Source organism: Leucobacter triazinivorans (assembly GCF_004208635.1).
In the GTDB taxonomy this organism is placed as follows: Bacteria; Actinomycetota; Actinomycetes; order Actinomycetales; family Microbacteriaceae; genus Leucobacter; species Leucobacter triazinivorans.
The window spans coordinates 857,142-1,779,887 of the sequence record NZ_CP035806.1; the positions used below are offsets into that span (position 1 = coordinate 857,142).

General features: G+C 69.3%; 814 protein-coding genes, 5 tRNA genes, 3 rRNA genes, 1 other RNA gene, 7 pseudogenes and 4 riboswitches (2 of these 834 running past the window's edge). Of the genes and pseudogenes, 340 read left to right on the forward strand and 490 right to left on the reverse strand.

Annotated elements, in window-relative coordinates; all coding sequences use genetic code 11:
* The 4 genes in view from dctP to EVS81_RS03935 are tightly spaced (at most 23 nt apart) and all read left to right on the forward strand, a layout consistent with a single transcriptional unit that may run on beyond the window.
* Positions 1 to 14, forward strand: partial view of a TRAP transporter substrate-binding protein DctP gene (gene dctP / locus EVS81_RS03920; RefSeq protein WP_130109229.1) — the end only. Its footprint begins 1,018 nt before the window's first position; the window shows 14 of its 1,032 coding nt (coding positions 1,019-1,032); the start codon falls outside the window, past its left edge; its stop codon occupies positions 12 to 14.
* An 8-nt stretch (positions 15 to 22) separates the two neighbouring features.
* A complete protein-coding gene (locus tag EVS81_RS03925; protein WP_165384177.1) occupies positions 23 to 529 on the forward strand; it encodes a TRAP transporter small permease in 507 nt (168 codons plus the stop codon).
* Positions 526 to 1,815, forward strand: a complete 1,290-nt coding sequence (locus EVS81_RS03930) for a TRAP transporter large permease (protein ID WP_130109231.1) — start codon at positions 526 to 528, stop codon at positions 1,813 to 1,815. The genes EVS81_RS03925 and EVS81_RS03930 overlap by 4 nt, the downstream gene beginning before the upstream one ends.
* A 23-nt stretch (positions 1,816 to 1,838) precedes the next feature.
* Positions 1,839 to 3,500 (forward strand): thiamine pyrophosphate-binding protein, encoded by a 1,662-nt coding sequence (locus tag EVS81_RS03935; RefSeq protein WP_165384178.1) that lies wholly within the window; start codon positions 1,839 to 1,841, stop codon positions 3,498 to 3,500.
* Between the two features lie 23 nt (positions 3,501 to 3,523).
* Here EVS81_RS03935 and EVS81_RS03940 read toward each other — a convergent pair whose 3' ends face one another.
* From EVS81_RS03940 to truA, 8 genes are all read right to left on the reverse strand, one after another.
* Positions 3,524 to 4,306, reverse strand: a complete 783-nt coding sequence (locus EVS81_RS03940; RefSeq protein ID WP_130109233.1) for an ABC transporter permease — start codon at positions 4,304 to 4,306, stop codon at positions 3,524 to 3,526.
* Positions 4,303 to 5,067: an ABC transporter permease gene (locus EVS81_RS03945; RefSeq protein WP_165384179.1), complete on the reverse strand. Its 765-nt coding sequence runs from the start codon at positions 5,065 to 5,067 to the stop codon at positions 4,303 to 4,305. The genes EVS81_RS03940 and EVS81_RS03945 overlap by 4 nt, the downstream gene beginning before the upstream one ends.
* Positions 5,064 to 5,909 carry an ABC transporter ATP-binding protein gene (locus tag EVS81_RS03950; RefSeq protein ID WP_165384180.1) on the reverse strand — a complete coding sequence of 282 codons (846 nt, stop codon included), beginning with the start codon at positions 5,907 to 5,909 and terminating at the stop codon, positions 5,064 to 5,066. Before EVS81_RS03950 ends, EVS81_RS03945 begins: the two co-directional genes overlap by 4 nt.
* 4 nt (positions 5,910 to 5,913) lie before the next feature.
* A complete protein-coding gene (locus EVS81_RS03955; RefSeq protein WP_165384181.1) occupies positions 5,914 to 6,894 on the reverse strand; it encodes an ABC transporter substrate-binding protein in 981 nt (326 codons plus the stop codon).
* 276 nt (positions 6,895 to 7,170) lie between these two features.
* Complete coding sequence (gene glmM, locus EVS81_RS03960; protein WP_130109236.1) at positions 7,171 to 8,520, reverse strand: phosphoglucosamine mutase; 1,350 nt, start codon at positions 8,518 to 8,520, stop codon at positions 7,171 to 7,173.
* 17 nt (positions 8,521 to 8,537) lie between these two features.
* Complete coding sequence (gene rpsI / locus EVS81_RS03965) at positions 8,538 to 9,017, reverse strand: 30S ribosomal protein S9 (RefSeq protein WP_130109237.1); 480 nt, start codon at positions 9,015 to 9,017, stop codon at positions 8,538 to 8,540.
* A 38-nt stretch (positions 9,018 to 9,055) separates the two neighbouring features.
* Positions 9,056 to 9,502, reverse strand: coding sequence for a 50S ribosomal protein L13 (gene rplM / locus EVS81_RS03970; protein ID WP_130109238.1), 447 nt, complete (start codon positions 9,500 to 9,502; stop codon positions 9,056 to 9,058).
* A 224-nt stretch (positions 9,503 to 9,726) separates the two neighbouring features.
* Positions 9,727 to 10,632 carry a tRNA pseudouridine(38-40) synthase TruA gene (truA, locus tag EVS81_RS03975; protein ID WP_240739955.1) on the reverse strand — a complete coding sequence of 302 codons (906 nt, stop codon included), beginning with the start codon at positions 10,630 to 10,632 and terminating at the stop codon, positions 9,727 to 9,729.
* A 190-nt stretch (positions 10,633 to 10,822) separates the two neighbouring features.
* On the opposite strand from truA, the gene EVS81_RS03980 reads away from it, so the two are divergent.
* A complete protein-coding gene (locus EVS81_RS03980) occupies positions 10,823 to 12,790 on the forward strand; it encodes an acyltransferase family protein (RefSeq protein WP_130109239.1) in 1,968 nt (655 codons plus the stop codon).
* Positions 12,791 to 13,420: 630 nt separating this feature from the next.
* Here EVS81_RS03980 and rplQ read toward each other — a convergent pair.
* From rplQ to rpoB, 40 genes are all read right to left on the reverse strand, one after another.
* Entirely contained in the window at positions 13,421 to 13,936 is a 516-nt protein-coding gene (gene rplQ / locus EVS81_RS03985) for a 50S ribosomal protein L17 (RefSeq protein ID WP_130109240.1), read from the reverse strand.
* Between the two features lie 46 nt (positions 13,937 to 13,982).
* Entirely contained in the window at positions 13,983 to 14,969 is a 987-nt protein-coding gene (locus EVS81_RS03990; protein ID WP_130109241.1) for a DNA-directed RNA polymerase subunit alpha, read from the reverse strand.
* A 178-nt stretch (positions 14,970 to 15,147) separates the two neighbouring features.
* Complete coding sequence (gene rpsK, locus EVS81_RS03995) at positions 15,148 to 15,546, reverse strand: 30S ribosomal protein S11 (protein WP_017885301.1); 399 nt, start codon at positions 15,544 to 15,546, stop codon at positions 15,148 to 15,150.
* A gap of 47 nt (positions 15,547 to 15,593) precedes the next feature.
* The gene (gene rpsM, locus EVS81_RS04000; RefSeq protein ID WP_017885302.1) at positions 15,594 to 15,962 is read right to left on the reverse strand and encodes a 30S ribosomal protein S13; all 369 of its coding nucleotides are present in this window, start codon (positions 15,960 to 15,962) and stop codon (positions 15,594 to 15,596) included.
* A 279-nt stretch (positions 15,963 to 16,241) separates the two neighbouring features.
* On the reverse strand, positions 16,242 to 16,358 hold the full coding sequence (rpmJ, locus tag EVS81_RS04005) for a 50S ribosomal protein L36 (RefSeq protein ID WP_017885303.1): 117 nt from the start codon (positions 16,356 to 16,358) through the stop codon (positions 16,242 to 16,244).
* 67 nt (positions 16,359 to 16,425) lie between these two features.
* Positions 16,426 to 16,647 carry a translation initiation factor IF-1 gene (gene infA / locus EVS81_RS04010; RefSeq protein WP_017885304.1) on the reverse strand — a complete coding sequence of 74 codons (222 nt, stop codon included), beginning with the start codon at positions 16,645 to 16,647 and terminating at the stop codon, positions 16,426 to 16,428.
* Positions 16,648 to 16,799: 152 nt separating this feature from the next.
* Entirely contained in the window at positions 16,800 to 17,582 is a 783-nt protein-coding gene (gene map, locus EVS81_RS04015; protein ID WP_240740046.1) for a type I methionyl aminopeptidase, read from the reverse strand.
* Between the two features lie 63 nt (positions 17,583 to 17,645).
* The gene (locus EVS81_RS04020) at positions 17,646 to 18,257 is read right to left on the reverse strand and encodes an adenylate kinase (protein WP_130109243.1); all 612 of its coding nucleotides are present in this window, start codon (positions 18,255 to 18,257) and stop codon (positions 17,646 to 17,648) included.
* Positions 18,254 to 19,579 carry a preprotein translocase subunit SecY gene (gene secY / locus EVS81_RS04025; protein WP_130109244.1) on the reverse strand — a complete coding sequence of 442 codons (1,326 nt, stop codon included), beginning with the start codon at positions 19,577 to 19,579 and terminating at the stop codon, positions 18,254 to 18,256. The genes EVS81_RS04020 and secY overlap by 4 nt, the downstream gene beginning before the upstream one ends.
* A gap of 327 nt (positions 19,580 to 19,906) precedes the next feature.
* A complete protein-coding gene (gene rplO / locus EVS81_RS04030; RefSeq protein ID WP_130109245.1) occupies positions 19,907 to 20,368 on the reverse strand; it encodes a 50S ribosomal protein L15 in 462 nt (153 codons plus the stop codon).
* On the reverse strand, positions 20,365 to 20,553 hold the full coding sequence (gene rpmD / locus EVS81_RS04035; protein ID WP_130109246.1) for a 50S ribosomal protein L30: 189 nt from the start codon (positions 20,551 to 20,553) through the stop codon (positions 20,365 to 20,367). The genes rplO and rpmD overlap by 4 nt, the downstream gene beginning before the upstream one ends.
* Entirely contained in the window at positions 20,553 to 21,257 is a 705-nt protein-coding gene (gene rpsE / locus EVS81_RS04040; protein WP_130109247.1) for a 30S ribosomal protein S5, read from the reverse strand. The genes rpmD and rpsE overlap by 1 nt, the downstream gene beginning before the upstream one ends.
* Positions 21,254 to 21,628, reverse strand: coding sequence for a 50S ribosomal protein L18 (rplR, locus tag EVS81_RS04045; protein ID WP_130109248.1), 375 nt, complete (start codon positions 21,626 to 21,628; stop codon positions 21,254 to 21,256). The genes rpsE and rplR overlap by 4 nt, the downstream gene beginning before the upstream one ends.
* Positions 21,629 to 21,631: 3 nt before the next feature.
* The gene (rplF, locus tag EVS81_RS04050; RefSeq protein ID WP_130109249.1) at positions 21,632 to 22,168 is read right to left on the reverse strand and encodes a 50S ribosomal protein L6; all 537 of its coding nucleotides are present in this window, start codon (positions 22,166 to 22,168) and stop codon (positions 21,632 to 21,634) included.
* Between the two features lie 6 nt (positions 22,169 to 22,174).
* Positions 22,175 to 22,573 (reverse strand): 30S ribosomal protein S8, encoded by a 399-nt coding sequence (gene rpsH, locus EVS81_RS04055; protein WP_130109250.1) that lies wholly within the window; start codon positions 22,571 to 22,573, stop codon positions 22,175 to 22,177.
* A 117-nt stretch (positions 22,574 to 22,690) separates the two neighbouring features.
* A complete protein-coding gene (gene rplE / locus EVS81_RS04060) occupies positions 22,691 to 23,251 on the reverse strand; it encodes a 50S ribosomal protein L5 (protein WP_130109251.1) in 561 nt (186 codons plus the stop codon).
* Complete coding sequence (gene rplX, locus EVS81_RS04065; protein WP_130109252.1) at positions 23,248 to 23,613, reverse strand: 50S ribosomal protein L24; 366 nt, start codon at positions 23,611 to 23,613, stop codon at positions 23,248 to 23,250. Before rplX ends, rplE begins: the two co-directional genes overlap by 4 nt.
* Positions 23,614 to 23,617: 4 nt before the next feature.
* Positions 23,618 to 23,986 (reverse strand): 50S ribosomal protein L14, encoded by a 369-nt coding sequence (gene rplN / locus EVS81_RS04070; protein ID WP_130109253.1) that lies wholly within the window; start codon positions 23,984 to 23,986, stop codon positions 23,618 to 23,620.
* 31 nt (positions 23,987 to 24,017) lie between these two features.
* Positions 24,018 to 24,293 carry a 30S ribosomal protein S17 gene (gene rpsQ / locus EVS81_RS04075; RefSeq protein WP_130109254.1) on the reverse strand — a complete coding sequence of 92 codons (276 nt, stop codon included), beginning with the start codon at positions 24,291 to 24,293 and terminating at the stop codon, positions 24,018 to 24,020.
* Between the two features lie 2 nt (positions 24,294 to 24,295).
* Positions 24,296 to 24,610 carry a 50S ribosomal protein L29 gene (gene rpmC, locus EVS81_RS04080; RefSeq protein WP_130109255.1) on the reverse strand — a complete coding sequence of 105 codons (315 nt, stop codon included), beginning with the start codon at positions 24,608 to 24,610 and terminating at the stop codon, positions 24,296 to 24,298.
* Complete coding sequence (gene rplP, locus EVS81_RS04085) at positions 24,610 to 25,029, reverse strand: 50S ribosomal protein L16 (RefSeq protein WP_130109256.1); 420 nt, start codon at positions 25,027 to 25,029, stop codon at positions 24,610 to 24,612. The genes rpmC and rplP overlap by 1 nt, the downstream gene beginning before the upstream one ends.
* Before the next feature lie 2 nt (positions 25,030 to 25,031).
* Entirely contained in the window at positions 25,032 to 25,790 is a 759-nt protein-coding gene (rpsC, locus tag EVS81_RS04090) for a 30S ribosomal protein S3 (protein WP_024356779.1), read from the reverse strand.
* 3 nt (positions 25,791 to 25,793) lie between these two features.
* Positions 25,794 to 26,174, reverse strand: coding sequence for a 50S ribosomal protein L22 (rplV, locus tag EVS81_RS04095; RefSeq protein ID WP_130109257.1), 381 nt, complete (start codon positions 26,172 to 26,174; stop codon positions 25,794 to 25,796).
* Between the two features lie 25 nt (positions 26,175 to 26,199).
* Entirely contained in the window at positions 26,200 to 26,481 is a 282-nt protein-coding gene (gene rpsS, locus EVS81_RS04100) for a 30S ribosomal protein S19 (RefSeq protein ID WP_105804995.1), read from the reverse strand.
* A gap of 24 nt (positions 26,482 to 26,505) precedes the next feature.
* Complete coding sequence (rplB, locus tag EVS81_RS04105) at positions 26,506 to 27,342, reverse strand: 50S ribosomal protein L2 (RefSeq protein ID WP_130109258.1); 837 nt, start codon at positions 27,340 to 27,342, stop codon at positions 26,506 to 26,508.
* A gap of 22 nt (positions 27,343 to 27,364) precedes the next feature.
* Positions 27,365 to 27,664 (reverse strand): 50S ribosomal protein L23, encoded by a 300-nt coding sequence (rplW, locus tag EVS81_RS04110; RefSeq protein WP_130109259.1) that lies wholly within the window; start codon positions 27,662 to 27,664, stop codon positions 27,365 to 27,367.
* Complete coding sequence (gene rplD / locus EVS81_RS04115; RefSeq protein WP_130109260.1) at positions 27,661 to 28,329, reverse strand: 50S ribosomal protein L4; 669 nt, start codon at positions 28,327 to 28,329, stop codon at positions 27,661 to 27,663. The genes rplW and rplD overlap by 4 nt, the downstream gene beginning before the upstream one ends.
* A 3-nt stretch (positions 28,330 to 28,332) precedes the next feature.
* Complete coding sequence (rplC, locus tag EVS81_RS04120; RefSeq protein WP_130109261.1) at positions 28,333 to 28,986, reverse strand: 50S ribosomal protein L3; 654 nt, start codon at positions 28,984 to 28,986, stop codon at positions 28,333 to 28,335.
* 14 nt (positions 28,987 to 29,000) lie between these two features.
* Positions 29,001 to 29,309: a 30S ribosomal protein S10 gene (gene rpsJ, locus EVS81_RS04125; protein ID WP_010156393.1), complete on the reverse strand. Its 309-nt coding sequence runs from the start codon at positions 29,307 to 29,309 to the stop codon at positions 29,001 to 29,003.
* A 370-nt stretch (positions 29,310 to 29,679) separates the two neighbouring features.
* A complete protein-coding gene (locus tag EVS81_RS04130; protein ID WP_240739956.1) occupies positions 29,680 to 30,759 on the reverse strand; it encodes an MraY family glycosyltransferase in 1,080 nt (359 codons plus the stop codon).
* Positions 30,756 to 32,555: a polysaccharide biosynthesis protein gene (locus EVS81_RS04135; protein WP_130109262.1), complete on the reverse strand. Its 1,800-nt coding sequence runs from the start codon at positions 32,553 to 32,555 to the stop codon at positions 30,756 to 30,758. The genes EVS81_RS04130 and EVS81_RS04135 overlap by 4 nt, the downstream gene beginning before the upstream one ends.
* A gap of 472 nt (positions 32,556 to 33,027) precedes the next feature.
* Positions 33,028 to 34,221, reverse strand: a complete 1,194-nt coding sequence (tuf, locus tag EVS81_RS04140) for an elongation factor Tu (protein ID WP_130109263.1) — start codon at positions 34,219 to 34,221, stop codon at positions 33,028 to 33,030.
* Positions 34,222 to 34,379: 158 nt separating this feature from the next.
* Complete coding sequence (fusA, locus tag EVS81_RS04145) at positions 34,380 to 36,500, reverse strand: elongation factor G (RefSeq protein ID WP_130109264.1); 2,121 nt, start codon at positions 36,498 to 36,500, stop codon at positions 34,380 to 34,382.
* A gap of 132 nt (positions 36,501 to 36,632) precedes the next feature.
* A complete protein-coding gene (gene rpsG / locus EVS81_RS04150) occupies positions 36,633 to 37,103 on the reverse strand; it encodes a 30S ribosomal protein S7 (RefSeq protein WP_017885334.1) in 471 nt (156 codons plus the stop codon).
* Positions 37,103 to 37,474 (reverse strand): 30S ribosomal protein S12, encoded by a 372-nt coding sequence (gene rpsL, locus EVS81_RS04155; RefSeq protein ID WP_025134286.1) that lies wholly within the window; start codon positions 37,472 to 37,474, stop codon positions 37,103 to 37,105. The genes rpsG and rpsL overlap by 1 nt, the downstream gene beginning before the upstream one ends.
* A gap of 857 nt (positions 37,475 to 38,331) precedes the next feature.
* Complete coding sequence (locus EVS81_RS04160; protein ID WP_130109265.1) at positions 38,332 to 38,967, reverse strand: spermidine/putrescine ABC transporter substrate-binding protein; 636 nt, start codon at positions 38,965 to 38,967, stop codon at positions 38,332 to 38,334.
* A 2-nt stretch (positions 38,968 to 38,969) separates the two neighbouring features.
* Positions 38,970 to 39,566, reverse strand: coding sequence for a hypothetical protein (locus EVS81_RS04165; RefSeq protein ID WP_240739958.1), 597 nt, complete (start codon positions 39,564 to 39,566; stop codon positions 38,970 to 38,972).
* Positions 39,563 to 40,573 (reverse strand): hypothetical protein, encoded by a 1,011-nt coding sequence (locus EVS81_RS04170; protein ID WP_130109266.1) that lies wholly within the window; start codon positions 40,571 to 40,573, stop codon positions 39,563 to 39,565. The genes EVS81_RS04165 and EVS81_RS04170 overlap by 4 nt, the downstream gene beginning before the upstream one ends.
* A 245-nt stretch (positions 40,574 to 40,818) precedes the next feature.
* Positions 40,819 to 44,712, reverse strand: a complete 3,894-nt coding sequence (locus tag EVS81_RS04175; RefSeq protein ID WP_130109267.1) for a DNA-directed RNA polymerase subunit beta' — start codon at positions 44,710 to 44,712, stop codon at positions 40,819 to 40,821.
* 118 nt (positions 44,713 to 44,830) lie between these two features.
* The gene (gene rpoB / locus EVS81_RS04180) at positions 44,831 to 48,328 is read right to left on the reverse strand and encodes a DNA-directed RNA polymerase subunit beta (protein ID WP_130109268.1); all 3,498 of its coding nucleotides are present in this window, start codon (positions 48,326 to 48,328) and stop codon (positions 44,831 to 44,833) included.
* Positions 48,329 to 48,602: 274 nt separating this feature from the next.
* Between rpoB and EVS81_RS04185 the strand changes: the two genes are divergently transcribed.
* From EVS81_RS04185 to EVS81_RS04200, 4 genes are all read left to right on the forward strand, one after another.
* Positions 48,603 to 49,280, forward strand: coding sequence for a phosphatase PAP2 family protein (locus EVS81_RS04185; RefSeq protein WP_130109269.1), 678 nt, complete (start codon positions 48,603 to 48,605; stop codon positions 49,278 to 49,280).
* 12 nt (positions 49,281 to 49,292) lie between these two features.
* Positions 49,293 to 49,805: a MarR family winged helix-turn-helix transcriptional regulator gene (locus tag EVS81_RS04190; RefSeq protein ID WP_240739959.1), complete on the forward strand. Its 513-nt coding sequence runs from the start codon at positions 49,293 to 49,295 to the stop codon at positions 49,803 to 49,805.
* 120 nt (positions 49,806 to 49,925) lie between these two features.
* Entirely contained in the window at positions 49,926 to 50,600 is a 675-nt protein-coding gene (locus tag EVS81_RS04195) for a DUF3105 domain-containing protein (RefSeq protein ID WP_130109270.1), read from the forward strand.
* Entirely contained in the window at positions 50,590 to 51,246 is a 657-nt protein-coding gene (locus tag EVS81_RS04200) for a DUF305 domain-containing protein (protein ID WP_130109271.1), read from the forward strand. The genes EVS81_RS04195 and EVS81_RS04200 overlap by 11 nt, the downstream gene beginning before the upstream one ends.
* 91 nt (positions 51,247 to 51,337) lie before the next feature.
* On the opposite strand, the gene EVS81_RS04205 is transcribed toward EVS81_RS04200, so the two are convergent.
* Positions 51,338 to 52,261, reverse strand: a complete 924-nt coding sequence (locus tag EVS81_RS04205) for a VOC family protein (protein ID WP_130109272.1) — start codon at positions 52,259 to 52,261, stop codon at positions 51,338 to 51,340.
* A 37-nt stretch (positions 52,262 to 52,298) separates the two neighbouring features.
* Entirely contained in the window at positions 52,299 to 52,877 is a 579-nt protein-coding gene (locus tag EVS81_RS04210; RefSeq protein WP_130109273.1) for an NADPH-dependent F420 reductase, read from the reverse strand.
* 138 nt (positions 52,878 to 53,015) lie between these two features.
* Here EVS81_RS04210 and EVS81_RS16240 point away from each other — a divergent pair, with 138 nt between their 5' ends.
* From EVS81_RS16240 to EVS81_RS04230, 3 genes are all read left to right on the forward strand, one after another.
* Positions 53,016 to 54,017: a glutaredoxin domain-containing protein gene (locus tag EVS81_RS16240; RefSeq protein ID WP_420813253.1), complete on the forward strand. Its 1,002-nt coding sequence runs from the start codon at positions 53,016 to 53,018 to the stop codon at positions 54,015 to 54,017.
* Positions 54,014 to 54,868 carry a spermidine synthase gene (locus EVS81_RS04225; RefSeq protein ID WP_420813254.1) on the forward strand — a complete coding sequence of 285 codons (855 nt, stop codon included), beginning with the start codon at positions 54,014 to 54,016 and terminating at the stop codon, positions 54,866 to 54,868. The genes EVS81_RS16240 and EVS81_RS04225 overlap by 4 nt, the downstream gene beginning before the upstream one ends.
* Positions 54,869 to 54,972: 104 nt before the next feature.
* On the forward strand, positions 54,973 to 55,431 hold the full coding sequence (locus EVS81_RS04230; RefSeq protein WP_130109274.1) for a SprT-like domain-containing protein: 459 nt from the start codon (positions 54,973 to 54,975) through the stop codon (positions 55,429 to 55,431).
* A gap of 118 nt (positions 55,432 to 55,549) precedes the next feature.
* On the opposite strand, the gene EVS81_RS04235 is transcribed toward EVS81_RS04230, so the two are convergent.
* Positions 55,550 to 56,125 (reverse strand): DUF4916 domain-containing protein, encoded by a 576-nt coding sequence (locus EVS81_RS04235; RefSeq protein ID WP_130109275.1) that lies wholly within the window; start codon positions 56,123 to 56,125, stop codon positions 55,550 to 55,552.
* A gap of 128 nt (positions 56,126 to 56,253) precedes the next feature.
* Here EVS81_RS04235 and EVS81_RS04240 point away from each other — a divergent pair, with 128 nt between their 5' ends.
* A complete protein-coding gene (locus tag EVS81_RS04240; protein ID WP_130109276.1) occupies positions 56,254 to 57,132 on the forward strand; it encodes a carbon-nitrogen family hydrolase in 879 nt (292 codons plus the stop codon).
* Positions 57,133 to 57,136: 4 nt separating this feature from the next.
* Here EVS81_RS04240 and EVS81_RS04245 read toward each other — a convergent pair whose 3' ends face one another.
* Positions 57,137 to 58,381 carry a CapA family protein gene (locus tag EVS81_RS04245; protein ID WP_130109277.1) on the reverse strand — a complete coding sequence of 415 codons (1,245 nt, stop codon included), beginning with the start codon at positions 58,379 to 58,381 and terminating at the stop codon, positions 57,137 to 57,139.
* A gap of 219 nt (positions 58,382 to 58,600) precedes the next feature.
* Between EVS81_RS04245 and EVS81_RS04250 the strand changes: the two genes are divergently transcribed.
* The gene (locus tag EVS81_RS04250) at positions 58,601 to 59,374 is read left to right on the forward strand and encodes a M15 family metallopeptidase (RefSeq protein ID WP_130109278.1); all 774 of its coding nucleotides are present in this window, start codon (positions 58,601 to 58,603) and stop codon (positions 59,372 to 59,374) included.
* Between the two features lie 9 nt (positions 59,375 to 59,383).
* Positions 59,384 to 59,809 carry an NUDIX hydrolase gene (locus EVS81_RS04255; RefSeq protein WP_240739960.1) on the forward strand — a complete coding sequence of 142 codons (426 nt, stop codon included), beginning with the start codon at positions 59,384 to 59,386 and terminating at the stop codon, positions 59,807 to 59,809.
* 118 nt (positions 59,810 to 59,927) lie between these two features.
* Here the strand turns inward: EVS81_RS04255 and EVS81_RS04260 are convergent, their stop codons facing one another.
* Genes EVS81_RS04260 through EVS81_RS04280 form a run of 5 tightly spaced genes read right to left on the reverse strand, consistent with a single transcriptional unit; the run spans position 59,928 to position 64,749 of the window.
* Complete coding sequence (locus EVS81_RS04260) at positions 59,928 to 61,400, reverse strand: mycothione reductase (protein WP_130109279.1); 1,473 nt, start codon at positions 61,398 to 61,400, stop codon at positions 59,928 to 59,930.
* 13 nt (positions 61,401 to 61,413) lie between these two features.
* Entirely contained in the window at positions 61,414 to 62,379 is a 966-nt protein-coding gene (locus tag EVS81_RS04265) for an ABC transporter substrate-binding protein (RefSeq protein ID WP_130109280.1), read from the reverse strand.
* A 2-nt stretch (positions 62,380 to 62,381) separates the two neighbouring features.
* Complete coding sequence (locus EVS81_RS04270; protein WP_130109281.1) at positions 62,382 to 63,137, reverse strand: ABC transporter permease; 756 nt, start codon at positions 63,135 to 63,137, stop codon at positions 62,382 to 62,384.
* Positions 63,134 to 63,940 (reverse strand): ABC transporter permease, encoded by an 807-nt coding sequence (locus EVS81_RS04275; protein ID WP_130109282.1) that lies wholly within the window; start codon positions 63,938 to 63,940, stop codon positions 63,134 to 63,136. Before EVS81_RS04275 ends, EVS81_RS04270 begins: the two co-directional genes overlap by 4 nt.
* Entirely contained in the window at positions 63,937 to 64,749 is an 813-nt protein-coding gene (locus EVS81_RS04280) for an ABC transporter ATP-binding protein (RefSeq protein ID WP_130111283.1), read from the reverse strand. Before EVS81_RS04280 ends, EVS81_RS04275 begins: the two co-directional genes overlap by 4 nt.
* 246 nt (positions 64,750 to 64,995) lie before the next feature.
* On the opposite strand from EVS81_RS04280, the gene mvk reads away from it, so the two are divergent.
* The 6 genes from mvk to EVS81_RS04310 all read left to right on the forward strand — a co-directional run bounded on the left by mvk (position 64,996) and on the right by EVS81_RS04310 (position 71,610).
* Positions 64,996 to 65,994 (forward strand): mevalonate kinase, encoded by a 999-nt coding sequence (gene mvk / locus EVS81_RS04285; RefSeq protein WP_130109283.1) that lies wholly within the window; start codon positions 64,996 to 64,998, stop codon positions 65,992 to 65,994.
* Positions 65,991 to 67,055 (forward strand): diphosphomevalonate decarboxylase, encoded by a 1,065-nt coding sequence (gene mvaD / locus EVS81_RS04290; protein ID WP_130109284.1) that lies wholly within the window; start codon positions 65,991 to 65,993, stop codon positions 67,053 to 67,055. Before mvk ends, mvaD begins: the two co-directional genes overlap by 4 nt.
* Complete coding sequence (locus tag EVS81_RS04295; RefSeq protein ID WP_130109285.1) at positions 67,052 to 68,200, forward strand: phosphomevalonate kinase; 1,149 nt, start codon at positions 67,052 to 67,054, stop codon at positions 68,198 to 68,200. Before mvaD ends, EVS81_RS04295 begins: the two co-directional genes overlap by 4 nt.
* A complete protein-coding gene (gene fni, locus EVS81_RS04300) occupies positions 68,190 to 69,272 on the forward strand; it encodes a type 2 isopentenyl-diphosphate Delta-isomerase (RefSeq protein ID WP_240739961.1) in 1,083 nt (360 codons plus the stop codon). Before EVS81_RS04295 ends, fni begins: the two co-directional genes overlap by 11 nt.
* A gap of 68 nt (positions 69,273 to 69,340) precedes the next feature.
* Complete coding sequence (locus EVS81_RS04305) at positions 69,341 to 70,411, forward strand: hydroxymethylglutaryl-CoA reductase (protein ID WP_130109287.1); 1,071 nt, start codon at positions 69,341 to 69,343, stop codon at positions 70,409 to 70,411.
* On the forward strand, positions 70,408 to 71,610 hold the full coding sequence (locus tag EVS81_RS04310; protein ID WP_130109288.1) for a hydroxymethylglutaryl-CoA synthase: 1,203 nt from the start codon (positions 70,408 to 70,410) through the stop codon (positions 71,608 to 71,610). Before EVS81_RS04305 ends, EVS81_RS04310 begins: the two co-directional genes overlap by 4 nt.
* 128 nt (positions 71,611 to 71,738) lie before the next feature.
* On the opposite strand, the gene EVS81_RS04315 is transcribed toward EVS81_RS04310, so the two are convergent.
* The 3 genes from EVS81_RS04315 to EVS81_RS04325 all read right to left on the reverse strand — a co-directional run bounded on the left by EVS81_RS04315 (position 71,739) and on the right by EVS81_RS04325 (position 74,009).
* A complete protein-coding gene (locus EVS81_RS04315; protein WP_205879384.1) occupies positions 71,739 to 72,035 on the reverse strand; it encodes a hypothetical protein in 297 nt (98 codons plus the stop codon).
* A 30-nt stretch (positions 72,036 to 72,065) separates the two neighbouring features.
* Positions 72,066 to 73,520: a catalase gene (locus tag EVS81_RS04320; protein WP_130109289.1), complete on the reverse strand. Its 1,455-nt coding sequence runs from the start codon at positions 73,518 to 73,520 to the stop codon at positions 72,066 to 72,068.
* 66 nt (positions 73,521 to 73,586) lie between these two features.
* Positions 73,587 to 74,009: a Fur family transcriptional regulator gene (locus EVS81_RS04325; protein WP_130109290.1), complete on the reverse strand. Its 423-nt coding sequence runs from the start codon at positions 74,007 to 74,009 to the stop codon at positions 73,587 to 73,589.
* A gap of 288 nt (positions 74,010 to 74,297) precedes the next feature.
* Here EVS81_RS04325 and EVS81_RS04330 point away from each other — a divergent pair, with 288 nt between their 5' ends.
* Together EVS81_RS04330 and EVS81_RS04335 are read left to right on the forward strand one after the other, a co-directional pair.
* A complete protein-coding gene (locus EVS81_RS04330; RefSeq protein WP_130109291.1) occupies positions 74,298 to 74,978 on the forward strand; it encodes a lysophospholipid acyltransferase family protein in 681 nt (226 codons plus the stop codon).
* A 70-nt stretch (positions 74,979 to 75,048) separates the two neighbouring features.
* On the forward strand, positions 75,049 to 76,731 hold the full coding sequence (locus EVS81_RS04335; RefSeq protein ID WP_130109292.1) for an FAD-binding dehydrogenase: 1,683 nt from the start codon (positions 75,049 to 75,051) through the stop codon (positions 76,729 to 76,731).
* Between the two features lie 189 nt (positions 76,732 to 76,920).
* Here EVS81_RS04335 and EVS81_RS04340 read toward each other — a convergent pair whose 3' ends face one another.
* A complete protein-coding gene (locus tag EVS81_RS04340; RefSeq protein ID WP_130111284.1) occupies positions 76,921 to 77,478 on the reverse strand; it encodes a dihydrofolate reductase family protein in 558 nt (185 codons plus the stop codon).
* A 495-nt stretch (positions 77,479 to 77,973) separates the two neighbouring features.
* The gene (locus EVS81_RS04345) at positions 77,974 to 78,897 is read right to left on the reverse strand and encodes an Lrp/AsnC family transcriptional regulator (protein ID WP_165384182.1); all 924 of its coding nucleotides are present in this window, start codon (positions 78,895 to 78,897) and stop codon (positions 77,974 to 77,976) included.
* 198 nt (positions 78,898 to 79,095) lie between these two features.
* Between EVS81_RS04345 and EVS81_RS04350 the strand changes: the two genes are divergently transcribed.
* The 6 genes from EVS81_RS04350 (at position 79,096) to EVS81_RS04375 (ending at position 86,696) form a co-directional block, all read left to right on the forward strand.
* Positions 79,096 to 80,766: an amidohydrolase gene (locus tag EVS81_RS04350; protein WP_130109294.1), complete on the forward strand. Its 1,671-nt coding sequence runs from the start codon at positions 79,096 to 79,098 to the stop codon at positions 80,764 to 80,766.
* Positions 80,767 to 80,868: 102 nt separating this feature from the next.
* A complete protein-coding gene (locus tag EVS81_RS04355; protein WP_165384183.1) occupies positions 80,869 to 82,236 on the forward strand; it encodes an MFS transporter in 1,368 nt (455 codons plus the stop codon).
* A gap of 92 nt (positions 82,237 to 82,328) precedes the next feature.
* Positions 82,329 to 83,951: a thiamine pyrophosphate-binding protein gene (locus EVS81_RS04360; RefSeq protein WP_130109295.1), complete on the forward strand. Its 1,623-nt coding sequence runs from the start codon at positions 82,329 to 82,331 to the stop codon at positions 83,949 to 83,951.
* A gap of 4 nt (positions 83,952 to 83,955) precedes the next feature.
* A complete protein-coding gene (locus EVS81_RS04365) occupies positions 83,956 to 84,948 on the forward strand; it encodes a C-terminal binding protein (protein ID WP_130109296.1) in 993 nt (330 codons plus the stop codon).
* 207 nt (positions 84,949 to 85,155) lie between these two features.
* Positions 85,156 to 86,283, forward strand: coding sequence for a pirin family protein (locus EVS81_RS04370; RefSeq protein WP_130109297.1), 1,128 nt, complete (start codon positions 85,156 to 85,158; stop codon positions 86,281 to 86,283).
* Between the two features lie 74 nt (positions 86,284 to 86,357).
* Entirely contained in the window at positions 86,358 to 86,696 is a 339-nt protein-coding gene (locus EVS81_RS04375; protein ID WP_130109298.1) for a GNAT family N-acetyltransferase, read from the forward strand.
* On the opposite strand, the gene EVS81_RS04380 is transcribed toward EVS81_RS04375, so the two are convergent.
* On the reverse strand, positions 86,624 to 87,421 hold the full coding sequence (locus EVS81_RS04380) for an HNH endonuclease family protein (protein ID WP_130109299.1): 798 nt from the start codon (positions 87,419 to 87,421) through the stop codon (positions 86,624 to 86,626). The two genes, EVS81_RS04375 and EVS81_RS04380, sit on opposite strands and share 73 nt — an antisense overlap.
* Positions 87,422 to 87,637: 216 nt before the next feature.
* Between EVS81_RS04380 and EVS81_RS04385 the strand changes: the two genes are divergently transcribed.
* Complete coding sequence (locus tag EVS81_RS04385) at positions 87,638 to 88,186, forward strand: type 1 glutamine amidotransferase domain-containing protein (RefSeq protein ID WP_130109300.1); 549 nt, start codon at positions 87,638 to 87,640, stop codon at positions 88,184 to 88,186.
* Between the two features lie 21 nt (positions 88,187 to 88,207).
* On the opposite strand, the gene EVS81_RS04390 is transcribed toward EVS81_RS04385, so the two are convergent.
* From EVS81_RS04390 to EVS81_RS04400, 3 genes are all read right to left on the reverse strand, one after another.
* A complete protein-coding gene (locus tag EVS81_RS04390; protein WP_130109301.1) occupies positions 88,208 to 88,996 on the reverse strand; it encodes an SDR family oxidoreductase in 789 nt (262 codons plus the stop codon).
* The gene (locus EVS81_RS04395) at positions 88,993 to 89,637 is read right to left on the reverse strand and encodes an SDR family oxidoreductase (protein ID WP_130109302.1); all 645 of its coding nucleotides are present in this window, start codon (positions 89,635 to 89,637) and stop codon (positions 88,993 to 88,995) included. The genes EVS81_RS04390 and EVS81_RS04395 overlap by 4 nt, the downstream gene beginning before the upstream one ends.
* 153 nt (positions 89,638 to 89,790) lie before the next feature.
* Positions 89,791 to 91,326: a protein adenylyltransferase SelO gene (locus tag EVS81_RS04400; RefSeq protein WP_130109303.1), complete on the reverse strand. Its 1,536-nt coding sequence runs from the start codon at positions 91,324 to 91,326 to the stop codon at positions 89,791 to 89,793.
* A 486-nt stretch (positions 91,327 to 91,812) separates the two neighbouring features.
* On the opposite strand from EVS81_RS04400, the gene EVS81_RS04405 reads away from it, so the two are divergent.
* Both EVS81_RS04405 and EVS81_RS04410 read left to right on the forward strand, forming a co-directional pair.
* On the forward strand, positions 91,813 to 92,406 hold the full coding sequence (locus tag EVS81_RS04405; RefSeq protein ID WP_130109304.1) for a pyrimidine dimer DNA glycosylase/endonuclease V: 594 nt from the start codon (positions 91,813 to 91,815) through the stop codon (positions 92,404 to 92,406).
* A gap of 34 nt (positions 92,407 to 92,440) precedes the next feature.
* A complete protein-coding gene (locus EVS81_RS04410; protein WP_130109305.1) occupies positions 92,441 to 93,340 on the forward strand; it encodes a TIGR01777 family oxidoreductase in 900 nt (299 codons plus the stop codon).
* Between the two features lie 169 nt (positions 93,341 to 93,509).
* Here EVS81_RS04410 and EVS81_RS04415 read toward each other — a convergent pair whose 3' ends face one another.
* Together EVS81_RS04415 and EVS81_RS04420 are read right to left on the reverse strand one after the other, a co-directional pair.
* The gene (locus tag EVS81_RS04415; protein WP_130109306.1) at positions 93,510 to 93,776 is read right to left on the reverse strand and encodes a hypothetical protein; all 267 of its coding nucleotides are present in this window, start codon (positions 93,774 to 93,776) and stop codon (positions 93,510 to 93,512) included.
* Positions 93,777 to 94,281: 505 nt separating this feature from the next.
* On the reverse strand, positions 94,282 to 95,433 hold the full coding sequence (locus tag EVS81_RS04420; protein WP_130109307.1) for a sensor histidine kinase: 1,152 nt from the start codon (positions 95,431 to 95,433) through the stop codon (positions 94,282 to 94,284).
* Between the two features lie 258 nt (positions 95,434 to 95,691).
* Here EVS81_RS04420 and EVS81_RS04425 point away from each other — a divergent pair, with 258 nt between their 5' ends.
* Positions 95,692 to 96,345: a response regulator gene (locus tag EVS81_RS04425; protein WP_130109308.1), complete on the forward strand. Its 654-nt coding sequence runs from the start codon at positions 95,692 to 95,694 to the stop codon at positions 96,343 to 96,345.
* On the opposite strand, the gene EVS81_RS04430 is transcribed toward EVS81_RS04425, so the two are convergent.
* From EVS81_RS04430 to EVS81_RS04465, 8 genes are all read right to left on the reverse strand, one after another.
* Positions 96,338 to 96,961, reverse strand: a complete 624-nt coding sequence (locus tag EVS81_RS04430; RefSeq protein ID WP_130109309.1) for an MBL fold metallo-hydrolase — start codon at positions 96,959 to 96,961, stop codon at positions 96,338 to 96,340. The genes EVS81_RS04425 and EVS81_RS04430 overlap by 8 nt on opposite strands.
* Positions 96,962 to 97,057: 96 nt before the next feature.
* A complete protein-coding gene (gene prfA, locus EVS81_RS04435) occupies positions 97,058 to 98,125 on the reverse strand; it encodes a peptide chain release factor 1 (protein WP_130109310.1) in 1,068 nt (355 codons plus the stop codon).
* Complete coding sequence (gene rho, locus EVS81_RS04440) at positions 98,125 to 100,263, reverse strand: transcription termination factor Rho (protein WP_130109311.1); 2,139 nt, start codon at positions 100,261 to 100,263, stop codon at positions 98,125 to 98,127. Before rho ends, prfA begins: the two co-directional genes overlap by 1 nt.
* A gap of 225 nt (positions 100,264 to 100,488) precedes the next feature.
* Entirely contained in the window at positions 100,489 to 101,436 is a 948-nt protein-coding gene (gene thrB, locus EVS81_RS04445) for a homoserine kinase (protein ID WP_130109312.1), read from the reverse strand.
* A complete protein-coding gene (locus tag EVS81_RS04450; protein ID WP_130109313.1) occupies positions 101,433 to 102,743 on the reverse strand; it encodes a homoserine dehydrogenase in 1,311 nt (436 codons plus the stop codon). Before EVS81_RS04450 ends, thrB begins: the two co-directional genes overlap by 4 nt.
* Positions 102,740 to 104,176 carry a diaminopimelate decarboxylase gene (gene lysA / locus EVS81_RS04455; RefSeq protein ID WP_130109314.1) on the reverse strand — a complete coding sequence of 479 codons (1,437 nt, stop codon included), beginning with the start codon at positions 104,174 to 104,176 and terminating at the stop codon, positions 102,740 to 102,742. The genes EVS81_RS04450 and lysA (EVS81_RS04455) overlap by 4 nt, the downstream gene beginning before the upstream one ends.
* A 309-nt stretch (positions 104,177 to 104,485) precedes the next feature.
* The gene (locus EVS81_RS04460) at positions 104,486 to 105,910 is read right to left on the reverse strand and encodes an APC family permease (RefSeq protein WP_130109315.1); all 1,425 of its coding nucleotides are present in this window, start codon (positions 105,908 to 105,910) and stop codon (positions 104,486 to 104,488) included.
* A 34-nt stretch (positions 105,911 to 105,944) separates the two neighbouring features.
* Positions 105,945 to 107,042 carry an alcohol dehydrogenase catalytic domain-containing protein gene (locus tag EVS81_RS04465; RefSeq protein ID WP_130109316.1) on the reverse strand — a complete coding sequence of 366 codons (1,098 nt, stop codon included), beginning with the start codon at positions 107,040 to 107,042 and terminating at the stop codon, positions 105,945 to 105,947.
* Between the two features lie 160 nt (positions 107,043 to 107,202).
* On the opposite strand from EVS81_RS04465, the gene EVS81_RS04470 reads away from it, so the two are divergent.
* Positions 107,203 to 108,720, forward strand: coding sequence for a PucR family transcriptional regulator (locus EVS81_RS04470; RefSeq protein ID WP_130109317.1), 1,518 nt, complete (start codon positions 107,203 to 107,205; stop codon positions 108,718 to 108,720).
* 85 nt (positions 108,721 to 108,805) lie between these two features.
* Here the strand turns inward: EVS81_RS04470 and EVS81_RS04475 are convergent, their stop codons facing one another.
* The gene (locus tag EVS81_RS04475) at positions 108,806 to 109,567 is read right to left on the reverse strand and encodes an LmeA family phospholipid-binding protein (protein WP_130109318.1); all 762 of its coding nucleotides are present in this window, start codon (positions 109,565 to 109,567) and stop codon (positions 108,806 to 108,808) included.
* A gap of 7 nt (positions 109,568 to 109,574) precedes the next feature.
* Positions 109,575 to 111,245, reverse strand: coding sequence for an arginine--tRNA ligase (gene argS / locus EVS81_RS04480; protein WP_165384184.1), 1,671 nt, complete (start codon positions 111,243 to 111,245; stop codon positions 109,575 to 109,577).
* Between the two features lie 177 nt (positions 111,246 to 111,422).
* Between argS and EVS81_RS04485 the strand changes: the two genes are divergently transcribed.
* A complete protein-coding gene (locus EVS81_RS04485; protein ID WP_130109320.1) occupies positions 111,423 to 111,995 on the forward strand; it encodes a dihydrofolate reductase family protein in 573 nt (190 codons plus the stop codon).
* A 97-nt stretch (positions 111,996 to 112,092) separates the two neighbouring features.
* Here EVS81_RS04485 and EVS81_RS04490 read toward each other — a convergent pair.
* A tRNA-Arg gene (locus tag EVS81_RS04490) sits at positions 112,093 to 112,165 on the reverse strand.
* 112 nt (positions 112,166 to 112,277) lie between these two features.
* On the opposite strand from EVS81_RS04490, the gene EVS81_RS04495 reads away from it, so the two are divergent.
* Positions 112,278 to 112,814, forward strand: a complete 537-nt coding sequence (locus EVS81_RS04495) for a YbaK/EbsC family protein (RefSeq protein WP_130111286.1) — start codon at positions 112,278 to 112,280, stop codon at positions 112,812 to 112,814.
* Positions 112,815 to 112,862: 48 nt separating this feature from the next.
* Here the strand turns inward: EVS81_RS04495 and EVS81_RS04500 are convergent, their stop codons facing one another.
* The 8 genes from EVS81_RS04500 to trmB all read right to left on the reverse strand — a co-directional run bounded on the left by EVS81_RS04500 (position 112,863) and on the right by trmB (position 121,996).
* Entirely contained in the window at positions 112,863 to 113,156 is a 294-nt protein-coding gene (locus EVS81_RS04500) for a metal-sensitive transcriptional regulator (RefSeq protein WP_130109321.1), read from the reverse strand.
* Positions 113,157 to 113,325: 169 nt separating this feature from the next.
* Entirely contained in the window at positions 113,326 to 114,720 is a 1,395-nt protein-coding gene (locus EVS81_RS04505; RefSeq protein WP_130109322.1) for an MFS transporter, read from the reverse strand.
* A 58-nt stretch (positions 114,721 to 114,778) separates the two neighbouring features.
* Positions 114,779 to 115,156 (reverse strand): glycine cleavage system protein GcvH, encoded by a 378-nt coding sequence (gene gcvH / locus EVS81_RS04510; protein WP_130109323.1) that lies wholly within the window; start codon positions 115,154 to 115,156, stop codon positions 114,779 to 114,781.
* 164 nt (positions 115,157 to 115,320) lie between these two features.
* A complete protein-coding gene (locus EVS81_RS04515; RefSeq protein WP_130109324.1) occupies positions 115,321 to 116,535 on the reverse strand; it encodes a glycine cleavage system aminomethyltransferase GcvT in 1,215 nt (404 codons plus the stop codon).
* Between the two features lie 170 nt (positions 116,536 to 116,705).
* Positions 116,706 to 119,600, reverse strand: coding sequence for an aminomethyl-transferring glycine dehydrogenase (gcvP, locus tag EVS81_RS04520; protein WP_205879385.1), 2,895 nt, complete (start codon positions 119,598 to 119,600; stop codon positions 116,706 to 116,708).
* A 36-nt stretch (positions 119,601 to 119,636) separates the two neighbouring features.
* A riboswitch (glycine riboswitch) is annotated at positions 119,637 to 119,754 on the reverse strand.
* Positions 119,755 to 119,857, reverse strand: a riboswitch (glycine riboswitch). It abuts the riboswitch before it with no gap.
* A 54-nt stretch (positions 119,858 to 119,911) separates the two neighbouring features.
* Positions 119,912 to 120,865 carry an NAD(P)H-dependent flavin oxidoreductase gene (locus EVS81_RS04525; RefSeq protein ID WP_130109326.1) on the reverse strand — a complete coding sequence of 318 codons (954 nt, stop codon included), beginning with the start codon at positions 120,863 to 120,865 and terminating at the stop codon, positions 119,912 to 119,914.
* A gap of 76 nt (positions 120,866 to 120,941) precedes the next feature.
* The gene (locus tag EVS81_RS04530; RefSeq protein WP_130109327.1) at positions 120,942 to 121,208 is read right to left on the reverse strand and encodes a hypothetical protein; all 267 of its coding nucleotides are present in this window, start codon (positions 121,206 to 121,208) and stop codon (positions 120,942 to 120,944) included.
* Between the two features lie 38 nt (positions 121,209 to 121,246).
* On the reverse strand, positions 121,247 to 121,996 hold the full coding sequence (gene trmB, locus EVS81_RS04535) for a tRNA (guanosine(46)-N7)-methyltransferase TrmB (RefSeq protein ID WP_205879386.1): 750 nt from the start codon (positions 121,994 to 121,996) through the stop codon (positions 121,247 to 121,249).
* A 216-nt stretch (positions 121,997 to 122,212) separates the two neighbouring features.
* Between trmB and aroQ the strand changes: the two genes are divergently transcribed.
* Positions 122,213 to 122,653 (forward strand): type II 3-dehydroquinate dehydratase, encoded by a 441-nt coding sequence (aroQ, locus tag EVS81_RS04540; RefSeq protein WP_130109328.1) that lies wholly within the window; start codon positions 122,213 to 122,215, stop codon positions 122,651 to 122,653.
* A gap of 169 nt (positions 122,654 to 122,822) precedes the next feature.
* Here the strand turns inward: aroQ and EVS81_RS04545 are convergent, their stop codons facing one another.
* Positions 122,823 to 123,665, reverse strand: coding sequence for a CPBP family intramembrane glutamic endopeptidase (locus EVS81_RS04545; RefSeq protein ID WP_130109329.1), 843 nt, complete (start codon positions 123,663 to 123,665; stop codon positions 122,823 to 122,825).
* 117 nt (positions 123,666 to 123,782) lie between these two features.
* Between EVS81_RS04545 and EVS81_RS04550 the strand changes: the two genes are divergently transcribed.
* The 5 genes from EVS81_RS04550 (at position 123,783) to EVS81_RS04570 (ending at position 131,667) form a co-directional block, all read left to right on the forward strand.
* On the forward strand, positions 123,783 to 126,179 hold the full coding sequence (locus tag EVS81_RS04550) for an ATP-binding cassette domain-containing protein (protein WP_130109330.1): 2,397 nt from the start codon (positions 123,783 to 123,785) through the stop codon (positions 126,177 to 126,179).
* Between the two features lie 54 nt (positions 126,180 to 126,233).
* Entirely contained in the window at positions 126,234 to 127,178 is a 945-nt protein-coding gene (locus EVS81_RS04555; protein WP_130109331.1) for a LysR family transcriptional regulator, read from the forward strand.
* A gap of 239 nt (positions 127,179 to 127,417) precedes the next feature.
* Entirely contained in the window at positions 127,418 to 128,779 is a 1,362-nt protein-coding gene (locus tag EVS81_RS04560) for an MFS transporter (RefSeq protein WP_130109332.1), read from the forward strand.
* 65 nt (positions 128,780 to 128,844) lie between these two features.
* Positions 128,845 to 130,152 carry a M20 family metallo-hydrolase gene (locus EVS81_RS04565; protein ID WP_130109333.1) on the forward strand — a complete coding sequence of 436 codons (1,308 nt, stop codon included), beginning with the start codon at positions 128,845 to 128,847 and terminating at the stop codon, positions 130,150 to 130,152.
* Between the two features lie 3 nt (positions 130,153 to 130,155).
* Positions 130,156 to 131,667 (forward strand): amidase, encoded by a 1,512-nt coding sequence (locus EVS81_RS04570; protein ID WP_130109334.1) that lies wholly within the window; start codon positions 130,156 to 130,158, stop codon positions 131,665 to 131,667.
* A 33-nt stretch (positions 131,668 to 131,700) separates the two neighbouring features.
* Here EVS81_RS04570 and EVS81_RS04575 read toward each other — a convergent pair whose 3' ends face one another.
* The 8 genes from EVS81_RS04575 to rsmI form a co-directional block, all read right to left on the reverse strand.
* The gene (locus EVS81_RS04575) at positions 131,701 to 132,696 is read right to left on the reverse strand and encodes an LOG family protein (RefSeq protein WP_130111288.1); all 996 of its coding nucleotides are present in this window, start codon (positions 132,694 to 132,696) and stop codon (positions 131,701 to 131,703) included.
* Between the two features lie 237 nt (positions 132,697 to 132,933).
* Entirely contained in the window at positions 132,934 to 133,395 is a 462-nt protein-coding gene (locus EVS81_RS04580) for an SRPBCC domain-containing protein (RefSeq protein WP_130109335.1), read from the reverse strand.
* A gap of 98 nt (positions 133,396 to 133,493) precedes the next feature.
* On the reverse strand, positions 133,494 to 134,645 hold the full coding sequence (gene ispG, locus EVS81_RS04585) for a flavodoxin-dependent (E)-4-hydroxy-3-methylbut-2-enyl-diphosphate synthase (RefSeq protein WP_205879387.1): 1,152 nt from the start codon (positions 134,643 to 134,645) through the stop codon (positions 133,494 to 133,496).
* 91 nt (positions 134,646 to 134,736) lie between these two features.
* Positions 134,737 to 136,242, reverse strand: a complete 1,506-nt coding sequence (locus tag EVS81_RS04590; RefSeq protein WP_130109336.1) for a M50 family metallopeptidase — start codon at positions 136,240 to 136,242, stop codon at positions 134,737 to 134,739.
* 152 nt (positions 136,243 to 136,394) lie between these two features.
* Positions 136,395 to 137,486 carry a 1-deoxy-D-xylulose-5-phosphate reductoisomerase gene (gene dxr, locus EVS81_RS04595; protein WP_130109337.1) on the reverse strand — a complete coding sequence of 364 codons (1,092 nt, stop codon included), beginning with the start codon at positions 137,484 to 137,486 and terminating at the stop codon, positions 136,395 to 136,397.
* A 129-nt stretch (positions 137,487 to 137,615) separates the two neighbouring features.
* Positions 137,616 to 138,635 (reverse strand): FKBP-type peptidyl-prolyl cis-trans isomerase, encoded by a 1,020-nt coding sequence (locus EVS81_RS04600; RefSeq protein ID WP_130109338.1) that lies wholly within the window; start codon positions 138,633 to 138,635, stop codon positions 137,616 to 137,618.
* Between the two features lie 155 nt (positions 138,636 to 138,790).
* Entirely contained in the window at positions 138,791 to 139,273 is a 483-nt protein-coding gene (locus tag EVS81_RS04605; RefSeq protein WP_130109339.1) for a hypothetical protein, read from the reverse strand.
* Positions 139,274 to 139,355: 82 nt separating this feature from the next.
* Positions 139,356 to 140,177, reverse strand: coding sequence for a 16S rRNA (cytidine(1402)-2'-O)-methyltransferase (gene rsmI / locus EVS81_RS04610; protein WP_130109340.1), 822 nt, complete (start codon positions 140,175 to 140,177; stop codon positions 139,356 to 139,358).
* 85 nt (positions 140,178 to 140,262) lie between these two features.
* On the opposite strand from rsmI, the gene EVS81_RS04615 reads away from it, so the two are divergent.
* The 5 genes from EVS81_RS04615 to EVS81_RS04635 all read left to right on the forward strand — a co-directional run bounded on the left by EVS81_RS04615 (position 140,263) and on the right by EVS81_RS04635 (position 145,664).
* On the forward strand, positions 140,263 to 141,375 hold the full coding sequence (locus EVS81_RS04615) for a DsbA family protein (RefSeq protein WP_130109341.1): 1,113 nt from the start codon (positions 140,263 to 140,265) through the stop codon (positions 141,373 to 141,375).
* 135 nt (positions 141,376 to 141,510) lie between these two features.
* A complete protein-coding gene (locus tag EVS81_RS04620; protein WP_130109342.1) occupies positions 141,511 to 142,761 on the forward strand; it encodes an MFS transporter in 1,251 nt (416 codons plus the stop codon).
* A 356-nt stretch (positions 142,762 to 143,117) separates the two neighbouring features.
* On the forward strand, positions 143,118 to 144,440 hold the full coding sequence (locus EVS81_RS04625) for an aminotransferase class V-fold PLP-dependent enzyme (protein ID WP_130109343.1): 1,323 nt from the start codon (positions 143,118 to 143,120) through the stop codon (positions 144,438 to 144,440).
* On the forward strand, positions 144,437 to 144,907 hold the full coding sequence (gene sufU / locus EVS81_RS04630) for a Fe-S cluster assembly sulfur transfer protein SufU (RefSeq protein ID WP_130109344.1): 471 nt from the start codon (positions 144,437 to 144,439) through the stop codon (positions 144,905 to 144,907). Before EVS81_RS04625 ends, sufU begins: the two co-directional genes overlap by 4 nt.
* Positions 144,908 to 144,983: 76 nt before the next feature.
* The gene (locus tag EVS81_RS04635; protein ID WP_130109345.1) at positions 144,984 to 145,664 is read left to right on the forward strand and encodes a DNA alkylation repair protein; all 681 of its coding nucleotides are present in this window, start codon (positions 144,984 to 144,986) and stop codon (positions 145,662 to 145,664) included.
* Positions 145,665 to 145,955: 291 nt separating this feature from the next.
* On the opposite strand, the gene EVS81_RS04640 is transcribed toward EVS81_RS04635, so the two are convergent.
* Positions 145,956 to 146,909 carry a LysR family transcriptional regulator gene (locus tag EVS81_RS04640; protein ID WP_130109346.1) on the reverse strand — a complete coding sequence of 318 codons (954 nt, stop codon included), beginning with the start codon at positions 146,907 to 146,909 and terminating at the stop codon, positions 145,956 to 145,958.
* A 77-nt stretch (positions 146,910 to 146,986) separates the two neighbouring features.
* On the opposite strand from EVS81_RS04640, the gene EVS81_RS04645 reads away from it, so the two are divergent.
* Positions 146,987 to 148,753: an FAD-binding protein gene (locus EVS81_RS04645; RefSeq protein WP_130109347.1), complete on the forward strand. Its 1,767-nt coding sequence runs from the start codon at positions 146,987 to 146,989 to the stop codon at positions 148,751 to 148,753.
* Positions 148,754 to 148,967: 214 nt separating this feature from the next.
* Positions 148,968 to 150,260 carry a DUF4192 family protein gene (locus EVS81_RS04650; protein WP_130109348.1) on the forward strand — a complete coding sequence of 431 codons (1,293 nt, stop codon included), beginning with the start codon at positions 148,968 to 148,970 and terminating at the stop codon, positions 150,258 to 150,260.
* A 31-nt stretch (positions 150,261 to 150,291) separates the two neighbouring features.
* On the opposite strand, the gene EVS81_RS04655 is transcribed toward EVS81_RS04650, so the two are convergent.
* The 5 genes from EVS81_RS04655 to EVS81_RS04675 form a co-directional block, all read right to left on the reverse strand.
* The gene (locus tag EVS81_RS04655; protein WP_130109349.1) at positions 150,292 to 151,533 is read right to left on the reverse strand and encodes a cysteine desulfurase family protein; all 1,242 of its coding nucleotides are present in this window, start codon (positions 151,531 to 151,533) and stop codon (positions 150,292 to 150,294) included.
* Positions 151,534 to 151,624: 91 nt separating this feature from the next.
* The gene (gene nadC, locus EVS81_RS04660; protein WP_130109350.1) at positions 151,625 to 152,473 is read right to left on the reverse strand and encodes a carboxylating nicotinate-nucleotide diphosphorylase; all 849 of its coding nucleotides are present in this window, start codon (positions 152,471 to 152,473) and stop codon (positions 151,625 to 151,627) included.
* Positions 152,467 to 154,227 carry an L-aspartate oxidase gene (locus tag EVS81_RS04665; RefSeq protein WP_130109351.1) on the reverse strand — a complete coding sequence of 587 codons (1,761 nt, stop codon included), beginning with the start codon at positions 154,225 to 154,227 and terminating at the stop codon, positions 152,467 to 152,469. The genes nadC and EVS81_RS04665 overlap by 7 nt, the downstream gene beginning before the upstream one ends.
* Positions 154,224 to 155,555: a quinolinate synthase NadA gene (gene nadA, locus EVS81_RS04670; protein ID WP_130109352.1), complete on the reverse strand. Its 1,332-nt coding sequence runs from the start codon at positions 155,553 to 155,555 to the stop codon at positions 154,224 to 154,226. The genes EVS81_RS04665 and nadA overlap by 4 nt, the downstream gene beginning before the upstream one ends.
* Positions 155,552 to 156,520 carry an NUDIX hydrolase gene (locus tag EVS81_RS04675; protein ID WP_205879388.1) on the reverse strand — a complete coding sequence of 323 codons (969 nt, stop codon included), beginning with the start codon at positions 156,518 to 156,520 and terminating at the stop codon, positions 155,552 to 155,554. Before EVS81_RS04675 ends, nadA begins: the two co-directional genes overlap by 4 nt.
* A 301-nt stretch (positions 156,521 to 156,821) precedes the next feature.
* Between EVS81_RS04675 and EVS81_RS04680 the strand changes: the two genes are divergently transcribed.
* The 4 genes from EVS81_RS04680 (at position 156,822) to EVS81_RS04695 (ending at position 162,642) form a co-directional block, all read left to right on the forward strand.
* Positions 156,822 to 157,025, forward strand: a complete 204-nt coding sequence (locus EVS81_RS04680) for a cold-shock protein (RefSeq protein ID WP_105806241.1) — start codon at positions 156,822 to 156,824, stop codon at positions 157,023 to 157,025.
* Between the two features lie 511 nt (positions 157,026 to 157,536).
* Positions 157,537 to 159,570, forward strand: a complete 2,034-nt coding sequence (locus EVS81_RS04685) for an NADPH-dependent 2,4-dienoyl-CoA reductase (protein ID WP_130109353.1) — start codon at positions 157,537 to 157,539, stop codon at positions 159,568 to 159,570.
* 64 nt (positions 159,571 to 159,634) lie between these two features.
* Positions 159,635 to 160,969: a M20/M25/M40 family metallo-hydrolase gene (locus EVS81_RS04690; RefSeq protein ID WP_130109354.1), complete on the forward strand. Its 1,335-nt coding sequence runs from the start codon at positions 159,635 to 159,637 to the stop codon at positions 160,967 to 160,969.
* Positions 160,970 to 161,199: 230 nt separating this feature from the next.
* Positions 161,200 to 162,642, forward strand: a complete 1,443-nt coding sequence (locus EVS81_RS04695; RefSeq protein WP_130109355.1) for an MFS transporter — start codon at positions 161,200 to 161,202, stop codon at positions 162,640 to 162,642.
* A gap of 51 nt (positions 162,643 to 162,693) precedes the next feature.
* On the opposite strand, the gene EVS81_RS04700 is transcribed toward EVS81_RS04695, so the two are convergent.
* Positions 162,694 to 163,257, reverse strand: coding sequence for a TetR/AcrR family transcriptional regulator (locus EVS81_RS04700; protein ID WP_130109356.1), 564 nt, complete (start codon positions 163,255 to 163,257; stop codon positions 162,694 to 162,696).
* A 115-nt stretch (positions 163,258 to 163,372) separates the two neighbouring features.
* Between EVS81_RS04700 and EVS81_RS04705 the strand changes: the two genes are divergently transcribed.
* From EVS81_RS04705 to EVS81_RS04725, 5 genes are all read left to right on the forward strand, one after another.
* Positions 163,373 to 165,037: an ABC transporter substrate-binding protein gene (locus EVS81_RS04705; RefSeq protein ID WP_130109357.1), complete on the forward strand. Its 1,665-nt coding sequence runs from the start codon at positions 163,373 to 163,375 to the stop codon at positions 165,035 to 165,037.
* Positions 165,038 to 165,047: 10 nt separating this feature from the next.
* Positions 165,048 to 166,091 (forward strand): ABC transporter permease, encoded by a 1,044-nt coding sequence (locus EVS81_RS04710; RefSeq protein ID WP_130109358.1) that lies wholly within the window; start codon positions 165,048 to 165,050, stop codon positions 166,089 to 166,091.
* The gene (locus EVS81_RS04715; RefSeq protein ID WP_240739962.1) at positions 166,088 to 166,909 is read left to right on the forward strand and encodes an ABC transporter permease; all 822 of its coding nucleotides are present in this window, start codon (positions 166,088 to 166,090) and stop codon (positions 166,907 to 166,909) included. The genes EVS81_RS04710 and EVS81_RS04715 overlap by 4 nt, the downstream gene beginning before the upstream one ends.
* Positions 166,902 to 168,491 carry an ABC transporter ATP-binding protein gene (locus tag EVS81_RS04720; protein ID WP_130109359.1) on the forward strand — a complete coding sequence of 530 codons (1,590 nt, stop codon included), beginning with the start codon at positions 166,902 to 166,904 and terminating at the stop codon, positions 168,489 to 168,491. Before EVS81_RS04715 ends, EVS81_RS04720 begins: the two co-directional genes overlap by 8 nt.
* A gap of 116 nt (positions 168,492 to 168,607) precedes the next feature.
* Positions 168,608 to 169,237 (forward strand): hypothetical protein, encoded by a 630-nt coding sequence (locus EVS81_RS04725; protein WP_130109360.1) that lies wholly within the window; start codon positions 168,608 to 168,610, stop codon positions 169,235 to 169,237.
* A gap of 108 nt (positions 169,238 to 169,345) precedes the next feature.
* Here the strand turns inward: EVS81_RS04725 and EVS81_RS04730 are convergent, their stop codons facing one another.
* The gene (locus EVS81_RS04730) at positions 169,346 to 169,612 is read right to left on the reverse strand and encodes a Rho termination factor N-terminal domain-containing protein (RefSeq protein ID WP_130109361.1); all 267 of its coding nucleotides are present in this window, start codon (positions 169,610 to 169,612) and stop codon (positions 169,346 to 169,348) included.
* 338 nt (positions 169,613 to 169,950) lie between these two features.
* Between EVS81_RS04730 and EVS81_RS04735 the strand changes: the two genes are divergently transcribed.
* Together EVS81_RS04735 and EVS81_RS04740 are read left to right on the forward strand one after the other, a co-directional pair.
* Complete coding sequence (locus EVS81_RS04735) at positions 169,951 to 170,400, forward strand: DUF6098 family protein (protein WP_130109362.1); 450 nt, start codon at positions 169,951 to 169,953, stop codon at positions 170,398 to 170,400.
* Positions 170,401 to 170,429: 29 nt separating this feature from the next.
* Positions 170,430 to 171,236 carry a hypothetical protein gene (locus EVS81_RS04740; protein ID WP_130109363.1) on the forward strand — a complete coding sequence of 269 codons (807 nt, stop codon included), beginning with the start codon at positions 170,430 to 170,432 and terminating at the stop codon, positions 171,234 to 171,236.
* 65 nt (positions 171,237 to 171,301) lie between these two features.
* Here EVS81_RS04740 and EVS81_RS04745 read toward each other — a convergent pair whose 3' ends face one another.
* From EVS81_RS04745 to EVS81_RS04770, 6 genes are all read right to left on the reverse strand, one after another.
* Complete coding sequence (locus tag EVS81_RS04745) at positions 171,302 to 172,309, reverse strand: DNA topoisomerase IB (RefSeq protein ID WP_130109364.1); 1,008 nt, start codon at positions 172,307 to 172,309, stop codon at positions 171,302 to 171,304.
* A complete protein-coding gene (locus EVS81_RS04750; RefSeq protein WP_130109365.1) occupies positions 172,272 to 173,432 on the reverse strand; it encodes a carboxylate-amine ligase in 1,161 nt (386 codons plus the stop codon). The genes EVS81_RS04745 and EVS81_RS04750 overlap by 38 nt, the downstream gene beginning before the upstream one ends.
* Before the next feature lie 100 nt (positions 173,433 to 173,532).
* Positions 173,533 to 174,006 carry an SRPBCC family protein gene (locus EVS81_RS04755; protein ID WP_130109366.1) on the reverse strand — a complete coding sequence of 158 codons (474 nt, stop codon included), beginning with the start codon at positions 174,004 to 174,006 and terminating at the stop codon, positions 173,533 to 173,535.
* Between the two features lie 106 nt (positions 174,007 to 174,112).
* Positions 174,113 to 175,096: a cation efflux transmembrane domain-containing protein gene (locus EVS81_RS04760; protein ID WP_130109367.1), complete on the reverse strand. Its 984-nt coding sequence runs from the start codon at positions 175,094 to 175,096 to the stop codon at positions 174,113 to 174,115.
* Entirely contained in the window at positions 175,093 to 175,578 is a 486-nt protein-coding gene (locus EVS81_RS04765; protein WP_240739963.1) for a transporter substrate-binding domain-containing protein, read from the reverse strand. The genes EVS81_RS04760 and EVS81_RS04765 overlap by 4 nt, the downstream gene beginning before the upstream one ends.
* 98 nt (positions 175,579 to 175,676) lie before the next feature.
* The gene (locus tag EVS81_RS04770; protein ID WP_205879389.1) at positions 175,677 to 177,971 is read right to left on the reverse strand and encodes a bifunctional alpha,alpha-trehalose-phosphate synthase (UDP-forming)/trehalose-phosphatase; all 2,295 of its coding nucleotides are present in this window, start codon (positions 177,969 to 177,971) and stop codon (positions 175,677 to 175,679) included.
* A gap of 177 nt (positions 177,972 to 178,148) precedes the next feature.
* Here EVS81_RS04770 and EVS81_RS04775 point away from each other — a divergent pair, with 177 nt between their 5' ends.
* Positions 178,149 to 178,736, forward strand: coding sequence for a DapH/DapD/GlmU-related protein (locus EVS81_RS04775; RefSeq protein WP_130109368.1), 588 nt, complete (start codon positions 178,149 to 178,151; stop codon positions 178,734 to 178,736).
* On the opposite strand, the gene EVS81_RS04780 is transcribed toward EVS81_RS04775, so the two are convergent.
* Positions 178,733 to 179,758 (reverse strand): CNNM domain-containing protein, encoded by a 1,026-nt coding sequence (locus tag EVS81_RS04780; RefSeq protein WP_130109369.1) that lies wholly within the window; start codon positions 179,756 to 179,758, stop codon positions 178,733 to 178,735. The two genes, EVS81_RS04775 and EVS81_RS04780, sit on opposite strands and share 4 nt — an antisense overlap.
* Entirely contained in the window at positions 179,755 to 181,140 is a 1,386-nt protein-coding gene (locus tag EVS81_RS04785) for a hemolysin family protein (RefSeq protein ID WP_130109370.1), read from the reverse strand. The genes EVS81_RS04780 and EVS81_RS04785 overlap by 4 nt, the downstream gene beginning before the upstream one ends.
* Positions 181,141 to 181,446: 306 nt before the next feature.
* Here EVS81_RS04785 and EVS81_RS04790 point away from each other — a divergent pair, with 306 nt between their 5' ends.
* The 4 genes from EVS81_RS04790 (at position 181,447) to EVS81_RS04805 (ending at position 185,148) form a co-directional block, all read left to right on the forward strand.
* Positions 181,447 to 183,636 (forward strand): heavy metal translocating P-type ATPase, encoded by a 2,190-nt coding sequence (locus EVS81_RS04790; protein ID WP_130109371.1) that lies wholly within the window; start codon positions 181,447 to 181,449, stop codon positions 183,634 to 183,636.
* A gap of 14 nt (positions 183,637 to 183,650) precedes the next feature.
* Positions 183,651 to 183,992 carry a metal-sensitive transcriptional regulator gene (locus EVS81_RS04795; protein ID WP_130109372.1) on the forward strand — a complete coding sequence of 114 codons (342 nt, stop codon included), beginning with the start codon at positions 183,651 to 183,653 and terminating at the stop codon, positions 183,990 to 183,992.
* Positions 183,993 to 184,037: 45 nt separating this feature from the next.
* Positions 184,038 to 184,424: a DoxX family protein gene (locus EVS81_RS04800; RefSeq protein WP_130109373.1), complete on the forward strand. Its 387-nt coding sequence runs from the start codon at positions 184,038 to 184,040 to the stop codon at positions 184,422 to 184,424.
* Between the two features lie 205 nt (positions 184,425 to 184,629).
* Positions 184,630 to 185,148 (forward strand): TspO/MBR family protein, encoded by a 519-nt coding sequence (locus EVS81_RS04805; RefSeq protein WP_130109374.1) that lies wholly within the window; start codon positions 184,630 to 184,632, stop codon positions 185,146 to 185,148.
* A gap of 12 nt (positions 185,149 to 185,160) precedes the next feature.
* Here the strand turns inward: EVS81_RS04805 and EVS81_RS04810 are convergent, their stop codons facing one another.
* Positions 185,161 to 185,535, reverse strand: a complete 375-nt coding sequence (locus EVS81_RS04810) for a nuclear transport factor 2 family protein (protein WP_130109375.1) — start codon at positions 185,533 to 185,535, stop codon at positions 185,161 to 185,163.
* Positions 185,536 to 186,284: 749 nt separating this feature from the next.
* Between EVS81_RS04810 and EVS81_RS04815 the strand changes: the two genes are divergently transcribed.
* The 3 genes from EVS81_RS04815 to EVS81_RS04825 are packed head-to-tail and all read left to right on the forward strand — an operon-like array spanning position 186,285 to position 189,181.
* Entirely contained in the window at positions 186,285 to 187,172 is an 888-nt protein-coding gene (locus tag EVS81_RS04815; RefSeq protein ID WP_205879390.1) for a sce7726 family protein, read from the forward strand.
* Positions 187,173 to 187,179: 7 nt separating this feature from the next.
* Positions 187,180 to 188,130 carry a sce7725 family protein gene (locus EVS81_RS04820; RefSeq protein WP_130109376.1) on the forward strand — a complete coding sequence of 317 codons (951 nt, stop codon included), beginning with the start codon at positions 187,180 to 187,182 and terminating at the stop codon, positions 188,128 to 188,130.
* Complete coding sequence (locus tag EVS81_RS04825; RefSeq protein ID WP_130109377.1) at positions 188,123 to 189,181, forward strand: RES family NAD+ phosphorylase; 1,059 nt, start codon at positions 188,123 to 188,125, stop codon at positions 189,179 to 189,181. The genes EVS81_RS04820 and EVS81_RS04825 overlap by 8 nt, the downstream gene beginning before the upstream one ends.
* A gap of 296 nt (positions 189,182 to 189,477) precedes the next feature.
* On the opposite strand, the gene EVS81_RS04830 is transcribed toward EVS81_RS04825, so the two are convergent.
* A complete protein-coding gene (locus EVS81_RS04830) occupies positions 189,478 to 189,759 on the reverse strand; it encodes a DUF3892 domain-containing protein (protein WP_130109378.1) in 282 nt (93 codons plus the stop codon).
* Between the two features lie 327 nt (positions 189,760 to 190,086).
* Between EVS81_RS04830 and EVS81_RS04835 the strand changes: the two genes are divergently transcribed.
* Together EVS81_RS04835 and EVS81_RS04840 are read left to right on the forward strand one after the other, a co-directional pair.
* Positions 190,087 to 190,683: a TetR/AcrR family transcriptional regulator gene (locus EVS81_RS04835; RefSeq protein ID WP_130109379.1), complete on the forward strand. Its 597-nt coding sequence runs from the start codon at positions 190,087 to 190,089 to the stop codon at positions 190,681 to 190,683.
* A 4-nt stretch (positions 190,684 to 190,687) separates the two neighbouring features.
* Complete coding sequence (locus EVS81_RS04840; protein WP_130109380.1) at positions 190,688 to 191,047, forward strand: DoxX family protein; 360 nt, start codon at positions 190,688 to 190,690, stop codon at positions 191,045 to 191,047.
* A gap of 481 nt (positions 191,048 to 191,528) precedes the next feature.
* Here the strand turns inward: EVS81_RS04840 and EVS81_RS16020 are convergent, their stop codons facing one another.
* From EVS81_RS16020 to EVS81_RS04860, 5 genes are all read right to left on the reverse strand, one after another.
* On the reverse strand, positions 191,529 to 192,161 hold the full coding sequence (locus EVS81_RS16020) for a tyrosine-type recombinase/integrase (protein ID WP_240739964.1): 633 nt from the start codon (positions 192,159 to 192,161) through the stop codon (positions 191,529 to 191,531).
* Entirely contained in the window at positions 192,158 to 192,706 is a 549-nt protein-coding gene (locus EVS81_RS16025) for a hypothetical protein (RefSeq protein WP_240739966.1), read from the reverse strand. The genes EVS81_RS16020 and EVS81_RS16025 overlap by 4 nt, the downstream gene beginning before the upstream one ends.
* Positions 192,707 to 192,710: 4 nt before the next feature.
* Positions 192,711 to 192,944, reverse strand: a complete 234-nt coding sequence (locus EVS81_RS04850) for a helix-turn-helix transcriptional regulator (protein WP_130109381.1) — start codon at positions 192,942 to 192,944, stop codon at positions 192,711 to 192,713.
* Positions 192,945 to 193,331: 387 nt separating this feature from the next.
* The gene (locus tag EVS81_RS04855; protein ID WP_130109382.1) at positions 193,332 to 194,315 is read right to left on the reverse strand and encodes a hypothetical protein; all 984 of its coding nucleotides are present in this window, start codon (positions 194,313 to 194,315) and stop codon (positions 193,332 to 193,334) included.
* The gene (locus tag EVS81_RS04860; RefSeq protein WP_130109383.1) at positions 194,312 to 194,851 is read right to left on the reverse strand and encodes a DUF6932 family protein; all 540 of its coding nucleotides are present in this window, start codon (positions 194,849 to 194,851) and stop codon (positions 194,312 to 194,314) included. Before EVS81_RS04860 ends, EVS81_RS04855 begins: the two co-directional genes overlap by 4 nt.
* 182 nt (positions 194,852 to 195,033) lie before the next feature.
* Between EVS81_RS04860 and EVS81_RS04865 the strand changes: the two genes are divergently transcribed.
* The 5 genes and pseudogenes from EVS81_RS04865 (at position 195,034) to EVS81_RS04885 (ending at position 199,409) form a co-directional block, all read left to right on the forward strand.
* On the forward strand, positions 195,034 to 195,366 hold the full coding sequence (locus EVS81_RS04865; RefSeq protein ID WP_130109384.1) for a sulfate permease: 333 nt from the start codon (positions 195,034 to 195,036) through the stop codon (positions 195,364 to 195,366).
* Between the two features lie 57 nt (positions 195,367 to 195,423).
* Positions 195,424 to 196,410 carry a DNA-processing protein DprA gene (locus EVS81_RS04870; RefSeq protein WP_130109385.1) on the forward strand — a complete coding sequence of 329 codons (987 nt, stop codon included), beginning with the start codon at positions 195,424 to 195,426 and terminating at the stop codon, positions 196,408 to 196,410.
* A 9-nt stretch (positions 196,411 to 196,419) separates the two neighbouring features.
* Positions 196,420 to 197,508: a DNA-processing protein DprA gene (locus EVS81_RS04875; RefSeq protein ID WP_130109386.1), complete on the forward strand. Its 1,089-nt coding sequence runs from the start codon at positions 196,420 to 196,422 to the stop codon at positions 197,506 to 197,508.
* Positions 197,509 to 197,547: 39 nt separating this feature from the next.
* Positions 197,548 to 198,289: pseudogene (locus EVS81_RS04880) on the forward strand (DUF6349 family protein).
* A gap of 73 nt (positions 198,290 to 198,362) precedes the next feature.
* Positions 198,363 to 199,409, forward strand: coding sequence for a DNA-processing protein DprA (locus EVS81_RS04885; RefSeq protein WP_130109388.1), 1,047 nt, complete (start codon positions 198,363 to 198,365; stop codon positions 199,407 to 199,409).
* An 18-nt stretch (positions 199,410 to 199,427) separates the two neighbouring features.
* Here EVS81_RS04885 and EVS81_RS04890 read toward each other — a convergent pair whose 3' ends face one another.
* Complete coding sequence (locus EVS81_RS04890) at positions 199,428 to 199,859, reverse strand: hypothetical protein (protein WP_130109389.1); 432 nt, start codon at positions 199,857 to 199,859, stop codon at positions 199,428 to 199,430.
* A 118-nt stretch (positions 199,860 to 199,977) separates the two neighbouring features.
* Entirely contained in the window at positions 199,978 to 203,538 is a 3,561-nt protein-coding gene (gene mobF, locus EVS81_RS04895; RefSeq protein WP_240740048.1) for a MobF family relaxase, read from the reverse strand.
* Between the two features lie 602 nt (positions 203,539 to 204,140).
* Between mobF (EVS81_RS04895) and EVS81_RS04900 the strand changes: the two genes are divergently transcribed.
* Genes EVS81_RS04900 through EVS81_RS04910 form a run of 3 tightly spaced genes read left to right on the forward strand, consistent with a single transcriptional unit; the run spans position 204,141 to position 208,206 of the window.
* Positions 204,141 to 205,241 carry a Zn-dependent alcohol dehydrogenase gene (locus EVS81_RS04900; RefSeq protein ID WP_130109390.1) on the forward strand — a complete coding sequence of 367 codons (1,101 nt, stop codon included), beginning with the start codon at positions 204,141 to 204,143 and terminating at the stop codon, positions 205,239 to 205,241.
* Between the two features lie 42 nt (positions 205,242 to 205,283).
* The gene (locus tag EVS81_RS04905) at positions 205,284 to 206,759 is read left to right on the forward strand and encodes an aldehyde dehydrogenase family protein (protein ID WP_130109391.1); all 1,476 of its coding nucleotides are present in this window, start codon (positions 205,284 to 205,286) and stop codon (positions 206,757 to 206,759) included.
* Positions 206,760 to 206,808: 49 nt separating this feature from the next.
* Positions 206,809 to 208,206 (forward strand): aminotransferase family protein, encoded by a 1,398-nt coding sequence (locus tag EVS81_RS04910; protein ID WP_130109392.1) that lies wholly within the window; start codon positions 206,809 to 206,811, stop codon positions 208,204 to 208,206.
* On the opposite strand, the gene EVS81_RS04915 is transcribed toward EVS81_RS04910, so the two are convergent.
* On the reverse strand, positions 208,179 to 208,673 hold the full coding sequence (locus tag EVS81_RS04915) for an Lrp/AsnC family transcriptional regulator (protein WP_130109393.1): 495 nt from the start codon (positions 208,671 to 208,673) through the stop codon (positions 208,179 to 208,181). The two genes, EVS81_RS04910 and EVS81_RS04915, sit on opposite strands and share 28 nt — an antisense overlap.
* A 132-nt stretch (positions 208,674 to 208,805) precedes the next feature.
* On the opposite strand from EVS81_RS04915, the gene EVS81_RS04920 reads away from it, so the two are divergent.
* Both EVS81_RS04920 and EVS81_RS04925 read left to right on the forward strand, forming a co-directional pair.
* The gene (locus EVS81_RS04920; protein WP_130109394.1) at positions 208,806 to 211,148 is read left to right on the forward strand and encodes a transketolase-like TK C-terminal-containing protein; all 2,343 of its coding nucleotides are present in this window, start codon (positions 208,806 to 208,808) and stop codon (positions 211,146 to 211,148) included.
* 143 nt (positions 211,149 to 211,291) lie between these two features.
* Positions 211,292 to 212,413 (forward strand): pyridoxal phosphate-dependent aminotransferase, encoded by a 1,122-nt coding sequence (locus tag EVS81_RS04925; RefSeq protein WP_240740049.1) that lies wholly within the window; start codon positions 211,292 to 211,294, stop codon positions 212,411 to 212,413.
* Positions 212,414 to 212,466: 53 nt separating this feature from the next.
* On the opposite strand, the gene EVS81_RS04930 is transcribed toward EVS81_RS04925, so the two are convergent.
* The 4 genes from EVS81_RS04930 to EVS81_RS04945 all read right to left on the reverse strand — a co-directional run bounded on the left by EVS81_RS04930 (position 212,467) and on the right by EVS81_RS04945 (position 218,768).
* Positions 212,467 to 214,272 carry a helix-turn-helix domain-containing protein gene (locus tag EVS81_RS04930; RefSeq protein WP_130109396.1) on the reverse strand — a complete coding sequence of 602 codons (1,806 nt, stop codon included), beginning with the start codon at positions 214,270 to 214,272 and terminating at the stop codon, positions 212,467 to 212,469.
* A 194-nt stretch (positions 214,273 to 214,466) separates the two neighbouring features.
* Entirely contained in the window at positions 214,467 to 215,594 is a 1,128-nt protein-coding gene (gene ald / locus EVS81_RS04935) for an alanine dehydrogenase (protein ID WP_130109397.1), read from the reverse strand.
* A gap of 119 nt (positions 215,595 to 215,713) precedes the next feature.
* Complete coding sequence (locus tag EVS81_RS04940; protein ID WP_130109398.1) at positions 215,714 to 217,345, reverse strand: diflavin oxidoreductase; 1,632 nt, start codon at positions 217,343 to 217,345, stop codon at positions 215,714 to 215,716.
* A gap of 52 nt (positions 217,346 to 217,397) precedes the next feature.
* A complete protein-coding gene (locus tag EVS81_RS04945) occupies positions 217,398 to 218,768 on the reverse strand; it encodes an aldehyde dehydrogenase family protein (RefSeq protein ID WP_130109399.1) in 1,371 nt (456 codons plus the stop codon).
* A 421-nt stretch (positions 218,769 to 219,189) separates the two neighbouring features.
* Here EVS81_RS04945 and EVS81_RS04950 point away from each other — a divergent pair, with 421 nt between their 5' ends.
* The 25 genes from EVS81_RS04950 (at position 219,190) to EVS81_RS05070 (ending at position 246,467) form a co-directional block, all read left to right on the forward strand.
* The gene (locus EVS81_RS04950) at positions 219,190 to 220,692 is read left to right on the forward strand and encodes an APC family permease (protein WP_130109400.1); all 1,503 of its coding nucleotides are present in this window, start codon (positions 219,190 to 219,192) and stop codon (positions 220,690 to 220,692) included.
* A gap of 110 nt (positions 220,693 to 220,802) precedes the next feature.
* On the forward strand, positions 220,803 to 221,588 hold the full coding sequence (locus EVS81_RS04955) for a type 1 glutamine amidotransferase (protein WP_240739968.1): 786 nt from the start codon (positions 220,803 to 220,805) through the stop codon (positions 221,586 to 221,588).
* A 110-nt stretch (positions 221,589 to 221,698) separates the two neighbouring features.
* Positions 221,699 to 223,087: a glutamine synthetase family protein gene (locus EVS81_RS04960; RefSeq protein ID WP_130109402.1), complete on the forward strand. Its 1,389-nt coding sequence runs from the start codon at positions 221,699 to 221,701 to the stop codon at positions 223,085 to 223,087.
* A gap of 57 nt (positions 223,088 to 223,144) precedes the next feature.
* A complete protein-coding gene (locus tag EVS81_RS04965; RefSeq protein ID WP_130109403.1) occupies positions 223,145 to 223,906 on the forward strand; it encodes an SDR family NAD(P)-dependent oxidoreductase in 762 nt (253 codons plus the stop codon).
* Between the two features lies 1 nt (position 223,907).
* Entirely contained in the window at positions 223,908 to 224,615 is a 708-nt protein-coding gene (locus EVS81_RS04970) for a gamma-glutamyl-gamma-aminobutyrate hydrolase family protein (RefSeq protein WP_130109404.1), read from the forward strand.
* A 2-nt stretch (positions 224,616 to 224,617) separates the two neighbouring features.
* On the forward strand, positions 224,618 to 225,799 hold the full coding sequence (locus EVS81_RS04975; protein WP_130109405.1) for a cytochrome P450: 1,182 nt from the start codon (positions 224,618 to 224,620) through the stop codon (positions 225,797 to 225,799).
* Positions 225,800 to 225,806: 7 nt separating this feature from the next.
* Positions 225,807 to 226,019, forward strand: a complete 213-nt coding sequence (locus tag EVS81_RS04980; RefSeq protein WP_130109406.1) for a ferredoxin — start codon at positions 225,807 to 225,809, stop codon at positions 226,017 to 226,019.
* A complete protein-coding gene (locus tag EVS81_RS04985; protein WP_165384185.1) occupies positions 226,016 to 227,176 on the forward strand; it encodes an NAD(P)/FAD-dependent oxidoreductase in 1,161 nt (386 codons plus the stop codon). Before EVS81_RS04980 ends, EVS81_RS04985 begins: the two co-directional genes overlap by 4 nt.
* A gap of 321 nt (positions 227,177 to 227,497) precedes the next feature.
* Positions 227,498 to 230,902: a pyruvate carboxylase gene (locus EVS81_RS04990; protein WP_130109408.1), complete on the forward strand. Its 3,405-nt coding sequence runs from the start codon at positions 227,498 to 227,500 to the stop codon at positions 230,900 to 230,902.
* Between the two features lie 702 nt (positions 230,903 to 231,604).
* Positions 231,605 to 232,165 (forward strand): helix-turn-helix transcriptional regulator, encoded by a 561-nt coding sequence (locus tag EVS81_RS16245; protein ID WP_420813277.1) that lies wholly within the window; start codon positions 231,605 to 231,607, stop codon positions 232,163 to 232,165.
* Positions 232,166 to 232,354: 189 nt separating this feature from the next.
* Positions 232,355 to 233,086: a DUF2637 domain-containing protein gene (locus tag EVS81_RS05000; RefSeq protein ID WP_130109410.1), complete on the forward strand. Its 732-nt coding sequence runs from the start codon at positions 232,355 to 232,357 to the stop codon at positions 233,084 to 233,086.
* Positions 233,083 to 233,601: a hypothetical protein gene (locus tag EVS81_RS05005; protein WP_130109411.1), complete on the forward strand. Its 519-nt coding sequence runs from the start codon at positions 233,083 to 233,085 to the stop codon at positions 233,599 to 233,601. The genes EVS81_RS05000 and EVS81_RS05005 overlap by 4 nt, the downstream gene beginning before the upstream one ends.
* Positions 233,602 to 233,656: 55 nt before the next feature.
* Positions 233,657 to 234,544, forward strand: a complete 888-nt coding sequence (locus tag EVS81_RS05010; RefSeq protein ID WP_130109412.1) for a hypothetical protein — start codon at positions 233,657 to 233,659, stop codon at positions 234,542 to 234,544.
* Positions 234,541 to 235,608, forward strand: coding sequence for a ParB/RepB/Spo0J family partition protein (locus EVS81_RS05015; protein WP_130109413.1), 1,068 nt, complete (start codon positions 234,541 to 234,543; stop codon positions 235,606 to 235,608). Before EVS81_RS05010 ends, EVS81_RS05015 begins: the two co-directional genes overlap by 4 nt.
* Positions 235,609 to 235,727: 119 nt before the next feature.
* Entirely contained in the window at positions 235,728 to 236,366 is a 639-nt protein-coding gene (locus tag EVS81_RS05020; protein ID WP_205879391.1) for a hypothetical protein, read from the forward strand.
* A 7-nt stretch (positions 236,367 to 236,373) separates the two neighbouring features.
* Positions 236,374 to 237,108 carry a M23 family metallopeptidase gene (locus tag EVS81_RS16215; protein ID WP_130109415.1) on the forward strand — a complete coding sequence of 245 codons (735 nt, stop codon included), beginning with the start codon at positions 236,374 to 236,376 and terminating at the stop codon, positions 237,106 to 237,108.
* Positions 237,105 to 237,371: a DUF6112 family protein gene (locus EVS81_RS05030; protein ID WP_130109416.1), complete on the forward strand. Its 267-nt coding sequence runs from the start codon at positions 237,105 to 237,107 to the stop codon at positions 237,369 to 237,371. Before EVS81_RS16215 ends, EVS81_RS05030 begins: the two co-directional genes overlap by 4 nt.
* An 84-nt stretch (positions 237,372 to 237,455) precedes the next feature.
* Positions 237,456 to 237,725 carry a DUF6112 family protein gene (locus tag EVS81_RS05035; protein WP_130109417.1) on the forward strand — a complete coding sequence of 90 codons (270 nt, stop codon included), beginning with the start codon at positions 237,456 to 237,458 and terminating at the stop codon, positions 237,723 to 237,725.
* 62 nt (positions 237,726 to 237,787) lie between these two features.
* Complete coding sequence (locus EVS81_RS15755; protein ID WP_165384186.1) at positions 237,788 to 239,086, forward strand: conjugal transfer protein TrbL; 1,299 nt, start codon at positions 237,788 to 237,790, stop codon at positions 239,084 to 239,086.
* A gap of 9 nt (positions 239,087 to 239,095) precedes the next feature.
* Positions 239,096 to 240,547 carry an SCO6880 family protein gene (locus tag EVS81_RS05045; RefSeq protein ID WP_130109418.1) on the forward strand — a complete coding sequence of 484 codons (1,452 nt, stop codon included), beginning with the start codon at positions 239,096 to 239,098 and terminating at the stop codon, positions 240,545 to 240,547.
* Between the two features lie 31 nt (positions 240,548 to 240,578).
* Positions 240,579 to 241,085, forward strand: coding sequence for a hypothetical protein (locus EVS81_RS05050; protein ID WP_130109419.1), 507 nt, complete (start codon positions 240,579 to 240,581; stop codon positions 241,083 to 241,085).
* Positions 241,082 to 242,563 carry an ATP-binding protein gene (locus EVS81_RS05055; RefSeq protein ID WP_130109420.1) on the forward strand — a complete coding sequence of 494 codons (1,482 nt, stop codon included), beginning with the start codon at positions 241,082 to 241,084 and terminating at the stop codon, positions 242,561 to 242,563. Before EVS81_RS05050 ends, EVS81_RS05055 begins: the two co-directional genes overlap by 4 nt.
* A 280-nt stretch (positions 242,564 to 242,843) precedes the next feature.
* Positions 242,844 to 245,744: a hypothetical protein gene (locus tag EVS81_RS05060; RefSeq protein ID WP_240739970.1), complete on the forward strand. Its 2,901-nt coding sequence runs from the start codon at positions 242,844 to 242,846 to the stop codon at positions 245,742 to 245,744.
* A 167-nt stretch (positions 245,745 to 245,911) separates the two neighbouring features.
* Positions 245,912 to 246,166, forward strand: coding sequence for a hypothetical protein (locus tag EVS81_RS05065; RefSeq protein WP_130109421.1), 255 nt, complete (start codon positions 245,912 to 245,914; stop codon positions 246,164 to 246,166).
* Positions 246,153 to 246,467, forward strand: a complete 315-nt coding sequence (locus tag EVS81_RS05070; RefSeq protein WP_130109422.1) for a hypothetical protein — start codon at positions 246,153 to 246,155, stop codon at positions 246,465 to 246,467. Before EVS81_RS05065 ends, EVS81_RS05070 begins: the two co-directional genes overlap by 14 nt.
* Here the strand turns inward: EVS81_RS05070 and EVS81_RS15760 are convergent.
* Positions 246,464 to 246,607, reverse strand: a complete 144-nt coding sequence (locus EVS81_RS15760; protein WP_165384187.1) for an SOS response-associated peptidase — start codon at positions 246,605 to 246,607, stop codon at positions 246,464 to 246,466. The two genes, EVS81_RS05070 and EVS81_RS15760, sit on opposite strands and share 4 nt — an antisense overlap.
* Positions 246,608 to 247,435: 828 nt before the next feature.
* Here EVS81_RS15760 and EVS81_RS05075 point away from each other — a divergent pair.
* From EVS81_RS05075 to EVS81_RS05100, 6 genes are all read left to right on the forward strand, one after another.
* Entirely contained in the window at positions 247,436 to 247,810 is a 375-nt protein-coding gene (locus tag EVS81_RS05075; RefSeq protein WP_130109423.1) for a hypothetical protein, read from the forward strand.
* Positions 247,807 to 249,597 (forward strand): type IV secretory system conjugative DNA transfer family protein, encoded by a 1,791-nt coding sequence (locus EVS81_RS05080; RefSeq protein WP_130109424.1) that lies wholly within the window; start codon positions 247,807 to 247,809, stop codon positions 249,595 to 249,597. Before EVS81_RS05075 ends, EVS81_RS05080 begins: the two co-directional genes overlap by 4 nt.
* 113 nt (positions 249,598 to 249,710) lie before the next feature.
* Positions 249,711 to 250,265 carry a hypothetical protein gene (locus EVS81_RS16035; protein WP_130109425.1) on the forward strand — a complete coding sequence of 185 codons (555 nt, stop codon included), beginning with the start codon at positions 249,711 to 249,713 and terminating at the stop codon, positions 250,263 to 250,265.
* A gap of 113 nt (positions 250,266 to 250,378) precedes the next feature.
* Positions 250,379 to 255,340 carry a helicase-related protein gene (locus EVS81_RS05090; RefSeq protein ID WP_240740050.1) on the forward strand — a complete coding sequence of 1,654 codons (4,962 nt, stop codon included), beginning with the start codon at positions 250,379 to 250,381 and terminating at the stop codon, positions 255,338 to 255,340.
* 74 nt (positions 255,341 to 255,414) lie between these two features.
* The gene (locus EVS81_RS05095) at positions 255,415 to 255,888 is read left to right on the forward strand and encodes a single-stranded DNA-binding protein (protein WP_165384188.1); all 474 of its coding nucleotides are present in this window, start codon (positions 255,415 to 255,417) and stop codon (positions 255,886 to 255,888) included.
* A gap of 13 nt (positions 255,889 to 255,901) precedes the next feature.
* Positions 255,902 to 256,522: a DUF4913 domain-containing protein gene (locus EVS81_RS05100; protein WP_240739971.1), complete on the forward strand. Its 621-nt coding sequence runs from the start codon at positions 255,902 to 255,904 to the stop codon at positions 256,520 to 256,522.
* Positions 256,523 to 256,599: 77 nt separating this feature from the next.
* Here the strand turns inward: EVS81_RS05100 and EVS81_RS05105 are convergent, their stop codons facing one another.
* The 4 genes from EVS81_RS05105 to EVS81_RS05120 all read right to left on the reverse strand — a co-directional run bounded on the left by EVS81_RS05105 (position 256,600) and on the right by EVS81_RS05120 (position 258,706).
* Entirely contained in the window at positions 256,600 to 257,787 is a 1,188-nt protein-coding gene (locus EVS81_RS05105; RefSeq protein ID WP_130109427.1) for a tyrosine-type recombinase/integrase, read from the reverse strand.
* A complete protein-coding gene (locus EVS81_RS05110; RefSeq protein WP_130109428.1) occupies positions 257,784 to 258,023 on the reverse strand; it encodes a helix-turn-helix transcriptional regulator in 240 nt (79 codons plus the stop codon). The genes EVS81_RS05105 and EVS81_RS05110 overlap by 4 nt, the downstream gene beginning before the upstream one ends.
* Positions 258,024 to 258,201: 178 nt before the next feature.
* Positions 258,202 to 258,278, reverse strand: a tRNA-Pro gene (locus tag EVS81_RS05115).
* A 62-nt stretch (positions 258,279 to 258,340) separates the two neighbouring features.
* On the reverse strand, positions 258,341 to 258,706 hold the full coding sequence (locus tag EVS81_RS05120) for a GntR family transcriptional regulator (RefSeq protein WP_130109429.1): 366 nt from the start codon (positions 258,704 to 258,706) through the stop codon (positions 258,341 to 258,343).
* 143 nt (positions 258,707 to 258,849) lie between these two features.
* On the opposite strand from EVS81_RS05120, the gene EVS81_RS05125 reads away from it, so the two are divergent.
* Complete coding sequence (locus EVS81_RS05125; protein ID WP_130109430.1) at positions 258,850 to 259,992, forward strand: LLM class flavin-dependent oxidoreductase; 1,143 nt, start codon at positions 258,850 to 258,852, stop codon at positions 259,990 to 259,992.
* Positions 259,993 to 260,240: 248 nt separating this feature from the next.
* Here the strand turns inward: EVS81_RS05125 and EVS81_RS05130 are convergent, their stop codons facing one another.
* The 7 genes from EVS81_RS05130 to EVS81_RS05160 all read right to left on the reverse strand — a co-directional run bounded on the left by EVS81_RS05130 (position 260,241) and on the right by EVS81_RS05160 (position 267,654).
* Complete coding sequence (locus EVS81_RS05130; RefSeq protein WP_130109431.1) at positions 260,241 to 261,356, reverse strand: C45 family autoproteolytic acyltransferase/hydrolase; 1,116 nt, start codon at positions 261,354 to 261,356, stop codon at positions 260,241 to 260,243.
* Between the two features lie 134 nt (positions 261,357 to 261,490).
* On the reverse strand, positions 261,491 to 262,558 hold the full coding sequence (locus EVS81_RS05135) for an endo-type 6-aminohexanoate oligomer hydrolase (protein WP_130109432.1): 1,068 nt from the start codon (positions 262,556 to 262,558) through the stop codon (positions 261,491 to 261,493).
* Positions 262,555 to 263,328, reverse strand: coding sequence for an ABC transporter ATP-binding protein (locus EVS81_RS05140; protein ID WP_130109433.1), 774 nt, complete (start codon positions 263,326 to 263,328; stop codon positions 262,555 to 262,557). Before EVS81_RS05140 ends, EVS81_RS05135 begins: the two co-directional genes overlap by 4 nt.
* A complete protein-coding gene (locus EVS81_RS05145; protein WP_130109434.1) occupies positions 263,325 to 264,167 on the reverse strand; it encodes an ABC transporter ATP-binding protein in 843 nt (280 codons plus the stop codon). Before EVS81_RS05145 ends, EVS81_RS05140 begins: the two co-directional genes overlap by 4 nt.
* Complete coding sequence (locus tag EVS81_RS05150; protein ID WP_130109435.1) at positions 264,164 to 265,036, reverse strand: ABC transporter permease; 873 nt, start codon at positions 265,034 to 265,036, stop codon at positions 264,164 to 264,166. Before EVS81_RS05150 ends, EVS81_RS05145 begins: the two co-directional genes overlap by 4 nt.
* Positions 265,033 to 266,004, reverse strand: a complete 972-nt coding sequence (locus EVS81_RS05155; protein ID WP_130109436.1) for an ABC transporter permease — start codon at positions 266,002 to 266,004, stop codon at positions 265,033 to 265,035. Before EVS81_RS05155 ends, EVS81_RS05150 begins: the two co-directional genes overlap by 4 nt.
* A gap of 6 nt (positions 266,005 to 266,010) precedes the next feature.
* Positions 266,011 to 267,654 carry an ABC transporter substrate-binding protein gene (locus EVS81_RS05160; RefSeq protein ID WP_130111296.1) on the reverse strand — a complete coding sequence of 548 codons (1,644 nt, stop codon included), beginning with the start codon at positions 267,652 to 267,654 and terminating at the stop codon, positions 266,011 to 266,013.
* 196 nt (positions 267,655 to 267,850) lie between these two features.
* Between EVS81_RS05160 and EVS81_RS05165 the strand changes: the two genes are divergently transcribed.
* Positions 267,851 to 268,870 carry a LacI family DNA-binding transcriptional regulator gene (locus tag EVS81_RS05165; RefSeq protein WP_130109437.1) on the forward strand — a complete coding sequence of 340 codons (1,020 nt, stop codon included), beginning with the start codon at positions 267,851 to 267,853 and terminating at the stop codon, positions 268,868 to 268,870.
* A 157-nt stretch (positions 268,871 to 269,027) separates the two neighbouring features.
* Here EVS81_RS05165 and EVS81_RS05170 read toward each other — a convergent pair whose 3' ends face one another.
* The 7 genes from EVS81_RS05170 to EVS81_RS05200 all read right to left on the reverse strand — a co-directional run bounded on the left by EVS81_RS05170 (position 269,028) and on the right by EVS81_RS05200 (position 277,079).
* Complete coding sequence (locus tag EVS81_RS05170; protein WP_130109438.1) at positions 269,028 to 269,750, reverse strand: FMN-binding negative transcriptional regulator; 723 nt, start codon at positions 269,748 to 269,750, stop codon at positions 269,028 to 269,030.
* Positions 269,751 to 270,319: 569 nt separating this feature from the next.
* Positions 270,320 to 271,384 carry a C45 family autoproteolytic acyltransferase/hydrolase gene (locus EVS81_RS05175; RefSeq protein WP_130109439.1) on the reverse strand — a complete coding sequence of 355 codons (1,065 nt, stop codon included), beginning with the start codon at positions 271,382 to 271,384 and terminating at the stop codon, positions 270,320 to 270,322.
* A 346-nt stretch (positions 271,385 to 271,730) separates the two neighbouring features.
* A complete protein-coding gene (locus EVS81_RS05180) occupies positions 271,731 to 272,561 on the reverse strand; it encodes an ABC transporter ATP-binding protein (protein ID WP_130109440.1) in 831 nt (276 codons plus the stop codon).
* Positions 272,558 to 273,508, reverse strand: a complete 951-nt coding sequence (locus tag EVS81_RS05185; RefSeq protein WP_130109441.1) for an ABC transporter ATP-binding protein — start codon at positions 273,506 to 273,508, stop codon at positions 272,558 to 272,560. The genes EVS81_RS05180 and EVS81_RS05185 overlap by 4 nt, the downstream gene beginning before the upstream one ends.
* Positions 273,508 to 274,443, reverse strand: a complete 936-nt coding sequence (locus tag EVS81_RS05190; RefSeq protein ID WP_130109442.1) for an ABC transporter permease — start codon at positions 274,441 to 274,443, stop codon at positions 273,508 to 273,510. The genes EVS81_RS05185 and EVS81_RS05190 overlap by 1 nt, the downstream gene beginning before the upstream one ends.
* The gene (locus EVS81_RS05195) at positions 274,440 to 275,390 is read right to left on the reverse strand and encodes an ABC transporter permease (RefSeq protein WP_130109443.1); all 951 of its coding nucleotides are present in this window, start codon (positions 275,388 to 275,390) and stop codon (positions 274,440 to 274,442) included. Before EVS81_RS05195 ends, EVS81_RS05190 begins: the two co-directional genes overlap by 4 nt.
* A gap of 30 nt (positions 275,391 to 275,420) precedes the next feature.
* Complete coding sequence (locus EVS81_RS05200) at positions 275,421 to 277,079, reverse strand: ABC transporter substrate-binding protein (protein ID WP_130109444.1); 1,659 nt, start codon at positions 277,077 to 277,079, stop codon at positions 275,421 to 275,423.
* Between the two features lie 242 nt (positions 277,080 to 277,321).
* On the opposite strand from EVS81_RS05200, the gene EVS81_RS05205 reads away from it, so the two are divergent.
* Positions 277,322 to 278,350 carry a LacI family DNA-binding transcriptional regulator gene (locus tag EVS81_RS05205; protein ID WP_240739972.1) on the forward strand — a complete coding sequence of 343 codons (1,029 nt, stop codon included), beginning with the start codon at positions 277,322 to 277,324 and terminating at the stop codon, positions 278,348 to 278,350.
* A gap of 254 nt (positions 278,351 to 278,604) precedes the next feature.
* On the opposite strand, the gene typA is transcribed toward EVS81_RS05205, so the two are convergent.
* Positions 278,605 to 280,509 (reverse strand): translational GTPase TypA, encoded by a 1,905-nt coding sequence (typA, locus tag EVS81_RS05210; protein WP_130109445.1) that lies wholly within the window; start codon positions 280,507 to 280,509, stop codon positions 278,605 to 278,607.
* Positions 280,510 to 280,678: 169 nt separating this feature from the next.
* Between typA and EVS81_RS05215 the strand changes: the two genes are divergently transcribed.
* Positions 280,679 to 281,869 (forward strand): multidrug effflux MFS transporter, encoded by a 1,191-nt coding sequence (locus tag EVS81_RS05215; protein ID WP_130109446.1) that lies wholly within the window; start codon positions 280,679 to 280,681, stop codon positions 281,867 to 281,869.
* A 67-nt stretch (positions 281,870 to 281,936) separates the two neighbouring features.
* On the opposite strand, the gene EVS81_RS05220 is transcribed toward EVS81_RS05215, so the two are convergent.
* The 4 genes from EVS81_RS05220 to EVS81_RS05235 form a co-directional block, all read right to left on the reverse strand.
* Positions 281,937 to 283,661: a dipeptide ABC transporter ATP-binding protein gene (locus tag EVS81_RS05220; protein WP_130109447.1), complete on the reverse strand. Its 1,725-nt coding sequence runs from the start codon at positions 283,659 to 283,661 to the stop codon at positions 281,937 to 281,939.
* Positions 283,658 to 284,641: an ABC transporter permease gene (locus EVS81_RS05225; RefSeq protein ID WP_130109448.1), complete on the reverse strand. Its 984-nt coding sequence runs from the start codon at positions 284,639 to 284,641 to the stop codon at positions 283,658 to 283,660. The genes EVS81_RS05220 and EVS81_RS05225 overlap by 4 nt, the downstream gene beginning before the upstream one ends.
* Entirely contained in the window at positions 284,634 to 285,560 is a 927-nt protein-coding gene (locus EVS81_RS05230; protein ID WP_130109449.1) for an ABC transporter permease, read from the reverse strand. The genes EVS81_RS05225 and EVS81_RS05230 overlap by 8 nt, the downstream gene beginning before the upstream one ends.
* A 185-nt stretch (positions 285,561 to 285,745) precedes the next feature.
* Positions 285,746 to 287,365 carry a peptide ABC transporter substrate-binding protein gene (locus EVS81_RS05235; RefSeq protein ID WP_130109450.1) on the reverse strand — a complete coding sequence of 540 codons (1,620 nt, stop codon included), beginning with the start codon at positions 287,363 to 287,365 and terminating at the stop codon, positions 285,746 to 285,748.
* 270 nt (positions 287,366 to 287,635) lie between these two features.
* On the opposite strand from EVS81_RS05235, the gene EVS81_RS05240 reads away from it, so the two are divergent.
* Positions 287,636 to 288,451 carry a CPBP family intramembrane glutamic endopeptidase gene (locus EVS81_RS05240; RefSeq protein ID WP_130109451.1) on the forward strand — a complete coding sequence of 272 codons (816 nt, stop codon included), beginning with the start codon at positions 287,636 to 287,638 and terminating at the stop codon, positions 288,449 to 288,451.
* 53 nt (positions 288,452 to 288,504) lie between these two features.
* Here EVS81_RS05240 and EVS81_RS05245 read toward each other — a convergent pair whose 3' ends face one another.
* The 5 genes from EVS81_RS05245 to EVS81_RS05265 form a co-directional block, all read right to left on the reverse strand.
* On the reverse strand, positions 288,505 to 289,194 hold the full coding sequence (locus EVS81_RS05245; protein WP_130109452.1) for a hypothetical protein: 690 nt from the start codon (positions 289,192 to 289,194) through the stop codon (positions 288,505 to 288,507).
* A 51-nt stretch (positions 289,195 to 289,245) separates the two neighbouring features.
* Entirely contained in the window at positions 289,246 to 290,169 is a 924-nt protein-coding gene (locus EVS81_RS05250; RefSeq protein WP_130109453.1) for a homocysteine S-methyltransferase family protein, read from the reverse strand.
* On the reverse strand, positions 290,166 to 290,951 hold the full coding sequence (locus EVS81_RS05255; RefSeq protein ID WP_130109454.1) for a phosphotransferase: 786 nt from the start codon (positions 290,949 to 290,951) through the stop codon (positions 290,166 to 290,168). The genes EVS81_RS05250 and EVS81_RS05255 overlap by 4 nt, the downstream gene beginning before the upstream one ends.
* 195 nt (positions 290,952 to 291,146) lie before the next feature.
* Entirely contained in the window at positions 291,147 to 291,794 is a 648-nt protein-coding gene (locus tag EVS81_RS05260) for a GTP pyrophosphokinase (RefSeq protein WP_240740051.1), read from the reverse strand.
* A 198-nt stretch (positions 291,795 to 291,992) separates the two neighbouring features.
* Complete coding sequence (locus EVS81_RS05265) at positions 291,993 to 293,285, reverse strand: condensation domain-containing protein (protein ID WP_130109456.1); 1,293 nt, start codon at positions 293,283 to 293,285, stop codon at positions 291,993 to 291,995.
* Between the two features lie 47 nt (positions 293,286 to 293,332).
* Here EVS81_RS05265 and EVS81_RS05270 point away from each other — a divergent pair, with 47 nt between their 5' ends.
* Positions 293,333 to 294,124 (forward strand): alpha/beta fold hydrolase, encoded by a 792-nt coding sequence (locus tag EVS81_RS05270; protein WP_130109457.1) that lies wholly within the window; start codon positions 293,333 to 293,335, stop codon positions 294,122 to 294,124.
* A gap of 37 nt (positions 294,125 to 294,161) precedes the next feature.
* Here the strand turns inward: EVS81_RS05270 and EVS81_RS05275 are convergent, their stop codons facing one another.
* From EVS81_RS05275 to EVS81_RS05315, 8 genes are all read right to left on the reverse strand, one after another.
* Positions 294,162 to 294,371: a DUF4287 domain-containing protein gene (locus tag EVS81_RS05275; RefSeq protein ID WP_130109458.1), complete on the reverse strand. Its 210-nt coding sequence runs from the start codon at positions 294,369 to 294,371 to the stop codon at positions 294,162 to 294,164.
* Positions 294,372 to 294,454: 83 nt separating this feature from the next.
* Complete coding sequence (locus EVS81_RS05280) at positions 294,455 to 295,057, reverse strand: DinB family protein (RefSeq protein WP_130109459.1); 603 nt, start codon at positions 295,055 to 295,057, stop codon at positions 294,455 to 294,457.
* A 196-nt stretch (positions 295,058 to 295,253) separates the two neighbouring features.
* Positions 295,254 to 296,174 (reverse strand): alpha/beta fold hydrolase, encoded by a 921-nt coding sequence (locus EVS81_RS05285; RefSeq protein ID WP_420813256.1) that lies wholly within the window; start codon positions 296,172 to 296,174, stop codon positions 295,254 to 295,256.
* A gap of 142 nt (positions 296,175 to 296,316) precedes the next feature.
* Entirely contained in the window at positions 296,317 to 296,742 is a 426-nt protein-coding gene (locus EVS81_RS05290; protein WP_130109460.1) for a VOC family protein, read from the reverse strand.
* Between the two features lie 225 nt (positions 296,743 to 296,967).
* Positions 296,968 to 297,213 carry a toxin-antitoxin system YwqK family antitoxin gene (locus tag EVS81_RS05300; RefSeq protein ID WP_130109462.1) on the reverse strand — a complete coding sequence of 82 codons (246 nt, stop codon included), beginning with the start codon at positions 297,211 to 297,213 and terminating at the stop codon, positions 296,968 to 296,970.
* A 160-nt stretch (positions 297,214 to 297,373) separates the two neighbouring features.
* Positions 297,374 to 298,447: a redox-regulated ATPase YchF gene (gene ychF, locus EVS81_RS05305; RefSeq protein ID WP_130109463.1), complete on the reverse strand. Its 1,074-nt coding sequence runs from the start codon at positions 298,445 to 298,447 to the stop codon at positions 297,374 to 297,376.
* A 297-nt stretch (positions 298,448 to 298,744) separates the two neighbouring features.
* A complete protein-coding gene (locus EVS81_RS05310; protein WP_130109464.1) occupies positions 298,745 to 299,065 on the reverse strand; it encodes an antibiotic biosynthesis monooxygenase family protein in 321 nt (106 codons plus the stop codon).
* Between the two features lie 147 nt (positions 299,066 to 299,212).
* Positions 299,213 to 299,779, reverse strand: a complete 567-nt coding sequence (locus EVS81_RS05315; protein WP_130109465.1) for a TetR/AcrR family transcriptional regulator — start codon at positions 299,777 to 299,779, stop codon at positions 299,213 to 299,215.
* A 64-nt stretch (positions 299,780 to 299,843) separates the two neighbouring features.
* On the opposite strand from EVS81_RS05315, the gene EVS81_RS05320 reads away from it, so the two are divergent.
* From EVS81_RS05320 to EVS81_RS05330, 3 genes are all read left to right on the forward strand, one after another.
* Positions 299,844 to 300,497: an NAD(P)H-dependent oxidoreductase gene (locus EVS81_RS05320; protein WP_130109466.1), complete on the forward strand. Its 654-nt coding sequence runs from the start codon at positions 299,844 to 299,846 to the stop codon at positions 300,495 to 300,497.
* A 169-nt stretch (positions 300,498 to 300,666) separates the two neighbouring features.
* Positions 300,667 to 301,251, forward strand: coding sequence for a 3'-5' exonuclease (locus EVS81_RS05325; RefSeq protein ID WP_130109467.1), 585 nt, complete (start codon positions 300,667 to 300,669; stop codon positions 301,249 to 301,251).
* A gap of 83 nt (positions 301,252 to 301,334) precedes the next feature.
* Positions 301,335 to 302,909, forward strand: coding sequence for a DNA recombination protein RmuC (locus tag EVS81_RS05330; RefSeq protein ID WP_130109468.1), 1,575 nt, complete (start codon positions 301,335 to 301,337; stop codon positions 302,907 to 302,909).
* Positions 302,910 to 303,237: 328 nt separating this feature from the next.
* Here EVS81_RS05330 and glpX read toward each other — a convergent pair whose 3' ends face one another.
* Positions 303,238 to 304,221, reverse strand: a complete 984-nt coding sequence (gene glpX / locus EVS81_RS05335; RefSeq protein WP_130109469.1) for a class II fructose-bisphosphatase — start codon at positions 304,219 to 304,221, stop codon at positions 303,238 to 303,240.
* Positions 304,222 to 304,300: 79 nt separating this feature from the next.
* Between glpX and fbaA the strand changes: the two genes are divergently transcribed.
* Genes fbaA through EVS81_RS05355 form a run of 4 tightly spaced genes read left to right on the forward strand, consistent with a single transcriptional unit; the run spans position 304,301 to position 309,226 of the window.
* A complete protein-coding gene (gene fbaA / locus EVS81_RS05340) occupies positions 304,301 to 305,329 on the forward strand; it encodes a class II fructose-bisphosphate aldolase (protein WP_130109470.1) in 1,029 nt (342 codons plus the stop codon).
* Positions 305,329 to 306,120: a DUF6264 family protein gene (locus EVS81_RS05345; protein WP_130109471.1), complete on the forward strand. Its 792-nt coding sequence runs from the start codon at positions 305,329 to 305,331 to the stop codon at positions 306,118 to 306,120. Before fbaA ends, EVS81_RS05345 begins: the two co-directional genes overlap by 1 nt.
* A 2-nt stretch (positions 306,121 to 306,122) precedes the next feature.
* Positions 306,123 to 307,730, forward strand: a complete 1,608-nt coding sequence (locus EVS81_RS05350; RefSeq protein WP_130109472.1) for an MFS transporter — start codon at positions 306,123 to 306,125, stop codon at positions 307,728 to 307,730.
* Positions 307,727 to 309,226 (forward strand): pyridoxal phosphate-dependent decarboxylase family protein, encoded by a 1,500-nt coding sequence (locus tag EVS81_RS05355; protein WP_130109473.1) that lies wholly within the window; start codon positions 307,727 to 307,729, stop codon positions 309,224 to 309,226. Before EVS81_RS05350 ends, EVS81_RS05355 begins: the two co-directional genes overlap by 4 nt.
* Before the next feature lie 41 nt (positions 309,227 to 309,267).
* Here the strand turns inward: EVS81_RS05355 and EVS81_RS05360 are convergent, their stop codons facing one another.
* Positions 309,268 to 310,302 (reverse strand): 4-hydroxy-3-methylbut-2-enyl diphosphate reductase, encoded by a 1,035-nt coding sequence (locus EVS81_RS05360; protein WP_130111299.1) that lies wholly within the window; start codon positions 310,300 to 310,302, stop codon positions 309,268 to 309,270.
* A gap of 420 nt (positions 310,303 to 310,722) precedes the next feature.
* On the opposite strand from EVS81_RS05360, the gene xseA reads away from it, so the two are divergent.
* The 5 genes from xseA to EVS81_RS05385 all read left to right on the forward strand — a co-directional run bounded on the left by xseA (position 310,723) and on the right by EVS81_RS05385 (position 315,211).
* A complete protein-coding gene (gene xseA, locus EVS81_RS05365; RefSeq protein WP_130109474.1) occupies positions 310,723 to 311,946 on the forward strand; it encodes an exodeoxyribonuclease VII large subunit in 1,224 nt (407 codons plus the stop codon).
* 48 nt (positions 311,947 to 311,994) lie between these two features.
* Positions 311,995 to 312,240, forward strand: a complete 246-nt coding sequence (locus EVS81_RS05370) for an exodeoxyribonuclease VII small subunit (RefSeq protein ID WP_130109475.1) — start codon at positions 311,995 to 311,997, stop codon at positions 312,238 to 312,240.
* 3 nt (positions 312,241 to 312,243) lie between these two features.
* Entirely contained in the window at positions 312,244 to 312,924 is a 681-nt protein-coding gene (locus EVS81_RS05375) for a DUF4245 family protein (protein WP_130109476.1), read from the forward strand.
* Positions 312,925 to 313,599 (forward strand): carbonic anhydrase, encoded by a 675-nt coding sequence (locus EVS81_RS05380; protein ID WP_130109477.1) that lies wholly within the window; start codon positions 312,925 to 312,927, stop codon positions 313,597 to 313,599. It begins immediately after the preceding gene.
* Positions 313,600 to 313,783: 184 nt separating this feature from the next.
* Positions 313,784 to 315,211 carry a class II fumarate hydratase gene (locus tag EVS81_RS05385; RefSeq protein WP_130109478.1) on the forward strand — a complete coding sequence of 476 codons (1,428 nt, stop codon included), beginning with the start codon at positions 313,784 to 313,786 and terminating at the stop codon, positions 315,209 to 315,211.
* A gap of 191 nt (positions 315,212 to 315,402) precedes the next feature.
* Here EVS81_RS05385 and EVS81_RS05390 read toward each other — a convergent pair whose 3' ends face one another.
* Positions 315,403 to 316,806, reverse strand: a complete 1,404-nt coding sequence (locus EVS81_RS05390) for a PhoH family protein (RefSeq protein ID WP_205879395.1) — start codon at positions 316,804 to 316,806, stop codon at positions 315,403 to 315,405.
* 256 nt (positions 316,807 to 317,062) lie between these two features.
* Here EVS81_RS05390 and mtnA point away from each other — a divergent pair, with 256 nt between their 5' ends.
* From mtnA to EVS81_RS05425, 7 genes are all read left to right on the forward strand, one after another.
* Entirely contained in the window at positions 317,063 to 318,106 is a 1,044-nt protein-coding gene (gene mtnA, locus EVS81_RS05395) for an S-methyl-5-thioribose-1-phosphate isomerase (RefSeq protein WP_130109479.1), read from the forward strand.
* Positions 318,107 to 318,146: 40 nt separating this feature from the next.
* On the forward strand, positions 318,147 to 319,214 hold the full coding sequence (locus tag EVS81_RS05400) for a BMP family ABC transporter substrate-binding protein (protein WP_130109480.1): 1,068 nt from the start codon (positions 318,147 to 318,149) through the stop codon (positions 319,212 to 319,214).
* Positions 319,215 to 319,450: 236 nt separating this feature from the next.
* A complete protein-coding gene (locus EVS81_RS05405; RefSeq protein ID WP_130109481.1) occupies positions 319,451 to 321,058 on the forward strand; it encodes an ABC transporter ATP-binding protein in 1,608 nt (535 codons plus the stop codon).
* The gene (locus EVS81_RS05410; RefSeq protein WP_130109482.1) at positions 321,055 to 322,287 is read left to right on the forward strand and encodes an ABC transporter permease; all 1,233 of its coding nucleotides are present in this window, start codon (positions 321,055 to 321,057) and stop codon (positions 322,285 to 322,287) included. The genes EVS81_RS05405 and EVS81_RS05410 overlap by 4 nt, the downstream gene beginning before the upstream one ends.
* On the forward strand, positions 322,284 to 323,198 hold the full coding sequence (locus EVS81_RS05415; protein ID WP_130109483.1) for an ABC transporter permease: 915 nt from the start codon (positions 322,284 to 322,286) through the stop codon (positions 323,196 to 323,198). The genes EVS81_RS05410 and EVS81_RS05415 overlap by 4 nt, the downstream gene beginning before the upstream one ends.
* Positions 323,195 to 323,713 (forward strand): cupin domain-containing protein, encoded by a 519-nt coding sequence (locus EVS81_RS05420; protein WP_130109484.1) that lies wholly within the window; start codon positions 323,195 to 323,197, stop codon positions 323,711 to 323,713. The genes EVS81_RS05415 and EVS81_RS05420 overlap by 4 nt, the downstream gene beginning before the upstream one ends.
* A 28-nt stretch (positions 323,714 to 323,741) precedes the next feature.
* The gene (locus EVS81_RS05425; protein WP_130109485.1) at positions 323,742 to 324,323 is read left to right on the forward strand and encodes a TetR/AcrR family transcriptional regulator; all 582 of its coding nucleotides are present in this window, start codon (positions 323,742 to 323,744) and stop codon (positions 324,321 to 324,323) included.
* On the opposite strand, the gene EVS81_RS05430 is transcribed toward EVS81_RS05425, so the two are convergent.
* The 5 genes from EVS81_RS05430 to EVS81_RS05450 all read right to left on the reverse strand — a co-directional run bounded on the left by EVS81_RS05430 (position 324,320) and on the right by EVS81_RS05450 (position 329,939).
* Complete coding sequence (locus EVS81_RS05430) at positions 324,320 to 325,384, reverse strand: CPBP family intramembrane glutamic endopeptidase (RefSeq protein WP_240739973.1); 1,065 nt, start codon at positions 325,382 to 325,384, stop codon at positions 324,320 to 324,322. The genes EVS81_RS05425 and EVS81_RS05430 overlap by 4 nt on opposite strands.
* Positions 325,374 to 326,531 (reverse strand): DUF1648 domain-containing protein, encoded by a 1,158-nt coding sequence (locus EVS81_RS05435; RefSeq protein WP_165384190.1) that lies wholly within the window; start codon positions 326,529 to 326,531, stop codon positions 325,374 to 325,376. The genes EVS81_RS05430 and EVS81_RS05435 overlap by 11 nt, the downstream gene beginning before the upstream one ends.
* A complete protein-coding gene (locus EVS81_RS05440; RefSeq protein WP_130109488.1) occupies positions 326,528 to 327,025 on the reverse strand; it encodes a GntR family transcriptional regulator in 498 nt (165 codons plus the stop codon). Before EVS81_RS05440 ends, EVS81_RS05435 begins: the two co-directional genes overlap by 4 nt.
* A 348-nt stretch (positions 327,026 to 327,373) precedes the next feature.
* Complete coding sequence (locus EVS81_RS05445; RefSeq protein WP_130109489.1) at positions 327,374 to 328,537, reverse strand: acyl-CoA dehydrogenase family protein; 1,164 nt, start codon at positions 328,535 to 328,537, stop codon at positions 327,374 to 327,376.
* 130 nt (positions 328,538 to 328,667) lie between these two features.
* Positions 328,668 to 329,939, reverse strand: coding sequence for a CaiB/BaiF CoA transferase family protein (locus EVS81_RS05450; RefSeq protein ID WP_240739975.1), 1,272 nt, complete (start codon positions 329,937 to 329,939; stop codon positions 328,668 to 328,670).
* Positions 329,940 to 330,099: 160 nt separating this feature from the next.
* On the opposite strand from EVS81_RS05450, the gene EVS81_RS05455 reads away from it, so the two are divergent.
* A complete protein-coding gene (locus EVS81_RS05455; RefSeq protein WP_130109491.1) occupies positions 330,100 to 331,653 on the forward strand; it encodes a PucR family transcriptional regulator in 1,554 nt (517 codons plus the stop codon).
* Positions 331,654 to 331,683: 30 nt separating this feature from the next.
* On the opposite strand, the gene EVS81_RS05460 is transcribed toward EVS81_RS05455, so the two are convergent.
* The 5 genes from EVS81_RS05460 to EVS81_RS05480 form a co-directional block, all read right to left on the reverse strand.
* Complete coding sequence (locus EVS81_RS05460; protein WP_130109492.1) at positions 331,684 to 331,866, reverse strand: hypothetical protein; 183 nt, start codon at positions 331,864 to 331,866, stop codon at positions 331,684 to 331,686.
* 131 nt (positions 331,867 to 331,997) lie between these two features.
* A complete protein-coding gene (locus EVS81_RS05465) occupies positions 331,998 to 332,453 on the reverse strand; it encodes a DUF3817 domain-containing protein (RefSeq protein ID WP_130109493.1) in 456 nt (151 codons plus the stop codon).
* 97 nt (positions 332,454 to 332,550) lie between these two features.
* On the reverse strand, positions 332,551 to 333,504 hold the full coding sequence (locus tag EVS81_RS05470) for a LysR family transcriptional regulator (protein ID WP_130109494.1): 954 nt from the start codon (positions 333,502 to 333,504) through the stop codon (positions 332,551 to 332,553).
* 59 nt (positions 333,505 to 333,563) lie between these two features.
* Complete coding sequence (locus tag EVS81_RS05475) at positions 333,564 to 333,884, reverse strand: glutaredoxin domain-containing protein (RefSeq protein WP_240739977.1); 321 nt, start codon at positions 333,882 to 333,884, stop codon at positions 333,564 to 333,566.
* 10 nt (positions 333,885 to 333,894) lie between these two features.
* A complete protein-coding gene (locus EVS81_RS05480; RefSeq protein ID WP_165384191.1) occupies positions 333,895 to 335,037 on the reverse strand; it encodes a MalY/PatB family protein in 1,143 nt (380 codons plus the stop codon).
* Between the two features lie 428 nt (positions 335,038 to 335,465).
* Between EVS81_RS05480 and EVS81_RS05485 the strand changes: the two genes are divergently transcribed.
* From EVS81_RS05485 to EVS81_RS05505, 5 genes are all read left to right on the forward strand, one after another.
* Positions 335,466 to 337,088, forward strand: a complete 1,623-nt coding sequence (locus EVS81_RS05485; protein WP_130109496.1) for an ABC transporter substrate-binding protein — start codon at positions 335,466 to 335,468, stop codon at positions 337,086 to 337,088.
* A gap of 61 nt (positions 337,089 to 337,149) precedes the next feature.
* Positions 337,150 to 338,136, forward strand: coding sequence for an ABC transporter permease (locus EVS81_RS05490; protein WP_130109497.1), 987 nt, complete (start codon positions 337,150 to 337,152; stop codon positions 338,134 to 338,136).
* Positions 338,133 to 338,999 (forward strand): ABC transporter permease, encoded by an 867-nt coding sequence (locus EVS81_RS05495; protein WP_130109498.1) that lies wholly within the window; start codon positions 338,133 to 338,135, stop codon positions 338,997 to 338,999. The genes EVS81_RS05490 and EVS81_RS05495 overlap by 4 nt, the downstream gene beginning before the upstream one ends.
* Positions 338,996 to 340,711, forward strand: coding sequence for an ATP-binding cassette domain-containing protein (locus EVS81_RS05500; RefSeq protein WP_240739979.1), 1,716 nt, complete (start codon positions 338,996 to 338,998; stop codon positions 340,709 to 340,711). Before EVS81_RS05495 ends, EVS81_RS05500 begins: the two co-directional genes overlap by 4 nt.
* Positions 340,708 to 341,862, forward strand: coding sequence for a peptidase C39 family protein (locus EVS81_RS05505; RefSeq protein WP_130109499.1), 1,155 nt, complete (start codon positions 340,708 to 340,710; stop codon positions 341,860 to 341,862). The genes EVS81_RS05500 and EVS81_RS05505 overlap by 4 nt, the downstream gene beginning before the upstream one ends.
* A gap of 256 nt (positions 341,863 to 342,118) precedes the next feature.
* On the opposite strand, the gene EVS81_RS05510 is transcribed toward EVS81_RS05505, so the two are convergent.
* The 3 genes from EVS81_RS05510 to EVS81_RS05520 all read right to left on the reverse strand — a co-directional run bounded on the left by EVS81_RS05510 (position 342,119) and on the right by EVS81_RS05520 (position 345,947).
* On the reverse strand, positions 342,119 to 342,748 hold the full coding sequence (locus EVS81_RS05510; RefSeq protein WP_130109500.1) for a hypothetical protein: 630 nt from the start codon (positions 342,746 to 342,748) through the stop codon (positions 342,119 to 342,121).
* A gap of 26 nt (positions 342,749 to 342,774) precedes the next feature.
* On the reverse strand, positions 342,775 to 343,293 hold the full coding sequence (locus EVS81_RS05515) for an amino-acid N-acetyltransferase (protein ID WP_130109501.1): 519 nt from the start codon (positions 343,291 to 343,293) through the stop codon (positions 342,775 to 342,777).
* 128 nt (positions 343,294 to 343,421) lie between these two features.
* Entirely contained in the window at positions 343,422 to 345,947 is a 2,526-nt protein-coding gene (locus EVS81_RS05520) for an ATP-dependent Clp protease ATP-binding subunit (protein ID WP_130109502.1), read from the reverse strand.
* Positions 345,948 to 346,153: 206 nt separating this feature from the next.
* On the opposite strand from EVS81_RS05520, the gene EVS81_RS05525 reads away from it, so the two are divergent.
* From EVS81_RS05525 to EVS81_RS05570, 10 genes are all read left to right on the forward strand, one after another.
* On the forward strand, positions 346,154 to 346,780 hold the full coding sequence (locus tag EVS81_RS05525; RefSeq protein WP_130109503.1) for a hypothetical protein: 627 nt from the start codon (positions 346,154 to 346,156) through the stop codon (positions 346,778 to 346,780).
* The gene (locus EVS81_RS05530; RefSeq protein ID WP_130109504.1) at positions 346,780 to 347,457 is read left to right on the forward strand and encodes a hypothetical protein; all 678 of its coding nucleotides are present in this window, start codon (positions 346,780 to 346,782) and stop codon (positions 347,455 to 347,457) included. The genes EVS81_RS05525 and EVS81_RS05530 overlap by 1 nt, the downstream gene beginning before the upstream one ends.
* Entirely contained in the window at positions 347,454 to 347,687 is a 234-nt protein-coding gene (locus EVS81_RS05535) for a helix-turn-helix domain-containing protein (protein ID WP_130109505.1), read from the forward strand. Before EVS81_RS05530 ends, EVS81_RS05535 begins: the two co-directional genes overlap by 4 nt.
* 176 nt (positions 347,688 to 347,863) lie before the next feature.
* Entirely contained in the window at positions 347,864 to 348,739 is an 876-nt protein-coding gene (locus EVS81_RS05540; RefSeq protein ID WP_130109506.1) for a MurR/RpiR family transcriptional regulator, read from the forward strand.
* Positions 348,740 to 349,059: 320 nt separating this feature from the next.
* Entirely contained in the window at positions 349,060 to 349,923 is an 864-nt protein-coding gene (locus EVS81_RS05545) for a tyrosine-protein phosphatase (RefSeq protein WP_205879396.1), read from the forward strand.
* Positions 349,920 to 350,735 (forward strand): metallophosphoesterase, encoded by an 816-nt coding sequence (locus EVS81_RS05550; RefSeq protein WP_130109507.1) that lies wholly within the window; start codon positions 349,920 to 349,922, stop codon positions 350,733 to 350,735. The genes EVS81_RS05545 and EVS81_RS05550 overlap by 4 nt, the downstream gene beginning before the upstream one ends.
* Positions 350,725 to 351,762 carry an ABC transporter substrate-binding protein gene (locus EVS81_RS05555; RefSeq protein ID WP_130109508.1) on the forward strand — a complete coding sequence of 346 codons (1,038 nt, stop codon included), beginning with the start codon at positions 350,725 to 350,727 and terminating at the stop codon, positions 351,760 to 351,762. The genes EVS81_RS05550 and EVS81_RS05555 overlap by 11 nt, the downstream gene beginning before the upstream one ends.
* Complete coding sequence (locus EVS81_RS05560) at positions 351,746 to 353,503, forward strand: ABC transporter permease (protein WP_130109509.1); 1,758 nt, start codon at positions 351,746 to 351,748, stop codon at positions 353,501 to 353,503. The genes EVS81_RS05555 and EVS81_RS05560 overlap by 17 nt, the downstream gene beginning before the upstream one ends.
* 9 nt (positions 353,504 to 353,512) lie before the next feature.
* The gene (locus EVS81_RS05565) at positions 353,513 to 354,787 is read left to right on the forward strand and encodes an ABC transporter ATP-binding protein (protein WP_130109510.1); all 1,275 of its coding nucleotides are present in this window, start codon (positions 353,513 to 353,515) and stop codon (positions 354,785 to 354,787) included.
* Positions 354,784 to 355,422, forward strand: a complete 639-nt coding sequence (locus tag EVS81_RS05570) for a histidine phosphatase family protein (protein ID WP_130109511.1) — start codon at positions 354,784 to 354,786, stop codon at positions 355,420 to 355,422. The genes EVS81_RS05565 and EVS81_RS05570 overlap by 4 nt, the downstream gene beginning before the upstream one ends.
* A gap of 175 nt (positions 355,423 to 355,597) precedes the next feature.
* Here the strand turns inward: EVS81_RS05570 and EVS81_RS05575 are convergent, their stop codons facing one another.
* Complete coding sequence (locus tag EVS81_RS05575; RefSeq protein WP_130109512.1) at positions 355,598 to 356,818, reverse strand: serine hydrolase domain-containing protein; 1,221 nt, start codon at positions 356,816 to 356,818, stop codon at positions 355,598 to 355,600.
* 22 nt (positions 356,819 to 356,840) lie between these two features.
* Entirely contained in the window at positions 356,841 to 358,328 is a 1,488-nt protein-coding gene (locus tag EVS81_RS05580) for a biotin carboxylase (RefSeq protein WP_240739980.1), read from the reverse strand.
* Between EVS81_RS05580 and EVS81_RS16040 the strand changes: the two genes are divergently transcribed.
* Positions 358,282 to 358,734 (forward strand): hypothetical protein, encoded by a 453-nt coding sequence (locus EVS81_RS16040; protein ID WP_240739982.1) that lies wholly within the window; start codon positions 358,282 to 358,284, stop codon positions 358,732 to 358,734. The genes EVS81_RS05580 and EVS81_RS16040 overlap by 47 nt on opposite strands.
* 194 nt (positions 358,735 to 358,928) lie before the next feature.
* Here the strand turns inward: EVS81_RS16040 and cls are convergent, their stop codons facing one another.
* The 13 genes from cls to EVS81_RS05645 all read right to left on the reverse strand — a co-directional run bounded on the left by cls (position 358,929) and on the right by EVS81_RS05645 (position 374,162).
* Positions 358,929 to 360,416, reverse strand: coding sequence for a cardiolipin synthase (gene cls, locus EVS81_RS05585; RefSeq protein WP_130109514.1), 1,488 nt, complete (start codon positions 360,414 to 360,416; stop codon positions 358,929 to 358,931).
* 76 nt (positions 360,417 to 360,492) lie between these two features.
* A complete protein-coding gene (locus EVS81_RS05590) occupies positions 360,493 to 360,672 on the reverse strand; it encodes a hypothetical protein (RefSeq protein WP_130109515.1) in 180 nt (59 codons plus the stop codon).
* Positions 360,673 to 360,910: 238 nt separating this feature from the next.
* Positions 360,911 to 362,449, reverse strand: a complete 1,539-nt coding sequence (gene lysS / locus EVS81_RS05595) for a lysine--tRNA ligase (RefSeq protein WP_130109516.1) — start codon at positions 362,447 to 362,449, stop codon at positions 360,911 to 360,913.
* A 386-nt stretch (positions 362,450 to 362,835) separates the two neighbouring features.
* Positions 362,836 to 363,561: a Rossmann-like and DUF2520 domain-containing protein gene (locus EVS81_RS05600; protein ID WP_130109517.1), complete on the reverse strand. Its 726-nt coding sequence runs from the start codon at positions 363,559 to 363,561 to the stop codon at positions 362,836 to 362,838.
* Positions 363,558 to 365,471, reverse strand: a complete 1,914-nt coding sequence (locus EVS81_RS05605; protein ID WP_240739984.1) for a PH domain-containing protein — start codon at positions 365,469 to 365,471, stop codon at positions 363,558 to 363,560. The genes EVS81_RS05600 and EVS81_RS05605 overlap by 4 nt, the downstream gene beginning before the upstream one ends.
* Complete coding sequence (locus EVS81_RS05610; protein WP_240739986.1) at positions 365,468 to 366,019, reverse strand: PH domain-containing protein; 552 nt, start codon at positions 366,017 to 366,019, stop codon at positions 365,468 to 365,470. Before EVS81_RS05610 ends, EVS81_RS05605 begins: the two co-directional genes overlap by 4 nt.
* A gap of 102 nt (positions 366,020 to 366,121) precedes the next feature.
* Positions 366,122 to 366,634, reverse strand: coding sequence for a DUF3180 family protein (locus tag EVS81_RS05615; RefSeq protein WP_130109518.1), 513 nt, complete (start codon positions 366,632 to 366,634; stop codon positions 366,122 to 366,124).
* Complete coding sequence (gene folK / locus EVS81_RS05620) at positions 366,621 to 367,142, reverse strand: 2-amino-4-hydroxy-6-hydroxymethyldihydropteridine diphosphokinase (RefSeq protein WP_130109519.1); 522 nt, start codon at positions 367,140 to 367,142, stop codon at positions 366,621 to 366,623. The genes EVS81_RS05615 and folK overlap by 14 nt, the downstream gene beginning before the upstream one ends.
* Entirely contained in the window at positions 367,139 to 368,896 is a 1,758-nt protein-coding gene (gene folP / locus EVS81_RS05625; RefSeq protein ID WP_130111305.1) for a dihydropteroate synthase, read from the reverse strand. The genes folK and folP overlap by 4 nt, the downstream gene beginning before the upstream one ends.
* A gap of 55 nt (positions 368,897 to 368,951) precedes the next feature.
* Positions 368,952 to 369,548 (reverse strand): GTP cyclohydrolase I FolE, encoded by a 597-nt coding sequence (gene folE, locus EVS81_RS05630; protein ID WP_130109520.1) that lies wholly within the window; start codon positions 369,546 to 369,548, stop codon positions 368,952 to 368,954.
* Positions 369,549 to 369,552: 4 nt separating this feature from the next.
* Positions 369,553 to 371,724 (reverse strand): ATP-dependent zinc metalloprotease FtsH, encoded by a 2,172-nt coding sequence (gene ftsH, locus EVS81_RS05635; RefSeq protein ID WP_205879418.1) that lies wholly within the window; start codon positions 371,722 to 371,724, stop codon positions 369,553 to 369,555.
* Between the two features lie 378 nt (positions 371,725 to 372,102).
* Positions 372,103 to 372,663 (reverse strand): hypoxanthine phosphoribosyltransferase, encoded by a 561-nt coding sequence (gene hpt, locus EVS81_RS05640; RefSeq protein WP_130109522.1) that lies wholly within the window; start codon positions 372,661 to 372,663, stop codon positions 372,103 to 372,105.
* A gap of 305 nt (positions 372,664 to 372,968) precedes the next feature.
* Positions 372,969 to 374,162, reverse strand: a complete 1,194-nt coding sequence (locus EVS81_RS05645; protein ID WP_240740053.1) for a tRNA lysidine(34) synthetase — start codon at positions 374,160 to 374,162, stop codon at positions 372,969 to 372,971.
* Between the two features lie 387 nt (positions 374,163 to 374,549).
* On the opposite strand from EVS81_RS05645, the gene EVS81_RS05650 reads away from it, so the two are divergent.
* The gene (locus EVS81_RS05650; RefSeq protein ID WP_130109523.1) at positions 374,550 to 375,041 is read left to right on the forward strand and encodes an inorganic diphosphatase; all 492 of its coding nucleotides are present in this window, start codon (positions 374,550 to 374,552) and stop codon (positions 375,039 to 375,041) included.
* Between the two features lie 60 nt (positions 375,042 to 375,101).
* Here EVS81_RS05650 and EVS81_RS05655 read toward each other — a convergent pair whose 3' ends face one another.
* Positions 375,102 to 376,412 carry a M23 family metallopeptidase gene (locus EVS81_RS05655; RefSeq protein ID WP_240739987.1) on the reverse strand — a complete coding sequence of 437 codons (1,311 nt, stop codon included), beginning with the start codon at positions 376,410 to 376,412 and terminating at the stop codon, positions 375,102 to 375,104.
* 257 nt (positions 376,413 to 376,669) lie between these two features.
* Here EVS81_RS05655 and EVS81_RS05660 point away from each other — a divergent pair, with 257 nt between their 5' ends.
* The gene (locus EVS81_RS05660; protein ID WP_130109525.1) at positions 376,670 to 376,954 is read left to right on the forward strand and encodes a hypothetical protein; all 285 of its coding nucleotides are present in this window, start codon (positions 376,670 to 376,672) and stop codon (positions 376,952 to 376,954) included.
* Positions 376,955 to 377,048: 94 nt separating this feature from the next.
* Here the strand turns inward: EVS81_RS05660 and EVS81_RS05665 are convergent, their stop codons facing one another.
* Positions 377,049 to 378,224: an acyl-CoA dehydrogenase family protein gene (locus tag EVS81_RS05665; RefSeq protein WP_130109526.1), complete on the reverse strand. Its 1,176-nt coding sequence runs from the start codon at positions 378,222 to 378,224 to the stop codon at positions 377,049 to 377,051.
* 40 nt (positions 378,225 to 378,264) lie between these two features.
* Positions 378,265 to 378,774, reverse strand: a complete 510-nt coding sequence (locus tag EVS81_RS05670; RefSeq protein WP_130109527.1) for an Lrp/AsnC family transcriptional regulator — start codon at positions 378,772 to 378,774, stop codon at positions 378,265 to 378,267.
* Between the two features lie 205 nt (positions 378,775 to 378,979).
* Between EVS81_RS05670 and EVS81_RS05675 the strand changes: the two genes are divergently transcribed.
* Positions 378,980 to 380,308, forward strand: coding sequence for an MFS transporter (locus EVS81_RS05675; protein WP_130109528.1), 1,329 nt, complete (start codon positions 378,980 to 378,982; stop codon positions 380,306 to 380,308).
* Here the strand turns inward: EVS81_RS05675 and EVS81_RS05680 are convergent.
* A complete protein-coding gene (locus EVS81_RS05680; RefSeq protein ID WP_130109529.1) occupies positions 380,259 to 381,017 on the reverse strand; it encodes a FadR/GntR family transcriptional regulator in 759 nt (252 codons plus the stop codon). The genes EVS81_RS05675 and EVS81_RS05680 overlap by 50 nt on opposite strands.
* A gap of 242 nt (positions 381,018 to 381,259) precedes the next feature.
* Here EVS81_RS05680 and EVS81_RS05685 point away from each other — a divergent pair, with 242 nt between their 5' ends.
* The 7 genes from EVS81_RS05685 (at position 381,260) to EVS81_RS05715 (ending at position 389,624) form a co-directional block, all read left to right on the forward strand.
* On the forward strand, positions 381,260 to 382,780 hold the full coding sequence (locus EVS81_RS05685; protein WP_130109530.1) for an ABC transporter substrate-binding protein: 1,521 nt from the start codon (positions 381,260 to 381,262) through the stop codon (positions 382,778 to 382,780).
* Between the two features lie 244 nt (positions 382,781 to 383,024).
* Positions 383,025 to 383,972, forward strand: a complete 948-nt coding sequence (locus EVS81_RS05690) for an ABC transporter permease (RefSeq protein WP_130109531.1) — start codon at positions 383,025 to 383,027, stop codon at positions 383,970 to 383,972.
* A gap of 2 nt (positions 383,973 to 383,974) precedes the next feature.
* A complete protein-coding gene (locus EVS81_RS05695; RefSeq protein WP_205879397.1) occupies positions 383,975 to 384,886 on the forward strand; it encodes an ABC transporter permease in 912 nt (303 codons plus the stop codon).
* Positions 384,886 to 386,688 (forward strand): ABC transporter ATP-binding protein, encoded by a 1,803-nt coding sequence (locus EVS81_RS05700; RefSeq protein WP_130109532.1) that lies wholly within the window; start codon positions 384,886 to 384,888, stop codon positions 386,686 to 386,688. The genes EVS81_RS05695 and EVS81_RS05700 overlap by 1 nt, the downstream gene beginning before the upstream one ends.
* Positions 386,689 to 386,797: 109 nt before the next feature.
* A complete protein-coding gene (locus tag EVS81_RS05705) occupies positions 386,798 to 388,201 on the forward strand; it encodes an amidase (RefSeq protein WP_130109533.1) in 1,404 nt (467 codons plus the stop codon).
* Positions 388,202 to 388,538: 337 nt separating this feature from the next.
* Entirely contained in the window at positions 388,539 to 388,973 is a 435-nt protein-coding gene (locus tag EVS81_RS05710) for an excisionase family DNA-binding protein (RefSeq protein ID WP_130109534.1), read from the forward strand.
* A 135-nt stretch (positions 388,974 to 389,108) separates the two neighbouring features.
* Entirely contained in the window at positions 389,109 to 389,624 is a 516-nt protein-coding gene (locus EVS81_RS05715; RefSeq protein WP_130109535.1) for a PIN domain-containing protein, read from the forward strand.
* 53 nt (positions 389,625 to 389,677) lie between these two features.
* Here the strand turns inward: EVS81_RS05715 and EVS81_RS05720 are convergent, their stop codons facing one another.
* Both EVS81_RS05720 and EVS81_RS05725 read right to left on the reverse strand, forming a co-directional pair.
* Positions 389,678 to 390,478 (reverse strand): SDR family NAD(P)-dependent oxidoreductase, encoded by an 801-nt coding sequence (locus EVS81_RS05720; protein WP_130109536.1) that lies wholly within the window; start codon positions 390,476 to 390,478, stop codon positions 389,678 to 389,680.
* 245 nt (positions 390,479 to 390,723) lie between these two features.
* Positions 390,724 to 392,214, reverse strand: coding sequence for an aldehyde dehydrogenase family protein (locus tag EVS81_RS05725; protein WP_130109537.1), 1,491 nt, complete (start codon positions 392,212 to 392,214; stop codon positions 390,724 to 390,726).
* Between the two features lie 182 nt (positions 392,215 to 392,396).
* Between EVS81_RS05725 and EVS81_RS05730 the strand changes: the two genes are divergently transcribed.
* Positions 392,397 to 393,530, forward strand: coding sequence for a 3-isopropylmalate dehydrogenase (locus EVS81_RS05730; protein ID WP_130109538.1), 1,134 nt, complete (start codon positions 392,397 to 392,399; stop codon positions 393,528 to 393,530).
* Between the two features lie 139 nt (positions 393,531 to 393,669).
* Positions 393,670 to 395,010, forward strand: coding sequence for an MFS transporter (locus EVS81_RS05735; protein ID WP_240740054.1), 1,341 nt, complete (start codon positions 393,670 to 393,672; stop codon positions 395,008 to 395,010).
* Between the two features lie 212 nt (positions 395,011 to 395,222).
* On the opposite strand, the gene EVS81_RS05740 is transcribed toward EVS81_RS05735, so the two are convergent.
* The 3 genes from EVS81_RS05740 to EVS81_RS15765 form a co-directional block, all read right to left on the reverse strand.
* The gene (locus EVS81_RS05740; RefSeq protein ID WP_130109540.1) at positions 395,223 to 395,849 is read right to left on the reverse strand and encodes a 1-acyl-sn-glycerol-3-phosphate acyltransferase; all 627 of its coding nucleotides are present in this window, start codon (positions 395,847 to 395,849) and stop codon (positions 395,223 to 395,225) included.
* A 149-nt stretch (positions 395,850 to 395,998) separates the two neighbouring features.
* Positions 395,999 to 396,682, reverse strand: a complete 684-nt coding sequence (locus tag EVS81_RS05745; RefSeq protein WP_130109541.1) for a cyclase family protein — start codon at positions 396,680 to 396,682, stop codon at positions 395,999 to 396,001.
* Between the two features lie 9 nt (positions 396,683 to 396,691).
* On the reverse strand, positions 396,692 to 398,482 hold the full coding sequence (locus EVS81_RS15765; RefSeq protein WP_165384192.1) for a YibE/F family protein: 1,791 nt from the start codon (positions 398,480 to 398,482) through the stop codon (positions 396,692 to 396,694).
* A 288-nt stretch (positions 398,483 to 398,770) separates the two neighbouring features.
* On the opposite strand from EVS81_RS15765, the gene EVS81_RS05760 reads away from it, so the two are divergent.
* Complete coding sequence (locus tag EVS81_RS05760; RefSeq protein WP_130109543.1) at positions 398,771 to 399,250, forward strand: Hsp20/alpha crystallin family protein; 480 nt, start codon at positions 398,771 to 398,773, stop codon at positions 399,248 to 399,250.
* Positions 399,251 to 399,469: 219 nt separating this feature from the next.
* On the opposite strand, the gene EVS81_RS05765 is transcribed toward EVS81_RS05760, so the two are convergent.
* From EVS81_RS05765 to EVS81_RS05820, 12 genes are all read right to left on the reverse strand, one after another.
* The gene (locus EVS81_RS05765; RefSeq protein WP_130109544.1) at positions 399,470 to 401,968 is read right to left on the reverse strand and encodes a signal peptidase I; all 2,499 of its coding nucleotides are present in this window, start codon (positions 401,966 to 401,968) and stop codon (positions 399,470 to 399,472) included.
* Positions 401,965 to 403,647: a class C sortase gene (locus EVS81_RS05770; RefSeq protein ID WP_130109545.1), complete on the reverse strand. Its 1,683-nt coding sequence runs from the start codon at positions 403,645 to 403,647 to the stop codon at positions 401,965 to 401,967. The genes EVS81_RS05765 and EVS81_RS05770 overlap by 4 nt, the downstream gene beginning before the upstream one ends.
* Positions 403,648 to 403,747: 100 nt before the next feature.
* Positions 403,748 to 405,433 (reverse strand): SpaH/EbpB family LPXTG-anchored major pilin, encoded by a 1,686-nt coding sequence (locus tag EVS81_RS05775; RefSeq protein ID WP_165384193.1) that lies wholly within the window; start codon positions 405,431 to 405,433, stop codon positions 403,748 to 403,750.
* 65 nt (positions 405,434 to 405,498) lie between these two features.
* On the reverse strand, positions 405,499 to 410,310 hold the full coding sequence (locus tag EVS81_RS05780; protein WP_130109547.1) for a DUF11 domain-containing protein: 4,812 nt from the start codon (positions 410,308 to 410,310) through the stop codon (positions 405,499 to 405,501).
* A gap of 199 nt (positions 410,311 to 410,509) precedes the next feature.
* Positions 410,510 to 411,532 carry a LacI family DNA-binding transcriptional regulator gene (locus EVS81_RS05785; RefSeq protein ID WP_130109548.1) on the reverse strand — a complete coding sequence of 341 codons (1,023 nt, stop codon included), beginning with the start codon at positions 411,530 to 411,532 and terminating at the stop codon, positions 410,510 to 410,512.
* 49 nt (positions 411,533 to 411,581) lie between these two features.
* Entirely contained in the window at positions 411,582 to 411,911 is a 330-nt protein-coding gene (locus EVS81_RS05790) for a muconolactone Delta-isomerase (protein ID WP_130109549.1), read from the reverse strand.
* Positions 411,908 to 413,485: a phytoene desaturase family protein gene (locus EVS81_RS05795; RefSeq protein ID WP_130109550.1), complete on the reverse strand. Its 1,578-nt coding sequence runs from the start codon at positions 413,483 to 413,485 to the stop codon at positions 411,908 to 411,910. The genes EVS81_RS05790 and EVS81_RS05795 overlap by 4 nt, the downstream gene beginning before the upstream one ends.
* Before the next feature lie 2 nt (positions 413,486 to 413,487).
* Positions 413,488 to 414,498: a membrane dipeptidase gene (locus EVS81_RS05800; protein WP_130109551.1), complete on the reverse strand. Its 1,011-nt coding sequence runs from the start codon at positions 414,496 to 414,498 to the stop codon at positions 413,488 to 413,490.
* A gap of 41 nt (positions 414,499 to 414,539) precedes the next feature.
* On the reverse strand, positions 414,540 to 415,982 hold the full coding sequence (locus EVS81_RS05805) for an aldehyde dehydrogenase family protein (protein ID WP_240739988.1): 1,443 nt from the start codon (positions 415,980 to 415,982) through the stop codon (positions 414,540 to 414,542).
* A gap of 108 nt (positions 415,983 to 416,090) precedes the next feature.
* A complete protein-coding gene (locus EVS81_RS05810; RefSeq protein ID WP_130109553.1) occupies positions 416,091 to 416,915 on the reverse strand; it encodes an ABC transporter permease in 825 nt (274 codons plus the stop codon).
* Positions 416,912 to 417,718, reverse strand: coding sequence for an ABC transporter ATP-binding protein (locus tag EVS81_RS05815; protein ID WP_130109554.1), 807 nt, complete (start codon positions 417,716 to 417,718; stop codon positions 416,912 to 416,914). The genes EVS81_RS05810 and EVS81_RS05815 overlap by 4 nt, the downstream gene beginning before the upstream one ends.
* A 36-nt stretch (positions 417,719 to 417,754) precedes the next feature.
* Positions 417,755 to 418,786, reverse strand: a complete 1,032-nt coding sequence (locus EVS81_RS05820) for an ABC transporter substrate-binding protein (RefSeq protein WP_130109555.1) — start codon at positions 418,784 to 418,786, stop codon at positions 417,755 to 417,757.
* 512 nt (positions 418,787 to 419,298) lie between these two features.
* Between EVS81_RS05820 and EVS81_RS05825 the strand changes: the two genes are divergently transcribed.
* Both EVS81_RS05825 and EVS81_RS05830 read left to right on the forward strand, forming a co-directional pair.
* Positions 419,299 to 419,694 carry a hypothetical protein gene (locus EVS81_RS05825; RefSeq protein ID WP_130109556.1) on the forward strand — a complete coding sequence of 132 codons (396 nt, stop codon included), beginning with the start codon at positions 419,299 to 419,301 and terminating at the stop codon, positions 419,692 to 419,694.
* A gap of 263 nt (positions 419,695 to 419,957) precedes the next feature.
* Complete coding sequence (locus EVS81_RS05830; protein WP_130109557.1) at positions 419,958 to 420,950, forward strand: VOC family protein; 993 nt, start codon at positions 419,958 to 419,960, stop codon at positions 420,948 to 420,950.
* A 90-nt stretch (positions 420,951 to 421,040) separates the two neighbouring features.
* On the opposite strand, the gene EVS81_RS05835 is transcribed toward EVS81_RS05830, so the two are convergent.
* Complete coding sequence (locus EVS81_RS05835; RefSeq protein WP_130109558.1) at positions 421,041 to 423,404, reverse strand: hypothetical protein; 2,364 nt, start codon at positions 423,402 to 423,404, stop codon at positions 421,041 to 421,043.
* 661 nt (positions 423,405 to 424,065) lie between these two features.
* On the opposite strand from EVS81_RS05835, the gene soxR reads away from it, so the two are divergent.
* Positions 424,066 to 424,521, forward strand: a complete 456-nt coding sequence (gene soxR / locus EVS81_RS05840; RefSeq protein WP_130109559.1) for a redox-sensitive transcriptional activator SoxR — start codon at positions 424,066 to 424,068, stop codon at positions 424,519 to 424,521.
* 183 nt (positions 424,522 to 424,704) lie between these two features.
* Here soxR and EVS81_RS05845 read toward each other — a convergent pair whose 3' ends face one another.
* Genes EVS81_RS05845 through fdxA form a run of 4 tightly spaced genes read right to left on the reverse strand, consistent with a single transcriptional unit; the run spans position 424,705 to position 427,635 of the window.
* Positions 424,705 to 425,307, reverse strand: a complete 603-nt coding sequence (locus tag EVS81_RS05845; RefSeq protein ID WP_130109560.1) for a superoxide dismutase — start codon at positions 425,305 to 425,307, stop codon at positions 424,705 to 424,707.
* Positions 425,308 to 425,354: 47 nt separating this feature from the next.
* Positions 425,355 to 425,852 carry a flavin reductase family protein gene (locus tag EVS81_RS05850; protein WP_130109561.1) on the reverse strand — a complete coding sequence of 166 codons (498 nt, stop codon included), beginning with the start codon at positions 425,850 to 425,852 and terminating at the stop codon, positions 425,355 to 425,357.
* Positions 425,849 to 427,315, reverse strand: a complete 1,467-nt coding sequence (locus tag EVS81_RS05855; RefSeq protein ID WP_130109562.1) for an FAD-dependent oxidoreductase — start codon at positions 427,313 to 427,315, stop codon at positions 425,849 to 425,851. Before EVS81_RS05855 ends, EVS81_RS05850 begins: the two co-directional genes overlap by 4 nt.
* Positions 427,312 to 427,635, reverse strand: coding sequence for a ferredoxin (fdxA, locus tag EVS81_RS05860; protein ID WP_130109563.1), 324 nt, complete (start codon positions 427,633 to 427,635; stop codon positions 427,312 to 427,314). Before fdxA ends, EVS81_RS05855 begins: the two co-directional genes overlap by 4 nt.
* Before the next feature lie 371 nt (positions 427,636 to 428,006).
* Here fdxA and EVS81_RS05865 point away from each other — a divergent pair, with 371 nt between their 5' ends.
* Positions 428,007 to 428,909, forward strand: coding sequence for an AraC family transcriptional regulator (locus EVS81_RS05865; protein WP_130109564.1), 903 nt, complete (start codon positions 428,007 to 428,009; stop codon positions 428,907 to 428,909).
* An 84-nt stretch (positions 428,910 to 428,993) separates the two neighbouring features.
* Here EVS81_RS05865 and EVS81_RS05870 read toward each other — a convergent pair whose 3' ends face one another.
* Entirely contained in the window at positions 428,994 to 430,316 is a 1,323-nt protein-coding gene (locus EVS81_RS05870) for an MFS transporter (RefSeq protein ID WP_130109565.1), read from the reverse strand.
* Positions 430,317 to 430,598: 282 nt separating this feature from the next.
* On the opposite strand from EVS81_RS05870, the gene EVS81_RS05875 reads away from it, so the two are divergent.
* The gene (locus EVS81_RS05875) at positions 430,599 to 431,699 is read left to right on the forward strand and encodes a Zn-dependent alcohol dehydrogenase (RefSeq protein ID WP_130109566.1); all 1,101 of its coding nucleotides are present in this window, start codon (positions 430,599 to 430,601) and stop codon (positions 431,697 to 431,699) included.
* On the opposite strand, the gene EVS81_RS05880 is transcribed toward EVS81_RS05875, so the two are convergent.
* Positions 431,696 to 433,021, reverse strand: coding sequence for a ferric reductase-like transmembrane domain-containing protein (locus EVS81_RS05880; protein ID WP_130109567.1), 1,326 nt, complete (start codon positions 433,019 to 433,021; stop codon positions 431,696 to 431,698). The genes EVS81_RS05875 and EVS81_RS05880 overlap by 4 nt on opposite strands.
* 113 nt (positions 433,022 to 433,134) lie before the next feature.
* Here EVS81_RS05880 and EVS81_RS05885 point away from each other — a divergent pair, with 113 nt between their 5' ends.
* The 14 genes from EVS81_RS05885 (at position 433,135) to EVS81_RS05950 (ending at position 447,029) form a co-directional block, all read left to right on the forward strand.
* Entirely contained in the window at positions 433,135 to 434,895 is a 1,761-nt protein-coding gene (locus tag EVS81_RS05885) for a sensor histidine kinase (RefSeq protein ID WP_165384194.1), read from the forward strand.
* Complete coding sequence (locus tag EVS81_RS05890; protein WP_276319087.1) at positions 434,888 to 435,592, forward strand: response regulator transcription factor; 705 nt, start codon at positions 434,888 to 434,890, stop codon at positions 435,590 to 435,592. Before EVS81_RS05885 ends, EVS81_RS05890 begins: the two co-directional genes overlap by 8 nt.
* Positions 435,593 to 435,707: 115 nt before the next feature.
* Positions 435,708 to 437,336: a serine hydrolase domain-containing protein gene (locus EVS81_RS05895; protein ID WP_130109569.1), complete on the forward strand. Its 1,629-nt coding sequence runs from the start codon at positions 435,708 to 435,710 to the stop codon at positions 437,334 to 437,336.
* Between the two features lie 44 nt (positions 437,337 to 437,380).
* Entirely contained in the window at positions 437,381 to 437,953 is a 573-nt protein-coding gene (locus tag EVS81_RS05900; RefSeq protein ID WP_130109570.1) for a DUF421 domain-containing protein, read from the forward strand.
* 118 nt (positions 437,954 to 438,071) lie between these two features.
* Positions 438,072 to 439,106 (forward strand): ABC transporter substrate-binding protein, encoded by a 1,035-nt coding sequence (locus EVS81_RS05905; RefSeq protein ID WP_205879398.1) that lies wholly within the window; start codon positions 438,072 to 438,074, stop codon positions 439,104 to 439,106.
* Complete coding sequence (locus EVS81_RS05910) at positions 439,103 to 439,888, forward strand: class I SAM-dependent methyltransferase (RefSeq protein ID WP_130109571.1); 786 nt, start codon at positions 439,103 to 439,105, stop codon at positions 439,886 to 439,888. The genes EVS81_RS05905 and EVS81_RS05910 overlap by 4 nt, the downstream gene beginning before the upstream one ends.
* Positions 439,885 to 441,084 (forward strand): FecCD family ABC transporter permease, encoded by a 1,200-nt coding sequence (locus EVS81_RS05915; RefSeq protein WP_205879399.1) that lies wholly within the window; start codon positions 439,885 to 439,887, stop codon positions 441,082 to 441,084. Before EVS81_RS05910 ends, EVS81_RS05915 begins: the two co-directional genes overlap by 4 nt.
* The gene (locus EVS81_RS05920; protein WP_130109572.1) at positions 441,081 to 441,863 is read left to right on the forward strand and encodes an ABC transporter ATP-binding protein; all 783 of its coding nucleotides are present in this window, start codon (positions 441,081 to 441,083) and stop codon (positions 441,861 to 441,863) included. The genes EVS81_RS05915 and EVS81_RS05920 overlap by 4 nt, the downstream gene beginning before the upstream one ends.
* A gap of 350 nt (positions 441,864 to 442,213) precedes the next feature.
* Positions 442,214 to 442,507, forward strand: a complete 294-nt coding sequence (locus EVS81_RS05925; RefSeq protein ID WP_130109573.1) for a chorismate mutase — start codon at positions 442,214 to 442,216, stop codon at positions 442,505 to 442,507.
* Between the two features lie 352 nt (positions 442,508 to 442,859).
* Positions 442,860 to 443,711 carry a transporter substrate-binding domain-containing protein gene (locus EVS81_RS05930; RefSeq protein ID WP_165384195.1) on the forward strand — a complete coding sequence of 284 codons (852 nt, stop codon included), beginning with the start codon at positions 442,860 to 442,862 and terminating at the stop codon, positions 443,709 to 443,711.
* 20 nt (positions 443,712 to 443,731) lie between these two features.
* Complete coding sequence (locus tag EVS81_RS05935; RefSeq protein WP_205879400.1) at positions 443,732 to 444,661, forward strand: amino acid ABC transporter permease; 930 nt, start codon at positions 443,732 to 443,734, stop codon at positions 444,659 to 444,661.
* Positions 444,658 to 445,419, forward strand: coding sequence for an amino acid ABC transporter ATP-binding protein (locus EVS81_RS05940; protein WP_130109575.1), 762 nt, complete (start codon positions 444,658 to 444,660; stop codon positions 445,417 to 445,419). Before EVS81_RS05935 ends, EVS81_RS05940 begins: the two co-directional genes overlap by 4 nt.
* A 27-nt stretch (positions 445,420 to 445,446) precedes the next feature.
* Positions 445,447 to 446,493, forward strand: a complete 1,047-nt coding sequence (locus tag EVS81_RS05945) for an LLM class flavin-dependent oxidoreductase (RefSeq protein ID WP_130109576.1) — start codon at positions 445,447 to 445,449, stop codon at positions 446,491 to 446,493.
* The gene (locus EVS81_RS05950; protein ID WP_130109577.1) at positions 446,490 to 447,029 is read left to right on the forward strand and encodes a GNAT family N-acetyltransferase; all 540 of its coding nucleotides are present in this window, start codon (positions 446,490 to 446,492) and stop codon (positions 447,027 to 447,029) included. The genes EVS81_RS05945 and EVS81_RS05950 overlap by 4 nt, the downstream gene beginning before the upstream one ends.
* 138 nt (positions 447,030 to 447,167) lie before the next feature.
* Here the strand turns inward: EVS81_RS05950 and EVS81_RS05955 are convergent, their stop codons facing one another.
* Together EVS81_RS05955 and EVS81_RS05960 are read right to left on the reverse strand one after the other, a co-directional pair.
* Positions 447,168 to 448,415: an IS256 family transposase gene (locus EVS81_RS05955; RefSeq protein WP_130111311.1), complete on the reverse strand. Its 1,248-nt coding sequence runs from the start codon at positions 448,413 to 448,415 to the stop codon at positions 447,168 to 447,170.
* A gap of 93 nt (positions 448,416 to 448,508) precedes the next feature.
* Positions 448,509 to 448,829: a hypothetical protein gene (locus EVS81_RS05960; RefSeq protein WP_130109578.1), complete on the reverse strand. Its 321-nt coding sequence runs from the start codon at positions 448,827 to 448,829 to the stop codon at positions 448,509 to 448,511.
* Between the two features lie 150 nt (positions 448,830 to 448,979).
* Here EVS81_RS05960 and EVS81_RS05965 point away from each other — a divergent pair, with 150 nt between their 5' ends.
* From EVS81_RS05965 to EVS81_RS05985, 5 genes are all read left to right on the forward strand, one after another.
* Positions 448,980 to 449,183, forward strand: coding sequence for a hypothetical protein (locus tag EVS81_RS05965; RefSeq protein WP_130109579.1), 204 nt, complete (start codon positions 448,980 to 448,982; stop codon positions 449,181 to 449,183).
* A 5-nt stretch (positions 449,184 to 449,188) separates the two neighbouring features.
* Positions 449,189 to 450,517 carry a hypothetical protein gene (locus EVS81_RS05970; RefSeq protein ID WP_130109580.1) on the forward strand — a complete coding sequence of 443 codons (1,329 nt, stop codon included), beginning with the start codon at positions 449,189 to 449,191 and terminating at the stop codon, positions 450,515 to 450,517.
* A 297-nt stretch (positions 450,518 to 450,814) separates the two neighbouring features.
* Positions 450,815 to 451,609, forward strand: coding sequence for a DUF6414 family protein (locus EVS81_RS05975; RefSeq protein ID WP_130109581.1), 795 nt, complete (start codon positions 450,815 to 450,817; stop codon positions 451,607 to 451,609).
* A gap of 114 nt (positions 451,610 to 451,723) precedes the next feature.
* Positions 451,724 to 452,272 (forward strand): hypothetical protein, encoded by a 549-nt coding sequence (locus tag EVS81_RS05980; protein ID WP_130109582.1) that lies wholly within the window; start codon positions 451,724 to 451,726, stop codon positions 452,270 to 452,272.
* 197 nt (positions 452,273 to 452,469) lie between these two features.
* Positions 452,470 to 453,579: an IS1249 family transposase gene (locus EVS81_RS05985; protein WP_165384196.1), complete on the forward strand. Its 1,110-nt coding sequence runs from the start codon at positions 452,470 to 452,472 to the stop codon at positions 453,577 to 453,579.
* On the opposite strand, the gene EVS81_RS05990 is transcribed toward EVS81_RS05985, so the two are convergent.
* Together EVS81_RS05990 and EVS81_RS05995 are read right to left on the reverse strand one after the other, a co-directional pair.
* Positions 453,550 to 454,233, reverse strand: coding sequence for a hypothetical protein (locus tag EVS81_RS05990; RefSeq protein WP_130109584.1), 684 nt, complete (start codon positions 454,231 to 454,233; stop codon positions 453,550 to 453,552). The genes EVS81_RS05985 and EVS81_RS05990 overlap by 30 nt on opposite strands.
* A 304-nt stretch (positions 454,234 to 454,537) precedes the next feature.
* Complete coding sequence (locus tag EVS81_RS05995; protein ID WP_130111311.1) at positions 454,538 to 455,785, reverse strand: IS256 family transposase; 1,248 nt, start codon at positions 455,783 to 455,785, stop codon at positions 454,538 to 454,540.
* A 609-nt stretch (positions 455,786 to 456,394) separates the two neighbouring features.
* On the opposite strand from EVS81_RS05995, the gene EVS81_RS06000 reads away from it, so the two are divergent.
* Positions 456,395 to 458,107, forward strand: a complete 1,713-nt coding sequence (locus tag EVS81_RS06000; protein ID WP_130109585.1) for a binary toxin-like calcium binding domain-containing protein — start codon at positions 456,395 to 456,397, stop codon at positions 458,105 to 458,107.
* 68 nt (positions 458,108 to 458,175) lie between these two features.
* On the opposite strand, the gene EVS81_RS06005 is transcribed toward EVS81_RS06000, so the two are convergent.
* From EVS81_RS06005 to EVS81_RS06020, 4 genes are all read right to left on the reverse strand, one after another.
* Positions 458,176 to 459,855: a GmrSD restriction endonuclease domain-containing protein gene (locus EVS81_RS06005; RefSeq protein ID WP_130109586.1), complete on the reverse strand. Its 1,680-nt coding sequence runs from the start codon at positions 459,853 to 459,855 to the stop codon at positions 458,176 to 458,178.
* 128 nt (positions 459,856 to 459,983) lie between these two features.
* Positions 459,984 to 460,580 carry a hypothetical protein gene (locus EVS81_RS06010; protein ID WP_130109587.1) on the reverse strand — a complete coding sequence of 199 codons (597 nt, stop codon included), beginning with the start codon at positions 460,578 to 460,580 and terminating at the stop codon, positions 459,984 to 459,986.
* Positions 460,581 to 461,500: 920 nt separating this feature from the next.
* Positions 461,501 to 461,845 (reverse strand): hypothetical protein, encoded by a 345-nt coding sequence (locus EVS81_RS06015; protein ID WP_130109588.1) that lies wholly within the window; start codon positions 461,843 to 461,845, stop codon positions 461,501 to 461,503.
* Positions 461,842 to 462,519, reverse strand: coding sequence for a hypothetical protein (locus EVS81_RS06020; RefSeq protein ID WP_130109589.1), 678 nt, complete (start codon positions 462,517 to 462,519; stop codon positions 461,842 to 461,844). The genes EVS81_RS06015 and EVS81_RS06020 overlap by 4 nt, the downstream gene beginning before the upstream one ends.
* A gap of 264 nt (positions 462,520 to 462,783) precedes the next feature.
* Between EVS81_RS06020 and EVS81_RS06025 the strand changes: the two genes are divergently transcribed.
* Both EVS81_RS06025 and EVS81_RS06030 read left to right on the forward strand, forming a co-directional pair.
* Positions 462,784 to 463,395 (forward strand): TetR/AcrR family transcriptional regulator, encoded by a 612-nt coding sequence (locus tag EVS81_RS06025; RefSeq protein WP_130109590.1) that lies wholly within the window; start codon positions 462,784 to 462,786, stop codon positions 463,393 to 463,395.
* A gap of 396 nt (positions 463,396 to 463,791) precedes the next feature.
* Positions 463,792 to 465,717: a recombinase family protein gene (locus EVS81_RS06030; RefSeq protein ID WP_240739993.1), complete on the forward strand. Its 1,926-nt coding sequence runs from the start codon at positions 463,792 to 463,794 to the stop codon at positions 465,715 to 465,717.
* A 100-nt stretch (positions 465,718 to 465,817) separates the two neighbouring features.
* On the opposite strand, the gene EVS81_RS06035 is transcribed toward EVS81_RS06030, so the two are convergent.
* From EVS81_RS06035 to mobF (EVS81_RS06095), 13 genes are all read right to left on the reverse strand, one after another.
* Positions 465,818 to 466,573: a hypothetical protein gene (locus EVS81_RS06035; RefSeq protein ID WP_130109591.1), complete on the reverse strand. Its 756-nt coding sequence runs from the start codon at positions 466,571 to 466,573 to the stop codon at positions 465,818 to 465,820.
* Positions 466,555 to 467,235, reverse strand: coding sequence for a hypothetical protein (locus tag EVS81_RS06040; RefSeq protein WP_130109592.1), 681 nt, complete (start codon positions 467,233 to 467,235; stop codon positions 466,555 to 466,557). Before EVS81_RS06040 ends, EVS81_RS06035 begins: the two co-directional genes overlap by 19 nt.
* A gap of 68 nt (positions 467,236 to 467,303) precedes the next feature.
* Positions 467,304 to 468,485 carry a tyrosine-type recombinase/integrase gene (locus tag EVS81_RS06045; protein WP_130109593.1) on the reverse strand — a complete coding sequence of 394 codons (1,182 nt, stop codon included), beginning with the start codon at positions 468,483 to 468,485 and terminating at the stop codon, positions 467,304 to 467,306.
* Positions 468,486 to 468,489: 4 nt separating this feature from the next.
* Positions 468,490 to 468,816: a helix-turn-helix domain-containing protein gene (locus EVS81_RS16045; RefSeq protein WP_240739994.1), complete on the reverse strand. Its 327-nt coding sequence runs from the start codon at positions 468,814 to 468,816 to the stop codon at positions 468,490 to 468,492.
* A 309-nt stretch (positions 468,817 to 469,125) separates the two neighbouring features.
* Complete coding sequence (locus tag EVS81_RS06055) at positions 469,126 to 470,406, reverse strand: hypothetical protein (protein ID WP_130109594.1); 1,281 nt, start codon at positions 470,404 to 470,406, stop codon at positions 469,126 to 469,128.
* Positions 470,407 to 470,417: 11 nt separating this feature from the next.
* Positions 470,418 to 471,297, reverse strand: a protein-coding gene (locus EVS81_RS06060) for an IS5 family transposase (protein WP_130109595.1) whose coding sequence is annotated in 2 segments (ribosomal slippage) — positions 470,418 to 470,939 and positions 470,941 to 471,297 — 879 coding nt in all. Because the reading frame shifts where the segments join, the coding sequence is not laid out codon by codon here.
* Positions 471,298 to 471,328: 31 nt separating this feature from the next.
* On the reverse strand, positions 471,329 to 474,028 hold the full coding sequence (locus tag EVS81_RS06065; RefSeq protein WP_130109596.1) for a dsDNA nuclease domain-containing protein: 2,700 nt from the start codon (positions 474,026 to 474,028) through the stop codon (positions 471,329 to 471,331).
* 248 nt (positions 474,029 to 474,276) lie between these two features.
* Complete coding sequence (locus EVS81_RS06070; RefSeq protein WP_130109597.1) at positions 474,277 to 476,835, reverse strand: S8 family peptidase; 2,559 nt, start codon at positions 476,833 to 476,835, stop codon at positions 474,277 to 474,279.
* Positions 476,828 to 477,796, reverse strand: coding sequence for an AAA family ATPase (locus tag EVS81_RS06075; protein ID WP_130111313.1), 969 nt, complete (start codon positions 477,794 to 477,796; stop codon positions 476,828 to 476,830). The genes EVS81_RS06070 and EVS81_RS06075 overlap by 8 nt, the downstream gene beginning before the upstream one ends.
* A 177-nt stretch (positions 477,797 to 477,973) precedes the next feature.
* Entirely contained in the window at positions 477,974 to 479,083 is a 1,110-nt protein-coding gene (locus tag EVS81_RS06080) for a tyrosine-type recombinase/integrase (RefSeq protein ID WP_240739996.1), read from the reverse strand.
* Between the two features lie 64 nt (positions 479,084 to 479,147).
* On the reverse strand, positions 479,148 to 479,408 hold the full coding sequence (locus EVS81_RS06085) for a helix-turn-helix domain-containing protein (protein WP_130109599.1): 261 nt from the start codon (positions 479,406 to 479,408) through the stop codon (positions 479,148 to 479,150).
* Positions 479,409 to 479,504: 96 nt separating this feature from the next.
* Positions 479,505 to 479,852: a sulfate permease gene (locus EVS81_RS06090; RefSeq protein WP_130109600.1), complete on the reverse strand. Its 348-nt coding sequence runs from the start codon at positions 479,850 to 479,852 to the stop codon at positions 479,505 to 479,507.
* 172 nt (positions 479,853 to 480,024) lie between these two features.
* Entirely contained in the window at positions 480,025 to 483,561 is a 3,537-nt protein-coding gene (gene mobF, locus EVS81_RS06095) for a MobF family relaxase (RefSeq protein WP_130111314.1), read from the reverse strand.
* 377 nt (positions 483,562 to 483,938) lie between these two features.
* On the opposite strand from mobF (EVS81_RS06095), the pseudogene EVS81_RS16050 reads away from it, so the two are divergent.
* A pseudogene (locus EVS81_RS16050) lies at positions 483,939 to 484,187 on the forward strand (DNA cytosine methyltransferase); the annotation flags it as partial.
* 94 nt (positions 484,188 to 484,281) lie between these two features.
* Positions 484,282 to 484,770 (forward strand): hypothetical protein, encoded by a 489-nt coding sequence (locus tag EVS81_RS16055; protein ID WP_240740093.1) that lies wholly within the window; start codon positions 484,282 to 484,284, stop codon positions 484,768 to 484,770.
* A gap of 254 nt (positions 484,771 to 485,024) precedes the next feature.
* Here the strand turns inward: EVS81_RS16055 and EVS81_RS06105 are convergent, their stop codons facing one another.
* From EVS81_RS06105 to EVS81_RS06115, 3 genes are read right to left on the reverse strand one after another with little or no spacing between them, the layout of a single operon-like run.
* Positions 485,025 to 485,387 carry a DUF3817 domain-containing protein gene (locus EVS81_RS06105; RefSeq protein ID WP_130109602.1) on the reverse strand — a complete coding sequence of 121 codons (363 nt, stop codon included), beginning with the start codon at positions 485,385 to 485,387 and terminating at the stop codon, positions 485,025 to 485,027.
* Positions 485,384 to 485,938, reverse strand: a complete 555-nt coding sequence (locus EVS81_RS06110) for a TetR/AcrR family transcriptional regulator (protein ID WP_130109603.1) — start codon at positions 485,936 to 485,938, stop codon at positions 485,384 to 485,386. The genes EVS81_RS06105 and EVS81_RS06110 overlap by 4 nt, the downstream gene beginning before the upstream one ends.
* On the reverse strand, positions 485,925 to 487,400 hold the full coding sequence (locus EVS81_RS06115) for an MFS transporter (protein WP_240740055.1): 1,476 nt from the start codon (positions 487,398 to 487,400) through the stop codon (positions 485,925 to 485,927). Before EVS81_RS06115 ends, EVS81_RS06110 begins: the two co-directional genes overlap by 14 nt.
* Before the next feature lie 226 nt (positions 487,401 to 487,626).
* On the opposite strand from EVS81_RS06115, the gene EVS81_RS06120 reads away from it, so the two are divergent.
* From EVS81_RS06120 to EVS81_RS06170, 11 genes are all read left to right on the forward strand, one after another.
* On the forward strand, positions 487,627 to 488,058 hold the full coding sequence (locus EVS81_RS06120; RefSeq protein ID WP_240739997.1) for a hypothetical protein: 432 nt from the start codon (positions 487,627 to 487,629) through the stop codon (positions 488,056 to 488,058).
* A 399-nt stretch (positions 488,059 to 488,457) separates the two neighbouring features.
* Positions 488,458 to 489,300, forward strand: coding sequence for a helix-turn-helix transcriptional regulator (locus tag EVS81_RS06125; protein WP_165384197.1), 843 nt, complete (start codon positions 488,458 to 488,460; stop codon positions 489,298 to 489,300).
* Positions 489,301 to 489,580: 280 nt separating this feature from the next.
* Positions 489,581 to 490,663 carry an ArdC-like ssDNA-binding domain-containing protein gene (locus EVS81_RS06130; RefSeq protein WP_130111316.1) on the forward strand — a complete coding sequence of 361 codons (1,083 nt, stop codon included), beginning with the start codon at positions 489,581 to 489,583 and terminating at the stop codon, positions 490,661 to 490,663.
* A gap of 35 nt (positions 490,664 to 490,698) precedes the next feature.
* Entirely contained in the window at positions 490,699 to 491,571 is an 873-nt protein-coding gene (locus EVS81_RS06135; protein ID WP_240740056.1) for a bifunctional DNA primase/polymerase, read from the forward strand.
* Positions 491,568 to 492,254 carry a DUF2637 domain-containing protein gene (locus EVS81_RS06140; protein ID WP_130109607.1) on the forward strand — a complete coding sequence of 229 codons (687 nt, stop codon included), beginning with the start codon at positions 491,568 to 491,570 and terminating at the stop codon, positions 492,252 to 492,254. Before EVS81_RS06135 ends, EVS81_RS06140 begins: the two co-directional genes overlap by 4 nt.
* Positions 492,251 to 492,679 carry a hypothetical protein gene (locus EVS81_RS06145; protein WP_130109608.1) on the forward strand — a complete coding sequence of 143 codons (429 nt, stop codon included), beginning with the start codon at positions 492,251 to 492,253 and terminating at the stop codon, positions 492,677 to 492,679. Before EVS81_RS06140 ends, EVS81_RS06145 begins: the two co-directional genes overlap by 4 nt.
* Before the next feature lie 75 nt (positions 492,680 to 492,754).
* Entirely contained in the window at positions 492,755 to 493,621 is an 867-nt protein-coding gene (locus tag EVS81_RS06150) for a hypothetical protein (protein WP_130109609.1), read from the forward strand.
* Positions 493,618 to 494,685: a ParB N-terminal domain-containing protein gene (locus tag EVS81_RS06155; protein WP_130109610.1), complete on the forward strand. Its 1,068-nt coding sequence runs from the start codon at positions 493,618 to 493,620 to the stop codon at positions 494,683 to 494,685. Before EVS81_RS06150 ends, EVS81_RS06155 begins: the two co-directional genes overlap by 4 nt.
* 79 nt (positions 494,686 to 494,764) lie before the next feature.
* Complete coding sequence (locus tag EVS81_RS06160) at positions 494,765 to 495,460, forward strand: hypothetical protein (protein WP_130109611.1); 696 nt, start codon at positions 494,765 to 494,767, stop codon at positions 495,458 to 495,460.
* Between the two features lie 6 nt (positions 495,461 to 495,466).
* Positions 495,467 to 496,639: a M23 family metallopeptidase gene (locus EVS81_RS06165; protein ID WP_130109612.1), complete on the forward strand. Its 1,173-nt coding sequence runs from the start codon at positions 495,467 to 495,469 to the stop codon at positions 496,637 to 496,639.
* On the forward strand, positions 496,639 to 496,905 hold the full coding sequence (locus EVS81_RS06170) for a DUF6112 family protein (protein ID WP_130109613.1): 267 nt from the start codon (positions 496,639 to 496,641) through the stop codon (positions 496,903 to 496,905). The genes EVS81_RS06165 and EVS81_RS06170 overlap by 1 nt, the downstream gene beginning before the upstream one ends.
* 39 nt (positions 496,906 to 496,944) lie before the next feature.
* Here the strand turns inward: EVS81_RS06170 and EVS81_RS06175 are convergent, their stop codons facing one another.
* Positions 496,945 to 498,054 (reverse strand): hypothetical protein, encoded by a 1,110-nt coding sequence (locus tag EVS81_RS06175; protein ID WP_130109614.1) that lies wholly within the window; start codon positions 498,052 to 498,054, stop codon positions 496,945 to 496,947.
* A gap of 83 nt (positions 498,055 to 498,137) precedes the next feature.
* Here EVS81_RS06175 and EVS81_RS06180 point away from each other — a divergent pair, with 83 nt between their 5' ends.
* The 5 genes from EVS81_RS06180 to EVS81_RS06200 are packed head-to-tail and all read left to right on the forward strand — an operon-like array spanning position 498,138 to position 503,630.
* The gene (locus EVS81_RS06180) at positions 498,138 to 498,407 is read left to right on the forward strand and encodes a DUF6112 family protein (RefSeq protein ID WP_024355940.1); all 270 of its coding nucleotides are present in this window, start codon (positions 498,138 to 498,140) and stop codon (positions 498,405 to 498,407) included.
* 31 nt (positions 498,408 to 498,438) lie between these two features.
* A complete protein-coding gene (locus tag EVS81_RS06185) occupies positions 498,439 to 499,854 on the forward strand; it encodes a conjugal transfer protein TrbL (RefSeq protein WP_130109615.1) in 1,416 nt (471 codons plus the stop codon).
* Between the two features lie 3 nt (positions 499,855 to 499,857).
* Positions 499,858 to 501,327, forward strand: coding sequence for an SCO6880 family protein (locus EVS81_RS06190; RefSeq protein ID WP_130109616.1), 1,470 nt, complete (start codon positions 499,858 to 499,860; stop codon positions 501,325 to 501,327).
* A 12-nt stretch (positions 501,328 to 501,339) separates the two neighbouring features.
* Positions 501,340 to 502,116 carry a hypothetical protein gene (locus tag EVS81_RS06195; RefSeq protein ID WP_130109617.1) on the forward strand — a complete coding sequence of 259 codons (777 nt, stop codon included), beginning with the start codon at positions 501,340 to 501,342 and terminating at the stop codon, positions 502,114 to 502,116.
* Positions 502,113 to 503,630, forward strand: a complete 1,518-nt coding sequence (locus EVS81_RS06200; RefSeq protein ID WP_130109618.1) for an ATP-binding protein — start codon at positions 502,113 to 502,115, stop codon at positions 503,628 to 503,630. Before EVS81_RS06195 ends, EVS81_RS06200 begins: the two co-directional genes overlap by 4 nt.
* Here EVS81_RS06200 and EVS81_RS06205 read toward each other — a convergent pair.
* Positions 503,602 to 504,198: a GNAT family N-acetyltransferase gene (locus tag EVS81_RS06205; RefSeq protein ID WP_338034666.1), complete on the reverse strand. Its 597-nt coding sequence runs from the start codon at positions 504,196 to 504,198 to the stop codon at positions 503,602 to 503,604. The genes EVS81_RS06200 and EVS81_RS06205 overlap by 29 nt on opposite strands.
* Before the next feature lie 23 nt (positions 504,199 to 504,221).
* Positions 504,222 to 504,575: an ArsR/SmtB family transcription factor gene (locus EVS81_RS06210; RefSeq protein WP_130109620.1), complete on the reverse strand. Its 354-nt coding sequence runs from the start codon at positions 504,573 to 504,575 to the stop codon at positions 504,222 to 504,224.
* Positions 504,576 to 504,661: 86 nt separating this feature from the next.
* Between EVS81_RS06210 and EVS81_RS06215 the strand changes: the two genes are divergently transcribed.
* The 4 genes and pseudogenes from EVS81_RS06215 to EVS81_RS06230 all read left to right on the forward strand — a co-directional run bounded on the left by EVS81_RS06215 (position 504,662) and on the right by EVS81_RS06230 (position 508,601).
* Positions 504,662 to 505,984, forward strand: coding sequence for an NAD(P)-binding domain-containing protein (locus EVS81_RS06215; RefSeq protein WP_416447048.1), 1,323 nt, complete (start codon positions 504,662 to 504,664; stop codon positions 505,982 to 505,984).
* Between the two features lie 36 nt (positions 505,985 to 506,020).
* The gene (gene cmtR / locus EVS81_RS06220; RefSeq protein WP_130109622.1) at positions 506,021 to 506,380 is read left to right on the forward strand and encodes a Cd(II)/Pb(II)-sensing metalloregulatory transcriptional regulator CmtR; all 360 of its coding nucleotides are present in this window, start codon (positions 506,021 to 506,023) and stop codon (positions 506,378 to 506,380) included.
* Positions 506,377 to 508,296, forward strand: a pseudogene (locus EVS81_RS06225) (heavy metal translocating P-type ATPase). Before cmtR ends, EVS81_RS06225 begins: the two are co-directional and overlap by 4 nt.
* On the forward strand, positions 508,293 to 508,601 hold the full coding sequence (locus tag EVS81_RS06230) for a hypothetical protein (protein WP_130109623.1): 309 nt from the start codon (positions 508,293 to 508,295) through the stop codon (positions 508,599 to 508,601). The pseudogene EVS81_RS06225 and the gene EVS81_RS06230 overlap by 4 nt, the downstream one beginning before the upstream one ends.
* Positions 508,602 to 508,738: 137 nt before the next feature.
* Here EVS81_RS06230 and EVS81_RS06235 read toward each other — a convergent pair whose 3' ends face one another.
* The 10 genes from EVS81_RS06235 to EVS81_RS06280 all read right to left on the reverse strand — a co-directional run bounded on the left by EVS81_RS06235 (position 508,739) and on the right by EVS81_RS06280 (position 518,021).
* On the reverse strand, positions 508,739 to 509,143 hold the full coding sequence (locus EVS81_RS06235) for an arsenate reductase ArsC (RefSeq protein ID WP_130109624.1): 405 nt from the start codon (positions 509,141 to 509,143) through the stop codon (positions 508,739 to 508,741).
* Between the two features lie 14 nt (positions 509,144 to 509,157).
* Complete coding sequence (locus EVS81_RS06240) at positions 509,158 to 510,162, reverse strand: metalloregulator ArsR/SmtB family transcription factor (protein ID WP_130109625.1); 1,005 nt, start codon at positions 510,160 to 510,162, stop codon at positions 509,158 to 509,160.
* Between the two features lie 85 nt (positions 510,163 to 510,247).
* A protein-coding gene (locus EVS81_RS06245) for an IS3 family transposase (RefSeq protein WP_130109015.1) occupies positions 510,248 to 511,422 on the reverse strand; the annotation gives its coding sequence in 2 pieces (ribosomal slippage) (positions 510,248 to 511,143 and positions 511,143 to 511,422; 1,176 coding nt in all).
* 60 nt (positions 511,423 to 511,482) lie between these two features.
* Entirely contained in the window at positions 511,483 to 512,529 is a 1,047-nt protein-coding gene (gene arsB, locus EVS81_RS06250) for an ACR3 family arsenite efflux transporter (protein WP_130109626.1), read from the reverse strand.
* Entirely contained in the window at positions 512,526 to 512,852 is a 327-nt protein-coding gene (gene trxA / locus EVS81_RS06255; RefSeq protein WP_130109627.1) for a thioredoxin, read from the reverse strand. Before trxA ends, arsB begins: the two co-directional genes overlap by 4 nt.
* Positions 512,849 to 513,823, reverse strand: coding sequence for a thioredoxin-disulfide reductase (gene trxB, locus EVS81_RS06260; protein ID WP_130109628.1), 975 nt, complete (start codon positions 513,821 to 513,823; stop codon positions 512,849 to 512,851). Before trxB ends, trxA begins: the two co-directional genes overlap by 4 nt.
* Before the next feature lie 89 nt (positions 513,824 to 513,912).
* The gene (locus tag EVS81_RS06265) at positions 513,913 to 515,667 is read right to left on the reverse strand and encodes a hypothetical protein (RefSeq protein ID WP_130109629.1); all 1,755 of its coding nucleotides are present in this window, start codon (positions 515,665 to 515,667) and stop codon (positions 513,913 to 513,915) included.
* Entirely contained in the window at positions 515,664 to 515,993 is a 330-nt protein-coding gene (locus tag EVS81_RS06270; protein WP_130109630.1) for a helix-turn-helix domain-containing protein, read from the reverse strand. The genes EVS81_RS06265 and EVS81_RS06270 overlap by 4 nt, the downstream gene beginning before the upstream one ends.
* Entirely contained in the window at positions 515,990 to 517,078 is a 1,089-nt protein-coding gene (locus tag EVS81_RS06275) for a tyrosine-type recombinase/integrase (protein ID WP_130109631.1), read from the reverse strand. The genes EVS81_RS06270 and EVS81_RS06275 overlap by 4 nt, the downstream gene beginning before the upstream one ends.
* 190 nt (positions 517,079 to 517,268) lie before the next feature.
* Positions 517,269 to 518,021, reverse strand: a complete 753-nt coding sequence (locus EVS81_RS06280; RefSeq protein ID WP_130109632.1) for a hypothetical protein — start codon at positions 518,019 to 518,021, stop codon at positions 517,269 to 517,271.
* A 111-nt stretch (positions 518,022 to 518,132) separates the two neighbouring features.
* Here EVS81_RS06280 and dprA point away from each other — a divergent pair, with 111 nt between their 5' ends.
* The 8 genes from dprA to EVS81_RS06320 all read left to right on the forward strand — a co-directional run bounded on the left by dprA (position 518,133) and on the right by EVS81_RS06320 (position 527,308).
* Entirely contained in the window at positions 518,133 to 519,146 is a 1,014-nt protein-coding gene (gene dprA / locus EVS81_RS06285; protein WP_130109633.1) for a DNA-processing protein DprA, read from the forward strand.
* A 153-nt stretch (positions 519,147 to 519,299) separates the two neighbouring features.
* Positions 519,300 to 522,230, forward strand: a complete 2,931-nt coding sequence (locus EVS81_RS06290) for a hypothetical protein (protein WP_130109634.1) — start codon at positions 519,300 to 519,302, stop codon at positions 522,228 to 522,230.
* Positions 522,231 to 522,403: 173 nt separating this feature from the next.
* Positions 522,404 to 522,988: a hypothetical protein gene (locus tag EVS81_RS06295; RefSeq protein WP_240740000.1), complete on the forward strand. Its 585-nt coding sequence runs from the start codon at positions 522,404 to 522,406 to the stop codon at positions 522,986 to 522,988.
* Positions 522,985 to 524,760: a type IV secretory system conjugative DNA transfer family protein gene (locus tag EVS81_RS06300; protein ID WP_130109635.1), complete on the forward strand. Its 1,776-nt coding sequence runs from the start codon at positions 522,985 to 522,987 to the stop codon at positions 524,758 to 524,760. Before EVS81_RS06295 ends, EVS81_RS06300 begins: the two co-directional genes overlap by 4 nt.
* Positions 524,761 to 524,844: 84 nt before the next feature.
* The gene (locus EVS81_RS06305) at positions 524,845 to 525,303 is read left to right on the forward strand and encodes a single-stranded DNA-binding protein (protein WP_130109636.1); all 459 of its coding nucleotides are present in this window, start codon (positions 524,845 to 524,847) and stop codon (positions 525,301 to 525,303) included.
* 13 nt (positions 525,304 to 525,316) lie between these two features.
* A complete protein-coding gene (locus EVS81_RS06310; protein ID WP_130109637.1) occupies positions 525,317 to 525,883 on the forward strand; it encodes a hypothetical protein in 567 nt (188 codons plus the stop codon).
* The gene (locus tag EVS81_RS06315; protein ID WP_130109638.1) at positions 525,880 to 526,095 is read left to right on the forward strand and encodes a helix-turn-helix transcriptional regulator; all 216 of its coding nucleotides are present in this window, start codon (positions 525,880 to 525,882) and stop codon (positions 526,093 to 526,095) included. The genes EVS81_RS06310 and EVS81_RS06315 overlap by 4 nt, the downstream gene beginning before the upstream one ends.
* Positions 526,096 to 526,156: 61 nt before the next feature.
* On the forward strand, positions 526,157 to 527,308 hold the full coding sequence (locus tag EVS81_RS06320) for a tyrosine-type recombinase/integrase (protein ID WP_240740002.1): 1,152 nt from the start codon (positions 526,157 to 526,159) through the stop codon (positions 527,306 to 527,308).
* 209 nt (positions 527,309 to 527,517) lie between these two features.
* Here the strand turns inward: EVS81_RS06320 and EVS81_RS06325 are convergent.
* The 4 genes from EVS81_RS06325 to EVS81_RS06340 form a co-directional block, all read right to left on the reverse strand.
* Positions 527,518 to 527,591, reverse strand: a tRNA-Pro gene (locus tag EVS81_RS06325).
* 223 nt (positions 527,592 to 527,814) lie between these two features.
* Positions 527,815 to 529,107, reverse strand: a complete 1,293-nt coding sequence (locus EVS81_RS06330; RefSeq protein ID WP_130109640.1) for an RNA polymerase sigma factor — start codon at positions 529,105 to 529,107, stop codon at positions 527,815 to 527,817.
* A gap of 40 nt (positions 529,108 to 529,147) precedes the next feature.
* The gene (locus tag EVS81_RS06335) at positions 529,148 to 529,495 is read right to left on the reverse strand and encodes a YciI family protein (protein ID WP_130109641.1); all 348 of its coding nucleotides are present in this window, start codon (positions 529,493 to 529,495) and stop codon (positions 529,148 to 529,150) included.
* A 274-nt stretch (positions 529,496 to 529,769) separates the two neighbouring features.
* Entirely contained in the window at positions 529,770 to 530,207 is a 438-nt protein-coding gene (locus EVS81_RS06340; RefSeq protein ID WP_130109642.1) for a pyridoxamine 5'-phosphate oxidase family protein, read from the reverse strand.
* 161 nt (positions 530,208 to 530,368) lie between these two features.
* On the opposite strand from EVS81_RS06340, the gene EVS81_RS06345 reads away from it, so the two are divergent.
* Entirely contained in the window at positions 530,369 to 531,259 is an 891-nt protein-coding gene (locus tag EVS81_RS06345) for an NUDIX domain-containing protein (protein ID WP_130109643.1), read from the forward strand.
* On the opposite strand, the gene EVS81_RS06350 is transcribed toward EVS81_RS06345, so the two are convergent.
* Together EVS81_RS06350 and rraA are read right to left on the reverse strand one after the other, a co-directional pair.
* Positions 531,228 to 531,974: a lysoplasmalogenase family protein gene (locus EVS81_RS06350; RefSeq protein WP_130109644.1), complete on the reverse strand. Its 747-nt coding sequence runs from the start codon at positions 531,972 to 531,974 to the stop codon at positions 531,228 to 531,230. The genes EVS81_RS06345 and EVS81_RS06350 overlap by 32 nt on opposite strands.
* 10 nt (positions 531,975 to 531,984) lie before the next feature.
* Positions 531,985 to 532,455, reverse strand: coding sequence for a ribonuclease E activity regulator RraA (rraA, locus tag EVS81_RS06355; protein WP_130109645.1), 471 nt, complete (start codon positions 532,453 to 532,455; stop codon positions 531,985 to 531,987).
* A gap of 178 nt (positions 532,456 to 532,633) precedes the next feature.
* Between rraA and EVS81_RS06360 the strand changes: the two genes are divergently transcribed.
* From EVS81_RS06360 to EVS81_RS06370, 3 genes are all read left to right on the forward strand, one after another.
* Positions 532,634 to 533,389: a TetR/AcrR family transcriptional regulator gene (locus EVS81_RS06360; protein ID WP_130109646.1), complete on the forward strand. Its 756-nt coding sequence runs from the start codon at positions 532,634 to 532,636 to the stop codon at positions 533,387 to 533,389.
* A complete protein-coding gene (locus EVS81_RS06365) occupies positions 533,386 to 534,939 on the forward strand; it encodes an MFS transporter (protein ID WP_130109647.1) in 1,554 nt (517 codons plus the stop codon). The genes EVS81_RS06360 and EVS81_RS06365 overlap by 4 nt, the downstream gene beginning before the upstream one ends.
* 272 nt (positions 534,940 to 535,211) lie before the next feature.
* Complete coding sequence (locus EVS81_RS06370; protein ID WP_205879401.1) at positions 535,212 to 535,532, forward strand: DUF4190 domain-containing protein; 321 nt, start codon at positions 535,212 to 535,214, stop codon at positions 535,530 to 535,532.
* A gap of 179 nt (positions 535,533 to 535,711) precedes the next feature.
* Here the strand turns inward: EVS81_RS06370 and EVS81_RS06375 are convergent, their stop codons facing one another.
* The 11 genes and pseudogenes from EVS81_RS06375 to EVS81_RS06425 all read right to left on the reverse strand — a co-directional run bounded on the left by EVS81_RS06375 (position 535,712) and on the right by EVS81_RS06425 (position 548,104).
* Positions 535,712 to 536,623: a DUF817 domain-containing protein gene (locus tag EVS81_RS06375; RefSeq protein ID WP_240740004.1), complete on the reverse strand. Its 912-nt coding sequence runs from the start codon at positions 536,621 to 536,623 to the stop codon at positions 535,712 to 535,714.
* A 236-nt stretch (positions 536,624 to 536,859) separates the two neighbouring features.
* Positions 536,860 to 538,488, reverse strand: coding sequence for a ribosome biogenesis GTPase Der (der, locus tag EVS81_RS06380; RefSeq protein ID WP_130109648.1), 1,629 nt, complete (start codon positions 538,486 to 538,488; stop codon positions 536,860 to 536,862).
* On the reverse strand, positions 538,488 to 539,213 hold the full coding sequence (gene cmk, locus EVS81_RS06385; protein WP_130111319.1) for a (d)CMP kinase: 726 nt from the start codon (positions 539,211 to 539,213) through the stop codon (positions 538,488 to 538,490). Before cmk ends, der begins: the two co-directional genes overlap by 1 nt.
* Positions 539,214 to 539,410: 197 nt before the next feature.
* The gene (locus tag EVS81_RS06390) at positions 539,411 to 540,553 is read right to left on the reverse strand and encodes a prephenate dehydrogenase (protein WP_130109649.1); all 1,143 of its coding nucleotides are present in this window, start codon (positions 540,551 to 540,553) and stop codon (positions 539,411 to 539,413) included.
* Positions 540,554 to 540,990: 437 nt separating this feature from the next.
* Positions 540,991 to 541,704: pseudogene (locus EVS81_RS16060) on the reverse strand (pseudouridine synthase); the annotation flags it as partial.
* 229 nt (positions 541,705 to 541,933) lie between these two features.
* Entirely contained in the window at positions 541,934 to 542,602 is a 669-nt protein-coding gene (scpB, locus tag EVS81_RS06400; protein WP_420813260.1) for an SMC-Scp complex subunit ScpB, read from the reverse strand.
* Positions 542,595 to 543,527 carry a segregation and condensation protein A gene (locus tag EVS81_RS06405; protein WP_240740006.1) on the reverse strand — a complete coding sequence of 311 codons (933 nt, stop codon included), beginning with the start codon at positions 543,525 to 543,527 and terminating at the stop codon, positions 542,595 to 542,597. Before EVS81_RS06405 ends, scpB begins: the two co-directional genes overlap by 8 nt.
* A gap of 14 nt (positions 543,528 to 543,541) precedes the next feature.
* Positions 543,542 to 544,396: a ParA family protein gene (locus EVS81_RS06410; protein ID WP_130109651.1), complete on the reverse strand. Its 855-nt coding sequence runs from the start codon at positions 544,394 to 544,396 to the stop codon at positions 543,542 to 543,544.
* Between the two features lie 173 nt (positions 544,397 to 544,569).
* The gene (locus EVS81_RS06415) at positions 544,570 to 545,607 is read right to left on the reverse strand and encodes a site-specific tyrosine recombinase XerD (RefSeq protein ID WP_130109652.1); all 1,038 of its coding nucleotides are present in this window, start codon (positions 545,605 to 545,607) and stop codon (positions 544,570 to 544,572) included.
* A gap of 73 nt (positions 545,608 to 545,680) precedes the next feature.
* Complete coding sequence (locus EVS81_RS06420) at positions 545,681 to 546,328, reverse strand: NUDIX domain-containing protein (RefSeq protein ID WP_130109653.1); 648 nt, start codon at positions 546,326 to 546,328, stop codon at positions 545,681 to 545,683.
* A gap of 9 nt (positions 546,329 to 546,337) precedes the next feature.
* Positions 546,338 to 548,104: a CTP synthase gene (locus tag EVS81_RS06425; protein ID WP_276319091.1), complete on the reverse strand. Its 1,767-nt coding sequence runs from the start codon at positions 548,102 to 548,104 to the stop codon at positions 546,338 to 546,340.
* Positions 548,105 to 548,649: 545 nt separating this feature from the next.
* Between EVS81_RS06425 and zapE the strand changes: the two genes are divergently transcribed.
* A complete protein-coding gene (gene zapE, locus EVS81_RS06430) occupies positions 548,650 to 549,477 on the forward strand; it encodes a cell division protein ZapE (protein ID WP_240740008.1) in 828 nt (275 codons plus the stop codon).
* Here the strand turns inward: zapE and EVS81_RS06435 are convergent.
* The 7 genes from EVS81_RS06435 to EVS81_RS06470 all read right to left on the reverse strand — a co-directional run bounded on the left by EVS81_RS06435 (position 549,440) and on the right by EVS81_RS06470 (position 556,599).
* Entirely contained in the window at positions 549,440 to 550,699 is a 1,260-nt protein-coding gene (locus EVS81_RS06435; protein WP_130109654.1) for an AI-2E family transporter, read from the reverse strand. The genes zapE and EVS81_RS06435 overlap by 38 nt on opposite strands.
* A 30-nt stretch (positions 550,700 to 550,729) precedes the next feature.
* Positions 550,730 to 552,418, reverse strand: coding sequence for a DNA repair protein RecN (gene recN, locus EVS81_RS06440; protein WP_130109655.1), 1,689 nt, complete (start codon positions 552,416 to 552,418; stop codon positions 550,730 to 550,732).
* Entirely contained in the window at positions 552,415 to 553,347 is a 933-nt protein-coding gene (locus tag EVS81_RS06445) for an NAD kinase (RefSeq protein WP_130109656.1), read from the reverse strand. The genes recN and EVS81_RS06445 overlap by 4 nt, the downstream gene beginning before the upstream one ends.
* A complete protein-coding gene (locus EVS81_RS06450; RefSeq protein WP_420813278.1) occupies positions 553,344 to 554,156 on the reverse strand; it encodes a TlyA family RNA methyltransferase in 813 nt (270 codons plus the stop codon). The genes EVS81_RS06445 and EVS81_RS06450 overlap by 4 nt, the downstream gene beginning before the upstream one ends.
* A 103-nt stretch (positions 554,157 to 554,259) precedes the next feature.
* On the reverse strand, positions 554,260 to 554,586 hold the full coding sequence (locus EVS81_RS16065; RefSeq protein WP_240740009.1) for a hypothetical protein: 327 nt from the start codon (positions 554,584 to 554,586) through the stop codon (positions 554,260 to 554,262).
* Positions 554,587 to 554,623: 37 nt separating this feature from the next.
* Positions 554,624 to 555,667, reverse strand: coding sequence for an HAD-IIA family hydrolase (locus EVS81_RS06465; RefSeq protein ID WP_130109659.1), 1,044 nt, complete (start codon positions 555,665 to 555,667; stop codon positions 554,624 to 554,626).
* Entirely contained in the window at positions 555,667 to 556,599 is a 933-nt protein-coding gene (locus EVS81_RS06470) for a tetratricopeptide repeat protein (protein WP_240740010.1), read from the reverse strand. Before EVS81_RS06470 ends, EVS81_RS06465 begins: the two co-directional genes overlap by 1 nt.
* 9 nt (positions 556,600 to 556,608) lie before the next feature.
* On the opposite strand from EVS81_RS06470, the gene EVS81_RS06475 reads away from it, so the two are divergent.
* Entirely contained in the window at positions 556,609 to 557,199 is a 591-nt protein-coding gene (locus tag EVS81_RS06475; RefSeq protein ID WP_130109660.1) for a hypothetical protein, read from the forward strand.
* Between the two features lie 187 nt (positions 557,200 to 557,386).
* On the opposite strand, the gene rrf is transcribed toward EVS81_RS06475, so the two are convergent.
* The 6 genes from rrf to speB form a co-directional block, all read right to left on the reverse strand.
* Positions 557,387 to 557,503: ribosomal RNA gene (gene rrf / locus EVS81_RS06480) — 5S ribosomal RNA — on the reverse strand.
* Positions 557,504 to 557,670: 167 nt separating this feature from the next.
* Positions 557,671 to 560,775 (reverse strand): 23S ribosomal RNA (locus EVS81_RS06485).
* 472 nt (positions 560,776 to 561,247) lie between these two features.
* A 16S ribosomal RNA gene (locus EVS81_RS06490) occupies positions 561,248 to 562,774 on the reverse strand.
* Together the 16S, 23S and 5S rRNA genes form the textbook arrangement of a ribosomal RNA operon.
* A 1,074-nt stretch (positions 562,775 to 563,848) precedes the next feature.
* Positions 563,849 to 565,273, reverse strand: a complete 1,425-nt coding sequence (locus EVS81_RS06495; protein ID WP_130109661.1) for a purine-cytosine permease family protein — start codon at positions 565,271 to 565,273, stop codon at positions 563,849 to 563,851.
* Positions 565,270 to 565,779 (reverse strand): YybH family protein, encoded by a 510-nt coding sequence (locus EVS81_RS06500; RefSeq protein WP_130109662.1) that lies wholly within the window; start codon positions 565,777 to 565,779, stop codon positions 565,270 to 565,272. The genes EVS81_RS06495 and EVS81_RS06500 overlap by 4 nt, the downstream gene beginning before the upstream one ends.
* Positions 565,780 to 565,906: 127 nt before the next feature.
* Positions 565,907 to 566,854 (reverse strand): agmatinase, encoded by a 948-nt coding sequence (gene speB / locus EVS81_RS06505; RefSeq protein WP_130109663.1) that lies wholly within the window; start codon positions 566,852 to 566,854, stop codon positions 565,907 to 565,909.
* Between the two features lie 149 nt (positions 566,855 to 567,003).
* On the opposite strand from speB, the gene EVS81_RS06510 reads away from it, so the two are divergent.
* Positions 567,004 to 567,585 carry a helix-turn-helix domain-containing protein gene (locus EVS81_RS06510; protein ID WP_130109664.1) on the forward strand — a complete coding sequence of 194 codons (582 nt, stop codon included), beginning with the start codon at positions 567,004 to 567,006 and terminating at the stop codon, positions 567,583 to 567,585.
* A gap of 144 nt (positions 567,586 to 567,729) precedes the next feature.
* Here EVS81_RS06510 and EVS81_RS06515 read toward each other — a convergent pair whose 3' ends face one another.
* The 3 genes from EVS81_RS06515 to EVS81_RS15770 are packed head-to-tail and all read right to left on the reverse strand — an operon-like array spanning position 567,730 to position 570,538.
* Positions 567,730 to 568,884 carry an alcohol dehydrogenase catalytic domain-containing protein gene (locus EVS81_RS06515; RefSeq protein ID WP_130109665.1) on the reverse strand — a complete coding sequence of 385 codons (1,155 nt, stop codon included), beginning with the start codon at positions 568,882 to 568,884 and terminating at the stop codon, positions 567,730 to 567,732.
* Positions 568,885 to 568,886: 2 nt separating this feature from the next.
* Positions 568,887 to 570,371 carry a purine-cytosine permease family protein gene (locus EVS81_RS06520; protein ID WP_240740011.1) on the reverse strand — a complete coding sequence of 495 codons (1,485 nt, stop codon included), beginning with the start codon at positions 570,369 to 570,371 and terminating at the stop codon, positions 568,887 to 568,889.
* Entirely contained in the window at positions 570,368 to 570,538 is a 171-nt protein-coding gene (locus EVS81_RS15770; protein ID WP_165384198.1) for a hypothetical protein, read from the reverse strand. Before EVS81_RS15770 ends, EVS81_RS06520 begins: the two co-directional genes overlap by 4 nt.
* A 217-nt stretch (positions 570,539 to 570,755) precedes the next feature.
* Here EVS81_RS15770 and EVS81_RS06525 point away from each other — a divergent pair, with 217 nt between their 5' ends.
* The gene (locus EVS81_RS06525; RefSeq protein WP_165384199.1) at positions 570,756 to 571,736 is read left to right on the forward strand and encodes an Lrp/AsnC family transcriptional regulator; all 981 of its coding nucleotides are present in this window, start codon (positions 570,756 to 570,758) and stop codon (positions 571,734 to 571,736) included.
* 9 nt (positions 571,737 to 571,745) lie between these two features.
* On the opposite strand, the gene hpf is transcribed toward EVS81_RS06525, so the two are convergent.
* From hpf to truB, 11 genes are all read right to left on the reverse strand, one after another.
* Positions 571,746 to 572,378: a ribosome hibernation-promoting factor, HPF/YfiA family gene (hpf, locus tag EVS81_RS06530; RefSeq protein WP_130109668.1), complete on the reverse strand. Its 633-nt coding sequence runs from the start codon at positions 572,376 to 572,378 to the stop codon at positions 571,746 to 571,748.
* 18 nt (positions 572,379 to 572,396) lie between these two features.
* Entirely contained in the window at positions 572,397 to 573,227 is an 831-nt protein-coding gene (locus tag EVS81_RS06535) for a ComF family protein (protein WP_130109669.1), read from the reverse strand.
* Positions 573,228 to 573,359: 132 nt separating this feature from the next.
* Entirely contained in the window at positions 573,360 to 575,093 is a 1,734-nt protein-coding gene (locus tag EVS81_RS06540) for an LpqB family beta-propeller domain-containing protein (protein ID WP_240740012.1), read from the reverse strand.
* Positions 575,090 to 576,778 carry an MtrAB system histidine kinase MtrB gene (mtrB, locus tag EVS81_RS06545; RefSeq protein ID WP_130111324.1) on the reverse strand — a complete coding sequence of 563 codons (1,689 nt, stop codon included), beginning with the start codon at positions 576,776 to 576,778 and terminating at the stop codon, positions 575,090 to 575,092. The genes EVS81_RS06540 and mtrB overlap by 4 nt, the downstream gene beginning before the upstream one ends.
* A gap of 12 nt (positions 576,779 to 576,790) precedes the next feature.
* A complete protein-coding gene (gene mtrA / locus EVS81_RS06550; RefSeq protein ID WP_130109670.1) occupies positions 576,791 to 577,474 on the reverse strand; it encodes an MtrAB system response regulator MtrA in 684 nt (227 codons plus the stop codon).
* Positions 577,475 to 577,530: 56 nt separating this feature from the next.
* The gene (locus EVS81_RS06555) at positions 577,531 to 577,968 is read right to left on the reverse strand and encodes a metallopeptidase family protein (RefSeq protein ID WP_165384200.1); all 438 of its coding nucleotides are present in this window, start codon (positions 577,966 to 577,968) and stop codon (positions 577,531 to 577,533) included.
* Between the two features lie 51 nt (positions 577,969 to 578,019).
* Complete coding sequence (locus EVS81_RS06560; protein WP_130109671.1) at positions 578,020 to 579,417, reverse strand: DUF5719 family protein; 1,398 nt, start codon at positions 579,415 to 579,417, stop codon at positions 578,020 to 578,022.
* The gene (locus EVS81_RS06565; RefSeq protein WP_130109672.1) at positions 579,414 to 582,248 is read right to left on the reverse strand and encodes a glycosyltransferase family 2 protein; all 2,835 of its coding nucleotides are present in this window, start codon (positions 582,246 to 582,248) and stop codon (positions 579,414 to 579,416) included. Before EVS81_RS06565 ends, EVS81_RS06560 begins: the two co-directional genes overlap by 4 nt.
* Positions 582,249 to 582,475: 227 nt before the next feature.
* Positions 582,476 to 582,784: a WhiB family transcriptional regulator gene (locus tag EVS81_RS06570; protein ID WP_130109673.1), complete on the reverse strand. Its 309-nt coding sequence runs from the start codon at positions 582,782 to 582,784 to the stop codon at positions 582,476 to 582,478.
* A 187-nt stretch (positions 582,785 to 582,971) separates the two neighbouring features.
* Positions 582,972 to 583,328 (reverse strand): hypothetical protein, encoded by a 357-nt coding sequence (locus EVS81_RS06575; protein WP_130109674.1) that lies wholly within the window; start codon positions 583,326 to 583,328, stop codon positions 582,972 to 582,974.
* On the reverse strand, positions 583,325 to 584,323 hold the full coding sequence (gene truB / locus EVS81_RS06580) for a tRNA pseudouridine(55) synthase TruB (RefSeq protein WP_130109675.1): 999 nt from the start codon (positions 584,321 to 584,323) through the stop codon (positions 583,325 to 583,327). The genes EVS81_RS06575 and truB overlap by 4 nt, the downstream gene beginning before the upstream one ends.
* Before the next feature lie 78 nt (positions 584,324 to 584,401).
* Between truB and EVS81_RS06585 the strand changes: the two genes are divergently transcribed.
* Positions 584,402 to 585,271, forward strand: coding sequence for an HhH-GPD family protein (locus EVS81_RS06585; RefSeq protein ID WP_130111326.1), 870 nt, complete (start codon positions 584,402 to 584,404; stop codon positions 585,269 to 585,271).
* Here EVS81_RS06585 and EVS81_RS06590 read toward each other — a convergent pair.
* Together EVS81_RS06590 and EVS81_RS06595 are read right to left on the reverse strand one after the other, a co-directional pair.
* A complete protein-coding gene (locus tag EVS81_RS06590) occupies positions 585,208 to 585,879 on the reverse strand; it encodes a response regulator transcription factor (protein ID WP_130109676.1) in 672 nt (223 codons plus the stop codon). The genes EVS81_RS06585 and EVS81_RS06590 overlap by 64 nt on opposite strands.
* Positions 585,876 to 587,165 carry a sensor histidine kinase gene (locus EVS81_RS06595; protein ID WP_240740013.1) on the reverse strand — a complete coding sequence of 430 codons (1,290 nt, stop codon included), beginning with the start codon at positions 587,163 to 587,165 and terminating at the stop codon, positions 585,876 to 585,878. Before EVS81_RS06595 ends, EVS81_RS06590 begins: the two co-directional genes overlap by 4 nt.
* A gap of 184 nt (positions 587,166 to 587,349) precedes the next feature.
* Here EVS81_RS06595 and EVS81_RS06600 point away from each other — a divergent pair, with 184 nt between their 5' ends.
* Positions 587,350 to 588,018, forward strand: a complete 669-nt coding sequence (locus EVS81_RS06600; protein WP_130109677.1) for a small multidrug efflux protein — start codon at positions 587,350 to 587,352, stop codon at positions 588,016 to 588,018.
* A gap of 175 nt (positions 588,019 to 588,193) precedes the next feature.
* Here EVS81_RS06600 and rbfA read toward each other — a convergent pair whose 3' ends face one another.
* Entirely contained in the window at positions 588,194 to 588,682 is a 489-nt protein-coding gene (gene rbfA, locus EVS81_RS06605; RefSeq protein WP_130109678.1) for a 30S ribosome-binding factor RbfA, read from the reverse strand.
* Positions 588,683 to 588,994: 312 nt separating this feature from the next.
* Here rbfA and EVS81_RS06610 point away from each other — a divergent pair, with 312 nt between their 5' ends.
* Positions 588,995 to 589,444 carry a helix-turn-helix transcriptional regulator gene (locus EVS81_RS06610; RefSeq protein WP_420813261.1) on the forward strand — a complete coding sequence of 150 codons (450 nt, stop codon included), beginning with the start codon at positions 588,995 to 588,997 and terminating at the stop codon, positions 589,442 to 589,444.
* A 10-nt stretch (positions 589,445 to 589,454) separates the two neighbouring features.
* A complete protein-coding gene (locus EVS81_RS06615; protein ID WP_130109680.1) occupies positions 589,455 to 589,865 on the forward strand; it encodes a VOC family protein in 411 nt (136 codons plus the stop codon).
* Positions 589,866 to 590,217: 352 nt separating this feature from the next.
* Here EVS81_RS06615 and infB read toward each other — a convergent pair whose 3' ends face one another.
* From infB to EVS81_RS06660, 9 genes are all read right to left on the reverse strand, one after another.
* The gene (gene infB, locus EVS81_RS06620) at positions 590,218 to 592,905 is read right to left on the reverse strand and encodes a translation initiation factor IF-2 (RefSeq protein ID WP_130109681.1); all 2,688 of its coding nucleotides are present in this window, start codon (positions 592,903 to 592,905) and stop codon (positions 590,218 to 590,220) included.
* A 74-nt stretch (positions 592,906 to 592,979) separates the two neighbouring features.
* Complete coding sequence (locus EVS81_RS06625) at positions 592,980 to 593,237, reverse strand: YlxR family protein (protein WP_130109682.1); 258 nt, start codon at positions 593,235 to 593,237, stop codon at positions 592,980 to 592,982.
* A gap of 473 nt (positions 593,238 to 593,710) precedes the next feature.
* Positions 593,711 to 594,706, reverse strand: a complete 996-nt coding sequence (gene nusA / locus EVS81_RS06630; RefSeq protein ID WP_130109683.1) for a transcription termination factor NusA — start codon at positions 594,704 to 594,706, stop codon at positions 593,711 to 593,713.
* 74 nt (positions 594,707 to 594,780) lie between these two features.
* A complete protein-coding gene (locus EVS81_RS06635) occupies positions 594,781 to 599,478 on the reverse strand; it encodes an FtsK/SpoIIIE domain-containing protein (RefSeq protein WP_130109684.1) in 4,698 nt (1,565 codons plus the stop codon).
* Positions 599,479 to 599,499: 21 nt separating this feature from the next.
* The gene (locus tag EVS81_RS06640) at positions 599,500 to 600,150 is read right to left on the reverse strand and encodes a hypothetical protein (protein ID WP_130109685.1); all 651 of its coding nucleotides are present in this window, start codon (positions 600,148 to 600,150) and stop codon (positions 599,500 to 599,502) included.
* Positions 600,150 to 602,210, reverse strand: coding sequence for an alpha/beta hydrolase (locus EVS81_RS06645; RefSeq protein ID WP_130109686.1), 2,061 nt, complete (start codon positions 602,208 to 602,210; stop codon positions 600,150 to 600,152). Before EVS81_RS06645 ends, EVS81_RS06640 begins: the two co-directional genes overlap by 1 nt.
* Positions 602,207 to 602,515, reverse strand: a complete 309-nt coding sequence (locus tag EVS81_RS06650) for a hypothetical protein (RefSeq protein WP_130109687.1) — start codon at positions 602,513 to 602,515, stop codon at positions 602,207 to 602,209. Before EVS81_RS06650 ends, EVS81_RS06645 begins: the two co-directional genes overlap by 4 nt.
* A gap of 184 nt (positions 602,516 to 602,699) precedes the next feature.
* Positions 602,700 to 602,993, reverse strand: a complete 294-nt coding sequence (locus EVS81_RS06655; protein ID WP_130109688.1) for a WXG100 family type VII secretion target — start codon at positions 602,991 to 602,993, stop codon at positions 602,700 to 602,702.
* A gap of 232 nt (positions 602,994 to 603,225) precedes the next feature.
* Entirely contained in the window at positions 603,226 to 604,992 is a 1,767-nt protein-coding gene (locus EVS81_RS06660) for a proline--tRNA ligase (protein ID WP_130109689.1), read from the reverse strand.
* Between the two features lie 199 nt (positions 604,993 to 605,191).
* On the opposite strand from EVS81_RS06660, the gene EVS81_RS06665 reads away from it, so the two are divergent.
* Positions 605,192 to 606,841 carry a phospholipid carrier-dependent glycosyltransferase gene (locus EVS81_RS06665; RefSeq protein WP_240740014.1) on the forward strand — a complete coding sequence of 550 codons (1,650 nt, stop codon included), beginning with the start codon at positions 605,192 to 605,194 and terminating at the stop codon, positions 606,839 to 606,841.
* Between the two features lie 111 nt (positions 606,842 to 606,952).
* Here the strand turns inward: EVS81_RS06665 and EVS81_RS06670 are convergent, their stop codons facing one another.
* Positions 606,953 to 607,633: a LuxR C-terminal-related transcriptional regulator gene (locus tag EVS81_RS06670; RefSeq protein ID WP_130109690.1), complete on the reverse strand. Its 681-nt coding sequence runs from the start codon at positions 607,631 to 607,633 to the stop codon at positions 606,953 to 606,955.
* Positions 607,630 to 609,009 (reverse strand): ATP-binding protein, encoded by a 1,380-nt coding sequence (locus tag EVS81_RS06675; protein WP_130109691.1) that lies wholly within the window; start codon positions 609,007 to 609,009, stop codon positions 607,630 to 607,632. The genes EVS81_RS06670 and EVS81_RS06675 overlap by 4 nt, the downstream gene beginning before the upstream one ends.
* 113 nt (positions 609,010 to 609,122) lie before the next feature.
* On the opposite strand from EVS81_RS06675, the gene EVS81_RS06680 reads away from it, so the two are divergent.
* Positions 609,123 to 610,928 (forward strand): PspC domain-containing protein, encoded by a 1,806-nt coding sequence (locus tag EVS81_RS06680; protein WP_165384201.1) that lies wholly within the window; start codon positions 609,123 to 609,125, stop codon positions 610,926 to 610,928.
* Positions 610,925 to 611,230: a hypothetical protein gene (locus EVS81_RS06685; protein ID WP_130109693.1), complete on the forward strand. Its 306-nt coding sequence runs from the start codon at positions 610,925 to 610,927 to the stop codon at positions 611,228 to 611,230. The genes EVS81_RS06680 and EVS81_RS06685 overlap by 4 nt, the downstream gene beginning before the upstream one ends.
* Before the next feature lie 85 nt (positions 611,231 to 611,315).
* Here EVS81_RS06685 and EVS81_RS06690 read toward each other — a convergent pair whose 3' ends face one another.
* On the reverse strand, positions 611,316 to 612,827 hold the full coding sequence (locus EVS81_RS06690; protein WP_240740015.1) for a sensor histidine kinase: 1,512 nt from the start codon (positions 612,825 to 612,827) through the stop codon (positions 611,316 to 611,318).
* A 233-nt stretch (positions 612,828 to 613,060) separates the two neighbouring features.
* On the opposite strand from EVS81_RS06690, the gene EVS81_RS06695 reads away from it, so the two are divergent.
* Positions 613,061 to 613,534 (forward strand): Rv3235 family protein, encoded by a 474-nt coding sequence (locus EVS81_RS06695; RefSeq protein WP_130109694.1) that lies wholly within the window; start codon positions 613,061 to 613,063, stop codon positions 613,532 to 613,534.
* Between the two features lie 6 nt (positions 613,535 to 613,540).
* Here the strand turns inward: EVS81_RS06695 and rlmB are convergent, their stop codons facing one another.
* From rlmB to phoU, 3 genes are all read right to left on the reverse strand, one after another.
* Positions 613,541 to 614,542: a 23S rRNA (guanosine(2251)-2'-O)-methyltransferase RlmB gene (gene rlmB, locus EVS81_RS06700; protein ID WP_130109695.1), complete on the reverse strand. Its 1,002-nt coding sequence runs from the start codon at positions 614,540 to 614,542 to the stop codon at positions 613,541 to 613,543.
* Positions 614,539 to 616,047, reverse strand: coding sequence for a cysteine--tRNA ligase (gene cysS / locus EVS81_RS06705; protein WP_130109696.1), 1,509 nt, complete (start codon positions 616,045 to 616,047; stop codon positions 614,539 to 614,541). The genes rlmB and cysS overlap by 4 nt, the downstream gene beginning before the upstream one ends.
* Before the next feature lie 205 nt (positions 616,048 to 616,252).
* Positions 616,253 to 616,894 (reverse strand): phosphate signaling complex protein PhoU, encoded by a 642-nt coding sequence (phoU, locus tag EVS81_RS06710; protein WP_130109697.1) that lies wholly within the window; start codon positions 616,892 to 616,894, stop codon positions 616,253 to 616,255.
* Between the two features lie 158 nt (positions 616,895 to 617,052).
* Here phoU and EVS81_RS06715 point away from each other — a divergent pair, with 158 nt between their 5' ends.
* Entirely contained in the window at positions 617,053 to 618,306 is a 1,254-nt protein-coding gene (locus EVS81_RS06715; RefSeq protein WP_130109698.1) for a sensor histidine kinase, read from the forward strand.
* Positions 618,306 to 619,001, forward strand: coding sequence for a response regulator transcription factor (locus EVS81_RS06720; RefSeq protein WP_130109699.1), 696 nt, complete (start codon positions 618,306 to 618,308; stop codon positions 618,999 to 619,001). Before EVS81_RS06715 ends, EVS81_RS06720 begins: the two co-directional genes overlap by 1 nt.
* A gap of 524 nt (positions 619,002 to 619,525) precedes the next feature.
* Here the strand turns inward: EVS81_RS06720 and EVS81_RS06725 are convergent.
* Complete coding sequence (locus tag EVS81_RS06725; protein ID WP_130109700.1) at positions 619,526 to 620,119, reverse strand: DNA modification methylase; 594 nt, start codon at positions 620,117 to 620,119, stop codon at positions 619,526 to 619,528.
* Positions 620,120 to 620,288: 169 nt separating this feature from the next.
* On the opposite strand from EVS81_RS06725, the gene EVS81_RS06730 reads away from it, so the two are divergent.
* The 3 genes from EVS81_RS06730 (at position 620,289) to ispF (ending at position 622,425) form a co-directional block, all read left to right on the forward strand.
* A complete protein-coding gene (locus EVS81_RS06730; RefSeq protein ID WP_087013543.1) occupies positions 620,289 to 620,774 on the forward strand; it encodes a CarD family transcriptional regulator in 486 nt (161 codons plus the stop codon).
* 377 nt (positions 620,775 to 621,151) lie between these two features.
* Positions 621,152 to 621,943 carry a 2-C-methyl-D-erythritol 4-phosphate cytidylyltransferase gene (gene ispD, locus EVS81_RS15885; protein ID WP_130109701.1) on the forward strand — a complete coding sequence of 264 codons (792 nt, stop codon included), beginning with the start codon at positions 621,152 to 621,154 and terminating at the stop codon, positions 621,941 to 621,943.
* Complete coding sequence (gene ispF / locus EVS81_RS15890; RefSeq protein WP_240740016.1) at positions 621,940 to 622,425, forward strand: 2-C-methyl-D-erythritol 2,4-cyclodiphosphate synthase; 486 nt, start codon at positions 621,940 to 621,942, stop codon at positions 622,423 to 622,425. The genes ispD and ispF overlap by 4 nt, the downstream gene beginning before the upstream one ends.
* A 155-nt stretch (positions 622,426 to 622,580) precedes the next feature.
* Here the strand turns inward: ispF and purM are convergent, their stop codons facing one another.
* Positions 622,581 to 623,705 carry a phosphoribosylformylglycinamidine cyclo-ligase gene (gene purM / locus EVS81_RS06745; protein ID WP_130109703.1) on the reverse strand — a complete coding sequence of 375 codons (1,125 nt, stop codon included), beginning with the start codon at positions 623,703 to 623,705 and terminating at the stop codon, positions 622,581 to 622,583.
* A gap of 315 nt (positions 623,706 to 624,020) precedes the next feature.
* On the opposite strand from purM, the gene purF reads away from it, so the two are divergent.
* Positions 624,021 to 625,487 carry an amidophosphoribosyltransferase gene (purF, locus tag EVS81_RS06750; RefSeq protein ID WP_130109704.1) on the forward strand — a complete coding sequence of 489 codons (1,467 nt, stop codon included), beginning with the start codon at positions 624,021 to 624,023 and terminating at the stop codon, positions 625,485 to 625,487.
* A 293-nt stretch (positions 625,488 to 625,780) separates the two neighbouring features.
* Here purF and EVS81_RS16170 read toward each other — a convergent pair whose 3' ends face one another.
* The 4 genes from EVS81_RS16170 to EVS81_RS06770 all read right to left on the reverse strand — a co-directional run bounded on the left by EVS81_RS16170 (position 625,781) and on the right by EVS81_RS06770 (position 627,428).
* Entirely contained in the window at positions 625,781 to 626,164 is a 384-nt protein-coding gene (locus EVS81_RS16170; protein WP_130109705.1) for a twin-arginine translocase TatA/TatE family subunit, read from the reverse strand.
* A 32-nt stretch (positions 626,165 to 626,196) separates the two neighbouring features.
* Positions 626,197 to 626,391 carry a twin-arginine translocase TatA/TatE family subunit gene (locus EVS81_RS06760; RefSeq protein ID WP_130109706.1) on the reverse strand — a complete coding sequence of 65 codons (195 nt, stop codon included), beginning with the start codon at positions 626,389 to 626,391 and terminating at the stop codon, positions 626,197 to 626,199.
* Between the two features lie 33 nt (positions 626,392 to 626,424).
* Positions 626,425 to 626,877, reverse strand: a complete 453-nt coding sequence (locus EVS81_RS06765; protein WP_240740017.1) for a hypothetical protein — start codon at positions 626,875 to 626,877, stop codon at positions 626,425 to 626,427.
* Positions 626,878 to 627,065: 188 nt separating this feature from the next.
* Positions 627,066 to 627,428, reverse strand: coding sequence for a sterol carrier family protein (locus EVS81_RS06770; protein WP_130109707.1), 363 nt, complete (start codon positions 627,426 to 627,428; stop codon positions 627,066 to 627,068).
* Positions 627,429 to 627,642: 214 nt separating this feature from the next.
* Between EVS81_RS06770 and purD the strand changes: the two genes are divergently transcribed.
* Positions 627,643 to 628,896, forward strand: coding sequence for a phosphoribosylamine--glycine ligase (gene purD, locus EVS81_RS06775; RefSeq protein ID WP_130109708.1), 1,254 nt, complete (start codon positions 627,643 to 627,645; stop codon positions 628,894 to 628,896).
* A gap of 21 nt (positions 628,897 to 628,917) precedes the next feature.
* Here the strand turns inward: purD and EVS81_RS06780 are convergent, their stop codons facing one another.
* On the reverse strand, positions 628,918 to 629,871 hold the full coding sequence (locus EVS81_RS06780; protein ID WP_130109709.1) for an SRPBCC family protein: 954 nt from the start codon (positions 629,869 to 629,871) through the stop codon (positions 628,918 to 628,920).
* Between the two features lie 404 nt (positions 629,872 to 630,275).
* Here EVS81_RS06780 and EVS81_RS06785 point away from each other — a divergent pair, with 404 nt between their 5' ends.
* The 3 genes from EVS81_RS06785 to purQ all read left to right on the forward strand — a co-directional run bounded on the left by EVS81_RS06785 (position 630,276) and on the right by purQ (position 632,416).
* Positions 630,276 to 631,187, forward strand: a complete 912-nt coding sequence (locus EVS81_RS06785; protein WP_130109710.1) for a phosphoribosylaminoimidazolesuccinocarboxamide synthase — start codon at positions 630,276 to 630,278, stop codon at positions 631,185 to 631,187.
* A gap of 237 nt (positions 631,188 to 631,424) precedes the next feature.
* Positions 631,425 to 631,712: a phosphoribosylformylglycinamidine synthase subunit PurS gene (gene purS, locus EVS81_RS06790; protein WP_130109711.1), complete on the forward strand. Its 288-nt coding sequence runs from the start codon at positions 631,425 to 631,427 to the stop codon at positions 631,710 to 631,712.
* The gene (gene purQ / locus EVS81_RS06795) at positions 631,712 to 632,416 is read left to right on the forward strand and encodes a phosphoribosylformylglycinamidine synthase subunit PurQ (RefSeq protein ID WP_130109712.1); all 705 of its coding nucleotides are present in this window, start codon (positions 631,712 to 631,714) and stop codon (positions 632,414 to 632,416) included. The genes purS and purQ overlap by 1 nt, the downstream gene beginning before the upstream one ends.
* 184 nt (positions 632,417 to 632,600) lie before the next feature.
* Here purQ and EVS81_RS06800 read toward each other — a convergent pair whose 3' ends face one another.
* The 6 genes and pseudogenes from EVS81_RS06800 to hemE all read right to left on the reverse strand — a co-directional run bounded on the left by EVS81_RS06800 (position 632,601) and on the right by hemE (position 639,771).
* Positions 632,601 to 633,947, reverse strand: coding sequence for a glutamate-1-semialdehyde 2,1-aminomutase (locus tag EVS81_RS06800; RefSeq protein WP_130109713.1), 1,347 nt, complete (start codon positions 633,945 to 633,947; stop codon positions 632,601 to 632,603).
* On the reverse strand, positions 633,944 to 634,918 hold the full coding sequence (gene hemB, locus EVS81_RS16075; RefSeq protein ID WP_420813279.1) for a porphobilinogen synthase: 975 nt from the start codon (positions 634,916 to 634,918) through the stop codon (positions 633,944 to 633,946). The genes EVS81_RS06800 and hemB overlap by 4 nt, the downstream gene beginning before the upstream one ends.
* 273 nt (positions 634,919 to 635,191) lie before the next feature.
* Positions 635,192 to 635,920, reverse strand: a pseudogene (locus EVS81_RS16080) (uroporphyrinogen-III synthase); the annotation flags it as partial.
* Entirely contained in the window at positions 635,917 to 637,023 is a 1,107-nt protein-coding gene (hemC, locus tag EVS81_RS06810; protein WP_130109715.1) for a hydroxymethylbilane synthase, read from the reverse strand. The gene hemC and the pseudogene EVS81_RS16080, both read right to left, overlap by 4 nt.
* On the reverse strand, positions 637,020 to 638,663 hold the full coding sequence (locus tag EVS81_RS06815) for a protoporphyrinogen/coproporphyrinogen oxidase (RefSeq protein ID WP_130109716.1): 1,644 nt from the start codon (positions 638,661 to 638,663) through the stop codon (positions 637,020 to 637,022). The genes hemC and EVS81_RS06815 overlap by 4 nt, the downstream gene beginning before the upstream one ends.
* A complete protein-coding gene (hemE, locus tag EVS81_RS06820; RefSeq protein ID WP_130109717.1) occupies positions 638,653 to 639,771 on the reverse strand; it encodes a uroporphyrinogen decarboxylase in 1,119 nt (372 codons plus the stop codon). The genes EVS81_RS06815 and hemE overlap by 11 nt, the downstream gene beginning before the upstream one ends.
* Positions 639,772 to 639,888: 117 nt before the next feature.
* Here hemE and EVS81_RS06825 point away from each other — a divergent pair, with 117 nt between their 5' ends.
* The gene (locus EVS81_RS06825; RefSeq protein ID WP_130109718.1) at positions 639,889 to 641,178 is read left to right on the forward strand and encodes a glutamyl-tRNA reductase; all 1,290 of its coding nucleotides are present in this window, start codon (positions 639,889 to 639,891) and stop codon (positions 641,176 to 641,178) included.
* Positions 641,179 to 641,502: 324 nt separating this feature from the next.
* Here EVS81_RS06825 and EVS81_RS06835 read toward each other — a convergent pair whose 3' ends face one another.
* From EVS81_RS06835 to EVS81_RS06865, 6 genes are all read right to left on the reverse strand, one after another.
* Positions 641,503 to 642,261: an ATP-binding cassette domain-containing protein gene (locus EVS81_RS06835; protein WP_165384301.1), complete on the reverse strand. Its 759-nt coding sequence runs from the start codon at positions 642,259 to 642,261 to the stop codon at positions 641,503 to 641,505.
* Positions 642,262 to 642,407: 146 nt separating this feature from the next.
* Positions 642,408 to 643,436 (reverse strand): iron chelate uptake ABC transporter family permease subunit, encoded by a 1,029-nt coding sequence (locus EVS81_RS06845; RefSeq protein WP_130111332.1) that lies wholly within the window; start codon positions 643,434 to 643,436, stop codon positions 642,408 to 642,410.
* Positions 643,436 to 644,611, reverse strand: coding sequence for an ABC transporter permease (locus EVS81_RS06850; RefSeq protein WP_240740018.1), 1,176 nt, complete (start codon positions 644,609 to 644,611; stop codon positions 643,436 to 643,438). The genes EVS81_RS06845 and EVS81_RS06850 overlap by 1 nt, the downstream gene beginning before the upstream one ends.
* Positions 644,608 to 645,618, reverse strand: a complete 1,011-nt coding sequence (locus EVS81_RS06855; RefSeq protein WP_130109719.1) for a siderophore ABC transporter substrate-binding protein — start codon at positions 645,616 to 645,618, stop codon at positions 644,608 to 644,610. Before EVS81_RS06855 ends, EVS81_RS06850 begins: the two co-directional genes overlap by 4 nt.
* Before the next feature lie 179 nt (positions 645,619 to 645,797).
* Positions 645,798 to 646,334 (reverse strand): GNAT family N-acetyltransferase, encoded by a 537-nt coding sequence (locus tag EVS81_RS06860; RefSeq protein ID WP_130109720.1) that lies wholly within the window; start codon positions 646,332 to 646,334, stop codon positions 645,798 to 645,800.
* Between the two features lie 86 nt (positions 646,335 to 646,420).
* A complete protein-coding gene (locus EVS81_RS06865; protein ID WP_130109721.1) occupies positions 646,421 to 647,512 on the reverse strand; it encodes a hypothetical protein in 1,092 nt (363 codons plus the stop codon).
* Between the two features lie 365 nt (positions 647,513 to 647,877).
* Here EVS81_RS06865 and purL point away from each other — a divergent pair, with 365 nt between their 5' ends.
* Positions 647,878 to 650,208: a phosphoribosylformylglycinamidine synthase subunit PurL gene (gene purL / locus EVS81_RS06875; RefSeq protein WP_130109722.1), complete on the forward strand. Its 2,331-nt coding sequence runs from the start codon at positions 647,878 to 647,880 to the stop codon at positions 650,206 to 650,208.
* Between the two features lie 25 nt (positions 650,209 to 650,233).
* Here the strand turns inward: purL and EVS81_RS06880 are convergent, their stop codons facing one another.
* The 8 genes from EVS81_RS06880 to EVS81_RS06915 form a co-directional block, all read right to left on the reverse strand.
* Positions 650,234 to 650,563 carry a hypothetical protein gene (locus EVS81_RS06880; RefSeq protein ID WP_130109723.1) on the reverse strand — a complete coding sequence of 110 codons (330 nt, stop codon included), beginning with the start codon at positions 650,561 to 650,563 and terminating at the stop codon, positions 650,234 to 650,236.
* 18 nt (positions 650,564 to 650,581) lie between these two features.
* Positions 650,582 to 651,214: a dTMP kinase gene (tmk, locus tag EVS81_RS06885; protein WP_130109724.1), complete on the reverse strand. Its 633-nt coding sequence runs from the start codon at positions 651,212 to 651,214 to the stop codon at positions 650,582 to 650,584.
* Positions 651,215 to 651,340: 126 nt separating this feature from the next.
* Positions 651,341 to 654,184, reverse strand: coding sequence for a type I DNA topoisomerase (gene topA / locus EVS81_RS06890; protein WP_130109725.1), 2,844 nt, complete (start codon positions 654,182 to 654,184; stop codon positions 651,341 to 651,343).
* A gap of 172 nt (positions 654,185 to 654,356) precedes the next feature.
* The gene (locus EVS81_RS06895; protein WP_130109726.1) at positions 654,357 to 655,154 is read right to left on the reverse strand and encodes an Rv3654c family TadE-like protein; all 798 of its coding nucleotides are present in this window, start codon (positions 655,152 to 655,154) and stop codon (positions 654,357 to 654,359) included.
* Entirely contained in the window at positions 655,151 to 655,642 is a 492-nt protein-coding gene (locus tag EVS81_RS15895; RefSeq protein ID WP_205879402.1) for a TadE family protein, read from the reverse strand. The genes EVS81_RS06895 and EVS81_RS15895 overlap by 4 nt, the downstream gene beginning before the upstream one ends.
* On the reverse strand, positions 655,639 to 656,055 hold the full coding sequence (locus tag EVS81_RS16085) for a DUF4244 domain-containing protein (protein ID WP_240740019.1): 417 nt from the start codon (positions 656,053 to 656,055) through the stop codon (positions 655,639 to 655,641). Before EVS81_RS16085 ends, EVS81_RS15895 begins: the two co-directional genes overlap by 4 nt.
* Before the next feature lie 166 nt (positions 656,056 to 656,221).
* On the reverse strand, positions 656,222 to 657,025 hold the full coding sequence (locus EVS81_RS06910) for a type II secretion system F family protein (protein ID WP_240740020.1): 804 nt from the start codon (positions 657,023 to 657,025) through the stop codon (positions 656,222 to 656,224).
* Positions 657,026 to 657,198: 173 nt separating this feature from the next.
* A complete protein-coding gene (locus EVS81_RS06915) occupies positions 657,199 to 658,203 on the reverse strand; it encodes a TadA family conjugal transfer-associated ATPase (RefSeq protein ID WP_130109728.1) in 1,005 nt (334 codons plus the stop codon).
* Between the two features lie 219 nt (positions 658,204 to 658,422).
* Here EVS81_RS06915 and acs point away from each other — a divergent pair, with 219 nt between their 5' ends.
* Positions 658,423 to 660,411: an acetate--CoA ligase gene (gene acs / locus EVS81_RS06920; RefSeq protein ID WP_130109729.1), complete on the forward strand. Its 1,989-nt coding sequence runs from the start codon at positions 658,423 to 658,425 to the stop codon at positions 660,409 to 660,411.
* A gap of 173 nt (positions 660,412 to 660,584) precedes the next feature.
* On the opposite strand, the gene EVS81_RS06925 is transcribed toward acs, so the two are convergent.
* Complete coding sequence (locus EVS81_RS06925) at positions 660,585 to 661,061, reverse strand: RidA family protein (RefSeq protein ID WP_130109730.1); 477 nt, start codon at positions 661,059 to 661,061, stop codon at positions 660,585 to 660,587.
* A 1-nt stretch (position 661,062) separates the two neighbouring features.
* Positions 661,063 to 661,230, reverse strand: coding sequence for a Sp36 family protein (locus tag EVS81_RS06930; RefSeq protein ID WP_130109731.1), 168 nt, complete (start codon positions 661,228 to 661,230; stop codon positions 661,063 to 661,065).
* A gap of 101 nt (positions 661,231 to 661,331) precedes the next feature.
* Here EVS81_RS06930 and EVS81_RS06935 point away from each other — a divergent pair, with 101 nt between their 5' ends.
* Positions 661,332 to 664,001: a transglycosylase domain-containing protein gene (locus tag EVS81_RS06935; RefSeq protein ID WP_240740021.1), complete on the forward strand. Its 2,670-nt coding sequence runs from the start codon at positions 661,332 to 661,334 to the stop codon at positions 663,999 to 664,001.
* Between the two features lie 5 nt (positions 664,002 to 664,006).
* Positions 664,007 to 664,945 carry a metallophosphoesterase gene (locus EVS81_RS06940; protein ID WP_130109732.1) on the forward strand — a complete coding sequence of 313 codons (939 nt, stop codon included), beginning with the start codon at positions 664,007 to 664,009 and terminating at the stop codon, positions 664,943 to 664,945.
* A gap of 110 nt (positions 664,946 to 665,055) precedes the next feature.
* Here EVS81_RS06940 and EVS81_RS06945 read toward each other — a convergent pair whose 3' ends face one another.
* From EVS81_RS06945 to EVS81_RS16175, 6 genes are all read right to left on the reverse strand, one after another.
* Positions 665,056 to 666,123, reverse strand: coding sequence for an aspartate-semialdehyde dehydrogenase (locus EVS81_RS06945; protein WP_130109733.1), 1,068 nt, complete (start codon positions 666,121 to 666,123; stop codon positions 665,056 to 665,058).
* Positions 666,124 to 666,257: 134 nt separating this feature from the next.
* Positions 666,258 to 667,535, reverse strand: a complete 1,278-nt coding sequence (locus tag EVS81_RS06950) for an aspartate kinase (RefSeq protein ID WP_130109734.1) — start codon at positions 667,533 to 667,535, stop codon at positions 666,258 to 666,260.
* A 77-nt stretch (positions 667,536 to 667,612) separates the two neighbouring features.
* Positions 667,613 to 667,966, reverse strand: a complete 354-nt coding sequence (locus EVS81_RS06955) for a hypothetical protein (protein WP_130109735.1) — start codon at positions 667,964 to 667,966, stop codon at positions 667,613 to 667,615.
* Complete coding sequence (locus tag EVS81_RS06960; protein ID WP_130109736.1) at positions 667,963 to 668,196, reverse strand: hypothetical protein; 234 nt, start codon at positions 668,194 to 668,196, stop codon at positions 667,963 to 667,965. Before EVS81_RS06960 ends, EVS81_RS06955 begins: the two co-directional genes overlap by 4 nt.
* A gap of 142 nt (positions 668,197 to 668,338) precedes the next feature.
* Positions 668,339 to 668,947 carry a recombination mediator RecR gene (gene recR / locus EVS81_RS06965; protein ID WP_130109737.1) on the reverse strand — a complete coding sequence of 203 codons (609 nt, stop codon included), beginning with the start codon at positions 668,945 to 668,947 and terminating at the stop codon, positions 668,339 to 668,341.
* A gap of 69 nt (positions 668,948 to 669,016) precedes the next feature.
* Positions 669,017 to 672,124 (reverse strand): DNA polymerase III subunit gamma and tau, encoded by a 3,108-nt coding sequence (locus tag EVS81_RS16175; RefSeq protein WP_130109738.1) that lies wholly within the window; start codon positions 672,122 to 672,124, stop codon positions 669,017 to 669,019.
* 289 nt (positions 672,125 to 672,413) lie between these two features.
* Here EVS81_RS16175 and EVS81_RS06975 point away from each other — a divergent pair, with 289 nt between their 5' ends.
* Complete coding sequence (locus EVS81_RS06975) at positions 672,414 to 672,941, forward strand: Lrp/AsnC family transcriptional regulator (protein WP_130109739.1); 528 nt, start codon at positions 672,414 to 672,416, stop codon at positions 672,939 to 672,941.
* On the opposite strand, the gene EVS81_RS06980 is transcribed toward EVS81_RS06975, so the two are convergent.
* From EVS81_RS06980 to EVS81_RS07060, 17 genes are all read right to left on the reverse strand, one after another.
* On the reverse strand, positions 672,922 to 673,398 hold the full coding sequence (locus EVS81_RS06980; protein WP_130109740.1) for an Lrp/AsnC family transcriptional regulator: 477 nt from the start codon (positions 673,396 to 673,398) through the stop codon (positions 672,922 to 672,924). The genes EVS81_RS06975 and EVS81_RS06980 overlap by 20 nt on opposite strands.
* 77 nt (positions 673,399 to 673,475) lie before the next feature.
* Positions 673,476 to 674,201, reverse strand: a complete 726-nt coding sequence (locus EVS81_RS06985) for a 3-keto-5-aminohexanoate cleavage protein (RefSeq protein WP_130109741.1) — start codon at positions 674,199 to 674,201, stop codon at positions 673,476 to 673,478.
* Between the two features lie 84 nt (positions 674,202 to 674,285).
* Positions 674,286 to 674,972, reverse strand: a complete 687-nt coding sequence (locus tag EVS81_RS06990) for an RraA family protein (RefSeq protein ID WP_130109742.1) — start codon at positions 674,970 to 674,972, stop codon at positions 674,286 to 674,288.
* Positions 674,973 to 674,997: 25 nt separating this feature from the next.
* Positions 674,998 to 675,798, reverse strand: a complete 801-nt coding sequence (locus EVS81_RS06995; RefSeq protein WP_130109743.1) for a carbon-nitrogen hydrolase family protein — start codon at positions 675,796 to 675,798, stop codon at positions 674,998 to 675,000.
* 39 nt (positions 675,799 to 675,837) lie between these two features.
* A complete protein-coding gene (locus EVS81_RS07000; protein WP_130109744.1) occupies positions 675,838 to 676,938 on the reverse strand; it encodes an ABC transporter ATP-binding protein in 1,101 nt (366 codons plus the stop codon).
* A 38-nt stretch (positions 676,939 to 676,976) separates the two neighbouring features.
* On the reverse strand, positions 676,977 to 678,029 hold the full coding sequence (locus tag EVS81_RS07005) for an ABC transporter substrate-binding protein (RefSeq protein WP_130109745.1): 1,053 nt from the start codon (positions 678,027 to 678,029) through the stop codon (positions 676,977 to 676,979).
* A gap of 46 nt (positions 678,030 to 678,075) precedes the next feature.
* Positions 678,076 to 678,858, reverse strand: a complete 783-nt coding sequence (locus EVS81_RS07010; RefSeq protein ID WP_130109746.1) for an ABC transporter permease — start codon at positions 678,856 to 678,858, stop codon at positions 678,076 to 678,078.
* A 3-nt stretch (positions 678,859 to 678,861) separates the two neighbouring features.
* Positions 678,862 to 679,743, reverse strand: a complete 882-nt coding sequence (locus EVS81_RS07015; RefSeq protein WP_240740022.1) for an ABC transporter permease — start codon at positions 679,741 to 679,743, stop codon at positions 678,862 to 678,864.
* A gap of 150 nt (positions 679,744 to 679,893) precedes the next feature.
* Positions 679,894 to 681,075: an acetate/propionate family kinase gene (locus EVS81_RS07020; protein WP_130109747.1), complete on the reverse strand. Its 1,182-nt coding sequence runs from the start codon at positions 681,073 to 681,075 to the stop codon at positions 679,894 to 679,896.
* A 153-nt stretch (positions 681,076 to 681,228) separates the two neighbouring features.
* Positions 681,229 to 683,346 (reverse strand): phosphate acetyltransferase, encoded by a 2,118-nt coding sequence (pta, locus tag EVS81_RS07025; RefSeq protein WP_130109748.1) that lies wholly within the window; start codon positions 683,344 to 683,346, stop codon positions 681,229 to 681,231.
* A 9-nt stretch (positions 683,347 to 683,355) separates the two neighbouring features.
* Entirely contained in the window at positions 683,356 to 684,831 is a 1,476-nt protein-coding gene (locus tag EVS81_RS07030; RefSeq protein WP_130109749.1) for a phytoene desaturase family protein, read from the reverse strand.
* Between the two features lie 153 nt (positions 684,832 to 684,984).
* An RNA gene (gene ffs, locus EVS81_RS07035) (signal recognition particle sRNA small type) lies at positions 684,985 to 685,081 on the reverse strand.
* Between the two features lie 103 nt (positions 685,082 to 685,184).
* Positions 685,185 to 687,251: an ABC transporter ATP-binding protein gene (locus tag EVS81_RS07040; protein ID WP_130109750.1), complete on the reverse strand. Its 2,067-nt coding sequence runs from the start codon at positions 687,249 to 687,251 to the stop codon at positions 685,185 to 685,187.
* Complete coding sequence (locus tag EVS81_RS07045) at positions 687,251 to 688,987, reverse strand: ABC transporter ATP-binding protein (protein ID WP_130109751.1); 1,737 nt, start codon at positions 688,985 to 688,987, stop codon at positions 687,251 to 687,253. Before EVS81_RS07045 ends, EVS81_RS07040 begins: the two co-directional genes overlap by 1 nt.
* A gap of 310 nt (positions 688,988 to 689,297) precedes the next feature.
* A complete protein-coding gene (rplL, locus tag EVS81_RS07050) occupies positions 689,298 to 689,681 on the reverse strand; it encodes a 50S ribosomal protein L7/L12 (RefSeq protein WP_130109752.1) in 384 nt (127 codons plus the stop codon).
* Positions 689,682 to 689,761: 80 nt separating this feature from the next.
* Positions 689,762 to 690,271 carry a 50S ribosomal protein L10 gene (gene rplJ, locus EVS81_RS07055; protein ID WP_130109753.1) on the reverse strand — a complete coding sequence of 170 codons (510 nt, stop codon included), beginning with the start codon at positions 690,269 to 690,271 and terminating at the stop codon, positions 689,762 to 689,764.
* 331 nt (positions 690,272 to 690,602) lie between these two features.
* The gene (locus tag EVS81_RS07060; RefSeq protein WP_130109754.1) at positions 690,603 to 691,325 is read right to left on the reverse strand and encodes a response regulator transcription factor; all 723 of its coding nucleotides are present in this window, start codon (positions 691,323 to 691,325) and stop codon (positions 690,603 to 690,605) included.
* A 490-nt stretch (positions 691,326 to 691,815) separates the two neighbouring features.
* On the opposite strand from EVS81_RS07060, the gene EVS81_RS07065 reads away from it, so the two are divergent.
* The gene (locus tag EVS81_RS07065) at positions 691,816 to 692,391 is read left to right on the forward strand and encodes a YqaJ viral recombinase family protein (RefSeq protein ID WP_130111337.1); all 576 of its coding nucleotides are present in this window, start codon (positions 691,816 to 691,818) and stop codon (positions 692,389 to 692,391) included.
* 45 nt (positions 692,392 to 692,436) lie between these two features.
* On the opposite strand, the gene EVS81_RS07070 is transcribed toward EVS81_RS07065, so the two are convergent.
* The 7 genes from EVS81_RS07070 to EVS81_RS07100 form a co-directional block, all read right to left on the reverse strand.
* Positions 692,437 to 693,075 carry a PH domain-containing protein gene (locus EVS81_RS07070; protein WP_130109755.1) on the reverse strand — a complete coding sequence of 213 codons (639 nt, stop codon included), beginning with the start codon at positions 693,073 to 693,075 and terminating at the stop codon, positions 692,437 to 692,439.
* Between the two features lie 4 nt (positions 693,076 to 693,079).
* Positions 693,080 to 694,771: a flotillin family protein gene (locus EVS81_RS07075; RefSeq protein WP_130109756.1), complete on the reverse strand. Its 1,692-nt coding sequence runs from the start codon at positions 694,769 to 694,771 to the stop codon at positions 693,080 to 693,082.
* 11 nt (positions 694,772 to 694,782) lie between these two features.
* A complete protein-coding gene (locus tag EVS81_RS07080; RefSeq protein WP_130109757.1) occupies positions 694,783 to 695,382 on the reverse strand; it encodes an NfeD family protein in 600 nt (199 codons plus the stop codon).
* Between the two features lie 58 nt (positions 695,383 to 695,440).
* Positions 695,441 to 698,038: an ABC transporter ATP-binding protein/permease gene (locus EVS81_RS07085; RefSeq protein ID WP_130109758.1), complete on the reverse strand. Its 2,598-nt coding sequence runs from the start codon at positions 698,036 to 698,038 to the stop codon at positions 695,441 to 695,443.
* Positions 698,035 to 699,015: an ABC transporter permease gene (locus EVS81_RS07090; protein WP_240740023.1), complete on the reverse strand. Its 981-nt coding sequence runs from the start codon at positions 699,013 to 699,015 to the stop codon at positions 698,035 to 698,037. The genes EVS81_RS07085 and EVS81_RS07090 overlap by 4 nt, the downstream gene beginning before the upstream one ends.
* A gap of 150 nt (positions 699,016 to 699,165) precedes the next feature.
* On the reverse strand, positions 699,166 to 700,740 hold the full coding sequence (locus tag EVS81_RS07095) for an ABC transporter substrate-binding protein (protein ID WP_130109759.1): 1,575 nt from the start codon (positions 700,738 to 700,740) through the stop codon (positions 699,166 to 699,168).
* Between the two features lie 287 nt (positions 700,741 to 701,027).
* Positions 701,028 to 702,182 (reverse strand): amidohydrolase family protein, encoded by a 1,155-nt coding sequence (locus EVS81_RS07100; protein ID WP_130109760.1) that lies wholly within the window; start codon positions 702,180 to 702,182, stop codon positions 701,028 to 701,030.
* A gap of 169 nt (positions 702,183 to 702,351) precedes the next feature.
* Between EVS81_RS07100 and EVS81_RS07110 the strand changes: the two genes are divergently transcribed.
* Positions 702,352 to 702,717 (forward strand): DUF2568 domain-containing protein, encoded by a 366-nt coding sequence (locus EVS81_RS07110; RefSeq protein WP_130109762.1) that lies wholly within the window; start codon positions 702,352 to 702,354, stop codon positions 702,715 to 702,717.
* Between the two features lie 263 nt (positions 702,718 to 702,980).
* Here EVS81_RS07110 and EVS81_RS07115 read toward each other — a convergent pair whose 3' ends face one another.
* On the reverse strand, positions 702,981 to 704,195 hold the full coding sequence (locus EVS81_RS07115; protein ID WP_130109763.1) for an NADP-dependent isocitrate dehydrogenase: 1,215 nt from the start codon (positions 704,193 to 704,195) through the stop codon (positions 702,981 to 702,983).
* Positions 704,196 to 704,432: 237 nt separating this feature from the next.
* A complete protein-coding gene (gene nagB / locus EVS81_RS07120) occupies positions 704,433 to 705,218 on the reverse strand; it encodes a glucosamine-6-phosphate deaminase (RefSeq protein ID WP_130109764.1) in 786 nt (261 codons plus the stop codon).
* Positions 705,219 to 705,562: 344 nt separating this feature from the next.
* On the opposite strand from nagB, the gene EVS81_RS07125 reads away from it, so the two are divergent.
* From EVS81_RS07125 to EVS81_RS07175, 10 genes are all read left to right on the forward strand, one after another.
* Complete coding sequence (locus tag EVS81_RS07125) at positions 705,563 to 706,630, forward strand: ABC transporter ATP-binding protein (protein ID WP_130109765.1); 1,068 nt, start codon at positions 705,563 to 705,565, stop codon at positions 706,628 to 706,630.
* A 383-nt stretch (positions 706,631 to 707,013) separates the two neighbouring features.
* Positions 707,014 to 708,195 (forward strand): ROK family protein, encoded by a 1,182-nt coding sequence (locus tag EVS81_RS07135; RefSeq protein ID WP_130109766.1) that lies wholly within the window; start codon positions 707,014 to 707,016, stop codon positions 708,193 to 708,195.
* A gap of 98 nt (positions 708,196 to 708,293) precedes the next feature.
* Positions 708,294 to 709,625 carry an extracellular solute-binding protein gene (locus EVS81_RS07140; RefSeq protein ID WP_130109767.1) on the forward strand — a complete coding sequence of 444 codons (1,332 nt, stop codon included), beginning with the start codon at positions 708,294 to 708,296 and terminating at the stop codon, positions 709,623 to 709,625.
* Between the two features lie 162 nt (positions 709,626 to 709,787).
* A complete protein-coding gene (locus EVS81_RS07145; protein ID WP_130109768.1) occupies positions 709,788 to 710,771 on the forward strand; it encodes a carbohydrate ABC transporter permease in 984 nt (327 codons plus the stop codon).
* Positions 710,768 to 711,667, forward strand: a complete 900-nt coding sequence (locus tag EVS81_RS07150) for a carbohydrate ABC transporter permease (protein ID WP_130109769.1) — start codon at positions 710,768 to 710,770, stop codon at positions 711,665 to 711,667. The genes EVS81_RS07145 and EVS81_RS07150 overlap by 4 nt, the downstream gene beginning before the upstream one ends.
* Positions 711,664 to 713,283 (forward strand): glycoside hydrolase family 3 protein, encoded by a 1,620-nt coding sequence (locus EVS81_RS07155; RefSeq protein WP_130109770.1) that lies wholly within the window; start codon positions 711,664 to 711,666, stop codon positions 713,281 to 713,283. Before EVS81_RS07150 ends, EVS81_RS07155 begins: the two co-directional genes overlap by 4 nt.
* The gene (locus EVS81_RS07160) at positions 713,280 to 714,260 is read left to right on the forward strand and encodes an ROK family protein (protein ID WP_240740024.1); all 981 of its coding nucleotides are present in this window, start codon (positions 713,280 to 713,282) and stop codon (positions 714,258 to 714,260) included. The genes EVS81_RS07155 and EVS81_RS07160 overlap by 4 nt, the downstream gene beginning before the upstream one ends.
* A gap of 224 nt (positions 714,261 to 714,484) precedes the next feature.
* Positions 714,485 to 714,937: a GNAT family N-acetyltransferase gene (locus EVS81_RS07165; protein ID WP_130109771.1), complete on the forward strand. Its 453-nt coding sequence runs from the start codon at positions 714,485 to 714,487 to the stop codon at positions 714,935 to 714,937.
* Positions 714,938 to 714,939: 2 nt separating this feature from the next.
* On the forward strand, positions 714,940 to 715,863 hold the full coding sequence (gene rarD, locus EVS81_RS07170; RefSeq protein WP_130109772.1) for an EamA family transporter RarD: 924 nt from the start codon (positions 714,940 to 714,942) through the stop codon (positions 715,861 to 715,863).
* Between the two features lie 9 nt (positions 715,864 to 715,872).
* Positions 715,873 to 716,187: a metal-sensitive transcriptional regulator gene (locus EVS81_RS07175; protein WP_240740025.1), complete on the forward strand. Its 315-nt coding sequence runs from the start codon at positions 715,873 to 715,875 to the stop codon at positions 716,185 to 716,187.
* A gap of 79 nt (positions 716,188 to 716,266) precedes the next feature.
* Here EVS81_RS07175 and EVS81_RS07180 read toward each other — a convergent pair whose 3' ends face one another.
* Positions 716,267 to 717,526, reverse strand: coding sequence for a hypothetical protein (locus EVS81_RS07180; protein WP_130109773.1), 1,260 nt, complete (start codon positions 717,524 to 717,526; stop codon positions 716,267 to 716,269).
* Between the two features lie 187 nt (positions 717,527 to 717,713).
* On the opposite strand from EVS81_RS07180, the gene EVS81_RS07185 reads away from it, so the two are divergent.
* The 8 genes from EVS81_RS07185 (at position 717,714) to EVS81_RS07220 (ending at position 726,588) form a co-directional block, all read left to right on the forward strand.
* Positions 717,714 to 719,141: a sugar transferase gene (locus tag EVS81_RS07185; protein ID WP_130109774.1), complete on the forward strand. Its 1,428-nt coding sequence runs from the start codon at positions 717,714 to 717,716 to the stop codon at positions 719,139 to 719,141.
* Position 719,142: 1 nt separating this feature from the next.
* Positions 719,143 to 720,126 (forward strand): glycosyltransferase, encoded by a 984-nt coding sequence (locus tag EVS81_RS07190; RefSeq protein WP_130109775.1) that lies wholly within the window; start codon positions 719,143 to 719,145, stop codon positions 720,124 to 720,126.
* Positions 720,123 to 721,094 (forward strand): glycosyltransferase, encoded by a 972-nt coding sequence (locus EVS81_RS07195; protein ID WP_130109776.1) that lies wholly within the window; start codon positions 720,123 to 720,125, stop codon positions 721,092 to 721,094. The genes EVS81_RS07190 and EVS81_RS07195 overlap by 4 nt, the downstream gene beginning before the upstream one ends.
* Before the next feature lie 4 nt (positions 721,095 to 721,098).
* The gene (locus EVS81_RS07200) at positions 721,099 to 722,433 is read left to right on the forward strand and encodes a UDP-glucose dehydrogenase family protein (protein ID WP_130109777.1); all 1,335 of its coding nucleotides are present in this window, start codon (positions 721,099 to 721,101) and stop codon (positions 722,431 to 722,433) included.
* 11 nt (positions 722,434 to 722,444) lie between these two features.
* Positions 722,445 to 723,314 carry an ABC transporter permease gene (locus EVS81_RS07205; protein WP_130109778.1) on the forward strand — a complete coding sequence of 290 codons (870 nt, stop codon included), beginning with the start codon at positions 722,445 to 722,447 and terminating at the stop codon, positions 723,312 to 723,314.
* On the forward strand, positions 723,298 to 724,053 hold the full coding sequence (locus EVS81_RS07210) for an ABC transporter ATP-binding protein (protein ID WP_130109779.1): 756 nt from the start codon (positions 723,298 to 723,300) through the stop codon (positions 724,051 to 724,053). Before EVS81_RS07205 ends, EVS81_RS07210 begins: the two co-directional genes overlap by 17 nt.
* 91 nt (positions 724,054 to 724,144) lie before the next feature.
* The gene (locus EVS81_RS07215; protein WP_165384204.1) at positions 724,145 to 725,404 is read left to right on the forward strand and encodes a CDP-glycerol glycerophosphotransferase family protein; all 1,260 of its coding nucleotides are present in this window, start codon (positions 724,145 to 724,147) and stop codon (positions 725,402 to 725,404) included.
* A gap of 86 nt (positions 725,405 to 725,490) precedes the next feature.
* On the forward strand, positions 725,491 to 726,588 hold the full coding sequence (locus EVS81_RS07220; RefSeq protein WP_130109781.1) for a hypothetical protein: 1,098 nt from the start codon (positions 725,491 to 725,493) through the stop codon (positions 726,586 to 726,588).
* A 200-nt stretch (positions 726,589 to 726,788) separates the two neighbouring features.
* On the opposite strand, the gene EVS81_RS07225 is transcribed toward EVS81_RS07220, so the two are convergent.
* The 3 genes from EVS81_RS07225 to EVS81_RS07235 all read right to left on the reverse strand — a co-directional run bounded on the left by EVS81_RS07225 (position 726,789) and on the right by EVS81_RS07235 (position 734,222).
* Entirely contained in the window at positions 726,789 to 728,033 is a 1,245-nt protein-coding gene (locus EVS81_RS07225; RefSeq protein WP_130109782.1) for a polysaccharide pyruvyl transferase family protein, read from the reverse strand.
* 166 nt (positions 728,034 to 728,199) lie between these two features.
* A complete protein-coding gene (locus EVS81_RS07230; RefSeq protein WP_130109783.1) occupies positions 728,200 to 732,039 on the reverse strand; it encodes a CDP-glycerol glycerophosphotransferase family protein in 3,840 nt (1,279 codons plus the stop codon).
* A complete protein-coding gene (locus EVS81_RS07235) occupies positions 732,036 to 734,222 on the reverse strand; it encodes a CDP-glycerol glycerophosphotransferase family protein (protein WP_165384205.1) in 2,187 nt (728 codons plus the stop codon). Before EVS81_RS07235 ends, EVS81_RS07230 begins: the two co-directional genes overlap by 4 nt.
* 450 nt (positions 734,223 to 734,672) lie before the next feature.
* Between EVS81_RS07235 and EVS81_RS07240 the strand changes: the two genes are divergently transcribed.
* Positions 734,673 to 735,755, forward strand: a complete 1,083-nt coding sequence (locus tag EVS81_RS07240; protein WP_240740026.1) for an LCP family protein — start codon at positions 734,673 to 734,675, stop codon at positions 735,753 to 735,755.
* 64 nt (positions 735,756 to 735,819) lie between these two features.
* Here EVS81_RS07240 and EVS81_RS07245 read toward each other — a convergent pair whose 3' ends face one another.
* The 3 genes from EVS81_RS07245 to EVS81_RS07255 form a co-directional block, all read right to left on the reverse strand.
* Positions 735,820 to 736,272: an FAD synthase family protein gene (locus EVS81_RS07245; RefSeq protein ID WP_130109785.1), complete on the reverse strand. Its 453-nt coding sequence runs from the start codon at positions 736,270 to 736,272 to the stop codon at positions 735,820 to 735,822.
* Between the two features lie 326 nt (positions 736,273 to 736,598).
* Entirely contained in the window at positions 736,599 to 738,068 is a 1,470-nt protein-coding gene (locus EVS81_RS07250; protein WP_240740027.1) for a sugar transferase, read from the reverse strand.
* 191 nt (positions 738,069 to 738,259) lie between these two features.
* Complete coding sequence (locus EVS81_RS07255; protein ID WP_130109787.1) at positions 738,260 to 740,899, reverse strand: LuxR family transcriptional regulator; 2,640 nt, start codon at positions 740,897 to 740,899, stop codon at positions 738,260 to 738,262.
* A gap of 203 nt (positions 740,900 to 741,102) precedes the next feature.
* Here EVS81_RS07255 and hemQ point away from each other — a divergent pair, with 203 nt between their 5' ends.
* The gene (gene hemQ / locus EVS81_RS07260; protein ID WP_130109788.1) at positions 741,103 to 741,933 is read left to right on the forward strand and encodes a hydrogen peroxide-dependent heme synthase; all 831 of its coding nucleotides are present in this window, start codon (positions 741,103 to 741,105) and stop codon (positions 741,931 to 741,933) included.
* Between the two features lie 2 nt (positions 741,934 to 741,935).
* On the opposite strand, the gene EVS81_RS07265 is transcribed toward hemQ, so the two are convergent.
* The 3 genes from EVS81_RS07265 to EVS81_RS07275 all read right to left on the reverse strand — a co-directional run bounded on the left by EVS81_RS07265 (position 741,936) and on the right by EVS81_RS07275 (position 744,213).
* The gene (locus EVS81_RS07265; RefSeq protein ID WP_130109789.1) at positions 741,936 to 742,421 is read right to left on the reverse strand and encodes a cupin domain-containing protein; all 486 of its coding nucleotides are present in this window, start codon (positions 742,419 to 742,421) and stop codon (positions 741,936 to 741,938) included.
* 261 nt (positions 742,422 to 742,682) lie between these two features.
* The gene (ccsB, locus tag EVS81_RS07270; protein ID WP_130111342.1) at positions 742,683 to 743,663 is read right to left on the reverse strand and encodes a c-type cytochrome biogenesis protein CcsB; all 981 of its coding nucleotides are present in this window, start codon (positions 743,661 to 743,663) and stop codon (positions 742,683 to 742,685) included.
* Positions 743,664 to 743,814: 151 nt separating this feature from the next.
* Entirely contained in the window at positions 743,815 to 744,213 is a 399-nt protein-coding gene (locus EVS81_RS07275; RefSeq protein ID WP_240740028.1) for a hypothetical protein, read from the reverse strand.
* A gap of 210 nt (positions 744,214 to 744,423) precedes the next feature.
* On the opposite strand from EVS81_RS07275, the gene EVS81_RS07280 reads away from it, so the two are divergent.
* The 4 genes from EVS81_RS07280 to EVS81_RS07300 all read left to right on the forward strand — a co-directional run bounded on the left by EVS81_RS07280 (position 744,424) and on the right by EVS81_RS07300 (position 751,104).
* Positions 744,424 to 746,079, forward strand: coding sequence for an HNH endonuclease signature motif containing protein (locus tag EVS81_RS07280; protein ID WP_130109790.1), 1,656 nt, complete (start codon positions 744,424 to 744,426; stop codon positions 746,077 to 746,079).
* Positions 746,080 to 746,601: 522 nt separating this feature from the next.
* Positions 746,602 to 747,804: a cation:proton antiporter gene (locus EVS81_RS07285; RefSeq protein WP_130109791.1), complete on the forward strand. Its 1,203-nt coding sequence runs from the start codon at positions 746,602 to 746,604 to the stop codon at positions 747,802 to 747,804.
* Between the two features lie 317 nt (positions 747,805 to 748,121).
* Positions 748,122 to 749,075, forward strand: coding sequence for an oxygenase MpaB family protein (locus EVS81_RS07295; RefSeq protein ID WP_130109792.1), 954 nt, complete (start codon positions 748,122 to 748,124; stop codon positions 749,073 to 749,075).
* A gap of 148 nt (positions 749,076 to 749,223) precedes the next feature.
* Positions 749,224 to 751,104: a glycerophosphodiester phosphodiesterase family protein gene (locus EVS81_RS07300; protein ID WP_130109793.1), complete on the forward strand. Its 1,881-nt coding sequence runs from the start codon at positions 749,224 to 749,226 to the stop codon at positions 751,102 to 751,104.
* Here EVS81_RS07300 and EVS81_RS07305 read toward each other — a convergent pair.
* Genes EVS81_RS07305 through EVS81_RS07320 form a run of 4 tightly spaced genes read right to left on the reverse strand, consistent with a single transcriptional unit; the run spans position 751,091 to position 754,482 of the window.
* A complete protein-coding gene (locus tag EVS81_RS07305; RefSeq protein WP_130109794.1) occupies positions 751,091 to 752,062 on the reverse strand; it encodes a ribokinase in 972 nt (323 codons plus the stop codon). The genes EVS81_RS07300 and EVS81_RS07305 overlap by 14 nt on opposite strands.
* Complete coding sequence (locus EVS81_RS07310) at positions 752,059 to 753,042, reverse strand: nucleoside hydrolase (protein ID WP_130109795.1); 984 nt, start codon at positions 753,040 to 753,042, stop codon at positions 752,059 to 752,061. The genes EVS81_RS07305 and EVS81_RS07310 overlap by 4 nt, the downstream gene beginning before the upstream one ends.
* Before the next feature lie 45 nt (positions 753,043 to 753,087).
* A complete protein-coding gene (locus EVS81_RS07315) occupies positions 753,088 to 754,080 on the reverse strand; it encodes an SRPBCC family protein (protein WP_130109796.1) in 993 nt (330 codons plus the stop codon).
* 51 nt (positions 754,081 to 754,131) lie between these two features.
* Positions 754,132 to 754,482, reverse strand: coding sequence for an ArsR/SmtB family transcription factor (locus EVS81_RS07320; RefSeq protein ID WP_130109797.1), 351 nt, complete (start codon positions 754,480 to 754,482; stop codon positions 754,132 to 754,134).
* A 253-nt stretch (positions 754,483 to 754,735) separates the two neighbouring features.
* Here EVS81_RS07320 and nagA point away from each other — a divergent pair, with 253 nt between their 5' ends.
* Positions 754,736 to 755,914 (forward strand): N-acetylglucosamine-6-phosphate deacetylase, encoded by a 1,179-nt coding sequence (gene nagA, locus EVS81_RS07330; RefSeq protein ID WP_130109799.1) that lies wholly within the window; start codon positions 754,736 to 754,738, stop codon positions 755,912 to 755,914.
* 24 nt (positions 755,915 to 755,938) lie between these two features.
* On the opposite strand, the gene EVS81_RS07335 is transcribed toward nagA, so the two are convergent.
* Complete coding sequence (locus EVS81_RS07335) at positions 755,939 to 756,619, reverse strand: DedA family protein (RefSeq protein ID WP_130109800.1); 681 nt, start codon at positions 756,617 to 756,619, stop codon at positions 755,939 to 755,941.
* Positions 756,620 to 756,886: 267 nt separating this feature from the next.
* Here EVS81_RS07335 and EVS81_RS07340 point away from each other — a divergent pair, with 267 nt between their 5' ends.
* Entirely contained in the window at positions 756,887 to 759,673 is a 2,787-nt protein-coding gene (locus tag EVS81_RS07340) for a MalT transcriptional regulator family protein (protein ID WP_130109801.1), read from the forward strand.
* A gap of 71 nt (positions 759,674 to 759,744) precedes the next feature.
* Here the strand turns inward: EVS81_RS07340 and EVS81_RS07345 are convergent, their stop codons facing one another.
* From EVS81_RS07345 to glyA, 3 genes are all read right to left on the reverse strand, one after another.
* Positions 759,745 to 761,922: a hypothetical protein gene (locus EVS81_RS07345; RefSeq protein ID WP_165384206.1), complete on the reverse strand. Its 2,178-nt coding sequence runs from the start codon at positions 761,920 to 761,922 to the stop codon at positions 759,745 to 759,747.
* A 370-nt stretch (positions 761,923 to 762,292) separates the two neighbouring features.
* A complete protein-coding gene (locus EVS81_RS07350) occupies positions 762,293 to 763,186 on the reverse strand; it encodes a bifunctional methylenetetrahydrofolate dehydrogenase/methenyltetrahydrofolate cyclohydrolase (RefSeq protein WP_130109803.1) in 894 nt (297 codons plus the stop codon).
* 168 nt (positions 763,187 to 763,354) lie between these two features.
* Positions 763,355 to 764,644, reverse strand: a complete 1,290-nt coding sequence (glyA, locus tag EVS81_RS07355) for a serine hydroxymethyltransferase (RefSeq protein ID WP_130109804.1) — start codon at positions 764,642 to 764,644, stop codon at positions 763,355 to 763,357.
* A gap of 50 nt (positions 764,645 to 764,694) precedes the next feature.
* Positions 764,695 to 764,776, reverse strand: a riboswitch (ZMP/ZTP riboswitch).
* Between the two features lie 117 nt (positions 764,777 to 764,893).
* On the opposite strand from glyA, the gene purU reads away from it, so the two are divergent.
* Positions 764,894 to 765,775 carry a formyltetrahydrofolate deformylase gene (gene purU / locus EVS81_RS07360; RefSeq protein WP_240740029.1) on the forward strand — a complete coding sequence of 294 codons (882 nt, stop codon included), beginning with the start codon at positions 764,894 to 764,896 and terminating at the stop codon, positions 765,773 to 765,775.
* On the opposite strand, the gene EVS81_RS07365 is transcribed toward purU, so the two are convergent.
* Complete coding sequence (locus tag EVS81_RS07365) at positions 765,765 to 766,592, reverse strand: TetR/AcrR family transcriptional regulator (protein ID WP_240740030.1); 828 nt, start codon at positions 766,590 to 766,592, stop codon at positions 765,765 to 765,767. The genes purU and EVS81_RS07365 overlap by 11 nt on opposite strands.
* Positions 766,593 to 766,733: 141 nt before the next feature.
* Between EVS81_RS07365 and EVS81_RS07370 the strand changes: the two genes are divergently transcribed.
* Both EVS81_RS07370 and EVS81_RS07375 read left to right on the forward strand, forming a co-directional pair.
* Positions 766,734 to 768,359 (forward strand): amidohydrolase, encoded by a 1,626-nt coding sequence (locus EVS81_RS07370; protein WP_130109805.1) that lies wholly within the window; start codon positions 766,734 to 766,736, stop codon positions 768,357 to 768,359.
* Between the two features lie 43 nt (positions 768,360 to 768,402).
* Positions 768,403 to 769,818, forward strand: coding sequence for an APC family permease (locus EVS81_RS07375; RefSeq protein ID WP_130109806.1), 1,416 nt, complete (start codon positions 768,403 to 768,405; stop codon positions 769,816 to 769,818).
* A gap of 91 nt (positions 769,819 to 769,909) precedes the next feature.
* On the opposite strand, the gene EVS81_RS07380 is transcribed toward EVS81_RS07375, so the two are convergent.
* Complete coding sequence (locus EVS81_RS07380) at positions 769,910 to 770,647, reverse strand: TetR/AcrR family transcriptional regulator (RefSeq protein ID WP_130109807.1); 738 nt, start codon at positions 770,645 to 770,647, stop codon at positions 769,910 to 769,912.
* A 256-nt stretch (positions 770,648 to 770,903) separates the two neighbouring features.
* On the opposite strand from EVS81_RS07380, the gene EVS81_RS07385 reads away from it, so the two are divergent.
* The gene (locus EVS81_RS07385) at positions 770,904 to 772,325 is read left to right on the forward strand and encodes an APC family permease (RefSeq protein WP_130109808.1); all 1,422 of its coding nucleotides are present in this window, start codon (positions 770,904 to 770,906) and stop codon (positions 772,323 to 772,325) included.
* A 35-nt stretch (positions 772,326 to 772,360) separates the two neighbouring features.
* On the forward strand, positions 772,361 to 774,004 hold the full coding sequence (locus tag EVS81_RS07390; protein WP_130109809.1) for an amidohydrolase: 1,644 nt from the start codon (positions 772,361 to 772,363) through the stop codon (positions 774,002 to 774,004).
* Between the two features lie 43 nt (positions 774,005 to 774,047).
* Here the strand turns inward: EVS81_RS07390 and EVS81_RS07395 are convergent, their stop codons facing one another.
* A complete protein-coding gene (locus tag EVS81_RS07395) occupies positions 774,048 to 775,112 on the reverse strand; it encodes a biotin--[acetyl-CoA-carboxylase] ligase (RefSeq protein ID WP_240740031.1) in 1,065 nt (354 codons plus the stop codon).
* 261 nt (positions 775,113 to 775,373) lie between these two features.
* Here EVS81_RS07395 and EVS81_RS07405 point away from each other — a divergent pair, with 261 nt between their 5' ends.
* From EVS81_RS07405 to EVS81_RS07415, 3 genes are all read left to right on the forward strand, one after another.
* Entirely contained in the window at positions 775,374 to 776,984 is a 1,611-nt protein-coding gene (locus EVS81_RS07405; protein WP_130109810.1) for an acyl-CoA carboxylase subunit beta, read from the forward strand.
* Positions 776,985 to 777,061: 77 nt separating this feature from the next.
* A complete protein-coding gene (locus EVS81_RS07410) occupies positions 777,062 to 777,343 on the forward strand; it encodes a hypothetical protein (protein ID WP_130109811.1) in 282 nt (93 codons plus the stop codon).
* A gap of 133 nt (positions 777,344 to 777,476) precedes the next feature.
* Positions 777,477 to 778,157, forward strand: a complete 681-nt coding sequence (locus EVS81_RS07415; protein WP_130109812.1) for an NUDIX hydrolase — start codon at positions 777,477 to 777,479, stop codon at positions 778,155 to 778,157.
* A gap of 213 nt (positions 778,158 to 778,370) precedes the next feature.
* On the opposite strand, the gene EVS81_RS07420 is transcribed toward EVS81_RS07415, so the two are convergent.
* Together EVS81_RS07420 and EVS81_RS07425 are read right to left on the reverse strand one after the other, a co-directional pair.
* The gene (locus EVS81_RS07420) at positions 778,371 to 779,024 is read right to left on the reverse strand and encodes a class II aldolase/adducin family protein (RefSeq protein ID WP_240740032.1); all 654 of its coding nucleotides are present in this window, start codon (positions 779,022 to 779,024) and stop codon (positions 778,371 to 778,373) included.
* Between the two features lie 134 nt (positions 779,025 to 779,158).
* Positions 779,159 to 780,835, reverse strand: coding sequence for a deoxyguanosinetriphosphate triphosphohydrolase family protein (locus EVS81_RS07425; RefSeq protein ID WP_130109813.1), 1,677 nt, complete (start codon positions 780,833 to 780,835; stop codon positions 779,159 to 779,161).
* A gap of 76 nt (positions 780,836 to 780,911) precedes the next feature.
* Here EVS81_RS07425 and EVS81_RS07430 point away from each other — a divergent pair, with 76 nt between their 5' ends.
* The 3 genes from EVS81_RS07430 (at position 780,912) to EVS81_RS07440 (ending at position 783,623) form a co-directional block, all read left to right on the forward strand.
* Positions 780,912 to 781,619 (forward strand): hypothetical protein, encoded by a 708-nt coding sequence (locus tag EVS81_RS07430; RefSeq protein ID WP_240740033.1) that lies wholly within the window; start codon positions 780,912 to 780,914, stop codon positions 781,617 to 781,619.
* Between the two features lie 137 nt (positions 781,620 to 781,756).
* Positions 781,757 to 782,803, forward strand: coding sequence for a diacylglycerol/lipid kinase family protein (locus tag EVS81_RS07435; protein ID WP_130109814.1), 1,047 nt, complete (start codon positions 781,757 to 781,759; stop codon positions 782,801 to 782,803).
* 103 nt (positions 782,804 to 782,906) lie between these two features.
* Complete coding sequence (locus tag EVS81_RS07440) at positions 782,907 to 783,623, forward strand: YceI family protein (RefSeq protein ID WP_130109815.1); 717 nt, start codon at positions 782,907 to 782,909, stop codon at positions 783,621 to 783,623.
* A gap of 113 nt (positions 783,624 to 783,736) precedes the next feature.
* Here the strand turns inward: EVS81_RS07440 and EVS81_RS07445 are convergent, their stop codons facing one another.
* Positions 783,737 to 784,741 carry an SDR family NAD(P)-dependent oxidoreductase gene (locus tag EVS81_RS07445; protein ID WP_130109816.1) on the reverse strand — a complete coding sequence of 335 codons (1,005 nt, stop codon included), beginning with the start codon at positions 784,739 to 784,741 and terminating at the stop codon, positions 783,737 to 783,739.
* Between the two features lie 171 nt (positions 784,742 to 784,912).
* Between EVS81_RS07445 and EVS81_RS07450 the strand changes: the two genes are divergently transcribed.
* Positions 784,913 to 785,515, forward strand: coding sequence for a TetR/AcrR family transcriptional regulator (locus EVS81_RS07450; RefSeq protein WP_130109817.1), 603 nt, complete (start codon positions 784,913 to 784,915; stop codon positions 785,513 to 785,515).
* Here EVS81_RS07450 and EVS81_RS07455 read toward each other — a convergent pair.
* Positions 785,512 to 786,711 (reverse strand): RimK family alpha-L-glutamate ligase, encoded by a 1,200-nt coding sequence (locus tag EVS81_RS07455; RefSeq protein WP_130109818.1) that lies wholly within the window; start codon positions 786,709 to 786,711, stop codon positions 785,512 to 785,514. The genes EVS81_RS07450 and EVS81_RS07455 overlap by 4 nt on opposite strands.
* Before the next feature lie 25 nt (positions 786,712 to 786,736).
* Here EVS81_RS07455 and EVS81_RS07460 point away from each other — a divergent pair, with 25 nt between their 5' ends.
* Together EVS81_RS07460 and EVS81_RS07465 are read left to right on the forward strand one after the other, a co-directional pair.
* Entirely contained in the window at positions 786,737 to 787,213 is a 477-nt protein-coding gene (locus EVS81_RS07460; protein ID WP_165384207.1) for an ATP-dependent zinc protease family protein, read from the forward strand.
* A 168-nt stretch (positions 787,214 to 787,381) separates the two neighbouring features.
* Positions 787,382 to 788,482 carry an N-formylglutamate amidohydrolase gene (locus EVS81_RS07465; RefSeq protein WP_130109819.1) on the forward strand — a complete coding sequence of 367 codons (1,101 nt, stop codon included), beginning with the start codon at positions 787,382 to 787,384 and terminating at the stop codon, positions 788,480 to 788,482.
* Positions 788,483 to 788,558: 76 nt separating this feature from the next.
* Here the strand turns inward: EVS81_RS07465 and EVS81_RS07470 are convergent, their stop codons facing one another.
* Positions 788,559 to 789,902, reverse strand: coding sequence for an anaerobic C4-dicarboxylate transporter (locus tag EVS81_RS07470; RefSeq protein ID WP_130109820.1), 1,344 nt, complete (start codon positions 789,900 to 789,902; stop codon positions 788,559 to 788,561).
* A 308-nt stretch (positions 789,903 to 790,210) separates the two neighbouring features.
* On the opposite strand from EVS81_RS07470, the gene EVS81_RS07475 reads away from it, so the two are divergent.
* The 4 genes from EVS81_RS07475 (at position 790,211) to EVS81_RS07490 (ending at position 795,167) form a co-directional block, all read left to right on the forward strand.
* A complete protein-coding gene (locus EVS81_RS07475) occupies positions 790,211 to 790,594 on the forward strand; it encodes an ArsR/SmtB family transcription factor (protein ID WP_130109821.1) in 384 nt (127 codons plus the stop codon).
* Complete coding sequence (locus EVS81_RS07480) at positions 790,591 to 792,243, forward strand: SulP family inorganic anion transporter (protein ID WP_130109822.1); 1,653 nt, start codon at positions 790,591 to 790,593, stop codon at positions 792,241 to 792,243. The genes EVS81_RS07475 and EVS81_RS07480 overlap by 4 nt, the downstream gene beginning before the upstream one ends.
* 258 nt (positions 792,244 to 792,501) lie before the next feature.
* Positions 792,502 to 793,734, forward strand: coding sequence for a MalY/PatB family protein (locus tag EVS81_RS07485; RefSeq protein WP_130109823.1), 1,233 nt, complete (start codon positions 792,502 to 792,504; stop codon positions 793,732 to 793,734).
* Positions 793,731 to 795,167, forward strand: coding sequence for an O-acetylhomoserine aminocarboxypropyltransferase/cysteine synthase family protein (locus tag EVS81_RS07490; RefSeq protein WP_130109824.1), 1,437 nt, complete (start codon positions 793,731 to 793,733; stop codon positions 795,165 to 795,167). The genes EVS81_RS07485 and EVS81_RS07490 overlap by 4 nt, the downstream gene beginning before the upstream one ends.
* Here EVS81_RS07490 and panB read toward each other — a convergent pair.
* The 6 genes from panB to EVS81_RS07520 all read right to left on the reverse strand — a co-directional run bounded on the left by panB (position 795,164) and on the right by EVS81_RS07520 (position 799,864).
* Positions 795,164 to 796,006: a 3-methyl-2-oxobutanoate hydroxymethyltransferase gene (gene panB / locus EVS81_RS07495; RefSeq protein WP_130109825.1), complete on the reverse strand. Its 843-nt coding sequence runs from the start codon at positions 796,004 to 796,006 to the stop codon at positions 795,164 to 795,166. The two genes, EVS81_RS07490 and panB, sit on opposite strands and share 4 nt — an antisense overlap.
* Before the next feature lies 1 nt (position 796,007).
* Positions 796,008 to 796,997 carry a pantoate--beta-alanine ligase gene (gene panC, locus EVS81_RS07500; protein WP_130109826.1) on the reverse strand — a complete coding sequence of 330 codons (990 nt, stop codon included), beginning with the start codon at positions 796,995 to 796,997 and terminating at the stop codon, positions 796,008 to 796,010.
* Complete coding sequence (locus tag EVS81_RS07505; RefSeq protein ID WP_130109827.1) at positions 796,994 to 797,743, reverse strand: DUF2520 domain-containing protein; 750 nt, start codon at positions 797,741 to 797,743, stop codon at positions 796,994 to 796,996. Before EVS81_RS07505 ends, panC begins: the two co-directional genes overlap by 4 nt.
* 5 nt (positions 797,744 to 797,748) lie before the next feature.
* Positions 797,749 to 798,924: an FAD-binding protein gene (locus EVS81_RS07510; RefSeq protein WP_130111350.1), complete on the reverse strand. Its 1,176-nt coding sequence runs from the start codon at positions 798,922 to 798,924 to the stop codon at positions 797,749 to 797,751.
* A gap of 62 nt (positions 798,925 to 798,986) precedes the next feature.
* Positions 798,987 to 799,412 (reverse strand): MaoC/PaaZ C-terminal domain-containing protein, encoded by a 426-nt coding sequence (locus EVS81_RS07515; RefSeq protein ID WP_130109828.1) that lies wholly within the window; start codon positions 799,410 to 799,412, stop codon positions 798,987 to 798,989.
* A complete protein-coding gene (locus tag EVS81_RS07520) occupies positions 799,409 to 799,864 on the reverse strand; it encodes a MaoC family dehydratase N-terminal domain-containing protein (RefSeq protein WP_130109829.1) in 456 nt (151 codons plus the stop codon). The genes EVS81_RS07515 and EVS81_RS07520 overlap by 4 nt, the downstream gene beginning before the upstream one ends.
* 220 nt (positions 799,865 to 800,084) lie before the next feature.
* Between EVS81_RS07520 and EVS81_RS07525 the strand changes: the two genes are divergently transcribed.
* Complete coding sequence (locus EVS81_RS07525) at positions 800,085 to 801,851, forward strand: acetyl/propionyl/methylcrotonyl-CoA carboxylase subunit alpha (RefSeq protein ID WP_130109830.1); 1,767 nt, start codon at positions 800,085 to 800,087, stop codon at positions 801,849 to 801,851.
* Positions 801,852 to 801,879: 28 nt separating this feature from the next.
* On the opposite strand, the gene EVS81_RS07530 is transcribed toward EVS81_RS07525, so the two are convergent.
* On the reverse strand, positions 801,880 to 803,160 hold the full coding sequence (locus EVS81_RS07530) for a GNAT family N-acetyltransferase (RefSeq protein WP_130109831.1): 1,281 nt from the start codon (positions 803,158 to 803,160) through the stop codon (positions 801,880 to 801,882).
* Between the two features lie 136 nt (positions 803,161 to 803,296).
* Here EVS81_RS07530 and EVS81_RS07535 point away from each other — a divergent pair, with 136 nt between their 5' ends.
* Positions 803,297 to 804,664: an MFS transporter gene (locus tag EVS81_RS07535; RefSeq protein ID WP_130109832.1), complete on the forward strand. Its 1,368-nt coding sequence runs from the start codon at positions 803,297 to 803,299 to the stop codon at positions 804,662 to 804,664.
* A gap of 114 nt (positions 804,665 to 804,778) precedes the next feature.
* Here EVS81_RS07535 and EVS81_RS07540 read toward each other — a convergent pair whose 3' ends face one another.
* Positions 804,779 to 805,471: a TrmH family RNA methyltransferase gene (locus EVS81_RS07540; RefSeq protein WP_240740034.1), complete on the reverse strand. Its 693-nt coding sequence runs from the start codon at positions 805,469 to 805,471 to the stop codon at positions 804,779 to 804,781.
* A gap of 75 nt (positions 805,472 to 805,546) precedes the next feature.
* On the opposite strand from EVS81_RS07540, the gene aspS reads away from it, so the two are divergent.
* Positions 805,547 to 806,890 (forward strand): aspartate--tRNA(Asn) ligase, encoded by a 1,344-nt coding sequence (gene aspS, locus EVS81_RS07545; protein ID WP_240740035.1) that lies wholly within the window; start codon positions 805,547 to 805,549, stop codon positions 806,888 to 806,890.
* Positions 806,891 to 807,004: 114 nt separating this feature from the next.
* Here aspS and EVS81_RS07550 read toward each other — a convergent pair whose 3' ends face one another.
* On the reverse strand, positions 807,005 to 807,730 hold the full coding sequence (locus EVS81_RS07550; protein ID WP_130109834.1) for a class I SAM-dependent methyltransferase: 726 nt from the start codon (positions 807,728 to 807,730) through the stop codon (positions 807,005 to 807,007).
* A complete protein-coding gene (locus EVS81_RS07555; protein WP_130109835.1) occupies positions 807,727 to 808,779 on the reverse strand; it encodes an NAD(P)/FAD-dependent oxidoreductase in 1,053 nt (350 codons plus the stop codon). The genes EVS81_RS07550 and EVS81_RS07555 overlap by 4 nt, the downstream gene beginning before the upstream one ends.
* Positions 808,780 to 808,865: 86 nt before the next feature.
* On the opposite strand from EVS81_RS07555, the gene EVS81_RS07560 reads away from it, so the two are divergent.
* Positions 808,866 to 809,417, forward strand: coding sequence for a helix-turn-helix domain-containing protein (locus EVS81_RS07560; RefSeq protein WP_130109836.1), 552 nt, complete (start codon positions 808,866 to 808,868; stop codon positions 809,415 to 809,417).
* A gap of 210 nt (positions 809,418 to 809,627) precedes the next feature.
* On the opposite strand, the gene EVS81_RS07565 is transcribed toward EVS81_RS07560, so the two are convergent.
* Positions 809,628 to 810,131, reverse strand: coding sequence for a VOC family protein (locus EVS81_RS07565; RefSeq protein ID WP_130109837.1), 504 nt, complete (start codon positions 810,129 to 810,131; stop codon positions 809,628 to 809,630).
* Positions 810,132 to 810,237: 106 nt separating this feature from the next.
* On the opposite strand from EVS81_RS07565, the gene EVS81_RS07570 reads away from it, so the two are divergent.
* Complete coding sequence (locus tag EVS81_RS07570) at positions 810,238 to 811,098, forward strand: AraC family transcriptional regulator (protein WP_130109838.1); 861 nt, start codon at positions 810,238 to 810,240, stop codon at positions 811,096 to 811,098.
* Between the two features lie 240 nt (positions 811,099 to 811,338).
* Here EVS81_RS07570 and EVS81_RS07575 read toward each other — a convergent pair whose 3' ends face one another.
* The 5 genes from EVS81_RS07575 to EVS81_RS07595 all read right to left on the reverse strand — a co-directional run bounded on the left by EVS81_RS07575 (position 811,339) and on the right by EVS81_RS07595 (position 818,280).
* Entirely contained in the window at positions 811,339 to 812,700 is a 1,362-nt protein-coding gene (locus tag EVS81_RS07575) for an alkylhydroperoxidase domain protein (RefSeq protein WP_130109839.1), read from the reverse strand.
* A 288-nt stretch (positions 812,701 to 812,988) separates the two neighbouring features.
* Entirely contained in the window at positions 812,989 to 814,686 is a 1,698-nt protein-coding gene (locus tag EVS81_RS07580) for a dipeptide ABC transporter ATP-binding protein (protein ID WP_130109840.1), read from the reverse strand.
* The gene (locus EVS81_RS07585; RefSeq protein WP_130109841.1) at positions 814,683 to 815,558 is read right to left on the reverse strand and encodes an ABC transporter permease; all 876 of its coding nucleotides are present in this window, start codon (positions 815,556 to 815,558) and stop codon (positions 814,683 to 814,685) included. The genes EVS81_RS07580 and EVS81_RS07585 overlap by 4 nt, the downstream gene beginning before the upstream one ends.
* Positions 815,555 to 816,637 (reverse strand): ABC transporter permease, encoded by a 1,083-nt coding sequence (locus EVS81_RS07590; protein WP_130109842.1) that lies wholly within the window; start codon positions 816,635 to 816,637, stop codon positions 815,555 to 815,557. Before EVS81_RS07590 ends, EVS81_RS07585 begins: the two co-directional genes overlap by 4 nt.
* Complete coding sequence (locus tag EVS81_RS07595) at positions 816,634 to 818,280, reverse strand: TIGR04028 family ABC transporter substrate-binding protein (protein ID WP_130109843.1); 1,647 nt, start codon at positions 818,278 to 818,280, stop codon at positions 816,634 to 816,636. Before EVS81_RS07595 ends, EVS81_RS07590 begins: the two co-directional genes overlap by 4 nt.
* Before the next feature lie 209 nt (positions 818,281 to 818,489).
* Here EVS81_RS07595 and EVS81_RS07600 point away from each other — a divergent pair, with 209 nt between their 5' ends.
* Positions 818,490 to 820,589, forward strand: coding sequence for an FAD/NAD(P)-binding protein (locus EVS81_RS07600; protein WP_130109844.1), 2,100 nt, complete (start codon positions 818,490 to 818,492; stop codon positions 820,587 to 820,589).
* Positions 820,568 to 821,263, forward strand: a complete 696-nt coding sequence (locus EVS81_RS07605) for an SDR family oxidoreductase (RefSeq protein ID WP_130109845.1) — start codon at positions 820,568 to 820,570, stop codon at positions 821,261 to 821,263. Before EVS81_RS07600 ends, EVS81_RS07605 begins: the two co-directional genes overlap by 22 nt.
* On the opposite strand, the gene EVS81_RS07610 is transcribed toward EVS81_RS07605, so the two are convergent.
* The 6 genes from EVS81_RS07610 to EVS81_RS07635 are packed head-to-tail and all read right to left on the reverse strand — an operon-like array spanning position 821,260 to position 828,739.
* Complete coding sequence (locus EVS81_RS07610) at positions 821,260 to 823,458, reverse strand: MMPL family transporter (RefSeq protein ID WP_130111352.1); 2,199 nt, start codon at positions 823,456 to 823,458, stop codon at positions 821,260 to 821,262. The genes EVS81_RS07605 and EVS81_RS07610 overlap by 4 nt on opposite strands.
* A gap of 29 nt (positions 823,459 to 823,487) precedes the next feature.
* A complete protein-coding gene (locus EVS81_RS07615) occupies positions 823,488 to 824,663 on the reverse strand; it encodes a prenyltransferase (protein ID WP_130109846.1) in 1,176 nt (391 codons plus the stop codon).
* Positions 824,660 to 824,962, reverse strand: a complete 303-nt coding sequence (locus EVS81_RS07620) for a lycopene cyclase domain-containing protein (protein ID WP_240740063.1) — start codon at positions 824,960 to 824,962, stop codon at positions 824,660 to 824,662. The genes EVS81_RS07615 and EVS81_RS07620 overlap by 4 nt, the downstream gene beginning before the upstream one ends.
* A 44-nt stretch (positions 824,963 to 825,006) precedes the next feature.
* The gene (crtI, locus tag EVS81_RS07625; protein ID WP_130109848.1) at positions 825,007 to 826,602 is read right to left on the reverse strand and encodes a phytoene desaturase family protein; all 1,596 of its coding nucleotides are present in this window, start codon (positions 826,600 to 826,602) and stop codon (positions 825,007 to 825,009) included.
* Positions 826,599 to 827,576: a phytoene/squalene synthase family protein gene (locus tag EVS81_RS07630; protein ID WP_130109849.1), complete on the reverse strand. Its 978-nt coding sequence runs from the start codon at positions 827,574 to 827,576 to the stop codon at positions 826,599 to 826,601. Before EVS81_RS07630 ends, crtI begins: the two co-directional genes overlap by 4 nt.
* Positions 827,576 to 828,739 carry a polyprenyl synthetase family protein gene (locus tag EVS81_RS07635; RefSeq protein WP_130109850.1) on the reverse strand — a complete coding sequence of 388 codons (1,164 nt, stop codon included), beginning with the start codon at positions 828,737 to 828,739 and terminating at the stop codon, positions 827,576 to 827,578. The genes EVS81_RS07630 and EVS81_RS07635 overlap by 1 nt, the downstream gene beginning before the upstream one ends.
* A gap of 111 nt (positions 828,740 to 828,850) precedes the next feature.
* Here EVS81_RS07635 and EVS81_RS07640 point away from each other — a divergent pair, with 111 nt between their 5' ends.
* Complete coding sequence (locus EVS81_RS07640; RefSeq protein ID WP_240740036.1) at positions 828,851 to 829,438, forward strand: MarR family winged helix-turn-helix transcriptional regulator; 588 nt, start codon at positions 828,851 to 828,853, stop codon at positions 829,436 to 829,438.
* A gap of 104 nt (positions 829,439 to 829,542) precedes the next feature.
* On the opposite strand, the gene EVS81_RS07645 is transcribed toward EVS81_RS07640, so the two are convergent.
* The 4 genes from EVS81_RS07645 to EVS81_RS07660 all read right to left on the reverse strand — a co-directional run bounded on the left by EVS81_RS07645 (position 829,543) and on the right by EVS81_RS07660 (position 835,169).
* Positions 829,543 to 830,655, reverse strand: a complete 1,113-nt coding sequence (locus EVS81_RS07645; protein ID WP_130109851.1) for a fatty acid desaturase family protein — start codon at positions 830,653 to 830,655, stop codon at positions 829,543 to 829,545.
* Between the two features lie 281 nt (positions 830,656 to 830,936).
* A tRNA-Ser gene (locus EVS81_RS07650) sits at positions 830,937 to 831,027 on the reverse strand.
* Between the two features lie 98 nt (positions 831,028 to 831,125).
* The gene (locus tag EVS81_RS07655; protein WP_130109852.1) at positions 831,126 to 832,400 is read right to left on the reverse strand and encodes an LCP family protein; all 1,275 of its coding nucleotides are present in this window, start codon (positions 832,398 to 832,400) and stop codon (positions 831,126 to 831,128) included.
* Between the two features lie 129 nt (positions 832,401 to 832,529).
* Positions 832,530 to 835,169 (reverse strand): helix-turn-helix transcriptional regulator, encoded by a 2,640-nt coding sequence (locus EVS81_RS07660; protein WP_130109853.1) that lies wholly within the window; start codon positions 835,167 to 835,169, stop codon positions 832,530 to 832,532.
* A gap of 192 nt (positions 835,170 to 835,361) precedes the next feature.
* Here EVS81_RS07660 and EVS81_RS07665 point away from each other — a divergent pair, with 192 nt between their 5' ends.
* Positions 835,362 to 836,240 carry an exodeoxyribonuclease III gene (locus EVS81_RS07665; protein WP_130109854.1) on the forward strand — a complete coding sequence of 293 codons (879 nt, stop codon included), beginning with the start codon at positions 835,362 to 835,364 and terminating at the stop codon, positions 836,238 to 836,240.
* A 65-nt stretch (positions 836,241 to 836,305) separates the two neighbouring features.
* Here EVS81_RS07665 and EVS81_RS07670 read toward each other — a convergent pair whose 3' ends face one another.
* Positions 836,306 to 837,910 (reverse strand): PucR family transcriptional regulator, encoded by a 1,605-nt coding sequence (locus tag EVS81_RS07670; RefSeq protein ID WP_130109855.1) that lies wholly within the window; start codon positions 837,908 to 837,910, stop codon positions 836,306 to 836,308.
* 82 nt (positions 837,911 to 837,992) lie between these two features.
* Here EVS81_RS07670 and lysA (EVS81_RS07675) point away from each other — a divergent pair, with 82 nt between their 5' ends.
* The 6 genes from lysA (EVS81_RS07675) (at position 837,993) to trpS (ending at position 844,215) form a co-directional block, all read left to right on the forward strand.
* Positions 837,993 to 839,291, forward strand: coding sequence for a diaminopimelate decarboxylase (lysA, locus tag EVS81_RS07675; RefSeq protein ID WP_130109856.1), 1,299 nt, complete (start codon positions 837,993 to 837,995; stop codon positions 839,289 to 839,291).
* 61 nt (positions 839,292 to 839,352) lie between these two features.
* On the forward strand, positions 839,353 to 840,288 hold the full coding sequence (locus EVS81_RS07680; protein ID WP_130109857.1) for an ABC transporter substrate-binding protein: 936 nt from the start codon (positions 839,353 to 839,355) through the stop codon (positions 840,286 to 840,288).
* A 5-nt stretch (positions 840,289 to 840,293) separates the two neighbouring features.
* Positions 840,294 to 841,256 (forward strand): amino acid ABC transporter permease, encoded by a 963-nt coding sequence (locus tag EVS81_RS07685; RefSeq protein WP_130109858.1) that lies wholly within the window; start codon positions 840,294 to 840,296, stop codon positions 841,254 to 841,256.
* Positions 841,249 to 842,025: an amino acid ABC transporter ATP-binding protein gene (locus EVS81_RS07690; RefSeq protein WP_130109859.1), complete on the forward strand. Its 777-nt coding sequence runs from the start codon at positions 841,249 to 841,251 to the stop codon at positions 842,023 to 842,025. Before EVS81_RS07685 ends, EVS81_RS07690 begins: the two co-directional genes overlap by 8 nt.
* Before the next feature lie 84 nt (positions 842,026 to 842,109).
* Positions 842,110 to 842,973 carry an exodeoxyribonuclease III gene (locus tag EVS81_RS07695; RefSeq protein WP_130109860.1) on the forward strand — a complete coding sequence of 288 codons (864 nt, stop codon included), beginning with the start codon at positions 842,110 to 842,112 and terminating at the stop codon, positions 842,971 to 842,973.
* A gap of 219 nt (positions 842,974 to 843,192) precedes the next feature.
* Positions 843,193 to 844,215: a tryptophan--tRNA ligase gene (gene trpS, locus EVS81_RS07700; protein ID WP_130109861.1), complete on the forward strand. Its 1,023-nt coding sequence runs from the start codon at positions 843,193 to 843,195 to the stop codon at positions 844,213 to 844,215.
* 33 nt (positions 844,216 to 844,248) lie between these two features.
* Here trpS and EVS81_RS07705 read toward each other — a convergent pair whose 3' ends face one another.
* Entirely contained in the window at positions 844,249 to 845,286 is a 1,038-nt protein-coding gene (locus EVS81_RS07705) for an alcohol dehydrogenase catalytic domain-containing protein (RefSeq protein WP_130109862.1), read from the reverse strand.
* Between the two features lie 179 nt (positions 845,287 to 845,465).
* On the opposite strand from EVS81_RS07705, the gene EVS81_RS07710 reads away from it, so the two are divergent.
* The 7 genes from EVS81_RS07710 (at position 845,466) to EVS81_RS07740 (ending at position 854,915) form a co-directional block, all read left to right on the forward strand.
* The gene (locus tag EVS81_RS07710) at positions 845,466 to 847,697 is read left to right on the forward strand and encodes a bifunctional lysylphosphatidylglycerol flippase/synthetase MprF (RefSeq protein ID WP_130109863.1); all 2,232 of its coding nucleotides are present in this window, start codon (positions 845,466 to 845,468) and stop codon (positions 847,695 to 847,697) included.
* Between the two features lie 34 nt (positions 847,698 to 847,731).
* Positions 847,732 to 848,445: a DUF1345 domain-containing protein gene (locus EVS81_RS07715; protein ID WP_130109864.1), complete on the forward strand. Its 714-nt coding sequence runs from the start codon at positions 847,732 to 847,734 to the stop codon at positions 848,443 to 848,445.
* Between the two features lie 81 nt (positions 848,446 to 848,526).
* A riboswitch (FMN riboswitch) is annotated at positions 848,527 to 848,671 on the forward strand.
* A gap of 64 nt (positions 848,672 to 848,735) precedes the next feature.
* Positions 848,736 to 849,914 carry a bifunctional diaminohydroxyphosphoribosylaminopyrimidine deaminase/5-amino-6-(5-phosphoribosylamino)uracil reductase RibD gene (locus EVS81_RS07720; RefSeq protein ID WP_130109865.1) on the forward strand — a complete coding sequence of 393 codons (1,179 nt, stop codon included), beginning with the start codon at positions 848,736 to 848,738 and terminating at the stop codon, positions 849,912 to 849,914.
* A gap of 3 nt (positions 849,915 to 849,917) precedes the next feature.
* Positions 849,918 to 850,583: a riboflavin synthase gene (locus tag EVS81_RS07725; RefSeq protein WP_130109866.1), complete on the forward strand. Its 666-nt coding sequence runs from the start codon at positions 849,918 to 849,920 to the stop codon at positions 850,581 to 850,583.
* Positions 850,580 to 851,878, forward strand: coding sequence for a 3,4-dihydroxy-2-butanone-4-phosphate synthase (ribB, locus tag EVS81_RS07730; RefSeq protein WP_130109867.1), 1,299 nt, complete (start codon positions 850,580 to 850,582; stop codon positions 851,876 to 851,878). The genes EVS81_RS07725 and ribB overlap by 4 nt, the downstream gene beginning before the upstream one ends.
* Positions 851,879 to 852,105: 227 nt before the next feature.
* Positions 852,106 to 852,606 carry a 6,7-dimethyl-8-ribityllumazine synthase gene (gene ribH, locus EVS81_RS07735; RefSeq protein WP_130109868.1) on the forward strand — a complete coding sequence of 167 codons (501 nt, stop codon included), beginning with the start codon at positions 852,106 to 852,108 and terminating at the stop codon, positions 852,604 to 852,606.
* Positions 852,607 to 852,875: 269 nt separating this feature from the next.
* A complete protein-coding gene (locus EVS81_RS07740) occupies positions 852,876 to 854,915 on the forward strand; it encodes an ABC transporter ATP-binding protein (RefSeq protein ID WP_420813268.1) in 2,040 nt (679 codons plus the stop codon).
* 151 nt (positions 854,916 to 855,066) lie between these two features.
* On the opposite strand, the gene EVS81_RS07745 is transcribed toward EVS81_RS07740, so the two are convergent.
* The 3 genes from EVS81_RS07745 to EVS81_RS07755 form a co-directional block, all read right to left on the reverse strand.
* The gene (locus EVS81_RS07745) at positions 855,067 to 855,771 is read right to left on the reverse strand and encodes a hypothetical protein (protein WP_130109869.1); all 705 of its coding nucleotides are present in this window, start codon (positions 855,769 to 855,771) and stop codon (positions 855,067 to 855,069) included.
* Positions 855,768 to 857,501: a polysaccharide deacetylase family protein gene (locus EVS81_RS07750; RefSeq protein ID WP_130109870.1), complete on the reverse strand. Its 1,734-nt coding sequence runs from the start codon at positions 857,499 to 857,501 to the stop codon at positions 855,768 to 855,770. The genes EVS81_RS07745 and EVS81_RS07750 overlap by 4 nt, the downstream gene beginning before the upstream one ends.
* Positions 857,502 to 857,651: 150 nt before the next feature.
* Positions 857,652 to 858,752, reverse strand: a complete 1,101-nt coding sequence (locus EVS81_RS07755; RefSeq protein WP_420813269.1) for an acyltransferase family protein — start codon at positions 858,750 to 858,752, stop codon at positions 857,652 to 857,654.
* Positions 858,753 to 859,420: 668 nt separating this feature from the next.
* Between EVS81_RS07755 and EVS81_RS07760 the strand changes: the two genes are divergently transcribed.
* The 5 genes from EVS81_RS07760 to EVS81_RS07780 all read left to right on the forward strand — a co-directional run bounded on the left by EVS81_RS07760 (position 859,421) and on the right by EVS81_RS07780 (position 861,416).
* On the forward strand, positions 859,421 to 859,675 hold the full coding sequence (locus EVS81_RS07760) for a hypothetical protein (RefSeq protein ID WP_205879403.1): 255 nt from the start codon (positions 859,421 to 859,423) through the stop codon (positions 859,673 to 859,675).
* The gene (locus tag EVS81_RS07765; protein WP_130109873.1) at positions 859,672 to 860,517 is read left to right on the forward strand and encodes a tyrosine-type recombinase/integrase; all 846 of its coding nucleotides are present in this window, start codon (positions 859,672 to 859,674) and stop codon (positions 860,515 to 860,517) included. The genes EVS81_RS07760 and EVS81_RS07765 overlap by 4 nt, the downstream gene beginning before the upstream one ends.
* A gap of 15 nt (positions 860,518 to 860,532) precedes the next feature.
* Positions 860,533 to 860,820, forward strand: coding sequence for a hypothetical protein (locus EVS81_RS07770; RefSeq protein ID WP_130109874.1), 288 nt, complete (start codon positions 860,533 to 860,535; stop codon positions 860,818 to 860,820).
* A 78-nt stretch (positions 860,821 to 860,898) separates the two neighbouring features.
* Positions 860,899 to 861,213: a hypothetical protein gene (locus tag EVS81_RS07775; protein WP_130109875.1), complete on the forward strand. Its 315-nt coding sequence runs from the start codon at positions 860,899 to 860,901 to the stop codon at positions 861,211 to 861,213.
* The gene (locus EVS81_RS07780) at positions 861,210 to 861,416 is read left to right on the forward strand and encodes a hypothetical protein (RefSeq protein WP_130109876.1); all 207 of its coding nucleotides are present in this window, start codon (positions 861,210 to 861,212) and stop codon (positions 861,414 to 861,416) included. The genes EVS81_RS07775 and EVS81_RS07780 overlap by 4 nt, the downstream gene beginning before the upstream one ends.
* A 1-nt stretch (position 861,417) precedes the next feature.
* On the opposite strand, the gene EVS81_RS07785 is transcribed toward EVS81_RS07780, so the two are convergent.
* From EVS81_RS07785 to EVS81_RS07895, 23 genes are all read right to left on the reverse strand, one after another.
* Positions 861,418 to 861,612 carry a hypothetical protein gene (locus tag EVS81_RS07785; RefSeq protein WP_130109877.1) on the reverse strand — a complete coding sequence of 65 codons (195 nt, stop codon included), beginning with the start codon at positions 861,610 to 861,612 and terminating at the stop codon, positions 861,418 to 861,420.
* Positions 861,613 to 861,614: 2 nt separating this feature from the next.
* The gene (locus EVS81_RS07790) at positions 861,615 to 861,854 is read right to left on the reverse strand and encodes a hypothetical protein (RefSeq protein WP_130109878.1); all 240 of its coding nucleotides are present in this window, start codon (positions 861,852 to 861,854) and stop codon (positions 861,615 to 861,617) included.
* Positions 861,851 to 862,507 carry a M23 family metallopeptidase gene (locus EVS81_RS07795; RefSeq protein WP_130109879.1) on the reverse strand — a complete coding sequence of 219 codons (657 nt, stop codon included), beginning with the start codon at positions 862,505 to 862,507 and terminating at the stop codon, positions 861,851 to 861,853. Before EVS81_RS07795 ends, EVS81_RS07790 begins: the two co-directional genes overlap by 4 nt.
* Positions 862,507 to 863,028: a hypothetical protein gene (locus tag EVS81_RS07800; protein WP_130109880.1), complete on the reverse strand. Its 522-nt coding sequence runs from the start codon at positions 863,026 to 863,028 to the stop codon at positions 862,507 to 862,509. The genes EVS81_RS07795 and EVS81_RS07800 overlap by 1 nt, the downstream gene beginning before the upstream one ends.
* Positions 863,029 to 863,043: 15 nt before the next feature.
* Entirely contained in the window at positions 863,044 to 864,324 is a 1,281-nt protein-coding gene (locus EVS81_RS07805) for a hypothetical protein (protein WP_130109881.1), read from the reverse strand.
* Positions 864,321 to 864,677: a hypothetical protein gene (locus EVS81_RS07810; RefSeq protein WP_130109882.1), complete on the reverse strand. Its 357-nt coding sequence runs from the start codon at positions 864,675 to 864,677 to the stop codon at positions 864,321 to 864,323. Before EVS81_RS07810 ends, EVS81_RS07805 begins: the two co-directional genes overlap by 4 nt.
* On the reverse strand, positions 864,674 to 866,362 hold the full coding sequence (locus EVS81_RS07815) for a hypothetical protein (RefSeq protein ID WP_130109883.1): 1,689 nt from the start codon (positions 866,360 to 866,362) through the stop codon (positions 864,674 to 864,676). Before EVS81_RS07815 ends, EVS81_RS07810 begins: the two co-directional genes overlap by 4 nt.
* A complete protein-coding gene (locus EVS81_RS07820; protein WP_165384209.1) occupies positions 866,362 to 866,817 on the reverse strand; it encodes a hypothetical protein in 456 nt (151 codons plus the stop codon). Before EVS81_RS07820 ends, EVS81_RS07815 begins: the two co-directional genes overlap by 1 nt.
* A gap of 40 nt (positions 866,818 to 866,857) precedes the next feature.
* On the reverse strand, positions 866,858 to 867,277 hold the full coding sequence (locus EVS81_RS07825) for a hypothetical protein (RefSeq protein ID WP_130109885.1): 420 nt from the start codon (positions 867,275 to 867,277) through the stop codon (positions 866,858 to 866,860).
* A 13-nt stretch (positions 867,278 to 867,290) separates the two neighbouring features.
* Positions 867,291 to 867,665 (reverse strand): hypothetical protein, encoded by a 375-nt coding sequence (locus tag EVS81_RS07830; protein WP_130109886.1) that lies wholly within the window; start codon positions 867,663 to 867,665, stop codon positions 867,291 to 867,293.
* Positions 867,662 to 867,994 (reverse strand): hypothetical protein, encoded by a 333-nt coding sequence (locus EVS81_RS07835; RefSeq protein WP_130109887.1) that lies wholly within the window; start codon positions 867,992 to 867,994, stop codon positions 867,662 to 867,664. Before EVS81_RS07835 ends, EVS81_RS07830 begins: the two co-directional genes overlap by 4 nt.
* Before the next feature lie 3 nt (positions 867,995 to 867,997).
* Positions 867,998 to 869,608: an HK97 family phage prohead protease gene (locus tag EVS81_RS07840; RefSeq protein WP_130109888.1), complete on the reverse strand. Its 1,611-nt coding sequence runs from the start codon at positions 869,606 to 869,608 to the stop codon at positions 867,998 to 868,000.
* Complete coding sequence (locus EVS81_RS07845) at positions 869,601 to 870,776, reverse strand: phage portal protein (RefSeq protein WP_130109889.1); 1,176 nt, start codon at positions 870,774 to 870,776, stop codon at positions 869,601 to 869,603. The genes EVS81_RS07840 and EVS81_RS07845 overlap by 8 nt, the downstream gene beginning before the upstream one ends.
* Before the next feature lie 98 nt (positions 870,777 to 870,874).
* The gene (locus EVS81_RS07850; RefSeq protein WP_130109890.1) at positions 870,875 to 872,218 is read right to left on the reverse strand and encodes a hypothetical protein; all 1,344 of its coding nucleotides are present in this window, start codon (positions 872,216 to 872,218) and stop codon (positions 870,875 to 870,877) included.
* Between the two features lie 31 nt (positions 872,219 to 872,249).
* On the reverse strand, positions 872,250 to 872,642 hold the full coding sequence (locus EVS81_RS07855) for a hypothetical protein (protein ID WP_130109891.1): 393 nt from the start codon (positions 872,640 to 872,642) through the stop codon (positions 872,250 to 872,252).
* A 100-nt stretch (positions 872,643 to 872,742) separates the two neighbouring features.
* The gene (locus EVS81_RS07860) at positions 872,743 to 873,435 is read right to left on the reverse strand and encodes an HNH endonuclease (protein WP_165384210.1); all 693 of its coding nucleotides are present in this window, start codon (positions 873,433 to 873,435) and stop codon (positions 872,743 to 872,745) included.
* Positions 873,436 to 873,478: 43 nt separating this feature from the next.
* On the reverse strand, positions 873,479 to 873,652 hold the full coding sequence (locus EVS81_RS16100) for a helix-turn-helix domain-containing protein (RefSeq protein WP_165384211.1): 174 nt from the start codon (positions 873,650 to 873,652) through the stop codon (positions 873,479 to 873,481).
* Positions 873,653 to 873,785: 133 nt separating this feature from the next.
* Positions 873,786 to 874,016 carry a hypothetical protein gene (locus EVS81_RS07870; RefSeq protein ID WP_130109894.1) on the reverse strand — a complete coding sequence of 77 codons (231 nt, stop codon included), beginning with the start codon at positions 874,014 to 874,016 and terminating at the stop codon, positions 873,786 to 873,788.
* Positions 874,013 to 874,276, reverse strand: coding sequence for a hypothetical protein (locus EVS81_RS07875; protein ID WP_130109895.1), 264 nt, complete (start codon positions 874,274 to 874,276; stop codon positions 874,013 to 874,015). Before EVS81_RS07875 ends, EVS81_RS07870 begins: the two co-directional genes overlap by 4 nt.
* Complete coding sequence (locus EVS81_RS07880) at positions 874,273 to 874,527, reverse strand: hypothetical protein (RefSeq protein ID WP_130109896.1); 255 nt, start codon at positions 874,525 to 874,527, stop codon at positions 874,273 to 874,275. The genes EVS81_RS07875 and EVS81_RS07880 overlap by 4 nt, the downstream gene beginning before the upstream one ends.
* The gene (locus EVS81_RS07885) at positions 874,527 to 874,844 is read right to left on the reverse strand and encodes a hypothetical protein (protein ID WP_130109897.1); all 318 of its coding nucleotides are present in this window, start codon (positions 874,842 to 874,844) and stop codon (positions 874,527 to 874,529) included. Before EVS81_RS07885 ends, EVS81_RS07880 begins: the two co-directional genes overlap by 1 nt.
* On the reverse strand, positions 874,841 to 875,773 hold the full coding sequence (locus EVS81_RS07890) for a hypothetical protein (RefSeq protein ID WP_130109898.1): 933 nt from the start codon (positions 875,771 to 875,773) through the stop codon (positions 874,841 to 874,843). Before EVS81_RS07890 ends, EVS81_RS07885 begins: the two co-directional genes overlap by 4 nt.
* The gene (locus tag EVS81_RS07895) at positions 875,770 to 875,910 is read right to left on the reverse strand and encodes a hypothetical protein (RefSeq protein WP_165384212.1); all 141 of its coding nucleotides are present in this window, start codon (positions 875,908 to 875,910) and stop codon (positions 875,770 to 875,772) included. Before EVS81_RS07895 ends, EVS81_RS07890 begins: the two co-directional genes overlap by 4 nt.
* 224 nt (positions 875,911 to 876,134) lie before the next feature.
* Here EVS81_RS07895 and EVS81_RS16250 point away from each other — a divergent pair.
* Positions 876,135 to 876,224 (forward strand): annotated as a pseudogene (locus tag EVS81_RS16250) (helix-turn-helix domain-containing protein); the annotation flags it as partial.
* A gap of 90 nt (positions 876,225 to 876,314) precedes the next feature.
* Here EVS81_RS16250 and EVS81_RS07905 read toward each other — a convergent pair.
* The 4 genes from EVS81_RS07905 to EVS81_RS07920 form a co-directional block, all read right to left on the reverse strand.
* Positions 876,315 to 876,386 (reverse strand) — tRNA-Thr (locus EVS81_RS07905).
* Between the two features lie 100 nt (positions 876,387 to 876,486).
* A complete protein-coding gene (locus EVS81_RS07910; RefSeq protein ID WP_130109900.1) occupies positions 876,487 to 878,085 on the reverse strand; it encodes an alpha/beta hydrolase in 1,599 nt (532 codons plus the stop codon).
* A complete protein-coding gene (locus EVS81_RS07915; protein WP_130109901.1) occupies positions 878,082 to 879,320 on the reverse strand; it encodes a DNA polymerase III subunit delta' in 1,239 nt (412 codons plus the stop codon). Before EVS81_RS07915 ends, EVS81_RS07910 begins: the two co-directional genes overlap by 4 nt.
* 250 nt (positions 879,321 to 879,570) lie before the next feature.
* Positions 879,571 to 880,218, reverse strand: a complete 648-nt coding sequence (locus EVS81_RS07920; RefSeq protein ID WP_130109902.1) for a YigZ family protein — start codon at positions 880,216 to 880,218, stop codon at positions 879,571 to 879,573.
* A gap of 140 nt (positions 880,219 to 880,358) precedes the next feature.
* Here EVS81_RS07920 and EVS81_RS07925 point away from each other — a divergent pair, with 140 nt between their 5' ends.
* Positions 880,359 to 880,736: an RNA-binding S4 domain-containing protein gene (locus tag EVS81_RS07925; RefSeq protein ID WP_130109903.1), complete on the forward strand. Its 378-nt coding sequence runs from the start codon at positions 880,359 to 880,361 to the stop codon at positions 880,734 to 880,736.
* Here the strand turns inward: EVS81_RS07925 and EVS81_RS07930 are convergent.
* The 7 genes and pseudogenes from EVS81_RS07930 to EVS81_RS16255 all read right to left on the reverse strand — a co-directional run.
* Positions 880,733 to 881,530 (reverse strand): ABC transporter ATP-binding protein, encoded by a 798-nt coding sequence (locus EVS81_RS07930; protein ID WP_205879404.1) that lies wholly within the window; start codon positions 881,528 to 881,530, stop codon positions 880,733 to 880,735. The genes EVS81_RS07925 and EVS81_RS07930 overlap by 4 nt on opposite strands.
* Complete coding sequence (locus EVS81_RS07935; protein WP_130109904.1) at positions 881,527 to 883,275, reverse strand: dipeptide/oligopeptide/nickel ABC transporter permease/ATP-binding protein; 1,749 nt, start codon at positions 883,273 to 883,275, stop codon at positions 881,527 to 881,529. Before EVS81_RS07935 ends, EVS81_RS07930 begins: the two co-directional genes overlap by 4 nt.
* Positions 883,268 to 884,302: an ABC transporter permease gene (locus EVS81_RS07940; protein ID WP_130109905.1), complete on the reverse strand. Its 1,035-nt coding sequence runs from the start codon at positions 884,300 to 884,302 to the stop codon at positions 883,268 to 883,270. The genes EVS81_RS07935 and EVS81_RS07940 overlap by 8 nt, the downstream gene beginning before the upstream one ends.
* A 2-nt stretch (positions 884,303 to 884,304) precedes the next feature.
* Positions 884,305 to 885,681: an ABC transporter substrate-binding protein gene (locus tag EVS81_RS07945; RefSeq protein ID WP_165384213.1), complete on the reverse strand. Its 1,377-nt coding sequence runs from the start codon at positions 885,679 to 885,681 to the stop codon at positions 884,305 to 884,307.
* Between the two features lie 240 nt (positions 885,682 to 885,921).
* On the reverse strand, positions 885,922 to 887,127 hold the full coding sequence (locus EVS81_RS07950; protein ID WP_130109907.1) for a M20 metallopeptidase family protein: 1,206 nt from the start codon (positions 887,125 to 887,127) through the stop codon (positions 885,922 to 885,924).
* 145 nt (positions 887,128 to 887,272) lie between these two features.
* Positions 887,273 to 887,545, reverse strand: coding sequence for an Lrp/AsnC ligand binding domain-containing protein (locus EVS81_RS16105; protein WP_240739775.1), 273 nt, complete (start codon positions 887,543 to 887,545; stop codon positions 887,273 to 887,275).
* A 90-nt stretch (positions 887,546 to 887,635) separates the two neighbouring features.
* A pseudogene (locus tag EVS81_RS16255) lies at positions 887,636 to 887,974 on the reverse strand (winged helix-turn-helix transcriptional regulator); the annotation flags it as partial.
* Positions 887,975 to 888,031: 57 nt separating this feature from the next.
* On the opposite strand from EVS81_RS16255, the gene kynU reads away from it, so the two are divergent.
* On the forward strand, positions 888,032 to 889,291 hold the full coding sequence (gene kynU, locus EVS81_RS07960; protein WP_130109909.1) for a kynureninase: 1,260 nt from the start codon (positions 888,032 to 888,034) through the stop codon (positions 889,289 to 889,291).
* 210 nt (positions 889,292 to 889,501) lie between these two features.
* On the opposite strand, the gene EVS81_RS07965 is transcribed toward kynU, so the two are convergent.
* The gene (locus EVS81_RS07965) at positions 889,502 to 898,969 is read right to left on the reverse strand and encodes an isopeptide-forming domain-containing fimbrial protein (RefSeq protein WP_130109910.1); all 9,468 of its coding nucleotides are present in this window, start codon (positions 898,967 to 898,969) and stop codon (positions 889,502 to 889,504) included.
* A gap of 337 nt (positions 898,970 to 899,306) precedes the next feature.
* Here EVS81_RS07965 and EVS81_RS07970 point away from each other — a divergent pair, with 337 nt between their 5' ends.
* Positions 899,307 to 900,371, forward strand: coding sequence for a 3-methyladenine DNA glycosylase (locus EVS81_RS07970; protein ID WP_420813280.1), 1,065 nt, complete (start codon positions 899,307 to 899,309; stop codon positions 900,369 to 900,371).
* On the opposite strand, the gene EVS81_RS07975 is transcribed toward EVS81_RS07970, so the two are convergent.
* The 5 genes from EVS81_RS07975 to EVS81_RS07995 all read right to left on the reverse strand — a co-directional run bounded on the left by EVS81_RS07975 (position 900,257) and on the right by EVS81_RS07995 (position 904,442).
* The gene (locus EVS81_RS07975; protein ID WP_130109911.1) at positions 900,257 to 901,318 is read right to left on the reverse strand and encodes an Rv2578c family radical SAM protein; all 1,062 of its coding nucleotides are present in this window, start codon (positions 901,316 to 901,318) and stop codon (positions 900,257 to 900,259) included. The two genes, EVS81_RS07970 and EVS81_RS07975, sit on opposite strands and share 115 nt — an antisense overlap.
* 202 nt (positions 901,319 to 901,520) lie before the next feature.
* The gene (locus EVS81_RS07980) at positions 901,521 to 901,823 is read right to left on the reverse strand and encodes a chorismate mutase (protein WP_130109912.1); all 303 of its coding nucleotides are present in this window, start codon (positions 901,821 to 901,823) and stop codon (positions 901,521 to 901,523) included.
* A 118-nt stretch (positions 901,824 to 901,941) separates the two neighbouring features.
* A complete protein-coding gene (locus EVS81_RS07985; RefSeq protein WP_130109913.1) occupies positions 901,942 to 903,228 on the reverse strand; it encodes an adenylosuccinate synthase in 1,287 nt (428 codons plus the stop codon).
* Positions 903,229 to 903,363: 135 nt separating this feature from the next.
* Entirely contained in the window at positions 903,364 to 903,807 is a 444-nt protein-coding gene (locus EVS81_RS07990) for a DUF3151 domain-containing protein (protein ID WP_130109914.1), read from the reverse strand.
* A gap of 146 nt (positions 903,808 to 903,953) precedes the next feature.
* Positions 903,954 to 904,442 carry a YajQ family cyclic di-GMP-binding protein gene (locus EVS81_RS07995; protein WP_130109915.1) on the reverse strand — a complete coding sequence of 163 codons (489 nt, stop codon included), beginning with the start codon at positions 904,440 to 904,442 and terminating at the stop codon, positions 903,954 to 903,956.
* 251 nt (positions 904,443 to 904,693) lie between these two features.
* Between EVS81_RS07995 and EVS81_RS08000 the strand changes: the two genes are divergently transcribed.
* Together EVS81_RS08000 and EVS81_RS08005 are read left to right on the forward strand one after the other, a co-directional pair.
* Positions 904,694 to 906,133: a dicarboxylate/amino acid:cation symporter gene (locus tag EVS81_RS08000; protein ID WP_240739776.1), complete on the forward strand. Its 1,440-nt coding sequence runs from the start codon at positions 904,694 to 904,696 to the stop codon at positions 906,131 to 906,133.
* Between the two features lie 283 nt (positions 906,134 to 906,416).
* Positions 906,417 to 906,842, forward strand: a complete 426-nt coding sequence (locus EVS81_RS08005; RefSeq protein WP_130109916.1) for a YciI family protein — start codon at positions 906,417 to 906,419, stop codon at positions 906,840 to 906,842.
* A 137-nt stretch (positions 906,843 to 906,979) separates the two neighbouring features.
* Here EVS81_RS08005 and EVS81_RS08010 read toward each other — a convergent pair whose 3' ends face one another.
* From EVS81_RS08010 to EVS81_RS08020, 3 genes are read right to left on the reverse strand one after another with little or no spacing between them, the layout of a single operon-like run.
* The gene (locus tag EVS81_RS08010) at positions 906,980 to 907,693 is read right to left on the reverse strand and encodes a hypothetical protein (protein ID WP_130109917.1); all 714 of its coding nucleotides are present in this window, start codon (positions 907,691 to 907,693) and stop codon (positions 906,980 to 906,982) included.
* 13 nt (positions 907,694 to 907,706) lie between these two features.
* Positions 907,707 to 908,645, reverse strand: a complete 939-nt coding sequence (locus EVS81_RS08015) for an ABC transporter ATP-binding protein (protein WP_130109918.1) — start codon at positions 908,643 to 908,645, stop codon at positions 907,707 to 907,709.
* Positions 908,642 to 909,010, reverse strand: coding sequence for a GntR family transcriptional regulator (locus EVS81_RS08020; protein WP_130109919.1), 369 nt, complete (start codon positions 909,008 to 909,010; stop codon positions 908,642 to 908,644). The genes EVS81_RS08015 and EVS81_RS08020 overlap by 4 nt, the downstream gene beginning before the upstream one ends.
* 304 nt (positions 909,011 to 909,314) lie before the next feature.
* Between EVS81_RS08020 and EVS81_RS08025 the strand changes: the two genes are divergently transcribed.
* Positions 909,315 to 910,121, forward strand: coding sequence for a siderophore-interacting protein (locus EVS81_RS08025; protein WP_130109920.1), 807 nt, complete (start codon positions 909,315 to 909,317; stop codon positions 910,119 to 910,121).
* Between the two features lie 541 nt (positions 910,122 to 910,662).
* Here the strand turns inward: EVS81_RS08025 and EVS81_RS08030 are convergent.
* The 4 genes from EVS81_RS08030 to EVS81_RS08045 form a co-directional block, all read right to left on the reverse strand.
* Positions 910,663 to 911,352, reverse strand: coding sequence for a response regulator (locus EVS81_RS08030; protein ID WP_130109921.1), 690 nt, complete (start codon positions 911,350 to 911,352; stop codon positions 910,663 to 910,665).
* On the reverse strand, positions 911,349 to 912,821 hold the full coding sequence (locus EVS81_RS08035; RefSeq protein ID WP_240739777.1) for a sensor histidine kinase: 1,473 nt from the start codon (positions 912,819 to 912,821) through the stop codon (positions 911,349 to 911,351). The genes EVS81_RS08030 and EVS81_RS08035 overlap by 4 nt, the downstream gene beginning before the upstream one ends.
* Positions 912,822 to 912,885: 64 nt before the next feature.
* A complete protein-coding gene (locus EVS81_RS08040) occupies positions 912,886 to 913,815 on the reverse strand; it encodes an ABC transporter permease (protein ID WP_130109922.1) in 930 nt (309 codons plus the stop codon).
* Entirely contained in the window at positions 913,812 to 914,684 is an 873-nt protein-coding gene (locus tag EVS81_RS08045) for an ABC transporter ATP-binding protein (RefSeq protein WP_130109923.1), read from the reverse strand. The genes EVS81_RS08040 and EVS81_RS08045 overlap by 4 nt, the downstream gene beginning before the upstream one ends.
* A 504-nt stretch (positions 914,685 to 915,188) precedes the next feature.
* Between EVS81_RS08045 and EVS81_RS08050 the strand changes: the two genes are divergently transcribed.
* Entirely contained in the window at positions 915,189 to 916,235 is a 1,047-nt protein-coding gene (locus tag EVS81_RS08050) for a threonine aldolase family protein (RefSeq protein WP_420813281.1), read from the forward strand.
* A gap of 133 nt (positions 916,236 to 916,368) precedes the next feature.
* Here EVS81_RS08050 and EVS81_RS08055 read toward each other — a convergent pair whose 3' ends face one another.
* Positions 916,369 to 917,019 carry a TetR/AcrR family transcriptional regulator C-terminal domain-containing protein gene (locus tag EVS81_RS08055; RefSeq protein ID WP_205879300.1) on the reverse strand — a complete coding sequence of 217 codons (651 nt, stop codon included), beginning with the start codon at positions 917,017 to 917,019 and terminating at the stop codon, positions 916,369 to 916,371.
* Positions 917,020 to 917,116: 97 nt separating this feature from the next.
* On the opposite strand from EVS81_RS08055, the gene EVS81_RS08060 reads away from it, so the two are divergent.
* Entirely contained in the window at positions 917,117 to 918,070 is a 954-nt protein-coding gene (locus EVS81_RS08060) for an NAD(P)-dependent alcohol dehydrogenase (RefSeq protein WP_130109925.1), read from the forward strand.
* Between the two features lie 9 nt (positions 918,071 to 918,079).
* On the opposite strand, the gene EVS81_RS08065 is transcribed toward EVS81_RS08060, so the two are convergent.
* Entirely contained in the window at positions 918,080 to 918,694 is a 615-nt protein-coding gene (locus EVS81_RS08065) for a LysE/ArgO family amino acid transporter (protein WP_130109926.1), read from the reverse strand.
* 113 nt (positions 918,695 to 918,807) lie between these two features.
* Here EVS81_RS08065 and EVS81_RS08070 point away from each other — a divergent pair, with 113 nt between their 5' ends.
* The 3 genes from EVS81_RS08070 (at position 918,808) to EVS81_RS08080 (ending at position 921,514) form a co-directional block, all read left to right on the forward strand.
* Positions 918,808 to 919,692, forward strand: coding sequence for a LysR family transcriptional regulator ArgP (locus tag EVS81_RS08070; RefSeq protein ID WP_130109927.1), 885 nt, complete (start codon positions 918,808 to 918,810; stop codon positions 919,690 to 919,692).
* A 136-nt stretch (positions 919,693 to 919,828) separates the two neighbouring features.
* Positions 919,829 to 920,746, forward strand: a complete 918-nt coding sequence (locus EVS81_RS08075) for an AEC family transporter (RefSeq protein ID WP_130109928.1) — start codon at positions 919,829 to 919,831, stop codon at positions 920,744 to 920,746.
* A gap of 192 nt (positions 920,747 to 920,938) precedes the next feature.
* Positions 920,939 to 921,514 (forward strand): nitroreductase family protein, encoded by a 576-nt coding sequence (locus EVS81_RS08080; protein ID WP_240739778.1) that lies wholly within the window; start codon positions 920,939 to 920,941, stop codon positions 921,512 to 921,514.
* Positions 921,515 to 921,571: 57 nt separating this feature from the next.
* Here the strand turns inward: EVS81_RS08080 and EVS81_RS08085 are convergent, their stop codons facing one another.
* The gene (locus tag EVS81_RS08085; RefSeq protein WP_240739779.1) at positions 921,572 to 922,321 is read right to left on the reverse strand and encodes a uroporphyrinogen-III synthase; all 750 of its coding nucleotides are present in this window, start codon (positions 922,319 to 922,321) and stop codon (positions 921,572 to 921,574) included.
* Between the two features lie 227 nt (positions 922,322 to 922,548).
* Positions 922,549 to 922,746, reverse strand: partial view of a DUF3618 domain-containing protein gene (locus tag EVS81_RS08090; RefSeq protein WP_130109931.1) — the 3' portion only. It continues 63 nt past the right edge of the window; the window shows 198 of its 261 coding nt (coding positions 64-261); its start codon lies beyond the right edge, outside the window; its stop codon occupies positions 922,549 to 922,551.

Below are 922,746 nucleotides of genomic sequence, written 5' to 3' on the forward strand. Positions count from 1 at the left end.
CCGAGAACGGTTGATCCTTCTGATGAACACCGTCACTCGCGTGATTCGCGGGGCGACGCTGGCGGCGTTGGCGCTCTCGGGCTCCATCCTCACCCTGCTCGTCCTCCTCCTCGTCTCCAACGTCGTGCTGCGCTTCTTCGGCATTCAGATCCTCGGACTCTACGAGATCCTGACCGCTCTCACCGTCGTGATGCTCGGTATGAGCCTCGGCGATTCCCAGCGGGAGAAGCAGCACGTCGCGATCGATCTCCTCACGTCGAAGTTTTCGCAGCGCGTGCAAGATGCACTCGCCGTCATAATGACTCTGCTCTCGATCGTCGTGGTCGCGGTCGTTGCGGTGGCCCTCGCACGATATGCACGATTCCAGATCACGGCGGCGGCTGCCTCCGAGATCCTGAGAGTCCCCACCTGGCCCGCGCTGAGCGCCCTCATCCTCGGGTTCGCGCTGCTCGCGATCGTGCTCCTCATCGACGGCACCCGCCGAGCCACCTCGCTGCTCACCGGGGTCAGGACGAAGGAGATCTGGTGAACCCCGAGACCATCGCCCTCATCGGAATCCTTCTGCTGTTCCTCCTGATCGCTCTCCGAATGCCGATCGCGTTCGCGATGGCGGGAATCGGGCTCCTGGGCATGTTCATGCTCACCGGCGCAGAGGCGTCGATGCAGCTCATCGCCGGCGACGTCTTCCGGCAGTTCGGCACGCTCAGCATGGCGGTCGTCCCGCTCTTCATCTTCATGGGGCAGATCGTCTACCACACGGGGATGAGCTCCAAGCTGTTCGACGCGTCCTACAAGTGGTTCGGCGCTCTCCCGGGCGGGCTCGCCGCGACCACGCTCGTGTCGAGCGCGATGTTCTCTGCAGTATCGGGTTCGAACTCCGCAGGAACGGCGACGATCGGCGCCATCGCGATGCCCGAGATGAAGAAGTACCGCTACGACCGGCGCTTCGCGAGCGGCACCGTCGCCATCGGAGGCACCCTCGGCATCCTGATCCCGCCGTCGACCGCGCTCATCATCGTCGCGGTGCAGGCGGAGCAGTCGATCGCGACGCTGTTCCGTGCCTCGCTCTTCCCGGCCTTCGTCGTCACCGCCCTACTCGTCGCCACGGCATTTCTGCGGGCGGGCTTGACGCCCTCGCTCGCGCCACGCGGGCCGAAGTACGGCTGGGGCGAGCGCTTCCGCTCTCTGAACGGGACCGTCGAGATCGTGATCCTCTTCGGTGTCTCCGTCATCGGCATGCTCGTCGGTTGGTTCACACCGACCGAGGCCGCGGGTGTGGGCGCCTTCGGCGCAGTCGCCATCGGACTCATCACCCGGCAGCTCACGTGGGAGAAGTTTCGGATCGCAACCGTCGAGACACTGCGCATCACCGCGTTCGTGGTCATGCTCATCGTGTCAGCGGTGATCTTCGGACGATTCCTGACGCTGACGAGGCTGCCCTTCGAACTCGCCGGCTGGGCGGCCGACCTCCCCGTGGCGCCCGTCGTGGTGCTCCTGCTCGTGCTCGGAATCTATCTCGTCGGCGGCGCGCTCATGGACGGGCTCGGATTCCTCGTACTCAGCATTCCGCTGTTCTACCCGCTGCTCGAGACTCTGGGCTACAACCTGATCTGGGCGACCATCGTCGTCGTCCTCGTGACCACCTTCGGGGCGGTGACCCCACCCGTCGGCGTGAACGCGTTCATCGTCGCGGGCATCGACCGGGAGCTGAGCATCCTCGACGTGTTCCGGGGATGCCTCTCCTACTATCTGCCATACGCGCTCGCCATCGCCGCGTTCATCATCTGGCCATCGCTCATCTTGTTCGCGGTCTAGCGCCGAACTCGGAGAGGAATCCCATGCACGCCGAGATCCCCGTAGCTCACATCGTCGGGCGCACCCTCGCGGTGCGCGGCGTCGATACCGTATATGGCGTCGTCGGCAGCGGCAACTACGAGGCGACCTCGGCGCTTCGAGGCGGTGGCGCCCGATTCATCGCGGCCCGCCACGAGGGCGCCGCAGTGTCGATGGCAGATGCGCATCACCGAGCCTCGGGGCGAATCGCAGCAGTGACCGTGCACCAGGGTCCCGGTCTGACGAACGCACTGACCGCCCTCGGCGAGGCCGCCAAGTCCGGCGTTCCTCTCGTGGTTCTCGCCGGCGCGGCGGCAGCCTCGGCGCGACGCTCCAATTTCCTCGTGAACCAGGAGGCGCTCGCCGTGTCGGTCGGAGCCGGCGTCGAGACGCTGACCAGCCCGGAAACGGCCGCCGCCGACACCGCCAGGGCGCATCAGCGCGCACGCGAGGAGATGCGCCCGATCGTCCTGAACATGCCGATCGATCTGCAGGAAGTAGGCGTGGCCTTCGATCCCGCGGGCATCCCCGCACCGCGCGAACGGACGCACGCGCTGCCGGCGACGGACGCTCTCGACCGGGCGGTCGCCGAACTGCGGCACGCAACTCGCCCGGTCATCGTGGCGGGCCGAGGAGCCTGGCTCTCCGGTGCGGGGGCGACGCTGTCCCGGCTCGCCGAGAGGCTTAATGCACCGCTGATGACGAGCGCGATGGCGCTGGGCATGTTCGCCGGCGACCCCCGCGACCGCGGGATCTGCGGTGGGTTCTCGGATCCGCAGGGCGTCGAGACGTTGGAGTCCGCGGACCTGCTGCTCGCAGTGGGGGCATCGCTCACCTCCTGGACCACTCGCGGCGGATCGGTGTTCGCCGCTCACCAGCGCATCATCCGTGTGGACTCCTCCCCGACCTCGATCGATGCCGGAGTGTCGCACGAGACGCTGCTGCACGGAGACGCTGACGCGACCGCGCGCGCACTGCTGGATCGACTCGGAGGCGAAACGCCGAGATCCACCGCGCTCCGTCTTCGTGCGGAGTCCCGCGACCCCGAACCTCGGACCGGCGCGCCGACTACGCGGACGACCCGGGCTGTGAGCGGTTGGGTGGATGCCGATGCGGCTACGGTCCTGCTCGATACCATGCTGCCCGAACAGCGCACCCTCGTCGTCGACGGCGGACACTTCATCGGCTGGCCCGTGCGCGGCATCCGGGTCCCGGATCCGTCCGGATTCATCTTCTCGAGCGCCGGATTCCAGTCGATCGGACTCGGCATGGGCAGCGCGGTAGGGGCAGCGATCGCACGGCCCGACCGACTCACGGTCCTGGCGACGGGCGACGGCGGATATCAGATGGCCATCTCGGAGCTGGAGACGATGATTCGTCTCCAGCTGCCGATCCTGGTCGCGGTATACAACGACGCCGCCTATGGGGCCGAAGTGCATCACTTCGGCCCCGACGAACCGTTCGTCGATCAGGTGCGCTTTCCTGCCGTCGACATCGCAGCCGCGGCCGCAGGAGCAGGCGCGACCGGCCTCACCGTGACGACGCTCGAGGCGCTCGAGCGAGTGAAGCCGTGGATGGAGGATCCCCGCGGCCCGCTCGTGCTCGACATGCGCATCGATCCCTCCGTGTCGGGCCCCTGGGCCGAACAGGATTTCCTGCGCCACTGAGGCACCGCCTGCGAGATCAGCGGTCAGCCCCGCGCTTCCGGGGGCCAGCGCAGCAGAGCCCGATTCGCGAGCCTCTGCGCAAGCAGTGTGAGTGCGTATCCGAGTACGCCGGCGACGAGAAGCAGCCCGAACGACTGCGCGGACTGATACGAACGCTGCGCGGTCAGCAGCAAGGTGCCGACCCCGTGCGCCGAGGTGAGCATCTCGACCAGGATCGTCACGATGAGCGCGAGCGGAACAGCCACCCGATATCCGATGAGCATGCCGGGCACGGCGGCCGGGAGCAGCATCTTCGCCATCTCCTGCGTCTTCGTCAGCTGCAGCGTCCGTGCCACGCTCGAGTACTGCGCCGGCCGTGCCTGCACCGCTTGCAGGGTGTTCATGAGTACCGGCCAGCTCGCGGCGAACGCCACCGCGACCAGACTCGTCGTGAGCCCGCTTCCCCAGGCGAGCACGGCGATCGGCACGATGACCGGGGCCGGCAACGCGCGCAAGAACTCGAGCAGCGGGGTCAGCGCTCGCTCGAGCCGCGGCGATGCGCCGATGAGCACCCCGAGCACAGCCCCCACCGCCATCGCGATCAGCAGGCCGAGGGCGAATGTGAGAAGCGTGGACCCGGCCCCCAGAGCGAGCGGACCCGGGCCGAGAGCGGCCAGAGCGACGAACCAGGAGGACGGCGGCGGCAGCTGCGGACTCGGCGCGATCGCACCGACGGCCTCCCACAGCAGCAGGATCGCGATCAGCGGGGTGAAGCCGATCAGTGCCAGCCGCAGCGGGGAACGGGGATCGCGCGCGACTCCGGTCATGCCGTCCTCCTTCGAATGGGCCGCAGTCTCCCCGCGAGCGCGACCAGCAGCGCGTTCAGTGCGAGCGCGAGCAATCCGGCCACCACGATGTACAGGTAGAGCGCTCCGGGCTTGAGCGCCTGCTGGGAGAACACGATCTGGTACCCGAGCCCCTCCGGGTTGCCGACCATCTCCGAGACTACGGCGAGGATGACAGCGAGTGACAGCGCGAGCCTGGCACCGACGAGGATCACCGGTGCCGCCCAAGGCAGCGTCACCCTGAAGAGCGTGTGCGCCCGCTTCAGCCTGAGCGTGGCGCATACCTCGTGCGTCTGCCGCGGCACCTGCCGTACGCCGAGAGCGGTGTTCACGAGTATCGGCCAGAGACAGCCGTAGAAGATCACTGCGACCTCCATCGAAATGCTGAAGCCGAAGATGAGCACCAGAGGCGCGATGAGCGCCACCGGCGGAAGCGCCCGCAGCACGTCGATGGACGATGCGGACGCAATCCAGGCCGCCTTCGAGTATCCGATCCAAGCGCCGACACCCACGCCGAACACGAGCGCGAGCGTCCACCCGAGGAGTGCGGCGAGAGAAGTGTGCGCGGTCGCGACGAGCAGGTCGTGCACCACGCGGTCATCGCCCAGAGCGGCGACGACATCGATCGGTCCCGCCACCGTGCTCTGCCCGGGGGCGAGCAGCGACACGGTCAGCTGCCATGCGACCGCGAATCCGACGATGACCAGGACGCCGCTCGGGTTGATCCGGCGCCAGACACTCACGTCGATCCCTCTGACTCGCTCGGATGGCCGAGGGCACGGTGCACCTCATGGCGCAACCTGACGAATTCTTCGTCCTCTCGTGTCGCGATCTGATCACGCGGGCGAGCGAAGCGCACCTCGTACTCGGCCTCGACCTTCGCGGGCGACCCTCCGAGCACGAGCACGCGATCACCGAGGTAGATCGCTTCTTCGACGTCGTGCGTGATGAACACGGTGCTCGTTCCCTGCACGGACTGGATGCGGGCGATCTCGTCCTGGAGCTCCGCCCTCGTGATCGCGTCGAGCGCACCGAACGGCTCGTCCATGAGCAGCACGTCCGGTTCGAGCGCCATGGCCCGGGCGATCTGCACACGCTGCTGCATGCCCCCGGAGAGCTGCCAGGGAAAGCGATCGGCGGCGTGCGAGAGCTTCACCAGGTCGACCATCCGCTCGACCCGCTCGCGCCGTTGCTCCTTGGTGAGCGACTGAGACAGCAATCCGAGTTCGATGTTCTCGCGAACGGTCCGCCACGGCATCAGACTGCTGACGTAGTCCTGAAATACCATCACGACGCCCTCGGGCGCCCCCGACACCTCGGTTCCGCGGTACCGTACCAGACCGCCCGTGGGGGCGGCCAGTCCACCGAGCAGACGCAGCAACGTGGATTTGCCGGTGCCGGATCCGCCCACGATCGTCAGGATCTCCCCCGCGTCGACGCGCAAGCGCACGCCCTCGAGCACGGTCGTGCTACCGGCCTTCGCGGGGTACGAGACGCTGACGTCTTCCACGGAGAACAGGGTCGCCCCCGTGACCTCCGCAGGAGCCTCATCGTACGCGTCGAGAGTATCGGCTTCAGCGGTCAACGGATCAGCCCTGCTTCCCGGCAGGATAGATCTTCGCCGGGTCGACGTCCGAGGCCGAGCCCTGGAGTTGTCCGTTCTCCTCGAGCACCTTGGCCCAGAGCGCCACCTCGTCCGGATCGATGCTCGTCGTGTAGGTCGGCAGGGTGACCGATTTCACGACCTCCTCGGGCAGCTGAGTGCTGTCGGAGAGCACGGCGCGCGCTGCGACTTCGTCCTCGGCGATGAACTCGGCGGCCCGCTCGAGCGCGCTGGTGAACTTCGCGAGTGCGTCCGGGTTGTTCTCGACGAACTCCCCCGTGGCCATGAGACTGACGAATGCCACCGGGTCCGAGATCCTCGTGAGCGGGTTCACGAGCTCACGAGCACCGCTCGCGAGGAGTTGACCGCGGAAGGGCTCGAGGGATTCGACGGCGTCTACGCGCCCGTTCGCGAGCTGATCCGCCATGTTCGGAAACGGGATCTCGGTGATCGTCACCGAATCGGCGCTGACCCCGCCGCCGATGAGCCAATTCACGACGGACGGGTGGAGATTGCCTCCGAGGGTGGCCGCCGCGATGGTCTTGCCTTCGAGGTCCTCGACCGATTCGATCGGGCTGTCGCCCGGCACGAGAACGCCGACCGTCGGATTGTCCGCACTCTCCTCGGCGACGCCGGTCGCGATCACCAGGTCGAGGCCCTGCTGCTGCTGCAGGATCACGTCTGCGATCGTCGACGAGCCCAGGTCGTACTGCTTGCCCATCGCTCCCGCAAGCGCTCCGAGGTTCTGCACCGGCTCGAGCGTCACCTCGAGCCCCTCGTCGACGAAGTAGCCGTTCGCGTCCGCGACGAGCAGCGGAAGGTTGTTCGCGTTCGCGATGAGCGCGACGCGCACCTCGGACGTCTGCTCGCCCGCTTCCGGGCCATCTCCCCCGCCCCCGCACCCCGTCAGGGCGAGGGCAGCGGCGGTCCCGGCCGCGGCGAATACATAGCGGAATCGGTGATTCACAGTGGATCTCCTCATCGAGCGGTATATCAAACCGTGCGCTCGACCGAGCGCATCCACAGTGTTTCATGTGCGAAACTTCAGAACCAGGCCGGCGCGGGTTGAAATTCCGGCGTCGTACGCAGCATTTTCCGTCCCACCGGACCTGCGACGAACTCCCGTGCCGGGGCGAGACCGGCGATCATCGCGAACAAGCGCCCGGAATGGGCCCCGCGATCGCGACGTCGCCCGAGCATGCGGGACTCCCCCGCAGCCATGACCCGAGCGCGCGGAGCGGCGCTAGACCGCGAGGCGCTCCTGCACCACCGCGGCGAGATCGTCGGCGAGCCCCTGCGCCTGCTCGACGGCTTCGGCCTCGACCATCACGCGCACGACGGGCTCCGTTCCCGACGGTCGCAGCAGGACACGACCCTTGCCGCCCAGCGCCACCTCGGCCTGGTGCACCGCCTGCTGCAGCACCGCATCGCCGCTGACGCCGGCGCGGTCGACGCCGCGCACGTTCACCAGCACCTGCGGATAGACCGTCATGCAGCGCGCCAGCTCGGCGAGGCTCTTCCCGCTGCGCTTCACCTCGGCGGCGATGTGCAGCCCGGTGAGGATCCCGTCGCCCGTGGTCGCGTAGTCGCTCATGATCACGTGCCCCGACTGCTCGCCTCCGAGGGAGTAGCCCTGCGCGTTGATCGCCTCCAGCACGTAACGATCCCCGACGGCGGTCTCGACCACGTCGATCCCATTGTCGGCCATCGCGAGCTTCAGCCCGAGATTGGACATCACAGTCGCCACGAGCGTGTTCTGCTCGAGCTTGCCGCGGGCCGCCATCGAGAGCGCCAGTATCGCCATGATCCGATCGCCGTCGACCACGTTGCCCTCGGCGTCCACGGCGAGGCAGCGGTCCGCATCGCCGTCGTGCGCGATGCCGAGGTCGGCGCGGTGCGCCGTCACTGCGGCGATGAGCGGCTCGAGGTGGGTGGATCCCACGCCGTCGTTGATGTTGAAGCCGTCGGGATCGTTGCCGATCACCGTCACCCTGGCTCCGGCGTCCGAGAAGACGTCGGGCGAGATGCCGGCCGCTGCGCCGTGGGCGCAGTCGAGCACCACGTGCAAGCCGTCGAGCCGCGCACCGTCGAGCGTGCCGAGCAGGTGCACGAGGTAGCGATCCTCCGCATCCGCGAAGCGGCGGATCCTGCCCACCTCGCGGCCGGTGACCGCGATCGCCGGCCCCTCCATGGCCGCCTCGATCTCGTCCTCGATCTCGTCGGCGAGCTTGCGCCCGCCCTCGGCGAAGAACTTGATCCCGTTATCCGGTGCGGGGTTGTGCGACGCGGAGACCATCACGCCGAAGTCGGCCCCGGTGTCGGCGACGAGATACGCCGCAGCGGGGGTCGGGATCACCCCGGCGTCGAGTACGTCGACTCCGACCGACGCCAGACCGGCGGCCACGGCCGATGAGATGAACTCGCCGGACACGCGCGGGTCGCGCGCGACCACGGCGGTAGCGCGACGGCTCTCGCTCCGGGCTGAACGCCCGAGAACGAGAGCCGCTGCGTGCGCGAGGTGCAGGGCCAAATCGGCGGTCACATCGACCCCCGCCAGGCCCCGCACCCCATCGGTGCCGAACAGGCGTCCCATGGAACGGTTGGCTCCGATTAGCGCTTCGAGTACTGAGGCGCCTTGCGGGCCTTCTTGAGACCGGCCTTCTTGCGCTCCTTGATTCGGGCGTCGCGGCTGAGGAAGCCGGCCTTCTTCAGGGTGGGGCGGTTGTGCTCGGCGTCGATCTCGTTGAGTGCGCGAGCGATCGCGAGGCGCAGCGCACCGGCCTGGCCCGAGGGGCCGCCGCCGACGATGCGGGCGATCACGTCGTACGAGCCGTTCAGCTCGAGCACCGTGAACGGGTCGGTGATGAGCTGCTGGTGCAGCTTGTTCGGGAAGTACTCGTCGAGCTCACGACCGTTGACGGTCATCTTGCCCGAGCCGGGGACCAGGCGCACGCGGGCGATGGCCTGCTTGCGGCGGCCGACGGCGGCACCGGGAACGGTGAGCGCGGGGCGCGGGGTGGAAACGGCGGCCTGCGAGGCGGGCGTCTCGGTGGTGTAGCTCTCGGGGGCCACGGTCTGCTCTTCAGTCACTGTGCAGTCTCTCTCTGAATGTCTCGTCGTCGCCGCGATTACTGCGCGACCTGGCCGAAGGTGTAGGGGGTGGGCTGCTGAGCCGCGTGCGGGTGCTCGGCACCGCGGTAGACCTTCAGCTTGCGGAAGAGATCGGCTCCGAGCGAGTTCTTCGGCAGCATGCCGCGGATCGCCTTCTCGACGGCGCGCTCGGGGTTCTTCTCGAGCAGCTCGGTGTAGCTGACCGAGCGCAGGCCGCCCGGGTAGCCCGAGTGGCGGTAGGCCAGCTTCTTGGCCGCCTTGTTCGCCGTCAGCACGACCTTGTCGGCGTTGACGATGATGACGTAGTCGCCCATGTCCATGTGGGGGGCGAAAGTGGGCTTGTGCTTGCCGCGGAGCAGGGCCGCGGCGTGCGAGGCGAGGCGGCCGAGCACGACGTCGGTGGCGTCGATGACGAGCCAGTCGTGCTTCTGGTCGGCGGCCTTCGGCGAGTATGTGCGAGTCACTGGAGTGCTGCTTTCTGTCGAATTGGAGGTGTTCGTGAATCCCACTCCGGTGCCCGGTCCCCTGGGGGTGCTCGAACGCTTGGAGGGCTCAACAAATCGGGTGCTTGCGCACCAAAGGTCGAGTTTAGCACAGGATCACCGCGGACTCGCGCGCCGGATCCGCGCCTTCCCGCGCCCTTCCCGCGGTGTGCTCGAGCACCGGAGCACCCGAGCACCGGAGCCCGCTATGCGAGAGGATCCCGCCGCGCCCGCGTCCGCTCCGCGCGCGCCGCCAGCTGATCCTCAGGCGGGTACGCGATCTCCTCGAGCGAGAGCCCGTGCGCGGGCATCACTGTGAACCGGCTCGTGCGCTCCCGCGCGTCGCGCAGTGCGGACAGCTCGGCCTCGCCGATCCTGCCGCTGCCGACCGCCACGACGGCGCCGACGAGCGCGCGCACCATCGAGTGGCAGAACGCATCGGCCTCGATCCGTGCGGCGTAGGCGCCGTCCTCGGTCTCGCGCCACTCGAAGCAGCGGAGATCCCGCACCGCCGTCGCCCCCTCGCGCGCCTTGCAGAAGCTGGTGAAGTCGTTGAGCCCCAGCAGCTCATCGCTGGCGCGCTGCATCGCGCCGAGATCGAGCGCGCTGGGCACCTCTGCGGTGAAGCGCGCGGTGAGCGGATCCCGGCGCATCCCTCCTCCCCGCAGGCGGTACTCGTACCGCCTGCGCAGGGCGGAGAAGCGGGCGTCGAACTCGGCGGGAACCTCGCTCGCGGCGTGCACCACGATGTCCGGTGCGCTGCGCTTCAGCACGCCGTTGACCTTGCGGGCGCGGATCCGCGCCTCCGCCGTCGCGTCCGATCCGGCATTGCCCGCGCGCCGAGAACTCCACTTCGCCAGCTGTCCCGCGGTCACGTCGAGATGGGCCACCTGGCCCCGCGCGTGCACCCCCGCATCGGTGCGCCCCCCGACGGTGAGGCGCACCGGCTCGGTCGCGCGCAGCAGTACGGCGAGGGCGGCCTCCAGCTCCCCCTGCACCGTCCGCAGGCCGGGCTGCGTCGCCCACCCGGAGAAGTCGGTGCCGTCGTAGGCGAGATCCAGGCGCATCCGAACACGGGGCGCCGCCTCGGCCGGATCCGGATCAGCGTTCACCCTTCGATCCTGCCAGATCGATCCTCCGAGCGGCTGCGAGCGGTCCACGACGCGGCTCGCGGAACGGGCATTCGGTTTCAGGCCCCTCTCCAACCCGGCAGCCCGGCAGCCTTCTCGCCGCGCGCGGCGTACACTGGATTGCGGCGCCCGGCATCGCTGTCCCCCGACTCCGCGCCGACGAAAGACTTACATGGCCTCCTCCTCGACCGATCAGACCCCCGCGCGCTCGCGGCGGTTCGGCGGCCTCGACGGACTTCGCGCCATCGCGGTGGGCCTGGTCGTCTGGTACCACCTGTTCCCTGCGGCACTGCCCGGCGGATTCCTCGGCGTCGACGTCTTCTTCGTGATCAGCGGGTTCCTCATCACCTCGCTGCTGCTGCGCGAGATCCAGCAGCACGGTCGCATCCGGCTGGGTGCGTTCTGGCGGCGGCGCGCCCGCCGACTGCTCCCCGCGCTCGCGCTGGTGCTGCTCGTGAGCACCGGAGCCGCGCTGCTTGTCGGCGGTGATCTGCTCGTCGGCATCGCCGGGCAGCTCGGCGGCGCGGCCTTCTTCGTGAGCAACTGGGTCTACATCGCGACCGGAGCCGACTACTTCGCGCGCGACACCCCTGAGCTGTTCCGCAACACCTGGTCGCTGTCGATCGAAGAGCAGTTCTACATCGTCCTCCCGCTGCTCCTGCTCGTCCTCGTGCGGGCGCGCGGCCGCGGTGCACGCGCGCTCTCGCTCGTGATCCTGGGCCTGCTCTCCGCAGCGCTCATGTGGGGCTTGTCGCTCGCCGGCGTCGATCCCACGCGAATCTACTTCGGATCGGACAGCCACACCTTCGGCCTCTTCCTCGGTGCCGCAATGGCCGTGCTGCTGCACCGCGGGGCGCAGTCGCCGGCCCCGGACCAGATGAGCCGCTCCCGTCAACTGATCACCGGCGGCACGGCTCTCGTCGGCATGGGCGTGCTCGGGTGGCTCGCGTGGACGCTGCCGGAGGCCGGCCCGGCGAGCTTCGAAGGGGGCTTCCAACTCGCGACTGCGGCCGCGCTCGCCATCGTCTGGGGTGTCACCCGGCCGGGGGCCTGGGCCGGCCGGGCACTCGATGCGGCGCCGCTGCGGTGGATCGGTGAGCGCTCGTACGGGATCTACCTCTGGCACTGGCCCCTGCTCATCATCTTCGGCGCCGCGTTCGGATCGGGCGCCGGGTGGATCGTGCCCGCCCTCACGCTGCTCGTCACGCTGCTCTTCGCGTCGGCGTCGTACCGCTTCGTGGAGCAGCCGGTGCGACGCTTCGGTCTGCGCCGCTCCCTGCGACTGCTGGTGCGCACCGGGGATCATTCGCGCCGTCAGCGCCTCGTCGCGATCGGTCTCGGCGCCCTGCTCGCCGCGACTGTCCCGGCGACCGCGTACGCCGTGGTCACGGCGCCGCAGCAGAGCTCCGCGGCAGCGGCCGTGGCTCGCGGGCAGGCGGCGCTCGAGCGGAGCGGGACCGACGCGGCGGAGACACCCGGACCGACCGACGCCGAACGCGACGCAGGCTCCGCACCGGAGAAGCCCGCCACTGCGACGGCACCCGGGAGCGACGAACCCGAAGCCCACCGCGGCCCCGCCTCCCCGCCGGCGGCGGGCGAGGACGCCGCCGCTGCAATCCCGATCTCACCGGATGGACGCGACATCAGCGCCGTCGGCGACTCGGTCATGCTCGCGAGCCTCCCCGAACTGGAGCAGGCCCTCCCCGGCATCGCCGTCGATGCCGCGGTCTCGCGCGGCATGGGGGCCGGTGTGGGGATCGTGTCCGAGTTGTCGTCTCAGGGGACGCTGAGATCGGTGCTCGTGGTCGGGCTCGGGACGAACGGGCCGGTACAGCCGGAGGACCTCGAGGCCATTCGGCAGACGGCGGGAGTTCGACCGGTGGTGCTCGTCAACGCGCACGCGGATCGGGACTGGATCCCCGGCGTCAACCAGACGCTCGCCGACTTCGCCGCAGCGCATCGCGGCATCGTGCTCGCGGACTGGGACGGGGCGGTCAGCGGCGTGCCGGACGCGCTCGCGGGCGACGACATCCACCCGAATCCGAGCGGAGGCGAGATCTACGCCGCATCGGTGCAGCGGGCACTCGACGAGCTGCAGCAGCCCGGCGAGGCTCTCGGCTTCGCCCTGCCCCGTCGCTGAGTCCTCCGCCCGGTCCCGTGTCTCGTTCACAAGGCCGCGCGCTCGGACCCGGACCGGACGGTCCGCGCCGGCCCGTCAGCGCAGTCCCGCGCGCTCGGAGCCGCTGACCCAGGCCCGCCCTACTTCTCCACAGACGCCGCACACGTATCTCCGAGCATTCGCGCGCCAGAAGTTGTCACCAAAACAGCCGGGAGGCCGCACCTAGTGACGCGCGAAAGAGGGGCTGACCCGCGAACCGTGGGCTGACCCGCGAACCGTGGGCTGACCCGCGAACCGTGGGCTGACCCGCGACGAGGGACTGACCCGCGAGCCAGACACCACGGGACCGCGCCCGGCGGGATCGCGCGCCGCAGGGCCGCGCGCGGCGGGGCAGGCAGACCGGGCCAGACATCCACCGGGCGCCGATGCGGATCGCCCGCGCGGCCCCGCGCACCACCCCACCCCACGACGACGGTGACGAGTGCGAATACGGCGCCGTTGCCGAGGCCGAAGCGAGGGAGGAAGCCGAAGACCCGCAGACACGCAGACACGCAGACCCGCAGACCCGCAGATACGCAGACGCGCAGACGCGAAGCGCCCCGTGATCCAGCTCGGATCACGGGGCGCTTCGCATATGCGCGGGTGCGGGCCCTACTCGGCCTTCTCCTCGGCGGGGGCCTCAGCGGCCTCGGCGGCCTCCTCGGCGGGAGCCTCCGCGGCCTCCACAGCCGCCTCGGTCTCCTCAGCCTGGGGCTCGTCGGCGGGCGCCTCGGCAGCAGCAGCCTTCTGAGCCTTCGGCTTCGGGTTGACCGGCTCCAGAACCAACTCGATCACGGCCAGCGGGGCGTTGTCACCCTTGCGGAAGCCGGTCTTGATGATGCGGGTGTAGCCGCCCTCGCGGTTCTCGACCAGCGGCGCGATCTCGGTGAAGAGCTCGTGCACGACCGACTTGTCGAGGATCTGACGCATCACGCGGCGACGGGCGTGCAGGTCGCCGCGCTTCGCGAAGGTCACGAGACGCTCGGCCACGGGCTGCAGGCGCTTGGCCTTGGTCTCCGTGGTCTGGATGCGCTTGTGCTCGAACAGCTGCGACGCCATCTGGTTCAGCATCAGGCGCTGGTGTGCGGGGCCGCCGCCGAGGCGGGCGCCCTTCGTGGGCTTGGGCATTGTTTACTCCAGTAAGTGTGCGATCGGGCGGGACGATGCCGGATCGTTAGTTGTTGTCGTCTTCGTAGCTGTAGAACTGCGCGCCGTCGAAGCCGGGCACGGCGTCCTTCAGCGACAGGCCCATCTCGGTGAGCTTGTCGCGCACCTCGAAAACGGACTTCTGACCGAAGTTGCGGATGTTCATGAGCTGCGCCTCGGAGAGCGCCACCAGCTCGCTCACCGTGTTGATGCCCTCGCGCTTCAGGCAGTTGTAGCTGCGCACCGAGAGATCGAGATCCTCGATCGGGATCGAGAGCTCACCCTCGGTCACGACCTCGACGGGCGCGGGCCCGATCTCGACGCCCTCGGCAGCCGTGTTGAGCTCGCGGGCGAGGCCGAACAGCTCCACCAGAGTCGAGCCGGCCGACGCGATCGCGTCGCGCGGGCTGATCGCGGGCTTGGTCTCGACGTCGACCACCAGACGGTCGAAGTCGGTGCGCTCACCCGCACGCGTGGCCTCCACGCGGTAGGTGACCTTGAGCACCGGTGAGTAGATCGAGTCGACCGGAATGCGGCCGACCTCGGCGTCCTCGTTGCGGTTCTGCACGGCCGAGACGTACCCGCGACCGCGCTCGATCGTCAGCTCGAGCTCGAACTGCGCCGAATCGCCGAGGGTGGCGATCACGAGCTCGGGGTTGTGCACCTCGACCCCCGCGGGAGCGGAGATGTCGGCAGCGGTCACCTCGCCCGCACCGGTCTTGCGCAGGTACGCGGTGATCGGCTCGTCATGCTCGCTCGAGACGACGAGATCCTTGATGTTGAGGATGATCTCGGTGACGTCCTCGGTCACGCCGGGAATGGTCGTGAACTCGTGGGCGACGCCCTCGAAGCGCACGCTCGTCACCGCGGCGCCCGGGATCGACGAGAGCAGGGTGCGACGCAGCGAGTTGCCGAGCGTGTAGCCGAAGCCGGGCTCGAGCGGCTCGATGGCGAAGCGCGAACGGTACTCGGAGATCGATTCTTCAGTCAGAGTGGGTCGCTGTGCAATGAGCACTGTGTGTGGTCCTTTCGCTGGAGTCCGCTATATGACTCATGCGTTGTGTGGAAAGGGGCCCAGGGATGGCGAGAAGCGTCCTGAGCGATCGGCCCCGGCCGCGCAAGGTGAGGAGCTCAGCCCTGGCGCGGCCGGAGGCCGCCGGCGTTCGCCGCGCACACGCGGCGAAGCCATCAGCTCAGACGCGGCGACGCTTCGGCGGGCGGCAGCCGTTGTGCGTCTGCGGGGTGACGTCGGTGATCGACCCGACCTCGAGGCCGGCGGCCTGCAGCGAGCGGATCGCCGTCTCGCGACCCGAACCCGGGCCCTTCACGAAGACGTCGACCTTCTTCATGCCGTGCTCCTGCGCCTTGCGCGCTGCGGACTCGGCCGCGAGCTGCGCGGCGAAGGGGGTGGACTTGCGCGAGCCCTTGAAGCCGACCCCGCCGGAGGAGGCCCAGCTGATCACGGCGCCGGTGGTGTCGGTGATCGAAACGATCGTGTTGTTGAACGTCGACTTGATGTGGGCCTGGCCCACGACCACGTTCTTCTTGTCCTTGCGACGCGGCTTGCGAGCCGCCGTCTTTGGTGCAGCCATTGAGTGTTCTCCTGAAAGCTCTGTGTGATGGTCGAGAGGACCGGCAGTTACTTCTTCTTGCCGGCGACGGTGCGCTTCGGACCCTTGCGGGTGCGGGCGTTCGTCTTGGTGCGCTGACCATGCACGGGCAGGCCCTTGCGGTGGCGGAGACCCTGGTAGCTGCCGATCTCGACCTTGCGGCGGATGTCGGCTGCGACCTCGCGGCGGAGGTCGCCCTCAACCTTGAAGTTGCCTTCGATGTAGTCGCGGAGCGCGACGAGCTGGTCGTCGGTGAGATCCTTGACGCGGATGTTGCCGTCGATCCCGGTGTCGGCGAGGGTCTTCAGCGCGCTGGTGCGGCCGACCCCGTAGATGTACGTGAGTGCGATCTCGACGCGCTTGTCGCGCGGGATGTCGACTCCTGCAAGACGTGCCATTCTGGCTCTCCTTGGCGGTAGTGGAGGTGTGGTGCGCATCGGGGGTTCGGGCCTCCGACCCGAGGTGTCCCCCGGAGTGAGCCTGTGGGCTCACCGCAGATTTCGGTTGAACGCGATGCGTTCGCCCTTGAGAATTCTGCTCGGGTTCTTCGATGCGCTGGATGGGTGTTCAGTTGTGTCGTGCTCTGCAGCGAAGCTCGACCGTTCGTGCCGGGCACTGACCGGTCGGTCCCGCTTCGTCGCGCATCGGACGGACTCGCCGTCGCGGTGCGCTCCGGATCAGCCCTGACGCTGCTTGTGGCGCGGGTTGCTCTTGCAGATCACCATGACGCGGCCGTGGCGACGGATGACCTTGCAGTGATCGCAGATCGGCTTGACGCTGGGCTTGACCTTCATGATGTTTCCTTCGTTGTTCGCTGTCCTCGTACTCACGGGATGCCGCGAGCCGTTACTTTCCAGCGACCTACTTGTAGCGGTAGACGATGCGGCCGCGGGTCAGATCGTAGGGCGTCAGCTCGACGATCACGCGGTCCTCGGGAAGGATGCGGATGTAGTGCTGACGCATCTTGCCCGAGATATGAGCGAGTACCTTGTGTCCATTGGTCAGCTCGACGCGGAACATCGCGTTCGGCAGAGCCTCGACAACCTGTCCCTCGATCTCGATGACGCCGTCTTTCTTCGCCATAGCCTCACTATCGCTTGCGTAGGTGTGTGCTGGTCTTGCGAATGCCCGGCGTCCGATTTCGCGAACGCGAAAACAGGCGCAAAGCACCAAAGATCAAGAGTACACTCGAATCCCAGATCGCGCAACACTCCCGGATGCGCGCACTGAATGGGCTACGGGATCGGGACCGGGGTCACGCCGAGCGGCGCGAGGCCCGCGGCCCCACCGTCCTCGGCGGTCAGCACCCAGATCCCGTCGCGGTGCACCGCGACGGAGTGCTCCCACTGCGCGCTCATCGACCCGTCGGCCATGGTGACCGTCCAGTCGTCGTCCTCGACGTAGCTGTCGATGCCGCCGGCCGAGATGATCGGCTCGATAGCCACCACCAGTCCGGGCTTCACCTCGGGACCGCGGCGCCGAACCGGCACGTTGAAGACCGGCGGATCCTCGTGCATGCTGCGCCCGATCCCGTGGCCGATGTAGTCCTCGAGAACGCCGAAGTCGCTGTTGGCGCGCACATAGCCGGAGACCGCCTCACCCACCTCGCCCAGGTGGGAGGCCGACGCCAGCCGCGCGATCCCTCGCCACATCGCCTGCTCGGTGACGTCGCTGAGCTTCTGCATCGCGGCCGTGTGCTCGGGACGCGCGGGATCGGGCAGAACAGCGGAGAACGCCGCGTCGCCGTGCCAGCCGCCGATGACCGCTCCCGCGTCGAGCGCCACGATATCGCCCGGCTCGAGCGGGCGCGCCGTCGGGATCGCGTGCACCACGTGCTGGTTGACATTGGCGCAAATGGTGTGCCGGTAGCCCGGCTCGAGCATGAAGTTGGGCTCGCCGCCGCGAGAACGGATCGCGTCCTCGGCGATGGAGTCGAGCTCGAGGGTGCTGATGCCCGGGCGCACCGCCGCGCGCATCGCCTGCAGCGCGGCACAGGTCGCCAGACCCGGTTCGACCATCAGCCTGAGCTGCGCCGCAGACTTGTAGATCGATCGACGCAGCACGCCCCTCCGAGCCACGCGCTAGCGCCCCGCCGTCGCGGCGAGCCGCGCGTCCAGACCGGCCGAGATCCGTTCCGCGACCTCCTCGACAGTGCCGAGACCGTCGACGGAGACGAGGATGCCGCGCTTCGAGAACAGCTCGATGAGCGGAGCCGTCTGCTCCGAGTAGACCTCCTGCCGGTGCCGGATCACCGCCTCGGTGTCATCAGCGCGACCCTCGAGCTCGGCCCGCTTGAGCAGCCGGGCGACGACCTCGTCGGTATCGGCCTCGAGCAGCACGACGGCGTCGAGGGAGGCGCCGTCGAGCATGCCGTCCAGAGCGTGCACCTGATCCACGGTGCGGGGGTAGCCGTCGAGCAGGAAGCCGTGCGCCGCGTCGTCCTGCGCGAGGCGATCCTGGACGATCTCGTTGGTGAGCGAGTCCGGTACGAGCTCGCCGGCCTCGATGATCTGCTGCACCCGCGTGCCGAGCTCGGTGCCGCCCGTGATGTTGGCGCGGAAGATGTCACCCGTCGAGATCGCCGGCACACCGTAGCGCTCGGCGATCCGCGATGCCTGGGTGCCCTTGCCCGCGCCGGGCGGGCCGATGATGAGCAGCCGAGCGGACGTCCGCTCCGATGATGATTCGGTCACTTGAGAAGCCCTTCGTAGTGGCGCTGCTGCAGCTGGGCGTCGATCTGCTTCACGGTCTCGAGGCCGACGCCCACGATGATGAGGATCGAGGCTCCGCCGAACGGGAAGTTCTGATTGGCGCCGAAGAACGACAGCGCGATGAGCGGGATGAGCGCGATGACACCCAGATAGAGGGAGCCGGCGCTGGTGATGCGGGTGAGCACGTAGTTGAGGTACTCGGCGGTGGGTCGGCCCGCGCGGATGCCCGGGATGAACCCGCCGTACTGCTTCATGTTGTCGGCGACCTCTTCTGGGTTGAACGTGATCTGCACGTAGAAGAAGGTGAAGCCGATGGTGAGCAGGAAGAAGACCAGCATGTACACGGGCTGATCGCCGTAGACGAGGTTGTTCTGCACCCAGACCACCCACTCCTTCGGCTCCTCGCCGATCTGGGGCTGGTTGAACTGGGTGATGAGCATCGGGAGGTAGAGGATCGCCGAAGCGAAAATCACCGGAATGACACCCGCCATGTTCACCTTGATGGGGATGTAGGTGCTGCTGCCACCGTAGGTGCGGCGGCCGACCACGCGCTTCGCGTACTGCACGGGGATGCGGCGCTGCGACTGCTCGACGAACACCACGGCCGCCACGACCACGAGCCCGACGGCGATGACGAGGAAGAAGGTCTCCCAGCCCTGCGCCTCCTGGATGACCCAGAGACCGCTGGGGAAGGTCGCCGCGATCGAGGTGAAGATCAGCAGCGACATGCCGTTGCCGATGCCGCGCTCGGTGATGAGCTCGCCGAACCACATGATGAGGCCGGTGCCGGCGGTCATCGTGATGATCATGATGAGGATCGCCCACCACTCCTGGGAGACCAGGTTCTGGCACGCCTGATTCGCGGCGGCGCCGAACAGCTGTCCCGAGCGGGCAACGGTGATCAGCGTGGTCGACTGCAGCACGGCGAGTGCGATGGTGAGGTAGCGCGTGTACTGCGTCAGCTTCGCCTGGCCCGCCTGGCCCTCCTTGTGCAGGGCCTCGAAGTGCGGGATCACCACGCGCAGCAACTGGGTGATGATCGACGCCGTGATGTAGGGCATGATGCCCAGCGCGAAGATCGACAGCTGCAGCAGGGCGCCGCCGCTGAACAGATTGATCATGTCGTAGAGCCCGGAAGTGCCCGCGGACTGGTTCGCCACCAGACAGGCCTGCACGTTGTCGAACTGGACGAACGGTGCCGGAATGAAGGATCCGAGCCGGAACAGCGAGACGATCGCGAGCGTGAAGACGATCTTCCGCCGCAGATCGGGGGTCCGGAAGATCCGTCCGATGGCACTGAACAAAATCTGCCTCCTGGGAAACGTCGTGAGGGGCCTTCGCCTGACGACGAGAAACCGATTGCACCAGCCTACACGGACGAAGCTGGCTGGGAGTGGACGCGAAGCGTTCACCGCGCTTCGTCCTCGCGCCACTGCGCGAGCAGAACGAAGCCGGCTGGGAGTGGACGCGAAGCGTTCACCGCGCTTCGTCCTCGCGCCACTGCGCGAGCTCAGCTCGAAGTAGACCTGGTGTGAAGAAAAAAGCGGGGGCGGGCGGAGCGGCACGTATGCCGGCTCCTCCCCACCCCCGCTGCTCGAGTCATCCTCGAGATATTCGGACCTTGACGGTCCTTACTTGATCTCTCCGCCGGCGGCGACGATCTTCTGCTCGGCAGAGCCGGAGACCTTGTCGACCTGCACGACGAGCTTGACCTGCAGATCGCCGTCGCCCAGCACCTTGACGGGCTGGTTCTTGCGCACGGCGCCCTTGGCCACCAGATCTTCGACGGTCACGTCGCCGCCCTGCGGGTACAGCTCCGCGAGCTTCGCGACATTCACGACCTGGTACTCGGTGCGGAACGGATTCTTGAATCCGCGCAGCTTCGGGGTGCGCATGTGCAGCGGCATTTGCCCACCTTCGAAGCCGGCCTTGACCTGGTACCGGGCCTTGGTGCCCTTGGTACCACGGCCGGCGGTCTTGCCCTTCGAGGCCTCGCCGCGACCCACGCGGGTCTTGGCCTTCTTGGCGCCCGGAGCCGGACGCAGGTGGTGCGCCTTGAGCACCGGCTCGCGCTCCTCGTTCTTCTCGCTCATGCGTCGATCTCCTCAACCTCTACAAGGTGGGCGACAGCGCGCACATACCCGCGGTTGGCCTGGGTGTCCTCACGGACGACCGTCTGACCGATCTTCTTGAGACCGAGGCTGCGCAGGGTATCGCGCTGATTCTGCTTCTCACTGATAACGGACTTCGTCTGCGTAATCTTCAGAGCTCTGGTCATTACGCACCTGCCTTTGCCTTCGCGGCAGCGTCGGCCGCGGCCTTCGCCTCGGCGCGCACGATGCGGGCCGGAGCGACGCGGTCGAAGTCGAGCCCGCGGCGAGCAGCGACGGAGCGGGGCTCCTCGAGCTGCTGCAGCGCCTCAACGGTCGCGTGCACGATGTTCAGGGTGTTCGACGAGCCGAGCGACTTGCTCAGCACATCGTGGATACCGGCGCACTCGAGCACAGCGCGCACCGGGCCACCGGCGATCACGCCGGTACCGGCGGCAGCCGGACGCAGGAGAACGACGCCGGCCGCGGCCTCGCCCTGCACCGGATGCGGGATCGTGCTGCCGACGCGGGGCACGCGGAAGAAGTTCTTCTTGGCCTCCTCGACACCCTTGGAGATGGCGAGGGGCACCTCCTTCGCCTTGCCGTAGCCGACGCCGACCGTACCGTTGCCGTCGCCGACGACCACGAGCGCGGTGAAGCTGAAGCGACGACCGCCCTTGACGACCTTCGAGACGCGGTTGATGGTGACGACGCGCTCGAGGAACTGGCTCTCGCTGCGGTCGCGGCCGCCGCGCTCGCCACGGGTGCCGCGGTCGCGGCTGCCGCGACGCTGCTCGCGCGGCTCGTTGCGGTGATCCTGAGCCGGTGCCGAAGCCTCCCGGGTCTCAGTCGCCTCTGCAGACACTTGCTGCTCCTTCGTTTCGTTGCTCACAGGGTCAGCCCCCCTTCGCGAGCGCCGTCGGCGATCGCCGCGACACGGCCCGCGTACTTGCTGCCGCCGCGGTCGAAGACCACGGCCTCGACACCGGCGCTCTTCGCGCGCTCGGCGACGAGCTCGCCGACCTTGCGGGCCTTCGCCGTCTTGTCGCCCTCGAAGGCGCGCAGGTCGGCCTCCATCGTGGACGCCGAGGCGACGGTGATGCCCTTGGAGTCATCGACGACCTGGACGAATACGTGACGAGCCGAGCGGTTCACCACGAGACGGGGGCGAGCCTCCGTACCGACAATCTTCTTACGCAGGCGGACGTGGCGGCGCACACGCGCAGCCGAACGGCCCTGAGCCCGAGACACTGAAGCGGCCATGGGTTACTTACCTGCCTTTCCTGCCTTGCGACGGACGTTCTCGCCCGCGTAGCGAATGCCCTTGCCCTTGTAGGGCTCCGGCTTCTTCAGCTTGCGGATGTTCGCAGCGGCCTCGCCGACCGCCTGCTTCGAGATCCCGCTCACGGTGATCTTGGTGTTGCCCTCGACCGCGAGGGTGATGCCCTCGGGAGCCTCGACGCTGACCGGGTGCGAGAAGCCCAGCGCGAGCTCGAGGCCCGCGCCCTTCTGCTGCACGCGGTAACCCGTGCCGACGACCTCGAGCTGCTTCGAGTAGCCCTCGGTGACACCGATGATGTTGTTGTTGATGAGCGTGCGGGTGAGACCGTGCAGCGCTCGGGAGTCGCGCTCGTCATCGGGACGGGTGACGAGCACCTGTCCGTCCTCGAGGGCGACGCGGATGGGCTCGGCGACGACGAGCTCCAGCTCGCCCTTCGAACCCTTGACCGTGACCTTCTGGCCATCGATCTTGACGTCTACACCACCGGGAACGGTGATGGGAAGCTTACCAATACGTGACATGACGGCTTACCACACGTAGGCGAGGACTTCCCCGCCGACGCCCTTCTGCTCGGCCTCGCGGTCGGTGAGGAGCCCCGAGGAGGTGGACAGGATCGCGATGCCGAGGCCGCCGAGCACGCTCGGGATCTCGGTGGAGCGCGCGTAGACCCGAAGGCCGGGCTTGGACACGCGCTTGATGCCCTCGATGGAGCGCTCGCGGTTGGGGCCGTACTTCAGCGACATGGTGAGGGTCGTGCCGACGCGAGCGGCCTCGACCTTCCAGTCCTTGATGTAGCCCTCGCGCTTGAGGATCTCAGCGATCCGCTCCTTCAGCTTCGAGCCGGGAAGCGAAACGTCGTCATGATGCGCAGAGTTTGCATTGCGCAGCCGGGTCAGCATATCTGCGACCGGATCAGTCATCGTCATGAGTGACTCTTCTTTCTCGCCTGGTATCACACCCCGTTACACGGAGTGCGACCTGGGTGACACACGGATCGGGTGCCCGGGAAACTCCCGGGCACCCGCACCGCTTGGACTATTCAGTTATTCCGACTTGAAGGGGAAGCCGAGCGCGCGGAGCAGCGCACGACCCTCGTCGTCGGTCTTCGCGGTGGTCACGACGGTGATGTCGAAACCACGCACCCGATCAATCTTATCCTGATCGATCTCGTGGAACACACTCTGCTCGGTCAAGCCGAAGGTGTAGTTGCCGTTTCCGTCGAACTGCTTCGCCGAGAGTCCGCGGAAATCGCGGATACGGGGCAGCGCGAGGTTGATGAGACGGTCGAGGAACTCCCAGGCGCGGTCACCGCGCAGCGTGACGTGCGCCCCGATGGCCTGCCCCTCGCGCAGCTTGAACTGCGCGATGGACTTGCGGGCCTTCGTGACCATCGGCTTCTGGCCGGTGATCTTGATGAGATCCGCGATCGCGCCCTCGATCACCTTGCTGTCGCGAGCGGCGTCGCCCACACCGGTGTTCACGACGACCTTGACGACGCCGGGAACCTCCATGATGTTGGCGTAGCTGAACTCCTCGCGCAGCTGCGGAACGATGTCGTTCCGGTACTTCTGCTTGAGACGGGGCTGAACCTTCGTGTCGGTCATGAGAGATCCTTCCCAGACTTCTTGGCGTAGCGCACGCGAACGGTCTTCTTCTTGCCGTCCTTCTCGACCTCCTCGACGCGGAAGCCGACGCGGGTCGGCTTCTTGGTCTCGGGGTCGACGATGGCGACGTTCGAGACGTGGATCGGGGCCTCGACGGTCTCGATCCCGCCCTCGCGGGTGCCGCGCTCCGACTGGCCGACGCGCACGTGCTTGGTGACGAAGTTCACGCCCTCCACCACGATGCGATCGGTCTCGGACAGCACGTCGATGACGCGTCCCTGCTTGCCCTTGTAGCCGCCGCGCTCCTGCGACGGGCCCGAGATGACCTCGACGAGGTCACCCTTCTTGATCTTTGCGCCCATAGGACTAGATCACCTCCGGTGCGAGCGAGACGATCTTCATGAACCGCTTGTCGCGCAGCTCACGGCCGACCGGCCCGAAGATACGGGTGCCGCGGGGCTCCCCGTCGGACTTGAGGATGACGGCTGCGTTCTCGTCGAAGCTGATGTACGAACCATCGGCACGACGAGTCGACTTGCGCGTGCGAACGACGACGGCCTTGACGACGTCGCCCTTCTTCACGTTGCCGCCGGGGATCGCGTCCTTGACGGTCGCGACGATCGTGTCGCCGAGACCTGCGTAGCGACGCTTCGAGCCCCCGAGCACACGGATCGTGAGCAACTCCTTGGCGCCGGAGTTATCGGCAACCTTGAGTCGGGATTCCTGCTGAATCACTTGTTACTCCTTCACTCAGTAAGCGCGGGGCTTACTTCGCCTTCTCGAGGATCTCGACCAGACGCCAGCGCTTGCTGGCGCTCAGCGGGCGGGTCTCATGGATGAGCACGAGATCGCCGATGCCGGCGGTGTTCTGCTCGTCGTGGGCCTTCACCTTCGACGAACGGCGCATGACCTTGCCGTAGAGCGGGTGCTTCACGCGATCCTCGACCTCGACGACGATGGTCTTGTCCATCTTGTCGCTGACGACGTAGCCGCGGCGAGCCTTACGGTAGCCGCGCTGTTCCTTCTGGACCTCAGCAGCCATATTCAGGCCTCCTTCGTCTCATCAGCGGCGGCGTCCGCCTGCTCGGTCTTCTTGCTGCTCTTCTTCGCCTTCGCGGGAGCAGGGGCGGCGGCCGGGGTGACCCGGATGCCGAGCTCACGCTCGCGCAGCACCGTGTAGATACGGGCGATATCCCGCTTCACCTGGCGCACGCGGCCGTGGCTCTCCAGCTGGCCGGTGGCCGACTGGAAGCGAAGGTTGAAGAGCTCGGCCTTGGCCTTCTTGAGCTCTTCGGCCAGACGCTCGTCCTCGAAGGAATCGAGCTCGGTGATGGCCAGTTCTTTGGTACCGATCGCCATTACGCGTCGCCCTCCTCGCGCTTGATAATGCGGGCCTTCAGGGGCAGCTTGTGGATGGCGCGGGTGAGCGCCTCACGAGCGAGCTCCTCGTTGACACCGGCGACCTCGAAGAGGACGCGGCCCGGCTTGACATTGGCCACCCACCACTCGGGCGAGCCCTTACCGGAGCCCATGCGGGTTTCCGCGGGCTTCTTGGTGAGGGGACGATCCGGGTAGATGTTGATCCACACCTTGCCGCCGCGCTTGATGTGACGGGTCATCGCGATACGAGCGGACTCGATCTGACGGTTGGTCACGTATGCGGGGGTGAGTGCCTGGATACCGAACTCTCCGAAGGCGACCTTGTTGCCGCCCTTCGACTGACCGCTGCGGCTGGGGTGGTGCTGCTTGCGGTACTTGACTCGACGGGGAATCAGCATGCTTACTTCTCCGCTCCTGCTGCAGCGGGTGCAGCCTCTGCCTGAGCGCCACGGGGCGCACGGCGACGATCGCCGCGGTCGCGCGACGGCTTCTGAGCCGCCTGCTCGCGAGCGAGTTCCTTGTTGGTGAGATCGCCCTTGTAGATCCACACCTTCACGCCGATGCGGCCGAAGGTGGTCTTCGCCTCGTAGAAGCCGTAGTCGATGTTCGCGCGAAGCGTGTGCAGCGGCACACGACCCTCGCGGTAGAACTCCGACCGGCTCATCTCGGCGCCGCCGAGACGGCCGGAGACCTGGATACGGATGCCCTTGGCTCCGGCGCGCTGCGCGCCCTGCAGGCCCTTGCGCATGGCGCGGCGGAATGCCACGCGAGCGGCGAGCTGCTCGGCGATGCCCTGCGCGACGAGCTGGGCGTCGGCCTCGGGGTTCTTCACCTCGAGGATGTTGAGCTGGATCTGCTTGCCGGTCAGCTTCTCGAGGTCGGCGCGGATGCGCTCGGCCTCGGCGCCACGACGGCCGATGACGATGCCGGGACGCGCCGAGTGGATGTCCACGCGAACGCGATCACGGGTGCGCTCGATCTCGACGCGCGAGACGCCCGCGCGATCGAGCTGCTTCGTCAGGTGCTGGCGGATCTTGATGTCCTCGGCAAGGTAGTCGGCGTAGCGCTGACCCTTCTTGGTCGAGTCCGAGAACCAGCGCGACACGTGGTCGGTGGTGATCCCGAGGCGGAAGCCGTAGGGATGAATCTTCTGGCCCATACCTTAGGCTCCCTTCTTGGCGGCGGCGAGCTCATCGGCCGTCTGCAGGACGACGGTGATGTGGCTGGTGCGCTTGTTGATACGGAATGCGCGGCCCTGTGCACGGGGGCGGAAGCGCTTGAGCGTCGCACCCTCGTCGACGAAGGCGCGAGCGATGACCAGCTCGTCCTCGTTGAGACGCAGATTCTCCTTGTCGGCCTTGACACGCGCGTTCGCGATGCCCGAGGCGACGAGCTTGAAAATCGGCTCCGACGCGGCCTGCGGGGCGAACTTCAGGATGGCCAGGGCCTCCTGGGCGTTCTTACCGCGGATCAGGTCAACGACGCGGCGGGCCTTCTGGGGGGTGATGCGGATATGACGCACGCGTGCGATCGACTCCACCATTTCTCTTCCTCCTTCACGTCCCCGCTTAGCGGCGACGGCCCTTCTTGTCGTCCTTCACGTGACCACGGAAGGTGCGCGTGGGCGCGAACTCGCCCAGCTTGTGACCGACCATGGTCTCGGTGACGAACACCGGGATGTGCTTGCGACCATCGTGCACCGCGATCGTGTGGCCGAGCATGGCCGGGATGATCATCGAGCGGCGCGACCAGGTCTTGATCACGTTCTTGGTGCCGGCTTCGTTCTGGGCAACCACCTTGTTCAGCAGGTGGTTGTCGACGAAGGGGCCCTTCTTGAGACTACGAGGCATCTTCTACTCTCTCCTACCTGCCGATTAACGCTTCTTGCCGGTGGTGCGGCGACGCACGATGAGCTTGTCGCTTTCCTTGTTCGGATGACGCGTGCGGCCTTCCTTCTGGCCCCAGGGGCTGACCGGATGACGACCGCCCGAGGTGCGACCCTCGCCACCGCCGTGCGGGTGATCCACGGGGTTCATGACGACACCGCGCACGGTCGGGCGCACGCCCTTCCAGCGCATACGTCCGGCCTTGCCCCAGTTGATGTTCGACTGCTCGGCGTTGCCCACCTCGCCGACGGTCGCGCGGCAGCGCGCGTCGACGTTGCGGATCTCACCCGAGGGCAGGCGCAGCTGGGCGTAGGGGCCGTCCTTCGCCACGAGACGCACCGACGCCCCGGCGGAACGAGCGAGCTTCGCTCCCCCGCCCGGCTTCAGCTCGATCGCGTGGATCACGGTACCGGTGGGGATGTTCTTCAGCGGCAGGTTGTTGCCGGGCTTGATGTCGGCGCCGGCACCCGACTCGACGATGTCGCCCTGCTTCAACTTGTTCGGCGCGATGATGTAGCGCTTCGCGCCGTCCTCGAAGTGCAGCAGCGCGATGCGCGCCGTGCGGTTCGGGTCGTACTCGATGTGCGCGACCTTGGCGTTCACGCCGTCCTTGTCGTTGCGACGGAAGTCGATGACGCGGTACTGACGCTTGTGGCCACCGCCGATGTGGCGAGTGGTGATGCGGCCCTGGTTGTTGCGGCCACCCGTCTTGGGGAGCGGGCGGAGCAGCGACTTCTCGGGCGTGGAGCGCGTGATCTCTGCGAAATCAGCGACGCTCGACCCGCGACGACCCGGGGTCGTCGGCTTGTACTTGCGAATAGCCATGTTGTGTTCCTCTTCGCCCCTTCTACAGCGCAGCCGTGAAGATGTCGATGGAGCCCGACTTCAGCGTGACGATGGCGCGCTTGATGTCCTTGCGCTTGCCCATGCCAAACTTCGTGCGGCGGGTCTTGCCCTTGCGGTTCAGCGTGTTGATCTTGGCGACCTTCACGTTGAACACCTGCTCGATCGCGAGCTTGATCTCGGTCTTCGAAGCGGTCGGCTGCACCTCGAAGGTGTACTGGCCGTTCGCATCGATGAGCCCGTAGCTCTTCTCGGAGACGACGGGACGGATGATGACGTCGTGTGCGGACTTCGGCAGGCTCACTTCGTGTCCTCCTGAGCGGTGTTGGCCTCACCCGTGCGGCCGCCGACGAATGCGTCGAAGGCTGCCTTGGTGAAGACGAGATCGTCGCTGACGACCACGTCGTAGGCGTTGAGCTGATCCTGGAACAGCACGTGCACGTGCTGCAGGTTGCGCACGCTGAGCGTGGTGAGCTCGTCCTCGCGGTCGACGACCACGAGCACGCGGCGACCCGGTGCGACCGAGGCGAGGAACTCGCGTGCGGTCTTGGTGCTGGGCTTGTCACCGATGCCGAACGACTCGACGATGTGCAGACGATTCGCGCGGGCGCGATCCGAGAGCAGGCCGCGGAGAGCCGCAGCGATCATCTTCTTCGGGGTGCGCTGAGCGTAGTCGCGCGGCACAGGGCCGTGCACGACGCCGCCGCCGCGGTGCTCAGGAGCACGCACAGAACCCTGACGGGAGCGGCCGGTGCCCTTCTGCTTGAACGGCTTGACACCCGAACCGGAGACCTCGCCGCGGTTCTTGGTCTTGTGCGTTCCCTGACGCGCAGCTGCGAGCTGAGCGGTGACCACCTGGTGGATCAGCGGGACGTTGGTCTCGACGGCGAAGATCGACTCGGGAAGGTCGACCGACCCGGCCTTCTTGCCCTTGGCGTCGAGCACCTCGAGCTTGGTAGCGGTAGCCATGAACTACGCCCCCTTCACTGCGTTGCGAACGAAAACGAGACGACCGCGCGCACCGGGAACCGCACCCTTGACCAGGATGAGGCCCTTCTCGGCGTCGATCGCCTGCACGGTGAGGTTCTGCACGGTGACGCGCTCGCCACCCATGCGGCCCGCCATGCGCTGCCCCTTGAACACGCGACCGGGGGTCGCGGCGCCGCCGATCGAACCCGGCTTGCGGTGGTTGCGGTGAGCGCCGTGCGACGCGGACACGCCCTTGAAGTTGTGGCGCTTCATGGTGCCGGCGAAGCCCTTGCCCTTCGAGGTGCCGACGACGTCGATCTTCTGACCGGCCTCGAAGGTGCCGTCGACGGTGAGCTCCTGGCCCAGCGCGTACTCGGCGGCGTCCGACGTGCGCACCTCGGTGAGGTGACGGCGCGGCGTGACTCCGGCCTTCTCGAAGTGACCCGCGGTCGGCTTGTTGACCTTGCGGGGGTCGATCTGGCCCGCGGCGATCTGCACGGCGCTGTAGCCGTCGACCTCGGGGGTGCGGATCTGGGTGACCACGTTGGGAGCCACCTCGATGACCGTCACGGGAACGACCTTGCCGTTCTCGTCCCACACCTGCGTCATGCCGAGCTTGGTGCCCAGAAGACCCTTCACGTTGCGTACTGCAGACATTTGCGGATCCCCCCTTAGAGCTTGATCTCGATGTTGACGTCGGCAGGCAGATCGAGACGCATGAGCGAATCGACGGCCTTCGGGGTGGGATCGACGATGTCGATCAGGCGCTTGTGCGTGCGCTTCTCGAAGTGCTCGCGGCTGTCCTTGTACTTGTGGGGCGAACGGATCACTGCGATCACGTTCTTCTCCGTGGGGAGCGGCACGGGGCCGATCACCGTGGCGCCCGCGCGGGTCACCGTGTCGACGATCTTGCGTGCGGAGCTGTCGATGACCTCGTGGTCATACGACTTCAGTCGGATGCGGATCTTCTGTCCCGCCATGTGACTCTCTACTTTCTACTTGCGTCGTACCGCGAGCTCGTGGCCCGCGGCATTGGACGTCTTGCGTATCAGCGCCCTGGCAGTGAGATGCCGGAAGGGCATCACGTGCTGGGTCTCTGTTCACCTGTCAAACGCGCATTCGCGCGGCCCCGCACACACGAAGACGGCCGGACTCGCGTCTGGCCGCCGACTGGCGTGCAGGTATTGTTCGCTACCCGCGGCCTAGCCCGAACCCCGGGTGGCCCGGGGCGGCTATGCACTGCCTGGCAGTGACCGCGCCGAAGCGCGGAGTACTGAACCTGTATATTCTCGCACGCCCACCCGCTTCGATGCAACCCGGGCGTGTCGCGGTTCGCATTCGTTCGTTTGCTCAGGCGCGGGTCGGCAGGATGCGCGGGAGGAGCAGATACAGTCCGAGGACGGCGATGCCGCCCGCGAGGAGGGCGAGCGTGCCGAGCAGACCGGTGAAGAGCGAAGCGAGCCCGAGCACCGAGGCGAGCAGCGTAGCGCACGCCGCCATCCCCGAAGCCTGCACGTGCGAGTACCCCATCTGCTGGATCCGCTGGTACGTGTGCTCCTTATGCGGTTCGTCCCAGCGCCGGCCTGCCCGCACGCGCTTCACCAGGGTCACGCCGACGTCGCCGAACGGGATCACCATGGGTCCGATCGCCGCGAGCAACGGCACGCCGTCCGCGAACGCCGCGAAACTGATGATGGCGGTCGCGCCCCCGAGCAGGTAGCTCCCCACGTCTCCGAGGAATGCTCCCGGCCGGCTGAGGTTCCAAGGCAAGAAGCCGGCGAAGCCGGCCGCGAGCACGACGCCCGCCACGAACAGCCAACTGGCTCCGAACAGCCAGCCCGCCGCGGCGAAGGTCCCCCCGGCGATCACGCCGTGCAGGCCGCTGATGCCGTTGAGACCGTCCATGAAGTTGGCGACGTTGATGTAGCTCGAGATGAAGAGGATGCCGTACAGGGCGAGCAGGATCAGCGCCCACCAGGGGGCACCCGTCACATCGATGCCGAGTTGCCACGCGAGCCCCGCGCCGCCGGAGCCGCTCCGGGCGATCCACAGCAGCGCGATCGACGACAGGGCGGCGATCCCCAGCAGGATCCCGCTGCGCACCGGCACGCTGAGGCCTTTCAGATCCTCGCGCAGACCCAGCAGCCCCGCGGCGAGGGATCCCGCCCCGATCGTGAGCAAGAAGGGCCAGCCCGGCTGCGCGGGGCTGCTCACGATTGTCAGCACGGTCGCGAGGCCTCCCCCGCACGCCATCGCGATCAGCACGGCGAGACCGAGGCCCCGCAGCACCGGCTGGGCGTGCGAGGAGCGCTCGTTCGGTACGTCCATGATGCCCAGACGGGTGAGGAGCGGCTTGACCGCGAACGGCAGCGCGAGGCTGAGGCTGAGCGTGAGCGCGCCCCCGACGAACCCGAGCGCCCAGGGGCTCACTGGACCCGCTCCTCGGCGGCTTCCGTCAGATCCATCCGGGCGACCCACCCCTCGTGATCCAGCACCTCCGGCGAGATCGTGTCGACGTGCGCGTGCGAGATCTTCGGGTGGAACGGACGCTCGTCGCCCTCGCCCTCGCCCACCAGCTCCTCGTGCAGCTTCTCACCGTGCCGCAACCCCGTGAACACGATCTCCACGTCCTTGCCCGACTGCGCGATCATGCGCTTCGCGACATCGAGGATCAGCACCGGCTCCCCCATGTCGAGGATCAGCACCTCGCCGCGGCGGCCGATCCCGCCGGCCTGCACGACGAGCTGGCAGGCCTCGGGAATCGTCATGAAGTAGCGCGTCACGTCCGGGTGGGTGACGGTGATCGGCCCGCCGGCGTCGATGAGCTTGCGGAAGGTCGGCAGCATCGAACCGCGGCTGCCGATGACGTTGCCGAAGCGCACCGACAGGTACCGCTGCCCGGTGCGCTCCGCCATCCAAGCGGTGAGCTTCTCCGCCACACGCTTGGAATGACCCAGCACGCTCGTAGGGTTCGCCGCCTTATCCGTCGAGATGTTCACGAACGTTCCGACCTCTGCCGCCTCAGCGGCGCGCAGCACGTTGAGGGTGCCGAGCACATTGGTCTTCCAGGCCTCATCGGGGTACTGCTCGAGCATGGGCAGATGCTTCAGCGCCGCAGCGTGGAACACCACCTCGGGCCGGCGCTCGGTGAAGATCCGCGTCACGGTCGCCTCGTCGCGGATGTCCGCGAGCACCACGTCATTCGTATCGAGCAGGCCGTGCCCGCTGATGGAGAGCTGGCTCTCCTGCAGCGCGGTCTCATCGCGATCCAGCATGATGAGCTCGCGCGGGGCGAATCTCGCCAGTTGCCGGCACAGCTCGGAACCGATCGACCCGCCGGCGCCCGTGACGAGGACGCGCTTGTCCTGCAGGTACTCCGCGATCGATTCGGTCTCGAGCCGCACCGGATGCCGCCCGATCAGATCCTCGATCGAGAGCTCGCGGACATTCGAGATGACCGAGGCGTTCTGCAGGATCTGCTCGAGCGGCGGCAGCACCATCGCGGTCATCCCCGCGTGATCGGCCGCGTCGTCGACCCTGCGCATGAGCGCCGTGTCGGCATCGCCGATGCACACGATCAGTCTGGTGGCCCGGGTATCGCGCGCGATCCTCGAGAGATCGTCGAGAGAGCCGAGCACGCGCACCCCGCGCACTTCCTGGTGCCGCTTCGCCGGATCGTCATCGACGAACCCCACCGGGAGCGCAGAACCCTTCGCATCGGTGAGCAGTCGTTTCGCGGTCTGCACGCCGAGGTACCCCGCGCCGTACAGGAGCGTGCGCTCAGCCTCGTCACCGGGTTTGAGCAGACGCTCGTTGTAGAGGCGGACGAGGTAGCGCGCAACGCCCATGAGGCTGAAGGTGATGGGAGCCGCGATGATGAGGGTGCTCCTGGGGATGCCGTTGCCGTATCCGACCAGGAACGCGAACACCCACGCCACCACCATCACCGCGGTGATGTCGAGCACGAGCGCCCGAACCTCGTCGAAGCTGCCGACCTCGTATCGGTTGCGGTACAGCCAGAACACCCAGCCGGCGATGAGCTGCAGCACGATCGTGACGCCGATCACCGCGAGGGTCCACCCGGGGTGGATGCGAGCGAGGTTGAAGTCGAACCGGAGTACCAGGGCGGCGAGAATGCCGATCGCCCATGCCGTGGCGTCGAGCAGAAACAGCAGACCGTACTGGCGCACGAAGTGCGCGATACGCGCTCCGGACGTCTGCGGCACTCGGCCTCCCTTGCTCACTGAACTCGGACTTGCGGCGACCCCGGCGGGATCCCCCTCCGAGAATACCGCTCCACGGGCACGGGATGCCCGCCCCGCGCCGTGCGCACCGCCTGCACGCCCGCGCCCGCACCCCGGACCCGCACCCCGACCCGCTCCCCGGACCCGCGCCCCGACCCGCGCCCCGACCCGCATCCCCGACCCGCCCCCCGACCCGTCGACGCGCGCCATAAGACGCGGCCTCGCGCAAGTTTTGACCGCAACTACTGACGCGCGTCGGAACGGCGCTCCGGGGTGTGCGAAGCGGTCGTGCGCAGAGCGGCGGTGCTGCGCGAGGCCGAGCGGAGCCGGGCGGTGCCGCGCGAGGCGGCCCGGAGCGGAGCGGTCGGCCGGAGACGCGAAGAACCCCCGGGATCGCTCCCGGGGGTTCTTCAGCGCGTCACTGCGGGCGATGCCGCGGGACTGCGTCGGAGACTTACTCGATGACCTTGGTCACGGTGCCGGCGCCGACGGTGCGGCCGCCCTCGCGGATCGCGAAGCCGAGGCCCTCCTCCATGGCGATCGGCTGGATCAGCTCGACCGTCATGTCGGTGGTGTCGCCGGGCATGACCATCGGCTTGTCCTCGGGCAGGGTGATGACACCGGTCACGTCAGTCGTACGGAAGTAGAACTGCGGACGGTAGTTCGTCTCGAACGGGTTGTGGCGGCCGCCCTCTTCCTTCTTCAGGATGTAGGCGGTGCCCTCGAACTTGGTGTGCGGGGTGATCGAACCGGGCTGAACCACGACCTGGCCGCGCTCCACGTCCTCGCGCTTGGTGCCGCGGAGGAGGAGGCCGCAGTTCTCGCCGGCCCAGGCCTCGTCGAGCTGCTTGTGGAACATCTCGATGCCGGTGACGGTGGTCTTCTGCGTCGGACGCAGGCCCACGATCTCGACCTCGGAGTTGATCTTCAGCGTGCCACGCTCGGCGCGACCGGTGACCACGGTGCCGCGGCCGGTGATGGTGAAGACATCCTCGACGGGCATGAGGAACGGCTTGTCCTTGTCACGCACGGGATCCGGGATCGAGGCGTCGACGGCCTCCATGAGCTCGAGAACGGCGTTGACCCACTTCTCGTTGCCCTGCAGCGCCTCGTAGCCCGAGACGCGCACCACGGGGACGTCATCGCCCGGGTAGCCGTGCTTGGAGAGCTCCTCGCGGACCTCCATCTCGACGAGCTCGAGGATCTCCTCGTCGTCGACCATGTCGCTCTTGTTGAGGGCGACGAGCAGGTAGGGCACGCCGACCTGCTTGGCGAGCAGGATGTGCTCCTTCGTCTGCGCCATCATGCCATCGGTGGCGGCGACCACGAGGATCGCGCCGTCCATCTGGGCGGCACCGGTGATCATGTTCTTGATGTAGTCGGCGTGACCGGGGGCATCAACGTGAGCGTAGTGACGCTTCGGGGTCTCGTACTCGACGTGCGAGATGTTGATGGTGATGCCGCGCTGGCGCTCCTCCGGAGCCGAGTCGATCGTGTCGAAGTCGCGCTGGACGTTGGTATCCGACGGGTACTTGTCGGCAAGCGTCTTCGAGATCGCCGCGGTAAGGGTGGTCTTACCGTGGTCGACGTGACCGATCGTTCCGATGTTCACGTGCGGCTTGGTCCGCTCGAACTTGGCCTTCGCCACTATGGTCCTCCTCAGGACGTCGAGTACCCTCCCCCTTCGACGGTTTCGAAGGGCACGAGTACGGGGTGTGTACTTATGTTACAAGCTCCGGTCGGTGATCGCGACCTGAGCCATGCGGTCGGCGGCGGAGCGCGCCCGCCGCCGACCTCCGGGCGGGATTACTCGCCCTTGGCCTTCTGCACGATCTCGTCGGCCACGGCCTTCGGGACCTCGGCATAGGAGTCGAAGGTCATCGAGAACACCGCGCGGCCGCTGGTCTTCGACCGCAGATCGCCGATGTATCCGAACATCTCCGAAAGCGGCACGAGTGCGCGCACGACCTTGACGCCGCTGGCGTCCTCCATCGACTGGATCTGGCCGCGACGCGAGTTCAGATCGCCGATGACGTCGCCCATGTACTCCTCGGGAGTACGCACCTCGACCGCCATGAGCGGCTCCAGGAGCACGGGCTGCGCCAGGCGCGCGGCCTCCTTGAAGGCCATCGAACCGGCGATCTTGAACGCCATCTCCGAGGAGTCGACGTCGTGGTACTGGCCGTCGAGCAGCGTCGCCTTGACGTTGACGACGGGGAACCCGGCGAGGATGCCGTACTGCATGGCGTCCTGGATACCCGCGTCGACCGAGGGGATGTACTCGCGCGGCACGCGACCGCCGGTCACCTTGTCCTCGAACTCGTACGTCTTGTCCGAGCCCTCTTCGGTCTCGAGCGGTGCGAGTGCGATCTGCACCTTCGCGAACTGACCGGAGCCACCGGTCTGCTTCTTGTGGGTGTAGTCGTACTTGTCGACCGCGCGACGGATGGTCTCGCGGTAGGCCACCTGGGGCTTGCCGACGTTGGCCTCGACCTTGAACTCCCGCTTCATGCGGTCGACGAGGATGTCGAGGTGCAGCTCGCCCATGCCGGCGATCACCGTCTGGCCCGTCTCGGCGTTGAGGCTCACGCGGAACGTGGGATCCTCTTCGGCGAGCTTCTGGATCGCGACACCGAGCTTCTCCTGGTCGCCCTTGGTCTTGGGCTCGATGGCCACCTCGATCACGGGCTCCGGGAAGGTCATCGACTCGAGCACGACCTGATTGGCCGAATCGCTGAGCGTATCGCCGGTCGTCGTGTCCTTCAGTCCGATCACCGCGTAGATGTTGCCCGCGGTGAGCTCGTCGACCGGGTTCTCCTTGTTGGCGTGCATCTGGAAGATCTTTCCGATGCGCTCCTTCTTGCCCTTGGTCGAGTTGACCACCTGGGCGCCCGACTCGACCCGGCCCGAGTAGACGCGCACGTAGGTCAGACGGCCGAAGAAGGGGTGCACCGCGATCTTGAACGCGAGCGCCGAGAACGGATCCTCGGACGTGGGCCGGCGCTCGATGACCACCGACTCGTCGCGCGGGTCGTGCGCCTCGATGGCCCCGACGTCGAGCGGGTTCGGCAGGAAGTCGACGACAGCGTCGAGCATGGGCTGGATGCCGCGGTTCTTGAACGCGGAGCCGCAGTAGACCGGGTAGATCTCGTTGTTCACGACCAGCTTGCGGATGCCCGTCTTGAGCTCGTCGATCGAGAGCTCCTCGCCGCCGAAGTACTTCTCGAGCAGCTCGTCATCGGTCTCGGCGACGGTCTCGACCAGCTTGGCGCGGTATTCCTCGGCCTTCGCCTGGAGATCGGCCGGGATTTCCTGGGTCTCGTAGGCGGCACCCAGGGTCACGTCGCCCTTCGAGTCGCCCTCCCACACGAACGCCTGCATCGACAGCAGGTCGACGACGCCGATGAAGTCGGACTCGGAGCCGATCGGCAGCTGCATCACGAGCGGCTTGGCGCCGAGACGGCTGACGATGGTGTCGACCGTGAAGTAGAAGTCGGCGCCCATCTTGTCCATCTTGTTGACGAAGCAGATGCGCGGCACGCCGTACTTGTCGGCCTGACGCCACACGGTCTCCGACTGGGGCTCCACGCCCTCCTTGCCGTCGAACACGGCGACCGCGCCGTCGAGCACGCGGAGCGAGCGCTCCACCTCGACGGTGAAGTCGACGTGGCCGGGCGTATCGATGATGTTGATCTGGTTCTTGTTCCAGAAGCAGGTCACCGCGGCGCTGGTGATGGTGATGCCGCGTTCCTTCTCCTGCTCCATCCAGTCGGTGGTCGAAGCGCCGTCGTGGGTCTCGCCCAGCTTGTGGTTGACACCCGTGTAGAACAGGATGCGCTCGGTGGTGGTGGTCTTGCCGGCATCGATGTGCGCCATGATGCCGATGTTGCGGACCTTGCTCAGGTCGGTGAGCACGTCTTGTGCCACAGGGGTCTCCTCCGTAGTGGGGGTGGAAGTGTCGGGTTGCGGGGCATCCCCCGCAGGTCGAGCGGGCGGCGGCGGATCGGCGCCCTCGGAGAGCGCGTCGATCCGCTCCGCCCGCTCGACGAGCGGCGGCTGCTACCAGCGGTAGTGAGCGAACGCGCGGTTCGACTCGGCCATCTTGTGCGTGTCCTCACGACGCTTCACGGCGGCGCCGAGGCCGTTGGATGCGTCGAGGATCTCGTTGGTGAGACGGTCGGTCATCGAGTTCTCGCGACGGGCCTTCGCGTAGCTGGTCAGCCAGCGCAGCGCGAGCGTGTTCGCGCGGTGCGGCTTGACCTCGACGGGCACCTGGTAGGTGCTGCCGCCGACGCGACGCGAACGGACCTCGAGGGTGGGGCGCACGTTGTCGAGCGCCTTCTTGAGCACCGTCACGGCATCCTGGCCGGACTTCTCGGCCACGTTCTCGAGCGCACCGTAGACGATGCGCTCGGCGAGACCCTTCTTGCCGTCGAGCAGGATCTTGTTGACCAGCTGGCTCACCACGGGAGAGCCGTAGACGGGATCGGCGACGACGGGGCGCTTCGGGGCAGGACCTTTACGGGGCATTACTTCACCTTCTTCGCACCGTAGCGGCTGCGAGCCTGCTGACGGTCCTTGACCGCCTGCGTGTCGAGCGCGCCGCGCACGATCTTGTAGCGGACACCGGGGAGGTCCTTGACACGACCACCGCGCACGAGCACCAGCGAGTGCTCCTGCAGGTTGTGGCCCTCGCCCGGGATGTAGGCGGTGACCTCGGTGCCGTTGCGGAGCTTCACACGAGCGACCTTCCGCATCGCCGAGTTCGGCTTCTTGGGCGTGGTGGTGTAGACACGGGTGCAGACCCCGGCCTGCTGCGGGTTCGCCTTCAGTGCGGGCGCCTTGGTCTTGGAGACCTTCGGCGACCGGCCCTTGCGAACCAGCTGCTGAATAGTAGGCACTGATTCTCCTCATTCGTCCTGCACGGTGACAGGAATGCTTTCATGGTCAAGCATGTGCGACCGCTTGCGCGGCCGCTGAGCTGCTGTCGCCCGCCCCGCGCGAACGAGGTGCGGAGGACCGAGTGCAGCTATGCCGTGGGGGTATCGCCCTGGGGGCGAGTGACCCTCGGCGGACTCCCCCGATCGGTGCCGTGCGGGCACGACTCAATCGCTGGAGCACACCAAGCAACAACTTTACGCGCTGACGTAACAATCTGCAAGGCTGCAGTGGTGCTCGCCGTCGGCTCCGCTGCCCCGCTCCGGGCGACGCCCCTCAGGCAGCTCCCACTCAGACGTCTCCTCCTCGAGCTTCGCCCGATGCTCAGCACCGGACTCCGGAGGAAGCGGCTGATCGTCCCCATGGACTCCCATTCCGCTTCGTCCACCGGGCCGTCCGCACTCCAGGCGCCCATGCCCAGCTCGTGCACCGTCTCCGCGCTCACGCCGCGGAGCCCCGCGACACGCCGCCCCGCGGACATCGGCTTCGAGTGCTCACCGGAGACCCTGACCTTCTCGAGCATCCGCAGCGCGTGGTCGTTTCGGGATGCGGTAGCTGCACAGGGTCTGTCGCAGAAATCGGGCGTGTGGATCCTGCGACTCGCAAGCTCGCGCAGGATGACGGGGAACACCCCCGCACAGGATAACCGGGAACCGCCTCGCGCAGGATGACCGGGAACACCCCCGCGCAGGATGACGGGGAACCGCCTCGCGCAGGATGACGGGGAACCGCCTCGCGCAGGATGACCAGGAACACCGCCGCGCAGGATGACCGGTGTGCCGGCGCGGTGGCGGCGCCGCACAGGCAGCGCTTCCTCCGCCTACTGCGGCGGTTCGAGATTGCGGCTGAGGTCGTCGAGCATCGCGCGGATCTGCGGCTCGACGAAGCGCTGGATCGCGGCCTGGATCCGGGGCCGGTGCGTCACGAGCGCGAAGCAGACCTCCCGCCCCGCTTCCTCCGCGCAGCGATCCGCCAGCTCGATCTCCCGCCGCAGCCGCTGCTTCTCCTCCGCACTGAGCGGCGGACGCGGGAGCGGGGGTTCGGGCCGGGTCTCCTCCGCCAGCCCCGCGAGCGTGAAGAGGAACGGCTGTTCACCGTCCGCAGGCTCGGGATCCGGATCCAGCCCCTCGTACTCGGGCGCCAGCCCGGCAGCGGGGTCGTATCCCCCGCTCTGCCACAGCTCGGCTCCCGTCAGCTCGGCGTGCAGCGCCGGCAGCTCCTGCTCGGTGAACTCATCGACGCGGCGATCGATGATCCGCTGCATGCGAGACACGAGCGCGTGGGTGACCTGGTGGGGAACGTCGTTGCTCACCCCCGCGGCAGCGAGGATCGGCGAGCCCGTGCACCTGCGGCAGAGCCTGGCACGCCCGCGATGCGTGCCGGGAGACCACCCCGGCACCCACCGCAACCACGCGTCGACTGCGGCGTCGACGCGCTTCTCGATCGCACCCGCCACGGTCAGCGACCTCCGCGGTCCGAGGTGCCGAGATCATCGGGGGAATCCGGATCGTCGGCACCCCCGGGTTCATCGGACCCGTCACTCCAGGGATCATCGCCCCTGATCGCCCAATCGGGGCCGGGCTCGTCGCGGCCCTCCCAGGGCCAACGCGGTGCGGGGCGATCGGTGTACACGCGACGCGCGAGCACCGCCCAGAACAGCAGCGACGCAACCGCGCAGATCGGCGCGAGCGCCGCTGCGAACGGGCTCGTCCAGGTCTCGTCGATCGAGAGCCCGGCGAGCACGCCCCCGAGACACCACAGGAGATAGGAGCCACCCGAGATGACCACGAGGAGCCCCCAGGCGGGGGAACGTCTGCCGCGCAGCAGCACGAGGGCCTGTTGCCAGAGCACCACGCCGAGCGCGGCGAGCACGGCGAGCAGCAGGAGCGGCGCGATCCACCTCGGCACGCCGGCGCTGGAGATCGGATCGCGCTGCAGCGCGAGCGCGAGCAGGCCCCAGGTCGCGACGAGCAGGGCGGCCGCCACGATGACGGCGGCCAGGAGCAGGCCCCCGACGTACCCGCGAGTCACCTCGCGACGGGAGCCGGAGTTCATGGCCTCTTCGCCTGCACCTCGGCGAGCGCCGCCTCGTACTCGGCGAGCGCCTCCGCATTGCGGCGCTTGATGCGTCGGCCACGGGCTCCGATCCAGGCGCCGAACCAGACCGTGGCTTCGCGCGCCACGATGCCGGCGCCGATCGCGGGAGCCGCGAGCCCGAAGGACTCCGCGAGAGAGAGCGGCGATCGCTCGAAGAGCGCCCGCACACCCTCAGCCGACGCCGCGTACCCGGCGGTCGCCGCGAGCCAGACGAGCACGCCGACCAGGAAGCCGCCGAGCACGTACGCCCACCAGCCGGCCCTCCCGACGATCAGCACGAGCACAATGAGGCCGAGGAGGAACGCGGCGACCGCTGCGATGTATCCCCAGGAGAGCACGTACTCGAGCAACCCGTCCATGAACTGGGACGGGGCGAGCACCGGGGCCAGCCACAGCGCGATGACGCCGGCGTAGATTCCGGCGAAGCCGAGCGTGCCGAGGAGAGCGATGAGCACGCCGGCACCGCGGTTCCCCTTGATCTCAGGGGGCATCGGCGTCTGCATGTACAGGGCCGCCATCGGGTGCTCGGAGCTGATCCGGATCTCGCCGTCCCGCACCGGCGACTCCGCTGCGGCAGCGCTCGGGAGCTCATCGAGCATAGGGGCACGAGCGGAGTCGCTCGCGGCGTCAGCGGACACGTCGACGTCGAGCTGGGTGTCGATCTCGGAGACGGCCCGGCGCCGCGCCAACTCCGCGTCGTCGGGCACGGCCGGAGACGACGTCGCGGTCGACGACGTCGGGGCGACCCGCGGCGCTTCTCCGGGCCTCGGAGTCTCTTCGGCGGCGGGTTCGGCGAGCTGCTGTTGCACGGGCTCGGCATCCACGGCGGCGCCCCTCGAGCGCTCGACGGCTTCGAGGATCTCGGTGCGGCTGGCCTCCGTCTCCTCGACGGGGGCGCCCGGATTGCCCGGGGTCTCCGGAGTCTCCGAGGCTCTCGACGCGGGGGTCTCGCGGTCCTCGCTCATGGCTTCACCTCTCGTAGCGACGCGGCGTGCTCCCTGCAGAGCACCATAGTTCATCGTCACACTACAAGCCGCGGCCCCGATTCCGCGCGTCCCGCGCGCGGCACGGCGCAAAAAAGGGCGCCCGTGCCGAAGCACGGGCGCCCGTTCTCTGCCTGCCTGGATCCTGCGTACTGCGACTCGCTTCGCTCGCGCAGCATGGCCGGCTTCGCCGCGCGCAGGATGATGCTGAGGCTATCGCCTCGGCATCAGCTGTAGTTGCCCGGGTTGAACTCGTCGGCAGTGAAGCTGTCGAAGTCGACGAACGAGAGATCGTTCTCGTCGAAGGTGCCCTCGGTCGCGAACAGGCGGTTCGGGTAGCGCTCCGCCTTCGCCTCCTCGGTCGCTTCGACGTCGACATCGCGGTAGGTACTCAGGCCCGTACCGGCCGGGATGAGCTTACCGATGATGACGTTCTCCTTGAGGCCGATGAGCGGATCCTTCGATCCCTCCATCGCCGCCTGGGTCAGCACGCGCGTGGTCTCCTGGAAGGATGCCGCCGACAGCCACGACTCGGTCGCGAGCGAGGCCTTGGTGATGCCCATGACCTCGGGACGCGCGGTCGCGGCACGCTTGCTCTCGAGCAGCGCTTCGCGGTTGATGCGCTGGTAGCGCGAGCGATCCACCAGCTCACCGGGCAGCAGCTCGGTCTCGCCGTGATCCACCACGGTCACCTTGCGCAGCATCTGGCGCACGATCACCTCGATGTGCTTGTCGTGGATCGGAACGCCCTGCGAACGGTAGACGCCCTGCACGCCCTCGACGAGGTACTTCTGCACCGCGCGCTCGCCCGGGATGTGCTTGCCGTTCTCGGTGGAACCGACCTGGAGGATGTCCTTCGGATCGAGCGTTCCCGCCAGGAACGGCTGGCCGAGCTCGACGTGGTCGCCGTCCTCCACCAGCAGCGTGGCGCGCTTCAGCACCGGGTAGGCCTTCTCCTCGGTGCCGTCGTCAGGCGTGAGCAGGATGCGGCGGCTCTTCTCCGTGTCCTCGATCGTGATGCGACCGGCGGCCTCGGCGATGGGCGACGCACCCTTGGGCGTACGCGCCTCGAAGAGCTCCTGCACGCGAGGCAGACCCTGCGTGATGTCATCGGCCGAAGCCGATCCGCCGGTGTGGAAGGTGCGCATCGTGAGCTGCGTGCCCGGCTCGCCGATCGACTGCGCGGCGATGATGCCCACGGCTTCGCCGATGTCGACGCGCTGGCCCGTGGCGAGCGAACGGCCGTAGCAGGTGGCGCAGACGCCGACCGCCGACTCGCAGGTGAGCACGGAGCGCACCTTGATCTCGGTGACCCCGGCCGCCACGAGACGGTCGATGAGCACGTCACCCACGTCTTCCCCCGCGGCGGCGACGACCGCGCCGTCGGGCGAGGTGGCCTCGGCGGCGAGCGTACGCGCGTAGACCGAGTTCTCGACGTTCTCGTCGCGCACCAGCACACCGTTGACGTCGGCCTCGGCGATCACCAGATCGAGACCGCGGCGGGTGCCGCAGTCATCCTCGCGGATGATCACGTCCTGCGAGACGTCGACAAGACGACGCGTCAGGTAGCCCGAGTCCGCCGTGCGCAGCGCGGTGTCGGCGAGCCCCTTGCGCGCACCGTGGGTGGCGATGAAGTACTCGGCCACCGACAGGCCCTCGCGGTACGAGTTGATGATCGGACGCGGGATGATCTCGCCCTTCGGGTTCGACACGAGGCCGCGCATGCCGGCGATGTTGCGGATCTGCAGCCAGTTGCCTCGAGCGCCCGACGACACCATGCGGAAGATGGTGTTGTCGGCCGGGAACGACTCGCGCATGGCGGTCGCGACCTCGTCGGTGGCCTCCGTCCAGATCTCGGTGAGCGCCTTGTGACGGTCCACGTCGCTGATCATGCCGCGGTCGTAGTCGCGCTGCACCTTGGCCGCGCGCTTCTCGTGCTCGGCGATGATCTCGCCCTTGCTGGCGGGGGTCACCACGTCCGAGAGCGCAACCGTCACCCCCGAGCGCGAGGCCCAGTAGAAGCCGGCGTCCTTGATGCGGTCGAGCGTCGCCGCGACCTCGGTCTTCGGGTAGCGCTCGGCCAGGTCGTTGACCAGCCCGGAGAGGCTGCCCTTGTCGGCCACGCGCTCGAAGTACGAGTAGTCGGCCGGCAGCGCCTCGTTGAAGATGGCGCGACCGAGCGAGGTCTCCACGAGCACGGGCTTCTCGTGCGTGACGCCGTCTGCGCCGGTGTACCCGGTCAGACGGATCTTCACCTGAGCGCCCAGATCGAGCGACCCCTCGTCCATCGCCAGGATCGCCTCGGCCACCGAGCCGAACGCGCGGCCGGTTCCGGTGGCGTCGGGCTTGATGGTGGTGAGGTGGTGCAGACCGATGATCATGTCCTGCGAGGGCAGGGTCACCGGGCGGCCGTCCGACGGCTTCAGGATGTTGTTCGAGGCGAGCATGAGCACACGGGCCTCGGCCTGGGCCTCGACCGAGAGCGGCAGGTGCACAGCCATCTGGTCGCCGTCGAAGTCGGCGTTGAAGGCCGCGCAGACGAGCGGGTGCAGCTGGATCGCCTTGCCCTCGACGAGCTGCGGCTCGAACGCCTGGATGCCGAGACGGTGCAGGGTCGGTGCTCGGTTCAGCAGCACGGGGCGCTCGCGGATGATCTCCTCGAGCACGTCCCACACCTCGGAGCGGGCGCGCTCGACCATGCGCTTCGCCGCCTTCACGTTCTGCGCGTGCGACAGATCCATGAGTCGCTTGATCACGAACGGCTTGAACAGCTCGAGCGCCATCTGCTTGGGCAGACCGCACTGGTGCAGCTTGAGCTGCGGGCCGACGACGATGACCGAGCGGCCCGAGTAGTCGACGCGCTTGCCGAGCAGGTTCTGACGGAATCGACCCTGCTTGCCCTTGAGCATGTCGCTGAGCGACTTGAGCGCGCGGTTACCGGTGCCGGTGACGGGACGCCCGCGGCGGCCGTTGTCGAACAGCGCGTCGACGGCCTCCTGCAGCATGCGCTTCTCGTTGTTCACGATAATCTCGGGCGCGCCGAGATCGAGCAGACGGCGCAAGCGGTTGTTGCGGTTGATCACCCGGCGGTAGAGGTCGTTGAGGTCGGAGGTCGCGAAGCGGCCACCGTCGAGCTGCACCATGGGACGCAGCTCCGGCGGGATCACCGGCACCACGTCGAGCACCATCGCGGCCGGGCTCGCACCCGTCTGCAGGAAGGAGTTGACCACCTTCAGGCGCTTGATCGCGCGGATCTTCTTCTGGCCCTTGCCCTCGGCGATCTGCAGGTGCAGCGTGTCGCTCTCGGCGGCCAGGTCGAAGTTCTCGAGGCGCTTCTTGATGGCCTCGGCGCCCATGTAGGCCTCGAAGTAGTCGCCGTAACGGTCCATGAGGTCGGCGAACACCGCGTCTTCGGGCCGGAGATCGCCCACCTTGAGCGTGCGGAAGTCCTCCCACACGCGCTGCAGACGAGCGATGTCGTCGTCGAAGCCCTTGCGGATCGCCGCCATCTCCTTCTCGGCCGAGGCCTCGGCTCGGCGGCGCTGGTCCGCCTTCGCACCCTCGGACTCGAGCGCGGCGAGGTCCGACTCGGCCTGCTGCTGACGCTGCGCGATCGAGATGTCGCGCTGATCCTCGAGCGCCTTCAGCTCAAGACGCAGCTCGGCCTCGAGTTCGGCCAGATCCTCGTGACGGCCCTCCTCATCGATGTCGATGATCATGTACGCCGCGAAGTAGATGACCTTCTCGAGGTCCTTCGGCGCCATGTCGAGCAGGTAGCCGAGGCGCGACGGCACACCCTTGAAGTACCAGATGTGCGTGACGGGGGCGGCCAGCTCGATGTGGCCCATGCGCTCGCGGCGCACGCTGGACTTGGTGACCTCCACGCCGCATCGCTCGCAGACGATGCCCTTGTAGCGCACGCGCTTGTACTTGCCGCACGCGCACTCCCAGTCGCGGCTGGGACCGAAGATCTGCTCGCCGAAGAGCCCGTCCTTCTCGGGCTTCAGCGTGCGGTAGTTGATGGTCTCCGGCTTCTTGACCTCGCCGAACGACCAGCTGCGGATGTCCTCGGCGGTCGCCAGACGGATCTGCAGCTCGTTGAAACTCGTACCCTCGAGCAATGTGTCTCCTTAGGTTCTACCCCGCGTCATCCTGCGCGACGTCGCAGGATCTCGTGATCCGGATGGATCCCGCGATTCGATTCGCGCAGGATGACGGGTGGTGAAATTCGTGTTGAGCTCAGATCTCGTCGACGGACGAGGTCTCGAAGCGGGTGGACAGGTTGATGCCGAGCTCTTCCGCAGTGCGGTGGGCCTCGTCGTCGTTGTCGCGCAGGTTGACGACGGATCCGTCGGCCCCCAGCACCTCGACGTTCAGGCAGAGCGACTGCATCTCCTTCATGAGCACGCGGAACGACTCCGGCACGCCCGGCTCGGGGATGTTCTCGCCGCGCACGATCGCCTCGTACACCTTGACTCGGCCGAGGATGTCGTCCGACTTCACGGTCAGCAGCTCCTGCAGCGCGTACGCAGCGCCGTACGCCTCGAGCGCCCACACCTCCATCTCACCGAAGCGCTGGCCGCCGAACTGCGCCTTGCCGCCCAGCGGCTGCTGGGTGATCATCGAGTACGGTCCCGTCGAGCGCGCGTGGATCTTGTCGTCGACGAGGTGGTGCAGCTTGAGGATGTACATGTAGCCGACCGAGATCGGGTAGGGGTACGGCTCGCCCGAGCGTCCGTCGAAGAGACGGGTCTTGCCGCTCGAATCGATCAGTCGCTCGCCGTCGCGGGTGACGAGCGTCGAGTCGAGCAGACCCGCGATCTCCGCCTCCGACGCGCCGTCGAACACCGGGGTCGCCACCTTGGTGCCGGGGGCGGCCTCGAGCGCTTCGGGCTTCAGCTTGGCGGCCCACTCGGGGGCGCCTTCGATCTTCCAGCCCTGCTTCGCGATCCAGCCGAGGTGCACCTCGAGCACCTGCCCGAAGTTCATGCGACCGGGAATGCCGAGCGGGTTGAGGATGACGTCGACGGGGGTGCCGTCGGCGAGGAAGGGCATGTCCTCCACCGGCAGGATCTTCGAGATGACGCCCTTGTTGCCGTGGCGGCCGGCGAGCTTGTCGCCCTCGGTGATCTTGCGCTTCTGCGCGATGTACACGACCACGCGCTGGTTGACGCCCGAGCCCAGCTCGTCGTCGTTGTCGTTCTCGGCGTCGAACACCTTCACCGCGGTGACCGTGCCGGAGACGCCGTGGGGCACCTTCAGGGACGTGTCGCGCACCTCGCGGCTCTTCTCGTTGAAGATCGCGCGGAGCAGTCGCTCCTCGGCCGAGAGCTCGGTCTCGCCCTTCGGCGTCACCTTGCCGACGAGGATGTCGCCCTGCTTGACCTCTGCGCCGATGCGGATGATGCCGCGCTCGTCGAGATCCTTCAGCGCCTCCATGCTGGCGTTCGGGAGATCGCGCGTGATCTCCTCCTTGCCGAGCTTGGTGTCGCGGGCGTCGATGTCGTACTCCTCGATGTGGATCGAGGAGAGGGTGTCGTCCTTCACCAGGTTCTGGCTGAGGATGATCGCATCCTCGAAGTTGTGGCCCTCCCACGACATGAACGCGACGAGCAGGTTCTTGCCGAGCGCGAGCTCGCCGTTCTCGGTGGCGGGGCCGTCTGCGATGACCTCGCCGGCCTCGATGCGCTCCCCCGCCTTCACGATGACGCGGTGATTGTAGTTCGTGCCCTGGTTGGAGCGGTCGAACTTGCGCATGAAGTAGCTCTTCGTGCCGCCCTCGTCCTGCTGCACGGTGACGAAGTCGGCCGACACCTCGGCGATGACGCCCGACTTCTGGGCGGTGATCACGTCACCCGCGTCGACCGCGGCGTAGCCCTCCATGCCGGTGCCGACGACCGGCGACTCGCTCATGACGAGCGGCACGGCCTGACGCTGCATGTTGGCGCCCATGAGCGCGCGGTTCGCATCGTCGTGCTCGAGGAAGGGGATGAGCGACGTGGCCACGGAGACCATCTGACGGGGCGAGACGTCCATGTACTGGACGCGCTCGGAGTCGACGAGCACCACCTCGGAGCCGCGGGGGCGGGCGAGCACCTGCTGCTCGGCGAAGCGGCCGTCCGCGGTGAGCGGGGCGCCGGCCTGAGCGATGAGGTACTCGTCCTCCTCGTGCGCGGTCAGGTAGTCGACCTGATCGGTGACCTTGCCGTCGACGATGCGACGGTACGGGGTCTCGATGAAGCCGAAGGCGTTGATGCGGGCGAAGGTCGCGAGCGCGCCGATCAGGCCGATGTTCGGACCTTCGGGCGTCTCGATCGGGCACATGCGGCCGTAGTGCGAGGGGTGCACGTCGCGCACCTCGACGCCCGCGCGGTCGCGCGAGAGGCCGCCGGGGCCGAGCGCCGACAGACGGCGCTTGTTGGTCAGGCCCGCGAGCGGGTTGTTCTGATCCATGAACTGCGACAGCTGCGAGGTGCCGAAGAACTCCTTGATCGCCGCCAGCACGGGGCGGGTGTTGATCAGGGTGTTCGGCGTGATCGCCTCGATGTCCTGCGTGGTCATGCGCTCCCGGACCACGCGCTCCATACGGCTGAGGCCGGTGCGCACCTGGTTCTGGATGAGCTCGCCCACGGCGCGGATGCGACGGTTGCCGAAGTGGTCGATGTCGTCGGTGTCGAGGCGGACCTCGATCTCCTTGCCGTCGCGCAGGCCCGGGAGGGTCTCGGTGCCCGCGTGCAGGCCGACGAGGTACTTGATGGTCGCCACGATGTCCTCGAGCGACAGCACCGACTCGGTGATGGGGGCGTCGACGCCGAGCTTGCGGTTGATCTTGTAGCGACCGACCTTGGCCAGATCGTAGCGCTTCGGGTTGAAGTAGCTGTTGTCGAGGAGCGCGCGCGCCGCCTCGATGGCCACCTGCTCGCCCGGCCGCTGCTTGCGGTAGATGTCCTTGAGCGCATCCTCCTGCGTGAGGATGCCGTCCTTCTCGAGGGTGAGCGCGATCGACTCGTAGCCGGCGAACTCCTCGAGGATCTCCTCGCTCGTCATGCCGAGCGCCTTGAGGAACACCGTGACCGACTGCTTGCGCTTGCGGTCGATGCGCACGCCGACCTGGTCGCGCTTGTCGACCTCGAACTCGAGCCACGCGCCGCGGCTCGGGATCACTCGCGCGGTGAAGACGTCCTTATCGCTCGTCTTCTCCTGCGCTCGCTCGAAGTATACGCCGGGGCTGCGGACGAGCTGCGACACGATGACGCGCTCGGTGCCGTTGATGATGAACGTGCCCTTGTCGGTCATGATGGGGAAATCGCCCATGTAGACCGTCTGGCTCTTCAGCACCTGGGTCTCGGTGTTGTAGAACGCCGCCTCGACGTACAGCGGAGCGGCGTACGTCTTGCCGCGCTCCTTGCACTCTTCGATGGTGAACTTCTGCTCGTCGAGGATCGGGTTCTCGAACGACAGCTGCATCGTGCCGGCGTTGTCCTCGATCGGCGAGATCTCGTCGAAGATCTCCTCGAGGCCGCTCTTCAGCGCGATGTCGTCGCGCCCTTCGGCCTGCGCCTCGACGACGCGTTCCTTCCACGCCTCGTTGCCGACGAGCCAGTCGAAGCTCTCGAGCTGGAGCGCCAGCAGGTTCGGCACCGACAGCGTGTCGGAAATCTTGGCGAAGGAGAGGCGCGAGTGGTTGCGACCGTTCTTCGATTGGGTGGTTGACGATGCGTTGCGCGCAGCAGCCAAGGAAACTACCTCCGTGGGCCCCGTCGGGCCGGTTGACCTGGTCTTGCGAGAATTGCATCGGATCACGCGCGCGAGGCTCATCTGCGCTTTCGCGCCAGCTCCCGGGGCCTACCGCTATATGAAGGCACACTGGTGTCCGTAGTGCAACTATCAACTGTAACACCATTGTTATCGGCTGTCCAGCCCGGATCGCGGTGCCGGGTGCTCGCGAGGGTCGCTCCGGCCGCCCCGCACGCTCCGCCCCCGCCCAGCGGGACTGGGTAGCGTGGTCGACATGTCGATGACCCCGGCTGCGACCGGATCGCCCACCCGCCTGCGCAGGGCGCTGCCGTGGGCGGTGCTCGGGATGCTCGGGGTGCTCGCCTTCGGCGCCTACCTGCGCTTCGCCGAGCGCGGGCCGCTCGGCATCGACGCGTGGTGGCACGGGGTCGCGACCGCCACCCGCGGGTCGGCGGCCTACGCGATCGCGGTGTTCATGGCCGAGGCAGGAGACGGGATCGGCGCCGCGGCGTGCACCGCGATCGCCGTCGCACTCCTGATCGCCGTGCGCCGGCCGCGCGACGCGGTCGCCGTGGCGTCCGCCCTGCTGCTCGGAGTGCTCGCCTCGGAGACGATCAAGGCGCTCGTGCTGCGACCGCGCCCCTGGGACCAGCTCTACACCGCGCACGGCGGATCCTACCCCTCCGGCCACTCGATGGGAGCGGCGGCGCTGGCAGTATCGCTCGCGCTCGTCGTCGCCGGAGTCCGGGCGCTGCCGCGGGCGGCGGCCCGGTGGGCGGCCGCCGCCGCGACGTGCTGGATCGCGCTGATGATGTGGAGCCGCACGGCGCTGCACGTGCACTGGTTGACCGACACGCTCGCCGGCGCCGTGCTGGGCGCCGGCATCGCCGTCGTCGTGCGGTACGCCTGGTTCGCGCCGCATCGCCGTGTCGCCGGACGTCGCCGAGGGTGATGGAATGGGGGGATGCAGACCACTGTCCCCCGGATGGACGAGCGCGAGGCCCGGGCCTGGCTCGGCCTCATCACCGTGCTCCAGCTCCTCCCCAACGCCCTCAACGCCCAGCTGCTGCGCGACTCCGGCGTGACCCATTTCGAGTTCTCCGTGCTGTCGACGCTGTACACGGCGCCCGAACCCGTCACGGGGATGACCGAGCTGGCGCGGCGCACGGATTCCACCCTCCCCCGACTCTCTCACGTCTGCTCCCGGCTCGAGCAGCGGGGCTTCGTCGAGCGGACACCGCGACCCACGGATCGACGGGCGACAGACGTGCGGCTGACCACCCAGGGCCGCCAGAAGCTCATCCACGCGATTCCGAAGCACATCGAGCTGGTGCGCAGTCTCGTCATCGACGCGCTCTCGCCCGAGCAGCTCGACGCGCTGATCGGCATCACCGGCGCCATCGAGCCGCGCCTCACCGCAGATGCGGCTCGGCGCGGCGCGGACCCGACGCCGGGACGATCCTCCACCGCGGGCTGAGCGCCTTCGGCGCCCGCCGATCCCCGCGCCGCGGGTCGCGCCCCTCCGATCGAGCGATTTCCCAGCCGAGACCCGAATGATTGTTGCGACAAGTTATTTCGGGAGCGGGCAGGAGCACTCATGACGAACACACCCGACGGGGCGCACTCGCGCAAGGCGCAGCGCGAACGACGACGCGCCGAGCAGGTGGCCGCCTACCAGCGCGAGCAGGCCGCCCAGCGGCGCAATCGGCGCATCGGGATCGCGAGCACGGTGGTCGGCGGCGCGGCAGTGCTCGGCCTGATCACGACGTTCATCGTCACCGGCGCGCGTTCGGGGCAACCCGAGGACCTCGCGATCCGGGGACTGCAGGAGTTCCCGGGCATCACCGCGAATCACATCGACCCCAACCCCGTCGACTACGAGGCCGCGTACGGCATGCACCCGCCCGCGGGCGGCGATCACTCGCAGTTCTGGCTGAACTGCGGGGTCTACACGGAGCCGCAGCCCGACGAGAACGCCGTCCACTCGCTCGAGCACGGCGCCGTCTGGGTGACGTACGATCCGGACTCGACGAGCGAAGCGGACGTGGCCGCGCTCCGCAGCTCGATCCCGAACACCTACACGATCCTGTCGCCCTATCCCGGCCTTCCGGCGCCGGTCGTCGCGTCGGCGTGGGGCGCCCAGGTCGCCCTGGACGGTGCGGACGACGAGCGACTCGGACAGTTCATCGACGCGTACTGGAAGTCGCCCTCGGCCCCCGAGCCCGGCGCGTCCTGCACGGGCGCCCTCGAGGGATCCGGACGTGTCGCCTAGCAGACGCTCGCCCGGTGTGGCCGCGCTCGTCGCCACCACCACCGCCCTGGTGCTCGTGGCGGTGTCGCTGATCGCGGGGCGGGTCTCGGCGCCCGTCGACGCCGCCCCCGGATCCCGCAGCGCCGAGGCCGGGTTCGCCCGCGACATGCAGGTGCACCACGACCAGGCGGTGGAGATGTCGATGATCATCCGCGATCGCACGGAGGACGAGGAGATCCGCCTGCTCGCCTACGACATCGCCACCGCGCAGGCCAGGCAGAGCGGGCAGATGTTCGGCTGGCTCGCGGTCTGGGGGCTGCCCCAGGCGTCGCCCGAGCCCGCGATGACCTGGATGCACCGTCCCGCCCCGGGGGGCGGGGACGGCCACCGGCACGCGGAGCCCGTGGACGACCCGGAAGGGGCGCCCGCGGTCATGCCGGGCATGGCCACCCGGGAACAGCTCGACGAGCTGCGCGCCGACTCGGGGATCGCGGCCGAGCGCAGGTTCCTCGAGCTGATGATCGCGCATCACGCGGGCGGCGTGGACATGGCGGAGGCCGTGCTGGATCGCAGCACGACCCGGGCGGTGGACGATCTCGCCCGCAGTGTGATCGCCTCCCAGGAGAGCGAGATCCGGCTCATGGAGCGTCTGCTCTCGGAGCGTTGACCCCGCACCGCGGGGTCAACGCTCGCCGGTCACGAGACCGGGCGGCGGAGATCACTCGCGGTGGCGATACGCCCACCCGAGCACACGGCCGTCAACCCGCGAGCAGCTCCTGCGTCGTCGCGCCGGCCAGCGACAGCGTGACCTGCGTTCCCCAGGGGTCGTCCACGACGATCGAGCGGCCCGTATCCGCGAACGCCACTCCCCGACCGCGCAGTCGTGCGGCGAGCGCGTCGAGATCTTCGCGCGCGGGCAGCGCGATCGCCACGTCTCCGAGCCCGAGGCGGGCACCGCGCGGGCCGGCGCCCAGACTGTTCCAGGTGTTCATCGCCACGTGGTGGTGGTAGCCGCCCGCCGAGGCGAACAGCGCGCCGGGGTATCCCGTGACGGTGGCCTCGAAGCCGAGCACGCCCACGTAGAAGTCGCGGGCGCGGGCGAGGTCGCCCACCTGCAGGTGGACGTGCCCCACCCCGCCGGACTGCCGTTCCGCGTGCGCCAGTACGGCCTCGTCGAGGTGAGCGGAGAGGTAGGCGTTGGGGTCGAGGGGCAGCGTATCCATACGGAGCTCGCCATTCTCATAGCTCCACGCGTTTCTGGGCCGGTCGACGTAGAGCTCGATCCCGTTGCCCTCGGGATCCGTGAAGTAGAACGCCTCGCTCACGAGGTGGTCGCTGGATCCGGCGAAGGTGCTGCGAGGATCCCTGGCGGCGCGGTACACCGTCGCCGCCAGGCTCGCAGCATCGTCGAAGAGGAACGCCGTGTGGAAGAGGCCGGCGTCGCGAGGATTCGTCGCGGGCAGGTCCGGCGTGTGCACGAGGCGCACCATCGGGGTGGTCCCCCGGCCGAGCACCCGGTGCACCTCGCGGCCGAGCGAGCGCTCCTCGATCGGCACGAGCGCGAGCGCGTGCTCATAGTAGGAGCTCATCCGCTCGAGATCGCCGACGCGCAGACTGACGGCGTCCATGGCGAGGTCGGCCGAAAGCGTGCGCTCGGAGACCGACGCGTTGTCCGGTGACATGGGTTCCCCTCCGTTCCGTGGTTTCGGGCGTTCGCGCTCAGGCCTCGACCGCGAATCCGCCGGTCCAGGAGATCGTCTCCCCGACCGCGAGCGTGAGCTGCAGGAAGCCGATCGCCTCGAGCTCGTGCGCGCGGGCGAGCGAACCGGCATCGATCGCACGGAGCCCGCCCGACACGACGTCGGCCATGAGCGTCGACTTCGCCTCGGCCGCATCGCCCGCGACCAGCACGGTGGTCGCACTGTCGCCCACCGTCCCCGAGGCGAGCGTCGCGGCGAAGTTCGTGTTGAAGGCCTTCAGCACCCGCGCGTCGGGCAGGGCCCGCTGGATCTCGGCGGCGGCCGAACTGCCGTCGGGCACGACCAGGCCGTCGAACGTCTCGAAGTCGAGCGGGTTGGTGATGTCCACGACGATCCTGCCCGCGAGCTGGTCGCCGTAGGCGCCGAGGATCTCGGCGACCGCCGGATAGGGCACGGCGAGCACGACGACGTCGCCGGTCACGGTCGCGCCGACACCCTGCTCGTGCGAGATGTGCTCGACGGATGCGCCGCCCTTCGCGAGGACGCCCCCGATCGCCTGGGCCATGTTGCCGGTGCCGAAGATGGTGTATGCGGTCATTGCGCTGCTCTCCTTGAGTGTCGTGCGCCCCGGAAGGATCGTGTGATCGAACGGTGGGGCATCGGTATTACTTGTAGGTACAACCAAATCATAGCCGCTATTTACTTGCGGGTGCAACTATTTCGATACGATGGCGGCATGGCCCCGTCGCTCACCCACCCCGAACGCACCGCCGTCGCGCGACTGCAGGCGCTGCTCGAGCTGCTGCCCGCGGCCCTCGACAAGCGGCTCGCACCAGCCGGAATCACAGCGTTCGAGTACACTCTGCTCGAGCGGCTCGCCGAGCAGGATCGGCGACGCATGCGCCTGAGCACCCTGGCATCGCGCACGAACGCCTCTCTCCCGCGCATCTCACGGGTCGCGTCGTCGCTCGAGCGCCGCGGCCTGATCGAGCGCGCATCGTGCTCGGAGGACGGTCGAGCGACGAACGCGGTGCTCACCGCGCACGGGGCCGAGACCTTCGAGCGTGCGCACGACGTCCATGCCGAGGCCGTGCGCGCGCTGATCCTCGACGGCCTCGCCGCGCTCCCCGGCGACGGCGTCGACACGCTCTCCGAGCTCGCCTATGCGGTGCTCGGCAGTCTCGATCCCGACCGCGTGGGCGGCACCGGGGGCGCCGACGATGCTCACCCGAGCGTCCCGTGCGCGGCGGATCCGGCGGGTGGGGGTGCGAGTGCGGCAGGTGCGGACGCGGGTGCGGCGGATCCGGGTGCGCCGGGTGCGGACGCAGGTGCGGCGGGTGCGGCGGATCCGGAACGCCCCGCGTGCCCCGCCGATCCCGGTTCCGATGGCGTAGAGTCGGGTGCCATGGAATCCGAGGCGACGCACGACCGGGCCCCTGAGGCCGGCACCTCTGCCGCCGGTGCCCCCGCCGGCAGCACGATCATCTTCGGCGCCGACTGGTGCGGCGACTGCCGCCGGGCGAAGCTCGTCTTCGATCGCGCGGGCGCGCCATACACCTATGTCGATCTGGTCCGGGATCCCGCGGCGGCGGAGGTCGCCCGCGACATCAGCGGCCGCACCAACATCCCGGTGATCCTCTACCCCGACCGCAGCCATCAGGTCGAACCCTCAAACGCCGACATGCTGCGAAAGATCGACGAGCTGCGACTCGCCTCCCCGGCGGAGCCCCGGGCGTGAAACTGCCCGAGCCGATCACGCTGGGCTCGGGCCTCACCGCCGAGATCGAGGAGGACCGCTGGGTGCCCGGCGCCGTGCAGCTGCTCGTCGACGGCACCCCCCAGTCGCACGTGAACCTGCGCGACCCCTCGGAGCTCTTCTTCGAGTACATCCGCCGCATCGGGCACGTCATCGACCTCTTCCGCCCCGCGGCGCAGCCCGTCTCGGCGCTGCACCTCGGCGGGGGCGCCTTCACCCTGCCTCGCTACATCGAGGCCACCCGGCCGGGCAGTCGGCAGCAGGTCGTGGAGATCGAAGGCGCGCTCGTCGACCTCGTCCGCGAGGCCGCTCCGCTGCCGAAGCGTGCGAGCATCCGAGTACGGCGCGGCGATGCGCGCGAGGTGCTCGCACGCCTGCCGGAGGGCATGCGAGGCGCGATGGACCTCGTGGTCGTCGACATCTTCGCGGGGGCGCGCACTCCCGCGCACGTCTCGAGCGTCGAATTCTATGAGCTGGTGCGGCCGCTGCTCTCCCCCGACGGCCTCGTCGTCGTCAACGCCGCCGACGGTCAGGGACTGCCGTTCGTGCGCGGACAGGCCGCGACGCTCGCCAGCCTGTTCCCCGAGGTGGTCGCGATCGCCGAGCCGCAGGTGCTGAAGGGCCGCCGCTTCGGCAACGTCGTGTTCGTCGCCGCTGCCGGCCGCGGCGCCCCGCTCGACTGGCTGCCGCGCCTGCTCGCGGGGGGTCCGCACCCGGCGCGCATGCTCGCGGGGCGCGAGTTCGACGAGCTGCTGCGCGGTGCGGCACCCGTGACGGACGCGACCGCCGCGGATTCGCCCGCGCCGGCGCGCGAACTGTTCGAGCGGAACTGAGGTGCGCGTCGTCGCAGCGCGCGCCGGCCGCGCCGAGCGCCGGAAGCACCGGGAGCGCGTGACGCACGTGACGCAGGGAATCCCCGCCGTGCACGGGGCGCCCCGTGGCTGAGCTCGCCCGCGTGCGGATCTGGGCCGAGGCCCTGATCCGCCTGCACCTCGATCCGCAGACGTGGAGCTTCGGCTTCGACCACGCCAAGCGCCGCGCGGGGCTCTGCAACTACACCGAGCGCCGCATCACCGTATCGCGCTATCTGGCCGAGAAATTCGACGACGACGAGATCCACCAGGTGCTGCTGCACGAGGTCGCGCATGCCATGGCCGGCGCTGCGGCCGGGCACGGGCCGCGCTGGAAGCGGATCGCGGCGCAGATCGGATACGTCGGCGGACGCACGCACGACGGCGAGATCGCCCACGAGCGCGCCCCGTGGATCGGCGCGTGCCCCGCGGGGCACGCGCACTACCGCTTCCGGCGTCCCACCCGCGCTGCCTCATGCGGACGGTGCGCTCGCGGCTTTTCGGACGCCCACCTCATCGAGTGGCGCAAGCGCCCGGAGCTCTGATTCCCCGGGCGGCGGCCCATAGGGCAGGATCCGGCGCCGCACGGTGCGCTCCCGGGGCGACGGGCGAGATCCGACGCACGACGTTCCGGACGCGCGTCGTCGCGATCCCGCGGCCCGGTCAGTAGCCGACCGTCGACAGCGCCTGCCGCAGCAGAGCGCCCCGCCCACCGGGCAGCTCATCGAGGGTGTCCGGCGCGAGCGCCTCTTCCGGCGACATCCAGCTGACCTCGAGCGCGTCCTGCCGCGGGTTGCACGTGCCGGTCACCGGAACGACGTAGACGAGAGACACCGCGTGCTGCCGCTCGTCGACGAACGACGAGATCCCCGGCATGGGGAAGTACTCGGCGATCTGAGCCGGCACGAGAGCGGTGGGCATCTGCGGGAACGCCATCGGCCCGAGATCGTTCTCGAGGTGCCGGAACAGCGCCTCGCGCAGCGTCTCCCCGTAGCGCACCCGCCCCGAGATGAGCGCGCGCGTCATCACCCCGTCCGGCGTGCTGCGCAGCAGCAGCCCCACCTCGATCACCTGGCCGAGCCCGTCGAGGCGCACCGGAACCGCCTCGACGTAGACCACGGGGAGCCGCCCGCGCACGAAGCTCAACTCGTCGTCGCTCAACCACCCCGGGTTCCCCGCGGGTGCGGGGCGATCCTCGGGCCCTTCGGGATCGGGAAGCTCGGCCGTGTCGATGCTCATGCTGCCATTCTTGCACCCGCCGGGATTCCCCGGTCTCCCGGAGGCCCGCGGCGAGTCGGCGGCACACGCCGCACGTTCGGCGAGGGCGCGCTCCGGCGCCGTCCGCAGCACGTGGGTAGGCTGAACGCATGAATGCGAGCACCGACACCCCCACTCGCCGCGTCGCTCTCGTGCAGGTCGCGAGCCCCTCGGACGAGTCGCGCGAAGCCCGCATCGAGCGGGTCGAGCAGGTGCTGCGACGGCACCCCGACGTCGATCTCTTCGTGCTCCCCGAGCTGTGGAGCGCCGGGTACTTCTCCTTCGAGCGCTACGAGGAGCTGGCCGAAACCCTCGACGGCCCCACGGTCGCGATGGCCCGCCGCGTGGCCCGCGACCTCGGGGCCTCGATCCACCTGGGCAGCATCGTCGAGCACGGCAGCGACGGGGCGCTCCACAACACCGCCGTGCTCATCGACGGGACGGGCCGGATCGCGCAGACCTACCGCAAGATCCACGTCTTCGGCTATCAGTCGCTCGAGTCCGAGCTGCTCACCCCGGGAACCTCGCTCAGCGTGGTCGCCGGCCCGCTCGGTCCCACCGCGGGCACCACCTGCTACGACCTGCGCTTCCCCGGCCTCTGGCAGGAGCTGAGCGCCCGCGGCGCGGAAGCCGTCATCGTGCCGGCGGCGTGGCCCGCGGCGCGCCGCGAGCACTGGTGCCTGCTCACCCAGGCCCGGGCCGTCGAGCACCAGCTGTGGGTGCTCGCCTGCAACGCCTGCGGCAGCCAGGGCGACCCGGACGCGCCGGTGCAGTTGGGCGGATTCAGCCGCGTCGTCGACCCGTCGGGCCGCGTGGTGGCGGAGTGCGGCGACGGCGAGGAGGTGCTCGTGGTCGACCTCGACCCGGCGCGCGTCGCCGAGGTGCGCGCCGAGTTCCCGGTCATCGCCGACCGTCTGAGCACCGCGGACTACGCGGCGCTCGGCTCGGATCCGGGCGAGGGCACCGCGGTGCACGCGGCTGCCACCTGAAGCTCTAGCGCTCGACGATTGTGACGTCGGGCCCGAGGATCGCGGCAGACGCTGCGATCTGCTGCTCGGGCGTCACGCCGAAGCGCGTGCGCTGCAGCAGCTCGGCCGAGTCGGCGAGCGGGGTGATCGACAGGCCGTGCCTCGCCGGCAGATCACCCGCGGCCTCCTCCTCGGCCGTCCAGTCGTAGTGCATGTAGGTGAGGATCGCGCTGGGGCGCTCCACCCGCACCTCCCCCGCGTCGTCGCGCGCCAGCTCGAAGCCGGCGATGACGCCGGTGCGCTGGTCGAGTGTGAGCTGGGTGCTGAGCATGTTGCCGATCGAGTACCACACGAGCGTGCGGCCGCCGTCGGCGCGGTCGAGCCAGGCCACCGGCTGCAGCACGTGCGGCCCCGTGCCGATGATCACATCGGCGCCGAGATCGGCGACCCGCTGCGCGAAGGCCTGCTGCTGGCCGTTCACGTCGTGCGAGTCCTCGGTGCCCCAGTGCGCCGAGACGATCACCACGTCGGCCTGATCCCGCGCCTGCGCCATGAGGTCATTCACCAGCGCGTCGTCGCCCATCATGTTGAGCGTGACGCCGTCGATGGGCGCGTTCGAGTACTCCGCGAACGAGACGAGCGCGATCCGCACCCCGTCCCGTTCGAGCACGGTCGGCGCCCGCTGCTCCTCCGCGCTGCGGTTGGCGCCGGCGACCACCGCGGGTGCGAGGCCGTCCCAGGCGGCGCGGGTGGCGGCGACCCCGGCCGTCCCCTTGTCGGCGGTGTGGTTGGTGGCGAGGTTGACGAGATCGCAGCCGGCCGCGCCCTGCAGATCGCGCGCGAACTCGACCGGCGCGTTGAACGTGGGGTAGCCGCTGATGCCGAACTCCACCCCGGCGCTCGGCACCTCCTGGTTGCAGAACGTGACGTCCGCAGCGTCGAGCTGCGTGCGGATGCCGTCGAAGAAGGGGGCGTAGTCGTAGCCGCCGTCGCGCTCAGCGTTCGCATTGACCGAATCGTGCGGCAGCATGTCGCCCATTGCGATGACCTGCAGCGGTTGCGGATCCTCGGGCTCGGCGATGGCGGGTTCGTCGGCGCCCTCCTCGGCGGGCGGCTCGGGGCTCGGTGTCGCGGTGGGTGCGGGATCCGGGCCCCCGCCCAGCAGCATCGCCGTGGCGACCCCGGCACCCGCGAGCACGAGCGCCGCCGCCGTGATCGTGATGAAGAGCCGCGTCCTGCGCGGAAGCCGTGGGCGGGGTTCGTCGCTCATGGAGTCCAGCCTACGCACTCCCGCGCCCGGTCGAGGCGGATCGGGATCTGCGCCATTCGTGCAGGAGATCACCGCTCGTGCGGGCCGACACGCCGTGATCCCGCCCGAATAGGCGAGGATCTCCTGCACGACGGGCGAGCTCTCGGTGCGCGTGCGACCGGGCACCGACGGGGCGCCGACCGGCAGTCGGCGGGTGCGAGGAGGATTAGGCTGAGGGGCATGATCCGCCCTCGCACTCGCGCCGCGGCCCTGCTGCTCTGCGCCTGCCTGCCGCTGCTCGCCGCATGCGCTCCCGAGCCCGCCCCGTCCCCGGCGCAGGAGACGCCCGCTCCGGAGCCGACCACCGAGCCGAGCGCCGCTCCGGACGAGCCCGAGGAACCCGCCTTCGATCGGCAGGCGCACTCGATCGACGATCCCGCCTCGATCTGGGTCGTCAGCAACAAGCTGCGCCCGCTCTCCCCCGCCGACTTCGCTCCCGCCGACCTCTCGATGCCGGAGGGCGTCGAGAACGAGTTCTCCCAGCCGCTGCGCGAACCGGCCGCGCGCGCGGTCGAGTCGCTCGTCGCCGCGGCCGCGGCAGAGGGCCTGACCGTGCGCATCATCAGCGCCTACCGCGACTACGCCACGCAAGTCGGGCTGTACGACGGGTATGTGGCGCGCGACGGGCAGGCGGCCGCCGACACGTATTCGGCCCGGCCCGGGCACTCCGAGCACCAGACGGGCCTGGCCGTCGACTTCGACGACCACGGCGCCTGCTACCTCGCCTCTTGCTTCGGCGAGACGCCGGCCGGCGCCTGGCTGGCCGAGAACGCGGCCGAGCACGGCTTCGTGCTGCGCTACCCGGAGGGCAAGCAGGAGATCACCGGCTTCATGCCCGAACCGTGGCACTTCCGCTACGTCGGCACCGAACTCGCCCAGGAGATGCGGGCGACCGGGGTGACCACCCTCGAGGAGTTCTTCGGCCTCCCCGCGGCGCCCGGGTACGCGGAGTAGGCTCGTGGCGTGACACGCACCCCCGAGACCCAGCCCGTCATCCGCGTCAGCGCGGTCGTCATGCGCGACCCGCGCGGGCACGTGCTCACCGTGCGCAAACGGGGAACCGCGGCGCTGATGCTGCCGGGCGGGAAGCACGAGCAGGGCGAGGATCCGCGCGACACCGCGGTGCGGGAATTCGAGGAGGAGCTCGGGATCGCGCTCGACCGCGAACGGCTCGACGCCCTGGGCGTGTTCCGCGCCGCGGCCGCCAACGAGCCCGGGCACGCCGTGGAGGCGTCGGTATTCGAGCATCCGTACCTCGCTGCCGCCGTGTCGGCGCGGGCGCGCGCGGAGATCGAGCACCTCGAATGGGTCGACCCCGCGGTGGCGCGGGCCGACATGGCGCCGTTGAACACCGAGCTCGTGTTCCCCCTGCTGCGCGCCGCTCGCTGAGCGGGCACTTCCGCCGAACCCGAGCTCATTCTCCGAAACCGAGCGAATTCTCGGCGCTGGAAGGGTCGGTTTCGACGAACGGGCTCGGGTTCGGCGGGGCTCGCCTCCCTCGCCGCCCCTAGAGCTCGGGCCCCCGCGGCACGTCGAGACCGAGCAGCGCGTTCTCGACCACCTCCATGAGAGCCGGGTGGATCCAGTACTGGCCCCTGGCGGCCGCGTGGGCGTCGATGCCGAAGCTCATCGCCATCACCACGACCTGAATGAGATTGGAGGCCTGATACCCCATCGCGTGCGCGCCGAGAATGCGACCGTCACGGCGATCCGCCACTATCGTGAAGACGCCCGTCGAGTCCTCCATCGCCCAGCCGTACGCGGTATCGCCGGTGCGCTGCGTCGCAACGGTGACGTGCTCGGCGCCGATCCGGGCGCCCGCCTCGCGCTCTGTGAGGCCCACCTGGGCGAGTTCGGGGTCGCTGAAGACGGCCGCCGGAACCACCTCCTGCCGCGAGCGACGCAGATCGTCGGGATGCTCGAGGTTGTGCGCCACCACGCGCGCCTCGTGATTGGCGACGTGCTTCAGCTGGTGCGGCGAGGAGACGTCGCCGAGCGCGTAGAGCCCGGTGACGGGTGCGCCGCCCGACCGCACGCGCTGGAACTCGTCGACCACGATGCGCCCGTCCGCGTGCAGATCGAGCCCGGCCGCCGCGGCGCCGACCAGATCGGAGTTGGGAATCCGCCCGATGGCGACGAGCACGACATCGGCCGGGATCCGGTCAGCCGCCCCGGCACGATCGGCCGCCTCGGCAGGGTCGCCCGCCCCGCGCGCGGTAGGCCCCACCTCGACGGTGACGCCCCCGCGCGCGACGCCCCCGCGCGCCGCCTCGATCCCACGCACCTCGCACCCGAGCCGCACGTCCCAGCGCCGCCCGGCCTCGGCGGTGAAGCGCGCCGAGATCTCGGCGTCGAGCCCGCGCAGCAGGCGCTCGCCGCGCACCACCTGCACGACCTCCGAGCCGAGCCCCGCGAAGATCCCGGCGAACTCGCTCGCGACGTACCCGCCGCCGATGATGAGCACCCGCCCGGGCTGCTCGGCGAGGCGCATCACGGTGTCGGAGGTGTGCACCTGCGGCAGCCCGATGCCGGGGATGTCCGGGATCACCGGGCGCGATCCCGCTGCGATGACCAGCTGCTCGGCCTCGACCCGCGTGCCGTCCGCCGCGACGAACGAGCGCGCACCGGTCAGCCGCACCTCCTGGGAGATGAGCTCGACGTTATCGAGATCCTCGGCCCGATAGCGCTCCCCCGCGGCGGAGATCGCGTCGATGCGCGAGAAGATGCGGTCCCGGATGCCCGGCCAGTCGACGGCCTCGGTGCGCATGGCGACGCCGAGGCGCGCGGCCTCCTCGGGCGAGCGGGCGAGCGCCGCCGGGCGCACGTACATCTTGGTGGGGATGCAGCCCGCATTGAGGCAGGTGCCCCCGAAGACGCCGCGCTCGGCGATCACCACCCGCCGGTCGTCCCAGAAGGGCGTGATGAGGGAGTTCCCCGAGCCCGAACCGATGATCGCGAGGTCGGCGGTGATGGTGCGCATGCGGCCCATGCTGTCAGACGAGCCCCGCTTCGGCGAGCCAGTCGCTCGCGATCCGGTCTGCGGGGAGCTCCTCGCCGACGCTGCGGGCGTTGAGCGCGACGAGATCCTCGGCGCTCATGGCGGCGCTGACCTCGTCGATGATCTCGGCGGCGCCCTCGTCGACGCGGTCGCTCGCGAGCGGCACGACGTGCGAGGCGAGAAAGATGCCGCGCGTGTCCTCGAGCGCGACGAGGTCGTTCTCGGCCACGGTCGGATCGGCGGTGTAGATGATGGCGAGCTGGATCGCGCCGTCGCGCAGCGCCTTCACCGTGAGGGGCCCGCCGCCGTCCTCGATCGGGGTGAACGCGACGCCCTCGATGCCGTAGACCTCCGCGAGCCCCTCCGGCCCGTACGGACGGGTCTCGGCCTCGGAGTTCGACCCCAGGGTGAGCGGCTCCTCGACCTCGGCGAGATCGTCGATGCTCGTGAGGTCCCAGGTCTCGGCGAACTCGCGGGTCACCGTGTACGAGTCCTGGTCGGTGGCGGGCGATTGCTCGAGCACGCGGAGTCCCTCCGGGGTCGCGTCCTGCAGCTCGGCGTAGACGTCATCGGAGAGTCTGGCCTCGGTCTCGGGATCCCAGAACTGCAGCAGATTGCCGCTGTACTCGGGGAAGAGGTCGATCGACCCCGCCTCGATCTCGGGCAGGTAGACCTCGCGCTGGCCGATGCGGAACTGGCGGTCGACCTCGTACCCGCCGGCCTCGAGGGCCTGCGCGTAGATCTCGGCGATGATCTCGTTGGAGTAGTAGTCCTGCGAGCCGATGACGATCGTGTCTGTGGACCCGCCTCCGGAGGCGTCCGGGGCGTCCAGCGGGTCCGCGCTCGAGCAGCCGGCGAGGAGCGCGGCGCTGAGCGCGAGCGCGCCGGCGGCGAGCGCACCCGCGCGCAGGCGCGAGGCGGGGGCGGAGGGCGCGGGGGGTGCGGGAGTGCGACGGAGCATGATCAGGGTTCCTCTCGGTCGATGGTCTGGGGTCTGGGGTCGGTGCGGCGGGGTGGCCCGGCGCTGCTCGCGCGGGCGGCACGGCGCCTCGGCTCGCCGCTCGGGCGCGCGTAGCGCACGGCGGCGCGCTGGCACGCCGCGAGCAGCAGCTCGAGCACCAGGGTCAGTGCGATCACGAGCAGCGCGCCTCCGAGCATCTGGGCGTAGTCGCGGGACTTCAGCCCCGCGAAGAGGTAGCGCCCGAGTCCGAGGTCGGCCGTGTAGGCCGCGAGGGTCGCCGTCGAAACGACCTGCAGCGCCGCGGCGCGCACCCCGCCGATCATCACGGGGAGGGAGAGGGGCAGTTCGACGCCCAGGATCACCTGCGCGGGGGTGAATCCGATCGCCTTCGCCGCCGCGGGCACCGAGGGATCGACGGCCTGCACGCCCGCGTAGGCGCCTGCCAGCAGCGACGGGATAGCGAGCACGATGAGCGCGAGCAGGGGCGCCGCCAGGCCGATGCCCAGTGCGAGGCCGAAGAGCGTCAGGAGGCCGAGCGTGGGCAGCGCCCGCGCCGCACCCGTGAACCCGCCGACGAGGGCGGCGCCGCGGCGGGTGTGCCCGATCAGCACCCCGGCGGGAATCGCGATGGCGGCCGCCACCAGCAGCGCGAGCGCGGTCACCCCGAGATGCTGCAGCGTGCGCGTGGGGATGCCCCCGGGCCCCGCCCAATTGGCGGGGTCGGCGAGCCAGGCCAGTGCCTCGGCGAAGAGGTTCACGACGCCTCCCCCGTCGCTCCCTGCGCCCCCGTCGCTCCCTGCGCCCCCGTCGCTCCCCTCGCCCGCGGAGCACCGCTCCGCGCACCCGACACGGCCCGTGCGGCCCGTGCGGCCCGTGCGCGCTGCGACCGCCTCGAACCCTGCGACCGCCGCGAACGGCGGGATCCGCGTGCCGGCCGGTTCCACGGAGTCAGCGCGCGCCCCACGCCGAGCACCACGGCGTCGAGCAGCAGCGCCAGCACCACCGTGGCGAGCACCCCGGTCCAGACCTCCGCGGCGATCCCTCGCTGGAATCCGTCGGTGAGCAACGTGCCGAGGCTCGGGACGCCGATGAGCGCACCGAGCGTCACGAGACTGATCGTCGACACCGTGACCACGCGCACGCCCGAGACGAGCACCGGGACCGCGAGCGGCAGGTCGACCCGCCAGAACAGCCCCCGGGGCGCGTACCCGGTGGCCACCGCGGCATCGCGCACCCGCCGGTCGACGGCGGCGAACGCGTCGGCGGCGGTGCGCACGAGCAGCGCCACGCCGTAGACCGTCAGAGCCGCGACCATCGTCTGCCACGACCGCAGCGCGGTGCCGAGCACAGCCGGGATGATGATCAGGAGCGGCAGGGCCGGGATCGCGTAGGCGAGCGTGGCCGCGGAGAGGAGGGGCCCGCCGAGGCGCGGCCTGCGGAACGCGAGCCGCCCCAGCGGCACCGCCACGAGCACGCTGATGAGGATCGCCGGAACGCTGAGGAGCAGGTGGTCGATCGCGAGACCCGCCACCGTCTCCCAGTTGGCGATCGCCCAGTTCACGGCTCCAACACCCCGACGGTTCGGCCCTCGCCGTCGACGGCGACGGTGCGGCCGTCCATGTCCACGGCGTGGAGGCGGCGCTCGGCGCGATCGGCACCGACGAAGTCGCGCACGAATTCGTTCGCCGGGTGGGCGAGGATCTCGGCCGGAGCGCCCCGCTGCGCGATCCCCGCGCCCGCCTCGAGCACCACGACCTCGTCGCCCACGAGGAACGCCTCCTCGACGTCGTGGGTGACGAAGACGATCGTCTTGCCGAGGTCGGACTGCAGCTGCAGCAGCTCGCGCTGCAGCTCCCGCCGCACGATGGGATCGACCGCGCCGAACGGCTCATCCATCAGCAGGATGTTCGGATCGGCGGCGAGCGCCCGGGCGACGCCGACCCTCTGCTGCTGGCCGCCCGAGAGCTGGCTCGGGTAGCGCCGGCCGAGGGCGGGGTCGAGCCCGACCCGCTCGAGCAGACCGGCCGCGGCCGAACGCGCCGCGCGCCGCGGCGCACCCGTGAGCAGCGGCACGGCGGCCACATTGTCGAGCACTGTGCGATGCGGCAGCAGACCGCCGTGCTGCATGACGTAGCCGATCGAGCGGCGCAGCTCGACGGGGTCGCGCTCGCGCACGTCCTCGCCGTCGATGAGCACGCGTCCCGACGTGGGATCGACCATGCGGTTGACCATCCGGAGCAGGGTGGTCTTCCCGGATCCGGACGAGCCGACCAGCACCACCGTGCGGTGGGAGGGGACGACGCACGAGAACTCCGCGACGGCGATCGCGCCTCCCGGGTACTCCTTCGACACATGCTCGAACTCGATCATGTCGACGACGTCCTCCCGTTCTGCCGGCACCGATGCTCCATGCACCACCCTAACGAGGCACGGAGCGCTGCGGGGACGGGCTTGTCCGCTCGCAGCGTCATGGTGTACGGGGAATATGTGGCGACCCGCAGACGGCCTGGCGTAAACTGGACCTTTGAACTGGCGGAAGAGGGACGGCGATGTCCGTCCCTCTTCTTGCGTGCCCGCCGCCGCGAGCCGTGGCGGAAACGATCGAAACGGACCCGCATGAACTCCTCCCTCCCGACGCGCCCCCGGCCGTCCGAAGCCGGGCCGGCGGGCGAGCGCGCCGTCGGAACCGGCACCGCGCACGCGAAGGCGATCCTGTTCGGCGAGCACGCGGTCGTGTACGGTGCGCCCGCGATCGCCGTGCCGCTGCATCAGCTCGAGGTCGAGACCATGATCCGCCCGACGCCGGGCTCCGAGCTGCGCATCGAGAGCGAGCTCTTCGCGGGAACAGCCTCGTCGGCGCCCGAGGTGCTGCGCCCCGTCATCACCGCCGTGCGGGCGGCGCTCGGCGCAGTCGGCGCGGTCGGCGCAGAAGAGATGCAGGCGCAGCTGCGGGTGCGCAGCGCCATCCCCCACGGGCGCGGGCTCGGGTCGAGCGCGGCGGTGGCAGCGGCGATCGCCCGGGCGGCGGCCGATCTCTTCGGAACCGAGCTGGACGCCGATGCGTTCCACGAGATCGTGCAGCGCGCTGAGCGCGTGGCGCACGGCAACCCGAGCGGGATCGACGCCCGCGCCGTCTCCGCGGCCGGGCCGATCCGCTTCCACGGCGGCAGCGCCCGGCCCACGGGCGTGGGCGCCCCGCTCACCTTCGTGCTCGCCGACTCCGGAGTGCCCGGGTCGACCGCGGCAGCCGTGGCAGGCGTGCGCGAGCGCCGCGCGGCCGATCCGGTGCGCATGGATCGGGCCATCTCGCAGCTCGCCGATATCGCCGAGGGCTCGGTGCTCGATCTCGAACTCGGTGACCGCTCGGCGCTCGGCTCGCGCATGCTCGAGGCACACGCACTGCTCGGCCGCATCGGCGTGAGCACCGTGCAGCTCGACGCGCTGGTCGAGGCCGCGCGCGCGGCGGGCGCGCACGGGGCGAAGCTCACGGGCGGCGGCCTGGGCGGCTGCGTGCTCGCGCTGGCGGAGTCCGAGGCGCAGGCCGAGCACATCGCGCTCGCGCTGCGCTCCACGGGCGCGCCCCGCACCTGGACGACCACAGTGGCCGCCGCATGACCCGGGCCGGCACCGCGGCGAATGGGACCGCCGGCGGCACTGCGACCGCACGGGCGTTCCCGAACATCGCACTGGTGAAATACTGGGGCAAGCGCGACGAGGCCGTCATGCTGCCGGCGGCCGGCAGCCTCTCGCTGACGCTCGACGCATACGCAACGACCACCGCCGTGACGCTCGACGCGAGCGCCGCGAGCGACCGCTTCGAGCTGAACGGAGAAGCGCAGGCGGGCGATCGTCTGCGCCGCGTCACCCGCTTCCTCGACCTCGTGCGCGAGCGCTCGGGGTCCACCGCCCGCGCGCTCGTGCGCTCGCACAATGAGGCGCCCACGGGCGCGGGCCTCGCCTCCTCGGCGTCGGGCTTCGCCGCGCTCGCCACCGCCGCCTCCGCGGCCTACGGCCTGCCGGGCGACCCCGCTTCGCTCAGCAGGCTCGCGCGCCGCGGATCCGGATCGGCCGCCCGCTCGATCATTCCCGGCGTCTCCGTCTGGCACGCCGGCGACGGCGACGAGACCTCCTTCGCCGAGCCCGTCCCGGCTCCCGAGATGCGCATGGTGATCGTCACGGTCGACGAGCGGCAGAAGGCTATCTCGAGCCGTGAGGCGATGCGTCTCACCGCGCTCACCTCGCCGTTCTACCCGGCCTGGGTCGCGAGCACGGAGCAGAGCCTCGAGGCGATGCTCGAGGCCTGCCGCGACGGCGACTTCACCCGCATCGGCCGCATCACCGAATCGCACGCTCTGCGCATGCACGCGGTGATCCAGTCGGCCGACCCGCCCGTGCGCTATCTGGCTCCCACGAGCATCGCGGTCTTCGACGCCGTCTCGGCGCTGCGGGATCGCGGCGTCGAGGCGTACGCGACCGCCGATGCCGGCCCCAACGTCTGCGTCGTCGTGCGGCCCGCCGAGGCCGAGGCGGTCGCCGACGAGCTGCGCGGGTTCGGGCGCGTGCGCGTGGTCGGGCCCGGTGCCGGCGCCGAGCTGATCGACGCGGATCCCCGTCTCTCGGCTCCGCTCGACGCATCCCCAGGCGGGGATCCCGCCGCGACCGGAGCCGGCGCGTGATCGAGACCCGCGCTCCGGGCAAGCTCTACATCGCCGGCGAGTACGCGGTGGTCGAGCCGGGCGAACCCGCCGTGCTCGTGGCGGTCGACCGCTACCTCTCGGTGCGCCTGACGGCGGCGAGCGGCGAGGGCCGCGTGCGGTCGAGCGCCTACGAGCGATCGCCGCTGGTGTGGGTGCGCGACCGCGACAGCGGGCGCATCGTGCCGACGCATGATCCGCGCGACTACGTCTTCTCGGCGATCGCCGCGGTCGAGGAGCTGCGCGCCGAGCGCGGGCTCCCTCCGCACTACTTCGACCTCGACATCGACAGCGAGCTCGACGACGAGCACGGCCGCAAGTTCGGACTGGGATCGTCTGCGGCCGTCACGGTGGCGGTGATCGCGGCGATCGATGAGTTCACCGGACTGGGCCTCAGCCCCACCGAGAGGTTCAAGCTCGCGCTGCTCGCCACGATCGAGGTGGCTCCCCGCGCATCGGGAGGCGACCTCGCGGCGAGCACCTTCGGCGGTTGGATCCGCTACACGTCGCCCGATCGCGACCTGCTGCGCGCGACGCGTGCCCGGCACGGCGTCGCGGCGGCGCTGCAGTCGGAGGAGGCGTGGCAGGGCTTCGGCGTGACCCGCCTGCCGCGGCCCGCCGGACTGCAACTGCTGGTGGGCTGGACGGGATCGCCCGCCTCGACCGAGCGGCTCGTTGCGGAGGTGGGGCGCCCGACGCGCGTCGGCGCGGAGACGGCTGGAGACGGCGACGGGCAGGCGGACCGTGCCTCGTTCTTGGATGCGAGCCGCTCCTGCGTGGACGAGCTCGTGCGCGGCCTCGCCGAGAGCGACGCCCTGGCGCTCGACTCCGTACGCCGGGCACGCGGGCTGCTGCAGGATCTCGGCGCGACGTCCGGCATCCGCATCGAGACCGAGCAGTTGCGGGCGCTCTGCGAGAGCGCCGAGCGGCACGGTGCCGCCGCCAAGCCCTCGGGCGCCGGCGGCGGCGACTGCGGCATCGTGCTCGCCCCCGCCCGTCTCGACACGAGCGCGCTCCTGCGGGAGTGGGAGGCGCACGGCATTCTGAGGCTGCCGCTGTCGGTGCACCCCTCGGAGCGCATTCCGCTGGATCGACCCACGATCGTTGGAGGCCCCGGTGAACTCTGAACGCGCATCGCGCAAGGACGACCACGTGCGTCTCGCCCACGAGCAGCGCGGCGACGCCCCCGGCGCCAACGCATTCGACGACGTCGAGTTCGTGCACCACGCGCTCGCGGGGGTCGACGCGAGCCGGGTCGACCTCGCGGTGCGGGTCGGCGAATGGCGCTGGAGCACCCCGTTCTATGCCAACGGTATGACGGGCGGCACCGAGTGGACTACCCGCATCAATCGCGAGCTCGCCATCGCCGCCCGCGAGACCGGCATGCCGATGGCGTGCGGCTCCGTGTCGGTCGCGCTCGATCACCCCGAGGCAGCGCGCGGCTTCGCGGTGATCCGCGAGGAGAACCCGACCGGCTTCGTGATGGCGAACCTGGGCGTCGGGCGCAGCGCCGACGACGCCGTGCGCGCCGTCGAGCTGCTGCACGCCGACGCACTGCAGCTGCACCTCAACGCCGTGCAGGAGACCGCGATGCCCGAGGGCACGCGCGACTTCTCCTGCTGGGAGGCTTCGGTTGAGCGGGTCGTCGCCGCGTCACCCGTGCCGGTGATCGTGAAAGAGGTGGGCTTCGGTCTCAGCCGCCGCACGCTGCTGCGTCTCTCCGAACTCGGCGTCCGCATCGCCGACGTGAGCGGCGCCGGGGGCACCGACTTCCTGCGCATCGAGAACGCCCGGCACGACTCCGACGCCCGTCGCAGCGGCCACGACTTCTCGATGCTGTCGGGCTTCGGCCAGTCGGCGCTCGCCTGTCTGCTCGACGCGCCCGAAGGCGGCCCGGCTCTGCTGGCATCCGGCGGCGTGCGCAACCCCTTCGACGTGGTGAAGGCCCTCGCCGCGGGTGCCGGCGCCGTCGGCGTGGCGGGCAGCTTCCTCGAGGCCCTGCTCGACGGCGGCGCCGAGACGCTCGTCCCGCTGATCGAGCGCTGGGTCGCCCAGACCACGGCGATCCTCGCGCTCCTCGGGGCGGCCGCACCGGCCGAACTCACCTCGACCGACCTGCTCGTGCGCGGCCGGCTGGCCGAGTTCTGCCGCCTGCGCGGGATCGACCTCACCGCGCTCGCGACGCGATCGGGGCCCTGACCCGCAGGCGCCTTCCCCGCGCCCCGCCCTCCCGGACCCTGCAGACCCCCTTCCAGAAGAGAGACGCCGTGAACGATTCCGACACCATCGTCACCGAGATCCCGACCCGCTGGGTCGGCCCGCTGCGCGTGAGCGGCGACGCGATCACGACCGAAGCGCCCCACAGCGAGATCGCGGTCCCCCTCGCCACCTACGAGACGCCGCTGTGGCCATCCGTGGGGCGCGGCGCCAGCATTTCCCGCGAGATCCCCGGCGGGATCCGCACCGTGGTCATCGGCGAGCGCATGACCCGCTCCGTGCTCTTCGTCGCGGAAGGAGCCGTCGGCGCGGACGCCGCCGCGCGCGCCGTCCAGCAGCGCTTGCCCGAACTGCAGGAGGTCGTCTCGGCGGGCAGCCGCCACGCGCAACTGCTCGAGGCACACCCCGAGGTCGTGGGGAATCTGCTCTTCGTGCGCTTCGCCTTCCTCACGGGCGACGCCTCGGGGCACAACATGGTCACCAATGCTTCAGACGCGCTCATGCAGCGCATCCTCTCGTGGGGCCTCGGGATCGACTACGGCTCGATCTCGGGCAACTTCTGCTCCGACAAGAAGGCCACCGCGGTGAACGGGATCCTGGGTCGCGGCCGCAACGTCGTGGCCGAGATCCTGCTCCCCCACGAGGTCGTCGAGCGCCGGCTGCGCACCACCGCCCGCAGGGTCGCCGACCTCTCGGTGCGCAAGAACCTCGTCGGCAGCACGATCGCCGGCGCGATCCGCTCGGCCAACGCGCACTACGCCAACATGCTGCTGGCCTTCTACCTCGCCACGGGTCAGGACGCCGCCAACATCGTCGAGGGATCGCAGGGCATCACCTACGCGGAGGAGCGCGAGGACGGCCTGTACTTCTCGTGCACGCTGCCCCACCTCATCGTCGGCACCGTCGGCAACGGCAAGCACCTCGCGCACGTGAACGCGAACCTCGAGCGGCTCGGCTGCCGGGACGAGCGTGAGCCCGGCGCGAACGCGCGCCGCCTCGCCGCACTCATGGCGGCGACCGTTCTCTGCGGGGAGCTCTCGCTCCTCGCGGCCCAGACTAACCCCGGTGAGCTCATGGCAGCGCACCTGCTCATGGAGCGGAAGGAGACGCCGAGCGCATGACCTCGATCGGCATTCACGATCTCGAACTCGCGACCGCGCACCACGTGGTCGACCTGACCCGGCTCGCCGAGGCGGGCGGAACCGACCCGGCCAAGTACCACCTCGGCCTCGGCCAGGATCAGATGAGCTTTCCCGCGCCCGACGAGGACATCATCACGATGGGCGCCTCCGCCGCCCTGCCGCTCCTCGAGCGCAACGGCATCGAGGGGCTGCGCACCATCCTGTTCGCCACCGAGTCGGGCGTCGACCAGTCGAAGGCCGCGGGCGTCTCGGTGCACCACCTGCTCGGCCTGCCGCGGCAGGTGCGCGTCACCGAGTTCAAACAGGCCTGCTACGGCGGCACCGCGGCGCTCCAGGCGGCGATCGGCATCGTCAGCCGCTTCCCGCACGAGCGCGTGCTCGTCATCGCCAGCGACGTGGCGCGCTACGAGCTCGACTCCCCCGGCGAGCCCACGCAGGGCGCCGGCGCCGTGGCGATGCTTGTGAGCGCCGATCCCGCGCTCGTCGAGATCGAGCCGGCCACGGGTCTCTTCACCGACGACGTCGACGACTTCTGGCGGCCCAACGATTCATCGACCGCGGTGGTCGACGGCGCCCTCTCGGTGTCCGCGTACCTCGACGCGCTCACCGGATCGTGGGACGACCTGCAGGCCCGGGGCGGCCCCGGCATCGACGACGTCGACCGCATTCTCTACCACCAGCCCTTCACCAAAATGGCGAAGAAGGGGCAGCAGCGCCTCGTCGAGCACACCGGGGCCTCACTGAGCACCGCGCTCACCGCGGCCGAGCAGGCCGCGGCAGGCGCCGCGCGAGACACCGGCCTCGTCACGGGCTCGATCTACAACCGACGCCTCGGCAACAGCTACACCGCATCGCTCTACGCGGCCCTCGCCGCACTGATCGACCACGACGCCGATCTCGCGGGGCGGCGCATCGGCATGTTCAGCTACGGTTCGGGCAGCGTCAGCGAGTTCATCACCGGCATCGTCCAGCCCGGGTACGCGTCGCGGAGAGGCGCCGAGCGCGTGGCCGCGGCGCTCGAGGCTCGCGTGCCGCTCGAGGTGGCGGAGTACCGCGAGCTGCACGCCCGCGCATACCCGAGCGCAGCGGATGTCGAGACGCCGCGGATCACGCGCGCGCCGTTCCGCTTCGCCGGCCTGCAGGGGCGCGCGCGACGGTACGAGCGCACCGCCGGTTGAGCAGATGGATCCTGCGACTCGCCTGGCGCGGTAGCGCCACCGCGGAATGCGCGGAATGCTGACGCATCCCGCCTCGGCATTCCGCGCACGCAGGATGACGGGGGATCCGCTGGCGGATCCCCCGTCCCTCAGCGTGCGTCCACGGCCCTGTTCGACTCCCCCTGAGTCCGCTCGGCGACGCGCTGCGCCCACGCCCGCGTGTCGTGGAGGCGGTGCTCGTCGAGGTAGGAGCGGATCACCGCGTGAGCGGATCGCACGCGGGACTCCCGCCCCATACTGGCCTGCATCGCACCCATCGCCGGAGTGGGGGCGCCGTCGACGCGCGAGAGCGCTTCCCGGAGGATGTCTTCGTGCGCACCCCCGCCCATCGCCCGCTGCATCGGACCGGGTCGGCGATGGCCGTATCGTTGCTGTTCGCTCTTCATGGGTGTCTCCCTTCCTTCGTCGTGCACGGGTTACCGCGCACCCGCGAGACTGGTGCGCAGCGCGCTGCCGAGACCGGCGTCGACGCTCGTCCAGTACTGGATCGCGCGCTCCCGGATCTCGTCGCTCTGCACGGCACCGACGGCCCCGGTGATCGTCGCGAGGAACCGCTCCTTCGCCGCGTCGTCGAAAACCTCCCGATAGAGGGTGCCTGCCTGGCCGAAGTCGTCATCCTCGGCGTGCAGAGTGACCGCGGATCGGATCAGCTCGCCGTCCGATTCCCACGAGCCGGCACCCGCCAGCTGCGCGTCGGCCACCGGCCCGCCCGTCGAGTTCGGCGCGTAGACCGGGGCATCGGCCGGCGTGAAGCCGTGCCGGCCCGCACCGTCTTGCGAGTAGTTGTGCACCGGGGCGACCGGGGCATTGACGGGCAGCTCGTTGTAGTTGGTGCCGACCCGGTAGCGCTGCGCGTCAGGGTACGAGAACACGCGCGCCTGCAGCATCTTGTCGGGGCTGATGTCGATCCCGGGCACGGTATTGGCCGGAGAGAATGCGGCCTGCTCGATCTGCGCGAAGAAGTTCTCGGGGTTGCGGTTCAAGGTGTGCACGCCCACCTCGATCAGCGGATAGTCGGCGTGCGGCCAGACCTTCGTGAGGTCGAAGGGGTTGAAGCGGTACGTCTTGGCGTCGTCGTAGGGCATGACCTGCACCTGCAGCTTCCATGCGGGGTGGTCGCCGCGCTCGATGGCCTCGAAGAGATCGCGCCGGTAGTAGTCGGCGTCGGCTCCGGCGATCGCCTCGGCCTCCGCACCGTCGATCTCCTCGTTGCCCTGCAGCGCCGTGAAGTGGTACTTCACCCAGAAGCGCTCGCCGTCGGCGTTGATCCACTGGTAGGTGTGCGAGCCGAAGCCGGGCATGTGCCGCCAGGAACGCGGCAGCCCGCGGTCGCCCATGAGATAGGTGACCTGGTGCGCGGACTCGGGTGAGAGGGTCCAGAAGTCCCACTGCATGTCGGCGTCGCGCAGGCCCGATCCCGGAAGGCGCTTCTGGGAGTGGATGAAGTCGGGGAACTTGATGCCGTCGCGGATGAAGAAGACCGGGGTGTTGTTGCCCACGATGTCGTAGTTGCCCTCGGCGGTGTAGAACTTCACCGAGAAGCCGCGCACGTCGCGCCAGGTGTCGGGCGATCCCTGCTCGCCAGCGACGGACGAGAAGCGCTGCAGCGTGCCGGTGACGGCACCGGGCTGGAATACGGCAGCCCGCGTGTACGCGGAGACGTCACCGGTGACGACGAACTCGCCGAACGCCCCGCCGCCCTTCGCGTGCACGATGCGCTCGGGAATGCGCTCGCGGTTGAACTGCGCGAGCTTCTCGACCAGATAGCGGTCGTGCAGCCCGATGCTGCCGTCGGGGCCGGCGCTGAGCGAGTGGGCATCGCTCGCGACCGGTGCTCCGGTCTGAGTGGTAGTGGGAGGGGTGCTGGACATGGTTCTCCTTCGGTTTTCGGGTACGACGAATCACGCCCCCATTCGGCGGCGTTGCGGCGGCGTCGTCTACGCGGCCGGCTCCTGGCAGTCGGAGCAGAGGCCCCAGAACGTGACCTCGGCCGTCTGAATGGTGAAGCCCGTCGTCGAGGACGGATCGAGACACGGCGCGTGTCCGACGACGCAGTCCACGTCGGCCACTGCCCCGCACCCGGAGCAGACGACGTGGTGGTGGTTGTCTTCGATGCGCCGCTCGTAGAGCGCCGCGGATCCGGCCGGTTCGATCCGGCGGATGAGCCCCGCCGCCGTCAGATCCGCGAGGATGTTGTGCACCGACTGGATCGACGTCGTCGGCAGCTCGCGAGCGACCACTCGGAACACCCGTTCGGCGTCCGAGTGGGGCATGGAGGCCAGTGCCTCGAGCACGGCGACGCGACCCGCAGTGGCCCGCAGGCCGGCAGTGCGCAGCGTCGTATCGATTCCGGCTTCCATACCTGCAACCCTACCTTCTGTTTTGAGGAATTCAAAATACTGTTTTGAGGCGTTCACCGAATCGGCTCACGAGCACCCCCGCCGTCATCCTGCGCGAGGAACGAGTCGCAGGATCCACCTCGCGGCACCCCACTTGATCCACCAGGCCAGTGGATGCTGCGACTGCGCGCAGAATGACGGGGTGGTGCGCACAGGATAACGGGTGCAGAAAGGACGATGGACGGTCGCAGGACGACGGACGAGTCCTTCATCCCCGGGTCGCACGACCTCGGGGTTAGGCTCGGAGTCGTGAGCTCCGCACCCCTGCCCCTCGCGCGTCCCGGGCCCGTCTTCACGATCGGGCGCGCCGTGCTGCGACCGCTGCTGAGACTACGGTTCCGACCCCGCGTCTCCGGGGGCGAGCACCTCCCGCGGACCGGCCCCGTGCTCCTCGTCAGCAACCACCTCTCGGGGCTCGACACGATCCTCATCCCCTCGTTCTCTCCGCGCAAGGTGCAGTTCCTCGCGAAGGCCTCGCTGTTCCGCACGCGGATCGGGGGCTGGTTCTTCCGGCGGATCGGCGCGGTCCCAGTGCACCGCGGGGCCTCGTCGGCGGCACAGGCCGCGCTCGAGGCCGGCCGGGAGGTGCTCGCGGCGGGGAGCGTGTTCGCGGTGTTCCCCGAGGGCAGCCGCTCCCGCGACGGCCGCCTCTACCGCGGGCGAGGCGGAGCGGCATGGTTGGCGCTCGAAACCGGGGCCGCCGTGGTGCCCGTCGGCCTCATCGGCACGAACCGTGCGCTGCGCAACCCGAGAACCGGACGCCGCGATCGCGTCGAGGTGCGATTCGGGGCGCCCATCCCGCTCGACGATCTCGCGGGCATCCCGGGCGGGCGGGCTCGGCACGCGGCGACCGAGCGGATCATGGCCGCGATCCAGGCGCTCACGGGCCAGGAACTGGCCGACGGGCACGCCGCGGCGTCGGGCGCCTGACCCGGCGCCGGCTTCCGCCGCTCACGCTGATCCGGCGAGGAAGCGGGATGCCGACCCTACACTGGTGGGCATGGACGCCGACGTCATCATCGTGGGTGCCGGGCTTTCCGGGCTCGCCGCCGCACGCGAAGCGCACCGCGCGGGGCTGCGCACCGTGATCATCGACCAGGAGGGACCGCAGGATCTGGGCGGCCAGGCCTGGTGGTCGTTCGGCGGGCTCTTCCTGGTCGACTCCCCCGAGCAGCGGCGCCTGGGCGTGCGCGACTCCTTCGATCTCGCCTGGCAGGACTGGCGCGGCAGCGCGCAGTGGGATCGCCTCGACGGCGAGCACCCCGACGACGGCTGGGCGAAGCGCTGGGGACGGGCCTACGTCGAGTTCGCCGCCGGGGAGAAGCGCGCGTGGATCCGGGCGGTCGGCATCGATCTCACCCCGGTGGTCGGCTGGGCCGAGCGCGGCGACCTCACCGCGGGCGGCCACGGCAACTCGGTGCCGCGGTTCCACGTGCCCTGGGGCACCGGCACCGGTGTCGTCGATCCGTTCATCGCCGCCGCGCGGAACGCCGTCGACGACGGGCGCACGAGGATCCTGCACCGGCACCGCTGCGACGCGATCGTGTTCGAGAACGGGCGCGTCACCGGTGTGAGCGGCAGCATCCTCGCGGATGACACGAACGCACGCGGGGCGGTCTCGTCGCGCGAGATCGTCGGCGACTTCGAATTGCGCGCGGGCGCCGTCGTCGTGGCGAGCGGCGGCATCGGCGGCGACCACGAGCTGGTGCGCCGGTTCTGGCCCGATCGCCTCGGCGCTCCGCCGCAACGGATGGTGACCGGCGTACCCGCCTACGTCGACGGGCGCATGCTCGGGATCGCAGAGGCCGCGGGAGCGCGGCTCGTCAACCGCGATCGCATGTGGCACTACACGGAGGGCGTGCGCAACTGGAATCCCGTGTGGCCGGGGCACGCGATCCGGATCCTGCCGGGCCCCTCCCCGCTCTGGCTCGATGCGCTCGGCCGGCGCCTGCCGCCGCCCGGCCTGCCGGGACACGACACGCTCGCAACGCTGCGGATGCTGCGCACGCGCGACGGGCTCGCGGAGCATGACCACTCGTGGTTCATCGTGACGAGCCGCATCGCCGCCAAAGAGTTCGCGCTCTCCGGCTCCGAGCAGAACCCCGACGTCACCGGCCGCGACCGCACGCTGCTGCTCAAGACCCGGCTCGGCCGAGGCGCGCCCGGCCCCGTGCAGGCGTTCGTCGACCGCGGCGCCGACTTCGTCGTCGCCGATGGCGTGCCCGAGCTCGTGGCCAAGATGAACGATCTCACCGACGAGCCCCTGCTGAGTGCCGACGGCGTCGAACGCGTGATCCGGGATCGCGACGCCGAGATCCGCAACCCGTTCTCGAAGGACGCCCAGGTGATGAGCATCCGCAACTCGCGGCGATATCTCGGCGATCGCCTCACGCGCACCACCGCCCCGCACCGGCTCCTCGATCCCGCGGCGGGACCGCTCATCGCGGTGCAACTGCACGTGCTCACCCGCAAGACGCTGGGCGGCATCCAGACGGACCTCGGCTCGCGCGCGCTCGGTGCGGGCGGCGATCCGATCCCCGGTCTCTACGCGGTGGGCGAAGCCGCCGGCTTCGGCGGGGGCGGCGTGCACGGCTACAACGCGCTCGAGGGCACGTTTCTAGGGGGCTGCCTGTTCTCCGGCCGCGCCGCGGGGCGCGCCATCGCCGCGGACATCGGCGGATAGGTCGCGCGCACCCCCGGCCTCATCGAGCGCGAGATCCCGATTCTGGTCGCTCCCAGGCTCAGGCACGGGCAGAAATCGGGATCTCGCGCGCGCCCGCCGGGAGATCCGTCCGTTCGGGCCGGCAGCACGAAGCTGGGCCGGCAGCACGAAGCTGGGCCGGCAGCACGAAGCTGGGCCGGCAGCATGAAGCTACGCCGGCAGCACGTCGTAGACGAGGCGCGCGAACTGGCCGACCGCTCGCGCGGACACCAGCCGCAGGCGATCCGGGCCGACGCGACGCGGGAAGAGCGGCGCGCCGGCGGACAGCGCGGCCGGCGCGACCGAGAGCTCGACGCGATCCAGCGCGCCGGCGTCGAGGAACTGCCCCGCGAGATCACCACCGCCGACCACCCAGATGTCGCCGTCGCCGGCGGCGGCCCGAATCTCGGGCAGTGCACTCGACACGTCACCGGACACCAGGCGCACGTCGGCCCCCGCCGGCACCGGGAGGCGGCGAGACGTGAACACGAACGTGGGCGTCTCGCCGTACAGCTCTCGCCAGCGCTCGGGCCGCTCGAGCAGCTGCTCGTGCCGCAGCACCCACTCGTAGGTCGAGGATCCCTCGACCAGCACGGCGGCGTCGGCGGGATACAAGCCCTCTGCCGGATCGTCGCCGTTCTCGACCGCGAAGAGCCAGTCGAGGGAGTGGTGCTCGTCGGCCAGGAAGCCGTTGATCGTGGTGGCGGTGTCGAAGATGATGCGTCCCATGCCGGTGACAGTACCCTGCGCCACTGACACTCGCGCCTCGCCCGCCTGACCCACCTGCGCCGCGCCCGTCCCCGCCCACGCGCCCGCGACGCGCCCCACCTCGACCCCGCCGGTCCGACGCGCGCCAGGAGATGTCGCCAAACCTCCAGAATGGCAGCAACTCCTGGCGCGCGAAGGAGCACGCTGAGGAGTTCGAGGGCGCGCGGCACGGACGCGGGAGAGGCGAGCGAGAGGCGAGCGAGTTGCGCGGGGCGGGCGCGGGATCGGGCGAGGGCCGGCGCGGGATCGGGCGAGGTCGAGGCGAGGGATCGGGCGAGGTCGGGCGCGGGATCGGGCGAGGTCGGGCGCGGGATCGGGCGAGGTCGAGGCGAGGCGAGGCGAGGCGAGGCGAGGGAAGCGTGCGGGACGGGGCACGGGACGGGATCGCGCGCGGGATGGAGCACGGGCTCGGGTCGGAGCACGGGCCGGGAACGCGCGGGACGGGATCGGACGCGCTCACACCGTGCGGCTGCGGGCCAGACGGTCGAGACTCCACTCGTAGCGCTCGAGCCAGACGAAGGCGTGCACCCAGGTCTCGACGCGGTACACGCCCGGGTGCGAGCGGATCCTCCGCACGATGTCCGTGTAGTCGGCCAGAGAGCGTGCGGCGATCGTCGCGATCAGGCCGTAGCGGCCGAGCGTGCGCGCCGCGAACTCGATGGTGGGAATGCCGAGCAGCACCTCCTCCGCGGCCGCCGCCTGCTCGGGATCGGCGTGCAGCACCACGCCCACTCCCGACAGCACCGAACTCGTCGTGCTGCGCCGGCTGCGCACCGCGCCGATGCGCATGACCCCCGAGCCGAGCAGCCGCATCACGCGAGCGCGGCAGGCGGAGGCTGAGCACCCCGTGCGCCGTGCGAGCTCGCCGAACGTCAAGCGGCCGTCGAGCTGCAGCTCTGCGATGAGCGCGATGTCAAAGTCGTCGAACACCAGGTCGGTGAGTTCTGGATCCTCGCCGAGCCGCAGGCGGCGGAGCACGCGGTCGTAGAGCGAGAACTGCATCTCCTCGACCCCCTCGATCGCCTGAATCGCCCGGACGGAGCGGGCCACGTCCTCGCGATCCGCCGCCCACACCTCGACCACGGCCTGGTTCTGGCCGCTGATCTCGGATAGGAAGACGACGTTGGTGAAGGTGCTCAGCCGCTCGAACACGGGAGAGGTCGGCCCGCTGATGCGCAGCTGCAGATTCGCCTGGATCGGAAGCCCCACCGCGCTGGGGTGCACCGCCGCGTGAATGCGGATCTCGCCAGAATCGAGCAGCTCGCGCACCCGTTGCGCGACGAGCGTGCGGTGCACGCCGAGTTCGGCGGCGAGCGCCGAGAACTGCGCCCGACCGTCGAGCTGCAGGGCCCGGATCAGATCCTCATCGAATTCATCCATGCCACGATCATGCCAGAACGGCACTCGCAACGATTGACAAAAACACTGCAGAATACGAATACTCGGCTCATCCGGGGCCATATCTGCCCGCTCACGCCGACATATCCGCGTTTGGATCGAATCCTACGCACATTCTGCTTCGCGCCGCGGGAAATGTCGGCGTACCCTCGTATCGATTCGAGACGAAGGAGTTCCCCCGTGCGCAAGCTCGCGTTCACCCAGGCGCCCACCCCGACCGCGCCGAAGATCATCACCGCCGCCCAGATCCATGCCCTCGACGCGTCGGGGAGCGCCCCCGAGGCGTTCCTCGTGATCGGCGACCGGATCCGGCACGTCGGCACGATCGACGCGTGCCTCGCCGCCGCCGCCGAGGTGAGCGCCCTCGCCCCCGAGATCCTGGATCTCGGGGACTCCGTCGTGCTCCCCGGGTTCATCGACGCCCACGCGCACCCCCTCATGCTCGGTCAGATGATGAGCTGGGTCGACTGCGGCCCCGAGCGGGCCGGCTCGATCCCCGAGATCATCGAGCTGCTGCGCGACGCGGCCTCGTCCCTGCCCGCGGGCCGCCCCATTCGCGGGTACGGCTACGAGCAGCGCAACCTCGCCGAGCAGCGCCACCCCACCCGCTTCGAGCTCGATCAGGTCGCGACCGACCGCGAGGTCTACCTGATGAACGCCTCGGGTCACGGCGGCGTCGTCAACTCCTACACCTTCGAACTGCACGGGGTCACGAGAGACACGCCCAACCCGAAGGGCGGCGAGTTCTTCCGCGACGATCAGGGAGAGCTCACTGGCGAGCTCTCCGACGCGGCCTGCAACGTGCTCACCGGGCTCGAGGGGGTGAAGATCGGGCACCACGGCCCGAACTTCCACCTCGCCGATGAGCCGGAGGAGCACAAGCGGCAACTCGCCGCGGCGCAGGAGAACTTCCTCGCGGGAGGTGTCACCACGATCGGCGACGCCCAGGTCAGCCGCCGAGAGTTCGACATGTACCTCCGCCTCGCAGAATCCGGCGACCTCAAGGTGCGTGTGAGCATGTATCTGCTCTCACACCTGCTCGACGAGGCCATCGAGATGGGGCTGCACGGTCAGTTCGGCAACGAGCACCTGAGCTTCGCGGGCATCAAGTTCTACTCCGACGGCACCCTCGGCGGCTGGACGGCCTACTTCCCCGACGGCTACGTCGGGGATCCCTGCCGCACCGGGCAGCTCTACCACGAGCCCCGCGACTACGCCGAGCTGATCCGCAGGGCCCACAGCGTCGGCCTGCAGACCGCCACGCACTCCCAGTCGCCCACCGCCCTGGAGATGGTGATCGGCGCGATCGAGGCGGCCCTCGCCGACCGCCCCGACGCCGACGCCCGGCATCGCATCGAGCACTGCGGCCTGCCCACCCCCGAGCAGATCGCGCGCATGGCCGCCGCGGGCATCTACCCGGTCAACCAGCCGCAGCACCACTACAACTGGGGCGAGGGCGTCGAGCAGGCCGTCGGCACCCCCGGCGAGCGCTTCAACCCGCTCGGCGAATTCGAGCGGGCCGGCGTGCCGGTCACGATCTCCTCGGACGCGCCGGTCGCCGATCCGCGCCCGATGGAGGCCGTCCAGGCCGCCGTCTCGCGCATCACCCGACGCGGCACCCAGCTCGGATCCGACGATCTCGCCGTGTCGGTCGACACCGCCCTGCGCGCCCACACCATCTCGGCGGCCCGCGCGCTCGGGCGAGAGGACGAGCTGGGCAGCATCGAGACCGGGAAGCGCGCCGACTTCGCGGTGCTGGATCGCGACCCCTACACCACCCCGACGAGCGGCCTCTCCGGCATCGACGTCGTCTCGACCTGGGTCGGCGGCGAGCGCGTCTACGCGCGCTGACCCTCCCGCACCCCCATCCGCCGCGCTGCCGGGGGCCGATCCTCTCGATCCCCGGCAGCGCCCGCAGACACCCCCACCAGTCACCGAGCAAAGGAGCTTTGCATGTCCACCCCCGCACCGAGCGGCACCGCGCCGCGCGCGAACTCGCACCGGCGAGCGCTGAAGGGCGGCATGGCCGCCCTCGTCGGCACCTCCATCGAGTGGTACGACTTCTACGTCTACGCCACTGCCGCGGCCATCATCTTCCCGCACGTCTTCTTCCCCGAGGATCTCGATCCCGCACTCGCCACGCTCGCCTCGTTCGGCACCTACGCGGTCGCGTTCTTCATGCGCCCGCTCGGCGGCATCATCTTCGGGCACGTCGGCGACAAGCTCGGCCGCAAGCCCGCGCTCACCATCACGCTCGTGCTGATGGGCGTCGCCACGACGCTCGTCGGCGTGCTGCCGGGATACGCGACCATCGGCATCTGGGGTCCGATCCTGCTGATCCTGTGCCGCATGGCGCAGGGCCTCGCGGTCGGCGGCGAGTGGGGCGGCGCGAGCCTCATGGCCGTCGAGAGCGCCCCGCAGAAGTGGAAGACCTTCTACGGCGGCTTCACCCAGGTCGGCAACCCGCTCGGCGCGCTGATGGCCACCGGCGCCTTCTGGGCGCTCTCCGCGCTCGGGCAGGATGCCCTGCTGAGCTGGGGATGGCGCGTGCCCTTCCTGTTCAGCATCGTGCTGATCGGCGTGGGCTTCTGGGTGCGCTACCGCGTCGAGGAGACCCCCGTTTTCGCCGAGAAGGTCGAGGGCCACGAGCAGTCCACCCCGCTCCTGTTCGCGCTCAAGAACAACTGGGGCCCCATCCTGCTCGGTTTCTGCATCATCGCAATGTCCTCGGGCGGCTACGTCATCGCGACGACCTTCGTGCAGAACTACGCGGATTCCCCCGAGATCGGCCTCGATCCGACCATCATCCTGGGCGCGCTGACCATCGCCTCGCTCGTCGAGATGCTCGTGACCCTGCCGATCGCGGCGCTCGGCGACAAGATCGGGCCGAAGATGGTCATGTATCTCGGGATCATCCCGTCGTTCCTCGTGATCATCCCGCTGGTCCTCTCGATCCAGGCGAAGAACGTCGCCCTCATCTGGGTCTTCGTGATCCTCATCCGCGTCACGCTGAGCGGCGCCTGGGCACCGCTCTCCACCCTCATGGCGCAGATGTTCCGCCCGCAGTCCCGGTACACGTCGATGTCGCTCTCCTACGGCATCGGAGCAGCGGTCTGGGGCGGCCTCTCCCCCGCCATCGCCTCCCTGCTGCTCGTCGTCACCGACGGCAACTTCTGGTCGGTGGTCGCGTTCTTCGGCCTGCTCACCGTCGTGGCCTGGATCGGCGTGCGCTTCGCACCGCAGCACTCCGACGCGGCGCCGGTGACCGGCTCGTTCACGCCTCGGCTCGACACCACGGCGATCGACAACCCCGGGAAGTAGTCCCCGCTCCGGGCCCGCGCGGGCACGACCGCACGCGCGGGCCCGGGTCCGACCCCGCGGTGCCGCACCGCTGAATCACTCCGAGAGGAATCATGGAAACCGTCCACAAGCGCACCATCGGCTGGGTGATGATCGAGGCCCTGCACCGCTACGGTATCGATACCGTGTTCGGGATCCCCGGCACGCACAACCTCGAGTTCTACCGTCCGCTCGGCGCGCTCGGCATCCGCGCCATCACTTCGCGCCACGAGCAGGGCGCCGGGTACGCGGCCGACGGCTGGTCGCTGCAGTCGGGCAAGCCCGGCGTGGTCATCACGACGAGCGGCCCCGGCCTGCTGAACGCGCTCTCGGCGGCGGGCACCGCGTACTGCGAGTCGCGCCCGATGATCATCCTCTCCCCCGGCCCGGCCCGTGGCGCGGAGTTCGCCGATGTGGGCACCCTGCACGAGACGAAGGACCAGCTGGGCGCCGCCTCGGCCATCGTGGAGTGGGGCCGCCGCGTGCAGACCGCAGAGGAGGCCGTCGAGGCCGTCCACGACGCGTTCGAGCTCTTCGCGACGACGCGGCCGCGACCCGTCTACATCGAGGTCCCCCTCGATCTGCTGGAGGAGACTACCGAGATCTCGGCCACCGCCCTCGAGGCGCGCGAGTTCTCACGGTCTGCGAAGCCGGATCCCGCGGCCGTCGTCGAAGCGGCCGCGCTGCTCGCCGCCGCCGAGGATCCCGTGATCCTCGCGGGCGGCGGATCCCGCGGCGCGGCCGCGGAGCTTCGAGCCCTCGCCGAGCGGCTCGGTGCGCCGGTCGTGACCACCGGCAACGCGAAGGGCGTGCTCGACGAGCACCACCCGCTCGCCCTCGGCGCGAATCTGCGCCTCGCCGCCGCCCGCAACCGCGCCCGCGACGCCGATGTGCTGCTCGTCGTCGGCTCGAAGCTGGGCGAGGCCGAACTCTGGGTGGAGCGTCTGGAGGCACGGGGCACGGTGATCCGCATCGATGTGCTCGCCTCCCAGATCGACAAGAACCAGCCGGCGACGATCGGCATCGTGAGCGACGCGACGACGGCGCTGAGCGCCATCCTGAACGAGCTGGGCGAGGGCGCGCCGCGCGACGGCGCTCCCGGGGTGGCGCGGACGCTCGCCGCTGCGCGCGCCGAGTGCGCCGAGCTCTCCCCCGAGAACACCGCACTCGCGGAGGTCATCGCCGCGGCGCTGCCCGAGAACGCGATCGTGTCGACCGATTCGTCCCAGATCGCGTACTGGGGGCTGCTCAACGTGCTGCGCGTCTCCGAGCCGAATTCCACGCCCTACATGACCACGTACGCCACCCTCGGGTACGGCCTGCCGGCCGCCCTCGGGTCGCGCATCGCCCGCCCCGAGCGCCCCTCCTTCGTGGTGATCGGCGACGGTGCGCTCATGTTCTCGATGAACGAGTTCATCACCGTGGTCGAGCAGCGCGAGGACGTCACCGTGATCGTGGTCGACAACGGCGGCTACGCCGAGATCAAGCAGAACGAGGCCGACGCCGGGATCGCCCCGATCGGCGTCGACCTGGCGCAGCCCGACTGGGTCGCGGTCGCCGCGGCGTTCGGCGGCACCGGGCATCGCGCCGCCACCCCCGGCGAACTGTCCGCGGCCGTCGAGACCGCCGTCCGCGACGGCGGCCTGCAGCTCATCCACATCGACCAGGCGGGCTTCGCGCTCGCGGAAGGAGCGTGACCGCGTGAACGCCGCCGCCCCACGACCGCTCGCGGTCTACACCGACGTCGACGACACCGACCCCGCGATCGGGATCCGCCTCCTGGAGGAGCACGGGTTCGAGGTGCGGGTGCTCGGCACTCGCGACGCCGACGAGATCATCGCCGGTGCGCGCGACGCCGTCGTGCTGCTCCCCGGGTACGCGTCCGTGACCCGCGAGATCATCGAGGCACTGCCGCATCTGCGGCTCGTGTCGCTCATGTCGATGGGCTTCGACTACGTCGACGTCGCGGCGGCGAGCGAGCGCGGGATCTGGGTGACCAACGTGCCGGGCGCCGCGACCGAGGAGGTGGCGACGCACGCGCTCGCGATCCTGCTCAGCAGCGTGCGCCAGCTGGCGTTCTACACCGGATCGGCCACCCCCGCGCACTGGAACGACCGGGCCCCGGTCGCGCCGCCGCGGCTGAGCGAGACCGCACTCGGCATCGTCGGCCTCGGCAAGATCGGGCGCGAGCTGGCCCGAGTCGCCGGGCCCCTGTTCGGTTCGATCGTGGGCTACGATCCTCTGCTGCCGGATACTCCCGAGGTGCGCGCCGAACTCGATGCGCTCGGGATCACCCGCACGAGCCTCGAGGACGTGCGCCGAAGTGCCGACGTGCTCTCGCTGCACCTGCCGCTCACCCCGGAGACCTCGGGCATGATCGACGCCGCGTTCCTGGCCGAGATGCCCCGCGGCTCGGTGCTCGTGAACGTCTCGCGCGGCGGGCTGATCGACGCCGAGGCGCTCGCCGCGGCCCTCGACGCCGGGCAGCTCTCGGGCGCGGCGCTCGACGTGCTCGACCAGGAGCCCCCGTCGCCGGAGCATCCCCTGCTCGGACGGGACGACGTGGTGCTCACGCCGCATATCGCCTACTTCTCGGGTCGCACGGAGATCGAGTACGTGCGCATCCAGGCGCAGAACGCGGTCTCGCTCGTCGAGTCGGGCGCGCCCGACTCGCCGGTCAACCGCCCGGCGTAGCGCGCAACACCGTGTGCGCTGCGGTGCGGCGCGGCGCCGCGCCGCGCCGCGCCGCGAACGGGAGTCCCGATGTGCCGCTTCTCCTCGGGCGAAGCGGCACATCGGGACTCCCACTTCCGGGCGCACGACGGCAGGCGTCCGCCCGGGCGTGCGAGACTGGGATGACGCTCCCGTGAGGGGCGGGCGTCCGCAGGCGAGGAGGCACCGATGAGCAACCCCGAACGCGCCCCCGAGGAGACCGTTTGCGTCTCCCCCGGCCCCGGTCCCGGGCCCGGCCCCGCCGCCGCTCTCACACCCGATCGCGCACTCGAAATCCTCGAGCCTCGCGAGGTGCCGCTCGGCGGATTGCGCGCCATGGGCGTGCGCCGCACGCTGCCTCAGCGCGAACGCTCGCTCATCGGCGCCTGGTGCTTCCTCGACCACTACGGCCCCGACGACGTCGCGACCACCGGCGGCATGGACGTGGCGGCGCATCCGCATATCGGCCTGCAGACGGTGAGCTGGCTGTTCTCGGGCGAGATCGAGCACCGCGACAGCGCAGGCTTCCACGCGATCGTGCGGCCCGGCGAGCTGAACCTCATGACCGCGGGTCGGGGCATCAGCCACTCGGAGCGCTCGACACCGGCCACGACGACGCTGCACGGCGCACAGCTGTGGATCGCGCTGCCGGAGCGCCGGCGCGGCATCGCCGCGGGGTTCGAGCACTACGGCCCACCGGAGCTGAAGGGCTCCGGGTGGCGCGCACAGGTATTCCTGGGATCGCTGCTCGGCGACCGCTCACCCATTCGCACGCACACGCCGCTGCTCGGTGCCGAGATCGGGCTCGATCCAGGCGCCGTGCTCGACCTGGGGCTCGACACCGTCTTCGAGCACGGCGTGCTCGTCGATCTCGGCACCGTCGCCGTCGAGTCGCCGGGCGGGACGGTCGCGGGCGCGGGCCGCACCGTCGAGAAGGATCGCCTGGCGTTCCTGCCCGCGGGGATCGCGCGGCTGCGCCTCACCGCCGGGGCCGAAGGCGCGCGCCTGCTGCTGCTCGGCGGCGAGCCGCTCGGCGAGCGGATCGTGATGTGGTGGAACTTCATCGGCCGGGACCACGACGAGATCGCGCAGGCGCGGATCGACTGGCAGGCGCGACTCGCGGCCATCGGAGTGCCGGAACCCGCGGAGCGGGGCGTGGCGGGCGGCCCGAGCCGGGCGCCCGCGCCGGCCGCGCGCCCCGGCGGCGACGCGCCGCCGCCCGACCCGGACCGCTTCGACCTCCCCCGCGACGAACCGGAACCGCCGCTTTCTGCTCCCGCGTTGCCCGTCGCACGGCTGCTTCCCCGGAAGCAATGAGAGAGTGGGGCTCCCGGCGCCGCGGCCGCGCCGGCCCAGCGCCCATCACCGCACCCGACTCGGAGGAGGCCCCCATGAACGACCAGGAGAACGTGACGGTTCGCGAGGACGCCGACGCCCATCGCTTCGTGATCGAGGTCGACGGCGCAGTCGCCGGATTCGCCCGGTACCGGCGGCTCGACAACGGCTCGACGTACGACTTCGTCCACACCGAGATCGACCCCGCGTTCGAGGGCCGCGGCCTCGGCAGCACGCTCGTCTCGCGGGCGCTGGAGCACACGCGGGAACTCGGGCACACGATCGTGCCCCATTGCCCGTTCGTCGCCGCGTGGCTGCGGCGTCACCCGGAGTTCGTCGCCGCGGTGGAGTGGCCGGACGGCGAGAGCCCGATGGGCGAGCCGTCGGGCGCATAAGCCGGCTGTTCGGGGCATCCCGCGAGCACACGCCGCATCGCCTCCCGCTCGGGGCCGGTGATCCAAAGCCCGTAGGCCGCCTTCACCGAGACCTGGCGCGCCACGTAGGCGCAGCGAACGCCCCGCTGCGGTGGCAACCAGCTGGCGGCATCGGCGTCGCCCTTCCGGCTGTTGGTGGGCCCATCGACCGCGAGGAGGTTGAGCGGGTCGTTGGCGAAGTCCACGCGACGCTCGTCCGAGAGCGTCTGCGCGCCCTTCTGCCACGCATCCGAGAGCGCGACGACGTGGTCGATCTGCACCGCCTGCGAGCTGGACGGCCCGCGCACGAACTCGATGCGCGCGCCGGTGTACGGGTCGGACAGCACACCGGAGAGCACCGTGCACGGCCCGTCGAGCACGGCCCCGTCGAGATCCCGCTGCAGGGTGTCGTTGCGCGCATCGCAACCGTTGCGGTCCGGATCCTTCCAGCCCGCGCCGAACTGCTCGCGATCGTACCCGGTGCGCGGCGCGCGCCCCTTCACGGGCAGCTCTTCGAGCAACGCGGCCGCGGTGCCGGCTTCGACGCCCTCGTGCGGCTCAGCGCCTCCCGCACGACCGGATTCGGGTGCTGAACCGGGAGCGGACTCCAGACCGATCGCGGCGACCGCCCAGATCACCGTCACCAGCAGCGCCGTGCCGAGCGCGGCACCGAGCCTCCTTCGCGCCTTGCTCGCCTGTGTGTTCATCGCGTTCTACGGTATCGGCCCCCACCGACATCGACGGAGCGACTTGCGGCTGGACCGCCGGCCGGGGCCCCCACGGCTGCATGCACCTCGGACCGCGTAGCGGCTCCCCCGTGTTCGTGCAACGGGGTGACGCAACCCTTCCGAGCGCGCTTGGCTGGACATGTTCGAAACGACCGGCTGTTTCGCAACGACCGACCAGACAGGCAGGAGAGCAAGATGACCCATCTGACAGGCAAGCGCGTGGCGATCCTCGCGACCAACGGGTTCGAGGACTCGGAGCTGACCGAGCCCCTTGCGGCGCTCCGCGAGCACGGCGCCGAGATCGAGATCGTCTCGACCAACACCGGCACCATCCGCGGCAAGAACGGGCACGAGGCGCACGTCGCGCGCGCCAGCTCCGCGGTGCGCGCCGAGGACTACGACGCACTCGTGCTCCCCGGCGGCGTCGTGAACGGCGACCACATCCGGCTCGATCAGCACGCGGTGGACTTCACCCGCGGCTTCTTCGAGCAGCACAAACCGGTCGCGGCGATCTGCCACGGCGGCTGGATCCTCACCGACGCCGACGTGCTGCGCGGGCGCACCGTGACCTCCTACCCGAGCCTGCGCACCGATCTGAAGAATGCCGGCGCGACCTGGGTCGATGAAGAGGTGGTGGTGGATCAGGGGCTCGTGACGAGCCGCACGCCCGACGATCTCCCGGCGTTCAACGCGAAGCTCGTCGAGGAGATCGCCGAGGGGAAGCACTCGGGGCAGACGGTCTGAACCGGGCCGCCGAGGGACCGCTCAGCCGCGCGGTCCTCCGGCGACGTACAGCACCTGTCCCGAGACGAATCCGCTCGCCTCGGACGCGAAGAACGCGACCGCGTTCGCGATGTCCTCGGGCGCGCCGACCCGTCGCACCGCCGTCGCCGCGGCCTCGCGCGCGACGAGCTCGTCGAACCCGATCCCCAGTCGCTCGGCCACCGATCGGGTCATGTCGGTGACGGTGAACCCGGGGGCGACGGCGTTCGCCGTGATCCCGAACCGGCCCAGTTCGAGGGCAAGAGTCTTCGTGAAGCCCTGGATCCCAGCCTTCGCGGTGGCGTAGTTCGCCTGACCGGCATTGCCGAGCGCCGAGGTGCTCGAGAGGTTGACGATCCTCCCCCAGCCGCTCTCGACCATGTGCGACTGCACCTCGCGCGTCATGAGGAAGGCGCCCTTGAGATGCACGTCCATGATCGTGTCCCAGCTCTGCTCGCTCATCTTGAACAGCAGGTCGTCGCGCAGCACCCCCGCGTTGTTGACGAGGATCAGCGGCGGTCCGAGCCGCGCGGCCGCGGCGGCGACACCGGCGCGCACGCTCGTCTCGTCGCTCACGTCGACTGAGAAGGCCGCTGCCATCCGTTCGGCTTCCCCGGCCGCCCCGTCGCTTCGTCCGGCTCCCCCGGCGTCGCGCACGAGCCGCGCGGTCTCCTCCGCGCCCGCGAGGTCGAGGTCGAAGAGGGCCACCCGCTCGCCGCGGCGCGCCAGTTCGAGCGCGATGGCCCTGCCGAGGCCCCGGGCCGCCCCGGTGACGATCGCCGCGCGGTTCACGAGGCCAGTGCCTGCGCGATGGGCTGCTCGCCGTCGTTGAAGCGGATGGTGCGGTGGATCGTGCCGTCGTCGGCGAGGGCCGCGACGATCACCCGCGCCACATTGCCGCGGGAGACCCGGCTCGACGCCGCGGCCCCGGTGTCGACGCGCCCGGTCGGCGGGTCGGAGGTCAGCGTGCTCGGGCCGAGCACCGTCCAGTCGAGACGGGTCGCGCGCAGATGCTCGTCGGCCGCCGCCTTCGCCTCGGCGTAGGAGAAGAAGGGCTGCTGCGGATCCACTCCGTGCTCGGGAGACGAGCCGAAGTACGACACCATCACGTAGCGCGAGACTCCCGCGAGAAGCGATGCGTCCATCGATCGGATCGCCGCGTCGCGGTCGACGGCCATCGTGCGGGCGGGATCGCCGCCGCCGGCGCCCGCCGACCACACGACGGCATCGTGCCCTCGGACGAGGTCCGCGATCCCCGTCGTGTCGAGCCGCTCGACGTCGGCGACGAGCGGGCGCGCGCCGGCCGCCCGCACGTCCGCCTCATGATCCGGGTTGCGGATCACCGCCGTCACCTCGTCGCCGCGTTCCGCGAGCAGCGCCTCCGCGAGCAGTGCGATCTTGCCGTGTCCACCGAAGATGATGATGCGTGCCATACCCCCACCCTACGCGCGCGACGCGCGGACGTCGCGGGGTGCGGCCGTGCGTGCTCGATGCGGCCGCGGTGCAGGGCCCTCCGAGAGGCGGATATCTCGGGCGATTCCCGTGAATCAGCCGGGTTCTCCGCCGGCCGCCCGGTCGCCCCAGACCTAGGTGCCGCAGAAGGTGACGTGCCGGCTGGATCCGGGCGGGGCCGGCTGCTCGTAGCGTTCGAAGCCGGGGCGTGCCTCGAACGGGCGGGTCACCGCGTCGAGCATGCGTGCGAACGGCCCGAGGTCCCCGGCCGTCGCGGCTTCGAGCGCCTCGTCGACGAGGTGATTGCGCGGGATGTAGCGGGGGTTCGCGGCGTCCATGGCCGAGGCATCGGGATCCAGCGTCCGCCACTCGGCGAACCAGGCGCCGGGCTCGCCGCCCACCAGGGCGCGGTAGGGCGCCTCGTCGCCCCTCGCCGCCGCGCCGAGCGCGCGGAAGGCGGAGGTGTAGTCGATCCCGTGGTCGTGCAGCTCCTGGAGCAGCCCCGAGGTCACCCGCGCCAGCGTCTCGTCGCCGACCGGCCGGCGCGCGTCGGCGGTCCCCGCGATCCCGAGCTTCGCCCGCATGCCGTCGCTCCACGCGGCGCTGTAGATCTCCGCGAAACGATCGAGCGCCCCGAGGGCGAGCTGCTTCGCAGGCTCCGGATCGACGGGCCCGGATCCCGACTCCCCGGCTCCCGGCTCCCCGGGCCCGCGGCTCGCCAGCAGCGGCAGCAGGGACTCCGCGAAGCGAGTCAGATTCCAGAGCACGACGCCGGGCTGGTTGCCGTACGCGTATCGTCCGCGATGATCGATCGAGCTGAAGACCGCGGCCGGATCGTAGGCGTCCACGAACGCGCACGGACCGTAGTCGATGGTCTCGCCCGAGATCGTCGTGTTGTCGGTATTGATGACGCCGTGCACGAAGCCGACGAGCATCCACGCGGCGACGAGGCGAGCCTGCGCGGCGATCACCGCCTCGAGCAGCCCGAGGTACGGCGACTCGCTCTGGGCGAGCTCCGGGAAGTGCCGCTCGATGGCGTGATCCGCGAGGCGGCGCAGCACGTCGATCTCGCCGAGCGATCGCGCGAACTGGAAGCTGCCGACGCGCAGATGGCTGCTCGCCGTGCGCACGAGCACGGCGCCGGGCAGGGCGTCGAGGGCGTCGTCGCGCAGCACGCGCTGCCCCGTCGCCACGACGGCGAGCGCACGAGTGGTGGGGATCCCGAGAGCGTGCATCGCCTCGCCCATCAGGTACTCGCGCAGCATGGGTCCCACCGCAGCGAAACCGTCGGCCCCGCGGGCGAAGGGTGTGCGCCCCGATCCCTTCAGGTGCAGATCGCGCCGCCGTCCGCCGGCGTCGACGAGCTCGCCGAGCAGGAGCGCCCGCCCGTCCCCGAGGCGAGGCGCATAGGCGCCGAACTGGTGTCCCGCGTACGCCTGGGCGACGGGCGCCGCCCCCTCCGGCAGCTCGTTCCCCAGCAGGAAGCGCACCCCTGCCGCGTCGCGCAGCCACAGGGGATCCAGGCCGAGCTCGCGCGCCAGCGGCTCGTTCAGCGCGAGGAGCTCGGGCGCCTCGGGGCGCACCGCACGCCAGGGCACGGCCAGCTCGGGCACGGCGCGCGCGAATGCGTCGCCGAGCTGCGCACCGGTCTGGAGTCCACGGGAGGTCATGCCCCGAGGGTACGCCGCGCGCCTCAGCGGGCGTTCAGCTTCGCGGCGGCCGGGGCCGGCCGGAGCCGAGCCCGGCCGTGCCCGGCCCCGAACCCGGCCGTCCCGAGCCCGAACCTGAGCCGTTTGTTCGAATCCGACTCGACCAGCGCCGCTGAACGGCTCGGTCTCGCACAACGGGATCGGTCTCGGCGCCCTGCTCGGCGCCCTGCTCGGCGCCCTGCGCGAAGCGCAGCTCGGCAGCCCGCTCGCGGCACCCCGCTCGCCGGCCCCGGTCTCCCGCCCGGTCGAGATACACTGGGCAGGACGATCGGGGGGGCCGATGGGCCTCGACGGCCGCCCGCTGCCGACGGGCCGCCCGCTCCCGGGAGCGGGCACCGAACGCCGGATCGGGTACCGCTCCGGCGACAGCGCCGGGTCCCGCGACGCCGCACACCGCTCTGCCGCAGACCGGCTGCCGAGCTCCCCGCCGAACGAGAAGGACCGCGCATGAGGATCTGGTCGCTGCACCCATCGCACCTCGACCGGATGGGACTGGTGGCCTGCTGGCGCGAGACGCTGCTCGCGCAAGCCGTACTCGCCGGGCGCACGAAGGGCTACCGCAACCACCCCCAGCTCGATCGGTTCCGCGCGCAGCCCGAGCCGCTCGACGCGGTCGGCGCCTACCTGAGCGCGGTGGCCAACGAGGCGCGGGCGCGCGGTTACCGGTTCGACGCCTCGCGCATCCTGCGAGCGCCGGGCACGGCGGCCGTCGCAGACGACAGCCCGGCGGCGGGCACGCCCGCAGGCGCAGCGCAGGGCGCGGTGACTCGCGCCAGGGTCGCCGACCCCGGGGAATCAGCGCACGCATCAGGAGATGGCGCCGGGGCGGCACCCGTGTCGGGACGAGGAGCATCGCACCCGAGCGCTGCGGCAACCATCCCGGTGACCCGCGGGCAGCTCGACTTCGAGTGGGCGCACCTGGGACGCAAGCTGCGGGAGCGGAGTCCGGAGCAGGCGGTCCGCTGGGAGGCGGAGACCCCGACGGCGCATCCGCTCTTCCGGGTCGTCCCGGGAGACATCGAATCGTGGGAGCGGCCGTAGGCGGCGGCGATCCCGAGACCCAGGAGGCAGCACGATGAGCAGCAGACGAGTGGTGATCGCCGGAGCATCCGGCCTGATCGGCGGGGCGCTCACGTGGTCCCTGCAGTCCGACGGATTCGATGTCGTGCACCTCGTGCGGCGGCGTCCGCGCACAGCACACGAGGTGGAGTGGCTCACCGGATCCCGCCCGCTCGACCCGGTGGTGCTGGCGGGCGCAGATGCCGTGGTCTGCCTCAACGGAGCGAGTATCGGCCGGCTCCCCTGGACCCGCGGCTACCGCGCCGAGCTGCGCGAGTCGCGGCTCGTGCCGACCCGCGCGATCGCCGCCGCGCTGCACGAACTCGGTACCGACGCCCCTGCGTTCCTCTGCGCCTCGGCCGTGGGCTACTACGGCGACCGCCCGGGCGAGGATCTCGACGAGCGGAGCGGTCCGGGACGCACGTTCCTCGCCGGCCTCTGCGAGGAGTGGGAGCAGGCAGCAGCGGGCGCGGGTCCCGGGTGCCGGATCGTGCACCTGCGCACGGCCCCGCTCCTGCACCGGCGCGCCGTGCTGAAGCCCCTGATCGCCCTCACCGGACTCGGTCTGGGCGGGCCGCTCGGCCGGGGCACGCAGATCTGGCCGTGGATCTCGCTCGACGACGAGATTCGGGCCATCAGGCATCTCATCGACTCGGAGATAGCCGGACCCGTGAATCTCGCGGGTCCCGCAGTCGCATCGGCCGCCGACATCGGCCGGGAGCTTGCACACCAGATGCGCCGCCCCTTCCTGCTCCCCGCGCCTGCGCCTGCGCTGCGCCTCGGTCTCGGCAGGGACGCGGCCGATGCGCTGCTGCTGGCGGACGCCCGGGTGCGGCCCGGAGTGCTCGAACGGTCGGGCTTCGAGTTCGTGCACCGCACGCCCCGGCAGGCCATCGCCTCGGCGCTCGCCGAGTAGGCGCAGCCCGCTCGCGCCGCGGCCTTCCGCGACCCCGCTGCGCGGATCGGCGGCTCGTGTCACTCGCTTGGTATGCGCGATTCTCCCGATTCACCCGGGAATTCAGACGAGTTGCGCATACCGGGCACCGGACGGAGCTGCGGCCCGCCGGGCCCGGCCGACCTCCGCCTCAGTAGTGCGCGGGCGGATCGCTGACGGGAAACGATTCCTCGCCCCACTCATCGGCCAGAGCGTCCGCGTGCTCGTGAGGCACCGCGTCCGAGCCGGGCGTCTCGGCGATGTCCTGCTCGCGCGTGCCAGAGTCCGGGCGCTCGGCCGACGTCTCTTCTCGCTCGCCCTGAGCCCCGTCTTCTCCCTGTTCCGACCCCGACGGGACGGATACCTGCAATCGGTCCTTCGGGTTCGAATCCCTCGGCGTGCCGTGCGATGCGCTCATCGGTCTCCCTTTCCGCAGCTGCGTTTCCCGGCCGATCGCCGAGACCCGTCCACCGTTTCGCAATCGAGACCGCACCGTCAACGGGTTGCGGGCCGCGCGAATCCGTGCTCACGCGCGAGGTGCGCAGTGTGTCGGCGACGAGCCACCCCGCATGAGGGATTCGTGAGACCACTCACGATGAGCAGCGCATCGATGGTGGTCGCTTCGGGTGCCGCAACGGACTGTGTGAGCACCGCATTCAGATCTGCGGCGCATCCCCCATCCCCCAGAACACAGTCCGTTGCGAGGCTTCGGCCGGATATGAACCTGGCGGGGTTCCCGGTCCGTGTGTGTTGGGCGGAGACGGCCCACTCCTCAAGGTACCCCGGTCCACCGCTCATGAAGACCCCCGAAGGTCTAGGAAATCGATGGACTCCCGTCCAGTTCGCACCCGGTGCCTCCGCACACGCGCTCCTCTGCACACGCGCTCCTCCGCACACGCGCTCCGCCAGTCGCGCTCCGCCCGTCACGCCACCGGCAGCCGGGCCGAGACGAGCCACGCCGCCCCGCTGGGGCCGGCACTGAACTCGCCGCTGACTCCGAGTACCCGCTCGGCCATGCGGTTGAGGCCCGTTCCGGTCGACGGGAGGTCTCGGCGCGGCGCGGTCGGCAGCGGGCTCAGGATCCGCAGCGAGATCGACTCGGGATCGAGTTCCAGCACGAACCGCACGTCACCCGGCCCCGCGTACTTGAGGATGTTCGTCGCGGATTCGCGCACGACCCTGGCGAGGATGAGATCGGCCCCGCGGGGGATCCCCTCGTCGCTCGGATCACCGTCGCACACCACCGGGTGACCCGTCGCCTCGAACTCCTCTCGGGCCTCTTCGATCGCCGCGGCGAGATCTCCGGAGGGCACAGTGGTGCCCCGCGGCGCCTCCTCGGCGAGTTCGATGACGAATCTGAGGTCGCTCAGCGCCTTCCGGGCGGCGACCCGAATGGCCTCCTGCGACCCCGGTCGCGCGTCGTCATCGTCGAGGAGCTGCACGTGCATGGCGACGACGGTCAGATGATGGGCGATGCTGTCGTGCAGCTCCCCCGCGATCCAACGCCGCTCGGCCAGCACGGCCTGGCGCTCGAGTTCGGCGCGCTCCGCGAGCTGGTGCTCGAGCCGCCGTCCACGGGTGTAGGCCAGGCGCAGCGCGAGCCCGACGGCGCCCGCGACCGTGGCGAGGATGAGGAACAGCGCGACATTGGTGGGTGCAGCCTCGCCGTCGCCGTATCTGAAAACGTAGAGGGCGTTGCAGAGCAGGAATCCTCCGGCGTAGCCGATGACCAGCGGTGTGGTCGCCAACCGCAGCACGAGACCGGCCGCGATAGCACCGGCCATGAGGCCTGCCGTAGGATCGCCGATCACGAACGCCAGCGCGACGGCGAGGCCGAGGGCCGAGGTTGCCATGAGGGGCGAGCGGAGGTACAGGGCGAAGGCGAGCGTGGTGGCGATGCTGATCGCGCTCAGCACCGGATCTGCGTCGGGCGCGGAGATGAGCCCGAGAAGGTCGAGCGCGACACTGCCCGCGACGACGATCAGCAGCGCGATCCGCTCCGCGCGGTTCAACCGTTCGGCACGTCCGAGATGGAAGCGGCGAGTCTCATCTTTCGCTTCCGCGCGCCTCGACATGCTTCCAGTATCCCCCATTTCGCGGGTATATTAGCGAATGCCGAAGAGCTTGGCGAGCTGACTCCAGAATGTCACGATCGCACCTCCGTTTCTAGCTAAACGTCTTACCTGAGCACCATCCTTTCGGGCCATGCATTTACGCACATCCCACGAAGGGCCAGACATCCCTGGCTAAAGGTCCAGGATGATGGATCGAACCGTAGCGACCGGACCGGGCGTCGAGCGGTCGGCGAGCTCTGCCGCAGTAGGATCGGTTCCATGGACGCGATCCGGGTGCTCATCACCGACGACGACCCGTTGGTGCGGGTAGCGCTCGCCCACTTCGTGTCGCGGGCTCCGGAGATCACCGTGGTTGCGGAGGCCGAGAACGGTGTCGAGGCCATCGACGCGGTCGAGCGGCACCAGCCGGACATCGTCATGATGGATGTGCAGATGCCCGTCATGGGCGGCATCGAAGCGACGGGAGCGATCACCGCTCGCTGGCCGGACACCTGCGTCCTCGCCGTCACCACTCTCGACGGTCGGGAGACGGTGATCCCGATGCTGAGCGCGGGGGCCTCGGGCTACATGCTCAAGGATTCGAGCGCAGATGAGATCGTCGCGGCGCTGCGACAGGCTCGTCAGGGAACGAGCTCGCTGTCGCCGCGGATCGCGGCAATGCTCGTGCAGCACGTGCGCGAAGCGCACCCCACGGCATCGAGCGACGCGCTCGCCGGGCTCAGCGAGCGCGAGCACGAGGTGCTGGAGCGTCTCGCCCGCGGCATGTCGAATGCCGAGATCGCTGAATCGCTGCACGTCTCCGAGGGAACCGTCAAGTCGCACCTCGGCAGCATCATGTCGAAGTGGCACGTGCGGGACCGGGTGCAGGTGCTCGTCGCGGCGGCACGCGCCGGGCTCGTGACCTTCAGCTGACCGGTTCGGGCACTCCCGGAGCGAGCCGGCGGTACCTCTGCGGCCCCAGAGTCGCGTTCAGCACGCCGTCGAAGATGTGCTGCCCCGCCTCGCTGAGCACACCGTCGTGCATCGGATGCGCCACCGCTGAGCCGAAGCCGCGCGCGTAGGCGATCGCGTCGGCCAGCCGCAGCCAGGGGGCGGCGATCGGGAGCAGCAGCGCGCGCACCTCCTCGGGAGCCTCGACCTCGGGGAGCGCATCGCCCGTGTGCAGAATGCGCCCCGCGATCAGGTGGGCGTTGTTGCGCGCCCGAGGCAGCTCGGGGTGCACCTCGGCGTGCTCGCCGCCGAACACCCGCACGTCGATCCCCGCAGCGCGGAATGCTGCTCCCGGCCCGACGACATGGATGCGCGCCTGGTCGATTCCCGAGTCGCGAAGCATCGGAGCGACGTCCTCGGGCGCCCAGACCTCGGCGTCGATACCGGCCAACGCCTCGGCCTCGAGATGGTCCGGGTGCCCGTGCGAGACGAGCACGGCCTCGGCCGCCGCCAGCGGCCCGTGGTCGCTCAGTATTCCGGGATCGATCACGAGCGTCCGCCCCTCGTGCGCGACCGCGACCGAGGAGTGCCCGAGCATCGTGATGGTGGTCAGGGGAGGACCTTTCGCCGAGTGTGACTCCTACGCTAGGTCCCCGACGGCGCCAAGGCAAGACCAGCGACGCCGAGGCGCCCGCTACATCGCGGCGAGCCGGGCCTCCTCGTCCATGCGGACACAGGACTCGATCACGGGATCCAACGCGCCGTTCATCACGGCGTCGAGGTTGTAGGCCTTGTACCCCGTGCGGTGATCCGCGATGCGGTTCTCCGGGAAATTGTAGGTGCGGATGCGCTCCGAACGATCCATGGTGCGGATCTGGCTCGACCGGTGCGCTGAGGCCTCGGCTGCTGCCTCCTCCTGCTGCCGGGCGAGAAGCCGGGCGCGCAGCACGCGCATCGCGGCTTCACGGTTCTGCAGCTGCGACTTCTCGTTCTGCATGGCGACCACGATGCCGGTGGGAAGGTGGGTGATACGCACGGCCGAGTCGGTGGTGTTGACCGACTGCCCGCCGGGGCCACTCGAGCGGTAGACGTCGATCTTGAGATCGTTCTGGCTGATATCCACCTCTTCCGGCGCGTCCACTTCCGGGTAGACGAGCACGCCGGTGGTGGACGTGTGAATGCGCCCCTGCGACTCGGTGACGGGCACACGCTGCACGCGGTGCACGCCGCCCTCGTACTTCAGGTGCGCCCAGACACCCTGCGACGGGTCGTTCGCGTTCGACTTGATCGCCACCTGCACGTTCTTGTAGCCGCCCAGATCGCTCTCGTCCTTCTCGAGGATCTCGGTCTTCCACCCCTTCGCCTCGGCGAAGTGCAGGTACATGCGCAGCAGGTCGGCCCCGAAGAGGGCCGACTCGGCACCGCCCTCGCCGCCCTTGATCTCGAGGATCACGTCGCGTGCGTCATCGGGATCGCGCGGGATCAAGAGCCGCCGCACCTTCTCCTGCGCCTCTGCCAACGCCGATTCGAGCAGCGGGATCTCCTCGGCGAAGCCCTCGTCCTCCCTGGCCAGCTCGCGCGCCGCGTCGAGGTCGTCGCCCAGCTGCTGCCACTGCTCGTAGGCCGCCTTGATCTTGCTGAGCTCGGCGTAGCGCCGGTTCACCTTCTTCGCGCGCGCCGCGTCGGCGTGGAGCGCCGGATCGGCGAGTTCCTCCTGCAGCTGCCCGTGCTCGACGAGCAGCTGCTCGACCTGCTCGAACATCAGAACGTGCCGGTGCGCTGGACCTCGGCGAGCAGCGCCGCGTTCGACGCCGAGCCGCGGAGACGCTGGAGCACCTTGTCGGAGGCGTCGTCCTCGCTCAGCGATTCGCGGATCGTCGCGTGCGCCGCGAGCTCGGCGCTGCCGAGCATCGCCTCGGCGTTGCGGGTCAGCGAGGCGGAGGGGTCGACGACCGGGGCCAGGCCGGGGAGCGACTTCTCGAAGCGGACCTCGCTGTTGGCGACGGCGCGCACCTCGCGCAGCAGCGTCTTGTCAGCCGCGATGCCGGTCTTGGCGTGGACCGTCGCGAGCACGGTGAGCGAGCCGCCGTTCTCGACGTTGCGAGCCGCAGCGAGCAGACGCTTGATCTGGCCGAGAGCGAACTCGTCGATCTCGTCGAGGCCGAGTCGGGCGGGCGTGTGCTGCACCTGCGCGTAGGCCCGCGCCAGACGGTTCAGAGAGTCGACGAGAACGACGACGTCGTGTCCGAGCTCCACGAGGCGCTTGGCGCGCTCGATCGCAAGCTCCACAACAGTGGCCTGATCCTCCGCCGGACGGTCGAAGGTGGCGGCCACGACCTCACCCGCGATCGTGCGCTCGAGCTGCGTGGCCTCCTCCGGCTGCGCGTCGGTCAGCACGAGCATGAGGTGCGCCTCCGGCGCGTTCGTGCTCACGGCTCGGGCCAGCTCGGCGAGTACGGGCGCACCGGCCTGGCGGGCGGGCAGCACGAGCAGTCCCCGCTGGCCGAGGCCCACGGGAGCGAGAAGGTCGATCGCACGGCCCAGCACGCGGTCGGCCGTGGTCTCGAGGCGCAGGCGATCCTGCGGGAAGAGGGGCGTCAGCTCGGCGATATCGGTGCGCTTCTCGTTCTCCTCGACGGGTCGTGCGTTGACGCTGTCGATCTTGACGATCGCGTTGTACTTCTGGCGCCCGCCGCTCTCGCCCTCTCGCGGCTGACGGATCGCACCGACCACGGCGTCGCCTCGACGCAGGCCGTACTTCTTGACCTGGCCGAGCGAGACGTACACGTCGCTCGTCCCCGGCAGATAGCCGCTCGTGCGCACGAAGGCGTAGTTGTCGAGGACGTCGAGGATGCCCGCGATCGGCAGCAGCACGTCGTCCTCAGTGATCTCGGGCTCGAGATCGTCGTTCTGGCCGCGGCGCTTGCGATCGCGCTGCCGCGTGCGACTGGAGCGCGACGAGGCGTCGCCGTTCTTGTCGTTCCTGTCGCCGTTCTTGTCGCCGTTCTGCGACTGACCGCGGTTCTTGCCGTCATCGCCCCCGGCGCTCTGCTCTGCGGCCTCGGTCGTATCGGCACCGTCGCTCTTCTGCCCGCGGCCGCGCCCACGACGGTTGCGGCCGGGCTTGTCGCCGTCGCCGGAGGCCTGCTCGCCCTCGGACTTGGTCGCCGAGGCCTTCGCCTCGGCGGGCTTCTGGTTCTCCGACTTCTGGCCCTCGGAGTTCTGGCGCTCGGGCTTCTCCGCCTGCGTCTTCGCCGCCTGGTTCTTCGATCCTTCGGAACCACCGACCTCGGTTTTCTGGCCCTCTGCATCACCGGCGTCGGCCGCGGTCTCCACGGTCTGGGCGCGGCGACTGCGGCCGCGCTTCGTCGGAGCAGTGCCGGTCGACTCGGTGGCAGACGCGGCTTCGCCGGACTCCGCCGCCGGAGCCTCAGCGGCCGAAGTCTGCGCGGCCGGAGACTCAGCCGCCGAAGTCTTCGCGGCCGGAGCCTCGTCGGCCGGTGCCTCGACGGGCTTCTTGCGGCTGCGCGTGGCGCGCTTCTTCGGCGCCTCCACCGGGGCATCCTCGCTCGCGGCAGCGGCGGGCGCGGGCGCGGTCGACGCCGCCTCGGGCGCGGTCGACGCCGCCTCGGGCGCGGTCGACGCCGCCTCGGCCGCAGGCTCTTCGACCTTCTTGCGACTGCGCGTGGCGCGCTTCTTCGGCGCCTCCTCGGCAGCCGGAGCAGCCTCAGCGGCCGGAGCCGTGTCGGCAGCAGGAGCAGCGTCAGCAGCCGGAGCCGCCTCGGCCCCCACGGTCTCGCTGGTCGCGCCGGCTGCGGCGGTCGCACGTCGCGAGGCGCGTCGGCGCACCGGCGCGGTCTCCTCGGCGGGCGTGCTGGTGGTCTCTTCGTTCGTTTCCACGTTCTTCCTCTCGGAACGGCGCCGGAACAGCGGGCGCATTCGGCCTCGCCTTCCCGCGCTCATGCACAGATGTGCGTATCGGGATCACCGGACGAAATGGTCGCGGTGAGGAAATCGACCCACATCCCACGCTGGTCGGGCGAGCGGCGACTGCTCACTGCCCGAACCCTTCGCTCGCGATTCGCTCGGCAACCGTCTGGGTCTCGGCGACGCGAACTGACGCGGTTATGACGGGATCGGCTCCACTGTAGCACCCTTCGTGTCGACCGCCAGGATCAGCGACCGCCAATCAGCGTGACGCTCGGCCACGAGATCCGCTGCGCCGAGCCGCTCAGCCGGGCTGTTCGCCAGCACGAGGATCGACGGACCCGCGCCGGACACCACGGCGGGGTGACCGGCCGCGCGCAGCTCGCCGATCAGGTCGCGCGTGGCGGGCATGGCGTCGCCGCGGTAGTCCTGGTGCAGACGGTCCTCGGTGGCCTCGAGCAGCAGCTCGGGGCTCTGCGTGAGCGCCGCCACGAGCAGCGCCGACCGCGACACGTTGAACACCGCGTCCTCGTGCGGCACGTGCTTCGGCTGCAGACTGCGCGCGAGCTCGGTCGACATGGTGAAGTCGGGCACGAGCACCAGCGGTGCGACGCCGCGGTGCACCATCAGCTTCTTGAACCGCGGACCCGCGGGCGTCGTCCACGCGATCGTGAGTCCGCCGAAGAGCGCCGGTGCGACATTGTCGGGATGCCCCTCGAGCTCGGTCGCGAAGGCCAGCAGTTCGTCCTCGCTCACCTCGATCGGGTCGGCGGGATCGCTCTGCAGCAGCCCCGCGGCGATCATCACCCCCGCGACGATGGCCGAGCCCGAGGATCCCATCCCCCGCCCGTGCGGGATGCGGTTGTGCGCCGTGATCTCGAGCCCGGGAACGGCACGGCCGAGACGCTCGAATACGTGGGCGGCCGACCGCACCACCAGGTTCGACTCGTCAGTGGGCACCTCGCCCGCGCCGACCCCGGTGACCCGCACGATCGCGCCGGGCTTCTCACGGGTCGTCGCCACGAGCTCGTCGCCGTACGCGAGCGCAATTCCAAGCGTGTCGAAGCCGGGGCCCAGGTTGGCGCTGGTCGCGGGCACTCGAACGCGCACGGAGCGAACCGGCTGCGCGGAGGGCTCCGCGCTCACTCGGCACCCTCCAGCCGCAGCACGCTGGTCACGCTCAGCACGCGGTCGGCCGTGCGCAACGCGTCGACGGTCGCCGCGAGGTCGGCCTCGCGCGCGACATGCGTGCCGATGACCAGCGACGCTCGTGCGCCACCTCCCTGCGCCACCGATTGCTCGACGCTCGCCGCGGAGACCCCGTGCTCGGCCAGGACACCGGCGATGGCGGCCAGCACCCCCGGCTCGTCGCGCACGTCGAGCATGATCTGATAGGCCGTATTGACCTCGCCCACCGGCAGGATCGGCAGCTCGGCGTGCAGGGAGCCGGCGATGCCCGGGCCGCCGACCACGTGCCGGCGCGCGGCTGAGACGAGGTCGCCGAGCACGGCCGATGCCGTCTCCGCACCGCCCGCACCGGCGCCGTAGAACATCAGCTCACCGGCCGCCTCGGCCTCGACGAAGACGGCGTTCTTGCCCTCGTGCACCGCCGCGAGAGGGTGATCGCGACGGATGAGCGCCGGGTAGACCCGGGCCGAGACGCCGTCCACGCCGTCGCTCGAGGTGATGCGCTCGGCGATCGCGAGGAGCTTGATCACGTAGCCGGCGCTCTTCGCCGCCTCGACCTGCGCGGCGGTGATGCCGGTGATGCCCTCGCGATGCACCGCGTCGACGGGAACCTCGGTGTGGAAGGCGATGCTCGCAAGGATCGTGGCCTTCTGCGCTGCGTCGTAGCCCTCGACGTCGAGGGTCGGATCGGCCTCGAGGAAACCGAGCTCGCTCGCCACTCGCGCCGCGTCCTCCGCGCTGTCGCCGAAGCGGTCCATGCGGTCGAGGATGTAGTTCGTCGAGCCGTTCACGATGCCCATCACCCGGGTGATGTGATCACCCGCGAGGCTCTCCCGCAGCGGGCGCAGAATCGGGATCGCCGCCGCGACGGCCGCCTCGTAGGAGAGCTGCGCGCCCACCTGTTCGGCGGCCTCGAACAGTTCGGGGCCGTGCTCCGCGAGCAGAGCCTTGTTGGCGGTCACGACGTCGGCGCCCCCCTGCAGCGCCTGAGTGATGAGCGCGCGGGCGGGCTCGATGCCGCCCATGAGCTCGATCACGATGTCGGCGCCCTGCACGAGCCGCTCGGCATCGGTGGTGAAGAGCTCGCGCGGCAACTCGACATCGCGGGGGGAATCGAGATTGCGCACGGCGATGCCGGAAAGCGTCAGACGCGCGCCGATCCGCGCGGCGAGCTCGTCGCCGTGCTCGAGGATCAGCCTGGCCACCTGTGCTCCGACCGAGCCGCAGCCCAGCAGTGCGACACGCAGGTCACGGTACCCGTTCACTTGGTTGCTCCGTTCGTGTGTTCGTCCTGTCCGAAGATGCTCTTCGCCAGCAGCTCGTCCTCGGTCTCACCGCGCACGATGAGCCGCGCGCCGCCGTCGCGCACCGCCACGACCGGCGGTCGCGGCACGTAGTTGTAGTTGCTCGAGAGCGACCAGCAGTAGGCGCCGGTGGCGGCTACGGCGAGCGTATCCCCCGGGCGCACGTCGCCGGGAAGCAGGTCGCGCTGCACCACGATGTCGCCGGCCTCGCAGTGCTTGCCGACCACGCGCACGAGCGCCGCCACGGCGTCGCTTTCTCGATTCGCGATGCGCACCTGGTAGTCGGCGCCGTAGAGCGCGGGCCGGGCGTTGTCGCTCATGCCGCCGTCCACGCTCACGTAGAGCCGCTCGGCGTAGCCGAGATCGTCGGGATCGGCATCGGCATCCGAGCCGGCCAGGTGCACGGCCTTCGTCGTCCCCACCGTGTACAGGGTCACCCCGGCCTGGCCGATCACGGCGCGCCCCGGCTCGAAGACGAGCCGGGGCAGCGCGATCCCGAACTCCTCCGCGCTCGCGGCGACGATGTCGGCGAGCTCGCGCGCGACGTCTGCGATCGCCGGAACCGCATCGGCCTCGGAGCTCGTGTAGGCGATGCCGAACCCTCCCCCGAGGTTGAGCTCGGGGATCGGCCGGCCGGCGATGCGCTCGAGTTCGGGGTAGCTGCTCAGCAGCCGCCTGGCGGACTCGCGGAAGCCGTCGGTGGCGAAGATCTGGGAGCCGATGTGGCAGTGCAGGCCGACGAAGTCGAGGCTGTCGTGGGCGAGGATCGCCGCGACGAGGCGCGGAGCCTCCGCGAGCGGCTGACCGAACTTCTGATCCTCGTGCGATGTCGCGAGGAAGTCGTGGGTGGAGGCGTGCACGCCGCTGTTGACGCGCAGGCGCACGCGCTGGCGCACCCCCGCAGCCGCCGCAGCGGCCGCGACGCGCTCGGTCTCGATCTCGCTGTCGATGATGATCGTGCCGACGCCGGCCTCCACGGCGCGGGCGATCTCGCGCTCCGACTTGTTGTTGCCGTGGAAGCCGATGCGCGCGGGATCCACCCCGGCTGCGAGGGCCACGGCGAGCTCCCCGCCGCTGGCCACGTCGATGGCGAGTCCCTCCTCCGCCATCCAGCGCGCGACTTCCACGCACAGGAAGGCCTTGCCGGCGTAGTACACGGTGGCGGAGGTGCCGATCCGCTCGGCCTCGCGCTGCAGCGCAGTGCGCACCTCGCGGGCGCGATCCCGAGCCGCCTGCTCGTCGATCACCCAGAGCGGCGATCCGAACTCCGCAGTGAGATCGGTGGCGCGCACGCCCCCCACCTTCAGCTGACGGCACTCGCTCCCCCGGCGCGCCGTCGGCGGGAAGACGCGCGAGTCGATGGCATTGGGATCTGCGGGGTGCGCACGCGTCATCGGTCGCTCCTGTTCGGGTACTTGGCCGCGCCGCGACGGCCGGTGGGTGCGGCCGCGGATCCGGTCCACGATCTGATGGTGTTCGTGCGCGCCCGCAGCGCCGCCACCGGGGCGGTCCTGGCGAGCGGACCCGGATTGGTCCCTGAAGCCGTGCGAACGGGGCCGAGGCCCGGTACGAACCAGATCAGTGTAGCGTGCCGCATATGCGCGAGGTCTGCGCACGGCCGCGGACGCACGCGATCGACGGACCGACACGCAGCACGGGCCGGCCGCGACTCACGCGACCGGCCCGTGCGAGCGGCGCACCGGTCAGCCGACGCCCTCGAGCATCTCGGTGTGGGTGTTGCCGACGTTCTGCAGCACGTCCGGCCGCTTGGCCCGGATCCACCAGAACCGCGAGAACGCAATCAGCATGGTCGCGATGAAGAGGTAGGGGATCACGTTGAGCGGGAAGGCCGGAACGGGCCACACGTTGGCGAAGAAGACGTACGCCATCGCGACGACCGCGACCAGGGCGCAGATGCGCACCAGGGTGCTCGGCATCCCCATTCGGCGGGTGTAGACGACACCGGCGATCGCCACGAGCGCGTAGGCCACCATGTAGCCGTAGGTGCCGTAGGTGTCGACCCAGACCACGATGTCCATCGGGTGCGTGCCGAGCAGCAGCAGGATGATGTCGAGCACGATCGCCGCGGGACCCGCGATGAGCAGGACCCGGTGGGGGGTGAGGTGGGTCTCGTGGGTGCGGCCGAAGCGCTCGGGGGCGATCCCCTCCTTGCCCATCACGTAGATGATGCGCCCGACCACGTTGAGCGGGGCGACGACGACCGCGAAGAACGATGCGGCCACGCCGAACACGAGGATCGGGGCGAACCAGACCGGCATGCCGATGCGGTCGTTGATGGCCTGCAGCGGGCTGGCCACCTCGCCCAGCTCATCGCCGAGCACGGCGATCTGCGTGTAGGCGGCGAAGACGTACAGCACGCCCACCACGACGGCGCTCCACATGATTGCGCGAGGGATCGCGGTGTGCGGGTTGCGTGCCTCGCGCCCGAGGGCGTCGGCCGACGAGAACCCGACGAAGCCGAGGATGCCGAGCACCATGCCCGCGGCGACGCCCTGGAACGGGACGCCCTCGAACGAGAACTGCGAGGGATCCCACGCGTCCGGACCGAGCCAGACGAGTGCGGCGACGAGCAGCACGACGATGATGAACACCGACACCAGCTCGAGCACCAGGGAGACGCGTGCCGAGACGCGGATCCCGCGGATGGTGAAGAAGGTGGCGAGGCCGCCGATGACCACCGTGAGCACGATCAGCCAGACCGTACCCGTGGCCGGGATCCCGAACAGCTGCAAGAGGTCGGAGGCGTACGACACCGCGCCGCCGAGCGACCCCGCCGCGATGCCCCAGGAGCCGATCAGCAGTGCGACGCCGGCGGCGAAGGCGCCCGTAGGCCCGAGGCCCTTCGCGACATAGGTGTAGAGCGAGCCGGCCGATGCGTGTCTGCGGGCGAACACCGAGACGATGTAGCCGACGCAGAGGATCACGACCGTGGCGAGCCCGAAGGCCATCATGGTGCCGTTGCCGGCGCCGAGGAAGATGGCGGCGGCGGTGAAGGCGATGACCGCGCTCGGCGCGATGCTGGCGATGGCCTGGGCCGCGAGTTCGGGGCCCGACATCACCCCCTCGCGCAGGCCGGCGTCGACCTTCCGTTCCGTGGTCTGAGTCATGTTCTCTCCTTCGAGTGGAAGCGTGGTGGTGCGGTTACGGGATGAGCAGGGTGCGCAGCACGCCCCCGGCCTCGAGATCGTCGAGGGCCTCGGCCGCGTCGTCCAGCGGACGGCGGCCCGAGATGAGCGGATCGAGCTTCAGCTGGCCGTCCATGTACCGGTCCACGAGCGCGGGGATGTCGATCGAGGGACGCACCGATCCGTAGTTGGAGCCGAGGATGCGCTGATCCGCCTCGGCGAGCACCAGCGGCTCGAACGATGCCTTGGCCCCGGTCGGCGGCAGGCCGACGACGACAGCGGCGCCGCCGAGGCCGAGCATGCGGATCGACTGCTCGGTGGTGGCGGTGCGCCCGATCGCGTCGAAGGCGTAGTCGACCCCGTCGGGGATGAGCTCGAACAGCTGCTCGACGGCGTCGCGCTCGGAGGCGTCGATGCGATCCGTCGCGCCGAACTGCAGCGCCATGCGTGTCTTCTCGGGGACCACGTCGATCGCCACGATGCGCTCGGCGCCCGCGAGCTTGGCGCCCTGCACCACGTTCAGGCCGACACCGCCGCAGCCGATGACCGCGACCGTCGCGCCGGGCTCGACCGCGGCCGTGTTCAGCACGGCGCCCACGCCGGTCGCCACCGCGCAGCCCACCACGGCGATCACATCGAGCGGTGCGTCGTCGCGCACTTTGATGGCACCGGACGCGGGGACGACGACCTCCTCCGCGAACGAGGAGACGCCGAGGTAGTGGTGCAGCTCCTCGCCGTCGCGGCTGAGGCGCGACGTGCCGTCGAAGAGCACCCCCTGCGGCGCGACGACCGTGGCCACCTTCTGGCAGCGCGCCTCATGCCCCTGCAGGCAGTAGCGGCACTCGCCGCACGGCGGCACCCAGCTCAGCACCACGTGGTCGCCCACCGCGAGCGACGTGACCCCCGCTCCGAGCTCGACGACCACGCCGGAGCCCTCGTGCCCCATGATCATCGGAGCGGGCGCGACCCACTCCCCTCGCTTGACGTGCAGATCCGAGTGGCAGACGCCGGCGGCCGCGATCTTCACGCGCACCTCGCCGGCCTTCGGAGCCGCGAGATCGACCTCCGCAACCTCTACCCGCGTCCCCGGATCGCGAAACACCACGGCCTTCATGTGCACTCCCTCGTTGCTCGATTCGCATTGCCGTCGCCCCGTGCCCGACCGGCGCCGGAGAGTGGCGACTCAGGAGATGCTACGGACCCGCGGCCGCGCCTGTCACTGCGCCAGATGATGATTACGATTGAACAGCTTCACCACTTGGTACACTCGGCGCATGTCTCTCGACCTCGCCGCGATCGCCCGCGCGGTCGGCGGCACCTGCATCTCCCACCGGCTCTCCGAGCGCACTCCCGTCGACGGCGTCTCTCGCCTGCACGACTTCGTCGTCATCGGCAATCCCGCCTACGCGACGCTCGTCACGGGCGACCCCGAGGCGCTGCTCGAGGCGCTGGGCGCCGGCGCATCCGGCGGCCCGGTCGCCGCAGCCGCACCCGGATCGTCGGGACGGGGGTCGCCCCGCGACGCGCGTCGCACGGACCGCGCCCACGGCGATCCGGAGCTCACGGGTGCCGTCTACGTGGGCCCGAGCGACGAGCCCGAGCTGCGCGAGGCCCTCGCCCGCCACGGGATGACCGCGATTCTCGGCACCCGCCTCGGCGGTACCGCGCTGCACGCCACCCTGACGACGCTGATCGCCGACGACCGCGCCGCAGCCGACCGCCTGGTCACCGCGGGCATGAACGTACTGACCCAGGTCGCCCGGCGGGGCGGGGCGACCGCGGTGATCGCCGAGCTCGCCCACCGCATCGACGGCTGGGCGGTGCTGCTCGACGCGCAGGGCCAGCTGGTGGCGAGCGCCGGCGCCGGGCGGCTGCACATCTCGGACGCCGCGGCGCTCGCGCTCGGCCGCCCCGTCCGCGTGCGCCATGACGGGCTGCAGCTGCACCAGGTGGGATCGGATCGCGACCTGGCCGGGTATCTCGTCATCGCCACGCGATCGAGTCGCACCAGCCACTCGCGCGACCTGGCCTCGCTGGCGGCCGCGCTGTTCGATCTGCTGCTCCGCACCCACAATCCCTCGCTCACCGAGCACCTCGGGCGCGAAGCCCTGCTCGCGACCCTGCTCGCGGGCGGCAGCGGCGCCCGCGAGCTGCTGCGCCGCTGGGGCGTGCACGAGCCGAGCCTGACGGGCTTCGAGCTCGGGGCGAAGACCCGCACGATCGACCTCGAGCGCCTGCTGCGGCGCTGGTGCGACGAGCTCGGCGCCGAGCACGTCTTCGCCGAGGCGCACGACCGCGTGCGCGGTTTCGTGCGCGACGACCTGGCGGCAGAACTGGCCGCGCGCGTCGAGGCCTTCGCCCCGGTCGCGGGACGCAGCGTGCACCTGGGACTCGGGGCGCCGGCTCCGGTCGAGACCCTTTCGCGCAGCGCGGTGCAGGCGCGGCAGGCCCTCGGCACCGCGCTCGACGACGGGCAGCAGGTGGTCTCCTACGCCGCGCTCCCCACCGTCGACCTCGTGCTGTCGACGCTCGGCGACGCGTCCGGCAAAGAGCTCGCGACCGTGCTCGATCCCCTGCGCGACCCCTCAGGGGCGCACGGCGACCTCACCCGCACCCTGCGGGTCTACCTCTCCGAGCACGGCGCCCATCGCGCGAGCTCGGCTCGGCTCGGGATCCACCGCCAAACGCTCGTCAGCCGCATTCGACGCGTCGAGGACCTGACGGGCCTGTCCCTCGACCGCGCCGATGATCGTGCGGCCGCGTGGCTGGCGCTGCGGGCCGCCGGCTTCTGAGGACTCCTGCGCTGCCGACCGAGCGTGGCCTGCCGACCGCCCGCGGGAGAACGGCCCCGCGGGCGGCGCTGCCCGCTCGCCGGGATCAGCCGCAGACGCCGGGCTCGAGCTGAGCGGGGTCGGAGAGGATCCGCGGGTCGAGATCCGCCTCGATCCGCACCGATCCGGTGCTCGACAGCACGATGCCGGTCAGCACCACGCCCGCCGGAATGCGGTCGCGCACGCAGACGGTCTGCGGCTGCAGGATCGGATCGAGCAGCGAGCCCGTGGCCTGCGAGAGCTGCTCGGCGCTGAGCTCGAGGCCCGCGGCCTCGACCCCGCGCGGCTCGATCTCGACATCTCCCCCGTGCACGTCGAGAGCGATCCGGGCCGTGATGGTCAGCTGCTGACCGAACGCCTCCACCGTTCGCCCGACCGCGAGCTCGTCGCCGCGCACCTCGCCCGTCTGCGCGACGCCGGAGGTGAGCAGGGCGATGACCGGGCCGAGCTGATCCTTCGGCACCGTCAGCGAGGCGGTGCCGCCGCTGATCTCGCCCGTCTGGGGGTCGAACGGGGAGAAGTCGGCGTGCACCCTCGCGTCGAGCACGACGCCCTCGATGAGCGGTGCGTTCGGGATCTCGACGCTCACATCGCCGATGCCGCCGCGCAGGGCGTGCAGCAGCGCCGATCCGCCGAGACTCACGTCGACCGGATGATCCTCCGTGAGGTGCAGCTCGTCGCGCACGATGCCGCCGATCACCCCCGGGATGATCAGCCGCAGCGCGAACTCGGCCGCGCCCGCGAGCAGCGCGATGCCGAGCAGCACCGCCAGCAGGCGGCGCCACCGGCGCGTCGTACGGACCGCCACGCGGCCCCTACAGTCGCTCGGGGGCCGAGACCCCCAGCAGGTCGAGGCCGTTGCGCAGCACCTGACCCGCGGCGTCGTTGAGCCACAGGCGCGTGCGGTGCAGATCGCCGATCTGCTCGCCGGCCAGAGGCAGCACCCGGCAGTTGTCGTACCAGCGGTGGTACGCCGCGGCCAGCTCCTCGAGGAATCGCGCGATGCGGTGCGGCTCGCGCAGCTCGGCGGCCCCCGCGACGATCCCCGGGTACTGCTGCAGCTTGCCCAGCAGCTCGGTCTCGGTCTCGTGGGTGAGCAGCTCGGGGGCGAAGGCGCTGCGGTCCAGACCGGCGTCCGCGGCGTTGCGGTCCACCGCGCAGGTGCGCGCGTGCGCGTACTGCACGTAGAAGACCGGGTTGTCGTTGGACCGGCTGCGCAGCTTCTCGCCGTCGAGCGCGAGCGGCGAGTCGGCCGGGTAGCGGGCCAGCCAGTAGCGGAGCGCGTCCGAGCCCAGCCACTCGAGCAGGTCGTCGAGCTCGACGATGTTGCCCGCGCGCTTCGAGAGCCGCGCGCCGTCGAGGTTAACGAGCTGGCCGATCAGCACGGTGATGTCGGTCTCCGTGTCGTCGCCCGCGGCCCCCGCGATCGCGGTCAGACGGCCGATGTAGCCGTGATGATCGGCGCCCAGCAGGTAGATCTTCTCGCCGAAGCCGCGATCCTTCTTCGAGAGGTAGTAGGCGGCGTCTGCGGCGAAGTAGGTGTAGACGCCGTTGCCGCGCGTGAATACGCGATCCTTGTCGTCGCCGAAGTCGGTGGTGCGCACCCAGATCGCGCCGTCCTCCTCGAAGACGTGTCCCTGCTCCCGCAGACGATCCACAGCGGCCGCGATGGGGCTCGGGGCCCCGCCGTCGCCGGCGGCGTGCAGGCTGCGCTCCGAGAAGAAGACGTCGAAGTGCACGTTGAAGCGCTCGAGCGAGTCCTTGATCTCGGCGAGCTGCAGCTGGTAGCCGAGCTCCTGGGCCTGTTCGAGCGCCGCCTCGCGATCGGTCCCGGCCAGCTCGGCGAGGTCGGGGAGCTGTTCGCGCACGCGGCGGCCGAGCGCCTGGATGTACTCGCCGGGATAGGCGTCCTCGGGCGCGTCCTCGCCGAGTGCGGCGGCGAGGACCGAGCGCCCGAACTTGTTCATCTGCGCGCCCGCGTCGTTGATGTAGTACTCGCTCGTCACCTCGGCGCCGGCGGCGCGCAGCACGCGGGCCGTGGAGTCTCCGAGCGCGGCCCAGCGGGTGTGCCCCATGTGCAGCGGGCCCGTGGGATTGGCGCTCACGAACTCGAGGTTGATCCGCTGGCCGGCGAGCGCGTCGCCCCTCCCGTAGGCCTCCCCCTGCTCCACGACGCGGCGCGCGGTCTCGCCTGCGCTGGCCGCGTCGAGGGTGAGATTGATGAAGCCCGGGCCCGCGATCTCGGCCTGGGCGACGCCGTCGATCGCGGCGGCCCGCTCTGCGATCTCCTGCGCCAGCTCGCGCGGGTTCGTGCCGAGGCGCTTCGCGAACTTCATCGCCGCGTTCGACGACCAGTCGCCGTGCTCCCGGTTCTTGGGTCGCTCCAGCTGCGTGTCCTGCTCGGTGATCGCGATGTCGGCGCCGCGCTCGGCGACGAGTTCGGTCAGGATACGGGCGAGGGCGCTGGCGAGTTCTTGAGGCGTCACGAGGACCCAGTCTACTCGCGCTCGACGGCGCCCCTCGCCGCCCCCTCGGGGCGGGATCGCACCACGGGGGCGCCGCGGCTCGTCGGCGGGGCGCGGGTGCTCGATCCCCGCGCCGCTGTCGCAGTAGTGTGGGTCTCGCCGGGCCATCCCCCGCGCACCTCGAGGGAGAGGACCGCGATGAGACCGCTGCGATACTCGATCAACGTGACGCTCGACGGATGCTGCCATCACGAGGCAGGCATCGCCCCCGACGAGGAGTCGATGGCCTACTGGACCGCGCAGATGCGGCGGGCCGACGCACTGCTGTTCGGACGGGCGACCTACGAGATGATGGCCTCGGCCTGGCGGCGGCCGGCCTCCGGCGCGTGGCCGGATCGGATGGAGACGTGGGAGACGCCGTTCGCCGACGCGATCGACCGCGCGCGGAAGCACGTGGTGTCGCGCACGCTGAGCGACCCGGACTGGAATGCCGAGCCGATCCGGGGAGACCTGGAGACGGCGGTGCGGCGGTTGAAGCGGCAACCGGGCGAGGGCCTCTGGGTCGGTGGCGTGACGTTGCCGCTGGCGCTGGCCGACCTGGGACTGATCGACGAGTACGAGTTCCTGGTGCAGCCGGTCCTCGCGGGGCACGGACCGACCCTGCTGGCCGGTCTGCACCGGCGCATCCGCCTCGAACTCGTGGGCCGGAGGGAGTTCAGGTCCGGCGCGATGCTGCTGCGCTACCGCCCCGTCGACGCAGTGACCGGTTGACGGCCCTCCGGCCGGCCTCGCCGGATCCGCCGTGCGCCTCGGCGCATGCGCAGAGGCCCCCACCGCCGACGCGGTGGGGGCCTCTGCGTGTTGTCCGTGCCCCCGGAGGGATTCGAACCCCCGACCTACGGTACCGGAAACCGGCGCTCTATCCCCTGAGCTACGGAGGCGAGCACGTCGACAACAGCGACTAGCCTAGCGCACATTCGGAGTCGCATCGCGCAGCACCGCACCTCGAGTAGGCTCGAACCGTCCCCGAGCCGCCGAACCCGGAGTGTGACCATGCCGCTGGACCTGCTTCCCGCCGCCGATGCGCCCGAGCTGCTCGCCGCCCCGGTGCGCAACGCGGTCGCGGAGCTCGATCCGCAGCTCTCGGCGAGCATCAGGGTGGCCGGGATCGATGCGGCTCTGGCGGACACCGCAGCATTCTGCGCGGCCTACGGCGTGGATCCCGCAGCCTCGGCGAACTGCATCGTCGTGGCGGGCCGCCGCGGCGAGGAGATCACCTACGCCGCGTGCGTGGTCCTCGCCACCACGCGGGCCGACGTCAACAAGACCGTGCGCAAGCTGCTCGGTGCGCGCAAGGCGAGCTTTGCTCCGATGGATGAGGCGGTCGCGCTCACCGGCATGGAGTACGGCGGCATCACCCCGCTCGGCCTGCCCGCGGCCTGGCGCGTGCTCGTCGACTCGCGCGTGCGGGAAGTGCCCGAGGCGGTCATCGGTGCCGGGATCCGGGCGGCGAAGATCGCACTGCCCGGGGAGACCCTGTGCGCACTCCCCGGCGTCGAGGTGATCGACGGGCTCGCCGCGGAGCTCTGATCCGCGCGCGGCCCGCCTCATCGGCGCGCGCCGCCGCCGGGGACACGGCTAGGCGAGTGAGAGGAAGAGCTTTTCCAGCTCCTCGGGCTGCGGGTTGCCCTCCGCCTCGGGGTCCGTCAGGCACTCCTTGAGCGCCGTCGAGATGACGAGAAACCCGGCGCGGTCGAGTGCCTTCGACACCGCGGCGAGCTGCTGCACCACGTCGCGGCAGTGCGCCTCGCCTTCCACGGCGTCGATCACCGCCGCGAGCTGGCCCTGAGCGCGCTTCAGGCGGTTGACCACCTTCCGCTTCGCCTCGGGATCGTGCGCCGCGACGGCGAGGTCGGCTGCTCCCTCGGTCATGTCGTCGCCCCTTCCTCGGCCGAGCCGCTGGTTCCGGATACTCCTGGGAGTATGATACTCCCACCTGACGCGCGGGGCCAGCGAAGCCAGCGGGGCGCGGCGGGGCCAGCGGGGCCAGCGAAGCCAGCGGGGCCAGCGGGGCCAGCGGAGCGCGGCGGAGCCCCGCGGCTCAGCGGTCGTCGAGCGCCTTTCCGCGGCGATCGACGAGACCCCAGGCGGCAGCCGCGGCGACGATGAAGAACACCGAGAACACCGCGAAGGTGAGTCCGGCTCCCCCGGCGGTCAGCAGCACCGGCACCACGAGCGGCGCCACGATCGACGCGATGCGCCCGACCCCGGCCGCCCACCCGGCCCCCGTGGCCCGCAACGAAGTCGGATAGATCTCGGGAGTCACCGCGTACAGGGCGCCCCATGCGCCGAGATTGAAGAACGACAGCGCCATCCCGGCGCCGATGATCGCGGCTTCGGCGTGCACGGTGCCGAACACGATCGCAGAAACCGCGGATCCGGCCAGGAACACCGAGAGGGTGAGGCGCCGGCCCCACACCTCGATCAGCCAGGCCGCCACGGCGTAGCCCGGAAGCTGCGCGAGCGTGATGATGAGCGTGAAGCCGAAGGAGCGCACGAGGCTGAACCCGGCCTCGACGAGAATGCTCGGGATCCAGATGAACGCGCCGTAGTACGCGAAATTGACGCAGAACCACACGACCCAGATCGAGACCGTGCGCCCGCGGAACTCGCCCGACCAGAGTGCGGCGAGGCGCCCGCCGGCCGAGGAGGCGAACCCGGCCCGACCCGCGGCGTCGGGCCGGGTCGCCGGGGTGCGCGCGGGGGTGCGCGCGGCGTCGCCCGTCGGTTCTGCGGCAACCGGGCCGCGGGCCGACCGCTCGAACTCGGCGACGATGCGCGCGGCCTCGGCGCCGCGCCCCCGGCTCACGAGCCACCGCGGCGACTCGGGCAGGCCCCAACGCACCACGAGCGCATAGACGGCGGGGACGGCGCCGAGCGCGAAGGCCCAGCGCCAGCCGTTCTCGTCGACCGGCACGACGAAGTAGCCGATCACCGCCGCCGCGGTCCACCCCACGGCCCAGAACGCCTCGAGGATCACGATCAGGCGGCCGCGGATGCGGGCCGGCGCGAACTCGCTGACGTAGGTCGAAGCGACGGGCAGCTCGGCCCCGAGACCGAGACCGACGAAGAAGCGCAGCACGAGCAGCAGGGCCACGCCGCCCACGAGGGCGCTCGCTCCCGTCGCGATCCCGTAGACCAGCAGGGTGAGCGCGAACACCTGGCGGCGCCCGAAGCGGTCGGCCAGCAGGCCGCCGAGGCTCGCGCCCACCGCCATGCCCGCGAAGCCGATCGACGCGATGAGGCCGCTCTCGGCCCGGCCGATGCCCCAGTGCTGCGTGAGCGCCGCGATGATGAAGGAGATGAGTCCGACGTCCATGGCGTCGAGGGCCCAGCCGATCCCCGATCCGGTGAGCACGCGACCGTGCTTGCGCGTGAAGGGCAGGGCATCGAGGCGCTGGGAGAGCGAGTTCTGGCTCGCCGGTGTTCCGCTCATGGAATCATCGTAGAGCCCTGCGGGTGCGCCCCTCGTGGATCCGGATCTCGCGGCGCGGCTAGATCTCGGCCCCGTTGTCTGCGGCGTACTGCTCGGCGCTCAGGAGCGGGCCCTCCTCGGAGACCGCCACGCGGAACAGCCAGCCTTCGCCGTAGGGATCGGAGTTGATGAGCGCGGGATCCCCCACCGCGGCCTCGTTGACCGCGACGACCTCGCCGGCGACGGGCGAGAAGAGCTCCGAGACCGACTTCGTCGACTCGACCTCCCCCACGACCTGTCCGACGGCGATGCTCGCTCCGACCTCGGGCAGATCGACGTAGACGATCTCTCCGAGGGCGTCGGCGGCGACCTCGCTGATACCGATCGTCGCGGGAGTGCCGCCGTCGATCCACTCGTGCTCGGCGGAGTAGCGCAGTCCGGTCTGTACCTTGCTCATGATGTGTATTCCTTGTCTGGAGGTGTCATCCTGCGCGAAGTCGCAGGATCTCGGTTCTTCTGGGTGAGGGTTTCGCCGGTCGAGCGAGCACCGGCGAGCCGAACCCGAGGAGCCGAAGGTGTCGACTCGTCGCTTCGCTCCTCGCTCAGCCGGCGCGGGCTCGCTCAACCCGTGGCGGGTCGGCGGTAGAACGGCAGGGGCACGACCTCGAAGGGCTCCGGCCTGCCGCGCAGGTCGACCTCCAGCCGGGTGCCGATCTCCGCATGCTCGGGCGAGACGTAGGCGAGCGCGACGGGGTACCCCAGCGTGGGGCTGGGCTGACCGCTCGTGATGCGGCCGACCACCTCGCCGCCCGAGAGCACCGAGTAGCCGGCCCGGCCCGCACGCCGACCGGAGCCCCTGAGGCCGACGAGGCGCATGCCGGGACCCGCCTCTCGGCGGGCCTCCAGCGCATCGCGCCCCGCGAAGCGCTCCTCCTTCGCGAACGAGACGACCGGGCCCAGGCCCGCCTCGAAGGGCGTGACTTCGCGGCTCAGCTCGTTGCCGTAGAGCGGCATTCCCGCCTCGAGGCGCAGCGAGTCGCGCGACGCGAGGCCTGCCGGGATCAGCCCGTGGGGCGCCCCCGCCGCGAGCAGCAGCCTCCAGAGCTCGGCGGCGCGGTCGTTCGGAACGAACAGCTCGAAGCCGTCCTCGCCGGTGTAGCCGGTGCGGGCGAGCAGCACGTCGATGGGCGCGCCGGCTGCGATGCCGGATCCCGTGTCAGCTCCGGATCCCCTATCGGGCATGGATCCGGTGTCGGGCCCTGATGCGGTCGCCGATCCGGATCCGCCGATCGATGCCGCGGCCCACGCGTAGTACCGCAGGCCGGTCACGGCCTCGTGCTGCCGCTCGTCGAGCAGGTCGAGCAGGATGCGCTCGGCGGCGGGCCCCTGCACCGCCACGAGGCTCGTCTCGGCCGAGGCATTGGAGACCTCCGCGTGGAAGCCCTCGGCACGTTCCGCGAGCAGCCCCGCGACCGTCTCGGCGTTGCCCGCGTTCGGCACCACCAGGTAGCGGGTGTCGGTGATGCGGTACACGATGAGGTCGTCGACGATCCCGCCGCCCGCGTCGCAGATGAGCGAGTACTTGGCCCGCCCCACCGCGACCGCCGCGAGGTTGCCCACGAGGGCCGTGTTGAGGAAGGCCGCGGCGTCGGGGCCGCTCACCCAGACCTCGCCCATGTGGGAGAGATCGAAGAGGCCGGCGGCCTCGCGCACCGCCCGGTGCTCGGCCAGCTCGGAGCCGTACTTCAGCGGCATGTCCCAGCCGCCGAAGTCGGTGAACGAGGCGCCGAGCGCGGTGTGCTCCTCGTGCAGCGCGGTGCGCTTGGGGTCAGTCATCATGTCTCGTTTCTCGTCTGCAACTCAGCTACGCAGCTGCGCGGCTCTCTCCGGGTCATTCTGCGCGAGCCTGCGAGTCGCAGAATCCAGCTCATGAGATCCTGCGTACTTCGACTCGCTCCGCTCGCGCAGCATGACGGGCCTCTCTCCTTCGTCGCGCAGCATGACCATCACCCCTCGAACGCCTCGGGGGCCGGGCAGGAGCAGACCAGGTTGCGGTCGCCGTGCGCGCCGTCGATCCGGCCCACCGGCGGGAAGTATTTGTCGACGCGCAGGGAGGGGACGGGGAACGCGGCCTGCTCGACGGGGTACGGCCGATCCCAGTCGCTCGACACGACGGCGGCGGCCGTGTGGGGCGCGCGGCGCAGCGGAGACTCCAGGAGCGGGAAGTCGCCTGCGGCGACCTGGTCGATCTCGCGGCGGATCGCGATCATCGCCTCGATGAATCGCTCGAGCTCGCCGAGATCCTCCGACTCGGTCGGCTCGACCATCAGTGTGCCGGCCACGGGGAACGCGAGGGTCGGCGCGTGGAAGCCGAAGTCGATGAGGCGCTTGGCCACGTCCTCGGCGGTGACGCCCGTCTTCGCGGTGAGCTCGCGCAGGTCGAGGATGCACTCGTGCGCCACGAGACCGCTCTCGCCCGTGAACAGCACCGGGAAGTGATCCCGCAGCCGGGAGGCGATGTAGTTGGCGCCCAGCAGCGCGTGCCGGGTGGCCCGGGTGAGCCCGTCGGCGCCGAGCATCGCGATGTACGCCCACGAGATCGGCAGCACGCCCGCCGAGCCGAAGAGCGTCGCGACCACGGGGATCCCGTCGCGCACCGCGACCGTGTCTCCGGTGCCGCTGCTCGCGGCGACGGCACTGCCGGTCGGGTCGCCCGGCAGATGCGGCAGCAGGTGCTCGGCGACCGCCACCGGGCCGACACCGGGGCCGCCGCCCCCGTGCGGGATCGCGAAGGTCTTGTGCAGGTTGAGGTGCGACACATCGCCGCCGAACTCGCCCGGCTTCGCGAGCCCGACGAGCGCGTTCATGTTCGCGCCGTCGATGTACACCTGCCCTCCGGCCGCGTGGACCCGATCGCACACCTCACGCACGTCGACGTCGTAGAGGCCGTAGGTGGACGGGTAGGTGATCATGATGGCGGCGAGCGCGTCTCGGTGCTCGGCGATCTTCGCATCCAGGTCGTCGAGGTCGATCGCGCCGGCGTCGGTGTTCTTCACGACCACCACGCGCATGCCCGCGAGCACCGCCGAGGCAGCGTTGGTGCCGTGCGCCGAGGCCGGAATGAGGCAGACGTCGCGCTGCGCGTCGCCGTTCCCCCGGTGGTAGCCGCGGATGGCGAGCAGGCCCGCGTACTCTCCCTGCGATCCCGCGTTCGGCTGCAGCGAGATGCCGGCGTACCCGGTGATCTCGACGAGGCGGCCCTCGAGGTCGGCGATGAGCTCGCGCCAGCCCGCGGTCTGGTGTTCGGGCGCGTAGGGGTGGATCCCGGCGAACTCGGGCCAGGAGATCGCCTCCATCTCGGCCGTCGAGTTGAGCTTCATGGTGCAGGATCCGAGCGGGATCATAGTGCGGTCGAGCGCGAGATCGCGGCCCGAGAGGCGGCGCAGGTAGCGCAGCATCTGGGTCTCGGAGCGCACCGAGTGGAAGATCGGGTGGGTGAGGTAGTCGCTCTCCCGCACGAGTCCCGGGGCGAAGCCGTAGTCGCCCTCCGCGACCGTCTCGGCGACCGACGCCCCGAAGACGCCGGCGACGGTCGCGATGATCTCGGCCGTCGTGGTCTCGTCGGTGGAGACGCCGACGGTGTCGGCGTCGATGCGGCGCAGGTTGATGCCGGCCGCCTCGGCGTCGGCGATGACCCGCTCGGCACGGCCCGGCACCCTCGCGACGACGGTGTCGAAGAACTCGCTGCGCGCGAGCTCGATGCCGGCCGCGGTCAGCGCCGCGGCGAGGGTGCGCGCGTGCGCGTGCGTGCGCTCGGCGATCGCTTTCAGCCCCTCCGGGCCGTGGTAGACGGCGTACATCGAGGCGGTGATCGCGAGCAGCGCCTGAGCGGTGCAGATGTTGCTCGTGGCCTTCTCACGGCGGATGTGCTGCTCGCGGGTCTGCAGGGCGAGGCGGTAGGCGGGGGTGCCCGCGTCGTCCTTCGAGACGCCCACGAGGCGGCCGGGCATGGAGCGCTCGAGGCCGGCGCGGATCGCCATGTAGGCGGCGTGCGGGCCGCCGAAGAAGAGGGGCACCCCGAAGCGCTGGGTGTTGCCCACGGCGATGTCGGCGCCCTGCTCGCCGGGAGGGGTGATGAGCGTGAGCGCGAGCAGATCGGCGACGACCGTGACCATCGCCCCGCGCTCCTTCGCCGCGGCGATGATGGCGGTGTGGTCGACGACCGCCCCGTCATCGCCCGGCTGCTGCAGCACGATGCCCGACATGTCGCCCTCGGGCAGCCCCCGCGAGAGATCCGCGACCTCGACCTCGAAGCCGAGCGCCTCGGCGCGGCCGCGGATCACCGCGATCGTCTGCGGGAACAGGTTCGCGTCGACGACGGTCTTCGCCGATCCCTGGGCCCGATTGGCGCGGCGCATGAGCAGCACGGCCTCTGCCGCGGCCGACGACTCGTCGAGCAGCGACGCATTGGCGATGGGCAGCGCGGTGAGGTCGGAGACCATCGTCTGGAAGTTCAGCAGCGCCTCGAGCCGGCCCTGCGAGATCTCGGGCTGGTAGGGCGTGTAGGCGGTGTACCAGGCGGGGTTCTCGAGCACCTTGCGCAGCACGATCGGCGGGGTGATCGTCCCGGAGAAGCCCTGGCCGATCATCTGCGTCTTCAGCACGTTGCGGTCCGCCATCTCCCGCAGTCGCGCGAGCGCTCCCTGCTCGGAGAGCGGAGCCGGGAGGTCGAGCGGCCGGTCGACGCGGATGTCGGCCGGGACCGCGGCATCGACGAGCGCCTCGACGCTGGGGAATCCGAGCTGCGCCAGCATCCGCTCGATATCGGCGCTCGCGGTCACCCCGATGTGTCGGTCGGCGAAGTCGGCTGCGTAGGGGGCAATGCTCACGAGGATCTCCATCTGGTGAACGCGCGGGAGCGCGTAGTGACGTGGGATCCTCCCCGCTCTGTTGCGAAACCTGAGAGATTCAGGCGCTCTGCGTGTTGCACGCGGGGCGCCCTTGCACCGTCGGTGAGCGCGGATCCGCGGGATCCGCGCTGCTTTCCAGAGTTGCCGCGCTGCAGCGGTACGGGGGCCTGAGAGATTCCCGGGGAGGGTTTGCTCCTACGGCGCCGGGTCGCAGTCACGCGGATCCCGAGCTCTCCCGCCACAGCTTGATGGCCGATATTCACGAGTGCGCTCAGTGTACCAGCCCCGGCGGCCCGCGGACCTCAGCGGTGCGCCAGGGCCGCCACCACCTCCGCCGCCGGGCGCACCGCGGTCACCGATCCCACGCCCTGGCCGGCGTCGAGCGGCACGACGGAGTAGTCGGCCGCCGCCACCGCCGCGCGAAACGCGGCGCGGGCCTCGGCGTCGGCGGCGAGCTCGTCCTCGCGCCCCTGCCAGCGGTCGACGAACGGCGTGCGCAGCAGGCGCTCCGGAAAGCGGCTCGGCCAGGGCCGCTCGAGCGCCACGTCGAGTACCCGCGAGACCCGGGTGTCGGCGCCGTCGGCCGCGACCAGCACGGCGCGGGCGGCGTCACCGGTCAGCGCCTCCTCGCAGGCCGCGAACGCGGTGCCGACCCAGGCCGCAGCCGCTCCCGCGGCGAGCACGCCCGCCAGGTCCTCGGCCGTGCTCACCGCGCCGGCGGCCAGCACCGGCACGTCGACCGCGTCCACCACGGCGGCCAGCAGCTCGTCCCGCGGCTCGCGATGATCGCCGTGTCCGCCGCCCTCCAGGCCGCGGGCCACGACGGCGTCGACGCCCGCGTCGACCGCGCGGCGGGCCTCGGCGACCGTGGCGACCTGGGTCACGGCCAGGGCGCCCGAGGCGCGCACCGCCTCGATCCACGCGGGCCGCGGATCCTCCCCCTCCCAGTCGCCGAAACTCACCGAGACCAGCGCGGGCCCGGCGGCAAGGGCACGCTCGAGCATCGCGGGATCGCGTTCGATCCCCCAGGCGACGAGCCCGATCCCGAACGGCCGGCCGCCGGTGTCGAGCAGGGCGAGCTCCCGCTCGAGCGCCGCGACCGATCCCGCGCTGCCCATGCCGATCATGCCGAGCGCGCCCGCGCGCGACACCGCGCTCGCGAGCGCCCCGCCGGCCGCACCGCCCATCGGGGCGCACACCACCGGCACCGCGAGCCCGAGCCCCGCAGCCCACTCCGCCTGCGATCCGTTCGTCATCGTCGTTCCCTTCGTCGTGCGCGATCCCGGATCCGGCGGTTTCCCCGCGGATTCCGAGCCGCCACCGGTTTCGGGTTCAGTCCCGCCGCCGACCATCGGCCGCCAGCCGATCCCGCGCCCACCGCACCTCGCGCGGGTCGTGGAGCTCGAGCAGTTCCACCACCTCGCCGCCGTCGCAGCGCAGCAGCTCGACCACGGCGCCGCGGTCGCCGACGCGGGCGACGCGGATCGCTCCGCCCGACAATTCCCACCGCTCCACGGCCGCGGGCGGCGCGGACGATGAGCTGTGGCCGGCCCGCTTCGCGTCAGCGCCCCGGTCGGCGGCCTCGGGATCCTCGCTCATGCCCCGACTCTACTCCCGCGGCGCGGGGAGGCCGGCGATCACGACGCGCGGCGGTAGGCGAGATCGCGGATCGCGCGGCCCTTCTCGGCGCCCTTCTTCTCGAAGGCGGTGAGCACGCGTCCCTCGAAGCGCTCCGCCCAGTCCCCCGCGAAGTCGCGCTCGAAGCCGGGGGCGGCGTCGAGCACCTCGCGCATCCACTCGGCGTAGTCCTCCCAGTCGGTGGCGAGCCGCAGCACTCCTCCCGGGCGCAGCGAGAGCCGGGCGATGCGCGCGAAGTCGGCGCTGACCAGGCGACGCTTGTGGTGTCGCGCCTTGGCCCACGGGTCGGGGAAGAACACCCAGACCTCGTCGACCGATCCGGCGGGCAGGAACTTCTCGAGCAGCTCGGGAGCGTTGACCTCGGCGAGGCGCAGGTTCTCGAGCCCGGCGAGCTCGGCCCGGATGATGGTGCGCGCCAGCCCCGCGCGGAACACCTCGACGCCCAAGAAGTTCGTCTCGGGATGCGCCTCCGCCGCGTGCAGGATCGCGTGCCCCTGCCCCGTGCCGACCTCGACGACGAGGGGCGCGCGGCGACCGAAGATGCGCTCGGGGTCGCCGGTCGCGTCGTCGGCGACGCTCGTCGCCGCCCGGCCGTGCGGGATGTCGAGCACGTACTCGGTGTGGTGCTGCTCCCACGCGCGCTCCTGCGAGGGGGTCATGCGTCCGCTGCGGCGCACGAACGACACCGGCTTGTCTCTGAAGGTGCTGGGATCGAAGCTCTTGTGCGGCAGGGGCTGCTGGTCGTTCACCCGTCTACGGTAGCCGATCCCACCCCCTCCTTCCCGACCCTCGCGGGCCGGAAGCCTCCCACCGGGCGCCGCGCTCCTCGCGCCAGGCAGGCGATCGCGGCTCAGGGGTGTTCACACGACCCTCTGTACCGCCGAGGGAAAGCGTCATCCTGAGTCGCGATCCACCCCTCGAGCCGCGACGATACGATAGACGGCAACGGACGGAGGGAACGCACCATGACCAGACGGATCCTGCTGGTGAACGGCCCCAATCTCAACCTGCTGGGCACCCGCGAGCCCGAGATCTACGGCGACGACACCCTCGCCGACGTCGAGGCGCTGGTCGTGCGCGTGGCCGGAGACTTCGGCCTCGACGTGCGCGCGGTGCAGAGCAACCACGAGGGCGTGCTCATCGACGTGATCCACGCCGCGCGCGAGGACTGCGCGGCAATCGTCATCAACCCGGGCGCTTTCACGCACACCTCGATCGCGCTGCGCGACGCGCTCACGGGTGTTGCGCTGCCCGTCGCCGAGGTGCACATCTCCAACGTGCACGCGCGCGAGCCGTTCCGCCACCACTCCTACATCTCGGACATCGCCGACTGCGTGGTCGTGGGCTGCGGCGTGCAGGGCTACGAGTTCGCGGTGCGCCGCCTCGCGGCGATCATCGCGGGCTGATCCCACCCCGCAATTCCTCCGCTACGCGCGTCAGTAGGTGCTGCCATTTCTCCGCTGTGGCGACATCTCCTGACGCGCGAATGGTGGTCCGGGGGTATCGGGCCGGGCCTCGACCGTCGAGTTCGATGCGCCCCCACGGCGGCGAGCGCGGCAGCCCGCGCGCGATCCGCTACGGCACCGTGATGAAGACGTCGAAGAGGCGGGGGTTGTGCGCGTGCACGAGCACCGCGAACACCACCGCGTCGAAGAGCAGGTGCACCGTCACGACGTAGGCCAGGGAGTGCGTGCGCAGGTAGATGTAGCCCTGCATCAGCGCGAACGGGATCGTCAGCAGCGGCCCCCAGGACCGGTATCCGAGCTCCCACAGGAACGAGACGAACACGATCGTCTGCAGCGCATTGGCGACCCACGGCGGGAAGTGCCGCAGCAGCACGGTGAAGACGGTGCAGATGAAGAAGAGCTCGTCCCAGATCCCGACCGCGCCGACCCCGACGAACAGCCGCGCGATGAGATCGGGGTCGTCGACGACGGGCCAGTTGCGGTACACGCCCGAAGAGATGAAGTACCAGGGCAGGATCAGCCACCCCAGCACCAGCACCGCGATCAGCCAACTCCAGTGCAGCCGGCCCCAGCGGCCGGAACCGAACCATGGGAAGGCGGTGGCCCGATCGCGGTAGAGGAACCGCGACACGAGGTAGGGCACCGCGACCGCGCCGCCCAGCGCCAGGGTGAAAGCGAGCATCGACCGGTTGTCGAGATGGGCGGCGAGCGGGATCGCGCGCACGATCGCCAGACCGATCGCGATGAGGGAGAGGTCGCGCAGCAGAGACGGTGTTCTGGGGATCTCGCGCCCGCCGCTGTGCTCGGCGCCCCAGGCGAGGATGAGGCCGGCGACCAGCATGCCGAAGCCGAGCACCGGTTGCTCGAGCACGAAGAATGCGGGGGCCGCGAGGCAGACGAGCAGCGCCGCGGTCAGGTGCAGCGGCCGCACGTGCCCGGGTGCTTCCCTCATGCCCCCAGCGTAGCGATGGACGGGCGTCGGGCGCGTGCGACTGGGCTCGGACAGCGGCCGATCATCGGATCACGAATCGAGAAGTGCGATGTCCGACCCCCGCGCTACCCTGGCTCCATGACCGACGCACACGCCGCCGCTGCCGGCGCCGCCTCCTCCGAACGACACCCGGCCGACCGCCACGATCGCATCAGCGTGCGGGGCGCGCGCGAGCACAATCTCAAGGACATCAGCGTCGACCTGCCGAAGCGGCGGCTCACCGTGTTCACGGGGGTCTCCGGATCCGGCAAGAGCTCGCTCGTCTTCAGCACCATCGCCGCAGAGTCGCAGCGCCTCATCAACGAGACCTACAGCGCGTTCGTGCAGGGTTTCATGCCCTCGCAGGCGCGACCGGACGTCGACGTGCTCGAGGGTTTGACGACCGCCATCCTCGTCGACCAGGAGCGCATGGGGGCCAACCCGCGATCCACCGTCGGCACGGCGACCGACGTCAACGCGATGCTGCGGATCGTCTTCTCCCGGCTCGGCCGGCCGCGCATCGGCTCGCCCAACGCGTTCTCGTTCAACGTGGCCTCCATCAGCGGCGCGGGCGCCGTGACGCTCGAGAAGGGCGGCAAGAAGGTCAAGGAGCGCCGCAGCTTCGAGATCCTCGGCGGGATGTGCGCCACCTGCGAGGGCCGGGGCAGCGTGAGCGACTTCGATCTCGACGAGCTCTACGACGCCGAGCTGACGCTGAGCGGGGGCGCGCTGAAGGTGCCGGGGTACAGCATGGACGGCTGGTACGGGCGCCTCTTCTCGGCGCTGCTGCCGATGGACACGCCGATCCGCGAGTTCACGGCGCAGCAGATGGACGACCTGCTGCACAAGGAACCCACCAAGATCAAGGTCGAGGGCACCAATCTCACCTACGAGGGACTGATCCCGCGCATCCAGAAGTCGATCCTGTCGAAGGATCGCGAGGCCATGCAGCCCCATATCCGGGCGTTCGTGGATCGCGCGATCGTGTTCCACGCCTGCCCCGACTGCGGCGGCACGCGGCTCAACGAGACGGCGCGATCCTCGAGGATCGACGGACGCTCCATCGCCGACGTCTGCGCCATGCAGATCACCGACCTCGCCGAGTGGGTGCGCGGCATCGAGGACCCCGGCATGGCGCCCCTCATCGACAAGCTCGTCGACACGCTCGACTCGTTCGTGCAGATCGGGCTCGGGTACCTCTCGCTCGATCGCCCGACGGGCACGCTGTCCGGCGGCGAGTCGCAGCGCACCAAGATGATCCGCCACCTCGGATCCGCCATCACCGACGCGACCTACGTGTTCGACGAGCCGTCGATCGGGCTGCACCCCCACGACATCCAGCGCATGAACCAGCTGCTGCTCAGGCTGCGCGACAAGGGCAACACGGTGCTGGTGGTCGAGCACAAACCCGAGATGATCGCGATCGCCGACCACGTGGTCGACCTCGGACCCCGGGCGGGCGCCGACGGCGGCGAGATCTGCTTCGAGGGCACGGTCGAGGGGCTGCGGGCCTCGGGCACGCTCACGGGCAGGCACCTCGACGATCGCGCGCGCCTCAAGGACTCCGTGCGCAGCGCGACGGGCACGATCGAGGTGCGGGGCGCGGATCTCCATAACCTCCGCGACGTCGACGTCGACGTGCCGCTCGGCGTGCTGTGCGCCGTCACCGGAGTCGCGGGCTCGGGCAAGAGCTCGCTGATCCACGGCTACGTCTCGAAGCGCGAGGGCGTCGTGGCGGTGGATCAGGGCGCGATCAAGGGGTCGCGCCGATCCAACCCCGCCACCTACACCGGCCTCCTCGACCCCGTGCGCACCGCGTTCGCGAAGGCCAACGGCGTGAAGCCGGCGCTCTTCAGCGCGAACTCGGAGGGCGCGTGCCCCGAGTGCGCGGGCGCCGGCATCATCTACACCGACCTCGGCATGATGGCCACCATGGAGAGCGTGTGCCAGGTCTGCGAGGGCAAGCGCTTCGACGCGGCGGTGCTCGACTACACCCTCGGCGGCAAGAACATCGCCGAGGTGCTCGATCTGTCGATGGCGGAGGCGCTCGAGTTCTTCTCTGGGGGCGACTCGCGGATCCCGAAGGCGGTCAAGATTCTCGAGCGCCTCGTCGACGTGGGCATCGGGTACATCAAGCTCGGGCAGGCGCTCTCCACGCTCTCCGGCGGCGAGCGCCAGCGCCTGAAGCTCGCCATCCACATGATCGAGGACGCCGACGTCTACGTGCTCGACGAGCCCACGACCGGCCTGCACCTGGCCGACGTCGAGCAGCTGCTCGGGGTGCTCGACCGGCTGGTCGACGCAGGCAAGAGCGTCATCGTGATCGAGCATCACCAGGCCGTGATGGCGCACGCCGACTGGATCATCGACATCGGGCCCGGCGCCGGGCAGCAGGGCGGCACGATCGCATTCGCGGGCACCCCGCACGATCTGATCGCGGCGGGATCCACGCTCACCGGTCAGCATCTCGCGGAGTACACGGCCGCGGGCTCCTGAGCTCGAGTCCGATCCCGAGCCCGATCCCGCGGAGCCGATGGAGGTGCACGAACGATGGTCGATCCCGGCTTCACGCTGACGCAGCTGCGGTACTTCGCCGAGGCCGCCCGCGCGGGCAGCATGACGGAGGCCGCCCGCAGGCTGCACGTCTCCCAGCCCGCGCTCTCGTCGGCGATCACGCAACTCGAGCGCGACCTGGGGGTGCAGCTCTTCGAGCGAGTGCCACGCCGAGGGATCCGCCTGACCTCGGCGGGGCGCCAGTTCCACGTCGACGCCGAAGGCCTGCTCTCGCACGCCGAAGGAGTGCGCGAGCGCGCGGGGAGCTTCTCGCAGACCCTCAGCGGCACGCTGCGCGTCGGCATGTATCTGCCGCTCGCACCGTTCCGGGCCCCATCGCTGCTCCAGGCCTTCGTGCGGCGCCACCCGAACATCGCGGTAGAGCTCTGGGAGGCCGACCACGATCAGCTGGTAGACCTGCTCGACAATCGCGAGATCGACCTCGCGATCGCCTACGACATGGCACCGTTCGAGCAGCACCACACCGAGGCGCTCGAGACCATCGCCCCGCACATGATCGTGGCCCCCGAGCACCCGCTGGCGGGCTCGGACGCGCCGGTCAGCCTCACCCGATTCGCCGCCGACCCGCTCGTGCTGCTCGACCTGCCGCACACGGCCCACTACTACCTCACCCTCTATCGGTCGCTGGGCCTCACTCCGGAGGTGCGCTATCGCATCCAGGGCTTCGAGACGGTGCGCGGCCTGGTGGGCCGGGGCTTCGGCGTGGCTCTGCTGAACCAGCGCATCGGGCACGACGTCACGTACGGCGGCGCGCAGGTCAGCACCATCGAGCTCGCCGAGGATCTCCCCGGCCTCACGCTGCTGCTCGTGCGTCGCCGAGAGGAGGAGTCGCAGCGCATGCGAGCCTTCATCGATGTCTGCCGCCGCTTGTTCTCCGGCTCCGACACCGCGCTCGAACCGGGCCGCGGAGCACGGGAATAAGTTGGTCATTCACATAATCAGAATCTATCGAAACAATCTTCCGGAGCCTCGGTCATCCCTCGACAGCGCCGCGCGAATCGGCACGATCACGGCGATCTCAGGCCCGCTTCTACGCGATAGCTCGGGGCCTCGTTCGGCCGCGTCACCGCGACACACGCCATCAGCATCGGCCCTGCCGCGCCTCCACGGCAGACCCTGTCATTGACAGAAACTATGCGAACTCCTTAGATTCTGGATCCATGACTCCTAGCAATGAAGCTCAGTCTCCACTCCTGACCGCCGACACGGCTGAGCGCCCGGGCGCCGGCATCACACCCATGCAGCGCCGGGTGCTCGCGGGGGCGAGCGTCGGCCAGTTCATCGAGTTCTACGACTTCGCGCTCTACGGCGTCTCCGCGGTCGTGCTCGCCCAGCTCTTCTTCCCCTCCGACAATCCGCTCACCGGACTGCTCGTGCTCTTCGCGACGTTCGGGGTCGCGTTCTTCATCCGCCCGCTGGGCGGGCTCTTCTTCGGCTCGCTCGCCGATCGGATCGGGCGCCGCAACGTGCTCGTGATCACGCTGCTCACGATCGGCGTCGCCACCACGGGCATCGGCCTCCTCCCCTCGTTCGAGACGATCGGCATGGCGGCACCGATCCTGCTCGTGCTCCTGCGCCTGCTGCAAGGGCTCTCCGCGGGCGGCGAATCGGCCGGCGCACCCTCGTTCGTGTTCGAGCACGCCCCCGTCCGCCGCCGCGGGCTGTTCGTCAACATCACACTCGCCGCGACCGCGCTGCCCTCCGTCTGCGCCGCGTTCTTCGTACTCTTCCTCTCCACCTCCATGAGCGATGAGGCGTTCATGTCCTGGGGCTGGCGGATCCCGTTCATCATCGCGCTGCCGCTCGCACTCGTCGGGCTCTGGATCCGCGCGAAGACCGAGGAGTCGCCCGCATTCACAGAGATGATGCGGGAGCAGGTCGAGCGCGCCGAGCGGGCCGAACGCAGCGGGGACGCCGAGCTCGCCGCGCACACCACGATCCGCGAGGCCTTCCGCAAGAACTGGCTGCAGATGATCCAGGTGGTCTTCGTGATGGGCCTCACCGCGATGGGGTTCTACTTCCTCTCCGGCTACTTCATCTCGTACGTCTCGACCACGGGCAATCTGAGCCGGGATCAGTCGCTGCTCCTCAACGGCGCAGCCATGCTCGCCTACACGGTGCTGCTGCCGGTCGCCGGCGCGATCGGCGACCGCGTCGGTCGCAGGCCGATGCTCATCGGCGGGGCGATCGCCATCGCAGTGCTCGCGATCCCCGCATTCTCGCTCGTGACCAGCGGCAGCGTCGGCCTCGCGCTCCTGGGCCAGCTGATCTTCGTCGTCGCGATCTGCTTCTACGGAGGCGGGTGCTACACCTTCTTCATCGAGGTCTTCGACACCAGGAACCGCTTCACCTCGGCAGCGTTCAGCTACAACCTCGGCTACGCGATCCTCGGCGGCACCGCACTCGTCGAATCGACCGCGGTGCCCTACTCCCCTGCCTACTACGTCATCGGGGTCGCCGTGCTCACCCTCATCGTGATGGCCATCACGCGAGTGCCCGAGACGCGCGGCTGGACCAAGTAGCCGCGTCCTCGGCAACCCCCGACGCATCGATCCCACCATCCACTCACCGGAGAATACGTACGAACATGAACGAACAGGCCTCGCCCTTCCACCAAACGTCCGCGGAGGCGTTCCTGCAGGATTTCCATCACGTCGCGTCGATCGGCGCCACCGATCGCGGCGGCGTGGAGCGCCAGGCCGCGACGGACGCGGATCGCCGCACCCGCGACTGGTTCTCCGAGTTCGCCCGCTCCCGCGGCTGGTCCGTCGAGGTCGACGGCATCGGCAACGTGTTCGCCACCGTGGAGTTCGTGCCCGGCGCGCCGGCGATCCTCAGCGGATCGCACCTCGACTCGCAACCGCGCGGGGGCCGCTTCGACGGCGCCTACGGCGTGCTCGCCTCCCTGCACGCCGCGGCGGAGATCCAGCGACGAGTCGAGGCCGGCGAGCTCGCGCCGAAGTACAATCTCATCGTCGTCGACTGGTTCAACGAGGAGGGCAGCCGATTCGCGCCGTCGATCATGGGCAGTTCGGTGTTCTCGGGGCTCATGGACCGCGACGAGATCCTCGCCGTGCGCGACTCGGGCGGCACCACGGTGCGCGAGGCGCTCGAGGGGATCGGATACCTGGGCGCCGCGCGGGGCCCGCAGCAGCTCGCGGGCTACGCGGAGGTGCACATCGAGCAGGGGCGCATCCTCGAGCGCGAGGGGGTCGCGCTCGGCGCGGTCGACTCGAGCTGGTACACCCAGAAGCTCGACATCGAGATCCTCGGCGAGCAGTCGCACACGGGCGCCACCGCCATGGCGGACCGTCGCGACGCGCTCGTGGGCGCGTCGCGCGTGACGCTGCTGGTGCGCGACATCTGCTCCGAATACCCCGCCGAGGCGCTCGTCTCCTCCGTCGGGCAGATCACAGTGGAGCCGAACTCCCCGATCGTGGTCAACAGCCGCGTGCACCTGGTCGCCGACCTGCGCGCGAACGACCCGGAGATCGTCAGGGGGGCGCGCGACGCCCTCCTGGAGCGGTTCCGCACCGTCGCCGAGGAGGAGCGCCTCGAGATCGTCGCGAAGGACTTCGACGTCCGCCCGAATCGGTACTACCCGCGGGAGGGCGTCGAACTGCAGGAGCGCGTCGCGGACTCCCTCGGCCTCGGCATCCGCCGCATCCAGACGATGGCGGGTCACGACTCGGTGGCGCTGAACACCGTCACCCCCTCCGTGATGATGTTCGTGCCCTCCGTCGACGGCGTCTCCCACTGCGAGCGCGAGCTCACGAGGGACGAAGACCTGGTGAACGGCCTGGCCGCACTCACCAGGGTGGTCTCTGAGATGCTGACCGGCGCGCTCGACGGGGTGCCGTACCCGGGCCGTCCGGCCGTCGCAGTGGGGGCGTGATCCATGACCGGGCCGCAGCCGTACTCGCTCGGCGCCCTCGAGGCGCTGCGCGCCTTCCGCTCCGGAGCGCTGTCGCCGGTCGACCTCTTCGACTCCGTCGTGGAGCGGATCGAGACCGTGGATCGCGCCGACCCCGACGGATCGGGGGCGATCAACGCCGTGATGCAGACCCTGCCCGGGGGGCGCGAAGCCGCGGTGCGGGCCGAACGCCGCTACCGCTCGGGGGTCGACGAGCCGATCGGCACCGGATCGACGGCCCTGCTCGGGCTGCCCATCGCGACCAAGGAGAAGCACGGGATCGCGGGCGAGCCCCTCAGCCAGGGCCTCGTCGCGCTGCGCGAGGAGCTCGTCGGCGTCGATCATCCGGTGGTCGAGCGGATCGGCGGCGCAGGCGGGATCGTGCACGCCCGCACCACGTCGCCCGAGTTCAGCTGCGCCACGGTCACCCACTCCCGCCTCTGGGGGGTGACGCGCAACCCCTGGAATCGGGCCTTCTCCCCCGGGGGCTCCTCCGGGGGCGCGGGCGCAGCGCTCGCCGCCGGGTACGCACCGCTCGCCACCGCCTCCGACATCGCGGGATCCACCCGCATCCCCGCGGGCTTCAGCGGGGTGGTCGGGTACAAGGCCCCTTACGGCAGGATCCCGGGGCTGCCGCCCCTGTCGGCCGACTGGTACCGCGGCGACGGTCCCATGGCCCGCTCGGTCGCCGATGCGGCGCTGCTGACGAACGTGCTCTCGGGGATCCACCCGGCAGACCACGGCACCGTTCCCGGCGAGGGCCCGCTCCCGCTCGAGTATCCCGATGCACCGGAGCGGCTCGCGGGGAAGCGGGTCGCCGTCTCGATGCGCCTCGGGGACTACCCCGTGCACCCCGAGGTGCAGGGGGCGGTCCTGCGGCTCGCGGCACTCCTCGCCGACGCCGGCGCCATCGTCGAGGAGGTGGAGCTGCCATGGACGAGCTCCGGGATCCGTGACATCACCATGGGCCACTTCGGACACATCCTCGGCCCGGCCATGTCCCGCTTGACCGCGGGGATGCCGGCGCTCGCCGACTACACCGAGCGGTTCATCGCGGACACCCGCGCGGCCGGCGCGCGGATGAGCCTCGTCGAGACCCTCGAGGGCGAGGCCCGCATGCAGGCGGAGCTCGCCGCGGCGATGGCGGGTTTCGATGTGCTGCTCACCCCCGTCAGCGCGGTCGACGGCCTCGTCGCCGACGCCAGCTACCTCGACGGGATCACGGTGCCGGATCCCGACGCCGCGGATGGCGGCGGTGAGGGCGGCGGCGGTGATGGTGGCGTGCACCTCGAGCACTACTGGCAGGCGCACATGACGGTGCCCTTCAACGTCGGCAACCGCTGCCCGGTGCTCGCGGTACCGGCGGGCATCGCGAGCACCGGGGTGCCGATCGGCGTGCAGATCGTCGGCCACCCCTACGCGGAGGAGTCGGTGTTCCGCGTCGGAGCGGCCATCGAGCAGTTGCAGCCCTGGCCGCTGCTGGCACCGCTGGCGTGAGAGGCGGTACACCCGGCCGATCCCGCGGATCCGCTACGGGGCGCTCGGCAACTCGTTGATCGCGCGGATCAGCCGGTAGAGGTCGCCGACAGCGCGCTGCCGCGGGGTGAGCACGATCCGCGGCAGCTCGGGACGGTCCTGCTCGGCGATCTCGGCCCTGCGGGCCTCGGTCCGCTCGATGCGGCCGCGCAGGCACAGACCCGAGAAGCGCTCGTCGAGCTCCGCGAGCTCCGCGTCGCTCGGCTCCGAGCGCAGCCGCAGCACGAGCTCCTCGTCGAACCACCGCAACGAGTCGTAGTTGCGCCAGAAGCCGGCGATCTCGGCGATCGCCTCTTCGACGGAGTCGGTGACGAGCACCCGGTCGAGGTCGTTCACCGCGATGAGGCCCGATCCCGCGAGCTCCTCGGTCACGAACCGCGCGAAGCCCCGCCAGAACGTGCCGCCGGGGCGATCGAGCAGCACGATCGGCATCGGCACCATCTTGCCCGTCTGCTGCAGCGTGAGCAGTTCGAAGGTCTCGTCCATCGTGCCGAAGCCGCCGGGCAGGCAGATGAAGCCGCTCGACTCCTTCACGAGCATCAGCTTCCTGGTGAAGAAGTACTTCATCGCCACCCGGCGGTCGTCGTCGGCCACGACCGCGTTCGGCCGCTCCTCGAACGGCAGCCGGATCGACACGCCGAGCGATCGCTGCGGCCCTGCGCCCGTCGCGGCGGCCTCCATGATGCCCGGGCCCGCCCCGGTCACCACCATCCAGCCCTGCTCGGCGAGGCCGCGGGCCGCCGCCTCGGCCGCGCGCCACAGCGGGTCCCCCGCGCTCGTGCGCGCCGAGCCGAAGATCGACACCTTGGGAGTGTCGACGTAGGGGGCGAACAGGCGAAATGCGGTGCGCATCTCCTCCACGGCCGCTGCCGTGATCTTGAGGTTGAGGCGGCTCGTGCCGTCCTGCCCGAGCCCGATCCCGGTCGCGAGGATGCGCCGGATCAGGCCGCGCTGCCCCGAGACGCCCGCTTCGACGACGAGCTCGGCGATCCTCGCGTCGAGATCCGCGGCCGGCGTCGGCGCGTCTGACGGCTCCGCACCGCCCGCCGTATCGAGCAGGTCGGTGCTCGCGAGCAGATCGGTGTTCGGCTGTTCGGCGTTCGGCGAGGGCTTCACGTTCCCCAGTCTAGGACGGGCACCCGCGGCATCCCGGGCGTGTCGTGCGGGGCCCTCGACCCTCCCCGTTCCACGTGCCCCGCTCCCCGCTCAGCGCTCATCGCTCATCGCTCACTGCTCCAGGTGCGCCGCCAGATTCTGCAGCGACGACGCGAGCCCCACGGCGTGATCCGCCGCCGAGATGCCGGGAGGGACGTTCTCGGCGCGGATCTCGACCCGGCTCCCCGTCGCGCTCGGCGCGACGCTCCACGTCATCCGCATGGGGCCGCGAACGGCCGGGTCGTCCGACACGAAGTCGATCTCCTGCACCACGCGCGTCCCGGGAACGAGCTCGACGAACCTCGCTTCCACGACGTCGGAGCCGTCGCCGGCCTTCCCCGGGGAGGCCGCCGGGTCGGCGTATCGCAGCACCATCCGGTACGAGCCGCCGGGTCGGGCATCGAAGTGCTCGAGGCTTGCGCGCATCCCCTCCGGCGGCAGCCAGGCGAGCAGCGCATCGGGGTCGATGAACGCGGCGTAGACGCGGTCCGGAGCAGCGGCGATCTCGCGGGCGGCGGTATCTGTTCTCGGCATCCCCGCACGCTAGCACGCCGGCATCCGAGTCGCCGGAGCACCCGTCGGAGCAGTCGCCTGCCGTCCCGCCGCAGAGCGACTCCGCGACCGGCGCCCCGCTAGGCGGTGACGACCTCGGGCGCTCCCGTTCCCGCAGACGCGGGCATCTCGGCGGCGATCCGATTCGCCTCCTCGATGAGCGTCGCCACGATCTCGCTCTCGGGAACGGTCTTGATGACCTCGCCCTTCACGAAGATCTGACCTTTGCCATTGCCCGAGGCGACCCCGAGGTCGGCCTCGCGCGCCTCGCCGGGACCGTTCACCACGCAGCCCATCACGGCGACGCGCAACGGCACGCTCATGCCCTCGAGTCCGGCGGTCACCTGATCCGCCAGCGTGTAGACGTCGACCTGGGCGCGCCCGCACGAGGGGCAGGAGACGATCTCGAGCTTGCGCTCGCGCAGGTTGAGCGACTGGAGAATCTGCAGTCCCACCTTCACCTCCTCGACCGGCGGGGCCGAGAGGGAGACCCGGATGGTGTCGCCGATGCCCTCCGAGAGCAGGATGCCGAACGCGGTCGCGCTCTTGATCGTGCCCTGGAACGCAGGCCCGGCCTCGGTCACGCCGAGGTGCAGCGGCCAGTCCCCGCGCTCGGCGAGCAGCCGGTACGCCTTGACCATGACGATGGGATCGTTGTGCTTGACCGAGATCTTGAAGTCGTGGAACCCGTGCTCCTCGAAGAGGGACGCCTCCCAGACGGCGCTCTCGACGAGGGCCTCCGGGGTGGCCTTGCCGTACTTCTCGAGCAGGCGCCGGTCGAGCGACCCGGCGTTCACGCCGATGCGCAGCGACACGCCGGCCGCCTGCGCGCGCCGGGCGATCTCGCCGACCTGGTCGTCGAACTTGCGGATGTTGCCGGGGTTGACGCGCACGGCGGCGCAGCCGGCGTCGATCGCCGCGAACACGTAGTTCGGCTGGAAGTGGATATCGGCGATGACCGGGATCTGGCTCTTCTTCGCGATGATCGGCAGCGCTTCGGCGTCGTCCCGGCTCGGGCACGCGACGCGCACGATGTCGCAGCCGGAAGCCGTGAGCTCGGCGATCTGCTGCAGCGTCGCGTTGATGTCGGTGGTGGGCGTGGTGGTCATCGACTGCACGGAGATCGGCGCACTGCCGCCCACCCGCACCGAACCGACCGATATCTCGCGGGTCTTGCGCCTCGGGGCGAGCACTTCGGGCACCGACGGCATACCTAGATTGACTGCTGCCACGCGCACGAGTCTACCCGCACGTACTGGGAGTCGATCGCCCGGGGCCCGGGGCCCGGCGCCGGGCCCCCGCGCAGCACGGCACCCGGAACCCCTACCCGAACAACTGCACCGGCTTCACGATGTCCGCGTACATCAGCAGCGCGCTCATGCCTCCGAGCACGATGATCACCACGAAGGTCACCGGAACCATTCGCGCGGTGTCGATCGGACCGGGATCCGGCTTGCGACGCAGCCGCGCGATCCCGCGCTTCGCCCCCTCGTAGAGGGCGCCGGCGATGTGCCCGCCGTCGAGCGGCATGAGCGGCACCAGGTTGAACACGAAGAGCGCGACATTGAGGGATCCCAGCAGCCCGAACATCGTCTGCGCGCGAGCGGCGACCGGTGCCTCGTCGAGGCTGACGATCTCTCCCGCGAGCCGGCCGACGCCCACGACGCTGATGGGCCCGTTCGGATCGCGCTCCTCGGCGCCGAATGCGGCGTTCCAGATGTCGACCATGCGTTCGGGCAGGCGCGCGATCACCCCGACGACCTGCCGCACGTTCTCACCGACGAATGCGGGCACCTCCGTGATGGGCTGCGAGACCGTCTCGGACGCCGGGGTCGCGCCGATCATGCCGACCGTCTCCGTGAGCGGCGCCCCGCTCGCATCGGTGACGAGCCGCCCGTCGGCATCGGCCACGGCCCGCTCGTTGGCGACCGGGGTGAGCCGCAGCGTCTGCTGCGCGCCGTCCCGTTCGATCTCGACCTCCAGCGCGCGGCCGGGCGCGGAGCCCACGATCCCGCGGAACTGGTCCCAGGTCTCGATGGGGGCGCCGTCCACCGCGACGATGCGGTCGCCGGGGAGGAGGCCCGCCTCGGCCGCGGGCGCGGCCGGATCCTCGCTGCCGCACGCCGTCACGGTGCTCGAGGCGGGCACAAGGCACTCGCTGACGCCGCCGATAGTGGTGCTGCTCTGCGGCAGGCCGAAACCGACGAGCACGATCCCGAAGAAGACGAATGCGAGCACCAGGTTCATGAACGGCCCGCCGAGCATGATGACGATCTTCTTCCACATCGGCAGGCGGTAGAACGTGCGGTGCTCCTCGCCCGCCTCGATCGTCTCGGCGCTCGCCTGGCGGGCGTCGTCGACCATTCCGGCGATGCCGCGGCGCGGCTCGTCGGCGCCGGCGGTGTCCTCCGGGCCGACGGCATCGATGCCGGCGTCGTCGACGCCAGCCGGCGAGTCGGGATCGCCGATGCGCTCGAGCTCGGCGACCACGTCGCCGCGGGGGGGCCGCTTCGCAGTGCCCGCCCCCTCCTCGACCACCGAGTTGAGGAAACCCGTGGTGGACGCGCGCGGGGCCTCACCCGGTTTGCTCGGCGGGTACATGCCCGTCATCGCCACATAGCCGCCGAGGGGGATCGCCTTGACGCCGTACTCGGTCTCGCCCTTCTTGCGCGACCAGAGCGTCTTGCCGAAGCCCACCATGTACTGCGTCACCTTGACGCCGAAGAGCTTCGCGGGCACGAGGTGGCCGATCTCGTGCAGCGCGATGGACAGCGCGAGACCCGCCAGAATGATGACGATCCCGAGCACGTAGAGCAGCACCTCAGTCACGCACTCAGGCTAGTGCGCCGCGCTGGGGAGTTTCGGGGAGCCGCACCCGCCGGTCGAACGAGCGAGTCGACACCCGGGGCTCACAAGCAGGCGGCCTCCGAACGTTCGGTTTCGACTCGCCCCGCACGCTCCACCGGCGGGGCGCAACTCGCTCACCCGGCGGAGCGCGCGGCGATCACCCGCTCGGCGCGCTCCCGAGCCCAGCGCTCGGCCTCGGCCAGAGACTCGAGCGTCAGCCTCTCGGGGGCGGCGTGCGCCTCGAGCACCTCCCGCACGGTGTCGACGATGTCGAGGAATCCGATGCGGCCCGCGTGGAACGCCTCGACCGCCTCCTCGTTCGCAGCATTGAACACGGCCGGATACGTGCGCCGGGCGCGCCCCACCTCTTTCGCGAGGTCCACCGCGGGAAACGTCGCCGTATCGAGCGGCTCGAACTCCCACGTCGACGCGCTCGTCCAGTCGAGCGGTGCGCCGACGTTGGCGAGCCGATCCGGCCAGCCGAGCCCGAGCGAGATGGGCAGTCGCATGTCGGGCGGCGACGCCTGCGCGATCGTGGACCCGTCGACGAACTCCACCATCGAGTGCACGATCGACTGCGGGTGCACCACGACGTCGATGTCGCTGTAGGAGACGCCGAAGAGCAGGTGCGCCTCGATGATCTCGAGCCCCTTGTTCACGAGCGTGGCCGAGTTCGTGGTGACCACCCGGCCCATGTTCCAGGTGGGGTGCGCGAGCGCCTGATCCGGCGTGACGTCGCGCAGCGACTCCCGGCTCCGGCCTCGGAACGGGCCGCCCGAGGCCGTGAGCACGATCCGGCGCACCTCGTCGCCGCTGCCCGAGCGCAGCGCCTGCGCGATCGCCGAGTGCTCCGAGTCCACCGGCACGATCTGGCCGGGTCGCGCGAGCCCCGTGACGAGGTCGCCGCCCACGATCAGCGACTCCTTGTTCGCGAGCGCCAGGGTGCGGCCGGCCTCGAGCGCGGCGATGGTCGGCCCGAGCCCGACCGACCCGGTGATGCCGTTCAGGACGACGTCGGCCGGGACGTCGCGGATCAGCCGTGCCGCCGCATCCGCGCCGAGCGCCGTGTGCTCGACGTTGAACTCGTCGGCCTGCTGCTGCATCCGCTCGGCCTGCGACCCCGCGACGAGGCCCACCACCTGGAACTTCGACGGGCGCTTGCGGATCACGTCGAGCGCTTGCTCTCCGATGGAACCGGTGGACCCGAGGATGACGACGCGCTTCATGCCCTCCATTCTGACGGGTCCCCGGAAACGACGCAGCCCCGCCGCTCAGAGGAGCGCCGGGGCTGCGTCGGCCGCGGATCCCGCGTCGTCGAGGAGTGCTCGGCCTGCACCGCTCCTCGGCCCGCTCCGCTATTCGGCGTGCACCGTGCCGAGGATGTCGAGTACGAACACCATCACGTCGTCCGGCTGGTGTCCCTGCTGCTCGAGGCCGGCGGCGCCGTAGCCGCCGTCCTCGGCCGGCACCACGGAGATGATCTGCGATCCCACCTTCTGGCCCTCGAGCGCCTCCTGGAAACCGCCGATCACCTGCGTGGTGAGGAAGTCGGTCGGAGCGCCGCGGCTCCAGCTCGAGTCGAACTCCTCACCCGTGCGCCAGATCACACCGCGGTAGTTCACGTACACGCGGTCGCCGGGCTGCACCTCCTCACCGTCGCCCTCGATGAGCGTGGCGATCGAGAGCTCGGTGGGCGCCTCCACCCCCTCCGGCATCGTGATGGTGGGCGAGCCGTCCTCGGCGAGCTCGACAGTGGGGAACCCGGCAGGCGCCTCCACCGCGGTGCCCTCGGCCTTCTTGAGGAGCTCATCCTCGCCCAGGGTGCCGGGCTCTGCGCTCTGCTCGGGCGCGTCGGTGATCTCGCCGATCTGCATGACGATGACGAGGGAGTCCTCCGCCGACACGTCGGTGAAACCGAGCTGCTCCGGCGTGTAGTCGCCGAACGCGTCTGCGAACGGCGTCACGAGCGCCACCTGCTGTCCGGAAACACCGCAGCGCAGGCCCTCGTAGGCCCACCCGAACAGCGACTCCTCCGCGAACGGCGTCGGACTCTCGGGAGCCTCCTGGATGATCTCGCCGCTGGTGCCGTTGAACATGGTCATGGCCACCGCGACCTGCTGACCCTGCTTCGGAGTCGTACCGTCGCCCTCCTCCAGGACGGTGCGCTGCAGTTCGTCGGTCTCGAGCGGCGTCTCCGAGGTGAGCTCGAGCCCCGCTCCGACCTCGCCCGACACCTGAACGGCGTCGCTCGCGTCGCCGCCGGCCACGCAGTCGACTCCTGAGGCGTCCGCGGTCGGCGCACCGCCGTTCGAGCACGCGGTCATCAGCAGCGCCCCCGCAAGGGCGGCGGGCAGCAGAGTGCGGGAGAGTTTCACGATGGTCTGGGTCCTTACGAGAGGGGAAGAGGGGGCGATGCGGCCGATCCGAGTATTCCGCACTCGACTGCCCGTCTCCTGGGAGCCGACCGGGGGCCGGGCCGCGGTGGCCGACCCGGGGCGCCCGGGCATCGCGGGATCCGGTGCCGTGATCCTCAGCGCTTCGCCGGGAGCAGCGCCCGGGCCGAGCTCACCGCGAGCACCACCAGCAGCAGCATCGTGACGAGATCGCACGCGATGTAGACGTAGTGCCAGACGGACTGCCCCGGATCCGCGCCCTGCAGCACCAGATCGGTGCGCGCGTTGAGCGGCGGCCGCACGGCCGCGACCTTGAACGTGAACACGAGCAGCAGGCCGAGCCACAGCCACAGCCGCCGGCCGCTGATGCGGATTGCGAGTGGCCAGAAGCTGAGAATGGTGTAGGCGAGCAGGATCGCGGCCTCGACGAGGTTGAGCACCGCGAACACCAGTCGACCGATCCCGAGCCCCAGAGGAATCGTGATGCCGGGCGCCTGGAACTTGAGCGGAGCCTCGATGAAGGAGATCGCCGCGATCATGCCGAACCACAGAACCGGCAGCGCGAACCGCCAGAGTTCGATCGCGATTCTGCGGCGCTGGGCCGACCTCTGCTCGGGCATGCGTCCTCCTCGGTGTGTCGTGGACTGGGTATGGTGAGCAGCCGCGGGCCTTGGCTCGCGCGGACAGCGCTCACCGAGATGATTACGGGGTGCGCGCGGCGAGCGCGGCGGCGTAGAGCTCGCGAGCCGACAGCCCGGTCGCCTCGGCGACCGCCCGGGTGGCGTCCTTGAGCCGTTCGCCCTCGGCGACGCGCTGCTGCACCTCCTCGAGCGCGGCGTCCGGCGAGGCGTCCACCTGCGGCGCGCCGCCGACCACGAGCACGACCTCGCCGCGCACTCCCGAGTCGGCCCACGCGGCGAGCTCGCCCAGGGACCCCCGCCGCACCTCCTCGTGCAGTTTCGTGAGCTCACGGCAGACCGCCGCGGGCCGGCCCTCGCCGAACGCCCCGGCGAGCTCCCGCAGCGTCGCGGCCACCCGGGTCGGAGCCTCGAAGAACACGAGCGTGCGGCGCTCGGCGGCGAGCTGGCCGAGGGTACGGGATCGCTCGCCGGACTTGCGCGGCAGGAAGCCCTCGAAGGCGAAACGGTCGGTGGGCAGGCCCGCGACTGCGAGCGCGGTGATCACGGCGCTCGGCCCCGGAACGGCGCTCACCTCGATGCCTCGCTCCGCGGCCAGCTGCACCACCCGGAAGCCGGGATCCGACACCGTGGGCATCCCGGCGTCGCTGACGAGCACGACATCTTCGCTCGCCGCCCGTTCCACCAGGGACGCGGCGCGCTCGTGCTCGTTGTGATCGTGGAGCGCGACGAGCTCAGGCCGGTTCTCGATCCCGAGCAGGCGCAGCAGCTGCGCGGTGTGCCGCGTGTCCTCGGCCGCGATCACCGTGGCCGCCTCGAACGTCTCGCGCAGTCTGAGCGAGGCGTCCCCGAGGTTGCCGATGGGCGTCGCCGCGAGGAGGATCATGCCTCCCATGCTACGCCCGCCGCCGCCGACGCCGAGCCGGGCACCGCCCACGCGAAGCCGGGCACGATCTGCGAGGATGGTCCGCATGACCGATCCGCAGCTGACCCCGTCCGCACCGCCACCCCACCCCTACGCCCAGCCCGCAGGCCGGCGCGGCAAAGGCTGGGCCATCGCGGCGATGGCTCTGGGCCTCATCGCGCTGCTCACCGCCGTGGTAGGCGCGTTCTCCGTGAACGCCTTCGTGCTCGTGGGCGCGATCCTCGGCCTCGTCGCCGTGGTCCTCGGCGTCGTCGCTCTCGCCCTGCGGCAGCTGCGGGCGCCCGGCATCGTCGGCGTGGCAAGCGGCGCGCTCGCGATCCTCACGGCCGTCGCGGTGGGCGGTTTGGCGCTCGGCACACTCATCGCCGCCGAGGAGCCGAGCACGGAGATCGGGGTCGAGTCGGAGGAGGGCGCGCCGACCGCACCGGCGGATCCCTCGGATCCCGGTGAGAGCACGGCGGTGCAGTGGCCGGCCAATATGGCGACGGGCGGCCTCGCCTTCGTGAACGACGGCTCGGGCGACATCGATCTCTTCCGCTCCGAGGCGCCGCAGGACAACGCCCTTCCCGAGCCGCGCGACGCCGCAGCACTCGAGCAGCCGGCGCACATCCAGGTCTACATCGACTACCGCTGCCCCTACTGCGCGGAGTTCGAGGCGGCCAACGCCGACACCCTGGAGTCCGTGATCTCGAACGGATCGGCCGCCGTAGAGATGATCCCGCTCACCTTCCTCGACCGCATCTCGCCCGACGCCTACTCCTCGCGCGTCGCGGGGGCCATGGCCTGCATGGCGGATCAGCAGCCGGAGGCCGCCTGGGACGCCCACACGGCGCTGCTCGATCCGTCGTTCCAGCCGTCGGAGAGCGAGCCGGGCAAGGATGACGCGACGATCCTCGCCGAGCTGGACCGCGCGACGGGCGGACTCGACCGCGCCGCCCGATCCTGCATCGAGGAGCAGCGGTTCACCTCGTTCGCCCTCGCGCTGAACGACTGGGTCTTCGCCAACCCCGTGCCGTTCGCGGCCGACCCTGCGCTCATGGTCACCGGCACGCCGCTCGTCGTGGTCGACGGGGTGCCCTACCCCGGCGCCCCCGCCGACGGCGATGCGTTCCGCGCCTTCCTGGTCGAGCAGGGCATCGAGGTTCCCGACCGCTCCTAGCCGGCTGGGCGCGGCGCGCCACGCGGGATCCGGGGGCGCTGCAGCCCGATCCGGCACGGCCCGATCCGGCACGGCCCGATCCGGCACAGCCCGATCCGGCACAGCCCGATCCGGCACTGCTAGGCTTGGTCGGCTATGCACTCATCGAGCAGCACCCCGGCGCATCGCGACACCCTCGTCTCGCGCACCGGCTTCGTCTACTTCCCGCTCGCGCTCGTCGCCCGGCTTCCCTTCGCCATGGGCGTCGTCGGGGTGCTCACCCTGCTCGTCTCGGTGCGCGGATCGGTCGAGATCGCCGGTCTCGGGTCGGCCATGGTCGGCATCGCTTCGGCGGTCTTCGGCCCGCTCATCGGCGCGGCGGCGGATCGCTACGGGCAGCGCCCCACCCTCCTCGCGACTGCGTGCGTCAACAGTGCGGCGATGGGGCTGCTGGCCTGGATCGCCTACAGCCCGCTTCCGTCGTTCGCGGTCTTCGCCGCCGCGTTCCTCGTCGGCGCCTCGATACCGCAGACGTCGCCGATGTCGCGGTCGCGGCTCGTCACGATCATCAAGACCGAACTGCCGACCGAGCGCCGCCCCCGCACCATCTCGACCGTGCTCGCGTACGAGTCGGCGGCCGACGAGGTCGTCTTCGTGTTCGGCCCGGTCATCGTGGGCCTGCTGGCGACGACCCTGGGCGCCTGGGCGCCGATCGCGGGGGCGGCCGCCCTGACGCTCGTGTTCGTGACCGCCTTCGCGCTGCACCCCACGAGCTCCTCGGCAACCACCCCCGAGGAGCGCGCCGCCACGGTTGCCCCGGCTGCGGAACTCGCTCGGCCCTCGCTGCTCATCGTGGTGCTGGGCATCTTCGCGGTCGGCATGGTCTTCGGCACCACCCTCACCTCGCTCACCGCGTTCATGCAGGCGCGCGGCGCCGCCGAGGCGGCCGGGCTCTTCTACGGCGTGATGGGCGTTGGGTCGGCGATCCTCGCGATCAGCGTGGCGCTCTTCTCACCGCGCTTCACGCTGCGCTATCGGTGGCTGGTCTTCGCCGTGTTCATCGTGGCAGGCGAGGCGATCCTCGCCGCTGCCGGCGCCGCAGATCCGGGGAGCGGGATCGGTCTGGTGGCACTGGGCCTCGCGGTGACCGGCATCGGGATCGGGCCACTCCTGGTGACGCTCTACGGGTTCGGGGCGGCGCGCAGCCCCGAGGGGCGCTCCGCGACGGTGATGACGATGCTGGGCTCGGCGATCATGCTGGGGCAGTCGCTCGCCGCAGCCGCCGCCGGCGCCGTGGCCGAGAACCTCGGTGTGCCCGCCGCCATGATCCTCCCGCTGTGCGCCGGCCTGGTGGCGGTGCTCGCGGGTCTCGTGAACTGGCTGCTTACGCCGCCCACCGCCCGTTGAGCCGCCGCACTGCCGCCCTCACGCGCTTCCCGCTCGTCCTGCTCCGCGCACCCCGCCGGGTCACGATCCGGCACCCGCGCCCGCGATCCCGACCCGGCCCAGCCTGATCCCGACCCGGCCCAGCCTGATCCCGACCCGGCCCAGCCTGATCCCGACCCGGCCCACGCCCCATTCCTCGCGCGCCAGTTGTTGTCATCAAAACCGAGATGAGGCAGCAACTACTGACGCGCGAAGGTACCTCTCTCTCGCATTCCCCGGCGAAGCCGAGCCTGCATGCGGAATATCGCCGCCCGGGAGGATGTTGCACGGGGTGGACGCACGACCCGCACACCCGGCGCACCGCTTCGGGTGGAAGAATGGAGACCATGCCTGCTCTCGCGCTCACCCCCGCGGAGGTCGCCGAACTCCGCGCGGCCTTCCCCTACTTCGCCGCCCACGATGCGTCCGCCGCGCGCACCGGCGCACCCACGCCGGCCTATCTCGATGCAGCAGCCACGTCCCAGCGCCCGGCCGAGGTGCTCGACGCCGAGCGCCGATTCCTCGAGACGGCGAACGCCGCAGTGCATCGCGGCACGAGCGGAGCCGTCGGCACGGCCACCGAGGCCTTCGAGGGCGCCCGCGCCGCAGTGGCCCGTTTCGTCGGCGCAGCCGCGCCCGAGCAGATCGTCTGGGCCGAGAACGCCACGGACGCGCTCAACATCGTGGCGCTCGGGATCGCGGAGGCGAACGCCGGTCTGGGCCTCGCGGGCAGCGAGCGCTTCGCCCTCGGGCCGGGCGACGAGATCCTCGTCACCGAGGCCGAGCACCACGCCAACCTCATCCCCTGGCAGCGGCTCGCGGCGAAGACGGGCGCCTCGTTCCGCTACATCCCGGCGCGCGAGGACGGCACGTGGAGCCTCGACGACGCGCGGGCGGCCCTGAACGAGCGCACGCGCATCTTCGCGTTCGCGCACGTCTCGAACGCCACGGGGTACGTGGCGCCCGTCGCCGAGCTCGCGGAACTGGCGCGCAGCGTCGGCGCGCTCACCGTGCTCGACGCCTGCCAGTCGGTGCCGCACATCCCCGTCGACTTCGCGGCGCTCGGCGTCGACTTCGCCGCGTTCTCCGGCCACAAGATGCTCGGCCCCAACGGCATCGGCGTGCTCTACGGTCGCCCGGAGCTGCTCGCGGCGCTGCCGCCCTCGCGCACCGGAGGGTCGGCGATCACGAAGGTGACCATGGAGCGCGCCGACTTCATGCCCCCGCCCATGCGCTTCGAGCCCGGGACGCAGCCGGTCTCGCAGGTCGTCGGGCTCGGCGCCGCCGTCTCCTTCCTGGAGGCCGTCGGCATGGAGCGCGCCGCCGCCCGCGAGCACGAGCTCGTGGAGCGCCTGGTCGCGGGCATAGCGGCAACCCCGGGCGTGCGGCTGCTCGGGCCCTCGGATCCGGCCCATCGCATCGCGCTCGCGGCCGTCTCGATCGAGGGTCTGCACGCGCACGACGTCGGCCAGTTCCTCGACGAGCAAGGGGTGCTCGTGCGGGTGGGGCACCACTGCGCGCAGCCGCTGCACCGCGCCCTCGGGATCACCTCGAGCACACGCGCGAGCGTGCACCTGACGACGACGGAGGACGAGGTCGACCGGTTCCTCGACGCGATCCGCGGCGCCCAGCGGTACTTCGGCGTGGAGGTGGCCGCATGAGCGCGCTCGACAGCATGTACCAGGAGCTGATCCTCGACCACTCCAAGCGTCCGGTGGGCAAGGGCTCCCTGGAGGCGCCCGCCGGCGCGCTCACCGCGTCGCATCACGAGTTCAATCCCAGCTGCGGCGACGAGATCGACCTGTCGATCGCCGTCGACGCCGCGACGGGCCGCATTGAGCGGCTCGCCTGGGAGGGGCAGGGCTGCTCGATCTCGATGGCCTCGGCCTCGATCCTCGCGCAGCTCGTGCGCGACGAGCAGCTCACCGTCGACGAGGCGCGCACCCGCATCGGCGCCTTCCGCGAGATGATCCACGCACGAGGCGAGGGCGAGCCCGACGAGGATCTGCTGGGCGACGCCGTTGCGCTGCAGGGCGTCTCGAAGTTCGTGATGCGCGTGAAGTGCGCCATGCTGGGGTGGGTGGCTCTGGAGGCCGACCTGGCGCAGGTGGAGGCGCAGCGCGGCTGAGCCCGCGTCGTCGATCCAGACCGCGCGGATCGGCCCCGTCCGAACGATCCCCCGCAGACCCGGCAAGGAGGCCGCAATGTCCAGTGAAATCACCCTGGAGAGCAGCGCGGCCGACGTGGTCGCGGCGCTCGAGGCGCTCGAGGATCCGCAGGCCCGCACCGTCAACGAGAAGCACGGCGACGATCACGGGGTCAATCTGACGAAGCTGCGGGCGATCGCCAAGGCACTGAAGTCGAATCAGGATCTCGCGCTCGAGCTGTGGGCGACCGGATACACTCCTGCGCGACTCGTGACCCTGCTCATCTGCAAGCCCCGCGCCTTCGAGGAGGCGCAGCTCGACTCGATGCTGCGCGAGGCGCGCATCCCGAAGGTGCACGACTGGCTCGTGAACTACGTGGTGAAGAAGAGCCCCCACGCCGAGGCGCTGAGGCGCGTGTGGTTCTCGGATCCGGATCCGGTGGTCGCGAGCGCGGGGTGGGCGCTGACGACCGAGCGGGTGGCGAAGTCCCCCGACGGGCTGGATCTGTCCGGGCTGCTCGACACGATCGAGGCCGAGATGCGCGACGCTCCGGATCGCCTGCAGTGGGCCATGAACTGGTGCCTCACGCAGATCGGCGTCTGCCACCCGGAGCACCGGGCCCGCGCGCTCGAGATCGGAGAGCGGCTGCGCGTGCTCGAGGACTACCCGACCTCGCCCGGCTGCACGTCGCCCTACGCGCCGATCGCCATCGCGGAGCTCGTGTCCCGGCGGGCCTGACCCCTCTTCATCCTGCGCGAGCTCGCGAGTCGCAGGATCCCCTCCTCGTCATCCTGCGCGAGCTCGCGAGTCGCAGGATCCCCTCCTCGTCATCCTGCGCGAGCGAAGCGAGTCGCAGGATCCTCCCCCTCCTCGTCATCCTGCGCGAGCGAAGCGAGTCGCAGGATCCAGGCGCTGGATTCTGCGACGGAGCCTGTGCTGCGCGAGCTTGCGAGTCGCAGTGCGCAGAATGACGAACACGCGGCCCGCGCACCTCGACGCGCAGAATGGCGAGCATCGGCCAGGGCGAGGCTACGCCCGCTCCACGAGACGCGCCATCGCGCTGCCCGGCTCCGTGAGCCGGTCCGCGGTCTCGCGCACGAGCGCCTGCAGGGCCGCGCTCGCGTGCGTCGGCGCCATGTCCGAGCGTCGGGCGACGCTGATCGTGCGGATCATCGAGCCGCCCGCGAGCGGCGCCGCGCGCAGCTGCGGTCGGTCGACGGCCACCATCGCGGGCACGACCGCGACGCCGATCCCCCGCTCCGCGAAGCTCAGCGCGGCGTCCATCTCTGCGCCCTCCACAGCCACCGCGGGAGCGAGCCCTTCTGCAGCGAACGCCGCGTCGACCGCAACCCGAAGGTCGTAGTTCTCCGGGAACAGCACCTGCGGCACCTCGGCCAGCTCGCGCAGTTCGACGGCCGCGGATCCCGATCCCTCGCGCGCGAACGGATCCGGCGCCGCTGCCGACGAGACCACCACGAGCCGCTCGCTGAGAATCGGCTCGCGCTCGAGCACCGCGCGGGCCGCGCCCGACGACACGCTCGTCACGATGAGCGCCAGGTCGAGCGACCCCTCCATGAGCGCGGCGATGAGACTGCGCGACCCGCGCTCGAGGATCTCGACGTCGATCCCCGGATGGCGCGCTCGGAACTCGGCCAGCACTTCGGCCACCAGGCTCGTGCACAGCGTCGGCGTCGCTCCCAGCCGCACCCTGCCGCGACGCAGCCCCGCCAGTTCGGCCATCTCTCCGCGCGCCGTCTCGGCGTCGGAGAGCATGCGCCGTGCGATGGGCAGCAGCCGCTCCCCCGCCGCGGTCAGCGTGACGTTGCCGCGTGCGCGATGGAAGAGCTCGACCCCGAGCTCGTGTTCGAGACTCGAGATCTGCCGGCTCAGCGAGGGCTGCGCGAGATGCAAGCGCTCAGCGGCGCGGGTGAAGTGCCCGGTGTGGGCGATCTCGGCGAAACCCCGGAGCTGCTCAAGATTCATATGCATAGCGTAGTCGCATCATCACCATCCAGACTATTCATTGGAGTAATCGAACGCGGATGCCTAGCGTGGTCCGCATGAACACCATCGCAGCAACCACCGACACCGCCACTCGCGAACGCCTGCTCTCCACCTCGGTCCTCGTCATCGGCACCGGAGGCGCGGGCCTCCGAGCCTCCATCGAGCTCGCCGAGCGCGGGGTGCAGGTGCTCACGGTCGGCAAGCGCCGCAAGCACGACGCCCACACCACGCTCGCCGCCGGCGGCATCAACGCGGCGCTCGGCACGATCGATCCAGAGGACAGTTGGCAGCAGCACGCCGCCGACACGCTGCGCGAGTCGTACTTCCTCGGCGATCCCGCGATCATCGAGGTCGTCGCCCGGAACGCCGCCCGCGGAATCGAGGATCTCGAGCGCTGGGGCATGCCCTTCGCGCGCGAGGCGGACGGGCGGATCAGCCAGCGCTTCTTCGGCGCCCACAAGTACCGCCGCACCTGCTACGCGGGCGACTACACCGGTCTCGAGATCCAGCGCACCCTGCTGCGCCGCGCTCGCGAGCTCGACGTGCCCATCGTCGACACCATCTACATCACCCGACTGCTCGCCGCCGACGGCAGGATCTTCGGCGCCTACGGCTTCGACATCGTCGACGGCACGCCGGTGCTCATCCACGCCGACGCCGTGATCCTCGCAGCCGGCGGCCACAACCGCATCTGGCGCAACACCTCCTCACGCCGCGACGAGAACACCGGCGATTCGTTCCGCCTCGCGGCGCTGGCGGGCGGCAGGATCCGCGACGCCGAGCTCGTCCAGTTCCACCCGTCGGGCATCCTGGAGCCGGCCGACGCCGCCGGAACGCTGGTGTCGGAGGCGGCGCGCGGCGAGGGCGGGATCCTGCGCAACGCGCTCGGCGAGCGGTACATGGAGCGCTACGATCCCGAGCGCATGGAGCTCTCGACCCGAGATCGCGTCGCCCTCGCCAGCTACACCGAGATCGTCGAGGGTCGCGGCACCACGAACGGCGGCGTGTTCCTCGACGTCTCCCACCTGCCGCGCGAGACGATCTTCGAGAAGCTCCCCCGGGTGTACCGCACGCTCATCGATCTGCAGATGCTCGACATCACCGAGCAGCCGATCGAGATCGCTCCCACCGCTCACTACTCCATGGGCGGCGTCTGGGTGGACGCCGAGCGCCACAGCACGGGCGTAGACGGGTTCTACGCGATCGGCGAGGCGTCCTCCGGCCTGCACGGCGCCAACCGCCTCGGCGGCAACTCCCTCATCGAGCTGCTGGTGTACGGCCGCATCACGGGCGCCGACGCCGCCGAGTACGTATCGGGGCTGACGCAGGTGACCCGCTCGACCGACGCGGTCGGCGAGGCCCGCGCAGAGATGCGCCGGCTGCTCTCGAGCACGGGCACGGAGACGCCGCGCCTGCTGCAGCGCGAGGTGCGCAACCTCATGACCGAGCACGCGGGCGTGGTGCGCAGCGAGGCGGGCCTGCGCGAGGGCCTCGAGAAGCTCGGAGCGATCGAGGATCGCGCCGGCGATCTCGGTGTGCACCCGGACATCGCCGGCTTCGACGACCTCGCCCACGCCTTCGACCTCTACGGCTCGCTGCTGGCCGCGCGCGCGACGCTGGAGTGCGCCGTCGAGCGCCGCGAGACCCGCGGCTGCCACAACCGCTCCGACTTCCCCGAGCAGAACGACGAGCTGCGCGGCAGCTTCGTGTGGACGCCAGAGGGCGGCGTGACCTTCGAGCGGGTGGCCGAGGCGCCGGACTCGTTCCGCGACCTCGCCCGAGACGCCATCGACACCTCGGTCGAGGGCAAGCTCGTGGAGTAGTGGGCTGGGCCCCGACGCCCCAGGCAGGCGATCGACGCCCAGAAGGACGTTCCCCGAAAATCGTCCTCCTGGGCGTCGATCCACGTATTGCAGCAAGCCGTCGCGTGCGCGAAGCTTCGCTCACAGCAGGGTGATCTCGGCGATTCGGCGCGAAGATTCGTCGCCGCATGTGAGCAACCCCGATTCAGTCTTCGTGACAACGCAGGATCGAGGCATGAACGATTCCACCCGAGACACGCCCGAAGTGATCCGTTGCCGCAGCACGGCCGACTTCCTCGCCGCGCTCCCCCAGCTCGTCGGGTTCACCGCGGTGAACAGCATCTTCGTGGTGTTCTTCTCGGGGAGCCGAGCGGGGCGTGCGATGCGCATCGATCTCCCGGCATCCGACGACCCCGGCGACTCGGTCGGGCTCATCGAGCTGATCTGCGATGCGGTCCGCGATCTCGGCGCAACCGAAGGGACCCCGTCGGCACCGGCCATCGTGGTGTCGAGCGAACAGACCTTCGCCGAGACCGGCGGGCCGCCCTGGCGCGGACTCGCCGAGCGCCTCGAGCGGCGTCTGCGCGGCGTCGGGCTCGCACCGCGCGAACTGTGCTGCATCGCCCCCGATGGCTGGGTCAGCTATCTCGACCCCGCGCCCCCGAGGCGTGGACGCCCGCTGGGCGAGATCGCCGAGAGCCCGATCGCGCTCGAGGCGCGACTGCGCGGCGATACCCAGCCGGCGCTGTCAGATCTCGGGGCGATCCCCGAGCCCGATCCCGTGAGGCGTGCAGAGGTTGCGACCGCGCTCGCACGGATCGCTCCGTTCGGCTCCGCAGAGGGACGGCTGGAGGGTGCGGACGGCGGCGATGCCGTGCCCCGTTCCGGCGTCGACGCCCGAGACGCGATCGGCGGCGGCTGCAACGACGACGCGATCGGCGGCGCCGACCGGCAGCGGCCCTTCCCAGCCAGCGTGGCGTTCGAATGGATGGCCGACACCGCCGATGTGGTGCGTGCGCTCAGAAACACGGAGCATCCAGTAGATCCGCCGATGACCGCTCGACTGATCCGCTGCGCTCAGCATTCCGACCGCTGGTTGCTGCTCGCACTCGGAATCCTCACGAGACCGGATTTCGCCGAGGAGCTGGCTCGCGAACTGGGGTCGGCGCGCTTCGAGGGGATCCCCGTCGGCCTCGAGGATGACCCGCCGCGGAGCGCTGACACAGGCTGGTCGATCCGCGGGGTGCTCGCCGGGATCAGTCCCGACTTCATCGAGTTCGAGCGTCTCCCCGGGCTCCGCCGAAAACTCCTGACCGCGGTCTCGGAGAGCCCCGAGGAGCTGCGTTCGGGTCTGCTCGCGCTGAGCGCGTGGGTGTGGTGGCTGGGCGGCACGCAGTCGGTCGCTCAGCGGCAGGCACGACACGCCGCCGCCCTCGATCCCGCCTGCGAGATCGCACGCATGGTCGAACGTCTGGTCTCGTTCCCGCGCTACGTGCCACGACCGCGGTTCGAGAACCGTGCGGCATAGTGCCCGGTGCCGATTGGCCGCACTGCGCAGCTCACATGCGCCGTGGACGCGCAGCCCCGGCGGCCGATGCCTCGAGGCGCAGTACCGCGACGACGCGTGCCAGATCCGTCTCCGAGAGCGGCGCCGGAAACGTGAATCGGATCGCCGTCTGCGCGATCTCGGGCGACAGACCGAGTGCGAGCAGCGTGGGCGACGGCTCATCCTTGCCGGCGGCGCAGGCCGAGCCGGAGGAGACCGCGAAACCGGCGGCGTCGAGCGCGACCAGCAGGGATTCTCCGCTGACCCCCTCGATCACGAACGACGCGTGCCCCGGCAGTCGTTCGCTCGGGTGTCCCGTCAGACGCGCTCCGGGCACCTCCGCGAGCACGAGTTCGACGAACGCGTCTCGGCTGCGCATGAGCTCGAGCGCTCGAGAGCCGACATCGGCCGCGCACGCGCGCACCGCGGCTCCGAATCCCGCGATCGCGGCCACGTTCTCGGTGCCGGATCGTGCGCCGCGCTCCTGCCCGCCGCCGTGCAGCAGCGGTTCGAGCCGCAGGTGCCCGCGCAGCAGCAGCGCCCCCGCGCCCTGCGGGCCCCCGAACTTGTGGGACGCCACAGTCATGGCGTCGACGCCCGGGCCCGGCCACCCATCCCCGGCGATCGTCGCATCAGGCCCGGACGCGCGGTCGGCGGAGCCGAAGGAGACCGGCAGCGAGGGCGCCGCCTGGACGGCGTCGGTGTGCACCAGCGCCCCGCGGAGTCTCGCGACCGCCGCGAGCTCGGGAACGGGCTGCACGGTTCCCACCTCGCCGTTCGCAAGGCCGATCGACACGAGCGTCGTGTCGGGCCGCAGCACCGCGGCGAGCGCCTCGGCCGAGACGCGGCCGGTCCCGTCGACGTCGAGCACGGTCAGTTCGAACCCGAAAACCCGCTCGAGATACCGGCAGCTCTCGAGCACGGAGGGGTGCTCGACCGCGGTGGTGACCACGTGCCGCCCGCGCGGATTCGCGAGCGCGAGGCCGATGACGGCGAGGTTGTTCGCCTCCGTGCCACCGGAGGTGAAGATGAGCTCTCCAGCGCGGGCGCCGAGACCCGCCGCCACACGCGCCCTCGCTTCGTCCACGATCATTCGTGCGCGATGCCCGGCGGAGTGCACGCTCGACGGGTTCGCCGCTCCAGCATCGAGCGCGTCGATGAGCGCCGCACGAGCCTCCGCGCGCAACGGCGCGGTCGCGGCGGCATCGAGGTATCGTGGCGCGTGCGGGGCCCGTGTCGGCTCGGTGGTGCTCACGACCCGGCCACACTCGCGCCGCAAAGCCGCGCGTCTCGAATCTCACGCACGTCGCGCACGTCCTGCACGTCTTGCATGTGGCGCACCGCCGTCACGCCGCGTCGAGCCCGAGGTCGAGTGCTCGCGCCCCGTGGGTCAGTTGCCCGACCGAGATCACGTCCACCCCCGTCTCAGCTATCGCCGCCACCGTGTCGAGCGTCACCCCACCACTCGCCTCCGCGACCGCACGACCGTCGATCCAGCGCACACCGGTCGCGAGGTCCTCGAGCGAGAAGTTGTCGAGCAGGATCCCCGTGACCTCCGCCGCCAGCACGGAATCGAGCTGGTCCAGACGATCGATCTCCACGATGATCGAGGTGGTGTGCCCCGCGCGCTCGCGCAACTCGCGCAGCGCCGCTGTGGTCGTGGCGTCATCGACGGCCCCCAGCGCAGCGAGGTGGTTGTCCTTCACCATGATGGCGTCCGAGAGCCCGAAGCGGTGATTGGAGCCGCCGCCGACGCGCACGGCGTGCTTCTCCAGCGCCCGCAGCCCGGGGGTGGTCTTGCGCGTATCCGCGATCCGCGCCCGCGTGTGCGCAACGGTGGCCACGTAGCGAGCCGTGAGGGTGGCGACTCCGCTCATCCGCTGGCTCAGGTTGAGGGCGACCCGTTCGGCGGTGAGCACCCCTCTGGCCGGCCCCGACACGCTGGCGAGGATGTCGCCGGCCTCGAACGCCGCACCATCGGCGATCAGTCGGGTCACCTCGATGCTCGGCTCCGTCTGCCGGAAGGCCTCGACGACGAGTCGGCCACCGGCGAACACCCCCGGTTCTCGCGCGACGAGGCGAGTGTCGACACGCGCTCGCTCCGGAATCGCGAGCTCGGCCGTCAGGTCGCCCCAGGGTGCGTCCTCGTCGAGCGCGTTGCGCACGACGGTCTCGATGATGCGGCGGGTCAGCACGATGTGAGGCTCCTCTGCTCGGAGATCGAGGTGGAAACGGGGGCGTGGATGGAGCCGGCTTCGGGGAGGGATCTTCCGTCCGAGGGCAGCACGAAGCGGTACGCGCGCCGCACCGCTTGCGCGGGATCGGTGTCCGGATGATCGAACCGCTGGTGGGCGCCGCGCGACTCCGTGCGTTCGGATGCCGCGACCCGAATCATCTCCACGAGTTCGACATCGTCGCCGCCCACGCCGCGGAGCGCCGCGACGGCCGGGCTCACCGCAGCTGCATCCTGCCGAATCGAAGATGCCGATTCGGCGTGCGAGGTCATCGCACGCGAGGCCGTTCCGGGGCGCGCGATCATCTCGGCGCGCGATTCTCCGGCCGATGCGGGGACCGCGGCAGAGACTCTCGTCGCGGACGGAGCCGCGATGCCCACGACGGACGAATCGCGCTCGAGCGCGTGGAATCCTGTGCCGCGCGGCTCCCATCGACCCGTTTCCCCGGGCCCGCCCGCAACGAAGGACCGGGCGGCGCGCCCCGCTCGTTCCCCGAAGACGAGGCCTTCGAGCAGCGAGTTCGACGCGAGGCGGTTGGCGCCGTGCACCCCGGTGCACGCCGCCTCGCCCGCGACAAACAGCCCGGGCACGCTGCTGCGGCCGTCGAGGTCGCTGACCACTCCGCCCATCGTGTAGTGCGCAGCCGGCGACACCGGGATCGGCTCACGTCTCCAGTCGTAGCCGAGTGCGGCGGTGGCGGCGGAGATCCCCGGGAATCGCCGCGCCAGCGCTCCAGCCCCTTCCGCTCGCTCGATCACAGTCGCATCGAGCCGCACGGCATCCTCGCCGCGCTGCCGCAACAGCCGGTCGATCTCCCGCGATACGACGTCGCGGGGCGCGAGTTCCGCGAGCGGATGACGCTCAACCATGAAGCGGGATCCCGATCCGTCGAGCAGCACCGCCCCGGCGCCGCGCACCGCTTCCGAGATCAGCGCACCGCTGCCGTGCAGCACGGTGGGGTGGAACTGCACGAACTCCAGGTCCGCCACGAGGGCTCCCGCGCGCGCCGCGAGCACCACGCCGCTTCCACGCGACGATGCGGAATTCGAGCTGCGCGGAAAGAGGCCGGCATAGCCGCCCGTCGCCAGCACGATGGCCTCCGCACGAATGGTCTCTATACCGTCGGGGCCGCGCAGCACGGCGCCGACCACGGCTCCCGACTCGGTGCGCAGCGACATCGCAGTGCAGCGCTCGCGCACCAGGATCCGACGCGCCGCGGACAACGCGCGCAACCGCTCGACGAAGAACGCGTGCAGCACTGCCCCGGTGCGGTCGCCTCCCGCGTGCACGATGCGGTGCCGCCCGTGCGCCGCCTCGAGGCCGAGCGCGGGGCCGCCATCGCCTCCGCGATCCGCGGCGAACCCCTCGGCGATCAACCGGCGCACCACGCGGGCGCCGGACGTCGTGAGCACCTCGGCCGCCTCGGCGTCGACGAGCCCGACTCCGGCCGCCACCGTGTCAGCGAGGTGCTGCGCGGGGGTGTCCCCCGCGCCGAGCGCGGCCGCGATCCCGCCCTGCGCCAGAGCGGTGCTGCCGCCGGCGAGCGCGTCGGCGGCACGACCACCACTGACGCGATCATCTGCGCGATCGCCCGCATCGCCCGCGTCCCCCGCCCAGAGCGCACCGGGGGTGGCCAGGGTGACGTCCGCTCCGCCGGTCGCCGCGGCGACCGCGCAGGCGAGGCCGGCGACGCCGGAGCCGATGACGAGGATCACGGTCGGGCCGCGAGCATCCGCTCGAGAGCGATGCGCGAGTCGCCCGCCACCTCCTCGGAGACCGCGATGCGGTTGGGGGTTTCCCCGGCCACGAGCGATTCGAGCGTCCAGGCGAGGTAGGCCGGGTGGATCCGGTACATCGTCGAGCAGGGGCAGACGACGGGGTCGAGGCAGAATATCGTGAGGTCGGGACGCTGCTGCTGGAGCCGGTTGACGAGGTTGATCTCCGTGCCCACGGCGATCACGGCGCCTGGCTCGGCGGCCTCGATCTCCTTGCGGATGTACTCGGTGGAACCCGCACCATCGGCGGCCTCCACGACTGCCGCGGGGCACTCGGGATGCACGATGACCTTCACGCCGGGGTAGTCGGCGCGCGCCTGTTCGATCTGGGCGACGGTGAAGCGCTTGTGCACGGAGCAGAAGCCGTTCCACAGGATCACTCGGGCGTCGCGCAGCTGCTCCTCGGTGTTGCCGCCGAGTGGCAGGTGCGGGCGCCACAGCGGCATCCGATCCTCTGCGATCCCCATCGCCTTCGCCGTGTTGCGACCGAGGTGCTGATCCGGGAAGAAGACGACGCGCTGCCCGCGCTCGAACGCCCACTCGAGCACGGTGCGGGCGTTCGAGGAGGTGCAGACGATGCCTCCATTGCGACCGCAGAATGCCTTGATCGCCGCGGAGGAATTCATGTAGGTGACGGGGATCACGGGCTGCAGTCCGTCCTCCGTGGGACCCAGTGATGTCGTCAGTTCTCGCCAGCACGCCTCGACCTGGTCGATCGTGGCCATGTCGGCCATCGAGCAGCCCGCGGCGAGATTCGGCAGGATCACCGCCTGCTCGGGCCCCGACAGGATGTCGGCCGTCTCGGCCATGAAGTGCACGCCGCAGAACACGAAGGCCTCGGCCTCCGGGTGCTGCTTCGCGGCCTGCGCCAGCATGAAGGAGTCGCCCACGAAGTCGGCGTGCTGCACGATCTCGTCGCGCTGGTAGAAGTGCCCGAGGATCTGCACCCGCTGCCCGAGCTCGGCCTTCGCAGCGACGATCCAGTCGTGCAGCTGCTCCTCGGAGGCATCGGTGTACCGGGCAGGCAGAGGCCCCTGCCGCGGGGCATCGCCCGGGATCGCATCGGCCACAGAGGCCCCCGGGCCGTACCCGGGCGCGCGGTCGATCGCCCACGGATCGTTCACCAGGCCGGAGTCGCAGCTCGAGGCGCCGGTCGCGCGCAGGGCGATGGGCCGGCGGTGCGACCTACCCGCCGGCCGTCCGCGCGGCGCCCGCGCGGCGGCCTCGCGCTCGGCGGCGGCCCGGATGAGTTCGTGCACGCTCGTCATGATGCGCTCCTCGATGGGGTGTGATGGGGACGACGGGGGATGTCCGGGCGATCGGGATCCCCGGTGCCTGTGGGATCGCCTCGGAAGCGGTAGAGCCGAGCAGGTCGGTGAGGAGTGCCGGTCTCGACCTCGCCGGTATCGATGAGATTGCCCTGCGCGAGCGCCTGCCTGCGGAAGTTCGCCGGGTCGACGGACTCGCCGAGCACGGCTTCGTAGACGGCTCTCAGGCGGGCGAGGGTGAAGACCGGCCCCAGGAAACGATGCGCCACCGCGGCGTACTCGGTCTTGGAGCGGAGACGCGCGAGCCCGTAGGCCACGATCTCGGCGTGGTCGAACGCGAGCTCGGGAAGCCAGTCCGCCGAGAACCAGGCGACGTTCGCGTCGCGCTGGGAGCCGGTATCGAGCGGATGCCGGCCGGCATCGAAGCGCGCCGGCGGAAGTTCGATCGCATCATCCCAGCGCCGCGCCGGTCGCGGCCGCCGCACCCCGGAAGCGGGCGGACCGGCATCTCGCGGAAGCTGCGCCGGGTGGTCGGAGTGCACGGGCCGGTCAGCGCGCACCGTCGGCGGCGCGGCTTCGAGCTCGTACTCGCCGTAGAGCGCCCAGTAGGCGATCGTCACGAGGCGTTGCGCCTCGGCCGAACGCTCGACGCCGCCGAAGGAATAGAGCTGCTCCAGGTACCCCGGACCGCACTGCACGGCGTCTCGAAGCGTGCGAAGCGCCGTGTCGCTGAGAGTCTCATCCCACTGGGTGGGCCCGCCGGGCAGCGCCCACCGCCCCTGGAACGGTGCCCTGGTGCGTCGCACAAGCGGGATCCAGAGCGTCGTGCCATCAGCAGGTTCCGCCCGCTCTCCGAGCACGGCGCCGCCCGGCGGGCGCAGCGCGAAGGCGACGACCGAGACGGCCACCGCAGGAGGCAGGTAGCGCCGCTCGCTCGCGCTGATGCTGTCGTACTGCACGTCCACCGCCTCTCCGTCGGGTGCGCCTTATGGTCAGAATGACCATAAGTAAGAATACGCCGGATCCCGACCCTGTCAAGCCGCACCCGAGGCCGGAAAGACACAAGACGGTCACGATCGTCGGCATATCTCGGGCAAGTGGGCTAGGCTCGAGCGTAAGACCAGTAATGCCGAACGTAGGAACACTCCAGCACGTTTTATTCGCCGAGCTCCCCCGGGATCCCGGCACGCTACCAGTCTCCACGTCGGCGCCGTCGCCGTGGTACCCCGGTCGCAGCAGCGGCCAGCAACACGAAGGAAACACAGCATGACCACTGGCACCGTGAAATGGTTCAACTCCGAAAAGGGCTTCGGCTTCATCACCCCTGACGACGGAGCATCCGACGTCTTCGCGCACTTCAGCGCGATCCAGGGCAGCGGCCGTCGCGATCTCTTCGAGAACCAGCGTGTAGAGTTCGACGTCGAGCAGGGCCCCAAGGGCCTGCAGGCGAGCAACATCCGCGCGCTCTAAGTCGCACGCGACACCGAGGGGGTGCGGGGCTTCGGCCCCGCACCCCCTCGTTTGTGCGCGCCGAAGCTCGTACTCTCCCGCGCCCCACACCCCGCAACGCGCGTCACTTGTTGCTGCCATTCCCGTCGGGAGGCGACAACAACTGGCGCGCGAGCATCCGGGCGGGAGCACGAGAACACGCACGGACGACGGGCGTCACTTGTTGCTGCCATTCCCGTCGGGAGGCGACAACAACTGGCGCGCGAGCATCCGGGCGGGAGCACGAGAACACGCACGGACGACGCGCGCACACACACGCACTCGCGCACACACACGCACTCGCGCACACACGCGCACACACACGCACACACACGCATTTGTATCTTCACCACAGCCAACTCGACACGCGTTTAGAGGTCGCACTACATTCGTGACATCCACGAACGGCGCCGCGGCGCTGCGGCCCCGCGGCCCGGTACCGACGGCAGCCCGATCCGCCCCCCCACACCCCCAGATCCCGAACGGTGAAGGCATGTCAGCGCAGACCTATCCGCATCTCCTCGAACCCCTCGACCTCGGATTCGCCACCCTTCCCAACCGGGTAATCATGGGCTCCATGCACCTCGGGCTCGAAGAGGTACCCGGCGGCTTCGACCGCCTCGCCGCGTTCTACCGCGAGCGCGCCGACGCGGCTCTGATCGTCACGGGGGGCATCGCACCCAACGCGGAGGGGCGGCTGAAGCCCGGCGCCGCGACGCTCGCGAGCGAGGCCGACGCCGAGCCCCACCGCACCGTCACCGACGCGGTGCACGCGGCGGGCGGGCGCATCGCACTCCAGATCCTGCACGCCGGAAGATACGGGGCGCACCCGCACATCGTCGTCCCCAGCCCGGTCCAGGCCCCCATCTCCCCCTTCGTCCCGCGCGAGCTCACGGACGCCGAGATCGAGCGCACGATCGACGACTACGTGCGCACGGCCGTGCTCGCGCAGGGCGCCGGCTACGACGGCGTCGAGATCATGGGCTCCGAGGGCTACCTCATCAACGAGTTCACCGCGCGGCGTACGAATCACCGCGTCGACCGCTGGGGCGGATCCTTCGGGCACCGCGCCCGCTTCCCGGTTGAGATCGTGCGGCGGGTGCGGGCGGCCGTGGGCGAGCGCTTCATCATCGTCTACCGTCTATCCATGCTGGATCTGGTGCCCGACGGGGCCACGCTCGACGAGGTCATCGAACTGGCGCGACTCATCGAGACCGCGGGAGCCACCCTGCTCAACACGGGGATCGGCTGGCACGAGGCGCGGATCCCGACCATCGCGAGCTCGGTGCCGCGCGGAGCGTTCGCGTGGGTCACGAAGCAGCTCATGGGCGAGGTGTCGATCCCGCTCATCACCACCAACCGCATCAACACGCCCGAGACGGCCGAGCGCCTGCTCGCCGAGGGATGCGCCGATCTGGTCTCGCTCGCCCGCCCGTTCCTCGCCGACCCGGAGTTCGTCGGCAAGTCGGCGCGGGGAGAGGCCGCACGGATCAACACGTGCATCGGCTGCAACCAGGCCTGCCTCGACCACACCTTCGCGGGCAAGCTCACGTCGTGCCTGGTCAACCCGCGAGCCGGCCACGAGACCGAGCTGATCATCGCGCCGACCGTCGCGCGCAAGCGCGTCGCGGTGGTCGGGTCGGGGCCGGCGGGTCTCGCCTGCGCCACCACGGCGGCGTCCCGCGGGCACGAGGTGACGCTCTACGAGGCATCGGATCGGGTGGGCGGTCAGATCAACGTCGCCATGCGGGTGCCGGGCAAGAGCGAGTTCGGCGAGACGCTGCGCTACTTCGGCGGCCGACTCGGGGAGACCGGGGTCGAGGTGCGTCTGGGGCACCGCGTCACGGCCGACGAGCTCGCGGGAGCGGGCTTCGACGAGATCGTGCTCGCGACGGGCGTCCATCCGCGTCGTCCCGAGATCCCCGGGCTCGACCATCCCAGCGTGGTCGGCTATCTCGACGTGCTGCGCGACGGCGCCCCGGTGGGCGATCGCGTCGCGATCCTCGGCGCGGGCGGCATCGGCTTCGACGTGGCCGAGTTCCTCACGAGCGGGCCGGAGCAGGATGAGACGGAGGATCCCGCCGACATCGCGGGATTCCTGGCGCACTGGGGCGTCGATCCCGACTACGCCCGGGCGGGCGGACTCGCCGAGCCGGCCGAGGAGCGCCCGCGGCGCGCGGTCACGCTGCTGCAGCGCAAGGCGAGCAAGGTGGGCGCCGGCCTCGGCAAGACGACGGGCTGGATCCACCGCACCGAGCTCGCCCGCCGCGGCGTGCGCATGGTGCCGGGCGCCGAGTACCGGCGCATCGACGACGACGGGCTGCACCTGAGCCTCGCAGGCGAGGAGCACACCCTCGAGGTCGACACGATCGTGGTCTGCACGGGGCAGGATCCCGCGCGCGAACTGCACGAGGAGCTCGCGGAGCTCGGGATCGCGGCGCACCTCATCGGCGGGGCCGACGTCGCGGCCGAGCTCGACGCGAAGCGCGCCATCGACCAGGGCACGAGGCTCGCGGCGGCGCTGTGACAGGCTGGAACTCCCGCCGCATCGCCCCTGCCGCCGCCGCCCCACCGCGCGGTACGGTGGGGGCATGAGCGACACCGCCCCCGGCACCGGAGCCGCCGAACGGCTCTCGCGCATGATCCAGCTGCCCACCGTCTCTGCGGAGATCGCGGAGCGCGGGCACGACCCCTTCGAGCGTTTCATCGAGCTGCTCGAAGAGCTCTACCCCCTGGTGCACGAGCGGCTGGAGCGCGAGCGGATCACCGATCTCGGGCTGCTCTTCCACTGGCGGGGCGAGGATCCGGATCTGGAGCCGGCCGTGCTCATGGCCCACTTCGACGTGGTGCCCGTCGATGAGAGCGACGACTGGACCCACCCGCCGTTCGCGGGCGTCATCGAGGGCGGCTTCGTCTACGGCCGCGGCGCCCTCGACGACAAGGGGCCCCTGCTCGTGATCCTCGAGGCGGTGGAGGGGCTGCTCGCCGAGGGGTACACCCCCGCCCGGGACGTCTCCCTCTCCTTCGGCGGCAACGAGGAGACCTTCGGCGACGCCGCACAGGCGATCGCGGAGCGCTTCCGGGAGCGCGGGATCACCCCGTGGCTCGTGCTCGACGAGGGCGGCGCCGTGGTCGACGCACCGCTCCCCCTCGTGCGCGGACGGGCCGCGATGGTGGGCGTGGGCGAGAAAGGGATCGCCACCCTGCGGCTCAGCGTTCGCGGCGACGGCGGGCACGCCTCCGCCCCGCCCTCGCTCACCGCGGTCGGGAGGATCTCTCGCGCGGTCGGGCGGCTCTCGCCGGGCATGTTCCCCGCGCGCACGCCAGACGGCGTCACCCGCATGCTGGAGCTCTTCGCGCAGCGCGGGCGGGGGCCGGGGCGCGCGCTCTACCGCCTGCTCGCGGCGGCTCCCCGGCTCGCGGCGCGCGTCTTCAGTCTGCTCGGCGGCGAACCGGCGGCACTGGTGCGCACTACCGTGGCGCCGACCATGCTCTCCGGCGGAACCGCCGCGAACGTGCTCCCCTCTCAGGCCGAGGCGATCGTCAACCTGAGGATCGCGCTCGGCGAGACCGTCGCGAGCGCGACGCGCCGGGTGCGGCGCCGCATCGCCGACCGGCGGGTGACCGTCGAGGTGGTCGACGGCGACGATCCCACGCCGGAGTCCGCGACCGACAACGCGCAGTTCGCCCTCATCGCCGAGGCGGTCGGGCGGTCCCACCCGGATGCCCAGACGGTACCGTACGTGATGCTGGCGGCGACGGACGCCCGCCACTTCCACGCGTTCGCGCCGGCCTGCTACCGCTTCGCTCCGCTCGCGATGTCGGCGGAGCTTCGCGCCACCATCCACGGCGTGGACGAGCGCGTGGCGGTCTCGGAACTGGCGCGGGGAGCGCGCTTCCACCGGGCGCTCCTGCAGGGGCTCTGAACCCCGCTGCGGGCGCAACCACCTCGTGGCTCGAGCGCCGCAGCGCGCTCGTCGCACCGCAGCATGCTCGTCGCACCGCCGCGCGCTCGTCATCCTGCGCGAAGTCGCAGGATCCCACGCAGAACACACCGCGACTCGCTCCGTTCGCGCGGCACGACGAGCCAGGGCCGGTAGGCTCTGCTCCAGGAGCGCTCCGCACCGACGCGGGCGCGAGGAGAAACGGGGCGCGAATGGCACGCCGATCGCTCGGAGCCCTCACCGGCGTGGTCGCATTCCTCGCCTTCGTCGAGTTCACCAGCGGGTTCATCCAGGGCTACTACACGCCGATGCTCTCGGATATCGCACGCCATCTCGGGGTCACGGACGCCGACGTGAACTGGCTCGAGGGGTCCCAGCTCATGCTCTCGGCGCTCGTCGTCCCCGCGCTCGCCAAGCTCGGCGATATGGTCGGCCACCGGCGGATCCTGCTCTGGTCGACCGCGATCACGGCCGTCGCCACGCTCGCACTGCCCTTCGCGCACACCTTCCCCCTGTTCCTCGCGGCATGGACGCTGCAGGGCGTCTACGTCGTGTGGCTGCCGCTGGAGATCGCGCTCATCTGGTCGCGCACCGCCGACCAGGAGAACCGGGCCGCGGTGACGGCGAAGGCGGCGGGGCTGCTCGTCGCAGCGCTCGAGACCGGCGCGATCAGCGGGGCCCTGCTCGGCGGACTGCTCATCGACGCGCTCCCGATCCTCCCTGTGCTGCTCGTGCCGGGGCTGCTCGTCGCAGCCTGCTACGCGGTGATCGCGATCGGCGTGACCGAGTCGCCCGTGCAGCTGGGCGGCCGACTCGACTTCGTCGGGCTCGTGCTCGTCTCCTTCGCCATCATCGCCTTCACCGGCGGTCTCAGCCTGCTGCGCCTGGGCGGCACCGCGGATCCGCTGGCCTGGGGAGTCGTGCTGCTCGGCCTGCTGCTGCTCGTGCCGTTCGTGCTCTGGGAACTGCGCCACGCGGATCCGCTCATCGATGTGCGGCTCTTCCGCTCCCCAGCGCTCGCGCCGGTGTTCCTCACCGCTACGCTCTTCGGCATGAGCGTGCTCGGCGCTCAGGCCCCGCTCTCCACGTTCATGCGCACCGATCCCGAGGTCTACGGCTATGGGCTCGGGACCCGCGGCTTCGTCACCTCGCTCGCCATCGGCGTGTACCTCATCGCCATGGTGATCGGCGCGCTCGCGCTCCCGCGCTGCGCCCGCCTGCTGACACCGCGGCTCACGCTCGCGGGTGCGGCGATCCTCATCGGCGTCGGATACCTGATGTTCCTCCCGTTGCACCACAGCTATCTGCAGGTGGTCGGCAACATGGTCGTCGTGGGTCTCGGCTCCGGAGCGCTCGTGGCCGCACTGCCGGCCGCGGCCGCGGCCGCGGCGCCGGCCGACCGCACGGGGGTGGCGACCGGGCTCACGAACTCGACGAAGACGCTCGGCGGGGCGGTCGCGTCGGCGATCTTCGGGATCGCGCTGATGCAGGGCACGACCGGCGCAGCCGACGGCGGCACGGCGGGATCCTTCGAGGGCTACGTCACGGTCTGGCTGGTGTGCGGCGGATCGGCGCTCGTCGCCGCGGCGACCCTGCTCTTCATCGTGCCCAAGCACGCGTTCCAGGACCGCGCCGCGGTCTCGATCCCGCACTGACGGCCGGCGTCGCCGCGCAGGGCGCGGGCGGGCCGGGGCGCGCGGGCGCGATCAGGCCAACAGTTCGCGGGCGATCCCGATCGCCTCGCCGAGGAGCTCGTCGAGGCGATGCCGGCCAGCTCCGAGATCGGCCCAGCGCCACACCGTTGCGACGAGCGCGGCGGCATAGCCTGCGGCGAGGATCTCGGCCCGGATCCGTTGCGATCCCCCGCGCACCAGACGCTCTGCGATCGCGTCGGCGATACGGGCCTGACGCGCCGCTCGTCCGGCGGCGAGCTCCTCCTCGACGCCCATCGTGCGGGCGTCGACGATCGCGAGGGCGAGAGTGTCGGGACTGTCTCCCGCGGCGAAACTCGCGAGGGCGTCACCCAGTTCGACGGCCGCGTCGGCGAGGGCCTCGAGCAGCGCGTCGACGCGGCGGTCGAGCACGTACCAGAGGATCTCCGACTTGCCCGAGAAGTAGTTGAAGAAGCTCGACCGGCTCACGCCGGCGCGGCGCGTGATCTCGGTCACCGAGGTGGACTCGTAGCCCTGCTCGAGGAACAGCTCGCACGCCGCGTCGGCGAGCACCTCGCGCGAGGACGCGTGCGGCCGGCCGCGGGCGGGAGACGACATACCCCCACCCTACCGCCGCACGCAGATGCTGCCCGCGCTCGCGCCCATCACCCGCGATACAGTAGACTCTCGTTGTTTGACTCGATCTAATAAATGGCAGGAGCCCCGCGCACCCATGATCCGGCAGTCGTCCCTCGACAGATCCACCCGCGGCCTGGGCCTCGTCGCCCTCTCGGCAGCCGCCGCACTCGCGCTCAGCTCGTGCGCCGGGCCCGGCCCCAACGGCGGCGACGCGGGATCGGCCGCGGCGCAGGAGGGCGGCACGCTCGTCTACGCGACCGGCGACGCCGAGCCCACCTGCCTCGATCCGCACGTCGGCGGCAACTACCCTCAGGCGCTCATCTCGACGCAGTACCTCGAGCCGCTGGTCGGCCGCGACGCGAGCGGTGCGATCACCCCCTGGCTCGCGAGCGGGTGGGAGACCAGCGAAGACGGACTCACCTGGGACTTCACCCTCGAGGAGGGCGTGACCTTCACCGACGGCACCCCGCTCGATGCCGAAGCCGTCAAGGCCAACATCGAGCACCTGCAGGATCCCGAGACGCAGTCGTCCACCGGGTACCTCGCGGTGCAGAAGATCGCCGAGATCGAGACCGTCGACGAGACGCACGTTCGCTTCCGGCTCTCGGAGCCCGACTCGGCACTGCTCGAGTCGCTGAGCCAGCAGTGGACCGCGATCCAGTCGCCCGCCGGCATCGCGCGCGGCATGGAGGAGAACTGCCAGGCACCCATCGGCACCGGCCCCTTCGTCGTCGAAAGCTGGACGCCGCAGCAGCAGATCGACCTCGCGCGCAACGACGACTACCGCACCCCCGGCCCCGAGGCCGATCACGACGGCCCCGCGCACCTCGAGCGCATCGAGTGGCGCTTCATCCCCGATGCCGCCACCCGCAACGCCGCGCTCGCCTCGGGCGAGGTGCACGTGATCGACAACCCGCTGCCCAGCGACATCGTCGCCGCAGAGGGTACGGACATCGAGCACGTCGACGCGCCCCGCCCCGGCGCCTCCAACCGCATCGAGCTGAACTCGGGCCAGGCCCCCTTCGACGACGCCCGCGTGCGCGAGGCCTTCATCCGCACCGCCGATCCCGGCCCCGGCATCGACGCGCTCTTCCAAGGGACCGCGCTGCGCTCGTACTCGGTACTGTCGAGCGTCGAGCCCACCGCGGTGAGCGACCAGTCGCTGTTCGCGACGGATCCCGACGCCGCGAACGAGCTGCTCGACGAGGCCGGCTGGACCGAGCAGAACGCCGACGGCGTGCGGATCAAGGACGGCGAGGCCCTCACCGTGCGCTTCCCCGTCAGCACCAATCAGTCCACGGCGGCGGAGCAGTCGCTCTTCGAGCAGATCCAGGCCAACGCGGCGGCGGTCGGCTTCGACGTGGTCCTGACGCCCGTCGATCTGAGCAGCTGGTACGGCGCCCTCGCCGCGCACGAGTACGAGGCCGTGAGCGCCCCCTACACGAAGGTCGGCCCGGCCGTGCTGCGCACGGTCTACCACTCCGACAGCATCGTCCCGGCGCCCTCCGGCTACTTCGCCAACAACGCGCAGCTGTCCGATCCCGAGCTCGACGCGATCCTCGACGAGGCCGCCGCCACGCTCGACGAGCAGCAGCGCACCGAGCTCTACGCCGACGCGCAGCAGCGCATCCTCGAGAGCTTCACGGTGCTGCCGCTCTACGACCAGCAGAACCACTTCCTGGTGCGGGGCGCGACCGGCGTCACCACGCTCGGCACGGTGGCCACGCCGACCTTCGTCAACGCGCAGCTGACGCAGTAGACTCCCTCCGATGGGCGGGCGGAGCAGAGGCGCGAGGATCGCGCGCGCCGTCGCGGGGAGGATCGGCGCGGCGCTGCTCGTGGTGTGGATCACCGCCACGGTGGTGTTCTTCGCACTGCGCATCTCGGGCGACCCGCTCGAGGCGATCATGGGCGGTCCAGGATCGCAGGCCGGCCCCGAGGCCGTCGCCCGGGCGGAGGCGGCCTACGGGCTGGATCAGCCGCTCGCGGTGCAGTATCTGGCGCAGCTCTGGCGCACGGCGACGCTGCAGTTCGGCGACTCCTACGCCCGCAAGCAGCCCGTGGCCGAACTGCTGGCGGCGAATCTGCCTCCGACCCTGCTCATCGCGACCCTCGCACTGCTGCTCGCCTGGGCGCTCGCGGTGGTCGGCGCTCTCATCGCCGCGGTGAGCCGCGGCCGGCCCGGGCGCGTCGTTCGCGCGACGCTCTCCGGGATCGAGACCGTCGCCTCGGTCACCCCGCAGTTCTTCGTCGGCGCGGTGCTCATCCTGGTGTTCGCCGGCGGGCTCGGGATCCTGCCGGCCACGAGCTCGGGCGCAGAGCCGGCCGGCCTGGTGCTGCCCGTTATCACTCTCGCCGTGCCCATCGCCGGATACCTCGCGCACGTGCTCCAGGGCGCGCTGGCCGAGGCCGACGACGCGCCCTTCGCCACGACCGCTCGATCCCGCGGGGCGTCGGAGACGCGAGTGCTGCTGCGCCACACCCTGCGGCATGCCGCGCTGCCCGGGATCGCCCTTTCGGGGTGGGCCTACGGGTCGCTGCTCAGCGGCGCAGTGGTGGTGGAGGCGTTGTTCGCCCGGCAAGGGCTCGGACGGCTGCTGCTCGAGGCCGCGACCGTGCGCGACGTGCCCGTGGTGATCGGCGCGGTCGTGGTGATCGCGCTGCTGTACGTGCTCATCATGCTGCTCTCCGACCTGCTCGAGACCGTGATCGACCCGCGGTTGCGACGCGGGAGCGCGCAGCACGCGCCCTCCCGCGACCCGGTGTCGGAGCGCTCGGCGCGCTCCGCCTCGACCGAGGTGGCGGGATCGTGACGGCGATCGCGCGCGCCGGTCGCTCGCTCGGCTGGGCCGGCGCGGCGAGCGCCGCCGTGCTGCTGCTCGCCCTGCTCGCCGTCGCGGCACCGCAGCTGCTCGCCCCGGGCGACCCGCTGGCGGTGCACCCGACCAAGGCCTTCACTCCCCCATCGCTCGCGCACCCGTTCGGCACCGACGAATCGGGACGCGATCTCTACACGCGCGTCGTGCACGGGGCAGCAGCCTCGGTGGGGATCGGGATCGCCGCGACGGGCATCGGTATCGGGATCGGCGCCGCGCTCGGCTTCGCCGCCGGCCTGGGGCCGCGACTGCTCGACGCCGCGCTGGGCCGGGTGTTCGAGGTGCTGTTCGCGCTGCCCACACTGGTGATGGCGCTGCTCTTCATCGCCGTCATGGGTCCCGGCCCGACGGCGTCGATCATCGCGATCGGCCTCGCGACCATCCCCGGGTACGCCCGGATGCTGCGTGCGCGGGTGCGCGGGATCGCCGCGAGCGGCTACGTGGAGTGGGCCCGGCTCGACGGCGCGGGGCCGCTGCGCGTCTTCGGCAGGCACATCGCGCCGAATGCGCTGTGGCCGCTGGTCGCAGCGGCGACGCTCGGGATCGGCCAGGCGATCGTCTGGGTGTCGGCCCTCGGCTTCCTCGGGCTCGGCGCCCTGCCGCCCTCGCCCGAGTGGGGTGCGATGCTGAACGCGGGACGGGTGTACCTGACGACAGCGTGGTGGATGACCGTGTGCCCCGGTCTCGCGATCGTCGTGACCGCCGCCGCGCTGACCGTGATCGGGCGGCGGATCGGAGGGGTGTCGCATGAGTGATCGTTCCTCGGAGCGGGATCGCCGGGCGGCGGTGCTGGAGGTCGAGGGGGTGACGGTTTCCCTCACGAGCTCGGGGGCGGGGCGTGGGAAGCGGGTCGCACGGGCGGTGCTCGAGGGGGTGTCGCTGCGGGTGGAGGCCGGCGAGTGCCTCGCGGTGGTCGGGGAATCGGGTGCCGGCAAATCGGTGCTCGCCCGCACGCTGCTCGGACTCATCCAGGCGGACCCCCGCTGGCGGGTGGCGGCCGAGCGCTTCACGGTGGCGGATCGCGATGCGCGCCGGCTCTCCCAGCGCCGGTGGCGCCGACTCCGGGGCCGCACGGTCTCGCTCGTGCTGCAGGACGCGCTGCAGTCGCTGGACCCGCTGCGCACCATCGAGGCGGAGGTCGGCGAGACGCTGGCCCTCCGCGGCGTGCGCGGCCGCAAGCGCCGAGCCGCCGTCATCGACGCGCTCGATGCCGCGGGGCTCCCCGACGCGGCCCGCCGGCTGCGCCAGCGCTCCACGGAGCTCTCCGGCGGCATGCGGCAGCGCGCGCTCATCGCCTCGGCGCTCGTCGACTCGCCCCAGCTGCTCGTCGCCGACGAACCGACCACCGCGCTCGATCCCACGACCGCGGCACGGGTGCTGCGGCTCTTCGGCGAGGTGAAGGATCGGGGCACCGCGCTCGTGCTCATCAGCCACGACCTAGCGAGCGTCGCACGGATCGCGGACCGCATCGCCGTGCTCGACCGCGGACGCATCGTCGAAACGGGCACCGCGGAACAGGTGTTGGGACGTCCGAGGCACCCCGCGACCCGAGCCCTCGTCGAGGCGATCCCGCGCGGTCCGAAGCCCGCCGCGCCGAGCGCGCGGCCACTCGGCCCGGAGCTCCTCGCGCTGCGGGGAGCCGCGCGCACGTTCCCCGCGCCGGACGGCGGCACGACCGGGGTCCAGGGTGTCGATCTCGCGCTGCGCCGGGGCGAGGCGGTCGGCGTCGTCGGCGAGTCGGGGGCGGGCAAGAGCACCCTGGCCCGACTGCTCGTGGGTGCCGAGCGACCCGACGCCGGAAGCGTCGAGCTCGCCGATCCCGGTTGCCGCGTCCGGCTGATCCCGCAGGATCCGATCGCCACCTTCGACCCGCGGTGGCGCGTGGAGCGCATCATCGGCGCCTCGATCCGGCCCTCCCCGGGTGCTTCTGCGCCGACCACCCCGGCGGCGCTGCTCGAGCAGGTGGGGCTCAGCCCCGAGCTGCTGCGGCGGCACCCGGCCACGCTCTCGGGCGGGCAGCGGCAGCGGGTCGCGATCGCCCGCGCGCTCGCGGCCGAGCCCGACGTGCTGGTGTGCGATGAGCCGGTTTCTGCGCTCGACGTGTCCACCCAGGCGGGGATCCTCGACCTGCTGCGCGAGTTGCAGCATCGGCGCGGAGTCGCGATCGTCTTCGTGTCGCACGACCTCGCCGCGGTGCGCACGGTCTGCGACCGCGTGCTGATCATGCGCGACGGCGGGATCGTCGAGGAGGGCGGCACCGAAGATGTGCTCGGGGCGCCGAAGGATCCCTTCACGCGCGAACTCGTCGCGAGCTCGGGGGTGCTCGGCCCGGAATGATACGCGCCGCCCGATGCGGTGTCCACCCTCTGCGGGCGCACGCCGGTGCAGGGATACGGTCGAGGTGTCAGCGGGGCGCGCACCGCCCCGGGAGCACGTGCGCGAGGGAGGTTCCGATGCGGCACGAGGATCACAACGCTCGGCGGCGACCGGGCGGCGCCGAGCAGCACAGCGTCTCGGACGACGCGGAGCGCGCCGCCGCGGACGCAGGCGAGGAACTGGAGCCGACGGTGGACCCCGACGGCCAGGAGCGTCTGGCCGAGGAGCACCCCGATGCGCCGCACCCCGCGACGCGATTCGACGCCGGAACCGGCCAGGGCACGGTCAGCGGACCGCCGCACGACATCGACGAGCTGGAGCGGCCGATCCTCGACGGCTCCACCATGAGCGCCGAGGCCGAGGCATCGGTGCCGAACCCGCATCGCGGGAAGATCGACCCTGCGCTGGAGCATCGACAGCCGGCGCTCACGAGCACGAGCACCACCCGTTGGCTGGTCGCGGCGATCATCGCCGCGGTGCTCATGTCGGCGGCTCTGTTCGCGCTCTACCCCTGGAATCCGCTCTGGTGCAGCATCGGGATCGGCTTCGCCCTCGTGGCGCTGCTCGCGATGCTCGCGGTGCGGGCGACCGGGCTCTCGCGCCCCGCGCGCCTGCGCGTCGAAGCCGCGCTGCTCGGTGCGATCTGGGTCGTGCCGCTCGCGATCTTCATCACGGTGCTCGCCACGTCGGCTGACGAGATCTGGTAGCGGGGTCCTCCAGACGCGCAACGCGGTGACGGGTGCCGTCGCGATGACGCCGGCATCCGACTGCGAATCGGCGGGCGCCTCCTGCAGGGGTCGGTCTCGAGAATCGGGTCAGTGGTTGCGCAGCTCGTCGATGAGCTCGCTCTTCCTGAGCTTCGAGTACCCGGTGAGCCCGAGCTCCTTCGCCCGTTCGCGCAGCTCCGGCACGGTGCGATCCTCGTAGTCCTCGGCGTCGCCTCCGCGACGCCCCACCTCGGAGCGCCCCTCCTTCGCCGCGGCATTCGAGATCCTGGCGGCCTTCTCCTCGGATGCGCCGTCGTCTCGGAGTCGGTCGTAGAGTTCGGGATCCTTCAACTGGGGTCGTTGTTCTCTGGGCATCGTGAGGCACTCCCCTCGGGTCCGCGCGTGCGCGCATGAACGGTGAACGGTTCCCACCGTACGCCCCCGCAGCGGGGAGGATGAGCCCCTCGACAGCCGCCGAACGAGCGGGTACGCTGCGCGCGGCGCGGCATCCGACCCGAGTGCGCGGCCGCCGATCGCGGCTCTGCCACAGGCGATCCGCTCTCGCAAGGCCCTGTCGTGGTCCGCGGCCCCGACTCTACGCTGTTCTCAGAACAGTCGCCCCGACGGATCGCCCCGACGGACGTCGTCCGGCGAATCGATTCGGGAATGTGCCGCGCCGCTCGGACGAGTGAGAGAGCAGAGGGAGAATCGCCGTGTCCGCACCATTCGATACCGCAAGCAGCGACTTCGAGCTGCAGCCGCTCGCGACGCTCGACCAGCTCGAGGGGACGCTGCGTCGCTACCCCGCGCTCCACCTGCGAACCTCAGACGGACCGGTCGCGGACGCGCTGCACCCGCCGGTGGATCCGGAGACCGGCCTCGGCCTCCCCGGTCTGCCCGGGCGTCCGCTGGCTCCGGAGGACTGGTGGTACCGACCCGTCGCCGACTGGATCGCCCGGCAACTCCGCCGTGCCCGGCCGACGCCGCGAGATCCGGTTCGCTTCGCCTGGGTGCTCACCGGATCGGTGACCGCGCGGGGTCCCGAGGGCGAACCGCTGCTGGCCGACGTGGTGCCGGTGGCGCGACTCTCCGAAGCGGTGCTGGACGAGGCCGAGGAGCGCTACCGGAACCGCTTCCCGCCCGTGGGGCACCCGGCGGCCTGATCCCGGACGCTCGGGGTCAGGAGGGGGCCATGCGATTCGCCGTGATCGGAGATGTGCCGCTCGAGGAGGGTCGCCGGGCACCCGGTGACCCGCTCGCGGGCGGCGCGGCTCGGGTCGCGACCCTGCTGCGCGACGACGGGCACGAGGTCGAGCTGCTCACCGCTGTCACCGCCGATGGCGATGCGCGGCGCCTGCTGCAGCTGCTCGCCGGGATCACCGTCATCGCCTGTTCCTCCGGGATCCCGATCTCCCGCGAGGCCGCTGTGCCGCGGCGCCCGGACAGCACCGGGGCGTGCGCGACGGATCCCTCGACGCGACCGCCGCTGCCTCGCGTGACCGCGCGCATGGTCCGGGCCGTCGCTCTCGCGGAGGCCCTCGTCGTCGTGGATCGCGGCCACCGCCTCGCCGATCACCCGGAGCTGCGGGTGGCCGTGCACCGGAGAGGCCTCGACGTCCCCCTCGTGTGGCTCCCGCACCCGGAGGGCTCCGATCCGGTGCCCTCCTGCCGCCTCGTCGTCCCCGCGCCCGGGGCCGCGATCGCGGCCGCCGCGATCTCCGAGCGCCCCGCGGTCGCCGTCGAGGCCGCGGAGCAGCTCCAGCGCCGCTCCGGCTGCCGCGCCATCGCGATCCCCCTCGGCGACGGGAGCGCGATGCTCGCAGAGCTCGACCGCGCGCCGCTGCGCGTGCACGGGGCCGGGGCCTCCGCGGGCGGCCTCGGCGATGAGCGTTGCCGGTTCGCCGCGGCGGCCGCCACCGTGCTCGCGCGGGGCGGAGAGCTCCGCGAGGCCGTGCGCGTCGCTGCCGCGTCGACGTGGGGTGCACCGCCCGCGGCGTGACCCCCGCGTTCGCCTCACGGGGTCCCGACGGAGCCCGGCGATCGCGGAGGCGTCCGCGTTCCGGCTCAGCCGCGCCGCTTGCTCCCGCTCAACAGGAGCAGGGCGCACCGCTCATCGGCGCTGAGGGAGCGGCGCGCGCGCAGCCGCGCCCGCGCCCGCTGCAGACGCCTCACGAGCTCCGGATCCTCGAATGCCGCGAGCGCCCGCGGGTCGATGTACGAGGATCTGGTCACCGCCGCGGTGTTCCCGAGGAGCTCGGCCGCCTCTTGCACTGCAGCCCTCGCCGCGGCTGCGGAGCCACGCGGATCCGACAGCTCCTCCGCATCCGCCGCCAGCAGCGCACGCACCACGATGAGGGTGCCGCCCCAGGTGCGGAAGTCCTTCGCCGAGAACTCGGCACCCGCATGCCGCTTCACGTATGCGTTGACGTGGCTCGCCCGCAGCGTGTGCACCGCCTCGTCGTCGTCGAGGAAGTGGAAGACCTCGTGCCCCGGCAGCTCACCCAACCGGGCCAGCAGCCGGGCGACGCGCGGATCCCGCACGCTCCTGCGATGCCGTCGACCGCTCTTGCCCGTGAAGTCGAACTCGACCGAGCCGTTCGATACCCGCACGTGCCGCGTGCGCAGGGTCGTGACCCCGTAGCTGCGGTGCCGCTGCGCGTACTCGGCGTTGCCGACGCGGAACAGCTCGCGATCGATGAGCCGGATGACGCACGCCGTCACCCGATCCCGGCTCAGCCGCCGCCGTCGGAGATCCCGGTCCACCCGGGCGCGCAGTCTCGGAAGCGCCTCGCCGAAGCGCGCGATCCGGTCGAACTTGCGCCGCTCCATGCGCCGTCGGAAGGCCGGATGATAGATCGTCTGCGTGCGCCCCGCCGCGTCGTGCCCGCGGGCGAGCACCTTCGCCGACGGAGATCGTGCGATCTCGACATCGGTCCAGGCGGGCGGGATCGCGAGCGCGTCCAGTCGCTCGATCTCGCGGCGCGCACGGATGCGGCGCCCGCCCAGCCGATAGACGAAGGCGCCGTGCTCGACCTCACGCGTGATCGGCAGTCTGCGGCGCCGGCTCGGCATCGACCCTCGCCTCCACGCCGAGGCCCTGGCTGCACGAACGGTAGAGGTCGAGCAGGCCGGGAATGCCCGCCGCGCGGAACCGGTCGAGCTGGAGGCGCGCCGGGGCTCCGTCGCGCCTCCGCTCGACATACGCGTGCACCCGCTCGAGATCGCCGAAGCGCCGCAGTTCGGGCTCCACCGTCTCGACGGTGCGCTCGACGAACTCCAGGGCGGGGACCGACGACCCGGAGAGCGGATCGACCAGCTCGGTCGACAGCCCGTTGCGCGCCGCGATCCAGATCGCGCCGTCGACGAGCCCCGGCGCGATCCGCGGCCGCGGCTCACCGGCCTCCGCGTCGCGCAGGCAGCGTGCGACGAGCGCGCGCACCAGGGCGGCGAAGGCGACCGCGTCGGCCACCTCGAGTTGGGCATCGGCGATGCGCAGCTCGAGCGTCGGGTAGTTCTGCGAGAGGCGCGCCTCCCAGGTCACGATGCCGGGATCGAGCAGCACGCCGCTGCTCACGAGCTGCTCGACCGACGCCGCGTACTCCTCCCCGTCGGCGAAGGGCGGCGGATACCCGGTCACGGGCCAGGAGCGGTTCATGATCTGCCGCCAGCACGCGAAGCCCGTCTCCGCTCCCAGCCAGACGGGCGAGTTGGCGGTGAGGGCGAGCAGCATCGGTGCCCAGCGCGCGAGCCGCGCCAGAGCCTCGACCCCGGCATCCGGCGACGGGATCTCCACGTGCACGTGCGTCCCCGTGACGTACTGGTGCGCCGACGCGCTGCGCAGCTCCGCGTCGATCGCGCGGTAGCGTGCACGGGGCGTAACGGTGCCCGCCTCCTCCCCGCCCACCGGCGGGAGGCCGGTGCCGGCGAGCACGATGCCGCGGTTCGCGGCCTCTCTCGATACGGCGGATCGGAAGCCCGCGAGCGACTGCTCGGCCTCTTCGGCCTCCCGGCACACGGGTGTCGCGGTCTCGAGCTGGCTCGAGAAGAACTCCCGCTCGGCCCGGGCTCCGAGTTGCGGAACCGCGAGGATCAGCTCCGCGGCGCGGTCGCTCGGCAGCCCCGTTTCCGCGTCCAGCAGCAGGTACTCCTCCTCGACTCCGAAGGTGGGCGCATCGTGCGCGTTCCCGTTCACCATCTCTCCCCCTCTCCTCCCCGGACCGGACCTGGTCGCCCGATCACGATCCTTCACACGGGCCCGCGCCCCCGGCCCTGCGCTGTCAGCGGGGCACCGGCCCTCAACCGCCGACCGTTCCCCCCGGCCGATCCACGGTGCCGCGCCACGCCCCCGTCTCGAAGCCGTTCGTCTCCAGCAGCCGGGTGAACTCGCGCAGGTCCGCTCCGACCTGCGCGTCGTCGAGCTGCAGGGCCGCGCCCGCGTGCTCGACGAGCCCCTCGGGCTCCCAGTCCAGCTGCAGCCGCACCCGGGTCTCGTCGTCGTCGAGACGGTGGAACGTCACGACTCCGGCGTGCCGCGGCCCCTCCACGCTCTTCCACGCGATCCGCTCATCGGGGATCTGCTCGGTGATCTCGGCGATGAATCTCCGTTCGACGCCCGCCACCCGCACCCGCCAGGCGAGCCGGGTGTCGTCGACCTGGCGCACCTCCTCCACGCCCCACATGAAGGCCGGGAAGTCCTCGAACTGGGTCCACTGGTTGTACACGGTGCGCACGGGGAGCCCGATATCGATGTCGCTCGTCACGGTGTGCATGTCGTCTCCTTCGCATCTGCCTGCAGGGTCGGTTCCGAGCGTATGGGCCTGGCGTCCGGGTGTCTGCGGGGTTGATTTCCCAGGCGCGCGCAGGGTAGCGCAGCGATCAGTCGCCGCGGTCCGCGTACTCCGGCAGAGGGTCGCTCGGCACCACCACCACGTCGTGCACCTTCCAGTCGAGACTCGAGATCAGCTCGGCCGCCGCCGCCAGCCCCTCGAGCCGCACGGACGCCTCGCGCGGCTGCACGAAAGCCTCGACGTGCAGCACCTGCCCCTCGTCCCGGATCCTGACCGCGGCATCGGCCACCCACTCCAGCTCTCGGAGGCGCGTCACGATCTCCGCGCCCAGCGGATGCGGCTCCGCTCCGTCGACCGTCCGGGCTCGCTGATCCATGAGGTCCGAGATGGCGGCGCCCGTGTTGTGCAGACCGTCGCGCACGATGCCGAGAGCGATGAAGAGCGCTGCCGCCCCGTCGAGCCACCACAGGCCGAGACCCACCCCCAGCACGCCGACGATTGAGGCGGCGTTGGTGTGCCAGTCCGCCTGCGCCATATCGGCGTCGGCGAGGAGCAGCTTGTTGTGGAGCACCGGCGCGATGCGGGCCTTCGCGGGGCCGTAGAGCAGCACCGGCCCCACCACGATCACCGCCATCACTCCGATCATGATCCATCCGAGCCAGACGGTGTGCCCCAGCACGCGAAGCGTGCCGATCGTCGGATGCTCCGCGGCCACGAGCCCGGTAGCGGCCTCGATCGCGAGCTGCGTGCCGACGACGAGCAGCGCGACGCCCGCGACGAGGTGACCGACGCCCATGGCGCGGTGCCAGCCGTACGGATGCTTCAGCGAGGGCTTGCGCCGCACGAGCAGCAGCGCCGCGAAGAATGCGAGCTGCGGCAGGAGCGAGAGCATGTCTTCGATCCAGGCCGTCCGCATCGCCTGCGAATTGCCGAGCACGAACGCGATCACGACGATGGTGCAGACGGTGTATCCGATGGTGAACAGCTGCCAACGGATCGCGCTGCGCAGGGCCCGCTGCTGCGCCGCCGGAAAATGCTCGCGGTCGCCTTGCCGGAAGGCTGCGCGAGTCATGAACCGACCTCCCGGTCGAGAAAGCGCTCGAGTTCGGAGAGGAGGGCGTTCTCGCCCAGCGGCACGAGCACGACGAGCGGCCGGCCGTCCGACCCCGGCACCCCCGGATAGGGGCGGCTCACACCGACGCGGTCGGCCCAGGGGGTGCGCTCGGTGAAGCCGCCGATGGCGACGTCGAGCCGCCCGTCCTCGAGCATGGCGACCAGGCTTTCCTCTCCGCGCACCGTCCAGCGCGGGTCGGCGTCGATGCTCCGGGCGAAATCCTCGGCGATATCGACGAGCGCACCCGACGCCTCGTCGTCATCGATCTCGACGAGCCCGGGCTCCGGCGAGAGCCCGACGCGCAGCTCGCCTCCGCGCACGCGGTCGAGGGTGCCGTCGGGATCCGCGGGGACCACGAGGCCGCACCCGGCGAGCGCGCCGCCCAGCAGCAGCGTCAGCACGGCGGCGATCGCCGCGTTCCTCCGACGTCGGCCCCGCACCGGTCCCCCCTCCCGCCGCGGCTGCGCGCACGGCGCTCAGCTTCGAGTGTGCCGCGCCGCACGCGCGAACGCACCGGGCTTGACACGGCCGCGAACGGCTACTCGGAACCGACGACGATCCCCGTGCGCAGCTCGGCGAGGAGTGCCAGCACCGCTGCTGCGGTCTCAGGATCGGGCACTCGTTCGCTCGCGGCGGTCCCGCCCGGCCCCACCTTGATCCCGAGGTCGTCGGGGCCGAGGGTGGTGAAGACGTCCTCATCGGTGACGTCATCGCCCAGGAAGAGCACGGGCCCCGGCGGGAGGACGTCGCGGATCCGTCGCAGCACCGAGCCCTTGTCGGCGGCCCGCACCGAGAACTCCCGCACCTCCTTGCCCTCGCGCACGTGCATGCCCGCCGTCGCGCCCAGCTCGACCGCGGCGGCGAGCAGCTCGACGGCCTGCTCCCGATCGGGCACCTCGCGCGTGTGCACCGCCAGGCCGAAGGGCTTGTGCTCGAGGCGCACCCCCGCCTCGTCTCCCAGCACGCGCGCGAAGCGCCGCGCCAGCCAGTCGAGCCGCCGCTCCTCGTCCTCCGTGAGCCCGCCGCCCTCGGCGCCGGATCCGCCCGGGGCCCCGGATCCCGCGTCGATCCCCACCAGCTCGGAGCCGTGCGAACCCGACACGATCCAGGCGTCGATGCTCAGGCCGGTCTCGGCGAGTCCCTCGAGGGACCGGCCCGTGAGCAGCGCGACACTCGTGCCCTGCGAGGCCGCCAGCACGTCGAGCGCCTGCTGCGCGCGCGGCAGGATCCTCGCGTCCTGCGGCCGCGGCACGATGGGGGCCAGCGTGCCGTCGAAGTCGGTCGCGACGATCAGCCCGGGCAAGGCCGCGAGCCTGCGCACACGGTCGTCGATGCTGCGCGGCACGAAGGAGGCCCCCACCTGGATCGGCTCGGTGCGCTCACCGCTCGGCCCGACCTGCCGCGACTCCGCGGCGGCCTGCACTGCGCCGAGATACCCCGCCGCCCAGTGCGACACGTCGTTGTGGTGCACCGCGCGGCGCAACGAGTGCATGCGCCGCCGCTGCTCCTCCTTCGGCATGTGGGCTGCGCGCACGATCGCGGCCTTGAGCCCCTCGATGTCGTGCGGGTTGACGAGCAGCGCGTCGCGCAGTTCGTCGGCCGCCCCGGCGAACTCGCTGAGCACCAGCACGCCCTGCTCGTCGACCCGGCACGCCGCGTACTCCTTGGCGACGAGGTTCATCCCGTCGCGCAGCGGCGTCACCAGCAGCACGTCGGCCGCCAGATAGAGCGCCACCATCTCGTCGCGCTGATAGCCGCGGTGCAGATACACGAGCGGTGCGCGGCCGATCGCCCCGTGCTCTCCGTTGATGCGGCCCACCGTCACCTCGACCTCGTCGCGCAGCTGCCGGTAGGCCTCCACACGCTCGCGGCTCGGGGTGGCGACCTGCACGAACACGATGTCGGCGGCGTCGATCTCGCCGTCGGCGAGCAGCTCGTTGTACGCCTTGAGCCGGTGCCTGATCCCCTTCGTGTAGTCGAGCCGGTCGATGCCGAGCATGAGGGTCTTCGGGTTGCCGAGCTCCTCTCGGATCTCCTGCGCGCGACGGCGCACCTCGGGGCGCTCGGCCACGGCCGCGAATGCGGCGGCATCGATCGAGATGGGGAACTCCTGCGCGAGCACCGTGCGGGACGGGCGGTCGGCGGTGGCCGGCACGACGACGGTGTTGCCGAGCGCGGGCGCCCGCGTGAAGCGCTCGGCCGTCATGCGGAAGGCAACCGCGTCGGTGACTTGCTGGAAGCCGATGACATCGGCCCCGAGGAGCCCCTCGACGATGCGCTTGCGCCAGGGCAGCTGCGCGAACAGACGACTCGGGGGGAAGGGGATGTGCAGGAAGAACGCGATGGTGAGGTCGGGCCTCAGCTGCCGCAGCAGCGCGGGCACGAGCTGCAGCTGATAGTCGTGCACCCACACGATCGCGTCCTCCGCGGCTTCCTGCGCCACGCGCTCGGCGAAGCGCCGGTTCACCTGCCGGTAGCGGTCCCACCATTCGCGGTGATACTCGGGTTGTGCGATGACGTCGTGGTACAGCGGCCAGAGCGTGCCGTTGGAGAACCCCTCGTAGTAGAGCTCGACGTCTTCCTCGCTCAGCTCGACCGGCGCCAGCCGCATCGATCCGATCTCGAACGGATCGACGCGCTCGTCGGCGCTGCCGGCCCAGCCGACCCAGAGGCAGCCGAGCTGCTCGACGATGGGCTCCACCGCCGTCACGAGCCCGCCGGGCGACGTGCGCCAGGACGTGCTGCCGTCCTCGTTGACGACGCGATCGACCGGCAGACGGTTCGAGACCATCACGAGCTCGCGCCCCCCGGTCATGTTCCTCAAATCGGTCATGGCACCTCCTGCGGCTCTCCCCCGCAGTCTATCGATCCCGTGTTTCGCTGCGGTGACCCCGTGACACGAGCCGCAACTCGCCGCCGCCTCACCGCGGATCCACAGCGCGCACTCGCGTACGATCGCCATTCGGGATCGACCCGCGATCCTCGATTCACCAGCGCGTTGGAGGGCACGATGCACACCGAGGAATTCCTGCAGCGGATGGACGCCGGGGAGCCCGCGCGTCCGGGCACCGAACTCGCCGCGAAGATGCACGAACTCGCGGAGGAGGCGATCCGCCTGTGCATGGCTCTGAACTCCCGCTACGCGACGCCGGAAGAACGGGTCGGGATCATGCGCCGGATCACGGGGCGGAGCGTTCCGGATTCGTTCGCCGTATTCCCGCCCTTCACCACGGACTGCGGCAAGAACCTCCGCATCGGTGAACGGGTGTTCGTCAACAGCGGCTGCCGCTTCCAGGATCAGGGCGGGATCACGATCGGCGACGACGCGCTCATCGGGCACAACGTGGTGCTCGCCACGCTCGACCACGCGCTGCCCCCGGAGGATCGCGCGACGACGGTGCCGCAGCCCATCGTGATCGGCTCGCGCGCATGGATCGGAGCGAACGCGACGGTGCTCGCGGGCGTCACCATCGGCGACGGCGCGGTCGTGGCCGCGGGCGCGGTGGTCACCCGCGATGTCGCGGCCCGCACCGTGGTCGGCGGGGTGCCGGCCCGGGTGATCCGCACGCTCGACGACCCCGATCCGCACCCGGCCTAGAGCCTGAGCCCGGCTCCGCCGGGCAGCACCCGTCTGAGCACGTCTGACATGGTGATCGCTCCGACGAACTCGCCGTCGCGGGCGACCACGGCGAACTGCTCGCCCGCGGCGCGCATCCGGCCGAGCGCCTCGTACACGGGGGTCGCGACGTCGAGCACGAAGCAGTCGCGCGCGGCGGCTGCGATCCCGCGATCGCCGGGCTCCAGCAGCACGTCGCGCACATGGACGACCCCGGGCGCCACGCCGGGCCGGTCCACCAGGATGCGGAGATGGCCCGAGCCGGCGGCGGCGGCGCGCACGTCGGCGACGGTCGACGCCTCGTCGACCGCGGTGGGATGCCAGCCGCCCCCGGGCAGCAGGTCGGCCACCCGCAGCCGTTCGAGCTCGAAGACGTGCGCCAGCTGCGTGCGGAAGGAGTCGTCCAGCGTGCCCACGGCGGCGGAGTGCTCCACGAGCTGCCGGATCGTATCGATGTCCTGCCCGCCCGGCCCGCGGGAGTCGGCGGGAACGAACCCGCTCGCGGCGACGAGTCGGTTCGCGATGCGGTTGACCCACACCAGCAGGGGCCGGAGCACCCAGGCCAGGGCGCGCGCGGGGATGCCGATGATGTTCGCCGCCAGCTCGGGGTGGGCGATGGCCCACGACTTCGGCGCCATCTCGCCGATCACGAGGTGCAGGAAGGTGACGAACAGCAGCGACAGCAGGAATGCGCCGGTGTCGGCGAGCCACGCCGGGGCGCCCCACCCCGCGAGAACGGGGCCCAGCCACGCGTCCACCGCCGGTTTGGTGACCGCGCCGAGGGCGAACGTGCAGATCGTGATGCCGAACTGAGCCACGGCGAGCATGATCGTCAGCTCGTTCATGCCCCGGAGCGCCGCACGTGCGCTGCGCCGTGTGCGGGCCTGCTCTTCGAGACGGTGACGACGGGCCGCGAGCAGCGCGAACTCGATCACCACGAAGAAGGCGCTGAGCACGATCAGCAGCGCGGTCGCGACGGCGACGAAGACGGGTGAGTCGGTCATCGCTCCCCCTCCGCTTCTTCGCGCTCGGCGGCGGGCGACTCGACGAGCTCCACGCGCACGGTCCCGGGGACGAATCTGACGACCGAGCGCACCTCGATCGCGAGCTCCCGGCGCACGGGCTCGTCGCGCACGAGGTCGGCGGGATCCCCGGGAAGCGGTACCACGACGGTCTCCCCCACCGCGGGGAACTCGCCGGCAGCCGCGATCACGAGACCGGCGAGGGTCTCGTAGTCGCCGCCGGGCAGGTCGTACCCGATCACCCGGCTCACCTCGTCGAGGGGCATGCCGCCATCGGCGAGCCAGACGCTCGGCGCCTCGGCCGCCATGCCGGACGGGCTCGCCGCGTCGTGCTCGTCCGTGATCTCGCCGACGAGCTCCTCGGCGACGTCCTCGGTGGTGAGCACCCCGGCGAAGCCGCCGTACTCGTCGATCGCGCAGGCCAGCTGCGCTCTCGCGCGCTGCATCTCCCGCAGCGCGTCGGGCAGCGCCATCAGCGTCGGCACCACGAGCGGCGGCCGCATGATCCGCGTCACCCCGGCCTCGTCCGGCTCGTCCGTGCGCAGCAGATCGATCAGCTCGACCACGCCGACGGGCTCGCCGGACTCCCCGACGACCGGGTAGCGGCTGTGGGCGTGCGCCATCAGCTCGCGCAGCTCGCCGAGCGTCGCGCTCCGCGGAACCGTCGCCACGCGCGCACTGGGCGTCATCGCGTGATCCACGTCGTCGTCGGGGAAGTCGAGCACGCGATCGATGAGGATCGACAGCTCGTCGGGCAGATCGCCGCTCTCGCGCGAGTCGGCGACCGCCCGCTTGAGATCCTGCGGCGAAGCGCTGGAGTCGACGTCGTGCACCGGTTCGACGCGCAACAGCTTCAAGAAGAGATTCGCTGCGACGTCGAAGACCGCGATGAGCCAGCCGAACACCGTGAGGTAGGCCTGGGTCGAGCGCGCGAGACGGAGCGCGAGCGGCTCCGGCGCCGAGATGGCGAGGTTCTTCGGATACAGCTCGCCGAGGATCATCTGCACGATCGTGGCCGCGACGAGCACGCCCACCGTGGTGATGGAGACGGTGATCGCGGGCGGGATGTCGAGGCCGCCGAGGAGCACGCCGAGGGACTCGCCGACCATGGGCTGGGCGACGTACCCCACCATCAGGCCGGTGACGGTGATGCCGAGCTGCGCGCCCGAGAGCATGAACGACGTGCGCCGCGTCACCGCGAGCGCGCGTTTCGCCGCGGCGTCGCCGGCGTCGGCGCGCGCTGCGAGCCGGGAGCGATCGACCGACATGTAGGCGAACTCCTGCGCGACGAAGTACCCGTTCGCAGCGATGATCACGAGGATCAGGACGATGCCGAGCAGCAGCATCAGCACTGCGGAGACCACGCCGGGGTCACCCCCTCGAGGGTGCGGGGCCGTTCACGACCCGGATGCGGACTGTCGACTGCGCTGCAACTGTCACCGGGGCCGTCTGACGACGACCCCTGAACCGCGGTGCTCCCCACGTGCTGATGCTCTCCCTGTACGTTCGTTCCGAATGGACGTGCCCACATCCTAGCGATCCCGCCTGCTCGACGGCAGGGAGCCGGCCGCCGCGCTCGGGGATGCGGAATACCCCAGAGGGGTATATCGTTGCAGGATCCAGCACCTCTCGCGGGCGGATCGGCCGCGAGACGGACTGAGGAGAGGAATATGACCCACCCCCACGACTCGGCGCACCCCCAGAGCCACGACGCCCCCGCCTCCGGAGGCGAGCCCGACGGCACCGGCGGGCACGCGGGGAATGGCGGGCACGACGGGCACGCGGAGCACAGCGAGCACGACGGGCACGCGGACCACAGCGAGCACGCGGACCGCAGCGAGCACGGCGGGCACGACGGGCACGACGGGCACGGCGATCACGCGGGCGAGTTCCGCCGCATGTTCTGGATCATGCTGGCGCTCGCGGTGCCGACGGTGGCGCTGTCCGACATGTTCGCGACGCTGCTCGGCTATCCCCTCCCCGATATTCCGGGCCTCGACTGGATCTCCCCCGCACTGGGCACGGTGATGTACTTCTGGGGCGGCCGCCCCTTCCTCACCGGCGCGGTGAGCGAGATCCGAGCCCGCCGGCCGGGCATGATGCTGCTGATCGCACTCGCGATCACCGTGGCGTTCCTCGCGTCCTGGGCCGCGAGCCTCGGGCTCATCCACCACGAGCTCGACTTCTGGTGGGAGCTCGCGCTGCTCATCGTGATCATGCTGCTCGGGCACTGGATCGAGATGCGCTCGCTCGCGCAGACGACCTCGGCGCTCGACTCTCTCGCCGCGCTGCTGCCCGATGCCGCCGAGCGGCTCGAGCAGGATCGGGTGGTGACGGTGTCGCCGTCGGACCTCGTGGTCGGCGACACCGTCATCGTGCGCCCCGGAGGCAGCGTGCCCGCCGACGGCCGCATCGTCGACGGCCGCGCCGCCATGGACGAGTCGATGATCACCGGCGAGTCCCGAACGGTCTCGCGCGGCACCGGCGACCGTGTCACGGCGGGCACCGTGGCCACCGACTCCGGCCTGCGCGTCGAGGTGACCGAGATCGGCGACGACACCGCACTGGCGGGGATCCAGCGTCTCGTCACCGAGGCGCAGCAGTCCTCCTCGCGCGCCCAGAGGCTCGCCGACACCGCGGCCGGGTGGCTGTTCTGGTTCGCGCTCGGCGCCGCCGTGGTGACCGCTGCCGCGTGGTCGCTCTTCGGGCAGCCCGACACAGCCGTGGTGCGCACCATCACCGTGCTCGTGATCGCCTGCCCCCACGCGCTCGGCCTCGCGATCCCGCTCGTGGTGTCGATCGCGACGGAGCGGGCCGCGCGCGGAGGCGTGCTCGTGAAGGACCGTCTGGCGCTCGAGAGCATGCGCACCGTTGACACCGTGCTGTTCGACAAGACCGGCACGCTCACGAAGGGCGAACCGACGGTCACCGAGGTGTCGACCGCGCCGGAGATCGACTCCGATCGCGTGCTCGCACTGGCGGCCGCGGCGGAGTCGGACAGCGAGCACCCGCTCGCACGGGCGATCGTGCGAGCGGCGAAGGAGCGGCGGCTGAGCCTTCCGGAGAGCCGGGACTTCTCCTCATCGCCGGCCGTCGGCGTGACCGCGCGCGTCGACGGCACGACGGTGCGGGTCGGAGGGCCCCATCTCCTTGCCGAGGCGCGCGTCGACGAGCTGCCGGCGGCGGAGCGGTGGCGGGCGGATGGGGCGATCATTCTGCACGTGCTGCAGGATGGACGGGTGATCGGCGCCCTGCGACTCGCCGACGAGGTGCGCCCCGAATCCCGCGAGGCGGTCGCAGCGCTGCACGCGCTCGACGCCCAGGTCGTCATGATCACGGGCGACGCGGAAGCCGTCGCCCGCTCGGTCGCGCGCGAGCTCGGGATCGACCGCTGCTTCGCGGGGGTGCGCCCGGAGGACAAGGCCGCGAAGGTGCGCGATCTGCAGGCCGAGGGCCGCCGGGTCGCGATGGTGGGGGACGGCGTGAACGACGCGCCCGCGCTCGCGCAGGCCGACGTGGGTCTGGCGATCGGCGCGGGCACCGACGTGGCCATCGCCTCCGCGGGGGTCATCCTCGCGGGGGACGATCCCCGCTCGGTGCTGTCGGTGATCGAGCTCTCGCGCGCCGCGTACCGCAAGATGCGCCAGAACCTCTGGTGGGCGGCCGGCTACAACCTCGTCTCGGTACCCCTGGCCGCCGGCGTGCTCGCGCCGATCGGCTTCGTGCTGCCGATGTCGGTGGGAGCGATCCTGATGTCCCTGTCCACGCTCATCGTCGCCCTCAACGCGCAACTGCTGCGCCGCCTCGATCTGCGCCCCGAGACCAGTACGCGGACGATCCTCGCCCGCTCTCAGCAGTGAAGGAAGCCGGAGTCATGACCCCCATCTCGACCACGCCCCCTGCGGACACTCAGGATGCGACCGCCTGCGATCACAGCGAGCACGGCTACATCTCCGACAAGGCCCGCTACCTGGCGCGACTCAAGCGCATCGAGGGGCAGGCGCGGGGCATCCACCGCATGGTCGACGACGAGCAGTACTGCATCGACATCCTCACGCAGATCTCCGCGCTGACCAGCTCCCTGCAGGGCGTCGCGGTGGGTCTGCTCGAGGATCACCTGCGGCACTGCGTCGTCGACGCCGCTCGCGTCGGCGGGGACGTCGCGGAGGAGAAGCTGCGAGAGGCCTCGCAGGCCATCGGCCGCCTCGTGCGCTGAGCAGCGCCCCTGGTGCCGCGACGCGCACCGCTGCATACTGGGGGCATGAGCTCCCATCGCGGCAGACACGTCACCCGCACTCTGCTCGGCGCCGCTCTGGTGTTCGCCGGCGTCGCGCACCTCACGTTCGCGCGCACTGAGTTCCGAGCGCAGGTCCCCGAGTTCGTGCCGCTCGATCCCGACACCACCGTGGTGGCCTCCGGTATCGCAGAGGTGGCGCTCGGCACCGCGGTGGCCGTCGCTCAGGGGCCGCGCGCCCGCCGCGTCGGCGCCCTCGCGGCCGGGTTCTTCATCGCGGTGTTCCCGGGCAACGTCTCCCAGTACGTGCACCGCCGCACGGCGTTCGGCCTCGACACCGATGACAAGCGGCTGGCGCGTCTGTTCTTCCAACCGGCTCTCGTCGCCCTCGCCTGGTGGTCCACGCGCCGCTGACGCCGGCGCCCCCTCCGGACCGCGGCATCGCCGGTCGCCCGGCCGCCCGGCCGCCCGGCCGCTCCGCGGTAGGAGCCGACCGGTCGACCGCACACGGTTCGAGCCGGCCGGTCGACGCGCAAGCCCCTGACGGGCCGGGATCCGGATTGATACGGTGGCAGGCCACCGTGAACCGGTGGCAGGCCACGACGAAGGGACGAGACCCATGGACACCCGCCCGAGCATCGCCCGTCAGATCCTCGCATTGATCGCGTTCGTCGCGATCGTGGCGATCGTCGCCGCGCTCGGCTCACTCGCATCGGCGTCCAACGTCGACGGCTGGTACGCCGGAGTGGAGAAGGCGCCGTGGGATCCGCCCAATTCCGTGTTCGGCCCCGTGTGGTCGGCGCTGTACCTGGTGATCGCGCTCGCGGGGTGGCTGGTCTGGCGCGCCGGCTACCGGGCTGGTCGCCCCAATGCCGCGCGCGGCGCGCTCGCGCTGTTCGTCGCTCAGCTCGTGCTGAACGGGCTCTGGGCCCCGGCCTTCTTCACCGCGTATCCGATCCTCGGCCCGCCCGCCTGGTGGATCGCGCTCGCCGTGATCATCGCGCTCATCGCCGCGGTGGGGGCGTTCGCGCTCGCGGCGCGCGCGAGGTCGCGGGCCGCGGCCTGGCTGATGCTCCCCTACCTCGCCTGGCTGCTCTTCGCCACGACGCTGAACATCGGCATCATCGCGCTCAACTGAGGCCGCATCGCCTCAGTGCGTGATGGTGGTCTGCTGATAGAGCGCGAGCCTGGGCCTGCCGTCGATGCGGCGGTAGACGCTCGACATGAGCGCCACGAACGGCTCCGGCAAGTCTGCGCGCGTCGCTTCGGCTCGATAGACGAGGGCGGCCCCATCGTCTCCGACCGGGATCAGCCGCGCATCGGCGATCGCATACGAGTCCCAGCCGGGTGCTCCATCCAGCGAACTCGCGACATCGTCACGGGTCATCACCGCACCGTTCACGAGAATGAAGACGGCCTCCGCGGTCATGAGCGGCCCGTAGAAGGTCCCGCCCCGGGATTCGCTGAGCGCACGCCACCCGGCGTTCTCGACCGCGAGGAGCTCGTCCACCGTGAAGCCGCTCATGCGCCCATCGTACCCGGCAGGTGCAGAACGCCGTCGACGTCTGCTCGCGGACCGCGCCCGCGAGCCCGCCACGGTCTCCCCAACAAGAACGCCCGGATCCACTCGCTGTGGATCCGGGCGTTCGCGATGTGCGGAGACATCACAGTGGTCGGGATGACAGGATTTGAACCTGCGACCCCGTCCGTAAAAAGTCCTGATCACGATTAATTTCGAGACCATGCGGATGACTACGGTTCCCTATTGTTGGTTAGGGGTGTGGCGTTACGCCAGTTCCGAGTGTAGCCGGTCGATTCGGGGTGGTCACGGTTGATTTCCATGGCTTTTGTGTGGCCCGTAGCCGAGCGAGCACCCGTTGCGCCGGGTATCCCGACTACGCTTCGGCATCCAAGAATCAAGCTCGCGGCTTCTTGCCACCGTGGGCGGTGGCGGGGACTTCAAGACGGAGTCGATCTCCTCTGACGCCTAGCCAGGCAGGCGCTATTCATGCGATCAGTGACAGAGGGTAAGAGCGTGATGTTAGTCGCCAGGCGGTTCGATGCGTGCCGGATGACAGCCCGGAAGGAGACGTGAGCTTCAGGGAGATGGCTGCTCCCTGAGGTGCGTTCAGCGTCGATACGGCCCACCACCTGCGCCGTGTCCGACAACCGGCTTCAGAAGAGACTAGCCGTCAAGATAAGGACTGTCGTAGCACGATACCCTTGGAAGGGTCAGAAGATTGGCACATCGTCGTAGCAAAGGAGGAACAGCACATGAGTCTTGACAAGAGTGAAGCGGCGGCGCTGAGCCGCCTTTTCTCCGCAACGGTCCTCCGAGATCTTGGTAAGCAGGCCCGTTCTCCGCTATTCACGCGACTGCTCGATCACACCCGCTTCGCCACCTACATGTCACCCGAGGCGACGGTCGGAACCGTATTCGACGAGGCATTCGAACTGCTGAGCAAGTCCAGGTTTCGTGATGACTATGTCTATCGCGCCGCGATCACAGAGAAGATTCTTCTGGGCAGGCACAGCCTAAATACCGCAACGTTACTGAACGAAGTTCGCGCGGGATCGTGCAAAGCCGATGTTGTCGTTCTCAACGGAACTGCGACAGCATACGAAATAAAGTCTGAGCGAGACTCTCTAGCCCGGCTACGAAACCAAGTATTCAACTACCGGCAGGTTTTCGCGACCGTGAACGTGGTGGTCAGCACGTCGCACCTTTCCGAAGTTCTCAAGGCCACACCCGAGGATGTTGGAGTTATCACGCTATCCGAGCGTTTCAGGTTCCAAACGTCACGCGAAGCGCAGAATCGCCCTGAGCGTATTGTCCCCAGCATGGTCCTTGAAGTCCTACGTGTTGATGAAGCTGCTGCGGTCCTGACGGGTCTCGGGCAGGAGATTCCTGCCGTGCCGAACACTCAGATTCGCTCCGAACTTGACCGGATCTTTGCAGAGCTAGATCCGGCTGCCGTCCACGAGGAAATGGTCAAGATCCTCAGAGCAAGTCGCTCCCAGGCCAATCTAGCAACCTTCATCGGTTCCATACCCGCTTCGATTCGCGCGGCCTCCCTGGCCGCAAAACCAACCCCTAAAAGCAGAGCTCGCATCAAGGAAGCCGTTGATACTCCGCTAACTGAGGCTCTTGCCTGGAAGTGAGGACCAGATGTACTACCCGTATTTCCGAGGTAAGCAGTTCGAGCTGATAGCCATTCGTGAGTCGGCGAATCTGATCGCCGACTCGGGTTTTGTTCCGATCATCGAGCCGGTGCGCGAGTCGCTGGGAGGCCTGGAAAAGGCTCTTAAGGCTTTGGCTGATGTCGGTGCTGAGGCGGTCGTGGTGGTTAACCCACGCCACGGTGACCATCGCGAGAACGGTGAGAACATTGCGGGTCTTCTTGAACAGGAATATCGAGGGAACGATGCGATAAGCGCCGGGATCCTCCTCACGAGTGAAACAAACGCGAGTCGCGCGTTGAGCTTGACCAGAAACTTCAGCGCGGCTGGAACCACCTTGATACATGCAGGATTTACCGAATCTCGGGCATTGTCTGATCAGCTTGCAAGTGATGCAACACGCTTCCGCAACATCTTCTTAGAAGACCAAGCGAATCGCCTCTACAGGAGACACTTCGTCGGAAAACCAAGGGTTCTGGTTGGCGATGGATTCGTTCAGATGAAGAACGCAGACTACCCACCAGTCGAGACCTTCTCAGACCTACACATCACGTACCCAGAGCAAGGTATGGACGGATATGGCGATTTTCTCACGGTCGGTGATAACTACAGTGAGGGCGGCGGCCCCGCTTATGCGGTTGCCATCCACCTGACTTTCATTGACCCGGATCAGGATGACGCAATGTTCGTCTATCACTTCAAGTCCGACACAAACGATACCCCAACCGATCCCGCGGGAAAGTTCGCTCAGGCCCTGGGCAAGCTGGTCGCGAAACTCGATTCCGGCAATTCAAACTTGCTCGAAACTAGCGCGGTTCTTGAGTTCCGAGACCTGCATGAGAGAGGTCATTTCCCAGGATTGGGATATGTCAAGAAGCTCTCTATTAAGCACCACCTAGAGACACTTGCCGAGTTTCACTCTGCCAACAGCAATGGTTAAGAAGTACTGTTGTGCAGAATGTTTCGGGGATCCAGGCCTGACCCGGAGCATCATCCCCAAGGTTATCGCTGACGGTACGGGTCAGCCCCGTCAAGGCGACTGCGGTTACTGCGGAACAAAGAACACCACTACTATCGACCCTTCCGCGTTGAGTCAGTGGTTTGAGATGGTTCTCGATTGCTATGTTCCTGACGACGGAGGTAGGTCTCTGGCGGCTCTGCTCGCAGACGACTGGCGACTTTTTGATCACCCTGCAATGGATGAGGCGCACGCCAAGGAGCTTCTCGCGGAGATCCTCAATGATGGTGAGATCGTTCGGAAGCCCTTCGTCCCCATCGACTTACTGTTCAATGAGACGCCTCAACGCTGGGATGACCTCCGTGACGAGATGATGCACCGTAACCGTTGGTTCCTTGATGAGCCAATTGATCTCGACCGCCTGGCTGAACTACTGGAACAGTTAATCGCGCCACCAGATGCGCTCACGGAGATCACCAATTCGTGGCATCGCTCGCGCTTACTCTCTGACGACGAGCCTTTTCCTCTCGACAAGATGGGCGCCCCGCCTCCTCACCTCGCAGGACACGGACGCGCGAATCCAGCAGGAATCCGGTATCTGTATCTCGGCTCGACCGCTAAGACGGCAGTTGCCGAAGTACGTCCCCACACCGGAGAGAAGGCGTGCGTCGCGATCTTCAAGGTGCCTTCCATCCTCGCTGTCGACCTCCGAGACCCTCGACGAAGCGCCTCCCCTTTCATACTCGAGAACGCAGAGCAGATCGCAGCACTCCGCTCTGGTCTGCCGTTGCTGGAACGACTTGGCGAAGAACTTACGAAGCCGGTGCAACCCAGCAGCGCTGCGTTTGAGTACATACCAAGCCAGTACTTGTGCGAGTTCATCAAGAAGCGTGGATATCAAGGCGTTATCTACCGGAGCTCCGTTAGCGAGGGGGTCAACTTGGCTCTCTTCTTTCCCGAACTCGCTTCTCCGGTAGAAATAAACGTCCTCCATGTAGACCGCGTGACGGTCGACATTGCAAGTGCCTACTGAACTGGATCAGAATCGCATCACCTGTGCTCTCTGAGCGACCACACGTCTTTCAATAGATGCGCGCGAACCTACCGGCCCCCGAATCGCCCCGCAACAGTCTGTCGGATACTGCCGCACCGGGCACCTAAAGCGGAGGCTCCGAGTGCATTTCTCGCAAACCTCGTTTTGAGACGCCACCCTTCTTGCAAGTCGAGGCTGATGGTAATGCCTAAGGCGCTCGACAACTCAGGGATGACCGCGCCAGCGATACGAGAGATTCAGAAGAAAACTGGCCGCTCTGGAGCCAGAGCAGGGGCCTAGAAGATCGGAAGATTCAGCAAGTTGTTCGTCCACTTGCCATCCGCATAGGTCCGCAAATGCGGCTGCCCAGACTGCGGACGGACAGCCCCAACATTCACGCGGCTGGGCCCGCTGCCAACGTAGGCAGTTCCGTTCTTGTTATCGATCCAGTCGACCAATGTCGGCTTGTCACTATCCCCGGTGTTGCCATCGCTTACGTTCTTCCATTTGTACCGGACGAACTGATCTTCTGTCCTAGACGTACTTCCGAACCGAACGTGTGTGATCTCAATAGCCATGATTTTCACCCTTCCTGCGACGCCACAGTGGTGCCGCTGAGTTGATGATGGCAGTGACCACCGACATTCCTCAGAGCTGCGGACCCCCAACCTCCACGAGCCTGACTCTCAAACCTCGTTTGCAAGACGCGTGGTAGCTCTGGGAAGTGGTTGGCGAGCGGCTTGGGTGGGGTGATCGCAGAGCTGTGGTCCGGTCAAGATTTGATGTAGACCGAGGGCGTGCTCGAGGCGACGAGAGAGGCTGGGTATCCGGACCGCTTAGGTCTACAGTGATCAATGATAGAGTGAACATGTTCACTGAACATATTCACTTAAGGGTCACTTCAAATGATGTCGAAACGCGAGCAACTCAAACAAGCGACACAGCAACGAATCATCGACGCTGCGGGGCAGCTATTCCGAGAGTATGGCTTTGCCGAAACAACGATCCGAGAAATCGCGGAAACCAGCGGTGTCAGCGTCGGCAGGGTGATGGTGGTCGGAGATAAGAATGACCTGCTGATCCATGTCTTTGACGAAATGATTGCGACAGAGCATGCGAAACGGGCGGACTCTATTGTTCAGGCAAATGCCGCTGCACGCAGTACTTGCAGCGATCGCTTACTCGTCTTAGTTGGACCATTCGTCACGCTGTTCACAGCTAACCCCGTCTTGGCTCGTTGTTACGCGTCGATCCTGGTTTCCGGAACTCACGAATCAATCCTGTTCACTGAACTCGCCGCTCGACTCAACGAGGAGTTTCATGCAGCAATAACACTTCACGGATGTACCACGCCTGTTGCTGCTGCACCGAAAGCCCGTGCACTGTACTTTGCCTACATCGGCACGCTATTCACCTGGTCGGCCAAGAACTCGTCTGAAGCTGCGGAACTTCTCTCAAGTCTCGGGGCAACGTTCGCCACAATCTGCAATTGCAAGGAGTAACCCAATGATCCTCATGCCCGACCAGTGGTGGCCTCCGGCTGTTCTTGCGCTCGTGCTGCTCAGCGATGCGGCGATGTCGGTGCGTCCGCCCAAGTTCATTCGCGACTGCCTCGACGGAGTAGGGTTCCCACGCGAGTGGTGGTGGACTCTCATCGTAATCAAGACGCTCGCCGTGATCGGGCTCATCTTGGGGATCTGGGTTCCGGGCGTCGCTTTCGCCGCAAATATCGGTGTGATCACGTACTTCGCATGTGCCGCCGTCGCTCACATTCGTGCTCGCTTCATGGGGTCGGCGTTCTGGCTGAACTGCCTCGGCTTCCTGGCGCTCTCTATCGCGATGCTTGTGTTCTCACTCGTGCTTTGACAGACGAGCGGGCACCCATTCTGGCTTGGGCACCGCCGCAATCTACGGTGATGGACTGGCCTGCGCACCTATCTGCTGGCGCCAATAGCGACCACGCCGAGTAGGGAGCCACGATGACACTTTTGCAAGCGACGGCTTCTGGCCGCGCTGTTCCAACGATGCGTGTGAATCGGGAAATCTCTGGTGCCGTCGAATCGACGGCACCAGAGATTGGGTCATATCGCTTCAGCGGGTCACGACAGCTGATCGCCCGGCAATGCGGTCGAGTCGGATCGACTCCACCGTGTGCCCCAGAATACGGTGGTGCCGATTCGGCACCACCGTGGAATCCTGGCAAAGGTCCCATTTTCCCGCGGCCACTGCTATCGACATGATTCGACACTCTAACCCCGATTGACGAGGGTTGCTAGAGCAAAAGCCCACCGAGCACCACCCGCCTAAGACTGCTCCGGTCAGCAGACTTGAACCGTGACGCTGACTTCTACGGTTTCGCAAACGCCCGCTCGAGAATCCGCGCTGTGGCAGGGTCGACCATTTCGTTTCGCCGGATGTAGTGCTGGATCGTGATGCGCGGGTCAGCGTGACCGAGCAGCTCAGCTGCGAGTTCGGTGCTCGCCTCGTCATTGATCGCAGTGGCGACGGTGCGCCGGAAGGTGTGCGGGGTGATCCCGCTCAGTCCCGCGAGTGAGAGCGCTTGCCGAAGCTGGCGTCGCACATTCGCAGACGTGAGTGGGGTGCCCTCCCTGCTGCAGAAGAGCAGCGCTTCTGGAGATGGATCGGTGAGCTTGCTCAAGCGGCTGCGCACCGCTTCGGCGGTGAATGAGGGCACCGCGGTGGTGCGCTGGGACTTCGAGGTCTTCGGGTGATCTTGCCGTTGAACGGGTTCGCCTTTGGGTGTGATGATCGTGCCGGTGATCGACATCAACGGCTCTGTGGCGGTCATGTCGATGTCCATGCGGCGGAACGCGAGTGCCTCACCAATACGTGCTGAGGTTCCGAGAAGTACCTCGACGATCTGCCCCAGCTGTCCGTCCGGTTTCGGCCCGGAAAAGGAAAGGTCCGTCTCCCAGTGTGCGATGGCCGCGCGGCAGGCGTTCACCTCGGTCGGCGTCATTGCGTCGGGGGTGCCTGCGGTCGGCGCAATCGTGCAATGCTATCCATGGGGTTGCGCGGCAGCACCTCGTGCCGGACAGCCAGCCCGAACGCGAGCCGGAGTACGTTGCGGGCCTGCTTCGCCCGGTTATGGCTTTTGCGTGCAAGCTCCTTGATGAGGCGGTCGCAGCGGGCGACCCCGATCTCGCGGAGCGTGAAGTCCTTGAATGCCGGCGTCACGAGCGTGCGCATGTTGCGTTCGTAGAGATCCTTCGTGCCCCTCGACAGGTGGTCGTCGAGTGCGAGGTCATCGAGCCAGTACGTCACAAGCGCCGGGAACGGGCTGTCCGGGGTAAGGAGCGTCGATGTGGGCTGGAATTCGCTTCGGGCAGCGAGCTTCGTCTTGAGCGCGGTTTCGGCAGCCTTCTGCGTGGCGGCCGTGGCCTGGACGAGGCGCGTGGCGCCGTCCCAGTCGCGGAAGTTCGCGCGAGCCTGCACGTTCCCGCGTTTGCCGACGACGAACCAGATGTCCCCGAAGGTGCCGATGGGAAGACGGGGGCGGCTCATCGCGCTACCTCCGATCCTGACTCGGAGTACCTGACGTGGCTTCGCGCTGTTCCTCCATCCAGGAGCGCACGTCGCAGAGCGCGAACTTCAGGTGCTTCCCGAAGCGATAGGCGCGGGGCCCGAGCCCGCGAGTGCGCCAGTCGTAGATCGTGGAGAGCGGCACGCCGAGATAGTCGGCAAGCTCCGTGATGTCGAGGAGCGGTTCGAGACGGGGGTGCGGGGGCGGTGTGGCTGCCATGAAGATCAGGTGCACTGCGTCGGCACCGACGACGATCAACGAGCAGCAACCGCAGACAGCCAGAAGGCTGACCTGCCGATAGGTCTACGAGGAGCAGTTCTACATGGGTTTTACGTGGCCGGTTCAAGTTCTACAACCTAAAAAGTCGCGGAAACCGTGAGGTTTCCGCGACTTTCCTGGTCGGGATGACAGGATTTGAACCTGCGACCCCGTCTTGCATCAAAGCTACGATGCCCGACCCAGCAAACCGGCTCTATTCCGACCGATTCCTAGACGATATAAGGCATCGGGTGATACCTCTGCCTCCGAGTATAGCCGGTCAGTTCCGGTCGCTCACGGGTCATTGAGATGGGTAAAACGTGGTCGGACAAGAAGCCTGCCACAGCCTTATCCAACGGTGTCTGCCGTTATTTTCTCGTCGCTCTGGTCTTGGTCGTTCTCGCGAAGGCCGATCAACGTGTAGGTGCGCGTCACCTTCCCCGTCGCAAGCTTGACTGCTGTCTTCTCGGACAGATGCAGCTCAACTCGAGAAAGGGTATGAGGGGCGAGTTCACGCAGTTGGTCATCAGTGGCTTTGAAGCGCAAGCGGGTGTCGTCGGCTTGGGTCAGCTCCTGCTGATGATCCTGGCTCACGGTCGACAGCGTTCCAGACACGGTGATGTCCTTGATTTGAACGCTTGATTCTTTTGCAAGACCTCGGAGGAACCGTGCCGCGCTTGACGAGATCTGAGCCGAACGCTGCCCTCCATTGCCGTTCAGCCATTCCAGCCCCAGACCAACGCCTTCGGACAAGAGTGTCTCCGTGAGGTTGAACAGATGACTTGCCGTGCGGGGACCGACCTGTTGCAGCATCTCTGAGAGCTTCTCGGGGTCGTCTTCAGAGGACTGAGCTGAGTTCAGAATCTCGATGAGGCGAGTTACTGAGCTATCCAGCAGCGAGCCTTCATGCGCCATTTCAGGAAACGCGCCTTCTGAGGGCGGAGGTGACTGCAAAGTGAAGACCACTGAGCCTGGCGCAACAGCCGGAGACAGCGTGAGCCGTGTGGACTGGATGATGTGTGCAGGAAGCTGACCCACCAGGCCTTGATGATCGCTCAGCGTTGCCCCGATAGTGCTCAACGCATCTTGGATCGCAATCAGAGCCTTTGCCGCAGGTTTTACATCCATTGAGTGATGATCGGTTGCGGCACCAAAAAACCGTGCGCGAAGCTTCTTCCGGGCAGGGCTGAGCATCGGGTCAACGGCCGCACCCAGAGCATTGAATGACTCAGCGGTGATGTCCTGACCTTCGAGGGCGGACTCCAGTTCCGGATCCTCCAGGGCATTGAGCATGTCTTCTACAGACATGCGCTTCTTTTCTGAAGTCGTCAAAGAGTCACCTCCAAGTAGCCTCTCACCGGCTTGCTGCTCAAGCCGCCGTTATTGTTTCGAATCCTCTGCCACCAATCATCCCACGCACCTCGTGCAGCAAGATAGTGGACGGCTTTATCTGCAACCCAATCTTTCTCCCACGGATTCTCGAACTCTTCGCGGACGAGGATGAACGGTTCGACCTTCAACCCAAACTTCTCACGCACATAGTCTTTGCGCTTCAGTTTGAGCAGTTTGGCCTGCTGAGTCTTGCTCAGTCCGTTGAACACTGTCTGGTCAAGAACGAAAAGACAGTCGATGTCACCCGGATCAGTCTTGCTGGAAGTGAAGCTGCCACCGATCCAGACAACCTCGATCAGATCGTTCGCGAACGACCTGAACAGCTCGACTACCTGGGTGAGATCGTCGTAGATCTCTTGACGCACGGCAGACGTCTTGAATGCGGCATCTGCGACAAAGGACTGTTGAAACTCTGTGAGATCACAGCGATGTCTCCCCAAGGGAAGGTGCCCGTCAGTCGTCAACGAGGGGATCATGATCCCCAAATCTACCAGCGTCTCGGGTATCTTCTGTCGAGACCACCGCGCGGCGGTATACTAATGCAGTACAAGATGTTTTCATCTTGGCTTATTTGCCCCGTAGAGGGTGTGGCTGATCGGTTTCAAGTCGAGAAGTTCTTACTCAAACTCACATCGCCGCGAGTGAACAAGGATTTCTCATGCTGCTCAACCTTACTGCCGCTACCTCGATCGGCACCCACAATCTTCTCAAGAAGTACGCGCCGTCGAACCGGCTCCTGTTCGACCTCCTGCAGCGCACCGACCGCTACTGGAGTCTCAGGGTCTCGCTGTACTCGCTGCCCTACTTCTTCGGCGCGTGGATCGTTCGTCTCGCTATCGAAGCGGGCGGGCCGGGATGGTTCCACCTGCTGTTCCTTCTCCTGTTCTGGAACGGGATGAAGTTCATCTCATACTGGCCCCTCGACTTGGTGCGACGTCTGATCGTCCGCGCTCGTCGGGTGATGCGCAAGGTAGCTCCTGAGCATCGCTGAATCTAGTTCTCGGTTCTCCACCCTCACCTCTGTTCCACACGCGATTGGAGCAGCACGATGGAGAACCGCGAGTTCTACGAGAGCATCACAAGCGAGCGCATGGCCCGTGCCGTCATCGCTTCAGTGGTACCGTCCGAGGACAGCACCACCGCCACCGCGCTCCACCATGCCGGGAACGGACTGGAGGCACTGCGCCTCGCGGTCGGTGATGATCCGATTCCCTCGGTTGGCGCACCGCATGCGCTCCTCTGGCGTCGACGCTTTGACATCGCAGACATCGACACGATCCGCACCAACCTCGATCACGGAGAAGCAGAGGGCCAACAGGTTCTGATTCCTGGCGACCCGGACTGGCCCGCATCGCTCGCCGTCCTGGGCCGCTTGGCCCCGATTGCGCTCTGGGCACAGGGCGATACGAGCCTGCTTGCAGATCCTCCTGCGAGTCGTGCCGCGTTCGTCGGCGGTTCCGAATGTTCTCCGTATGGGTTCGAGGTCGCATCCGATCTGGCCGAGTGGATCGGGGCCGATGGCCGTGCCGTGGTCGCCATGCACGAGACCGGGATCGCAGAAGCCGTCACGCTCGGCGGGCTTCGTAACACCAACAAGGTGATTACGGTGCTGCCGCACGGGCTAGATCAGGAGACGGACGGCCTTGACTACCTCCGCAATAAGGTCGCAGGCGTCGGGCTGTTGGTCACCGACCGTCCTCCCGGTGCGCCGTTGTCGACGCGGAGCCACCGGATTCTCGCGGCACTCGCAGGGGTGACCACCGTGGTCGAAGCACAGCCCCGATCCGATGCGATGATGGCCGCGTCGATCGCGCGCGACTGCGGCCGCGAAGTCGGCGCAGTCCCCGGCAGAGTCACCGACAAAGCCAGCGCGGGTAACAACGAGCTTCTCCGTCAAGGCGGGGCGCGTCTGGTCGCTGACGGCTCGGACATCGCCGACCTCCTCGACAGGAACTCCTACCGGATTGACATGTACGCACTCATGAGCGGAGCACCGCACCGCGAAGTATCGGCAGCATCCGGGCCGAGGCGCTGAGGAGCCCAAATGATCGAGAACCGACGGAGCCACGTTAAGTACGAGCTCAAGAACATCACTGATGAACGTCTCGCGCGGATCGCCCTGTGTCACCTCATGCCCAGCGGCAATGAAATGACCGGCGCACTCCTTGAGGGGTACGGAGCGGTGCAGACGCTGCGGTTCGGTCTGGGTGAGCGGCCACCTGGATACGATCAGACGACGCTTCGTGTCTGGCGACACCATTTCGCCCATTACGATCCTGCTGAACTGGGGCAGGGCATCGAACTCGCACAGAGGCACAATCTTCGTGTATTGATTCCCGGCGACTCAGAATGGCCGTCGGGTCTGAACGACCTTGATCGGCAAGCGCCCTACGCACTCTGGGCTCGAGGCGGCAATCCAGAGATGCTCACGCGGGCGCTCCCGGAACGAGCTACGTTTACCGGTTGGCGAGCTGCGTCAAGCCACAGTCTCTTCAACACTGATCGCCTCGCTACAGGTATGTCACAAGAAGGAGTGACCGTTGTGGCGACCTCATTGCCTGGAATCGGGCGCATGGCACTTGCAAGCACGCTCGGACAACCAGGTGGAGCGATAGCGACTTTCGCCAAAGGTCTTGATATGCGCAATGAGCGCCTCCCGGATCGCTTCTTTGATCGGGTTGCGGCGAACGGCATGCTACTGAGCGAAACCCCGCCTGGCCGCACCGCTTCAAGAGACACACTTCGCGGACAACTTCGCCTACTGGCCGCGCTCTCCGCGATGACAACGGTGGTCGAGACAGCACCCCGGAGCGAAGTCATGAAAGTCGCTGCAATCGCGCTGAATCTCCGCCGGGTAGTCGGGGCCGTACCCGGCAAAGAAGGCTCGATCGGTGCAGACGCTTCAAACGAACTCCTGAGTGGAGGTCTGGTGCGGGATGTCACGACACCAGCCGACATCCTGCGCGGCCTCGAAGCATTCGGCAGGAAGCAAGCCTTCATCACCGCGGTTCTTGCAGGGCCGAGCACATCGGTGCAGACAGCCACGACTGCCCGGTCAGATCAGCTCCAACACCGATCAAGTCCCGCCGAGATTGCTCGCGGCCCGTCTCGTACTGCCCTAGAACCACGTTGAAATGGGCAGCAACGCGACCAGCAGCAGAACGGAGAGGTGATGGAGCTCAACGGCCAGCTCGCATTCGACTTCGAAGAGTTCGAGCGCGAAGACGCACGCAACAACCTCGCCTCATGGCAGGGCGCACCCCTGCACTTCACCACGGACTACTATCCTCCGGCAGAGCTAGACCGTGCCTTCCAGCACTGGCAGTTTCTCTACGGCAACTTCGCCTCCATCCCGCACAGTCATATGTCATCGAGCCGCGGCAGTCGGGAACGCTACCAGCTTCGGAGACCACTCCATCGCGACGTTCTCGGCCGAGCTCCGACCCGATCACGGCCAGCTGGGGCCTGGAGATCTGCTCTATCAAGCGAACTGCGAGCCCTGCGGGTGGCATTCCGTGAGCAATACGGAGAACGATGTCGTCGAGGCTTGGCACGATCATGGCGTACCGGGCTGGCGAGAACTCCCCATCATCCCAGCGCAAATCCGGGTGAGCGACGGGAGCGGTGGCCTCACCAAGATTGCGAGGGCCTGGATCGCCAAGCACTACCCGACACACATGCAGATTCCTGGCGCTCCGATCATCACTGAACGAGCCCGATATGCGACTCGGCATGTCAATGGGCGCTCCCCCTGGGGCGGCTACGACATCGCCTCGGTTGCCCTCGACCGCTCCGACCCCGAACTCGAGCGCCTTGAGCCTCCACCCCACCGCGCGGGCGCGACCGCGCTCGAAGCAGCACCGCCACGGAGACCGGCCGGCACGCATAAGTCGCCTGCCGTGCTGAGCCGCTGAACCGCGTGAGTTCCTGCGGATCAGTTGCCCGAACCATACCTCTGGGGTGTATCGAGCACCCTTGGAGGCCACCATGTCTGAACGGTTTGCCCTTGCCCGCATCGACGACGAGCGTACGGCACGGGTCGCGCTGAGCTACATCATTCCGCTCGGACACGAGATCACCGGCGGCCTGCTCCAGGCTCACGGGGCCGTGCAGACGCTGCGATTTGCACTCGGCGAGCAGCCGAGGGGTCTCGATGCGGCGGCACTGGCGTACTGGCGCAACTACTTCTCCGCCTACAATCCTGCGCATGTCGACCGGAGTGTGCAGTTCGCCAGAGAGCAAGGGCTCACGCTCGTCACTCCCGATGATGCCGACTGGCCGACCGCGCTCGACGCGCTCGGGTCACGGGCGCCTTACGCGCTCTGGATCAAGGGCTCCCGGCCCGAACTGCTGACGCGTCCACTCTCTGAGCGGGTCTCGATCATCGGGGTACGTTCCGCGTCGGGCCGTGGCATGTACGACGCCGATCGGCTTGCGGTCGGGCTCAGCTTGCAGGACGTTACGATCGTCTCGACCGCTTCTCCTGGGATCGCTCGCGCTGCGCTTTCTGGCCCGCAGCGTGGGCCTGGCGGCGCGATCACGGTATTGACCCATGCGCTAGAAGACCCGGACGCGATCACGCCGAACGGGTTTCTCGCGTCTATCGGGGAGAACGGGCTGCTCGTGAGCGAGTGCCCGCCGGGGAGAGCGCCCGGCCGAGACTCGTTACAGAGTCAGCGGCGGATCGTTGCGGCGCTCTCGGCGGTCACGACGGTGATCGAGTCGGGGCCGCAGGGTGAGGCAGTGCAGACCGCACGCATCGCGAGCGCACTGCACCGGCAGGTCGCCGTGGTCGAAGGTGAGCCCGGTTCGATCGGCAATCTCGGCCCCCGGCTGCTGCTCGAGGAGTACGGAGCGACCCCGGTGCGGAACCGGGATGATGTGGCGACGCTCCTGACCGTCAAGCCGCTTGCCGCGCTTTCTGATCTGATGCCGCAGGCGAATCGTGCGACCTCACCGAACCCGAGCCCCGAGGCACCAGCAGGGCGGCCACAGCATACGCCTACGAGTGGAGTCCTCACGCTCTCGCGTTGAGCGTGTACATTCAACGCCTTAGAAGAGGGTCGGCCCGTCGTATTTGGGGGCGGCCCGTCGCGCGCTCGTGGCGGTGCGAGCCCGAGTAGCGGTTCGGGGTTCCCGGGGGCTGAGGCGTTCTGCGAGCACGGCTTTCACGTCGCTCCAGAGGTCTGGCCGGTCGAGGTGGCTGTGCTGTTCGCAGCCGCGTCGAAGTTCGGCAATGAACAGAGATCGTCGCTCGGGTGTCGAGAGTTGTTCGTCGTAGAAACCGTGGATGTCGTAGTGCGCGATGAACCCGAAGTGGCCATCGTTGTAGAGGCCGTCGTAGAGCTGCTTTATGAACTTCTCGCGGGGGCAGTCATCTTTGATGAAACGCAGCAGAGTGTTGACGAACCTGGACTTACGTTCAGCAGTGTGCCACTCGGTTGTCTCGAACTGCTCTGGCTGCACCCGTTTCGTGCTGACCACGACGCCCTCCGCTCACGTTGCCTCGGCTGATGGTGACGAGGTGCGCTCTCCGAACCGATCTGCGCTTCGGAGCACCAACGGATTGCAGTAGCCCGGCGCAGGCCTCGTCCGAGTTCCATCACCGGATCGGCCCCCGCCGCTCCCGCGCAGGTGCAGGACGTGACGAGCCGGGCTGCGGCGCTCGGGCGGCCACTTGTCGCGCCCTGGTGAGCGCGGCGGCGGCACGTTCGTGGTCAATCTTCTGCGAGACCTGCTCAGGCTTGGCACCGAGCGGGTCAGGGGCGTCGATACCGTGGCGGTCGCGATACGCCGCGACGGTGATGAGATGGTTTCGCCAGTCAGAGGCCGCGCCCAATTGCGTCGGGGGTGCGCCGACCCCGGCAGCCCAACTCGCAGGATCGGCGAGCGCAGTATCGAGCAGCGCGGCCGCGCGTGCTTCGATGAGGTCGCGGCGTTCGTCGAGTGCGGCCCGCATCTCAGCATCGGTGACGCCGCTCGCTTCGGGGATCAGGCCGACGATCAGGCGGGGGCGCTGGCCGGTTCTGGCTCCGAGTCCGGCAACAGCGCGTTCGAGCCGGTAGTGGAGCACGGAGGCGATGTCGTCAGCATCGGAGAAGCCGCGAGCCGCGATCAGTCGAGGCATGAGCCTGTCGAGCTGATGCCCGTCCGCCTCGGCACGGCGAAGCTCGACCGCCAACGCGCCGAAGGTCTCCGCACCAACGGCTTCAGCAGCTTGCGCGTCTGTGAGGCCCGAGGCTGCGAGGAGTCGCGCCCACCTGTCTTGCTGCGCGGCGGCGGCGATGCTCTCGTACTCTGCCGAGAGCTGCCAGATGCCGCCCCAGCGTTCCTGCTCGGCGGAAATGGTCTCGTGCGCAGAGAGTTCGGCACCGACGTGCCTGAGTACGCCCTCGAGCACGGTGCGGGCAGTAACGTCCGGGTCGGTGCCGGGCAGGTCAACGGTATGCGCCGGGTCGAGCTTGTCCGTGGCGACGTAAGCGATGTTTGAGTAGCGGCCTCGGGTCATGGAGACGTAGAGCACCTCGCGGGTCGTGGTCGCTTCGACGAGCGTGTGCGCAGTATCGACGGTGACTCCCTGAGCACGGTGAGCGGTGACAGCGTAGCCGAGTTCGACGTTTTCTGCGACGTAGGAGGCGGGGAGCATGATGCCGCCTCCGTGTCGCATGGTCGGGGGTCGCACGAACACGGCTCCGTCGTCGCGCACGTTCGTGACGATCCAGCGTTCGCCGTTGCGCACCCAGCTGTGAGCGGAGCGCAGGCGGCGATCGTTCTTGCGCGTGATGATCGTGTCTCCGACGCTTGCACGGGTGCCGTCTGCGAGCGCGACTTCGCGTTCGGCGTCGACGTAGCCTACGGCGATGAGGTCGCGGCGGGCGCGCTCGTTCAGGTCGGTGACGTTCTCGGTCGTCGCGGCGATGAGGATCGTGCCGCGCCCGGCACGCCGGTCAGCCCACCATGCCCGATACGCGGCCTCCGCCATTTCTTCGGTGGTGCCGCCACGGAGGCGCCCGTGCTGTGCGTAGCTGTCGATGACTTTGGGGCGTCCATGACGGAGTTCGAGCGAGGCGAGCTTCTCCCAGTCGGCGGCGAACCGCCACACCTCGGTCAGTTCCGGGGCCTCGGCCGCGCGGTCGCCCACGAGGAGGGAGAACGCTCCACCGACGTCAACGGATTGGAGTTGCCAGGCGTCTCCGACGAGCAGCACTTTCGCACCCGCGAGCTCGGCTTGCCGGGTGAGGAAGTCGAGCGAGTGGGTGCCCGCGAGCGACGCTTCATCGAGGATCACCAACTGGTTCTTCGTGAACCCCTGCCCGGTGCGCTCGAAGACCTCCCGCCATTTCGCGGTGTTCTCGGTCGAGATACTGAGATCAGCCGCGAGCACGTCGGCGGCGACTGAGGACGGGGCAAGCCCGACGACCGAGCCCTCACCGTGCTTCCACTCCCACGCCCGCCTGAGCGTGCCGAGAGCGGTCGTCTTGCCGGTTCCTGCAGGGCCGACGAGCACATCGAGCGTGCGGCCTGAGACAGCGATCCGGGTGAGTGCGTCGAACTGGTCTGGGCCAAGCATGCGGCCCCCAGCATCGGGTTGCGCGGCGATCCGCTCGATCGTGGCGAGCGCGAGCCGGGGGCCGGCCATGTGCCGGGAGCGTGCGAGTAGCCGGTCTTCGGCGGCGAGGAGTTCCGTTGAGGAGTACAGGGTCGAGTGCTTCGGCCGGAATCTTGTGCTGCCGTCTTCGCGCAGGAACTGGGCGGGCGTGAGAGCGAGTTCTGGTGGGGTGAGGCGCAGCGACTGCTGCTCGGCGGCGTCGGCAATCATGCCGACGATGGCTTCCCGATCCTGGGTCGACGCGAGCCTGAGCCACATCGACTGTCGTGCGGCTTCAGCTACGAGGTTCCAGCGCCGCCAGGTCGAGCGCTTCTCACCAATCGTCTCAATCACGGTCGCGGCGATTTCTCTGATGAGGTCGAGCGGAATGTCATCGGCGCGCAACACCGTGGTGCTGCGCCCCGCAACAGGGGCGTGTTGCCACGCAACACGGGTCGCCCACGCTGTTGCGTCTTCTCCGAGGAGCCCGGTTGCACGGTTGCGCCATTCGGTCGTGAGGTCGTCGAGCGATCGCACGTCCTTCTCCGGCCTGGTGCTCAGGGTTGCTTCTTGGAGCATCTTGATCACGGTCGCGGGCTTCGGGCGACGCCCGTGCCGTTCGACGTACTCGGCAATGAGTCGCTCTTTCTCCAATTCGATGTGCCGGGCACGGTTCGAGAACTCCTTGATGAGTTCCTCGGGCACCCCTGTGATCGCCCAGGATGCGTTTCGGCCCGCCCCCTGATCACGCATCTCCCAGTCCACTCCGAGCAGCCTAGTGAGGGTGTCGGCGAACACAGCTTCGTGCAGTTCGCTCAGTGCGACGGTCGCCGCGTGTAAGGGCCTGCCGTCGAGCGCGAGCCATCGCCCGGTCTGCGCCTCCTGCACCTTGTTCGAGACGACGACGTGCGTGTGCAGATACGGGTCGTGGAGGCGGGAGTCGTAGTGGTCATACGCGGTAGCGACGAGACCAGCAACGTCGAGTTGCACGGTGGCCCCGTCCGGGCCGAGCGCACCGCCGCGTGTTGCGGCAACTTCTCGCTCCATGAACTTCAACATCTCCGCAACAGCGGCCTGGTGCGCCTCCCAGATGAGTTGTTGCGTACCCGCATCCGCAACAGCCCACAACACCGACGCGCTTTTCGGGATCGAGAACGTAAAGTCATACGCGGCAACGGCCTTGCGCGGCTTCTTCCCCGCTTCTTCCCCTTCGATCAGCGCGACGGCCTCGGCCAGCGCGGTCGGCGTCAGCGAGCGGTCGAGTTTGCGGACGCGTGCCGCGACCCGCTGGTCGAGCGTCTGAAACTGGCTGTATGGCCTCCCCAATGCCTCGCCGGTGATCGGGTTCCGGCCCATCCCGACGAGGAGTTGGAGCTGCGTCTCGGTCACTTGATCCCCTGCAGCGATCAGGCCGTCGGCGAGGCCCGCCAGACCGGAGCCGAGCCACCGACCGGGTGGCGATCCCTCTTCGCTGTAGTAGCGGGTGAGCGGGGTGGACATGGCGCGGTCGCCATCGCCGTAGACGACAGATTTCAGCAAGTATTTGTAGCCGTCGCCCGCACTCATGGGCCGCATCGAAACCGTCACGCTGTCCGCCTCCCTCTGAAAGAAGGTGCGCCTTTCGACCCACAGTGGCTTGACTTGCGTAGGCGAAATCGGCGTTCAAGTCAGGCTTGACTCGTGGCTGAGAATCCATGTTTGCAAGATATGTGGGCATTGTTCGGGAGAGGTCAGATGGATCTCCGCGTACTAGAAAAGTCATAGGTGACCTCGCTTCTGTAATCGGAGGTGCTGTGACTGGTGAAGACTGGACTCCGGCACTCCGTAGAAGGCGATGAGACTGTCACATCGTTCGCTGAATGAGGTGGCGAGCTCCCGACTTACGAGCTCGCTGGTGTCGGGAAGTCGGGCGATCGCTTCGTAGAAGCAGCTCAGAGTACCCTACGAGTCCACGGCAGCAACGGCCATACTCCTCGCAGTGCGAAGCTCACACCATCACGCTTGATTATGGTCAAAATGCACCGCCTCAAAGCCCTCCAGGAAGTTTGACTGATATCAGCTAAAGCGTTCCCTGATTCATGAACGACGCTGAATAGCCAAGGGTCTACATCTGTAGGAACTCTCGGAAATCGACTTCGGGCTGACTTCATACGATTCAATCAAGAGAGAGAACGACAATGACGTTGACTCGCACTCCAATCCGTGCCGCCGTGTTGACCCGGGCTGGCAGTGGGCTCGAGATTCAAGACCTTCACATCGATGAGCCTCTGCCAGGCGAGGTTCGCGTGCGCACGCTCGCGGCCGGTCTGTGCCACAGTGATTTGCACTACATCGATGGAACTTTGGCTATCGAGTTGCCCGCCGTATTGGGGCATGAGGTAGTTGGAGAGATCGTCGCTGTCGGCGAAGCGAAAGCGCGGCACCGCATCGGTGAACGTGTCGTGATCACCATCTCCCCCTCATGCGGGCTGTGCTCAAGCTGCGTGGCCGGAAGAGCAACGCAATGCGAGAGATCTGGTGAACTCCGACAGCGTGAGAGACCGAAACTGACTGATGCTCGAGGTGCCCCAGTGAATCTTCTCGGCTCTATCGGGGGCTTTGCCGAAGAGCTGATAGTTCGGGAGTCTGCGGTCGTTCCTATAGATCCCGCTATCCCCGCAAGAGAAGCATGTCTGATCGGATGCTGCATAGCCACCGGCTTCGGTGCCGTTGTACATGCGGCCGGGGTATCTCCACTCGATGCCGTGGCAGTGATCGGGTGTGGGGGCGTCGGAGTTGCAGCGATTCAGGCAGCAAAGATCGCGGGCGCGCGCATCATCGTAGCTATTGATGTACATCAGGCGAAGCTTGATCGTGCACGTTCCTTCGGCGCGAGCCACACGCTTCTCTCAACAGACGGGCTGCGCGATGAACTGGAGCTCATCTGCCCTGGAGGCGTCGACAAAAGTTTCGAGGCGGTTGGTTCACCGCACACTGCCGCTCAAGCGTTCGAAATCCTCGCCAGGAACGGCACCGCGACAATACTCGGTCTCGAGAAACCGGGCAGCCGCATCTCTGTTGATGCTGAGCTTCTGATCGAGGGCGATAGAAAGATTCGCGGTGCCTACATGGGAACGAACCAGCTGCCGAGAGACATCCCCGCCCTCATAAGCCACCATCGTTCGGGTGCCCTGCTATTGGATCGCATGGTGACCTCACGGTGGCGTTTCGAGGAGATCAACGAGGGCTTCGAGGCGATGAAGCAGGCCGATTCTATTCGCGCTGTCATCGAATGGTGACAATCGGCTCCTCAACCTAACCATGCGGAAAGAAGCAAAGATATGACGAGAATCACGGTTCCGATCGTTCCCCTCCGATCCTATGTCGATGGGGCTTGGGTCGACGAGATGGACGACACTCGAAGAACGTTGCACGACCCCAATACTGGGGCGTACCGTCAATCGAAACTCGCGACACGCCCCGTCGATGTCGAGAGGGCGCTCAGAGCGGCCAGAGCCCTGTATGACACGCAACAGCTCGAAGAACTCGGCCTGCGTGCTCGAACGGAATTGATTCTGGCGGTGGCTGACGAGCTCGAACGCCGGCAGGATGAGATTGCGTTGCAGGATTCGATCAACACTGGCGCGCCGCTGACGACCACGAGGATCATCGCATCCTCTCTTGGCGATCGAACACGTGGAGCAGTGCGGGAAGCAGCAGAGCTCGGCGAGTCTGCGGAACTCGGGGAAGCGGGACGACGGGTAGTTTTGCTCCGTCGTGCAATAGGTCCTGCGGTGATCGTCGCGCCTTGGAATGCTCCCACGTTCACGACTGTCGGCAAAGTTGCTGCGGCAATTCTCGGGGGATGTCCGGTCCTGCTGAAGCCCTCTGAAAATGCGCCGAACGGGTGTCAGCTATTCTCTGAAATCCTGGTGCACGAGCTAGAACGACGAGGTTTTCCCGAGGCTTCCTTCCAGCTGATTCAAGGAGGATCACAAGTTGGATCACTGCTTACTGAGGATGATCGGATCGAGGCGCTGTCGTTTACCGGTGGCCTTGGAGCTGGGCGCACTGTCGCCGTAGCGGCAGCTTCGAATCTCAACGTCATGCAAATGGAGCTCGGCTCGAACAATCCGGCGATTGTGCGAGCGGATGCCGATGTTCAACAGACCGCGATCCAGATCGTTCAGGGCATGACACGTCTCAATGGTCAGTGGTGTGAGGCCCCAGGCAAGGTTCTTGTGCACAAATCGATTCACGACAGCCTTGTCGAGGCGATCGGCGTGGAACTCGACAGGCTCGCAGTGGGAGATGCGCTGGATGCCAAGACCCAGGTTGGCCCGATGGCTTTCGAACGGCATCGTCAGGCCTTGCTGCAGGCCGTATCCCGGCTCGAGTCGCTGGGCGGCGAACTCATCGCTACCCAGCGCATGCCCGATCTCGATGGATGGTTTCTCGCCCCCGGCATGATCGTGGGCACCCGACCGGAGGATGCGAATGAGGAGCTGTTCGGCCCGCTGATCACGGTGCACTCGGTCGATAGCGACGAAGACGCCCTTGCACACGCCAATGCCCCTGGCGGGGGACTTGACGGCTTCGTCTTTAGCACCAACACCGAAGCTGCAGTGCGACTCGGATCACGCATTCGTGCAGGCGAGGTGCGGGTGAACGGCACCTTCATGTCCGATCTCGCGGGACATTCTCGCCAGACCTTCTGGGGCACCAGCGGAATTGGTGGACACAGTCCACAGTACGGGGTTCGGTTTTTTGTCGGCGATCGGGTCGTCGGAATTGACCGGACGGATCTTGCACTGTAACGAACGCTCAGATTTCCCCTCGATCGCAGAGTCGATGAGAAAGGTCGCCATGGCGCAAAGCTCACTGCTCAAGTCAGTGATAGACCAGAACTATCCTGTTGTCGCGTATGGAAAGGGAGTGTTTCTCTACGACATCGATGGAAACAAGTATCTGGACGGGTCGAGTGGTGCTATGACGGCAAGCATCGGCCATGGTGTCGAAGAAGTGGCGCAGGCGATGAAAGTCCAGGCCGAGCGCATCGCCTTCAGCTACCGTGCTCAGTTCACCAATCAGCCTGCCGAAGATTTAGCCAGAGAATTGGCTGCCCTCGCACCGGACCATATTAGTTGGGTCTACTTCGTCAACAGTGGCTCAGAGGCCTCGGAGTTCGCCATTCGTGCCGCTCTAGGCTACTGGCGTGACCGCGGCTTGCCAGAGAAGACGAAAGTTCTCGGGCGTCACACGAGTTACCACGGCATGACCATGGGTGCGCTCTCAATGTCAGGACATCCAGCCAGAAGACCTGACTATGGTCCTCTGCTCCATGCTTTCCCTGTTGCGCCACCCGTCCACTCATATCGGTACGCAAGGCCCGGCGAGAGCGAACTCGAGTACGCGGAACGTGCAGCTGCTGACTTTGAGCAGGCTATTCGCGCCGAGGATCCGCAGACAGTAGCTGCGATGATAGTGGAGCCGATAGTGGGAGCTGCGGGAGGAGTTCTCGTCCCTCCCGTCGGATATCTCCAAAAGTTGCGGGAAGTATGTGATCGCCTGAATGTCTTGTTGATTGTCGACGAGGTCATCACTGGAATGGGGCGGACAGGAGATTGGTTTGCCTGTGAGCATGAGGGCGTGGTTCCCGATATGCTCTTGGTCGGGAAGGGACTCAGTGGTGGATATGCGCCCGTAGGTGCAGTGCTCATGCATGAACACCTCATCGAGACAATGCGGGCGCACAGCGGCATCGCGCCTTTCGGTCACACTTTCTCAGCGAATCCACTGAGCATGGCAACATGTCTGGCGGTACTCCGGCTGCTCCAGCGAGAGAGAGTGCTTGACAATGTGCGCCAACGGGGAGCACAACTGGCGCGTGGACTGCGCTCACTTGCCGAGCGCTATCACTTTGTCGACGACGTTCGCGGTAGAGGGCTGCTCTGGGGCTTTGAGTTCGTCACCGACCGGCAGAAGAGAGAAACACCAGATCCCGAGCAGCAGATCTCGTCGGCCTTCGTCGATGTTTGCTTTCGGGAAGGTCTTCTCGTCTATCCGGCTGGGATTGCTCCGTTCAATAATGCCGCGATCATCAGTCCACCGCTTCGGATCACGGAGTGCGAGATCGAGATACTGCTCGAGAAGTTGGATCTCGCGCTCGCACACATGAGTGGCTGCTTCTCGACAAGAGGAGCAAAAGAAAACCCGCCGCGATCTGCCACTTTAGCCTATTCCGAACCGGGTTCAGGCTTATGAGTATCGTCCACGAGCGTTTCCGCGGCATCGAAGCTGCGATTCCAACCATGCATCACAATGAGAGTTTTGGTGCCTGCGACCTTGCCGGTGCGGCGGATCGAGTTGACCACTCGCTGCAGATGGTCGACATCCTCGACTCTGAGACGGATCAAGACGTCCGGGTCGCCGGAGAGGGTGTGAAACTCCTCAGCTCCGGCAATCCGCCTGACGATGTCGGCGACCTCTCCCGTTTCCGTGGAACCACCGAGTCGCACTTCCACGAATGCCTCGAGAGCGCCGCTTCGATGCTCATCGATCACGGCACTATACCCGCGAATGATTCCAAGCCTATGGAGTCGATCAATGCGTCGCTGCACCGGGGCAGCTGTCAAATTGATCATACGTGCTATATCACTCACGGGCAGTCGCCCCCAGCGGCGCAGGATCTCGAGGATCTTGCGATCTGCCCCATCGACTACGACTTCCATTGGTTAAGGATATCATGCGCATCTAGCATGAAAAAGCCGAATAAGGCTTCATTCAAAGCGCAAATACCTTGATCTAGAGAGCTTTCCTGCTGATATCCATCCTTTTAGAACATAGGTGAGTGTAATAGGAGAATGAAACTCCTCCCTCGGAATCTTGAGTCACAGGCGCCATCAGTGCGTGTCGATATCGATGCTCTGCGACGTATCGCGGATCGCGTCCGATGGATCTCCACAGCGATAGTCGATCATGCGAATCGCGTGCGCCCGAATCCATCCGGCGTAAAGGTCGGTGGACATCAAGCATCGTCAGCATCAATGGTCGAAATCATGGTTGCCCTATGGTTCCATGCGTTGCATCGTGACGATCGGATCTCCGTGAAGCCTCATGCCTCGCCGGTGTTACACGCAATCAATTACCTGCTCGGCGATCTCGATGAGCAGTATTTGACAACGTTGAGAGAGATGGGTGGTCTTCAGAGCTATCCGAGTCGCGTCAAGGATCCTGGAACCGTTGATTTCTCAACTGGTTCAGTCGGGATCGGGGCGACGGCACCGATTTGGGCTGCACTCACGCATAGGTATCTGGCGTCGCATGACCGGCGGATGCCATCGGCGAACCGCTTTATCAGTTTGGTGGGCGATGCGGAACTCGATGAAGGGGCGGTCTGGGAGGCGCTGGGTGACCCAATGGTTTCAAATCTTGGCGAGGTGCTTTGGGTTGTCGATCTCAATCGTCAATCACTCGACCGGGTGGTACCCGACATTCAGATCGAGCGCCTGCAGTCCATGTTTGAGGCGCTTGGGTGGGAAACGATCACGCTGAAGTGGGGCAAAACAGTCGCTGAAGTGTATGAGCGTGCCGGCGGACAGGCTCTCCGTGAACGCCTCGAGTCAATGAGTAACGAAGAATATCAGCGCATGCTCCGAGCTGAGCCAAGTGATGTGCGTACGCGCCTGCTCGGCGTTTCCCCTTCAAGTGATCTCCGCACGCTTCTTGAAGCGATCTCCGATTCCGAACTCGCGGCGCTGATTCGAGATCTTGGCGGTCATGACCTCGAGCTGCTGTTGGAGACCTTTGATGGGATAGCTACTGACAGGCCGACCGTCGTCTTCGCCTACACGGTGAAGGGACGAGCCCTGCCCATCGAGGGCCACCCGGCGAATCACTCCGCTCTGCTCACCGAGATGCAGATGCAGCAACTCGCTGAGTTGCACGGTATGTCGCTGGAGCATCCCTGGCAGAGATTCGAGCCAGAGAGTCCGGAGGGTGCAGTGTGCGCGCGACGCGCCCGCGAACTTCGTCGTGAGACCGTGCTGCCAAGTACACCATTCCCAGAGGTGCAACTGCCTCTGCGTGTCCCCGCGGCACCGGTCTCGACTCAAGCCGCACTCGGACGATTGCTCAGCGCACTACGTCACGACGCACCCGAGATTGCCGAGCGCATCGTGACGTGCAGCCCTGATGTGGCCTCGAGCACCAATCTGGGTGGCTGGATCAACAAAGCAGGGGTGTGGTCTGCTCACCAGCGACCCGATTGGTTCGCAGACGATCCTGGACGCGTTCTCCGTTGGCGCGAAATTGAGCAGGGCCAGCATATCGAGCTCGGCATTGCAGAGGTCAATCTCGTCAGTCTTCTCGGCGAACTCGGCACCGCCTGGAGCCGCTGGGGCACCCCGCTGATCCCGATCGGAGTGCTCTACGACCCATTCGTCTCACGCGCCCTTGAACCCTGGTCTTATGGCATCTATGCGGGTGGACACTCGATCCTTGTGGGTACTCCTTCGGGCGTGACGCTCGCGCCGGAGGGTGGTGCTCATCAATCGATCTCCACTCCCTCCATCGGGCTCGAACAACCCGATTGCATTGCGTGGGAGCCGGCATTTGCGGTTGATCTCGAATGGTGCATGCTGCATGCCATGTCGAGGGTTGGTGTGCCAGGCGGCACCTCCTCCTACTTCCGTCTCTCGACACGCCCTATCGACCAACAGCTCGCACGGATCCCAACAGAGAAGTTGTTCCTGGAACGCCGTCGGAAACATGCCATCGCAGGAGGGTATCGGATCACGGATCACGATCCAGCACACGATGACCTCACGCTCGTCGGCGTCGGCGCTCTCATGCCCGAGGTACTCGCTGCAGCGGAGACGCTCGCAGAGGCTGGAATACAGGCCGGAGTGGTGTGCCTGACGAGCCCGGACCTTCTGTTCCGCTCAATGCAGCACCGGAGAAGCACGGAAGCGACGCATGGCTCCGATATCGCTTCACTACTCTTCCCCAAGCACGCACCCGCGCCGATTGTCACTGTGCACGATGGCCACCCTCACACGCTCGCGTTCCTCGCAGGTATTCGAGGCGACCGCATCCGGTGCCTTGGCGTGACGAGTTTCGGTCAATCGTCGAGTCTTCCCGATGCATACCAGCTCCATGGTATTGATGCTGCATCGATCGTCACGGCAGCCTTGGATCTCATCTAGATTGACGTGAGGGAAGAATGAATCAGAAACTACATCACGATCCCTTGGACTGCCCGAACAACAGCAACGACACAAGCCAATTCGAGTCACGATTGGCCCCCTTCAGTTCATCTACGCGGTCAAGGATCCCGGCGTTCGAAGTCATGCGGATTACCGAGGACATTGGAAGTCGTCGTCTCGCGGGGCAGGACATCGTGTCGCTTTGTGCGGGTGAGCCCAAACCGCGACCTGCACCTTCGCGGCTGAAGGCCGCCGGTTACACGGGGCCCCTTGGTTTGATGTCCCTACGTGAAGCAATCTGCGAGCACTACCGCGACTGGTACGACATTGAACTAGAGCCTCGCACTGTCGCGCTCACGACAGGATCATCGGGTGCGTTCTTGCTCGCCTTCCTTGCAGCATTTGACGCAGGTCATCGTGTGGCTCTTGCGGTCCCCGGGTATCCGGCTTACCGGAATATCCTCCGGACGCTCGGCGTAGAGGTGGTGGAGATCACGACCGGTCCGAGCACCCGCTATCAACCGACCCCAGAAATGCTCGAAAAGGCGGTCTCCGAGGGCGGCCATATCGATGGATTGATCCTGGCGTCACCCGCGAATCCGACTGGCACCATGTTGAGTCGAGTAGAATTGAGCGCGCTCGTTGAGTGGTGCAGAAAGCGCGGCACACGTGTCATTAGCGACGAGCTTTATCACGGGATTACTTTTCCAGAATCTGAGGATGCCGATTCGCGCGGTGTCACAGCCAGAGAGCTGGATGCCGATGCAATAGTGATTAATTCTTTCTCGAAATACTGGGGAATGACCGGCTGGCGACTCGGATGGGCGATCCTGCCGGAGGATCTCCTTGGGAGCTTTGAAGCCCTTGCATCAAACTTCGCGCTCTCGCCCCCGACGCCGGCTCAAGAGTTCGCACTTTCTGCATTCACGCCGGAATGCTACGCGGAGCGGGATGCGATACTCGCTGAGTTCGCCCGTGCACGGCGCTTGCTGCTTGATGAGGAGGCCCAGCTGAACTGGGGACCTTCGGCACCATCCGAGGGAGCCTTCTACTACTACTCAGACCTCGGCTCACAATGTGAACGTTTCGGAGACTCCGTCAGCTACTCTCGTGCTCTTTTGGATAAGACTGGGGTGGCCGTAGTTCCAGGGATTGACTTCGACCCTCAAGCTGGTGGGCGCAGTGTGCGGCTATCGTATGCGGCAGGAGTAGACGCGGTGGCAGACGCACTCGAACGTATTGTCCGGTTTCAAAACCGAGGATGACGTGCAGGAACGCGCCTTTTGAAGTATCAAACCGTGGACCTTCTGGATGAGCCTCAGTATTGGGATTCTGGTGACTCCACCTCCAAGTTTCTCGGGGTTGTTGTTCTGAACGAGCCTTGGAGAAGGTCCAGCTTCAGTAAGCGGACTGCAAGCAACATTTCTGGCCAGTGACTCGACTGGTCGAATTCCCGACCGGATAGTGCATGGATTCGCCCCAGACGTTGCCTGAGCGTATTCCGATGAATGAATAGAGCGTCGGCGGTGCTAGCTGCGGATCCGCCATGCAGTGCGTAAGCTTCAAGGGTCTCAAGTAGATGGGTGCCAAATTGTGCATCGTGCAGAGCTACTGGTGTGAGTTCGCCGTGTAGCCCCTGTATTTCTGGCGCAAGGTCATTGATGAGACGCGGGAGCTCAAAGACGAGCCGGATGGAGTCGTAGTCGACGACTTGAGGCGCTCTTCTGGTCGATGAGAAACTCGCCCATGCCAATGCTGTACGTGCCTGATAGAGGGACGTCCTGACACTTATGGTCTCGTTTGTAGCTTGCCCTATCCCTACATCCGCACTGAGCCCAACTCTCGCCTCCAGATCACTGATCCAATCTGTAACTCGGGAGGTGATTTCATGGGATCTTATGAGCTTTTCGTTCTGCACAAGTAATACGACAAGTGTCCCTGATTGAGTGATCAGCGTGTCAGGACCAAGATCCAAGTAAGCACTCTCTTGAATGAGACGTCCAAATGTTTCAAGATCAGACCCTATGCGCTTCACTTGAACAAGAATGGGTGCGAACACCCCGCCCCTCCAGCCGAGGAACTTCAAGCTCTCTTGAATTTGCTCCTCTCGATCGGAGGCCAAGAGCGCCACCAACTGTGCGGCACCACTCGGAACGCTGCCCATATTGCCGACAAGGACACCCACTTGGGTAGCAAGAATGCCGAGACGAGTGATATCTTCCTGGGTGAACTTTCTTCGGGAGTAGCAGGTCAACGCACCACGTGCGATGCCAAATCCGAGCGACGAAGATATGTGGTCGTAGCCCGCATGCTCGTAGCGCTGTTCCGTTTCTCGCGCGACCTGTTTCGAGTGGGTGAGCCAAACCCTGGGCTCCTCGACTGCTTCAGCTGTTCTTTCGGCTACAGCGATAGGTTCCGACGTCGGAGCAATCCAACTCGTGTAGTCGATGATGCAAGCGTCTGCATCGAGAAGAGTAAGGATTCGTTTTGCTGACTCTCGAATAGCCGCAGGAAGGGAGGAACTGGAGGCAGGTGGAAGATCGGAGAGAAACCGTGCCGTAGCAGACTGCAGTTCCAGCTCTCGGACGGTTTCGGCGCGCTTGAGGCCGCTGCCGAGCAACAGCCCAACCTCTTCAGAGATTGCGAGTTCCTCCTGCCCGAACGTTCGATCATCGGAAGAGTACATCGCGAACACTCCGTACAGCAGGGCGTCGTCGAAGATCGGCACAACCAGCACTGATGAATAATCATTCTCATCAACACCGTCAACGGCCATGAACCTTGGGTCCGTCATCGGGCTTTCATTGATGAGTACCGGCTTTCGGTGGAGCGCGCTCCAGCCAGTAATCCCTTCTCCTAGACGGATCTGGATGCTTCCCAGAGTCAGCGCCAAATCAATGCGGGTAACTGTACGAAGGACAAGGCGCTCCGTATCGGGATCCCAAAAGTATACGAACACACTTTTCGCCCCTGTAGCATCGGCCACCAGCTCGACTGCTGCTTCCGCGAGTCCGACGGGATCCTTTCCTGATGAGAAAAGTCGGACGAGCTCTGCAAGCACCTCGCCTCGAAGCTGCGGAAAATCGGCTCGAAATAGAGAGCGGGATTGGTCGGATTCTCCCATGCTTCCGCCTTTCTCGTCGTTGAGTGAGGACTTCACACCGAGCCAAGAGCTGCTCGCTGCCTCCAGACGGCACGATTCTTCACTCGGGTTCTATCCCCATTGCCACCACAATCGTCTCATGGTTCCAGGCGATCAAACGACTAAGCGAAAGTCACCGCCGCCCAGGCAACGAGACGTAATTCAGGACCTTCACGTCACGACAATGCGCTTTCGATGATCGCTGTGTATGGCGCATGCTTCAGTCCCGGGAAAGCATCATGCACACCCTGGTTGGTGATGACGCCCTCGTGCGCGTTCAGGCCTTTAGCCAGCGCCTCGTCACCGGCCAGCGCCTGAGCCCACCCCTTGTCGGCGAGCGCCACCACGTAGGGCAGGGTCGCGTTCGTGAGCGCGGCCGTCGAAGTCTCGGGCACGGCGCCCGGCATGTTCGCGACGCAGTAGTAGATCGAGTTGTGCACCTGGAAGGTGGGGTCGTCGTGCGTGGTGGGGCGCGAGTTCTCGAAGCAGCCGCCCTGGTCGATGGCGATGTCGACGAGCACCGAGCCCGGCTTCATCTGCGCGACCATCTCGTCGGTGACGAGCTTGGGGGCCTTCTCACCCGGGATCAGCACGGAGCCGATGACGAGATCCGCGTCGCGCAGCGCCTCGGTGATGTTGTGCGCGTTCGAGGTGCGGGTCTGGATGCGGCCGTTGAACTCGTCCTCGAGCTGCTTGAGGCGGGGGATGAAGATGTCGATGACGGTGACCTCGGCGCCCATGCCGTAGGCGATGCGCGCGGCCTGCTCGCCGGCCGCGCCGCCTCCGATGACCACGACCTTGCCGCGACGGGTCGCGGTGACGCCGCCGAGCAGCACGCCGCGGCCGCCGTTGGCCTTCATCAGCGAGTAGGCGCCGACCTGCACCGAGAGGCGCCCGGCGACCTCGCTCATGGGGGCGAGCAGCGGCAGCGCGCGACCGACCTGTACGGTCTCGTAGGCGATGGCGGTGGTGCCCGAAGCGAGCACGGCCTCGGTGAGGGTCTTGTCGGCGGCGAGGTGCAGGTAGGTGAAGAGCACCTGGCCCTTGCGCATCTTCGCGTACTCGGCCACGATGGGTTCCTTGACCTTGAGGATCATGTCGGCCTGCGCCCACACGTCGTCGGCACCATCGATGATCTTCGCGCCGGCGGCCGCGTAGTCGGCGTCGGTGATCGCCGAGCCGAGGCCGGCGCCGGCCTGCACGAGCACGTCGTGGCCGCGGCGCTTGAGCTCGTAGACGCCGGCTTCGGTGATGGCGACGCGGTTCTCGTTGTTCTTAATCTCGGTGGGAATACCGACACGCATGATTTGCTTCCTATATCTCTATGTCTGTGAGGAATGTGAAATGGTGAAGTGAAAAGGCTGCTGAGAAATCGTAAGAGATCCTGGTTACAGCCAGGGGGCGGGAAAACCTGAAGTAATTCTTAGTACACGTCTTTGGCGTATCGGCCTGATTGCTTCAACTTTTCGAGCGCAGCGACCCCAGCGTCACGGGACTCTCCGGGAGGTGCGAGAACTTCGAGTAGTGCATTCTCGACATCGCGTGCCATCCGGTTCTTATCCCCACATATGTAAATATGCGCTCCGCGATCAATCCATTTGCGCAGTTCCGCAGCTTCGGACAAGATTTCGTGCTGAACGTAATGCTTATGCATCTGGTCGCGGGAGAAGGCGAGGCTGAGTTTCGTTAGAACCCCGGAGGCCTGCCATTCGCTCAGCCGATCACCGTAGAGCCAATCCGATTCGCGGTGCTGATCACCGAAGAACAACCACGCCTCGTTAGCCTTGTCCCGGGTGGAAAGCTCCTGAAGGAATCCGATAAACGGCGCTACTCCAACCCCTGGACCGATCATGATAACCGGCGATTCATCGGTAGGAAGTCGAAAATCGTGGGCCACGACTCGCCGAATAGAGATCTCTGATCCATCTGGCAGACCCTCGAGAAACGAGGTCCCGGCTCCGACATGTACCCGGCCCTCACGTGTGTAGCTGATTGAGGAGACCGTGAGACTCAGCCGAGACGTATTGATTGCAGGGCTAGACGCAATAGAGTAAGAACGGCTTTGCAGGGGCCGCAAGGTATCAACGATCTTCTGCGCCGCTGTTCCTCCAAAACCAAGTTCGTTCACCACGTCAAGGACATCACGCCCCCAGAGCCAGGCATCAATCTCGTGACGATCCCCTGCGTCGAGGAGGTTTCGGATCTGATCTGCTGCTTCAGAAGAGGTGATACTGGTGATCAGCGTATTGATCATGCCGATATGAGGCAGTCGAAGCTCAAGACGTTCCCGTAGAGCGGTCGAGAAGGGCAATTCTTCGTCCCCGATACGAACGGTTTCTGCAGCGGGAAAGGCTCGAAGCCACTCCTCGACAAGTTGTTCGCTGTTCCGAGGGCGGATATCGATCGAGTCTCCCGCCGAATACGCGAACCCGTCGGGAAGGTCGATGTCGAAGTGAAGCACTCGTTTCTGCGAACCGGCTCCGGTCAAGAGCCGTCGACCCGCGAGCTTCGCGTGATGCCATTCTTCGGGCGCGCTGGTGAAGAGCGAAGCGACCTCGGAGTCGACCTCTACGGAGTTCAAAGGAGACCAGGCAGTGATTTCAGGAATTGAAGCAAGCAGTTTCTTTACCCACGCACCTGACGTCATGTCATAGTCGACATCGCAGTCGATTCGTTCCTGCATCCGAACGCCGCCGAGGGCACTGAGACGCGCGTCGAAATCCTGCCCAGCCTTGCAGAAATCGTCATACATCGAATCACCGATTGACAGAACCGCGTATGGTAGATCCGCGTATTGGCTCTCCCCGCAGGACTGTAACCATTGCCAAAACGCATCGGCATTGTCAGGCATGTGCCCGTTGTCATGCGTAGAGGTCACGATCAGTAGTCGCTGCCAGGAAAGGTTGCCACCTTCGAGCGCATCGTTCAGCGTCAGCAACTCGGTTTGGAGGCCGGCTTTCTTTGCCGACTCATGAATGTTGTAAGCGAGGAACTCGGCGTTTCCGGTTTGGCTGCCGTAGAGAATCGTGAGATCTGCTTGAGAAAGTTCTGTCATCGTTATCCGCGTATCGGTCGTGGTCAAATGAATGAGGTGCTCCCGAGACTGGTCATGCGCCGGTCTTCACGAACACGGTTTTCAGCTCCGTGTAGCCGATAAGCCCCTCCAGGCCGAGTTCACGCCCGATACCTGACTGCTTGAAGCCCCCGAAGGGGGTTTGGACACGGATCGAGGAGTTTGAATTCACGGAGAGAGTTCCACTCTCGAGCTGACGAGCCACTCGAAGCGAACGGGCCACATCGCGAGTCCAGATCGATCCGCTCAGCCCATAGATCGACTGATTGGAAAGAGCAATTGCTTCATCTTCGGTATCGAATGGGATAACAACTGCAACCGGCCCGAAGATCTCATCTACTGCGGCACGGGAACGGGCGCTGGGATCGAGCACGATTTGGGGCGCCATCCAGTGACCCGGGCCTTCGAGAGATTCACCGCGATACAGGTAGTCAAGTTGAGGCTCGAGGAAGCCTTCAACAGTTTCCTTATGATCAGCAGAAACCAAGGGTCCGAGATCTGTGGTTTCTTGGCTCGGATCGCCTACCCGAAGAGTGCGTGTGGCAGCCACAAATCCATCGATGAAGTCATCGAGTACGGACCGCTCCACAAGGATTCGACTGCGTGCGCAGCAGTCTTGCCCTGAGTTATCGAACACCGCCCACGGTGCTGCCGCAGCTGCAGCTTGGACGTCCGAATCTGCAAATACCAGATTTGCTGATTTCCCACCAAGCTCCAGGGTCACTCGCTTCAGAGTGGTTGCACTCGCCCGGAGAATGGATTGGCCGACTTCGGTTGAACCAGTGAAACATACCTTGCCGACCCGCGGATCATTAATCAGAGCAGCCCCGACCGAAGAGCCGCCGCCAGTGACAACCTGGAAGAGGCCATCGATAGGGGAGATTTCATCGATGAGTTCTCCGAGGCGACGGGTGGACAAAGGGGTAAGCGATGCAGGTTTCACGATTACAGAGTTCCCGGCCGCTAGTGCCGGCGCGATGTTCCACGACGCGATCGGAAGTGGAAAGTTCCAAGGTGTGATGACTCCGACGACGCCAATGGGCTCGTGGAAGGTGAAACTCATACCGTCGTCAAGGCTGATGGTGTCACCATGAACTTTGTCGATCGCGCCTGAATAGTAGCGGAAACAGGAGGCAACTCCTGCAACCTCGGCACGTGCGGCCCGGATTGGCTTGCCCACATCCGTTGATTCGAGCAGTGCCAGTTCTTCGAGATTTGCCTCCACCGTGTCAGCAATCCGGGAAAGGAATCCTTGACGTTCAGCAAGGCCGAGAGCACGCCACTTTCGCTGCGCTGACTCTGCTCTGGAGATCACCTCCGCTACCTCTTCAGAGCTAAAAGAACGTACCTCTGCTACCAACTGCTCAGTGGCCGGATTCCAAACGTCGATGGTTGGGGAAGTCATCCAGGTTTCTCCTATGAATTGGGACATGAAAAGCGAGAGGGCCACGACAAGTGGGGTCCGGCCGAGCGAGATGCCCAGACCTCACGAAGGTGAACTCCTACCGGAACTATTCCCTAGCCGATACAGCGCAAGTGAGTGCGAAAGGCACTATGCATCTGGTCGAGATGTGCGGTATGCACATTGGGGTCGAGATGGCCTGGAGGACAATCAACTCGATCCAGTACTCAAGGGAATCGGCCGACGCAGATATGCGAAGTGAACATCGTCATCGACGATTGTGTTCACATTGCACGCCCCAGGTCGCGCAGGCTGAGATTTGCTGATTCCGCATCCTTGAGTTTCCGAGTCGGGGTGTCGAAGGAGCGAACCCCATGGAGGGACTCGTGTCGAATTCGTCAGTTTCAAAGGAGAGACACACACAATGACCACAGTCGAAACAGCAGATCGGGGCGCTACACCGCAAGCTTCGACCAAACTGCTGAAGAACTCCATCAGGTTCTTCACCATCGTGCTTATGGTGACAGCCGCAGCGGCTCCGCTTGTCGTGGTGTCAACATACATCCCGCTTTCGCTGGCCTTCGGAGCTGGGATGACTATCCCGCTAACGTATCTCACTGCGACACTGATTCTGCTCGTCTTCACGGTTGGCTTTGCGCAGATGGCGAAGCGGATCACCGCAAGTGGCGCCTTCTACAATTTCATCACCCAGGGTCTGGGAAAGCCGGTGGGCCTCGGTGCGGGAATGACCGTGATGATCGGCTACAGCATGATCGCTGCTGCGATTCAAGGCGGCTTCGGCTTCTTCGCAGCACAAATGCTGGAAAACTACCTCGGTGTCGTCATTCCCTGGTGGGTCTGTAGCGTGGTGTCGCTACTCCTGATGTTCGTTCTCGCGTACTTCAAGGTCACGCTAACGGGCAAGATTCTGGGCATTGCGCTCGGGCTTGAAGTCCTTATCGTGTTCATTGTTGCTACGATGACCATTCTGCTCGGTGGAGCGGAAGGGCAACAGCTGCAGACATTCAATCCTCTGGGTTGGGCCGCTGCGCCGGCCGTAGGCATCGGATTCTTCTTCGCTTTCTGGTCATGGATCGGATTTGAGACCACCGCAATCTACGGGGAGGAAACCACTGATCCGAAGAAAAGCGTTCCGAGAGCTACTTACATCGCGGTAATCACCCTCGGGCTTTTCTACACTTTCGCAGCCTATGCCGCAGTCGTCGGTTTCGGTAGCGCATCAGTCGATGAGGCAAACACGCTCCTTGACCAGTACTTCTTCGTACTTGCCGATATGTACACCTGGCCCTTCATCCACGTACTCATGGACTTCCTCGTGGTCACAGGCTTCTTTGCTTGCTCGTTTGCGTTCTTCAACAATGCCGCAAGGTATCTCTTCTCCATGGGACGAGATAGGATCCTGCCGTCACGCCTTGGCCATACGCACCCAGTCCACAAATCGCCCTACATCGCAAACGGCCTTCAGGCCGTGATTGCCATCACGGTCGTATTGATCTTCGCTGTGATCGGGGCGGACCCGCTGCTGCACCTCGGCGGTTGGCTACCAATCTTCTCCACGTTGAGCATCGTCTTTGTACAGGCTCTGGTGTCGGTTGCCGTCATTCGATACTTCAATCGGGAAGGCCGCCGAACAGCAGGCGACTGGTGGAAGACCTTCGTCGCGCCCCTCATCGGAGCAATTGCGCAGGGAATCGTCATGATTCTCTTGGTGAGCAATCTCCCCTTCTTGGCAGGCTCGGAAGAGGCCGTTGTCACGCTGATCCCGCTGTACGTGGCCATCGTGTTCTTCGGCGGTCTGGCCTACGCTCTCTATCTCAGGCGTTCGCATCAGAACCGATATGCGCGTATCGGAACCGTGTACGACGAAGAGGAAATCGAAGAGATTGCTGAGCAGCAGTCCGCCTAGCCTCTTGAGCTGCTGCAGGGGTGTACCACGTTCGGTTGTACGTGGTACACCCCGTTCCGCGTAGTCAGCGTCTGAAATAAATGAGTGCACCAGGGAGGAAAGAGAGCAAATTGAATCAACAGCGCCAACCAAACGAAGCGCCCAGGGTGCTTGTTGCCCAGCCCGATCCACAGGGCGGCCCTGATCGGCTGCGAGGCTGGGCCTTACGGCACAAGATTGAACTCGATGTTCGTCCCGGAGATCATCCGGACTTGCCGTCCAACTTGGACGGCTATGCAGGTCTGATTGTTCTCGGTGGGCATATGGGAGATCGTGATACCGCCAAGTATCCCTGGCTGCAGCGACTCCGCGAACTCCTTCACGATGCTCGTTCACGTGAGCTTCCAGCCCTCGGGATCTGCCTGGGTGCTCAACTCATGGCTTCGGCATTCGGCGGACGAGTGGAACGGGGAGACCTGGGGTTCGAAGCCGGAGTGGTAATGATTCGACGCGAGGAAGAGGCTGAGTTCGATCCGATTTTCGGGCGGCTGCCGGAATTGATGTATTCCGGGGCCATGCATGGTGACGCCATTACCACTCTTCCTAAAGATGCCGTACTCCTGGCGACCGGTGAACAGTACCCCCACCAGGCGTTCAGGGTCGGCAGCTGTTGGGGAGTGCAATTTCACCCTGAAGTCAGCCCTGCACAATACGAGAAATGGGTGGAATCGCTATGTGCAGAAGATCCAGCCAACGCAGAGAGCTATCGGGAATCAATCCCAGAATTTCAGCTGCTTGACGACAAGATCGCTCGGGGATGCGCGGAGCTTGCAGGGAACTTTTTCCAGCTCTTGGGTCAGCACGATATAGCCAAGGTTGGGTTGCCGTCTCGATGCAGGGCACCCGGCCCAGAGTGACAGTATTCGTCCTGCACGGCGCGCAGCACGGTTGTGTGCGGAAAGCACACTCAACAAGTCGTCCCCTCCAATATCTTGAATCTTGTAACCACTGAATTGAAAGGTCATTCATGAACAACGGTGTTCGAAACTTCGATACGTCAACCGATCTCGAGAGGTTCTTCGAGGAAAACCAGGTACGTGTCGTCAAGCTTGGCGCTCCAGACATCGACGGAGTCTGGCGTGGGAAGCGGATCATGGCCAACTACTTTGTCGAAGCAGTAGCGCATTCCGGAACGAATATCTGCAACATCCTGTTCGGGTGGGACATTCAGGACGTTACCATTCCCGATCTCACTTACACGGGATGGCACACGGGCTATCCGGACGTGAATCTCAGGCCAGACCTCTCGACCCTGCACCTGGTTCCGAGCGAGCCAGGTACAGCGGCTGTCATCTGTGACATCCTCACAACCGACGGTGACCCCCTGCAGATTTCTCCCCGTGGTGTTCTGCGCAGAGTGATCGAACGAGCGCACCGGCACGGGTACGAGCCGATCTGCGCCTATGAGTTCGAGTTCTATCTCTTCGAAGGCACTCCACGAGAACTTGCGCGGAACGCCTATCGGGATCTTGAGCCGATCTCGGACGGCAGTCATACCTACAGTGTGTATCGGGATACCGGAACCGAACCGATCATTGGTGAGATTCGTGAACGGCTCGCTCAGGTGGGGGTCTTCATCGAAGCCAGCAACAGCGAACACGGCCCTGGCCAGTTCGAGGTGAACATCCACTACGGCACGGCGCTCGAGGCCGCCGACAGTGCATTGATCCTCAAGCACACCGTAAAGGAAGTTGCAGCCAAACACGGTTACACTGCCTCGTTCATGGCGAAGATCAAGGTCGATACCGCCGGCAGTTCTGGTCACGTTCATCAGAGTCTGGTCGCGATCGAAGATGGAAAGCCACTTTTCGCCAACCCTGAGAACGGCCTTGAGCTCAGCCCGCTCGGTGCCAGCTATCTTGCCGGTATCGTCAACCACGCTCGTGAATTGACTGCCCTCTATCTTCCTACGCCGAACTCCTACAAACGAGTTGAAGGGGGGCAGTGGGCAGGTTCAAGTGCCACCTGGGGACTCGATAACCGCACCGTGGCCATCCGATCGATTCCATCTACTGGTGCCGCTGCACGAGTCGAGAACAGGATTCCTGGCGCTGACGCGAACCCCTACCTCGTTCTCGCAGCATGCATCGCTAGCGGCATCGACGGAATCGAGAAGAAGCTGACTCCGTCAGCACCGATCGTCGGCAACGCATACGAACTCGACAGCGACGAGTCTCTCAGGCTACCCAACACACTCGAGAAGGCCATCGATGTCTTCTCCCAAAGCGAATTCGCAAAGGAGTACTTCGGAGAAGACTTCGTGCGGCACTTCTCAGAAGTCAGGCGCTGGGAGAACCACCAGGAACGAATCTCGATCACCCATTGGGAAATTGCTCGCTACCTCGAGCACATCTAAGCGGCAACGCTCGACTCGGTTTCTTTACCAAAGTTCAACCTAATAGGAGTATCTACAATGGCCCGATTTGATGGTCGATTCGCCGCCGTGACCGGTGCGGCATCCGGCAATGGACGTGCGATCGCAGAAAAGCTGCTCGCTGACGGCGCTAAGGTCGCAGCACTTGATCTCAACACTGATGCCCTCACAAACGTGTTTGGCGACAACCCGAACGTCTTGAACGTCGAGTGCAACGTCGCCGACGAGCATTCATCTCGAGCGGCAATGGAAGCGGTTTCGAAAGAGTTTCCGCGCCTGGACGTGCTCGTTAACAACGCCGGCATCGTCAAATTCGGTACGTTCGAAGAGCTTTCGGTTTCCGAATGGGATCAGGTCTTCGCAGTAAACTCAACCGGGCCCTTCATCGTGACTCAGGCTGCCTCCAAGCTGCTGCGCTCGGAGGAGGTGTCGCACACGCGAGCCGTGGTGAACATCACGTCTGTCGAAGCCCACATCGTGATTTCGAGTAGCGGGCACCCGCAAATCCACTACAACGCCTCGAAGGGCGCGCTGCTTCAACTCACCCGCGCGCTTTCGGTCGAACTGGCTCCCGCCGGGATCCGGGTGAATGCGGTGGCCCCCGGCTACATCAGAACTCCGTTCACCGCCGAAGCCCTGGAGCGGGAGGAAGTCCGTAAGTTCCTGCTCGACCGTACCCCCTTGGGCCGCATCGGTGAACCCGAGGATGTCGCGAACGGCGTCGCATTCCTCGCTTCCGATGAGGCGAGTTGGGTGACGGGTTCGACGCTCTTCGTTGACGGTGGATGGACAGTGTACTGAAATGACCGCTCCACTCATCGGGATTTCCGCTCCACGCAGTGCGGAGGAATCGGCATTCGGAATAAAAGACTCGACCTTGCAGGTGATGGAGTATGCGGATGCTGTGGTTTCCGCTGGCGGTCGTGCTGTTCTCCTGCCGTCCACGGCGCAGATCCCCGAGGATCTACTCGCAGGCATCGACGGTCTGGTGCTGAGTGGCGGCGGCGACCTGTCACCCTCTCTATTCGGTGAGGAACCGGTCGAGGCATCTTACGGTATCAGCGAGATTCGGGACGCTTATGAGACAGCGTTGGTTCTCGATGCACAGAAGCGGAAGATCCCGGTTCTTGCGATCTGCCGCGGTCTGCAACTCATCAATGTGCTGCGAGGCGGGAGCCTCCACATGCATATCGACGGACATTGGCAGACAGAGTCGGCCGATCAAGCAACGCATCGCGTCATGCCTGTGGCTGGGTCGTTCTTCTCCACCATCGTCGGCAGCGAGGCGGTCGATGTCAACAGCTACCATCACCAGGCGATCGACGTACTTGGCTCCGGGCTTACGCCAGCAGCACACGACGGATCTCTGATTGAAGCGTTCGAAGACCTGGAGAACGACATCCTGGCGGTGCAGTGGCACCCCGAGCACATGTTCGCGGTATCAGAGTCTCAACTCGCGCTATTCCGGAACCTGGTCGAACGGGCTTCCCGCAACGAAGAAAGGAAATGACCATGTCAGAGCAGAAAGAGGTTGTCGAGGATTTCGACTTCCATGGTGAAGCACTCGATGAGATATTCGAGGATTATGATGTGATGCTGAACAAGTGCCCGGTGGGCCACAGCTCCAAGTACGGCGGATTCACCTACATCGCGAAAAGCGAAGATATCTTCGCAGCAGAGCAGGATCCGGATACCTTTGCAGTGGCACCCTCGATGCTGCTGCCGTCGTTCGGCACCGATGACCCGCTCATCCCGATCGATATCGACCCCCCGACGCACGCGGGCTATCGGAAGATCCTCCTGCCGCTCTTCACCCCGATGAACATCGCCTCGCTCGAGCCCGGCATGGTTGAGACGGCGAAGCAGCTCGCTGAAGATGTCATCTCGGCGGCGGCGGACAACGACGGCGTCGCGGACGTCTCCAAGCTATTCGCCCGGCCGATGCCCACTATCGTGTTCAGCCGCCTCGCCGGCTACCCCGAAGAGGATTGGCCGAAGTTTGACCAGTGGGTCGATGACATCATTTACCGTCGCACGAAAGAGCCTGAAGTGGCCTATGCTGCCGGTGGCAAGATCACCGAGTACTTCGACGCCATGATTAAGAAGCGTGAGGCCGAAGGCGGAGAGTACAACGATCTCCTCGACAAGGTGCTGAACTCTCAGGTAGACGGGCGTGAACTCACTCATGAGGAGAAAATCTCTTACAGTTTCCTGCTCTTCCTCGCCGGACTAGACACCACCGCCTGGGCGCTGCGATCCTCGCTCTGGTACCTCGCCGGCAACCCGAAGGCGCAGCAGCAGCTCCGCGATAACCCTGATGAGATCCCGACTGCAGTCGAAGAGTTCCTCCGCACACTCTCCCCGGTACAGGCGATGGCTCGGACCTGCCTCAAGGACACGGTCGTGCAAGGCAAGGAGATCAAGGCGGGCGAACGAGTGGTGCTCGTCTTCGGAGCGGGCAACCGCGACCCGGAGGTGTACGAGGATCCGCACGACATCAAGATCGATCGTGAGGATAACCGCCACCTTGCATTCGGAGGTGGAATTCACCGCTGCCTCGGCTCGAACCTCGCCCGCAAAGAAATGGTCATTGGTCTCGAGGAATTCCTCAAGCGCGTCCCGAGCTTCGAGCACGCAGGCGGGGAAGTCTGGCACGGCGTCGGCCCTCTCACTCTCCGAATCGGAAAGGAGTAGGTGCACCATGGCGAAGGAACTGTACATCGATCTCTCGCGATGCCAAGGTCACGCTCGATGCTGGGCAATAGCCCCAGAGACCTTCGGCATCGACGATGAGGGCTATGCGTACGTCATCGAGGGGCGGGAGGGATCCTACGATGAAGAGAATGTGCGCAAGGCGATCCGAAACTGTCCGGAACGCTCGATCCTTATCCGCGAGACCGAGGAAAGCCAGTGACTGCGAGCCGCTACGAAATCGTGGTGGTGGGTGCATCGGTTGCTGCCGAGGCACTCGCCACACGACTTCGTGAACTCGGGTACGATCGCGAACTCCTAGTCATTGATCGAGACGCCCGCATGCCCTACGAGAGGCCTCCGCTTTCAAAGCTATATCTCACCGAACCGGACAGCACGGAAATCGGTGTGGAATGGGATGAAGGAACACCGGTGACCATAGCCGAGGCGCTGGCAGTAGACCCCGAAGCGAAAACCTTGACGCTGAGTGTTGCCGCTACGGGTTCGACGCGTGTCGTAACTTACGACACATTGGTGATCGCTACGGGTGCATCCCCGATTATGCTTCCGTTCGCACCGTCTGGAATGATGCAGTTGCGAACGGTCCAGGACGCTGATCGACTGCGGCGCGCGGTTCACGCAGGAGCGCGGGTGGGAATCATCGGCGCCGGTGCCATCGGTGCTGAGCTGGCGACTTCGCTCCGCAAGCTCGGAGCAGAGGTTGTGTTGCTCGACAAGGCCGATCGTCCGCTCGAACGGCTGCTTGCCGGTCACCTTGGGAACGAGGTCACGTCATGGCTCGAGGAGTTGGGGGTCGATTGTCGTTGGGAGGCCGATATTCGAGGTATCGAGGGCGGCCCCGGTGATTGGAGCGTTACGCTCGGCGACGAAGCTGAGGCGCTGAATTTCGAACTATTACTCTGCGCCGTCGGAGCCCGTCCCGCAGTCGATTGGTTGGCTTCGAGCGGTTTGCTCAGCGAAGGGCAACTGCTCTGCAACGAATCGGGACAGGTCGTCGCGCCAGATACTGTGCACGAGAACATCTATGGCATAGGCGATGTTGTCACGCGCCTACTTAGCGACGACGTGAGAGTACGCACCGAAAGCTGGAGTGCGGCCGCGGAACACGGAGTTCACCTTGCGGAACGGCTCATGGGTGAAGGACCCGCAACCCCAGAGACCCCGTACTTCTGGACCGATGTCGCCGGGCGCAAAGTACAGGTGCTCGGTGTGATTAACCGCGACGGAGATGCTTCCGTAGAGTTCGAGAACCCGGCCCGAGGTACTGTGCTGCACAAGGTGGTCGGCGAAGACGCCACCGAGGGATGGATCGGTGTGAATGCTCAGCCAAAGATCGCGATGTTGCGAATGTCATCCTAACCTTCTGTAGTGATAGGAGCTACGTTCTGCTCCACCATGCCCAGTGCCCAAGCTGTTTCCGCCTAGGTGCGGCGGCTGGGCACTGGGCGTCTTAGATCACGGGGATCTCAGCTTCTGTGGTGTCGATCTTCGGCGAGAGGCTCAGCATTGCGCAGAGACCCCTCTTCATGCATGCGAGCATCGAGACGCTTGAGCTCGACGGCAGGTATCACCCACATGACTTCTCGCAAGTGAGACCAATGAAGAATGGCAGTTTTTGACAGCCTTACTGGTCGAAAGGCTTGATGAAGCAGCAGCATCTTATATCGGAGAAAGCAGATTATGTTTACCAAGGTATTGGTCGCGAACCGGGGCGAGATCGCCATCCGCGCTTTCCGCGCGGCCCACGAGTTGGGGGCGTCCACCGTCGCGGTGTTTCCGTATGAGGATCGCAATTCACTGCATCGTCTGAAGGCGGACGAGGCGTATCTCATCGGCGAGGTCGGCCATCCGGTGCGCGCCTACCTCGACGTCGCCGAGATCGTGCGCGTCGCGGTCGAGTCGGGCACCGACGCCATCTACCCGGGCTACGGTTTCCTGTCTGAGAACCCGGAGCTCGCCGCGGCGGCCGAGGCCGCCGGGATCCGCTTCATCGGTCCCGGCCGCGAGGCGCTGGAGATGGCCGGCAACAAGGTCGCGGCGAAGGAGCACGCGATCGCGGCGGGCGTGCCGGTGCTGCGGTCGACGCCGCCGTCGACCGATGTGGATGCGCTGATCGCTGGAGCGCGCGAGATCGGGTTCCCGGTGTTCGCGAAGGCGGTCGCGGGGGGCGGCGGTCGCGGCATGCGCCGTGTCGAGCGCGAGGAGGATCTGCGCGACGCCCTGGAATCCGCGATGCGTGAGGCGGAGTCGGCGTTCGGCGATCCGACGATGTTCATCGAGCAGGCGGTGCTGCGGCCGCGCCACATCGAGGTGCAGGTGCTCGCGGACAAGACGGGGGCGACGGTGCACCTGTTCGAGCGCGACTGCTCGGTGCAGCGACGGCACCAGAAGGTCGTCGAGATCGCGCCGGCCCCGAATCTGTCGCAGGAGAAGCGGGATGAGCTCACACGGGACGCGATCGCGTTCGCGAAGTCGATCGGCTACGAGAACGCCGGCACCGTGGAGTTCCTGCTCGACACCGAGGGCGAGCGCGCCGGGGAGCACGTGTTCATCGAGATGAACCCGCGCATCCAGGTCGAGCACACGGTGACCGAGGAGGTCACCGACATCGATCTCGTGCGCTCGCAGATGCTGATCGCGGCCGGCCAGACGCTGGAGGAGCTCGAGCTGACGCAGGATCAGATCCACCTGCGGGGAGCCGCGCTTCAGTGCCGCATCACGACCGAGGATCCCGCGAACGGATTCCGCCCCGATCTCGGCCGCATCACCGCCTACCGCTCGCCGGGCGGCGGAGGGGTGCGCCTCGACGGCGGGACGATCAACGCGGGCGCTCAGATCAGCCCGCACTTCGACTCGATGCTGGCGAAGCTCACCTGCCGCGGCCGCACCTTCGAGGACGCGGTGGTGCGCGCCCGCCGTGCTCTCGCCGAGTTCCGCATCCGCGGCGTCGCGACCAACATCCCCTTCCTGCAGGCGGTGCTCGCCGATCCCGACTTCCAGGCGGGCGACGTGGCGACCTCCTTCATCGAGGAGCGGCCCGAGCTGCTCGAGATGAACAAGCCGAAGGATCGCGCCACCCGGTTGCTGCAGCACGTGGCGAACGTCACGGTGAACCAGCCGAACGGCGTGCGACCTGGCGCCGTCGACCCGGCGTCGAAGCTGCCCCCCGTCGACCTGTCGCAGCCCGCCCCCGCCGGTCACCGGCAGCAGCTGCTCGAGCTCGGCCCCGAGGGATACGCGCGGGCGCTGCGCGAGCAGACGGCGCTCGCTGTGACCGAGACGACGTTCCGCGATGCGCACCAGTCGCTGCTCGCGACGCGCGTGCGCACGAAGGACCTGGTGCGGGTCGCCCCCTATGTCGCGCGCCTCACCCCCGAGCTGTGGTCGGTGGAGGCCTGGGGCGGCGCCACCTACGACGTCGCCCTGCGCTTTCTCGGAGAGGATCCCTGGGAGCGCCTGGCCGCTCTGCGCGAGGCGATGCCGAACGTACCGATCCAGATGCTGCTGCGCGGCCAGAACACGGTCGGCTACACGCCGTACCCGGCGCAGGTCGCGCAGGCCTTCGTGCGGGAGGCCGCCGAGACGGGCGTCGACGTATTCCGCATCTTCGACGCACTCAACGACGTGAACCAGATGCGGGTGGCCATCGACGCCGTGCGCGAGACCGGCACGGCCGTCGCCGAGGTCGCGATGGCCTACACCGGCAACCTGCTCTCTCCCGCGGAGGACAAGTACACGCTCGACTACTACCTGAGCCTGGCCGACGAGATCGTCGCCGCGGGCGCGCACGTGCTCGCAGTCAAGGACATGGCGGGGCTGCTCCGACCGGCGGCCGCGGCGAAGCTCGTGACCGCGCTGCGGGAACGCTTCGACCTGCCCGTGCACCTGCACACGCACGACACCCCCGGCGGTCAGCTCGCGACGCTCCTGGCCGCCTCCGCGGCCGGCGTCGACGCGGTCGACGTCGCGTCGGCGCCCATGTCGGGCACCACGTCGCAGCCGTCTCTCTCGGCGCTCGTCGCGGCGCTCGCCGACACCGAGCGCGACACGGGCCTCGACGCCGAGGCGGTGTACGCCCTCGAGCCCTACTGGGACGCGGTCCGCACGCTCTACAAGCCGTTCGAGTCGGGGCTGCCGTCTCCCACCGGCCGCGTGTACTCCCACGAGATCCCCGGCGGTCAGCTGTCGAACCTGCGCCAGCAGGCCATCGCGCTCGGCCTGGCCTCGAACTTCGAGAAGATCGAGGACATGTATGCGGCGGCGGATCGCATCCTCGGCCGGATCCCGAAGGTCACGCCGTCGTCGAAGGTCGTCGGCGACCTCGCTCTGCACCTGGCGGCGGTCGACGCCGACCCCGCCGACTTCGAGGCGAACCCGGGGAACTACGACGTGCCGGACTCGGTGGTCGGGTTCCTCGCGGGCGAGCTGGGGGAGATCCCCGGCGGCTGGCCCGAGCCGTTCCGCTCGAAGGTGCTCGCGGGGCGCGACGTGAACATCGCGGTCGCTCCGATCGGCGAGGACGACGCGGCGCAGCTCGCAGGCACGAGCGACGAGCGCCGGCGCACCCTGAACCGCCTACTGTTCCCGGCCCCGACCCGCCAGTACGAGGCCTCTCGCGAGCAGTTCGGCGATCTCTCGGTACTCGATACCTCCGACTACCTCTACGGGCTCGATCCGGGCTCGGAGCACGCGATCGATCTCGCGCGCGGCGTGCGCCTGTACGTGGGGCTCGAGGCGATCGGCGAGGCGGACGACAAGGGCGTGCGCACGGTGATGGTGCGCGTGAACGGCCAGCTGCGGCAGGTGTTCGTGAAGGACGAGTCGGTCTCGGTCGACACGCCGATCGCCGAGAAGGCCGACCGCACGCTGCCCGGCCACGTGGCCGCCCCGTTCTCGGGGACCGTCACGGTGAAGGTCGCCGTCGGCGCCCGGGTCGAGGCGGGTCAGCCGGTCGCGACGATCGAGGCGATGAAGATGGAGGCCGCGATCACCGCGCCGGTATCCGGCAAGGTGCAGCGGACCGTCTTCAACGGTGTTCGCTCGGTCGATTCTGGCGACCTGATCGCAGTCATTGGGGCTTCCTGACGGACCTGGGGGCGTCGAGCTAGTAACAAGCTATGAGTGGACACTTTCAGTAGCAGCCGTCGAGTATGCTCGGCCCCTCCCAACCCGGCCGTTTTCCGTCAACCTGTCGGTGGTAGTTCCTGCCCCAGAGGAATCAATCGAGCTTCGAACTAAATGCGATGGATGGCTACCCCACCCAGGGCTAGTGTCAGCATCGTTCCGGGAGGGGCTTCTCTTCAGCACCCTTCGACAGCTTGTTATTTGCTTCGATGAGCGAGGCCTCTTGGAACCCAACGACATCTCCCGGGCTTCGGCTGGCTGATCGGGGCGTGGGCCATAGTAGCTGTCACTCCGTTGTTCGCAAAGGACGACTATCTCACTGAACCAACTTCACCTGCCGCTTACCAGCAGGTGAAGATTGTTGTTGCCAGGAAAGGGCGCGTTCGTCTGATCTCCCAACATGACGAGTTGATTGTCTGCGGTGGGGATGCTGTGACTATTCCTGCGCAGACCGAGTTTCAAATCATCCCTGTTAGCAGCTCGCATCTAACTTGCATATTCATAGACCCTGAGTACGCCGTTGACCTCGTCTATTGGCAGTACCGTTCCTACTTGACGGACCGCACCGACGCTCGCGTACTCGCTGAACGTCTATATTCCGGCATACACCTATTGATTCCTCTAGGACACCATCTTCGCCTGCTGGAACCCGCGTTGAACCGGATGATTGCTCTGAGTAGATTGCATGATTTCTCCTCCCACTCTAACCAGATCCAGGGGCTCTGGTTTACGGTTGCCCACACCTTGTCGCTCTGTGGTGGTCGGCTCTGGCCGACCCCGACGAACCTCCAGCAGGCCCCCACCCCACTGGCTGAGCCAACTCTGCTCAGATCTGAGGTGCTGCAGGTTACACAGTTACTCGAGCAACAGCCTGAGCGGCGATGGACTCTCCAAGAACTTGCCGAGGTTGTCCATCTATCGCCGAACCACTTAGCTGCGATCTGCTCTCGGGCATGGGGACATACGCCGCGAGTACGACTAACACTGATACGTATCGAGAGGCTCGCGCACTATCTTCGCGAAACCTCCATCCCGGTGAAGCAATGTGTCCGCCTTGTCGGATGGCAGAACCACGCACATGCGGTCCGGATCTTTCGCTCGAGAATGGGTCTTGCTCCAAGTGAATACCGTCTGGCGTGCATTAGTTATGGTTCTGAAACCTCCGGGTACCAATCTCATGGAGATGGGCTCCGTTCTACTGACAAGCAAGCAAGTGAGCTTTAGATCGGATAGCCGAAGCCGGTAATACAGATAGTCCGATGTCGGGATCAAGGACGCTCTTGATAGCTGCCTGTCACCCTAGCGACCGTGGCTGTATTTGTTCTTCCTGACATACCTCGTCGTCGGAAATGTAGGGAGAGCAATCGTGATGGAACTGCCAGGAAGAAACCGTGTACTGGGACGGGCGATCGTATGAGCGCACGGCATGTGCCCCTGCGCGGTGTGCGCGTGGCCGTTTTCGCCGCCGAAACGGGGACGGTCTTACTTGCGACTGCTGCATTCGTACTGAGCTTCACCGCGCTCCGCGACCTCGCACAACGATCAGGGATCGACCCTGAGCTTGCGTGGCTGTGGCCGTTTATCGTGGACGGCATTATCGTCGTGGCAACGGTTAGTGTGTTCGCTCTCGCGGGCACACGGGTGGTCTGGTACCCGTGGATGCTGCTGATTCTCGGTGCAGCGGTGTCGGTCGTGGCGAACGCGATCCATGCTGTCGTTGCGGCAGAACCTGGTGCGCCCCCGATACTTGCGGCATCGGTCGCGTCCGTTCCGCCGATTGTGCTGGTTGCTTCGACTCATCTCACCGCCGTCCTGATCCGCCACAACCGCACCATCTATGCCGTCGCGACCGCGGCGAGCGACGTGCCAGAACCTATTGTGCCCACGACCGTATCTCGTACAGGTGACTCTCCTTCTAGCGTCACTGCTGAAGGTGGCGATGCGGGTGCCGCGAGCAGCGAGCCGTCTATGACGCAGCATACGCCTGTGCAGGAGACGGGGTCCGACTCACGCCGCGAACTGGGATCCCAGCTTTGGGCGGAGGGGCTGCGCAAAGCCGAGATTGCTCGCTTGCTGGGAGTGAACCGCAGCACCGTAACTAGATGGAATCTGCCCGACTTGCCTGAACAGGAGAACGCAGCATGACTACTGACCTCTCGTCCTACGATCCTGCTCGCTCCGACGTCCTCACCTCGTGGCGTTTCAACCCTTACCGCTTCCCGCCGCGTCTTGTGCTCTCCTATTTCGAGGTCGTCGAGGGCGAGTTCGTCTATGACGTGGAGCGCTGGGCAGGGCGCCGAGAAGGGCCCTACCTGGATGCGACGGCCGTTGAAGACCCTAGAGAACTCGTTACTGAGACCTCGATGGCCGAGGACGCTCCAGAGTCGGAGGAAGTGGCGGGGCCGAAGCCGGAGAAGCCTGTCGGGGTGCGGGTGCAGTGGAAGCGCGCGAGTGACTTGATGGCGGATGCCGGGGCGAAGGTCTCTGGGTGGGGGCTCGACTTCACGACTGCGCTCGCTGAACGAGCTACCGGCCGTGCTGCTCAACCAGTTGAAGAGTCGAGCAGCCCGGCATCTGTTCGACTTGCGCCCGCGAACCGCTACGCGAGCCCTGATTACCGGGCGAAGACACCCGTGCCTCCCGAGACGATTGCACGCTAACCGCGGCGCTTTTCAGTTCGGAGACCATACACCATACACAGGAGGTATCGAGATCATGACCAAGCAACTTCGCAAGCCTGATGATTCCGGCGGGCCTGCGTTTGAGTCTCCCGAGGGGCTGCGGGCCCTGCTTATCCGTCTGCACAAGGCCGGCCCCGGCTCCTGGCGGCACGACAAGGAGGCGCACGAGCTGTCGAGCTACATCGCACGCAAATACTCGCGGCTCGCCAGGAAACACGGTCTGAACCCGTGGGAGGCTGTGACGCTCGCGTTCGAGGCGATGCTGCAGGACTCGGTCAGGACGGCGAAGAACCCGTGGGCCGCAATCACCACGATCGTGAAGCTCAAGTGCTATTACGAGGAGCGCGCGCAAGGGCTCCTGTGCTCGGTAGACGATGCCAGCGTTGGGGCAGCGACATTCCATGATGCCGAGCGGTTTGCCGACCGTGACCAATCCCTCCTTGAGTATCGTGCAGAGCTTCGGGCGGCGGAGTCGCCGCTCCTGGCCTCATCCGAGGCCGGCGGCCCCGACTCCGAGGATATTGAGACCGCGCAGATGCCGAGCCCGGTCAAGGAGGCGATCTCGAACGCCGTCACGACGTTCGTGCTGCTTGGTTGGCCCCTCTCTCGAGCCGAGGATGTCATCGAGTACATCTGCCTCACGCTCGGGAGGATGGGGAACCGCGCCTCAGCGATCGAAGCACTGCGCCGCGACACCCACGCGAGAGCCATTCTCGATGTCGGGCGCAAGCCTTGGAATGCGGCAGTCTGGGTGATGCTCGGCACCCCGAACGAGGCATACAGTGCGACCAAACGCGGACGCGGCCTGCTTATGCGCCTCGTGCTTGGGGAACCGCTCGAGGACGTGTTTGCCGATGACGCTCTGGTGCGGAGGATCGTAAAGACCGCCCCCGCACCCCCACCGCTGTCGGGTTTGCCATGAGCGGCGAATACGGCCTCCAACTCGAACGGTCGCTCGACTCGATGCGGATCGTGGACTCGTACCGGGTCGACACCGGCGATATCGACGAGCTCGCCCGCTCGATGGACGAGCACGGAATCTTGCAGTTGCCGACCATCACCCCCGACGGGATGATCCTCCTCGGCGAGCGCCGCTACCTCGCAGCCCGACGACTCAGCTGGCGCACCATGCCAGTGTATGTGCGTGCCGGGCTCTCGGATCGGCTCGGGATGCTGCTCTCCCGCCAAGCCGACCACCTGCACCAGAAGCCGCTCAACCCGGTCGAAGCAGCACGCCTCTACCGTGAGCTGAAGCTCGTGCTCGAGGAAGAAGCCGCCAAACGGAAAGCGGCAACCCAGTTCGGGGCAGGCACCGAAAATGGCGGATTCTCCGGTGGTCGTGATTCACGACCACCGGAGACGACCCCAACTCAGGCCGGGAAGTCTGCGCGGAAGGCAGCGCAGTTGATCACCGGGAGAGACTCGTCGCAGATGCTCGAGCGAGTGTGCCGTATAGAGGATCTCGCAGAAGACGCTACCGCCTCTGCCCAGGTGCGCGAGCAGGCAGCAGCGGAGCTCGAACTCATCAGGGGTGGGGCCGGGGTGAACGCCTCGCATCTGCGTATGAACACGGCGCTCACGCTCGATCAACTCGACCAGCTGGCCGCTGACCCGGCAGAGCCTGAACATCTGCGGGAGCAGGCCCGCGCAGAGGCCGAACGGGTGCGGGAGTCTGACAGAAAGGCGGCGGAGATGGAGCGCCTCGCGCAGGAGGCCCTCGCCCGCGTGAAACGAGGCGGTTCCAGTCGCAAGCCGCAGAGCCTCGCCCTTGCCTCGGTGCCAGATCCGGCGGCGTCCAGGCAGTACAGTTCGCGCTCGTTTCTCGTGGTCTGGGGCGATCTCGATCAGTGGTGGTTGAACTACGACCCGAAGCAGATGGCGCACGAACTCAACGATGAGGACGTCGCCATGTTCATCCGCGTGGTCGAGGGCAGCATTCGTTTCATGGAGCAGCTGAACACCGCACGGAGCACGCTCGCGGCATAGACTTGCGGCGGCCGGGGTTTTCGGTTCTGGGGCCTTACGTCGTTGGCATGACACGACGGAGCCCTCTCGACCCAGTCTCATCCTCTCCGACGGGTAACGGCCCCAGGTTGATGCTGCTGGTGAGCATCATCGTCGCCTGCCTCGCGCTTCTGGTGGTCGCGACGATCGGCCTGCTGATGGGGCCACCCACCCAGGAACCCGCTCCGATTGTCGGTCAGCGCGAGGGCGCGGCGGAGTCGCGCGATCCTTCCTCGCAGACGCGGCCGGCACCGGAACTCCCGAAAGTGCCACGCACCGATGATGCGGAACTGTTCGCCCGCGCTGCGGCGGAGGCGATCTTCGTATGGGAGACGAGGGCCGGGTTTCAGCCTCGGGAGTATGTGGAGGCGCTGCTCGAGGCCGGAGATGCTGACAGCGGGGCGATGAACGGGCTGGTGCAGGATCTCACCGCCTATCTGCCGACGCCGGAGGCGTGGGTGGAGTTGCAGAAGTACGAGACCTCGCAGTCGCTCACCATCGACCGGCTCTGGGTGCCGGATCGGTGGCAGGACGTGCTCGATCAGGCCCGCGAGGGTACGATCCTGCCCGGTACCGTCGCCTACACCGTCGAGGGCACCCGGCACCGCTCCGGTGTGTGGGTGGGCGAAGTCGTCACGACAGAGCACCCGGTCTCGTTCACGTTGTTCGTCACCTGCGCGCCGACATATGAGTCGTGTCGCCTGGAACGCCTGACCGCGCTCGATCAGCCGCTGCGATAAGGCAGTCATGGGGATGATGAAGGTTGGGGCCGGCGTCGCGCTCATGCTCGTCGCGGTCGGCCCCGGAATCGGCCTGGTGGGGCTCACCGTGCTCGCCTCGCCGGGCTCCGAAGCATTCTGCATCATCTCGGGGCCGAGCACGAGCACCGGGGGCGGTGAGCCGATCGCGCCGGAGACGCCACCGGAAACCGCGTCGGTCGTGTTCCCACTCCCTGCTGGCACTTGGTATCGCACCGACCAGTTCGGGTGGCGCGATTTTCCTCCGAGCCCGTGGCATACCGGGGTCGACTACGCTGCCGCCGACGGCACCCCGATCATGGCCGTCGCCGATGGGATCGTCACCGTCGCTGAGTTCTCCGCAGGTTGGGGTGGGCTCATCGTGATCGAGCACACGGTCGGCGGGCAGACAGTCGCGACCGCCTATGCCCATATGTGGCAGCACGGCATCTATGTGTCGCCGAGGCAGAAGGTGAAGGCCGGGCATCACATCGGCGATGTCGGGAGCTCGGGTCTGAGCACTGGGGCGCATTTGCACTTCGAGGTTCGGTCGGGCGGATCCTATGCGGAGGCGATCGACCCGGAGCCGTGGCTCGCCGCTCAGGGAGCCATCGACCTGGGCGGGCCGGATGGAGTCAACACGCCCGCTGGCTGCACCCCAGAGGAAGACGAGGCCGGGGCCGACGATCCCGCGTCTGCGCCCGAAGCTGATGAGGTCGTTGCGGCGCGGGAGGAGAGCCCATGATCGTGTTCCCCGACTTTAGCGGCCTCACAGGGATCAGCACCTTGCAGGAGGTCGTCGGTGCTGCGCTCATGTTCGTGCTCATCGTGAGCGTACTCATGCTCGTCGTCTCGGCCGTCGCGTGGGGTGTGGCGTCGTCTGCTGGGAACCCGCAGACCGCTGCGCGCGGGCGGGTTGGGGTGCTCGTGTCGCTCGGCGGGGCTCTCATGTCGGGCGCGGCCATGACCATCGTGAACACCCTCATCTCCTACGGCCAAACCCTCTAACCGCCCCTCCCTGTCTCTCCCTTTTCGGGCTGCTTCCCGAACGTCATTGGCAGCACAGCCCAATTACCTGACAGGAGTCCCACCGTGATTGACATCGACCCGAATTCGAGCGGATTGCCCGGCCTCGACGCTCTGCGAACAATCGTGGGCGCGGTGATGATGTTCGGCCTCGTGCTCGCCGCGCTCGGTTTGATTGTCAGCGCCGTGGTCTGGGCGTTCGGGGCGAACTCATCGAACCCGCACCTGAGTGGGCGCGGGAAGACCGGCGTGCTGATCTGCTGCGGGGCTGCGGTCTTGTGTGGCGGCGCGGTGACGCTGATCAATTTCTTCTGGGATGTCGGGCAGTCGATCTGATGGATCTCTGCGAACTGCCGATCCTTTCGGCCCTCTGTATCGCCCGAGACGAGGCCACTGCGATGATCGCCGCAGCCCCGTTCCTGTTCATCGCACACGCCGTGGGTGAAGCGGCGGGCTGGTTCATCCAGGCCCTGTGGATCGTGTTCGATCAGACCACCCTCGTCGACGTCACAAGCACCGGCTACATTCAGGTGTACAACCTGCTCTTTGGCATCGGGATCACCGTCGCCCTGCTGCTGTTCTGCTTCCAACTCATCACCTCGGTCGTGCGGCGCGAGCCGGGCGGCCTGACCCGCGCAGGTATCGGGCTTGCAAAAAGCGTGCTCGGCAGCTTCGTCGCGGTGTCGCTCGTCGCGTTGGCGCTCGAGATCACCGACCAGCTGTGCATCGGGATCGTTCAGGCCACTGGGAACTCGATGGCCTCCATGGGCGACAAGATCCTCATCCTCGTCACCGCGCTTACCACACTGAACGCGGGGAGCCCGGCAGTCGGTGCGATCGTGACGATCTTCCTCGGTGGTCTCGTCATCGCGGCAGGTGCGATCGTGTGGTTCTCCCTACTCGTGAGGAAGAGCCTGATTCTCCTCGCCGTAGCACTCGCACCGCTCGCACTCGCCGGTTCCTCCTGGGAAGCAACGAAAGGGTGGGCGTCGAAATGGGTCATGTTCGTGGTCGCGCTCGTGGTGTCGAAGCTCGTGTTGACGGTGATTCTGTTGGTTGCGATTTCGCAGATTTCGGTGCCGATCGCGCTCGATATTCAGGCGATCACCGATCCGCTTGCGGGCATCGTTTTGCTCGCAGTGGCGGCGTTCGCTCCGTACATCACCTATAAGGCGATCTCGTGGCTCGGCGTCGACTACTACCATGCGATGTCGACCGAGTCCGAGGCGAAGCAGGCCATGAACCGGCCGGTGCCGGTGCCGAACCGGATGCCCGGCAATGGTGGTTCGTTGTTCGGCGAGCGCGGCGGCTCCGACAGTGGTGGCGGTAAGCCTCCCCCACAAACGCCTCCGAGCAGTGCTCCGACTGCAACCGGCGCCGGCACAGGCGCAGGGGCTGCGAGCGGCGGCGCGACTGCGGGCACCGGGGTCACGGCCGGCGCTGCGGGGGCGGCGGGGCCGATCGGTCTCGGCGTCGCGGCGGGGGTCGAGATCGTGAAGACCGCCGCGACCGCTGGCCCGAAAGCAGGGTCTGCGGTCGGTGGGCAGGCCGACGGGCACATGGACGCTGCTTCCACGTCGGGGCAGTCTTCCGCTCCGCCGCCGCAAGCGCCTGGGCGGGTGCCGCCGCCGCGTGCGCTCCCGCCCGGCCCTTCCCAGTCCTCGGGCACTCCGCCCGTTACTCCGCCGCAGAAGTAAGGAGAGATGATGTCGACGCACGAGTTCGAGCTCGCCAAGGTGCAGTTCTCAAGGCTCACCCGGCGCGGGATACTGCTTGGGCTCTCCCTGCCTCAACTCGTCATCCTCGGGGTCGGGCTCGCCGTCGCGGTCATCGCGCTCTACACGGTCGGCGGTACTGGACTTGTCGTGACTTCCCCGATCTGGAGCATGTGCGCCTTCGTTGCCACAGTGCCGATCGGCGGTCGGCAGGCGACGGAGTGGGTGCCGATCGTCGGGCGCTGGTTGCAGCGCCGCGCGGCCGGGCAAACCGAGTACCGTCGCACCCTCATGAGTGCCCGGCCCGAGGGCACGCTCGCGCTCCCCGGTGACGCTGCATCGCTGCGCGAATGGGTGGACGAGGAGACCGGGGCGGCGATGATCCACGACCCGCACCAGCACCTTCTCACCGCGATCCTCGCCGTGAACCATCCCGCGTTTGTGCTGCTCGACCCCGGCGACCAGCTGCGCCGCGTCGAAGGCTGGGGCAGGGTGCTCGCCTCCGCGTGCCGCTCGGGGAGGATCGCCCGCGTCCAGGTGAGCGAACGCACCATGCCCGACTCTGGCACCGGGCTCGCACAGTGGTGGAAAGACCACGGCCGTGCCGATGGCTCCTGGGCGGCAACCACCTACGCCGAACTCATCGAACGCGCAGGCCCCACCGGGGAGCGGCACGCCACCACCGTCTCCCTCTCGCTCGACCTGCGAGCTGCGGCGCGCGCGATCCGAACCTCCGGGGGCGGCATCCGAGGGGCGGCGCGAGTGCTGCGGCAGGAAATGGCGACCTTCACGACGGCGATGCGCTCCGCAGACCTCACCGTTGACGGCTGGCTCACCCCCGGCGACGTCGCCCTCGTGCTGCGTGCGGCCTACGATCCCGCGACTGCTGCCGCGCTCGAACGCCACGGGGATGTCGGCCGCGAGCTTGCCACCGCCGGGCCGGTCGCCGTCACCGAGAAATGGGATCAGATGCGTTCGGATTCCGCGTTCCACACAGTGCTGTGGATCAGCGAATGGCCCAGGAGCCAGGTATATCCGGGTTTCCTCGCCCCGCTGGTGCTCTCCACCGGGATCCTCCGAACCATCTCGCTGCACTATATGCCCGTGCGCGCCGATCAAGCCGCACGCGACATTCGCCGAAAGCGCACGGAACTGATTTCTGACAAGGCGCAGCGGCAGAAGCTCGGCCAGATCGAGGACGCGGCGACGGCTGCGGAGTATGGCGATGTCGTGCAGCAAGAAGCCGACCTCTCCGCCGGGCACGGTCTCGTGCGGGTCGTCGGCCTCCTCTCCATCACCGCGCCCAGCGCCGACGAACTCGAATCCGCTGTCGCCGCAGTCGAACAGATGGCTATCCAATCCTCGTGCGAGACGCGGCGGCTCGTCGGTCAGCAAGCCCGCGCGTTCGCCGCGTGCGCGCTCCCGCTCGCCCGACCTGTATAGACCCCTACCCCTGTTCAAGAAGGAGTATCCGATGCCCGATTCCCGCCCGCAGGTCGACCGCGCAGAGGCAGCCTACAACGCGCTCCGAGACCTTGCGCACACCGTCAGAGATACCCCGCCAACGCAGTTGTATGAACTCAACCGTGAGCTATTGGGGATAGCCCGCCTGGTCCCGGACGTACTCAGGAAGGTCAGTGCGCTCGCGCTCGCCCGGAGCGACGAGGCCGTCCTCGACTCGTCCACGCCTGGCGGGTCTGGCAAGGGCGAAGTCGAACGGGCGGCCCGTCGCCTGCTCGCCGCGTCGGAACTCATCGATGCCGCCGAGTCGAACCTCGACCGTGCATCGCAGGCGCTCTCCGTGCTCGTCTGGCACCCCGAGAAGACAGACTCCGCTCCGACGCTCAGGGAACCTCAGATGACCGCTGCGCGACATGGGCAAGGGACGTCACCGTCGACGCCCGTGTCTTCGCCTGTACTGGCCGGGCCTCCTCGTCCGCTTCGCAGTCCGTCGCAGGGTGTTCCGGGGCTGAGTAGATGAGTGATGAGCGCTTGCACGCGAGCGTGCTCGTCACCCCCGATGCCGAACGCAGACGGCTCAGGAAGGAGCGGCGTCAAGCGGCCGAGCAACTCCGGTATCAAGCCCGCGCCCGCGAGCACGCCGAGAAGAAAGCCCGGCTCGACGCCGAACGGCAGGAGCGGCTGAGCACCGTCTACCTCCCCAGGGCGGGCGAGGCAGGCGCTGAGATGCTGCGCACCCCCGGCAGGTTCCGGCTCCCGAAGCATCAGGACACGAGCGCCGTCGTGAGCGGTCAGTATCCGTTTCTTGCGGAAGCCGGCCTCGGCTCTGACGGCTGCTACATCGGGCAGGATCTCTACTCCGGTGCCAGCTTCGTCTACGACCCGTGGACGCTGTACGCGAGAGGCGCAATCACTGCGCCGAACATCGTCATTGCGGGCATCGTCGGCTCCGGGAAGTCCGCGCTCGTGAAATCGCTCTACACTCGTAGCCTCTCGTTCGGAAGGCGCGTCTACATCCCCGGCGACCCAAAAGGCGAGCACACCCCGGTCGCGGAACTCGTAGGCGGGAAGGCGATCATTCTCGGGCGCGGCCAGAGCCAACGCTTGAACCCACTCGACGAGGGCTACCGGGCGGCAGGGATCAGCGACCACGATTGGGCGGTGCAGGTCACGGGGCGTCGACGCGAGTTGGTGGGAAGTCTCGCCGAGACCATGCTCGACCGGCCGCTCACCCCGCTCGAGCACACCTGCATCGACCACGCCCTCACCACCGTGATGCGAGCGAGCAAGACCCCGATCCTCCCGCAGGTCGTCTCCGAGATCCTCGACCCCTCACCCGGCACCGGTTCCTCGACGGATGCGAGGATGCGGGAGGACGGCAGGCAACTCGGGCACGCACTCAGGAGACTCGTCTCCGGCGACCTGCAGGGTGTGTTCGACGGGCCGAGCACAGTGAAGTTCGACCCGTCGCTTCCGATGATCAGCCTCGACCTCTCCCGCATGGTAGACAACGCCGCACTCACCTCCGTGCTCATGACCTGTTCCTCCGCATGGATGGAGGGTGCCCTGCTCGATCCTGCAGGCGGGCAGAGGTATCTCATCTACGATGAAGCTTGGCGGCTGATGGCCTACCCGAGCCTGCTGCGACGCATGGATCAGCAATGGCGGCTCGCCAGGCACTACGGGATCGCGAACTGCTTAGTTTTTCACAAGCTATCCGACCTAGACAATGTAGGCGATGCAGGGTCGGCGAATCGTGCCCTGGCGAACAGTCTGCTCGCAAACGCCGAAACCAGAATCATCTACAGGCAAGAGACCGACCAACTCGGCACCACGGCGCAGGCGCTCGGGCTCACCGGCACCGAGCAGTCGCTGCTCCCTGGTCTCGGTATCGGGCAGGGGCTCTGGAAGATCAAGGGCAGAAGCTTCTTGACCCAGCACATGCTGCATCCAGCAGAGCTCGAAGCCTTCGACACTCGCTCCAAAATGCTTGGCTGAGACCGGGCGGCGTCCTATCCCGCTGCCGACAAATCGACTTCTTGCTGTACCGCGACACCGCGCTCCGTCGCCGTGCTGTGTCCTTGCGATGCCTGATCCTCGGCTGCTTACTGTTTTAGATTCTGCTCCTACACCTGGCCTGTAGGCCGTTGTCACCCCGATAGCGGTCTTCGATTCAGCAGATCAGGAGCATCGCATGTCTCTTCCGTCCACTCGTCCACCGGATGATCGGCAAGCTGTCGATCCGCAAGAGCGAAAGTTTCGAGCGCAGTTCGTAACGATGCTCCTGGCGCTGCTCATGCTCGTGTCCAGTCTGGTCATGATGCCGAGCCCGCCCGCGCAAGCCGCGACGCTCGGCGTCGGCTACGGCAACGAATCCCTCTGGCTCGGCAGCTTCTCAAGTCACGGGCGGCAGGCGTACTGTATGGATCTGTACGCGCTCCCGCCCTATGGCACGACGCAGCATCCGGAATTGAGGACCACGCTCGATAGTCTCTCCGAGACCGATCTAGCGCGGTTGAACTACGTCATGGGCCGTTGGGGTGAGTCGCAAGATCCGAACGTGACTTCGGCGGTGCAGATGTACGTCTGGGATGTCGCAGACCATGCCCACTACATCGCTGAGGGCGGGGATGCCCACTTCCTCACCCGAGTACCAGCAGGCGTGCAGGGCACAGTGCTCGCGAATCTCAATGCCATGCGGGACGCGGCAGCAGCGAACGCGGTTCCGAACCCCTCGGTGTCGATGTCGATCAGCATGGACGACCAGTACAACGGTGCGCTTTCGATCAGCGCGAACCCGGCCACGGCGATCGGCACAGTCACCCTCACGAACGCACAGTTCGCGAACGGCGCTTCAACAGCGACGCTCGGAGCGGGCACGCATCAGATCGTCGGCACCCCGGCAGAGGGCGCGCCCGAGTACCAGATCAGTGCCGCGATGTCGGCTCCCGCGCTCGGTTACGGGGCCGGCGTCGATCTGTTCTACACGCCGGGCGAGCAGCGCATTCTCGCCGCAGCGAGCTTCGAGCCCCTCAAAGCGACGGCTTCGAGTCCGACGATTCCGCTCGATTTCCAGCCGGAGATCACGACCCAGGTGTCCTCGAAGTTCGTGCAAGCGGGCGACAAGTTCGTCGATGGGCTCACGGTGCGGGTGACGAAGCACTCGTGGATCAGGCTCAATGGCTCGCCGATCCCGGTGGAGGCGGTCGGCACCCTGTACGGCCCGTTCGATGAGCAGCCCGCTGAAGCGAACGCACCCCCGACCGGTGCGCCTATCGCAGGGACCGAGACGATGACGCTCACCGGCCCCGGCAGCTTCAAGTCGCCTGGCACCATCGTCGCGCCCGAGAGCGGTTTCTACACCTGGGTGTGGTCGATCGACAAGGAGGCCCAGGGGCAGTACGCGAAGTACCTCACCGACTCGTTCAGCGACCGGTTCGGCATCGTCGCCGAAACGTCAATCACGCCGTTCCAGCCGGAGGCAGTCTCGAAAGCGGATCAGCGGCTCACGGTGCCGGGCGGGAAAGTGACCGACACGATCACCGTGTCCTCGACCAACGGGGTCTGGCTCAAGCACAACGGCGCGCACATTCCCATCGTGTTCGAGGGCGTCGCCTATCAGGTCGACGGCACCCTACCCCCGGTACAGGCAGGTGCGGTGCCCGAGAGCGCGCGTCCGGTCACGTCGGCGACGATCACTGCGACCGGCCCCGGCACCTACACCAGCAGCGAAGTCGTGCTCCCGAACGGGGGGTTCGTGACCTGGGTATGGAAGGTGTCGAAGAGCAGCCAGCCCGAATGGGTGCGCCCATACATCGCCTCGGATTGGGCTGACGATTTCGGCATCAACATTGAGACCCACTCGGTGCGGTGGCCGATCGAGATCGTGTCGGAGATCAAGGAGTACAACGTGCACCTCAAGGGCGGTCGTGCGTTCGACCGGATCGAGATGAGCGGGTTCCCCGAGAACCACGGCGAGTTCGAGGGCGACGGCTACTGGCAGGCCGACGTCGACGAAGTGGTGCACACGGTCTACGGCCCGTTCAAGACCGAGGAGGAACTGGCCGACGACCTCGACCTCGAGGACGCCCCGGTGCTCACCTCGATCATCACCCCGGCACGGAACGGCACCTACCATCTCGGGTACACCGACGGGGACGCGATCAAGCCGACAAAGCCCGGCTACTACGTCGTCGTGAGCTCGTTCGCCGGAGATGATCGGGTACAGCCGATCACCACCTCGCCCGGCGATATTCGGGAGCGGTTCTTCGTGCCGGACGACCGGCAGCCGGTCACCGTGATCACGCAGGCGCAGCCCGAAGCGCGCGTGGGTGAACCATTCGAGGATCTCGCGCTCGTGCAGGGCACCGATATTCCCGAAGACGCATACCTGGTCTTCCGGGCGTATGGGCCGCACGATCCCGAGGCCGAGCCGGTCTGTGAAGTGCCGTTCTTTACGAGCGAGCGGGTTCCCGTCACCCAGGCAGGCGTCTACCGCTCAGGCAGTACGTCTGTCACTGAGCCGGGTCACGTCTATTGGGTCGAGACCCTGTACGACGGCGACGACGAAGTGATCGCGGAGGGCCGTTGCGGGGCTCCCGGCGAGACCACCGTCGTCACCGGCCAGCCGGAGGAGGTCTCCGTGGTGACGAACGCGGTGCCCGAGGTACTGCTGGGCGATCCAGCGCACGATGTCGCGACCGTCTCCGGCAAGGTGCCCGACGGTGCGACCCTCGGATTCGAGGCGTACCGGCAGGACGGGAGCGAAGCGGTCTGCACCGACGCGGAACTCGTGTTCACCTCGGAGACGATCAAGGTCGATGGCCCCGGCGACTACCGTTCCTCCGACGTGGTATTCGATCGCGTTGGCACCTACTACTGGATCGAGACGCTCTACGGGCCAGAGGGTGACGTGCTGCATCGCGGCCAGTGCGGTGCCCCGAACGAGACCACCAAGGTCGTCACCGAGCTGGAGGCCCCGCCGGAGCTGGCGGTCACGGGCGGTGCTGATCTCTTGCAGCCGATCCTCATCGGGGCCGGTCTCGCCGGCGCCGCTGCCGCAGTCGCACTCTTCTTCGGGCGTCGCCTCGCGCAGCGCCGCGAGGAAGAAGAGGCCGCCGGTGAGGACTGGAACGATGGAGAGGATGGTGATGCGATCGACGAGCTGATGAAGATGTAAGACCTCGAACAGACCCCCGAGGGGCGCAGACCGCTGTACGGTCTGCGCCCCTTCCCGCGTCTCGGTTCGGATCGGGTATTGCCACCTCATCTGAGTCGACGTAGCATTTACTCGAAAGTTTGTTCGAGTAAATGGGGGTCGAGGTGAGAGTGGAAGTGGATGCCCCGGTGACACTCATCTTCGACGGCGGCTCCCCATCGAGGCTCGAGTGGGAGGGTATCGCCTGGTGGGTGATCGACCAGCCGACTCAGTTGACGCGCGAGGTCGACTGGCTGCATCCGATCATCACGCACCCGCCCGAGGGCACCGTGCGCCACTCTGGGTGGCGATTCATCGCCAAGCCGTCGAACGGTCAAGACGCTCAGCTGTTCGACGTGTTCGACTCCGTGCTGGGGTGGCAGGTGTGCTGTGTCTGGAACTGAGCCGCCCAATATTCCGCTCGATCCTGGGTTCGAGCTGCGGCCGCGTCAGCGCATCTTCAAGCGTGATCCGGTGCTCTGGGAAGTGTGCTTCGAGGGTGAAGCGATCGGGTTGATCCGGCCGACTTGGATCGGACGCACGAGCTATCCGTTCTACGAGGCGATCGGCTTCTTCGCCGGCACGGGTGAGCCTGTCAGCCTTGAACTCTCCCCGTACTTGGATGAGCGTTGTCGTGTGCTGCTCGAGTTTCAGCGTTCCCCGCAGTCGAGTGTGCATCTGCCTCGGTACCTCAAGTCGACTTAGAAGAGCGTCGCCGTCTCAGTGGTCATGGCATACGAGATGTCTTCGGTGCCGGTCGTTACTCGCTTCACCAGGGCTGCGTCTCCGGGCTGTCCTGGGTCGAGCCAGCGATCGTGTAGCTCGTGAGGGAGCACCAACGGCATGCGTGATTCTCCTCGCGCGGAAACCACGGTGGACGCTTCGCCGAGACCCGGCCTCGTGACCAGCGAGTAGCCGAGATACGTCACTCCGTCGATCTCGATCTGCGCGGTGATCGCGGCGATGGCGAACGTGGAGCGGTCTGGGAGCTTCCATCGCTTCTTGCCCTCGTCGTACCAAGTGGCGGGCAGGAGGGCTCGCTGCTGGAATGCTTCACGTCAGGTACGGGTCAGACTCTCGACTCTCGAGTTGAATGCTCTACCGTCGGTCGGGCGCGGGAGTGACCACCACGCGAACTCGATACTCGGGGCGTCATCCTCGGATCGGATGATCGGGTTGAGGTTTCTAGCTTTCGTCCCGGTGATCTTGGCTTGGCCGCCGTATCTGCCGATCCATTCGTTGATGCGGGCGCGCCCCTCTCTGGTGTCGAGGGGCTCGATGCCGAACGCCTCGGCCTCTTCTTCTTCGGTTCGTGCCCCGCCCCCGAGCCCGTAGCTTGCGCACATGATCCCAGAATACGAAGCAGGTTCCTGAACCGTCTATGCCGCGGGCAGTTCTTTTTCGGCTTGCGCCCTCGACCTTGTGGGCATGGTTCTGACTCACCCCTCCCGCATGCTCACTTTCGTCCTCGCACTGCTGGTGGTGCTCCGGTGATGGCGCGGCATCCGAAGCCTGCCGCGCAGCCGTCGGCACAGTCGGCTGTCGAAGTGCCGGTGGAGTGGCCGCTCGTGCAGATGCAAGTGCATGACGACGGCGCAATGGCGGTACTCGCGAATGGCGAAGCGTATGCGCCGCCGCCGCACGCTCCGGCGTGGCGGCGCGAGTCTTACTCGATGATCCTCGACGCGATCACCGCACAACTCGGGCAGCCGGTGAAAGTCGTCGTCACCGAGTGCGACGGCACCGTCTACACCGACATCGTGTTCCCCAGACGCAGGACGACGGCTCCGGCCGAGGTACCGGCACAGCCGACGCTCCCGTCGCGGCGGCAGCGCGCCGCGACCGCGCTGCCGCCGGTGTCGGTAACCGGGAGCGGGTTCCTTGCGGGAGAGGAAGTGGCGGTCGCTCCGATCGTCGCTCACTGCGGTGCAGCCCCGGACGGGCAGGTCAACGCCCTCATCCCGCAGGGGCACGTCTCGGGCGTGCAGGAGCTTGCACTGATCGGGCGCATCTCGGGCACGATCCAGTTGGTGAGGGCCGTCCGATGAGCCAGGGGCGACAGGTCGGCGGCTACGGTCACGAACTCACCAATCTGGCACTGATCGGCCTCGCCGCCCTGCTCTTCATCGCTGGGATACTGCGGCTCTCGGGTACCCTGGCGGCCTGGCTGACCGGCATTCCCGGCCCGAGAGCGGGCCTCGCAGCCGGTGCTGGGGTGCTGTTCTCGCCGGGAGATCCAGCGACCGCGCTCAATGCGCCGGGCCTGAACGTCGTGGTCTATTGGATCATCGCCGGAGTGCAGCTCGCGGGAGTCGCGACGCTCGGCGTCTGGGTGTGGATGCTCACCCGACGGTTCACCGAGCGGCGGGAGAAAGACCCTCGGAAGATCGTCGGGATCGCGACCCGTGCCGAGGTCAAAGCACAGGCGTCAGACACGGCGCTGCTGCGCCGGGCCGCGAACCTGCGCCCCTCGATCCCGCAACCTGCACCCGCCGATGTCGGCTTCACCCTCGGGGCCTCGCAGGGGGTGCCGGTGTGGGCGTCAGTGGAAGACTCGATCCTCGCCCTCGGAGCGCCCCGCTCGGGCAAAGGCCTCCATGTCGCCATCAACCTGATCTTGGATGCGCCCGGCGCGGTCGTCACGACCTCGACGAGGCCGGACAACGTCGCGGCCACGTTCCATGCCCGTGGGCGCGGGGATCGCCCGGTCGCGGTGTTCGACCCGCAACGTCTCGCGGCGGGCATCCCCGCAGGGCTCAGATGGAGCCCGATCCGGGGATGCGACGACCCCCTCACCGCGATGATCCGTGCCGCCGGCCTCGCCTCCGCCACCGGCCTCTCCGCAGGGGACGTGGAAGGAGGCGGGTTCTGGGAAGCGAAGACCAAGGTGGCACTGCAGGCGCTCCTCCACGCGGCAGCACTCGACGGGCGCACGCCTGCCGAGTTGTTCCGGTGGACGCTCGATCCCGCCGCCGCTGCCGAGGCGGTCTCGATCCTCGACACGAATGCTGGGGCGGCGTCTGGGTGGGGTGACGCGCTTGGCGGAGTGATCGACTCTGATCCGCGCTCGCGCGACAGCGTGTGGCAGGGCGTTTCGTTGAGTCTTGCCGCGCTCGCCGACCCGAGGGTGCTCGATGCGGTCTCGCCCGGCCCAGGCGAGGTCTTCGACCCCGGCGCGTTCTTGGATGAGCACGGCACCCTCTACCTCCTCGCCACAGGCGCAGGAGCCGGTGCATCGGCGGCGCTCGTCGCGGCGCTCGTGGAGGACATCGTGGAGGTGGCGAGGCGCAAGGCGGCGGTCTCGCCGGGGGCGCGGCTTGATCCGCCGCTTGCGCTTGTGCTCGATGAGATTGCGAACATCGCGCCCCTGCCGTCTTTGCCGACGCTCATGGCTGAGGGCGGCGGCACTGGGATTACGACCGTGCCGATTCTGCAATCGCTCGCGCAGGCCCGCGAGAAATGGGGCGACGACGCTGCCGCCGCGATCTGGGATGCGTCCATCGTGAAGATCATCCTCGGCGGCGCATCGAACACGCGCGACCTCCAAGACCTCTCCGCGCTGCTCGGTGAGCGGGATGAGTTCACGGACTCGATCACGATGGGTGCTTACGGCGATCGCTCCTCGCAACGATCGGTGCGGCGGGTACCGATCATGCCTCCCGAGCGGCTGCGCATGTTGCCGTTCGGCACCGGGGTGACGCTGCTGCGCTCGGCCCCTCCGATCATCACCGATCTGCGGGCGTGGACGGCCAGGCGCGATGCCGGGCAGTTGCGGGCCGACCGTCGCAAGGTCGAAGCGTTCTTGAAGGGTGGTGGTGCGCGTGGCGAGGCGTAGGCGTACCCCGCCACCGGATCAGGTCGAGCTCGACCTCTGGGGGCTTGACGAACCATCGGCTGACGCGAAGATTGCGGCCGATACGTCGACCGAGACAAGCGTAGGAGTGCACGTTGACGAAATACACGAACCGACTCAGGGAGCACTGGGAGAAGTACGTCCCGAACCGCATGAAGATACTCCTCGACTTGGGGCCGGAGACGGAGACCTTCTTTTCGGAGATTGGGGCGCAGATACAGGAAGAAGTCAGTTCGCTGACGGAGGACATCACGGCGGTGCTGCTGGCGGAAATGCCCGAAGCGAGGGAGGATTATCTCAGGACGGTCGCGACGATGACGACCGCACGGAAGATCGCGGAGGAGATCGCCATGACGCACCAGCTCGCATGGGTGAAAGATCCCGCGCTGACGCTCTCAGAAGCGCGCGAGGAGTGGGAGCTGGATCGCCCGATGGACGAGAGCCTCGTGGACGTCGCCGTGAGAGTGCAGAACTCGGACTACCCGATCTTCTCGACGGAGGAGATGGAAGAGATGGCGAAGGAGTGGGCGGTGCCGCTCGATTTCCTGAACCAGATGTTCGAGTCGGAGAACCCCTGCAGGTTCATGTACGACCATCAGGCGGTGATGGACGAAGCGGCGACGATCCGGTTCCTCCGCGAAGTCGGGTAACCAACGAGACACCTGCAGCGCCGCCTCTTGAGGCGGCGCGTTTCGTTCCCGGCGCACCGCACACCCTCGCCCCATCTGGCGGCAAGGCCCGCTTCGAGGCCAACATCGCGGCGATTCGTCTCGCCCAGCAACTCGCCGCCGAAGATCGTGCCGCGACAGTGCCTGGGCAAGAGGTACTGGCGCGCTGGTCGAGTTGGGGTGCGATCCCGGAGGTCTTCGATGAGGCGAAGCCGGAGTGGGCGTCCGAGCGAGGCGAGCTGCGCGGGCTGCTGAGCGAGGAGGAGTGGCACGCGGCGGCGCGCACGACGATCAACGCGCACTACACCGACCCGATGCTCGTGAAGCGCATCTGGCGGGCACTCGAATCGCTCGGATTCTCAGGCGGGCCGGTGCTCGAACCTGGCAGCGGTCTCGGTACCTTCATCGGGCTCGCACCCGATGATGCGCAGGTGACCGGGGTCGAGCTCGATCCGGTCACGGCGCTCATCAGCCAGACCCTCTACCCTCATGCGACGATCCGCAACCAGTCGTTCGCGGATACCCGCATCGCCGAGGGTACATTCGAGGCTGCGGTAGGCAATGTGCCGTTCGGAAGAGTAACGCTGCACGATCCGGTGCATAACGCGACCAAGCAGTCGTTGCACAATCACTTCATCATCAAGGCGCTGCACCTGACCCGGCCTGGCGGTCTGGTTGCGGTACTGACGTCGCACTACACGATGGATGCCCAGAACCCCGGTGCGCGCAGGGAGATGAACGCACTCGCCGATCTCGTGGGCGCGATCCGGCTCCCCAACCGCACCCACTCTCGCACGGCGGGCACTACCGTCGTCACCGACCTGCTGGTGCTGCGCCGCCGAGAGAACGGTGAACCACCACGCGACGTGTCCTGGGAGACGGTGACGCGCATCGTGCTCGACGGCGAAGATGTGTTGCTCAATCCGTTCTTCGACGAGCACCCTGAGATGGTGCTCGGTACGCTCAAGGCTGGGCATGGCCCTTATGGGCCGACGCTCGAGGTCGCGGGCGATCTTGAACGGCTCGATGCCGACTTCGAGAACGCGCTCGATCAGCTGACCTTTACCGCCCGGCGGGAGGGTCTCACCCTGACGCCACCAAGCGCCGAGCACACTGTGCGGCAGGTCGCATCGGTGCCAGCGGCAACATCTCACTTCGACGGCACGATCATCGCGCATGAGGACGGCAGTTTCGGGGTGGTGTCGGCAGGGGCGATCCTCCCGTTCACGGTGCCGAAGTCTGGGGCAGTGGAGATGCGGGCGTTGCTGCGGATGCGCGACGCCGCGTCCGCCCTGCTGTCAATGGAGGCCGCGTCCGCCGACGACACGGCCGAACTCGAGCAAGCGCGAGAGAGCCTGCGACGCGGCTACCAGAAGTACCTCGGCAAGTACGGACCGCTGAATCGCTTCACCCGGTATGGAACCGGTCGCGTGAACGAGGAAGGGGAGGAGACGATTGCTCGGAAGGTGCCGACTCCGATCCGGCTGTTGCGCTCCGACCCGTTCGGGCCGCTCGTGCTCGCCCTCGAAGTCTACGACGACGTGGAGGAGACGGCGACCCCGGCGGCGCTCCTCAGCCGCCGCGTGGTTGCACCACGCCCTGAGATTCAGGGCGTCGAGACGGCAGCAGACGCAGTCGCGGTGAGTCTCGACCGGAGGGGCGGAATCGACCTTACACTGATCGCTGACCTGCTCGGCATCAGCGAGGCCGATGCACGGTCGGCGCTTGGCGACATGGTGTTCACCGACCCAGTTTCGGATGAACTGGTGCATACTCCCGCGTATCTCTCGGGCGACATCTACCGAAAGCTCGACGCGGCAACGGCACGAGCTGAGGCTGATCCCGCGTTCCGGGAGAATGTTGAGGCGCTGCGGCAGGTGCTTCCGAAGCCACTCGATGCCTCCGAGGTGACAGCGAAGGTGGGAGCGGTGTGGATCAGCGACACGATCCACCAGCAGTTCCTGCGCGAACTGCTGGGCACGAACGAGGTGCGGGTCGAGAGCCCGATGCCAGGCATGTGGGATGTGAAAGGCGGCAGGCAGGGTCTCCGCGCGACCTCGGAGTGGGGAACGAAGCGCAGACCTGCGCCCGAGCTCCTGAAATCGTTGGCGGAGCAGAAGCCGGTGCTCGTCTATGACGAGATCGAGGAGCCCGATGGGTCGAAGCATCGGGAACTCAACACCGTGCAGACTGCTGCCGCGCAGGAGAAAGCTGATGCAATCGCCGAGCGATTCTCGATGTGGGTGTGGGAAGATCCAACCCGCGCACAGGAACTGCTCGCTCTCTACAACCGCACCTTCAACGGGATCGTGTTGCGCGACTACGACGGCGCAGGCGACTACCTGACATTCCCAGGGATGGCGTCGAACTTCGTGATGCGTCCGCATCAGCGAGCAGCGGTCGCCCGCATGATCACTGAGCCCAGCGCCGGACTCTTTCACGAGGTTGGGGCCGGGAAAACCGCTGAAATGATTGCCGGGGTCATGGAAATGCGACGCATGGGCCTCATTCAGAAACCGATCATCTCGATCCCGAACCACATGCTCGAACAGTTCGGCAGGGAATGGCTGCAGCTCTACCCACAAGCGAAGATCCTTGCGGCATCCAGCGCCGACCTGACGGCAGATCGCAGACGGCAGTTCGTGGCTCGCGCGGCAGCGAACGAGTGGGATGGGATACTCATCACCCACTCCGCATTCGCACGGATCGGGCTCAAGCTTGAGAACGAGGTGACCTACCGGCGCACACAGATCGACGAGATGCGCAACGCCCTGGAACGCATGGACGGTGAAGACCGGCTCAGCGTGAAGAAGCTCCAGAACAAGCTCATCGCAGCCGAGGAGAAGCTGAAGAAGCTCACCAGCAAACCGCGCGATCCCGGCGTGAGCTTCGAGGACACCGGCATCGACTACATCGTCGTGGACGAGATACACCTCTTCAAGAACCTCGCCACAGAATCAAACATCCCCGACGCGAACATTCGAGGATCGGAGCGCGCCTCCGACCTGCACATGAAGACAGAGTACCTCCGCTCGCAGGGCAAGCAGCGGATCATCACGGGCGCAACGGCGACACCGATCTCAAACTCGATTACCGAAGCTTACACAATGCAGCGGTACCTGCGCCCCGATCTGCTCGAGGCGGCGGGCATCGGCAGCTCCTTCGACGCGTGGGCAGCGACCTTCGGAGAGACCGTCACCCAGATGGAAATGTCACCCACCGGAGCATCGTTCCGGATGAAGACCCGCTTCGCCAAGTTCAAGAACGTGCCCGAGATGCTGCGCATGTGGTCGACGTTCGCCGACGTGAAGACTGCCGAGGACCTGAAACTCCCTGTACCTGAGATGGCAGAGCGCCCAGACGGGAGCCGGTCCCCGGAAGCACGCGCGGTGCCGCCTACCGTCGAGTTAGAGGCGTTTGTGCAGAAGCTCGGCGAGCGTGCCGAGAAGATCATGGCCGGCCGGGTCGATCCGCGCGACGACAACATGCTGTCGATCACGAACGATGGGCGCAAGGCCGCACTCGACATGCGAATGATCATTCCGCGAGACCCCTCGGGGCCGACCAAGGTCGAAGTCGCCGCTGACATGATCCACCACCTCTGGCAGCAAACCGCTAACACCGAGTATCTCGATGCCGCGACTGGAGAACCGTCGGACACTCGCGGTGCACTGCAACTCGTGTTCGCTGACCTCTCGACCCCGAACCCCGACAAATGGAACATCTACGAGGAACTGAAGCAGCAACTCGTGATGCGCGGAATGCCAACACAGTCAGTGCGGTTCATTCACGAAGCCCGCAACGACATCGAGAAGGCGCAGGTGTTCGCGGCGGCGCGCGCCGGGCACATCGCAGTGCTCGTGGGCTCCACCGAACGCATGGGAGTCGGTACCAACGTGCAAGCCCGTGCGGTCGCGCTCTACCACCTGGATTGCCCCTGGCGGCCATCGGACATTGCCCAGCGCGAGGGCCGCATCATGCGGCAGGGCAACCAGAACGATGTCGTCGGGATCATCCGCCTCATCACCGAGCGCTCCTTCGACTCGTATATGTGGCAGGGCGTCGAACGTAAGGCGCGGTTCATTGCGCAGGTCATGCGGGGCAAACTCGATGTGCGTGAGATCGAGGAGATTGACCCCTCCGCGCTCTCCGCTGCAGAAGCGAAGGCACTCGCTACCGGCAACCCGCTCATGCTCGAACACGCCACGATCCAGTCCGAAGTGCATCGGCTCAGGAAGCTCGAACAAGCGCATCATAGCAATGAGCGGGTACTCGAACACACCCGTGACCTGGCAGGGGATGATGTGACCCGGATCACTCGGGAGATCACCGGGTTCGAGGCCGTGCTTCCACAGACGATCGACACCGGTGGTGACCGGTTCCGCATCGTGTTGAACGACCGTCTCTATGATTCCCGCACCGATGCCTCGCATGCGCTCATGAGCTGGGCTGCGCAGAGTGGCATCAAGTACCTATCGCACTACTCGGCACGTGAGTTCGGGGTGATCGGAAAGCTCGGAAACTTCGACATCGGCTGCGAGGTCACCCCTGAGATGGGCGGAGACCTGCTCGTCAGGCTGGAACTCCGGGGCGTGCCGCGTGGCAGCTTCTCCGTCACCCGTGAGACGTTCCTGTCGGGTGGAACCGGGCTGATCCAGCGGATCGAGAATCGCATGTCCGAGATCCCCTCCCAGCTTGAGAGAGCACGCACCGAACTCGCCGAGGCTATGCAGACACGGGATGATGCCGACTCGAGGCTCGGGCAACCGTTCAAGCACGCACTCGCACTGTCGGCAGCCGAGGCCGACTTCGAGCGCGTCTCGGCCGAGCTTCTGGCGATGCAACGCCGTAAGGACAAGGAGCCCAGTCCAGCACCCCAGGCAGAGCGGGGAGGCGAGTCTGAGCGATGGTCGCGCACCAAGTTAACGGTCGAAGCGGTGCGAGCGTATCAACCCGTTAGCGGATTGCAGGCAGGCCCCGAACGTGAACAGTCCCCTGCTGCTCCGGCTAGGGCTTCGCGTGCGGTCGAGCCGAGCGGGCACTCTCTCAGAAGATGAGGTTTGGGCGGGTTCTCCTTACCTCCTTGGTAGTCGCGTCGGTGCTCGGCGCCAGCCGGTAGGAGGCGAGATTGATGGACACGGATACTCCAGTTGATACGGTCGATTCGATCGCGCTCGGCGTCAGCATGAAAGGGTTCTTCGCAACGATGCCGGAGTTGACGTATTCCGAGGAAGGCCGTCCTGTCTTCTTCGCCCGGTTCGGGATCGAGTGTCACCGCACCGCCCCAGATGGCACAAGGATCAGGTTGGAGCCCCGCTTCGGCAGCGTCTTCGCCTACGGGGAGACCGCCGAGATTGCCCACCGGCAGTTCCGCAAGTACGACGTGTTCATCGCACACGGCCAGATCGAGACCAACAAGAACTCTGGCAAGCAACAGTTCGTCGCCGAGGACTTCGGCCACAGTATCCTCCGCACCCGTTACGAGGTCGACCGCTCGCCTCGGCACACCGTCGGTGAATCGCAACGACAAGCGATCACTCCCGACTCCCTCAACCGGTCGCGGCGTCGACGCGAGCAACCTCAACCGACTGGAATCAGCAGATAGAAAGGCGACTACCTTGCACGATGAAGCAGCAGAGCTGACCCCCGTTCCCGATGCCGAGCCTGATCCTACCGAGTCTGAGGGTGAGGGCACGAAGTACGATGGCCCGGAGCTTCCCAGGCTCGGCAATACTGCCAGTGCAGGTGGTCGGGTTTCCGGGCCTGCGCGCCCGTTGAATTGGAATCTGCTCAGCAGCGAGCAGGCGGAGGTCGAATGGCTGGAACTCAACTCGTGGGTATCGTGGCTTCGGTTGACCTACGGGCTCACGCCTGCGGTGCTCCCTCCGTTCTGGCATCGGCACCCGGAGCTCGTCTGGGAGCTTTCGGCGCTGCACCGTGCCTGGCTCGGAGCCTACGACCCTGAGCAGCACGTCAGCGGCCCGATGATCTGGCACCACGACTTCACCGAGGCACAGGCCCGGCTGCGCGTCTGGGTACAAGCCTGCGGAACCCGACTCGACCGCGACCGCCCAACACGGCAGATCCCCTGGCCGGGAGAGCCCCCATTCCCACAGATCGCCGAAGCGGTGATCCCCGACCGAGACCTCGACTTCGTTCAGTTCGTGATCGAGGATGTCGCTTCGCGGCGAGCCGATGAGGATGCCTACTATGCGAAGGCCGCAGAAACGTCTGCTTGAATAGCCGGACATAGTGAGGCGGGGGTGCGCATCTGCGCACCCCCGCCTCACTATGTACCTCAGTCGTGAACTAGCCGCTATTCATCTCGTGCGAATACTCTGTCGAGGAGCTTCGCTGTTTCCGGGTTCACCATTTCGTTGCGGCGGATGTAGTGCTGGACGGTGATCCTTGTGTCGGTATGACCGAGAAGCTCCGCAGCCAACTCGATATTGGCTTCTTCGTTCACTGCCGTTGCGACTGTCCTTCTGAACATATGTGGTGAGACTCCGGTGATGCCGGCCAAACCAAGTACATGCCTGAGTTGACGGCGCACGTTTGCCGTAGTCAGGGGCGCACCTCCTCGATTTGAGAACAGCAGTGCCTCTGGCGATGTGTCTTTCATCCGCGCAAGCCGCTTCCGTACCGCTTCGGTCGTGAACGAAGGAATCGCGACGGTGCGGCATGACTTGGCGGTCTTCGGATGATCCTGTCTCGCAGTCGGTTCTCCCTTGAGACTGACGATTGTGCCGCAGATGCGGATCGACGGCACACTGCTCGTCACGTCGACATCGCATCGACGGATTGCGAGCACTTCTCCGATGCGGGCCGAGGTGCCGAGCATGACCTCGACGATGCCACCTAACTGACCATCCGGCTTCGGCCCTGACGGAGACTGGCCGCTTTCCCAATGCAGAATCGCGGCTCGAACTCCATTCACCTGGGCAGGAGTCAGAGCGTTTGGGGTGTGCGCCGGACGCTTGAGCCGAGCGATATTATCCATTGGATTTCGTGGCAGCACCTCGTGACGTACCGCAAGGCCGAACGCAAGTTTCATTACCACCCTGGCCTGCTTCGCTCGGTTGTAACTCAGCTTTGCGAGCTGCTTGATGAACTGGTCGCAGCGAGCGACGCCTACCTCGCGGAGCGTCAGGCCTTGGAATACCGGCATGACGAGCTTGCGCATGTTCCGCTCGTAAAGTTGCCGAGTGGTTTTCGAGATCCTTCCTTCCAGGTCGAGATCGTTCAACCAGTAATCGACCAACTCGCTGAACGAGCTGTCCGCAGTCAGGAGCGTGTGTGCCGGGCTGACGTTGAAGAGGCTTCGGTCGAGCAGCTTCTGCTTCAACCTCCGTTCCGCGCTAGCTTGGGTGTCGGCGCGCGCTTGCACGAGTCGGTTCTTTCCATCCCAGTCGCGGTAGTGTGCGCGTGCTTCGATCTTTCCGCTATCGGTCGACAGGAACCAGATCTCGCCGTAGGTGCCGATAGTGAGTCGAGGGCGGCTCATTTTGCTGCCTCCGTCTGATTCGCAGCAGGTTCGATGTCGCGCTGCTCGGCGATCCAACTCTGTACATCAGAGAGCGTGAACTTGAGATGCTTCCCGAAGCGGTGCGCTCGCGGCCCCTGCCCTCTGGTGCGCCAGTCGTAGATCGTCGAGACGGGTACTCCGAGGTAGGAGGCGAGTTCGCTGATGTCGAGAAGGGGTTCGAGCCCGAGGCGGTGCAGTTCGTTGTTTGTGTCCATGCCGAGGACGTAGGAGAGCAATGCCTGAAGAATCGGAGTCGTTCGTAGACAACGAACTCGTGCCGAGTCAGGATGCGGGCGAAGCCGCCAGAACGGGAGTTTGACGTGGGTTTGACGTGCAAGGGTCATGTTTCACCAACTAGAAAGCCGCGGAATCCGTTGGAATTCCGCGGCTAACTGGTCGGGATGACAGGATTTGAACCTGCGACCCCGTCGTCCCGAACGACGTGCGCTACCAAGCTGCGCCACATCCCGATCGCGTTTTCACGCAGGGATCACTCTATCGCGTTTCCCCCGAACGCAAAAATCGTGCGGGATCAGAGCGCGCGGCGCACCTCGCCCACGATGGTTTCGGGCCCGAACCCCAGGGCGCGCATGCCGGAGACGTACTCCTGCACCAGCTCCGACGCCCGCAGGCGGGTCCCTTCGTCGACGGCCGCGACCGGCGCGACCGTGGTGCCGCCCCGGCCTCGGGTGATGAGGTACCCCTCGGCCTCGAGCTCCCGGTATGCGCGCGCGACCGTATTCGGCGCGAGGCCCAGTTCGGCCGCGAGCGCGCGCACCGAGGGCAGCTTCGTGCCGCTGGGCAGACGGCGCTCCATGATCTGCTCGATCAACCGACGGCGCAGCTGGTCGAAGGGCGGATGCGGATCCTGCGGATCGATCCTCACGTCGAGCGTCACTGCCGGCCTCCTCGCGTCGATGGGAACAATGTACTGACACGATCGCGGACGGTCAACCTCGATCACGACCGCCGCGATCCGTTCCGGCCCGAACACTCCCGAACCCGCGGAATACGCCGACCGCCCGCGCTGTTGAGGCGCACATGAGCGATCCCCGGACCGATCCCGCGCGCACGTCCGAGCCCGACGGCCCCGCGGGCACGACGCCTCCCGCCGCCCCGGCGCCCCTGCGGGCCGTTGCGAGCGCGACGCCCGAGCAGCTCATCCTCGGCCTCGACACCTTCGGCGATGTGACGCACACAGCCGCGGGCGAGCCCGTGCACCACGCGCAGGTCATCCGGGACGTCGTGGAGCAGGCCGTGCTCGCCGACCGGCTCGGCGTCGACGCGATCACGCTCGGCGAGCACCACCGCGACGACTTCGCGCTGAGCAGCCCCGAGATCGCGCTCGCAGCCATCGCGGGGCGCACCGAGCGGATCCTGCTCGGCACCGGTGTCACGGTGCTCTCGAGCGACGACCCCGTGCGGGTGTACGAGCGCTTCGCCACGCTCGACGCCGTGAGCTCGGGGCGCGCCGAGGTGGTGCTGGGGCGCGGATCCTTCACCGAGTCCTTCCCGCTCTTCGGGTACCGGCTCGAGGACTACGACACGCTCTTCTCCGAGAAGCTCGACCTCTTCACCAGGCTGCGGGCCGAGGGTCCGGTCACCTGGTCGGGCACCCTCCGCAGCCCGCTGGCGGGCCAGGAGGTGTTCCCCAAGACGCAGCAGGAGGACGGCGTGCGCGCGTGGATCGGCGTGGGCGGCAGTCCGCAGTCGGTGCTGCGCACCGTGCAGGTCGGGATCCCGATGATGCTCGCGATCATCGGCGGCGATCCCTCTCGCTTCCTGCCCTTCGCGAACCTCTATCGGCAGGCCCAGAGGGAACTGGGGCGGGAGCCCATGCCGCTCGGCGTGCACTCCCCCGGCCACGTCGCGGCGAGCGACGCCGAGGCCCGGGAGCAGCTCTGGCCGCACTTCGAGGCCAACCGCAACCGCATCGGCGGCGAGCGCGGCTGGCCGCGCACCACGCGCGCCGAGTTCGAGCACGAGGCCGACGCGGGATCGCTCTACGTGGGCTCGGCCGAGACGGTGGCGCAGCGGATCGCAGCGACCGTGCGCACCCTGGGCGCCGACCGCTTCGACCTCAAGTACGCCAACGGCACGATGCCCCACGAGCAGCTGCTGGCGAGCATCGAGCTCTACGGCCGCGAGGTGATCCCGCGCGTGCGTGAGCTGCTGTCCCGGTAGCGCGCTCCGCCCGGGGCCCGGCACGCGGCGCCTGGCGCTGCACCCGCCCAGGCGCTGCACCCGCCCAGGCGCACCGCTCGTGCAGGAGATCCGCGCTCGCGCAGGAGGCCTCGGCCGAGACCGTCCTGTGTGAGTGCGGATCTCCTGTGTGAGCGGCGGGCTGCCACACCCGGCGGGCTGCCACACCCGGCGGGCTGCCACACCCGGCGGGCTGCCACACCCGGCGGGCTGCCACACCCGGCGGGCACTCACACCCGGCGGGCGCCCCGCTCGGCGAGCTCGGCCGGGGAACCGGGGAAGAACTCCAGCGCCCCCGCTCGCGTGTCGAGGCCCACGGTCAGCAGGGTCGTCCACTGCTCGTGCAGCGGCTCGCTCGGATCCGGCCGGAAGCAGATCGGCGCGAGCGCCCCGGACGCTCCGCACATCGCGGAGGCGCGCTGCTCGATCGGCAGACCCGGCATGCGGTTGCGCTGCTCGCCGAGGTGCGCGAGCCGCGCATAGGTCGTCGACCGGTCTCGCGTCGCCTCCCCCGGCAGCTGGGACTCGGCGATGAAGTTGTTCGTGTGGATCAGCCAGCCGTCGGCATCGGCCCGCACGACGCTGACCCGCTCGGGCGAGATCTCGAAGCACGCCGCGCGGTGCGCCGCCGCGTCCCGGGAGACCACGGTGAGCACCGTCGACGCGCTCGCGCGGGCCGAGCGGATGATGGCCTCGGCCTCGTCGACGCTCGTCGCCTCGTCGAGCACCCGGCGCGCGATCGCGTGCACGGGCACGCCGTCGACTCCGCGGTCGCTCGCGTGGTGCAGGATGTTGAAGTGCACGCCGACGCCCGCGTCGTTGACGCCGATCTTGCCGAGCACGCCGAGCTCGGTGAACATCGTCACCCGGCCGACGCGGCGCGCGGCGGACGCGGGATCCTCGGCGCCTCCCGGAGCATCGGGAACGTACGAGAAGACCAGGCCGGCGCGGCACAGGTGCGCGTGCCAGTCCCAGGTCTGGATCGTCTCGGGGGCGGCCGGCCCAGGCGGCGCGAACACCGCGGTCGAGCACTCGCCCTCGACGTCGGGCGGGATGACGGCGAGCACCTCGGTGCGGGCGTTGAGCGCTGCCAGCTGCCACCGGGGCACCCCGGCGGCCTCGGCGGTCGCGGTCAGCTCGGCCGCGAGGTTCGGCGCCCAGGCCTCGAGCGCCGCGAAGCAGCTCTCCGCGATCGCCCGCACGCGATCCTCCGTGAGTCCGCGGATCGCGAAGAACTCGAGATATCCGGCGACCGCGCCCCGGATCTCCTCCCCGTACCGGCCGCCGATCTCGCTGCCGCGGCTCACCGGATCCTGCCCGGTCACCGTCGCGGTGATGATGTCCACTTTCGTCCTCTCAGTCTGCGGGCGGCCGCCCCGGGCCGGAACCCGGGCAGCAGCCCCGACGGCACCCCCGGGCCGCGGCCCGGGCGACCGCCCCCATGTATCGATTCGGCGCCGCGCGGCTCGCGCGGCGCCCCTTAGCGACCCGCCTCGAGCAGCGCGTCCCACATCACCTCGGACGCGATCGCCCCGAGCGCGGTGGCGTTCACCGACAGTCGCCCGCGCGATGACGCGGGAGTCGCGGGGAGATCGATCTCGTCAGTCGTGACCGCGAAGAGCGTGTCGCCGTCCATGTCCGTGTGGAACGGCTGGATCCCGCGGTGCATCGAGCTGTGCACCTGCTTGGCGAACTGATTCAGCTCGACGGTGTTCATGCGCACGTTCGTGATCACGGCGCTGATCGTCGTGTTGCCGGACTGCGTCACGGGAGGCATCTGCTCGGCGAACGCCTCTTGATAGTCGAACACCGGGTGCCGCCGGGCCCCGGTCTCGGCGTCGTAATTGCCGCGCACGATGCGCCCGGCGCGATCCATGATCACGCCGACCGGGTTCGGCACGACGACGGCGAGGATGCGCACGTCGCCGAGTCGGCGGAATGCCGCTCCCTGCCCCGTGATCTCGGTGCGGTCCCAGTCGACCTTGCCGGCGGAAGCGCTCATGCCCGCGCCCGCTCGGCCCTGCGCGAACTCGCCCGGCACCGCGAAGTCGAGCGCTGCGCGCCCGAGCGCCTTGTCGGGGTAGACCGCGGTCGAGCGCGCCGAGAAGTCGTAGATGATCGCCGAGGAGACGAGCTGCAGCTCGGCGAAGCCGGTGCGGTGCTCGAAGCGCTCGAGGAGCGCGTCGCTCACCCCGGCGCCCGCCTCGAGTCCGTACACCGATCCCCCGGCCAGGCAGATGGCGTGGTTGAAGTCGTATCCGCCGGAGAGGCCCACCGCCCCGCCGCGCGCATCGACCGCGGTGCGCGCGCCCGCCGGAATGTGGATGACGGTGGCTCCGGTGGGGCCCTCCTCGTAGTGGGCCGACCCGATGCTCACGCCGGGGAAGTCGAACCGCAGGGTGTCGCGGCCAGTGCTCTTCACGGGCGCCAGGTCGAAGGCATCGTTGCCCGGTCCGCCGAATACGGGAGGTCCTGCCAGGCGCGGCGCGGGATCCGCGGCGATCGCGCCGTCGATGTCGGTGAGGGCGTGTGCCGGTGTCGTGTTCATAGGGACTCCAAGAGTGTCTGCGAGTAGGAATGCTGCGGGTTCCGGAAGAATTCGTCGGTCGGGGCGGTCTCGACGAGGTCCCCCCTGAACAGCACGGCGACGCGATCGGCCACGCGCTGCACCGCCCCGAGGTCGTGCGAGATGAAGAGCGCTCCGAAGCGGTGCTGCGCCTGCAGCTCGCGGATGAGCGCGAGGATCTGCATCTGAACGGCGACGTCGAGCGCGCTCACGGCCTCGTCGAAGACGATGAAGCGAGGCTCGGTCACGAGGGCGCGCGCCACCGACACGCGCTGGCGCTGACCGCCGGAGAGCTCGTGCGGATAGCGCTCGGCGAACGCGGGGTTGAGCCCGACCTGTTCGAGCATCTCCATGACCCGCTGCCGCTGTGCCGACCGGCCGAGGTCGCGCCGCGCCACGGTCAGGGGCTCGCGCACCGACTCGCCCACCTTGCGCCGCGGGTTGAGCGACCAGTGCGGGTGCTGGAGCACCGCCTGCAGTGTGCCGGCGGTGGCCCTGCGCGACCGGCCGAAGGGGCGGCCGAGCAGCAGCACGTCGCCCGAGTCGGGTCGCCTGAGCCCCAGCGCGACGGAGGCGGTCGTGGTCTTGCCCGATCCCGACTCGCCCACGAGCCCGAGGGTCTCCCCCGCGGCCACCTCGAGCGTCACCGAGTTCATCGCGCGCACGACGCGCCGCTTCGCCCCCGCTCCGCTCGTGAAGGCGACGCTGACGTCGCGCAGTTCGAGCACCGGGCCCGGTTCAGCTGCGGTCATCGTTCCGCCTCCTTCGCTGCGAGGTCGGCGCGGCCGGGCATGGCGGCGACGAGGGTTCTCGTGTATTCGGCGCGCGGGTCGTCGAGCACCCGCGCGGTCGGCCCCTCCTCGACGATACGCCCCTGGTGCATCACGACCACGCGGTCGCACCAGCGGCGCACGGCTCCGAGGTCGTGGCTGATCCAGATGAGACTGGTGCCGGAGCGCTGCACGAGATCGACGATGAGGGTGAGGATCTCGTCGCGCACCTGAGAGTCGAGCGACGCAGTCGGCTCGTCGGCGATCAGGATCTCGGGTTCGCGGGCCATGGTGAGCGCGATCGCGATGCGCTGGGCCATGCCGCCGGACACCTCGTGCGGGTAGAGCTTCAGCACCCGCTCCGGTTCGAGAATCTTGACCCTCGCGAGCAGCTCGGCGAGCGACGCTCGGTCGGTCGGTCGCCCGAGCGGCCGCAGCGCCAGCTCGAGCTGGCGGCGGATCCGCATCGTCGGATCGAGCGAGGCGATCGGATCCTGCGGGATGAAGCCGAGCGACTCGCGGCGCAGGGCGCGGATCGCCTCCGGGCCGAGGCCCGCGAGATCCTTGCCGAGCACGCGCACGGATCCGGAGGTGATGTGGCAGGCTCTCGGCAGCATGCGGCCCATGGCCGCCGACACGGTCGACTTGCCGGATCCCGACTCGCCCACGATCGCGAGCAGCTCGCCCGGAGCGACGTCGAGATCGATCCCGTCGAGGGCCCGGGTCACGCCGAGTCGCGTGCGGTATTCGGCGCTGAGGCCGGAGAGCGAGACCGCCGCAGCGGCGGGGGCTGCGGGGACAGCGGGGGCGTTCGCGGTCATACGAGGCTCCTTGTCTCGCGCGGATCGAGGCGATCGCGCATCGTATCGCCGATGAGATTGATGGCGAGGATCGCGACGACGAGCACGGCGGCCGGGATGAACAGCAGCCACGGCGCCTGCAGCATGTAACTGCCGCCCTCCTGGATCAGCAGGCCCAGGGAGGATCGCGGCGGCTGCACGCCGTAGCCGAGGAAGCTCAGCCCGCCCTCCACGAGGATGCCGACCGACAGCGCGTACGTGCCCTGCACGGCGATGGTGCCGCTGACGTTCGGCAGCAGGTGCCGGAAGAGGATCACGGGGGCCGACACCCCGCTGATCTTCGCGGTCGTGACGAAGTCGCGCTGGGCGACCGACATCGCGGCCGCGCTCACCATGCGCGTCATGAGGGGAACGGTGACGAGCACGATGCTCGAGAGCACCGCGACCTGGCCGGGGCCCACGACCGCGGCGATGAGGATCGCGAGCACGATCGAGGGGAAGGAGTACAGCACGTCGCTCAATCGCATGATGATCTCGCGCGCCCAGCCGCCGGCGTAGCCGGCGACGAGCCCGAGGATCACGCTGATCACGGCGGTGCACGCCACCGCGAGCGTGGAGAGCACCAGGGTGGTGCGCGTGCCCTCGAGCAGTCGGGCCAGCACGGAGCGCCCCAGGGCGTCGGTGCCGAAGGGGTAGGCGGCCGACGGCGGGCTGAGCCGCGGACCGACGATCCTCGCGGGATCGCCCGCGAACGGGATGACCGCGGCCGCGACGGCGACGGCGACGATGAGACCGAGCGCGCAGGCGGCGGCGATGAAGAGGGGGTCGCGCGGCGCCCGGGTGCGGGCCGCGCGCTTCTTCCTGGTGAGCGGAAGCGAGTAGGTGGTCATGATCCTGCCTTCCCCGTGACGGCGACGCGCGGGTCGAGCGCGCTCGTGATGAGGTCGAGCACCAGGCTCAGGGTGACGAAGACGGCGGCGGCGAAGAGCACGGTCGCCTGCACCACCGCGAAGTCCCGCCTGCCGAGACCGGTCACCATGAACGAGCCGAGCCCCGGGAGGTTGAACAGGGTCTCGATGATCACGGCGCCGCCGAGGAGATAGGCCGTGATGGTGCCGAGCAGCGTGAGGATCGGGATCCCGGCGTTGCGCACCACGTGGTGGCGCACGATGTGCCAGGCGGTCTCCCCGCGCGCCACCGCCGCGGTGATATGGGGTTCGACGAGCACCCCCATGACCGCGTCTCGCGTGGTGCGCGCGGTCGCGGCGACGCAGAAGACGGAGAGCACGAGCGCCGGGAGCAGGAGCGCCTGGAACGTCGGCCAGAAACCGGTGCCGATGCTGGCGAACCCCCCGACCTTGAGACCGAGCGAGAACTGCGAGAAGAGGAAGATGACGATGCTGCCGAGCACGAACTCCGGCACGCTGATGCCGATGCTCGAGACCACGCGGCCGAGGGCTCCGCCGCGCTTGGCGCCGGATCGCACGCCCGTCCAGATTCCGAGCGGCACGCCGATCAGCAGCGTCACCGCCATCGCCATGATCGTGAGCATCGCGGTCACGGGAATGCGGGCGAGCATCTCGCCCGACACCGAGGTCTGCGTGACGTAGGAGGTGCCGAGCTCACCCGTGAGCACCTGCCCGATCCAGGCGAAGTACTGCACGAAGATCGGCTGATTGAGCCCGTAGGCCTCGGCGAGCATCTCCCGCTCCTCAGCCGAGGCGAGCGGGCCGAGGACGATGTCCTCGTAGCCGCCCGGCATGAGCCGGATCGCGACGAAGATGAGCACCGAGACCCCGAGCAGGGTGATGAGCGCACTCACCACCCGCCCGGCGGACCAGCGAAGGATCTGCAGCATTCCCGGCTACTCCCCGGCGATCCGGTAGTCGACGATGTTGCGGAGGATGTCGCCGTAGCCCTCGTTGCTCTGGATGGTCGGGCTCACCGCCGCGGTGTCGAATCCGATGATGGACGGACGGTGCACGAGCGGCACGATCTCGGAGTACTCGTCGGCGGACGCGCACAGCTCGGTCAGCACCTCTGCGCGCGCAGAGGGATCCGACTCGCTCGCGCCCTCGGCGATGAGCGCGTTGAGATCCTCGTGCACCCCGGTGAAGCCGACGTTGAAGAACGCCTGCTCGGGGTTCCACCACTTGGTCACCATCGAGGGGTCGGTGTACCCGGCGAACCACCCGATCGACAGGTCGAACTCGCCGGGCTGGGCGGTGAAGACGCGCTCGTTGTAGGTCGCGGTGTCGAACTGCTCGATCTCGACGGTCACGCCGATCTCGGCGAGCTGCTGCTGCACGAGCTGGGCGATCTGCGCCATCACCGGCTCCGAGGTGTAGACCACGAGATCGAGCGCCGCGTCGCCGGCGCCCGACTCCTCGATGACCGCCTTCGCGTCCTCGATCGTCGCCTGCTCGGAGGGCAGCTCGTCGACCAGGCAGGCGCCAGGCAGGTTCGAGGGCGTGATGCCGGTCGGCGAGGTCTCGCCGGCGAAGACGATGTCGGCGATGGCCTGCCGGTCGATCGCGGTGTTGATCGCGAAGCGCACGTCCTGGTCGTTGAGCGGGCTGTCGGGCTTCTGCGAGTTGACGAAGACGTAGTAGAGGTCGCTCTGGGTCTGATTGACGACCCGCAAGCCCTCGTTGCCTCCGAGCTGCGACAGGGAGTCGATGTTGACGAAGTTCGCCATCCCCGTGCTCCCCTCGCGCAGGGCGGCCTGGCGGGTCGACTCCTGATCCACGATCTGCAGTTCGAGGGTCTGCACCGCGAGATCGTCGCCGCCGCGCCAATCCGGATTCGCCATGAAGGTCCACGACTCGTCCTGGCGATGGTCCGAGACGAGGTAGGGCCCGGTTCCCAGCATCGTCGTGGTGAGGTCGACGCTGCCGTCGTTCACCTCCTGCATGGGGAGGATGGCTGCCGGGGTGTTCGCGAGCGCGGCGAGGAACGGCGCGTACGGGCTGCTGAGCGTGACCGTGACCTGGTCGTCCCCGGTGGCCTCGATCGACTCGACGGGCCCCATCTGGCCCGACCAGACGCTCATGCTCGCCATCTGGCGCTCGAGGCTGCCGACGACATCGTCGACGGTGAGCGGCCGGCCGTTCGAGAACGTCGCCGCGGTGTCGATCGTGAACACGTACGTGGTGTCGTCCGGCTGCTCCCACGAGGTGGCGAGTGCGGGCTGGATCTCGAAGTTCTCGTCCGTGGTCACGAGGGTCTCGTAGACGAGGCCCATGATCATCCAGGAGCGGGCTGTCTGCGCGGTCTGCGGGTCGAGCCCGTCGGCCTCGCTCGTGTCGTAGTCGAGCTGCACGGTGAGGGCGCCCTCACCGGTGAGCGACTCATCGGCGACGGCGAGGAAGCCGGGGGCCTCCTCCGACTGCTCGACGCCGCCCGTCTCGGCGCCGGGGGCGGCGCAGGAGGTGAGGACGCACGCGAGGCTCAGCGCGAGGGCGGCGCCGGCAGCCGCCCGAGGGCGGGTTCGTTGGTTGTTCAACACCGTGGTGACTCCTTCGACAGTGGTGGTGGCCCGGGCCGCGTCGATGCGATCCGGCCGGCCGCGCCCCCCGATGGGCGCGCCTTGGATGATCACGGTACATACATAAATCGTTTTATGCAAGTCTCGATCCGCATCCACAAATCCATTTATCCCGCGCGATCCCGCTATCCTCGTACGGAGAGCCCGAGGAGGCGCAATGGCCCGGTACCCCAACGTCACGATCAAAGACGTCGCCGCGCGCGCCGGCGTATCGATCACCGCGGTGTCGCACGCCCTGAACGGCAAGGGCACGCTCTCGGACGAGACCCGCGCGCGCATCCGGGACGTCGCGCAGACGATGGGCTACCAGGCAGACGCCCTCGCCCGCGGTCTGCGCCGCGCGCAGATCGGCGTCATCGGGATCGTGCTGCGCCCCCTCGATGCGCTCGAGGACTACAGCCCGCCCGGCGTCGACTACTTCCTCCGCTTCGCCGGCGCCGCCGCCGTCAGCACGCTCGATCACGGCTTGAGCCTCATGCAGGTCGCCGACCTCGCGAAGGGTCCCGTCACCCCGCTCGCGTTCTCCCTCGACGGGTACATCGTCACCGACCCCGTGCGGCACGACCCGGTGGTCGACCTGCTCGAGGAGCGCGGCATCCCCTATGTCACGCTGGGGCGGGATCTCGGCCGACCCGATGCGACGAACTGGGTGGCCTCCGCCGACGCCGACGCCGCCCTGATGGCCTTCGAGCACCTGCACGAGCAGGGCGCGCGCGACATCGTCTGCGTGGGCGGCACCGACGACAACTCCTGGAACGCCGACGCCGAGGCGGCCTACCGCTCCTGGTGCGAGCGCACCGGCATGCCCGCGCGCTTCCTGCGCAGCCCCGAGGGGCTCGGCGAGTCGGGAGGGCGGGACCTCGTGCCCGTGATCCTCGAGGGGGGCATGCCCGACGCCGTCTACTCCCTGACCGGACGTCACGCGGCGGGGATCCAGGATGCCCTGCGCGAGCGGGGCCTCGTCGCACCGCGGGACTACCTGCTCGCCTGCGGCACGGACGCGGATCAGACGCGGACGGCCGACCCGCCGATCACCGCGATCGACCTGCGCCCCGAGACCCTCGCGCGGGAGACGGTCGCACTCCTCGTGGCGATCACCCGGGGCGAGGAGCCCGCCGGGCGCCGGCTCGTGCCCTCGGAGCTGCTCGTGCGGCGATCCTCCCTGCGGAACGGGTGACCCGAGGCGCCGGCCGGCGCGGCATCGACCCCCGGGGAGCTCAGACTGCGCGAGCGGTCGTCGCCGAGGCGACCGACCGTCCGGCGGCCCGTCGCTCGACGGCGTATCGTGCGCAACCGGCGCGTCGTGCGCGTGCCGGCGTCGCGCACTCGGGTATTCAGCCTGCGGGATCCGCGCCGTCCACACCGTTCGAACCGTCCGCGAGATCCGAACCGTCCGCGAGATCGGAACCGTCCGCGATGCCGTCGACGACGCCGACCTCACCCATCAGCTCGGCCACGTCGGGGTGACGGTGATCGCCGCGGAGCAGATCCTCCCGGACGCGCTCGTGCACATCGGCAGGCATGTCCTGGCTCAGCTTGAACATCGCCGACTCGGTGTCGATGTCGATCGTGAACGACACCACACCCGAGAGGATCCGCTCGAAGACGTGCCTCGACTCCGCGGGATCCCACGGCTCCGCCCGCCGCCCCTCGAGCTGCTCCACCGTGCGCTCCACGACCGCGAGGTTCTCCTCCGGCTCCTCGAGCACCGTCACGCGCCCGGTCAGGTGCACCGTCGCGTAGTCGAGGGTCGGAACGGCCGGGGTGAACTCGTAGGTGCTCGGCGAGACGTACGCGTGCGACGACGCGAACACCAGCAGCGCCTCGGGCTGCTCGGCGAAGCGCCGCCAGTGGTCGTTGGCCCGACCGATGTGCCCCCAGAGGCGGGCCCCCACGAGCGTCTCCCCCGGGCGTACTCCGGGGGGAAACACGATCGGCGTGTGCGTCGCGAGCGGCGCCCCGGGAGTAGAAGTCGCGAGGACCGCGAACGGGTTGTTCCACACGAACTCGGCGATGGCTCGGTCCGACGGGGCGGGGTAACTGGGGTAGGTGTGCATCGGTACCGCCTCCCTGCGGTAGCGGGCGGGCCGTCGTGGCGCTCCCTGATAAATCGTTTTACCTGTCGAAGGTAGCAGAGTAAAACGATTTATGAAAGGCGGGGTGTGCGGCGGCGCCGCGATCCGCGCCCCGAGCCGCGGCCAGCCCCGCGCCGGCGTCACCCGGCACCCGGCACCCGCCGCCCGGCACCCGGCACCGCCGCCCCAGCGCCAGCGTCACCTGGCACCCGGCACCGCCGCCCCAGCGCCAGCCCCAGCGCCAGCGCCAGAAAGTGGGAGTCCCGTTCTGCCGCTTGCCAGAACGGGAAGCGGCAGAACGGGACTCCCACTTGGCGCGCGCCGCCGGGCGACGCCGGGCACTACCGGGCACTACCGGGCACTACAGGGCACTACCGGGCGACGCCGGGCGCCACCGCGCCCCGCCGGGCGCCGCACCAGGACGCCGGGCGACGCACCGCGCCAGCACCCCCGCGCCAGCACCCGCCGCGCACCGCGCCGGCACCCCCGCGCCAGCACGCCCCGCCACGCGCCAGCACGCGCCGCCCCGCGCCGCCCGGCGCCGCGCCCCGCTACACCGTCAGCTCGCGCCACTCCCCCGTCTCGGCATCGGTCGGCATCCCGTCGAGGATGCGGATCGTGCGAGCCACAGGGTCGGTGACGATCGTGGCGAGCGTGGCCCAGCGTTCGCCGTAACCCTGCGACATGTCGGCTCGGCACGTGAGCGGCGCCTCGCCCTCCTCGGTGAGCAGCACCCGCACCAGATCGGCCGACGCCGCCGGAAGCCCCTCGGAGAGACGAGCGCGCATGAGCTCCAGCCGTTCCGTCGAGTCGGGCTCGTAGAGCTCGGACTTCTGCGCGGAGAGCGGCGTCTCGTGCTGGAAGTGGTTGGTGCGCTGCACCGATCCACCCTCCGCTTCGATGACGAACACGCCCGCGGGACTCATCTCTACGGACACGGCGCGCTCCGCGTCGAGCATCGTGAAGGCCGACGACGACGCAACGGGCGCCTCGCGGATCAGCTCGATCGCGTCGTGCACCGAGCGGCACTCGGAGAGCACGACGCTCGAGAGCAGATGCATGGGTACGCCCTCGGGGCGATCCTCGCGGTGTCCGAGGATGTTGAAGTGCAGCGCGAGGCCCGCCTCGTTCACCCCGATCTTCGAGAGGATGCCCTGTTCGGTGAGCCCGGCGTAGCGCAGCCCGGGGCCGTCGACCGCGTGCGTGTGCCAGAAGGGATCGAGCTCGACGTGCCAGTCCCAGGTCTGCACGCCATACCGGCGGGCGCCGACCTCGGTCGTGAACGTGGAGCACTCGCTCGAGGGCTTCTCGCCCAGCGCGAGGATCTCGGTGCGGGCATTGAGCGCGACGACGTTCGAGAACTCGACACCGGCGCCCTCTGCGACGCCCTCGAGCTGCTCGATCAGTGCGGGTCGCCAACCGCGCAGCGCGGCGACGATGCGCGCGACGGCATCGCGCTCGCGTTCCTCGTCCACCCCCAGCACGCGGAACAGCTCCGCATATCTGGTGTAGGCGCCCCCGAGGCTTCCGCGCAGCGCTGCGCCGCGGCTTCGGCCCAGGTCGCGGGGCGTGGCGCCCGCAACCTCGAGGTGCAGGCGTTCGGTCGTGTCGGTCATGTGCGTCCTTCTGGTCGTGGGGTGGTGGTAGGTCTGGATCGCGTGGCGCCCGCCGGGCCGGCGGCTTCGGGCCGGCGGCTTCGGGCCGGCGGCTTCGTACTCGGTCGCGGGTGCCATGCGGTTCAGCCGGTGGATCGCCTGCGCTGAGGGCGCAGGCCGCGGAGGGCGGCGCAGCCGACACCGGCCGCGCAGGCCGCAAAGGCGGCGCGGGCGACGCATGCCGCGGAGGTCGCGGAAGGCAGGGCAGACCGTGCACGCCACAGAGACCTCGCACGCCGCGGAAGACCGCGCAGGCAGCCCGCGCGCCTCGCAGGCCACGCAGACCACCCGCGCACCGCGCGCCGGGTCAGGCCTCGGCGCCCATGAGCGCGTCGCGCAGGCCGCGCCGCGGTTTCCAGCCCGGCCGCGGCGCCGAGGCGATGAGCAGCCTGGTGTAGGCCTCCTGCGGGTCGTCGAGCACCTCGTGCACGGTGCCGCGCTCGATGATGCGGCCCGCGCGCATCACCACCACGTCGTCGGCGATGTCGCGCACCACCGACAGGTCGTGGGTGATGAAGAGGTAGGAGAGCCCGTGCTCGGCCCGCAGGCGCTTGAGCAGCTCGAGCACCTGCGCCTGCACCGAGACGTCGAGCGCCGAGACCGCCTCGTCGAGCACGATGATCTTCGGCTCGGCCGCGAGCGCGCGGGCGATCGCGACGCGCTGCTTCTGCCCGCCCGAGAGGGCGGCCGGCTTCGCGTCGGCGTGGCGCTCGGTGAGACCGACCTCGGCGAACAGCTCGAGCACCCGGGCCCGGCGGCCCCGCTTGTCGAGGTCGGGGCGGTGCGCGCGCAGCATCTCGTCGATCGTGGCCGACACCGGCAGGGAGCGGTTGAGCGAGCCCTGCGGATCCTGGAACACCATCTGCACGAGCGCGGCCCGCTCGCGCAGCTGGCGCCGCGCGGTGGTGGGGCGCACCTCCTGACCGGCGATGCGCACCGCGCCCGAGTCGGCCGACTCGAGCCCCACGACGACCTTCGCGAGGGTCGACTTGCCGGAGCCGGACTCGCCGACGACGGCGAGGCAGGTCCCCGCGCGCAGCACGCACGAGACGTCGTCGAGCGCCGCGACGCTGGCCTTGCGACCGATATGGAAGGTGCGCTTCAGGTGCTCGACCTCGATGATCGCTGTGCTGCTCATGCCCCGGCCTCCTCGCCGCTGATCCCGCTGACCCCGCTCGTCCAGCTGGCCCCGCTGGCCCCGCTGGTCCCGCTGGCCCCGCTGGCCCCACTGGTCCCGCTGGTGTGGTCTGCGCCCCGGCCCGGCTCGGCGCCGGCCTCGAGAAAGGCGGCCGGATGACCCTCGGGGTAGAGCATGGGGCGCACCGCCATCAGCCTGCGAGTGTAGTCGGTGCGGGGGCGATCCCGGATCTCCTCGGGCGTGCCGATCTCGAGGATCTCCCCGTCCTGCATCACCGCGAGGCGGTCGCACACCGCGGCGGCGAGGTCGAGATCGTGGGTGACGAAGATCATCGAAAGACCGTGCTCACGGCGCTTCTCGTCGAGGATCGCCACGACCTCGGCCTGCGTGGTGACGTCGAGGGCGGTGGTCGGTTCGTCGGCGAGCAGCAGCTTCGGCTCGCCCGAGATGGCGCCCGCGATCACCACGCGCTGCAGCATGCCGCCCGAGAGCTGATGCGGGTAGGAGCGCAGCACGCGCTCGGTGTCGTCGATGCCGACCTGGCGCAGCAGCTCGGCGGCCCGCTCGCGCGCCTCGGATCTGCCCGTCTTGCGCGCGTCGCTCATCCCCTCGACGAGGAAGCGCTCGACCGGCAGCACCGGATTCAGGGCGCCGTGCGGATTCTGCGCGATGAGCGCGAGGTCCTCGGCGCGGATGCGACGCAGGGCCTCCCCGCCCGTCGCCAGCAGATCGGCGCCGTCGAGCTCGATCCGCCCCTCGACGCGCGCTCCCCCGGGTTCGATGCCGAGGATGCACTTGAGCGTCATCGACTTGCCCGAACCCGACTCGCCCACGAGCCCGAGCGCCTCGCCCTGCGCGAGCTCGAACGAGCTCCCGTGGAGGATTTCGGTCTCGAGGCCGGTGTCGGGGTCGACCACCGTCAGTACCAGTCCGTCGATCTTCAGCATCAGCGTGTCCTTCCCGAAGCGCGGCGGCCGCCCAGTTGCTCGCCCACGTACCCGAAGGCCGCGACCGTGATGACGATGGCGAGGCCGGCGAAGATGCTCTGCTCCCAGTACCCCTGCTGCAGCGAGGCCTGCCCGTTCGAGACCATGAGGCCCCAGTCGGGGGTCGGCGGCTGCACGCCGAGGCCGAGGAACGAGAGCGCGGCGAGCTCGATCATGGCGTAGCCGAAGTTGATCGTCATGCCGGTGAGGATCTGCGTGCGCACGTTGGGCAGGATGTGCCGCATGGTGATGACGAAGCCCGAGATGCCCTGCAGCTGGGCCGAGGCCACGTAGGGCAGGTTTCGCTCGCGCAGCGCGACGGATCTGATGACGCGCGCCGAGTAGGGCGTGAATCCGATCGCGAGCGCGATCGAGGCCGTGAGCAGGGACGGCCCGAAGATCGCGACCGCCAGGATCGCGAGGAGCATGTTGGGGAACGCGAAGAGGATGTCGAGCACGCGGCTGATGAGCGCGTCGACCCGGCCTCCGAACCACACGGCCGTGAGCGCGAGCGTCGTCGCGAGGAACGCGGTGATGAGGATCACGATCGTGGGACCGATGAGGCTGGTGCGCGCGCCCCAGATGATGCGCGACAGGATGTCGCGCCCCGACTGGTCGGTGCCCATGAGGTGCGCGAGGCTCCAGGCCTCGTGGCGGGAGGTGACGCTGCCCTCGTACGGGTCGTAGGGCGCGATGAGCGGGGCGAGGATCGCCATGAGCACCACGAGCACGATGACGCCGAGGCTGATGAGGCCGACCGGGCCGAGCCGCCTGGCGAGGAGTCGCCAGCCCGAGATCGGCACGTCGTTGCGATGCTTGCGCAGCAGTTGCACGGCCACCGTGTCCTGGGCGCTCGTGTTCGCGCCGGGATCCTGCTTCGTCTTCTGCCGAGTCATCGTGCTGCCGCTCCCTTGCTCAGCCGAACGCGTGGGTCGATCACCGCGTAGAGCAGGTCGACGATGAGGTTGATGAGACCGAAGGCCAGCACCATGATGAGCGCGATGGCCTGCACGACCGCGAAGTCCTTCTTCTGCACCGAGTTCACGAGCAGCGAACCGATCCCGTCGAGGGTGAACGCGTACTCGATCACGAACGCGCTCGCGAGAAGGCCCGCGATGTTGGTGCCGAGCACCGTGGTCACGGGCAGCATCGAGTTGCGGATGGTGTGCCGCCAGAGCACGAACTGCTGGGGCACGCCGCGGGCGATGGCCATGATCACGTGCTCGGATCCCTGCTCCTCGCGCACCGCGGTGCGCGTGATCCGGGCCACGACCGCGATGCCGGGGAACGCGAGCGCGATGGCCGGCAGCGTGAGGTGCCAGAGGCGGTCGACGAAGCCCTCGCCGGATCCGGAGACCGGGAACCAGCCGAGATTCGAGCCGAACACGAACATGAGCACGAGCGCAGCGAAGAACGTGGGCACGGCGAAGCCGAGGTTCGAGCCGAACACCACGAGCTTCTCGAACGCGCCGGATCGGGTGGCCGCGAGCACGCCGAGGCCCACGCCGAGCACGGCGATGAGGATCGCGGCGAAGGCCGCCAGGAACAGCGTCGTGGGCAGGCGCGAGGCCACGAGGGCCGAGACGTCCTGCTGCGTGAGCAGCGAGCGGCCGAGGTCGCCCTGCAGCACGTCCATCAGCCAGTTCCAGTAGCGGATGAGGAAGGGATCGTCCAGCCCGTACTGCGCACGGATCGACGCGAGCACCTCTGGGCTCACCGTGCGGCCCTGCACGAGGAACTGCTCCGGGCTGCCCGGGGCGAGGTACATCCCCGAGAACACGATGAAGCTGGAGACGACGAGCACGGCGGCGAGCGCGCCGAGCCGTTTGAGCACGTAGATCATGGACGATCCCTTCCCGCGGGATTCAGCTGCCTACTCGGCCGAACCGAGGTCGGCGGCCCAGGGGTAGTAGAGGTAGACGAACGACGCGGGGGCTCCCGTGACGGAGCCGTCCATGTAGAGCCGCACCGCGAGGTCGTTGATCGGCACCCAGGGCTGCTGCTCCATCACGAGCGCCTCGGCCTCGACGGTCAGCTCCGCGCGCCGCTGCGGGTCGGCCTCGGCGAGCGCGGCGTCGAGCGCGGCGTCGATCTCGGCGTCCGAGAACCCGGCGTAGTTCTGGTCGCTGCCCGTCTTGGCGACGCTCACGAGGTGGAGCAGCGGTTCGGGGGCGCTGAGGTAGTTCGTCGTGACGAACCCGTCGTAGCCCTCGCGCGCGGCGGGGTCGGAGAAGAACGAGCCGAACTGCGCACTGGGCACGCCGGTCGGTTCGAGGGTGATGCCGAGCTCCTTGGCCCCGTTCGCCATCTCGTTGAGGATGTCGGCGTAGAAGGAGCGCTCGCTCGGGTATGCGATCTTGATGGGCTGGCTCAGGTCGACGTCGGCCTGCTCGAGCTCGGCCTTCGCGGCCTCGAGGTCGTAGCTCAGATCCGGCAGCTGCTCGTCGCGCAGATCCTGCACGTCCGCGACCGCATCCCAGGGGGCCTGCGGCACCACGGAGCGCGACGGGGTGCCGGTGCCCTCGTAGACGGTGTCGGCGATGGCCTGGCGGTCGGTCGCGCGGGTGAGCGCGCGGCGCACGGCCGGATCGCCGAACAGGCCGTTGCCCGTCGAGATGATGGCCATGATCTGCATGCCCTCGCCGTAGTAGAGCGAGCCGCTCGTGCTGCTCGCGAGCTGGCCGAGCGCCGGCAGCGGCACGTCGTAGGAGCCCTGGATCTCGCCGGTCGACAGGCCGTTGGCGATGGCGGTCGGGTCGACCACGAATCCGATCTCGATCTCGGCGGCCTTGGCCGCCCGATCCGCGTTCCAGTATCCGTCGTAGCGGGTCAGCGTGATCGACTGGCCCTGCTTCCAGTCGCCGGGGGTGAACTGGAGCGGGCCGGTGCACATGACGCCGGTGTCGGGGTTGCCGTAGTTCTCGCCGGCGGCCGTGCGCTGCTCCTGCTGCACGACCACGCCGAGCACCGTGGAGAGCGAGGAGGGCAGCAGCTGGTCGGGCGTCTGCAGGGTGATGGCGAGCTCCCAGTCGCCCGTCTGCTCGACGTCGACGATGTTCGCGGTGACGCCGCCGGTCCAGTAGCTGCCCTCGGCCGGATCGTTGTGGCGCTTGAGGGAGTAAACGACGTCGTCCATCGTCATCGGCGAGCCGTCCCAGAACGTGACGTCGTCGCGGATGCCGATCGTCCAGGTGAGGCCGTCCTCGGTCTCGGCGCCCGTGGCGAGGTTCGGCTGCACCGAGAAGTCGGGCTGCATCTGGAAGAGCGGCTCGCAGAGGTTCGAGACGATCGTGTTCTCGGAGTAGTTGAACGCCTTGGCCGGGTCCAGGCTGGCGAGTTCTCCGTACGTCGAGTTCCAGGTGGCCCGGTCGAGCTCGCCGCTCGCCTCGGGCGTGAGCTGCACGAGCTCGAGCGCTCCTCCGTCAGCACCCTCCTGGGCGTCGCCTCCGCGACTGCCGGAGGCGCACCCGGCGAGGGCCAGACCCGTGACGGCAAGCAGGGCGACGGCCGCCCTCGTCTTCGCAAGTTTCACGTGAGTTTCTCCATTCGAAGTTTCGTCGTTGAATCCTCTTGATCCGGTCGGCGCCAGATGAAGACCCACCGAGGATGCTAACACCCAAAACGGTTTGTGCAAAACGGTTTGGGAAGTGAGCCCGATCGGCTCTCCCCGGTCCTGCCCGCGGCCGGGCCGAGGCCGAACTGAGCCGCCCGATCGGCGCCGAGCCCGGCACGAGGGAGGTGCCCTCCGGTCGCTCGACGGGATATCCTGGCGGCGTGGAGCAGAGTGGCAGGCCGACCATCAGGGATGTGGCGAGGGCGGCGGGGGTCTCCCCGACGACCGTCTCACACGCGCTCAACGGCAAGGGGATCGTGCGCCGGGAGACGATCGAGCGCATCGAGCAGGTGGCGGCGGAAATCGGCTATCGGCCGAGCGCCATCGCCCGCGGGCTGCAGCGGTCGCGTCTCGGCCTGCTCGCGCTCGTGATCCGCCCGCTGCACACCCTCGACACGTTTCTCCCCGAGGGCGTGGACTACTTCCTGCGCATCGCGGGCGCGGCATCGCTCAGTGCGATGGAGCACGGGTACAGCATGATGCTCATCGACGATCCGACACGACCCGGGGTGCCGCTCAGCGCCCTCTCGGCCGACGCCTACATCGTGACGGATCCGTTCGAGAACGACCCCGTGCTGACGATGCTCTCCGAGCAGCGCATTCCCTTCGTCACGGTCGGCGCCGATCCCGCGCGCCGCGGCCAGTTCCCCGAGATCGACGAGGGCGACGATCATCAGACCCGGCTCATGCTCACGCACCTCGCCGACGCCGGGGCCCGCCGCATCGCGCTCGTCACCGGCACCGATCGCAACGACTGGAACCTGGGCTCGCAGCTCACGCTGGCCGAGTGGTGCGCGGCGCGCGGGCAGCGCCCGCTCGTGATCTCGGTTCCCGAGGTCGAGGGCGAGCGGGTGGGCGACGCCGTGATCGAGCACTTCTTCGGCGGCGACCCCGCCGAGCACCCGGACGGGATCTTCTGCCTCACCGGTCGCCACGCCGCCGGCGTGACCGCCGCCGCGATCCGGCGGGGGATCCGGGTGCCGGAGGATCTGCTCGTCGCGGCCGGATCCGGCGCCGTGCAGAACCGCACCTCGCACCCGACGGTCACCACGCTCGACCTCCACCCCGAGGAGATCGCGCAGGTCGCGGTGGAAACCGCGGTGCGCCTGGCCGAGGGGCGACCGCTCGAGCGTCCCATCTCGACGCCGCCGGCGACGCTCGACGTGCGGGAATCGACCACGCGCGCCTGATCCGCCCGCCGCCGCGATCCAGCGCCCCGCCGCACGCCGCTCCCGCTGCGCCGCGCCCGCCGCACGCGCGCCACTAGTTGTCACCACACCGGCCGCGAGGCCGCAACAACTGACGCCCGAAGCGCACCACCCCCAGCCAGCACCCGCACGCGCGCCACTAGTTGTCACCACACCGGCCGCGAGGCCGCAACAACTGACGCCCGAAGCGCGCCGCCCCGGCCGGGAACGCCGGCCCGGGCGGCGCCCGGAACGGACTACTTCTGGTTCTTGAGGCGCGAAGCCGCGCGGGCGCGCAGCGACGCCTCGAGCTCCACCTTGCGAATGCGCACGGACTCCGGGGTCACCTCGACGCACTCGTCCTCGCGCGCGAACTCGAGGCACTCCTCGAGCGTCAGCCGGCGCGGCGGGGTCATCGACTCGAAGGTGTCGGCCGTGGAGGAGCGCATGTTCGTGAGCTTCTTCTCCTTGGTGATGTTCACGTCCATGTCCTCGGAGCGCGAGTTCTCACCGATCACCATGCCCTCGTAGACCTCCTCGGCCGGCTGCACGAAGAAGCTCATGCGCTCCTGGAGGTTCATGATGGCGAACGGCGTGGCCACACCCGAGCGGTCCGCCACGATCGAGCCGTTGTTGCGGGTCGTGATCACACCGGCCCACTCGCCGTAGCCGTGCGCGATCGCGTTCGCGATGCCCGTGCCGCGCGTGATGGTCATGAACTCCGAGCGGAAGCCGATGAGCCCGCGCGACGGCACGATGAATTCCATGCGCACCCAGCCGGTGCCGTTGTTCACCATGTTCTCCATACGGCCCTTGCGGGCGGCGAGCAGCTGGGTGATCGCGCCGAGGTGCTCCTCGGGGGTGTCGATCGTGAGGTGCTCGTAGGGCTCGTGCTTCTTGCCGTCGACCTCCTTGGTGACCACCTGCGGCTTGCCGACGGTAAGCTCGAAGCCCTCCCGGCGCATGTTCTCGACGAGGATCGCGAGCGCCAGCTCGCCGCGGCCCTGCACCTCCCAGGCGTCGGGGCGGTCGGTGTTCAGCACGCGCAGCGACACGTTGCCGATGAGCTCGCGGTCGAGGCGATCCTTGATCATGCGCGCGGTGAGCTTGTGCCCCTTCACCTTGCCGACGAGCGGCGAGGTGTTGGCGCCGATGGTCATCGAGATCGCGGGCTCGTCCACCGTGATGGTGGGCAGCGGGCGCACGTCGTCGGCGTCGGCGATGGTCTCGCCGATGGTGATGTCCTCGATGCCGGCGATCGCGACGATGTCGCCGGGGCCGGCCTGCTCCGCCGGGTAGCGGGTGAGCGCCTTCGTGAGCATGAGCTCCGTGATGCGCACGTTCTGCACCGAGCCGTCGTGCTTCACCCAGGCGACCGTCTCGCCCTTCTTGATCCAGCCGTGGTGCACGCGCAGCAGCGCGATGCGGCCGAGGAACGGCGAGGAGTCGAGGTTGGTGACGTGGGCCTGCAGCGGATGCGCGTCGTCGTAGGAGGGGGCGGGCACGCGCTCGAGGATCGTCTCGAAGAGCGGCTCGAGATCGGGGGTGTCGGGCAGCGAGCCGTCGGCGGGGCGCGTGTGCGACGCCGCACCGGCGCGCCCCGAGAGGTAGACGGTGGGCACGTCGAGCACGGCGTCGACGTCGATGTCGGGGTGATCCTCGGAGAGATCGGAGGCGAGCCCGAGCAGCAGATCCTGCGCCTCTCCCTCGACCTCCTCGATACGCGCGTCGGGGCGGTCGGTCTTGTTGACCGCGAGGATCACGGGCAGGTGCGCCTCGAGCGCCTTGCGCAGCACGAAGCGGGTCTGGGGCAGCGGCCCCTCCGAGGCGTCGACGAGCAGCACGACGCCGTCGACCATCGAGAGCGCGCGCTCCACCTCGCCGCCGAAGTCGGCGTGCCCGGGGGTGTCGACCACGTTGATGACGATGGGGCCGTTCTTCGCGTGCGCACCCTCGTAGCTGATCGCGGTGTTCTTCGCGAGGATCGTGATGCCCTTCTCGCGCTCGAGATCGTTGGAGTCCATGACTCGGTCGTCGACCTCGGCGTGGGCGTCGAAGGAATTGGTCTGACGCAGCATGGCGTCGACGAGTGTGGTCTTGCCGTGATCGACGTGGGCGACGATGGCGACGTTGCGGAGGTCTTCGCGGGTGGCGAGAGCCATAGAGGTGGAGTCCTAACGAGACGAGCGGATCGCCGGCGCGGCAGGATGCCGGGCGCGACCGGGACGCGAGCCCGGCGCACCAGAAGAAGCCGACGTACTATCATATCGGATCGCAGCGGAGCCCCCTGAGAAATCGAGCACATCGCCCAGGATCGTATATGATCCGAGTATGGCCGCACCTCCCCAGCTGACGCGCGGGCTGCTCGCGGTCCTCTCGTTCCTGGCCGCGGTGGGCCCCTTCGCCACCGATATGTATCTCGCGTCGTTCACCTCGATAGCTCGGGATCTGGGCGCGCAGCCCTCATCCGTGCAGCTCACCCTGACGGCGTTCCTCATCGGCATGGGAGTGGGCCAGCTGCTGCTCGGCCCGCTCTCCGACCAGTGCGGCAGGCGGCCCGTGCTCGTCGTTGCGCTCGCGGTCTTCGCGGCGGCGAGCATCGCGATGGTCTTCTCCCCCGACATCGGGATCTTCATCGCGCTCCGCGCGGTGCAGGGCATCGCGGGATCCGCCGGCGTCGTCGTCTCGCGCGCCATCGCGGTCGACCTCTCCTCGGGCGCGGCCGCGATCCGCGCGATCAGCCTCATCGCGATGTTCGTGGGGCTCGGCCCGCTCGTCGCTCCCCCTGTGGGAGGCGCGATCCTCGTCGTCGGCGACTGGCGCGCGGTGCTCGCGTCGCTCGCCGCGATCGCTTCCGCGATGTTCGTGCTCGCCGCGGTGTTCGTACCGGAGTCGCTGCCCCGCGAGTCCCGCCGCGACGCGGGGGTGCGCACGGCGCTCCGGAGTTTCGGAGGGCTGCTCGGAACCGGCCGGTTCGTGCTGCTCATGTGCGTCTTCGGGCTCGGGTTCGGCAGCATGATGTCGTACATCTCGGCGTCGCCGTTCGTGGGCCAGGTGATGCTCGGGATGCCGCCCCTCCTCTACTCCCTCGCGTTCGCCACGGGCGCCGCGGCGATGATCCTCGCCAACTCGATCAACGCGGGCCTGGCCGGGCGAGTACCCGCCCACCGCATGCTCGTCATCGGCACGACGATCTCCGCGATCGCGGGCGCCGCACTCACGCTGCTCTCGCTGAGCGGCACCCTCTCACCGACGTCGTTCATCGTCTGCGCCTTCGCCCTGACCGGCGGAACTGGCCTCACGATGTCGAACTCGAGCGCCATCGCGCTGTCGCTCTCCGGCGCCTCCCGCGGCTCGGGATCCGCCCTGCTGGGCGCCTCGCAGTTCGCCGTGGGGGGCCTCGCCTCGCCCCTCGTGGGCGCCTGGGGCGAGCACACCGCGCTGCCCATGGCGCTCTTCGTGCTCACCGCGACGACGCTCGCCTGCGCGGGTGCGCTGCGCTACGCGCGTCTCGCGAGCTAGGGGCGCCGCGGCGCGGCGGCGGCACGAGCCCGCAACTCCCGCGGCGCCGGCTCGCCGCAGCCCCGCCTCAGCCGATCCCGAGCTCGATCTGCGCCCCCGGGATCGCCGCGAGCAGGTTCTTCGTGTACTCCTGCTGCGGGTTCTCGAAGACCTGCTCGGTCGTGGCCTGCTCGACGATGCGCCCCTGCTGCATCACGCAGACACGGTCTGCGATGAGCCGCACCACCGCGAGATCGTGGGTGATGAAGAGATAGGTGAGCCCGAGCTCCCGCTGCAGCTCGGCGAGCAGATCGAGGATCTGCGCCTGCACGAGCACGTCGAGCGCCGAGACCGCCTCGTCGAGCACGAGGATGTCGGGCTTGAGCGCCAGCCCGCGGGCCACGGCGACGCGCTGCCGCTGGCCGCCGGAGAGCTCGTTCGGGTAGCGCGTCGCGAGTTCGCGCGGCAGCGCGACCTGGTCGAGCAGCTCGAGCACGCGCGCCTTGCGGCTCGCGGTGTCGCCCACCCCGTGGATCTTCAGCGGCTCCATGATCGTGTTGCCGATGTTGTGCAGCGGATCGAGCGAGCCGTACGGATCCTGGAACACCGGCTGCAGCGTGCGGCGCAGGTCGAAGAGCCGCTTGCCGGAGAGGCCGGCGGTCTCCTGCCCCGCGATGCGGATCGAGCCCGAGCTCGGTTCCTCGAGCTGCAGCACCATCTTGGCGATGGTCGACTTGCCCGAGCCGGATTCGCCCACGAGCGCCATGGTCTCACCGCGATTCACGGTGAAGGTGGCGTCGCGCACCGCGTGGAAATCCTCGTGGCCGAAGCTCCCCTTGCGCAGCTTGTAGATCTTGCCCAGGCCCGAGACCTCGATCATGGGCTCGCCCTGGCCCACCGCGGGCTTCTCCTCCTCGGCGAGCACCGAGAGGTCGAAGGACTCCGTGGGCGCGGCCGGCAGCTCGGCGTCGGAGCCGATGCGTCGCGAGGCCAGGCTGGGAGCCGCGGCGACCAGGCGCTTCGTGTAGGGGTGCCGCGGGTTCTGCAGGATCTCGCGGCTCGGGCCCGCCTCGACGATGTTGCCCTGGTACATCACGATGAGCTTCTCGGCCCGCTCGGCCGCGAGACCCAGATCATGCGTGATGAACACCACCGCGGTGCCGAGCTCTCCGGTCAGCTTCGCGAGGTGGTCCAGCACCACGCGCTGCACGGTCACGTCGAGTGCCGATGTCGGCTCGTCGGCGATCAGCAGCTGCGGCTGCGCGGCGAGACCGATGCCGATGAGCGCGCGCTGCTTCATGCCGCCGGAGAACTGGTGCGGGTACTGCTTCATGCGCTGCGCGGCGTTCTGCAGGCCGGCCTGCTCGAGCACCTCGACGGCGCGCTGCTTCACGGCGCGACGGCCCTTGGCCAGCCCGTTGGCGCGCACGGCCTCCTCGACCTGGAAGCCGACGGACCACACGGGGTTGAGGTTCGACATCGGATCCTGCGGCACGAGACCGATCTCGCGGCCGCGGATCGACTCCATCTCCTTGCGGGAGACGCCGACGAGCTCGCGCCCGTTCCAGCGCACGGAGCCTCCGGTGATGCGCCCGGTGCCCGGCAGGAGGTTGATGACCGCGTGCATCGTGGTCGACTTGCCGGAGCCCGACTCGCCCACGATCGCGACGGTCTCACCGGGGTAGACGTCGAAGTCGACGCCGTGCACGACCTCCTTGAGGACCTTGTCGACCTTGAACGCGACCTCGAGGTCTCGCACGCTCAGCAGTGGCTGCATGTATGACTGTCCGCTCTCGGTGTTCGTCGCGCTCATCGGCGGGCCCTCGCCTTCGGATCGAGGGCGTCGCGCACGACCTCGCCCAGCATGACGAAGCCGAGCACGGTGATGCTGAGCGCCAGCGACGGATAGATGAGGGGCATCGGATCGGTGCGCAGCGACAGCTGCGCAGCGCTGATGTCGTTGCCCCAGCTGATGAACTGCCCCGGCGGCAGGCCGACGCCGAGGAACGACAGAGTGGCCTCGGCCACGATCGCCGACGACAGCGAGAGCGTGGTCACCACGATCGCCGGGGCCAGACCGTTCGGCAGCACGTGCCGCACGAGCGTCGCGAACCGCGAGAGGCCGAGGGACTCGGCGGCCATCACGAAGTCGGCGTTCTTGACGCGGAGGATCTCTCCGCGCACGATGCGCGCGGTGATGGGCCACGAGAATCCGCCGATGGCGAAGGCGATCACGAGCGGGTTGCGGTAGTCCTGCATCACGCTCATCACCACGACCGCGGCGAGGATGTAGGGAATCGAGAAGAAGACGTCGCCGATGCGGGAGAGCACCGTGTCGACGAATCCGCCGAAGAAGCCGGCGAGCGCTCCCATGACGGTGCCGACGACGAAGGTGATCGCGATCACGATCAGACCGACCGATACCGATGTCGAGGCGCCGTAGACGATGCGGGCGTAGACGTCGTACCCCTGCTTCGTGAAGCCGAGCGGGTGGCCGGGCTCGGGGGCGCCGTTCGAGTTGGCGAGCGAGCTCGCCCGCGGATCCACCGAGGTGAACCACCCCGGGAAGAGCGAGACGAGCACGACGAGCAGGATGATCGCGGCGGAGATCCAGAACATGGGCCGGCGGCGCATGTCGCGCCACGCGTCGAGCCACAGGTTCGACTTCTTCTCGCGGATCCGGACCGCGTCGACGGAGGCGACGGGCGTCTCGTCGACGGGAGCGACGAAGTGCTCGATGGGCGGGCGCTGCGCGCCCGCGGACTGATTGCTGGAGTTCTTCGGCTCAGGCATAGCGGATCCTCGGGTCGAGAACGGCGTAGAGGAGATCGACGACGAGATTGACGACGAGGTAGATCAGCACCATCACGGTCACGAACGAGACGACGGTGGCGTTCTCCCCCTTGAGGATGGCCTGGAAGAGCACGTTGCCGACACCGGGCACGTTGAAGATGCCCTCGGTGACCGTCGCGCCGACCATCAGCGTGCCGAAGTCGGTGGCGGTGTTGGTGATCGTGGGGATCAGCGAGTTGCGCAGCACGTGCACGGGGACGACGCGGTTGCGGCTGAGCCCCTTGGCGTACGCGGTGCGCACGAAGTCCTGGTTGAGGGTGTCGATGACCGAGGATCGCGTGAGACGCATGCTCGTGGCGTAGAGCGAGACGCCCAGCACGATGGCCGGAAGCAGCAGATCGCTCACCGGTGCGCCCGGCCCCACGGTCGGACTGAACCAGCCGAGCTTGAGCCCGAGGCCGTACTGCGCGATGAACGCGATCACGAAGATCGGGATGCTGAGGAAGAGCAGGCCGATGATCAGGTTGATGTTGTCGAAGAGCTTGCCCTTGCGCAGGCCCGAGAAGAGGCCGACGACCACGGCGAGCACGAGCTCGATGCCGATCGCCATGGCGGCGAGGGTGATGGTCACCGGGAAGGTGCGGGCGAGGATCTGCGAGACCGGCTCGCCCGAGAAGCTGATGCCGAAGTCGCCGACCAGGATGCCCTTGAGGTACAGGAGGTACTGGATGAAGAAGGGCTGATCGAGGTTGTACTGCTCGCGCACCCGCTCGAGCACGGCCTCACTCGGCTGCTTGTCGCCGAACATCGCGGCGACGGGATCGCCCGGCATGGCGAAGACCATGAAGTAGATGAGGAAGGTGGTGCCCAGCAGGACCGGGATCACCTGAAGCAGACGGAAGAGTATGTATCTCAGCACTCTTCCGCCCCCTTCTGGTCAGTGAAGGAAGACATGTTGCGTATTCTCTCGCATTCGTGGTGCGAAGCGAAACCAAGGAACGTCAGTGTTCCCGGCCGCGCAAGTGAGTGCTCGCCGGCGAAGCGGATGGCCTCGAGACGAGGGCGAGGCCCCGAGCTGATCGCCCGGGGCCTCGCAGAAGCGGATTACTTCGTGGTGATCTCGTTGAAGATCGGGACCGAGTTCCAGCCGAACGCGACGTTGTCGACGTTCTCGCTGAAGCCGCCGGTCGTGCCCTGGTACCAGAGCGGGATCGAGGGCATGTCCTCGAGCAGCAGCTCCTGCACCTCGTCGAGCTTGGCGTTGCGCGCCTCGTGGTCGCTCTCCTGCACCGCCTCGTCGAGCAGCTGATCGACCTCGGGGTTGGCGTAGAACCCGTGGTTGGAGCTGGCATCGGTGTAGTAGAGGGGCTGCAGGTAGTTGTAGGCGCCCGGGTAATCGCCCTGCCAACCGGCGCGGAACGGGCCGCCCACCGTGTCGGCCTCGCGGTCGTCGAGGAATGCGGCGAAGGTCGGGTAGAGCTTCGGCGCCGCGCTGATGCCGAGGTTGGTCGCCCACTGGTTGGCCACGGCCTCGACCCAGACCTGGTGCGGTCCGTCGGTGTTCGTGGCGACCTCGAGGGTGCCCTCGTAGGGGCTGATCGCGTCGGCCTCGGCCCACAGCTTCTTGGCCTCGTCGGGGTTGAACTCGAGCTTCTCCATGCCGGCGAGGTCGTCGGCGAAGCCGTCGACCACCGGGGAGGTGAAGTCGACCGCGGGCACGTTGGTGCCCTCGAAGATCACGTCGATGATCTCGTCGCGATCCACCGCCATCGACAGCGCCGCGCGGCGGAGCTTGCCCTCCTCGTCCATGCCGAAGTGCTCGAGGCTCGTCGAGATGGCAAGCGTGGTGGTGAGCGCGCCGGCCTGGTTGATCGCCCGATCGCCCAGCTCGTCCTGGAACACCGCGAAGGAGGTGTCGGGGATCTGGTCGAGCACGTCGAGGTTGTTGGCGAGCAGATCGGTGTAGGCGGCGTCGAGCGACGCGTAGACCTTGAACTCGATGCCGTCGTTCGCCACCTCGCGGGGGCCGACGTAGCTGTCGTTCTTCACGAGGCTGATCGACACGTCGTGCTTCCAGGCGTCGTCGCCGTCGAGCATGTACAGACCGTTGCCGACCGGGTTCTGGCCGAATGCGGCCATGTCCTCGAACGCGACGTCCGGCAGCGGGTAGTACGCCGAGTAGCCCAGGCGATCCGGGAAGTCGGGGCTCGCCTCGATGGTGAAGGTGTGATCGTCGACGATCGTGAGGCCCTCGAGCGCCTCGACCGGCTCGCTCTCGCTGAAGCCCTTGATGGCGCTGAAGAAGTACTGGTTGCCGAGCGCGTTGTCGACGTTCGCCGCGTAGTTCCACGCGTCGACGAAGTTGTGCGCCAGCACCGGGGTGCCGTCGGAGAAGACGGCGTCGTCGCGGAGCTTGACCTCCCAGAGGGTGTTCTCCTCGTTCTGCGCCTCGATCGACTCGGCGACGCCCATCTGGGTCACGCCGTCGGCGTCGTAGTAGACGAGGCCCTCCCAGAGCGCGTCGACGACCTTGCCGCCGCCCACCTCGGTGGTGTCGGCGGGGATCAGGCCCTTCTGGGGCTCGGTGTTGTTGACCGTGATGATGCCGCCGGCGCCGGCCTCGCCGCCGCCCTCACCGCCGCCGTTCGACGCGCAGCTGGTCAGCGCGAGCGCGCCCGCGGCGGCCAGCGCGATGAACCCCAGACCGACTCGTGATCGTCTCACTGGATTCCTCCTTGAATGTCCGCACTCGCGCAGAAGTCGGCCGAACCGACGCCCCCGCGAGTGTTCTCCTTGGTATTGCAACGGATTCAGCCTAGCGATCCGCCGAAGCCCCGAACGCCAATTCCCGGCCTCGTGACGCCTTCGTGATCCAGGTCTGTAGATCATCGAGAATTATTCGGCCCGGATTCCAGGTTCGTCTGTGCGGTTCCACCATTCTCTGTTGGGCAGCAGCTCCACTCTGCCGCGCACCCTCGGGAGTACGCTGAAGCCGTGACCCCGCATCGCCTCCCCGACCCGCTCCGCTCGCGTCTGCGCTGGGAGGTCGGGATCGTGCTCGCGCTCTCCTTCGGCGCCTCGGCGGTCTACGCCGTCGTCTCGATCCTCGACCGCCTGACCCGCGACACCGCGCTCGCCTCGCAGACGGCCACGATCAACCGGCCGCTCGCAGAACGCCCGCTGTTCGACCTCGTCTACCAGCTGCTCGCCTTCGCATTCGGGCTCGCTCCCGTGGCCCTCGTCGTCTTCCTGCTCTGGCGCGGCACGCGCCCGCACCTCGCCCGGCTCGGTCTCGGCGCCCCGATCGACGGCGGTCGCTGGCGATGGCTGCGCGAGACCGGCGGCGGGGCGGCGCTCGCGGCGCTCATCGGCATCCCCGGAATCGGCTTCTACCTCTTCGCGAAGTGGGTCGGGATCAACGCCACCGTCGTCCCCACGGCGCTCGACGCGTTCTGGTGGACGGTGCCGGTGCTCGTGCTGCAGGCGCTCCGGGCGGCACTGGGCGAGGAGCTCATCGTGGTCGCCTACCTCTTCGACCGGCTGCGACGGCTCGGGGTGGGCCCGGTCGCGACCGTCGTGTCGAGTGCGCTGCTGCGCGGCAGCTACCACCTCTACCAGGGCTTCGGCGGCTTCATCGGCAACGTGATCATGGGGCTCGTCTTCGGGTGGGCCTACCAGCGCTGGGGCCGGGCCCTCCCCCTGATCGTCGCCCACTGGATCCTCGACATCGTCAGCTTCGCCGGCTATCCGCTCGCCCTCGCGCTGTGGCCGAGCCTGTTCGGCGCCGTCGGCGCGTCCGCAGGCGGGTGAGCGCACGAGAGCGACCGAGATCCGGGCCCTCGGTTTCGACTCGCTGCGCTCGCTCAACCAGCGGGGCGGATGCTCTGCACGAACGCGTCGGTCAGACCCCAGAGCTCCTCGTAGAGCTCGGGGGCCGCGGCACAGCTTTCGGCCGGCCTGAGCACCTCGTACTGGCCCTCGGCGAGCTGCGTCGCCCCCCAGTTGCCCTCGCACGGCAGCTGCCGGATGAGGGCGCTGTCGAGCCAGAGCTCGGTGTTGCCGTTCTCGAGGGTGTAGCTCGTCGAGCCGAACTTGCTGCTCAGCTGGCCGTTGACGCCCCACTGCGGGATCGGCAGCTCCATGGTCGGGCCGACCTCGACCCTCGGCACGTCGTCTTCCGGCGGCTCGGGATCATCCTCACCCTCACCCTCGCCCTCCTCCGGAGCGTCCGGCGTGGTGGGCGGCGGGGTCGTCGGCTCCGCGGTCTGATCCGAGGCCTCCCCGGATCCCGAACCCGCATCTGCGCCGCGCACCAGGTTCACCACGACGATGGAGACGATGATGGCCAGCACCGCGACAAGGCCCACGATGATCCAGGGCTTCGCTGCGGACGCGCCACGGGGGCGCTCGGCGTCCCGCTTCTGCTGCTCCATCGGGAGCTGAGCCGTGCGCACGCGCTCTGCCTGCTCCTGGGCGAGCCGCTCGCGCGCAGGAACGGGCTGGGGCTGCTCCGGCGCCGGCCCGAAGAGTTCCTCGAGTGGATCTTTACTCACGGTCCTACCCTAACCACTCAGACTGCGAGTCCTGTAACCGAGACGACGACGTCAGACCCGATCAGCGGTGGGGGCGGCGCGGTCGGCGAGCGCGGCGACGTGCGGCGCATCCGTCCCGCAGCAGCCGCCGAGCGCGGCGGCGTTCGGGGCGTACGCGCGCAGCTCGGTCTCGAGCGCCGCGAACCGCTCCGGATCGTCGCCCGGCCCGGCGTCGCCGTGGGTCGCCGCGTTGAGGCGGAAGCCCACGAGACGGGACAGTTCCGGTGCGCCGTGGCAGCGCGCCAGGCCCTGCGCGACCTCGCTCGGGTGGGCGCAGTTGACGAGGAACCCGATCGCGGCGCCGTCCGTGGCGGCGTCGACCTCGGCGATCGCGTCGGCGAGCGATGCTCCGTCCGCCAGCGATCCGTCGGCTCCCACGGCGAAGGAGACGGCCGCCGGAATCCGCGCACGCCGCGCCGCGCGCACCACCCCGATGCCCTCAGCCGCGTCGAGCGTGGTGACCGAGGTCACCCGGTCCGCCCCGGCTTCCGCGAGCGCGCGCACTTGCGGTTCGTGATAGCGCTCGGCCTGCTCCGGGGTCATCCGCTCGGCTGCGTCGTACTCGTCGGAGCGCGGCCCGACGCAGCCGTTCACGAGCATCTCGGGAGCCGCCGCGGATCCCACTGCGGGAGCCGCGCCGTCGAGGAGGCCCCGCACGAGCGCGACGGCATCGGCGTTCACACGCTCGAGCGCCGCGGCGTCGTAGCCGAGCCGCGATCCCCAGTCGGGATTAGCCCGCCAGGTCGGCGTGTCGAGCACCAGCCCCAGACCCCGCTCCCGCGCGAGCTCCACGTACGGTCGGTAGTACTCCCGGAGCGCTTCGCGCCCGGGCACCGTATCCAGCAGCACGAACGCCGCGAACTCGGGCAGGTCCTGTGCCAGTCGATCGGTCAGCGCGGTCTCGATGCCGCCGTCGGTGAGCACCAGCTCAGTCATCTTCCACTCCTCCGTCGCAGTGTCTCGCGGATCGATTCTCGAATCGCCTCGCGTCTCGCACCGAACTCGCGCACCCTCGTGAGGTGGCGCTCCATGATCCCCGCGTCACGCAGGGCCAGCGTACCCGGGTCACCGCGCTCGATGCCCGCCCGCCAGCGCTCGGCGATGAGGTCCATGCGCGTCTCGACCGCATTGAGCAGCTCCGCCGGCCCGATCCCGCCGTACGCTTCGGCGGCGAGCATGAGTCGGCGCGCCGCATCCGCGACGGGAATCTCGCGCAGCAGCGGCACCCCCGACCAGCAGAGAAACGCGAGATCGTCGACCGGTCGACCGGGGCCCGCGCGATCCCAGTCGATCATCCCGGCGAAGCCCTGCTCTCCGATCACCCAGTTGTACAGCCCGGGATCGTTGTGGCAGATCACCTCTCCGGCTGCGAGATCCTGCATCCCCTGGCGCCACTCGCGCGGTCCGGGCCTGAACCCGCGAACGGCGTCGTGGAAGCGCCGGAGCCACGCGGCGGCATCCGCCAGCTCGTCGTCGCTCGCGCGCTCCGTCTCGGGATCGAGCGTCCGCCCCGGCAGGTAGTCGAGCACCTCGCGGCCCGCATCGTCGAAGCCCCGCACCCGCGGCACGCCGTCGAGTCCGCACGACGCGAGGTGCTCCAGCAGCTCGTGCACCGCCGGGGTCCACGGCCCGGTCGGGCGGTGCACCCGCACCGCGCCGTCCGCGGTGCCGATCCGCCAGACTCCGCCGGATCCGCCGGGCAGGTACTCGCTCTCCACACCACGACCCTATCGGTCTGCCGCGCGATCCGAGCGGCCGCACCTCTTCCGCGCCCACCGCACGCTCTTCGCGCGTCAGTAGGTGCGGCCAAAACACGGGAATGGCCGCACCTACTGACGCGCGAAGAGGGTGCAGACGGGCGCCGGGCGCGTGCACGAGGAACCTCGCCCGCCCGGACGGGCGCCGCGCGCGGGCTACGCGCGGTGGACGCGCGGCTCCACGGCGCGCAGCTCCAGGGGTGCGGTGTGCGTCGGCGGTTCGCCGTGCAACTGGACGTGCAGGCGCTCCATGCGGGTGTCGAGCTCGGCCGCGATGTCGGCCGCGAGCTTCAGCTCCCGAGTCAGCGACCCCGGCACCTGACGGTCGTACTTGTAGTAGATCTTGTGCTCGAGGCTGGCCCAGAAGTCCATGGCGATCGTGCGGAACTGCACCTCGACGGGCACGTCGACCCGACCGCTCGACAGGTAGACGGGCACTGAGATGATGGTGTGCAGGCTCTTGTACCCGTTGGGCTTGGGCGACTCGATGTAGTCCTCCACCTCGAGCACGGTGATGTCGTCCTGCTGGGTGAGCAGGTCGAAGAGCCGGTAGACGTCGCGGATGAACGCGCAGGTGACGCGCACCCCGGCGATGTCCTGCACCTCGCAGCGGATCTCGTCGAAGTCGTTGCCGAGTCCCAGCCGCTCCAGCTTCGAGACGAGGCTGTCGACCGACTTCACCCGGCTCGAGACGTGCTCGATGGGGTTGTACTCGTGCATGTGGAGGAACTCCTCGCGCAGGATCGAGAGCTTCGTCTCGATCTCCTCCATCGCGAAGCGGTACTCGAGCAGGAAGCGCTGCATCCGGTCGCCGAGCGAACGGAGCGCGCTGGCCGAGATGGTGATCTCGTCGTCGTCGACGCCACCGCCCCCGTGGCCGCCGCGCGGGCCCCTCCCCGTCGAGCCCGAATCGAACGCATCGAGTGCCGCAGTGCTCATGCGCTCCAGCCTAACCGCGCTCCCGACGAACGCGCTGAGACTTTGCGAATCGCGTCACGAGGATCATCGCCCCGCCGCGGCCTGCAGCCGGGCGACGAGCAGATCGAGCCATGCCCCGACGTGGCGGCGCGCCTCGAGCGTGTCGGGATAGCGGCAGCGCAGATGCAGGCCCGATTCGTCGAGGATGAACCAGAGCATCACGCCGTCGGTGCGGATTGTCGCGCCGACGTACTGCGCCTCCAGCCCCACCGCGTCGATGCGCACCGGCAGCCGGCGCAGATCCAGCCAAGAGATCGCGAACATGCCGGGCCCCTCGGGCATGCCGCCCCAGGGGCGCAGGATCCGCTCCAGCGGCCACGAGCCCAGCTGCACCGCTTCTCTGATGGCGGCGGCGCAGACCGCGGGATCCGGATCCGGCACCTCGATCACCGAGTTCGTGATGAACCAGCCCACCGAGTCGTGCCAGGTGCTGTCGTAGCGGCTGTGCACCGGGAACACCGCGCGCAGAGGTGCGTCGGCCAGCTCGCGGGTCACCGCGGTCATCGCTGAGACCGCGAGCGACAGGGTGGACACCCCGCACTCCTGGGCCCGGGCGGCGAAGGCGGCGCTGCGATCGACGTCGAGCACGTCGCGCACCTCGACGCGCTCGGGCTGCGGCCCTCCGGGCCCGAGCGGCAGCGGGAAGGCCGGCATCGCCCCGCCGCTCGCCTCGAGCACCTCGGCCCAGCGGCGGTGGATCTCGGCGGGCGCGTCGGGGAACGCCTGCAGGGCGCGGGTGTGCTCGGCGAAGGCCGGCGGCGCGGGGAGCGGCGCGGGCGCCTCGGGCGAATCCGCCGTCTCGAGCGCGGCGAGGAAATCGCGCGCGATCACGAGCATGGACCACATGTCGACGTGGGAGTGGTCGGCGCCGATCACCACCGTGGGCCCCGCGGCCGTCTCGAGCACGCACATGCGGTGCGACGGACGATCGAACGGCGCGCAGTGGCGGTCGAGCACCTCGCGGATCGCGTCGTTCACCGCTTGCCCCGGGGCGATCGTGTGTTCGACCCACGCTCCCGGACGCACCTCGACCTCGTGCAGCTGCGGCTCTCCGTCGGGCCCGGGCACGAACACCGAGCGGAGGGTGCCGTGGCGCGAGACCACCCGCATCCAGGCGGCCGCGAGATGCTCCCTCGCGACCGGCTCGCGCAAGCGGAACGAGAGCGCCATCCAGGATCCCGGCCGGTCGCCCCCGCCGACGTGTCGACGCTGGTCGAACGAGACCGGCAGCTCGCGACCCGGGCGCGACAGGGTCACGTCGTATCCGAGCAGCCGCCCGAAGGGCAGCCGCAGATGAGCCACATTGGTCAACCGCATAGCGGTACCCTATCCCCCGAGACCGTCCCGAGCGCAGAGGAGCCCCGATGTCCACCTTCGCGGTGCCCGGCGCCGAACTCGAAGCGGAGTTCAGCGACGAGGGCGGCCACCCGGTCGTGCAGCTGCACGGCCTCACGTCGAGCCGCTATCGCGATCGGGTGCTCGATCTCGACCTCGGGCGCGGGCTCAGCGGCACGCGCCTGTTGCGCTACGACGCGCGCGGTCACGGGCACTCCTCGGGCGGCACGCGTCCGGAGGAGTACGCGTGGCCGAACCTGGCCGACGATCTGCTGCGGCTGCTCGACCACTGGTTCCCCGGCGAGCAGGTGCACGGTGTCGGGCCCTCCATGGGCTGCGGCACGCTGCTGCACGCCGCAGTGCGGGATCCGGATCGCTTCAGCGGGTTCACGCTGCTGCTGCCGCCCACCGCGTGGGAGACCCGGATCCCGAAGGCCGAGGAGTACCGTCGGTCGGCCGCCTTCGTCGAGGCCCACGGCCTCGAGGCCTTCATCGACGCGACGCGCGGCGGTGCCCGACCGCCCGCGACCGTCGGGACCCCGGAGACCCGACCGGAGGTCGCCGAGCGCACCCTGCCGGCGCTCTTCCGAGGTGCGGCCCTCAGCGACCTGCCGGCGCCGGATCGGCTCTCCCGGATCGATGTGCCCGTCACGGTGCTCGCCTGGGTCGACGACCCGTCACACCCGGTCTCTACGGCCGAAGCGCTCGCGGCGCTGCTGCCCCGCGCGGCGCTGTCCGTGGCCGGGACTCCGGCGGAGGTCTCTGCCTGGCCGGCCGTGCTCCGCGATGATGTGGCGGGACGGGGCGAGGCCCGCGCCTGATTCCGATCCCGATCCGGGACTCGCCGATCCGAGACGTTCAGGCCCCGTCGTGCTCGGCACGGAACACGTGCACGAGAGCGTTCGCGTGCCCGTGCCCCATCCCCTGCTCCTTCAGGTAGGCGACCTGCTCCATGTGCTTCTTCCCGGCGAGCGGGCGCAGCTGCACGATCCACTCGTCGATGGATCTGCCGTACTTCGCCTCGATCGAGGGGAAGTACGACTTGGGTCCCTGCACCGATTCGGTCACGACGGGCCTCCTTCTGCTCTCGATCCTCACCGACGCGGCGCGGATCCCTCCGATCCAGACGCTAGCAGGGCAGCGCGCATGCGTCACGGGCGATCGCGCGATATCACGGGGCGATCGGCATGCGCGAACAGGTCGCGCAGCAGGCAGATCTCGGAGAGGTGGTGGATCAGCTCGCGGTTGATGTGCAGCACGAGCGCCGCCATCGACCAGTCGGCGTAGGGCCCCTCGGCCTCGCCGCACGGGCGCTCGAGCCCGGCCTCGCCCAGCGACGCGACACCCGCGAGCCAGCGGGCGAGCTCGTCGTCGAGCTGCGCCAGCGCTCCCGCCGCGGTCTCGGCGTACTCGAACGTGACGTAATCGACCGGCTCGCGGCCGAAGTGCGAGGCGTTGCGCATCGCCAGCACGCCGACGATCACGTGGCCAAGGCGCCAGGCGATCGTGGTGAACGGCGCGGGGCGCGGCTCGGGGATCTCGAACTCGATCGTCATGGCGCCGGTTCCGCCCTGCACGGGCGCCGTGCTCTCACCGCGCGGGCGCAGGCTCCAGCACCCCGGCACCGGCTCCCAGAGATATTCCTCGTCGCTCAGCCCCTCCAGCCGTCCCCGCACCTGGTGCACCCAGTGCCAGTCGACCTGTTCGCGGAGCCGCGCGTTCCAGATCTCCTCCTGCGTCTCGCGCGTGGCCATGGTTCCCCTCCTCCGGTCGGTTCCTCCATCATCACCCGGATCCGGCGCGAGGGCATTCAGCTTTCGTCGCGCCGACCGGCCCTCGTGCGGCGTGCTCGACCGCTCCGATCCTTTGGCCCCAGTCCCGGTCCCGGTTCCGATCCCCCGGCTCCGATCCTTCGGCCCCTGCTCCGGCCCCGGCCCCGAGCGGGCGGTGCTACGCCCCTCCCGGGCCGATCAGGAACGCGCGCAGCGCGGCGATCACCTCGTCGGGTTTCTCCGAGTGCACCCAGTGCCCGCTGCCGCGCACCGTCACGCGACGCGTCCGGGGGAAGAGCTCCCGCATCGCGGGGGCGTCGTCGTCGGAGACGTAGTCGGAGCGGTCGCCGCGCATCCAGAGCACCGGCCCCTCGAACACGCTGCCCGTGACGTCGGGGAATCCCATCACCGCCGAGATCTCATCGTGGAGCAGGCGCAGGTTCGGCTCCCACGCGTAGTCCGCGCCCGGCGCACCGCCGGCGTCGTGCGCGTCGCCCGCGTCATGCGCGTCCGCCGGATCCCCGTGCTCGACGCGGCGCAGGTTCTGCAGCAGAAAGCCGCGCACGGTGTCGTTCGGGATCGCGGCCCGCAGCCGGTCGTGCGCGTCGACGCGCCGCTCGAGCGTCGCGAGGTCCAGCCCCGCGAGCGCGTCGAGCAGGTGCAGGAACTCGCCGCGCGACGCCTCCGAGGCCACGGGCGAGATGTCGATGACGACGAGTCGGCGCACGAGATCCGGATGGCGCAGCGCGAGCACCATCGCCACCTTGCCGCCCATCGAGTGTCCCACCACGTCGACCGGCCCACCGCTCGCGAACCCCGCCCGCAGGTGCGCCGCCACCAGGTCGGCCATCTCCGGATAGTCGATGTGCGCGGTCCAGCCCGAGCCGCCGTGATTGGGCAGATCGATCAGCAGGCTCTGCGCCTCGGGCAGCAGCCCGGCAGCGATCCGCGTGAAGTTCTTGCCGCGCCCGAAGAGCCCGTGGAGGAAGACGACGCGGCGCTGCGGACCGGGCCGCCCGTCCCGACCGGCCGGTTCGATCTCAGACTCCGAGCCGTCGACGAGGGTGGAGTGCAGGGGGTGGGAGAGCGGGTCGGTCACACCCTCAATCTACCTCGTGCCGCGCACGGCGAGACAGGCGCGGGCCGCGCGACGGGCCCGGGCCGCGCGAACGCCTCGCGGTGACGCGCCCGCCGAGGACGAGGTCGAGCTCGAACACCGCGCCGTGCGGTCAGGGCTGCCGCTACCGGGCCGCCTCGCACGAGAACGCCCACATCACCCCGAATCGATCGAAGACCTGACCGTAGAGATCGCCCCAGGGCGCCACCTCGAGCGGCATGCCCACGGAGCCGCCGCCATCGAGCAGCTTCTGGAACAGCTCGCGCGCCTCCTCCTGGGTGTCGGTCGTGTAGAGCAACGAGTAGGCAGAGCCCCGCACCGGATAGTCGGTGCCGTCGTCCATCGCGTCACCGCCCGCGATGACGCCCGCGGGCAGCGTGAGGGTCGCGTGAGCCACAGCCTCCGGATCGGGCTCGAACGGCATGCCCTCCATCGGCGCATCGCGGTAGCGCAGGATCTCGAGCTCGCCCCCGAACACCTCGTGCCAGTGCTCCATGGCCTCGGCGGTGGTGCCCGGCAGGGCGATATAGGTGGCGAGCGACTGGGCCATGCGCGTCTCCTTCGACGTCGAGCGAACCCCTTCAGTATGCGACGCGCTCGGCCGACGCGCAACGGAGCCGTACCGGCGATCCGTGGAGCGCTCGCACCGCAGGCGAGCTGCGAGCGGCGGGCTGCGAGCGGCGAGCGGCGAGCGGCGAGCGGCGAGCGGCGAGCGGCGAGCGGCGAGCGGGCATGACAGCAGGTGAGCGAGTCAGCGAGCGAACGAGCCAGCGAGTCAGCGAGCACCGCCCCTGTCGCTCACCTTGTAGGGATTTCCGTCCTGGTCGTAGGTGATCCACTCGCCCACCGGCTCACCGGCGATGAAGTGCCCCGAGCGCTTGATCGTGCCGTCGATTCGATACCACTCCCAGTATCCGACTGCCTGACCGTTCTCCATCCTCCCCTTCGACCACCGTGTGCGCCCGTTCGCGTGATACTTGATCGTCAGGCCATCGACGATCTCTTCCTTCTTGGGCGTCATCGCGATCCCCTCCAGCAGCCGGCCGACGCGTTCGAGACCAGCTCAGCACTTCGGTGCACCCTCCGCAACCCGGTCGCCTCCGGCACCGGCGGTGAGCGGCGGTGCGCCCCGGAGCATCGGTGGAAGGCCTCTGCCGGTCCGGTCTGCGAGCATCACCGGCCTAGACGTTGAAGCGCCACTCGCAGACGTCCCCGTCCTGCATCACGTAGTCCTTGCCCTCCATGCGGGCCTTGCCCTTGGCGCGTGCTTCGGCCACCGATCCCGCCTCGACGAGATCCTCGAACGAGATGATCTCGCCCTTGATGAAGCCCTTCTCGAAGTCGCCGTGGATGACCCCGGCCGCCTGCGGCGCGGTCGCCCCCTTCTTGACGGTCCAGGCGCGGGCCTCCTTCGGCCCGGCGGTGAGGTAGGTCTGCAGACCCAGCGTGTCGAAGCCGACGCGGGCCAGCTGATCGAGGCCGCTCTCCTCCTGACCGATCGAGGCCAGCAACTCCTTCGCGTCGGCGGCGTCGAGCTCGACGAGCTCGCTCTCGATCTTCGCGTCGAGGAAGATCGCCTTCGCGGGCGCGACGAGTGCGGACAGCTCGTCGAGCTTCGCCCGATCCTGCAGCACGGACTCGTCGACATTGAAGACGTAGAGGAACGGCTTCGCGGTGAGGAGGCCCAGCTCCTTGATCGGCTCGAGATCGATGCCGGCGTGCGAGAGCACCTTCCCCTCGTCGAGCGCCGCCCGCGCGGCCTTCGCGGTCTCGACGACCGACGCGTCGATCTTGCGGTTCTTCAGCTCCTTCTCGAAGCGCACGAGCGCCTTGTCGAGCGTCTGCATGTCGGCGATGATCAGCTCGGTGTTGATCGTCTCCATGTCGCCCGCCGGGTTCACGGCGCCGTCCACGTGCACGACATCGGGATCCTCGAAGCCGCGCACCACCTGCGCGATCGCGTCCGCCTCGCGGATGTTCGCCAGGAACTGGTTGCCGAGCCCCTCGCCCTCGCTCGCGCCGCGCACGATGCCGGCGATGTCGACGAAGCTGACCGGCGCCGGCAGGATCCGCTCGCTGCCGAAGATCTCGGCGAGCGTGTCGAGACGGGGATCGGGGAGGTTGACCACGCCGATGTTCGGCTCGATCGTCGCGAACGGGTAGTTCGCCGCGAGCGCGTCGTTCTGGGTGAGTGCGTTGAAGAGGGTGGACTTGCCCACGTTGGGGAGTCCTACGATGCCGATAGTCAGAGCCACGAGGATCCAGTCTACGCGACCGGCCGGGTGCAGCGGGATGGGAGCCGAGCGGACCGCCTCGAGGCGCGCGGCCTCCGATCGCACCGCTCAGGCGGTGGATCGCGGCCCAGGAGGACGTTCTCGCGAAAAATGTCCTCGAACCGGGAACTTCCTACCAGCGACTCCTCGTCACTCGCCCCTCGCCCCTCTCGCTCAGGAAGGCGGCGAGATCCCGATTCTCGTCGCCGAACCGCTGAGCGCGCGACAGAATACGGGATCTCGACGAGCTCAATGGCGCGCCGGAGCAGGAGCGCCCGCTCAGCTCGCGTCGTCGAGATCCACGACCTCGAACTCGAGCAGCTCGGCGCCCGTCGCGACGGGCTTCGGCCGGTCGCCGCCCTGCCCCTCGCCGTGCGCGTGCGCGTTCTCGCGGGAGTCCCGCCAGGCCGCGAAGTGCGCCTCGGACTCCCACTGGGTGACGACGAAGTAGCGATCCTCGCCCTGCACCGGGCGCAGCAGCTGGAAGCCCTCGAACCCCGGCGACCGGTCGACCGCGTGCTTGCGAGCGGCGAATCTGGCCTCGAGCTCGGTCCCCTTCCCCTCGGGAACGGTGATGGCGTTGATCTTCACGACGGACATGGGGCACCGGCCTTTCGCGCTGCGGCTGATTCGTGCGATGAACGTCTCCACCGTACCGCGCCCCTCCCTGCGCGCGCCGAGTGCGGGATCCCGAGCGCGGGGCGACGCCGCGCAGGGCGACGCCGCGGAGGGCGACGCCGCGAGCGCTCACTTCAGCATGCGATCGAGCGCGGCGGCGTACGAGTGCTGCGCCTGCTCACGGGCCATGTGCCCTGCGGCGCTCAGCATGCCGAGGCCGTGCATGAGCCCCCAGACGGCGAGCGCCTCCTGCTCGGAATCGAGTCCGGCCCCGGCGGCCGCGCCGAAGAGCACGCGCTCGAGCGCCTCGATGAGCGGCGCCATCGTCTCGGTCGGAGCCCCCGGGACGCAGACGGTGGGGTCGTAGACGGCTTCGAAGGCGTGCGGGCGGTCGACCGCGAAGGCGATGTAGGCCCCGCCCCCCGCCAGCAGGGCGGCCGACGGTGTCGGGGCGGCGTCGACGGCCTCGCGCACGGCCACGAGCAGATCGCCCATGCTGCGCTCGGCGAGCGTGCGCAGCAGTCCGAGTCGGTCGGTGAAGTGGTGATAGGGAGCGTTGTGGCTCACGTTCGCCGCGCGGGCCACCTCGCGCAGGCTGATCTCGTGGGCGGGGCGCGCCTCGAGCAGGTGCATCGCGGCGTCTTCGAGCGCGCGGGCGAGACTGCCGTGATGATACCCCTCGCGTGAACTTGACATGAGCAACATTGTCCCGTAACTTGACACTGCCCAGATTGATTGACGCTGTCAAGATTGGATCCCCGTGTTCTCCACCCTCGTCATCGACGCGCACCCCGACGCCGAATCGCTCTCCGCGGCCATCGCCCGCAGCTACGCCGCGGGGCACGGCAACGCCCGCCTGCTGCCGCTGCGAGATCTCTCCTTCGACCCGCACATGCGCTTCGGCTATCGCAAGCGCATGGAGATCGAACCCGATCTGCAGGACGCCCGGGAGGCGCTGCACCTCGCGAAGCGCATCGTGGTGGTGAGCCCGATGTGGTGGGGGTCGGTGCCCGCACTCCTCAAGGGCTTCTTCGACCGCGCTCTGCTGCCGAGGCAGGAGTACGTCTACTCCGATCGCGGACTTCCGCGGGGCCTGCTGCGCGGCCGATCCGGGCGCCTGTTCCTGCTCGCCGACACTCCGGCGATCGCGCTCCCCGTCATCGGCACGCACGCCGCGGCGCAGGTGGGCCGGCACACGCTGAAGTTCTGCGGGGTCCGCCCGTTTCGCACGCACCGTCTGCTCGGCGTGAAGCATCGCTCCCCCGAACAGCTGGAGCGCTGGATCGCGCAGGCCGCGCGGATCGGCGCCCGCGATCGCCGCGGCGACGATGCGCGCCCCGCGCCGCCGGCACCGCAGACAACGCCCGCGCGCCGCGCAGCGGTCACGGCGGTGAGCGCGACCGGCGCTTCCTGAGCGCGACCGGCGCTTCCTGAGCTCGGGCGGCGCTTCCTGAGCGCAGCCGGCACTGCCCGAGCGCGGCCGGCGCCGCCCGAGCCCTGTCGGAGGACGCGCCGGGGCGCCGGAGCTCTGGAGCTCCGGCGCCCCGGGGACGCTTGTCAGCGGTGTGTGCCAGTCTGGATCCGTGCCCGTCGACTTCACCGCCATAGACTTCGAGACCGCCAACAGCCACCCGTCGTCCGCCTGCGCGGTCGGTCTGGTGCGGGTGCGGGCCGGCAAGGTGGTGGATCGCGCCGAGTGGCTCATCCGGCCGCCGGCCGGCCACGCGCAGTTCCTCCCGTTCAACGTCAAGATCCACGGAATCACCGCCGACATGGTCGCCTCGGCCCGCGCGTGGGAGGAGCAGCTCGACGAACTGCGGGGGTTCATCGACGCCGACGTCGCCGTGGCGCACAACGCGAGCTTCGACATGGGCGTGATCCGGGCGGCCTGCGCCGAGACCATCACCCCGACGCCGCGGCTCAGGTACCTCTGCAGCGTGCAGGTCTCGCGCAAGACGTACGAGATCCCGTCGCACCGGCTCCCCCTGGCGGCCGAGGCCGCGGGGTACGGCGATTTCGCCCACCACGACGCACTCGCCGATGCCGAGGCCTGCGCCGCGATCATCTCCGACGCCGCACGGCGGCACGAGGTCGACGACCTCGCGCAGCTCGCGAAGAAGACCGGTCTGCGCATCCAGCAGCTCAAGGCGATCCCGCTCAAGCTGTGACGCGCGGCGCGCCGGCGCATCACGATTGTCAGTGGTTCTCGCTAGCGTGAAGCGCACCCGCCTCCCCAGAGAATTCGAGGATCATGACTGCCTTGGCCACCATTCTGCTCGCAGCCAACCTTGTGCTGCTCGTCGCCGTGCTGATCGTCGTACTCATGCGCGCGAGGCAACGCCCCGCCGGATCGGCGGATGCCCAGCTGAGACAGGTCAGCGGTGAGTTGCGGCAGGATCTCTCGGGGCAGCGGAGCGAGCTGGCTCAGCTGCTCGCAGTAGGCCAGCAGCAGTTGGACGGGCGGATCCAATCCGTGGCATCGGCGCAGGCCGCCGAGCTCTCCCGGGAGCGAGAGGCGAGGATCGCAGCCCAGAACGAGCAGCGCGAGCTGCTCGAGCGCTCACTGTCCCAACTGGCCGAGCGCCTGCACGCGAGCGCGCAATCATCGCTCCAGTCCCAGACCGACTTGAAGACCGCGGTCGAGGCCCGCTTCGACGAGATGCGCGAGGCGAACGATGCCAAACTGGAGCAGGTGCGCGTGACCGTCGGCGAGAAGCTGCAGGCGACGCTCAAGACCTCGCTCGACGAGAATGCGCACCGGATCCAGACGCTGACCGAGACGAGCACGGCCAAGCAGTCGGAGCTGCAGCAGACTCTGAGAGACGAACTCGAGAAACTGCGTCAGGGCAACGAGGCCAAGCTCGAGAAGATGCGCGAGACCGTCGACGAGAAGCTGCAGGGCACGCTTGAACGGCGTCTGGGCGAGTCGTTCAAGCTTGTCAGCGACCGTCTCGAGCAGGTGCAGAAGGGGCTCGGAGAAATGCAGACGCTCGCCTCCGATGTCGGCGGGCTCAAGCGCGTGCTCACCAATGTGAAGAATCGCGGCAGCTGGGGCGAGGTGCAGTTGTCCCGTCAGCTCGAGGACATTCTCACGAAGGATCAGTACGAGGAGAACGTCACGATCCGAACGGGATCGCGCGACAGCGTCGAGTTCGCGGTGAAGCTCCCCGGGCGCGGCGAAGACGAGGCGCCCGTGTACCTGCCGGTCGACTCCAAGTTCCCGCAGGAGGACTACGAACGACTGCTCGAGGCGCAGGAGAGCGGCGAGAAGGACGCCGTCGAGGCGGCCGTGAAGCACCTCGAGCGGGTCATCCTCGCCCAAGCGAAGCTCATCTCCGACAAATACATCGCACCGCCCCAGAGCACGGACTTCGCGATCATGTACCTCCCCACAGAAGGGCTCTTCGCCGAGGTGATCCGTCGCCCCGGCCTCATGAGCCGTCTGCAGAACGAACTGCGAGTGCTCATCACCGGCCCGACCACCCTGATGTCCCTGTTGAACAGTCTGCAGATGGGCTTCCGCACGCTCGCGATCGAGAAGCGCAGTTCGGAGGTGTGGCAGGTGCTGAGCGCCGCGAAGGCGGAATTCCAGAAATACGGCCAGGTCTGGGAGAAGTTGGAGAAGCAACTGCAGACGGCGCAGAACACGGTCCAGCAGGCCGGGGTGCGCACGCGTGCGGTCGAGCGGCGGCTCCGCTCGGTCGAAACACTCGAGGCCGTTGAAGGCTCGAGCGTGTTCGACGAGGTGCTCGGCGAACTCGACGAGGAGTCCATTCCGGAGACCGGGCCTGTCGCCGCTGACCCGCGCATCTCAGGAGACGAGTAGGCGCGTCGCAGACTCCCGCGCGGCCGGACCCGCGCGGCTCCCGCCTGGTCCCGGACCCGGATCCGCGCGGATCCCGCATCCGCCACCACTTTGCGTGCCGAGAGGCTTCCCGGGTTCCCTGGCCGCGGGCATCCGGAGTCAGCATCCGACGCACCGGCTCCCGCGGTCAGGGCCAGACGTACCCGCTCCCGCGGTCAGGGCCAGACGCACCCGCTCCCGGGGTCAGCGCCGCACGCACCCGCTCCTGGGCACGGCGAGGAGAGATGCCCCGGCCGCACCGATACCCCCGCCGCGGCGGCACCCTGGCGCCCCACGGCGGGGCACCGGATCAGATCCAGCGGTTCGGGTCCATATCGCTGATGACGTGCCGGATGGTGCCCGAGTGCGAGCGCATCACGATACTCTCGGCACGGACGAAGGGTCCGCGGCGCTGCACGCCCTCGACGAAGTCGGCGGAGGTGATCCCCGTCGCGACGAAGTAGCAGTTGTCGCTGGCCACCAGATCGTCGGCCTCGAGCACCCGGTCGAGATCATGACCGGCGTCGATCGCACGCTGCCGCTCCTCATCGTCCTTCGGCCACAGGCGTCCCTGGATCACGCCGCCGAGCGCCTTCACAGCGCAGGCGGTGATGATGCCCTCCGGCGTGCCGCCGATACCGACGCACAGATCGATGCGCGAGTCCCACCGGGCGGCGTTCACGCCTCCGGCGACATCGCCGTCCATGAGCAGGCGCGTGCCCGCACCGGCCTCGCGGATCTCGGCGATGAGCTGCTCGTGCCGCGGCCGATCCAGCACCGCGACGCGAATGTCAGACACATCCACCTTCTTGGCCTTGGCGAGGTCGCGGATGTTCGCGCCGATGGGCTTGCGGATGTCGACCACGCCCACGCCGTCGGGGCCGCAGACGAGCTTGTCCATGTAGAACACCGCCGAAGGATCGTACATGCTGCCGCGGTCGGCGACGGCGATCACCGAGAGCGCACCCGGACGGCCCTCCGCGGTGAGGCGCGTGCCGTCGATCGGATCGACCGCCACATCGCAATCGGCGCCGTGCCCGTTGCCGACCACCTCGCCGTTGTACAGCCAGGGCGCGTCGTCCTTCTCGCCCTCGCCGATCACCACCGTGCCGTTCATGTTGACCGTGGCGAGGAAGCGGCGCATGGCGTCGACCGCCGCGCCATCGGCCGCATTCTTATCGCCGCGGCCGATCCAGGGCGTCGCGCGCATCGCGGCGGCCTCGGTCGCGCGTACCAACTCCATCGCCAGGTTGCGATCCGGCTGCCATTCACCAAGCGAAACAGGTTCCGTCATATCCCCAAGCCTACCCCTAGACTGGAGTGGGACAGCGGCCGACGCCGACCCGTTTCAGACGCAAGGAGATCCGCAAGCCATGCCCGTCGCCACCCCGGAACAGTACGCAGCCATGCTCGACGCCGCCAAGACCGGGGGCTTCGCCTTCCCGGCGGTCAACGTCTCGAGCTCGCAGACCATCAACGCTGCGATCCAGGGCTTCGCCGAGGCGGGATCCGACGGCATCATCCAGGTGAGCACGGGCGGTGCCGACTACTTCTCGGGGCACACGGTCAAGAATCGCGCCCGCGGTGCCATCGCATTCGCGAAGTACGCGGAAGAGGTGGCCCAGTCGTACGACGTGACCGTCGCGCTGCACACCGACCACTGCCCGAAGGACGCGCTCGAGAGCTTCGTGCTCCCGCTGCTCGCGGCGAGCGAGGAGCGGGTCGCGCAGGGCGGCCTGCCCTACTTCCAGTCCCACATGTGGGACGGGTCGGCCGTGCCGCTCGACGAGAATCTCGACATCGCGAAGCAGCTGCTCCCGCGTCTCGCGGCGATCGGCGTGATCCTCGAGGTGGAGATCGGCGTGGTCGGCGGCGAAGAGGACGGCGTCAGCCACGAGATCAACGACCAGCTCTACACCACCCTCGAAGACGCGGAGGCCACCGTCGAGGCGCTGGGCCTCGGCGAGCAGGGCCGCTACCTCACCGCACTCACCTTCGGCAACGTGCACGGCGTCTACAAGCCGGGCAACGTGAAGCTGCGCCCCGAGCTGCTCGCCGAGATCCAGGCCGGGCTGCAGGCCAAGTACGGAACCGGAGCGAAGCCGCTCGACCTCGTGTTCCACGGCGGTTCGGGATCCACGCCCGAGGAGATCGCCGAGGCCGTGCGCAACGGGGTCATCAAGATGAACATCGACACCGACACCCAGTACGCCTACACCCGCGGAGTCGCCGACTTCCTCTTCACGAACTACGACGGCGTGCTGAAGATCGACGGCGAAGTGGGCAACAAGAAGCAGTACGACCCGCGCGCGTGGGGCAAGATCGCCGAGAACGGCATGGCCGCGCGCGTCGCACTCGCCGCCGAGCAGCTCGGTTCGGCAGGACAGTCGGTGAGCGCCTGATGTCCGAGCGACCGGAGCCCGAACAGCAGCCCGAGCAGCCCGGGCAGCCCGGGCAGCAGCCCCCGGCCCGCCCGGCGCCCGCATACGGCGAGCTGGCCCCCGAGGGCTGGGAGTGGAAGCCCCCGGCCGATCCGGCCTCAGACGCGCCCGCGGGCGTCTCGGCAGCTGCCGCCACCGGGTCGCCGTCGCCGGGATCGTCCCCCATCGCCGGTGTCCCGCACAACCTCGGCGCCGGTGGCAGCGCCGCGGCTCCGAACTCCACCCCCGCGTCGGTCCCGGCCGCCGCGCAGCGGGGCGCGGGCGAACCCGCCCCCTATCGCGCCGCCGAACCTCAGCCCGCGCCCGCGCCCGCACCCGCCCCGCAGCCCGGTGCTCCGAAGCCGCGCCTGGCCGACCGGGTGATCACGATCATCCTGCTCGTCATCGGCGCGTTCGGCGCGCTGAACTCGGCGGCGTCATTCTTCTCGCTCGAATCGCAGCTGCGGCTCACCGCCAACATGATCGGCATCGAGTCCCCGGAGGTCGCCCCCTGGGTCGGCACCCTCGGCCTGGTGAGCGGTCTCGCGATGCTGCTGCTGTACGCGGTGACGCTCATCTTCTCCATCCAGCGGATGCGCGCGCGCAAGATCGCGTTCTGGGTGCCGCTCGCCGCCGGAGCGGCGGCCGTGATCATCGCGCTGATCATCCCGATGATCGCGATGGGCGGCGCGCCCGAAATCATGCAGCAGATCGAGAACGACCCGTCGGGATCGATCGACCGCATGATGCAGTACCTGCAGGACCCGCAGTAGCCATGAGCCGCCTGTCGCGGAGCGTCGTCTCCCGCTACGCGATCGGCTCGCTCGCGACGGGAGGCTTCGCCACGCTGCCCGGCCTGGTGCTCGTCTACTACCTCACCGATTCGCTGGGCGTCACGGCGCTCGCAGCCGGCGCCATCGTGACGCTCGCGAAGGTGTGGGACGTGCTCATCGATCCGGTCATCGGCGGGCTCAGCGATCGCGCGCTCGCGCGGAGCGGATCCCGTCGCGGCCCCATGCTGCTCGGCGCCATCGGGCTGCCCATCGCCTTCGTCCTCACCTTCGCCGTGCCGAGCGGTTTCGCCCCGGCCGCGGCGGCCGCCTGGGTGCTGGTGGCGTTCGTCGCAGCGGCCACCTTCTTCAGCTTCTTCCAGGTGCCCTATATCGCGCTCCCCGCAGAACTCACGGACGGCTACAGCGAGCGCACCCGCCTCCTCACCTGGCGCGTGGTCGTGCTGACGCTCGCGATCCTGCTCTTCGGTGCCGGCGGGCCCGAACTGCGCGGCCTCTTCCCCGAGGACCCGCTGCTGGGGTATCTCGTCATGGCCGTCGGCGCCGCGATCGTGCTGGCGGCGGGCCTGTTCATCGCCGCCACAGTGGCGCCGCGCGGTGCGCCCGCGACGATCCCGTCCGGGGCGGTGGCACCGCGGCAGGGGCTGCTCGCCCACTACCGGGCCGGGGCGGCGGTGCTGCGGGAGAGCCAGCCGTTCCGCGCCCTGCTCGCGACCTTCATGCTGCAGGGACTCGCCACGGGGCTGATGCTCGCGGGCGCGCAGTTCGTCGCCGCCTGGATTCTGCGCGACGAGGGTGCAGTGACCGTGCTCTTCGCCGCACTGATCGCCCCAGCGCTGCTGGTCGCCCCGCTGTGGCGGCGGATCGCCGACCGCCTCGGCAAGGAGCGCGCCTTCAGGCTCGCGAGCCTCCTGTTCCTGCTCGCGGCCGCGGTGCTCGCCGGCATGATCTGGCTTCCCGGCTGGTGGATCGTGGGGCCCGTCGCGCTCGCCGGGGCCGCCTACGCCGGCATGCAGTCGCTGCCCATGGCGATGCTGCCCGACGTGATCGGCTTCGACGCGGCCCGAACGCGGGCGACCGATGCGACCGCGGGCCCCCGCCGCCCCGGTGCCGCCCCGCCCTCGCGGGCCGATGCCCCGGAAGGTTCGCAGCAGGGCGACAGCCGCGCCGGCGTGTTCGGCGGCGTGTGGACCGCCGGCGAGACCGCCGGGATGGCGCTCGGGGCAACGGTGCTCACCGCGGTGCTCGCCCTCACGGGCTACGTCGAATCGACGGCGGGTGCGGTGGTGCAGCAGCCGGCAGCCGCCATCACGGGGATCGCGGTGTCGTTCAGCCTGCTGCCCGCGGCGCTCATGCTGCTGAGCCTGCTCGCACTCGGCCGCTACCGTCTGCGCGAGGCGGATCTGCGGGAGCGGGGTGTGCGGCGGGAGGATCCAGGGCCGCAGGATCCGCGGGAGCAGGATCCGCGGGAGCAGCGCCCGCGGGAGCAGGATCCGCGGGAGCAGGATCCGCGGGAGCAGAGTCCGCGGGAGCAGAGTCCGCGGGAGCAGGATCCGCGGGAGCAGCGCCCGCGACCGGGGGACTCACCGTGAGCGCCGACGATCGCTCGGCGGAGATCCTCGACCGACTGAGGCGGCTCCGGGCCCGCGACGCGCCGACCCACGGGGGCCGCACACTCGCCTACGTCTACGACTCCGGGGTGGCCGAACTCGACGAGCTCGCGGCGCGGGCCGCCGAGATCGCCCGGCCGCTCAACGGCCTCGATCCCACGGCGTTCCCCTCGATCGCGGCGATGGAGCGCGACCTGATCGCATTCGCCCGGCGCGCGCTGCACGGAGACTCCCGCCGGGCGCGAGCGTTCGGCAGCGTCACCAGCGGTGGGACCGAGAGCTGCCTGCTCGCGGTGAAGACCGCGCGGGATCTCTGGCGCGCGGCGGATCCGCTCCGAGCGCGCTCGCGTCCGAGGCTCGTCGCGCCCGTCACGGCCCACGCCGCATTCCAGAAGGCCGCACGACTCTTCGATCTCGAGTGGGATCCGGTGCCGTGCGCCGCAGACGGCACCGTGAGCGCGGACGAGATGATCCGCAGGCTCTCCGCCGACGTCGCGCTCGTCGTGGTCTCGGCGCCCGCCTACCCGTCCGGCGCGCTCGACCCGGTGGGCCGAGTCGCCGCGGCCGCAGCCGACCGGGGCATCTCCTGCCACGTCGACGCCTGCTTCGGCGGCCTGGTGCTGCCGTGGTGGCCGGGTCTGCCCGCGTGGGACTTCCGGGTGCGGGGGGTCACGAGCATCTCGGCCGATCTGCACAAGTTCGGCTACGCGCCGAAGGGCGTGTCGGTGCTGCTGCACCGGGGCCGCGCCCGGCATCGCGCGCAGTTCTTCGCCACGACGCGCTGGCCCGGGTATCCGGTGGTCAACCCGACGCTGCTCGGATCCCGATCGGCGTCGCCGACCGCCGCGGCCTGGGCCATCGCTCAGCGCCTCGGCGACCGCGGGTACGCCGAGCTGACCGCGCGCTGCGTGCGCGCGACGCGGTCGATCGTCGCCGCAGCGGACCGGATCGAGGGGCTCGCCGTGCAGGGGCGCCCGGCGGGGCCGGCGGTGGCGCTGATCGCCGACCCGGCGGTGCCGGCCGCAGCGCGCGTCGACCCCCACCTGCTCGCCGACGAGGTGGCGCGACTCGAGTTCCGCATCCAGCACCAGCCCGGCCTCGTGCAGAGCAACGGCGTGCGTCTGCCGCACAGCGCCCACCTGACCATCACCCCCGTCACGGAGCGCACGCTCCCCGAACTGCTCGATGTCCTCGCCCGGGCGGCCGATGCGGTGCGGGGCCGTCCTCGCCCCGAGCCTCGGGCCGAGCTCGCGGCGCTCCGCATGCTCGGCTACGGCTCCGGATCCCGCTCTGGATCCCGCGTGCGCGTACCCGGCCCTCGCGCCGCATGGCGCATCCTGCGGGCTGCGGGCGTGCGCGTCGACGCCGGTGGACTGCCCGAGCGTCTGGCCCCGCTCATGGCGCTCGCCGAGCGGCTCCCGGCGCCCGTCGCCGAGGCGCTGCTCACCGAGCTGCTGGCGCGCGTCTCGGAGCCCTGAGGCGGGCCTTGCGTCTGCGCGGGCCGCCCGCTGCGCAGCCGCTACGGGCGCATCCGGCCGCCGCGAGCTCTCGCATCGGTGCCGCCCGCGGCATCGCGGCGCAGCTCCTTCGGCAGCGAGAACACGAGATCCTCCTCCGCCGTCACGGCCGCCTCGACGTCCGAGTAGCCGGCGTCTGCGAGATCGTCGAGCAGTTCCTGCACGAGCACCTCGGGCACCGAGGCACCGCTCGTCACGCCGATCGTGCGAACGCCGTCGAGCCACTCCTGACGCACCTCGCTCGCGAAGTCCACGCGGTAGGCGGCCTGCGCACCGTACTCGAGCGCCACCTCCTTGAGCCGCACCGAGTTCGACGAGTTCGCGGAGCCGACCACGAGCACGAGATCGGCCTGCGGGGCGATCAGCTTGATCGCCACCTGCCGGTTCTGAGTCGCGTAGCAGATGTCGTCGCTCGGAGGATCCTGCAGCAGGGGGAAGCGCTCGCGCAACCGTCGCACGGTCTCCATCGTCTCATCGACCGAAAGAGTGGTCTGCGACAGCCAGACGAGGTTCTCGGGATCGCGCACCTCGAGGGTGTCGACCTCGTCGGGCGAATTGACGATCGTGATGTGCTCCGGCGCCTCGCCGCTCGTGCCCTCGACTTCCTCGTGGTCGGCATGCCCGATGAGCAGGATCTCCATGTCCTGCTTGGCGAAGCGCACGGCCTCGCGGTGCACCTTGGTGACGAGCGGGCACGTGGCGTCGATGGCGTGCAGCCCGCGATCGGCGGCCTGCTGCACAACCGCCGGAGACACCCCGTGGGCCGAGAACACCACGTTGGCGCCCTCGGGCACCTCGTCGACCTCTTCGACGAAGACCGCACCCATGCGCTCCAGCGTGCGCACGACGTGCAGGTTGTGCACGATCTGCTTGCGCACGTAGACGGGAGCCCCGTATCGTTCGAGGGCCCGCTCCACCGCGACGACGGCGCGATCCACTCCCGCGCAGTACCCGCGCGGCGCGGCGAGCAGCACGCGCTTGGGACCGTCGACCGGGCGGTCCTCGAGGCGTCCGGCCTGGCGCCGCAGGCGCGGCATCGCCAGGGTGACGACGGGCGCGCCGATGGTGCGCTGATCCCGGATCCGCTCCGCGGTCGCCTGGGTCTCGCTCATGCCTCGCAGTTTACCCGGGGTCGCTGCCCGCAGGCTCCATGCTCGGCCCGTGCACCCCGCCCCCGCGCCCCGCCCGCGCACCCCGCATGCTTCGCGCGCCAGGAGATGTCACCAAAACTGCGGCGAGCCAGCAACAACTGGCGCGCGAGCGATCCCCCCCGCCCGCGCGCGAGTGATTCCCGCCGTCGCCCGCGCGCGAGTGATCCCCGCCGCCGCCGTGGCCGGGCGAAGGGCCCCGCCGCGTCGCCCAGCGCGGGCGACGCGGGCGACGCGGCCATCGCGGGCGCCCGCGGTGGGCGACGCGCGGGTGGGGCGGCGTCCGGGGCCGCAGATAGGGTGGGGTGCATGGCAGAGGCAGGATCCACCACCCCCGCGACGCGCGAGGCGCCCTGGCCCGTCGCCCTCATGAGCGACAAGATCGCCGCGTGGATCGACCGGCTGGGCCAGGTCTGGATCGAGGGGGAGGTCACTCAGTGGCAGCTGCGCGGCGGCCACGTTTACGGCAAGCTCAAGGATCTCAGCCGCGACGCCACGGTCAGCTTCACCGTGTGGCGCTCGGTCGCGCAGCGGCTCACGAGCGACTTCGCAGCGGGCGACCGCGTGATCGCCCTGGTCAAACCGAACTTCTGGGTCAAGGGAGGCTCGCTCACCGTGCAGGTGTTCGAGCTCTCGCACGTGGGTCTCGGCGAGCTGCTCGAGCGGCTCGAGCGGCTGCGGCGCCAGCTCCAGGCGGAGGGCCTGTTCGACCCCAACCGCAAGCGCGCCCTCCCCTTCCTGCCCGGGCTCATCGGGCTTGTGACGGGCCGCGACTCCGACGCCGAGAAGGATGTGATCCGCAACGCCACGCTGCGCTGGCCGGGGGTGCGCTTCAAGATCCACTACGCGGCGGTGCAGGGCGATCGCGCAGCGGCCGAGGTGGCCGCCGGCATCGAAGCGCTGGATCGGGATCCCGAGGTGCAGGTGATCATCGTGGCGCGCGGGGGCGGCGACTTCCAGAACCTGCTGCCCTTCAGCGACGAGCGGGTGGTGCGCGCGGCGGCGAGCGCGACGACGCCGCTGGTGAGCGCGATCGGGCACGAGGCGGATCGTCCCCTGCTCGACGAGGTGGCCGATCTGCGCGCCTCGACGCCCACCGACGCAGCCAAGCGCGTGGTGCCCGACGTGGGCGAGGAGCTGGCGGGCATCGACCAGGCCCGCGCGCGCATGAGCGGCCGCCTCGGGCAGCTGCTCGCCCACGAGACCGACCGCATCACGCAGCTCCGCGGCCGCCCGGTGCTGGCGCAGCCGGAGCGCATCGTCGACGACCGCGCCGAGGAGCTGGTCCGGTGGATCGCGCGCGGCACCGAGCTTGCGGATCGGGCGGTCGAGGATCGCGCCCGCGCCCTCTCCGAGACCCGCGCCCGCCTCTCCGCCCTCTCGCCGCGAGCCACGCTCGAGCGCGGCTACGCGATCGCACAACTGGCCGATGGCGCCGTGCTGCGCGATCCGGCGGACGCTCCCGACGGCACCGCGATCCGCGTCGCCCTCGCGGGAGGCCGGATCGCCGCGACGTCGAACGGACCGGCGTGACCCGGCTGCCGCGGATACTCCGCAGCCGCGCCGGGTAGACTGGGCCGCATGAGTGCCGAGACACCAGCAGACGTCGCCGCGCTGAGCTATGAAGAGGCGCGCGACGAACTCGTGCAGGTGGTCGCCCGGCTCGAGCAGGGCGGCACCACGCTCGAGGAGTCGCTGCAGCTCTGGGAGCGCGGCGAGACCCTCGCGGCGCGCTGCGAGGAGTGGCTGATCGGCGCGCGGCAACGGCTCGAGGCCGCCCGTCAGGGCGCAGCCGAACCGTCGACCGACGACGGGGCCGACGCGTAGACCATGGCGAAGAAGCAGAAGCCGCCGGCCGTCGTCGCCGAGCTGGGCCGGCCCGAGACCGCAGCGGAGACCGCGGCCCGCAAAGCGCACGACAGCCGCATGTACCGGCAGCGCAAGACCGTGAACAACCTCGTGTTCTCGCTGCTCGTGAGCCTCGGCCTCGTGCTCGTGATCTTCCTCATGGTGCCGCGCGGTACCGGCGGTTTCGCCGAGCACTCCGTCGATGTGCCGCAGCTCGCCGTCGAAGCGGCGCCGAGTGCCGGGCGGGATCTGGCCTCGCCGCAGGTGCCCGAGGAGTGGAAGGCCAAGTGGGCCGGGTTGCGTCAGAGCGACGGCGTGACGTGGTGGCAGATCAACTACACCACGGTCGACGCGGCCACCGGGATCGAGGCGTACGCTGCGGTGGCCCAGGCCTTCACCGCCGACGGCTCCCCCGTCGACGAGCGGTGGATCGCGGAGCAGCTCGAACAGCAGCAGCCGACCGGGTCGGAGCAGCTCGGCGGCATCGAATGGGTCGTCTACGACCACCCGGACCGCGATCCTGAGCAGAGCAACATGGTCTTCGGGCTGCAGGGCGAGTGGGAGAGCGACACGATCCTCGTCTACGGCACCGACACTCCAGCCACCCTCCGCGTGCTGGCGACGTCGGTCGCCGACTCGCTCAACGCATCGAAGGAGCACTGAATGACCGCACCCCGCGTCAGTCCGCAGCAGGCCTGGGACGCCTTCGCCGCCGGGAACGAGCGATTCGTCTCGGGCACCTCGGCTCACCCGAATCAGGATGTCGAGCGGCGCACCGAACTCGTCAACTCCCAGACTCCGGATGTCGCGCTGTTCGGGTGCTCGGATTCGCGTCTCGCCGCCGAGATCATCTTCGACTGCGGTCTGGGCGATCTCTTCATCGCCCGCAACATGGGGCACGTGGTCGCCGAGTCGATCACCGCGTCCATGGAGTACGCGGTGACGGCGCTCGGATCCGCGCTCATCGTGGTGCTCGCGCACGACTCCTGCGGCGCGGTGGCCGCGGCGATCGACCAGTCCAGCCGCACTCCTGCACAGACTACGGTGTCGGTGCGCCACACGCTCGCACCCATTCAGCCGGCGGTGCAGCAGCTCTGGCTGCGCGACAACACCGACACCCCCTACGCCGACGCCGCGCGGATCGATGCGAACGCGGTCGGCCGCATCCACCTCGCCTCGACCGTCAACGAGCTGCTGCGCACCTCGCGCACGATCAGCGACGCCGTCGACGCGGGCACGCTCGCCGTGGTCGGGTGCCAGTACCGGCTCACGGAGGGCCGCGCAGTCCCCTACACCGTGGTCGGCCCCGTCGATCTCGACCTCGCCCCGCTCGACTGACGCACCGCGTCCGTCGTCCCGAGCCACACCTCCACCCGTCATCCTGCGGCCGCGAAGCGGATCGCAGGATCCACCTCCACCCGTCATCCTGCGGCCGCGAAGCGGATCGCAGGATCCACCTCCACCCGTCATCCTGCGGCCGCGAAGCGGATCGCAGGATCCACCTCCGACACGAAGGAAGACCGTGACCGATAAGCAGAGCCGCGTGAACGCCGACATCGAGTACCGCATCGAGCACGACACCATGGGAGAGGTGCGCGTTCCCAAGAACGCCCTCTACGCCGCGCAGACGCAGCGCGCCGTCGAGAACTTCCCCATCTCCGGCACGGGCCTCGAGCCCGCGCAGATCGTGGCCCTCGCTCGTATCAAGCGCGCCGCCGCGATCGCCAACTCGGAGCTCGGGATCCTCGACGCCCCCATCGCCGATGCCATCGTGGCCGCGGCCGACGAGATCATCGCGGGCGACCACCACGACCAGTTCCCGGTCGACACCTACCAGACCGGCTCGGGCACCTCTTCGAACATGAACATGAACGAGGTGCTCGCCACCCTCGCCACGAAGCACCTCGGCGCGCCCGTGCACCCGAACGACCACGTCAACGCTTCGCAGTCGTCGAACGACGTCTTCCCCACCTCGGTGCACATCGCCGTCACCGGCGCCCTCATCGAGCAGCTGAAGCCCGCGCTCGAGCACCTCGCCGAGGCGTTCGAGGCGAAGGCCGAGCTGTGGAAGTCGGCCGTGAAGTCGGGCCGCACCCACCTCATGGACGCCACCCCCGTCACGCTCGGCCAGGAGTTCGGCGGTTTCGCCGCGCAGATCCGCTACGGCATCGAGCGCGTCGAGGCAGCGCTCCCCCGCGTCGCCGAGGTGCCCCAGGGCGGCACCGCCGTCGGCACCGGCATCAACACCCCGCTCGGCTTCCCCGAGAAGGTCATCGCCGAGATCGCGGCGTCGAGCGGGCTGCCCATCACCGAGGCGCGCAACCACTTCGAGGCGCAGGCCAATCGCGACGGGCTGGTCGAGGCCTCGGGCGCGCTGCGCACTATCGCCGTGTCGCTCACCAAGATCAACAACGACATCCGGTGGATGGGCTCCGGCCCCAACACGGGCCTCGCCGAGCTGCACATCCCGGATCTGCAGCCGGGCTCATCGATCATGCCGGGCAAGGTCAACCCCGTCGTGCCCGAGGCCGTGCTCATGGTCTGCGCCCGCGTCATCGGCAACGACGCGACCATCGCGTGGGCCGGCGCCTCGGGCTCGTTCGAGCTCAACGTGCAGATCCCCGTCATGGGCACCGCGCTGCTCGAGTCGATCCGCCTGCTCGCCAACGCGTCGGTCGTGCTCGCCGACAAGACCGTGGCCGGCCTCGAGGCCAATCTCGAGCGCGCCGCGGCGCTGGCCGGCATGAGCCCGTCGACCGTCACCCCGCTCAACCGCCTCATCGGGTACGAGGCCGCCGCGAAGATCGCGAAGCATTCGGTCGCGAAGGGCATCACGGTGCGCGAGGCGGTCGTCGACCTCGGCTACGTGGAGCGCGGCGAGGTCACCGAGGCCGACCTCGATCAGGCGCTGGATCTGCTGTCGATGACCCACCCGGGCGTCGCCAAGTAGCCCCGACGGCGGAGCCGTCAGGGCTATCCTGCGCGAGCGTCAGCGAGTCGCAGGATCCACGCGGCGTAGCCGCAGTCGTCATCCTGCGCGAGCGTCAGCGAGTCGCAGGATCCAACGCATCGAGAGGGGTCGGGATCCCATGATCCCGACCCCCTCTCGGCGTTCGCCGCCTGATCGCAGCGCGCGCCCGGCTACGGCGTATCGAGCAGCTCGGTGACAAGCGCCGCGATCTCGCTGCGCTCCGATCGGGTGAGCGTCACGTGGCCGAACAGGCGATGCCCCTTCAGCTTCTCGATCACCGCCGCGATCCCGTCGTACCGGCCCACCCGCAGGTTGTCGCGCTGCGCGACGTCGTGCGTGAGCACCACCCGGGAGTTCTGACCGATCCGCGACAGCATGGTCAGCAGCACGCCGCGCTCGAGCGACTGCGCCTCATCGACGATCACGAAGGCGTCGTGCAGCGACCGGCCGCGGATGTGAGTGAGGGGCAGCACCTCGATGAGATCCCGCGCGATCACCTCGTCGAGCACGTTCTCGGAGACGATCGAGCCGAGTGTGTCGAAGACCGCTTGGGCCCACGGTCCCATCTTCTCCTCGCGGTCGCCGGGGAGGTAGCCGAGTTCCTGGCCACCCACGGCGTACAGGGGCCGGAACACCATGATCTTGCGGTGCTGGCGCCGCTCGAGCACGGCCTCGAGCCCCGCGGCGAGCGCGAGCGCCGACTTGCCCGTGCCCGCGCTGCCACCGAGCGACACGATCCCTACCTGCGGATCGAGCAGCAGATCGATGGCGAGCCGCTGCTCGGCGCTGCGGCCGGTGAGGCCGAACACTTCCCGATCGCCGCGCACCAGATGCACCGAGGAGGGACCATCGACCCGCCCCAGCGCCGAACCGCGCGGCGAGTGCAGCACCAGGCCCGTGCCGAACGGCAGCTCGTCCAGCCCATCGAGGCCGTCGATCCGGTCGTCCTCCCAGAGCATCCGCATCTCGTCCTCGTCGAGGTCGACGGTTGCGGTGCCCGTGTAGGCGTCGTCGTGGGCGAGCTCGGCCCGGTACTCCTCGGAGCCCAGCCCGATCGCGGCCGCCTTGAGGCGCATCGGCAGGTCCTTCGAGACCACCGTGACCGCGAGACCCTCTGCGGCGAGATTCTGCGCGACGGCAAGGATGCGCGTGTCGTTGTCGCCGAGGCGCATGCCGCTCGGCAGCGTGTCGATGCTCGTGTGATTGAGCTCGACCCGCACGGTGCCGCCGGCCTCCCCGACGGGCACCGGGAAGTCGAGACGCAGGTGCTTCTCGCGCAGTTCGTCGAGGATGCGCAGCGCGCGACGGGCGAAGTAGCCGAGCTCGGGATCGTGCCGCTTCTTCTCGAGTTCGATGACCACCACGACCGGCAGCACGACAGAGTGCTCGGCGAAGCGGAAGAGCGCGGATGGATCGCTCAGGAGCACCGAGGTGTCGAGCACGTACGTGCGCTGACGCTGGTCGAGGCCCGCGATCGTTTCGAGCGACTCGGAGCTCGCGGCGTGCGCGTCGGTCTCGGGGCCGTCGGCGGGTCCGACGAGCGGGGAGGTTTCGGGGTGCTGGATCTCGGCCACGACGGCTCCTTCTGGCCCGGGGCGGGAGCCCCGGCTCCGCGACGGAGGACTGCGGCTGCGAGGCAGCTGCGGCCCCTATCGACCGGGCACCCTGCCCGGTGATTCACAAGGTACGCCGCGTTCCCGCGGGATCCCTGATCGACACGCGCACATACGGGTGAACGCTTCGTAACAGAGCTGTGAACCGTGATGGCGAGCACGGGCGCCGTGCGAGCGGTATCCTTGAACGTCGGGGGGAGAACGGGAAGGACAACGCTTGCGCACGATCGATTGGGTTGACGGAGCCATCGAGCTCATCGACCAGACCCTGCTTCCGCACCGGCTCGAGGTGCGACGGGTCACCGAATTGCCCGAACTGATCGACGACATCCAGCGCCTCGCGGTGCGCGGCGCGCCGGCGCTCGGCGTTGCCGGGGCCATGGGGGTCGCGCTCATCGCCGCCGCCGTCGAGGCGGCGAACGGTGACGAGGAGCTCGATCGCGACGAGGTGCGGCGCCAGGCCGCGCTGCTGCGCGAGGCCCGCCCCACGGCCGTCAATCTCTCCTGGGGTGTCGACCGGGCGCTCACCAAGCTCGACCGGGGCACCGCCGCCGTTCTGGACGAGGCGCTCACGATTCGCGACGAAGACATCGCGGCGTGCGTCTCGATGGGGCTGCGCGGCGCCGATCTGACGCGCGAGCTCACCGGCAAGGACCGCGTGCGGGTCATGACGATCTGCAACACCGGCAGCCTCGCGACGGTCGAGCGCGGCACCGCGCTCGGCGTGATCCAGACTCTGCTGGAGCAGGGGTCGCTCGAGGAGGCGTTCCCCCTCGAGACGCGCCCGCTGCTGCAGGGCGCCCGCCTCACGGCGTGGGAACTGCAGCGCATGGAGGCGCCGTTCCGGCTCATCATCGACTCGGCCGGCCCGTTCCTGCTTTCGCGCGGGATCGCCGACGCCGTGTTCATCGGCGCGGACCGCATCGCGGCCAACGGCGACTCCGCGAACAAGATCGGCTCGTTCTCCCTGGCGCTCGCCGCGAAGCACGCCGGCGTGCCGTTCATCGTGGTCGCCCCCGAGTCGACAGTCGACATGTCGACCGCGAGCGGTGCCGCGATCGAGATCGAGGATCGCGGTTCCGCAGAGGTCACCGGCTTCGGCGGCACGCGCACGGCGCCCGAGGGCATCGGCACCGTCAACCCCGCGTTCGACGTCACGCCGCACGAGCTCATCACCGCGATCGTCACCGAGCGCCGGGTGATCCTGCCCGGCAGCGGCCAGACGCTCTCCGGTGTACCGTTCGAGCCGCTTCGCTCCTAAGCTCATTCCCAGCCCCCAGTTCACACCCGAAAGGAACACCATGTTCTTCACGAAGCGTCGCGCTCGCGCGGCACTGATCGCCGGTGCGGCCTCCGCCGCGCTCCTGCTGACCTCCTGCGCGGGAGGCAGCGGCAACGGCGGGAGCGGCGACACCGACGGCGCCGGTGCCGATGGGCCGCACTTCATCTACATCACGAGCGACCCGATCGGTCAGAGCGAGTTCCTGAAGTCGGGCAAGACCGGCATCGAGAACGTCGCCGAGCAGTTCGAGGGCACGCAGGAGACCTACGAGTCCAAGGACGACGCCCAGCGCCGGCAGAACGTCGAGGCCGCGATCTCGAAGGCCCCCGAGGTCGTCGTGATGCTGGGCTTCCAGTTCGGCGACATGGCCGTCGAGCTCGCGGAGCAGAACCCGCAGCAGAAGTTCCTGCTGATCGACACCTTCGTCGAGGGCGCCCCCGAGAACCTGTACCAGGCGACCTTCCGCGAGCAGGAGCCTTCCTACCTGCTCGGCGTCGAGGCCGGGCTGCTCACCGAGGCCGACAAGGTCGGCTCGGTGATCTCGCTCGATATCCCGCTGCTGCAGAAGTACTCCGGCGGCTTCGCCGAGGGCGCGCTCAGCGTCAATCCCGACGTCGACGCGGTGAACCCGCAGGTCATCGGCGGCGACAACCCCTTCGCCGACACCGCTCGCGCCAAGGAGCAGGCGATCGCCTTCGCCGGCACCGGTGTCGACCAGGTGTTCGCGGTCGGTGCCGCCGCGAACGGCGGCATCATGGAGGCGGCCGCCGAGAAGGGCTTCTCCGCCTACGGTGTCGACGCGAACCAGTGCCCCATGGCGCCCGGCTTCGTGGTCGACGGCACGATCAAGGCGGTCGACAAGGTCGTGGAGACCGTCGTCGGCGAGATCATGGACGGCATGAGCTCGCAGGAGGCCACGACCTCCTTCGGTCTCAAGGAGGAGGGCATGACGATCGTCAGCCTCACCGAGGGCGCCGCCGACTCGCAGTGCACCGTCATGGATCACCCCGAGGTGCTCGAGCAGGTCGAGCAGGCGCGCGACGACATCGTGAGCGGCGCGATTGAGGTCACCGACCCCACCGCCTAGCGGATCGCCGCTCCGCTGGTCGAGCGAGGAGCTCGCGACGAGTCGAAACCGAGCCTGAGTGTCTGGGTTTCGACTCGCTCCGCTCGCTCGACCAGCGGAAGGCCCCGCCCTCCCCGATGAACGCGCGTCAGTAGTTGCTGCCTCACCGCCGGTTTGGTGACAACTACTGACGCGCTGAGATAGATAGGGTGGCCGGCGGGGCCCCGCACCACCGAATACCGAGCAAAAGGAGCGAGATGGTCGCCGAAGTCTCGATGCGCGGGATCACCAAGCGCTTTCCCGGCGTCCTCGCCGACGATGACGTCGACTTCGACGTGGAGCGCGGCGAGATCCACGCGCTCATGGGCGAGAACGGTGCGGGCAAGTCGATCCTCATGTCGATGCTCGCGGGGGTCTACCGACCCGACGCGGGCGAGATCTACATCCGCGGCGAGCGGCACGAGTTCGCCTCACCGCTCGACGCGATCGATGCCGGCATCGGCATGGTCTTCCAGTCGTTCAAGCTCTTCCCCTCCCTCACGGTCGCCGAGAACGTCGTGTTCCGCAGCGAACCGACGAAGCGGGGCCTCATCGACCGTCAGGCGGCCAACCGCAAGGTCGCCGAGATCGCCGAGAAGTACGGACTCGCCCTCGATCCCACCGCTCGGGTCGACTCCGTGCCCGTCGGCGTGCTGCAGCGGGTCGAGATCGTCAAGGCGCTCTATCGCGAGGCCCGCGTGCTGATCCTGGACGAGCCCACGGCGGTGCTCACACCGCAGGAGACCGAGCGCCTCTTCGACGTGCTGCGCGCGCTCAAGGCCGACGGCCGCACCATCATCCTCATCACCCACAAGCTCAACGAGGTCATGGCGATCTCGGATCGCGTCACAGTGCTGCGCGACGGCCGCAATGTCGCGAGCCTCGTCACCGCGGACAGCTCGCCGGCCGAGATCACCCGGCACATGACGGGCCGCGACGTCGATCTCACCACGCCCCCTCCCGCCCGCGCACCCGGCGAGGTGGTGCTCGATGTGCGCGGCCTCTGCGTGCCCGGCTCGGGCGGCCGCGACGCGGTCTCCGAGGCGAGCCTGTTCGTGCGGTCCGGGGAGGTCGTCGGGATCGCCGGCGTCGCCGGCAACGGCCAGGTCGAACTGGCCGAGGCGGTGATCGGCATGCGGCGCGCGAGTGCGGGCAGCGTGTCGGTGCGCGGCGAGGATCTCAGTCGCGCGTCCATCGCGCAGCGTCGAGACGGCGGGATCGCCTACATTCCCGAGGACCGTCACGCCGTCGGCAGCGCCGGCACGGCCGACGCGATCGACAACCTGGCGCTCGGCCACCATCGGCGCGCACCGCTGCTGCGCCGCGGCCTGCTCTCGCGGGGCGCCATGCTCGAGCACGCGAAGCGGCTGATCGGGCGATTCGGGGTGAAGATCGCCGGCCCGTCGACCCCGGTCGGCACGCTCTCCGGAGGCAATCTCCAGAAGGTCGTCGTCGCACGCGAGCTCGACTACCGATCCCCGCTGCTCATCGCCGAGCAGCCGACCCGCGGCGTCGACATCGGCGCGATCGAGTCGATCCACCGGGAGCTGTGCGAGTACCGCGATGCGGGTGGCGCCCTGCTGCTGATCTCGGCCGAATTGAGCGAGATCATGTCGCTCTCCTCGCGCATTCTCGTGATGTTCGAGGGCAGGATCGTGGCCGAGGTGCCCCAGGCGGAGGCGGACGACGCCCTGCTCGGCCTCTACATGGCGGGCCACGAGCCCGAGGATCGGCACCGGCCGGGCTCGTTCGCGGCCGCACTCGCCGCGGCCGCACTCGCCGCGCCCGCGGGATCCACCACCAGCGAGAAGGGGATCGCGTCGTGAGCGCTCTGCAGAGATTCGGCCGTTGGCTGGCCGGGCCGATCCCGGTGTCCATCGTGCTCGCCCTGCTCATCGGCGCCTGCTTCATGCTGATCGCGGGCGTCGATCCCCTGAGCGGGTACGCCGCGATGATCAACGGCTCGTTCGGCAGCGGGCCCGGGCTCTCCAACACCCTGCAGCGCGCGATCCCGATCATCGGAATCGGGATCGCGATCGCCATCGCGTTCCGTGCCGGCGTGCTCAACCTGGGCACGGAGGGTCAGGCGGGGCTCGGGGCCCTCGCGGGCGGCGTCGTGGCGATCTACGTGCCCGGTCCTGCGGCGCTGATCGTGCCGCTCGCGCTCGTCACCGCGGTCGTGGTCGGCGCCGCGTGGGGGCTCATCGCCGCCGTGCTGCAGAACCTGCTCGGCGTGCCCATCCTGCTCTCCACCCTGCTGCTCAACTACCCCGCACGCTACTTCTCGTCGTGGGTGATCCGCTTCCGGCTCGACGAGCCGACCTCCGATCTCGTCGCGAGCGAGCAGCTGCGCCCCGACGTGCAGCTCTCGATGCTCGTCGCCCGAGACTCGGCGCTCGCCGATACGCTGCGCAGCACGTTCGGCCCCACGAGCCCCATCACGGCGGTGCTCACGGGCGTCAACTGGTCCATCGTCGTGCTCATCCTCGTGGTGATCGCCGTGATCTTCATGAATCGTCGCACGCGCTACGGCTTCGAGTCCGGGCTCAGTGGCCAGAACGCCGAGTTCGTGCGCTACGGCGGCGTCAAGCCCGGCCCGCTGGTGCTGCGCACCATGGCCCTCTCGGGTGGCCTCGCCGGGCTCTTCGGTGTGATGCTCACGATCGGCGCCCCCAATACGCGCCTCATCGAGGGCTATTTCGTGCAGACGAACTACGCCTGGACGGCGCTCCTCGTCACGCTCCTGGCCCTGTACCGGCCCATCGGCATCGTCATCGCGGGTCTCTTCTTCGCCGCGATCATGGTCGGCAGCGACGCCATGGGCCGCGAGCTCGGCCTTTCGCCGCAGATCGCGGCGGTCATCCAGGCGCTCGTCATCATCCTGCTCGCGTTCCGGGTCACCCTGCCCCACTTCCGGCGCAGGCGCGGCCGTGACGTGAGCGACGAACCACCGCTCGACGAGCCGCCGATCGACGAGTCCCCGCTCACCGCGGCGCACACGCCCGCCCCCGCGCCGGTCGACCCCGCCGCAGAGCCGAAGGAGTCGGAGCGATGACCTTCCTCGATGTATTCGATCAGGACCTGCTCTCCTCGGTGCTGCGATCGCTGATCCCGATCCTGCTCGCCGCGCTCGGCGGCATGCTTGCCGAGCGCGTCGGCATATTCAACATCGGTCTCGAGGGCATGATCCTGATCGGTGCGTTCTGCGGCGTTGCCGCATCGTTCTTCACGCACAACTGGCTCGTCGGCGTCATCGTCGCCATGGTGGCGGGCGCGCTGTTCTCGCTGATCCTCGGCTACGGCTCCGTCTACCGCAAGGGCGATCCCATCGTGCTCGCCATCGCCATGAACATTCTGGCCGTGGGGATGACCAGCTTCCTGCTGGTGGCGATCTTCGACGTGCAGGGCGTGTTCCAGGATCCGGGCATCGACGGCATCCCCACCTGGCGCATCCCGTTCCTCGCCGATCTGCCGGTGATCGGCGCGTTCTTCTCGCTCACGCCACTCGGGTATCTGGCGCTGCTGCTCGTGCCGGTGCTGTGGGTGGTGCTCTTCCGCACGCCCCTCGGCTTGCGGCTGCGCGGAGTGGGCGAGCGTCCGCTCGCGGCGGCGACGATGGGCGTCGACCCCCGGCGCTATCAGCTCGGCGCAGTCATCGCCTCCGGCGCGCTCGCCGGCCTCGGCGGGGCGCAGCTCGCGCTCGGCAACGTGGTGCAGTTCACCGAGAACATGTCGGCCGGTCGCGGCTGGATCGCGGTCGTTGCCGTGATGCTGGCGCGGGCGCACCCGGTCGGAGTGCTGGGCGCCGCGCTGCTCTTCGGCTTCGCCGATGCGATCGGATTCCGTCTGCAGTCCTTCGGCCTGCCGCAGCAGCTCACCGACGCGGGCCCCTACGTCGTGACGCTGCTCGTGCTGATCCTCATGAGCAAGCGCTTCCGCAAGACCCGGGAAGCGGCGCTCGCGTGAGCGGAGCACCGACCCCTCCCCCGTCGGCCGGCGCCGGCGGCGCCTCGACCGCCGGGCTGCCGCCCGAGGCCGCCCGGTGGGTGGAGCGGCTCGGCCTCGAGCCTCTCGAGCACGAGGGCGGGCTCTTCCGCCGCATGCATCTCGACGAGCACTCGAGCGCCATCTACTACCTGCTCGCGGCCCCCGATTTCTCGGCGCTCCACGCGCTCGACTCGGTCGAGGTCTACCACTGGTACGCGGGTGCTCCGCTGCGGCTGCTGCTGCTGCACCCCGACGGCAGGTCCGAGGAGCGCGTGCTCGGGCCCGATCCCGACGCCGGTCAGCTGCCGCAGGCGGTCGTGGAGCCCGGCGTGATGCAGGGCTCCGCTCCACTCGGCGCGTGGACGCTCATCGGCACCACGATGGCGCCGCCCTTCATGTGGGAGGGGTTCGAACTGGGCGAGCGCGAGACCCTGCAGCGCCGGTACCCGGCAGCGGCGGAGCGGATCGCCGAACTCACCCGCGTGCCGGAGTAGAGCTCGCACTAGGGGCTAAGGTGGTCCCATGACCGACGCTCGCATCGTGCGCACCCGAGCGGCATTGCACCGCGCGATCATCCAGCTGGCCACCGAGAAGCCGGTGCCCAGCATCACGGTCTCCGAACTCGCCGACGTCGCGGGTATCAACCGGGTCACCTTCTACAAGCACTTCGCCAGCCCGGCCGAGGCGCTCGGCTCGGCCTTGAGCCTCGAGCTCGATCCGGCCCGCGAACGGCTCATCCTCGGCTATACCGAGCTGACGGCCGACCCGGTCGAGATCTTCGTGGCGAGCATCGATCAGATCCTCGACCACATCGAGCGCCACCGCGGCCTCTACCTGCTGTCGATCAACACCCCGCAAGACGGCACGGTGCCGAATCTGCTCACCGATCACTTCACCGAGACGCTGCAGCTCTACCTGGCTCAGCGCGCGCTGCACGAGCCGTCGCTGCCCGATTTCGAGGTGGACGTGGTGTCGCGCTTCTTCGGCATGGGGCTCGTCGGGGCGATCAAGGCCTGGGTGCTGAGCGGCGTATCGGATCGCGAGGCGTTTCTGCGATCGGTGACGGCGCTGGCGCCATCCTGGTGGTTCCCGGCCCGAACCTAGCGGTCGAGCCCTCCGTCGCGCGGAGCGGGCGACGCCGTCTGCGTGCTCCGGGTGCCGTCGATGCTGCGGGCGAGCTCCGGTTCTTTGCGCAGCTGACCGGTGAGCGCGAGGATCAGGATCAGCGCCCCGCACACGATCCAGCCGGCTACCCCCGCGACCGTCACCAGCTCGGGCCGTACCGTCTCGCCCGCGGCCACGAACCACATGATCATTCCCCCGGTGCCGTTGAGCGCTCCGTGGCCGATCGTCGCCGGCCACACTGAGCCGGTGCGCAGCCGCAGCCAACCGAAAAGCACACCCAGGATCGTGCAGTTGATCGTCATCAACGCCACCCCGCGCCAGTCCATCAGACCGTAGTTGTGCCCGAGCAGTGTGAGGGGCGCGTGCCACAGCCCCCAGATCGCCCCGCTCAGCAGCAGGGCGGGCCACAGACCCAGCGGACGCAGCGCGGGGAGCAGCCACCCGCGCCACCCGAGCTCCTCTCCGAAGCCGACGATCGAGTTGGGAAGAATCGCGAGCACGGGGAAGAGGGCCAGCTGCACGGCGACGAGCACCCACGGCGACGGCAGCACCGACGGGTCCATGTTCTCCGGAAGTGCGGCAGCGTTGATCTCGGCGAAGCCGGAGAGATGCACGGGGTCGATGCGCACCCACCCCAGGAGCGCCGCGAGCAGCGTCGTCAGTGCACCGATGAGCAGAGGCGCGAACAGCGCGCCTATGGTGAACCAGACCACACGCTTGGCGGGTCGGAGCGGCCAGATGCCGAGGAAGCGGAGGCGCTCGCGCCGCGGCACGCGCGCGACGAAGGTGACGACGAGGGCCGCGATGGCCGGGGTGAGCATCATCGCCATCGCGAGCAAGCCGAACACCACCGGGAACGCCGGCGCGTCCGGACCCATGAGCCAGAGGGGCAGCGCCACGAGCCAGGCACCGCCGTAGGCGAGCGCCACGAAGAGCGCCACCGCACCCCAGGGGACGCCGCGCTCGGGGCGGTCGGCGCGCGGCGATCCCGGCGCCGTTTCGATCTTCTGCGGTTGCATGTGCGTCACGCTATCGGTCACCTCTGACATTCGATTCCTGCTTCCTCGCGGCACGCTCTGCGACCGCTTCTAGCAGCGCCGCACCGGTGGCGGCGTCGTCGACGGTCACCGCGAATATCCTGCCGTCGCGGCGGGTGACCAGGATCCCCTCGCCCGTGCGCATCACGATGCCGAAGCCCGTGCCCGGCACCCAGCGCAGACCCCAGCCGCCCCACTCCGCGAAGGGGTTGAGCTCGCGCGCGTCCACCCGCGCGACGTCGGCCGTGGGCACGCGGAAGCTCGGCCGGCCGACGAGGGAGCGGGCCACCAGCCCGCCCGAGTCGATCCGCACCCGGTACCAGCTCCCGACGGAGAAGAGCACGATCAGGAGCACGGTGATGCCGAGATTCATCCACGCGAGGGGCTCGCCGAGGAGGAACAGCCAGATCGTCGTGCCGAGGGTCAGCAGGACCGTCGCGGCGATGACCCAGACGAGGATCGCGGACGGGCGGATCGTCGCGGTCCAGACCGCCCGCTCGCCCTCGTCGAGCTCGATCGCGAGCGCCTCGGCTGTCGCCGGCACGTCGACGCGCACGCCCGGTTGCGCGACGAAGCCGACGGTCCCGGCCGCGAACGCGGCGCCGAATGCGATCCACATCGCGCCGCCGATGCCCGGAGCGTCGCGGGCGTCGGACAGGTCGAGCTGAATCTGCGCGCTCAGCACGGCGAGCACCATGAGCAGCACGACGGTCCACAGCGAGACGGCGGCGAGGAAGCGGTTCATCCCCGACCACACGAGTCCCGGTCCGCGGCCGCCACGGGCGCCGCTTCCGCCGGTCCCGCCGCCGAACACGGCCAGCAGCCCGAGCAGCAGGCTCATCCCGACCCCCAGGCCGGCGAAGACCAGAATGCCCGCCATCGGGCTCATGAAGCCGTCCGGCCCACCGGAGCCCGACCAGTGGGTCGCCATCGGATCGGGCAGGCGTGGCGACCATGCGACGAGGATCGCCGCGGCCGCGGCCGTCAGTGCGAGCGGCAGGACCACCCCGACCCACACGGCGGCCCGGCGCGCACGGCGCAGGTCCCGCAGCTGATGCGGGGAGAGCCGAGCGGGGTGCGGCGGCCCGGGGGCGGCGGCAGGGACGTCGCCGGCTGCGCCGACAGCCCGCAGGTGGCGCTGGCCGCTCACGCGGCCCGCTCCCCGGGATGCGTGCAGGCGGAGACGGGGCCGGAAGCGGCGGCGGAGCCGGGGCCGGGGCCGAAGGCGCCGGCGGAGCCGGGGCCGGGGCCGAAGGCGCCGGCGGCGCCGGGGCCGGGGCCGAAGGCGCCGGCGGCGCCGGCAGCGCTCTGCACGAGCGCGGCGAGGGCGTCGGAGCCGATCCCGAGCCCTGCGGCCCGCTCGACAAGATCGCGCACCTCGTCGTGCAGCGCCGCCATGCCCGTCGCGCGAGCGGTCACCACGGCGCCGCGACGCCGTTTGAGATCGATCAGGCCTTCGTCGCGCAGCTGCTGGTATGCGCGCAGAACGGTGTGCACGTTGACCTCGAGCCCCGTCGCCACTTCTCGAGCCGGCGGGAGCACCGTTCCCGGGCCGATCCGCCCGCCCAGGATGTCCCCCCGGACGGAATCGGCGATCTGGGCGTAGATGGGCCGCTCGCTCGCCTCATTCACTCTCACCAGCACGGGGATAACTCTACCCCAAGTAGAACTAATGCGGGCCGGATCGGCATCCGCGCCGCACGGCACTCGGCCGTTCTGCCCCGCGTCCTGTCCTGCCCCGTCCGCTCCCCCCCTGCGCACCCCGTCCGCTCCCCCCTGCGCACCCCGTCGCTCCCCCTGCGCGCTCGAGACCGAGCCGAATCTCCGAGACCGATCGCAATATCGGCGCTGAACGCCTCGATCTCGGCGAAACGCCTCAGTCTCAGCGGGCCGGAGGGAGGGGGCGCGGGGTCGGGCCGGGTGGGCGCTGGGGCCGGGCGGGCGCCGGGCGGGCGCCGGGCGCCGGGCGCCGGGCGCCCCGGGAGCGCGGGACTAGAAGGCCGCGATTCCCGTCAGCTCGCGCCCGATCACCAGCTGGTGCACCTCGTCCGTGCCCTCGTACGTGCGCACCGACTCCAGGTTGGCCATGTGGCGCATCACCGGGAAGTCGGAGGTGATCCCGTCTCCGCCGAGGATCGCGCGCGCGGTGCCCGCGATCGCAATGGCCTCGCGCACGTTGTTGAGCTTGCCCACGGAGATCTGCCCGTAGGACAGGTTGCCCGCGTCCTTGAGCCGGCCCAGGTGCAGCGCCAGCAGCAGACCCTTCTCGTACTCGACGAACATGTCGGCCAGCTTGGCCTGGATGATCTGCTTGCCGCCGATCGGGGCGCCGAACACCTCGCGGCTCTGCGAGCGGTCCACCGCCGCCTCGAGGCACGAGCGGGCGGCCCCCATGACGCCCCACACGATGCCGTAGCGCGCCTCGTTGAGGCACTTGAACGGCGAAGAGAGCCCCTTCGATCCCGGAAGGATGGCGTCGGCGGGGAGACGCACGTCGTTCAGCTCGATCTCGGTCTGCAACGACGCGCGCATCGACAGCTTGTTCTCGATCGCGGTCGCGGTGAATCCGGGAGTGTCGGTCGGCACGACGAAGCCGCGCACCACGCCCTCCTCGTCCTTGGCCCAGATCACGCCGACCTGCGCGATGGTCGCGAGGCCGATCCAGCGCTTGCGACCGTTGAGCACCCACTCGTCGCCCTCGCGGCGCGCGGTGGTGATCATGGTGTTGGGATCCGACCCGCCCTGGGGCTCGGTGAGCCCGAAGAAGCCGATCGCCTCGCCGCGGCCCATGGGCGGCAGCCAGCGCTGCTTCTGCTCCTCCGAGCCGAACTTGTAGATGGCGCCCATCGCGAGGGATCCCTGCACCGAGAGCGCGGTGCGGAAGCCGGAGTCGACCGCCTCGAACTCCATGGCCACGAGACCGTAGGCCACCGAGGAGGCGCCGCGCAGGCCGTAGCCCTCCATGTACATGCCGAACGCGCCGAACTCGCCCACCTCGGGCAGCAGCTCGACGGGCAGGCGGCGATCCTCGAACGCCTGATCGATGATGGGGCGAATGCGGGTCTGCGCAAACTCGCGCGCCCGCATCTGCCACTCGCGCTCCTCCTCCGTCACGAAGTCGGCGACGTCGAACAGCTGGTCGATGGTGGTGGTCATGGGGTGTCCTTTCGGGTGGTCTCCGGGAGCGGGGCTGGGCTGGGCGGGAGCGGGGGATCTCAGGCGGTGGATCCTGCGATCTCGCGCGGGATCACGGAGCGGGGCGCGAAGCTGCGACTCGCGGCGGCGCTCAGTCGGCGGGCCGGGGCAGCCACTCTGCGTCCTGGTGCTCTCCGATGCCGGGCGGCGGCACCCGATAGGCGGCGGGCGTGGCGGAGAGCGAGATGGGGGTGGCGATGGATCGCAGCGTGCGGTGCGCCCCGTCTGAGGCGACGGCCCGGGTCTCGGCGACGGGATCCAGCCCGAGCGAGGTCGCGAGCTCGATGGCCTGCCCGATCGTGTTCACCCTGCCGGCGGGGATGTTCGCCGCGGTGAGCGCGTCGATCCACTCGGCGGCCGAGCGGCTGCGCAGACGCTGCTCGAGTGCTGCGCGCAGCTCGACGCGGTGCGCCACCCGCTGCGGGTTGGTCGCAAAGCGCTCGTCGCTCGCGAGCTCGGCAACGTCGAGCACCTCGCACAACCGTGCGAACTGTCCGTCGGTGCCGACGGCGAGGGCGATGGGCTGATCGGCCGCGGCGAAGGTCTCGTAGGGGGCGATCGAGGGGTGCGCATTGCCCATGCGCCCGGGAGAGGCGCCGGTCTCGAGCGTCGAGGATGCCTGGTTGGCGAGTGCCGAGAGCAGCGACCCGAGCAGCGTGACCTTCACGTGCTGGCCGCGGCCGCCGGTCCCACCGGTCCCGCCGGCACCATCTCCGCCGTCGCCGCCGCCGTCACCACCGGCTCCGGCACCGGCTCCGGATCCGGAGCCCCGGGCCATCAGCGCCGCCTGGATCCCGATCACGGCGTTGAGGCCCGTGAGGATGTCGACGAGCGCCACGCCCACCTTGGTCGGCTCGCCGCCGTCGGCATCGCTCTGGCCCGTGATGCTCATCAACCCGCCGACGGCCTGCACCAGCAGGTCGTAGCCCGGGAGGTCGCGGCCGGCGGAGTCGCCGAACCCGGAGATCGAGCAGTAGACCACCCCCGGGTTCTCAGCGGCGACGGCATCGTAGCCGAGGCCGAACTTCTCCATGGTGCCCGGCTTGAAATTCTCGATCACGACGTCGGCGGTGCGGGCGAGCTCGCGGGCGCGGGCGAGCCCCTCGGGATCGCGCAGGTCGCAGACCACGGAGCGCTTGCCGCGGTTGACCCCCGCGAAGTAGGTGCTCTGCCCCACGGCGTTCACGGGCGGTCGCCACTGGCGCGTGCCATCACCCTCGGGGCTCTCGATCTTGATGACGTCGGCGCCGAGATCGGCGAGGATCATCGTGGCGTGCGGCCCCGCGAGCACGCGGGAGAAGTCTGCGACGCGGATCCCCGCCAGTGCTCCGCCGTTCCGGGCCGTCTCAGCCTGCTCGTCCACATCGCCCCTCTCATCTCCGGGCCGCCCGCGACGCACCGCTCCACGCCGGTGCGGCCCGGTGCGCGGACCCGCTTCCTGCCGCCAGTCTACGACCGGACCCCGCACCTCCGCGTGCGTCATTGCATAGGCAATGAACGTCTGCCTGTGCAAGAATCTGCGTATGGCCACCCTCTCCCAGTTGCTCGCGCTCCCGGATCTCGGTCTCCGCCTCATCCAGGCCGGGCCCGGAGATCCCGAGATCAGCTGGAGCTCCACCACCGAGCTTCTCGACCTCAGCGGCTACCTCGAGGGCGGTGAGATCATCCTGACCACCGGGCTCGCCCTGCAGCTCGACGACCCCCGCTGGCGCGACTTCGTCGCCAGCCTCAGCCGCGCGCGCGTGGCGGCCATCGGCTTCGGCATCGGGGTCAACCACGACCGCATCCCGCCCCGCCTCACCCGGGCGGCCAGCGAGTACCGGGTCGCGCTGTTCGAGATTCCACTGCCCGTGCCCTTCATCGCCGTAACGAAGGCCATCGCAGCGCTCGTGCGCTCGGACGAGCTCCGGGCGGCACGCGCGGCGCTGCAGGCGCAGCAGCGGCTGCTCGATGGGGCTCGCAGCGACCGCGACCCCGCCGAGGTGCTGGCGAGCATCGCCCAGGTCACGGGCAAGCATCTCGCGCTCGTCGGCTCCGACGGTGCCGTACTGGCGAGCACGGGAGGCTTCGCGGCGGCCCGGAAGGCGAGCGGGGCCGAGCACATCGACCTCGACCGGCGCTCCTCGCTGCAGTTGGCGGTGGCGGGCGATGCCCCGCTCACTCCCGAGGGCCACGCGGTCATCGCCGCCGGCTCGATGGTGCTGGGGCTCGGACTGCGGGGGGACAGCGCAGACGCGACGCGAGAGCGCGGGCGCTGGGAGCGCCTCACCGCATCGCTGCTCGACGGCACGGGCTCGCCCGAGGCCCTCGCGATCCTCGACCCCGAGCTGCGGCTTCCGCCCCGGCTGCGGGCCATCGCCGTGCAGGGCAACGCAGAGGACATCGCCGAGTGGCGCCGCCGCCCCCGCAACGGCTTCGATCGCCTCATCGCCCCGGGCGACACGGTGCCCGAGACGCCGGGCCTGGCACGGGCCTGGCAGCTGTGCCCCGACACCGAGGACGCCCTCGAGCGGGTGCTCGCGGCCGCGGCCGCGCACGACCTCGACGCGGTGATCGGCCGCCCCGCGGCGCCCGCGGAAGCCCCTCTGAGTCGACGCTCTGCGAGTGCGGGGCTGCGCGGGCTCTCTCAGACGGCGCCGCTGTACACCGCGCCGCGCGTGCCCGAGGCCGTGTGGACCGACCGGGACGCACCGCTGCTCGAAGCGCTGCTGGAGCTCTCGGCGACGCGCGAGTCCGGGGCTTCAAGGCGCGCGCCGCTCGGTGGCAGGAGCGCCGAAGCCCCGGGCTCGCCCGAACGGCGCGCCCTGAGCGCCGCCGTGCTCGGTCCGCTCTCACGGCACGACGAGCGGCTCGGCCCAGAGGATCGGGAGATGCTGCGAACGACCCTGCGGACGGTCTTCGAGACCGACGGGCAGCGCGGCCCGGCCGCGGCGACGCTCGGGATCCATCGGAACACGCTGCGCGATCGGATCACGCGCATCGAGGGGCTGGTCCGCAGGTCGCTGGCGAACGCCGACGATCGCGCCGAGCTCTGGTTCGCCCTGCGTCTCGAGGAGCTGTCGGGGCCCGCCGGCTGACCGAGCGCAGCGAGTCGAAACCGGGGCGCATCAGGTGGCCGGCAGCTCCTGCTCCGGGCCGCTCTCGTCGTGCGGCTCGTGCAGGGTGTGCAGCACACCGCGCATGTTGCCGTGCAGCAGATCGTCGACGAGCTCATCGACGGCGACCGCCTCGTCCGTTCCCTGCGGGATCTCCATGCGGAGCCCGGTGCCTCGCGCCTTGTTCGTGTCCATGCTCCACGATAACCCGAATCTCTGGAAAACCCATCACGATTCGGGGCGGGTCCGATCGAGCCGCGACCCCTCGGCAACGGCGGCGGCTCGGGCGGCGGCTCGGCGGCGGCTCGGGTGGCGCCCCGCGCGGCTCAGCTCTTCGGAACGGGCGGCCCCATCCAGAGGAGCAGCAGGAAGGCGCCGGTCACCGCGACGGCGAGTAGGAGCAGAGCCAGCCACGGCCGCCGCAGCACCCACGCGAGGCCGTGCTCCCAGAAGCCGCGAGGACGTTCGCCCCCGGGCGAGAGCCGCCACGCACGCGGCAGCATGCCGCGGTGGTCGACGACGAGCTCGACGGGCAGTGTGGCGAACGGCACGACGGCGCTGGCGATCCCGAGCACTCCCCAGGACGGCCGCCAGCGCGCATCGATCCACACGAGCACCGTGACCACGCAGTAGGCGAGGAAGACGAAGCCGTGCACGCCGCCCGCGGGCGTCACCCACGCATCGCTGACGCCGGTTGCGCGCAGCACGAGCGCCGTGATGAGCCCGGCCCAGGTGATCAGCTCGGCGAATGCGAAGATGCGGAACAGCAGGCGCGGCGTCATACTCACCACGGTATCGCCCGGTGCCTGTGCAACTCCGGAACGCCGCACGCGGCGCGACGGACACTGCGCGTCGCCGGCCCCGGCGCAAGACCGCCGCTCACCGGCTGCCAGGCGCGCTGCGGCTCGGGATCGGATCGAGCACGCGCGCGGCCGCCCGCCGCAGCGCGGCGACCACCTCGCGCACCTCGGGACGCACCTCGCCGCGCGCCAGCAGGATCATCAGCTGGCGCCCGTCGTGCTCCCCGAGCCCGAAGGCGCGGATGCCGGGATGGCGATAGCTGATCAGGCTCAGCCTCGGCACGACGGAGACGCTCATGTCGCGCGCGACCAGTTCCTGCACCACCATGTAGTCGTCGGTGGCGTGACGGATGTCGGGGCTGAAGCCCTCCCGCTCGGCGAGGCGCAGGAAGTGCCTCCTGCAGCTCGGACACCCCGCCACCCAGCGATCGCGCGCGTGATCCACGAGCCGTCGCATGCTCTGCGCCGCACCGCCACGACGCTGCGACACGATCAGCTGCAGCGGATCCCAGCCGATCGGCAACAGCTCGAACTCCTGCTCGAGCCCGACGAGGTCCTCCTCGTCGTAGCGGAATACGAGCGCGACGTCGGCGGCGCCTCGTCGCAGCAACTCCGGCACGGAGAAGGGCTCCTGCTGCTCGAGATCGATCGTCGGGCCGGGCCGGGGGTCAGCCCGCGCGATGAGCTCGGACATGGCGGGCGCCACGATGCTCGTGCAGGCGGAGGGGAAGGCGACCACGCGAACGGTGCGCGCGTCCTCATCCATGAGCCCGGCCACTTCGCGAGCCGCGCGGGCGAGGTGCCCGTCGATGAGCTCGGCGTGGTGCAGCAGCCGCTTGCCGGCCTCGGTGAGCTGCACGCCCTTCACGGTGCGGGTGACGAGCGTCGCGCCGAGACTCTCCTCGAGCCGGCTGACCTGGCCGCTGAGCGCGGGCTGCGTCCACCCCAGCTCTCTAGCCGCCGCGGCGAACGAGCCGTGCTGGGCGACCGCGCGAAACGACATCAGCGCGCGAGGATCGATCTCCGGAGTCACCGCGCCCCCCGTCGGGTCTCCGCGACTCGGCGCGGCGCTCGTCTCCGCCCGGCCGGCATTCAGACCCCGTCGTCGATCTGCTGCAGGCGCTCCGAGACGCCGCGCACGCCCGGGTTCACGCGGATCGATCCGTCCGAGAAGACCACTGTGGGGATCAGCCAGTCGCCGCCGTTGGCCGCGATCGCGATGCGCTCGGCGGCCGGATCCTCCTCGATCATCACCTCGCGGACCTCCGTGCCCGCACGCGCGAGGCCCGCCTTCAGCGCCGTGCAGTACCCGCACCACGCCGCGGAGAACACCGTGACGCTCCCCGGCCGCGGCAGGTAGTCCGCGAGCTCGGCGGCCGGCGTCCCCGGTTCGCGCGCTTCGCCCTCATCCACGTGCATCACCCTACCCCGCGTCCTCGGCAGCGCGGATCAGCCGCTCCATGGCCTCGCGCACGTGCTCGCGCGGCAGCGCCGCGTTGAAGCGCACGAAGCCCCGGCCCGCCTCGCCGCAGTCCGCACCGTCCGTGACCACGAGGTGGGAGGCCTCGCGCAGCGCACGCGCCGCGCAGACGCCCTCGCGCAGCAGTCCGGTCTCGCGCAGATCGATCCAGAGGAGGTACGTGGCCTCCGGACGCCGCACGCGGATCCCGGTGCGCCCCTCTGCCGCCTCGAGCACGGCGAGGGCCTCGGAGACGCTCGCGCGGAGCGCCTCGACAGTCTCGCCGAGCCAGGCGCGCCCGCCGCGGTAGGCGGCCTCGGTCGCGACCACGCCGAGCACCGAGGTCTGATGCTCGTACCAGTGCCCCACCTCCGCCCACCTCGCCAGGTGCTGCGGGTTGGTGAAGATGAGCTGGCCGCACTTGGTGCCCGGGATGTTGAAGGCCTTCGTCGCGGAGGTCGCGGTGATCGTGTGCGCCGCGGCCCGCGGCGAGCGCGCCGCGTAGACGATGTGTGGCGCGTCGCCGAGCACGAGCGGCGCGTGGATCTCGTCGGCGAGCACGATCCCGTCGAACTCGTCGACGATCCGCTCGATCTCGGCCAGCTCGGACTCGACCGCCACCTTGCCGATGGGATTGTGCGGGTTGCAGAGCACCAGCAGGCGTGCACCGCGCGCGAATGCCCGCCGCAGCCCGTCGAAGTCGTAGCGCCAGCCGGAGTCGGTGGCCAGCATCGGCACCTCGATCACGGGCCGACCGATGGTCGGCGGCACCGAGAGGAAGGGCATGTAGCCGGGCGTCGGCACGATGATCGGTTCGCCCTCGGGCACGAAGTGGGTGAGGATCGCGCGGAAGCCGGCGACGAGATCGGCGACCGGCCGGATCGCGTCGACCGGCGGCGTCCACGAATACGAATCCCGCAGCCAGCCGCCCACCGCGGCCTGCAGGCGGTCGATCTCCGCGGCGCCGAGATACCCGAGCTCCTCGCGATCGAGCGCCGCCCCGAGCGCCCGCGTCACGGCGGGCGGGCTCCCGAACTCCATCTCGGCGAGCGCGCGGCCGATGTCCTCCGTGACCAGCGGATCACGAGCATGCACGGTGGCTGCCACGGTCCCTCCTTCAGCTTCTCGGCGGGCGGGAGCCCGCGGGCAGCGCGGATCCGCCGCCCGGTTCCCGCTCATCGTATGGCGGCGGCGGGCGGCGCAGCTCCCCGATTCCGCTGGGGTGCTGTGCGTTTTGCTTGGGGCCCGACACGCGCCGGCGAGGCTCGCCGCAGCCGGCAGTCTCGGCGCCCATCGGCGCATGCGGTGCCCTCGCGGGGCCCCGCACCGCGCCCGCCTCCACCGCGCCGAGTGCGGTCCCCGTCGGCTCCGCGGATCGAAACACACTCGTCACGCAACCCTGTACTACTCTTGCCACAGCGGCGACCGCTTCACCGGCGAAGACCGCACCGAACCACTGCCCCGCACCACGCTCGTCGACCCCCGGAGCGGAACGGGACAGCCCCCGGCAGCACACGCGAAGGAGCGACCACACCATGCAGCCCAGAACCCCCAGATCGCGGAAGCCGCGCCTCGCGGCGGCCGCGGCCGCCGCCGCGTTCGCCCTCGTCCTCGCGGGGTGCGCGGGATCCTCGGAGGCCCCCGAGCCCTCCGAGGTCGCGCTCGTCGACACCGGGCAGGACATCGAGCAGGTGACCGTCGCCTTCCCCGGCTCGCTCGCCAACCTGTACATCGGCCAGGAGAGCGGGATCCTCAACTACAACCTCGCCGCGACCGTGCAGGAGGGCCTCGTCGGACAGGATCCCGACGGACAGATCGTGCCCGCGCTCGCGGAGTCGTGGGAGACGCCGGACGACACGACGTACGTGTTCACGCTGCGCGAGGACGCCCGCTTCCAGAACGGCGACCCGGTCACCCCGCAGGACGTGGTCTTCAGCATCGAGCGCGCGGTGGATCCCGAGTCGTCCCCCGGCACGTACTACTACCTGACGAACCTCGACACGGTCGAGCAGACCGGTGACCGCGAGGTGACCGTGACGAGCAAGACGCCGGACGCCACGTTCCTCGTCAGCCTCTCCAGCGCGGGAGCCCTCGTGGTGACGCAGCAGGAGTTCTGGGAGGCGCACGACGGCGGGATCGGCACGAGCGACTCGCTGCTCCTCGGCACCGGCCCCTACCAGGTGACCGAGTTCCAGCCCGACTCGCACGTGCTGCTCGAACGCGTCGACACCTGGTGGGGCGGCGTGCCGAAGGCGGAGTCCATCCGGGTCAACTTCATCCCCGACGCGAGCACCCGCCTCGCCGCCGCCCAGACGGGCGACATCGACATCGCGTTCAACGTGCCGATCACCCAGGCGGACGACTGGAGCTCGATCGACGGCGTGCGGGTCGAATCCATGAACGATCTCTCCTATGTGGGCCTGCTGTTCGATCAGAACGTCGCCCCGTTCGACGACCTCGACGTGCGCACCGCGGTCGCGCTCAGCATCGACCGCGAGGCGATCGCCGAGAAGCTGCTCCGCGGCTACGGCGAGCCGGCGACCGCGATCATGACGCCGGAATCGCTCGCCACCGCATTCGACGGCGACACGGCGCGCGCGGAGCTCGCCGCGATCCCCCAGCACGACTACGACCTCGAGGCGGCGCAGCAGGCGATCGCCGGCACCGCCGGCGAGGGGCTCGAGACCGAGCTCACCTACCCCAATACCGGCCCGCAGCTGGGCGTCGCCGCTCAGGCGATCGCCGAGAGCCTGGGCGAGATCGGCATGGACGTCTCGGTGCGCGAGGTGCCGATCGAGGAGTGGCTCGCGACGATCGGCGACGGCGAGCACGGGCTCGGCTTCATGTGGTACTTCTCGACCACGGGCGATCCGGCCGAGGTCAACAGCTACCTGCTCGGCCCGGGCAACCCCAACGGCTTCGAGAGCGAGGAGGCGGCCGCCCTCATCACCGAGGCGAACGCCCTCACCGACCCGGCGGAGCGCGCCGCGAAGCTGCTCGAGCTCGAGACGCTCGGCGCCGACGAGGTCGTGAACGCCCCCATCTGGTGGGGCAAGTCGGTCACGGCCTTCTCGAACACCGTGGGCGTGACCGACTACAGCCCGTACACCTTCACCTCGACCTGGGGCGCCAGCCTCTTCGCGGCCGAGGCCGAGTAGACGACCGTTCCGGGGTGCGGCTCCCGGGGAGCCGCACCCCGCTCTCCAGAAGGGTGGTTCCGTGACGAGCCGCACCAGACGCCGCAGCGCGGGCTCTCGCCTCGCGCGCATCATCGCGCTGCGCATCGCGAGCGTCGCGCTCATCCTGCTCGTCCTCTCGTTCCTCACGTTCACCCTGCTCTACCTGGCGCCGGGCGATCTCGTGAAGAACCTGCTCGGCAATCGGCCGAGCACGCCGGAGGCGATCGAAGCTGTGCGCGCGCAGTACCATCTCGACGATCCGTTCCTGCTCCGATACGCCGACTGGCTCCTGTCGGCGCTGCGCGGCGACTTCGGCGTCTCGATCCGACTGCAGCAGCCCGTGACCTCGGTCATCCTCAGCCGCCTGGGCGTCACCTCCCTGCTCATCGGCATGTCCTTCCTGCTCGCCGTGATCACCGCGATCCCGCTCGGCATCGTCAGCGCGGCGCGCAGCGGCACCCGCATCGACCGCGCCGCGAGCGCGACGGCACTCTTCGGACTCTCCGCTCCGAGCTTCGCGCTCGCGATCCTGTCGATCACGCTCTTCGCGATCCTGATCCCCGTCTTCCCGGCCTACGGCGCCGGCACCGGCGGGCTCGATCGGCTCTGGCACCTGTTCCTGCCGGCTGCAGTGCTCGCCGCCGGCATCGGCGCGATCCTCATGCGCATGACGCGCGCCGCCGTGCTCCGCGAGCTCGAGGGGGATGCCATCACCTTCGCCCGCGCCCGCGGCATCCCCGAGCGCGCGGTCCGCCGGATCGCGCTGCGCAGCGCACTCATTCCGATCGTCACGAGCGCGGGGCTGATCCTCACCTTCATCATCGGCGGCACGATCATCGTCGAGACCGTGTTCGCACTGCCCGGGATCGGGCAGCTGCTCGAGGAGGCCGTGCTGTTCAAGGACCTGCCCGTCGTCCAGGCGATCACGCTGCTGGTCGCGGCGGCCATCGCCTGCATCACCATCGTGGTGGATCTGAGCTACCTGCTGCTCGATCCCCGCGTCCGAGCACGGGAGCTGTCGGTATGATGCAGCGCACGACCCAGATCTCGCTGATGAACAGCGCCCGCGTCGCCCCCGGGCGTCCGCGCGATTGGAGCGTCATCGTCTCCGCCGTCTTCCTCGCGATCGTCGCGATCGCCGCCGTCGCATCGCCGTTCCTCACGGAGGCCGCGTCGAAGCAGAGCATCCTCGACTCCCTCCTGCCGCCCGGCTCGCCGGGCCATCCGCTCGGCACCGACGAGCTGGGGCGCGACGTGCTCCTGCTGACCGTCGCCGGCACGGGATCCGCGGTGGCCGGGCCCCTCGTCATCGCTTCGGGATCCATGCTGCTCGCCGTGCTCATCGGCACCCTCGCGGGGTACCTGCGGGGTCCGGTCGACTGGGTGGTGGGCCGCGCGGTCGACATCCTGCTGTCGCTGCCGGTGATGCTCGTGGCGATCGTCGTCGCCGGCATCTTCGGGGCCGGCTACTGGGTCACGGTGCTCATGCTCATCGCGCTCTTCTGCCCGTCGGACATCCGCATCATCCGGGCCGGCGTCACCGAGCAGGCACCCAGACCCTACGTGGAGGCGGCGCAGATGCTGTCGCTCTCCCCCGCCCGCATCATGTACCGACACATCGTGCCGAACGTCTGGCCGCTCGTCATGACCAACTTCATGCTCAACCTCGCGATCGCCCTCGTCACGCTCTCATCGCTGTCGTTCCTCGGCATCGGCGTCGCCCCGGGCACCGCCGACTGGGGTCGGCAGATCACCGACGGGCGCGGGGTCATCGGCGACAACCCGGCGATGCTGCTCGTGCCGGCGGTGCTCATCGTGCTGGTGGCGATGGCGATCAACGTGCTCGGCGACCACCTGGGCGATCGTCTGAGGGAACGGGGAATGCAGTGACCACGAGCGAAGCGCGGGGCACCCGCGTCACCGGCCTCACCGTGACGAGCGCGGGGAACGACATCGTGGCCCCGCTCGACCTCGAGGTGGCGCCCGGCGAGATGCTGGCCATCATCGGCGAGTCGGGATCGGGCAAGTCGATGACGGCGCGCGCCATCACCGGGCTCCTGCCCCGCGGGGTGCAGGCGGCGGGCGCGGCCGAGATCGACGGCTACGGCTACGACCTGTCGACGACGGCGGATCGGGTCTGGGCGCAGGTGCGCGGCCGGCGGGCGGTGCTGCTGCTGCAGGACCCGTTCACCAGCCTCAGCCCGGTGCTGCGCTGCGGCCGGCAGATCGCGCTCACCATCGAAGCCCGTCTGCGGGCCGCCGGCGAGACGCCGGGCCGCGGGACGCTGCGGGCGGAGGTGGAGCGGCGTCTCGCCGAGGTGCAGCTTCCCGTGCGCGTCGCCGATCAGTACCCCTCCGAGCTCTCCGGGGGCATGCGCCAGCGCGTGGCCATCGCGGCGGCGCTCGCGGCCGAACCGCGGCTGCTGATCGCCGACGAGCCCACCACCGCGCTCGACGCGAGCACCCAGGGCGAGGTGCTCGACCTGCTGCGCGGACTGCAGGCGACCCACAGCATGGGGCTCATCCTCATCAGCCACGACCTCGGGGTGATCGAGGGCCGCGCCGACCGGGTGCTCGTCATGCGGCACGGCGAGGTGGTGGAGCGCGGCGACACCGCGCGCGTGCTGCGCTCGCCCCGGCATCCCTACACCCGTGCGCTCATCGACGCGAACCCCTCGGTCGGCGACGCCGTCCCGGGCGCGGCGGCGGGCGGACCGCCGCTGCTCATCGCCGAGGGGCTCTCGAAGTCGTTCGGCGACACCTCGGCGCTCGCAGATGCCTCGGTGGAGGTGGCCGCGGGCCAGGTGCTCGCCATCGTCGGGGAGTCCGGTTCGGGCAAGTCGACCCTGGCCCGCGCGATCGCCGGCCTCGAGGTCCCCGACAGCGGCAGCGTGACCCTCGACGGCAGAGTGCTTCCTGCGGGCCGCAGGGGGCGGCGGCCGCAGGAGATCCAGATCGTCTTCCAGGATCCCTACTCCACCCTCAACCCGTCATTCACGATCCGCCAGTCGCTCGATGAGGCGATTCGAGCCGGGGGCGCGCGCGACCGCACGGTGGCCGAACTGCTGGAGCTCGTCGAGCTCGATCCCGCGCTCGCCGAGCGACGCCCGTCGCAGCTCTCCGGCGGGCAGCGGCAGCGGGTCGCCATCGCCCGCGCACTCGCGCCGGGGCCGCAGCTGCTCATCTGCGACGAGAGCGTCTCGGCGCTCGACGTGTCGGTGCAGGCGCAGATCCTCGACCTGCTCGCGCGGCTGCGCGACGAGCTGGGGCTCGCGATGCTCTTCATCACGCACGACCTCGGCGTCGTCGCCCGCATCGCCGACCGGGTGGTGGTGCTGCGCCGCGGCGAGATCGTCGAGCGCGGCGAGACGATGCGGATCCTGCGCGAACCGGCCCACGAGTACACCCGACTGCTGGTCTCTGCGGCCGAGCAGGACAGCCTGCGCCGCACGGATCCCAGCGCACCGGGGCGCCCCGCAGCGCCGGACGCGGAAGCGGATCCTGCTCCCGATCACGCTTCGGATCCCGCGCCCGATCACGCTTCGGATCCCGGTGCCATCTCCGCCCCGACCCACTCGCCCGCACCGGAAGGACGCGCATGACCGAGACGCCGCAGCCCATCACGATCGCGGTCGAGGCGGGCACCGCCCCTCCCGCCCCGCTCGCCGGCGGAGTCTCCGACGCTCGCCTCGCCCTCTGGCGGGTCGAGCGGGAGTTCTGGCGGCCGCGCCTGCTCGTGGCGAGAGACGCCTCCGGCACGGCTGTGGGCGCCGCGCTCACGGCGGGCCGCCCGCACACCGCCGCCCGCAAGATCGTGGACATCCTGGCGGCCGACGACGAGGTCTGGGCCGCGCTGCTCGGCGCTGCGCGCGACGACGCGCCCCCGGTGGATGCCGCGCACCCCGCCCCCATCGCCGTGCACTTCGAGGAGCACCTCGCGCACGGCGGCGTGTCGGGGGCGCGCCGCGACCGTCTCGCGGCGCTCGGCTTCGCCCCCGCGCCGCGACCCGTGCCGTCGATCCCGAGCACGCGGGTCGGCGACCCGGCAGAGGTCGCCGCATGGTCGTGGTGGCACGGTGCGGCGCCGGCTCGGCTCGCGCCCTACTACGGCCAGACCACCGAGGTCACCTGCGGAGCGGTCTCCTCGCTCATGGCGCTCGAGCACCTGGGCAGCGGCGGCTTCGATCCCGAGAGCCTCGTCGCCAACCGCGCAGCCGAAATCGCCTTCTGGCGACGCGCGACCAACCTGCCCGCCTGCGAACCCGTGGGCCTCGCCGTCGAGACCGCGAAGGCGGGGGCCGAGTCCGGCCTGGTGGCGGGGCTGCCGCGCGTGGTGCTGAGCACGACGGGCCCGGTGCTCGTGGAGGAGTTCTCCGCCGACGAGTCGGAGCGGATGCTGCGCATCGATCTGCAGCAGGAATCGCTCCGTCAGGCCGAGGAGCTGGGCCTGCCCGTCGAGCGCCGCTGGATCGAGGTCGCCGAGATCGCCGACCTCGTGCGCGACGGCGCGCAGGTGCTGCTGCTCATCGATCTCACCGAGCTCGTCGCCGACCCCACCCCGCACTGGGTGCTCGCCACCGACGTGGTCGACGGCGCGCTCGTGGTCTCGGATCCCTGGGTGCACTATCCGAACGGCGAGTCCTGGGTCGACGCGTTCGCCCTGCCGATCCCGCTGTCGGACATCGACCTCGTCACCCGCTGGGGCGATCCCGCCTACCGTGGCGTCATCGTGCTCCCGCCCGCTGCGCGCTGAGCGCGGGTGCGCGAGTGCCCGGGTCCGCGGGTCCCCGAGTCCCCAGATCCCCAGGTCCCCGAGTCCCCAGGTCCCCGAGTCCCCAGGTCCCCAGGTCCCCAGGTCCCCAGGTCCCCAGGTCCCCGCGTCCCTGGGCTGAGATCCCGATTCTTGTCGCTTCTCGTTCAGGAGCGCGACCGGAATCGGGATCTCACCCGTGCATGCGTCGCGATCTGCGCGGTCGAGCCCCCTCGATCCGGTGGGCGCGGACGGATCGTCAGTAGAGCAGGAACTGCGCGGTTCCCGTGCCCTGCACGCCGGCCGCCGACGCGCGCAGATGGTAGGAGGCGCCACCCGCGCCCACCGGATCACGGGTGATGTCGCAGGTCTCGGGGCTCGAGCGGGTGCGATCCCACGGGATCCCCTCGCTCTCGAGCGGTTCCCCCGGTTCGAGGATCACCGCGAGATGCTCGGGATCCTCCTGGCAGTCTGCCGAGCGCCACACCTGGTCGTCTCCGCTCGAGACCACGAACTCCATGCCGGCCGTTCCGAGGTCGGCGGAGCACGCCTCGTCGCCCACGTTCTCCACGCTCAGCGAGAGCAGGGGCGACTCGCCCGCAGCGTAGTCGGTCGCATCGGTGAGCGGGGTCACCCGCAACTGGCCGGTAGCGCAGGCCGGGGGCACGTCGCTCGCGGACTCCGCCTCGGGTTCGGCCTGCGACGCGGTTGCGAGATCGCTCGGTACCTCGACGTCGCGCGCGTCGGTGACGCCGTCGCTCGATCCGGGCTTCAGGATCACGAGCACGATGACGGCGACGACGGCGAGCAGCCCCGCGAGCACCAGGAGGCGGCGGCGCATATAGACCCTGCGGCTCTTCGGCCCGACCGGATCTCTGAGCGTCGACATGGCGCCAGGCTAACGCGGAACGCGCTCTACAGCCGCTTCAGCATTCGCGTGTTGCCAAGTGTGTTGGGCTTGACGCGCGCGAGGTCGAGGAACTCGGCCACACCCTCGTCGTTGGAGCGCAGCAGCTCGGTGTAGACGTCTGCGGCGACGAGCCTCGTGTCCTCGCTCAGCTCCTCGAACCCGTGCCGTCCGAAGAAGTCGGTCTCGAAGGTGAGGCAGAACAGCTGCGTCAGCCCGAGATCGCGGGCGCGCAGCTCGAGCGACTCGAGCAGCAGGTGGCCGACGCCCCGCCCGAGCCACCCCTCCGAGACGCCGAGGGTGCGCACCTCTCCGAGCTGCTCCCACATGACGTGCACGGCGCCGTAGCCGATGACGGCGTCGCCCGCATCGGTCGCCACCAGGAACTCGGGAACAGCCGCGTAGAGGTCGACGAGATCCTTGCCGAGCAGGATCCGTCGGGCGACCAGCGGCTCCATCAGCTCGACCATGCGCGGCACATCGGCCGTGCGCGCGCTGCGGACGCGGATCGCGGAAGTCTCGCTCATCCCACCAGCCTACTGGTGGGCGGGCCCCGTCCGGCACCCCGCGCGATCACCTGCTGAACGCAGGGGCGGGAACGCCGAGGGGCCCGCTGCCGAAACAGCGGGCCCCTCGGCGTCGACGGCGGTTCGAGCTACTCTGAGGCGCCGGGCGTCGCCGCGGTCGACGCCACCGCGGCCGCCGACGAGGCCGAGGTCTCGCCGTGCGCCTTCTGCGACTGACGGTCGGTGGCGAACGTGAACTCGCCGTCGACGAAGTCGACCTTCACCAGGTCGCCCGCGAGCAGATCCGCGCCGAGGATGCGCTCCGAGAGGCGATCCTCGATCTCCCGCTGCATCGCGCGGCGCAGCGGACGGGCTCCCAGCGTGGGATCGTAGCCGAGCTCGGCGAGGCGCTCTCGCGCGGCACGGGAGATCTCGATGTGCATGTCGCGGTCGAGCAGGCGATCCTTGAGCTGCTTCACGAAGAGATCCACGATCTGCAGCAGCTCCTCCTTGGTGAGCTGCGGGAACACGATCGTGTCGTCGACACGGTTGAGGAACTCGGGCTTGAAGTGCTTCTTCAGCTCCTCGTTGACCTTGCCCTTCATCATGTCGTACCCGACCGAGGTGTCGCCCTCGATCTGGAAGCCCACCGGGCCGCCGGCAATCGCCGACGAGCCGAGGTTGGTCGTCATGATGATCACCGTGTTCTTGAAGTCGATGACGCGACCCTGGCCGTCGGTGAGACGCCCCTCCTCGAGGATCTGCAGCAGCGAGTTGAAGATGTCGGGGTGAGCCTTCTCGATCTCGTCGAAGAGCACCACCGAGAACGGCTTGCGGCGCACCTTCTCGGTGAGCTGCCCGCCCTCCTCGAATCCGACGAACCCGGGGGGCGCGCCGAAGAGGCGCGACACGGTGTGCTTCTCACCGTACTCCGACATGTCGAGCGAGATCAGCGCGTCCTCGTCGTCGAACAGGAACTCGGCGAGCGCCTTGGCGAGCTCGGTCTTGCCGACGCCCGTGGGGCCGGCGAAGATGAACGAGCCGGAGGGGCGCTTCGGGTCCTTGAGGCCGGCGCGCTGGCGGCGGATCGTCTTCGCGAGGGCGGAGATCGCCTCGTTCTGCCCGATGACGCGCTGGTGCAGCGCCTCCTCCATGAACCGCAGGCGCGACGTCTCCTCCTCGGTGAGCTTGAACACCGGGATGCCGGTCGCCTGGGCGAGCACCTCAGCGATCAGCCCCTCGTCGACCTCGGCCTTCGTGGCCACGTCGCCCGAGCGCCACTGCTTCTCGAGCCGCAGCCGCTCCGCGATGAGCTTCTTCTCCTCGTCGCGCTTGTTGGCGGCGGCCTCGAAGTCCTGCGCCTCGATCGCCTGCTCCTTGTCGGCGCGCACGACCGCGATCTTCTCGTCGAACTCGCGCAGCTCGGGCGGGCTCGACAGGATCGAGAGGCGCAGGCGCGCCCCCGCCTCGTCGATCAGGTCGATCGCCTTGTCGGGCAGGAAGCGGTCCTGCACGTAGCGGTCTGCGAGGTTCACCGCGGCGACGATCGCACCGTCGGTGATGGACACCTTGTGGTGCGCTTCGTAGCGGTCGCGCAGACCCTTGAGAATGTTGATCGAGTGCGGCAGGCTCGGCTCCGCGACCTGGATCGACTGGAAGCGGCGCTCGAGCGCGGCGTCCTTCTCGAAGTGCTTGCGGTACTCGTCGAGCGTGGTGGCGCCGATCGTCTGCAGCTCGCCGCGCGCCAGCATCGGCTTCAGGATGTTCGCGGCGTCGATCGCGCCCTCGGCGGCGCCGGCACCGACGAGCGTGTGGATCTCGTCGATGAAGATGATGATGTCGCCGCGGTTGCGGATCTCCTTGGTCACCTTCTTCAGGCGCTCCTCGAAGTCGCCGCGGTAGCGGCTGCCCGCGATCATGGAGCCGAGGTCGAGCACGTAGACCTGCTTGTCCTTCAGCGTCTCGGGCACCTCGCCCTTGACGATGGCCTGCGCGAGACCCTCGACGACGGCGGTCTTGCCGACGCCGGGCTCGCCGATCAGCACGGGATTGTTCTTCGAGCGGCGCGAGAGGATCTGCATGACCCGCTCGACCTCCTTCTCACGGCCGATCACCGGATCGAGCTTGCCCTCGCGGGCGGCCTGCGTGAGATTGCGGCCGAAGTTGTCGAGCACCTGCGAGCCCTTGGTCTCACCCTGGGGCTCCGACGCACCGACCGTGGCGTTCTCCTTGCCGGCCTGGTAGCCGGAGAGCAGCTGGATCACCGTCTGCCGCACGCGGTTGAGGTCTGCGCCGAGCTTCACGAGCACCTGCGCCGCCACGCCCTCGCCCTCGCGGATGAGGCCGAGCAGGATGTGCTCGGTGCCGATGTAGTTGTGGCCCAGCTGCAGCGCCTCGCGCAGGCTCAGCTCGAGCACCTTCTTGGCGCGCGGCGTGAACGGGATGTGCCCGGACGGCGGCTGCTGCCCGGTGCCGATGATGTCGGTCACCTGGGCGCGCACCGCGTCGAGCGAGATCTCGAGCTGCTCGAGCGCCTTCGCGGCGACGCCCTCGCCCTCGTGGATCAGGCCGAGCAGGATGTGCTCGGTACCGATGTAGTTGTGGTTGAGCATCTTCGCCTCTTCCTGGGCGAGCACAACCACCCGGCGAGCGCGGTCGGTGAATCTCTCGAACATCAATACCCTCCTTGCGGCCTCCGTGAACGGTGGGACACCGCTGATGCATCCAGGCTACGGCGTGATGCGGGATCGCGGGGGCCTGTTCGTGCTGGGCGTAATGGAGGCGGATCGCGGGGCCGCGCGCACCCGCCTCTTGACACGACCGCCGCACAGGAGCAGGCTTATCGATAAGCGATAATATCGATGATCGATAAGGAGATGTCATGCGCACCGCACCCTCCGATCCCCGCCGCCCCTCGGCGTTCGACCGGGTCGGAATCGTCCTGTTCATGGTCGCGGGCGTGGCGATCATCCTCGTCGCGGGGATCCGGTCGGGCGGCCGCATCATGCAGCTGCTCCTCGGCGAGGATGTGCCCGTCACGGCCTCGTTCCCCGGCACTCCCGTCGAGGCGCAGATCGGTCCGGACGGGAGCGCCGTCCACCTGCAGCTCGACTCCGCCGTCATCACGCTCCGGCAGATGTCTCCGCTGGGCTTCTGGTCGGGCCTCCTGGAGCAGGTGCTGTACTTCGGATCGCTGGCGACCGTCGTCGTCTGCCTGATGCTGCTGTCGCGCAACATCCTGCGGGGCCGGGTGTTCAGCCGCGGCAGCACCGCCCTCGTCGCGACCGCGGGCCTCGTCGGTCTGGCGGGGGCCGCCTTCGTCCCGTTCTTCCACGGCTTGATGGGCGCCGAAGCGCTGCTGAGCGTCGCGGGCGACGAACTCGAGGGTTTCATCATCGCCACGGTCGAACCGTTCTCGCTCGTGATCCTCGCATTCGTGATCGCCGTCGTCTCGACCGCCTACACCGTCGGCGCCCGCATTCAGCGCGAGACCGAGGGGCTCGTGTGATGGGCGCCCGATCCGGCGGCGCCGGCACGCTCCGCCTCGCCCGCCCTCCTCGCAGTCTGCTCGTGGCGCTCATCGCGGCAGCCGGCGTCGTGCTGCTCGGCGCCGCATTCTTCGGGCTCTGGTTCGCGAGCAGCGCCCAGCAGGGAAAAGCCGGGGAGTTCCAGTTCGCCGTCCCGTACGCGAGCCCGGGATGGCCCGCTGTCGCATCGACCGCGGAGACTTCGCAGCACTACGACACCATCGCCGTCTCCTCGCACGAACCGCTGGTGCTCCCCCGGGCACTGGCGGGCATCGCGACGGCGCTGCCCTTCCTCATCGTGATCGTGGGCTGCATCGGCCTCATCACCCTCGCGGTGCGCATGCTCGGCGGCAAGCCGTTCAGCCGTGCCGCGCAGGCGATCCTCGCCGTGCTCGGAGCGATGGCCGCGGCGAGCGCCGTCCTCGTGCCCTGGCTCGAGGCGCGGCTCGTGGAGATCGCAGTCGCCGAGCTCGGAATGCCGACGGACGGCACCCTGGTGACCGATTCGACCACGGGTGCCTGGGTCAGCCCACCCCACTTCGATCCTCTGCAGGACCTGCACTGGCCGCTGTTCGCGCTGGGCGCGATCCTGCTGCTCATCGCGATGCTGTGGAATCGTGCCGCGCGCCTGCAGCGCGACACCGAGGGGCTCGTGTGAGCCCGGCCGAGCCCGATGAAGGGCACGCGATCCGCTGCCGGCTCGACGAGCTGCTCGCCGAACGCGGCATGACGCTCACCGAGCTGAGCGAACGCGTGGGCGTCAGCCTCGTCAACCTCTCGGTACTGAAGAACAACCGCGCCCGCGCGATCCGGTTCTCCACGCTCACCGCGATCTGCCGCGCGCTCGGCTGCGAGGTGGGCGAACTGCTCGTCGCCGAGCACCCCTGATACGAGCGCACCGGACGCCGTCGCGACGGGCACCGGCGCACCGTTCCCTTGCTGCGGGCACCGGCGCACCGTTCCTTTGCTGCAGGCACCGGCGCACCGATCCCTTGCTGCGGGCCGACAACTGCGCGCCACCGCACGGACACCTCGGATTCACACAGGCCGCCTAGTGTGAACGCATGCCCGCTCCCCCGGCAGTCGCCGCGTCGCCCGAGGTCGCGCACGGCCCGACGCACCGGTCGGGATCCGCGCTCGCGCTGATCCGCGCGAGCCTGTCGACGCTGGGGGCGAGCGAGGGCGCAGTCGCCCAGGCGATCCTCGGGCGGCCCGCCGACGTTCCGCAGTGGTCGACACTGGAGCTCGCGGCGGCCGCAGGCACCTCGACCGCCACCGTGATCCGAGCCTGCCAGCGCCTCGGCTTCCGCGGATTCCAGCATCTGCGCCTCGAACTCGCCCGGGAGGCTCCGACCGCCCCGCAGACCCCCGCTGACAGCGTCGACCAGGTCTTCGAGAGCGCGCGGGCCGCGCTCCTGGTCGCAGGAGACGGCATCGACCGGAACGCGCTGGCCGACGCGGCGCAGCTGCTCGCCGCAGCGGGCCGAGTCGTCTGCACCGCGAACGGGTTCTCGGCGCCGCCGTTGCAGGACGCCGCCATGCGGCTCACCACGATCGGCCGTCCCGTCGAGGCCCCGATGGACATTCTGGCTCAGCAGTTCGCCGCGCACAGCCTCTCTCCCGGGGACGTATGCCTCGCGCTGAGCCACTCGGGGGCCAACGCTCACACGCTCGCCGCGGTGCGCGCGGCCCGCAAGCGCGGTGCGAGCATCGTCGCAGTGTGCAGCTATGCGCGCGCCCCGCTGCCCGATCTGGCGGACGTCGCGCTGTCCTCGGGCGCGGCCGGGCCGCAGCATACGATCGACCCATTCTTCAGCAGGCTCGGGCACTCGGTGCTCCTGCAGGCGCTCATCGCGGAGCTGTCGCCGCGCCTCGGATCCGCAGAACCGCTCGAGATGCGCCAGGTGGTCGCCGAGGCGCTGGCCGACGCCGACGACTGAGCAACCGAGCACCCTGCCCGATCCACGCTCCCCGTCTTCCAAACGCGCGTCAGTAGGTGTCGCCAAAACTGCGGCGAGGCGACAACTCCTGACGCGCGAAATAGGACCCAGGCACGCGAAAGAGGATCCCGGGCGCGCAGAGGATCCGGGTGCGCACAGAACCAGGGATCGCACACCCTTCCCCGGTCTGTCACGCCGGGTTCCCGCCGCGTTCACCGGCGCGTCATCCGGCGCCGACAGGCTTCTGCTGTAACCGCGTTTCGCGCCCGATGTAACGGGCGACGTAGCGATCCACCCGAAGAATCAGGAGCATCCGAGCAGTGCAGGCGATATCGCTCGAAGGCAGCTACAACACCCGCGGCATCGGCCCGCGCGGCGCACCGCGGCTCGTGCGCACCGCCGCGCTCGATACGCTCACCGCGGAGGGCGAGCGCGTGCTGCGCGCGCACGGCGCAGACCTGGTGCTCGACCTCCGCGAGCCCTCGGAGCGCGGCGCGCACGACCACGGGCTCCCGGTGCGCTCGATCCCGCTCTACGGCTCGGCTCCACCCGCGTCGGGCACGCTCGAGGACGTCTACGCTCGGCTCATCGCCGACCGCGGAGATCGGCTCGCCGCAGCCGTGGTCGCGATCGCCGAGCACCCCGGGACGGTCGTGGTCCACTGCACGGCGGGGAAGGATCGCACCGGCCTCGTCGTGGCGCTGGCCCGGCTCGCCGCACGCCACGACCCGCACGAGATCTTCGCCGACTACGCGCTCTCGGGCGCGGCGGTCCGCACCGCTCGGTCGGGCCTCGTCGCGGCCCGCCTCGACGCCCTCGGTCTCGCGGGAGCCGAGCGCCGCGACGCGGAGCGCCTGCACCTCGACAGCCCGGCCGACGCGCTCACGACCGCGCTGCAGCGCATCGAGCTCGGTGGCGGCATCGACCGCTATCTGCTGGCGCACGGCGCGACCCCTGAGCACCTCGCGGCACTCGCGCGCCGGTTCTCGTGGCGCTCGCCCTCGTGCGCCGGGGCGGCAGGGGATGCGACCGCGTGGGACTCCGCGACAGCGGCCCGGGACACCACTGCAGCCCGGGACACCACAGCGGCCCGGGACACCACTGCAGCAGGAGCCGCGGCAGGATCAGGATCAGGATCAGGATCAGGATCACGAGCGGGATCAGGGGCGGGGGCCGCCGCATGAGCCGCGACACGGGGCGCTTCACCGTGCTGCACCTCAGCGACGTGCACGCGACCGAGAGCGGTCTGCTCTACGGCGCCGTCGACGGCCTCGGCCGCATGGCGCGCGTCGGGGATTACGCGCGCGCCGCGGGCATCACCCCGGAGGTCGTCGTGGTGACGGGGGATCTCGCTCAGCGGGGCGAGCCCGGCGCCTACCCCGCGGTCGCCGAGGCCTGCCGCCGACTCGGGGAGGCGGTCGGCGCCCCCGTGCTCACGGTCCTCGGCAACCACGACGATCCGGCCGCTGCCCGAGTCCTGCCGGGTCACGCCGACGGGCACTCCGGCGAGCGCACCGTCGACGGGTTCCGGATCGTGCGCCTGGACACCAGCACCGGCGCCCTCGATGCGCAGCAGCTCGACTGGCTCGCCGCGGTCCTCGCCGACCCTTCCGAGCGCGGCACGATCCTCGCGCTCCATCACGCACCGATCGGCTCCCCGATGCCGGCGCTCAGCCGACAGGGTCTCGCGAACCCCGAGGCGCTGCTCGCCGTGCTCGCCGGATCCGACACGTGCGCGATCCTCGCCGGTCACTTCCACCACGCGCTGACCGCATCGGTGCAGGGCATTCCGGTGTTCGTCGCCCCCTCCCTCGCCTATCACCAGGTGATGGACGCCGGACCGCACGCCGTGGCCGGGCACGACTCCCCCATGTTCTCGCTCGTGCAGTTCACCGAGACCGGCGTCAGCTCGTCGGCGATCGCGCTGCAGACCCCCGAACCTCTCTTCACCCGACCCATCTCCCCGATTCCAGAGAAAGCGAACCATGTCTCGTAACCGCACCCTCGGCGCCCTCGCCCTGCTCTCCCTCTCCGCCCTCGCACTCGCGGGCTGCTCCTCCAGCGCCGACGCGACCGCGTCCGGCAACTCATCCGAGGCGGCGGGCGCCGACGCCTCGACGATCACGCTCTACACCTCCGAACCGCAGGAGAAGATCGACGAGATCGTCGCCGCCTTCACCGCGCAGCACCCCGAGATCTCCGTCGAGGTCTTCCGCGCGGGCACGGGCGATCTCACCGCGCGTATCGCGGCCGAGGAGAAGGCCGGGGACATCGGCGCCGATCTGCTGCTCGCCGCCGACGCGGCCACGTTCGAGGACTACGCCGAGCGCGATCTGCTGCTCGAGTACGAGTCCCCGGAGGCCTCCGCGATCGACCAGAGCCTCATCGATCCCGAGCACCTCTACGTGGGCACGCGCATCATCCCGACCGTGATCGCGATCAACACCACCGCGATCACCGATGCGCCGGACTCGTGGCAGGATCTCGCCGACCCCGCCTACGCCGGGAAGATCGCGATGCCCAACCCCGACGTCTCGGGGGCCGCCGCCTACAACGCGGCCGTATGGCTGAACGAACCGTCGCTCGGACTCGACTGGCTCGAGGCTCTGGCGGCGAATCAGCCGCTCATCGCGGAGAGCAACGGCCCCGTCTCGCAGGCGGTCGCCGAGGGCAGCAGCCCGGTCGGGATCGTGGTCGACTCGCTCGTGCGCGACCTGGCGGCCGCGGGCTCCCCGATCGCGGCGGTGTACCCCGAGGAGGGCGTGCCCTTCGTCTCGCAGCCGGTCGGCATCTTCGCCGGCACCGACGAGGCCGAGGCGGCCCAGCTGTTCGTCGACTTCCTCATCGGCCAGGAGGGCCAGGAGATCGCGGCTGCGCAGTCGTACCTGCCCATCCGGGATGACGTCGAGAGCCCCGAGGGCGCACCGGCCCTCTCCGAGATCCAGCTGCTGACGCCCGATCTCGAGACCATCCGGTCCTCGCAGGCCGACGCGGTCGAGACCTTCAATGGCCTCTTCCAGTAGCACGCTGCGGCAGCCCCTCGCCGGTCCGGTCGGCTCCGACCGGGCCGGCGAGTCCGGGGCCGGCGAGTCCGGGATCCGCGGGTTCCGGACCGGCGAGTCCGGGATCCGCGGCTCCCGCGCCGCGAGCCCCGCCGCACGGCCCGACGGCCTCGGCGCCCTGCGCGTCGCGGTCTGGTGCGCGGTCGCCGCCCTGGTGCTGGTGCCGATCGGCGCCATCGTCTGGCTGGCGGCGACCGGAGACGGCTGGGCCGCGCTCCGCGACTCCGATGTGCTCACCGCGGCGGGCAACTCGATCGTGTCCGCCACCGTGTCGGGCGCGCTGGCGGTGCTCGCCGGCACCGCTCTCGCCCTGCTGCTGGAGCGCACCGATCTGCCCGGCCGGCGCGCGCTGCGTCTGCTCGCGCTGAGTCCGATGCTCATGCCCCCGTTCGTCGGCGCCATCGCCTGGCTCAGCCTGCTCGGCCCCTCCTCCGCGGTCAACACCTTCTGGACGTCGCGGTTCGGCGCACCGCTCTGGAACCTCTACGGGGGCGACGGCGTCATCTTCCTGCTCACCGTCCACAGCACCCCGATCGCCATGATCATCGTCACCGCCGCGCTGCGCCGGGTGCCGGCCGACCTGGAACAGGCCGCCCGCATCGCGGGATCCTCGGCGTCGCGCGCCATGCGGGAGATCACGGCACCGCTGCTGCGACCCGCGATGCTGTCGTCGTTCACCCTCATCGCGGTGTCGAACCTCGCGGATTTCGGGATCCCCTCCATCATCGGACTGCCCGAGCGCTACGCGACGCTCTCCACCCTCGTCTACCGCACGCTCCAATCGGGCACCGTCGACGACCCGATCGCCGTTGTCTCGGCGATCGGCTTCGTGCTCCTCATGATCGCGCTCCTCGGCACCGCGACCGATCTGCTGCGCGCGCGCAACCGGGTCGAGCTCGACGCGCAGGCCGGGGCGCCCGCGCGGCTGCCGCTCGGACGCGCCAGGATCCCCGTGGGCGCGATCACGGGGTGCATCGTGTTCGCCATCACGATCCTGCCCCTCGTCACCCTCACGACCCAGGCGCTCCTCCCCGCGCCCGGCGTGCCGTTCTCGGCGGAGACCGTGACCCTCGAGAGCTTCGAACGGGCGCTCACCGCGCCGGGCACGCTCACCGGCATCGGCAACTCCGTGATGCTGGCGACCCTCGCGGCCCTGATCTGCGGGGCGCTGGGGCTCGGGATCGGCACGCTCGTCACGCGCACCCGCGCGCGCAGCAATCGGGCGCTGCTTGGGATCTCGGTGCTGCCGCAGGCGATTCCAGGCCTCGTGATCGCGGTCGCGTGGCTCGTGCTCGCACCGCGGATCGGACTCTACAACACCCCGTGGCTGATCCTCTGCGCCTACCTCACCTCGTTCCTCGCGCTGGTCGTGCAGGCCGTGCACGCTCCGCTCTCAGCGACGCCGACCACCGCCGAGGAGGCGGCCAGGGTCTCAGGCGCCTCCCGGCTGCGCGCGCTGTGGGACATCTCGTGCCGCATGGCGGTCCCCGCGGCGATCTCGGGGGCGTTCCTCGTCGCGCTGACCGCCATGCGAGAGCTGACCCTCTCGGTGCTGCTGCTCTCCCCCGGCTCGCAGACCCTCGGCGTCGTCATCTTCAATCTCCAGCAGGCGGGCGCCTACAACGCGTCCTCCGCGCTCTCCCTCATCGTCGCGATCGTCGGCCTGGCCGGGCTCGGCCTCACCGCGCGTTCCCACCGCTAGGAGTCTCCCGTGTCATCCGTCTCTCTCGAATCCGTCAGCCTCGCCTACCCGGGCGGCCGCCTCGGCCTCGCCGACGTCGACCTGCGCGTCGGCGACGGCGAATTCGTCGCGCTCGTCGGCCCCTCCGGGTCGGGCAAGACCACCCTGCTGCGCACCGTCGCGGGGTTCCTCACGCCCACGGCGGGGAGCGTGCGCATCGGTGAGGCGGTCGTCGCCACCGCCGCGCGCAGCGTGGAGCCGGAGCGGCGCGGGCTGGGAATGGTGTTTCAGCAGCACGCGGTGTGGCCGCACTGGAACGTGGGGCGCAACATCGAGTACCCCCTCAGGCGAGCCGGCGTCGCCCGCGCCGAGCGCCGTCGCCGGGTCGCCGAGGTGCTCGAGCTCGTGGGACTCTCCGGCGCCGAGCGCCGCGATCCCGCCACGCTCTCGGGCGGGCAGCGCCAGCGCGTCGCGATCGCGCGGGCCATCGTCGGGCGGCCGCGCGTGCTGCTGCTCGACGAGGCGCTCTCGGCGCTGGACGAACCCCTCAGGGATCGCCTGCGCCTGGAGCTGCGCGCGCTCACCCGGAGCCTCGGGCTCACCGTGATCCACGTCACCCACGACCGCGGCGAGGCGCTCGCCCTCGCCGACCGCGTCGTCGTGCTCGACGGCGGCCGCGTGCAGCAGGTCGGCACCCCGACGGAGCTGATCGAACGCCCCGCGTCGCCGTTCGTGGCCGCGTTCGTGTCCGACGCGACCATCGTTCCGGGCCGTCTGCACGGGGCCTTTCGCGCGGATGGACATCCGCTCGAGGTGCCCGCGGCGCGGCTCCGCGTGCGGGGCGGCGCAGCGGATCCGGCGAGCGCAGCGGATCCGGCGAGCGCAGCGGATCCGGGGAGCGCAGCGGATCCGGCGAGCGCCCCCGGGCACGCGCGGGACACGGATGACATGGGTGCCGCGGAGCTCTCGATCCAGCCCGAGCACGTCTCAGTGGTCCCCGATCCCGAGGGCGACGCCGTCGTCTCTTCCTCCCTCTTCGGGCGGAGCGGCGATGAACTCGTCGTCGACTGGGCGGGCGTGACGATCCGCAGCCGCGCGAGCGGGGTGCGCTGCGGGGAGGGCACGCGGGTGCGCGTGGTCGTCGAGCGCGCGGACGCGTTCCCGTCCGGAGCGCTGCAGAGCGGGAGTACGGGATCCGGGCGTCTTGCACCGCCGCGCGACGCGCAGTCCGGCGGGGCTCAGGCCGGGGCTCCCGAGGACCTCCCTGCCGGCTCCGAGGCCGCAGCGGCTACGGTGGGATCATGAGCGATTCCCCGATTCCGCACGGGTCGATCGTCGTCGTGCGGCACGGCGAGACCGACTGGAACATCGGGCGCCGGATCCAGGGCCGCACCGAGATCCCGCTGAACGATACGGGCCGTGCTCAGGCGCGCGCCGCCGCGGGCATCCTCCGCGAGTCCGGAAGCTGGACGCGCGTGATCGCCTCGCCGCTCGGTCGTGCCGCCGAGACGGCGCGCATCATCGCGGAGGGCCTCGGCCTGCCCGCGCCGAGCCTCGACGACGGGGTGCTCGAGCGAGATTTCGGCCCGGCGGAGGGTCTGCTCGTCGCGGATGCCGCGGCGCGCTGGCCCGGACTCGACGTCCCCGGCGCCGAAACCCTCGTCGAACTCGCCGAGCGCGGCGCTCATGCCGTCTCTCGCCACCTGCAGGAGGCCCCCGGGGCCGTGGTCGTCGCCCACGGCGCGCTCATCCGGGCGACGCTGTCGAGGCTCAGCGGCCAGGCGGCGCCGCGGATCCTGAACGGGGAGGCCTGGGTGCTGTCACCGCATCCCGACGGGCCGCCCACCTCGGCGGCTCGCCTTCCGGGCGACACCGCCGCGCCGCTCACCCGCGCACTCGTACGGCGGCTCGGCGCCCCCGAGATGCAGCACGCGATCTGAACCGCGGTCGGCATCCCGACATCGCGCCAGGAGATGTTCCTCGCTCTGCGCGCAGTCGCAGGATCCATGCGGTCGTGGATCCTGCGACTGCGCTCGCTCCGCTCGCTGCGCGCAGGATGACGGGAACAACCGACCCTACTCCGCTCGCTGCGCGCAGGATGACGTCGGGTAGCGCTCAGATCTCCCCGCGGTTCAATGCCCACGAGGCGACCTCGAACGCCCGAACGGTCCAGAAGAGCTTCTCGGCGTCCTGCGGCGTGGGCCAGCTCGACACCTTGACCCCGACGACCCCCGTGACACGGTTCACGTAGATCATCTGGCCGTGGATCCCGAGTGCGAGCATCACGTCGCCGCTCTCGCCCGGGAACCAGAAGCCGTTGCGGTACATGCCGCCCGGCATGAGCGTCGGCTCGAGCGCGTTCGCGAAGGCGTCGCGCGAATCCGGACCACCGGCGAAGGTGTCGGCGACCCACCACTCCGGCAGCACCTGGGCCCCGTCGAGCGCTCGCCCGCCGTCGGTGAACAGGTGCCCGAAGCGGGCGAGATCCCGCATCGCGGCCGACACCCCGCCGTCGAACATGCCTGCACCGACGCTGTCGACTCCCACGTGCGCGTCGAACTCCGCCCCCATCGGTTGCCAGAGCCGCTCGGACATCACGTCGGCGGCGTGACGCCCGGCAGCGCCCTGGATCACGAAGCCGAGCGCATCCGTCTCGCACGACTTGTACTCGAAGGGGCCGCCGTGAGCGCCCTTGCGGCCGAGCGTGGCGAGGAAGCCGAGCAGAGAGTCGGGCACCTCGGGGTGCTTCTTGGGGGCCCAGCCGATCGCCTCCTCGAGCAGCCGCACCTCCGCATCCTCATTGAGGTACTCCTCCGAGAACCGCACCCCGGTGCGCATGTCGACCAAGTGACGCACCAGCGCGTCATCGTACCCCGAACCGATCAGCTCGGGCACGTACGCGGTCACCGGGGCGTCGAGATCCAGTTCTCCGCTCGCGGCGAGCAGACCGGCCGTCGTGGCGGTGAGCGACTTCGACACCGACATGAGCAGGTGCATGCCCCCGGGGAGCAGCGTCCCCGGGTACTGCTCGCCGACGACGGCGCCGCGGTGCGACACCATCCAGCCGTCGGTGAACGTCGCCTGCATCACCTCGGTGAACGACGCCGAGCGATCCTCCCACGGGTGCGGCACGTCGAGCACGCCGAGATCCGACGGGCGCTGCGCGAACTCGGTGGTGCGCTCCCCCCGGCAGATCTGATGCACCGGGAGGAACGACTCGATGTTCTGCATCGACCATTGCAGGTACGGCGCGAACTGCCACTGGTCGAGCGGCGGCACGACGTCGATGGATCCCGCCGTCGAGCCGTTCAGCCCATATCCGGTCTCAGCGCTCATCCGTCCAGTATCCCACGCACCGCTACTTCCCCTTCGCGGGGGCGGGCTTCGGCGCCGGCTCGTCCCCCTCGAGGGTGGTCACCTCGTACATGCCGCGAATCGCGTCGATGAGGTACTTGGCGTGCAGCGTCAGGCCGCCGTGGCTCGCCTCGAGATGCGCCTTCGTGACGAGGATGCCCAGATCGGCGCCCTTCCAGCGGTAGTCGCCCTCCTTGTAGATGCGCAGGTAGAAGGCCTCCGACTCCGAGGTCAGCAGGTGCCAGTCGAGGTCGCCGTGGCTGTACACGAGATTGCCGTAGTGGTCGAGCACGTAGCGCCCCGTGCGCGGCGCCGAATCGATGCGCTCCACCGAGTCGGTCGTGTGCTTGATCACCATGTGGCTCCACTCGTCCTCCGAGGCGAGCTCCTCCCAGCGGCGGTTGATCTCGTCGACGTCGATCTCGAAGTCGATCCCCGAGTACTCGAGTAGGTGAAACGCGAAGAGCGGCACATCGGCGTAGGCCCCGGCCGTGACGTTGGTGATCGCGGACGCCCCGCTGACCCGCGGGTTGAGCTCGCCCAGGTAGACGTCTCCCGTGTCGGTGTCGAGCAGCACATCGACCTCGAAGAACCCCCGGTAGCCCTCCTTGCCCAGACGGTCGCCGAGCTTGCGCACGAGCTGCACGGCGGCATGGCGGCTCTCGTCGTCGAGCACCGTGGGGAACATCTCGTTGCCGGCCCACCCGCCGCGGTAGGGCGTGAGGTCGGCGTGTCCCGTGATCTCCGTCATGCAGGGTCCCACCACGGTGCCGTGGCGGGTCTGCACCGCCTCGATGGCGATCGGGCGATTGTTGATCCGCTTCATCACCTTGATCTCGACGCCCGTCACCTCGTCGGCCACCGCGGCGAACTCCGCCTCGCTGGTCACGAAGTAGGTGGTCTTCCCCGAGTCGCCGTAGGCGGTCTGGATCACCAGGTCCTGCCCCAACCCGGCCGCGTCGGCGACCCGCACCAGCTCATCCCAATCGGCGACGGTGGTGAGCGCGTTCGGCACGCTCGGCACGCCCACCGAGTCGGCGATCTGCGTCGTCACGATCTTCGAGTCCAGCCGCTCGCGCAGCTCGTGGCTCGGCAGGATCAACTCGTAGTCGAGCTCCTCGCAGATGCGCTCCGTCTCCTCGTCGAAGAAGACCATCACGACCTGCGGCCGCACGCCCGGAGGCGTGCGGCGCTCGATGTGAGCCCGCACCTCGTGATTGCGCAGCAGCCAGTTGTTGATCTCCTCGCCGCTGTCGAACTCGACGTAGGGCCGCTCGGCGGGCGTGAACACCCGCGGATGCATGCCGTCCCAGCTGTCGTAGTACGAGATGTAGGAGAACCCGCGCACCCACCGGTCAAGGCCGAGCAGGTTGAACGCGGTCGCGCCGACGAAGAACACCGGGGTGTCGCTCGTGCGCAGATAGTGCCGGATCTCGGAGATGTTCTTGAGCTTGGTGAAGCCGCTGCGGCCGATCGTGACGGGGCCCGTCACCGGAGCCTTGCGGGGACGCTTGCTCCGCGCCGGCGGCTTCTTCTGCGCCGAGGCGGCGGGTGCGGCGTTCGAGACGGCGGGTGCGGGATCCGCGGACGCGGGCTTCGCGGACGCGGGCTTCGCGGACGCGGGCTTCGCGGACGCGGGCTTCGCCTTCGCCGCTCTGGCGGAACCGGACTTGGCCGCCGCCGACTTCGCCGAGCCGGACTTGGCCGCCGCCGACTTCGACGCCGACTTGACTGCCGACTTCACCGCCGATCTCGACCGGGCCGGCACGGATTTCGAACGGGCCGTCGAGGGCTTCGACGTCGCATCGGCCGCTGCACCGGCGGCGGCCGTACCCGTCTCGGTCTGCGTGCCCGCGGTCGCCGCGGCACCCTCTTCGTGGGCATGGGAAGCAGTCTGACGCGCCATTGCGTTTCCTTCCGTCGAATACGGTAGTGGCATGGTTGCACACTCGTGAAGGAAACCAAAATCCGCGTCCGAGCGCCGTCGCTCGGTGGCCGATCAGGCTCGTCGGCCCGGCGCCGACGCGGGATCGCGCGAGCGGGCCCGCATCCGGCGCGACCTCGCGAGAGCGCCGGATCGAACCTCGCTGCGCTACTGCAGCGCCGAGGTGAGACGCGCGAGACCGTCGAGCAGCTGCGACCTGAGGGGCTGCTTCAGCCACTCCTCCAGCGTCAGCTCGCGCGAGTTCTCGCGGTAGTAGTCGCTCACCTCGTCGAGATCCTCGATGAACTCGCGCCCGTGCACGACCATCGAAATCTCCATGTTGAGCCCGAACGACCGCTGATCCATGTTCGACGACCCGACGACGGCCACCTCGTCGTCGACGGTGAAGTGCTTCGAGTGCAGGATGTAGGGTGGACGGAACATCCAGATCCGCACGCCGGCGCGCAGCAGCTCTTCGTAGTACGAGCGCTGCGCGTGGTAGACCACGGCCTGATCGCCGGTCTCCGACACGAAGAGCTCGACCTCCACGCCCCGCGCCGTGGCCGCGCGCAGAGCGTTCATGATCGATCCGTCGGGCACGAAGTACGGACTCGTGATGCTGATCCGGCGCTGCGCGGTGTAGAGCAGCGCGACGAATACCTGAAGGTTGTTCTCGCCCGCGTATCCCGGCCCGCTGGGCACGATCTGGCAGTCGAGCTCCCCCGGCCGCTCGGCCTCGACCTCCGCCTCCGCCTCCGAGAGATGCGACAGGTACTCTCCGGTCTCGAGATACCAGTCCCCCTGGAACACCGCTTCGAGCCCCAGCACGATCGGGCCCTCGACCCGCACCATGAGGTCCTTCCAGTGCAGACCGCGACGGCGATTCGAGGGCTTGTTGTAGCTCGAATCGACGAGGTTCTGCGACCCCATGAAACCCACGAGTCCGTCCACCACGATGAGCTTGCGATGATTGCGCAGATCCGGTCGCTGATACTCCCCGCGCCAGGGCCGCACCGGAAGCATGTACGCCCAGTCGGCGCCCATCTCGGTGAGGCTGCGGGCGGTGCGCTTCGCTCCCGGATTGCGCACCGCCGACACGTGGTCGAGCAGCACGCGCACCTGCACCCCGCGGGCCGCCGCCTCGCGCATCGCCGCGAACACGTCGTCGGTCGAGTCGTCGTGCACGAGGATGTAGAACTCGATGTGCACGTACTCGCGCGCCGCGCGGATCGCGTCGGCCATCTGCGCGAACGAGCCGGCGTAGTCGATGGAGATAGACGCCGAGTTGCCGCGCAGCATCGGCTGAGCACCGAGGGACCGCCCGAGCTTCACCGCGTTGTCGAGGCCTGTGCTGAGCCGCTCCACGGGGGTGACGAGCGTGCTCCGCTCGCGCTCGGCGACCTGGGCGACGAAGTGGTTGATCGCCTCCTGCTTCTGCTCGCGCTTGCGCGGCAAGCGCTTGCTCCCGATGATGAGGAACAGCAGCAGGCCGGGCACCGGCAGCAGGAAGATGGCCATGAGCCACGCCATGCCCGCAGTGGGGCGACGGTTGCGAGGCACCACGAAGAGGGCGACGATGCGGATGACGTTGTCGATGATGAGGAACGACAGGGTCCACACATAGGGCCAGTTGACCTGGAGCCAGCTGAGATCCACGATCTCCCCCTCTGCGCGTCACAATCGAGCGGTGCAGCCGCTCGGCTGCACTCACTCTATCGGCAGAGGCGGGCGGTCAGACGTCGTCGCGCGCCGGGAGACCGGCCTTCGCCCGCTCCTCGTTCTCGATCTGCTGGTAGATGCGCCGCTCGGTGCGGTCTGCACGGAGGATCAATCGCAGTACGAGCCAGAAGAAGAGCCCGATCAGCACCGTCGGGGTCAGCGACCACACCGCGTTCAGCCACCAGTTGTCCATAGTGCTTCAAGCTTACCCGCCTCCACCCAGGGGAACCTGGGACCGGCCACGCGCCCTCGCGAGCCGGAGTACACCCGTCATCCTGCGCGCAGGCGAGGAACGAGCCGGAGTACACCCGTCATCCTGCGCGCAGGCGAGGAACGAGCCGGAGTCGCAGGATCCACCGGCGCGCGGTATGGATCCTGCGATCCGCTGCGCGGCCGCAGGATGACGGAGTGGGCGCTGCGCGCCCGGTCGGTCACTTGACCAGCGGGAAGAGGATCGTCTCACGGATGCCGAGACCCGTCAGCGCCATGAGCAGGCGATCCATCCCCATGCCCATGCCCCCCGACGGCGGCATGCCGTGCTCGAGTGCACGGAGGAACTCCTCGTCGACGCGCATGGCCTCCACGTCCCCGCGGGCAGCCTCGGCCGCCTGCTGCACGAAGCGCTCGCGCTGCACGACCGGATCCACGAGCTCGGAATAACCGGTCGCCAGTTCGAAGCCCCGCACGTACAGATCCCACTTCTCCACCACGCCCGGGATGGAGCGGTGGTGCCGGGTCAGCGGGCTCGTCTCGACCGGGAAGTCCATGACGAAGGTCGGCGCGGTGAGGCCGTCCTTGACGAAGTGCTCCCAGAGCTCTTCGACCAGCTTGCCGTGGTTCGGCAGGTGCACCTCGACGCCCTCGGCGTCGGCGATGGCCTGCAGCTCCTCGACGGAGGTCTCGGGCGTGATCTCGCGGCCCGCGGCTTCGGACAGCGTGCCGTACATCGAGATGCGGTCCCAGTCGCCGCCGAGATCGAAGAGCGTGCCGTCGGCCCACTCGACCACGTGGGTGCCCGCGCGATCGGTGCCCTCGTTCGCGGCGAGCGCGGCGTTCTGCACGAGCTGCTGCGTCAGATCGGCGATGCCGTGGTAGTCGGTGTACGCCTGGTAGGCCTCGAGCATGGCGAACTCGGGGCTGTGCGTCGAGTCGGCGCCCTCGTTGCGGAAGTTGCGGTTGATCTCGAACACGCGCTCGAGCCCGCCGACCGCGGCGCGCTTGAGGTAGAGCTCGGGGGCGATGCGCAAGTAGAGCTCGGTGTCGAAGGCGTTCGAGTGCGTCACGAACGGACGAGCCGACGCACCGCCATGCATCGTCTGCAGCATCGGAGTCTCGACCTCGATGAAGTGCTGCTCGGCGAAGGTGCGGCGCAGGCTGGCCATGGTGCGGGCACGGGTGACGACGTTGGTGCGGGCCTGCTCGCGCTGGATCAGATCGAGGTAGCGCTGGCGCACGCGCGTCTCCTCGTTCAGCTCGGCGTACATGTTGGGCAGCGGTGCGAGCGCCTTCGCCGCGATGCGCCACTCCCGCACCATCACGGACAGCTCGCCGCGACGGCTCGACACGACCTCGCCGCGCACGAAGAGGTGGTCGCCCAGGTCGACGAGCTCCTTGTACTCGGCCAGCGACTCCTCGCCCACCTCGGCGAGGCTCACCATGGCTTGGATGCGCGTGCCGTCGCCGGCCTGCAGCGAAGCGAAGCAGAGCTTGCCGGTGTTGCGCTGGAAGACGACTCGGCCCGCGACGCCGACGACCTCACCCGACGGACTGTCGGGGATCTCCTCGAGGTGCCCCCACCGGGCCCGCACCTCGGGGATGGTGGCGGTGACGGGCACGGCCACCGGGTAGGCGCCGCCGGCGAGATCCGCCTGAGCGTTCAACTTGTCGCGCTTCTCCAGGCGCACGCGCATCTGCTCGAAGATCTCCTCGGCGTTGTCGACGCTCTCTGCGGGTGCGGTCTGCTCGCTCATCTGCGCGGGTTCCTCCGGTGATGTCGGACTCGGTGGTTCGGATCTCTGCGCCCGCTCGGGCCGCTCGGGCGGGATGCGCGGGCGATCCGACGATTCGGGCGTACCGATCCATCCTAGATGGTTCCGCCGTTCGGGGGGCCGGGAGACCCGAGGGGTGGGATCGTCCGTTCGTGCAGGAGAATCCCCGTCGTGCAGGAGCAATTCCCTGCAACCGTCCTGCACCACCGGTGATCTCCTGCGCCACTGGTGAACTCCTGCGCGGGGACGGGCCCCGCGGAGTGGCGCGCGGCGGCGGGTTCCGCGCGGCGGCGGGTTCCGCGCGAGCGGCGGGCTCCGCGCGAGCGGCGGGCTCCGCGCGAGCGGCGGGCTCCGCGCGAGCGGCGGGACTACGCTCCGTGACCGGAGTCCGGATCCGGGGCGGGATCGGCGCCCGCGGCGGCCATCAGCTCCTCCTCGACCGCTGCGCGCACCACGCCGCCCACGGCCCGGTCGGGTCGCTCGACGCCGATGGCGCGCAACGCCTCAGCGGCCTGCCGCACGACCGCGCGCGAGAACTCAGAGGCGGCGGCGATCGCCTCCGCGTAGGCGGGACGGTCGGCCTCGCCCACGATCACCGGCTCGGCGCCCATCTCGACGGCGAGCGCCTGGCCGATCGGCAGCACCGGCGCGGGCGCCGTGACCGCGACCGTCGCTCCGGCGAGTCGGTTCAGGTCGAGGCTCGTGCCGGTGAACACGATGGCCGGGTGGAGGGCGAGCGGGATCACGCCCACGGCAAGCGCGGGCGCGAAGACGGCGGTGCCGTGCTCGGGCGCGGTGTGCACCGCGAGCTGTCCCGGCTGCCAGGCGCCCGTCGCCGCGAGCCCGCTGACGAGCCCGGGCAGTTCGGCGCCCGGGATCGCGAAGAGCACGAGCTCCGAGCGGCGCACCACCTCCGCGGGTTCGAGCACCGGCACGCCGGGAAGCATGCTCTCGGCACGATCGCGGCTCTCCGTGCTGATCGCCGAGATGCCCGTGATGGCGTGCCCGGCACCCGCGAGCGCACGGGCCAGGACCGGCCCCACACGCCCGGCGCCGATCACGCCGACGCCGAGGCGGGAATCGGCGACGCTCACGGTGCCGCCTCCCCGCGATCCAGACGCGGCGCACTCGTCGGCTCTGCACGCGACGGCTCTGCACGCGACGGCTCTGCTCGGAACGCATCGGGAACGGCTGCGCCGGCATCGCGCGATCCCTCACCCGGCGCCGCGGCATCCGGCGCGCCCGCGCCCGCGCCCGCCCCGGCATCCGGCCCGCCTGCGCCCGCACCCGGCTCTCCCGCACCCGGCGCGTCGGCCATCTGCACGCGCAGCACGACCGCCGCGAGCCGATCGAACAGTCCCTGCGCAGCGCCCAGTTCGATGCCGCGCATCTCGATGCGCACGGGCCCGAGCACCGTGTGCGCCTGCACCGAGGCGAGACCGAGCATGCGATGCACCAGGGGCCGTCGCAGCTGCACCGACTGCGCGCGCACGATCGGCATGATCGTGAGCGACCGGGTCAGGGCGCCGCGACGCACGCGCATCGTGGCGTTCTGCGTCTCGGCGTCGGCGATCGTCGCGCCGGCGCGACGCCGGCCCCACCAGAGCACCCAGCCGGCGCGCGGTCCCGCCCCGAGGTACGCGTGGGCCCGGCCAGAGAGACCATCGCGCAGCTCGGCGAGGTCCCGCTCGTCGTCGCCGAGCCCGGGGAGCAGGGTCTCGAACACGCGCAGCACATCGGCTTCGACGCCCACCGGCAGCACCACGTTCTGCGTGCTGTTCTGCCCGCCCTGCGCCACCGAGTGCCCGGCCGTCGTGATCCGCATCTTCCACCAGCCGAGCGGGCGCCACAGCAGCGGCTGCCGCGCCTCCACGGCGTGGATGCGCCCGAAGGGGACGGACTCGGTCGCGGTCGCGGTGAGGCCCGATCCCGTGCGCACCGAGTCGCGCCCTCGGGAGAGGACGAAGTTGAAGCCCTTGTTGAACTGGCTGAAGGTGATGCCGACCATCACGATCAGCATCGGGATCACGCCGAGGATCAGCGCCGGCTCGAGCACGGCGCCGCCCACGATGATGCCGACCAGGATCAGGACGGTGACCACCGATTCCCAGCTGAGCGCGATACTGCCCGTCAGTCGCCCCACGGGTACGCGCACGAGCGCGTGGGTCTCGGCGGCCTCCGGCGCGATATCGGCATCGGCGAAGTCCTGCGCCCGCTGCGCCAGCCGACCGCTCGCCTCGCCGTAGGCCCGACCCGCGAAGTCGACCGCGGCCGGCGCCGCGATGGGAGGTTCACCGCGCTTCGCCGCGGCGCGGCGGATGATCTGCTCCCGCACCAGCTTGGCGTCGCGGTGGCCGAGGAAGGAGAGTTCGACTTTGCCGCCCTGCCCGGCGGTGAGCACGTCGATCTTCGTGAGGCCCAGCGCCCGCGCCAGCAGCGAGCGCTGCAGATTGACGCCCTGGATGCGTTCCAGGGGCGCGCGCCGGTGTGAGCGGAAGAGCACTCCCCGCCGCGCCTCGACCGCATCCGAGGTGATGCGGTAGGTCGAGAATCGCCACGCGATCCACGAGAAGAAGACGATCAGCAGGATCGCGGCTGCGGCGATACCGAGCGCCAGGAGCGCGAGCCCCTCCTCGACCAGGTAGTCGACGAGGTCGATGAAGTCGCCTTCGCCGGATACGTCGATGTCGACGCGATCGTCATCGCGCAGGAGGCCGCTGATGAAGAGCACCTCGACGAAACGATCGCGGAAGTTCGCGACGATGATGCCGGCGATCACCAGCAGCACGAGTCCGCCGCGCAGCAGCGGCGAGAGCGGGTGCAGCCGCCGCCACCCCTCGGCGTCGGCCGTCCCCGGCAGCGCCGCATCGCTCGTCCCCGGCAGCGCCGCGTCGCTCGTCCCCGGCAGCGCCGCATCGCTCGTCCCCGGCAGCGCCGCGTCGCTCGCCTCGGGATGCGGCGCGTCAGACGCCCCCGGGTGCTCTACGCCGTTGCGGTCGGTCACAGACCCGACCTCCGGGTCTCCGCGAGTTCGACCAGGCGATCCCGCAGCTGCTCGGCCTCGTCGAAGCGCAGTCCCGGCAGATGCACTCCGGTGGCCGCCGAGGCGGTCACGAACTTCAGGGTGGCGAGGCCGAGGGCGCGCAGCAGCGGCCCCCGGGTCACGTCGACGAGCTGCAGACGCCCGTAGGGCACCGCGATGACCCGCTCGAACAGGATCCCGCGCCGGAACAGCAGATCGTCCTCGCGCAGGATGTAGCCGATGGCGCGCACGCGGCGGAAGGCGAGAAGCGCATTCACGAGGAGCAGCGCGATCACGGTGGGCAGCACGATGTAGGGAATCGGCGGCACATCCGAGCCCCCGACCACGGCCACGATCACGAGGGCCGCCGCGACAGCGAGCACCAGCAGCATGTTGAGGCCCAGATCCGCCCACGCGTACGACGGGGACACGCGCTGCCACTCCGCGCCGTTCGTCGGCCACGCGGCAGCCGCCGCGCCGTTCGTGTCGGCGGGCGGTGCATCCTGATGCTCGGTCGCTTCCTCGTTCACGTCTCCCAGCCTAGGCCCACCCTCCGACGAAGCGCCCGATCCGGACCGGTCGAGACGCGTTTCCCGGTCGCGTCCCGTGCGGGCCGGCCGCCCTGCACGGCTTCAAGGCCTGCGGAATGCGGCTTGATCCGCAGGGCCGGGCTCGGGATCCGTCCCGGTGTCCTCGGCATCGTCGCCCGGTGGCACCCGGCAGCAGCGCTCGGCGTACACCGCACAGCCGATGAGCACCGCGCCGGCGAGCAGCACGAGCAGCATGGGGAGCCAGGTCTGCGGCGGGGCCGGCACCGAGCGCCCGAGTACCGCGATCGCGAGTCCGCCGCCGAATCCGCCGAGCGCCGCCCCCACGAGCTGTCCCGCTCGCGCGGCGGCGAGCAGCCGCACCGCTTGAAACGGGTTGACCGCGCCCGGGCCGCGCCGCAGTGCCCGACGCAGGCGGATCCCGAACACCAGCAGCACCACCGCGATCAGCGCCAGTGACGCCGGCAGCGAGAACGGCGGCACCAGGGGCGGCGAGCCGCGGTTCGAGAGCGCGATCTGCACCAGCACGCCCAGCACCGCGCCACCGATCCCGACGACCAGCGTGAGCAGCGGACTGCTGCGCTCAATCCTGCGCATCTGCGTGCTCCTCGAACGGCCGGGTCGTATCCCCCAGACGGCTCAGCAGCACGGCCACCCGCCCGTGTCCCATGAGCACGGCATCGGGATCGAGGTCGAGCCACGGGGACAGCACGAAGTCGCGCTCGTGGGCGCGCGGATGCGGCACAACGAGGCGCTCGTCGTGGATCGCCCGGCCGCCGTAGAGGATCAGATCGATGTCGAGGGTGCGGTCGCCCCAGCGCGCGTCGCGCACCCGGCCGTGCTCGCCCTCGATGCGCTGCATCAGGTCGAGCAGTTCGTGGGGCGACAGCGAGGTCTGCGCCGCAGCGACGCCGTTGAGGTAGCGCGGGGCGTCGGGATCGGGGCCGGACTCGGTGAGCGCGATCGTCTCCCGCAGCGACGACGCGGCGAAGCCCCGGATCCCCGGAGCCTCGGCGAGTTCGCGCTGGGCCGAGCGGATCGTCTCGCCGCGGTCGCCCAGGTTGGCGCCGAAGGCGAAGAGCACGGGGACGATCTGGGCGGTCATCGGGCCTCCTCGGTGTCGTCGATGTCTCCAGGGCTCGGTGTTTCGTCGGGGTGGATCCTGCGACTGCGGGCTCCGCCCTCCGCGCAGGATGACAAGGAAGGAAGCGACGCTCCGCCCTCCGCGCAGGATGACAAGGAAGGGGGCGACGCTCCGCCCTCCGCGCAGGATGACAAGGAAGGGGGCGACGCTCCGCCCTCCGCGCAGGATGACAAGGAAGGGGGCGACGCTCCGCCCTCCGCGCAGGATGACGAGGAAGGGGGCGACGCTCCGCCCTCCGCGCAGGATGACGAGGAAGGGCGCGACGCGGACGCGGATGGCGGGTCGCCGACAGCGCACGACCCGGCTGTCCGCGCGTGCCGCACGACGGTCACCGAGACGTCCGAGAAAGCCGCCTCGATCGGTGCGTCCGGCTTGTGCACCGTAACCTCCGCACTGCGCACACCATCGAATTCGAGCGCCACCGCGGCCACGCGCTCGGCCACGGTCTCGATGAGGTCGACGGGATCCCGCTCCACAGCGGCGACGACGGCCGCGGCGAGTTCTCCGTAGTGCACGGTGCGCGCGAGCTCGTCGCCCGCCGCGGCGCCGCGGAGGTCGACCTCGACCGCGACGTCGATGACGAAGCGCTGGCCGCGCTCGCGCTCGAAGTCGAATACGCCGTGGTGCGCGAAGATCTCGACGCCCGTGAGCGTGATGCGGTCGCACGGCAGCCCGCCGTGCGCGGTGGGGGTCGCAGCGTCTGCGGGGCATGGATCCTGCGACTCCTTCGTCGCGCAGGATGACGGAGCGGGCATCGCGCAGGATGACGGAGCGGGCATCGCGCAGGATGACGGAGCGGGCATCGCGCTGGACGACGGAGCGGGCATCGCGCAGGATGACGGAGCGGGCATCGCGCTGGACGACGGAGCGGGGGTCGCAGAGAGCCGATGCGTCCCCCTCTGGAATCTGCGCGCCACGGCGAGCGCCTGCACCGTGCCCGGGACGTCGTGCACGCGCACCCCCCACGCACCGGCGCGCGCCGCGAGTGCGCTCGTCACCGACGTTGCGAGGTCGCGCTCGTGGCCCCCGGCAGTTGAGCCGACAGCCCGTGCGGGCACCGGGAGATCCACGAGCGCGTCTGCGATCATGCGTTTGCGGGAGGCGCCGATGAGCACGGGATACCCGAGCGCGAGCAGTTCGTCGAGCCGCGCGAGCAGCGACCAGCTCTGGTCGCCCGTCTTGTCGAATCCGAGGCCGGGGTCGAGCAGGATATGTGCGAGGTCGACCCCCGCGGCGCGCGCCGCGGCCGCTCGCGTCTCGAGCGCGTCGCGCACCTCGACGACGACGTCGTCGTAGTCGGAGCGCCGCTGCGCCGGGTCGGGTACGCCCCGCCAGTGCCCCGCGATGAAGCGGACGCCACGCGCTCGGCTCGCGTCGGCCGCCACCCGCAGCATTTCTGGGTCGTGCGCGCCGCCCGAGACGTCGTTGATGTACCGGGCCCCGGCCGCGACTGCGGCGGCGGCGGTGCCTGCGTGGATCGTATCGATCGATACGGCGATGCCGCGACCGGCCAACTCCTCGACGACGCAGATCACCCGTCGCTGTTCCTCGCGCTCGGAGACCGGTTGCGCGCCGGGACGTGTCGACTCGCCTCCGACGTCCACGACGTCGGCGCCCTGCGCGACGAGCTCGATACCGCGCGCGATCGCGCGCTCCGCGGTGTCGAATCGGCCGCCGTCGCTGAAGGAGTCGGGCGTCACGTTGAGCACACCCATCACCGTGCAGTCTCCTCGCCGGTGCAGGGCCGGGGTAGCTGCGGTGGCCCGGGCGTCACGCACGATCGGTTGTCCGCTCGATCTCGCCGCCGAGCAGCGCGAACACTCCCGCCTGCTGGGTCGGCTCGCTGAGAGCGCCCCGCGACGCCACGGTCACCGCGAGCGCCTCGGTCTGGCGCACGCCGCGATCGGCAACGCATCCGTGGCTCGCTTCCAGCACCACGAGCACCCCGCGGGGCGCGAGCCCGTCGTCGATCGTCTGCGCGATCTGCTCGCCGAGGCGCTCCTGCACCTGCGGCCGCGCGGCGAGGGCCTCGACGACACGCGGGATCGCGCTGAGCCCTACCACGCGGGCGTCGGGCAGATACGCCACGTGCGCGCGACCGCGGAACGGCAGGAGGTGGTGCTCGCACATCGAGCGCAACGCGATATCGCGCACCAGTACGAGTTCACCCGTGTCGGATCCCACGGGCACGGCGTCCGAGAGGAGGCGCCCGGCATCCTGGCCCACGCCCGAGAAGAACTCCGCGTACGCCTCGGCGACCCGGAACGGGGTGCTGCCGAGCTCGGGGCTGTCGGGATCCGAACCGATCGCGCTCAGCAGCTCGCGCACCGCCGCTGCGATCCGCTCGCGATCAACGGTGTCTCCCATGCGGTTACCGGCTGTCGTCGCGGTCGTCGGCGTCGCGCACACCCAGGTTGCGTGGGGGCCGGCTCGTCTCGCCCGGGGCGAGCGGCGGCGTCTCCGGCGGGACCTGCGCCGACGGCTCGGCCGGGGCGCCGTGCTGCTCGGGGGTCGGCTCGGTCGCGGCGGGACCGTCCGCGGCATCCGCACCTCGGGATCCGGGCACCCCTGCGGGGTCCGCGGCGGCAGAGTCGGACGAGACGTCCGAGACGTTCCCGGCGCTCGCGGTCTGCGGGTCTCCGTCTGCGACCGAGACGTTGTCGGTGCGCACATCGGCGGGCACCTCGATGGGCGGTCGATCCGACACCGGACGATCATCGTGCGACAGCCACGTGGACCGCCTGGGGAGCTTCTGCACGTCGCGGAAGATCTCGGCGATCTGGATGTGATCCAGCGTCTCCTTCTCGAGGAGCTCGCGCGCGAGCGCGTCGAGGATGTCTCGGTTCTTGACGAGCACCTCGTAGGCCTCGTTGTGGGCCTGCTCGAGCAGGGCGCGCACCTCGACGTCGATCGTCTCGGCGATGCCCTCGGAGTAGTCGCGGCTCTGGCCGAACTCGCCGAGGAACGCGCCGGGCTGCGCCTGCCCGAGCTTGACCGGGCCGACCGTGGCCGACATGCCGTACTCGGTGACCATCTTGCGCGCGGTGCCGGTGGCCTTCTCGATGTCGTTGCCCGCGCCGGTGGTGGGGTCGTGGAACACGAGCTCCTCGGCCACACGCCCGCCGAGCGCGTAGGCGAGCTGATCCTGCAGCTCGTTGCGCGTCACCGAGTACTTGTCCTCCAACGGAATGACCATCGTGTACCCGAGCGCGCGGCCCCGCGGCAGGATCGTGATCTTGGTCACGGGGTCAGTGTGGTTCAGCCCGGCCGCCACGAGCGCGTGGCCGCCCTCGTGATAGGCCGTGATGAGCTTCTCCTGGTCTTTCATCACGCGGGTGCGGCGCTGCGGGCCGGCGATCACGCGGTCGATGGCCTCGTCGAGCGCTCGATTGTCGATGAGCTGCGCGTTCGAGCGGGCCGTGAGCAGCGCCGCCTCGTTGAGCACGTTGGCCAAGTCGGCGCCCGAGAACCCGGGGGTCTTCCGGGCGACGACGTCGAGATCCACGTTCTTGGAGAGCGGCTTGCCCTTGGCGTGCACCTGCAGGATCTTGAGACGCCCCGGCATGTCGGGGGCGTCGACCCCGATCTGCCGGTCGAAGCGCCCGGGGCGCAGCAGTGCCGGGTCGAGCATGTCCGGCCGGTTCGTGGCCGCGATCATGATCACGTTGGTCTTGGGATCGAAGCCGTCCATCTCGACGAGCAGCTGGTTGAGCGTCTGCTCCCGCTCGTCGTGGCCGCCGCCCATTCCCTGCCCGCGACGCTGACCGACGGCGTCGATCTCATCGACGAAGATGATGGCGGGCGCGTTGGCCTTCGCCTCCTTGAAGAGGTCGCGCACGCGGCTGGCACCGACGCCGACGAACATCTCGACGAAGTCGGATCCCGAGATCGAGTAGAACGGCACGCCGGCCTCACCCGCGACGGCACGGGCGAGCAGCGTCTTGCCCGTTCCGGGAGGGCCGTAGAGCAGCACGCCCTTCGGGATCCGCGCTCCCACGGCCTGGAACCGAGAGGCGTCTTGCAGGAAGTCCTTGATCTCGTGCAGCTCTTCCACCGCCTCGTCGGCGCCGGCGACGTCGGCGAAGGTGACCTGCGGCATGTCCTTCGACACGAGCTTGGCCTTGTTCTTGCCGAACTGCATGACGCCGCGGCCGCCGCCCTGCATCGAGGAGAGCATCCACCACAGCAGCAGGCCGATGAGCAGCAGCGGCAGCAGGAACCCGAGCAGCGACCACAGCGGGTTGGGCTGCGGCACCTTGTCCGTGAACCCGTCCTCGAGCTCGGCCTCGTTGACCGCGTGCACCACGTCCTCGCCGCGCTGCGAGACGTAGTAGAAGAACACCTGGTCGGTGCCGGTCTCCTTATCGGCCTCGGTCAGCGTCAGGTTGACGCGCTGATCGCCGTCGATGATCTCGACGGCCTGGGCCTTGCCCGAGGTGATCAGCTCCATGCCCTGCTCGGTCGGCACCTCGCGGGTGTTGCCGCCCGAGAGCAACGACCATCCCAGCAGCACGATCAGCGGTGCGAGGATCAGATAGAGCATCGGACCGCGGAACAGCTTTCTGCTCTTCGACGTGCTCTTCGTTGAATTCTCTGCCAAGTCGGGGCCTTTCGAGACGGGCGTGCCTGGGCGTTTCGGCATCTGCAGCAAGCGTAGCCAATGCCACCGACAAAGCAGCTGCGTGTGCGCCGAGGGCGAAACCTCCGCCGCGAGCGCGCGGCGAGGCGGAGGGTGCGCCGCGACGCTGGGGTGCTGCGGTGCCGACGGTGCCGACGCGTTGTACTGCGGTGCTGCGGCGCCGTCGGTGCTGCGGTGCAGACGGTGCTGCGGTGCCGACGGTGCTGCGGATCCTGCGCGTCACCGGTGCGCGCCTCGGGATCGCGAGATCCTGCCGGGCGCAGCAGAGGTGCAGCGCGCCGACTACCCGTCGTCCGAGTACACGTGCGGTGCGAGTACGGCGACGTCTCGCAGATTGCGGTAGTTCTCCGCATAGTCGAGCCCGTAGCCCACGACGAACTCGACGGGGATGTCGAAGCCGACATATGCGACGTCGACCTGCACCTTGAGCGCCTCCGGCTTGCGCAGCATGGTGCAGATGCGCACCGACCTGGCGCCTCGGCTCTCGAGATTCTCCTTGAGCCAGTGCAGCGTCAGCCCGGAGTCGATGATGTCCTCGACGATCAGCACGTCGCGGCCAGTGATGTCGGCATCGAGATCCTTGAGGATCTTGACCACGCCGCTCGACTTCGTGCCCGCACCGTAGGACGACACCGCCATCCAGTCCATCTGCGCGTGGAATCGCAGCTCCCGAGCCAAGTCGGCCATCACCATGACCGCGCCCTTGAGCACGCCGACGAGCAGCGGGGGCTCGTCGGCGTAGTCAGCCTCGATCTCGCGGGCCATCTCGGCGAGCCGAGCATGCAACTCGGATTCGGTGTGCAGTATCGCGGAGAGGTCGTCCCCCAGGTGTTTCGCGTCCATGCACACCATTCTTCCACTGCTCGAGGTGCTGCGGCGAACGACGGCCTCCGCACGGTTCCGGAGGGAGAGACCGCGGCGAGCCCACGCCGAGCCCGCGCCGAATGCCCAAGTGGGAGTCGCGTTCTGCCGCATACGTCTCGCGGATGCGGCAGAAGGCGACTCCCACTTTGGGCCGGGGGTGGTCGGGGCGATCGCGGGCGGGGTGGTCGGGGTGGTCGCGGTCGCGGTCGCGGGCGGTCGCGGCCGGTCGCGGGCGGGGCGGTCGCGGGCGGGGCGGGGTCGGGTAGGGCGGAGCGCAGCGCGGCTCAGCCCGACGCGGCGCGACGCGGCGCAGCAGGCTCGAACACCAGTCGGCCGTCCTCGCGGCGCACCGAGGCGCCCGGAACCTCGACCGGGCCCTGTCCGCGCCAAGAGGTCACGAGTTCGGCCACGGCGAGGGTGCGCTCGCGACTGAGCTGTGCGCCGAAGCCCGTACGAGCGACCACACGGATGATCCGGTGGCGCAGTGCAGGCGGGCTCGCAGCGAGCGCTGCAGTCGAGACCGCGATCCCGCACTCGAGATGCTCGACGACCTCCGCGGCCATCTCGTCTGCGAGACCGTCGAGCGCGTCCGCGTCTTCGCGCGCCACATCTGCGGTGCGTGCGAGGGACTCCGAGATCCCCGGGCCCAGCTCGCGCTCGAGCACCGGCAGCACGACCCGTCGCACGCGCACCCGCGCATACGCGGGGTCGTCGTTGTGCGGATCGAACCAGGGACGCAGATCCTGCTCGGCGCATGCCGCTTCGGTGACGGCGCGGGTCACCGCCGGCCGCTCGATGAGGAACGGACGCAGGAGCTCCAGGTCTGTCGCGGATCCCGCGCCGGATCCCGACCCGGCTCCTGCGCCGGCTCCCGCGCCGGATCCTGCGCCGGATCCCGACCCGGATCCTGCGCCGGATCCCGACCCGGCTCCTGCGCCGGCTCCTGCGCCGGATCCCGCGCCGGATCCCGACCCGGCTCCTGCGCCGGATCCGGCGCCGCCCCCGGTCGCGCCACCGCCGAACGTGCGCAGGGGCGGGATGCCGGCGAGGCTGCGCGTTCCGGATCCCCGTGCGATCCCGAGGAGCACCTGCTCCGCCTGGTCGTCGCGCGTGTGGGCGGTGAGGATCGCAGAGGCACCCAGTTCGACCGCGGAGTGGACGAGCGCCGCGTACCGCGCGTCGCGGGCGGCCGCCTCGGGGCCGTCGCCGCGATCCCCCGGAACCTCGACGCGACGCACCTGCACCGGGCTCAAGCCGAGCCGCTCGGCCTGGGCTGCGGCGCCCGCCGCCACCTCGCTCGACCCGGCTTGGAGCCCGTGATCGACGATCACCGCTCCGGCGCGCGCGCCCACCTCGGGCGCCGCATACGCCGCGGCGGCCGCGAGCGCCAGGGAATCGGCGCCCCCCGACAGCGCGACGAGCACGAGCGGCCGCTGGTGCGCCTCGCCCCGTGCGCTCGCCTGGGCGGCTCCCGGCATCGGTGCTGCGCCCCGCACCCCGCGGCTCCGGATCCACCCCGCGAGCGATCGCCGCACCGCCAACCGGGTCTCGAGCACCGCGCGCTGCACCATGCCCCAACGGTACCGCGCCGGCCGAGATGCCGAAGACGGCCTGACCGGCGCGGGTGCCCGGGGCAGCACCGGGAGCCCGGCACGACCGGCGCGACCGGCGCGACCGGCGCGACCGGCGCGACCAGAGCGACCAGCGCGACCGGCGCGACCAGCTCGAGCGAGTTCGATGTGATGCGCCGAGATCGACCGCGGCGACGGCCGACGTGTCGGAGGGGTCGGGTAGCCTTAGACCGGCAACGCACACCGGGGCAGGCGCATCGAGCGCCGCCTCGATCTACAGAAAGAGGAGCGCGCATGGCCGCTGCATTCGACGCCGTCATCGAGATCCCCAAGGGGAGCCGCAACAAGTACGAGGTGGATCACGAGACCGGTCGCGTGTATCTCGACCGAGTGCTCTACACCGGCTTCGTCTACCCCACCGACTACGGCTTCTTCGAGGAGACGCTCGGTGAGGACGGCGATCCGCTCGACGTGCTCGTGCTGCTCGACTACCCGGTGTTTCCGGGGGTGGGCGTCAAGGTGCGCCCCGTCGGCGTGCTCAAGATGAGCGATGAGGCGGGCGGCGACGACAAGGTCATCGCGGTGCAGTACAAGGATCCGCGCTGGCAGCACATCCAGGACGTGGCCGACATCCCCGAGTACACCCGCAAGGAGATCGAGCACTTCTTCGAGCGCTACAAGGACCTCGAGCCCGGCAAGTGGGTCAAGGTCGATGCGTGGGGCTCGGCCGCCGATGCAGAGCGGCTCATCGTCGAAGCCCAGCAGCGCCTCGCCGAACAGCACTGAGCGGAGCGCAGGCGCCCGCGGCTCAGCCCTCGGCAGCCGCGGGCCGCGGCCGGCCGCCGATCAGAACCTGATGTAGGCGGCCGGATTCACGAAGCCGTACCATCCGTCGTCCTGATTCGGACGCATCTCGAAGTGCAGATGGCATCCGGTGCTCATGCCGGTGTTCCCGACATAGCCGAGCACCTGTCCGGCATTGACGTACTGCCCGGGGATCACGACAGCCCAGCCCGACATGTGCGCATAGCGCGTCTGCCAGCCGCTCGCGTGGTTGACGGTCACCATGTTGCCGCCGCCGCCGTTGTCCCAGTAGGTCATGCGCACGGTGCCGGACGCAGCGGCCACGATCGGGGTGCCGCATCCCGCGGCGAGGTCGATACCGGTGTGGTTGGGGCGCCCGGGCGGGCGGAAACCCTCCGAGACCCAGTATCCCGAGGTCGGCAGCGTCCAGCCGCCACCGCCGTTGCCGGGGCTCGTGCCGCCGCCACCGCCGCCGCCGGTTCCACCACCGCCACCGCCGCCGCCACCGCCGCCGCCCGCGTTGTTCGCGTTCTCGCGTGCGATCCGAGCGGCCTCCTCGGCCTCCCTCCGCAGCCGCTCCTGCTCGGCTCGGCGCTGCTCCTCCTCGATGCGCAGACGCTCCTGGTACCCCTCCACGGTCTCCGTGGTCGTGTCCTTCAGTGCAGCGAGCTGCGCCTTGAGCACCTCCTGCTGCTCCTCCTGCTGTCGCACCAGTTCGCCCTGGTCGGTGACTGCCTGCGCGGCGGCCTCCTCTTTGCGCTTGGCCTCCTGCCGGAGCACTTCGCGCTCCTCCGCTGCCGCTTCGGCCTGCTGAGTGAGCGTATCCGCCGTGTTCGCGGCCTGCTCGGCCTCCTCGGAGACCTGCGTGTTGCGCTCGGTCGCCTTCGAGAGCGAGGCCATCCGGTCGAGCAGCGCGTCAGCAGTGCTCCCGTCGGCATCGAGGAAGAGTTCGACGCTCCGGTCGACCCCGCCGGATCGATACATCTGGGCTACCAGCACACCGGCGCGTTCGGCGGCTTCCTCGGCCTCTTGCCGGCTCGCCTCCGCCTGCTCGGAGAGCTTCTCCGCCTTTTCTGCCGCCGCGGCGAATTCGGCCTCGGCCTGCCGCCACTCCTCGATCGTCGTGTTGTGGAGGTTGCGGAGGCGGTCGAGTTCCTGCTCGCCCTCGGTGATGAGACCTTCGATCTCCGACACCTTCTCTGCGGCGGCGGCCTCGTTCTGCTTCGCCTCCTGCACGTCGTCCCACGTCGGGAGCTCGAGGGCCTGCGCGGGCGCTGCCGAGATGGGCGCGGCGACGAGCAACCCAGCGGCGAACACCGCCGCTCCGAGCAGCCCGATCGCACGTGTCGCCATCGCCGTATGCCGCTTGCGCATAACTTCGGACTCCCCTCGAGCCAGTATGATCCACGCTTACGTTAGCACTGCCGGGGTCGCACTCGCTGCGGTCGGGCCGTGTGGGCCCGGATCCGCACCGCCGCACGCGACGGATCCGCACCGCCGCAGGCGACGGATCCGGCGCGCTGCTCCGGTTTTCCAGCCAATCGCCGCTTCGCCTATCATGGGAGGCAGCACGCCATGCACGTGAGTCGAACAGCCAGCGAAGGATCGATATGCCCGAGACGCACCTCTCCAGTGACGCCCGCCACGGCCAGAACGACGGGGAGTCCCGGCCCCGTCCGCTGTTCGCGCCGACTCCCACGCCCCGCGCGTCGGCGGGCACCGTGCTGGCCTTCGTCGTCGTGGTCGTACTGATGCTGGCCGGGTTCTACATGATGGCGCACGCGTTCAGCAGCCCGGACCTCGGCCTCGCCTGGTTCGCGGGCGGCCTGCTCGTCGATGCGTTCGCATTCTGGTTCGCGTTCGGCATCCTGCCGAGCTTCGACAGCCGACGCTGACGCGAACGCGCTGAGTCCCCGGAGCCGATCGGTTCCGGGGACTCAGTGCGTTCGGCGGATGACGGGGCCTCGACGCGGCACCGACCGCTCGCGCTCAGGGCTCGTCGAGCAGGGCGGCGGCGTACATGGGTCGCGCCGCGTCGGCGCTCGGCGGGTGGAACAATCCCGCCGTCGCGTCGCGCAGCAGCCGCGACGCCTCGCTACCGCTCTCGAAGCCCCCGCCGCCCGCGCACTGCAGCGCGGTCTCGGCAGTGCGCCGCGCGGCATCGGCTGCGTTCAGGCGCGCACTCACGAGCCGCAACGGCCAGCCGGCGCCGTGATCCACGAGATCGTCGAGATCGCGTGTGTAGGCGTCGAGCTGCGCCGGCACGGCGAGGAAGGCCATGTGCGCATCGGCGATCCGCGCGCGCATCTCGGGCACCTCGGCCAGGGGCGCGCCGAGTCTCGCCGATCCGCGCCTGCGCAGGGCCTCCGCCGCGACCTCGAGCCCCCGCCTGGCCACCCCCGCGTACACGGAGCCGACGAGCAGCTGGAAGTTCGCGGCGATCGCGAACGTCAGCAGGTCGGGGTGCGGCCCCGGAGGCAGACGGCGCGCCACCCGGTCGGCGCGCATCGGCACCCGGTCGAGCGTCGTGGTGCGGCTCTGCGAGGCCCGCATGCCGAGCACATCCCAGTGGTCGGATACCGCGACACCGGGCGCAGATCGCTCGAGGAAGCCGTAGATCAGCTCTGGCCGCTCGGGATCGGAGGCGTCGACGCCGTGCACGATCAATCGCGTCCAGGCCGGGGAGAGCGAGGTGAAGATCTTGACGCCGGAGACGCGGTATGCGCCACCGTCCTGCGGCTCGGCGACGGTGCGCGATCCCTGCAGCACCCAGTCGTTCGCCGGCTCGCTGATGCCGAACGCGAAGATCTCCCCGGCCCTCGCCTCCTCGAAGACGTACCCGAGCGATCGGTCGCCTCGCGCGAACATGGCCTGCACCACGCCGGTGCACATGAGGTGCATGTTGACGGCGAGCGCCGTCGCCGGTGCGGCGCCCGCCAAGCGCTGCTGCAGCCGAGAGACCTCGTGCAGCCCCAGCCCGGGACCGCCGTACTCCCGCGGGACGAACAGCTCCAGATACCCGCGCTCGCGCAGCTCGGCGAGATCCTCGTCGCAGAACCGGTTCTCGCGGTCGTACACCGCCGCCCGTTCGCGGAATCGCTCGACGAGCGCGTCGGGCAGGTACCGCTCGGCCAGCTCCGCGTGCCGCGCCTCTCGATCCGTCATCGGCCCCTCTCCGCAGCCCCGGCGGGCCTCGTCTGCCACCCTACCGGGCGCGCCGCTGCTGCGGTTCGCCGGTTCGGCGACGCTGTGCCGACCCCTCGGCGAGCAGGCCGGTCACGCGGTACGGGATCACCTCGCGCAGGAAGAGGCTGGTGGAGGTGCGGGTGATCCCCGGGCAGAGCCGGATCTCCTCGCTCACGCGGTAGAGATCCTCGGGACTCTTCGCGACCACGCGCAGCAGCAGATCGGTGCTGCCCGCCGGCGCGAAGCACTCGAGCACCTCGGGCAGGTCGGCGAGGGCCGCGATCGCCTCGCCGATCTGATGCTGATCGAGTTCGACCTGCACGCTCGCCCCCACCGGGCGTCCCAGCGCGGCGGGGGTGATCCGCGCGCTGTGGAGCCGGAGCGCCCCCGACTCCCGCAGCTTCTCGAGACGGGCCTGCACGGTGCCGCGGGCGAGGCCGAGTCGCGACGCGATCATGGCGGTGGGCATGCGGCCGTCTTCGTCGAGCAGCAGGAGGACCCGGCGATCCGTCGCATCGATCTCACTCATTATGCTCACTTTCTGATTGATTCTGCGTGTCAATACTGATCATATCGCTCAATCTGAACGATGCGACTTGCGCAGATCGATACATATCCGCTGAACTACTCACTGTGCTCGCGGACACCCCCGCCGGCACACGGATCATCGCTCGCAGCACCCCGCGAGCAGCACCCGGACGCTCCACCCCCGCGTCCGACCGAAGGAGCCCGTCATGCGCGCGACCGCCACCGCATCGCTCAGCACCCCGAGCCCGTGGGCTCCCCCGACCCTGCACCGCCCGCGCACCCGCGTCGCAATCGCCTCGCTCGCGCTCTTCGCGCTGCTGGTCAGCGCGAACCTCAGCACCCCGCTGTTCCCGCTGCTCGAGACCCGCCTGCAGACCGGCTCGCTCGGGATCGCGCTCGCGTTCTCGAGCTACGTGCTCTCGCTCATCGTCGGCCTGCTCCTCTTCCGCGGAGTCGCCGACCGGGTGAACCGGCGCACGGTGCTCGTCGCGGCGCTCGCGGTCGCCGCGCTGGCCACCGCGGGCCTGGCGTTCGCGCCGACGCTCGGCTGGTTCTGCGTGGCCCGCGCCGCGCAGGGCGTCGCCGTGGCCTGCGCGACGGGCACGGGATCGGGCGCCCTGCGCGCGCTGCTGCCCGGCCGCCCCGCCCTGGTCGGCCGTCTCACGCTGCTGGCCACCTCGGGCGGGGTCGCCGCGGGCCCCGTCGCGGGAGGAGTCCTCTCCCTCGCCGGGGCCCCGCTGCAGACCCCCTACGTCGTGGTCGCCATGGTGCTCGCGGCGCTCGTACCGGTGGTGCTCCTCGTGGCGCCGCACGGCGAGTGCGCACCGCGGCTCGCGGGGATCGCTCTGCCCGACGCACCGGATCCGCGCCCGGACGGGCCCGGATCCGGCGGCCGCAACGACCCGGTCGCCGCGCGCCGATTCCGCGTCGCAGCGGCGACCGGCTTCCTCAGCTTCACGGTCTTCGGCTTCTGCCTGTCGCTCGCCCCGTCCCACTTCGCGGCGATCGCCGGCACCGACTCGCGCCCGGTGATCGGACTGCTCGCCGCGGTCACGCTCGCCGCCTCGGCGCTCGTGCAGCTGCTGCCGTTCTCGGGATCCTGGCGGCTGCCCGTCGGCCTGACCGCGCTCGCCATCGGGCTCGCGGGGATCGCCGCGGCCGGCGGGATCGCCGCGGCCGGCGGGATCGGCGCGGCCGGCGGGATCGGCGCGATCTGGTTCCTCATCGCGGCGAGCGCGCTCGCCGGCCTCGGGCAGGGGGTCGCGTTCCAGGCGGCGTTCACCGGCGCGACGGCGAGTGTGCACCCCGCGCGGCACGCCTCGACGGTGAGCGCCATCTACACCGTCACGTATCTCGGCAGCGCCGTGCCGATCATCGCGCTCGGCGCGCTGGCCGAGCGGCTCGGCCTCTCCGACGCGGTGACGGTCTTCGCGCTGGTCGCGGCCGCCGCGAGTCTGCTGCTCGCGCGCCTCGCCGGCGGGTCCGCTACTCCGCGAGCACGGAGAGCACCCGGCGGTCGCGCTCGTCGTCGATGAGCGGGGCGAAGCGGTCGGCCACCGCGTGCCGGGCGATGCGGCCCGCCTCCTCGGCGTCGTGACGCTCGATCGCGGCGAAGAGCCGGCGGTCGATGGCGGCGGATTCGAGCTTCACCCGGTTGTCGTGGTGCTCGCCCTCCGCGTCGCGCTGCATGATCACCCGCAGCACCCCGGAGACGGCCTGACCGCTGAGCCGCAGCACCTCGTTGCCGCTCGCCTCCCAGATCGCCTCGTGGAACTCGAGGTCGGCGTCGGCGAAGGTCTCGGCGTTGGCCTCGGCGTCGCGCTCCATCTGCTCGATCGCCGCGCGCATGCGCTCCAACTGCGCCGCATCCCGGCGCACGGCCGCCAGGCGGCTCGTGGTCCCCTCGAGCACCACGCGGTACTCGATCAGTGCCGCGACGTCGAGCGCGTCGGTGCCGACCATCGCTCGCAGGGAGCGGGACAGCGTCTTCGAGGACGGTGCGAGCACCACCGGCCCGCCGCGCGTGCCGGGCCGCGATTCGAGCAGCCCCATGCTCTGCAGGATCCGCAGCGCCTCTCGCACGGTCGGGCGGCTCACCCCGAACTGCACCATGAGGTCGCGCTCGCTGGCGAGCTGCGATCCGACCGGGATCTCCCCCGAGACGATGGCCTGCTCGATCTGGTCGACGATGCGCTGGTAGGTGTGCACGGGCACGGCCGGCTCGAAGCTGTGGGTCGCTGACACCTGAGTCTCTCCCTGGTCGATGCGCCGGGACGTCGATGCCGCCGGACGCGTGATCCGATACTAGCGCCCACTTAAGTGGCCTTACCATGTATCCTGGTTCGAAATCTCTCGAGATCTTGGAAGGAAAACCTCGAACCGTTCCGCAGATACGCTGTGCAGTGCAGAACGGCGACCGGGCATCGTCGCCCGACACGACCCCCACCAACGGCCCCGCCCCGCGGGGCCACAGCCACAGGAAAGCAATGATGCGACGTAAGAATGCGATTCTCACCGCGGCAGCACTCGCGACCGCGGCCACCCTCGGCCTCGCCGCCTGCTCCGCCGGTGCCGGCAACAGCGCGGGAAGCGACGGGGAGACCCCGACGACCGCCACCATCGCGCTCACCGGCCCGCCGACCAACCTCGACTTCACCACCACGGCCGGCTCCGCGATCCCGCAGGCGCTCATGTCGAACGTGTACGAGGGGCTCGTCGAGCTCGACCAGTCGGGCGAGATCGTGCCGCTGCTGGCCGAGGAGTGGACCGTCAGCGATGATCGCACGACCTACACGTTCACCCTGCAGGAGGGCGTCACCTTCTCGAACGGCGACGAGTTCACCGCCGACGACGTGAAGTTCAGCTTCGACCGTGTGAAGACCGACTGGGTGTCGAGCCTGAAGGCCAAGATGGACGTCGTCGACACGGTCGAGGTCGTGTCGCCCACCGAGGTCGCCGTGCACCTGAGCGCGCCGTCGAACGCGTGGCTCTTCAGCCTCGCCACCCCGGTCGGCGCGATCTTCTCGGAAGACGCCGTCGACGACCTCGCGAACGCTCCGGTCGGCACCGGCCCCTACGCCGTCGGCTCCTGGACCCCCAACGAGAGCCTCGTGCTCGACACCCGCGACGACTACTGGGGCGAGGCCCCGGGCGTCGAGCAGGTGACGCTGAAGTACTTCGCCGACGCGACGGCCACCACGAACGCGCTGCAGACGGGCGACGTCGACGCGATCGCCAACCTGCAGGCCCCCGAGCTGCTCTCGAGCTTCGAGGCCGACGACGCATTCGTCGTGACCACGGGCACCTCGAGCGGCGAGGTCTCGCTGTCGCTCAACAACCGCGCCGCGCCCTTCGACGACGTACGCGTGCGCCAGGCCGTGCTCTACGCGCTCGACGAGCAGGCGATCCTCGACACCGCGTGGAACGGCTACGGCTCGCTCGTCGCCACCTACGCGACGCCGACCGACCCCTACTACGAGGATCTGAACGACGTCTACCCCTACGATCCCGAGAAGGCGAAGGAGCTGCTCGCCGAGGCCGGTCAGGAGAACCTGGACATCACCTTCACCGTGCCGACGCGCCCCTACGCGCAGGCCGTGTCCGAGATCGTCGTCTCGCAGCTGAAAGACGTGGGGATCAACGCGAGCATCAAGTCGGCCGAGTTCCCGGCCGTCTGGCTCGACGAGGTCTTCACGCAGCACGACTACCAGATGACCACCGTGCTCGCCGTCGAGGCCCGCGATATCCTCACCGCGTTCAACGACCCCGACTACTACATCGGGTACGACAACTCGACGATCGCTCCGATCGCCGCAGAGGCCGACGCAGCCGACGAGGCCGGCTACGTCGCGGGCATGCAGGAGGTCGCGCGGCAGATCGTCGACGACGCCGCTTCCGGCGTGCTGTTCCTCTTCCCGAACATCACCGTCTCCAAGGCCGCCCTCCAGGGCATGCCCGAGAACGCGATCATCGAAGCGCTCGACCTCACCAACCTGAGCTGGCAGTAGCCGGCGCAGCCCTCCCCGTCATCCTGCGCGACGAAGGAGTCGCAGGATCTCGCAGTCCGTGAGATCCTGCGACTCACCTGGCGCGGTAGCACCACCATGGAATACGCGGAACGCTGACGCGTTTCGCTGAAGGATTCCCTGCGCGCAGGATGACGAGGGGCGGCTGGCCGCTTCTCCAGTTCCCGGCGGGCTCGACCACCCGGCGAACGCGTCTCACACCACCATCTGACCCCGAGGAAGCCGCATGGCCATACGGATCCTGATCAATCTCGCACGATTCGCGGTGACCTACGTCGTCGCCACGGTCGTCGTGTTCCTCTTCATGCGCCTGATCCCGGGCGATCCCGCCCAGATCGCACTCGGCGTGAACGCCACGCCGGAGCTGCTCGAGCAGACGCGCGAGCAGTTCGGCACCGATCGACCCCTCATCGTGCAGTACCTCGAGTGGTTCGGCGGCCTGCTCCGCGGAGACTTCGGCACCTCCTACCTCACCCGCACCGACATCAGCCCGATGGTGCTCGACCGCGTGCAGGTGAGCCTCATCCTCGTGCTCACCGCGATGGCGGTCGCGCTTCTCGTCGCGATCCCCCTCGGCACCTGGGCGGCCGTGAAGCACCGCAGCTTCTCCGGCGTCGCCATCGGCCTCGGCTCGCAGATCGGCGTCGCGATCCCGGGCTTCCTCGCCGGCATCCTGCTCGTCATGATCTTCGCGGTCGGCCTCGGCTGGCTGCCCGCCAACGGCTGGACCGCCCCGTCCGTCGACTTCGGCGACTTCATCAGGCGCCTGATCCTGCCCGTCGTGGCCCTCGCCTCGGTGCAGGGGGCGATCCTCACCCGATACGTGCGCTCCGCCGTGCTCGAGGTGATGAGCGAGGACTACCTGCGCACCGCGCGGGCCAAGGGCCTGAGCAAGAACGGGGCGCTGCTGAAGCACGGCCTGCGCAACGCCGCCATCCCGGTCATCACCGTGACCGGGGTGCAGATCGCGGCCCTGATCATCGGCGCCGTGGTGATCGAGCGGGTGTTCGTCATCCCGGGCCTCGGCTCGATGCTGCTCGACGCCGTCGGCAACCGCGACCTGCTCACCGTGCAGTCGGTCGTGATGGTGCTCGTCGCGATCACGCTGATCCTCAACCTCGTCGTCGACATCCTGTACACGATCATCGACCCCCGCCTGCGAAGGAGCGCCTAGCCATGAGCACGCAACAGGTCCCCACCCCGCCCGTGCAGGCGCCGCGCACCAGCGCGATCCTCGCCCCCGGCGGCACCGCCGCTCGCGCGAGTCGCCGACGCCTCTCCCCCACGCTCATCATCGGCCTGGTCCTCATCGGCCTCGTGGCGGTCGCCGCACTCGTCTCGTTCGTCTGGACGCCCTACGACCCGGTGCAGGCGGACCCGGCCGCACGCCTCCAGGGATCGAGCCTCGCGCACCTCATGGGCACCGACAAGTACGGCCGCGACGTCTTCTCGGCCATGCTCTACGGTGCGCGCATCACCCTCTTCGTCGGCGTCATCTCGGTAGGCATCGCCATCGTGATCGGCACGCCGCTCGGCATCCTCGCGGGCATCCGCGGCGGCTGGATCGAGGAGGTCATCATGCGCGCCTCCGACATCGCGCTCGCGTTCCCCGCGCTGCTGCTCGCGATCATGTTCAGCGCGGTGTTCGGCGCGTCGACCCTCACCGCGATGGTGGCCATCGGCATCGCCACCGTGCCGGGCTTCGCGCGCGTCGCCCGCTCGGGCACTCTGCAGGTGATGACCACGGAGTACGTGCTGGCGGCGCGCGCGGCGAGCCAGTCACGATTCCGGATCGCGGTGCGCCACGTGCTCCCCAACATCGTGGGCATGGTCGTCGTGCAGTCCTCGGTATCCTTCGCGCTCGCGGTGCTCGCCGAGGCGGGGCTCAGCTTCCTCGGGCTCGGCACTCCGCCGCCCACGCCCTCCTGGGGCCGCATGCTGCAGGAGTCGCAGCAGTTCCTGGGCACCGAGCCCATGCTGGCGGTGTGGCCCGGCGTCGCCATCGCGATCGCCGTGATGGGCTTCAACCTGCTGGGCGACGGGCTGCGAGACCGCTTCGATCCGAAACTGAACGGGAGCCGCGACTGATGCGCACCGAACCGAAGAGCGCTCCGGCGCAGACCGAGCGCGGCGAGCTGCTGCTGCGCGTCGACGACCTCAACGTGCGCACCGCGCACCGCACGCTCGTGCACGACTTCACGCTGCACATGGCGCACGGCGAACGCATCGGCCTCATCGGCGAATCCGGATCGGGCAAGTCGATGACCACGACCGCCCTGCTCGGCCTGCTACCGAACGGGGTGACCGCCGACGGCTCGGTCGAGATCGACGGATACGCCGGCAATCTGCTCGAGGCGCCCGAGAGCGACCTCATGAAGCTGCGCGGCAACGACGTGGCGATGGTGTTCCAGGAGCCGCTGACCGCGCTGAACCCCCTGATGCGCGCCGGCGCGCAGGTCGCCGAGATCATCCTGCAGCACAGGCTCGCGCCCAACAAGGCCGAGGCGAACCGCCGCGCCGTCGAGATGCTCGACGCCGTGCACCTGCCCGACCCCGCGCAGGCGGCGCGCGCATACCCGCACCAGCTCTCGGGCGGGCAGCGTCAGCGGGTGATGCTGGCCATGGCGCTCGCCAACGATCCCGCGCTGCTGCTCTGCGACGAGCCGACCACGGCGCTCGACGTCACCGTGCAGCGACAGGTGCTCGATCTGATCCTCGAGCTCGTGCGCGAGCGCGGCACCGGGCTGCTCTTCATCACCCACGACCTCGCCGTCGTGGCGAACATGTGCACCCGCGTGCTCGTGATGAACCAGGGCGTGGTCGTCGAGGAGGGCACGACCGAGGACGTGTTCACCCGCCCCCAGCACCCCTACACCCGGGGGCTGCTCGCCGCCTCCGATCTCGACGCGGTCGACGAGCACGGACGCCTCTTCACGGTCGCGACGGCGCAGGCGTACGTGCCGCCGAGCGGAGGATCCGCGCCGGAGCCGCCGGTCGAGCGAGCGACTCCCCCGGTCGAGCAAGCGCACGCGAGCGCCGCACTGAGCGAGGCGCAGCCGAGTGTCGACACCGAGGATCCCGAGCCCGTGATGCGGGTCACCGACCTCGTGCGCACCTACACCCGCGGGCGCACCAGCCTCTTCGCACCCGCCCCGCAGGTGCACGCGCTGAAGGGCATCTCGTTCGAGGTGCCCGCGGGCGGGCGTCTCGGGGTGGTCGGCGAGTCGGGATCCGGCAAGTCGACCCTGCTGCGCATCCTCGCCGGCCTCGACCAGCCCACCTCGGGCAGCGCGGTCGTCGCCGGCAACGAGGTGCGGGGCGCGAAGGAGGCGCAGCTGCGCGCACTGCGCCAGAACCTGCAGATCGTGTTCCAGGATCCGATGGGCTCGCTCGATCCGCGCATGACCGTCGAGCAGATCATCTCCGAGCCGCTGCTCGTGCCGGGCCGCGGCGAGAGCGCAGCCGACCGCACGCGCATGGTCGCCAAGATGCTCGAGGCCGTGGGCCTGCCCGCGTCGTCGGCCGCGCGCTTTCCGCACCAGTTCTCGGGCGGCCAGCGCCAGCGCATCTCGATCGCCCGTGCGCTCATCTGCCGACCGCAGGTGGTCGTCGCCGACGAGCCCGTGAGCGCGCTCGACGTGTCGGTGCGCGCCCAGGTGCTCAACCTGCTCGCCGATCTCGTCGACGAATATGGGCTCACCCTCGTGTTCGTCTCGCACGACCTCAACGTGGTGCGGCACCTGTGCGACTCGGTGATCGTGATGCAGTCGGGCGAGATCGTGGAGGCCGGCGACACCGAGACGGTGTACCGCGACCCGCAGCACCCGTACACGAAGCGGCTCATCGAGTCGTCGCTGACACTGCGGCAGGAGCTCGCCCAGAGCGCCTGACCCGCCCGCCGCAGGCCGGCGCCGCCACGCAGGCCGGCGCCGCCACGCCGGCCTGCGGCACCCGGCCGAGCCGCACCCCGCCCCTCCCACCTCGACGAAAGGCCCCAGGATGACCACCAGCAGCCGCCCCGCCTCCCTCGACGCCGCCGCGCTCGCGGCGGGCTACGCCGACGGGTCGCTCAGCCCGACCGAGGCGGCCGAGGACGTCATCGCCCGCGTCGAGGCGCGCGAGGCGGAGCTGCACGCGCTTTACCTCTTCGACCCCGCGCAGGTGCGCGCCGACGCCGCCGCGTCGACCGAGCGCTGGCGCGCGGGCGCGCCGCTCGGCCCCTTCGACGGCGTGCCCGCGACGGTCAAGGAGAACATCGCGCGCACGGGCCTGCCGAAGCCCTCGGGCACCGCGATCCCGAACCCGCCGATCGCCGCGCGCAACGCGCCCACCACCGACCGCCTGCTCGAGGCCGGCGCCGTCATCGTGGGATCGACCACGATGCCCGACTGGGGCATGCTCTCGTCGGGCGTCTCGAGCCTCCACGGCATCACCCGCGGCGCGCTGAACCCGGCGCACACCGCGGGCGGATCGAGTGCCGGCGCCGGCACCGCCGCAGCCGCGGGCTACGGGCCCTTCCACGTCGGCACCGACATCGGCGGATCGATCCGCCTGCCCGGATCGTGGCAGGGTCTCACCGCGCTCAAGCCGAGCGAGGGACTGATCCCGCTCGACGTGCCGTACACCGGCCGCGCCGCGGGCCCGCTGACGCGCACCGCCGCCGACGCGATCCGCCTCATGTCGCTCATCGCCCGGCCCGACCCCCGGGACTATCTCACGCGCCCGTATCGCGAGATGGACTGGTCGACCGAGCCGCTCTCCCCCGCCGGGATGCGCGTCGCTCTGCAGCTCGACGCGGGATCGGGCCTGCCCGTCGAGCCAGAGACCCGCGCGGCCATCGAGCGCGCCGCGTCGCTGTTCGAGGCGGCCGGTGCCGCGGTCGAGCCGCTCGATCCCTTCGTGCCGGCGGCCGTGCTCGACGGGCTCGTCGACTTCTGGCGCAGCCGCTCGTACGCCGACCTCGAGCTGCTCGACGACGCCGGGCGCGCGGCCGTGCTGCCCTTCATCGTGGAGTGGTGCGCCGCCGGCGCCGACGTCTCGGCCGCGCAGACCGTGCGCAATCGGGGCATGGCCGACGAGATGGCGCGCCTCACGCGTGCCGCGACGCAGCCGTTCGACCTGGTGCTGTCTCCGGTGACGCCCGTCGCGGCGTTCGCGGCGGAGGATCCGATGCCCATCACCGACCCTCTGCAGACCATGGGGCACATCTCGTTCACCGTGCCCTACAACATGTCGGGCCAGCCCGCGGTGTCGATCAACGCGGGAGTGCAGCCCGACGGGCGCACGATCGGGCTGCAGATCGCCTCGGGGATCGGCACCGACGACCGCCTCATGCGCGTGGCGCTGTGGTTCGAGTCGGTGCGCGGCGCAGCCGCCGCGGTCGACTGGACCCGCGTGGCCTGAGGGGCTCCCTGGCCCGGGTTCGAACCGCCCCGCCGGTTGAGCGGCGAGCCTGCGAGGAGTCGAAATCCCGGGACCTGGGTTTGGCCGGCCTACCGGTTGAGCGAACGAAGCAACTGAAGAACGACTCGTCAAGCGTTCGCCCCGACACGGACCAGCCTTCAAGCCCCACACCCAAGGCCAAGCATAGGGACTGGATGAGATGAGCGACAGGACGGTTCTCGAAGCTCCCCAGCGTTTCCCACAAGTGGACATTTCCCCACCCAACAGCTAGGGTTCAGATATAAGTAACACCCTTGCTGAAAGAAAAGATCTTACAACTCCGTGAAAGAGGCATCTCATGTCGGCCGTCCTAGCGACCCGCGGATCGCTCCTTGTTGATGACGAGCTTCGCACACACGCGTCCGAAGCCCTGAGCACCGTCGGCGACGAAGAAATTGAAGCATTCACCCTCAGGACTTCCACTGGTCGCTCCATCGAAATCTCCGGCGACATCGCGGGACTCATGGCACACGTACTCTCTCGCGTCGCTCAAGGGGGTGAGCTGGCGGTCCAAACCCTCCCTGAAACACTGACAACCTCCACGGCGGCTGACACCCTTGGGGTGAGCAGAACCACCTTGATGAAACTTATTGCCAAAGGTGAGCTTCGATCCACCATGGTGGGATCACACCACCGGCTCCGCCACAGCGAGGTTGTTGCATTGAGAGAGAAGCGAGAAGCTGCTCAGAATGCCGCTATCGAAGAACTCCTATCCATGGATGACGACAGCTAACTCTGCTAGGCGGGTATCCTGGATCCTGTGCGTCCTCCCATAGTTTTCGTTGACGCGAATATCTTGTTCTCAAAAACCCTGTGCGACTGGCTCTTTCTTATGAAGTTGGAGTCGCGGGGCGGCATGTTCACACTAGTGAGTTCTCAGGACAGCCTGACGGAGGCGATGTACCACTTCCGAAAACGGAAGCCCCTGGTGGATGGGGATGTGGTCTCCCGCAAGCGGCTACTTATCGAGGAGTCCCTGAACGACATCATCGACTCTTTCAAAGGAGACGTGGACTTCCCTGGTACGGACGAGCATGATCGTCATGTTCACGCGGCAGCAGTTGGTTGCCAGGCGAAGTACCTGCTTACAGATGACAATGGTTTCGGAGACATCGAGCCGGACGAGTTGCCCTATGAAGTCCACACTGCAGATTCCTTCTTCTCGCTGATTGCCGAAAACGCACCTTCCTTGATCGATGCCGTAATCGTCAGGCAGGTGAAGTACTTTACAGAACGAGGCAGCCGCCTAACGCTCGTCGAAGGGCTGACAGCCGCGGGATGCTCGACGTTCGCGACATGCGTTCAACAGCATGTAGAGCGGATGGCGCTTGGCGAAAGCACCCATGACATCGCAACTCGTTTGACACCCGCTGCTTCTCATTGAGGCGTGCATGCCCGGACGCGAATAGCGCGCTCGCTCAACCGACGGGCGCTCGCTCAGCAGGCGGGCGGCGTGAAGCGGCCGTCGATCGCGGTCCAGCCGCCGTCGACGGTGAGCGTGGATCCCGTCACGAACGACGACGCATCCGAGGCGAGGTAGACGACCGCGCCGGCAAGCTCGTCGGGGCGCGCCCAGCGGCCGAGCGCGGCCTTCTGCGCGTAGGCGCCGTACCACTCGTCGTTCGCCTTGATCTGCGCCGTGAGCGGCGTCTCGACGACGCCCGGGGCGACGACGTTGACGCGCACGCCCTGCGGGCCGTACTCGGCGGCGGCCGTCTTGGCGAGCTGCACGAGGCCCGCCTTCGTCGCGGCGTAGACGCCCTGGCCGGGCTCGACCACCTGAGCGCGGATCGACGCGAAGCCGATGATCGAGCCGCCGCCGTTCGCCGCGAATCGCGCGCCGAAGCGTCGGATCAGCTGGAACGAGGCGCGCAGGTTCAGATTGACGACGCGGTCGAACTCGTCGAGCGTGTAGTCGTCCATGCGCTTGCGCACGTTCGTCGCCGCGGTGAAGACCAGCGCAGCGGCGGTGCCGAAGCGCTCGGCCGCGGCCTCGACCGCGTCGTCGTCGAGCACGTTCAGCTCGTAGGCCTCGGCGACGCCCCCCAGCTCCGAGATCTGCGCGGCAGTCGCCTCGGCGCTCTCGCGCGAGTAGTCGGCGACCACCACGTGCGCGCCCTGCGCCGCGAGCGCGTGCGCCGCCTCGCGGCCGATGCCGCTGCCTGCGCCGATCACGACCGCGGTGCGGCCGTCGAGCCGGAAGAGGCGGGAGTAGTCGATCGGGGCTGGGGCGTTCATGCGGGTCTCCTGGGGTGAGCGGGGGTGGATCCTGCGACTCGCTTCGCTCGCGCAGGATGACGGGGACGGGTGGGGTGGATCCTGCGACTCGCTTCGCTCGCGCAGGATGACGGGTGGGGGTGGGGTGGGGGTGGATCCTGCGACTCGCTTGGCGCAATAGCGCCACCGTGGAATGCGCGGAACGCTGACGCGTTCCGCCTCAGCATTCCACGCACGCAGGATGACGGGTGGGGACGGGCGGGGGCTCAGCCTCGAGCCCTCGGGCGAATCATGGCCATGCGGGTGACGGTGAACTCCTCGATGGCGAAGCGCGGGCCCTCGCGGCCGATCCCCGAGTCCTTCACACCCCCGTAGGGCATGATGTCGGAGCGGAAACCGGGGATCTCGTTGACCACGACCCCGCCGACCTCGAGGCGATCGATCGCCGCGAACGCGCTCTCGAGCGACGCCGTGTAGATCGCGGCCTGCAGCCCGTAGCGCGAGTCGTTGACCAGGTCGATCGCCGCGTCGACGGAGTCGACCGTGGTGAGGCAGACGACGGGCCCGAAGATCTCCTCGCACCAGACGTCGACGTCGGCGGGCACGTCGCCGAGCACGATCGGCGCGAGGTGGGCCGCACCGGCCGCACCGGCCGCGTCGCCCGCGCTCGGCCCCTCGGTGAGCAGGATCGCCCCTGCGGCGACCGCCCGCTCGATCATGGCGCGGATGCGCTCGCCCGACGCGGCGTTGATGACGGGCGCCACGTTGGTCTCGAGGTCACGGGGGTCGCCGAAGACCAGCTCGCCCATGCGCTCGACGAGGCGCTCGGTGAAGCGCTGCGCGATCCCGCGCTCGAGTACCACCCGCTGCACCGAGATGCAGGCCTGCCCGTTGGCGTAGAAGCCACCGCGCAGCACGGCGTCGACGGCCGCCTCGAGGTCGGCGTCGGCGGCGACGATGAAGCCGGTGTTCGAGCCGAGCTCGAGCACCGCCTTGCGCGGAGCCGCCTGCTGGGCGATGAGGTGCCCGATCTTCGCGGATCCGGTGAACGACACGACCTGGGCGCGCGGATCGCGCACGAGCGTCTCGCCGACGACGGGGTCGCCGTTGACGAGCTGCGCCGCGGCCGCCGTGACGCCGTGGGCGGCGAGGATCTCGCGGGTGATCGCGAGCAGCTCGATCGTGGCGAGCGGCGTGTTGGGCGCGGGCTTGATGATCACCGGGCAGCCCGCCGCGATGGCGGGCGCGAGCTTGTGGGTGGCGAGCAGCAGCGGGTAGTTGAAGCCGGCGATGCCGATGACGATGCCCGCCGGCTTGCGCGTGTAGTACCCGATCATGCCGCGGCCGAGCTCCTGGAGGTCGAGCGGCACCGTCTCGCCGTGGATGTGCGAGACCTCCTCCGCGGTCGCCTCGAGCGTCACCACGGTGCGATTCACCTCGGTGCGGCAGTCGACGCGGGGCTTGCCGGTCTCGAGCACGAGCAGGTCTTCGAGGCGCTGCGCCTCCTCGCGCATCCGCGCCGCGAGGTCGACCAGGATCGCCCGCCGCTGCGCCGTGGTGAGCGCCGCCACCTCGGGCCGGGCCGCTTCGGCCGCGTCGAGCGCGTCGCGGGAGTCGACCGCGCCGCTCACGGGCGCGCGGCCGATGACGCTGCCGTCGAAGGGGAAGACGATCTCGGAGAACGCGCCGGTCTCGCGCCACCCGGTGCCGATCGGCAGGGCCCCGGCGGGTGCGATGAGGTCGAGTGCGTCTGTCATGGCGGCTCCCCTGATGGATGAACGTCGGTCGGGCTCGATGAGCGACGGTTGAACGACGGTCGGGCGGCGAACGCGACGATGCGGCTCATTCCCCTCGCGCCGAGTGGTCTTACCATTTAATATAGTTCACCACAGGCCCATCTCCAAGGCGCGAGCGGCCGAACGCCCCGAAAGGATCGAACATGACGACGAGCTACGCGATCGCGGTACTGCCGGGAGACGGCATCGGCCCGGAGGTGGTCGCGTGCGCACTCGAGGTGCTCGACGCCGCAGAGCAGCGCTACGGGTTCACCACCGAACGCAGCACGCTCGCCGCCGGCGCCAATCACTACCTCGAGACCGGCGAGCTGTTCGACGCGGTCGAGGCGCAGCTGCGCGGCAACGATGCGATCCTCTTCGGCTCCATGGGCGACCCCCGGGTCACCCCCGGCATCCTCGAGCGAGGCTTCATCCTCGAGATGCGCCAGCGCTTCCAGCAGGCCGCGAACGTGCGCCCGGTGCGCCTCTACCCCGGCGTGCCCACGCCCATCGCCGACCTCTCCCCCGAGCGCTGCGAGATGGTGATCGTTCGCGAGAACACCGAGGGCGCCTACGTCGGCCGCGGCTCGACGGTGCACGCCGGCACGCCGCACGCGGTCGCCATGCAGGAGTCGCTCAACACACGCGCGGGCATCGAACGCGTCGTCGACTTCTCGTTCCGCCTCGCGCTCGGCCGCCGCAAGCGGCTCACCCTGTGCCACAAGACCAACATCCTCGTCGCCGCCGGTCAGCTGTGGCAGCAGGTCGTCGCCGAGGTCGGCGAGCGCTACCCCGAGGTCGAGGTCGACTACGTGCACGTCGACGCCATGTGCTTCCACCTGCCGCTCACCCCCGAGCGCTTCGACGTCGTGGTCACCGACAACCTCTTCGGCGACATCATCACCGACCTCGGCGCCGTCATCCAGGGCGGCCTCGGCGTCGCCACGAGCGCCAACCTCAACCTCGACGGCAGCGCTCCGAGCATGTTCGAGGCGATCCACGGCTCCGCCCCCGACATCGCAGGCACCGGCCTCGCCAACCCGGCGGGGGCGATCCTCTCGCTCGCCCTCATGCTCGGCCACCTCGGCGAGGGCGAGGCGGCCCGGGCGGTCGAGGCCGCCACGGTCGAGGTGCTCGGCGCGCTGCCCGCGCTCGCCGGGGCAGGCATGGGTGCCACCACCTCCGAGATCGGCGCCAGAGTCGCCGAGCTCGTGCGCGACGGGCGCACCGACGCCGGGCTCGTGCCCGACTCGCTGCTCGGCGTGCTCGCGGAGCTCGCGCCCTCGCGCCTGTCGTAACCCGTCGCCCCGCGCCGCAGCACGATAGCCTGGTCGGGTGGAGAGCGGAGACGAGGAGGCCAGACGGCGCCTCTCCCGCACCCCGCCGCGCTGGGCGACCGTCGCGGTGCTCGCCTTCGCGGGGCTCTGCTCGTCGTTCATGTTCACCCTCGTCGTGCCGCTGCAGGCCGAGCTGCCCGAACTGCTGCACGCCTCGCGCGAGGACACTACCTGGGTGGTGACGATCACCCTGCTCGTCGCCGCCGTCGCCACGCCCATCTCGGGTCGTCTCGGCGACATGTACGGCAAGCGGCGCGTGGTGCTGGTGCTGCTCGCTCTGCTCGTCGCGGGTTCGCTCATCGCCGCGGTCGCCGGGTCGATCGTCGGCGTGATCATCGGCCGCGCGCTGCAGGGCGCCGTGACCGGAGTGATTCCGCTCGGGATCGCCATCATGCGCGACGTGCTGCCGCCCGAGCGGCTGGGCACCGCCGTGGCGCTCATGAGCGCCACGATGGGCGTGGGCGGCGCCCTCGGCATGCCCATCGCCGCGTATCTCGCGCTGCACACCGACTGGCACGCGCTGTTCTGGCTGGCGGCGGCGCTCGGCGCGGTCGGCCTGCCGCTCGTCGCGCTCTTCGTGCCGGGCGATGTGCTGCGCACCGCGGGCCGCCTCGACCTGCTGGGCGCGGCGGGGCTCGCGCTCGGACTCACCGGGATCCTGCTCTTCGTCTCGCGCGGAGCGGAGTGGGGCTGGGGCGCTCCGCTCACGCTGAGCTGCGGCATCGGCGGCGTGATCGTGCTGCTGCTGTGGGGCTGGTATCAGTTACGGGCGACGGATCCGCTGCTCGATCTGCGCGTGGCCGCGCGCCCCGCGGTGCTGTTCACGAACATCGCCGCGATCGGCATGGGTTTCGCGCTGTTCTCGTCGAACGTCACATTCCCGCAGATGCTCGAACTGCCCGTGGCCTCGGGATCCGGATTCGGCCTCGACATGATGCAGGCGGCCCTCATCGTGATGCCCGCCGGCCTCGTGATGATGGTGATCTCACCGCTGTCGGGTTGGCTGGAGCGCACGATCGGACCCCGCCCGCTGTTCACCGGCGGCACGGCGGCGATCGTGCTCGCCTACGTCTTCGTGCTGCTGTGGTCGAGCGAGGTGTGGCACATCCTCGCCGCGAACATCTTCATCGGGATCGGGATCGGCTTCACCTTCGCAGCGATGCCGATGATCATCATGCGCTCCGTGCCCGCGCACGAGACGGGTGCGTCGAACGGCCTCAACGCGCTCTTCCGCTCGGTGGGCACGTCGAGCGCCTCCGCCGTGATGGGCGGGGTGCTCGCTGCGATGAGCACGGACTTCGAGGGGCGCGCGGTGCCGAGCCGGGAGGCCTTCGAGGTCTGCTTCTGGCTGGCGATCGCGGCCGGGGTGATCGCGCTCGTGCTCTCGCTGCTCATCCCGAAGCAGCCGACGGGCGAGCGGCATCCCTCGTTGCCGGGTTGATCCCGGGGGTGCGCCTTCCTCCTTTCTCCTGCACTCCCCCTGATCTGCTCCTCTCTCTCCCCGGCACCCCGTCGAGATCCCGATTTCCGTCGCGCGACACCGCGCTGGGCGGCAGGATTCGGGATCTCGACGGGTACGAGGGCACGCGCGCTGGGCCGCGGCACCCACTGCATCACGCAGCAGCAGCCTCGCGCCGCCGGGGGTGCGACCCCTCAGTCGCGCTTCCGGCCCTCCCGGCCCTCCGCGAGCTGCCGGGTGAGCCCGGCCTCGTCGTGCAGCCGGGGCTCCGTGCGGTACTGCGGACGCACCCCGGACTTGTCACGGTAGAACGCGCGGATCCGGTCCATGTCGGCCCCCACATCGCCGGTGAGCGCAAGGGTCGGGCCCAGGCCCGCCGTCCTCGTGGACCCATCGGCGAACCCGAGGGTGACGGGCAGCCCGGCCGACCACGCGATCCGGTAGAAACCGCTGCGCCACCCCGCTCCCCGCCTGGTGCCCTCAGGGGTGACCACAAGCAGGAAGCCCTCGGTGCGACGCGCTCGCGCGACGACCTCGTCGACCACCCCGCTCGCGTTCGCGCGGTCCACCGGGATGCCGCCGAGCGCACGCATCACGGGGCCCGCCATTCCGCGGAACAGCTCGCGCTTGCCGAGCCAGTGGATCCGCATGCCCGCGTCCCAGGCGATGGCGAGCATCAGCAGGAAGTCGAAATTGGAGGTGTGCGGTGCGCCGACGAGGATGCGCGGGCCGGCGACCGGTTCGGTCTCGCGCGCGAGGCGCCACGGCGACAGGCGCCAGAAGACGCGGGCGATGGCGGCGCGCGCGGAGTGCGAAGTCATTCCCTCAGCGTACGCGGGTACGCTGCGCCGAGCCGGATATGCCGCTCGGGATCGGGCAGGGCCGCCCGCGGATCAGGCCGGGCCGGGGCTGGGCCGGTCCGGTCCGGGCCGGGCCGGGCCGGGCCCCCGGGATCAGGCTGCTCCCCCGATCAGACCGCATGCTCGGAGGACGCCCCGCCCGCCCCGAGCGGCCCCGCGACCACGCGCGCGGGCGCCCCGTCCGCGCCCGCGAGCGGCAGCGGAAAGATGCCGAGCCACACACGGCTCCCGAGCGGTTCGAGCTGTTCCACGCCGCGGAGGTTCTCGACGATCGCTCCGCCGGCGCCGAGCACGACGGCGTGCACGGCGAAGTCGGCGGTCTCGTGGGCGGCCGGGGTGCGGTCGGGGCTGAGGGTGTCGATCGCGAGCACGCGCATGCCGAGCCGCTGCAGACGGTCCGCAGCGGCCACGTCGAGGTAGGGGTGCCGCAGATAGCGAGGGGCGTCGAAGTGCCGATCCCACCCCGTTCGGATCACCACGATGGGCGGTGCCTCGGCGAGGCCGTCGAGCTCGAGCGCCGTCGCGTCGATGCGCGTGCCGTCGACCGCGCGATCGGAGACGTCGAGGATCAGCGCCTCGCCGCACAGCTCGTCGAGGTCGAACGCGTCGACGGTGCGCCCGCCGGGAATCGTGTGGGCGGGCGCGTCCACGTGCGTGCCGGTGTGGGATCCGAGAGCGAGGCGCGCCACCGCGACGCCGTCGGCGCTGACGGTGAGCGCCGGGTCGACGCGCACGCCGGGATCTCCCGGGTAGACCGTCATGCCGCTGACGATGGGGTGGCTCAGGTCGATCACGCGCTCAGCTTACTCCGGCAGCGCGGAGCGGTGATCCGGCAGCGCTGAGCGATGATCCGGCAGCGCGGAGCGATGATCCGGCAGCGCTGAGCGATGATCCGGCAGCGCGGAGCGATGATCCGGCAGCGCGGAGCGATGGTCGGCCGGGGGCAGCAGCAGCGCCGCCACCCAGGTGGTGATCGGCACGGCGAGCACCAGCCCCACACTGCCGCAGAGGGTGCGCACGATCTCGGTGACGATGTCCTCGTGGGTGAGCAGGGAGAGCATGGGACGGTCGTAGAGGTACAGCAGGATGAGCACGCTCATCGCCGCCCCCACATAGGCGAAGAAGACCGTATAGACGGTCGAGGCGATGTGGTCGCGGCCGATGCGCATGGCGCGCGCGTACACCTCGCGGCGCGACATCGCCGGCGCCGCGGCGCGCAGTTCCCACACCGCGGATGCCTGCGTGATGGTGACGTCGTTCAGCACGCCCAGGCCCGCGATGATGATCGCGCAGCTGAGCAGCCCGCGAAAGTCGATCTGCGACGCGAGCCCCGCCAACTGACCCGAGGCCTCGTCGCCCACCCCGCTCAGGCGGGTGGCCTGCACGGCGATCAGCGAGATGCCCGCCATGATGAGGATCCCGCACAGGGTTCCGACGAGCGCAGCGGTCGTGCGCAGATTCGGGCCGTGCACGAAGTAGAGGGTGGCGAACATGATCGCGCTCGATCCGACGACGCCGACGAGCAGGCCCGGGCCGCCCGCCACGAGCGCGGGCAGCACGAACGCGAGCAGCACCCACGCCGCCACCCCGAGCGCCGCGAGGGCGAGCAGCCCGCGCCAGCGCCCCACCGCCACGACCACCGCGGCGAACACGAGCACGAGCACGAGGAGCTGCCAGCCCCGGAACACCCCCATGGCGTCGTAGCCCCGCGCGATCCCGTATGTCGCAGAGAGGGCGGGATCGGCGCCGGACGGGTCTGCGGCGGTCGGATCAGCGCCGGTCGGGTCTGCGCCGGTCGGGTCTGCGCCGGTCGGATCCGGGGCAGTCGGATCCGGGGCAGTCGGATCCGGGGCAGTCGGATCCGGGGCAGTCGGATCCGGGGCAGTCGGATCCGGGGCAGTCGGATCCGGGGCAGAGTCGAGCGGGTAGGCGAGCAACTCGAGATGATCACCGGGCCGAATGCCGGCTGTGGCGAGCGCACCGCGCAGCTGCACGTCGATGAACCGGCCCGCGTCCGGCCCCGAGCGCAGACCGACGCCGGCGCGCAAGCAGGTGGCCTCGGAGGCCTGAAATCCGGAAGCGGCGCTCTCGCATCCCTCCTCGATGCGCAGCACCTCGCCGCGCTCGAAGGTCGCCCCCTCTGCCACATACATCGCGCGATCGGCCACCCTCGCCACGTCGGAATCGTTCGGCCAGAGCGCCACGAGTCCCCCAGCGGTCGCCGCTGCCACCAGGAGCAGCAGGCCGAGCGTCGCGACGCGCGCCGACGGCGATGCCGCAACCGCACCGCTCGGCACGCGCGGGCGGGTGTGGGTGTGAGCGTCGGGCCGGGTGTGCGGGTAGGGCTGGGCGTGCGGGTAGGGCTGGGTGCGGTTGGGGGGATGGGTGCGGGTGTGGCCCAGGGGGTCGACCCCTGGTTCGGGGGCGAGCCGGGGTTCGGGGTCGACCCCTGGTTCGGGGTCGAGCCGGGGTTCGGGGGCGAGCCGGGGTTCGGCGGCCGAGGCCGTATCGGCGCCTTGACTGGGATCCGGCTGGTCGCGCGAGCCAAAGAGCCGAGCCGACCACACTCTCCAAGTATCGATAATGCATCTCATTATAGGAAGATCCTATCCGTGGACCAGCTCCGGGCCTGGGGCCGCGGGCGGTGGGGCGGCGGGGCGGTGGGGCGGTGGGGCGGTGGGGCGGGGCGGCGGGGCGGTGGGGCGGTGGGGCGGTGGCGGCAACACACGGAGAGCGGAGTTCGCCCACGCCACCCGGATGCGCTCGCCCTCAGCGAACGCCCCTTAGCACTCCCCACCCGAGAGTGCTAATCTGATTTCACGTTGAGTCGACTTCACTCAACTTCAATTGCGCTCCGACGAGACCAGACGAAAGGTGACATGATGGCGAACTACAGCCCGATTCGAGAGATGGAACGCCTCGCCGGCGCTCTGCTCGACGGCCCCGCACGGGGGCCCCGTCAGATGCCGATGGATCTGTACCGCGACGGCGACCGCTACGTGCTCACGGCCGATCTGCCCGGCATGGATCCCGGATCGGTCGATATCGACGTCGACGGCCAGCTGCTGACCATCCGCGCCGAACGCACGCTGCCCGACCACGATCACGTGAAGTGGATCACGCGCGAGCGCACGCCCGGCAGCTTCCTGCGCCAGCTCAGTCTCGGCCAGGGCATCGACACCGAGCACATCTCCGCCGGCTACGACAATGGCGTGCTGAGCGTCACGATTCCGGTGAGCGAGCGGGCGAAGCCGCGCAAGGTGCAGGTGTCGAGCGGACCGGTGATCGAGGCAGAGACCGCCCAGGGCGACACGACCGCGGCGGGACTCGACGGTCGCCGACTCGAGAACGCGCAGGCGTAGCACCGCCGCCACGCGCGAAGCCCCGGCGAGGGATCCCTCTCTCCGGGGCTCCGCGCGTCTGTGCGTGGCGACGCGAGCGCCTGCCGCGTGGCCCAGCGACGCTCGCTCACGAGCAGCCACGCTGATTCACGAGCAGCCACGCTGATTCACGAGCAGCCACGCTCGCCCACGAGCAGCGAGGCCCACAGCGGACGCCCGCCCACGAGCAGCGGCGGCCGCTCACGGCCTGCGCGCGCTCACATGCCCGCTGGCGGCCACGGGCATCCACTCGGGCATCGGCTCGTCGTGCGTCGCCCCGATAACGGGCGGCGAGATCGTCTCGCGCTTCTCCTCGCGCTGGGAGATCTGCTGCGCGTACGTCTTGACATAGTCGGTCTGCAGTTGCAACTCGGTCTTCTGCTCCTGCAGTCGGGCCGCGCTCGCCGCGAGTCGATCGGCCGTCGCCTGCACCTGAGACTTCGCCTCGCTGACCCGCTCTTCCCGAGCGACGAGATCGTCGCGCTGACGCTCGAGCGCCGCCCACTCCGAGGCGAGCCGCTCGGCATTGCGCCGCGAGCGCTCCTGCTCGGCCGCCACCTCACGCCGCATCTTCTCGAGTTCGGCGGCACGATTGCGCAGATAGTCGTCGTGCGCCGCGTAGTCGCCCGTCAACGCATCGAGGCGTTCCGAACGCTCGGTGAGTTCGGCGCGCAGCGCATTGAGCGCCTCGCGCTCGGAGCGGAGCTGTCGGTCGCGGCGCTCGACGTCTTCGACTCGGCCGTTCAGGTCGTTCTCGACTTCGACGATGCGCATGGAGCGGGTCTGCAGATCTTCGACGGTGCGCGACTTCTGATCTTCGAATGCGGCGTACGCGGAAGACAGGATGTCGCGATCACGTGCGAGCTGCTGCTGCCTCGATTGCACATCGGCCTCCTGGGCCTTGACCCTCGTCTCCCAATCGACCGCGGCGCGAAGCCGACTGCTCGCCTGCTCAGCGCGCTGCACGATCTCGTCTGCATGCGCCGCAAGCGCTTCCTCGCGCTCTTCGAGCAGCCGCTCCCGCTCTGCGATGACGGATTCGCGCTTGGCCAGCAACTCCCTCGACGAGCTCTCGCCCTGGAACATGAATCCGTACGGGGAGACATTCGATTCCGCGGTATCCGTGCCGTCCGTTTCGGTCGGCAGCGACTCCGAGGGGCGCTCGACCAGAGCTTCGGGCAGCTGCGGCGCCGAAGCCGCGGAGACCGGGGACGCACCCGACAGCGGCGAGTCGGACGCGCCTCCGGCGGGACGCTGCGACGCAGTCGGAAGCGTCGCTGCCGAGGACGCGGCCGAAGATTCGGGATGCTCTCGCGCCAGACCGGCCAGCCCCTCTGTGGCCCAGTCGCCCAGCGCGTCGAAATCGGGGAGGTCGAGTGAGGACGAGTGGAGCTGCGGAGCAGAGCTGTCGCTCTCTCGCGGGCCCTGGTCTTGCATAGCGTTCTCCATTTCGATCGTTTGGACGGCGGGGATGTGCGAATGACCCGACTCGGAACCCGACGGGTCGCCCGGCACCGGAGCAGACGAGGGATCCGGCACCGGAGCAGACGAGGGATCCGGCACCGGAGCAGACGAGGGATCCGGCACCGGAGCAGACGAGGGATCCGGCACCGGAGCGAGCGGATGCGCCTCCGTCGGAATCGGGGGTGCAGCCGGGCGAGGCGCCGAGCCGCTGCGATCGGTCGGGAGCAGTGCGGCGGGAGGCGCGGGGGCCGCGTCCGCGGCGTCGGTCTCGTGAGCGGGCCTGCGCAGCGCGTCGCGCAGTTTCGCCCAGGCGGCGTGAAGCCGGACTCGCACCAGTGCGACGCGCAGGATCCCGGCCCGGCGCTTGCGTCGCACCCAGGCGCGGGTGGCGCGCCAGGGTCGCGCAAGGCGTGGCTCGCGTCGGTTGTGCGCCTGCGCATCTGCCGAGCCGGACGGATCCGGCGCACCGAGAATCTGCGCTGACGCACTCGCAGCGCCCACCGCACTCGCAGCGCCCACCGCACTCGCAGCACCCGCAGCGCCCACCACGCCAGCAGCACCCGCAGCGCTCAGAGACCCCGCGGGCCACTGAGCCGGATGATGCAGCACGTGCGGAGTCGGCAGCCCATCCACCACCCCCTGCCACTGAATCTCGCCGCGCACCCGCCACAGCGAGATCCCCGCGATGACCGACCCGACCGCCAGCAGGAGTGCCGTCAGGGCGAACCCCAACGGAGTGAGCACCTGCCACGCCCATCCGAGCTGCGGAATGTGAAGGATCTGCACCCCTCGGATCCACGCCGGTGAGACCGGCGAATCAGCTGCGGCGTTCGCGTCGCCCTGAGTGGTCAGGCGGCACGACGTGTCGTCTCCGTAGACCCCATCGGTGATCCCCACCACCCGGTGGGTGATCAGTTCGGCGCCCGGGCGCTGATAGGTGACGACGTCTCCGGGGCTGAGCTCGCACGCGTGCACGCCCGCGACACCCCGGTAGACGATGAGGCTGCCCTGCGGAATCGCCGGAGCCATCGAGCCGCTCGATATCGTGGCCGCGCCACCGCCGACGATGGCGGGAACCAGCAGTGCGCAGATCAACAGGGTGGCAGCGGCAGCCGCAGCCACCCAGCACAGCCAGGCCGCGGGGCGCCTCCACCGCGACCACTGCCAGAACCGCGCCCCCCGCGGTTGCATCGTCGCCCCCATGGACGGAACATTCTGCTGCACCGCGTCAGTCACTGGAGCACCGCCTCACGCGCAACGGGTGGCCGCGCATCGCGGTACGAGGTCTCGTCGAAGAGCGTCATCGCTTCCGAGAACGTCATGGCATCGCCGTGCGCCAGCGCGTCGCCGTTCTCGAGCGCGTCGCCGGGAATGCGCGTCCCATCGCTTCCCGGCACCGACTCGCGACGTACCTCTGCACGAGGTGCAAGCCCCGGCGCCTCGAAACCCGGGTCTCTGAGCGGTGCAGCAACCGGCGCCACCGGTGCAGCGGCCGGCGCCACCGGCGGAGGGACCGGGGAGGCCCCGAACGGCAGCTCAGCGCGGTGCAGCAGGTCGACCGCCTCGCGCCCGCGGAGATCGGCAACACCCGGGAAACTCTCGGGGGTCAACCCCATGAGCAGCGGCGCCACCGAACCGTCCGAGCCGTGCGCACCGATGAGCCAGAGGGTGCCCCGCTTGCGACTGCTGCGCAGTCCGAGCACCAGGGACAGCTGCGGAAGCCTCGCGATCTCGGCGAACACCGCGTCGGGCGTGGAACGAGCTTCGGCCGACACCCCCAGGCGCTGATCGCCCAGAAACAGCGTCCAGGTGAAGGCGCCGACCGAGGACGGCCAGCGCGATGCCCGAGGCAACGCCCGCCTGCGGTGTTCACGCCACGCCGCGAGCTCGGCCGAGTGGGGCGCGCGATACGCGATGCGGATCATCGGACGGTCGGCACCCGTGCGTGCGACGTCGGGCCTGCGATGCGCGGAATGCGCGCGTGCCAGGGGACGGGTGGCCAGCGCGAGCAGCAGCACCGCTGCCGGAACAGGGAGGACCCACCAGGGGAAGCCCGGCCCCTCTTCAGTGACTGCCTCGAGCCGCGCCTCGTCGGCTTTGGTCATGGGCACCCGCGTACCGCGCACGAGCAGTCTGTGGGTGTTCACGCCGATCGGGGTGCACGTGACGAGAGTGATGTAGTCCTCGCCGGGGACCTGCCGGAGCGCATCGAGCTGCGTGGGCAGCACGGTGAGCCGCTGATCGACCTCGTAGGCGAGGGTCTCGCCCGCGACCGAGACGTAGAATCGGTCGCCGGTGCGCAAGTGATGGAGGTCGTTGAACAGCCTCGCACCCACCATCCCCGAGTGCGCCGTCAACACGGAATGAGTGTCTTCGCCGCCCACCGGCAGGCCGGAGCCGAAGAGGTGACCGACCCCGATATCGAGCACCTCGGGATCGGTGTGATGGAAGATCGGAAGATTGACGCGAATCTTGGGAATGCGCAGCAGCGCCATGATGCCGTTGGGGTCGCTGTTCAGCGTCGCCTCGTATGCGGGCTCACCGTTGCCGACCGATCTCGGTCTGCCCGAGTCATCGAGGGCATACGGGTCTCTCAGGGGGCCGTTGGGCAGGCTGCGGTTGTACTCACGGGCCGCCTCGAGCTCGGCCGCGAGGTCGGCAGCTCCGGCGCTCCCGGTCTTCTCTCCGTAGCCCGACGCTTGGCCTGCCTGCACCCGATCGTCGAACCAGATGGCTGCAGCGGGGTAGCACATCACGGCCACTCCGGCGGTGATGGCCCCGATGATCCCGATTCGCCAGAGGGGCCAGGGACCCAGCAGCGCGCGCGAGCGAGCTCGCCAGCCGCGGCGCGGCCGCGACGTCGAGCGTGCACCGGGCAGCCGCACCCGACTCTCGTCGATCGTGCGCACGGCCATGCTCCCTCCTTCCCTGGTCGAGTGGGCGACTTGACGTTCACAGCGTGGTCGGGCGGCCGAACGCCGCCCGACCACGCTGTTCACTCATCGGCAGAATCGATCACAGCAAGGCGCTGGCGACCTGCTCGGTGTTCTTGCTGCGGCGACGAGCCTGGGTCACCAGGAACGACGCAGCGCCTCCCGCGACGAGCAGCGCACCGAGGACGATGATGAGCGTCATGCCCGCGCCACCGGTGAGCGGCAGGGAGAACCCGGCGTTCTTGGGCACGTTCACCACCGTGAGATCGGGCTGCGCGGGGTCGGTCGACGCCTCGCCCGTCACGGTGAACGGCACCGGCATCGGCAGCAGGGAGTAATCCACACCGTTGACGGAGGGTGCCACGACCTCGACGAGGTAGTACTGCACGAAGCCCTCTTCGTCGCTGATCTCGTCATCGCCGTCGGTGTCGACGACCTGCGCGTTCCCGGCCCAATCGCTGTGGCGCAGGCCGTCGATGGTCAGGGTGCCGTCGGCAGCGGTCTCCCACTGGGACACGCCGGCTGCACCATCGTCGATGACCACCTTGCTGGCCGCGACCGGTCGCCCGTCTCCGTCGACCTCCGTGTACACCTCGAACTTGGCGCCGGGAAGCGCGGCCGCGGGCTGCGCGTCGTTCGTCTTGAGCACCATCACACCGCCGAACTTGGTTTCGGAAGGATTCGTGGTGACCGGGCCGCCGGGCTCGCCCGGCTGCCAATCGATATCGAAGCCGTCGGGCCAGATCTGTGCGACGTTCTCCACCGAACCCAGACCGGTAATGCGGGTCGAGAAGGTGAGCACCACATGGTGCCCGTGACGAACCATCATCTTCTGCAGACCGTCAGGGGTGAAGTCGACCATCAGGGTGTTGTCATTGCCTGCTGCCGGGGCGGTGAACGTGAAATCGTCGCCCTCGGTCAGCGTCTCGGCGGCGACGACCCCTGCGGGATCGACGATCTGGACCGAGTACGCGGGCGTCGTCACGTACTCGAGTCGCGAGTCGAGCGGATCGACGATCGTGTAGCGGGCGATGTTGAACTCCTCGTACGGGCCGCTGATCGAGCCGTCGCCGTCGAGATCGACGGGAGAACCGCCGATGGTGCCGGTGATGCCCCACGTCAGCACGTCGCCGATCTTCGCGACATCGCCATCGACGACCGTCTTCGACGCCGACGTGATGGAGTTCTTGGGGTAGACGTGCACGTCGTACAGCCATGACGTGCCGCCGGCGCCGTCGTCGACGGTGATCGGCACCGTCACGATGAACGGAGCCGCGGGCGTCACGACGACGTCCTCACCGTTCACCTGAGACGGGGTGCCCACCTCTTCGACGAGGTAGACGCCGACGGGCAGGTCGCCGAAGTACTGCAGACCGGCGGCGTCGGTGGTCGGCTGCGCGGGTGTGCGATCGGCGCCGAGCGTGTACCCGCCCGCGGTGATCGCCGAGGGGTTGCCCGCGAATGTCGACGCGAGCTGCGATGCGCTGCGCTGGCCGGCGTTGGTGGCCAGGTCGATGCCCTCGACCTGGCGCACCCGGAACTCGACGCCGGCGAGCGGATCGGCGTCGGGACCGGGCGTGAGCTCGGTGCCGTCGCCCACCGCCGAACCCGACTCGGGGGTGATGTGCTTGTGAATCGACAATGAGCCGACCGCCTGAGGGTCGATCGTCTGGTCATCGGCGAATACTGCTGGCGAACCCGTCAGAACCAGTGCCGTGGCGATCACCCCCACCGCAGCCGCGAGAGTTCTTCTCCGAAACTTGCTCAACTTGTACTCCTTTTCATTCGGTGGACACCAGGGCGGTATCCAAGGGGGGGGTGGTACGAGAGGAATCAGATACCGCCGCGCAGCGACCTGCGTCGTGCCGCGAGCGTGCGCACGAGCAGCATTCCGCCAGCTGCGAGCAGCAGCGCGGCCGACCAGCCGACCAGGCCGGAACCGGCACCGCCCGCGACGGGGAAGACCATGTTCGGCACATCGCGCACGGTGGCCCTCGGTATCGTGCCGAAGTCCTGCGTCGATGCATCGCTGATCTCGACCGTTTCGGCGGCGATATCGGAGGCGTCGAACGTGAGCACGCCGGTCACAGAGACCGAGAACCGCAGCGGAGCCGCCAGCAAGCTGAACCCGGCCGGGGCGACGTGCTCGACGAGCGCGTAGTCGCCCGGCACCAGGCGCGAGACGATGAACCGCGTGGCGGTGCCCGGAGCCCCTGCGCCGGGGGAGACACCGTCGACCGGCGCAAGGCTCAGCCAGATCGGCTGGGACTCGTCGAGCACGCCACCCCGAACCGGGTACACGCGCCAGTCGGAGCCTGCCATGGCCACCCAGCAGCTGGACGCGGGCGGCACGCAGTTGCCGGACTCGCCCACCTTGTCGATCTGGAAGGCGGCGAGCGGCGCCCGTGCGACGCCCACATCGGATTGATCGGTGTCGGCGTCGACCGTGTCGTTGCGCTGAATGTCGGCAACGGGTCGTGCCGAGTCGTAGGGCGAGGACGGATTGCTCACGGTCACCGCGTTCAAGAAGTCGAGATCGGGCTCGGCGTCTCGGGCGAGCGGAGTCTTCACCTGGATACTGCGGGTCTGGCCCGCGGGCACCGTGCCGAGTGCCCACGCCCCGCCCACGACCGCGGTACCCGCAGGAGGCGCGCCCCACGTCACCTCGCCGGCGACGAGACCGGCGTCGGGCACGTCGCCCACGACGACCTGGTAGGCGGGCTTCGGAGAGGAGTTCTTCACCTGGATCTGCCAGGTGAGTTCGTCGCCCGCGCGCCAGCCCGTCGCCGAGACGAACTGGGCGTGCACCTGCAGCGCCGAGCCGTCGCGGACCACGGTGACCAGGTCGCCGGACAGCATCGCCAATCCGGTGCCGCTCGCTCGCGCCGCCGAGAAGTTGTAGTAGGTGTCGCCCACCTGCTCGCCCTGAAGCGACCAGGTCAGCGTGACCGTCTTGCTCTTCTTCGCCGCGAGCGCGCCCCCGACGATTCGGAGCGCGGTCGTGCCCTCCGGAACCTGCGTCGGCGAGCACGACTGCCAGAGCCCGTCACCGGGGTCGGCGTTGGCCGGGTCGAGCGGGTCGACCGAGATCGTCTGCGGTGCTGCGGAGGAGCAGTACAGCGTCTCGCCGGGGTTCAAGGTGACACTGTGCACCGCGAAGGTGCCGCTGAAGCTGCTGCCGCGCGGGTCGCCGTTGTAGGGCAGCAGGTCGATGATGTCGGTGCTCGACTGCGGCAGCACGTCGTTGTTGGTGAGCGTGATCTTCCAGGTGTTCGAGCCGAGGCCGGCCGGCACCTCGGCGGCACCGGCCTGCTTGAGGAGCACCGTCTTGGTGTTCTGCTTCACCCGCAGGGTCGCTGACGACTCGGCCAATACCGGAGAGCCGAGCCAATTTTCCCTGAAGCTCGAACTCGTCGTCAGTACACCCTCAGTCGCGGTGACGACGGCCTGATAGCTCATCACCGTTTCGGTGTTCTGGTACATACCCGCTTGCCACCAGAAGCTGGACGGGTGCGACGGGTTAGGCGGTGTGGAGATCGGCTTTCCCTCGACCGCGACTCTGAACGAACCGGGCACCCAGGACAGCCCCTCCGGGAGGATCTCATCAACGCTCATCGGGTTGATGTACGCGGTGCCTCCTGCGAAGTTGCGCGCATACGGCCGCGTGATCACCGTGACGACGTCGCCGGGCGCCGCGGCACTCGGGGAGATCTCCTTCGTGACCTCTGCGATGTAGGGCTTTTGCCGGAAGAAGTCGACGACCTTGGGATACACGCCCGAATAGGCTGTGCCATTATCGGTCACCTTCCCCCTCCAGTCGCCGTAGGCCCACTCCCCCGCCACTCCGTTGGAAATGCTGCTCGTGGCATACGCCAGGCTTTGCCCACTCAAGCCCGGCATCAGGCCGAGGCCCGCCTCGACCTGCGATCGGATGACGGGCATTGTGGCGTTCGAGAAGTCGTACGACACGACCACCGACTGCCAGCTCGCGGCGTCGCCAGAGATGCGGAATGTGCCGCCGCTGGGGTCGACCTCATTGGGGGTGAGGGTCTGCTGCGTCCAGACCGACGCATCCGTCGTCGGCCGCGCGCAGGGCTGAGTTGCCGGATTATGCGGTGCCGAAGTACCGGGGCCCGGGGTGACCTCGGGAAAAGAAGTCTTGGGATAAGACGGCAGAGGAGAGGTGTAGACCTCGACCTCCACCCCCTGCCCCAGGTACTCGGGCGGCACCTGCAGATAGCCGTCGTAGTTCACAGAGAGTCTGATCGCCGAGCGGAAGCGCTGTACGCCCTGCGACGGGGTGTCGCGAATCTCGGCCGGTGCGAGATTCTGGAAGTATGTCGACACCATTCGGTGCCGAATGTGCTGACCCGCCGTTGCCTTCTTGTCGATCGACCAGCGCAGACCCATATCGATCCAGCTGCCGTCGACCAGGTTCAACCCGTCGATCTCTTGGTAGTGCGTGCCCAGAGGATCCAGGCGGATACGCTGCTGATCGCTCGCCGGGTCTGCATCGTCGACCGGCTCGCCCCCGCTGGTGAGATTGCCGGCGGTCAGCAGCAGCTCGCCCGCACCGCTCAGCTGCTCTGGCGCGTGCACGGTCAGAAAACCCAGCGCGATCAGGGTGTACGCCTCATTCGGCAGCGCCGCACCGTTGCCCGCCTTCGTCGGCCGCACGAGGGGCGGGATGTGGTACTCGGACACCGTCACGCGGAATGCGCCCGAGCCGAGCGGCGCCACCGTGCAGGCTTGCGAAGCCAGACGGGCGTCGAACGCCGGTAGCGCACTGAGCTCGCTCTGATCGGAAAACGCAGCATCCGCTCGACAGTCGGACCCCAGCTGGATCAGGCTTGCCGCGTCGTCGATGTCGTCGCTGTCGACCTGCACATCGAAGGTGATCGGCCCGTCGGGCAGCACCGTGTGCGCCCCGACGCGCAGCCCGAAGGGAAACCCCACCGCCCGCTCGGGCAAGGTCTTGGTCTGCGGAAGCACCGTCGACGGCACGAACGGGTCGAAGACCAGATCATAGGTGGTGCTCGGAGCCGTGGCCTGCGCCTCGACCGCGCCCTGCTCGCCCTCGCTGCCGGCGACGACCGTGACCGTGCCGCTGGTCGCGGTCAGCGCGACCTCGACCGCGTAGTCGACGCGCAGCGCCGCGCCCCAGTCGACCCGACCGAGCGAGCAGACGACCGACGTGCCGCCATCGACGATCTCGGAAGCCGGCTCGACATCGGTGAGGCATACACCCGGCAAGTGCCTGAACACACCGTTCGCGGCCTCGAGCGTCAGCTGCAGGTTCTCGTGCTCGCCGTGGGCGCCGGTCGGGCTGTTCACCGACAGATACACCGCGCCCTGAAGCTGCGAGCCGTTCGGCAGCGGCCCGGCATCGGTCGGCGTCACGAGCCGGTGCTCCAAGACCAGCTGCGGCGGATCAGCGGCACGCGGAGCACCCAGGTCTCGACCCGATGCCTCGCCTTCGGGCGGTGCCGTCTGCGCGGGCTCCTCGGAATCGGGGCTGTCGACCCTGGGCGTTTCCGCCGCGCCCGCGGCCAGCGTGGCCGCGGCCTCGTTCGACGGCACGCGGCCGGGAGATCCCGCCGCGTCGGTGAAGCGCTGCACCAGGTCTGCGCCGTCGGGGCCGGTGCCCGAGAAGATCGCTGATGCCGTGGCGACCACCGTGCGCGACACGCCGTCGAACGCGACCGGCGTGGTGAAGGTGGCGACCGCCGACTGCCCGACCGCGATCGTTCCGAACGCCGGGAGCTCGACGCCCTCGAGCGGTGCCGCATCGGCGGTGGCGGTGACCAGTCGAACGTCGGCGAGCTCGACATTGCCGGCGTTGACCGCGGTCGCGCGCCACGTCATCCGTTCTGCGGCCGCGCCGTCATGCGGCGCCGCGACCTCGAGGGCCGGCCGCCAGTCGCCGTCGTCGTCGACGTCGCATGCGCTCACCGAGACGCAGGCCTCCAGCGCGAGGCTGAGACGCGGGTCGGTCACGAACACCTGCACCGCGCCGTCGGCGCCGTCGATCTGCAGGCGCGACGGCCCGCCGTCGGTGTTGACCTCGGCCGCCCGCGCCTCGCGGATGCGCCAGCGCGTGTTGCCCACTCCGGCCTCGGTCACCCGCTGCGACAGCGTGGTCAGCGCGCCCTCGAGGTTCGGAGCCGGCGACCCCACCACGTCGGGGGCGCTCTGCTCATCGCCCGCCGCGACCTCTGCTCCTACCGCGGCGGCATCCGCGCCATCGGCACCGGGCCACGCCGCGGCGCTCCCGGTGAGCGCATCGCCCTCGAGCACGTTGATGCGGGCATCGGGAAGCTCCTGCCCGGTGATCGCCGCGCCGGGCCGCGACGCATCACCCGCATAGTCGACGCCCCACGCGTACTCCACCGGCCCGGAGGTGCCGGGCAGCCCGCCCTGGGAGGCCAGCGCCCCCGTCACCGCGATATCGGCGCGATCCCACGTCTCGGGCGGCGCCGCCCCATCGGCGGCTCGCGACGACACCGACGTAGCGAGCACCGGCAGCATGCCGATCACAAGCGCCCCGGCCGCCCCGGCCGAAACCGCGCTGAGCAGCACGGTCGTGGCGCGCCCCCACCCCGAACGCCGGGCACGCGTCGTGCCGGGCGCAGAACTCTTCCTCATATTCACAGGAAGGTATCCCCGTGGCGCGTGCGATGATCGCGTTCGCCCGCGACTATGTATCGTGCACGGCCCGAATCAGTAGTGCGACGCCGGTCGAATCAGTAGTCGGCCGTCGAGCCAGAGTACGAGCGTCTCTCACCGCGCTCGCCGTGGTCGCGCACCGGGATCGGAGGGGCGCCCGGTCTCGAGCGGTCCCGTTTCAGCAGCTCGTCGACTCCCGGTGAATGATCGATCGCTCCACGATCACGTCCTCGGCATACGGCTGATCCTGGATCATGGAGAAGAGGGCCGAGAGTCCGTCTCGCGCGACGTGCTGCGCATCTCCGCTCACGGACGAGAGCGACGGAGTCAAGAACGGCAGGACGTCGATATCTCCGTAGCCCAGCACCAGCAGATCACCCGGAATCCGGATATCGATCTCGCTCGCCGCGCGGGCGAGGCCGAGCGCCAGTTCGTCGTTGACGCAGAACACGGCCCCGAACTGCCGCAACCGTTCGCCGAGCCCCGAACCGATGGCGTAGCCGACCTCGAAGCTCATGGGCCCTTCGAGGTCGACGACGTGGGAGCCGCCCTGCAGCGCGGGATGCTCGTGCAGGGCGGCGAGAGCACCCGACACGCGAAGCTGCGCAAGATGCGACGTCGTCGAGCGGGCGATGACCAGGAGCGGTCGGGCCCTCCGAGAGATCAGTTCGGCGGCAGCTCGACGCGACGCTTCGAAGTCGTCGAAGCGTACCGTCGGCCAGTTCGCGCCCGCGGTCCTCTGCCCGATCACGACGAGGGGGATCGACGCGGCGACGTTCTCCAGCGCGCCATGGACCCCTGCCGCATCGAGCCGGTCGCCGGTCGCCAGAACCATTCCGGCAAGCCTGAGCGAAATCGCATTCTCCATGTGCTCGATGAGCACATCGTCGCTGTGCTCCAGGTCGTACACCACGGTCGTGTACCCGCGACTGGTGATCTCTGCGCGGAGTGCGCGTATCAGTTTCACATACCAGGGCTGCGAGATGCTCGCGACCGCGATGCCGATCGTCTTGCTGCGGCCGCGCCTCAGGGTGGAGGCAGAGAGATCCGGCCGGAAGTTCAGGCGCTCGACGACGGCGAGGACCCGCTCTCGCGTCTTCGCCGTCACCTTCTCGGAGTCGTTGAGCACACGCGACACCGTTGCGGTCGACACTCCGGCCTCGCGCGCGATATCCACCAGGCCCGTCTTCTTCACCATCATTGCCCCATCCGGTTGCGGAACTGCGACGACCCCCCTACTGTAAACGATTTCAGGCCCGGGATTCCCGATTCCCCGCTCGCTCGCTCTGCCGCTCGGGATCCACCGGGTGCTCGGCGAGCGGGTGCACCGTCACCCTCATGTAGGGCCAGACCGGGAGGGTGCTGAGCGTCTCGTGCAGCTCTGTGGCGTCTCGTGCCCGCCACAGCCCCCAGTTCTCGCGCCGCCCCGGAACTCGCCACATGCGCACGAGCCGACCCGCGGCCCCGAGCTCCGCGGCCATGGCCCGCTCGTCGACGCTCAGCCGTCGTATCGTCTCGTCGCCCAGATCTCGGGGCCAGTGAATCTCGATGTTCACCAGGAACTCATGCAGTGCGCTCATCTTTCCATCTCCTCCAGTTCTCTCACTACAGTCCGCGCCGAATTGCGCCCCGGCGCTCCGGTCACATAGCCCCCGGGCCACGTTCCCGCCCCGCCGAGATACAGACCCCGTTGCGCGAGCGACTCGTTCACTCCGCGGCCCGGACGTCCGTCGAGCATGAGGTCCGGCGTCATGTCCCCGTGCGTGATGTTGCTCGATGTGAGCGCGAACTCATCCTCGAGATCGTGGGGCGAGTACCACCTCACGTCCTCGATGTGCTCGTCGATGCTCGGCAGCAGGCGACGCAGTTGGCGCAGGCACGACTGGACGTAGCGGTCGCCGTGCTCCGCCCAGTGCTCCCGCCCGAGGTCGTGGGGCGCGTGCCACACGTTCAGGCTCATCAGATGCTTGCCCGGCGGCGCGAGCCCGGGGGACGCGATCGTCGGGATCAACCCCCAGATGATCGGCGAATCGGACGCCCGACCGGCGAGCCCGTCGTCGACGGCGGCCTCGATGTACTCGGGGCTCGGGCCGATGCGGAACTGCGCTTGGAGCAGCGTCTCGACCGGAATGCGGGGATCCGCCTGCCGCACACTCGGCACACCGTCGAGCGCCACCGCCACTTTGAAGGCCGAGCCCTTCGGCTGCTCGGGCCAGCGAGGGGCATCTCCCGGGTAGTCGGGCATCATGCCCGGCAACAGCGACGGCTCCACCGTGATGATCGCCGCATCGATGCCCGAGAGCCGAGATCCCGACTCGAGCCGTACGCCGTCGACCCGTCCCGAGTCGTCGAACAGCAGCTCTTCCACTCGGCAGTTCGTGCGAATGCTCACCCCGAGCGCGTGCGCGGAGAGCGTCAACGCGTCGATGATGGAACCCATGGATCCGATCGGCAGTCCGACCGATCCCCGGAGCGGAGCATCCTGATTGCCCAGAAGCCCCCCATCGCCTCCTGCCGCTCGCGAGATCGGCCGCAGGAGCAGCCCGAACGCCGATCCCCTCGCCCGCGGCGAGAGCAACTGCCCGTTCAGCGCGAGCATCATCATCATGCTCTTCACCTGAGGCGTGGTGAGCGCCCCGTCGAGCAGGTCCATCAGGCTGCCCTCGAGCATCGCGTCGCTGAACGCACTGCGGTCGTCCGCGTCCATCCGGTCGAGAAATCCCCGCCCGGGCTCGGGTCGACTCCAGAGCGACAGGCCGGATGCCGCCCCGAGCGCATCCAGTCGGGCGATGAGCTCCCGGTGCCGCACGGACTCACCCGCGGCATAGCTCTCCATCTGCTCGGCGACGAGTCGTCGATCCCTCCACCCGATGAAGAGATCGTCTTCCATGGGGTGCAGCAGCGTGACATCGGGCTTGTGAAAGCGCAACCCGAACGTCTCGAGCTGCAGCTCATCGAAGATCCGCCCCTCGAACGAACCGATCGAGTTCGTGATCGACGAAGAGTATCCGGGCATGAACTCGAAGCGGCCGGCCGGCCCCCCGAGCGACGCCCGCGCTTCGCACAGAGTGACCCGATGCCCCGCCTTCGCCACGTAGTTCGCCGCGATCAGGCCGTTGTGGCCTCCGCCGATGACCACGACATGCTTCGCCACGCTCATTCTCCGTCGAAGACCTCGGCGAAGAGGCGCAGCCAGTTGCCGCCCAGGATCTTGTCGAGTTCGGTACGGCTGAATCCCGCCTGCTGCATCGCGACGATCAGCGACGGAAAGGCGGTCGGAGACTGGAACCACGCCGGCCACTCGACCACGGGCGCCTGCTCGTCGATCGGCACGGGGCTCTCGCGCCCCCAGCGCCCCATGCGCCACCACTTCACCGCTTCGACGCCGTACCCCGTATAGAAATCAGTGCCGATCGCGACGTGGTCGACGCCCACGAGGTCAACCGTCCAACTGATCATCTCCACGAACTCCCGTTCGGTGGTCTTGAGTCCGTTCTTCAGCATGCGAACATACGGGCTCAGCCCGACCACCCCTCCGCGAGCGGCGAGCGCACGCAGCACCTCCGACGACTTCGGCCGCCGGTTGAGCTCGACGTCGCGACCGACGAACTCGAGGGGATTGGCATGAGTGACGGCCACGGGATCGCTGCTGAAGTCGATGGTCTGCAGACTGGTCTTCTCGGAGCAGTGAGAGAGGTCGATGAGCATGCCGACCTCGTTGAACTCGCGCACGAACTGGCGGCCGACGTGCGTCGACAGCCCCGAATCGTCATCTTCCCAGCACCCCGCCGCGATGCTGTTCTGGGTGTTGTACGTCAGCTGCGCGATGCGCACCCCCAGGTCGGAGAACACCTTGACAAGACGGATGTCGTCGTCGAATGCCGTCGTGTTCTGGAACCCGAAGATCACCGCGGTCCTCCCGGACCGCACGATCTCATGGATGTCCGCGGTGGTGCGGGCGAGCGCGACGAGATCGGAGTTCTCGGCGAACAGGTCGTTCCACCGGCCGATGACCGAGAGCGTCTCTCGCGCGGTCTCCCACACGGACAGGGTGACGTGCACGCATCCGACGTCTCCGTTCTTCCATTCGAGGAATCGCTCGCGCGTCGGTTTGCTGTACTGGAGGCAATCCACCACGATCGCATCCTGCTGTTCCACAGTGTTCATTCCGCCTTCTACTTCCTTCTCGTTGCTGATGCGGCCGGTGCTCACACGAGCCCGAACGGGTCCGGCGTGATTCCGCACTCCTGCACGACCGCTTTGACCTGCTGAAACTCTCTGAGCCCTTCGATGCCGTTCTCGCTCCCGATGCCGGATTGCTTGACCCCGCCGAAGGGGGTCTGCCAGTCCATGCCGCGATAGGTGTTGACCCAGACCGTTCCGGCCTCGAGCTGCCGCGAGACGCGCTGCACCCGGCCGATCGAGCCGGTCCAGAACCCCGCCGCGAGACCGAAATCGGAATCGTTCGCCACTTCGACGGCTTCCTCTTCGGTCTCGAACTCGAGCACCACCATCACCGGGCCGAACACCTCGGTGCGACAGATCGCCGTCTGGCGATCCGCAACCCGGAGCACCGTCGGCGCCACCCAGAACCCATCCGAGAATCCGGGGGCGACCTCGGGCGGGGCAGACCCGCCGATGAGCCGTTCGGCGCCGTCGGCCTCTGCCTGATCGATCAACGCGACGATCCTGTCGTACTGCGCCCTACTGGCGATCGGCCCGAGGTGGGTGGCGTCTGAGGCCGGATCGCCGACGACCAGCCGCGACACGCGATCCCGCAGGCGCTTCATGAATGCGTCGGCGACGCCTCGCTGCACGAGGACTCGCGATCCCGCAACGCACGTCTGCCCGCTGCCCGAGAAGACGCCCTGCACGACGGCGGTGACCGCCTGATCGATGTCGGCATCGTCGAAGACGATGTGGGCCGACTTGCCCCCGGCCTCTGCGACGAACCTCGCAAGACGGCCTGAGACGATTCCGCCCACCTGCTTCGCAGCTTCGGTACTCCCCGTGAACGACACCATGTCGACGCCCCTGTGCGCGACCAGTCGCGCACCGACCTCGGCAGGCCCCTGCACGATCTGGAGCGCTTCTCGAGGGACCCCCGCCTCTGCGGCGATGCGGTGGAGCACCACGCTCGAAGCCGGGGAGTTCAGCGGAGGCTTAATGATCACGGAGTTTCCCGCTGCGAGGGCGGGAGCGAGCTTCCATGTCCCCAGGGACAGGGCGCCGTTGAACGGCGTGATCAGCACCGCGACGCCCACGGGCTCGTGCCTCACATCGGCATCCTTCGTGGAGGACAGCGGGATCGTGTGCTCCCGCAGCGTACGCAGCAGGGCGGCGTAGTACTGCCACCACCGCGCGCTCGCCGCGACCTCTGCGCGGGTGAATCGCAGCGGTTTTCCGTTCGCCAGCGTCTCATAGATCGCGAGCTCGTCACCGTGCGCTTCGATCGCGCGCCCGATCCGATCGAGCACGTCGGCCCGCTCCAGGGCCGTCTTCCGGCCCCAGATGCCCGCGCCCCGCTCCGCCGTCTCGACCGCGTCGTCCACGAACGACGCATCCCAGTCGACACTCCCCCACTCCGCACCGGTCGCCGGGTCGACGAGTGCTGCGCACTCTGAGCCACTCCGGATTGCGCCGTCGATCACGGACCCGAAGCTCCTGCACAGTGCCGAATCGGCGACCGTCGCACTCATTCCATTCACGTTTCCATTACCTCCACTGTTCCGTCTTCATCGTGCGAGGGCAGCGGGCCCTCAGTTGCGGTTGCGCAGCAGCACCTTGCCGACCAGCTCGACTCCGTAGTAGAGGATCAGCCCGATCGCGGTGAGGACCACGAGGTCTGCGAAGAGGAGGTCGGTCCTCAGGTTGCCCTGCGTCACGATCAGCAAGTACCCGAGCCCCGAGTCGCTCCCGACGAACTCGCCGACGATCGCGCCGACGATCGCGAATGCGACCGCGAGCTGCAGGCCGCTCATGATGTGGGGCAGCGCATTGGGGAACCGGAGATAGCGGAAGAGCTGCCACCTGCTCGACCCCATCGAACGCATGAGATCGATCGAGGCCGGCTGCACCGATGTCATCCCGAGGGTCGCATTCACCACTACGGGGAAGAAGCCCATGACGAACGCGATCAGCGAGGCCGTCGTCACTCCGGTGCCGATCCACACCACCATGAGGGGCGCGATCGCCACCTTCGGAATGACCTGCGAAGCCACCAGGAGCGGGAAGATCGCCGCCCCGAGGAGCGGCCACATCACGATCACCACGGCGAAGAGCACCCCGAAGACGGCGCTCAGCGCGAAGCCGATCAAGGTCTCGAGCAGGGTGACCCCGGCGTGCCGCATGAGGAGCCCGAAGTTGTCGACGAGCGCATCCCAGATCGCCGATGGGGCCGGCAGCAGAAACTGCGGCACGTCGGAGAACCTCACCCAGATCTCCCAGAGGATCACAAGGATGAGCAGTGTGACGAGCGGAGCGACCCACGGCACTCGTTTCGCGAGCGTGCGCAGACTCCGCGTCGCGCCGCCTCCCGAACGGCGGACGGAGATGCTCACCGTGTGCTCAGGCGAGGCGTTCATGCGCTCACCCCTTCCTCGTCGTAGTCGTCTGCGGCGAAGACCCCGAGCTCCTTGAAGATCCCGGTAACCTCCGCCACCCGTCGCGTGAACTCCTGCCCCTGCCGATGCGCGAGCCGCCTCGGCTTCGGCAGGTCGACGGAGAGCTCCGCAGCGATCCTTCCCGGTCGCGCACTCATCACGTAGATCCGGTCCGAGAGGAACACCGCCTCGGGAATGGAGTGCGTGACGAAGAGAATGGTGGTGCCGCTCTCGGTGGCGAGCCGGGAGAGATCCAGCGACAGTTGATCCCTCGTCATCGCATCGAGCGCGGCGAACGGTTCGTCCATCAGCAGCAGCCGGGGACGGTGGAGCAACCCGCGGCAGATCCCGACACGCTGTTTCATTCCACCGGAGAGTTGGTGCGGATAGCTGTCCAAGAACCCGTCGAGACCGACTTGGGCCAGGAGTTGCTTCGCCCGCTCGATCATCTCGGGGCTGCGCCGCCTGCGCACGTCGGCCTGGAGCAGCACATTGTCGAGCACCGTGCGCCACGGCATGAGCAGGTCGGCCTGGAAGACGATGCCGAGCTCGGGGTGAGGCTGCTCGACGGGCCTGCCGTCGATCCGGAGCTCTCCGTCTGTCGCCGCCTCCAGCCCTCCGATGAGGCGCAGCAGTGTCGTCTTGCCGCAGCCGCTCGGCCCGAGCAGCGAGACGAACTCTCCGGGCGCCACGCGCATGGATACGTCGTCGAGCGCCGTCACGCTCGACCTTCTGCCCGGGTACCGCTTCGTGACGTTCTCGCAGGTGATCTCGATCGGTTGCATGAGGGTTGCCGCACTCCGTCCTGAATCTGCCAACGGCTAGTCCGCCGGAACGAAATCGTTCGTGAACATGGACGCCGGATCCCGGTCTCCCCGGGCATCGCTGAACTCGACGAGCGCGCCCACGGTCGCCTGCCAATCGTCTTCGCTGTTGAGGCCCCACTCGGCGTCGTCGACCGGGGTCACCAGAGGCAACCAGAGATCGAGCTGCGCTTCGCAGGAATCCTGCAGCACCGCCCCGTCGGACTTCGCGGCGAGCACTTCGCAGGCGGCGGCCGGATCTGCGATCGTTTCGGCGAGCCCCTCACGATACGCGCGGAGAAAGCGCTCGATCGCCTGAGGGCTGCTCTCGATGAACGCATCGCTCGCGACGAAACCGTGATCGAGCACGTCCAGGCCCATGTCGCTGTAGGACAGGCCGTGCGCCTCAGCACCCTCGTCGCGAGCACTGCTCACGTAGAAGTAGACCTGGCCGCTGATCGCATCGACGTCTCCCGTCATCAGCGCCGCGAACTTGCCATTGGCCGGCAGATTCACGATCTGCACCTCGTCTTCAGCGATGCCGTTCGCCTGCAGGAATGCACCGACGAGGGTCGAATCGGAGCCCCCCGGGGTCGATCCGATGCGCATGCCGACGACGTCTTCCGCCGACTCGAGCTTCGTGCCCTCGAGCACGGTGAGGCCGCTCGCGTTGCGCTGCTGGATCTTGGCCACCGCAGTCACCGGTACATCCTGGAGCATCGACGCTGCGGCCGTGGACAGGTCTGCCCAGGCGAGGTCGGTCTGGCCGGTGCCCACCTCGAGCACGGCGTCCCCTGACCCACCGGGCAAGGTCTCGGTGACACTCAGCCCGTACTTCTCGTAGATCCCGTTCTCCTGAGCGACGGCGAACGGGGCGTGATACGCGACGTAGGTGCTCCAGTCGAGCGACAGCGCGAGCTCGTCGGCGCCCTCCGCCTCGGGTGCGTCGGGCCCCGACCCCGTGCCGCATGCGGACAGGAGCAGCATCGAGGCCGCCGCCAATGCCGCGCCCGCGAGCCGACCCCTTCTCGTGATCTTCCGTTCCTGCATGTCGTACTCCTTTGTGTGATGCGGAAAGAGAATGTAAACGTGTACATAGGCTACCTTGGGCTGCTCTCGGCCGTCAACCCCGGGTTATTCTTGAAAGAAAAGGTTTACATCCGTGGTGCAGGTGCTTGGGCGGCGCGGCGGCGCTTGGGCGCAGGCGGCGCGGCGCTTGGGCGCGGGCGGGCGGCGGCGCGGGCGGCGCGGGCGGCGCTCGGGCGCGGGCGGCGGCGGCCACCCGTGGAGAAACACCCGCATCGCGAACCGCATCCGCTCGGGATATTGCGGCGCGGCGGCGCGGGACCGTCTTGCGCATCTGCGGCGGCCTTTCAGACAGCGGCGATCGCCCACTACGATCGAAACAGGGAGCGCCGCCGGTGCGCGCTTGCGCCAGCCGGGAGGCCTGCGCCCAGCCGGTGCGAGCAGGCGGGCGAGCCGGGTGGTCCTGCGAGCAGCACTGCGAGCAGGTGGTGCGCAGGCGAGCCGACCGCGCGCCGCAGGAGGAGACGGGAGCCCCGGTGAATGCGATCGACGCGCTCGGCACCATCGGCGAGGTGCTCTCGTGGTTCGGGCTGGGCCTCGGCCTCCCCGCGCTGCTGATCGCACTGCTCGTGCGCGCCGGCGATGGCCGCTGGCTTCCCGTGGAGGTCGTGCTGGTGCCGGAGGGGACGCGGATCCGCGCGCGCTGGTACGCCGCCGACGACTTCCGCGAGCGGCTGCTGACCGCCGACGAGACCGCGCGGTGGCGCGGGCGCGAGACCGTCGACGCCTTCATCAGCGAGCACCATCCGCATCGGATGCGTGCGGAGCCGCGACGCCCGCTGCTGCACGCGATCTACGTCGCCGGGCTCGCGCTCACCGCCGTGGGCGCGGCGAGCGTGCTCCTCTCGCTGCTGCCGCTGGTCGTCGCCTGATCCCGCATCACCGGGATCCCGCGGTTCGCAGGTCCCGGGGTTCGCAGAATCCGCGGTTCGCAGAATCCGCGGTTCGGGATCCCGCGGTTCGCAGATCCCGGGGTTCGCAGATCCCGCGGTTCAGGATGCCGCGGGTCAGGATGCCGCGGGTCAGGATGCCGCGAAGAAGATCCCGGGAAGAGGAATCCGCGAAGCGGAACCCGCAATGTGGAACCCGGGAACTCCCAGGAATGCCGCCGCTCGCCACCGCGTTCGGTGATCATATGGCCGCAACTTCATCGACGCCCCGTTCCCGGATCCTCGTGCTCGTCTCCGTCGCGGCGGTGGTGGCCGCGGGCATCGGCGCCATCGTCTGGGGAGTCGTCGTCTCCTCGCGATCGAGCGCGACGAACGTCGCGCCCTCTTCGGCCCTGCCCGACGACACCGCCATGGGCGTGGTGGAGCTCAGCGCGCACGACCTGCCGAAGGTGCGAGCCTACTACGAGGACGCGGTCGGCCTGACCGTGCTGAGCGAGACGCAGAACGAGGTGGTGCTCGGACTCGACGAGCCGCTCCTCCGGGTGACCTCGGGCGCGGGAGGCGAATCGGGATCGACCCTGGCCGAGGCCGGCCTGTACCACTCGGCGATCCTCTACCCCGACGCGGCCTCGCTCGCGAGCACGCTCGTCACCCTCGCGTCCGTCGCACCGGACTCGTTCCAGGGCTCCGCCGACCACGCGGTGAGCCAGGCCTTCTACTTCCTCGACCCCGAGGGCAACGGCCTCGAGCTCTACATCGACCGCCCCCGCAGCGAGTGGCGCTGGTCAGACGGCGAGGTGCAGATGGGCTCGGCGCAACTCGATCCGGCCGCCTTCATCCAGGAGCACCTCGGGGCCGAGTCGGTGGATCCCGACGCCGCGACCATGGGGCACGTGCACCTGAAGGTCGGCGACCTCGACGAGGCCCGGGCCTTCTACGCCGATGCGCTGGGATTCGCGGTCACGTCACAGACCGACGGCGCCCTGTTCTACGCGGCGGGCGGCTACCATCACCACCTCGCCACGAACACGTGGCAGAGCGCCGGCGCCGGCACCCGCACGAACGCCACGGGCCTCGGCTCGCTCACCATCACGATCCCCGACGACGGCACCGTCGACGAGATCGCCGATCGGCTCGACGCCGCCGGACACGACTCCGAGCGCTCCGACTCGGGTCTCTCGGTCGAGGATCCGTGGGGGAACCTCGTGCGGATCGCCATCGGCGGCGCCGGCGCCTGAGCGGCGGCGCGGCGGTGCGGCGGTGCGGCGGCGCGGATCCCGGCGCGGATCCCGATGCTGATCCCGGTGCGGATCCCGATACCCGAGCCGTCACGCGCCGGCAGCATCGGCAGCACCGGCAGCACCGGCAGCACCAGCAGCGTCAGCAGCACCAGCAGCACCAGCAGCACCAGCAGCGTCGGCAGCACCAGCAGCACCAGCAGCGTCTGACAGCGCGCGAATTCTCGCGGTGAGCACGGGATCCGTCCAGTAGTCGAGATGCCACCTGACCGGACGACCGGGTGAGATCGGGTCGACCGCGTCGAGGTTCTCGATGCGCCGGATCGCGCCCCCACCGCCGGTCGCTCGGATGCCGGGCCACAGCGGGCTGCCGATCGGGTCGGTCAGTCGCCAGACGTTGACCCAGCTGTGCGCGCTCGCGAGCACCGCTCGGCCCTCCCCCTCGCTGAAGCAGCGCGGGAAGAAGGTCGAGTAGAGCGTCAGCAGCGGCGATCCGCTCGTGACGAAGCGCACCCGACCGCCGAACGAGCTCACGTGCCGCAGCAGCCAGAAACCGATCACCGAACCCTGCGAGTGCCCCGAGTAGACGATCGGCCCGTGCCACCGTCCGAGCGTCCGCTCCAGCTCGGGAAGCACGATGTCCCGATAGCTCAGTCCCGAGAGCGGATGCCATCGGATCGGGAAGAACCCGAGCACGTCGGCGACCGAGTCGAGAAACTCGCGCACCACGCGGATGCGCCCGAAGAACACCGCGAAGACGATCGCGAAGATGCCGAGGACCAACGAAGTGCCCAGCATCCAAGTGGCCACCCGGTTGTCCCACGCCGATGCGTCGACGACCCGGGGCACGTCGCCTCCCAAGTCGAACTCGACGTCGTCGAGGGTGCGGTCCACGATCCACAAGCCCGCGATCGCGGCCAACCAGAGCACCGCGGTGACCACGACCATCACCCCGAGCCGGTCGGGCAGGCGAGTGATCACGACGTGCAGGTAGCGGAATGCGCGCCAGGCGACCGTGCGCACCTGCGGCCGCGCGGCGCTCAGCTCGCCGGCCGGGCCGCGCCCGGCGCCGAGCACCAGGAGCACCAGCGCGAAGAGCAGCACCCCGCCCACCGCGACTGCCGGCATCAGATTGGCCAGCGAGAACGACCACAGATTGAGGTCGTAGGAGGACACCACGAGATGCGGTTGCGGCGCGAGGGGGTGGAACCAGGGGATGCGCGCGAGGAACGGCTCCAACGCGAGGAAGATCCACTCGATCCCCATGCGGAGTGCGGCCCCGTACGCCGAGAGCAGGAGCCAGCTGCCCGTGACCAGGATGCTCGCCCCGGCCGCGCTCGCCGGCGCCCTGGTACCTCGCGCCGCTTGGGAGCGCGCGAGCACCGCGCTGCGGATCAGCAGCACCCCGCTCAGCACTGCGCTCGCGATCACCCCCAGCACCAGCCCGGTCGACAGCACATCGGGGTGCTCGGTCAGCGTCGCCCAGTACGCCTCCCCCGATACGCACGCCCGGGGCTCCAGCCCTGCGCAGGGGCCGTGCTCGCTCCAGTAGGCGATGGGCCCGCGCCCGGCGAGAAACCGACCCCAAGTCGAATCGCCCTCGAGCGCCTGACCGGGCCGCGCGAACCGCAGCCACGCCGCCAGGCCGAGGATCGCGCCCACGTGGAGGGCGCTGAGCCAGACCGGCGCGAAGGTGCCGATGCCGCGGTGCGCCCCGGCGCCTCTCACCCCGAGTCGCCGCACGATGATCGTGCCGGCGAGGATCAGCGCGGCCGTGCCGACGGTGAGATCGGCCATGCGTTCCGGATCCGCGCCCTCGAGCGCGATGTGCCCGACGATCGTCTCGAAGATCGCGACCAGCCACAGCAGCGCGGTGCACGTGACAAGCACGCCCTGGATGGCGACGACGGCGATGACGGTGCGGTCCCGGGCGCGAGGCTGGGCTTGAGGCTGGGCTTGAGGCTGGGCTTGAGGTTGTGCTTGAGGCTGTGCTTGAGGCTGTGCGGGGGCCGGGGCTTGATCCTGGGCGGGATCCCGGGCGGGATCCCGGGCCTGATCCTGGGCGCGATCCTGGGCGCGATCCCGGGCCTGATCCTGGGCGCGATCCTGGGCGCGATCCTCATCCGATCCGCTGCCTGCCGCGCCCCGAGCGGGTCTCCCCCAGCCGGTCTCGGCGGCGACATTCAAGAAGGTGAAGGGCAGTGCGGCATACCAGAGCGGGCCGGTGAGGCCCCGGTTCGCCCGCGACCAGTTGAACAACCACAGTGTCGTGCTCGCCGGAATCCGCGGCACCACGAAGGTGTCGGTCGGAGAGGACAGCGGCGAGGCCAGCCGCTCGCCTCTGCCGAGCGACGAGTAGTCGTTCTGCCGGTTGACGCCGTGCACGCGCACCTCGAGTACTCCGCTCGGGGCGCCCGAGGCCTCGACCGGATCCGCAGGATCACTGATGTGCATATCGCCCGCCCACTCTCACGACCGCTGCCGGGCATCATCGCCCGCTGACGTCGCGCGCCGGCGCCGGGAACTCGCTGGAGCGCACCGTATGGTGCAGGTATACCACGCGGTCGCGGGTCTCGACCAGAGGGGCGCGCGAACCGGTTCTTCTGCGGTTTCGGCGCACGGAACCCGTCTCCGCGCCGCCTCGGGCGTCTCACGCACTTCGCGCGCCACAACTCGTCACCTCGCGCGCGATTTGGCAACAACTACTGACGCCCGAATGACGGCGGCCGCTTCGGGCGCCACAACTCGTCACCTCGCACGCGATTTGGCAACAACTACTGACGCCCCAACGACGGCGGCCGCTACGCGCGCCACAACACGTCACCTCACGCGCGATTTGGCAACAACTACTGACGCCCGAAGAAGGGGGCGGGGGCGGCGTACGGGGCGGGGCGGCGGACGGGGACGGGACGGGGACGGGGCGGGGGCGGCGTACGGGGGCGGCCGCTACGCGCGCCACAACTCGTCACCTCGCGGGCGATTTGGCAACAACTACTGACGCCCGAAGAAGGGGGCGGGGGCGGCGGACCGGGCGGGGCGGCGGACGGGGGCGGGGCGGGGCGGAGGTACACTGAAACCCGAAGCACGCTTGAGGTTCAGCGAGGGGAGGCGGCCGATGAGCACGCAGGCGCACACCCCCGACGAGCTGCTCGGCGTCGGCGAGATGAGCCGCCGCACCGGCGTCGCCGTGTCGGCGCTGCACTACTACGAGCGCCTCGGCCTGATCGCCTCCCACCGCACGGACGGCAATCAGCGCCGGTACCCCAGGCACATGCTGCGCCGCGTCGCACTGATCTCGGTGGCCAAGCGGCTCGGCATCCCGCTCGATGACGTCAAGGAGGCCTTCGCCGACGTGCCGCTGACGGACACCCCGTCGCACGAGGACTGGCAGCGGGCGTCACGCCGCTGGAAGAGGACGCTCGAGCAGCGGCGCCTCGGCATCGAACGTCTCGAGAAGGAGCTCACGGGCTGCATCGGCTGCGGCTGCCTCTCGATGAAGGCCTGCGGCCTGCTCAACCCGGACGATCAGCTGGGCGACACCGGCAGCGGTGCCCGGCGCATCCCGGTGTGAGTGCGCACGGGGATCCGCCCGGCACCCGGCACCCGGCGCCCGCGTCCCCGCCTGAGCCCGCGCGGGAACGCGGGCGCGGGAACGCGAGCGCGGGAACGCGGGCGCGGGAACGCGGGCGCGGGAACGCGGGCGCGGGAACGCCCGCGCGGGCTCCGGATGCGGCCCCCGGGCGCCGGGCGCCGCTCAGCCCTGTCGCGCCGCCGCGAAGCGCTCCTGCACATCGGCCCAGTTCACGATGTTCCAGAAGGCCGCGACGTAGTCGGCGCGCACGTTCTGGTAGTCGAGGTAGTAGGCGTGCTCCCAGACATCGAGCTGCAGCAGCGGCGTGACGCCGAGGGGCGCGTTGCCCTGCTGGTCGAAGAGCTGGAAGATGACGGGCCGCTTCCCGAGCGCGTCCCAGGCGAGCACCGACCAGCCCGAGCCCTGCACGCCGAGCGCGGTGGCCGCGAAGTGGCTCTGGAACTTCTCGAACGATCCGAAGTGCTCGTCGAGAGCGGCTGCGAGCTCGCCGGCCGGCTCCCCGCCGCCCTCGGGCGAGAGATTCTGCCAGAACACGCTGTGGTTGATGTGCCCGCCGAGGTTGAAGGCGAGATCCTTCTCGAGCTTGTTCACATTGGCGAGGTTGCCTGTGTCGCGGGCCTCCTGCAGCTGTTCGAGCGCGGTGTTGGCGCCCGTCACATAGGCCTGATGGTGCTTGGAGTGGTGCAGTTCCATGATGCGCCCCGAGATGTGCGGCGCGAGCGCCGAGTAGTCGTAGGGCAGATCCGGGAGGGTGTAAGTGGACATGATGTTCCTTTCTCGGGACGGCGCAGCGGGTGCTGCGCCGGGTCGGCTCAGAGCGGGCCGCCGGTGCGGCGGAAGGTGCGATCGACGTAGATCATGGGCTCGGCGCGGTCGCCGACGCGCACGTCGAGCACCTCGGCGACCACCAGCATCGACGATCCGACCGGCACCGTCTCGATGCCGCGGCAGCGCAGCGCCGCGCGCACGCCGACCAGGTGCGGCTCGCCCGTCGGCAGCGTCTCCCAGCCCTGCTCGGCGGTGAAGCGCTCCCCGCCCGTCACCGCGAACTCCTGCGCGATCGCCGCGTGCCGGGCGTCGAGCAGGTGGACCAGGAGCGAATCGGCCGCGAGCAGCAGCCCGGCGCTGCCGGTGGCCCGGGTCACCGAGAACACGAGCGCCGGTGGATCGACGGAGACCGATGCGACGCTGGAGGCCGTGAGCCCGACGGGCCCCTCGTCGCCGGCGGCCGTGATGAGCGCGATGCCGGCGGGATGCTCCCGGAACGCGGTCTTGAACTCCGTTGCGAGATCGGTTGCGGTGGCGCTCATCGGGTATCTCCTCCTGCGTCGGCGTACTCGGGGGTGCTCGCGTGGTCGAGGAGCCGGGCTCGATCGACGATCTTGGTGCGCTCGCGGCCGCGCTCGGCGCCGAGCGCGCGCTCGGCCGCGTCGATGCGCAGCCAGCCCTGCCAGTCGACGGCGGCGGAGAGGCGTGCGCGCAGCCCGCTCGCGTCGCCCCGCGGCTCGGTGCACGCGACCGCGAGGTCATCGATGAGCGAGCCCACCGTCTGCGCCGCATCCGACTTGGTCGAGCCGATCAGACCGATCGGGCCGCGCCGGATCCATCCGGTCGTGTAGAGCCCGGGCACGGGGCGCCCGTCGGCGCCGAGCACGCGCCCGTCGCGCTCGGGGATCGTTCCGGTGCGCTCGTCGAACGGCACGCCGGGCACCGGGGAGGACCGGTAGCCGATGGTGCGGTAGACGGCGCCGACCGCGGTGCGCTCGTGCACGCCCGTGCCCGCGACGCGGCCCAGAGGATCCGCCGCGGTGCGCTCGAGCTCGATCCCGGTCACCCGCGCCTCTCCGAGCAGCCGGGCCGGCTGCCGGTAGAAGTGCAGGTGCACCCGGCGCGACGCCGTCTGCGACGCGGGATCGACGGCCGCCCACTCGCGGAGCGTCTGCACCACGAGCCGCCGCTGCGCGAACTGGGCCGTCATGCGCTCGGCGTGCTCGTCGAGCACCAGCTCTGCGGGGTCGACGATCACGTCGACGTCGTGCTGGGCACCCAGCTCGCGCAGCTCCATGGGCGAGAACCGCACGTCGGCGGGCCCGCGCCGCACGAACACGTGCACGTCCCTGACCGGATTCCGGCGCAGACCCCGCTCGACGCCGTCGGGGATGTCGGTGCGGTCGAGGTGCTCGACGTGCTTGACGATCATGCGCGTCACATCGAGCGCGACGTTGCCCGCGCCGATCACGGCGACCGACTCCGCCTCCAGGGGCCACTCCCCGGGCGCATCGGGGTGCCCGTCGTACCAGGCCACGAAGTCGGCGCCCCCGAACGACCCGGGCAGGCCGATGCCCGGAATGTCGAGGTCGGCGTCGCGGTCGGCGCCCGTCGCGATCACCACGGCGTCGTAGGCCTCGCGAAGCTCCTCGACGGTGACATCGGAGCCGATCTCGACGTTGCACTGCAGGCGGATCCGCGGGTGCTCGAGCACCCGGTGCAGGGCGTCCTGGATCTTCTTGATCCTCGGGTGGTCGGGAGAGACTCCGTAGCGCACCAGCCCGTAGGGCGCGGGCAGCTTCTCGAAGAGGTCGATCCGGGCATCGGGATCGCGCCCCAGCAGCAGGTCTGCGGCGTACACGCCGGCCGGGCCCGCGCCCACGATCGCGACGCTGCGCGGCGGCCGCACGGACGCCTCGGTCTCGGTCTCGGTTTCGGTTTCGGTTTCGGTTTCGGTTTCGGTTTCGGTCTCGGTCTCGGTCTCGGTCTCGGTCTCGGGGATCATACGGTCTCCTGGGGCGGCAGCGCCGCGATGATCGGGTGGTCGTGAGCAATGACTCCGAGCGCCGTGCCGCTGCCCGGGGCGCCGATCTCCTCGAAGAACTCCACGTTGGCCGTGTAGTAGTCCTGCCACTCCGCCGGCAGATCGTCTTCGTAGTAGATCGCCTCGACCGGGCACACCGGCTCGCAGGCGCCGCAGTCCACGCACTCGTCGGGGTGGATGTAGAGCATGCGCTCGCCCTCGTAGATGCAGTCCACCGGGCACTCGTCGATGCAGGCGCGATCCTTCAGGTCGACGCACGGCAGGGCGATGACGTAGGTCATGCGGCACCCCCGGCGGGGGCCCGGGCGGGAAGGGTCTGGGCGGGAAGGGTCGGGGCGGGAAGGATCTGGGCGGTCGAGCTCACGGTTGCCACCCTAGAACCTCAAGCAAGGTTGAGGTCAAGTCGGGCTTACCGCTCCCGATCGCCGCGATCGCCGCGGTCGCCGCCACGCGTCGCCACGCGTCGTCACGCGCCGCCACGCGTCGTCACGCGTCGTCACGCGTCGTCACGCGCCGTCACGCGTCGTCACGCGCCGTCACGCGCCGTCAGGCCGTCACGCCGTCACGCGCCGGCGATTGCGTTCTGAGCGCTCTCGGGGCATCATCATGGTGGGAGCCACCCGGGATCGACACGCGCACGGAGGTGAGCGAGATGCAGCCGCCCTCCACCGCGACGACGGACGACGTGGCGCTCGCCGAGCGCCTCGAGTACTGGGAGTACTGGAACCAGCGGGCGCTCGTGGGACTGCGCTGCTCGAGCCCGGCGCCCGACCGGTTCCACGCCAGATCCACGCAGCGCGCCCTCGACGGCTCGGTGCTCACCCGCATTCAGGGCAGTCAGCACGTGGTCGACCGCAGCGTGCAGCGCATCGCCGCGGTGCCGAAGCACTCGGTGTTCGTGAACGTGCTCCTCGGCGGCACCGCGTTCCTCTACCACGCGGGCGGCCTGCGCACCCTGCGCGCCGGCGACAGCTTCGTGCACACCACGATGACCCCGTATCTGCTGGGCTTCGAGCACGACATGGATCTGCTGATCGTCGACATCGATGCGCAGCTCGCGCCCGAGGCCTGGAGCCGCCGCACCGCGCCGTCGCCCGAGATCCGCACCACGAGCGAGGCGAGCAGGCGCCTCGCGCGCGACGGGCTGCGCGTGCTCCACGACCCGCGCAGCGGTGACGACGCCCACGAGCGCCTCGCGCGGCACGCCCTCGGCGTGATGGCGGGCGGATCGGAGACCGAGTTGGCCCGGGAGCGCGCGCTGGGCCTGATCCGCGCGGGCCTCGGCGACCCGGCGTTCTCGGTCGCCGCGCTCGCCTCCGCGATGCACGTCTCCGAGCGGCAGCTGCGGCGCTGGTTCTCGGATCAGGATCGCGGCCCGGGAGCCGCGATCCTGGAGGAGCGCTTGCAGCGCGCCCGGCTCGTGCTGCGGGAGCGCGCCGACTTCACGATGAGCGACGTCGCCGCGGCCTGCGGATTCGGATCGGCCTCTGCCTTCGCCCGCGCGTTCCGCGCGCGCTTCGGCGCATCGCCGAGCGAGTTCCGCAACCGGGGCTGACCGCCGGCACGCGCAGCCGGCACGCGCAGCCGGCACGCGCAGCCGGCACGCGCCGCCGGTCGCCGCGCCGCCGAAACGCGCCGCCTACGCGCTCTCCCCCGACACCGGCAGCCCGCGGCGCCGGGCCACGGCGGGCGAGGTCTCGCGCAGCCCGAGCGCCAGCACCGCGACCACCAGGGCAGCGGCCGTGCACATCCAGAATGTCGTGTCGAGCCCGTGCGCGTCGGCGATGATGCCGCCGACCCAGGGCGCGATGAACCCGCCGCCGATCTCGCCGACGCCCATGATGAGGCCCAGGCAGGAGGCCATGATCCGGGGCGACACCGTCTCGGCCGGGATCGTCGCCATGTAGAGGGTGAAGCAGCCCATGCCCGTGTAGGTCACGGCGACACCCGCGAAGAACATCCACGGCGTCGTCGCGTTCATGATGATGACGGGCGCGGCCGCGGCGATCACCGCGAAGACGATGATCGTGGGCTTGCGCCCGATTCGGTCGGAGAGCATGGGAACCACCACGCCCCAGACCACCCAGCCGACGCCGATACCGGTCAGCGCGAACGCGGTCTGCGCGGTCGACCAGTCCGGGTGCTCCTGCGCCAGGTACGTCGGCGTGAACGTCTGGGTCGTGATGAACCAGGTGATGAAGAACACGGCGATGAGCATGCTCAGCACGATGTTGCGATCGCGGATCGCGCCGGCGAAGGTCGCCGGGCGCTGATCGAGCGGAATGGCGCTCGTGGGCGGGGCGATCTCCGTCTGCGCCGCATCGCCGCGGCGTCCGAGCCGCAGCTCCTTCACGAAGACGAGGATGAGGATCGTGAGGATCGCGCCGGGGATGATGGTGAAGAGGAACGCGGTGCGCCAGCCCCACATCTCGGCCATCCAGACCGTGAGCAGCGGCCCGACGATCCCGCCGAGCAGGCCCGCCGACGACCCCTCGAGCAGCCCCATGTTGAAGCCGCGGCGGCGCTCGCTCGAGGAGAACATCATGAGGGTCTGCGAGAGCGGCAGCACCCCGCCCTCGAACATGCCCATGATCGCGCGCAGCAGCAGCAGCGAGGCCAGCCCGCCGACCAGGCCCGAGAACGCCGAGCACACCGAGAACCCGATCACCGAGATCACGATGAGCGACTTCCGCCGGTCGACGCGCTCCGACAGGGCGCCGAGCAGCAGCCCGGAGATCGCCCAGGTGAGAGCCGGGATGCCGCCGAGCAGCCCCAGCACCGAATTGTCGACCCCCAGCTCGGGCATCCAGTACGGGGCCAGGAAGTTGAGCGCGAGGCGGTCGAAGAACACGAAGCCGAACGTCGAGAACAGGATCGCGAGGAGCACGTTCTGATACGGGCTGCCCTGGGGCGGGCGCGCGGTCCCGGTCTGGCTCGCAGACGTCGTGGCGGTGGCGGTCATGCGGATGAGGCTCCTCATCGAGTCGGCGGCAGCACGAACTGCCGATCGCGGGTGGACGAACAAGAACGCTACTGGGCGGCCGCGGGGCGGTTCGCGACGATTCCGGACGGGGTGCGGCACGATTCCGGACGCGATGCGCACGAACGCCGGTTTTGCGTCGGCGGCTCAGTAGCTTGGGAGGCGCGCGGCTGCGCCGGGACCGCTCGCGGCCCGGACGGCGCGGCCCGCCGTCACCGCCGACCGCAGAGCCGTCGGCCGAACCGCTCGTCGAAAGGACTCGTTGTGAAAGCTGCAGTGTTGCACTCCGTGGGGGCGCCGTTCACCGTCGAGGACGTGGTGCTCGCCGCGCCGCTCGGCCGGGAGGTGCGCGTCGACGTCCGGGCGAGCGGCCTCTGCCACAGCGACCGGCACGTGCAGCTGGAGGGGCTCGGCATGCCCTTCCCCTCGGTGCTCGGCCACGAGATCTCGGGTGTGGTCGCCGAGATCGGGCCCGACGTCACCGAGCTCGCCCCCGGCGACCACGTGGTCGCATATCTCGTGAGCCACTGCGGACGCTGCCGCGACTGCATCGCCGGCGAGCCCTTCCGCTGCGCCAACACCGACTACGTGCGTCGCTCCCCCGAGCAGGGCCCCCGCATCACCCGCCGCAACGGCGAGGAACTGGCGCAGGTGGTCGACATCTCCGGCTTCGCCGAGCAGGTGCTGGTGCACGAGAACAACCTGGTGAAGGTGAACGACGAGATCCCGTTCGACCGCGCCTGCCTGCTCGGATGCGGGGTGATCACCGGGGCGGGCGCCGCGATCAACACGGCGCAGGTGCGCGTGGGCGACACCGTCGCCGTCATCGGCGCGGGCGGCGTCGGGCTGAACGTGGTGCAGGGCGCGCGGATCGCCGGCGCGAGCCGCATCATCGCGATCGATCTGCAGGACGAGAAGCTGGAGCTGGCCCGGCGCTTCGGAGCCACGCACACCATCAACTCGGGCAGCGTCGACGACGTCGTCGCCGCGGTGGCCGAGATCGCGGGGACCGCGGGCGTCGACCACTCCTTCGAGGTGATCGGCCTCGTGCCCACCGTGCGCCTCGCACTCGACGTGCTCCGCCCCGGCGGCACGGCGTACGCGATCGGCCTGCAGAAGCCCGGCGCGCAGCTCGCTCTGGACGGCGCACCCGATCTCTTCCCCCTGCAGAAGAGCCTGAAGGGCGTCTTCATGGGGTCGACCAACCCGAAGCGCGACATTCCCGTCTACGCCGATCTCTACCTGCAGGGCCGGCTCAACCTCGACGATCTCATCCACAACCACATCTCGCTCGACGGGATCAACGAGGCCTACGAGGAGCTGGAGGGCGGCAAGGTCGCCCGGAGCATCATCGTCTTCGACTAGGAATCCCAGATCGGGCCGAAGGCCGGGATCCCGCGCCGCTCGAACCCGCCGACCACCCGATCGGTGACCGGCTTGTTGGCGACGCAGATCACCGCGTCCGCGCCGGTCGCGAGATAGGCCCGCTCGGCCACTTCGAGCACGTCGGGCTTGCCGCGCTCGGTGGTGTTCCAGATGACGGCCTCCGGCTGGGCGCGCTCGATCTCGTCGACCAGGTCGTCGCCGTAGGTGGCGCGGGGCGCCTTCGTCACCCAGACGAGACGGGCGCCCTGCGTGTCGGTCAGCAGGTGCCCGAGGATCGGGCCGACGCCGCTGCCGGTCGCAACGTAGAGCACGCGCCGGAAGAGGCGTTTGGCGTTGGCGACCCCGGCGGTGGGCACCCCGCGCACCCAGACATGACTCGGCGGGTCGTCGATGAAGTCCGAGGTCCAGCCGCCGGCTCGCGAGACCACCATGCGGTAGCCCGACTCGCCCTCGGCGGCGGGCACGCAGGCGAACGGGTGCCACCCGAACAGCGGATGGCGGCTGATCGGACGCGTGGTGCCGACCGGCGGCACGCGCCGATCGTCGAGGCGCACGATCGCGGCGTGCGTCGACGGCGTCTCGACGGAGATCGCCACTCTGCGCAGCAGCAGCCACGGCCAGACCGCGAGGCCTGTGGAGACGGCGAGCATCCAGACGACGGGCGAGGTCGCGAGCGCCGCGCCGAAGCCCCGCACCGGGGTCTGAGAGTGCGCCAGCACCAGCGCGTTCGCCCAGGCGAGCAGCAGCACCGCCCAGGTGCCGAAGCGGTGCGACGCCTCGAACACGTCGTGGTGCTCGGTGCGGAAGGAGGGCGAGGCGAGCACGCAGATCGTCACGAGCACGGCGAGCACGAGCACGGCGAGGCCCATCGACACGTCGTCGTACCCGAACTCCCCGTCCGTCCAGGCGGGCGCCAGCAGCAGCGCGTAGAGCAGGTACCAGAGGGTGCCCGAGACGGCGCCCCCGATGTGCAGTCCGCCCACCTGGTAGTACTGGGCCAGCCTGCGGCGCAGCGCGTGCGGCCACGACACGGGGGCGCGGGTGGCCAGCGCGGAGACGAGATTCACCATCCAGTGCTGACGCGGGAGGATGGCGAAGAGCAGGTTCACCTGCGAGACCGCCGCGATCACCTGCAGGCTGTGCGCGTGCGGCTGCCACCACCCCGCGATCCAGCCGGCGGCGAAGAGCAGGGCGTTCAGCAGGATCACCGCGCCCATGAGCACCGGGTAGAGCCCGACGGTCGCCCGGCCCGCGGGCGTCGTCGTCGGTGCGTCGGAGGTGGTCGACGGTGATGGGGCCATGCGCTCCAGACTCGCAGCGCCGCCGCCCGCGGGCTAGCGACCCAGGTCGCCAGTTGCGGCCGGGGCGCGGGCTCCCGTGCGGCGGACGACCCCGCCTGTGCTTAGCTGGGGGCATGAGCGCATCACCGGGCACGGCCCGCGAGCAGGACCGCGCACCGCTGCGCCGCTCGCTGCGGCGAGCGCTGCTCGCGGTGCTCTGCGCGGCGCTCCTCAGCATCGCCCTGCTGCTCGTCGCGGTCCCCCCGAGCGGGCCGGGCGGGCCGGGCCTGCTCATCTTCCCCGTCTCGGTCCTGCTGCACGTGCTCATCGGCCTGCTGGCCTGGGACCGCCGGCCCGAGAGCCTCATGGGGCCGCTGCTGCTGCTCTCGGCGGTCGCGATGCTGCTGGCGGGCCTCGGCAACTCGATGAACGCGCCGCTCGCGGCCGTCGGCACGCTCGCGGCCACGCTGCCGCTGGCCACGCTGATCCACATGCTGCTGGCCTTCCCCACCGGCCGGCTGCGGAGCGGATGGGCGCGGGCCGCCGTGACGGCGGGCTACCTCGCCTCCACGGTGCTCGGTCTGCCCGCCGCCCTGTGGGGGCCGGAACCGCTGTTCGGCGCCGCGCCCCGCCCCGAACTCGCCGCCCTGGGCGGCATCGCCCAGTCGACGGTGGGCACCGCGGCCTTCGCCGCGACGGCCGCGGTGCTGACCGTGCGCATCCGGCGGGCGACCCCTGCGGAGCGGCGGGTGCTGGCGCCCCTCTCCGCCTTCGGCGTAGTGTCGATCCTGCTGCTGCTCACCGCCTCGCAGCTGCTCCCGACCGTGTTCGGGTGGTCCGCAGAAGCTGCGGGGTACCTGCAGCTCTCGGTGCTCACGATCGCGCCGATCGCGGTCGTCGCGGCCGCACTCCGCGGCGGGATCGCGCGGGCCGCGGAGCTCGAGGAGCTCGGCGTGTGGCTCGCGCACGTCACCGGCGAACGGGCCGACGTCTCGGCGGTGCTCACCCGGGCGCTCGGCGATCCGTCTCTCGAGCTCTGGTTCTGGGATCCGCACGCGGCCCGCTACCTCGACGCCGCGGGCCGGCCCATCGACGCCGACCGCTTCGACCCGCGGCGCGCGCTCGAGGAGGTGGGGCTCGATGGCCGCCGCATCGGCGCGCTGGTCTACGATCCCGCCCTCGTGCCCGACGTCGAGTCGGTGCGCACCGCGAGCCGCGCGGTCGCGATCGCCCTCGACCGCGAGCGCCTCACGGCGCTGCTGCGGGCGAGCCGCGCCGATCTGCAGCGATCCCGGGAGCGGCTGGTGGAGGTCGCCGACGCCGAGCGCCGGCGCATCGCGCAGGATCTGCACGACGGCCTGCAGGCCGAGCTCGTGCTGCTGGGGATCGAGGCGCAGCAGCTGGCGCACGCCGCCGCGGGAGATCGGCGGGTCGCCGAGCGCGCCGTCGGCCTGCGCCGCAGCATCGACCGGTCGGCCGCGGGGCTGCGTGAGCTGGTGCACGACGTCATGCCCGCCTCGCTCGTGCAGCGCGGGCTCTCCGCCGCAGCCGAGGACCTGGTGGATCGCATGCCCATCCCGGTGCGGCTCAGCCTGCGACTCGACGGTCGCGACCTGCCGCCCGCGGTCGAGAGCACCGTCTACTTCGTGATCGCCGAGGCGCTCGCCAACGTGGTCAAGCACGCCGAAGCGGGCTCCGGCTCCGTGCGCATCGAGATCGCGGGATCCTCGCTGCACCTCGAGGTCGGCGACGACGGGCGCGGCGGGGCGCGGCCCGGCTCGGGATCCGGCCTGACCGGCATCGCCGAGCGCATCGACGTGCTCGGGGGCGCCTGGGATCTGCGCAGCCCCGCGGGCGGCGGCACGCGGATCCGAGCGGAGGTGCCGTGTGTCTGATGCACTGCGCGTGCTGATCGCGGAGGACGAGGTGCTCCTGCGGCGCGGGCTCGAGCTCATGCTGCTCGAGGCCGGGATGGAGATCGTCGGCTCGGTCGGCGATCTCGACGCGCTGCTCGCTACGGCCGAGGCGGCCCGACCCGACCTCGTGATCACCGATATCCGCATGCCGCCCCGCTTCGCCGACGAGGGGCTGGTCGCCGCGGCGGCGATCCGCGCGGCCCGGCCGCAGACCGCGGTGATGGTGCTGTCGCAGCACGTGCAGCGCCGGTACGCGATGGAACTGCTCGGGGTCGAGGATCCGGGGCCGGACGGCGGGGTCTCGCGCATGCCGGGGCGCGTGGGCTACCTGCTGAAGCAGCGCATCGCCGACGTCGACGCGTTCGTCGGCGACCTGCGGGAGGTGGCCGCGGGCGGTACCGCCATCGATCCCGAGGTGATCGACATCATGGTCGCCCGCGCCGCCCGCTCGGACACGGCGGTCGCGCGGCTGACCGAGCGGCAGCTCGAGGTGCTGGCGCTCGTGGCGCAGGGGCGCAGCAACTCGGCCATCGCGAGCAGCCTCTTCATCACCGAGAAGGCGGTGGTGCAGCACATCTCGCGCATCTACGATGCGCTCGGGCTGCCCCTCGCCTCGGACGCGCACCGACGGGTGCTGGCGGTGCTGCGCTACCTGAGCCGCGGCGCCGAGTCGTGAGCCGCGGCGCCGAGTCGTGAGCCGCCTGCCGCGCGGCCTCGCGCACCGGGCTGCGGCGCGGGATGGGGACCTACGTCGCTAGCCGTCGCACCCGCGAGCTGCCAGACTCTGAGGCATGGGGAAGAAGAACTCGGCGTCGGTCGGCGCCGCGGCGGTGCTGGCCGCCTCGATGCTGCTGACGGCGTGCTCCGGCGACACCGCGCACGAGGGAGCCGCCGTGCTGCTCGGCGATCAGCCGAACCAGGACGTGATCGCGCTGCCGGGCGACGTCTCCGATGAGCGGGCCGTCGCGGCGGCGCTCGAGCAGCTGCCGGGGCTCGTCGAGCGCACGCTCGACGACACGGGCGTGCCGGGCATGGCGGTCGCCGTGGTGCACGGGGGCGAGACCGTCTACGCCGAGGGCTTCGGCGTGCGGGAGGCCGGGACCGAGCTGCCCGTCACCCCCGACACCGTGTTCCAGATCGCGTCGCTGTCGAAGCCGCTTTCGGCCACGGGCGTCGCGGCGGCCATCGGACAGTCCGACGGCGCGCTCGACTGGGACACCCCGATCCGCACACTCCTCCCCGGCTTCGCGTTCTCCGATCCGATCGTCACCGAGACGGCCACGGTCGGCGACGCATTCAGCCACCGCACGGGGCTCTTCACCGGGGCGGGAGACGACCTGGAGGACATCGGCTACGATCGGCGGACGATCCTCGAGCGCCTCCGTCTGCAACCGCTCGACGCGTTCCGCAGCACCTACCACTACTCCAACTTCGGGCTCACGGTCGGCGCCGAGGCCGTTGCCGAGTCCCGGCAGCAGAGCTGGGAGGATCTGATGGACGAGCTCGTGTTCGACCCCATCGGCATGGTCTCCACCTCGGCGCGGCACGCCGACTTCCTCTCCCACGACGACCGGGCGCTGCTGCACGCCAAGGTCGACGGGGAGTTCCTGCCGCTCTACGACCGCGACCCCGATCCCCAGGCCCCCGCCGGTGGAGTCTCGTCGACCGCGAACGATCTGGCGCAGTGGCTGCAGGTGCTGTTGAACGACGGCCGCACGGTCGGCGACGACGCGACCGTCGCCGACGCGGCCGCGCTCCGAGCCGCGATGTCGCCCCAGATCGTTTCGGGCACCGGCACCGAGCTCACCGTGCGCCCGTCGCACTACGGGCACGGCTTCAACGCGTCTCCCCTGCTGTCGGGGCGCATGTCGTTCTCGCACTCGGGAGCGTTCGTGCTGGGAGCCGGCACCGCTTTCCAGGTCGTGCCCGACTGGGATCTCGGGATCGTGGCGCTCACCAACGGCGCCCCGGTGGGCGCACCGGAATCGCTCATCGCGCAGTTCACCGACATCGTGCAGTTCGGCTCGGTCACTCGCGACTGGACCGCCGATTTCGGCGGGTTCTTCGCGGCGCAGCTCGCCCCGGTCGGCGACCTGGTCGGCGAGGATCCGCCCGCCGCGGCCTCCTATCCCGCAGACGCCGAGCAGCTGCTGGGGCGCTACCGCAACGGCTACTTCGGCGACATGCTGATCGAGCGGCGCGGCGACGCGCTCGTGGCGCGCGTCGGCCCGGAGGGGGTCACCGAGCTCGAGCTGCTGCCGTGGGACGAGAGCCGGCTCGCCTATGCGCCGAACAATGAGAACGCACCCCTCGGATCGCTCTCGAGCGCCACGCTCACCCGCGACGCCACGGGGATCCGCATCACCATGCAGTCGTTCGACTCGCGCGGGCTGGGCACCTGGACCCGCATCGACGAGTAGGGGGCGGCGATCCGGCCGCGGGCGAAGCGGCGTAGTGTGGAGGGATGCAACCACCGGGCGGCTGGACCGACACCCTCATCGCGGCGCTCGGCATCGAGTGGCACCGCATCCCGGTCGTCATCGCCTCCGCGGTCATCATCTACCTCGTCTTCCTGCTGCTCGTGCGCATCTTCGGTGCGCGCATCCTCACCGTCACGAGCGGCTTCGACGCCCTGGTCTTCATCATGCTCGGAGCGGTCGCGGGGCGCGTGATCCTCGGCCACCCGCCAACGGTGGCGGCCGGCGTGATCGGCCTCGTCACCCTGATGGTGATGGAGGCGATCTTCGGCGCCGTGGAGCGCACCTGGGCGACGCGACGGCTCGTGAGCGCCCGGCCCGTGCTCGTCTTCGCCCACGGCCGGGCCATCGAGACGGCCTGCAGGCGCACGCACACCTCCGAGGCCGACCTGCACACGGCGATGCGCCGGGCCGGGGTCGCCGCCCCGGCCGAGGTGCAGTGCATCATCCTCGAGCCCCACGGCGACTACTCGCTGATCCGCGCGGGCGCACCGCTCGATCCCGCGCTCTTCGCGCACGTGGTCGGCGCCGAGGAGCACCTCTTCACCGCACGCGACTGAGCCGCCGAGGCGGATCTCAGCCCCCTCCCGGCTCGGTTCCACCGTTCCCTCGCGCGGCGGCGGATCCGGCCGCTCCTCGATTTCGTCCCGCCCCGCGGAACGCACTAGAGTTGACCCCATGAAGATGAGAACGATTCCTATTATCGCTACGCTGGGCGCAGCCGCCCTGCTCGCCGGCTGCGCCGGCGCTCCGTCCGTCGCCGACGGAGGAGACCGGGATCGCGAGGTTGCGGGCGACGCATTCCCCGCCACGATCGACAACTGCGGAACCACGGTCGAGATCGAGAGCCCGCCGCAGCGCGCGGTCTCCCTGAACCAATCGGCCACCGAGATCCTGATCGCCCTCGGGGTCGAAGACCGCGTCGTGGGCACCGCCTACCAGAATCAGCACGTCGCCGACGACATCGCCGAAGCCTACGAGAGCATCCCCCTCCTCTCCGACGGCATCCTGAAGCACGAGACCCTGCTCGAGGCGCAGCCCGACTTCGTCTACTCGTCCTTCGCGTCGTTCCTCACCGCCGAGAACGCGGGAGAGCGCTCCGAACTGCACGATCTGGGCGTGCCGACGTACCTCACAGAGTTCGACTGCACCTACCACGCGGCCGTCGAGGGCGGCGCGACCTTCGAGATGCTCTTCGCGGAGATCGAGACCGTCGCGGGGATATTCGGCGTTCCCGAAGCCGGCGCGCAGGTCGTGGCCGATCAGCAGCGCATCATCGCCGAGGGCCTCGAGACGGCCGAACGGATCGAGGGCACCCCGAAGCTCGTCTGGTTCTACTCCACCGCGGCTTCGGCCGCCACGCCCTCCGTCGCGGGGCCCGGGGGCCTGCCGCAGACGGTGACGGAGATGCTCGGCGCCGAGAACCTCTTCGCCGACGCCGAGACGAAGTGGCCGGAGGTCAGCTGGGACGAGATCGCGCAGCGGCAGCCCGATGCGATCATCCTCGGCGATCTCACCCGCGGCTACCCGGGCGACACGGCCCAGGAGAAGATCGATTTCCTGAAGAGCGACCCGCTGACGAAGACCATGGACGCCGTGATCCATGAGCGATTCATCGTCGTTCCCGGCCAGTACATGGATCCGTCCATGCACAGCGTGGAAGCGATCACCGCGGTCGCCGACGGGCTGGTCGAGTTCGGCGGCGAGGGATGAACCGCGCGGCGCTCGACGCGCTCGTGCAGCGCTGGGACGATCAGCAGGCGGCCTACATCACGCACCGCGAGCAGCGGTTCGGCATCATGCTCGATGCGATCGCGCACCTGCTCGACGCATCCGACGCATTCGGCGCCGACGGATCCGGGCTCACCGTGCTCGATCTCGCCTGCGGCCCGGGAAGCCTGTCGCACCGCGTGCTCGACCGGTTTCCGGGCGCCCGGGTGATCGGCGTCGACTACGACCCGATCCTGCTGCGCATCGCCGGCGATTGGCTCGACCACCGGCATCCGGGACGCTTCACCGCGGTGGACGCAGACCTGGCCGGCGACTGGACCGAGGCACTCGGCGGTGCCACCGTGCACGCCGCGGTCTCGTCGACGGCGCTCCACTGGCTCGCCCCGTACCAGCTCGTCGCCGTGTACGAGCGGCTCGGCCGGCTGCTCCCCGAGTCGGGCCTGTTCCTCAACGGCGACCACCTGCGCTACGAGCCCCGCTCCCAGCCGTTCCTCGCCGCCGGAGCCGCGGCCGACGATGCGCGCACCCGCAGGGAGGCCTACGCCGACGGAGCGCTCACGTGGGACCAGTGGTGGGAGCAGGCGTCCGCCGATCCCGGGCTCGCCGCGCTCCTCCCCGAGCGCGAGCGCCGATTCGCGAGCCGCCCGCCCACCGCCGACGCCCCCCTCGAGCTGCATGTGAGCGCGCTGCGCGCAGCGGGCTTCCGCGAGTCGGGTGTGCTCTGGCGGTTCTGGGACGACGTCGTCGTGCTCGCCAGACGATGACCGCCGAGGCCGAGCAGGCGGAGCGGTCGCGCACGCTCCCGGGACAGTTGTCCTCGACGGCGCCGGGGTCGCCGGGCGAGTCGGCCGCGCCGGGCGAGTCGGCCGCGCCGGGCGCGTCGGCCGCGCCCGGCGAGTCGGCCGCGCCTGCCGCGCCGCGTCCCAGCAGGGCGCGCCGCCTGAGCGCGGGGCTCGGCGCCGTCGTCTGCTCGGTCGGGCTCGTGCTCTCAGTGCTCACTGCCGGGTTCATCGGCACGGCCGACATCGGGCCGATAGACGTCTACGGGATCCTCGTGCGCCACCTCGGCCTCGGGGTGCTCGCGCCGGGGCCCGCGGCGCCGCCCCTCATCGACGCGCTCATCTGGGAATCGCGCCTGCCGCGCGTGCTGCTCGCAGGCGTCGTCGGCATGGGACTCGCCGTCTCGGGCGCCGTCCTGCAGTCCGTCACGCGCAACCCGCTCGCCGAGCCCTACCTGCTCGGCGTCTCCTCCGGAGCGTCGACCGGCGCGGTCGCGGTGATGATCCTGGGCCTCGGATCGGGCGCGATCGGCCTCTCCACCGGAGCGTTCGCGGGCGCGCTCGTCGCCTTCGGCATCGTCCTCCTCCTCATCGGCGGCGGGCGCATCTCCAACCCGGCCCGCGTCGTGCTCACCGGCGTGCTCGTGTCGCAGTTCTTCTCAGCGGTCACGTCGCTCGTGCTCATGCTCGATGGAGACGCGGACTCCACCCGCGGCTTCACCTACTGGCTGCTCGGCTCGCTCGGCGGCGCCCGGTGGGAGCCGCTGCTCATCGCCGGAGCGGTGATCCTCACCTGCACCCTCCTGTGCCTCATGTTCGCGCCCGCGCTCGACGCCTTCGCCTTCGGCTGGGACACCGCGGCGTCGCTCGGCATCCGTGTCGCACGGGCGCGCGTGTCGCTCATGATCCTCACCGCGCTCATGACCGCGGCAGCGGTCGCCGCCTCGGGCGCGATCGGGTTCATCGGCCTGCTCGTGCCGCACATCGTGCGCCTGCTGACGGGCCCCGGGCACCGCACCCTTCTGCCCCTCTCGGCCCTGAGCGGCGCGATCTTCCTCATCTGGGTCGACACCTTCGCCCGATCCGCGTTCTCGCCCCACGAGATCCCGGTGGGCGTCGTCACCGCGCTCCTCGGGGCTCCCGTGTTCGCACTCGTCCTCAGGAAGGCCGCCGCACGATGAGCACCCTCGCCGCTTCGAGCATCACCTGGACCCAGGGGTCTCGGCGCATTCTCGACGACGTCAGCCTCGAAGCGCCGGCGGGGCAGGTGCTCGGGATCCTCGGCCCCAACGGAGCCGGCAAGTCGTCGCTGCTGCGCATCCTCGCGGGTCTGCGACGCCCCGATCACGGAGTCGTGCGGCTCGACGGCGTCCCCGTCGGCGAGATCCCCCGGCGGCAACTCGCCCGCAGCCTGGCCATCGTCGAGCAGGCGCTCGAGGTGCACGAAGACGTCACCGTCGAAGCCGCCGCGGCGCTGGGCCGCACGCCCTACCGCGGCACGTTCGACGCCCTGAGCGCGCGCGACCACGAGGCCGTCGAGCGCGCGCTCGAGGTCACGGGAATGCTGGCGCACCGATCCCGCAGCTGGCGCTCCCTCTCCGGCGGCGAGCAGCAGCGCACCCAGCTCGCCCGGGCGCTCGCCCAGCAGCCGGACGTGATCGTGCTCGACGAGCCCACCAACCACCTCGACATCCGCTACCAGCTCGACATGCTCGAGCTGCTCGCCGCGGAACGGCTCACGGTCGTCATCGCCATGCACGACCTCAATCTCGCCGCGCGTTTCTGCGACCGCATCATCGTGCTGCAGCACGGGCGGATCTGCGCCGCCGGACTGCCGGAGGCCGTCATCACCTCCGCGCTGATCCGAGACGTCTACGGGGTCGCCGCGGTCGTCGAGCCGTCGCAGCACACCGGATCCCCGGTCGCGACCTACCTCGGCGTGAGCGCCGCGTCGGCGTGAGCGGCGCGTCGGCGCGTCGGCGCGTCGGCGTGAGCGGCGCGTCGGGCGGGCGCCTCGACGAGCTACGTCAGGGAGCGGCGCCCGCGCCGCCATCGAGGCATCCGATCCGGGTCTTGGCGTGCACGATCGACCTGCTGGGCGATGAGGTCGGGCACAGCGCCGACGCCGACGGACACGAGGAGCATGTGCATGCGGTCGATGGAACGAGCCGCCCCTGACGCTCAGCGTGGCGCGCATCCTGCGGTTCGGGGCCGTGCGGACACTCATTCCCCGCGCCCGGAGACCCCCGCGAATCCGGCGCCACGATCACCATCACCGTGTCGGCGTACGACCCTCGCTAAGCTCGAGCCATGACGGAACCAGCTGCCTCGCTCGCAGAGGTGCGCACCGCGATCGACGACCTGGATCGACAGATCATCGCGCTGATCGCCGAGCGCCAGAAATGGGTGGTCGCGGCAGGAGCGCTCAAGAAGGACGAGCAGGGCGTACGCGCGCCCGACCGGGTGGAGCAGGTGATCCGCAAGGTTCGCGAGCTGGCCGCTGAAGCCGGCGCGTCCCCCGACGTGGTCGAGGGGGCGTACCGGGCGATGATCGCCGGGTTCATCGAGTTCGAGCTCGCCGTGCACCGAGCGCGCGCGGAGTAGTCGCGCGCGAACCCGCGCGAACCCGCGCCGGCCCGCGCGCGAAACGTTGTGAGGATCGTCGCCCGGCCGGAGTGGGGTGCCTGCGCGGAGCCGGGCCTCCACTCCCCGACCGGACGAGATGCCGGCGGGAGGCGGTCCGGCTTCTGACCTGCTCACGGGTGCGGTTCCGGAGTTCATCGCGCGCGTATCGCAGTGGTGGTCGCGCCGGCCGTGCGCCCACGGAGGCGTCACCGCTCGATACTCATAATAAGTAATCATGTGTCACATAACTTGCAGTGATGTCTGCGCGGTTCCTAGTCTGAGGCGGCGGATCACGAATGATCCGGTGCCGCAATTCGAAAGGAACCTCGAGATGAAACGCATTGCTCGTACGTCAGTCGCGCTCGGCATGGCAACGGCTCTGACGATGGGTATGGTGGCGTGCTCGCCGCAGGGCGGTGAGGCGAGCACAGACGACGTCGAGACGATCGTGGTGGGCACGTCGGCCCTGGTGCGTCCCTACACCTATATCGGCGACGACGACGAGCTGACCGGATACGACATCGAGTTGCTGCGCCTGATCGACGATCGCCTCGACGAGTACGAGTTCGACTTCCGCACCTCAGACTTTCCGGCGCTGTTCCCGGGTCTCGACTCGGGCCGATTCCAGGTCGTGGCGAACAACCTCAGCGCCACCGAGGAGCGGCGGGAGAAGTACGACTTCTCGGTCCCGTACATCGAGGCCGTCTTCGGGATCGTGCAGCTGGAGGGCGACCAGGTGGACCGCATCACCGATCTCAGCGACCTCGCAGGACGCACGACCTATGCGACGCCCGGCCTCAACTACACGCGAATCCTCGAGGAGTACAACGAAGCGAACCCGGAGGAAGCGGTCGAGCTCGTCTACACCGATCTCGAGCTGCAGCAGCAGTTCCAGGGGCTCGCGGCCGGCACGGTCGACTTCATCTTCTCCGAAGAGGTGGTGTACCAGGGGTACGGAATCGATGGGGGGCTCGACGTCACCTTCGAAGCGCTCGACAGCGACTCCCTCGTCGAGACCTACGGAACCAACCTCTACTCGGCCTATGCGTTCTCGCGCGCGACCGACCAGAGCGACCTCATCGCACAGGTCGACGAGGCGTTGCAGGAGCTGCTCGACGACGGAACGGCGTCGGCGCTGAGTGAAGAGTTCTTCAACGGCCTCGATGTCACCCCGACTCCCTGATCGCTGAACGCAGACAGGCCATGAACGACATCGTCGACTTCGGAACCATCGCCGAATACACGCTCGCGCTGTTGCCCTACGTTCCCCTCACGCTGGGAATCAGTGCGTTCGCGACCGTGCTCGGCACGTTCATCGGTCTGGTGATGGCGCTCATCAAGATGTCGCGCATTCCGGTGGTGCGGCAGCTCAACGCGCTGTTCGTCTCGTACCTGCGCGGCACGCCCATCCTGGTCCAGCTGCTGCTCAACGTGAATGCCGTGCCGATTGCGATCCTCTCCATCAACCGGACATTCGGCACCGAGCTCGACGCACTCGCCATCAGTCCGTTTCTCGTCGCCGGGCTGACGTTCGCGCTGCACGAGGCGGCCTACAGCTCGGAGACCATTCGAGCGGCGCTCGGAGCGGTGGATCGCCGAGAGATCGAGGCGGCCCAGTCCCTCGGCATGACATCGGGCCAGACGCTGCGACGGATCACCATCCCGATCGCGTCTGTGATCGCGTTCCCCACGCTGGTGACCTACTTCGTCGGAATGCTCAAGCAGTCGTCGCTGGCGTTCCTGGTGTCGATGGTGGAGGTCACCGCGTACGCCAGGATTCTCGGGGGCCGCGACTACCGGTTCTTCGAGGCCTATCTCGCGACGGCGATCATCTACTGGGTGATGACCGTGGCGATCGAGCAGGTGGCGCGCCGCGTGGAGCGGCGCATGCAGCGGCCCGGATCCTCTGAGAAGCGGCGGCGGGGCCTGCCGGCGCAACAGGCCGCGGCCCGGACCGCGTCGGCGGAGGCGTCGGCGACGGCGACGGTGACGGTGACGGCGTCGGCGTCGGCGTCGGCGTCGGCGTCGGCGGTGACGACCGTCGCCGCCGACGCGCCGGGTGCTGCGGTCTCGCCGAGGCGGGGCGACGCAGAGACGGTGTCCGGCGGCGGATGGGAAGGGACGAGGGCATGATCCGGATCGAGAAGATTCGCAAGTCGTTCGGGGATCGCACCATCATCGACGACCTGTCGATCGAGTTCGGCCCCCACGAGGTGACGGCGATCGTCGGCAGCTCGGGGGCGGGCAAGTCCACCCTGCTGCGCTGCCTCGACTTCTTGGAGCGACCCGACAGCGGGCGCGTGATCATCGGCGACCTGACGGTGGACGCCGAACGGGCGAGCACGCGAGAGATTCTCGAACTGCGCCGCCGCACCGCGATGGTCTTTCAGCAGTTCCACCTCTTCTCGCGCAAGACCGCGCTCGAGAACGTCGCGGAAGGGCTTGCCGTGGTGCGCGGCCGCTCGCGCCGCGAAGCCGAACGGGAGTCGCGGCAGTACCTCGACCGTGTCGGGCTCTCTGCCCATGTGCACCAGTACCCGTCGCAGCTCTCCGGCGGGCAGCAGCAGCGCGTCGGCATCGCCCGCGCGCTCGCCATGGAACCCGAGGTGCTGTTGCTCGACGAGCCGACGAGCGCGCTCGATCCCGAGCTCGTCGGAGAGGTGCTCGCCACGATTCGCTCCATCGCGGCTGAGGGGCAGGCCATGGTGCTCGTGTCGCACGAGATGAACTTCGTGAGGCAGGTGTCGGACCGCGTGGTGTTTCTCGAGGGCGGTCGCGTTCTCGACGATTCGGCACCCGAGACGTTCTTCGGCCCCGACTCGAGTGAACGCGCGCTCGCATTCCTGCGCGAGTACCGGCTCGCGTTCGGCGGCCCCGAGTACCAGATCTGATTCCGAATCCGTCCATTGAGGAGAACCATGACCATCGAGCGCCCGATCCAGCATCTCGGCTTCATCCATCTGGTGCCGTTCGACCGAGAGAACCCCCGACGCGGCCTCGAAGAGGGGCTCGAGCTGTTCGAGTACGCCGAGGAGCTCGGTCTCGACAGCGGGTGGGTGCGCACTCGGCATCTGCAGCACGGGTTGCCGTCGCCGTCCACCTTCTTCTCCGCCCTCTCTCAGCGCACCGAGCGCATCGGCCTCGGCACTGCCGTGATCCCGGCGGGTTTCGAGAACCCGTTCCGCCTTGCCGAGGATCTCGGCACAGCCGACGTGCTCTCCGGGGGCAGGGTGCTTCCGGGGCTGAGCGTGCACCCTCCGGGGTACGGCGATGACGCGGTGAACGACGCCGTCTACGACACGGGGTGGCGCGAGGAGGACTACGGCTACGGTCGTCTCGAGCGGCTGCGCCGTCTGCTCGCGGGCGAGGCGGTGCGCGAGGTTCCCGAGTACAGCGGCATCGGCGGCGACTTCGACTCTGCGCGGGTGGAGCCGCACAGCCCAGGGCTGTCGGAACGGCTCTGGTACGGCGGCGGATCGTTGCGTTCGGCCGAGTGGGCCGGCCGCGCAGGGTTCAACTGGCTGGTCAGCAACATCAGCTCCGCCGAGAACGGCATCACCGACTTCGCCGAGGCGCAGCGGAATCAGATCGATGCGTTCCGCGCTCAGCACCCCTCGGGTGACGCAGCGCGCGTCTCGGTGGCGCGCGTGATCGTACCCACGGACGGTGCGACTGATGCCCAGGCCGCGAAGTACCGGGACTATGCCGAAGCCCGTGCCCCGCGCACCCGGAAGGTGCACGGGAAGAACACCATCATCGCCCTCGACGTGCTGGGATCGACCGAGGAGATCGTCGAGTACATCACGACCGATGTCGCGTTCCGAGCCGCCGATGACTACCTGTTCGAGCTGCCGTTCGAGTTCGAGCTGGCCGACTGGAAGCACATTCTGCACCAGCTCGCCACCGAGATCGGCCCCGCCCTGGGCTGGCGCCGGGCGACCGAGCGCGGGGGTGATGGTGCGTGAGCGAGATCGAGGTGCGCCTCGCCCACGCCGACGAGTACGCGAGGATCGACGAGGCGATCGTGGAGGCCTACGCCCACGACTACGGCCCGAACGACCACCCCGACCCGAACCGCGAGGCCCGGGTGCGGGCTCAGCACTACGACGTGTGGGTCGCCGCAGAAGGAGCGCGGGTGCTCGGCAGCGTGACGTCGCGGCGCATCGACGGCCCGAGCCTGCACGAGGGGGTGCCTGAGAACGACATCGATGTGCGTCTGCTCGGGGTGTCTCCCAGCGCACGCAGGCGCGGGATCGGGGCGCTGCTGATGCGTCGGGTGATCGAGCATGCGCGCGACGCCGGCGCCGTGGCGGTCTCGCTGAAGACTCAGCCGTTCATGGTCGGTGCGCACCGGCTGTACGAGGGCCTGGGTTTCGAGCGCCGTCCGGAGCGCGACGGCCTGTGGTTCGGCGACACGAAGGTGCTCGATCTGCACGCGTACGTGCTGCCGTTGGGGCCGCTCGACGCTGCGGCGGCGGCCGCGGCGGACGACGAGATGTGAGCCTGCGACCCCTTGACCCGCAGCTATCCCCGGAGGCTTGATTCCTTGATTCTCCGAGCGTCTCTGCCCCTCAGAAGGCCCCATTCCAGGTCAAGTCCCGGGTAGTGGTGTAACGGTTGGTCCTTCGTGGTGATGGAGTCAGGCGCTGAGCTCGAGAACGGTGTCGATCACCTCCTCGACGTCGTTGTCAGTGACGAGGGTGAGGCGGCTCTTCGCGAGAACGTCGAGGCCGAGGTAGCGGCGTCCTTCGGCCCATTCATCGGTCTGCTCGGCCAGGACCGCGCCGACGAGGCGGATAATCGCTTCCCGGTTCGGGAAGATGCCGACGGAGTCGGTGCGGCGACGGATTTCCCGATTGAGACGCTCGTTGGGGTTGTTGGACCAGATCTGCTGCCACAGACCTTCCGGGAACTGCGCGAAGGCGAGAATATCGGCGCGGGCCGCGTCGAGGTGCTCGTGAGCGTCGGGCAGTTTCCCGTCGACGTAGTCCAGGAGTCGGTCGAACTGAGCGTGGACCGCGGCGGCGTCGGGCTGGTCGTAGACGGAGTGCAGCATCGCCTTCACCGCCGACCACATGGCCTTCGGTGTCACACTCATCAGGTTCGCCGCGTAGTGCGTGCGACAGCGCTGCCAAACAGCACCGGGCAGGTTCGCTGCGATTGCTTCGACGAGGCCTGAGTGGGCGTCGCTGGTGACGAGGCGGACGCCTCCGAGACCGCGGGCGACGAAGTCGGCGAAGAACGAGTTCCAGGCCGCCCCTGTCTCGCTGGTGGCCACGCGCAGGCCGAGCACCTCGCGGCGCCCGTCGCCGTTGACGCCGGTCGCGACCAGCACCACTGCGCCTATGACGCGTCCGCCCTCGCGAACTTTCATGGTGAGCGCGTCGGCGGCAACGAAGGTAAACGGACCGGCGTCATCGAGCGGACGGTGTCGAAACTGCTCGACGTGTTCATCGAGCTCCGCCACCATCCGGGACACCTGCGACTTCGACAGCGAGTGAATCCCGAGGGTCTTGACGAGCTTGTCCATCCGGCGTGTGGACACGCCGGCGAGGTAGCAGTCCGCGACGACGGTAATCAGCGCGGTCTCGGCGCGTTTGCGGCGCTCGAGCAGCCATTCGGAGAAGTAGGTTCCCTGACGAAGCTTCGGGATCGCGACATCGATCGTGCCGACCCGGGTGTCGAGGTCGCGGTGTCGGTAGCCGTTGCGCTGCGTGATCCGGTCGGATGAGGGCTTGCCCCATTCAGCGCCGACCACCGCGTCCGCGTCCGCGGACAAGAGCGCGTTGATCATGGTCTGCAACAGACTACGCATCAGATCCGGGGACGCGTCGATGAGAGCTTCGCTGAACAGGCCGGCAGGGTCGACAATAGTAGGAGCGGTCATCGTGTTGATGCCTTTCGAGTGGGTTGTAGGAGATTCCTCGAAGGACCACACGGTGACCGCGCCCATGTTCCACGACGTGCTGGCCACCGTGCGCTACACCACTCTATGGGGCATTACTACCTCCTCGCGCGCTGAACGGCGCTCTGCGGCCATTTCACGGGTGTGGGTGTCGAGCAGTGCCGTTCCCGCGGTTGCGGCCGCCGTGGGGGCTGCGGCGAGCGCTCGCGCCTCTCTCAGGAAGAGTGGCGTGGGGTTCAGGCCGGGCATCTCGAGCGTGACGCAGTCCACGAACAGATCGTCGACGGTGGCGCCTTCCCAGAACGTGGCGCTCGACTCGACACAGACGGTTCCCTGCTCAGTGTCGAGTTGGTGCGACGTGTCGAACTCCGCGGTCGGGTGGGTAGGGTTGTGCATGATGCGATCCTCCTGTGATCGTGTCCACGCCCCCGGCCTGCTCCAACAGGCGCGGGGGTCTCGCCTTCTTCGGCGTGATTCGAGCATGCCACAGATCAGTCATGATGTCGAGCGCTCGCATAATAATGGTATGTCTTGTAGCCTGATCGAGTGGCGAAACAGACAGCACTAGAACGACTCGAGCAACTCGGTAAACAGCGTCGCGAACATCAGGCGGCACTCGATGCGCTCGCCCTACCGCTCAAGGTCGCGATCCTTGATGCGCTCACCGCAGGTGCCAGCGCTACCGAGGTCGCGGAGATCACTGGCCTGCATCGGTCGAGGGTCTATCAAATCCGCGATGGGAAGCGTTGAGGCAGATGACTGCAGTAGGCGAAGCGCTGGCGGCCAATGCATTGGACAGCCGCGAGCTAGCGACGCTGACCATTCTTGGCTTGATAGTTTTTCTCGCTTTGCGGAAACCGGCAACCAGGCGGACGCTCAGGAGACAACTTAAGAATCTTGCAATTCAGCTTGCCAGCCCAAAGTTCTGGATCCCTTTCGCGATCTACTTTCTATGGGTATTCGGATGTATTTATTTTGCGAGTCGAATTGGGCTCTGGGGATGGGCTCTCACAAAGGACACGATCCTAATTGTCTTTGGTGTAGGTCTGGTCCTGTTTGCAAAAGCGACAGAGCAAAAGAACGGCCGCGAACTCTTCAAGAGTGTTTACCGTGAAGCCATTGGAGTTTCGGCGCTACTCGTCTTCTACCTGAACCTCGCACCGCTTCCCTATCTAGCGGAGCTACCTCTACAGGTTGTGATAATCGTGCTCGTGTTCGCAGATGCCCAGGATGACGGACGGAAGTGGCCTCGGGGTATGTTGGTGCTGGCAGGGTTGGGGCTTCTGGCGTGGACCTCGTTCCAAGTCGTTGAAAGCTGGGCAACCCTGAACCACGTCGAACTGCTCATGAGATTTGCTCTCTCGATCTGGCTTCCTCTGGCACTATTTCCGCTGCTGTATCCATTCGCATTCTTCGCAGCGATGAAGAGCGCAGCGGTACGCACAAGCTTCGGTGGAAAACCCTGGACGAGGCGCTCCCGACTGGCGTTCTTTCTCGGGCTAAGGGGTTCTCTTCACCTGGCCGCCTCGTTTAACGGGCGCTATCGAGCAATTCGTGACGCCAAGACTTTTCGAGAAGGCCGCGCCTACATGAAATACTTCCGGTCGGATGTCGAGGAGCGTGAAACCCTGCGCGAAAGACAGCGGCACACTCTTGATGTCTGGACCAACAAGGGCGGTACCGATAGGTGGGGTGCTCAACTTGATCGTAGAGAATTTGATGGCACCAAACGGGCACTTCGCTTTGTTCAGGCTTCCCAGATGGGGTGGTTTGAACGGCAAGCGAATCAGTTTTGGGGTCCGGAGAAGGCAGAGCTAATTATCCAGCCCACCGCGCGCTTTGAGCTTCCTCCAAACCATGGAATTCATGTGGAGGTCACGGACGACCGCAAGGTCTGGCGCGCTTGGCGCAGGCTGCCAAGCGGCTGGATACTTGGCATAGGCGGTCAGCACAGAACTGACACCCAGTACTACTCTGCATCAGCTTCTCCGAACACGTGGCCCGGAGCGGACGACTGGATAAGCGAATTGGAGCTAGACCTGCCGCCAGATTGGGCTCAGGATGATAGCGCCTACCCGGCCTGACTTGTGCAGAGTACACTGTGCTTGCCAACAAACGAGAGAAGCGGCTGGGCTGCCCGGACTTTCGTCTAGTGAACCGCCAGCCGCTTCTGACTACAGGGTGCCGCCTCAGATTCATCGCTTTGGTTTGGGGCCTGCTTCTCGATATACCTCGGTCGCCCGCTAGTTGCGCTTAGCTCTTGGCACACCGTGGGGGAGCAGTATCCTGCGCAAGGGCGTCTATGAGGCATTTGCGGTAGGTATCGGCATTCTGATGACTTCCCGGTAGGTTGTGAGCATTGATCAGTCAGAGAGGTTCTCATGCTCAAAGATTTTGTCTATTTCGACGAAGAGATGGTGTTGAAGTTTGCTTCTCAGCTTGATGGAGGGCAGCGCACACGCTCGACTGAACGGCAATCTAAAGGGCGTCGAGGCAGGCTTTCGGCCTCGCTTAAGGGTGTGGGAGTAGAGGGGTCGAGAGAGTCTTCCGAGGGCGTTGAGGTGGAGTTTTCCGACGATCCTTATGCGGCATTCGACCGTCTCGTCGCAGCAGGTTCAGATCGTGCAGATGAACTTTCTTGGGTCGAAGTGAACGACCCTGCAGTTGACCTCAAAGGTGTAGGCCGCGGATTCACAGTGCTTGGCGAGGCTGATTTTGCTGTTACCCCTTTCAGTAGGGTTCTAGGTAGCAAGGAGCAGTTGCGCGGGCTTGCTCAGCTGTCGACGTTGATGTCTAGTTTCGGGCCACTAATGGGCCAGGAACTAACCTCATCGTCTATAGACCCAGTGCAGGTGGAGGGCGTCAGCAGACTCGCTGATTCGATGGGCGATCAAATCAGTGTTACTGGTTTTTTCGCTGACAGTGATTGGTCAGTAGCTGGGACTTTGAGTAGTGACGTAAATATCGAGGATGTTGATGGCCCACTCGAGTTCGTCGGGAAGATCGTCGAAGTAATCCCGGAAGGCGCCCACAAGTCGCTGATGGCCTTGCCAGGGCTCTCTCTTCTTAGCCGTGAACAGCGGCGAAAAATGCAGAACGCTCCCAAAGAGGGCGACGAAGAGAACTGGATCAGTGGCCCTGCAATAGTTCTCAAGTTCCTCGCCATCTATCGTTAGAATGCCAGCGAATAGAGCTCGTGCAGCCATTGCGCGATCGTTAATCGCCTAGCGCGGAATCCCTCGAGCCTCGCGATAGTCAAAGTTGCCTCTTCCCAGATATCGTCATGTTTCATGAACGCTGGTGAAATCGTGATCGCGGCTGTCGGTGCACTAGGCGGCGTCGGAGGAGCAGTCTTCGCGTGGGTGCAAGCCAAGGCAGCAGTCGGTAGTCGCGATGACGCTAAGGCAGCGCAGGAAGATGCCGAGCTTGCACAGCGACGGGCAGAGGCGGCTCGCGACGAAGCTCTCGAGCTTGCGCGGAAAGCCACGGCAGCAGCCGAACGTCAGGCGGCAGCTCAAGAGGAAGCGAACCGCCTCGAGATCGAAGCCCGCACCCCTCCAGCGTGGAGCGGCCCCGAATACGTGAGCGAGAAAGTGCGTGCGATGGTCAATACCTCCGGCGCGTCCATCGAAGTCATTTCCATCGAGGTCGTCCCTGAAACAGTGGGAGGATTCGTGCAGGTTCAGGACGGACAAGCCCCTCCCTACGAAGTGCCCGAAGGTGGATCGCTACGGTACTACCAGATTCGAGCGTACGGACCTGGGGCCGATCTAATCGCCGTGCAGTGGCGTAACGTAGGCACCACCGAGTCCCGGGAACTGCGAATCCCTTTGATCTAGTCGCTGGCGAATTGCTAGAGGCACCTTGCGCTCGCCGCAGTTCAGCCGAGTTCGGGGCTATCGGCCAAAAAGAGTGGATGGAAGCCCGATCTAACCGCGTGATCACGCGGCAAAACAGGGATCGTTAATGTCCGCAACGATTAGTTGTGGCACACAGCACCCCTCCCTCGGCTTGCGTGGTATGCGAGACCAAGCTCGTGAAGAACGGTCGCAACAAGGCCGGGAATCAGCGCTGGAAGTGCCCGTCGTGCGGAGCCTCCTCGGTGCGTAAACGCGCCGACCGCTCCAAGATCTTCACACTGCTCAGGTTTATCGACTGGCTGCTCGGCAAGAACTCTCAAGCCGACGCTGACGGTACTCAGTCGGGGCGCTCGTTCCGGCGTCGCATCGCTTGGTGCTGGGAACTACGACCCAAGATCCCATTCACCGGGGTCGTGCATGACGTGGTCGAGATCGACGGGTTCAACCTCAGAACTGGCTGGTGCATCCTTACCGCCAGATCAGCCGGGAACGTGGTCGCCGCGCAGTGGTGCGCCCGAGAGTCACAAGCAGCGTGGAGCGAACTGTTCAAACGCCTCCCCGAACCCATCGTGGTGGTGTGCGACGGCGGCCCGGGCATGCACGCCGCTCTCAAGGAGCACTGGCCGAACGCGCGGGTGCAACGCTGCCTTGTGCACCTCCAACGCAACGTCCGAAAATACGTCACTACCCGATCAAAAACGGTTGCGGGGAAGGCGTTATGGGGCCTCGCCTTGAAACTCACCCGGGTGAAAACGAATGCGGACGCGGCAGCCTGGTCGAAGCTGCTCATCGAGTGGGAGGGCGCGTTTCTGCACCTCACGAAAGAGCGCAGCTACCGCAAGACCGCAGCCGAGGTGCCCTCCTGGGTGCGGGCGACGCAGCAGTGGTGGTACACCCATCAGCGGCTCCGTTCGGGCTACCAAGCGATTCGCCGGGTGAGCGATCGGGGGCACCTGTTCACGTTCCTCGACAAGGAACTCACTCATTTGAAGGTGCCGTCGACAACGAACGGGATCGAGGGTGGTACGAACTCGCCCATGCGGCTCCTGCTGCTCCACCACCGCGGCATGACCGAGGAACATCAGCGCCGCCTGATCGAGTGGTGGCTGTACCTGCACACCGAGCACCCCGACCCCGCCAAGGTGCTCGCTGAGCACGTGGCCCAGCCTCCGAAGCCAGCACGCCCAGCGCTCAGTGAACCAGACCCGGGACCCCCGCTCTACGACACCGGGCTCAGCGCCGAGGAAGGACTCTGGCTACGCGCCGGTACCGCGGGCAACGCCTGACACACCCAACACCATCCACTCTTTTTGGCCGATAGCCCCGAGTTCGTGCACCCGCGCTGCGTTCTCGAACGGTGTGAACCACGACCTGTCCCGGCCCATAAGCCGCTGACGGTACGCCCACGCCAACAAATCCGGCAGCCCCAGCAGAGGCTCCGCAGACGGGCGAGCATGATGCTCCGTTACGTCACGAGGCAGCCGGCCCGCACGCCGCAGATCGCCGAACGTGAACCGGTCACGCCGGTTGTACTCCGCCTCACGGTGCTGGTCGAACACGAACAAGCCCACGCCATCCTCAGCATGCAGCAGCGGGGCTATGTGCTCGATGCAGCGACGCCGCGCAGCATGCCCAAGCGAATCACCCGGCGCGATCGGTGCGGACACCACGAGATCCAGACCGTCGTTCTCCCTTGCGGCGAGCGCGATCCCACCTCGCAGCGTCACCACCTCACGACTATGGAACATCGGGGCAGCATGCATCGGCTCGCCGTCGTAGTGCGCAGTGAGAGCCTCACGAGTCTCCACGAGCCTGTCGCGCGACACAACGGCGGTAGCGAGCACGTAGAACGTCCGGTCACCCTCGACCTCGTAAGACTCGTCCAGGAACGCCACAGGGGCGCTGGTGGCGCGGTAGAGGCGCTGTAGCTCCGGGCCCATTCTTCTCCTGAACATAGTGCGACCCCCAGGACGCTCTAGGCGATTTCCTGGGGGTCATGGCTCCTCACCGGCGGGGCCTTACGGCCTGGCGGGCTACCCGAGCTGCACCAACAGCATAACACCGCTGAGAGTCAGAGGGAACCGTTGGGAGTCTGAGGATGACGAGCCCGCAGCGCCCGCCGCAAAGCCTCGCCTGTCATAGGTGACATGTACGTGACCATAGGTGCCGTGTATGAGAATGCATCACCTATGATGGTCAAGTCCCGGGTAGTGGTGTAACGGTTGGTCCTTCGTGGTGATGGAGTCAGGCGCTGAGCTCGAGAACGGTGTCGATCACCTCCTCGACGTCGTTGTCAGTGACGAGGGTGAGGCGGCTCTTCGCGAGAACGTCGAGGCCGAGGTAGCGGCGTCCTTCGGCCCATTCATCGGTCTGCTCGGCCAGGACCGCGCCGACGAGGCGGATAATCGCTTCCCGGTTCGGGAAGATGCCGACGGAGTCGGTGCGGCGACGGATTTCCCGATTGAGACGCTCGTTGGGGTTGTTGGACCAGATCTGCTGCCACAGACCTTCCGGGAACTGCGCGAAGGCGAGAATATCGGCGCGGGCCGCGTCGAGGTGCTCGTGAGCGTCGGGCAGTTTCCCGTCGACGTAGTCCAGGAGTCGGTCGAACTGAGCGTGGACCGCGGCGGCGTCGGGCTGGTCGTAGACGGAGTGCAGCATCGCCTTCACCGCCGACCACATGGCCTTCGGTGTCACACTCATCAGGTTCGCCGCGTAGTGCGTGCGACAGCGCTGCCAAACAGCACCGGGCAGGTTCGCTGCGATTGCTTCGACGAGGCCTGAGTGGGCGTCGCTGGTGACGAGGCGGACGCCTCCGAGACCGCGGGCGACGAAGTCGGCGAAGAACGAGTTCCAGGCCGCCCCTGTCTCGCTGGTGGCCACGCGCAGGCCGAGCACCTCGCGGCGCCCGTCGCCGTTGACGCCGGTCGCGACCAGCACCACTGCGCCTATGACGCGTCCGCCCTCGCGAACTTTCATGGTGAGCGCGTCGGCGGCAACGAAGGTAAACGGACCGGCGTCATCGAGCGGACGGTGTCGAAACTGCTCGACGTGTTCATCGAGCTCCGCCACCATCCGGGACACCTGCGACTTCGACAGCGAGTGAATCCCGAGGGTCTTGACGAGCTTGTCCATCCGGCGTGTGGACACGCCGGCGAGGTAGCAGTCCGCGACGACGGTAATCAGCGCGGTCTCGGCGCGTTTGCGGCGCTCGAGCAGCCATTCGGAGAAGTAGGTTCCCTGACGAAGCTTCGGGATCGCGACATCGATCGTGCCGACCCGGGTGTCGAGGTCGCGGTGTCGGTAGCCGTTGCGCTGCGTGATCCGGTCGGATGAGGGCTTGCCCCATTCAGCGCCGACCACCGCGTCCGCGTCCGCGGACAAGAGCGCGTTGATCATGGTCTGCAACAGACTACGCATCAGATCCGGGGACGCGTCGATGAGAGCTTCGCTGAACAGGCCGGCAGGGTCGACAATAGTAGGAGCGGTCATCGTGTTGATGCCTTTCGAGTGGGTTGTAGGAGATTCCTCGAAGGACCACACGGTGACCGCGCCCATGTTCCACGACGTGCTGGCCACCGTGCGCTACACCACTCTATGGGGCATTACTGAGTATGAACCGTCGGGATTGAGTCGAATTTGGATGCGGCCGATGCCGCCTGCGGGGATAGTCACGGGTTTCCATCTTGCACCCAAGCGCCATGCCAAAACCGTACTGAAAGGGGTACGGAGTAGACGCGCATCGACACGTTTCGTGAGCGTTGGCGTGATTCCAGACCCACCTCTGATTGAGGCTAGTTTGCATTAAAGGTGAACCACTACTTGAGAGCGCCCCGATCGTCATCAGCGAAGACGGTGCCGAACAAGCCCGAATCGCAGCCGGGATTGCAGCGCTCACAATGAACGCACTTCGACCAATTTCACCGGCTGCAGTCGATCGTGAACTAGCTTTCTGGCTGTATCGCCGTGATCGTGCCGCCATCCGGGGAACGGTCAGTTGCGGTACAGGGTAGATTCAGACTCACCTTAAGATTCGCTGTCCTCAATATAAGCTTCCTCATCACCGAGAGCTCAGAAGACAGCCCCGAGAAAGTCACGTCCTTGAAGCAAAGCACGTCCGAAGAGCACCCCGAGAAAGATCTCGAACCTCAGCTTCGGCCAACAGTTCTTGCGCGGCTCGGACGCGTGAAGCGCTCGCACTGTGTCTTCCTCCTGGTCGGGATCCTTGTCGTTGCGGTGATTGTCGGGATTGGTGTCGTTCCACGGCCCCTTCCATCGGGATCCGAGTCCGAAGCTCTTGATCGGATCTTGGATTCAGACAATGATGGCCTGCCCGACTTGCTCGAGGTCGACGGTTGGACGACAAGCGACGGCAGCCTGTACGTCACCGACCCGAAGAATGCGGATACCGATGGTGACGGTTTGTCTGACGCTGAAGAAGCCGGAGAGCTTCTTTCCTCGCAGCAGGAGAAAGCGGTGTACGCAGGGGCTTCTGATCCGACGAGAGTTGATTCCGACGAAGACGGACTCAGTGACTATGTCGAGGTACGCGGGTGGTCGACCAGTCGTGAAGAGACGTTTTTCACCGATCCCATGAACTCGGACAGCGATGGGGACGCACTATTCGACGGTGACGAGGCGGGAAGTCTCGTCGAAGGGTCCGAGGATCTCTACGTCGGGTTCTCAAACCCGGAGTTGATCGATACCGATGAAGATGGCCTGTCCGATGCTGCAGAAGCCGATAACAGTACAGATCCTTATGCTGCTGATACTGATGGCGACGGGCTTGACGACTATCAGGAAGTCACGCTTGTTGGTTCCGATCCGAACGTTGCTGATACTGACGGCGACGGCCACAGTGACGGGTACGAGGAAGAGAACAGGGAAGCTCAGGGCCTTGATCCGCTATTTGAAGATGTCGAAATCTCCGCTTGGGACTATGCGGGCGACTTCGCCAAGGGTGCACTCGCCGGTGACGCCTGGCGGGCAGATTCAGTCGCCTGGCTCGCAGGCAACTTGGTCAGTAGCGGATCGAGTTTCATCCCCGGAATTGGCTGGGTCATCGGAGGAGTTGCTGACGCGCGAGACACGATTGCCTCAGCCATTCAGTCTGACTGGGTCGGGGCAGGGTTCAGCGCGGTCGGTCTGATCCCCACTGTGGGAGATGCGGCTGCGATTCCCCGTAAGGCTGCGGCCTTCGTCACGCGGCATCCTGAGCTTGCGGAGTCGGTGGGTGCGCTCATCGTCGCGCTCAACAAAGTGCCTGAATCGATCAGAATCGATGCGTCACGACAGCTATGGAAGGAATGGGATCCGCTGCTTGACGCCGGCGCAAACGAAAAGGCTCTCCTGCAACTACAGAAGAGCGGGCGGATCAATCTCGACAGCATTGGTGCTGCTCTGAAGCGGGAGGGGCATAGCGTCGGGCCGTCCTCTCGTTTCATGGCGAACGGTCCTGCTGGCGAGGCGAGTCTAGAACGGATGTTGAGCGCTCACGGCGAGATCGTTGAAACCCAGGTGCGCGCATCGACCGTTGACTGTGTCGAGGTGTGTAATGCGAACGCCCGTATTTTCGATGCGGTTGTTGATGATGTCGCTCATGAGTCGAAGGTCGGTTTCAACTCGCTCACTTCGTCGGTGCGCGCGCAGATCAACTCCGACGCGTACCTGGTGGAGACCGGAGTGATCTATAGTGCGCACTGGCACTTCTATCCCAGCGCGCACACCAGCCAATTGGGTGCAAGCAAACCGGTTCTTGATCTTCTCGAGGAGAAAGGGATCAGTTTCACGATTCACGTCCCAACCACGAGATAAGACGCCCCTCACCCCGGAGAGACAGGCAGCCGTTCGAAACGCTACGTGGGCAGTTATTGGCTGTTGGCCTACACTCCGAGGAATCTGTTGAGGCGCTCGGCAATCGCGCCGCGCCGCTGCTTCACGAAAGCCTCGAAGTTCGTTGCGTCGTCTTTGCCCTCGTCGAAGTCGATCAGTTGCGCGTCCAGATCGGTCGCAGCGAAATCTCTCCTGTACACAGAGGGCGCATGATCGCGGATCTTCTTATTCGTGGTCGCTCCGATAAACGCAAGGTTCGCGAAGTCGTCGATTTCGCTCCGTCCGAGATCTGGGCGAGCGGTCTTCATGAACGCTTTCGGGAAGATGTGGTGGTATTCGATCCGGTCGCTCTTGCCCTGATGCTTCGCACTGATCGCGAGCTGTGTTGCCCAGTCTCTCGCGCCGTCCTGTTTGAACGCGAGGAACAGTGTTTTGAATGCGCCTGAGCGGCTACTGCGGCCCACCAGCTCCTCGACCGTGAAGTCGACACGACCGACCTGATTGACCAGTCGCTGGAGAAGGTCGTTGACGCTGCCGCCTCGCCGCAGCTCTGAAATGTCCTGGTCGAGAATCGTCTCTGATGAACCGCGCGAGTAGCGACCCTTCGCGTTCGCGATCAGGAACCAGCGCTTAAACGCATCAGACTCAACCCCGCCGATCTGGTAGTCACGTTTGTCAGCCCAGTACGCAGTTGTCACCAGCAGGAACGGTGAAGAGAGCAGGGTAGGGCTATCAATGCCGAGGTTTGATGCGCAGAAGTTGAGAGCGAAATCGAACGCTTTCTGTGCACGCTTCCACCCAACTTCTAGCTGGGGCAGGGAGATCGAGTTCACGGTCTGGAACTTCGACTGCCCGGTCACGATTGCGACGAGCGTGCGGAGGAAGATACTCAGGTCGAGGTTGAAGCCGCGTTGGTCGACCTCATCTTGGTAGCTCCTGAATAGCTCGAGGGAGCCACGCCATTTCGCGGTGATCTGCGCCAGGGCGAGGTCGGAGCTGCGGAGTTTCGCACCGAGCGAGTTCACGCGCACGAAGATCTCGGTGACTTCTTCATACGACTTGGTGCGTTCGAGAACGTCCATGCGGTACTCGTAGTCCGCAATCGCGCGCACCGCTTTGAGACGGCTCGTGTAACGCTCATAGTTCGGATCATCAAACCCGGTCACGCCCGCACTGCGCAGGATCTCGGCGTCGCTCTTGCTGAACACGTCGGAGACGCGCACCCAGTTCGAGCGGGCCTCGAGCTGCCGACTCGACACCACAAACGTCAACCGATTCCAGCGCTCCTGAATATCGCGCTCGGTTTGATCAGCAACATCTTCCGGGGCGTCGTCATCGCTCGCTTCATGCACTTCGGTGATGAACGACAGCTCGTCTGGATGATCGAGATTAAAGAGAATCTCAACCGGCCTGGACCGGCCCCGCACCGACACCGGCTTCCCACGCAGTACCGCCGAGAGGGAGGTGAGGCGCTGCTGCCCGTCGAGGAGCAAGAGCGGTCGCACCGGGGAAGCTTCCGACGCAGCAACGGCGAAGTCCCGAGTCGCGATCGGCTCGTCAGACTCCCACGCCAGAATCACCCCTGACGGGTATCCGCGATAGAGGGAATCGAGCAGGTCACGCACCCGAGTCGCCCGCCACACATATTCGCGCTGCATCTCTGGCAACCGCAGCTCCCCGCGTTCGACCTTGCCAACAAGGTCGCTCACTTTGTAGTCAGCCTTCGCCATGCGCTCCTACTCTCCGCGCCGCGTGACGAAGCGGCAATCTGCCTCTCAGGCTATCGCGGAAGGAATCAGCCCCAAAAGATCGAATCCTCACCGCTCCCGATGTACTCCTGCATCGGCTACTGCACCATCTACGAGATGATCTGCCAGAGGGCACTTCCAACGAGAAAGAACAGCACCGGAGCAATGTAATACGTGGCAAAGACCGCCCACCACGGGGCAAGGGCGAGGCGACGCAGCTGACGCCGCACCAACGGACGGTTCAGCTCCGACAAGTATCGGACCCCGCGCACGCTCGCCAGGAAACGTTCCGCTGCGAGAAGCCGACCATGCTTTCGAACACGCATCAGATCGACAGCGATCCCCAGCCAGTAAATGTAGGCGATGAACGGCGCCAGAGAGAGAAACAGTTGCCAGAGTTGCCCTGTGATCTGGTTGACGTCTAACGAGAGTTTCTGCGCTTGGAGGGAAACGTCGAGCGTGATGATCCAGGTGACGATCATTCCGCCAAAGAACGCGGCTAAGCCGACGAGAGACCTGCTCACACCCACGAAGTGCTTGCCGAGTATCGAGATCTCAGCGATAGGCCGCAGCGGAGAGATCTGCGTCGCAATCATTACGCCGAAAACGGTGGCAAGCAACAAAACAACAGCAGCAAGAACAATGACCACCTGGATCATGCCTCCCCGCGCGGGGATTAGCGCCGGGAACATGAGCGCGATGCCCATCAAGGCGAGCAGAATGAAGAAAAGGACAACCCAGGACGGTACGGATCGCAAGAACTTCCATATGGGTGCAAGCTTGGCTTACACCCATGACATTCAAATGCTCTCGCTCCTCCGGGATGACTTCACCCGCAGTACGAATTCTCTGCTGTCACGCTGAGTTCGAAAATCGCCATACGCCCGTTCTCTCAGTCAAGATGCGGAGGCTCGATCGACGATCCGCCGCCCAGCTCATACCCACCACCACTCCTCCCACGTTGTAAAAAGCGCAACGGGGTCGCCAATGCAAGTACGCCCCCGGCTCACCCCTGATGTAACACCCTGGCAAAGTCCCTTCTTTGGAGCTGAGCGTGGCTACGCGTGGCGCTCATGCTTGAAATTTCGTGTCGGAAGCGCATAAATACGCGCAGAAGTGACGAGCCGTCATTTCTCGTTCCGGCGAACGCATCGCCGACCGCACGAGAGGAACAACCATGGGTGGTTGGCTCACGGGCTCCGACGAACACGGCGGAAGCAACGGAGCGCTGCGGGAACAGGCGACAGCGGGTTGAACGGCTTGTCTCCGCGTGGAATCAAGTCGTTCGCGCGGATGCCGAGCCCGAAGGCGAGGCCGATGACCCGCTGATCGGCTCGTCGGCGGAACCAAAGAAACGACCTCGAACACAGCTCACCGACGAGGAAGTGGGCGCTATGCGAACAGCCCGCGCGCAGGGCGTGAGCGTGAACGCGCTGGCACGCCGGTTCGGGATTCACCGGGGCACGGTGTGGAAGAAGACACGGGGGCGAATCCGCTGAAACTTGGGCGTTGCCGACGCCTCTACTACGGACAGCCTGCTCGATGCCTCGCCAGTGGTTCGAGAACCGGCCTCGTTGGTCAAGCGAACGAGTTAGAAACTCATAGTGCCGTGTTGCACACCGCGCATTCAGAGTTCGCAGAATGCCTGGTAGCTACTTCCCTTCCAAGGAATCGTCGCGTAAAAGTCCCGCTCCCAAGTGCCGTGAGCATGGGACCAGTTGCCGTCGTAAATGATCATTCCCCTCGATGGGTGATAGACCCGGAGCTCGAGCGGATATGTGTTGGGCCATTGGCCAACCATTGCCACGATCTCGCCCTCTCCAAGAATCCCGTCCGGCACGGAGCCCTGCCAGCGGCAGTCGTACCGTCCAGCAGGGAAGGCGTTGAAGTTTGATATGAGGAATACGGCGCCGATCACTGCGACGACCCAGACCCAAGGTCTGCGATACCAGGGCTTCGACTCCTGTGTCACGTTGACTCCTTCGATGATTGCGACTCCCAGCCAACCGCCAGAAGGTACTTCTCAAAAACCTCGTGAATTATGATCCGCATCAGTTGTGCTAGTTGCTCAGCTGTGAGTTTGAACTTCGCCGTGATCTCTTGCGCGCGCGGATCGACGTCGATGAAGACAATTTTCGAGGTGAAGGGGTCACTTTCGTCGATTTGGACCCCAAATCGAGCGTGCACCACCGCATTCCGAATATGCCGTATGTAGTTGCCATCGCTCATGCAACTGACGTCCATGCCCAGCGTCGCGATCTTCGAGTTTGCCGCCGAGAGAAGCGGCTCCAACGCCGCCGTCTCTCGTGCAACCACCAACAGGCGACTCAAGTTGCCGATCATGTCGCCCCAGCCGGTGTAGAGAAGCAGTTCAGCGCTCTTGACCACCGCAATACTCGTAAGCTCGATGGCCACGGCCTCGGCGTAGTCAGGTTGGTATACAGTCGAGAGCGCAGGCTCAACGATGGCCCCGCCATCGAACATCACTTTCCCGTAGTGGCCACCGACACCGAAATCACGGAGCACCGAGACGACGACGTTGCCGATGAGATCTGCCTCTGCATGAAGTGGCATCTGTGGAGCTTCTAGTTCGACTTCCAGAAGTTGGCGGTTCTTCCCACCAGCATGATTGCCTGCTTGCCCCACAACGCCCCCGTCTACTCTTACGCGCGTTCTCATGCTACCGGCGTTCGCGCACAGATCCCGGCCTGACAAGCTCACGATGGCTCCTCGCATCCAATCTGACACCCAACGAACAGGTGAACCGACGGGCCTTGTTACTTGAGCCACCCGGTGGCTCTCTGTGGATTGCCGTATGCGGTACGCGTCTTGCAGGTCAAGGTCCGTACTACTCTGTATGGAATTGGGCGGTGTGGCCGCCTGGGTCGTCTGGCCGTGAGGAGCGTGAGCATGGTGGAGAAGCGGCGTGGTCCGGGGCGTCCGGCGTATGACTCGAAGCAGAAGCTCGTGGCGGCGACATGCGCGCTGCTGTCGGAGCGCGGGTTCGAGGCAACGAGCCCTGTGATGATCCAGCAGCGCTCCGGTATCGGGCAGGGCAGCATGTACCACCACTTCCCCGGCAAGGGGAAGGAAGGGCTCGCGCTGGATGCGATCAGTCACATGCGGGCAAGCACGCTCGCGTTCCTCGATGGCACCCCCGCGCCTCGCGGTGCTGACGTTGAGGCGGTGCGTGAGCACATCGTCGTCGCGCTGGATCGCCTGTTCGACCGTCGCGAAGGTCAGGCGCTGATCCGGCTGATGGCTGACGGGGTGGCCGGGGCGATCAAGCCGCTCGCGCAGGCGACCCAGGACTGGTGTGACGACATCCGTAGTGCGGTCGTGGTGATGCTCCGCGCCGACGACCCTGTCGAAGACCCCGAGGTGGCTGACGCGGCCGCCCGCTTCCTCGCTCCCGAGTTCGAGCACCTCGCTGAGGAGCTGCTCACTGCAGCGCTCGGGCGCGGGCTGGTCCGGTTGCCGAAGATCGCGTTCTACCTGTTCCCGGATCGCGAGGAGGCGTAGCCTGACTCCAAGAGAATTCCATACGGAGTAGTACGGTCCTCGACTTGCAAGAGGCGTGTCGGCTCAATGAGGGTCTGCTGGGCGGGCAGTAATCCGGCGTGAGGGTCGTGGTTTGGGAAGTGCTGCGCACCTACCTTGCATGGGAAGTGACGATCGGCAGCTACGCCTACGGGCGACCAAGCGGGATGCGCCAGAGCTGGGCAGGCTTGTCGAGTGGGTGCTGAACATCGCTGAGGCGCGATATCGGGCATACATGCACGGCGATCCGGACCCGTTCGGGCTCCCCGTTCCCGAGAGCATCGAGCAGATCGCGGGTCCTGAGCACGGTCCCGCAAATCTTGCGGGACCGTCAAACAGCACCGATGTGCGAAGCGAACCGCAGGAAGGAGGCACGCCATGAGCACCGCCACACACGAGACAGCACCAGTCGAGCCAACGGTGAGCGCTCCGGCACTCACCGCCGTGTCCTACCTGCGCGTGTCCACGCGCGAGCAGGCCGAGCGTGGCGGCACCGAGGAAGGCTTCTCGATCCCCGCCCAGCGCGAGGCTAACCAGCGCAAGGCCGACGAGTTGGGTGCGCGGATCGTGCGCCAGTTCGTGGATGCCGGGGAGTCGGCGCGTTCGGCGGATCGCGATGGGTTGCAGGACATGCTGGCGTTCATCGCTGCGACCCGCGTCACCTTCTGCATCGTGCATAAGCTCGACCGGCTCGCGCGCAATCGCGCCGATGACGTGAAGATTCACGAAGCACTCCTCGCTGCCGGGGTCACGCTCGTGTCCGCTACCGAGAGCATCGACCAGACGCCTTCGGGGATGCTCGTCCACGGCATCATGTCGTCCATTGCCGAGTTCTACAGCCGCAACCTTGCCACTGAAGTCAGCAAGGGACTGACGCAGAAGGTCGCGCAGGGCGGTACCCCAGGGCGCGCCCCCATCGGCTACCTCAACGTGCGCCGCACCGACGACCAGGGCCGCGAGATACGCACCGTCGACGTCGATCCCGAGCGCGCCCCGCTGATCGCGTGGGCGTTCGAGCAGTACGCGGGCGGTGAGACCTCCGTGACCGGTCTCCTATGCGACCTCACCGCACGCGGATTGGTGTCGGTGCCGTCGCCGAAGCGGCCATCCAGGCCGCTGGGGAAGAACGCCCTCTACCGCATGCTGACGAACCCGTACTACGCCGGGGTGATCCGCTACAAGGGAGCACTTCACCCTGGCGCGCACGAGCCCATCGTGGAGCCTGCTCTGTTCGATCAGGTGCAATCGCTGCTGAAGGCGCGCAACGCGCACGCAACTCGTCACGTACAGCACGCGCACCACCTGAAAGGGCTGCTGCACTGCGGTACCTGTGGGTCGCGGATGCTGCTGGACTTCGCGACCAACACGCGCGGCACGACCTACGCCTACTTCGTCTGCTCCGGCCGAGCAGCGAAGCGCACAACCTGCACCCGACGGGCGGTGCCCGTGCAGGTCGCGGAGCGCCTGGTCGAGGATTCCTACGCCAACATCGCTATCAGCGAAGACGACTACCGGCACCTCGCCGCCGAAGTCGACGCCGCGTTTGACGAGCGTGGCGCGGGACGCAATCAGGAGTTCGCCGACCTCACCGTAAACCGGGCGCGACTGGAAGCAGAGACCGACAAGCTGCTCGCCGCGCACTTCGCCGACGCGATCGACCTCCCTACGCTCAAACGTCATCAAGACCGCATCCGAGCCGGGCTCGCAGACATCGAGCAGCGCCTACGAGCGCACGACGAGCAACACATCGGCGGGCGGGCGTTCCTACACGACAGCCTGCGACTCCTCACCGACGCACACGACGCCTATGCCCACTCCGACGACGGGAGTAGGAGGCTGGCGAACCAGGCGTTCTACACGCGCCTGGAGATCACCGAGGACGAGCAGCTACGCCCGCGCCTCGCCGAACCGTTCGCAACCATCGTGGCCGAGGCAGCCGGAGGCAAGGAAGCCAAACGGGAACACTCCACATCTTCCGATGTCGCGTGTTCCCGTAAGACACTTTGGGGGGACCTAACGGGACTCGAACCCCTGACCTCTTGCATGAGATCGGAACGGTTTGCATACCGTCCCAAGGAGCACCTAACGAGAATCGAACCTCCGACATCTGCATTAGGCAGCGGCCTTAGCTCAAGCCAGTATGACCACCCTTTGGCGCTTCCTCCCCACCTTGTTGACGAATGGAGCGAAGCGCCATGTATGGCGAAGCTTATGCCCTACTTGAAAGGATCCACCGCTATGAAAATCTTCCAAGACCGGGGCATCGTTCCGACCGTCGCGATCCCGCGAAACCCGACGCTTTAAGACGCGCAAGCGTACCTGGACTTTCTTGCTCAGGAACATCCAGAACGCTATGAAGCTATTCAGTCCGTAGAGCGGGCTTATCGAGCGGTCAGCGCCGACGTCAATCAGCGAATCCGAGAATCTGGCGAATCAGGCGAAGATTGAACATTCCGCGTTCCCTGTCGGCGGGGTCGACGTTAACCCAAGAGACGTGCGCCGGGTCCAGGAGCTCGTCCGTCACCGCGCGAATGCGTTTGCGATCGTTCTTGCTCATTGACTCGTAGTCCAGGTCAGAGGCATCGAGCACACACGCGAACAGAACAGCGGAGTCGTCGAGGTGCCGCCTGCGGTCGCGTCGATCGACCAGCCAGGCCGCGCCCTTCGCGACGAGGGCACCGAGTTCATCCGGCACCCCGACGCGAGCATCCGCTCCAGAAGCGAACTGCAGCAGGTAGGAGTCACGTCGTCGGATCGCTTGCTCGCCCGACGGTGCGGCGAACGCCGGTCGGCGATTCATGCGCGGTTCCATTCGCGAAGGCAGGTGGTCGGCAACCATGAGATCGAGCTTGCGGCCGTCCTCGTGCCGAAACCGGTAAGCATGTTTCTCGTCATTGCCGAGTTCGAAGCCGATCTGCAGGAGCGCCGTGCGGGCCTGCGCCAGGCTCGAACGGTTGGCCATGTAGTCGACGAGCACATCCACGTCATCGGTCGGGCGGCGCATGACGACACCAGCACGTCGAGCGTGCGCGGCAACCATAAGGCCGCCGATGAGCGCCCATTCCTCGGAGACGCCATTCTCGGCGAGCTCGATGACGGTGCGCCAGGCCGGGATGAGATCGTCATCCTCCATGTCAACGGTCAGCGTGCGGCCAGCCATCGCTGCCTCATTTCTTCGAGCGCTTGGAGCCCCGCGCTTCGCTCGCGAGTGTCGATGCTTGCTGCGAGATCTGCTGCGACGACAGCTGCGGGCATGGTCTCGGCCGTGTAGCCGATTGGCAGCGTGTTCTCGAAGATCACGTCGTTCCCTGTCGCGGTGGGAATCATGAAGTGGGTCTTCGCATAGTCGCCCACCGTGCCTGACCGCACATAGCCGGCAACCTGGCGCGAGTCCTGGATCAGGTCGGTATCGAGCACGCTCACCGCCGCGCGACCGGTGCGGATTAGCCCGGCTGACGCGCGCTCCGCGTTCGCCGCGGTGAAGCGATGCGCACGCGTCCGCTTCGACACCACAGCGGCGATCGCGGCGGCGTCCGAGTCGCGGATACGGCGGCGCATACGGGCCCGGGTACTGGCGCTCAACCATTCCGCATCGAGGCCGGAGAGCTCCCAGAGCACCCCCCACGCAGTCGCCGCGTCGAGCGTGCGCCCCGAGCCTCGGCTGGTCGACACCTCGTATCGAGCGACGGCGTCGCTATCCGCGAGCCACGTTCCATTTGCGAGCTGGCGCCCCGTGACCTCCTCCGAGCGCAGCAGATCGCGCGCTCGACGTGTCGTGACGCCGAGGCGCTCGGCCAGCTGGGTTGCGGTCAGATCCACCATTGTCAGAAAACTTCCTACTTGGGAAGTATTGTGACACAGATAGGCAAGCGCGCCAAGAGCCAGAGCACTCATGACGCCTTCTTGAACACGCGGTCGAGCATCTCGGCGGTCACCGGGTTCACCATCTCGTTGCGGCGGATGTAGTGCTGGATCGTGATCCTCGGGTCAGTATGCCCGAGCAGCTCAGCGGCGAGGTCAACGCCGGCCTGCTCATTGATCGCGGTCGCGACAGTGCGGCGGAACATGTGCGGGGTAACACCGCTGATCCCAGCGAGATCGAGCACGTGGCGCAGCTGCCGGCGCACGTTGTTCGTCGTCAGCGGGGTTCCCTCGCGGCTGCAGAACAGCAGAGCATCGAGTGACGAATCATCCAGTCGAGTGAGACGACGCCGCACTGCCTCTGCCGTAAACGAGGGGATCGCGACCGTGCGTCGTGACTTCGCTGTCTTCGGATGATCCTGCCGCATGGTCGGTTCACCACGATGAGTGACTATCGTGCCACTGATTCGAATCGATGGCGTCGCACTCGTGATGTCGATATCTCGGCGCCGGATGGCGAGCACTTCGCCGATGCGGGCGGACGTACCGAGCATGACTTCGATGATCGCGCCGAGCTGTCCGTCCGGTCGCGGCCCCGAGTACGAGCGTCCGGCCTCCCAGTACGCGATCGCAGCACGCACGGCGTTCACCTCGGCGGGCGTCAGCGCGTTCGGTGTTGTCTGGGGTTTCCGGAGCCGTGAGACGTGATCCATAGGGCTGCGCGGCAGCACTTCGTGCCGCGCCGCCAGACCGAGTGCGAGGCGCAGCACTACGCGGGCCTGCTTGGCGCGGTTGTAGCTCTGCTTCGCGAGTTGCTTGAGGAAGTGATCGCAGCGGGCGACGCCGATCTCGCGCAGGGTGAGGTGCTCGAACGCGGGCAGCACCAGCGTGCGCATGTTCCGTTCGCAGAGTTGCAGCGTCGTCTTCGAAAGCCGATCCTCGAGTTCGAGATCCTCCAGCCAGTATGCGACCAGGTCGGGGAACGGACTGTCGGGCGTGAGCGCCGAGCCGCCGGGTTGAAACAGACTGCGCTCCGCGAGCTTCGCCTTCAGTGCTCGCTCGGCCGAATTTCGTGTGTCGCCCGTCGCCTGAACGAGTCGGGACTTCCCGTCCCAGTCCCGATAACGAGCACGCGCGATGGTTCGCACGTTCGGGTTCTTGAGGTATCCGATCTCGCCGAAGGTTCCGATGGTGAGTCGCTGCCGGCTCATCATGTCACCTCCCGTTCGAGGCGGCGGGCGGTGACGCGTCGCGCTGCCGTTCGACCCAGATCCGCACGTCGGAGACGGCGAACTTCAGGTGCTCGCCGAAGCGGTAGTCGCGAGGGCCGAGGCCGCGGGCGCGCCAGTCGTAGATCGTGGAGATGGGGATGCCGAGGTAGTCGGCGAGTTCTCTCACATCGAGCAGGGGTTCGAGGCCCCAGGGGGTGTCGGCCGGGCTGGGTGCGGTGTTCGCTCCGAGTAGGTACCAGGTGGATCCTGCGACTCGCTGCGCTCGCGCAGGATGACCGGGGCTGGGTTTCGACTCGCTGCGCTCACTCAACCAGCGGCGTCGCTCAACCGGCGGCGAGCGAACGCCAAAGCCCCGAAACTTCCGCGAAATCTCGCGGGAGTTCCGGGGCGATCGGTCGGGCTGACAGGATTTGAACCTGCGACCCCTTGACCCCCAGGCGTCCAGACGGTTCAAAACTCACCGAAAACCGCGTATTTCCGCGGATCAGATCATGCAGAGTACGTCACGAAATGCAGGGTTTGCATGATTCTGGTCCCCTTTTGGTCCCCCTCCGGCGGCGCGCCAAGAACACAGCTTCCGGGGCGTCTCCAGTCAGTCGATTTCGGACGATCTCCCCGTTCAGGAACTAGCATCGTGCCCTTGCAAATGTGCAATGCGATCGTCAGCATTCCAAAAATCATCCTCGATGTCCGCGATGACAACGGCCGTACCATAGACGACCGCAGCATCGGTTCCGGGCGTTGACGCCTGGTCCGCGTCGAGCAGCTGCGGGCTCTGCAGCCTAGCAATCTCATCCCATCCGGATTGATCTCCTTCTGCTGAGTCCTTTGCAGTGGACAGGTCATCAGTAATCGCTGCGCCGATGACCGTCAAGATGCTGCTGAGCGCGGACACATACTCGGTCCCAGCGTGAGCGGAGGTGCGTTCATCGATCTGCGCTTTGAGGCCGACGAGACGGTCCCAAGCTTCTTCAAGCACCCGTCCTTCCTCGTCGGGAATCAGAGTACTCCCGCGGATCGCAATGACAGCGGCGATCGAAGATAGACGACGAGCTTGTTTGAGGTAAGCCGCATAGGGATCAGAAATTGGTGTTGGAGCGATCGAGCCTGCGAATGCGGAAGGGTCTCCACGATCGCCAAGCGGGATCACCCCGTGATGCGCAACCTGGAAGATTGAGGCAGACAAGTAGCCATCGGCCGAGCGCAGACCAATCCACACACGCCGGTCTGGATGTTCGACAGCAGTTCTCACAGCATCTGCGAGAGGTGCGAGATCATTTAGGTAGGCGAGGAGGCTCTCGCCGTCCACGATGATCGCTAGGTCTCCGGGGGGCCAACTCATTATCGATTGTTCGGAGGAGCTGGGCACTACAGCGACCGCGTACCCCGCCCTTGTGAGCGCGAGTCGCATTCGTTCAGCCTCCTTCTGCAGGGCTGCGGGAGAGCGCTCGGTCGCAACGGTTGCTGCTGCGGCGATCCGAGCGGTTCCCCCGTGCCGCCCAGCAGCGGCGCGCATGGAAACACGCATTGACAAGTCCGATCCAGCGCTGGCGGATGCGACCATTCGCAATTGGCAGAGGCAGTTGAATAGCTGAGCGCAATCGGGTGGGGTGGGGAGGTAACGGTATCGGTCAAGTTCGATCAGTGCGCCGACCTTTGGGATGAGGCTGTCGAGCGTTCCGATAGTCAGGATGGGGCGCCGCTCGGCGACATCCTTCCGCGCAAGATTTGGAATGACTTGCTGAAGTAGCATCCGCACGACAGTGACGGCGTCGCTCTCGACTGGATAGTCGCCGAGAGCGCCGGGCACTTCGTCCGTGTAGCCCTCGTCTGCCGGAGAGTCCATCTCGGAAAGCAGTGCGGTGACTAATTCGAACCGGCGGACAATCGTTTGAGGCACAGCCCGATCGCCTAGGGTATGTCTCGTAAATAGTTGAGCCAGGCTACGACCCCATTGAGGACGACCGCGGCCCGGTACACAATCGCGAGCTTGTCGTAACGGGTCGCGAGCCCGCGCCATTGCTTGAGCCGACAATAGCCACGCTCGATCACGTTCCTGCCCCGGTATTTCTCGGCATCAAATTTCGGTGGCCTGCCACCGGTACGGCCGCGGCGCTTTCGGTGTGCTTGCTGGTCGCGGGGCTCAGGAATGACCGCCTCGACGCGATGTTCTCGAAGATACTCGCGGTTCTTGCGTGACGAGTACGCCTTGTCACCCAAGACCGCATCGGGTCTGGTGCGGCGGCCGATCTGCACGTGCTCCATGAGCGGGACGAACATCGGCGAGTCCCCGTCTTGACCTGCGGTGCAGATCGTCACAAGCGGCAGACCCTGCCCATCGACCAGCTGATGCGTTTTCGTGGACAGGCCACCCCTGGAGCGGCCTACCGCGTGGTCAAGCGGCTCGATCAGCAGATTCTTGTAATTCGACGAATCCCTTTTTTAGGCGTGACACGTTCGTCGCGTGCTGATGCGCACGCGCGATCGTGGAGTCCACCGACACCGACCAGTCGATGAGTCCCTCGCGATCCGCGAGCGCGTGTAGCCGCTGCTGCACCTGATCCCAGGCGCCATCACCGGCCATGCGGCGGTGCCACCGCCATACCGTCTGCCACGGCCCGAACGCTTCGGGAAGGTCGCGCCACGCGATCCCGCACCGATACCGGTAGATGATGCCCTCGACCATCGTGCGGGCATCGGCGAACGGGCGGCCCTTTCTCCCGGTCGGGCCGGGCATCAGATCCGCGATGAGTTCCCATTGGTCATCCGAAAGGAGCTGGAATCGTGACATGACTCCACGATCCCAGCTCTATCAAGAAAATTTACGAGACACGCCCTAGGTGCGCGAGCGTGATCTCTGGGAGCAGATCGAGGAGTGCTTCTAGTGCTTTAGCCTCAGCCGCAAGCTTGGCCGTCAACGTGCCCGCGCCGTACTTTCGCGACAAGGCGCGAGCCTGGGCTCTGTTTTCAGACACTTCGAGGGCATGAGGCAGATTCTCACGGGGAATCGCTTTGTCAACGAGCGGGTAGTCGCCGAGCTTGACCAAACGCCCGAGGGCATCCACCGCACCTACCCGCGCGATCATCGCTGTCGGCGCAAGAGCGAGGGCCAGCCGGCAGACCTCAACGACAGCCTCGTTCTGGTTCGGTTGCAACTCCTCATCGATGAAGATCCATTTGCCATCCACCCCGTCGGCTGCGCGCTCCAACGACGCTAGCCATGGTGTTTCTGTCGCGACCCGGCGCAGGAGGAGCTGCTCGCCGCCGGCTGTGATGACAGCGCGTTCCGCAAGCTCAGGTGCCACGCGACGCAACGCCTCCGTCATATCGGCTGCGTCGCGCAACGGCCACACCGTCAGACGCGCACCGATTGCACGCGCTGCGGCTTCCAACGCCGTGACGTCAAAACCGCGAAGTACGGTGATGGCCTGCAGAAGGAGTTGGGTTGAATCGTCATCGGAGACCGCAGCGGTCGTGAGTTCTTCGACCAGCGCCGTGTCAATCTTTCGCCACAAAAGTTGCAGATCCGGATCGGTCGGGACGCTGCGGAGCCGCTCGATGGCTGCCACAATCTCGGGTTTGAAGAGATGTTCTGTATCGGGGCGTTGCTTAGTGCGGGACATCATGAACGCATTCACAGCGTTGCCAGCATCAACGTCACATTCATCGAGAATGCGCTTCCATTCGTCAGCTCGCCGTCGCAATCCATTGGCGCGGAATGCGGATGCGACTGCGATGAGCGTCTGGAGGGTACGATCGCGTGCAATACGTTCGCTTGCGGCCTGGACCATTGCGGCTTGGTCGGCTCCGGACTCGAGCGCTCGTCGGAGAAATCGCGCGAGCTCGGCGCTGGTCACCAGAGGAACAATGCGCTGGAGGGTCTCCTGCTGCCCAAAGGGGTGAGCTGCTCGGGCGAGTGCTGCGGAACGGATTTCGTGCAGCGGCCGTATGAGGTTGCCCGAGTCCTCAACGATGAGATGCTCGTCGATGAGGCGGCGGCTGGCGGCGATAAATGCGCTGCTATCGACATTCAGAGCGGATTGGATCGCGTGTGCAGGCACGGCGACGCCATATTGGTTGGCACCCGATGCGAGCCGCAGGATCTCAAGCTCAAGATGTCGACCCGGGTCTGCTTCGCGTGCGGCAACTTGTGCGCTGACGACGGCTTCGAGATTCACGCCTTCGGTGAGCAGAGTGACGTACTCCAGTAGGAGACCGCCAGCTCGCTCAGCCGGTTCCCGCCATCCGGCCCATTCAGTGAGATTGTCGGCCCGGTAGTCACACCAGAGTTCCGCTGCAAAGGTGTCATCAAGAACTGGCGTTATCGTGGCAATCGCCGACAGCAGCGGGACGGGGAAGCGGTCTTCCTCCCGAATCGAAACAACGGTGATCACGTTCGACAGATCCGCAAGCCGTCTCAGTAATCGATCAAGGAGATCTGGGTCGTGGCGCCCAGCGTCATCGATGATGACCCCCACAGGGGCATACGCACTCGGCCGCAAAGACTCAATACGTGCGGAAAGAAGAGCGACAGCATCGCGCCCAGTGCGCCCAGTTGGCGTCAGCGAGTGGACATGCTGCCAGCGATACAGAGTCCGAGTCTGGTACCCAGCGGCGTAGGCGAGGGCGCTCTTGCCACTGCCGCTCGGCCCTGCGATGACCGCCAACCGGCGGGCTACTGCGACTTCGATAACCTGCTGGGTTAGTTCAACACGGGGCACGAGCGATCCGGCAGCGACATGAGGTGCCCCGACGTGCATGCCCGGACGTACGTCCGAGTCACCTTCGGAAGATCGCCAGTCGATTGCCTCGCAGACTCCCAGCGACCTCGCCTCATCGAGCAACTTAAGGTCAACGGTCGCGAGCACCTGATCTATGAGACCATCGATGCCCGCAATATCCACGGCCGCACGCCTCGCGACATCCGGGTCTGCATTGGCGTCGCTAGTCTGTCCCACCTGAGTGCATACGGCAGCCACAATTATTTCCGCAAGCCCGTACGGAAAATCACGAGCTTCGGCAACGATGCGGATCGCCTCTGCGTGCGGATCGGGACAGACTACGACCGAGGCTGAGGCCGCGAAGGAAGCCGAATCCTGATCATTGTCGAAGGAGAGAGCATCCAGTTCCTTGGCCAATTCACTCGAGGCACTAGAGCCAGGTTGTGCAGCCTCGCTCCCCCACTCGGGTAGTGGGATTCGAGCGACCGGGCGCTCGAGCAGGAGAATGGTCGCGGCGGGAAGCTCGGCGTCCTTACGCTTAACCCAAGCCTTCGCGACAGAACGTAAGTCTCTTCGCAACTCCGTCGGCTCGAAATCGCCCGCACTCTCGCGTCGCGACTTGACCTGAATGAAACATGATCCGCTCGCCGACTGCACCGAAATGTCGTCAAAGCCTTCCGGCGTCACAATCGCTGTCGCGTCATCTTCGCTCCACAGACGCAATACAAAGAGCGTCGCAACAAGATCCTGAAAACGAAAGCCGCGCCCGGCGCGCGCACCTGCACGTGAAGCGGACCACAACGCAGCCTGCGAGTCAGTCGGCTCACTAGTCGTCGCTGGGCTGACAGACGGTGGGGCCTCCCGCTTCTGGCTGCGACGCTCCTGGGCAGCAGCTCGTCGGCGCGCTTCGGCCTTCGCGCGCTCAGGGCTTCGACGAGTCATGAGTTGGAGTTATCAACGAATGGCGATGCACCGAAATGTGCCGAATGTAGCTCGTTGAGGATGCCGGTACTAAGAGCGGTGCAGTACCTCCGAAAGTCACAAACATGTCATGCGCCATCGATCTCAATGGGAAGCTGAAGATCAGTTGCAATCGGCGTGTAAAGATCGACATCTTGTTCACGGCTCTTAAGCGAGACGATCAGCGAGTAGCGGACAGGAAGGTTGAGCCGGTCTTTGCGCTGGTTGCGTTTCCACCAGCCGCCAACTGGGTACACGCCGATAACTCCGCTGGCAGCCAACTCTTGTCCAGATCCCTCCCAAATGTCTTGGTGAAGCGAGCCAAGGTTGCGCTGATTCGGTCCGATGAACCAACGATCAGAGCCCGACGACGGAGTAGTGCGAGTCGATTCTTCGTCATCTTCAGCGTCGCGGTTGATGCGGGAAATGAACTCGGTCTCAGTCTCAGTCGGCGATTTGAGCTCGAAGCGAAGAAGATGCGACGCATAGGAATAGCGTTGCCTCCAGCCGCGCCTGGATGCGGACGGCTCAACAAAGTAGGACAACGTGACCTTGAGTGTGACATCGCCGGCACCGATGCTTTCGAGCACCTCGACTGGCCACGGCATCGCGTGGAGCCTGAATCTGCGCATCTTGTACTCGTTCCCCTCAAAGGGGACGAACGTGTCCTGTGTGACCAGGGTGACGGACTGTCTGGAAGAACGAAGCACCGCGTCTTCTGTCGGCACTCCCCACCCGTATCGCCTCAGTAGTTCGAGCTTGGTTTCTTTCTTCGTGCCAGTCGCATCGAATTCGGCACGCATCGCGGGTGTCCACTCGGCTGCATGTACAAGCAAACCGCGCACAGTTTCCGGCCAGTAATCTGGGTATTGAGCCATCGTCAGTGCCGCTAAGCGGGACGCCTGTGCGGTAGCAGCACTCGTTGCGTTAGCGGAGGTGAGTGCTAGGTCGTTGTGCATTCCTGTCGAACGCAACGAGAGCAACGGATGTCGGTCTTCGTATCCGGACCCACCGTCGGTAAGGACGTTGCCGCCTTCGAAGCAGATATCCGGTTTGATCGGCCACCTGCTCTTACCAAACGGAAGCGACGTCCGACTGTGAGGTGAAAGCTCGCCTTCGCCCGCCATCGCTTTCCATCCCGCATACTCGGGATCGGTCGGCACGGTCACAAGATTCGTGTGGGCGCCAACGGTCAGAGCGTTCCAGGATTGTGCAGGGTCTTCGATGCCAGATGTGTCAGATTCGAGGCGGTGATCCGGCTGATAGCTGTCGACATTCCCTGTAGCGATAACAAGTAGTCGACTAGCGTCACGGTCGGGTTGAGACAACAGCTGCAGTTGGTTTCCATCTCGAATGATGTCTGTGCCAACCGCGAGCGCGTCTACTGTCGAGGACCAGAGTGTCGGCACGCCTGGGCGGTCTGGATCGCTGGATACCGGCATACAGAACACGCGTTTGCGCCGCGCCGCGATCTCTGCCACGGCGACCGCCTCAATAGTGACTGTTCCGTAGTCGAGGGGGTCGGTGTCGGGCTCGTCGGGTTCCGGGAGGATTCGGACTGACTCAAGTCGGTGATGCAACTGAACCGTTCCGGTCCCAGTAAGAAGATCATCGAGCGAGCCATAGAGCGCGAGGCCAGCCATGGAGGTGCCGTGGCCTTGTCGGTCGTTTCCTGAAGTTCCTATGACCGTGTGGAGATCTCCGGGGTCCAGGGAGTTCGATAGAAGTCGGTGTGTCCGGGCTACTCCTGTATCGAGGTGGCAGACCGCAGGTGAGTCCTTCGATGCTGGGAGCACGCGGGACGCTAGGTCGTCGACGTACTCATCCTGTTCACCCGGAAGTAGGTCTTCGATCGTGTCGATGAACTCGGGGCGACGAATCTCCGCAATCGGGACGTTTGTGAACGGCAGGATTTCGAGCTGTCGCCATGTTGCCTCGATCCAGACAACGACTCTGTCGTTCAATGCAAGTGAGTGGTCCAGAAGCTTCAGTTCGTACGCGGACGCAAACTTCTGAAGAGAGTCAATGCTCTGCTCTGATGGATCCAGCCAGAGCTCCCACCAACGGAGTCCAGACTTTGGCGGTTCGCCGTCGGACTGCCAGAGATCATCGAGGATGGATTGGCGGATCCTGGAAATATTGGCGACAAGGGCACGGTTTGCGGGGTTGCCGTCTGGAGTCTCCCACTTGTCTTCTGATGCCTTCGTGATCTTCTTTTCGAGATAGTCCTCGAAAAGCTTCAGGAACTGAGGACGATAGGTGTCTGCCACCCAGACGATTGCGCGCTCTGGCAGGTCTTCTGTTGCTGGTTGCACAGAGAGGAGCAGCCATTGAGGCACCTTCGGCGTCTTGCGGTGTCGCGAGAAAGCCTGAAGAGATTCAATCTTCAAGGGGTAGGCAGCGTCTTCTCCTTCCAAAGTGATGATGCTGCCGAGGGCCTTCAGTTCGTCGGCGCTGAGGCTTGTACTGTGCCGTTCGTCATCGATGTCAGAGAAGGTGTCCTGGAGCTGTCCCTTGATGGCGAGTCCGTGGGCACGGTATTCGACTGGGCGAATCTTGGGGTTGCCCTGCCCGCCACGGGAGAAGTTCTCATTACGTGCTCGGTCGAGAACGTAGAGGTGGGTGAGGTGTCGGAGTTCGTCAGCCAAGGCTCGCCGTTCGCCGGGTGTCCAGCGCAGCGATGAGATCGTTGGCGGTGATAAGCGTGTCGCCCCGCATCAGGATGGACTTTGCTGAGGCCTCGGCGGCCTTTACGAGGTCTGCGTGACTGAGTCCCTCGGTATGCGAGTCGACGTTGTCCCAGCGCATTCCCTTGATAAGTGAACCCAATCTGCCTTTGATGACGGATCGGGCCTGGATCTTGTCGGGGAGCTGATAAGTGAGGACCATGTCGAATCGTCTGAAGAGGGCCTTGTCCAGGATCGAGCGGTGATTGGTTGCTGCGATCACGATGCTCTCTGGGCTGGATTGCTCTAGGAAAACCAGGAATGAATTCAGAATTCTCCGGGCCTCGCCAACATCGTTACCAGAGCGGTCAGCTCCAAGCGCATCAAATTCGTCGAAGAGATACACGCCACGGCGTTCTGCGACCGCGTCAAACACGAGTCGCAGCTTGCCTGCTGTCTCACCCATGTATTTGCTGAGCAAGCTATCGAGCCGAATCGTGAACATAGGAAGCGATAACTCGCGCGCGAGCACCGCAGCGGTCATCGTCTTTCCGGTGCCTGGCGGCCCTTCAAGGAGCAGTCGATGCGTGGGATCGAAGCCGTGTTCGAGGAGTACTTTTCGCTGTCGCTGCTCCGCGATCACCTGTTTGAGTCGCTCAACGAGTTCGCCTGGCCCCACGAGGTTCTTCAGAGTCACTTCCGGGTGTGTGACTTCGATCAGATCTGCCAGGTCACCGCGTGGCTTGGCGAGCTTGGTGACGTTGCTACGAGGAGTTGTCTGCCGAGAGGCATCGACTGCCTTCTTGATGTCGTCAGCGAGTATGTGATGACCTTGACGGGCTTCCCGTGCGGCGACTTGGAGAGCGACCGAGTAGAACGCTGAATCGTCACCAGAGGCGTGACTGCGGACCATAGCAGTGATGTGTTCCCCCAAGCCAGCCATCACGCCTCCTCGCAGCATCATTTCATCGGGTATAGCCCTCCCCGTTCAGTCTAGTGCGTCAGCACCACAGAACTCGGGAGCGCCTCGGAGCATGCAACCAGTGTCTAGGTGACCTCTGACATCGCGCAAAAGGTCACGACTCGTTCCAGCTGTTGTCGAAAGGGCTCTAATCGGCACTCACCCGGCCTTGCCGAAGGCTCGCTCAAGGTGCTCCGCCGTGACGGGGTTCACAGTCTCGCTGCGCTGAATGTAGTGCTGCATCGTGATCCGCGGATCGGTGTGCCCGAGCAACTCGGAGGCAAGTAGCGCGCCTTGCGCATCGTTGACGACGGTCGCGACAGTTCGGCGGAATCGATGCGGTGTGACGTTCTCGATCCCAGCGTCATCCATCACGTCGCGCAGGAGTCGACGGACGTTGTTCGTCGTGTGCGGCGTCCGGGCTCGCGTGCTGAAGAGGAGCGCATCTGGATCGGTTTCTCCGCTTCGGAGAAGACGTGAGCGGATCGCGTGCAACGCAAACGAAGGCAGCGCTACGCGGCGAACTGAACGATCGGTCTTCGGATGAGCCTGACGGTGGGTGGGCTCGCCCTTGCGGCTGATGATCGTTCCAGCGATCCGCGCGGTCGGGATCGGTCCATCTAGGTGAAGATCCTGGACTCGGATCGCGAGGACCTCGCCGATGCGCGCCGAGGTGCCGAGCATGACCTCGACGATCTGGCCGAGCTGTCGATCAGGCCGCGGTCCCGAAGAGATACAGCGCGACTCCCACGCTTTGATCGCTGCCCGGATGTCCTGCACCTCATCGATGGTGAACGCGTCCGGGATGGTCTTCTTCCTGTGCAAACGGGAGACGTGATCCATCGGGTTGCGGGGCACGATTTCGTGGCGGACGGCGAGCGCGAGGGCGAGCCGGAGCACAACTCGGGCGTGCTTGGCGCGGCTGTAGCTGCGTCTGGCGAGTTGTTTGAGGAAGTAGTCGCAGCGAGCGACGCCGACTTCTCTAAGAGTGAGTTCCTTGAACGTCGGCATCACGAGGGTGCGCATGTCTCGTTCGTAAAGGTTTCGCGTGGTTCGCGAGAGGCGGTCTTCGATCTCCATGTCTTCGAGCCAGTAGGCGACGAGTTCCGGGAAGGGGCTGTCGGCGCTCATTCCGTTGAATCCCGGTTGGTAGAGGGAGCGTTCGGCGAGCTTCTGTTTCAGCTTCCGCTCGGCGGTGGATCGTGAGGAGGCGGTGGCTTGAACAAGTCGATTCTTCCCGTCCCAGTCCCGATATCGGGTTCGTGCCACGTAGTTGCCGCTTGCTTGAGGGGAGGTCGCGATGACTCCGAAAGTGCCGATAGGGGTGCGGGGCCTACCCACGCGTGCCCTCCGCTCCGGGAAAGGTGGCGGCGCCGGGAGCCTGGGAGTCTGGCTCGCGCATGGCCCCCATCCAGGTTCGGATGTCGTTGACGCCGAACATGATGCGCTTGCCGAAGCGATATGCGCGGGGACCTTTGCCGTTGGTGCGCCAGTCGTAGATGGTTGAGATGGGAACGCCAAGGTAGTCGGCAAGTTCGTTGATGTTCAGGAGCGGTTCTAGGCCCTGCCGGTTGGGCTGTGGTTCTTCTTTCATCCCTCCAGTTTCGAAGTGCTCAGCTTGGCGAACGCCGCCGAAGGCTCCCAGAAAGTCGATGTCGTGACCGCTGGCGGGAGTTCTTGTACGGGTAGATCAACTGCGGTGATACTCACAGATCGCTACGACCATGCTCCGGACGCGATGCTCCTGGATACGGGTTCGGGTCAGAAGTACCAGGCTGACAGGCCCCATCGCGAGGAACTTCAGTGCGTTCCAGAGGCAGAGGAGGACGAGGAGGTTGAGCCATCCGGGGCCGCCGTCTGCGATGAGGGTCGTGAAGGCACTCGCTGCCAGGAGGTAGGGCACGGCGAGGAGTATCGCGGGGATGCCCCATTTGAGTCCTCTCCTCGTTCGGATGGCGTCGAGGAGGACATTCGTGGGCATATAACGGCGCAGAAATGTGCGAGCGCGGATGCTGAGGGTCCAGAGCTGGCGGATCATGACGGCAGTCCTCTTCCAAGGGTGTCTGGCGACAAAGAACCTTGAAGGACTGCCCGGAGGCCGTCATGCCGTCACGCTCGGGGTGACGGCGACACATATTTGAAAGTCGCCTTGTTTGTTCTTCCACTTTACGTCGCACCTCGGACATCGGGAAGAGGCCTCCAGTGTCGGCTTAGCGGGCGAGGCCGGATCTGTCGCGCCCCTGAGATTGGCGCGCGTCTGACTCCTGAGTCCGTGTGCCGAGGTCACCAAGCCTTGCCACAGATGCTGCTGCCCTTGCCGCGTCGATCTTCTGCACGTCGCTGTCGGGTGCCGGGCCGAGCGGTGTCCGGGCGGTGATGCCGTAGCGGTCGCGGTAGGCGGCCACGGTCTGCGCTTGTCGTCGCCACGCTGTTGCGGCTTTGACCTCGGTGGGTGCGGCTCCAAGTGCGAGCGCCCATTCCTGCCGTTCGCTGAGGGCTTGGTCGAGGACGGCTTCGGCTCGCTGCTGGATCAGCTCGCGACGTTCCGTGAGCGCTTTCTTCATCTCGGTGCTGATCGGGCCGGTGGCTTCGGGGATGAGGCCGGCGATCAGGCGGGGCGCCTTGCGGGTGCGGCCGGAACCGGCTGGGCGTGCGGTCGCGCGGGCGAGGCGGTGGTGCAGGACGGAGGCGATGTCGTCGGCGTCCTCGAAGGCGCGGGCGGCGACCAGGCGCGGCATGAGTGCGTCGATGTTGTGGTGGTTCGCCTCTGCCCGTCGCAACTCGGCAGTCAGTGCCCCGAACGTGTCGGAGTGGATCGCGTCTTCTGCCTCGTCCGCGGTGAGGCCGGATTGGCGGATGAGGGTGGCGAAGCGGTCGTGTTGGGCGGCTTGCGCGATCGTCTCGTACTCTGCCGCGAGCTGCGCCACTGACCCCCACGCCTCTTGTTCGGCGGTGATCGTCTCGTGCGCAGAGAGCTCCGCGCCGACATGCTGCAGCACCCCGTAGAGCACACTCCTCGCGGTCGCTGCCGGGTCGTCGGCGGGGTGTGGGGTGGTGTGGTTGTCGTCGGGCCGGTCAGTGGCGACGTAGACGAGGTTCGCGTGCCTGCCGCGGGTCATCGCGACATACAGGTTCTCCCTCGTCGTAGACGGATCAACAAGCACATGGGAGGTGTCGGTCGTGATGCCCTGCGCCCTATGCGCCGTCACTGCGTATCCCAGATCAACATGATCCGAGACGTAGTCAGCTGGGAGGGTCATGGTGCCGCGGCTGTCGGCGCGGCGGGCGGTGAGGGAGCCGTCGTCTCGAATGTCGGTGACGATCCAGCGGTCACCGTTTCGGACCCACCCGCGCGGGGTGTGGAGGCGGCGATCATTCTTCCTGGTGATGATCGTGTCCCCAACAGCTGCACGGGCGTCTCCTTGGAGGGCGACTTCACGTCGAGCATCCACGGCACCGTCGAGGATCAGGTCGGCGCGGGCACGCTGGTTCAGGGCGAGGACGGAGTCGTTGGAGTCCGCGATCAAAACTGTCGAGACCCCGGCGAGCATGTCGGTGCGCCACGCAGTGTAGGCAGCGTCGATCATCTTCTCGGTGTCGCCGCCGGTGATGCGGTCGTGCTCGGCGTAGGTGTCGATCGCTTCGGGGCGGCCGTGACGGAGGTCGAGGGAGGCAGTCTTCTCCCAGTCATTGACGAAGCGGTGCACGTCGACCAACTCGGGGGCGTCACTGCGGTCATGGACGAGGAGGGAGAACGCGCCACCAGAGGTGACGGATTGCAGTTGCGCCCAGTCACCCACCAGCAGCACCTTCGCGCCCACATCCACGGCATGTTCGGTGATCCGGTCGAGGGAGAGGGTGCCGGCCAGGGAGGCTTCGTCCACGATCACCAGCTGACCCTTGCGGAACGACGCGCCTACGTTTTGGTGGTCTTGCCACCACTTCGCGGTGTTCTCCGTCCTAATACCGAGATCATCGGCAAGGACCTGCGCAGCGACCGCGGACGGCGCAAGCCCGACGACGCTGCCCCGCCCGTGCCCGTGCTCCCACGCCGTGTGCAACGCGCGCATCGCCGTCGTCTTCCCGGCACCGGCAGGGCCGACCAGCACATCGACCGCCCGACCGGAGATCGCGACACCGGCAAGAGCTGCCGCCTGCTCGTCGCTGAGGAACCGTCCCTCGCGATCCGGGCGCCGGGCGACCTTCTCGATGGTCTCGACCGGCACGATGGGAGCAGTGATACTGCGGGCGCGGCTAAGGAGGCGGTCTTCGGCGTCGAGGATGCCCGGCGAGGAGTAGACCGTTGATCCCACGGGACGGAACCTGCTGATGTCATCAGGCCGACGGAACACGGCAGGACTCGAGGACAGCTCCGGCGGTGTCAGCCGAATCGACGCGCGTTCCGCGGCATCGACGACCATCCCGACGATCGCTTCACGATCCAGCGTAGTAGCGAACCGATATGGCATCGTCTGGCGTGCAGCCTCGGCTGTAAGGTTCCACTTCCGCCAGGTCGAACGCTTCCCACCGACCGCCTCGATCACACTGTGCCCGAGCGAGTCGATCACGTCCAACGGCACGTCATCCGCGCGAAGCAACAGCGGGGCGTCGTTCGCGGTCACGGTGCGGGCCCAGCGGATGGCGTCTTCACCGAGGAGGTGCGACGCCCGTTCCCGCCATTCGCCCGTGAGGTTCGCGAGGGACCGCACCTGCTTCTCTGGCCGCGTCGCCAGTGTTGCCTGTGCGCGGAGCTTGATGATCGTCGCGAGTGATGGTTGTCTGCCGTGGCGGGCGACGTACTCGGCGATGAGCCGGTTCTTCTCCTGATCGATCTGCCTAGACCTGGACGAGAACTCCGCGACCAGCTTCTCCGGCACGGTCGTGATCGCCCAGGCGGGGTTGCGGTCGCGACCCATGTCTCGGGCTTCCCACTCGACCCCGAAGGCGCGGGTGAGGTGATCAGCGAACACTGCCTCATGCAGTTCGGAGAGCGCAACAGTTGCGGCGTGCAGCGGGCGTCCGTCGAGGGAGCGCCACTTGCCGTCGTGGACGGTCTGCACCTTGTTCGAGATCACCACATGCGTGTGCAGATGCGGATCACCCGCCCGCGAGTCGTAGTGATCGAACGCGGTCGCGATCACCCCCGAAACATCCGCTTGCGCAACCGCCCCATTGCGTCCCGCTGCACCGACACGGGTTGCCGCAACCTCTCGCTCGATGAACGCAACCATCTCCGCAACCGCCGCATGATGCGCCTCCGCAATCAACGATTGCGTCCCCGCATCCGACACAGCCCACAACACCGACGCGGACTTCGGAATCGAGAACGTGAAATCGAACCCCGCAACCGCCTTCCGCACCCCACGCCCGCTCTCCTCAGCCTCGATTGCGGCGACCGCTTCCGCACGCTCGGTCACCGGGAGGTCGGCATCGAGCCGTGCGGTGCGACGCTCGATCCGCTCAGTCACCGTCGGGTACATCCGATACGGGCGCCCGAGCGCCTGGTCGGTGGCGGGGTCACGGCCTTGCCCGATCAGTCGTTGAAGCTGCTGCTCGGAGACCTCATCGCCAACGGCGATCGAACCGCCGCCGAGCGCGATGACAGCTGACCCAATCCACCGCCCGGGCGGGGTTCCTTCCTCGGTGTAGTACCTCGTGAGCGGTGTGGAGAGCACTCGGTCGCCGTCACCGGTGGCGACGGTGCGCAGGAGGTACTTGTAGCCGTCGCCGGCGGACATCACCCGCATCGAAACCGTCACCTGTCGCCGCCTCTCCTCACCCCGAAGGTGAGCTCGACAGGCCACCGGAGCTGTGACTTCTGAGGTCACGTTCGGACGGTGGCGCGCCTCGCTTGCAAGACGCGTGACAGCCCGTTCGAGCGAACCGCGAGACAGGAGCGGCGCTCGTAGTTGTCGGCGGCCGGCATGGCTCGGGAGAAGCCGTCTGAAGTTTGGTGGGTGGGGTGGCTCGTGCACCTGGTCGGTGAACAGCTCGGAGTGGCATTACGACTCCAGAGATCACCGTTTCAGGAGGTTTACCTGTGGCAGACAAGCCCCTTACCGGCTCGGCCGCACCATTACGTGTCGGGTCGTTGTTCTCCGGCTATGGCGGGCTCGACCTCGCAGTGGAGGAAGTCTTCGGAGCGAAGACGATCTGGTTCTCTGAGATCAACGAACCCATCGCCCGCGTCTTCTCCTACCACTGGCCTGACGCCCCGAATCTCGCGGACATCACCACCATCGAATGGAACACCGTCCCGCAGGTGGACATCCTCTGCGGCGGGTTCCCCTGCCAAGACGTATCCACGGTCGGGAAGATGGCCGGCTTGAAACCCGGCACCCGATCCGGTCTCTGGGCGCACATGGCCGCCGCGATCGACGCATTGCAACCGGAGTGGGTAGTGATCGAGAACGTCCGCGGGCTGCTCTCCGCACCCGCAATCCGCGCAAATCTCGAAGGAGACTACGATGAGCAATGCAACCCCCGAGACGCAACTCCCGAAGGCGCAACCCCTCGCGGTGTGGAACCCGACTCGTGGCTTCTGGGAGAAACCGCAACTCGACCTCTTCGGGCAGCAGGAGCAGTTCTCGGGGACCTGGCCGACCTCCGGTATGACGCGCAATGGATCGGTCTACCCGCTTCCGCAATCGGTGCGCCCCACCCCAGATACCGCGTCTTCATCCTCGCCCGTCGCACTCTTCCGAACCCCACTGGCCTCGGACGCATCGCGTGGTCGGGAGACTCTGCAACAGGTAAAGGCGCGCCGTGGCACGATCGCGCTCAGCCATCAGATCATCGACCTCGCCCTCCACGGCCCGAACGGACACCCGAGCGAAGAAGCCGAGAACCTGTGGACGTTGATCGAGCAGCTTTTCGACGATGGGGACGATACGCCCCCGCCATCGCCCAATGGGAACGAATTACCGGTTGCCCCGCCCCATTTCCCGCCATCCTGAACGAGAATCTAGGACCGCGGCCTGCTCCGGTATTCGTGGAATGGCTCATGGGCCTACCTGGTGGATGGGTTACAGACCGGAGTCTCGGCCTATCCCACGCACAGCAGCTCACCGCACTTGGCAACGGAGTGCTTCCGCATCAAGCGGTAGCCGCGCTGAACAAGCTTCGCGACGGCTGCACCGTCATCACCGGCTAAGGAAGCTGCGACGCTTTCACGCAATCGCGCTTCCGACTGTCTGTAGACGCTTCGTCATCAGCACTTTGCATGCCGCGGGTCGAGCCTTCCAGTACGGTTCATCCAGATTTCGAAAGGCAGGGTGAGAAACGGAATCACTGAGAGCATGAGGCCGGCCGGGAGCGCCCACCACGACCAACGGAATCGGATGGTGGCGGCGATGCAGGCGGCCACGAATGCGAGCCAGGCGATGCCGTGCACCCAGCCCCAGATCGTGACAGGGAGGGGGCTACCATGGAGGGGGTACTTGATGGCCAACGCCGTGAGCATCCCCGCCCAGCTGATGGCTTCGGCAATCGCCGTAGCGCGGAACAGCACCCGCGCGACTCGGAAGGAGCCTGACCTCGTGGCGGTGGTGGCGAGCCTGTCCGTGAGGGTCATGCGCCCGAATGGTTCGGGTTGACGAGGTTGGCGATGCGTTCGCCGAGTTCAGCGCGGACCTCACTGGACATCGGGATGCCGGTAATGGTGTCGTAGAGCCAGAGGCCATCGGCGGCAAGACGCGCGATGATCCTGGTTGCTTCGTCATCTGTGAGGGGTGCCTTGGTTGGTGTGGGCGGTGTCCAGATGTTCATCAGTCGTGTCCACGGGGCCGCGAGTTCGGGAGTGGTGGAGGCTTCGAGGATGAGGAGGAGCTCGGCGTGGTCGGCGCTGGTGGCGGCGACCCGCGCGTAGGCGACGTCCCGTTCCCGGTCAGTGAGCTGGTCGACAGGCTTTCCCGCAGCGTTTGTGAGGTTTGCCTCCCATTGGTCGGCTAGGTGCTCTTGCAACGCGGTCAGGAGGGTTTCGCGGGATGGGAAGTGGTAGACGAGTCCGCCTTTGGTGAGGCCTGCTTCCTCTGCAACGGATTCGTAAGTGACGGCGGTGACGCCGTCGCGGGCGACGACCCGGAGTGCGGCGTCGAGGATTAGGTCGCGTTTACTCGGACGCATCAGTGGATCTTTTCTGTGCTGGGGCGCTGGCAATGTTACGTGCTCCGGAGCCGCGAAGCAGCACGGCGGTGGTGGCGACGGCTGCCGCGAGGATGATGCTGATAACGATCATCGTGATGGTGTACCCGGTGTTGTAGGCGGCATGCGCTGCGGCGAACACTTCCGGGTACGCGTCGACGACAGCCAGAGCGTCGGGCAGGCTCTGCTGTGCCTGATCGGGTGCACCGGCCGGGAGGCGAATGACGGTCGAGTAGATAAACGTGATGAGGCTGCCGAGCATGGCGACCGCGGTGAGTGAACCGAACTCGTAGGAAACTTCCTCGACAGAGGAGGCCATGCCTTCCCGGCCGGGGGGTGCGTTGCCGACGATCGCGATGGATGCGACCGACATCGCGAACCCGGTCCCGGCGCCGACCACGATGAGCCCCACGATCAACGCAGGGAACGATATGTGCACCCCGATCAGAATGAGTACTGCCCCGACCAGTGCCGTGGTGAGTCCCCCAGTGATGATGGGCCGCAAACCTGTCCGGTGCAGGATGGCGCCGCCGATGAGGGAGGCGGGGAGGGCGCCGAGCGCGAGCGCCGCGACCAGCAGGCCGGCGCCCAGGGGGGTGAAGCCTTCCAGGAGTTGGTAGCGCTGGGTGGTGATGAGCTCGATGCCGGCGACGGCGAACATCGCCAACGATGCGGCGATCACACCGGAGGTGAAGGCCCGGTTGCGGAAGATGGAGAACACCAGCAGCGGCTCGTTTAGCCGCTTCTGCCGGCGCGTGAACAGCACGAACCCGACAGCGGAGATGAGGCCAGCGCCGACGATGAGGAGCCAGTTCTGCGGGGTGTGGGCGAACTCCTTGATCGTCAGCACCGCACCGACCAGGCCCATCAACGCCCAGATCGAGGACAACAGGTCCCACTTCTTCGCTGGGTTCGGGTCGTTCGGAGGGGCCAGCATGATGGTCGCGATGAATGCAGCCGCAGCGACGGGTACGTTGATCAGGAACACCGATCCCCACCAGAACACCTGCAGCAGTGCGCCGCCGACGATCGGACCGAGGGCCATCCCGACAGTGGACAGGGAACCCCACACCCCGAAAGCGATGTTCCGTTCCCGCTCATCGTCGAAAGTCACCGCGATCAACGCGAGTGTCGCAGGCATCATCGTCGCCGCCCCCACCGCCAGCAGCGCCCGGGCGGCGATCAGCACCCACGCCGTCGGCGCGAACGCCGCCAGCAGCGACGCCGCCCCGAAGATCACCAGGCCGATCAGGAACATCCGACGGTGTCCAACGCGATCCCCCAAGGTGCCGGAGCCCAGCAGCAGCCCGGCCATCACCACTGGGTAGGCGTTGATGATCCACAACGCCTGCGACCCCGTCGCTCCCAGCTCCTTCGTCAAGGTCGGCAACGCCGTATAGAGGATCGAGTTATCCAACACGATCAGCAACAACCCGGCACTCACCGTCGCCAACAGTCCCCACCGTTGGGCCCGGGACACCTGTCTCACCCCTGCAGACACACTCATACCATAACTATACCATTCGTACGGTTACGCTATCGTCGTCAGGCAGCTCCGGCGACCCGCCAAAGAAACTATACGTTATGGTATAGAAAAGGCGCGGTCTGTTCACCTGGCAACGAGTACCGGCGTCGAGGAGGAGAAGGGTGACCGTGTGGAAGGCAGAGCGGTGGGGACGAGCGTCAGTGAACAAGGGCAGCTAGCCGGTCAGCCCGCGAGCGATGCAGCGAACGTGGCGGGCGGCCGGGCGGACGTCGCCATGCGACGGGTACTCCGCGTGTCTGTCGTCGACCGCGGCACCGAGCTGGCAGCCCACCGGTCGTTCCGGCGTTCATTGGTGCTGTCCGGAGTGCGTTGTGTGGTGAGCTACGTGCTGATCCCGTTGCTGGTCCCCGTGATCAGCTTCTTCGGAGTTGTCGCCACCCCGATCAGCCTGCTGCTGTGCGTGTTCGCTGCGGTGAACGGTGTAGCCAGCGTCCGACGGTTCTGGCGCGCCGACCATCGACTGAAGTGGATGTACACGATGTTCATCGGGATCGTGTTCGTCGTCCTCACCGTTGCCGTGACCGGTGATATCGCGAAGCTGGCGGCTACCGTATGAGTTCCGTACCCGACGATGCAGAAAAGGCAGTGCCCGTATCCGAGGACCAATCGCTCGAAACCCCGAGGCCGCCGGATCGGCTCTCCCGTGAAGCGTGGGTGGGTCTGCTCTTGTTTGCGGCGTTCGTGGTGGGGACGAGCAGTTGCATGATCTCTTTGTTGCTTGGGTGATGGGGACGGTTACGGAGGTCTGTTCTGACCAGAACTGGCGTCCTCCGCATTGCGAAACGTAATGAGGAAACAGCCACAGTCTCCCTTCTCCCCTGAACGATACAGCCCTCCCGAATCGGTGCGGCCGGCGCTGAACACGAGCGATGGTTCCGCTGCTCTGGTGGGAGCCAGTTTTGTCCTGCCAGTGGTGGCGATGGAGAGTCGTCGTACCCGACCGACACGCCGTGCAGTGTTCGACCGGGCGAAGCTGGTGTCTGTCATGGATGGCGCGGCCGAGGTCGAGACAGCTTTGGGTGCGGTGTCGGTAAGACAGGGACACTCCTTTGCCGTCGGCGCAGGCGTGTGGTGTTCCGTGCTGCCTCGCGGGCCCGTCCGGTTGTGGACGGTCTATGTTGACGAGACGCTGTTCCGCTCACACATGCGCTGGGTGCTACCTGTGCAGGGCCGCGTAGTTCCACAGGTACATCCTGCCCAGTGGCGGGGCGCACCGATCGTCGTCGACGCCGGTGCAGACGTGCTCCGCCGAACCGAACGGTTCTGGCGGCAGATGAGCGTGCTCGCCAGCTCAAACCACCCTCCGGAACTGGTCGCCGCACGAACACTCACGCTCTTCTCCCATGCGGTCGAACAGTCCGTGCAAGCCCTCGTCGTCCCAGATCAACGCGAGGTCGCATACGATACCCCGCCCGTCTCACCCGTCGGCGGTAGGTTGACGGTGAGGACATCCGTAGGGACGGCTGCGCGGGCAGCGCAGCTTTTGCTTTCCGGGATCTCAGAGCATTGGGACATGAGGCGTTTGTCACAGTCGGTAGCGATGTCCCGCCCACATCTGACGCGACTATTCACCGACCAGTTCGGCACTACCCCAATGCGATTCCTCACCGAGACCCGGACGACGGAGTTCACTCGGCTGTTGGAAGAAACGGAATTGCCGATCGGTGTGATCTCTCGGCGCGTGGGCTGGAATGACGCAAGGGTCGCGGCGGCCTGGTTCCGGCGGCGGTTCGGGATCTCCCCGTCCCAATTCCGTCGAAGCCCTCACCCGCACGTCGAAGGCGGCACGGCCGCGTGACATAGCCGCTCATCCACCGCACCACCGCGGCGGACGCGGCGGACGCGGCGGACGCGGCCTTTGTCTCGCGGGACGCGGTTTTCGGCTCGACGATGCCCCCGCTGCTATCGCGAGACGCTGCTCATGAGGTAGGCAAGGGCAGACACGTCGGGTTCATAGTGGAGCCTGGCGGTCGCCGCTTCGGCCTGCTGTCCGTCTCGTTCTCCTGATGTCCCGGCGCACCTCATGGTCGCAGGGATCACCGCTACCTGCCGTTGACCCCGCCGGGAGGAGATCAAGAATGGCGATGTACGAGGACGCACGAGCTACGCGGGATGCGAAGCTCGACCACCTCCATGAGCGACTCACGGCTGCGGTCGATCAGCTCGTCTCAGGGCAGGACTGGAAACGAGCGTTGGAGTTCGCGGCCAGGTTCCGCGCCCGCTCGTTCAACAACACCCTGCTGATCTTCGCGCAGCACCAGAGCGCATTCGAGGCGGGCAGGGTTGCGGAGCCGGTACCGACGTACGTGGCGGGGTTCAAGCAATGGCAGACACTTGGCCGCCAGGTCGAGAAGGGCCAGTCGGGGTACATGATCCTCGCCCCGGTCACCGGCCGGTTCGCATCGTTCACCCCGAAGGTCGCGGAATCGTGGCGCCGGCTCGGACGGTTCGAGAAGCCGAAGCCGGGTGAGGCGGTGCGGTCGCGCATGGTCGGGGTGCGTCCTGCCTATGTCTGGGATGTCTCCCAAACCGCGGGCGATCCGATCCCCGCACCGCCGTCGCCGCGGCTGCTGGAGGGCGAATCACCGTACGGGCTCTGGGAGGGCATTGCGCGGCTGGTGGAGGCGGAGGGGTTCACGGTGTTGCGGGTGCCGCATGAGGGCATGATCCACGGCGCCAACGGCCTCACCGACTTTGGCGCGAAGACGGTGGCGGTGCGGGAGAACATGCCCGATGCAGCTCAGGTGAAGACCCTCGTGCACGAGCTCGCGCACGTCCTCCTGCACGGCCCGGAGAACCCGGATGCGTCGGGGCATCGTGGGATCGGTGAGGTGGAGGCGGACTCTGTCGCGTTGATGGTCGCTGCTGCTCACGGCATGGACACGAGTGATTACACGGTGCCGTATGTGTCGGGGTGGGCGGCAACGGTGCCGGAGAAATCCCCGGCCGAGGTCGTCCAAGCCACCGGCGAACGCGTCCGAAAGACGGCGGCGTCGATCCTTGACCAACTCCCGACCGAGCAGGTCAGCAACGGTGACCCTCCCGGTCTGAACCGTGATGCGCCGTCCAAGAAGCCTGCTGCGTCTGAACGGGCACCCGGCGCTGATCCGCTGGCTGAAGAACCCCGCCGGGTGACGGCCGGGTCGGTAAGGAGTCTGTGATGGGCGCGCTCGACGTGTTCGCTGAGGTGAACGGGATGCCACTCGCTGATGCAGCCGCGCGCTTCGCGGCTGCCGGGGTGCCGGTGTTCCCATGCGTCCCAGGTGAGAAGCGCCCGCTCGTGCGCCGAGGGTTCCATGACGCAAGCGCTGACCCTCAGCAAGTGGGGATGTGGTGGTCGAGGTGGCCGTCCGCGAATATCGGTATCCCTACGGGTGCCGCGTCCGGGGCGGAGGTCGTCGATGTCGATGTGCACCAGGCCGTCACCGGGTTCCCTGCCTTCCGTGCTGCGCACCGTGAAGGGCATGCGACAGGGTGGGCGGCACTCGTGCGCACCCCCTCCGGCGGGCTGCACGCCTACTATCCGTCGGACCCGGGTCGTGTGCAGTCGTCGTGGCAGGCGGCGCGGGCGCATGTCGATTTCCGTGGCGACGGCGGCTACATCATCGCCCCACCCTCCCAAGTGCTGCGCCCCAGCGGAGTCCGGGCACCGTATCGGCTGATCGTGACCTCCGGCGATGCGCCGGCCCCGGTGGATGCGGTGCGTCTGCGCGAGTTCCTGGACCCCCGCACCCCGATCCCTATCGACGCTGCTCGTCCAGCACGGGTCGGCCGGCGGGGGTCGGATGCGAATGTGCTCGCCGGATGGGTAGCGGGTCGTGGTGAGGGCGAGCGGAACCGTGGCCTGTTCTGGGCCGCGTGCCGCCTCGCCGAAGCCGGCACCTCGCCCGACTCAACGCTCGAAGCGTTGGGGCCTGCCGCGGAGCACGCGGGGCTCGGGTCGCGGGAGATCATGGCGACGATCCGCTCCGCCTACCGCACCACGAGTCCCATACCGCGAACTGCCACGGATTCTGAGCTGGATGAGCGTCGTCTGGTGCGCGGATCACCGGGACGGATGCTGTCATGAGCGCCATCGAAGTCGTCTCTCCGCGGGGTCGCCGTCTGGCGGTGGTGACGGCGATCGCGGGGACGGTGTTCATCGCCGCCGGTGCGTTCTGGCTGTCGTTCACCGCGCTTGCCGATCTCGCACGGCGGTCTGGGATTGATGCAGGGCAAGCGTGGGCGTGGCCGCTCATTGTGGACGGCATCATTGTCGTCGCGACGGTAGCCGTCGTCGCCCTTGCCAGTCAGCGTCGACCGACCTGGTATCCGTGGACTCTGCTCGCGGCGGGCGCGGTGGTGTCGGTGACAGCGAACGCGATCCACGCGATCATCGCCGCCGACATTGACGTGCCTAGCGTGCTCGCCGCGTCGGTCGCTGCGATCCCGCCCCTGGTGCTGTTGTCGATCACGCACCTCACGGTCATCCTCACCCGCCCCACCACCACGCCGGACGCAGACATGATCGAGGACGCTCCGGCCGAGACCGCTGCTCCATCGCAGACGGTCGCCCTGCGAGAACGTGAACCAGTGCACGCTGCGGGGATACCGGCGGTGCCGGTGAGTGAGCGGCGGGCAGAAGCCACCGAGTTGCGGGAGGTGGCGGGTTGGTCGAACAAGCAGATCGCCCGGCACCTGGGCGTGCACCCCTCGACCGTGGGCCGCTGGTTCACCCCGCGCAGTAGCGAGTCGAAGAAGGAGGCACCGTGAACGAGCATGCAGAGGCAGAGCGCAGCGAGGCGCCGGAAGCCCGACACGAAGCGGCGGGCTCAGAGGTGGAGCGGTCGGCGTTCGCGGTGCATCGCGACCCGTCCCTCACCGCCACGGCCAGCGGTCCTGGTTCGCGGGTGGGGCGAGGGATCGCGTGGGTGCGTCCATCCGATCTGATCGCAGCAAGCAGCGCCCGGCTCGCGGGCCGTGGCATCGACTTTCAGGCGGAGCTCGCGCATCGCGTCCGCCGCGCACCCGGCCAGACGTACCGTGCGACCCGGAACCGGGCACGCGACCTCCGTGATCGACGTGCCGCCCGAGTAGTGCCGGAGCCGTCGGTGTTCGAGTCGTTCGACGTGTTCGAGCCGCAGGATCGGTATCGCTCGTCGTCGTGGGTGCGGCCGTCGGGGATCGGACTGGGGTGAGCCGCCGTGGACAGGGAACGGTGCGGCGGCGCTGGCGGGGAGCCGGTGCGCACCTTCCTGTCAGGAGGTGCCACCATGCCACAACCCCACACCCCGCGCCGCAACGATCACCGTCGTGGCTTCGAAAACTCAGAACGACTCCGCGAACTCCTCACCCGACTCGATGCTGAGGGACCTGACGCCTGGCGGACTGACCTGGTCGCCGCCGAACTCATGCAGCACGCCGCCCAGAAATACGCCGCCCTCGCCCGCAAACACGGGCTCGACCCCTGGGAGGCGGCAGGCGCGGCGTTCGAGGCGATGCGCACCGCCGCTGTCCGGCGGGCGGACGACCCGTGGGCGGTGATCACCCGGGCCGTGCAGATCACCTGCATCGCCGAGAACCGCGCCAACGGGCTGCTCTGCTCGGTGCACCAGGCGCGACGGCCCCGGTACTCGAGTTTCCATGACGCCGAACGGTTCTCCGACAGGGAGAACCCCCTCACCGACTACCACCCCGCATTCCGCGCCGACCCGTTCGCCACCGACGACGATGACGACGGCGAAGCGTTTGAGGAGCCGGGGTGCACGGGTGTGGAGTCCGCTGTTGAAGACACGATCGCGTTGCTGTGCTGGCACGCGTGGGAGCCGGAGATCGCGCGGGCCGCGGTCGAGTGCGTCTGTGCGCGCCTCGCCGAGTCCGTCTCGCGGGCGGGCGCGTATGAGTCGCTGCGGCGGGATCGTCACGCCCGCGCACTGCTCGACATCCCCGCCCCGTCCTGGTACCGGCTGCTGCGGATCATCCTCGGCGCACCCGACGCGCACCTGACCGGCACCAGTGCGGGTCGTGGCGTGCTGTTGCGGCTGCTGATCGGTGAATCGTTGCGGCATCTCATGGACGATGCCGCACTCGGCACAGCGATCAAGATTGCCGCTCCTGGTGTCATGCGGGGCCGGCCATGAGCGAGCCAGGACACATCGAGTTGGAACGGTCGGTCTCCTCAATCTGGGCTGGCCGCCGGCACCGGGAAGACTACGGCGATCTCGATGCCCTGATCGAGTCGATCGTGCGGGATGGGTTGTTGCAGCCGATCACGATTACCCCGGACGGGATGCTGATCTGCGGCGCCCGCCGCTTGGCTGCGATCCGGCAGCTCGGGTGGAAGACCGTGAACGTGTGGGTGCGCTCCGGCATCTCCACCACCCTGGGGCTGCTCCTCGCCGAGCAAGACGACAACCTGCTCCACAAGCCCCTCACCCGTACCGAGGAAGCCACCCTCTATGCCGAGCTGAAAGCACTCATGGTCGAGGATGCGGCGAGTCGGCAGGAAGCGTCACGGTTCACCTCGAAACACGAAAATCCCAGGTCACACGGTGCCGCCACGGTGGCGGCACCGCAGAATGGCGACACTCGGCAGCAGGCGGCGCTGATGGTCACTGGCCGAAACGCCTATACCTCGCTGGAACGCATCAACGACCTGCAACGCCTCGCAGTTGACCCCGCCGAGCCGGAGGATGTGCGCCAGCGAGCACAGGAAGAGCTCGACCGGATTAACGCGGGCGGATCGATCACCGGGGCAGGGCATCGCATCCGCGCCGCGCAAGCACTCGCCGAACTCGACACCCTCGCGGGCGACCCTACACAACCCGCCGGCATCCGCGATACCGCCGCAGCCGGCGCCGCCCGCCTGCGAGAACTTGAAGCCACCGCAAGACCCGCGGACCTGGAACGGCTGGCCGAACTCGCCGTTGAGCGGGCGAAGACCGCGACCAAGAAACGCCCCGCACAGCTCGCGAAAGCGCGACTCCACGCCGTCGAGGAACCCGCGCGTGAGTTCCTGCCAGTCAGGTCATTCGCCTACCTCTGGGACGAGCTCGCCACCTGGACCGAACGCTACGACCCAGATGCGATCGGCCCGGCGCTCTCAGGTGAGCAGTGGTCAGTGTTCGAGAACGCCGTCGCCGCGACAGTCGCATTCCTTGACGCCGCTCGTGTGGCGCGGAGCGCGAGTCGCGACACCGCCTGAACCCTCCGGTGTACTCAGCGTTGCTGAGTGGTTTGGTGCACCTGCCTGGTGATCCGCATTCGCCCGGAAGGACACCAGGATGGACCCCACCACTCGCCGCCGCCGCACCATGCTCATCGCCGCCATCACCGGCGGTCTGATCCTTATCCTCCTCGTTGGCGTAGGCGTGTACGGCCTCATCCGCGGACCGCAGCCCACCGTGCCTGACGACATGACACCTTCGGATCAGCCGACTGTGACAGCTCCCGTCGCCGAGCCTGCCGCCCCGGAGCCGGTGACCGCGCTCGGCGGGTCGGAAGAGTTCGCGGTGGCGGTCGCGGAGGCTCTGTTCACCTGGGACACGAGCAGCGGGTACGGGCCGGCCGACTATGTGCAGATGCTCGCCGATGTCACCGCCGACACCGAAGCCGACGCGGCAGCCTCCGATGTTCGCGCGTATCTGCCGACCCCGGAGGCATGGGCGCAGCTCCGCACCCACCAAACGCGGCAGTGGCTCACCATCGACACCATCGAGATCCCCGACGCATGGGAGGCGGCCGTGGCGCAGGCGGCTCCGGGGCAGATTCCCGACGGTGCGGTCGCGTACACGATCACCGGCACCCGTCACCGCACCGGCTACTGGGGCACCGACCCTGCCACGACGACCCATGATGTCGCGTTCACGGTGTTCCTCACCTGCACCCCCGAACGAAACCCGGCTCCGGCTCCCGCCGATCGGATCATCGAGACCTGTGCGCTGTTGCGGCTGTCGCAGCTCGACAACCCGCTGCGGTGACCGGTCATGCTCAAGAAGCTCCTCACCGCCCTCGCCGCAGCCGTCGTCTGCTTCGGCCCTGCGATCGTGCTCCTGTCCGTCGCTGTCCTCGCCAACCCCGCTGTTGCCGCGTGCGCGCCGGGGTCGTTGATCGTGGGGCCGATCCCGGACTCGTTGACCGCGACCGCTCGCAACGGGGAGACGGTGACGCTGAACCGTCAGCAACTCACCCACGCGGCGACGATCATCACCACAGGCTCGCAAACCGATGGTGTCGGACGACCTGGCGTGGTGATCGCGTTGATGGCGGCGCTCACGGAGTCGCATCTGCGGATGCTCGCCAACACCGGCACCTACCCCGAATCCGCGAACTACCCCAACGACGGGGATGCCTCCGATCACGACTCCCTCGGCCTGTTCCAGATGCGCCCACAGGCCGGGTGGGGCACGGTCGCTGAGCTCATGGACCCGAACTACCAGGCCCGCGCGTTCTACGGCGGACCCACCGGACCCAACTACCCCTCACCGCGCGGCCTGCTCGACATCCCCGGATGGCAGCAACTCGACCCCGGTGAAGCCGCGCAAGCGGTGGAGGTATCGGCGTACCCGGACCGGTATCAGAACTATCAGCCGGTCGCCGAAGCGATCCTCACGGCCCTCACAAAGCCGACCTCGTCGGGCGGTGGTGGTGAGTTGGTGGTGCCGGAGACCACGCGGGTGGTGTTCCCGTTGCCGGAGGGCACCTGGGTGCGCACCAGCCCGTTCGGGTGGCGCACCGACCCGATCACCTTCGAGACCGCGTTCCACTCCGGCAGCGACTACGGCGCCGCAGACGGCACCCCGATCTTCGCCGTCGCAGACGGGATCGTCACCCACGCCGAATACACCGGCAACTGGGGCGGGCTGATCATCATCGAACACACCGTCGGTGGAGAACGCATCGCGTCCTACTACGCGCATATGTGGGAGCACGGCATCCACGTCACCGAAGGCATGACCATCACCGCAGGACAACACATCGGCGACGTCGGCTCGTCCGGGAAGTCCACCGGCCCCCACCTCCACCTCGAAATCCGGCCCGGCGGCACCGGTCAGCCCGCGATCGACGCCGACCAATGGCTCACCGACCAAGGAGCCGAAGGCATCACCGGCAGCAACACCTCACGCGCAACCTGCACCCTGAACGGAGATGGACGCTGATGGACGTGTTCCCCGACTTCGGCGGCGTCGGAGCCGCCGACGACCTCCGCACCGTGATCGGCGCGCTGTTGATGTTCGTGCTCATCATCGCGGTGCTCATGCTGATCGTCTCCGCGATCGTCTGGGCCATCGCCTCATCGACCGGTAACGCTCACACCGCGACCAAAGCCCGCCTCGGAGCGTGGGTTGCTCTCGGGGCCGCCGCTCTCGCTGGGGCCGGGGTTGCGTGGGTCAACTTTCTCCTCGGCGTCGGCGAAAGGTTGTAGGTGCCGCTCTTGCTCGTCGGCTGATTCCGACGTTCACGATCAAGGAGAAAGTAGGGATCGTGAAGGCTGAGCAGCGACGTGGCTGATCACTTCCGGACTTTTTTCAAGCAGAGCGGCCATTGTTCGATATCTCGCAACGAATCCATCGGCATCAACAGTTGGGTTCGCGCTCTTCCAGCTGGCCATCGCTTCGTTGAAGTCTCGCCGAATGGACTTCGATACTCCCGGCAGGTAGCTCTCAGCCAACCGGTCTTCGAGCAGGTTCCACAACTCGAAGTATCGGTGTTCAAGGTCGCCGGCTTTCTTCGCAAGTCCGTCCGGGTCGTCGTAGACCCCGAAGTGCATCATCCGACGGCGACTGTGAGGGATTGACTCGATCTTGGCTTGCGCTTGTTCCATCTCGTCTTTCGCCTGCACCAAAGTCTCGATGTCTCGGTCGAGAAGTTGAGGGACTGGGGGCAGTGCAATCTCGTGAAGAGGAAGAGCAGTGCGCTGAACGGCAGCGATGACGTTTGGTCGCACGGCGAGCGAAAGGACGCCTGTTGCTTCGTGGACATTGAGGTATCGGACAGCATCGAGGTCATCTCGGTCGAGCTCAGCAGTTGTGAGCTGGGCTGCGTCATCGTGGTTCTCGTCTCGATAGCCCGAGTTGATTCGTCCGGGAAGGATTCGGATCGCGACGCGGTAGAGGTAGAACTGCTCCCCGCCATCGTGCTCATCGTGCATACGCCGGAGCATGTTTTCGATTGCTGTCTCGTAGGTGCCAAGATGTAGCGCCTTCGTTGTGTGAAACGAGACATAGTGATCCCGGTTCATCGGGTGATGGTCTGCCTGTTCCATGTCTTCAACGAAGCGGCGGGCATAGTCCGTCGAAGGCCAGTCTGCCTCGGTGCTGGTGTGGTACCAGGCGAAGCGGGCAACAGCGTCGTCATCGAGCGCAGGATCGTTCGGATCCCGGAGAGCGGCGACAGCGATTCCAAAGTGGATGTTGGCTCCGCAGTGTGAGCACTTCATGTGTGCGCCATCTGCTTCGGCGAAATAGTCCTCCGCAGATAGAACCGAGACTTCTCCGCAGGCACAGTTCATCGCATAGCCGTAGTTGAAGCCGTCGCTCCGCTCGGTAAGTGGTGTCCTGTCGGGATTCTCCATCCAACACAGCGTATCGAGGGGCCTGTGGTGCACCTGGCTGGCAAGTCCGCCTCGGTGGCGGTGTGAGCTGAAGGAGCACCCCTGTGATTGATATTGATCCGAACGGTACCGGGCTTCCCGGTATCGAGCAGTTGCGCATCATCGTCGGCGCGGTCATGACCGTCGGTCTGATCCTCTCCGTTCTCGCCTTGATCGTCTCCGCGATCGTGTGGGGCTTTGGCGCGAACAGCAGCAACCCGCACCTCGCGTCGCGCGGGAAGGTCGGGGTGCTCGTGTCCTGTGGGGCAGCGATCATTTGCGGGGCGTCGGTGACGCTCATCAACTTCTTCTGGGGCGTCGGCCAAGCCGTCTAGCCCCCATCGTTCGCGCGGGAAGGAGGATGCGATGAGTGTGTGTGATGTGCCGGTGATCTCGGCCGTGTGCGACACCGTCGGACAAGGAGCGGCGACGTTGATCGCGGCCCCGTTCGACTGGCTCGCCCAAGCCATGGGCGGCGCTGCCGCATGGCTGTTCGAGGCAGTGTGGGCGGTGTTCGACACCACCACCCTCGTCGACGTCGCTGACGAGGGCTACATCGGTGTCTACAACATCTTGTTCGGGGTAGCGGTGTTCGTGGTGCTGATCTTCTTCTGTCTGCAACTGATCACCGGCCTCATCCACCGCGACCCCACCGCCCTCACCCGCGCCGCCCTGGGGGCTGCGAAAAGCATCCTCGGCTCGTTCGTCGCGATCGGCCTCACCGGCCTCCTCCTGGAGATCACTGATCAGCTCGCGGTCGGGATCGTGCAGGCGACCGGGAACACGATGGAATCCATCGGCGACCGCATCACGCTCCTTGCCGCGGGGTTCGCGGGGATCAACATCGCTGCCCCCGGTGTGGGGGCGATCGTGACGATCTTTCTCGCAGGGCTCGCCATATCGGCGGCGGCGATCGTGTGGTTCTCGCTCCTGATCCGCAAAGCACTCCTGCTGGTCGCGATCGTGTTCGCCCCCATCGCCCTGGCCGGGTTCTCGTGGGATGCGACCAAGGCATGGTTCGGGAAGTGGGCGACCTTCGTGATCGCCCTGATCCTCTCCAAACTCGTCCTCGTGGTGATCTTCCTCGTCGCCATCACCCAAGTCAGTGCGCCCATCGAACTCGATCTTGCGTCGATCAGCGACCCCATCGCCGGAGTCGTGCTCATGTTCATTGCTGCGTTCGCCCCGTACATGACCTATAAGTTCGTCACGTTCATCGGGTTCGATATGTACCACTCGATGAGCGCCGAACAAGAAGCCAAATCCGCCCTCAACCGCCCCGTCCCCGTCCCATCCGCACCGAAGAGCGACGGCGCGAAGAAGGTGCTCGACGGAGCCGGCGACACCCCCACGGGTGGTGGCAAGGGCGGCGGCGCAGCACCGGCAGGCGGCGCAGTACCAGCCTCAACCGCTGCGCCTGCCGCAGGAAGCGGCGGCGCGACTGCGGGTGGAAGCGCCGGTGCGGCTGCAGGTGGCGCGAGTGGTGGAGCCGGCGCTGCGGGTGGCGGGGCCGGCGCGGGGGCCGCGGCTGCGGGGCCTGCCGCTGCGGTCGTGGTGGGTGCGCAGGTCGCGAAGGCTGCCGCGACCGCGGGACCGAAACTCGGCGGTGCCGTCAGTGGCGCAGCAGAAGGCCACGCGGCGGGCGCGGGCGAGACGGTGCAACCCGCACCGGCACCGAACCCGGCACCGACCGCGCCTACGAGGCCGGCGCCCTCGGTGCCGCCGGCGAAGTCATCGCCACCGCCTGCACCGTCTCCGAAGCCGTCCGTCGGGAAGGGATAGTCGATGTCGTCTCAACAGTCTACGAGCGGTGCGGAGTTTGGGTTGCGGGCGGTGCAGTTCTCCCGCCTCACCCGCCGCGGCATCCTCCTGGGCCTCTCCCTCCCGCAACTGATCGTCCTCGCCACCGGTGTCCTCTCCATCGTCGGCGCCCTCTACGCCGGCGGCGGCATCCTCCTAGCCTGGACCGCACCTATCTGGCTGCTGTGCGCAGCGCTCGCCTGGACCCCGGTCGGCGGACGGAAACTGATCGAGTGGGTGCCCGTCACCTTCCGCTGGGTCGCCCGCACCCAGAAGCGGCAGACCGTGTTCCGGCGACGCGTGGTCAAGCCTCGTCCCGCCGGGACGCTGGCGTTGCCGGGTGATGCGGCGGCTTTGCGGGAGTGGGAGGACCCGGAGACGGGCGCGGCGATGGTCCACGACCCCCACCAGCAGACCCTCACCGCGATCGTCGGCGTCTCACACCCCGCGTTCGTGCTCCTCGACCCGGGCGAGCAGGAACGCCGCGTCGCCACCTGGGGGCGGGTGCTTGCCACCACCTGCCGCTCCGGACGGATCGCGCGCCTCCAAGTGTGCGAACGCACCCTCCCCGACGGCGGCTCCGGGCTCGTGGAGTGGTGGCAGCGCCACGGCCACGACGACGGCTCCTGGACCTCGACCGTGTATCGGGAACTCATCGACCGTGCCGGGCCCGCCGGGGAACGCCACGCCACCACCATCAGCCTCGCCCTCGACCTCAAGGCCGCAGCACGGCAGGTCCGCACAAATGGCGGCGGCATGAAAGGCGCAGCCGCCGTCCTCCGCCAAGAAATGACGACCCTAGTGACCGCGTTGCGGGCGGCAGAGCTCACCGTCACTGGGTGGCTCACCCCCGCCCAGGTCGCGGTGATCCTCCGCTCCGCCTACGACCCCGCAACCGCCGCGATCCTCGAACGCCACACCGACATCGGCCGAACGCTCGCCACCGCTGGCCCCGTCGCGGTCACGGAGTCGTGGGGTCGGCTGCGCTCGGACTCCGCGCATCACGCGGTGTTGTGGGTGTCGGAGTGGCCGAGGTCGCAAGTGTATCCGGGGTTCCTCGCGCCGGTGCTGCTGTCGTCGGGGATTCAGCGGGCGTTCTCGCTGGTGTTTACGCCGATCCGGTCGGATCAGGCGGCACGGGACATCAGGAGGAAGAAGACCGAGCTGATCTCGGACGCGGCGCAGCGGCAGAAGATGGGGCAGATCGAAGACGCCTCCCAGACCGCCGAATACGGTGACGTGCTGCAACAAGAAGCCGACCTCACCGCCGGTCACGGCGTCCTCCGCTACACCGGCCTCATCAGCGTCAGCGCCCCCACCCCGGAAGAACTCGACACCGCCGTCGCCGCGATCGAACAAGCCGCCATCCAAGCACCCTGCGAGACCCGCCGCCTCGTCGGACAGCAAGCGCAAGCCTTCACCGTCGCAGCTCTGCCGCTGTGCCGCACCGTCTGACAGGAGTGAGTGATGCCGACCTTCCAGAACCCCACCGCTGATGCTGCGGAAGCGTCCGAAGCGCTCCGCGGGCTCGCGCACGCAACCCGCGTGTTCGAGGACCCCGCCGACACCTACGCGGTGCTCGGTGATCTCCTCTCCGGGGTGAGGTCTCTGCGGCAGGTGCTCGACCAACTCGCCACCGTGCATGTCTCGAACCAGGTGCGTGCCTACGACGACGCCGGAAACCAGGGTGCCGGCGCAAGTCACGCTCTCACCGCCGCGGCCGACCTGCGCCAGGCGGCGGCACTGCTCGATGGTGTGCATGACCAGGTGGATGCGGCCATGGGCGTCTCTGGTCGCATCGCATGGCGGCCCGCACCCTCAACCCCAGCCCCTGCGCGGTGGGTCGGGATTGTGTTCCTACAGGGTCAGGACGCCGATAAGGTGCTGGCGATCATCGACCGCGACGGCACGGACGCGGCAATCGAGCACCTGACCGGGTTCGACAGAGGCGACGAGACCACGCAAGCAGCGCTGGTCAACGGATACATCTACGACGAACCCCCAACCGGACCCCTCGACCGAGTGATCGAGCAGGGCGGCTACGTGCTGACCTACAACCACGACCACGGACACGTCTCCCTGCACCGCACACACCCCGAAGTGCGAGAACTCGACACACCGCCGGCGAAGGCAAAGACGGCGGCCCCGCCGAGAGCTCGTCGCACCGTGCCGTCCGTTGAAGAGGATGAGGACTGGTTCGTTCCCTCGCAGGCGTCGTCGCCGTCTCGGGGGCGAGCGCTGTGAGTGACCGGCAGAAGCTCCATACGGCGGCGCTGGTCGAACCCGCCGGGGAACGCCGCAAACACCGGAAGGCGCGCAAGCACGCCGCCGCGAACATCGAAGCGGCCGCCCGCAAGGCGGATCAGGCCCAGGAACGCGCACGGTTGGCGGCAGAGCGTGCCGAGCGGCGCAACACCACCTACCTGCCCGCCGCGGGCGAGCCGGGTCCTGCGGCGCTCAGGACGCCGGGGAGGTTTCGTCTTCCGCGGCATCAGGACACGTCCGCGACGCTCGCGGGCGCGTACCCGTTCCTCGCAGAAGGCGGCCTCGGCGCCGACGGAGTATTCATCGGGCAGGACCTCTACTCCGGCGGGTCATTCGTGTACGACCCCTGGACCCTCTACGCCCGCGGCATCATCACCGCACCCAACATCGTTCTCGCAGGGATCGTCGGCTCCGGCAAATCCTCCCTCGCCAAATCCCTCTACACGCGGTCGATCCCGTTCGGACGCCGCGTCTACGTCCCCGGCGACCCGAAAGGCGAACACACTGCCGTCGCCGAAGCCGTCGGCGGGAGAGCGATCGTCCTCGGTCACGGGCTCCGGAACCGTCTCAACCCGCTCGATGAAGGCCACCGCACCTCCGGGACCAGCGACGCGGAATGGGCGGCACAAGTTGCCTCACGTCGTCGTGAACTCATCGGTGCGTTGGCGGAGACGGTGTTGGATCGGGTGCTGTCACCGTTGGAGCACACCGCGATCGACCTCGCCCTCCAAGACACCGTTCGCTCGTCGGAGGTGCCGATCCTGCCGATGGTCGTCGACCGCATCCTGAAACCGGAACCTGCAACCGATACCGATGGGCGGCTCGCCGAAGACGGCAGGCTCGTCGGCCACGCACTCCGACGCCTCGTCGCCGGCGACCTCGCGGGATTGTTCGATGGGCCTTCGACGGTGCGGTTCGACCCATCCCTCCCGATGGTGAGCCTTGATCTGTCACGGGTCGCGGAGAACTCGACACTGATCTCGGTGCTGATGACTTGCTCTTCGGCGTGGATGGAGTCAGCGCTGATGGACCCAAACGGTGGACATCGGTGGGTGATCTACGACGAAGCGTGGCGACTCATGGCCTACCCGGCCTTGCTGCGGAGGATGGATGCGCAATGGCGGCTCGCGCGGCATTACGGGATCGCGAACATGCTGATCTTCCATAAGCTCACCGACCTCGACAACGTCGGCGACCAAGGGTCCGCGATGCGCGCCCTCGCGAACTCGCTGCTGGCGAATGCGGAGACGCGGATCATCTACCGGCAAGAACCCGACCAACTCGGTGCTACTGCTGCCGCTCTCGGGCTGACCGGCACCGAACAGAAACTCCTCCCAGGGCTCGGCAGCGGGCAGGGGCTGTGGCGGATCAAGGAACGCAGTTTCGTCGTACAGCATCAGCTCCACCCGGCGGAGCTGGCTGCGTTCGACACCACCGCCCGGATGAAGGGCGTTCCCCGTAAGTTCAGGATTTCTGAAGGCGATTCAGCGTGAAGATGCGGGTCGACGGGCCGCTGGAGTGCGCGTGAGGGTGCATGTTCGTGGAAGATGCACCCTCACCTCGTGCTTCTGCAGGGTCAGCTGTGGTGCGGCGTTCAACGAGGAGGGTGTCACGCCAGCGTCCGGCGTATGGCCCTGCTTCCATGCGGGCGATGCGTTCTCTCCGTCCGACGACGCGGAACCCGGCCCGCTCATGGAGGCGCAAGCTTGCGGTGTTCTCGGGGAAGATCGACGATTGGACCGTCCAGACCCCCACCTGGTCCGCGAGTTCGAGGAACGCGGTCAGGAGAGCTGAGCCGACTCCGTGCCCTGCAGCATCCGGGTGGATGTAGATGGAGTGCTCGACGACGCCCGCGTACACGGCCCGCGCCGAGACGGGTGAGGCGGCGGCCCACCCGAGAACCTGCCCCTCGGAGTCGACGGCGACGAGGCTGAGTTCCGGGCGTTTGCCGGTGGCGAAGGCGGCCCAGGTGTTGGGTGGAGCGGTTTCGAAGGTGGCGTGCCCGGTCGCGATCCCGGCCCGGTAGATGTTCTCGACCTCGGGCCAGTCAGCCTCGACCATCGGCCTGAATTGGAGCGACTCCATCAGGCCGTGAATGCTCGGGCTGCGTCGACAAGGGTGCCGGTCGTGGGCTGGTAGTACGCCCACTTGCCGCGCTGCTCACGGGTGACGAGCCCGGCCTCGACAAGGAGCTTCATGTGGTGCGACACGGTCGGCTGCGACAGCCCGACGGGTTCGGTGAGATCACACACGCACATCTCCCCGCTCGCACTCGCGGTGATGAGCGAGAACAGCTTGATCCGGTTCGGGTCGCCGAGCGCTTTGAACACCTTCGCGAGCTGCTGCGCGGTCGCGTCATCGACCATCGGATATGCCGCAGGGGCGCAGCACGGCCCCTGCGCGGGTGTCGTGTCAATCGTCGAGCGGAGAGCAGCCATGCTTCCATTCTGCCTCACGTATTGACAGATGTCGATGCGTTCGGCAGGCTTGTCACATCGAAGAACATCAATGCATGGAGGTTGATATGGATTCCGTCGTCGTCATCGGCGCGGGCCCGCAGGGACTCGCGGCGGCCGCGCACCTGCTCGAGCGCGGCCTGAACCCGCTCATCCTGGAAGCCGGCACTGGGCCGGCCTCGGCGGTGGCCGAATGGGGGCACGTGCGGCTGTTCTCGCCGTGGACGGAGCTCACCGATGCGGCGTCGCGACGCCTGCTGGAACCCACCGGCTGGATGGCGCCCACTCAGGGGTATCCGACCGGCGCGCAGTGGATCGAGCAGTACCTCGCGCCGCTCGCGGAGACCCTCGGTCATCGCATCCGGTATGGGGCGCGGGTGATCGGCGTGGGGCGCAAGGGCCGCGATCTCTCGGTTGATGCGGGACGCGCTGAGCAGCCCTTCATCGTGCACGTCGAGCCCGCGGACAGCAGCGAGGAGCGGATCGAAGCACGCGCCGTGATCGACGCCTCGGGCACCTGGCGGACGCCCAGTCCCGCCGGCGCCGACGGGCTTCCCGCCCTCGGCGAGCGTGCAGCGATCGAGGCAGGCCTCATGGAGCACCGCATGCCCGCGATCGAGGATGCCAGTGCGCTGGCGGGTCAGCATGTCGTGGTGGTCGGCAACGGGCACTCAGCGGCGACCACGATCGGGATCCTGTCCAGGGTGGCCAAGCGCGAACCCGGAACACGGATCAGCTGGGTGCTGCGCCGCGGCACGGTCGGCAACACCTTCGGCGGCGGCAGCGCCGACGAACTGCCCGAGCGCGGCGCGCTGGGCCAGCGCGCGAAGAAGGCCGTCGAAGACGGCCTCGTGGACCTCGTCACCGGGTTCCGCACTGAACAGGTCGTCATCGACGGCGGCCAGGCAGTACTGGTTGCAGAGGACGGCCGACAGCTCGCGCCTGCGGCGCGGGTGTTCGTCGCCACAGGGTTCCGCCCCGACCTATCCTTCCTCTCCGAGATCCGTCTCGACCTCGACATGCGCCTGCAGGCCCCGACGCGCATCGCCGCGGAGGTCGACCCAAACGTGCACTCCTGCGGCTCCGTCCGGGCCACCGGCGCGGCCGACCTCGAGCAGCCCGAGCCGGGGTTCTACATCGTGGGCGCGAAGTCCTACGGACGCGCGCCGACCTTCCTCGCCCTGACCGGCTTCGAGCAGGTACGCAGCGTCGTCGCCGCGATCGCCGGAGACCGCGAAGCCGCCGAGCGCGTGGAGCTCGCCCTGCCCGACACGGGCGTGTGCGGAGGCTCCGGCCTCTTCGACGCGCCCGACGAGCAGTCCGCGGCCGGGCCCTGCTGCGCGCCTGCGCCACAGCTCATCCAGCTGGGGGCACCACCCCTGGTCCGCTGATACCCAAATAGTCAGCATTCGCTGTATGATCAGTGAATGCTGACCATTGCTTCACGCCTCGACGTCATGAACCGGCTCGGCCGGGCCATGGCGGACCCGACGCGCTCCCGGATTCTGATGACCCTGCTCGACGGGCCGAGCTACCCGGCCGTGCTCTCGCGCGAGCTGGAACTGACCCGCTCGAACGTGTCGAACCACCTGACATGCCTGCGCGACTGCGGGATCGTGGTCGCGGAGCCAGAGGGGCGGCAGACGCGTTACGAGATCGCGGACCCGCACCTGGCGGCGGCGCTGACCGCTTTGGTGGACGTGACGCTCGCGGTGGACGAGCACGCGCCTTGCATGGATGCCCAGTGCACCGTGCCGGGCTGCTGCGGGACGGGAGCAGGCGCATGAGCACTGCGTGCGGCTGCGAGCACGACGAGCCCGAGACCGCGGACGCCGAAGAAGCCGAGGAGGCGGAGCGTCCTTGGTGGCGGGACCGCGGGATCATGGTCCCAGTCTTCTCCGGCACCGCCTTCCTGACCGGCCTGGTCCTGGAGTGATCCGGGCTCGAGATCCCGGCGCTGGTGGCGTTCTGGATCGGTTTGCTGCTGGGGGCGTCAACGTTCACGCCGGGCGCGATCCGGAAGCTGTTCACGGGCAAGCTCGGCATCGGCCTGCTGATGACGATCAGCGCGGTCGGCGCGGTGATCCTCGGCTATGTCGAGGAAGCCGCAGCTTTGGCGTTCCTCTACTCGATCGCCGAGGCGCTGGAGGACAAGGCGATGGACCGCGCCCGCGGCGGGCTGCGGGCATTGCTCAAGCTCGTCCCCGAGACTGCGACCATCCGCCACGACGGAACAGCCGTCGAAGTCCCGGCGAAGGATCTCCATGTAGGTCAGCTGATGCTGGTGCGGCCGGGCGAGCGGATCGCGACCGACGGGATCGTCCGCACGGGGCGCTCCAGCCTGGACACCTCCGCGATCACCGGGGAGTCGATCCCGGTCGAGGTCGAGCCCGGCGACGCCGTGTCGGCGGGTGCCATCAACACCGCCGGGGCGCTGGAGGTCGAGACGACCGCGGCGGGCACCGACAACTCGCTGACCACGATCGTCGAGCTCGTGGAGCAGGCGCAGGCCGAGAAGGGCGACCGCGCCCGCCTCGCCGACCGCATCGCCCGGCCATTGGTGCCCGGCGTGCTGATCCTCGCCGCGCTCGTGGCAACCCTCGGGTCGCTGCTCGGCGACCCGGAGCTGTGGATCACCCGCGCCCTCGTGGTGCTGGTGGCGGCGTCGCCCTGCGCGCTGGCGATCTCCGTGCCACTGACAGTGGTCGCCGCGATCGGGTCGGCGAGCAAGTTCGGCGTGATCATCAAGTCCGGGGCCGTGTTCGAACGATTCGGCGTGATCCGCCACGTCGCCGTCGACAAGACCGGCACCCTGACCCGCAACGAGCCCGCCGTCACCGCCGTCCTCACCGCCGACGGGATCACCGATGCGCGGGCGCTTGCCTGGGCGGCCGCGCTGGAGCAGCACAGCACCCACCCGCTCGCGGCCGCGATTACCGCGGCCGCTCCAGATGCCCCTGCGGCCGAGGGCGTGGCGGAGCAGGCCGGGCACGGCATCGAGGGCAAGCTCGACGGCGCGCGGATCACGGTCGGCAGCCCCCGCTGGCTGGACGCCGGGTCGCTCGGCGACCAGGTGGCAGGCCTGGAAGAGCAGGGCATGACGGTCGTGATCGTCCACCGCGACGACGTCCCGGTTGCCGCGATCGGCGTCCGCGACGAGCTGCGCCCCGAGGTCCCCGAGGTCGTGCGCACCCTCGCGACCCAGGGCATCGGGATGACGATGCTCACCGGCGACAACGCCCGCACCGCACGTGCCCTCGCTGCGGAGGCCGGGATCGAGGACGTCCGCGCCGAGCTGCGCCCCGAGGACAAGGCCACCGCGATCAGCGAACTCGGTAAGAAGAACGGCTCGGTCGCGATGATCGGCGACGGCATCAACGACGCACCCGCCCTGGCCGCCGCAGACATCGGCATCGCGATGGGCGCGACCGGCTCCGATGCCGCGATCGAGTCGGCCGACGTGGCGTTCACCGGCCATGACCTGCGGCTGCTGCCGCGCGCGTTCGACCACGCCCGTCGGGGGCGGCACATCATCAACCAGAACATCATCCTGTCGCTGCTGATCATCACCGCCCTGCTCCCGCTCGCCCTGTTCGGCGTCCTGGGGCTCGCAGCGGTGGTCCTGGTGCACGAGATCGCCGAGGTCGTCGTCATCCTCAACGGCCTGCGCGCCGCCCGGACTCGGAAGGAGCCGACCGCATGAAGGTCGAACTGCTGCACATCGTCGACTGCCCGAACACAGCTGTCGCTGAGGAGCACGCGCGCGCCGCCCTGGACGCTCTCGGGCTCGCGGACGTGCCCGTCGAGCTGGTGACGATTCGAACCGAGGCCGAGGCGGCGGATGCTCCGTTCGGAGGCTCGCCCACGATCCTCGTCGACGGCGTCGACCTGTTCCCCACGGCCCCGGTTCGCTCGCTCGCGTGCCGGGTCTACGCGACAGGAAGCGGGTACGCCGGAGCGCCCACGCAGGAGCAGATCGAAGCAGCGCTGCGAGGCGCATCCCGGTAGAGCGAGAACGACCGGTGACGCGATCACTGGGTCACACCTCACGGCAAAGCGGTGTTCGCCGCGTGGATCGAGAACCCGGAAACAAAGCGGAGGGGGTAGGGCCGCTGGCCTCTACCCCCTCCGCTGCTCGCAGTCCCTCAGACGAGCAGTTCGGCGAGGAGGGTTTCGACGCGGCCCTTGATGTCGTCGCGGATCGGCCGCACCGACTCGATGCCCTGACCGGCGGGATCGTCGAGCTTCCAGTCTTCGTACCGCTTGCCCGGGAAGAACGGGCAGGCATCGCCGCAGCCCATCGTGATCACCACGTCGGAGTCCTGCACCGCTTCGGTGGTGAGCACCTTGGGCTGTTCGGCGGTGATGTCGATGCCCTCTTCGCGCATCGCCTCGACCGCGACGGGGTTGATCTGGTCGGCGGGCATGGATCCGGCGGAGCGGACCTCGACGCGGTCGCCCGCGAGCTCGCGGAGCCAGCCTGCGGCCATCTGGGAGCGGCCGGCGTTGTGGACGCAGACGAAGAGGACGGAGGGCTTCTGGTCGGTCATGGTTTTCGCATCTTTCAGTCGGTGAGGGTGGCGAGGAGGCCGCGGACGCGGCCCTCGATGTCGTGGCGTATCGCTTCGACCCCCTCGGGCGAGGCCAGCGCAGGGTCGCCCACGGCCCAGTCCTCGTAGCGGACGCCGGGGATGATCGGGCAGACGTCGCCGCAGCCCATGGTGACCACCACGTCGGCCGCGCGTACGGCGTCGTCGGTGAGGGGCTTCGGGAACGCCGTCTCGGCCTCCTGCTCGCCTTCGATCTCGGTGAGCAGGGAGCGCACGTGCGGGTGCACATCCGAGGCAGGGGTGGAGCCCGCGGAGCGCGCGATCACGCGGCCGTCGGCGAGCTGGTTGACGATCGCGGCGGCGAGTTGGGAGCGGCCCGCGTTCTGCACGCACACGAACAACACCCGCGGCACCCCGGCCGAGCGGTCCCGCGTCAGGTCGGTGAGGCGCTGCCGGGCGAACCGTTCGGTCAGCGGGATCATGTGCGCCGTCAGTTTGGCCGAACGGACCAGGCCGGCGTAGGACTCGCGGACGATCGCGATCACGAGTTCTCGGTTCAGCCCGGTCAGCTCGTCGGCGAGCTCTTCGGCGAGCCGCGTCACGCGGGCGTCCATCTGCTGCAGGGCCGCGACCCGTGCTGCGGTGTCCTCGGGCTCGTCCGTTGTGGCCGCGGCGGGGGCGAACGCGTCGAGGAGGGCCGCGACGGCGCGCTGCTTGCCCGGCGCGATGCGGTAGTACACCCAGGTGCCGCGCCGCTCGGACAGCAGCATCCCGGTCTCTTTCAGCACCTTCAGGTGGTGGGAGACGGTCGGCTGGGACACGTCGGCGAGCTCGGCGAGGTCGCATACGCAGGACTCGCCGCGCGGGTCGGTCGCGATCGCGGAGAGCATCCGCAGCCGCAGCGGGTCAGCGAGCGCCTTCAGCGCCCCGGCCACGGTCGTGGCGGCCTCGGTGCCGATGGCGTGCGCCGTGGACGGCGCGCACGCGTCGGCGTCAGAGATGACGGTCGTGTCGGTCATGACGTCCTCGATTCGGTGGCGTAGGGGTCGGTGTGGAACCAGGCCTTCGGGGTCTGATGTCGGTTATGTTGACTCGGGTTTCTCTTCACGCCGCGAGTGCGACGCTGCCTACATTAACAACTTCAAACTCCACTGGGGTAAGTCTCCCTAGCCTGCGCTGGCGACGCTTCCGGTGATACTTCCCCTCAACCCAAGAAACAATCGCCAAACGAAGCTCTTCCCGGGTCTCCCACACCTTCCGATCTAGAACATTCTTCTGCAAAAGCGAGAAGAAACTTTCCATCGCCGCGTTATCCCCAGCAGCACCCACGCGCCCCATCGAGCCCTGCAACTGGTGCCGACGTAACGCCGATTGGAAGCTCTGGGAACGAAATTGACCGCCTCTGTCTGAGTGCACCACCGTCCCGACCGGACGACCGCGCTGCATGACCGCGTTCTCAAGCGCCCCCACCGCAAGCGATGCCTGCATGCGTGGCCCGATTGAGTAGCCGACGACTTTGTTAGACCAGACGTCTTTCACCGCGCACATGTACAGGCGACCCTCGTTCGTCCATTGCTCTGTAATGTCGGTCAACCACAACCGGTTCGGGCCCTGGGCGGTGAACTGGCGCTCGACGAGATCGTCACCCACCGGAGCACCAGCACGACTGGCACGGCCCTTCCGCTTCGTGATCACTGATCGAATGCCTGCCTGTTTGCACAGCCGCCACACACGCCGTTCAGTGACGGCATAGCCGAGGCCCTGCATCTCGTCAGCGAGGAACCGGTACCCAAACTCGGGATCTTCAGCATGAAGCGTACGCAGCACCCCGATGAGATGCCGATCATCAGCTTCGCGTTTCGAAACTGGCTGCTTTACCCACTGGTAGTACGCCTGTTTCGAAAACCCGAGTACCCGACACGCCACCACGACAGGCACCCGGATCGGGGCGTCCTTCGCGGCCAGTTCTTGGACGAGCGGGAACACTATTTTGGGGGCGTGATATGAATCTGCGACAAATACGCTGCTGCCCGCCTAAGCACTTCGTTCTCCTGCTCGAGGAGCCTATTGCGGCGTATCAACTCACGAATCTGCGCATCCTCCGCCGCGGTCACGTCTTTCGTCACGGGTAGGCCAGCATCACGCCGTTCAGCATCAGCCACCCATTTCGACAGCGCCGACTTTGAGACTCCAAGATCTCGTCCGACTTCTCGTTGTGTCGCACCCTGCCGCACTAACGCGACCGCGTCTTTTTTGAACTCCTCCGAGTATTTCGCCATGGTTCTATCCTCCCAGCCAGCACGTTCAGAACTGGCGGACAAGAGTCAACCAAACCGACATCAGACCCTCGCGGCCCAGAGCGAGACGTAGACCAGGCCCACGAGCACCGGCACCTCGATGAGCGGGCCGACGACCCCGGCCAAGGCCTGGCCGGATGCCGCGCCGAAGGTGCCGATCGCGACCGCGATCGCGAGCTCGAAGTTGTTGCCCGCCGCAGTGAACGCGAGCGTCGTCGACCGTGCATACCCCAGGCCGAGCCCCTTGCCGAGCAGGATGCCGGCGAACCACATCAGTGCGAAGTAGACCAGCAGCGGCAGCGCGATCCTGGCGACGTCCATCGGGCGCGAGGTGACCTGCTCGCCCTGCAGCGCGAACAGCAGCACGATCGTGAACAGCAGCCCGTACAACGCCCACGGCCCGATCACGGGGAGGAACTTCTCCTCGTACCAGTCGCGCCCCTTGCGCTTCTCGCCGACGAAACGGGACGCGAAGCCCGCGGCGAGCGGAATACCGAGGAACACGAGCACATTCAGCGCGATCTGCCAGACCGAGACATCCAGACCCTGCGCGTCCAGTCCCAGCCAGCCCGGCAGCACGGTCAGGTAGAACCAGCCCAGCACCGAGAACATCACGACCTGGAAGACGGAGTTGATCGCGACCAGCACCGCGGTCGCTTCCCGGTCACCGCACGCGAGGTCGTTCCAGATCACGACCATCGCGATGCAGCGGGCGAGTCCGACGATGATCAGCCCGGTCCGGTACTCCGGCAGGTCCGGCAGGAAGATCCAGGCGAGCGCGAACATCACCGCGGGCCCCACGAGCCAGTTCAGCACGAGCGAGGAGAGGAGCAGCTTCTTGTCCCCGGTGACGGCGGCGACCCTGTCGTAGCGGACCTTCGCGAGCACCGGGTACATCATCACCAGCAGGCCCAGCCCGATGGGGATCGAGATTCCGCCGACCTCCATCGCGGAGAGCGCGTCCGAGAGCGCGGGCACGAAGCGTCCGAGCAGGAGGCCCGCGACCATGGCGAGGCCGATCCAAAGCGGCAGCCACTTGTCGAGAGTGGAGAGCCGCTTCGGGGCGGTGCGGGTCAGGGTGTCGGTCATGCGAGCAGCTCCTCGATCTTCGCGGCGTAGACGGGCTTCGGGTGCGCGCCGATCAGCACGTCCACGCGCTCCCCGTTCCGGTAGAAGCCGAGGGTCGGGATCGAGGTCACCCCGGCCGCGGTCACGGTCTCGGGGTTCTGGTCGGCGTCGACCTTCACGATCCTCACCCGGCCCGCGTACTCGCCGGCGAGCTGGTCCAGGATCGGGGCGATCGCCCTGCACGGGCCGCACCAGGTCGCCCAAATGTCGACCACGACAGGCAGCTCGGACTCGAGCACCTCCGCCCGGAAAGTAGCGTCGGTGACAGGGATGACGGTGCTCATGCGGAGACCTCCAAAGCAAGCTCGGAAACGGTGGCGGGTGCGAGGTTCGACAGGTAGTGCTGGGCGTCCTGCGCGGCCGCGCAGCCGGTGCCCGCGGCGGTGATCGCCTGCCGGTACGTGTGATCGACGAGATCCCCGGCCGCGAACACCCCGGCCAGGTTCGTCCGCGTCGACGGGTGCGCGACCCGCACGTACCCGTCCGCGTCGGTGTCGACCTGCCCGGTCACGAGCTCGGAGCGCGGGTCGTGCCCGATCGCGACGAACACCCCCGTCGCGTCGAGCGTGCGCTCGGCCCCGGTGACGGTGTCGCGCAGCGTGAGCCCGGTGACCTGCTCGTCGCCGAGGATCGCGGCGACCTCGCTGTTCCAGGCGACCTCGATCTTCGGGTCGTCGAGCACGCGCTGCGCCATGATCCTCGACGCGCGGAACTCGTCCCGGCGGTGCACCACGGTCACCTTCGATGCGAACCGGGTGAGGAACAGGGCCTCCTCCATCGCGGAGTCCCCGCCGCCGACCACGACGATCTCCTGCTCCCGGAAGAAGAACCCGTCGCAGGTCGCGCACCACGACACACCGTGCCCGGACAGGCGCTCCTCCTCGGGAAGGCCGAGCTTGCGGTACGCGGAACCCATCGTCAGGATCACCGCCCGCGCCCGATACGTCGCCCCGGCACCGGTCTCGATGGTCTTCACGTCGCCGTCGAGTTCGAGGCGGACCGCGTCGTCGTAGACGATCTCGGCGCCGAACCGCTCGGCCTGTGCCCGCATCGACTCCATCAGCTCCGGGCCCTGCACGCCGTCGACGAAGCCCGGGAAGTTCTCCACCTCGGTCGTCGTCATCAGCGCACCGCCCGCGGTCACCGAGCCCGCGATCACGACCGGCGCGAGGCCCGCACGGGCGGCGTAGACCGCCGCGGTGTACCCCGCAGGACCGGACCCGACGATGAGTAGTTCGACCTCTTTAATAGACATGCATCTATATTGACGCATGTCGAAGCAAGCGGCAAGTCTGCGCAGCGCATCTGGGCGGGTGTTTGCCGAAGATTCATCTCCCGCGGCGCCTACGCACTGTCGGCCATGATGTTCTGTGGTCCCGTGCTGGTGTGGGAGTAGCCAAGTGCGGTCTCGACGCTGATGCCGAAGAGGTCACAGATGCGCCTGACGTCGCCGCCGGTCTGCTCGACTTCGTAGAGAATCCGGTCGGTGCGGAGTGCTTGCGCGGTCACGCCGGCTTTCTTCCAGGGGAAGTTCCGGCTGGGCGGTGAGAGACGGGGTGCGGTCTGGGTGGTGACGAGCATGTAGGGGTTCTTCGTCTCGGGCCAGCGTTTGGCTCGGTGATCGAGCCAGGCGGCCAGGCGGACAAGAACGGGCTTGGCGAGCGGGATGAAGCGGCCATCGGGCATCCGCAGACGTCCGTCGATGATGTCGGTGAGCTTGATGTGCTGCACTTGCGAAGTCATCAGAGCGTGGAAGGCGACGAGGGAGACGGCCAGCGCGATCGCGGGGTCGGGATTGGTGAGCGCGTCGCGGATCGCGGTGGGTTCCATCGGCAGCGGGAGGTTGCGTCTGGGGCCGCGCAGCGGAATCGCTTTCGTCGGGACGGTGAAGACCAGCTTGCGACCGTGCAGGATCGTGAACAGGCTGCGGAAGCCGAGCATCATGGCGTGACGGCGCGAGGGGTCGTCAGGAAGGGCGGCGAGGATGTCTTCGGTGCTGATCCCGGCGAGGCTGGTGCGGCCTTCTTCGACCCAGCGAGTGATCGCGGGGAGGATGCCGTACATCTGGCCCTTGACGGTCATCGTGTCGCGGGGCTGACGGCGCGGCGGAGTCTTGGAACCGTCGACCATGATGTCTCGCCAGAGCTCGAGCTGGGATCGCATCGGCTCGGGCAGTGCGTGGGTCTTGCGTTCGAAGAGCTTGGTGAACGAGGGCACCCGGTCGTCAGTGAGGAGCCCGGCGTCTTCGAGGACTTCGATGGTGGAGCGGATGTTGCTGCCGTCGTCGTAGCGGCGCATCGAGAGGATGTCGGAGGCGCGGAAGCGCAGATTCGCGCCGGGGAACACGAGTTGCAGGACTTTCAGGGTGCGCCTGACCTGGTTGGTCTGGCGCTTGCTCCATGCGTACTCTCGGGCTCGGGGGTAGAGGAAGTGGTCGGTGCGGCTGGTGATGTCGCGCAGCCTGATCTCGTTGGAGCGCTGCCGGAGACGTTCGGGGTCGGGGTCGATATGGAACAGCACCGGTTGGTGGCTGGCCGGTTCCGGCGGCGGGGTGCTGATGACCTTGAGCGCTTCGCGGATGCTCATCGCCATCGGCAGGTGGAGTTCCGCGGGCTGACGGGAGTCGTTCACCGAGGCGAGGAAGAGCTGCTGGCCGTACTTGCGTGCCGTGTCGAGGTCGAGCGGTTCGCCGAGTCTCTGGTGGTAGCGGGCGGTTTCCAGGCAGAGCCGGCAGTAGCCCTGTTCACCGATAGTGACCTCGCGGTGGCAGGAGATGCACTCACCTTGCGGGTAGTGGGTGAACCACCAGCGGCACTTCCAGCACCGCCAGTTGTGCCTGCGGTAGACGCCCCAGGCGAGGCAGTCGCGGCAGGAGCCGATGAAGCCGGGGCTGCCGGGGTGGCAGTGAGCGCAGAGGCCTTGGCTGTAATACTCGGCCGATCCGCACTTGCTACAGGCCGGCGGTGTGAACGGGCCGCCGGGGATGCAGTCGTAGCAGAAGTCGATTCGGGGTGTGAGCCACGCGGCCGGCTTGACCCCGCACGCGGTGCAGGGCAGCGGCGGACTCAGGGGTCCGTTCGGGCCGCGTGCCGGGCTCATAGCGGCGGGGCGGGCCGATCGTTCTTCGGGCCGAACCGGGGCGTGACGATGCTCGTGTTCCCGTTAGCTTCTTCCCGTTCGCGGGCGCCGGGCTTGCGGGCGCGGACCTTCTCGGGTTCGGGTACGAGGAGATCGGTCGGCTCGCAGCCGAGGACATGGCAGATGACGTCGAGGTCGTCCAGCCGGATCGTGGTTGGGGTGCCCGTCCACAGCCCCGACATCTTGCCCTGGCTGATCTCTAGCCCGGCGTCGGCGAGCATCCGCCGTAGCTCCGTCGACTTCCAGATGCCGCGCTCGGCGGCCTGGACTCGCAAGTTCCATTTCATCGCGCGGTCATCCCTTCGAATCGGTCTTCCAGCCGTTGGTTCGCTTGCATCCACGAGTTCTCTACGTGCTCGCCCGGGACGTGGATGTACTGCGTCGTGGTCGAGAGCCACTGATGGCCCAGCAGCTCTTGCAGCGCCTTCAGATCCATACCCGCCAGATACAGAGAAGACGCGCAGTAGTGCCGGAGCACATGCGGCGTCATTCGCCCGTCGGCCCAGGCAGGCAGGAACCGCTCAGTGGCTCGGGCCAGGCCTCGTCGGAGCACGTCATCGCTGGCCCGCCAGGAACGGCCGAGTTCGTGATCGAACCGTTCCGACGGGATCATCGGGGCATCCGGGTTGTCCCAATCGGGTCCGAACCGGTGTCGCACATCGCCGAGCCACCAGTCGATGAGCTTGTCCGCCCCGTTGATCGCGGGCACCAGGCGCTGCTTCGACCCGCGTCCGCGCGAGCCTTTGCCGAACCGGACATGCAGCTTGCCCAGCGCCCCGAGATCGGGCCGCCAATCACGGAGGTCGAGCTTCGTGCCCTCGGTGATGCGCACCCCGACCCTGCGCCAGAGCGACGCAGCGAAGTAGTTCCGGGCAGCGGGCAGGTAGCGTCGCTCGTCTTGAAGTGAGGCCGCCCAGCCGCCGAACAGCCGCTCAATCTCCGCGTCCGAGGGCGGCACCCTGACCTTGCCGAGCGACGACCCGGACTGCCGGTTGTACTCGTCGACGGGCTGCTCGATCACCCACTCGGTGAGCGCATGGATGTCGCCTTGATAGCGGGCGATAGCGAAGTCGTAGAACTGCGCGATCGCGCCCGCCTTGCCGGCTCTGGTCGTGACGGCCAGCCCTGCTCGACGTAGCCCGGCCAGGAAAGCGTCCGCGTCAGAAGGCTTGGCCTGCCAGACCGGGGCGTCGAGATGGTGACGGAACTCAAAGACGACCGCCCTGGACTGCGCGATGTACCCGTCACTGAGTCCAGCGGCAGCCATCGCGAGAGCGTGCTGATCGATGATCTCCTGCTCGAAGTCCGCAGCATCTTCCTCGGACCGCCAACCCCTGGCAGTTCCGATGCTCCGCACCGCGGCGAGCTTCATCGCCCCGCAGCTTCACGAATCGTGACCATGCATCAAGAATACAGCGAATTCGTCAGGATTTTGTGATGGATTGTCGAGAATCGTGACGGCTGTGGAGTCCAGCCTGGGGGCTGGGAAGACGCACCTGGCGGGCATGAAACTCAGTCAAGAAGATGCGGGTCTAGAGACAGAAAGTTGAGGTCAGGTGCGGTTAGCGTGAGTCGCAGCCAGGAAGTGCGCGAACAGGGATGGCGTCCTCGGGCAGTGCGTCGGCGCCCATGACCTTCCAATCCTCGCCGAGCACACCGTGGAAGCCAAAGAGGCAGACGATCGCGATCCATCGTTTGATGGCATCGGCCACGGTGTGACGGAGTGCCTTTTCGAAGGGTGCGAACTCTGCACCATTCTGTGTTCGTAGATAGTGGTCAGTCAGCGCGGCGTCGCCGTCGATAGCGGCGCGTTCGACTTCCTCCCACATCTCCCAAGAGGAACGGGAATGAACATCACCGCCCCTGATCTGATCGAGGTGGTGGTAACGACCCGCATCCGCATAGTTTCGGAGAGCTTTGATCGTTGCAGCCCAAACCGGGTCGTTATCGAGCGTGCAGACCCAGCTGTCCAGGAGCTTCTGGTGGTCCCAGCCTCCTACCATCACGGCTTCTCTTATCGTCTTGCGTAGGCGCTCGTCCATTTCGTCCAAGGCGTGGCCCCACCCCTGGCGAGTGGAGCCCATGTTCCTTGGCCAGCCTTCGCCGCGGGAGACTGCGGCGGTACCGAGTGCGAGCTTCATGAGCCTTTCGACGCCGATCGAGTACGTCGCGAGTACGGCGTCGATGTCTCTTTCCAGCGTCCCATCCTGCCTGAGGAGGCGATCGGCAGAAGCAAGAACTCTGCGCGCCGATGTGATTTCAGGCAGGAGGCCGTTCAGCCATTGTTGGCTGCTGAACTCCGACCCTTGCGCCATAGCAACCAGCCTACGCATCCGACACTTCTCGCCCGAGGCACCGGACCGGATGCAATGTCGGGCGCGCACCTATTCCTCGACTAATTCGTCACGACCGAGGGAGCAGAACCGATGGGCACGATCAACGAGTTGGCTGCGGATGAGCGCACGGCGAGGATCATCCTCGCCATTGCCTCCGAGCCAGGAGACGCCGTCACGGGGCGGATGATCCGCACCGTCGGCGCCACCGAAACTGTCGCGCGAGCCATCGGAGCGGAGGTTCCGGTGGGGCCGGATGGTGATACTTGGCAGCGGCGTCTCGCACCACGTATCGACGCTGCACAGACTGAGCGGGTGATCGCGGATGCTGAGCGTCACGGGATGCGGGTGCTGATCCCTGGCGATGCGCACTGGCCGTCCGGGATCGACGCGCTCGGAGATCGTGCACCGTTCGCACTGTGGGCGAGAGGCGACACCGAACTGCTGACGGAACCCGTCTGGGAACGGCTCACGATCACTGGGGCGCGAGCCTCGACCGGGTACGGGGAGCACGTCACGGCGGAGCTGGTGCAGTCCGCGGTGGACGAGGGCCATCGGGTGTTCTCCGGTGGCGCGTACGGGATCGACGGGGCCGCGCACCGTGCCGCACTCGCGTCCGGCGGCCCGACGGTCGCGGTGCTGGCTGGCGGGCTCGACCGGCTCTACCCGGCCGGGCACACCGATCTGCTCACTCGCGTCAGCAAGCAGGGGCTGTTGTTGTCGGAGTTGCCGCCGGGGGCGGCGCCGACGAAGTGGCGGTTTCTGCAACGCGGCCGCCTCCTCGCCGCCCTTTCCGGCACCGTGATCGTCGCGGAGGCGGGATACCGTTCGGGCACTCTGCATACCGCCGCCCGGGCGGTCGAGATCGGCCGCCCGGTGGGTGCGGTGCCGGGGCCGGTGACGAGTGCGGCATCGGCGGGGTGTCACCGGCTCCTGCGCGATGGTCTCGCCACGGTGATTACCGGTTACGACGACATTCGCGAACTGCTGTCCACGGTTCGTGACGGGGCGCATCGTCGGGTGCGTGAGCGGGCGGGGCTCGAGAACGATCCCCTCGACACCGACCCGCCCGGTGCCCGGCGGAACGGGCGCGGTATGGGGTTGTGAGGGCAGTGGTGCACCTGGTGTGAAGGCGACCGGATTCCCGGGTCGCTGTTCGCAAATGTCAGGAGGCCTCTCGTGTCAGGATCACTCGCCCATATCTCGCAGCCACCTGCTGCTCAACCGCGAACGAGGGTGCGTCGATGGTTGTCCGTCCTGTTGGCGCTGTTCCTTCTCGCTGGTTCGTTCGCGCTGAACACTCCGGCGGCTCAGGCGGGCAGTCTCGGTGTCGGCTACGACATCGGGATGGGGTTCCTCGGCGCGTACAACACGGATGTGGACGGCCGGCAAGCGTATTGCGCGGACCTCGACGCCAACTCTCCGTTCTCACAGACCTACGGCCCCGAAACCGTCACGTCGTTGGATTCGCTGTCGCGGCAGCAGCTCGCAGAACTGAACTACGTCCTGGACAGGTGGGGGCAGTCGGGTGATCCGAACATCACCGCGGCCGTCGCCCTGCATGTGTGGTCGGTCACGAGCGCTGGCACCTACAACTCGCATGGCATGTCCGGTGACGACTACTACGTCGCCCGGGCGCCTGCGTCGGAACGGGCGACAATTCTCGCGAACCTCGCCACGATGCGGCAGGAAGCCGCGAGCTACGCGGTGACCGACCCGTCGTTGACGTTGAGCCTGGACATGGCGGACCAGTACGCCGGCACGCTCACCGTCGCCACCCACCCCGCAGGCCTCACAGGCACCGCGACGCTGTCGGATGCGGTGTTTGCCGATGGGTCGTCGTCTCGGACGATTGGCGCGGGTGTGCATCCGATCATGGGCACCCCCGCGGACGGGGTCCCGTCGTACCGGATCGGTGCGTCGATGAGCATCGCTGCCGCCGGTTACGGGGCAGCACTCGATCTGTATGTGACACCGGGCGCGCAGCGTCTGATCGCCGCGGTCGCAGGTTCCTCCACCGGGCTGTCGGCGTCGGCGGAGTCGCCGGTAATCGAGCTGGATTTCCAGCCGGAGATCACCACCCAGGTCGCCTCCCGCTACGTCGCTGAGGGTGACGCGTTCGTTGACGGGCTCACGGTGTCGGTGTCGAAGGGCACATGGATTCACCTGGACGGAGCCCCGGTCGAGGTGACCGCGACCGGCACCCTGTACGGGCCGTTCGATGAGCAGCCCACAGAAGCCGACACCCCACCCGCCGGCGCACCTATCGCGGGCACGGAGACCGTGACGCTCACCGGTGCCGGCTCGTACACCTCGCCCGGCACGATCATCGCGCCGGAGTCAGGGTTCTACACCTGGGTGTGGGCGATCGATAAGGACGCCCACGGAGATCATGCGAAGTACCTCACCGATTCCTTCACCGACCGCTACGGGCAAGTGACGGAGACGTCGGTGGTGCCATTCCAGCCGGTCGCGGTGTCGGAGGCGGATCAGCGCCTCGCCGTCCCCGGCGACGCCCTCACGGACACCATCACCGTGTCCAGCTCGAACGGGGCCTGGCTGAAGAAGGACGGCGCACCGATTCCGGTGGTCTTCGAGGGCACCGCCTACCAAGTCCCCGGCACCCTCCCTCCCACGCAGAACCGGGTGATTAATGTGGCGGCGGTGCCGCTCGGCACGGTCACCGTCACAGCTGATGGGCCTGGCGTGTATACGTCGCCGTCGGTGGTGGCGCCGTCGGGTGGGTTCGTGACCTGGGTGTGGGAGGTGCGGAAGTCGTCGCAGCCGGAATGGGTGCGCGACTACCTCGCAAACGATTGGCAGGACGACTACGGCATCAACGTGGAGACGACCTCGGTCCGGTGGCCGATCACGGTGACGTCGCTGATGCGGGAGTACAACGTGCACCCCGGCGGACGCGCATTCGATGTCGTGACCGTGTCCGGGTTCCCCGCAAACCACGGTGACTTCACCGGTGACGGGTACTGGGGTGCGGATGTCGATGAGCTCCGCCACACCGTCTACGGCCCCTTCACCACCGACACGGAACTCACTGACGATCTCGACCTCACCACCGCACCCGTGCTGGCGGAGCTGATGACGCCGGCTCGGAATGGGGTCTACAAGCTCGGGTACACGGATGAGGACCAGATCGTGCCGACCGAGCCCGGCTTCTACGTCCTCGTGACGACGTTCACTGGTGATGATCGGGTGCAGCCGTACCAGTCGTCCCCGGCGGATGTCCTGGAACGCTTCTACGTCCCACCCACCGGCACCGAGGTACCCGTGTCGGTGATCACCCAGGCAACCCCGGAAGCGCTCGTCGGTGAACCCTTCTCGGATACCGCACTCGTGCAGGGCACGAAGATTCCCGACGGCGCGTACCTGGTGTTCCGCGCGTACGGGCCGCACCCGGCAGACGCCGACCCGGTGTGCGAGGTGCCGTTCTTCGAGAGCGACGAGATCCCTGTCGCCCAGGCAGGTGTCTATCGTTCCGGCACCACCAGCGTCGATGCGGCGGGGAACGTGTACTGGATCGAAACGCTCTACGACAGCGATGGCGGGATCATCGCTGAGGGTGAGTGCGGGGCGCCGGGTGAGACGACGGTCGTCAAAGAGCAGCCCGAAGAGCTGATCGTGAAGACGAACGCGGTGCCGACCGTCACGCTGGGTGATCCGGCGCATGATGTCGCGACCGTCACCGGCACTGTCCCCGACGGCGCGCAACTCTGGTTCGAGGCGTACCGGCAGGATGGCGAAACCGCCACCTGTACCCCGGAGGAACTGGTGTTCACCTCGACAGTGATCGAGTTGGACGGACCGGGCGAGTATCGCTCCGACGAGGTGATCTTCGACCGGACTGGCGTCTACTACTGGGTGGAGACCGTCACCGACGCCGAGGGCACGAGCCTGCACCGCGGCGTCTGCGGCGCACCGGACGAAACCACCACCGTCACCGACTCACCAGACGAGCCCGACAAGCCCGGGACACCGGGTGAGCTCGCACAGACCGGCGGTGGTGACTGGTGGCCGCTCGGCCTCGCAGGCGGCCTGATCGCAGCGGCGACGGGTGGGGTGCTGCTGTTCGGGCGTCGCCTCGCGATCGCCCGCGAACGCAACGGCCATGTCCGTGAAGAGGACATGGGGTTCGAGGAGTTCAAGGCCCAGTTCGAGGGAGCAAAGGAGGACTAACGAAGCTGCTGATCCGCTGGCACCCCCAACACTGCGGGTCAGCACGGGAGGGCACGAACCACCCCCAGGTTCGTGCCCTCCCACCTTTCCGCGCCAAAGCGTCTCGCGGCGCTTGGGGCGGTGCGGGTGCACCTGCATGGCGACACCCCTGCACCCGTTTGGAAGGACCCTCTGTGACGCCGAAGCCGCGCGACCGCCGCACCCACCCCGACCACCAGCCCCCACGCATGGCAAAGTCGCCGAAGTCTGAATCGGGCGGGCCAGTGGTCGTGCCGGTCGTGGAGTTCACCATCGACGGCGACGCGTCGATGACGGTCACGGTGGATGGGGTGCCGTATCTGCCGGAGCCGTTCGCGCCCGGCTGGCGGCGCGAGTCGTTCCCGACGATCCTCGACACCCTCACCGCCCGCTACCGGACGCCGCTGCGCGTGCAGGTGCGGGAAGCAGACGGGTCGACGTTCACCGACATCATCACCCCACCCCGCGAACGCCCCGCCCCGAAGGCCTGGGAAACACCACCGTCAGCTCCGACTCCGCCGATTAAGTCGGTGCCACCGGTGCTGCATCAGGTCATGGGCTCGGGATTCGTGCCGGGCGAGGATGTCGCGGTCGCGATCATCCACGCCCACAGCGACGCCAGCGGTGACGGTATTGCTCGCGCCGTCCTCACCACCGAACAGGCCGCAGCCGCGGTGACAGGTGAAGTGATCCTCCTCGGTCGCGTCTCCGGCACCCTCACCATCGGCAGAATCCAATGAGCACCCCAAGACAGAGCGGGGCGCTCGGTGATGAGCTGGCGAACCTCGGCATCATCGCCCTCATCGCCGGAGCCTGCCTCGCCGTCATCCTCCGTATCGCCGGCAGCATCACCGCCTGGGCTACCGGGGTCACCCAACCGTCGGGCGGGATCGAAGCCGGCCTCGGCGTGCTCCTGCGCCCCGGTGATCCGGGTGCCGCGCTCGGCGCCGACGGTCTCAACGCCGTCGTCTACTGGGTCGTCGCCGGCGCCCTGATCACCGCGGTCGGGGCGGCGGGTTGGTGGGCGGGGCGGACGTTCCGGGAACAGGCACGGCGCACGAAGGTCGACCCATACCGGATCGCCGGGATCGCCACTCGCACTGACGTGGCCACGGCTGCATCGGAGAAGTCACTGCTGCGTCGCGCCGGGCAGCTCCGCCCGTCGATCCAGAGCCCGGCGGTCGGAGATGTGGGCTATCTCCTGGGTGCGTCGCGGGGCGTGAACGTGTGGGCGAGTGTGGAGGACTCGATCCTGCTGATCGGGCCACCACGCTCGGGGAAGGGCCTGCATGTGGTGATCAACGCGATCCTCGACGCACCTGGCGCGGTCGTTACCACCTCCACCCGCCCCGACAACCTCACCGCCACCCTCAACGCCCGAAGCACCGACGACCGCCCTGTCGCGGTGTTCGACCCGCAACACCTCGCAGAAGGCGTCCCGGCAGGACTCCGATGGTCGCCGATCCGGGGGTGCGAGGACCCGTTGACCGCGATGATCCGCGCCACCGGACTTGCCGCCGGCACCGGCCTCTCCGCCGGCGGCGTCGAAGGCGGCGACTTCTGGGAAGGGAAAACCCGCACCGCCCTCCAAGCCCTACTCCATGCCGCCGCGTTGGATCACCGTTCACCTGCCGAGTTGTTCCGGTGGACACTTGACCCGGCTGCGGCGTCGGATGCGGTCGCGATCCTCACCGCGAACCCGAACGCCGCAACAGGGTGGGCGGACTCGTTGCAAGCCATGATCGACGCAGACCCGAGAACCCGCGACTCCATCTGGCAAGGCGTCTCGCTGTCCTTGGCGGCACTCGCTGACCCGAGAGTGCTCGACGCGGTCAGCCCCGGCCCGGATGAACGGTTCAATCCCGAAGAGTTCCTCCGCAAGCGCGGCACCGTCTACCTCCTCGCAACGGGCACGGGGGCGAACAACAGTGCCGCGCTGGTGTCGGCGTTCGTGGAAGACCTCGTGGAAGCCGCCCGACGCCTCGCCGCCCGATCACCCGCCGCCCGCCTCGACCCACCCCTCTTGCTCGCTTTGGATGAGATCGGGAACCTTGCCCCGCTCCCGTCTTTGCCGACGTTGATGGCGGAAGGCGGCGGGACGGGGATCACGACGATGCCGGTGTTGCAGTCTCTCGCCCAGGCGCGGGAGAAGTGGTCGGACAACGCGGCCGGCGCGATCTGGGACGCCAGCATTGTGAAGATCATCCTCGGCGGAGCCTCCAACTCCCGCGACCTTCAAGACCTGACGACGCTCGTCGGGGAGCGTGACGAGATCACCGACTCCACCACGGTGGGGGACCACGGGTCCCGCACCGCGCAACGCTCCATCCGACGCGTGCCGATCATGCCACCCGACGTGATCCGCACCCTCCCATTCGGCACCGGCCTCATCCTCCTCCGCGCCGCACCACCGATCATCGCGCGCCTACGTGAGTGGACTTCCCGACGAGACGCGGCCGATCTTCAGTCGCATCGTTCGGAGATTGAGCAGTTGCTGCAACAGCGCCCATGACCCGGTCAACTGCGGGAGCTGGGTGTGCACCTGTCAGGTGAGCGGCGACGAGGGGTCGTTGCACGATCTGACAGGAGTATTCGGATGGCCATTCAGACGCAGCAGTCCATCTCGGGGTTCATCGCCACGCAGCCGCAGCTGACCGTGAGCGAGCACGGGATCTCACGGTTTCACGCTCGTATCGGGATTGAGCATTCTCGGCAGGAACCGGATGGGTCGTTCACGCAACTCGAGCCGACGTTCCATGGCCTCGCGATCTTCCGCAAGACGGCAGAGGAAGCAGCGGCGCGGTTCAGGAAAGGTGACCGGTTCGTCGCTTCCGGTCGCGTTCATGAGTACAACTACGACAAGGACGGAGAGACAGTAGCCGCGGAGGAGTTCATTGCCTCGCGTATCGGCCACGACCTTGCCCGCACTCGTTACGAGGTCGATCGGTCGCCCCGTCGTGAAGCCATCGCGCACGAACATGACGCGCTCGGTGACTCCGCGGTCGCGTCTGCCACCTCGCCGCAGCCCAAGGTGGCATCGCGTGCGAGTCTCTGAGACGGGGCGCGCGATGGATGAGAACACGGTTGAGGCGGAAGAGTTCAACGAAGACGACTTCGAGACAGAGTTCGAGGGGCCGCTGTTGGTCGAGCCGCCGCACCCCATCAACTGGAACCTGCTGGGCCCGGAAGACCTTGAAGCGGAATGGCTAGAGCTCAACCGCTGGGTGCACTGGCTGCGCCGAACCTATGGACTCCCAGCTTCCGTCGTTCCGCCGTTCTGGCATCACCACCCCGAACTGCTGTGGGAGCTCTCCGCCCTCCACCTGCACTGGCTCTGCTCATACGACTCAGAAAAGACCGGGTCAGCACCGTTCGCATGGCATCGAGACTTCGCCGACGCACGCCTACGGCTTCGCGACTGGGTCACAGGAATCGGCACACGCCTCGACCGCGACCGCCCCACCAGGCAGACCGCCTGGCCGGGCGAACCGCCAGCTCCACCCGTCGATGACACCGTGATCGAGGACCGGGAGACCGAATTCGTCGAGTTCGTCTATGCCGAAGTCGCAAAGCGACGGGAAGAGGAAGACGCCTTCTACCAGTCACTCGATCCCCGAACGGGGGAAGTCTCATGACCGACACCTCCGTCGCAGGAATCACCTCGCCGCTGCTCCACAGCCGCGATGTCGCGACCTATCTGAAGGTGTCAGAGTCCACCCTGTCCCGATGGCGGTCGGCGGGAACGGGGCCACCGTTCATCCGAATGAGTGGCATCGCCAGGTACCGACTCGAAGCTGTCGATGCTTGGCTGGCAGAGTTGGAACACGACCATGCCACGCGGGGGTGAGCCGTTCCCCAAGGCTGAGCCAAAGCCAGTGCCACCGGTCGGGGTGAAGATCTCTACCGACATGGAGCGCCGTACCTACGGCATCCGCGCCCGAGCCCGCTGGACCGACCCGATCACCAAACGACGAGTCATTCGCACCGAGATCGTCCCCGACGAAGCCGCAGCCCACAGCTTCTTCGACCAACTGCGGAACTCGTCCGTCAAAGGCATGGATACGGCAATGACGCTGACGGAGTTCGTCACCTCCATCGGGGAGCGGTGGGCGCGCGGGCTCGACCCGACATCGACGGGCGAAACCTACGGGTTCGGGTTGAAGCTACGGGTGCTGCCCGCGCTCGGGCACCTGCCCGTCACACAGATCACCGCCGGCATTATCGACCGCACCATCGACGGGTGGGAGCAACGCTACGGCGCCTCCACCATCAAGAACTCCATCGCACCACTCGTGCGGGTGCTCGACGAGGCAGTGCGTGACGGGCTGATCACGATCAACCCCGCGAAGAATCGCGCCAAGCGCAGCCTCAACCGGAACGCGTTCAGGAACCAGTCTGCCGAGCAAGCGTCACCGCGGGCGCACGCGATCCCGGATATGAAGACGCTCAACAAGCTCGCGAAAGCCTGCGAGAAGGTCGGCCAGTCCTACAGCGACTTCGTCATGCTCGCTGCACTCCTCGCTGCGCGCTCCTCCGAAGTGTCGGGGCTGCAGGTCGGGGATGTCCGGTTCGACAAGAACCTCGTCGTGATCTCCCGGCAGGTATTCCCCGGCAAGGGCGGCCTCATCACCAAACCAACCAAGAGCCGGAAAGAACGGCGCGTGCCGATCCTCGAACCCCTCCGCCCAGTGCTCGAACGACTCACTGCGGGCAAGGAGCCCGAAGACTCGCTCCTCGTCGGCCCGAAGGGTGGATATCTCACGACCGCGACGGTGCGCGACGCCACGGACTGGGACGCGATCGTTGCGAAGCTCGGACTGCCCAACCTCACTCGTCATGGGCTCCGCCACACTGGAGCGACGTGGATGGCCGACGCGGGCGTGCCACTGCATGTGCTCCAAGAGATCCTCGGACACGCCTCGATGGAGACCACCAGAGGATACTTGCACCCCGACGACCGACATCTCGCTTCGGCTGCCGAGCAGGCCAACGCGTTCCTCTCACCCTCCGGGCAGAAGCGTCACAGCTCACGCACCAGCCCGTCAACGCGAGGGCTCTGATGACCGCAGACGTAGCGCGAAGACGGCCTCGAAGAGCTCCTGGTCCCCTTTTGGTCCCCTTATCCACAGGCGAGCGTCTTCGAAGGGCTCTGGCCCGTCTCGGAAGCTAGGCCGTGAAGAGCGGAGGGGACCAGAAGGGGACCAACAAAAACCTGTCGCAAGACATGACAAAGCCCTGATGAAAACTACGTCTCATCAGGACTTTTCTGTCGGGCTGACAGGATTTGAACCTGCGACCCCCTGACCCCCAGTCAGGTGCGCTACCAAGCTGCGCCACAGCCCGTGGCATCATTTTTCAGTTGTTTCGGGCCGTCCGGGAAGGGTAAACCCCTTAACCCCCAGTCAAGTGCGCTACCAAGCTGCGCCACAGCCCGTTGCCACCACGCCTTCGCGAAGCAACCCCTCTATCTTACCCATACTCCGGGCACGCGAATGACCACGGAGGAACTCACTACGGAGCTAACGGCGAAACTCGCGCCGGATCCGCCGCCGGATCCGGCGCCGGCTCACCCGCCGGCCCCGCCGATCCCCTCCAGCGACGCCATGAGCAGCCCATCCTCCGCCTCGTTGCCCGGCAGCTCCAGGGCGCGCCGGTACGCCGCGGCGGCCCCCGCGAACTCCCCGAGCTCCTCGAACGTCACGGCCCGCGCCACGTGGAACGGACGAAACCGCTGCAGCGCGGCGTCGGCGGCGAGCGCGTCGAGCAGACGCATTCCCACGGCCGGCCCGCGCGCCCGGCCCAGCGCCACCGCGCGCCCCAGCCGCACCACCGGCCCCGGCTCGTACGCCTCGAGCATCCCGTAGAGCACCGCGATTTGATCCCAGTCGGTCTGCGCGAACGACGTCGCCTCCGCGTGCACGGCCGCGATCGCCGCCTGGATCGCATACGCGCCCGCCCCCGGCGCACCCGCGGCGGCCTCTGCCAGCGCGAGGCCCTCTCCGATCAGCTCCCGGTCCCAGAGCCCGCGATCCTGCTCGGCGAGCGGCACCGGCCGCCCGTCCACCGCTCCCACCCGCGCGGGCCGCCGAGCCTCCGTGAGCAGCAGCAGCGCCAGCAGCCCGGTGGTCTCGGCCGACGCGCCGTCGACCGCGAGCCCCCGCAGCACCCGCGCCAGCCGGATCGCCTCGGCGGTCAGGTCGTCGCGCACGTGCCCGGGTCCGTGCGACCGCGCGAAGCCCTCCGCGTACATCAGGTAGATCACCTTCTGCACCCCCGCCATCCGCGCCGCGAGTTCCGCGCGCGGCGGCTCGCCGAACGGCACCCCGAGCGTGCGGATCCGCTGCTTCGCCCGCACGATCCGCTGCTGCATCGTGGCCACGGGCACGAGCAGCGCGTGCGCCACCTCGGCGGTGCTGAGCCCGCCGACGAAGCGCAGCGTGAGCGCCACGCGATCCTCGGGCCGCATCACGGGGTGGCAGCACGCGAAGAACAGCCCGAGGCGGTCATCGGGCACGGGATCGCGAACCTGCGCACCCGCGACGACCGCGGGATCCCCGAGCCCTGCGGGCACCGGCCCCCGCTCCTCCTCGATGCGCACCCGCGCCAGCTTCTGCGCCAGCACGCTCTCGCGCCGCACGTGGTCGAGCGCCTTGCGCCTGGCCGTCGTCTGCAGCCACGCCTCGGGCGACTCGGGCACGCCGGTGCGCGGCCAGGTCTGCAGCGCCTGCGTCAGCGCCTCCTGGGTGGCGTCCTCGGCGAGATCGAGGTCGCCGAAGCGCCGGGCGAGGGTGGCGAGAATGCGGGCGCGGGCGTCGCGGTCGATCGCCGCGAGCGCCTCGCGCACCGCATCACCCGTCATCTCGCACCGCCGAGATCGACGACCGGCCGAGCATCCCGGATCAATACGGGGCGAGCGGGCGGATCTCCACGTGCCCGCCCGGCGCCGAGGCCGGGCTCTTGCGCGCCCACGCGACGGCCTCGTCGATGTCGGCCACCTCGATGATGTAGCCGCCGCCCACGAACTCCCGGACCTCGGCGAACGGACCGGAGGAGACGACGCGCTCGCCCTGGGCGTCGCTGCCGACGCTCACCCCCTGATCGGGATCCTCGAGCGCGAACGAGGTCACCACGACCCCCGCCTCGGTGATCTCGCGATCGAAGGCGAAGAACTCCTCGGGGCTCGCGCCCCCGTCTTCACCGCACGCCGGGTCGTCGACGTGTCCCATGAGCAGAAGTGCGTACTTCATGATGCCTCCTCGGTGGTGCTGCGCCGGCTGCGCGGTGCAGATCCGGCGGGATCGGATCGCCGAGCCGAGCGGCCCGACACCAGAATGACGAACGGGATCGGCCGAGATCGACAGCTCGCCGAAAAAATCTCTCGGGCGGGATGCATGCGTTGCGCACGACGCAGGAGAATGCATGCGTTGCGCACGACGCATGAGAGGGACGAAACCTCTGAGACGCACGGGGCGCGTGGGATCGACTGCACCCGCCCGCCGGGCGGTGGCCGCCGCGCACCCGCTACCCCTCCTGCTGGTCCTCGCGTCGCGGCTCGGGGCCGAAGCGGTAGGCGCGGCCCTTCAGCTCGTCGATGTCGATGCGCACGAAGGTCGGCTTGAGCGTGGGCACGAACGGACGCAGCGGCAGCTGCTCGGCGGCGAGGATCTCGTCCTCCTGCTCGAGCGCCCGGGCGCGGCCGCGCACCACCACGCTCCACCCCTCGGTCTCGCCGACCTCGTCGACCTCGAAGAGCACCGCGTTGTTGATCGTGAGCTCCACCAGCTTGCTGCCGGCGGCCGTGCGGAACACGATGGAGCGATCGTCGAGCACGAAGTTGATCGGCACGATGTCGATCACCTCGCCCACGCTCGTCACGAGGCGCCCCACCTTCTGGGTGCCGAGACGCGCCCGGCACTCGCTCTCCGACAGCACGGCGCTCGAATTCTCGTTCTCGCTCATGCCTTCATTCTTGCGCGATCGCGCGATTGAGGGAAGAGCGCGGGATCGGGGGGCGGATCCCGAGCAGCGGCGGGGTTCGACTCCTGCGTCGCCCACCCGGCGAGTCCCGCGGGTTTCGACTCCTGCGTCGCTCACCCGGCGAGTCCCGCTACGCTGAAACCATGAGCGACCTCCGCAACTCAGGCGACGCCTGGGTCACCGCAGCCGACGGCGGGCGCTACTGGGGGCGCTTCGGCGCGGCCGGGCTGCTGGCGCACGATCGCGCACTCGACGCGATCCTGCTGCAGCACCGCGTCACCTGGAGCGACCACGGCGACACCTGGGGCATTCCCGGCGGAGCCCGCCACGAGGGCGAGGCCGCGATCGACGGCGCGATCCGCGAGTCGCAGGAGGAGGCCGGCGTTCCCGATCACGCGGTGACGCCCCGCTACACCCACGTGCTCGATCGCGGCGGCTGGAGCTACACCACGCTCATCGCCGAGGTCGCCGCGCCCTTCACGCCGAGGATCACCGACCCCGAGAGCCACGCCCTCGAGTGGGTGCACGTCGACGAGGTCGAGGGCCGCCCGCTGCACCCCGCCTTCGCGGCGAGCTGGACCCTGCTGCGCCCGCTCCTCGACGCGTCGCCCGTCGTGGTCGTCGACGCGGCCAACGTGATCGGTAGCGTGCCCGACGGCTGGTGGAAGGATCGCCGCGGCGCCGCCGAGCGCCTGCGCGACCGGCTCGAGCGGCTGGCCGTGCAGGAGCACGGGATCCGCGCCGGCTTTCTCGACCTGCCCGAGACCCGCGTCGCCGGCCTCGACCGCGCATTCCCGGAGTGGGTGATGGTGGCCGAGGGGGTCGCGCGCGGGATCGGCAGCAGCCCGCACGTGCGCGTGGTCGACGCGCCCGAACTGGGCGACGACGCCATCGTCTCCGAAACCGCGAACGCGGCCGCGGCCGGCCGAGCCGTCGCCGTGGTGACGAGCGACGCCGAGCTCAAGACGCGCGCCCGCGCGGCGGGGGCCACGACGCGCGGCGTCAGGAAGCTGCTGCGGCTGCTGCCGGAGTAGCCGCGACCGACCGCCGGCGCCGCAGGGCCGCGACGACGCCGGCCGCGATGAGCCCCTGGCCCAGCGTGTACGTGAGCATCACCGCGCCGCCCGTCCACGCCGGCATCGCGTCGGGCACGAAGATGCGGAAGGCGAGTATCGCGTCCGACACCAGGAACCAGGCCCCGCCCCAGGCGATCACGGCGCCGCAGCGCGACGCCATCGCCGCAGTGGCCACGAGCAGCAGGCCGTAGATCATCACGGGCACCGTGAGCGCTCCGGTGTGGGGCACGAGCAGCGCCATCAGCGCCGCGTAGGCCGCGATGTAGACGAGCGACCACACGGGGAAGCGCCGCACGGCCACCCCGCGGGCCCGCCACATCAGCAGCACGTAGCCCACGTGCGCCAGCCCGAAGCAGAGCAGCATCATGGGCAGCTCGTCGTCGAACATGGGGAAGAACGTGGCGGCGCCGTCGCCGAGCCACGAGAATCCCACCGCGATGACGAGCAGCACGATGGCGCCCCGCGCCCCGCCCGCGCCGCCCGCGCCGCCCGCTCCGAGCAGGCCGGGCGACGGCGTCGCCGCGGCCCAGATCACGCCGAGCGCCAGCGCCGGCATCAGCAGCAGCTTGGTGGGCGCGTGGATCGGCAGCCCCAGGAAGAGCGCGAGCACGTGCACGACCGACACCGCCGCATAGGGCGCGAACGGCAGCAGCGCACGGGCTCGGGACGTCATGGGGAGCTCGTCAGGGTTCGACGAGGATCCCGTCGTCGTCGCACCACACCGCGGCACCGGGCCGGAACACCACGCCGCCGATCTCGACGTCGACGTCGACCTCGCCCGCGCCGGTCTTGGTCGACTTGGCCGGGTTCGACCCCAGGGCCTTCACGCCGAAGGGCAGGGTGCCGAGGGCCACGCGGTCGCGGATCGCGCCGTGGACGATGAGCCCCGCCCAGCCGTTGTCGACCGCGAGGCTCGCGATCACGTCGCCGACCAGCGCCGTCTCGAGCGATCCCCCGCCGTCGATCACCAGCACGGCGCCGTCGCCGGGGCCGCTGAGCAGCTCCTTGAGCAGCGCGTTGTCCTGAAAGCAGCGCACCGTGCGCACGGGGCCGCTGAAGCCGCTCATACCGCCGATGTTCTGAAACTGCAGCGACACCGAGCGCAGCCTCTCCCCCCGCTCGTCGTACAGGTCTGCAGTACTGATCTGCGACATCGTCGATTCTCCCTCCGAACCGGGCACTGGGGCCCTGGTGGGGATAACGCTACCCGGATCCTCCGACAAACGGGGCAGGCGGGCCACGGGACGCAAACTTGCGCCGGCCGCACAGTTAATGTACAAATGTACATGTACAGATGTACATTCGGGATCGAGCCGCAGACGGGAGGGCGCCATGACGGATTCGAGCACGCCTGCGTCGCAGGGCGCCGAGTCGAGCGGCACCCGCCGACGCCGCGACCCGGAGGGCCGGCGCCGCGCGATCCTCGCCGCCGCCGCCGAGCTGATCGTCGAGCACGGCGCGGCCGCGCTCACCCACCGCGCCGTCGCCGCGCGGGCGAACGTGCCCCTGGGGTCGACCACCCAGTACTTCGGGTCGATCGACGAGCTGCGCGAGACGGCCCTGCAGCGGCTCTCCGACGAGATCGACGACGAGCTGGCCCTCATGGAACCGCACCTCGCGGAGTTCGTCACGAGCCCGGATCGCGCCGTCGATCAGCTGCTCGAGTACCTGCGCGACACGCGCGTGCTGCACGCCGACATCGCGCTCATGACCACAGGCGTCACCGATCCCCGGCTGCGCCCGCTGGCGCTGCGGTGGACCGACCGCCTGACCGACATGCTCACCCGGCACATCGGCCACGAGCGGGCCGCCGCGATCGCTGTCTACCTCGACGGCGTCACGATGCACGCGGGCCTGCACGAGCAGCCGCTCGCGCACCACGAGATCACGCGCGTGCTGCGCGCCCTCGCCGTGATGCCGCTCGGGCAGCGGCCGGGAGCGGATCCGGCGCAGGATCCCGACCCCGCGGCCGCGCAGGATCCCGATCCCGCAGCCGCGCAGGATCCCGACCCCGGCCCGGACCACCCGGCTCCCGCCCCCCGACCCGAACCACCCCGCACCACCGACCACGCACAGGACCGATCATGACCACCCCCATCGACACCGCAGCCACCCCGGCCGGCACGACGCTCAGTCGCGCCCGTCGCTGGGCCGCCGTGGCAGTGCTCACCGCGAGCCTGCTCGTCATCACGATGGACATGACGATCCTCAACATCGCGCTGCCCGAGATGGCCGCCGAACTCCACCCCACCTCCGATCAGCAGCTGTGGATCATCGACGTGTACTCGCTCGTGCTCGCGGGCCTGCTCGTCTCCTTCGCGGCGATCGCCGACCGCTGGGGCCGCAAGCGCATGCTGCTGCTCGGCTACTCGATCTTCGGCGCCGCGTCGCTGCTCGTGCTGTTCGCGAACAGCGCCGAGGGCGTCATCGCCATCCGGGCCCTGCTGGGCGTCGGCGGCGCCATGATCATGCCGATCACGCTGTCGCTGATCCGCGTCATCTTCACCGACCCGAAGGAGCGCGCCACCGCCCTCAGCATCTGGGCCGCGGTGTCGGGTCTCGGCGCCGCCGTGGGCCCGCTCATCGGCGGGCTGCTGCTCGAGCACTTCTCCTGGCACGCCGCGTTCCTCATCAACGTGCCCCTGATGGTGGCCGGAGTGATCGCCGGGATCGTCATCCTGCCCGAGTCGCGGGTGGCGAAGCCGGGCCGCTGGGACGCGCTGGCCGCGCTGCTCTCGCTCGTCGGCATGACCCTGCTCGTGTGGGCGATCAAGACGTTCGGCAAGGAGTCCAGCTTCCTCGTGCCCGAGGCGCTCGCCGCCTTCGCCGCCGGAGCCGCGCTGCTCGCGTGGTTCATCGTGCGCTGCATGCGCAGCAGCTCGCCCCTGCTCGAGCTGCGGCTCTTCCGCAACCGCGAGTTCTCGGCGGGGATCGTCGCGGCGCTCGGGTCGATGTTCGCCATGGCCGCCGCCCTCCTGCTCATCGCCCAGTGGATGCAGCTCGTCGACGGCGCCTCGCCCGTCGAGGCCGGCGTGCGCCTCTTCCCGATCGCCATCGCGGGCGCGGTGGCGTCGCTCTCGGCTCCCCCGCTCGCTCGACTCATCGGCGCGCGCGCCGTGCTGGCCGGCGGTGTGGGTCTCGCCGGCGTCGGCATGCTCATCATCGCGCTGCAGCCGGGCACGCTGAGCACGCTGACCGTGCTCATCGCGCTCACGCTCGTGGGCGCGGGAACGGGATCGCTGGCCATCGGCTCGGCCATGATCATGCACGGCTCCCCCGAGGAGAAGGCGGGTAACGCGGGCGCCCTCGAAGAGACGTCGTACGAACTGGGAGCCGTGCTCGGCGTCGCGATCCTCGGCAGCATCTCGGCGCTCATCTACCGCGCCGAGCTGATCGCCTCGGGTGCGCTCACCGGGCTCGACGCCACGCTCGCCGCGCAGGCGGAGGCGTCGCTGGGCGCCGCCGTCGCCATCTCGGCCGAGGCGCAGGCGCCCGCGCTCGCCCACGAGGCCGGCGTGGCCTTCACGCACTCGCTGCAGGCGACGGGGATCGCGGGCGGCGTCATCATGCTCGCGGTCGCGGCGCTCGTGTTCGTCATGACGCCCCGCGGCACCGACGTGTCGGGCGTCTCGCACTAGGTGCGGGGTCCGCGAGCCCTCACGGGCGTCGCCGGCATCGCGGCCCTCGCAGCCCTCGCGGGCATCGCGGGCGTCGGCGGCCCCGTCCGGTGCGAGGAGCCCGCGGCCGGAGGCGGGCCGGCCGGGCGCGGCGCGCCTCGAAGGGTGGTACCCCGGTACGAGCATCGCGATACCGGGGCAGGACGCGCACGATGCCGCGGCGCACGTAGCGTGGAGGCATCACGCAGCACCACTCCGATCCGCAGCGATCCCCAGCCGAAAGGACACCGCCCATGACCGCCGCAGCCCTCACCCCCGAGACCACAACAACCACCACCACCGAGACCCGGCCCGCCGCCGAGGACGCCCGCGGCTTCGCCATCACGAGCTTCGTGCTCGGGATCGCGTCGGTGGTGAGCGGCTGGACCTTCGTCGCACCCATCACCGGCCTGATCCTCGGCGTCATCGCCCTGCGCCGCGACACCACCGAGCGCACCCTCGCACTCTGGGGGGTCTGGCTCAACGGCGTCATGCTGGCCTTCACGGTGCTCGCGGCACTCGTGCTGCTCGCTCTCGTGGCCTTCGGCCTCTTCACGGTGCCGTTCTGGTCCTGATCCCGGCTGCCGCACCGCACCGGTCCTCCTGGCTCCCGCGCCGACCGCGGCCGCACCGGCGATCCCGGCGGCCGATCCCGCCCCGCCCGCCGCGCCAGCCGTGGCCGCACCGATCCTCGCGGCAACCGCACCAGGCACCCCCGCACAGGTGATCCCGGCGGCCGACCCCGCTCCGCCCGTTAGCCCCGCTCCGCCCGCTCCGCGGATCCCTCTCGGATCTCGGGCGGGCGCGGCGGGTAGACCCAGGTCACCATGACCACCGAGATGATCATCAGCAGGAACCAGGCGATCATCTTCTGCGGCGACACCGGCTCCCAGCCGCCCTCCTGGTGCGGGTAGAGCCATGCTCCGGCCCAGGTGCCGATATTCTCGGCGAGCCAGATGAACAGCGCCACCCCGACGAACACCAGCAGCAGCGGCACCCGCAGGGTCACCCGCCACACCCGGAAGTGCATGACGGTGCGCCACCACAGCAGCACGACGAGCACGAGCAGCACCCAGCGCAGATCCCAGATGAAGTGGTGGCTGAAGAAGTTCACGTAGATGCCCACCGCCACGAGGGTCGTGGCCCAAACGCGCGGGTACCGGTCGAAGCGCAGGCCGTGCAGCCGGTAGACGCGCACCATGTACGATCCCACGGCCGCGTACATGAATCCGCTGAAGAGCGGCACCGCGCCGATCCGCAGCACCCCCTCGGCCTCGTAGGCCCAGGATCCCACGTCGGTCTTGAAGAGCTCCATCGCCGTTCCCGTGATGTGGAACAGCACGATCACCCACAGCTCCCGTCCGCTCTCCAGCCGAAACGCGAGCATGCCGACCTGGATCAGGATCGCCGCGATGGTCAGCGCGTCGTTACGGGCGAGCGGGGCGTCGTCGGGGTACCAGAGCCGCGCCGCCACGAGCACGGCGAGCAGCAGCGCGCCGAACACGCACGCCCACGCCTGCTTGAGCACGAAGACCACGCACTCGATGAGCATGTGCCGCGGCCCCCTGGCCGGCTTGTCGGCGAGGATCCGGTTCGCCGCACGGTCGATCGCGGCCTCGAGCCGCGTGAAGTCGCGACCGGGGTCGGAGGTCTCAGGAGTCACCACACACCGAGGCTAGCGCGCCGCGGTTGAGCGCCCGCACCAGCCCCCAGGCACCAGGCACCAGGCACCAGGCACCAGCCCGACGCTCACCGCCACCCGTGCAGGAGAAAACCACTCACGCAGGAGGGAAGCGGCGAAGCCGCCCTGCATGAGTGGTTTTCTCCTGCGCGAGCGCCCGGAACGGCAGCACCACGGCGAAACAGCCAGAAATGGCTGTTTCGGAGCGACGACCCCAGCTCCTAACGTCGCTGTCGTCGCTCACGGATGCGCATGTTGAGCACGATGGGGCTGCCCTCGAAGCCGTAGCGCTCGCGCAGGCGGCGCTGGATGAAGCGGCGGTACTGCGGGTCGAGGAAGCCCGAGGTGAAGAGCACGAACGTCGGCGGGCGGTTCTGCACCTGGGTGCCGAACAGGATGCGGGGCTGCTTGCCGCCGCGCAGCGGGTGCGGGTGCTCCTGCACGAGTTCGGCGACGAAGGCGTTGAACTTCGCCGTGGGAATGCGGGTGTCCCACGACTCGAGCGCCGTCTCGAGGGCGGGGACGAGCTTCTCGAGGTGGCGGCCCGTGCGCGCCGAGATGTTGACACGCGGCGCCCAGTCGACATGCGCGAGATCCTGGTCGATCTCCCGCTCCAGGTACCGGCGACGGTCGTCGTCGAGCAGATCCCACTTGTTGAACGCGAGCACGAGGGCCCGGCCCGACTCGAGCACCAGGTCGATGATGCGCAGATCCTGATCGCTGATCTCCTGCGTCACGTCGATGAGCACGACCGCTACTTCGGCCTTCTCGAGCGCGGCAGCAGTGCGCAGGGACGCGTAGAAGTCGGCGCCCTTCTGCAGGTGCACGCGGCGGCGGATGCCGGCGGTGTCGACGAACGTCCACACGCGGCCGGCGATCTCGACCTGCTCGTCCACCGGGTCGCGCGTGGTGCCCGAGAGCTCGTTGACCACCACGCGCTCCTCGCCCGCGGCCTTGTTGAGCAGGCTCGACTTGCCCACGTTGGGGCGCCCGAGCAGCGCAACGCGGCGGGGGCCGAGCAGCTTGGGCTGCGCCACCGCCGACTCCTCGGGCAGCGCCTCGATCACCTGGTCGAGCAGGTCGGCCACACCCCTGCCGTGCAGCGCCGAGACGGTGTGGGGCTCGCCGAGCCCGAGCGACCACAGCTGCGCGGCCTCGGCCTCGAGCACCGCGTCGTCCACCTTGTTGGCGACGAGGAAGACCGGCTTCTTCGTGCGCCGCAGCAACTGCACCACCCGCTCGTCGGTCGCGGTGGGCCCGACGCGCGAGTCGACGACGAACATGACGACGTCGCACAGCTCGATCGCCACCTCGGCCTGCAGGGCCACCGAGGCGTCGATGCCCTTGGCATCGGGCTCCCAGCCGCCGGTGTCGACCAGGCTGAACCGGGTGCCGTTCCACTCGGCCGAGTAGGTCACCCGGTCGCGGGTGACGCCGGGCACATCCTCCACCACGGCCTCGCGGCGGCCCAGGATGCGGTTGACGAGCGCCGACTTGCCGACGTTGGGCCGGCCGACGATCGCGACTACCGGCAGCGTCTCGGCGACGGGCTCCCGGAAGCCGAGGAACTCCCCGTCCTCGCCGATGATCGCGAGGTCATCGTCCTCCAGATCGAAGGCGTCGAGGTTCGAGCGCATGGCGCGCAGGCGCTCCTCGTCGGTGACCTCGTCGCCCGCGGCGAAGTCGCCCCCCGCTGCGTCGAAGGCCGCGTCGAAGCCCTCGCCGGCCCCCGCGTCGAGGCCCGCGCCGAAGCCCTCGCCGACGATGATCTGCTCCTCGGGGACCGCCCCCGCGTCGAATACCTCCGGTCCGTCCTGTTCGGCGCCCGCGCCCGGATTCTGCTCGCTCATCACTTGCCCTCTTCCGCGGCGCCCTGCACCGCTCGTACGATGTCGACCACAGCCTGCACCGACTGCTCGAAGTCCAGTTCGCTCGTGTCGACGAGCGTCACCCCGGGGGCCGGGGTCATGAAATCCACCACGAGCGCGTCCTTCGCGTCGCGCGCGGCGATGTCGGCGAGCACCTGCTCGTGCGAGAGCCCCTCGAGCTCGCCGGCCCGGCGCTGCGCGCGCACCTCGGGCGAGGCCGTCATGAGGATGCGCACCGGCGCGTCGGGAGCGACCACGGTGGTGATGTCGCGCCCCTCGATCACCACTCCGGGCAGCCCCGAGTCGGCGACGATCTCGCGGAACATCCGGTTGAGACGCTCGCGCACCCCGGGGTGCTTCGAGACACGGCTCACCTGCCCGCTCACCGCGTGGTCGCGGATCGCGGCGGTCACGTCGTACGTCCGGTAGCTCTGGCCGTCGTGCAGCAGCACACCGATCCGCTGATCCCCGATCAGCGTCGAGGAGTACCGCCAGGAGTCCAGCAGCGCGAGCACCGCGGCCTCGTCGTCGAGATCGCTGCCCGTCTCGCGTGCGGCCCAGGCCAGCGCGCGGTAGGCGGCTCCCGTGTCGAGGATCCCGAAGCCGAGCCGCGCGGCCGACGCGCGCGACACACTCGACTTGCCGCTGCCCGCGGGGCCGTCGATCGCCACGAGGATCGGCGCGGCCGCGACGGTCGGCGCGTCCATCACGCGCACGTCTGGATCCTGCGACTCGCGAGCTCGCGCAGGATGACGGGAGGATTCGTCCTGCCGCGCAGGATGACGGGAGGATTTGTCCTGCCGCGCAGGATGACGGGAGGATTCGTCCTGCCCCGCAGGATGACGGGAGGATTCGTCCTGCCGCGCAGGAAGACGGGTGGGATCGCTCTGCCGAGCAGCTTCGTTCACAGCGTCCTCCATCCGCGTTCGACGAGATCGGAGACCGCGCGCTCGGCCACCTCCGGCAGCACCGCGATCTCCGCGAAACCGATCTGCGCGCCCGGCGAGTGCTCGAGGCGCAAGTCTTCCATATTAATGCCCAGTTCTCCGAGTTCGGTGAGCAGTCGCGCGAGCTCGCCCGGCCGGTCGTCGACGAGCACGTTGATCTTCGCGAAGCGCTCGGACGAGCCGTGCTTTCCCGGGATGCGCGCGACGCCTCGATTGCCCGCGGCGAGCAGGTCGGCGATGCGCCGCTTGGCGCCCGCGTGCTCGGGATCGCGGAGCGCGTCGGCGAACGCGGCGAGGTCGGCTCCGAAGGCGTCGAGCATCTCGACCACCGGCTCCCGGTTGGCGCCGAGGATCTGCACCCACAGCTCGGGATCGCTCTCGGCGATGCGCGTCGTGTCGCGCAGTCCGGCGCCCGCCAGGCCGATCGCCTGTTCCGCGGCCGGGACCAGCCGGGCGGCGAGCAGGGACGAGACGACCTGCGGCAGGTGCGAGACGAGCCCCACCGAGCGATCGTGCTCCTCGGGGGTCATCTCCATGAGCACGCCGCCGAGGTCGAGCGCCACGGCCTCGACGAGCGAGAGCGCATCGGCGGGCGTCTCCTCGTCGCGGCAGACGATCCAGGGGCGCGCCTTGAAGAGGTCCGCCCGCGCCATGATGGCGCCGCCGCGCTCCCGACCCGCCATGGGGTGGGAGCCGACGTAGTTGGTGAGGTCGACGCCCCGCCGGGTGAGCTCGGCGAAGGGCGCGAGCTTCACACTGGCGACGTCGGTGACCACGGCGTCGGGGTAGGTGGCGAGCGCGCGCTCGATCACGTCGGCGACGACATCGGGCGGGGTGGCGACGACGACGAGCGCGGGTGCGGGGTCGTCGGCCGCACGCACCCGCCCCGCGCCGTAGTCGGCGGCGAGCGCGACGGTGGTCGGCGAGAGATCCTCGAGCGTCACCTCGACGCCCCGGCCCCGCAGGCCGAGCCCCACGCTCGCCCCGAGCAGGCCGGCGCCGATGACGTGCACGGCCCCTCGGGTGCGTGCGGCGAGCGCGCCGCGACCGGCCTCGTTCCTGCGGGCGATCCCCGGGGTCGAGATCCTCTGCTCGTTCATCTACCGTTCCGTTTCCGTCCGTCGGCGCCGGGCTTGCGCGGCCCGCGCGATTCCTGCGATCGCCGTTGCTGCGACCCCCGCGACTCCTGCGATCCCCGTTGCTGCGACCCCCTCGACTCCTGCGATCCACGGCCGGCATCCGCGCGGCCGGGCGCGCCAGCCCCGCCAGCCCCGCCGGGCCCGCCGCGACCGTGCGGATTGCCCTTGGCCGCCACGCCGCGCATGCCGCGCGCGCCCGTCCCGTCGCCAGGGCGCCCGGCGGTCACCGCTCCGCGGCCCGCCGCGCCGGTGCGCTTCGCGGCGCCTCCCGCGCGGCTCGACCCGGATCCCGCTCCAGCCCCGGATCCCGCTCCAGCTCCGGATCCCGATCCCGATCCGCGAGCCCCGCGCGAGCCCCCGCCGCGCCGACCGGACCCGCGACCGGCATCGCCGTCCTCGGCCGCCGACAGCAGCGCCCCGCGCTCGGGCGCCGACAGCTCCCGCATCTCGCCGCTGCGCAGCGTGCCGAGGTGCAGCGGACCGAACTGGCGCCGCACCAGCTCCTCGACCGGGTGCCCCACCTCGGCGAGCATGCGCCGCACGATGCGGTTGCGGCCCGAGTGCAGCGTGAGCTCGACGAGGGAGTGCGAGCTGCCCGACCCGCCCGGCAGCAGCTTTGCGCGATCGGCGTGGATCGGCCCGTCGCTCAGTTCGACGCCGTCTCTGAGGCGCTGGATCACGGCGGGCGTCACCCGGCCGCGCACCTTCGCGATGTACGTCTTGCTCACGCCGAAGCTCGGGTGCGCGAGCTTGTGCGCGAGCTCGCCGTCGTTCGTGAGGATGAGCAGCCCGCTCGTGTCGGTGTCGAGGCGGCCCACGTTGTAGAGGCGGTCGTCGATCCGGTCGGTGAACTCGCGCAGATCCGGGCGGCCGTTCTCGTCGCGCATCGTGGAGACGACGCCGCGCGGCTTGTTCAGCACGAAGTAGCGCTTCGAAACGTCCAGCTGCACCACGACGCCGTCGACGCGCACATCGTCGCGCTCGGGATCGATGCGGGATCCGAGCTCGCGCTGCACCCGGCCGTTCACGGTGACGCGGCCGCCCGCGATGAGCGCCTCGCATGCGCGGCGCGACGCGACACCGGCGTGCGCGAGCGCCTTCTGCAAGCGCACGCGACCGTCGTCCTCGGACGCGGGATCCTGCTCCCCGCGCCCCGCGGCGCCCCCCGCGGGCCACCCGAACTCGGCGAGATCGACCTCGACGTCCTCGCCGTCGACGGAGAAGGACCCGCCGAGATCATTCCCGCCGCTCACGAAACGCTCCTCTCATCGGCGCGGATACGCCTGCGCCCAGCATGCACCGCACCCCTGACACCGCCGACACGTCCGACACCGCCGCGGATCACTCGTCGAATCCTTCCGTCGGCTCGTCGAGCAGCGGCGCGATCGGCGGCAGCTCCGAGACGTCGCCGATGCCGAGGTGCCCGAGCAGCGCCTCCGTCGTGCCGTAGAGGGTGGCGGTGGTCTCGGGATCCTGCCCCACCTCGGTGATGAGGCCGCGGGCCAGCAGCGTGCGCACCACGGAGTCGACGTTGACCGCGCGGATCGACGCGATCGCTCCGCGCGAGATCGGCTGGCGGTAGGCCACCACGGCGAGCGTCTCGAGCGCCGCCTGCGACAGCTTGGCCGGCGTCTGCTGCTGCACGAAGTCGGCCACCACCGGGTCGAGGCTCTCGCGCACGTAGAAGCGGTATCCGCCCGCGACCTCGCGCAGCTCGAAGCCGCGCGGCGATCCCGCCCCCTCCGCGCCGCCCGCCGCCTCGCCGTCGAACTCGGCGACGAGATCGCCGAGCACCGCGCGCACCTCCCGCACCGGCCGATCGGTCGCGGTGGCGAGCGCCATGGCGCTGAGCGGCTCGTCGGCCACGATCAGCAGCGCCTCGAGCTGCTGCGCGAGCGAGTGCGCCGCGCGGGCGCGGGCCAGCTCACTCTCGGTCTCGGCCTCCGGCGCGCCGGTCTCGGCCGTCACTGCTTCCGGCGTCTGCGTCATGTACTCCGTCGATTCAGTCATAGTCATTGCCCAGCGTCGAGAGCTCCTCGTCCGACCAGCTCTCGCCCGTCCACTGCACGTGCAGCTCGCCGAGGGGCTCCGCCTGCTCGAACGTCACGGCGGCCCGCCGGTAGAGCTCGAGGATCGCGAGGAACCGGGCCACGATCACGCCGCGCTCCGCGACACCCGCGATCAGCTCGCGGAAGCTGTGCGCGCCCCCGCGCCCGTCAACAGGGCGCAGCAGCGACACGACCACGGCCGCCTGCTCGCGGATCGACACGAGCGGGGCGTGCAGATGATCGAGCCCCACGGTGGGGATCTCCCGGGGCGCGAAGGCGAGCATCGCGATGGCGGCGAAGTCCTCGGCCGACAGCTGCCACACGAGCTCGGGGGTGCGCTCGCGGTACCTCGCGTCGAGCGGCACCAGGCGGGGGTGCCGCGCCTCCTCCGCGGCGAGCCGCGCCTGGAACCAGGCGCTCGCCTGCTTGAACGCCCGGTACTGCAGCAGGCGGGCGAAGAGCAGGTCGCGGGCCTCGAGCAGCGCGATGTCCTCGGCGTCGACCGCTTCGCCCTGCGGCAGCAGACTGGCGATCTTGAGGTCGAGCAGCGTCGCCGCCACCACCAGGAACTCCGAGGCGCGGTCGAGCTCGACGAGACCCTGCCCCTCGAGGGAGGCGAGGTAGGCGATGAACTCATCGGTGACCAGGCTGAGGGAGACCTCGGTGATATCGAGCTCGTGCTTGCCGATGAGGCTCAGCAGCAGGTCGAAGGGCCCGTCGAACACCTCGAGCGTCACGCGGAAGTCGGACGTGCCCGTGTCGCCGGACGTGCCCGCATTGCCGGACGTGCCCGCAGCGCCGGGCCCGCCCGCAGCGCCGGGCGCACCGGAATCGCCGGAGGCGCCTGCAGCGCCCGGCTCCGTGTGCTGCGTGTCGAGCGCGACCATGACGGTGTCGATCCCTAGGCGACCACGCCGCGCTGCACGAGCTCGCGCGCGAGCTTCAGATACGCCTCGGAAGCCGCGTTCGAGGGCGCGTAGTCGAGGATCGGCTTCGCCGCGATCTGCGCGTCGGGCAGCTTCACCGTGCGGCCGATCACGGTGTCGAAGACCGTGTCGCCGAAGGTGTCGACGACGCGCTCGAGCACCTCCCGCGCGTGCAGCGTGCGGGGGTCGTACATGGTGGCGAGGATGCCGTCGAGCTCGAGGGCCGGGTTGAGCCGATCCCGCACCTTGTCGATCGTCTCGACGAGCAGCGCCACGCCGCGCAGCGCGAAGTACTCGCAGGCAAGCGGGATCAGCACGCCGTGGCTCGCCGTGAGCGCGTTCACCGTGAGCAGGCCGAGCGAGGGCTGGCAGTCGATGAGGATCACGTCGTAGTCATCGGCGACCTTGCGCAGCACGCCGGCGAGGATCTGCTCGCGCGCCACCTCGGTGACGAGGTGCACCTCGGCGGCCGAGAGATCGATGTTGGCCGGGATCACGTCGAGCCCGGCGGTCTCGGTGCGCTGGATCGCGTCGCGCGGATCCTTCACCTTGCTCAGCATGAGGTCGTAGATCGTGGGCACATCGTGCGCGGGCACGCCGAGGCCGGCCGAGAGGGCGCCCTGCGGATCGAAGTCGACCGCGAGCACCCTGCGGCCGTAGCGCGCGAGCGCCGCCGCGAGGTTGATGGTGCTCGTCGTCTTGCCGACGCCGCCCTTCTGGTTGCACATCGCGATGATGCGCGCGGGGCCGTGCCGGTCGAGCTTCCGGGGAGCAGGGATGACGCGGTCGGGACGGCCGGTGGGCCCCAGCTCGACCTTCTGCTTCGCCATGCCCGGTCCTCCTCTCGCTCGCTAACGCTCCATCCTATCGCGCGGCGGACTGGAGCGGCGCAGCCCCGGGCGAGGCGCCGGTCGCGCGAGCGGAGCGAGTCGACTCCCGGGGCGCCCGGGTTTCGACTCGTCACTGCGTTCCTCGTTCAACCGGCGCGGCCCGGCGCACGCGGTTATCGCGCGCGCGGGTGCGCCAGCAGGTAGTGCTCGCGCAGCGTGTCGGCCGTCACCTGGGTGTAGATCTGCGTCGTCGTCACCGAGGCGTGGCCCAGCAGCTCCTGCACGGTGCGCACATCGGCGCCTCCCGCCAGCAGGTGCGTGGCGAAGGAGTGGCGCAGCGTATGGGGCGACACCTCGCTCGTGATGCCGGCGCGCTCGGCGGCCGCGCGGATCACCAGCCAGGCGCTCTGGCGCGACAGTCGGCCCCCGCGGGGGCCGACGAAGAGCGCCGGAGTGCCCCGCCCGCGCTCCGCCATCGGCGGCCGCGCGCGCACGAGATAGGCGGCGAGCGCACGCCCGGCGTAGCTCCCGTAGGGCACGATCCGCTGCTTGGACCCCTTGCCGGTGACCCGCAGCAGCCCGCCCTCGCCGAGCGCGCGCAGCGGATCGCCCCACACGTCTCCCCGGCCCGCGCCCGTGAGCAGGTCGTCGACGTCGAGCGCGGTGACCTCGCTGACGCGGGCCCCGGTCGCGTAGAGCAGTTCGAGCAGCGCCCGGTCGCGCAGCCCGACCGGATCGTCGCCGCCGGGCGCGCCGTCCTCCGGCGCTCCGCCTGCCGCGGCGAGCAGCGCCTCCACGTCCTCGACGGCGAGCGCCTTCGGCAGCCGTTGCGCGCGCTTCGGCGTGCGCACCCCGCTGCCTGCGTGGCTCTCGAGCAGCCCCTCCTCGAACAGGAAGCGGTGCATGCCGCGCACGGTGGAGAGGCGCCGGGTGATGGAGGCCGGGGCCAGCGGAGGCCGCGCGGCCTCGGCTGCGGGATCCGCGGGCCGCCCCAGATCCACCACGTACTCCGAGAGCGTCTCGGGGGTGACGGCGGAGAGATCCCGGACTCCCCGCGCCTCGAGCCACGCCGCATAGGCCTCGAGATCGCGACGATAGGCCGCCTGGCTGTTGGCCGAGAGCCCCCGCTCCAGGGCGACGTGGCGCAGATAGCGCTCGATGCCCTGAGCCGCGCTCGGCGCACCCCGACGCGGTGCGGTCCGCTCACTCATCCGGCCGCGACCCGTCGCTCGATCACGCCTCGCACGACCGCGTCCCGCCGCTCACATCCACCGTCGTCCGCACTCAGCTCGAGCGCTCGCCCCGCGACGCCTCGCGGGCGGTCCAGGGCAGCTCGGGATCGCGCAGCGTCTCCCAGCCGCGCGCGCGGGCGGCCCAGGCGGCCAGCACCGCGCTCGCGGTGACGGCGTTCTGCACGCGCCCGTCGAGCGCGGCAGCGACCACCTCGTCGAGCGACACCCAGCGCGGCACCAGTTCGGCCTCCTCGTCGGCGCGCACGTAGTCGTGGTCGACGCGGTGCAGATCCCGCGCGAGAAAGATGCGCATGGCCTCGCTCGTGCCCCCGGGCGACAGGAACAGATCCAGCAGCAGATCCCAGCGCTCGGCGCGCAGATCGGCCTCCTCGGCCAGCTCCCGCTGCGCCGCGCTCAGGCCGGGCTCCCCCGGCGCGTCCATGAGCCCCGCCGGGATCTCCCAGTCGCGGTGCCCGATCGCGTGGCGGTACTGGCGGATCAGCAGCACCCGGTCGTCGGCGTCGATCGCCAGCACGGCGACCGCCCCCGGGTGGTCCAGGTAGTCGCGCACCAGCTCGGAGCCGCCGAACTCGAAGCGGTCCCGACGCACGTCCCAGACCCGACCGCGCACGAGCAGCTCGCTGTCGAGCACGCGCACCTCGGCGCGCGCGTCGGCGAGGCCGTCGGGCTGATCCGCCACGGTCGCCGCCTACTCGCCGGCGCCGGTGACGGAGCCGGCCTCGGCACCGGTCCCGGAGCCGTCGCCGGAGCCGGCCTCGGCATCCGCCTCTCCGTCGACCTCGAAGAGCAGGGCCGCCTCGCGGCGGTCGATCGCGGCGCCGGCGAGACCCGCGAAGAGCGGGTGCGGGATCCCGGGACGCGAGCGCAGCTCGGGGTGCGCCTGGGTCGCGATGTAGAAGGGGTGCTGCGCGGCGGGCAGCTCCACGTACTCGACCAGCCGGCCGTCGGGGCTCGTGCCCGAGAACGACAGCCCCGCCGCAGCGATCTGCTCGCGGTAGCGGTTGTTGACCTCGTAGCGGTGACGGTGGCGTTCGCTCGCCACGGGCGCCCCGTAGAGCTCTGCGGCGAGCGAGCCCTCGGCGAGTGCCGCCTCGTACAGCCCCAGTCGCATGGTGCCGCCGAGATCACCGCCGTCGATGATGTCGACCTGCTCGGCCATCGTGGCGATCACCGGCACGGGCGTCTCGGGGTCGAACTCGGTCGACGAGGCGCCCTCGAGGCCGGCCACGTTGCGCGCGTACTCGATCACCATGCACTGCAGGCCCAGGCAGAGGCCCAGCGTCGGGATGCCGTTCTCGCGGGCGAAGCGCAGCGCTCCGAGCTTGCCCTCGATGCCGCGGATGCCGAAGCCGCCGGGCACGCAGATGCCGTGGACATCGCCGAGCGCCTCGAGCGCCCCCTCGGGCGTCTCGCAGTCGTCCGACGGCACCCACTTGATGTTGACCTTGGTGGAGTGCGCGAAGCCGCCGGCCCGCAGGGCCTCGGTGACCGAGAGGTAGGCGTCGGGCAGGTCGATGTACTTGCCGACGAGCGCGAGGGTGATCTCGCCCTTCGGGTGGTGCACCGCGTCGAGCACGGGCTGCCAGCCGGTCCAGTCGACGTCTCGAGCCCGCTCGCCGAGCCCGAGGTTCTCGACAATGATCCGATCGAGGCCCTGGTCGTTGAGCAAGCGCGGCAGGTCGTAGATGCTCGGCACGTCGACCGCGTTGACCACCGCGTTCTCGTCGACGTCGCACATGAGGGCGATCTTGCGCAGGTTGTCGTCGGTGACGGGACGATCGCTGCGCAGCACGAGCGCGTCGGGCTGAATGCCGATGGAGCGCAGCGCCGCGACGGAGTGCTGGGTCGGCTTGGTCTTCTGCTCGCCGGAGGCGCCCATGAACGGCACGAGCGACACGTGCACGAAGAACACGTTGTTGCGTCCGAGCTCGTGGCGCACCTGGCGCGCCGACTCGAGGAACGGCTGCGACTCGATATCGCCCACCGTGCCGCCCACCTCGGTGATGATGACGTCGGGGCGCGGATCCTCCTCGGCCTGCAGGCGCATTCGGCGCTTGATCTCGTTGGTGATGTGCGGGATCACCTGCACGGTGTCGCCGAGGTACTCGCCGCGGCGCTCCTTCGCGATGACCGTCGAGTAGACCTGGCCGGTCGTGACGTTCGCGGCCTGCGAGAGGTCGATGCCGAGGAAGCGCTCGTAGTGCCCGATGTCGAGATCGGTCTCGGCCCCGTCATCGGTCACGAAGACCTCGCCGTGCTGGAACGGGTTCATCGTGCCGGGATCGACATTGAGGTAGGGATCCAGCTTCTGCATGACCACGCGCAGACCGCGAGCGGTCAGGAGATTGCCGAGGCTCGCGGCGGTGAGGCCCTTGCCGAGAGAGGAGACGACACCCCCGGTGACGAAGATGTGCTTGGTGATGCCTGTCTGGTCCGCGCGCTGCTGTATTCCCACGGGCTTCGATCCTATCACTTGAGGGGCCTTCCCGGGCAGCGGTCGTCACCTGCCCGTTCGGATCGCGCCCTCCCGCTCGCGCGGGATCCGCTCACCCCTGCCAGAATACGCGTCGGCGCGGGTGCAGCGCACCGCACCGCCGTCATCCTGCGCGGAGGCGAGCACAGCGCCCCCACCGTCATCCTGCGCGGAGGCGAGCACAGCGCCCCCACCGTCATCCTGCGCGGAGGCGAGGAACGAGCCGCAGTCGCTGGATCCACAGACGTGGATCCTGCGACTCACTCCGTTCGCGCAGGACGACGGAGCGGGAAGGCTTCGCGACTCCGCGCAGGACGACGGCGCGAGCGCACTCACAGAGCAGCGGCGCCTAGGCTGGGGTGGGCGATCGGAGCGCCCACACGCACGGGAGACGGGAAGCACGGATGCAGCGGACGAGCGCAAAGGCGTAGACGACTCCCTCTGAGGGAGCTCCGACGGGGATCGCCGCAGCGGTCGAGGGATCGGCCGCCGCACAGGGCATCGTGCTCGATCCGGCGCAGCGCGCGATGCTCGCAGAGATCGCCACCGTTCTGGAGCGCACCCTCGAGACAGAGCCGGATCCCGCCCCGGATCGCGATCCCGTGCCGGAGCGCGATTCCGACGCGAATCCCTCGGGGTTCTACGTGCACGGCCCGGCCGGGCGCGGCAAGACGCGGCTGATGGAGGAGATCTTCCAGGCCGCCCCGATCCCCGAGTCCCAGAAGCGTCGCGTGCACTTCCACACGTTCTTCCAGGAGCTGCAGAGCCGCTTCGGGGCGCAGCTCAGCGCGCGAGCGGCGATCGAGGCGACCGTGGAAGATCTGCTCGACAGGGTGCGGCTGTTCTTCTTCGACGAGCTGCACGTGCACGACCCCGGCGGCGCAAGCCTGCTGAACCGGCTGCTCGACGCGCTCGCCCGCAGGAGCATCGCGACGCTGATCACCTCGAACTCCGAGCCCGAGGGGCTGCTGCCCGATCCCGTCACCCACCACGTCTTCGTTCCCGGCATCCGCGTGCTCCGCCAGCGCTTCGCGGTGCGCGTGCTCGACGGGGGCGCGGACTACCGGCGCGAGGGCGGCCCCCGCAGCACAACCGGGTTCGGCTCGGGCCGCTGGATCCTTGCCTCCGACGTCGATGCCGTCGCCGGCCTCGTCCTCCCCGATGCGGACGAGCGGACGACGGTGCTCCACGGCCACCGCGCACCGACCGCGCCGGGCTCGTCGACATCGAGGATCCCCCGGCGGACCTCTTCCGCGCCGAGAGCAGGCTCGCGCTGCTGCGGGGCGTCGATCGCCTGTCCGGGTCCCGGCGATTGCTCTAGCGCAGTTCCTGCCGGGGCACCCACACCTGCTTGATGATCATCAGCACCATCGCGGTGACCGGGATCGAGATGAGGGCGCCGAGCAGGCCGAGCAGCGTGCCGCCGGCGAGCGCGCCGATCACCACGAGCGATCCGGGCACCGAGACGACGCGGTTCATCACTCTCGGGGTGAGCAGGTACGACTCGATCTGCATGTAGATGAGGTAGTAGGCGGCCGCGATGATCGCGGTGGTGGGCGAGTTGAAGAGCGCCACGATCGAGACGAGCACCGTCGCCGCCACCGAGCCGATGAGCGGGATCAGCGCCAGCAGGAAGACGCCGACCGCGACCAGCCCGGCGAAGGGCACGCCCACGATCGTCATCATGATGAAGCCGAGCACCGAGTTGATGAAGGCGAGCACCACCATGCCGTTGACGTAGCCGCCGACCGACTTGGTGACCTGCTCGGTGATGTCCATCACCTTCGCGCGTCCCGAGCGGGGCACGAGCGAGTAGAAGGCCCGCTTGATGGTGCGCAGCGAGGCCAGGAAGTAGAGGGTGAGGATCAGCACGATGAGGGCGGCGGTCAGGCCGTTCGCGATGCCGATGCCGGCCTGCCACACCCCTCCGGCGACCTGCGCCCAGTTCTCCGGCTTGCTCACGAGGTCCTGCCCCATCTGCAGCAGGCCGTCGAAGTCGATGAAGCGCCCGAACCGGTCCTGCAGGTCGAGGAACCAGGGCTGCTGCGTGACGTCGCGGAAGAGGGTGGGGGCGCTGCGCACGAGCAGCGTGATCTGGTTGGCGATCATCGGGATGATGATCGCCAAGAGGCCCGCGATCACCAGCACGAAGCCGCCGAACACCACAGCGATGCCGAGCGGACGGTTGAGGCCCTTCCGTTCGAGCCGCCGCACGACCGGGTCGAGCCCCAGCGCCACGAAGAGCGCCGCCGCCACGTACATGATGATCGTGCTGAGCTGCTCCACCATGGCGCCGAACAGCAGCGCGACGAGCACCCCGAGCGTGACCGTGAAGCCCAGCTGGAACGGGCCGCGCACCACGTACTCCCGCGCCGTCGTCCTCGCGCGCTCCTCACGGGCGTCGACCGCCGCCTCGCGCGCGTCGCGGTACATCTCGCGCGTGTCCGAATCCATCTGCTCGATGTCGGCGTGCACCACGTCGGGGTGGCTGTCCATGTACGCCGCCTTCGTCGCCGCATCGTCGCCGATGCCAGGCTTCTCGTCATGCCGCCTGTTGCGCCCGAACCACTTGACCATGCTGGCGAGCGTAGCACTCGCCGGAGACATTCACGCGTCGCGCAGCGCCAGCAGCTCTGCGGCGTGTTCGAGCGCGCTCCCCGAGTCGCTCAGGCCGGAGAGCAGCCGGGCCATCTCGGCCAGACGTTCTTCGCCGTCGAGGCGGCGGCAGCTGCTCTCGGTGAACCCCCCCGAGGAGTCCTTGACCACCTGCAGGTGGTTGTTGGCGAAGGCCGCCACCTGCGCGAGGTGGGTGACCACGATCACCTGCGAGGTGCGCGCGAGGCGCGCGAGCCGACGGCCGATCTCGATCGCGGCGGCTCCGCCCACGCCCGCGTCGACCTCGTCGAACACGAAGGTGGGCACCGGGTCCGCCCCGGCCAGCACCACCTCGAGCGCCAGCATGACGCGGGACAGCTCGCCGCCCGAGGCACTCTTGGCGATGGGGCGCGGCGACGCGCCGGGATGCGGGCTCAGCAGCAGCTGCACCTCGTCCCCGCCCGACGCGCCGAGCGTCTCGAGCGGCGCCACGCGCGCGACGAACTCCGCATCCGGCAGGGCGAGCTGACGCAGCTCGACCGTGACGAGCTCGGAGAGCCTCGTCGCCGCCTCGCCGCGCAGCTCCGTGAGCCGGTCCGCGAGCGCGCGCTCGCGCGCCCCGGTCGACTCCAGGCGCTCGGTCAGCTCGTCGATGCGGCCGTCATCGCCGTCGATCTCGGCGAGGCGCCGCGAGGCGCCGGCCGCGTACTCGACCACCTCGCCCGAATCGGCGCCGTACACCCGGAACAGCGCGTTCAGCGCCGCGAGCCGCTCGTTCGCGCTCACGAGCTCGCCGGGCCCCTCCTGGTCGAGGTCGGAGGCATAGGCTGCGAGTTCGCGCGCCGCGTCGGCCACCTGGAAGCTCACACCGCGCAGTGTCTCGAGCACGGCGGCGAGGCGCCGGTCGTGATCGGCCACCCGCTCGATCTCTCGCACGGCCTCGTCGACGAGGCCGCCGGCGTCTCGGGCCATCGGATCGTCCGAGTCGCTCGCGAGCGCCTCGTGCGCGGTCTGGGTCGCCGAGCGCAGCGCCTCGACGTTGCTCAGCAGCTCGATGCGCTGGGCGAGATCCGCCTCCTCGCCCGGCTGCGGATCGACCCCGGAGATCTCCTCCAGCTCCCCGCGCAGTCGCGCGGCCTCCGCCGCCCGCTCGTCGCGCGCGCCCGACAGCTCCGAGACCCGCTCGGTCAGCTCCTGCCGCTCGCGATGCGCAGCGCGGTACTCGCGCAGCACTTCCGCGAGCGCTTCCCCGCCGAAGCGATCGATCGTGTCGCGCTGCGCCGCGAGCGACTTCAGCCGCAGCTGCTCCGACTGCCCGTGCACCGCGAACAGCCGCTCGGCGAGACGCCCGAGCGATCCGACGGGCGCACCGGCGCCGCCCACGCTCGCCCGGCTGCGCCCCTCGGCGCTGACCGTGCGGCTCAGCACCAGCTCGCCCTCCTCGACGTCGCCGCCGAGATCGTCGACCAGCTCCGCAACGGCCGGGTCGTCGACCCGCACCACCCCGCCCACGCGCGCCTGCCCGGCACCTGCGCGCACGGCCCCGGCGTCGCTGCGCTCTCCCATGAGCAGGCCGAGCGCGCTCACGACCATGGTCTTGCCCGCGCCGGTCTCACCGGTGATCGCGGTGAACCCCGGGCCGAGCGGCAGCGTCGCGTCGGCGATGACCCCGAGATCCCGGATCCGCAGCTCCTCGATCACGCGTGCTCCTCCCCCTCGCGCCGCGGACCGCGCCACCCGGAGACGGGAAGATGGAACTTGCGCACGAGACGGTCGGAGAAGACGCCCTCGTTGAGTCGCGCCAGTCGCACCGAGTGCTCGGATCGGCACACCTCCACGACCGAACCGGCCGGCAGCTCGGTGCGGCGGCGCCCGTCGCACCACATCACACCCGGACCGATGTTCTCGGGGAGGATGCGCACGCTGAGCACCGAGTCGGTCCCGGTCACCAGCGGACGGTCGAACAGCGCGTGCGCCGCGATCGGCACCACCAGCATCGCCTGCACGCTCGGCCACACGACGGGACCGCCGGCGGAGAAGGCGTACGCCGTCGACCCCGTGGGGGTGGCGAGCACCACTCCGTCGCAGGCGAAGGCCGAGACCGGCAGGCCGTCGACGCCGATCTCGACCTCGAGCATGCGCCGGCGCTTCTCGACACTCGCCTCGTTGAGCGCCCAGGTGTCGGCGATCACCTCTCCGTCGCAGGTGGCGCGCACATCGAGCGTCAGGCGCTCCTCGACGGTGTAGTCGCGCCGCAGCACCCGATCGATCGTGGACGCGAGGTCGTAGCTCTCCATCTCGGCGAGGAAGCCGACGTGGCCCAGGTTGACTCCGACGATGGGGCACTCGGAACCGCGCAGCAGTTCCGCGGCGCGCAGGATCGTCCCGTCACCGCCGAGCACGATGGCGACCTCGAGCTGATCGACCCGCACATCGCGTCCGAGCTGCGCGATCTGCTCGATCTCGATGTGCGGGGCGAACTCCTCGCGATCCTGCGCGTCGAGCACCGGAACCACCCCGGCCCGATGCAGGGCCGACACCGCCTCGACCGTGGCCGAGACCGCCTCGTCGCGGTGCGTGTGCGAGACGATCAGGATGCGGCGCACGGCGCCGTCCTGCGTGGTGGTCATGCTGCTCCCTCCGTCCGTGCACCCGACCGGGCGGGCAGTTTGCGGGGCGCGCAGAGGCGCGCGATCCGATCCTCCCATTCTGTCGGATCGGGCGCCGCCCCGCCCGCGCGTTCTCCCCGCGCGAAGTGGGCGAGAAACTCCCGGTTGCCGCTGCCTCCGGTGATGGGCGACGCGGCGAGTCCGTGCGCGGCGAACCCGTGCTCGCGCGCGGAGCGCAGCACGATGCGGATCGCCTCGGCCCACTGGGCGGGATCGGTCACCACTCCGTCGCGCACACGGCCCACCTCGAACTGCGGTTTGACGAGCAGCACGAGCTCGGCGTCGGGCGCCGCGGTGCGCGCGATGGCCGGCAGCACAAGCGAGAGCGAGATGAACGAGAGATCCGCGACGACCAGGTCGGGCCGCTCGACGATTCCGGTCTCGGATGCGAGGCCCTCGGGAGTCAGATCCCGCGCATTGCACCCCTCGACGAGGCGCACGCGCGGGTCGTCGCGCAGCTCGACGGCGAACTGGTCGCGACCCACATCGATCGCCAGCACGGCGGACGCGCCGCGCTCGAGCAGCACCTGGGTGAAGCCGCCCGTCGACGCACCGACGTCGAGGGCGATCCTGCCGGCCGGGTCGACCCCGAAGCGGTCGAGACCCTCGAGCAACTTCGCGGCGGCGCGGCTGACGTAGTGATCGGCCGCGGTGACCTCGATGCGGGATCCCGGCTCCACGCGCATCCCGGCCTTCGCCGCGGGAGCGCCGTCGAGCCGCACCCCGCCGCTCGCGATGAGCTCGGCGGCGCGGCTGCGGGATCGGGCCAGGCCGAGCTGCGGGAGAACGCGGTCGAGGCGTTCGGCCGCTCCCGTCCAGACGGATGCGCGGAGCCCGTCCGCCTGCGCGGATTCCGCGGAGCCGCTGCGCGCGTCAGACGCCACCGTGGTCGCTCCGCTGCAGCTCTGCCAAGAGCTCGTCGTGCACCTGCTCGAAGCCGGCCGCGCGCTGCGGCAGGGGCTGCGCCTCGATGAGCCCGATCCGGTCGAGCAGGCCGTCCTCGTCGCCGCGCGCGTGAGACGTGGCGGTGGTCTCGGACCCTCCGCTCGGAACCGGCACGACCGCCTCCGGGGCGGTCGCCGCCGGTGCTGCAGCCGGCTGAGCAGCCGACTCAGCAGCCGGCTCAACAGCCGGCTCAGCCGCCAACTCAGCAGCCGGCTGAGCAGCCGGCTCAGCCGCGCGATCCTCGATTCCGCTCATGGGACCAGCCTATCCGGCGCCCCCGACACCGGGCGGCTCAGAAGCGCCAGTGATCCTCGTACAGGATCTCGGGCACCCGCAGCCCATAGATCGCCAGCCCCGAGGCCCAGATCGCCGCGCACCCGGCGCGCAGCAGGTCGAGCGGCGAGTCCCCCTCCGCGACCACCCGGGCGATGTGCCCGTCCATGCGCACCCGTGCGGTCCCGACCCGCATCGTCCCGTCCTTCAGCTGCTCCGTCACGGGATACGGTTCGTGCAGTTCCGCGAGCGACGCGACGATGTAGTCCGGGCGCATGTCCTGCGACGCGGCGACGAGCTGCTTGGGCCGATCGACGCCCGTGAGCACGTGCAGCGACGGGATCGCCGCGGCCCGAGCGCCCTTGATGTCGGTGTCGAGCCGATCGCCGATCATGAGCGCGTTTCTCGTGCCGAAGCGCTCGAACGCGGCGTCGAAGATGGGCGTCTCCGGTTTGCCGGCGAAGACGGGCAGTCGCTGCACCGCGGTGTGGACCGCGGAGACGAGCGTCCCGTTGCCCGGGGCGAGCCCCCGTTCGACGGGAATCGTCCAGTCGGTGTTCGTGGCGATCCAGGGCAGCGGATCGCGCCCCGGCTGCTCGGCGAGCGCGAACGCCGCCTCGGCGAGGTGCTCCCAGCCCACGTGCGGAGCGAAGCCCTGCACCACCGCGGCGGGATCGTCGGAGGCGCTGCGCGTCACCGCGAAGCCTGCCTTGCCGAGTTCGTCGACCAGCCCGTCGCCGCCCACCACGAGCACGCGGGATCCCGCCGGTACCGTGCGCGCGAGCAGCGCGACCGCCGCCTGCGGGGAGGTCACGACGTCGCTCGGGCGCGCCCGCAGACCGAGCTCCCGCAGATGCTCCGCGACGGCCGTGTCGGTGCGCGAGGCGTTGTTGGTGACGTAGGCGAGCTGCGCCGACTCGCTCGCGCGGTTCAGCTGCTCGATCGCGCCCGGGATCGCCCCCGGCCCGCGATAGACGACGCCGTCGAGATCCGCGAGCAGCAGCTCGCGCCCTGAGACGGGGGCGGGACCGAGTTCCGAGGCTCTCCTGCCGAACAGGCCCATTAGGCGCCCGCTCCGGTGCCGCGATTCTCGGGATCGTCGACGATACCTGCTTCCGCCAGCAGCTCGTCGACCTCCGCCGCGATCTCGTCCTCGATGCCGGGCGCCTCGACCGTCCGGTCCGATCCGACCGCTGACGCCGTCTGATCGCCTGCTCCTGCGAGGGTATCCTGCTCGGAGTGCTCCGGCTCTGCGCTCTCCTGCTCGTCGGAGAGCTCCGCACCAGAGGACGCGTCGTCGGCCGGGTCCTCGTGGGCGGGCTCCTCGTGCGATTCGTGGATCTCGAAGACCTCGAGCTCGTCGAGCGCACCGAGATGCGCCTGCAGCGCAGACGCCGCGCGGTCGGCGTGCTGCAGCCACGTCCGAGCCTCGGCATCCCGGCCGAGATCCTCGAGCACTGTGGCGTACGCCGCGAAGAGATCCGGGCTCCAGGAGAACGCCTTCCGAGGGTTCAGTTCCGGGATCTCGAGCTCGTAGAGCGCCTGCTGCGTCTGCCCGAGGTCGAGACGAGCGCCCGACATCGCGATGGCGAGGTGCACCCGCTGCTCCGCATCCAGCCGGCTCGTGTCGACGCCGAGACCGGTCTCGATCGCCTTCTCCGGGCGGCCGAGGCCGCGCTCGCAATCCACCATGAGGGCGACGTGCCCGTCCTGTCCGCTCAAGCGGCGGTAGGTGCGCAGTTCGCGCAGCGCGAGTGCGAAGTCGCCCGAACGATACGCCGTGATCGCCAGGGTCTCGCGCGTCACGGGAATGCGGCCGGCCCGCCGGCTGGCGGAGAGGGCGTGCTGGTGCGCGAGGTTCACGTCGTCGTCGATCAGCAGCGCGACCATCGCCAGGTGCCGCGCTACGCGATCCTGGATGTCAGCCTGCAGCGTTTTCAGCTCGTTGCGCGCAGCGGGGTGGAGGTCCTTCGCCTGCACGTCGTCGGGAATCACCGGATCCTGATGATCCGCGCGAACGGGACGCAGCTCGTGCTGCAGGCGCTCGGCCTCCGTGTACTGACGCTCGCGTCCGCCGCGATCGCTGCGCCCTCCGCCGCGCGTACCGCCCCGACCGTACGATTGCCGGTCGTCGCGGCGAGGGCGGTCGAACCCGCGCTCGCCCCCATGGCGCTCGCCTTCGCGGCGCGGGCGACGGTCATCGCGGTCACCGGCATCGCGGCGCGGGCGGCGATCGTCCCGGCTCCCGTAGTCGCGACGCGAGGCGCGGTCATCGCCCGCGCGGCGGGGACGACTATTATCCCGGTCCCCGTACTCACGACGCGGGCCTCGCTCGTCGCGGTCGCCGTACTCGCGACGCGGACGGCGATCATCGCCCTCGCGACGCGGACGGCGATCATCGCGGTCGCCGTACTCACGGCGCGGCTTCCGCTCGTCGCGGTCGCCGTACTCACGGCGCGGCTTCCGCTCGTCGCGCCCACCCGTGCCGCGGTAGCCACCCTCGGCTCCTCGCCGGTTGTGATCGCCCTGCTGGCGGGGCCGGCCCGTTGCGCCGTCCCGGCGCTCGTCGCGCCCCCGGTCGCCCTGCGGCCGTGATGATCCGGAGCGACGCGAACCGTCGTGCTTCTTCCGAGGACCGCGATCCGCGGATTCGTCCCGCTGGGGTCGATCGTTCATGGGTCCTCCCGGAGTACGCTATTGAGCTATTCGAGTCTACAAACGAGAAGAGGGCCGTACGGTGAGCGCCAGCTCTGGCGTTCACTGTACGGCCCTCTGAAAGGGTGTCCGGCGGTGTCCTACTCTCCCACGAGGTCCCCCTCGCAGTACCATTGGCGCTGTCAGTCTTAGCTTCCGGGTTCGGAATGTGTCCGGGCGTTTCCCTGACGCTATGGCCGCCGTAACTCTATCAACATGTGGCACACCGTCCCCTGGGGGTGTTGCGTGTTCAGGGGGTGGGTGTGGGCCGTCTGTTGGGAACCACAAAGTGGACGCGATACATCGTTACGATTTGCTTTGGTGCTTATTTCTCACGCACACACGCGACCGGGGTCGTGGTGTGGTGGGATGTAAGTCAAGTTGTCGGCTTATTAGTACCAGTCAGCTCCACACGTTGCCGTGCTTCCACATCTGGCCTATCAACCCAGTCATCTACTGGGAGCCTCACACCCGCTAAGGGGTAGGGAGATCTCATCTCGAGGCCGGCTTCCCGCTTAGATGCTTTCAGCGGTTATCCATCCCGAACGTAGCCAACCAGCCATGCCCTTGGCAGAACAACTGGCACACCAGAGGTCCGTCCAACCCGGTCCTCTCGTACTAGGGTCAGATCCTCTCAAATCTCCAACGCGCGCAGAGGATAGGGACCGAACTGTCTCACGACGTTCTAAACCCAGCTCGCGTACCGCTTTAATGGGCGAACAGCCCAACCCTTGGGACCAACTCCAGCCCCAGGATGCGACGAGCCGACATCGAGGTGCCAAACCATGCCGTCGATATGGACTCTTGGGCAAGATCAGCCTGTTATCCCCGAGGTACCTTTTATCCGTTGAGCGACAGCGCTTCCACAAGCCACTGCCGGATCACTAGTCCCGACTTTCGTCCCTGCTCGACCTGTCAGTCTCACAGTCAAGCTCCCTTGTGCACTTACACTCGCCACCTGATTGCCAACCAGGTTGAGGGAACCTTTGGGCGCCTCCGTTACTTTTTGGGAGGCAACCGCCCCAGTTAAACTACCCACCAGGCACTGTCCCAGAACCCGATCAGGGTCCGTAGTTAGATATCCAATATGACCAGAGTGGTATTTCAACAATGACTCCACCCGAACTAGCGTCCGAGCTTCACAGTCTCCCACCTATCCTACACAAGCCACACCGAACACCAATACCAAGCTGTAGTAAAGGTCACGGGGTCTTTCCGTCCTTCTGCGCGTAACGAGCATCTTTACTCGTACTGCAATTTCGCCGAGTTCACGGTGGAGACAGCTGGGAAGTCGTTACGCCATTCGTGCAGGTCGGAACTTACCCGACAAGGAATTTCGCTACCTTAGGATGGTTATAGTTACCACCGCCGTTTACTGGGGCTTAAATTCAAAGCTTCGACCGAAGTCTAACCTCTCCTCTTAACCTTCCAGCACCGGGCAGGCGTCAGTCCGTATACGTCCACTTGCGTGTTGGCACGGACCTGTGTTTTTAGTAAACAGTCGCTTCCCACTGGTCTCTGCGGCCACCACACCCTTTCCGGAGTAAATCCGTATAAGTGGATGGCCCCCCTTCTCCCGAAGTTACGGGGGCATTTTGCCGAGTTCCTTCACCATGATTATCTCGATCTCCTGAGTATTCTCTACCTGACCACCTGAGTCGGTTTGGGGTACGGGCAACAGCAAACCTCACGTCGATGCTTTTCTCGGCAGCATAGGATCACCAGCTTCCCCATACGGGTCCGCATCGTATCTCACCCTTCACGTCACGATCTCTTAAAAAGTGACAGGCTACATACTTACACCGGGACAACCATCGCCCGGCACTGGCTACCTTCCTGCGTCACACCTCACGCTCACCACCCCAGTTCGGGTTCACAGCCGCCACCCGGCTTCACCCGAAGGATCCACCAAGTCTTGGTTTGTTTAGCACTACTGGTTAGGTCTTTGACGGTTTACCGCCGGTACGGGAATATCAACCCGTTGTCCATCGACTACGCCTGTCGGCCTCGCCTTAGGTCCCGACTTACCCAGGGCAGATTAGCTTGACCCTGGAACCCTTGGTCTTCCGGAGGACGGGTTTCTCACCCGTCTTTCGCTACTCATGCCTGCATTCTCACTCGTGTGGCATCCACGACTGGATCACTCCGCCGCTTCACTCGCCACACGACGCTCTCCTACCCATCCATACGGCTGGACCACGAAGGCCTACCTGTTATATGAATGCCGCAACTTCGGTGGTGTGCTTGAGCCCCGTTACATTGTCGGCGCGGAATCACTTGACCAGTGAGCTATTACGCACTCTTTCAAGGGTGGCTGCTTCTAAGCCAACCTCCTGGTTGTCACAGCAACTCCACATCCTTTTCCACTTAGCACACGCTTAGGGACCTTAGTTGGCGATCTGGGTTGTTTCCCTCTCGACAATGAAGCTTATCCCCCACTGTCTCACTGCTGCGCTCTCACTTACCGGCATTCGGAGTTTAGCTGACGTCAGTAACCTTGTAGGGCCCATCGGCCATCCAGTAGCTCTACCTCCGGCAAGAAACACGCAACGCTGCACCTAAATGCATTTCGGAGAGAACCAGCTATCACGAAGTTTGATTGGCCTTTCACCCCTATCCACAGCTCATCCCCTCAGTTTTCAACCTAAGTGGGTTCGGCCCTCCACGACGTCTTACCGTCGCTTCAGCCTGGCCATGGATAGATCACTTCGCTTCGGGTCTAGGACATGCGACTGAATCGCCCTATTCAGACTCGCTTTCGCTACGGCTACCCCACACGGGTTAACCTCGCCACATATCGCTAACTCGCAGGCTCATTCTTCAAAAGGCACGCCGTCACCAGTACAAGCTGGCTCCGACGGATTGTAAGCAAACGGTTTCAGGTACTCTTTCACTCCCCTCCCGGGGTACTTTTCACCTTTCCCTCACGGTACTAGTCCGCTATCGGTCATCTGGGAGTATTTAGGCTTATCAGGTGGTCCTGACAGATTCACACGGGATTTCTCGGGCCCCGTGCTACTTGGGATACACACCACGCAGTGCCACCATTTCGGATACGGGACTCTCACCCACTCCGGTCCGCCGTTCCAAGCGGTTCTCCTATAGCTACACATTCACGTCGAAGACTCAGCAGCGTCTTCCGGCATGTCCCACAACCCCGACCATGCAACCCCTGCCAGGTATCACACACGATCGGTTTAGCCTCATCCGGGTTCGCTCGCCACTACTACCGGAATCACATGTTGTTTTCTCTTCCTGTGGGTACTGAGATGTTTCACTTCCCCACGTTCCCTCTACCCGCCCTATATATTCAGGCGGGAGTCACCAGGTACGCACGCGCCCTGGCGGGGTTTCCCCATTCGGAAATCCTCGAATCACAGCCCGTTTATCGGCTCCCCGAGGCTTATCGCAGATTACTACGTCCTTCTTCGGCTCCAGATGCCAAGGCATCCACCGTTTGCTCTTTGAAACTTGAAATCACATAAGCAATCAATTAGAACACGCACCCACCCGATCATCCCGAAAGAATCACAGACGATGCGCGACCAATGAAATTAAAGTAAATCAGCCACCATCAACCACACCCCCCGCAAACGGGAAGCGCGCTCAACGCTGGCTAAGATGCTCGCGTCCACTGTGTAGTTCTCAACGTACGGCCGATCCCGCAATCAACGAACAACACGTTCCGTGACCGCGGGTCAGAAGTCTCAGTCCACCCACCCACAAAGGGCGAGCCGGCTGGTCCTCCAGGACCCAATAGTATGCACCCGACGCAACACCCCGAACCGCGCATGCCCGTTCCAACCACTCCCGAAGAAGCGGCGTACTGAAACCCACACGATCAAAGCATTGCTTGTTGTCATATGTTCCACCCATGAGCGACTCGCAACGAACATTCGCCGTTGTTCGAGTCAATCTACGGAACCCGAAAGTTCCGAGTGCTCCTTAGAAAGGAGGTGATCCAGCCGCACCTTCCGGTACGGCTACCTTGTTACGACTTAGTCCTAATCACCAGTCCCACCTTCGACAGCTCCCTCCACAAGGGTTAGGCCACCGGCTTCGGGTGTTACCGACTTTCATGACTTGACGGGCGGTGTGTACAAGGCCCGGGAACGTATTCACCGCAGCGTTGCTGATCTGCGATTACTAGCGACTCCGACTTCATGGGGTCGAGTTGCAGACCCCAATCCGAACTGAGACCGGCTTTTTGGGATTCGCTCCACCTTACGGTATCGCAGCCCTTTGTACCGGCCATTGTAGCATGCGTGAAGCCCAAGACATAAGGGGCATGATGATTTGACGTCATCCCCACCTTCCTCCGTGTTGACCACGGCAGTATCCCATGAGTTCCCGGCATAACCCGCTGGCAACATAGGACGAGGGTTGCGCTCGTTGCCGGACTTAACCGAACATCTCACGACACGAGCTGACGACAACCATGCACCACCTGTATAGAAGTGTCCAAAGAGTCCTGCATCTCTGCAGTGTTCTTCTACATGTCAAGCCTTGGTAAGGTTCTTCGCGTTGCATCGAATTAATCCGCATGCTCCGCCGCTTGTGCGGGCCCCCGTCAATTCCTTTGAGTTTTAGCCTTGCGGCCGTACTCCCCAGGCGGGGAACTTAATGCGTTAGCTACGACACAGAACCCGTGGAACAGGCCCTACATCTAGTTCCCAACGTTTACGGCATGGACTACCAGGGTATCTAATCCTGTTCGCTCCCCATGCTTTCGCTCCTCAGCGTCAGTTACGGCCCAGAGATCTGCCTTCGCCATCGGTGTTCCTCCTGATATCTGCGCATTCCACCGCTACACCAGGAATTCCAATCTCCCCTACCGCACTCTAGCTTGCCCGTACCCACTGCAGGCCCGAGGTTGAGCCTCGGGTTTTCACAGCAGACGCGACAAGCCGCCTACGAGCTCTTTACGCCCAATAATTCCGGACAACGCTTGCACCCTACGTATTACCGCGGCTGCTGGCACGTAGTTAGCCGGTGCTTTTTCTCCAGGTACCGTCACTTTCGCTTCTTCCCTGACAAAAGAGGTTTACAACCCGAAGGCCGTCATCCCTCACGCGGCGTTGCTGCATCAGGCTTGCGCCCATTGTGCAATATTCCCCACTGCTGCCTCCCGTAGGAGTCTGGGCCGTGTCTCAGTCCCAGTGTGGCCGGTCACCCTCTCAGGCCGGCTACCCGTCGTCGCCATGGTGAGCCATTACCTCACCATCAAGCTGATAGGCCGCGAGTCCATCCCGAACCGATAAATCTTTCCACCTGCACACCATGCGGTGACAGGACATATCCAGTATTAGACGCCGTTTCCAGCGCTTATCCCAGAGTTCGGGGCAGGTTACTCACGTGTTACTCACCCGTTCGCCACTCATCCACCCAGAGCAAGCTCCAAGCTTCAGCGTTCGACTTGCATGTGTTAAGCACGCCGCCAGCGTTCGTCCTGAGCCAGGATCAAACTCTCCGTAAAAAACAAAAGCGAACACAACCCGGGAAAAACGGGCCATGACGCGAGTTTGACCTGACAACAAAAACCAACCAGACAACCCCAAAAAAGGAGCCGCGCTGACGATTCTTCGTTATCCAAAAAGGAATCACCAACACCAACCAGAAAACCAGTCGATGCCGGGGATTAAATAAATTGGCATATGACAATCAAGTGCACACTATTGAGTTCTCAAAGACCAGACACCACCCGTCACCCCCACCAACCGGCAAGAAAGCTCCGAACAGCAACCTGTCTAGCTTAGCACATGTTCTGTGCTCGCTGCGCATTCAAAAGAACCGGACCGCTTCTGCTGCCCGGCTTCGTTGCGCTGACAAGGGAATACATTACGCGGAACCAGGGGGTGCCGCAATACGGGGCGGGATCCCGGGCGTGTCTCCGCATGATTCCGCCGATTCACCCTCCGGACACCCGTCGGCCATCCGGCCTCCGACCGCGGCGAAACGGCCCGGAATCGGGGGCTCTGGTTCGAAAACGTGGAATCCCGGGCGCGCCGTGCGCGCCCCAGAGGACCGGCGGATGCCCCCGCTCGCCGGCGTCCGACGATCTCCGCCGGCCGGGCCGTTGACCAGGCCGCCGCACGCTCACGCCGCGCCGTGCTCAGTGACAATGCGACGGAGATCCCGATTTCGGTCGCTAGCTCCTCCAGAGAGCGGCAGAAATCGGGATCTCGGTCTCGACGCGATGTGCTGTGATCCTCACGTGCCCGGTGCCCCCACTGCAGACCAGCCCGTCCCGCACCCTTGACGACCGGTAGCCCGCCGGCGCACCACGCCGCCACCCCGCCACCCCTCCACGCCGCCACCCCTCCACTCTGCCGGCCCACCACGCCGCCAGCCCTCCACCCGGCATCCCTCCACCCGGCATCCCTCCACCCGGCATCCCTCCAGCGCGCCACCCCGCCATCCATCACCCCGCTCTCCACCCCGGCAGCGCGCCCACGCCCCGAATAGCAGCGCCGCCCCGGCTCCTCCTGTGCGGGAGGAACCGGGGCGGCGAAGCGACTCGAAACGCCGGGTCGAGCCGAACGGAGGACGATCAGCCGCCCACGCGCAGCGCCGAGGTAGTGTCGGCACCATCGAGGAGGTGGCCCACCGGCTGGGCGTCGCGCGGATCGCGCAAGCCGAGCGCCCCGTTGCGACCGAGCAGCAGCATCAGCCCGAGGTAGAGCAGGAAGCTCACCGCGAATGCGGGGATGTTGGCGCCCACCGGGCTCGGCAGGACGTACGCGAGGACGTATGAGAGGACGGCGCCGAGGATCCACACGAAGACCGCTACCCAGTTGAAGCCGCCCGCGTACCAGTACCGGCTCTCGGACCGCTCGTGCAGGATCTGCCTGGAGTAGCCGCGACGCTTCAGGAGGTAGTAGTCGGCGATCATGATCGCGAACACCGGCACGAAGAACGCGCTGATCACGAAGAGGAAGTCGGTGAACTGGTTCAGCAGCCCGAGGAAGGTGGAGCCGATCACCGAGATCACGCCGAGCACGAGGGCAGTCGGCAAGAACCTGAGGTGCCACCTCGACTGGGCATTGACCACGGAGGTGACCATGCCGAAGACGACCATCGTGTTCGTCGCCATCACCGACAGGAAGATCGCGATGCCCAGCGGCCAGCCGAACTCGGCGACGATGACCGACGGGTCGAACGGTACGGCCTCGTGCCCCCGCAGCAGCACGACGCTGAAGGCGACGAGGCCGAGGAACATCGAGATGCAGGTCGACAGCGTGTACCCGATGCCGGCGCCGACGATGCCGGCAGTGCTGCTCTTCGCGTGCCGGTTCATGTCGGCCGAGAGCACCGTCCAGGAGATAGCGGTGGCGATCACCATGTCGAGCGTGATGAACGGGGTGCCGCCCAGCGTCGGGTCCACCGGGATCGCCGCAAAGTCCGCCGGGCTGAACGCCCCGAACGCCGCAGCGAAGACGAAGCCCATGACGACGAGGATCACGAGCGCGAGCCACGGCTCGACCCGGGAGATGCCGGTGTGACCGAAGATTGCGAGCACCACCACGATCGCCTGGCAGAGCGCGGAGAAGAGCATCGGATTCGAGAAGCCCGTGGCCTGCGCGACCAGGTAGTTGATCGTCACTCCGGCGAGCATCGCCTGCACCCAGCTCCACCCCATGAGGATGATGAGGTTCGCGGCCGCTGGGATCAGGCTGCCCCGGATGCCGAAGGATCCGCGTGTCAGCGCCATCGTCGGCAGACCCGTGCGAGTGCCCATGTTGCCGACCAGGACGAGCACGATGACACCGACGACGGTGCCGAGCACGATCATCACGGTGGCGGTGCCGAAGGAGACTCCGGGCGTGAAGAGCGTACCGGTCAGGAGCGTCGTGACGACGAGGTTGGCGGCCAACCAGATCATGCCGATGCGCAGCAGCGACTGGGTGCCGCGGACCGGACCGGCGGAGTCGTCGTGACCGTCGAGGTTGACGGCCATGGTTTCGGGACTGCTCATGATGCATCCTCCGATTCAGCGGGCGCGGGCGCGGCGGCAGCGGGCGCGGCGGCAGCGGGCGCGGCGGCAGCAGGCGCGGCGGCAGCAGGCGCGGCGGCAGCAGGCGCAACAGGATCCGGGACCGGCGAGAGGTGCTCGTGGATCGCGACGAGGCGGCCCGACTCGTCGACGCTGAACACGATGCTCTCGCGCTCGACGTAGGAGTCCGGCCCCGCCGCGGAGTCGATGCTCGTGGCGACGGTGTGGCTGAACACCGCGCCACCCGGGAAGACCTGGACCAGACGATCGCTCGATTCGCAGGACGTCACCCGCCAGCCGGCTCCGAGCCAGTCGGCCCAGAGGGCCTCGTAGTCGGCGCGGGAGTTCAGGCGTGCTGCTTCGGGGTGGAACACGAACGCGGCGTCGTCGGAGAAGCCCGCGAAGTAGGCCTCCGTGTCGGTCGCCGCGAAGGCTTGGATGATGGCGTCGGCCGCGGCGAGAACCGCGCCCTCGTTCGGGGTGTGCATAAGAACACTTCCTTGGATTCGTGGGGCGGGTGTTCGAAGGCGGGCCGGATCGAGCCGCGACGGGTGTCGAACCCGCTGCGCTCTACTCGACCGGCGGCCGCTCGGCCGCCGGTCGAGCGGCCCTGACTCAGTCCCGCGCGGCCATCGCGGTGATCAGCTCGTACACGACGTGGCTCGCGGCCACCGCGGTGATCTGCGCGTGATCGTAGGCCGGGGCGACCTCGACCACATCGGCGCCGACGATGTTGAGATCGGCGAGGCCGCGCAGGATTCGCAGCAGCTCGCGGCTCGTGAGCCCGCCCGCCTCCGGCGTACCCGTTCCCGGCGCGTGCGAGGGATCGAGCACATCGATGTCGATCGAGATGTAGAGCGGCTTGTCGCCGACGCGGGCGCGGATGCGATCGAGCGCGGCCGGCACGCCGTGCTCCTCCACGAACTCGGTCGTCACGATCTGGAAGCCGAGCATGGCGTCGTCCTCGAGATCCTGCTTGCCGTACAGCGGGCCGCGGATGCCGCCGTGCATCGACGCGGTCATGTCGATGAGCCCCTCTTCGGATGCCCGGCGGAACGGGGTGCCGTGCGTGGTGGGCGCGCCGAAGTAGGTATCCCACGTGTCGAGATGCGCGTCGAAGTGCAGCACCGCAACGGGGCCGTGCTTCTTGTTGATGGCACGCAGCAACGGCAGCGCGATGGTGTGGTCGCCGCCGATCGTCACGATCTTGTCGACTTTCTCGCCCAGCTCGGTCGCCGCGTCCTCCACGGCCTTCACCGCTTCGTCGAGGCTGAAGGGGTTGGCCGAGACGTCGCCGGCGTCGACGACCTGCTTGAGCGCGAACGGCGATGCGTCCTGGGCCGGGTTGTAGGGGCGCAGCAGGCGCGACGCCTCGCGCACGTGGGCGGGGCCGAAGCGGGCGCCGGGCCGGAAGCTCACCCCGCTGTCGAACGGGACACCGACGACCGCGATATCGGCCTCCGGGACGTCCTCGATCCTGGGCAGCTTGGCGAAGGTCGCGATCCCCGCGTACCGAGGCGTGAGGCTCGCATCGACCGGGCCCTGCGGAGTGTGAGAAGTCACGGTCCCATCCTTTCTAGGTTGCCTTATAGTAAACAAGTGAGCTCTAAGAGTGAACTCGCACACACTATAGGCTGGATCCCGCATCGCGGTCAACGCCGCCGCGGCGCGATCTGCGACTCCCGCGCCCCGCGCGGAGAAAGGCGGCGAACGTGCGGCCCGTCCACCCCACCGCCGGCGGCGAACCGGTGCGGATCGGCGCTCAGCTGCGCTCGTCCCGCCTCGCCCAGGGCCTCACGCTCGAACAGCTCGCGGGGGCGACCGGTCTCACCAAAGGCTTTCTGAGCCGCATCGAGCGCGACGAGACCATGCCAAGCGTGCCGACCCTCGTGCAGATCTGCCAGTCCCTGTCGCTCGCCATCGGCAGCCTCTTCGCCGAGCCCGACATCCAGCGAATCGCGCTGCCCGAGGCGCCCCGCATCAACATGGGCGGCACCGGCGCCGACGAGCGTCTCATCACGCCCCGCACGGAGGACCGCGTGCAGGTGCTGCGATCCTCGCTCGCCCCGCACGCGGACGGCGGCAGCGCGCTCTACACCGTGAACTGCAGCGTGGAGTCGCTGCACGTGATATCGGGCGAGCTCGAGCTGGTGTTCGCGGACCGCCGGATGGCGCTCGGCGAGGGCGACACCGTCACCTTCCCCGGCCGCACGCCGCACACCTGGCACACCGGCGCCGCCGGCGCCGAGGCCGTGTGGGTGCTCGTCCCTGCGGCCTGGAGCGGATCCAACTGACGCACTCGCGGGCGAGCCCGCACCGTCGCACTTGAGGGCGACCGCCCGTACCGTCGCACACGGCGGACGGCGCGCACCGTCGCGCGCGGCGGAGTCCCCGCGCACCCCGGGGGCGACGAGGCCAGGCACCCGCCGCCTCCGCGGCTACGGCGTGCCGTGCACCTCGGCGTTCGCGGGCAGATCCTCCGCGCCGAACACGATGACGCTGCGCGTGCGCTCGCCCCGGCGCATCGCATCGAACGCCTCGTTCACCTCGTCGAGCGGCACCCGCGCGCTGATCAGCCCGTCGAGCGGCAGCGCGCCGGAGAGGTAGGCTTGCGCGATCCGCGGGAAGTCGCGCGCCGGCACCAGCCCGCCGTAGTTCGAGCCGATGATCGTCTTGCCCTCGTAGGCGAGCAGGAGCCCGTCGATCTCCAGCTTCCGGCCCTCAGGGGGCAGACCCACGAAGACGGCGCGCCCGCCGGGCCGGATGAGCGATGGGAGCTGCTCCATCGTCTCCACGCGCCCGATCGCCTCGAACGCCGCGTCGGCGCCGCCGCCGGTCAGTTCCGCGACCCGCACGGCGAGATCCTCCCCGCCCGGGATCGCGTGCGTGGCCCCCGCGAGCTCGGCCTCGGCGAGCCGCGCCTCGGAGACGTCGACCGCGATGATCGGCGTCGCACCGGCGAGTCGGAGCGCGGCGATGATCGAGAGCCCGACACCGCCGGCGCCCACCACGACCGCCGACTCTCCCGCGACGACCCGGGCGTTGTTGACCACGGCGCCGTAGCCGGTGCCGACCGAGCACCCGATCAGGCTGGCGACGGCGAAGGGCACGCGCGGATCGATGCGGATCGCCGCGGACTCCGGCACCACGACGGCCTCGCTCATGGCGCCGACGGCGAGGTAGGGATAGGCCGCCTCGTCGGCGGCGTCGCGCCACCGGGTCGTGCCGTCGGGCAGCAGTGAGTCGTTGGATCGGGCGTGCCGGCACGCCCAGGGCTTGCCGCTCGTGCACTCGCCGCAGCGCTGGCAGGCCTGGTGCCACGCGATGATCACGTGGTCGCCGATCCCGAGCCCGCGCACCCCGGGGCCGACGGCGTCGACCACCCCGGCGGCCTCGTGCCCCATCACGGCGGGCAGCGGCACGTGCCACTCCCCCTCGAGCACGTGCCGGTCAGAGCCGCAGACCCCCGCGGCCCGCACCCGCACCCGCACCTCGCCGTGCGCGGGCGCGTCGAGCCGCAGCGTCTCGACACCCAGCCGGTTTCCGTCGTCGCCGCGGAAGACCGCGGCACGCACCTCGATGGACTGCTGCATGATCAGCGCCTCCCGGCGGCCGCGAAGGTATCCGGCGCTCCGTACCCGCCGCGGCCGCGGCGCACGTACAGCAGGTGGTTCAGCACGAGATAGCAGACGATCGCGATCGCGACCGTCGGCACGGATGCGGTGCCGTACTGGAAGAACGGCTGCGTCTCGAGCGTGATCGGGTTGTACGCCCAGAGGTAGAAGACGGACGCGACGGCCACCGCGACGAGGGCTGCGATGTTCACCCCTCCCGTGAAGCGCAGCGGATCCTGCGCGCCCGTGGCGTAGAGCGCGCGCAGCGGCAGACGCTGCCGGCGCACGATGAAGTAGTCGGCGATGATGACCCCGCAGATCGCGGCGATGAACGCGCCCGAGACCACCACGAAGGTCATGAACTTCTCGTACATGAACCCGGGGAAGAAGCTCAGCACGGCCGGCAGCACGAGGAACGCCCCGCACAGCACGGGCCACCGCAACCGGGCGAGCGCACGGCCGCTCGACTGCTTCAGCGCCAGGACCGTCGAGTAGGCGATGGACGCCATGCTCGTCACGTTCGCGAATCCGACGAAGAGCAGCGTGAGCACGCCGAGGATCGGCCCACCGAGCGGCACCATCCAGGCGGTCGGATCCGCCTCGCCGATCATGAGCGCAGCCGCCATGCCGACGATCTGCGCGACCACCGTGCCGACGAAGATTCCGCCGTAGGCCGGCCACAGCGCGGCCTTCGGCCTGCGCGTGAGCCGCGACAGCGTACCCATCACCGGCCACCAGGAGAGCCCCGCCCCGAGGTTGAACTCGACCGCCATCATGAAGTTGAGCTGTTCGTTCTCGAACGGCGCCATCGCCGGCGCATCGAGCAGGTCGGCCCAGGAGTGCTGCGACATGAGCAGCACCATCATCAGCACCACGATCACGAGGAGGCCGGGTGCGACGAAGCGGTTGAGCCGGCTGATCGTCACGGGGCCGCGCGAGAGCACGACCCAGCCGCCCACGATGGCGACGAGCGCGAACACGGTCACGAGCGGCCCGAAGGAATCGAGCCCGGTCCCGAACGCCTGGTTCGAGATCTCGGTGAAGGCCCGCCCGAACATCACGCCCAGCAGCGACGTCCAGCCCATCTCGACGAGGAGCACGACCGTGAAGACGATGATCCCGACGCCCACCACACCGAAGACCGACTTCAGCGCGCGATACTGTTCCACCCCGAGCCGCTGGCTCAGCACGACGCTGCCGAGCGCCATGATCGCGAGACCGATGCTGTTGCCGATGAGCATGGCGGCGATGCCCTCGACGAAGCCGACGAGCAGCACGGTTGCACCACCGGTGAGAAATGCCCATGTCGCGATCGCGAGGCTGATCGTGACCCAGCTGAAGTCGCCCGCTCCCCACACCCGCTCGCGCTTCAGCAGCGGCAGGGCGCCGTAGGTGGCCTCTGCAGCAACGGCCTGCTCGACGCGGAGCGCCTGGGTCTCGGTGAGCTCCCGCTCCGTCCCGTTCACAGCAGCACCCCGAGCCATGCCACGAGAGCGATTCCCACGACCACCGACAGGAACGCGGCGAGGCTGCGGCCGCTCAGTGCGGCGTGCGCCGGATCCGAGGCTTCGACGCTCTCGATCTCGGACAGGCGCCGCTCGAGCTCGTCCTCGAGTGAAGTATGGGTAGTCATGTGCGGACAAACCTCCTTGTGCATCCGATCCGCCACTGCGAACCAGGTGCCAGCCTAGGTCGAGATGCGCGGAACGGCAAAGCAAATCTTCACCATGCAGGCAATGATTCTGCGGATTCGTACCGCACGTGCCCGAAACAAGATACACAGTGGCGAAATGCACGTTCAACGGTGCATAATCGTCATTACTACACCGAGGAGTTTCCGGAGGCGACTGGTGGATCAGCACGACGACTCGGCGGAGATCCGATCACGCATTCTCGACGCGCTGCGCAGCAACGGCCGCGAGAGCTACTCTCGCATCGCCGCGCGACTCGGCACGACGCGGCGCGTAGTGACCCACGTCGTGCAGCGCGCGATCGAGCAGGGAGAGCTGCGCCTCACCGTATCGATCAGCCCGGATCTTCTGGGCCTCGAGCGCTTCGCCTATCTGCAACTGCGCACCGACGGCTCGATCAGTCCGATCAGAGCCGCGCTGATCGCCATGCCGGAGACCACGTTCGTCGCCGACATCAGCGGCGCGCACGCCATCGACGCGGAGATTCGCGTCGGGCGCAACCCCCATCTGCGCGACACGGTCGACGCGATCCGCACGATTCCGGGGGTGCGCGAAGTGCGCACGCACCTCTACGAGAGCATCGAGGTCAATCTCTACTCTCCCCTGCGAACGGGCCGCACCGGCTTCGAGATCGACGACGCGGATCGCCGCATCGTGCAGCGCCTCCAGGAGGACGGCAGGGCTTCCTTCCGCGAGCTCGGGGATGCCGCCGGCATTTCGCCGAGCGGGGCCCGCCTGCGGCTCGAGCGGCTGATGCGCCACGGGGCCGTGAAGGTGGTGGGCATTCCGGTGCGGGGCCGCCGCTCGGAACTGCCCTCCCTCGGGATCGGGATCCGCGCGCACGGCCTTCTCGAGGATGCGATCGCCCACCTGCGGACGCTCGGCCCCGAGTTCCTCGCCGTCACCGTCGGGGACTACGACCTGATCGCGACGCTCTCGGCCGACAACCCGGAGGAGCTGCTCGACCTGGTGGACCGCCTGCGGAGCCACCCTGAGATCTCGTCGATCGAGACCTGGGCGAATCTGCGCATCGCGAAGGAGCAGTACGGCGAGGGCGACCGGATCGGGTTCGGGATCCCGTCTCGCGGCCCGGCGGATACGCGAACGGACGGTCCCGCCGTGCAGCGGGACCGTCCGTGAACGCGTCGGTCAGTTCTCGGTGAGCGAGATCACCCCGTAATTCCACCCCTTGCGGCGGTAGACGACGCTGGGCCGACCGGACTCGCTCTCGACGAAGAGGAAGAAGTCGTGGCCCACCAGCTCCATCTGGTCCACCGCGTCCTCGACCGAGAGGCGCTCGGCAGGGAACTCCTTGCTGCGGATGACCACGGGCGTGTACTGCTCATCCCCGGAGTCGCCGGCGGCGACGGGGACGCTGCCGGTCGCCACCGATTCGAGCACTTCGAGCGGCGCCGGGGTGACGTCGACCATGTCGAAGTCGTGCGAGGCCGCATCGGCGAGCGAGGTGCGACCGCGACCGCGACGGTCCTTCTTGCGGTCTTTGACCCGGCGGATGCGCTCGAGCACTCGCCCGTAGGCGATGTCGAACGCCGAGTACTTGTCTCCACCCGCGGACTCTGCGCGAATCACCGGCCCCGGTCCGATCAGCGTGATCTCGACCAGATCGCCGTGCTTCGGGCTGCGATCGCTCTGTCTGGAGACCTTGACCTCGAACGCCTGGGCCCTGGGCAGCAGACCCGCCACCTTCTCCGTCTTCGACTCGACATAGTCTTCGAAGCGGTCGGTGATCCCGACGTTCATGCCGCGGATGTTCACGTCCATGGTGACCTCCCAGGTGCCTCAGGCGGGTGGACCAGTATGGCGCACCGTTACGCCTTTCCGGAACTCTACTCCACCGGGCGATTCGGTTTCCACCCGAGACGCTGCGAAGTCCTCGTCGCGCGTGTCGCGGTGCTGCGCCGCGCACAGCGCCACGACCGCGACCAGTCGCGCCCCCGCCCGCTCGAGCGCCTCCCCCGCCGCCAACACCGTGGCCCCGGTCGTGATCACATCGTCGACGAGGATCACCTCCCGCCCCCGCAGCACTGCGCGGGCCGAGTGGCGCACGGCGACCCGAGCCGCGTTGCGCGCCCGCTCCGCCGGCCCCAGCCCCACCTGGCCGGCCCGTCCGCGCGTCGCGCGAAGGGCGCGCACCCGCAGTGCCGCGATGCGCCCACCCGGCGCGGGCTGCCGCTGCCAGGCGGATGTTCTGCCTCCGCGCTCCCCGCGCATCGCGACGTCGAGCAGCAGCTCGAGATGCCGGTAGCCCCGCTGCCGCACCCGCGATCCGCGCGAGGGAGCGGCTACGATCACGGGCGGCGCCGGGCCCGAGCAGCGTCCGAGTGCGGCGACGAGCGGAGGCCGCAGCTGCGCACCCAGCTCGCGCGCGAAGCCCGTGCGCCCCTCGTGCTTGAACGCCACGAGGAGCGCGCGCAGCGGCCCGTCATAGGGCCCGCGCACGACGCAGGGCACACCGATCGCGGGGTGCAGCAGCGGCCCGGGCCGCTGCACCTCGACCAGGCACGGCAGACAGCAGTCGCGATCGGGCTGGCCGCAGCAGACGCACTCGGTCGGCCACACGAGCGCGAGGAGGTCGAGCCGGAGCTCGCGGAGCAACGGGGAGAGGTGCATCTGGCCATCATCGCGCCCGGCGACCCGCGTGCTGACCCCGATCCGCGCATCCGTGGACAACTCGTCCGGCCACCCCGGGGAGCGGCGACTGAGGACGAAGGGTCTGCTGCCCGGCGCGTCGGCGCTCCCCGGCTACCCGCGCTTCGCGAGGAGCGAGATGTCGCTCTCCGAGCGCTGCCAGCCGCTGGTCTGCGGAGAGAAGAGGTCCGCGCCCTCGCCGAGCACCCGCAGCTGCGTGCGCCCGCCGCCCCCGCTCACCTGCCGCCCGCCCGGCACCGAACCCTGCTCGGCGGAGAACTGCCCCACGCCGCCGATCGTCACCTTGCTCGCCGCACCCAGCCCGCTCAGCACGGCGAAGCGCAACTGCCCCATCCAGTCGAGGTCGATCGGATCGCCGGTGGTCCAGAGCTGCACATCGGCCTCTGCCGTGGTCGCGACCGGCACGCCGTTCTCGTCGCGGATCACCCCGGCCACCAGCACCTGGCTGCCCTCATCGCTCGGCACCAGCGCCGCGATCCTCGCCCCGTCGGGCGACACGCGCACGGCCACGGGCTCGCGGCCCGCAAGCCACGGGGCGCGGATCGAGGTCGTCGCGCCATCCGGAGCCGTGATGCGCAGCGTGCGCGCGTCGGCGGCCGAGACCGACCACACGTTGCCGAGGAAGTCGAAGGCCGGGGCGATGAGTCTGCGCCGATCGTCGACGAGGAGCGCGCCGTCGTCGCTCACGAGCACCACGCCTTCGTCGTTCAGCAGGGCCGCGGCCTGCTCGCCGGGTGCGAGGGTGACCTCGGCCGGATCGAGGTCCCCGACCGACTGGGCGAACCCGCCCATCGGGCGGAACTCGCCCGACACGATCGTGCCGAGCTCGCCATCGATCAGCACCACCGGATCCGAGAACTGATTGACCTGCCGCGGCGCTCCGGCATCGCCGTCCGGGGTGTCCCGCAGCGGGGTGCCGTCGACGAACAGCTCGAAGCCGGTCACGCCGCGCACCGATTGGAGGGTCGCCTGCACCTGCTCGTTCACCTCGGCCATGGCCGCGGGGCCGGCCTCGAGCATCGCCCCGGTCAGATCGATGCGCGCGATCCCGTCCGTCACCTGCACCGAGTTCGTCACGAGCGCGGTGCCTGCCGGGAACCCGCTATGCACGGTCTCGCGCAGGCGCTCCCCCGGCCCCTCGAGCAGCGAGGCGACGAGTTCGGTGACGAGCGCCGAGCGCGACAGGTACCACCGCGTCTCGGGCACGAGCACGTTGCCCGCCCCCACGAAGTAGAGCTGCTGCTGCGACCAGAGCGTGCCGAACATACTGCTCTCGAGGATGATCCCCGCCGGTGCCGAGGAGATGCGCCATTCCTCCCCGACGCGCTCGAACTCGAAGCGCATCTCGGTGCTCGGACCGGGCTGCACCGGGAGCATGGTCCCCTGGGCATCGACCTTGGCCACCGCCGCGAGCGAGAGCACGCCCGCCGCGGCCCCGTCGGAGCGATAGGGTCGACTGCCGTCGGCGATGAGCACGCCGAAATAGGGATCCCACTGCGCGGCGTAGTCGGCGGTGAGGAACTCCCGCGCCACCGCGTAGTCGTCCCGCGGCGAGCTCGCCGCGATCACGAACCCCTGCACCAGATCCTCCTGGGTGGCCCCGGCGACCGGACCCACCGGGTTGTACTGCACCGTCTGCTCCGCCTGACTGAGATCGTCGAGTCCGGCCTCGACGGGGCCGCTGCTGGGGATGGCGGTGCATCCCGCGAGCAGCAGCGCCACCGCGAGCGCTGCGCCCCGCACACCGGAGCGCGCGGCCGCGCCGGACCTCCGCCTCCGCGGCGCGAAGGCGCGTGTCGCGCGTCGGCCCCTCTGCATCGGCATCATGATCCTCGCTTCTCCTTCCGGATGCGCCGCCACGGCCGCCGCAGCCATCCGCCGGTGGCCTGGGAGTCTCCGGCGTCGGTCACGTCCTCCGGGACCAGCGGCAGCGGCGACATGAAGTCGGTCACGCTGTCGCCGCGCGGCAGCGTGAGCCTGAAGTTCGACCCTCCGCCCAGACGCGACCACGCCTCGAGGATGCCCCCGTGCACCGCGGCGTCCTCCTGGGCGATGGCGAGCCCCAGGCCGGTGCCGCCGAGGGTGCGCTTCCGCGAGGGATCCGCCCGCCAGAAGCGGTCGAAGACGTGCTCTGCGTCGTCCGCACTCATGCCGATCCCCCAGTCGCGCACCGAGATCGCGACCGCCGAGGAGTTGGAGTCGATGGAGACCACGATGGGCCGGCCCTCGCCGTGCTCGATGGCGTTGCCCACGAGGTTCGAGACGATGCGGCGAATGCGGCGGGCGTCGACGTCGATGGGCGTGTACCCGCCGAGCGCCCGCACCTCGATGACACCGGGGGACAGCGGCTGCAGACCCTCGACGACCTCGCGCGAGAGCGTCACCAGGTTGGTCGCCTCGGAGTCGAGGGTCACGCGACCGGCGTCGTACCGCGAGATCTCGAGCAGATCCTCCAGAAGCGATTCGAAGCGCTCGACCTGCGTGCCGAGCACCTCCACCGCGCGCTGCTGCCCGGCCTCCAGTCCACCCGACGATCCCTGGAGCACCTCGCTCGCCAGCCGGATCGTCGTGAGCGGGGTGCGCAGCTCGTGCGAGACGTCGGAGACGAAGCGCTGCTGCATCTCCGAGAGGTGGTCGAGCTCGCGGATGCGGGCCTGCAGGGTGTCGGCCATGTCGTTGAAGCCCTCGGAGAGCACGTCGAAGTGCTCGTCGTTCTGACGCGGCATGCGGGCGTCGCTCTCGCCGGCCGCGAGACGACGGCTCGTATCGGCCGCCGCGCGGATGGGCCGGAAAACGATGCGCGACATGATCCACACCAGAATGCCGATGAACGCCATCATCGCCGCCGCCGCGATGAGCAGCGTGCGCTGCACGAAGCTCAGCGTGTCCTGCGTATCGGCGAGGTTGTAGCCGATGAAGAGCTCGTAAGTGCCGGCCCCGGCGGGAAAGGCGAGTGTGGATCCGACGACGATCCCCGGCGCGGGCAGGTCGTCCTCGGCGATGAAGGCGACCGGCTGCCAATGCTGCGTGCCCGTCGCCACGGCGTTCGAGAGTTCGGTGCTGACGGCCTCGGGCAGCATCGGGTTCGTGTTCAGGGCAGGAGGAGCCTCGGGGAAGGGCGACTGACCGGGTTGGCGCCGCAGGTAGACCATCTGGCTCGCCGATGTGTCCTGCACCGTGCGCCTGACGGTGGCCGCGAGCGAGGTCAGCGCGCCCCGGTCCGTGGCCTCCGAGGCGTCGATCATCCGCTGCGCCGCGAGCGTCGCGCGCGCCGAGTCCTGCAGCGCCTGATCGCGGCGCGACGAGTAGAGGTCGTCGCTGACGCTCGTCAGGATGAACACCCCCGCGATGAGGATCACGAAGCCCGTCACCAGGCCGGTGATGGTCATCGTGCGCACCATGAGGGAGCGCGACCATCGCGCGCGGAACGGGCCGAGCACGGGCTGGCTCAGCCGGAGCCAGCGCACGCGGAGCCGGCGCAGCGCCGCGATGAACCGGGATCGGCCGCGCATGCGCACCACGCCCTACTCCACGGGCGTGCCGGCTCGGTAGCCGACGCCGCGCACCGTCGTGACGATCGTGGGGTGGTCGGGATCCTGCTCGATCTTGGCGCGCAGGCGCTGCACGTGCACGTTCACGAGCCGCGTATCGGCCTTGTACTGGTAGCCCCACACCTTCTCGAGGAGCACCTCCCGGGTGAACACCTGCTGCGGCTTGCGCGCAAGGATCGCCAGCAGATCGAACTCGAGCGGAGTGAGCGGGATCGGCTGGGCACCGCGCCGCACCTCGTGCGCCGAGACGTCGATCGTGAGGTCGCCGATGCGCAGCGTCTCGGCGGCGTCCTGCTGCGGCTCGCGGAGGCGCGCGCGGATCCGCGCGATCAGCTCGGCCGGATTGAACGGCTTGACGACGTAGTCGTCGGCCCCGACCTCGAGCCCCCGCACCACGTCGCGGGTGTCGGTGCGCGCGGTGAGCATGATGATCGGCACCCCCGATTCGGCGCGGATCAGCTCGCAGACCTCGATGCCGTCGAGCCCCGGCAGCATCACGTCGAGGAGCACGAGATCGGGACGCATGTCGCGGAACCGCTCGATCGCCTCGGTGCCGTCCGCCGAACTCTCGGTGATGAAGCCCTCGCCCTGGAGCACCATGCCGAGCATCTCCGCCAGTGCCCTGTCGTCGTCTACCACCAAGATGCGCGCGCTCATGAGTCCCATTATGGCGGCAAAGCCCTGGAGCCGTCCCAGCCGTGGCCGGAGCGCCGTCAGTAGTGGTCGAAGCGGCCCGGCAGCAGCTCCCAGGGTTCGCGCCCGAGGTACTCGCAGACGGCCTGGTACACGCAGTGCTCCACGAAGTAGCGCCGATGCTCGTCGTCGTCGACGTGCAGGCCGCGGACGCGCTGGATCGGCATGCGGTAGAGCATGATCGTGCGCGCCTCCCGATCCACCGAGTACCAGAGGGGGAAGCGACTCGCGCCCTCCCCCGTCGGCGCGGTCTGGAAGCCGAACCGCACCCCGCGCAGCTCATCCGGGAGGTACGACTGCAGCAGCTCGACTGCGGCGCGCGCGTCGACCTCGAAGCGCGCGAAGCGGCTGCTCGGGTCGGGCAGCGTGGGCCCCGCGAGCGATGATCGCACCGGGCGCCGGCCGTGCCGCCGGTGCACGCGCACCGCGCGACGAGACCTGCGCTCACGACCGAACATGCGCCCAGTCTAGCGACGCGCCGCCGGTCCTCGGGCTACCGCGCTACCGGGCTACCGCGTGTGGACGGTGAGCTCGCCGTCGCGCGGATCGGGCGCGAGCACCGGGTAGCCCGCGATCGACCCCTCGCCGAGCACTCTCGCGCCCGCGTGCACCGGCGCCGTGCTCGTGATCACCGCCTCGCCCGGCGCGCGCACCACGACCGCGGCGCCGGCCGGAATCGTCTCCGTGGTGGCTCGCCCCTCGCCGTCCGCGCGAGCGATCTCCACCCGCGCGTCGCCGACGCCGGGGTTCACCAGCACGAGGCGCGCGCCCGCGACCAGCGGTACGGCCACGGGTTCGTCCGTTGCGAGCTCGGGCGCCGGCACGAACCACTCGTAGTCGTGCTGATCGCTCTCGGTCGACGATCCGAGCGCCGAGGCGAGCACCGGTACATCGGACTCGACGATCAGCGCGTTGGCCCCCTCGGGCCACTCGGCCACCCTGAGCTCCCCCACGGCAGCGCCCGCGAGTTCGATCGCCCCCAGCTCCGTGCTGCCGCCCTCGCCGTCGACAGCGCGGAGCCGGGCCGTGCCGCTCGCCCCGTCGGGCGCGAGGGCGCGCACCACCACCGGAAATTCGTCGCCCTCGCCGGAGTCGCTCGGACCGTGCTCGTGGTCGCTCTCGTTCGCGATCCCCGGCAGCACGAGGCGCAGCCCGGGGGCGCTCTGGCGGGTCACCGCCGAAGCCGCGAAGGGCGAGATGCCGTCGACCTGCCCCACCCCGAGGCTCGCCGTGATCGGGGCACCGGTGCTCTCGATCCGCACCGCGAGGCGCTCGCGGTCCGGCGCGTAGCCGTTGAGCGAGACGATCTGCTGCGCCCCGGGCGCCACGAGCACACCGGTCGACTGCACGGACTCGACCGCACCGTTCTCGTCGAAGACCGTGATCCGCACCGTCGCGGGCACCGATCCGGGGTTGCCGAGGGAGAGCGTCGTCGAGATGCCCGTCGTGGTCGCACCTCCGAGGAGCCACTGCTCGTTCAGCGGATCGGCGCAGGCCCCCGCGACGACTCCCCGGAGGTTCTCGGTATCGACGCGCTGCACCTGAGCGGCGGCGAGCGGCTCTGCGAGCGGCGCCGAGAACACCCCCGGCAGGCCCGCGCCGCCCTCTTCACGGGTCAGTTCGCCGGTGCTCTCGGCGGATCCCGCGACGGTCACCGACGGGGCCCCGCTCGGGATCGCGACGCCCGGCCGGCTCGTGTCGGCGCCGAGCTCGGCGAACGAGCCCGCGCACACGAGGCTGCGGGATGCGTTCTGCGTGGTGTCCACCGTGATGGCCAGCGGCGCGCGCACCACCTCGGGCAGCGTCGTGGTGCCGAGCAGCGCCAGCGCGACGGCGCAGGTGGCGACGACCACCAGGCCGGTCGCGGCGCGCGCGCCGCCCCGCAGGATCCGAGACCGATCGCTCATCGCTTCGCCTCCCCGCGCTTCGGCCGTCTGCGCTTCTCGGGCCGCCAGGTCACCTCGCCGGTCGGAAGCGCGAGCAGCACCACTCCGAGCACCACGATGAGCTGGATCGTCCAGATCGTGTGCCCGCTCAGCGAGGTGCCGCCCAGCCTGGTCTCGGCGTCGCCCTGCACCTCGCTCCCGCTCTCCGGATCCACGACCCGCCAGAGCAGGCCCTGCTCGGTCTGCCCGGCGCTCACGAGCGCCGAGTGCTGGTCGAACACCCGCTGCAGCTCGGCGCGCTCCTCGGCGCTGCCGCCCTCTTCCAAGAGCACGAAGCCGATGCCCTCTCGGCGCAGCTCGCCGCGCATGTCCTCGCCGCCGACGCTCGCGAGACCGCCCACCAGCTCTGCGATCCGCACGTCCCGCGTCGTCTGCTCGGGCACCGCGAGCGCCGTGCGAATGGAGTCGAGCCGCACACCCGCGCCCGTCACGAGTTCGGCTCGCACGCTGTGCGACGCCTCCGGGGTGAGCACGAGGGTGCGCACGCCGGGATCCGTCTCGCCGGCCGCTTGCACGAGGGCCGGCATCTGGGCGCTGCTCGGCTGGAACGGCACCTGGTTCAGCAGCAGCTGCGCACCGACCGGCACGACGGCGACGAGTGCGCCGACGAGCGCGACGCCGACGACGGGTGCCGCCGCGCGCCGGAGCGCATCTGCGCCGACCGCGGCGAGGGAGAGCACCGCGAGCCAGTACACGGCGAGGCCCGATCCCGTCCACAGCGCCACGCTCTCATCGCCCCGCACGGTGAGGTGCAGCTGGCCCGCGGCGATTGCCGTGACCATGCCGAGACCGCCGAGCAGCGCGTTGAACAGCGTGACGGCGACGCGCCCGGTGAAGATGCCCAGCAGGGCGAGCAGCGCGAGGGGCAGCAGCAGCGTGCCGACCAGCAGCGTCGTCGGCGGCCCGTCCAGACCGATGGCGCCCAGAACGCCGGCCCAGCCCTCCAGGCCGAACTCCGGGAAGCCGAGCAGCAGATGCCCGGTCGTTGCGGAGTCGAAGGGGGCGACGACCCCGGGATCGAGCAGCAGATCGAGCGGCCGGCCCGCGACCAGACCGGTCACGATCTTCGGCGCGAAGAGCACGAGCGGCACCAACGCCGTCGTGAGCACGCGCGCCGCTCCGCGCACCGTCGTGAAGAGACCCACGACCAGCATCACGAGCGCTGCGGGGATGAGGATCGGAGCGGCCGCGAGCGCCACCGCCGCGAGCAGCGATGCCGTGCCGGCCCAGCTCCACGACTCCCGGCAGCGCGCGGCCGCGAGGAGCAGCCACGGCAGCACGACCGTCAGCACCAGCGTGGTGAGGTGCCCGCTCTGCAGCGAGCCGAGCAGCACCGGGCTCAGCGCGAACCCGAGGCCGAGCAGCGCGCGGGCGGCCTTCGACTCGGTCAGCTGCGCTGCCCAGATCCAGCCGCCGAGTGCGGTGAGCGGGATCGCCGACACCATGAGCAGCACGAGTGCGTGCGAGGGATTCCAGAAGGTGAGTGTGCCGAGCAGGGCGAGCACCCACGTGAAGGGGTCGGCCGGCACTCCGTCGAGCGGGCGCGTGTTCCACCACAGCTGGTCGATGGCGTTGAGGGGCGCCAGGCCGCCGCCGAACAGGCTGGTGTGCGGCAGGGCCCACCAGGTGAGCGCGATCGCCGCGACCATGGCGGCGACGAGCACGGCGAGGCCCCCCGATGAGATGAAGTGGAGTTCTCGCCGTTGCCTGCCGGTCGATGCGAGGATCGCCTCCCGGTCGATCATCCGGGCCGTGCGCACGCTCTTGGGGTCCACGCGCAGCTTGCGGATCGCGGCCCACCCGAGGGCGGACTGCTCGCGGATCCGGCGCCGGGACGCGATGATCGCGTGCGGCCGGAAGAACACGGCGTAGGCAGAGACGAACTCGCCGATCATGTAGCCCGGTTGCTCGCGGATCAGCGCCCACAGCACCCTGAGCACCGCGTACACCGGCAGGCCGAGCCACTCGAAGAACGCCACGACGGGAGGCGCGTAGGCGATGCGCCGGTGCAGGTGCGCGGTGCGGGCCTGGCGGTGCGCCGCACGCAGCACCGAGCGCCGACGGTCGATGCGCGGCCCCGCGACGCCGCTCTGGGCGAAGCGCACCCGGGACGCCGGCGACACCTCGACCCGGTACCCGGCGAGGCGGGCGCGCACGCAGAAGTCGAGCCCGTCGTCGTACACGGGCAGCGCTGGATCGAAACCGCCCAGGCGCTGCCAGATGTCGCGGCGCACCAGCATGCCCACCGGGCCGACGCCCAGCACGTCCTGCAGATGGTCGTACTGCTGCTGATCCAGCTCCTGCCGCCGGAGGGTCCAGCGGGAGCCGTACCGGGTGAGGCTCTGCCCCAGCTCGATGATGCGCTCCGGGTGATCCCAGTCGACCAGCTTCGGCCCGGCGACGACCACCGAGGGCGCGCGTTGCACACTGCTGACGATGTGTGCGAGCGCGTCGGGCTCGGGGCACGAGTCCTCGCTGAGCAGCCAGAACCACTCCTCGGTCGCGTCTGCCGCTTCTTCTGCGTCTCCCCCGCCGCTCGCGGCTGCTTCGGCCGACACCGCGGCCGAGATCCCGCGGGCCACCGCCTGGCCGTACGACAGGCGCGCGGGCAGTCCGACCACCCGCTCCGCCCCGCTGACCAGGAGCTGCTCGCCCAGGCCCTCGGAGCCGCCGTTGTTGACCGCGATGATCGCCGCGGGTGCGACGGTCTGCGCCGCGATCCCGGCGATGGTCTGGTCGAGCCATTCCCCGCCCTGCTGGGCGACCAGGATGGCGGTTACTCTCGTGCGCATATGGCGCTCAGTCTAGGCCTGCGGGAGTCGCGGGGCCTGAAGACCTCCCGGCACGGCGAGAATGCGCTGCGCATCGCCTTCCCCGCCCGCAGCGACGCAGGAGCGGATCCTCAGCCGGTTGAGCGCAGCGACGCAGGAGCGGAGTCGAAACCCGCATACCGCACACCGCCCGTGGCTTCGACTCGCCTCCGGCTCGCTCGACCAGCGGGCCTGGCGTAGAGGAGGCGCTACATCGCCTCTTTGCGCAGCTTGCGGCGTTCCCGCTCGGAGAGGCCGCCCCAGATACCGAAGCGCTCATCGTTCTCGAGCGCGTACTCGAGGCACTCCGAGCGCACCTCGCAGCTCTCGCAGATCCGCTTCGCCTCGCGCGTCGATCCGCCCTTCTCCGGGAAGAACGCCTCGGGGTCGGTCTGCGCGCACAGCGCATCGGTGTGCCAGGCGAGCGCCTCGTCGTCCGAGCGAACGCCGGGAACACCGAGGAACACCGGGTCGACGAACCAGTTGCCCGGAACCGGGGTCTGCGGCGAATCGTTCAACGTTCGCTCCTTCCACTGGTCCGGGGTCGCGCGGGCTGCGCGACGATACTCACACAATTACACCGTTGTGATTCGTTCAAGTCAAGCTGGAAATCTTAAACCCTCAAGAGGCGCTTGAGGTTCGAAGACACGCTGGCGTGTCGCGATTGTTCCCGATTCGGGGTCGCGGCGGACCGGGTCGACGCGGTCAGCCCCAGATCACGAGCATGCGGTACGTCATCACCGCGACCGAGAAATGCACCACCGCGAGCACCATGTTCGCCCACCGCGTCCGATCGATCAGTGCCCAGAACCCCGCTGCGAGCGGCAGCAGCAGCGCCACGATGAGATACATCCAGAACTCGAGCGGATCGCCCGCCGCGCGGTTGCCGGCGAACGGCGCCGCGATCGAGATGACCACCTGCGCGATCAGCAGCAGCGCCACGAGCAGCGTCGCGCCCATGGTGATGTCGTCGGGGCTCCGTTTGCGCAGCGCCGCAACCAGGCACACGACCGCCGCGACGACGGCGATCGAGATCAGGGCGATGGCGTAGCCGAGGATCATTGCGCGCTCCCGTCTGTTCCGCCTTGCGCACCCGGGTCTCCGGCCCGCGCATCGGGCGTCGGGAAGTTCGTGACGACTCGGGTGCGGCCGCGCTTCACCTCGATCAGCCCGATCAGCCTGCCGTCGGGCGCGATCGCGGCCGCGAGCCTCGCATCCGGGTGCGTCTCGGGATCCAGCTCGAGGCGCTTGCCGTGGCCGAGATCCACCGTCTGCTGCGCCGTGAGTCGCAGCTCGGGGAAGAGCCTCCCCGCCACCGTCGCGGGATCGAGCAGCGGAAGCGCCCCGCCGGCCACCAGGCGCTCCGTGCTCGCGGCGCCCGCGACCCCGAACGGGCCCACCTCGGTGCGACGCAGCGCCGTGAGGTGGCCGCCCACGCCCAGCGCGGCGCCGAGATCCCGCGCGAGAGCGCGGATGTAGGTGCCCGAGGAGCACCGCACGGTCGCCTCGACGTCGATGACCGGCACCCCGTGCGCCGACGCCGTGCGCGGTTCGCCGAGATCGAAGGCGTGGACCGTCACCGGCCGCTTCGCGAGCTCGACCTGCTCGCCCGCCCGCACACGGTCGTAGGCGCGGCGGCCGTCGACCTTGATGGCGCTGACCGCACTGGGAGCCTGCTCGATCTCGCCCGTGAGCTCCGCCACGGCGGCCGCGACGCGCGCCGGGTCGGCGGCGAGCGCGATGATGTCCGACGGGTCGGCGGCGCTCACCGCCTCGCTCTCGCGATCATCCGTGACGGTCGCGATGCCGAGCCGGATCGTCGCCGTGTAGGTCTTGTCGAGGCCGACGAGGTGCGTGAGCAACCGGGTCGCCGGCCCGGCCCCCAGCACGAGCAGACCCGTCGCCATCGGATCGAGCGTGCCGGCGTGCCCCACCTTGCGCGTGCCGAGCGCGCGGCGCGCCTTCGCGACGACGTCGTGGCTCGTCCACCCCTCGTCCTTGTCGATCAGCAGGATCGCACCCTGTTCGGGCAGCGCGTTCGGAGCCTCGTTCGTCACCCCACCAGCCTAGCGCCGCGACGGTACCCGGGGCCGACCGCTCCCGCTGCCTAGACTGGACGGGTGGAGAACGCGGCGATGACACGGGCGCTCATCGAGTGGTACGCGCGTGCGGCCCGGGATCTGCCCTGGCGCGATCCCGAGACCACCCCGTGGGCGGTGCTCGTCTCCGAGTTCATGCTGCAGCAGACCCAGGTGGACCGCGTGCTCCCGCGCTGGGCGGCCTGGGTCGAGCGCTGGCCGACGCCCTCCGCCCTCGCGATCGACGAGCCGGGTGAGGCGGTGCGCGTCTGGGATCGCCTCGGCTACCCGCGCCGGGCCCTCTGGCTGCACCGCGCAGCGGTCGAGATCGCCGATCGGCACGGCGATCGGGTGCCCGCCGATATCGACGAGTTGCTGGCGCTGACCGGCATCGGCCCCTACACGGCCCGCGCCGTCGCGGTCTTCGCCTTCGGCGAGCGCCACCCGGTCGTCGACACGAACACCAGGCGCGTGCTCGCACGCGCCGTGCACGGGCGCGCTGCGGCGGGGATGCCCGCGGCCGCCGACCTGGACGACATGGCGGCGCTGCTCCCGGAGGACCGGGCGGGGGCCGCCGCCGTCAACGCCGCCGCCATGGAACTCGGCGCGGTGGTGTGCACGGCCCGCGCGCCGCGCTGCGGCGAGTGCCCCATCGCCCGCTGGTGCGAGTGGCGCGGCGCCGGTTACCCGGACAACGCCCCCGCGAAGCGCCCCCGGCAGGCGAGGTTCGCGGGCAGCGACCGCCAGGCGCGGGGACGGATCATGGCGCTGCTGCGCCGCTCGGAGGGCGCGGTCGCGGTCGAGCGCGCCCTCGAGGCGGCGGCCGACGGCGGGGTGGGCGATCCGGAGCAGCCCCGCCGAGCCTACGACTCGCTCGTCGCCGACGGGCTCCTGGTGGAGCGCGAGGGGAGCGCGCGGCTGCCGTAGGCGGGCTCGATCCACCCTCGTTCCTCGGCCATCAGCACGGCCTGCTGACGGCTCTCCAGCCCGAGCTTGCCGAGCACGGCGCTGACGTGATTGCGCACCGTTCCGGGGGCGAGCGACAGCGAACGCGCGATCTGCGCCGTCGTCTCCCCGCGACGTCCCGCGCGCAGCACGTCGAGCTCGCGATCGGTCAACGGGCAGCGGGCGTCGCTCAGGGCGTCCGCGGCGACCTCGGGATCGACGTAGCGGCCGCCCGCGGCCACGCGGCGGATCACAGCAGCGACCTCGTCAGCGCTCCGCGACTTGGGGAGGAAGCCCGCCACTCCGGCCGCCAGGGCTCGACGCAGCACACCGGGGCGCGCGTGGCGCGTCACGACGACGCAGCGCGTCCCCACCGACACGCCGATGCGCGCGGCGGCCTCGACGCCGTCGAGGCCGGGCATCTCGAGGTCGAGCAGGCAGACGTCGGGCCGCACCCTGAGCGCCTCGTCCACGGCCTGCTCCCCGTCGACGCACTCCGCGACGATCTCGATGTCGTCTTCCAGGCCGAGCAGCGCGGCGAGGGCCGAACGGATCATCGCCTCGTCATCGGCCAGGAGCACCCGGATCACCGGTGCCCCCCGTCGGTCGGCGCGACCCCGCGCCCACCTGGCGCAGCGCCGGACGCGCCACCGGACACGTCACCGGACGGCACGCTGACGACGACGGTGAAGTCGTGCCTGCCGCGCCGCACCTCAACCGAGCCGCCGACCTCGCCAACCCGGCGGGCGATCCCGTCGAGCCCCGACCCATCAGTGGAGGGCTCGTCGCCCGCGGCGTGATTCGCGATCTCATAGCGCCACGATGGTCCCGTGCGAATGAGCGCCAAGCGGGCCCAGCGCCCGCCGCCGTGCCGCAGCGCGTTCGTCGTGGTCTCGCGGATCACCGGCCCGAGCACCTCCGCGGGCGCGGCGTCCGCATCCGGATCCACAGCGGTTTCCACCTCGGTACCGGCCGCCCGCAGCAGATCCGCCGCGTTCGCGATCTCATCGCGCAGCGGCACGGAACGGAAGCGCAGCGCCAGATCCCGAGTCCCCTGCCGGGCCTCGTCGACGCTGCGACGCGCCGCGCGCAGCTGCTCCAGTGCCGCGGCGCGATCCTGCTTCTCCAGCAGCCGCTCCGCGAGCTCGAGCTGCAGCGCGATCACCTGGAGGTGGTGGCCCTGGAGGTCGTGCACGTCGGTCGCCACCCGCAGCCGCTCTCGCGTCGCACCCAGATTCGCCTCGGAGACTCGGGCGCGGTCGAGCGCGACGAGCACGTCCCACCACCACAGCGACAGCACCGTCGCGACGGGGATGAAGAGGGAGAAGAATCCCAGCAGCCACGCGCCCTGGGCATCCGGCACGATCGCCCCGAGCGCCCGTGCGTCGACCAGCCACAGCACGCCGAGCAGCGCGCACGCCGCCGCGGTCACCCGCACGCGCAGCCCCGGCTGCCACCGCAGCAGCAGCGACGACTGCACCAGCGGGAGCGCGACCGGCAGCCAGAGCCCCGAGAGCAGACCCACCACGACGCCGCAGGCGGTGGCGACCAGCAGCGGCACGCGCACGGCCCACCAGGACGCACCGGGTGAGGCGCCCGCGTCGCGATACCGCCAGATCAGCGGCACCGTCGACGCCCACCACACGATTCCGGCTCCGGCGATGACGGCGGCCGGCCACGGGCCGCGCCCGAGCGACGCCGCGACCCATAGGAACACGAGCATCGCCTCCATGAACAGCACTCCCGACACGGTGTACCACCAGGTCGCGGAGATCCTCCCAGAGAATCGGGCGGGTGCCGCGAGCTCCGCTGCGGACGGGGGCGCCGCCTGCGCGGCCTGCGCGGCCTGCGCGGTCGGCTGGGTCTGCTGGGTCATGCACTCACCCTAGGCCCATGACACATGTCACCCCCGACGCGTGCAGAACTTCCCGCGATCGGTGACACGTCGACACTTCCGAGCGTGCGCCCGACGCGATGGACTGGAATCACACACCGGACGACGGCACCACGACGGTTCGCGGCAGCCCGAGCTCATCGATTCCGATAGACAGGAGACCCTCATGAACCTCATCGACGCCTTCCAGGACCTGGTATCCCACGTCCCCGAGCTTCTCCAGCCGCTGATCGTGGCTCTGGCGGGCGCCGTCCCGATGATCGAGGGCGAGGGCTCCGCGACCATCGGGATCATGGGCGGGATGCACCCCGTCGTCGCCGTGATGGCGGCGATCCTGGGCAACTTCATCTGCGTTGCCCTGCTCGTGCTGCTCGGCTCCGGCGCGCGTCGGGCGGTCGTCGCGAGGTCCCGTCGCAGGGGGTCAACGGCCTCCCGGGCAGGGAGCGCCGCTGCGACGCCGGCCCCGGACCCCTCGCTCGCCGGCGCAGCGGGCGCGGCCGGCGCAGCCGGCGCAGCGAGCGCGGCCGCGCCTGCACCCGCCGCTGCATTCGCAACCACCGCTCCGGATGCGTCCACCGCTCCGGATGCACCGATCGCCGAGAACCACCGGGCCGCAGCCCGGCACGCGAAGTTCCAGCGCGCGTTCGCACGCTACGGCGTGCCCGGCGTGAGCCTGCTCGGCCCGCTCCTGCTCCCCACGCAGTTCACCGCGACGATGCTCGCCGCGATCGGAGTGGACAAGGCTCGGATCCTCGTCTGGCAGGCCATCGCCATCACCGGCTGGACCACGATCGTCGCGGTCCTGGTCAGCGGAGTGCTCTCCGCCGCCGGGTGATCGCGCTCCGGGTCCGGGCACCGGCTCGTCGTCCACGCGCGGACCGGTGGCGTATTCACCGATTCCCGCGTGACGCCTCGCGGACCTGCCGCACCATCGGATGCCTGCAGGTGCGCGAGGTGTCACGCGTATCGCGCCGCCGGCCGAGGGAGCGGGGAGGCGCGGCCGCGGCTCCCTAGTCGCGATCCTCGTCGTCGAGCAGATCCTGCTCCGCGAGGCCGTCGACGTCCATCTCGCCGTCCCCGATCTCGCGAGGCTTGACGTACGGATCCTCCTCGCCCGCGTACTGGGCGTGCGCCGCGAGCGCCGCCGACTCCTCGTCGCGGCGCTTCGCCTCCGCCAGCAGCTCGTTGAGGTGCTGCGCGCTCTCCGGCAGTTCGTCGTGGATGAACTCGAGCGTCGGCGTGAGGCGCGTGCCCAGCTGCTTGCCGACCTCGCTGCGCAGCATCCCCGTCGCGGCGCGCAGGGCCGCTGCCGAGTCCGTCTGAGCCTGTTCGTCGCCGTACACCGTGTAGAACACGCTCGCGTGCTGCAGATCGCCGGTGACGCGCACATCCGTGATGGTCACGAAGCCGAGGCGCGGATCCCGCAGCCCCTTCTCCAGCCTGCGCGCGATGATCTGCTGGATGCGCTCTGCGACCTTGCCGGCCCTCGGATTGCTCATGCATCCAGCCTACCGCCGCCTGTGCCCTTGGGGGCTCACCTCCCGGCTCGCGCCCGGCCATCCGCCGCGCGTCCGTCCGCGGGCGCCTCCACCCGCCCGCACCGGGTGCACGCGCGCACGGTCAACCGCCCGCACGTCCAACTGCCCGCACGCTCAACCGCCCGCTCCGGGTGCACGCGCGTCAGTTGTTGCGGCCTCGCGCGCCGGGAGGCCGCAACAACTGACGCGCGTGGGAGCGGATGCGCGGAGTCGGACGGGCGCCCGGGAGGGCGGTGCTCCGCCCGCGGGCCGCGCGCGGCGGCGTGAGATGATGTGCCGGTGGGCGGTCGGAGCGAGGAGGAGCAGCGGTTGCGCACGCTGGTGCTGCTGCGCCGGGTGCGGGATCGCATCGACCGCGCGTACGCGGAGCCGCTCGATGTCGAATCGCTGGCCCGCTGGATCGGGTTCTCGGCCGGGCATCTCAGCCGCGAGTTCACGGCAGCCTACGGCGAGTCGCCCTACAGCTACCTCATGACCCGTCGCATCGAGCGCGCGATGACCCTGTTGCGGCGCGGCGACCTCAGCGTCACCGAGGTCTGCTCTGCGGTGGGCTATGGCTCGCTCGGCACCTTCACCACCCGCTTCACTGAGCTTGTGGGCATGTCCCCGGGCCGATATCGGCGCGAGGGCCCACCGCCGCTCTCCGGTCTGCCCGGGATCATCACCATGCGGGTGACCAGACCGATCAGGAATCGAGAAGTTCTCCGCCCCACCTCGGAGTAGCGTGACAGCCATGAAGATCAACATTCACGTCACGTTCCTGCCCCACACCGACCCCGAGGCCTCGCTCGCGTTCTACCGCGACGTGCTCGGCTTCGAAGTGCGGGGCGACGTGGGTTACGAAGACATGCGCTGGATCACGGTCGGCCCCGCGAATCAGCCCGACACGTCGATCGTGCTGACGCCGCCCGCAGTCGATCCCGGTCTCACCGACGAAGAACGCAGTGTGGTGCGCACCCTCGTCGCGAAGGGCGCCTACGCCTCCGTAGTGTTCGCCACCGATGAGCTGCAACAGCTGTTCGAGCGGGTCGAGGCGGCGGGGGTCGATGTGCTCCAGGAGCCGATGGATCAGGACTGGGGCACCCGCGACTTCGCGTTCCGCGATCCCGCGGGCAACACGGTGCGTGTGCAACAGCTCGGCTGAGCCCGCGGCGCCTGTCCGCCCTTCCCTTTCGCCCCTCTCGCTCGCGCGCCGGTTCCTCTTCCTGGCGCGCCGGCGCCCTGCGCGCCCGTCCGCTTCCTCGCGCGCCGGCTCCCCTTCCTCGCGCGCCGGCTCCCCTTCCCCGTGCGCCGGCTCCCCTTCTTCGCGCGCCAGGAGATGCTGCCATTCCTCGAACTTGGTGACAACAACTGACGCGCGAAGGGTCGAGCGGGGGAGATCGGCTCATTGTCGTGCGGCACTTGCGCCCTCGACGGGGCCGGCGCACGAGCAGGGGCCGGCGCAGTTCGACTGAACTGCGCCGGCCCCGATCCCGATCCGGCTGATGCCTCGGAGGCTACGCCCGCGGCTTCTCCACCATCTCGGTGGTCTCGATCTCGTCGCCCACCTGGATGTCGTTGTACTTGCCCAGGCCGATACCGGCTTCGAAGTCGGTCTTGACCTCGGTGACGTCGTCCTTGAAGCGACGCAGCGACTCGATGGCCAGGCCATCGGCGATCACGACGCCCTCGCGGATCACGCGCGCCTTCGCGTTGCGCGTGATGGTGCCGCTGCGCACGATGACACCGGCGATGTTGCCGAACTTCGACGAGCGGAACACCTCGCGGATCTCCGCCACACCCGACTGCACCTCCTCGTACTCGGGCTTGAGCAGGCCCTTGAGCGAGTTCTCGATGTCGTCGAGCGCGTTGTAGATGACGTTGTAGAAGCGGATGTCGATGCCCTCGCGCGCAGCGCGCTCGCGAGCCTTGACATCGGGACGCACGTTGAAGCCGATGACGATCGCGTTGTCGATCGTGGCGAGATCCACGTCCGACTCGGTGATCGCACCGACGCCGCGGTGCAGAATGCGCAGCTGCACCGACTCGTCGACCTCGATCTTCATCAGCGACTCCTCGAGCGCCTCGACGGCACCCGACACGTCGCCCTTGATGATGAGGTTGAGCGACTCGACCTTGCCGTCCTCCAGCGCCTTCGTGAAGTCCTCGAGGCTGATGCGCTTGCGCGCCTTCGCGAGCTGAGCATTGCGCTCGGCGGCCTCGCGCTTCTCGGCGATCTGACGAGCCGTGCGGTCCTCGGAGGTGACGATGAAGTTGTCGCCCGCGCGCGGCACGCTCGACAGCCCCTGCACCTGCACCGGCCGAGAGGGCAGCGCCTCGAGCACCGGGTCGCCGTTCTCGTCGCTCATCGCGCGCACACGACCGTAGGCCGTACCCGCCACGATCGCGTCGCCGACGCGCAGCGTGCCCGACTGGATGAGCACCGTCGCCACCGAACCGCGACCCTTGTCGAGCTTCGCCTCGATGGCCACGCCTCGCGCGTCCTTGTCGGGGTTGGCGCGCAGGTCGAGACCGGCGTCGGCCGTCAGCAACACGGCGTCGAGCAGCTCGGTGATGCCGACATCGTTCTTCGCCGAGACGTCGACGAACATCGCGTCGCCGCCCCACTCCTCGGACACCAGGCCGAACTCGGTGAGCTGCTGGCGCACCTTGTCCGGGTTCGCGCCCTCCTTGTCGATCTTGTTGACCGCGACCACGACGGGCACGTCGGCCGACTGCGCGTGGTTCAGCGCCTCGATCGTCTGGGGCATGATGCCGTCGTCCGCCGCCACCACGAGGATCGCGATGTCGGTCACCTGGGCGCCACGGGCGCGCATGGCGGTGAACGCCTCGTGGCCCGGGGTGTCGATGAAGGTGAGGGCGCGATCGACGCCGTCGTGCATGGTGTGCACCTGGTAGGCACCGATGTGCTGCGTGATGCCGCCGGCCTCGCCGCCGCCCACGTCCGCCTTGCGGATCGCGTCGAGCAGTCGGGTCTTGCCGTGGTCGACGTGACCCATAACCGTGACCACCGGGGGCCGCTGCTGGAGAACGTCGTCGCCCTCTTCCTCGAGCTCGCCCTCGATGTCGATGTCGAAGCCCTCGAGCAGCTCGCGATCCTCGTCCTCGGGAGAGACGATCTGGATCTTGTAGCCCAGCTCGTCGCCGAGGATCTCGAAGGTCGCCTCGTCGAGAGACTCCGTGGCGGTCGCCATCTCACCGAGGTGGAAGAGGATCGTCACGAGGTTCGATGCGCTCGTATCGATCTTGTCGGCGAAGTCCGACAGCGACGCCCCGCGGCGCAGACGGATCGGGGTCGCACCGTCACCGCGCGGGACCTGCACACCGCCGATCGACGGCGCCTGCCGCATCTCGAACTCTTGCCGCTTCGCCCGCTTCGACTTGCGCGCCTTGCTCTTGGAGCCGCCGCGACCGAAGGCACCCGCGGTGCCCGCACCACGACCGCCACGACCGCGTCCGGCGAAACCGCCCCCGGGGCGCGGCCCCGCGAACCCGCCGGCGCCCGGAGCACCACCGCCGCCGCCGGGACGGTTGAACCCGCCGCCGCCGGGACGACCGCCGCCGCCCGGACGACCGGGGCCTCCCGGACGACCTCCGCCCGCTCCCGCACCCTGCGGGCGCGGAGCCGGCCGCGGAATGTTGCCCGGATTGGGGCGACCGCCGGGACGGCCCATGCCCTGGCTCGGCGCGAACGGGTTGTTGCCCGGACGAGGCGGACGCGGAATGCCCATGCCCTGGCTCGATGCGAACGGGTTGTTGCCGGGACGCGGGCCGGCGGGCTTGGGAGCGCCGGGCTTCGGCGCACCGGGCTTCGATCCCGGCTTCGCGGCGGCGGGCTTCGCAGCCGCGTCGGACGCGGCGGGCTTCGCCTCCGCAGGCGCCGCGGGCTCGACCGTCTCGGTCGCGGGCGCAGGCTTCTCGGCCTGCGGCGCGGCCGGCTTCGGGCCGGGCTTGGGGCCGGCGGGCTTCTTGGCCGCGGGCTTCGACGCCGCGGCGGCGTCATCTCCCTTGGGCTTGGCCACTCCATCCGCCTCGAGGGCGGCCTTGACCTTGCGCGCCACCGGGGGCGCGACCGCGGACGAGCTCGCCTTGACGAACTCGCCCATCTCCTTCAGCTTGGCCAGGACGACCTTGCTATCGACACCGATCTCAGCTGCGATCTCGTGTACGCGTGGGTTTGCCACTTTTCTCCTGTCTGGGTTCACGCCAGACAGGCGAGAACCATGATTAACGGACGGGTCTCATCGTGAGCCGCTCATTAGTTGTCCATAAGTGTTTTCAGCCTGTTCTCTATAGGGCCAGCGTCGGGCTTCCCCGACACTCGCAGCGCACGCGGAAACGATCCGCGCGACACTGCTCGATCCAGACAGCGAGCCGTGGGATGCACCCAGGCTCCTCGCCCGGGGAGCACCGCACGATCATCGGCGACGAGTCGCCCTTCGTGCACCACTACCCGCAAGAGTTCTGTGCGCGAGGCACGCTTGCGACACGCGACACAGGTCCGAACCGAATCCATCTTACCAGCTTCCCACTTCTCGATCCTCCCAGGGTGTTCGCCGGCGGCGATCCGGCTCCCTGGGGGACGCCCGCATCTCGGCGCAGCTCGGCGCACGCGACCGCAACCGCCCCGTCAACCTGCGTGAGCTTGCGAGTCGCAGGATCCACTCTCCTGGATACTGCGACTCGCTATCGCTCGCGCAGCAAGACGGTTTGGGGTCAGCCGTCCATGATAGGACGCGGTGGCGTCACCGCGGATCGCACAGAAACGCTGTCGCGTTTCCTTGCGAGCGATCCACGCGGGCTGAATGCTGCGATCCGGACGTTCCGCGTCGGGCTTCGCCGCTCCGCGAAACGCGCTCAGATCGACATCCAGCCCGATCGATTCAGTCGTTCATGATCGAATCGGGCTGAATACTGCGATCCGGACGTTCCGCGTCGGGCTTCGCCGCTCCGCGAAACGCGCTCAGATCGACATCCAGCCCGATCGATTCAGTCGTTCATGATCGAATCGGGCTGAATGTCGATCTTCGCGCCCGTCAGCTTCGCGGCGAGACGGGCGTTCTGTCCCTCCTTACCGATGGCGAGCGACAGCTGGAAGTCGGGCACCAGCGCGCGCACCTGCTTCAGCGACTCATTGAGCATGAAGACATCGGTCACCTTGGCCGGCGACAGCGCGTTGGCCACGAACGTCGGCAGTTCGGGCGAATAGTCGACGATGTCGATCTTCTCTTCTCCGAGCTCGCTCATCACGGCGCGCACTCGGCTGCCCATCTCGCCGATGCAAGTCCCCTTGGCGTTGATCCCGCTCTGCTTTGCCCGCACAGCCACCTTGGTACGGTGCCCGGCCTCGCGTGCCAGCGACACGATCTCGACGAGACCATCCGCGAGCTCAGGAACCTCCCGCTCGAACAGTTTGCGCACCAGACCCGGGTGCGTGCGCGACACCACGACCTGCGGCCCCTTCGTGCCCTTGGAGACGCTGGTCACATACACCCGCATGCGCGTGCCGTGCGGGTACTGCTCGCCCGGCACCTGCTCCTCAGGCGGCAGGATCGCCTCGAGCTCGCCGAGATCGATGTGCACCATGCGGGGGTTGGGGCCCTGCTGCACCACACCGGAGAGGATCTGCCCCTCCTTGTCCTTGAAGACGCCGAGCACGGCATCGTCGGTGAGATCCCGCATGCGCTGGCTGATGACCTGCTTGGCGGCGCTGGACGCCACGCGACCGAACTCGTCGGTGGTCACATACGCCTCTCCGATGACCGCGCCCGCCTCATCGACCTCGGGCACGAGCACCGAGATGTCGCCGGTCTTGCGGTCGAGCGCCACACGCACCTGATCCTCGCGGGGAACGGAGAGACCCTGATTCTCGGCGTGGCGCAGATAGGCCGATCGAATGGCCTGCTCGATGATCTCGGCGAGTTCGTCGAAGGGGATCTCCCTCTCGCGCTCGAGTCCTCGCAGCATGGCAAGATCGATTTTCACGACGGCCTCCTCAGTGGCTATTGAAATGTCTATTCAGCTGTCGCCGCGGGCGCAATCGCCACGCAGCAGATCATTCAGAATACCCCACTCCCCGGCACCCGATCCGGGAGGGCGACCTGCACCGGCAGGACGCGGCCGTCCTCGACCGCGAAACCGCGCCCGGGAGGGAAGTCCGCGCGCTTCACCCGGCCGAACGACTCGCGGAACAGGGTCTGACTCTCGGCGTCGTCGGGTTGCAGCGCGATCCCCCAGCGAGGCTGCTTGAGCGCGGTGAACAGCTCCCAGATCCCGCCGGCGGTGCCCTGTTCGAACTCGAACAGCACGAGCGCCTCGGCGCGGCGTGCGGCCTTGGCCAGCGCGACGAGCACGGGCAGCGCCTCCGTGCCCTCGGCTTCAGCCGGGCGCTCGACGACGATCACCCCGCGTGCGCCCGCACGGGGAAAGACCAGCGGTTCGGGTGTCTCGGCGGCTCCGGCGAGCGCGTCACCCGCGGGATCCGCGATCGGCCTGCCGATCGGCCCTCCGATGCGGCTCCCCAGCGGGCAGCCGACCGCCCCTCCCGGCAGCCCGCTCGCCGGAGCGACCGGAGCGCCGCCGAGGGCGACGACCAGCTGCCGCGCGAGGTCCTGCACCTCGGCAGCTCCGTGGGCGACGCGATCCCAGCGGCCCGCGGATCTGAGCCCGTTCCCGGTCAGCGTGAGCAGCACCGTCTCGACCTCCTCTCCTCGGCCGGCGGCCCAGCGGCTGAGGGCCTCGACACAGCTGCGCACCGCGGTGGACTGGCCTGATCCGGCGGGCCCCGAGACCACGCCCAACCCGCTCATCCTCATGCCGACCGGCACGAAGGTGCGCGTGTCGATGCCGTAGACGGGCCGCCCTCCGCTGTCGGTCGCAAGCTCGCTCAACGGCACCCGATCGGGCGCATTGCGCACCTCGGCCGCCTGCTGGACACCGCCGTGCCGCAGAGTGATCGCGAGCTGCTCGAGCTCTCGCGCCTGCCCCGCAAGATTCTGCGCTCCTCCGAGTAGAGCGATCTGGATCTCGTCGGGCTCACCCGCCAGGAGCGCCCGTCCGGGCGGCGCCTCGTCGAGAACCTCCCCTGCGACGCCCAGGTGACTGTAGTCGTGCGGGCCGGCGAGCCTGAACACGTAGTGCTGCTGCAGGCTCGCCGACATTGCTGCGGGGATCGCGGCCGGTCGGTCCGCAGTCAGCACGACGTGCACTCCGACGGCCCGCCCCGTCATCATGATCTCGCCCAGCATTTGGAATGGTGAGCTCGGGCCGCCGAGGCCCTCGGTGGCCTGCCGGAATGCGCCGAAGCCGTCGATCAGGAGCACCGCTCTCGGCTCGCGCTCTCCTCCCGACGTGCGCCGATAGGCGGCGAGCCCTCCCGCGCGCGCGGCGGCATAGCGGGGCCCGCGCTCGGCGATCAGGTCGAGCATGCGCTGCAGGATGCGTCCCACGAGCTCGATATCGGAGAGCGGAGCGAGCGCTCCCACGGTCGGCAGCGGGGCGAGCGCATCGAGCGCGCCGCCGGCCGCGTCGATGGCGTACATGGCGAGCGGTTGCCCCCGCGCCCCCATGCTGAGCGAGGCGGCGAGCGTGATCAGGGCGCTCGTCTTGCCGGTGCCGCCGGCGCCGATAAACGCGATGCTCCCTGCTTCCTCGAGGTCGATGCAGACGGGTCGCTGCGCCTGCGCCGCGGGTTCGTCCCGCAGACCGATCGCGGCCGAGCCGTCGGTGCCGCCCACGGCACCTCCAAACCCAGGGCCGTCGGTTCGATCGCGCAGCGCCTGCAGGTCGAGGGTCTCGGGCAGCGCGTCGAGCCATGGCCGCCTCGGACTCGCGAGCCCGGCGATACGCGCCGCCTCGACGATTCCGTCGCGGAGCTCTTCGATGTCCCGCGGCGGCTCCCCGCGCTCGGAGCGGGCCGGGCCGGGTTCGGGCGGGATGTCCCACGGCTCTCCCTCGGTGAACCTCAGCGAGCGAACGTCGATGCGGGTCTCGGGAACGACGGACGCCGCTCGACCTCCGAGGTATCCGGTTTGGAAGTGGCTGACCCTGCCGGGGCCGATCTTGATGGCCCCTCGCCCCGGGGTCTCGGGGTCGAAGTATGCAGCATCGTCGACGCCGATGACATCGCGGCTGTCGAGTTCATCCGCCATGCGGAGCGCGACGCGCAGGTTCGAGTTGGCACGGAGGGAGTCCTTGATGACGCCGGCCGGGCGCTGCGTCGCCATGATGAGGTGGAGGCCGAGAGAGCGACCGCGTTGGGCCACGTCGATCACCCCGTCGACGAACTCGGGCACCTCGTTCGCGAGCGCGGCGAACTCGTCGATCACGATGACCAGGACCGGCGGGGCGGCCGGATCGGAGCGCCGCTCCATGGAGATGAGATCCTTCGCCCCGTGCCGCGCCAGCAGTTCCTCCCGATAGCGCAGCTCGGCCCGCAGGGAGGTGAGTGCGCGTCGCACGAGATGCGGGCTGAGATCGGTCACCAGACCGACCGTGTGCGGCAGCTCGGTGCACTCGGCGAAGGCGGCCCCTCCCTTGTAGTCGACCAGCAGGAATGTGAGCCGTTCCGGGCTCACGCGCGCGGCCATGCTCATGATCCAGGTCTGCAGGAACTCGGATTTTCCGGCGCCCGTGGTGCCGCCGACGAGCGCGTGCGGCCCGTGCGTGCGCAGATCAATCGCGGCAGGCCCCTCCGACCCCTGCCCGACCACCGCGGCGAGCGCGATCTGCTCGCGTTCGGCGCCCGGCGTCCACTGCGCCGTGAGCGTGCCGGATGCCGCCCACGCGTGCACGATCGGCGGCGCCCCGCCCAGCAGATCCGCGTCGTGCAGCTCCCGCAGGTGCACCGACCTGGGCAGGTCGCTCTCGTCGAGCACTTTCGCGCTCGTGTCTTCGACGGGGGCGAGACGGCGGGCGAGTTCGAGCGCCCGGGGCGCCTCGATGAACTCGATGCGCCGCAGCGGCACGACCGTTCCCGTGCGCACGAAGCCGACTCTTCCTTCCGCCTGCCCGAGTTCGACGAAGGTGCGGCACGCTGCGGGGAGCCGGGCGCGTTCGCGCGCGACCCAGATGAGGTGGATCCCCGAGTCGGGTCCGTCCTCTGCGAGCGCGATGAGCCGCGATTGATCGACCAGCCGGCACTCGAGTACGAGGACGATCACCGCGGGGGTGACCGGCAGACCGTCTATGGCTTCGCTCTGCTCGTCGTCGTTCCGCGTGCGCACGTCGAGGTGGGAGCGCACGGTCTTCCGCGAGCCGGCACTCGCCCGTCTGGCCTCCAGCAAGCCCTCCAGCGCGATCAGCAGGCGGGTCGAACTCGCTGCGTCGTCCGCGAGCTGCCAGACGGGAAGCGGACTGGTCACGGCATCGACGTGCGGCAGCCACTTCAGCCAGCCCCACTCCTCGGTGCGTTCCGAGTCGGCGAAGCACGCGAGCGTCAACTCGGCCGGGGAGTGGAGCCCGACGAGCTGCAGCGCCAGGGAGCGCGCCATCCCTTCGGCCCAGAGCCGGTCCCCGGCGACCCCGATCGAACCGCAGCGGTCGAATCGTTCGAGCACCGGAACCGGAGCGACGTCGCGGAAACGCTCCTCGATCCGGCGCAGCAGCTCCCACTGGGCGCGCTCGGTCTCGCCGCGCGGTGGAAGGGTGACCGCGGTGCGGCTCGGGAGCGTCCCGTCTCCGAATCGCACCTCCAGGAAGGAACGGTGCTCGGGTCTGCGCGTCCAGAGGAGGCCGTCGCGTTCGGAGATCGCCGCCATCACTTCGGGGAGCGTCGGCGTCTCGGCGGCCCGGACCTCGATCTCCCGTTCCCGGAGCTCGGCGAGTTCGGCCTGTTCGGCGCTCATGCTCTCCTCGAACCGACTGAGTTCGCGCTTCAGCCTGCGTCTCCTGCTCGCTCGGCCGTCGAGCCACGACCCGATCATCATGAGCGGTGAGAAGGCGACCATCATCAGGCTCATCGGCGACTGCGTCATGGCGTACATCGCGCCGCCCATCAGCATGGGTGCCAGCATCGCGAGCACTGGTATCCGGCTGGGTGCGGACGGGGCCGGGGGTGCGGGCAGTTCGCGCTCCGACTGCGGGAAGCGGGGGGCGACGCGGGGGACACGCGTATGCATGACCCGATGGGAGAGGCCGGGCGGGCCCGTGGGAGGCGGTCCCGGCGTGATGCGCAGCGACACCTCGCCGAGCGTCGCCGTGCAGACCCGGGTGATCCGATGCGCTTGCACGGCCTCACCGTCGACGCGGGTGCCGTTCGCGGAGCCGAGGTCGCGGATCACGACCTCGGAGCCGACGTCGATGACCGCGTGACGGCGGGACACGCTGTCATCGCCGAGGTGGATCCGGCATTCCCGATCTCGTCCGATCGGGTTCGCTCCTGCGACCAGGCTGAAGAGCGCGTCCCGGTGCCTCCCGGACAGCACTTCGACGTAGCCGGCGACGTCGACGGCGCGCTGCGCGGTCCCGTGGTCGCCGAACTCGAGCACGGGTTGCACGATCCAGCCGGACTGGAGCCCCGACGCTCCGACGGGCGCGGCGGGATCCAGCAGCACCCGGGCCGAATCCGACTGTGCCCGTGCGAGGAGGGTGACGGGCGCAATGCGATCGAGGGCGATCCGCTCGAGCTGCGGATCACCGCTCACGCCCGCGCGAATGAGCGTGCGCGCCGTGTCGGCGACGGTGGTCGTGATGTCGCACGACAGCGAGACGTCTCGCCATTCACCGCGCGGCAGCGCGAGCGTCACCCGGAGCTTCATTCCGTCTCCTCGCCTGCCGGTTCAGCCGATGCCGCCGTGTTGGCGACGCTCGCGACGCTCGCGTTGGTACTCGGAGTCGGTCGACTCATCGTCGCCGGAGCTCCGCCAGTTCGTGACGGTGTTGTTGACGGAGCAGGCGGAGTACACGCTGAGCGACATCCCGTCCACAGATGCCTGAAACCCCATGAACGCCCCGTCTTCGCGGTCCGCACGAAAATGCGGTTCATCGGGATCTGGGTCGGACCAGACGTCGGTCACGGTCCAGCCATCGGACTCCCAGAAGGCGCGTACCTTAGAAGCGATGCCCGAGGCGTCCGTGATTCCACTCTTGTGCCTGATGGACTCATCAAGCCGTCCTCCGAGACCGCACTTGCGCGGAAACCACGACCCCAAAACCAGTTCACGGTCTGCTGCACGCTCAGACCACGGCACCTTCGTCGCGCTCCCCCAGTACCAACCTTCGGAGACCCCGCTCGCAGCAACCGTCGTGTCGAATTGCTCACTCACCCACTCGCGCTGCTGCTCCAACGTCAGGTTCGTGGTCTTGTTCCCGGTGTCTCTCGCCACGATCGGCACCTCCTGCAGACAACCCGACGCAGCGATCACCGCGGCGAGCACGGCGAGCGCGGCAAGCACCACGACCGGGCGTTTCGGCTTCCATTCGTTCGTCATCATCCGTCCTCGCATCTCGTCCTGATCGGCGCGAAGGTTCCGCCGCGACCCATGATGAGATCGGTGCACTCCGCCTCGGATCGGGCGAACGACTGCGCCAGGCCGTCACTGATCCGATCGGTGGTAATCTGCGCGACACTCGCCAAGGACTGGGTTTGCGGGTCGAGATATCCGTGTCCCTCCGAGGCGGACATTCCGGCCATTCCAGGGTTCTCGCCCGAACCGATCGTGGAGTGCCCGTCCGTGCGCTTCAGGTTCTGGACGGGGTCTCCCTCCGAGGAGAAGGAGAGCCCGCCCGCGTACACCGCACTGAATCTGTGCACTCCGAACGGAGCGACGGCGTCCGGGTTCGGCTGCCCCCGTCCCGACGCTCCCGCACCGAACGGCGCCAACTGATCCGCCGATGCGTGCGTCGTGTAGATCGCCTTCTGCCCGGCCGCGGTCTCCTTGACGTTCAGCACGCCGTAGTCGGGAACCTGCTCGGTGTCGAGCCCCGCGGACCCCAGCATGGTGAGCGAGTCCACGGCGTGCTCCAACTGCGTCAGCGCGATGGTCGCGACGGTCGTGCCGTACGAGTGCGCCAGCACGCTCACGGCGGGCAGCCCGTTTCGACCCGCGCCCCGCGCCGCGTGCGCACCGTCGAGCTCCGCGGCGAACCTCGTCGCACCGGCACCCGCGGACTTCGAGTCCAGCACCCCGAAGTCGCCCGACAGCGGGTGGTCGGGCGTGTCGTAGCCCAGCCACGCCACCACCGCGTTCGAACCGGAGAACCCCTCTACGTCGTTCTGGGCATCGTAGAGATTCCGGCTCGCCTCGTCCCAACCCTCGAGCGCGAGGTGCGCGTCGCTGTTCATACCCGGCACCTGCCACGTCGTGTGGGTCGCCGCGTCCAGGTTGCCGTAGGAGACCGCGGCCTTGGGCACCTCGCCGGACATGTCCAGCGCGACGATCTGGATCGGTGGATTCGGGACTCGCTGGCTCTCCTCGAGCTTGATGATGTTCCGGATACCGGCCATCAGCTTCAACTGCTCGGGCGTCAGCAATTGCGGGTGCTGCTGATAGAACTCCACCATCTTGCGATTCGCCTCGTCGCGCACGCTGAACGGCAGCCCGGGCAGGTTGCCGATGACCCACGGCGCCTCATCGATGAGCCGTTGCCGCTCACCGGCTGAGGCCCTCTCCCATCGCGCCGCCACCTCCGCAGGATCAGGCGGCGCATTCCAGACGTGCTCGCCCGACTCGGAACCGAGCAGTTTCTTCAGCAGCGGGTGCGACTTCGCGATCTCCGGCGCTTCGTCGCCCGCGCCCCAGAGCTCTCCTGAAATCCCCGTCGCGATCGTGAAGCGTCGCGAAGCGAGATCGTCACCGCTCACACCGATGAGCTGCCCGATCGTGGTGTCGCCCAGCGCTTTGACGAGACGTCCTTCCGCGTCGCGGCGATCCTCGATCAGATTCGCCCACCTGGCCTTTGCGCTGTCGATGTCCTCGATCGCGTGGCGCCAGAGCGATGCCGCGAGCGTCCACTGCCACTCGTGCACGCCTCGCAGGTGTTCCACAGCGAGTGCTCGCTCATCCGCGTCGAGATCCCGAGCCCGGTAGCCCAGCTGCGGCTGCGGCAGGGCGCCCGGAGCGCCCACGTTCCAGGCGTAGGGAGCAGGGACCCGGATCAAGGAGGCGATCTCCTCGATCTGGGCGGCCTGAGTGCGGATCGTGGCCAGAGCGTCGTTCACGTCGCGCACCACCTTCCCGGCATCCGCGTGGACGCGATCCACCTCCGACGCGTACGAATCGAACGCCCGTTTCGCATTCCCAGCGGAGCGATACACCGCGGCCGCCCCCGGGAGCAGACGCTCATCGAGCTTCGCCCTGATCTTCGTCACGCCCGCGCTGCTCGAGGATCCGAGAGCCATCTGCGCATTGCGGACGTCGACCGTGTAGCGCATCGCATCGGTCGCGACGTCCTGCACGAACTCGCCGGCCGCGTTGATCTCCTCCACGGAACCGAACACCGGTGTGCCCTCGAGCAACGCCGACCCGTTGCCCGGCACGTAGATCGTCATCGTCCACTCCCCCGAACCGCGAACCCGCTGTACAGAGAGTTCGCAATGAGGGCGTCGAGCGCGGAGCTCTCCCGCATCACACCGGCCACCTCGCCACCGGCGGTTCTCGCCGCGTCCGCGAGCGCCAAACGCCCCGTCTGCAGGCCACGCAAGAATCTGCGCACGCCACCGCCGATTCCGGTCAGGCTCTCCCAGGCGTCAGGGGGCACCACCCGGTTGCTCTGGGCCATCACCTGAGCAGCCGAGACCAGCCCGGAACCACCGGCCTCGAGCGCGTCATCCTTGATATTCAACTGGTCGGCCACCCGGCCACCTCCTCGAGGTACGGTGCGAGTCGTTTGAGCGTGAGACGCGGCGGTCCGGGCACGATGAACGAGCACGGGAAGCCGCCGATCACGCGCTCCTCCGCGCGCCCGACGCGCGCGAAGGAGCGTCGCGCCGCCCTCGTTCAGCCGTCAACGGCCGCACACGAGGACCGCGCAGAAACCGCTAGTTGATCCGCGCGGCGATCTGCGCGTCCATCTCGCGCATCGCCGAAGACGTCTGGGTGAGGAAGTGCTGAATCTCGGTGAGCTTGTTGATCACCGTGTTCGCGCTCGCCGTGTACTCGGTGTACGCCGTGTTGAACTTGCCCGAGGCCTGGTCGGTCACGAAACCGGAGGCCACGAGGTTGCCGATATGCGATTGCAGCGCCTGCAGCTTCTGGGTGATCTCGTCGCGTCCGGCGCCCAGCTGGGTTGCGGACTGCTCGATCTCGGCGTAGGAAACAGTGATGTTCGCCATGAGGGCACCTTCGTTCTTGTCGCTGCGACAGTCCCCGCTATCGCTGGTGTGATCAGTGGCCGTCTCCCCACGGTGATTTCACGGTAGTCGGCCGAGGCAGGCGCTGAACGCGTGATCGCAGAATCTGTGGATAACTCGGCGAATCGACGTGCGGGCGCGATCGGGGGAATCCCGGGCACGCAGAGGGGCGGGTCGGGAGAATCTCCCGACCCGCCCCTGCGGCAGCGAACGCCTACGCGTCGAACAGCGCGGGCACGTCCGCGATGGCCACTCGGTCCTTCGTGCCCGCCGCGCGATCCCACACCTCGGCGAAGCCCTCGGCGGCGTCGCGCCCGACCACCACCACGCGCGGCACGCCCAGCAGCTCGGCGTCGCCGAACTTCACGCCGGGCGACACCTTCGGCCGGTCGTCGAAGAGCACGTCGATGCCGGCCCGCGACAGCGAATCCGCGAGCTCCTCAGCCCGCTCGAACACCACGGGATCCTTGCCCGTAGCCACGAGATGCACGTCGAACGGCGCGATAGCGCGCGGCCAGACGAGCCCGCGATCATCGTGGTTGAGGTCGGCGAGCGCCGCCATGATGCGGGTCACACCGATACCGTAGGATCCCATCGTCACGGTGACGAGCTTGCCGTTCTCGTCGAGCACCTTCAGGCCGAGCGCCTCGGCGTACTTGCGACCGAGCTGGAACACGTGCCCGATCTCCATCCCGCGCGCCAGCGACACCGGCCCGGATCCGTCGGGAGCCGGGTCCCCGTCGCGCACGGTCGCGATGTCGACCACCCCGTCAGCGGTGAAATCGCGGCCGGCGACCAGGTAGGCCACGTGCTTCTCATGCGCGTTGGCCCCGGTCACCCACGAGGTGCCGTCGACCACGCGGGGATCGAGCAGATAGCGGATCCCCGTCGAGCCCTCGCTCCCCAGAACGGCCGCGCCGTTCAGCACCGGCCCGATGTAGCCCTTGACGAGCCCCGGGTGCTTCGTGAAGTCGTCGTCGGTCGCGGGCTCCACCTCGCAGTTCGGGAAGGCCACCTCGACGCGCTTCATGTCGGCGTCCCGGTCTCCGGGGATGCCGACGACGACGATCTCGCGCTCGCCCTCGAGCGACGTCACCGCGAGCACCACGTTCTTGAGCGTGTCGGCGGCGGTCCACTCCCGGCCGTCGGCGCGGGGCAGCACCGCATTCGTGTGCGACACGAGCGTCTCGATGGTGGGCGTCTCGGGAGAATCGTAGACCAGCGCCGCGTGCTGACCGGCGATCGGCAACGCCGCGGGGACGGGAGCCCGATAGGCCTCGACGTTCGCCGCGTAGCCGCCCTCGGAGCGCACGAACGTGTCCTCCCCGATGTCGATGGGCAGCAGGAACTCCTCGCTGCGCGAGCCACCCATCGCACCGGCGTCTGCAGATACGATCACGTACTCGATGCCGAGGCGGGTGAAGATGCGCTCGTAGGCGTCGCGCTGCTTCTGGTACGCGGCGTCGAGCCCCTCGTCGCTCACGTCGAAGGAGTAGGCGTCCTTCATCGTGAACTCGCGGCCGCGGAGCAACCCTGCCCGGGGCCGCGCCTCGTCCCGGTACTTGTCCTGGATCTGGTAGAGCGAGAGCGGCAGATCCTTGTACGAGGACACGATGTCCTTCACCATGAGGGTGAAGGCCTCCTCGTGGGTCGGCGCGAGCAGATAGTCGGCGCCGTGCCGGTCCTTGAGGCGGAACAGCGCGTCGCCGTACTCCTCCCAGCGTCCGGTGGCCTCGTAGGGCTCGCGCGGCAGCAGCGCCGGGAAGTGCACTTCGTGCGCTCCGGCAGCGGACATCTCCTCGCGGATGATGCGCTCGATCTTCTCCTTGACGCGCAGACCGAGCGGCATCCACCCGAACACCCCCGGCGCCTGCCGGCGGATGTATCCCGCGCGCACGAGCAGCTTGTGGCTGGCCACCTCGGCATCGGCGGGATCCTCACGAAGGGTCTTCAGGAAGTAGTTGCTGAGGCGAGTGATCACCCCACCATCGTAGCGCCGGCCACAGCGGGCTCGGGCGCAGGCCCCGTCTCCGCGCCCCCCGCTCCGCTCCCCGCCTCCGCTCCCCGGCTCCGCTCAGACAGGAGATCGACGCCCATGCGGAGCGAATCCGCGGTTTCCGCCCGCGCGAGCATCGATCTCCTGCACGAACGGCGGAACGCGACCGCTCTAGGCTGGAGGCGTGAGCGGATCGGGACGGCTGCGGGGCCTGCGGTGGCTGGGCCCTGCCGCGGTGCTCGGGATCGCCGCCATCCTGCGGTTCTGGGCGCTCTCCCGCCCCGACACCCTGGTCTTCGACGAGCTGTACTACGTGCGCGATGCCATCAGTCAGGTGGCCCATGGGTTCCCCACGGTCTGGCCCGACGCCGATCCCGACATGAGCGGCTCTCGCGCGACGGGCTTCACCGATGCCCCCGCCAACGCGGTCCATCCGCCCCTCGGCAAGTGGCTGATCGGGCTCGGGGTGCTGCTCTTCGGGCCGGGCAGCGGATGGGGATGGCGCAGCGCGGTCGCCCTCGCCGGGGTGGCGACGGTGGCCGTGGTGATGCGACTCGGCTGGCTGCTGTCGCGCAGCCTCGCCATCGCGTGCGTCGCCGGGCTGCTGCTGGCCGTCGACGGCGTGCACGTGGTGCTGACCAGGGTCGGGCTGCTCGACGGGCTACTCACCCTGTTCGTCGCGCTGGGCGCACTGTTCGTGTGGCGCGACGGTGAGCGCACGATCGGGCGCGGGATCGCCTGGAGACGCATCGTCTGGCAGCGGCCCTGGCTGCTCGCGGCGGGCGCCGCCTTCGGGGCGGCCGCCGCGATCAAGTGGTCGGGCCTGTACCCGCTCGCGTTCTTCCTCGTCTACGCGACGGTGCGGGATCTGCTGGCCAGGCTGCGCGACGCCCGCGAGGAGGGACGCGCCCGCGATGGAGGGATCCCGGCCGACACGAGATCCGCGGAGCACGCGGCGGGCAGCGGCGCGACACCCGGCGCGGGCAGCGGATCGGTCGTGACCCGTGCGACACGCGGCGCGGTCGTGACCCGTACGGCGCTCCAGGCGCTCGTCGCGGCGGCCATCGCGCTGCCCGCCGCCGGGCTCGTGTATCTGGCGAGCTGGGCGGGGTGGATCGTGCAGCCGGGCGGCTGGGGACGCACGCCCGGAGTCCCCTGGCCGGTGGCGCTCGCGCGCTATCACGCCGGGATGCTCGACTGGCACAGCACGTTGAGCGCCCCGCACCCCTACCAGTCGCACCCGCTGACCTGGCCGCTCGCGCTGGTGCCGACCGCGATGTACGAATCGCACTGGAGCGACGGGTGCCCGTGGGCGGCGTGCGTCGCCGCGATCTCCCCGCTGCCGAACCCGCTCGTGACCTGGGGCGGGGCGGTCGCTCTGCTGGTGCTCGCCGTGATCGCGATCCGGCGCCTCGTGCACGCACGGGACCCGGGTCGGCACGCGGGACCGGCGCGAACGGTCCCGGATCCGCTCGTGGTCGCGGCAGCGTTCGTCGTCACCGGCTACCTCTCGGGCTGGCTGCCCTGGGTGCTCACGTTCTCGCGCTCGGCCGTGTTCCAGTTCTACGCCGTCGTGCTCACCCCGTTCTCGGCGCTCGCACTCGCACTGCTGCTCGGCCTGCTCAGCGGCATCCCTCTGCGCGCCGCCTGGGGCGCGCGCAGCGGCGCGCGGCCCGCGGCCGGTGCCGAGGAGCTCGCCGGAAGAAGGGTCGCCGTCGCCATCTTCCTCGCAGCCGCCGTCGTGCTCGCGGCGCTCTTCTTCCCGGTGTGGTCGGGGATGCCCGTGGCCGAGTGGTTCTGGCGCGCTCACCTGTGGCTGCCGGGCTGGGGATGAGGATCGCAACCGCACCGAGGATCAGCGCAGCACCGCGCATCGCAGCCGCACCGAGGGTCTGCGCAGCACCGCGGTTCAGCGCAGCACCGTAGCTCCCAGCAGCGCCGCGGTTCAGAGCAGCCGGCGCTGCAGCGCCCACGCGGTGAGCTCGTGGCGGTTGGAGAGCTGCAGCTTGCGCAGCACATTCGAGACGTGGGTCTCGACCGTCTTGATCGAGAGGAAGAGCTCGGCCGCGACCTCCTTGTAGGCGTAGCCGCGTGCGATCATGCGCATCACCTCCTGCTCGCGCGCCGAGAGGCGGTCGAGTTCGTCGTCGGCGGCGGCGATCTCCCCCACGCCCGCCCCGAAGGCGTCGAGCACGAAGCCGGCGAGGCGGGGCGAGAACACGGCGTCGCCGTCGCGAACGCGCACGGCTGCGGCGGTGACCTCCGCGCCCGATGCGGTCTTGGTGAGGTAGCCGCGCGCACCCGCGCGGATCACGCTGACCACATCGTCGGCCGCGTCCGACACGCTCAGCGCGAGAAACCGTGTGCCCCGAACCGCCGCCACCGCCGCCAGACGCCGCAGCACCTCGGCGCCACCGCCTCCCGCCCCGCCCGGCAGGTGCACGTCGAGCAGCACCACGTCGGGTGCGGTGGTCGCGATGCACTCCACCGCCTCGTCGACCCCGGCCGCCTCGCCCACCACTTCGAGCTCGGCACCCAGCTCGGCCCGGAGTCCGGTGCGGAAGATCTGGTGGTCGTCGACGATCACCACGCGGATCGACGCCGCGTCGTCTGTTCCCGGGGTCATTGCTCCTCCTCAGGGTCCGTTCCGCTCGTGCGCGGGATCGCCAGTCGCACCGAAGTGCCCGATCCACCGGGGCCGGGCACGATCGCCGCCGTGCCGCCGGCGCGCTCCATGCGCCCGAGAATCGATTCCCGCACGCCCATGCGCCCCTCGGGCAGCGCGTCGACGTCGACCCCCGGCCCCCGATCGGTCACGTCGACCGTGATGCGCTCCCCCGATGCCTCCAGATAGACGGTGACCTCGCCTTCCGCGTGCCGAGCCGCATTGAGCATCGCCTCCCGAGCCGCCGCGACGATGGCGTCCGGCGCGACCAGGCCGGCGCCTGCGCCCACCGCCACGATCTCGAAGCGCACCGGATACCGCGCTTCGAGCTCCTGGGCGTGCGCACGCAGTTCGGCCTCGACTGCCGCACGCGGGGCGCCGGTCCCACCGTCGGCGCCCCGGAACAGCCACTCCCGCAGCTCTCGTTCCTGCCCGCGCGCGATCCTCGCGATCTCGCTGCCGGGCTCCGAGCGCTGCTGGATCAGGGCGAGGGTCTGCAGCACCGAGTCGTGCAGATGCGCCGCGATCTCGGCCCGCTCTGCCTCGCGCGCCCGCGCCGCGCGCTCGGCCATGAGCTCTCGATTGATGCGCAGCACCCACGGTGCCACGGCGAGCGAGACCCCGGCGAGCACGGAGACGGCCGCCGCAATGACGGTCCACGCGCTGGGCTCGCGGGAGGTCAGGAAGAACATGAGCACACCGACCGCCACGAGCGCGAGCGCTCCGAGCACGCGGGGCAACTGGGTGCGATCCGGGCGATCTCGATCCGCGATCTGCCACCAGGTGAGGCCCACGCCGACCAGCACCGCGAGCGCGGGCAGCATCACCTCGAGCTCGAGCCGCACACCGAGCCGCTCGAGCACCAGTCCCGCGCCCGCGACCAGGAGACCGGCGCCGAGGAGCAGCTCGGCGATGGGCCATCGGCGCACAGCGCTCTCCGCCGCGGCATCGACGGCACCGACTGCACTCGCCGCGGCAGAGCCCGCGTCGGATGCCGTTCCGGCTGCGGCGCCCGAGCGCGCTGTGCCTGCGGCGCCCGGAACGGCATCCGCGACCGAACGGGCGGGCGCTGCCGCGGGAACGACGGCTCCGGATCCCCCGCCCGCAGGGCGCGTGAGCGCGCGCCTGAGCGGCAGCACCCCCTCGGTCTCGCCCGAGCGGGGGACCGTGCCCCACAGCCAGAGGTAGAGCAGCGCGCCGAAGCCCCCGAGCAGCGCGAGCGCGATCATCGCACCGCGCACCGGCACGACGGGCATTCCGAGATGCTGCGCCAGCCCCGCGCACACCCCGGCGATCACGCGGTCGTCGCGCGAGCGGCTGAGGGGCGGTCGGTCCATGCTCCCATCCAAGCACCAACCCCCGACACCCGGGGGTCTCACGGCCGAGGTTCAGGGATCGATCAGGGTGAACCCCGATGGTGCGCTTCGGCCGGTGCGGGCAGACTCGGAGCATGACATCATCACCCGACTCCGAACCGTCAGGCCCGGGCCCCGACCGCCCGCAGTCCGGCGGATCCTTCTACGGCTGGCTGCGCGGCATCGGCATCGTGCGCGGCTCCGATCGCTGGTTCGCCGGCGTCGCAGGCGGGATTGCCGCGAAGGCGGGCATCGATCCCCTCATCGTGCGCGGGGTGTTCGTCGTGCTCGCGCTGCTCGGCGGCCCCGGCCTGCTCATCTACCTCGCCGGATGGCTGCTGCTGCCCGACGCGCAGGGGCGCATCCACACGGAGGACATCTTTCGCGGGCGTGCCGAGACCTGGGTGCTCGTCACGGCGATCGTGCTCGCCTCGCTGCTCATCGTCCCCGCGCTCTTCGGCTTCGCGGTGAGCGGTGTGCCGCTGCTCGGAGCGCCGAGCTTCTGGGGCTGGGATCTCTGGGCCTCGATGGGCATTCCGGAGTGGCTGACACGCACGATCGCGTGGCTGTTCTGGATCGCGATCCTCGTGCTCGGCATCATCTGGCTGCGCAGCGCGGTGCTGCGGCGCGGCCGCGAGCAGAGCGAACGCGGCACGCACGAGTCCTCGGCCGCCACGGGATCCCCCGAGGCGGCCTCCCCCGCCTCGGCCGCAGCCGGTCCCGTGTTCGCCGAGACCGCCGACGGTCCCGCGCAGACGACCGGGACCGCATCCGGGCGCGGCGCCGGGGAATCGACGGATCCCGGTTCGGCCGGTTCAGCCGGTTCAGCTGGTTCGTTCGACGATGATCCGCCCGCGTTCGACGATCGTCCGCGCTCGTTCTCCGAACGCACCGACGAGTTCGCCAACCGCACCGCCGAGTGGGGGCAGCGCGTGGGCGAGCAGGCGAACCGCTGGAGCGCAGACGTGGGGCGCCAGGCCGACGAGTGGAGCGCACGCTACGCCGAGCATCACGACGCGCACCGTCTCGGCGCCGGGCAGACCATCCTCACGCTCGCACTCGCGCTGCTCGCCGGCGGCCTCACCGGATTCTGGGTGCTCGGTCTCGACGCGATGCCGGCGGTGGCGAGTGTCGCACCGGCGCCGCTCGTCGCGGCGCTGATCGCCGCCCTGGCGGTGCTCGCCCTCTCGCTCATCGTGGCAGGGGTGCGCGGGCGGTACACCGGCTGGGTCGGCTTCCTCTCCGCCTGCGGGGTGCTGGCGCTGCTCGTCACCGCGGTGCTGCCCTGGGGAACGCGCTTCCAGCCCTTCGGCACCATGCTCGTGGACGGGCTGAGCGCCCCGGGGGCGGTCATCATCGCGGGCAACGCGAAGGTCGACCTGCGCTCGCTCGACGATACTCCGGATGAGCAGGGCGAACTCGCCATCTGGCAGCTCGCCGGCAATACGACGGTGACGCTGCCCGAGTCGCACCCGACCGCCGTGCGGGTACGCGTGCTCGCGGGCAACATCAGCGAACGGGGAACGGAGCGGGACGGAATGCGTCTGTCCGGGCCGTTCCTGCGCACGGACACCGGGGTGGCCCTCACGGGAACCGGCGACGCCTTCGCCGACGAATCGGTGGCGCGGGTGACCGTCTACCTGCTCGCGGGGAACGTGCGGATCGAGGGCTCGACCGCCGATATGTCGCGGGAGCGACTCACAGACGAGGAGCGGGAGCGCTCCGCGCAGGAGGAGCTCTCGAACCGCGAACGGGTCGAGCGCCTCGAAGAGGAACTGGGGCGCGTCGAGTGGCAACTCGACGAGCCGGGGCTGGACCTCGAGGATCGCACCGCGCTCCGGGCAGAGCGAGACGACCTCCGCGATGCACTCAACGAACTCGAAGAGGAGATGGCCCGATGACCACCGAACCCCGCGCAGAGGACCCGCGGCCGGAGCCGGTCCAGCCGCAGCAGCAGACGCACGCCGCACCGCACCGGGACCCGGCCGACGTGCCCGGTGCGCGCGGGTCGAACCGCACCGGGCCCCGCACCGGCCCCATCGTGTGGGGTGCGCTGATCCTCGCCTTCTGCGGCTACGCGACCCAGCGGGCGTTCAGCCCCGGCGGCATCGACACCGCCTGGTGGATCACCGCAACGGTGATCGGCCTCGGCGTGCTGCTGCTCGCGGTCGGGATCGCCGTCGCGGTCCGCAATCGCCGCTGAAGGCTGTCTCGCCGCGAGCCGCACCGCGGCGCCGGCGAGCGCGCGATGCGCCCCGTGAGCACGCAACCGAGGGGCATCGCGCGCGTCAGACCTGCACGCTCGGCATCTCGCGCGTCTGGGCCGAGATCCAGTGCAGCGGCACCTGGATCGCCACCCGGGTACCGCCCCGCGCGTCGGGCCCCCAGGTGATGCTGCCGCCCAGCTCGCCCTCGACGAGCGTGCGCACGATCTGAGTGCCCAGCCCGTCGCCCACTGTGCCGCCCGGCAGACCCGTTCCCGTGTCGATGACCTCGACCCCGAGGCGCTCGTCGCTGCGCTCGGCCCTGATGAAGACCTCGCCCTCGCCCCCCGCGAGCCCGTGCTCCACGGCGTTCGTGACGATCTCGGTGAGGGCGAGCGCGAGCGGCGTGGCGTACTCCGAGGGCAGCTCGCCGAACTTGCCCTCCTTGTGCGGATGCACCGTGGTGTTGTGCAGACTCGCGACCTCGGCGGCCAGGCCGAGCACACGGTCGAAGACCACGTCGAAGTCGACGATCTGCGAGAGTCCGGTCGAAAGCGTATCGTGCACCACGGCGATCGCGGCGACGCGGCGCATGGCCTGGCCGAGCACCTGCTTGGCCTCCTCGCTGCGTGCGCGGCGCGCCTGCACCCGCAGCAGCGAGGCCACGGTCTGCAGATTATTCTTCACCCGGTGGTGGATCTCGCGAATCGTCGCATCCTTGGTGATGAGCTCCTGCGCCTGCTGCCGCAGCTCGCTGACGTCGCGCGTCAGCACGATACCCCCGACCCGGGCCCCGTCGCGGATGACCGGAATCGACCGCAGGGTCACGGTGTGGCCGCGCGCCGTGATCTCGAGCCGCTTCGCCACCTTGCCCTGTGCGATCAGCGGCAGCGACTCGTTGGTGTCGAACTGCCCCTTCACGATCTCTGCGATGACCTCGGCGAAGTTCTCGCCCTCGATCTCATCGCGGTACCCCAGCGTGGTGAAGGTCGTCTGGGTGTTGGGGCTCGCGAACGTGGCGATGCCCTCGAGGTTCACGCGCACCAGCCCGTCCGACGCGCGCGGCGCCCCCTGCTCACCGCCGCGCGAGCTGCTGGGAGAGGGGAAGAGCCCGTTCTGGATCATCGCGAAGAGGTCGTCGGAGACCTCCCGGAACGCCGCGCCGATCCGCGACGCCTTCTGCGTGTCGGCCACGCTCGTGTGCACCGTTGCAACCGCGAACGGCCCGTGCACCGTGCCCTGCTCGTCCTGGCGACTCACCGAATATGCCGCGAGGCGCATGGGGTTCTCTTCGTACCACGCGGGCGAGGTCGAGGCCACCGGCTTGCCGGTCTCCATCGCCTCGTCCACGAGACCCCGCCAGTCCGGGCGCAGGAAGTCGCCGATCACGTCCCGGTAGAAGAGCGTGACGGATCCGGCGGGTCGGCTGTGCGCCACCGCGAGGTAGCCGCCGTCCTCGGTCGGCACCCACAGCACGACATCGCTCAGCGCGAGATCGGCGAGCAGTTGCCAGTCGAGCGCGAGCAGTTCGAGCCACTCGATCTCTTCTTCGTCGAGGGTCGAGTACTTCATCGCAAGGTTCCGCAGAGTCGCCACGATTCCAGACTAGAGGATCCGCGTTCCGCGGAGCTGCGGACGACCGGTATCGGCCCCCGCCGTCGAGCCACTGGAACTGAACGCACAGGGCGCAGACGTCTCTTGACCCGCCATACGCCTCGGTTCCTATGCTGATGCTCCACACACCGCAGTTCATTGCCCCGGCCAATGCAGGGAATAGGAAACGCTCAGGGTTGGGGTCATTGCATCGGGGCCCACGACGAAGGACCACCATGCCCGCTGCTCTCCCGCGCTCCTCCCAGCACTTCCCGACCGCAGAGGCCCCGGGGCTCCCCCGTCTCCGAGCGGTCCCGCACCCCGACCGCTACCTCGACCGGGCCGCGTTCGACACGAGCACCGAAGCCGACGTTCCGGCCCCCTCGACGCTCACGATCCAGAAGCTCGCGCTCTACGCCTTCGAGGCGCTCGAGGGCTGCCGCTCGGTCGCGCAGCTCGGCGGGTGGATCACGCGCGAGGTCGCGACAGCGATTCAGGAGCGCCGCGCCGCGCGCACGGAGCGCCGCACGCTCTACCGGGACGCCCGCCGCATCGTGGCGTGCCCCGGTCCGGCCCACATCGACCGCCCGCTGCCGCACATCGTCGAGGCCACCGTCGTGCTCTACGCCGAACCGCGCTCCCGCTCGGTCGCGCTGCGCCTGGAGCACAACGGCACCCGTTGGCGGGCCACCGACCTCACCGTGCTCTAGACGCTTCTAGGCGGTTCGACCGGCGCGCAGCTTGGACACCTCGTACAGTGCGACGCTCGCGGCGATGCCGGCGTTCAGCGATTCCGTCGCCGAGGAGATCGGGATCGAGACCACCGCGTCGCAGTGCTCGGTCACGAGTCGCGAGAGCCCCTTGCCCTCGCTCCCCACGACGAGCAGGAGCGGACGGTCTGCGAGCTCGAGGCCGGGCAGCGACACCTCTCCGCCGCCGTCGAGACCGACGACGAAGACGCCCTGCTTCTTGAACTCCTTGATCGTCTGCGTGAGATTCGAGGCCATCGCCACCGGGATGCGCGCCGCCGCGCCGGCCGACGTCTTCCACGCCGCCGAGTTGAGGCCCGCAGATCGGCGCTGCGGCACGACCACGCCCTGTCCGCCGAACGCGGCCACGGAGCGGATGATCGCACCGAGGTTGCGCGGATCGGTCACGCCGTCGAGCGCCACGAGGAGCGGCGTCTGGTCGCGATCCACGATCTCGTCGAGCAGTTCGAGCGGATGCGCGTACTCCATGGGCGGCACCTTGAGCACGACCCCCTGGTGCACGGAGTCGCGATCCGTCATCCGATCCATCTCGGGGCGCATCACCTCGAGCACCGGAACGTTGCGGTTGGTGGCGAGGCGCAGGATCTCGCGCATTCGGTCGTCCATCTCGACACGGGCCGCGATGTAGAGGGCAGTCGCGGGAATGTTGGCGCGCAGCGCCTCGAGCACGGCGTTGCGCCCCGTGACGAGCTCTGCGTCGTCCTTCTTCGAGCCCCCGCGTCCACCGCGATCCGGCCCTCGGCCCGAGCTCGCGGCGTGCCGTTGCTTGGCGGCCTCGTAGCGCTCGCGCGCCTTCTTCTCCTTGTACTTGGCGTGGTACTCGCGGTCCTCGGCCTTCGGTGTGGGCCCGCGCCCCTCGAGCGCCTGGCGCCCCTGGCCGCCGGACCCGACGGCCTTGCCGAGGCCCTTCTTCCGGACGGCGCCGGTGCGGTTCTTCTTATTGCTCATGACAGGCTCCAGCGTGTTCCGTTCGGGGTGTCTTCCAGCGCGACGCCCGCGGACTGCAGGCGGTCGCGGATCGCATCGCTCGCGGCGAAGTCCTTGTGCGCACGGGCCGCGGCGCGCTGTTCGATGAGGGCCTGCACGAGCGAGTCGAGGGCCTGCTCGGCAAGCCCGCTCTCGTCGTCGCCGGAAATCCGCCAGACGGGATCGAGGGGGTTGATGCCGAGCACGTCGAGCATGGCGACGACCTCGCGACTGCGGGCACCCGCCCCGACGACATCGTCAGCGTCGATCGCGCTGTTGCCGGCGCGCACGGTCTCGTGCAGCACCGCGAGCGCCTGGGGCACCGCGAAATCATCGAGCATCGCCGCGATGAACGCCTCCGGCAGATCCTCGACTCCCCCGTCCGTCAGCCTGCGCGCGGTGAGCGCTGCGAACGGAGCCGCAGGATCCACCGCGTCCGGATACTGCGACTCGCTCCGCTCGCGCGGAACGACGGAGTCAGCACGGGCGAGGAAGCCCTCGATGCGCGAGAACGCGGCCTCCGCCTCGGCCAACGACGAGTCGGAGAACTCGAGCACCGATCGGTAGTGGGCCGAACCGAGGAAGTAGCGCAGCACGATCGGGCGCGCGGAGGCCAGCAGATCCGCCGCGAAGAGCGAGTTGCCGAGCGACTTCGACATCTTCTGGCCGCCCGTATTGACGAGGCCGTTGTGGATCCAGTGCCGCGCGAACGGCTGACCCGCAGCGGTCGACTGCGCGAGCTCGTTCTCGTGGTGCGGGAAGCGCAGGTCGAGGCCGCCGCCGTGGATGTCGAACTCCTCACCCAGGTAGCGCGTGGCCATGGCGGAGCACTCGATGTGCCAGCCGGGGCGGCCGCGCCCCCATGGCGAGGGCCACGAGGCCGAGAGCGGTTCGTGATCCCGGTGCGCCTTCCACAGCGCGAAGTCGCGCGGGTCCCGCTTGCCCACGGGCTCGGAGTCGGCGGCGTCCTCCATCTGATCGCGGCGCTGCCGGGTGAGGGCGCCGTACTCCGGCCAGGATCCGGTGTCGAAGTAGACGCTGGCCGAGCCGTCGGCGGCCTGGTAGGCGTGTCCGCGCTCGATGAGCCGCTCGATGAGCGCGATCATCTCGGCGATGTTGGCGGTGGCGCGGGGCTCGTACGTGGGCGGCAGCACGCCGAGCGCGTCGTACGCCGCGGTGAACTCCCGCTCCACACGGTAGGCGAGAGCCCACCACTGCTCGCTCTCGCCCCGTTCCTGCTGCGCGATGCGCGCGTGGTCGAGGATCTTGTCGTCGACGTCGGTGACATTGCGGATCAGGGACACCTCGTGCCCGGTCGCCGCGAACCAGCGCCGCATCTGGTCGTAGACGAGCGCGCTGCGCAGGTGTCCGATGTGCGGAGCCGACTGCACGGTCGGCCCGCACACGTACATCCCGACGCGTCCGGGTTCGCGCGGCTCGAAGTCGACGACCTTCTGCGCGCGCGAATCGTAAATCCGTTGTTCCACCCTCTCAGCCTACCTGCGGGGCACGTCACACTCAGCGCCCTTGCGCGGGCTGGACCGTGTCACGATCCCGAGCGCTCACGCAAACCGCACGAAATTCAAGGCCCGTGAGGTGCAGTATCTCTCCGATACTGCACCTCACGGGCCTTCGATTCTGCGCGGGAACGACCACCCCGGTCACGCGACCCCGCCTTCCAGGAGACGTGCCCTAGTCGAGGCTGCCGCTGAGGAAGAACTGCATCTGCTTGGCGACGCCGACGGCGTGATCGCCGAAGCGCTCGTGATAGCGACTGGCGAGCGTCGCATCGACCACGCCGGTCGGATTGGCCGAGAGCTTGTCGCTCAACACCTTCTCGAACACCTTGGCGTGCAGCTCGTCGAGATCGTCGTCGAGATCGCGGACCTCCGCGATCACCTTCGGATCCTGCGTGCGCAGCACCTCGACGATCTTGCTCGCCATCTCCACGTCGAGCGCGCCCATGCGCACGAAGGTCTTCTTCAGGCCCTTCGGGATCGCGCTCTCGGGGTAGCGGTAGCGCGCGAGCTGCGCGATGTGCTGCGCGAGATCCGCCATGCGCTCGAGCGATGCGCTCATGCGCAGCGCGCCCACCATGAGGCGCAGGTCGGAGGCGACCGGCTGCTGGCGCGCGAGGATATCGATCGTGAGCTGGTCGAGCTCGGCCGCGAGGGTCTCGATCTCGTCCGCGGCGTCGATCACCTGCTCCGCGACCGCGACATCGGAGTTGCCGAAGGCCGTCGTCGCGTTCTCGATCGCTTCCTCGACGAGCTCGGCAATCCGCACCAGGCGCTCCTGCACCTCGTGCAACGACTGCTGAAAGACCTCACGCATGGGTTTCCTCTCTGTTCCGGTCGGCGCGCCCCAGTGGACAAGTGCCGACGCGCACCTCAATCAGTCTGGGCGGCGCCGGTGAACCGAGCCGCACCGGCAGGTGAACAACAGTTGAACTCTACCGTCTGGCCGGAAACCCTCCATCTACGATGAGAGGCATGGATCCGACTCTGCTCGTTCTCGCGTCGACGAGCCTCGGCGTACTGGTCGGACTCGCCACCGCGCTCGCCGTCCAGGGCGCCCGTCGAGCGGGCGCGCGTCGCGCCGCCGAGATGCGGCCCGAACTGCCCGAGGTCGCCACCGCTCTCCTCGACGAGATCGATATCTTCGCGGTGGTCCTCGATGCGTCCCTCACCCCCGTCTACGCGAATCCGACGGCGCGCCAGGAGCGTCACATCAGCGACGATCAGATCCACGATGCGGAGTTCCTGGGCCGGGCGCGCCGGGTCATGTCGACGGGGGCGCCCGAGATCCTCGAGCCCGATCCGAACGACCCCTCCGACACGGTCAAGATCCACATCGTGCGCCTGCAGAAGCGCTTCGTCGTCGTGCTCGCGGAGGATCTCGGCGAGGAGCAGCGGGTGAACACAATGCGCCGCGACTTCATCGCGAACGTGAGCCACGAGCTGAAGACCCCGATCGCCGCCATCGGACTGCTCTCGGAGGCCGTGCAGCAGGCCGCCGACGAGCCGGAGGTCGTGCGCGACTTCTCGAGGAGCCTGGTGAAGGAGTCCCGACGACTGGGCGAGCTGTCGCGCGACATCATCCAGTTGTCGGAGGCCCAGTCGGCGCTGCGACCCGAGGACCGAGAGGCGGTGTCGCTGAGGGACCTGGTGCGCGGCGAGGTCGAATCGCATCGCTCGTTCGCGACGCAGCACGGCATCGACCTCGTCGTCACCGACGACTCGGCGCTGGATCGCGACGCGATGATCCTCGGCCGCCCCACCTCGCTCGGCGCGGCCATCGCGAACCTGCTCAGCAACGCGATCCGGCACTCGCCCGAGGGCGGACGCGTCGGCATCGGAATGTCCTTCGACCGCAAGAACTTCCTCGTCACCGTGACCGATCAGGGCGAGGGCATCCCCTCCGAGCACCTGGCGCGCATCTTCGAGCGCTTCTACCGGGTCGACGGCGCCCGCACGCGCGGCGAGGGCGGCACGGGGCTCGGTCTCAGCATCGCCCGGCACACCATGCGGGCCCACGGCGGCGACGTGGACGTCTGGTCGCAGCCGGGGGTCGGCTCCAGCTTCACCCTCACGTTTCCGCTCCACGAGCCTCCCGGCTCGCGCAAGAGCTCGAAGCGAGCGAAGAAGGCGCGTCGCACGCTGCGATCCGCGAACGACAGTGCGGCCGACGCGAAGCGGCAGGCATCCGAGGCGCAGACATCAGATCTCCGGAAGGGAGCCCAGTAGTGGCACAGCACATCCTGCTCGTCGAGGACGAGGAGTCGATCTCCCGCCCGTTGTCCTTCCTGCTCGAGCGCGAGGGATACCGGGTCACCGTCGTCGACGACGGCGCCGAGGCAGTACAGGTCTTCGCGGCGGCCCAGCCCGACCTCGTGCTGCTCGATCTCATGCTCCCGAGCCTTCCCGGCACCGAGGTGTGCCGCACCATCCGCCAGACCTCCCAGACGCCGATCATCATGCTCACCGCGAAGGACAGCGAGATCGACATCGTGGTGGGGCTCGAACTCGGCGCCGACGACTACATCACCAAGCCCTACTCCACGCGCGAGCTGCTCGCCCGCGTGCGCGCCGCGCTGCGGCGATCCGGCACCGACGACGAGGATCGGAACGAGGATCTCGACGCGCAGGTGATCGACGAGCTCGGGATCCGTCTCGACTCCGAGCGGCACTCCGTGGCGGTGCGCGGCGAGGAGATCACGATGCCGCTGCGCGAGTTCGAGCTGCTCGAGATGCTCATGCGGCACTCGGGGCGAGTCCTCACCCGCGGGCAGCTCATCGACCGCGTGTGGGGCAGCAACTACTACGGCGACACGAAGACCCTCGACGTGCACATCAAGCGGATCCGGGCCCGCATCGAGGAGGAGCCGTCGAAGCCGAAGCTCATCTCGACGGTGCGGGGCGTGGGCTACCGCTTCGGGTAGGCGGTCCCGCCGCCGATCGAGCGGGGGCGCGGCGTCGAGTCGGCATCCGGGCCTCTGCTCGAGCGAGGAGCGCAGCAACATCCCGCACCCAGCCGATCGAGCGAGGAGCGCAGCAACATCCCGCACCCAGCCGATCGAGCGAGGAGCGCAGCGACGAGTCGAGATCCGGGCCGCACCGTACTCGCCGCATACGACCGTCACCTTTCATGCCGAGATCCCGGTTTCGGTCGCTCCCCGGGAGGCGTGGCGACAAACATCGGGATCTCGGCGGGCACCTGCGGAGGTTCGGCAGGGCCCCGCGGAGGCTCGGCGGGAACCTGCGGAGGTTCGACGGGCACCTGCGGAGGTTCGACGGGCGAGACCACGCAGAGCGGAGAAACCCGCAGGGATCGCACTCCCATGGGCTTCGTCGAACGGCGGTGCGGATCCTCGACCGCGAGACCGGCCGGCCCCCGCCGGACGCACGAGGCCCCCGGGATCCTCTCTCGGGATCGCGGGGGCCTCGACGTGCTGGGGCAGACGGCTCAGTTGCCCGCTTCGTCGCTCTCGATGTCGTCGCCGATCTTCGACTGGGAGGCGGCCTCGTCGGCCTCGGCGAGCTCTTCGGCCGCCGGGGAATCGTCGGCCTGGCTGAACCCGGCGGGGAGCACGTACCTGCGGTACTCCTCGAGCGTGCCGTCGAGCACCGGCACCTCGTACTCGACCTCGGACGCGCCCGGCACCTGGAAGTAGGCCGAGATGGTGGCTCCGGGCTCGAGGCCGGGCAGCGAGACGAGCACCGGCGACTCGTCGCCGTCGGGATCGCCGAAGAGCGTGTTGCCGGTCGGCACCGTGAACTCTGCACGGTCCTGCTGGGATCCTTCGCCCATGAAGTTGATCGCCAGATCCTGGGTTTCGCCGGTCCTGTTGACCGCGCCGAAGACGACGTTGAAGCTGTCGCCGGTCTCGTCTGCGATGAGCAGGATGTTGCGCACGTCGACGCTCTCCACGGTGACGTCGACGCCGTCGCTCGGCGCGTAGGGCTTGAGCGTGCCCTGCGGCGCGATCAGGCTGCAACCGGTCGCGCCGAGCGCGAGAGCCGCCGCCAGCGCGACAGACGAAGCGATCCGAATCTTCAAGATGGTCCTCCGAGCCGTGGTTCGATCCCTGTCCACATGCGCCGCCGATGGCCGACACAGTCTGGAATCATCATACCCGGCGCGTCGGATCCCATGCAGCTTAGGCAAGCCTAACCCTGTGCGGAAGGAGTGTGGTATTCTAGTAGGTGGACTGAAAAGGAGCCACTCGATGCAATTTGAGGTCGGAGAGACCGTCGTCTACCCCCACCACGGCGCAGCCAAGATCATCGAGGTGAAGAAGCGCAAGCTCGGCGGAGAAGAGAAGCTCTTCTTGAAGCTGCAGGTCAACCAGGGCGATCTCACCATCGAGGTTCCCGCGGAGAACTGCGATCTCGTCGGCGTGCGCGATGTCATCGATCAGGAGGGTCTCGAGCGCGTGTTCGAGGTGCTGCGCGCCCCGTTCACCGAGGAGCCGACCAACTGGTCCCGCCGGTACAAGGCGAACCTCGAGAAGCTCGCCTCCGGTGATGTGATCAAGGTGTCCGAGGTGGTGCGCGACCTGTGGCGCCGCGACCAAGAGGTGCGCTCGCTGTCTGCCGGAGAGAAGCGGATGCTGGCGAAGGCCCGCCAGATCCTCGTCTCCGAGCTTGCCCTCGCCGAGAAGACCGATGAGGAGAAGGCCGGAGCGGTACTCGACGAGGTGCTCGCCTCCTGAGGCAACCCGTTGCCGACCCTCCTCCCGAGACGCCCCGCTTCCGAGCGGGGCGTTTCGTCGTTCCGGGCGGTTCCCCTCCGCTCCGGAGCCTCCGCGCCGTGGCGCCTGGGCGTTTGGGTGCACCGAAACCGATCCGATCGATTCACATCGCGTGAAGTATCAGCGCTGGAGGGCTCGGGTTCGAACAACCGGCGCAACTTCGGGCGCCTGGCGCAGCGCCGGCCCGTGGTCCGGAGCGCGCAGACGGCGCTGGACGTGACGATCCCGCGTTCTCTCCTACGCGCGTCAGGAGTTGTCAGCTCGCGACGGGTTTGGTGACAACTCCTGACGCGCGAGTGCTCCGTCTCAGGGTTCCACGGCGCGGGTACGCTGGGGCCATGACTCCGTCAGCACACGCGAACGAAACCGCGGGAACCACCCCTCACCAACTCGCCGCGCTGGGCGCCGTGCTCGTCGGCGCGGGTCGCGGCGTGCGCCTGGGAGCCGAGGAGCCGAAGGCGTTCTTCGAGCTCCACGGCCGCGCGCTCATCGAGTTCGGGATCGGGGTGATCACTTCGCTCCCCCACGCCGGGCACCTCGTCGTCGTCGTGCCGGAATCGCACGCGGCCCGCACGCTCGAGCTCGTCGAGCTGGTGCTGCCCCAGGGGTCGCTCTGGGAGGTCTCCGTGGTGCCAGGTGGGCGCCAGCGCCATGAGTCGGTGAGGTTCGGCCTCGACGCGCTGCCGGAGTCGATCGACACGGTGCTCGTGCACGACGCCGCGCGCCCCTTCGCCAGCGCGGCTCTCTTCGAGCGCGTGATCGCGGAGCTGCACCGCACGGGCGACTCCGTGATCCCCGCCCTGCCCGTCGCCGACACGCTCAAGCGCGTGGACGCCGACGGCGTGGTTCACGAGACGGTGGATCGCGCGCCCCTGGTCGCGGTGCAGACGCCCCAGGGCTTCCGACGCGAGACCCTCGCGGCCGCTCATGCCACCGCCGGGCTGCAATCGGGATCCGACTCCGCTTCCGGCCTCCCCACCGACGACGCCGAGGTAGTGCAACGAGCGGGCGGGCGGGTGCGCACGGTCGCCGGCGAGCTCCGCGCGCACAAGCTCACCACGACCGCCGACCTCCCGATCCTCGAGCACTTCCTCACCGCGAACGCGCTGGGCCTGGCGGAGGAATCGTGAGCGCGCGATCCTCCGATGTGCGGATCGGCACCGGCGTCGACGTGCACGCCTACGACGCGGGATCGCCGCTGCGCCTCGCGGGTCTCGACTGGCCGGGCGAACCGGGTCTCTCCGGGCACAGCGACGGCGACGCCGTGTGCCACGCCGTGGTCGACGCACTGCTCTCCGCAGCGGGTCTCGGAGACATCGGCGGACTGGTCGGAGTGGATGAGCCGCAGACCGCCGGCGTCGCGAGCACGGAGTTCGTGCGGATCGCCCTCTCCCGGCTGGACGAGCACGGCTGGCGGCCCGTCAACGTGTCGGTGCAGATCGTGGGCGAGCGGCCCCGCTTCGTGCGGCGACGCGAGGAGGCGCAGCGCACGATGTCGGAGCTCGTCGGCGCTCCCGTGAGCCTCGGCGCCACGACCAGCGACGGCCTCGGCTTCACGGGCCGCGGCGAGGGGCTCGCGGCGATCGCCACCGCCCTCATCGAACGCGGCTAGCGCTCACCCGCGCTCCGGGATTTCGACTCCGCGGCTTCGCCGCTCCGCTCATTCGGCAGGAGGATCCGCGGGCCCCGCGGATCGGCAGCAGGACGATCCGCGGGCCCGGCGGATCGGCGGCGGGAGGATCAGCGGCGCCTGCAGGATCGGAGCGGCTAGCCGGCGTAGGCGCCGACGAGCCGCACCGCGCCACCGTCGACGCCCTTGGCACCCTGTTCGAAGCCGTCGAACTCGCGCGCCGCGGTCGAGATGGTGCCCGCGACCCAGGTGTCGAGCCCCTCGGCGGTGAGCGCCGCCGCGACCTGCGGGGCACGATCCGCCGCGACCACCGCGAACATGCCGATGCCCAGGTTCCAGGCGCCCTCGAGCGACTCGAGCGTGTGCCCGCCCAGCTCGGCGAGGTGGCGGAACACCGGCAGCGGCGACCAGGTGCCGCGATCCAGCTCGACCCATGCCCCCTGCGGCAGAACCCGAGCGAGGTTAGCAGCGATCCCGCCGCCCGTGACGTGGCTGAGCACGTGGATCGCGCCGTCGAGCGCGGGATCCTCGAGCACGCGCAGCAGCGGCGCGGTGTACAGCGCCGTGGGCGTCAACAGCGCCTCGCCGTAGCTCGCCCCCAGTTCCTCGCTGCGGTCGCCGTAGCCGATGCCGCGCTCGGAGAGGATGTGGCGCACGAGCGAGAATCCGTTGGAGTGCAGACCGGACGCCGCCATCGCGAGCACCACGTCGCCGTCCTCGACGCGCGTCGGCCCGAGCATCTTGTCGGCCTCGACCACCCCCGTCGCGGCGCCCGCCACGTCGTACTCGTCGACGCCCAGCAGCCCCGGGTGCTCCGCCGTCTCGCCGCCGACCAGCGCCGTGCCGGTGGCCTCGCACGCCTCGGCGATCCCACGCACGATGTCGGCGATGCGCTGCGGCACCACCTTGCCGCAGGCGATGTAGTCGGTCATGAAGAGCGGCTTGGCCCCGACCACCACGATGTCGTCGACGACCATCGCCACGAGGTCCTGCCCGATGGTGTCGTGCTTGTCGATGGCCTGCGCGATCGCGACCTTCGTGCCCACGCCGTCGGTGGAGGACGCGAGCAGCGGGCGCCGGTAGCCGAGCAGCGCCGAGGCGTCGAACATGCCGGCGAAGCCGCCGACGCCCCCGAGCACCTCGGGGCCGTGGGTGCGCGACACCGCCGACTTCATCAGCTCGACGGCGAGATCGCCGGCTGCGGTATCGACTCCGGACTGTGCGTAGGCGGACGGGGCGCTCTGCGGGGCGGTTTCACTCACGCGCCCAGTTTACCCGGCCGGTTCGGGCGCTTCCCTCGCCCCCGACCGGGTCGGCGGCCGCTCACCGCGCCGACCGATGCCTCGCGTCGGCTGCCCGCACGCCTCGCTCCCCTCGCCAGAGGCGGAGAGCACGGCCGGTTCGGCGAGATCGGCCGCGAAATCAGCCGCGAACTCAGCCGCTCGAGGATGCCCTCGCTCCGCGAGACCCCCGGGGCGACCCGCCCGGGCAGATCCGCAGCCCAGCCGTGTGTGGGACACTAGTGATCGCGTCTGTTCGACGCCTCACCCCACCTCGCAGGGAGCAAGTACAACAGCATGTGCGGCATCGTCGGTATCGTCTCTTCCGAGCCGGTCAATCAGCAGGTCTACGACAGCCTCCTCCTCCTGCAGCACCGCGGTCAGGACTCGACGGGCATCGCCACCCTCGACGGCGACTTCTTCCACATGGTGAAGGCGAAGGGGCAGGTGCGCGAGGCCTACCGCACGCGCGACATGCGCAACCTCACGGGCAACGTCGGCCTCGGTCACGTGCGGTACGCGACGCGCGGCTCGGCCGCTGCCGAGCAGGAGGCGCAGCCCTTCTACGTGGGCGCCCCCTACGGCATCATCCTCGTGCACAACGGCAATCTGACCAACACACGAGAGCTCACCGCCGACCTCTACAACGTCGACCGCCGCCACCTGAACACCAACTCCGACACCGAACTGCTCCTCAACGTGCTCGCGAACGAACTGCAGGCGGGCATCAGCGGGCTCTCCCTCGACAAGGATCAGGTCTTCGGCGCGGTCTCGCGGCTGCACGAGCGCGTGGAAGGATCGTACGCTGCGATCGCCCTCATCGCGGGCTACGGTCTGCTCGCGTTTCGCGATCCGAACGGCATCCGCCCGCTGGTGCTCGGGCGACGACAGGACCCGCAGGGGCAGGACGAGTGGGTCGTCGCGTCGGAGTCGCTCGTGCTGGAGTCCGGCGGCTACGAGGTCGTTCGCGACGTCGAGCCGGGAGAGGCGATCCTCATCTCACCCGAGGGATGGATGTACTCGCAGCAGTGCGCGAAGAACCCCCGGCTGGTGCCCTGCGCATTCGAGTACATCTATCTCGCCCGCCCTGACTCCGTGCTCGACGGCATCTCGGTCTACGACGCGCGGCTGCGCCTCGGAGACGTGCTCGCCGAGGAGATCGCCGAGCAGCTGGCGGGCATCGACGTCGACGTCGACGTGGTGATGCCGATCCCGGATTCCGCGCGGCCCAGCGCGATGCAGGTCGCCCAGAAGCTCGGCATCGAGTACCGCGAGGGGTTCTTTAAGAACCGCTACGTGGGCCGCACCTTCATCATGCCGGGACAGGCCGTGCGCAAGAAGAGCGTGCGCCAGAAGCTCAATGCCATGAGCGTCGAGTTCAAGGGCAAGAACGTGCTCATCGTCGACGACTCGATCGTGCGCGGCACCACGTCTCGGGAGATCGTCGAGATGGCCCGAGCCGCGGGGGCCAAGTCGGTGATCTTCGCCTCGGCCGCTCCCCCGGTCGTCTTCCCTCACGTCTACGGCATCAACATGCCCTCGCGCAAGGAGCTCATCGCGCACGGCCGTTCGTCCGAGGAGATCGCGGCAGAACTGGGCGCAGACCACCTCATCTACATGAGCGTCGAGGGAATGAACCGCGCCATCATGGCCGGGCAGGATCACGTCACAGAGCTCGAGCAGAGCTGCTTCACCGGTGAGTACATCGCGGGCGACATCGATGCCGAGTACCTTGACTGGGTCGAGGAGACGCAGGAGAGCTGACCGCTCGCCGGGTGCTGGTCGGGGGCGATCGGCGCGGCGACGTGCTGCAGCAGGAAGCGGGTCCCCGGTTCAGCGGGAAGCGGGTCCCCGGTTCAGCGGGTCGCCGGTTCAGCGGGAAGCGGGTCCCCGAGGCGGCGGGAAGCGGGTCCCCGATTCGGCGATCGCGAGTCGGCGGCAGCATGACGCGTCGTATCGCACCGCGCGCTGCGCACCGCACCTTCCCGACGCAGATGCGCGAATCGCCCCGCCGCCGACGGGCAGCGGGGCGATTCGCGTGCGTTCGCGGAGCCGGTTCAGGCCCGCGGCTGGTTCGAGTCGTCCTCGCCTGAGCCGTCACGCGGTGCTGCGGGCGGCGACTGCGGCGTCGCGCCCGATGCCTCTTCGCGGGGCACCGCCGGCGGGGTCTGCCCTGCGGTCTCCTCCCGCGGCACCGCGGGCGGCGTCGACGGCGTCGATCCTGCGGTGCTCTCGCGCGGGGCGGCCGGCGGCGCCTGGGGAGCAGCCGCTCCGCCGTTCGCGGTCGCGGAATCCTCGGAATCGCTGCGCACCTCCTTCTTGAGGATGCGCATCGACTGCCCCAGGCTCTTCGCCAGCCCCGGCAGCTTCGGCGCACCGAACAAGAGCAGGACGATGAACAGGATGACCAGCAGAGTGGGGCCGGACAGGTTTCCGATCATGTAGGTGAGCTCCGATCGTCGGCGTCAGATCATTATGGCACGTCGGGCCGGTGACCGGACGGGGCGGGATCCTGCGCCTCGCCCGACCCGCCGCGCGCCTCCGTCTTGAGGATGCGCATCGACTGCCCGAGGCTCTTCGCCAGCGCCGGCAGCTTCGGCGCACCGAACAGCAGCAGCATTACGAAGAGGATGGCGAGCAAATGCCATCCACCGAGGTTTCCAAGCATGGGAGCGGCTCCGATCAGTGTGTGGTGTCGCGATTATCGCACGTCGGACTGGACCGCGATCCCCACCCCGCGCTGCCGCCGGGCGACGAGGCCGAGCACCAGAGCGACGACTCCGCCAATGCACAGCCCGATAGCGGCGCCCAGTACGGCGAAGAACCCGACAGCCTGCGCCATCGTGTACTCGGCACCCTCTTCGACCGGGAAGAGCAGGGAGGCGATGGCGGCCACGACAGCGCCGAGCACCGCGCCGCCGATGAGCAGTCGGCCGTAGCGCACCGAACGCTGCAGGGTCACTTCGCGCTCGGCCGCTTCGATGACGGGGCCGCGCTCGGCATCGGCTGGCACCGTGTCGGACGGGTCTGGAGCCGTCGGCGCGGCATCCGCAGGAACGGCATCCGCCGGCGCGACCGGCTCGGCAGCTTCGTGCGGGTTCGCAGGCCCCATCGACTCGGGGGCCGGGGTCTGCGCGGCCTCTTCGTTGTTCATGCTTCCATTGTCTCAGGGAACTCCTGGGGGATCGGCGAGCGCCAGCGGGCACGAGCGGTGCCGTCCGGGCGGTCGGCGGATCGGCTCAGCAGCGGCACCGGCTCAGCGGCGGTGCCGCGACTCAGCTGCGGCACCGGCTCAGCTGCGGCACCGGCTCAGCGGCGGTGCCGCGACTCAGGCCTGCAGCATCACCGCGCGCGGATGATCGGGAGCAGGCCATCGAGAGCGGCCCGGGATCCCGAGGCCACCACCCGCGCCTCGGCGAGCGCGGTCTGCCAGTCGACCCGCCCGGTCGCGAGTGCGAGCCACGTCTCGGGGTCGGTCTCGATCACGTTGGGCGGTGTCCCCCGGGTGTGCTTGGGGCCGGCGACGCACTGCGTGGCGCCGAACGGCGGCACCCGTACCTCGACGGAGTTGCCCGGCGCCAGTGCGGCGAGCTCTTCGAGCAGGTAGCGCACGGCGGTTGCGAGCACGGTGCGGCCGGTCTCACCGGCGAGCGCAGCAGACAGCGCTGCTTGCCCGTCGGCCTCCGAGATCCTGCGCTTCGCCATAACGCACTCACTCTACCGCCCGACCGCGATCCCTCTTCTCGGGAGCGGCCCCGCACGGGACGAGGATCTCACCGTTCCCGGAAGTCGAGCGGCTGGAGGCGCAGTCTAGCTCGGCAGCGACTGGCTGGGTCTGGCAGCGAGCGAAGCGAGCCGGATTGGCGCTGCGGAGCTAGACTGCGCCTCCAGCAGCGGGAGCCACCACTATCCTGGAACGGTGAAGATCCTCGTATTGGGGCCGGGTGCCCGCGAACACGCCATCGTCCTCGCCCTGCTCGCGGAGCAGGCGGATCACGAGATCGTCTGCGCGCCCGGCAACGCCGGAGTCGCCGCAAGCGGAGTCGAGACGCCCGAGCTGGCGTACACGGACCCGGAGGCCGTCGCCGCGTTCGTGCGCGAGCGAGGCTTCGATCTGGTGGTGGTGGGGCCCGAGGCGTCGCTGGTCGCCGGTGTTGCGGATCCGCTGCGCGCCGCGGGCGTCCCCGTCTTCGGGCCGGATCGGGCGGCCGCCCAGCTCGAGGGATCGAAGGCGTTCGCGAAGCGGGTGATGGACGACGCCGGGGTGCCGACCGGCCGCGCCGTGCGCGTCGCCTCGTTCGCCGAGGCGGGCCCGGTGCTCGACGAGTTCGGGGCGCCCTACGTCGTGAAGGCGGATGGCCTGGCTGCCGGCAAGGGCGTGCTAGTGACCGAGGATCGCGGCGCGGCGCTGGATCACGTGGCGACGTGGGCGCCGCACGGCGACGTGCTCATCGAGGAGTTCCTCGACGGCCAGGAGGTGTCGCTGTTCTTCTTCGCCGACGGCCACGACGTGCTGCCGCTGAGCCCGGCCCAGGACTACAAGCGCATCTTCGACGGCGACGCGGGCCCGAACACCGGCGGCATGGGCGCCTACTCACCGCTGCCGTGGGTGGCTGAGGACTTCGTGGAGGAGATCACCCGCACCGTCGCGCTGCCGACCGTGCGCCGGCTCGAGGCGGACGGCACCCCGTTCGTCGGGCTGCTCTACTGCGGCCTCATCGTCACGTCGAAGGGGGTCCGAGTCATCGAGTTCAACGCCCGTTTCGGGGATCCCGAGACGCAGGTGGTGCTGGCCCGCCTCGAATCGCCTCTGAGTCGCTATCTGCTCGCCTCGGCGAACGGGGCGCTCGCAGCTCAGCCGGTTCCGAAGTTCTCGGACGATCCGGCGGTGATCGTGGTCGTCGCGAGCGAGGGGTACCCGGGAGAGGTCGTCACGGGCCGCGAGGTCACCGGCCTCGATGCCGCGGCGGCCGTACCCGGTGTGCACGTGGTGCACGCGGCGACCGACCGGGACGAGCACGGCGGCTGGATCGCGACCGGCGGGCGCGTGCTCGGCGTCGTGGCGCGCGGAGCCGACTTCGCCGAGGCGAGATCGCGCGCCTACGATGCCGTCGAGAGCATCGGACTGGACGGCGGTCAGCACCGCACGGACATCGCGGCGCGCGTCGCCTGACGGGCGCCGCGGGCTTCCGCGCTACGCGCCGCGGATGAGCGTGTCGAAATCGGGCTCGTTCGACGCCTTGGACGCATCCGACGTCTCGGGATCCTTTGCCGCTTCGGGATCCTCTGCCGCTTCGGGATCCTGCAGGCGCTGCACCTCGACGGTGTCGTGATCCTCGGCCACCCACTCCGCGCCGACGCCCCTGAATGCGCCGGAGTCGGAGTCGGCCGGGAGCTGCGGATCCTCGGTCTCGACGACCGGCACCGAACCGGTGTCGATTTCGAGGCGATCACCCACCTGCGGTTCGGCGTCGACCTCGACGATCTCGACCTCCGAACCGTCTTCGTCGTCGACCTCGCCATCCACCGCCTCGGGAGCGACTTCGAGCTCACCGGCTGTGTCTGCACCGGGATCCTCGTCGCGCTGCGCTCCCGACTCCGGTGCATCCCCCGCCGGCTCGCGCGTCGCGGTATCGGCGGGGCCCTCTGCTACGGGGCCCTCCGCAGCCTCAGCCCCCTCGCCGTCGGCGATGGTCTCGGCGCGATGCTGATCGACCGCCGCGGCGAGCCCCGACAGCAGCTCCTGCCAGTCGCGCTGCGCGGCAGCCGCCCGGTCCGCCGGTGCTGCGAGCGCGTCGAATCCGGTCTCGGTGATCGTCACGCCCGTCTCGCCGCCCTGCGAGCGCAGCGTCATCAGCACTGCGGTTCCGCGCTCGGACCCGGATTCTCGCCAGGTGAACCCCAGCGCGTGCCCCTCGACCCACACGTCGACCGTGCCCTCGACGGCAGGCGCGCCGTCGGGCTGCCCCTCGGCGGATGCTCCGGAGTCCTCGCCCCCGCGCACCGCGATCCCACCTCCGACGCCGGTCTCCAACTGCAGCTGCGGCCACCACGCGGCCCGGCGCGCGGGCTCGGCGAGATACGACCACACATCTGGCCTGACGGCCTTGACTCGGCTCCGCGCTACTACCGGTCCCAGCGGGATCATGGTGCTCCTTCACTCAAGACGTCGACGCAGATGCGCCGTCATACCGGCGCTGCCCGGATGCTGGCCGCGCCCTTGCCAACGAGAGTAGCCGTCCCCTCCGACATCTCCCCGGGAACTCCGCAGAATGTCATCGATCCGTCATCGTTCCTCGCTCGGGAGCGCGCCGACGCCCGCGCCCCCGCCCGCCCCCACGCCCACGCCGACGCCCCGCCCGCCCTCGCCCACGCCCACACCCACCCCACGCCCACGCCGAGCAAGTGGGAGTCGCGTTCTGCCGCTACCCAACGGTTGATGCGGCAGAACGCGACTCCCACTTGCCTCGCCTCGGTGTCTGAACGCCTCACCGGCCGACCGCGCCCCATCCATCGCGCGCAGGATGGGAGGCAGGATGGGAGAATGGTCGGGTGACGCAACTCTCCTCGCCCCCGCAGCTCGACGGCTGGACACACGTGTACTCCGGCAAGGTGCGCGACCTCTACGTGCCCGCCGACGGATCCGACGCCCACCTGCTCGTGGTCGCGAGCAACCGCGTGAGCGCGTTCGACCACGTGCTCGAGCCGCCGATCCCCGGCAAGGGTGCCCTGCTCACGACGCTGTCGAACTGGTGGTTCTCGCGCATCGACGTGCCCAACCACCTCGCGGGCGAGGGATCCGGCGCGCCCGCCGTTCCCGCAGAGGTCGCCGACCGCGCCATGCTGACGCGGCGGCTCGAGATGTACCCCATCGAGTGCGTGGTGCGGGGCGCCCTCACGGGGTCCGGATTCGCCGAGTACCAGCGCACGGGCGCGGTCTGCGGCATCGAGCTGCCAGCCGGACTCGAAGACGGCGATCTGCTCGAGACCCCGATCTACACCCCTGCGTACAAGGCGCCGCTCGGGGAGCACGACGAGAACATCACCTACGAGCGCAGCGCCGAGCTGGTCGGCGAGGAGGTCGCCGCCGCACTGCGCGACGCCTCGCTGCGCATCTTCACCGCGGCGCGGGATCTCGCTGCAGAACGGGGTGTGGTGCTCGCCGACACCAAGTTCGAGTTCGGGCGGGATCCCCGCGCCGAGGCCGGCGATGCCGCGGGCGCACTGGTGCTCGCCGACGAGGTGCTCACGAGCGATTCCTCGCGGTACTGGGACGCATCGGCCTACTTCGACGCCGCACTGCCGCGGGCGGATCGCCTGGCGTCGTTCGACAAGCAGATCGTGCGCGACTGGCTCGCCGCCAACTGGGACAAGCAGGGCGAGCCGCCCGCGCTACCCGACGAGATCGTCGCGCAGACCTACGCCCGCTACGCCGAGCTGCACGCCCGCCTCACCGGCGAGTAGCACCCCTCCCCGGAAACCACATGGCACCCGGGGCCGGGTGTCCCGGAGCGGCCGGGTCGGCCTTTCATACGGGAGCGAGGTGACGGGATCCCGGTCCCGAGCGCATCAGGGTTGGCGGAGCGGAGCGACGACGCGGCGGGGTCCCCTGCCAAGCACGGGGACGGGATCCCTTCACCTCGCGTGCTCGCCTCTGTGCGAGAATTGACTGAGCTTCACCTCGAGAAACGGAGACCCCGGGTGCCCACGATTGTTGTTGATGTCATGCCCAAGGCCGAGCTGCTCGACCCCCAGGGCAAGGCGACCACGGGGGCGCTGGATCGCCTGGGCCACGGCAAGTTCGAGAACGTGCGCATCGGCAAGCGCTTCGAGTTCACGGTGAACGGCGAGGTCACCGACGCGGTGCTCGACGAGGTGCGCCGGGTCGCCGACGAGATCCTGTCGAACTCCGTCATCGAGGACGTCGTCTCGATCGCGGTCGACGGTGTCGCGGTCGACGGCGCCGCAGCCGACGTCGAGGCCCGCTGATGACCACCCGCATCGGCGTCGTCACCTTCCCCGGCTCGCTCGACGACCGCGACGCGCAGCGCGCGATCCGCATCGCCGGCGCCGAGCCGGTGGCGCTCTGGCACGCCGACCACGATCTGCAGGGCGTCGACGCGATCGTGCTGCCCGGCGGATTCAGCTACGGCGACTACCTCCGGCCGGGCGCCATCGCGGCGATCTCGCCCATCATGACCGAGGTGATCGAGGCCGCGAACAAGGGTCTCCCGGTGCTCGGCATCTGCAACGGCTTCCAGGTGCTGGTCGAGTCGCACCTGCTGCCGGGCGGGCTGATCCGCAACGCGCACCAGCAGTTCATCCGCCGCGACCAGCGGCTCGTGGTCGAGAACGCCGACACGGCGTGGACCACCGAGTTCGCGCAGGGCGAGGAGATCGTGATCCCGCTCAAGAACGGCGACGGCGGGTACATCGCCAACGCCGAGACGCTCAAGCGCCTCGAGGGCGAGGGGCTCATCGCCTTCCGCTATGCGGAGGTGAACCCCAACGGCTCGCTCGACGACATCGCCGGCCTCACCAACGAGCGGGGCAACGTCGTCGGGCTCATGCCGCACCCCGAGCACGCCGTCGAGCCGGGATTCGGTCCAGACATGGCTGAGGCGATGCGCTCCGGCGTCGATGGGCTGCGGTTCTTCACAAGCGCCGTGAACGCGCTCACCGCCCGGGTCTGACCCGCGGCGAATGCACCGGAGGGGCGGCGGATCGCAGGATCCGCCGCCCCTCCGGCGGGTTTCGCGGCCCTCACCGCCGCGGATCAGGCACCGTCGCTACGACACCCGCCGCCGCCCGCGTCGCCGCGGATCAGGCCGGCCCAGCGCATCAGGCCACCCCAGCGCATCAGGCCGCCCCAGCGCATCACGCCGCGGCCGCCGCCCGAGCCGCGGCCGGAAGCGCCCCGGCGATCCGTTCGAGCGCTGCGTCATCGTGCGCGGCCGTCACGAACCACGCCTCGAACGCGCTCGGCGGCAGGTTGACGCCCTGCTCGAGCATCGCGTGGAAGAACGCGCGATGGCGCTCCACCTCCTGCCGCTGCACCGCCGCGTAGTCGAGCGGCGGCTCGGCGAACTCCCCGAAGAGCACGCTGAACAGGCTGCCGGCGCGCTGCACGCGGAACGGCACCCCGGCCGCCTCGAACGCGGTGGTCACCTCTCCGATGATCGCGTCGGCGGCGTTGCCCAGCGCGCGGTAGGCGGCGACGTCTGCGTGGCGCAGCGTCGTGAGCCCCGCGGTCACCGCGAGCGGATTCCCCGAGAGCGTGCCCGCCTGGTAGACGGGACCGAGCGGCGCCAGCAGCTCCATGAGCTCGGTGCGGCCGCCCAGCGCGGCGAGCGGAAGCCCCCCGCCCACCACCTTGCCGAAGGTGAAGAGGTCGGGCGCCGCACCGGACGGCACCCGGGCCTGCTCGATCCCCCAATACCCCGAGGGGCCGGCCCGGAAGCCCGTGAGCACCTCGTCGAGGATCACGAGCGCCCCGTGCCGGTGGGCGATCTCGATCATCGCCGCGGTGAAGCCCGGCTCGGGCGGCAACACGCCCATGTTCGCCGCGGCGGCCTCGGCAATCACCGCGGCGATCCGGTCGCCGTGCTCGGCGAAGGCGGCGGCGAGCGCCGTGGGATCGTTGTAGGGCAGCACGAGCGTCTGGCCGGCAGTTTCGGCGGTGACACCGGCCGATCCCGGCATGGCGAGCGTCGCGAGGCCGGACCCCGCTTCGGCCAGCAGCCCGTCGGAGTGCCCGTGGTAGTGCCCCGCGAACTTCACGACGAGCGGCCGGCCGGTGGCGCCGCGGGCGAGCCGGATCGCGGTCATGGTGGCCTCGGTACCGGTCGAGACGAGCCGCAGCCGCTCCACCTCGGGCACCCGCGCGATGATCTCCTCGGCGAGCTCGGCCTCCTCGGGGACCGACGCCCCGAAGCCGAGCCCGCGCCCGGCGGCCTCCTGCACCGCATCGACGACGGCCGGGTGCGCGTGCCCGAGCAGCGCCGGCCCCCACGAGGCGACGAGGTCGACGTACTCGGTGCCGTCGGCATCGGTGACATAGGCCCCCCGCCCGGAGACGAGGAATCGCGGGGTGCCGCCGACAGAGCCGTAGGCGCGCACGGGCGAGTTGACCCCGCCGGGGATCACCCGCGCGGCACGCTCGGCGAGCTCCGCGCTGCGCGCGGTGCCCGAGGCGGCGGGCCGCTCGTTCGACGCGGCGCTCATCGGATCCACCCCGCGAGCTCGACGGCGAAGTAGCTCAGCACGGCATCGGCCCCCGCCCGCTTGATGCTCACCACGGACTCCTCGATCGCGCGGCGCCGGTCGATCCAGCCGTTGGCGGCCGCGGCCTCGATCATGGCGGCCTCGCCCGAGACCTGGTAGGCCCAGACCGGCACGGGGCTCGTCGCCGCGACGTCGGCGAGCACGTCGAGATAGCTCATGGCGGGCTTCACCATGACGATGTCGGCACCCTCGGCGACGTCGAGCTCGGCCTCGCGCAGGCCCTCCCGCCGATTGGCGGGATCCTGCTGGTAGCTGCGACGGTCACCCGTCAGCTGCGAGTCGACCGCCTCGCGGAAGGGCCCGTAGAAGGCCGAGGCGTACTTCGCCGAGTAGCCGAGGACCGCCGTGTCCTGGTGCCCGGCCTCGTCGAGCGCCTCGCGCACCGCTGCGACCTGCCCGTCCATCATGCCGGACAGGCCGAGCAGCGCGGATCCCGCGTCGGCCTGCGCGACCGCCATCGCGCGGTAGCGGTCGAGGGTCGCGTCATTGGCGACCGCGCCGCGCGCGTCGAGCACCCCGCAGTGGCCGTGATCGGTGAACTCGTCGAGGCAGAGGTCGGTCTGCACGACGAGCGCATCCCCGGCTTCGGAGACGACGGCGCGAGTGGCGAGGTTGAGGATCCCCTCCGGGTCGTCGGCGGCGCTGCCGTGCGCGTCGCGCACCGCGGGCACGCCGAACAGCATGATGCCGCCCACTCCGGCCTCCGCGGCATCCGCGGCGGCGCGGCGCAACGAGTCGAGGGTGTGCTGGAGCACGCCGGGCATCGAGCCGATGGCCCGGGGCTCGGAGATCCCCTCGCGCACGAATGCGGGCAGGATCAGCTCGGCCGGGTGCACCCGGGTCTCGGCGACGAGTCGGCGCATGGCCGGGGTCGTGCGCAGGCGGCGCGGTCGGACGGTGGGGGGCATCATGCTGCGGGTCCTCCTGGGGGGTGCGGGGTCGATGGCGGGTGCGGCGTCGGGTGCGGCCTTGGTGGCGGCTTCGGGTGCGGCTTCGGTGCCGGGAGTGCCGGCGGTGGCCGACGTGCGGGCGCCGGAACGGGGCGCGATGCGGGGCGTGCTCCGGGATCCCTCCCGGGCGGAGCCCCGGGATCCGGGATCCGCGATGTGCTCCGCGAGCGCGTCGAGCAGCCCGTCGACGGTGTGCCGTGCGGCGACGACGTCGGCCCGCAGGCCGTGGTCCGCGAGCGCCCGGGCCGTGGGTGCGCCGATGGCGGCCAGCATCGCGCCGCCGGGGAGCCCGTTGCCGCCGGCCGGGCCGAAGCGCCGAGCGAGCTCGGCGGCGCCGGATCCGCTGAGCACGAGGATCGCATCGACTCCGCCCGCGGCGATCCGCGCCTCCTGCGCCGCGTCGCGCGGTGCCGGCACGGTGCGGTAGGCGGCGATGCGCTCGGGAGCGTGCCCCGCGCGGAGGAGCGCCTCTTCGAGCTCGGTCGATGCGATCTCTGAGAGGGGCAGCAGCAGGCGCTGCGAGCGGGGAGCCCGGTCGCCGATCACGTCGATCAGGGCGGCAGCGATCCCGACCGCCGAGAAGTCGTGCTCCGGCTGCAGCGCCACCGCGAAGCCGCGCTCGCGCAGCGCCTCGGCGGTGGCCGGCCCCACGGCCGCGACCCGTGCCGCCCCTGCTGCTGCCGCCGGGCGAGCGCCCGCGTCGGCGACGGCGTGCGCCCCGTTGGCGCTCGTCACGACGAGCCAGTCGTATTGCCCGCGATTCCACCGCTCCACGGCGGCGGTGAGCGGGCCTGGGTCCTGCGGCGCGGCGGTCTCGGTGAGCGCCGCCACGACGGGTTCGCCGCCGCGCTCGCGGACGGCCTGCGCCCACCGCTCGCCCGCTGCGCCGCCGCGCGGCACGAGGATGCGCCGGCCGGAGAGGCCGAGCGCATCGGCGCGCTCTGCCGACGCGCCGGAGATCATCCGGTCCTCTCGGACGGCGCGGCCCCGGGTCGTCGCCCACCGGAGTCCGTCGCCCCTGCACCGGATTCGCCGAGCGGGGCGAGCGGGGCGAGCGGGGCGATCGTCGCAGCGCCCATCTCGAGGAGCCGCACGGCGACGGCTCGGCCCAGGCGCTCCGACGTCCGCGCGCGATCGGGGTCGTCGGCCGCCCAGGGCATCGCCTCCTCGGCCGCGAGCCGATGCGTACCGTCGAGGCTCGCGACCTCGGCACGCAGCGAGAGCCGAGCGTCGCCCGCGGCACCCCCGGCGCCCTCGACACGAGCGGTCGCGCCGATGGGGGCGGCGCATCCCGCCTCGAGCGTGGCGAGCACCGCCCGCTCGGCGAGCGCACCGGCACGGGCCTGCGGGTCGTCGAGCGCGGCGAGCGCCTCCGCGTACGGTGCGCGCGCTGCGTCGTCGGCGCGCACCTCGATCGCAAGGGCTCCCTGCCCCGGCGCGGCGGGGACCTCGTCGAGCGGGAAGCGCTCGGTGATGACGCCGGAGCGGCCGAGGCGATCGAGCCCGGCGCAGGCGAGAATCACCGCGTCGAGATCCGCGCCCACGCGTGCCAACCGCGTGTCGACGTTGCCGCGCAGGTCGTGCACCTCGAGATCGGGCCGGCGGGCGAGCAGCTGCGCGACGCGGCGGGGCGATCCGGTGCCGACACGGGCGCCCTCCGGCAGCGTCGCGAGCGTGAGCCCGTCGCGCGCGCACAGCGCGTCGCGGGCGTCGGCCCGCTCGGGCACGGCGCCCAGCACGATCCCCGGGCACGGCCCCGTGGGGAGGTCTTTGAGCGAGTGGACGGCGAGGTCGCACTCCCCCGCGAGCAGAGCATCGCGCAGCGCGCTCACGAAGACGCCCGTGCCGCCGAGCTGCGACAGCGGGGCACGCGAGGTGTCGCCCTGCGTCGTCACGATGACGAGCACCGCTTCGAGCCCCGAAGCGGCGGCCACGCGCTCGGCGACGGTGGTGCTCTGCGCGACCGCGAGGGCGCTGCCCCGGGTGCCGATGCGGATCACGCCGGGATCGGCTGCCACGGGCGCATCGGATCGACGCACCCGCGCGGCGTGTCGGTGCTCGTTCATCTCTCCTGGACTCCTTCGCGGTGCGGCTCGGTGGGGTGCGGCTCGGTGCGGCTCGATGCGCTGCGGTGCGATGCGGTGCGGCTCGCCGCGACGGCAGCCGATCGACCGGACACCGGATCCGAGCGCGTCGGTTCCATGATCCTCCTCGCGGCTGCGCGAGCGCCGGGCACGACCGAGGCGAGCCCGGTACCGCTCACCCAGTCCCCCGCGCAGGCGATGCCGCGCGGTTCGGGCATCGGCGCCGCGGCGACGGTCGAGGATCCCGCGATCCACGCCCGTCGGCGCACGGCGCGAACCGCCCCCGGTTCGAGCTCGACGCCGAGGATGCGCGAGGCATCCCGGAGGGCGAGGCGGGTCGTCTCCTCGTCGTTCAGGCCGTCGGTCGCCGGGGCGCTGCCGACGCGGCCGTACGAGAGGCGGAGGATGTGGCGGCCGGCGCCGAGAGCCGCCGCGCGGGCGGGCCACTTCGCGGTGACGTGCGTGAGCGCCTTCGCGGCGATGCGCGACCCGGCGTCCTCGGCGACCAGCGCGCCCGTGCCGCGCGGGGCACGATTCAGGCGCGGATCCTCCACGAGCAGGGCGACGACCTCGACACGCCCCTCGGGCGCGGACGGGGGCGCGTCGAGCAGGCGTCGGGCGACGCTCTCGGGGACGGCGAGGATCACGGCGTCGACGTCGAGAGCGGTGGCTTCGGCGGCGCCCGCGGGCCCGGTCTCGGGCCCGGTCTCGGGCCCGGTCAGCACCGTCCAACCCCCGCCGGCGTCGCGGCTGCGCAGGGCGCTCACCGCGGTTTCGGCGCGCACCGCCACTCCCAGGCGGTCGAGCTCGGCGACGAGCGCCGCGACGAGAGCCCCCATCCCCGCACGGAGCCCCGCCACGGCGCCCCCGGCAGCGGTGCGGCTGTCGCGCAGCTCGCGAGCGGCGGCCACGAGCGATCCGCGGCGATCGAACGCGTCCGCGAGGCCGGGCACCGCCGAGATCGACAGCTCGGCCGGGTCGCTGGAGTGCACGCCGAGCACCACCGGTCGCACGAGGCGCTCGAGCACGCGCGCTCCGAGGCGGGCTCGCACGAGTTCGGCGAGGGATCCCCCGCGGCCCGCACTGCGCGGCAGCGCCGGCTCGAGCGCGGCGCGCAGCGCCCCGACGAGGCCGAGCACCCGCACCGCATCTCGCGAGAGGGGCGCCGCCGGGATCCCGATGGTCCCCGCCGCCGGCAGCGGCACGGCGCGCGCAGCGGACACGACCCACGAGCCGAGCGGCGCCGGGTTCACGATCTCGGCGCCCAGGCCGAGTTCGGCGAGCAGATCGGCGACGCCGCCGCCCCGGGTGGCGAAGGCCTCGGCTCCGATGTCGATGGTCGCGTCGGCGACGGTCTCGCTGCGCACGCGGCCGCCGAGACGGTCATCCGCCTCGAACAGCAGCACGTGCGCACCTGCGAGCGCGAGCTCCCGCGCCGCGACGAGCCCCGAGATCCCTCCGCCGACGACCGCGACCGTGCGCGCGCCAGCCGGGTCGGCCGATCCGGTGCCGCTCGGGGCCGAGCCGCGGGACCCGGCATCGGAGGGATCCGCGCCGACGGATCCCTCGCCATCGCGATTCCCGTCATCGGCGCCTGCAGCCGCGACTCGGTCAGCGGGCATGCGCAAGTTCGACGATGCGGGTGAGCACGGCGGGATCGGTCTCGGGCGGCACGCCGTGGCCCAGGTTCAGGATGTGCGCGGGTGCCCGCGAGCCGCGCCGCAGCACCTCGTCGAGATGCGCCTCGAGCTGCGCCGCGGGAGCGCCGAGGAAGGCGGGGTCGAGATTGCCCTGCAGGGGCAGGGCGTCGCCGAGCCGGCGGCTGGCGTCGTCGAGCGGGGTGCGCCAGTCGACGCCGAGCGCGCTGACGCCCACCTCGGCGAGCTCCTCGAGCAGGTGCCCGGAGCCGACCGCGAAGTGGATCATGGGGACGGTCTCCTGCTGCACGGCGTAGCCGTCGCGCAGCGGATGCCGGTAGGCGATCCCACGCACCGCGTCGAGGGTGCGGCGGGAGGCGGGCGCGACGTGCTCCCGGTAGTCCGCGGCGCTCAGCGAGCCCGCCCAGGAGTCGAACAGCTGCACCGCACTCGCCCCGGCCTCGACCTGCGCCTCGAGGAACGCCCCGCTGAGCTCGGCGGCCCAGTCGAGCAGCTCGCGCCAGGCAGCGGGGTCGGCGTGCATGAGCGTGCGAGCGCGCAGATGGTCCCGGGACGGCCCGCCCTCCACGAGATAGGCGGCGAGCGTGAACGGGGCGCCGGCGAAGCCGATGAGCGGCGTGCCGCCGAGCTGCGCGACCGTCAGGCGCACCGCCTCGCGCACGGGTTCGAGCGCCTCGCGGAGCCGATCCGCAGTGAACTCGGCCCGGCACCGCGCCACGTCGGCCGCGCTGCGCACGGGCTGAGCGAAGACGGGGCCGCGCCCCGCGACCAGATCGACGTCGACCCCGGCCAGCATCAGCGGCACCACGATGTCGCTGAAGAAGACCGCGGCGTCCACCCCGTGGCGCCGCACCGGCTGCAGCGTGATCTCGCTCGCGAGGTCGGGATTCACGCAGGCGTCGAGCATACGATGATCGGCGCGGATACTGCGGTATTCGGGCAGCGAGCGGCCCGCCTGGCGCATGAACCAGACGGGCACGCGCTCGGGCCGATCGCCGCGGAGGGCGCGGATCAGGGTGGCGTCGCTCGTGCGGCCGTCGACGAGGGGGTGCGAAGCTGGGAGGAAGTTCATCGTTCGAGATGCTAGCTTATAGATCTGATGTGAAACATCTGATCTGCTCAGCTCGGGGTGAGACTCCGGGCCTCGATCCACGAATACCCCCGGTCACGACACTTCTCGAGAATCTTCATGCTGCTTTGCCTCTCCGTCGATCATCGGAACGCCGATCTCGACCTGCTCGAACGCATCGAGCGCCGCACTGAATCGGTGACGACGGCGCTGAGCGATACCGGGATCGCCCGCGGCGCCGTCGTGCTGGCGACCTGCAACCGGTTCGAGGCCTACCTCGACGCCCCCGGCCTCGCTCCCGAGGAAGCGTTGGACGGGCTGGCGCGCGCGGCCGATCTCGCCCCCTCCGAGCTCGCGAACGCCTGCGCCGTGCACCGTGGGGACGCGGTGGCGGAGCACCTCTTCGCCGTCTCGAGCGGCCTCGAGTCGGCTTCAGTCGGCGAGGGCGAGATCTCCGGGCAGGTGCGTCGCGCCATCGACGCGGCCCGCGCCTCGGGCCGGTCGAGCACGGAGCTCGAGCGCCTCTTCCAGCACGCCGTCGTCGTCTCGAAGCAGGTGAAGCACCGCACCGGTCTGCAGACCCAGGGCCGCTCGCTCGTGCAGCTCGCCCTCGCGATGGTCGACAGCCGCGTCGGCGACTGGCGGGCGGCGCGCATCCTCCTCATCGGAACCGGCGCATACGCCGGCGCAAGCCTCGCCGCGCTGCGCTCCCGCGGGGCCCAGCTCGTCAGCGTCTACTCGCCGTCGGGCCGCGCCGCGGGCTTCGCGGACTCGCACGGCATTCGCGCGGTCGCACCCGAGACCTTGGACGCCGAGCTGCGCAGCACCGACCTCGTGGTGGCGTGCAGCAGCGTGAACGAACCGCTGCTCACCCGCGGCCGATTCGACGAGACCGTCACCGAGGGCAGCGCGCCGTTCTGCGCGCGCTTCGGCCGTCTCGAGACGCCGGAGCCGCCACGCGCGAGACCGCGTCTGCTCATCGACATGGGCCTGCCGCGCAACATCTCGCCCGACGTCGCCGGCGTCGCAGGTGTGGAACTGCTCGACCTGGAGACGATCGCGCTGCACGCGCCGATCCCCGAGCTCGGCGCCGAGCTCGAGGCGCGCGACATCGTGCGCACCGCCGCAGCGGAGTTCGCCGCGGTGCGGGCCGAGCGCGACGCCGTACCCGCGCTGCGCGAGCTGCGTGCGTTCGTCGACGAGATCCTCGAGGAGGAAGTCGCGCGGCGGCGCGGCCGAGCCGCGGACGGCGAACGCGCCGGCGAGGTGGAGGCGGCCCTGCGGCACCTGGCGGGGCGGCTGCTGCACCGCCCGACCGTACGGCTGCGCGAGCTCGGGCGCGGGGGTCGCGCCGCCGACGGGATCGCGGCAGTCTCGGCGCTGTTCGGGGACGCGCCCGTCGGCTCATAGCCGGGTCCCGGCCCGCCCGGCACGCCCGGCACGCCCGCCCCGACCCGCCTCCGTCCCGATGCACGCGCGTCAGTAGTTGCTGTCTCGCGTCGGGTTTGGTGACAACTACTGGCGCGCGTGCATCGGGCAGAACGGGCGCTGGACGGAGGCGGACGGCGGACGGAAGACGGCAGACGGCCAATGGCGGACGGCAGACGGCGGACGGAAGACGGCAGACGGCCAACGGCAGACGGCCAACGGCAGACGGAAGACGGCAGACGGCCAACGGCAGACGGCCAACGGCAGACGGCAGACGGCGCGACCGTGCGGAAGGAGCCGAAGCGTCTAGTGCCGGTAGTAGACCGCCACCCGCCGCCCGTCGCACTCGATCACGTCGACGGGCGTCTCGAAGACGCGCTCGAGAACCTCGGAGGTGATGATCTCCTCCGGCGTGCCCGACGCGACGACGCGCCCCTCCGAGAGCGCAACGATGCGGTCGGCGTACGCGGCCGCGAAGTTGACGTCGTGGATCACCAGCACCACCGTCTTTCCCAGCCCGTCAGCGGCAGCACGCACCTGCCCCATCATGCCGACCGCGTGCCGCATGTCGAGCCCCGTGAGCGGTTCGTCGAGCAGCACGTAGTCGGTGTCCTGCGCGAGCACCATCGCGACGAAGGCGCGCTGCCGCTGACCGCCCGAGAGCTCGTCGATGAACCGATCCTCCATCCCTGCGAGGTCGAGAAACGCGATCGCCGCGTGGATCGCCCGCTCGTCGGTCTCGGTAAGCCGGCCCGCCGAGTGCGGGAAGCGGCCGAACGCGACGAGCTGCCGCACGGTCAGCCGCGCCATGAAGTGGTTCTCCTGCTTGAGGATCGAGACCACCCGGGCGAGCTCCTTCGACTTCGCCGTGCGCACGTCGAGCCCGCCGACCGTCACGCGGCCGCTGTCGGCCTCGAGCAGGCGGCCGATGATCGTGAGCATCGTCGACTTGCCGGCGCCGTTGGGGCCGATGAGCGCCGTGACGCCGCCGCGCTCGATCGTGAGATCGACCGGGCCGAGCACGTGCCGACCCACGTAGGCTTTCTCGACGCCGCTCAGCGCGATGCCCGACGCATCGGGGCCGTGCCCGACCACGGGGCCGGCCCCGGCCACCGGGCCGGGCCCGGCACCCGCACCTGCGGCGGCACGGGCACCGGCGCCCGCGTCGGCCGGAGCGCCGACCTCCGCTTCGATATCCACGCGCGATTCGCTCACCGCATCCCCTTCCTCAGCAGGACGATCAAGAACAGCAGGCCGCCCGCGAACTCGATGATCACGGTCACGAGCCCCGCTGCGCTGAATATGTGGCGCAGCACGAACGTGGCCCCCAGCAGGGTGACGAGGCCGATGCCGATCGCGAGCGGAATGATCTCCGCGTGCGAGTCGCCCCTGGCGAATTGATAGGCGAGCGTCGCCACCAGAAACCCGTAGAAGGTCATCGGCCCGACCATCGTCGCCGACACCGACACCAGCACCGCGACGAGCACGAGCACGGTCACGACCTCGCGACGATAGTGCACCCCGAGCCCGATCGCCACGTCCCGGCCGAGCGCGACCACGTCGTAGGTGCGGCGGCGATTCCAGGTGAAGACGAGGATCGCAAGCACGACCGCCGCAGCGATGGGCAGATAGTCGGGGTTGCCCTTGCCGATGCTGCCGAAGAGCCTCGCGCTCAGCACATCGAACTCGCTCGGCGTGAGCATGCGCTGCATGAACGTGGAGACCGAGCCGAAGCCGATCCCGAGCACCACCCCGACGAGCAGCAGCAGGTGCAGATTGGCGCGCTTGCCCGAGAACAGCCAGCCGTAGAGCAGCGTCGCGAAGAGCACCATCAGCACGCTCTGCGCGATGATCTTGGGGATCCCCTCCATGCTCGCCGCGGCCGTGCCGAACACGAACACCAGCGCGGTCTGGATGAGCACGTAGAGCGCGTCGAAGCCCAGGATGGAGGGGGTGAGGATCCGGTTGGAGGTGGCCGTGTGGAAGAGCACGGTGGCGAGCGCCTGGCTCACGGCGACGAACGCAATGGTGCCGAGCGCGGTGAGGCGCGACTGCACGATGATCCAGAACCCGGGGCTGCCCGCCGGCGCGGGATTGTCGTAGACGAGGATCGCGACGGCGAAGATCGCCGCCGCCGCGTAGACCGCGATGAACGGCAGCGCTTCGCGCCAGCGCGGACCGCGGGGAGCGCGCTCGATCGGCGGCGCGCCGGTGCTCGCGAGCTTCACGATGCTCTCCATCACACGGCCCTCCGCTGCCTCAGCAGCAGCGTGATGAAGACCACGGCGCCGACGAGGCCGAGCACCATGGAGACCGGGATCTCGAAGGGCATGATGATGGTGCGCCCCACGAGGTCGCAGGCGACCACGAGCGCGATGCCGCCGAGGCAGACCCAGGGCAGGTTGCTGCGCACGTTGTCGCCCCGGATCATCGAGACCATGTTCGGCACCACGAGACCGAGCAGGGGGAGGAATCCGACCACCACGGTGGTCACGCCGGCGGCAACCGCGACGAGCGCCGTGCCGCCGATGAGGATCGCCTCGTAGCGCACGCCGACGCTCGTCGCGACGTCCTTGCCGAGGCCGGCGACCGTGATGCGATCCGCCATCAGAAACACGAGCAGGGTGACGACGGCCACCACCCACAGCACCTCGTAGCGTCCGCGGACCACCGCGGTGAAGCTGCCCATGAACCAGGTCCCGAGCATCTGCAGCAGGTTGAACTGGGCGGCAAGGAAGGTGGTGAACGAACTGACGATCGCACCGAGCATGATGCCGATCAGCGGCACGACGAGCGTCGTGCGGATCACGATCCGGCGCAGGATGAGCATGAAGAGCATCGCCCCGACGAATGCGAAACAGCTCGCGATCACCATCTTGCCGAAGAGACCCGTATCGGGCAGCAGCAGCGCGGTGAGCAGCAGGCCCAGCGCGGCCCATTCGGTAGTACCCGACGTCGTAGCGTCGACGAACCGGTTCTGCGTGAGCATCTGCATCACGAGACCGCTCGTGGCCATCGCAGCGCCAGCGAGCACGAGTGCCAGCGTGCGCGGCACCCGGGTGATCCAGAACATCTCCGAGCCGAAGTCGCTCCCGGCGATGTCGTAGACGCCGATGGCGAGCGAGGCCACCAGCAACCCGAGGACCACGAGGATCGCGATGGCGAGCGCCCACGGCCGACGCTTCGGCGGGGCGATCTCGGGGGCGACCGGACGCGTGCCGCCGACGGCGACGATGCCGCGCGCGGCGTGCACCCCTTGCGGGGCCGAGCCGGATCCGCGTACGACCGGGCTGCCGGGACGCCCCGGGCCCCCCGCGCGGCGCGCATCGCGCGCACGCCCGTCGGGGCGTCCGCTCTCACGAGCGGACGCCCCGACGTCGCTACCCCGCGGGGTCGCAGCGGGTTCCCGACTCATGCGGCCGAGAACGCCTCCTCGAGCTGTCCGAACAGCTCGGTGTAGGCCTGGATGCCCTCGGTGAGGTAGAAGTTCGGGTCGAGGATCACGATGCGGTCCTGCTGCACCGCGGTGACGTTCTGCAGCGCCTCGGAGTTCGTGAGCAGCTCATCGGCCGGTTCCGAGCCGGCCTCGCGGTCCTCGGGTGCGAAGGCCGCGTCGCGGTCGAGCGCCACGATCCAGTCGGGATTGGAATCCGCGATGGCCTCGACGTTGATGTCGTCGCCCTGGTGGTCGTCCGTCGCGCCCTCGACCTCGAGCGCGGGCTGCCAGCCGAGCGCCGGGAACACCGGTCCGAGACCGCGGCCCACCACGGGCGCGAGGTAGCCGATCTGACCGGCCGAGGTGTTGACCGCCATCACGGTGTCGGTGCCGTTGTAGGCCTCCTTCGCGCCGGCGATCGCCGCGTCGAGGCCGTCGTTCAGCGCCGCGGCGTCGTCTTCGCGGTCGAAGATCTGGCCGAGGATCTCGGTCTGACGCTTGAGCTCCTCGAACTGGTCCTCGCCCTCGCGCGGCGCGATCTCGATGACGGCCGCCTGAGGGTTCTGCTCCTTGATCTGGTCGTAGTAGTCGCCGAAGCGGTAGCCGCCGATGATCAGGTCCGGCTGCTCGGCCACGATCACCTCGAGGTTCGGCTCGCGGTGATTGCCCACGTCGGCGACGTCCTCGTTGTCGGTGTAGCCGGGCCAGGCCGATCCCATGACGCCCTTGGGCACGGCGGCGAGCTCGACGCCCCACTCCTCCAGGGTGTCGAACGACGTGTTGTCGAGCGCGACGACCGTCGCGGGATCGACCGGCACCTCGACCTCGCCGTGGTTGTCGGTGATGACGATCGTGCCCGCGGCTTCACTCGCCCCGCTCGCGTCGGCGGAATCCTCCGGGGCGCTCGACGAGCAGGCCGAGAGCAGGAGTGCGGCGCTGAGCGTCAGCGCCGCGACGGAGGCGGTTCGGATGAGGCGGTTGGACACGGGTATCTCCTCGATGTGAATGATTCACGGCACACGGCGCGCCGGCGCAGCGGCGCGGCGGTGCCCGGCGGTACTCGGCTCCGAGCCCCTCCGGGCCACACTGCTCAGCCTATGCTCACCTTCATCTGATGTTCAAATCGCAGCAATGAAGATCCTGATCGCATCGGCGTTTCTTGAACTCAGACGCGGTTGTCGAGCCAGATCCCGTAGGCCATCAGCCGGCGCGTCTCGCCCGCGGCGACGAACTCGCACTCGCGCTCCGGGATCCGCGTGAACCCCATCCGTTCGTAGAGCCGGATCGCGGCGCGCATCTGAGACGCCGTGTGCAGCACGAGTCGAGCCGCCCCTCGGCGGCGCGCCAGATCGACGCAGTGCAGCATGAGGCGTTCGCCGACCCCGCGGCCGCGCGCGTGGCGGGCGACCCCGAGCAGTCGCACGTCCATCTCGTCCTCGGCGGTGTCCTCGTGCAGCCGCGTCCCGGGTCGCGGCACCGTGACAGTGCCGAGCAGAGCGCCGGATCCCGGATCCTCGGCCACCCACACCTCAGCCGCAGCGGCTCTGCCGCGCACGTCTGCGATCTCGGCGAGGTAGGCCTCCTCGAGTCGGTAGTCGCCCTCATAGGCCTCGCGCACGAGCGCGCTCGCGGCGGCGATGTCCTGCTCCGCTGAGCCGAACGCGTCGGTATCGCCGGGGCGGGCGATCCTGCGGATGCGCATCGCCGGGGCCTCCCCGGACTCATGGTCTCGGTCCGCTCGCGCGGGCGCACGATCTCCGAGTGGGCCGGAGTCGTGCAGTGCGCGCGTCACCTCGGGGCGTCGGGCTGCCCGTGGCCCAGCACCGAGAAGTCGGGCTGCCCGTCGGCGCGCGCCGGCAGCGGCCGACCGTCGGAGAACGTCGGCCACGGCAGCAGCGGCGGGGCCTGCTGCTGAGTCTGCTGAGTCTGCTGCGGCTGCTGAGTCTGCTGAGTCTGCTGCTGGGGCTGCGGCTGCTGCTGGGTCTGGGGCTGCGGCTGCTGCTGGGTCTGGGGCTGCGGCGGCTGCTGGGTCTGCGGCGGCTGCTGCTGCGCCGGCTGCGGAGCTCCCGCCTTCGCGGCGCGAGCCGCCTCCCGCGCATCCGCGCCGTAGGACCAGCGCAGCAGCAGCGTGATCGACAGGCCGAGCGCGGTGAGGATGAGCAGCGCGGTGGCGATCTTCCAGTAGAGATCGGGGATGTACAGGTCGAAGGCCTCGATGCCCACCGGAGCGGTGAAGAGGATGCCCGATAGCACCGCGAGCACGCTCGTCACGAACGCGAACCGGGTGACGACCGCCGTCGACCCGAGATGCAGCAGGAGCTGGCAGCAGAGGATCACGAGCCGTGTCACGAGGATCACGAACACCGACTTCCAGAAGATCTCCCACATGAGCGAGAAGGTGTCGTACGGCGTCATCCAGATCACGATGAGCAGCAGGCCCAGGATGTAGGCGTTGGCGATCAGCGCGACGGGCGCGTACCATTCCGACTTCTGGCCGCGGCGGGTGTCGAGCGCGGTGAAGAGCACGAACACGGCGAAGAGGGCGAAGGTGGAGAACACCCGCTCGAACTTGCCCTCGAAGTCGCCGATGAAGAGCAGGGAGATCGAGGCGATCGTCAGGCCGGCCAGCAGCACGATGCTCACCTTGAGGAAGGTGGACAATCGCGGCGCCGAGGCGTCGGACCGTGCGCCTGCGGCGCGCGTCGGCGTCGCGGGCGCCGGCGGCTGCGACGCCGGCTGCGCGCCCGCGGCGGCGTCCGCCCCCCGCTGCCAGGAGAACGCCTCGGGCCGGTTCGCAGCCGGATCGGACGGCGGGTGCACCTCCGGGGCCGCGGCGGGCTCGGGCTGCGGATCGGGTGCGTTCGTGTTCGGATCGCTCATGCTCACAGTCTTTCGTGTTCGCCTGGGAATCGCTACCCGGCCGCCACGGCGGATCCCGCCGACCCGGCCGCCGATCCAGCCGCCGACCCGGCCGCCGACCCGGTCGCCGATCCGGCCGCCGACCCGGTCGCCGATCCGGCCGCCGACCCGGCCGCGGCCCCGGACCTCGCGGGATACGGGAGTCGCAATCTGCCGCTTCGCCACTCGCGTAGCGGCAGATTGCGACTCCCACTCGCCGGGTCCACCCCCGCGAGCGCCCCTCCCGCCGCAGGGCGCGGTCGCGACGGCGACGGCGTAGACTGGAGGTCGTACGTCCGGCGCGCCCCGCGGCCGGTTCCGAACCCGATCCACGGAGCACATCGAGCGTGACTGACACCGACGCAACCCCCGCCGGCCCCCGCCCCGACACCGTCGCCGATGCCATCGCGACGCCCGAGAAGGAGCAGCCGTACGGTGCGCTCGGCCTGAAGCCCGACGAGTACGAGCGGATCCGCGAGATCCTCGGCCGCCGCCCCACCTCGGGCGAGCTCGCCATGTACTCGGTGATGTGGTCGGAGCACTGCTCGTACAAGTCGTCGAAGATCTACCTGCGCCAGTTCGGCAAGAAGGTCAACGACAAGATGCGCGAGCGCCTGCTCGTCGGCATGGGCGAGAACGCGGGCGTGATCGACATCGGTGAGGGCTGGGCCGTCACCTTCAAGGTCGAGAGCCACAACCATCCCTCGTACATCGAGCCGTTCCAGGGCGCCGCCACGGGCGTGGGCGGCATCATCCGCGACATCATCTCGATGGGCGCGCGCCCCGTCGCCGTCATGGACCAGCTGCGCTTCGGGGCCATCGACGACCCCGACACGGCCCGGGTGGTGCACGGCGTCGTGGCCGGCATCTCCTCCTACGCCAACTGCCTCGGTCTGCCCAACCTGGGCGGCGAGACCGTCTTCGACGGCGTCTACCAGCAGAACCCGCTCGTCAACGCGCTCGGCGTGGGCGTGCTGCGCCACGAGGACCTGCACCTCGCCAACGCCTCGGGCACGGGCAACAAGGTGGTGCTCTTCGGTGCGCGCACGGGCGGCGACGGCATCGGCGGCGCGTCGATCCTCGCATCCGACAGTTTCAGCGAGGGCGGCCCGACCAAGCGCCCCGCTGTGCAGGTGGGCGATCCCTTCGCCGAGAAGGTGCTCATCGAGTGCTGCCTCGAGCTGTTCCGCGGCGAGCTGGTCGAGGGCATCCAGGATCTCGGCGCGGCCGGCATCTCCTGCGCCACCTCCGAGCTCGCGGCCAACGGCGACGGCGGCATGTTCATCGAGCTCGACAGCGTGCTGCTGCGCGATCCCTCGCTCACCGCCGAGGAGATCCTCATGTCGGAGAGCCAGGAGCGCATGATGGCCGTCGTGGCCCCCGAGAAGCTCGACGCGTTCCTCGAGGTCACGAAGAAGTGGGACGTCGAGACGAGCGTGCTCGGCGAGGTCACCGACACCGGCCGCCTCGTCATCAACTGGCGCGGCGAGGAGATCGTCAACGTCGATCCCTCGACCGTCGCGGTCGACGGCCCCGTCTACGAGCGTCCGGTCGCCTACCCGGCGTGGATCGACGCCCTGCAGGCGAACGGCGTGCGCGCGGCCGGTCTCACCCGTGCAGCCTCGGGCGACGAGCTGCGCGCGCAGCTGATCGCGGTCGCCGCCTCGCCCAACCAGGCCGACGTGTCGTGGGTCACCAACCAGTACGACACCTACGTGCTCGGCAACACCGCGCTCTCCTTCCCCGACGGTGCGGGCATGATCCGCGTCGACGAGGAGTCGGGCCTCGGCGTCTCGATCGCCACCGACGCCAACGGCCGCTACTGCCAGCTCGACCCCTACGTGGGATCGCAGCTCGCACTCGCCGAGGCGTACCGCAACGTCGCCACCTCGGGTGCCGTGCCCACGGCCGTGACCGACTGCCTCAACTTCGGCAGCCCCGAGAACCCCGAGGTCATGTGGCAGTTCTCGCGCTCCGTCGAGGGCCTCTCGGACGCGTGCCTCGCGCTTGAGGTGCCCGTGACCGGCGGCAACGTCTCGCTCTACAACCAGACCGGCGACACCCCGATCCATCCCACCCCCGTGGTGGGCGTGCTCGGCATCATCGACGACGTGGCGCGCCGCGTGCCGAGCGGCTGGCAGGACGAGGGCGAGCACCTCTACCTGCTCGGCGTGACGCGCGACGAGCTCGACGGCTCGGCGTGGGCGGGCACGGTGCACGACCACCTGGGCGGCACCCCGCCCGTGGCGGACCTCGAGGCCGAGCGCGCACTGGCCGAGCTGCTGCACGCCGCGACGCAGGGCGGGCTGCTCTCGGGCGCGGTGGATCTCTCCGAGGGCGGTCTCGCGCAGGCCCTCACCGACGGCGCCCTGCGCTTCGGCGTGGGCGCCCGCGTGTGGATCGACGAGATCGTCACGCGCGACGGCGTCGACGAGACCGCCGCGCTGTTCTCGGAGTCGCAGGCGCGCGTGCTCGTCGCGGTACCGCACGAGGAAGACGTGAAGTTCCGCGGGCTCTGCGAGGGGCGCGACTTCCCGGTGCTGCGCATCGGCGTCACGGACGGCTCGGGCGACTCGGCCACCATCGAGGTGCAGGATCGCTTCACGCTGCCGCTCTCGGAGCTGCGCGCGGCCTCCGAGGCCACGCTGCCCGCGCGGTTCGGGCCCGTGATCGGCTGACGTTGCTTCTGCGCGGTCCCGGCGCTCAACTCCCGGGATCGCGGAGGCGGCGGATGCGGGCTTCGGCCTGCGCCAGCTTCTCGGCGGTCCGTCGCCGCTCCACCCGGTCGCGCGCGACCCGGCGGAGTCCGTCGGCGAGCAGCCAGCCGAACACCGCTGCGCCCCCTCCGCACAGCAGCGCGACGATCCACGGCATCGCCGCGTCGCTCGCACCGGCGGGCTCGGCTGCGCCCGCGAGCGTGACGACGAGGATCGCGACGCCCAGAGCGGTGAACGCGAGCACGATGGCCGCGGTCAGTCCGATCCAGAGCACCCGCCCCGCACGGCTGCTGGGCATTCCCCAGTACGGAACCATGATTCCCCGTTGCCGGGGTCAGAGGCGGATCGACGGCGCGACGCGGGCGAGGATCGCGGTGTGCAGCTCGTCGACCGGACGGGCGGCGTCGAGCACGAGATACCGCTCGGGATCCGCGTGCGCGAGCGCGAGGAAGCCGTCGCGCACGGCCGTGTGGAACTCCGCGGCCTCGGCCTCGAGGCGATCGGCGGTGCCCCCGCGACTGCGACGACGAGCTGCGGCCGTGCCCGGGTCGAGATCGAGCAGCACGGTGAGGTCGGGCCAGAGTCCCTCGACCGCCCAGTCGCTGATGCGGCGCACGTCGTCGAGTTCGAGCACGCGTCCCGCACCCTGATAGGCGAGGGACGAGTCGATGTATCGATCCTGCACGACGACCGCGTTGCGCTCGAGCGCGGGTCGCACCACCTTGGCCACGTGCTGGGCCCGGTCGGCCGCGTAGAGCAGGGCCTCGGCGCGGGGATCCACCGCCCCGATCTCTTCACCGCCGTGAAGCAGCAGCTCGCGCAGCTGCGCCCCGAGCCGGGTTCCCCCGGGCTCCCGCGTGCGCACCACCTCGTGGCCCCGGCCCTCGAGCCAGGCGCCGAGCAGCTCGGCCTGCGTGCTCTTGCCCGCGCCGTCACCGCCCTCGAAGGTGATGAAGAGACCGGTCATGCGCTCGTGCTCCTTGGTTTCGATACTTCGACTCGCTGGGCTCGCGCCGCTCAATCGGACTCGTTCGCTGCGCTCAAGCGCCGGCTCCTCATCGTCGGCGAAGCGCCGAACCCGCGAACGAAGCGCTCACCCCGCCGACTCGGCGGCCTTCTTCGCCGCGTTCGCGCGACGCGTCTCCGCGGCCTTCTTCGCGGCCGCCGATCTGGCGGGATCCACGGACTTCTTCGTGCTTCCGCTCGTTGCGGCGGCCTTCTTCGCCGGAGCTTTCTTCGCGGCGCTCTTGGCCGGAGCCTTCTTCTTGGCCGGAGCCTTCTTCTTGGCAGGCCCCTTGGCGCGCTTGATCGCGAGCAACTCGATCGCCCGTTCGAAGGTGATGTCTTCGACGCTGTCGCCGCGCGGGATCGTGGCGTTCGTCTCCCCGTCGGTGACGTACGGGCCGAATCGGCCGTCGCGCACCCGCACCGGCTTGCCGCTGACGGGATCGGCGTCGAACTCCTTCAGTGCGCTCGACGCCTTGCGGGCACCGTACTTCGGCTGCGCGAAGAGCTCCTGCGCCCCGGCCAGGTCGATGGAGAAGATCGCGTCCTCCCCCGGCAGGGAGCGCGTGTCGGTTCCCTTCTTGAGATAGGGTCCGTATCGCCCGTTCTGCGCGGTGATCTCGGTGCTCGACTCGGGGTCGACCCCGACGACTCGGGGAAGCTCGAGCAGCGCGACCGCGGTGTCGAGATCGACGGTGGCGGGATCCATGCTCTTGAAGAGCGACGCGGTGCGCGGCTTCTGGCCCTTCGGGAGCTCTTCGCCCTCGTCCGGCAGCTCGGTCACATAGGGGCCGAAGCGGCCGTTCTTGGCGATGATGCGCTTGCCAGTGCCGGGGTGGAGCCCGACGACGCGATCCTCCGCGGGCTCCGCGTCGGCGAGCTCGTGCGCCTTCTCCGGGGTCAGCTCGTCGGGTGCCATCCCGTCAGGAATGTTGACGCTGCGCGGCTTGAGCACGCCGTCTTCGCCCGCCTCGCACTTCTCGTCGTACACCTCGAGGTAAGGGCCGTACTTGCCGTTGCGCAGCGAGATCTCGTCGTCGATCCTGATGGTGTTGATCGCGCGCGCGTCGATCTCTCCGAGGTTGTCCACCACGCCGCGCAGGCCCGGGTGGGTGTCGCTGCCGAAGTAGAACTCCCCGAGCCACTTGCCCCGCGCCTCGTCGCCGGCGGCGATGCGGTCGAGGTCGTTCTCCATCTCGGCGGTGAAGTCGTAGTCGACGAGCTCACTGAAATGCTCCTCGAGCAGCCGCACGACCGAGAAGGCGATCCAGCTGGGAACGAGCGCCTGCCCCTTCTTGGCCACGTAGCCGCGGTCCATGATAGTGCTGATGATCGCCGCGTAGGTCGACGGACGCCCGATGCCGAGTTCCTCGAGACGCTTGGTGAGGCTGGCCTCGGTGTAGCGCGGCGGCGGGCTCGTCTCGTGCCCCTTGGCCTCGGGACGCTCGATGCCGAGACGCTGGCCTGCGGCGAGCTGAGGCAGGGAGACGTTCTGGTCGCCTCCGCCCTTCTCGCCGTCGCCGCGCTTCTCGTCGCGGCCCTCCTCGTACGCGAGCAGGAAGCCGGGGAAGGTGATGACCGTGCCGCTGGCCGTGAACTCCGCGGCGGTGGGAGCGGGCGCTCCCGGCTCCGTCACGGAGACCGCCAGGGTGACCGTGTCGGTCGAACCTTTGGCGTCGGCCATCTGACTCGCGACCGTGCGCTTCCAGATCAGCTCGTAGAGCGCATACTCACCCTGGGAGAGCTTGCCCTTGAGCGCGCTGGGGCGCTGGAAGGTGTCGCCGGCGGGGCGGATGGCCTCGTGTGCCTCCTGCGCGCCCTTGGACTTCCCCGTGTAGACGCGCGGCTTCTCGGGCAGCGTCTGCGCGCCGTAGAGTTCGGCGGCCTGCGAACGCGCCGCCTGGATCGCCTGCTTCGAGAGCGTGGGCGAGTCGGTACGCATATAGGTGATATGGCCGTTCTCGTACAGCGACTGCGCGAACGACATCGTCTGCCGCGAACTGTATCGCAGCTTGCGCGAGGCCTCCTGCTGCAGCGTCGAGGTGGTGAACGGCGCTGCGGGACGTCGAGTGTGCGGCTTCGTCTCGACCGAGCGCACCTCTGCCGCGACGCCGTCGGCGAGCAGGGCCGCAAGCGTCTCGGCGCGCTGCTGCTCAAGGCGGATCACTCCGCCTTGAGCGGCCTTCTGCGTGAGCGCGCCGTCATCACCGAAGTCGCCGCCGGTTGCGAGACGCTGCGCGTCGAGGCGGACGAGGCGCGCGTCGAAGGCCGTGGCGTCCGCCGCGTCGGCCGCGGGATGGAATGCGGCGGTGAGGCCCCAGTACTCGGCGGCGCGGAAGGCCTGCCGTTCGCGCTCCCGATCGACGACGAGCCGGGTGGCCGCGGACTGCACCCGGCCGGCCGACAACTTCGGCGCCACCTTGCGCCAGAGCACCGGGGAGATGTCGTAGCCGTAGAGCCGATCGAGGATGCGGCGGGTCTCCTGAGCATCGACGAGCGCGATGTCGAGATCGCGCGTGTTCTGCTTCGCCTGCTCGATCGCGTCCTGCGTGATCTCGTGGAAGACCATGCGGCGCACGGGTACCTTCGGCTTGAGCACCTCGAGCAGGTGCCAGGCGATGGCCTCGCCCTCGCGGTCCTCATCGGTGGCGAGCCAGAGCTCGTCGGCTCCCTTCAGGGCGCGCTTGAGTTCGGCGACGGTCTTCTTCTTGTTGTCGTTCACCACGTAGTAGGGCGCGAAATCGTTCTCGACGTCGACCGCGAACTTGCCGAATGGGCCCTTCTTGAGCTCGCTGGGCAGCTCGGAGGGCTCTGCGAGGTCGCGCACGTGGCCGACCGACGCGATGACCTCGTAGTCCTCACCGAGGTAGCCGCCGATCGTCTTCGCCTTGGTCGGCGACTCGACGATCACGAGTTTCTTCGTACCCGCCACGGGTCTCCTTCATTCGCTTCGAGCTCTGCGCTGCACGGCCCCTCGACTCGGGCGACCGTTCTGCATCGACACGATACACACTCTCGTGTGAGAATCCACCATCGCCGCGGGAACGGCAGTCTCGCCGAGGCACGGCGCGCCCCTCAATAGTACGGTCGATCAGCCCGGCGCCTCAGGGCGGCCCGAGGTACGCGAACGGGTCGATGTCGGGGTGCGCGTTCACCGGGTTCGAGGAGAGCGTGAAGTGCGTGTGCGGGCCCGACGTGCACCCGCTCATGCCCGCCGTGGCGACCCGCTGCCCGGCCCGGACCGGGGTTCCCGGGGCGATGCCGAAGCGCTGGGGCGAGGCGGGGGCGACGTGATTGTGCGAGCTGAAGAGCACTCGCCCGCCGTACTCGTGGCGGATCACCACCGTGAAGTTGGGGCCGCGCCACCACTCGGGCCGCGCGAGGCACGGCTCGGGGATGCCCGCGCCGTCGGCACCGGCCAGCACCACCACCCCGGAGTAGGGTGCGAAAAGCGCCCCCTCTCCGGACACCGCCAGATCGATGGCCCACCCGTCGTGGAACCCCTGCGAGACAGAACGGGAGTCGGAGGGCCAGGCCCAGCCGCTCGGCCCGATCGGACCGTCGGATGCAACCGTCGACTCCGACCACGCGGGTCCGGCTCGCGCGGCGGCTCTCGCCGAGCCGAGCGGCGCCGCGAGAGACACCTCGACCGATGAGCTGCCACCTGCTCCGCTGGTGCGGCAGCTTTCCACACGCGCTCGATGCGCGACGGCGACCTGCTCCGCGATCTCGCACGGCTCGGCGTCGATCCAACCGCTCTGCGCGTCGGCCGCGGCGAGCGCAGCGGCATCTGCGATCGCCGCGGCCCGGTGTTCCTCCTCCACCTGCGACCCCACGACGATGACGGGCACCGCGAGGCAGAGCACCGCGCCAGCGCAGCCGAGCAGAGCCGGCGCGCTCATGCTCGTCGCCGTTCGCGCCAGCGGGGGCCGGGGAACGAACCGGGCTGCATGCCCGCGCGCTGCGGCGTCGCCCCGGGTGCGCCCTCGCCGCTGACCGCCGCGCACGCGAGGGTCTCGACACGGATCCCGGCGAGCAGACCCTCGCCGGGGTGCGACCTCAGCGTGACGCAGTGCAGCCCGCCCTGCCTGCTGCGGTCGACCTCCACGGACGACCCGTTCCACGCCTCCAGAGCGGACCGGGCCAGATCGGCGTCTCCGCGGGCCTCGAGGCGCGCCACCTGCGCTGCGAGGGAGACGAGGGCGATGCGGTGCGCCGAGATGAGGATCCCGCCGATGGCCAGTCCGAGTACGACGAGCACCGCCGGCATCACGATCGCGAACTCGGCGGTGACCGATCCGCGATCGTCACCCAGCCTCGAGGCGCGCTCGCGAGCGGCGGCCGTGTCTGCGCATCGCCGATCGCCTCGAGGCCTCGCCGCCCCGTTCACCCGCCGGCGCCCAGGGCGTTCTCGACCAGTCGCACCAGCATGGCCCGAATCTCTTCTGACCGCATGATGGCCACGAGCAGCCCGGCGAACGCCACCGCGGCCATGATCACGATGGCGTACTCCGCGGTGACCGCACCGCGATCCTCGCCGAGTCGTCGCGCGAATCGGATGGCTGCAGGACGCAGTGCCGCGAGCCGCTCCGCAGCAGAGCGCCGGAGCGCAGGGCGCGCGGGGCGCGCGGGGAGCGCGGGGAGCGCGGGGCGCGCGGGGCGCCTGCCCGCACGGGTCGGGAGGAAGGCGAGGGCGCAGCCGGGTTCGTCGTCGACTGCGCGAGGCACCTCCGCCGGTTCTCGCGCGCTGCTCGGCATGGGCTTCGCGCTTCGATCGGAGACCAGTTCGAGTGTGGGGGTCACGGGATTCCTTCCGTCGAGCACGGCTCCCGGCAAGGGCCGGTGATCTCATCCTGCGCTCTCGGCGGGTGCACGAAGCGGGTTCGGGCGGGATCTGTGGAGGAGTGGCCCGATCTCGGGTCTCGGGAGGGTTGTGGACGGAGAGCCCAGCCGGTCGCGTCTCACGCGGTCAGACCGCCCCGAGCATGGCCATGAGCACCGGTGCCACGCCGAGCACGACGAACGAGGGCAGCACGCACACCCCCAGCGGGATCAGCACCCGCACCCCGAGCCGTTCCGCCGACCGCTCCAGCCGCGCCTCGGCCCGGCTCCTGGCGGCGATGCTCTCTTCCACCAGTATCGAGCCGAGCGGCGTTCCGGTGCGCTCCGCGGTCCTGATGGCGGCGCACAGCGTGCCATCGCGCAAGAATCCGTCGAAGGGGATCCACTCCGCGCCCAGGCGATCGACGCAGTCGACCGTGCGTCGCACGGCGATCCTGGGGTGCGCCCCGCCTCCGAGCGCGATCCGCACCAGTTCGAGCTCGAGTCCGTCGAGCCGGTCCCCGTGCTCGACGCGGCGGCGCAGTGCCGACGCCCAGGCGATGCCCGCGAGCAGCAGGACGACCCCGGTCGGCAGCAGTATCGCGCCCATCGGGCTCAACAGCACCGACATCGGATCGAACCCCAGCAGCCCGCCGAGCACCAGCGCGAGCGGCGGTAGTGCGCAGACGAGCCGGACCGTCGCCCGGGGGCCCGCGAGGAGCACGCTCCGGCGCTCGCGCAGCCGTTCGAGCGCGCGCAACGCGGCCCCGATGCGATCGAGCGCGGGCGCGAGCGGAGCACCGCTCTCCTCGGCGGTGCTCCACGCAGCGGCGAGCACCCGCCACTCCGGGCTCCCTCCGGATGCGATCGCCTCCGGCATCGGTTCTCCGAGAGCCGCGCGCTCCGCGATCCGCAGCGCCGCGCTCCCCGGGCCCGACTCGTCGGCCAGCACGGAGAAGACCCTCGTCGGCGGGATGCCGCCGCGCAGCAGCGCAGCGCATCGAGATGCGCACTCCGCAGCGCCCGCCCGCCGCGCTTCCGCGGGCGCCCGACGACCCGTCGCGCCCGCCGCGCGGCGCGGGATCGCCCCGCCCCGCCACACAAGCCGTGGCGACCGCCCGCCCGTCACGGCCTCACCCGTTCGATGCCGAGCATCCTGTTCTGCGCGAGCACCAGGCGGCCGACCGCCGCGACTCGAGGCGCCGTGCCGCCGCGCACGAGGTGGATCACTCCGTGCAGCGCGGAGACCGCCTGACGCGCCAGCGCATCCGGACGCCACCCGGCCAGAGCGCCCAGCGCCTCGAGCCTGGCGGGCACGTCCTCCAGCCGGCTCGCGTGCAGCGTGCCGGCGCTCCCGTCGTGGCCGGTGTTCAGCGCGCCGAGCAGCGTCGAGACCTCTGCTCCGCGGCACTCCCCCAGAACGATGCGGTCGGGCCGCATGCGCAGCGCCTCGCGCAGCAGGCGATCGAGTGTCACCTCGCCCGTGCCCTCAGCGCTGGCCCGGCGCGCTTCGAGTGAGACGACGTGCGGGTGTCGAAGTCGCAGTTCGGTCACGTCCTCGATCACGAGTATGCGCTCATGCGCCGGCGCGAGCCCCAGGAGCGCGGCGAGCACGGTGGTCTTGCCGCTCCCCGTGCCACCCGTCACCAGCAGATTGCGGCGGGCGCGCACCGCCTGGCGCAGCGCCGCGGCCATGCCCGGGGCGCACAGCCCGGCCGCCACGAGCTCGTCGAAGCCCGGCGGCGAGATCCGTTGCACGCGGATCGACACCGCGGCGCCCGACACGGCGACGGGCGGAAGGACGGCGTGCACCCGGATCCCGTCGCCGAGACGTACGTCGGCGCACGGGTGCAGCTCGTCGAGGTGCCGCCCTCCCGCCGCGATGAGCTCGGTGGCCAAACGGTGCACCCTGCGCGGATCCGCCTGCCAATCGGCGACCGGTTGCACGGTTCCCCCGCGATCGATCCACAGTGTTCCCCGCTCTCCGCGCACCTGCACGAGCAGGTCGCGCAGCTCCGGATCGTCGAGCAGCGGCAGCAGCTCGCCCAGTGCGCGACGCGCCGCCGGGTCGAGGCCGGCCGTGCGGCTCGGCGGCGGCGAACGCGCGGGGATCTGGGGTGCGGAGTCCATACGGTCGAGCGAAGCACGCAGACCGCCGAGACCGCGGCCGCGATCCCATCGATGTGGACAACTCGGCACCCATTCGGTTTTTCTCCAAGCGGTGAGCGAAGCACCGAGGCGCCTCGGCGAACGGTATACGCTGGGTAGCGCACTGCTCCGTCCGTCGGCACGCGGATTGGACCCCGCGCCGGCGGCGGTGCGCACTCGAACGATGGGATAAGGGTGTCCATGACTGACCAGAACGGGACCATTGAAAGTCATCCTCTGCACCACGGAGAGGAGCCGGAGAGCTACCCGCCGTCGGCCGAGTTCCGCGAGCAGGCCAACGTGAACGATCCGTCGGTGTACTGGCGGGCCGCCGAGGACCCCGAGGCGTACTGGGCGGAGCAGGCGCGGCGCCTGACCTGGACCAAGCCGTTCTCGGAGGTGCTCGACTGGACGAACCCCCCGTTCGCCAAGTGGTTCGCCGATGGCGCACTGAACGTGGCGGCGAACTGCCTGGATCGGCACGTGGCGGCCGGCATCGGCGATCGCGTCGCGATTCACTTCGAGGGCGAACCGGGTGATACCCGCACGCTCACCTACGCGGAGCTGACCCACGAGGTGAAGCGCGCGGCGAACATGCTCACCAGCCTCGGGGTGCGGGCGGGCGACCGGGTGGCGATCTACATGCCGATGATCCCGGAGACGGTGATCTCGATGCTCGCGGTCGCCCGACTCGGAGCGGCGCACTCGGTGGTGTTCGGCGGGTTCAGCGCCGAGAGCCTGCGCGCGCGCATCGACGACGCTCAGGCGGAGCTGGTGATCACCGCCGACGGCGGATACCGCAAGGGGCGCGTGTCGGCGCTCAAGCCGACGGTGGACGACGCGCTCGCGCTGGAGACGGGAAGCCCGCTGTCGGTGCAGAAGGTGCTGGTGGTCGAGCGCACGAAGAACGACGTCGCCATGGAGTCGGGCCGGGATCTGTGGTGGCACGACGAGATCACCGCGTACGACGGCGATCACGACGCGCAGGGCTTCCCCGCCGAGAACCCGCTGTTCATCCTCTACACCTCGGGCACCACCGGCAAGCCGAAGGGCATCCTGCACACCTCGGGCGGCTACCTCACGCAGACCTCGACGACGCACCGCGACGTGTTCGACCTGAAGCCCGAGACCGACGTCTACTGGTGCACGGCCGACATCGGCTGGGTCACGGGCCACAGCTACGTGGTCTACGGACCGCTCGCGAACGGCGCGACGCAGGTCATCTACGAGGGCACGCCCGACACCCCCGATTGGGGTCGCTGGTGGTCGATCATCCAGAAGTACGGTGTGACGATCTTCTACACCGCCCCGACCGCGATCCGCGCCTGCATGAAGGTGGGACGCCAGATCCCCGAGCAGTACGACCTGTCGTCGATCCGGGTCCTCGGCAGCGTGGGCGAACCCATCAACCCCGAGGCGTGGCGCTGGTACCGGGAGGTCATCGGCGCGGGCGAGGCGCCCATCGTCGACACCTGGTGGCAGACCGAGACCGGCGCGATCATGATCTCACCGCTCCCGGGACTCACGAGCCTGAAGCCGGGCAGCGCCCAGATCCCGCAGCCCGGGATCTCGGCGACCGTCGTCGACGAGCAGGGCGAGCCGGTCGGCAACGGGCAGGGCGGCCTGCTCGTGGTGCAGCAGCCGTGGCCGTCGATGGTGCGCACCATCTGGGGCGACGACCAGCGGTTCATCGACACCTACTGGGCGAAGTTCGGAGACCGGTACTTCGCCGGCGACGGCGCGCGCCTCGACGAGGACGGCGACGTCTGGCTGCTCGGCCGCGTGGACGACGTGATGAACGTCTCCGGGCACCGGCTCTCGACCGCGGAGATCGAGTCGGCGCTCGTGGAGCACCACGCCGTCGCCGAGTCGGCGGTGGTGGGTGCCGACGACGAGACCACCGGTCAGGCGGTCGTCGCGTTCGTCATCCTGAAGTCCCAGCAGACGATCCTCACCGCCGAGAACGCCGAGCAGGAGCTCAAGAAGCACGTCGCCGCGCAGATCGGGGCGATCGCCCGCCCGCGCCAGGTGTTCGTGGTGAACGAACTCCCCAAGACCCGGTCGGGCAAGATCATGCGTCGCCTCCTCAAAGACGCCGCGGAGGGCCGCGAGATCGGCGACACCACCACTCTCGCCGACACCGCCGTCATGCAGACCATCTCCGCGCGCATGCGCCGGGAGAAGCAGTGACACCGGCCCAGCGGCGGTAGACAGCTGAGGGGCGGATCCGAATCGCGGATCCGCCCCTCAGCCGTGCCGCCCTGCACCCCCTCCGCTACGCGCGCCAGTAGTTGCGGCCTCGCGAGGGTTGAGGTGACATCTACTGACGCTTCAAACGGCTGCGGCTGCGCCGCTGTGAGCCGTCAGTCCTCAACCTTGAAGACGAACTCGATCTCTACGGGGGCGTCGAGCGGAAGCACCGCCACGCCCACGGCCGAGCGCACGTGGATGCCGAGGTCTCCGAACACGCGTCCGAGGAAGACCGAGGCGCCGTTGGCGACCCCCGGCTGGCCCGTGAACGACGGATCCGACGCGACGAACGCGGTCACCTTGACGACCTGCGTGATCCGGTCGAGCGAACCGATGACGCCTCGCACCGCGGCGAGCGCATTGAGGGCGCAGAGCTGTGCCAGGTCGGTGGCCTGCTCGGGCGAGACGAGGCCCGCCCCCTCGCCCACCTTGCCGGTCGCGGGAAGCGCCCCGTCGACGAAGGGCAGCTGGCCGGCGGTGTAGACGTAATTACCGTCGCGGATCGCAGGCACGTAGGCCGCGACCGCCGCGGCCACCTCGGGCACTTCGAAGCCGAGCTCGCTCAGGCGCTCCTCGATTACTGACGCCATATCAGGCCTTCCTCTTCATGTATGCGACGTTTCCGCCGGCCGGGCCCTCGATGATCTGCACCAGCTCCCAGCCCTGGGCCCCCCAGTTGTTCAGGATCTGGGCCTCGTTGTGCAGCAGCAGCGGCGTCACGAAGTACTCCCAGCGCGGGGCTTCGGTCGTATCACTCACGTGCGGATCTCCCTCAGTGGTCGGTGGCGGTGGATGGGCGACGAGGCGGCGGGCGCACCCGCTTCGTGGTTTTGTCAGCAACGTCGCTTACGCTTGATTCTATGACCCGTCAGACATCACAGTCCTCGCGTGTGCGCTCGTTCAAGCCGCGCAGCGCGGGAGGTGCCCTCGGAGGCATCATCGGAGCCATCGCCATGAGCGTCATCGCGGGCGTGCTCGTCACCGCCGCCGTCACCCCGGTCGTCGCGCTGAGCGGCATCTCCGCGTCGTCGGCGATCGGCATCTTCGAGAAGCTTCCGAACCACCTCAACCCGGGCCGCCTGGCCGAGCCGTCGACGCTCTACGCCACCGATGCCGACGGCACCCCCCACAAGATCGCCGAGTTCTACGAGCAGGACCGTGAAACGGTGGGGTGGGACGAGATCTCCCAGTACGTGAAGGACGCCGCGGTGGCCGAGGAGGATCCTCGCTTCTACACGCACGGCGGGGTCGACGTACTCGCGAGCGGGCGCGCGGTCCTGCAGAACGCCGCGGGCCAGAACCTCTCGGGCGCCTCGACCATCACGATGCAGTACGTGCGCAACGTGCTCATCCAAGAGGCCTACGCCATCTCCGATCCGGAGGAGCAGAAGGCGGCCTACGACAAGGCGATGGAGCAGAACATGGAGCGCAAGCTCCAGGAGATGCGCTACGCCATCAGCATCGAGAAGAAGTACCCGAAGGACGACATCCTGCTCGGCTACCTCAACATCGCGCTCTTCGGCCGACAGATCTACGGCATTGAGTCGGCTGCGAAGTACTACTACAGCAAGTCGGCGAAGGATCTGTCGCTCGCCGAGGCGGCAAGCCTCGTCGCCATCGTCAACAACCCCTCGCTGTATCAGCTCGACGTCGAGGAGAACCTCCCCGCCAACACGGAGCGGCGCAACAAGATCCTCGGCAGCATGCTCGCGCACGGCAAGATCACCGAGGCGCAGCACGAGGAGGCGGTGAACACCCCGGTCGAGCCGAAGATCACTCCCCGCGAGCAGGGCTGCTTCCTCGCCGAGAAGAGCTACGGTCTCGGGCACTTCTGCGACTACGTGCAGCGCTACATCAAGCAGGATCCGAACTTCGGCGAGACCGAGGAGGAACGGACCTTCAACTTCGCCCGCGGCGGCTACGAGATCTACACGACGATCGACCTCGACATGCAGCGCGCCGGGCTCGACGCCATGCACAACACCGTGCCCGCGGTGATGGACGGCATCAAGCTGGGCGGCGCGACCGTCAGCGTCGGCGTCGGCACCGGCAAGGTGCTCGCGATGCTGCAGAACCGGCCGTACAACAACGCGCAGGCGTTCCTCGACTCCAACCCGGAGTACACGAACATCAACTACAACACCGACTTCGAGTACGGCGGCTCGAGCGGGTTCCAGATCGGTTCGACGTTCAAGCCGGTCACCCTCGCCGAGTGGATCCGCACCGGGCACTCGGTGCGCGACATCGTCAACGTCAACGGCCGCACGGTGCAGGAGAACACCTTCCGGGCGGGCTGCCTCGGCGACGGGGTCTACGGTTACGGCTCCTTCAAGTTCACCAACGACAACGAGGGCACCAGGGGCAATCAGCCCGTGCTCACGGCGATCTCGAACTCGGTCAATGGCGGCCTCGTGTCGATGCAGCAGCGCATGGATCTCTGCGATACGTTCTCGACGGCGCAGAAGCTCGGCTTGCACCGCGCGTCTGACCTCCCGACCCTGGACGACGGCGTCACGCCTACGGTGCCCACGCTCAACGGCAATGTGCGCGACCTCTCCATGGTGCCGTCGAACGTGTACGGCGGCATCGACGAGATCGCGCCCATTTCGGTGGCCTCGGCCTACGCGGCATTCGCGGGCGACGGCACCGTCTGCACGCCCGTGCCGATCGACAAGATCCTCGGCCCCGACGGAGAGCAGGTGCCGTTCACGAAGAGCGAGTGCACCGAGGGGATCGCCCCCGAGGTGGCGGCCGGCGTCGCCTACGCGCTCGAGTACACCGTGAACAACGGGCTCGCGCGACACGCCCAGTCGCCCGCCGGTGTGCCGCACCTCGCGAAGACGGGCACCACCGACGATGTGGTCGACAACTGGACCGCCGGGGCGAGCAGCACCGTCGCGACGGCGACCTGGGTCGGCAACGCCGAGCCCGTCAAGCTGGCCGACGGGACCATGGGGCGCGTCTCCACCCAGGGCTTCTGGGGGCCGAGCGGTCCCATCATGACCGCGGACCAGACCATCTGGCCCGCCGTCATGAACGTCGCAGACCAGAAGTACGGTGGATCGGCGTTCCCCGAGCCGTCCGCGGCCTCGATCCGCCAGACGATGGTGACGGTCCCCGACGTGAAGGGCAAGTCCTTCGAAGAGGCCACCTCAATGCTCACCCAGGTCGGCTTCGACGTCGCCGACGGCGGCGAGGTCGACTCGTCCGTGGCGAAGGACATGGTCGCCAAGAGCGACCCCGAGGGCGGCGCTTCCGTCGGCCTCGGCTCGCTGATCACGGTCTACCGCAGCAATGGCCGAGCCACCGAAGTGCCCGACGGGCTCACGGGTTCGACGGGCAGGGACGCGGAATCGGCGCTCAAGAGCGCAGGATTCTCGCACGTCGACTTCACTTGCGAGAGCGGCGGACGCCCGGATCCGAAGCAGGACGAGGTCGTCTCGGTGAGCCCCGGCAGCGGCACCGAGGCCCGCACGAGCAGCGTGGTCACCCTGACGCTGAGCTGCGGCACCGACGAGGACGACGACTGAGCGCCGTGCGACGCTCACCTCGCCCCGCCGCGGCGGCCCTCGGGCTGACCGCGGCGGGCGTCCTCCTCTGGTCCACCGTCATCGAGCGGCGGCTGTTCACCGTGCGCCGCCACACCCTCCCGCTGCTGGCCGACGGCGCCGCGCCGATCCGAGTGCTGCAGCTCTCGGATCTCCACCTCGCCCCCTGGCAGGCGCGCAAGGTCGACTGGGTGCGATCGCTCGCCGAGCTGCGCCCCGATCTCGTGGTGCTCACGGGCGACCTGATGGGTCATCTGCAGGCGCGACCGATGCTGCTGCGAGCCCTGGCCCCGTTGGCCGAGAGCACCCCGACGGTGTTCGTCCACGGCTCCAACGACTACTACGGCCCTCTCTTCAAGAACCCGTTCAAGTACCTCATGGCGCCCAGCAGGTTGAGCACGCGAGAACCGGATATCGATACCGAAGCGCTCACCGAGGGTCTGCAGCGGCTCGGTGCGATCGATCTGAACAATTCGGCGGTCGATCTCGAACTGCGCGGCACCCGCATCGAGCTGCTGGGCCTCAATGACCCGCACATCCGCTACGACGACGCGAGCGCCATGCGCGCAGCGCTCACCGCGCTGGGCGCGGAGCGCGGCACGGACGCCCCCGCGCAGCCCCCGCTGCGTCTCGGGGTCGTGCACGCCCCCTACCAGGAGGCCCTGGGCGAGCTGCTGGACGACGGCGCCCAGCTTATCCTCGCCGGCCACACCCATGGTGGACAGGTGCGCGTGCCGGGGGTCGGAGCCCTCACCGCGAACTGCGACCTGCCCACCGCGCAGGCGCGCGGCCTGAGCGTCTGGTACGACGCGCATCGGGCCGCATTCCTCAATGTGAGCGCCGGCCTCGGCAACTCCATCTACGCGCCCGTACGCTTCGCGTGCCGGCCCGAAGCGTCGCTCATCACGCTGGAAGCCGCACGGTAGTTCCGTCCTGCGCTGCCAGCGCTCGGGTTCTCGCGCAGATCCGGCCTGCCTCGCGCTCCGCACGGCGCAGGGGAGCGACCCTGCGGGCCGCTCCCCTGCGCCGGAAGGTGCTACGCCGCGAGCTTGGCGGCGACGACCTCTGCGATCTGCACGGCGTTGAGCGCCGCGCCCTTGCGCAGGTTGTCGTTCGACACGAAGAGCACGAGACCGCGCCCGTCGGGCGCCGACTGATCCTCGCGGATGCGTCCGACGAACGAGGGATCCTGCCCGGCCGCCTCGAGCGGGGTGGGCACTTCGCTCAGCTCGACGCCGGGCGCCGCGGCCAGGACCTCACGGGCGCGGTCGGCCGAAATGGGGCGCTCGAACTCGGCGTTGATGGAGAGCGAGTGACCGGTGAAGACCGGGACGCGCACGCAGGTGCCGGCGACGCGCAGCTCGGGCAGTTCGAGGATCTTGCGGCTCTCGTTGCGGAGCTTCTTCTCCTCGTCGGTCTCGCCCTCGCCGTCGTCGACGATCGACCCGGCAAGCGGCAGCACGTCGAACGCGATGGTCTTCGTGTACACCTGCGGCTCGGGGAAGTCGACGGCCGCACCGTCGTGCACGAGCCGCTCGATCCCGCCGGCCTCGACCGCCGCCACGGCCTGGCCCGCGAGCTCACGGGCGCCGGCGAGCCCCGATCCCGACACCGCCTGGAACGTCGTGACGACGAGCCGTTCGAGCCCGGCCTCGGCGTCGAGCGCCTTCATCACCGGCATCGCGGCCATCGTGGTGCAGTTGGGGTTGGCGATGATCCCGCGACCGGCGGCGACGATCCCGTCGATGGCGTGCGGATTGACCTCGCTCACCACGAGGGGCACCGCGGGGTCGAGGCGCCAGGCGCTCGAGTTGTCGATCACGATCGCACCGGCCTCGGCGAACCGCGGCGCATACTGCTTCGAGGCGGCGCCGCCCGCCGAGAAGAGGGCGATATCGATGCCGCTCGTGTCGGCGGTGTCGATGTCTTCGACGGTGATCTGCTCGCCGCGGAACTCGAGCTGCGTGCCGGCCGAGCGCGCGCTCGAGAGGAAGCGGATGCTCGCGATCGGGAAGTCGCGCTCGTCGAGGAGGCGGCGCATCACAGCGCCCACCTGGCCGGTCGCACCGACGACGGCGACGTTGACACCCTGCTGTTCTGCCATGATCCGGGATCCTTCTCTTCTGCTGGCATCCTGAGCGCGCAGGATGCTCGACTGCTGGTGTGCTCCCGCGCTCCGTCGAACGGTCGCGGGAGAAGTGCGGTGGCGCCCCCTCGGCGGCGCTCAGGAGCAGCGGGCTAGCGGCCCGTGCCCGCGTAGACGTTGGCCTCGGTATCGGAATCGAGACCGAAGGCGGTGTGCAGCACGCGCACGGCCTTGTCCATCAGGTCGGCCCGTGTGACGACGGAGATGCGGATCTCGGAGGTCGAGATCATCTCGATGTTGATGTCGGCCTCGTAGAGGGCGCGGAAGAGCTGCGCCGAGACACCCGTACTGGTGCGCATGCCGGCGCCCACCACCGCGACCTTGGCGATCTGATCGTCGTACTGCAGGCTCTCGAACCCGAGCTCCTCGCGCTCCGCCTCGAGGGCCTCGATCACGCGGCGGCCATCGCCGAGCGGGATGGTGAACGAGATGTCGGTGCGGTTCGTCTGCGCGGCGGACACGTTCTGCACGATCATGTCGACGTTGGCGTTGGTCTTCGCGACGATCTCGAAGATCCGTGCGGCCTTGCCCGGCGCGTCGGGCACGCCGCCGACGGTGACCTTGGCCTCGCTCTTCTCCGCAGCGATGCCCGTGATGATCGGCTCTTCCACCTGATCTCCCTTCGGATGCCCCTTTGCGGGGTCGTAGACGATGGTGCCCGGCTCGTCCGAGAACGAGGAGCGGACGTGCAGAACCACGCCGTGGCGGCGCGCGTACTCCACCGCGCGCAGGTGCAGCACCTTGGCGCCGCCCGCTGCGAGCTCGAGCATCTCCTCGGCGGTGATCGCGTCGATCTTGCGCGCCAGCGGAACGATGCGGGGGTCCGTGGTGAATACGCCGTCGACGTCGGTGTAGATCTCGCAGACGTCGGCGCCCAGCGCGGCCGCGAGCGCCACCGCGGTGGTGTCGGATCCGCCGCGGCCCAGCGTGGTGATGTCGCGGGAGTCACGACTGAATCCCTGGAATCCGGCGACGATGGCCACGGCCCCCTGATCCAGCGCCTCCCGGACACGCCCGGGCGTGACATCGACGATCTTGGCGGCGCCGTGCTCGGCCGTCGTGATCATGCCCGCCTGGCTGCCGGTGAAGGAGAGGGCCTCGATCCCCATACCCTTGATCGTCATCGCCAGCAGCGCCATCGAGATGCGCTCGCCTGCGGTGAGGAGCATGTCGAGCTCGCGCGGCGCCGGAATGGGCGTGCACTCGGCGGCGAGATCGAGCAACTCGTCGGTCGTGTCGCCCATCGCGCTCACCGCCACGACGACATCGTTGCCGGCCCTGCGGGCCTCGACGATGCGCTTGGCGACGCGCTTGATGCTCACGGCATCGGCAACGGACGAACCCCCGAACTTCTGCACGATCAACGCCACGCGGGTTCCTCCTCAACAGCTCTGCGAAGGACCAGTCTATCCGACGGCGGCCCGGGCGCGTCTCCGCACCCTCGGTGTCACCCCCGGTTCTCGATCAGCGCGCACAGCCAGACGCCGAGCAGGGCGACGAGGGCCATCGTCAGCATGCAGGCCGCGAGCCACCTCAGGCGGCGCGGGCCGGGCGGGATCGCGAACCGCAGCACCAGGAGCAGCGCGTAGAGCAGCACGACGAGCGCGCCGGCCGTCAGCGCGACGGGCTGCGACGGACCCGCAGAGACGGTCAGCATCGTGAACGGTACGAGGCTCAGGATCGCGAAGAGGCCGCCCATCACCACCCAGATGAGGCCGCTCGACGTCTGCAGCGCCGGCTGGTTCGCCATCTTCGTGGGGTCGGGGCGCGCGCTCGGACGGCCCTCCCCCGGGCCGGTCATGCCCGGTCCACGAGCTCGTGCTCCCCCACCGCCCGGGCGCAGTGCGCGCAGCAGAAGATCGAACCCTCGGCCTCGACGCCGTGGCCGAGGATCCGGCAGCCGCAGTGCGCGCAGTCGGGGGCCATCGCCTGGGCGGCGCACTCGAAGCTGTCGAAGGTGCCGCGCTCCTCGCCCCTCGTCACGGTGAAGGTCTTGTCGTAGTGGTTTCCGCAGGTGTCGCAGCGAGCCATGGTGGAGTCCTCCCTCAGACGTCCGGATGCCTACTCGATGCCTCCAGGCTCCTCTGCGGCGCCGCAGCCGGACAGGGGGTGGCGCGATCCGCACGACCCGCGTATCCTCGCGCAGCCCGCGGAACCTCGCGCAGCGCGCGGGTCACTCGACCTTGCGGCGCCCCTCGAACGCACGACCGAGCGTGACCTCGTCGGCGAACTCGAGGTCGCCGCCCACCGGCAGCCCCGAGGCGAGACGCGACACGGGGACCTCGATGCTCGTGAGCAGGCGGGAGAGATAGGCCGCCGTCGCCTCGCCCTCGAGGTTGGGATCGGTGGCGATGATCACCTCCTGCACGGCGTCCTCACCGGTTCCCGCCCCCAGTCGCCGCATGAGCGCGGGGATGCTGAGGTCGTCGGGCCCGATGCCGTCGATCGGACTGATCGCACCGCCCAGCACGTGATAGACCCCGCGGAACTGGCGGGTGCGCTCGATCGCCACCACGTCCTTGGGCTCTTCGACGACGCAGATGAGGCGCTGGTCGCGTCTGGGGTCACGGCAGATCGCGCACCGCTCCTGCTCGGTGATATTGCCGCACACCTCGCAGAAGCGCACCTTCTCGCGCACCTCGACCAGCAGCTCCGCGAGGCGGGACACATCGAAGTTCTGCGTCTGCAGGATGTGGAACGCGATGCGCTGGGCCGACTTGGGGCCGATTCCGGGGAGCCGGCCGAACTCGTCGATCAGGTCTTGGACGATGCCGTCGTACACGGTGTCTCCTCGCGGGATCGGTGTGCTGCGGATGATGGGAGGGGAGCCGTGCGGTGACGGCGGCACGCGTCACTGACGCGTCGGGAGCGGGCGTTCCTCGACGAACCTCGCGCCGAGCACCTCGCGCACGACGGCCTCCCCGTAGCGGGTGAACGCGGGGGCGGTGCGCTGCGGCTGCTCGGGGGCGGGATCCGGAGCAGGGGCGGGATCCGGAGCCGGGGCGGGACCCGGAGCGGGAGCGGGGGCCGGGCCCGGGGCGCCAGCTGGTCCGGACTCGCGATCCCCGGCTTCCGCGGATTCGGCGGCGGGCGCGGCGGCGACATGGCTCGTCGCGACGTCATGGCCGGGATACGGATCGCCGCCCGCGTAGGGGTCGCCGTCGGTGTACGGATCGCCGCCCCCGTAGGGGTCGCCGTCGGCGTACGGATCGCCGCCCGCGTACGGATCGCCGCCCGCGTACGGATCGCCGTCGACGTACGGATCGCCGCCCCCGTAGGGATCGCCGTCGGCGGACGCGCGGGCGACGCGGACTCCGGAATCGGCGCCGCCGGATCCGGACTCCTCAGCGGGAGCGCTTCTGGAGATCGGTGTTGCCGCGGGTGCCGACGGCGCCTCCTCCGTCGGCGAGCCGGGGGCAGGAGTCGGAGTCGGAGTCGGAGTCGGAGTCGGAGTCGACGGTGCGGGACCGCCGGCGTCGATGGTCTCCTGCGCCAAAGGGGGCCCGTCGACCGATACCCGATCCTGCGCGCTCGACGACTCATGCGCGCTCTCGTGCGACGCCGGCTCGGGCTGCGATGCATCGAGAGTGCCCGCGGTCTTTGGTTCGGCCGGCACGGGACCGGCCCAGGCGGGCGCGGCGAGCGCCGGGCCGAGCCCACTCAGCCTCGCAGCGGCTCGCTGCACGGGATCGCTCAGGTCGACCGCGGGGGCAGACGTGGAACCCGCTCGGTGAGGCTCCTCTGCGTCGGCCTGCGGCGCGCGCTGCTCGCCCGTTCCGGCTCCGGGCGCGGCGCCCTCGCGGCCCGCGATCCGTTTCGGCACGTACTTCACGCTGATGCCGACCGCCGAACTGATCGTCTCGCGCAACGGCCCGGCACCGACGCTCTTGAAGGCCGCGAGATCAGACTGCGAGGCGAGTCCGACCGTGAGCACGTCGCCCTCCAGAGCGAGCGGAGTCACCACGCGCACCGCGTTCCAGGCCTCACGATCCTGCTGCAGGATCTCCTCGAGCAGCTCGGGCCACAGCTCGACGAGGTCGTCGAAGCCGCCCGAGAGCGATTCGTCGCCCTCCGCGGAGGCGGCGAGCGTCTCCCCGGCTGCTGCGCCTTCGGAGGTCGAGGCACGGGTCGCCTCCGGTTCGGGCGCCGGCGCGGCGCTCGCCTGAGGGCCTTCGGCAGACCGCGGCTCGGCCGAGGATCCCGAGGGCGCCGGCGGCTCGGCGCCGATGCTCGCGATATCCGCTGCGCTCAGCACGTCGGAGATGGGACGTCCGAACGACGCGGCGGCCGCATTGGGGTGCCCGTCCACCGAGCGGCTTGAATCACGCTGCTCGGGCGCCGACGGCGGCTGCTCAGGAGCCGAGGGCTGCCGTTCCGGAACCGACGGCGGCTGCTCGGCAGCCGAGGCGCCCTGCCGCGATGGCGTCCCGGCCGAATCCTCCTGCAGGAAGCTCCGGATGGAGGCCGCGGTCTCGGCCGCGTTCGGCGCCGCCGGCGCGGGCGCGTCGGCGTGCGGCGGCGAGGTCTCGGTCTCGGCCCCGGCCGAGTGCGGCGGCGTCGCGGACGGCCCTGATTGCGCGGACTGCCCCGACTGCTGCTCGCCGTCGGGGCCGTTCACGGCGCTGCGAGCAGCCGCGAGCGCCGCGAGCGGATCCGGCTTGGCGCTCTGGCCGGGGTGCGTTCGATCGCCGGCACCCGGCGCCCCCGGTACTCGCTGCGCACCGCTGCGATCGGCGCCCCCGTCGGGGCCCGCGGTGCCGGTCGCCCGGCCGGCCGCCGGCCGAGCGGCAGCCGGTGCGACGGCCGCCACCGGCGCTGCCTGTGCAGATGCGCCGGCCCCGGAGACACCGGCCTCGCCGTTCTGCACGAGGACGCGAGCGACCATCAATTCGAGCTGCAGCCGGGGTGCCGTGGCACCGGTCATCCTGTCGAGCGCGGCGCTCACGACGTCGGCGATGCGCGACAGCTCGCCCGGCCCGAAGCTCTGCGACTGCTCGAACATGCGGTCGAGCTGATCCTGCGGCACCCCGCGGAACACCGCCGCGGCCCCGTCGACGGTGGTGGCGCTCACGACGATGAGGTCGCGCAGCCGCTCCAGCAGATCCTCGACGAAGCGCCGCGGGTCCTGGCCCGTCTGCACCACACGATCCGTGGCGCGGAACGCAGCGGCGGGATCCTGGGCCCCGAACGCCGCGACGGCGTCGTCGAGCAGTTCGGCGTGCGTGAACCCGAGCAGACCGGCCGCGCGCTCGGCCGTCACCCGGTCGCCCTCTGAGCCGGCGATGAGCTGGTCGAGGATCGAGAGTGTGTCGCGAGGCGACCCCCCGCCGGCCCGCACCACCAGCGGCAGCACACCGGGCTCGACCTGCACGCCCTCGCTGTCGCAGAGCGACTGCACGTAGTCGATGAGGGCGCCGGGTGCGATGAGCCGGAACGGGTAGTGGTGGGTGCGCGAACGGATCGTGCCGATGACCTTGTCGGGTTCGGTCGTGGCGAAGACGAACTTCACATGCGGCGGCGGCTCCTCGACGATCTTGAGCAGCGCGTTGAACCCGGCGGCCGTGACCATGTGGGCCTCGTCGATGATGAAGATCTTGTAGCGATCCCGCGCAGGCGCGAACACGGCGCGCTCGCGCAGATCACGCGCGTCGTCGACGCCGCCGTGGCTCGCCGCGTCGATCTCGACGACGTCGAGCGAGCCGCCCCCGTCGCGGCTCAGCTCGACGCAGCTCGGGCAGGTGCCGCACGGGGTATCGGTCGGCCCCTCGGCGCAGTTGAGGCAGCGCGCCAGGATGCGGGCCGAGGTGGTCTTGCCGCAGCCGCGCGGACCGCTGAAGAGATAGGCGTGACCGATGCGCCCCGTGCGCAGCGCGGTCATGAGCGGTTCGGTCACCTGGGACTGACCGATCATCTCGGCGAACGTTTCTGGCCGATAACGGCGATAGAGTGCGGCAACCACAGGGACCATGCTACCGGCGACCACCGACGTTCGACCTGAAACCGCCGGGCCGATCCGCGCCCTCCGCAGACCGGGGCAACCGACCGCGCGACGCGGTCACGCCGCCCGTGCAGGAGAAGACCATCCAAACAGGACGGTTTCGGTGATTCGGTCCTGCACGACGGGCTTTCTCCTGCACGACGGGTGCAGAGCCGCGCGCGCTCAGCCCACGAGGCGCAGCGTCTCGCGCGCGACGGTTCCCTCGGACGCGCTCCCGGGCCGGCGGGCGCGCCGCCGGTAGACTGGTGGGATGGACGCGGCGAAGCAGCAGGAGGAAGCCCTCCTCGATGATGTCGACCGGGACATCATCGACGAGCTCCGAGTGGACGGCCGCCTCTCGTTCTCCGAGATCGGCCGACGGATCGGGTTCTCGGAGCCCACGATCCGACAGCGCTACAACCGGCTCGTCTCGCTCGGCATCATCTACGTGGCCGGAATGTACGACGAGACGAAGATCGGCGGGATCGCGGCCCACATCGGCATCCGGGTCGCTGAGGTTCCCGTCGCTCGCGTCGCGGAGGAGATCGCGGACCACCCGCAGGTGAAGTACGTCGCGTGCGCGCTCGGCTACTACGACATCATCCTCGACGTCATCGCTCAGGACGCCCAGGAACTCGGGAGGATCGTGCTGCAGGACCTGCGTCGGATCCGCGGCATCTCGGACTTGGAGACCCTCACCGTGCTCGAGGTGATGAAGGACACCTACCTGTGGCAGGGCTTCCGCGAGCCGCTCCCCGCGAACCGCGCGGGACGGCTGCTCAGCCGTCCGGGTCGCTGATGCTCTGACCGGCGGTGCCCCGAAGCCCCTCCCAGGTGTAGTCCTTGGCCAAGGAGGTGACGATAATCGGTTGGATCGCGGCGACGCCCGGGTGCCGCCGGATCTCGTCCATCAGGTCGATGAGCTGCGGCTGATCCCGGCACGTCGCCTCGAGATACAGGTCGTGCGACCCCGCCACCAGAGCCACGTGGTTGATCTGGGTGATCCCGAGCAGCCCGTTCGCCACGGAACGGGGGGTGAGATTGCGCACGCGCAGCAGCAGGCGGACGACCTGATGGCCGAGCAGCAGCGCGTTGCACAGCGCGACGATCTGCAGCGCATCGTCCTCCCGCAAACGGGCGAGTCGGGTGCGCACCGTCGATTGAGAGACGCCCGACTCCTCGGCGAGCGAGGCGAAGCTGCGCCGTCCGTCGCGCGCGAGCATCTCGATGAGCCGTCGATCCAGATCGTCCAGCATGCCGCCCGCCCCTCTCGCCGCTGCACTCCAGGGTAGCGGCTCGGGCGAGAGGGGCGGGCGCAGAGACGGCCGGTCGGTCAGAGGGATTCCCGGGAGCGTACAGCGCGGACGAGATCGGCATTGTCTCGAGGAACGGAACCGTCCGGCATCGCCACGCCGTCCTCGAACCCGATCCGGGTCTCGCAGCCGTCCTCGATCGCGGCATCGACGACCGGCCACACGGTCTCGTCGTAGCCGTGATAGAGGATCGGGGCAGTCACGCCGGACTCTCGGAGCACCGCCGCGATCTCGCGACACTGCGCGACAGCCTGGTCGGCGTCCTCGGTCTCGGGCTCGATGAGCACGCGGACGTTCTGATGCAGGGTCGGCGAGGCGAGCAGGGCGGGGACGTCGTCCATCGACCACACTGCGGACTCCAGGATCATGCCGCGCGCGAGGACGAGTTCGGCGGCCTCGGCGGCTCCCTGCTCGCAGAACGCGACGGACGCGAAATCGGGCAGCGCATCCGCGGGCCACGCGGCGACATGGGCCATCCGCTCCTCATGGGAGGAGACTGTCCACAGGCCCGTCGTGGTACCGATGACGACCGCTGGGTCCGCCGCGCGCATGGCGCGCACCCAGGCTCCGACGTGATCAGGGTGAATGGTCTGCTCCCCCGAGTCGGTGATGACGTGCGCATGGACGACATCGGCGCCCGCGGCGATCACGGCGAGGCTGGCCTCGACGATCTCCTCGGTCGTGCGGGGAACCGAGGGGTGCTCCTCAGTGGGACGACCACCGTTGATGGCGGCTTTCAGCAGCATGATTGGTCCTTTCCAGTGTGTTTCGGGCACGGCGGAGCAACGGCCGTCTCGGCCGTGCCCGCCGCGCGGGGAGAGCGGGTGCTGCTACTGCGGGGTGTCGAGCGCGAGCAGGTCTGAAACCGTCGCGCTCGCGCCGGTCAGGCTTCCGAGCGGCGCTCCAGCACGGAGCTCGGCCACGAGCTCCGGCTCGTCGGCATCGTCGGCGAGCGCGATATCGACGATGCGCTCAAGCACCTCGACCGGCACCACGAGCACGCCGTTCGCGTCGGCGAGGACTACGTCTCCGGGACGGACGACCGCTCCGCCGCAGGTCACCGGCACGTTGACGCCACCGGCATCGATCCCGTGCAGCTTGGTGGTGAGCATGCTCGTGCCCCGGGCATGAACAGTGAGCCCGAGCGCTTCGATCTCGTCGACATCGGTGACCACGCCGTCTACCACGGCGCCGGCGGCCCCGCGCGCGGCCAGCTGGGCCGCAACGACCTCGCCGAGCGGCGCGTGCCGCACGTCGCCGCCGGTATCGATCACGAGCACCTGGCCCGGTTCGATCATGCCCGCCGCGTGGTGCAGCGCCGTGGAGTCTGTCGCGGTGGTGCGCACCGTGCACGCTGTGCCGATGACGCGGCCGCCCGCGGCGACCACGCGTCGGATCCCGGAGTCTGCGAAGCCCTCCTCGAGGTAGTGGCCGAGGGTGGGGAAGCTGAGTCGCTCGAGCTTGGCCCGGAGCTCGTCGGGAAGGCCGTTCGGAGTATCTCCGGCGTGGAAGAACATCGCTGATTCCTTTCGGGGTGTGTGGCTATCGGATGCTGTAGTCGAGCTCGATGCGACGGTTCTCGAGGGCAGGCAGCATCCTGCGTGCCGAGCGGGTGCGCTCCTCGTCGATGTCGGCGATCACCAGCCCTTCGGCGTGTGCGTCAGCTGCGGCGACCACGACGCCGAGCGGGTCGATCACCCGGCTGAGGCCGACCGAATCGGCGCCCACCGTGCCGGACGCGAGGAACCAGCTCACGTTCTCGATGGCGCGGGCCTTGGTGAGCACCTCCCAGTGCTCCTCCTTGCCCTTGCCCGACACCCAGGCGGCCGACAGCGAGATCACGTCGACGCCGCGGTCGGCCATGCTTCGGAAGAGCTCGGGGAACCGCACGTCGTAGCAGTTCGCGATTCCCACGCGGACTCCGTCGACGTCGATGATGGGCGGGAGCTCCGAGCCGCGGGTCACGTACGCGGATTCCTGGTAGGCGAACGCATCATAGGTGTGCATCTTGTGATAGCGGGCGATCTCAGCACCCTCGGGGTCGACGGCGACGATCGTGTTGTACGGCCGCCCCGCCTCGTTCGGCTCGTACCCGGCCGCGATGATCGTCACTCCGTGGTCCCGTGCGAGCTGCGCGAGCAGCGCCTCGAAACGGGGCCACACGTCGCGCAGGATCTCGGTCATGCGCGGCTTGATCTCGTCGTCGGCCAGCAGCGCGGCCTCCTCCGGGAAGACGACCAGACGCGCCCCGCGGGAGGCCGCCTCCTCGGTATAGCGCCGAATGGTGGAGAAATTGACGTCGACATCGATACCGGGCGACGTCTGGACTACGGCGACTCTCATCGGTTCCCTCTTTCGTGGTGCGGAGTTGGTGCGGCAGGATCAGCGGACGACGATGCGCGCGTCCTCGGGACGCCAACGCATGAGGAGTCTCTCTCCGGTGGCGAGGCCGGGAAGATCCCGCTCCTTCACGAGGCTCGGCAACGAGACCTTGACCATCGTCCGCGCGTCGATCGCCAGGTGCACGTGCCACTCCTCGCCCAGGAAGGTCAGCGTCTCGACGACGCCGGGCACGCCCTCGCCGTCTCGCCGCACCTCGATGCGCTCGGGACGGAGGAGGAGGGTGGCCGGCCGCTCGAGGGGAACATCCTCGGCCAGCACGCCCGGGAGCACCCCGACCCCGTCGAGCACCGCCTCCACCTCCTCACCGGCGGATCCCGCCCGCACCGTGACATCGAGCAGATTGCAGCTACCGATGAATCCGGCGACGAAGCGGGTCTCCGGGCGGTTGTAGATGTCCTCCGGGCCCGCGACCTGCTGCACGATGCCCTCCGACATGACCGCGATGCGGTCGGACATCGTGAGCGCTTCCTCCTGATCGTGCGTCACGTAGATGAACGTGATGCCGACCTCTCGCTGCATGCGCTTCAGCTCGTACTGCATCTCCTTACGGAGCTGCTGATCGAGCGCGCCGAGCGGCTCGTCGAGCAGCACCACCTTGGGGCCGGAGACCACGGCGCGAGCCAGCGCGACGCGCTGCCGCTGACCGCCCGAGAGCTGGTCAGGCTTCCGGTCCCCGAGGTGGGACAGCTTCACGAGTTCAAGTGCCTCGTGCGCACGACGATCGGCCTCTGCGCGGGGCACTCGCCGCACCCGGAGCTCGAAGACCACGTTGTCGAACACCGTGAGGTGCGGGAACAGCGCGTAGCTCTGGAACAGCATGTTGAGATCACGGTTGCGCGTCGGCACATCCGTGACGTCCGCGCCACCGAGCCGCACCCGGCCGCTCGTCGGCGTCTCGAACCCGGTGATCATACGCATGAGCGTCGTCTTCCCGCAGCCCGAGGGACCGAGGATGGAGAAGAACTCGTTCTCCCGGATCTCGAGATCGAGCGGGTGCACGGCGAGGTGCCCATCGAAGCTCTTCGAGATCCCCTCGATCTCGACGGCCGGTGCAGTGGTGGTCGTGGTCTGCGCAGTCATGATCCCAATCGCTGTTCAGTCGAATCGGCGTGTGCCGGTCAGGAGGCCTTCACCCGGGTCCAGCCGTCCTGGTAGAACGTCATCGCGCTGCCCGGATCGACGATGAAGTCGGCGTTGGCCACCTGCTCTTCAGAGGCGTAGACCGCGGCGTTCGACAGCAGTCCCTGATCGGTCACGTGCTCCTGCGCCGCCTGGTTGGCGCTCGCGAGGCCCCCGTCGTTCGTCGCCATCGCGGCGATCTCGGGCCGCAGCAGGAAGCTGATGAACTCGTAGGCCGCTTCTTGGTTCGGCGCACCCTTCGCGATCGCGAGACCGTCGACCCACAGGCTGCCGCCCTCTTCCGGGATCACATAGTGGACATTCTCGTTCTCCTCTACGATCTTCGCGGTGCTGGTGCCTCCCCACGCCTCGGAGATGCAGACGTCGCCGTTGGCCACCAGCTCGCCGTAGTTGGTGGAGTTGTAGCCCGCCAGGATGTCTTTCTGCTCGATGAGCGACTCCGTCGCCTGGGCGATCTCCTGCTCGTCGGTGCTGTCGGCGTCGAATCCGTTGACCTGCAGACCGGCGATGTACGCGGCAAGCATGTTGTCGAGCATGTTCAGCTTCCCGTCCCACTTCGGGTCGAAGAGGGACGCCCAGCTCGTGATCTCCTCGCCGCCGGTGCACTCGGAGTTGTACATGAGGCCCGTGGTGCCCCATACCCAGGGCACCGAGTATTCGAGGCCGGGGTCGTAGCTCGGGTCGGCGAAGGTTGCCGCGATGTTGTCGAGGCCCTCGATCTGCGACTTGTCGAGGGGCTCGATGAGCTCCTGACCGACGAGCTGCTGCACCGCGTACTGGCTGGGCTCGACGATGTCGTAACCCGAGTTCCCCGCGGCGAGCTTCGAAATCATGGTCTCGTTGCTGTCGAAGTTGTCGACGTTGACCGCGATGCCGGTCTCCTCCGTGAACGCGTCGAACACGCTCTGGGGGATCTCGTCGGCCCACGCGTAGACATTGAGCTGCTGGGCGCCGCCCTCCGAGCTTCCGCTGCAGCCGGTCAGTGCCAGCGCGGCGACGATGCCGACGGCAGCGAGCGTCTTCTTCTTCATGACGGTATTCCTTTCGGTGGGTGAAGGGGTGGAGCTGTGGGGCTCGTCAGGAGCGTGAATCGACGAGAATGCGTCGCATCTGAGTGACTCCGACCGCGAGCACGATCACGAGGGTGAGAAGGATGAGCAGTGCGCCGAGGGCGTTGATGCTCGGAGTGAGGCCGGTCTTCAGACTCGAGTAGATCTTCAACGGGAGCGTGGTCGACCCGACACCGCTCAGGAAGGTCGACATGACGATGTTGCTGAACGAAGTGGTGAAGCTCAACAGCCAGGCCGCGACGACCGCGGGGCGCAGCAGCGGCAGGTACACGCGTGTGAAGGTCTGCCACGGCGTGCAACCGAGATCGGTCGCCGCCTCCGGCAGGCTCGGGTCCAGCATCGCGGCCGAGCTCATGAGCACGAGCGTTGCCAGCGGGAGCGACACGATGAGGTGGCCGAGCACGAGTGTGGTGATCCCGAGCGGCACCTTGACAGCGCTGAAGACGCTCAGGAGCGCGACGCCCAGTACGATCTCGGGAACGATGAGGGGCAGCGCGATGAGTGCCAGGAGACCTCCCTTGCCGGCACCGCGGTAGCGCGACATCCCCAGCGCGAACATGATCCCGATCACGGTGGCAACGGTCGCGGTGAGTACGGCCACCACGGCGCTCGTGCGCAGTGTCTGCATGAGCGCCCCGTCCTGGAACAGGTCGGCGTACCACTGGAGCGTGAATCCTTCGAAGCGGGTGCTGGTTCCCGCGGCGTTGAAGGAGTAGATGATCACCGCGGCGATGGGCACGTAGAGGAAGACGAACACTCCACGGGCGATGCCGTTCACGATGCGGTCCACGGGCTACGCCCCCTTCTTGGTCGAGGTGCGCCTCATGAGGAGGCCGATCAGCCCCATCGAGAGCACCATGAGCACGAGCAGCACCATCGACACGGCGGCTCCCATCGGCTGGTTGCGGAACTCCGTGTAGAGAGTGACAATCAGGTTTCCGACGAGCGGATCCTTGCCCCCGCCGAGCAGCACCGGAATGACGAAGACGCCCATCGTAGGAATGAACGTCAGCAGGGCCGCTCCCAGGATGCCCGGCCGGCTCAGCGGCAGGATCACCCGCCGGTGCACCCCCCACCACCCGCATCCGAGATCGGTCGCGGCCTCCTTGAGCGAGGGATCGATCGACCGCATCGAGGCGTAGATCGGGAAGATCGCCGTCGGGAGGAAGGCGTAGAGCAGCCCGAGCACCACCGCGACGTTGCTCGGGATCATGGAGAACCCGGACAGCCCGAATATTCCCAGTACCCCTGCGATCGGGCCCCCCGAACCGAGGATCGTGATCCACGCAAAGGTACGCACGAGGAAGTCGGTCCAGAACGGGATGATGACCAGAAGCAGGAGCAGCCCCTGTCGCCCCTCAGGGCGGGACACGATGTAGTACGAGGTGAGATAGCCGACCACGATGCAGACGACCGTGTTCAGCAGTCCGAGGCCGAGCGAGAACAGCAGGGTCTTCGTATACACGGGGTCGATCAGCTTGGTGTAGTGCTCCAGCGTGAAGCCCCCGACGATCCCGCCGTAGTTGTCGGCGACCGCGAAACTGTTCCGAGCGACGATGAACAGCGGGAGGATGCCCAGCAGTACGACCGAGGCCACTCCCGGGATCAGCAGGAGCAGCGATCCGCGTTTCGGACGCTCCTTCCGACCGAGGTGAATCATGCGTGTCGATGTCACGTTGCTCCCTTGCGCTCGCCGTCGGTCTGTGTGCATTCACTATCCTGAGCGCCGGGCGAGGGCGGCGCTCACGAATGCACCGCGGAATCCGTGGCAGACTCCGCGAATCTTCACGCAGTCCGCACGAGTGGTCGGACGGCCCGCGCGCGCTCAGCCGACGAGGCGCAGCGTCTCGCGCGCGATCTCGGCCTCTTCGTCCGTGGGCACGACGAGGATCTCGACGGGAGAGCCCTCGGCGCCGATGCGCCGCGCACCGCGCTCGGGGGATGCATTGCGCTCGGGGTCGATACGGATTCCGAAGCCCTCGAGATCCGCGCACACCGCCGCGCGCAGCTCGGCCTGATGCTCGCCCACGCCCGCCGTGAAGATGAGCGCGTCGAGCCCGCCGAGCTCGACGAGGTAGGCGCCGAGATAGTGCCGGATCCGGTGGACGGCGACCTCGATGGCCAGCGCTGCCTGGGAGTCACCCGCATCGGCCGCCGCCCGCACATCGCGGAAGTCGTTGCTCCCGGTGAAGCCGAGCAGTCCGGATCGGCCGTTGAGCAGTCGATCGAGCCCGCCGACGTCGTATCCGCCGCGCAGCAGATGCAGGAGCGCGCCCGGATCGATGTCGCCGCTGCGCGTGCCCATCACCAGCCCCTCGAGGGGCGTGAGACCCATGGACGTGTCGACCGAGCGGCCGCGGTCGACCGCGCACGCCGATGCCCCGTTGCCGAGGTGCAGCACGATCTGCCGCAGGCTTTCGAGCGGGCGCCCGAGGAACTCGGCTGCCCGGCGCGACACCACCTGGTGGGAGATCCCGTGGAATCCGTACCTGCGCACGCCGTGCTCCGCGGCGACCTCGGGATCGATGGCGTAGGTATATGCGCTCGGCGGCATGGTCTGGTGGAATGCGGTGTCGAACACCGCCACGTGCGGCACCCGGGGGAAGAGCGCCCGCGCGGCGACGATCGCCTGATACTGACCGGGGTTGTGCAGCGGGGCGAGCGCGCCCAGCTCAAGGATGCGCTCGGCGACGGCGTCGTCGATCAGGGTGGGGGCGACGAACTCCTCGCCGCCCTGCACTACTCGGTGGCCCACGGCCGTGATCCCGAGGCCTTCGATCGGTGCGCCCTGTCTCGCGAACGCGGCGACGAGTTCGTCGAACGCCGCGCCGTGGTCCGGAACGACGACGGCGCGCTCCTCCTCCCGCACGCCGCGATGCACGATCCGGCCCTCGGCCTCGCCGATGCGCTCGACGAGGCCGGCTGCAGAGCGCTCACCGCTCGTCGGATCGATCAGCTGATACTTGATCGATGATGATCCGGCGTTGATCACCAGGATGTGGTTCATGCTGCTCCTCGGTTTCGATTTCGACTTCGCTCCGCTCCGCTCAATGGGCGAGTGGGCTCGACTCCGCGACGCATCAGCCCACCGCGCCCACCGCGCCCACCGCGCCCACCGCGCCCACCGCGCCCACCGCTCCCGGTGCGGCCAGCGCGCCGCTCACCCTGCGGAACGTGCCGCGCCCGCCTGGACGGCGGTGATGGCGACGGTGTTCAGGATGTCATCGACCGTCGCGCCGCGAGAGAGGTCGTTCACGGGCTTCGCGAGTCCCTGCAGCACCGGCCCGACCGCCACCGCGCCGGCCGAGCGCTGCACCGCCTTGTAGGTGTTGTTGCCCGTATTCAAGTCGGGGAATATGAATACCGTCGCCCGCCCGGCCACCTCCGACCCGGGCAGTTTGGCCTGTCCCGCGACGGGATCGACTGCGGCGTCGTACTGGATCGGGCCCTCGACGGGCAGATCGGGGCGCGCGGCCCGTGCCAGGGCCGTCGCCTCGCGCACCTTGTCGACGTCGGCGCCCGATCCCGACTCGCCCGTCGAATAGGAGAGCATCGCGATCCTCGGATCGACCCCGAACTGGGCGGCGGTATCCGCCGACGACACCGCGATGTCGGCGAGTTGCGCGGCCGACGGGTCCGGGTTGACGGCGCAGTCGCCGTAGACGAGCACACGATCGGCGAGCGCCATGAAGAACACGCTCGAGACCACCGAGACGCCCGGCCGGGTCTTGATGATCTCGAGACTCGGGCGGATCGTGTGTGCGGTCGTGTTCGCCGCGCCCGAGACCATGCCGTCCGCCAGATCGAAGTGCACCATCATCGTGCCGAAGTAGCTGCCGTCGGCCATGACGTCCCTGGACTGCTCCAGGGTCACCCCCCGGTGCGCGCGGAGTCTGGCGTACTCGGCGGCGAAGCGATCCCGCAGCGGAGAGGTCGCGGGATCGATGACCTCGGCCGCGTCGATCGCGAGGCCGAGCTCTCCGCCGCGCTTGCGCACGTCGGCCTCGTCGCCGAGGATCGTGAGGCGCACCGTGCCTCGGGAGAGGAGCGTGCTCGCGGCGCGGAGGATGCGGTCGTCGTTGCCCTCGGGCAGCACGATGTGCGCGTTCGCCTCCGCGGCCCGGGCGAAGAGCTCGTAGGCGAACATGACGGGTGTGCGCACCCCGCCGCGGTGCAGGCGCAGACGCTCGCGGAGCGTCGCCCCGTCGACGTGCTGCGCGAAGAGGGCGAGCGCGGTGTCGAATTTGGCGGGCGACTCCTCGGTCAAGAGCCCCCGGGCCCGGGAGATGCGACGGGCGGTGTCGAAGGTCCCGAACGGTGTGCGCACGACCGGGATGCGGGAGTCGATGCCGTCGAGCAGGCGCACGACGGCGGCCGGCAGCTCGAACTCGCCATTGAGCACCACTGCTGCGATGGTCGGGAACGTCGGCGCCTCGTGCGCCATCGTCACCGCCAGCAGCGTCTCCGAACGATCCGCTGCGATCACCACCACAGACCCCTCGAGCAGTCGCGGCAGCACGTGCTCCATCGACATGCCCGCGACGACCACATCGCGCACCTCGCGCGCCAGCAGATCGGCGTCTCCGCGGACCAGGCGGCCCTCCACCGCGTCGATCACCCCGGAGACCGGCGGAGCGACCAGCAGCACCTCCTCGGGCACGGCCCACACCGGCGCGCCCGCCGGCAGTGCGGCGGATACGGCGTGCTCGATCTGCTGCAGACGCTCCGGATCCGACCGGTTCACGAGCGCGGCGAGGAGGGAGGCGTGCTCCGCATGCAGCTCCGCGACGCCGAGCTCGGCGAGCTGGGCGATCTCCACCGGGGTGCGCGCGGGCTGCTGCCCGAGGTGCTCCGCCTCCTCGTTGGAGCGGCCGCCGAGCACCAGCAGGACGGGCGTGTCGAGGTTCGCGGCGATCCGCGCGTTGACGGCCAGCTCGGTGGGCGCTGCGACGTCGGTGAAGTCGGAACCCACCACGATCACGGCGTCGCAGTGCTGCTGCAGCGCCCGATACGCCGCGACGATTCGCGTCATGGCGGCTTCCGGGTCTGCGTGCGCGTCCTCGTAGGTGACGCCGACGCAGGCGTCGTAGGGCACATCGGCCGTCGCGCGGGTGCGGAGCATCTCGAGCACTCGATCGCGTTCGCCGGAGGAGCGGATCAGCGGACGGAAGACGCCCACACGCGGGGCATCGGCGAGCAGCGCGTCGAGCACGCCGAGTGCGACGGCGCTCTTCCCGGTGCGGCCCTCGGCCGAGGTCAGGTAGATGCTTGCTGCCACGCCTCCAGCCTATTGCCCGAGACCCAGCTCGGGCGAGGGGAGCCCGTACTCGTGCCGCAGCGCCGAGCGTGCGGCGTACCAGCCGGAGAGTCCGTGCACACCGGGGCCGGGCGGCGTCGACGAGGAGCCCAGGTAGATGCCTTCCGCGGGTGCGCGCCAGGGGTCCGCAGACAGGACGGGGCGCGCGAAGAGCTGGCGCATGGTGATCGCCCCCGCGCTGAAATCGCCGCCGTGATAGTTGCGGTTGTAGCCCGCGAGCTGAGCGGCCGTGGTCACGCGAATGCCCTGGATCCGATCGCGGAAGCCGGGCGCGAAGCGCTCGATCTGGCCGATCACCGCTGATGAGACGTCCCGGGTCGAACCGCTGGGCACGTGGGTATAGCTCCAGACCGCGTTGACTCCGGGAGGGTTGCGGCCGGGATCGAAGTCGGCGGTCTGCGCCAGCAGCACGTACGGACGCGCGGGGTGCCGGCCGCGCGCCACCTCCCGCTCAGCTGCCGCCGTCTCCGCCCGGCTGCCGCCGAGGTGCACGGTGGCGGCAGCGGCGACACGCGCGTCTCGCCACGGAATCGGCCCGTCGAGCACGAAGTCGACCTTCGCCGCGGCGGCGCCGTAGCGGAAGCGGCCGAGCGCACGCCGATATCGCGCCGGGAGCACCGACCCGGCGATGCGCACCAGCCCCCTCGCCGAGGTGTCGAAGATCTTCACCCCGTAGGCCCCGAGCTGGCGCACGTCGGTGATCGCGTGCGACGTCTCGATGCGGCCGCCGTGCGCCAGCAGGTCGGCGGCCAGCGCATCGCTGATGGCCCGGGATCCGCCGATCGGTACCGCCCACCCGCTCGCGTGACCGAGCGCTCCGAGCACCGCCCCGACCGCAGCTGAAGCCGGGTTCGGCAGGCGGCCGACGCTGTGCGCGGCGACACCGGTGACCAGCGCCGGTGCGGCATCCTCCCGGAATCGCAGGCTCCCGAAGGAGGTGGCCTGCTCGAGGGTGCGCAGGCCGGTCACGAGCGCCGCGCGCGGATCGCGGGGAAGTCGCAGCATCCCACCGCCGAGCGCGGTGTCGAGGACGCCGTCGAGGCGGCGCAGCAGCGGCCGGTAGAAGCGCGCGTAGGCGGGTCCGTCTGCACCGAGCTCATCGCTCGTGCGCCCGAGGTCCCGGTAGGCGATCGCCGCGCGATCCGCCCCTCCCCCGTGAACGCCGTCGAGCGGATTCGCGTAGGACGCCTCGGGGATCACGAACCCCGTGCGTCGCTCGAGTTCGAACGCCCGGAAGAAGCCCGTGGCGAGTGCCATGGGATGGATCGCCGAGCAGACGTCGTGCAGCACGCCGGGCTCCACTACCTCCGCTGTGCGGGTGCCCCCGCCGATGGTCTCAGCCGCCTCGAACACCGTCACCGGGACCCCGGCTCGGGCCAGCGTGACCGCAGCGGCGAGCCCGTTGGGGCCCGCTCCGATCACCGCGGCATCACGACAGGACGACATGTCCTCAGCCTAGGCGAGCCGTGCAGGCGGCGGGGGCGGGCGCGGTGCGGGGCGGGGCGGAAAGCATGACCCCGGCGTCGCAGAGCACGCGCGATTTCGGGCCAGTTCGGGCGAGTTCGCGCGACTTCGCCCGATTTCGGGGAAACCCGGAAAAAGTAAGACTCCCCACGCACCCGCCAGAGCCCGAGTACCCTTGCTGCATTTCTGCCCTGGGGGAGTTTCCCGAGATAGCGCCACGTGGGGAGCTCGACCAGTCTACCGGAAATCATCGCGGTGCTCGCACGCGCTCTCACACGCTCGCACCCCCGCCCGGTTCCGCGGCGGCGCGGGCACGGCGGCGCCCGCAGCCGCCGCTACTCCGCCGCGCCGACGACGTCGACGGAGCCCGTGGTCGCAGCGACCGGGCCCGCGGCCGTCGGGACCGACCCGGTGAGCAGTTCCTCGGCCCGTTCTTCGGCGTCCTCGCCCGCGAACTGTGCCTGATAGAGCGCGAAGTAGGCGCCCTTCCGCCGCAGCAGCTCGTCGTGAGCACCCTGCTCGACGATGCTGCCGTTCTCCATCATGAGGATGGTGTCGGCGTCGCGGATCGTGGAGAGCCGATGGGCGATCACGAACGACGTGCGATCTGCGCGCAGCGCCCGCATCGCCTGCTGCACGAGCACCTCGGTGCGCGTATCGACCGACGACGTGGCCTCGTCGAGGATCAGCAGCGACGGGTTCGCGATGAACGCGCGCGCGATGGTCAGCAACTGTCGTTCGCCGGCGGAGAGCGACGACGCGTTCTCCGAGATCACCGTGTCGTAGCCGTCAGGCAGCTGGCGCACGAAGCGATCCACCATCGTCGCCCGCGCGGCTTCGACCACCTCTTCCTCGGTCGCGTCGAGACGGCCGTACCGGATGTTCTCGCGAATCGATCCCTCGAACAGCCACGCGTCCTGCAGCACCATGCCCACGTGCCCGCGGAGTTCGGCCCGCGAGAGATCCGTGATGTCGGTTCCGTCGAGCAGGATCCGGCCCCCGTTCAGCTCGTAGAACCGCATGATGAGGTTGACCAGCGTGGTCTTGCCGGCGCCTGTCGGGCCCACGATCGCGATCGTGTGGCCGGGCCGGGCCTCCAGCGAGAGGTGCTCGATGAGCGGCTGATCCGGGAGGTATCTGAACGACACGTCCTCGAACTCCACGTGCCCCTCGGCGCGCTCGGGCAGCCGCGCCGAGGCGGTGTCGGGATCCTGCTCCTCTGCGTCGATGAGCTCGAACGTGCGCTCTGCCGAGGCCACCCCCGACTGCAGCATGTTCGCCATTCCCGCCATCTCGCTGATGGGCTGCGAGAACTCGCGCGAGTACTGGATGAACGCGGTGACGTCGCCGAGCGTCATCTGCCCCGCAGTCACGCGCAGGGCACCGACCACGGCGATGAGCACGTAGCTGAGGTACTGCACGAACTGCATCGACGGCATGATGGTGCCGGAGAGTGCCTGAGCGCGGTAGGCGGCGTTGAAGAGCCCCTCGTTGCGGCGATCGAACTCCTCGATCATCTCGGCGTCGCGGTTGAAGATGCGCACGAGCTCGTGCCCGGTGAACGACTCCTCGATGTGCCCGTTGAGGTCTCCCGTGTGCTTCCACTGCGCCACGAAGAGCTTCTGGGCGCGGACGCCGACCACCCCGGCGATGATGGCCGACAGCGGCAGCGCGATGAGCGCGATGAGCGCGAGCTGCCACGAGACGATGAACATCATCGCGGCGATGCCGATCACGGTCAGCACCGACTGCACCAGCTGCGAGAACGCTTGCTGCAGCGCCTGCTGAATGTTGTCGACGTCGTTCGTGACGCGCGAGAGCACGTCGCCTCGCTGGCGCCCGTCGAAGTAGCTGAGCGGCAGCCGATTGATCTTCGCCTCGATCTCCTCGCGCAGCCGATAGATGATGCGCATCACGAGGCGGTTGAGGAGGAAGCCCTGCAGCCACATGAGGAACGAGGCGACGAGATAGAGCGCCAGCACGGCGATGATCAACCGGCTGAGCAGGCCGAAGTCGATCCCCTGGCCGGGCACGACGTTCGTTCCCTCGAGCATGTCGGCGAACTGCACGTTGCCGTCGGCTCGGGCGCCCGCGATCACCTGCTCGAGCGGCACGCCCGCGGGCAGCTGTTTGCCGAGCACGCCGTTGAAGACGACGTCCATCGCCTGTCCGAGCACCTTGGGCGCGATGACGGTGAGCGCCACCGATCCGATCACGAGGAGCACGACGAACGAGAACAGCCACTTCTCCGGCGCGAGCAGCCCGATCAGGCGCTTGGCGGCAGGCCAGAAGTGCTTCGCCTTCTTCGTCGGCTGGTCTCCGAACCAATCGTCGGGGTCGGGCTGGTAGTCGTCGGGCAGCTCGAATTCTTCCGTCTGCGGATTCACCTGCTTCTCGGCCATCACGCCACCTCCGCCTCTTCGAGCTGCGAGCGCACGATCTCGCGGTACACCTCGTTCGTCTCGAGCAATTGCTCGTGGGTGCCGCGCCCCACGAGCTCTCCCGCCTCGATCACGAGGATCTGATCCGCCTCGGTGATCGTGGAGACCCGCTGCGCGACGATGATGGTCGTCGCGCCCCTGGTGGCATCGGGAAGCGCGGCCCGGAGCTTCGCGTCGGTCGCCACGTCGAGCGCTGAGAACGAGTCGTCGAAAAGGTAGACCCGAGGCCTCGCGACGAGCGCCCGGGCGATCGACAGGCGTTGGCGCTGGCCGCCGGAAACGCTGGTGCCGCCCTGGGAGACCGGTTCGTCGAGCCCGTGCTCCTTCTCACGCACGAAGTCGTCGCCCTGAGCCACTCGCAGCGCCTCCCAGAGATCGTCGTCGCTCGCGTCGCTGCGCCCGAACCGGAGGTTCGACCCGATGGTGCCCGAGAACAGATAGGGCCGCTGCGGCACGAGACTCGCGGTCGCGGCCAACTGCGCCCGGGTGAGCGCGGACACGGGAACGCCGTCGACGGTGATCGATCCCTCCTGAGGGTCGTAGAGGCGCAGCATGAGGTTCAACAGGACCGACTTGCCAGACCCCGTCGACCCGATGATGGCCGTGGTCTTTCCGGGTTCTGCGACGAAGCTCACGTCCGTGATGACCGGCTTCTCGGCCCCAGGGAACCCGAAGGTCACTCCGGAGAACTCGACCCGCCCCGCGTCCGGCGTCGGCGCCGTCTCCGCGTCGGGGAAGGCGAGCGTGGACTCCGTGTCGAGCAGCTCCCGGATCCGCTCCGCGCAGACGACCGCGCGAGGGATCATCATCGTCATGAAGACGCCCATCATCACCGCGATGAGGATCTGCAGCAGGTACTGGAGGAACGCGGTGAGCGAGCCCACCTCGACGAGCCCCTGGTCCACACGGTGCCCGCCGAACCAGAGCACCGCCGCAGTGGCGACGTGCAGCACCATCATGATGACCGGGAACATCAGCACGAAGATGTTGCCCACTCGCACCGACACATCGGTGATGTTGCGGTTGGCCACCCGGTAGCGCTCGACCTCGAAGTCCTCCCGCACGAAGGCGCGCACGACTCGGATCCCCATGATCTGCTCGCGGAGCACGCTGTTGATCGAGTCCACTCGCTCCTGCATCTGGCGGAACAGCGGCAGCAGCAACCAGACCAGGAAGCTGACGATCACCGCGAGCACGGCGACCGAGAGCCAGACCAGCCAGGACATGCCCGCGTCTTCCCGCAGTGCCATGATGATGCCGCCGATCGCCATGATCGGCGCCGAGACCATGAAGTTGAGGGTCATGAGCACGAGCATCTGGATCTGCTGCACATCGTTGGTGCCGCGCGTGATCAGGGTGCCCGCGCCGAACTTCGTCGCCTCGAGCGTGCTGAGCGAATCGACCTTCCGGTAGACCTCGCGGCGGAGGTCGCGACCCACGCCCATCGACGTGCGTGCGCCGAAGTAGACTGCCGCGACGGCCGTGACCAGTTGGCCGAGCGACACGATCAGCATGAAGCCGCCCGTGCGCCAGATGAAGTCGGTGTCGCCCCGCGCGATGCCGCGATCGATGATCTGCGCGTTGAGGCTGGGCAGCCAGAGCGCTGCGATGGTCGAGAGCAGCTGCAGCACGAGAACCGCCACGATGAAGGGCCAGTACTTCTTGGCGTGACGGAGCGCGAGTGAGATGAGGGCCACGAGGATCCTTTCGTCCTGTGCCATCCTGGCCCGGACCTCGGACATTCACGAACGATGCGACGCGGAGCGGGGAGTCGCGGCGGTGGAGATGAGCGACCGGATCAGAAGCGGCCGAGTCACGATAGCAGAGTTGCCGCTCGATCGCCAGTCCCGATCCGTGGACGCTCGGACGGCTCACGGCCCCAGGGCTGACGCCCCACCGGCACAGGAGTGCGGGGCCGGCAGCCGACGTGCGCGGCACGGAGCATAAGCGGGAACAGCACAGAGGCGGGATCACCCGAAGGTGATCCCGCCTCTTCAGCGAAAGGACTCAGACGAGCTTGACGCCCGCGCCGGCCTCCTCGAGCTTGGCCTTGGCCTCCTCGGCGGCCTCCTTCTTCGCGCCCTCGAGCACGTTCTTGGGAGCCTCCTCGACGAGGGCCTTCGCCTCGCCCAGGCCCAGGCCGGTCAGCTCGCGCACGACCTTGATGACCTGGATCTTCTTGTCGCCGGCCGACTCGAGGACGACGTCGAACTCGTCCTTCTCCTCGACGGCCTCAGCGGCGCCACCGGCTGCCGGAGCAGCGGCGACGGCCACGGGGGCGGCGGCCGAGACGTCGAAGGTCTCCTCGAAGGCCTTCACGAACTCGGAGAGCTCGATGAGGGTGAGCTCCTTGAACTGCTCGAGCAGCTCCTCGGTCGAAAGCTTAGCCATTGTGTTTCTCCTTGATGTCTGCCCTCACGCGGCGCGTGACAGGCGGGTCTTGTTGGTACGGGACCGGCGCGAGCCGATCCTTACGCGTCCTGCTTCTCCTGCAGCGCGCCGAAGCCGCGTGCGGCCTTGGCGGGCAGTGCGTTGAACAGCTGCGCAGCGCCGACCAGAGCGGCCTGCATGGCGCCTGCGGCCTTGGCCAGCAGCACCTCGCGGCTCTCCAGATCGGCAAGCTTGCCTACCTCAGCAGCGGTCAGGGCGTTGCCATCGAAGTAGCCCGCCTTCACCACCAGCAGAGGGTGTGCCTTAGCGAAGTCACGCAGAGCCTTTGCGACCGCGACGGTGTCACCGTGCACGAAGGCGAGCGCCGAAGGGCCGGCGAGCTCGTCATCGAAAGCGGTGATCCCGGCGTTGTTGGCCGCAATCTTGGTCAGCGTGTTCTTCGCCACAGCGTACGTCGCGTGCTCTCGGATGCTGTTGCGGAGATCCCGCAGCTGGGCAACCGTGAGACCGCGGTACTCAGTCAGCAGAACGGCGTCCGACTCTTCAAACTTGCGCTGAAGATCGGCGACCGTAGCGTCCTTCGTAGCCATGGCGCTCCCTAGCTTGTCGTACCCGCGCGGCGGTTGCCGCTCGGGGGCCGCGCCGCTCGGAGTGTCCCCGCGCTGAGACGTGCTCAGAAACGAGAAAAGCTCCGGCGCGCACGCACGGAGCTTCGATGAGTTCGGGATCAGGACCCGCTCCTCAAGGAGTTCTGCACCTGCGCTGGTCCCTGCGAGTGCAGGCGTTCCGGGATCCTTGCGAATCCGTACCGGCGGTCTTTGGCCAAAGAGAACTCTATCACACTTTCTCGGGGCACCGAATCTCCTCGGCGGGTGAGGGTCGGATCGGTACGCCTCGCTCAATCAGCGGAGGGCCGCGAGGTCAGCTCACGGGCTTGAGCATGTAGCCCGCGCCGCGGACCGTGTGGAGCATGGGCTCGCGGCCCGAGTCGATCTTCTTGCGCAGGTACGAGATGTACAGCTCGACGACGGTGGACTTGCCGCTGAAGTCGTATGCCCACACACGGTCGAGGATCTGGGCCTTCGACAGCACTCGATTCGGATTGCGCATGAGGTATCGGAGCAGCTCGAACTCGGTGTTGGTGACCGTGATCGGCTCCCCGCCCCGCTCCACGTCGTAACTGTCTTCGTTGAGCGTGAGGTCGCCCACCCGCAGCACCGGATCCGGCTGCTGCGCGAGCGTCAGCTGCGAGCGGCGCACGAGCCCGCGCAACCGGGCGATCAGCTCCTCGAGGCTGAATGGCTTGACGACGTAATCGTCGCCGCCGGCGGTGAGGCCGTTGACGCGATCCTCGACGGAGTCGAGAGCGGTGAGGAACAGCACGGGGAACATCTCCCCCGCGCTGCGGAGGCGCGCCAGCAGCTGCATCCCGTCGAAATCGGGCAGCATGATGTCGAGCACCGCCACGTCCGGCTCGAACGACTTGATCTTGTCGAGCGCCTCCTGGCCGGTGGACGCGGTGTCGACATCCCACCCCTCGTAGCGCAGCGCCATCGCCACCAGTTGCGTGATCGACTCCTCGTCGTCGACCACCAGAGCGCGGATCTTGCCGCCGTCTGCTCGCTTCAGTGCCTGCGAATCCATGTTGCCGGATGCTCCTTCTCCGGGCCGGACCGCGCACGAGACGCCCCGCGCGCCGGCCTCCCCATAGCCCCTTGAGTCCTCATGCTCCGCCGTATCGTTCCCGCGAGGGTCACTAGGCGGATCTCTCGTCGCCGAGCCTATCGCCTCGCGTTCGCAGGCCCCACCGCAGTTTTCGCCGATCCCGTGCCACCGCGCCCGAACCAATCCGGAGCACTCACACACTATCCATGGGAGATCCGCGCGACTCCGCGGCTCACGCATCCGCAGCCGCTCGGATCGATCCGGGAATCACTTCGCGAACTCCCAGGAAACTCACTGCCGAGGATCCGCGGCGGAGGCGTGTCGGCGACCGAGATCGCGCTCGTTTCGTCGCCCCTGCAGGACTTTTCCATCACCTGTCGCCCGAATCCGCCTGCTCGCCCAGCGGCGCGACGCGCCGCTGTCGACCGCGTGCGCAGAAGCATGGGAGACTGAGGTGGTGTCCGATCCGATGCCGAGCTACCTGAGTCGAGTCGTGACCGACGGCACCGATCGCATGGCCTGGATGCGCGCACGCGCACGCGGGATCACCGCCACCGACGTGGCCAAGCTCTCGACGCAGCGCTCGATCGAATCCGCGGCCCACGAGAAGCTGCACGGCAGCCGTTTCACGGGAAACGCCTACACGACGCACGGCAAAGCGCGCGAACCGGAGATCGCATCGTGGGTGTTGCGCGAGCACGGGATCGCCCCCAGCCAGGCGCTGTTCCACGCCGAGCGCGACCTGCGGCACCTGGCCACGCCCGACGGCCTCGCGCAGCGCGACACCGGAACGATCGAGCTCGCCGAGATCAAGACCACGAACAAGGAGTGGCGCTCGATCCCGCGCAACTACCTGCGCCAGGTCTGGTGGCAGCAGTACGTGCTCGGCGCCGAGCGCACGCTCATGGTGTGGGAGCGGCACGAAGACTTCGTGCCGGTCGGCGACCCGGAATGCCGATGGGTGGACCGCGACGAGAGCGAGATCGAACGCCTCGTGACTCTCGCGAGCCAGCTCATCGACGTGCTCATCGCCCGCACGAGCTGACCGCCAAGGCTCGCGGGCCCTGGCGGGTGAGCACACGCCGCAGGGTCAGAAGAAGCCGCGCGCGGAATCGGGATCCGGATCGGGACCCGCGCCCGCGTCGAGCGACCCTCCAGGAGCGGGTGCTGCACCCGCGACCGACGCCGCGAGACGCTGCTCCAGGCGCGTGGCGTGCACGTAATTGCGCTCGACGAGCTCGCGGAGCGCGTCTGCGATGCCCTGCACCCCGGGGAGGTCGTCGAGGCGCAAACTCTCGGCGCCGTGGAGCAACTCGATATCGCCGGCACCCCGCACCCGCTGCAGCACGCCGCGCCGGGTCTTCACCTCGCGCACCCGCCCGAGCGCGAGCTCCGAACGCTGATGCACGAACAGTCCGCGGCGAACGATCACACGTCGCGTCGTGATCGTGGTGCGATGCGCGAGCCAGGCGAGCACCGGCAGCACCCCGAGCAGCAGGCCCAGCAGCACGGCGACCCCCGCGGCGAGCAGGTTCATCCAGGCTTCGGGCAGGTTGCCCACCCAGTACCCGGCCGCGGCCGCCACGGCCGCCAACGCGATCACCGGCGGTGCGAGTCTCCACCCGTGGCGCCGGAATCGGAGCACCACGGCTTCGGGCTGCGTGTAGCCGGCAGGAGCGGGGCCGAGAATCGATTCGACCTCGGCCGTGACCGAGCGCGGGGTGGACATGCCCCTATTCTGCCCGGTCCGCCTGCGACGAATCGCCGGAGGCGCTCAGCCGCTCCGAGGCCGCGGCGCCGGCGCGGCGCGCCGCGCTCCCCGCGGCCGAGGCGGCCTCCGCGGCGGCCGCGGCCGCGTCGTCCGCTGCGGCCGACGCGGCCGATGCCAGGCCCCGCGCGGTCTCAGACGGCCCGTCTCCCGATGCGCCGGTCTCGCCGGCGCCGGAATCCTCGGCGCCGATGCCCTCGGCGCCGGTCGCCCGGGCGCTCCGATCGGCATCACGGCCACGGCCCTCCGCGTTGGCCGCCGCCCGCCCGGCTGCCGCGCCGGTGACCCCGCCGGTCACGGCACCGTTGAGCATTCCGACCAGGTCGACCCCCACCGTGTCCTTGGCCATCTCGAGCAGCCCCTTGATGTTGCCCATCGCCTCGCCGGCGACCTTCGAGGTGCCGTCGGCCGAGACCACGGTCATGCTGTCGATCGCGCCGATGGCCTGCGCGTACTCGCCCGCGATCTCGGGCAGCAGATGGATGAGCTCCTGCGCGAGCACGGCCTGCGACTGCGTCTCGAGCGCACGCGCACGGGCGTCGATGGCGGCCGCCTCCGCGGTGCCCTTGGCCTCGATCGCCGCGGCCTCCGCGCGGCCCTCGGCCTCGAGCGCCTCGGACGCCGCGATACGGGCGGCACGGCTCGCGAGCCCCTCGCGCTCGACCGCCTTCGCGCGGCCCTCGGCTGCGGAGACGGATGCGGCGGCCTCGGCTCGAGCGAGGGCCTCGACGCGATACGCCTCGGCCTCGGCGACGGCGCGCACGTCGGCGTTGAGCTGCTCGGTCTTGAGCGAGACCTCCTTCTGAGCGGTGATCTGCTGCTGCTCGACGATGGCCTGCTGCTGGATCGCCTGCTCGAGCGGCTCGGCCGCTGACGCCTGCGCGGTCGCCTTGTCGGTCTCGACCTGCACGGCGGCCTGGCGGAGCTTGAGCTCGCGGTTGCGGTCGACCAGCACCTGCTCGGCAGCGATCTTGGCCTCCTGCGACGCCTGATACGCGTTGGTCTCGGCGATATCTGCGGCCTGGCGCACCTTCGCGGCCTCGGGGCGCCCGATGTTCGCGATGTAGTCGGCGCCGTCGCGGATCTCCTGGATCTGCAGGGTATCGACCACGAGGCCCTGCTTGGTGAGCGCCTCCTCGGCCGCCTCGAGCACGCTCTGGGCGACGACCGCGCGATCCCGAATGATCTGCAGCACCGTGAGTCCGCCGATGATCGAGCGCAGCGAGCCGGAGAGCACCTCCTGCGTCGACTCGTCGATCTCGTCCGAGTTCGAGAGGAAGCGCTGCGCCGCGGCCCGGATCATCTCCTGCGTGCCGCCGACCTTCACGACCGCCACAGCCTGGGCCTGGATGGTGATTCCGTCCGTGGTCTGCGCCTCGGTGGTGATCGAGAGACGGCGCGAGCGGAGCGAGATGGTGAACGACTTCTGCACGAAGGGCAGCACGAAGACGCCGCCGCCCGTGACCACCTTCTGCCCCGACAGGTCGCGCGAGCGCTTGCCGGTGGCGTCGACCACCTCCTTGCCCTTGCCCCCGGTGACGATGATCGCCTCGTCCGGCTTGGCGATGCGATATCGCTTGATGATGACGAGCGCCACGAGCACCAGTGCGATGACCGCGCCGAAGATGCCGACGATCGCCGGGCTTGCGAGGAACATTCAGTCTCCGTTCATTCGGAATCGGGAGTGGGAGCGGGGTCGGGAGTGGGAGCGGGAGCCGCGGGCGCCGCGGGCTCGACCGGTTCGACACGCACCGAGGTGGAGGTGACGACCTGCACCACCCGCACGGCGGTGCCCCGCGGAATCGGCTCAGCCGCCGTGGCGGAGAGCGAGATGCGCTCGCCATGACGGGTGAGCGCGACCTCGCCGAGGCCCTGCTGCGGGATCGCCAGAACCACGGACCCGAGCGCGCCCACGAGATCGTCGCCGCTGACGGCCGTGGTGGACTCCGCACTGCGGATGAGGCGCGACAGCCACCACGCGGCCGCGCCGCCGACCACGCCGGCGAGCGAGCCGACGAGCGCCGAGGCGGGTGTCGACATCCCGGCACCGACGCTCGCGAAGGCGGTGAATCCGAAGATCGCCGTGAACGCTGCGATGGTCGTGAGGCTCAGCGGCCCGTCGCCGAAGTCGAACGCGTCGAAGATGCCGTCGAGCAGGAGCGAGATGAGCAGCAGCACCCCGCCGACGATGCCGATGATGAGGAAGACGCCGCCAGTGACGATCGAGCCGTCGAGCAGACGATCGAACCAGTCCATGATGCCGTCCATCGGTCGCCTCCTCTCGGGCGCTGTCGCGTACTGCGAGGGTATCAAGGGCCTCCGACGCTCACGCAATCTCCGGCAGCCGGAGCACGGAGCCGAGGAGGTCCCTGCCGTACCGCGTGCGCGGCGCCGAGAAGAATTCGGGGCCGCCGGTCTCGACCGCGCGGCCGTCGCGCATCACGAGGACGGCGTCGCAGAGCTCGTGCACGACTGCGAGATCGTGCGATACGACCACGAGCGCCACCCCGGGTTCGCTCCGCAACGCGCGCAGCAGTTCGATCACGCTGGCCTGCACGGAGACGTCGAGGGCGCTCGTGGGCTCGTCGGCCACGATCACTCGCGGCTCCACGGCGAGCGCCCGCGCGAGCGCGACCCTCTGGCGCTGCCCGCCGGAGAGCTCGTGCGGGTAGGCGCGGGCGAGCGCGGGATCGAGACGGACCAGCCCGAGCAACTCGGCGATCCGCGCGGCCGTTCGGGCTCGCGGCACGATCCGGTGCACCCGCAGCAGCTCTCCGAGGGTCTGCGCGACGGTCATGCGCGGGTCGAGAGACGAGTACGGATCCTGCGGCACGAGCTGCACTGCACGGGCCTCGGTGCGGGAGCGCCGCCGCGGGAGCGGTGCTTCGTCGAGCCGGATCTCGCCCCGCTCGGCCGCCACTTGGCCCACCAAGGCGCGGGCCAGGCTGGTCTTGCCCGACCCCGATTCGCCGACGATCCCGAGGGCGCCGCCCCGCGAGACCGAGAACGAGACCCCGGCGACCGCCGCGAGCTCGCCGTAGCGCACCTCGACACCGCGCGCCTCGAGCAGCGCCGGCGCGGGCTCGGGATCCGCCGCCGCGGGCCCGGGATCCGGGGCCGCGGGATCCGAATCGGGCAGCGCGGGATCCGAATCGAGCAGCGCGGGCGCGGGATCCGGCAGCCGGGGCACCGCCTCGAGGAGCGAGACCGTGTAGGCATCGCGCGGCTCTCGGATCACGCGCGCCGTCGGCCCCGACTCCACCTCGGCGCCCGCGCGCATGACCAGCACCCGGTCGCACATGGAGGCGACCACCGCAAGATCATGGCTCACGAACACGAGCGTGAGCCCGCGCTCTCGCCGCACCTCGTCGAGCAGCCCCAGCACCTGCCGCTGCACGGTCACGTCGAGCGCGGTCGTGGGCTCATCGCACAGCAGCACCGCCGGATCGCCCGCGAGCGCCATCGCGATCACCACGCGCTGGCGCTGACCGCCGGACAGCTGGTGCGGGTACGAGCGCGCGATGCGATCGGGGTCAGGAAGCTCCACCTGCTGCAGCAGTTCTCGCACGCGGGCGCGCGCGCGAGCCTGTGATCCCGAGGCGCCTCCCGCCTCGACGGCCTCTCGCAGCTGCGCGCCCACGCGCGTGAGCGGATCGAGCGCCGTGAGCGGATCCTGGAACACCATGCCGACCGTGCCGCCGACCGCGACCTCGCCGCCGGACGCGCGCGTGCCCGCGGGCAGCATCCCGAGCAGGGCGCGCAGTGTGAGGCTCTTGCCCGACCCCGACTCCCCGACGATGCCGAGCGCCTCGCCGGGCGCCACCGAGAAGGAGAGCCCGTCGACGAGCAGCGATCCCGCTCTGCCGCCGCCCGCTCGGGCCCCGGCGCGATCCGCGCCGCCGCCGCCCGCTCCGGCCCCGGCGCCGCGAGCAGCACCCGCGGCGACCTGCAGCCCGCGCACGCGCACCTCGCCGGCCGCGACACCGCTCCCCACCCGGACCCGCGAAGTGGGAGTCGCGATCTGCCGCTTCGAGTGCGGGGAAGCGGCAGATCGCGACTCCCACTTCGCGGCGGATCGACCGCGACCCGCTGCGGCTCGCGGCGCGCTCCCCACCCGCAGCGCATCGCCGATCCCATCGCCCAGCAGCGACAGCGCGATCCCGGTCACCACCACCGCGAGCCCCGGGAACGCCGCCAGCCACCACTGCGTCGTCACGAACTGCTGCGCGTCGGCGATCATGGTGCCCCAGTCGGGCGTGGGCGGTTGGATCCCGAGCCCCAGGTACCCGAGCGTGACGATCGCCACCATGATGAGCACGATCTCGGTGGCGAGCAGCACGACCGCCTGCGGCAGCAGGTTGGGCAGCAGGTGGCGCAGCAGCACCCGCGCGTGCGACAACCCGCCGCCGCGCGCCGCCTGCACCCAGCCGGCCTCCCGCAGCGACGCGGTCATGGCCCGCAGCACGCGGGCGTACCCCACCCAGCCCACCAGCGCGAAGGCGAGAATGATGCCGCTCTCGCCCGCTCCCACGGCGAACACGATCGCGATCACGATCACGTAGAAGGGGAACGCGATGACCGTGTCGGTGATCCGCGACGCCGTCCAGTCGACCGCACCGCCGAAGTAGCCCGAGACGAGGCCGACGGCCACGCCGATCACGAACGGGGCGAGCGAGGCGAGGATCGCGATGCGCAGATCGGTTCGGGCCGCGAAGAGCAGGCGCGAGAGCACGTCGCGCCCCAGCTGGTCGGTGCCGAGCCAGTGCTCCGGAGACGGCGGCAGGAGGCCGCCGGTCAGATTCTGCGCGCTCGGCGAGTAGGGAGCGAGGATCGGGGCGAGGATCGCCGCGGTCAGGATCAGCCCGAAGAGCACCGCGCCCCCGACGAACGCTGGAGAGCGCGTGGCCCGGTTCCAGAAGCTCATCGGGACCCCCCGTCGCCGTCGCCGACGCGCAGCCGCGGATCGAGCATCGCCGCGAGCACCCCGGCCAGCGCGGTGACGAGCACGACGAGCACGGCGCAGTAGAGCGCGACGCCCTGCACCACGGGAAAATCGCGGCTCCCGATCGACTGGAAGAGCAGCGTGCCGATCCCGCCGATCGCGAACACCTTCTCGACCACCAGCGTGCCGCCGATGAGATAGGCCGTGTTCACACTGAGCAGCGTGAGCGCGGGCAGCGCAGCACCCCGCAGCACGTGGCGCCGCAGGATGCGCCGTTCGGGGATGCGCGCCGCCCGCAACGTGGTCACGAAATCGGCCGACAGCACCTCGATGAGCTGGGCGCGCAGCGAGCGGATCAGCGGCGGCGCCATGCCGAGCGCCACGGCGAGCGACGGCAGGAAGAGGCTGCGCAAAGGCTCCCCCGGGCCCGATCCCACGCCCCCTACCGGGAACCAGCCCAGATGCACCGCGAACACGATGATGAGCAGCAGACCGATCCAGAAGAGAGGCATGCCCAGGCCGACGGTCGGCAGGATCCGCACCAGGTGATCCGCCCAACCGTCCTTGCGCAGCGCGGCGGCGAGGGCGAGCGGCACCGCGATGCACACGGCGAGCAGCACGGCGAAAACGACGATGCCGAGGCTCACCGGGGCCTTGTCGAGGATCAGTTCACGGGTCGACTGGCCCGTGACGAGCGAATCGCCCGTGTCGAATCGCGTGACGAGCTGCACGAGGAAGTCGGTGAACTGCTTCAGGAGCGGCTGTTCGAGGCCGAGCTGCTCGCGCAGTGCGGCGACGGACTCGGGCGTGGCGCGCTCGCCGAGGATCATCGCGGCGGGATCGCCCGGCACCAGGCGCAGCAGGAAGAACACGGCGATCACCACGCCGAGCATCACCGGGACGACGCGGGCGAGGATGCGCCCCGCCGCCCCCGCTGTTCGCTGTGCTCTACTCCTCACCGTTTCACCCTACTTGCGCTCTCCACGGACAGGGAGAGGCGGGGAGGGGACTCCGACCCTGTCGCTTTCGCGGTCGAACGATATGCGATTTTGCATATCGTGAGAACGCGATGTCGCGATGGGGTCGGAGTCCCCTCCCCGCCGGAACCCCTACTCCGCCGCCAACCAGACGTCCTGGAAGCGCACGCTCGAGTTGGGCAGCACCGTGAAACCGTGCACCCGGTCGGTGGTGGCCTTGAGATTCGCCGGGAAGAAGAGCGGGATGTAGGGCACCTCGTCGGCGAGGATCTGCTGGATCTCGCGGTAGATCGCCGCGCGCTCTTCGCCGTCCGGAGTGGTGCGCCCCTCGTGCATCAGCTCGGTGACGCGATCGTCGGTGAAGTGCGTCCAGTACGACTTGCTGAAGCCCTCGGGGTCGGCCTGGAACGTGATGAAGCCGTTGGGGTCGGGCGCGTCGGACTGGCCGCTGTTGATCATGAGGTCGTAGTCGTAGGCGAAGAAGCGCTCGCGGAACACCGCGATGTCGAGCGACTCGATCTCGACCTCGATGCCGATCTGCGCGAGCGACTCCTGCACGATCTGGGCGATCTGGGCCCTCTGGGCATTGCCGCTCGCGACGAGCAGGGTGGTCGAGAAGCCGTCGGGGTACTCGGACTGCGCGAGCTCGGCCTTCGCCGCCTCGATGTCGAAATCGAGCGCCTCGACCTCGTCGTTCGCCGAGTACGTGATGCTCGGAGGCAGCAGCGAGTTCGCGACCTCGGCCGTTCCGAAGGTGGTGGCCGTCGCGATCCCGTCGCGATCGAGCGCGTGCGCGATGGCGCGGCGCACGTGGCGGTCGGCGAACTGCTCGCGCTGCGTGTTGAAGAAGACCTGCTCGGTCGACCAGCCCTCGGTCTGCGACAGCACGGTGTTCGCGGCGGCGTCGACCTCGGCGGCGTTGGCCGCGGGCACGGTGTCGATCGCGTCGAGCTGCCCGGCGGCGAGCTGCTGCCGCAACTGGGTGTCGTCGGCCACGAACGTGTAGACGAGTCCGTCGAGGTAGGGCTTGCCCTCCTGCCAGTAGTGCTCGTTCTTCACGAACGAGAGGTCGCCGTTGGGATCCCACTCGTCGACCACGAAGGGGCCGGTGCCGACCGGGTTCTGGAAGAACTCCTCCTCGCTCAGGCCCCCGAACTCCGCCGGGAAGATTCCGTTCGAGAAGCCCGACAGCTCGGAGAGGAACGGCGTGTAGGGCGCGTCGAGGGTGATGGTGACCTCGCGCTCGCCCGTCGCCTCGAGGCCCGCGATCGGCGCGGTGAGCGGAAGCGGGCCGCCGACCTCGATGTGCCGCGTGAGCGAGAACACGACGTCGTCGGGGGTGACCGGCTCGCCATTCGAGAATCGCAGCCCGTCGCGCAGAGTGAAGGTGTAGACGAGACCGTCCTCGCTCTCGTCGACCTCGGCGAGCCACGGACCGATCTCGCCCTGCTCGTCGAAGGCGACGAGCGGCTCGAAGATCTTGTCGATCGCAAAGGCGTTGTTGGCCGTGATCTGCTGATTGAGGTCGAGATCGTTCACCGCGGCGACGCGGCCGAAGGCGAGCGTGCCGCCAGAGACGGGTTCGCCGGCGTCGGATCCCGCGTTCGGCGCGGGATCCCCGCTGCCGGCGCAGGCGCTGAGCACGAGGGCCGCGGACAGCGCGGCCGCGGCGAGGGCGAGGCGGCGGGGCCTCGAAGACTTCGGCATTCTCACGGTGTTCTTCCTTGCATCGCGGGTGTCTCGGCGCGGGAGCGCCCCGCCCACCGAGTGGTCTACCCTTCTACGGTAGTCAACGGACCATCGATGTACCACTTTGCGGCGCTCCGGGCGAACCACCTCGCCTCGCCCGCCGGCTCCCGCGTATGCCCGGCCCGGGTTCGGCACGTCCGTCGTGCAGGAGATCCTGCGCCATTCGGACACCTACACGGCGTGTCGGTCCGAATACGGGGTGATCTCCTGCACGACTGGCGGAGCTGCGCACACGGGTGCCGCGCTCACCGCGCGGGATCGGCCCACCTGCCGCCGAGCAGCACCGCGACGATCGATTCGGGATCGCTCAGCGCGCCGGGCTCCCGGGGGTCGCGCCGCAGGATCACGGCATCGGCGAGCGCGCCCTCCGCGATCGCACCAGTGGGCGAGTCCGCGACGTCCGCGACGCGGGCGAGCAGTTCCGCGCCGGAGCGCGTCGCCGCGAGCAGCGCCTCCTGAGGCGAGAGCCCCGCCCCGACGAGCGCGTCGAACTCGAGCCGGCCCGTCCCGTGCTGCTCGACGGTGCCGTAGTCGGTGCCGAGCGCGATGGCGAGGCCTGCGTCCCTGGCGCGCAGCACGGCCCTGGGGTGCGCAGCGACCGCCTCGTCGACGCGGGCGCGGAATGCTGCCGGCAGTGATCCCGCATCGATCATGCCCTGCACGAGCCGGTAGATGCGCAGCGTCGGCACGAGCGTCATCCCCCGCTCGGCGGCGCGCCGCGCCTGCGCATCGGTCAGGAAGATGCCGTGCTCGATGCTCAGCGCGCCGGCCTCGATGGCGTGGTCGATGGCCGTGCCGCCCCAGGCGTGCACCATGACCCCGGCGCCCTCGCGCGCGGCTCGCCGCACCGCTTCGCGCTGCTCCTCGGCAGAGAACACGGGATCCAGCCCGACGCCTGCGGGCGCTGCGACGCCCGCGGTCGCCACCAGCTTCACCCAGCGCGCCCCGGCCCCGAGCGCCTCCTCGACCGCGCGCTCCAGGCCTCCGGCGGCATCTGCGACCGCGCGATCGATGAGCTGCACCGCGAGCTGGGCGCGAGGCCGCTCCCAGGGCGGGATCGCCGCGAGCTGAGCGGCGTCGAGACCGCCCGCGTCGCGCACAGCGGTGAATCCCGACGCGAGCGTGCGCCGCAGCGCCGCGGCGATCAGCTTCCCGGTGCGCTCCTCGCCGAAGCGCGCCCGGTCCACAGCGTCGAATGCCTGCCAGCCCGCGTGCAGGTGCGCGTCGACGAGACCCGGAATCATCCAGAGCCCCGTGCCGTCCAGATCCCCGGCGGCGGCCTCGCCGCCCAGCGAGATGCGCCCGCCGGCCCAGCGCACTCGGACGGGCGCTGCGAACTCGCCGCGCGCATCGAGGATCCGAATCCCGCGCGCCGCCGTCGGGTGCTGCTCACCGGTCATACCCACACCCTATGCCCGGAAAGCGGCCCCACGGTGCGGGGGGCAGGGCGGGCGGGGGCGGGCTGGATCCGGGGCCGGGCGGTGCGGGGCCGGGGCCGGGCGGTGCGGGGGCGGGGCCGGGCGGTGCGGGGCCGGGCGGGGCTGGATCCGGCGCCGGTAGACTGGTCGGGTGACCAGCACCTCCGAGACCCCGGCCGCCCGCACCACCGTGATCCTGCAGCTCGTGCGCAGCATCGCACACCTCATCGCCGTCATCTCAGTGGCCGTGTGGGGCTTCGTGTCGTGGCCGCTGCCGTTCCCGGGCGTGCTGACGGGGCTCGGGCTGCTCGTGGTCTCGGTGCTGCTCTGGGCGCTGTTCCTGTCGCCGCGGCCGGTGCTGCGGGTCGACCGCTTCGCGCAAGCCCTCTTCGAGCTGCTGCTGCTCGCCGCAGCGGTCGCCGCGCTCCTCGCGCTCGGCGTGTTCTGGCTCTGGCCTGTGCTGCTCGGCGTCGGCGGGGCCGTGGTCGGGCTCCTCGCGTCGAACCGCGCCCGCTAGGCGGGCTCTCGCGGCGCTCGAGGGGAGGCGCGCCGAATCCGCAGCCCGCAATGCGGGCGTGGATCGGCAGGCGCCGATGCGCAGGCGCCGATGCTTGGGCGCGGGCGCCGATGCGCGGGCGCCGATCCGCACACGCAACAGGGCGGCGGTGCCGCAGCACCACCGCCCTGGATCCTGCGACTACGCGCAGGATGACGTAGCGACTCGGCCGGCTCGCGCAGTGGCGCGACCAGCGACTCGCGCAAGACGCTGACGCGTCTTGCCTACGCCAAACGCTGCTGCAGGTTCTCGTCGATCGTCGCGAGGAACTCCTCGGTGGTCTGGTAGGCCTGATCCGGGCCGACCAGCAGCGCGAGGTCCTTCGTCATCTTGCCCGACTCGACGGACTTGATGACGACGTCCTCGAGCGTCAGCGCGAAGTCGATGAGCTCCTGGTTGCCATCGAGCTTGCCGCGGTGCGCCAGGCCTCGCGTCCAGGCGAAGATCGAGGCGATCGGGTTGGTCGACGTGGGCTTGCCCTGCTGGTGCTGGCGGTAGTGGCGGGTCACGGTGCCGTGCGCGGCCTCGGCCTCGACGACCTTGCCGTCGGGCGTCGCGAGCACCGAGGTCATGAGACCGAGCGAGCCGAAGCCCTGCGCCACGGTGTCGGACTGCACGTCGCCATCGTAGTTCTTGCAGGCCCAGACGTAGCCGCCCTCCCACTTCATGGCCGAGGCGACCATGTCGTCGATGAGACGGTGCTCGTAGGTGAGCCCGGCGGCCTCGAACTGCTCCTTGAACTCGGTGTCGTAGATGTCCTGGAAGATGTCCTTGAAGCGGCCGTCGTAGGCCTTGAGGATCGTGTTCTTCGTGGAGAGGTACACCGGGTAGTTGCGCGAGAGGCCGTAGTTCAGCGAGGCGCGCGCGAAGTCGCGGATCGAGGCGTCGAGGTTGTACTGCACCTGCGCGATCCCGTCGCTCGGCGACTGGAACACCTCGAACTTCTGCGGCTCGCCGCCGTCCTTCGGCGTGAACTCGACCGTCAGGGTGCCCTCGCCCTGGAAACGGAAATCGGTGGCGCGGTACTGGTCGCCGAAGGCGTGGCGGCCGATGATGATCGGCTTGTTCCAGCCGGGCACGAGGCGGGGGATGTTGGAGATGATGATCGGCTCGCGGAAGATGACGCCGCCGAGGATGTTGCGGATCGTGCCGTTCGGGGAGCGCCACATCTTCTTGAGGCCGAACTCCTCGACGCGGGCCTCGTCGGGGGTGATGGTGGCGCACTTGACGCCGACGCCGTGCTTCTTGATGGCGTTCGCCGCGTCGACGGTCACCTGGTCGTCGGTCGCATCGCGGTGCTCGATGCCGAGATCGTAGTATTCGAGCGTCACGTCAAGATACGGGTGGATGAGACGGTCCTTGATGAACTGCCAGATGATGCGGGTCATCTCGTCGCCGTCGAGTTCGACGACCGTGCCTTCAACCTTGATCTTCGCCAACGCTTCTCCCAGTGTCGTGATGTGTGAGCTCGGGGGCGCGCAGCACGATGGACGCCGCGCGCTGCTTCCGCGGGTGCGCGGCGGTGATGCCGCTCCCGGTGCAGAGCCCGAATAGGGCCGCCAGACAGTCTAGCCGAGAAAACGAAGTGTCTCGACATCGAGATATTTGTCCCCGCGCTGCCGCGGATCGGAGCATCGGATCCCCCGGGTCCCGGCGCGATCCACGCACCGCCCCGATCAGGCCGAGATCTTGACCCGCGGCCGGTGCTCCTGCACGTGCTCGTAGTAGGCGGTGAGGCGCAATCCGGAGGCCGCCGCTCGGTCGATCACGACCGTGGCACGGCGATGCAGCTGCAGCGCGCTCGCCGGGCACATGGCGGCGAGCGGGCCCTCGATCATCGCCGCCACCGCCTCGGCCTTCTCCTCGCCCTGCGCCACGAGCAGCAGCTCGCGCGCATCGAGGATGGTGCCGAGCCCCTGGGTGACGCAGTGGATCGGCACCTCGTCGGCCGAGGCGAAGAAACGCGCGTTGTCCGCTCGAGTGCGGGGCGCGAGCGTCTTGACGCGGGTGCGCGAGGCGAACGACGACGACGGCTCGTTGAAACCGATGTGGCCGTTGGCCCCGATGCCCAGTAGCTGCAGGTCGATGCCGCCGGCTTCGACGATGCTGCGCTCGTAGTCCGCGCAGGCGGCCTCGAGGTCGGCGGCGACGCCGTCGGGCACGTGGACGCGCTCGGGATCGAGGCCGAGCGGCTTGGTGACCGTGCGCCGGATCACGGACCGGTAGCTCTCGCTGTGGCCGGGGTCCAGGCCGACGTACTCGTCGAGCGCGAAGGCGCTGACGCCGCCGAGATCGAGGCTGCCGCTGCGCACGCGCTCGGCCAGCGCAGCGTAGCTGCCGAGCGGCGAGGATCCCGTCGCGACGCCGAGCACCGCGCCCGGTCGGGTGCGCACGACGTCGGCGATCCTCTCGGCCGCGTGCTCGGCGACGGCGGCTGCATCGGAAACGATGACGACGTCCACAGAACCTCCTGGTGTATCGGTGCTGCGGGAAGGCGCGGCAGTGCGGTGCAGACCGGCTCCAGATAAGCAGCCCGCCGCGGGGCTGTCAACCGCGGGCCCGGGGCGGGCGGGGGCGGCCGAGGCGGGCGGGGCGAGCGGGGGCGGCCGAGTGCGGCCGAGTGCAGGGCGCGGGGCGGCCGGGGCGGGCGGGGCGCGGGGCGCGGCGACGCGCGATGCCTCCCGTGATGATGCGGGCCCCGGCAGGGGTGCTAGCCTGAGCACGCCCAACGACGGGCACCGGCGGCCGGGCAGGCCGCCGTCTCTACAACGGATCGTCCGGCACGTACCTGCCGGTGGAGGAAATCATGGCAACTGTCACGTTCGAACACGTCTCCCGCGTCTACCCGGGCACCGAACGGCCCTCGGTCGACGGACTCGATCTCGAGATCGGCGACGGCGAGTTCCTGGTGCTCGTCGGCCCGTCCGGCTGCGGCAAGTCCACAACGCTGCGCATGCTCGCCGGCCTCGAGGAGGTCGACGGGGGCCGCGTGCTGATCGGCGATCGCGACGTCACCGACACGCCCCCGAAGGATCGCGACATCGCGATGGTGTTCCAGAACTACGCCCTCTATCCGCACATGACCGTGGCCGAGAACATGGGCTTCGCGCTCAAGATCGCAGGAGCCTCCAAGGAGGAGCGCTCGGCGCGGGTGCTCGAGGCCGCGAAGATGCTGGATCTCGAGCAGTATCTCGACCGCAAGCCGAAGGCGCTCTCCGGCGGGCAGCGGCAGCGCGTCGCGATGGGCCGCGCCATCGTGCGGCAGCCGCAGGTCTTCCTGATGGACGAGCCGCTCTCGAATCTCGACGCGAAGCTGCGGGTGCAGACGCGCACCCAGATCGCCTCGCTGCAGCGCCGGCTCGGCGTCACCACCGTCTACGTGACTCACGACCAGACCGAGGCGCTGACCATGGGCGATCGCATCGCGGTGCTCAAGGACGGCGTGCTGCAGCAGGTCGGCACTCCCCGTGAGCTGTACGAGACCCCCGAGAACGTGTTCGTCGCGGGGTTCATCGGCTCGCCGGCGATGAACCTGCTCGCCTCGTCGGTCTCGGAGGCCGGCATCGTGTTCGGCTCGGCATCGGTGCCCACGTCCGCGCGCCCGCACGCGCCGGCCGTTACGGTGGGCGTGCGGCCGGAAGACCTCGTGCTCGTGGGCGCGGGGGATCCCGGGCTCTCGGTAGTGGTCGACCTCGTCGAAGAACTCGGAGCCGACGGCTACCTCTACGGGCACACCACCGAGGGGGCGCGCATCGATCTCGTGGCGCGGGTCGACGGCCGCGTGCACCCCACCCCCGGCGAGACGGTCACGCTCGCCCCGGTCGCCGAACGACTGCACCTGTTCGACGCCGAGAGCGGCGCTCGACTGGCCTGAGCCCGGCGCGCGCAGGGCGGGCGCCCCTTCGAAGGGGCGCGCAACCCCGGACGAGCGCGCAACCCTGGGGAACGTCCAACCCCAAGTGGGAGTCGCGATCTGTCGCTTCGCGGCCGGGATAGCGGCAGAATGCGACTCCCGCTTGGGTCGGGACGGCGCGGCGCGGCGCGGGGCGGCGCGGCGCGGGACGGGACGGGACGGCGCGGGGCGGGACGGGACGGGACGGCGCGGCGCGGCGCGGCGCGGGGCGGGACGAGACGGCGCGGCGCGGGCGGGGCCACGCCGAGCGCGCGGCGCTGCGGAGGATCACGGTTCGATCACGACGCGCCGATCCGGCATCCCCGCACTTGCGCATATTTAGTTCGTTAGCTTTACTAACTCACATGACGGTCGCACTGCCGCGTCCCGAGGAACTCTCCGGACCGCTCCCACCCGCCCCGACGGCGTTCGCCTCCCGCGCACCGCGCCGGGGCCACAAGGCCACGCCCGGCGACGCGAAACTGCACAATCGCACGCTCGTGCTGCAGACGCTCTACGTCTCGGGCCCCATGAGCCGCGCCGATCTCGCCCGCGCGACCGGACTCACCAAGGTCACCGTCTCGGTGCTCGTCGCCGAGCTGCTCGCCGAGCTGCTGCTGCGCGAGCTCGGCCAGCAGGAAGCGCAGCGCCCGGGGAAGCCGGCGATCCTCGTCGACCTCGCGCGCGACGCGTTCGCGGTCGTGGCCCTCGATCTCAGCGATCACCTCCGCGTGCGCGGCGCACTGCTCGACCTCGACGGCCGCATCCTCACGAGGGCCGACGTGCCGCGCGACGGCGCGACCGGCGACGCCGTGACCGAGCTGGCGCTCGAGCTGACACGCGGGCTGCAATCGCGCGCCGAGGTGCCGATCCTCGGCATCGGGATCGGCACTCCCGGCGTCGTGGACGACTCCGGCACGGTGCGCACGGCGCCCAACCTCGGCTGGACCGACCTCCCGCTGGCGCGCATGTTCGAGGAGCGCACCGGGATCCGCACCGTGGTCGAGAACGACGCCAACGTCGCGGCGCTCGCCGAGTACAGCTTCGGCGACTCGAGCGACAACTTCATCCTGATCGCGATCGGCCAGGGCGTCGGCTCGGGGCTCATCATCTCCGGGCAGCCCGTGCAGGGCTACCGCTTCGCCTCCGGCGAGATCGGCCAGGTGATGGTCGGCACCGACCTCGGGCTCGCTGCCCCCTACTCCCGGGAGCAGGTGCTCGAGCACTGGCTGTCGGTTCCGTCGTTGACTCGGGAGCTCGACTCGCGGCCCCGCGAGCGCGAGCAGGTGCTGCGCGAGGCCGGCCAGCGCCTCGGCATCGCGCTCGCCCCGGTGATCGGCGTGCTCAACCTGGCCGAAGTGGTGCTGGCGGGTCCCGTCGACCTGGTCGATGGGACTCTGGCCGACGCCGCACTCGAGATCCTGCGCCGGCGCACGATGCCCGACTCCCACGACGACCTCGTGCTGCGGACGAGCCGCCAGGGCGAGGACCTCATCCTGCGGGGCGCCACCGCCATCGTGCTCAAGGACCGCCTCGGAGTCACCTGAGCCCGCTCCAACTCCATACCGACCCGCGTTCGGGCCCCACCGCAACGCACCCACGCATCGCGCGACACCCGCGCGAGACGCATCGAAAGGAAGACACCATGAAGAGGAAGTTCACCGGCCTCGCTGCTGCGGCCGCGGCCTCGGCACTGCTGTTCGCCGGCTGTGCGCAGAGCACCCCCTCCGAAGACGGAGGCGGGGGCGATGCGGGCGAATCCATCACGCTCTGGCTGATCGGCGGCGACACCCCCGACGAGCTGCGCGACTACCTCACGACCGAGTTCGCCGAGCAGACCGGGGCCACTCTCGAGATCGAGGAGCAGACCTGGGGCGACATCATCACGAACCTCACGACGAAGCTCCCCGATCCGAACAACACACCGGACGTCACGGAGATCGGCAACACCCAGTCGCCGACCTTCACGAACGCGGGCGCCTTCCTCGACATCAGCGACATGTACGAGGAGCTGGGCGGCGACCAGCTGCTGCAGTCGTTCGTCGACGTCGGTGCGGTCGACGGGGCGAACTACACCCTCCCCTACTACTTCGGCTCGCGCTACGTCTTCGCGCGCAGCGACGTGTTTGCCGAAGCGGGCGTGGAGCAGCCGCAGACCCTCGACGAGTTCAACGCGGCCGTGCAGAAGATCGCCCAGGAGAACCCGCGCGGCATCGAGAACTTCTCGGGCTTCTGGCTGGGCGGTCAGGACTGGCGCAACGGCATCTCCTGGATCTTCGCGAACGGCGGCGACATCGCTCAGTACCGCGACGGCGAGTGGGTCGCCACGCTCGACTCCCCCGAGTCGCTCACGGGTCTGCAGCAGCTGCAGGATCTCTACCGCAACGCGTCGATGGCCCCGAACGACGCCAAGGACGAGTCGATCTGGACGTACATCAACGACTCCGATACCCGGGACGACGCCGAGACCACGCTCGGCGCGGCGAGCATCCTCGCGCCGGGCTGGGCGCACTGGTCGATCGGGGATCTGGTCGAGGGCGAGGACGGCGAGCCCGTGCGCGAGTGGAACGACGACACCTTCGCGGCCTATCCCCTGCCCGGCAACGACGGGGAGCCGGCTCCGGTCTTCGCGGGCGGGTCGAACATCGGCATTTCGGCGCAGACCCAGCACCCCGAGCTCTCCAAGGAGCTGATGCGCATCATCTTCTCCGAGGAGTACCAGACGCTGCTCGGCGAGAACGGGCTCGGCCCGGCGAACTCCGAGTACACGTCATCGCTCGGCGACGATCAGTTCGCCACCGCGCTGATCGACTCGGCCTCCAATTCGAAGCTCACCCCGGCCGCACCCGGCTGGGCGGCGATCGAGGCCAAGAACGTCATGGAGGAGTTCTTCGCGCAGATCCGCGACGCCGAGGATCTCGAACAGCTGGCGAAGGACACGAACGCCGAGCTCGACGCCCTGCTCAACCAGCAATAGTCCCGCCGCTCCGCCGGTTGAGCAAGCGGAGCGAGTCGAAACCCGCAGGTGCAGTCGGGTTTCGACTCCGCGGCTCCGCCGCTCCGCTCAACCGGCGGCACCACCCGCGGCTCCGGGATCCCGCCCCCGCCCCACCGCAGCACCCCAGCAGAAAGGCTCCCGATGAGCACCGCCCCCGCCGCGCCGCCGGCACCGCCGCTGCCGACGGCGCCGGCCCCCGCGGCCCCGCTCGCACAGCCGCCGCACCCCCGGCGACGGCGACGGCTGCGCATCACCCCCTACGCGCTCCTGCTGCCGGCGACGCTCATCGTGCTGCTGGCGCTCGGATATCCGATCGTCTGGCAGCTCGTCACCTCGATGCAGCACTTCGGTCTCGCGCAGCAGTTCGGCCAGCCGCCGGAGTGGATCTGGTTCGAGAACTACATCGAGCTGTTCGGATCCAGTACCACGTGGCTGGTGGTCGCCCGTTCCGTGGCGTTCTGCCTCGTCACCGCAGCGGTGACGATGGTGGTGGGCGTCGGTTTCGCACTGCTCATGCAGGCGGTCGGGGCCGCGATCCGCGTGATCCTCCAGATCTCGCTGCTGCTCGCCTGGGCCACCCCGGTGGTCGCCGCGATGACCATCTGGAACTGGATGTTCGATTGGAATCGCGGCCTCGTGAACTGGACTCTCTCGGGCCTCGGTCTCCCCTTCGGCGGCTTCAACTGGCTGCAGCACCCGCTGACCTTCTTCTTCGTCGCCCTCGTGATCGTCGTCTGGATGAGCGTTCCCTTCGTCGCGTTCTCGGTCTACGCCGGGCTCACGCAGGTGCCGGGCGAGGTGCTCGAGGCGGCGCAGATGGACGGAGCGGGCCCGTGGCAGCGCTTCCGGCTGATCATCCTGCCGATCGTCAAGCCCGTGCTCGGGATCGTGATGCTGCTGCAGATCATCTGGGATCTGCGCGTCTTCACCCAGATCAAGCTGCTGCAGGATCGCGGCTCCATCGCCAGCCAGACCGATGTGCTCGGCACCTACATCTACCAGCTCGGCGTCGGCTCGAGTGATTTCGCGATGGCGAGTGCGATGTCGATATTCGTGCTGCTGCTCACGATCGCGCTGAGCTGGGCCTACGTGCGCAACCTGCTGAAGGAGGATGAACAGCGATGAGCCGTTCGGACACTGCGAGCACGACCGCTCCCCTCTCCCTGGTGCGCCAACGCGGGCGCGCGCGGCCCGGGCGCGCAACGCGATCACTGCTCGGCGCGCTCGGCGTCGTGCTCGCCCTGGTCTGGGTGTTCCCGGTCTACTGGATGGTGAACTCCTCCCTGCTGCCGACGGTGGTGCTCGAGCGCCGCACGCCGACGCTGCTGCCGTTCGGCGGCTCGTTCGCGAACTTCGAGGCGGTGTTCTCCGACGGCAGCTTCCTGCGCGCCCTCGGAATGAGCCTGAGCATCGCGCTCATCACGGTGCTCGTGTGCATCGTGTTCGCGTTCTTCGCCGCGCTCGCGCTCAGCCGCTTCCGCTTCAGAGGGCGCCGCAGCTTCGTGCTGGCGGTGCTCTTCATCCAGATGCTGCCCGCCGAGGGCATGTTCATCGCGCAGTACAAGCTCATGGGGTCGATCGGGCTGCTGAACACCGTCGTCGGAGTGAGCATCGTCTACATCGCCGCCGTCGTGCCCTTCACGATCTGGATGCTGCGCGGCTTCGTCGCCGGCGTGCCCGCCGACCTGGAGGAGGCCGCCATGGTCGACGGACTCAGCCGCACCCAGGCCTTCATGCGCATCACGTTCCCGCTGCTCGCCCCGGGGCTCATCGCGAGCGGGGTCTACGCCTTCCTGCAGGCGTGGAACGAGTTCACCGTGGCCCTCGTGCTGCTCGACGCCGACGGTCAGACGCTGCCGCTGTGGCTGCGCGGGTTCATCCAGCAGTCGGCGAACCGCGCGATCGACTGGGGCCAGGTGATGGCGGCGTCGACGCTGGTGGCGATCCCCGTGATCGTGTTCTTCGTGTTCGTGCAGGGACGCATGACGAGCGGCATGGTGAGCGGAGCGGTGAAGGGATGAGCGCACGCGATCTGGCGCGCGATGCGCGCGCGACGCTCATGCCGGGCTTCGTCGGCTGCAGCGCGCCCGGCTGGCTGCTCGAAGCGCTGCGCGACGGCCTGCTGGCGGTCTGCGTGTACGGCGGCAACGTGCGGGATCGTGCGCAGTTGGCGCGGCTCGGCTCCGAGCTGCGCGCAGCGGCGCCGCACGCGCTCGTGGCGATCGATGAGGAGGGCGGCGAGGTCACCCGGCTGCACTACCTCGAGGGCGCCCCGTACCCCGGGGCCGCAGTGCTGGGCCGGATCGACGATCCCGCGTACACGGAGGAGATCGGAGCCCGCGTGGGGCGCGACATCCTGGCCTGCGGCTTCGACCTCGCGCTGGCTCCCGACGCCGACGTCAACAGCGATCCGCGCAATCCCGTGATCGGCACCCGCAGCTTCGGCGCCGATCCCGAGCTCGCCGCGCGGCACGTCGCCGCGTGGGTGCGCGGGCTGCAGGGCACCGGGGCCATCGCGTGCCCCAAGCACTTTCCCGGGCACGGAGCCACGACACAGGATTCGCACCTCGCGCTGCCGGTGGTCGACGCCTCGCCCGAGCTGCTCGCGCGCCGCGACCTGCCGCCGTTCCGCGCCGCCGTGCGCGCCGGGGCGCACGCGGTGATGACCTCGCACATCCTGCTGCCGCAGGTCGATGCGACCGGGCCGGCCACCTTCAGCCGCCCCCTCCTGCAGGGCATGCTGCGCGAGCAGCTCGGCTTCGACGGGGCGATCGTCTCCGACGCGCTCGACATGCGCGGCGCGTGCGACCGGATCGGCATCCCCGAGGCCGCGGTGCGCGCGCTCGCGGCCGGTTGCGATCTGCTGTGCCTCGGCACCGATACCGCTCCCGAGCTCCTGCGCGACATCGAGGAGCATGTGATCGCCGCGGTGCACGCGGGCCGGATCGCGGCGGATCGCGTGCACGAAGCGGCCGACCGCGTGCGCGCGCTCGCGTCGCGGAGCGGCCTGCACGGATCGCGCCGCGACGCCGCAGCCGCCGCAGCCGCCGCAGCCGCCGCGGACACCACCGCGGACACCACCGCAGACACCGCCGCAGCCGCCCCGACCACGGGCGGCGCCGGCGCGACGCCGCGCACGGCGCCCGCAGCGCTCCCCTCGGCGGCCGAGGTGGCGCGCGTACTCGCCAGTTTCGACGGCGTCGACGCCGCGCGCGCCTGGCTGCGCGCCCACCCGCACGCGTGCGTGGTGCGCGTCGAGACGGGGAGCAACCTGGCCGTCGGCGCCGCGCCGTGGGGCCCGTTCGCCGCCGCCGCACGGCCGCTCGCGCACCAGCGCGCGGCGGCTGCCGCCTTCGCCCGTCGGCCCCAGCACACGGTGAACGAGCAGAGCGCCGTGCCCTGGCCCGTGCCGCCGGGTCGCGACGCCCTCGTGATCGGCAGGGATCTGCACCGGCACGAGTTCGCGCGCGACGGCATCGACGCGCTGCGGGGATCGGGCCGGGAGACGTTGACGGTCGACATGGGCTGGCCGGGCGCCGGGCCGGAGACATCGCGCTATGCAGACCTCGCCAGCTACGGCTCCTCGGCGCTCGCCGGCGCCGCGCTGCTCGCCCTGATCGAGGAGGGACGCGGATGAGCCTCCCGTTGCACATCGGCATGGACATCGGCGGCTCCAAGACCGAGGCCGTCGCCCTCGACGACACGGGCGCCATCGTGGCGAGCACCCGCCTGCCCTCGGCGCAGGGGCCCGCGGGCGTGCTGCGCACCGCCGAGCAGGTCGTCGAGGATCTGGCCCGCCGCACCGATCGCGGAGTCGACGAGTTCGTCTCGGTGGGCGTCGGCATCCCGGGGCAGGTCGACCGGGATCGCGGCGAGGTGCGCGGCGCATACAACCTCGGGATCGATCTGCTCCCCCTGCGCGAGCGGCTGCGCGAGCGCACCGGCCTGCCCGTCGGCATCGAGAACGACGTGACGGCCGCGGCGGTGGGCGCCGCGCATCTCATGGGCCTCTCGGGCACCGTCGCCTACCTGAACCTGGGAACCGGCCTCGCCGCCGGGTACGTGGTCGATGGGCGCCCGCTGCGCGGCGCGCACGGGGTCGCCGGGGAGATCGGTCATCTGCCCGTGGATCCGCTCGCGCGGCCCTGCCCGTGCGGGCAGCTGGGCTGCCTCGAGACCGTGGCCAGCGGATCGGCCCTGCGGTCCTCCTGGCCGGCGGGCGGCGCGCACCCGGGGCACACGCTTCTCGCGGCCGTCGACTCCGGAGACGAGGAGGCCCGCGCGGCGTTCGACCATCTGGTGCGAGGCGCCGCGGCCAGCGTGCGCCTCCTCGTGCTCGCCCTCGATCCCGACACGGTGGTGATCGGGGGCGGTCTGCGCCTGCTCGGCCCGCGCCTCTTCGACGGGCTGCGCGCCACGCTCGACCGCTGGTCGACGGATTCGCCGTTTCTGGCCCGGCTCGAGCTGAGCCCCCGCGTGCAGGTGCTGCCCGAGGACTCGAGCGCCGCCGCGGTGGGCGCCGCGTTGGCGGTCGCGGGCGACGACCCCGCGGGGGCGTTCGGTGCGTCGAGCGGGGTCGGCAGGTCGGCGAAGCGCCCAGCCTGCCGCGCATAAGAGGTGCCGCAGCCTGCCGCGGGGACGGGATCCGGGGAGATCCGGGGACGGCAGGCTGCGCACCGGTTTCGGGAATGCCCCCAGCGTAGGCGGCGCGGATCCCGCACCGACACGTTTTACGCAACCTCTACTCAGTCCGTCCGGCCGCGCCCGCTGCTCCCCGCGCGCGTCCCTGCGCCCAGACGTTCCTTTGCCCGCCCGCCTTCAGGCGCTAGCCTGGTGACATGAGCGCTCTGAGACTCGAAGAACTTTCCGCCGCCACCATCGTCGCCGTGAACGCACTCGGCCTGAAGCCCGGCCAGGAGCAGTTCATCACCCCGGTCTCCTACGCCGCCGCCGCGGCCGTGATCCGGCCCCACACCGCCTGGCAGCGCGTCGTGCTCGACGACGACCGCGTGATCGGCTTCATCCACGGCAACTTCGACCCCGAGGCGCCGCAGGAGGAGTTCCGCGCGGCCCTGTGGCGCATCAACGTCGACGCCGACGCGCAGGGCAAGGGCGTCGGCACGTTCGCCGTGAACGCCCTCATCGAGGAGGCGCGCCAGCGCGGCGTGGGCCGCCTCACCGTGCTCTGGGAGCGCGGCGAGGAGGGGCCGGAGGAGTTCTTCCTCCACATCGGCTTCACACCGATCGGCGAGTCGCCGTACGGTGAGGTCATCGGCGCGATCGACCTCTGAGATTGGCCCGGCCGCTCAGCCCCGGGGCGAGCGGTCTCCTCGCCTCCGTCGGATCGTCGCTCGCCTTCGGAGGCGTCTACTTCATCACGCCCATGCTGGCCCCCGCCTCGGCGGAGTCGATCTGGGCGATCCGCAACCTCATCACCCTCCCGATCATCGCCCTCGCCCTGATCGCGATGCGCCAGTGGTTCGCAGTCGCCGAGATCGCCCGACGCGTGCGGCGCAGGCCGCTCCTGCTGCTCGGCATTCTGGTCTGCGGGGTGCTGGTCGCGGCGCAGCTGTGGGTGTTCAGCTGGGCGCCGCTGCACGGCCGGGGGCTGCAGGTCGCTCTCGGGTACTTCCTGCTGCCTCTCGTGCTGGTGGTCGTGGGGCGGCTCCTCTATCGGGATCGCCTGGTCTGGTGGCAGTGGCTGGCCGCTGGGATCGCCGCGCTCGGAGTGGTCTTCGAGCTCGTGCGCGTGGGCGGAGTCTCGTGGGAGACGCTGCTGGTGGCGCTGGGATACCCGGCCTACTTCGTGCTGCGGCGAGCGCTCGGCACCGGGCATCTCGGCGGCATGCTCTGGGAGTTCCTGGTGCTCGTACCGGTCGCGGTCGCGCTGCTCGTGTTCGAGCTCGGATCCGGATCGGCGCTGACGGCCAACCCTGCGCTGTGGTGGCTGGGCCCCGTCTTCGCGCTGTGGTCCGGCGTCGCTCTGGTCCTCTATCTGGCGGCCTCGCGGCTGCTCACGATGAGCCTGTTCGGGTTGCTGAGCTATCTCGAGCCCGCGCTGCTGATGGTCGCCTCGCTGATCAACGGCGAGCGCATCGGCACGGAGGAGCTCGTCATCTACGGTGCGATCTGGGTGGCGGTGCTCGTGCTGGTGGCCGGCGGGGTCGCCGGACTGCTGCGGGATCGCCGGTCCGGAGCTGCCCGCGATCCCGTGTAAGGTGCTGCCATGAGCGAAGCGACGGGGGCGGGCGGAGAGCAGCACGCGCACGGCTACATCGGCCACAAGGACGAGCTGCTGAAGCGGCTGCGGCGCGCCGAGGGCCAGGTGCGCGGCGTGCATCGCATGGTCGAGAACGACGAGTACTGCATCGACATCCTCACCCAGGTCTCCGCGGCGACGAAGGCGCTGGAGCGTGTGGCGCTCGCGCTGCTCGACGATCACCTGCGGCACTGCGTGGCGTCGGCCGCGGCCGACGGCGGCGAGGTCGCTGCAGAGAAGCTGCACGAGGCGTCAGCGGCGATCGCCCGACTCGTGCGCTGATCACCCGCGCCGGTCCCGAGCGAACGGGGCCCCGCGCCGCCTCCGCGGCACGCACGGCCGCCGCACCCCGCACGGGCGGTTAGGTCTCGGGCGTCTCGGGCGTCTCGGGGGGCGCTTCCTGGCTCCCGTTCTGCGCTTGCTCCTCGGCTCGACGCGCCTCTTCCTCCGCGATCCGGCGCGCTTCCTCGTCGGCGGCGATTCTCGCGTTCTCCTCCGCGATCCGGCGCGCTTCCTCCTCCGCCGCCCAGCGCGCCTCCTGCTCGGCGATCAGGCGAGCCTCCTCCTCCGCCTCCTCGATAAGCTTCTGCTCGTCGAGCACGGTCGCGGCGAACCCGGCGAAGGCCGCGAGACGCTCGAGCACGACGACGGTTCGAAGGGCGGGATCGGCCTCGATCCGCGTCTCGCCCGCACCATCGGCAGCGCCTGCCTCGTCGAGCACGAGGCTGCCGTCGCTCTGTCGCACGAACTCCTCCGCCTTCGCCGCGGCCTCTGCCTGTGCGGCTGCGGCGACCATGCGCGCACGCGCCTCGATCTGCTCGGACGTCTCTTCGGCGATCGCCTCGGCCCGCGCCGGCAGGCGTTCGCCCACGTCGGTCACGGTGTCGAATGCGCGCGCCGCGTGCGCACCGAGGGCGTCCAGTTCTTCGGTCAGCTCGGCATGCCGTTCTTCGACCGACACGAGAGACTCGCGCACCTCTTCGAGCCGCTGCTTCGTCTCGGCGATGATCTCTCGGGTCACGACCTGCTCCGACGTCACCTCTTCAGGAAGGTCCGTCTCGATGCCTGCGAGCGCGCCCGCCACCGCCGGCGAGACGACGAACCAGGTGCTGGGCGCCGTCGCGGGATCCTCTTCGATCGCCTGCTCCACCGCGGCAACGTGCTGCGACTCCGCGTTCAGCGGCGTCTTCGGCAGCTGCCCGGCGAGCTGCGCCGCTGCCTCCTGCAGCAGGCCTGCGTCGTCTGCCCCGAAGACCGCAGGGTCGGCTGCCAACGATTCGAGCCGCTCCACCAGCTGCCCGGCTTCCACCTGCTGCCGATTGAGCAGCACCTCCGACGACGCGACGCTCTCGTTCATCTCGGCGACGGCGGTCTGCAAGCCCGAGAGCTCGGCGATGGTGTCGTCGTAGCGATCGACGTCGAGCGCGTACGTGACCTGCGGCGCGGCGATCCCGGTGGCGATGAGCACGACTGCGATCACGCCGAAGAGCCACATGAGAAAACTCGAGGTCCGGAATCGGGAGCGCTTCTGCGGCGGCAGGAAGTCGGAGCGCGGAATCACCGCAGGGGAAACTGCGGGAACGGGCCGCTGCGCAGCGGGCGTGTCGGTGTCTTCAGTCATGGTTTCGGAGCCCCACTCGAGGTGAATGCAAGGTAAATTGTAATCGGGCCGCCCGACTTCTCCGCGCTCGCGACTCGGTCACTCTATGCCGCATGAATAGTTTTCTCTGTGCAAGGTACTAGAATTTCTCATACTCGTACCCAATTCGTGCATTTGCAGACATATTCTACGTCCAGGGGAGAAGCGCTTGGCCGCTCAGCAACCAGCTTGGCAGAAGCGCTATTCCCGCAAGCTCTCCTGGACCGACTTCGCGGTCATCGTGATCTCGGTGTTCGCCGGCCAGGCCGTCAGCCTGCTGCGTCTCGCGCCGGCCGGTGAAATGCTCCCCTCGACGACGAACCGCCTCGTGTTCTCGGCGCTGCTCGCAGCGGGCTGGCTCATCGCCCTCGCCGTCTACGATTCTCGCAATCCCGCGGTCTTCGGCACCGGGCCCGAGGAGTACAAGCGCGTGCTCAACTCCACGATCGTCACGTTCGGCATCGCAGCGCTGCTCATGCTGCTGTTCGATCCGGCTGAGATCAGGCGCTACTCCGTCTACGTCACGCTCCCCCTCGGCCTCTTCCTGCTGGTTCTCGGCCGCTGGGCCTGGCGCAAGCGGCTGCACCGGCAGCGCCGCCTCAAGAAGAACACGTATCGCACCATCATCGCCGGCGATCGCGAGCATGCAGAATCGCTCGTGAAGCAGCTGCACTCCAACACGCTCGCCGGCTTCGAGCTCGTGGGCGCCGCCTCCAACACCGGGGTCGGATCCGACCTCGTGGAGGGCGTGCCGATCGTCGCCGGCTACGACCGCTTGCTGTCCGCGATCGAAGAGCTCGACGCAGACACGCTCATCGTCGCCGGGGGCGCGGCGCTCCCACCGCAGCGCATCCGGTCCATCGGGTGGGAACTCGAGGGCCGGCATGTCGATCTCATCGTGGCGTCGTCGCTCACCGATATCGCCGGGCCCCGCATCCACGTCCGCCCGGTAGCCGGGCTCCCGCTGATCCACGTCGAGTCCCCCGAGTTCACCGGGTGGCGATACTACGCGAAGCGGGTCTTCGACCTGGTCAGCACGGTCGTCGTCCTCCCTCTGGCTCTTCTGATCGTCGCGGTGCTCGCCGTCGTCATCAAGATCGACAGCCCGGGGCCGGTGTTCTTCCGTCAGATGCGCATGGGGTTGAACGGTCGACCGTTCAACATGTTCAAGCTGCGCTCGATGCGCGAGGACGCCGACGATGCGCTCCCCGGACTGCTCGACCGTTCCGAGGGCAACGGCGTGCTGTTCAAGATCAGGGCCGATCCCCGCGTGACTCGCGTCGGCCAGTTCATGCGGCGCCACAGTCTCGACGAGCTGCCCCAGCTCTTCAACGTGCTGCGCGGCGAGATGTCGCTCGTCGGCCCCCGCCCGCCGCTGCCGCGCGAGGCGTCGCAGTACGATGACCGGGTGAGTCGCCGCCTGCTCGTGCGCCCCGGCATCAGCGGGCTGTGGCAGGTGAGCGGGCGCAGCGATCTCTCCTGGGAGGAGAGCGTGCGGCTCGATCTCTTCTACGTCGAGAACTGGTCCCTCACCGGGGATCTGCTCATACTCTGGCGCACACTGCGTACCGTGCTGAACCCCGAGGGAGCCTACTGAGATGCCCGACCAACGCGCCGCCGCACCGGCCCCCGCCCTGTTCGCCGACGGGCGCAAGCGGATCCTTCTCGTCGCTTCTACCGGCGGACACCTGAGCCAGTTGGTGCGACTCGCGCAGCGCGAGAACGTTGCTGCGGATTCCGTCTGGGTGACCTTCGACTCGCCGCAGAGCCGATCGCTGCTCGCCGGCAAGCCCACCCTCTGGGTCGACTACGTCGCGCCGCGCGATGCGGGCGCCACGCTGCGCGCATACCGCAGGATCGCCGCCGCGCTCGACCCCGCTGATTTCGACGGCGTGCTGTCGACGGGGGCCGCGGTCGGCGCGGCGGGCCTTGCCTGGGCGAAGCGGCACGGGATCCCGGGCCACTACGTCGAGAGCGTCTCTCGTACGGACGGCCCCTCACTCACCGGCCGGATCGTTCGCGGCCTGCGTCTGGGCCGCACGTACACCCAGCACCCGGAGTGGGCCAGCCGGCAGTGGCAGCCCGTCGAGTCCGTGCTCGGCGAGTTCCGGCGAGAGACCACGGAGCCGAGGCCTGATTCCGCAGACCCGCTGAAGATCCTCGTCACGCTCGGCACGATCCGCCCGTACCGCTTCGATCGGCTGGTCGATCGCGTCGTCGATGTCTCTCTTCCGGGCGACGAGATCATCTGGCAACTCGGAGAGACGCACCGGGAAGACCTGCCGGGGACCGCGCACCGCATGCTCGAGGCCGACGAGCTGCTCGAGGCAGCGCTGGCAGCCGATGTCGTGGTGACGCACTCCGGCGTCGGCACGGTGCTGCAGATGCTCGACCACGGGGTCTCGCCCATCGTGGTGCCCCGCCACAAGGAGTGGCAGGAGCACGTCGATGATCACCAGCTGCAGATCTGGCGGCTGCTGTCACGCTCCGGCATCGGGCACCCCGTCGAAGTGCCCGAGCTGACCCGCGAGGTGCTGACCCGAGCAGCCGCGTCGCGCACCGTGGGGCACGGCGCCGCATGAGTGGTGTGTTCATCAGCTGGACCCGCGCGAACGGACGCACGGCCGAGCTGGCACGAGAGCTCGATCTGCAGCCGTGCTTCACCTACGCCCCGAGCCGTTTCGGCCTGCTCGGCAGATATGTCAAGCAGTTCCTCTCCACGAGAGCCCTCATGCGGCGGCTCGCCCCGCGACGGGTGATGCTCATGCTCCCGCCCGCCCCCGCGCTGCTCGCTCTGCCGCGGCCGCGCTCCGGCGAGTCGCGTCTCGTGGCCGACCTGCACACCGGCTTCTTTCTCGACCCCAAGTGGCGCTGGGCCTCGCGATTCGCACTGGGCATGCTGCGGCGCCGCGGCGCCGTCGCCGCAGTGACGAACGACGCCCTGCGCGCGACATGCGAGCGGGCCGGTGTCGAAGCGGTGGTGCTGCACGATCTGATCGTGGAGCGGGATCCGGCGCCGTCGCACGGCTACGTGATATGCCCGCTGAGCTACGCGAACGACGAGCCCCTCACGGAGCTTCTCGAGGCCGCACGGCTCACCCCGGAGGTCAGGTGGGTGCTCACCGGCGCACCGCCGCAGGCGCTGCGGCAGCGCGCTCCCGCGAACATCTCGTTCACCGGCTTTGTCGAGGCCGACGAGTTCGACCGCCTCGTGCGCGAGAGCACCGGGGTCATCGCGCTCACCACGCGCCCCCACACCATGCAGCGAGCGGGATATGAAGCGTTCAACGCCGGAGTGCCTCAACTGACCTCTGATTTCCCGGAGCTGCGCGCGTTCTACGGCGACTCCGCGTGCTACACCTCAGCGGCTCCCGACGCCATCGCGCAGGGCGCCCGCGAGCTGTTGGCACGACACGGCGAACTCGCGCGACGGCTCCTGGAGCTGAGGCCTCAGCGCGTCTCGGAGCAGGCCGCGGCGCTCGAACAGCTGCGCCGCGCGCTCGATCCCTCGCACTCCGCATCCCCGCTCCCCGCACAGAGAGAAGCCTGAAACCGTGCGACTGTCAGTAATCGGGTGCGGATACCTCGGCACCGTGCATGCCGCTGCGATGGCGAGCCTGGGCCACGATGTCGTCGGCATCGACCACGATCTCACGCGCGTACACGAGCTCACCGCGGGACGCGCGCCCTTCTTCGAGCCCGGACTGCAGCAGTTGCTCACGGACACGCTCACGACCGGCCGCCTGCGATTCTCGAACGACATCGCCGACGCGGCTTCGGCGCGACTGCACTTCCTGTGCGTCGGCACTCCCTCGGCGGCGGACGGCGCCTCTGCCGAGCTGGGCTTCCTGCGCACGGCGGTCTCCTCGCTGCTTCCCCTGCTCAAGCCCGGCGACTTCGTGGTCGGCAAATCCACGGTGCCCGTCGGCACCGCATCCGATCTGGCCGCGCAGATCTCGGCGGCGGGGGCCACCCTCGCATGGAACCCCGAGTTCTTGCGCGAGGGGCACGCGATCGCCGACACGCTGCACCCCGATCGCATCGTCGTGGGCGTCGAGGACACCGTGGGAGGCGTCCTGGCCGCCGAGGCCCTGCACGACATCTATGCGCCCTGCATCGCGGAGGGCGCTCCGATCATCGTGACCGATCTCGCCACCGCAGAGCTCGCCAAGGGTGCGGCGAACGCCTTCCTCGCCACCAAGATCTCCTTCATGAACATGATGGCCGACATCGCCGATGCAGCGGGAGCCGATGTCACCGGCCTCGCTCAGATCCTCGGTCACGATCCGCGCATCGGATCGCGCTACCTCGGCGCCGGCATCGGCTACGGCGGCGGGTGCCTGCCGAAGGACCTGCGCGCCTTCGTGGCCCGCGCAGGTGAGCTGGGCGCCGATGCCGAGATGCTGCGCCAGGTGAACCTGGTCAACGCGCGACGACGCACCGCGGCGGCGCAGCGGCTCGTGGAACTGCTCGACGGCGCGGTCGAGGGGCGGAGAGTGGCGGTGCTCGGCGCCGCCTTCAAACCCGATTCAGACGACGTGCGCGACTCACCCGCGCTCGATATCGCATCGCAGCTCGGCTCCCTCGGAGCACGGGTGGTCGTCACCGACCCCTCGGCGATCGAGAACGCTCGGGCGAAGGCCCCCCGCCTCGAGTACACGGCGAGCTGGACGGAGGCGCTCCGCGGCGCCGATGCGGTCCTGCTCGCGACCGACTGGAGCGAGTACAAGCGCATCGACCCGGCTCGAGCCGCCGCTCTGGTGGCGCGGCCGCTCATCGTCGACGGACGCAACTGCCTCGACTGGGAGGCGTGGATCGCCGCGGGGTGGCAGTACACCGGCATCGGGGTGCGCGGCCCCTTCGCAACCGCTCATGGGCAATTCGAGTAAAATAAATAGTCGTGTCCCAGTCAACGCCCACGTCGGCAATCAGATACGTCACCCCCGGCGCCAGCCGGTGGCTGTTCGACGTCTTCAGGTACCGGCATCTGCTGAGCCTGCTGCTCAAGAAGGGCACCACGACCCGCTACTACGGCTCGGTGCTGGGCTGGACCTGGTCGTACGTGCGCCCGGCGGCGCAGTTCTTCATGTACTACTTCATGATCGGCCAGGTGCTCGGCATGCAACGGAGCGTCGAGCTGTTTCCCATCTATCTCTTCTCGGGGATCGTGCTGCTCAACTTCTTCGGCGAGGCGACGCGGGCCGCCACGAACTCCATCACCGGCAACGCCGCCCTGGTCAAGAAGATCTACCTGCCGCGCGAGCTCTTTCCCGTCGCCGCGGTGGGGTCGGCATTCATCCACTTCATCCCGCAGGTGATCCTGCTGTTCGTGGTCTGCCTGTTCTTCGGGTGGCACTTCACCTGGCTCGGGCTGCTCTACTTCGCCGTTGCGCTCATCATCCTCCTCGTGTTCACCCTGGGCCTCGGCCTGTTCTTCGGCTCGATCAACGTCGCGTATCGCGACGCGAAGAACATCATCGATGTCGCCCTCATGTTCGCCGTGTGGATGTCACCGGTGCTGTACTCGCACGCCATGATCCGTGATGTGCTGCCCGCCTGGCTGTACAACCTCTATCTCGTGAACCCGGTGACCGTCAGCGTCGAGCTGTTCCACAGCGCGTTCTACCGGCCGATCGTTCCGAATGGCGTTCCCGTGCCCGACTACATGTTCACGAACACGCTCGCGGGCCTCGGCATCGCGATCGGCACCCTGCTCATCGGTCAGGTCGTGTTTCGCAAACTGGAGGGCGATTTTGCGCAAGACCTTTGAGCCGCGGCCGGCCGACCCGGTGATCATTTTCGACAACGTGCAGAAGACCTTCAACCTGAGGCACGCGCGCTCGCTGAAGCAGACGGTGCTGGCAGCGGTGCGGCGCAGGGACCGCTTCGAGGCGTTCAACGCGCTCGACCACGTCACATTCGCGGTCGCCCCCGGGGAGTCGGTCGCGGTGCTCGGCCGCAACGGCTCGGGCAAGTCGACCACCCTCAAGTTGCTCTCGGGGGTGCTCCGGCCAACCTCGGGCAACATCTACACGATGGGTCGCGTCGCCGGCTTGCTCGAGGTGGGCGCCGGGTTTCACCCCGACCTCACCGGCCGCGAGAACGTGTACCTCAACGCCGCGATCCTGGGCATGACCAAGGCCGAGACCGAGGCCCGCTTCGACGACATCGTTGCGTTCTCGGAGATCGGCAACTTCATCGACACCGAGGTGAAGCGGTACTCCTCGGGCATGCACGCACGGCTCGGCTTCTCGGTCGCGGTGCACGCCGAGCACGACATCCTGCTCGTCGACGAGGTGCTCTCGGTGGGCGACGCAGAGTTTCGCGAGAAGTGCCATGCGAAGATGCGCGAGCTGCAGGCCGCGGGCAACACCATGTTCATCGTGAGTCACAGTGCCGAACAGGTGCGCAAGCTCTGCCAACGCGGCATCGTGCTGGATCGCGGCGTCATGGTTTTCGACGGCCCGATCGACGACGCCATTGCGGCGATGCAGCAGAAGCGGCGCTAGTACGGTGGCCGCGGCAGGACGAAGGAATCGCCGAGCGAGACGGGGCAGCATGCGGGCCCGGCTGTCTCGGGGCAGGGTTCTTCGACGGCTGATGTCGCGGGTGCTGCGCGATGCCCGCGGGGTGCTCACGACGATCGTGCTCACCACGACGAGCCCGCGCGCCGATCGTGTCGCGATCGCCACGCTCAACGCAGACGAGGAGAACGCGACCGTCATCGCCGTGCAGCTCGCCCAGCGCGAGCCCGGCGTCTCGATCGACTTTCTCTCCCCCGATCCCGACTTGGCCCGCCGCGCGGTCGCCGAGGCTGCGCGCTGCCTCGACGCCCCGGTGCCGAGCCGCATCTCGTATGCGCAGGATCGCTACACGAACCTGCTGCGTGCTTTCACTGTCAGCGCGCGCACGTTCACGACGCACGTGGTGCTGCCGGGCGTCGACCGCAGCGGCAGGCGAGTGCACACCCACCTCACGCACGGCAGCGGTCCGAAGCCCGATACCACCTTCCGCGGGCCGACGACGGTGCTCGCGTCGATTACCGATGCCTGGGTGCCCGCGCAGCTGCGCGAGTACCGACTGCCACCGACCACACGCGTGGTGCGCGAGATGCCCCGCCTCGAGGTGATGCGCCGCGCCGCGGGTGACCGTACGGTGCTCGCCCGCATGGGGCTCGATTCGGATCACCCCGTCGTCGTGTGGGCGCCGACGTACCGGGCCATCGAGCGCGCCGGCGGCGAGATCCGCGTGAGCGGCACCCGCTTCACCGCCGGTCATCCTGCGGCAGCGGAGCACCCCCACAGTCACCCTGCGGGAGCGGAGCGAGTCGCAGGATCCACCCCCCTCCGCACCATCGACGACCTCCGAGCGACCGCCGAGACCAACGGATGGACGTGCATCGCGAAGCCCCACCCCCGCGACGCCGACGATCTGCGGGGTCTCGGCCTCCCCGTATTCACGAACGACGACCTGCGCCGCTGCGGCGTGACCGCGTACGAGCTGTTCGGCGCGGCCGACCTGCTCATCACCGACTACTCGAGCGTGTTTACCGAGCGCGCGGAGCTCGGGCTTCCCTTCGCACTCTGGTGCCCCGATCTCGACGAGTTCGCGTCGAGCTACCGGGGACTCCGGGAGCCGCTGTTCACCGCGATGTATGGCCCCGCGCGATCTCACACAACACGAAGCATCTTGAACGAGGTCTTGAGTGTTTCTGCGCGATCTTCTCTCAACAGCGAAGACTTCTCCCGGCGATCTCCGCCATCTGGTTTTCCGGCCACGTCCGAGCATGCGACACGTTATACAAGATCAACCACCCATTGGCCAGGCCGCGTCACACTCGACAAGCAAGCCGCCCAATAGCCGACTCACAGTACCGCATTGTCCAACCTTTCCACTGACTGCTCCTTGAGACAGGCGCGTTGAGAAAGCCAAGCCAAAGGAACACCATGGTCTCCATCCGCACAGACGTCAATACAGATCAGTACACCGCTCGGATGGTGGTAGAAGGACTGCCACAGCCCCCATCCGGCGAAGGGCTGCTCCCCTGGCGGAACGTCCTTGAGTGGACGAGCAACTACCCCCTAGACCAGTCGGGCAGGGCTTGGGTTCAAGCGATGACTCCCATTCTGATGCGAGCCAAAGAAACTGGGGTGTTTGCGGACCCGCAAGACGCAGAGGCTCTATACAACGCTGAGCTTGCAGAGAAGATGATGCACAAATGGTGGAAATGGATGAAAGATGTACGCTTGTCCGCCCGCACTGTTGAGCCTGTGTACCCCGCAGGCAGAGGCGTCGGTTGTTTCTTCTCAGGAGGGGTGGACTCCTTCTACTCCACTCTGACCAACTTTGACAAAATTACTCATTTGATCTTCGTCAAGAGCGGCTTCGACATCTTCCCAGCAAACAAGGAGCTATCGGAAAAGACCTACGCAGCCATGCAACTCGCGGCAGAAGCGTACGGGAAGCCGCTCATCACCGTTGAGACCAATGTTCGAGAAGTCTCAAGTAGGTTCGTTAGGTGGGGTCAGCGATATCATGGTGCGGCACTCGCCACCGTGGGCCAACTGCTCGCGCACCATCTCGAGGAGGTAATCATCCCATCCTCCTACCAGCAGGCCGAAATCGAGCCGTGGGGTTCGCACCCGTCGTTGGACCATCTTTGGTCAAGCAGCTATTTGCGGGTGCGGCACGACTCAGTCCGCCCCAACCGCTCGGAGAAAGTTGAAGCAATCAGCAGCGATCCTGTTGCAATGCAACACCTTCGGGTTTGCTGGCGCAATCCCAATAGCGAGTACAATTGTGGAAAATGCGAGAAGTGCGTGAGAACAATGATCTCATTGTATGCGTTCGGCGCCCTTGAGCGTTGCGCAACCTTTGAGGATCAGATCGACAGAGAGATATTACGTGAGCTCGATGTGCGCTTCGGCCACTTGCCCTACGCAATCGGAAATGTCGAGCTACTGCGCGAGCAAAGAGGTGAAGATGATGAGATCTATCGCCTGCTAAGCGAGCGAGTTGCCGCCGCTCAAGCTGCGAAGCTCTGACCCGCAACAGCACCAGCAGGAATTGCGCGCAGCGACTCTACTGCGCAATGCGCCGGTTGGAGAAGTTTCTCCCAACCGGCGCATTGTGCGTAACTCAGACGACTGCACTCACACCCGAGGCCGAAAAAGGATAGCTTCGGCGGTTGCCGGAAACCCGCCCACCCAGCCCATCCGTTCGGCGTACCGGGCATCCTAGAGCGCTATCGGGTTCGCTCCAGATTCTTTAGCCGAGCCTCATAGGAAATCACCTTTCTACGAAGCTCGGCGATCTTTTCATTCTCCAAAGATTCTTCACACGCCGATACTGCCTGAGGAAATCTTCGATTCGCGAGTTCCGAGAAATACTTCTGCCGATCTGGCTCTTTACCCTTGCTCAGAGTCGTCGAGAAGGAGTTGCTCTCGAGATGATTCACGACCCTATCAATCTGCTCATGGCGCGAGTCGTTGAATTCTGTATAGTCCAACCGGGCCCAAAGGTCGTCCAGTCCCCTAATCGACTCCAACTCTGACGGCAGGATATGAGGTATCCCATGATAGCGAGCGAGCTCCTTCGTCCGCGTGTCATGCGCGATGAGTAGCGCAGGTGTGCCAGCAGAAATCGCTGCGACGGCCCCATGGATACGAGGCCCTAGAGCGGCGTCCTGAGTACGCATAAAGTCAATCCAAGGGCTCGAATCGAGGAAGAACTTCACACGCCCAGGAGCCATATGGCGGTGGGACAAATGCAGAGGTTGCTTTTCGTCTCGAGACAAGGGGTAGACTTCTCGATTCCAAACGAGCATCTCAAGAGACTTCATGTCTTGTGGAACGTATGTGAGGTCTGCACCTGCAGATTCCAAGCGCTCGATGAGACCGCCCATCAAGTCTTTCGATACTTCAACATTGTATGCAAGACGAGACCCAAATTGGCTAGGGCCACTATGGATCTGAAATTCACGACCCATCCTGGATAGAGAGGGGCACCCGATCACTTCTACCTCGTTAAAGCCCAGGGAACGAATGTAAGTAGCGGTTGTTTCACCCCGAACAGTAATTTTGTCGGACTTATCGAGTACAGCTCTGCAGAATGCCGCTACCGCTGGTTTAATCACTTCAAGACCCTTAAACTCCGGGTCGTTAAATTCAACCTGAGCCCCGCCGCTCATCATCGCAAACGGTTTCTTCAACCCTTGGATAAATCTCGTCAGATTCCTCAGTTCCGGTTCGAAGGCGGGCCGGAAGCAATTTGCTAGCGGCACAATCACCCCGTCATACTCCTCGTTGACTCTGGCGGCCAGATCCTTTTCCCTGAATGATGGAATTGCATCAATCGTGGTGCCTTCAACGGCCAACAGCGCGTGTGTAGCCGCTGCGAACATCAGATTTCCGCTGTTATTCCCAATTGTGTTGAGCCGTATCGTTTCTGTCGCAGAAAAGGGTTGCAATGGGTTCTTCGCTGCACGCATTAGGAGCTTCACAAGCACTTCCTCCCGATTGTTTCGGTCTCATGCTGCTTATCTATGACAAACAACATCGTCGCAAGTTGGATACACTTCTCGGCGATTGACTCACATAACGGCAGCCCGAGAGTGCGTCAATTTCAGTTCACTACATGGCAAGGTTCGTCAATCATCAAGCCAACCTCACGACCTCTTGGAAGCGTCGGAGCGCTTTTCGCTGGTGCGCCGAGGAATCAAATCGCCCGCGGGCTGTCCGGTTGTCTGCCAGCAAACGGTTGATGCCCTCGCCCAGGATTGCCGGTTCAGTGCCCAAGTGCGCCCCGTACCCGATGTCCATCGCTTCAAGATTTCCCGGGCAATCTGACGCTCCAATCGGAACCCCCAATGCCATCGCTTCGAACAGCACGATTGGTTGGCCTTCGTGCAGTGAAGGAAGCACAAAGAGCTCAGCACGTTTCATAACTGGGTAAGGATTTCGAAGCTGTCCAAGCATGAACACGGAGCCATCGAGACCCAATGTTGTTACCAGCGCTTCCAGGGAGGGCTGCAGCGGGCCGCTCCCAATGATAAGCAGTTTGGCTCTCGGGTGACGTTGAAGCACCGTTGGCCAAGCACGAATGAGTGCCTCTTGGTTTTTCTCCATGGAGAGTCGTCCGACTGTCACAACGACCGGGCCAGCGCCCCCGAAGAGTTCCTCATGCTCTGGCAGCATCGCGGCAGTCGACTTTTCCAGAACTTCGTCGAATAGCAAGGCATTCGGGACGGCTTGGACACCAGACGCGGGGAGGAGCCCTCTCGGCCCGAGATCAGCCTCATTCTGTTCGGCAAGTTGCTCGGAGACAGAGACCACCTCGTCAAACCACGGATACAGGCGGAACAACGAGCTGAGTTCCGGATACTTGTGCTGCTGTTCATCCCCCATCTGATTGTGCTGCCAGATGAGGTGACTGGTCGATGCATCACCGATCGCGGAGACTAGGCCCGCCCACAGGACCGCATAGCCGTCCCACTCGATGGCGGCATCGATCGGAATGTCGCCGACAACGCGCAAGGCTTCCTTACGCCACGACGCTCGATACTTCTCAAGCATGTCGGGCCCGGGGTCAGATCTACCGGCCTCCACTACTCCACGTAGATAGAACTCTTCCGGCGACATCACCGTGTCCCCGACCCGGCTGATCAGTCGGACGCCATCCGGCAACCGTCGGAATGTCTCCGCGCGATCAGGTTGCTCCCGCAGCACCTTAGGTTCGATGATGAGAAGCACGTTGATGCCCGTCGCGACAAGCTCCGTGAGGATCGCCAGAAGAGCGCTCGCGATGCCGTTGGGGATCAGACTGGCATGGAACACTACCGTCTTTCTCCCGTTCAGTTCTGCTCCGCGTCCGCCATCGCTCAAGAAGAAGTCGAGGCAACGTGCGGAAGCGTATCCGTCCTCATAGGGGCAATACCGTTCAACTGCGGCGTCGTACTCCGTGCGCTCGACCGAGCCACCAGCACGGACGTCGTCAAGGAGCTCAGTGATTGTGGTAGCTACGCCGACCGGCAAGTTGCTCGGCGACAGATAGAGACCTCGATCGCGCTGGTACTCCTCGAGATCGGGGATGTACAGGGTGATTGGGCGACGGGTCACCATGAAGTCGAACTGGATCGAGGAGTAGTCTGTGACGAGGTGGTCAACGGCTGCAAGCAGGTCATTGGTGTCGATATCAGCCGGGACCGAATCCGCTGGCAGCTCGATTCCGCGGACGAGCTGCTCCGTCAATCGATGAGCCCGATAAACGATCTTCACCCCCTCTATGGAGGCAAGCGCCTCGAGCTGTTCCACGAGTGTCGATGCGTCGAATTCATGATCCGAGACTCCGCCTCTCCAGGTCGGAGCCACGAGCACCAGGCGGTCGCCTTGGTCGACACCAAGCCTCTCGCGAATATGTGATCTCAGGGTCTCACCATCACGGACCAGGGCGTCCAACCGTGGAGATCCCACCATGCCCACCGATCCTGGATAAATTCCGTTGAGGTGATGCTCGTCCAGGAGAGCCCATTTTGTGAGTTCATTTGGCGCGAGCAAGTGGGTGGCTTGGATGAAGTTGCGTTCGAGGTTCTCGTACTCAACGAGCCCCTGCCGCATCGAACGCCCAAGCGTTTTCATGGGGGTGCCATGCCACGTGTTGAGATAGCGCTGCGCAGGCTTCCGCGTGAAGTACGGCGGGAATGAGACATTGTTGACCAGCATGCCCGCGGTTGCCAAGCATGCGAGATACTCATCGCTGCCAACGATAACCAACCGAACGCGCGAGCACTCACGAACTACTCTTGGCGCGTCGACGTTGTTCTTCAGCGCCCACACGAATGTCTTCCCCGAGAAGCGTTCGTCACCAAGCATCTGCCGAAACAGTGCCAGAGGGTGGCAGCCCGCAGAGGAACCGTGATTCGATTCGAACAGCACCAGGGAATGATCAACAGGACGGTGATTCCAGAATTCGGCGTAGAGCCTCGTCCGTCTGGACGCGTCAGCAGGCAGGTGTTTCTTCAGCTCGACGCCGTCTGGCATGCGAATGTGTCTTGAATCGAGGAGAACCTGCACAGACTCGTCGTGCAGCCCACTATCAGTCAAGCTACACGCAAGGAGCGTTCGATCCTCGGCGTTGAGATCGAAGCCGCAACCAGCAGCCTTACGCAGCAGAGCTTGTCGCGTGCCCGAATGCTCGAGCCCATGAACCACCTGAGCCAGCGAGATCAGATCGGAGGGAGCCTGGAGAGTTTGAGCCCCATCTACCAGAGCACGCTCCGCCCGATCCGAGAGGTTCAGGGACCAACGGCCGCGGGTGGCATCACGAAAATCCTGTACTGCCACAGTCGCAGCGGGCTGAACGTCGTTCCCGTCAAATTTTCGTACCGACCGAAGCAGCGCCTGATTTGCGAGCTCGGACTCGCCGATCTGGTTCAGGCAAACGCCCAGGCGATACCACCAATGGGACTTGTCCCCCTGCCGAAGCAGCGCAGACTCATACCATCCTATGGCATGTTCGAACTCTCGAAGGCGCTCCCAGGCGTGCCCGCACTTGTATGCCCAATAGGCCGAAGAAGGGCTTTGCTCGAACGCTCGTTCGAAGTAGCCGATGGCTTCAGCCCACTTGTACTCGCGGTCGTAGGTCAACCCAATGCGGTAGAGAAGTTCCGCATTGTGAGGGTCCCCGGACAGCTGTTCCAGGTACTCATGGCGGGCTCTGGACCACATCCCAGCGCGCTGGAAGATTTTCCCGATCCCGATGCTGACCTTATTCGGGAAAAGACGTTCGAGAGCATTCTCGAGAACGATCCGCGCATGTGCGTCCTGACCCGCAAGTTCCAATGACCGCGCGTAGAGCAGCACGTCATTCTCCGCCAGTGGCTTGATCTCACTGATTGCAGCGTAGAGATCGATCGCCTCAGAGTAGAAGTCCATCTGCGCAGCTAGCCGCGCATGCGTCAGGGTCCAGTCTTCATCGCTTTCGAAGCATGTCTGACCCTCACGGTATAGGTCCACCCGAATCCATCTCGGAGCCGCGGAATCCTGCAATCGCTCCAGCTCACGAAAGCACTGTTTCGGGTCGAAGCCAGCTTCCGCCGCTCGCCTGAAGGACACGGCCGCGTTCAGAGCGTCCCCCATGGCCTCGTGGCATCGCGCCTGACGGAACGCTAAGTGCCCGACATTCCCTCCGGCCCCCTCCGACGCCCTGAAGGCTTTGAGCGCCTCGTTGAATCGTCCTGCTTGCTCGAGCACTCTCCCGTGGCGATACCACGTTTCACTATTGGCGCCTTCCCCCGTGACAGCACGAGCGAGCGCTACTTCAGCCCCAGGAAGGCCTGCGTACTCCAAAGATTTTGCCGTCTGCCACCACAGATCCGCATCGTTCGCCGCGGCCTCTGCAGCCCTAGCGAAGTGCTCGGCAGCCTTAGGCCAGTCTTGCTTCCGTCGCGCAAGTCGCGCCAAGGCGACATGCGCGCTCACTACTGGTTGCCGCGTCATTTCAGGTCGTCCTCACAATCCTTCTCGGCCTCTTCTCGGCTGCAGAGCAGCTGAGAAACCGGCTCCGCCGATGCCGAATACAGGAATGCCTTCATCGCTCGGGGAACTGCATTCATCGGTGAAGCATTTCGGACACTGTCCGCCGTGCCCTTGACGTCTCGTACCGCAAACCCTTCCAGCTCCTCCCACATGTCGCCGTACACGCCGCGGAACTCTTCGAACTGCTCCAGGTCTGGCGTGTACAGCACGAAGGGAACATCGATCGCCATCGCGTCGAAGATCACCGATGAGTAGTCGGACACAACTACGTCGCTGATCAGCAGCAGCTCCTGAATCTCGATCGAGCTCGCATCGATACACCGCTCGTTCCCTGTCGACACATGGCTCGACAGATAGCCGTGGTCGTGGAAGATCACCACCCACTCGTCCCCGAGTTCGTCGGCCAGGCGTTCGACGTCGAGCACATAGTCGAAATCGGAATCGTCAGCCGAACGAGCGTAGTTGTAGTCGCGCCAGGTCGGCGCATAGAGCGCGACCTTCCGAGACGGCTCACCACTCATGCCGACCCGCCCTGCAATGTCTTCGCGGAGTGCCGCATTGCCACGTTGCTCGAGCAAGTATTTCACCCGCGGATAGCCGCTATGAATCATGCGCTCGGGATCGAACAGGAACGCGGTCTCGAATTTTTCAGCGGCAATTGGGGAATCCACGACCAGGTAGTCCCAGTTCTGAATGTCCCGGTACTTGACGATCTTGTGGTGTCGGCGGTTCCAGATGATCCGCGGCTCGTGCGAATCGAAGAGCATGCGCTTGAGCGGAGTGCCGTGCCAGAGCTGCACCCAGGTCGAATCGCGATGTTTGCGCACTCGGGGCGGGATCCACGATTCGGCAATCACCACCTGGGAACGCGCGAGTAGCTGATTCGTCTCCAGCAGCTCCGGTTTCACCCGATAGGGTTCGGGCACCCGCTGGTCGTTCGTGACGAAGCTGATGCGCCAACCATCAAACCGCGGGTCGGCGATTACTTCGTCGAACAGGTAGCGCGAGTTGCCTGCATACTTGAAATCGAGCCCGAGAAAACTGATCGTTCTGTCGATGATGGGCTGATCCAGCGCCGCTTCGAGCTCTGCCGCCCATGCACCGCCGCGATCGTTACGCCTCTTCAGCTGCCGCAACTTCCACTTCGCCCGTTTGTACCTCGGCATCACGTGGTTCTTACCTGCCACCAGCGCCTGGAACATCAAGTATCTGCGGCGTTCGAACATCCTCAGACGCACGGCCGTGCGCGTCGGCCGATTCGTTGCGGTACCGTCCGGGATCTCAACCTGCGCCTCATGCAGGATGTCAACGAAGTCCTTGATGTATGCGCGACGGAAGCGACGAGGTATGCGTCGTTCGTAGTACGGACCGATCTTCTTGATGTGATAGGCAGCGAGGTACGCAGCAGCGCGCGGGTTCCGTCGCTCCAACAGCTCGAACGATCGCCGGATCGCATAGATGTGATCACGATAGTGCTTGTCGGTGTCCGTCTGCGAACGCGTACTCGACTCCGGGTGGGGGTCGATGACGTACAACGGAGAGTGCACCATCGATACGCACTCGGCTCGATTCACCACCTGCAGCACGAAGGGATTGTCCTCGTAGATCCTTCCTTCTTCGAACCTGATGCCGTGGCGATTCAGGTACTCGCGGCGATAGAGGTTGCTGACGCTGTAGAAGTTCTCCACGCGAAGCAGCTCATCGCACTCGATTCCCTCGAGCAAGCGCTTATGCCAGAAAGGATCTGCGTTGTAGTAATGGTATCTACCAGTGACTTCGGGTTTCTCGGAGAGCAGCTTCCAGTCGAAGTGCACGAGGTCGGACCGATCCTCATTCGCGCGCTCCGTCGTCACCTGCAGCGTGACCCGCTCGATGAAGTCGTCGGCGTCGACGAACAGCACGTACTCGCCGCGCGCAAGGTCGAGCGCGCGGTTTCGAGCCGCCCCCTGACCGGCGTTGACCTGGTCGATGACGACGACTCTCGGATCGTCAGCCGCGTAGTCCCGAAGGATGTCGAGGCTCGCATCGGTCGAGCCGTCGTTCACCGCGATGAGTTCCAGATCCGGCATGCTCTGCCCGAGCACCGAGTCGATGCAGCGCCGCAGGAACCGCTCGGCGTTGTACACCGGGATGATCACGGTCACCAGAGGAGCGGCTTCGGCAGCCTTCCGCATGTTCGGCACGCACCTCCGGTCCAGTCAGTGCGGGAGCCAGGGCGCCGAGCCGCACCCTAGGATCCTATCCGAAATCTATGCACCGCGTGTCAGTGGCATACGCAGAAGCAGATTTCGCACCCCTCGTGCAGGCCGCTGCGGCAGTCCAGAGTGCGGTACTCGTAACTCCTGCGCCTGGCGACACGACTCAAGAACTTCCTCATGCACTCCATTCATTCAGGGCGGGGTAGCCGGCGGGTATACCGGCGATGAACCGCACCCGAGCACTTCGGGCACCGTCGCCCCTGCGCCCGCCCAGAGCGAACCCCCAAGCTCCGCGGATAACATAGACGCACACAATCTGCGCGCAAGCTCGCCCTTGGCGGTCTCATTACCGCCCCCGCACCGCAGAGAGCGCACGTCATCCCGAGGAGCCACCACGTGACCGATTCCCAGTCGCCGATCGACAAGCTGTTCGACGAGGCTCCTGCCCCTGCCGAACCGGCGCCGAAGAAGAGGCGCCGGGGGCTGCGCAACACGCTCCTCGTGCTCGGCTCGCTCATCGTGCTGCTCGGGATCGCCGCCGGCATCATCTACGCGCTCGTCGCGAACTCGTACAACGAGATCGAACGGGTGAGCGTCGAGCAAGATCCCTCGCTCAAGCGCCCGGCCGTCACGCAGGTCGAGCCCGGCGAGAAGGCCCCCATCAACATCCTTCTGCTCGGATCCGACTCCCGCGAGACCACCGATCCCAGCGCCACGGCCGAGGATCTCAAGGGTTTCCGCAGCGACGCCATCATGGTCGCGCAGGTCTCGCCCGATCGCGAGCACATCACGATGATGTCGATCATGCGCGACAACTGGGTGAGCATTCAGGGCTTCGGAGAGGCCAAGATCAACGCCGCCGTCGCCTACGGCGGCCTGCCCCTCGCCGTGAACACCATCGAGAACTTCATCGGCGCGCGCATCGACCATGTGGCCCTCATCGACTTCGAATCCTTCAAGGGCCTCACCGACGCCGTCGGCGGAGTCACCGTGCAGAACGACATCCCCTTCACCTCGTACCACGGCAAGTTCGACTTCGCGGAGGGCCCCATCACGCTCACGGGCGACGAGGCACTCGGATTCGTGCGCGAGCGCTACTCGTTCTCAGACGGCGACTACCAGCGCGCCCGCAACCAGCAGGCCTACCTCAAGGGCCTCACGAAGGCGCTGCTCAGCCGCGAGACGCTCGGCGACGCGGGCAAGCTCACCGATACGTTCCAGGCCCTCACCCCGTACCTGATCTTCGACGAGGCTCTCGATCTGCCCACTGCGGTACGCCTCGGCTTCGATATGCGCAGCGTGCGCAGCGACGACATCGGGTTCTTCACCAGCCCCACGCTCGGCACTGGCACGTCGGCCGACGGCCAGTCCATCGTGCTGCCGGACTGGGACGAGATGGCCGCCGTGCAAGCCGCGTTCCAAGCCGGCACCCTGCACGAGTACGCGGCGACGCGCGCGCCCGGCTCCGAGCTCCCCTGAGGCGGCGGCAGGCTCACTCGGTGATACAAACGCGGCCTGGCAGCAGCGTGAGAGCGAGACCCGCCTAGCCTGCGGCGCGCGTGCGGCTCGGCTCGGCCGCCGGCTCGAGGCGTTCCAGCGCGCGTCGCAGGGCGGTGCTCGAGGTGTGCGCGGTATAGGGGAAGTAGACGATCTCCACACCCACGCGGGCGAAGCGCCGCTCGAGCAGGCGCCCCTTCTCGGTGCCGCGCCAATCGTCGCCCTTGAAGAAGTGCGTGAAACGCACCTCTTCCCAAACCGAGAGCTTGTCGGGCACCCGCTCGACGTAGACGTCGTCGACGAAGACGATGTGGCGCACGATCTCGGCGCGCTCGGCAGTCGGAATCACCGTCTCGCTGCCCTTCACCGCGCGCAGCATCTCATCGCTCACGACTCCCGCGATGAGCACATCGCAGTGCTGCTTCGCGTGACGCAGCAGGTTGAGATGCCCGACGTGGAACAGGTCGAAGGCTCCCGCTGCGTATCCGATGCGCTTCATGACCCTCCCCGATCCTCGACTGCGACGCTGCTGCCTGTGTCGTCAGCGTAGGTTCGGCCGAAGCGCCGTCGCATCGGCGGGAAGTACGTAATCTCGGCGAGGCGTCTGCGAGGCGCGACGTGCGTCGCCGCGCCTCGGGACGAGGCCCGTACCCCCCGACCCGCCCGCAGTTTCAGGGGAGTCGGCGAGCCAGAGGATACGGGGGCGGTTGGCGGCACAGGCCCGGTGCGCACGGCGCGCGGCGGGGCTCCAGGCCGACGGATTCATCGGGGCGGTGCGCCCCGGACGCGGGCGGAGCGCCGGCGGCGACGGCCTCCGGAACACGGCTAGTACGCTCCTTCGCGCTGCACCATGACGCGGGCGGTGCGCCACATGATCTGGAGGTCGCTCATCAGCGACCAGTTCTCGACGTAGCTCAGATCGAGCCGCACGCTCTCGTCCCAGGAGAGATCGCTGCGACCGCTCACCTGCCACGGGCCGGTGATCCCGGGCTTCACGTAGAGCCTGCGCACGATGCGGCCGTCATAGGCGGTCACCTCGTTCGGCAGCGGCGGCCGCGGGCCGACCACGCTCATGTCGCCGAGCAGCACATTCCAGAACTGGGGCAGCTCGTCGATCGAGAGCTTGCGCAGCACCGCTCCCACCCGGGTCACCCGAGGATCCCGGCGCATCTTGAACAGCAGGCCCGCGCCCTCGTTCTGCTGCTGCAGCTCGGCCAGGCGTTGCTCGGCGTCGACGACCATGGTGCGGAACTTGTACATGGTGAACAGGCGGCCGTCGCGGCCCACCCGTCGCTGGGCGAAGAAGACGGGGCCGGGAGAGTCGAGCTTGATGGCCAGCGCGAGCACCGGCGCGATCACCGCGATGCAGGCGAGCGCCAGCGCGGAGACCGTGATGTCGAGGCCGCGCTTCAGCAGGTAGTAGCCGCCCTCGTACGAGGGGATCCGGATCTGCAGCATCGGCAGCCCCTCCACGGGGCGGAACGAGATGCGCGGCCCGACCACGTCGGTGAGCTGATTCGAGAGCACCAGGTTGGCCGCGGTGCCCTCGAGCTGCCAGCTGAGCTCGCGCACGAACGACGAGTCGTTCTCGGGCCGGCTGGCGATGACGATCGTGTCGGCGCCGATTCGCGACGCGATGTCGGCGACCCGTTCGACCGGCCCGCGCACCGGGTACCGGCGGTCGTCGACCACGACGGGGGCGCGGTCGCCGCTGAGCAGCGCAGCGCCCACCACGTGGAATCCGTGCTCCTTCGCCTGCAGCGTGCGGATCACGTACTCGACGTCGGCGCGGTCGCCGGCGACCAGGGTGCGCGAGGTGTAGCGGCCCGAAGCGCGGCGATCTCGCAACCAGTGGCGCCAACGCCACCGGGTGGTGAGCAGCGCCACGAGCCCGATCGGCAGGGCCGCGAAGATGAGCACGCGGTCGCCGCTCCAGTCGAGCAGGAGCACGAGGATCGCGATCGCCCCGAATGCGAGGACGGTCGCGTTGGCGACGCGCTGGTACTCCGAGGTGCCGGATCCCAGGCACTGCATGTCGCGGCTGTGCATGCCCGACAGGAGCAGCAGCCAGAGCGCCACGAGCATCGCGCCGGTCGCGGGTGTGGTGCTCACCACCCCGGAGAGGAGCTGCTGCAGGAGCACGCCGAGGCCCACGGTCACGAGGATCACCGCCAGATCCGAGACCCGCAGGCACCAGCGGAAGCGCCGCTCCCAGCGGCGCCGCCTCTCGAGGGTCGGGGTGCACCGTGGCGACACCGCGATCGGTCCGGTGAACGTCTCGGACGCAACCTCCATCAACATGCCAACTCCCCTATGAGCCGTCGAACGTCATCGTGACTTGTTGACGTCGATGCTAGGAACGCGGCGCGGGCACCCGCGCAAGGATACGCAAGCGCTACGCAGCCCGCCCGCGCACCCCCATCGCACGCGGATGCCCCCGCCGTTCGACGGGGGCATCCGATGGTGCCGCTACGTATTCGGCGGGGCTATCCGAGGCTGTGCTCGCGCCGGAACCACTGGCGCAGCTCGTCGCGCCCGCCCACGTGGAGCTTCGTGAACACGTGCCGCAGGTGGGTGTCGACCGTGCGCACCGAGAGGTGGAACTGCTCGGCGATCCACCGGCTCGAGTACCCGAGCGCCGCGAACATGGCGATCTCGCGTTCGCGCGCGGAGAGGGCCTCGGTGAGCGGCAGCGGCACCCACAGGCCGAACTCCGTCAGCGTTCTCGCCGGGGGCGTGTCCCAGGCCGAGTGCCCGTCGAACAGCTCTTCGCAGTGCGCCAGGAGCACGGCCGACATCGGCAGCTGCACGCTGCCGGCGAGCGTCTGGATGCGCGCGCGGTAGATGGTCGCCTCATCGGGCGACTCCACGGCCAGCAGGTGGAGGGCCTGGAGCTCGATCCCGTCGAGCTGCTCGGCCCGCGCCCAGGCCGCGAGCCGCAGGCCGAGGGCGGCCGTGCCCACGTCGGCGTTCCACTGCCGAGCCCGCAGGGTCATGAGACGCGCGTACCCGGCGACCATCTGCGAGAGGCCCAGCTGCCTCGTCTCGGCCTGTCGGATCGCGCGGCGGCTCGCCTCCTTCTCGCCCAGGGCGGCGAGCGCCAGCGCCAGCGCCGCGTTCGCCAGCCCGGTGAGCCCGTAGCGGTCGGATTCGGCCAGCCGGGCCTTGAGACGCTCCGCCCGCTGCGCGGCCAGCCGCCACTTGCCGTCTGCGAGCGCGATCAGCACCGAGCACGTCTCGACCAGCCCCGAGAAGTGGACGTCGGCGAACGACTCGGCCGCGAACTCCCCGAGCGTGTGCCTCGCCTCCTCGATCGAACCGCACGACCAGGATCCGATGAAGCTGCAGAATCGCAGCAGTTTGGCGTTGTCGAGCTGCTGCTCTCCGATCGCGGCGATCGCGGCCGAGTGATCGGCGAGACGGATCGCCGCCTCCGAGCGTCCCTGCTGGCTCAGGATGAGGGCCGACACGGCCCGGGCGCGCGTGCGCTCCCACTCGACCGGCATGCTGCCGATCTCGTCGACCTGCGGCGCGCGCTCCAGCGCCTGACGCAGCTGACCGGTGCTCGCGAGCAGCTGCACGCGCGCGCTCAGGATGGCCTCGCGGATCGGGCCGTCGGAGTCGGCGAACTCGCGCTCGAGCTCGTCGAGGACGCTCGCGGCCTCGCTCGGATCCTCCCGGTCCATGACGCAGTGCTCCACGAGCGCGAGCTGCAATCGCACGCGCTCCGTCGCGGGCGACGCGGCTGAGCGCCGGAGTCGCCCGACGGCCTCGCGCACGTGCTCGAGCCCTTCGTCGAGGCGCGCGCGATCCCCCATCATCCGCGCGATGCGCACCGCCTGCAGCGCTGCAGACGCCAGCTGCGAGGTGGAGGCGTCGGGGTGCGCGGCAAGGGCGAGGGCGATGCGCAACCGACGGCCCGGATCCGCGCCGTCGCTCAGGCCCTCGAGCGCTTCCGAGAGCCACGAGAGCGGCAGGTTGCGGTGCGCGTCGAGCCCCATCTCCACCGCTCGCAGCAGCAGGCTGGGGGCGCGATAGGGGCCGCCGTCGCCGAGTTCCTGCTGCAGTGCGGAGAAGAGCTGCTCGCTCACCTCGACGACCCGCGACGGCGACATCTGCTCGCGCACCGCGGCAGCGAGCATCTGATGCCGCAGGCTGAGGGTGAAGTTTCCGTTCGGGGTCGATCCGAGCGCGAGGATCCCCCGCTCCTGCAGCCCGGCGACGTGCTCGGGATCGAGCAGCTCGACGAAGGTGCTCTCGAACATCGGCTCGACGTTCGCGACGAGTTCGAGCGTGCGCAGCTCCTCCGGAGAGCAGGTCTCGCGCAGGAAGTCGCCGAACTCGGACGGAACCGCCACGGCGCCCGGCAGCTCGTAGGCCACGCCGCGGTGCCGGCCGATGAGGCCCTGGCGATCGAGGGCGAGCACGAGGAGCGTGAGCGAGAGCGAATTGCCCTCGGTGAGCCGGTACCAGCGTCGCAGCGTCTCGAGCTCGACGAGCTCGACGCCGAGCAGGCGCTCGACGAACCGGCGGCACTCCTCCACGGTGAGGGGCGGCACCGTGATCGTGTGCACGCGCGGATCGCGCGCCACGTGCGCGGCTGCGCCGCTCAGCCGGCGGGCGGTGCCCACGACCCGGCTGCGCCGGGAGCGCACCAGGCGGTCGAGCATCAGAGTCGCCTCGGTCGAGTACTGGTCGAGCCCCTGGGCCACGATCAACGGCGCGCCGCGCTGGGCCTCCCGATCGACGGCCTCCATGAGACGCGCACCGATCGGGTCGGCCTCGGCTGCCGAGATCCGGCTTCCGCTGTCGGGCGGCGCGGCGGGGAAGCGGCGCCCCAGGTGGCCCGCGATCCCGGTCATCGGATCCGTCGGCGGGATCAACGAGATCATGGCCACCCGCTCGCCGAGACGCTCCGAGAGCGCCGTCGCGGCCTCCTGCACGAGGCGGTTCTTCCCGGTGCCCGCGCCGCCGATCAGCAGCGAGACGCTGCCCGGCGCGATGAGCGTCTCCACGACCGCCTCCAGGCGCTCGGGGGTGCTGCTCTCCGTCACCGCGGAGGCCACCGCGGCCGGTGACGCTGTCGTAGTGCCGCACTCTTCAAGCTGCAACGTGAACGTTTCCATCACTGACTCCCTCAGGGACGTCAGCCAGCTCCCCTACTGCCTGAAAGTCCATTCAGAGTAGGTCTCGAAAACGCGGCGTCGGCGGCAACGCTACGCGATTCGCACGTACGCAAGTCTGCCCCCGATCCCGCGCCGCGTCAAGAGCGCGGCGCGCATGCGCGGCACTCCTTGCGCGAGCCCGGGAGACGGAGCACGATGAGAGTATGAGCATTCCCGACCCCGCCGACGCCCGCCCCGAGTTTGGATTGCCCGATCCCGGGGTGTCCGATCCCGAGTCGTCCGATCCCGAGTCGTCCGTGACCGGGTCGTCCGATCCCGGGTCGTCCGTGACCGGGTCGTCCGATCCCGGCGCGGAGTCCCCCGCCGAGGCATTCACGCTGTTCGCGGTGTTCCGCCTCAGTTCGTCGCATCCCCTCGTCATCGACGGACGAGATGTGCCGGGCTCGGTGCGCGAACTCGAAGATGTGGCCGAGCTGATCGAGAACGAGGGCGTCGCGCTGCGGGGCTGGTACGACGTGAGCGGCATGCGTTCGGACGCCGACCTGATGGTGTGGCTGCACGGCGCCGCCGCCGAAGACCTGCAGTGGGCGCTGCGCGAGCTGCGCCGCACGAGTCTGCTGCGGCCCCTCATCCGCACCTGGAGCGCCATGGGTGTGCACCGCGACGCCGAGTTCAACCGCAGTCACGTGCCGGGCTTCATGCGCGACGAGCCCGCCCGCCAGTGGCTCGCCGTCTACCCCTTCGTGCGATCGACCGACTGGTACCTCATCGACCCCGCTGAGCGGGGCCGCATGCTCGCTGAGCACGGGCGGGCGGGCGCGGCACACACCGGCGTCGTCGCCAACACGGTCTCCGCCTTCGCGCTCGGCGACTACGAGTGGTTGCTGCCGATGGAGGCCGACGAGCTCACCGAGCTGGTCGACATGATGCGGGATCTGCGCGCGGTCGATGCCCGCCGCTACGTCTCGGCCGAGACCCCGTTCTACACCGGGCGCCTCATCGAGCCGGCGGAGATCGTCGAGGTGCTGCAGTAGGGCTACAGCTCTCCTCCGCGTTCGCTGCGGGAGCGGTAGTCGGGCGACAGCGACAGCGCGCTGAAGCGGAAGGGACGGTCCACTCGGTTGAAGCCGAGCGGGCAGTGCACGATGCCCGCGGGGATGTACACCGATCCCGACGTGGTGATGATGTGCCGCTCGCCCTCGATCTCAATGGAGATCTCGGCCCCCAGATCCTCGGGATTGTCGGGATCGCCACCCGTCCAGATCAGCACCTCGTCGTAGTCGTGCACGTGCGGCTCGACCCAGTGGCGCGGCTCGTCCGTCTCATGCACCCAGATGTGCGTCATGTTGATCCGGCTCTCGGGGATCAGGTTCGGGGGCACCAACCAGTGCCCCTCGCCCAGGTTGTCGGGCAGCTCGAGGCCCGCTCGCTCGCCCTCGTTGTCGAAGTCGCCCGCGCAGCTGGGCATGTGCCGCACGAACAGGTGCTCGTATCGGCTCTCGCTCTCGGTGCTGTCCGACATGGTCGCCTCCGCTCTGAGTCGCGGCGCGTCACCGCGATGTCAACGAGCGTAGACGCAAAGCTCTTGCGAGGCAACCCGATTCGGCTGGGACGGATCGCCTGCGCCGCCCGAGCCGGCCGGATCTCCTGCGCCGCCCGAGCCGGCCGAGCCGCCCGGCTCACCCGCGCCGCCCGAGCTCACAGGCACGAGTAGGCGCGCACCCGGGCTTGCTGCAACGAGTAGGCGTGCACCCGGGCTTGCTGCAGCCTAGAGCACGCGAGCTCACAGGCCCGAGTAGGCGTGCAGTCCCTTGAAGAAGACGTTGACGATCGTGAAGTTGAAGATGACCGCCGAGTAGGCGATGACGTTGAGCCAGGCCGACCGCGCCCCGCGCCATCCGCGCGTCGCCCGCGCGTGGATGAAGCCGGCGTAGAGCACCCAGATCACGAAGGTCCAGACCTCCTTGGTGTCCCAGCCCCAGTAGCGACTCCAGGCGCGCTCCGCCCAGATCGATCCCGCAATCAGCGTGAACGTCCAGAAGACGAAGCCGATGATGGCGAGGCGGTAGGCGAGATCCTCGAGGCGCACCGCGCGCGGGAAGCTCACCAGGAAGCCCAGTCCGCCCGGCTCGCCGGCGGCGATCCTCGCCTCTCGCCGCGTCTGCATGAGCTGCAGCACGGAGAGCCCGAACGACAGCGTCAGGAAGCCCACCGCGAGCACCGCGACGAGAATGTGGATGACCAGCCAGTACGAGTCGAGGGCCGGCTGGAGCGGCACGATCTCGACATAGAAGTTGATCTTGGTGAGCCCCAGGAACAGCACGGTGAGACCGGTGATCAGGGCACCCAGGAAGCGCAGATCGACGAAGAACTGCACGAGCAGGAAGATGAGCACGATCGCGCAGGTGGCGGTGAGCGCGAACTCGTACATGTTGGCCCACGGCACGCGCTCGGCGCCGATCCCTCGCAGCACGGTGGCGGCGAGGTGCAGCGCGAAGGCCAGCACGGTGAGGGAGAACCCGATGCGCAGCGCGCGGGATCGGGGTTGCCGTGCTTCGCCCCCTGTGCGACCCGTCGACCGCGCGGCCGTGCGCACGAGGGTGGCAGTGCCGCCTCCGGCCGCGGCGCGCGCGCCCGGCTCGACGGCCCGCGCGCTCGACTCGACGGCGGCCGAATCGGCCTCGCGTCGCGCAACCGCGGCGTCACCGCTGCGATTCGCGAGATCGACGACGTAGAAGACGAACGCGATCGCGTACACGATCATCGCCGAATAGAGGGCGATCGTCGAGAAATGTTCCAGCTCGCTCACAGTTGTTCAGCGTATCGCGGCAGCCTGGGAAGTCTCCCCGGGAGCGCGGGGTGCCGGAGCGTGGCGGGCGCCGGGAGGGGCGAGGGCACGACGCCGGCGGGTAAGGCTAGGGCCGCTCGGAGACCTCTACCGCGAACTCGAGCGGCTGGATCCCGCCCTGCTCGTTGGTGAGGGTGACCTCAGTGCTCCCCGGGGCGAGGGCGGTCACGCCGGGATTGAACTCTGCGCTGCCGTCGCTGCGGCCGGGCACGAACTCGGCCACGGCGGGATCCGCCACTTCTCCCGCATAGCTGTCGACTGAGAGGCTGCCGGTGTCGATGTTGAGCACCTGCCCTGCGAGCAGCTCGACCGTGGCGCCCTGCAGCTCATCGGCACTCATGGTCACCGGCGCGATCACGTCGCCGCCGATGGGATCGTCGGCGGCCTGGCCGCCGCACCCGGTGAGCATCAGCGACAGCGCGACGATCGCGGCCGCTCCATAGGCGGCTCGAGTATTCATCCCCATGCGCACAGTCTGGCATCGGCGCGCCCGAACCCCAAGAGTTTCTTCGGCAGAGGCCCCGGTCCGCGTCGGTGCGCACCGCCGTTCGATGTGCGATCAGCCGAGTTCTCGGAACGAAGAGACCGATGATGCTTCGCCCACAACCGCCCAAAATCAGCAAAACTCGTAGAGTTATCCCTAGGTGTTTTCCCTGTTCACATGAGAAAATTGAGCATGTCCTTCTTCTCCGACATCTCCGCCAACGTCGCGGCGATCCGCGCCCTGACCGGCGAGGTATCGGATGTCGCGCTGCTGCCGACTGCGGCGGCTCGCCTGGACGATGCCGGAGCCGTGCAGCTGCTCGAACTGGCGTCGGCGGTGGGGCAGATGGCCGAGCGGCTGCGAGTCGCGGCTGCGGGAGTCGTCGCGATCCGCTCCTCCCGCGCTGCGGGACACGCCGGGCTCGCTCAATCGCAGGGCCATCGGAGCGCAGTGACGCTCGTGCAGCACGTCACCGGCATGAGCCGGGGCGAGGCCGCGAAGCAAGTGAGAGTCGGAGAATCACTGTACGACACAGCCGCTGCCGAGACGCTCACCCCGAGCATCGGCGTCCCTGTCGACAGCGCGGGCAGCGCCGAGAGCCTCCCGGCAGACGCGGCGGATGCGGGGATCGGCGACGCGGGTGCCGGCGACGCGGGTGCCGGTGACGCAGGTGCCGGTGACGCAGGTGCCGGTGACGCAGGTGTCGGCGACGCAGGTGTCGGCGACGCAGCCCGCGCGACCGAGACCGGCGCTGATCCGATCGCGGCGAGTCCTTGGCACGCACCCCTCGGGTCGGCCCTGCTCAACGGAGCGATCACGGCTGCGCAGCACGACGCCATCTTGCGAGGGCTCGGGCAACCGCCGCAGCGCGACTGCCCGAGAGAGACCTCGGGTTTCGCGGCGGCCTGGTCCGTGGCTGCCGAACAGCTGATCGAGGAGACGCCCCGGCGCACGGTCGAGGAGCTGGGAAAGGCGGCGCGATACCTGCGCGACCAGCTCGACCCCGAGGGCGCCGAAGAACGCTACCTGGCGCGATACGAAGCGCGGTCGTTCCGCATGTGGGCCGACGCGGATGGCCGTCTCCGCGCGAGCGTCACGTTCGACGATTTCTCGGGCGCGTGGGTGCGGTCGGCATTCGACGCCGCACTGCGCCCGCGGCGAGGCGGCCCGCGATTCGTGAATCCCGCCGAGCAGGAGAAAGCCGCCGCCCTCACCTCGGATCCGCGCTCGAACGAACAACTCGCCTTCGACCTGCTGGTCGATCTGCTGCGGGCCGGCAGCCTCGCCGACGCCGAAACGGTGTACGGGACCCGGCAAGCCGGGGTGCGCCTGGTGCAAGTAGTGCGGGAAGCCGACGACGCTGCGCCCGTGACCTCCGGGCCCGCGCACACCGAGGACGGGGTGCTCGCCCTGCCGTCATGGGTGGCGCAGCAGCAGGCGTGCACCGTCGGCACCGTGCAGGCGTCGCTGAGTCGCGACGGCAACCCGCTCTACCTGGGCCGCAGCGTCCGGTTGTTCACGCCGGCGCAACGGATCGCGCTCGCCATCCGAGACGGCGGGTGCCGATGGAGCGAGTGCGATCGCCCCGCGTCCTACTGCGAAGCACACCACATCGACTCCTGGGCGAGCCAGGGCGGGCGCACGGATATCGATCGAGGGATCCTGCTGTGCGCCTTCCATCACATGCAGCTGCACAACGGCGGGTGGCGCATCACGCGAGCCGAGACCGAAGACTTCGTCCTCCACGACCCCGGCGGCGGAAGCACACCTCTGCCACCGCGCATCGAACTCAGATTCGCCTGGGCAGGCATCGACCCACCGCCACGGCGGTTCACACTCGCCGCGTAACACGAGGGGAGAAGTGCGCCTGGGCACGGGCCCGATGCGCACAGAGGGCCATCGCGACGCGCACTCGGGGCGCGAACGCGACGCGCACGGGGCCACCATCGCGACGCTCACCCAGGGCGCGAACGCGACGCGCACGGGGCCACCATCGCGACGCGCACCCAGGGCGCGAACGCGACGCGCACGGGGCCACCATCGCGACGCGCACCCAGGGCGCGAACACGACGCGCACCCAACACCATCGCGACGCTCACCCAGGGCGCGAACACGACGCGCACCCAACACCATCGCGACGCTCACCCAGGGCGCGAACGCGACGCGCGCGGGGCCACCATCGCGACGCGCGCGGGGCCACCATCGCGACGCTCACCAGACACCGCAGCGAGGCGCACCGGGCACGATAGCCGCTCACCGGGGTACACAGCCGAAGATCCACGCGCAGAGCCGCGCATCGGCGCAGCACCGGGCGGGTAGCATAGTGCAACGCGAACGCCGCTCCGTTCCCGCCCCGAGAGGAACCCGACCGTGACCGACGCCGAGCTCACCGTACTGCTGGTTCCCCTCGTGGCCGTCGTGGCCCCGCTCCTCGCCGCGCTCGTGCGTCGAGCCCTCGTGGTGCCGCTCGTCGTCTTCGAGATCGCTCTCGGCATGCTCATCGGCCCCTCGGGTCTCGGGTGGGTACAAGACGGCGCGATGCTCGACGCCCTCTCACAGTTCGGCCTGGCGGCCCTGTTCTTCATGGCCGGCAATGAGATCGATCCGGGATCGCTGCGCGGGGCATCGGGTCGGCGCGCGCTCGGCTGGTGGGGGCTCTCGGCGGTGCTCGCCCTCGGGGCGGGCCTGCTGCTCGGCGACGACCCCGCTGCCGTAATCATCATCGCAGTGGCGCTCACCGGCACCGCGCTCGGCACCATCATGCCCATGCTGCGCGACGCGGGACTCTCGCGCACCCCGCTCGGCCGCACCATCGGTACAGCCGGGGCCGTCGGGGAGTTCGCGCCGCTCGTCGCGATCTCAGTCTTCCTCAGCGGCAGGCAGCCGCTCGCGGGCACGATCGTACTGCTGCTGTTCATCGCCATCGCCGCGGCCGCGTTCTGGCTCGCGAGCCACGGCCCGCACCACTGGTTGCGGCGCATGGTCACGCTGACCCTGCACACGAGCGGTCAGTTCGCCGTGCGCTTCGTGCTCCTGCTGCTCGCGGCACTCGTCTCACTGGCCGTGGCGCTGGGCGTCGACTTCCTGCTCGGTGCCTTCACCGCCGGCATGCTCGCCCGCGTGGTGCTGCGCGGCGGCGATCCCGAAGAGATGCGGGTCATCGAGGCCAAGCTCGACTCAGTGGCCTTCGGACTGCTGGTGCCGATCTTCTTCGTCGCCACGGGCGTGGGCTTTCCCCTGGCGGCGCTCCTCGCGAGCCCCGAGAGCCTCACCCTCGTTCCACTCCTCGCGGTGATCATGCTGGTGGTGCGCGGCGTGCCCGGCTGGCTCGGGGCGGGCCGCGGAGCCCCACCCGGCGACCGCCGCACAGTCGCCCTGTTCACCGCCACCACACTGCCGCTCGTCATCGCCGTGACCGACATCGGCGCCGACGCCGGCGTGCTGGACGAGACCACCGCCGCCGCGATGGTGGGGGCGGCGATGCTCACCGTGCTGCTCTTCCCGATGCTCGCGCTGGTGGGACGGCCGTCCCGCCCGGCGACGCAGGAACCGCTGGCCGAGGCCCACGAATAGTCGGGGTTCCGCGTCGCGATCCACCGCCGAGCAGGCCGGCGTGCCGACGTGCGGGCGTGCGGGCGTGCCGACGTGCGGGCGTGCCGACGTGCCGGCGTGCCGACGTGCCGGCGTGCCGACGTGCCGGCGTGCCGACGTGCGGGCGTGCCGACGTGCCGAACCGCCGCCTTGCCGTGCTATCGAACCGCCGCCTTGCCGAATCACCGACCCGCCCGTCCGCCGATCCCCCGCGATACCGAACTGCAACCAGTATTGGACATCATCCACATTTCCTGACAAGATCAGAAGCAATTGTGCGGTGAGAAACGGGGAGACGCATGAGCACCACTGAGATCGAAGGCAGCGCGGCTTCCGCAGACGTCGCCGCCGCACCCCACCCGGGCGGCTGCCCAGTGGCGCACCGCGGATCCGGCGCACCGGCGATAGCGGGCCCCACCGACACGCTGCGGGCCGACGACGGGTACTTCGGCCCCGGCAGCGTGAGCTGGCGGCTCTTCGCCGACCCGAGCTCCAAGCTCGGCGGCGTGGCCGCGATCCTGCTGCAGTCGCTGAATCCGATGATGATGCGGGTCTTCGACGGCACCAGCGGCTACGCCACCGACATCGAGGGTCGCGGCGAGCGCACCGGCCGCTACATCGACACCACGATCTACGGCGACCGGGCTCACGCCGACGCCGCGGGCGCCGCCGTGCAGCGCCTGCACGCGGCCAGCGTCTGGACCGACCCGCGCACCGGCGAGGAACTGCGCGCCGACACCGAGGAGTGGCTCGCCTGGACGCACAACAGCATCGTCTACGGAGTGCTGCGCGCCGCCGACGCCTTCGGCCCGCTGCTCACGGTGGCCGAGCAGGACCGCTTCGTCGTCGAGCAGCACGAGGCCGCCCGCATCGTCGGCATCACCGACCGCGCGCTGCTCCCGGCAACCCGCGCCGAACTCGACCGCTACGTCGACGACAACAAGGACTGGATGGCGCTCACCCTGCCCGCGGCCGAGATCTCTCGCAATCTGCGCAAGCCCGCACTCCGCGGCAATCCGCTCAAGGTGTGGGCGGGAGTCAACATCCAGGACGGGATCCTCTCCCTGCTGCCGGACTGGGCGCTGCTGCTGTTCGGGATCGACGGCCGTCCCATGAACCTGCGCGCGGCGGCCCGCGTCACCCGCCGTTTCGTGGAGCGGGCGCGCTCGGGGCGCAGTTCGGAGGACCTGATCGCCGAGGTCGCCGAGCGTGTGCAGACCCACCCCTATCGCCGGGTGCGGCGAGCACGCTGAGTACAAGCGAGCCGCCGAGCGCACACCGACCGCCGAGCACACACCGACCACCGAGCACACACCGACCACCGAGCACACACCGACCGCCGAGCGCGAGGGTCCGCCGGCCCCACCGCCCGGCGTCGGTGGCCCGCCCTACACTGTGACCATGCCGACCGACACCGCGCGGGCGCCCAGACCCGGCCTCTGGAGCGAGTACCGGCTGCTGCTGCGCGGCGGGTGGGGACTCGTAAGGGCGGCCGGGGCGCGCCTCGCCGCGCTGATCCTCGTGACCCACCTCATCGTGCTCGGAGTCGCGCTGCCCGTGCTCGGGTGGCTCTTCCGCGAGGCGCTGCGCGCAAACGGCATGTCCGGGCTCGATCTCGGGCAGCTGCGGGCGGGCGGGGGCCTCACGCTCTCGATCGCGCTGATCGTCGGAATCATCGCGCTGGCGTTCTGGCTGATCTCGCTACAGTTCACGGCGTTCGTCGCGCTGCTGCACCGGCCCGGCATCTCCGGGCGCGAGCTGCTCGGCGAGTTCGGCCGCATGACCCGCAAGCTGCTGCGCCCGTCATCCGTACCCCTGCTCCTCTACCTCTTCCTGCTGCTGCCGCTCACGGGATTCGGCTTCACCTCGGCGTTCACGCGGGGCATCGCCATCCCGTCCTTCATCTCGGGTGAGCTGCTCAAGAGCGCGTCGAACGGCGCCGCGCTGGTCCTGGTCATCCTGCTGCTCGTGCTGCTCAACATCCGGCTCTCGCTCACGGTGCCCGTCTTCGTGCTCACCTCCGGCGGCAAGTCAGCGCGCGCCAGCTGGCGCCTCACCCGCGGGCTGCGCGCCTCCGTGCCGCTCGTGCTGGCGATCGCGACGGTGCTGGTATTCGGGGCCGTCGTCGCATTCGCCGTGGTCGTCGCCGCCATCGTTCCGACCGCGCTCACCGACCTGCTCGCACCCGAGGCATCGCCGCTCGTCGCTGCGTACTCGCTCGGTGCAGCGCAGGTCGTGGGTCTGCTGCTGAGCGGGCTGGTCACCTCACTCGTCGCAGCGGTGCTCATCGTGCGGGTGCGGAGGGGCGAGGATCGGCTGCCCGCCGGCGTCCAGATGCTCCCGGGCGAGGGATCCGCGCCCGAGACCGCGGCGCGCGCCCCGCGCCCCCCGCGCCCCCCGCGGCCCGGCGGCTCCCGACGCACCGCAGCGGCGGTCGCCGTGGTCGCGGTGGTGCTGGCGCTCGGTTTCGGCACCGCGTCCATCGGCACGCTGCAGCGCCTCTCGAACGCACCGGACACGCTCGTGCTCGCGCATCGCGGCTTCTCCGACGGCGGCGTCGAGAACACGCTGAGCGGGCTCGAGGCCGCGGCGAGCGCGGGTGCCGACCTGGTCGAGATGGACGTGATGCAGACGAAGGACGGCGGCTTCGTCGCGATGCACGATGCGACGCTCGATCGGCTGGCCGGCCGGCCCGAGGCGGTGCGCGACCTGACGGTCGCCGAGCTCAGCGGCATCGCGGTGCGGGATCTGGAGGGGCACGAGGATCGCATCCCGTCGTTCGCCGACTACGTGACCCGCGCGGACGAGCTGGGCATGCCGCTGCTCATCGAGATCAAGCTGGGCGGGGCCGACACACCCGATCACGTCGAACGCCTCGTCGCCGAGCTCGAGCGCCTGGACGCGCTCGAGAGCAACATCTACCACTCGCTCGACGCCGCGAGCGTGGCGCGTCTCAAGCAGCTGCGCCCCGACCTCACTGTGGGATACACCATGGCCTTCGCCGGGGCGGGCGTGCCCGACACCCCCGCCGATTTCATCGTGGTGGAGGAGTGGACGGCCACCGAGCAGATGCAGCGCGCCGCGTGGGGATCGGGGCTCGGCTTCATGGTCTGGACCGTCAATGAGGACGCGGGCATGCACGAGCACCTGCGGCGCGACACCGACGGCATCATCACCGATCACCCGGATCGGGCGCTCGGGATCCGCGACGAGATGCAGCAGGAGACCGGTCTCTCCGGCGTGCTCGTCGACGCCGTGACCCGCTTCGTCACCGTGGTGTAGCGGTCGCGCCCGGGGTCTCGGCTCGCGCCGCGATGAACGCCTCGACCTCGGCGCGATCCGCATACGAGGCCTGTGCCCCGACGCGCTGCACCGACACCGCCGAGACGGCGGTCGCGAAGCGCACGGCCTCCACCAGATCGACGCCGCGCGCCAGCTCGCACGCCACGGCCCCGACGAACGCGTCGCCCGCCCCGGTCGTGTCGATCACGGGCACCCGGTGGGCGGCGACGCGCGTCGGCGTCTCGGCTCCCCCGCCCGCCACGACCGCGCCCGCGGGCCCCAGGGTGATCACGACAGAGCACGCCCCCGCCTCGCGCAGGCGCCCCGCGAGGCGCTCGTAGTCCTCGACTGCGAGGCCGGCGGCGTCCGTCGTGTCGTCGCCCAGAGCCGCGCGCGCCTCGTGCTCGTTCACGATGAGCGGATCGCAGAGGCGCAGCGTCTCGGGGGCGATCCGAGTGGCCGGGGCGGCGTTGAGCACCACCCGCGTGCCGCACGCCGCTGCGCGCGCCGCCACGCGGAACGCCGTCGCCGCGGGGATCTCGAGGCTGAGCACCAGAACGCGCGATCCTGTCCAGGCGGCCGCGTGCTGCTCGGCGCGCTCGATGTCGAGCGCGGCGTTGGCCCCGGGCGAGACCACGATGGAGTTCTCACCGTCGGGGGTGAGGAAGATGATCGCGGTGCCGGTGGCCCCGTCGACGCCGATCATGGTGCTCGTGTCCACACCGGCGGCGGAGAGGCGATCCCGCAGGAAGGCGCCGTCGGCGTCGTGGCCGACGCAGGCGACGATCCCGGCGTCGGCCCCGCAGCGCGCCGCCGCCGCGGCCTGGTTGGCGCCCTTGCCTCCCGGCAGTCGCTGCAGGTCGCCGCCCAGCAGGGTCTCGCCGCCACCGGGGCGCCGGGGCACCTCGACCACGAGGTCGACGTTCGCGCTGCCGACCACGACCACGTCGCGACTCATGATCGCTCGGCTCCGAAGGTCGGGAGCGCCCCGTGCCCGGCGATGAGGTCGACCGCCTCGTCGGCGATGCGATCGTCGACGTCGAGCAGCACCGTGCAGTGCGCCCCGTGCTGCGCGGGGAAGCCCCGGTAGACTCCGCGCAGATCGACCACTGTCTGGCCGCGGCCGGGGCCGGCCGTCGTGTCCACCTCGACGTGCACGACGGGAGCCAGCCGCACATCGAGCACCCCCGCAGCGGCGGCGACGGCGAGCGTATCGTGCATGCAGCACTGCCACTCGCCGAACACCTCGTCGCGGTAGAACTCGCCGTAGTGCTGCAGGATGCGGGCCAGGTAGCGGCCGGCCTCGCCCCCGGCGGCGAGGCGATCGCGGTGCTCGGCAGTGAGGATCACATCCATCGTCACATCGAGCCCGGCCATCACGATGGGCCAGGGCGCCCGGAACACCGCTGCCGCCGCCTCCGGATCCTTATGGATGTTGGCCTCCGCGACCGGTGTGACGTTGCCCGGTCGGCGCGCGGATCCGCCCATGAGGGCGACGCCCGCCACGAGGCCCGGCAGCTCGGGGTCGAGCGCCAGGGCGGTCGCGATGTTGGTGAGCGGCCCGACCGGCACGAGCCACACCTCCCCCGGGTGCGCCCGCACGAGCTCGACGATCTGCTGCGCCGCCGTGGTGGGCGCGGCGGGCCGCACGGGGGCGTCGTCTCCCGCGCCGCCCTGCCCATCGGCGCCGTGCACGTGGAAGGCGAACTCGGGCCGATCGCCGAGCAGCGGCGCGGCGGCGCCCGACGCCACCGGCACGTCGGTGCGGCCCACCAGATCGAGCACCCGCAGCGTGTTGCGCGTCGCCAACGGCACGTCGACGTTGCCCCACACCGCTCCCACGCCGAGCAGCTCGATCCCCGGGTGCAGCGCCGCGTACATGATCGCCATCGCGTCGTCGACGCCGGTGTCGCAGTCGAGGATCATCTTCGTCGCCATGCCCCCATTCTGCTGCACGCGGACGCCGTGCGGGTGATCCGCCGCCTATGCCACGAGCACCTCGGCCTCGAGCCGGGCGTAGCCCTGCTCCATGCCGTCGACCATGCCGGTGGCGAGCACCATCTCGCGCGTGGCCGCGTCGGGGTAGGTGATGAGGTAGGCCAGCAGTGTGCCGCCCTCGACCGGCGCGAGCGTCATCTCGTTGAGGGTTTCCGCGCTCTGCGCGCCCTCGGGATCCTGCGGCGAAACCATGCGCTCGGTGGTCACGAGGCGACGCGGGGCCGCGGCCTCGACCACCACGCCCGCGAAGCCGAAGCGGTCGCCGGTCTCGTCGCTCTGCCACTCGGTGCGCAGCGGCTGCCCGACCTCGGCGCCGTACTCGCACACGGGCATGCTCCACCCGTCGGGGCCCAGCTGCCAGCGCCGCAGCAGTGCAGGATCGGTGTGGGCGCGCCACACCTGCTCGACGGTGCCGCGGATCACCCGCGACACGCGTGCCTGGTTCTGCCCGATGAGCTGCAGCTCGGTGCCGCGCCCGGCGGCGAACGACTCGAGATCCTCGAGCACCGCGTCGATCTGGCCCATGGCGGCACGCAAGCCTTCCACCATGCCCATGCCCTTCAGCTGCTCGAGCTCCTCGAGCGTGTTGAAACGGGTCGTGGTGACGAGCCGCGAACCGAGCGCGGTCTCGGTGAACTCGAACACCATGCGCATGTCGGGCAGCTCGGTGTTGGGGCTCCCGTCATCGTGCGCGAAGCCGTCTGCAACCTCGAAGCTGCGCCCCTCGTCGACGGCCACCCACTTCCAGTACCCGAAGCTGCGGTCGCCCTCGGGCCCGGTCATGTAGTAGTTGCTGAGGCCGCCGGGGAAGACGTCGTGGCGCAGGAAGGAGGCGGGATACTCCGGCGGCCCCCAGAAGCGCTCGATCTGGCGCGGATCGGTGTAGGCGTCCCAGAGGCGGCGTACGGGGACCGTGAAGTCGGCGACCACGCGCAGGGTGAGCGCCTCGGGATCGGTGGTGATGTCGGTGACGGGCATGATGCGCCCCTTTCTGGAGTTCGGTGTCGTCTTCAGTGCTCGGTGTCTTCTTCAGTGCTCGGTATCTTCTGCGGCGAACATGGCGTCGAGCCGGTCGACGCGGCCGCGCCAGATCTGCTCGAAGTGGCTCAGCAGCTGCTGAGCCCGCCTGATGGTCTCGGGATTGCCTCGGATGATCCGCTCCCTTCCGCGCGGAAAGCGCGCAACCAGATCGGCGGCCTCGAGCACGGCGACGTGCTTCTGCACCGCCGCGAACGACATGTCGTAGTCGGCCGCGAGCTCGGAGATCGAGGCCTCCGCGGTGAGCGTGCGACGCACGATATCCCGTCGCGTCGCGTCTGCCAGCGCGCGGAATATGCGGTTCACCTGCTCATCGGTGAGTTCGAGTTTTTGTGCAACCATTTGGTTGTACGTTACGCCCTCGACGGCGCGCCGTCAACCCCCGCCGAGCTCGCGGGTTGCGCGGGCCGAGAGGCCGCGGCGGCACAGCGGCACCAGCGGCACGGCGGCACAGCGGCACAGCGGCACAGCGGCACGGCGGCACGGCGGCACGGCGGCACAGCGGCACGGCGGCACCAGGATCCGGTAGCCTGACCCCAGTACCGAACCGGCCGGAGGGAACTGCGACGATGGATCGAGACGAACGGCTGGCGCGATGACCGCCACCCTCATCCACTCCGTCGAGCTCGTCACCGACCGGCGGCGCACACGGGACGCATGGGTGCTGTTCGAGGACGGAACCGTGCGCGAGACCGGCTCGGGCGGAAGCTGGCACCGGATCGCGGGCTCCCTCGCCGACAGCACCGGATCGGCGGCGGGCACCGCCGTCGTCGACGGCGCCGGCCGCATCCTGACCCCCGGATTCATCGACCTGCACGTGCACGGCGGCGGCGGCCACTCGCACGAGAACGGCGCAGCCGCGATCCGCGCATCCCTCGCCGCGCACCGCGCGCACGGCACCACCCGCGCGGTGCTGTCGTTCGTGAGCGACCGACCCGCGGCTCTGCTCCCCCGACTCGCGGAGGTCGCCGAGCTCGTCGGCACCGATCCGATGGTGCTGGGCAGTCACCTCGAGGGCCCGTTTCTCTCGGACCAGTACCGCGGGGCGCACGATCCCGCGCTGCTGACCCACCCGGCGGAGGCTGCGGTCGAGGCACTGCTCGGGGCGGCACGGGGCACGCTGCGGCAGGTCACGCTGGCTCCCGAGCTGCCCGGGGCGGCCGCTGCGATCCCCCGTCTCGTCGCCGCCGGCACGGCCGTGGCCGTGGGACACACGGGCGCCGACTACGAGACCGCGCGCGACGCCTTCACCGCCGGCGCGAGCATCCTCACCCACACCTTCAACGCCATGCCTCCCCTGCATCACCGTGCGCCAGGCCCCATCGGCGCCGCACTCGCCGACCCCGGAGTGACGCTCGAACTCATCAACGACGGGGTGCACGTGCACCCCGTGCTCGCCGGCCTGCTGTTCACGCAGGCGCCGGAGCGGATCGCGCTCATCACCGACGCGATGGCAGCGGCGTGCTCGCACGACGGCGACTATGCGCTCGGCTCGCTCGCGGTGACCGTGCGCGACGGTGTGGCGCGACTGAGCGGGGACGGCGCCATCGCCGGCTCCACGCTGACCCTCGACGCGGCGCTCCGGCAATCGGTGGCGGTGTGCGGGGTGGATCTGGCCGACGCCGTGCTCGCACTCACCGCGACCCCGGCAGCGGCGATCGGACGGGGCGGCGACCTGGGCAGCCTGCGCCCCGGCTACGCGGCCGACGCCGTGCTGCTCGATCGCGATCTCGCCGTGCAGCGGGTGTGGGTGGCCGGCGACGAGGCCGCCTGAGCGGATCCCACCCCGCGCAGCCCCCTAGTGCGCTTCGGGATCGATCCCCTCGGGATCCTGAGCGGCCCGCCGGCGGCGCGCGTTGCGCACCAGGCGCGCGATCACGAACCACATCAGGAGCGCCAGGATCACGACCACGACGAGGTCGGAGATGAGCCCGCTCCACTGCTCGAGCACCGGCTTGATCGCCGGACCGAACGCGAAGCCGAGCCCGATCCAGATGCCGTTCCACACGCCGGACCCGAGCAGGGTGTAGAACGTGAACTTGACGATCGGCATGCGCTCGATGCCCGCCGGAATGGAGATGAACGACCGCACGAGCGGCACGCAGCGGCCGAGGAGCACCGCGGCGCCGCCCCAGCGGGTGAAGAAGGCCTCCGCCCGGTCGAAGTCGTCATGGTCCATGAGCGGTATCTTGCCCACCACCCAGCGCGTGCGTTCGCGCCCGAACACGGCGCCGATGCCGTACCAGACCCAGGCCCCGACCAGAGCGCCGAGGGTGGCCATGAGCCAGGCCAGCCAGAAGTTCAGCCGCCCGTCGTAGGCGAGAAACCCGGCTCCCGGAAGCAGCGCCTCGGAGGGGATCGGGGGGATGAACGTCTCGAGAAACACCGCGATGCCGACACCGAGCTCGCCGATCGTCTCCATCAGGGTGAGGATCCAGCCGACGAGGCCCTCGTACTCTGCGCCGGGGTGAGTCTCCATCCGAAGCACACTAGCACCCGCGCCGCCGCTGCACCGGTGAGGCGCTCTGACGAGACGCGGGTGCTCGCGGGTGCTCGCGCGTGCCGCGTCGGGCATAGGATGGGGATACGGGGGTGGGATCGACCGGTGGCGTACCGGTGCAGGACCGTTCCCGAGCCATGATTTCTCGGCGAAGTGGACCCGACCCGCATATGCAGCCCCTCATCCAGACACCGCGTCGCACCGCGTGCTCTGCACCGCGCGGCGCAGAGCGCTGAGGCTCAGACCGTGCCCGTCTTGGATCGCCCCGAACTGCTCGCGCAGATCTCCGAGAGCACCGAACGCTCGCGCGTGACCCTGCTGCGCGCCCCCGCGGGCTACGGCAAGACGACCGCCGTCAGCAGCTGGCTGAGCGGGCGCGACGAGCCATCGCTCTGGATCAGCTGCGCGGCGGCGAGCGCCGACACGCTGTGGAGGTACACGGCTCAGCGCCTCGCGCAGACACTGGGCGCGGAGGTGCCGACACCGGACTTCCCCCTCAGCTCGGTGCGCGAACTCGTCTCCGCGGTCGACCACCCGCTCGTGCTGGTGTTCGACGACTACCACCGGGTCACCACTCCCGAGAACGACCAGCTGATCGCCGAGCTCGCGGAGATCACCCCTCACGTGGTGTTCCTCGTGCTCGCACGGCGCGTGCGCGTGCTCGACGGGCCGCTCGTCACCAGCCGCACGCGCGTGCGGATCTTCGGCACCCGAGAGCTCTCATTCGGCGCCGAGGAGGCGGAGGGCTTCGTCGCGGCCCACGGCCTCGGCGACGACCCGCGACTGCGCGCGGCGATGCGCGACGCCTCGGGCTGGCCCCTGGCCACCCGCGCCGCGCTGGGCCCGGCCCACGCGTACAGCCTCGGGCGCGAGGCCGCAGGATCCGCCGAGCCGGATGCCGCTGGATCCCCCGAGGCCCCGGGATCCGCCGAGGCCCCGGGATCCGCCGAGGCCCCGGGATCCGCCGAGGCCCCGGGATCCGCCGAGGCGGATGCCGCTGGCAGCATCGACCCTCGCGTCGAGCTGCACCGCTTCGCCCTCAACCATCTCGAGATCGTCGGCGATGCCGGTCGGCATGTCCTCCTCGCCGCGTCGCTGCTCGACGGCATCTCCTTCGGCCTGCTCGAGCGGTTCACCGGGGTCGCGGGGCCCGAACTCCGCAAGACCGTGCACGAGCTGCTCGAACTCGGCGTGCTGACTTCGATGAGCGACGGCGCCGGAACGGAGTTCAGGTGCCACCCCGCGGTGCGCGCCGCCTTCGCACAGCGCTCGGAGCGGTCGTTCACCCGCGAGAGACGCGTCGACCTGCTGCGCGGTCGCGCCGCTGAACTCGACCAGTCCGCGCCGTTCACCGCGTTCAAGCTCTCCTGCACGATCGCCGACCACGATCGGGCGGAGTCGCTGCTCATTCGGAACTTCGTGACGCTGACGGACGAGGCCGACGAACTCCTCGCCTATCTGAGAGGGCTCCCCGACGCGGTGCTGGCAGCGCACCCCGCGTACGTCTCTGCCCGTTTCATCCTCGAGACGGGCGACCCGAGCGTGCCCTCGAGCACGCTCTCCCGCCTCTTCGAGCTGCTGCGGGCGGGAGTGAGCGCTCGGCTGTCCGAACCGCCGCAGGCCGCCGCTCGCGCGGTGCACGCCGAGCAGCGCCCGGCCACCATCGCCCAGTGCATGGGACTCTCCCGCCTGGCCGGCGACCTCGACTCGGCCTACACGAGTGCCCGCGAGCTGGAGTCGCTGATCGTCTCGTCGCCGCAGGTGGAACTCACCGGCCCCCAGGGGGCGGCGGATCTGGGCGGCGCGACAGCGGCACCGGGCGCAACCCCGGGCGCGGCCCCGATCTACCACCGCGAGATCGCGCTCACCGCGCTGGGCGTCGGCGACCTGGAGGGGGCACGACGCAACTGGCAACTGCTGCTCGCGCACGCCGAGGCGCAGATCCAGAAGCCGTCGGATCCGCACCCGCGGGACACGCGCACCGTCACCGACACGGTCTCGGGGCAGCGCTGGCGGCTCGCCGCGCTGAGCGGGCTGGCGTTCACCGAGACGCTCGAGGGCCGCATGGACCGGTGCGCGGCGCTACTCGCCGAGTTCGACGCCTTCGGCGACGAGACCGGGGCCTCGGCGCCCGCGTCGACCTGGGTCGTGGGAGAGATCGCACGCGCGCACCTCGCGCACGCGTGCGCCGACGATACCCTCCTGCAGCGAGCGCTCGAACGGCTGACCCCGCTCCGGGACCGGGTCGAGGCGTGGCCGGTGCTGCTCATCGGCGAGGCCGAGGCGGTGCGCTCGCAACGCGGCGCGGAGTGGGCACTGGCGCAGATGCAAGCCCGGCTCGAGCACGACGGGCAGGGTGCGAGGCACCAGACACGCATGTGGCAGCAGTGCGTCGGGACCTATCGAGCCATGCTCAGCGTCGCCGTCGGAGATCTTGCCGGAGCGTCAGAGCTGCTCTCCTCACTCGACCCGGAGGAGCCGGGGACCCGTCTCGAGCGCGCGCGCCTCGCCCTCTTCTCGCTCGACGATACGCAGGCCCTCCTGCTGGCGCAGCAGACCAGCGGTGGGCTGACCGTGCGCCAGCAGGCGGACCGCGCACTCATCACGGCGGTGGCTGCCTGGGGCTGCGGACGCACGCAGGAGGCGTTCGACGCGCTCACCGCCGCGGTCGAGCTCGTGCGGCAGCACACGCTGGCCCCGCTGATGTGGGGGCTCCCGCACGAAGAGCTCCGCCGCCTCGCCGAAGCAGCTCGAGACGCGGGCGTCTGCGATCTCGTCGCGGAGATCGATGCCGTGCCGACTGCGGCGCGCTGCCGCCGGTACGAGCGCCTCACCGAGATGGAATTGCGCACGCTCGAGGCGGTCGCCGCGCACCGGTCGATCAGCAACACCGCAGACACGCTCTTCGTCACCTCCGCGACCGTGAAGAAGCACCTCAACGCGGTCTATCGAAAGCTGCAGTCGCGGGGGCGCGAAGAGGCCATCCTGCGGGCGACACGCATGGGGCTGCTCACCGCAAGCAGCCCCGACTGACGGGCGGCCAGACGGGCCGCCGATGGGTGGCGCCACGCCGACACGTGCGAGTCAGCTGATCGCGGGTGGGGTTACGCCGTGCGCCGTGCGCGGGCCGCCACCAGTGCGCCGCCGATCAGCAGCACCACGGACACCGCGAGGAGTGCCGGCGCGGTCGCACCGGTCACCGCCAGCTGCGGAGCAGCCGCGTCCGATGAATCGGACTCCGCCTGCCGGCCTGCCCCGGATCCGCCACCGTCCCTGTCGCCGGTCCCGCCGCCGCCGTCACCACCGTCGCCGCCGTCCCCGTCATCACCGCCGTCGCCGCCGTCGCCGTCACCGGTCCCGTCACCGGTCCCGCCGCCGCCATCACCACCACCGTCGCCGTCACCGTCGCCGCCGTCACCACCGTCGCCGCCGTCCCCGTCACCATCGCCGCCATCGCCGCCATCGCCGCCGTCACCATCGCCATCGCCGTCGTCACCGTCGCCGTCACCATCGCCATCACCATCACCATCGTCACCGTCGCCATCGCCGTCGTCGTCACCATCGCCGTCACCGCCGTCGCCGTCGCCGTCACCATCACCGTCGCCGTCGCCGTCGCCGTCACCATCACCGTCGCCGCCATCGCCGTCACCGCCGTCGCCGTCGCCGTCGCCATCGCCATCACCGTCGCCGTCGCCGTCACCATCACCGTCGCCGCCATCGCCGCCGTCGCCGCCGATCTGCGTCCATACGGCGGCAGACGCCGCGTTCGTCAGCACCGGTTCTGGGAACAGGGCTTCGACACCAGTGTCGACGGGATCGAAAGCGCTGCCCTGAACGACGGCCGTATTCACCGTGTCTTGCTCGACATCATCGATGCCGGGCGTGGTGCAGGTCGCAGACGCCCGCTCCCCCGGGGCGAGCTCGCCCGGCGCGAACACGAGGCTCAGACATTCTTCGTTCGCACCCGTCTGCCCGCCGGTGAGCTCCTCGGAGTGCACCGCCAGGTCCCTGATCGATACCGTGCCGGTGTTCTCCACCGTCAGACGCCACTGGGCCGCTCCGCCGAACTCCGTCTCGGCCCGCGGAACCCACTGCGCGTCATCGGTGACGTCGCAGCCCACCCCCGAGACGCAGACCTCCTTCGTCAATCGAATACCCGGATCCAGCACGCGCAGCTGCGCGGGATCATCGTTCGAGAGCACCCCGCCGACGGCATCGAAGCGATCGACCAGCCCGGCCGCAGACGGTTCGGCACCATCGCTGGGATCCGTGAACGAGCTCGTCAGGCGCGCCCAGTTCGTGACGATGCCCCCTGCAGCCGCGTCGACCCGCGTCTCGGACGTGATGCACACGATGGATGCCGAGGCGCCGATCGGCAGCTCAGCGACAACAGGAGCGCCCGCGCACGCGTTCGAGGCGGCAGCGCCGCCGACGAGCTGCTCGGCGCTCACCTCGACCCCCGTGAGATCGAGATTGCCCGTGTTCGTGGCCGTCAGACGCCAGATCACGTCGGCCCCCTGAACGACCGTCGCAATCTCGCTCCACACCGCGTCGACGTCGCCCCGGCAGTCGGCAGCGTGCTCGGCCACGCAGACCTCCTTGCGCAGCTCCAAGGCCGGGTCGGCCACGTGGAGATAGGCGTTGGTGCGCTGCCCGAAGCTCTCCCCGTCGATGTCCACCTGGTTGATCGTGCCGAAGTTCAGGCGTGCGCCATCATCCTCGGCACCCAGCTCGACGCTCGCGACCACAGTCGTGGGGATGGTCTCGCGCCCCTCCTGGAACACGGCAGAGGGGATCGCGGCGAGCGCGCCTCCGGACGGAGCGTAGCGCCAGTCGACCTCATCGGAGTGAAATCCGACGTCGCCCTCGAGCGGGTGGCAGCCCTTGATCAGCCCGACGAGATCGAAACCGTCTCCGCTGAGGCCCCAGAGGTGCTGCACGTTGCCCAACCCGAAGGCCGACTGGATGCGCACGACAGTGCTCGTGTCGCCGGGTGCACACGGATACCCAGCGAGATCGTGGTAGCTCGACGAGTCGACCACGTGCTCGACCGCCGCCGGACGAGCCGGCGGCGCGGGGAGTGGCGAATCACCAGGATCGCCGAGCACCCCGGGCGCCGCAGCGACGGGCGCGGCCGCCCCGGTCATCACTGCCGGCGCCGCCGCGACGGGAACCGCCGCAGCGGTGAGCACCGCGGGCGCGGCGGCGAGAGCGAGCGCGGCGCCGAGTGCGACGGCACCCCAGCCGAGACGGGCACGAGCACTGGACTGTAGAATTCTCACCCGACACACACTACACATACACTGAGCACAGAGTCCACACACAGGTTTTGCTCATGGGGTACTCAAGTGTTGCCTGGAACGCCGGGGTCGCCGAACGCACCGCGCTCGCAACGCGTTCGCCGACTACTCGCCTCGCGCTCGAGAACTCCGCCTGTGGGCGGAGGCCGAGGGGTCGCCGAACGCACCGCGTTCACCTCGCGTGCGCTGACCGCTCGAGAACTCCGGCGGTAGCCGGAGGCCGAGTGCTCACGAACGCTTCGCGTCCGTTTCGCGCTCGAGAACTCCGGCGGTAGCCGGAGGCCGAGTGCTCACGAACGCTTCGCGTCCGCTTCGCGCCCGAGAACTCCGGCAGTAGCCGGAGGCCGAGTGCTCACGAACGCTTCGCGTCCGTTTCGCGCTCGGCCATTTCAACCACGTTCTGGAGCAGCAGGGCGCGGGTCATCGGACCGACGCCGCCCGGGTTGGGCGACACCCATCCCGCCACCTCGGCCACCGCGGGATCGACATCGCCCACGACACGGCTCTTGCCCGTCTCCGGGTCCGTGCGGCGAGAGACGCCCACGTCGAGCACGATCGCGCCCGGCTGCACGTCCTCGGCCCGCACGATGCCCTCGACCCCGGCCGCAGCCACGATCACGTCGGCGCGTCGCAGCTCGGCGCCCAGATCCTGCGTGCCCGTGTGCGTGAGGGTCACCGTGGCGTTGACGTCGCGGCGCGTCAGCAGCGGTCCGATGGGGCGCCCCACCGTCACGCCGCGGCCCACGACCACGACCCGCTTGCCGGCCCACGAGATGCCGTTGCGCTCCACCAGCTCGATGACGCCGCGCGGCGTGCACGGCAGCGGACTGGTGATCGGCGAGTTGGCGTTGAGCACGAGCCGGCCGAGATTGGTCGGGTGCAGCCCATCGGCGTCCTTGTCCGGGTGGATGCGCTCGAGGATGCGGTCGGTGTCGATGTGCTTCGGCAGCGGCAGCTGCACGATGTAGCCCGTGCACTCGGGGTTGGCGTTGAGCTCGTCGAGCACCGCCTCGAGCTCCTCCTGCGACACCGTCTCCGGCAGCTCGCGCTTGATCGACGAGATGCCCACCTCGGCGCAGTCGCGGTGCTTGCCCGCCACGTACCACTGCGAGCCGGGATCCTCCCCCACCAGCACGGTGGCGAGGCCGGGCACGACGCCGCGCTCGGCCAGCGCCGCGACCCGCTGCGCGAGCTCCCGCTTGATCTCCGCAGCGGCCGCCGTTCCGTCGAGTTTCTGTGCAGTCATTTCAGCTCCTCAGAATCGTCATCCTGCGGCAGCCCTCCCCCGTCATTCGGCGACACGCAGCCCAGTTGGGCCACCGCGAAAAGCGAGAAACGCCGGCGCGTTTCCCTTCCAGCATTTCACGCGCGCAGACTGACGGAAGAAGACCTTCGCAGGATGACCGCAAGCGATCTACCAGGTCTCGAGACCCGGGTACAGGGGGAAAGCCTCGGCGAGGGCCGTGGCGCGCGCCTTGAGCGCCTCCACATCGGCGCCGGCGCCGAGCTGCAGCGTCTGCGCGATGATGTCGGCGACCTCTGCGAACTCGGCGTCGCCGAAGCCGCGGGTGGCGAGGGCGGGCGTTCCGATGCGCAGGCCGCTGGTGACCATCGGCGGGCGCGGATCGAACGGCACCGCGTTGCGGTTGACCGTGATCCCGACCGCGTGCAGCGCATCCTCGGCCTGCTGGCCGTCGAGCTCGCTGCTGCGCAGATCGGCGAGCACCAGGTGCACGTCGGTGCCGCCGGTGAGCACGTCGACGCCCGCCGCGCGGGAGGCTTCGGTGGTCAGCGCGTCGGCCACGAGCTTCGCGCCGCTCAGCGTGCGGACCTGGCGGTCGGCGAACTCATCGGTGGCCGCGAGCTTGAAAGCCGTCGCCTTCGCCGCGATCACGTGCATGAGCGGGCCGCCCTGCTGGCCGGGGAACACGTTGGAGTTGAGCTTCTTGTAGAGCTCGAGATCGTTCGTGAGGATGAAGCCGGAGCGGGGGCCGCCGATGGTCTTGTGCACGGTTGAGGAGACGACGTGGGCGTGCGGCACCGGGTTCGGGTAGAGACCCGCGGCCACGAGGCCGGCGAAGTGGGCCATGTCGACCCACAGGGTCGCGCCCACCTCGTCGGCGATCTCGCGAAACTTCGCGAAGTCGAGGGTGCGCGGGTAGGCCGACCAGCCCGCGATGATCACCTTGGGCCGGTGCTCGAGCGCCTGCTGCCGCACCGCGTCCATGTCGATGAGGAACGTCTCGGGATCGACGCCGTACGAGGCGACCCGGTAGAGCTTGCCCGAGAAGTTGAGCTTCATGCCGTGGGTGAGGTGGCCGCCGTGCGCCAGCTCCAGGCCGAGAATGGTGTCGCCCGGCTCGGCGATCGCGCTGAGCACCGCGGCATTGGCGCTCGCGCCGGAGTGGGGCTGCACGTTCGCGTACTTCGCACCGAAGAGGCTCTTCGCGCGCTCGCGCGCGAGATCCTCGGCGACGTCGACGAACTCGCACCCGCCGTAGTAGCGGCGGCCGGGGTAGCCCTCGGCGTACTTGTTCGTGAGCACCGACCCCTGCGCCTCGAGCACCGCGCGGGGCACGAAGTTCTCGCTCGCGATCATCTCGAGGGTGCCGCGCTGGCGGCCGAGCTCGTTCTTGAGCACCTCGGCGATCTCGGGATCGACCGTCTCGAGCGGCTCGTTGAAGAATGCGGACTGGGTGGTCATGTGTACTCCTTCTGAAACTCGACCGCGCGCACGCGGCGACGCATTCGGGAAAGTGCGGCCCAGGCGAGCGGCCTTGAAAGAGATGTCGTTCCCCGATGGTGTCCCATCTGCACGCCAGTCACGACGGTTCCGATCCTACCAGCGAGTGCGCGCGGCATTCCAGGTGCTCCGACGCGCCGCGGGGCGACGTGCCCGCGAGCGGGCACCCCGAATCCGGTCCGCCAGCGGGATCGACTACCCTTGTACTCCGTGAACACGATCGCGAACGACCTCCCCACGACCCAGTGGGTGCTCACCCTCTCCTGCATCGACGGCCCGGGAATCGTGCACGCCATCAGCGGCGCGATCGTCGCCGCCGGCGGCAACATCGCCGAGAGCCAGCAGTTCGCGAGCCACGACACGGGACGCTTCTTCATGCGCCTGCAGGTGGAGGCGGTGGCCCAGCCCGACACCTTCGAGGGCCGCTTCGAGCAGGCGCTCGCCCCGGTGACCGAGCGCTATCACATGACCTGGCGCCTCGACACGGTGGGCCGACCGGTGCGCACGCTGATCCTCGCGTCCACCGCCACTCACTGCGTCAACGATCTGCTCTACCGGCGCCGCGGCGGCCAACTGCCCATCGAGGTGCCGCTCATCCTCTCGAACCACGAGACGGTGCGCGACATCGCCGAGTTCTACGACGTGCCGTTCGAGCACCGCGCGATCGCCGGCGCCGACGACAAGGCCGCCTTCGAGGCGCGCGTGCTCGCCGCGGTCGACGAGCTCGACATCGAGCTCGTCGTGCTGGCCCGCTACATGCAGATCCTCTCCCCCGGCCTCTGCGAGGCGCTCGCGGGCAAGGCGATCAACATCCACCACTCGTTCCTGCCGGGGTTCAAGGGCGCCAACCCCTACAAGCAGGCGCACCAGCGCGGCGTGAAGCTCATCGGCGCGACGGCCCACTTCGTCACCACCGACCTCGACGAGGGCCCGATCATCGAGCAGGACACGATCCGCGTCGATCACTCCTACTCCGTGCGCGAGCTGACGCAGCTGGGCCAGGACGTCGAGGCGCGCGTGCTGCGCCACGCGGTGCGCTCGTTCGCCGAGAACCGCGTGCTTGCCGACGGCGACCGCACCATCATCTTCTAGGCCGGGCTGATGCGGCGGGGTCGGCGTCACCGAACCCCCGGCTGCCCCGGCCGCGCCCGGACCCGCGATCCACGAGCGCCGGATCGGCCTCCGACCGCGCGGAGAGCTCGATCCGCAATCCCGCGATCATCGCGGTGAGGCCGAGCCGGTAGGCCGCATCGGCCGGCCGCTCGCCGGCCGCGGCGAGCGCGCGATCCCGGGCCGCGTAGCCGGCCGAGAAGGCGGGCACGTCGGCGCGGGGGCCCGGATCCAGCATGTCCGCGGCGGCGGCCGCGTCGAGGGCCGCTCCCAGCAGGAACGACTCGACGGCCACGATCACCGAGAGCGCCCGCGCCTCGGGCCAGCCCGCCCGCACGAGCGCCGAGACCACCGCGTCGTACATGAGGCTCGTGCGTGACGCGGCGGTGAGCGGGGTCGTCGCGAGCAGCGCGATGGTCGGCGGATGCGCGGCGAATGCCGCCCGGTAGGAGTCGGCCCAGCGCTCGAGGGCCCGGTCCCACGGCATCTGCTCGAAGCACTCGACGTCGATGCGGTCGCTGATGAGCTCGCGCACGCCCGCGATGAGGTCGGAGCGGCTCGCGACGTGGTTGTAGAGCGACGAGGGGCGCACCCCGAGCGCGTGCGCGACGGCGCGCATGCCCGCGCCCGCCTCGCCCTGCTCGTCGATCATGCGCAGTGCCGTCTCGAGGATCAGCTCGCGCGAGAGCACCCGGCGGCGCGGCCGCCCGGCGCCGCGCCGCTGTGCGTTGCTTCCGCCGTGCGTGCTCTCACCGCGCTCCCGCACGTCGCCTCCTTCGGACTCCCGCGTCTCGGTCACGAACCTCCGACCGCCGCTCGCGCTCGGCCGGATTTCGTATTATTCTCAAGCCGACCACAAACGAACTCTGTTCGTTAATCGTGAGCGTACCGGGCTCCGCCGAGCGAAGTCCAGCACCGAGAACAGCAAGGATGCAGTCCCATGGGCACCACCGTCTTCACCGGAGGCACGATCCTGATCGATGCCGCAGCAGCGCCGGGCACCCTCACGAGCACGGCCATCGCCTTCCGCGACGGCCGGGTGGTCGCCCTGGGCGCCGAGGCCGAGCAGCTTGCCGCGCAGGATCCCGCGACCGAGACGATCGACCTCCGCGGCGGCACGCTCGCGCCGGCGCCGGGCGACGGGCATGCGCACCCGCTGCTCGGCGGCCAGGAGGCCCTCGGCCCCGCGATCCGCGAGGCCGCCGACGTGCCCGGCATCCTCGCCGCCGTCGCCGCGTGGAAGGCCGCCCACCCCGAGGCCGCCTGGATCATCGGCGGCAGCTACGACGCGACCTTCGCCGAGGGCGGGCTCTTCGACGCGCGCTGGCTCGACGAGGTCACCGGAGACACGCCGACCATTCTGCGCGCCTGGGACTACCACACCGCGTGGGTCAACTCCGCGGCGCTCGCGGCCGCAGGCATCACCGCGGAGACGCCCGACCCGCCGCTCGGCCGCATCGTGCGCCGCGACGACGGCGCACCGCTCGGCACGCTGCAGGAGGCGGCGGCCAACGACTTCCTCGCCACGACCGCTCCCGCGTTCGCCCTCGAGCAGCGGATCGGGGCGATCGAGCAGGCCACGCGACGCTATGCGGCACAGGGCACGACCTGGGTGCAGGACGCCTGGGTGGAGCCGACCGACATCGAGGTCTACCGTGCGGCGCTCGCGCAGGGACGCCTGCACACTCGGGTCAACCTCGCGCAGCGCGCGGATCCGGCCCGCTGGCGCGAGCAGGTGGCCGAGTTCGCGGCCGCCAGGGAGTCGGTTCGCGCGCTCGGCGCAGATCGGCTCAGCGCCGAGACCGTCAAGTTCTTCGTCGACGGCGTGATCGAGAGCCACACGGCCGCACTCATCGAGCCCTACGCCGACCGCCCGCACGAGCACGGCCTGCCGAACTGGACTCCGGAGGAGCTCTCGGCCGCGGCCGCCGCCTTCGACGCCGCCGGGTTCCAGCTGCACCTGCACGCCATCGGCGACGCCGCCAACCGCTTCGCGCTCGACGCGATCGAGGCCGCCAGCGCGGCCAACGGCCCCCGCGAGCGCCACCACGTCATCGCCCACGTCGCCCTGCTCGACCCGGCCGACGTCGCCCGCTTCGCCGCGCTCGGCGTCATCGCGAACTTCGAGCCGTACTGGGCCCAGTGCGACGCAGTGATGCGCGACCTCACGATTCCGCACCTCGGGCACCCCCGCGACGAGTGGCAGTATCTCATCGGGTCCGTGCACCGCTCCGGCGCCACCGTCTCGTTCGGCAGCGACTGGCCCGTCACCACGCTCGACTGGCGGCCCGCCCTCTCCACCGCCGTCACCCGGCACAGCCACGTCGAGCCGGACGCGCCGGCCTGGCTGCCCGACGAGCGCGTCGACGCGGCCTCCGCCTACGCCGCCTACACCCGCGGGATCGCGCGCCAGGCCCTCGCCCCCGACCGCGGCACCCTCGCCGTCGGCCAGACCGCCGACGCCGTCTGGCTGTCGGCCGATCCGCTGCGCATCGCCCCGGAGGCGATCGCCGAGCTCGAGGTGCTCGGCACCTGGCTCGCGGGCGACGCCACGTTCCGCGCGTGATCCTCACCACCCCTCAACGCCTCACCGAATCGAAGGAGACACCGTGAGCGAAACCACCCAACCCCATCTCAAGCGGGCACTGGGCCTCGTCGGGCTGACGCTCTTCGGGGTGACCTACATGACGGTGATCACGGTCTTCACGACCTACGGCATCGTCAACCAGGTGACCGACGGCCACCTGCCGGCCGCCTACGTCGTCGCCGTCGTCGCGATGCTCTTCACCGCTGCGAGCTACGGCGCCATGGTGCGCCGCTATCCGGTCGCCGGATCCGCGTACACCTACACCCAGCAGTCGTTCGGCGGCGCGGCCGGCTTCATCACCGGCTGGGTCATGCTGCTCGACTACCTGTTCATCCCGATGATCAACTTCATGCTCATCGGCATCTACCTCAACACGCAGTTCCCCGCGATCCCGGTGTGGGCGTTCACCCTGGTGGCGCTGCTGCTCGTGCTGCTGTTCAACATCCTGGGCATCACCCTCGTCAACAAGGTCAACTTCGCGATCATCGCGCTGTCGGTGATCCTGGTCGTGCTCTTCATGGTGCTGGCCTTCAAGTACGCCTTCGGCGGCGACACCTCGGTGAGCCTCGTCGAGCCGTTCACCTTCGGCGAGGGCGGGATCGGCGCGATCGCGTCGGGCGCCGCGATCCTCGCGCTCTCGTTCCTCGGCTTCGACGCGGTCTCCACCCTCTCCGAGGAGGCGAAGCGCCCCCGCAAGGACATCCCGCGCGCCATCGTGCTCGCCACCCTGGTCGGCGGTCTCTTCTTCATCCTCGTGTCGTGGGCCGGCTCGATCGCGTTCCAGCCCGACTGGACCTCGCTCAGCGACGCGGAGATCGAGGCGGCCGGCGTGACCGTCATGGACAACATCGGCGGCGAGGCCTTCACGGCGTTCTTCGTGGCCGTGTACGTGGTCGGCGCCTTCGGATCCGGCATGACCGGCCAGGTCTCGGTGTCGCGCATCCTCTACGCGATGGGTCGCGACGGCATGCTCCCCAAGCCGCTGTCGCGCCTGCACGCCCGCTTCGGCACCCCCATCGTCGCCGCGTGCGTCGTGTCGGTGTTCGCGCTCTCCGCGCTGTTCCTCTCACTCGACGTCGTGGCGTTCATGATCAGCTTCGGCGCCCTCGCGGCGTTCGCGATGGTGAACCTGTCGGTGATCCGCACCTACCTCTTCCCGAAGGGCGGGCGACGGCAGCCGCTCACCGCGCGGGAGATCCTCACGCGCGGCGTGGCCCCGGCCATCGGCTTCCTCCTCACCATCTGGCTGTGGACCTCGCTCGAGCCGACCACCTGGATCGTGGGCGGGATCTGGATCGCCGTCGGCGTCGTCATCATCGCGATCGTGACGCGCGGGTTCCGGCGACCGGTGCCGAAGATGGACTTCTCGGAGGGGGATCCCACCACGGAGCAGATCGACCAGCTCGCCGAGGACTACCCGCTGGATCCGCGGCAGTAGCGCGCGCCGGTGCGCCGGCACGGGCCGGCGCACCGTTCGTACCGTACGCACCGTACGCGCGGTCCGAGCCGTCCGCGGAGTACGCGCCGGATCACGGCTCCCGGCCGGGGTCCGACGCGTCCCGCTCGGCCCGCGCGGCGCGCTCGGCCCGCGCGGCGCGCTCGGCGCGGAGTCCGTTGAGCATCAGCCGGAGGCCCGTCTCGAAGGCGAGATCGGCGGGACCCGTGCCCGTGCGCTCGACGAGCCGCTGCCGCGCGCGGTACGCCTCGGTGAACTCGGGCACGTCGTCCCGCGGGCCCGGATCCATCATGTCGGGAGCCGCCGCGGCGTCGAGCGCCGACCCCAGGATGAACGATTCGAGCGACACGAGGATGTTGAGCGCCTCGTCACTGCTCCAACCGACGTCGGTGAGCGTGCGGATCACGCGATCGTAGGCGACGCTCACCGACGAGGCCGGATGGAACGGCATCACCGCGAGCAGCGCGATCGTCGGCGGGTGCGCGGCGAAGGCGTCGCGGTACTCGCGAGCCCAGACGATGAGCGCGGCGTCCCAGGGCTCGGCGTCGAACATCTCGCCCGTGATCCGCTCGCCGATCAGTTCGCGGATGCCCCGGAAGATGTCGTCCTTGCCCTCGACGTGGTTGTAGAGCGCCGACGGGCGCACGCCGAGCTCGTTCGCGACGTCGCGCATGCCGAAGCCGTCCTGCCCGTGCTCGTCGAGCAGCCGCAGCGCGGTCTCGATGATCATCGTGCGCGAGAGCACCTGCTCGCTCGGGCGCCCCACGCGACGGCGCCCCCCGCGGCCCGTCGGCGCTGCGGCTTCGTCCATGCTGGTGCCCCTCGTCTCGGCACGGACCCCGTTCCCCGGGCGAACTCGCGCATCGGCCTCGATGGGACTAGTCTATGCAGTGCAAAAAGAACCTCGTTCATTTTGTGCGCTCCCAGTCGGCGGCCACCGGCGCACCGGGGCCGTCCCCGCGCATCGACACGCCCACCGCGACTCGACACGCCCACCGCGACTCGTCGCGGGCCATCACGCAGCACCACGTACCGTCACGCACCATCCCGCATCAAAGGAGATCCACATGAGCCGACCCGCCGCGCCCCACCTCAGGCGGACGCTGGGCCCGATCACCCTCACCCTGTTCGGCCTGTCCTACATGGCCATCGGCACCGTGTTCACCACCTACGGCATCGTCAATCAGATCACCGACGGCCACCTCGTCGACTCCTACGTCGTGGCCCTGATCGTCATGCTGTTCACCGCATCGAGCTACGCCGCGATGGTGCGCCGCTACCCCGTGGCCGGCTCCGCCTACACCTACTCGCAGCAGGCCTTCGGCGGTGCGACCGGGTTTCTCACCGGCTGGGTGCTCATGCTCGACTACCTCTTCATCCCCATGATCAACTTCCTGATCCTGGGCCTCTACGTGGGCACCCAGTTCCCCAGCGTGCCCACCTGGGTCTTCACGCTCGCGGCGCTCATCGCCGTCTTCGTCTTCAACGTGCTCGGCATCTCGCTCGTCGGCAAGATCAACACCGCCATCGTGGTCGTCTCGATGGCGGCCGTGCTCGTCTTCGCGATCCTCGCGATCAAGACCGCGATCGGCGACCCCGACGCGCCGAGCCTCATCGAGCCCTTCATCCCGGGTTCGGCCGACTACAGCCCCATCTTCACCGGCGCAGCGGTCCTCGCCCTGTCCTTCCTCGGTTTCGACGCCGTCTCGACCCTCTCCGAGGAGGCGAAGCATCCGCGTCGCGACATCCCCCGCGCCATCATGCTCACCACCATCATCGGCGGCCTCGTCTTCATCTTCGTCTCGTGGGTCGGCGCACGCGCCTACTCCCTCGACGACTGGAGCCAGGCGCCGCAGGAGCTGCTCGACGCGGCGGGCGTGGTGCTGTTCGACCACGTCGGAGGCGACATCCTCACCGGCATCTTCATCATCATCACCGTCGCCGGCTGCTTCGGCTCCGGGCTCGCCGGCCAGGTCGCCGTATCGCGCATCCTCTACTCGATGGGTCGCGACGGGATCCTGCCGCGCCCCCTCGGGATCCTCTCCAAGCGCTTCGGCACGCCCGTCGTCGCGGCCACGGTGGTCTCCGTGTTCGCCCTGTCGAGCCTGTTCCTGAGCCTCGACCAGGCCGCGTTCATGATCTCGTTCGGCGCCCTGGCCGCATTCGCGATGGTCAACCTGACCGTGATCCGCACCTACCTGCTTCCGAAGGGCGGGCGCCAGGAGCCCCTGACCGCATGGCAGGGGATCCGCTACGGCGCGATCCCGCTCATCGGGTTCGCGCTCACCATCTGGCTCTGGACCTCGCTCGAGGCGTTCACCTGGGTGATCGGCGGGATCTGGGTGCTCATCGGCGTCGCGATCCTCGCGGCGAAGACCGGGTTCTTCCGCAGGCCGGTGCCCACGCTCGACTTCTCCGAGGAGACCCCCTCCACCGAGGCGATCGACGCCCTGGCCGAGGAGTTCCCGCTGCAGAGCGGGCGCTCGTAGCGCGCCGCCGACATCACCCCGACGAAAGGAAGCCCATGTCCACCACCATCTACCGCGGCGCCGCCGTCTTCACGGCCGACGATGCACCGGCCCGCGCAGTCGTCGAGGCCTTCGCCGTGCGCGACGGCCGCTTCTCGGCGGTCGGCACGCTCGACGAGGTGCGCGCCGCGTCCGATCCCGCGTCCGGGCCCGTCGCAGAGGTCGACCTCGCCGGCCGCTTCGTCGCGCCGGGCATCATCGACTCCCACACCCACCTTGCCGGTTTCGGGGCATCGCTCGCCAAGACGCCGCTGCGCGACTGCGCGTCGCTGAGCGAGATCCAGCAGCGACTCCTCGCGGCACGGGCGGCCGATCCCGAGGCGGCGCGCGTGCTCGGGATCGGCTGGCTCTTCGACGCCGTCGGCGACGGGCAGCCGACGGCCGCCATGCTCGACGAGGTGCTGCCCGAGGTGCCCGTCTACCTCGACGCGAACGACCTGCACTCGATGTGGGTGAACACCGCCGCGCTGCGCGAGATGGGCATCACCCGGGAGACGCCCGATCCGGTGGGCGGAGAGATCGCGCGCGACGCCGACGGCGAGGCCACCGGCATGCTCTACGAGACGGCGTGCACCCAGTACGGGTGGGCGTTCCTCGAGGCGGCGAGCACGGCCGACGACCTCGTGCACGCCCTCGACGCCGCGTTCCGCTCCTACCTCGCCGTCGGCGTCACAGGGGCCACCGAGATGTCGCTGAACGCCGCAGAGGTCTCGGGCCTGCGCACCCTCATCGCGCGCGACGGCCGCCTGCCGTTCCCGGTCACGGCGCACTGGATCCTCGAGCCGAGCGGCGACGCCGAGCGCGATCTCGCCGGGATCACCGGAATCGTCGCCCTGCGCGACGAGATCGCGGCGAGCGACGCCGCCGAGTGGCTGCGGATCGCGGGCGTGAAGTTCATCATGGACGGCGTCATCGACGCCTGCACGGCGACCATGCGCGCACCCTACGCCGACGGCAGCAACGCCGAACCCATCTGGACCGCAGAGCGGATCCTGCCCGTGGCCGCAGCGGCCGACCGCGCGGGCCTGCAGATCGCGATGCACGCGATCGGCGACCGCACGAGCGAGATCGCCCTCGACGCCGTCGAGCACTGCATCCGGGTGAACGGGCCGCGGCCCAGACGGCACCGCATCGAGCACCTCGAGTCGGTGGCCGACACCACCATCGAGCGGATGGGCGAACTCGGTGTCGTCGCGTCCATGCAGCCGGTGCACTGCGATCCCGCCGTGCTCGACAATTGGAAGGCGATGCTCGGCGACGAGCGCGGCGAGACGGGGTTCCCGTGGCAGAAGTTCCGCGCGGCCGGGGTGCCGCTGACGCTCGGCACCGACGCGCCGACCGCGCCGCACCAGCCGCTGCCCAACCTCTACATCGCGCTCACGGGCGGGTCGGTGCTCGCGCCTGAGCTCCCGCCGTACCACCCCGAACGGGTGTTCACGCCCGCGGAGGCGCTGACCGCGCTGACCGCCGGGGGCGCCTGGGCCGGCGAGATGGAGGAGACGTGCGGACGCATCCGCGCGGGGCTCGACGCGAACTTCATCGTGCTCGACGTGAACCCGCTCGAGGCGCACCCGAGCGCCCTCCTCGACGCGACGGTGCGCAGCACCCACGTGCGCGGCGCGGAGGCCCATCGGGCCTGAGCCGGTCGGCGGCTCCCTCGGGAGCCGCCGGGGCCGAGCGCCCTCAGCGGAGGTGCTCGACGTCCCCCGCCGATACCGTCAGGGTGCCGCCCGTGGGCAGATCGACGACGAGGGATCCGTCGTCGGCAAGCTCACGGGCGCGCCCGTCCACCACCTCGCCGCCGGGCAGGTGCACGCGCACCTCGGTGCCGAGCGTGAGCGAGTGCCGCGCCACGCGGGCGCGTGCGGCGCCGGGGTGCACGGCGGCGAGTTCGATCAGCCGCAGCAGCTCGGCCGCATAGGCCGCCAGCACCCGGTCGGCCAGGTCCTGCCCGGCCGGATCGGCGAGGGTGGGCGCGGGCGGGTGCGGCCAGTGCTCCGGATCCGGGCCCGTCGCGCCTCGATCCGCACCGGGATCCTCATCCCGATCCCGCGCCCCGGGTTCCGCCGCGACTCCGCCGGGCACGTCGGCGCCGGCCGAGAGCAGCGAAGCGGCCCGCCCCGTCGGCAGGTCCTCCTCCGGGATGAGCAGGTTGATCCCCGTGCCCACGATCACCGTCTCGGGATCGATCATCTCGCAGAGGATCCCGCACAGCTTCAGCCCGGGCCGGCCCGCGATCGCGTCGTCCTCGTCGCGCACGTGCACGTCGTTCGGCCACTTCACGCCGACGCGCATGCGATCGCCGAAGTACGGCTGCAGGGCGGTCGCGATGGCGGATCCCGTCAGCAGCGGAAGCCAGCCCACCCCGAGACCGCTCCGCCCGAATCCTCGCACGAGCAGGGAGGCGGCCACCGCGGTGTCCGGCGGGGTGACCCAGCCGCGGTCGAGCCGGCCGCGGCCGGCGGTCTGGTTCGCGGTCGCGAGCAGCGTGCCGTGCGGCAGCTCCTGCGGTTCGTGCGGTTCGCGCGGCTCCTGCGGTTCGCGCGGCTCCTGCGGTTCGCGCAGCTCCTGCGGCGTCGCCTCGCCTCGCCCCCCGCCGCCGGCCGACCGGCGCAGCGCGCCGGGATCCCGCATCGCGCGCGCATGCCCCCGGCCCGCCACCAGTTCGCGCAGCTCCGCGTTGGTCGACGGCGAGCTCTCGCGCCAGATCACGGTCGGCAGCAGCTCGCGCGTTCGCGTCAGTTCCATGCGCTCCACGCTACCGGCTGGTCGCGCCGCGCTCATCGGCGGGATCCGCCGCCCGCCCGTCATGCAGGAGAAAACCAGTCATGCAGGATCGGAACCCCCGAAGCCATCCGCGCCGGTGGGTATCTCCTGCACGAGCGGCGCGCGCCAGCGAGGAGCAAGCGGCACGTCGCGCACACGTAGTAGGGATTCCACCAAGGTTCTCCGATTCCGTTGGAGAGGTTCAGGAGCGTGCGGCGCACACCCCGCGCTAGGCTGGCATGCGTGACTGGAGACAACGCCACCGCAGCAGCGGCCGAGACGCTCGCGACCACCGCCGGCCGCATCGCCGACCACCGCCGCAAGTACCAGGAGGCCGTGGGCGACCGCGACGCCGCCGCCGCCGCCAAGCAGCATCCGCGAGGCAAGATGACCGCCCGCGAGCGGATCGCCGCGCTGGTCGATCCGGGCTCGTTCGTCGAGTTCGACAAGTACGTGCGGCACCGCACCCACGCGTTCGGCATGGAGGGCAGCCGCCCCTTCGGCGACTCGGTCGTCACCGGAGCCGGCACCATCCACGGCAGGCAGGTCGTCGTCTACGCGCAGGACTTCACGACGTTCGGCGGTTCGCTCGGCGAGGTCGCCGGCGAGAAGATCGTCAAGGCCATGGAGTTCGCGCTCAAGACCGGTGCCCCGATCCTCGGCATCCTCGACTCCGGCGGGGCGCGCATCCAGGAGGGCGTGGTCGCGCTCAGCAAGTACGCGAACATCTTCCGGCTCAACACCGCGTGCTCCGGCGTGATCCCGCAGATCTCCATCGTCATGGGCCCGTCCGCGGGCGGCGCGGTCTACTCGCCCGCGCTCACCGACTTCGTGATCATGGTCGACCAGACGAGCCACATGTTCGTCACGGGCCCCGACGTCATCAAGACCGTGACGGGCGAAGAGGTGGGCTTCGAAGAGCTCGGCGGCGCCCTCACGCACAACAAGACGAGCGGCGTGAGCCACTACCTCGCGAGCGACGAGCTCGACGCGCTCGACTACGCTCGGACGCTCATCAGCTACCTGCCCGACAACAACCTCGCCGAGGCTCCCGTCTACGACAGCGACACGGCGCTCGAGATCACGGACGCCGACCGCAGGCTGAACACGGTCATCCCGGACAGCCCCAACCAGCCGTACGACATGAAGTCGATCATCGAGACGATCCTCGACGGCGGCGACTTCCTCGAGGTGCAGCCGCTGTTCGCCCCCAACATCCTCATCGGCTTCGGCCGCGTCGAGGGCCGCACGGTCGGCATCGTCGCGAACCAGCCAAACCAGATGGCGGGCACGCTCAACATCGACGCGAGCGAGAAGGCCGCGCGCTTCGTGCGGTTCTGCGACGCGTTCTCGATCCCGATCCTCACCCTCGTCGATGTGCCGGGCTACCTGCCGGGCACCGACCAGGAGTTCCAGGGCGTGATCCGCCGCGGCGCGAAGCTGCTCTACGCCTACGCCGAGGCGACGGTGCCGCTCGTCACGATCATCACGCGCAAGGCGTACGGCGGCGCGTACATCGTGATGGGATCCAAGCAGATGGGCGCCGACTTCAACATCGCGTGGCCCACCGCCGAGATCGCGGTGATGGGCGGCGCCGGCGCCGTCAACATCCTCTACCGCAAGGAGCTGGCCGCCGCCGCCGAGCGCGGCGAGGACGTGGAGGCGCTGCGCGCCGAGCTGACCGCGAAGTACACCGCCGACGTCTCGAGCCCGTTCCTCGCCGCCGAGCGCGGCGAGCTCGACAATGTGCTCGAGCCCGCGGGCACCCGCCTCGCCGTCATCAAGGCGCTGCGCGGCCTGCGCGGCAAGCGCGACGAGCTGCCGGCCAAGAAGCACGGCAACATCCCGCTCTGACCGTGGACGGCCGCTCATCCCGCAAGCTCGATGGGCCGCCTGCGTCGCTGGAGCTTGTCGAGACCTCAGGAGGTGCCATGGGCGAGTACGACGCGCCGCTGCCGCCGGATGCCGCAGAGCGCGACGCCGCCAGACGCGAAGGACTCGGCGAGCAGGACGACACCCTGCACGGCGAGGACATCCGCTTCACCACGAAGCGGGTGAGCGCCGAGGAGCGCGCGGCGGTGATCGCGGTGCTCACCCGCGTGCGCGAGGAGGAGACCCGGCAGGCCAAGCGGGTGGAGCGTCGGGATCGCGAGCCGTGGGCCCGCTCCCAGCGCGTCCCCGAGGGCATCGGCGATCTGCTCGCCGAGGCCTGACCCCCCGCACCGGACATCTCCAGCCCCGCTTCGGTTCTTCGACGCGCGTCAGTTGTTGTCCTCTCGCGCGGGTTGAGGCAGCATCAACTGGCGCGCGAAGATCCCTGGGGCGGCGCCGGGTAGGCTGAACGGCATGGAGGAATCCCGGGCCGAACGCGAACTGCGCGACCTCATGCGGCGCGGCGTCGACCTCGACTTCCGCCCGCAGGGCGCGCTCGCCGAGCTGCCGCTGCGGCGCTCGGCGGTGCTCATCTTGTTCGGCGCCCTCGACCGGGTTCCGGCCCGCTCCTCGTTTCCGGCGGTGGCGCCCGAACTCGATGTGCTGCTCACCCGCCGCGCCGATCGCATGCGGCACCACGCGGGGCAGATCGCCTTCCCCGGCGGCGGGGCCGAGCCCGGCGACCGGGACTCGGCGACGACGGCGCTGCGCGAAGCCTCCGAGGAGACCGGGCTCGATCCCGCGGGCGTCGACGTGCTGGGCGCACTGCCCGAGGTGCACATTCCGGTGAGCAACAACCTGGTCACCCCCGTCGTGGGGTGGTGGCGTCTGCCGAGCCCCGTCGCCGCGGATCGCACCGAGTCCGTCGAGGTCTACCGGGTGCCGGTGGCCGAGCTGCTGGATCCCGCGGCGCGCGGCACGTCGGTGCTGCGCCGGGAGGGGATGACGCACCGCGGTGCGGCGTTCCGGCTCGCGCCGCACCTCGGCGGGCGCATCGTGTGGGGCTTCACGGGGATCCTGCTCGCCACGCTCTTCGACGAGCTCGGCTGGAGCCGCCCGTGGGATCCGGGTCGGGAGCTCCCGGTGCTGCCGTAGGAGCGCGCGCTCGGAGGGGCCGCACGGGATGGATCCTGCGACTCCGGCTCGTTCCTCGCCTCCGCGCAGGATGACCAGGGGAGGACGCACACTCACGCAGGATGACCAGGACAGGCCGCGCACTCACGCAGGATGACCAGGACAGGCCGCGCACTCACGCAGGATGACCAGGGGAGGCCGCGCACTCACGCAGGACCGCCGAGGGCGGAACCGCTAGGCGTGGCGGGCGCCCTCCTGCGGGAAGACGGTATCCGTGTCGCCGAGCTGCAGCGCGAGGGCCGTCGCCTGCGCGGCGTCCTCGAGGTTGAGCGCCCGGCGGTAGGCCATGCCGACGGAGTCGGCCACGACGGAGCAGCCGTGATGCTGCATGATCACGCAGTCGTGCTCGCGCAGCTGCTCGGCCGCGGTGTCGGCGAGCTCATCGGTGCCGTTGTGGTAGAACGGCGTCACGCCGATCGAGCCGAGGTAGTAGGCGTGGTCGAGCGTCAGCAGGCGGACCGGCTGACCGATGCTCGCCAGTACCACGGCGGTGCGGGGGTGCAGATGCAGCACGCACTCGGCGTCCGGGCGCGCCCGGTAGGCCCGATGGTGCAGCTTCCACTCGCTCGAGGGGGCCTTCGCGCCCGGCGGGACGGATCCGGACTCGTCGTCGGCGAGGGTGAGCACCGCGAAGTCGTCCGGCGTGAGCCGATCGAGCCAGGTGCCGCTGCCCGTCACCACGAACGTGTCGTCGGAGATGCGCGCGGAGAGGTTGCCCGCACTCGCGAGCACGAGTCCGCGGCCGACGGCGTCGCGCCCCACCTCGATGAGCTCCTGCACCAGACGATCCCGATTGCGCGTCATCTCACGATCCTGCTGTTCTTCCACTCCTCAACGCTACCGCGTGGAGGCGCAGCCCCGCACACGGGGGATCACGCGCGCACGAGGGATCACGCGCACACGGGGGATCACCCGCGCACGGGGGATCACGCAGGCGCGCGGGGTCGCGCAGACGCGGGCGATCACGCGGGCCTGCCGGTGAGCGCCCGATGCGTCGTCACGGCCTGCTGATCGCTCAGCGAGGCCACGTAGTCGAGGATCGCCCGGGCGCGCCCCTGCCTGCGCAGGCCCGCATCGCTCGTGTCCCCGATCAGCAGCTCGGGCCGCTCCCGCCGCAGGGCGAAGCTCGCACCGGTCGCATCCTCGACCCACTCGAGCAGCCGCCGCGGCGCCCGCCCGGAATCGACGGGATCCTGCAGCCACTGGTCGAAGCCGAGCACGAGCTCCTCCACCACCCTCGCCTGCCCGCGCTGCGTCTGCCCGAGGTCAGGACGCTCCAGCACGAAGTGCGCGTGCACGAACTTCAGCACCATCACCTCGTGCCACGCCTGCTGATCGAGCCGCACGTGCCCGCCCCGGACATCGGGGTGTTCCTCGACGACGATCGAGGTGCGCAGGTGCTCGATCCACCGCCGGGTGAAGCTCGAGACCGCTCGCTCGCTGTCGATCCCGCCGTCGTAGGGCGCAGCGAGCAGCGCCTCCCCCACCTCGGCGCTCACCCGCGCCACCGCGGCCCCGAACGCCTCGCGGTCGGCGATCCAGGCGTCCTTGCTCCGCAGTCGGCGCCACAGCAGTTCGAGAGACCGCCCCGGCGCCCGCCACGAGGCGAGGAGCTCGCCGATCTCCTCGGCGGCGAAGGACGCGGAGTGCTCCAGCCAGGCACGCAGCTCGCCCGCCACCGCGGCCTGCTGCAGCACCCCCGCCCGGGTGAAGTCGTCGAGGTCGTGCACGGCGTATGCGATGTCGTCGGCCAGGTCCATGACGGCGCACTCGACCGTCTGCACCCCCTCGCGGATCCCCGGGAACGCCGCGCGGGCGTGCTCCATCTCGATCGCCTCGAGCGCGTACGCGGAGAACTTCTCGGCCCCCTCCGCCGCGTCGGTACCGACGCCCCGCGGTCGATCCTGCGGCGCCAAGCGCTCCGCGGTCACGCCGATCCAGGCCGATCGCGTCCAGGGGTACTTGAGTGTCGCCGCACGGGTGGCCGCCGTGAGGTTGAGCCCGGGGAAGTCGCGGCCCAGGGTGTCGAGCCGGGTGAGGATGCGGAAGCTCTGCGCGTTGCCCTCGAAGCCCTCGGCCAGCCCGAGGCGGTCGCGCGCCACCCGGTCGAGCACCCGCTCCCCGAGGTGGCCGAAGGGCGGGTGGCCGAGGTCGTGGGCGTGGGCCGCGGCCTGCGCGACGATCGTGTCGCATCCGCCGAGCCGTGCGAGAACGGCGCCGGTCTCATCGTCCTCGCTCCGCTCGCCTCGGACGAATGCCGCGTGCCGCGCCTCCTGCCCCGCGAGCTGCGCGGCGATCACCCGTGCGACGGCGCTCACCTTGAGCGAGTGGGTGAGTCGATTGTGCATCACCGGCCCGACGCCCGACTGCGGCACCACCTGGGTGACGTCCGAGAGCCGCGCGAAGTAGGAGGAGAAGCGGATGCGCTCGAGATCGACGCGATATTCCTGGGGGCTGCGCGTGCCGGGCGCGCCGTCAGCGTCGTCGACGGCGGCGGAGCGGTGCTGGGAGGAGACGTGCTCGACGTATCGGCGCGCCTCGCGCGGCTCGGGCGGCTCGGACACCTCGCGCGGCTCGGGCGCCTCGATCCCGCGCTCCACCGGGCGTCGGCCGTGATCCTCCTGAGCCTGTGCGGTCATGGGCCTATTCAATCATCCGCCCGACGCCCGGCAGCGCAGCACCGTGTGTAGTGTGAGAACGGCGAAGGAGGTCGGGATGAGCGGCGCGGATCGGGCGAGCGGCGAGCCGGAGTGCTCGGAACGGATCGGATCGGATCCGCCGGGCACCCCCGAGCGCGACAGCGACGGCGACGGCACCGCCGAACGCGACGGCGACGGCACCCCCGAGCGCGACGGCAACGGCACCCCCGAGCCCGGCGGCAATCGCACCCGCGCCGAGAACGTGCCCGCCATCGAGCGGGCGAGCGGGCGGGGCTGGGGCGAGTGGGTGGCGCTCTTCGAAGCCCGACGCGCCGGCGCGCTGGGGCACGGCGAGATCGTGCGGATCGCGCGTTCGGCGATGCCCGCCGAACTGCAGAACCCGGACTGGTGGGCGCAGGCCACCGCAATCGCCTACGAGCAGCACGCGGGGCTGCGGGTGCCGGGACAGTCCTCGAGGGGCGACTTCCGGGTGAGCGCCAGCCGCACGCTGCCGCTCGACCGCGACGCGGCGATCGAGGCCTGGGCGGCGACGCATGGCGCACGCACCGAGCATCTCGGGCACACCCCGGGGCCGCCGCGTCGCTCCCGCACCGAGAAGCGCAGTTTTTGGCGTTTCGCCCTCGACGGGGCGGGCCGGGTGGAGGTGTCCGCCACGCCGAAGGGCGAGAAGACATCGCTCGGGGTGAACCACGACGGCCTCGCAGACGGAGAGCGCATCGAGGAGTGGCGCGCGCACTGGAAGTCGCTGCTGGCCGAGCTCTGAGCGGGGTACGCCGAGCCACGCCGAGCCACGGGGTCCACGGCGGCGCATGGCGATCAACGGCGCGCTGCCGGTCGCCCGCGCAGCAGGGGCGCGGATCGACTGGGTACGCTGAGCATCGAGCATCCGGAGGAGCGAGCATGAGCGACAGGATCGGCATCGTCTGGAATCCGTCGAAGGTGGAGGAGGCGGATCTGCGGCGCGCCGTGGAGGGCGCGATCGAGCGCGTGTTCCCCGGCACGCGGGAGCGGCCCGAATGCCTCTGGTTCGAGACGACCGAGGACGATCCCGGCCAGGGCGCCGCGGGCGACGCGCTGGCGCGCGGATGCGACGTGGTGGTCGCCGCCGGCGGAGACGGCACGGTGCGCGCGGTGGCCGAGCGGCTGGGCGGATCGGGCACCCCGGAGGCCGAGCTGGGCGTCGTGCCGCTGGGAACCGGCAATCTGCTCGCCAGGAACCTCGGCATCCCGCTCGGTGATCCGCAGGCCGCGTTCGCACGCGTGCTGGAACGCGCGGGATCGCGGCTCGACCTCGGCGTGGTGCGCGTGCGCTCGACGCCAACGCACGACGATGCCGGAAGCGTCGATCCCGCGCGCGTCGAAGCCGGGCGCGACGATCCCGCGCGCGTCGAAGCCGGCGACGACGGATTCGACCGGCGCTACGGCTTCGTGGTGATGACCGGGTTCGGCATCGACGCCCAGATGATCACGGAGACGGACGACGAGCTCAAGGCGAGATCCGGCTGGCTCGCCTATGTCGAATCGCTCGGGCGCGCCGCGTCGGGCGCCGAGGTCGTGGAATTCGCGCTGCGTCTGGATGCGGAGAAGCCGCGCACGGAGACCGCCCACACGATGCTCGTGGCGAACTGCGGCAGCATTCAGGGCGGGATCACGCTGCTCCCCGACGCCGTTCCCGATGACGGTCGGCTCGATCTGCTCGTGCTACGCGCCGAGACCGCCGGGGCCTGGCTCGACACCATGAAGAACATGGTGTGGGACAACGGGGTGAAGCGGCTCATCTCCCGGGGCGGCGAAGCCGAAAGCTCCGGATCCACCGCCCATCTGCGCGCCCGCGCCGTGCGCGTGGATCTGCCCGTGCCGCTCGCATTCGAGGTCGACGGCGACGACGTGGGCGAGATCACGGCGTTCGAGGCCAGGATCCTGCCGGGCGCGCTCCGAGTGCGCTGAGCCGTCCAGCCGCTTCACCCCGGTCTCCAAGCGTCTTCAATGGGGCGCCTGTCAGGGTGGAACCACACAGCCCGATCCACCGCGCCCGCGTCAGGAGCCTCCCGTGCAGAAGTCCCAGAAGATCCTCATCGGCGCCGGAGCCGGCGTGCTCGCGCTCGCGGCCGTCGCCGCTCTGGCAGGTCCGGTCGTCTATCGCGACTTCATCGCTCCGCCCGCGGCGTCGGCGCCGACGCTGAGCGGCGACGAGAACATCCTGCCGGGCGAGTCGGCGGGCGAGGCCCTCGATCCCGCAACCCTCGTCGGGGTCTGGAACGTGGCCCAGGGATCAGAGGCCGGCTATCGCGTCGACGAGGTGCTGAACGGCACCGACGTGACCGTCACCGGGCGCACCGACCGGGTGGACGGCCGGTTCACCATCGGCGCGGACGGTCTCACCCTCGAGGCGGCCGAGCTGACGGTCGACGTCGCCTCGATCTCCACGGACAGCGCGCAGCGAGACGCCTACTTCCGCGACCAGGCGCTGCGCACCGACGAGTTCCCGACCGCCGCGTTCGCGCTCACCGAGCCCGTCGCGCTCGAGCAGGCCCCGAACGCCGGAGACGTGGTGCAGGCCGAGGCCACCGGCGACCTCACGATCGCGGGGGCCACCCGAACGGTCACGGCATCGGTCGAGGTGCGCTCGGACGGCACTACCGCTGAGATCGCCGGCTCGATCCCCATCGTCTTCGCCGACTTCGGCGTCGAGGCGCCCGATCTGGGCTTCGTGTCGGTCGAGGAGACCGGTTTCGTCGAATTCCAGCTCACCGCCGCCCGCCAGTAGCGCCGCGGCACCCGTCCCGCGCTCCATCGCCCCGCGTCGTCCTGCGCGAAGTCGCAGGATCCACGGTCCCGGCTCTCACGAGCGCTGCACTCCCGGGCGGGCGGACCGCCGATCTACTGCACCGACCAGCCGCCGTCCGAGGGCAGGATCGCGCCGTTGATGTTGACGCCGTCGTCGCTCAGCAGGAAGGCGATCGACGCGGCGAGGTGCTCGGGCGCCGCGACCGAGGGGATCGCCGACTGGAACGGGTGCAGCCGCGCGCTGCCCGTTTCTGAGACGTGCGCGGGGAAGGGGATCCCGGTCGCCACGCCGCCCGGCGCGACCGCGTTGACCCGCAGACCCTGCTGGGCGTACATGAACGCGGCGCTGCGCGTGAGCCCGACGACGCCGTGCTTGGAGACCGTGTAGGCGTTGCCCGAGGCGTTGCCCCGCAGACCGGCCTCCGACGAGACGTTCACGATCGAGCCGCTGCCCGCGGCGAGCATCACCGGCACGACCGCGCGCGTGAGCTTGAAGACGCCGGTGAGGTTGATCCCGATCACCCGGTCCCAGATCTCGTCGCTCGTCTCGTGGATGGGCGAGAAGTCGTCGTTCACCCCGGCGACGTTCGCGAGGCCGTCGATGCGCTCCCCGGCAGCGGCGATGATCCGATCGATGCCGACCTGCGTGGTGACGTCGGCGGCGACCGCTACGACCCGCCCCTCGGGCGCCGAGGCCGCGAACTCGGCGAGCCGGTCCTCGGAGATGTCGACCGCGATCACCCGACCGCCCTCGCGCACGATGCGCGACGCGGTGGCCCGCCCGATCCCTCCGGCGGCGCCGGTGACGATCACGGTCCGCCCCTCGAAGCGGCCGGGGGTGATCCGCTCCTGCCAGCCGCTCGGGCCGTCGTCCTCGGGGATCTCGCCCCCGTTCGCCGCCCGCACGAGGTCGTCCACGACCGACTGCGGCATGCGTCCCTGGCTCATCTCGACGAGCTGCTGCAGCGGGAGCGAGCGCACCGGATCGAGCGAGTTCGCGTCGGTGCCCGACTGGGCCAGCAGGTTGCGGATCAGCTCGCCCCCCTGCGGGTGGTCGAGCCAGTCGCCGATCGAGCTGTTGGCGGTGAGCTGGGACATGCGGGCCTCCTCGGTACGTGTGCGGCACTGCGGCGGAACCGGCACTCGGCGCGGCTCCGTGCACTCCACAGCGTATCCGACAACTGTCGGAGAAGCCAGGATTCCGTGCGCGCTCAGCCGACGAACCGCGACGGCGACGGCGACGATTCCGCGGCCTGGCAGAATCGGAACATGGATCCCAGAGCCGCACACACCCGCGCCCGCCTGCACCGCGCGGTGCTCGAGCTGGCGGCCGAACGCGAACTCGACGAGATCTCGGTCACGCAGCTCGTGACCCGGGCCGGAGTCAATCGCAGCAGCTACTATCAGCACTTCTCGAGCCGGGAGGAACTCCTCGCCAGCGCGCTCGAGACCGCCGAAGACGCTGCAGGCCGCGTGCGCACCCCCGTACGCATTCCGAGCACGGGCCGCGCCGCGCCGGCACTCGTGCGCTTCCTCGCGCACTTCGCCGAGCACGCCGCCGTCTACCGCCGAGCGCTCGGGCCCGACGGATCGGCGCTCGTCGCCTCGCGCGTGCGAGCGCGCACCGTCGATCTCGTGCGCGAGGGCATCGAGCTCTCGCGCACCCCGCGGACTGGCCTGCCGCTCGACATCGAGGCGGCGGGCACCGCGGGTGCGCTGCTCGGCGTCATCGAGGCCTGGATCGCGCGCGATCCTCTCCCCTCGCCGGACGTCGCCGCGGAGTGGATGTGGCGCATCCTCTCAGGTCCCGAGCATGGCACGCCGGGATCCCCGCCGCCTGCGGCCGCAGCCCACGGGCTGTCGGGATCCTAACCGTCCGCGAGGTCCGCGGCCGACGCGGGCAGCTTGCGCACCCTCGCCCTGCGGCGCTTCCGCTGCGGAATCATCGACCGCATCTCTTCGAGCTTGCCGAAGCAGAGCAGACGATCCTCCGCCTCCAGCACCACGTGCTTGCGCGGATTCGGGATCGCCTGCACGCCGCGGTGCAGCGTCAGCACGGTGATGTCGCGATCCCAGAGACCGAGATCGCCGAGTGTCTTGCCCACGTGTTCCGAGCCCGCGTGCATCGTGAGCTCGGCCACGCCGTAGCCCGTCGACACGCTCAGCCGCTGCCGCACGTCGATCTCGGGGAAGTCGACCTGATTCGCGATGTAGTCGATGATGGCGCCCGCCACGTCGAGCCCCGTGGCGGTCTCGATGCCCTGGAGGCCGGGCGAGGAATTGACCTCCATCACGAGCGGCCCGTCGTCGCCCTCGAGCATGTCGACCCCCGCGACGCGGAGCCCCATGATCTGCGCGGCGCGCACCGCCGCCTGCTCGTACGCCGGATCGAGCTGCACCGCCTCGACGGTGCCGCCCCGATGCACGTTCGAGCGGAACTCGTCCCCGCTCGCGATGCGCCGCATCGCCGCGACCACTCGATCCCCCACCACCAGCGCGCGGATGTCGCGCCCGCGGCTCTCGGCGATGAAGCGCTGGATCAGCACGTTCTGGCGAGTGGAGTGCAACGTCTCGATGATGGCCTCCGCCACCTTCACCTGCGGGGCGAGGATCACGCCGATGCCCTGCGTGCCCTCGAGCAGCTTGATCACCACCGGCGCACCGCCCACGCTCTCGATCGCAGCGCGCACGTCGGCGCGATTGCGCACGAAGGCCGTGGCCGGCATGTCGATACTGTGACGGGAGAGGATCTGTATCGCCCGCAGCTTGTCGCGGGCGTTGGAGATGCCGTTCGCCGTGTTCGGCGTGTAGACGTCCATCTGCTCGAACTGCCGCACGACGGCAGTGCCGAAGTAGGTGATGGAGCCGCCGATCCGCGGCAGGATCGCGTCGTAGTCGCTGAGCTGCTTGCCACGGTACAGCAGGTCGGGCTCCTCGGGCGTGGCGAGGTCGATCGCGAAGCGCAGGGTATTGAGCACCCGCGCCGTGTGGCCCCGGTCGGCCGCTGCCGCTTGCAGCCTCTGCGTGGAGTACGCGTGCGGGGCGCGCGAAAGAATCGCCAGTTTCACCGTGGTTCCCTGCCAAGATAGATGCGTGAGCGGACCCCACTATTCAAGCACCCCGACGGGCTGGCGTGAATGGGTGTCGCTGAACGGAATCGGCGTGCCCTGGATCAAGGCGAAGATCGACACGGGCGCGCAGACCTCGGCGCTGCACGCGACGGAGATCACGGAGTTCGTGCGCGACGGCGCGCCGTGGGTGCGCTTCGAGGTGCAGCCCTGGCAGGTCACCGACGACGACGCGGTCGCCGTCGAACTGCCGGTGCACGACCGGCGCACCGTGCGCAGCTCCTCCGGGCACGCGCAGGAGCGACCGGTGGTGCTCATGGAGATCGGGATCGCCGGCCGCACGATCGAGGCGGAGGTGACCCTGACCGACCGCGAGGAGATGGTCTTCCGCATGCTGATCGGACGAGAGGCGCTGCGCCGGGGCTTCGTCGTCGACTCGGCCGCGTCGTTCCTGGGGGGCAAGCCGCCCCGCGCGATCCGCCGTCGCAATCGCGGGGCATAGGCGTCCCGCACCCCCGGGGCCCCGGCGCCCCGGCGCCCCGGCGCCCCAGGGCCCCCGCGCCCGATCCTCCCTATCCCGCCGCCGCTCAGTGTTGCCGAATCGTCCATGCGCGCGCAGAATACCGACGATTCGCGCACACTCGATTCTCCAGGAAGCTACGCTGAGGGCATGAGCGGCAGCGACCTCGAACTCATCCCGGCGGGCACGGAGTTCACCCCCGAGCAGATCACCCACTACGCCGACCCGGACACGCGATCCCTCGAGCAGGCCGTGCTCGACGCCGACGTGCTCGTGAGCGCCCCGCACGCCGGCGCGGCGATCCCCGAGGAGGTCGCCGAGTTCCTCTCGCCCGCCCTGACCCGGCGCCTGCAGTACGACTTCAGCGACGTCTCCACCGCCGCGGTCGTCGTGCGGTGGGCCGAGATCGATCCTCGGATCGTCGCCGTCGTCAACCCGCACCCTCGGCTCATCCGCGACCCCAACCGCGCAAAGCCCGCCGACGTGCGCGCCGACCTCACCGCCGCGCTCGAGCGCGTGCGCGCCGCCGGCGCCTGGCAGCCGGTCGATCTGACCGGTGTCGACGCGATCCGACCGGTCACCTTCTCGTTCTTCCCGATCCTCGAGGTGCCCGGCACGGACGACGGGATCGCCCGCCTCGTCGATGCCTTCGCGCGAACCGCGGAGCAGGGGCTCGGCGTCTACGAGCGCACCCGCGACGCGCTCACCGAGATGTTCCTCGCGAACGGGCTGGAGCGCGGGGGCAGCATCACCCGGCTGTCGTTCCACGACACCATGAACACGACGACGACCCGAGAAGGCGCCGTAAGCGTCGCGCGCGCCGAACGCGACATGCTCCCCGACGTGGTGGCCCTGTCGAACCGCGGCGACCACCGGGGTGAGCCGCGGGATCCCGCCGATCCGCCGACCATGGACGGAGCCGCGCTGCGTCGCCTGGCCGACGCGCACCGCGACGGCTTCGAGGTCGCGGATCCCGGCGCCGTGCGCCTCAACCAGCCGTACCTCGGCAGCCAGGAGATCCTCGCTGCGGGCGCGCGGTTCCGCGCCCTCGCGCGAGAGGCCGGCGAAGCGGGCCTCGGCCTCGGCGCGGTGCAGGCCGAGTTCCTGCGCGAGTACCTGCTGGGCCCCGAGGCCACTGCACAGCTGCGCGATCCCGGATCCGACTGGGTGGATGAGGATCCCGCGCGCGTGGATGCGCTCGCCCACGCGTGCAAGCGGGCCTGGGACGCGTTCCGCGACGGCGGAGCCTGATCCGCAGCGCGGAGCGCGGGAGGGGGCGCGGGACCGGGCGCGGGACCGGGCGCGGGACCTCGTGGGCGTCTGCGGCTCAGCCGCCCCAGAGCACTCCGAAGAGCGCGCCGGCCGCGATCGTCGACGCCGCGAGCACCAGGGTGGGCACGAAGAAGGAGTGATCCACCAGTTTCGAGCCGAGTCGCGTGCTCCCGGAGGTGTCGAAGTTCGCGGCCGCGATCTGCGAGCCGTTGGTCGGCAGCAGATAGATCCCGGCGAACGCGCCGGCCCACATGCCGGAGAGCAGCCCGAGCGGGATCCCCGCGGCGAGGCCGATCGGCACGATCGTGCGCGTCGCGGTGGACTGGCTGGTGGTGAGCACGCACACCAGGAACACGCCGAGCGCGAAGATCCACGGCACGGCCGCGACGAGACTGCCGACGCCGTCGGCGATCACCTCGGTGTGCGCGGCGAGGAAGGTGTCGGTCAGCCACGCCAGCCCGAAGAGCGCGATGGCCGAGACCATGCCGGCGCGGAAGACGGTCATGGTCGGGATCTCGGCGACCTTGGGCCGCGACACGAGCAGGATCACCGTGCCCGCGACGAACATCACGATCTCGATGATCGGCGTCATGGAGATCGGATCCCCCGCCGCGTCGAGCGGGCGGATCCCCGTGAACAGTCCGAAGGCAACGATCACGGCGACTCCGGTCAGGAAGATCAGCGCGGCGTTGCGGCCGGATGAGGTGACGGTCACCTGCGCCTGCACCTGCTGCGCGTCGGCCTGGGGCGCCGGGATCTCGCCCGAGGCGATCTTCGCCTGGATGTCCGGATCATCGGCGATGTCCTTGCCCAGCCGGTTGACCACGAAACTCGAGACCACGATCCCGACGACGGCAGCGGGGATCGTGACCTTGAGGATGTCGATGAGCTCGAAGTTCCACGGCGCGGTGTCGGTGAGCGTGACCATCGCCGCCATCGCCGCCGAGACCGGGCTGCAGGCGAGCGCGACGCCCGTCGCCACGACCGACAACGACAGCGGGCGCGACGGACGGATGCCGTTGCGGTACGAGAGATCCTGGATCACGGGGAGGAGGGGGTAGAGGATGTTGGAGGTGCCGGCGCCCACCGAGAAGACGAACGAGACCAGCGGTGCGACGAGCGTGATCTGCTTGGGATTGCGGGCGATCAGCTTCGCTGCGATCGACACCATCCAGTCGATGCCGCCCGCGGCCTGCATCATCGACGACGCCAGCACGACCGCCAGCACGATGAGCAGGGCATCGACGGGCGGGGATCCCGGCGGCAGGCGGAAGACGAAGACCAGGATCGCCACACCGGTACCGCCCCACAGTCCCAGCGCGACGCCGCTCGAGCGCGTGCCCATCACGATGCAGCCGAGCACGACGAGCAGCTGCGTCACGAACAGAACGGTCTCCATGTCGCCCCCACCTCCGAACCACCGTGGTCCCTGAGGCATAGCGTAGCGGCGGGCGAACGGCGAGGCGAGCGGTCTCACGCTCGCCCGCGCATCGGCCGCGAACCCCTCGGCGGGGCCTCGCAAGAGGCGGAGAACCCGCGCGTTTCTCGCAGAATCGCCGCGTTCTCCGCCACTCGGACATCGAATCGCGCCGGCGAACGGTATCCCCGTGGGCATTGCCGCGCGGAGTCCGCCCTCGATATGCCAATATGATGGAATCATCATTTCGCAATGTCGCCGATTCATGAGGCCGACCGGAAGGAGCGCGCATGCACCTCGGAGACGCGCAACGCCCCCTCTACGAGATCAAGGCCAACCTCTTCAAGGGTCTCGCCCACCCGTACCGCATCCGAATCCTCGAGATCCTGAGCGCCCACGGCGAGACCTCGGTGTCGGAGCTGATCGCGGAGACCGGCCTCGAGTCGTCGCATGTCTCGCAGCACCTCGCCGTGCTGCGGCGCCACCGGCTCGTGCGCTCGGAGCGCCGCGCGAGCATCGTCTACTACCGGCTCGCGTTCCCGGAGGTCGCCGAGCTCCTGCACGTCGCTCGGCGCCTGCTGCTGGGGCTGCTGACCGACGACCAGGCGCATGGCGCGGCGGCCGCCGCGCTTCCGGCGATCGCCGGGCCGGGAGGCGCGGAACCCGCCACATGATCCGATCCGCGCGCTCCGGATTGCGCAGCCTGCTGCCCGAGGCCGACGACTACCGCGCCCTGCGCTCGAGTTGGCGTGCCGACCTCATCGCGGGTCTGACGGTCGGAATCGTCGCGCTGCCGCTCGCCCTGGCCTTCGGCGTGACCTCGGGTGCGGGGGCCGAGGCCGGGATCATCACCGCGATCGTCGCCGGCCTGGTCGCCGCGGTCTTCGGCGGCTCGAACGTGCAGGTCTCGGGCCCGACCGGCGCCATGGTCGTGGTGCTCGCACCGATCATCGCCAGCCACGGGGTCGGCGCGGTCGCGCTCGTCAGCGTCCTCGCGGGGATCATCGTGCTGGCCGCCGGGGTGCTGCGGCTCGGGCGCGCGGTGAGCTACATCCCCTGGCCGGTGATCGAGGGCTTCACCGCGGGGATCGGCGTCATCATCTTCCTGCAGCAGGTGCCGGCAGCCGTCGGCGCGCAGGGCGGAGCGCACTCGTCGAACGCGGTCGCGGCCGCGTGGGAGGCGCTGGCGCAGGCCGAATGGCCGCAGGCGCTCCTGCCGCTCGGGGCGGTGGCCGCGGTCGCCGCCATCATGCTGCTCGGACGGTTCGCCCCCGCACTGCCGGCGTCGTTCATCGCGATCGCTGCGGTCGCGGTGATCTCGGCCTTGTGCGGGCTGCCCCTGAGCACCATCGGCGAACTGCCCCGCACCCTGCCCGCGCCGTCGCTGCCCGCGCTCGATGCCGCCGTGGTCACGAGCCTCATCGGCCCCGCATTCGCGGTCGCCGCCCTCGCCGCGATCGAGTCGCTGCTGTCGGCGCGGGTGGCCGCCACGCTCGCCGACACCGGGCACGTCAACGCCGATCGCGAGCTCTTCGGGCAGGGGCTCGCGTCGGTCGCCGCCGGTCTCTTCGGCGGAATGCCGGCGACCGGGGCCATCGCCCGCACCGCCGTCAACGTGCGCAGCGGGGCGAGGACCCGCCTGGCCGCAGCCGCCCACGCGATCGTCCTGCTGCTCGTGGTGCTCGTGGCGGCCGACGTGGTCTCCGTGATCCCGATCGCCGCACTCTCCGGAGTGCTGATGATGACCGCCGCGCGGATGGTGTCGCCCGCCACCGCACTTCGCGTGCTGCGATCCGGGCGTTCGGGCGCGACGGTCTTCGTCGTCACGTTGGCCGTGACCGTCGCCTTCGATCTCATCGTGGCGGTCGGGATCGGCCTCGCCGCGGCCGCCTTCTTCGCGCTGCGCTCGCTCAGCCGCATGAGCGGAGCGCACCGGGATCCGCTGCCGGGCGATCCTCAGCCGGGTGACGAGCGCATTGCGCTGTTCCACATCGAAGGCTCCCTGTTCTTCGGGGCCGCGGACCGACTCGTGGACGCGATCTCCAGCGCCCCGGATGTCGAGGTCGTGATCCTGCGCCTCTCCGGACTCCAGCTCGTCGACGCGACCGGCGCCCACGCGCTCGCCGAGCTGGTGTCGGCTCTCGAGCGGCGCGGGGCGACCGTGCTGATCAAGGGCGTGCGGCCCGAGCACCGGGCGCTGCTCGAACGGCTCGGGGTCATCGCGTCGCTGCGGCACCCGAATCATCTCTTCGCCGAGCTCGACGCCGCCCTGGCGCACGCCAGGGCGCACGTGCGCCGCGCGGCCGCGGGGCGCATCGATTGAGTTCCACCCGGGCGAGGCCGCACCCCGCGCGGCTCCCCCTGCGCCCCGCCGCGCGCCCTCCCCGCCGCTGCCCCCAAGTGGGAGTCTCGTTGTGCCGCTTCCTGCGCGGGGAAGCGGCACAACGAGACTCCCACTTCCACGGGTCGGGGCGCGCGCGGCGCGGAGGGCGCGCGGCGCGGAGGGCGCGCGGCGCTGCGAGTGTGACGCCGCCTTACCGACGGGCTCGCGCGGGGTCGGCGCCCGGGAGAGCATGGGGGCATGACGGACCGCGACGACTGCACCGACCCGGGTGGCGTGCCTTTCACCGAGCTCGATCCCGCCCTGCTGCGCACGCGGCGCACCAGCCTCAAGTGGACTCGCTACCCCGCCGATGTGCTGCCGCTCTTCGTCGCCGAGATGGACTTCGCCGTGGCCCCGGTCGTGCAGCAGGCGCTGATCGACCGCGTGCTCGCGTCCGACACGGGGTACCTCGACGGTCCGGGCCCGCTCGCGCCCGCCTTCGCCGACTTCGCGAGGGATCGCTGGGCGTGGGAGGTGCCGCACGACCACGTGCACCTCGCCACCGACGTTGCGACGGGCATCGTCGAGTCGCTCCGGCTGTTCCGGCCGGCGGGCGGGCGCATCGCGCTGCCGACGCCGGTCTACCCGAGCTTCTTCGAGATGCTCGACGAGGTGCCGTTCGAGGTGGTCGAGGTCCCGCTGGAGCACACCCCCGGATCGGCGCCGCGCGCGCATGAGACGCCCGAGGCGCAACTCGACCTCGCCGCGATCGAGCGTCTCTTCGCCGACGACCCCGGCATCGACGCCTTCCTGCTGTGCAGCCCCCACAACCCGCACGGGCTCATCCATCCCCCCGATCAGCTCGCCGCGCTCGCCCGCCTCGCGGCCCGGTACGACGTGTTCGTCGTCTCCGACGAGATCCACGCCCCACTCACTCATGCCGGCCGGAGCTTCACCCCGTTCGCCCCGCTCGCGGCGGCGGCGGGGGCGCTCTCGGTGACGACCACCTCCGCGAGCAAGGGCTGGAATCTTGCCGGCACGAAGTGCTCGATGATCGTGGCGGCGGACGAGCGCGCGAACGACGTGCTCCGGCGCCTGCCGCCGGAGGTGGCCTGTCGCTCGAGCATTCTCGGGCTGCACGCCGGCGTCGCCGCCTTCGCCGAGGGGCGCGACTGGCTCGACGGTGCGATCGCGCAGGTGGAGGAGAACGATCGGCTGCTCGCCGACCTGATCCGGGATCGCCTCCCCGGAGTGCGGCGCACCCGCCTCGGGGCCGGGTACCTGTCCTGGCTCGATCTCCGCGAGGCCGGACTCGGCGACCATCCCGGCCGCCGGATCCTGACCGAGGCGCGCGTCGCGCTGAGCGACGGCGCCGCCTTCGGCGCGGGCGGATCCGGGCATGCACGGCTCAACCTCGCCTGCGCCCCCGACACCATCCGCGAGGCCGTCGAGCGGATCGCGCGCATCCTTCCCGGGGAGGCGCGCGCATGACCGGCGCCGCTCAGCCCGTCTACGACTGGGACGGCTTCGGGTTCGAGACCCGCCAGGTGCACGCGGGCGAGTACCCCGACAAGAACCACGGGCTCCGGGTGCCGCCGATCGCGCTGTCTGCGGGGTACCTCTTCGAGGACTTCGACGATCAGGTGAGCCGGTTCGACGGCAGCATCCACTGGAAGGCGGAGGAGCATCCGGGTCGCGAGGACCCAGCCGGGTTCTCCCCGAGCGAACGAGCGGCGATCTACTCCCGCCAGGGCAACCCCTCCAACTGGGTCGCCGAGGAGCGGCTCGCCTCGCTCGAGGGCGGTGTGGTCTCGGTGGCGGTATCGAGCGGCCAGGCCGCCATCTCGGCAGCGCTGTTCGCACTCGCGCAGCAGGGCGACCACATCGTCTCCACGGCCTCGATCTACGGCGGCACGCGCATCCTCTTTGGCCGCAGCTTCAAGCGATTCGGGATCGAGTTCGACTTCGTGTGGGATGCCGACGACGACGCCGAGTGGGAGCGCGCGATCCGCCCGAACACGAAGGCGATCTACACCGAGACCATTCCGAACCCCTGCAACGACGTCACCGACCTGCGCCGCATCGCGGAGGTGGCCGCCCGCTACAACCTGCCGCTCGTCGTCGACAACACGGTCGGCACGCCGGCGCTGATCCGCCCCTTCGAGCACGGCGCGAACATCGTGGTGCACTCGGCGACCAAGTTCCTCACGGGGCACGGCGCGGCCGTGGGCGGCGCCATCGTCGATGGCGGCAACTTCGACTGGGAGGCCGCCGAACGCGCCGGTCGATCCTTCCCCCTGATCACCCGGTCGAGCCGCCCCGGGGTGGCCTCGATGCTCGACCGCTTCGGCACCGGGGCCTACGCGCGCGCGACGCGCGAGTCCGTCGTCAACGACATCGGGCCGACCCTGTCACCGCTGCACGGCTTCCTCCTGCACCAGGGCATGGAGACGCTCTCGCTGCGCATGGAGCGCCACGTCGCCTCCTCGCAGCGGATCGCGGCCTGGCTCGAGCAGCAGCCCGAGGTCGAATCCGTCGACTACGCCGGGCTCCCCTCGCATCCGCTCCACGAGCTCGCACTGCGCGACTACGGAACCGCCCCCGGCACCTCAGGCGCCCCCGGCGGGCAGAGCGGCATCGCGCGCACCGGCTCGGTGTTCGGCGTGACCGTGCGCGGGGGGATCGCGGGCGCGCGCGCCTGCGTCGACGGACTCCGCGTGTTCTCCCGCATGACCGGCATCGGCGACACCCGCTCGATGGTGCTGCACCCGCTCACCTCGACGCACGGCACCTTCGCGCCCGAGATCACCGAGCGGCTCGGGATCACGCCCGGCCTGCTGCGCCTCTCGGTCGGCCTCGAGTCGGCCGACGACCTGATCCGGGATCTGCGCGGTGCGCTGGATCGGGTCGCCGCGGTGTCCTAGCGCAGCGCCTGCCGCGCCGCCTCGACGGCCTCCGGGCTCGCGGCGTACTGGTGCTCCGCGGTGGGGAACGCGCCCGACCGCACGTCGTCGGCGTAGGCCGTGACCGCAGCCACCATGTCCTCGCCGATCGCCGCATAGCGCTTCACGAACTTGGCCGCCCGCCCCTCGGTGATGCCGAGCAGATCGTGCAGCACGAGCACCTGACCGTGCCCGGACCCCGCCCCGATGCCGATGATCGGGATCCGCAGCACCTCTTTCAGCAGCTCGGTGATCTCGGCGGGCACCGCCTCGACGACCACGCAGAACGCTCCTGCCTCCTGTACGCCGACCGCCTCCTCGACCACGCGCACCGCGCTCTCGATGGTGCGCCCCTGCGCGCGAAGGCCGCCGAGCGCGGTCGCCGTCTGCGGGGTGAGCCCGACGTGCCCCACCACGGGCACGCCCGCGGACACGATCGCCCGGATCCGGTCCAAGCGATCCTCGTTGCCGCCCTCGAGCTTGACCGCGTCGGCGCCCGCCTCCTTCGCGAAGCGCACCGCCGTCTCGACGGCCTGCGCGTCCGACGCCTCGGTCGAGCCGAAGGGCACGTCGCACACGAGCAGGGCCGACTCGGTGCCCCTCCGCGCAGCGCCGGCGAGCACGAGCATCTCGTCGGTGGTCACGGCGACCGTGGATGCATGCCCCAGCACGACCTGCGCACCCGAATCGCCCACGAGCACCATGTCGACCCCCGCACGATCCGCGGCGCGAGCCCCGGGGTAGTCATAGGCGGTCACCATCACGATCGGCTCGCCGGCGGCGCGCTTCTCGTTCAGCATCGGAATCGTCATCCGCGGCATGTCATTCCTCCTCATCGGGGTGGGCCGGGTTCGCGCGCTGCAGGATCGCGTTGTCGATCAACCGCACCTCGCCGGCGCGGGCGGCGATCGCGAGCAGTGCGGTCGTGTCGACGCGGTGCACGGTCTCGAGCGTCTCCGGGTGCACGATCGCGACGTACTCCACGGCGAGCCCGGCAGCGGCGAGCGTCGCCTCGGCGCGCCGCACGAGGCGGCCCGCGTCGCGCTCCCCGGATCCCACCGCGTCGATCGCCGCCTCGAGGGCCTGCGGGATCGCGAGGGCTCGGCTCCGCGTCTCGGCGCTCAGCCGCACGTTGCGACTCGAGCGGGCGAGACCGTCGGGATCCCGCGACGTGGGGCACGCGACGATGCGGGTCGGAATGCCGAGGTCGGCGACCATTCGGCGCACCACGAGCAGCTGCTGCGCGTCCTTGAGACCGAAGTAGGCCGAGTCGGGAAGCGCTGCGAGCAGCAGCTTCGAGACGACCGTCGCGACGCCGTCGAAGTGCGCGGCCCCGCGAGCGGCCCCCTCGAGCGTTTCGGCGAGCGCACCCGACACGCGCACGGTGGTGGCGAAGCCGCTCGGGTACATCTCCGCGGGCTCGGGGGCGAAGATCAGATCGACCCCCGCGCCGGCGGCGAGCGCGGCGTCGCGCTCCTCCTGTCGCGGATAGGCGGCGAGGTCGGCGGCCTCGTCGAACTGCGTCGGGTTGACGAAGATGGTGAGCACGACCGTGTCGTTCTCGGCGCGAGCCGCGCGCACGAGCGAGAGATGCCCCTCGTGCAGCGCCCCCATGGTCGGCACCATGCCGACGCGGCGGGGCGCCGCGTCGGCAGACGAGGCCCCGGCGCCGGATCCCGCGGATCCCGATCCCGCCGACCCGGATCCCGATCCCGTCGCGCCGGATCCCGCCGCGCCGGATCCCGCCGCTCCCGCTCCCCGCGCCTCGGCCAGCGCCGCACGCAGCTCCGCGATCGTGCGCACGATTCTCATGACCCGTTCCTCTCGACTCGCTCTGCGCGCCCGTCCGCCGCGCGCCCGTCCGCCGCGAGCTCGCGCGCCGCCGCGGCGAGCGCGTCGAACAGCTCGAGCCGGCCGGGCAGCCGCTCCGCGACCGCGGCCCGCTGCGCCGCCACCGTGGCCTCGTCGCCGCGCGCGATCGGCCCCGTCAGCGCGGCGGCCGCTCCGAGCTCAGCCCAGTTGCGCAGCGCGGCCCGCGCGAGCGGAGCGAGGGCGCCGCGAGGCACGCCCGCGCTCGCCGCCAGCTGCTCGGCGAATCCCTCGAGCACCACGAGATAGTTCGCGGCCGCCGAGGCCGCCGCGTGATAGGCGGCGCGATCCTCGTCGGCCACGCGGAAGGTCTCCATCTGCAGCGCCCGGGCCAGCCGCAGGGCGACCTCGAGCGAGTCGGCATCCGAGCCGTCGACGGCTGCGAAGGAGCCGGCGAACGGCGCTCCGGCGCCCGTCGCGGTGAGCAGCGGGTGCAGGCTGAAGACCCGCTCGTGCGGTCGCAGCGCGCCGAGGCCGGTCGCGCCCGACAGGTGCCCCACGAAGCGCCCTGGCCGGATCCGCTGCGCGGCCTCCGCGATCGCCGCGTCCGGCACGGCGAGCAGCACGACGTCGGCGTCGGTTCCCGCGGCGCCCCGCCCGCCGGCCGGCAGCAGCTCCTCCCCGGCGTCGCGCAGCGCACGCGCGAGGGCGGTGCCCATGCGGCCACTGCCGACGATCTGCGTGCGCATGACGGTTACAGCTCCAGACCGTACAGATTGGGCTCGGGCGCCAGAATCACCCCGAACTCCTGCTGCACCCGCTGCACGACGAGGCGGGCGAGCTCGGCCACGTCAGCCGCGGACGCTGCGCCGCGGTTGGTGATCGCGAGCGTGTGCTTGGACGAGATCGCCGCGCCCGAGCCGGGCAGCCGGAAGCCTCGTCCGATCCCGGCGTGCTCGATGAGCCACGCGGCCGAGAGCTTCACCATGCACTCGGGGGCGGGCCGCGGCACGCGCAACGGCACTCCCGCCGCGAGCTCCTCGAAGCTGGTGACGGCCGGCGGCGGCTCATCGGCTCCGAGCGGGAATCGCGGCGCGTGCTCGGGCAGCTGGCGGGCGAAATGCTCGGTGACGATGGGGTTCGTGAAGAACGATCCGGCGCTCCAGGTGTCGTGATCCTCGGGATCGAGCACCATGCCCTTCGACGCCCGCAGACGCAGCACCGCCTCGCGCAGTCGCCGCAGCGGCACGCGGTCGCCGGTCTCGACGCCGAGCGCCCCCGCGAGCTGCGCGTAGCGGATCGGGGCCGAGAGCGGCAGATCCTCCGCGCTCGCATCGGCGGCCCCACCACCGGCACCGGCACCGGCACCGGCACCGGCACCGGATCCTCCGCCCGTTCCGCTGTCGCCGAGCAGCAGATCGATCGAGAGCACCACCCCCTCGAGCCCGCGCTTGATCGCCGAGTCGCGGTACCCCAGCTGCAGCTCGCCGGCCGCCATGCGGCGCACCTCGCCGGTGCCCCGGTCGAGAAACTCGATCGAGTGCAGCACGTCCGAGAGCTCCTGGCCATACGCGCCGATGTTCTGCACCGGGGCCGCCCCGGCCAGGCCCGGGATCCCGGAGAGCGCCTCGATGCCCGACCAGCCCCTGTCGACGCAGGCGGCCACCAGGTGATCCCAGTCGTGCCCGGCCTGCACCCGCAGATGCACTGCTCCCGCGGACGCGGCGCCCGGGTCGTCGACGCGGGCGATCCCCGTGCTGCGCACCAGCAGCACGGTCCCCGGGAAACCCTCGTCGCTGACGATCGTGTTGGATCCACCGCCGAGCAGCAGCCACGGATCCCCCGTGTCCCAGAGCTCATTCGCCCGGCGCGCCAGCTCGTGCGAGTCGTGCGCGACGAGTATGCGCTCGGCCGGACCGCCGACGCGCATCGTCGTGAGCTCGGCGAGCGGCGTGGAGTCGCCGACCGGCTCGGGTGCGATCTCCGGAATCGTCACTCGAACGCCACCGCGAGCTGCGCCTTGCCCAGCACGGTCGCGCCGTCGAAGACGACCTTGAGGTCGAGGCGGGCGGTGCGCAGAGTCGCGTCGATCGCCCCGACGGTCGCGGTCACCGTGATCACGGCGCCCGCATCGGCGTCGACCGGCACCGGCCGGGTGAAGCGGGACTGGTAGTCGACCACGCGGCCCGCGGCGCCCAGCCAGTCGGTGACCACGGAGCCCGCGGCGCCCATGGTGAACATGCCGTGGGCGAGCACGCCGGGCAGCCCGACCGAGAGGGCGACGTCGTCGCGGTAGTGGATGGGGTTGAAGTCGCCCGAGGCGCCCGCGTAGCGCACGAGCCGGTCGCGGGTGGCGAGCAGCTCGCGCTCGGCGACGACCTCGCCGACCGACAGCTCTGCGAAGACGGGGGTGCTCATGCCTGTTCCTCCTCTGCCGCGCGGACCACGAGCGTCGAGATGGCCGTGACGACGTGCGCGCCGTCGGCATCGACGATCTCGCTCGAGGCCGTGACCATGGAGTGGCCGCCGAGCTGCTTCACGGCGGCGATGGTGAGCGTCGCCGTGAGTTCGTCGCCCGCGACAATGGGGCGCGTGTAGGTGAAGCGCTGATCCCCGTGCACGACGCGCGAGAAGTCGACGCCGGCCGCCTCATCGGCGAGCAGCTGGGCCAGCGTGGCCTCCTGCACCACGACCGCGAAGGTCGGGGGTGCGACGACGTCGGCGTAGCCGGCCGCACGGGCGGCCTCGGGGTCGAGGTGGAGCGGCGACGTGCTCAGCACGGCGCGGGCGAACTCGCGCACCTTCTCACGGCCGACGAGGTACGGGGCGGTCGGCGGGTACACCCGCCCTTGGATCTCTGGATTCACCACACGGCGAGTCTACCGCGGGCGCCGGCTCCGGGCCCCGGGCGACCGTGCGGGCCTCGCGCGCCACCGCGGGCCTCGCGCGCCACCGCGGGCCTCGCGCGCCACTGCGGGCCTCGCGCGCCACCGCGCACCCCACCGGTGTATGCCGATCGGCAACGATCCGGGAGAAGGTTTGTAGCCGATATCCAAGGCTCGCCTCCGTCCCTGGAATAGGCTGTCATCCATGTCGCGCATTCGTAAAGTGCTCATCGCCAACCGCGGCGAGATCGCCGTCCGCATCATCCGAGCCGCCGCAGACAGCGGCATCGCCTCCGTGGCGGTCTACGCAGATCAGGATCGCGACGCCATGCACGCGCAGCTCGCCGACGAGGCCTACGCCCTCCACGGCACCACGAGCGCCGACACCTACCTCGTCATCGACAAGATCCTGGGCGTCGCCCGCCGTTCGGGCGCCGACGCCGTGCACCCCGGCTACGGCTTCCTCGCCGAGAACGCCGAGTTCGCCCGCGCCGTCATCGCCGCGGGCCTCGTCTGGATCGGCCCGGGCCCCGAGGCCATCGAGCGCCTGGGCGACAAGGTCTCGGCCCGCCACGTCGCCGAGAAGGTCGGCGCACCCCTCGCGGCCGGCACGAGCGACCCGGTCGCCGGCGCAGACGAGGTGCTCGCTTTCGCCGACGAGGTCGGCCTGCCCATCGCCATCAAGGCGGCGTTCGGCGGCGGCGGCCGCGGCCTCAAGGTCGCCTACGAGCGCGACGAGGTGGCCGAGCTCTTCGAATCGGCGACGCGCGAGGCCGTCGCGGCGTTCGGCCGCGGCGAGTGCTTCGTCGAGAAGTACCTCGAGAAACCGCGCCACGTCGAGACCCAGTGCCTCGCCGACCAGCACGGCAACGTCGTCGTGGTCTCGACGCGCGACTGCTCGCTGCAGCGCCGCCACCAGAAGCTCGTCGAGGAGGCACCGGCGCCGTTCCTCACCGATGAGCAGAACGAGAAGCTCACCTCCGCATCGAAGGCCATCCTCAAGGAGGTCGGCTACGTGGGCGCCGGCACCTGCGAGTTCCTCGTCGCGAAGGACGGCACGGTCTCGTTCCTCGAGGTGAACACCCGCCTGCAGGTCGAGCACCCGGTCTCCGAGGAGGTCACCGGCATCGATCTGGTGCGCGAGCAGTTCCGCATCGCCGAGGGCGGCGCGATCGACTATCCGGATCCCGTGCCGCACGGCCACTCCTTCGAGTTCCGCCTCAACGGCGAGGATCCCGGCAACGGCTTCCTCCCCGCCCCCGGCCCGGTGACCCTGTTCAAGCCCGCCGCGGGCCCGGGAGTGCGCGTCGACACCGGCGTCGCCACCGGCGACGTGGTCTCGGGAGCCTTCGACTCGATGCTCGGCAAGCTCATCGTCACGGGCGCGACTCGTGAAGAAGCGCTCCAGCGGGCGCGCCGGGCGCTCGACGAGTTCGAGATCCAGGGCCTGCCGACGGTGCTGCCGTTCCACCGCAAGATCGTGCGGGATCCCGCCTTCACCGCGCCCGACGGGCGATTCGGCGTCTACACGCTCTGGATCGAGAGCGAGTTCGCGAACGACATCGAGCCGTGGGAGGGCGAGATGCCCGTGATCGCGCAGGATCCGAAGCGGCGCAGCGTGGTCGTCGAGGTGTCCGGTCGACGCGTCGAGGTCACCATGCCCGCCACGCTCCTGCCCCTCGTCGACCAGGAGGTGACCCGCGGCCCGGCCCCCAAGCGGGCGAAGGGCGCGGGAGTCGCGACGGCGACCGGCGACGCCGTGGCCGCTCCGATGCAGGCGACCGTCGTGAAGGTGGCCGTCGAAGAGGGGCAGCAGGTCGCGGAGGGCGACCTGGTCGTGGTGCTCGAGGCGATGAAGATGGAGCAGTCGATCTACGCGCACCGCAGCGGCACCATCACGGGCATCGACGCACCGATCGGGCAGACCGTGTCGAACGGGCATCTGCTGCTCAGCATCGTCGAGTCCGACTGATCGCTGCGGCGACGCGGCCCCGGGCCGCTCAGAACACCCAGTCGGCCCCGGCGGCGACCGGCCACGACCACGCGGTGGCCGCTCGCGCCAGCGTCTCCGGCTGCCGGGCGGTGACGAGTCCGGCCTGTGCGAGCGCGGCCAACGAGACGCTCCCGAGATGGACGGCGCCCAGCTCGCGGATGTCGAGCACCAGGTCGGGCTCGGCCTCGCTCCGCGACACCTCAGCGGCCCCGTGGGCCTCGGCGCGCAGCCGCCAGCGGCCCGCGTTCCGCGGCAGCAGCGCGTCGGTCACCTCGATCACCACGTCGACCGGCGCGGCGTAGCGCCGTTCCACGAGCGCGCGGGGCAGGTCGAGGATTCTGATCCACTGCAGGTCGTTGGTCACCGGCATCGCAGCGCGGGCGTCGACGAGCAGCGACAGAATCGGAGCGTCGAGCGGCATCGGCCCGGTCTCGACGCGGGCCATGAGGTCGAGGTCGAGCAGCACCGACCACAGGCGGTGCGCCGCAGCGGGATCGAGCGCCACCGCGTCGCGCACGTGCACCGACCCGTCGGCGGTGTTGCGGCTCCACGCGGACTTGCGGCGGAAGCGCGCGTAGCCGCGCGCCGCGCCATCGGCGTCGCGCACCACGAGCAGGCGCAGCGCCTCCTGCCCCCGGTGCAGCTCGGGCGGATCCTGATCCGCCGCGCGACGCAGCTCCGGAGTCTCCCAGCTCGCCCACCCGGGACGCCCGATCCCCTGCGGCACGCGCGCGTAGTCGCGGTGCAACGCTGCGATCAGGTCGCCGTGGCGCTCGGGATCCCACTCCGCGAGCTCGATCCCGAGTCGATCGGCGCCGGGGACCGGCCGCAGCTCGGCGCCCCGCGGTATCGTCAGCGAGACCTGCTCGGCCGCCATGCCGTACCCGAACCTGCCGTAGATGGCCGCCTCGGCCGCGTTGAGCCCGGAGACGGCCTCGCCGCGTTCCAGGCAGTCGGCGAAGTGGTGGGCGATCATCTCGCGCAGGATCCCGCGACGCCGATGCCCGGGGTGCACGCCGACCCAGGTGAGCCAGCCGCAGGCCGTCTCGGCGCCGGGCACCGGGAACGCGCGCAGCGAATAGGCGCCGTACATCGCCGCGAGCTCACCATCGTGCGCCCGTTCGTGCTCCACGGCCCACGCGCGCCCCCACGGGATCGCGTGCTCTACGGAGAGCAGCTCGGCGATGGGGATCTCCGTCGGGAAGGCCCATGCGTCGAGCCTCAGCACCTGCGCGAGACGTCGGCGATCGTCGAGGCGGGCGAAACGGTATCCATCTGCGAGCGTCATCCCTCCAGTATCCCGAATAGGAAAAGTTACAGCTGTGTCACAATTCCTGAACGAGCACACATCTGTCGCGCAACGCGAGGCGTAAAATACATTCAGCCTGAGCATTAATTCGATATTTGGACAAGGAAGTCACATAATGACACAACCGGTCGCCGTCAGCTCCGCCCGAGAACGCCGCAAAGTGGTCGCGGCCTCGGTGATCGGCACCACCATCGAGTGGTACGACTTCTTCATCTACGCATTCGCCGCCAACCTCGTGCTCGCGAAGCTCTTCTTCGAGCCTGCCGGCGAGGGCATGATGCAGATCCTCTCGCTGCTCACCATCGGCCTCTCTTTCCTCTTCCGCCCGCTGGGCGCCTTCCTCGCCGGCCACTTCGGCGACAAGCTCGGGCGCCAGCCGATGCTCGTCATCACCCTCCTCCTCATGGGCGTCGCGACCGTCGGCATCGGCCTGCTGCCCACCTACGACGCGATCGGCCTGGCCGCACCCGTCATCCTGATCCTGCTCCGCATCCTGCAGGGCCTGTCGGCCGGCGGCGAGTGGGGCGGCGCGGTGCTCATGTCGGTCGAGCACGCGCCGAAGGGCAAGCGCGGCCTCTTCGGCATCTTCCCGCAGCTCGGCGTGCCCTTCGGCATGCTGCTCGCCTCGGCGATGCTCGCGCTCATGCGCGTCATCGCGCCGGGAGAGGCGTTCGAGGAGTGGGGCTGGCGCGTGCCGTTCCTCTTCTCGGTCGTGCTCATCGTCGTGGGGTTCATCATCCGCAAGACGGTCGACGAGTCGCCCGTCTTCAGCGAGATCAAGGAGACCCGTCAACAGGAGTCGGCTCCCATCGTGCAGGTGTTCAAGATGCACCTGCCGCTCGTCATCCTCAGCGCGCTGCTCTTCGCCGGCAACAACGCCGTGGGCTACATGCTCACCGGCGGCTACGTGCAGGGCCTCGCGTCGCGCCCCGAGGATCAGGGCGGCCTGGGTTACGATCCCGTGCAGGTGCAGCTCGCCGTGCTCGCCTCGGCCGTCGTCTGGGCGATCTTCACCTTCCTCTCCGGGCCGCTCTCGGACCGCTACGGCCGCAAGCCGATCATGAACCTCGGCTGGATCGTGCAGGCGCTCGGTGTCATCCCGCTCTTCCAGTTCGTCTTCAACGGAGGCGTCGGCGGCGTGCTCCTCGGCACCTCGCTGCTCGCCGTGGGCCTCGGCCTCACCTACGGACCGGCCGCGGTGTGGTTCGCCGAGACCTTCCCCGCCTCGGTACGCTACTCGGGCATCTCGATCAGCTACGCGCTCGGCGGCGTCATCGGCGGCGCCTTCGCACCCACGATCGCGCAGATCCTGCTGCAGTCGTTCGGCTCCACCTGGGCGATCGTGGTGTACCTGCTCTTCATGACCTCGCTCGGCCTGCTCGCCAGCCTGCTGCTGAAGGATCGCTCCAACATCCCGCTCGACCTCGAGTTCGAGCGCAGCGGGGAGTGGAAGAGCTGGACCCCCGCCCGCGGCGACGCGTAGGCCGCGCGCCAGTTGTTGTCACCTCAACCCACGTGAGGTGACAACAACTGGCGCGCGAAGCTGCTGAGCAGCGGTGGGGCGGAGCAGGGCGGGGATCCTGCTGCGGGGCGGGGATCAGGCCGCACCCGGCCGCAGCGGCGAGTGCTGCTGCACCCAGGCGTACATCGCCACGGCCGCCGCGGCGCTCGCGTTGATGGAGCGGGTGGATCCGTACTGCGTGATCTCCACCACGGCCTCCGCCGCGGCGATCGCCTCGGCGGTGAGCCCCGGGCCCTCCTGCCCGAACAGCATCACGCAGCGCTCGGGCCAGTCGAAGGTCTCCATGGGCACGCAGCCGGGCACGTTGTCGATCGCGATGATCGGGATCCCCTCGCCCCGCGCCCACTCCACAAGCGCCCCGATACCCGAGCGGTGCTCGACATGCTGGTAGCGATCAGTGACCATGGCGCCGCGCTTGTTCCAGCGACGGCGGCCCACGATGTGCACGGTGTCGGCGGCGAAGGCGTTGGCGCTGCGCACGATCGAGCCGATGTTCATGTCGTGCTGCCAGTTCTCGATGGCCACGTGGAACGGGTGCCGGTGCTCGTCGAGGTCGGCCACGATGGCCTCCATGCGCCAGTACCGGTAGCGGTCGACCACGTTGCGGGTGTCGCCGTGCTCGAGCAGCTCGGGATCGTAGCGGTCCTCGCTCGGCCACGCGTCGCGCCCGCCGGGCCACGGACCGACCCCGGCCGTCGTGCGCTCGGGGTGCGACGCCGGAGCCGACTCGGGTGCGGACGGGGGCGCGGGATCCGGAAGCTCGCTCACCCGCTCATTCTCGCAGCTCCGCGCAGCCCGAGCGCCCCGGAATCGGCACCGCATGACGGCCGGTAGACTGTCCGGGTGACTGAGCGTGTATTGATCAAGGATCTGGCCGCCCGCGAAGACGGCCCCGTGCGTGTTTCCGGCTGGGTCGAGAAGGTGCGCGACCAGCGCTACGTGCAGTTCGTCGTGCTCCGCGACGAATCGGGAGCGGTGCAGCTCGTCAACGGCGGCGTGCTGCGCGAGCCGGATCCCGAGAACCCGCGCTCCGACATCCTCGTGCCCCGCACGCAGACGATCTCCGAGCTCACCCACGGCACCTTCGTCACCGTCGAGGGCGAACTGCAGCACAACGAGCGCGTCAAGCTCGGCGGGGTGGAGATCCAGATCGACACGATCGAGGTCGTCACCCGGGCCCTGCCCGACAACCCGATCGCAGCCGACAGCGGCATCGACGTGCGCCTCGACTGGCGCTTCCTCGACCTGCGCCGGCCCGAGCAGAACCTCGTCTTCCGCGTGCAGACCACCTTCCTGCACGCACTCCGCAACGTGTGGGTGGAGCGCGGCTTCATCGAGATCCAGACCCCCAAGCTCATGGCGTCGGCCTCCGAGTCGCGCGCCGAGCTCTTTGAGGTCGAGTACTTCGAGGGCCAGGCGTTCCTTGCGCAGAGCCCGCAGTTCTTCAAGCAGATGGCCCAGGCGGCCGGGTTCGGCGGCATCTTCGAGGTGGGTCCGGCATTCCGCGCCGATCCCTCGTTCACCTCGCGCCACGCCACCGAGTTCACGTCGATCGACACCGAGATCAGCTGGATCGACTCGCACGAGGACGTCATGGAGCTGCACGAGGAGCTCATCGTCGCCGGCCTCTCCGCGGTCAAGGAGCAGCACGGCGAGGAGATCCAGAAGCTCTTCGGCGTCGATCTCGAGGTGCCGACCCGGCCCTTCCCGCGCATCCCGCTCGCCGAGGCGAAGGAGATCGTGAAGGCCGAGGGCTACGAGGTACCGCGCGCCGACGCCGACATGGACCCGGAGGGCGAGCGCCGCATCGCCGCGCACGCGAAGAAGAAGTACGGCAGCGACTTCGTGTTCCTGACGGACTACGACGCGTCGATCCGCCCGTTCTACCACATGCGCGACGCCGAGAACCCGCAGCTCACCAAGAGCTACGACCTCATCTACCGCGGCACCGAGATCTCGACCGGCGCCCAGCGCGAGCATCGCATCGAGGTGCTCGAAGCGCAGGCCGTCGAGAAGGGGATGGACCCCGCGGAGCTGTCGTTCTACCTCGACTTCTTCCGCTACGGCGTGCCCCCGCACGGCGGCTTCGGCATGGGTCTGAACCGTGTGCTGATGCTCATGCTGCAGCAGTCGTCGATCCGCGAGGTCACCTACCTCTTCCGCGGACCGAACCGCCTGCTGCCGTAGACCCGGCGCACGATCACCGATGGCGCCGCTCCTGCGCGGGAGCGGCGCCATCGGTGTCTGCGAACCCAGCGGCCGCGCCGGCCGTTGACTGGTTCCGCCGATCCGCTGCGCCGGCTACTGCAGCGCCCCGCCGATCCGCTGCGCCACCACCAGGGTGTCGTCGAGCGTCGTCGGCTCACCGTCGGGGCCGGTCGCCTCGCGCGTGCGCACCTCGGCCGTCACGGCCCATCGCTCGGGATCGAGACCGAGCAGGGCCACCTCGCTCTCGGGGCTCGGGAACGGTCCGGGGTGTCCCTCCGCCCACGGCGGCGGGGCCGCGTGCGAGATCACGACGAGCCGCCCTCCCGGCGCCACCCTCTCGGCGGCCGCGCGCAGGATGCGCTCGCGCGGCAGCTCGACCGGCGACTGCAGGAAGCTCGCGGTCACCAGGTCGAAGGGCCCGGCGGCGTCGGCCGCGCGGTGCGGATCCTCGATCCACCGCCCCAGATCGGCGGCGACGAAGCGCGCCTCACTCCCGCCCCGCGCCGCGGCCTCGCGGGCTCGGGCGATCGCGGTCTCGGAGAGGTCGATGCCGGTCGCGCGCCACCCGCGCTCGGCGAGCCAGAGCACATCGCCGCCCTCGCCGCAGCCGAGGTCGAGCGCATCGCCGGGCGGCCAGTGCTCGACCGCAGCGGCGAGCGTCCGATTCACCCGCCCCGACCAGACGGGCCCGGCCCCGGCGTAGCGGCGCTCCCAGAAGGCGGTCGGATCCTCATCGGCATCGACCCGTGCGTGCCCGTGGCCGCCGTTCGGCTGTTCCCCGTGCGTGTGACCGCCGTGCCCGGGGTCTGGCGCGCTCACGAGGACGCCCCCGCTACGCGCTGCGCCCGCTCGGGCTCGAGGCCTCGATCCTGCGCGGCGAGTGCGAAGTCGTCCGCGGCGAGGGCGAAGTCCTCCTCGACGAGCGCGAAGTTCGCGGCCGCTCCCGCGAGCGCGCCGGCCCCCATCGCCGCCGGCACGGTTGCCGCGGGCGCGACGACGTTGCCCGCCGCCCAGACGCGCGGGTGGCTGGTGCGCCCGGTGCCGTCGACGTCGAGGAAGTCGCCGAACGGCGTGTCCGCCCGGCGCAGCTCGAGCGCGCCGAGGAAGGCGTCGTGCGGCACCATCCGGCTCGCGGTGAACACCGCGTCGACGGCGAACTCGCGGCCGCCCTCGGTGCGCATCGCGGTGACGCGGGATCCGTCGCCCACGATCTCGGCGACGGGATCCGGTTCGATCACCACGCCGCGGGAGACGAGCGTGCGCTCGGTGTCGGCGTCGAGACCGCCCAACCCCGCGCTGAACACCACGAGGTCGTCGCTCCACTGCCGCAGCAGCTTCGCCTGGTGCAGGCCGAGCGGCGAGGTGGTGAGCACCGCGAGCCGCTGCCCGCGCACCTCCCAGCCATGGCAGTACGGGCAGTGCAGCACGCCGCTGCCCCAGTGCTCGGCGAGACCCGGGATCGGCGGCAGCGCATCGCGCAGGCCCGTGGCGACGACGAGCGCGCGGGCCTCGACCGCCTCGCCGCCGTCGAGCTCGATCCGCACGGTGCGCGGCGATCCCGCGCCCCCGGATGCGTCCTCGGCCGCGGCCTCGTCGCGCACCGCGCGCACGGATCCCTCGCGGAACTCGACGCCGTAGGCCGTTGCCTCGGCTCGGCCGCGGGCGACGAGCTCGGCGGGCGGCGTGCCGTCGTGCCCGAGCACGTTGTGCATGTGCGCGGCGAAGCGGTTGCGCGGCTGCCCGGAATCGATCACGAGGGTGCGGCGCAGCGAGCGGCCGAGCGCCTGCGCCGCGCTCAGTCCGGCAGCGCCGCCGCCGATCACGACGGCGTCCCAGAGCGTTCGGGTGTGGTCTTGCGAGTTCGTCATGCGCCCATGCTCGGCCGATTGTGCAACAATTGCAAGACAGCTTGCTGAATTGGCAAGCTGAGTGGGGTGACCGAGAGGAGCCGGGTATGGACGAGCTGCAGCGCCTGGGGCCGCGCCTGCGGGCCGCGCGCCAGGATCGCGGGTGGACGCTCGACGAGCTGGCCGGCCGCGCGGGCATGTCGGTGAGCACGCTCTCGCGCCTCGAGTCGGGCAAGCGGCAGGCGAGCCTGGAGCTGCTGCTGCCGCTCACCCGCCAGCTCGGCGTGCGCATCGACGATCTGCTCGAGACGCCGGATCCCGATCCGCGCGTGCGCCGCAGCGCGATCCGGCGCGACGGCATGACGATCGCCCCGCTCACCCGCGAGGAGTCCGAGGTGCGCGCCTTCAAGATCACCTACCTCCCCGGGGCCCCGGAGCGGGAGCTGCAGGTGCACGAGGGCCACGAGTGGCTCTACGTGCTCTCGGGGCGGCTGCAGCTCGCGCTCGGGGAACAGGAGATGGTACTCACGCGCGGCGAGGCCGCCGAGTTCGACACCACCACGCCGCACCGCATGCGCGCCGTGGGCAGCAGGCCGGCCGAGGTGGTCAGCATCTTCAACAGCGTCGGCGAGCGCCTGCACCTGCACAGCCCGGAGTAGGGGCGCGGCGGGCCGGAGCGGGGGGCGAGGCGGACCGGAGCGGGGGGCGAGGCGGACCGGAGCGGGGGCGAGGCGGGGGCGAGGCGCGGGACGTGGCGGGGGGATCGGGGACGCATACGGTCGGCACCGCGACCGGACAAGACCCCTGAGCGTCCCCGATGTCACGGTCCGCTCGCGCCCCAGCACCCGAGCCCCCGAGCGCTTCCCGGCTCAGCCCTCCATGGCGCGGGCCCACTCCCGCACGCGCGCCGCGCTCTCCTCCTCCGAGAGGTCCTCGACCCGGGTCATCACCGACCAGCGCACGCCGAACGGGTCGCGGATGCTCGCGTAGCGGTCCCCCGAGACGAAGTCGGCGGGCGCCTCGCGCACCGTCGCGCCCGCCGCCACTGCCCGCTCGACCGCGGCGTCGACGTCGGGCACGTAGATCCCCATGGAGTAGCAGTCGTCCTCGCCCGCGGGCGGGGCCACCAGGTGGAAGTCGGGCACCGGCTCGCCGAGCTGCAGGTGGCCCGCACCGAAGTCGAGCTCGGCATGAACCACCGCCCCGCCCATCTCGGTCACGTCGACGACGCGCGCGCCGAACACGTCGCGGTAGAAGCCGATGGCCGCGCGAGCACCCGCGATCGCGAGGAACGGGGTGAGGCTGGTGGATCCGTGCGGCCTGCCGTCGGTGGTGTGCGCGCCGTTCGCGGCGCGGGTCTCGTGAGCGTTCATGCCTCCAGCGTAGGATCGGCCTCGCAGCGCCGCTTGGAGATCCGCGCCATGTTCATCTCCCCCGGAGTGCCGGGGCCGCGCGCGATTCGAGACCGAAGGAGACGACGTGGACGAGGACCGGAGAGGCATCCTCTACCCCCATCGACTTCCCGAGCTGCACCGCCTCGCCCCACCCCCACGACTCACCCACGCCGTGCGCTGGTTCTGGATCCCCGAGTGGGCGCTCCCGGCCGGCGAGGAGTCCCACCAGGAGCTCCTCCCGTTCCCCGCCTGCAATGTCGTCGTCGAAGCCTCGGGCGTCACCGCGGTGGGCCCGACCACTCGCGCCTCCGAGCGCGTGCTCACGGGGACGGGGTGGGCGGTCGGCGCACTGCTGCGCCCGGCCGCCGTGCCGGCGCTGGTGCCGGATCCCGCCGCGTGCCGCGACGGCGAGCGTGCGGTGCGGGATCCCGAGCTGCTTGCAGAGGTCACCAGCGCGATGACCCATCGGGCAGCGGCGGGATCGGTGCGCCGGAACCGGGCGGTGGCGGTGCTCTCGGCGTGGCTGCTCGAGCGGGTCCCCGACGCCGGCGCCGACGGTGCGCTCGCGAACGAGCTCGCCGAAGCGCTCGCCGATCCCGAGGTCACCCGCGTCGACCAGCTCCCGGCGATGCTCCACGCCTCGACCCGCACGCTGCAGCGTCTCGCCGAGCGGTTCTTCGGCCTCTCGCTGCACTCGATGATCCGGCGGCGCCGGCTGCAGGAGGGGGCGCTGCGCCTGCGCGAGGATGCGGGGCTCGGGATCGCCGCGCTCGCGAGCGAGCTCGGCTACGCCGATCACGCGCACTTCACTTCGGACTTCCGGGCGCTGCTCGGCGTGACCCCGAGCGCGTATCGCGCCCGCGCCCGCGCCCGCATCGACGACGGCGACGGCGACGGCGACGCTCCGGGCGGTTCGCGGGAGGCCGCGCCGCCGGACCGGGCCTGACGCGGGGCCCGGGGGCGCGGCGAGCAGCCCGGACCTCGCGGCCCGCCGCCCAGCCCGGCCCTCGCGGCCCGGCGCCCAACCCGACCCCCGGCGCCCAACCCGACCCCCGGCGCCCCCGGCGCGAAGTGGGAGTCGCTTTCTGCCGCTTCGCCGACGGGGATACGGCAGAACGCGACTCCCACTTCGGTTGGGGCAGCGCGGGAAGGGGATGGGCGGGCGCGGGACGCGCGCGGCGTACGCTCAGACCGTCGGCTCTCCCAGCGAGAGCATGAGCCGGTTGGCCCAGTTGAAGAACGCCCCCGCCTGGATCGCGTCGAGCACCTCGAGCTCGTCGAGGCCCGCGCCGCGCAACGCGGCGACCTCCTCGGCGCCGAAGCGCGCGGGCGTCGCGGTGAGCGCCACCGTGGCGTCGATGAGCGCGTCCCACCGCGAGCCGAAACGCGCGGTCACGCCCGCGTCGAGCAGCCGCTGCACCTCGGCGCGGTCGGCGCCCTGCTCGGTGGCGAAGCGCGAGTGCACCGAGGCGCAGAACACGCAGCCGTTGAAGCGCGACGCCGCGGCGGCGGCGAGCTCGCGCTCGGCGCGCGGCAGTCCGGCGTCGGTGTTGTGGAAGATGTCGAGATCGGTGAGGGTGCGCTCGCGCAGCGCATCGGGATCCCGCGCCAGCACCCGGAAGTAGGGCATGTGCACGCGCTCGCGCTCGATGAGGGCCGCGTAGTGGCGCTCGGTGAAGTCGGCCACGGGCAGGGGCTCGAGCCAGGGCTTCCACCCCAGCGAGTCCTGCGTGAAGCGCGGCGGCTCCGACACCCGCGGCGCGGGCGGCAGCTGCTCGGACGGGCCGACCGCGGCCGGTGCCGCGGCCGGTGCCGCGGCCGGTGCCGCCGCCGGTGCCTGCTCGGGATCCGCGCCGCCTGCGGCGAGCCGCGCCTCGGCGGCTCGTGCGACCTCGGCGGCGAGCGCGGACAGGTCTTCGACGGCGACCGGGGCGCCTCCCGCGGCGCGCCGCACGGCGTCGAGCCCGTGCACCACCCGCAGTTGGAACGCGAGGAACGCGACGAGCTGTGAGAGGGTCACCACGCCAGTGCTGCTCCAGCCCGCGTCGAGCAGCCGCTGCAGGTGCTCGCGCGCTGCGTCGCGCGGGTGCAGCACGAGCAGGTGGGCGTGCTCGAGGGCCGCGGCGAGCCGGTCGCCCAGCGCGTATGCCGCCTCGACGGACGCCACGGTGTAGACGGGGCCCTCGGTGCTCTCGATCGCGTTCTCGGCCCGGAACGCTCCGTATGGTCCGGATCCCGCTGCCCGCTCGGCCTCGGCCACGATCAGTGGTTCCACGCCCTCCCCGCCGCCGGTCTCGCGCAGCAGCGCACCGAAGAACGCGACGGCCGCCGGCTGCTCGTGGAGGCGCGCCACGAACAGCGCGACGGCCGCGCGCTCGGACAGCGAGACCTGCGCGTCGTCGACCGGAATGAAGAGCGCCTCGAAACTGCCCTGCGCATGGTCGCGCGCGTCGGGCCGCCGCCGCCTCGCGGTGTCGAGGGCGTCGCCCGCCGCGATCCCCGTGAACGCGTCGATGATGTCGGTCGGGAGAGCGGTGCCGTGGGTCATGAGGATTCCTGTTCTGCGTCTCGTTCTGCGTCGCGTTCTGCGTCGTGTTCTGCGTCTCGAAACCGAGGCACTTGCGCGAGACCGGTGGCTTCGGCGGTGATGATGCGCTCGGTGTGGCGCAATGGGCTCGGTTTCAGGGAAGTGGAGGTGGGGGCCGGGTGTGGGCGGGACGGGGGAAGGGACGGGGGAAGGGACGGGGGAAGGGACGGGGGTGGGTGGGGCGGGGAAAGGACGGACAGGGAAAGGGACGGGGCGGGGGCCGGGAAGGGAAGCGGCGAGGCTGGGGCCCTAGATCACCCAGTGGCCCGACGCGAGCGAGGCCCCCGGGATCGCCTCGATGAGGCGCTGCGTGTAGGGGTGCTGCGCGTCGCCGAAGACCCGCTCCGTCTCGCCCTGCTCGACCTGCCGTCCGCGCTGCAGCACCGAGACCGTGTCGGAGATCTGCCGCACCACGGCGAGGTCGTGGGAGATGAACAGATAGGTGAGCCCGAGCTCCGCCTGCAGCCGCGAGAGCAAGCGCAGGATCTGCGCCTGCACCGTCACGTCGAGCGCCGAGACCGCCTCGTCGAGCACCACGAGCTCGGGATCGACGATGAGCGCCCGCGCGATGGCGACGCGCTGCCGCTGCCCGCCCGAGAGCTCCCGGGGACGCCGGTGCGCGAACTCGGCCGGCAATGACACGAGCTCGAGCGCCCGGGCCACCCGCTCCGCGCGCTCGCTCGGCGCACCGATGCGGAAGTTCTTCAGCGGCTCGGCCAGCGCGTGCCCGATGGGCAGACGAGGATCGAGCGAACCGTACGGGTTCTGATAGACCATCTGAGCGGTGCGTCGGAACTCGCGCAGCGCCCGGCCCCTCAGCTCGGTGACCTCGACCGCTCCCCCGTCGGCATCGGCGACGCGCACGCTGCCCGACGTCGGTCGCGAGAAGCCGGCGATGGCACGCCCGGTCGTGGTCTTGCCCGAGCCGGACTCACCCACCAGCGCGTGCGTGGTGCCGCGGGCCACGGTGAACGAGACGTCGTCGACGGCCACGAAGGCGTCGCCGCGGCGGCCGAACTCCTGGCGCAGATCGCGCACGTCGACGAGCGGAGCGCCGGAGGAGGAGGCTCGGCGTTCCTCGGTCTCGACTCGCCGCGCTCGCTCAGCCGGCGGCGCGAGAGTCTCCCGCACCACGATGCGCCCGAACGACGGCGCGTCCTCCATCAGCTGCCGCGTGTACGCGGACTCGGGCCGGGCCAGCACGCGCGCGCTCGCCCCGGCCTCCTGCACCTCGCCGCCGCGCATCACCACGACGCTGTCGGCGCGATCCGCCGCCACCGCGAGGTCGTGAGTGATGAAGAGCACGCCCGTGCCCGTCTCCTCGCGCAGCCGGTCGATGAGGTCGAGCACGGTGCGCTGCACGGTCACGTCGAGCGCGCTCGTCGGCTCATCCGCGATGATCAGCTCCGGGTCGTTGGAGATCGCGGCCGCGATGAGCACGCGCTGGCGCATGCCGCCCGAGAGCTCGTGCGGGTACTGCTTCGCGCGCCGGATCGGGTCGTCGATGCCGACCTGCTCGAGCAGGGCGTGCACCCGGTCCCGCACCTCGGCACGACTCGGGCGCCCGTGGATGCGCAGAGACTCGCTGATGCTCCGGCCGATCGGTTGCACGGGGTTGAGGGAGTTGCCCGGGTCCTGCGGGATCAGCCCGATGCAGCGCCCCCGCAGGTCTTGCCAGCGGCGCTCGCGCAGGCCCACCAGCTCGGTCGAACCGAGACGGCGCTCGTTGAGCGTGATGCCCCCGCGCACGACGCGACCGTTCGCGGGGAGCAGGCCGATCACCGACTGGGCGACGGTGGTCTTGCCGGATCCCGACTCTCCGACCACCGCGGTCACCCTGCCGGCTTCGACGTCGAAGCTCACGCCGCGCACGGCGTCGACCGTGCCGCGTGCGGTGCGGTACTGCACCGCGAGATCCCGGATGCTGAGCAGTGGGGCCCCGGTCATCGTTCTCCTCCGCCGTCGATGGCCCGGCTCAGGCGGTTCGTCGCGATCACGACGATCGCCACGACGATGCCGGGCAGTGTGGTGAGCCACCACGCGGTGGCCACGTAGTTGCGCCCCTCGGCGATCAGCAGCCCCCACTCGGGCGTGGGCGGCGGCGCACCGTAGCCGAGGAACCCGAGGGTCGAGATCTGCAGGATCGCCGAGCCGAGCTGCAGCGCGGCGAGCGCGATCACGGGAGCGAGCGAGTTCGGCAGCACGTGGCGCCGCAGCACGCTCCAGAAGGTGCCGCCCGAGCCGTAGGCCGCCTCGACGAACTCGCTCGCGCGCACGCTCACCACCTGCGAGCGCGACAGGCGCGCGAACACGGCCACCGAGGTCACCCCGACGGCGATCGCGGCGTTCGCGGTGCCGAAGCCGAGCAGGATCACGATGCTGAGCGACAGCAGCAGGGTGGGGATCGCCAGAAGCACGTCGACCAGACGCATCAGGGCCTCGTCGACTCTGCCGCCGGTGGCCCCGGCGGTGACGCCGATGAGCGAGCCGAACACGAGGCCCACGGCGACGGCGATGAGCGCCGCGGTGATGGACTGCGACGCGCCGTAGACCACTCGCGCGTACACATCGCGGCCCGTCGCGTCGGTGCCGAACCAGTGCTCGGCGCTCGGCGGCTGCAGCGCGGCGGCCACCTGCTCGGTGGGGCTCACCGAGGTGAAGAGCCCGGGCGCGACGGCCCAGGCGAGCGCGATGAGCAGCACGAGCAGCGGCACGAGCGCGCCGGGGCGCAGCGCGGAGCGCCAGAAGCCCGACGAGCGGGCGCCGGGCGCAGGCTCGGTCGCCGGGTCGGTGCCGGCGGATGTGGCGATCGCGGTCATCGGGAACCTCCCGGATTCGTCGCCGAGCGCGCGGCGGCCTCGGTCGTCGCACCCGACTCCGAGGCGCGATCGGTCGGCGCGCCCAGCTCTGCGGCAGCCTCGGTCTCCACGGCGCGCGCCGAGCGCCGCACCGGCCGGCCGTCAGAGCCGCCGCGGCGCAGCCGCGCGTCGAGCACGGGATAGAGCAGATCGACCACCAGGTTGATGGTGACGAACACCACTGTTGCGATCACGACCACCGCGAGCAACACCGGGGTATCGCGGTTCGCCACGGCCTGCGCGGTCAGGCTGCCGATGCCCACGCGCCCGAAGACGGTCTCGGTGACGATCGCTCCGCCCACCAGCTCGCCGAACAGCAGTCCGGCCATCGTGAGCGCGGGGAGCAGCGCATTGGGAGCCACGTTGCGCCACAGCAGCCAGGACGTGTTCGCGCCGCGCGCCCGCACCACGTTCACGAACGGCTGCTCGCGCACCTCGTCGATGCTGCGCAGGAAGACCTGCGCGAGCGGAGCGGCGATCGGGATCGTGAGCGTGAGCACCGGCAGGATCAGGGCCTGCGCCGGGCTCGCCCCGATGACGGGGACCAGCCCCAGCCTGAAGGAGAACACCTGGATGAGCACGATCCCGATCCAGAACACCGGGAGCGAGACGAAGAGCGGCGGGAGATTGCGGAAGATGCGGCGCAGCCACCGCCCCCTGCCGTAGCTCGCCGTGAACGCGATCACGACGGCCAGGAAGACCGCGCTCGCGAGCGCGAGGCCCGCGAGCGCCAGCGTCGAGGGCAGAGCCTCGGCAATGAGCTCCGAGACCTTCGCCCCGCTCTGCACCGAGTAGCCGAAGTCTCCCCGCAGGAACGCGCCGATGGACTCGACATAGCGCACCACGAGCGGCTGGTCGATGCCGTACGACTCCCGGATCTCCGCGATCTGCTCGGGGGTGAGCCCGAGATCGGGGCTGCCGTAGCGAGCCATCACGGCATCGCCCGGCAGCGCCGCGAGCAGCACGTAGGCACCGGTGTATGCGAGCGCGAGCACCAGGAAGGCCTGGCCCACGCGCCGCAGCAGCGCCGTCCCGCTCATTTCTCGATGGTGACTTCGTAGAACGACGGGCGGCCGATCGACTCGGTCGAGAAGCCCGTCACCCGCGACTGCAGGCCGTAGACCTGCGGCTCCTCGAAGAGCGGGAGCACGTAGGCGTTGTCGACGATGTGCTGCTGGGCGGCGGCCGAGGCCTCCTGCCGCTCCTCGGTGGTGGGCACCGAGGCGATCCTCGCGAGCAGCTCGTCGAGTTCGGGATCGCGCAGCTCGCCGCTCTCGACGTCGAGGTTCAGCACCGCGTTGCGGTTGGCCGAGAAGAGCTGGGACTTCAGCACGTCGAAGTCGGCACGGCCGACCATGGAGTGGTAGACCTGCACGGTGTCGATGTCGCGCTGGGCCTCGTCCTGGGCCACCTGGTCGCCCGCGAAGATCTCGACGCCGATGCCGATCTCGGCCAGCTGCTCCTGGATGAGCGTGACGACCTCCTTCGATCGCGGCTGCGGGAGCGCCTCGTTGAAGGTCAGGATCAGCCGCTCGCCGTCCTTCTCGCGGATGCCGTCGGCTCCCGGAGCCCACCCGGCCTCGTCGAGCAGCTCGCGGGCGCGATCCTGATCGAAGACGTAGTGCTCGGACGTGTCGACGTAGCCGCGCGCGTTCTGCGCCAGGATGCCCGTGGCGAGCGGGTAGCTGTCGGTGAAGAGGGTGTCGACGATGTTCTGGCGGTCGATGCCGGCGATGATCGCCTGGCGCACGCGCAGATCCTCGAGCAGGGGATGGCCGAAGCGCAGGTTCAGCCCGTTGTTCACCCCGTTCGTGGCCGCGGCCACGAGCTCGAGGCCGTCGGCGGCGAACTGCCCCTCGTCGGGAGCGGGGATCGTGCGGGCGAGATCCGCCTGCCCCGAGACGACGGTGCCGACGCGTACGCTCGCCTCGGCCGCGACGATGATGTCCACGCCGTCGATCTGCGCCGGGCCCTGGTGGTCGCGCGACGGGGGCGCCCAGTCGTAGTCCTCCCGAGTGGCGAGCGAGAGCTCGCTGCCGATCGTCTCGTCGTCGATCACGAAGGGGCCGCTGCCGATGATCTCGGTCGCGTTGCCCGGCCCGAACTCCTCGCCGCTGCGGTCGAGCGTGTCGTTCGAGAGCAGCCCCGAGTTGATCGTCGACACCGCCTGCGCGAAGCCGGGCGACGGCGCCGTGAAGTGGAAGGTGACGGTGCGATCGTCGATCACCTCTCCGCGGTCGTAGTTGTTGATGGCCTCCGAGACCGACAGCGCCCGATCCGGATCACCCGTGCCGAAGAGGTCGATGTTCTTGACGACGTTCTCGGCGTCGAGCGGCGTGCCGTCGGAGTAGGTCACCCCCTCTCGCAGCGTGAAGGTGTACTCGGTGGCGTCGGCGTTGACCTCGGGCAGGTCCTCGGCGATCCAGGGCTCGAGCTCCAGGGTCTCGGGGTTCTGGTACAGCAGGCGATCGGTGATCTGATTGACCACGCCGCCGTTCGGGTAGAAGCCCGCGGCCGGCGGATAGAGGGTGATCCAGGTCTGCGGTTCGAGGTAGGTGAGCGTGCCGCCCGCCGTGGCATCCGACCCGGAATCTCCCCCGCCGTCTCCGCTCGCGGAGCAGCCGGTCATCGCGATCGCGACGGCGGCGAGTGCTCCGATCCAGGCGATGCGGCGTGTCTTCATGTGGGGACTCCTCTGGGTTTTCGCGCGGTGATGCGCGGTGTACGAGCGGATGCACGGGATCCCGAGCATTGAAAGCTATTCTTATACCTGTCATAAGATACAAGAAAGTCCGGTTGTCACAGAACTTCATGAAATCCACGCCGAATCCCGCCCGTCACATTCCGTCATCCGATTCCACGACCGCCGTTGCGCCGGCGTATAACAGCGGGATGGCCGTTCCCCCGCCCCGAGCCTCGATCGCGCTGATCGGCGCCGGGCCGCGCGGCACCTCGCTGATCGAGCGCATCGGAGCCCATCTCGACGCGGATCCGACGATCGGCGGGCTCGACCTGCACGTGATCGACGACGCGCAATCGGGGGCCGGGCGCATCTGGCGCACGGATCAGACCCGCGAGCTGTGCATGAACACGCTCGCCCACGCCGTGACCCTTTTCACCGAACCCGGCAGCTCGGTGGGCGGACCGGTGCGACCGGGTCCGACCCTCTACGAGTGGTGCCTGCTCGTGCGCCACGGGGACGACCTCCTCCGGCCGAGCATGCGGGCCGCAGACCCCGCACGCACCGCCCGGCTCGCGGAGATCCCGGCAGCGCACGTCGCGGCGCTCGCGGCGTTCGCCGTGCGCGACGGCCTGGCCGAGGACTACCGCGAGGAGCTGGCGGCCATCCGACCCGACTCGCACCCGAGTCGCGCGCTCTACGGCGAGTACCTGAGCTGGTGCTTCCACCGCGCCGTCGCCGAGCTCCCCGACGGCGTGCGCGTGATCCGGCACCGCGCCCGCGCCGTCGGCATCGAACGCGCCGACGACGCCGAGGGCCCGCGCGAGACCGTGCGGCTGTCGAACGGCGGGCGCATCGTCGCGGACTCCGTGATCCTCGCGACGGGCTGGATGCCCCGCGGCGAGACGCCGGCCGAGCGCCGGATGGCGGTGCAGCTGGCGGACCGCCCCGAGCTCGCCTGGGTGCGCCCGGCGAGCCCCGTCGAGCAGGATCTCGAGGTCATCGCCCCCGGTGCGCACGCGATCGTGCGCGGCATGGGCATGGGCTTCTTCGACACGATGGCCCTGCTGACGATCGGGCGCGGCGGTCGGTTCGCCGCGGATCCGCAGGCGCCGGGCGGGCTGCGCTACGAGCCGTCGGGGGGCGAGCCGATCCTGCACGTCACCTCGCGGCGCGGCGTGCCGTTCCGGGCGAAGACCCTCTACGGATCGCTGCCGCCCGCCCCGGCGCAGCGCTTCGCCCTGGAGATCGACTGGCAGTCGGTGCCGCGACCGATCGACTTCGACCGGCAGCTGTGGCCCCGCATCGTCGCCGACGCGTACCTGGACTTCGCGGAGACGCTGCTCCGCAGCCGGCCGGAATCGGTCGCGGCCGGCGCGGAGGAGCTGCGCCGCACGATCGCCGCCGCGCTGGCCGAGACGCTCGCCGAGGCGGCAGCGCCGGGCGACGGGCCCGTCGACCTCTTCGCGGCGCCCACCCGCATCGGCGCCGCGGTCGCGCGGCTCATCCCGGACCCGTCGCTGCACTTCGACCTCGCCGCCGAGCTGCGTCCGGTGCACCGCGACTTCGCGAGCCCGCACGAGTTCGACGCCTGGGTGCGCGAGCGGGTGCTCGACGATCTGCGTGAGGCCGAGCTGGGGCACGACAGCGCGCGCAAGGCCGGGCTGTGGTCGATCAGCGCCGCGCGCGGCCTCGCGGGCGCGCTGGGCACGCTGGGCGGTTTCGACGCCGAGTCGCGCGCGGCGGGCTACGAGCTGCTGATCGCGATCGGCGGCATGGCGGGATCGGGGCCTCCCGCGTTCCGCAACCGCCAGCTCATCGCGCTCGCCGAGCAGGGCCTCGTGCGCTTCATCGGGCCCGAGGCCCGCGTCGCGGTGGACGAGCGCGGCTTCACCGCGAGTTCCCCAGCGGTCGCGAGATCCGAGGTCGTCGCACCCGCGCTCATCGACGCGTGGATGCACTTCCACAGCGTCGCCGAGACCGCCGACCCCCTCGCGCAGAGCCTCGTCGCCGCCGGACGCGCGCGGCCCTTCACCGTGCCGGCGCGGCGCGGGGCGCGAGCGACGACCGGAGCCTTCGATCTCGACGCGCCCACCGGGCGGCTGATCGGCGCGGACGGCTCGCCCGATCCTGCCGTGCACATCGCCGGCATCCCCGTCGACGAGGCCGTCCACGGCACCATCATCAGCCCGATGCCCGGGACCGATCCCCCCATGCTGCGCGAGACCGACCGCGTCGCCCGCAGCGCGATCCGCATCGCGGTCACCGCCCACGACACCAGGAGCAGCGCATGTCCGATCCCCGTCCCGTAGCCCTCATCACCGGCGCCTCCAGCGGCATGGGCCGCGAGATCGCCCGCGAGCTGTCCCGTACGCACCGCATCATCGCGGTGGGACGAGATGCGTCGCGGCTGAGCGCGGTCGCGGCCGAGACCGGAGGCGAGCCCTGGCGGCTCGACGTCACCGACGCCGAGGGTCTTGCCGAGCGCGTCGCCGGCCTCGACCGGCTCGACGTGCTCGTGCACGCCGCCGCGCTCGCGCGCACCCTGCGCGTGGACGAGGCCGACCCGCAGGATTGGCACCGCCACTTCGCGGTCAACGTGACCGCCCCCGCCACCCTCACGCGCCTCGCGCTCCCGCTGCTGCGCGCGGCGCGGGGCACCGTGGTCTTCATCGGCTCGGGAGCGAGCACCCGTCCGGTGCCCGGGAGCGCCGTCTACTCGGCCACCAAGCACGCGCTGCGCGCCGTCGCCGACGTGCTGCGCATCGACGAGGAGGCGCATCTCGTGCGCGTCGTCACCGTGGCTCCGGGGCAGACCGACACGCCCATGCTGCGCGACATGGTGCCCGACGAGCACTACACCCCGGAGCGGTACATCCGCCCCGAGTCCGTCGCGGGCGCGGTGCGCTTCGTGGTCGACGCGCCCGCCGACGTGCAGATCACCGACCTCGCGGTGCGCCCCCGTCGGGAGATCGCCCGCATCTAATCCCCCTCTGCCCGGGCCTCCGCCCGCGACTCGCGCTCGCGACGGCTCAGGCGCGACGGCCACCAGACGGCGGGCCCGATGTCGTACATCAGGGCGGGCACGAGAAGCGCGCGCACGATGAAGGTGTCGATCAGCACGCCGAAGGCGACGATGAACGCGATCTGCACGAGGAAGAGGATCGGGATCACCGAGAGCGCCGCGAAGGTCGCCGCGAGCACCAGCCCGGCCGAGGTGATGACGCCGCCCGTGACCGACAGTCCGCGCACGATTCCCTCCCGGGTGCCGTGCTGCAGCGATTCCTCGCGGATGCGGGTGGCGAGGAAGATGTTGTAGTCGATTCCGAGCGCGACGAGGAAGACGAAGCCGAACAGCGGCACCGCGGGATCCGCGCCGGGGAACGCGAAGAGGTGGTTGAACACGAGCGCCGACACGCCCAGGGCCGTGCCGAAGGAGACGACGGTCGTGAGGATCAGAATCACGGGCGCCACCACCGAGCGCAGGAGGAGCATGAGGATCAGCAGGATGACCACGAGCACGACGGGGATGATCAGCGTGCGGTCGTGGATCGACGCGTCGTTCGTGTCGATCGCCGTCGCGGTGGTGCCCCCGACGAGCGCCGAGAGGTCGGCGTCGGCGAACACGCTCCGCAGCTCGCGCACGGTCTGCTCGGCCTCGGGGGAATCCGCCGCATCGGTGAGCGTGGCCTGCACCAGCACCCGGTCGTCGACGACGGTCGGCTCGGGGGCGGGCGTGCCGGGCGGGCCGAACGCCGTGATCCCGTCCGCCGTGACGGTGGCGGTGCCCGACGGGGAATCGGCGCTGAGCACGCTGACCCCGTCGATGCCGGGGCTCGCGAGCAGCACGTCGGCGACCTGCTGCAGCTCGCTCTGCGCTGCGAGCACCGAGACCGGGCTGCCGGAGCCGCCCGGGAAGTGCTCGCCCAGCGCCTCCTGGCCGTCCCGCGCCTCAGAGGCCCCGAGCACGAGATCCGACTGCGGCACGCCCTGCGCCTGCAGCTGCCCGACTCCCACGGCGCCGGCGAGCAGCACGACGAGCGTGATGGCCCACACCGCGCGCGGGCGACGACTGATGAGGCGCCCGGCCCGATGCCAGAGTCCGGTGCGCGGCACCCCGCCCTCGGCGGCGACGACCTCGGGTTCGTAGGCCGGTCGCTTCGGCCAGAACGCTGCGCGGCCGAACGCGAAGAGGATGGCGGGCAGCAGCGTGAGCGCTGCGAGCATCGCGAACACGATGCCGATGGACGCGACCGGCCCGAGCGTGCTGTTGGACTTGAGGTCGCTGAGCAGCAGGCAGAGCAGACCCGCGATCACCGTCCCGCCGGAGGCGAGGATCGGCTCGACCGAGCCGCGCAGGGCGCGCATGCTCGCGGTCCACTTGTCCTGGTGCACGCGCAGCTCTTCGCGGTACCGGGCGACGTAGAGCAGCGAGTAGTCGGTGGCGGCGCCGATCACCAGGATGAAGAGGATGCCCTGGGTCTGCCCGCTCAGCATGAGTACGCCGGCCTTCGCCAGCCACCACACGGAGAGGAGTGCCGCGGTGAGCGCGAACAGACTCGTCGAGAGCACCGCGATGGGCAGCAGGAAGGAGCGGTAGACGATCACGAGGATGACGAGCACTGCGAGGAGCGCGACGAGCAGCAGGAGCCCGTCGATGCCCGAGAAGGCCTCGACCAGGTCGGCGGTGAAGCCGGCGGGGCCCGTGACGAATGCTTCGACGCCCGGCGGGGCGCCCGCCTCGAGCCGCTCGGATACCTCGGCCACCACGTCGCCGATCTCGGAGTCGGCGTCGATCGGCACGAAGACCTCCAGCGCCAAGCCGTCCTCGGAGGGGATCAGTGGCGATATCCCGTCGGCCACGCCCTCGATCCCCGGGAGGCCGTCGACGACCTCCTGCACCTGCGCGATATCGGCGTCGGTGAGCGGGCTGGACGAGGTGACCACCACGACCGCGGGAAGCGCCTCCGAGTCGTTGAAGTCGCCGAGGGCCTGCTGCACCTGGGTGGCGTCGGCCGACTCCGGGAGGTAGCTCGTCTGATCGTTCGACGAGACCTCGCTGACCTTGCCGAAGTACGGGCCGCCGATGCCCGCGGCGACGAGCCAGACCAGGATGAGCACCGCCGGCAGGAGGATGCGCACCGCTCGTGAGGGGCGGAGGCCGGGGCGCGACCGCTCCATCGTGCGGTCGTCGTGGCGAGGACGTGCGTTCATGATGAGATGCTCCAGAACAGGATCATGGTGAGGGTGACGAGGAAGCCGGAGAAGTAGTTCAGCAGGATGAACCGGCGCCAGGCACGGTTCGTCCGAGCGGAGTCGGCGTCGGAGACGTTTGCGTAGGGCAGGCAGTTGAGCAGGTACGGCAGCGCGACGAGGGCCGCGAGTGGTCCGGGCCACGGCACGGCGAGCATGATCGCGCCCGCGGCGATCCACAGCAGCAGCGCCAGCCGCACCGTCCGCCGCGCGCCGATCACCGTGGCGATCGAGCCGATCCCGGCCTCTCGGTCGGGCAGGATGTCTTGCACCGCCCCGAACGCGTGCGCCGCGAGCCCCCACACGAAGAACGCGAGCAGCACCAGCACGAGTCCGCTGTCGAAGCGTGCACCCGCGAGCGCAAGGCCGACGAGCGCCGGACTCACGAAGTGGGTGCTCGAGGTGATGGAGTCGAGCAGCGGCCGCTCCTTGAACCGCAGCCCCGGTGCCGAGTAGGCGACGAGCGCGAAGGTGCTCAGCGCGATCGCAGCGGCCGAGAGGGCATCGCCCGAGACGAGCAGGATCAGCAGGAACGGAGCGTTCGTGGCCGCGGCGAGCCAGACCATCGGGCGGTGATACTCGGGCGGCAGCAGGGCGCCCTCGATGCCGCCCTTGCGCGGGTTGCGCACGTCCGAGGGGTAGTCGAAGACGTCGTTGATGCCGTACATCGCGAGGTTGTAGGGCACCAGATAGTAGATCGTTCCGACCACCAGCAGCCAGTCGATCTCGCGCGTGGTCAGCAGCATCGCCGCGGCGAACGGGAACGCGGTATTGACCCAGCTGACGGGGCGCGACGCGACCCAGGCGTGTCGGAGCAGGCGCCCCATCGATGCACCGCCCGGGCGCGTCAGCAGCGCCCACAGCGCGGGGAGCGCGAGCACGGCCGCGATCGGATACGCGAAGTCCTCGATCGGGGCGAGGCCGATCCGCGGCCCGGCCACCAGATCGGGCGCATAGGAGAAGAGACCGGCGGCGATCATCAGGCTGTCGAAGACCGCGGTGAGCAGGATCAGCGCCGCGCCTGCCAGCGCCACGGCCGGCCACGACAGGGCGGCGCCGGCGCGCCGGGCGAGGAGCAGCCCGGCGCCGGCCGCGAGTGCGAGAAAGGCGCCCGCCACGAGGGGATAGCTCATGATCCGCTCCCCGCCTTCGGCCTGCGGCGCGCGCGCCGCGAGAGGAGACGGGCGGCGCCGGTGTAGAGCACCATCGTGCAGAGCACGAGGAAGACGAGGAAGACCGGTTCTTCGAGCGGCATCTCCGGACCGAGCATCACCCCGGTGGCGATCGCAGACGCACCGTGGAGGAAGATGCCCGCGGCGATCCCGGCCGCGTCCCACAACAGCAGGAACGCGGTGCCCGCGAGCGTCACCAGCGCCGCCGCGGCAGCGTCGCGCCAGAAGAACAGGCGGAAGCGCCAGTCGAGGAGCAGCATGCACCCGATCCCTCCCAGCAGGATCGCGAGGTAGAGCACCGCGCTCACCGCCGGGCCTCCGCCGGCGCCGGGGCGGACGGGACCAGCGGCCCGGCCGAGTGGTCGCCGCGGATGCGCTTGAGCACCAGCTCGGCGCTGATGAGGCACATCGGCACGCCGACCCCCGGCGCGGTGGTGCCCCCGGCGTAGTAGAGGCCCGTCACGCGCTTCGACTGGTTCTGCGCGCGGAACAGGGCGCTCTGCCGCAGCACATGGGCGGGGCCGAGCATCCCTCCCATCCACGACGAGTAGTCGCGCGCGAAGTCGGCCGGGCCGATCGTGTGCCGCACCACGATCCTGCTGCGCAGGTCGGGGATGCCCGCCCAGCGCTCGATCTGCTGCAGCGCCGCATCCGCGACCCGCTCGACCGCGCCGTCACCCTCCCCATCGGCGCCGCCGGCGCCGATGGAGGTGTCGGCCGGCACGGGGACGAGCACGAAGAGGTTCTCGTGCCCCTCCGGCGCGACCGCGGGGTCGGTGGCGCTCGGCCGGCAGACATAGAGCGATGCGGGGTCGGGAATGCGGGCCGCCGGGCCGAAGATCGCGTCGAAGTTGCGCCCCCAGTCCCGGGTGAAGAAGAGCGAGTGGTGCTCGAGCTCGGGCAGTTCCCCCCGCACGCCGAGGAGCAGGAGGACCGCGCCGGGGCCGCTCTCCGCGTCGTCCCACCAGCGCTGCGGATAGCTGCGCGCCTCGGCCGGCAGCAGCGCGGTCTCGGTGTGGTGCAGGTCTGCCGCGGAGACCACGACGTTGGCGTGCTCCACATGCTCGGATCCCGCCCGATCCCGCCACCTCACGCCGCTCGCGACCAGGCCGCCATCGGAGCGACGGGTGAGAATCTCCGAGACGTCGGCACCGGTGGTGATCTGCACGCCCGCCTCGCGCGCGAGGGCCTCGATGCGCTCCACGAGTCCCCAGAAGCCGCCCATCGGGTACTGCACGCCCTCGTCGAGATCGAGCGCGCTCATCAGGTGGTACATGGCGGGCGCCCGGCGGGGGTCGGTTCCCAGGAAGACCGCCGGGTATCCGAGCACCTGCCGCAGCATCGGGTCGCTGAAGCGGCGGGCCACGAAGCGCTCCAGCGAGGTGCCGAGCAGCGATGCGAGGCGCGGCAGTGCGCGCAGCACGGGCCCGGCGAGCAGCGATCGCCACCGGGTGAAGGGGTTGTAGAGGAAGAAGCGCTCGGCCATGCCGGAGGCCTGTCGGGCCGAGCTCAGGTAGGCGCGCAGCCTGGCGCCGCTGCCGGGCTCGACCTCTTCGAAGCACTCGACGACGCACTCCAGCCCGTGCGGGATCGTGAGGCGGCGCGCCTCGCCGCTTCCGACCGGTTCGCCGAAGACCCGGTACCCGGGATCGAGCATGCGCAGGTCGAGCTGCTGCGACGTCGACGTGCCCAGCATCTCGAAGAAGTGGTCGAAGACTCCGGGCATGAGGTACCAGGACGGGCCGGTGTCGAAGCGGAACCCGTCGCGTTCGAGGGTACCGGCTCGTCCTCCGACGCGCTCGTTGCGCTCGAAGAGGTGCACGGAGTGCCCCTCGCGCGCGAGGAGCGCGGCCGTCGCGAGGCCGGCCACCCCTCCGCCGATCACCACGGTGCGGGTCATGTCGCGACCTCCTTCGACGCCGGTCCGTTCGGCTCGAGCACCGACTGCAGCGCGAGCAGCGCCTTTCGGGGCGCGCCCACGCGCACGCGGCGGCGCGGCAGCAGCTCAGCCGGGGTATCCGCGATGCGGTCCGTCAGTTCGGAGAAGAGCCGCAGCGCGCAGCCCACGGCGACCCGTGCGTCGCGCGGGAGCAGCGGGAGCGTCGCCGCGGCGTCGGCGAGCTGCTCGCGCACCGTCGCCACCCAGCGCGCCTGCGCGGCGGCGTCCATCCGCGTGCCCGCGCTGAGATAGTCCCGTCCCAGTCGCTCGCGGTCGTCACCGAGATCCCGCAGAAAGTTGACGTTCTGGAACGCCGCGCCGAGCCGGCGCGCCCCGTGCTCGAGCACGGCGGCCTCGCGCTCGGAGGGCGCCTCGTCCTTCATGAAGACTCGCAGGCACATGAGGCCGACCACCTCGGCAGAACCGTAGACGTAGCGCGCGTGGTGCTCGGGGCCGCTCTCGGCGAAGCCGCCGAGCGGGGCGGGCGCGTCGGCGCCGAGCGGAATGCCGCTGCCGAGCGACGCCCCCGACGGCGCGGCGGCGTTCTCCTCGAGATCCATGCGCATGGAGGCGAAGAAGGGTCCGGTGAGCTCGCCGTCGATCCCCGCGGCGCGCGCCGTGCCGCAGAACGCCTGCACGACGGGGTTGCTGCTGTACCCCCACTGCGTGGCGCGCTCGGTCTCGCGCTCGAGCTGGTCGAGCAGCTCGTGCTGCTGCGCGTTCGACAGCCCTGCGCCCTCGGCGGCACCGTCGACGAGCTCGTCGGCGACGCGCACGAGCGCGTAGATGTTGCGGACGTGCACGCGGTGCCTCGGGCCGAGCAGCCGGGTCGCCAGACCGAACGACGAGGAGTAGGCGGCGATGATCTGCTCGGCGGCGCGCTCCGACGCGCGCGCATATCTCGGGAGCGGAAGGAGGTGCTCGAGGCCGGACATCAGAACCTCCGCTTCTCGAGCGACTCCACCAGCCGCAGCAGACGATCGACGAGCGCCGGCGGCAGCGCACCGTCGGTGGTCGAGACCAGCTCGAGCGCGGCACGCAGATGCTCGTCGACGAGCGAGCGGATGAACTCCTCCGCACCGCAGGCGACGAGCTGGGCGCGGATCGCGGCGCCGTCGCGATCCGTGAAGTCGGCGGCGCCGAAGCGGGGCTCGATCCCCGGCCAGGCGCTCGTCATTCGGGCGTAGGCGATGATCGCCGTCTCCTTGCCCTCCCGGAAATCGGAGAAGGGATCCTTGCCGTGCTGGTCGCTCGACGAGAAGGCCGAGAGCAGGTCGTCCTGCAGCTGGAACGCGACGCCGAAGCGCCGCGCGATGGCCGCGATCGCCGTCTCGGTGCGCGGCACCGCGCCGGCGAGCACGGCAGCCGCGCGAAGCGGCAGCTCGAAGGTGTAGGTCGCTGTCTTGAGCCTCGTCATCTCGAGCACGGCGCTCAGCTCCGCAGGCATGATGCCGTCGCTCAAACCGACGTCGGCGCACTCGCCGACGATCGACTCGGTGATCGTGTGATCGAGCAGATCGAGCAGCCGGAGCCGCAATTCCTCCGGGAGCGGTTCTCGGGCGAAGACCTGGTGCACGAGCGAGAGCATGGCGTCGCCCACCAGGATGCCGCTGCTGCGGGCCCAGTGGAGCGGGCCGCCGGCCCCTCCCCGCGGGGCCTGCCCGTCGCCGTCGACGGCCTCCTGCCGCCGCAGCAGCTCTCCGATGAGATTGGGGGTGCCCCTCCGCAGCAGATCCTCGTCGATCACGTCGTCGTGGAGCAGAAAGGAGAAGTGCAGGATCTCGATGGCCGCCGCGATGCGGAGGGCCGACTCCCGGCGCTCAGAGCCCCGGAGCTGCGGCGCGGCGAGGGCGTCGAAGGCGTCGACCAGCAGCCGCGGCCGCAGGAGCTTGCCGCCCTGCGCGCACCGCGATGCCGCCTCCCAGACCTCGGCGTAGGTCGGCCCGTAGGCCGCCGCGCGCGCCGCGCGCCGGTCGAGCAGCTCGCGGATCTCGCGCTCGATCTCCTCCCGCGGCTCGAGTGCGCTGGGCGTCGCGGCGCGCGCTGCATCCTCGAGCGTCGCGAGACCGGCCCCTGCGGTGCGCTGCTCGCCCGCCATCGCAACCTCCCTTGGGTTTATAATCAACTCACGGTAATATTATCCATAGATAACTTAATATCTGAGAGGATACTATCTACCCGAACGGTTGAGCAACCTTAGGATGGTGGAGTGCACAAGAGCGAGGAGACGCGGGGCGAGGATCAGATCGCCGCGAATCTCTATGCCTTCAGCGCCTCGACCGGGCCCGCGCGGCTCCCGGAGACCGAACACCTCACCGAGCGGGATCTCGCCGAGATCGGCGACCTCATGAACTCGCTCGCCCGGCTGCGCGAGGCCGAACTCGCGCTGTCGGAGGCCTCGAGGAAGTACATGCAACTGAGCACGCAGGACATGCGGGCACTGCACTATCTGATCGTCGCGCAGCGACAGAGCCGCAGTGTCACCCCGAGCATGATCGCGCGACACCTGCGCATCTCCGCGGCGTCGACGACCAAGCTGCTGAGCCGCCTCGAGAAGGGCGGGCACGTCGTGCGGCACATCCACCCCACGGATCGACGGGCCTTCGTCATCGAGATCACGCCCGAGACCGCCGCCTCTGCGCAGGAGACCGTCGGGAAGATCCAGTCGCGGCGCTTCTCATCGGCGGCACGCCTGACGAGCGACGAGCGCGCGGTGGTGCAGCGGTTCCTCGACGACATGACCGAGCAGATCTCGCTGCGCAACGCCCCCTGGGCGCAAGAGCCCGATCCCGCATAGCGCGACCTGCGCCGCAGCTGTCGAGACCCCGACTCGGGGGCGGCGTGCGCCGGCGACCGCGCGCGGGATCCTGCGCCGCGGCGCACGCTCGCCGCGGCAGCGATTCAGCGGGCGCGGCCGTACTGCGCCGCGATCGGGCAATCGAACGGGTCGCGCGCGGCGAGCCCGACACGGTTGAGGTACTCGATCACGATCGCGTACGAACGCCAGAGCGAGGTCTCGGTGTAGGGCACATCGAGCGTGCGACAGTGCTCGCGGACGATCTTGCGCGCCCGGGCGAGATGCGGGCGCGCCATGCTCGGGAAGAGATGGTGCTCGACCTGGTAGTTGAGGCCGCCCATGAGCCAGGTCGCCCACCAGCCGCCCCGGATGTTGCGCGAGGTGCGCACCTGCTTGGTGAAGAAGTCGAGTTTCGCATCGTGCGCGATCACGGGCATGCCCTTGTGGTTCGGGGCGAATGAGGCTCCCATGTAGACGCCGAACACGGCGAGTTGCACCCCGATGAAGGCGAACGCCATGCCGGGCGGCAGCAGCAGGAACACCGGCACGAGCACCACCGCGAAGCGTGCGGCGATGATCCCGATCTCCGTCCAGCGGCCCGTCACCGGCCCGCGGCCGAAGAGATGCTTGAAGCTGTGGACGTGGAGGTTGAGCCCTTCGAGGGTCAGCAGGGGGAAGAACAGCCATCCCTGCCATCGCGTGATCGCGCGTCGCAGCCCGCGGGCCTCGACGGCATCCTCTTCGACGAACGAGATCGTGTCGACCTCGATGTCGGGATCCTTGCCGATGCGGTTCGGATTGGAGTGGTGGCGGGAGTGCTTGGAATCCCACCACGAGTAGCTCATGCCGATGAGCCCCGCGAGCACGCGGGAGAGGCGGTCGTTCGCGGGCCCGAGTGCGAGGATCTGCCGGTGCGCCGCCTCGTGCGCGAGAAACGCGATCTGCGTGAAGATGATGCCGAGGGCGCCGGCGATGAGGAGCTGGAACCAGCTGTCTCCGAGCAGGATGAAGCCGGTGATCGCACCGCCGAGGGCGACGGCGATCGCCACGCCGACCCAGGTGTAGAACCCGGGCGCACGGCGCAGCAGACCCGACTCTCGAACCACCTGCGAGACGCGGGTGTAGGCCTTCGCGATCGGCGGGAAATCGCCGGATCGGGCCCTCGTCGGTCGGAGCGGCCCGAGTCCGTCCAGCGTCTGGGGGAGAGCGGTCGTCATGCGCGGCACCTGTTTCGTCGTGAACCGCGTGCGACGCGATCCGGTGAAGCCAAGGGCAACTGCCGATCGCTGTCTCCACGCTATCCGGTCGACCATGCAGGGACCTGCATGGTCGACGATGCGCAGGAGTCTCCCAGTCCCAGACGTTGCGGCGGGGCGACTCGCGGGTGCGCAGCAGCCGCAACGGCAGCCGCGCACCCGCAACGGCGGGGCGACACCGCAGAAGCCCCGGCTCCCCTGGCGCGCGCCTGGGAAGCCGGGGCTTCTGGTGTTGCTCGATCTGGCGGAGACGGGGGGATTTGAACCCCCGGTCGAGTTAACCCCGACCCTTCATTAGCAGTGAAGTCCGTTCGGCCGCTCCGGCACGTCTCCATACGCGAACAACGTCATCCATTCTAACCGGACGACGGGCCCCGCAGGAAATCGTGGGATCCCGGTGCGCGCCGGATCCGTGCGACTCGCGCCGGGCGTCAGAAGACGGTTCGGCCCGCCGAGCAGGTCGCCGTGCCCGCGTCCTGCCCCGTGATGCCCTCTGGCAGCACGACCGCTCCGCTCTCGTCCACGGCCGGCGCCTCGGCGTCGACGGGGGCGTTCGGATCGGCCGGCGTCTCGGCGGGCACCTCCTCCGCGGGTGCCGCCGGATCGGCTGCGGCCTCCTCGCCCTCCGCGACCGCACCCTCGCCGGTGCCCGCCACCGAGAAGGGCTTGCCCTGCTCGAGCACGTCGAACAGCAGCTGCGCGTTGGCGTAGTCCGGGGTGAGGCGACCCTCCTGATACGGGTGGGTGAACGACGGGTACTGCACGAAATTGATGCGGTCGAGGTCGATGTCCTTGACAGTGCCGGCGACGGCCTGCATGAACTGCACGCTCGCCATGCTGCTGGAGAGCGTCATGTTGTCGACGCCCGCCTTGGCGAGCCCGTAGACCTTCACCGGGTCCGAGAGAGTCTCGGCGCTCTTCAGCTCGCGCACCAGCGACGACATGAAGACCTGCTGATTGCTGATGCGGCTCGTATCGCCGCCGTCGCCCACGCCGTGGCGGGTGCGCAGGAACTGCAGTGCGTCGTTGCCCTGGAGGGTCACCTCGCCGGCGGGAAGGTCGAGGCCGGTGTGCTCGTCGACGATCGGCTGGGCGAGGCAGACCTCGACTCCGCCGATGGCGTTGGAGATGCCGATCACACCGTCGAAGGTCACGAGCCCCGCATAGGGGATGCTCATGCCCGTGAGCGATTCGATCGTGCGCACGGTGCACGGCAGACCGCCGTACATCATGGTGCTGTTGAGCTGCTGCTCGCTCATCGCCGGGTAGTAGTCGGGCTGACCGTCATCGCTGGGACAGCTCGGGATCGGGAGCATGAGGTCTCTGGGGAAACTCACGACCGTGGCATTCTGGTGGTCGGCGGACACGTGCAGCATGAGGGTGACGTCGTTGAGCTCGCCCTCCTCGCCGTCCTGATAGCTCTGGCCCTCGCGGGAGTCGGATCCGACGAGCAGGATGGTGAGCGCGCCGTCGATGGACTGGTCGCCCGCGCCCACCGCGTCGGCGCTGGGGCCCAGCTCGACCGTGCGCACATCGGAGACCAGCCCCCACAGCGCATAGGTGACCGTCGCCACCCCGCTCAGCGCGACCACGATCGCTGTGGTGAGCAGTACGCGCAACGCATTGCCCCAGGCGCTCGAGCGTCGCAGCCTGCCGTGACGCACCGAGGTGGAGCGATCCACCCCTGCGGCGAGTTTCTTGGCCATACAGCTTCCCGTGATTCCCTGCGAGTCGCGACGGCCGCGCTCGACGATATCGCCTCAATCTACCCGAGGCTACTGTGTGCCCCCTTGGAGAGCGTCGCGCTTCTGCGGCGCGCGGAAGAGCAGCGGATCTCAGACCGAGGTGAGCGACGTGCGGTGCCTCGTCACCCAGCGCCCCAGCTCGTCGCGATTCTCGACGTCGAGCTTCGCGAAGACGTTCGAGAGGTGCGTCTCGACGGTGCGCACCGAGATGTACAGGCGCTCCGCGATGAAGCGACTGGAGTGCCCGAGCGCCGCGAGCAGCGCGACCTCCCGCTCGCGCGCCGTGAGACCGGGCGCCGGGGGCAACGGCAGCCACACCCCGAGATCGGCGAGCAGCCGCACTTCTGGCTCGTCGCTGTCTGCCGCGGTCACCCCGGGCGGTGCGGCGATGCGCTCGATGTGCGCGGCGAAGGCGCCGCCCACCGTGGGGTCGATCCGCGCGGCGATGCTGCGGGCCCGCGCACGGAGCTCGTCGGACGGTGACCGGGTCTCGAACGCGATCGTGTGCAGGGCCTGCAGCTCGATCAGCGCGAGCCCCTCCTCGCGCGCCCAGGCCGCGATGCGCTCGGCCTCCGCGAGCGCATCGGCGCAGCGCAGCCACTGCCGGGCGCGCAGCGCGAGTACGGCCCCGTGCCCGCCGAGCGCCCGAGCCATCCCGGGCCGCGGGGCGTCCGCCGCCCGGATCGCCCGCAGCGCGGCCTCTCGCTCACCGAGCACCGCGAGCGCCAACGCGAGTGCGGCCTGCGCGAGCGGCTCCAGACCGTAGCGGTCCCGGCGCGCGAAACGCTCCACCAGGCGCTCCCCGCTCTCGACCACCTCGCTCCACCGCCCCTCCTGCACGCCGAGCAGCACGGCGCCCACCTCGACCAGCCCGGAGTAGCGGGCCTCGGCGTGGGTGTCGGCGTAGGCCTCGGCGACGAGTTCGTCGAGCACCTGCCGCGCCGTCTCACTGCTGCCGCTGCCCCAGTAGCCGAGCAGCCAGCAGAAGCCCTGCAGATCGATGTGGTCGGTGCGGAACCGGGCACCGAGCCGGCTGAGGCGGCGAGCGCTCTCGGCGCACTGCACGGCGCTGTGCAGCGCACCCTGCTGCTCGAGGATCAGCGCCTGCACGGCGCGCGCCGGGGAGCGCACCCACTCCACTCCCAGATCGGCGGACAGCTCGGGATCGGGCGCGGTCTCGGCCGCGTCGCGGATGCGGCCGGAGCAGGCGAGCAGGAGCACTCGCGTGCTGCGCACCATCTCTGCGGCGACGGGATCCTCTGCCAGGTCGGCCTCCCGGTCCAGGCGATCGAGCGCGCGCAGCGCCGGGCCGAGCTCCTCGCCGTCCCACACGAGCTGGCGGAGCAGCGCGGTGCGCAGGGAGATGCCCAGTCGCGTACCGAGTGCCCCCGCGCGATCGGCCGCGTCGAGCAGGCCGTCGATGACGCGCATCGTGCTGCGCAGCGCGACGTCGTCGCCCAGCAGGCTCGCGATGCGGAAGGCGCGCAGCGCCGCGGCGCCGGCCTGCGTCGCGTCGGCATCCGGGTGCACGGCGGTCGCCATCGCCAGGCGCAGAATGACCCGGGGGCCGCCGTTGCGCGCCGTGAGCTCGAACGCCGTCCACAGCCAGGAGAGCGGGATGCTCCTCCCGCCTTCCAGACCGAAGGCGACGAGGCGCATCAGGCGATCGGGCAGGTGCGTGGGATCCGCGCCGCCGCGATCCTCGTCGAGCGCGCGGAAGATGCGATCGTTGAGCTGGATCCGCCGCACCGGAGACATGCGCGTGCGCAGCGAGGCGGCGAGCAGCGGAGGACCGAGCACGAGCGAGAGCGCGCCCTCGTGGGTCTGGGACGCCACGAGGCCCCGTTCGAACAGACTCGACAGGCACGCCGCATCGAGCGCGCGCAGCAGCGACGTCTCGACCACCGGCTCGGCCACCGCGATGGTCTCGAGCACGTCGAGCTCGCCGCGGCTGCACGACTCGGTGAGGAGATCGGCGAAGTCGCCCGGCACGACGTCTTCATCCGAGGAGACCCAGGCGGCCCCGCGGCTGCGGTGCAGCGCGCCCATCCGGTCGCTCGCGAGCGCGAGGACGGAGAGCGCATGGAGATTGCCGCCGGACGCCTGGTGCCAGCGGTGCAGCGTCTCGGCCTCGATCCGCTCCACGCCGAGCAGGGAGACGAGGTACGCCTCGCTCTCCGCGCGGTCGAGCGGCCCGATCGAGACCAGGTGCCCGTTCGGCCCGTTGCAGAGACGCTCCACCTCGCTCGTCAGGTGCTTCGCGGTGGCGACGATGCGCGCGCGGCGCGCATCAGCGAGGGCGGCGAGGCTCCGGGTATCGCCGGGCGCATAGCCGTCGATGTGCGGCACGACGAGGATCAGCTCACGTCCCTCGGCCCGGCGTTCGAGCTGCTCGAGGACCCTCGGCGCCCCCTCGGGCGGGTCCCGGTGCTCCTCGAGCCCACCCGGGTCGCCGGTGGAGGCCGAGACGGAGTCGCCCGACGCGTGCGCGGCGGCGCCCACCACGATCACGTCGGCGTCGCCGAGCCGCTCCCGCACGGCCTCGGCGGCCCGGACCGCCAGTCGTGTCCTGCCACTGCCCGACTCGCCGATGAGCACGGTGATCGATGCCGGACGGTCGACGGCGGCGATGACGCGCTCGAGACGCTGCGCAGCAGGGTCGACCGCCTGCTGCCGATGTTCGTGGTCGTCGTGGGAATCGCCTCTCCCGCGACGGGACCCGACAGGCATCCTGCTTCCCTCCCGCATTCCCTCTGCCCCCACTCCCCCTCAGCCAGATTCTCGCCCCGACCTCGCCAAATAGCAAGCGATTCCCAGACATCAGCCAGAGATGCACGGCGTGTTGCCTGGACAAATGTCCAGTGCTCCGATATCGAATGTCCAGGTCGGGCGCGACCTTCGCGGTCCCACTACGCTGGGACCATGCGCATCGCCACCTGGAACGTCAACTCGATCCGCACTCGATTCGGCCGCGTGGTCGACTGGATGGTGCGCGAGGACATCGATGTGCTGGCCATGCAGGAGATCAAGTGCCGGCCCGAGCAGTTCCCGGTCGACGCGTTCGCGCAGGCGGGCTACGAGCTCGAGATCCACGGGCTCAATCAGTGGAACGGCGTGGCCTTCGCGAGTCGCCACGAGATGACCGACGTCGCGCGCTCCTTCGCGGGAATCCCGGGATTCGGCGCTCCCGTGAAGGGCCAGGAGGCGGTGCAGAGCGTCGGTTCGAACGGGCTGCCGGTCGAGGCCCGCGCCCTCGGCGTGACGGTGGGCGATCTGCGGCTGTGGAGTCTCTACGTGCCGAACGGCCGCGCGCTCGGCGACCCCCACTTCGACTACAAGCTGGCGTGGCTCGAGGCGCTGCGGCGCGAGTCCGAGGCCTGGCTCGGCGAGGACCCGGATCTGCCGCTCGCGCTGATGGGCGACTGGAACATCGCCCCCCTCGAGGGCGATATGGGCGACCCGTCCTTCACCGTGGGCGAGTCGACGCACGTCTCCCCCGAGGAACGGGCGATGTTCGCCTCGTTCTCGCCGACGGTCGAGGACGTCGTGCGGCCCATCGTCCCCGAGGGCTACACCTTCTGGGACTACAAGGCGGGCCGCTTCCCGAAGAACGAGGGCATGCGCATCGACTTCATCATGGGCTCGCGCGCGTTCGCCGACGCCGTCACCGGGGCGGCGATCGCGCGCGACGAGCGCAAGGGGGACGCGCCGAGCGACCACGTGCCGGTGGTGTGCGACATCGACCCGTCGCTGCTGGGCGACACCTTCGAGGACGAGGACGACCGGCCCATGGTGTTCTGACCGCTGCGGATCCTGCGCCCTCCGGCGTCGCACGGAGACGAGGGGAGACCCGCGGATCGGGCCGCTCAGCGCCCCTCGACGCGCAGCAGGAGCCAGAGCGCGAGGGTGCGATCCGGATCGTCGAGATCGATACCGAGGCGCGCCGCAGCCTGCCGGATCCGGTACCGCACGGTCTGCTCGTGCACGTTGAGGCGCGCGGCCACGCGCGGGGCGCTGCCGCGCTCCTCGAGCCAGGCGAGCAGCGTCTCGCGCGTCTCGCGCTCCTCGGCCGACCGGAGGAGCTCGGCTTCGGGCAGCCGCAGCTCCGTCGCCCCGAGCGCATCTGCGCACGCTCGCAGAATGAGCTGCGGCCGCACATCCTCGGGGGTGGCGACGGGAAGCCCCAGTGAACGAGCGCACTCGGCGACTCGCACCGCGCGCTCGGAGTCGCTCGCGAGCGACGCGCTGGGGCGGCGCGGCTCCGTCACGCCGGCGGCGCAGTCGGTGCCCGCGATCCGCAGCAGCTCGGGAAGCAGCCGCTCGAGCGACCGGACCACCGGCGCGGCCGATCCGCTCGGCACCAGGGCGACCGCTTTGCCCGCCATCACCGTGCAGACGCTGCCGGGGAAGTAGACCGAGAGATGACGCGCCACGGCCGTTCTCAGCTCGCTGAGGTCGGCGTCGCGCACCTCGCCCGCCGTCCCCGCGTCGATCGCCAGCACCAGGCACGGCTGGTCCGGACGGATCCCGAGCACCGTCGTGTCGTTCTCCTGGGGGGTGCCGGCGAAGAGGCGGCGCAGCGCGGTCTCCTTCGAGCGCTCGTCGCCGTGGTCGAAGCGCCACGCATCGACGATATAGCCCGCCGCGAGCTCCGCAGCGGTGCGCAGCGCCTCCTGCTTCTCCTGCGCGAGCGGTGCGGCGACGTCGTCGCCATCGGGGTCGATCACCCAGATCGACCCCAGGGGAATGCTGCCCACCCGCAGCGGCACTGCGGCGCGCGGAGCGAACTGGCCCTCCGCGGGGAACCGCGAGATGCCGTCCGCCGCGAACACCTGGCGGTAGCGCACCTCGTTGAGCGGCCCGTCCGGAGTGCGCCGGGTGAGGATGCCGTTCGCGCGCAGGCTGTCGATCGCCTGCCCGGGGAGGGCCGAGTAGGCGAGGATGTTGCGACGATGATCCTCGATCGCCACGGATCCCTTGAACACCTGCGCGACCGAGTTGGCCAGCGAGAACAGGCGGTCCCCCGAGTTCGCGCCGAGCTGCAGGCCCGCGCCGTGCTCGCCGAGGAGCCGGCTCACGAGCGCGTCGAACTCGCGCCATCCGACCGCGGGCGACAGCCCGAGCAGCGGCAGCTCGTGGTGCGCGCAGGCCGCGACGAGGCCGGCACCCTCGGGCCCGAACACCGAGCGCGCGACGATCCCGCTCGCCCGAGCCGCCCGGAGCCGGGCGCAGAGCGCGTCCAGGCGCTCCGGCCCGAGCTCGGCGTGCACGGTGAGCATGACGAGCTGGCCCGTCAGCTGCTGATCGCCGAGATCGCTGTCGTAGTAGGCGATCCCGAGCATCGGCGCCGGCCGCGGCACGGCGTGCACGACGGTGAGCACCCCGTGCCCCATCTGCTCCACCAGTGAGCCGATGGGGAGCCCGTTGGAAATCGGGTGGGACAGATCGATTCGCGAATTCGATAACTCCACCCGCAAAGATTATCGGCTTCGATAAAAGATCGCCACGTGCGCCTCCCTACAGTCGAAAGGGACGACAGCGAAGGAGCACACAGTGGCAGCACCCGGGTTTCACGATCCCCGATTCGAGCGGATCTTCCCCCCGAACGCATCCGTGCGGACAGACGGCGTGCTCGAGATCGGCGGCTGCGCGCTGCCCGAGCTCGCCGCGGAGTACGGCACCCCGCTCTACGTCATCGACGAGCTCGGCCTCCGGGAGCGCATGCGCGCCTACCGCGACGGGCTCGCGGCGCGCCGGCCCAACAGCCAGGTCGCCTTCGCGTCCAAGTCGTTCCCCGTGCTGGCCGCGTACGCCATCGCCGCCGCCGAGGGCCTCGCGATCGACGTGGCCGGGGCGGGCGAACTGCTGCTCGCGCTCGAGTCGGGCGCACCGCCCGAGCTCATCCACCTGCACGGCAACGCGAAGAGCGAGGAGGAGCTCGCGCTCGCGGTCGACGCCGGGATCGGCACGATCGTGCTCGACGGCGAGGCCGACGTCGAGCGCCTCGACGCGCTGCTCACCCGACCCCAGGATGTGCTGATCCGGATCATCCCGGGCGTCGACCCGCGCGTGCCCCGGGCGATCTCCACGGGCGGCGAGCGCTCGAAGTTCGGACTCCCGATCCCGCAGGCGAAGGCGCTCATCGAGCGCCTCGAGGGCCACCCCTTCATCACCGTCGTGGGCCTGCACCTGCACATCGGCTCCCAGGTGCTCGAGGTGGAGCCCTTCGAGCGCGCGGTCGAGGCGGTGCGCGAGCTCGGCGAGTTCCCCGTCTACAACATCGGCGGCGGCCTCGGCGTCGACTACCACGTGCGCCACGCGGCCCCGACCCTCGACGCCTACCTCGATGCGATCACCGCGGCCGCAACCTGCGTGCTGCCCGCGCACAGCCGCCTCATCATCGAGCCCGGGCGCTCCCTCGTCGCGCGCAGCGGGGTCACGGCCTACCGCGTGAACAACGTGAAGCGCACGGGCGCCACGTTCGTGGCCGTCGACGGCGGCCTCGCCGACCAGCTCAACGTGGCGCTCATGGACATGGAGTTCACCCCGCTCGTGGCCGACCGCGCGAGCACCCGCCCCGACACCGTCGCACAACTGGTCGGGCGCCAGTGCGAATCCGGCGACCTGCTCGTCGACCGCGCAGAGCTGGCCGCGCCGGCGACGGGCGATACCATCGTGCTCGCCGCAACGGGGGCGTACGGCTACACGCTCTCGAACAACTACAACGGCGCGCTGAAGCCCGCCGTCGTCTTCTGCCGCGAGGGCGAGAGCCGCCTCGCGGTGCGCCGGCAGACCTACGCCGAGTTCCTGGGGCACCACGTCGGGCCGTCCCAGCAGTCGTGGGCGTCCTGACGCGACCATCCGACCACCCGTCCGCCGTACACGAACATTCCCCGAGGAAGAGGAAACACCCATGAAGAAACTCGTTCAGGTCTCCGCCGCCGCCGCGCTCGCCGCGATGCTCGGCCTCACCGCGTGCTCGGGCGGAGGCGATGCGGCCTCCGCAGAGGGCGATGCGCCCGCTCAGCAGCTCACCTCGGGCATCGACGAGGCCGCAGCTGCCGCGCTGCCCGACTCGATCCGCGAGGCCGGTGTCATCCGAGCCGCGGCGGGCATCCCCTACCCGCCGTTCATCCTGCTCGACGGCGACGAGCAGACCGGGCTCGACCCTGATCTCGCCCAGGCGCTCGGCGAGAAGCTCGGCGTCGAGATCGAGCTCTCGCATCAGGCGTTCGAGACCGTGATCCCCGCGCTCCAGGCCAAGAAGTTCGACGTGATCATGTCGGGTATGAACGACACCATCGAGCGCGAGAAGACGCTCAACTTCGTCGAGGAGATCTACGCCGGCTTCACGATCGTGGTCAAGGCGGGCAACCCCGAGGGCATCGCGGGCCTCGAGGATCTCTGCGGCCACCCGGTCGCCGTGCAGAAGGCGAGCGCGCAGCTCGAGCTGCTGAACGAGCTCTCGGAGACCTGCTCCGCCGAGGGCAAGGGCCGACTCACGATCCAGCAGCTGCCGACGGCCCAGGATCCGCAGACGGCGCTGAAGGCCGGCCGCGTGGTCGCGTACCCGGTCGACGCGCCGGTGGCGGCGTACACCGTCGCCACCGCGGGCGACGGGAAGGACTTCGAGATGGTCGAGGATCCCGAGCACCCGGCCGGCGTCAACCCCGTCTACACCGGCATCGGCACGCTCAAGGAGAACACGGAGCTGACCGAGGCGCTGCGTCTCGCGCTCCAGGCCCTCATCGACGAGGGGGTCTACCAGGACATCCTCGAGTCGCACGGGCTCGGCAGCTTCGCGACCGAAGAGGCGATCGTCAACGGCGCATCGCTGGCGGGCGAGTAATCGCCATGAGCGCATCGACGGTCACGGCGCCGGAGCGGGATCGGAGCTTCGACATCGAAGCCCGGCCGCTCCGGCGGCCCGGACGGTGGATCTGGGCGATCGTCCTGATCCTCTTCGCCGCCTGGTTCGTCCAGGCCCTGTGGACGAACGAGAACATCGACTACGCGGTGGTCGGCCAGTACCTCTTCAACCCCGAGATCGTGTCCGGCGTCGGAGTGACGCTGCTCATCACCGCGATCTCGATGGTCATCTCGACCGTGCTCGCGGTGATCCTCGCGGCCATGCGGCTCTCGGGCAATCCGGTGGCCGTGGCGTTCTCCTCGTTCTACGTCTGGCTCTTCCGCGGCACCCCGCTGCTCGTGCAGATCGTCATCTGGGGCTACTTCGGCCTCATCTTCGAGAAGATCACGCTGGGGATCCCGTTCACCGACATCGTCTTCTGGCAGGTCGACACCAACCTGCTGCTGACCGCATTCGTGGCGGGCATCATCGCGCTGACGCTCAACGAGGCCGCCTACTCCGCCGAGATCGTGCGCTCGGGAATGCTCTCCGTCGATGCGGGGCAGAAGGAGGCGGCCGCCTCGCTCGGCATGAGCCCGTTCGACACGTTCGTGCGGATCCTCCTGCCGCAGGCGATGCGCGTCATCATCCCGCCGCTCGGCAACGAGCTCATCTCGATGATCAAGAACACGTCGCTGCTCTCGCTCATCGCGGTCATGGAGGTCTACACGCGGGCCACCCAGATCTCGGCCCAGAACCTCAAGCAGGTCGAGCTGCTGATCGTCGTGAGCATCTGGTACCTGGTGATCGTCTCGATCCTGTCGATCCCGCAGCACTATCTCGAGCGGTACTTTGGCCGCGGGATCGAGCGCAACGCGCCGACCTCGGCGTTTCAGAAGGCCCGCGAGATGACCGGCGCGATCACCGTGCAGTTCCAGGGCAGGAAGAAGGGGGAGCGACATGACTGAGCTCAGCGACACCGCGCTCGTGCAGCTGCGCGGGGTGCGCAAGCACTTCGGCAGCCTCGAGGTGCTGCAGGGGATCTCGATGGACGTGCACGCCGGCCAGGTGACCGTGCTGCTCGGGCCCTCCGGCTCGGGCAAGTCGACCCTGCTGCGCTGCATCAACCACCTCGAGAGCATCGACGGCGGCCGCATCTCGGTCGACGGCGAGATCGTGGGCTACCGGGATCACGGCTCCCAGCTGCGCGAGATGCACCCGCGGGAGGTGGCGAAGCAGCGGCGCTCGATCGGCATGGTCTTCCAGCGCTTCAACCTCTTCCCGCACAAGACCGCGCTCGAGAACATCATCGAGGCGCCCATGGTCGTGTCGAAGCGCTCCCGCGCCGACGCGGTCGCGGAGGCGCGCGTCCTGCTCCGCCGCGTGGGCCTCGACGCCTGGGCCGATCACTACCCCGCGCAGCTGTCGGGCGGCCAGCAGCAGCGCATCGCGATCGCCCGGGCGCTCGCCATGAAGCCCAAGCTCATGCTGTTCGACGAGCCCACCTCGGCGCTCGACCCCGAGCTGGTGGGCGAGGTGCTCGACGTGATGAAGGAACTCGCGAACGAGGGCATGACGATGATCGTGGTGACGCACGAGATCGGCTTCGCGCGCGAGGTGGCCGACCAGGTCGTCTTCATGGACGGCGGCGTGGTGGTGGAGGCCGGCCCCCCGGCGTCCGTGATCGACGACCCGCAGCACACCCGTACCCGCGGCTTCCTGCACAGCGTGCTGTAGCCGGCCGGCGATGGGGCGGCGCTCGTCGTCGGCAACGGCGGCGAGCGCCGCCCCCGTTCGGGAGACCGAACTAGACTGGTCGGCATGTCTGACTCTCTGCGCGTGGCCTCCGTCAACGTCAACGGCATCCGTGCCGCGTTCCGCAAGGGCATGGGCGACTGGCTCGAGCACCGCGACGTCGATGTGCTCGCGCTGCAGGAGGTGCGCGCCGACGACTCGCACCTGCTCGATCTGCTCGGCGACGGGTGGCACATCCTGCACGATCCCTGCCAGATCAAGGGCCGCGCCGGCGTCGCGATCGCGAGCCGGGAGCCCGCTGTCGCGCACCGGGCGGGGCTCGGCGCGCTGGACGCGCAGGAGAGCATCCAGTCGTCGGGCCGCTGGCTCGAGGCCGACTTCGAGCTGGGCGGATCCCCCTTCACCGTGATCAGCAACTACACGCACTCCGGCGAGGTCGACACCCCCCGCCAAGACGCGAAGTGGGCCTTCCTCGACGCGATGGGCGCCCGCATGAACGAGCTCGCCGACGAGCGCGAGCTCGTGGCCATCGTGGGCGACTTCAACGTGGGCCACCGCGAGTTCGACATCAAGAACTGGCGGGGCAACGTGAAGCGATCCGGCTTCCTGCCCAGAGAGCGCGCCTACTTCGACCGCTTCTTCGGCCCGCGGGGAGAGGCGGTGCTGGGCGTCGACGGCACCGAGGGCCCCGGCCTCGGGTGGGTCGACGTGGGCCGCCGCTTCCACGGCGACGTCGACGGCCCCTACACGTGGTGGTCGAACCGCGGCCAGGCGTTCGACAACGATACCGGCTGGCGCATCGACTACCACGTGGTCACCCCCGCGCTCGCCGAGCGGGTGGAGCACTACACGATCGACCGCGCGGCCTCGTACGCCGAGCGATGGTCGGACCACGCGCCCGTCATCGTCGACTACCGGCACGGCGCATAGGGCACAGCATCGCTGTGCGCGCCGACGCCGGTCGCGCCCCTGCGGCCGGCCGACGTGCGAAACACGGAGGAAGCATGACCCCCGCGTTCCTCCCGCAAACGTCGCGAGACGCACTCCCCCACCCCGTCATCCTGCGCGGAGTCGCAGGATCCATACTCGAAGACAGAGATCCTGCGATCCGCTGCGCGACTGCAGGATGACAGAGAAGCGAAAGCACCCATGACCGACAGTTCCCTCACCACCCCGTCCAAGCCCATCCTCTTCTCGGGCATGCAGCCCTCCAGCGACTCGCTGCAGCTCGGCAACTACATCGGCGCGCTGAGCCAGTGGACGCAGATGCAGGAGGACTACGACGCCTTCTTCTGCGTGGTCAACCTGCACGCGATCACGGTGCCGCAGGATCCGGCCGACCTCGTGGCCCGCACGCGCCGCACCGCGGCCCAGTACATCGCTGCGGGCATCGATCCGCAGAAGTCCACGCTGTTCGTGCAGTCGCAGGTGCCGGCGCACGCCGAGCTGGCCTGGGTGCTCAACACGATCACCGGCTTCGGCGAGGCCGGCCGCATGACGCAGTTCAAGGACAAGTCGCAGAAGCAGGGCGCCGACGCCGCCTCGGTCGGGCTCTTCACCTACCCGGTCCTGATGGCCGCCGACATCCTGCTGTACCAGGCGGCGAGCGTGCCGGTGGGCGAGGATCAGCGCCAGCACGTCGAGCTGACCCGCGATCTCGCGACGCGCTTCAACTCGCGCTTCGGCGAGACCTTCGTGGTGCCCGAGGCGCAGATCTCGAAGGGCACCGCGAAGGTCTACGACCTGCAGGAGCCGACGGCCAAGATGTCGAAGTCGGCCGAGACCGAGGCCGGGCTCATCAAGGTGCTGGATCCGACCAACGTGACGAAGAAGAAGATCATGCGCGCCGTCACCGACGCCGACGGCGAGATCCGCTTCGATCGCGAGGCGAAGCCCGGGGTGTCGAATCTGCTCACCATCTACTCGGTGCTGTCGGGGCGCACGATCGAATCGGTGGTCGAGGAGTACGCTGGCCGCGGGTACGGCGACCTGAAGAAGGGCCTCGTCGAGGTGGTCGAGGAGAGCCTGGCCCCGGTGCGCGCGCGCACGGAGGAGCTGCTCGCCGATCCGGCCGAGCTCGACCGGCTGCTGGCCACGGCGGCCGACCGCGCGAACGAGGTCGCGAACCGCACGCTCGACCTGGTCTACGAGCGGATCGGCCTCATCCGCTAGCTCGGGATCCCGGGTGTCGACTCGCCCCGGACCCTAGGGCACCAGCACCGCGCGCCCCTGCACGCGGCCGTGGTGCAGATCGTCGAACGCCTGCACCGCATCGTCGAGCGGGTAGCGCACCACCTCGACCGCGATCTTGCCGGCCCGTGCGAGCCCGAGCACTTCGAGCAGCTCGGACCGCGTGCCGCCGTAGGCGCGCTCGATGTTGACGCCCCAGGGCAGCTCGCTCGCCGATGCCGCGTAGTCGAAGTGGCCGCCGCCGAGCCCGACGAAGCGGATCGCGCCGCCGCCCCGCACGACGGCGAGCGCCAGATCGACGGTGGGCTGCACGCCGACGAAGTCGAGCACCACGTCGGCGCCGACGCCCCCGGTCTCCTCCATGATGCGGGCGGCCGCGTTCGCGTCGCTCGGCAGTGCGAGATCGGCTCCGTGCGCCTCGGCGAAGGCCAGCTTCTCAGCATCGGTGTCGAGCGCGATGATCCGAGCGCCGGTGGTCACGGCGAGGATCTGCAGCGCCAGGTGCCCGAGCCCGCCGAGCCCGATCGTGACGACCGTGGCATCGCCTGTCATCCGATCCCGCACCGTGTTAATGGCGTGCATGGGGGTCAGCGCCGCGTCTGCGAGCGGCGCCGCGGCGACGGGGTCGAGCCCGCCGAGCGGCAGCAGGTGGTGGGCCTGCACCGCGATGTAGTCGGCCATGCCGCCCGGGCTGCCGATCCCCGGAGAGAGCGGTGCGAGCGCGTCGCGCGGGTAGAAGACCTCGCACTGGTTGTCACGCCCCGCCAGGCACTCCCGGCACCGCCCGCAGCAGAGGATCAGCGCGACGATCGCGCCCTCGCCCGGCTCCCACCCGGTCACGTCGTCGCCGACCCGCTCGATCGTGCCCGCCACCTCGTGGCCGAGGGTGCTGCCGATCAGCGGGTTGTCGTCGCCCATGCCGATGATGGTGATGTCGGAGTGGCAGAGGCCCGCGCCCCCGACCTTCAGCAGCACCTCGTCCGGTTCGATCTCGGGAACCGGCTTGTCCTGGATCTCGACCGTGTCGTTCTTCACGTAGGTCACTGCGCGCATCACTTCTCCTGTTCCGGCCGCGCGGCGCACGGCCACGGTTCGTCAGGGCGTCGGATCGGCGTCCTCACCTCCAGCGTACCTCCGTTGCACGAGCCCGCTAGGGGTCGTCGCGACGCGTTGGCACGGCGTTCATCTCGCCCGCCGTCGCCGCCCGGCGCGCAAATCCTTAGACTGGGTCCATGACCGACGACGCCGTCAGCACCCGGACCGCCGAGACCACGCAGACCGCCGAGACCACGCAGACCGCGGCGCCAGCGCGCCGGCCCGCGCGGGCGCTCGCCGTGCTGCGGCGGCTGCCCGTCACCGTCTCCTTCGTGCTCGCCATGCTCGTCGTCGGAGCCGTCACCGGCACGCTGCTCGCCCCCGCATCCGAGCAGACGTGGTACCCGCAGGTCGCGACGGGGTTGCCGGCCTTCGCCGAGGGACGCTGGTGGACGCTGCTCACCTCGCCCTTCTTCGTGGACCACCCGTTCGTCTACCTGACGCTCCTGCCGCTGGTGATCGGCGGCCTCGGCTGGGCCGAGTGGCGCTTCGGCGCGCTGCGCGCCGCGGGCCTCTTCGCCGCGGGCCATGTGGTCGGGGTGCTCGGGGCCGCCGGGATCCTCGCCCTCGTGGCCCAGGGCGGCTGGCCCTGGGCCGTGCGCCTCTCGGAGACCCTCGACGTGGGGCCGTCGTGCGGCGCGCTCACGGCGCTGGTGTTCGCGATCGCCACACTGCCCGCCCCGTGGCGGCTGCGAGCCCGCATCGCGATCGCGGTGTGGGTGGGCATCTCGGTGCTCTACCTGGGGCAGCTGCACGATCTCGAGCACGCCGTGGCGATGGTGGCGGCGCTCGCCGCGAGCGGCTGGCTGCCCGCATTCCGGCACCCGGCGGGCCGCCCGAGCCAGCGCGAGTGGCGCCTCATAGGGCTCGCCGCACTGGTCACCGTGGGCGCCGTGCAGGTGCTCGACCTGGTCGTGCCCTACGACGGCCCGCTCGGCAGCAACGACCCCACCGCCTCGATGGTCGACGTGGCCATCGACCTGGTGATCATCCTGCTCATCGCCAACGGGATCCGACAGGGCTACCGGATCGCGTGGATCGCGGCGATCGCGCTCGCCGCCTTCAACGTGAGCGCGGGCGTGCTCGTCCTGGCGCTGCTGCCGCTGCTCGTCGAGGTCGGGGCGCTCGACTCGCCGACCGATGTGCTCGGCCTCCTCGTCGCCCCGACGTTCTTCTGGGCGGCCACGATGCTGCTGCTGATCCTGGGACGCAGCGCCTGGCGGGTGCGCCTGCGCGCCTCGCGCCGCGCGCTGCAGGCCGAGCCGCTCACGCGCGAGCAGCTGATCGGGCGGCTCCGCCGCTTCGGCGGCGGCACGATCTCGTGGATGACCACCTGGGACGGGAACACGCGGATCGCCGCCCCCGGCGAGGGCGCGATCGCCTACCAGTCGCACGCCGGCGTCGCGGTGATGCTGGGCGATCCCATCGTGCCGGGGGCGTCGCGCGCGAGCGCGCTCTCCGAGTTCGGCCGACTGGCGCAGCACGCCGGGCTGATCCCCTGCGTCTTCTCTGCGAGCGAGGCCGCCGCCGCGGCCCGCCCGCCCGGCTGGCGCTCGGTGGTCGTCGCCGAGGACACGATCGTCGACCTCCCGGGCCTCGCCTTCACCGGCAAGGCTTGGGGCGCGGTGCGCACGGCGATGAACCGGGCCGGCCGGGAGGGCATCGAGTTCCGCATGGTGCGCCTGGCCGACGAGCCGTGGAACGTGCTGGCCCAGGTACGCGCGATCTCCGAGCAGTGGAGCGGCGACAAGGGGCTCCCCGAGATGCGGTTCACCCTGGGCACGGTGGACGAGGCGCTGGATCCCGAGACCCGTGTCGGCATCGCCGTCGACGGCGAGGGCAACCTGCACGGGATCACCTCCTGGCTGCCGGTCTACGCGCACGACGGTTCCGACGGAGCGAACGGAGCCGGGGCCGGGGCCGGCGGCCCCGACGCGAGCGCAGACGCGAGCGCCGGCGGCGAGCCCCGCATCGCGGGGTGGACGCTCGACCTCATGCGGCGCAGGGACGGCGGTTTCGGCCCCGTCATGGAGTTCCTCATCGCCGCGTCGGCGCAGCACTTCTCAGCAGAGGGCTACGACTTCGTCTCGCTCTCCGGCGCCCCCCTTGTGCGCCCCGAGCAGGCCGAGGCCGGCCCCGTCGATCAGGTGCTCGAACAGCTCGGCGGGCTCATCGAGCCCCTCTACGGCTTCGCTTCGCTGCACCGCTTCAAGCAGAAGTTCAACCCGCGCCACGAGTCGCTGCACCTGCTCTACCGCGACGAGGGCGATCTGCCGCGCATCGGCATCGCCCTCACCCGCGCGTATCTGCCCGACGCCTCGCTGCGCGATCTCGTCGCGTCGGCGGCCTCGGTGGGACGCGGCGACTGATCGTCGACCGCCGATACCGCCTACAGTGGGAATCATGTCCAGGCTGAGCGCATTCCGGTCCACGACCGGCGCCGTGATGAGCATCGGCGGCGAGATCCTCGGCCTGCTCCTGCAGCTCGTGCTCGTGTGGCTCGGCGCGCTGATCATCTGGGGCGACGACGGCCAGGTCGACGAAGACGAGGCCTTCATCCTGTTCGGGTGGTGCATCGTCGCCAGCCTGTATCTCGGGCTCACGCTGCTCTGGCTCAACGTGCTGGTGCGCATCGACACCCCGGATCCCGCGGCCACGCGGCTGCTCGTGGGGCACCCGCTCACCCGGCTGCTCTCGATGGTGCTGACGTTCGGCGCGAGCCTCCTCGGACTGACCGTGGCCCTCGATCTCATCTCGAGCCTCGGCCGCGACATCCACAACGCGTTCCTCGAGCTCAGTGCGGTGTGGGCGATGCTGCTCTCGTGGGTGCTGTTCAACTGGGGATACGCACGCATCTACTTCTCCCGATACCACCGCGCGTCCCGCCCACCTCTCGAGTTCCCCGGCACCGACGAGCCGCGTCTCGTCGACTTCGCCTACTTCGCGTTCACCAACGCGACCACCTTCTCCGTGTCAGACGTGAAGGTGGTGCACACCCACATGCGCTGGACCGTCGTCTGGCACACGACGCTCGCGTTCTTCTTCAACGCCCTCATCATCGTGCTCACGATGAACGTGATCGCCAACGGCTCGCTCCTCGCCGACCTGTTCGAGTGACCGCGAGCGCCGACGGTGCGGCTCGAGCCGTCACAGCACGACATCCCGGGTTCGCCGTCCGGCCAAACGAGATACAGTAGAGACATGTTCCGGGGTCGGTGAGAATCCGAACCGGCGGTACAGCCCGCGAACCTCGCACCTGCGAGGCCGAACCGGTGGAACTCCGGTGCCGACAGTGATGGCCGTGACGCGAGTCGCGGTCGAGTCTGGATGAGAGGAACACGGACGCCCGCGCACGCCGGCGTCCGTCGCAGCACCCCCGGACGCAGGATCAAAGAACGGCGAACGGGATGATCGAGCTGGCGCGAGTCGAAGACGCGATGCGTCGCGCCCTCACCGTGTCCCGCCGCGGTCCTGCCGACGATCCCAACCCGCAGGTGGGCTGCGTGCTGCTCGATCCCGACGGCCGCATCGTCGCCGAGGGCTGGCACCGAGGCTCCGGCACCCCGCACGCCGAGATCGACGCGCTGCAGCAGCTGCCGGAGGCCTGGCGCTCGCGCACGGCCGAGCTCACCGCGGTCGTCTCGCTCGAGCCCTGCAACCACACGGGGCGCACCGGGCCCTGCGCGCGTGCGCTGGTCGAGGCGGGCATCGGCGCGGTCGCCTATGCCCTCTCGGATCCCGGGGCCGAGGCCGGGGGCGGCGCAGCCACGCTGCGAGCCGCGGGCGTCGAGGTGCGCGGGGGTGTGCTACCCGGGGAGGCCCGAGCAGTGCTTGGGCCGTGGCTCGCGCGGCAGACGTCATCGACAGCTTCTTCCGTGCTCCGCACGTCAGCTGAGCGCGAGGACGCGCTCGGCGGTATCGGCACGCAAAGCGATGCTTTGCTTCACGCGCCTGGCCGCCCGCACGTCACGGTGAAGTGGGCGCAGACGCTCGACGGCCGTGCCGCGGCGGCCGACGGCTCGAGCCAGTGGATCACCGGCGTCGACGCCCGGGCCGACGTGCACCGGCGTCGCGCCGAAGCCGACACGATCCTCGTGGGCACCGGCACCCTCATCGCCGACGACCCGGCGCTCACGGCCCGAGCCGAACACGGCGGCCTGCTCGTTCCGGCGCAGGAGCAGCCGGTCCCGGTGGTGATGGGCCATCGCCCTATCCCCGACGGCGCCCGCGTGCTGCAGCACCCCGCGCTCGCGGCCCGCGGCCTCGCGAGTCCCCTCCGCCTGACCGGCGACGACCTCACCGCCGACCTCGCAGAGTTGCACGCTCGGGGCTTTCGCCGGCTCTTCGTCGAGGGCGGCCCCGCCATCGCGAGCTCGTTCATCGCGGCGGGGCTCGTCGACGAGATCCTCGTCTATCTCGCCCCGGCGCTGCTCGGCGGCCCGCGCCTCGCGCTCGGCGACCTGGGCATCGAGAGCATGAGCGGGATCGCGCGGCTGCGCGTCTCGCGCACCGTGCAGATCGGCGCCGACCTGCTCATCAAGGCCATCATCGTCACCGATCCCGACCCCACACCCGAGGAGGGCTGATCCATGTTCACCGGACTCATCGAGGAGATCGGCGAGATCGTCGCCGTCGACACGGTCGACGACTCGCTGCGTCTCACGATCGCGGGCCCGACCGTCACGTCGGACGCCGCGCACGGCGCCTCGATCTGCGTCTCGGGCGTCTGCCTCACCGTGATCGACCGCAGCGAGACCCCCGACGGCCGCGGCGCCTTCACCGCCGACGTCATGCGGCAGTCGATCCGCATGTCGACGCTCGGCGAGCTGCAGCCCGGCAGCGCCGTCAACCTCGAGCGGGCCGTGCGGGTCGACACCCGGCTCGGCGGCCACATCGTGCAGGGGCACGTCGACGGCACGGCCGAGCTGCTGTCGGTGACGCCGCACGAGGCCTGGCGCACGCTGCGATTCTCGCTCCCCGCCGCGCTGGCGCCGCTGCTCGTCGACAAGGGCTCCATCACGCTGTCGGGCGTCTCGCTCACGGTCTCGGCGATCGCCGGGGAGCAGGATCCGCAGCAGTGGTTCGAGGTCTCGCTGATCCCCGAGACGCTCAGCGCCACCACGCTCGGCGCCCTGCGGCCCGGCCAACGCGTCAACGTCGAGACCGACATCCTCGCGCGCCACGTCGCCCGCATGCTGCGCCTGGGCGCCGTCTCCGAGAACTCCGTCCCCACCACCGAAGGGAACCCGTCATGAGTGATCCCAGCACCACCCCTGGCATCTCCACCATCGAGGAGGCCGTCGCCGCGATCAAGGCCGGGCGCCCCGTCATCGTCGCCGACAACGAGGATCGCGAGAACGAGGGCGACGTGATCCTCTCCGCCGAGCTCGCGACCGCCGAGACCATCGCCTGGACCGTGCAGCGCTCGTCGGGTCTGCTCTGCGCTCCGATGACGAACCAGATCGCCGATCAGCTCGACCTCCCCGTGATGGTCGAGACGAACGAGGACGTGCGCGGAACCGCATACACCGTGACGGTCGATGCCGCGCACGGTGTGACCACCGGGATCAGCGCAAGCGACCGCGCGGCGACGGTACGGGCACTCGCCGGCGCCGCCGCGGTGCCGGGCGACGTGCGCCGCCCCGGGCACGTGCTGCCGCTGCGGGCCGTCGACGGCGGTGTGCGCGCTCGCGACGGGCACACCGAGGCGAGTGTCGAACTCATGCGCCTTGCCGGTCTGCGCCCGGTCGCGGTGATCGCCGAGATCGTGGCCGACGACGGCGAGATGATGCGCCTGCCCGAGCTGATCGAGCTCGGGCGGCGCGAGAACGTGCCCGTCACGACCATCGAGCGACTCATCGCATACCTCAACGAGCATGAGCCCGCGGCCCCCACCTCCGACGACGCGGCGACCGACCAGCCGGTGCAGCCGCACCGCAGCGTGAGCCTGCGGGCCAACACGCTGCTCCCCACCGTCCACGGCGAGTTTCGCGCCCTCGCCTACCGCGATCGGCGCATCGGCGTCGATCACATCGCGCTGGTCGCCGAAACGCCGGAGGGAACGATGCCTGGGCCCGAGGCCCTCGTGCGGGTGCACTCGGAGTGCATCACCGGCGAGGCCTTCGGCTCGCTCAAGTGCGAGTGCGGACCCCAGCTCGATGCCGCGCTGCGGCTCGTCAACGAGCGCGGCGGGATCGTCATATACCTGCGCGGGCATGAGGGCCGCGGCATCGGGCTCGCCAACAAGCTGCGCGCCTACCAGCTGCAGGAGCAGGGGCTCGACACACTCGATGCCAACCTGCAACTCGGCCTGCCGGCCGACGCGCGCGACTACTCGGCTGCCGCGGAGATCCTCGCCGACCTCGGGGTCGACCGTGTGCGCCTGCTCACGAACAACCCCGACAAGGTCGCCCAGCTGCGCGACCACGGCATCGAGATCACCGAGCGCGTCCCGCTGCTCGTCGGCGTGACCGAGCAGAACATCGGCTATCTCGCGGCGAAGCGCGATCGCATGGGGCACGAGCTGCCGGGCGACGTGCGTGGTGCCTGAGATCCTCCGCCCTCCGGTCATCCTGCGCGAGCCCTCCCGTCATCCTGCGCGAGCCCTCCCGTCATCCTGCGCGAGCCCTCCCGTCATCCTGCGCGAGCCCTCCCGTCATCCTGCGCGAGCCCTCCGGTCATCCTGCGTGAGCCCTCCGGTCATCCTGCGCGAGCTTGCGAGTCGCAGGATCCACCACCGACCACACCACCAACACCTGAGATGAAGGAGCAGTCACCATGAGCGGAGCCGGAGCACCTGACCTGGCCGTCGATGCGAGCGGGCTGCGGATCGCCCTGCTCGCGGGCAGCTGGCACGAAGAGATCATGACGTCGCTGGTCGAGGGCGCACGCGAGACGCTCGCCGGCGCGGGCGCCGACGTCGAGTTGTTCCGGGTCGCGGGAGCGTTCGAGCTGCCCCTGGCCGCGCAGGCGGCGCTGAGCCCCGCGAACGAGGGCGGGGGCGGCTTCGACGCCGCGGTGTGCCTCGGCGTGATCATCCGGGGCGGCACCCCCCACTTCGAGTACGTCTGCAGCGCCGTGACCGATGGGCTCACCCGCGTGCAGCTCGACACCGGCAAGCCCGTCGGCTTCGGTGTGCTCACCACCGACACCGAGCAGCAGGCGCTGGATCGCTCGGGTCGACCGGGTGCGCCCGAGTCGAAGGGGCGGGAGGCCGCGGAGGCGGCGCTGCACCTCGCGGTGACCGTGCGCGGCATCCGCGAGACCGGGCTCGCCTGACGCGGCTCACCGATCCCGCGCACCCTCGTCAGCCCCGATCCCTCGCGCCCGATCCCGCGCGCGCCCGACCCCGCGCGCCCGATCCCCCGCCCCCGCGCGCCCGATCCCCCGCGCGCCCTCGCCCGCCCCACACGCCCAAATTGTGGGCTCAGCAGGTGCGAAATCAACCGGATAACGCACCTGACGGGACTCGAATTCCGTGCGTGTTCCAGGGCGCGCGCCGGATCGCCGAAGCGCGCTGCCAGGCACCCTGGCTTAGAGTGGTGGCCGTGGCCGACAGACCAGACGACATCGCGAGCGACACCGTCCCCATCTCCCGGACCGCTCGGTCCCGCCGGCCCCGGCGCGACGCGACCGCGCAGACGCGCGGCCCTCGCGCGACCCTGAAGCAGCTGCTCCCCTACCTCTTCGAGCAGCGCGGCAAGCTGCTCTTCATCGCCGGGCTCAGCGTGCTGGGCGCGCTCGCCTCGCTCGCGCAGCCCCTGCTGGTCGGCTCGGTGATCGAGCGGGTGCAGCAGTCCGCCGCCCTGGGCGGGCTGCTGTGGGCGCTGGTGGGGCTCGTGCTCGCGAGCGCCCTGCTCAACAGCTATCAGCACTACCTGCTGCAGTGCATGGGGGAGGGCGTGGTGCTCGCCAGCCGCAAGCGGCTCGTCGCCAAGATCCTGCACCTGCCGATCGCCGAGTTCGACCGCCGCCGCACGGGGGACCTCGTGTCGCGCGTGGGCAGCGACACGACGCTGCTGCGCGCGGTGCTCACGCAGGGGCTCGTGGAGGCCGTGGGCGGCGCGCTGCTCTTCGCGGGCGCCCTCATCGGCATGCTCGTGATCGACCCCCTGCTCTTCGCGGTCACCTTCGGAGTGATCGTGGTCGCCGTCGTGGTCGTCGTCGCGCTCTCGGCGAGGATCCGGCCCGCCGTCGCGCGCTCGCAGGAGAAGGTGGGCGACCTCGCCGCGGCGGTGGACCGCGCGATCGGATCAATGCGCACGATCCGCGCCGCCGGAGCCGCGAAGCGCGAGCAGCGGGAGATCGAGGGCGAGGCCGCCGAGGCCTACCGCCTCGGGATCAGGGTCGCGCGCATCTCGGCGCTCATCGTGCCCGTGTCGTTCATCGCCATGCAGGTGTCGTTCCTCGCCGTGTTGGGCATCGGCGGCTTCCGCGTGGCCACCGGCGCGATCACGATCGCGCAGCTCGTCACCTTCATCATCTTCCTGTTCCTCATGATCATGCCGCTGGGTCAGGCCTTCGGAGCGATCTCGGCGGTGAATCAGGCCCTGGGAGCGCTCGGCCGCATCCAGGAGATCACCTCCTTGCCCACCGAGACCGAGCGGGACCAGCAGCTCTCGCCGCTCGGGCGCACGGCGCCGCTCGCCGACTCCGGACTCGACTACGCGGCGGCGATCCGGTTCTCGGACGTGCACTTCACCTACCGCTCGGCGGCACCCGAGCGCGCCGACGCCCGCGAGCTGGTGCGCGGCGGCCGGGGCGGGTCTCGGCGCGACGCCGAGGCGGCTCCCGCCGAGATCATCGAGACGCCGGTGCTGCACGGGGTCGGGTTCGCGGTGCCACGCGGATCGCGCGTCGCGCTGGTCGGCCCCTCCGGCGCGGGCAAATCGACGATCCTCGCCCTGATCGAGCGATTCTACGACCCGGACCGGGGCGCCGTCTCCCTCTACGGGGCCGACCTGCGCACGCTGGACCGCGCCGAGGTGCGCGCGCAACTGGGGTATGTGGAGCAGGACGCCCCCGTGCTCGCCGGCAGCCTGCGCGACAATCTGCGCATCGCCGCCCCTGAGTCCACCGACGCCGCGTGCGAGCGCGTGCTGCGCGCGGTGAACCTCGGCGGGCTGCTGGACCGGTCGGCCGCCGCCGAGCGCGCGCGCCGCACGGACACGGCCGGCCTCACCGAGACGGACGGGTCGGACCGGGCGCTCTCCGACGCCGAGCTCGCCGCCGCGCTCGACAGCCAGGTGGGCGAGAACGGCATCATGCTCTCGGGCGGCGAGAAGCAGCGCCTGGCCATCGCGCGGGCGCTGCTCACGGCTCCGCCGATCCTGCTGCTCGACGAGTCGACCGCGAGCCTCGACGGAGTCAACGAGCGCCTCATGCGCGACGCCCTCGACTCCGTCGCCACGGGGCGCACCCTGATCGTGATCGCCCACCGGCTCTCGACCGTGATCGACTCGGACAAGATCGTGGTGCTCGACGAAGGCCGAGTGATCGGCGAGGGCACCCACTCCGAGCTGCTCGAATCGACGCCGCTCTACCGCGAGCTCGCGCAGCACCAATTGCTCGTGCCCGAGCAATCGTAGGCGGCCGGATCGCGGCCCCGCCGGGCAACCTTCACCGTCATCCTGCGCGAGTTTGCGAGTCGCAGGATCTATGGATTCGCCGCGTGGATCCTGCGACTCCCTCCGGTCGCGCAGGATGACGAGGTGCGAAGTGCAGGCCAAGCCGCAGGTTTCAGCGAGCGCTGAGGCTCTCGAGGAGAGCCGAAATGGCCGGGCGATACGGATCGATCGGCTCGCGTCCCGTGTCGGCGCGCACCGTGACGATGCCGAATCCCGTGTCGACCACCGCCGCGATCCGCTCCGGTCCATCGACGTGGCGCACGCCGAGCCCGGAGGCGAGCATCTCGTCACGCACCTCCGGAGCCCCGGGATCCTCGTCCGTCGCGCCGCTCGCGCCCATCCCCCGGCCCTCTTCGCGTAGCCAGGCCAGCCCCGCGCGGTCGCTCGATCCCGGCAGCACATCGACTTCGACCCGCAGCCGCTGGTCGGGCGAGAGCAGCAGCACGCCGCTCTGCTCGCCGAGCAGCACGGACCAGTCCTTCAGCGGCGGCAACGGCGGCCACTCGATGAGGTCGCGCACGAGCGGCTGCACGACCCACCCCGGCTCGGGCACCACGGTGGCCGTGTCGCCCACAGCGACCGTCTGCGCCCCGTCGGCGGTCTCGGCCTGCAGCTTCGCGAACTGCTCGGGGCCGAGTGTCGCAGCGTACGCGACGCCGCCCACGAGGATCAGCAGCAGCACGAGCACCGCCGCCGTCACCCAGCGCCGCCCGCGGCCGGGGCGCCGCGACCCCGGCGGCTCCGCGCGCGCCGTCGGCTCGGCGGGCTCCACCACCACCCGGGCCGCCGCCCGCCTGCGCTCGCTCCGTCGGGTCATCGTCGCGACACCCGTCCCTCCGGAACCCGGCCGTCGAAGAGCTCCGTCACGGTCACGAGAGTGAAGCCGCGATCCCGCAATCCGCGGAGCACCACGTCGGCATGCTCAACCGTTTCGGCATGGATATCGTGGAAGAGGATGATGTCGCCGGGCTCGGCGGCGCCGACCGAGCGCTCGACAAGCTGCTCGAGCGACGGCTTCTTCCAGTCGAGCGTATCAATCGACCAGAGAATGGCCGGCTGATCGACGGCGTCGAGCACCTTCTGGTTCACGGCCCCGTAGGGCGGGCGATACATGTCGATGCTGCGACCGGTGAGCTCGGCCAGCATCTGCTCCACGTCGCGCACTTCGTCGCGCGCCTTCGCCGGCGAGAGGGTGGTGAGGTCGGGGTGCGTCATGGTGTGGCTCGCGATCTCATGCCCCTCCGCGGCGACCCGTTGCGCCACCTCCGGCAGCGCTCGGATCGAGCGGCCCACCATGAAGAACGTGGCGGCGGACTGCTCGTCGCGCAGCGTGTCGAGCAGCTGCGCCGTGTACTCGGAGGGCCCGTCGTCGTAGGTCACGGCGACGCACGCGAGCAGGGCGCAGTCCACCTCGTGATCGGCGCGCCACGCCGGCATCCCGGTGAAGGGCACGCCTCGCTGCGCCTGCATCTGTGCGCCGAGCCCGGTCGACCAGCGGGCGACGGTCTGCGCATCGACCTCGACGACAGTGGGCCCCGCGGTCGCGTCGATGCCCAGGCCCGCGAGTTCGGGAGCCGCGACTCCCGCGGGAAGGGTGATCCGCGCGCCGGTCTCACCGAGTCGCGCCGCCACCAGTGCGCGCTGCGCCAGCGCGAGCTGCTCCTCGGCAGGCTCCGACACGGGTGCGGCGCTCAGGCCTCCGGCGTCCCGGCGCAGCAGCTCGACCGTGCTGCGCCACAGCTCGCCCGCGGCCTCGGCAGTCCACAGCTCGCGGTCCTCGTGCACCTCCCCCGTCGCCAGGTCGGTGTACAGCGTCACCGTCTCGTCCCGTGTCACCCCCGATGCGTCTCCCGCCACGACGCGCATGACCACACCGACGGAGCTTCCGAACGCCGCGGTGAGGTCGCAGACCACCGCGACGCCGGCGCCCTCCGCGGGCCCGGTCTCGGGATCGGAGAGCACGCGCGCGCCAGGCCAGCTCGCCGACCCGGGCACGCACCCCGCGTTCGACAGGCCCGCAGATACCGGGAACACTTCGGGTGTGAACGTACCGCCCGTCGTCGCGATCTGCTGCGCGAGCAGATCCGCCACTCGCACGTTGAAGAGATGCCATCCCGGAATCTCGATGTATCGCGCGTGGAACCTGGTGTGATCGTTGCGCACGCGGCGCTCGATGAATCCGAGCTCGGCCGCCGATGGCACGATCGCGTCGGGAGGATTCCCGGTGCCGGCCGGCTCTGCGGAGCCGTCGGACGTCGCGCCCTCGGCATCGTTCTCCGCGGCGCCTCCGGATGCCGCCGCGCCGTCTCCGGCTCCGTCGCCGGCCGGATCATCAGCCGGATCATCAGCCGGCAGGAGCCGCGTTCCGGCGGGATCCGGCCACGCGGCGGGCGACCAGTCCGCGACCGGCGGGATCTGCGCGCACGCGACGAGACCGCCGACCACCACGAACGCGGCGAGGCTGTACGCCGCACGCCGCACGCGCCGTCCGCGCCGCGCACGCGCGGCACCGCCGCGGTTGCGCAACACCCTGGCGCGCTGCGGCATGTCCCCTCCTCGGTTCACGCACTCCGACGCGGAATGCCTGATCCGAAGTTACCGCCCGCCGCCGACATTCACGGGGCGCGGCGCGCCGGGAACCCCCGCAGAATGCGCCGCCGATGCGCCGCCGATCCACCGCTCCGGGCAGCAGGAGCGCTACGAGCGGCGCAGCAGCCCGTCGAATCGCGGCTCGACGATCGCCGAGAAGGACTTCTGTACCCAGGCCATCGAGAGCAGAATCGCCAGCCCGATGCCGAACGCCACGACGATCAGCACGCCGGGCACCCCCAGCGCACCGACCCGATCGATGGCCCCGGTTTCGCGCAGCACCCAGATGATCGGCCCGTGCAGCAGATACACGTAGAGGGTGCGGGTGCCCCACACGGTCATCGCACTCCTGCGCCGCGGCGTCACGACGAGCAGCGCGAGGGTCATCGCGGCCGCTACGGCCATGAGTGCGGCGGTCACCGCGGCTCCGCCGAGCATCACCCACCCCCACTGGTCGGGCACCCAGTCGCCGATCGGCGCGTTCACGAACAGCCAGGTGTAGTCGTCCCGCCAAGTGAGCCACCTGTCGATGCGCCAGAACTCGCGCAGGCCGGGCGTCGCCGCGAAGGCCGCCGCGAGCGCCCCGAGGCCGGCCCAAGCCGCGACGAGCGCGCCCCGCGACGGGCGGACGAACCACTGCCCCTCGAGCCAGCCTCGCTGGCGGACCAACCAGCCCGCGACGAAGAACGGCAGGAACGCGAGCGTGCGCGAAGCCGAGAACTGCGTGCCGATCGCGGGGAGGATGCCGGAGGCGAGGGCGATGAGGATCGAGGTCAGCAGCGGCCACCGCAGCATCGCGATGTAGGGCAGCAGAATGCGCATCGTCGCGAGCGTCACCAGGAACCAGAGCGTCCAGGCCGGCGAGACCAGGAAGTTCTGGCCCGGCGTCTTCTCCTCGACGGCGAAGTGGATTCCCGCCCAGATCGCCTCCCACGTCAGCCAGACCAGCACCAGTTGGATGGTGGAACGCAGCACCTTGGGCGACGATTCTGCGCGGGAGAACATGCCGGAGAGCAGGATCATCGCGGGCATGTGGAAGAGATAGATGTAGGCGTAGAGCGCGAAGCCGAGCTGCGAATCGTTCCGCACCGTCGAGATGGCATGGCCGACCACCACGAGCACGATCAACAGGAAGCGGGCGTTATCCCACACCGCGATGCGTGGTTTCGCGGTGCGCACCGACGGCGCGATGGTGGGGTCTGCGGTCACCCGCATAGCATATGCGACGCTTCCTGTCTGCACGCTCTCGCGCGCCCTCTCGTCCTCGCGCGCGCCCGCCCCTCCCGTTCCCTCCCGATCCCTCCTGATTCGTTCCGCCCTCCGTTCCTCCCTCCGTTCCCCCCCTCGCGCGTCAGTAGTTGCGGCCTCCCCCCCCTCGCGCGTCAGTAGTTGCGGCTTCCTCCGCTTCGCGCGTCAGTAGTTGCGGCCTCAGCTCACGTTTGGCGACAACTACTGGCGCGCGAACAGGCCGAGCGCGCGAACAGGCCCGGCGCGCGAACAGGCCGAGCGCGCGAACAGGTCGCCCGCGCGTCGGGCGCGGGCTGAAACAGGAACGGCCCCCACCGAGACGGTGGAGGCCGAAGAGAGCCGCCTGTCGGATTTGAACCGACGACCTGTTCTTTACAAGGTCCAAGATTGGCCCGAGTGCCCCGACACAGTGCCCGCCTGGATGGTCGAGGCGGTGAACGCGCGATGAGGGCGACAGCGGACGGCTGGATCCGCCTATCGTGCGATCGGTGCGGATCCCCCAACCATGTATTCGAGCCCGGCATTCCATCCGGCCCGGAGGCGAGCGAGGTCATCCGCTTCTGCCCGCGTTGTCGCCGGGACCGTCAACGCGCGGTTGACGGTGAATCGCGCGGCTCGGGCGGTGCGGTGTGAGCGTCGAGACCGGCGAGTTTCTGGCGATGCTGCGGCGGATGCTGCGCGCTGCGGGCAGGCGGGTCGCTGCGGCTGACGAGGTGGAGCTAGCGGACCTTGCGGCTCTTCGTGACGATCTCGACCGGGTGATTGCCGATGCCGTGCAGGGGCAGCGCTCGCACGGGCGGTCCTGGGCCATGATCGGTGACGGCCTGGGGATTTCTAAGCAAGCCGCCCAACAGCGGTACGGACAAAGGAAGACGACTCAATGACGGATCAGCCGACCCTCTGGGACGACACCGACGCCCTGCTCACGACGTGGCGGGGGTGGCAAGTGGCCCAGGGCCTTTCTGATCGCACCTATGACGAGCGGGACGCGACGATGCGGCACCTGTTCGAGGTCACCGGGGCGACGCCTCGCACGCTCGCCCCGTTCCACATCATCATGTACACGGGTCGCCCCGAGCTGTCGGACGCGAGCCGGTACAGCTATCACGCAACCATCCGGGCGTTCTGCGCCTGGATGGTGAAGGCCCGTGTGCGTCTCGACGATCCCACCGACGAGACGCCGAAGCCGAAGCGAGCGCGCACGAAACCGCGCCCGCTGAGTTTCGAGGCGGTGCGGGCGATCTACGATGCTGCGAATCGCGAGCGTACGCGCGCGTACATCCTGCTCGCGGTGCTCTCGGGGATGCGCATTCACGAGATCGCGAAGATCCGGGGCGAGGATATCGACCTGGATCGGGGAACGCTCATCATCGAGGGCAAGGGCGGTGTAGTCGAGATCGTGCCACTTCACGACGAGCTGCGCGCGCTCGCGGCGCGGTGGCCCCGGGCGGGCCACTGGTTCCCCGCCTACACAGTCGAGGGGTGCGTGGGCCGCAAGGCCGTATATGCAGCGATCAAGGGCGCGATGCAGCGCGCGGGGTACGGGCATGCGAAGCCGCACATGCTGCGCCACTCCTACGGTACGGAGCTGCTCGGCCGCGGCGCCGACCTCCGCGTCGTACAGGAGCTGATGCGGCACGCCGATGTGAGCACGACCCAGCTCTACACCGATATCCACTGGGCGTCCAAGGTTGCCGCGGTCGGCACTCTCCGGCTCGCGGCGTAGGGATAGGATCGCAGCATGAGTGAGACGCAGAAGGATTATCACGCCCCAATCAAGGGTGCCGCGAAGCTCGCGCCCCGCGCGCTCGGGCCATTCCGCCTGCTCCTTTGGGCTGGGGTCGTGCTGCTCGCCCTGGGGCTTTTCTGGGTGCTGCGCGGATCCGCTGCGGGCGGCTCCGGGGTCGAGGAGGAGCTGCTGAACGCTGCGCGCATGGGCGTGGGCGGAACATTGTTCGGCTGGGCCGCGCCCTTCCTCGCTGGGGCGGCGGTGGTCGCTGCGGTGGGCAAGCGTGAGGGTGACGAGTAGCACTCACTCGGCTGCACCCCTTGCGCAGATACTAACGTCGCGTTAGTATGGTGTTACATCTTCCGATTGGAGTACATCATGACCACGATCATCTACCGCAGCCACAAGGTCGAGACTCGGGGCGCGGCCTATGCGGCCTCGGTAGGGGCGGCGGTGCACGAGTTCGAGACGCTGCCGGACGCGCAGGCGGCGGTGGATGCGTGGATCGGTGCTCATCGAGATGCTGCGCTCGTGGCCGCGCTGGAGGCGGTGCAGGGTGGGGCGTCGAGTTCGGTGGAGGTGTACCGGGAGCGGGGCGAGGTCGATATGCAGATGATCGACTACGCGCTGAATGAGCTGACGCGTGAGGGCGTGCTGCGCTCGCCTGCGCCGTTCGCATGGGAGCTGGCGTGACAGACGGAGCGGAGGGCGGCCGAGTGGCTGCCCTCCGCTCGGCTGCTGCGGCGGTCGCCGACGCTGAGCGGCTGGTGGAGCGTGAGCGCGACGTGCTGCGCGAGGTCGCGCGGGCCGCACGGTCGGAGGGTATGAGCATGTATCGCATCGCGCAGGTGACGGGCTACACCGAACCTCGGGTAGCCCGTCTGGTGCGCGACTAGCTCACTCTGCGGCGTGGTCGCCTATCTGTGTGTCGGGTGCGGGGATCTTGACGTTCGCTCCCGCGATGATGTTGGTGGTGATCCAGCCGAGGGCGACGCCCATCGTGGCGAGGTCGTCCGCGATGTAGGCGAGTACCGCGATGATGCTCGCGGCGATGGTGGCGATGCTGTAGAGGGCGAGGCGGGTCCAGTGCATGGTTAGTCTCCTGTCTGGTAGAGGTGTTTGATGTGGTCGGGTGGTGATGGGGGTGGGCCGATGCGGCCGCGGTAGATGTGGTCGATCAGGTCACGGGTGTACGCCCACAAGCCGTGGTTGGTGACTTCGGCGCGGATCATGCGCCGCCAGAGCAGGCCCGCGAGGGTCGCGCAGGCCGTGATGACGGCCGCTCCGAGCACGCCGCCTGCTGCGATGAGCGCGGCGAGCACGGGCGCGCTCATCGCTCCCGCCCGACGAGCGCCCTCATGGCGTCGGGGCCTTCTTCGGTGACGGGTACGCCGAGTCCTGCGCGGCGGCGTGCGCGCTGGTAGACGGTCCATTCCAGGGAGGAGACGGGGCGGGATTTCGGGCGTTTGCCGTGGCTCTCGGTGAGGGATACGGCGTAGACCTTGCTTTGGTCGGTGCGGCGGACGAACATGTCTGCGGCCATGATGGGGAACTCCTCTGCTGTGGGGGTGGGTGTGGATCGGATGTAGGGCATGGGGTCAACGAAGCCGCTGCCGATGAGTAGCTCGCCGTGGAGGTGTGGGCCGGTGGCGGCTCCGGTCGAGCCGACGTAGCCGATGACCTGCCCGGCTTTCACGGCGTCGCCGGGTTTTACGGCGTAGCCGGAGAGGTGCGCGTACCGGGTGGTCACGCGGGCGGACCCGATTTCGATCATGTGTCCGCCTGCTGCGGCACCGCTTGCGAAGCGGTCCCACCATGTGCGGGAGACGCGGCCCGCGTGCATCGCGAGCACCGGGGTGCCTTCGGGTGCCGCCCAGTCTTGCCCCGTGTGGAGCTGTGCGGGGACGACGCCGGGGATCGCGGCACGCCACCCGTAGCCGTCGGTTTCGCGGCCCTTGGGGCAGGGGTTGACGAGTCGAATGCTCATTAGAGGCCTGCCTTCACGATGCGCCAGGTGAAATGGCACGCGGTTTGTGTGGCGGCCTGCACGATCATGTGACGGAGCGAGAGCGTGGTGCGGTCGGCGTGGCGCGTGTGGCCGATGAGCGAGACGAACGTAAACCCGGACGAGGGGGGCGCGTGTCCGACGAGGATGGTTTCATCGAGGGCGAGCACGGTGGGGATATCTACGATGACGGTGCGCACGTAGAGCGTGATGGGGCCGGATGCTCCGCCCAGATCCCACGAGGCGGCAGGGCCGGAGGCGTAGCCTTCGTGGAGTCGCCATTTGCCGTCCGGGCCGGTGGAGTAGAGGCGCTGGTCTCCGTCGGTGTCCTGCCACATCGCCCCGGCTGGTGCGGGGTCGAGCGCGTCGCGATTCGCCCCCGGCCCAGACAGGTACGTCATCGCATCCGAGATGGAGCCCTGGCCGAGATTGAGGAGGTCGGAGAACGTTGCTTCGTCGTCGGCTTCGGTGTACTGATGGATGCCTTTGAGGTCGAGCGGCATGATGTGTGGTCCTTTCTAGATGACGTCGCGGAAGCCGAATGTGGTTTCGGCGTCGGGGTAGGTGTGGGTGAGGGTGGCGAGTGTGCCGTGGTGGACGGGCACGACCGGGGTGCCGTGCGCGTCGTACGGGGGTAGGCGGACCTCGACGCGGTGCCCGGGGCGCAATCCGAGCTGCACGGTGGCGTGTGCGGTGGCGCGTCCTGCACGGGTGCGGGATCGGGTGACGAGCTGCTCGGCGGCGCCGGGGAGGTGCCGGATCCCGGGGCGGGTCTCGTGGAGGATGCGGGTTGCACCGGGCATCATGTACACGTCCCAGCGGCGCGGGTCGAGGGGCTCCGCGTCGAGGTACTCGACCATCGCCCCGTCGTAGTAGGCGGTCTCGTAGTCCGTGACGGGCTCCCACCGGCTCAGGTTGTCGGTCGCGTCGAGGATGACCGGCGCGGTCTCCGTGCTGCGGGGGTGGAGGCGGTGCAGGCCGTCGGTGTCGGCGTAGAGCGTCCATCCCACGGCCTCCAGGATCGGCTGCAAAAACTCCCACGCGCTGACGGCGGGGTCCCAGAGCGCGGATTCTGGGATCGCGATATCCGGGCCGGGATGCAGACCGATCGAGTAGACCGGGTTCGAGCCTGCGGCGATCTCGGTGAGCACCTCATGCACGACCTGCCGCAGCGAGAACCTCTCGGTGAACGTCTTCGCGGTGGTGCTGGTGCGGCGGTAGTCGTGTAGGCGGGTGTCCTCTCCCGCGACCTCGTAGACGATGGTGCCCTCCTGCGCAGACGGGAGGATGCGGCGCACGCGCAGCCGGAGCAGGAGCCGCTCGGTGGGGCGGATCCGGTACGAGCCGCCCGCGACGCGCAGCCGCCCCGTGATCGCATCCACATCCCCTGCGTGGTCGGTCGTGACCGCCGCCACCGCACCACCCCAAAGGCCGGTCGCGGTGGAGAGGGGTTCGATGTGCTCGCCCGGGTTCCACGGTCGGGTGAGATCCTCCCGCCACCTGGCGACACTGCCCCCAAACCGGGCCGTGAGCGCAGCGCACGAGCCGCCCGGGTCGCCGTCACCTGCGACACCCAGCATCGGCCCGTACCGGGTCACTAGCTCCAGTGTGATCGTGTCGCCCTGGTGTTTCCAGAGGAGCCCGCCGGAGAGGTCGGCGGTATCGGGGACGGTGATCGTGCCCTGCATACGGGGCGACCATTCTTCGTCCATGCTCAGGGATACGCTGATCGGCTCGGCCAGTGGGGCGAGCGTGATCCGCTCCAGCAGGCGCGCCGAGACCGCACGGATCGGGATCACTGCCCGACCTCCCGCACCTCAGCGGTCACGATCCACACCGCCGCATTCTCCGGGTCCAGCTCGCGGCGCACCGTACCGACCACGGCATACTGCATCGAGTGCGTGGGCCTGCCCTCCTCGGTGATCGAGAGGATGCCCGGGCGGGCGTGCATCTGCTCGCACGCCTCGCTCTCCGCCTCCGAATTGAACAGCAACGCGACCGCGACACGGCGGGGGGTTGCGGGGGCGACCGTCAACGCGATGCCGCCACTGAGGAGGGTGTGTTCGCGGGTGTTGCTGTCCCGGTCGGACACGTACTGCATCCACACCTTCGGGTGCAGCGTCGTCACACCATCAGAAATCGTTGTCGTCACGGTACGGGCTTCCCTTCCCTCGTCCGAACATCCGCCGTCACCTGCACAGTGCGCGCGCGGGTCAAGCGGTTCAGGGCCTGCTCTGCCGCCCACGTCGACGCCTGTGCGGTGATCTTCGCGGTGCGATTCCGGGCCACTGAGCGCAGCGCCGACGAGGCCAGCGTCGTCTGCGCCTTCGCGGTGATCTTCGCGGTGCGCTTCTTGTCTGCCACGCCGTCGAGGTCACGGGCCGCGGTGCGGGTCTCCGCGCTCCCCTTGATCGTGGTATCACGGTCTGCGGAGGCCGCTTCGAGCGCACTCACCGCGCCCTCAGTGTCTGCCTCGCCGGTCATCTTCGCGGTGATCGGGGTTCCATCGACGATGGACTGCCCGCCGTCGAGCATCGCTCGGAGCTGCTCGACGTACTGCTCGTCGTACCCCCCGTTGATGAGATCTTGCAGCATCGGCGCGAAATCTAGACCCTTGTCGAGGATCGCCTGTACCTCGTCGTGAGAGAGCCCGAATCTGCTCGCGAGATCCTGAACATTCGAGTTGAAATTTGCGGTGGCATCCATCCGGGCCTGCATCGCCGCGAGATACCCGGCTGGATCAGTGGCCCCGGTCTCTGCGTCGATGAAATCGCCGTACGATCCGATTGCATCGTTCAGCTCACCCTGGAGCGAATCGATAGCTTCGGCCTTCGCCTCATAGGCAGGACCGTTCGATGCGAGCCAGGCGGCCTCTTCGGCCTCGGCTTCCTCCGCGGCAGTGCTGGCCTTCTCTAGCCCGTCAACGATGGTGCGCAGGCCGTCGCGCTGGTCTCGGAGGTTCTTGGTCTTCTCCTGGTCCCAGCGCTTATCCTGGTTGTAGCTGGTTTCTGCGGCGGCGAGTCGTTCCTTCTCGGCTTCGAGCATGTCGCGCAAGCCCTCGGTGTTCCCGGCGTAGGCGTCGGCGAGGCGCTGGAATCCGGTGGCGCTGCCCTCTGCGGCGGCCCGGAGATCTGCGAGGGAGGTTTCGCCTTCCTCGCTCTCGGAGGCGAGATCTTTGAGGCCCTCGACTATGGCGTCGAGCTGCGCTACAGGGTCGCCGCCGATCTCGATGAGCTGGCCTGCGAGTTCGCCCACGCGGTCGCGCATGTCTTGCGCTGCCTCTTCTCCCTCTTCGAGCGAGGCCATGATCATGCCGATACCGATTGCACCCGCCGCGCCTGCGGCCATGCCGACTGGGCCGAGCGCCGAGATTACACCGCCGAAGGTATCTTGAGCGATCTGCGCGAAGTCTTCGGCCTCGCCACGGAACGACGAGAACGTTTCGGACATGTTCTGCACAGCTTCATCGCCGAACTCGGTGACGGCCTCGCTCGCTCCCGTTGCTCCGTCGCGCATGTCGGAGCGCATCGCGTCTGAGGCGTCCCCGGTCTCGCGGCGGGCGGTGTCGGCCATGTCTTTGAAGGTGCGTTCGAGGCGCTCGACGCTCTGCTCGGCGTCCTTCGCGCCGTCGCTGATCTCATCGCCGATCTTGTCGCCTGCGCGCTTGGCGTCCTTGGCTGCGTCGGTGAGCGCGTCGCCGGTCTTGTCACCGGCTTTCTTCGCGTCCTTCGCTACGTCATCGAGCGTGTCGGCCACATCATCGAGGGCTTCCTCCATGTCGTTCGTGCCCTTGAGAAAGCGGACCACGTTTGATAGGAACTTGATCTCGATTGCCATTAGCGTGTCTCCAGGTTCTTGTTGCCGCGGGCGAGGCCCTTTACGATGCCGTTTACCCAGGCGGCGACGATGCGGGGGCCGACCTTGCGGGCTGCGGGGAAGGCGACTTTGCCGCGCTGTTGACGGGGGCCGAAGTTTCGGCCTGCGATCTGTGTGCGGCGGTTGCCGCGGATCGACACCTCGACGCGCTTGGGGTTCGCGCCGAACTCTGCACCGTGCCACTGCGTTGCGGGGTTGAGCCCGCCTGAGAGGGAGCGGCGGGAGGTCGCGGCGAGCATCTGGAAGTTGTCGGAGCCGACCTTGGCGCGTGCACCGCGCACGATCACCTTCTGCTGCTGCGCGGTCTTCGCGAACTGCTGGAGGGTGGGCTTCCAGGTCGCATTGAGTTCGCGCCGCGCGCCCGCCCGCATCTCTTTGCGGACGGGCGCGGCGGCAGTCTTGAGCAACAGGATCACGGCCTGTAGCTCGGGAGACTTGCGAACGTCGAGCATCGGCTTACGGGCCTGCCGGGGTGCGCACGAGGGTGGGCTTGGTGGAGCCCATCGTGACGGTGAACTCGTTGTACGCGCCGACCGCGCCGCCGATCTCCGGGGACACGATCTTGATATCGGAGATGAAAGACACCTCGCCGTCATGGTGGGGCTTGTACTCCACCTCGGCGGTCTCACCTTCGTGCTCCAGCAGGAAGTTGCAGAGCGACGTGGCCGTCTCCCAGTCCTGAATGCCGGTGAGCTCGAACGTGTAGGTGGGGGCCGTCTCGTCGGTGAACACGGCGTCGGGGGTGCCGCCGCGCCATTCCTGCATGCTGGAGGTGCGCGCGTACCGACAGTTGTTCACGTGCTTGGAGAAACTGTCTTCGCCGACCTTGAGGGTGATCTGCTTGACGAGTCGAGCGTTGACGGGCTGTTCAGCCATGATGGTGCTCCTTTTAGTTGTAGAAGTCTTCGGTGATGGTGAGGGAGTAGCCGGGGAGATCCGGCGCGCCGTCCGTGCCCTCTCGCGCGCCGGGTTCGGCGGCGTCGAGCGGGAGCGGGGAGGCAATCAGGGCGTCGAGAATCGGGTCGATAGCGCCCATTGCGTCGAGCGCATCCCCGGCCTTGCCGAGCACCCAGACGGTCCAGGTGCAACGGGTGACCTGCGGCACCGGGAACTCCAGGCGCGGGGCCGGGTGGACGAACACGACACCCTCCGCCTGGCGGCGCTTGTCGAGGTCGCGGGCGTCACTCGTGACGGGGACGCCCTCGGGCACGTGCTCCGCGATGGTGTCGCGGATCTGGGCGAGTCGTTCGGTGCGAGTGCTCATCGTGAGATCCCAGGGGTCGCGTAGGGGGCAAGCATCGGATACACCGTGCTCATGGGGTCTTTCGAGATCCGCATCGGGACCACCTCTCCGCTGCCGAATGTCGTGATCCCGTTCCGGGCGAGGCGACGGTAGAACACCGCCGCCCCGCACTCGGTCACAGCGAGCGCCCCCACCATGGCCGGGATCGCCGCCGAGCCTGCCGCGCCCAGGTGACGGGTCACCATGTCGAGCGCGGCGCGAGCGTCTGCGCTCACGCTCTCATCGCTGGGGTCTTCCTCAAGGTGCTTGGCGAGCGCCTGCACGGCCTGGGCTTCGGTGGGAAGTGGCATGGGTCAGACCGCGAAGTCGATGGGGAGGATCGCGTCCGGGATCTCGCAGGCGGTCGCGAGGTAGCCGTACATGCTGTACGAGCGGGTGAGGTTGGTGACGTTCGCGTCCTCGAGCGAGACGGGCGCGCCCGCGTTCTCGAACGTTGTGATCGCCTGCTCGTTGTAGAACGCGCCCCTCCCGGTCGCCGCGCCCGGGAGGAGCCGCACGCGGGTGGTGGACACCTGCCCCTCCAGGCCCTCGACCTTCAGCTCGCCGACGCTGTTCGCCCCGGTGCCGAAGATCTGGAACTGCAGCCGGTCGTTCTGATCGGCGAGCGTGAACAGCTCCTTGAACTTGTCCTTGGAGAGGTAGAGACCCGCGATGGGGAGGGCGGCGTCATCGAACGCGTCGTGCGCGTCGATGAACAGGGATACCCAGTCTGCGGCCTTCGGGGAGGCGATCAGGTCGAGGTTGTGCCCCGCGGTGATGTTGTCGGTGATGGTGGTGGTGAGCAGGGCGCGCACCTCGGCCTCGGTCTGCTGCGCGTAGGCGATTGCCTGCGCGCGGCGGGTGAGGTTCAGCAGGGAGATGTCGGCGCGCTCGACAGCCTGGAACGACAGCTCCGACCAGCCGCCGTACGTGCCGACCGGCGCAGTGTCCGACCCAACGGACACCTGCCCCTTCGCCAGCTCGTCGCCTTCCGCGGCCTGCTTGTCGACCTGCACGGTGTTGGACTCCAGCACGCCGTACTCGATCTGGGTTCCCGTCGCGGGGAGCGGCGCGGTCTGGAAGCTGTTGAGCACCTTGCGGGGCTTGTCGATCAGGCGGATCACGTCACCGATCCAGGGGGCCTTCGCGATGGTATCCGCGATCACGCCGCCGTCATAGGCGCGCTGCTCGTGCAGTGAGGCACCGGCTGCGGCTTCGGTGTAGGCGGTGTGCAGGGCGCGGGCCTCGGTGTCGCCGCGGTGGTAGGCGCGGATGAACTCGCCGAAGCTGCGGAACTGGACCGCGGGCCGCTCGGGCTGCGGGCTGCTGACCTGCGCGAGCTGCGCCTGCACGGAGCGGATCTGCTCGGACAGCTCGGAGCGGTGGGCGTCGAAGTCCTCGCGCGTGATCGCGTCGGTGGTGGGGGGCATGGGGGTTCCTTCCTTGGGGGTCTGGCTGCGAACGTCGGTGACGACCGCATCGGTGTAGACGGGGTTGTCGGTCAGGCTGAACTCACGCACGCGCACCCGGGTGTGACGGATGGTGAAGCTGCCGTCCTCGTGGTCGGTGCGCTCGTACTCGATGGGGGTGAAGCCGATGGAGAACGAGTCCAGGGCCTCATCGTTGGCGAGGGTCAGGGCGTCGTTGCCGTGCGTCGTCTCCGACACGTAGCCGGTGATGTCGAGCTTGCCGGGGGCTCGGGTCGCGGTGCGGGTGACGCCGATGAGGGGGCCGTGGTCGAGCTTGAGCTTGGCGCGCTCCAGGTTGTCGAACTCGCAGTCCTGCGCGAATAGCTCGTTAAAGCCGGGGTACACCTGCGTCTCGACTTCGAGGGGCACGCCGATGCCGAACACCTCGCGCTTGGGCACGTCGGCGACGGCGCGGGCCTGGAATGTGCGGGTCTGGGTCGCGGTGGGATCAAACATTGGTGGTCTCCTGCGTCGGGGTGAGAGCGGCGAGCTGTTCGGGGGTGAGCGGGTCCAGTCCCTCGATCTCGCGAGCCTCGGGCACGGTGAGGAAGCCGGATCGGATGCCGACCTCGTGGGCCTGGTATCGGGTGAGGGTGTCGGAGCGGTGCAGGGCGTCCACGTTGAAACGCACGTGATTGCCGTGCGGGATGACGCTGGACAAGGCCTCCTCGATCTCGCGCAGGTACACCATGAGCGTGAACCGGGTGAAGGCGATCCAGTCCTGCTCAACGTTCGCGTAAGACTGCGAGTTGCCTTCGATCACGGCGAGCATGAGCGAGGCAGGAATGCCGAACAGGCGGGCGATCTGCGTCGTGTTGAACTGCTGCGTTTCGAGGAACTGGAGATCGGCCGGCTTGATCTGGAGGGGGTCATACTTGAGCCCGTGGCCGAGCACTCGGACGCCGTGCCCGCTCGGCTCGTACTTGCCCGTCTCGGGATTCCACCCCATCCACCGTTTCTTGTACTCGTCGGCGACATCGCCGTTGAGCTGCTGTTCGGTGGTGAGGATCCCGCTGGGAACGTCGCCGCGCTCGAACCAGGTTGACGAGTAGTCGCGTGCCTGCATCGTGCCGGTCAGCTCAACTCGTGCCGCCTCGATGGGGCCGAGACCCTTTTCGCGCCCAGGCTTCCGGAGCTTCTGGAGATGCACGATATCGCCACCCGTGCGGTCGCCGGGGGCGAGTTCGAGGCCGCGCCAGTAGAACTTGACGCGGCCCGTCTTTTCGTCGCGCACCGGGGACACCTCGGCGGGGTTGAGGGGTTGGAGGCAGATGGGCTCGCGGTTCATGCCTCGCAGGATGCGCCAGTAGGCGTTGCCGTCGAGCGCGAGCGACACGACCGACCATTCGAGGAACGCGGGCCGGTGCGTCTCGGTGTCGGGCTTCACGATGATGGACGCGGGCGAGGTGCGCCGGTCGCCCCGCCACTGGTCCAGGCCGAGCTGCGAGACGCCGATCTGGAGCACCTCTACCGCCCGGTAGACATCCAGGATGAGCATCGCCGTGGTGTCGTTGAGGACGTGCTGGCGGGGCGGCGGCATGATCGCGGGCGGAGCGCTCGGCGTATCCTCGGCGGAGCGCTTGGCGAAGCCGATGAGTTCGGCAGTGCGCTGCATGATTCCCATGCCCAGAATGCTCGCGGCCCGTCAACCGGATCACCTAGCGCGAACGCTCACCAGCGCTCATGAGCGCTCACCAACGCTCATTAAGCTACACATGTTTGTTACACCCAGAGCTGCACGCCGGGGTCCTCGGGCAGGTTGTCGAGGCCGTGCGATGAGAGGGTGGCGGCTTCGAGCGCGGCGATGGAGCCGACCGACGCGCGACGCCCCCACACCCATGCGCCGTCTTGGATCCAGCGGCGCGCGGCGAGGTCTGCCGCGTGCTCCAGCGCGTCGTGCGAGCGGAAGTGCCACTCCCCCGTCTCAAGTCCCGTGATGACCTGCTGGCAGGCCGCGACCACGTAGTTGGTGCGCACGTCGAGCAGCGGGATACCGGCGTTCGCGGCGTTCTGGCGGAGCGCTGCGGAGGGGCCTCGGTCGTCGATAGCGACGTGCACGGGCCTGCCCGCGTTCGCTTGCAGCTCTTTGAGGCGCAGCAGCGCCCAGGCGGACCCGTCCCGCCAGCCGTTCGGGATGACTTCGGTGATCTTCCCCAGCTCGGGGTGGATTCCCGAGATCGTGATTGCGGCGTCTACGCCGTCCACGCCGACCGCCGCGCCGACGCACACGGGCGAGTCCTCGGGGATCTTCTCTAGGGTGCGGCCCGCGTTCCACAGGGTCGCGGGGATCACCCGTTCGCTGGAGCCGGTGCGCCGGTTCCCGAAGGCGCGCGCGAAGCCGTTCGCGTCGTTGCCGAACTCGCCGCGGAACTTCTGGAGGTCGCGCATGTCGAACAGATGCCGATAGCCGGGGTGCCACTTCGCGATGCCCTCAAGGTCTTCGGGGTCCATGTCGTCGGGGATCCCGAAGTCAACGAAGAACGTGCGCACGGGCGCACCGCTGCGGCACTCGTCCAGGATCGGGTTGAACCAGGTCGATTCGATGGTGCCCTCGGTTGACATGATCCAGGTCTGCGGCTGGTGGCCGGTGAGCATGCGCCGGGTGGTCGTGGTCGGCGTGATCGCCTGCATCAGGTCGCGGCCCTCGCGCTCGGTGAATGCCCACGCCTCATCGATGGTGTTCTTGTCCGACTGCTTGGAGTGCAGGTTCTCGGGGCCGGGGGCGTGCGGCCTCCACTCCGAGCCGTTGATGAAGCGCACCAGCTCGGAGCCGTTGCCGCGCAGGTACTTCGACACGAGCCCGGTCCCGATGCCGCCGATGGGCGACTTCTCTAGTACGTCTTCCATCTCGCGGAACTTCTCGCGTGCGTGCGTGCCGTCCTGCGCGGTGTACCATGCGCGCCGGTTCGGCCCCATCATGCAGTTGCGGGTTGAGTCGATCGCATCCATCGTGGTCTTCCCGAACTGGCGCTGCACGGTGACCACGACGCGCCCGTAGTAGAGCGTCCCGGTCTCTGGGTCGATCTCGGACGCGCCCGCGAGCACGTATTCCTGCGCTGGGATCAAGGGCCATCCCATCGCCTGCGCGATAGCTGCGTTATGGCGTAGCAGGGTCGGGCGTTCCGGGTTCAGAGGGGTCGCCTGCCGGGGGCTGGGCATAGGACGCTGGGTCAACGGCGAGAGCATCAATTAGGGCCTTCATTTCGGGGGTGAAGCCTGCCGCGTTGCCTTCCTCGGCGGTCAGCTTCTCGATGAGCGGGGTGAGCTGCGCAGCGGCCTGCACAGCGGCGATAGCGGACTTGGGTTGCTCGATGATGTGCGCCAGTCGCATGGCCGTGGCGCACATCACTTGCTTCGCGGCGGTCATGGTGCCGTTCTCGCGGATCTCGGCGATCAGCGCGCGAACCGCTTCGACTTGCAGAGAATCCCCCGGTTTCGGGTCGGTTTCGCCGTCGAATAGGTCGAGCGTCAGCGCGGTCCGGTCAACCATTTCGGGCCTCCGTCCTGGGATTTTTTTGTAGGGGTTCGGGGAGAGAAAAGGGAGGGGAGCGCATGGGTGTCGGGGCATCGCGCACGGAAAAACGGGCCGGTCACCATGCGCGCGACGGCTCCGCTTGCTGCTCGCTCGCTTCGTCTCGGCTGACCGATGCGACCGGGCGAGTGGAGGCGATGCGCTCGACCGATGCCACGCCCTCGGGGTAGCGCGTATACCATCGAGCCACGCCTTGCAGGCTGTCGTGCGGGCGGAGCTTGCGCACCCGTGCCTCCACCTCGGCGCGGCCCGGGTCGAGGGTGACGACGCGGTAGCGCAGGCGTGCGTACTGCTGGAGCTGGTCACGTGCTGGCACGGCGTGGATCAGCCACACGGTGCAGGGGTAGCGGGTGCGCAGTGCCCGGTGCATCGCGGCCTTTCTGGCGCCGATAGCGATGTTCCTGATGTGGGGCGGGTAGCCGTGCCGGTCGTTCACATCACCCGGCATGAACGCGCTGGCGATGCGGTCGAGGTCGATCACGATGTCCTTGGGCTTCGCGTTCTCGCGCACATAGGACGACTTGCCAGCAGCTGGCGGACCCGTCACGACGACCACGCTGATGCCGTGCGGGTCCGCTCCACTGATCGCGAGATCCTGCCGCTTCCCGTTGCACTTGTTGCAGGCGGGGCGCAGGTTCTCCATGCTGTCATCGCCGCCCAGGTTCACCGGGATCACGTGATCCTTGGTGGTCGCACGCTTCGTGCACCCGGGCAGGTTCAGCCAGCACACAGGCCCGTAGTAGTCGATCACGGCCCGGGTCAGCTTCTGGTTCTCGGTGCCGCCCCGATGCCCGCTAGCCACGGCCCGGACCCTTCGCGCGCGCCTCCAGGTAGGCGTTGATCGAGGCACGCGAGTACCGGGGGAAGCGGCCCACGTACGTGTACGCGGGGCCGCGCCCACGGTTCCGCATCTGCTCCAGCGCCCGCTTCGAGATCCCGAGCAGCACAGCCGCTTCCTCAGTCGTCATCAGCCGCACCGGAGCCTTCACCGCGCTCATGCTCGCGGCCCCCGATCCGTCGCCAGGCACCACACGACCATGCCGAGCATGGCGAGCAGCAGCAGCGACGAGCCGACGCCGGTCGTCGTGAGTAGCGTGTACATCAGTGCCCCCTCTCGATCCACGACAGCGCGGCGAAGATCAGGAGCACGATGACCGCCACGATTCCGACGGTGAGCATTGCCAGGCCAACCACGGCCAGGGCACCGACCATGCCGTAGTACGTCACCTCGCCTACCTCGATGCCCGCGAACCAGCCGCCAGCACCGAAGCCTCCGACGTAGATGATCGCGACAAGCACGCCAACCACCCAGGCGCGAGCCCGGGCGCTCATGCGATCCTCCGGTCCCTCGCGCGGCGGGGCAGGGTCGCCCCGGCCGGTGCGGACTCGTCGCGCATGCGCTCGTAGGCGGGGTGCAGGCGAGCTTTCCGGGTCGCGTATACGGGGCCGGTGCGGCCCCTCGCGCCGATGATGCTGCGGGGCGTCACAGCGAAGTAGGGCCAATGCCCGTGCTTGTCGGCGTATGCCTTCGCGTCGGCCTGGTCAGCGGCGATGATGATGTCGACGTATCGGCGGGGTGCAGGCTTGCTCATCGGTTGGTCCTTCGGTTGTGGTCGGCGAGGGTCTTGGAGAGTGCCGCGTGCCAACGGTCGAGGTCGGCCACCATGCCGGGGATGGGCTCGGGTGCGCTCTCGGGGTGGCGGGCGGTGGTGTAGGAGACACCGATGACTGCCCAGAGCGTCGATATCGTGTCTTCGGGCATCATCACGCCTTGCTCGCCGGACTTGAGCATGAGGTCGGCGAGCTTGTCAGCGGCTCGGGTGAGTGCGGTAGGGGTGCTCATCAGGGGGCCTCCGGGGTGTAGAACTCGCAGTCGGGTGTGTTGCGGTGAGGTCCGAGATCGCGGCATCCGCCGCACCGCTCGACGCGGCGGCTGGCATGGCTCTCGTGGACTTCGTTCATCAGCTCGGCGTCGAGGTCGGCGAGCATCTTGTACGCGGCCTGCATCGCCTCGGCGTGCGATGCCGACCATTCGACGCGGCGGATGTCGGTAGTCAGGAGATCCTCGGGCTCGACGCCGATGACGGTCGACCACGGGTTAGAGCCGGGTGGCCAGGCCATTGAGGCGCGGAACACGAATGCGCGGAGCTTGATCGTCATGCTGTGAGTTCCAATCCGTTGATGATGTCGGCGGCTTCCTCGCCGCAGCGGGCGCAGCCGGTGAGGGTGGGCGGGACGAGGTGGCGTGAGCCGGAGCCGGTGCCGAAGCCCTCGGGGCACTGGAGCCGGTTGGCGGCTTCGTTCATGGCGCGCTGCTCGGGTGACTGCACGGGAGGCTTTGCGGGGACGCTGGCGGGATCGAAGCGTGGCGGCACCACTGCGGGCGGCACCATAGAGCGACTGCTGCCAGCTCGGCTGAGGTCGGGCCGCTTCACGGGCTGGTGTCGCTGCTCGGCGTCGGCGGCTTGCCGTGCGGCCTCGGCGATCTTCTGGCCGGGGTGCCAGTCTGCGTACCCGCTCGCCTCATCGGTGGAGACGCTTTCGCGGTCGTTCGCGTGCGACTCCCGGGCTGTAGTTCCAGAGTTCCCCATAGGTGGATGGTTAAGGGACGGTTCGGCGGGGCTGTGGCCCCGGGGGGTACGGGGCTGTGGCCCCGGGGCGGGGCTGTGGCCCCGGGGGTCTTCCGTGGAGTTATCCACAGGGATAAGGCGGTGCTGCGCGGAGCGGTCGCACTCGGGCGGGCAGGCGAGCAGGATGCGGTAGAGGTTCGTGCGCTCGTGCTCGGGCTTGCCCTGCACGCCGCCGTTGGTGATCACCTCGACCTCGCCGAGCGCTTCGAGCTTGCGCACGGCTTCGCGTGCGGCCTTCTTGGCGTTCTCGCGGCGCTTGCGTGCGGCCTTCTTGGCCTCGGGGGTGTCGTCCTCGGGCTCGGCGTCCCAGCCCTCGAACCCGGCGTACTTGGCAAGGGTCAGCGTCGCGGGGTAGCTGCCGCCGTCGCCGTCGTGGTTCGCGATCCCGATGAGCACGAGCTTGGCGCTGCCCTTGGCACGCGAGTGGTGCAGAGCGAGCGCGAGAGCTTCGACGCTCACGACTCCCCCGCCTCGGACTCGGCCTGATCCTCGGTGAACAGGTGCGCGCCACTGGCGAGCGTCGCGGCGGGCTCGATCCGGCCTTCGCGCACGGCTCGGCTGATTGCCTGCCGCGTCACACCGCGGCGTGCAGCCACCTCACGAGTCGTGAGGAGTTTTGGGAGCATCGTTGTCATAGGACCACGATAGGTAAGAAATTACACGGTTGTCATTTCGACACGCCGAGTGGGAACTTTGTTGTCAAGTGACTACGTTGTGTCAGAATTGGGGCATGACGATGCAGATGACACCGCAGAGGGCACGCGCAATCCCGGAGTTTGAATTGACGGACCGCCTGCGCCGAGCACGCGAGTACGCGGGCATGGATCAGATCGAGCTAGCCGAAGCTCTCGGTATCTCGCGCAACTCCGTGGGCAACTACGAGAACGGCCGCAGGAGGCCCACGCGGCCGTACCTGATCGCGTGGGCCGACGTTACCGGAGTCGATCAGAGCTGGCTGGAAACAGGAAAGGCCCCCGTCACGGATGACGAGGGCCAGGAGAGCCGCCTGTCGGATTTGAACCGACGACCTGTTCTTTACGAGGGAACTGCTCTACCCCTGAGCTAAGGCGGCGGAGTGCGGGATCGCTCTCGCACACAAGCAAATACTTTAGCACGCCGGAGCAGTCGTTCCGTACGCCGGGACGCACGCCCGTCGCGCACCCCGCCCCCCGCTACGAGCAGCGGGGATCGGCGGCAGGCACAGCGCCCGTGAGCAGGTAGTCGTCGACCACGCGCCCGATGCACTCGCTCTCGCCGTATGCGGTGTGCCCCTCGCCCTCGTAGGTGACCAGCACACCGCTCTCGAGCTGCTGCGCGAGCGACTCGGCCCAGCGGTAGGGTGTCGCGGGATCGCCCGTGGTGCCCACGACGAGGATCGGATCGGCGCCGGCTGCGACCACTCCCCCGCGCTCGGCCGCTCCCGCCACCGGCCAAGCGGCGCAGGCGATATCTCCGTACCCCTGGAAGCGGCCGATCGTGGGGGCGATCTCGGCGAGCTCCGCCGCCTCCGCGCGCATCCGTTCGGGATCCGGATCGCTCGGATAGTCGAGGCAGTTGATGGCCGAGAAGGCCTCCGTCGAGTTGCTGAGGTAGCGGCCGTCGACGCGGTCGTAGTAGAAGTCGGCGAGCGAGAGCGCGACGTCGGCGTCGCCCTGCGCGACCGACTCCCAGAGCCGATCGAGGTACCCCCAGTTGCTCTGGGAGTAGAGCGGCGTGATGGTGGCGGTGAGCATCGTGCCGACTGAGAGCATGCGCCCGTCGGAGCCCTGCAGCGGCGACGCCTCGACCCGGTCGAGCAGCTCCCCGATGCTCGCCATCGCCTCGTCGACGGTGCCGCTCAGCGGGCACCCGCTCCGCTGCAGGCAGTCGGACGTGTACGCGCGCAGGGCCAACTCGAAGCCCCGAGTCTGCTCGCGCACCACGTCGGCGAGGCCGGCAGACGGGTCCATGGCGCCGTCGAGCACGAGCCGACCCACGCGATCCGGGAACGCATCGGCGTAGCGCGCGCCGATGTACGTGCCGTAGGAGAAGCCGAGATAGTTGAGCGCCGGATCGCCCGAGATGGCGCGGAGCATGTCGAGGTCGCGCACCGTCGAGGCGGTATCGACGTGGCCGAGCAGCGCGCCCGTACCCTCCTTGCAGGCCGCGCCGAACTGCTCCGCCTCGTCGAGCGCGGTCGCGATCCACGCGTCGCTGCCCGGCTCGAGGTCGCCGGCATCGCCGAGGCCGAAGAGGAACTCGTCCATGCCCGCGGCGTCGAAGCAGCGCACCGGTGTCGAGGCGCCCACCCCGCGGGGATCCCAGCCGATGACGTCGTAGGCGCGCTGCACCTCTTCGGCGATCGTGCCATCGATCCCGTTCGCGACGTATTCGGCCCCCGAGGCTCCCGGGCCGCCCGGGTTCACGAAGAGCGTGCCCATCGGCTCGCCCCCGGTCGCGGGGTGCTTCACGAGGCGCAGGGTGATCCGCTCTCCACCGGGGTCGCTCCAGTCGAGGGGCGCATACACGTCGGCGCACTGCATTCCGTTGTCGCAGTCGACCCAGTTCGGCCGCTGCGCCCCGTAGCCCTCCACCGTGCCATCAGGCGCCGCGGGCAGCTCGGCGGGCGCATTCGACCCCCCGGGAGCCGCCAGCAGCTGCGGCAGAATGCCGCAGCCCGAGAATGCGAGCGCGCAGGCCGCGAGGATCGCGACCGTCGCGCGCCAGGGCCTCCGTCGCGTCGCCGGCGTCGCCGGCGTCGCCGCCGTCTCGAGCGTCTGCGTCTCGCTCATCGCGGATCACCCGCCACGAGCGCGCTCGCGAAGAGCCCCTCCAGCACCAGCCCGGGGGTGATGCCCCGTCCGAGCCGTTCGCGCGCGGTCTCCACGGCGCCGACGGCGGCCAGCGCCCGACGCGGCCCCCAGCCCTCGGCCAGCGCGGCGATCCCCGCCTCGTGCTCGCGGTTGACGAGTTCGAGTGATCCGCCCGCGGCTCGTCCGGCGGCGGCGCCCGCGCCCGCGCCCGCGCCCGCGCCCGCGCCCGCCGGCGCTTCGTCGCCCCCTCGCCCGGCGTCGGCGGCGACCAGCGTCGTCAGCAGCACGTCGCGGTAGAGCGACAGCAGGTCGGTGAGGATGCGGTCGATCCCGTCGCGCAGGCTGCGCGTCGCCCGGCGCTTCTGATCCTCCTCGAGCACCCGCATCTGGGCGCGCATCTGCGCCGGGATCGCCGCGCCCGGCGCCAGGCCGAGGCTGCGCATGGCGTCCTCCCGCTCCTTCGCGTCGAGCTCCTCGGTGAGCGCCTCCGCGTCGGCCTTGGCCACGGAGGAGAGCGAGGCCGCGGCCGCCATGGCGTCGCCGAGCGTGCTCACGCTCAAGGCGACTCCGATGGTGCGCTCACGTCGCTGCATCGCGTCCGCATCGCTCGCCAGGCGCCGAGCCATGCCGATGTGGCTCTGGGCCAACCGGGCCGCCCGCTCGGCGTCGCCCGGATCGATGCCGTCGCGCTCGTGCAGCAGCCCCGCGATGTCGGCGACGCTCGGGGTGATGAGCCGCAGCGACCTGGCACGGGATCGGATCGTGGGCAGCAGGTCGGCTTCGCTCGGCGCGCAGAGGATCCAGATCGTGCGCTCCGGAGGCTCCTCGAGCGCCTTGAGCAGCACGTTCGAGGTGCGCTCGGGCATTCGATCCGCGTCCTCGATGACGATCACCCGGTACCGGCCCTCCGCCGGCGAGTAGTGGGCCGTGGTGACGATCTCGCGCGCCGCCCGGATGTCGATGAGCAGCTTCTGCGTGGTCAGCACGCCGAGGTCGGGGTGGGTGCGGGCGCGCACCTGCTCGTACACGGCGGCGCGCTCGGCAGCATCGCGGGCGATGAGCGCCGCGGCGAAGCGGAACGCGAGGTTGGATCGACCGGAGCCGGGAGGGCCGGTGATGAGCCACGCGTGCGCCGGCGACCCCGCGGGCCCGGCCGCGTGCTCAAGCGTGCGCGCGGCGTCGGCCTGCCCCACGATCTCAGCCCAGAAGTCCACCAGAGAAGCGTATCGCTGGTAGCTGACAGACGCGCCCGCCGCTGGCGGCGCCGGGTTGCCCTGCCGGACGCGCCGAGGTGAAGATCAGGGTGAAGGTGCGGGCGCTCGGGCGCCGCTGCCGGGCCCGCTGGGTAGACTCGGGATCGGTCGGACGCCCATCCCCCCGGGACGATGACCGCATCCGAAGCGGCAATCCCCCGCCGCAGAGGAAAGAGCAACCCCCGGCCCTGCCCCCCAGGCCACCGGGGGTTCATCTTTGCCCGCGGTCCACCGGCAGATCCACGTACTCGGGCGCGCCCGACACGACCTGAGCGGTCCCGGCGCTCGCCTCCGCGGCGAGCGCCTCGAGCGCGTCGACCTGCTCCTCGGCCACGGCAAAGATCCGGCGCACGCGATCGCTGTAGTCGGCCGCTCCCACGGCGTACCCGCGGCGTCGCGCTTCGGCCTCGATCTGCGGAGCGGTCTCGTAGCTCGACGTCACGGCCACCTCGCAGCGCATGCCCCGCCGCACTCGGGGAGCATGCAGCACCGCCTCGGCCACCGCGGAGCGATAGGCCCGCGTCAGCCCGCCGGCGCCCAGCAGCACCCCTCCGAAGTAGCGCGTCACCACGGCGACGACGTCGCTGAGGCCCGCGGAGACGAGCGCGTCGAGCATCGGGGCGCCCGCGGTGCCGCTGGGTTCGCCGTCGTCGTTCGAGCGCTGCACGCGGGCGTCGGGTCCGATCACGAACGCGGAGCAGTGGTGGCGCGCTCTCGGGTGCTCCGCTCGCGCGCGAGCGATGACCTCGCGCGCCTGCTCCTCATGCTCCACTCGCTCGAGGCGGGCGATGAAGCGGGATCGGGAGATCTCGAGCTCGGCGTCGGCGGCGCCCGCGATCGTCTCGTATTCCGCGCTCATGCCTCCATCCTCTCAGCTGGAGGGTGCGGCGGGGACACCGGGGACACCGGGGGCACCGGGGACACCGGGAGGACCGGGACGCCGGGGACACCGGGCGCACCGGGGACACCGGGAGCAGCGCGCACCGGTACGATCGGTGCATGGCCGAGAGCGTGCGCATCGACACCTGGGTCTGGGGTGTGCGGCTGGCGAAGACCCGCAGCCAGGCCACGGCGGCCTGCCGCGCGGGCCACGTGCGGGTCAACGGCGTCGCGGCGAAGGCGGCGCACCCCGTGCGGCTGGGCGATGAGGTGCGCGTGCGCCTGCACGGCTTCGACCGCATCTACCGGGTCGCCGGGCTGCCGGTGCGGCGCGGCAGCGCGGCCGAGGCCGCGAAGCACTTCGAGGATCTCACCCCGCCGCCCCCGCCGCGCGTCGAGCGTCCGGCGGCGGTGGTGCGGGATCGCGGCGCCGGGCGTCCGACGAAGCGTGAGCGTCGCGAGATCGATCGCCTCAGGGGCCGGGACGCCCAGGACTAGGCGAGGCTGAACCCTGCTGACCCGGGAACGGAGTTGAGCAGCAACTGCGTGTAGTCGCTCTCCGGCGCCCTGAAGACGCGTTCGACCGACCCGACCTCCACGATCCTTCCCTGCTTCATCACGACGACGTCATCGCAGACCTGCTGCGTTACGGCCAGATTATGCGTGATGAACACCATCGACCAGTCCACGCTGCCCTTGAGGTCCTGGAGCTGCTTGACGACCTCCGCTTGCACTGAAACATCAAGCGCCGAGGTGATCTCATCTGCCACGATCAATTGGGGTTTGACCAGCAGCGCCCGCACGATGGCGATGCGCTGACGCTGACCGCCGGAGAACTGATGGGGATACCGGTCGAGCACGGTCCCGCCCAGGCCCATGACCTCGAGGGACCGGATGATCTCCTCTCGATGGCGTCGCAAGTTCGCCGTCGCCGGATCGACTGCCTCTGCCAACGTCTCGCCGATCGTGCGTCGAGGATTCAGCGAAGAGTATGGATCCTGGGGAATGTACTGCACCTTGCGATACTGCTGATGGAGTTGCCTGCGGGTCGGCTTCGACATGTCTTCACCGAGCACCGCCAGCCGGCCGGAATCGATCCTGTGGACACCGACGATGGCCCTCGCGAGCGTCGACTTGCCCGAGCCCGATTCTCCGACGAGTCCGACCATTCGGCCTATCGGCAGACTCAGCGACACATCTTTCAGAATCTGAGCTCTTCCAAAGCTCAGGTTGAGGTTCTCGCACTCCACCATCATGCGAGCAGTGCTCGAGGGCGAGTCCGTAGTGATCATTGCTCTTCTCCAGCGCTTTGACGAGAACCACCGCTCTGCAGCTTCGGCACCGCTTCGAGGAGCTTCTTCGTATACGGGTGTTTCGCATCTTCGTTTCGCAGCTGCAGCGGGGTGAGCTCTTCGACGATGACGCCCTGCTCCATGACGACGATTCGATCGCACAACTCCTGAACGACGCCGAGGTCGTGCGACACGAACAACATCGATGTTCCGAGTTCGTCTCGCGCTCGGCGGAACTGCTTCAGCACCTCGATCTGAACGGTCACGTCGAGCGCCGTCGTCGGTTCATCGGCGATCAAGAGCGCCGGCCTGGTGACCAACGCGGCGGCAATCATCGCACGCTGCCTCATACCTCCCGAAAGTTGATGGGGGAACTGGCGGAGACGGGTTTCCGGGCGGGAGATCCCCACGGCCTGCAACGTCTCGATGATCATCGCCCTGGCCTGTTTCTTCGGAATGCCGCGATGCCGCCGAAGCACCTCGGTCAACTGGGTCCCCATGCGCAAGGAAGGGCTGAACGTGGTCCCCGGATCCTGATAGATGATCCCGATCCGCTCGGCAAGGGCTTCAGGGCTCGTCGTTCCGAGCATGTCGATCCCCGCCACCTCGAGGGCGTCGGCTTCGACAGAGAGTTGTTCGCTCTGGAGCCCCGCGATTGACATCGCGGTCAGAGACTTCCCGCTGCCAGACTCGCCCACCACCCCGAGAATCTCACCGCTGCCGATGCGCAGCGAAAGCCCGTGGACAAGCGGATGCTCTCCGCCCCGCGTCGTGATGCGAAGATTATCGACCACCACCATGGCTTGCTCATCGTCCGCGCCGGCGCCTTCGGCCGCAGCCGCCCGGCCGATCGCCTGAACCGGCACCGCGGTCGCCGATCTCTTGGGCTTCCGAGCTCCATCGAGCTGAGTGACCAGCGGGTTCGACCTCGCGACAAGCGCATCCCCGAGCATCATGATGCCGATGCTGGCGAGAACGATCATCATGGCCGGCCCGACCACCTCCGCAGGGTTCGTATACAACGCCGTGAAGCTGCTGTTCAAGAGCGCGCCGAGATCGTACTGAGGAGGCTGGACTCCCAGTCCGACGAAGGACAGGGCCGAGATCTCCACCAGTACGGTCGCGAAGATCGTCGCTGCGAGCGTCAGCAAGGGCTCGGTCATCGCCGGGATCATGTGCCGAAGAGCGAGCTTCACGGGCGAGACGCCGAGCAGTCGCGCAGTGATGAAATAGTCGCTCTTCGTCACCTCCTGAGCGAGGTTCGCGGTGACCCGCGCGAATCCCGGGATTCCAGCGATGCCCATCGCAATGACGACCGTCAGCGCGCCGGGCTGCAGAATCGCCGCGATGATCAATGCCGAGATCAGCGTCGGGTATGCGACCGTCGTCTCCAGCAGGCGCAGTGCGCCTTCGCGGATCCGCGGCGGTGCCAACCAGATCGCCACGCCCACGGTCAGACCGCAAATGACCGACAGGGCCGACGCAGCAGTGGCGAGGACGAGGGTCAGCCGCACCGCAACCAGGGCACGGGCAAGATTGTCTTGCCCGTAGGAGTTGGTGCCGAGCACGTGCTCCCCGAGCGAGGGGGGTTCGCTCCAGCTGTCTGTCAGCTCGTTCGCCTGACTGTCCAGCAGCACGGGGGCGAGAACGGCGATGAGCGCGAGGACGGCGAGAATCGCAGCCCCTACGTAGAAGGAAACCGAGAACCGAGAGCGCCTCTTGTCACGCACAGCAGTATCAACCATTCGACTCAGCTCCAGTGAGTTTGCGCGGATCGATGACTGCGAGCAAGAAGTCCACCGCGACGATGATGATGGTGGCGAGCATTCCGAGCAACAGCACGATGCCGCGGATGACCGGGTAATCCCGGTTGATGATCGCGGTGATCACCCCGCTGCCCAATCCCGGCAGCGCGAAAACAGTCTCGATGACGACGGCGCCGCCCAAGAGACCCGCTAGCATCAGCCCGGAAAGCGTGAGTACGGTCGTCAGAATGTTGGGGAGGACGTATCGCGTGTTCACGACCCAGGCGCTCAGACGCCATCCCCTCGCAGTCCGGATGTAGTCCTGCTCGAGGATCACGGCTGTCTCACGCCGCACGATCCGCGCTATGACGGCAGTGGGGCCACTCATGATTGCAAGCGTCGGCAGCACATAGGAAAGCGGCGATTCAACGCCGCCTGGCGGAAACCAGCGAAACTCGATCGCGAACACGAGGATGAGAAGCGTCGCGAGTACGTAGTTGGGGATGGCGAACACGAAGCTCGTCAGCGCGTTGAACGTGTGGTCCAACCCGCGGTTGCGCCCCCCGCGAGTCACCAGTGCGACCGCGAGGCCGCAGGGCACGCCGACGAGAAGCACACAGGTGATCGACAGCAGCGCGATCGTGACGGTGTACGGCAAGCGGGCGAGAACGACGTCGGAGACCGTCCCCCCGTAGAAGAACGATCGTCCGAGGTCGAAGGAGAACAGCCCCTTCACGTACTCCCAGAACTGCACGATGAGCGGCTGGTCGAGTCCGAGCGCGGCTCGGACATCCGCGACCTGCGCCGGCGTGGCGGCTTCTCCGGCGACCATCGTCGCCGGGTCGCCTGGGATGAGCGGAACAATGAGGAAGGTGATCACCACGAGAAGGCAGAAGGAGAGGAGCAATCCGGTGAATCGGCGTATCCCGAAACCCAACCAGGGGTTGACAACTCTCCTGGGAGCGGCGATGACCTCCAGGGGGGCTGTGACGCCCCCCTGGAGCACTCCCTTGACGGGGCGGCTCATGGCTATTCCGTGATTCTCAACGTGTCAAGCCTGACGACGCCACCGATCCCGCGTACAGCGAATCCGGTTCTGGTCGTCTGGTAGCTCGGGCTCGCGCTCAACGGAACGACGGTCGCCGTGGTGATGAGCTCCGTCTGGATGTCCTGCCAGGTGTCGCAGCGCTTCTCGCCGTCTTCCTCGCTCATGAGCGCCTGGAGCTGCGCCTCTACCTCGGGATTGCGGACGCCGATGATGTTTCGTCCGTCTTCCGCCTGGGTGGGTCCGACAAGCTGCGACAGCGGGTTCGCGAGAGTGCGTGTCGGGTTCGTGGATCCCATCACGGTCATGTCCCAGGCGTCCGGTTTCGTCGTCAAGGTCTCGATCCATGCATTGTTGTCGAGGTTCTCGAGCGTCACTTCGGCTCCGGCCTCGGTGAGCGCCTGCGAGATGTAGGAGTTCCCCGCGCCGTTCGGACCGGTGAGCTGAGTCCCCACGAATCGAATCGTCAGCCCTTCGAGCGGCTTGGATGCCGCCGCATCGCCGGATTCGAGGAGCAGCGATTCGTCTGTGTTCACGCACTGCACATCGGACGCCGCGAAGCTCGTGAGCCGATCGCCGGCGCCCCCGTTGGTGGCCTGGTCGAATGCTTCCCAGCTGATGCTCTGAGCAACGGCCTGCCGGTTCTTCTCGTCTGCGAACACCGAGCCAGGACGCTGGTTGAAGACGATGTAGGAAACGGCGACGGCGAACCTCTGGGATTCGAAGTCATCGTTCCCCTCGAAGCGCTCGATCGACTGCGCGTTCAGCCCAGCGGTATCGTAGGCGCCGGTGAGCAGGTTGTTGGTGATGCTGTTCGGGTCGCCGTTGATCGCGAATCTGATGTTCGCAGGGGCCGCGCCCTCCAGCGGGGTCGCGTACTCGGGAAAGACGTAGTCCTCTCGCAGCTCGAGGGTGAGCTCCACGCCGGGGTTGTAGGAATCGATGACGTAGGGGCCCGAGAACGCACCTGCGGCAGCGCCGGCCCCCAGCGCTTCCGCATCCGCCAGGCCTGCGGGGCAGACGATTCCCACCTTGGTGATCGCCTGCGCCATATCCGCCCAGGGCTCGCTCAACTCGATGGTCAGTGTCTTCGCACCATCATCGGCGGCAACCGAGACGGTTCCGGGGCCGAAGGTGAAGTACTTCTCGATCGAATTGGCGACGTAGTTCTCGATCGACGCAGCCGCAGCACTCGCGGTGAGCGGTGTTCCGTCGGAGCACGTCGCAGCATCGGAGATGACGAACTCGCCCCTGTCGGGTGCGATTTCGAACTCGCTCGCGATTCCCGCGATCAGTTCCTGGTCGTCATCTTGATAGACCAGAGGAGCGTAGAGCAGCGGCATCAGACTGTAGCCGCTCACTCCTCGCGCGCTCGTAGGATCGAGCGTATTGGGATCTGAAGGCAGCGCCGTTCGCACGGTATCGGTGGAGTACGCTGCCTTCTCGCTCCCTTCGGAGCCTGCAATCGTCGGTCCGGAGCAAGCGGCCAGCGCTAGCGTCAGAACTGCAGCACCGGCGATTGCTCCACGCTGAGCATGTTTTCTCATCGCTTTCTACCTCAATCAGTTTTCAGATGGATGAACGAGTTGACACGAATGCATTCAGATATTCAGACGCTGCCACGCAATGGCAGCCAAAGCGGCAGCCTGATCGGACAGCACCGAGTCGTCGAACTTCACGGACGACGAGTGGTGCTCCCCGGACGCCGCGTCTCCATCCCCTATGGCGGCGCCGAGCATGATGTAGGTTCCCGGCACCTTCTCCAGCACGTAGGCGAAGTCTTCGCACCCCATCTTCGGTTCCGTCATCACCGTGGTGCGATCAGGACCGACCAGTTCGTTCAACGTGGCCAAGACCATGTCCGTCTCGTCCGGGTGGTTCACCGTCACCGGATAGCCGTGCGTTATCGTCACTTCGGCGGTGCAGCCGTGCGCTGCGGCTATCCCCTCAGCGAGTCGCCGACAGCCCGCTTCAAGCTGAGCCGCGTTCTCCGGCGACAACATGCGCACAGATGCCTCGATGCGCGCCACCTCGGGGATGATGTTCACAGCGGATGAACCCTCCATCCTGGTGACCGCGAGCACCACCGACTCCGACGATTCGAAGGTGTGGGTCGCCATGGTGTTCAGGGACGAAGCGATCTCGGCCGCCGGCGTGACGGGGTTCCGGGTGGTGACGAGCGAGGAACTGTGCCCGCCGACCCCGTGCACCTCAATCGTCACATTCGAGAACCCCGCCAGCATGCTGCCGGGCCTCGTGGTGAACACCCCTCTCGGCAAACCCGCATGCACGTGGATCCCGTATGCCGCCACCGGTCGTTCCCCGGCAGCGTCCAGCACCCCTTCCTCGAGCATCACCCGCGCTCCGTAGTAGCCCTCTTCGCCAGGCTGAAACATGAATATGACGTTCCCGCGCAACTCATCTCGATGCTCGCTGAGCAGGCGCGCTGCGCCGACAAGACCCGCGACATGCAGGTCGTGCCCGCAAGCGTGCATCGCACCGTTCGTGGACGCATAGGTGAGCCCCGTTTCTTCTCTGATGGGCAGCGCATCCATGTCGCCTCTGAGAAGCACCGTCGGGCCGGGCCGGGCACCGCGGAGCACAGCGACTACCGAAGACAGCGTTCGCCCGGTACGGACTTCGAGGTCGAGATCTGCAAGAGCATCGAGAACCGCAGCTTGAGTATTCGGCAGATCGAGCCCGATTTCTGCGTGCCCATGGAGAACCCGCCTCAGGCTCACAAGTTGCTCACTGTACACTCGTGCTTCATCAATGAAGTCTGGTGCCGAAATCGATTGTGTTTCCATAGACGCTAGTTCAACGTCCGAACGCAAGGCTAGGCAAATGTCTTTTCTCGGAGCGCTGATGCCGGTTTGGGCATACCTCACTCTCCCGAGATCCGATTTCTGCTCCGAGGTGAGATGTGCGGGCGAGACCGACCCGCACCGATGATCACACTGAGTCGAGGCCGGACAAGTGCTCGAAGATGATCTGCGTCTGGGTCTGCGCGAGTGCCGGGTTCGATCCGAAGTGATCGGAGATGATGGCCCGCATCGCGGGAATGCTCTCGCATGCCACGTGCACCACCAGGTCTCGCTCGCCCCCGACGAGGAAGAGCTGCTGCACTCCGGGGATCCGACGGACTTCCTCAGCGATCTCCGGCACGCGATTGCGCTGGTGCCCCTGCACTCTCACCAGGATCAATGCACCGATCTGCTGCCCCAACGCGTTCGGGTCTATTTCGACACGGTATCCGCGAATCACTCCCCGAGCTTCGAGGGCACGCACTCGGCCGTGACACGTCGACACCGGGATGCCGACGAGCTCGGCCAAGTCTTTGTACGGGAGCCGGCCATGGGATGTGAGTACGCTCAGCACTTTCCGGTCGAGGTCGCTGAGTTGAATGCTTTCCATCGATGAGCATCCCATCATGAAGATTTTCGGATACAGTTCCGATCCTACGCATACATCCGGACTGAGACTCACATCTGCACCAAGATACTGCCGCGCTTCCGAGAATGGCGCTGGGCGTTCTTCGCGACGCGAGGGAGTGCCGGAGCACCTTGCAGCTCTCAGCCCTCGGGCGAGGGTCGACCTCCGCGCGTGTGCACCGTGCTGCGCCTGGGCGGTCGACCACCGCCCCGATGCGAGCATCGGAACGCCGTCTCAGACCGATCGTGCCGACCGTACCGACAGGAGAACATCCCCATCATGACCCCCCTCCTCACGAGAGAAGACTGCCTCTCCGCTGACGAGCGCGATCCCCTCGCCATGTACCGCAACCGCTTCGACCTCCCCGAGGGGATCATCTATCTCGACGGCAACTCCCTCGGCGTGCTGCCGAGAGACGCCGCGGCACGAGCGAACCGTGTGATCCATCAGGAGTGGGGAACCGACCTCATCGGCAGCTGGAACACACACCGCTGGTTCGAGATGCCGGTGCGCATCGGCGAGAAGATCTCCGAGCTCATCGGCGGCACGGGAGGCGCGTGCGTCGCAACCGACACGACCTCGCTCAACATCTTCAAGACACTCGGTGCCGCTCTCGACATCCAGAGCCAAGACCATCCTCGGCGCCGGGTCGTCGTCGCCGAACGCGAGAGCTTTCCGACAGACCTCTACATGGCCGAAGGAATGATCCGCACGCTCGACAGCGGGTATGAATTGCGCCTCATCGATGACGCGCTCACTCTGGACGACGCGCTCGACGATGATGTCGCCGTCGTGCTGCTCACCCAGGTGAACTATCGCACCGGGCGCCTCTGGGATATGGCGGCCACGACGTCCAAGATCCAAGCCGCGGGCGCCCTCGTGATCTGGGATCTGTGCCACTCCATCGGCGCCGTGCCCATCGCGCTCGGCTCCGCCAACGTCGACTTCGCGGTCGGCTGCACCTACAAGTACCTCAACGGGGGACCCGGGTCGCCCGCATTCGTGTGGGTTGCAGATCGACATGTGAACCGGGCTCGGCAACCGCTCTCCGGCTGGTGGGGTCATCAGAAGCCGTTCGAGATGACCGTTCGCTACGAGCCCAGCACCGGCATTCGCCGCTACCTCACCGGCACGCAGCCGATGATCTCGCTCGCGACGATGGAGGTCGGAGTCGACATCGCGCTCGAGGTGGATCAGACAGCCCTGCGCACCAAGTCGCTCGAGCTCACGTCGCTGTTCATCAGCCTCGTCGAAGAGCGGATTCCGCACCACCCCCTCACGCTCATCACCCCGCGCCAGGACGACGAGCGTGGCAGCCACGTCTCGCTCCGACATCCGGAGGGCTTCGCCGTGATGAAAGCGCTCATCGCGAACGGCGTCATCGGCGACTACCGCGAACCCGAGGTTCTCCGCTTCGGCATCACGCCCCTCTACCTCGGCTACACCGACGTCTGGGACGCGGTCGAAGCACTTCGGCGTGTACTCGACGAGGAACTCTGGCGCGCGCCCGAGTTTCAGATTCGAGGCGCGGTCACCTAGGGCGTGTGGATCCTGCGATCCGCTGCGCGGCCGCAGGACGACCGGGGACGGCACCCGGCCCCGGGATGACCGGGGACGGCACCCGGCCGCAGGATGACCGGGGACGGCACCCGGCCCCGGTCTGACGGTGGGAGGCCCACGACCGTGACGCGCCACGAGCGCGGAGCCGGATCGGGACTCGATCCGACACCGCGCTCGGCGCCTCGGCCGCTAGCGCTGCCCAGCCCTGCGGCGGCGCTCCAGGAGCAGCGCTCCGGCGCCGGCGAGCACCAGCAGCAGCGCCGCCAGGGCCGCGAAGGCCGCGAGGTCCGCGCCCGTGATCGCGAGCGGGTCGGCGGCAGCCACCGGCACCACCGCGCTGTCCTCGGTCTGCGAGTCGTCCGTCAGCTCGGAGGGCGTGTCGATCGACACGACGTTCGTCACCGACGGGTAGGCCGCCTGACCGACATCGACCACGAGCGTGAGCTCGACGCGCTCCCCGACCTGCAGACCGTCCGGCAGCGTCCAGGTCACCGTGTCCCCCGACACCGAGACGTGCTCGTCGGGCGAGGATCGGAACGAGAGGCCGTCCGGGAGGGAGTCGGTCACCGTGATCGGCCCGGGATCCGCGGTGGGGCCGAGATTCTCGACCGTGATCCGGTAGGTGCCGGTGCCGCCGACCTGGAACTCGCCCACAGCGGTCTTCTCGGTGACCAGCGTCACCATCGGAGGCACGGCCACCTCGTCCTCGGAGGTGTTGTTCGACGGATCGCCGTCCGGCTCTGCGCCCCGCACCTCGGCGACGTTCACCACCGAAGGGTAGGCGCTCTCGAGCACCCTCGTCAGCACGGTGAGCGCCGGAGCCGAGTCGCCGACGGCGAGCTCCTCGCCCGCGTCGCTGCGCGACGCGACCACGGTCGACGTCCCATCGGCCTCGGCGGTCACGGAGACGATCGTCCACCCGTCCGCCTCGTCGCCTGCTGCGCTCAGCACCTCGAGTCCGGCCGGCACCCGGTCGGTCACCGTGATCCCGCTCGCCACCGAGGGGCCGTTGTTGGAGACCAGCAGGCTGAACGGCAGCTCGTCGCCGATGCGCACCCGCTCGGCCTCGTGGCTCTTCACGATGGCGAGATCCGCTGCGCGGGTCACCGTGAGCGGAGCCTCGTCGGTGTCGTTGGCGGGGTTGGGGTCGGGAGTGCCCGAGGTCACCGTCGCCGTGTTGACGAGCGCCGGAACGTCCGGATCCGCCGTGGGCTGCAGACCCGGGTCGAGTCGCACGTCGAACAGGATCGCGGGAGTCGCCTGCCCGGCCGCGAGGCCGGTGCCGTCCGGCAGCAGCGTGAACGTCACGCGCTGCGGATCGACCGGGTCGACGGCAGCCGCCCAGTTCGCCGACGCGCCGCCGGCGAGCCCGGCGAAGCTGATGCCGTCGGGCAGGGTGTCCGCCACGGTGATCGGCGCGATGGCGTCGCTCGGACCGAAGTTCTCCACGTCGATCCGGTAGCGGGCCTGCTCGCCGGCAACCGCCGTGCCGACCTCGGTGGTGTCGTCCGCCGGGTCGACGGCCGTCTTCACGAGGCCGAGATCGGCTTCGGTGGTCACCAGGATCTCCGCCGTGTCCTCGTCGCGCTGGGGCCCATCCGTGTCGACCCACGTCAGCTCGGCCGTGTTGACGAGCGGGCTGCTGCCCGAGTCCATCGTCGGGACATTCGAGGCGATGAGCGCCACGACCGACAGGGTCGTCGCATTCGCCGCTCCCACCGGGTGCAGGCCATCATTCGCCGTGAAGTCGCAGGATCCGCTCGTGGCGCCCTCGGACACCGTGTCGCAGGTCCAGCCGGCGCCCGAGATGGAGACCAGCGTGAGCCCGGCGGGCAGCACGTCCTCGACGGATGCCGCGACGGCGGAGGGCCCGTCGTTCGTCACCGTGAGCGTGTAGGCCACCTCGGTTCCCGCGACCCACGGTGCGGGCTCGACGTCCTTGACGATCGTCATCTCGGCGTGGGTCTCGACCTCGGTCGAGTCGTCGCGGTAATCGTTGTCCGGGTTCGGATCCTCGGGCGCGTCGACCGTCGCACGGTTCACGAGGTCCAGCTGCGCCGGCACTTTCGCGTCGATCGCCGTGGTCAGCGTGATCTCGATCGTCGCATCCCGCGCCAGCGTTGCGCCTGTCGCGACGGGCGTCCACGTCAGCAGCTGACCGGCCTCGGTGATCACCGGGTCCATGGCGACGGGGGTGGAGCCCGCGACGCTGACCATCGCCGACCCCGCCACATAGCTGAAGCCGTCGGGCAGGCTGTCGGTGATGACGATGGGACCGTCCGAGACGCTCGGGCCGTGGTTCGTCGCGACGATCGTGTAGTCGAGCGTCGAACCGGCCTCCGCGTTGCCGGTGTGGGACTTCGTGACGGAGAGATCGGCGACGCGCGACGAGCCGGTGCGGTCGTCGTCTCGCGGATCGTTCGTCGCGTTCTCGGCCGACGCCTCGACCCAGTTCACGATCTCCGTGTCGGGGTCCATGGTCGAGTCGGTGTCGAAGGTGACGACGAAGGCGCGCGCCGCGGTCTCGCCGACCTGCTGCGTACCCGTGAGCGCGAACGTCTCCCAGCTCGCGTTCGTCGTGCCCGCCGCGTTGGTGCCGCCCTGCGGGAGCACACGGGTCCAGGTTCCCGCGACGTCGGTGAGGCTCGAGAAGGTCAGCCCTGCGGGCACCTCGTCCACCACCGTCACCGCGCGGGCATCGGCGGGCCCCTGGTTCACCACGCGCACGAGGTAGCTGATCTCGTCGCCCCACTGCGCCGCCTCGGTCGCGGCGACCCAGGCGCTTGCGGCCGCGTCCCAGACCACCCGCGTCTTGGCGATGCCGAGGGTGGTGGCATCGCCCGGGGTCACGGGCACCGTGCTCGTGTTGTTCGGGGTTTCGGGGTCGGGCGTGACGCCCGGTTCGATGACCGCCGTGTTGCTGATCTCCCCGCCGGTCCACGACGCGTCGATCGTGCCGCTGAGGGTGATCACCGGTGCGGCGCCCACGGGCATGGCGGATCCCGTGTAGGTCCACGTGATCGTGTCGCCCGCGTTCCACGAGCCGCCGGCCGGCGTATCGGCCGTCCAGGTGCCCGTTCCGTCGGCGAACGTCACGCCGCTCACGCCGCTCGGGATCGTGTCGCTGATCGTGATCGGCGTATCGCCCGTGCTCACCGAGACCGACGGCCCGATGTTGCTCGGGGCGATCTGCCAGGTGATCCCGGCGCCCGCGGTGGGCGACGCGGTGCTCACGGTCTTCTCCACGGCCAGATCGGCCGCCGCGCCGGTCGTGATGTCGTCGGAGCTCTCGTTGTTGTCCGGGTCGTCGTCGTGCGTGCGGCCCGGGTGCACCTCCGCGGTGTTCACGAGCTCACCGGCGGCCGTGATCGGCGCCTGATCCGCGGCGACGCTCACCTGCACCTCGATGACCGGGAACGAGGCCCCGTCCGCCAGCTGCTCGGCGGTGTCGGTGCGCGCGCAGTCGAAGGCGGTCGCGCCGGTGTCGGCATCGCGGACCGGCACCGAACAGGTCCAGCCGGCGCCGCTCACGTCGGTCACCACGACGCCCGCGGGCAGCGGACCGGTCGTGTCGCTCACCGTGATCGATCCGTCGGCCGTATCCGGCCCGTTGTTCGACACGGTGATCTCCCAGGCGCTCGCCTCGGTGCCGGCGAGGATCGGATCGGCTGCGCCGGTCTTCTCGATCGTCAGATCCGCGGATCCGAGGAAGGCGTCCGCCGTGTCGGGGTCCGCCGTGAAGCTCGGCTCGGAGGCGTTGCCCGTGGCCCCGGTGGTGTCGGTGGTCGACGCGCTCAGGGTGTTGGTGTGCGGCACCGTGAGCCCGGCGCCGGCATCCGTCACCGCGTCTGCGCCCGGCGTCGCCGTGAAGGTGATCACGATCGTGCGCTGCTGGTCGGTGGCGCCCGACGCAGCACCCGGCAGGATCGGCGTCGCGGGGGCGATCGATCCCAGGCTCCAGGCGAGCGAGGTCTTGCCGTCGTCGGCGCCCTGCACCGGAGCCGCGAGCGGCACCGCCGCAGCGCCTCCGACGCTGATCATCGCCGAGCCGTCGTCGTAGCTCCAGTTCTTCGGTAGCACGTCGGCGACATCGATGGTCTGGGCCGCGCCCTGACCGGCGTTCACCAGCGTGAGGGTCCAGCCGAAGCTCTCGCCCACGTGGGCGAGGTCGCCGTCGGAGACGGTCTTGTCGAGCGTCACCTGGGGGAACAGGGGTCGCGCCTCGGCGGTATCGCGCACCGGGGGCTGGCCGTTCTGGCCCGGCGTGTACTCGCGCCCGCTGCCCTCGTCCGCGAAGGACTCGAAGCGCGTCACGTCGGCCGTGTTGGTCAGCGCGGTGCCGAGCCCGTTGCCGTTCGCCTGCAGCTGCGCCGAATCGGCGAACTCTGCCGAGTAGGTGAGCAGGATCTCCGTGTCGGTTCCCGCCCCGCCCTGGTGGTCGAGCGGGCCGGCCAGCGACCAGGTGATCGTGCCGCCGCCGGTCGCGCCGGCTCCCGTCAGCACGCCCCCGTCGGAGATGCTGTCGGCATCCACCACGATGCCGTCCGGCACCTCGTCGGTGACGGTGATGTGGTGCGCGGGCGTCCCGCCCGTATTGGTCACCGTCAGCGTGTAGGGCAGGGTGGCGCCGGGGTCGCGGGTGACCGCGTCCTGGCCGTCGACCCGCTTCACGATCTCGAGCTGCGGGTTGAGCACCGTCACCCCGGCGGGATCGTCCAGCTGCTGGCGCGTGCTCTCATCCCCGTCCACCGTGTTCCAGGAGAACACGGCGGTGTTGGGCAGCGAGTTCGTGCTGAACGGAACGCTGTTCGTGAGGTCCACCCGGTATCCGAGGCGCAGCGTGCGATCCGCGTCGGCCGAGGCGATATCGCCGTCGTAGCGCCACTCGTGCACGTTGCCGTTGGCCGTGCGGTCCGTATAGTTCCACGAGCCCGTGAGCGCGGGAGTGCCCGCGACCACCTCGGGGCCGTCGATGGAGGCCTCGACCAGCGAGACGCCGGTGGGCAGATCATCCACGATCGTCGGATCGTAGTAGTTGACGTTGGCCCGCAGGGTCACATCGACCTGGTACTCGACCGTGTCGCCGATCGGCGCCGAGACCGAGGGGCCGAAGGCGCCCGCCGAATCGGCATCCGCCAGGCGCACGCCCTTGTCGATCGCGGCGGTGATCGCGCTGATCGTCGCATCGTCGGTCGACGTGCGATCGCCGCGTCGGCTCTCGGCGTCGGGCAGATCGCTCGGCAGCGTGAAACCGCTCACCGTGGCCGTGTTCGTGTAGCTCCGGCCGGCGCCCGTGGTCGGATCGATCGTCGCGGCGTAGCTGAGCGTCGCGGTGCCGGGGATCTCGGCGAGATCCGGGAAATGCTCGGAGCTCCAGGTGATGGTGCCGCCGGTGCCCGCGTTGAGGCTCGCCTCGGTGTCGACGTCGTTCTCGTCGAGGTACGTCGCGTCGATGAGCCCGACCTGCGTCGTGTCGACGATGAGGCCGCGCGGCACCGTGTCGACCACGGTGTTGTCGTAGCTCTTGACGCGGTCGTCCGGGTTGGTGATGCTCAGCGTGTAGGTGACGAGCTCGCCGGCCTCCACGTCGGTCTGCGGGTTCGCCGACTTGGCGATCGTCAGATTGGGCTCGCGGTACTGCACGTCGGCCGAGTCCTGCACGCGCGGGTTCTGCCCGCCCGAGAGCGTCTTCGAGTCGAAGTACGCGGTGTTTTGCAGCATCTTGTTGTTGGGGATGCTGGGGCGCGACTCCGACGAGGTCGGGTTGCTCGCGTCGACGTCGTTGGTCCACACGACCACGCGCACCGTGAAGGTGGCGGGCTCGTCGGCGACGTCGTAGTAGCTCGGGAACACCAGCTTGCCGGTGTCGGTGCGGAAGCCGAACTCGGTGGCGTGCACCGCGGGATCCGCGCCGGTCGTGCTGGCGACGGTGATCCCCGCCGGCTGCTCGACGAGCGTCGCGGACTGCACCTGGTACGCCGCGGTGTTCGGCGTCATCGATCCGCTGTCCTGCCCCACGAAGTTGCCGAAGTCGGCGAGCACGCCCTCGCGCACGCTCGTGTGCGCCGGCACGGTGACCGAGTAGTCGAAGGTCGCGTACTCGCCCTGCACGATCGCGTTATCGGGATTGTTGGCATCGAGATCGTACGCACCGCCGGGAGGATTCGGCGCGCGGTTCGGGCCGATCTCGGTCGCGACGAGCGTCTTCTCGATCTCGGCGCCGGGGAGGAAGACGTCGGAGGGGTCGGTGGCCTGCGCGGCGGTCACCCCGAACTCGCCGTCGGCGACCGGGCGGTCGGCGACCGGCGCCGAGCTGCCGCTGCCGCCGCCGTTCGGTGCGGTCGTCTGCCCGGCCTCGAGCGTCGGCACGATCGTCGATGAGCCGCCCGTGTTGTTGCTCACCTGGAACTCGACGATCGACGCCGTGTTCTCGAAGCTCTGCGAGAGCAGCGCGGCTGCGCCGCCGCCCCCGGTGCCGTCGGGCACGATCACGGTGTAGGCCAGCGTGAAGCCACGCTCCACGCCGGGCACCGCCGGGGCGCCGGCGTCGGCCTCGACGGGCGCGGTGGATCCCGGCACCTCTGCCTGCAGCTCCCACACGACGACGCTGCGGCCGCTGTAGGCGACGCTCACGTCGCCCGGATACCCGGCGTCTCCCGGGTTGTAGGCGCGGGCGACGACGGCAGCGGCGGCGCCGTCGGCGCCGTCCTCCCAGAGCTTCGCGTCGGCGGTGATCGCGGCGGTCCCGTCGTCGTAGCCGTCGAGATCCTCCGCGCGGATGCCCGCGGGCAGCGCGTCGTAGAGCACGTACGCGCTCGTCGTGCTGCTGGGCGCAGTGACGTCGAGGCGGAACTCCACGGCCTCGTTCTGCACGACCTCGCGGTGGTCGACGTTGCTGTTGACCGGGTTGCCGGCTGCCGGATCCCCGTCGATCGCGCGCACGCCCTTGATCAGCCGGGCGCCCGTGTCCAGCTGCACGGCGGCCTCGTCGCGCAGGAAGAAGATCTCTCCCTCGACGTTCTCCTGCTGGTACTTCGCCAGGTTGGCGCTGAGGTCGACCTCGCTGAACGCGGCCACGTCGACGACCTGCACCTTGACGAAGATGTCGATCGTGGTGTTCCTGGGGAAGAAGCGGTCGTCGGTGTCGCTGGGCACGCAGGCATCGCTGCCCAGCTCCCAGGTGAGCGAGTCGCCATCCGGATCGAATACGGGGTTCTGCACGAACTCGTCGAGCCACGCCGCGCCCGTCGGCGCGCACACGCCCAGGGCCGTCTCGGCGCTCGTCGAGTAGACGATGCTGTCGTAGCGCCCGCCGGTCGAGGCCGTGTCGAACGCGGTGCCCTCCGGCAGGAAGTCGGTGAGCTTCGGATTGCGCACGTCGGCGCCGAACGGCGGGGTCACGGTGATGCGCCACCACACCTCGTCGCCCGCCGCGAACGGCTCGCGAGCGGTCTCGGGCTCCCACGCGGCGTTCGGCACATCGGCCACTCCGCCGGCCGGAATCGCGGTGTCCCTCGGCAGCACGCTCTTCGCGAGGCGGCTCAGCGACGCCTCGAGCGTCGCCGAGGAATCGTCGGAGGCGTGCCACTCGCCCGCGGCTGCCGCAGCGGGGACGCCGTTCGCGGGGTCGCCGCTCGAGGTCACGCCGTCGAGGGCGTCGATGGAATCGGTGGTCACCGCCAGCTCGACGGTGTTAGTGACGCGGTCGCCCGAGGTGGTGACGCCGGGCGCGTGCGCGTCCTCGGCGTAGAGCGCGTTCTGCGCGGCCGTGTAGACGACCTGGTGGCCCGCAGACCCGCCGTCGTGCCCCGATCCCGTGCCCGCCGCGATCGGGGCGATGCTCAGGTCGAGGTAGAAGTGACCGCTGGCGGGATCGAACGCGATCCCGGAGAGCGTCGCACCGGAGAGCTCCGCACCGCCGAGCCCGGACGGGTACGCGCAGTCGGTGCCGAGCTCGCCGAGCGCGGCCGTCCACTCGGCGGGCGTCATGTCGTCCTCGACGACCGCGCCACCCGGGCGCGGGTCGCCGATCAGCAGTCGGGGGTCGCCGATGCCGGGGGTCACGCCGTCGGCCGGAATCGCGGGGCAGATCCCGTCGCCGAGGTCGTCCGTGAGCCGGTTCGGTCGCACGTCCTCACTGCCGCCGTCGCCGAGCGACGCGGCCGTGTACTCGCTCGTGGCGATGTCGAGGGTGTAGGTGGCGAGCTGACCCTGCTCGAAAGTGCTGTCGTCGACCGACTTCAGCACGCGCACGTCGACGGCGTCGACGGTGTGCTCGGCGGTGTCGGTGGAGACGGGATCGTGGCCGGGCGCGATCGGTCCGGCATAGGTGCCCGATACTCCTGCGACGTTGCGCAGCGAGAGCGGCGCGCCGTTCTCGCCGGGCAGCTCCTCGCCGTGACGCGTCGAGGCGCCGCGGTTGTTGTCGAGGTTGGCCGTCTGCTGGCCGGTCGTATCGGCGGTGTAGCCGAAATCGAGCGTGTTCTCGAAGAGCGGCACGCCTGCACGGTAGCGGATCTCGAGGTACCCCGGCACTCCGGCGGCGTTCGCGTAGTCCTGCGCCAGCGGGTCCTGGATGTCGCGGCCGTCGCCGCCCGCGAGCAGGGCGCCGAGATCCCAGACGACCCTGGTGTAGACCTTGCCCGCCTCGAGACCGTAGCGGGCGACCTCGTCGCCCGTGGGGATCACGGTCTCGACCGAGCGCTCGACGGTGCCGGCGTTGACGCCCGCGCCCGCCGGCTCGGGCGTGCCCGCGAGCGACGGTGCGCCCGGATACTCCGCCGAGTCGGGTCGCGTGCCGTTGGCGGCCCCGGCGGTGTGGTCGACGCCGCCCATGCCGAGGTACTCCAGGCCCGCGGGGAGGAAGTCGACGACCTCGGTGTCGGCGATGTCGCCCTCCCCCGTGTGCCAGACCCGCAGCGTGTAGGTCGTGGTGTTGAGGTGCACGCCGCGCAGCAGCTCGCCCTCGGGGCTCGGCTCCTGCTTCTCGAGCCGCAGCGCCTGCACGGCGACGCCCAGCTCGTCGCCGCCGGGCGCCGAGGTGTGCCCCGCGTCGGCCCGGTTGCTGCTGCCCGGGAACCGCGGGAGGTAGCGCTCATTGTCGCTCGTGAACGCGGTCGCCCGCACATCGAAGGTGCTGCCGACGGGGAACACGGCGGCGTCGGGGCGAAGGGTGAGGGTGCCGCTGTTGGCCGCGCCCTCGGGCAGGTCGGAGATGTTCTGGAAGACGAGGTACTGCGCACCGGTGGGCACGGCGCAGGCGTCGCCCGATCCGGCGAGGCCGACCGACGCGCAGTCCGCGGAGCCCTGCCTCGGCACCGATTGGCCCGCACCGTAGACCCGGGGCGCGCCCAGGGCCGCGCTGGTGCCCACGAGCGCGGCGTCCGCGGGGATCAGCACGGCCAAGCCGAGGTTGAACTCATCGCCGGCCGCGGCTCCGGCGCTGCGCACCTCGACCTCGACGGTGAGGTCCTCGCCCGCGATGAACGGCGGGTCCTGCTGCGTCACCGACACCGACGGCGCCGGGCCACTGGCCAGCGCCACCTGGGCGCCGACGCCGACCGCGACGAGCGAACCCGCGATCAGCGCTCCCGCAGCTGCGGATGCGATAAATGAGCGCAACCGATTTCGCTTCACGGCTCGTGCATGCTTGGTCATGACCTGACTGATATCCCTCTACCCCAACGCGCGGACGCGTGATGTTGCCCGACTGCGACGCGCGTTCGAAAATCCCCTATACGAACGCGGATCGGGCATGCTGACCTACGGAAATCGGAAACGATTCCCAACGAACACCCAATCAATTCAGCGGGCGCTGTCGCGCGGCATTCGAGGGATCTTCACCCGGAGCTTCCCCCGAACCGGACGCACCGGGCTTCGACCTTCACCCGGTTCTTCACCCCCGCGTTCCGCGCGGCGTGCGCAGGGCCGGATCCCGACGCCCCGTGCCCCTGCGACGGCGGTCCCGCGCGCCCGCTACACTCTCCACGTGCGCATCGCCCACCCCCGCATCCCCGCCCCGGGGGCGCCCGCCGCCGACCCGCCGGCCGAGGCGCTCACCGCAGCCGAGTGGCGCGCGCGCGAGGCCGCCCACGAGCGCCGGGCCGACGGGCTCACCGCCGCGCATCGCGCGCGGCGTCGCGCGGGACGCGCGCACCCCGTCGAGGACTTCCTCTGGACCTACTACTCGGTCAAGCCGAACGAGTTGCGACGGTGGCACCCCGGAGCGGGCGTGATCCTGCGCCGGGGTGCGACGTCACGGGCGTCCTGGCGCTACTACACGGCCGCGACGAGCACGGGCGACGCCCTCGTCGATCTCGCCGCGTTCTTCGCGGCCCGCGGCGGCACCGTCGACTACGTGGAGCGACTGCTCGCGGCCACGCTCGACCGCACCCCCAGATACGGCTGCTTCGGCCTGCACGAGTGGGCGATGGTGTACCGGATGACCCCGGATCAGCTGCGCCACACGACGCTCCCGCTGCGCATCGGGCACGCGGCGACCGACCGCGTGGTCGAGACGCATCCGATCGGCTGCACGCACTTCGACGCGTTCCGCTTCTTCACGGACGAGGCCCGCCCGCTCAATGCGCTGCAGCCGACCCGCGAGACGCAGCCCGCCATGGAGCAGCCCGGATGCCTGCACGCCGGCATGGACGTCTACAAGTGGGCCGCAAAGCTCGGCCCCATCGTGCCGGGCGAGCTGCTGCTCGACTGCTTCGAACTGGCCCGGGACATCCGCGAGGTCGACATGCAAGCCTCCCCCTACGACGTGTCGGGCTACACGGGGGCCAGTGGCGAGCCGCTGATCCCGATCCCGATCGAGACCGCCGCGGGCAAGCGCGAGTACGTGCGCCGGCAGCGGGACTTCGCCGAGCGGGGCAACGCCCTGCGCGCGCGGGTGCTCGCGGCGATCTCGGTCGCTCGCGCAGCGCGCCCGACCGCGGCTCAGAAGAGCGTGGGCGCCGGGTCGCCGGGCACGGCCGCGATCGACGACTGCGACTCGCCCGCACCCGCGGCCACACGCTCGGCGCGATCCCGACCCGTCCACTCGAGGCCGTAGCGCCTGATGAGCGGTCGGATCCGCGCAGCGAGCTCCGCCCGGTACGCCTGCGGCGCCCGGCTGGCGGTGCCGGGATAGAGGGTGCGGTACATCGGCAGCAGCTCGGGATGCTCCCGCTCGAGCCAGGCGAAGAACCACGGCTTCACGTGCGTGCGCAGGTGCAGCGGACCGTACATGACGGAGCGCGCGCCCGCGTCGCGGATGTCGCGCAGCAGGGGCGCCAGGTGCGCCGCCGAGTCGGTGAGGCCGGGAAGCACCGGCATGAGGAAGACGTCGGGCGCGAATCCCGCATCGCGCGCCGCCGCGACGGTTGCCAACCGGGCCCGGGTGCTCGGCGTGCCCGGCTCGATCGATTGCTGCAGCTGCGGATCCGCGACCGCGATCGACATGGCCAGGTCGACGGGCACGCGCTCGGCCGCGTCGACGAGGGCGGGGAGATCGCGGCGCAGCAGCGTGCCCTTCGTGAGAATGGACAGCGGGGTGCGCGCACGCGCGAGCGCCGCGATGACACCCGGCATGAGCCGGTATCGCCCCTCCGCCCGCTGGTAGGGATCGGTGTTCGTGCCCAGCGCCACCCGCTCACCGCCCCAGGAGGGCCTGGCGAGCTCGCGCCCCAGCACCTCCGCCACATTGACCTTGACGACGACCTGCGAGTCGAAGTCGCGACCGGTGTCGAGCTCGAGGTAGCGGTGCGAACCGCGCGCGAAGCAGTAGACGCAGGCGTGCGAGCATCCGCGGTAGGGATTGATCGTCCACGAGAACGGCATGGACGATTCGCCCGGCACTCGGTTGAGCGCGCTCTTCGCGAGCACCTCGTGGAAGACGAGACCGGCGAACTCCGGGGCGCGCACCGTGCGCAGGTGGCCGGGCACCGCCGCCACCTCGCTCAGCTCGAGGCCGGGCAGCGCCGCCGACGACGCACCCACGCTCTGACCGCTCCACCTCATGCAGGTATTCGAACATATGTTCGAAAGATGCGCAAGCGCGCAGCGCGGAGCGCGCGGTGCGGAGCGCGCAGCGCAGGCCCAGCGGTACGCGGGCCCACCGCCGAGTGAGCGGAGCGCGCAGCGCGGGCCCAGCGGTACGCGGGCCCACCGCCGAGTGAGCGGAGCGCGCAGCGCGGAGTCGAAGCCCCGCGACCCAACCCCGCTACTCGCCCGCCCGATCGGCGATGCGCGTGTGGTGCTGGATCACCTCGGCCACCACGAAGTTGAACCACTTCTCCGCGAACTCGGGATCGAGGTGCGCATCCTCTGCGAGTGCGCGCAGTCGGGCGGTCTGCCGCGCCTCCCGCGCCGGGTCCGACGGCGGCATGTCGTGACCGGCCTTCAAGAGGCCCACCTCCTGCGTGCACCGGAAGCGCTCTGCGAGCATGTGGATGAGGGCTGCGTCGATGTTGTCGATGCTGGAGCGCAGCTGCTCCAGCCGCTCCTGCGGCGTCGGGTCGCTCACCTTCGCCTCCTATTCATCATTCTGCGCGACGGAGGAGTCGCAGCATCTCGATCTCCGGGGTGGATCCTGCGACTCGACCCTCGCGCAGGATGACATGGGCCTTGGGTGCAGCAGCGGCTCAGCCGAGGAGGTCGTGGCGCACCACGACCTGCTCGCGCTCGGGGCCGACGCCGATGGCCGAGATGCGGGATCCGCTCATCGCCTCCAGCGCGAGGATGTAGTCCTGCGCGTTCTTCGGCAGATCCTCGAACCTCCGCGCGCCGGAGATGTCCTCGGTCCAGCCGGGGAACTCCTGGTAGATCGGCCTGGCGTGGTGGAAATCGCTCTGATTGACCGGCATCTCGTCGTGCCGCACACCGTTCACGTCGTAGGCGACGCACACGGGGATCGAGTCGAGCCCCGACAGCACGTCGAGCTTCGTGAGCACGAAATCGGTGACGCCGTTGATGCGGGCCGCGTAGCGCGCGATCGGGGCGTCGTACCAGCCGCAGCGGCGGGGGCGGCCGGTCGTGGTGCCGTACTCGTGCCCCACCCGCGCCAGGTGCTCGCCGCTCTCGTCGAAGAGCTCGGTGGGGAACGGGCCGGCGCCGACACGCGTGGTGTAGGCCTTGATGACCGAGATCACGCGGTCGAGCTGATGCGGGGGGAGCCCCGATCCGGTGCTGGCGCCGCCGGCCGTCGCGTTCGACGAGGTGACGAACGGGTAGGTGCCGTGATCGATGTCGAGCATCGTGGCCTGCCCCGCCTCGAACAGGATCGTCTGATCCTGCTGCATCGCCTCGTGCAGCAGCAGCCCGGTGTCGCACACCATCGGCTCGAGCATCTCGCGGAAGCTCAGCAGATCCTCGGTGACCTCCTCCGGCGAGATCGCGCGACGGTTGTAGATCTTCACGAGCACCTGGTTCTTGAACTCGAGCGCCGCCTCGACCTTCTGCTGCAGGATGCTCTCGTCGAAGAGATCCTGGATGCGAATGCCGACGCGGTTGATCTTGTCGGCGTACGCGGGGCCGATGCCGCGCCCCGTGGTGCCGATCTGGCGCTTGCCCAGGAAGCGCTCGGTCACCTTGTCGAGCGTGCGGTGATAGGCGGTGATGACGTGCGCGTTGGCGCTGACCTTCAGCTTCGACACGTCGACCCCGCGGCTGCTCAGCGCGTCGAGCTCCTGCTTGAGCACGCCGAGGTCGACCACCACGCCATTGCCGATGACGGGCACGACGCCCGGGGTGAGGATGCCGGAGGGCAGCAGATGGAGCGCGTACTTCTCGTCACCCACGACGACGGTGTGACCGGCGTTGTTGCCGCCGTTGAACTTGACGACGTAGTCGACACGGCTGCCGAGCAGATCGGTCGCTCGCCCCTTCCCCTCGTCGCCCCACTGGGCACCGGTGATGAGCACTGCGGGCATCTCAGCCCCTTCCTTCGGCATAGGCAGATACCGAGCCAGTCTAGCGAGGGCCGCCGACGGGACCGCGAGCCGGACCGGCGCTCGCGCGGGCGCGCCCGCCGAGGATCCCGCGACGCGCGGGCCTCGAGGATCCTCTCAGTCGCCCGGTGCGTGCTCGGGGCGACCCTCGGGGCGCACCTCCATCGCGGCGATCGCGGCGGGATCGGCGCCGTCGAGGAACTCGGTGAGCCGGTCCACTTCGCCCTGCTCGCCGATGCTCGCCGCCGCCCGGCGCAGGGCGTAGAGCGCGCGGAGCACCCCGCGGTTCGGCACGTGCGCCCAGGACACCGGGCCGGCACCGCGCCACCCGGCCTTGCGCAGCGCGTCGAGCCCGCGATGGTAGCCGACTCGCGCGAACGCGTAGGCCTCGATCTCGCGCCCTTCGGCGTGCGCGGTATCGGCGAGCACCGCCCAGGCGAGCGGCGACTCGGGGTGGGCCCGGACGACGGCTTCCGGATCCGCGCCCGGCTGCAGCGCGGCCGCCGCGGGGTCGTCGGCCAGCAGGGTGGGCTCGGGGCCGAGCAGGTTCTCTCCGATCATGCGGACAGTCTATTGCCGGTCGTCGCGCCCCGACCCGCGCGCCTCACCCCCGGGCGCTCCCGTCGCGCAGCAGGCGCGCGACCTCGCGAACGCGTGGGCCCGCGGGCTCACGAGCCCCGCGGAGCGCGACGCGCGCCCGCTCGAGATCAGCGGAAGTTGACGAACTGCAGCGCCACGTCGACGTCGGCGCCCTTGAGCAGCGCGATCGTGTCCTGCAGGTCGTCGCGGCTCTTCGAGCTGACCCGCAACTCGTCGCCCTGGATCTGCGACTTGACGCCCTTGGGGGCCTCGTCGCGAATCAGCTTGTTCAGCTGCTTGGCGGTGGCCTGGTCGATGCCCTCCTTGAGCTTGGCGTCGATGCGGTACTCCTTGCCGCTCGCGTAGGGCTCGCCGGTGTCGAGCGCCTTGAGCGAGAGCCCGCGCTTGATGAACTTCGACTGCAGCACGTCGAGCACGGCGTTCGCCCGCTCCTCGGTGTTCGCCTTGACCTGGATCGACTCGCCGCTCAGCGACACGTCGGCGCCCACGCCTTTGAAGTCGTAGCGCTGCTCCACCTCCTTGCGAGCCTGGTTGACCGCGTTCTCGACCTCCATCGAGTCGATCTTGCTCACCACGTCAAACGAAGAATCAGCCATGCACCCAGCGTAAACGAAACGCGAAGCGTTTCGTAGCTGGGTGAACCCGCCGCCACGCGGCGCACCAGGCCTGAAGCCCCACGGCGGCGCCATCCGAGACGAATCTGAATACCAGGCATAATCTGGCCGAATGTTTTGCTAGGATACTCGGTGGCTCGGGCGCAGTGGCTCCGCGGTCGTGCGGGAGATCCGCGCGCGCCGGCGGATCCCGCGCCCTTCTTCTTTCCACCCGCTCCGAAAGGAACCAGAACGTGTCCGCACCCACGGCAGATCCCCAGCAGGCCCGCCGCCTGCCCCGGTGGGTCACCTCATTCGGCTGGCAGATCCTCGCCGCCCTCGTGCTCGGCCTCGTGCTCGGCGGCATCGCGATGTCGCTCGGCCCCGACGCCGAGGGCAACGAGAACGGCCTGCACGCCACGCTCTCCACCATCGGCAGCGGCTACGTCTCGCTGCTGCGCGCGGCGGTCGTACCGCTCATCTTCACGGCGATCGTGTCGAGCATCGTCGGCCTGCGTCGCGTCACGAACGCGGCGCGCCTCGCCGGCCAGACGCTGCTCTGGTTCGCCATCACCGCCCTCATCGCGGTGAGCATCGGGATCGCGCTCGGCGTCGTCCTGCGGCCCGGCGCCGCGGCCTCGCAGGCCGAGCTCGAGACCGGCGATCCCTACACCGTGGGCACCTGGTGGAACTTCCTCACCGGGCTCATCCCCTCGAACTTCCTCGGGCTCACGGTCGGCGGCTCGGCCGACCTCGAGACCGGCGCCCTCTCCGCCAGCCCCGGCTTCAACGTGCTGCAGGTCATCGTGATCTCCGCGGCCGTGGGCATCGCCGCGCTCAAGATCGGCGAGAAGGCCGAGCCCTTCATCCGTCTGACCGAGTCGGCGCTCGCGGTCATCCAGAAGGTGCTGTGGTGGATCATCCGGATCGCCCCCATCGGCACGCTCGGGCTCATCGGCAACGCGGTCGCCGAGTACGGCTGGGACAAGATGGGGTCGCTCACCTGGTTCGTCGCGGTGCTCTACCTCGGACTCGCGCTCGTGCTGTTCGTGGTCTACCCCGTGCTCGTCAAGGCGCACGGCCTGTCGATCCGGCAGTACTTCTCGGGCGTGTGGCCCGCCGTGCAGCTCGGCTTCGTCAGCCGCTCCTCGATCGGCACGCTGCCGCTCACCGAGCGCGTCACGGAGCGCAATCTCGGGGTGCCGCGCGGCTACGCCTCGTTCGCCGTGCCGCTCGGAGCGACGACCAAGATGGACGGCTGCGCGGCGATCTACCCGGCAGTCGCGGCGATCTTCATCGCGCAGTTCTTCGGCATCGAGTTGACGCTCGTGCAGTACCTGCTCATCGTGCTCGTCTCGGTCGTGGGCTCGGCCGCTACCGCCGGCACCACGGGGGCCACGGTCATGCTGACCCTCACCCTCTCGACGCTGGGCCTGCCGCTCGAGGGCGTCGGCCTGCTGCTCGCGGTCGATCCGATCATCGACATGGGCCGCACGGCGGTCAACGTCGCCGGTCAGGCGCTCGTGCCGACCCTCGTCGCGAAGCGCGAGGGCATCCTCGATCTCGATCTCTACAACGCCCCCCGCAAGGGGCTCGCCTTCGACAACGACGATGTCGAGGCCGCCGAGGCCGCGGGATCCGGTTCGGGCCCGTCGTCCGACGAGATCCGGGATCCCGCGCCCGCGAAGGCGTAGCGCCGGCGCCGTCGGCAGCACACCGCAGCAGCGCACCGCAGCAGCGCGCCGCAGCAGCGCACCGCAGCAGCGCACCGCAGCAGCACGCCGGTGCAGCACATCGCAGATAGGAGTCCCGTTCTGCCGCATCCCGCCGAGGGAAGCGGCAGAACGGGACTCCTATGCTCGTTGCGGGTGCGGGGATCGGCGAGGCTTCCCGTCACGAAGTCGACCCCCGCGGTTCCCATTCGGCGTGTTGAGTGAGAGGGTCGAGAGGAACCCTCCCGGCGATATGGAGAACATCATGAAGTACATGCTGATCATGCGCGACACCGACGAGGCGTACGAGGCGTCGAAAGCGGTGCCGTTCGAGGAGATCCTCGAGGCCATGGGCCGCTACAACGAGGAGCTCATCACGGCCGGCGTCATGGCGGGCGGCGACGGGCTCGCGCCGCCGGAGGAGGGGTTCGTCGTCGATTTCTCGGCAGATCCCCCGCTCGTCACCGACGGCCCCTACGGCGAGACCGAGGCGCTCTTCAACGGCTTCTGGATTCTGGAGGTCGCTTCTCGCGCGGAGGTCGAGGACTGGGCGAGGCGCTGCCCCCTCGGCCCGGGCAGCAAGCTCGAGGTGCGCCGCATCCCGGGCATCGACGAGTTCCCCCAGGACAACGAGTGGGTGCAGAAGGAGAGGGAGCACCTCGCGAAGGCCGACGAGCGCGGGCGGGCGTAGGGCACGGTCGCGGCCGCGCGGAGACCTCGGGCGCACGCAGCAGGAGTCGCGTTCTGCCGCTTCCGCGCGAGCGAAGCGGCAGAACGCGACTCCCACCTGAGATGAAACCGGGGTGCACCGCCCCGGGGCGATCCTCCCTACCGCACCGAGGCGCGGCGCATCGCGAACCAGGTGCCGACGAGCGAGATGAGGATCACGACGATCACTCCGATCGCCAGCCCGCCGCCGGTGAGGCCCATGAGGATCTCCCCCAGCTTCGGCGCGATGATCAGCAGGATCACCGCGAGGACGAGCCCCACCCCGATGCCCATGATCGCGGGGCCCTTGTTGCCGAATCGCACCCACACCGCCCCGAAGAGCCCGCCGACGGTGAGGCAGAAGAGCACGCCGAGGAAGGATCCGAAGCCCAGGATCAGCGGGTCGCCGCCGCCCGTGAGGTGCACGTCGAGCACGTAGACCCCGAAGAACCAGTGGTTCGTGGCCAGTTCGACGCCGAGCAGCACGAGCAGCAGCACCGAGATGTAGAGGGACTGCAGCGCGTTGGCGAGCACCGTGCCGAGGATGAAGTTGCGACGGGTGGTTCCGAGAGCGAGGGCGAACGGGTAGGTGGTGGAGACCGCCTGCACGCCGTAGTAGATCAGGAATCCGGGGAGCGACCAGAGGATCGCCTGGTTCCACTGCGCTCCCTCGATGTACTCGGGAGACGTGGGATCAGCGCCTGTGCCGCGCTGGATCGCGATCTGGATGATCACGGTCACCACGAGCACGGACGCGAGGATGAACAGCGGCACGCTCACGTAGGAGCCGATCTTGTTCAGGTGCAGCCGGGTCACATTGAAGATGCGGTTCATGATGAGCTCCCGTCTAGCGCGCGCCCGTGAGCGCGGTGGGGTCGGATGTCGTGTGCTCGGCGTGTTCGGTCTCGCCGAGGCCGTATGCCGCGACGAGATCCTGCAGCGACACGGGGCTGATCTCGAGCGCGAGATGCGAGGCGCGTCGGCGATCCTCATCGTCGAGCACGCCCTGCACGACCGCGGTGCCGAGTCCGCCGATCGCGCGGGTCGACAGCGTATCCCGGCCGCGCACGAACTCGTCCACCGCCGAGGATCGGCCGGCCACCTGATACGCGCCGCCGCGCAGCTCCTCCACATCGGCGTGTCGCACGACGCGGCCGCGATCGAGGATCACGACCCGCTCGAGCAGGCGGTCCATCTCGTCGATGAGGTGCGTCGAGAGGATCACCGTGCGCGGGTGCGCCGAGTAGTCCTGCAGCAGTTCGTCGTAGAAGATGTGGCGCGCTGTTGCGTCGAGTCCGAGGTAGGGCTCGTCGAAGAACGTGATGGGCGAGCGCGAGGCGAGTCCGAGCACGATGCCGAGCGACGAGAGCTGGCCTCGGGAGAACTTCTTGATCACGGGCTTCGCGGGGATGCGGAAGAGCTCGACGAGCCGGTCTGCGGTCTGCTGGGACCAGTTGGGGTAGAAGATCGCGGCCGCCCGGATGGCGTGCTTCAGCGTGTAGTCGTCGGGGTAGCGCTGGTTGTCGCGCACGAAGCACATCTGCTCGATGGTCTCGGCGCGCTCGAACGGGGCGTGCCCGTTGACGCGCACGGTGCCGGAGCTGGGGCGATCCTGCGCGGTGATGAGCGACATGAGCGTCGTCTTCCCGGCGCCGTTGCGGCCCAGCAGGCCGGTGATGACGTTCTCGTGGATGTCGAGAGTGACGTCCTCGAGCGCCGCCGTGCCGCGGTAGCGCCGGGTGAGGCCGCGCGTCTCGATGGCCGCGGTCGCGGAGTGGGTGGTCATGGCGTTGGCTCCTTCGTTTCCTTCTCGATGAGTCGGACGATGTCTTCGGTGGAGAGGCCCAGCGCCCGCGCCTCGACGAGCAGCGGGGCGACGTAGCGATCGACGAATCCCTGTTGGCGCTCGCCCGCGATGAGCGCCTTCGCACCCTCGGCGACGAACATGCCGATCCCGCGCCGCTTGTAGAGCACACCCGCGTCGACCAGTCGGTTGAGCGCCTTTCCGGCCGTGGCGGGGTTGATGCGCAGGTAGGCCGCGAGCTCGTTGGTCGAGGGCACCTGCTGCTCCTCCTCGTAGACGCCGCGGAGCACGTCGTCTGCGATGCGGTCTGCGAGCTGCAGGAAGATGGGGCGCGTGTCGTCGAACACTCGGCACCTCCTGGTCTCGGGGCTGCGGGATTCTGCCCCAGTTCTTCACTGGTTCATTACTTCACTAATGAACCTACGCACCTCGAGCGACTCTGTCAACCCCAGCCTCGCCGCCGGAGGCCCGTCCCCGTCCCGCCTCATCGAGATCCCGCTTTCTGTCGCGAGCGCGACGGAGCGGCGACAAGAATCGGGATCTCATCACAGCGTGGGCGGGAAGGGGCGCATCGGGAGCCCTTGCGGACATTCATCAGATGAACTACTTTGAGGGTGGTCGGGCCGGCTCCGACGGCTGGGAGGGACGCACGTGGCCAGCAGCAACATCAAGGTGACGCACACCGACGCGGGGTTCATCACCGCCGAGGTGCGCCGAGCCGAACGCCTCTCGCCGAGCTTCGTCCGCGTGACGGTCGCCGGGGAAGAGCTGCAGCACTGGCGGCACCTCGGCTTCGACCAGTGGTTCCGCCTCGCCCTGCCGGTGGCGGGCGAGGCCGCCCAGTTCGACCGGCTCGCGAAGCGCTTCGACACCCGGGGCTACCTGCGCTACCTCGCGCTCCCCCAGGCGACCCGCCCCGTGATCCGCAGCTACACCGTGCGCGAGTACCGGTCCGACGCGTGCGAACTCGATATCGACTTCGTGGAGCATCCGTCGGAGGATCCGTCGCACGCCGGCGTCGCCGGGCCCTGGGCCGAGTCGCTGCCGGTGGGCGAGCGCGTCGCGCTCATCGACCAGGGGTGCGGATACCGCCCTGTGGCGGGCGCCCGGCGCGTGGTGCTCGCGGGCGATGAGAGCGCGCTGCCCGCGGTGCTCGGGATCCTGCGCGATCTGCCACGCGACGCCGTCGGCGACGCGATCATCGAGGTGCCCGACACCGACGACCGCCAGCCCGACGCCGCCCCCGACGGCGTGCGCGTCGAGTGGGTGGTGCGCGCGGGCGGCATCGGCGAGGCGGCGCTCGCCGCGCTGCGCGAGCTGCCGCAGTGGGACGAACCCGTGTCGGCGTTCGTCGCCGGCGAGCAGCAGCTCGCGACCGGCGGTCGCAGGCACCTCGTCGGCGAACGCGGCGTCGCGAAGTCCTCGATCGACTTCTGCGGCTACTGGCGCGCGGGCTGAGCTCGCCTGAGCACGCCGGCGGCTCGCCGCGCGGGAATCACACCGGTGTAATTTATCCACAGCGTCACCTGCGCCCTGTGGGAAACGCGGGTGCGGGATCGCGCCGACGTTCTCCAGAACTCGAATGGGCGGCGAATTCTCGTGGATCCCCCGCATTCTACGGATGAATCACACTGGTGTCATTCATCCACAGGTGTGCAGAGCGGGGGTGCGGAGACCGGGGTGGAGGATCACCGTTCAGCCGGAAGGACACTCGGTGCGCGGCGAATTCTCGCCGCTTCCGACCCTTTCCCCTGCGAATTACACCCGTGTAATTTATCCACAGGGTCGGTCCGGAGCTGTGCAGAACCGTCCACCGGGGATCGCGGCGATCGCCGCAAGGCTCCTTCGAGCTGCGAGTTCACGGTGATCCCGCGCACGCATTCGTCGAATTACACGGCTGTGATTTATCCACAGGCCCGAGGCCCGACTGGCAGTCCCATCGCGCTGCTCCCCCGGGAGTCCGCGCCGCACGGGCACCCCAGGCGCCTGCAGCGCTCGCTCAGATGAGCCCCAGCTCCATCGCGCGGATCGCCGCGCGCGTGCGATCCGAGACGCCCAGCTTCTCGAAGACGTGCAGCAGGTGCGTCTTCACCGTCGAGTCGCCGATGCAGAGCCGCGCGGCGATCCCCGGATTGCTCATCCCCTCGGCCACGAGCGCGAGGATCTCCCGCTCGCGCGGAGTCAGCCTCGGCGCGGGGCCCACCGCATCGCGGGGGTCGCCTCCCCCGTCGACCGCGCCGGCAGCGCCGGCCGCGCCGCGCGCCGCCTGGGCCAGCGCCGTGGCGACCGACGGCGCGAGCACCATCTGCCCCGCCGCGACCGCTCGAATGCCGGCCGCGAGCTCTTCGGCCGGGGCGGCCTTGACCAGGTATCCGCTCGCACCGGCCTCGATCGCTGCCAGGATCTGATCGTCGTCCTCGTAGGTGGTGAAGACGAGCACTCGCGGGCCCGCCTCGACCGCCGCCGCCGAGTCGCCCTGCACGATGCGCCGCGTCGCCTCGACGCCGCCGATGCCCGGCATGCGCAGGTCCATGAGCACGACGTGCGGCTGCGCAGCGGTCGCGAGCGACACCGCTTCCTCGCCGGAGGCGGCCTCGGCGACGACGTCGAAGTCGGGCTCGGTGTCGAGCAGGCCCACGATCCCGGCGCGCACGATGGGGTGGTCGTCGGCGACCAGCACGCGGATCACGATTTCACCGCCGAGCCTGCGCCAGGGTCCGATCCGGAGCCCGATCCCTCCCCCGGGTCCGGGTCCGATCCGGATCCCGATCCCTCGCCCGGGTCCGGGTCCGATCCGGATCCCGGCCTCGCGCCCGACGCCGGTCCCGACCCCGACCCGGATCCCGATCCTTCGACTTCGCCGGATCCGGATCCCTCTCCCTGCCCCGATCCCGATCCGGATCCGGGCAGCCGCACTTCGAGGCGCGCACCGCCCCCAGCCCCGCTCCCGAAGCTCACCGCTCCGCCGACGACGCGCACCCGGTCGGCGATCCCGCTCAGCCCGAAGCCTCCCAGGCGCATCCGTTCGGGATCCGGGCCGACGCCGTCGTCCTCGACCACCAGCACGGCGCCGCCCTGCGCAGGGGCGGTGAGCGCGAGCACCACCCGCGAGGCCCGGGCGTGCCGACGCGCGTTCGCCAGCCCCTCCTGAGCCGCGCGCAGCAGCACGACCTGTCGCTCCCGGTCCAGCGAGACGGCCTCGAGCTCGCACTCCACGTTCAGTCCGGCGTCCACGCTCAGGCGGGCGGCGATGCGTTCGATCGCGGCCTCGAGCCCGCCGTCGCCGAGCGGCTGCGTCGTCGCGACGAGCGCTCGCGCCTCGCCGACCGCATCGCGCGCGGCGGCCCCCACCCGCGCCAGACGATCCCGCGCACGTTCCGCGTCACCGGCGGCGAGCGCGCGCTCGGCCTGCTCGCTCAGCATGACGAGCCCGGCAAGCGTCTGCGTGAGCGTGTCGTGCAGCTCGCGCGACAACCGCTCCCGCTCGCGCCCGGCTCCGGCCCGCTCGGAGAGCGCCACCACCTCGGCCTGCGAGACGCGCAGTTGCTCGGCAAGGGCGCGGTAGCGCTCGCCCTGGGCGAAGATGCGGGTGATCCAAGTGCCCATCGCCACCGCGAACGCGAACGAGAGCACAGCGATCGTCGTCGCCTCGCGGACCGCTTCGAGTGCCCCGTATCGGCCGAGCGCCAGCACGAAGCCGCTCCCCATGGCGACCGCCAGCGCGGCACTCCAGAGGACGGCGTCGCGATACCGGGCCACGATCGTCCAGACCATCGGGTAGGCGAGGGTCTGCAGCGTCGCATAGCTCGGCACGGCCATCGTGGCCAGACCGACGATGAGCACCACGCCGCCGAGGTAGACGAGGTCGATCGGGCGGGCGGGATCGTCGCGCACCGCGCGCCGCAGGGCCGAGCGCCCGAGGACGAGGTACCAGACCACCAGCAGCGCGAGCGTCCAGAGGGCGCGCAACAGGGGGACGGCCGCGGGCACCCCGTCGGCGTCCAGCGCCCAGGCGAGACCGAACGCCCCCATCACCGCGACCGTCGCGGCGACCCCCAGGTCCCACCACAGCAGCGGCCGCGGGCGCCGGGCCGGGCCGCCGATCCGCGGCAGCGGCCGCGAGGCCGGAACCGCATCGTTCGACATCGCCGCGTTCATGCTCTCACCCTCTCACGAACCGCTGCCGCCATGGTCGCTTCTGCGGTGCACCGGTGAGCCGGTACTAGCTCCGCCGCTGCCAGGTGAACGTGAGACGGCTCGCCACCAGGCCCACCACCAGCCAGATGCAGAGGTTCAGCGCGACGAGACCCAGATCCCACGCGCCCGTCTGCTCGATTTCGGCGAAGTGCTCCGGCAAGAACACCGAGCGCATCCCCTGCGCCAGCCACTTCAGCGGAAACACCCCCGCCGCGTTCTGCAGCCACTCCGGCAGCATCGCGAACTGCAGGTAGACGCCCGAGACGAACTGCAGCAGCAGGACGATCGGGAGCACCACCGCGGTTGCGCTGCGCGATGAGCGGGGCACCGCCGAGAGCGCGACGCCCAGCAGGGTCATCGTCGCGATCCCGAGCGCGAAGAGCCAGGCGAAGCGCAGCCAGAGTGCCGGATCGCTCGGCAGCTCGACGCCCAGCACAAGGGCGGCGAAGGCGAGCAGCAGCGCCGTCTGCACGACGGCGGTGATGAGGATCATGCCCGCCTTGCCGAGGAAGTACGAGACCGGCGACATCGGGGTGCCGCCGAGTCGGCGCAGCCACCCGTCGCTCCGCTCGCGGGCGATGTCGACCGCGAGGTTCTGCACCCCCGCCAGCAGCAGACCGGCCGCGACCATGCCGGGCAGGTAGTAGGCCGCCATCGAGATCCCGCCCGTGCCGTCTGGCCGGGCTCCCACGTCGCCGCTCGATTCGAAGGCGACGCCGAAGATCCCGAGCATCAGGACCGGGAACAGGAAGGTGAAGAAGACCGTGTCCGGAGTGCGGAAGTACCCGCGCAGTTCGAGCCCCACGGCGCTCCAACCCGCTCGCAGCACTCCGGGCAGGCGATGCCGCGGCTCGGGGACCGGTGCGGGTGCCGGTGCCGGTGCGGGTGCCGACGGGCGGGCCGGCGAGGTGCCGGGCGCGGTGCGTGCCGCGGGTGATTCCGGTGCTGTGGTCATGAGTCCGCTCCGATCAGTTCCAGGTAGATCTCCTCGAGCGACGGGCGCCGCACCTCGAGCTCGGCGGGTTCGCCGCCCGGCGCCCCCGCGGCCGCAGCGTGCGCGCAGAGCTGCTCGACCAGGAGGCCGGGCGTCGCCGTGCGCTCCTCCCGGAGTCCCCCATGAGGATCGCGCCACCGAACCAGCGGCACCCGCGCGTCGGCGCCGCCGAGCTCCTCGGGCGGCGCCTCCGCGGTGATGCTGCCGCCAGAGAGCACCCCGACCCGGTCGGCCAGGTGCGCCGCCTCGTCGAGGTAGTGGGTGGTGAGCAGGATCGCGGTGCCCTCCCCGGTGAGCCCCTCGAGCATGCCCCAGAACTGCCGCCTCGCCTCGGGGTCGAAGCCGGTGGTGGGCTCGTCGAGGAACAGCAGCTCCGGGCGACCCACGATCCCGAGCGCAACGTCGAGGCGACGCTGCTGACCGCCCGAGAGCTTGGTGGCTCGTTTGCCCGCGTGCTCGGTGAGGCCGACCAGTTCGAGCACCTCATCGGCCGCCCGCGGATTCGGGTAGAGCGATCCGAAGTGCGCGAGCAGCTCGCGCGCGGTGTACGGTCCGAGGTCTCCGGTGCTCTGGGCGACGATGCCGATGCGGGCCCGCCAGGCACGACGGGCGTCGAGCGGATCCTCCCCGAGCACGCGCACCTCGCCGCTTCCGGGGCGCCGGAGCCCCTCGAGGATCTCGATGGTCGTGCTCTTGCCCGCGCCGTTCGGGCCGAGCAGCGCGTAGGTCTCGCCCGGCGCGATATCGAGGTCGATCCCGTCGAGGATGGTGCGATCGCCGTACCGTTTTCCGAGGCCGCGCACCCGCACGGCCGCTCCACTGTGGTTCATGCTTCCAGACTGCACCGCCGCGGCGCCCGGCGGCAGCGACCGGTCGTGTGATTTCTGCATCCACCGGTCGGTGGATGCGTCGTCGCTGTGCACCTCCCGCGCCGCGGCCGTTGCGCGCCGCACTCGGTTTCGGCGGGCGGGTCGGTTCCGCCCGGGGAGGTGGGTGCGGCGACCTGCCTGTTCGAGACGGCCTCGCGGCCGTCCGCCCCCCCCGCCCCCACCCCCGGGAGGCGAGGTGGCTGACCCTTCGCGCGTCAGTAGTGGTCGGCAAAACCGCGGTTTGGCCGCAACAACTGACGCGCGAAGAGGGGCTCCGGTGGTCGAGCGGGCGGCGGTGGCTGAGCGGGCGGAGGTGGTCGAGCGGGCGGCGGTGGCCGAGCGGGCGGAGGTGGCCGAGCGGGGCGGAGGTGGGCCGAGCGGGCGCAGGTGGGCCGAGCGGGGCGGCGGTGGGCCGAGCGGGCGGAGGCCGTGGGCGTTCCCGCGGCGTAGGCTGGGCGGGTGAGCATCGAGACACCGCACGCCACCCCCATCTCCTTCGCTTCGGACAACTACGCCGGAGCGCACCCTGAGGTGCTCGAGGCCGTCGCGGCCGCGAACACCGGTCACGCACCGGCCTACGGGGCCGACCCCTGGACGGCGCGCTTCGGCGACGTCGTCCGAGACCTCTTCGGTGAGCAGGCTGAAGCGTTTCCCGTCTTCAACGGCACCGGCGCCAACGTGCTCTCACTACAGGCGTCGCTGCCCCGCTGGGGCGCGGTGATCTGCGCGCAGACCGCCCACATCAACGTCGACGAGGGCGGGGCGCCCGAGCGGGTCGCCTCGCTCAAGCTGCTCGCGGTGCCCGCCGAGCACGGCAAGCTCACTCCCGAGCTCGTGGATCGCGAGGCCTGGGGCTGGGGCGACGAGCACCGCGCGCAGCCGCTCGCCGTCTCGATCTCGCAGAGCACCGAGCTGGGCACCTGCTACACGGCCGCAGAGGTGCGGGCCCTCGCCGACCACGCGCACGAGCGCGGCATGGTGCTGCACATGGATGGTTCGCGCCTCGGCAACGCCGCCGCGCACCTCGGCTGCTCGCTCGCCGAGATCACGAGCGGGGCCGGGGTCGACGTGCTCAGCCTGGGCGGCACGAAGAACGGCCTGCTCGGGGCAGAGGCGGTCGTCGTGCTGAACCCCGCTGCCGCGACCGGTCTCCCCTACCTGCGCAAGCTCGATATGCAGCTGGGCTCGAAGATGCGCTTCGTCTCGGCGCAGTTGCTCGCGCTCTATGAGGGGGATCTCTGGCTGCGCTCCGCGCGCCACGCGAATTCCATGGCGACGCGGCTGCGCGCGGGACTCGAGACGCTCATCGCCGACGGTGTCGGGATCGACCTCCCCCACCCGACGCAGTCGAACGCGGTGTTCGCGGCGCTGCCGCCCGAGGCACAGGCCCGCGCGCACGAGCGGTTCCACTTCTACGACTGGCCGGGCGACGCTTCGCTCGTGCGCCTCATGTGCGCCTTCGACACCTCTCCGAATGACGTCGACGCGCTGCTCGCAGCGATCGCCGGCTGATCCAGGATCGCTCGACGGGGCGCGGTCGCGACAGCCCGTGGGTTGAGCGAAGCGACGAGGGAGCGGGGGCGGAACCAGAGGATCACTCGGTTTCGTCTCGGCTCCGCCTCGCGCAACCGGCAGGGCGACTCGCTCAAGACGAGGCGAGCCGGTGCGCGAGCTGATCGAGGATCATGCCGAGTCCCACTTCGAACTCGTCGGCGTAGACGTACTCGCGGTCGCTCGTGAGCGCGCCGACCAGCGCCGCGAGATGCGGATATCCGGCGAGCGCGGGCGCAACCCGGCGCGCGAAGTCGCCGGCGTTCTCCACGCCGGCCGCATCGAACGGCAGGGACTGCTCGGTGAGCACGAAGCCAGAGACGTATGCGTCGATCACGGAGAAGGCCTGCGAGGCGAGAAGCAGCGGGAACCCGCCGCGATGCAGGCAGCCGATCACCGCATCGTGATGCCGCAGCAGGGCCGGACCGGGAGCGCTGCGCGACTCGATCAGCCCGAGCGCCCAGGGGTGCGCCGCGAGCACCTCCCGCGCCGATCGCGCCCGCAGCTCCATGCCCTCCCGCCACGGGTCGGACTCGCGCGGCAGCACGATCTGCGCGAACACCCAATCGGCGAGACCGTCGAGCAGCGACTCCTTGCCGTCGACGTGGTGGTAGAGCGACATCGCCTCGACCGAGAGGGCGCGGCCCACGCTCCGCATGCTCACCGCGGTCAGTCCGCCGCGGTCGGCGACGCCCGCCGCAGCCGCGATGATCCGCTCCGAGCTCAGGGGTTCGCGAGTGGCCACGCAGCCTCCGTTCCGCACCGTTCTCGCGCCGATAGTTGCGCACTTACAGGTGTAAGGCTATCGTATCCCCACAGACTTACATGCGTAAGGAGCCAGCATGCAGGCAGCACTCGCCGGGAGGTACGGGCCGCCGGAGACCCTCCGCATCGCCGAAATCCCCACCCCCGAGCCCCGCGCCCACGAGGTGCTGGTGCGAGTGGTCGCCACCCCCGTGACCGCGGGAGACGCCCGGATCCGCGCCGGCCGCTTTCCGCGCGGCTTCGGCCTTCCCGCCCGCCTCGCCCTCGGGCTGCGGGGGCCCCGGCGCCGCGTGCTCGGCGCCGTCTGCTCGGGCGTGATCGAACGGACGGGCAGCGCGGTCGACCGTTTCGCACCCGGGGACGCGGTCGTCGGCATGACCGGCGGGCGCATGGGCGCTCACGCGGAATACGCCGTGATCGACGCGGAACGGCTGGTGCCGAAGCCCGTCGCGCTCTCGCACGACGCAGCTGCCGCAGCGCTCTTCGGGGGCACCACCGCGTTGTACTTCCTGCGGGATCGCGTCGGCCTGCACACCGGGCAGCGCCTGCTCGTGAACGGCGCGTCCGGCTCGGTCGGCAGCGCCGCGGTGCAGCTGGGCCGCGCGCTGGGCGCCGAGGTCACCGCCGTGACGAGCGGCCGCAATCGCGAGCTCGCCACGGAGCTCGGCGCAGCCGAGGTCATCGACTACACCACGACTCCGATCGTCGAGTGGGGCGGCGACTCCGACGTGGTCTTCGACGCCGTGGGCACGATCACCCGCTCCAGCGGACAGCGACTGCTCGCACCTGGCGGGGCGCTGGTGCTCGCGGTCGCAAGCCTCGCCGACACGATCCGCGCCCGAGGCCGCGTCTTCGCGGGACCGGCTCCCGAACGTGCCGCGGACTTCGAGCTGCTGCTCGATCTCGTCGCCCGGGGCCGGTTCGATCCGGTGGTGCGCACGCTCGACGGTCTCGATGCGATTCCCGAGGCGCACCGCATCGTGGACAGCGGGCGCAAGATCGGCAACCTCGTCGTACGCCTGGCGGAGTGAGACGCGCGGCTACACACCGACGCCACCGAAGACGAGGCGCGCCGCGATCACGAGCATCACGACCGCGACCACCCAGTCGAGCACCTGCCACGCACGTGGCGTGGCGAAGAAGCGGGTGAGCGCCCGCGCCCCGTAGCCGAGCAGGAAGAACCAGGCGATGCTCGCGAGCGCGCCGCCGAGCACGAACCACCAGCGCTCCGGATCGCCCTGCGCGTTGCCGATCGACCCCATGAGCACCATGGTGTCGAGATAGACGTGCGGGTTGAGATACGTGATCGCGAGGCAGGCGAGGATCGTGCGCTTCAGCGATCCCTCGGATCCCTCGCCCGCCACCAGCACCTCCGGCCGCATCGCCCGTCGCGCCGCGGCCCAGGCGTACCAGAGCAGGAACGCGACACCGCCCCAGCGCACGATCTCGAGCAGGATCGGCGCGCGCTGCACCACGAAGCCGATCCCGGCCACGCCCAGCAGCTCGAGCAGCGCGTCGGTGAGGCCGCAGATCAGCGCCACCGGCAGCACGTGCTCGCGGCGGATCCCCTGGCGCAGCACGAAGGCGTTCTGCGCGCCGATGGCCACGATGAGGGAGAGCCCGCTGCCGGCGCCGACGAGAAGAGGAACGATCACCCTGATGACGCTACGGCGTGCGGCACCGGATCCTCCACTTCAGCATCCCTCAACTTCGTGAAGTAACATAAGACTTGCTTCACAACAAGTCTTCCACCGCGGAGGAGTGGCCAATGGATCTGCCGATCGAGCACCTGGCCACCTTCGCCGCGATCGTGGAGCAGGGCAGCTTCGAGGGGGCCGCGCGACAGCTGCACATCACCCCCTCGGCCGTGAGCCAGCGCGTGCGCGCCATGGAACAGCGCATCGGCGCGGTGCTGCTGCGCCGCAGCCGCCCCGTCGAGGTGACCGAGGCGGGCACCGCCGTGCTGCGTGCGGCACGGCAGGTCGAGCGGATCGCCGGAGACCTCGCGGCCGAACTCGGCCAGGGATCGACGGGCGGATCGCTGATCCCGATCGTGGTGAACGCCGACTCGCTGGCCACCTGGTTCGTTCCCGCGCTCGCCCGCGCGGCTCGGGAGACCGGTGCGCGCTTCGAGGTGATCCGGGCCGACGAGACGCTCTCGACCGACCACCTGCGGCGCGGTGCGGCGATGGCCGCCGTCACCGCGACGCGCGAGCCCGTCCCGGGGTGCACCGTCGCTCGGCTGGGAGTGGATCGCTACCGCGCGGTCGCCAGCCCGGCGTTCGCCGCGCAGCACTTCCCCGACGGGCCGGGCGTCGAGGCGCTGCGCGGCGCGACGATGATCGAGTTCGACCGGCACGACATCTTCCAGCAGCGCTTTCTCCGCCGCATCAGCCGATCCGGCATCGTCCCCCCGCGCCACTACGTGCCCTCGTCGTCGGAGTTCGCGCTCGCGGTCGAGCTCGGCATGGGGTGGGGCATGCTGCCGGCCCTGCAGTGCGCCGACGCCCTCGCCGAGGGGCGCCTGGTCGAGGTCTCGCCGGGAACCGTGATCGAACTGCCGCTCTACTGGCAGCGGTGGAACCTGAGCTCCCCCGTGCTCGACGCCCTGTCCGCGATCGTGGCCGAGGAGGCGGGCGCGGCGCTCGGTTGAGACGGGCGCGGGCGCGAGGCGCGGGGGTCGGGGACGAGGCGCGGGACGGGGCCTCGCGCAGCGCTACGCTGGTGGGAGCGCTCCGAGGAGGATCCATGACGCACGACGCCCCGCCCGGCACCCCCGGATCCCGGTGATGCTCGGCGTGCTGCAGGGCTTCGCGCTGATCCTCGGCATCATCGGCGCGGGCTACCTGGCTGCGCTCTTCCGAGTGGTCGAGGGCGAACAGCGCCGGGTGCTCAACAACGTCGCCTTCTTCGTCGCCACCCCGGCCCTGCTCTTCTCGGTGCTGCGGCAGAGCGACCCCGGAGTGATCGCTTCCCCGGTGATCCTGGTGACGAGCGCGGCCGCGATCCTCGCGGCGTCGCTGTTCACCGGCGCGTCACGCCTGTGGTTCCGCAGGGATCTGGCCGGCACGACGCTGGGCGCCACCTGCGCCGGCTACGTCAACTCGAACAATCTCGGCCTGCCCGTCGCCGTCTACATCCTGGGCGACGCCGCCTACGTGGCCCCGCTGCTGCTCGTGCAGCTGGTCGTCTTCTCGCCCGCGATCCTCGCGATCCTCGAATCCACCCGCGGCAATCAGCGGGGCGCGCTCGTCGCGCTGGGGCGCGCGGCGTCGAACCCGATCATCATCGCATCGGTGCTGGGGCTGGTCGTCGCGCTCGTCGGAGTGCCGATGCCCGAGCTCCTGATGGGGCCGATCGACATGCTCGGCGCCGCCGCGATCCCGATGGTGCTGCTGAGCTTCGGGATGTCGCTGCGCGGCCAGCGCGCACTGCAGCCGGGAACCGGTCGCTCGGCGGTGTTCGCGGCCACGGCACTCAAGGTGCTGGTGATGCCGCTGATCGCCTGGGCGCTCGCCGCCGCCTTCGGCCTCGGCCCGCACGAGGTGTTCGTCGCCACCACCATCGCGGCGCTGCCGACCGCGCAGAACGTCTACAACTACGCCGCCACCTACCGCCGCGCCGAGACGATGGTGCGCGACACGGTGTTCCTCACCACCTTCGCCTCGCTGCCGGTGATCGCGGGCATCGCCTGGCTGCTCGGGTGAATCGATCTGTCGCTCGATCGGCGGATGCCGCGCGTTCGGACGGCCGGGGTGCAGCGCGGGCCGCGCCCCGGCGGTCCGCGTCGGGACCGCCCCCAGACCTGCGGCATCCCCAGGAATAGCGCGGGCGGCGTCCGCGTTGCACGTGTGCGGAACCCACCGGGCGAATCCGCCCCACACGCACCGAGGAGTACTGTGACCCCGCGCAGCGCACACACCAGCGCCCCCGTTCTCGACACGCTCGCCGAGCGCTGGAGCCCACGCTCCTTCGACGGCGAGCACACCTTTCCGGAGGGCGCGCTGCGCGGCGTGCTCGAGGCGGCGCGCTGGGCGCCGAGCGCCAACAACTCGCAGCCCTGGCGCTTCATCGTCGCCCGCCGGGGCGGCGCCTCATTCGCGCGGATCGCACAGGCGCTGGCGGGCTCCAACCGGCAGTGGGCCGGTCGGGCCGCGGCGCTCATCGTCAACCTCGCCGAGGTCGCCGACGCCGACGGCGCTCCCCGCCCCTGGGCCGAGTACGATCTCGGCCAGGCGGTCGCGCACCTCAGCGTGCAGGCGCACTCCGAAGGCTTCTCTACCCACCAGATGGGCGGGTTCGACCGCGAGGCGATCCGCACCGCCTTCGATCTCGACGAGCGCCTGATCCCCGTGTCGATCACCGCGATCGGGATGCTGGGCAACCCGGCGCAGCTGCCCGAGCCGCTCCGCGAGCGCGAGATCGCGCCGCGCACGCGGAAGGCGCTCGAGGATCTCGTGCTCGCGCGCGACTGACGCGCATCGCGGTGCACGGGGTCGTCCCGCGCAACCGCAGGCCCGAACGAGCGCCGCTCAGTCGAGCATGTCGCTCTGATCGATGACCGATTCCACGGTCTCGATCAGTGCGCGCTTCGACGCGTAGAGCGGGTGCGCAGGATCGTCCGCCTCGGTCGGCAGACCGAGCGCCGCGGCGGCCTCGAGAGTATTGGCGCCCGCGCAGGCGACGATCGTGTCCTCCGACAACTCGGGGAACTGCTCGGCCACCTGCTCTGCAATCTTCGCCGACGCCACGAGCAGGGCATTGATGCGGCCGGACTCGATGTCCTCGCGGATATGCACCGATGCCGGCACGCCGACCGTGCGGAAGGCGAGCACCTGGGTGACGTCATGGCCGCGACTCATGAGCCCCTGCGTGAGGACCGGGATTGCGACGTCCGAGCGCAGCGTGAGCACGCGGAGCCGCTCGTCGGTGTCGATCTCCGACCACTCCTCGAGCAGCGCGTGCGTGCTGTTCTCGCGGACGGGAGTGCGGGTGATGTGGTAGCCGGCGTCACGAAACGCGACCGCCGTCGCTTCGCCGACGACCGCCACCTTGGTCTCGGGCGGGATCACGGCGTTGTGGTGCGCCAGGACGTCTGCGACGGTGGAACTCGTCGCCGTCATCCAGTCGAATCGACCGGCCTCGAGCTCCTTCAGCGCCTCCACGAGCTTGTCTTCTTCGCTCGTGTGGGAAAAATCTACCAGCGGTGCGATGACCGTGTGGGCCCCCTGCTCGCGCAGCGCCTTCGAGACCAGGTCTCCCCAGGTTCCTCCCCTGGGCACCAGGACACGCAGGCCACCGAGCGGTTTCGCCTCAGCCGACATACACCCCACTCACTCGACACCAACACAACAGGCCATACGATCAGTCGTTCATGGACCAACGGTATGGCCGTTCGCGGTTTTCCGCTGATCCCTATTCTGACCCCGCCGCACGTCGGAAGCAAAACGAGCGCTATCGCGCACGTGAACGCAACCGAAATGTGACCTACGGGTCGAGCGCGGGCGCGCTACCGCAGGCGCTTCGCGATCGCGCTCGCCGCGCCCCACACGACGAGTCCCGCCGTGGCGGCCACGCCGGCCACTCCGACGGCGAACCCGAGCGGGTTGCGCCGCTTCTGCTCACCGATGCGCACCTTCGCGTCGGCCACGGCGTCGTCGATCCGCTGCGCGTAGTTGAGCCGATCCTTCAGCTGCGAGAGCGTGTC

Coding starts and splice junctions, on each gene's coding strand:
- EVS81_RS03925 (WP_165384177.1), top strand. CDS start 23: ATGAACACCGTCACTCGCGTGATTCGCGGGGCGACGCTGGCGGCGTTG.
- EVS81_RS03935 (WP_165384178.1), top strand. CDS start 1,839: ATGCACGCCGAGATCCCCGTAGCTCACATCGTCGGGCGCACCCTCGCG.
- EVS81_RS03940 (WP_130109233.1), bottom strand. CDS start 4,306: ATGACCGGAGTCGCGCGCGATCCCCGTTCCCCGCTGCGGCTGGCACTG.
- glmM (WP_130109236.1), bottom strand. CDS start 8,520: ATGGGACGCCTGTTCGGCACCGATGGGGTGCGGGGCCTGGCGGGGGTC.
- EVS81_RS03980 (WP_130109239.1), top strand. CDS start 10,823: ATGGCCTCCTCCTCGACCGATCAGACCCCCGCGCGCTCGCGGCGGTTC.
- rplQ (WP_130109240.1), bottom strand. CDS start 13,936: ATGCCCAAGCCCACGAAGGGCGCCCGCCTCGGCGGCGGCCCCGCACAC.
- rpsK (WP_017885301.1), bottom strand. CDS start 15,546: ATGGCTGCACCAAAGACGGCGGCTCGCAAGCCGCGTCGCAAGGACAAG.
- rpsM (WP_017885302.1), bottom strand. CDS start 15,962: ATGGCACGTCTTGCAGGAGTCGACATCCCGCGCGACAAGCGCGTCGAG.
- rpmJ (WP_017885303.1), bottom strand. CDS start 16,358: ATGAAGGTCAAGCCCAGCGTCAAGCCGATCTGCGATCACTGCAAGGTC.
- infA (WP_017885304.1), bottom strand. CDS start 16,647: ATGGCGAAGAAAGACGGCGTCATCGAGATCGAGGGACAGGTTGTCGAG.
- map (WP_240740046.1), bottom strand. CDS start 17,582: ATGGTCGAACCGGGTCTGGCGACCTGTGCCGCGCTGCAGGCGATGCGC.
- rplO (WP_130109245.1), bottom strand. CDS start 20,368: ATGAGCGAGAAGAACGAGGAGCGCGAGCCGGTGCTCAAGGCGCACCAC.
- rpmD (WP_130109246.1), bottom strand. CDS start 20,553: ATGACCAGAGCTCTGAAGATTACGCAGACGAAGTCCGTTATCAGTGAG.
- rplR (WP_130109248.1), bottom strand. CDS start 21,628: ATGGCCGCTTCAGTGTCTCGGGCTCAGGGCCGTTCGGCTGCGCGTGTG.
- rplF (WP_130109249.1), bottom strand. CDS start 22,168: ATGTCACGTATTGGTAAGCTTCCCATCACCGTTCCCGGTGGTGTAGAC.
- rpsH (WP_130109250.1), bottom strand. CDS start 22,573: ATGACGATGACTGATCCGGTCGCAGATATGCTGACCCGGCTGCGCAAT.
- rplE (WP_130109251.1), bottom strand. CDS start 23,251: ATGACCGACACGAAGGTTCAGCCCCGTCTCAAGCAGAAGTACCGGAAC.
- rplX (WP_130109252.1), bottom strand. CDS start 23,613: ATGGGCGCAAAGATCAAGAAGGGTGACCTCGTCGAGGTCATCTCGGGC.
- rpsQ (WP_130109254.1), bottom strand. CDS start 24,293: ATGGCTGCTGAGGTCCAGAAGGAACAGCGCGGCTACCGTAAGGCTCGC.
- rpmC (WP_130109255.1), bottom strand. CDS start 24,610: ATGGCGATCGGTACCAAAGAACTGGCCATCACCGAGCTCGATTCCTTC.
- rplP (WP_130109256.1), bottom strand. CDS start 25,029: ATGCTGATTCCCCGTCGAGTCAAGTACCGCAAGCAGCACCACCCCAGC.
- rpsC (WP_024356779.1), bottom strand. CDS start 25,790: ATGGGCCAGAAGATTCATCCCTACGGCTTCCGCCTCGGGATCACCACC.
- rplV (WP_130109257.1), bottom strand. CDS start 26,174: ATGGTGGAGTCGATCGCACGCGTGCGTCATATCCGCATCACCCCCCAG.
- rpsS (WP_105804995.1), bottom strand. CDS start 26,481: ATGCCTCGTAGTCTCAAGAAGGGCCCCTTCGTCGACAACCACCTGCTG.
- rplB (WP_130109258.1), bottom strand. CDS start 27,342: ATGGCTATTCGCAAGTACAAGCCGACGACCCCGGGTCGTCGCGGGTCG.
- rplD (WP_130109260.1), bottom strand. CDS start 28,329: ATGGCTACCGCTACCAAGCTCGAGGTGCTCGACGCCAAGGGCAAGAAG.
- rplC (WP_130109261.1), bottom strand. CDS start 28,986: ATGTCTGCAGTACGCAACGTGAAGGGTCTTCTGGGCACCAAGCTCGGC.
- rpsJ (WP_010156393.1), bottom strand. CDS start 29,309: ATGGCGGGACAGAAGATCCGCATCCGACTGAAGTCGTATGACCACGAG.
- rpsG (WP_017885334.1), bottom strand. CDS start 37,103: ATGCCCCGTAAAGGTCCTGCCCCGAAGCGCCCCGTCGTCGCCGATCCC.
- EVS81_RS04165 (WP_240739958.1), bottom strand. CDS start 39,566: ATGAACTCCGGCTCCCGTCGCGAGGTGACTCGCGGGTACGTCGGGGGC.
- EVS81_RS04170 (WP_130109266.1), bottom strand. CDS start 40,573: ATGAGCGAGGACCGCGAGACCCCCGCGTCGAGAGCCTCGGAGACTCCG.
- EVS81_RS04185 (WP_130109269.1), top strand. CDS start 48,603: ATGTCGATGACCCCGGCTGCGACCGGATCGCCCACCCGCCTGCGCAGG.
- EVS81_RS04190 (WP_240739959.1), top strand. CDS start 49,293: ATGCAGACCACTGTCCCCCGGATGGACGAGCGCGAGGCCCGGGCCTGG.
- EVS81_RS04195 (WP_130109270.1), top strand. CDS start 49,926: ATGACGAACACACCCGACGGGGCGCACTCGCGCAAGGCGCAGCGCGAA.
- EVS81_RS04205 (WP_130109272.1), bottom strand. CDS start 52,261: ATGTCACCGGACAACGCGTCGGTCTCCGAGCGCACGCTTTCGGCCGAC.
- EVS81_RS04210 (WP_130109273.1), bottom strand. CDS start 52,877: ATGACCGCATACACCATCTTCGGCACCGGCAACATGGCCCAGGCGATC.
- EVS81_RS16240 (WP_420813253.1), top strand. CDS start 53,016: ATGGCCCCGTCGCTCACCCACCCCGAACGCACCGCCGTCGCGCGACTG.
- EVS81_RS04235 (WP_130109275.1), bottom strand. CDS start 56,125: ATGAGCATCGACACGGCCGAGCTTCCCGATCCCGAAGGGCCCGAGGAT.
- EVS81_RS04240 (WP_130109276.1), top strand. CDS start 56,254: ATGAATGCGAGCACCGACACCCCCACTCGCCGCGTCGCTCTCGTGCAG.
- EVS81_RS04245 (WP_130109277.1), bottom strand. CDS start 58,381: ATGAGCGACGAACCCCGCCCACGGCTTCCGCGCAGGACGCGGCTCTTC.
- EVS81_RS04250 (WP_130109278.1), top strand. CDS start 58,601: ATGATCCGCCCTCGCACTCGCGCCGCGGCCCTGCTGCTCTGCGCCTGC.
- EVS81_RS04260 (WP_130109279.1), bottom strand. CDS start 61,400: ATGCGCACCATCACCGCCGACCTCGCGATCATCGGTTCGGGCTCGGGG.
- EVS81_RS04265 (WP_130109280.1), bottom strand. CDS start 62,379: ATGCTCCGTCGCACTCCCGCACCCCCCGCGCCCTCCGCCCCCGCCTCG.
- EVS81_RS04280 (WP_130111283.1), bottom strand. CDS start 64,749: ATGATCGAGTTCGAGCATGTGTCGAAGGAGTACCCGGGAGGCGCGATC.
- mvk (WP_130109283.1), top strand. CDS start 64,996: ATGAACTCCTCCCTCCCGACGCGCCCCCGGCCGTCCGAAGCCGGGCCG.
- mvaD (WP_130109284.1), top strand. CDS start 65,991: ATGACCCGGGCCGGCACCGCGGCGAATGGGACCGCCGGCGGCACTGCG.
- EVS81_RS04310 (WP_130109288.1), top strand. CDS start 70,408: ATGACCTCGATCGGCATTCACGATCTCGAACTCGCGACCGCGCACCAC.
- EVS81_RS04315 (WP_205879384.1), bottom strand. CDS start 72,035: ATGAAGAGCGAACAGCAACGATACGGCCATCGCCGACCCGGTCCGATG.
- EVS81_RS04320 (WP_130109289.1), bottom strand. CDS start 73,520: ATGTCCAGCACCCCTCCCACTACCACTCAGACCGGAGCACCGGTCGCG.
- EVS81_RS04325 (WP_130109290.1), bottom strand. CDS start 74,009: ATGGAAGCCGGAATCGATACGACGCTGCGCACTGCCGGCCTGCGGGCC.
- EVS81_RS04335 (WP_130109292.1), top strand. CDS start 75,049: ATGGACGCCGACGTCATCATCGTGGGTGCCGGGCTTTCCGGGCTCGCC.
- EVS81_RS04340 (WP_130111284.1), bottom strand. CDS start 77,478: ATGGGACGCATCATCTTCGACACCGCCACCACGATCAACGGCTTCCTG.
- EVS81_RS04345 (WP_165384182.1), bottom strand. CDS start 78,897: ATGGATGAATTCGATGAGGATCTGATCCGGGCCCTGCAGCTCGACGGT.
- EVS81_RS04355 (WP_165384183.1), top strand. CDS start 80,869: ATGTCCACCCCCGCACCGAGCGGCACCGCGCCGCGCGCGAACTCGCAC.
- EVS81_RS04360 (WP_130109295.1), top strand. CDS start 82,329: ATGGAAACCGTCCACAAGCGCACCATCGGCTGGGTGATGATCGAGGCC.
- EVS81_RS04370 (WP_130109297.1), top strand. CDS start 85,156: ATGAGCAACCCCGAACGCGCCCCCGAGGAGACCGTTTGCGTCTCCCCC.
- EVS81_RS04375 (WP_130109298.1), top strand. CDS start 86,358: ATGAACGACCAGGAGAACGTGACGGTTCGCGAGGACGCCGACGCCCAT.
- EVS81_RS04380 (WP_130109299.1), bottom strand. CDS start 87,421: ATGAACACACAGGCGAGCAAGGCGCGAAGGAGGCTCGGTGCCGCGCTC.
- EVS81_RS04385 (WP_130109300.1), top strand. CDS start 87,638: ATGACCCATCTGACAGGCAAGCGCGTGGCGATCCTCGCGACCAACGGG.
- EVS81_RS04395 (WP_130109302.1), bottom strand. CDS start 89,637: ATGGCACGCATCATCATCTTCGGTGGACACGGCAAGATCGCACTGCTC.
- EVS81_RS04400 (WP_130109303.1), bottom strand. CDS start 91,326: ATGACCTCCCGTGGACTCCAGACCGGTGCGCAGCTCGGCGACGCATTC.
- EVS81_RS04405 (WP_130109304.1), top strand. CDS start 91,813: ATGAGGATCTGGTCGCTGCACCCATCGCACCTCGACCGGATGGGACTG.
- EVS81_RS04410 (WP_130109305.1), top strand. CDS start 92,441: ATGAGCAGCAGACGAGTGGTGATCGCCGGAGCATCCGGCCTGATCGGC.
- EVS81_RS04415 (WP_130109306.1), bottom strand. CDS start 93,776: ATGAGCGCATCGCACGGCACGCCGAGGGATTCGAACCCGAAGGACCGA.
- EVS81_RS04420 (WP_130109307.1), bottom strand. CDS start 95,433: ATGTCGAGGCGCGCGGAAGCGAAAGATGAGACTCGCCGCTTCCATCTC.
- EVS81_RS04425 (WP_130109308.1), top strand. CDS start 95,692: ATGGACGCGATCCGGGTGCTCATCACCGACGACGACCCGTTGGTGCGG.
- EVS81_RS04430 (WP_130109309.1), bottom strand. CDS start 96,961: ATGCTCGGGCACTCCTCGGTCGCGGTCGCGCACGAGGGGCGGACGCTC.
- prfA (WP_130109310.1), bottom strand. CDS start 98,125: ATGTTCGAGCAGGTCGAGCAGCTGCTCGTCGAGCACGGGCAGCTGCAG.
- lysA (WP_130109314.1), bottom strand. CDS start 104,176: ATGACGCGTGCGCACCCCGCAGATCCCAATGCCATCGACTCGCGCGTC.
- EVS81_RS04460 (WP_130109315.1), bottom strand. CDS start 105,910: ATGACTCAGACCACGGAACGGAAGGTCGACGCCGGCCTGCGCGAGGGG.
- EVS81_RS04465 (WP_130109316.1), bottom strand. CDS start 107,042: ATGAAGGCCGTGGTGTTTCGCGATCCGGGGACGCGGGTAGAGGTTGCG.
- EVS81_RS04470 (WP_130109317.1), top strand. CDS start 107,203: ATGTCTCTCGACCTCGCCGCGATCGCCCGCGCGGTCGGCGGCACCTGC.
- EVS81_RS04485 (WP_130109320.1), top strand. CDS start 111,423: ATGAGACCGCTGCGATACTCGATCAACGTGACGCTCGACGGATGCTGC.
- EVS81_RS04495 (WP_130111286.1), top strand. CDS start 112,278: ATGCCGCTGGACCTGCTTCCCGCCGCCGATGCGCCCGAGCTGCTCGCC.
- EVS81_RS04500 (WP_130109321.1), bottom strand. CDS start 113,156: ATGACCGAGGGAGCAGCCGACCTCGCCGTCGCGGCGCACGATCCCGAG.
- EVS81_RS04505 (WP_130109322.1), bottom strand. CDS start 114,720: ATGAGCGGAACACCGGCGAGCCAGAACTCGCTCTCCCAGCGCCTCGAT.
- gcvH (WP_130109323.1), bottom strand. CDS start 115,156: ATGAGCAAGGTACAGACCGGACTGCGCTACTCCGCCGAGCACGAGTGG.
- EVS81_RS04515 (WP_130109324.1), bottom strand. CDS start 116,535: ATGACTGACCCCAAGCGCACCGCGCTGCACGAGGAGCACACCGCGCTC.
- gcvP (WP_205879385.1), bottom strand. CDS start 119,600: ATGGAGATCCTCGTGAGCATTGCCCCCTACGCAGCCGACTTCGCCGAC.
- EVS81_RS04525 (WP_130109326.1), bottom strand. CDS start 120,865: ATGACGAACGGATCGCAGGCGGAGTGGGCTGCGGGGCTCGGGCTCGCG.
- EVS81_RS04530 (WP_130109327.1), bottom strand. CDS start 121,208: ATGAGCGAGGATCCCGAGGCCGCCGACCGGGGCGCTGACGCGAAGCGG.
- aroQ (WP_130109328.1), top strand. CDS start 122,213: ATGACCAGACGGATCCTGCTGGTGAACGGCCCCAATCTCAACCTGCTG.
- EVS81_RS04545 (WP_130109329.1), bottom strand. CDS start 123,665: ATGAGGGAAGCACCCGGGCACGTGCGGCCGCTGCACCTGACCGCGGCG.
- EVS81_RS04550 (WP_130109330.1), top strand. CDS start 123,783: ATGACCGACGCACACGCCGCCGCTGCCGGCGCCGCCTCCTCCGAACGA.
- EVS81_RS04555 (WP_130109331.1), top strand. CDS start 126,234: ATGGTCGATCCCGGCTTCACGCTGACGCAGCTGCGGTACTTCGCCGAG.
- EVS81_RS04560 (WP_130109332.1), top strand. CDS start 127,418: ATGACTCCTAGCAATGAAGCTCAGTCTCCACTCCTGACCGCCGACACG.
- EVS81_RS04565 (WP_130109333.1), top strand. CDS start 128,845: ATGAACGAACAGGCCTCGCCCTTCCACCAAACGTCCGCGGAGGCGTTC.
- EVS81_RS04570 (WP_130109334.1), top strand. CDS start 130,156: ATGACCGGGCCGCAGCCGTACTCGCTCGGCGCCCTCGAGGCGCTGCGC.
- EVS81_RS04580 (WP_130109335.1), bottom strand. CDS start 133,395: ATGCCGAGAACAGATACCGCCGCCCGCGAGATCGCCGCTGCTCCGGAC.
- dxr (WP_130109337.1), bottom strand. CDS start 137,486: ATGAAGCGCGTCGTCATCCTCGGGTCCACCGGTTCCATCGGAGAGCAA.
- EVS81_RS04605 (WP_130109339.1), bottom strand. CDS start 139,273: ATGCCCGAGCAGAGGTCGGCCCAGCGCCGCAGAATCGCGATCGAACTC.
- rsmI (WP_130109340.1), bottom strand. CDS start 140,177: ATGATCCTCCTCGCGGCGACGCCCATCGGCAACCTCGGGGACGCCTCG.
- EVS81_RS04615 (WP_130109341.1), top strand. CDS start 140,263: ATGACCGATCCGCAGCTGACCCCGTCCGCACCGCCACCCCACCCCTAC.
- EVS81_RS04620 (WP_130109342.1), top strand. CDS start 141,511: ATGCACTCATCGAGCAGCACCCCGGCGCATCGCGACACCCTCGTCTCG.
- EVS81_RS04625 (WP_130109343.1), top strand. CDS start 143,118: ATGGAGACCATGCCTGCTCTCGCGCTCACCCCCGCGGAGGTCGCCGAA.
- sufU (WP_130109344.1), top strand. CDS start 144,437: ATGAGCGCGCTCGACAGCATGTACCAGGAGCTGATCCTCGACCACTCC.
- EVS81_RS04635 (WP_130109345.1), top strand. CDS start 144,984: ATGTCCAGTGAAATCACCCTGGAGAGCAGCGCGGCCGACGTGGTCGCG.
- EVS81_RS04640 (WP_130109346.1), bottom strand. CDS start 146,909: ATGAATCTTGAGCAGCTCCGGGGTTTCGCCGAGATCGCCCACACCGGG.
- EVS81_RS04645 (WP_130109347.1), top strand. CDS start 146,987: ATGAACACCATCGCAGCAACCACCGACACCGCCACTCGCGAACGCCTG.
- EVS81_RS04650 (WP_130109348.1), top strand. CDS start 148,968: ATGAACGATTCCACCCGAGACACGCCCGAAGTGATCCGTTGCCGCAGC.
- nadA (WP_130109352.1), bottom strand. CDS start 155,555: ATGACGAGCGTGCACGAACTCATCCGGGCCGCCGCCGAGCGCGAGGCC.
- EVS81_RS04680 (WP_105806241.1), top strand. CDS start 156,822: ATGACCACTGGCACCGTGAAATGGTTCAACTCCGAAAAGGGCTTCGGC.
- EVS81_RS04685 (WP_130109353.1), top strand. CDS start 157,537: ATGTCAGCGCAGACCTATCCGCATCTCCTCGAACCCCTCGACCTCGGA.
- EVS81_RS04690 (WP_130109354.1), top strand. CDS start 159,635: ATGAGCGACACCGCCCCCGGCACCGGAGCCGCCGAACGGCTCTCGCGC.
- EVS81_RS04695 (WP_130109355.1), top strand. CDS start 161,200: ATGGCACGCCGATCGCTCGGAGCCCTCACCGGCGTGGTCGCATTCCTC.
- EVS81_RS04700 (WP_130109356.1), bottom strand. CDS start 163,257: ATGTCGTCTCCCGCCCGCGGCCGGCCGCACGCGTCCTCGCGCGAGGTG.
- EVS81_RS04705 (WP_130109357.1), top strand. CDS start 163,373: ATGATCCGGCAGTCGTCCCTCGACAGATCCACCCGCGGCCTGGGCCTC.
- EVS81_RS04710 (WP_130109358.1), top strand. CDS start 165,048: ATGGGCGGGCGGAGCAGAGGCGCGAGGATCGCGCGCGCCGTCGCGGGG.
- EVS81_RS04720 (WP_130109359.1), top strand. CDS start 166,902: ATGAGTGATCGTTCCTCGGAGCGGGATCGCCGGGCGGCGGTGCTGGAG.
- EVS81_RS04725 (WP_130109360.1), top strand. CDS start 168,608: ATGCGGCACGAGGATCACAACGCTCGGCGGCGACCGGGCGGCGCCGAG.
- EVS81_RS04730 (WP_130109361.1), bottom strand. CDS start 169,612: ATGCCCAGAGAACAACGACCCCAGTTGAAGGATCCCGAACTCTACGAC.
- EVS81_RS04740 (WP_130109363.1), top strand. CDS start 170,430: ATGCGATTCGCCGTGATCGGAGATGTGCCGCTCGAGGAGGGTCGCCGG.
- EVS81_RS04745 (WP_130109364.1), bottom strand. CDS start 172,309: ATGCCGAGCCGGCGCCGCAGACTGCCGATCACGCGTGAGGTCGAGCAC.
- EVS81_RS04750 (WP_130109365.1), bottom strand. CDS start 173,432: ATGGTGAACGGGAACGCGCACGATGCGCCCACCTTCGGAGTCGAGGAG.
- EVS81_RS04755 (WP_130109366.1), bottom strand. CDS start 174,006: ATGCACACCGTGACGAGCGACATCGATATCGGGCTCCCCGTGCGCACC.
- EVS81_RS04760 (WP_130109367.1), bottom strand. CDS start 175,096: ATGACTCGCGCAGCCTTCCGGCAAGGCGACCGCGAGCATTTTCCGGCG.
- EVS81_RS04770 (WP_205879389.1), bottom strand. CDS start 177,971: ATGACCGATTTGAGGAACATGACCGGGGGGCGCGAGCTCGTGATGGTC.
- EVS81_RS04775 (WP_130109368.1), top strand. CDS start 178,149: ATGCACACCGAGGAATTCCTGCAGCGGATGGACGCCGGGGAGCCCGCG.
- EVS81_RS04780 (WP_130109369.1), bottom strand. CDS start 179,758: ATGACCGACTCACCCGTCTTCGTCGCCGTCGCGACCGCGCTGCTGATC.
- EVS81_RS04790 (WP_130109371.1), top strand. CDS start 181,447: ATGACCCACCCCCACGACTCGGCGCACCCCCAGAGCCACGACGCCCCC.
- EVS81_RS04795 (WP_130109372.1), top strand. CDS start 183,651: ATGACCCCCATCTCGACCACGCCCCCTGCGGACACTCAGGATGCGACC.
- EVS81_RS04800 (WP_130109373.1), top strand. CDS start 184,038: ATGAGCTCCCATCGCGGCAGACACGTCACCCGCACTCTGCTCGGCGCC.
- EVS81_RS04805 (WP_130109374.1), top strand. CDS start 184,630: ATGGACACCCGCCCGAGCATCGCCCGTCAGATCCTCGCATTGATCGCG.
- EVS81_RS04810 (WP_130109375.1), bottom strand. CDS start 185,535: ATGAGCGGCTTCACGGTGGACGAGCTCCTCGCGGTCGAGAACGCCGGG.
- EVS81_RS04815 (WP_205879390.1), top strand. CDS start 186,285: ATGAGTCTTGACAAGAGTGAAGCGGCGGCGCTGAGCCGCCTTTTCTCC.
- EVS81_RS04820 (WP_130109376.1), top strand. CDS start 187,180: ATGTACTACCCGTATTTCCGAGGTAAGCAGTTCGAGCTGATAGCCATT.
- EVS81_RS04825 (WP_130109377.1), top strand. CDS start 188,123: ATGGTTAAGAAGTACTGTTGTGCAGAATGTTTCGGGGATCCAGGCCTG.
- EVS81_RS04830 (WP_130109378.1), bottom strand. CDS start 189,759: ATGGCTATTGAGATCACACACGTTCGGTTCGGAAGTACGTCTAGGACA.
- EVS81_RS04835 (WP_130109379.1), top strand. CDS start 190,087: ATGATGTCGAAACGCGAGCAACTCAAACAAGCGACACAGCAACGAATC.
- EVS81_RS04840 (WP_130109380.1), top strand. CDS start 190,688: ATGATCCTCATGCCCGACCAGTGGTGGCCTCCGGCTGTTCTTGCGCTC.
- EVS81_RS16020 (WP_240739964.1), bottom strand. CDS start 192,161: ATGACGCCGACCGAGGTGAACGCCTGCCGCGCGGCCATCGCACACTGG.
- EVS81_RS16025 (WP_240739966.1), bottom strand. CDS start 192,706: ATGAGCCGCCCCCGTCTTCCCATCGGCACCTTCGGGGACATCTGGTTC.
- EVS81_RS04850 (WP_130109381.1), bottom strand. CDS start 192,944: ATGGCAGCCACACCGCCCCCGCACCCCCGTCTCGAACCGCTCCTCGAC.
- EVS81_RS04860 (WP_130109383.1), bottom strand. CDS start 194,851: ATGATCCCCTCGTTGACGACTGACGGGCACCTTCCCTTGGGGAGACAT.
- EVS81_RS04865 (WP_130109384.1), top strand. CDS start 195,034: ATGCTGCTCAACCTTACTGCCGCTACCTCGATCGGCACCCACAATCTT.
- EVS81_RS04870 (WP_130109385.1), top strand. CDS start 195,424: ATGGAGAACCGCGAGTTCTACGAGAGCATCACAAGCGAGCGCATGGCC.
- EVS81_RS04875 (WP_130109386.1), top strand. CDS start 196,420: ATGATCGAGAACCGACGGAGCCACGTTAAGTACGAGCTCAAGAACATC.
- EVS81_RS04885 (WP_130109388.1), top strand. CDS start 198,363: ATGTCTGAACGGTTTGCCCTTGCCCGCATCGACGACGAGCGTACGGCA.
- mobF (WP_240740048.1), bottom strand. CDS start 203,538: ATGCGGCCCATGAGTGCGGGCGACGGCTACAAATACTTGCTGAAATCT.
- EVS81_RS04900 (WP_130109390.1), top strand. CDS start 204,141: ATGACGTTGACTCGCACTCCAATCCGTGCCGCCGTGTTGACCCGGGCT.
- EVS81_RS04905 (WP_130109391.1), top strand. CDS start 205,284: ATGACGAGAATCACGGTTCCGATCGTTCCCCTCCGATCCTATGTCGAT.
- EVS81_RS04910 (WP_130109392.1), top strand. CDS start 206,809: ATGGCGCAAAGCTCACTGCTCAAGTCAGTGATAGACCAGAACTATCCT.
- EVS81_RS04915 (WP_130109393.1), bottom strand. CDS start 208,673: ATGGAAGTCGTAGTCGATGGGGCAGATCGCAAGATCCTCGAGATCCTG.
- EVS81_RS04920 (WP_130109394.1), top strand. CDS start 208,806: ATGAAACTCCTCCCTCGGAATCTTGAGTCACAGGCGCCATCAGTGCGT.
- EVS81_RS04925 (WP_240740049.1), top strand. CDS start 211,292: ATGCGGATTACCGAGGACATTGGAAGTCGTCGTCTCGCGGGGCAGGAC.
- EVS81_RS04930 (WP_130109396.1), bottom strand. CDS start 214,272: ATGGGAGAATCCGACCAATCCCGCTCTCTATTTCGAGCCGATTTTCCG.
- ald (WP_130109397.1), bottom strand. CDS start 215,594: ATGCGTGTCGGTATTCCCACCGAGATTAAGAACAACGAGAACCGCGTC.
- EVS81_RS04940 (WP_130109398.1), bottom strand. CDS start 217,345: ATGACAGAACTTTCTCAAGCAGATCTCACGATTCTCTACGGCAGCCAA.
- EVS81_RS04945 (WP_130109399.1), bottom strand. CDS start 218,768: ATGACTTCCCCAACCATCGACGTTTGGAATCCGGCCACTGAGCAGTTG.
- EVS81_RS04950 (WP_130109400.1), top strand. CDS start 219,190: ATGACCACAGTCGAAACAGCAGATCGGGGCGCTACACCGCAAGCTTCG.
- EVS81_RS04960 (WP_130109402.1), top strand. CDS start 221,699: ATGAACAACGGTGTTCGAAACTTCGATACGTCAACCGATCTCGAGAGG.
- EVS81_RS04965 (WP_130109403.1), top strand. CDS start 223,145: ATGGCCCGATTTGATGGTCGATTCGCCGCCGTGACCGGTGCGGCATCC.
- EVS81_RS04970 (WP_130109404.1), top strand. CDS start 223,908: ATGACCGCTCCACTCATCGGGATTTCCGCTCCACGCAGTGCGGAGGAA.
- EVS81_RS04975 (WP_130109405.1), top strand. CDS start 224,618: ATGTCAGAGCAGAAAGAGGTTGTCGAGGATTTCGACTTCCATGGTGAA.
- EVS81_RS04980 (WP_130109406.1), top strand. CDS start 225,807: ATGGCGAAGGAACTGTACATCGATCTCTCGCGATGCCAAGGTCACGCT.
- EVS81_RS04990 (WP_130109408.1), top strand. CDS start 227,498: ATGTTTACCAAGGTATTGGTCGCGAACCGGGGCGAGATCGCCATCCGC.
- EVS81_RS16245 (WP_420813277.1), top strand. CDS start 231,605: ATGATTGCTCTGAGTAGATTGCATGATTTCTCCTCCCACTCTAACCAG.
- EVS81_RS05000 (WP_130109410.1), top strand. CDS start 232,355: ATGAGCGCACGGCATGTGCCCCTGCGCGGTGTGCGCGTGGCCGTTTTC.
- EVS81_RS05005 (WP_130109411.1), top strand. CDS start 233,083: ATGACTACTGACCTCTCGTCCTACGATCCTGCTCGCTCCGACGTCCTC.
- EVS81_RS05010 (WP_130109412.1), top strand. CDS start 233,657: ATGACCAAGCAACTTCGCAAGCCTGATGATTCCGGCGGGCCTGCGTTT.
- EVS81_RS05015 (WP_130109413.1), top strand. CDS start 234,541: ATGAGCGGCGAATACGGCCTCCAACTCGAACGGTCGCTCGACTCGATG.
- EVS81_RS16215 (WP_130109415.1), top strand. CDS start 236,374: ATGGGGATGATGAAGGTTGGGGCCGGCGTCGCGCTCATGCTCGTCGCG.
- EVS81_RS05030 (WP_130109416.1), top strand. CDS start 237,105: ATGATCGTGTTCCCCGACTTTAGCGGCCTCACAGGGATCAGCACCTTG.
- EVS81_RS15755 (WP_165384186.1), top strand. CDS start 237,788: ATGATCGCCGCAGCCCCGTTCCTGTTCATCGCACACGCCGTGGGTGAA.
- EVS81_RS05045 (WP_130109418.1), top strand. CDS start 239,096: ATGTCGACGCACGAGTTCGAGCTCGCCAAGGTGCAGTTCTCAAGGCTC.
- EVS81_RS05050 (WP_130109419.1), top strand. CDS start 240,579: ATGCCCGATTCCCGCCCGCAGGTCGACCGCGCAGAGGCAGCCTACAAC.
- EVS81_RS05055 (WP_130109420.1), top strand. CDS start 241,082: ATGAGTGATGAGCGCTTGCACGCGAGCGTGCTCGTCACCCCCGATGCC.
- EVS81_RS05060 (WP_240739970.1), top strand. CDS start 242,844: ATGCTCCTGGCGCTGCTCATGCTCGTGTCCAGTCTGGTCATGATGCCG.
- EVS81_RS15760 (WP_165384187.1), bottom strand. CDS start 246,607: ATGCCGTTGGTGCTCCCTCACGAGCTACACGATCGCTGGCTCGACCCA.
- EVS81_RS05075 (WP_130109423.1), top strand. CDS start 247,436: ATGATCCTCGACGCGATCACCGCACAACTCGGGCAGCCGGTGAAAGTC.
- EVS81_RS05080 (WP_130109424.1), top strand. CDS start 247,807: ATGAGCCAGGGGCGACAGGTCGGCGGCTACGGTCACGAACTCACCAAT.
- EVS81_RS05095 (WP_165384188.1), top strand. CDS start 255,415: ATGGACACGGATACTCCAGTTGATACGGTCGATTCGATCGCGCTCGGC.
- EVS81_RS05105 (WP_130109427.1), bottom strand. CDS start 257,787: ATGAGCCGCCCTCGACTCACTATCGGCACCTACGGCGAGATCTGGTTC.
- EVS81_RS05110 (WP_130109428.1), bottom strand. CDS start 258,023: ATGGACACAAACAACGAACTGCACCGCCTCGGGCTCGAACCCCTTCTC.
- EVS81_RS05125 (WP_130109430.1), top strand. CDS start 258,850: ATGAGCGATCCCCGGACCGATCCCGCGCGCACGTCCGAGCCCGACGGC.
- EVS81_RS05135 (WP_130109432.1), bottom strand. CDS start 262,558: ATGAACACGACACCGGCACACGCCCTCACCGACATCGACGGCGCGATC.
- EVS81_RS05140 (WP_130109433.1), bottom strand. CDS start 263,328: ATGACCGCAGCTGAACCGGGCCCGGTGCTCGAACTGCGCGACGTCAGC.
- EVS81_RS05145 (WP_130109434.1), bottom strand. CDS start 264,167: ATGACCGCGAACGCCCCCGCTGTCCCCGCAGCCCCCGCCGCTGCGGCG.
- EVS81_RS05150 (WP_130109435.1), bottom strand. CDS start 265,036: ATGACCACCTACTCGCTTCCGCTCACCAGGAAGAAGCGCGCGGCCCGC.
- EVS81_RS05155 (WP_130109436.1), bottom strand. CDS start 266,004: ATGCTGCAGATCCTTCGCTGGTCCGCCGGGCGGGTGGTGAGTGCGCTC.
- EVS81_RS05165 (WP_130109437.1), top strand. CDS start 267,851: ATGGCCCGGTACCCCAACGTCACGATCAAAGACGTCGCCGCGCGCGCC.
- EVS81_RS05170 (WP_130109438.1), bottom strand. CDS start 269,750: ATGCACACCTACCCCAGTTACCCCGCCCCGTCGGACCGAGCCATCGCC.
- EVS81_RS05175 (WP_130109439.1), bottom strand. CDS start 271,384: ATGACCGACACGACCGAACGCCTGCACCTCGAGGTTGCGGGCGCCACG.
- EVS81_RS05180 (WP_130109440.1), bottom strand. CDS start 272,561: ATGAGCAGCACAGCGATCATCGAGGTCGAGCACCTGAAGCGCACCTTC.
- EVS81_RS05185 (WP_130109441.1), bottom strand. CDS start 273,508: ATGCTGAAGATCGACGGACTGGTACTGACGGTGGTCGACCCCGACACC.
- EVS81_RS05190 (WP_130109442.1), bottom strand. CDS start 274,443: ATGACTCGGCAGAAGACGAAGCAGGATCCCGGCGCGAACACGAGCGCC.
- EVS81_RS05195 (WP_130109443.1), bottom strand. CDS start 275,390: ATGATCTACGTGCTCAAACGGCTCGGCGCGCTCGCCGCCGTGCTCGTC.
- typA (WP_130109445.1), bottom strand. CDS start 280,509: ATGGCTCTCGCCACCCGCGAAGACCTCCGCAACGTCGCCATCGTCGCC.
- EVS81_RS05215 (WP_130109446.1), top strand. CDS start 280,679: ATGGCCGCACCTCCCCAGCTGACGCGCGGGCTGCTCGCGGTCCTCTCG.
- EVS81_RS05220 (WP_130109447.1), bottom strand. CDS start 283,661: ATGAGCGCGACGAACACCGAGAGCGGACAGTCATACATGCAGCCACTG.
- EVS81_RS05225 (WP_130109448.1), bottom strand. CDS start 284,641: ATGCCTGAGCCGAAGAACTCCAGCAATCAGTCCGCGGGCGCGCAGCGC.
- EVS81_RS05250 (WP_130109453.1), bottom strand. CDS start 290,169: ATGACTGAGCTGGTGCTCACCGACGGCGGCATCGAGACCGCGCTGACC.
- EVS81_RS05260 (WP_240740051.1), bottom strand. CDS start 291,794: ATGCAGCGCTTCCTGCTCGAGTACCGCTTCGCGATGGAGGAGATCGAG.
- EVS81_RS05265 (WP_130109456.1), bottom strand. CDS start 293,285: ATGCGGTTGACCAATGTGGCTCATCTGCGGCTGCCCTTCGGGCGGCTG.
- EVS81_RS05270 (WP_130109457.1), top strand. CDS start 293,333: ATGTCCACCTTCGCGGTGCCCGGCGCCGAACTCGAAGCGGAGTTCAGC.
- EVS81_RS05280 (WP_130109459.1), bottom strand. CDS start 295,057: ATGGCCACGCGCGAGACGCAGGAGGAGATCTGGAACGCGCGGCTCCGC.
- EVS81_RS05290 (WP_130109460.1), bottom strand. CDS start 296,742: ATGGCCCAGTCGCTCGCCACCTATATCGCCCTGCCGGGCACCACCGCC.
- EVS81_RS05300 (WP_130109462.1), bottom strand. CDS start 297,213: ATGACGCCCAAGAAGGAAGAGATCGTCGATGGCCTGACGATCAAGTAT.
- EVS81_RS05310 (WP_130109464.1), bottom strand. CDS start 299,065: ATGTCCGTCGTGAAGATCAACGCCATCACCGTTCCCGAGGGGAAGGGG.
- EVS81_RS05315 (WP_130109465.1), bottom strand. CDS start 299,779: ATGTCAAGTTCACGCGAGGGGTATCATCACGGCAGTCTCGCCCGCGCG.
- EVS81_RS05330 (WP_130109468.1), top strand. CDS start 301,335: ATGACTGCCTTGGCCACCATTCTGCTCGCAGCCAACCTTGTGCTGCTC.
- glpX (WP_130109469.1), bottom strand. CDS start 304,221: ATGACGGAACCTGTTTCGCTTGGTGAATGGCAGCCGGATCGCAACCTG.
- fbaA (WP_130109470.1), top strand. CDS start 304,301: ATGCCCGTCGCCACCCCGGAACAGTACGCAGCCATGCTCGACGCCGCC.
- EVS81_RS05345 (WP_130109471.1), top strand. CDS start 305,329: ATGTCCGAGCGACCGGAGCCCGAACAGCAGCCCGAGCAGCCCGGGCAG.
- EVS81_RS05350 (WP_130109472.1), top strand. CDS start 306,123: ATGAGCCGCCTGTCGCGGAGCGTCGTCTCCCGCTACGCGATCGGCTCG.
- EVS81_RS05360 (WP_130111299.1), bottom strand. CDS start 310,302: ATGCCGCGCCTGCGGCGCCAGGCCGGACGCCTCGAGGACCGCCCGGTC.
- xseA (WP_130109474.1), top strand. CDS start 310,723: ATGGCAGAGGCAGGATCCACCACCCCCGCGACGCGCGAGGCGCCCTGG.
- EVS81_RS05370 (WP_130109475.1), top strand. CDS start 311,995: ATGAGTGCCGAGACACCAGCAGACGTCGCCGCGCTGAGCTATGAAGAG.
- EVS81_RS05375 (WP_130109476.1), top strand. CDS start 312,244: ATGGCGAAGAAGCAGAAGCCGCCGGCCGTCGTCGCCGAGCTGGGCCGG.
- EVS81_RS05380 (WP_130109477.1), top strand. CDS start 312,925: ATGACCGCACCCCGCGTCAGTCCGCAGCAGGCCTGGGACGCCTTCGCC.
- EVS81_RS05400 (WP_130109480.1), top strand. CDS start 318,147: ATGTTCTTCACGAAGCGTCGCGCTCGCGCGGCACTGATCGCCGGTGCG.
- EVS81_RS05405 (WP_130109481.1), top strand. CDS start 319,451: ATGGTCGCCGAAGTCTCGATGCGCGGGATCACCAAGCGCTTTCCCGGC.
- EVS81_RS05415 (WP_130109483.1), top strand. CDS start 322,284: ATGACCTTCCTCGATGTATTCGATCAGGACCTGCTCTCCTCGGTGCTG.
- EVS81_RS05425 (WP_130109485.1), top strand. CDS start 323,742: ATGACCGACGCTCGCATCGTGCGCACCCGAGCGGCATTGCACCGCGCG.
- EVS81_RS05445 (WP_130109489.1), bottom strand. CDS start 328,537: ATGACCACCACCATCGACCAGCTGTTCGACGTCGCCGACTTCGTGACG.
- EVS81_RS05455 (WP_130109491.1), top strand. CDS start 330,100: ATGGCCACCCTCTCCCAGTTGCTCGCGCTCCCGGATCTCGGTCTCCGC.
- EVS81_RS05460 (WP_130109492.1), bottom strand. CDS start 331,866: ATGGACACGAACAAGGCGCGAGGCACCGGGCTCCGCATGGAGATCCCG.
- EVS81_RS05465 (WP_130109493.1), bottom strand. CDS start 332,453: ATGACGCCGCGCCTGCTGTTCCGCATCTTCGCATTCGCCGAGCTGATC.
- EVS81_RS05485 (WP_130109496.1), top strand. CDS start 335,466: ATGCAGCCCAGAACCCCCAGATCGCGGAAGCCGCGCCTCGCGGCGGCC.
- EVS81_RS05495 (WP_130109498.1), top strand. CDS start 338,133: ATGATGCAGCGCACGACCCAGATCTCGCTGATGAACAGCGCCCGCGTC.
- EVS81_RS05505 (WP_130109499.1), top strand. CDS start 340,708: ATGACCGAGACGCCGCAGCCCATCACGATCGCGGTCGAGGCGGGCACC.
- EVS81_RS05510 (WP_130109500.1), bottom strand. CDS start 342,748: ATGTCGACGCTCAGAGATCCGGTCGGGCCGAAGAGCCGCAGGGTCTAT.
- EVS81_RS05515 (WP_130109501.1), bottom strand. CDS start 343,293: ATGAGCGAGACTTCCGCGATCCGCGTCCGCAGCGCGCGCACGGCCGAT.
- EVS81_RS05520 (WP_130109502.1), bottom strand. CDS start 345,947: ATGTTCGAGAGATTCACCGACCGCGCTCGCCGGGTGGTTGTGCTCGCC.
- EVS81_RS05525 (WP_130109503.1), top strand. CDS start 346,154: ATGCGCACCGCACCCTCCGATCCCCGCCGCCCCTCGGCGTTCGACCGG.
- EVS81_RS05530 (WP_130109504.1), top strand. CDS start 346,780: ATGGGCGCCCGATCCGGCGGCGCCGGCACGCTCCGCCTCGCCCGCCCT.
- EVS81_RS05540 (WP_130109506.1), top strand. CDS start 347,864: ATGCCCGCTCCCCCGGCAGTCGCCGCGTCGCCCGAGGTCGCGCACGGC.
- EVS81_RS05550 (WP_130109507.1), top strand. CDS start 349,920: ATGAGCCGCGACACGGGGCGCTTCACCGTGCTGCACCTCAGCGACGTG.
- EVS81_RS05555 (WP_130109508.1), top strand. CDS start 350,725: ATGTCTCGTAACCGCACCCTCGGCGCCCTCGCCCTGCTCTCCCTCTCC.
- EVS81_RS05560 (WP_130109509.1), top strand. CDS start 351,746: ATGGCCTCTTCCAGTAGCACGCTGCGGCAGCCCCTCGCCGGTCCGGTC.
- EVS81_RS05570 (WP_130109511.1), top strand. CDS start 354,784: ATGAGCGATTCCCCGATTCCGCACGGGTCGATCGTCGTCGTGCGGCAC.
- EVS81_RS05575 (WP_130109512.1), bottom strand. CDS start 356,818: ATGAGCGCTGAGACCGGATATGGGCTGAACGGCTCGACGGCGGGATCC.
- EVS81_RS05590 (WP_130109515.1), bottom strand. CDS start 360,672: ATGGACAACTGGTGGCTGAACGCGGTGTGGTCGCTGACCCCGACGGTG.
- lysS (WP_130109516.1), bottom strand. CDS start 362,449: ATGAGCGAGCAGACCGCACCCGCAGAGAGCGTCGACAACGCCGAGGAG.
- EVS81_RS05615 (WP_130109518.1), bottom strand. CDS start 366,634: ATGCGCAGGATTGAGCGCAGCAGTCCGCTGCTCACGCTGGTCGTCGGG.
- folK (WP_130109519.1), bottom strand. CDS start 367,142: ATGACCGCCCAGATCGTCCCCGTGCTCTTCGCCTTCGGCGCCAACCTG.
- folP (WP_130111305.1), bottom strand. CDS start 368,896: ATGGGTGTGCTCAACGTGACGCCCGACTCCTTCAGCGACGGCGGCCGA.
- folE (WP_130109520.1), bottom strand. CDS start 369,548: ATGGGAGACACCGTTGATCGCGAGCGGATCGCAGCGGCGGTGCGCGAG.
- ftsH (WP_205879418.1), bottom strand. CDS start 371,724: ATGCTCTATCTGATCCTCGCACCGCTGATCGTGCTGCTGGGATGGTCG.
- hpt (WP_130109522.1), bottom strand. CDS start 372,663: ATGGACGCGAAACACCTGGGGGACGACCTCTCCGCGATACTGCACACC.
- EVS81_RS05645 (WP_240740053.1), bottom strand. CDS start 374,162: ATGCCGGGAGCCGCCCAGGCGAGCGCACGGGGCGAGGCGCACCAGCGG.
- EVS81_RS05650 (WP_130109523.1), top strand. CDS start 374,550: ATGGCCGCTGCATTCGACGCCGTCATCGAGATCCCCAAGGGGAGCCGC.
- EVS81_RS05655 (WP_240739987.1), bottom strand. CDS start 376,412: ATGGCGACACGTGCGATCGGGCTGCTCGGAGCGGCGGTGTTCGCCGCT.
- EVS81_RS05660 (WP_130109525.1), top strand. CDS start 376,670: ATGCCCGAGACGCACCTCTCCAGTGACGCCCGCCACGGCCAGAACGAC.
- EVS81_RS05665 (WP_130109526.1), bottom strand. CDS start 378,224: ATGACGGATCGAGAGGCGCGGCACGCGGAGCTGGCCGAGCGGTACCTG.
- EVS81_RS05670 (WP_130109527.1), bottom strand. CDS start 378,774: ATGAGTGAGATCGATGCGACGGATCGCCGGGTCCTCCTGCTGCTCGAC.
- EVS81_RS05675 (WP_130109528.1), top strand. CDS start 378,980: ATGCGCGCGACCGCCACCGCATCGCTCAGCACCCCGAGCCCGTGGGCT.
- EVS81_RS05685 (WP_130109530.1), top strand. CDS start 381,260: ATGATGCGACGTAAGAATGCGATTCTCACCGCGGCAGCACTCGCGACC.
- EVS81_RS05690 (WP_130109531.1), top strand. CDS start 383,025: ATGGCCATACGGATCCTGATCAATCTCGCACGATTCGCGGTGACCTAC.
- EVS81_RS05695 (WP_205879397.1), top strand. CDS start 383,975: ATGAGCACGCAACAGGTCCCCACCCCGCCCGTGCAGGCGCCGCGCACC.
- EVS81_RS05700 (WP_130109532.1), top strand. CDS start 384,886: ATGCGCACCGAACCGAAGAGCGCTCCGGCGCAGACCGAGCGCGGCGAG.
- EVS81_RS05705 (WP_130109533.1), top strand. CDS start 386,798: ATGACCACCAGCAGCCGCCCCGCCTCCCTCGACGCCGCCGCGCTCGCG.
- EVS81_RS05710 (WP_130109534.1), top strand. CDS start 388,539: ATGTCGGCCGTCCTAGCGACCCGCGGATCGCTCCTTGTTGATGACGAG.
- EVS81_RS05720 (WP_130109536.1), bottom strand. CDS start 390,478: ATGAACGCCCCAGCCCCGATCGACTACTCCCGCCTCTTCCGGCTCGAC.
- EVS81_RS05725 (WP_130109537.1), bottom strand. CDS start 392,214: ATGACAGACGCACTCGACCTCATCGCACCCGCCGGGGCCCTGCCGATC.
- EVS81_RS05730 (WP_130109538.1), top strand. CDS start 392,397: ATGACGACGAGCTACGCGATCGCGGTACTGCCGGGAGACGGCATCGGC.
- EVS81_RS05735 (WP_240740054.1), top strand. CDS start 393,670: ATGTTCACCCTCGTCGTGCCGCTGCAGGCCGAGCTGCCCGAACTGCTG.
- EVS81_RS05740 (WP_130109540.1), bottom strand. CDS start 395,849: ATGACTTCGCACTCCGCGCGCGCCGCCATCGCCCGCGTCTTCTGGCGC.
- EVS81_RS15765 (WP_165384192.1), bottom strand. CDS start 398,482: ATGAGATGCATTATCGATACTTGGAGAGTGTGGTCGGCTCGGCTCTTT.
- EVS81_RS05760 (WP_130109543.1), top strand. CDS start 398,771: ATGGCGAACTACAGCCCGATTCGAGAGATGGAACGCCTCGCCGGCGCT.
- EVS81_RS05770 (WP_130109545.1), bottom strand. CDS start 403,647: ATGGCCGTGCGCACGATCGACGAGAGTCGGGTGCGGCTGCCCGGTGCA.
- EVS81_RS05780 (WP_130109547.1), bottom strand. CDS start 410,310: ATGAGGAAGAGTTCTGCGCCCGGCACGACGCGTGCCCGGCGTTCGGGG.
- EVS81_RS05785 (WP_130109548.1), bottom strand. CDS start 411,532: ATGATGGTGAAGAAGACGGGCCTGGTGGATATCGCGCGCGAGGCCGGA.
- EVS81_RS05790 (WP_130109549.1), bottom strand. CDS start 411,911: ATGAGCGCACTGCATGAGTTCCTGGTGAACATCGAGATTCACTGGCCC.
- EVS81_RS05800 (WP_130109551.1), bottom strand. CDS start 414,498: ATGAACACTGTGGAACAGCAGGATGCGATCGTGGTGGATTGCCTCCAG.
- EVS81_RS05810 (WP_130109553.1), bottom strand. CDS start 416,915: ATGAACGCCTCGCCTGAGCACACGGTGAGCATCTCCGTCCGCCGTTCG.
- EVS81_RS05815 (WP_130109554.1), bottom strand. CDS start 417,718: ATGCAACCGATCGAGATCACCTGCGAGAACGTCACGAAGCGGTACCCG.
- EVS81_RS05820 (WP_130109555.1), bottom strand. CDS start 418,786: ATGCAGGAACGGAAGATCACGAGAAGGGGTCGGCTCGCGGGCGCGGCA.
- EVS81_RS05830 (WP_130109557.1), top strand. CDS start 419,958: ATGGCCGCAACTTCATCGACGCCCCGTTCCCGGATCCTCGTGCTCGTC.
- EVS81_RS05835 (WP_130109558.1), bottom strand. CDS start 423,404: ATGCACATCAGTGATCCTGCGGATCCGGTCGAGGCCTCGGGCGCCCCG.
- soxR (WP_130109559.1), top strand. CDS start 424,066: ATGAGCACGCAGGCGCACACCCCCGACGAGCTGCTCGGCGTCGGCGAG.
- EVS81_RS05845 (WP_130109560.1), bottom strand. CDS start 425,307: ATGTCCACTTACACCCTCCCGGATCTGCCCTACGACTACTCGGCGCTC.
- EVS81_RS05850 (WP_130109561.1), bottom strand. CDS start 425,852: ATGAGCGCCACCGCAACCGATCTCGCAACGGAGTTCAAGACCGCGTTC.
- EVS81_RS05855 (WP_130109562.1), bottom strand. CDS start 427,315: ATGATCCCCGAGACCGAGACCGAGACCGAGACCGAGACCGAAACCGAA.
- fdxA (WP_130109563.1), bottom strand. CDS start 427,635: ATGACCTACGTCATCGCCCTGCCGTGCGTCGACCTGAAGGATCGCGCC.
- EVS81_RS05865 (WP_130109564.1), top strand. CDS start 428,007: ATGCAGCCGCCCTCCACCGCGACGACGGACGACGTGGCGCTCGCCGAG.
- EVS81_RS05870 (WP_130109565.1), bottom strand. CDS start 430,316: ATGACCGCCACCGCCACGACGTCTGCGAGCCAGACCGGGACCGCGCGC.
- EVS81_RS05880 (WP_130109567.1), bottom strand. CDS start 433,021: ATGGCCCCATCACCGTCGACCACCTCCGACGCACCGACGACGACGCCC.
- EVS81_RS05885 (WP_165384194.1), top strand. CDS start 433,135: ATGAGCGCATCACCGGGCACGGCCCGCGAGCAGGACCGCGCACCGCTG.
- EVS81_RS05895 (WP_130109569.1), top strand. CDS start 435,708: ATGGGGAAGAAGAACTCGGCGTCGGTCGGCGCCGCGGCGGTGCTGGCC.
- EVS81_RS05900 (WP_130109570.1), top strand. CDS start 437,381: ATGCAACCACCGGGCGGCTGGACCGACACCCTCATCGCGGCGCTCGGC.
- EVS81_RS05905 (WP_205879398.1), top strand. CDS start 438,072: ATGAAGATGAGAACGATTCCTATTATCGCTACGCTGGGCGCAGCCGCC.
- EVS81_RS05910 (WP_130109571.1), top strand. CDS start 439,103: ATGAACCGCGCGGCGCTCGACGCGCTCGTGCAGCGCTGGGACGATCAG.
- EVS81_RS05915 (WP_205879399.1), top strand. CDS start 439,885: ATGACCGCCGAGGCCGAGCAGGCGGAGCGGTCGCGCACGCTCCCGGGA.
- EVS81_RS05920 (WP_130109572.1), top strand. CDS start 441,081: ATGAGCACCCTCGCCGCTTCGAGCATCACCTGGACCCAGGGGTCTCGG.
- EVS81_RS05925 (WP_130109573.1), top strand. CDS start 442,214: ATGACGGAACCAGCTGCCTCGCTCGCAGAGGTGCGCACCGCGATCGAC.
- EVS81_RS05930 (WP_165384195.1), top strand. CDS start 442,860: ATGAAACGCATTGCTCGTACGTCAGTCGCGCTCGGCATGGCAACGGCT.
- EVS81_RS05935 (WP_205879400.1), top strand. CDS start 443,732: ATGAACGACATCGTCGACTTCGGAACCATCGCCGAATACACGCTCGCG.
- EVS81_RS05940 (WP_130109575.1), top strand. CDS start 444,658: ATGATCCGGATCGAGAAGATTCGCAAGTCGTTCGGGGATCGCACCATC.
- EVS81_RS05945 (WP_130109576.1), top strand. CDS start 445,447: ATGACCATCGAGCGCCCGATCCAGCATCTCGGCTTCATCCATCTGGTG.
- EVS81_RS05955 (WP_130111311.1), bottom strand. CDS start 448,415: ATGACCGCTCCTACTATTGTCGACCCTGCCGGCCTGTTCAGCGAAGCT.
- EVS81_RS05960 (WP_130109578.1), bottom strand. CDS start 448,829: ATGCACAACCCTACCCACCCGACCGCGGAGTTCGACACGTCGCACCAA.
- EVS81_RS05970 (WP_130109580.1), top strand. CDS start 449,189: ATGACTGCAGTAGGCGAAGCGCTGGCGGCCAATGCATTGGACAGCCGC.
- EVS81_RS05975 (WP_130109581.1), top strand. CDS start 450,815: ATGCTCAAAGATTTTGTCTATTTCGACGAAGAGATGGTGTTGAAGTTT.
- EVS81_RS05980 (WP_130109582.1), top strand. CDS start 451,724: ATGAACGCTGGTGAAATCGTGATCGCGGCTGTCGGTGCACTAGGCGGC.
- EVS81_RS05990 (WP_130109584.1), bottom strand. CDS start 454,233: ATGGGCCCGGAGCTACAGCGCCTCTACCGCGCCACCAGCGCCCCTGTG.
- EVS81_RS05995 (WP_130111311.1), bottom strand. CDS start 455,785: ATGACCGCTCCTACTATTGTCGACCCTGCCGGCCTGTTCAGCGAAGCT.
- EVS81_RS06005 (WP_130109586.1), bottom strand. CDS start 459,855: ATGGCGAAGGCTGACTACAAAGTGAGCGACCTTGTTGGCAAGGTCGAA.
- EVS81_RS06010 (WP_130109587.1), bottom strand. CDS start 460,580: ATGGGCATCGCGCTCATGTTCCCGGCGCTAATCCCCGCGCGGGGAGGC.
- EVS81_RS06025 (WP_130109590.1), top strand. CDS start 462,784: ATGGTGGAGAAGCGGCGTGGTCCGGGGCGTCCGGCGTATGACTCGAAG.
- EVS81_RS06030 (WP_240739993.1), top strand. CDS start 463,792: ATGAGCACCGCCACACACGAGACAGCACCAGTCGAGCCAACGGTGAGC.
- EVS81_RS06035 (WP_130109591.1), bottom strand. CDS start 466,573: ATGGCTGGCCGCACGCTGACCGTTGACATGGAGGATGACGATCTCATC.
- EVS81_RS06040 (WP_130109592.1), bottom strand. CDS start 467,235: ATGGTGGATCTGACCGCAACCCAGCTGGCCGAGCGCCTCGGCGTCACG.
- EVS81_RS06045 (WP_130109593.1), bottom strand. CDS start 468,485: ATGAGCCGGCAGCGACTCACCATCGGAACCTTCGGCGAGATCGGATAC.
- EVS81_RS06075 (WP_130111313.1), bottom strand. CDS start 477,796: ATGGCTGGCTTGGGGGAACACATCACTGCTATGGTCCGCAGTCACGCC.
- EVS81_RS06085 (WP_130109599.1), bottom strand. CDS start 479,408: ATGAAAGAAGAACCACAGCCCAACCGGCAGGGCCTAGAACCGCTCCTG.
- EVS81_RS06090 (WP_130109600.1), bottom strand. CDS start 479,852: ATGATCCGCCAGCTCTGGACCCTCAGCATCCGCGCTCGCACATTTCTG.
- mobF (WP_130111314.1), bottom strand. CDS start 483,561: ATGCGGGTGATGTCCGCCGGCGACGGCTACAAGTACCTCCTGCGCACC.
- EVS81_RS16055 (WP_240740093.1), top strand. CDS start 484,282: ATGAGCAATGCAACCCCCGAGACGCAACTCCCGAAGGCGCAACCCCTC.
- EVS81_RS06105 (WP_130109602.1), bottom strand. CDS start 485,387: ATGACCCTCACGGACAGGCTCGCCACCACCGCCACGAGGTCAGGCTCC.
- EVS81_RS06110 (WP_130109603.1), bottom strand. CDS start 485,938: ATGCGTCCGAGTAAACGCGACCTAATCCTCGACGCCGCACTCCGGGTC.
- EVS81_RS06130 (WP_130111316.1), top strand. CDS start 489,581: ATGGCGATGTACGAGGACGCACGAGCTACGCGGGATGCGAAGCTCGAC.
- EVS81_RS06135 (WP_240740056.1), top strand. CDS start 490,699: ATGCCACTCGCTGATGCAGCCGCGCGCTTCGCGGCTGCCGGGGTGCCG.
- EVS81_RS06140 (WP_130109607.1), top strand. CDS start 491,568: ATGAGCGCCATCGAAGTCGTCTCTCCGCGGGGTCGCCGTCTGGCGGTG.
- EVS81_RS06150 (WP_130109609.1), top strand. CDS start 492,755: ATGCCACAACCCCACACCCCGCGCCGCAACGATCACCGTCGTGGCTTC.
- EVS81_RS06155 (WP_130109610.1), top strand. CDS start 493,618: ATGAGCGAGCCAGGACACATCGAGTTGGAACGGTCGGTCTCCTCAATC.
- EVS81_RS06160 (WP_130109611.1), top strand. CDS start 494,765: ATGGACCCCACCACTCGCCGCCGCCGCACCATGCTCATCGCCGCCATC.
- EVS81_RS06165 (WP_130109612.1), top strand. CDS start 495,467: ATGCTCAAGAAGCTCCTCACCGCCCTCGCCGCAGCCGTCGTCTGCTTC.
- EVS81_RS06170 (WP_130109613.1), top strand. CDS start 496,639: ATGGACGTGTTCCCCGACTTCGGCGGCGTCGGAGCCGCCGACGACCTC.
- EVS81_RS06175 (WP_130109614.1), bottom strand. CDS start 498,054: ATGGAGAATCCCGACAGGACACCACTTACCGAGCGGAGCGACGGCTTC.
- EVS81_RS06185 (WP_130109615.1), top strand. CDS start 498,439: ATGAGTGTGTGTGATGTGCCGGTGATCTCGGCCGTGTGCGACACCGTC.
- EVS81_RS06190 (WP_130109616.1), top strand. CDS start 499,858: ATGTCGTCTCAACAGTCTACGAGCGGTGCGGAGTTTGGGTTGCGGGCG.
- EVS81_RS06195 (WP_130109617.1), top strand. CDS start 501,340: ATGCCGACCTTCCAGAACCCCACCGCTGATGCTGCGGAAGCGTCCGAA.
- EVS81_RS06205 (WP_338034666.1), bottom strand. CDS start 504,198: ATGGTCGAGGCTGACTGGCCCGAGGTCGAGAACATCTACCGGGCCGGG.
- EVS81_RS06210 (WP_130109620.1), bottom strand. CDS start 504,575: ATGGCTGCTCTCCGCTCGACGATTGACACGACACCCGCGCAGGGGCCG.
- EVS81_RS06215 (WP_416447048.1), top strand. CDS start 504,662: ATGGATTCCGTCGTCGTCATCGGCGCGGGCCCGCAGGGACTCGCGGCG.
- cmtR (WP_130109622.1), top strand. CDS start 506,021: ATGCTGACCATTGCTTCACGCCTCGACGTCATGAACCGGCTCGGCCGG.
- EVS81_RS06230 (WP_130109623.1), top strand. CDS start 508,293: ATGAAGGTCGAACTGCTGCACATCGTCGACTGCCCGAACACAGCTGTC.
- EVS81_RS06235 (WP_130109624.1), bottom strand. CDS start 509,143: ATGACCGACCAGAAGCCCTCCGTCCTCTTCGTCTGCGTCCACAACGCC.
- EVS81_RS06240 (WP_130109625.1), bottom strand. CDS start 510,162: ATGACCGACACGACCGTCATCTCTGACGCCGACGCGTGCGCGCCGTCC.
- arsB (WP_130109626.1), bottom strand. CDS start 512,529: ATGACCGACACCCTGACCCGCACCGCCCCGAAGCGGCTCTCCACTCTC.
- trxA (WP_130109627.1), bottom strand. CDS start 512,852: ATGAGCACCGTCATCCCTGTCACCGACGCTACTTTCCGGGCGGAGGTG.
- trxB (WP_130109628.1), bottom strand. CDS start 513,823: ATGTCTATTAAAGAGGTCGAACTACTCATCGTCGGGTCCGGTCCTGCG.
- EVS81_RS06265 (WP_130109629.1), bottom strand. CDS start 515,667: ATGAGCCCGGCACGCGGCCCGAACGGACCCCTGAGTCCGCCGCTGCCC.
- EVS81_RS06270 (WP_130109630.1), bottom strand. CDS start 515,993: ATGAAATGGAACTTGCGAGTCCAGGCCGCCGAGCGCGGCATCTGGAAG.
- EVS81_RS06275 (WP_130109631.1), bottom strand. CDS start 517,078: ATGAAGCTCGCCGCGGTGCGGAGCATCGGAACTGCCAGGGGTTGGCGG.
- EVS81_RS06280 (WP_130109632.1), bottom strand. CDS start 518,021: ATGGCGCAAGGGTCGGAGTTCAGCAGCCAACAATGGCTGAACGGCCTC.
- dprA (WP_130109633.1), top strand. CDS start 518,133: ATGGGCACGATCAACGAGTTGGCTGCGGATGAGCGCACGGCGAGGATC.
- EVS81_RS06300 (WP_130109635.1), top strand. CDS start 522,985: ATGAGCACCCCAAGACAGAGCGGGGCGCTCGGTGATGAGCTGGCGAAC.
- EVS81_RS06305 (WP_130109636.1), top strand. CDS start 524,845: ATGGCCATTCAGACGCAGCAGTCCATCTCGGGGTTCATCGCCACGCAG.
- EVS81_RS06310 (WP_130109637.1), top strand. CDS start 525,317: ATGGATGAGAACACGGTTGAGGCGGAAGAGTTCAACGAAGACGACTTC.
- EVS81_RS06315 (WP_130109638.1), top strand. CDS start 525,880: ATGACCGACACCTCCGTCGCAGGAATCACCTCGCCGCTGCTCCACAGC.
- EVS81_RS06320 (WP_240740002.1), top strand. CDS start 526,157: ATGGAGCGCCGTACCTACGGCATCCGCGCCCGAGCCCGCTGGACCGAC.
- EVS81_RS06330 (WP_130109640.1), bottom strand. CDS start 529,107: ATGACGGGTGATGCGGTGCGCGAGGCGCTCGCGGCGATCGACCGCGAC.
- EVS81_RS06335 (WP_130109641.1), bottom strand. CDS start 529,495: ATGAAGTACGCACTTCTGCTCATGGGACACGTCGACGACCCGGCGTGC.
- EVS81_RS06340 (WP_130109642.1), bottom strand. CDS start 530,207: ATGAGCGAGAACGAGAATTCGAGCGCCGTGCTGTCGGAGAGCGAGTGC.
- EVS81_RS06345 (WP_130109643.1), top strand. CDS start 530,369: ATGAGCGACCTCCGCAACTCAGGCGACGCCTGGGTCACCGCAGCCGAC.
- EVS81_RS06350 (WP_130109644.1), bottom strand. CDS start 531,974: ATGACGTCCCGAGCCCGTGCGCTGCTGCCGTTCGCGCCCTATGCGGCG.
- rraA (WP_130109645.1), bottom strand. CDS start 532,455: ATGTCGCAGATCAGTACTGCAGACCTGTACGACGAGCGGGGGGAGAGG.
- EVS81_RS06360 (WP_130109646.1), top strand. CDS start 532,634: ATGACGGATTCGAGCACGCCTGCGTCGCAGGGCGCCGAGTCGAGCGGC.
- EVS81_RS06365 (WP_130109647.1), top strand. CDS start 533,386: ATGACCACCCCCATCGACACCGCAGCCACCCCGGCCGGCACGACGCTC.
- EVS81_RS06370 (WP_205879401.1), top strand. CDS start 535,212: ATGACCGCCGCAGCCCTCACCCCCGAGACCACAACAACCACCACCACC.
- der (WP_130109648.1), bottom strand. CDS start 538,488: ATGAGCGAGCAGAATCCGGGCGCGGGCGCCGAACAGGACGGACCGGAG.
- cmk (WP_130111319.1), bottom strand. CDS start 539,213: ATGGACGCGCCGACCGTCGCGGCCGCGCCGATCCTCGTGGCGATCGAC.
- EVS81_RS06390 (WP_130109649.1), bottom strand. CDS start 540,553: ATGAACGAGCAGAGGATCTCGACCCCGGGGATCGCCCGCAGGAACGAG.
- scpB (WP_420813260.1), bottom strand. CDS start 542,602: ATGACTGAATCGACGGAGTACATGACGCAGACGCCGGAAGCAGTGACG.
- EVS81_RS06405 (WP_240740006.1), bottom strand. CDS start 543,527: ATGGTCGCGCTCGACACGCAGCACACGGAGCCGGGCGCTGCAGGCGCC.
- EVS81_RS06410 (WP_130109651.1), bottom strand. CDS start 544,396: ATGGCGAAGCAGAAGGTCGAGCTGGGGCCCACCGGCCGTCCCGACCGC.
- EVS81_RS06415 (WP_130109652.1), bottom strand. CDS start 545,607: ATGAGTGAGCGGACCGCACCGCGTCGGGGTGCGCCGAGCGCGGCTCAG.
- zapE (WP_240740008.1), top strand. CDS start 548,650: ATGCTCGCAGAGATCGCCACCGTTCTGGAGCGCACCCTCGAGACAGAG.
- EVS81_RS06435 (WP_130109654.1), bottom strand. CDS start 550,699: ATGGTCAAGTGGTTCGGGCGCAACAGGCGGCATGACGAGAAGCCTGGC.
- EVS81_RS06445 (WP_130109656.1), bottom strand. CDS start 553,347: ATGACCACCACGCAGGACGGCGCCGTGCGCCGCATCCTGATCGTCTCG.
- EVS81_RS16065 (WP_240740009.1), bottom strand. CDS start 554,586: ATGAGCGGAATCGAGGATCGCGCGGCTGAGCCGGCTGCTCAGCCGGCT.
- EVS81_RS06465 (WP_130109659.1), bottom strand. CDS start 555,667: ATGGGCCTGTTCGGCAGGAGAGCCTCGGAACTCGGTCCCGCCCCCGTC.
- EVS81_RS06475 (WP_130109660.1), top strand. CDS start 556,609: ATGATCCGCGCGAACGGGACGCAGCTCGTGCTGCAGGCGCTCGGCCTC.
- EVS81_RS06495 (WP_130109661.1), bottom strand. CDS start 565,273: ATGAGCAGTCCCGAAACCATGGCCGTCAACCTCGACGGTCACGACGAC.
- EVS81_RS06500 (WP_130109662.1), bottom strand. CDS start 565,779: ATGCACACCCCGAACGAGGGCGCGGTTCTCGCCGCGGCCGACGCCATC.
- EVS81_RS06515 (WP_130109665.1), bottom strand. CDS start 568,884: ATGCAGCAGTCCATCGAGGTGCGTGCCGCGGTCTTCCGCGGCGACGAC.
- EVS81_RS15770 (WP_165384198.1), bottom strand. CDS start 570,538: ATGACTACCCATACTTCACTCGAGGACGAGCTCGAGCGGCGCCTGTCC.
- hpf (WP_130109668.1), bottom strand. CDS start 572,378: ATGGACGTGAACATCCGCGGCATGAACGTCGGGATCACCGACCGCTTC.
- EVS81_RS06535 (WP_130109669.1), bottom strand. CDS start 573,227: ATGCACCTCTCCCCGTTGCTCCGCGAGCTCCGGCTCGACCTCCTCGCG.
- EVS81_RS06540 (WP_240740012.1), bottom strand. CDS start 575,093: ATGATGCCGATGCAGAGGGGCCGACGCGCGACACGCGCCTTCGCGCCG.
- mtrB (WP_130111324.1), bottom strand. CDS start 576,778: ATGCGCGGCCGATCCCGGTTCATCGCGGCGCTGCGCCGGCTCCGCGTG.
- mtrA (WP_130109670.1), bottom strand. CDS start 577,474: ATGAGCGCGCGCATCTTGGTGGTAGACGACGACAGGGCACTGGCGGAG.
- EVS81_RS06555 (WP_165384200.1), bottom strand. CDS start 577,968: ATGTTCGGTCGTGAGCGCAGGTCTCGTCGCGCGGTGCGCGTGCACCGG.
- EVS81_RS06560 (WP_130109671.1), bottom strand. CDS start 579,417: ATGAGCGATCGGTCTCGGATCCTGCGGGGCGGCGCGCGCGCCGCGACC.
- EVS81_RS06565 (WP_130109672.1), bottom strand. CDS start 582,248: ATGCGCACGAGAGTAACCGCCATCCTGGTCGCCCAGCAGGGCGGGGAA.
- EVS81_RS06575 (WP_130109674.1), bottom strand. CDS start 583,328: ATGATCCTCGGCTACGCCATCGCCCTGATCTCGATCGCCGTCGTCGCG.
- EVS81_RS06585 (WP_130111326.1), top strand. CDS start 584,402: ATGACACGGGCGCTCATCGAGTGGTACGCGCGTGCGGCCCGGGATCTG.
- EVS81_RS06595 (WP_240740013.1), bottom strand. CDS start 587,165: ATGACCCAGCAGACCCAGCCGACCGCGCAGGCCGCGCAGGCCGCGCAG.
- EVS81_RS06600 (WP_130109677.1), top strand. CDS start 587,350: ATGAACCTCATCGACGCCTTCCAGGACCTGGTATCCCACGTCCCCGAG.
- rbfA (WP_130109678.1), bottom strand. CDS start 588,682: ATGAGCAATCCGAGGGCCGGCAAGGTCGCAGAGCGCATCCAGCAGATC.
- EVS81_RS06615 (WP_130109680.1), top strand. CDS start 589,455: ATGAAGATCAACATTCACGTCACGTTCCTGCCCCACACCGACCCCGAG.
- EVS81_RS06625 (WP_130109682.1), bottom strand. CDS start 593,237: ATGGATTCGGTTCGGACCTGTGTCGCGTGTCGCAAGCGTGCCTCGCGC.
- EVS81_RS06635 (WP_130109684.1), bottom strand. CDS start 599,478: ATGAAGCTCCGGGTGACGCTCGCGCTGCCGCGCGGTGAATGGCGAGAC.
- EVS81_RS06640 (WP_130109685.1), bottom strand. CDS start 600,150: ATGACGAACGAATGGAAGCCGAAACGCCCGGTCGTGGTGCTTGCCGCG.
- EVS81_RS06645 (WP_130109686.1), bottom strand. CDS start 602,210: ATGACGATCTACGTGCCGGGCAACGGGTCGGCGTTGCTCGAGGGCACA.
- EVS81_RS06655 (WP_130109688.1), bottom strand. CDS start 602,993: ATGGCGAACATCACTGTTTCCTACGCCGAGATCGAGCAGTCCGCAACC.
- EVS81_RS06670 (WP_130109690.1), bottom strand. CDS start 607,633: ATGACCCCGGGAACAGACGACGCGGCGTCGATCCGCGTGGTGATCGTC.
- EVS81_RS06675 (WP_130109691.1), bottom strand. CDS start 609,009: ATGGACCGACCGCCCCTCAGCCGCTCGCGCGACGACCGCGTGATCGCC.
- EVS81_RS06680 (WP_165384201.1), top strand. CDS start 609,123: ATGACATCATCACCCGACTCCGAACCGTCAGGCCCGGGCCCCGACCGC.
- EVS81_RS06685 (WP_130109693.1), top strand. CDS start 610,925: ATGACCACCGAACCCCGCGCAGAGGACCCGCGGCCGGAGCCGGTCCAG.
- EVS81_RS06695 (WP_130109694.1), top strand. CDS start 613,061: ATGCCCGCTGCTCTCCCGCGCTCCTCCCAGCACTTCCCGACCGCAGAG.
- rlmB (WP_130109695.1), bottom strand. CDS start 614,542: ATGAGCAATAAGAAGAACCGCACCGGCGCCGTCCGGAAGAAGGGCCTC.
- phoU (WP_130109697.1), bottom strand. CDS start 616,894: ATGCGTGAGGTCTTTCAGCAGTCGTTGCACGAGGTGCAGGAGCGCCTG.
- EVS81_RS06715 (WP_130109698.1), top strand. CDS start 617,053: ATGGATCCGACTCTGCTCGTTCTCGCGTCGACGAGCCTCGGCGTACTG.
- EVS81_RS06730 (WP_087013543.1), top strand. CDS start 620,289: ATGCAATTTGAGGTCGGAGAGACCGTCGTCTACCCCCACCACGGCGCA.
- ispD (WP_130109701.1), top strand. CDS start 621,152: ATGACTCCGTCAGCACACGCGAACGAAACCGCGGGAACCACCCCTCAC.
- purF (WP_130109704.1), top strand. CDS start 624,021: ATGTGCGGCATCGTCGGTATCGTCTCTTCCGAGCCGGTCAATCAGCAG.
- EVS81_RS16170 (WP_130109705.1), bottom strand. CDS start 626,164: ATGATCGGAAACCTGTCCGGCCCCACTCTGCTGGTCATCCTGTTCATC.
- EVS81_RS06760 (WP_130109706.1), bottom strand. CDS start 626,391: ATGCTTGGAAACCTCGGTGGATGGCATTTGCTCGCCATCCTCTTCGTA.
- EVS81_RS06765 (WP_240740017.1), bottom strand. CDS start 626,877: ATGAACAACGAAGAGGCCGCGCAGACCCCGGCCCCCGAGTCGATGGGG.
- EVS81_RS06770 (WP_130109707.1), bottom strand. CDS start 627,428: ATGGCGAAGCGCAGGATCTCGGAGGCCGACGGGCAAGCAGCGCTGTCT.
- EVS81_RS06780 (WP_130109709.1), bottom strand. CDS start 629,871: ATGATCCCGCTGGGACCGGTAGTAGCGCGGAGCCGAGTCAAGGCCGTC.
- purQ (WP_130109712.1), top strand. CDS start 631,712: ATGACCACCCGCATCGGCGTCGTCACCTTCCCCGGCTCGCTCGACGAC.
- EVS81_RS06800 (WP_130109713.1), bottom strand. CDS start 633,947: ATGAGCGCCGCGTCGAACGAGCGGCCCGCCGCCTCGGGCACCGCGCGC.
- hemB (WP_420813279.1), bottom strand. CDS start 634,918: ATGATGCCCCCCACCGTCCGACCGCGCCGCCTGCGCACGACCCCGGCC.
- hemC (WP_130109715.1), bottom strand. CDS start 637,023: ATGAACGAGCACCGACACGCCGCGCGGGTGCGTCGATCCGATGCGCCC.
- EVS81_RS06815 (WP_130109716.1), bottom strand. CDS start 638,663: ATGCCCGCTGACCGAGTCGCGGCTGCAGGCGCCGATGACGGGAATCGC.
- hemE (WP_130109717.1), bottom strand. CDS start 639,771: ATGAACTTCCTCCCAGCTTCGCACCCCCTCGTCGACGGCCGCACGAGC.
- EVS81_RS06825 (WP_130109718.1), top strand. CDS start 639,889: ATGCTGCTTTGCCTCTCCGTCGATCATCGGAACGCCGATCTCGACCTG.
- EVS81_RS06845 (WP_130111332.1), bottom strand. CDS start 643,436: ATGGAGAGCATCGTGAAGCTCGCGAGCACCGGCGCGCCGCCGATCGAG.
- EVS81_RS06850 (WP_240740018.1), bottom strand. CDS start 644,611: ATGAGTCGGGAACCCGCTGCGACCCCGCGGGGTAGCGACGTCGGGGCG.
- EVS81_RS06860 (WP_130109720.1), bottom strand. CDS start 646,334: ATGCGCATCCGCAGGATCGCCCGCCCCGGCGATACCGACGCGTTCGGC.
- EVS81_RS06865 (WP_130109721.1), bottom strand. CDS start 647,512: ATGAGCGATCCGAACACGAACGCACCCGATCCGCAGCCCGAGCCCGCC.
- EVS81_RS06880 (WP_130109723.1), bottom strand. CDS start 650,563: ATGGTTCCGTACTGGGGAATGCCCAGCAGCCGTGCGGGGCGGGTGCTC.
- tmk (WP_130109724.1), bottom strand. CDS start 651,214: ATGACCGGTCTCTTCATCACCTTCGAGGGCGGTGACGGCGCGGGCAAG.
- EVS81_RS06895 (WP_130109726.1), bottom strand. CDS start 655,154: ATGAGCGCGCCGGCTCTGCTCGGCTGCGCTGGCGCGGTGCTCTGCCTC.
- EVS81_RS06915 (WP_130109728.1), bottom strand. CDS start 658,203: ATGGACTCCGCACCCCAGATCCCCGCGCGTTCGCCGCCGCCGAGCCGC.
- acs (WP_130109729.1), top strand. CDS start 658,423: ATGACTGACCAGAACGGGACCATTGAAAGTCATCCTCTGCACCACGGA.
- EVS81_RS06925 (WP_130109730.1), bottom strand. CDS start 661,061: ATGGCGTCAGTAATCGAGGAGCGCCTGAGCGAGCTCGGCTTCGAAGTG.
- EVS81_RS06935 (WP_240740021.1), top strand. CDS start 661,332: ATGACCCGTCAGACATCACAGTCCTCGCGTGTGCGCTCGTTCAAGCCG.
- EVS81_RS06945 (WP_130109733.1), bottom strand. CDS start 666,123: ATGGCAGAACAGCAGGGTGTCAACGTCGCCGTCGTCGGTGCGACCGGC.
- EVS81_RS06955 (WP_130109735.1), bottom strand. CDS start 667,966: ATGACCGGCCCGGGGGAGGGCCGTCCGAGCGCGCGCCCCGACCCCACG.
- EVS81_RS06960 (WP_130109736.1), bottom strand. CDS start 668,196: ATGGCTCGCTGCGACACCTGCGGAAACCACTACGACAAGACCTTCACC.
- EVS81_RS06975 (WP_130109739.1), top strand. CDS start 672,414: ATGGACGCGGCGAAGCAGCAGGAGGAAGCCCTCCTCGATGATGTCGAC.
- EVS81_RS06980 (WP_130109740.1), bottom strand. CDS start 673,398: ATGCTGGACGATCTGGATCGACGGCTCATCGAGATGCTCGCGCGCGAC.
- EVS81_RS06985 (WP_130109741.1), bottom strand. CDS start 674,201: ATGCTGCTGAAAGCCGCCATCAACGGTGGTCGTCCCACTGAGGAGCAC.
- EVS81_RS06990 (WP_130109742.1), bottom strand. CDS start 674,972: ATGTTCTTCCACGCCGGAGATACTCCGAACGGCCTTCCCGACGAGCTC.
- EVS81_RS06995 (WP_130109743.1), bottom strand. CDS start 675,798: ATGAGAGTCGCCGTAGTCCAGACGTCGCCCGGTATCGATGTCGACGTC.
- EVS81_RS07000 (WP_130109744.1), bottom strand. CDS start 676,938: ATGACTGCGCAGACCACGACCACCACTGCACCGGCCGTCGAGATCGAG.
- EVS81_RS07005 (WP_130109745.1), bottom strand. CDS start 678,029: ATGAAGAAGAAGACGCTCGCTGCCGTCGGCATCGTCGCCGCGCTGGCA.
- EVS81_RS07020 (WP_130109747.1), bottom strand. CDS start 681,075: ATGAACCACATCCTGGTGATCAACGCCGGATCATCATCGATCAAGTAT.
- EVS81_RS07030 (WP_130109749.1), bottom strand. CDS start 684,831: ATGTCGTCCTGTCGTGATGCCGCGGTGATCGGAGCGGGCCCCAACGGG.
- EVS81_RS07040 (WP_130109750.1), bottom strand. CDS start 687,251: ATGGCCGAGAAGCAGGTGAATCCGCAGACGGAAGAATTCGAGCTGCCC.
- rplL (WP_130109752.1), bottom strand. CDS start 689,681: ATGGCTAAGCTTTCGACCGAGGAGCTGCTCGAGCAGTTCAAGGAGCTC.
- rplJ (WP_130109753.1), bottom strand. CDS start 690,271: ATGGCTACGAAGGACGCTACGGTCGCCGATCTTCAGCGCAAGTTTGAA.
- EVS81_RS07060 (WP_130109754.1), bottom strand. CDS start 691,325: ATGGATTCGCAGGCACTGAAGCGAGCAGACGGCGGCAAGATCCGCGCT.
- EVS81_RS07065 (WP_130111337.1), top strand. CDS start 691,816: ATGCCGAGCTACCTGAGTCGAGTCGTGACCGACGGCACCGATCGCATG.
- EVS81_RS07070 (WP_130109755.1), bottom strand. CDS start 693,075: ATGTCCACCCCGCGCTCGGTCACGGCCGAGGTCGAATCGATTCTCGGC.
- EVS81_RS07075 (WP_130109756.1), bottom strand. CDS start 694,771: ATGTTCCTCGCAAGCCCGGCGATCGTCGGCATCTTCGGCGCGGTCATC.
- EVS81_RS07080 (WP_130109757.1), bottom strand. CDS start 695,382: ATGGACGGCATCATGGACTGGTTCGATCGTCTGCTCGACGGCTCGATC.
- EVS81_RS07085 (WP_130109758.1), bottom strand. CDS start 698,038: ATGAGCTTCTGGAACCGGGCCACGCGCTCTCCAGCGTTCGTCGGGGGC.
- EVS81_RS07095 (WP_130109759.1), bottom strand. CDS start 700,740: ATGCCGAAGTCTTCGAGGCCCCGCCGCCTCGCCCTCGCCGCGGCCGCG.
- EVS81_RS07100 (WP_130109760.1), bottom strand. CDS start 702,182: ATGACCGGTGAGCAGCACCCGACGGCGGCGCGCGGGATTCGGATCCTC.
- EVS81_RS07125 (WP_130109765.1), top strand. CDS start 705,563: ATGGCAACTGTCACGTTCGAACACGTCTCCCGCGTCTACCCGGGCACC.
- EVS81_RS07135 (WP_130109766.1), top strand. CDS start 707,014: ATGACGGTCGCACTGCCGCGTCCCGAGGAACTCTCCGGACCGCTCCCA.
- EVS81_RS07140 (WP_130109767.1), top strand. CDS start 708,294: ATGAAGAGGAAGTTCACCGGCCTCGCTGCTGCGGCCGCGGCCTCGGCA.
- EVS81_RS07145 (WP_130109768.1), top strand. CDS start 709,788: ATGAGCACCGCCCCCGCCGCGCCGCCGGCACCGCCGCTGCCGACGGCG.
- EVS81_RS07150 (WP_130109769.1), top strand. CDS start 710,768: ATGAGCCGTTCGGACACTGCGAGCACGACCGCTCCCCTCTCCCTGGTG.
- EVS81_RS07155 (WP_130109770.1), top strand. CDS start 711,664: ATGAGCGCACGCGATCTGGCGCGCGATGCGCGCGCGACGCTCATGCCG.
- EVS81_RS07160 (WP_240740024.1), top strand. CDS start 713,280: ATGAGCCTCCCGTTGCACATCGGCATGGACATCGGCGGCTCCAAGACC.
- EVS81_RS07165 (WP_130109771.1), top strand. CDS start 714,485: ATGAGCGCTCTGAGACTCGAAGAACTTTCCGCCGCCACCATCGTCGCC.
- EVS81_RS07175 (WP_240740025.1), top strand. CDS start 715,873: ATGAGCGAAGCGACGGGGGCGGGCGGAGAGCAGCACGCGCACGGCTAC.
- EVS81_RS07180 (WP_130109773.1), bottom strand. CDS start 717,526: ATGACTGAAGACACCGACACGCCCGCTGCGCAGCGGCCCGTTCCCGCA.
- EVS81_RS07190 (WP_130109775.1), top strand. CDS start 719,143: ATGCCCGACCAACGCGCCGCCGCACCGGCCCCCGCCCTGTTCGCCGAC.
- EVS81_RS07195 (WP_130109776.1), top strand. CDS start 720,123: ATGAGTGGTGTGTTCATCAGCTGGACCCGCGCGAACGGACGCACGGCC.
- EVS81_RS07215 (WP_165384204.1), top strand. CDS start 724,145: ATGTCGCGGGTGCTGCGCGATGCCCGCGGGGTGCTCACGACGATCGTG.
- EVS81_RS07220 (WP_130109781.1), top strand. CDS start 725,491: ATGGTCTCCATCCGCACAGACGTCAATACAGATCAGTACACCGCTCGG.
- EVS81_RS07225 (WP_130109782.1), bottom strand. CDS start 728,033: ATGCGTGCAGCGAAGAACCCATTGCAACCCTTTTCTGCGACAGAAACG.
- EVS81_RS07230 (WP_130109783.1), bottom strand. CDS start 732,039: ATGACGCGGCAACCAGTAGTGAGCGCGCATGTCGCCTTGGCGCGACTT.
- EVS81_RS07245 (WP_130109785.1), bottom strand. CDS start 736,272: ATGAAGCGCATCGGATACGCAGCGGGAGCCTTCGACCTGTTCCACGTC.
- EVS81_RS07250 (WP_240740027.1), bottom strand. CDS start 738,068: ATGGAGGTTGCGTCCGAGACGTTCACCGGACCGATCGCGGTGTCGCCA.
- EVS81_RS07255 (WP_130109787.1), bottom strand. CDS start 740,899: ATGGAAACGTTCACGTTGCAGCTTGAAGAGTGCGGCACTACGACAGCG.
- hemQ (WP_130109788.1), top strand. CDS start 741,103: ATGAGCATTCCCGACCCCGCCGACGCCCGCCCCGAGTTTGGATTGCCC.
- EVS81_RS07265 (WP_130109789.1), bottom strand. CDS start 742,421: ATGTCGGACAGCACCGAGAGCGAGAGCCGATACGAGCACCTGTTCGTG.
- ccsB (WP_130111342.1), bottom strand. CDS start 743,663: ATGATCGTGTACGCGATCGCGTTCGTCTTCTACGTCGTCGATCTCGCG.
- EVS81_RS07275 (WP_240740028.1), bottom strand. CDS start 744,213: ATGGGGATGAATACTCGAGCCGCCTATGGAGCGGCCGCGATCGTCGCG.
- EVS81_RS07280 (WP_130109790.1), top strand. CDS start 744,424: ATGTCCTTCTTCTCCGACATCTCCGCCAACGTCGCGGCGATCCGCGCC.
- EVS81_RS07295 (WP_130109792.1), top strand. CDS start 748,122: ATGAGCACCACTGAGATCGAAGGCAGCGCGGCTTCCGCAGACGTCGCC.
- EVS81_RS07300 (WP_130109793.1), top strand. CDS start 749,224: ATGCCGACCGACACCGCGCGGGCGCCCAGACCCGGCCTCTGGAGCGAG.
- EVS81_RS07305 (WP_130109794.1), bottom strand. CDS start 752,062: ATGAGTCGCGACGTGGTCGTGGTCGGCAGCGCGAACGTCGACCTCGTG.
- EVS81_RS07310 (WP_130109795.1), bottom strand. CDS start 753,042: ATGGCGACGAAGATGATCCTCGACTGCGACACCGGCGTCGACGACGCG.
- EVS81_RS07315 (WP_130109796.1), bottom strand. CDS start 754,080: ATGCCCGTCACCGACATCACCACCGATCCCGAGGCGCTCACCCTGCGC.
- EVS81_RS07320 (WP_130109797.1), bottom strand. CDS start 754,482: ATGGTTGCACAAAAACTCGAACTCACCGATGAGCAGGTGAACCGCATA.
- nagA (WP_130109799.1), top strand. CDS start 754,736: ATGACCGCCACCCTCATCCACTCCGTCGAGCTCGTCACCGACCGGCGG.
- EVS81_RS07335 (WP_130109800.1), bottom strand. CDS start 756,619: ATGGAGACTCACCCCGGCGCAGAGTACGAGGGCCTCGTCGGCTGGATC.
- EVS81_RS07350 (WP_130109803.1), bottom strand. CDS start 763,186: ATGACTGCACAGAAACTCGACGGAACGGCGGCCGCTGCGGAGATCAAG.
- glyA (WP_130109804.1), bottom strand. CDS start 764,644: ATGACCACCCAGTCCGCATTCTTCAACGAGCCGCTCGAGACGGTCGAT.
- EVS81_RS07370 (WP_130109805.1), top strand. CDS start 766,734: ATGGGCACCACCGTCTTCACCGGAGGCACGATCCTGATCGATGCCGCA.
- EVS81_RS07380 (WP_130109807.1), bottom strand. CDS start 770,647: ATGGACGAAGCCGCAGCGCCGACGGGCCGCGGGGGGCGCCGTCGCGTG.
- EVS81_RS07385 (WP_130109808.1), top strand. CDS start 770,904: ATGAGCCGACCCGCCGCGCCCCACCTCAGGCGGACGCTGGGCCCGATC.
- EVS81_RS07390 (WP_130109809.1), top strand. CDS start 772,361: ATGTCCACCACCATCTACCGCGGCGCCGCCGTCTTCACGGCCGACGAT.
- EVS81_RS07395 (WP_240740031.1), bottom strand. CDS start 775,112: ATGGAACTGACGCGAACGCGCGAGCTGCTGCCGACCGTGATCTGGCGC.
- EVS81_RS07410 (WP_130109811.1), top strand. CDS start 777,062: ATGGGCGAGTACGACGCGCCGCTGCCGCCGGATGCCGCAGAGCGCGAC.
- EVS81_RS07415 (WP_130109812.1), top strand. CDS start 777,477: ATGGAGGAATCCCGGGCCGAACGCGAACTGCGCGACCTCATGCGGCGC.
- EVS81_RS07425 (WP_130109813.1), bottom strand. CDS start 780,835: ATGACCGCACAGGCTCAGGAGGATCACGGCCGACGCCCGGTGGAGCGC.
- EVS81_RS07430 (WP_240740033.1), top strand. CDS start 780,912: ATGAGCGGCGCGGATCGGGCGAGCGGCGAGCCGGAGTGCTCGGAACGG.
- EVS81_RS07435 (WP_130109814.1), top strand. CDS start 781,757: ATGAGCGACAGGATCGGCATCGTCTGGAATCCGTCGAAGGTGGAGGAG.
- EVS81_RS07445 (WP_130109816.1), bottom strand. CDS start 784,741: ATGTCCCAGCTCACCGCCAACAGCTCGATCGGCGACTGGCTCGACCAC.
- EVS81_RS07450 (WP_130109817.1), top strand. CDS start 784,913: ATGGATCCCAGAGCCGCACACACCCGCGCCCGCCTGCACCGCGCGGTG.
- EVS81_RS07465 (WP_130109819.1), top strand. CDS start 787,382: ATGAGCGGCAGCGACCTCGAACTCATCCCGGCGGGCACGGAGTTCACC.
- EVS81_RS07470 (WP_130109820.1), bottom strand. CDS start 789,902: ATGGAGACCGTTCTGTTCGTGACGCAGCTGCTCGTCGTGCTCGGCTGC.
- EVS81_RS07475 (WP_130109821.1), top strand. CDS start 790,211: ATGCACCTCGGAGACGCGCAACGCCCCCTCTACGAGATCAAGGCCAAC.
- EVS81_RS07480 (WP_130109822.1), top strand. CDS start 790,591: ATGATCCGATCCGCGCGCTCCGGATTGCGCAGCCTGCTGCCCGAGGCC.
- EVS81_RS07485 (WP_130109823.1), top strand. CDS start 792,502: ATGACGGACCGCGACGACTGCACCGACCCGGGTGGCGTGCCTTTCACC.
- EVS81_RS07490 (WP_130109824.1), top strand. CDS start 793,731: ATGACCGGCGCCGCTCAGCCCGTCTACGACTGGGACGGCTTCGGGTTC.
- panB (WP_130109825.1), bottom strand. CDS start 796,006: ATGCCGCGGATGACGATTCCGATGCTGAACGAGAAGCGCGCCGCCGGC.
- panC (WP_130109826.1), bottom strand. CDS start 796,997: ATGAGAATCGTGCGCACGATCGCGGAGCTGCGTGCGGCGCTGGCCGAG.
- EVS81_RS07505 (WP_130109827.1), bottom strand. CDS start 797,743: ATGCGCACGCAGATCGTCGGCAGTGGCCGCATGGGCACCGCCCTCGCG.
- EVS81_RS07510 (WP_130111350.1), bottom strand. CDS start 798,924: ATGCGCGTCGGCGGTCCGGCCGAGCGCATACTCGTCGCGCACGACTCG.
- EVS81_RS07515 (WP_130109828.1), bottom strand. CDS start 799,412: ATGAGCACCCCCGTCTTCGCAGAGCTGTCGGTCGGCGAGGTCGTCGCC.
- EVS81_RS07525 (WP_130109830.1), top strand. CDS start 800,085: ATGTCGCGCATTCGTAAAGTGCTCATCGCCAACCGCGGCGAGATCGCC.
- EVS81_RS07530 (WP_130109831.1), bottom strand. CDS start 803,160: ATGACGCTCGCAGATGGATACCGTTTCGCCCGCCTCGACGATCGCCGA.
- EVS81_RS07535 (WP_130109832.1), top strand. CDS start 803,297: ATGACACAACCGGTCGCCGTCAGCTCCGCCCGAGAACGCCGCAAAGTG.
- EVS81_RS07555 (WP_130109835.1), bottom strand. CDS start 808,779: ATGACGAACTCGCAAGACCACACCCGAACGCTCTGGGACGCCGTCGTG.
- EVS81_RS07560 (WP_130109836.1), top strand. CDS start 808,866: ATGGACGAGCTGCAGCGCCTGGGGCCGCGCCTGCGGGCCGCGCGCCAG.
- EVS81_RS07565 (WP_130109837.1), bottom strand. CDS start 810,131: ATGAACGCTCACGAGACCCGCGCCGCGAACGGCGCGCACACCACCGAC.
- EVS81_RS07575 (WP_130109839.1), bottom strand. CDS start 812,700: ATGACCCACGGCACCGCTCTCCCGACCGACATCATCGACGCGTTCACG.
- EVS81_RS07580 (WP_130109840.1), bottom strand. CDS start 814,686: ATGACCGGGGCCCCACTGCTCAGCATCCGGGATCTCGCGGTGCAGTAC.
- EVS81_RS07585 (WP_130109841.1), bottom strand. CDS start 815,558: ATGACCGCGATCGCCACATCCGCCGGCACCGACCCGGCGACCGAGCCT.
- EVS81_RS07590 (WP_130109842.1), bottom strand. CDS start 816,637: ATGAGCGGGACGGCGCTGCTGCGGCGCGTGGGCCAGGCCTTCCTGGTG.
- EVS81_RS07595 (WP_130109843.1), bottom strand. CDS start 818,280: ATGAAGACACGCCGCATCGCCTGGATCGGAGCACTCGCCGCCGTCGCG.
- EVS81_RS07600 (WP_130109844.1), top strand. CDS start 818,490: ATGGCCGTTCCCCCGCCCCGAGCCTCGATCGCGCTGATCGGCGCCGGG.
- EVS81_RS07605 (WP_130109845.1), top strand. CDS start 820,568: ATGTCCGATCCCCGTCCCGTAGCCCTCATCACCGGCGCCTCCAGCGGC.
- EVS81_RS07610 (WP_130111352.1), bottom strand. CDS start 823,458: ATGGAGCGGTCGCGCCCCGGCCTCCGCCCCTCACGAGCGGTGCGCATC.
- EVS81_RS07615 (WP_130109846.1), bottom strand. CDS start 824,663: ATGAGCTATCCCCTCGTGGCGGGCGCCTTTCTCGCACTCGCGGCCGGC.
- EVS81_RS07620 (WP_240740063.1), bottom strand. CDS start 824,962: ATGCTGCTCCTCGACTGGCGCTTCCGCCTGTTCTTCTGGCGCGACGCT.
- crtI (WP_130109848.1), bottom strand. CDS start 826,602: ATGACCCGCACCGTGGTGATCGGCGGAGGGGTGGCCGGCCTCGCGACG.
- EVS81_RS07630 (WP_130109849.1), bottom strand. CDS start 827,576: ATGTCCGGCCTCGAGCACCTCCTTCCGCTCCCGAGATATGCGCGCGCG.
- EVS81_RS07635 (WP_130109850.1), bottom strand. CDS start 828,739: ATGGCGGGCGAGCAGCGCACCGCAGGGGCCGGTCTCGCGACGCTCGAG.
- EVS81_RS07645 (WP_130109851.1), bottom strand. CDS start 830,655: ATGACGACCGCTCTCCCCCAGACGCTGGACGGACTCGGGCCGCTCCGA.
- EVS81_RS07655 (WP_130109852.1), bottom strand. CDS start 832,400: ATGGCCAAGAAACTCGCCGCAGGGGTGGATCGCTCCACCTCGGTGCGT.
- EVS81_RS07660 (WP_130109853.1), bottom strand. CDS start 835,169: ATGCCTGTCGGGTCCCGTCGCGGGAGAGGCGATTCCCACGACGACCAC.
- EVS81_RS07665 (WP_130109854.1), top strand. CDS start 835,362: ATGCGCATCGCCACCTGGAACGTCAACTCGATCCGCACTCGATTCGGC.
- EVS81_RS07680 (WP_130109857.1), top strand. CDS start 839,353: ATGAAGAAACTCGTTCAGGTCTCCGCCGCCGCCGCGCTCGCCGCGATG.
- EVS81_RS07685 (WP_130109858.1), top strand. CDS start 840,294: ATGAGCGCATCGACGGTCACGGCGCCGGAGCGGGATCGGAGCTTCGAC.
- EVS81_RS07690 (WP_130109859.1), top strand. CDS start 841,249: ATGACTGAGCTCAGCGACACCGCGCTCGTGCAGCTGCGCGGGGTGCGC.
- EVS81_RS07695 (WP_130109860.1), top strand. CDS start 842,110: ATGTCTGACTCTCTGCGCGTGGCCTCCGTCAACGTCAACGGCATCCGT.
- trpS (WP_130109861.1), top strand. CDS start 843,193: ATGACCGACAGTTCCCTCACCACCCCGTCCAAGCCCATCCTCTTCTCG.
- EVS81_RS07705 (WP_130109862.1), bottom strand. CDS start 845,286: ATGCGCGCAGTGACCTACGTGAAGAACGACACGGTCGAGATCCAGGAC.
- EVS81_RS07710 (WP_130109863.1), top strand. CDS start 845,466: ATGACCGACGACGCCGTCAGCACCCGGACCGCCGAGACCACGCAGACC.
- EVS81_RS07715 (WP_130109864.1), top strand. CDS start 847,732: ATGTCCAGGCTGAGCGCATTCCGGTCCACGACCGGCGCCGTGATGAGC.
- EVS81_RS07720 (WP_130109865.1), top strand. CDS start 848,736: ATGATCGAGCTGGCGCGAGTCGAAGACGCGATGCGTCGCGCCCTCACC.
- EVS81_RS07725 (WP_130109866.1), top strand. CDS start 849,918: ATGTTCACCGGACTCATCGAGGAGATCGGCGAGATCGTCGCCGTCGAC.
- ribB (WP_130109867.1), top strand. CDS start 850,580: ATGAGTGATCCCAGCACCACCCCTGGCATCTCCACCATCGAGGAGGCC.
- ribH (WP_130109868.1), top strand. CDS start 852,106: ATGAGCGGAGCCGGAGCACCTGACCTGGCCGTCGATGCGAGCGGGCTG.
- EVS81_RS07745 (WP_130109869.1), bottom strand. CDS start 855,771: ATGACCCGACGGAGCGAGCGCAGGCGGGCGGCGGCCCGGGTGGTGGTG.
- EVS81_RS07750 (WP_130109870.1), bottom strand. CDS start 857,501: ATGCCGCAGCGCGCCAGGGTGTTGCGCAACCGCGGCGGTGCCGCGCGT.
- EVS81_RS07765 (WP_130109873.1), top strand. CDS start 859,672: ATGACGGATCAGCCGACCCTCTGGGACGACACCGACGCCCTGCTCACG.
- EVS81_RS07770 (WP_130109874.1), top strand. CDS start 860,533: ATGAGTGAGACGCAGAAGGATTATCACGCCCCAATCAAGGGTGCCGCG.
- EVS81_RS07775 (WP_130109875.1), top strand. CDS start 860,899: ATGACCACGATCATCTACCGCAGCCACAAGGTCGAGACTCGGGGCGCG.
- EVS81_RS07785 (WP_130109877.1), bottom strand. CDS start 861,612: ATGCACTGGACCCGCCTCGCCCTCTACAGCATCGCCACCATCGCCGCG.
- EVS81_RS07790 (WP_130109878.1), bottom strand. CDS start 861,854: ATGAGCGCGCCCGTGCTCGCCGCGCTCATCGCAGCAGGCGGCGTGCTC.
- EVS81_RS07795 (WP_130109879.1), bottom strand. CDS start 862,507: ATGAGCATTCGACTCGTCAACCCCTGCCCCAAGGGCCGCGAAACCGAC.
- EVS81_RS07800 (WP_130109880.1), bottom strand. CDS start 863,028: ATGCCGCTCGACCTCAAAGGCATCCATCAGTACACCGAAGCCGACGAC.
- EVS81_RS07815 (WP_130109883.1), bottom strand. CDS start 866,362: ATGGCAATCGAGATCAAGTTCCTATCAAACGTGGTCCGCTTTCTCAAG.
- EVS81_RS07825 (WP_130109885.1), bottom strand. CDS start 867,277: ATGGCTGAACAGCCCGTCAACGCTCGACTCGTCAAGCAGATCACCCTC.
- EVS81_RS07830 (WP_130109886.1), bottom strand. CDS start 867,665: ATGAGCACTCGCACCGAACGACTCGCCCAGATCCGCGACACCATCGCG.
- EVS81_RS07835 (WP_130109887.1), bottom strand. CDS start 867,994: ATGCCACTTCCCACCGAAGCCCAGGCCGTGCAGGCGCTCGCCAAGCAC.
- EVS81_RS07840 (WP_130109888.1), bottom strand. CDS start 869,608: ATGTTTGATCCCACCGCGACCCAGACCCGCACATTCCAGGCCCGCGCC.
- EVS81_RS07845 (WP_130109889.1), bottom strand. CDS start 870,776: ATGGGAATCATGCAGCGCACTGCCGAACTCATCGGCTTCGCCAAGCGC.
- EVS81_RS07855 (WP_130109891.1), bottom strand. CDS start 872,642: ATGGTTGACCGGACCGCGCTGACGCTCGACCTATTCGACGGCGAAACC.
- EVS81_RS16100 (WP_165384211.1), bottom strand. CDS start 873,652: ATGACGACTGAGGAAGCGGCTGTGCTGCTCGGGATCTCGAAGCGGGCG.
- EVS81_RS07870 (WP_130109894.1), bottom strand. CDS start 874,016: ATGAGCGCCCGGGCTCGCGCCTGGGTGGTTGGCGTGCTTGTCGCGATC.
- EVS81_RS07875 (WP_130109895.1), bottom strand. CDS start 874,276: ATGAGCAAGCCTGCACCCCGCCGATACGTCGACATCATCATCGCCGCT.
- EVS81_RS07880 (WP_130109896.1), bottom strand. CDS start 874,527: ATGAGCACCCCTACCGCACTCACCCGAGCCGCTGACAAGCTCGCCGAC.
- EVS81_RS07885 (WP_130109897.1), bottom strand. CDS start 874,844: ATGACGATCAAGCTCCGCGCATTCGTGTTCCGCGCCTCAATGGCCTGG.
- EVS81_RS07910 (WP_130109900.1), bottom strand. CDS start 878,085: ATGAGCGAGACGCAGACGCTCGAGACGGCGGCGACGCCGGCGACGCCG.
- EVS81_RS07920 (WP_130109902.1), bottom strand. CDS start 880,218: ATGAGCGCGGAATACGAGACGATCGCGGGCGCCGCCGACGCCGAGCTC.
- EVS81_RS07925 (WP_130109903.1), top strand. CDS start 880,359: ATGGCCGAGAGCGTGCGCATCGACACCTGGGTCTGGGGTGTGCGGCTG.
- EVS81_RS07930 (WP_205879404.1), bottom strand. CDS start 881,530: ATGATCACTACGGACTCGCCCTCGAGCACTGCTCGCATGATGGTGGAG.
- EVS81_RS07935 (WP_130109904.1), bottom strand. CDS start 883,275: ATGGTTGATACTGCTGTGCGTGACAAGAGGCGCTCTCGGTTCTCGGTT.
- EVS81_RS07940 (WP_130109905.1), bottom strand. CDS start 884,302: ATGAGCCGCCCCGTCAAGGGAGTGCTCCAGGGGGGCGTCACAGCCCCC.
- EVS81_RS07950 (WP_130109907.1), bottom strand. CDS start 887,127: ATGGAAACACAATCGATTTCGGCACCAGACTTCATTGATGAAGCACGA.
- kynU (WP_130109909.1), top strand. CDS start 888,032: ATGACCCCCCTCCTCACGAGAGAAGACTGCCTCTCCGCTGACGAGCGC.
- EVS81_RS07965 (WP_130109910.1), bottom strand. CDS start 898,969: ATGACCAAGCATGCACGAGCCGTGAAGCGAAATCGGTTGCGCTCATTT.
- EVS81_RS07975 (WP_130109911.1), bottom strand. CDS start 901,318: ATGAGGTGGAGCGGTCAGAGCGTGGGTGCGTCGTCGGCGGCGCTGCCC.
- EVS81_RS07985 (WP_130109913.1), bottom strand. CDS start 903,228: ATGCCCGCAGTGCTCATCACCGGTGCCCAGTGGGGCGACGAGGGGAAG.
- EVS81_RS07990 (WP_130109914.1), bottom strand. CDS start 903,807: ATGATCGGAGAGAACCTGCTCGGCCCCGAGCCCACCCTGCTGGCCGAC.
- EVS81_RS07995 (WP_130109915.1), bottom strand. CDS start 904,442: ATGGCTGATTCTTCGTTTGACGTGGTGAGCAAGATCGACTCGATGGAG.
- EVS81_RS08005 (WP_130109916.1), top strand. CDS start 906,417: ATGAAGTACATGCTGATCATGCGCGACACCGACGAGGCGTACGAGGCG.
- EVS81_RS08010 (WP_130109917.1), bottom strand. CDS start 907,693: ATGAACCGCATCTTCAATGTGACCCGGCTGCACCTGAACAAGATCGGC.
- EVS81_RS08015 (WP_130109918.1), bottom strand. CDS start 908,645: ATGACCACCCACTCCGCGACCGCGGCCATCGAGACGCGCGGCCTCACC.
- EVS81_RS08035 (WP_240739777.1), bottom strand. CDS start 912,821: ATGAACGCGGCGATGTCGAACGATGCGGTTCCGGCCTCGCGGCCGCTG.
- EVS81_RS08040 (WP_130109922.1), bottom strand. CDS start 913,815: ATGACCACAGCACCGGAATCACCCGCGGCACGCACCGCGCCCGGCACC.
- EVS81_RS08045 (WP_130109923.1), bottom strand. CDS start 914,684: ATGAACCACAGTGGAGCGGCCGTGCGGGTGCGCGGCCTCGGAAAACGG.
- EVS81_RS08060 (WP_130109925.1), top strand. CDS start 917,117: ATGCAGGCAGCACTCGCCGGGAGGTACGGGCCGCCGGAGACCCTCCGC.
- EVS81_RS08070 (WP_130109927.1), top strand. CDS start 918,808: ATGGATCTGCCGATCGAGCACCTGGCCACCTTCGCCGCGATCGTGGAG.
- EVS81_RS08075 (WP_130109928.1), top strand. CDS start 919,829: ATGCTCGGCGTGCTGCAGGGCTTCGCGCTGATCCTCGGCATCATCGGC.